We start from the raw sequence: 911,284 nt of genomic DNA, 5'->3' as shown, positions 1-911,284 counted from the left end.
GGCGAAAGTGCGAAGGTGCGCTCGTCGCCCGCGACGGCGGAGCGCTCGATGAGCCCGTACTGCTCCATGCGCTTCACGATGGGGGAGAGGGTCGCGGGGTCCATGCGCAGCATCTCGGCGAGGTCGCGGAAGCGCACGGGCGCCTCGCCCCAGAGCGCGAGCATGACGAGGTACTGCGGGTGCGTGAGCCCGAGTGGCTCGAGGATCGGCCGGTAGATCCCGATCACGCTGCGGCTCGCCACCGCGAGCGCGAAGCAGACCTGGCGGTCGAGCTCCAGCGCCTCCTCGGGCAGTTGTTCCATGCCCCGATCCTATCTCGTTAGTGCGCTAACGAGTGTGGTAGCGTTTTGTTTGTGGGCGAACAAGATTCTGCAGCTGCAGGGGCGGCCGAGACGTCGGAGCGCGCCGGGCGCTTCGGGCGCGCCGGACGCGCAAAGGCGCCGAAGCGCCCGAAGCGGCACCTCTGGCACAAGACGCCCTACGACGGCGTGCCCGGCATCTACGCGGCAGTGCAGCGCTTCCTCTACCAGATCGAAGGCCCAGCTCAGCTCGGGGATCGCGATGAGCCAGCGTACGTTCCGCCCGCCGACCCGAAGTGCCCGGTGTGCGGCGCCTCGCTCGACCAGCACGTGTTCTCGCGCGGCGGCCCTGGCAAGTCGACGCACATGAAGTGCCCGTCACCGGCCTGATCGGGCTCCGGATCCGGATCATGATCCGGATCCGCTCACTCGCCGCAGTGGCGCCCGTTCGGAGCTGACCAGACGGAGGTCCCGCTCGGCCGGTGCGGCACGAATCCCGCGAGCGCCGGGGCGTAGGCGACCTCGCCGTCCCCGCCGCTCAGCAGCTCGATCATGGCCCACCAGCCGTCGCCCGCGGCGAGCTGCCCGGGTGCCGGTTCGACGCCGTGCGCGGTTCGCAGGACCTGGATCGGGCTCACCAACCCAGGCTCACCAGCTCGTCCCCGGCGCCTTCGATCGCGTGCCGCGCGCGACCGTGAGGTGGCCGGGCCGCAGGCGAGGACTCCGCTCCGAAAGCTGGCACGCGGCCCTTGTGCGCGCTCGTCAGGATATCCCAGACGGGACGCCCCGCGCCCTACTCACGCTGCACTGCCCGCTCGTGACGCCGCTCCCGCCCGAGCCGGAGCTCCCTCAGCTTCCAGATCAGTGCCAGGCCGATCACGAGTCCGAGTAGGATCCCGGGCGCCTTGAGCGGCAGATGCGAGAAACCGGCGAACATCGCGCCCTCGGCAGCGGCCCAGGGATCGCCCCAGGTGAGCGGATGGGACAGCGTCGCCAGCGTGTGCAGGGTCACGTCGACGACCGCGCAGCCGAATAGATAGGCCAGGATCCGCCACCCCAGTTCCAGGCGTGGAAGCATGGCCAGGAGGCCGTACCAGGCGAACAGCGCAGCAAGGGCCATCACGAATCCCGTGATCGTGGACGCCCCGAGCAATGCGGGGGACCACGCCGGCTCGACGTTCATCCACAGCGTGAGGGCCCACGCCGCGGTGGTCACCACACCCGTGCAGGCCGCAATGATCAGCGCATCCTCGAGGAGGAACTCGATCGGCCGCCGGGAATCGGCGAAGGCGAGGTCATCCGCCATCGCGCGGCTCCGCCGTGATGGGGACATGCGAACCGTGCTGGACGCACGCCTGGCGCGCGGACAACGACTGCAGTTGCAGTGCCGCAAAGTCGCCGTCCTCAGCGGCCTTGATCGCGGCCCGCATCGGGACGGACACCTTGGTGCCGGTAGCAGTCGTGCGGATCCACGATCGGAACAGGGTTTCCTCCTGCTGCGCGATCGACGCGGGGGTCGCGTCCGGCTCGGCGCGCTCCTTGTTGACGAGATCCTCGAGGCCGGAGAGCGTTGCGAGTTGCCCGCACTCGATGTCGACCGTCACCACGCGCTCCTCGACGTCGACGTCCGACTGGGGGCCCTCCGTGATCTCGTCCCGCGGGACCTGAGTGTTGAGATACTGCTCCGGCTCGATCGGGAGGGGCGAATACCCGGGATCCAGCTCCAGATCCAGCTCGGGTTCGGGATCCTGGGCCGCTGGCGCGGCCGTGCACCCGGCGAGCAGAAGCATCCCGGCCGCCGCGGCGCATGCCGCAATGAGTGTCTTGTCGTGCATCGGTACTCCCGTTCGGGTGCGTCAGGTGCGGGGAGGTGGCGCCGGGCCCGGCGGCGCGCGGCTCGGCTTCAATATAGGGATTCGAGCGGGCTCGTGGGCCTGTGAGAATGGCGAGAACGGACACTTCGGCGTCTCATCAGGCGAAGAAAAAATGAGCACCGGATCCAGACATGACGAAGGCCCCGTCTCGACCGGATTTCTCCGGGAGGCGGGGCCTTCGTGGTGGCGGTGACGGTGGGATTTGAACCCACGGTAGGGGGTTACCCTACACGACTTTTCGAGAGTCGCACCTTCGGCCGCTCGGACACGTCACCGCGGAAAAGCATACGGGATTCGCCAGGTGAGCGCGAATCGAGGCGGCGCCGGATCCGGATCGGCGTGTCGCTCCTGGCGCCGGACGCCGCCCGCCCGTCAATGTCAGTGGCTCCGGATAGGCTCGGCGCATGGCGAAATCGACCCCCGGATACGCGTGCACCGAGTGCGGCTGGCAGACCACGAAGTGGGTCGGCCGCTGCGGCGAGTGCCAGCAGTGGGGCACGGTTGAGGAGCGGGCGAGGGCCGGCGCCTCGCTCGCGCGCACGACGCAGGTGGTGGCGCCGGGCGCCGGCCGCGAGGCGCGCCCGATCACGGAGCTCCGGGGCGACGCGGTGCGGCACCGACAGACGGGCATCGGCGAGCTCGACCGGGTGCTCGGCGGAGGGGTGGTCCCCGGTGCCGCGATCCTATTCTCCGGGGAGCCGGGGGTCGGCAAGTCGACCCTGCTGCTCGACGCGGCGGCCCGGGCCGCCTCGACCGGGGCGAAGGTGCTGTACGCGAGCGGCGAGGAGTCAACGGGGCAGATCCGGATGCGCGCGGAGCGCACGGGAGCGCTGCACGACACGCTGTTCCTCGCGAGCGAAACCGACCTCGCGACCGTGCTGGGGCACATCGCGGCGGTGGATCCCGAGCTCGTGATCGTCGACTCGGTGCAGACGCTCGCGAGCGACCAGGTCGATGGTTCGCCCGGTGGGCCCTCCCAGGTGCGCGAGGTCGCCGCAGCCCTGATCCGGGTCGCGAAGGAGCGGGGCACGCCCGTGATCCTCGTCGGCCACGTTACGAAGGACGGATCGGTCGCCGGCCCCCGGCTGCTCGAGCACCTCGTCGACGTCGTGTGCCACTTCGAGGGCGACCGGCAGACCGCGCTCCGCTTCCTGCGCACGCTGAAGAATCGATACGGCCCGACCGACGAGGTCGGGTGCTTCGAGATGACGGATCGCGGCATCGCGGAGGTCCCGGATCCGAGCGGGCTGTTCCTCAGCCGCGCGACTGCTCCCGTGAGCGGCACGTGCGCCACGGTCGCGATGGAGGGGCGGCGCGCGCTCCCCGTCGAGGTGCAGGCGCTCGTCGCGAAGAGCGCGACGCCGAACCCGCGGCGGGTGACGAGCGGGGTTGACCCCTCGCGGGTCGCAATGATCCTCGCCGTGCTCGAGCGCAGGGCGGGCGCCAGGATCCACGACCAGGACGTGTACGTGTCGACGGTCGGAGGGGTCAAACTCGCAGAACCCGCCGCGGATCTCGCGATCGCCCTCGCGATCCTGTCGGCCATTACGGATCGGCCGCTCCCTCACGATCTCGCGGCCTTCGGCGAGATCAGCCTCGCGGGCGAGGTGCGGCCCGTCGTCGGCGGGGCGCAGCGGGCGGGCGAGGCGAGGCGGTTGGGCTACGCGCGCATTGTCGACGCCGGATCCGAGACACTCGATCTGGCCAGGAAGAATGCGGGACTTTGACATGGCACATGGCGCCCAGGGGGCGGTCAGGGAGCCGCACAACGTTCCTGGAAATGGCGAGTAGACTTGCCTCCCGTGAGTAAGAACACGGTAGACGTCGTCCTGATCGGCGGTGGTGTCATGAGCGCCACCCTGGGCACCCTGATCAAGGAGGTGCAGCCCGATTGGTCCATTGAGATCTTCGAGTCGCGCACGCAGGTCGCGACCGAGAGCTCCAACGCGTGGAACAACGCGGGCACGGGGCACGCCGCGCTCTGCGAACTCAACTACATGCCCGAGGGCAAGGACGGAAGTCTGTCGGCCGCGAAGGCGATCGAGATCAACGAGCAGTTCCAGCTGTCGCGCAGGTGGTGGTCGACGCTCGTCAAGCGCGGGATCCTGCGCGAGCCGTCGTCCTTCATCAACCCGACCCCGCACATGACCTTCGTCACCGGTGAGGCAAACGTCGACTACCTGCGTCGCCGCTACGAGCTCCTGAAGAAGGAACCCCTGTTCGCTGACCTCGAGTTCAGCGACGATCCCGAGGTCATCGCCGAGTGGGCTCCCCTTCTCATCGACCGACGCGCCAAGGACCAGGTCTTCGCGGCCACCCGCTCCGAGAGCGGCACCGACGTCGACTTTGGTGCCGTCACCCACCAGCTCATTGACCACCTCGTGCGCGAGGGAGCGAAGCTGAACCTCGGCACCGAGGTGCGCAAGCTTCGCCGCCGCTCAGACGGCACCTGGGACGTCTTCACCCGCAACCGCTCGGGCTACGGCCGCCGCGTGGTCAACGCGAAGTTCGTCTTCGTCGGCGCGGGCGGCGGGGCCCTCCACCTGCTGCAGTCCTCGAAGATCCCCGAGATCAAGGGCTTCGGCGGATTCCCGATCAGCGGCAAATTCCTGAAGACGGACAACCCCGAGATCGTGCGCGAGCACAAGGCGAAGGTGTACGGCAAGGCCGCGGTCGGCGCGCCCCCGATGTCGGTGCCCCACCTCGACACCCGCGTCGTCGACGGCAAGGAGGCCATCCTCTTCGGGCCCTACGCCGGCTTCAGCCCGAACTTCCTCAAGAAGGGCTCGTGGTGGGATCTGCCCGGGTCGATCCGCCTCCACAACCTCGGCCCCATGATCAAGGTTGGCCTCACGCAGTGGTCGCTCGAGAAGTACCTGCTCGGCGAGCTCCTCGCGAGCCGCGAGAAGCAGATGGACACGCTCCGCGAGTACATGCCGACGGCCCGCACCGAGGACTGGGAGATGATCACCGCAGGTCAGCGCGTGCAGGTAATGAAGAAGGACCCCGAGAAGGGCGGGATCCTCCAGTTCGGCACCGAGGTCATCACCGGCGCCGACGGTACGATCGCCGGCCTCCTCGGCGCCTCGCCCGGGGCCTCGACCGCGGTGCACGCCATGCTCGGCGTGCTGCAGAAGTGCTTCCCGGAGCAGTTCGAGAATTCCTGGCGCAAGACCTTCCAGGAGCAGGTGCCGTCGTTTGGCGAGGGCGTCAACCACGATCCCGCCGCCGCCGCGAAGTCGCTCGCCGAGACCGCCGAGACGCTCGGCCTCGTGCGCGACCCCGCGCCGAAGCAGGTCGAGGCGTAGCCCGCCCCTCCTCCGCTGAGGTCCCTTCGCCCCTCCGGACGAGGGGACCTTGGCGTTTCCGCGGCTCCCGCCGCCCGCCCGCCGCCCGCGCCGCCGCCCGCCGCCGCCGTCCGCCGCCGCCGCCCGCCGGGTTGAGTTGACCGAAAGTGTCGCATTTTGCGTTCCAGGTGAGAGTTTGGGTCAACTCAAGGGTCCGCTGCCGGATCCTGCGGGCGGGCCCGCGGTTGAGTTGACCCAAAGTGACGCATTCTGCGTTCCAGGGGAGAGTTTGGGTCAACTCAAGTCCGGGGCTCAGGCCCCGGGGCCAGCCAGCGACAGCGCCGCCGCGCTCAGTCGGCGAGGAGCTCCTCCAGGAACGCGGCCGTATCCTCCCAGCCCTCGACCGCGCGGCAGGGCACGCCGAGCGCCTTCACCGGGTAGTCGTTGCCGTCGGGATCGAGGCGATCGCCGACGAAGAGCATCGACGCGAGTGGGATCCCCGTCGCGGCCTCGAGTTTCCGCATGCCGTACGCTTTGTCGATCCCGCGCCGCGTGATGTCGACCGACGTCGAGCCGCCGCTGCGCACCTCGAGCGCCGGCAGCAGTTCCGCGACCGCGGCCCGCAGCGCGTTCTTGCGCGAGCCGTCCGGATCCCAGGCCTGCTTCGCGGCGACGGGCGCCCGCTGCCCGAGCGCGGAGAAGGTGACCTGCGAGCCGCGATCCTCGAGGATTTCGCCCCAGGGCTCCGGCTCCCAGAGCCCGAGCCGCTCGGCCGACGTGCGCAGCGCGGCCATCGCGGCATCGCGCTCATCGGGGGAAAGGTTTTCGCGGTAGACCGTCGCCCACGCGCCGTTCTCGCGCCGCTCGTAGCGGGTGCCGCAGGTCGGCAGCAGGTGGAGGCGAGTGAGTGCTTCCTCGGAGAGCCCGGCGTGCGCGTCGAGCCGGTCGAGCAGCTGCGCCTGGAACTGCTCGAAGTTGCCGCCCGAGATGACGGCGACCTGGGTGCGCGCGAGCAGCCCCGCGAACGCCGCCAGCATGCGCGGCTCGACCGGGGACTTCGACGGCGCGAGCGTATCGTCGAGGTCGAATGCGACGAGCGGCGGGATCCCGCTCACTCGTTTGCCCCGGGGGCGCTGGCGGCCTCGATGTCGGGCATCGAGGTCGAGTTCGCGTAGAAGCGGACGTCGACGCGCTCGAGGCCCGTGCCCTCGAAGATGATGCGGTACGTGCCCGCCATCGGGACCTGTGCCTCCTGCAGATCGAAGATCATCGGGATGTAGCCGAAGGAGTCGCTGCTGCCGCCGAGGCTGAAGGTGCCGTCGACGGCGAAGATCTCGCCGCCCCCGACCGCCGGCTCGCAGCGCGCGCGAAACGAGCGCTCGGCGTTGCCGCGGCGGGCCTCGTCCTCGTCGTACTCGACCACGACTACGAGCGAGGCGCCGAGCTTCGCCGGGTACTCGGCGCGGTTGATCGTGTTGATGAAGCCGGAGAGCACGCCGAGCGTTCCCTCTCGCACGTTCGCCGCGTCCGCGAGAAAAGCCGCCGCAACCCGCATGGTCACCTCCGGGGTCGTCCGTTCCAGTGTTCCCACTCTGCCACAGCGCCGGGGCGGCAAGGCTGGGGATCGGGATGAGGATCGGAATCGGGATCAGGATCCGGATCGCGACCGGAATCCGGATCCCGATCCGGATCCGGGCCCGCCCCCGGATCCCGGCACCGGACCGGGGATAAGCTAGTCAGGTGACGCGACACTTTCTCCGAGACGATGATCTGAGCCCCGCCGAGCAGAGCGAGGTGCTCGAGCTCGCCGCGCGACTGAAGCGCGAGCCGTTCTCGGAGCGACCGCTCGAGGGCCCGCGCTCCGTCGCGATCTTCTTCGACAAGACCTCGACGCGCACGCGCTTCAGCTTCGCGGCGGGCACGGCGGAACTCGGCGGCCAGCCGATCATCGTGAACCCGGGCGAGGCCCAGCTCGGCGCGAAGGAGTCGATCTCCGACACCGCGAAGGTGCTCTCGCGCATGGTCGCCGCGATCGTGTGGCGCACCTACGATCACGCGGGTCTCGAGGAGATGGCGGGGAGCGCGACCGTGCCGGTCATCAACTCGCTCTCCGACGACTTCCACCCTTGCCAGATCCTCGCGGACCTGCAGACGATCCGCGAGCAGAAGGGCGAGCTTAAGGGCCTGGTCGCGACGTACGTCGGCGACGCGGCGAACAACATGGGCCACTCCTACCTGCTCGGGTTCGCGACCGCGGGCATGCACATCCGGGTCGCGGGCCCCGAGGGCTACCACCCGCGCGCAGACATCATCGAGGACGCGCGCCGGATCGCCGCCGAGACGGGCGGCAGCGTCGAGCTCTTCACGGACCCGGCAGAGGGCGTGCGCGGCGCCGACGTCGTGATCACCGACACCTGGGTGTCGATGGGTCAGGAGGCCGAGAAGGCCGCCCGGATCAGCACCTTCGCGGCGTACCGCGTGACCCCCGAGCTGATGTCCGAGGCGAAGCCCGACGCGATCTTCCTGCACTGCCTCCCCGCGTATCGCGAGTACGAGGTCGCCCCCGAGGTGATCGACGGCCCGCAGAGCGTCGTGTGGGACGAGGCCGAGAACCGCGTGCACGCGCAGAAGGCCCTGATGGCCTGGCTGCTCGCGCAGGGCTGATCCGGATCCAGGGCCCGGCCAGGCTAGTCTTGAGGGGTGACTGACGCGAACGTGAATTCCCCCGCAGGCAACCCGGCCGAAGGCGCCGGAACGGACGAGCACGGCAACCGCGCCGCCGAGGCCGGAGCGCTGTGGGGCGGGCGATTCGCGAGCGGGCCGTCGCCCGCGCTCGCGGCACTCTCGAAGTCGACGCAGTTCGACTGGGTGCTCGCGGACTACGACATTCGCGGCTCGAAGGCGCACGCGACGGCGCTCGCCGCCGCCGGGTACCTCACGGCCGACGAGCTGCGCGACATGCGCGCCGGGCTCGACGAGCTCGCCGCCCGCGTGGCCGACGGCCGCGCCGTGCCCGCCGAGGACGACGAGGACGTGCACTCGGCGCTCGAGCGCCTGCTCATCGAGATCGTCGGCGTGCAGCTCGGCGGCAAGCTGCGCGCTGGCCGCAGCCGAAACGACCAGATCGCGACGCTGGTCCGGCTCTACCTGCTCGAGCACACCGCGGTGATCCGGGGCATGCTGCTCGACCTGCTCGACGCGATCGCGGAGCAGGCGGGGAAGCACCCGGAGGCGATCCTGCCCGGTCGCACCCACCTGCAGCACGCGCAGCCGGTGCTCCTCGCGCACCAGCTCGCGGCCCACGCCTGGCCGATCGTGCGCGACCTCGAGCGGCTGCGCGACTGGTCGGTGCGCGCGAGCGCCTCGCCCTACGGCGGGGGAGCGCTCGCCGGATCCTCGCTCGGGCTCGATCCGCGGCTCGTGGCCGAGGAGCTCGGCCTCGGCGATCCGCTCGAGAACTCGATCGACGGCACCGCGGCGCGCGACGTCGTCGCGGAGTTCGCGTTCATCTGCGCGCAGATCGGGATCGATCTCTCCCGCCTGAGCGAGGAGATCATCATCTGGAACACGAAGGAGTTCGGCTTCGTGCGGCTGCACGACGGCTACTCGACGGGCTCGTCGATCATGCCGCAGAAGAAGAACCCCGACATCGCGGAGCTCGCGCGCGGCAAGTCCGGGCGCCTGATCGGGAACTTGACCGGGCTGCTCGCGACGCTGAAGGGGATGCCGCTCGCGTACAACCGCGACCTGCAGGAGGACAAGGAGCCGATCTTCGACTCGGTCGCGCAGCTCGAGGTGCTGCTGCCCGCCTTCACCGGGATGGTCGCGACCATGAGCTTCGATACCGCCCGCATGGCGGAGCTCGCGCCGCAGGGCTTCTCGCTCGCGACCGACGTCGCGGAGTGGCTCGTGAAGCAGGGCGTGATCTTCCGGGACGCGCACGAGATCTCGGGGGAGCTCGTGCGGTACTGCGAGGAGCGCGGGATCGAGCTGCACGAGCCGAGCGACGCGGAGCTCGCGGAGGTGTCGCCCCACCTGACCCCGGGCGTGCGCGACGTGCTCACGATCGAGGGCTCCGTCAACTCGCGCACGGGCGCCGGCGGCACGGCGCGCGTCCGGGTCGACGAGCAGCTCGCGACTCTGGCAACCCGCATCAAGGAATTCCGCGCCTAGCCGCCCCAACACCCCCGCCCACCTTGCCGGTTCTGCGCTCGATGTGCGATTTATCCGCGATAAACACCGCAGGTGGGGCAGAACCGGCAAGGTGGGGAGGGGCGGTGAGTCTGGGAGCGGAGCGGGCGCGGTACGATGGCAGGCGTGTCTGCAGTGAATGATCGCACCGAGCTCCTGGCCGCCCAGCACAACGACGAGACCTTCGCCACCCTGTGGGAAGAGCTCGAGTGGCGCGGCCTCATCCACGTCTCGACCGACCCCGAGGCGCTCTCCGAGCTCCTCGAGGGCGATCCCTTCACGTATTACTGCGGCTTCGACCCGACGGCCGCGAGCCTGCACCTCGGCCACCTGGTGCAGCTCCTGCTCATGCGCCGGATCCAGCTCAAGGGCCACCACCCGCTCGGCCTCGTCGGCGGATCCACCGGCCTCATCGGCGACCCGCGCCCGACCGCCGAGCGCACCCTGAACTCGCGCGAGACCGTGGCCCAGTGGGTCGAGTCGCTCGGCGAGCAGGTGTCCCGCTACCTGAGCTTCGAGGGTGACAACGCCGCGCGGCTCGTCAACAACCTCGACTGGACGGCGCCGCTCTCGGCGATCGACTTCCTGCGCGAGATCGGCAAGCACTTCCGGGTCGGCACGATGATCAAGAAGGACATCGTGGCGAAGCGCCTGAACTCGGACGAGGGCATCAGCTACACCGAGTTCAGCTACCAGATCCTGCAGGGCCTCGACTTCCTCGAGCTGTTCCGCCAGTACGGCTGCCGCCTGCAGTCGGGCGGAAGCGACCAGTGGGGCAACCTGACGAGCGGCACCGAGCTGATCCGCAAGGTCGAGGGCGAGTCGGCCCACGCGATCGGCACCCCGCTCATCACGAACGCCGACGGCACGAAGTTCGGCAAGAGCGAGGGCAACGCGATCTGGCTGAACCCCGAGATGTGCTCGCCCTACGCCTTCTACCAATTCTGGCTCAACCAGGCTGACGCCGACGTGGTGGATCGCCTCAAGGTGTTCACGTTCCTGAGCCGCGCCGAGATCGAGGACTACGCGCGCCAGGTCGCCGAGGAGCCCTTCAAGCGCGCCGCGCAGAAGCGGCTCGCGGTCGAGGTGACGACCCTTGTGCACGGCGCCGAGGCGACGCAGGGCGCGATCGACGCGTCCGAGGCGCTTTTCGGTCGCGGCGATCTCGCGGCCCTCGACGCCGCGACGCTCGCCGCCGCGCTCGAGGCGCTTCCGCAGGCCCGGGGCGGGGAAGGCGCGCTCGTGGCGCAGCTGCTCGTCGACGCCGAGCTCGTGAAGAGTCTGGGCGAGGCGCGCCGCGCCATCGCACAGGGCGGCGTCTACATCAACAATGTCCAGGTCACGGCCGAGGATCAGGCGCTCGCCGCCGACGATCTCCTGCACGGCTCCCACGCCGTGCTCCGGCGCGGCAAGAAGACGCTCGCGGGGGTCGTCGCCGCCTAGCGCGGCCCGGCGCCGGATCCCGATCCGGATCCGGGCCCGGCGCCGGATCCTGGCCCAGCGCCGGATCCCGGGATCCGGTCGCCCTCGCCGTACTGCTCCTTCAGGATCCGCAGGTTCGCCCACGACTGGATCCGGGCGACCTCGGGGAGCGAGCGGAGCCGGTCGGCGAGCGCGAGGAGCTGCTCGTTGCTGTCGGCGGAGAGCGTCACGATGAGGTCGAATCCGCCGGCCGCGATCGCGACGAACTCCGGCTCGAGCTCGCGGATCCGCGCGAGCGCATGCGACACGCTCCCGTGCACCTGCACGCCGACGCCGAGCGTTGGAGCCTCGTGGCCGCTCCCGCGGGCGGGGATGCCGACGACCTTGACGGCGCCGTTCCGGGTGAGCCGGCCGAGCCGCAGGCGGGCGCCGCTGGGCGAGATCCCCGCGGCCTCGCCGAGCTCCCCGAACGTCGCGCGCCCGTCCTCCTGGAGCCGCCGCACGATCGCGCGATCCGCGTCGTCGATCCGGAGCGTGACCCTGCCGGTGCGGAGCGGGGAGAAGAGGTTGACCTCGATGCTCTCGTAGAGGTGCAGGCGCACCTCGCGGACGTGCGGGAGCTGCCGGATCCGGTCGACGGTGGTGCGCAGGTGCGGGTCGGCGCCCACCCGCAGCTCGGCGTCGATCGCGTAGTTTCCGCTGATCTCGGCAACGAACGTGGTCTCCGGCATGTCGCAGAGGGCGCGGCGGGCCGGATCGATGGGCCCGTCGACGTCGATCTGCAGGTAGGCGAAGCGCTCGTGGCCGAGCAGGTCCGGGCTGATGGAGACCGTGATCCGGAGCTCGCCCCTCGCGAGGGCCTGCTGCACGATCTGCGTGACCTGTCGTCTGGTGGCGCCGTGGCGCTGCGCGATTCGCGCGAGGCTCGCGCGGCCGTCGGCTCGCAGCTCGCGGAAGACGTGGGCGCGGAGCTCGTCGAACTCCTCGATGTCACGCGCCCGGGGCACCAATTCTCGCTGGGGCATGCTGGTCATTTTGGCATGATTCAGGCTCTCGTGATCCCGTTTCATTCGCATTGTGGTGCAAACGGATGCAAAATCGCAGAATCTGCCGGATCGCCCTGCGGTTTCGTTTGCTTGACCCCGGCACGGATCCCTAGGCTGACCTGGAATTACACAGGAGTGATGGTGGGACTCACAAGGAGGTCGGACCCCGATGGCAGCATCGACAGAGCTTGACACTGAGCTCGAACAGGAACTTGAACGGCGCCTCGCCGAGATCGAGGCGAACGAGACGGGGGATCCCGTGCACGCGGCGCTCAGCGGCCGCAGCCTCGCCCTCTTCTTCGGCGTCGCCGCGGCGATCGTGGCGCTTTCCGTCCTGGGTGTCGCACTGTGAGCGCGGCAGGCAAGCAGCCGGCGGCGACGAAGCAGAGTGCCGAGCAGGACGTCGCCAAGGAGGCGACCTACGGCTCCTTCCCGCTCCTCAAGCGGGAACGCAGCTGGAGCGCCGGCGACTTCAGCTGGGTGACCCTGAGCCTCGCGATCGCCACGTGGGCCTTCCTCACCGGCGGTTCGACCGTGCTGCTCGTCGGCTTCACCGACGGCATCGCCGCGATGCTCATCGGCAACAGCATCGGGCTCGCGATCATGGCGCTCGGCAGCGTCGTGCTGAGCCAGCGCCTCGGCGTGGAGCAGTACCGCGCCCTGAAGTCGGTCTTCGGCATCGTGGGCGTCGGGATCGTGGTTTTCGTCATCGTCCTGCTGATCGAGATGGGCTGGACCTCGCTGCTCGGCGTTATGTTCGGGCGGGCGTTCTCCGAGATCTCGAACCAGGCGTTCGGCACGAGCTTCGATCAGTTCGGCCCGCTCGTCACGGTGTTCGCGCTCCTGGCGATCTTCGTCGGCTGGATCGTCCTCGCGCGCGGTCCCGTGACGATCAGCAAGCTGAATCGCTTCGTCGCGCCCGGCCTCCTCGTGATCGTCGCGCTCATGATGGTGCTGCTCATGACCCAGTTCACCTGGGGCGAGCTGCTCGCGGCCGAGCCCGTCGCGCCCTTCCCCGACGAGCAGCTGAACTTCATGATGGCCGTCGAGTTCAACCTGGGCGCCGGCCTCTCGTGGTGGCCGGTCATGGGCACGCTGTCGCGGCTGACCCGCGGCCCGCGCGCGGCGCTCTGGCCCTCCTATCTGGGGATCCTCGTCGGCACCGTCGTCGCGCAGATCGTCGGCATGGCGGCGGGTCTCCTGCTCGGCGAGGCGGATCCGACCACCTGGATGGTGCCGCTCGGAGGCCCCGTGCTCGGCGTGCTGACGCTGCTGTTCGTCGGCTTCGCGAACGTGACGAGCATGGCGTCCATCGCCTACTCGACGGTGCTCGCGGTGAAGCAGTCGAGCGGCAAGGCCCTCTCGCGGATGCGCTGGCCGCTCCTCGCGGCGGCGTTCCTCGCGCTGCCCGCGGTGCTGAGCTTCTTCCCCGCCTTCATGTACGAGCAGTTCATGACCTTCGTCGTGGTCTCGGGGGCGTTCATCGCGGCGCTCTGCGGCGTGATCATCGCCGACTACTTCATCCTCCGCCGCCAGGTCGTGCCGCTCCGCGCGCTCTACGCGTCTGGCCCGCAGGATCCGCTCCGCTTCACCGGCGGGGTGAACGTCGCCGCGCTCCTCTCGGTCGCGATCTCCTCGGCGTTCTATCTCTGGGTGTACAACCCGATCACACTCGAGACGCAGGGGATATTCCGCTACGCGACCGCCACGATCCCCGCGGTGCTCATCGCGATCGTCTGCTACCTGGTGCTCAACACCCTCCTGTATGTGCGGCGTGGCCGCGGCGCGTACGGGCAGCCTGACCTCTTCGCGGCCGCCGGAAGGAAGTAACGATGACGGAACAGCTCCAGGTGCGTGCGGCGGTCTACCGGGGGGATCCCGACGGCCGGCTCGCGGTCGAGCAGCTCCGCCTGGACCCGCCGGCGCACGGCGAGGTCCGGATCCGGGTGCGCGCGGCGGGGGTGTGCGGCTCCGACCGGCACGTGATCGACGGCGAGTGGCAGGTGCCGATGCCCGCGGTCATGGGGCACGAGGCGGCCGGCGTCGTCGAGGCGATCGGCCAGGGGGTGCGGGATCTGGCTCCCGGGGACCACGTCATCGTCGCCTGGCATCAGGCGTGCCAGCGCTGCGCCGAGTGCACGGGCGGCAAGCCGTGGGCCTGCACGCGCGTTCGCTCGAACGACTCGCAGCTGCCCGACGGCACGACCCGCTGGCACGACGCTGACGGCGCGGAGGCGTGGCCGTATCTCGCGGTCGGCGCGATGAGCGAGTGCATCGTCGTACCCGACTTCGCCGCGATCAAGGTGGACGACCGGGTGCCGTTCGACGTCGCGAGCCTGATCGGCTGCTCGGCCGGCACCGGCTTCGGGGCCGTCGCGAACAACGCCGCGGTGCAGCCGGGGGAGTCGGCCGTCGTGGTCGGCGCGGGCGGGGTCGGGATGTCGATCATCTCCGCGCTCAGGCTCGCCGGGGCGAACCCCATCATCGCGGTCGACGTCTCGGGGGAGAAGCTCGCGGAGGCTCGCCGCGCCGGCGCGACCCACGGGCTCCTCGCCGGCGCAGGCCTCGCGGCCGGGGTCGCCGAGCTCACGGGCGGCGGGGCGAACGTGGCGTTCGAGGCCATCGGCCGCGTCCAGACCATGCAGGAGCTTCCCGACCTCATCAGGCCGGGCGGCCGCGCGGTCTTCGTCGGCCTGCCTCCCGAGGGCCAGGAGCTCCGGATCGACGGACTGCAGCTCGCCTACGACGGCAAGACGATCATCGGCTCGAACTACGGTGGGCTCGTGCCCGCGCGCGACTTTCCGCGGATCGCCGACGCGTACCTCGCGGGGGAGCTGCCGCTCGACGGGCTGATCAGCGCGCGTGCAACACTGGATGATGTCAACGATGCCTTCGACGCGATGCGGCGCGGCGAGCGGACCCGCACGGTGATCTTGTTCGACGGCGACGGCGACGAAGAATGATGCGCCGGGCCGGCGCGCTGTGTGAGAGGAATCCCAGGTGAAGATCGCACTCCTGCAGGCCGAGGCGGCCCCGCTCGACATCGAGGCGAACCTCGGGGCCGTCCGGGACGCCGCGGCCGAGGCGCGCGCCGCCGGCGCGGAACTCCTGCTCACGCCTGAGCTCTTCGTCAGTGGCTACGCCCCGCGCGAGCTCGCGGGCTGGCTGACCCCCGAGCGGGTCGAGGCGATCCCGCGGCGGCTCGCTGAGCTCGCGGCGGGATCCGGGATCGCGGTCGCCGCGAGCTTCCCGCTCGCGCGCCCGGACGGCAGCTTCGCGATCGCGGCCGGCCTGTGGGACGCCGCGGGAGCCGAGGTGCTGCGCTACGAGAAGGTGCACCTGTGGGGCGACGAGGAGCCGCTCGCCTTCGCGCCGGCCGCCCCGGATCTCGCCCCCGCGGTCGCCGACTGGAACGGCCGCCGCGTCGCGTTCCAGATCTGCTACGACATTGAGTTCCCGGAGCCCGCCCGCTTCCTCGCGGAGCGCGGCGCCGACCTGCTGCTCGTGCCGACCGCGATCGACGGCAACTCCGCCTACGTGCCCGAGGTCCTGATCCGGGCGCGGGCCGCGGAGAACGCGCTCGTGGTGGCCTACGCGGATCACGCGCGGGCGGCCGATGCCGGGGCGGATCCGGCCGCAGGTTTTGCTGGGCTCAGCATTGTCGCGGGCCGCGAGGGGCGCGTGCTCGCCGCGGCCGGTGCGGGCCCCGAGCTGCTGCTCGCGGAGATCCCGGATCCCGCGCCGATCGCCGCTGGCACCGCCGACTATCTCGCGGATCGCCGCGGCGACGCCTACTCGGCGTGGGAGAGCGGGGAGAGCGAGGAGAGCGGGGCGGCCGAGCGCCCCGGCCTCAGCTCCCGCCCGTGACCTTGATCTCGGCGCCCGTCGTGTAGCTGGCCTCGTCGCTCATGAGGTAGGCGACGGCGGCCGCGACCTCCTCGGGGCGGCCGGCGCGGCCCATCGGGATCCGGCCGGCGCGCTCGGTCACGGCGTTCGGCTGGCCGCCGGCCGCGTGGATCTCGGTGTCGGTCGTGCCGGGGGAGACCGTGTTGACGCGCACGCCCTGGGCGGCGAACTCCCTGCTCGCGCCGAGCGTCAGGGCGTTCGTCGCGGCCTTGCTCATCGCGTAGGGGATGTAGACGCCGCCGGCCCCGTGCGACGCGGCGCTGCTCGAGACGTTGACGATCGCGCCGCCACGGCCGCCCCGCGCCGTCGACATGTGGGCGAGCGCGGCCTGGGTGACGAGGATCTGCGAGAGCGTGTTCAGGCGGAAGACCGCCTCGATCTCGTCGCGCGGGGCGTCGAGGAAGCCCCCGATGCGGCCTGTGATCCCGGCGTTGTTGACGAGCCCCGTGACGGCGCCCATCGCCGCGACGGCGCGGCCGACGAGTCCCTCGGCGCGGTCGAGATCGGAAAGGTCGATCCGCTCGAGCTCGACGCGCGCGCCGAGCTCGCGGCACGCGGCCGCGACCCGCTCGGCCTCGGCGGCGCGCTCGCGGTAGGTGAGGAAGAGGTCGTGACCGTCGGCCGCGAGGCGCCGCGCCACGGCGGCGCCGATCCCGCGGCTCCCGCCCGTGACGATCGTGACGGGTCGCTCGTTCGCCACGCCGCTCACGCCGATCCGCTCCACGCCGCGGGCACGAGCACCCACGCGATCTCGGCGCCCTCGGGACCCGTGCGCCAGGTGTGAGGGGTGCGCCCCGGGAACGTCAGGGTGTCGCCCGCCGCGGCCACGATCAGGCGGTCGGCGAACACGACCTCGACCGCGCCCGAGAAGACGAGGAGCGCCTCGACCGTGCAGTTGACGGTGTAGAGGTCGTCGCCGCCGTTCGCGTTGGGGGCGAGGGTGGAGCGGAGCACCTGCACGTTCTCCTCCGAGCGCGGGGTGACGAGGCGCTCGTCGGCGCCGACCCCGCCCATGTTGATGCGCGGCGCGTCCGCGACGGCGATCTTCTGCACGTCGGGCTCCTCAAAGAGGCTCCCGATCGGGAGCGAGAGCGCCTGGCAGATCTGCACGAGTGTCGGCACGCTCGGCAGGGTGTCGTCGCGCTCGATCCGGCTCAGGAAGCCCTTCGTGAGCCCGCTCGCCTGGGCGAGCTGCTCGAGTGTGAGGCTCTGGGCCCTGCGTGAGGCGCGCAGCCGCGCCCCGATCCGCACGGGGGCCTCCGCGGCTGTGGGGTGAATCGCTCGCATAGTGTGCCTCTCGACGGGACGATCGGAAGGTGATCGCTGCGATCCGGCGCCGCGTGGCGTCGCGTTGACCGGGCCGCGGGACCAGCCTATAGTGAGAGCTGAGTTCACTCACAGGACTCACTTGTTTACTAATTGAAAACTTACCTGACAAAGGGGGAATTGTGTCAGATCACACGCCTCAGGGCCCGGTGGACGCGAGCCTGACGCCGCGCTACGCGGGGATCGCGACCTTCGCCAAGCTGCCGCGGATCGAGGATGTGCCCGCGGCAGACATCGCCGTCGTGGGTGTGCCCTTCGACACCGGCGTGAGCTTCCGCCCCGGCGCCCGCTTCGGCCCCGCGCACGTGCGTGAGGCATCGCGCCTGCTCCGCCCGTACAACCCCGCGCAGGACGTGTCTCCGTTCGCCCTCAAGCAGGTCGTCGACGCCGGCGACATCGTCGCGAACCCCTTCAACCTCACCGAGGCCGTCGACCAGATCGACGCGGCCGCGACCGAGCTCGGCGAGAAGGTCGACAAGATCGTCACGATCGGCGGCGACCACACGATCGCGCTCCCGCTGCTGCGCGCGATCAACAAGAAGCACGGGCCTGTCGCGGTCCTCCACTTCGACGCGCACCTCGACACGTGGGACACCTACTTCGGCGCCCCCACGACGCACGGCACCCCCTTCCGCCGCGCGTCCGAGGAGGGCCTCATCGACATGACCGCCTCCATGCACGGCGGCATCCGGGGCCCGCTCTACGGCAAGGGCGACCTCGAGGACGACGTCGAGCTCGGCTTCCAGATCGTCACGACCGAGTTCGTCGAGGAGAACGGCGTCCCCGCCGCGCTCGACAAGATCCGCGCGCGCGTCGGCGACAAGCCGCTCTACATCTCGATCGACATCGACGTGCTCGATCCGTCCCACGCCCCCGGCACCGGCACCCCCGAGGCCGGCGGGCTCACGAGCCGCGAGATGCTCCGCATCATCCGCGGGCTCGCCGATCTCAACATCGTCGGAGCCGACGTCGTCGAGGTCGCCCCCGCGTATGACCACGCCCAGATCACCGCGGTCGCCGCGAGCCACGTCGTGTACGAGCTCGTGAGCGCCATGGCCGCGCGCGGCTAACGCCCAAGCGTTTCCCGCAGCACCACCCCAGCGATCCGCGTTCGTTCAGTCCCGCCACGAGCTGGCGACCTGAGCCAACGCGGATCGCTGTGTGTTTTCGGGCCCCGGATCAGGATCCGGATCCCGCACCGCAGTTCCGAGCCCCGGCTCGAGTCCAAAGGAGTACCCCGATGTCCCCGTCCATGTCCACACGCACGCCGAGCGAGGCCGAAGTCCTCGCCGCGGCCGACGCCATCATCGAGGCCTTCGCCGCGACCGACACCGCGGCCTACTTCGCGGGCTTCGCGCCCGACGCGTCATTCATCTTCCACCCGGAACCCGCGCGGCTCGACTCCCGCGCCGCCTACGAGCAGCTGTGGGCCGGCTGGCTCGCGAGCGGCTGGAAGGTCACCGCCTGCAGCTCGACCGACCGCCTCGTGCAGGTGTTCCCCGGCGGCGCCGTGTTCAGCCACACCGTCGCGACGAGCATCGACTCGGCCGACGGCCCCGACTCCTACGTCGAGCGGGAGAGCATCATCTTCCGCGTCGACGACGCGGGATCCGGACTCGTCGCGATCCACGAGCACCTCTCGACCGTCCCCGCCGAGGAGGCCGCAGCGTGAGCACCCCCGAAACGATGGCCGTCAACCTCGACGGCCACGACGACTCCGCCGGGCCCGTCCGCGGCACGCAGGGCCTGCTCCGGATCGGGATGATCTGGCTCGCGGCGAACCTCGTCGTGACGACGCTCCTCACGGGCACCCTCTTTGTTCCCGCCGTGTCGTTCGGGACCGCGAGCCTCATGATCGTGCTCGGCACGCTCATCGGCGTCGTCGTGCTCGTGCTCGTCGGCAACATGGGGACGCGCACGGGCCTCCCGACGATGGCGCTCACGCGCGGCTCGTTCGGGATCCGGGGCAGCGTGATTCCCGCGGCGGCGAACCTCATCATCCTCATGGGGTGGAGCTGGGTGCAGGCGATGCTCGCGGGCGTCACCGTGAACTACCTCGTGCACGAGGCGACCGGCTTCTCGAACCCGATGCTCTTCTCCGCGATCTGCCAGGGCATCGTAGTCGTGCTCGCGATCTTCGGCCACACCGGGATCTCCCGCGTGGAGCCCTGGCTCGCGCTCGCGATCCTCATCGTCATGGGCTTCGTGTTCGCGGCCGCCTTCGGGGCGTTCAGCCCGGCGGAGTTCGGCGCGATCCCGGTCGACGCCTCCCTCGGCGGCACGCCCTTCATCACCCTCGACATGGTGATCGCGACCGCGATCTCCTGGACGGTGCTCTCGGCCGACATGAACCGGCACGCGAAGAACAGCACCGCCGGGATCGTGGGATCCGGCGTCGGCTACACCCTCTCCACCTCGATCGCGATGTTCCTCGGACTCGTCGCCTTCAGCGCGGTGCTCCTGCGCGGACACGAGGCCGCGCCGTTCGACCCCTCCGTGATCGTGGGTGAGTTCGGCTGGCCGCTGGGGATCGCGATCTTCCTCTCCGTCATGGCGACGAACTCGATGGTCGTGTTCGGCATGGTGACCTCGGTCGTGAACGCGCAGTCGCGCTGGCACCTGAAGTTCCTGCCGACGGCGCTCGTGCTCGGCGTGATCTCGGTGATCGGCTCGACCTTCCTCGGGCTCCTCAACCAGTTCACCGACTTCCTGTTCGTCATCAGCGCGTTCTTCGTGCCGGTGTTCGCGATCATGATCGCCGACTACTACCTGCTGAAGCGCCGGGGCTACTCGCGGCAGATCCTGCACGAGCGGCCCGAGAGCCGCTACTGGTACACGGGCGGCGTCAACTGGGTGGCCGTAGGGGTGTGGGTGTTCGGCGCCGCACTCTCCTATGTGCTCGCGTATGTCGCGCCGAGCCCGATCGGGGCGAACATCCCCGCCTTCGCGGTGAGCTTCCTCCTCTACCTCGGGCTCATGCTCGCGTTCGGGCGGAAGCCGCGCGCCGGCGGGCTGCGGGATCCCCGCGACGCCGAGCCGGTTGGGCACCTGCTCGACGGGGCCGAGGAGACCTCGGTGCTGCGCGTCGGGGGGTAGGGGGTCGCTGGCCCGTTGGCGGGCTGGCCCGTTGGCGGGCTGGCCCGCTGGCGGTCTGGCCCGCTGGCGGTCTGCAGTAGCTCCGAGATCCGCGCTCGTTCACACGTTTCCTTGCCAAAGGAACGGAACGAGCGCGGATTTCTGCGTGAGTGCGCGTGTGCGGGGCGCCACAGGGGCGCGGCGCGCCCGGGATCCTGGCCCAGACGGGGAGACGAGGCAGTTTCGGGCCGGTTTCGGGCAGCTGTCGCTGCGGTGTCCAATTGGGGGCCGAAAGCAAAAACCGCGGAATCATGCGGCGACACGCCCGGGATCAGGGCGAAGCTTGCAGGGGGGTGGTGATCCGCGTAATGTATTCCCTTGTCAGCGCGACGCAGCCGGACTGGGAAACGGTCCGGCCATTAGCTTGCGCTTCTGAAGCCGAATGAGGCTTCGGTAAGACGGTTGCTTCTCGGAGGCCTTGGTTGGGGGTTGACGGGTGGTGTCTGGTCTTTGAGAACTCAATAGTGTGCACTTGATTGTCAAATGCCAAATTTTTTATCCCCGGCACCTTCGGGTGTTGGAGATTCCTTTTTGGATGAATAATTCGGATCGTCAGTACTGGCTCCTTTTGGGGGTTGGTTGATGGTTTTGTTTTGTTTGTCAGGTCAAACTCGCAGTTGTCTGGCTTATTCCGCTGGATGGTTGCATTTGTTTTTTACGGAGAGTTTGATCCTGGCTCAGGACGAACGCTGGCGGCGTGCTTAACACATGCAAGTCGAACGCTGAAGCCTGCAGCTTGCTGCGGGTGGATGAGTGGCGAACGGGTGAGTAACACGTGAGCAACCTGCCCTTCACTCTGGGATAAGCGCTGGAAACGGTGTCTAATACTGGATATGTCCCATCACCGCATGGTGTGTGGGTGGAAAGATTTATCGGTGGAGGATGGGCTCGCGGCCTATCAGCTTGTTGGTGAGGTAATGGCTCACCAAGGCGACGACGGGTAGCCGGCCTGAGAGGGTGACCGGCCACACTGGGACTGAGACACGGCCCAGACTCCTACGGGAGGCAGCAGTGGGGAATATTGCACAATGGGCGCAAGCCTGATGCAGCAACGCCGCGTGAGGGATGACGGCCTTCGGGTTGTAAACCTCTTTTAGTAGGGAAGAAGCGAAAGTGACGGTACCTGCAGAAAAAGCACCGGCTAACTACGTGCCAGCAGCCGCGGTAATACGTAGGGTGCAAGCGTTGTCCGGAATTATTGGGCGTAAAGAGCTCGTAGGCGGCTTGTCGCGTCTGCTGTGAAAACCCGAGGCTCAACCTCGGGCCTGCAGTGGGTACGGGCAAGCTAGAGTGCGGTAGGGGAGATTGGAATTCCTGGTGTAGCGGTGGAATGCGCAGATATCAGGAGGAACACCGATGGCGAAGGCAGATCTCTGGGCCGTAACTGACGCTGAGGAGCGAAAGCATGGGGAGCGAACAGGATTAGATACCCTGGTAGTCCATGCCGTAAACGTTGGGAACTAGATGTAGGGCCTGTTCCACGGGTTCTGTGTCGTAGCTAACGCATTAAGTTCCCCGCCTGGGGAGTACGGCCGCAAGGCTAAAACTCAAAGGAATTGACGGGGGCCCGCACAAGCGGCGGAGCATGCGGATTAATTCGATGCAACGCGAAGAACCTTACCAAGGCTTGACATATAGGAGAACGCGCCAGAAATGGTGAACTCTTTGGACACTCTTATACAGGTGGTGCATGGTTGTCGTCAGCTCGTGTCGTGAGATGTTCGGTTAAGTCCGGCAACGAGCGCAACCCTCGTCCTATGTTGCCAGCACGTTATGGTGGGAACTCATGGGATACTGCCGTGGTCAACACGGAGGAAGGTGGGGATGACGTCAAATCATCATGCCCCTTATGTCTTGGGCTTCACGCATGCTACAATGGCCGGTACAAAGGGCTGCGATACCGTAAGGTGGAGCGAATCCCAAAAAGCCGGTCTCAGTTCGGATTGGGGTCTGCAACTCGACCCCATGAAGTCGGAGTCGCTAGTAATCGCAGATCAGCAACGCTGCGGTGAATACGTTCCCGGGCCTTGTACACACCGCCCGTCAAGTCATGAAAGTCGGTAACACCCGAAGCCGGTGGCCTAACCCTTGTGGGGGGAGCCGTCGAAGGTGGGACTGGTGATTAGGACTAAGTCGTAACAAGGTAGCCGTACCGGAAGGTGCGGCTGGATCACCTCCTTTCTAAGGAGCACTCAACCCCTTTGGGGGTTGTAGGGATGGTCAGATCATCACCGAATGTGTGGTGCTGGCCGCTCATGGGTGGAACATTTGATGAGTGCTGGATTCTGCATGGTTCTGGATGAGTACGCCGCGTAAGTGGTGGGAAAGTTTGGGATGGTGTGGGGTGTGGCCGTGGGTGCATACTATTGGGTCCTGGAGGACCAGCCGGCATCCCTGTGTGGGGTGTGGACTGAGACTTCTGGCCCGGGGTCACGGAACGTGTTGTTCGTGGGTTCGGGATCGACCGTACGTTGAGAACTACACAGTGGACGCGAGCATCTTCGCAACATCGCATTGCCTTTTTGGGGTGGTGGGGTGTTGCAGATACTAAATTTCATTGGTCACATGCCCGCATTTGTGTGGGTGTGTGTTTCTGATTACTTATGTGATTTCAAGTTTCTAAGAGCAAACGGTGGATGCCTTGGCATCTGGAGCCGAAGAAGGACGTCGTAATCTGCGATAAGCCTCGGGGAGCCGATAAACGGGCTGTGATCCGAGGATTTCCGAATGGGGAAACCCCGCCAGGGCGCGTGCGTACCTGGTGACTCCCGCCTGAATATATAGGGCGGGTTGAGGGAACGTGGGGAAGTGAAACATCTCAGTACCCACAGGAAGAGAAAACAACAGTGATTCCGGTAGTAGTGGCGAGCGAACCCGGATGAGGCTAAACCGTGCATGTGTGATACCTGGCAGGGGTTGCATGTATGGGGTTGCGGGACATGCCGTGAGAGGCTGCTGACTCTCGAGCGTGAGTGTGAAGCTATAGGAGAACCGCTTGGAACGGCGGACCGGAGTGGGTGAGAGTCCCGTATCCGAAATGGTTTTACCGCGTGGTGTGTATCCCAAGTAGCACGGGGCCCGAGAAATCCCGTGTGAATCTGTCAGGACCACCTGATAAGCCTAAATACTCCCAGATGACCGATAGCGGACTAGTACCGTGAGGGAAAGGTGAAAAGTACCCCGGGAGGGGAGTGAAAGAGTACCTGAAACCGTTTGCTTACAATCCGTCGGAGCCAGCTTGTTCTGGTGACGGCGTGCCTTTTGAAGAATGAGCCTGCGAGTTAGCGATATGTGGCGAGGTTAACCCGTGTGGGGTAGCCGTAGCGAAAGCGAGTCTGAATAGGGCGATTCAGTCGCATGTCCTAGACCCGAAGCGAAGTGATCTATCCATGGCCAGGTTGAAGCGTGTGTAAGAGCGCGTGGAGGACCGAACCCACTTAGGTTGAAAACTGAGGGGATGAGCTGTGGATAGGGGTGAAAGGCCAATCAAACTTCGTGATAGCTGGTTCTCTCCGAAATGCATTTAGGTGCAGCGTTGCGTGTTTCTTGCCGGAGGTAGAGCTACTGGATGGCCGATGGGCCCTACAAGGTTACTGACGTCAGCTAAACTCCGAATGCCGGTAAGTCAGAGCGCAGCAGTGAGACTGTGGGGGATAAGCTTCATAGTCGAGAGGGAAACAACCCAGATCACCAACTAAGGTCCCCAAGCGTGTGCTAAGTGGAAAAGGATGTGGAGTTGCTGTGACAACCAGGAGGTTGGCTTAGAAGCAGCCACCCTTGAAAGAGTGCGTAATAGCTCACTGGTCAAGTGATTCCGCGCCGACAATGTAACGGGGCTCAAGCACACCACCGAAGTTGTGGCATTCGCATGTAGACAAGCCTTCGTGGTTCAGTTGTGCGGATGGGTAGGAGAGCGTCGTGTGGCGAGTGAAGCGGCGGAGTGATCCAGTCGTGGATGCCACACGAGTGAGAATGCAGGCATGAGTAGCGAAAGACGGGTGAGAAACCCGTCCTCCGGAAGACCAAGGGTTCCAGGGTCAAGCTAATCTGCCCTGGGTAAGTCGGGACCTAAGGCGAGGCCGACAGGCGTAGTCGATGGACAACGGGTTGATATTCCCGTACCGGCGGTAAACCGTCAAAGACCTAACCAGTAGTGCTAAGCAATCCAATATTCCGCGGATCCTTCGGGTGATGTGGGGTGGCGGCTGCGAACCCGAACTGGGGTGGTGAGCGTGAGGTGTGACGCAGGAAGGTAGATGGTCCCGGGCGATGGTTGTCCCGGGCTAAGCGTGTAGCCTGCGGGATAGGCAAATCCGTCCCGCGTGAAGGGTGAGATGCGATGGGGACCCGTATGGGGAAGTCATTGATCCTATGCTGCCGAGAAAAGCATCGACGTGAGGTTTGCTGTTGCCCGTACCCCAAACCGACTCAGGTGGTCAGGTAGAGAATACTCAGGAGATCGAGATAATCATGGTGAAGGAACTCGGCAAAATGCCCCCGTAACTTCGGGAGAAGGGGGGCCATCCACTTATTAGGATTTACTCCGAAAGGGTGTGGTGGCCGCAGAGACCAGTGGGAAGCGACTGTTTACTAAAAACACAGGTCCGTGCCAACACGCAAGTGGACGTATACGGACTGACGCCTGCCCGGTGCTGGAAGGTTAAGAGGAGAGGTTAGACCTTGGTCGAAGCTTTGAATTTAAGCCCCAGTAAACGGCGGTGGTAACTATAACCATCCTAAGGTAGCGAAATTCCTTGTCGGGTAAGTTCCGACCTGCACGAATGGCGTAACGACTTCCCAGCTGTCTCCACCGTGAACTCGGCGAAATTGCAGTACGAGTAAAGATGCTCGTTACGCGCAGAAGGACGGAAAGACCCCGTGACCTTTACTACAGCTTGGTATTGGTGTTCGGTGTGGCTTGTGTAGGATAGGTGGGAGACTGTGAAGCAGGGACGCTAGTTCTTGTGGAGTCATTGTTGAAATACCACTCTGGTCATATTGGATATCTAACTACGGACCCTGATCGGGTTCTGGGACAGTGCCTGGTGGGTAGTTTAACTGGGGCGGTTGCCTCCCAAAAAGTAACGGAGGCGCCCAAAGGTTCCCTCAACCTGGTTGGCAATCAGGTGGCGAGTGTAAGTGCACAAGGGAGCTTGACTGTGAGACTGACAGGTCGAGCAGGGACGAAAGTCGGGACTAGTGATCCGGCAGTGGCTTGTGGAAGCGCTGTCGCTCAACGGATAAAAGGTACCTCGGGGATAACAGGCTGATCTTGCCCAAGAGTCCATATCGACGGCATGGTTTGGCACCTCGATGTCGGCTCGTCGCATCCTGGGGCTGGAGTTGGTCCCAAGGGTTGGGCTGTTCGCCCATTAAAGCGGTACGCGAGCTGGGTTTAGAACGTCGTGAGACAGTTCGGTCCCTATCCTCTGCGCGCGTTGGAGATTTGAGAGGATCTGACCCTAGTACGAGAGGACCGGGTTGGACGGACCTCTGGTGTGCCAGTTGTTCTGCCAAGGGCATGGCTGGTTGGCTACGTTCGGGATGGATAACCGCTGAAAGCATCTAAGCGGGAAGCCGGCCTCGAGATGAGATCTCCCTACACCTTGTGTGTGTGAGGCTCCCAGTAGATGACTGGGTTGATAGGCCAGATGTGGAAGCACGGCAACGTGTGGAGCTGACTGGTACTAATAAGCCGACGACTTGATTTCTACCCCACTTGATGGGGGCATAACATAATCAGTAACGATGATCGCGTCCACTTTGTGGTTCTTGACGTACGGCCACACCAACCCCTACCGGGGGGTGGGTGGTCACATGTTAATAGAGTTACGGCGGCTATAGCGTCAGGGAAACGCCCGGTCACATTCCGAACCCGGAAGCTAAGACTGACTGCGCCGATGGTACTGCACTCGGGAGGGTGTGGGAGAGTAGGACACCGCCGGACACCTTTTATCGAGGGTCGTACAGGGCATTGCCACAGCTGGCAGCCCCGTACGGCCCTCGAACCATTTCTAGACTTATATTTGAACAGCGCCCTTCAGGAGGTACCCCATGAACGATCGACCCGAGCGAGACGGCTCAGCCGATCGCGGGCCCCGGAAAGGCGGCAACGGCCACCGCGGCGGCGACGCCGGCCGCGGACAGCGCGGCGGCAACGACCGCCCGCGCCGCGAGGGCGGCTATCAGCGCCGTGACGGCGACCGGCCCCGCACCGACGGCGAGCGTCCCCGCCGCGAGGGTGGCTACCAGAAGCGCGAAGGTGGTTACCAGAAGCGCGAGGGCGGCTACCAGCGCCGCGACGGTGATCGTCCCCGGTACGAAGGTGATCGCCCGCGTCGCGATGACCGGCCCCGACGTGAGGGCGGCTACGAGCGTCGCGACGGTGAACGTCCGCGGTACGACGGTGACCGTTCCCGTCGCGAGGGCGGCTACCAGAAGCGTGAGGGCGGGTTCCAGCGTCGCGACGGTGATCGTCCCCGGTACGAGGGCGATCGCCCGCGTCGCGATGACCGGCCCCGCCGTGAGGGCGGCTACCAGCGTCGCGATGGTGATCGTCCCCGCTACGACGGTGAGCGTCCGCGTCGCGAGGGTGGCTACCAGAAGCGTGAGGGTGGCTACGAGCGTCGCGACGGCGACCGTCCTCGCCGCGACGGTGATCGTCCCCGCTATCAGGGGGATCGCCCGCGCCGCGACGACCGTGGCTCCGACCGCGGCTTTGATCGCCGCGACGACCGAGGCTTCGACCGCGGCGCCCAGGGCCGTGGCGGCACGCGCGGCGGCGGTCGCAGCGACCGCGGCGGCCGCGACCGCGAGTACACCGAGGCGGAGCGCCTGCAGCACGAGCTGCGCCCGGTCCGCGCGGAGCACCGCGACCCCATCATCCCCGACGACATCGAGGCGCGGGATCTCCACCCCGCCGCCCGCAACGAGCTCAAGACGCTGCAGGCCGACGTGCAGGAGCGGGTCTCCCGTCACCTCGCGATGGTCGCGCTCCTCATCGACGACGACCCCGAGCTCGCGCACCAGCACGCGCTCTCGGCGAGCCGCCGCGCCGGCCGGATCCCGGTCGCCCGCGAGACGCTCGCGATTACCGCGTACCGCACGGGCGACTTCGCCCTCGCGTTGCGCGAGCTGCGCACCTACCGCCGGCTGAGCGGGCTCGAGGGGCACGTCGCGCTCATGGTCGACTCCGAGCGCGGCCTCGGCCGCCCGGAGAAGGCCCTCGAGACGGGCCTCGCGATCGACACGACCAAGCTCGACACTGAGCAGCGCGTGCACCTCGCGATCGCCATGTCGGGCGCGCGCCTCGACCTCGGGCAGACGCAGCAGGCCCTGTTCGAGCTCGAGATCCCCGAGCTGAACCCGCGGAAGGCCTTCTCGTGGAGCCCCGAGCTCTTCGGCGCCTACGCCGCGGTGCTCGAGGACCTCGGCCGCACCGCGGAGGCGGCCGAGTGGGTCGCTCACTCCGACCGCGCCGCCGCGGCCCTCCAGGAGCACCTCGGCGGGCTCGACGAGCTCGAGGTGTTCGAGATCCACGAGTCGGAGCCCTTCGAGGAGGACACCTTCAAGGCGGAGGCAGACGAGTCGGAGCAGGATCCGGAACCGGCTCAGGATCCGGAGCCCACTGAGGATCCGGAGCCCACTGAAGCACCGGAGCCCGCGAACCTCGAGGACGCGATCGGGGCCGAGGTCGACGAGCTGCTGGCCGAGGCCGGCATCACGGATGACGAGCCGGACAGCCCAGCGTCCACGACCCCCGAGCCGGGGAGCGAGTCCGGGGAGCAGGCCTAATGGCCCTCTTCGGCCGCCGCCGCGCCGAGGCCGGTCCCGCGCCGATCGAGGGCCGTGAGCTGCTGCTCGCGGACCTCGACGGCGTCGTGTACCGCGGCCCCGGCGCGATCCCCGGCGCGGTCGAGGAGCTGAACCGGGCGGCCGAGCGCGCCCGCGTCGGCTACCTCACGAACAACGCCTCGCGCACGGATCGCGCGGTGGCCGAACATTTGAGCGGCCTCGGCCTCCGCGCCACGGCCGACGACGTGGTGACCTCGCCGCAGGCGGCGGTCGCGCTCCTGCGCCAGACCGTGCCGCAGGGCTCGCGCGTGCTCGTGATCGGGGGAGACGGGCTCGTCGACGAGCTCGGCAAGGCCGGGTACGAAGTGACGCGCAGCGCCGACGACGATCCCGCGGCCGTGGTGCAGGGGTTCTCGCCCGAGGTCGGCTGGGTGCATCTCGCCGAGGCAGCCTTCGCGCTCGCCGAGCGGGAGGACGGCACGCAGCTGCCCTGGATCGCGACGAACACCGACTGGACCATCCCCGTCGCCCGCGGCCTCGCGCCGGGCAACGGCACGCTCGTGTCTGCAGTGCACACCGCGGTGCAGCGCCTCCCGGTGTTCGCCGGGAAGCCCGAGACCCCCATCTACGAGGCCGCGTTCGAGCGCTTCGGCACGCGTAACGCGCTCATGCTCGGCGACCGCCTCGACACCGACATCAAGGGCGCACGCGCCGCCGGGATCCCCTCGCTGCACGTGCTCACGGGCGTCGATCGGCCGAAGCAGCTGGTCGCGGCGTCGCGGGACATGCAGCCGGACTTCATCGTCGCCTCGCTCGCCGAGCTGCACGAGCCGTACCCCGTGAGCGAGCAGCTGAAGGACGGCTCGTTCCGCGTCGGCTCCGCGCGGGTGCGCATGGACGGGCACATCGCCGTCGTCGTCTCCGAGGGGGACTCCCCGATCGAGCTGCTGCGCGCCGGATGCGCCGCGATCTGGGCTTCCGGGCTCGCGATCTACGGCCTGAAGGTGCCAGAGATCATCTACGAGGATCACTGGCGCTGAGCCGCGCCGCGCACCACCCGTGCGTGTCGGGGGTCGGCGGTAGGCTGGGATCATGACCGAGAACGAGGATCGTGGGCCCGGCCCGAGCGCTGGTTCGAACGCCGGTTCGAGCGTCGGTTCGAACGCCGACGAGCTGCTCGGCCGCGTCGAGGTCATCGAGGCGCAGCCGCTCGAGGAGCGGGCGATCGGCTTCGAGCAGCTCCATGACGAGCTGCTCGCCGAGCTGCAGCGGGGCGACCGCGGTGGGGCCTGAGCTGCCGGGGGATCCCGCGCGCTCTGTTGCGCCAGCGCATGCTGGCGCGCCCGCGCACTCAGCCGTGTGGGCCGGCGAGCCGACCAGGATCGACCGCGTGCTCCCCGAGCTCGGGCTCGCGCGCTCGCGCAGCCGGGCGGCGGAACTCGTCGCCGAGGGTCGCGCGCTCATCGACGGCGCCCAGGCTTCGAAGGCCGGAGCCCGCGTCGGCACGGGCGCGCTCGTCGAGCTCGTCGGCGAGGATCGCTTCGTGAGCCGGGCGGCCAATAAGCTCGAGCTCGGGCTCAGCGAGTTCGGGATCGACCCCACGGGCGAGGTCGCGCTCGACGTCGGGGCCTCGACGGGCGGCTTCACCCAGGTGCTGCTCGAGCGCGGCGCGCGCACGGTGCTCGCGGTCGACGTGGGGCACGACCAGATCGTGACGGAGCTCCGCGACGACCCGCGCGTGCGCGTCGTCGAGGGCCGCAACGCCCGGGAGCTCACCGCGGAGAACCTCGCGGCAGACACGGGGGTCGACGAGGCGCCAGGTGTCGTCGTCGCGGACCTCTCCTTCATCTCGCTCGGGCTCGTGCTCGCGCCCATCGCGGCGTGCGCCGCCCAGGGTGCCCAGTTTGTATTCCTGATCAAGCCGCAGTTCGAGGTCGGCAGGGTGCGCGACGGCGTCGTCACCGACCCCGCGCAGTGGGCTGCGGCGATCCGCGCGGTGCTCGGCGCGGCCGCGCGCTGCGGCCTCGCGGCCCGCGGGCTCGAGGCCTCGCCGATCGCGGGCGGCAGCGGTAACCGGGAGTTCCTCGTCCACTTCCAGCGCGATCCGGATCCGGATCCGACAGAATGGGAGACGCGGATCGCCGAGCTCATCTCGGCGGAGGCCCCGCCCGGGTTCCGGGCGGCGCCCAGCACGACGAACGAGGCCGAGGAGGGCGGGCGATGAGCGAGGCGAACACGCAGAGCGAACGGCGCTTCCTCATCGTCTCGCACACGCACCGCGAGGAGGCGATCCAGGCGACCGTCGAGGCCATGTCGACGCTCCAGCGCGCGGGCGTCACGGTCGTGCTGCACGCCGACGACCGCGCGGAATTCGCGCCGCACGTCGACACGACCACCGTCGCCGTGCTCGGCGATGAGGTGCCGACGACCGACCTCGAGGCGGCCATCGTGCTCGGCGGCGACGGCACGATCCTGCGCACTGCGGAGCTGCTCCGCGGATCGGAATGCCCGATCATCGGCGTGAACCTCGGCCATGTCGGGTTCCTCGCCGAGATGGAGAGCTACGACCTCGCGTCCACGATCGACCGCGTGCTGCGCCGCGACTACACGGTCGAGGAGCGCCTCACGATCGAGGTGCGCGCCACGTGCAACGGCGACGTCATCGCCGACACCTGGGCGCTCAACGAGGCGAGCGTCGAGAAGCAGCGCCGCATGCTCGAGGTCGAGATCGGCGTCGACGGCCGCCCCGTCTCGAACTTCGCCTGCGACGGCATGGTCGTCGCGACGCCCACGGGCTCGACGGCCTACGCCTTCTCGGCGGGCGGGCCCGTCGTGTGGCCCGGCGTGCAGGCCATGCTCATGGTGCCGATCGCGGCGCACGCACTCTTCAACCGCCCGCTCGTGACGGGCACGGACTCCGAGCTCACGGTCCGGATCCTGCCCGAGAACATCGGCCCCGGCGTGCTCTGGTGCGACGGCAGGCGCCGCACCGAGCTGCCCGCGGGATCCATCGTCATGGTCCGCCGCTCGGCACACTCGGTGCGCCTCGCGCGCCTCAACGAGGGCGTCTTCTCCGATCGCCTCGTGCGCAAGTTCCACCTGCCGGTCTCCGGCTGGCGCGGCAGCCGCCGCGAGGGCGAGGGGATCGCATGATCGAGGAGCTCCGGATCCGGGATCTCGGGGTCATCGCCGACACGACGCTGCCGCTCGGGCCGGGGTTCACCGCGATCACTGGCGAGACGGGCGCGGGAAAGACGATGGTCGTGAGCGCGCTCGGCCTGCTCATGGGCGAGCGGAGCGACGCGGGGGCGGTGCGCTCCGGCGCGGCCCAGGCGCGCGTGAACGGGATCATCCGGACAGTGGATCCCGAGGTCGCCGAGCTCGTGGAGGAGATCGGCGGCGACGTCGAGGAGGGCGAGCTCGTGCTCTCCCGCACGGTGAGCGCCGAGGGGCGCAGCCGCGCGAGCGTGGGCGGGGCGAGCGCGCCGGTGGGCAGCCTCGGCAGGCTCGCCGACCACCTGTTCGCCGTGCACGGGCAATCCGAGCAGCTGCGGCTGCGCTCGCAGTCGGCGCAACGCGACACGCTCGACCGCTTCGGCGGCGACGAGCTCGCGGGCGTGCTCGCCGAGTACCGGGCGGCGCACCGCGGTCGCGCGGAGCTCGAGGCGACGGTCGTGGAGCTCACGGCCGCGCGCGACGAGCGGGCGGCCGAGGCCGAGCGCCTGCGGGCGGAGCTGGAGGAAATCTCGGGCGTCGATCCCGTACCGGGTGAAGAAGCCGAGCTCACGCGCCGGATCGAGGTGCTGAGCAACGTCGAGGCGCTGCGTGCCGCGACGTCGACGGCGCACGAGGCGCTCGCGAGCGAGTCGGACGACCCGCTCGTGCGCGACGCGACCTCGCTCGTCGACGAGGCCGCCAAGGAGGTCGAGCGCGTCGCGGACCACGACGAGCGGCTCGGCGAAGTGCTCGAGACGCTCCGGGCCGCGAGCCTGCAGCTCTCGGAGGCGGCGCGCGAGCTCGCGTCCTACGCCACCGACCTCGACGAGGAGGGGCCGGGGGAGCTCGCACGCGCGAACGACCGGCTCGCGGATCTCACGGCGCTGTTCCGCCGCTACGGGGAGGACTCGGCGGCGGTCGTCGAGTACTCGCGCGTCGGCGCCGGCCGCCTCGCCGAGCTCGACGGCGACGACGAGCGGATCGATGAGCTCGCCGCCAGGCTCGAGGCCGAGCGCGAGCGCGAGCGCGCCCTCGCCGAGCGGCTGAGTGCGCTGCGCAGCGAGGCCGCCGGGCGGCTCTCGGGGCTCGTCACGGCCGAACTCAGGCAGCTCGCCCTGCCCGACGCCGACTTCATCGTGAGCGTCTCGCCGCTCGAGACGCTCGGCGGATCCGGCGCCGACGAGGTGCAGCTGCTGCTCGCCCCGCACCCGGGGGCGCAGCCGCGGCCGATCGCGAAGAGCGCGTCGGGCGGAGAGCTCTCTCGCGTCATGCTCGCGCTCGAGGTCGTCGTGGCCGGGGTCGATCCGGTGCCGACGTTCGTCTTCGACGAGGTCGACGCCGGCGTCGGCGGAGCCGCCGCGATCGAGATCGGCAGGCGGCTCGCGCGGCTCGCGCGCTCCTCGCAGGTGATCGTGGTCACCCACCTCGCCCAGGTCGCCGCCTTCGCGAACAACCACCTGCAGGTCGTGAAGGACTCCGCGGGAGGGTTCACCGAAAGCAGCTGCACGCGGCTCGACGGCGAGGCGCGCCTCGCCGAGATGGCGCGGCTCCTCTCGGGGCTCAGCGACTCGGGGAGCGCACTCGAGCACGCCGCGGAGCTGCTCGCGCTGCGCGAGGCCGACTAGCGGCTCGGCCGCGCGCCTCAGATGTGCGACACCCGTCGAAGAGTGGAATGTTCCGTCAGTTCGCTGCCGTCCGTGTCGGTGGCCGGTGCTACGCTCCACACATGGTGAAGATCTTCGACCGGTTCAGGGGCGCTAGACGCTTCGAGCCCGAGTCACCCCGAGCACAGGCTGAAAAGGTGAAAGTCCTGAACAGCCACCCCGACGTCGTGCACGCCGACATGGAGCAGATGGACGCGATTACGCGCGAGATGTATCGCGACGCGCGGGAGGCTGCCGTCGACGCCCAGGAGGAGCGGGCGCACGATCGCACGCAGCCGTTCGTCGTGCGCAACCCCTTCCAGCTGGGCTTCACGGTCACGCTGGGCGTGCTCGTCGCCGTGCTCGTCGGTACGATCTTTGGCCAGTTGACCACGATCATCATGTACGTCGTCGCCGCGCTCTTCGTCGCGCTGGGCCTCGACCCGCTCGTGCGATGGCTCGAGCGCAAGGGCGTCAAACGTCCGCTCGGGATCGGACTGGTGTTCGGCACGTTCGTGCTCGTGATCGCCGGCCTCCTCGCGATCATCATCCCGATGATCGCGAATCAGATCTCGCTCCTCATGCAGAGCGCGCCCACGCTCTTCCGCGACATCTCCACATCGACGTGGTTCGACGACCTCAACGAGCGCTTCGGCCAGTTCATCGACTTTGACGGGCTCGTGAAGTCCGGCCAGGATCTCATCGGCAACCCGGAAAACTGGGCGCAGGTCGCCGGCGGTGTCTGGAAGGCGGGGATCGGGATCGCGAACGGCCTCACGGCGGTGCTCATCGTACTGATCCTGACCCTGTACTTCCTCGCCTCACTGCGCACGATCAAGCGGGCCTTCTACTCGCTCGTGCCGCGGTCGGGCCGCATGAAGGTCATGGACATCACGGAGCAGGTCACCAAGTCGGTCGGCGGCTACGTGAGCGGCATGGTGATCCTCGCGTTCATCAACGCGGTGCTCGGCTTCATCATGATGTCGATCGTGGGGGTGCCGTTCGCGGGCCTCGTCGCCGTCGGCGTCTTCCTGCTTGCGCTCATCCCGCTCGTCGGCTCGGTCATGGCGACCGTGCTCGTCGCCGGCGTCGCGCTCTTCAACTCGCCCATCACGGCCCTCATCGCAGCGATCTACTACCTCATCTACATGCAGATCGAGGCGTACCTCCTGACCCCGAGGATTATGAACCGCGTCGTGTCGGTGCCCGGCGCCCTCGTCGTGATCGGGGCGCTCGCGGGCGGCACGCTCCTCGGGCTCCTCGGCGCGCTCATCTCGATCCCGGTCACCGCGATGGTGCTCATGATCATCAAGCAGGTGTGGATGCCGAGACAGGAACTTCGCTGATCCGGCGGTCGAGCGATTTGCTTTTCGACTTCAACTGATAGGATCGAAGCCCGTGGGAACAGAGCAGCGCGCGGACAAGTCAGGCACGACCAAGCACATCTTCGTCACCGGAGGTGTGGTCTCCTCTCTCGGTAAGGGTCTTACGGCTGCAAGCCTCGGGAATCTCCTCACGGCGCGCGGTCTGCACGTCGTGATGCAGAAGCTGGATCCGTATCTGAATGTGGATCCCGGAACGATGAACCCGTTCCAGCACGGCGAGGTCTTCGTGACCGATGACGGCGCTGAGACCGACCTCGACATCGGGCACTACGAGCGCTTCCTCGGGATCAACCTCTCGCAGGCGGCGAACGTGACGACGGGGCAGATCTACTCGACCGTCATCGCGAAGGAGCGCCGAGGCGAGTACCTCGGCGACACCGTGCAGGTGATCCCGCACATCACGAACGAGATCAAGCGCCGCATGCGCCTGCAGGCGGAGGAGGTGCCGAGCCCCGACGTGATCATCACGGAGGTTGGCGGCACGGTCGGCGACATCGAGTCGCAGCCCTTCCTCGAGTCGGCGCGCCAGGTGCGCCACGAGCTCGGCCGCAACAACGTGTTCTTCGTGCACGTCTCGCTCGTGCCCTTCATGGGCGCCTCGGGCGAGCAGAAGACGAAGCCGACGCAGCACTCGGTCGCGACGCTGCGCTCGATCGGCATCCAGCCCGACGCGCTCGTGCTCCGCAGCGACCGGCCGGTCACGGAGGACAACCTCCGCAAGATCGCCCTCATGTGCGACGTCGACGAGAGCGCGGTCGTCAACGCGATCGACGTTCCCAGCATCTACGACCTCCCGAAACTCCTGAACGACCAGGGCCTCGACCGGATCATCGTCGAGAACCTCGGCCTGGCCGAGCGCTCGACCGATGTTGATTGGACCGGCTGGCAGCCCGTGCTCAACGCCGTGCACCACCCGAAGGGCGAGGTCACGCTCGCGCTCGTCGGCAAGTACATCGACCTGCCGGACGCGTACCTCTCGGTCACCGAGGCGCTGCGAGCCGGCGGCTTCGCGCACTCGACCAAGGTCAACATCAAGTGGGTGCCTTCGGACGACTGCGAGACCCACGAGGGCGCCCGCGAGGCGCTCGCCGACGTCGACGGCATCTGCGTGCCCGGCGGCTTCGGGATCCGCGGCATCGAGGGCAAGCTCGGCGCGCTGCGCTTCGCCCGCGAGAACGGGATCCCCACCCTCGGCCTCTGCCTCGGCCTGCAGTGCATGGTTATCGAGTACGCGCGCAACGTCGCGGGGCTCGAGGGCGCGTCCTCGACCGAGTTCGATCCGGAGACCCCGGTTCCTGTCATCGCGACGATGGCGGAGCAGGTCGACATCATCGACGGCGGCGACCTCGGCGGCACGATGCGCCTCGGCCTCTACGAGGCGGCCCTCGCCGAGGGATCCCTCGCGGCGAAGGTGTACGGCGCGCCCTCCGCGAGCGAGCGCCACCGCCACCGCTACGAGGTGAACAACCGCTACCGCGAGCAGATCGCCGAGGCCGGCCTGTCGTTCTCGGGCACGAGCCCCGACGGCTCGCTCGTCGAGTACGTCGAGCTGCCCACCGACGTGCACCCCTTCTACATCGCCACGCAGGCGCACCCCGAGCTGCGCTCGCGCCCCGGCAAGCCGCACCCGCTCTTCGCGGGGCTCGTCGAGGCCGCGATCGGACGCCGCGAGGCCCAGCGCCTCTTCGAGGTCGACGGCGGTGAGTAGCCAGCCCGCAGGCGCCCCCGCGCAGGATCCCGACGGGATCCTCGCGGACGAGCGCGCGGAGGTCGAGATCCTCGACTCCGAGCTGCTCGTCCGGGGGCACGTGTGGGATGTGCGCCGGGACCGCTTCCGCTTCGGCGGGGGCGAGCTCGTGCGCGACTACATCGATCACACCGGCGCGGTCGGCGTGCTCGCCCTCGACGACGCCGACAACGTGCTCGTCATCAGGCAATACCGCCACCCGATCGGGCAGCGCGACTGGGAGATCCCGGCCGGCCTCATGGACGCGCCGGGGGAGCCGGGCCTCGCCGCGGCGCGGCGCGAGCTCGCCGAGGAGGCCGATCTCGCGGCCGCCGAGTGGCACCTGCTCAGCGACCTCTTCCTGTCGCCCGGCGGCACGAGCGAGGCCATGCGGATCTTCCTCGCCCGCGGGCTCACCCCGATCGCGCACGACTTCGAGCGCACGGAGGAGGAAGCCGAGCTCGTGCCCCGCTGGGTGCCGCTCGACGAGCTCGTCGACGCCGTGCTCGCCGGGCGCGTGAAGAACGCGGTGACGGCGAACGCCGCGCTCGCGGCAGCCGCCTCCCGCTCGCGCGGGTGGGCGACGCTGCGCGATCCCTCGACTCCCTGGTCCGCCAGGGAATCCTCGCGGGGAGAACGGTCGCGCTGATGACCACGGGTGTCTCGCCGTCGGCGGGCGCCGAGCGCTTCCTCCGCCACGTCGCGATCGAGCTCGGACTCTCGCCCCACAGCCAGGCCGCCTACCGGCGCGACCTCGCCGCCTACGGCGACTGGCTCGCCGGCCGCGGCGTCTCGGACCTCGCCGAGGTGACGCCCGCGACGCTCGCCGAGTACGTGGCCGAGCTCGGCGGGGGTGGGGTTGGCGGTTCTGCTGGTGCCGGATCCGGATCCGGATCCGGATCCGAACCCGGCGGCGGTACCGGCGCCGGCGCCGGCAAGCCGCTCGCGCCCGCCTCGATCACCCGCAGGCTCTCGACCGTGCGCAACATGCACCGCTTCCTCTTCGAGGAGGGCCTGCTCAAGGCGCACGCCGGGGCGGGCGTGCGCACCCCGAAGAAGGCGCAGCGGCTCCCGAAGGCGCTCCCGATCGAGGACGTCGAGGCGCTGCTCGCGGCCGTCGGCGGGGACGACCCGGTCGCGCTCCGCGACCGCGCCCTGCTCGAACTGCTCTACGCGAGCGGCGCCCGCGTGAGCGAGGTCACCGCGCTCGACGTCGACGACCTCCTCGCCGCCCCCGGCCGCGGCGACGCGTGGGGCGACCCCGAGCGCGCCCTCGGCGACGGCGGATTCCTGCGCGTCACCGGCAAGGGCGCGAAGCAGCGCATCGTGCCCTACGGCCGCTTCGCCGGTGCGGCGCTCGCCGCCTACCTCGTGCGGGCGAGGCCCGGCATGGCCGAGCGCGGGCGCGGCACCCCCGCGCTCTTCGTCGGGCCGCGGGGCGCCAGGCTCTCGCGTCAGAGCGCGTGGCTCGTGATCAGGGCCGCAGCCACGCGGGCCGGGATCCGGAGCGAGATTTCCCCGCACACGCTGCGCCACTCCTTCGCGACGCACCTGCTCGCGGGCGGCGCCGACGTGCGCACCGTGCAGGAGCTGCTCGGTCACGCCTCCGTCACGACGACGCAGATCTACACCCAGGTCACCGCGGACACCCTCCGCGAGCACTACCTGAGCGCGCACCCCCGCGCGCGGTAGGGGCGCTCCTGAGTTGACGATCTTCGGGCGTGCGCGAGGTCGCGTGGGCCGTAAGGCCCCATTCGCGCGCGTGATTGGGGCTTTGCGGCCGACTCGGCGCGGGGAATGGGGCCTTACGGCCGACTCGGGGTGGGGAATGGGGCCTTGCGGCCGACTCGGCGCGAGGTGTGGGGTGCGAGCGCGGGGTGCGAGGTGCGAGCAAAGCTTGGGTTCGGCGCTCGCGGGTGGGTGCCCTGAGTTGACGATTTCCGCGGGTGCGGATCCTTGAGTTGACGATTTTCGGGCGTGCGCGGGATCGAGTGGGCCCGTAGGCCCCATTCGCGGGGCTGAATGGGGCTTTACGGCCGACTCGGGGTGGGGAATGGGGCCTAAGGGCCGACTCGGCGTGAGGCTCGCGGGTAGAGTCCGGGTGAAGTGTGTGTGTGTGTGGCGGGCGCGGATCCTTGAGTTGACGATTTTCGGGCGTGCGCGGGATCGAGTGGGCCCGTAGGCCCCATTCGCGGGGCTGAATGGGGCCTTACGGCCGACTCGAGCGAGGGGCGGCAATGGGCCCGGGCGCTGGCGGCGCCGCGGCTGGAGCGGGCGCCGCCAGGATCCGGATCCGGACGCTCGTGCCCGCGCCCTCGCGGGAGCGGATCGCGACGTCGCCGCCGTGGAGTTCCGCCACGACGCGCACGAGCGAGAGCCCGAGCCCGCTGCCCTCGACGCGGCGCGCGCGGCCGCCGCGCCAGAGCTCGTCCCAGACCTGGGGGAGCTCGCTCGGGGCGATGCCCCAGCCCGTGTCGGCGACCTCGATGACGACGGCGCCGGAGTCTTCGGCGCCGCGCGCCTCGATGCGGTCGCCCTCGTCGGAGTATTTGATGGCGTTGAGCAGGAGGTTCCGGATCGCAACCGCGATGAGGTCTGCGTCGCCCTGCACCTCGGGCAGCGGCCACGGGGCCGAGGGAAGCTGCACGCGCACGTCGCGCTGCATGCCGCGGGCCGCGAGGTCGGCCGTGAACGCGGCGACCTCGTCGCTCACGACGGCAGCGACGTCGACGGGGGAGCGCTCGAGGGTCGAGGTTTCGAGCGCGGAGAGGGAGCGGAGCTCTCCGATCAGGATCGCGAGGCGCTCGGCCTGCCCGGCAGCGACCTCGAGCCCCGGCGAGACCCCAACCCCAGACCCACCCCCAACCCCGGCCTCGGTCTCCAGCGCCGCGCGGATCGCCGTCACCGGGTTTTTCAGTTCGTGGTCGAGGCGGGCGACGAAGCGGCGGTGCGCGGCGCGCTCGACCGCGGCGCCCGTCTCCGCGCCCCGCGCCTCGGCCTCCGCCACGGCCGCGCGGGCCGACACCACGGCCCAGGCGCCGAGGGAGCCGAGGATCCCGAGCACCACGAGGATCGTGGCGAGCGGGATCGTGATCCGGAGCGAACCGTTCAACTGAGAGGCGGCGACCCAGATGGCGCCGAAGATTCCGAGCGCGGTGGGCGCGGCGAGCGTGAGCCCGAGGCGGAGCCTGCGGCGAAAGCTGCGCGACTTCTCGCTCACGCCGAGCTCACCTCCCCGCAGAAGCGATAGCCCTCGCCCTGCACGGTCTCGATCCAGCGCGGGTGCTGGGCGTCGTCGCCGAGCACGCGGCGGAGTTCGGCGACGCGGTGGTCCACGGCGCGCGTGGTGACCGCGAACTCGAATCCCCAGAGCGCCGACAGTAGGTGCTCGCGGGTATGGGGCTCGCCGGGGTGCGCCATCAGGTAGTCGAGTAGCGCGACGGCCTTCGGGGTAAGCTCGGCGGGCGCGCCTGAGACGCGCACGCGCCGCGCCGCGCGGTCGAGCACGAGCTCCCCGCTCGTGAGCTGCGCCGAGGCCGAGAGGGGCCGGCCGCCCATCGTGCGGCGCAGCACGGCCCGGATCCGCGACACGAGCTCCGACGGCAGGAACGGTTTGCCCAGGTAGTCGTCGGCGCCCTCGTCGAGCGCGGCGGCCCGCTCCGAGGCCTCGTCGACCTGGGTGAGCAGGATCACGGGGGTCCAGGTCTCGCCCTCGCGGAGCCGTCGCACGAGCTCGCGGCCGTCGACGCCGGGCATGAGCACGTCGGAGACGACGATGTCCGGCCGCGCCGAGGCGTGCAGTGCGAGCGCCTCCTCGCCGTCGCCCGCGACCGCGACCTCGAAGCCGGCCCGTTCGAGGAACGGGCCGAGCGTCGAGGTGATGGCCGGCTCGTCGTCGACGAGCAGGACGCGCGGGCGGGCAGGCGCGATCATCAGGTGTTCACCGCCCAGATCACGCCCGAGAACGCGACGAGGATCACGATCGCGATCGTGAGGATGGTGAGGTAGCCGAGGATCAGCCCGACGAGCGCGAAGCCCTGGCCGCCGAGGCCCTGCCGCTTGATCCGCGCGAGCGACACGTGGCCGAGCACGACCGGGATGAGCCCGAGGCCGCACAGCCCGCACACGAAGGAGGCGATCGCGAGGCCGTCGGTGCGGGGCGCGAGCGGCGCGGTCGACTGCGCGGCATAGACCGTGTGGTGGACGGTCACCGCGCCGGCCTCACGAGGTTGGCCGTGCCGGAATCTGTCACGGTCGGGTCGCCGGAATCCCAGGTCACGTAGTTGCTGCTGCCCTCGGCGGCGACGGATCCGAGCTGCTTCACGAGCACGACGTTCGCGACCCCCGTGACGCTCAGCGTGCCGACGTTCTGCGCGAGTAGCGTGGTGCTGTGGCCGACCACGCTGACGGTGGCGCAGTCCGAGTCGAGCTCGATGGTTGCCCCGATGTCGTCGATCTCGATCGCACCGTCGGGGCAGCTGATGCGGCGCTCCACGGCGGCCTCGAGAACGGCGCGGGTGTAATTCTCGGCGTCGGTTCCGGATCCGGAGCCGCTGTCGCCGCCGAGCTCCGATCCGGAGACGATTCCGGATCCGGCGCCCGCGCCCGCGCCCTCTCCGGCGCCCTCGCCTGCACCAGCTCCGGCCCCGGCGCCCGGCGCCGAGGACTGCGGGATGAAGTCGAGCGTGCAGCCCGTGAGGCCGAGGGCCGCGGCGGACACGAGCGCCGCCGCCGAAATCGCGATCAAGGGTGAGGGGCGCGAGCGGGCCGAGCGGACCGGGCGGATCGAGGCATTCATAGCTTCTCCATAGTTTGAATCATGTCACAGAGGGGGCCGTCGCGGTGGGCCGAATGGCCCCGCGTTGCGGCTGATTTCCAAGCTACGGATCGCCTGGCCGGCGCAGGTGGCGGCGGTGTCGCAACCGTGTCGCAGTCCTGAGACACGCCCCGAACGGGCCCTCATGCGGCTGCGCCCGTGCCAGCGGGCCGCGCCGCGATAGGATGGGGCGTTAGCGAGCGCAACGGAAGGAGCACCGGGAATGGCGAAGAACCAGGTCGAGTACGGTCCCACCGGTCGACCCGAGCGAGTCATCCCCGCTCCGAAGAAGCTTGAGCGGCACGGTCCCGCGCGCATCATCGCGATGTGCAACCAGAAGGGCGGCGTCGGCAAGACGACGAGCACGATCAACCTCGCCGCCGCGCTCGCGCGCTACGGCCGCCGTGTGCTCGCGGTCGACTTCGACCCGCAGGGCGCGCTGTCGGCAGGCCTCGGCGTGCCCGCGCACGACGTGCCGACGATCTACGACCTCATGCTCGGCAAGGTGAAGGATCCCCGCGAGGCGATCCAGCACACCGAGACCGAGGGTCTCGACCTGATCCCCGCGAACATCGACCTCTCGGCCGCCGAGGTGCACCTCGTCACCGAGGTCGCGCGCGAGCAGATTCTCGCGGGCGTGCTGCGCAAGGTGTCCGGCGACTACGACGTGATCCTCATCGACTGCCAGCCCTCGCTCGGCCTGCTCACGGTGAACGCGCTCACGGCGAGCCACGGCGTGCTGATCCCGCTCGCCTGCGAGTACTTCGCGCTGCGCGGCGTCGCGCTCCTCGTCGAGACGATCGACAAAGTGCGGGATCGCCTGAACCCGGCGCTCGAGCTCGACGGCATCCTCGCGACCATGTTCGACTCGCGCACGCTGCACGCGCGCGAGGTGCTCGAGCGCGTCGTCGACACATTCGGCGACAAGGTGTTCGACACGGTCATCGGCCGCACGGTCAAGCTCCCCGACGCGCAGATCGCCGCGAAGCCGATCCTCGACTACGCGCCGTCGAACGCGGCGTCGGAGGCGTATCTGAAGCTCGCCCGCGAGCTCGTGCAGCGGGGCGTCGTCGCCTAGAAGCCCCCATGACAGCGCTCGACACGGATCCGGAGCCGGGCGCTGGCGCGCCTGGGGTGTCCGGCGTGCCCGGTGAGTCCGCCGACGACGGCACCGTCGGCACCGACGGCACCGACGGCTTCCGCGTCACGCTCGAGGTCTTCGACGGGCCGTTTGACCTGCTCCTGAACCTCATCGGCAAGCACGAGCTCGACATCACCGAGGTGTCGCTCTCGCTCGTGACCGACGAGTTCATCTCCTACCTCGCCTCGCTCGAGGGGCAGGGCCTCGTGGAGTTGGATCGGGCCTCGGAGTTCCTGGTCGTGGCCGCGACGCTGCTCGACCTCAAGATCGCGAGCCTGCTGCCGCAGGGCGAGGCCGTCGACGCGGAGGACATCGCGCTGCTCGAGGCGCGCGACCTGCTCTTCGCGCGGCTGCTGCAGTACCGCGCGTTCAAGCAGGCGAGCGCGTGGTTTCGCGAGCGGCTCGAGGCGGAAGGCGCGAGGCATCCGCGGCTCGTCCCGCTCGACGCGAAGTACCGCGAGCAGGCGCCCGAGCTCGTCTGGACGCTCTCGAAGGACGACTTCGCGGCCATCGCGACCCTCGCCTTCGCGCCGCGCGAGATCCCGACCGTGGGCCTCGACCACCTGCACGCCCCGCTCGTGTCGATCCGGGAGCAGGCCGCGATCGTCGTGTCGCTCCTCCGCACCGACGGCGCGCGCAGCTTCCGCGAGCTCGTCGCCGGGGTGTCGGAGCGCGGGGTGATCGTGGCCCGCTTCCTCGCGATCCTCGAGCTGTATCGCCGCGCGGCCGTGAGCTTCGAGCAGGCCGAGCCGCTCGGGGAGCTCCACGTGCAGTGGTCCGGCGAGAGCTGGTCAGACGACGAACTCGCAACACTGGGGAATGACTATGACTGACGACCGTGCGACGGCGCCCGCAGAGACGGCGCCGGCAGAATCCGAGGCGGCGGCCGCGCTCGCCCGCGCCCGCGCCGAGCACACGCTCGCGCAGCAGCTCGAGGCGCTCCTCATCGTCGCCGACGAGCCGCTGAGCGCGGTCGCCCTCGCGACCGCGACCGACCGGCCCGTGCGGGAGGTGCGCGCGGCGCTCGCCGCGCTCGTCGCCGACTTCAACGGCGGTGCGGACGGCGGTGCTGGCGGCGGTGCGGACGGCGGTGCGGACGGCGGATCCGGCACCGGATCAGGATCCGGAGCCGACGGGGCGCCCGCCGGCCGCGGCTTCGAGCTCCGCGAGGTCGCGGGCGGCTACCGCTTCTACGTGCGCGCGAGCCTCGACCCCGTGGTCGCGGACTTCGTGCAGCAGCAGACCCCCTCGCGGCTCTCGCAGGCGGCGCTCGAGACGCTCTCGGTGATCGCCTACCGGCAGCCGATCTCGCGCGGGGCGATCGCGTCGATTCGCGCCGTGAACGTGGATTCCGTGGTGCGCACGCTGCTCGCGCGCGGGCTCGTGACCGAGGTGGGGCACGACCCGGAGACGGGCGCGACGCTGTACGGCACCTCGGACGCCCTGCTCGGCTACCTCGGGCTCGGCGACATCTCGGAGCTGCCGCCCATCGCGCCGCTCCTCGACGACGGCTCGGAGGGATTCGATCATGAGCAGCTCTAACGGCTCGCGCGGCGGCGGCCTCGGCGGGGACTTCTCCGTCGACGGCGGCGGCGTCGAGATCGACATGGCCGAGTGGGGCTGGGATCGGCCCGTGACCGGGGGATCCGGAGCCGGATCCGGATCCGGAGCAGAGGCCGCGCAGGACGACGGCCGCGTGCGGCTGCAGAAGGCGCTCGCGCACGCGGGCGTCGCCTCGCGGCGCGCGTGCGAGTCGCTCATCACGGGCGGCCGCGTCACGGTCAACGGCGAGGTGCAGCGCGAGCTCGGCACCCGGATCGACCCCGACTCCGACGACGTGCGCGTCGACGGCGTCGTCGTGCAGCTCGACGTCTCGAAGCTCTACTACGTGCTCAACAAGCCGCGCGGCGTCGTCTCGACCATGAGCGACGAGAACGGGCGCCCTGACCTGCGGGAATTCACCGACAGCGTGGGGGAGCGCCTCTACAACGTCGGCCGCCTCGACACCGACACGAGCGGCCTCCTCATCCTCACGAACGACGGCGAGCTCGCCCACAAGCTCGCGCACCCGAGCTTCGGCGTGATGAAGACGTACGTCGCGAAGGTGCGCGGCCGCGTGACCGCTGCGACGATCCAGCAGCTCAAGGACGGCGTCGAGCTGAAGGACGGCCCCATCGCCGCCGACCGGGCAAAACTCCTGCCCGGGGGCGCGGGATCGTCGCACTCGCTCGTCGAGCTCACGCTGCACTCCGGGCGGAACCGGATCGTGCGGCGCATGCTCGCCGAGGTCGGGCATCCCGTCGACGAGCTCGTGCGGCGGCAGTTCGGGCCGCTGCACCTCGGCACGCTGCGCGTCGGCGAGATGCGGGAGCTGTCCGCGGCCGAGCGTGGGGCGCTGCTGTCGGCGGCCGAGGACGGCGGGGTTGGCGGCGGCGTCGGCAGCGGTGCCGGGGCTGGTGGTTCCGGATCCGGCCGCGGCTCCGGGTCCGCCGCGAAGCGCGGCCGCGGGCCCGTGACCGCGGGGCGGCCGGGCGACGGCAAGGGCGCGCGCGGCATGCGCGGGATTGCTGCGCAGGGCAACCCGCACGGGCGCAGGCGCGCAGGCGCGGGTGTCGGTGATCCGGAGCCCGGCGCGAAGCGATCCGGGGGCGGCGGGAAAGGCACCAAGAATGGCGCCGGGAGTGGCGACAGCAATGTCAGTGGTCCGAGGCAGAATGGCCCCAAGGGGGCATCGCGGGTGCAGGGCAGCAGGAAGCGGAGCGACGGGCCGCGCGGCGGCGGAAAGCGGGGAACTCGGTGAGCAGGGATTCTGAGCGTAGGGACTCGGAGCGTAGAAACGGCAACGGCGGGGCGAACGTCCTCGCCGCGCGCAGCCGCGGCCCGGTGCACGTGATCGGCGCCGGGCTCCTCGGCGCGAGCGTCGGCCTCGGCCTGCGCGAGCGCGGGATCGAGGTCACGCTCGAGGATCTGTCGCCGACGACCGTCGCGCTCGCCGCAGACTACGGGGCCGGGCGCGTGCGCACGGCTGAGGATCCGGATCCGGCGCTCGTCGTGATCGCGACGCCGCCCGACGTTACGGCGAACGTGGTCGAGCGCGCCCTCGCGGAGTACCCGAACTCGGTCGTGACCGACGTCGCGAGCGTGAAGCTCGCGCCGTTCGAGGAGCTCACGCGCCGCGGCGTCGATCTCACCCGTTACGTCGGCTCGCACCCCATGGCCGGGCGCGAGCGCGGCGGCGCGATCATGGCGCGCGCGGACCTCTTCGTGGGGCGGCCGTGGGTGATCTGCCGCGACGGCGATACCCCAGCGGACGCGCTCGCGACGGTCGAGGCGGTCGCGCTCGACCTCGGCGGCGTGCTCATCGAGATGACGCCGGCGGAGCACGACCGCGCGGTCGGCCTCGTGTCGCACCTGCCGCAGGTCGTGTCGAGCCTCCTCGCGGCCCGCCTCGTTCCGGCGACTGAGCAGGCGATCGGCCTCGCTGGCGCCGGCCTGCGCGACACCACGCGGATCGCGTCCAGCGACCCCGAGCTGTGGGTGCAGATCCTGGGCGCGAACCGGGCGCCCGTCGTCGACCTGCTCGACGCGTTCGCCGCGGACGTCGCCTCGTTCGCCGACGCGCTGCGCGATCCGGAGCTCACCGGCGCGAAGCGGCGCATCGCAGACCACCTCTCGGCCGGCAACAACGGCGTCTCCCGGATCCCGGGCAAGCACGGCTCGTCTGAGCGATTCACCCCGATCACGGTGATCATCGACGATACGCCCGGGCAGCTCGGGCGGCTCCTCACCGAACTCGGAGAACTGGGCATTAATATGGAAGACTTGCGCCTCGAGCACTCGCCGGGCGCGCAGATCGGTTTCGCGGAGATCGCGGTGCTGCCCGAGGTGGCGGAGCGCGCGGTCACCGATCTCGTCGAGCGCGGATGGAGGACGCTGTGATGAACGCTGCTGAGGGAGCCGCCGCACCCGTCCTCGTCGCGATCGACGGGCCTGCCGGGAGCGGCAAGTCGAGCGTGTCGCGCGCGGCCGCCGAGCGCCTCGGCTTCGGGATCCTCGACACGGGCGCCGCGTACCGGGCGCTCGCGTGGGCCGGCCTCGAGACCGGCACCGACCTCGACGACCCCGCGGCCGTCGAGAAGCTGCTCGACCTGTGGGAGTACGCGATCACCCTGCAGGGCACGCAGCAGGTGACGGTCGGGCTCGTGGGCGCATCGCCCATCGACGTGACCGCCGTGATCCGGGAGCCGGGCGTCAGCGCCCAGGTGAGCCGGGTCTCCAAGCACCCCGCGGTGCGGGATCGCCTCAACGCCATGTTCCTCGAGATCGTGGCGTCATCGGGGCTTCCCGGCGTCGTGATCGAGGGGCGCGACATCACGACCGTCGTGGCGCCCGATGCGCCCGTGCGGATCCTCATGACGGCCTCGGCCGAGGTGCGCGCAACGCGCCGCGCTGGCGAGCTGCCCGGGCTCACGCACGCGCAGGTGCTCGCCGACATCCAGGCGCGCGACGCGAAGGACGCGCTCGTCGTGGACTTCTTCACCCCGGCACCGGGGGTGACGCTCGTGGACACGAGCGACCTGAACTTCGAGCAGTCTGTGCAGGCTGTGATCGACATCGTGGAGGCGGCAAGGTCCGTCTCGGAAAAGAGCTAGGAATGACAACGGATCAGAACGGCGCTGGCGCGCCGGAGGAGATCGAGGGCGGCCTCGACGGGGTTGCCGACGAGGTTGGCGCCGATGAGGTTGGAACCGACGAGGTGATCGTGGGCGAGGGCTTCGACGAGGCGCTCGCCGCCGAGGGCGTGACCGACGAGGAGCGGCTGCGCGCCATGCGCTCGAACCTCGACGGCTTCGAGCTCGAGGAGGACGACCTCGCGATCATCGGTGAGGACGGCGAGTTCCTCGGCTTCTCCGAGCCGCTCGCCGAAGCGCTTCCCGTTGTCGCGATCGTGGGCCGGCCGAACGTCGGCAAGTCGGCGCTCGTCAACCGGATCCTGGGCCGCCGCGAGGCGGTCGTCGAGGACGTGCCCGGCGTCACCCGCGACCGCGTGAGCTACCCCGCCGAGTGGGTCGGCACCCGCTTCACGCTCGTCGACACGGGCGGCTGGGAGCCCGACGCGAAGGGCATCGACGCGTCCGTGGCGCTGCAGGCTGAGGTCGCGATCGAGCTGTGCGACGTCGTCATGTTCGTCGTCGACTCGCGCGTCGGCCCGACCGCGACGGACGAGCGCGTCGTGCAGCTCCTCCGCCGCACGAACAAGCCCGTCTTCCTCGTCGCCAACAAGGTCGACGACGCGGTGCAGGAGCCCGAGGTCGCGCAGCTGTGGTCGCTCGGCCTCGGCGAGCCGCACCCCGTCTCCGCGCTCCACGGCCGCGGCGTCGCCGACCTGCTCGACCAGGTCGTTGAGGCGCTGCCCGAGGAGTCCGCGGTGGCGCAGCCGAAGCTCGCGGGTCCGCGCCGCGTCGCGATCCTGGGCCGACCGAACGTGGGCAAGTCGAGCCTGCTCAACAAGGCCGCCGGCGAGGAGCGCGTCGTCGTGAACGACCTTGCGGGCACCACCCGCGACCCGGTCGACGAGCAGGTCGAGATCGCGGGCCGCGTCTGGACCTTCGTCGACACCGCAGGCATCCGCCGCCGCGTGCACCTGCAGAAGGGCGCCGACTTCTACGCGTCGCTGCGCACCGCCGCGGCGCTCGAGAAGGCGGAGGTTGCGGTCGTCCTCATCGACGTCACGCAGGAGATCTCGGATCAGGACCTCCGCATCATCGACCTCGTGCTCGAGTCGGGCCGCGCGCTCGTGCTCGCGTTCAACAAGTGGGACCTCCTCGACGACGACCGCCGCCGCTACCTCGAGCGCGAGATCGAGCAGGACCTCGCCCACGTCGAGTGGGCGCCGCGCGTCAACATCTCGGCCCGCACGGGCCGCCACCTCGAGAAGCTCGTGCCCGCGCTCGAGACCGCGCTCGAGTCGTGGGACACGCGGATCCCGACCGCGAAGTTCAACGCGTTCGTCGCCGAGCTCGTGCAGGAGCACCCGCACCCGCTGCGCGGCGGCAAGCAGCCGCGCATCCTCTTCGGCACGCAGGTGCAGAACCGCCCGCCGACGTTCGTGCTGTTCACGTCGGGGTTCCTCGACCCGGGCTACCGCCGCTTCATCCAGCGCCGCCTGCGCGAGCGCTACGGCTTCGAGGGCACGCCCATCGTGCTCAACATGCGCATCAGGGAGCGCCGCCCGCGCCGCTAGCGCGCCGCGCTGTCCTGCCTGGGCCCCGCCCGCCGCTCCGCGGCGGCGGGGCCTTCGCGTGCGCGTGGGGTGGGGGTTGCGCTTTCGCTTCCGCTTGGTGGGCTTGCGCTTGGTGGGCTTGGCGTTGGGCGGTTGTTAGCGATTTCGGGGCTTCGCGGGGCCCGGAAGCCCCGAAATCGCTAACACCCTCCCACGGCCCGCTGCAGCCAGGAGGTTGTTAGCGATTTCGGTTCGTATAGCGCCGCTTACGAACCGAAATCGCTAACAACCGCCCCCGCGGGGAGCGGGAGCGTCCAGGGAGCGCGGGCTAGTCTCTGGGGATGCGGACACCGCGAGAGCCCGAGCGCCCCGAAACCCCCGCGCGCCATCTCACCCGGCTCGAGCGCTCGATCGACCGTGCGGCGCACCGCCTCCTCGCGGGCAAGCCGCGAAGCGGGCCGCGGGCCGCCGTCATCGAGGTCTGCGTGTTCCTCCTCAAGCAGGCGTGGGCGTGCATCTTCGGCGCGCTCCTCCTCGCCGCGATCGTGGCGGCGCGCCTCTGGTACCCCGACGACGCGCCCCTCGCCCGCAACGACGCGCTCACGATCGCCGCGATCCTGATCCAGCTCGGCATGCTCGCGTTCCGTCTCGAGAGCGGCCGCGAGCTCTGGGTGATCGTGCTCTTCCACGTCACGGGCACCGCGATGGAGCTCTTCAAGACCGACGTCGGCTCGTGGGCATACGAAACCGAGGGGGTGCTCCGGATCGGGGCGGTGCCCCTGTTCAGCGGGTTCATGTACGCGGCCGTCGGCTCCTACATGGTGCGCGTGTACCGCCTGCACGAGCTGCGCTTCGACCGCTACCCGCCGGTGTGGGCGACGACGCTCGTCGCGGCCGCGATCTACGTGAACTTCTTCACCCACCACTTCTTCTTCGACCTGCGCTGGGTGCTGCTTGCTGCGGTCGGCGCGCTGTGGTTCCGCACGGTCATGCACTTCCGGGTGTGGCGCAGGACGCTGCGCGCCCCGCTGCTGCTCGTGTTCGCGGGTGTCGCGCTCTTCATCTGGCTGGCCGAGAACATCGGCACCTGGGCGGGCGCCTGGCTCTACCCGCACCAGGCCGACGGCTGGGAGCTCGTCTCCCCGCAGAAGCTCATCGCGTGGTTCCTGCTCATGATCATCTCCGTCGTCATGGTCACCTGGGTCTACCCGCCCCAGCGCCCGGTGTTAGCGATTTCGGGGCTTCCCGGCGCCGGGAAGCCCCGAAATCGCTAACAACCGTTGGCGCGGGATCGGGTGGGTGGGGTTTCGCCGCGGCCGCAGACGTGGCATCGTTGCGTGTCCAAGGCCCGATCAGCGCGCGGTTGCGGCGTTCGGGCACGACAGGGGGAGGAATGCACATGTCGCAGGATCAGGAAGTGCAGGCGATCACCGAGCTCGACCTCGAGCGGTATCTCGGGCTCTGGTACGAGATCGCCCGGCTGCCGCTGCGGTGGGAGCCGACGCGCGCGCGGAACATCACCGCGGAGTACTCGCTGCAGGAAAACGGCAAGGTGCGCGTCGACAACCGCTGCATCGACGCCGATGGGGAGCCGACGCAGTCCGTCGGCGAGGCGACCCCCGTGGAGGGGGAGCCCGGCAAGCTGACCGTGTCCTTCCTGCCGAAGGCGCTGCAGTGGATCCCGTTCACAAGCGGCGATTACTGGGTGCTGCGGCTGGATCCGGAGTACCGCATGGCGCTCGTCGGGACGCCGGATCGCAAGAACCTCTGGTTGCTCGCGCGGGATCCGCAGCCGGACCCCGCGCAGGCCGAACAGTTTCTCGAGACCGCGCGCGAACAGGGCTTTGACCTGGACGAGCTGATCCGTCCCGTGCAGGACGGCGGCCGTGTCACGGACGACCTGCTCGACCCCGAGGCCTGACCGGCGCACGCGCCAAAGCCCTTGTTAGCGATTTCGGGGCTTCGCGGGACGCGGAAGCCCCGAAATCGCTAACAAGGGCCCGGGCTGCGGGGGCTAGCCCTCGACGAAGGGGATCGTGAGGACGCTGACCCCGACGAAGAGCGCCGCGAAGAACGCTACGATCAGGGTGAGCGCGAGCATCGCGCCGCTCAGCCAGACGCCCCAGAGGGCGAGCGTGCGCTCGCCGGTCTTGCGGCGGAGCGCCAGGATCCCGAGCACGAGGCCGATGATGGGGGCGACGAAGGTCCAGCCGCTCACGACCGACACGACGCCGAGCACGAAGCTCGTGATCGCGAAGGTGCGGCCCGTGTCGGTGCTTGCTGCGGGAGCGGGCGAGGCGCCGGCGGGCGCCAGCTCGGTCGTCTGCTGCTCGTCGCGGGTGACATTCTCGGGAAGGACGGTGGTGGACATTGTGCTCTCCTTTCGAGCGGTGGGCCCGGTGCGGAGGTCCGGTGCCTGATGCTTCAAAGGTATGAGCGACCAGGGGTTCTCCGCGTCGGCCCGGGGTGCCGAACGCCTCATACCCCGGTACCGAGCAAGCAGCCCCAAGCCCCTAGTGCGCCGCCGCCGTCACGTCGGTGCCGCGCGGCGTCATCACGAACACGAGCACCGCGACCGCAAACATGAGCGCGCCGCCCACGATCCCCGTCGTCTGCATCGCGTGCGTGAATGCGACCCCGGCCGCCTCAGCGAGCTCGGGCCGCCCGAGCGCCTCGGCGATCGAGACCGCAGCGCCGAGCGACTCCCCGGACTGCGCCGCCAGCTCCGGATCCACCCGCGCGAGCAGCCCGCTCGCCGTGAACTCGTCGCGGTACAGGATCGCCGCGATGCTGCCGAGCACGGCGACGCCGAGCACGGCGCCGAGCTCGTAGGAGGTCTCCTCGAGCGCGCCGGCGTTGCCCGCCTTCGCCTCGGGGGAGCCGGCCATGATCATCACGGAGGCGATGGCGAGGGATCCGGATCCCGCTCCGACCAGGCAGAGCGCCGCAATGACCGTGAGCGTGTGGAGCGTGCCCGGCTGCACGCCGACGATGATGAGGCCGGCGCCCGCGAGGGCGACGCCGCCCGCGAGAACGGCCCGCGCGCCGATCAAGCGCGCGAGCGGGGGAGCGACAAGCGAGGCGATCGAGCCCGCGATCGCGATGGGGAAGAGCCTGATCCCGGCCTCGACGGGGGAGGCACCGTCGACGAGCTGCATCCACTGCGCGATGAGCAGCATGGCCGCGATCATGGCGAAGGTGGAGCCGAGCGCGGCGATGATCCCGGCCGAGAACACCCGGTTGCGGAAGAGTCCGAGGTCGAGGAGCGGTTCCGGGCTGCGGACGTTGCGCACCGCGAACCACGCGAGGAGCGCCGCCCCCGCGGCGAAGGCCGCGAGCGCCTCGGGCACGAGCAGGCTCGCTTCCTTGCCGAACGTCTTGATCGCCCACACCACGAGCGTCATCCCGATGAGCGACAGGATCGCGGAGAGCGCGTCCCAGCGCCCGGGGTTCGCGACGCGCGACTCGGGCAGGATCAGGATCCCGGCGATCACGCCGGCGACCATGAGCGGCACGTTGATGAGGAACGCCGCGTGCCAGGAGAAGTGCTCGAGGAGAAGCCCGCCGACGAGCGGGCCGACGGCCGCGCCGAGCCCGGAGACGGCCGCCCAGATGCTGAGAGCCGTCGCGCGCTCCTTCGGGTCCGTGAAGATCACCCTGATGAGGGACAGGGTGATGGGCATGATCATGGCGCCGCCGATGCCGAGCACGGCGCGGATCGCGATGACGCCCTCCGCGGTCGTCGCGAAGAACACGAGCAGCGACGCCCCGCCGAAGATCGAGTAGCCGAGCATGAGCATGCGCTTGCGGCCCCACCGGTCGGCGATCGCCGCGAACGAGACGAGCAGGCCCGCGAGCACGAGCGAGTACACGTCGATGATCCAGAGCTGCTGATCAGAGGTGGGATGGAGCTCGGCGGCCATCTCGGGCAGCGCGATGTTCAGGATCGTCATGTCCATCGTGATGACGAGCAGGCTCGCGGTGAGGACTGTGACCGCGGCCCAGCGCCGCCCCCTGCTGAGCGGCGTCGGAGTTGCCGGTGCGTGTGCGGGAGCGGGTGCCGGGGTAGGCATGATCGGGCCTTTCAGCTTCGAGTGGGTGGGTGTTGGGTCAGGGTGAGCGGGGCGGCTCGGGTGCGGCGTCGGTGCGGGGCTCCGGATCCGGATCGGGCTCCGGATCGATCTCGGGATCCGGAGCCCGATCCGGATCCGGAGCCTCCATTGCGATCAGCGCGGTGAGCACCCGGCGCAGCTCGGGCCGCCCCATGGGCGCCTCGGTGAGGGCCGCGTGCAGGGTGGCGCCGTCGAGGAAGATCGCGATCGCGCCGGCCCGCTCGCGGCCGATGTGCGGCTCGAGCATCTCGATGAGGCGCTCGGTCCAGCGCATCGCGAGGGCGCGGAGGCGGGGGTCGGTGGTCGCGGTCGTCATGAGGGCGACGTCTGAGAGCACGGCGCGGCGGTCGGCGAGGAAGTCGATCGCCTCCGCGAGCGCGGCCTCGGGATCCGTGCGGACCTGGGAAATCGCGGGCTCCATGCGCGAGAGCGCCTCCTCGATCTCGGTGGCGAGGAGCTGGAGCGCCTCCTCGCGGAGCTCGTCGATCGAGGAGAAGTACTGGGTGGTGGAGCCGAGCGGCACGCCGGCGCGCGCGGCGACGGCGCGGTGCGTGAGGGCGGCCGTGCCGCGCTCGACCACGAGGTCCGCGGCCGCCTCGAGGATCGCGCGGCGCCGCGCCGCGGGGTCGCGGCGGCGGGGCGGTGCCTGCTGCATGGCGTTCCTCCTGTTCTCACGCAACGGTTAATGTACATCTGTACATGTACATTTGTACATGACGCCGCGAGGGTTTGGCAAGTCGTATGTAAGCCGTCTGTAAGTCGCCGTATTGCGGGGGTTCGGTGCCAAATGTCGGCGGCTCCGGGTAGCGTTGAAGCAACCCGATGGCCGACCGGCCTCGGCGGGAGGGAGTGCCGTAATGGCGCAGATCAGCACGGCGGACCTGTACGACGAGCGTGGTGAGGAGCTCGACTCGGTATCGCTGCAGTTCGAGAACATCGGCGGGATGAGCGGCTTCTCCGGCCCCATCCGCACGGTGCGCTGCTTTCAGGACAACGCGCTGCTCAAGGAGCTGCTCTCGGGGCCGGGCGACGGCGCGGTGCTCGTGATCGACGGCGGCGGATCGCTCGAGACCGCCCTCGTGGGCGACATCATCGCGGGCCTCGCGTGCGACAACGACTGGGCGGGCCTCGTGGTCAACGGCGCGATCCGCGACCGGGTGGCGATCGGCACCCTGCCGTTCGGCGTGAAGGCGCTCGGCTCCAACCCGGCGAAGTCCACGAAGACGGGCGCGGGCGAGGTCGACGTCGACGTCGAGATCGGCGGGGTCACGTTCCGGCCCGGCGCGACCGTGTGGTGCGATGAGGACGGGATCCTCGTCGAGCGCTAAGCTGCGGGGATGACCGGTCGATCCCGCAGCGTCGCGAACCCCGGCGCGAATGCAGGCGCGAATGCCGGCGGCGCCGCTGTGTTCAGCGGCGTGGTCTTCAGCGCCGCGGTGTTCAGCGCCGTCGTCTTCTACGCCGCGTTCGCTGCGATCCACGTGATCGCCCGCTTCCTCGAGCACCCGCTCGACGCGCCGACGAAGCTGCTGCTCATGCCTGCACTCGCCGTCGGCGTGGTGTGGGCGTCGGCGGGGATCCGGCCGCGGCGGCTCGGGGTGATGGCGCTGCTGCTCGCGGCGATCCTGTTCTCGTGGCTCGGCGACGGGGCGGCGACGTTCTTCCCGATGTTCGAGGACGAGCTGCCCATGATGCTGCTCTGCTTCGGCCTCGCGCACGTCGGCTACGTGCTGCTGATGTGGCGCGGGCGCGGGATCCCGAGGCGAAAGTTCCCGGTCTGGGCGCTCATATACGCGGTGGCGTATGCGGGGCTCATGGTTGTGCTGATCCCGCGCGCCGGCGGGCTCGCCGTGCCGGTCGCAATCTACGGGCTGCTGCTCGCTGGCACGGCGGCGATGGCGTCGCGGTGCGGGCCGGTGATCGCGTGGGGTGGCTTCTGGTTCCTCGTGTCGGACGCGATCCTCGCGTTCCGCATCTTCGTGCCGGAGGCGATGCCCGCGTGGACGAGCGGCGCCGTGATGCTCACGTACACGCTCGGGCAGGGGCTCATCGCGTTCGGGATCGTGGCTGCTACTCGGCGGGGAGCTCTGGCAGGATCCTGAGCAGCTTCCGCACGCCGCGCGTGGTCGTGGCGCCGGCGGCGCGCGCCCGCACCTTGAGTTCGGCGTCGCTCGTGACGATCGTGGAGCGGGATCCGTCGGCCTTGAGGGCCGCGGCCTCGGCGACGATCGAGTCGTCGCCCAGCTCGGGGGCGTCGACGACGCGGATGTGCTCGGAACTCCCGATGCCGCGGGCGACGCCCTCGACGACCATGACCCAGTCGGGGAAGGCACGCTCGAGGCCGGGCGTGTTCGTCTCGGGCAGGTCGAGGAAGCCGGCGCGCACGCCGTGCGGGTCGGCGGCGAGGAGTTCGAGCCGATCCCGCAGCCGGAGGGCGGCGCCGCGGCGATCCCGCCACCAGCCGTTTGGCACGCTGCCGACCACGTTCGCGGCGTCGACGACGACCGTGGGCGTGCCGATGAGGAGCGGCCGCAGCAGCTGCCAGCTCGTCGCGAAGGCGGGGTGGAGCGGGAGTTTTTCGACCTCGTCGAGCTCGACCCAGGCGAGGGCGTGGCTCTCGGGATCCGTGATCTCGGGTTCGAAGGGCGTCGCGACGTCGGCGATGAGCGTCGTGTAGCTCCAGCCGCCGCGATCCAGCACGTGCGTGTACCGGGGAATCACGGCGTTATCGGGAACTCCGGCCTCCTCCTGCGCCTCGCGGATGCCCGCGGCCATCGCGGCCTCGCCCTCGTGGCGCGCGCCCCCCGGGATGCCCCAGGTGTCGCCGTGGTCGCTCCACGTGACCCGGTGCTGCAGCAGGATCGCGCCGCGCTCCCGGTCGTGGGCGAGCAGCCCGGCGGCCCCGAAGCGGCCCCAGTAGCGCCCGCCGTCTGCGGCGGTCACCCAGGCGTCGCCGGGATCGCGGAGGTCGCTCATGCTCTCCAGCGTATCGGCGGCGGACGCCCGGGCGCCTGGATGTTTCGTATTGTGGACCGCCGCGGGGCGGTCGCGGCCTTCCGTTCGGGGCGCTCGGCGCGAGAGAATGGGGTATGGACGTAAGCTCGAACCCGATCGTCGAACTCGACGAGAACACCTGCTGGGAGCGGCTCTCCACGCGCTCCGTCGGCCGGATCGTGACGAACGTCGGGGGAGTGGTCGACATCGCCCCCGTCAACTTCGTCGTCGACGGCCGCTCCATCGTCTTCCGCACCGCCTCCGGCAGCAAGCTCGCGGGCCTCACCGTCAACAGCTCGGTCGTCTTCGAGGCCGACGAGTTCGACCTCGCCGGCGGCTGGAGCGTCGTCGTGCACGGCGACGCGCGCGCCCTCGAGCTCGAGGCCGAGATCGCGGAGGCGGAACGGTTGCCGCTGCGCCCCTACATTCCGACCCTGAAGCCCACGTTCGTGCGGATCGCCGCGCAGTCGGTGACGGGCCGCGAATTCGAATTCGGCCCCGAACCCCGGCGGGAGGACGTGCAAGACGGATGAGCCGCCGCGGCCATTCGCCCCGAATCGCGCCGCGGATTTCGCGGCGTCAAAAATGTGGGTAGGATAGAGGGGTTGCCTCGGCAGCGTCCCGCAGGGGAGGCTCTCGCAGAAACAACGGGCTGTGGCGCAGCTTGGTAGCGCACTTGACTGGGGGTCAAGGGGTCGCAGGTTCAAATCCTGTCAGCCCGACAAAAGCCCCGATCAGAAGCAATTTCTGGTCGGGGCTTTGTTGTTTTCTGGGTCATGTCACCGCAAATGTCACCGCAATCTAGCGGTGACATTTTGCTGTGCCGCGGACATCGGATCGCCAGGTAGCCGCTAATCTCGCTCAATACTCTGTCGATCAAGTTGAACACCTGGGGCTGGGCGGTCGCAGGTTCAAGTGCTTTTCCGCTTCTCGAGTGGAGACTCAACGCCGATCTTCAAACGGGTCGACAACGCTCTGGATACCGTGCTCCGGGCAGGCGAGCGCGATGCGTGCACCTAACTCGTCAGACCCGAAGTTTGGATCGGGAACGCAGTCGTTCCCACGCTCGGAGCATCGTCGATAGTCCTCGCTGGCAGGCACACGAATCGGCACGCCGACTACGCTGTCGATCTCGTTGTAGTCCATGCGCTTAGCCGTTCTCAAACATCGATAGCTCAACACACTCAAGCAGTAGACGGAGCTCCACCCGCAGTGCGGTGCCGTGGCGATCGGGTCTGCTGTAGGAACAGGTGACAGTTCTTGTTAGGCCGCGAGGGCCAGGTTCTTGTTCATGATGGTCTCGAACTCGACGGGCGTCAAACGTCCGAGGCGGGGTTGCCGGCGACGGCGGTGGTAGGTGCGTTCGATCCAGGTCACGATCGCGATCCGCAGCTCTTCACGGGTGGCCCAGGAGCGGCGGTTGAGGACGTTCTTCTGCAGCAGGCTGAAGAAGGATTCCATGGCGGCGTTGTCGCCGCAGGACGCGACTCTGCCCATCGACCCGACCAGCCGGTGGCGGGTCAACGCGCGACGAAACTTCCGACTTCGGAACTGAGAGCCGCGGTCCGAATGCACGATGCAGCCGGCGATGTTACCGCGCAGCTGGGCCGCGTTCTCCAGCGCCTGGACGGCGAGACGGGACTTCATCCGCGAGTCGATCGAGTAGCCGACGATCCGACCGGAGCAGGCGTCTTTGATCGCGCAGAGGTAGAGCTTGCCCTCCGCGGTCCGGTGCTCGGTGATGTCCGTCAGCCACAGTTCGTTCGGCGCCTCAGCGGCGAACACGTGCCGGCTGCGGCCCTTCTCGTCGGTGACGACGCAGAGATCGTCGTGCACGGCGGGCCCGGGCTTCTTCCCGCCCCGGCCGCGCTTCTTGCCGAACACGGACCACCAGCCGTTCGTCGACGTGATCCGCCACGCTGTCCGATCCGACATGGGCTGCCCGGCCTCACGAGCCTCGTCTGCGAGGAGCCGGTGTCCGAACTCCGGGTCATCACGGTGCGCGTCGAACAGGGCGTTCGCGCGATGCGCCTCGTCGAGCTCCCGATCCGTGACCGGGTGCGCAAGCCAGCGGTAGTAGGGCTGACGGGAGAGCTTGAGGACCCGGCACGACACCACCACGGGAATCCCGTCAGCGGCGAGCTCTTTCACGAGCGGGTAACTCATTTTCCCGGCAGATGCGCCTGCGCGAAATACGCCGCCGCACGCCGCAGCACCTCGTTCTCCTGCTCCAACAGCCGGTTCCGTTTCCGCAACTCCCGCAACTCCGCCGAATCCGTCGAGGTCACCCCAGGACGGTTGCCGTCCTCGACATCAGCGGCGCGCAGCCAGTTCTGCAGACAGCTCTCACTGATCCCGAAATCGGTCGCGACCTGCTTGACAGTCACGCCGGCTTCTCGAGCACGGGCAACGCGAACGACATCGTCGCGGAACTCACGGGGAAACGGCTTGGGCATGATGACATCCTCCCAGCAGCGCCACACGGCACCACAGATCAGGTGTCACCTGTTCCTACAGCAGACCCAACCTGGCCCTCGCGGCCTAACAAGAACTGTCACCTGTTCCTACAGCAGACCCCAGTGTCTGACCTCATCGCTATGGTGTGGAGTGCTGGGGTGCGCGTGTTGCTCATAGTCGCGATCCCCGGTAAGAGCCTTGCCGTCTGTCATGAGTGGTTACTAAATGGGGAGAGTTGAATGCGGTTTGTGGAACTCAGCGTGGAGAATTTTCGAGGGCTTAAGCACGTCACCATGCCTTTGTCTAGGTTCGGATGCCTGATCGGGGAGAACAACTCTGGAAAATCGTCAGTCCTGCAGGCGATCCTGCTGCTGATGCCTTCGTCAACACGCAGACCGCGTGCCGAGGAGTTTTACACCGCCGATCAGCCGGTGAGAATTGAACTTCTGGTTGAGGACGTCACTGAGGCTGACCTTGCTCGCATCAAGAACGAAAAGCACCGCTCAGATTTTCGCTCTGTAATTCAAAAGGGGAGCGTGCGCTTCGTGCGCCTCTTCAACCCAGGAGAAACGGGAAGAAGTCAACTCCTGCTGAGCCAGCTTGTTCCCGAGGATGAGCGCTGGAGCGAGGAGGAATTGGCGAAGGTCATCTCAGGTAGGCGCGGTGTCGACCTCCGTGATGCGGTAGTTGCCTTGCTTCCAGAACTAGATCCGACTCTCCCGGAACGTCCCATACAGGCCGACATCAAAGAGGCCCGGCTTGTGGCCATCGCCCAGCTGCCTGACGATCAATTGGTTCCTGGTGACCGCCCCCTGCCTACGGGCATTGACGCGGCAATCAAGGACTTCCTTCCAGAACCGATCTATGTCGAAGCGGTCAAAGACGTAAGTGACGAAGTTAAGACATCGGACTCTGCCACCTTCGGGAAGTTGATCGGAATCCTCATGTCTGAGATTGAGGATCAGCTAGGTGACGTCGAAAAGCAGTTCCGCGAGATTCAATCGAAGTTGAGTCGCGTGATAGGGGCGGACGGGACTGAGTCCGACGACCGCATTCAACGGGTCAAGGACATCGAGTCGACTATTGCCGGGTTCGTGCGCCAGAGTTTCCCTGGTGTCGACCTCAAGATTCACGTGCCCGTACCCAAGATTCGGTCTCTTGTGAACTCGGCTGAAATCCATGCAGATGACGGTCACGCAGGCCCCATCGTCTCAAAAGGCGATGGTCTCAAACGTGCAGTGACATTTGCCATCCTCCGCGCTTATGCCGAGCTTCGGACGCTCCACCCGGATAGTGAAGCCACACATCCGGGCTACTGGCTGCTGTTCGAAGAGCCTGAGCTTTACCTGCACCCGCATGCGCAACGTCAGCTCTTTGCGGCACTGCGCTCCTTCTCTGAAGTCCACTCCGTAATGGTGACAACCCATTCCCCATTGTTCTTCGAGGCGGACGCTACCGAGACTCTCGTCAAGCTAAGCAAAGTCGCTGCTGAGGATGGTGGCATTCCGGTTACAAAGGCTCTTACTGTGCGTCTCGCAGAGAACCTTCCGGCAAAGACTGCGTTTCAGATTGTCTGCCATGAGAACAACAGCATCGGATTCTTCGCACAGCGCGTTGTTCTCGTCGAGGGTGATAGTGACGCTGTGATCTTTCCGATGCTTGCCAAGCTCCTCAACGATGACTGGGACGCTGCAGAGAAAAACATCGCCTTTGCGAGAGTTCAAGGAAAATCGAACATTCAGAACTACCGCTCTTTCTTCGCGAGCTTCGAGATCCCAGTGTCGGTCATCTGCGACCTGGACGTGATCACTGACGGGTTCGAGAGGGTTTCTCCCGGCGATACATTCAAGCAGAGCCGCGACGCGTTGTTGAAGGCGTTGGATGAGTTGGAACCTGCGGGCAAGGAATTGACAAGCTCGCAGGTGAACGATCTTGAGCGAAGCGGCGACACCCGTACTCATCTACGTGAGGCGCGAGAGGCTCACGATTCGGGGCAGACGGCCGTCGCGATCGACTGCCTGGAACGAATCTTCGCCTATGTTCGTCGCTCCGACCGGCTATCGAAACTAGTCAACCCGGCCGCGGGCGGGGAAGTGGCCCAACTCAAGAGTGCGCTGCTAAATGAGCTTGCGAACGAAGGTTGTCACGTGCTTTCTCGCGGCGCGGTGGAGGAGTATTACGCGAGCGCCAATAAGAAGCGTGACAAGGTGAAGCAAGCGGTTGAGTATCGGGCGACTCGCCCCGATCTTGATGCGTATCGGTCGTCACTAGGGGAGAGCGCCGACGCGGTGATCGCTGAGCTCAACGCGATCTTCTCCAAGATCTTCGTGTAACGGACGAGGCAGGGTGCAGCTTCACGACAGCCCTCACGGCTGGCGTTAGTTCTGAAGCCGACCCAGCCGATGCGTGGCTCAGCACCAGACCGACTCTCACCACCGGGCAAGCGTGTCCGCTAGTAATCACCATCTCCTGCAATGTAAATTTTCTGATACAAGCTTCAAAGCGTCAGCACCACCAAAGAAGAGGTTCCATGACCAACTCCACGCCCCCGCAGGCGCAGCGCGTCGCCACGACAGAGAATGTCGTCTGGGCCACCGCAGACAAGTTCTTGCGCAACGTCGTCGAAGAGACCGAGTACGGCGACTACATCCTTCCGTTCACTGTGCTTCGCCGCCTTGAGTGCCTACTGTCAGACACAAAAGCTGAACTCATCGAGGTTGTCGATGCTCTCATTGAGAAGGACACTCCCGTCCGATTCATCGATGCCGAGGTCAAGCGCCGGTTCGGCTTGAGCTTCTACAACACCTCGGCGCTCAACCTCAAAGCCATCGCCGCCACCGACGACCACGTCGAGGCATCTGTGCTCGACTACATCGCCGGTTTCTCGCACAACATCGCCGACATCTGGACCTCATTCGAGTTCCCGCGTCTGGTGAAGAAGCTCGCCGACGCCAACAGACTGCATGCCGTGGTGCGCCACTTCTCTACGCTAGACCTCTCTGCCGAGGCGATGCCGAACACCGCGATGGGTGACCTCTTCGAGAACGTCATGTACCGGGCCTTCGACAAAAAGGGCAAAGCCGCTGGTGCGTTCTACACCCCGCGCGATGCGATCAAGCTCATGGTCGATGTGCTTTTCGCTTCCGACGAGGAGTCGCTGACCGGTCAGAACACCACACGCTCCATCTATGACCCCACCGCGGGCTCAGGTGGCATGCTGTTGGTCGGGAAAGACCACCTCACCGAGCTGAACCCTGACATCGAGGTCAACCTCTTTGGCCAAGAGCTCATGGACTCGGCCTTTGCCCTCGGCAAAGCTGACCTTCTGATTCAGGGTGGGCTGCCCGATGCTATCCGCCAGGGCGACACGCTCATCCGCGACGAGTACGCAGATCGTCAGTTCGACTATGTGCTCTCTAACCCGCCTTTCGGATCCGACTGGGACGTGCAGTACAAGGATGTCCTCGAGCAGTCGAAAACGCCGGGGTCACGCTTCAGTCACGGACTGCCCAGCAAATCCGACGGGCAGATGCTCTTCCTCGCGCATTGCGCTTCAAAGTTGAGCCCCGCTGGAAAGGCCGGCCATGGTGGCCGTGCCGCTGTGGTGTCGAACGCCTCGCCGCTGTTCAACTCCGATAAGGGGCCGAACGCGATCCGCCAGTGGCTCTTCGACGAGGATCTGATCGATGCCATCATCGCGTTGCCGACCCAGATGTTCTACGGCACAGGCATCGCCACCTACGTGTGGATCCTCGACACCAACAAAGAGGCCGAGCGCAAGGGCAAGATCCAGCTCATTGACGGTTCAGGCCTCTGGGACCCAATGCGCAAGCCGATGGGTGACAAGCGCCGCGAGATGAGCGAGCCGAAGCGCAAGCTTGTGCACGAGGCCTACAAAGCGTTTGAGAACGCTGATCCCGCAATTTCGCGTGTGTTCACCAAGGAAGACTTCATGTTCCGCGACGTGACGGTATTCAAGCAGGCTCGCCTGGCGACCGCTATCTCCGAGGAAGCCCTCGAGAAGATCGCCGAGCACAAGAACTACACCGACGCGCACGCCGAAATCATCCGTGGCCTCAGCGACGTCGCGTGGAACGACCTGGCTACCGTCTTCTCGCAGCGCTGCAAGAACGCCGGGCTGAAAGCACCGATCGGGCTGGTCAACATGGTTACTGATGCCCTGGGCGTCCAAGACGATGCCGCACCACTGGCCGTCGACCGCAAGGGCAATCCCGTCTTGCTCGACGGCTGGAAGATCACCGAGCGCGTGCCCATGAGCGACGACCTCGACGACCATATGGCCCGCGAGGTAATTCCGTTCGCCGAAGGGGCCGCGTGGGATGAGTCGAAGGCCAAGTCTGGCAATGAGATCCCATTCACTCGGATCTTCTACGTGCCCGAAGAACCGCGCCCGCTCGAGGAAATTGACGCCGATGTGACTCGCCTCATGGGTGAGCTCGCCGAGATGTTCCAGGCGGTACACAATGATGCGTAATACCGCGCCACTTTGGGCACTTTGCACGATTAATGATGAGACTCTGTCAGATAAGACTGATCCGGGTTACTCATTCAACTACGTCGACATCTCAAACGTGACCGAAGGCTCGATCAGCAGCGAACTCGAATCACTTACGTTCGCTACGGCTCCCTCACGTGCTCGGCGTATCGCTCGTGCTAAGGATGTCATCGTATCGACAGTTCGCACGTACCTCCGCGCAATCGCACAAGTCGGCAAGGTCAAGCAGCAGCGGATCTACTCCACAGGTTTCGCAGTTCTTCGTCCCAACCCCAACGATGCTGATCCTCGGTACGTCGCATACGTGCTGGGATCCAAACAGGTCATGGACGAGATCGTCGCAACTTCCGTTGGAGTGAGCTATCCAGCGATTCAGGCGTCAGTGCTCCATCGCATACGCGTCCCACATCACGATTTCTTTGCGCAGCAACGAATCGCCGATTACCTTGACCGCGAGACCGGTGAGATCGACGCCATGATCGCGAAAATGGACGAACTGGCTGATGCTCTTATGAGCCGTCGTAAACGTTCAATCTCTCACACCGTTACTGGTCAGTCCGGGACGGCTAATCAGAGTTTTCGTGAAGCAACCTGGCAAGGTCGGGTCCCCTCGGATTGGCAACAAATTCGCCTGGGCATGATCCTCTTCCCAACGGAAGAAAAGGTCGGTGATAGATGGAACACTACTCAACTCCTCTCGCTTACAAAAAAGGGAATCATTACGCGTGATCCTGATTCTGGAGAAGGAAAGTTCCCGGCGAGTTTTGAGCAATATCAGGTCATCTACCCCAACGATGTCCTGATGTGTCTCTTCGATATCGACGAAACTCCGCGAACGATTGGCCGCTCACAGCTAGATGGGATGATTACGAACGCATACACGCGCTTCGTGGTGAATGAAGAAGTTGCAGATTCCCGCTTCATCGAATGGGCGTTTACTGCGGTCGACGATGTGAAGGGCCTGCGTCCGCTATACACGGGATTGCGAAAGACCGTCCGTAAGTCGGTGCTTCTCAACGAGCGCTTTTATCTTCCTTCGCTCGCTGAACAGAAGCACATCGCGGACCAGCTCGACGAGATCACCGGCAAGATCGACGCCATGCTGGCCAAGGTCGCCGAACTCAAACAACTACTCACCGAACGCCGGGCGGCACTCATCACCGATGTCGTGACCGGTCGAAAGGAAGTGGCATGAGCCACGCACAAGTGCTCGAGCACGAATTCGAGTCCAACCTCTGCGACGAGCTCGCTCAACGCGGTTGGCTCTACGAGAACGCTGGCCACACAGTCGCTGCCGGCTGGGACATCGCCCGGGCAATGGTGCCAGCGGATGTCTTGCACTGGCTGGCGACCCAGTACCCCGATGAATACGAGAAGGCCGTGCCTGCGGACCTCGTCAATGGCGCACTTGAGCTCGCTCAGAACAAGCTTCTTGACCACATCATCAAAGAGCTGGGCAAGACCACGAAGATGGATCCGATCACCGGGCATCCCGTCGGCGGTCTGCTGGGTGTGCTGCGCCGCGGCTTCAAGTACGCGCAGATCGGCCGACCTGCTGCGACATTCGGCCCGCTCATGGAGTTCCCGCCGGAGAACTCGAATCTGCTCTCGGTCATCGAGAGGTCCGATGCGGTGCGACTGCGCGTGCTGCGCCAGGTGCGCTTCGACACCAAGACCAACGAGACGATCGACGTCGTGCTCTGCGCCAACGGTCTGCCGGTGGTCACACTGGAGCTGAAGACCGACAACACCCAGACGGTCAACCATGCGATCGCGCAGTACAAGAACGACCGCGGGCCCGGCCCGACCCGCGCGCTGCTGCAGCCCGGGCGCGCTCTGGTGCACTTTGCCGTGTCCAATGATCTGGTCTACATGTCGACCAAGCTGCAGGGTGCTGAGACCACATTCTTGCCTTTCAACCAGGGGACCGACGGTCATGCGGGCAACCCGCCCTCGGACACTGGCTCCGCGACAAACTACCTGTGGCGCGAGATTCTTGCCCGCCCGACCTTCATGCGCATTCTGAAGAACTTCGCGCTCTTCGAGCCCAACCGCTCCAAGAAGGGTGACGGTCGACTGGTCTTCCCCCGGTTCCACCAACTGCGCGCAGTGGAACGCGTGGTTGCCGACATCGAAACCCAAGGCCCGGGAGGGAGATACCTCATCTGGCACTCCGCTGGCTCGGGCAAGACCAAGACCATCGCTTGGCTGTCCCACCGGCTCATCCGTCATGTGGGCGCTGACGCACAGTCCACCTTCGACTCGGTCATCGTCGTCACCGACCGCACCGTGCTAGATGAGAACGTCCGAGACGACATGAACCTCGTGCAGTCCAGCATGGGACTTGTCGTCAACATCGGGGATGCAACTGGGGCGAAATCCGAGCAGGCCAAGAAGGCCCTGCTTGCTGGCAACCACATCATCACCTGCACGCTTCAGACGTTCCCCCACGTCATGAAGCTCATCGAGGACTCCGCCGCTTTGCATGGCCGGCGCTGGGCCGTGGTCGCCGACGAGGCGCACTCCTCCCAGTCAGGTTCGACCGCGCGTGCCCTCAAGGGTCTGCTCGTTGATCTCGAACTCGACCCGGACCAAGACATCAGCGCGGATGACCTGCTGGCGGCCACCGACTCGGCTATCGCTGCCAGCTCGAACATCACGTTCATCGCGCTGACCGCGACTCCCAAGGCCAAGACCCTGCGCCTGTTCGGCGCGAAGGTCGATGGCGAAGAGCGCTGGGAAGCATTCGACACCTACACGATGGCCCAGGCCATCGAAGAGCAGTTCATCCTCGATGTGCTCACCAACTATTCGACCTACGACATGTTCCTGCGCGTGAAGAACGCACTTGAAGATGAGGACGACGAGGTCGAGGTTGAGACCGGTCGCGCGGTCAAGGACATCGTGCGCTTCACTCGCCTGCACCCGACGGCCATTGCCCAAAAGGTCCAGGTTGTCGTTGAGCACTTTCGGCGCAACGTCGCCCACATGCTCGGCGGCCAGGCGCGCGCGATGGTCGTCACTTCCGGACGCAAGGAAGCGGTCCTTTGGTCGGAGAAGATGAACGCCTACATCGCCGACAAGGGATACGCCGGCCTGGAGACTCTCGTTGCCTTCTCCGGCGCTGTAAAGAACGATGCCGGCCAGGAAGTTACCGAGATCTCAATGAACGCGCTCGGCGACGTTGCCAAGGCCTTCCGTGAGGAGGACGAGTACAAGGTACTCATCGTCGCCAACAAGTTCCAGACCGGCTTCGATGAACCGCGCCTCATGGCCATGTACGTCGACAAGGTGCTCAGCGACATCGCCACGGTTCAGACGCTCTCACGGCTGAACCGAATGTACCCGGGCAAGTCCGCGCCGATGGTCGTCGACTTCGTCAACAGTCCTGAAAACATCCAGAAGGATTTTGCGCGCTACTTCACGGACGCTCATGTACAGGGAGAGGTCGATGCCAACGCACTCTACGAGCTGTCCGAGCGACTCGACTCCGTGGGCCTCTACACCGAAGCCCAGATGCGCGCGGTCGCGCAGGCCTACATGGACAACGCAGGCGGCGAAGCCATCCAGCAGGCCCTGGGCCCGATCAAATTCGCCTGGAGCAGCGGCCTGCAGAAAGCACGGCTTACCAAGGACAAGGTCCGCTACGAAGAGCTGAAGCAGTTCCGCTCGGATGCCATCAGCTACCGCAACGCCTGGCAGTTCCTCTCCCAGATCGTGGACTACGACGACGAGGATCTGCGCCTTCGTGCCGTACTCATGACACTCCTCGCGCGCAATCTGCACCTCACTCCAGAGGAGTACGACAGCAGCTACATGGATGGCGTGCAGCTCGGGGGAGTGAAGCTCGTCCCGGACAAGGTGAACGCTGACTACCGCGTGGATTATGCCTGGGGAAACGACGTCGCTATCGAGCTCCCGGCCTTTACCACCGAGCCCGGCGGCATCGGTTCGAAGCCTCGAGGCCCCCTCGACGAAGCAATCGAGAAGGTCAATGAGCTCTTCAGCGAGAAGGGCATCGATGCGGATCCCGGTTCCATCTCCGGATTCATCACCGCCTACTGGGGATTCCTCAACGCAGACGAGGAAGCGATCGCTATGGCCAGGAGCAACAACGTTGATCAACTGAAGGGGTCGACCAAGTTCGCGGACGCCAGCGACTATGCGATGTTCCAGGCCTTCCAAGGCACCGACGAGATCAAGAAGGCCCTCGCTGACCCCGAGATGCTTGCGCACATTCTGGCCATCACCGCCGAAAAGATGCACGCCGAACACCATGAGGTGACCGATAGCGATGCCTGACCAGCGAGCGGCAATGGTTGAGATCGCTAGACGGGTGAACAAGGCTCGTCAGGTTGTCGGGTGGAGCCAGAACGAACTCGCTGATCGTGCCGGAGTATCTCGGCCATCCGTAGTTCGCGTGGAGCATGGTTATGACGTCAATACCGCGACGCTCAGCAAGATCGCGGACGTGTTGGGGCTCACTGTACAGGTGACCTCACAGTCTGATTAATCCTGCACGGCCAAGAGAAGAACCCCTTGATCATCTCGATCGAGGGGTTCTTCTTTTGCTTCTAGACCAGCTTCGACACCGGCAGGTCACGAACAGCTCGCCGCGCGTCACTCAATGTACTGATTGACATCTCGATCTCGACGGCGAGATCAAGCAGGTCCCCAGGCGTGCGCGACAGTGTTTCCCACGAACTGCCATCCCGTACGGTGTAGCCCAGCCCTGGCAGATAATTGCCTTCAACATCCTTGCCTGCCGTGTGCGGGTGTGCATGGGAGAGCTTGTTGCGTACCTGCTCTCTCGCCTTTCTGAAAGCTGCAACTGCCGTATCTAACAACTCCGCCGTCCCCGCACCATTCACGTGCGGTCGATAAAAGCCAGCGAGCTTCCGTAGTGCGTTTTCCTTCTCGCCCGCCATCTTGCCTCGGGCCTCCGGCAGCGTAGTAACGCCCGCCTCATAGAGAATTGCAGCCACTGTTTCTTGGGTCTGCTGTAGGAACAGGTGACACCTGATCTGTGGTGCCGTGTGGCGCTGCTGGGAGGATGTCATCATGCCCAAGCCGTTTCCCCGTGAGTTCCGCGACGATGTCGTTCGCGTTGCCCGTGCTCGAGAAGCCGGCGTGACTGTCAAGCAGGTCGCGACCGATTTCGGGATCAGTGAGAGCTGTCTGCAGAACTGGCTGCGCGCCGCTGATGTCGAGGACGGCAACCGTCCTGGGGTGACCTCGACGGATTCGGCGGAGTTGCGGGAGTTGCGGAAACGGAACCGGCTGTTGGAGCAGGAGAACGAGGTGCTGCGGCGTGCGGCGGCGTATTTCGCGCAGGCGCATCTGCCGGGAAAATGAGTTACCCGCTCGTGAAAGAGCTCGCCGCTGACGGGATTCCCGTGGTGGTGTCGTGCCGGGTCCTCAAGCTCTCCCGTCAGCCCTACTACCGCTGGCTTGCGCACCCGGTCACGGATCGGGAGCTCGACGAGGCGCATCGCGCGAACGCCCTGTTCGACGCGCACCGTGATGACCCGGAGTTCGGACACCGGCTCCTCGCAGACGAGGCTCGTGAGGCCGGGCAGCCCATGTCGGATCGGACAGCGTGGCGGATCACGTCGACGAACGGCTGGTGGTCCGTGTTCGGCAAGAAGCGCGGCCGGGGCGGGAAGAAGCCCGGGCCCGCCGTGCACGACGATCTCTGCGTCGTCACCGACGAGAAGGGCCGCAGCCGGCACGTGTTCGCCGCTGAGGCGCCGAACGAACTGTGGCTGACGGACATCACCGAGCACCGGACCGCGGAGGGCAAGCTCTACCTCTGCGCGATCAAAGACGCCTGCTCCGGTCGGATCGTCGGCTACTCGATCGACTCGCGGATGAAGTCCCGTCTCGCCGTCCAGGCGCTGGAGAACGCGGCCCAGCTGCGCGGTAACATCGCCGGCTGCATCGTGCATTCGGACCGCGGCTCTCAGTTCCGAAGTCGGAAGTTTCGTCGCGCGTTGACCCGCCACCGGCTGGTCGGGTCGATGGGCAGAGTCGCGTCCTGCGGCGACAACGCCGCCATGGAATCCTTCTTCAGCCTGCTGCAGAAGAACGTCCTCAACCGCCGCTCCTGGGCCACCCGTGAAGAGCTGCGGATCGCGATCGTGACCTGGATCGAACGCACCTACCACCGCCGTCGCCGGCAACCCCGCCTCGGACGTTTGACGCCCGTCGAGTTCGAGACCATCATGAACAAGAACCTGGCCCTCGCGGCCTAACAAGAACTGTCACCTGTTCCTACAGCAGACCCCTGGTTGCACCCGCATGCCGCAGATCGTGACGGCGCAACCCAGGCAACCCCAGCGATGCAACCAGTTCATCCCAGCCGGTTGCGTTCCGCAACGCTGCAGTCGTGATAACACCTCCACGCGGACCCCGCAACAGGGGCGCGTTGCGACGACGTTGCGTCGTGAGCCGTCGCAACACCGGTGCAACCGGATCGATAATGGGCACAAGCCGCGCACGACGCCCTTTTGGCGCTTTGGCGCTCAGCCCGCCGGTTCCGGGGAAACACTGGCGCTCGATCACGACGACCCCGTTCTCCCAATCCACATCCCTGACCAACAGGCCTGCGACCTCTGAAGTGCGCGCAGCGAGGAACGCGCTCAGCATTACGTGGTCGGAGTAACTCTGATGCACCTCGGCACATGCTGCCGCAATCCACACCACGTCCGCAGGCGAAGGCATCTCTCGGGCGGGCACGAGCCTCCCTTGCTCCCGGCTCCTCCGGCTAGAACGGTGTCGTGCTGGATTGCGACTGATGAGCTCATCACGAACAGCCTCGTCAAGCACCCGTGTGAGGGCGGCAATCGTGTCCTTCACGGTTGACGGCGAGTGCCGAACTTCCCACTCATCGATGCATCGATCCACGATACCAGCGGAGAGGTCACGGATGCGGACGTGGCCAAGCATGGGCAGAACGCGAAGCCTCAGGCCAGCTCGGTAGCCGCTCGCCGTGGAGGTCATATCGACGCCACGCAGGAAGCGTCCCCGATCAAACCTGCATAATCACTCAGCGTGATCAGCGGGTCCAGCTTCTGTTTGAACGATGACCGCATGAGCTCAAAGAATTTCTCGGCTTCGGTCTCATTGTTGACGGTGACCGAACGACTTCTGCGGCGATGCGTGATGGGTTCGGTCCACCGCACTCGTGCACGAAGTCGGGAGCCGCGCAGATGGACATCAGTGCTGAGGCGGGTGCCTTGCGGAGGATTGTAGGAGTACTGAATGCTCATGAAATCGAGGATCCAGCATTCCCCCCAGCTGGCTGGCCAGAGTGCTGCAAACCGACAGCCTTACGTCTCGAGACTTCTCAACTTCGGTTCGCCCGTCTTACGAAACCGAATTGCAATGAGCCCGCGTGTTCAACAGAAGAGATCAGCAATGTCCCATGCGGACTTAGCGGCGTAGGCTCAGGGGTATGCATAAGTCCTGGGCTTCGAGCGAAGCCATTCGGAAGTCTATGCAAGGTAATCACGGACGCGATACCAAGCCCGAGCTTGCCGTGAGACGTCTGGTCCACGCGGCAGGTCTTCGATATCGCGTCAACGCGCGGCCGGAGAAGGACCTGCGCCGGACCGCTGACTTGTTGTTCACGAGGGCACGGACCGCCGTTTTCATAGACGGCTGCTATTGGCACGGTTGCCCCAAGCACTCCACGACTCCCGCGACGAACAAGGACTACTGGGAAGCCAAACTGCTCAGAAACCGGAGTAGAGATATCGAGACGACGGCGGTCTTAGAAGAGAGAGGATGGCTGGTGCTGCGCTTCTGGGAGCATGAGAACCCAGTGGCTGTCGCTGATCGGGTTGTCGGGTCCGTGCGCAGCCGGCGTTCGGGCATCGGCTGAGTCTGCGACTCACGAATCCAGACCTGCACGCTGGCCAGGCGCCTCGGTCCTCCCTAATGCCGACCGAAACACCATTAGGTTCTTCGATCGCTGAGACGAGTCTTACAGCGTCTTACTGAAACAGGTGGGGGGAACCGCCTGTTTCACCGCCTACGAGTGTCTTCTGCTGGTTGTGCTCTGACCTCAGCGATTACCCGTTCTGCAAGGTCAAGACCGTGGGCGATGGACGGGGTCTCCACGGCCAGATAGGTCGGGTGGTCTGAATTGATGACGAAGCCGCCGCCGATTTCCTTGACGAGTGGTGCCAGTCTACGGACGCCGTCGAACGTGGCGGCAAAGTAAACAACCGGGGCGTCTGACCAGCCGTCGGGGTGACCGCGGCATGAACCGCGTGTGTGCAGGCCCAGCGTGTTGAGGGCGAGCACGAGGGCGGCCACTCCGAGTTCAGAAGGAACAATCGACGCGTGGCTGAGCGGATCATATTCCTCCACTACGGCCAACTGCGCGGGGCGAAGCGAGGGTTCCTCGACGTCGTAAGACTCAATCGCGTCAATAACAAGCTCGAACTCGTCCTCGTCATGAGCCACGGCGGCCACCGCGTCACAAGCCTGACGTTCCCAGTCCAGTTCCTCCTGTGCAGCCTCGACTGAGATCCGTCCGGCCGGCGTTATGCCATGCATCTGGTCCAAGGGAGGAACGAGTTGGACAACAGGGTCGGGTGTCTCCCAATCGTCGGGACTGTAGTTATCGATCTGTTCAAGGAGGTCTGCCGGAACGGGAGGCCAGTACATCGTCTGCGCGGGAGGCCGCGGATCGCGTCGTCGATTGCTCAGGGGGTAGGGCATCAGTTCAAGCCTCCAATGGTTTCGTTGAAGTGCCGAGTGAAGCATCCTCGCGCTAGCGGGGCAAAGCCGCGATGTGACGCGCAAGTGCTGTTGAAAGCTGCACGGGAACGGCATTTCCAATCTGCTTTGCGATCTGCACTTTGCTGCCCATCCATCGATACGAACGGGGGAAGCCCTGGAGTACAGCAGCTTCGAAATGGGTGATAGCCCGATCTTCGACCGGATGCAAGTATCTGCCTTTCTCCGGCTTGAAGAACTCTGTCCTGATCGTGACCGACGGGCGATCCCAGCGTAGACGGCCCATCACGTCCGCTGCACCGGTAGTGTGTTCAATCCAGCATCTAGCTTTCAGGTGGTCGGGGAGATCGAACCGGTTGCCGCCCAGCGGGATCTCTGCAAAGCGGTCTGTCGAGATCTTCTCGTAGCGACGCGTTACGTGCAGGTCCTCGCTGGTGTAGACGCCTGCTAACTCGGCGCCCGCGAATCGCTGCTTTCGGCTCGGCAGTTCGATCTGGGACACGGAGGACTCGATGCCTTCGAGCGCCTGACGTACGGTGCGGTGTTGATCGGTCCAGTCGCCTTCGGGCATTGCGACGCGTGGGAGATCTCGGCGACGTCCGATGACGACTGCGCGACGCCGGCATTGAAACGCACCGAAATCCGCGGCGTTCAAGATGAACGGGTGCACCGCGTAGTCGCTTAGCGGCCCTCCTCTGTGGGTCCATCGGCGGAGGGAGCGGAACTGCGGTGAGGTCAGGAACTGGGTCACGTTCTCAAGCACGAAGTACTTCGGCTGCGAGGCGCGAATCGTCAAAGCGTACTCGCGCCAAAGCCGGTTGCGTGCATCTTGGACGTCCTGCTTCCCGAGAGCAGAGAAGCCTTGGCATGGAGGACCACCGATCACTACATCGACCTCAGGGATATCGGCCGCTTCTCGCCATTTCGTGATGTCTCCAACATGCACATGGTCGGCACCGTGGTTCGCCGCATACGTGGCGGCGGCCGCACGATCCCACTCGACTGCCTGCGCGACCGAGTAGAGACCCGTCTCGGTGAATCCTTGCGTCATTCCCCCAGCGCCCGCAAACAGGTCGATCAGGCGCAGAGTTGTCATTTCACTGATTCTAGGGGCGGAACACTAGCACTGATAGAGGCACGCCGGCGGTGTTGAAGGTGCTCGCCAACTGTCGGCCGATAGCATCGGTATCACGCCCGCGAATCCGCGGGCGTGATTCGCGAAACGGGGAGGCGGCATCGATGGCGAGGTTCCGCACCAGTGCCCGATCGGTGGACATGCTCGGGCGTCAGCAGATCGCTGGCGTGCCCACGGCGGTGTCCGAGATCTTCAAGAACGCCTACGATGCCTACGCCACCCGAGTCCGGGGTGACTTCTTCCCGGAGCGAAGAGTCCTGGTTATCAGGGACGATGGCGTCGGGATGTCGCGTGAAGACTTCGAGTCGAGGTGGCTGACCGTAGGCACAGACAGTAAAGCAAAGGGCTCTGTTCTTCCCAAGATCCCCCGCCCACCCAACACCGCGGAGCGGCGCCAAATGGGTGAGAAAGGGATCGGCCGACTCGCGATCGCTACCCTGGCGCCTCAGCTCCTCGTCGTTACCAGGCCCCAGCGGTCGCTTGACAGGCTCGACGACCAGTTCGTTGTGGCATTGATCCAATGGTCACTGTTCGAAGCCCCCGGTCTCACGCTGGAAGACGTGACCGTGCCTATCCGCGAGGTCGCTCGCCTAGACGAGATCACCCCAGACCTCGTCATCGAGATGCGAGACGAGTTTCTAGCTGCGCTCAACAAGCTCGGCGACAAGGTCTCGGCAGAACATCGCGCCCGCATCGTCACAGAACTGGAACACCTGGACGCGGACATACTTCGATATCTGCGACTCAACGGGCCCCGGATTGGCACTGGCTCCGGCACAGCGTTCGTGCTCAGCGCTGTTCACGATGACCTTGATGCTGCAATGACCGTGAACGACGCGAAGGCGAACGACTATTCAGTCAGTGAGTTCCAACGGTTCCTGCTGGGTTTCACGAACACGATCACCGCGGAAAACAAGCCCGACTTTGATACCGAGTTCGTGCGTCATGAGCCAGCCGGGCCTGTCGATGTGATCGACCCCTCCTCTTACTTCTGGGAGGCTGAGGACTTCAAAGATACCGATCACACCATCGAAGGCGAGTTCGACGAGTTCGGAACGTTCCGCGGCAAGATCAGCATCTATGGCAACGAGCCCGTTGAGGTCGTCGAATCATGGACAGGTGCAAAGGGGGACCACTCAGGATGCGGTCCTTTCCGGATCAAGTTCGGATACGTGCAGGGCCAGGCCTCCGACTCACGCCTCCCTGCGGAGGACTTCGCTCGCATGACTGAGCGGCTGGAGAAGATCGGTGGACTATACGTCTATCGAGACGGCATCCGGGTGCTTCCATACGGAAACTCCGACTACGACTACCTACAAATCGAGCAACGACGCTCACTCAACGCCGGAACTTACTTCTTCTCCTACCGACGAATGTTCGGCGCCATCGAGATCGACAGCGAGCGCAACCCACAGCTCCAAGAAAAAGCTGGCCGTGAAGGGTTCCGCGAAAACCGCGCATATCGAGACTTTCGTGACATCCTGAAAGGATTCCTGGTACAGCTCGCGGCCAACTTCTTCTCGAATCGAGCAGAGACCGCCGAAGAATGGCGCACAGAACGCGACCGGCTTAAACGACGTGCGGAGGTCCGCGCTGCAAGGGAGCGTGCAGAGCGAATCGCACGCGAACGCTTCGTGAAGCAGTTGCATGAGAAGATCAACTTCATCGAATCCGGGCGACTTGGCAGCGCCACCGAAGAGATCGTCCGTCGGGCAGAAGCACGCCTGGCTGATGAGTCGCAGCTGATCCCCGACCTAATCGGGACAGAACGCTCTGCCAGCGACGACATTGAAGCACTACGAAACCGTATTGCCGTCATGAAGCCAGCAGATCTTCCGCTATCACGCGACGAAGAACGAGACTTTCATTCATACAAGAGGCTCCTAGTTTTCGCTGACGAACAGCTCGCCCTCGCAGCAAACCGGATCGAGGTTATCCTCCAAAGCGCGAAGAGCGACGTGATCGGGCGCGAGGACGTCGAACGAGAACGTAAAGAGCGTAGAGCTCGACTGACGGCAGTCTCCAATGCGGGTCGTCAGCGCATTCGTCAGCTCGCAGCGGATGTGCAGGAACAAGTGACCGCAGTCGGCGGTCGTCTCGCAACCGACGCTCACGCCAGTCTCGCCGCATTCGACGAAGTCGTCTCCCAACTACGCGACGAGGCTGAAACGGCGGGATTCTCCGAAGAGCTCCGTCTTGCCTCCGAGATCCGATCAGCGACCGAATCGCACGCCGCGGTGCTTGAGCAGCTGTTGGAGCAGGCGCATGCACTCATCGAGAACGACGGGATGCGGGAGGAAAATCTCCTACTCAAGGAGGAGGTCCTCGACCTTCATGAGCAACTCGACGGCAACGTCGAATTGCTGCAGCTCGGACAAGCTGTGCAGATCGTCAGTCATGAGTTCGAAGCCAGCATCCGGTCTGTCCGGAATGGGCTAAAGGCCTTACAGCCCTGGGCCAAGTCGACCCCGCGACTGCAACCAATTGTCAGGGATCTGCGTGCCTCGTTCGCCCATCTCGATGGATACCTAAGACTCTTCACGCCCCTTCAAAGACGTCTATATCGTGAGGCCGTCACGATCAACGGTGACGAGATTGAATCGTTCCTGAGGGGAGTCTTCAACGACCGTCTGGAACGTCATGATGTCGAGATGGTGGCGACAGAGGCCTTCCGTGAGTGGGCCTTCACCGGGTATCCCAGCACTTTCTATCCTGCGTTCGTCAACTTGGTCGACAACGCTATCCATTGGATAAACGCGGAGCCAACGGAGCGGCGGAGGGTAACGCTTGACGCGGACTCACAAGGCGCCTCGATCAGCGACACCGGTCCGGGGGTGCGGCCCCGTGACCAAGAGGCCATCTTCGAAAGAGGATTCAGCAGACGACGCGGGGGACGAGGGCTGGGGCTGTCGCTTGCCCGTGAACTTCTCGAAAGAGACGGCTGGACGCTCGACCTGGTTCCCGATGAGACAGGGGCGGTGTTCCGCCTCACGCACGAGGAAGGTGCAGATGGATGAGCAGCCTTGACTCAAGCCACTCCGCCGCGCTGCGGTTCCTGCAGACTGTGGTCGTCGTGGACGATCACGCGTACACCGTCGTTGAGGAGGCCGTTGAGGCAGCCACCTTGGGAGATGAGTCCATCGACGACGAGTACGAGCCGATCGGCGCTCTCGATACGCTCGACGATCTGGCGGACCCGCAAGAGTTTCATACTGAGGTCGTGGTTGAGGCATTCGCGGACCTTGGCATTAACTGTGCTGTGCTCGCTCCCGATCCGGGGGAGCACGAAGCTGACGTGCAACGCATGGAGAAGCTTGCTCGCCGATCAGACATAGTCATTCTCGATTGGGTTCTAAACCCACGTGACCGTACAGGATCGACGCCGAACGTGGCGGATCAGACGAGCCTCGGCTTCATCAGGGAAATCCTCCGCGAAGACAACGCCGGTGGAGGGCGTGTGCGCCTCATCTGCATCTACACTGGGTCCGCGGATGCTGAGGCGATACTGGACAAGATCAGCGCCGCGCTCGGGGAGGAACTGCAAGGTGGCGCGGCAACGCGGATCGGTCACACTATCGACCTTGGGTCCACTCGCGTTGTCGTTCTTGGCAAGGAACGCCAGGTACCGGTCGGCACGATCGAAAGCGTTCCGTCGAAGGACCTGCCGACGCGAGTCGTCGATGAGTTTGCGGGTTTCGCGGCAAAAGGCATGCTCCGTGAGATCGCGCTCGACTCCTTGGCCACGGTGCGGAATGAGTCACACCGCCTTCTACGCCGGTTCAACAGTGAGCTAGATCCCGCTTTGATCTCGCACAGATCGGCAACCTCACCAGCTGATGCCGAGCAGTTCGCACGTAACCTCGTCGGTACCGAGCTCGGCGCGATTGTCCTGACTGCCGAGTCAGCTGAGGTGCTGACCGACGAACGCGTGAACGGGTATGTCGACGGCTCCTTGGCCGGACGTGAGACCGCCTACTACTGGAAGACACCGGATGCCGCAGACCCGGCACAATTCCCTGTGGACATCGCGGGCAAAGCACTCAAGCTCGGTATCGACGAAAACGAACGCATCAGAGAGACGGATAGGAAGCTACATCCGCGGATCAGTAGAACACCGCTCCTGCTGGCTGGCGAGAAGGAGGAAATCCGAGCCGGGGCAAAACGGATCGATTCTCGCTTCTCGATGCTCTCCTCGTTGGCAAGGGACCCCGAGTTCGAAGGACAAGGCTCGCCACCGCCGATACTGCAGCTTGGCGCAATCGTCTCCAACAAGGTCGTTTCAGTAGATTCTTCAGAAGCGTCAGCCGAGCCGGATATGCGATCCGTTCAGGATGACCCCGTGGAAGAAGTTCGGTACTGGGTCTGCTTGCAACCGCTCTGCGACTCGGTGCGTCTCACCGAGTCGACCAGATTTCCTCTTCTTCCGCTCAAGAATGGGCACTCGAACTTCAACTACGTGGTCGAGCAGGGCGGCGATCACATCACGCTTGAGCATGCTGGCTTGAAAATCAGCGAGATGGAGCTCGTTCGTTTCGCTCCTGACCCAAGCCTCCTTACCGTCCGTGCGAGGTGGAACGGTGATCGCTGGGTTTTCGATTCTCAGGCAGGTGAGTCATACGACTGGAAAGGCTCGCTACGACTGGACAAGGCTCATAAGCTGCTCCAGTCCGTCGTCACAGTGGCCGGCCGTATCGGGATCGATGAGTACGAGTACCTTCGCGGGGCAGCACGCTGAGAACTCTGCTGCTCGTCGGGGCAGGGTGGGCATCGGAAAGTCTCCATTAACCTCCTTCGAAAGGCTCTTCTGAGGAAGAGGTGTCTTCGAAGCTAGTGGGCCAATCTAGTGGTCAATGTCCTGAAAAGCATGCAAAACGTGACGCGCTCTGCAACGCATGGAACGTCAAAACCCTGGTCAAGTACAGGAAAGCGTTCGATCCGTCTGCCTGGGGGGTCAAGGGGTCGCAGGTTCAATTCTTATAAGCCAAGCAATCTCCCTCGGCGAGTTCAGGGGGTCGTGTGAACACCGGTGTTTTATTCGATCTGCAGTAGTTTACTGAGGGCTTCTGTTGGGGTGTGCCAGTTGAGGGTTTTCCGGGGGCGGCCGTTGAGTTCTGCGGCGACGGCGTTGAGGTAGTCCTGACTGTACCCATTGAGCTTGGTCCCTTTGGGGAAGTACTGGCGGAGGAGTCCGTTCGTGTTCTCGTTCGTGCCTCGTTGCCAGGGCGAGTGCGGGTCGCAGAAGAACACGCCATCTCGTAACTCGAGTTCTCGTGCGATCCGGGCGTGGTCTGAGAGTTCTTTGCCTTGGTCCCAGGTGACGGAGAGTCGGAGATGATCGGGGAGGTGCCCCATTTGTCGGATCATTTCGTTCGCGACCGTGACCGCGTCTCGCCGCTTGGGCAGGTGGAGCAGGATCACGAACCGGGTCGACCGTTCCACGAGGGTGCCGATCTGACTGCGGCCATCCTTTCCGAGGATCAGGTCCCCTTCCCAATGCCCCGGAACCGCACGGTCTTCCACTTCGGCGGGCCGTTCGGAGATCATGACCATGCCCGGGATCTTCCCGGGGCCATGACCCTCATGCTGTTGACGGGTACGCTCCCGGGGCACCCGTTGTGCCCGGCCACTGCGCAAGCACCCTGCCAGCTCACGACGAAGCTCACCCTTGCCCTGCACATAAATCGACCGGTAGATCGCTTCGTGTGAGATCTGCATCGATGGATCGTCAGGAAAGTCCATACGCAATCGTTGCATTATCTGGGCCGGGGAATGCCCAAGCTTAAGGCGCGAGGCCACCAGAAACTCAAGCCGGGGATGCTGCTGCAGTTTCCCTGGCTTCGGGCGCGCGAGCCGGCGCTCGGCTTGTCGTTGGGCCAAAGAGGGCGAGTACCAGTCCGTCGATGTTGGTGGGCGGGTGGTGCGCTTGGGCCGATACATGGGGGCCCTGCCACGATTACGTCGCAGCTCGTTCCACACCGTCGAGGGAGACCTCCCCAGATCGCGTGCGATCTGCCGAATCGAGTCGCCCCGAGAAACTCCCCCGAGAATGCGTTCGCGTTCCCGGAGCGAGAGATACCTGGAATGAATCACGGGGGTCTGCCTTGGCACCATCCCACCAGCATGCCGGAACAAGAAGTCACCATGGGCCGGACGGAAACCCGCCACCAGTGACGCCTGCTGCCGAGTATCCCCAGCCCGGATCCGCCCCCAAAAAAAGATCTCTTGCGACCGAAAAATCTTCCTCGTACGCCGCTGCTGAACCATCGAGTTCCACCTAACCCATCAAGGTGTTCACACGATCCCCTGAACCCGCCCTCGACAGGCTCCTTCTCAGTGGGGTATCTCTTGTTTCTGATGGACAACACAAGACAGCGGAATCAAGTTCATCGAGGATCGGCATTACACGGGGCTTGGGCCCCGTCAACGACTGAGATCGCGTCGCGGCGGCGTTCAGCGGGTGAGGCGTGTGCTGGTGATGGAACAAGGACCTCCGTTGGGTGGATTCGAGTTTGGCACCTAATCCATGCCGGAGATCTTCACGCCAGATCAGGCCTCACAGCGTTTCATGGGGCTGCGGCCAAAGAGCCCGACTACAAACCAAACCGACGGCCAAGCCAGGCCTGTCACGCACACTCACCGCCCATCAGCCCCAAAACTGACCCCAAGCGCCCGCAGCGCGAGCCAGGCCGCCGCGCGGTCATCGGGTCGGTCCATGGAGAGCCCGGTGAGCTCCTCGATCCTGCGGATGCGGGAGGCCAGCGTCTGCCGGTGAATGCCCAGGCGCGCCGCGCTTGCCCGGTGCCCGGCGTGTGTGGAGAGAAACACCAGCAGTGTTTCGGCGAGTTCGCCGTGCTCGCCCGCGGCGTCGCGGAGCGCGTCGAGCGCGGCCGTGAGCTGTGTGGTCGCGTCGGGGGTCATCGAGTCGAGCACGAGCTTCACGGTCGGCAGCTCGGTGTAGCGGCGCACTCGCTCCTCGTCCTCGAGGGCCGCCTCGAACGCCTGCCTGGCCTGGATCGCGCTGCGCCCGAGGAGCTCGAGCGGTGCGGGCAGCCCGAATCCGAGATGCACGGATCCGCTGCCCAGGGGCGTGAAGCCTGAGACGAGCGCGGCGAGGGGAGCGGTGAGGTCATCGGGGATGAAGCCGCTCACGCTTCCCGTCTCCCGCACGTAGATGTGCTCGGCGCCGAGCTCCTCGAGCCAGCGGATCACGAGCTGCTCAACGTCGATCGTGCGCGTCCTCGCTCCGATCCGGAACGCAGTGAGCTCGGCCTCGCGCACACCCCAGCGGCGCAGCAGCTCCGCGGCCGGGGCGCCACCCAAGAGCAGGATGCCCATCAGGGCCTCGCGGCCCAGGCGCTCGGTGCTGGAGGGATCGTGGGTGCGCAGGACGAGATCGAAGAGCGCGGCGGCCTGCGACGCCAGATCGCGGTTGCGGCTCGTCACGCTCGAGCGGGACGAGATCACGAGATAGCCCGTGAGATCCCGATCCGAGCCGACCTGATGCACCTGCAGGCCCGGGTGGCGCACCCGCACCGGCCGCCCGAGCGCCACCGCGACGGCATCGTCGACGTGCAGCCGGCCGGCCCCCGCCGTCGTGATCACCTGCCCGTGCGCGTCGAGCAGCACCGCCCAGCCGTCGATCCGGTGCGCGAGCTCGGCGATCACCGCCGTGGCGCCGCCGCGGCGCGCCACCTGGGTGAGCACCTTGGTGCCGGTCGTGACGAGGCGATCCGCCGCCGCCTGGTCCGCAGCGACCAGCGCGGTGACCCTCGCGTGCAAGGCGGCCTGGGAGTCGACCGAGGTGCGCACGGTGGTGAGGCCGTCCGTCGGCTCGCGCCCCGGCGGCCGCCCGGCGCCGAGGATCGCCGTCATCCGGTGCTCCGCGAGGAGCTCGCGCAACTCCGGGCCGTCGGCGCCCGTGATGAACACCGCGCGGGCGGTCACCTCGGCGGCCTCGCCGCCCGCCTCCAGGCGATCCCGCAGCCCGTCGACCGGGCCAGTCAGCAGGGTCGCGAAGTCGGTGCTGCCGACCACGACGTACTCGTGCAGCGGGGTGACGCCGTCGACGGGAGTGTGCTCCGGGATCCGGTAGCTCAGACAGACCCCGCCGACCGCGCGAACGATGGCGCGAAGATCCAGGGGCATGGCCCGAGTGTACCGGATGGCCGTGACAGTCTGATCTCATCGACACTTGGCGCAGTGACAGAGTGCTCCGAGGCTTCCTATCATCGGAGGCACCTGAATGTGACGCATTCGATGAATCAACCGCACTCAACGGAGAGGCACCAGAACCATGACCCTCAATCAATCTCCTCCCGCGGCGGGCCACACGGCCGCGGCGTCTGAGCCGGAGAGCGACCACGCTCTGCATCGCGGCCTGGGCGTCTGGTCGATCGTGTCGATGGTCGCCGCGGGCGCGGCGCCGCTCGCCGTCGTCTCCCTCACCGCGCCCCTCGTGATCGCGCTCGGCGGCAGCATCACCGCACCCCTGCTCTTCGCGGCGGCCGGCGTGATCCTGCTGCTGTTCTCCGTCGGCTTCGTGACGATGAGCAAGCACGTGCGCAACGCCGGCGCCTTCTACTCCTACATCCAGGCGGGCCTGGGCCGAGTGCCGGGGCTCGGCTCCGCGACCCTGGCGCTCGTCTCCTACTACCTCCTGCAGGTCGGCCTCTACGCCTACGTCGGCCTCTCGTTCTCGGGCATGCTGACCCGCTTCTTCGATATCTCGACCCCGTGGTGGATCTGGACGGCCGTGGCCTGGATCATCGTGAGCTGGCTCGGGTATCGCGACATCGTGCTGAGCGCGAAGGTGCTGATCATCGCCCTGATCGCGGAGGTGAGCGCCGTCATGATCCTCAATCTGTCGATCTTCGTCCAGGGCGGGGCCGAGGGCTTCCCGGCAGCGGCGCTGAACCCCGCGGGCCTCCTCGACGGAACCCCGAGCATCGGCCTGCTCTTCGCCCTCTTCTGTTTCATCGGCTTCGAGGCGACGGCCGTCTTCCGCAACGAGGCGCGCGACCCCGATCGCACGATCCCTCGCGCCACCTACATCACCGTGATCCTGGTGGGCGGGCTCTACGCGCTGTCGGCCTTCGCGATCGTCATGGGCGCGGGCGCGAGCGAGGCGCTCGAGATCGCCACGAACGACACGGAAAACATGACCCCGAATCTGTTCATCGCGTACACGGGCAAGGTCGTGCACGACCTGGCGCAGATCCTCCTGGTCACGAGTACCTTTGCTTGCGTGCTTACGTTCCACAATGTGCTGACGCGGTATCAGTTCACGCTCGGCTCGATGCGGGTGCTGCCCGAGCGGCTGGGGGCCGTGAACCCGAAGTTCCGCGCGCCCTCGTTCTCCTCGATCGTCGTCACCGCCATCACGGGCGCCTCGGTCCTCATCGTCGTCTTCACGGGGCTCCACCCGGTCGACCAGATCTACGCCTGGTTCTCGGGCACGGCGATCCTGGGCCTCCTGACCCTGATGACGCTCACGAGCGTCGCGGTCATCGTCTACTTCCGCAGGAAGCGGGGCGAGTCCGTCATGAAGGCCCTCGTGATCCCCGCGATCGCTGCACTCTGCATCGCGGGCGTCATCGTGGTGGCCCTGGTGAACATCACCCTGGTCATCGGCGACCCCGTAGCGATCTGGGTCTTGCTGCCGGCGCTCGTCATCTCATTCATCGTTGGCGGGATCATGGCCGTGCGCATGAAGCGCAACCGGCCGGAGGCCTACGCGCAGCTGCACGACGAGGAGAAATAACCCATGCAATTCAAGGGAGAGGAAACATCATGAGGGCAGTCGTTTTTCGAGACACGGAGACCCCCGTCTCGGTCGAAGAGGTGGAGCTCGCGGCGCCGAAGGCCGGCGAGGTCCGGGTGAAGATTGCCGCGGCTGGCGTGTGCCACTCCGATCTGCACCTGCGCCAGGGCGATTGGGTGGTGCCCACGCCGCTGGTGATGGGCCACGAGGGATCCGGAGTCGTCGTCGAGCTGGGCGAGGGCGTCACCTCGCTCGCGATCGGCGACCACGTGGTGCTGAGCTGGGTGCCGCCGTGCGGGGAGTGCCGCTACTGCCAGCAGGGGCACGAGGCGCGCTGCCAGAAGGTCGCGACGGTCGTCGCGCCCCAGGGCGTGCTCTTCGACGGCACCTCGCGGCTGAGCGTCGCGGCGGGGGAGGGCGGCGGCGAGGACGAAGAGGTGCACCACTACCTCGGCGTCTCGTCCTTCGCCGAAGAGGTTGTCGTGCCGGCCTCCGGCGCGATCAAGGTGCGAGACGACGCCCCGCTCGACGTGATCTCGGTGGTCGGCTGCGCGGTCGCGACCGGAGTCGGCGCCGTGCTGAACACGGCGGCGGTCGAGCCCGGATCCACGGTCGCCGTGATCGGGTGCGGCGGCGTCGGCCTCAACGTGGTGCAGGGCGCGAAGCTCGCCGGCGCAGAGCGGATCATCGCCATCGATGTCGTGGCCGAGAAGACCGCCACGGCGCTGCAGTTCGGTGCGACGGATCGCATCGACGCGTCGGCCGGCGACTCGGTCGAGCAGCTCCTCGCCCTGCTGCCGGACGGCGTCGACTACGCGTTCGACGCCATCGGCCGCACCTTCACCACGGAGCAGGCGATCCAGATGCTGGGCCTCGGCGGTGCCGCCGTGATCGTCGGCCTGCCCCCGACCGGGGCGAAGGCCTCCTTCGAGCCCCTCGTGCTGGCGGAGGCGGATCAGCGCATCCTCGGCTCGAACTACGGCTCGGTGCGCCCCTCGATCGACATCCCCGCGCTCGTCGACCGGTACATGGACGGCCAGCTGAAGCTCGACCCGCTGATCTCGGGCCGCAGGTCGCTCGAGGACGCGGCGGATGCGCTCAACGAGCTCCAAGGCGGTGGTGTGCTGCGCACGCTGCTGATCCCGTAGCCGCCGGCGGTTCGTAGCCGCCGGCGGTTCGCAACCGCCCCGACATTAGCTCATCCCCCGCGCGTGGTTTCGCGCGGGGGATGAGCTTATTCGCGTTCGCCGCGCATGACGGGAAAGCCGTCGACGTGGTCCATGTGCTGGGCGGCGATGAGGTGCTCGAAGACGATGTGCGCCTGCGCCGAGGCCACCACGGGATCGGCGGCGATCTGCTGTGCGACGAGCTCCTGCAGCTGGCTGCTCGACGTGCATGCGACGTGCACGAGCAGGTCGTAGCTGCCGCCCATCAGGAAGACGTTCACCACGTTGATGAACTTCACGGCGCGCTCCGCATACTCCCGGCTGCTGCTCTGCGCGCCCGGCTTGAGGCGGATGAAGACGATCGCGTGCAGGTCCAGGCCGAGCGCGGTCATGTCGTACTGCGCGTGGGAGGAGACGATGACGCCGGATTCGCGGAGCGCTCGGAGGCGGGTCAGCGCCGTGGACGGCGCGACGTTCACGCGCGCGGCGAGCTCGTTGTTGCTGATCCTTGCGTCGCGACGCAGCTCCCAGACGATCTTCTCGTCGATCGGATCGAGCGAGCGGGAGTTCGGGGGGAACGTATTCATGGTGGCGGGCTCCCGAAAATAATTTGACTGAGGCCGACCCGGTTGCGGCCGAATCGAAGAAATTTCTATCTCCCATCAGTATCGCAAATTTCTAAGCGATATTCGCGCATCCCTGAGAATTTTTCGACGTCGATCGTACACTTGAGTCAAGGCAATTCCGACACGAAAAGGCGCTGGGGCGGAAGGCGCACCGCGTTCCCAGGCTCGCTGATTCGGTCGCACGGAGTTCCTCTTTCACCGGCCGCACCCGCCTCACGCCGGTGCGCCCGCATCGATCGCCATCGATCGTGAATTCCGCAACCGCAAAGGAGCAATTGTGCACGCTGAGAACCGTCCAAGGGTGCTGCTCGTGGGCCTCGGATCCGTCGGCCGCGCCGTCGGCGCCAGCCTCGCGGCCGCCGATTCCTGTGAGATCGTGGGCGCGGTCGATCTCTCGCCGAGCCGCGCCGGCGTCGAGCTCGCCTCGGTCCTCCCCGGGGCGAGCGCGGGCACGCGGGTCACTTCGGCCCTGGACGAAGCGCCGAACGCCGACATCGCCTTCGTCGCGACGACGTCGTTCATCGCGGAGGTCGAGCCGATCATCCTCGAACTCCTCGATCGGGGCATGCACGTCGTCAGCATCTGCGAGCAGCTGGGCTTCGGATTCACCGACCATGCGCCCATCGCGAGCCGCCTGGACACCCGGGCACGGGAGCTCGGGCTGACCGTCCTCGGCACAGGCTGCAACCCGGGGATCCTGCTCGATACGCTGCCGCTGCTGCTCAGCAGCCTCACGGGCGAGGTGACGCGCGTGATTATGCGCCGAACCGCCGAGATGTCCGGATACGGGGGCATCCTCCCGAAGTTCGGCTTCGGCCTCACCGCCGCGGAGTTCGCCGACGCCCGCGAGGCCGGGAAGGTGATCGGCCACGTCGGCTTCCGGGAGTCCGTCGCGGCGCTCGCCGACGGCCTCGGCTGGGAGCTCGACGAGATCGTGGTCGACGATCCGGAGCCGGTGCTGCTGACCGAGCACCCGCGAGCGACCTCGCACCTCACCCTGCCGAGCGGCACGATCGCGGTGCTGCGGCACTCCGTGCGGGGGATCGTGCGCGGCCGGACCGTGATCGACGCCGCGATCGACTTCGGCATTTTCGAGACCGGGGATCCCTTCCCCGAGGGAGACAGCTGGCGGATCGAGAGCGGCGAGCACGCGCTCGAGCTCACGAGCGGCCGAATCGACAGCTACGAGTCGACCGTCGCGGTTGCCAGCAACGTCATCCCGTCGCTCGGGAGCCTTGCGCCCGGCCTGCTGACCATGGCCGATGTCCCCGTGAAGAAGTTCGCCGTGAAGAAGTTCGCCGGGACCGCGGCGCCGGATCGCGGCCCGCGCTGATCCGAAACGAACGACAGTAACCGAGTGACCACCACCGAAGCCGAGCAAAGGAGCTGCAGAGCATGACCACACACACGCAGGTGAACATCGCTGAGGTGATGAGCCGAGGCGGCAGGCCCCCGGGCAGCCGCCGCGAGGTGAAGATCATCGACACCACGCTGCGCGACGGCCACCAGAGCCTCTGGGCGACGCGCATGCGCACCGAGCACATGCTCTCGATGGTCGAGGAGTTCGACGCGGCCGGCTTCGAGCACGTCGACCTCGTCGCGCCGATCCAGTTCGATGTGGCCGTGCGCTACCTGAAGGAGGACCCGTGGGAGCGGGTGCGGCTCATGCACGAGCACGCGCCGAACACGAAGTTCCGGGCGCTCATCCGCTCGAAGAACCTCGCCACCTTCGACTTCCTGCCCGACGACGTGATCGAGGCCTGGGTCGACCGCCTCGTCGCGAACGGCTTCCGGGTGATCGGCGCCTTCGACGGCCTGAACGATGTCGCCAACATCTCGACGGCCCTGCGGCAGGCAAAGCGGCTCGGCGCCGAGACCTTCGGGGCGGTCTCCTTCTGCGAGTCGCCGGTGCACACCGATGAGCTCTTCGTCGCCAAGGCCCAGGAGCTCATCGAGCAGGCCGATGTCGACCGGATCATGCTCAAGGACGCGGGCGGCCTGCTCACCCCCGACCGCATTCGAACGCTCGTGCCTGCGCTGAAATCCGTGATCGGGGATCGCCCCCTCGAGGTGCACACGCACAGCCTCACCGGGCTCGCCCCGCTCGTCTGCCTCGAGGCCGTCGAGCTCGGCGCCGACTCGCTGCACACCTCGATCGCCCCGCTCGCGTCGGGCAACGGGCAGCCCTCGACCCAGGGCACGGTTCGCGATCTGCGCGCGCTGGGCTACACCGTCAACGTCGATGACGATCGCGTCGCCGAGATCAGCCAGAAGATCGCAAAGATCGCTGAGGACGAGGGCAAGCCGGTCGGCGTGCCGCACGAGTACACCGGGATGCACTACATGCACCAGACCCCTGGCGGCATGCTGTCGAACTTCCAGTCGCAGCTCGAGGCCGCGGGGCTCGCCGATCGCTTCGACGAGCTGATGCAGGAGGTCGCCAGGGTGCGGGCCGAGCTCGCCTACCCGATCATGATCACGCCCTTCGCGCAGCATGTCGGAACGCAGGCGGTGATGAACGTCATGTCGGGCGAGCGATACCGCGTCGTGCCCAACGAGGTGAAGAAGTACGCGCTGGGCTACTACGGCACGCCGCTCGCGCCCCTCGATCCGGAGGCGCTCGAGAAGATCCTCGCGAACGGCTCGGCGAACATCCCCGAGATGCCGGCACCGCTCGAGCCGATGCTGCCGTCACTGCGGGAGCGGTATCCCGACGAGGACATCGACCTGTGGCTGCTCCGCGCACAGTTCGCGGGAACCCAGGTGGACGAGATGAAGAAGGCCGTGGCCGAGGGCATCACGGCGGACGGGGCGCGCACGCCGACGCTCGACCTCATCACCGCGCTGTACGACAGCACCCCGGCCGGCCGGCAGGTGCTCACGAGCGGCGATCTGCGGATCGCCATTGACAAAGATCCCCGGATCGCAACGGTTAAAGGAGAGTAGATCATGACTGATAGCGCCCCCGATATGAAGGAACTCAAGGCGATCATCGACTGGGTGAACGTCGCCGAAGACGTTCGCGAGCTGTCGCTCAAGTTCGGCGACGTCGAGCTGCACGTCTCGCGCAATGCGGACTCCGGCGGATCGCTGCGCGAGCCGGCCGCGGCTCCGCCCCCGGCCGCGGCCCCCGCCGCGGCCCCCACCGTACCGGCGCCGGTCGCCGCTTCGGCCGCTCCGGATCCGGATCCGGCACCCGAGCAGCCGAAGCCCACCGGCGCCGCGGCCGATGCCGCGGTCGATGCTGCGGTTGCGGCCGACGACGAGGTGATCGTCGCGGCGCCGATGGTCGGCGCGTTCTACGCTGCGCCGCAGCCGGGGGCCCCGGCGTTCGTCTCGGTGGGGGACCGCGTGCAGCCGAACACGGTGCTGGGCATCGTCGAGGTGATGAAGCTCATGAATAACATCGAGGCCGGTGTGCACGGCAGCGTCGTGCGGATCCTGGTCGAGAACGAGTCCCTCGTTGAGTACGGCCAGCCCCTCGTGGTCATCAAGAAGGACGCATCGTGAGCGGCGCGCTCTCGAGCGTGCTGATCGCGAACCGGGGAGAGATCGCGCTGCGCGTGATCCGCGCCTGCCGCGAGCTCGGGATCCGCAGCATCCTGGTGCACTCCGAGGCCGATCGCGATTCGCTCCCGGTGCGGCTCGCCGACCAGACGATCTGCATCGGCCCGGCCCAGGTGAACCTGAGCTACCGCAACGCCGAGGCCGTGATCTCGGCCGCGCAGGCGAGCGGGGCCGATGCGATTCACCCCGGCTACGGCTTCATGTCGGAGAACGCCGACTTCGTCGCGCTCTGCGAGGCCGAGGGCGTCGGTTTCGTGGGCCCGGCCGCCGAGGTGATCCGGCGGATGGGCGACAAGATCGAGGCGAAGAAGATCGCCCGCCGCGCGGGCGTGCCGACGGTTCCGGGGTCTGACGGCGCGATCGCGGACCCCGAGGAGGCGTTCCGCGTGGCCGAGCAGGTCGGCTTTCCGCTGCTCATCAAGGCCGCGGCCGGCGGCGGCGGGCGTGGCCTGCGCGTCGTCGAGACCGCGGAGACCCTCGCGAGCGATCTCGCCGCCATCATGGCGGAGGCGGAGGTCGCGTTCGGCGATCCGTCCGTCTATATCGAGCGCTACCTCACCGACATCCGCCACATCGAGATCCAGGTGATCTCAGACGGCACCACGACCCTGCACCTCGGCGAGCGGGACTGCACGGCGCAGCGCCGCAACCAGAAGCTCGTCGAGGAGGCGCCGTCGCCCGCGCTCGACGCGGCCGCCCGCGAGGGGCTCTCCCGCGCCGCCGTAGCGCTCTGCGAGGAGGTCGGCTACACGAACGCCGGCACCGTCGAGTTCGTGTTCGACAACACGACCGGCGAGTACTACTTCATCGAGATGAACACGCGCATCCAGGTCGAGCACCCGGTGTCGGAGATGGTGACCGGGATCGACCTCATCAAGCTGCAGCTGCAGATCGCCGGAGGCGGCGCGATCGAGCTTCGCCAGGAGGACGTGCTGGTGCGGGGCCACGCGATCGAGTGCCGGATCAACGCCGAGGACGCCGACCGGGACTTCGCGCCGAACCCCGGCACGATTCGCGAGTTCCGCGCTCCGGGCGGCTTCGGCGTGCGGCTCGACAGCCACATCGAAGCCGGGTCCACCATCCCGCCGTTCTACGACTCGATGATCGGCAAGCTCATCTGCTGGGGGCAGGATCGCGACGAGGCCATCGACCGGGCGCTGAGGGCGCTCGAGGAGCTGCGCATCGAAGGCCTGATCACCACCGCGGGATTCCACCGCGAGGTGCTCGACAGTGCGCAGTTCCGAAGCGGAGCGTTCAACACCGGCTTCATCGCCGACTTCCTGGAGGAGCGAGAGCATGCACACGTCTGAGACCGCAATGGCTGCGGGGCCCGGCCCCGCAGCGATCCCGCCGCTCGTGCCGCTGCCGCAGCAGCGGCACCTCGAGACCGAGATCCCGGGCCCGCGCTCGCGCGCGATGATGGTGGATCGCCGCGCGCAGGTCTCGAATGGATTCGGGGCGCAGCTCCCCGTCTTCATCGAGCGCGCAGACGGCGGGATCCTGCTCGACGTCGACGGCAACCGCATCATCGATCTCGCCTCGGGGCTCGGGCCGACCTCGCTCGGGGCCTCGAACGCGCGGGTGCGCGAGCGGCTCGTGGCGCAGCTCGATCGCTTCACCCACACCTGCTTCATGACAACGGAGTACCAAAGCTTCGTCGACGTGTGCCGGTGGCTCAACGAGCACACGCCGGGCGACTACGAGAAGCGCACCGCGCTCTTCACCACCGGCGCCGAGGGCAACGAGAACGCGGCGAAGATCGCCCGCTTCGTGACCGGGCGCAGCAAGTTCCTGGCGTTCGACGGCGCCTACCACGGCCGCACGCACCTGACGATGTCGCTCACCTCGAAGGCGAAGCCCTACAAGACCGGCTTCGGGCCGTTCTCGCGCGACGTGGTGCACGCCCCCGTTCCCACGTCGCCGCGCTCCTCCGCGGACGATCACGGCCCGAGCCTCGCTCGCGTGCGCGAGATCCTGATCGAGAACGACCCCTCGACATTCGCGGGCATCATCATCGAGCCGATCCTCGGCGAGGCCGGCTGCATGCTCCCGATCCCCGGCTTCCTAGCCGGCCTGCGAGAAATCGCCGATGAGTACGGCATTCTGCTGATCGCCGACGAGGTGCAGAGCGGCATGGTGCGCACCGGGAAGGTCTGGGCGATCGAGCACGAGGGCGTCGTGCCCGACCTGCTGGTCGCGGCGAAGGCGCTGGCGAACGGGATGCCGCTGAGCTCGGTGACCGGCCCCGCGGAGATCATGGACGCGATTCACTCGGCCGGCCTCGGCGGCACCTACGCCGGCAACCCGCTGTCGTGCGAGGCGGCGCTCGCCGTGTTCGAGCAGATCGACGCGGGGCGCGTGCTCGAGCAGGCGAGCGAGATGGGCGAGATCGCCGCCGAGATGCTCCGGCCGCTGCTCGGAACCGGCGTCGGAGTGATCGACGTGCGCGGCCGCGGCGGCATGATCGGCATCGAGTTCGGCGACGAGGAGACGCTCGAGCCCGCACCGGCCCGCGCGAGGGCGGTCACCGAGTACTGCCACGCGAACGGGGTGCTGGCCCTGACGAACGGGGTGCACGAGAGCGTGATCCGGCTCCTGCCGCCCGTGGTGATGGAGCCCGCACTCTTCCGCGACGCGCTGCAGGTGATCATCGACGGGATCCGGAGCGTGGGGGCGGAGCGGGGGTGAGGGGATCGGCTCGCTGCATTGGCCGCCGGAAGTTGGCGATCGAGACTGGGACCCAAACCGTGGGGCAGGTCACGCCCGCAATGCGTGACTCGCCGCCTAGTGTGATTGTGCGCGGTTTCGGTAGCTGCCGGTCTCCCAGGCGCCGTTCTTCAGCTGCCCGGGCGCCCACACGCGGGTGTGCCTGCCACTCGTTCGATTGAACGGTGGATGGAACGCGGGGGTGTCGGCGATATCGGCAGAGGTCATCCGTGACAGGACCTCCATGCCGAACGCCGCTTGGCGTTCAGCCATGCGCTTCACCCGGTCCGTCAGCATGTCCGCGGGGAGCTCGCTGGCCGCAGCCTCGAGGGCCCCGGGGATCCGGCGCTGCATGTCCACGAGCTGGTCGTGGAACTCTCGTCGGTCCATGCGCAGTGCGTCGGCAGTGCGGGCCAGATTTCGTCCCGTGATCTGGCGGTAGGCGCGTTCTTTGCCGTACCGCACAGCAGCGGAACTCTTGAATCGCACGCGGTCCGCATCCCACATCCCATGTGCTGAGATGAGGTCGTAGGCCGGGGCGAGACGCACCAGGCTGCCGCTGAGGATGAGGCTGTGATTCTTCGCGTGCGCATCGACCCCCGCGGCGAGCAGGTTGAAAGAGAGCAATCGTGCGAGGGCCATGTGATCGCCGTCCCGCCACCGTGGAGAACTGTGCTCATCGATGATGGTGATCATGTCGGCCATCGTCGGGCCGCCGTTCTCTTCGTACTTCCGAGAGGGCAGGAATGACATTGCCTGGCAGAAGTCCTCCTGGTGCAGTCGAGTGACCGTTCCTTCCTGGCCAGCGAGGCGATCGTAGCGCTGCGTGACGAATGCCGGCAGGCCGGTGAAATCCTCGATCTCGACTGGTGCGGTGGTGAGCCCCAGCTGGCGTGACGCGCGCATCGTGACGAACTCGACCGCCTGGACCTCGGCGTTCGTGTGGCCCTGGGCGGTGACCATGCCAGGCTTGACGATATGCGTACTGGGCATGCGGCCGTTCGGTTCGAACCACTTCCCGCCGACCCGTGCGAGCGCGAACTTGCCCTGATTACCGCCCAGAGAGAACCGACTCTGATCTTCGTCGCTGTCGTCGACCCAGTGTTCGGGATCCTCGATGATCTCTTGGATCCGCGCGGCGATGCGCGCATCGGTGATCTGCGACATGCTGCCGAGCTGAGACGGCTCGGCGCCCTGCGGTACGACTTGCACCGAACCGGGGGCATCCTGCCCCATATGCCTCAGCAGGGTGAAGGGATCGGTGCGCGTCTCCCCGAACTTTGCCGCCCACCGGTCCCGCACCTCCATCGCGTCCGGAAGCAGGTTGGACAACCAGGGCATCACCTCACGCGGGCCGTGATGCTGCTGGATCAGCGGCATACTCACCGAAAGGGGAGTTGCATTACGCCTCCGGAAGTACGCACTCTCGTAGGAGAACTCCACTTCATCAGCGGTTCCCCGCATGAGCGAGCCCGCGAGACTGCCATCGAGCCAGAGGTCAAGAATGTCCGGGTGGCCGCTCATGTCAGCTCGTCAAACAGGGCGTCCAGATGCGACGTATTCTGCACGGGGTCGAGGTGCAGTTCGTAGCCGAACGCGGTCGCCACGTTCAGTGCGGCTTCCAGGGAGGGCACGAGTTTTCCCGATTCAAGTTCCTGGACCCACCTGCGGCTCATGCCTGTTCGTGCGCTGAGGTCTTCCTGTGTCATCCCGGCGCTGATCCGGTGCGAGCGCACGAACTCCGCGAATGCTCTCGGTGATTGAATGAACACCGCGACCTCCTGTCGTGCACAGTATCGTGTGCGAGCAAGGATACGCACATTATTCTGCGCTTTCAAGTGTTGGCGCAGAATAATGTGCACTGTGTGGCGGAGAGAGCGAGAGCGATTCGGCGGTGGCACAACGAGCTCAAGCGCCTGACGATGTCGCTTGCTTCGAAGGCGAAGCGCGCTGCACCCGCTCTACCCCTCGACCTCGACGCTCCATCCCTGGGCGGGCGGCGCGGAGTGCGTGAGGATGTGGTCGATCACGGCGAGGGCGCGGGGGAGGGCGACGGTGTCGCGATCCCGGTACTCGTCCTCCTGGCCGTTGTCGAGGAGGAAACCGCCGCTCAGACCGTCGGCGAGCGGGTCGGTCGCGTGGCCGGACTCGCCGCCGAGGCCGGTCAGCATGATCATCACGCGGGCCCGGTTCGTCACGAGGACGAGCGTCGATCCCGCGTCGGATTCGAGCATCGTGGTGAGATCTCCCGCCGTCCTGCGGTCGTCGAAGATTCTCTGTGCGTTCGCCGGCGCGAGCGGGGAGTCCTCTGCTCCCGCGAGCCACCATATTGGCGCCGGATCCGGCTCGGCGCCCGCGCCAGATTCCGCTGCGTCGGCGCACCCGACCCCGGCCTCGCCCTCGTCGGGCACGCGGATCGACGGGAACACGCGCGCGAAGCGATCCCGGATCGCCGGGGACTCCCGGAGCGCTGCGCTCGCCGCAGCCCGATCCGGTGCGCCGGCACCGCCGGGCTGCAGCTCGGGGAACCGCGCGTGGGCGATCCCCGCGACGGCCCGCCCCTCGGCGGCGGAGAGGCTCGTTCCTGGCCAGGTCCCGATCAGCCCACGCCAGCCGGGGACGAGCGCGTTCGCGAGACCGGGCGCGAAGAGCTCGAAGACGCGAGCGGGGAGCTCGCGGGACTGCTCGAGGGCGAGCTGGATCCAGCCCTTCAGCTCCTCGGGCGTGATCGCGCCCGCAGCCAGGCACGACAGTGCGAAGCTGAGATCCTCGGCATCGTTCCCGGCGACCGTCGTCGCTCGCTCATCAGCCATGGACACAAAGGTGCCGAAGGTTGTTCAGTTTACTCTCGCGAGGCGGCCGCCGGTGGACACCCTGCTGCCAGGATCGCCGGATCTCGCGACACCTGAGCTGGTCGGGGCGAGCTATCCCGCGCCTCCGGTCTACGGCCCCTCGGCGCCGCCCGCCTTGGCCTGCACGTTGTCGGCCGCGCGCTGCGCGTTGCTCTTCGACGCGAAGGGCTCGCCGGAGGAGGCCACGTTGTTGCCTCCGCGGAACGCGCGCCAGCGGTACTTGCCGCCTTTGTCCTCGTAGACCTCGAACTTCGCCTCCGCTGCGCCCGCTTTGAACGCCGCCGCGGCGCGCTTCGCGTTGGACATGCTCGCGAACGTCTCGCCCGCGTAGGCGACCTTCTCGCCGTTCGAGGCGATGAGCCACCAGCTCGGGTTGCCGCCCGCCGTGTTTTCGACCAAGAATCGCACGTCACTGCTCCGTTCCGGGGCTCACCGTTGAGCCCTCCGAGGGTCAAGATAGCAGGTCAGAGCGCCCTTTCGGGGGTGATTTTCACCGGTCGGGACGGGAGCGGGCCACCCCGTTGTGCAACTCCACCACGCGGTCGGCGCGGGCGATCATGGTCGGGTCGTGGGTGGCGAGCCGGCGTGCCGGCCGCGGCGGGAAGGCGGGGCGGGATCCGGATCCGGGGCCGGATCCGGATCCAGATCCAGATCCGGGGCTCGAGTCGGCCGATAGGCCCCATTCGTGGGGTCGAGTGGGCCGGAAAGCCCCTTTCGCGGGGCTGATTGGGGCCTTTCGGCCGACTCGGCGGGGGCGAGCGGGGGACGAGCGGGTGCCGCGCGGGCGCGGCGCCGGCGCGGCGGCGAATTGCGGCGGGGGGTCCCGCGGGTCGTAGGATCACGTCCATGACTAACGCAGTGCTGCTGGAGATCGACCGGGGTGTGGCCCGGATTACGTTGAACCGTCCGGATCGGCTGAACGCCTTCGACGCCGACATGGCCGTGGAGTGGGCGGCGCTCGCCGCCGAGGCCGTCGCGCGGCCGGAGGTGCGGGCGGTGCTGCTCGCGTCCGAGGGGCGAGCGTTCTGCGCGGGCGGAGACGTGCGCGCCATGGCAGGGTTCGCGGACCGGGAGGGCGAGCTCAAGGTGCTCGCCGAGCGCATCAACGAGGGGCTGATTTCCCTGTTCGAGGCACCGATTCCCGTGGTGGCGGCCGCGCAGGGGACGACGGCGGGCGGCGGGCTCGGGCTCATGCTCAGCAGCGACTACGCGATCGCGGGGGAGAGCTCGAAGATCGGCAGCCTCTACGGCGGCGTCGGCCTCACCCCCGACCTCACGGTCACGGCGCTGCTCGCTCGGGCGGTCGGCGAGCGACGCGCGCTGCAGCTCGCGCTGCAGGAACGCCTGCTCACGGGCGCCGAGGCGCTCGAGTGGGGGCTCGTCGCCGAGGTCGTCGCCGACGATCAGGTGCGGGATCGCGCCGAGGCCGTCGCTCGACAGTGGGCCGACGGCGTGCCCTACGCCTACGGCCAAGCGAAACGCCTGATCCGGAGCCAGCCGAGCCGGAGCTTCCGCGAGCAGCTCGCCGAGGAAGCGCGCACGATCGCGGCGACCTCGGTGCTCCCGGAGGCTGACGAGCGGATCCGCGCCTTCGGGACCCGCGGGAAGTAGGGCGCGCGGCGCGCGCTTCGCGCGCGGTCCGCGGGCTCGCGGGCTCGCGGGCGATCGAGTCGGCCGTACGGCCCCTTTCGCGCGGCTGATTGGGGCCTTACGGCCGACTCGGCTGCGGGAATGGGGCCTTACGGCCGACTCGGCGCATCCTGGCCAGGCCCGGCGGGCGCGGGCCCGGGCGCGGCAGGCGCAGGCGCCGGCGCGAGCCACGCCGGGTCGAGGCCGCGGGCGCGCGCGCCGAGCGGGAGCTCGCGGGGCGCGCCGTCGCCGAGCGCCTCGACGCGGGTGCGCACGAGGCGGGACGAGGAGATGCGCCAGCCTCGGCGGGTGAGGGCGTACTCGTCCTCGTAGAAGCCGGTGCCGCGGATCCCGCGCATGTCGGGCGCGGAGGGGGCCGCGAGCGAGGGGTGGCCCGGCGCGAAGTGGAGCTCGTCGCGCATCGCCCACACTCCGCGCGCGACCCACACGCCGCGCAGCGCGACCGGCGCGCGCACCGCGAACTCAGGGTTCGCGCCGAGGTGCTGGCTGCGCACGCCAGCGAGGTGCTCGGACAGGCCCGCGATCAGGGTGTCTACGCCCTCGCGGATCCCGAAGCCGAAGCCCGAGAAGCGGGCGTCGGGGGTGTACACCTGGCGGAGCGCCTCCCAGTCCTGCGTGTCGACGGCCCGGAAGTAGCGGGCCTTCAGGGCGGTGAGGGCGAGGTAGTCGTCGAAGGTGAGGCCGCGCACGGCGCGCGGGCTCACGCGCCGGCCCCGGATCCGGATCCCGCAGCAGCCCCGTGCACCGCGAACCCGTGCGCGTAGAGCGGGTCGCCCGGCCCGCGGGCGCCGCGCGGGCCCTCGCCCTCGGGGGAGCGCATGCGGCCGGCGTCAGAGCGGGTCCACTCGCGCACGGCGAAGCGCTCGACGATGCGCCAGCCCTCGGGCTCGCGGCGCAGGCGGTCGAGGTAGCGCACGCCGCTCGTGAAGTTGAGGGCGGGGTCGTCGGCGGGTTCGCCCCAGTGGTGAGACGTGCCGTAGGTCTCGGCGGTCGCCTCGTCGCCGTCGACGTGCGCGATGTGGGTGCCGAGCACGTGCATCGTGCCGGTGAAGCCCGCCGTGCGCTCCCGCAGCCAGGCGACGTAGTCGTCGGCGCTGCCCGAGAAGCCGGTGTGGTGGTCGACGCCGTCGCTCGCGTAGACGGCGCGCACGGCCGGGTAATCCGCGCGGTCGACCGCGCGGCAATAGGTCGAGATCAGGTCCGATATCTCGAGGCGGTCGGCAAGCAACTGGGTTTTCTCATCCATGCCGCGAACCTAGCAGCCGCTTGGTAATCTGGTCGAGGCCGCGCGCCGCGAAAACAAAGCAAGCAATTGCTTGTTATTTGCGATAGGCTGTGGCGACACGCAGCGGCGCACACGTCGAAGGAGAAACGATGAAGTTGATCGTCCTGGTCAAGGAGGTCCCCGACACGTACGGGGACCGCAAGCTCGACCTCGAGACCGGCCTCGCCGACCGCGCGGCGAGCGAGTCCGTGCTCGACGAGATCTCCGAGCGCGCACTCGAGGCGGCGCTCGCCTACGCCGACGCCAACGAGGGCGCCGAGGTGACGGTGCTCTCGCTCGCCCCGGCCGGCTCAGTCGCGACGATCCGCAAGGCGCTCGCGATGGGCGCGGGCAGCGCGATCCACGTCGCCGACGAGGCGCTGCTCGGCGCCGACATCACGCTCACCGCCGAGGTGCTCGCGGCCGCGATCGCGCGCGCGGGCTTCGACCTCGTCATCGCGGGGAACGCCTCGACCGACGGCACGAGCGGCATGGTGCCGGCCGCGATCGCCGAGCGCCTCGGGATCCCGCACGCGAGCAGGCTTTCGAACATCGAGATCTCGGACGCCGCGGTCTCCGGCACGCGCCCGGTCGACGGCGGCACGCAGAAGATCACGGCCCAGCTGCCCGCGATCGCGTCGATCACCGAGGCGCTGCCCGACCCGCGCTTCCCCAACTTCAAGGGCATCATGGCCGCGAAGAAGAAGCCGCTCGAGACCCTGACGCTCGCCGAGCTCGGGATCGAGGTCGACCGGCCGGACGTCGCGCGCACCATCATGCTGACCGTCGCCGAGAAGCCGCCGCGCGCGGCTGGCGTAAAGATCGTGGACGAGGGCGACGCGGGCGCGAAGCTCGCCGAGTTCCTGGTCGAGAACCGCCTGGTGTGAGGAGAGATCGATGACTGATTTCGCAGCGGATTCCATTCTCGTCGTCGCCGAGACCGCCCCCGCGGGCGGCCTCGCGAAGTCGGCGGCAGAGCTGCTCGGCGCGGCAGCGGCCGTCGGCACCCCCGTCGCGCTCCTCCTCGGTGTCGCAGAGCCTGCAGCAGAGCCGGCCGCCGACCTCGCGGCCGAGCTCGCGGAGCTCGGCGCGGCGCGCGTCCTCGTCGCGGCGGGGGCCGGATCCGGATCCGGATCCGAGCTCGCCGTTCCCGCGGTCGACGCGCTCGCCGCGGCGGCCGAGCTCGTGCGCCCCGACGCCGTGCTCGTCTCGCACTCGGCCGACGGCCGCGACATCGCCGCCCGCTTCGCGGTGCGCACGGGCAGCGCGCTCTCCGCCGACGCGATCGGCGTCGCGCGCGACGAGCTGGGCGTCACGGCCCAGCACTCCGTCTACGGCGGCGCCTACAACTCGAGCTCGACGGCGACCTTCGGGGCGCCCGTCGTGACGGTGCGCCAGGGTTCGATCGACGCCCGCGCGGCGGCGCAGCCGCTCCAGCAGGAGGATCTCACCGTTTCGGCGTCGGGGAAGCCCGCTGCGATCGTCGAGTCGTTCGAGGCCGTGACCAGCGTCTCCTCGCGGCCCGAGCTGCGGGGCGCAGGCAAGGTCGTCTCGGGCGGCCGCGGCCTCGGTTCGGCCGAACAGTTCGCGCTCGTCGAGCAGCTCGCCGACGCGCTCGGCGCCGCCGTCGGCGCGTCGCGCGCAGCGGTCGACGCCGGCTACATTCCCGCCGCGCACCAGGTCGGGCAGACGGGCGTCTCCGTGTCGCCGCAGCTCTACGTCGCCCTCGGCATCTCGGGCGCGATCCAGCACAAGGCCGGCATGCAGACCGCGAAGACGATCGTCGCCATCAACAAGGACGCCGACGCGCCCATCTTCGAGGTCGCCGACTTCGGCGTCGTGGGCGACCTCTTCACGGTCGTGCCGCAGCTCGTGCAGGCGCTCGAGGCACGAAAGCAGTAGCGGCCGTGGCGATGAACACCGAGCTGCGCAGGCGCGGGCTGCCGCGTCGCCCGGGCGGCGAGCCCTGGCCCGCCGAGGGGCGGCTGCCCGGCGAGGCCGCGACAGCGGATGCCTCCGAGGCGGTGTCCATTCCCGAGGCGGTGTCCATTCCCGAGGCGGTGGTCGCTTCCGAGGCGCGGCATTCGGCTCCGGATCAGGATCTTGCGCCCGCTGAGGTGGCTGCGGTGGCGCCCGAGTCGGCCGCTGTCGCGAGCTTCCGGAGCGGGCTGCCGCGCGTGCGCGGCGGCGAGCCGTGGCCGCCAGGGGGTGCTCGCGCGGGCGCCGCCGCGGTCGGTGGCGCGGAGCCGGCGCAGGCGCAGGTGACGGCCCAGACCCCGCGCGCCGCACACGCGGCCCCAGTATCAGCTGGCGCCGTGGCAACTGAGGCTGTGTCAACTGAAGCAGTGTCAACTGAGGCGGCGTCAGTCGCGGGTGAGTTGACGGTCCCCGCCGAGGAGGCCGCCCCGGATGGGGACGGCGTGCCGCTCCGGCGCGGCCTCCCGCGCGTGCGGGGCGGCGAGCCGTGGCCCGCTGCCGGGTTCGCGCCCGCTTCGGCGAAGCGCGTCCGGCCCGAGGTCGCGGCGGTGATCCCGGAGGCCGCGGATCCCGCGCCGCTCGATCCGGCACCGGTCGATCTCGCACCGGGCGATCCGGCACCCGCCGAAGCGGCCCCGGGCCCGGTTGAGCCGATCCCGGCCTCGACCCCGGTCGATCCGGCACCGGCACCCACCGAAGCAAGCCCGGCACCGGCCCCGAAGCCAACACCGCCCCCGAAGCCCCGCCGCGAGCCGACGCTCATCGCGGGGAAGCCCCTGTCGCGCTGGGTGCGGTGGGCCGTGCTCGGCCTGCTCGGCCTGGTCGCGGCGGCCGGAATCATCGTGCTCGCGGCGCGCGGCGTCACGACGCTGCCCGGCGTGCCGGAGTTTGTGGAGCGCTACCCGGGCGAGTACCACCTGCCGGAGTTCGTCGCCGAGGGGTTCCCGGCGTGGGCGCGGTGGACGCACTTCCTGAACTTCTTCTTCATGGTGCTCATCATCCGCACGGGGCTGCTCGTGCGGCACCAGCAGAAGCCGCCCGCCTATTACACGCCGAAGCGCGGCGGCAAGAAGGTCTCGATCTTCCTGTGGTTGCACACCTCGCTCGACGTGCTGTGGCTCTTGAACGGCGTCGTGTTCGTCGTGCTGCTCTTCGCGACCGGCCACTGGGCGCGGATCGTGCCAACGAGCTGGGAGGTGTTCCCGAACGCGGTCTCCGCGATGCTGCAGTACCTCACGCTCGAGTGGCCCGTCGAGAACGGCTGGGTGAACTACAACAGCCTGCAGCAGCTCATGTACTTCACGGTCGTGTTCATCGCGGCCCCGCTCGCCGCGATCACGGGGGTGCGGATGAGCTCCTGGTGGCCCGAGGACGCCGAGCGCCTGAACCGGGCGTACCCCGCGCCGCTCGCGCGGGCCGTGCACTTCCCGGTCATGCTGTTCTTCACCGCGTTCATCCTCGTGCACGTCTTCCTCGTCTTCGCGACAGGGATGCGCCGCAACCTGAACCACATGTTCGCGGGCTCGGACGAGACGAGCTGGCTCGGCTTCTGGCTCCTCGTCGTCGGCCTCGCCGTGACGGCGGGCGCGTGGTTCGCGGCGCGGCCGCTGATCCTGGCGCCGATCGCGAGCGTCTCCGGGCGCGTGAGCGAGCGTTAGCGAGCTCAGCGCGCGCCCGGATTCGCCGCCCCCACAGGGGGTGGCGAAGATTCGGGACGCGTGCGATACTTAAACAAGCATTTGATTGGTAGTTGGGGAAGGCTGCCGATTCAGTGCTCATCAATAGACGATGACTATGGCCAATGGAGGTCGTTGTGGCAAAACGTACTATCGCCGGACTGGCGGGGCTTGCCTCGCTCGTCCTGCTGCTTTCCGCGTGCTCGGGTGGCTCGGGTGGCTCAGAAGCTCCCCCCGCGAGTGACCTCGACACGAAGAACCCTGTCGTCATCGGCCTCGATGAGGACAGCACCGGCCCCGGCGCCGCCTACGCGACGCTCGCGGGAGCGACCGCGCGCATGGCGGTCGACGAGATCAACGCGAACGGCGGGATCCTCGGCCGCGAGGTCCAGGTCGTCGTCGGCAACGACGAGTCCGACCCGACGAAGACCCCGTCCGTCATCCGCAAGCTCGTCGACGACGGCGCCCACGCGCTCGTGCTCGCGACGGGCGGCGGCTCGGTCCTGCAGGCGAAGGCGGTCGTGAAGGACGCCGGGATCACCGCGGTCGCCCCGGTCGCCATCACGACCTCCGTCGGCCTGCCGCCGGACAACGAGAACATGTACATGCTCGCCAACGGGCTCGACGACTTCTCCGAGGCCTACTGCGGCGCCTTCGAGAAGGAGGGGTACAAGAAGCTCGGGATCCTCGCCGACACCTCGGCGGCGATCGACAACATCGCCGGGCTTCTCGTGCCCGCGCTCGGCGAGTGCATCGACATCGTCGCGCAGGAGAAGGCGCCCGTCGACGCGGCCGACCTCAACGCGCAGGCCGCCCGCATCAAGGCGGAGGACCCGGACGTGCTCCTCGTGATGAGCGTCGGAGGCAACTTCGAGGTGCTCGCTCAGAACACGCTCGCGGCCCAGATGCCGAAGGAGATGCGCTTCTCGCTCGCCTCGCTCGGCAACCAGCCCGACTCGTGGGCGCTCGCGAACCCGGGCGTGCTCGAGGACGTCGTCTACATGGGCGCGCTCGACAGCGGCAACCCGCGCACCGCCGAGCTCGAGAAGAAGCTGAAGAAGGCGAACGGCGACGACTACCGCCTGACCGCATACGACGCGCAGGCCTACGACGCGGTCTACCTGATCAAGCAGGCGATCGAGGACGCGGGCGGCACGGACGACCTCACGGCGATCCGCGACAGCTTCAACGGCATCACGGACTACGAGGCCTCGTTCGGCCAGGACGGCTTCAAGCTCTCGTTCAGCGCGGACAAGCACATCGGCGCGGATTCCCTCTGCGGCCTCGTGCTCTCCGGCTTCGACGAGAACAACGAGCCGAGCGGCCCCTGGACCAAGTTCCAGGTCTCCTGCTAAGGCGCTGACATGACCGACCCACAGCTCTGGCTATCCGTACTCGAGATCGGCAGCTTCTTCGGGCTGATCGCGCTCGCGTATCAGCTGACACTCATCGGCGCGGGGTTCTTCAACTTCGCGATCGGGCCCTACGCGATGGCCGCCGCACTCGGCGCCTCCTGGCTCGTCGTAGAGTTCAAGATCCCGGCCTGGGCCGCGATCCTCGTCGGCCTCGTGATCGCGGGCGTGCTGAGCGCGCTCACCGAGCTGTTGGTCGTGCGTCCGGTGCAGAAGCGCGCCGGGGGCGGGGAACTGCCCGCCCTCGTCGCGGTCACCGCCGTCCTCTTCATCGTGCAGCAGGGCGCGGGGATCGTCTTCGGTCGCCGCGCCCTGCCAGGGCAGACCCTCTTCCGGACGCCCCCCGTCGAGCTCGGCAGCGTGTTCGTCACGAGCAGCGCGCTGCTCCTCATCGTCGCGACCGCGGTGATCTTCATCCTCGTTTCGGTCTGGATGCGGCACAGCCGCACCGGCAGGCTGCTGCGCGCGGTCGGCGACAACCGCGACGCCGCGGTGCTGCTCGGCCTGCCCGTGCGCCGGATCCGGCTCATCGCCTTCGCGCTCGCCGGCGTCATCGCCGGCATCGCGGGCATCCTGTACGCGCCGAAGAGCGGCGTGAGCTTCACGAGCGGCCTCTCCTGGACCCTCGTCGGCTTCCTCGCGCTCGTCATCGGCGGCACGGGGCGCACCTGGGCGCCGCTCGTCGGCGGCCTCCTGCTCGGGGCGATCCAGGTGTTCGCCCCCTTCTACTTCGGCAGCCTCGGGCCCACCACGATGGTGCTCGTCATCGCCCTCCTGTTCTTCGCGTTCCGCCCGCAGGGCATGTTCGCGACGCGGGTCCGGATCTGAGGAAGGACACCGAGATGCTCACTCACACGAAGGAGACTCCCGGCCGCGCACCCGCGAAGCGGCGCCTCAAGGAGGCGATCGTGCCGCTCGCCGTCGGCGCCGTCGGCGTGCTGCTGCTCGCGTGGGCGGGGGCGAGCGGCTTCAGGCAGGACCTGCTCGTGCTGCTCGCCGTCTACGCCCTGATCGCGCTCGGCATGTACATTCCGTTCGTGCTCGCCGGCTCGCTGTCGATGGCCTACGCGGCCTACGCGGCGATCGGCGGCTACTCGGTCGCGATCATCTCGACGGAGACCGGGCTGCCGGTCATCGTCGGGTGGATCATCGGCCCCATCGTCTCGGCGATCGTCGCCACGATCCTGAGCCTCCTCACCCGCAGGCTGAGCGGTTTCTTCCTCGCCGCCGTGACGCTGCTGTTCAGCATGGCGTTCGAGCCGTGGCTGATCGAGGCGAAGGAGATCACGGGCGGATCGGCCGGCATCGGCGGGATCCCGTCGCCCGAGTTCTTCGGCTGGGCCCCGCCCCGCCTCCTCCTCGTCGCGGGCGCCCTCGCCCTCGTCGTGGTCATCGCCTGGCTGATCGAGCGGATTCGGACCGGTTCGTGGGGCGTCACGGTGCGCACGATGCGCGACGTGCCCTCCGCCGTCGAGGCCATGGGCGTGCGGGTCTCGACCCTCACGACCGTGTCGCTCGCGGTCGGCGCCGCGATCGCCTCGTTCGCCGGCGCGATCTTCGTGAGCTTCATGCTCAGCATCACGCCCGAGACCTTCACGCTCTCGATCGTGTTCATGGCGATCTTCATCCCGCTCATCGGCGGCCAGGGGAGCGCCTGGGGCGCCGTGCTCGGCGCGCTCCTCGTGGTGCAGCTCACCCAGAACATGCCCGGCTTCGAGGGCTCGGGGCAGCTGGTCCTCGCGATCGGCGTGCTCATCATCCTGCTGATCGCCCCCGCGGGCATCATCGGCTACGCGCAGAAGCTCTGGGCCGCGCTCCGCGGTCGCCAGGCGAAGGAGACGAACAATGTCTGAGCACGGCGAGGTGATCCTCCGCGGCGAGGGGCTCTCCAAGGTCTACGGCGGCATCGTGGCGCTCGACTCGGTCGACATCTCGGTGGCGAGGGGCGAGATCCTGGGCCTCGTGGGTCCGAACGGCGCGGGCAAGACGACCCTCGTCGACCTCATCACGGGGATCCAGTCCGCGGACAGCGGCACCCTCACCCTCGACGGCACGAGGCTCGCCGGCGCCCCGTCGGTGCGCGCCCGCCGCGGCCTCGCGCGCACCTTCCAGCACCCGCACCTCGCGCTCGAACTGACCGTGGAGCAGAATCTCCTGGTGGGGGCCGCCGCGCACCGCTTCCCGTCCGCGTGGCGGATGGCGCTCGGGGTCATCACCGACGGGATCAGGCACCGCCCGTCCGAGCTGGAGCGCACGCTCGCCGTCGCCGAGGAGCTCGGCGTGCCGAAGCTGCACGAGCTCTGCGCGAACCTCTCGCTCGGCGAGCAGCGCCTCGTCGAGGTGGCGCGCGCCGTGGCGCAGGATCCCCTCGTCATGCTGCTCGACGAGCCATTCGCGGGCGCCGACGCCGCATCGATCGTCGGCATCGTCGACGCCATCAGGCAGGTTCAGGCCCGCGGGCACGCGGTGATCCTCGTCGATCACAACGTCGACCTGCTCACCTCGCTCGCCGACCGCGTGATGCTGCTGGCGCAGGGCAAGCGGGTGTTCGAGGGGCTGCCGCAGGAGTGCCTCGCGAGCCCCGAGATGCAGCGGGTGTACTTCGGAACGGGCGAGGAGGATGCGGCATGAGCGCGGATCTGGTGGTCAACGAACTCACCGTCACCTACGGCAAGGCGACGGCGGTCGAGCGCGCGACGCTCACGGTTCCGGCCGGCAAGATCACCGCGGTGGTCGGGCCGAACGGGGCGGGCAAGTCGAGCCTCGCCCTCGGGCTCTACGGCTCGGTCGCGGCGAAGGGGGAGGTGCTGCTCGCGGGCGAGCCGCTCAGCAGCATGAGCTCCATCGCGCGGGCGAAGGCCGGCCTCGCCATCGTGCCGCAGGGCAGGCAGCTCTTCCCCCGCCTCACTGTGCGGGACAACTTGCAGGTCATGGCGGAGATGCTCGGCCTCAAGAGGGACGCCGTCGAGGCGGCGCTCGACCGCTTCCCCGTGATCCGGGAGCGGCACAATCGGCTCGCGGGCGTGCTCTCCGGCGGCGAGCAGCAGATGCTCGTGGTCAGCCGGGCGCTCATGGCGAACCCGCGCTGCCTCGTGCTCGACGAGATGACGACGGGGCTCGCGCCCAAGATCGTCGGCCAGCTCATCGACACCGTCTCGGCCATCGCCGACGCTGGCGCCTCGGTCCTGATCGTCGACCCGGCGCTCGGCCCGCTCGCCCGCGCGGTCGACCGGGGCTACGTGCTCGTGCGCGCCCAGCTCGGGGAGGCCCACGAGAACGCCGACGCCCTCGACGCCGCCTACCAACGCGCCATGGGCGTGATCCACGACGAGATTGGACTGGAATGACACACGAGCTGAGCCTCGCCCCCGAGATCATCGCCGACTACACGGCGCGCGGCTGGTGGGGGGAGCTCACGGTGGCCGACTACGTCGCGGTGCAGGCGGAGCGCGTCCCCGAGAAGACGGCGTACGTCTGCGAGGGACGCCGGCTGAGCTGGCGCGACTACGACGCGCAGATCGACGAGCTCGCGAGCATCCTCGCGCCGCTGCTCGAGCCCGGCGCGCGCTTCGGCCTGCTGCTGCCCGACGCCGAGGAGTTCCACGTCGCACTCTGCGCGGCCGAGCGCAGCGGCACCGTCGCGGTCGGCATGGGGGCGCGATCCGGCCGTGGCGAGATCCACCACCTCATGAGCCGCGCGGAGGCCCGCGTGCTCGTCATGCGCGCCGAGCACCGCGACCACGGGCTCCTCGACTACGCGAGCGACCTCAGGGAGGACGGCTGGCAGCTCGACGCGATCGTCGAGGTCGCGCCAGCCGGTCCGCAGCGCCTGCTCCGCTGGGACGGGGAACGCTTCTCCGAGGCGCCGATGGAGCGGGCGGAGATCGCGGAGGTGCGGGCGCGCGCGCTCGGGCCGAACGATCTGTCGATGCTCAACTCGACCTCGGGAACGACCGGCAGGCCGAAGCTCGTGACGCAGTTCGCGAACCGCTGGATCCACTTCAGCGACCTCGCCTTCGCTGCGGCAGACTTCACCGAGGACGACGTCATGCTCGGCGCCGTGCCCGGCCCCTTCGGCTTCGGCCTCTGGAGCGCGCACTACGCGCCGGCGATGCTCGGCATGACGACCGTGCTGACCGAGCGCTTCAGCGCGGAGGAGACGATCCGTCTGCTGCAGGAGGAGCGGGTCACGATCCTCGCCTGCGTGAGCACCCAGTTCAAGATGATGCTCGACACGCCCGCGATCGAGACGGCGGAGGGCCTCGTGCTACGCGCCATGTTCACGGGCGGGGAGGCCGTGCCCTACGAGCGCGCCACCCAGTTCGAGGATCGCGTCGGCGCGAGCGTGCTCCAGTTCTACGGCTCGAACGAGTCGGGGGCGATCAGCGCGACCTCGCTGCGGGACACGCGCGAGCACCGGCTGAAGACCGCCGGGCGGGTCTACGATCACATCGGCCTCAGGCTCTACGACCCCGAGGGCAACGACATCACCGCGACGGGCGGCCCGGGCATCCCCGCGATCCTCGGCCCCACGATCAGCATGGGCTACTTCGGGGACGACGCCGCAAACGAGGAGCTGTTCCGAGACGGCCGGCTGCTGATGCCGGATCTCGTGACCGTCGACGCCGACGGCTACCTGCGCGTGGTCGGCCGCACGAGCGACCTCATCATCCGCGGCGGCAAGAACATCTCGGCCGTCGAGGTCGAGGAGGCCGTCGAGGCGCACCCCTCGGTCGTGATGGCCTCGGCCGTGCCGGTGCCGGATCCGATCTTCGGTGAGCGGATCGGCGTCGCCGTGACCGTGCGCGACCGGGCCGTGACCGTCGCCGAGCTCACCGCGTTCCTCGCGGAGCGGGGCGCCTCGAAGCACATCTACCCGGAGAAGGTCGTCGTCGTCGACGAGCTGCCTCGGGCCGCGGGCGGCAAGGTGGCGAAGGGGCAGGTGCGCGAGCTCGTCGCCGCGCCAGCGGGCGTCGACGTCGATTTGCGGGCGGGGATCCTGCAGGGCGCCTCTTCGGGCGCGGCCAGGGCATAGAACACAGCAGAACAGGGGAACACCATGCAGACCGTCATCGTGGATGGGCTCGCGTTTCCGGAGGGGGTGCGCTGGCGAAACGGCGCGCTCTACTTCTCGGACATGCACTCGCATCAGGTACTTCGATGGGAGGACGGGCGCCTCGAGGTGCTCGCCCACATCCCGGGCAAGCCGTCGGGGCTCGGCTTCACGGCCGACGGCGCGCTGCTCGTCGCCTCGCAGCACGACCGCTCGGTGTACCGGGTGGACCTCGCGGCGCCCGGATCCGGAGCCGAGCTCCACGCCGATCTCTCCGGGGTCGCGAGCTGGCACCTCAACGACATGATCACCGACGCCGAGGGCAACGCCTACGTCGGCAACTTCGGCAGCGGCGCCCCTCCGGGGGAGCCGATCGCGCCGGCCGCGCTCGCGCGGGTCGGCGCGGACGGCGCCGTGACGGTCGCGGCCGACGAGCTGTTCTTCCCGAACGGGATGGCGTTCAGCGCCGACGGGCGCACCCTCACGGTCGCCGAGACGCGCAGCGAGCCCGGCCGCCTCACCCAGTTCGACGTCGCCGAGGACGGCAGTCTCAGCAATCGCCGGGTGCTCGTCGAGTTCGCGAGCGAGTGGCCCGACGGGATCGCGATCGACCGCAACGGGGACTTCTGGGTCGCCTCGCCCTTCAGCGACGAGGTGCTCAGGGTCACGGCCGACGGCGAGATCGCCGAGCGGGTCGCCGTCACGGCGCCCTACGCGGTCGCGATCGGCGGCGATCCGGACGGCGACGGCGGGAGCGACCTCTTCGTCGCCTCGGCGGAGACCTGGCTGCCCGAGGAAGCCGCCGTGCGGCGATCCGGGCGCATCGTGCGCATCGACGGGGTCGTCTCGTGAGCGGGCTCGGCTTCTCGCTCGAGCCCATGCCGCTCGTCGGCGTCGTTGTGACCGACCTCGACGCCGCGATCGCGCGCTACAGCGCGCTCTTCGGGCTCGAGTTCCGGATCTTCGTCCCCGGCGTCGACTACGAGCTGCGCTACGAGACGAGCGGCGAGGGCGACACCTCGCAGGAGCTGCCTGGCCGGCTCCGGATCGCGTTCGACACCGACGACAGCTTCGAGCTCGTCGAGATCCCGGGCTCCGCGGAGGGCGTGCGCAACATGCACTACCGCGTCGACGACATGGACGCGGCCCTCGCCCACTTCGCGGCCCAGGGCCTTGAGCCCGTGCAGATCATCAGGGCGGGCGGGGCTAGGGAGGTCGTGTTCGACGCGAGCGACCTCACCGGCCTGCGCCTCTGCCTCCTCCAATTCGACGGCGACTCATTCGCGGAGGCGCTCGCCGCCTCGCCGCAGATCTGAAAGGACCCCGCGTGCTGAACCCCGAACTCAACTTCTTCTCCTTCATCAGGCTCACCGACCCGTCGGAGCGCGCCGCCTACAACGAGTGGCACCAGCTCGATCACCTGCCGGAGAACCGCGCGCTCCCCGGCGTCATGTGGGGCGACCGCTGGGCGCTCACCGAGGACTGCCGGGCCGTCGCCCGCGGCGAGGGCAACCTCGCCGGCGCCGACTTCGTCGCCATGTACTGGTTCCTCCCGCCCGTCGAGCAGGCCGTCGCCGAGTGGACGCAGCTCGGCGAAGACTCCTTCCAGTGGGGCCGCGGCCCCATGCTGCCCGGGATCCGCCGCGAGATGCTCGCCTTCTTCGCCCCGGTCAAGGGGTACGCCGCGGTCGACGCGCCCGTGAGCCCCCGCGTGCTGCCGCTGCGCCCGCACGCCGGCGTGCACGTCGAGGTGACGCACTTCGACGACCCCCACGCCGTCGAAACCCACGACGCGCACCGCAGGCAGGACCGCGAGGTGATCCCGCGGCTGATCCAGGAGCCCGGCGTGGTCGGCGCGTGGACCTTCGCCTTCAGCCACCCGCAGCGCCACGCGACGCTGCCGTTCCCCGAAACGGGCGACTACCGCCAGGGCTCCGTGCGGATCAGGCTCACTTACCTCGACGGCGATCCCGTCGAGGGCGCCGCCCGGATCGACGCGGTCGAGGCCTCGATCCCGGGCGGCGGGGCAGGCACGACGCTCTTCTCCGGGCCGCTCCGCACGATCGTGCCCTGGCGCGACTGGTGAGCGAGCTCGACAGGCTCGCCGAGCGCCTCGCCGAGCGCCTCGGTGTGCTCGAGGACCGAGCCGAGATCTCGGATCTCGTGGCGCGCTACGGGCCGATCGTGGACTCCGGATCCGGGGCCGCGCTCGGCGAGATCTGGACGCCCGACGGCCGTTACGAGGTGGGCGACGAGTTCGCGCTCGCGGGGCCGGACGTGCCCGGGCTCACGGAACTGCCGCCGCATCAGGCCTATCTCCGCGAGGGCTGCGCCCACGTGCTGACGCCGGCCGCAGTGCGGCTCGACGGCGACGAGGCCAGCGCCGTGAACCACTCGGTCGTGCTCGTGCGCCGCGGCGAGCAGTGGATCGCGGATCGCGTGAGCGCGAACGAGTGGCGCTTCGCCCGCACCGCGGCCGGCTGGCGGGTCACGCTCCGCCGCAACCGCCTGCTCGACGGCGACGAGGCCGCGCGCGGGCTCTTCGCGGCGGTCGGCGGTCCGACGGGCGCCTGAGCCGGGCGCGGCGGGCGCTGCCCGCCGCTCGCCGTCCGCCGTCCGCCGCCCGTCTGCACTCACCAAGATTTCTGCATTCAGCTCGCCTGTCTGCCCAAATTCTTGAAGTTGGGTGCAGATTTCCCACTGAGCGCTGCGGGTCGGGGCGAGGCGCGGCGCCCCCGGGCGCCGCTACCGCGCGCGCCGGATCGGCGCCGCCGCGATCACCGCGGCGGCGAGGCAGCCGAGCGAGACCGATCCGAAGGCGAGCATGAGCCCCTGCTCCGAGAGGAATTGCGGGTCGATCGCCGAGGGGAACGCGACGAGCGCGAAGGCGAAGGCCGAGCTCGCGATCGCCCCAGAAAAAGACCTGATGAGGGCGTTCACGCCGTTGGCCGAGGCCAGCTCCTCCGGCGGCGACGCCTGGCTTACGAGCGCCGGCATCGAGGCGAAGGCGAAGGCCGTGCCGGCCCCCACGATGAGCGTGCCGACGATCACGGTCGCGAGCCCGCCGTGCACGAAGGTGCGGAAGGCGAAGCCGAGCGCCATGACGCCGGCGCCAGCGCCGAGCACGAAGCGCGCGCCGTAGCGGTTGAGGCACCAGCCCGTGACCGGGGTGAGCGCCATCATCGTGAGCGCGAAGGGGAGGAGCAGGAGCCCCGCGGCCGACACGGGGAGCGCCATGCCGATCCCCGTCGCCTCGGGCGCCCGGGCCTCCTGCATCGTGATCAGGTGGTTCGCGAACATGCCGAAGGTTGCGAGGAACGAGGCGGCGTTGATCCGGAGCATCGTGGGCTGCATCGCGAGCCTGAGGTCGATCACGGCGGCATCGTTCCTGAGCGACGCGGCGATCCAGATCCCGAACGCGAGGAGCCCGCCGCCGGTCCAGGCGAGGGTCGGGATCGAGACCCAGCCCCACTCCGCGCCCTTCGAGATGACGAGCGTGAGCGCCGTGAGCCAGCCGACGAGGAGGAGCGAGCCGAGCGGGTCGAAGCGCTTCGACAGCCGGTCGGGGGCCTCCGGCACGACGACCCTGATCAGGATCATGAAGGCGGCGCTCGCGACGGCCGAGCTCCAGAAGATCCCGCTCAGCCCGCCGTGGCTCATGAGGAGCCCCGAGAGCGGGAGCCCCAGGGTCGAGCCCATGCCGATCGTGCCGCTCAGGAGCGCGACGCCCATGTTGGCTTGGCGGCGGTCGACGTGCGTGTGGATGAGGCTGATCCCGATCGGCACGACGGAGGTCGCGAAGCCCTGCAGGACGCGGCCGATGATCACGGTCGTGAACGTCATGCCGACGGCCGCGAGCACGGAGCCGGCGCAGAGCAGCCCGAGGGAGACGAGCATCATGCGGCGCCGGCCGTAGAGGTCGGCCATGCGGGACACGATCGGGGTGCTCACGGTGCTCGAGAGCAGGGTCGCGATGATGAGCCAGGCGGCGTCGCTGGCCGAGACGCCGAGGGCGTCGGGCACGTCCGCGAGTACGGGAACCATGAGGGTGAACTGGAGCGAGCTCACCATGGCCGCGCAGGCGAGCACGAGCACGACCGCGCGGCTGCGCGCGCGGGAGAGCGGGGCTTCGGTCATGCTCGGGTGGCTCCTTCGGTGCGGCGCCGCTGAGGTATAAAGCAAGCGCTTGTTATTGTAGTGGGATGAGCAACGCACAGTCCCGGATCGCGGCCACGAGCGAGGCGCAGCGCGGCGCGTGGGGCCGGGGACTCGTCGCCGAGGCCGAGGAGGTGCGGCCGGGCCTCTGGGCGGTCGCGCTGCCCATGCCGGGGGCGCGCATGCCCTCCTCCTTCGGATACGCGTTCCTCGGCGACGAAGGCGTGCACATCGTCGACCCCGGCTGGCGCGCCGAGGAGACGGTCGCCCACTGGGAGCGCTTCCTCGCGGCGCGCGGCCGCGCGGTGTCCGAGATCCGGACCCTGCTCATCACCCACAGCCACCCGGATCACCTGGGGGCGGCCGAGCGGCTCATCGAGCGCTCCGGGGCGCGGCTCGTGATGTCGGCGGCGGAGGCCAGCGTGCTCGGCTCCGGCGTGCACGTCGGCTCCGATCCGGAGCAGCAGGCGGCCCGCCTCGCGCGCTGGGGCGTGCCCGCGGTTCTGCGCGACGAGCTCGCCGCCATGTCCGAGACGGAGCGGCCCTCCGAGCCCATCGCCGCCGACCGGCTGCTCGCCGACCGCGAGCGGATCCGGCTCGGCGGGCGTGAACTCACGGCGCACGCGAGCCCGGGCCACACGGGCGGGCACGTGTGCTTCGAGCTTGAGCGTGACGGCGTGATCCTCACGGGCGACCACGTGCTGCCCCAGATCAGCCCCGGAATCGGGCTCGGCGCCCTGCCCGGCAGCTCGCCGCTCCTCGACTACCTCGGATCCCTCCGCGCGATGGTGCGCTTCGACGCGCACGAGGTGCTGCCCGGACACGAGTTCCGCTTCCGCGGGCTCGCGGCGCGGAGCGAGCAGATCGCCGCGCACCACCTGCGCCGCACGCGCGCCGTAGCGGCGCTCGTGCCCGAGCTCGGCGACGCGCCCGTCTGGGAGTACGCGGCGCGCTCGCCGTGGAGCCGGGGCTGGGACGCGATGAGCGGGTTCCTGCTGATCTCCGGCCTCGTGCAGACGGAGCTGCACCTGGACGCGGTGCGCAGCGGCGGAGCGGAAGAGTGGATGCGGGGTGAGTGGGCGAGCGCGCAGCCTACTCACGCGTGATGCTCCGGTGCGCGAGCAGCCAGGCGCCGTCGGGCTGCTCGGCGAACACGTCCGTGTAGCGGCCGACCGCCGCGAGCGCCGGGGCGCCGTCGAGGCCCGTGTAGAACATGAAGAGGCTGCGCGCCACCGCGCGGCTGCCGTCGATCTCGACGCTCGTGGTCGAGACCGCGTGCGCCGTGAACGTGCCAGGCCCCTGGACGCCGGCCGCCCGGCGCTCGATCGCCCCGGCGAGGATCGCGTCGCGGCCGCGCAGCGCCGCGGGCGGGATCGGCAGCTCGGCCCCCGCCGAGACCTCCCAGAGGGCGTCCTCCGCGAAGCACGCCGCGTACTCCCGCGGGTCGCCCAGGTCGGCGAGATGCGCGAGGCGGGCGAGGGTGTCGCGGATCTCGGAGCGGACCCGGGCGGCGCGGGATCCCGGCGCCTCCGCCGGGGCACTCATCGGCCGCCCGTCGTCGCCCAGGCCTCGAGCTGCTCGCGCAGCGAGTCGGGCATCCGCACGGCCGACTGATCGGGCGAGACGGCGACGAGCGTGAGCGATGCGCGGGCGACGAGCACCTCGTCGGAGGTGCGCCGCATCTCGAAGGCGAAGCTGAAGGAGCTCGTGCGGATCTCCCCGATCCGGAGCTCGATCCGGATCTCGTCGTAGAGCCTTGCGGCGACCAGGTATTCGCACTCGGTCGCGCGGGTGACGGTCCACCAGCCCTGGGTCTCCTTCAGCGTGTCCTGCCGCATGCCCTGCCTGAACAGGAACTCCGACTGCAGGTTTTCCATCTTCGGGAACCACGCCGCGTAGTAGAGGATCCCCGCGGGGTCGGTGTCGGCGTAGCCGAGCATGACCGTGCGGGAGAGGAGCACCGGGCGCCGGGCCGGCTGGCTCGCCGCCTCCCCGCCCGTCGCCTGCCTACTCACTGCGTCACCGTCCAGCCGCCGTCGACGGGCAGGAAGACGCCGTTGATGTAGCCGGCCGAGGGGGAGAGGAGGAAGAGGGTCGCGTTCGCGATGTCCTCGGGGCTCGCCATGCGGCCGAGCGGGATCCGCTCGAGCACGCGCTGCCCCATCTCGCTCTCGGCGAAGGGTGCGATCCGCGGGGTGAGGGTCATGCCCGGCGCGACCGCGTTGCTGCGGAACTCGCCCGAGCGGTAGGCCGCGAGGTGGCGGACGTAGCCCGCGAGCGCGGCCTTCGAAGCCGAATACCAGTCGCTGTTCGTGCCGATGACGTTGCCGGCGACCGAGGAGGTTACGACCATCGCGGAGTCGGCGTCCGGGCGGTGCGGCGCCCACGCGTCCGTGACCTTCTGCACGCTGCCGACGCAGAGGCCGATCGCCTCGGTGAACTCGAGCGGCACGGACGAGGGCGGGCCCGCGTTGTTGTGCAGCATCCGGATCGCGCCGAGCTCGCGCGCGGTCGCCGCCATGCCCGCCTCGACGGCGGCCGCGTCTCCGACGTCGGCGACCACGCCGTGCGCGCGCACGCCGAGATCCCGAATCTCCTGCACGACGCCCGCGAGGTTCTCCTCGTTGATGTCCCAGGCCCCGACGTTGAGGCCCTGGCGCGCCGCCGCGAGGGCGGTGGCGCGGCCGATCCCGCTCGCGGCCCCCGTGATGAGGATCGTGTCGCCGGGGGTGAATCCGAAGTGCGCATCCACAGTGATGCTCCTTTCAACCAAGCACTTGATTATTGGTGATCGTACTGCTGAGCCGGTGCCGCCTCGAACCGGGAGAGCGGCATCTCGCCGCCCTCGATGAGGCGCGCGATCGTGCGCTCCCGCGGGCCGAGGGCGCTGCCGAAGCGGATGTTCCAGTGGTCGTACTCGCCGCCGCGCAGCTCCGTGGCGGCGCGGTTCGGCCAGTTCGGGTCGTCGAGCATCTCGCGCCCGAGCAGCACGAGGTCGGCGTCGCCGCACGCGACGAGGCGGTTCGCCTGCTCCGGGTCGATCACGAGCCCGACGGTCGCCACGGGGATCCCCACGGCGTCCCTGATCGCGCGGGAGAACCCGGCGTGGAACGCGAAGCCGCGCCTGACCCGCGTGTCGCTCGAGCGGTCGGTCGTGATCCCGCCGGAGGAGGTGTCGATGAGATCGACGCCCGCGTGCTCGAGCTCCGCGGCGAAGTCCTGCGTGTCCTCGATCCCGAGCCCGTCCTCCGCGCCGTCGACCGCGGAGAGGCGGTAGGCGAGCGCGACGTCGTCCGGGATCGCGGAGCGGATCGCGGCGACGAGCGCGAGGGGATACCGCATGCGGTTCTCGCGGCTGCCGCCCCAGCGATCCTCTCGCCGGTTCGAGACGGGGGAGAGGAAGGTGTGGGCGAGGTAGCCGTGCGCGCCGTGCACCTCGATGACCCGGAAGCCGGCAGCCACCGCGCGGCGGGCCGCGGCGGCCCACTCGGCGAGGCTGCGCTCGATGTCGGCCTCCGTCATCTCCGTCGGCACGGGCCAGCCGGGGCCGGCGGGGAGCGCCGAGGGCGCCTCGCACTGCCACGGCGGCAGGCCGTCGGCCGCGTCCGTGTCGTCGAGCGGGAGGCCGGCGCGCCACGGCTCGCGCACCGAGGCGCGGCGGCCGGCGTGGCCGAGCTGGATCCCGGGCACTGCGCCCTGCGCCGCGATGAAGCCGGCGACCCGGCTGAGCGCCGGGACGTGCTCGTCGCTCCAGATCCCCGCGTCGTGGTGGGAGATGCGGCCGGCCGGCGTGACGGCGGTCGCCTCCATGATCACGAGGCCGGCGCCGCCGAGCGCGAAGCGGCCGAGGTGGGCGAGGTGGAAGTCGGTGGCGAAGCCGTCCCGCGAGGCGTACATGCACATCGGGGAGACCGCGATGCGGGATGCGAGGGTCACGCCCCGGAGCGTGAGCGGGACGAGGAGGGGGGCCTGGGCCGATTCGCCGCTCATACGCCGTAGCCCCCGTCGACGTCGAGCTTCTGGCCGCTGATGAAGTTCGCGCGGGAGGAGGCGAGGAAGGCGACCGCCTGCGCGATGTCCTCCGCCACGCCGAACTTGCGGAGCGGGATGCTGTTCTTCGAGATCTCGAGCGCCTCCTGCGGCATCCGGCCGGAGTCGATCAGGCGGGCGGCCATGCCGTCGGTCAGCATGCCGGGGCCGACGCAGTTGACCCGGATCCCGAACCGGCCCTCCTCGACCGCGAGCCCGCGGCAGAGCGCCTCGACGCCGCCCTTCGGCGAGACGGAGAGCGCGTCGCGCGAGGGGTAGCGCCGCGTGCCGGCGCTCGTGATCGCGGTGATGCTCGCCGAGCTCTCGCGGAGGGCCGGCAGGAGCGTGCTCGTGACGTTGAAGAAGCCGACGAGGTCGGCGTTGACCTGGCTCGCGAACTCCTCCGGGGAGGTCTGCGAGATGTACTTGAGGTCGACGTGGGGGCCGGCCGCGTGCACGAGCGTGTGCACGGCGCCGTGGCGGTCGACGAGATCGGCCGCGAACTCGGCGCACGCGGTCGCGTCTGCGACGTCGAGCGCGTGCGCCTGGACGGCGTCGCCGAGCTCGGCGAGCAGTGCCTCGGGGTAGCTGCGGTGGTAGGTGAGCGCGACGCGCGCGCCGCCCGAAACGAGGGTGCGGACGATGGCGGCGCCGATGCCGCCCGAGCCGCCCGTGACGACCGCCACGCCCGGGAGCGCGCCGAATTCATCGGGAGAAAGTGCAGCTGGTGAGGTCATATTCCGTACCGTAGCAGCGCTGCGCCGGTTTGCCAAGCATGCGCTTGCTTGGCATGCTGGAGGGCACGCGCTGGCCGAGATCGAAAGGTTACGAATTCCGGATTGCCGCCCGGATCGGAATCTGATTTACTAAGCAAGCGTTTGGTTAGTTACCCCGCATCTCGCACTTCTCAATGACGAGGAAAGGTCAATTATGGCTAGGTTCAAACTCTCTGCGCTCGTGGCAGTGGCAGCGGCGGCAACGCTCGCGCTCGCCGGATGCTCCGGCGGCGGCGGTGGCGACACCGGCGGCGACGCTGGCGGCTCGGACTCGACCCCGATCAAGGCCGTCGTCTTCGGCGGCCTGGGTGCCGAGGGCATCCTCCACAACAACGCGACCACCTCGGTCACGGCGGCCAAGGCCTCCGTCGCCGCGGTGAACGAGGCTGGCGGCGTCGACGGGCGCCAGATCGACCTCACGGTCGTCGACGACACGGGCGATCCCACGGTCGCCGTGACGAAGCTGCGCGAGATCCTGAACGGCAAGGATCGCCCCGACGTCGTGCTCAACTCCGGCCCCTCGACGGTGTCCGAGGCGATCACGCCGATCCTGTCGCAGGAGCAGGTGCTCTCCTTCAACATCGGCCCGACGGCGACGACGGGCGACCCGAAGCAGAGCCCCTACAACTTCGACCTCTCGCCCTCGGTCGGCGACTACCTCGGCTCGATCATGGCCGAGCTCGAGTCCCAGAAGTACGAGAACGTTGCGATCCTGCACGGCTCCAGCTCCTACGGCGAGCTGTTCGGCAAGATGGCCGGCGACATGGCCAAGGAGAAGGGCTTCACCGTCACGGGCAACGAGGGCTACGACGTCGCGGCGCTCGACATGACGCCGCAGCTCGAGGCGCTCAAGCGCGAGAACCCCGACGTGCTCGTGCTCGACGCCTACGGCGCCCCGCTCGGCTACGTGCTGCAGGGCATCGAGAAGCTGGGCTGGGAGGTGCCGATCGTCGGCAACAACTCGGTCTCGGCCACCGGCCTGATCGCGATGACCCCGCCCGAGGGCGTGCTCGGCACCGACCAGGTGAAGAACCTGACGATGCAGGTCTTCAAGAGCACGAAGTTCGACCCGAAGAACGAGCGCGTGAACACCGCGGTCGAGCAGATGGTCGCCGCGGGCGACATCAAGTCCTCGCTGATCCTGGCGTACAACTACGACTCGATGTTCCTCTACAAGGCGGCGGTCGAGAGCGCCGGCTCGTTCGAGGCGGAGGCGGTCGCCAAGGCTCTCGTGGATCCGAAGGTGCAGAAGGAAGCCGACACGGCGATGCTGCAGCTCTACGGCTTCACCGCCGACTCGCACACCCCGCACGCGAGCCCGGACGAGTACCTCTTCATCTCTCCCGGCAAGCTCGAGAACGGACAGTTCCAGTAGTAAACCGTCCGCACCCGCACGCGGCGGCCCGGTGACCCAAGATCCCGGGCCGCCGCGCGCGGCGGGCTCCCGACGAAAGGGCCACGGCTCATGACCATCTTCTGGTCCGGTCTGGCGATCGGCGCGGTGTACGCGCTCGTCGCGATCGGCTACAACATCGTGTACCTGTCGCAGAAGACCTTCAACTTCGCGCAGGCCGCCCTCATGATGCTGGGCGCGTTCCTCGCGTACCTCGGCATTGCGGTGTGGCAGCTGCCCTGGTGGCTCGTGGCGATCCTCGCCGCGGCGATCGTGGGCGCCATCGCCGCGCTCGAGGAGCGCGTGGCGATCCGCCCCGTCAAGGACAGCCACAACCTGCTCGTCACGACGCTCGGCGCCTCGTTCATCATGGAGGGCGTCGCCCAGGTCGTCTGGGGCGGCGAGCCCCGCAAGGTGCCCTTCTTCATCGGCGACGGCGTGCTCGACTTCGCCGGCGGCCGCGTCTACCCGGTCGAGCTCGCGCTCATCGTGCTCGTCGTGCTGCTCGTCGTCGCGCTCCAGCAGTTCTCGAAGCGCAGCCTCATCGGCATCGCGCTGCTCGGCATGAGCGAGGACCGCGAGGCCGCCCAGCTGCGCGGCGTCAACGTGCGCCGCTTCGCCTTCCTGGCCTTCGTCTTCACCGGCATGCTGGCCGGCATCGTCGGCGTCTTCGTCGGCCCCAAGACCTTCGCGGTCGCAACGCTCGGTGCCTCGCTCGCGATCAAGGGCTTCGTCGTGCTCGCGATCGGCGGCTTCGGCTCGCTCGGCGGCGTGCTCGTCGGCGGCGCGGTCGTCGGCCTCACCGAGGTCTTCGCTTCGCGCTACCTCGGCACCGACTTCGCCAACCTCAGCGTGTTCGCGATCCTCATCATCATCCTGATGCTGAAACCCACAGGCTTGTTCACCCGCTCAAGGGAAAGGGTGGTCTAGATCGTGGCCGCTTTCTGGTTGAAGTTCCGCGCCCTTCCCGGGTGGATCCTGCCGCTCATCATCGGCGTGCTCGTGCTCCTGCTGCCCCAGCTCGGGGCGAGCTACTCGCTCACGCGCCAGATCGAGCTGACCCTGCTGCTCGCCCTCATCGTCTCGGGCCTGAACCTCTCGCTCGGCTACGCCGGCGAGCTCGCGATGGGCCAGGTCGCCATGTACGCGGCGGGCGCCTACACCGCCGGGCTCATGAGCAAGGCGGGGGTCTCCGAGATCCTGCTCCAGCTCCTCGGCGGCGCGCTCGCGGCGCTCGTGGTCGGCTTCATCTCGGGCATCCCGGGTCTCCGCCTCGGCGGCTGGTCGCTCGCGATGACCTCGTTCTTCCTGATCCTGCTCATTCCCGACGTGCTGTCGATCTTCAAGGACGCCACCGGCGGCCGCAACGGCCTTGCCGGGATCAAGCCGGGCACGCTGTTCGGCGAGATGATCGGCGGATCCACCTTCTACATCCTCCTCGTCGTGATCGCGATCCTGTGGTTCGCGGTGTTCCGCAACCTGATCGTGTCGCAGCACGGCACGGCGCTCAGGGTGCTCAAGCAGAGCCCCGTGCTCGCGCGCTCGGTCGGGATCTCGGTGTTCCGTACGAAGCTCATGGCCTACGCCGTCGGCGCGATCCCCGCGGGCATCGCCGGCGTCATGTTCGCGAACATGGACCTCTTCATCTCGCCGGAGGCGTTCGCGTTCTCCTTCGCGATGACGGCCCTCGCCGCCTCCATCTTCGGCGGATCCGCGAGCGTGTACGGCGCGCTCATCGGCGCGCTCGTGCTGCAGTTCGGCATGAACCAGGCCACGAACTTCGCCGAGTACGGCACGATCATCATCGGCGCCTTCCTGATCTTCGGCGGCGTGGTGTTCGCCGGCGGGATCTCGGGGGTCGGGATCTGGCTGCTCAGGCGACTCGACAGCGCAGCGAGGGCGCGCGTGGGTGCCGAGGAGGCGCCCGAGGCCGCGGCCGTCGTCGAGCCGCTCGACGGCGAGGAACTCGTCGTCGACGGCATCTCGAAGGCGTTCGGCGGCAACCAGGCGCTCAAGGACGTCAGCCTCGTGGCCGAGCCCGGGCAGGTGACGGCGCTCATCGGGCCCAACGGCTCGGGTAAGACGACGCTGCTCAACATGATCTCCGGGTTCTACAAGGCCGACTCGGGCGAGGTACGCCTCGGCGGCGACTCGATCCAGGGCAAGAACCCGGCGGACGTCGCCCGCGCCGGCATCTCGCGCACCTTCCAGACCCCGAACGTGCCGGAGAAGCTCACGGTGCTCGAGGTGGTCGAGTCGGGCTACTACGCGGCGGAGAAGGCCTCGATCCTCTCCTCCGTGCTGCGTCTGCCGAAGTACTGGCGGGTGAAGCGCGCGGCGACCGCGGAGGCGGATCGCGTGCTCTCGCTCGTCGGCCTCGACGCGCAGCGGCACGAGCTCGCCGACTCGCTGCCGCTCGGCAACCGCCGTCTCCTCGAGGTCGCGCGCTGCCTCGTGAGCTCGCCCCGCGTGCTCCTCCTCGATGAGGTCGCATCGGGCCTCGACGAAGACGAGCTCGAGGTGCTCGAGCGGCTCATCGTGCGGCTGCGCGATGCGGGCCAGACGGTCGTGCTCGTCGAGCACAACTTCCAGCTCGTGCTGCGCCTCGCCGACGACATCTACGTGCTCGCCCAGGGCCAGGTCATGGCGCACGGCGACTCGCACGAGATCGAGCACAACGAGCGTGTGCGCGCCGAGTACCTGGGCATTCATCAGGAGATCGAAGTTGAGGAGGGCAGCGATGTCTGAGGCCGGGCTGGCGAGCGACGCTGCGGCGGGCGAGGTGCTCCTCGAAACCGTCGAGATGCAGACGGGCTACGGCGACCTCAGGGTCGTGCGGGACGCCTCGATCACGGTGCGGCGCGGCGAGATCACGGTGCTGCTCGGGCGCAACGGCGCGGGCAAGACCACGACGCTGCGCGGGATCACGGGCCTCAACAAGGTGACGGGCGGATCCCTCCGCTACCTCGGCGAGGACATCACCGGGATCCCCGCCGCGAAGCGGGTGCGCCGAGGCATCTCCTACGTGCAGGAGGGCAAGCGCGTATTCCACGACCTCACGGTCGAGCAGAACCTCCTGCTGGGCGGGTTCTCGACGGGGGTCGGCAAGCGCGCCCTCGCGGGGTCGGTGGAGGAGATCTACGAGCTCTTCCCGATCCTGGCCGAGAAGCGCATGCTCGCCGCGGCGAGCATGTCCGGCGGGCAGCAGCAGATGCTCGCCATCGGGCAGGCGCTCATGGCGAAGCCGCAGCTGCTCATCCTCGACGAGCCGAGCCAGGGCCTCGCGCCCGGCATCGTCAAGGAGGTCATGCAGCGGGTGCACGCGCTCAAGCAGACCGGGATCGGGATCCTGCTCGTGGAGCAGATCGTCCAGGACTCCGTCGCCATCTCCGATCGCGTCGCGATCCTCGAGATGGGCAAGACGGTGCTCTCCAAACCGGCCTCCGAGGTGACGGTCGAGGCGATCCAGGAGGCCTACTTCGGCTCGACCGCGTAGGCGGTGAGTTCTCGCGCTCTCTCGCGCTCGCTGCGCTCGCTCGGAGATCTGCACTCAACTCGAGAGTTTTCGGCATCTGGTCGAGCTGGCTGCAGATCTCCCTGCGAGCGCAGCGCGCGGCTCGGGATCCGGGTCTGCGCTCCCAGGGAGATCGGCGTTCAAACTGCAAGTTTTCGCGGCGAGTTCAGGGGATCGTGTGAACACCGGTGTTTTATTCGATCTGCAGTAGTTTACTGAGGGCTTCTGTTGGGGTGTGCCAGTTGAGGGTTTTCCGGGGGCGGCCGTTGAGTTCCGCGGCGACGGCGTTGAGGTAGTCCTGACTGTACCCATTGAGCTTGGTCCCTTTGGGGAAGTACTGGCGGAGGAGTCCGTTCGTGTTCTCGTTCGTGCCTCGTTGCCAGGGCGAGTGCGGGTCGCAGAAGAACACGCCATCTCGTAACTCGAGTTCTCGTGCGATCCGGGCGTGGTCTGAGAGTTCTTTGCCTTGGTCCCAGGTGACGGAGAGTCGGAGATGATCGGGGAGGTGCCCCATTTGTCGGATCATTTCGTTCGCGACCGTGACCGCGTCTCGCCGCTTGGGCAGGTGGAGCAGGATCACGAACCGGGTCGACCGTTCCACGAGGGTGCCGATCTGACTGCGGCCATCCTTTCCGAGGATCAGGTCCCCTTCCCAATGCCCCGGAACCGCACGGTCTTCCACTTCGGCGGGCCGTTCGGAGATCATGACCATGCCCGGGATCTTCCCGGGGCCATGACCCTCATGCTGTTGGCGGGTACGCTCCCGGGGCACCCGTTGTGCCCGGCCACTGCGCAAGCATCCAGCCAGCTCACGACGAAGCTCACCCTTGCCCTGCACATAAATCGACCGGTAGATCGCTTCGTGTGAGATCTGCATCGATGGATCGTCAGGAAAGTCCATACGCAATCGTTGCATTATCTGGGCCGGGGAATGCCCAAGCTTAAGGCGCGAGGCCACCAGAAACTCAAGCCGGGGATGCTGCTGCAGTTTCTCTGGCTTCGGGCGCGCGAGCCGGCGCTCGGCGTGTCGTTGAGCCAAAGAGGGCGAGTACCAGTCTGTCGATGTTGGTGGGCGGGTGGTGCGCTTGGGCCGATACATGGGGGCCCTGCCACGATTACGTCGCAGCTCGTTCCACACCGTCGAGGGAGACCTCCCCAGATCGCGTGCGATCTGCCGAATCGAGTCGCCCCGAGAAACTCCCCCGAGAATGCGTTCGCGTTCCCGGAGCGAGAGATACCTGGAATGAATCACGGGGGTCTGCCTTGGCACCATCCCACCAGCATGCCGGAACAAGAAGTCACCATGCGCCGGACGAAAACCCGCCACCAGTGACGCCTGCTGCCGAGTATCCCCGGCCCGGATCCGCCCCCAAAAAATGATCTCTTGCGACCGGAACACCTTCCGCGTACGCCGCTTCTGAACCATCAAGCACCCCTAACCCATAGAGGTGTTCACACGACCCCCTGAACCCGCCCGCCTTCTGGTCGAGTTGGGTGCAGATCTCCCTGTGAGCGCAGCAAGCGCGCGCAGTGCGCTACGCGTGCGTCGGGCGGTTCGTCCAGCCGCGCTCGCCCGCACGGCCGTACCAGCCCGAGGAGGCGAGGGTGCCGCCGTCGACGGGAATGGTGTGGCCCGTCACGAAGCGGGAGTCGTCCGAGGCGAGGAAGGAGACCACGCCTGCGTGGTCGTCGGGCGTGCCGAAGCGGCCGAGCGGCAGCCACGACGCGGTGAGCGCCGGATCCCGACCCTCGAGCATCGCGTCGGCCGGGGTCTGGTCGGTGTCCGTGAGATCCGGGGCGATCGCGTTGACCCGGATCCCGCTCGGCCCGAGCTCGACGGCGAGGCTCTTCGTGAATGCGCTGACGCCCGCCTTGTACGCCGAGTAGACGGCGTTGCCCGGGATGCCGCGGTAGGCCTCGACCGTCGAGACGTTGATGATGGCGCCGCGGCCGGCCGCGATCATGCTCGGGATCACGAGGTGGCTCACGGCGAACACGTGCCACAGGTTCACGCGGTGCAGCGCCTCCCAGTGCTCGGGCGTGCTCTTGTGGAACACGGCCTTGGCGGGGCGGAAGTCGCCCACGTTGTTCACGAGCACGGCGGGGGCTGCGGGATCCTGCGCGAGCCGGTCCGCGATGAGCTGCACGCCCGCGGGCAGCGTGACGTCGGCGGTGAGCGCCTCCGCCTCACCGCCGCCTGCCCCGATCTCGGCGGCGACGCGATCCGCTGCCTCTCCGTTCAGATCTACGATGAGCACGCGGTACCCGTCAGCGGCGAGCCTGCGGGAGACCGCCCCTCCGATGCCGAGGGCGCCTCCGGTGACGAGTGCGAGCGGGGCCGAGGAAAAGTTGCTATTCATAGAAACAAACCTAGCGTTTGTTTGGTAGGGTGGGAAGACCCGAATCATAGGAGAGAGGGGCGTTGCCCATGGCGCTGACGATCGACCTGAGCGGCCGAGTGGTGCTCATCACCGGCGGCACGAAGGGCGTGGGGGAGGCGGCCGCGCGCCGCTTCGCCGAGGCCGGAGCCGACGTCGAGATCTGCGGGCGAAATGCCCCGGACGCGGGCGATATCCCCGCGGTGTTCACCGCGCTCGACGTGCGCAAGCCCGAGCAGCTCGAGGCGTGGGTCGCCGACGTGCAGGAGCGGCGCGGCCGGATCGACGTCGTCGTGAACAACGCCGGCGGATCCCCGTTCGGCCGCTTCGAGGAGGGCTCCCCGCGCTACTACGCCGCCCTGATGGAGCTGAACTTCCTCGCCGCCGCGCACCTCGCGCGCGCCGCGTACCCCGCGCTCCGGGAGACGCGGGGGACCGTGATCAACATCACGTCCATCAGCGCGCGTCGGCCGAGCCCCGGCACCGCGATTTACGGCGCCGCGAAGGCCGCGCTCGAGAACCTCACCCGCAGCCTCGGCGCCGAGTGGGCGCCCGATGTGCGCGTCAACGCCGTGAGCTGCGGCCTCGTCGGCACCGATTCCGCGCTCTCGCACTACGGCGACGAGCAGCAGCTGCGCGACGTCGCCGCGACGATCCCGCGCGGCCGGCTCGCGGCGCCGGGGGAGATCGCCGACGTCTGCGTCGTGCTCGCCTCCCCGTTCACGGCCCACGTCACGGGCGCGACGATCAACGTCGACGGCGGCGGCGAGTGGCCCTCGTTCCTCGCGGCCACGCCGAACGGCGACGTGTTCGGCGCGGGCGGCGCAGCTCGCCCAGAGGCCTAAGCCGGCACCGGATCCGGATCCGGATCCGCACCCGGATCTCAGCCACCCAAGCCCCCAGCATCACATCCCAACCAAGGAGAATCCATGACCGAAGCCGTTATCGTTTCCGCTGCTCGCTCACCGATCGGGCGCGCGGGCAAGGGAAGCCTCAAGGACATGCGGCCGGACGAGCTCGCGGCGCAGATGGTGCGCGCCGCGCTCGAGCAGGTGCCGGGTCTCGACCCCGCGGAGATCGTCGACCTCATGATGGGCTGCGCGCAGCCCGCGGGCGAGCAGGGCTACAACATCGCGCGGATCACGGCGATGCAGCTCGGCCTCGACGGCCTCCCCGGCACGACCGTGCACCGCTACTGCTCGTCGTCGCTGCAGACGACGCGCATGGCGTTCCACGCGATCAAGGCGGGCGAGGGCGACGTCTTCATCTCGGCCGGCGTCGAGGCGGTGTCGCGCTTCGGGCTCGGCAAGTCCGACGGCATGCCCGGCACGAAGAACCCCCGTTACGCGGATGCGATGGCGCGCACGGCCGCGCGGGCGACGGATCCCGAGGCCGTGTGGTCGGATCCCCGCGAGGCGGGCCTCGAGCCCGACATCTACATCCAGATGGGCGACACTGCGGAGAATGTCGCGCAGCTGCGCGGGGTGTCTCGCCAAGCACAGGACGAGTGGGCCGTGCGCAGCCAGAACCGCGCCGAGGAGGCCGCGGCCCGCGGCTTCTGGGAGAAGGACATCACGCCCGTGACGCTGCCCGACGGCACCGTCGTGTCGAAGGACGACGGCCCCCGCGCCGGCGTCACCTACGAGAAGGTCGCCTCCCTGCAGCCCGTGTTCCGCGAGCACGGCACGGTCACGGCGGCGAACTGCTGCCCGCTCAACGACGGCGCGGCCGCGCTCGTCGTCATGAGCGACACCCGCGCGAAGGAGCTCGGCCTCACGCCGCTCGCCCGCGTGGTCTCGACCGGCGTCTCCTCGATCAGCCCCGAGATCATGGGCCTCGGCCCGGTCGGTGCGGTGCAGCAGGCGCTCGCTCACGCGCGCATGTCGATCGGCGACATCGACATCATGGAGCTCAACGAGGCGTTCGCCGCGCAGGTGCTCCCGTCGATCGACGACATCGGGATCGACCCCGACCGCGTCAACGTGAACGGCGGCGCGATCGCGCTCGGCCACCCCTTCGGCATGACGGGCGCCCGCATGACGACGACCGCGATCCACGCCCTGCAGGAGCGCGACGAGCAGTTCGCGATCGAGACGATGTGCGTTGCGGGCGGCCAGGGGATGGCGATGATCCTCGAGCGGCTGAGCTAGGCCGCAGCCGCAGCGCAGCTCGCCGGCGCATACGAAACCGGGCCCTGGGCCGCCTCCTCGGAAGCGGCACAGGGCCCGGTTTCGTTGCGCTACTTTCCGGCCGCGAGCTCCCGGAGCGCCGGCTTCAGGATCTTGCCGGTCGCGTTGCGGGGGAAGTCTTCGACGAAGAGGATCTCGCGCGGCACCTTGAAGTTCGCGAGGCGCTCGCGGCAGAACGCGATGAGATCGTCTGCGCTGGGGCGCGGATCGGCGTCGTGCAGGAGCGCGACGTACGCCTGGCCGACCGTGCCGAGTCGCGGATCCTCGACCCCGATGACCGCGGACTCGTTCACCGCGGGGTGGCGGCGCAGGGCGTTCTCGACCTCGGCGGGGTAGACGTTGAAGCCGCCCACGATGAACATGTCCTTGATCCGGTCCGTGATCTTGAGGCAGCCGTGCTCGTCGAGCCGGCCGACGTCGCCGCTGTGGAACCAGCCGTCCTCGTCGATGACGGCCTTCGTGGCGGCCTCGTCCTCGAAGTAGCCGAGCATGACGTTCGCGCCGCGCAGCAGGATCTCGCCCTCCTCGCCCGCGGGCAGGGTGGCGCCATCGGCGTCGACGATCTTGATCTCGGTCTCGGCGATCGCCGGCCCCGTCGTCTGGGAGGCATGGTCGAGATCCTCGCCGAGTCGCGACATCGTGGCAACGACGCACTCCGTGAGGCCGTAGGCCTGGGCGACGGTCGCGAAGCCGAGGATGTTCACCATGTCGTGGAAGAGCGAGTCGGGCGCCGCGGTCGCGCCCGCGATCGCGAAGCGGAGCGACGAGGTGTCGTAGTCGCCGAGGCGCGGGTGATCGATCAGGGTCGTGAAGTGGGTCGGGACGCCGGGCATCACGGTGATCCGCTCGCGCTGGATCAGCTCGAGCAGCTCGTCCGCATCGAACACGGGCAGCGGGTAGATCGTGGCGCCCGCGATGAGCGAGGTCGTCATGCCGGCCTTGTAGCCGAAGCCGTGGAAGAAGGGGTTGACGATCGCGTAGCGGTCCTCGGCGGTGAGCTGCGCGCCGATCGCCCAGGCGCGGGCGACGCCGAGGGTCTGGCGCTGCGCGCTCATGACGCCCTTCGGCTGGCCCGTCGTGCCCGAGGTGTAGAGGATGTCGATGACGTCGTCGGGGGAGACTTCGGCCGCGAGCTCGGCGAGCGCGTTGTCGCTCACGGTCTCGCCCGCGGCGAGGAACTCGTCCCAGTCGGTGCAGCCGTCGACGCCCGTGTCGTCCATGTTCACGATGAGGCGGAGCGCGGGCAACTCCGGGCCATCGGGCAGCTCGGTCGCGTCGCGGAGCATCCGGACGAACGACTTGCCGAGGAAGCCGTCCGCGAGGACCAGGGCACAGGCGCCCGAGCGGGCGATGATGTCGGCGGCCTCGCTGCCGGTGTAGCGGGTGTTGAGCGGCACGACGGCCGCTCCCAGATACTGCGCCCCGAGCATCGCCAGGATGAACTCCGCCCTGTTGGGGGCCCAGATCGCGACGCGGTCGCCGCGCCCGACGCCGTGGGCGGCGTAGGCTTTCGCCGTCCGCTGCACCTCGGTGAGCAGCTCGGAGTAGCTGATCCGCTGTGCGCCGTCTACGATGGCGGCGTGCGCGCCGAGAGCGGCCTGCTCTACGAGGAGAGCGGGAATGGTCCGTGCGGCAGCGAGAGTGGACATCAATGTCCTTTCGGTTTGTTGAGTGACAAGAATGAGTTTGCTGGGTTACGCTGAACTGGTAGCTTGTCAATCAAGCAAATGCTTGATTGATTATTGAGTCGGAGGTTGGCACGTGGCGAGGAAATCGGGCCCGGAACGTCGTGAGCACGGTTCTGACCGTCGGAAGCAGATCCTGGCGATCGCAGCGAAGCTGTTCGCGACGCACGGATATTCGTCGACGACGGTGCGCGATATCGCGGACGAGGCCGGCATCCTCTCGGGGAGCCTCTACCACCACTTCGCATCCAAAGAGGCTATTGCCCGCGAGGTGCTCCTGACCTTCCTCGAGTCCCTCGTCGCGCAGTACGAGGAGATCGTCGCCGCCGACGACGACGTTCGCACCACGGTCGAGAACCTCGTGCGCGTCTCCTTCGCCGCGATCCAGGATCAGACGGACTCTGTCGGCCTGTACCAGAACGAGGCGCTGTTCCTGCAGACCCAGCCCGGCTTCGAGTTCATCGGCGAGAAGTCGGCGCGGATCGAGGCGATCTGGCTGGAGCAGCTGCGCCGCGGGCAGGACCAGGGCTCCCTGCGGGAGACCCTGGACCTGCCGACCCTGTACCGATTCATCCGAGACTCGCTCTGGTCGTCCGTGCGCTGGTACCACCCCGGCGGCAGGCACACGGCCGACACCCTGTCGGCGACGTTCCTCGATCTGATTCGGCACGGGATCCTCGCGGACTAGTTGGCGACCTCGCGGGCGCGCAGCCCGCGGGGGTCGATCACCTCGCGGATCAGGCGGAGCTCCTCGGCGCTCGGCACGCGGGTGCGGGGAGCGTCCGCGACATCGATCGCGAAGCCCGTGGCCTCGACGACCTCCTGCGGGTCGACGCCCGGGTGGATCGAGCGGACCCGGATCCGGCCCTCGGCGTCGAAATCGAAGACGCAGAGGTTCGTGACGACCACGCCGAGGTGGTGGAAGCGCAGCACGTCGCCCGCCTCGCGGGCGCGGTCGTTGCCGACGCCCGAGACCATGTCGACCTGCTCGACGAAGATGCGCGCGCTGTGGCGCGACACCCAGTAGTCGACGCGGTGGTTCGCCGTGTTGCCCGGAGCGCCGCGGACGCCGATGAGCTGGCGCTTCGGGCGATCCCAGTCCCCGATGAGCGAGATGTTCTGGTTGCCGAAGGCGTCGATCTGGCTCGCGCCCATCATGCTCTGCCTGCGGCCCGTCGCGAGGATGTCGAAGATCCGCCTGAACGGCGCCCAGCCCTCGATCACGCCGCCGGCGCGCGCGCTGCGACCGATGGGCGGGAGCTCGGCCATGAGGAAGGCCTCGCCGTCGGTGAGGATGATGTCGGGGGCGCTCGTGAGTTTCGCGAGGCGCGCGCCGATCGTCGGGACCAGGCCGACGGCGTGGGCCAGGATCTCGCCCGACTCGAGGTAGGTGTCGGCGCAGGCCGCGGCGCAGATCTCCGCGATGGTTGCGGCGGATCCGTCCGCAGCGGCTGCGGCGGTCCCCGTGGTGGTCACCGATTCGGTCGTCATCATGCTCCCTGGGTTGCGTGGAACCGGGCCACGGCTGCGTGGTATCCGGCTTCGTCGGTCTGGAGGAACTCCGCGTCGAAGGCCGCCCAGGCCTCCGGATCGCGCGCGGACAGCGCGTAGTGCTTCTGGAAGGCCTCGTCGCGGTCGTAGTCGGGCTCGCACGAGGTGAAGTGCGCGCCGTTCGGCGCCTCGACCACGGCCGCCGCGTACATGCGGCTGAACAGCAGCGTGTGGAACGAGCCCTCGGTGAGCAGCTCGTCGGTCGGGATCACCTTCTCGGCGGACACGATCGTGCGATCCGCCGCCATCGCGAAGAGGTCGTCGAAGTAGGGATCCGGCCCGAGGAACTGGGCGTTGCCCTGCGCGTCTGCGCGGTTCACGTGCACGAGCGCGACGTCAAGCTTGGACGCGGGCACGGCGACGTACTCCTCGGAGGAGTAGGGGGAGCGCACCGTCTTGATCTGCGGGCTCGCGGCGAGCACGTCGGAGCCGAGGCCGGCGCGGATCGGCAGGAAGTCGAGGCGGGCGCTCGCGGCGCGCAGCCCCGCGACGAACATGCCCTCGTCGTGCTCCTCGATCTCGAGCTCGCCGCGCTCGCGGGCCTGCGTGAACAGCGGGTCGAGCGGGATGCTGTCGAGGCTCACGAAGCCGCAGACGAGCTTCTTGATCTTGCCGGCGCGGGCGAGGAGGCCGACCTCGGGGCCACCGAACGCGACGACCGTGAGATCGGTCACGTCGCTCCGGAGGAGTTCGCGGACGAGGGCCATGGGCTTCCTGCGGGAGCCCCAGCCGCCGATTCCGACGGTCATCCCGCTCTCGATCGAGGAGATCGCCTCCGCCGCGGACATGGACTTATCGGGCATCGTTGCTCCAAATCGTGGGTGGACGTACTGCGTGCGTTTCGCACTGCTCATAAACCTAGCGCTTGTTTGGTATTTGCGCTAGTTTGGGATCAGCTGAGAAGGAGGCACGCATGCCCGACGCGACGGCGGGCTCAGCCCGTGACAGGCTCCTCGAGCAGTTCGACGCGCACCCGATCCGGCCCGATCACGTACGTGTACCGGAACCCCTCGAGCGGCCCGGAGGTCGCGAGCTGGGGCGCGGCCGTGACCGCGTAACCGGCGTCACTCACCCGCGCGGCGGCCTCCTCGATGCTCGGCACCACGATCGCCGGATGCGCGGCGCCGACGCGGCTGTTCACGGGGTCGAGCGGAGGCTCGGGATCGCCGCGGTACTCGGCGAGCTCGATGACCGTGGCGCGGCCGTCGAACGGCGCGAAGGCCACGAAGGTGATCAGGATCTCCGCACCCTGCCGCCCCGTCACCGCGTCGACCGCCGGCCCGCTCTTCACGAGCGGCCCGGTCACCTCGATCTCGGCGATGAGCCGGTAGAAGTCGACCGTCGCCTGGGTGTCGCTCACCGTGATCCCCATGTGGTGCATCCGCGCGTTCCCCGTGTGTGCCATCCGATTCCGTCCTCCCTTGGCCGTGAAATGCCAACACCATATCCCGAAAGGAAATTGCCATGACCTCATCTCTCGAGCAGGGCTCCCGGCCCGTCATCGACCTGAGCGGCAGGGTCGCCCTCGTCACGGGCGCCGCGGGCGGCCAGGGCCGTGCGCACGCCAGGCTCATGACCTCGCTCGGTGCGAAGCTCGTGCTCACCGACCTCGACGGGGCGGCCGCCGAGGCGATCGCGGCCGAGGTCGGGGGCGGCGCAATCGGGCTCGCGCACGACGTCAGCTCGGCCGCCGACTGGGGTGCCGTGCGGGATCGCATCGCGGCCGAGCACGGCCGCCTCGACGTGCTCGTGAACAACGCGGGGCTGTGCGTGCTCGGCGCCTTCGAGGAGCTGCCGGAAGCCCTGATCCGGAAGACCATCGACGTGAACCTCGTGGGCGCGATCCTGGGCATGCAGCTCATGCTGCCGCTCATGCGCGAGCGGGGCGGATCCATCGTCAACATCGCCTCGACGGCGGGACTCCGCGGCTACGTGAACCTCGCGCACTACGCCGCCTCGAAGTGGGGGCTCCTCGGCGCGAGCCGCTCGGTCGCCCTCGAGTACGGCGCCTACGGGATCCGGGTCAACGCGGTGTGCCCGGGCGCCGTCGACACCCCGATGGCGACGGAGGACACGCGCGCCGGCCGCGGATTCATCACGCGGATCCCGATCTCGCGCGCGGGCCGCCCGGAGGAGATCGCGAACCTCGTCGCGTTCCTCGCGAGCGACGCCTCGAGCTACTGCACGGGCCACGAGTTCACGGTCGACGGCGGCCAGGCCTCCTGATGTCCTGCTACGCGATCGACGGCATCGCCCCCGTCGTCGACCCCACGGCCTTCGTCCACGAGACCGCGAGCCTGATCGGCGACGTGATCGTGGGCCCCGGCTGCTACGTCGGCCCGTTCGCGAGCCTGCGCGGCGACTTCGGCCGAATCATCGTAGGGGAGGCCAGCAACGTGCAGGACAACGCGGTGATGCACGCGTTCCCCGGCGCCGACGCGGTGCTCGAGCCGCACAGCCACATCGGCCACGCCGCCGTGCTGCACGGCTGCCGGGTCGGCTCCTTCGCGATGGTCGGGATCGGCAGCATCGTGCTCGACGGCGCCGTGATCGGGGCCGGGGCGCTCGTCGGCGCCGGATCCCTCGTGACCTCGGGGTTCCGGATCGGCGAGCGCATGCTCGCCCACGGCAGCCCCGCGCGGGAGGTGCGGGAGCTCGGCGCTGATGAGCTCGCGTGGAAGGAGAACGGCGTGGCGACGTATCGCGCGCTCGCCGAGCGTTCGATCGCGAGCCTCCGCGTGGTCCGGCCGCTCGCGGAGCCCGAGCCGGGGCGCCGCCGGATGCCGACGGGCGCAGACACCGCGCGGCCGCTGGGGGAGCGCAGGCGACGGGGCTGACCGCGGCGATTGCTACATTGGGGGCGCAAGGCACGTTCCGCGAAGGGGAGCCAGGATGCAGAAGATCTTCACCGAGGTGGTGCGCGGCGACATCGAGGCGGTGCGCGCCCGGATCGAGCAGGCGCCTGAGCTCGTGCACGCGGTGGCGACGGGCTCGCCCCAGAAGTTCAACAGCCAGTCGCTACTGCAGGTCGCGATCCGCTCGGATCAGTACGCGATCGCGCACATGCTGCTCGACCTGGGCGCAGACCCGAACTTCATCGACCGAGGCGCCCCGTCCGGCTGGGAGTCGCCCGTGCTGCTCGACGCCGTGGCGGCAGCGGCCGTGCACTCGCGCGGCGGCGGCGGCGAGAAACGCTGGGAAGACCAGGCCTTCGAGATCCTCTCCCGGATGCTCGACGAGGGTGCCGACGTGACGGCGACCGACACCCACCAGTCGAACGCCCTCACGCGGGCGGCGCTGATCGCGAACGACGTGCTCCCGAAGTCGGGGGAGCCGATCCCGCCCGAGCAGGACGCCAACCTCACGCGAATCTTCGATGCGCTCGTGCGGCACGGCGCGGACCTCGGCCAGGTCGACCCGCTGATCGGGATGACGATGATCGAGTACTACCAGGGCATGCCGGTCCTCAAATACCTGGTCGGCGACGCCGGCTGAGTCAGGCCTCTGTGCGCGCCCCGGCGGCGAGGCCCGCAAGGAGCAGGCCGACGCCGACGACGAGGCAGATGACGCCGCCGAACACGATGAACGTGAAGCCCCAGTCGGTGCCGTGCACGTACTCCCCGCCGTCGGTGAGTTGGTACGTGCAGGTCCATCCCATCAGGGGGAGCGCGGTGCGCTCCATGTGGCCGCCCTCGAGGCCCACCACCCGCGAGATCATCGCGGGATCCATGTCGCCCCCGCACCCGACTGAGCCGTGCCACTCGACATACGCGCCGAGATAGCCGAGCGCGATCAAGGGGAACGCGGCGAAGCACAAGGACTTGCCGAGCAGGGTGAGGCGTTTACTCTGGAGGTTCACGCGGGAACGCTAGCGGGTGCTCCTTGGGGTGGTGTGAGCGTTCGAGAAAGGTGGGCGGACGCTGCGCTCCTGCACTCGCCTCGGGATCTGCAGTAAAAAGGGCTGTCTGTCGAAAACTGTGAAGTTGGGTGCAGATTTCCGGCTGAGCGCTTCGGGCCGAACCCCGCGCTTAGATCCCGAGCCGCTGCGCCCGCTCCTCCCGCAGGCGCTCGGCCGTGCCGAAGAGCTGCGCCGTCGCGTGCGCGCGCTTGAACACGAGGTGCGCGTCGTGCTCCCAGGTGATGGCGATCCCGCCGTGCAGCTGGATCATCTCGCCCGCGATCGCGCTCAGCGAGTCGCTCGCGATCGATTTCGCGAGCCCCGCGAGCTCCGCCCATTCTGCCAATTCTGCCCGCTCCGACTCGGCCCACGCGGCCGCGTACGAGGCCGTTCGCGCGGTCTCGAGGAGCACGTGCATGTCGGCCATCCGATGCTTGAGTGCCTGATAGGAGCCGATCTGCCTGCCGAACTGCGTGCGCTGCTTCGAGTAGGTGACGGTGTCCTCGAGCGCGCGAGCGGCCGTGCCGATCTGGAGCGCGGTGATCGCCGTGAGCGCGTGCAGGCGGGTCGCCTCGATCGCCTCGGGGCGGTCGCTCAGCAGGGTTGCGGGCGCCTCATCGAAGTCGAGGGTCGCGAGCTGGATCGTCTGGTCGAGCGTCGGCGTCACGGTGCGGGTCACCCGCGCGGCGGCCGGATGCGCGGCGGCCGAATGCTCGGCGGCCGGATCCGCCCCGGCCTCGACCGCCCCAGCCTCGACCGCGAAGAGCGCTGGCCCAGCCGGCGTCTGCGCGATCGCGACGAGGATCTCCGCGTGCCCGCCGTCGATCACGGTGGGCACGCTGCCGCTCAGGGCCCAGCCGTCTCCCTCGCGGGCCACGAGGGAGACGTTGGGAGCATTCCACTCGCCTTCGGGCGTCGCCCACGCGAGCGCCGCGATCCGCTCACCCGAGGCGATGCCGGGGAGCAGGCGGGCAGCGGCCTCCGCGTTGCCGGATTCGAGAATGGCCTGCGCGGCGATCGCGACGGAGCCGAGGAACGGCGAGGGCGCGAGCGCGCGGCCGAGCTCCTCGAGCACGAGGTGGGTCTCGCGGGTCGTGAACCCGGATCCCCCGTACTCCTCGGGGATCGCGAGCGAGGCCGCCCCGATCTGCTCGCAGAGCACCGACCAGAGCGCGGGATCGTAGGGCGCCCCGCTCGCCACGGTCTCCCTGACCTGGGTGCTCGTGGCGCGCTGCTCCAGCAGCTCCTGGAGGAAGGCGCCGAGCTCCTGCTGCTCTTCGGTGAGTTCGAACTGCATCGTGTCTCCTCGGTGACCTAGGCGAGAATCGACTGCGCGACGCGCGCGCGGTGGGCGGCGGGGGTGCCCCAGACGCCCGCGAGCGCCGGAACCCAATTCAACCAGAGGCTGAGATCGTGCTCTGCGGTGTAGCCGATGGCGCCGTGGACCTGCAGCGACGCCTTCGCGGCGAGCTGAGCGGCCGCCGCCGCCCGCACCTTCGCCGCCGAGACGTCGCGCCCGGCGTCGGGGGAGCCGTGCTCGAGCGCGATCGCCGCCTGCCAGGCGAGGGGCCGCGCGAAGGTGAGCGCGACGCGCACGTCGGCGAGCTGGTGCTTGAGCGCCTGGTACTCGCCGATCGCCTTGCCGAACTGCTCGCGCACCTTCGCGTACTCGACGGCCTCGTGCAGTAGCCGCTCGCCCGCGCCCAGGAGGAGCGCGGCGTTCGCGAGCGTCGCCTCGTCGAGTGCGCGCTGCAGTGCTGCCGGATCGAGCTCCCGCGCGGCGCCGTCGGCGGCGACCCGCGAGATCCTGCGGAACGGGGTGATCGAGTCGAGGGCCTCCTCCGCACGGGCCGGCGCGATCCCGGATCCCGAGACGAGGAAGCAGAGCGCGGCCGCTTCGGCGTCGAGCGCGTGCGGGTGGAGGCCCTCGACGGCGGCGGTCGCGACCGCGCCGCCTGCGAGCGCCGAGCGCTCGTCTGCGCCAAGCAGCGCGGGAAGGAGCGCGACCGACTCGACGTACGGCCCGGGCACGGCGTGGTAGCCGAGGCGCTCGAACACGACGGCGAGGTCGGCGGGCGTGCCGCCCATGCCGCCCTCGTCCTCGGGGAGCCGCAGGCCGGCGAGGCCGAGCTCCGCGAACTGCGCCCACAGGGCGAGGCCCGGCGCAGTGTCGCCCGCGCCCCAGCTCCGCGCGATTCCGGTGCCGCCGAGCCCCTCGACGACGTCGTCGATCGCCTCGGCGATCGCGAGCTGCTCTTCGCTCAGTCTGAACTGCATGTCCGCTATCTCCGATCGCCGCGGGGGAGGCCGAGCACGCGCTCGGCGATGATGTTGCGCTGGATCTCGTTCGTGCCGGCGTAGATGGGGCCCGCGATCGAGAAGAGGTAGTCGTCGACCCAGGATCCGCCCGCGCCGCCGCGCACCTCGGCCTCGGCGCCGCGCAGCCGGAGCGCCGTGAGGTGCAACTCCCGGTCGAGCTCCGACCAGAAGATCTTGTTGATGCTGCCCTCGACGCCCACGTCTTCGCCCTCGAGCGCGCGGCTCACGGTGCTCCAGGTGAAGAGGCGGTAGGCCTCGGCGCCGATCCAGGCCTCGACGACCTCGTCGCGGGCCGCGGGATCGGCCTCCGGATCCGCGCCCCACAGCTCCAGGAGCCGGTCGGACGCGGCGAGGAAGCGGCCGGGCGCGCGCAGCGACAGGCCGCGCTCGTTGCCCGCCGTGCTCATGGCCACGCGCCAGCCCTCGCCGGGCGCGCCGAGCACGTCGGCGTCCGGCACGAACACGTCGTCGAAGAAGATCTCGGCGAAGCCCGTGCCGCCGTCGAGCTGTTCGATCGGCCGCACCGTGATGCCGGGGGCGTCGAACGGGAAGGTGTAATAGGTGAGGCCGCGGTGGCGCTGCGCCTCCGCGTCCGAACGGAAGAGCCCGAAGCCGCGGTCGGCCCACACGGCGCGGGAACTCCAGATCTTCTGCCCGTTCAGGATCCACCCGCCGCGGGCGTCATCCCGCGTCGCTGTGCTGCGGATCGCGGCGAGGTCGGATCCGGCGCCCGGCTCCGACCAGGCCTGCGCCCAGATCGTCGAGCCGTCGGCGAGGCCGGGGAGCCAGCGATCCTGCTGCTCGGGGGTGCCGTGGCCGAAGATGATCGGCGCGAGCAGGGAGATGCCGTTCTGCGCGACGCGCGTGGGGGCGCCCGCCCGGTAGTACTCCTCCTCGAAGAGCACCCACTCTATGAGGCCGACGTCGCGGCCGCCGAAGCGCTCGGGCCACGACACGACCGACCAGCGGTCGGAGGCGAGGGTGCGCTCCCACTCGCGGTGGGCGGCGAATCCCTCGGCCGTGTCCATCGAGGGGAGCGGCTCCGCGGGAACGTGCTGCTCGAGCCAGGCTCGCGCCTCTGCGGCGAAGGCCTGCTGTTCGGGGGTGAATTCGAGTTCCATGGTGTCGTCCTTCGGTCCCGGCCGCTACTTCGATTCGGCCCGGATGGCCTTGATGTTGACGCCGGCGAGGGAGTCGCCCTGCACCTCGGCGTTGTGGGCGTGGGCGGCGTGGTGCAGGCCGAAGACGGAGTCCATGCCCGCGCGGAAGCCCTGCAGATCCTCGGCCTGATTCACGGCCTTCTTGGTGAGCGCGAGCCCGAGGCGCGGCATGCGCGCGACGCGGCTCGCGATCTCGCGGGTGCGCTCCTCGAGCTCCTCGCGCGGCACCACGTGATTCACCATGCCGAGCTCGTAGGCGCGGGCCGCGCTCATGCGGTCGCCCGTGTACAGCATCTCCTTCGCGGCGCGCGGGTTCGTCACCCACGGGTGCGCGAAGAACTCGACGCCCGGGATCCCCATCTGCACGACCGGATCCTGGAAGAAGGCGTCGTCGGAGGCGACGATGAAGTCGCAGCTCCAGGCGAGCATGAGGCCGCCCGCGATGCAGGCGCCGTGCACCATCGCGATCACGGGCTTCGGGATCTCCCGCCAGCGCCGGCACATGCCGAGGTAGACCTCAGACTCGCGGGCGAAGCGCGAGTCGACGCCCTCGGCGCCGACGTGATCCCACCAGATCACGGCCTTCCGCTCGAAGCTTTGGTCGATGTCGCGGCCCGGGGTGCCGATGTCGTGGCCGGCGCAGAAGTGCTTGCCGTTGCCCGCCAGTACGATGGCCTTCACCGCGTCGTCGTTCGTTGCCTCGACGAATGCGGCGTCGAGCGCGTAGGTGACGGCCGAGTTCTGGGCATTCCGGTACTCGGGGCGGTTGAGCCGAATGGTGGCGATGCCGTCGCGCACCTCGGAGGTGACGACCTGTTCTTCCGCACTGCTCACAACGGACTCCTCTCTGAGTGACGGGCAGTTTCGAGAAAAACCAAACAATCGCTTGGTTTAGTTGGTACTATACGGGAAACATCGATCGATGGCCACCGGCCGATGAGCGAGGAGACGAAGACGTGGATCTGAGCAATACCGAGCGGGGCGACGAGCAGCTCCGGACAGAGATCCGGGACTGGCTCGAGCGCAACCTCACGGGACGCTTCGCGCACCTGCGCGGCCTCGGCGGCTCGGGCCGAGAGCACGAGGCGTTCGAGGAGCGCCTCGAGTGGAATCGCCACATGGCGAGCGAGGGCTGGACCTGCGTGGGCTGGCCCGTCGAGTACGGCGGCCGCGGCTTCACGATCGAGCAGCAGGTCATCTTCCACGAGGAGTACGCGCGCTCCGGCGCGCCGGCGCGGGTGAACCACCTCGGCGAGGAGCTGCTCGGGCCGACCCTCATCGAGCTCGGCACCCCCGAGCAGCGCGAGCGCTTCCTGCCGAAGATCGTCGCGGTCGAGGAGCTGTGGTGCCAGGGCTACTCGGAGCCCGGCGCCGGATCCGACCTCGCCGCCGTCTCGACCAAGGCCGAACTGCGCGACGGCGAGTGGGTCGTGAATGGGCAGAAGGTGTGGACCTCGCTCGCGCAGCAGGCCGACTGGTGCTTCGTCATCGCCCGCACGGGCGAGGGCGCGCGCAAGCACGACGGCCTCTCCTACCTGCTCGTGCCGATGCGCCAGCCCGGCGTCGAGGTGCGGCCGATCATCCAGCTCACCGGCACGAGCGAGTTCAACGAGGTGTTCTTCGACGACGCGCGCACCGCGCAGGATTTCGTGGTCGGCGAGGTCGGCGGCGGCTGGCGCGTCGCGATGGCGACGCTCGGCTACGAGCGCGGCGTCTCAACGCTCGCGCAGCAGATCGGCTTCCGCCGCGAGCTCGACGAGGTGATCGAGCGGGCCAGAGCGAACGGCGCGATCCGGCGCCCCGCGATCCGGGATCGCATCGTGCGCGCCGACATGGAGCTCGAGACGATTCGCCTGCACGCGCTGCGCGCCCTCGGCGGTGAGCAGGGCTTCGACATGTCCGTCACGAAGCTCCTCTGGGGGAACTGGCACCGCGCGCTCGGCGAGCTCGCGATGGACGTGGCCGGGGCGCAGGGGCTCGTCGTCGGCGCCGACTACGAACTCTCGAACGAGCAGGCCCTGTTCCTGTTCAGTCGCTCTGACACCATCTACGGTGGCTCCGACGAGATCCAGAAGAACGTCATCGCCGAGCGAGTGCTCGGCCTGCCGAGGGAGGCACGCGCATGATTCCACGACCGACACCCGACTACGTTCCCGGGCACGGGCTGCTCGACGGCCGCCGCGCCGTCGTCACGGCCGCCGCCGGGGCCGGGATCGGCCTCGCCTCGGCGATCCGCTGCCTCGAGGAGGGCGCGGCCTCGGTCGTGATCAGCGACACCCACGAGGGGCGCCTCGCCGCGGCCCACGCGGACCTCGCCGAGCGCTTCGGCGCCGAGCGGGTGCTCTCCGCGCCGTGCAACGTGACCCGCGAGGAGGAGGTGCAGGCCCTCCTCGACCACGCCGAAACGGCCGGGCCGATCGACCTCATGATCAACAACGCCGGCCTCGGCGGCACGGCCTCGATCCTCGACATGACCGACGAGCAGTGGAGCCTCGTGCTCGACGTGACGCTGACCGGCACGTTCCGCTGCGTGCGGGAGGTGGGCCGGCGCATGCGCGACGCCGGCACCGAGGGCGTCATCGTGAACAACGCCTCCGTGATCGGCTGGCGCGCGCAGGAGGGGCAGGCGCACTACGCGGCGGCCAAGGCCGGCGTCATGGCGCTCACCCGCTCAGCGGCCGTCGACCTCGCCCAGTACGGGATCCGCGTGAACGCGGTCTCGCCGAGCCTCGCGATGCACCCCTTCCTCGAGAAGGTCACCTCGCCCGAGCTGCTCGACGAGCTGAAGTCGCGCGAGGCCTTCGGCCGCGGCGCGGAGCCCTGGGAGGTCGCAAACGTCATGGTCTTCCTCGCGAGCGCCTACTCCTCGTACATGACCGGCGAGGTCGTCTCGGTCAGCAGCCAGCACGCGTGACACACCCGCGCAGCACACACCCCATCGCAAAGGAGCACACATGACCACCGCCTACATCGTCGACGCAGTGCGCAGCCCCGTCGGGAAGCGCGGCGGATCCCTCGCCGGGATCCATCCCGCCGACCTCGGAGCGCACTCGCTGCGTGCGCTCGTCGAGCGTACCGGGATCGACCCGGCCGCGATCGACGACGTCATCTTCGGCTGCACCGACACGCTCGGCGGGCAGGCGGGCAACATCGGCCGCTCCGCGCTGCTCGTCGCAGGCTTCCCGGAGCACGTCCCCGGCGTCACGATCGACCGCCAGTGCGGTTCGAGCCAGCAGGCCGTGCACTTCGCGGCGCAGGCCGTGATGTCGGGCACGAACGACCTCGTGATCGCGGGCGGCGTGCAGAACATGTCGGCGATCCCGATCTCCTCCGCGATGGCGGTCGGGGAGCAGTTCGGCTTCACGACCCCGTTCGCGGAGTCGCCCGGCTGGATCGAACGCTTCGGCGACCAGGAGGTCTCCCAGTTCCGCGCCGCCGAGATGATCGCCGAGCACTGGGGCCTCAGCCGCGAGGAGATGGAGCGCTTCGCGCTCGCGAGCCACGAGCGCGCCCTCGCCGCGCAGGAGGCCGGCCGCTTTGCGGACGAGATCGTCCCGCTCGCGGGCCTCGACCGCGACGAGGGGCCGCGCGCCGACACGAGCCTCGAGCGCATGGCCGGCCTCAAGACCCTCTCCGAGGGCGGCCGGATCACGGCCGCGGTCGCGTCCCAGATCTCCGACGCGTCGAGCGCGGTGCTCATCGCCTCGGAGCGCGCCGTCGCCGAGCACGGCCTCACCCCGCGCGCGCGGATCCACCACCTCTCGGTGCGCGGCGCCGACCCGGTGTGGATGCTCACCGCCCCGATTCCCGCGACCCAGTACGCGCTCGAGCGCGCGGGCCTCACGATCGACGACATCGACCTGTTCGAGGTCAACGAGGCCTTCGCCTCGGTTGTGCTCGCCTGGATGAAGGAGACGGGCGCGCCCCACGAGAAGGTCAACGTGAACGGCGGCGGCATCGCCCTCGGCCACCCCATCGGCGCGACGGGCACCCGCCTCATGACCACGATGCTCAACGAACTTGAGCGCCGCGGCGGCCGCTACGGCCTGCAGACGATGTGCGAGGGCGGCGGGCTCGCCAACGTGACGATCATCGAGCGGGTGTAGATCGGGGAGTGGACGCCGGGGCGCGGATCCGATGGGGCCGCCCCCCGGCGTTTCCTGTTCGTGTTTCGGCCCACTTCACACCGGATCTCGATCGAAGCGGTGCGGGACCTGCCTATTCTTCGGGGCGGTACGCCTCGCCGAGCCTGAGGCCACTGGGGCCGAAGGTCGCGTGTCGTAGATGTGCTGCAATGACGGCCGCGAATCTCGGGCAGGCGGTGGCGGTCAACGACTCGACCAGATTGCTTCTTTCGCCTCGATCGTTTCGGTAGCCGACCATCCGAATGATGACTCGGTCCACCATCTGGGGATGGTCCTCTTCGATCAGGAGGAGAAACGAGTCAGAGGTGTGAACTTCGTACGGGAGCAAGTCGGGCTCTATGCGGCCGAAGCCGGCATCATCGGTGACCAGGTAACCGGCATTGCAGGCCAGCACCGCGGCGTGCACGTGGGTGTCGTGCTCGTCGCTTCCCGGAAATGGGGTGCTCCCCGAGTATGACTCGATGACGTCATCCAGCGCGGCAGTGAGCATGGCGCGTTTGCGGGCAATTCGGTCCCCGTCGACCGTGGGATTGTTGCGCCGGAACCGATAGAGCGCTTCAGTGAGGCAGTCCTCCGAGCTCACCAGTGGGGGCATGCGTCCTCGGGCCTCGTCGGCGAGCAGGAACAACCAGTCGCAGATCGTGCGCGAGTAGAGTACGTTCGCATCGAGGAAGGCCGGGGGCACGTTCACTCGGTCAGAGTAGGCCGAAACCGGGGGCCTCGACGCTGCAAAAACACCACCAACTAGATGTCGGATGTCAGGAGCGCGTCGACCGCGGCCCGCCGGTCGGCACGTCGCGCGTCGCGGAGGGCGATCGCGTCGGAGCGCTTCACTCGATGGTGCGATCCGACCATCGTGGACGCGAGTGCCCCGGAGTTGATCAGCTTCATCAGGGTCGTTCGGCTGACTCCGACGACGCTGGCCGCGGTCGTGGTCGTGAGCGAATCCGGAATCGTCGTGATCGTCACTTGCCCGCCCTGAGCGACTCTGGCGAGAATGTCTCCGAGGAACTCGGCAAGCTCCGGGCCGACAGCGAAGTCGGTCCCGCAGGCAGTCCGAAAGCTCATATCGATGGGGGCTTGGTCTCCCATGTGGCGCACAGCCTCGGAGGCGCGACCCTTGAGCTCTTGATCGCTGAAGATGGTCTTCTTCGTTGCGGCATGAGCGGTCATGGCTTCTCCTCTTGCAGGGAGGTCTCGAGGTTCGGATCCCGACGGGCCGGGTGGGTGTGAGTTATAAGTGCAAGCCTAACCCCGTCGGCTGAGATCCTCCACGTCCGTTTCGGCGCCAGGAACTTCCTGGCCGGAATCTACCCCACGAGCGTCGCGCCGGCGGCGCGGATCCGCTCGGCTGACCGAGGGTCCGGCGCGCTGTAATTTCGGAGCTTTAGGCGCTTTAGGTGACTTTATTAATTCTAGATAAAGCGCCCTAAAGTCCATAAAATGGTGTCGTGGACAGCATCAGAAATCCTTACACCCCGAACGCGGGAGCCCGTCCAGAAGCGGTAGTCGGCCGTGAAGTTCAAACACGGGCATTTGAGGTTCTGTTGCAGCGGCTTGAAACAGGGCGAACGAGTCAGTCGCTGGTTATCACGGGCCTTCGAGGCGTCGGCAAGACGGTGCTGCTGAATGAGCTCCGGAGTATCGCGTTGGACCGAAACTGGAACGTGATCGAGCTGGAAGCAAGCAAGTCCGACGAGTCGGCATTCCGAAAGACGCTGGCGACCAGGATGAAAGCTGCATTGCTGCAGCTTTCTCCTCGCGCGAGATGGTCTCGGCGCTTTGAGCGAGCAGGGGGTGCACTGAGTGCTTTTGCGGTTTCAGTCGACGTCGACGGCACTTGGAGTTTGGGCTGGAACGTTCCTCCTTCCGAAGGAATCGCCGACCATGGCGATCTGGCCCTGGACCTCACCGACCTGCTCGTAGAAGTAGGCACGGCCGCGCGGGAGGCAGATCGCGGTATCGTCATCTCGATTGATGAGGTGCAGTTCCTGAAGCGCCCTCAGCTTGAGGCAATCATTCAGGCGATACACAAAACGGTGCAACGAAAGCTCCCGATTACTTTTGTCGGGGCCGGTTTGCCTCAAATCGCAGAGCTTGCGGGTGATGCAAAGTCGTATGCGGAGCGACTGTTCAAGTTTCCTGCAATTGGGTCCCTCGACGAGGACGACGCGGTCGAGGCCATTCGGGGTCCTGCCCAAGCCGAGGGCGTGGAATGGGATGAACTCGCGATCAGGTTTGCGGTCAGGGTCACCAAGGGGTACCCCTACTTCATCCAGGAGCTTGGATACCAGGCGTGGGAGATTGCGACGGGCGACTCGATCACGTTGGAAGCGGTCCAGATGGCCGTTGAAGCCTACGAGGCGAAGCTCGATAGTTCGTTCTTCCGCGTACGACTTGATCGGGCCACTCCGCTGCAGACGGCGTATATGCGAGCGATGGCGCAGCTCGGACCGGAGCCACAGAAAGCAGCTGACGTTGCATCCATCATGGGAAGGGAATCTACGCAGGTTGGCCCTACGCGAGCCGAACTCATCGACATGGGGCTCCTGTATACGCCAGAACACGGCTACGCCGCGTTCACCGTCCCCGATTTTGACCGCTACATGATGCGAGCCGTTCCCGAACTGGTGGTGCCCGAGGTTCGCCGTCGTGCCTCGCGAAACAAGCCGATTGGCGAAGAATAACTGCACGCAATCGAGCGGCTGTATTCCAGAGAGCGAACGCCGGGGCGCGGGTCGGATGCGACCCGCGCCCCGGTAGCTGCCGAAGCTACCCCACGAGCGTCGCGCCGGCGGCGCGGATCCGCTCGGCGGCCTCGCGGACCACGCGGTCCACGAGCTCCTCGCAGCTCGGCAGGTCGTCGATGAGGCCGACGACCTGGCCGGAGGCGAGCATGCCCGCGCTCGTGTCGCCGTCGACGAGGCCGGCCTTCAGTAGCATCGGCGTGTTCGCGGCCTGCGCCATCTGCGCGAGCGAGCGGCCCGTGGCCTTCTTCATCGCGATCCCGTCGCGGAGGTATTCGATCCAGCTCATGCCGCTCACGCGCCGGTACTCGAGGCCGCGCTTCGCGGAGTCGACGAGGCGGCCGATGCCGGTGGTGCGCTCGAGCCCCTCGACGAAGTCGGTGCGGAGCAGGCGGTGGGGCATGCCGTCCGCCTTGGTTGTGACGACCGTGCCGTTCAGGTCCGCCGCGAGGTAGCGGCGCTTGATCTCCTCGGGAACGCGGCTGTCGCTCGTGAGGAGGAAGCGGGTGCCCATCCCGATGCCGACGGCCCCGTAGGCGAGGGCCGCTGCGAGGCCGCGCCCGTCGTAGAAGCCGCCCGCCGCGATCACGGGGATATCGACGGCCGAGACGACGGAGGGGATGAGCATGCTCGTCGGCACGGCGCCCGTGTGGCCGCCGCCCTCGCCACCCTGGATCAGCACCGCGTCGACGCCCCAGGCCTGCAGCTTCTCCGCGTGCCGCACCGCGCCGATCGACGGGATCACGACGATCCCGTCCGACTTGAGCTGCTCGACGAGCGCCTGCTTCGGCGCGAGGGCGAAGCCCGCGACCGGCACGCCGTACTTCGTGAGCAGCCGGGCGCGCGCCTCCGCGTCGCCCGCGTCCGCGCGCATGTTCACGCCGAACGGCTTGTCCGTGCGCTCCTTGACCGCGACGATGGCCCGCTCGAGCTCGTCGATCGTCATGGTCGCCGAGGCCAGGAAGCCGAGCGCGCCGGCCTCCGCGGTCGCGGAGACGAGACTCGCGCCCGAGACCCAGCCCATGCCGGTCTGGATGATGGGGTGCGCGACCCCCGTGAGCTCGGTCAGCGGGGTGCGGATCATCTGGGGGGTGCTCACGGTGTCGGAACCTCTCGTTCGCGCAGGCTTCTCGGGTCGATCTGTTCGCGGATCAGGCGGAGTTCTTCGGGGTTCGGGATCCGGGTGACGGCGGGCTTCGCGCCGCCCGCGAGCTCGAAGCCCGTCGCGGCACGCGCCTCCTCGAGGCTGACGCCGGGGTGGAGGCTCACGATCGCCATCGTGCCGTCAGGCCCCGAGAAGTCGAAGACGCCGAGGTTCGTGACGACGCGGCGGAGGTCGTGGAAGCGCTTCGCCCCGCTCGTCTCCGGGCGTCCGACGCCCGTCACGATGTCGACCCTCTTGACGAAGACGCGCGGCTGGTGCCGCGGCACGAAGTAGCTCACGGCGTGGGTCGCGGTGTTCGTCGCAGCGGCGCGGGCGCCGAGCAGCTGCTTCTTCGGCCGATCCCGATCCCCGATGGCGGAGAGATTCTGGTTGCCATACCTGTCGATCTGGGCCGCGCCCATCACGACGTGGCGCTTGCCGCCCATCATGAGTTCGAAGAGCCGCGAATACGGGAAGTAGCCCTCCGGCTCACGAAACGGCTCGTCGACCGCGGGGGTGTCCGCGAAGAGCGTCGCCTCGCCGTCGCTGAGCAGGAGTTCCGGCGCGTGGGTGAGGCGCGCGAGGCGGGCGCCCACCGAGGGGACGAGCCCGATGGGGCTCGCGAGGATCTCGCCGGCGCCGCGGAAGAGGTCCGAGATCGCCGCGGCGCAGACCTCGGCGCGGGTCGCGGCGGGCGGCGTGCTCGTGCTCGTGCTCGTGCTCGTGCTCATCGGGATCCTCCCTCGGCGATCATGCGGCGGGTGATCCACGCCTCCGTCTCCTCCGGCGAGGCGGCCGCCGCGGCGTAGGCGCGCTGGGCCGCCTCGTCGCGGGGGTACTCGGGCAGGCAGCTCGTGAAGCCGGCGCCGCCGGGCGCGCTGACCACGTGCGACACCTCGCTCCGGTTGAGCAGCAGGCTGCTGAGCGGGTGTTCCTCGGTGAGCGCCGCCGTGTCGACGACGCGCTCGGCGCTCACGACGACCCGCTCGGCCGCGCGCGCGAGCAGGTCGTCGAAGTAGGGATCCGGGCCGAGCGACTGCGCGTTGCCGCGCGCGTCGGCCGCGTTCAGGTGCAGAAGCGCCAGGTCGAGCGGGATCGCCGGCATCGCGAGGAGCTCCTCGCCGTCGGAGTAGGGGGAGAACACGGTGCGCATGCGCGGGTTGCGGGTCACGGCGTCAGAGTCGAGGCCTGCGCGCGTCACCTCGAAGGGGAGCTTGCGACCGGCCGCGCGAAGGCCCGCGATGAGCATGGCCTCGTCGAGTTCCTCGGTCCGGATCCGGCCGCCCTCGCGGGCCGCCGCGAAGTGCGGGTCGACGGCGATCGTGTCGAGGCTCACGAAGGCGTGCGTCACGAGCTCGGCCTGGCCCGTTGCGCACAGGATCCCGACGTCGGGGCCGCCGAAACTGACGATGTGCAGGCCCTTCGCGCCCGAGCGGACGATCGCCGCGACGAGCGCCATCGGCTTCCGCCTCGAGCCCCAGCCGCCGATTCCGATCGTCATTCCGTCCCTGATCAGAGAAGGGACGGACGCGAGATCGATGTGCTTCATGAGTCCAGGTTCTCACCGGTCTCGACGAACGCGTCCCGGTGCTCGTCGGACACGCCAGCGAGGTTGAGCTCGAAGGTGAATCCCTGCTCGAAGCGGTAGCTGCGGTTCACGTCGACCGGGTCGATCCCATTCAGGGCCTCCTTGGCGGCGCGGATCACGCGGGTGTCCTTCTTCGCGATCTCGCGGGCGAACTCCAGGGTCGCCTCCTCGAGCTGCTCGCGGGGGACGACCCGCTGCACGCTGCCGTACTGCAGCAGCTCCTGCGCGGTGATGGTCTGGCTCGTGTAGTACATGGAGCGGAGCTTGTGCGCGGGCACGAGGCGCGCGAGGTGGGTCGCCGCGCCGAGCGCGCCGCGGTCCACCTCGGGGACCCCGAAGAACGCGTCCTCCGAGGCGATGATCGTGTCGCTGTTGCCGACGAGGCCGACGCCGCCGCCCACGCAGAAGCCCTGCACCGACGCGATGACCGGCACCTTGCACTCGTAGATCGCTTTGAACGCCTCGTAGCAGCCGCGGTTTGCGCCGATGAGCGCGTCGAACCTGGTGGTGCGCTGCATCTCCTTGATGTCGACGCCCGCGTTGAAGCCGCGGCCCTCGGCGCGCAGGATCACGACCCGAGTCTCGGGATCCTCGCCCGCCTCGCGCATGGCCTTCGCGATGTCGAACCATGCCGCCGTGGGGAGCGCGTTGACCGGGGGAAAATCCTGCGTGACGGCGCGGATTCCCGGCTCTACGATGGAGCTTCGGATCGTCATGGTGGCCTGCTTTCGCTCGACGTCGAGGTACGGATCTGATAGCCAAACTAGCAGTTGCTTGGTAATGTGAAAAGCCCGAGACGAATTCACCGAGGAATGAGGTGCCCCATTGGCAGGGATTCTTGAAGGCCGCGTCGCGATCGTGACCGGTGCCGGACGAGGACTGGGTCGCGAGCACGCGCTTGAGCTGGCGCGGCAGGGCGCGAAGGTCGTGGTCAACGACCTCGGCACCTCGCTGAGCGGGGACGGCATCTCGCAGGGACCCGCACAGGACGTGGTCGACGAGATCGTCGCGGCCGGCGGCGAGGCCGTGGCGAACGGCGCGGACATCGCAGACTTCGCCCAGGCCAAGGAGCTCGTCGACCAGGCCATCGCGGCGTTCGGCCGCCTCGACATCCTCGTCAACAACGCGGGCTTCGTGCGCGACCGGATGCTCGTGAACGCCGAGGAGGACGAGTGGAACGCCGTCCTCCGCGTCCACCTGAACGGGCACTTCGCCCCGCTCCGGCACGCCTCCGCGTACTGGCGCCAGGAGGCCAAAGAGGGCCGCACCCCCGACGCGCGCGTCATCAACACCTCGTCGGGCGCGGGCCTGCAGGGCAGCGTCGGCCAGGCCGCGTACTCCGCGGCGAAGGGCGGGATCGCGTCCCTCACCCTCGTCGCCGCGCAGGAGCTCGGCCGCTACGGCGTCAAGGTCAACGCGATCGCGCCGTCCGCCCGCACCCGCATGACCGAGGGCCCCTTCGCCGACGCGATGGCGGCGCCCGAGGACGGCTTCGACCGCATGCACCCCGGCAACGTCTCTCCCATCGTCGCGTGGCTCGCGAGTACCGACGCCCAGATCACGGGCCGCGTGATCGAGGTCGAGGGCGGCCGAGTCTGCGTCGAGGAGGGCTGGAACCACGGCCCGGCCGAGGACCTCGGGCGGCGCTGGGAGGCGGCCGAGGCCGGCGACCGGATCCGCGCCCTCATCGAGCGCGCCGCAACCCCCGAGGCGGTGTACGGCGCATGAGCATGGCAGAGCTTGCTGGCCGCAGCCTCGGCGAGCGCACCGTCTCCTACGACGAGCGCGACGCGATCCTGTACGCGCTCGCTGTCGGCGCGCGCGAGACCGACCTCGACCTGATCTTCGAGGACCGCCTGCGCGTGCTCCCCACCTTCGGGCTCACGCTCGCGCAGTGGGCGCCCGACATCCTCTCCGAAGAGGGGTACTTCGACAAACTCTCCGTGCACGGCTCGCAGACGCTCGACGTGCTCGGGGAACTCCCGCGCGCCGGATCCCTCACCCTCGCCGCGCGCGTGGGCAACGTGTGGGACAAGGGCAGCGCTGCCGTCGTCGAGGTCGTCGTCGAGTGCGAGTTCTTCAAGGCGACCTGGTCGATCTTCTGCCCGGGCCGCGGCGGCTTCGGCGGGGAGCGCGGGCCGTCGGCGTCTGCGTCGGCGTCGGCGTCGGCCGCTTCCGGCGATCCGGCGCAGGATCAGGAGCTCGCGGACATCCTGTTCAGCACCTTCCCGACCCAGGCGGCGCTGTACCGACTCACGGGCGACCGCCACCACATCCACATCGACCCGGAGGCCTCCGCGCGGATCGGCCAGCCGAAGCCGATCCTGCAGGGGCTCTGCACCCTCGCGGCCGCCCTGCTGCCGCTCGCCGAGGCCCGGGGTGCGCACCCGGCCGGTCTGCGCAGCATGACCGGCCGTTTCAGCGGCCCGGTCGTGCCGGGCGACGAGCTCACGATCCGCCGCCAGGGCCCCGAGCGCTTCGAGGTGCTGCGCGGCGACGCGGCCGTGATCACGGGCGGATCGGCGGTGTTCGCATGACCCGCAGCGTGCTCGTTGTCGGCGGGACCGGCATGATTGGCAGCCACATCGCGGAGCGTCTCACAGCGCGGGGCGACCGCGTGACGATCGCGTCGCGCTCGACCGCAGGCCCCTACGACCCGCCCGCGATCGCCGGGATTCCGCGCGTCGCGATCGACTACACGGATCCGGGGCTCGCCGCCTCGGCGCTCGAAGGATACGACGCGATCGTGTTCGCGGCGGGCAACGACATCCGCCACGTGCGCGCCGACGACGAGTCGGACGACTTCTGGCGATCCGTCCAGTCGGAGGGGGTGCCGCGCTTCGCGGCGCTCGCGAAGACCGCGGGCGTCGAGTGCTTCGTGCAGATCGGCAGCTACTACCACCAGCTCCACCCCGAGTGGGCCGAGACGAACCCCTACGTCGCGGCGCGGAAGGCCGCCGACGAGGGCACGCGTGCGCTCGCTGCGGAGGGCTTTCGCCCGATCACGCTGAACCCGCCGTCGATCGTCGGTGCGATCCCGGGCCGCGTGCTCAAGGGCTTCGGCCGCCTCGTCGACTGGACGCGCGGCGAGCCCGGTCAGCCCGAGCTCTTCGGGCCGGTGGGGGGAACGAACTACATGTCGGTGCGCTCGCTCGCGGAGGCCGTCGAGGGCGCACTCGACCGCGGCGAGGGCGGTCACGCCTACCTCGTGGGTGACGAAAGCCTGCGCTACCAGGAGTACTTCCAGAAGGTCGCGAACGCTGCGGGATCCATCCTCACGGTCGAGGAGCGCGACGAGGAGTGCCCCTTCCAGCCCGACCGCTTCATCGTGCAGGGCCGCGGCAACGTGATCGCCTACGAGCCCGACCCCGCGGAGACGGAGCTCCTCGGCTACACGCGCGGCGACGTCGACCGCGCGCTCGCGGAGATCGTGGCGGCGCTCGAGGCCTCCCGCGCGGCCTGAGCGCCCGGCGCGGGATCCGGCCCCGGATCCCGCGCTCGCTCCGCGCCCAGTGGGCCGCAAGGCCCAATTCCCGCCGTCGAGTCGGCCGTAAGGCCCCATTCCCGCCGTCGAGTCGGCCGTAAGGCCCCATTCGCGAGCGTGAATGGGGCCTTACGGCCGACTCGAAGCGCCGCGGCGCGGCGCGATCCCCGGATCCGAACTCGGATCCGGGCCAGCGCCTACCAGAAGACGGCGATCGCGATGTTGATGAGGGTGAGGCCGCCGACCGCGTGGGCGACCCCGGTCGAGACGGGCTGGCCGCGCTTGACCTTGCGGCGTCCGATAAGCGCGGCGACCAGGATCGCGATGAGCACCACGAGCTTGACCGCGATCTTGATGTTGTTGACGTGGCCGTCGCCCATCTCGGCGAGGCCGACGAGCAGGAGGCCGGTGACGAGCTGCGTCCAGGCGCCGGCCGCCTGGAACACCCCGACCGTCGGCTTCTTGAACGTGGCGAGCCAGCCGCCGAGGAGGGCGGCCGCGCCGAGGAGATGCAGGAATACGAGGGCAGAGTGCAGGAAGTCCATGCTTCGAGCCTAGGAAGTTTCGTGCCGCTGGGTGCGCGAAATGGCCCGATCCGGTGCCTTTCAAGGGGACTTCTCAGTTTATTCGACACCGTGTCGATAACTTTGGCGCGTAGTGTCGAGCTGAGTGAAGGGGGCCGGATCCATGCCACGAATCAGCGCCGCGACCGTGGCCGAGCACCGCGCGAAGCAGGAGCGTCTGCTCCTCGACGCCGCCCACGAGCTGCTCGAGGAGACGGGCGACGTGACGAGCATGCGCGCCGTCTCCGAGCGCACCGGGCTCGCCCGCTCGAGCGTCTACAACTACTTCGACTCGCGTGAGGCGCTCCTTGCGGCGCTGATCAGCGATGTTTTTCCCAAGTGGACCGAGCGGGTCACCGGCGCGATGGACGCCGTGGAAACGCCGGGCGACCGGATCCTCGCCTACGCGGTCGAGAACGTCAGGCTCGTCCAGGAAGGGGCGCACGCCGTCGCCTCCGCGCTCGCGGCCCTGTCCCCGGGTGAGGCGCTCGACGAGCAGGCCTCGCGCATGCACCGCGCAATCCAGGCACCGCTGAGTGCGACGCTGGTCGAGCTCGGAGTGCCTGATCCCGAGGGCGTGAGCGAGCTCATCAATGCCATGGTGCACGCCTCGACGCGCCTGCTCGAGGCCGGTCACAGCCTGGACGCGGTGTGCGCGAATCTCGAGACCGTGATTGCCCCGATGGCGCGGGATCTCGAGGCTGCGGGCGCCGCGGCGCGCTAGCCCCTGGCGACCGCGGCCAGGGCGGCGAGTTCCCGCTCGACGTTCGCCCGCGCGGCGCGCTCCCAGAGCTCTCGCGCCGTGGCCGTGAGGTAGATGCTCGGCCGGGCCAGATACGCGCCGAGAATCTCGCTCCGCCGAAGCGCAAACTCCTGATCGGGCACGTGCGCGTATTCGCCGCGCACGGCGCTCGCGTACTCGTCGTATCGCCGCTGCGGAGCGGCGAAGATCCCGAGGTCGGCGTCCAGCAGCTGGGCGAGTGCGGGATCCGGATCCCGCACCGCCCGCCCCGGCGCCGTTGCCTCGATGAGCGCCCCCACGGTGTCGCGGAGGCCAGGCGCGAGCCCCGCGCGGCCGAGCGCAGCGGCCGCGAGCGCCGCCGAGTCCGCCTCGTCGCTCGCGGTGCCGCGGTAGACCGCATCGTGGAACCACGCCGCGAGCAACGTTTCCTTCGAGAGGCGCTCGCCGCGCACGGCGAGGTGGTCGAGCGAGAGCAGCACGTCCTCGAGGTGGCGCTCGTCGTGGTAGTTGCGGTGCGGCTCGTTCCAGCGTGTGATCAGCTCGTCGCCGAGCTCGCGCCACGCAGACCCCGGCGCGTCGGAGTCGGACCTGATCCCGTTCCGGATCCCCGACCCGGACCTGATCCCGGACCCGATCCCGATCCCGAGCCGCGTGCCGAGCCCGCCCCACTCGGCGACGAGGAACTGCCTGCGGCGCACGGGCCGGAGCGCGGCCCGCTCCGCCGTGCGGACCCTGAGTCCTGAGGCGCGCAGCCCGTGCACGACGTCCTTGCCCGAGACGGGGCGCGCGCCGAGCGCGACCGCGCGCTCGAAGAGGCGCGACGGCACGTCGTAGTGGTCGAGGTCGAAGCTCCTGCGCGGCACCCCGAGGCGCGCGGCGAAGTCGTGCAGCTCCTCGTAGCTCGCGTCCGACACGAGGTGGCTCCACAGCGTTCCGTGTGCGGGCCACGCCGGCGGGTCGATGAGGATTGCCATGTGGAACAGGGTAAACCCCGGGGTGCCGGGCGCAGGTGCGGGTGTGGGGTGAATGGCACGGATGCGGGTCGCTCTCGCGGCAGAGCCTCCGGTCAAGGCCCTGTTCCGCGCGTCGAAGCGTCGTTATGATGCCGATCACGGCCAGGAACAGCGGGGAGGTGCTGCGGCCTCGATCGCAACGACGCACGAAGGGAGTCGGGGTGACTCAGCCCGGTGATGCGAATACTTCTGACGCGAACCCCAGCGACGGGCGAGCGGAGACGCGGAACCAGCGAGCCGACCGCAACTGGAACGAGCTGATCCAGGAGGTGCGGGTCACGCAGACGTGCACTCAGATCCTGGGCGGATTCCTGCTCGCGGTTGCGTTCCAGCCGCGCTTCGCGGAACTCGACGACTTCCAGCGCACGCTCTACCTCGTGCTCGTCGCCCTGGCCGGGCTCGCGACGGCGCTCGCGCTCGCCCTCGTGATGCTGCACCGGCGGCACTTCGGGAAGCAGCAGAAAGCGCGAGTAGTCCTCACCGGGAACCGGCTGCTGCGCGCGAACCTCGTGATCGTCGTGGCGCTCACCGCCGGGGTGACGGGCCTCGTCTTCGATCTCGCGGTGAACCGGAGCGCCGGGCTCATCGCGCTCGCGGCCGGGCTCGTGATCGGATTCGGGATGTGGGTGTTCATGCCGCTGGCGACGGATCGCGAGGAGTGAGCGACCCTTTCCCCTGCGGGCGTGTGCGGCGCGGCGGGTGCGGCGCGGCGCGTGCCGCGCGGCGGCTGCACCGTCGCTCCGTAATCTGCACTCGTTCAGTTGAATGTGGGGGATCTCAACGGAACGACGGCAGATTACGGAGCGACGGCCGGCGGGCGCGGGCCCGCCAGCGAGAACATGCGCGCCCGGCGGCCGCGCCCCGCCCCCACGCCGCCTACTCGCCCGGAAGGGAGGGGTGCGCCTCGACGCCCTCGCGCGAGCGGGGTATGAGCGAGGCGAGCACGGCGCAGACGACCGCCGCGACGAGCCCGTAGACGAGGGCGAGCTGGAAGCCCTGCGGGGTCGGGAACCCGGTCGCGCCGGCCGACTGCGCGAGCACGGCCGCGACCGCGGCGGCCGCGATGCTCGTGCCGAGGCTTCGCATCAGGGTGTTCAGGCCGTTCGCCGCGCCCGTCTCGGTCGACGGTACGGCGCGCATGATGAGCGTCGGCATCGCGGCGTAGCCGAGCCCGATCCCGACCCCGATGAAGGTGTTCGAGATGGCGACCGACCACACGGTGGCGGGCAGGAACACCGCGAACGCGTAGGTGACCGCGATGACGACGGCGCCGACGATGAGGAGCGACTTCGGGCCGATGCGGTCGATGAGGCGGCCGGCGATCGGCGACATCGCGAGCATCGCGAGACCCGAGGGCATGAGCGCGAAGCTCGCCGTGAGCAGGGGCATTCCGAGGCCGCCTGCGTCGCGCGGGAGCTCGAGCAGCTGCGGGAAGACGATGCTCGAGGAAAACAGCGCGAAGCCCATCGCGATAGATGCCAGATTGGTCATGAGTACGGGGCCGCGCACGCTCACGCGCAGGTCCACGAGGGGGTCTACATGCCGCCACTGGTATGCGCCCCAGATGAGCAGGGCGACGATCCCGATCCCGCCGGAAATCAGCGTGGGGAAGGTGAGCCAGCCCCACTCATTCCCCTTGGAGATCGTGAGCATGATGCCCGTGAGGCCGATCGCGAGGCCGATCGCGCCGAGCAGGTCGAAGCGGCCGGGCGTGCGGAGGGTGCTCGGCGGGATCACGAAGATGAAGAGCACGAGCGAGATCGCGCCGATCGCGGCGGCGACGAAGAAGAGCGCGTGCCAGTCGAAGTTCTCGGTGACAAAAGCGCTGATGGGCAGGCCGAGCGCGCCGCCGACGCCGAGCGTCGCGCTCACGAGCGCGATCGACGAGCCCAGGCGATCCGGGTGCAGTGTGTCGCGCAGGATCGAGATCCCGAGCGGGATTACGCCCATGCCGGTGCCCTGGAGCGCCCGGCCGACGATCATCGGGATGACCGTCGAGCTGAGCGCGCAGATCACGGAGCCCGCGATGAGGAGGGCGAGCAGGATGATGGCGATCCGGCGCTTGCCGTACATGTCGCCGAGCTTTCCCGAGATCGGGGTGAAGATCGCGGAGACGAGCAGGGTCACGGTGATGACCCACGCGGTGTCCTCGCGTGCGGCGCCGAGGAGCTTCGGGAGCTCCGACTGAATCGGGACGAGGATCGTCTGCATGAACGACGCACCCATTCCTGCGAAAGCGAGAACGGCCACGACGGCCCCTGGCCGTGGGAGGTGTGTCAGTCTGCTGCGGTCCTTCATCAAATAGGCTCCTGATCCAATATCGCAAAGATGAGACGAAGTCTCACAGTATAGACTAAGTGTTATGGACCCCGACATTCGTGCGCGCGCCCGCGTGGCGATGCGCGCCCAGCTCGCAGAAGCGATCGTCGACGTGTTCGTCGAAAAGGGCTATGAACAGGTCACGACAGACGAGGCAGCCGCGGCGGTCGGGATCTCCAGGGCGACGTTCTTCCGCTACTTTGCGGGCAAAGAGGACGTGGTCGTCGCGGCCGTCGAGACCGAGACGCCCGACTACGGCGCCGTGCTCGCCGAGCTCGAGCCGCGGCCCGGCCGCACGATCTGGGAGCTCGCCCGCGCCGCGCTCGAGCCGACGATCCAGGCCGCCGTCGCCGACAAGCAGCGCAGGCGCGAACGCCTCCGCCTGATCGGCTCGCACCCCGCACTGCGCGCCCGCTTCAGCGTGCGCCGCGAACAGCTCGTGGCGGCGCTCGCCGCCGCGCTCGAGGCGCGGGTCGGCGATCCGGCGGCCTTCGGCGGCATGGGGTCGCTCGCCGTCGCCGCCTCAGCGATGGCGATGGTCGACGTGGCGTGGCGGCGCTGGGCGTCGTCCGACGACGTCGACCTCGTGGCCGCCGTCGACGAGGGGTTCGCTGCGCTCGGGGCGTCGAGCGCTCCGCTGCCGAGGGGGTAGGGGCGCGCCCGCTCCGATCCCGATCCCGATCCTGCGCGCCAGCGCTCGCTCCGAATTCTGCGCTCGTTCGCAAGGTTCTGCCCCGGATCGTGCGAACGAGCGCAGTTTACGGAGCGAGTGCCGCGCGGTAGTGGCCCCCCGCCCTGCCGCGCCCGCAATCTAAGGCCCCAACCTCGCGAAACCTGGGCATGTGCCCGATCCGGGACCCCCTCCTTAGGGAGGAGCGTGGACTCATCGAATCACCCAGAGGAGATGAAGATCATGGATCCCAACGCCTACATGAACCAGCTCGAGAGCCAGCACCGGGAGCGCGTGCTCGCGGCCGCGGCGGAGCGCACCCGCAGCACCCGCGAGGCCAGCGAGGCCCGTGAGACGCGAGGGGGGCGATCGCGTGAACCGCGGCGCGGATCGCCTGCACGGCCGCCGGACCGGGGGTTTCTTCGCAAAACTGCGCCCCGGAGCCGCGTTCCGGCTCGCGAAGTGAGCGCCGCGGGGGCGCGCACGCCGTGAATGTCACAGGCTCCTGCGAGGATGGGGACATGCCGCGAACACCGCCAGCAAGCGAACTCGTCGGCCGCGAAGTAGAAAGCGCTCTGCTTCGCGGCCGCTTCGACGCCGCGCGCTCCGGGAACCCGGCCGCGGTGCTCATCACGGGTGAGGCCGGGATCGGGAAGAGCCGCCTTGTTCAGGAGTTCATCGCGGGCGTCGCGGGAGAAGCCGACGTGCTCGTAGGCCGCTGCGTCGATCTCGGCGGCGCGGCAACGCCCTATGGGCCGGTGCTCGAACTCCTGCGCGGGCTCATCGCCGTGCGGGGCGCGGCTGAGGTGTGGGAGGGGGCGGGTCCGCACCGCGCCGAGCTCCTGCTGCTCGTGCCCGAGGTATCGGAGGCGGGCGCCGCCGTCGAAGGTGCTGAGGAGGCGACGGGGGAGTCGCTCATCATCCCGCCGTCCCCGGATCGCCTGCGCGAGGCCATCGCCTCGAGCCTGCGGGCCGCAGCAGCCGCTCGCCCGCTCGTGCTCACAATCGAGGACCTGCACTGGGCAGACGAGGGCACGATCGCGACGCTCGCCGCACTCCTGCGCATGCTGCAGGATGCCCCGGTCCTGTTCGTCGTGACGATGCGAGACGACGGGAGGCGGGGCGATCCCGCGCGCACGTTCGCGAGCGGAGCCGAGCGCGCGCGCCTCATCGAGCGGATCCCGCTCGGGCGGTTGAGCGACGAGGAGGTCCGCGCCATGGTGGCCGGGCTCAGGCGGCCAGCCGCAGAGGCCGGATCTGTGGTGCCCATCCTCCCCGTCGAGGCGTCGGCGTTTGACGCGCTGCTCGAGCGCGCGGAGGGCGTGCCCTTCTTTGTCGAGGAGCTGATCGACAGCGCCGACGCACCGCTCGCAGATTCGCTGCGCGACTTGCTGCTGGCCCGCTACGACCGGCTGGGCCCCGAGGCCGGGGCACTCGTGCGCACCCTGTCAGCGTCGCAGGCGCCGCTTGAACACGGGGTTGTGTCGCAGCTCACGGAGCTTCCCGAATCGGGCATCGAGACGGCGATCCGCGAGGCGATCGGGGCCGGGATCCTGAGCGTCGACGATGCGGATCGCTACGCGTTCCGTCACGCGCTGCTGCGTGAGGCCGTCTACGGCGAGCTACTCCCGAGCGAGCGCACACGCCTGCACCGCCGACTCGCGCAGATCACGCAGGAGATCGCGGATCGTGATCCGCGGCGCGCGCTCGCCCCGGAGCTCGCCTTCCACTGGCAGCGCGCGCGGGATCCGGAGCACGCGATCGTCGCCGCCAACGCCGCGATGGAGCAGGCCAAGGCGAGCTATGCGTTTGGTGCCGCCGCGCGCTTCGGGGAACAGGTGCTGGAGCTATGGGATCAGGTCCCGGATCCGGAGCGGATGATCGGGGTCGGCAGGCTTCCGTTCCTCGGCAGATTCGCTTCGGCCCTGCGCAACGCGGGGGAGGGTGAGCGCAGTCTCGCGGTCGTGAACCTTGCGCTCGGCGAGGCCGATGAGTCGACAGAGCCGGAGGTGCGCGCGCGACTCCTGCGCTACAAGTCCGCCTACCTAAGCAACGCGGGGCATCCCGGGTCGCGCGAGCTGCTCGCGGAGGCGATCGGGATCCTCGGAGACCGCTCCGAGGACCACCGGCTCCGCGCCAGCCTGCACAACCAGCTCGCCAGCGTGCTCATGCGCGCGGGCAGCCTCCAGGAGGCGATCGACGAGGCGGGCCTCGCGGTCGAGCACGCGTCGAAGGAGCCGCCCAACGATAGCCAGCGCTCCCTCGCCTTCAGCGTGCGGGGCAGTTGCTTCTCCCAGCTCGGCGACTTCGATCGTGCCGAGGAGGAGTTCGCCCAGGCGCTCGCGACCGCGAGCGACAGCCAGTCCCTCCTGAGATACCACGTCAACTACTCGGACCTGCTGAACGTCGTGGGTCGCTACCGCGAGTCCACTGAGCTCGCGGAGCGCGGGCTCGAGGTGGCCAAGCGATACGGTGTCGAGCGCACGAGCGGCGCGATCCTGCTGCAGAACGTGGTCGAGCCGCTCATCGAGCTCGGCGAAATCGATCGCGCGGAGACCCTGCTCGGGCGCGGGATCGACGCCTATTCGCTGCGCGTGCACCGGATCTACACCCTGGCCTCGCGCGTGCGCGTCCATTGCTGGCGAGGTGAAACCGAGCGCGCCGAAGAGCTCTTCCGTGCGTGGCAGGGCATGCCGGGTGGCGCGGCCGCGCGCGAACGGCAGGTCTGGTACGCGCAGATGCAGATGCGGTTCGCGCTCGCGACTGCCCAGGGAGACTTCGGCGCCGCGCGCGACGCCGTCGCCCAGCTCCTCGCAGACGATCTCCCCGCGCTCAGCTACGAACGCCGATTGCTGCTCGACGGGGCATGGATCGCCGCGGAGCTGCGTGCCACTGGAGACTCGGCGAACGACCTCGAGGAAGGCCTGCTCGCGGCGTGGAACGAACTGCCGCCGGCGCTCCGCGACGGTGCGCTGGAGCGCGTGTTTTTGGCTTTGCTCGAGCCGCAGGATGCTGCTGAACTCAGGGTCTCGGAACTCAAGGAGGCCGCTGAGTCCGCTGAGGATGACGGCGTGCCCGCGGCGATCCGCCCCGCGGTGCGGATCGAGCTGGCCAGGTCGCTGCTCGCGGCGGGCGACCGCCGCGCGGCGGCGGAGTCCGCCCGGGAAGCGCTCGCGCTGGCCGAACGCCTCTCGCACGCGCGGCTCACCACCATTGCGCGCGAGCTCCTCAGCGCGCTCGGCGCAGCGGGCGGCGCCGAACATGCTGGGGCGCTCGGCGAGCTCACGGAGCGCGAGCGCCAGGTGCTCGAACTCGTTGCCGAGGGCCTGAGCAACCGCGAGATCGGGGAAAAGCTCTTCATCAGTGCGAAGACGGTGAGCGTGCACGTCTCCGCCGTGCTGCGAAAGCTCGGTGTGGGGTCCCGGACGGAGGCCGCCGTCGCAATGAAGGCCCGCTGAGCGGGCGGGTCAGGGCCCGGCCGTGCCTATGCGCGTCTGCGAGCCAGTGTGCCTGCGCGCCTGCGCTCGCTCCGAGTTCTGCACTCGTTCGCAAGTCTCTGCCCCGGATCGTGCGAACGAGCGCAGTTTGCGGAGCGAGTGCCGCGCGGCGGACGCCACGGCGCCGCCCCACCGCCGAGCTATGCCGCGCCGAGCTGCCCCTCGATGCCGACGATGCGGGCCTGGTCGTCGAAGCGGATCGTCGACGTGCTCGTGCCGTCGGTCACCTGGGCGGCCCCGAAGTCGTCGCCAACCCAGTCGAGCTGCCAGCCCGCGAGGCGTGCGAGATCCCACACGGCGGTGCGGTGATCCGGGATCTCGACCGAGGAGATGATGCGCGGGATCGCGGGCACCGCGGCCGCGATCGTGAGCGGCGGGATCGGCGCGTCGAGGAGCAGCACCGCTCGGCTGCCGCCAGCGTTTGCGGAGTAGTGGGGGGAACGCCCCGTGATTTCGGCGGTCACTCCCCCGATGACGTGCGCGAAATCGGCGATCCATTCGGAGATGTCGTCACCCGTGTCCTCGGGGAAGGGCACCTCGGCCATCGTGAGCTCGGGGATCCCGTTCTCCTCGCCGTACTGCCTGAGCGCGTCGGTCGACCCGCCGCCGTCGCCCTGCGGCATCGCCCACGACCACATCATGGAGCGGGGGCCGGGCGCGATCGACGCGATGAAGCTGGCGCGGGCGACGAACTGCTTCTCGGGGTCCTCGTGCGAGGTGAACGTCAGCGTTCCCGCGTTGAGGTCGACGTCCCAGCGGTGCTCGCCCAGTTCGTCAAGGGCGGTGGCCAGCTGGTCCTGCCGGAGCGCGGAGAACAGCGCGGCACGGTCTGCGAGGGCGCGGAGTGAGTCCAAGGTCATGACTCATAGTTTGCAATGTATCTGCAATGGAGACAAGCCAGGGGGCAGGGTGTGTGTGCCCTCCGGTGATTTCTCAGGCGCGAGAAACGGCTGATCGGGGGCGGTTCGCGGTTTCGTTCAGCCCCAGGATCCGGCGCCCGTGTGCCCCGTGAGCCGCGGCCGCACCACGATGTTCCCGACCTTCCTGCCGCTGTCGATGAGACGGTAGGCCGCGGCGACCGACTCGAGCCCGTCGAGCGCCTGCGTCGTGCCGCGCAGTTCGCCCGAGGCGAGGAGCCCGAGCAGCAGCTCGAAGTCTTCGGCCCGTTCGGGGGCGGTTCCTGTGATCACGCCGCGGTGCGGGATCGCGGTGTCGGCGAGGCCAGCGACGGCGAGGATCAGCCTGCCGCCGGGCGCGAGGAGGGGGAGCCCTTCGGCGCGGCTGAGGTTGCCGACGGCGTCGAAGACGACGTCGAAGTGATCCGGAATCGCGGCCACCGGCGTCTCCCGGTAGTCGATTGCCCGCTCGGCACCGAGACCCAGCACGAGCTGCGTGTTCGCGGCGCTCGTGACGGCGGTGACACTCGCGCCGAAGTGCCGCGCGAGCTGGACCGCGGCGCTGCCGACGGATCCGGAAGCGCCGTTCACGAGCACCCGATCGCCGGGGCGAACGTGGGCCCGGTCGCGCAAGAACCACAGGGCAGTGGAGCCGCCGAACAGGATCCCCGCGGCGTCCTCGGGCGAGACGGCGCGGGGCTTCGGCGCGAGCCGCGAGGACGGTACGGCGACGTACTCGGCGTGGGCACCGAGTCTCGCGCCGGTCATGCCTGCGACCTCGTCGCCCGGCGAGAACTCGGCGACGTCGGAGGAGGCGCGCTCGACGCGCCCCGAGAAGGCGACGCCGAGCACGCGCCGACGCGGGCCCCGGATCCCGATCCCGAGCCGAGCGAGGAACCCGAAGCCGGGCGGGAAGCTCGCCGCGCGCATCCGCGCGTCCCCTGAGGTGACGGCGGCCGCATCGACGCGCACGAGCACCTCGCCGAGGCCGGGCTCCGGCATCGACTCCTCCGCGACGACGGCAACCTCCGGCGGACCATAGCGTTCAACGACCACAGCCTTCATGCGTTCCCCTAGCTCTTGAGGCGGGACCCTGCTGGCACTCTAGGCGCGTCAGGCCCGGACGACAACTGTTTCTCTGTTGGGGTGGCGCATGGGAATCGTGAGGAACGGGCGCCGGATCAGGCCGCGCTCGGCTCGGAGGTCTCTGCGTCGCGTGCGCCCGCACCCGCAGCGCCATCCCCAGCGCCTCGAAGGAACCGCCGCACCCCGCTCGCGGCGGCGCGGCCCGCGCGGTTCGCGCCGATCGTCGAGGCGGAGGGGCCGTAGCCGACGAGCTGGATCCGGGGGTCAGCGACCGCCGTCGTGCCGCGGCCGGCGCGGTCGAGCTGGATACCGCCGGCGGCGCTCCGCAGGCCAAGTGGGGCAAGGTGGCCGATCGCGGGGCGGAAACCCGTGGCCCAGAGGATCGCGTCGACGGGCTCGAAGGACCCGTCGGCCCAGCGCACGCCGCGCTCCTCGATGCGCTCGAACATGGGGCGGCGTGCGGCATAGGCGCCGAGTCGCTCGGCCTCGCGCTCCTGCTCGCGCAGGAAGAGCCCGGTGACGCTCACGACGCTCTGCGGCGGGAGGCCCTCGGCGACCCGACGCTCGACCATCGCGACGGCCTCGATCCCGGCCTCGCTCGTGAACTCGTCCGTGCGCCACACGGGCTCCCGCCTCGTGACCCAGATCGTGTCCGTGATCGGGGCGAGCGCGCCGAGGAATTGCACTGCGGACGCGCCGCCGCCCACGATGAGGGTGCGGCTGCCGCGGAAGTGCTCCGGCCCTGGGTAGTCGACGGTGTGGAACTGCTCGCCGCGGAACGTCTCCGCCCCCGGATAGTGCGGGATAAACGGGCGCGTCCAGGTGCCCGTCGCGTTCACGAGTGTGCGCGCGAACCGGGTGCCCGCCGACGTCTCGATCCGGAGCGGGGCGGCGGCTGCGTCGGCACCGGCGTCGTCGCGCGACGCCGCAGGCAGCACCCGCAGCACCCGCACCGGCCGCTCGACCGGCAGCTTGTGCTCCCGCTCATACTCCGCGAAGTAGCGCGGGATCGCGGTGTTTGCGCGCTCGCCGTCGCGCGGGGGCGGCGCGGACCCCGGGAGCTCTGCGACCCCGTGTACGTCGCGCATCGTGAGCGCGTCCCAGCGGTGGCGCCAGGCCCCGCCGGGCGCGTCGTCGGCGTCGAGCACGAGGTGCTCGATCCCGAGCCGCTGCAGATGGTACGAGGCGGAGAGGCCCGCCTGCCCCGCACCGATCACGACGCTCGGCAGAATCCCGCCCGGATCAGCCACGGCTCAGCGCAGGAGCTTGCCGTCGGCGCCCCGCGGGCGCACCGGGTGCTCGCTCAGGATCGAGACGCGGTTGAACGTGTTGATCGCGACGGCGACCCACTCGGCCGCTGCGAAGGCGTCGTCGCCGAGCACGGACTGCGCGCCGGCGAGATCCGCCCGCGAGTCCTCGCTCAGCGGCATGCGCGTCGCGGCCTCGGCGATTGCGAGCACCGCGCACTCCCGCTCGGAGAAGATTCCGGCGTCGCGCCAGGCGGCGACGAGGTCGAGCTTCTGCTGGGTGAGTCCCGCCTGCCTGGCCTCGCGCGAGTGCAGGTCGAGGCAGAAGGAGCAGCCGTTCATCTGCGACGCGCGCACCTTGATGAGTTCCGCCTCCTCGGCGGTGAGCCCGTGTTCGGTCACGGCCCGCTTCACGGTCTCGGAGAACGCGCCAGCGACCTTCCAGATTTCGGGCGCTGCCTTGTCGAGAAACGGTCGCATGTCTTCCTCTTCCCGCGGACGCTGGCTCGGTATCGCCCGCCACTCAGCCCAACGCCGCGGCCCCGCCCCTCATTCCCGGGGTGCGCCGCTCCCGCCGCTCCGCCGCTCCCGCCCCCGCCCGGCCTTGAGTTGACCCAAAGTGCGCCCTAATCGCGATTTTGGCGCACTTTGGGTCAACTCAAGGGGCCGGGGGCGGGGCCGAGGCCGGGCCGCTGTCAAGCCAGCCCCGGATCCTGACACCGCTTCACCGACTGTTCATTCAGCATTCCATTACAGGTACACCGTTCTCGTAATTCCGCGACACCTTCGGGAGTTTGAATCGAAGCGTTCTCGAAATGCGGGACACACGGCTTCACTTCACACCGAAAGGTCATCATGCGTCGTTTCACTCTCCCCTCGGTCGCCATGCTGGGTCTCGCAGCGATCGCCCTCACGGGATGCGCCAGCACGGACGCGGGGGCGGCCGAGACCGCCGACCCGAGCGCGCCCATCACCCTCGCCACGGTCCCTCTCGGCGAGGATCCCACGGCGGAGAATCCGATCGAGGTCTTCGCCGAGCTGTTCGAGGAGGCCACCGGCCGCGACGTCGAGGTCACGGAGGTGCCCGACTACCTGAGCGTCGTCGAGGCGATCCGCTCCGGCCACGTCGACATCGGCATGATGAGCGGCTTCCCCTCGGCGCTCGCCGTCGGCACGGGCGAGGTCGACGCGCTCGTCGCGTTCGGCGGCGACGGCAAGCCCGTCTCGACCTGCGTGGTGCTCGACGGCTCGCCCGTGCAGGAGCTCACGGACCTCAAGGGCAAGACGGTCGCCTTCGCGGATCAGGCCTCGAGTTCGGGGTACTTCATGCCGGTCTACATGCTGCACGAGGCCGGCCTCGAGCAGAACACCGACTACAAGGCGATCTTCGCCGGCGGCCACGAGGGCAGCTTCGCGGCGCTCAAGCAGGGCCAGGTCGACGCGGCCTGCACGGCGGTCATGCTGACGGAGCTCGGCGAGCCCATGTTCCCGTTCAAGGACGGCGAGTGGCGCGGCGTCGGCGAGAGCCCCTCGATGGAGGTCGCGGGCGCGGTGCTCGGCCGGCAGAACCTCGATGACGCGACCCGCAAGGTGATCGAGGACGGGATCGCGAAGGTCATGACGGAGCAGAACGCCGAGCGCCTCGACGCGATGGGGGCCTTCGCGAAGGCCGAGAAGATCGTGGCCCCGGATCCCGCGATCTTCGACCAGTTCGCCGAGATCGCGGACGTCGCCGGGGTCAAGCTCAAGGACATGAAGTGAGCGTCGCACCTCCCGCCGATCGCGCCGCCGATCGCGCCGCCGATCGCGCCGCCGATCGCGCCGCGACCGTGCTGCGCCGGCGACGGGCCGTTGTCTCCGGGGCAGGGGCCGGGTCCGGATCCGGATCCGGATCCGCGCCGCGATCAGGCGCCGGATCAGCCTCTGCGCCCACCACGGGCGAGCTCCGCGCCCGCCTGCCGCTCGTCACCGTGCGCGAGTTACAGGTCGCCTACGACGAGCGGCCCGTGCTCCAGAGCGTCGACCTCGACCTCTATCCGGGCGAGATGGTCGCGCTCCTCGGCGCCTCGGGCTCAGGCAAGTCGACGCTCATGCGCAGCCTCACCGGCTTCGCACCGATCTCTGGTGGCAGCGTCCGCGTCGCGGGCTACGACGCCACGAACCTCAGGCGCGGCGAGCTGCGCTCGTTGCGGTCCGAGGTGGGGCAGGTGTTCCAGCAGTTCAACCTGATCCCGCGTCTGAGCGTGCTCACGAATGTGCTCACGGGCGCGCTCGCTGGCGCGGGCCCCGTGAACCTGTTCGGCGGCTTCACGAGCGCGCACCGCAGGCGCGCGATGGAGCTCCTCGACCGGGTCGGGATCGCGCACAAGGCGAAGGAGCAGGCCCGCTCGCTCTCCGGCGGCCAGCAGCAGCGCGTCGCGATCGCGCGGGCGCTCATGCAGAACCCGCGGGTCATCCTGGCCGACGAGCCGGTCGCCTCGCTCGACCCGAAGCTCGCGGACTCCGTGCTCGAGCTGCTCCGCGAGATCGCGACCGAGGACGGGATCCCCGTGCTCGTGAGCCTGCACGTGCTGCCGCTCGCGCTCAATCACTGCGACCGCATCGTCGGTCTCCGCCGCGGCGAGATCCTCGTGTCGGGATCCCGGGCCGAGCTGTGCGCCGAGGCGCTCGCGCCGCTGTACGAAGAAGAGGAGGAGCGCGATGACGCTGACCACTGATCCGGGGTCGCGCACGAAGGCCGCGCCAGCAGGGCCGACGGCCGCCGAGCGTGCGCGGCTCGAGCGGGCGTTCCGGATCCCGCGCACCAGGTTCCTGATCGGGCTGCCGATCGCGGCGCTCGTGCTGTTCTGGTCGTTCGCCGGCGCGCAGTTCAACTTCCTGAAGCTCGGGGAGGGGGCCGTCAACATGGGCGACTTCCTCATGCGCCTGTGGCCGCCGGACTTCTCGAAGTTCGACGTGATCCTGCGGCTCCTCATCGAGACGTTCCAGATGGCGATCGTCGGTACCGTGCTCGGTGCCGGCCTCTCGCTCGTCGTCGCGTTCGGGGCGGCCTCGAACATCGCGCCGAAGTGGCTGTACTACCCGTCGCGGTGGGTCATGAACATCATCCGGTCGGTTCCGGATCTGGTGTTCGCGCTCATGTTCGTGTCGGCCGTCGGCCTCGGGCCGTTCGCGGGCATCCTCGCGATGACGCTCGGCTCGATTGGCTCGATCGGGAAGATCTTCGCCGAGGCGATGGAGGCCGTCGACCGCGGGCCCGTCGTCGCGATGGAGGCCGTTGGCGCCTCGAAACGGCAGATCATCCAGTACGGGATCCTGCCGCAGGCGGCGCCACTCCTGACCTCGTACACGCTGCTGCTCTTCGAGGGCAACGTGCGCGGGGCCACGATCCTGGGCCTCGTGGGCGCGGGCGGCATCGGGCTCGAGCTCACGACCGCCATGCGCATGTACGACTACGGTCACCTCAGCGCCATCATCATCTGCATCATTCTGCTCGTTACCCTGATCGACCAGGGCAGCGCGCTCATCCGAAGGAGAATCACGTGAATACCGCAACGACCGCGGCGCCCGAGGCGCCCGCCCGACTCAGCCAGCCGGCGATCGCCCTGAGCGCCCCCGTGAACCTGCGCGACCTCGGCGGGATCCGCGGCCCGCTCGGCCCCGTGCGCGAGGGCTTCGCGATCCGCACCGACGACCTCGCCTACGTGACCGACGCGGTCGCCGACCGCCTCGTCGACGGCGGGCTCGCCGCGATCATCGACCTCCGCTCGCCCGCCGAGGTCGCCCTCACGGGGCGGGGGCCGCTCGCGGCGTTCCCCGTCGCCTACCACCACCTGCCGCTCATGAGCGACATCGCCGCTGGCGTCGATCCTGCGCAGCCGATCCTCACCCACGAGCACATGGGCGCGATGTACGTCGGCATGGTGAACCGGGCGGCGGGCCAGCTCGTCACCGCGCTCAACGTGATCGCGTTCGCGCCGGGCGCGACCGCGTTCCACTGCTCCGCCGGGCGGGACCGCACGGGCGTGCTCGCCGCCATGCTGCTCCTCGCCCTCGAGGTCGACGAGGACGCGATCGTCGCGGACTACGCCCTGACCGGCCAGAACATGCCCGCGATCCAGGACCGCACCGCGGGGGTCATCGGCCCGCTCATGCGGGATCTCGGCTTCGACTTCGAGAAGCTCGGCTCCCGGCCGATGCTCGAGGACGGCCCCATGGACGTCTCCATGCGGATCCTGCTCGACGGGCTGCGCGAGGAGCACGGGCACCCGCTCGCGCCGCTGCGCGCGGCGGGTCTCTCCGACGCGACCGTCGGGCGGCTGCGCGAGCGGGCGTTCGGGGCGTGACGGGGGAGGGGGTTTCGGGCTCGGTCGCCGAGGCTTGCGGGGCCGGCCGCGGGCCGGGCCGGCCCCGCGACGACGAGATGGACGACCGCATCCTCGATGCGGCGCTCTCCTTCATCGACGCGGGCGAGGAGCTGACCGTGAGTCGTCTCGTCGAACGGGCGGGCGTGAGCCGCGCCGCGCTGTACCGGCGCTGGCCGACGCTTACGGACCTCCTGGTCGCGGCGCTCGACGTGGGGCGCACCGTGCCGCCGGGGCTGCCCGAGGAGGTGGACCTGCAGCAGGAATTCCTGATGCGGTTCCTCGGGGTGTCCGAGGGTCGCGTCGACCCGGACTACCCCGAGGCGCGCTTCCGCCAGCGGATCCGCCTCATGATGGCCGACCGGGAACTGCAGCGCGCCTACTGGGAGTCGCACGTCGCGCGGCGGCGTGTGCCGGTCGAGGACGCACTGCGCGCCGGGGTCGCGCGGGGCGAACTGCGACCCGACCTCGATGTGGAGGCCGCGATGGACCTCCTCGCCGGCGTCGTCTACTACCAGCTCGTGGTGCGCGGCGAGGCGATCAACTCGGCGGGCTCGCGGGCGCGGGTCCGCGCCGCGGTCGACCTGGTCTGGCGCGGCATGGCGGCGCCGGGTTCCCCGGGTTGAGTTGACCCAAAGTGACGCCTAATCGCGATTTTGACGCACTTTGGGTCAACTCAACCCGGGGGGGGTGCGCGCACGCCCGGAAGCCGCCTACGGGTGCGTCACGGCCAGGAGCACCGCCGCGAAGGCGACGAACGCGAGCGCGAAGACGCCCGCCCCGATGAAGGCCGGGATCAGGTACGCGCGGGGCGGCAGGGTGAGCCCCTTCTGGCGCGAGGTGAGGTTCGAGAGGGAGCGATCCTGTAGCGCCGTGACGTGCTCCTCGGGGTTCGCGAGCGGCGCGATCCAGGCGATGTCGGGGCGCGCGGGATCGAGCTGCAGCCAGGCGCCGCTGCCCTCCTGCGGGAGGGCCTGCCCCGCGGGCAGTGCGACGGCGACGGGCGTGACCCGGTGGTTCCAGTGCGCTGAGTACACGAGCTGGTGGGCGGCGGACGCGCTGCGGGCGGGCACGGTGCGCGAGAGCACGGCCGGAACCGTCACGGTCGTATCGCGGTTCGGCGCGATCCGGAGCGTCTCCTCGAGCTCCTCCTGGAACTGCGCGCTGTCCCGCTTCAGCACGACGAGCCCGGCGATCGTGCCGATCAACATGAGCACACCGGCGGCGACGAACACCCACACGAGGCCGTGGGAGATGCGGTCGAGCGCGAACACGAGGATGAGCGCCGCGCAGAATCCGAGCATCACGGCCGCGCCGCTGAGGAAGAGGGATCCGTAGGTGCGCAGGGCAAGCTCTTGCCGCCCCGCCAGATCGGGATGCGTCTGCATGTTTCTATGTTAGGTCCACGTTTACGCTGGATCGCGCAAATCTGACCTCTGTTCTGGGATTCTGTGAGGCTGCTCCGGATCCCGGCCGCGGCGGGGCCGGCGCACGCGGCGACGAACGCGGCCGAGCATGCGTCAGTGTCCGAGGCCGGGGATACACTTCCCGCATGATCGACCTCAGCCATCGGATCACCTCCGGCATGACCGTGTTTCCTGGCGACCCCGAGGTGACGACGGGCCCCGCGCTCACCCTCGCGCGCGACGGCGTCGCTGTCGAACGGCTCGAACTCGGCTCGCACACGGGCACCCACGTCGACGCCCCGGCACACACGATCGCGGGCGGCCGCACGATCGACCGGGTCTCGCTCGACGAGCTCACGGGCGAGGCGCTCGTGCTCGAGGCGGCGGCGGGCGCGGAGATCGCCGAGCGATCCGGGATCGGCGCGGCTGCACTCGGGCTGGGCGAGCTCGCTCGGGTTCCGCCGATCGTCCTGATCAGGACCGGGTGGGATCGGCGCTTCGGCGAGGCGTCCTACCTCCGGCACCCGCACCTCGAGGCGGAGGCTGCGGAGCGCCTGCTCGAACTCGGCATGCGGGTGCTCGGCGTTGACTTCCTGAATCCGGATCCGACGCCGGGGCCGGGGGAGGAGGCCGACTTCCCGGTGCACGCCGCCGTGCTCGGCGCCGATGGCCTGATCGTAGAGAACCTCCGGGGCCTCGAGCAGCTGGGGCGCACCGCGAGGGTGGGCTTCTTCCCGCTCCCGCTCGCGGGCGGCGACGGGGCGCCGGTGCGCGCGGTCGCGTGGTGAGCGCGCGGTGAGGAGCCGCGAGGCTTTCGCTGGTCGGGGGAACGAAACTCAGCTATAGTCCATGTGGACTATTCGAAATGGAGTGCAGCATGCCGACCGCCAAGCTCAAGCCGCTCGGGATCATGATCCTGGCGCTCTTGCGCGAGCGCGACATGCACCCGTACGAGATGATCAGGCTGCTGCGCGCGCGTCGCGATGAGCGGCTGATCCGGATCCAGCACGGCACGTTTTACCATCAGGTCGGCGCGCTCGAGCGCGACGGCCTGCTCGCGCCAGCCGCGGTGGAGCGCGAGGGCAACCGGCCCGAGCGCACGAGCTACACGCTGCTGCCCGCGGGGGAGGAGGCCGTGCTTGCCTGGGTGCGGGCCGAGCTGCCGCGCACCGACGAGCCGGCGCGCTTCCGCGTCGCGCTCGCCGAGGCGCACAACCTGCCCCGCGAGGAGGCGCTCGCGCTCCTCGCCCTGCGGGTCGAGGCCCTGCGGTCCCTGCTCGCCGAGCACCGCGATGGGCTGGGGACGGCGCGCGAGCGCGCGGTCGACCGGCAGTTCCTCATCGAGGTCGAGCGCGCCGCGGCGCTCATCGAGGCCGACATCGCCTGGTCCGAAGCAACGATCTCCGCATTCGCGGATCCCGAACTCGCGTGGGGCGTCCCCTCTCCCGCGCACATCGAAGCCGCACGGCACAGAGACACGGAAGCCGCAGGGCTCGGAAAGGAGGACGCGTGACCGCGTCCGAATCGCACACCGCAGCAGGCGGCGCCCCGGCGGCGCCGGAGCGCAGCCCGTGGCCTGCGCTCTGGGCGCTCGTCATCGGCTTCTTCATGATCCTCGTCGACACGACGATCGTGTCGGTCGCGAACCCCGCGATCAAGGCCGCCCTCGACCCCGCGAGCAGCAACCTCGACAACGTCGTGTGGGTGACGAGCGCGTACCTGCTCACCTATGCGGTGCCGCTCCTCGTCACGGGTCGCCTCGGCGACCGCTTCGGGCCGAAGAATATCTACCTGATCGGCCTCGTGATCTTCACGCTCGCGTCGCTTTGGTGCGGGCTATCGGACACGCTCGGGATGCTCGTCGCGGCGCGCGCCGTGCAGGGTTTCGGGGCCGCCCTCATGACCCCGCAGACGATGGCCGTGATCACGCGCACCTTCCCGCCGTTCAAGCGGGGCGCCGCGATGGGGCTCTGGGGTGCCACGGCGGGCGTCGCGACGCTCACGGGCCCGCTCGCCGGCGGCCTCCTCGTCGACGGCCTCGGCTGGGAGTGGATCTTCTTCATCAACGTGCCCGTCGGCGTCATCGCCTTCGTGCTCGCCTGGATCCTCGTGCCCCGGCTCGAGACGCACGCGCACTCCTTCGACATCCCGGGCGTGATCGTTTCGGGCGTCGGCCTGTTCCTCATCGTCTTCGGCCTGCAGGAGGGCGAGAAGTTCGCCTGGACCGGGTGGATCTGGGCCATGATCCTGGGCGGGCTCGCCGTCATGGTGCTCTTCGTCTGGATGCAGGCGCGCACGAAGCAGGAGCCCCTCGTGCCGCTCTCGCTCTTTAGCGACCGGAACTTCTCGATCGCCAATATCGGGATCACGACCGTTGGCTTCGCGATCACGAGCATGTCGCTGCCGCTCATGTTCTTCATCCAGCTCGCCCGCGGGCTCACCCCGACCGAGTCGGCGCTCCTCATGGTGCCGATGGCGGTGATCTCGGGCGCGCTCGCGCCGTTCGCCGGCCGCCTGCTCGACCGCGTCGACCCGCGGATCATCCTCGTGCCCGGGCTCCTCATCGTCACCGGGACGCTCTTCGCCTACTCGCAGACGCTGCACGTCGACGTGCCGATCTGGGTGTACCTCGTGATCTCCGGGGTCATGGGCGTCGGTCAGGCGGGCATGTGGGGGCCGCTCGCAACCACGGCCAACCGCAACCTCCCGCCGCGCCTCGCGGGCGCGGGATCCGGCATCTACAACACGACCCGCACGGTCGGCTCGGTCGTCGGCTCGGCCGCGATCGCGGCGGTCATGCAGTCGCGCCTTGAGGCCAACCTGCCGGGTGCCTCGGACGCGGCGGCTGGCGGCTTCGGAGGCGGAGCCATGCCCGACGCCGTGGTCGAGGGCTTCTCGAACGCGATGGGGCAGTCAATGCTCGTTCCCGCCGCCGTGCTGCTGCTCGGGGTAATCGCGGTCTGCTTCATGCAGCCGTCGAAGAACCCGGCGGTCGCGCCCGCGAAGGTGCCGGCGCGCGCCAAGTGACCCGGCCTACCCCGCGGGCCGCGAAGCCGCGGGGCCGCGGGCCGCTAGCCGCTAGGCCGCGAGCCGCGACGGCGCGAGCCCGGCGAGCACGCCGAGCAGGGAGTCGGGCACGAGGGCGGCGTCGGCCGCGCCGTCCCGCACGATCTGCGCGATCCGGGAGCCGAGCTCCGCGGTCGTCGCGCCCATCGCTGGCCCGGCGAGCGTGGGCAGCTCGGCGAGCACGCCGACCGTCGCGGCTTCGACCGCTCGCGCGGCCTCGCCCTCGCCGAGGTGCCCCAGCATGAGGGCGAGCGACAGGATCGCGCCGGCCGGGTTCGCGGTGCCCGTGCCCGCGATGTCGGGGGCCGAGCCGTGGATCGCCTCGAACATGCTCGGCGCGCTCGCGTTGAGGTTCAGATTCGCGCTCGTCGCGACGCCGAGTCCGCCCTGGATTACGGCGCCGAGGTCGGTGATGATGTCGCCGAACAGGTTGTCCGTCACCACGACGTCGAAGCGCTCGGGCGTGAGCGGCAGGTGGAAGCACATCGCGTCGACGTGCACGTAGTCGACCTCGACCTCGGGGTAGCGCGCGCCCACCTCGGCGACGACCTGCTGCCACAGCTGCCCGGCCGCGACCAGGATGTTCGTCTTGTGGCAGAGCGTCAGGCGGCGACGCCTGCCGAGCGCGAGCCGGAACGCGAAGTCGACGACGCGCTCGATCCCCGCGTGCGTGTTCAGCGACTCCTGCATCGCGACCGCGTTCGGCGTGCCCGCGTGCACGGTCGAGCCGCGGCCGACGTAGGCGCCCTCGGTGTTCTCGCGCACGATCACCATCTCGCAGCGCTCGGGCGTGAGCCCCGCGATCGGCGTCGGCACGCCGGGGTAGAGGCGCACGGGCCGCACGTTCGCGGCCTGCTGGAAGCGCTGGCGCATCTCGAGGATGAATCCGCGCTCAAGGATCCCAGGCGTGACCCGGGGATCGCCCATCGAGCCGAACAGGATCGCGTCGCGCCCGCGCAGCTCCGGCTCGACCGCGTCGAAGAGCTCGCCCGTCTCGAGGAAGTGGTTGGCGCCCGCCGCGAACTCGGCGCGGCGCGTCGAGAACCCGTAGCGGGCCTCGGCCGCGTCGAGCACCTCGAGCGCGCATCCGACGACCTCGGGGCCGATTCCGTCGCCCGGGAGCACGGCGATGTCGTAGGTCCTGCTGGGGGTCTCGGTCATGGTGGGTCCTTCCGCGGTGAAGTCTGGCTGGGGTCACGTCTGCGACTGCTTGGCGAGCGCGGCCCAGGTGCTCTATTCTAAATGGTAAGACCACTCGTCGCGAGTGGGGATCCCGCACCGGCCGCTGCAAGGAGGCACCGCAATGTCAGAGGTTTCCGGAACGCCAGAAACTTCCGGGCACGGCCCGAGCGCGAGCCCGCGCCTGCTCGCGCCGGCAGGCGCGCTCCCGATCGGCGCCGAGTGGCGCGCGATGCCGCACACCTCCGACGTCGTCTTCCCCTTCGACGGCAGCGTCGTGGCGCAGGCCCCCGTGAGCGGGGAGCGGGACTCGCTCGACGCCCTCGACGCCGCGGAGGCTGCGCGCCCCGAGGTCGCGGCGCTCACGGCGGCCGAGCGGCGAGGGATCCTGATGGCGATCCACGATCGCGTGCGCGAGGAGGCCGACCGCCTCGTCGAGCTGCTCGTGCTCGAGACCGGCAAGCCGCGCGTCGACTGCCGCACCGAGGTGAGCCGCACGATCGTCACCCTGCAGGCGACGGCCGAGGAGGTCTCGCACATCGGCGGCGAGACCGTGCCCCTCGACCTCCAGGAGCTCGGCCGCGGCATGATCGGGTACTACACCCGCAAGCCGGCCGGCATCGTGATCGGGATCGCGGGCTTCAACTACCCGCTGCTCCTCGCGACGCACAAGCTCGCGCCCGCCATCGCTGCCGGCTGCCCCGTCATCGTGAAGCCCGCGCCGAACACGCCGCTCGCGACCCTCGAGCTGCTCGCGATCACGCGCGAGGCGCTCGCCGCGCACGGCGTCACCGCGGCGGCGGCGCAGCTCGTGAACGGCGACCCCATCGTGGGCGAGACCCTCGTGCGGGATCCGCGCGCGGCCGTCGTCTCCTTCACGGGATCCGCGAAGATCGGCCACCTCATCGCCCAGCAGGCGGCGCCGCGGAAGGCCGTGCTCGAGCTCGGATCCAACACGGGCTTCATCGTCGCCGCGGACGCGGACGTCGAGGCGGCCGTCGACGCGGTGCTCCGCGGCGGCTTCTACGCGAACGGCCAGGCGTGCATCTCGGTGCAGCGGGTCGTGCTCGAACGCCCGATCGCGGCGCAGTTCAGCGCGCGCCTCGCCGAGCGCATGGGCGAGCTCGTCGTCGGCGACCCCCGCGACGAGCGCACGAACGTCGCCCCCGTCATCAACGCCGCCTCGGGCGAGCGGATCCGCGCAATGGTCGCGCGGGCCGTCGCGGCGGGGGCGCGCGTGCTCGTCGGCGATCCGGGCGCGGGTTCGGGATCCGGCGTCGGCACTGGCGCCCTGGCCGCCGCCGGTGCCGCGGGAATCGACCCCATCGTGCTCGCCGACGTGCCCGCAGACGTCGACGTCTGGTGCGAGGAGGTATTCGGGCCCGTCGTCGCGCTTACGGTCGTGGACTCGATCGACGAGGCGATCGACCTCGTGAACGACTCGCGCTACGGCCTGCAGGCCGCGATCTACACGGCGTCGCTCGAGAGCGCGTTTGCGGCGATCGAGCGGCTCGAGGTCGGCGGGGTCGTCGTCAACGAGATCCCGGGCTTCCGCTCGGACATCATGCCCTACGGCGGGGTCAAAGACTCCGGCATCGGGCGCGAGGGCCCGCGCTTCGCGATCGAGGAGTTCACCGTGACGCGCATGGCCATGATCCGGCCCCGCGCCCGCGGCTGACCCCGCCGGCAATTTCCGCACTTTCCGCACACACCCAGGAGCACCACCCATGACCGAGCACCCGCAGACCGAGCACCCGCAGATCGACTACTCGCAGCTCTTCCGCCTCGACGGCCGCACGGTCGTCGTGATCGGGGCGGGGAGCGGGATCGGTCGCGAGTCGGCGCAGGCGCTCGCGGCCCAGGGGGCGCACGTCGTCGTCGCGGACTACGCGCTCGACGCCGCCAAGGCGACGGTCGGGATCATCGCGGAGCGCGGCGGCTCCGCCGAGGCCTACCGCGTGAACGTGCTCGAGGACGCCGAGGTCGACGCCGCAGCCGAGCGCTTCGGCACGGCCGCCGCGCTCGTCTTCACCGCCGCGACGAACGTGCGCAAGCGCATGGAGGATTACTCGATGGCGGAGTTCGATCGCGTCGTCAACCTCAACCTGCGCGCATCCTTCCAGCTCATCAGGAAGTTCGGCGAGCGCTTCGCCGCGAACGGCGGGGGCTCCATCATCGGCTTCGCCTCGATCCGGGCGCAGGTCGTCGAGCCGGGCCAGGGCGTCTACGCCGCGACGAAGGCGGGCCTCGTACAGCTCGCGCGCACGGGCGCGGCGGAGTTCGGCCCGCGCGGCGTGCGCGTCAACGTGATCGCCCCGGGCGTCGTGGAAACCCCGCTCACCGCGCAAATCACGGCCGACCCGGAGTGGTACGGCGCCTACGCGGCCAAGAGCGCGCTCGGCCGCTGGTCGCGCCCCGACGAGCTCGCCGGCGCCGTCGTCTACCTCGCCTCCGAGGCCTCGTCGTTCGTCACGGGATCCGTGCTCACGGTCGACGGCGGCTGGACCGCGATCGACGGCCGCTACACGCCCCCCGCGTCGTAGGGCCGCTGCGCTCGCTCCGCGATCTGCGCTCGTTCGCAAGGAACTGCCCGAAAACTTAGGAGCGACGGCAGAACTGCGAGCGAGCGCTGGGGCTCGCCTGGGCTCGGGCGCGCGCGATTCTGTTGGAGGCTCCGGATCCGGATCAGCGCCCTGCGCTCGCTCCGCGATCTGCGCTCGTTCGCAAGGAACTGCCCGAAAGTTTAGGAGCGACGGCAGAACTGAGAGCGAGCGCCGGGCCCTGCGCAGGGCCGGACGCGTGCGAGCCTGTTGGAGGCTCCGGATCTAGATCCCGCGCCTGCGCTCGCTCCGCGATCTGCGCTCGTTCGCAAGGAACTGCCCGAAAGTTTAGGAGCGACGGCAGAATTGCGAGCGAGCGCCGGGGCTCGCGCGGGTTCGGGCGCGCGCGAGCCTGTTGGACGCTCCGGATCGGGATCCCGCGCCTGCGCTCGCTCCGCGATCTGCGCTCGTTCGCAAGGAACTGCCCGAAAGTCTAGGAGCGACGGCAGAATTCGGAGCGAGCGCCGGCGCCTACGCCAGGCGCGCCCAGTCGACCGCGGCGTCGGCCCCGCGCACCTCTTCGAACCACGCGGCGACGCGCAGGAGCGAGTCGTCGGTCCCGATGGGGGCGGCGATCTGGAGTCCGACGGTGCGGCCGTCGTCCTGGATGCCCGCGCCGATCGACACGGCGGGCTGCCCCGACATGTTGTAGGGCACGGTGAACGAGATGTGGCCCATGGTCTGCAGCGGATCCGTGATCGGCATGGGATCCTCTGCGGCGAACGCCGCGACGGGCGTCACGGGTGAAAGCACCAGGTCGTAGCCGGAAGTCGCGGCGCGCGTGAGACGCGCCATCTCGTCGATCATGCCGCGGTTGCGCACCGTCTGCGCCGCGGAGATCCCGGCGCCGGCCTCGCACCAGGCGGCGATGAACGGCAGCACGGCCGCGCGCTCGGCGTCGCTCAAGAGCTCGAGGTCGGCGAAGGAGCGGCTGCGCCAGAAGTCCACGATCCCGTCGAGCACCTCCGGGGCGATGAAGGGTGCGAGCGGCTCGACCGTCGCCCCCGCCTCGGCGAAGCGCGCGGCGGCGCGCTCGATGATGGCGCGCGTCTCGGGCTCGACCGGGAGCCCGGATCCCGCGTCGAGCTGCAGCGCGACGCGCATGCCCGTGGGCGCGAGCGGCTCGGTCGACCACTGCATCTCGCGGTAGGAGCGCGTCAGATAGTCGCGCTCATCAGGCACCGCGACGATCGACATGAGTCGGATCGCGTCGGCCGCCGTGCGCGTGAGGGGGCCTGCCGCGCGCCCCACGTAGGGCACGTCGAGGGGGATCAGCCCCTCGCTCGGCTTCAGCCCGGTGAGGCCCTGCCAGCTCGCGGGGAGGCGGATCGAGCCGCCGATGTCGGAGCCGATGTGGAACGGGCCGTAGCCGGCAGCGGCCGCGGTGCCGGCGCCCGCGCTCGAGCCGCCGGCCGTGTGCGCGGGGTTCAGGGCGCCGCGCGTGATCCCGTGCAGGCTCGAAACGCCAGATGAGAGCATGCCCCAGTCGGGCATCGTCGTGGAGCCGACGATCACGGCGCCCGCCTCGAGCAGGCGATCCGTCGTCGGGGCGTTGCGATCCGGCACCGGGGGATTCGGGATCGCCGTGCCCGAGGGCTTCGGCTGGCCCGCGCGCGCGATGTTCTCCTTGACCGTCGCCGGCACGCCGTCGAAGGCGCCGAACTGGGCGCCGGATCGCCAGCGCTCGCCCGAGGCGGCGGCGTCGGCGCGCACCTGCTCGGGATCGAAGAGGTAGAGCGCGTTCAGCTCGGGCTCGCGCGCCTCGACCCGCGCGATGACCGCCTCGGCGACGTCGCCCGGAGTGAAGGCGCCCGCCGCGAAGCCAGCGGAGAGCGCGCCGGCGTCGAGGTCCGCGAGGCTCGCGGCGCCTGCGGCGCTCGCGGCGCCCGCGGCCTCCGCCGCCTCAGCGGCTCCGGGCTGCGGCTGCTGGGGTGCGCTTTCGGAGGTCATCGGGGGTCCTTTCGTGGTGCTGGACGGGTGCTGGCTGGACGGGTGCGGGTCGGGCGGTGCGGCGCCGGACGGTGCGGTGCTGGATCCGGATCCGGCACCTGACCGGCTCACGCCGTGTGCGCGAGCTCCTGGCGGAGGGTGAGCGAGGAGTCGATGAGCCGGCGCGTGTAGGGGTGCTGCGGGTCGCGGTACACGGTCTCGGTGTCGCCGGCCTCGACGATCTCGCCGGACTGCATCACGATGACCGAGTCGCAGAGGTGGCGCACCACGTTGAGGTCGTGCGAGACGAAGACGAGGGTGAGGCCGTACTCGTCGACGAGGTCGGCGAGGAGGTTCAGCACCTGCGCGCGCACCGAGACGTCGAGGGCGCTCACGGGCTCGTCGGCGACGACGACCTGCGGGCGGCAGATGAGGGCGCGGGCGATCGAGATGCGCTGGCGCTGGCCGCCGGAGAACTGGTGCGGGAAGCGCTCGGCCGACTCCGCCGGGAGCCCGACCGCCTCGAGCATCTCGGCGACCATGCGAGAGCGCTCGCGCGCGGTCTCGTTTCGGCCCCTGACCAGGAGCGGCTCGGAGATGATCTGTTCGACGGTCATGCGGGGGTCGAGCGAGCCCATCGGATCCTGGAACACGATTTGCAGGTTCTGGCGGAGGGCGCGCAGCTCCTCCTCCTTCGCGCCGGCGACCTCGTTGCCCGCGACGACCGCGCTGCCCGAGGTGGGCTGGTCGAGGCCGGCGAGGATCCGGAGCAGCGTCGACTTGCCGGAGCCCGACTCGCCGACGACGCCGAGGCGCCCGCCCTCGGGCACCTCGAACGAGATGCCCTTGAGCGCGTGGACCTGCGGCGCCGGCTTGAAGAGGCTCGTGCGCCCGCGGGTGTAGGTGCGCACGAGGTCGGTCACGCGCATCACCGGCTCCCCGGGTGCCTTTGTGCCTGGGGTCCCGGCAGTTGTTAGCGATTTCGGTTCGTATACGGCGTTATTCGAACCGAAATCGCTAACAACCTCCGCCGTGGGCGGGGTGTAAGCCTGGGCGGTCGCGACCGTGAAGAGGCGCCCGTTCTCGTCGACCGCGTCGAGGTCGGAGGCGGCGAGCAGGCCCCGCGTGTAGGGGTGCTGCGGGCGCGTGAACACGTCCTCGGTCGTGCCCTCCTCGACGATCTCGCCCTGGTTCATCACGAGCACGCGCGTGCACATGTTCGCGACGACCGCGAGGTCGTGCGTAATAAACAGGAGCCCCGTGCCGCGCTCCCGCACGAGCTCCAGGATCAGGTCGAGCACCTGCCGCTGCACGGTCACGTCGAGCGCCGTCGTCGGCTCGTCGCAGAGCAGCAGCGACGGGTCGTTCGCGAGCGCCATCGCGAGCATCACGCGCTGCCGCTGCCCGCCGGAGAGCTCGTGCGGGTAGGCACGCGCCGCCTGCGCCGGATCGGGAAGTTTGACCGCGTCGAGCATCTCGACGGCGCGGCGGTGCGCCTCCGCCTTCGACGATGCGAGGCCGTGCTGCAGCATGATCTCCGCGACCTGTGCGCCCGCGCGCATCAGGGGGTTGAGCGCGGTGAGCGGCTCCTGGAACACCATCGACATCTCGGTGCCGCGCAGCTTCATGAGCTCGCGCTCGGGCGCCTCGAGCAGGTTGCCAGCGTAGCCGTCGATCTCGACGGAGCCGTCGCCCGTGACGCCGTTCGGCAGCAGCCCGAGCAGGGCGGTCGTGGTCATCGACTTGCCGGATCCCGACTCCCCGATGAGGCCGATCCGCTCGCCGTGCGCCATGTGCAGGGTGAAGTTGCTCACGAGCGTGCGCTCGTGCGTGCGGACGTTCAGTCCCTCGACGCGGAGCAGGAGGTCGGTTCCGCCCGGCCCGCCACCCGCCATCGAATTCTCGGTGCGCATCAGCCGCGCCCCCCGTTCAGCTTGGGATCGAAGCGGTCGCGCAGACCGTCTCCGAGCAGGTTGAAGCCCATGACGGCGATCGCGATCGCGAGCCCGGGCCAGACGGCGAGCATCGGGTGCGTGCCGAGGAACTGCTGCGACTCCTGCAGCATGCGCCCCCACGACGGCGTCGGCGGGGGAGTGCCGAGCCCCAGGAAGCTGAGGCCGGCCTCCGCGAGCACGGCGAGCGCGAACGACACGGAGGACTGCACGACCACGATGCCGATGATGTTCGGCAGCACGTGGCGGAGCGCGATCCGGAACCGCGACTGGCTCGCGGCCCGCGCCGCGAGCACGTACTCGGTGCTCATGACCTGGAGGGTGCCGGATCTCGCCACGCGCGCGAAGCCGGGCACGGTCGCGATCCCGATCGCCACCATCGCCGTGAGGGTTGAGGCGCCGAACACGGCGCTGAACATGATCGCGAGGAGGAGCGCGGGGAACGCGAGCGCGATGTCGGAGGTGCGCATGATGACCTCCTCGATCCAGCCGCCGCGGATCCCCGCGAGGATCCCGAGCGGCGTGCCGATGACGAGCGCGATCCCGACCGAGATGACGCCGACGAAGAGGGTGATCCGCGCGCCGTAGAGCATGGCCGAGAACATGTCGCGGCCGTACTTATCGGTGCCCATCAGGTGATCGAGGCTCGAGCCCTGGAGTCGATCCGCGGGGTTCGCCTGCACGGGGTTGTAGGGGGTCCAGATGAAGGAGACGAGCGCGGCCGCGACGACGAGGCCGATGAGGACGAGGCCGATGATGAGCGTCGCGGAGAGCTTGCGGCCGCGGCGGCCGCGGCCCGCGGCGCCTCGCCCGCCCGGCCCGCCCGGTCCGCTCGTCGATGCGCCGCCCGGCGCCTGGATCGCGGTCGTGCGTGGCGCCTGGATCGGCGGCGTCGGAATGTTCTGCGTGCTCATGGCTAGGCGCTCCTTCGCAGACGCGGATCGACGATCGTGTAGAGCACGTCGACGACGAGGTTCAGGACGAGGGTGATGGCGACGAGCACCATCACGACCGACTGCACGGTGAGCAGGTCGCGGTTGCCGACCGCGTCGAGCAGCATCGAGCCGAGGCCGGGGATCACGAACACGCGCTCGATCACGACCGCGCCGATGATGAGGGCGGCGATCTGCACGCCCGTCACCGTGATGACCGGGATCGCGGCGTTGCGCAGGCCGTGCTTCACGAGCGCCTGCGTCTTGCTCAGGCCCTTCGAACGGGCGGTGCGGAGGTAGTCCTCGCTCATCACCTCGAGCACGGCCGAGCGCACGTAGCGGGTCAGGATCGCGCCCTGCACCGAGGCGAGCGCGACGACGGGGAGGATGAGCCGGCGCAGGAAGTCGGCCGGGTCCTCGGAGGGCGCCGTCCAGCCGTTCGCCGGCAGCCAGCCGAGGCCGACCGCGAAGATCATGACGAGCAGGATGCCCGCGAGGAAGCCGGGGATCGCGACGCCGAGCTGCGAGCCGACGCCGATCACGACGCCCGAGAAGTTGCGGTGCCGCACGGCCGCCCAGGTGCCGAGCGGGATCGCGACGAGGAGCGCGAGAGCCATCGCCGTGAGCACGAGGATGAGGCTCACCTGCACGCGGTCGATCACCATGGGGCTGATGTCGGTGCGGGTGATGTAGGAGGTGCCGAAGTCCCCGGTCAGAAGCCCGCCGGACCACTCGAAGTACTGCACGATGAGCGGGCGGTTCGTGCCGAACTGCTCGCGGGTCTGCTCAAGCAGCTCAGGCGTCGCGTTGACGCCGAGCGCGATCTGCGCGGGGTCGCCGGGGATCAGCCGCATGAAAAGGAACACGACGATGGTCGCGACGAGGTAGGTCACTACGAATCGCGCGAGATTGATCAGGAGCCGTATTGCCATGCGGGTTCCTCGGGAGTTCGGTTGCCCGGCCGACGTGTGTCGGCGCGGGCGAGGGGTGGAGCCGCGGCTGCGGCGGAGGGGCTGGGGTCCGGACCCCAGCCCGACCGCCGCCGCGGCCGAGCCGGTTACTTCCAGCTCAGGTTAGTCAGGTCGAGCGCCTCGATGATGGCGTTCTCGGGCATGCCCTCGAGATCCGCCTTCGCCACCGTGATGTTCGGGAAGAGGAACAGCACGCCGGATGCGGCGTCCTCGACGATCTGCTCGGAGACCTTCTTCATGTCTGCGACGTAGGTCTTCTCGTCGGCGGCGTCCGCCGACTTGGCGAGCTCCGCGATCTTCGAGTTGTCGTAGCCGATGTAGTAGTTCGGGTCGTTGAAGACCGTCAGGATGTCGCGGGCCTCGACGGCGAGCACGGTCGTCATCTGGTACTCGTGCTTCGTGAAGACCTGGTCGAGCCAGACCGCGGGGAACTCGGCCGACTTGATGTTGACCTTGATGCCCACGTCGCCGAGCTGCGATGCGACGATCTCGGAGACGGCCTGCGCGTAGGGGCGGGTCGGCACGGTGTACGTGATCTCGAGGTTCTCGGCGCCGGCCTCCTTGAGGAGCTCCTTCGCCTTCTCGGGGTCGTGCGGGTAGACGTCGTTGAGGTCCTCGTAGTACGGGTCGGTCGGGGTCGCGAAGGTCGCGATGACCGTGCCATAGCCGTTCCAGGCGGTGTCGATGATCGCCTGCTTGTCGAGCGCGTAGAGCACGGCCTGGCGCACGCGGACGTCGTCAAACGGGGCGGCCTTGTTGTTGAAGGAGAGCGAGATCTCGCCGCTCGAGGTGCCCGTGATGACCTTGTACTTGTCGTCCGACTCGAAGGTCGAGAGGAGCTCGGGGGCCTGAAGGTTCGCGATCGCGTCGACGTCGCCCGTCTGCAGCGCGTTCGTGGTCGCGGTCGCGTCGGCGAAGTACTTGAGCGTCACCTTCTCGACGCCGGGGGCCTCGCCCCAGTAGTCGTCGCGGGTGTCGAGCACGATGCTCTGGTTCGGGGTCCACTTCTCGACCGCGTAGGGGCCCGTGCCGACGGGCGTGTTCGCGAGATCCGCGACGCCGTCGCTCGAGAAGATCGCGCCGACCGGGGTTGCGATGTTGAACAGCCAGGCGTTCGAGGGGGTCGTGAGCTTCACGACGACCTCGGTGTCGGAGGCGACCTCGACGCTCTCGACGACGTCCATCTTCGTCTTCAGGCTCGACACCCAGTCGGTCTTGACGCGGTCAAAGCTGAACTTGACGTCCTCGGCGGTGAAGTCTTCGCCGTTCGAGAACTTCACGCCCTCCTGCAGGGTGAAGGTGTAGGTCTTGCGGTCGTCGCTGACCTTCCACTCCTTCGCGAGCAGCGGCACGATCTCGCCCTTCTCGTCGAGCTCGACGAGGCCCTCGTAGACGTTCGACATCATGGCCTGCGGGATCGCGGATCCGGCGGTCGTCGTGAAGTCGAGGTTCGTGGGGGTGCCGGTGAGGGCGATCGTCGCCGTCGTCGGCTTCTCGCCCCCCGATCCGCTGCCGCCCGAGCTGCCCGCGCCCGCGGAGCACGCGGCGAGTCCGAGCGCCGCCGCGGCCGCGAGTGCCGTGGTGAGCAGGAGGGATGTTCTGCGTCGCATCATTGCTTTCCTGTCGACAGGGCCGCGGGATCCCGCGGCCGTTGGGTGGTCTGTGCGGGCGACAGTGCCCGCGGATCGGAAGTTTCGAATCAGGATACATGGTAAGACCACTCAGCGTCACGCTAGTATCGGGTTGACTCCTGGCCCAGGGGTTCGGCTGACGGGGGCCGCGGCGGCTCGCCGGGGGCCCTCCCTCATCAGGAAGAGCATCAGGTGACGACGACCCACAGGTTCGAACCGGCAGTCCCGGTGCACACCTATCAGCGCATCGTCGAGCAGATCGAGCAGGCGATCCTCTCGGGGGAGATCCCGGTCGGATCGCAACTCGCGAGCGAGCGCGACCTCATGGTGCAGTTCGGTGTGAGCCGCCCCACCGTGCGCGAGTCGCTGCGCGTACTCCAGAGCATGGGCCTCCTCGAATCGAAGCCCGGCACCCGCGGCGGGCCCATCGTGCGCGCGCCGTCGTCGTCGGCGCTGCGGCGATCCTTCCGCGCCATGATCGGCACCGACGCGCTCGGGATCGCCGAGCTCATCGAGTACCGCGTCGTGCTCGAGGGCACCGCGAGCCGCCTCGCGGCGCTCCGCCGCTCGCCCGAGCAGCTCGAGCGAATGCGCGCCGCCCTCGAGATCATGGCGGCCGAGGCTGCCTCAAACGCGGCTACTTTTTCTGACTCCGACCTGGAGTTTCACGAGGCCGTGTGGGAGGCGAGCGGTAACCGCGTGCTGCAGCTGAGCGGGCAGGCCGTGTCGGGCGTGCTGCGCCAGCTCATGCAGCGCGAGTCGGCGGGCGAGCACCGCGACAACCGCGTGAAGCTCGACTCCGTGCGCATCGACCGCGGACTCTTCGAGGCCATCTCGCGCGGCGACGCGGCCGAGGCGAGCCGCATCGCGCGCAACGCCGTCGCGGAGCGCTTCGCGCCGCTCGTCGACGACGAGGACGCGCGCCGCGCGATCCTGCTGCTCGCCGAGTAAGGGTTGGTTGGGGGCGCCCGCTGGCGGCGCTCGCGCTTCGCGCCGTTCGCAACTTGCCGAGTCGGCCCAAAGGCCCCTTTCGAGCGCCTGAATGGGGCCTTCGGGCCGACTCGATCCCGCGAATGGGGCCTTTCGGCCGACTCGGGTGCGGGAGCGCGGGCTCGCGGGCCCGCGCCCCGCGAGCTTCCGGATCCTGATCCCGGGCCCCGCGCCCGACTCCCGCATCCCGGCCCCCGAAGCCCGGCCTCGAACCTGAATCCCGCACCCTTCCCTGCCGAGTCGGCCGTAAGGCCCCTTTCGAGTGCCTGAATGGGGCCTTACGGCCGACTCGATCCCGCGAATGGAGCCTTTCGGCCGACTCGGGCGCGGGCGTGAGTGCGGGTGCGTGCGGGCGCGCGCGAGCCAGCGCGAGCCAACGTGCCCAGCGCGCCCAATGCGCGTGCGGTTCGGGATCCTGAGCCACGCAATTCAACTCGAGTCGACCCAAAAGCCCCTTTCGAGCGCCTGAATGGGGCCTTACGGCCGACTCGGCCCCGCGAATGGGGCCTTACGGCCGACTCGACGGAGCGGCCGGAGCAGCGGCCCCGCCGCCACCACCCGACACCCGTAGTCCCACGATCGCGAGCACCGCGCACGCCATCGCGAGCGCGCCAGCGAAGCCCGCGACGGCAGGTGCGAGCCCGACCGCGCTGGCGAGGGCGCCGAGGCCGAGGATCGGGAGCGCGCTGCCGAGGTAGGTGACCGTGTAGACCGCGCTCACGGCGGAGGCGTGGCGCTCCGGCGGCACGGCGGCGACGAGCGCCGAGAACGCCGAGCGGAACGCGACGCCCTGCCCGACGCCCGCGAGCGTGCACGCGGCGACGAGGAACCACGTGGTCCCGACGATATTCGCGAGCGCGATGCCCGCGAGCGCCAGCGCGAGGAGCAGGAGCCCGACGCCCGAGAGCGCGCGCTCGGCGCGGGCGGGCAGCGGCACGCACTGGGTCGCGGCCGACGCCGCGAGCGTGACCGAGGCGAGGATGCCGATCCCGAGCCGCGAGTCGATGCCCGTGATCGCCGCGAAGTGCGAGGGGGCGAGGGAGAGGCAGAAGCCGAACACGGCGAAGCTCAGAAAGCCCGTCGCCGCCGCGATGCGGAACGGTCGGGCGGCTCGCGAGGGGAGCGGGCCGCGCGGCTCGGCGCTCGCGCTCGGCGTGTGCGGCGCGTCGACGAGCGGGAGGCGGGTGACCGCGGGCGCGCACTCGCGGTGCGGCGCGATCAGGAGGAGCGCAGGCACGAGCAGCATGAGCACGGCGGCGACCGCGAGGAACGGCGTCGTGAGCGGCCCAAAGAAGTCAAAGAATGGGGAGGGGAGGGCGCCGGCCGGCAGCGATGACAGCGCGCCGCCCAGGATCGGCCCGGCCGCGACCCCGCCCGAGGTTGCGAGCAGGGTGAGCCGCCCGACGAGGGCCGGGCGCCCGGGCAGGAGCGCGCGCAGCGCCGAGGATCCCGCGCCCGTGGCGCAGGCGACGGCGATCCCCTGCAGCGCCCGCGCCGCGCAGAACCAGCCGAGGTTCGGCGCGAGCGCGAGCGCCGCGGTCGCGAGTCCAGCGGCGGCGAGGCTCGCGAGCAGCAGCGTGCGCCGATTCGCGGAGTCGGCGAATCGCCTGAACAGCACGAGCCCCGCGATGAGCGCGAGAACATAGCTCGTGAAGGCGAGCGAGACGCCGGTGGCCCCGATCCCGAATCGGAGCTGGAGCAGCGGGAACAGCGGGGTCGCGAGGTTCGCGCTCACGAGCAGTGAGAAGAGCGTGAGCGAGGCGAGGGCGACCCTGGAGCGAGGCCTGGAGACGGCAGGCGAGGCGATGTCGGCAGCGAACCCGGGGGCGCTGCCCTGGCCCGAGACGGGGTGTGACGGTTGGGGCAGTGCGAGTGCGGATGCGGGTGCAGGCACAGTCGGCTCCTTCTCGGACACCAGGGGTGGTGACGTCCGTTCTTTGCTCCCGCGGGGGTGGTGCGGGTGCTGGTGGTGCGGAGCCGGGGTGTCGGCGCCACGTAGATGATTACATCGCCCCCGGGTCGAATTGCGCAAGTGACTTCCTGGCAATTGATCGATATGATCAATGCCACCGCAAACCGCCCGCCAGAAAGTGGTCAAAATGCCCGAGATTGATGAGACAGACCGGCGGATCCTCGGCGCGCTCGACGAGGATCCGCGCATGCCGACGGCGCTGATCGCCCAGAAACTCGGCCTCGCCCGCGGCACAGTGCAGGCGCGGCTCGAGCGCATGCGCACCTCGGGCATGCTCCGCCTCCACAGCGCGCGCGTGACCCCTGCGGCGCTCGGCCGGCCGGTCGGCGCGAGCGTGCAGGTCGAGCTCGACCAGCACCAGATCGGCAAGGCGGTCGCCGCCCTCGCGGAGATCCCCGAGGTGCTCGAGTGCTTCGCGCCGGCAGGCAGCACGGACCTGCTGCTGCGCGTCGTGGCGCGGGATCCCGACGACCTCTACCGCGTGAGCGAGGAGATCCGCCTGTGCCCCGGCATCACGCGCACCTCGACGAGCCTCTTCCTGCGCGAGGTGATCTCGTACCGGGTGACCGGCCTGCTGCGCGGCGCCGAGGGGCCCGGAAGGTCCGCCCGGCGGCGCTGACCAGGGGTATCCCCGAGTCTGGACGCGCGCGTGGCCCGCGTCCGTAGAATGAGACCCGTTCTGCGACAGCGATCTTTCAGGAGGTGCGGCGGGTGCCGATCACAGCGAGTGTGCTCGAGACCGCCGCGCGCCACCCCGGCCGCACCGCGATCGCCGGCCCGGGCGAGAAGCTCAGCTATCAGGGCCTCGTCGACGACTCGCGGCGCGTGTTCGCCGCCGTCGACGCGCTGCAACTCGCCGCAACCTCAACCCCCGCCAAGGAAACCCGCGGCATCCCGATCACGGCGGTGAGCGTCGACTCGGCCTTCGACGCCGCGCGCATCGTCGCGGGCCTCGCGGGCTACCGCGCGGTGTCGGCCGTGATCGACCCGCGCTGGCCGCTCGAGCACCGGGTGCGGGCGATCGTCTCGACGGGGGTCGGGCTCGTGATCGCCGACGATCCGGCGCTCGCGGGGGCGCTCGCCGCGGCTGGCTGGGCGGGCGCGATCCTGGGCCTCGCCGAGTTCCGGGAGCTGAGCGAGCGCGCCGAGCCGGCGCCTCCGCCCACCGTTCGCGCGGGGGACGAGGCGTTTCTCATGCTCTTCTCCTCCGGAACGACGAGCGCGCCCAAGGCGTTCCTCAAGACGCGGGATCAGTACCGGGCGAACGTCGCGGTGTCCGCGGCGCACCTCGAGCCGTTCCCCGGCGTCGAGACGCTCGCGCCGGGGCCCGTGTCGTACAGCCTCACGCTGTACGCCGTGATCGAGTGTCTCGCCACGGGCGGCGGCGCGCACCTCACCGACCGCTTCGAACCGTTCGGGATCGCGGCCCGGATCAGGGAAGAGGGCATCACGCGGCTCGTCGCCGTGCCCGCCGTGGTCGAGGCGCTCACGATCGCGGCGAGGCGGGATCCCGCGGCGCTCGCCGGGCTCGAACTCGTCGTGACGGGCGGCGCGAACCTGCCGGCGAGCGTGCGCGACGGGCTCGCCTCGGCGCTCCCGCACACGCGGCTCATCAGCTATTACGGCGCCGCCGAGATCGGCTTCATCGGCGACAGCCGCGAGGGGGACGGCACGGGGATCCGGGTCTACCCCGAGATCAGCGCGGAGATCCGTGACGAGAGCGGCGCCCGGGTGCCCGCGGGCGAGCTCGGCGAGCTCTGGATCCTCGCGGAGGCCTGTTCGGACGGCTACCTTTCCGGCACGAGCGACGAGACGCTGCAGGGCGAGGGCGGATGGGCGACCGTGCACGACCTCGGCCGCATCGCGGCGGAGGGCGGCGCGCTCGAGCTCGTCGGGCGCGCGGGCGACGTCGTCGCGACTGGCGGGCACAAGGTCGCTCTCCCCGAGATCGAGCGGGCGTACGCGGCGATGCCGGGAATCGGTGCGGCGTGCGCCGTCGCCCTGCCGGATCCCCGGCTCGGCGCCGTCGTTGCGCTCGTCGTCGAGCGGGTCGAGCGGGCCGAGCACGCCAAGGGTACCGAGGGTGCCGAGGACGCCAAGGGCGCCAATGGCGCCGAGGGCACCGCGATCCCGGGCCGCGATGAGCTCGCCGAGTGGGGCCGCGAGCGGCTCGCGCCGCAGTACGTGCCGCGCAGGTGGTTCGCGGTCGAGCGCCTGCCGCGCACGATCGGAGGCAAGGTGCGGCGCGGCGAGACGGCGGCGCTCGTGGCGGCCGTCGTTTCTGCCGCGGCCGCCGGAAACGAAGGGGTGGTGCGGCTGTGACGGGAAACGGTGCGGAGGGGCGCTTTCGGGAGCGGCGCGCGGTCGTCACCGGGCTCGGCGCCGTGACGGCGGCCGGGCCGGGCGCGGACGCGCTGTGGGAGGCCGCGGTCGCGGGCCGCAGCGTGGTCACGGAGCTCAGCGGCGTCGACTCTGCCGGCGCGCCCTATGCGGAGCTGCCGGTGCGGATCGGCGGCCGCATCCGGGGATTCGACGCGGGATCGCTGCGCCCCGAGCTTCCCTCGGGCCTCGCGCGCAGACTCAGCGACGTGCAGCTGTGGGGGATCGCGGCCGCGGACGAGGCGCTGCGGCAGGCGCTGCGTCAGTTGACGAACGACCCGGAGGACGCCAACCGAGCGCCCGCCCTGCCGTGGGATCCGGCGCGCGTCGCGGTCATCGCGGCGACGGGATCCGGCCCGATCCAGGCGATGCAGGAGGCAACGCGGGCGCTCGACGCGCGGGGATCCCGCGCCGTGCCGCTCGCGCTCTCGGTCTACGGCGCCCCCGACGCCGCGGCCGCGATCCTGAGCCAGCGCTATGGCATCGAGGGCCCCGCGCAGGGGCTGAACGCGACGTGCGCGAGTGGGGCGATCGCGCTCGGCGAGGGGCTGCGCAGGATCCGCCACGGCTACGCCGACGCGGTGCTCGTCGTCGGCATGGAGGACTGCCTCGGCGCGGTGAACCTCGCCTCGAACGCGAACCTGCGCGCGCTCGCCGCGGGCTACGAGGGCGACCCGGCCGCGGCGAGCCGGCCGTTCGACCGCGCCCGCGCCGGCTTCGTGATGTCGCAGGGCGCCGCGGCGATTCTGCTCGAGTCGGAGGACGCGGCCAGGGCCCGCGGCGCGGAGGCGCTCGCGGTGCTCGCCGGCTTCGGCGCGTCGAGCGACGCGCACCACGCGACCGCGCCGCACCCGGAGGGCCGCGGCGCGGCGCGCGCCGTGCGCGAGTGCCTCGCCGACGCGGGCCTCGGCAGCGGCTTCGCCCACGGGGTGGGGCATGGCATCGGTTCCGGATCCCGCGCCGAGGCCTTCCCAGACGACGTGGAGGGGCCTGCGCTCGGGGCGAGCTTCGGCGACGGCGCGGAGGACGACGCCCTGATCGCCGCGGAGTTCGTCGACCACATCAACGCCCACGGCACGGGCACCCAGGCCGGCGACGCCGCCGAGCTCCGCGCGCTCACGGCCGCGCTCGGCGACCGCGCGCGGGAGATCCCGATCACCGCGACGAAGTCGAGCACGGGTCACCTGCTCGGCGCGGCGGGGATCGCGGAGGCGATCCTCGCGATCCGGACGCTCAGAGAGCGGCTGCTGCCGCCCACCATCAACCTGCAGGACCCGGAGTTTCCCGGCTGGGACTTCGTGACGGAGACCGCGCGGCCGGCGACGATCGAGACGGTGCTCTCGACCTCGTTCGGTTTCGGCGGGCACAACGGCGCCGTGCTGTTCACGCGCGCCACCGAGGAGGAGACGGAATGACGGATCGCGAGACCAGGCACGCTGAGCTTGCCGGGCGCTACCTGCCGCAGGAGTCGCTCGAGCGGATGCGGGCGCGGGCGGGGGAGACCGACCGCGAGAATGAGTTCTTCTGGGAGGATCTGGACGAACTCCGCGCCGCGGGCTACCTCACGCTCTTCGTGCCCGAGGAGTTCGGCGGCCCGGGCCTCACGCTGAACGAGGTCTCGCGGCTGCAGCAGCGGCTCGCGACCGCGGCGCCCGCCACGGCGCTCGCGATCAATATGCACCTCATGTGCACGGGCGTCGTGCGCGCGATGTTCGAGCGCGGCGACCGCTCACTCGCGAGGGTCTTCGAGGAGACGATGGCGGGGGAGGTCTTCGCGTTCGGGATCAGCGAGCCGTCGAACGACTGGGTGTTGCAGGGCTCGAACACGCGCGCCGTGCCCGATGGCGAGGGCGGCTACGCGCTCACGGGCGTCAAGATCTTCACCTCGCTCTCGCCCGCCTGGACGCGCCTCATCGTGCACGGCCTCGACGACTCGGATCCCGAGGCCCCGCGCCTCGTCTACGGCTTCATCGAGAGATCCGCCGAGGGGATCTCGGTCTCCGAGGACTGGGACGTGCTCGGCATGCGCGCCTCGCAGAGCCGCGCGACGATTCTGTCGGGCGTGCGGATGCCGGCCGACCGGGTGGCGCGCCGGATCGAGCCCGGGCCGGTTCCGGATCTCCTGACCTTCGCGATCACCGCGAACTTCCAGTTGCTGATCGGCCCGGTCTACGCGGGTGTCGCGCAGCGCGCGCTCGAGGTGGGCGCTGCAGGCCTGAAGCGGCGCACCTCGGCGAAGCGCGGGGCGACGCTCGCGGAGGCGCCGGAGTTCCGGGCGCGGCTCGCGAAGGCCCACCTCGATTTCATGGCCGTGCCGGCGCAGCTCGACTCGGTGACGCGCGACTTCGATGAGTGCGTCAACCACGGGGCGGGCTGGCCGCTGCGCCTGGTGAGCGCGCGGATCCGTGCCGGGGAGGCCGCGCGCAGATGCGCGGAGACGGCGCTCATGTGCACGGGCGGATCCGGCTTCTCGAACGCGCAGGAGGCGAGCCGGCTGTACCGGGACGCGGCGGCCGGGCTGTTCCATCCGCCGAGCGAGGACGCCGCGCTGCCGATGTACGCTGCGGCGCTGCTCGACACTGACGAGTAAGGGGTCGAGGCCGGCGGGCCGCTCCTGGCGGGCCGAGCCCGGCTGGCCCTGCCCTGGCTGGCCCAGAACGGCTGATCACAGGGAGAAGGTGACCGGCGACGCCGTTGTCGGCGGTCACGGGCCACCATAGCCCGAAGCCGCGCAAATGGGAAGGGCGGGCGGCCGCCGCTACTTGCTGGCGCGCCCCGTGAGGAAGCCGAGCGCGAGCCAGAACCCGAGCGAGGAGATGACGATCCCGCCCAGGAAGAGCAGGATCTCGCGGCCAGGAACGCTGAAGGCGAGGCTGGTGACCCACATGCCAGCGACCATGAGCAGTGAGCCGAGGGTGGAGAGGAGGATCACGCCGATCGAGGCCCGAGGCTGCTCGGCCTGAACGAACACCTGCTCCTTGGTGGCTTCCGGGGTGTCGGGCTGCGCGGTCATCTCGGACACTTGTTCCTCCAATGGTTATCCTTCAAATAATTAGGACACTAATTAATGGTACCTGCTCCTCCTCGATCTGGAAAAATGGACCCATGAGTTCGCCCGACGCCCTGTCCCTCGATCGTCAGGTCTGCTTCGCGCTCACCGTCGCCTCGCGCGGCATTGTCGCGGCGTACAAACCGGTGCTCGACCCGCTCGGGATCACGCACCCGCAGTACCTCGTGATGCTCGCGCTCTGGGAGCACCACACGCTCGATCTCAGCTCGCTCGCGCGCCTCCTGCATCAGGAGGCATCGACGCTCTCGCCCCTGATCAAGCGGCTGGAGACGCAGGGGCTCACGAAGCGTCAGCGCAGCCAGGAAGACGAGCGCCGCCTCGAGATCACGCTCACGGAAGCGGGGCGGGAACTCCGCAGCCGAGCCGAGCAGGTCCCCGTCGAGATGGCGAAACGCCTGCGCATGACGCCGGAGGAGCTCTCCGAGCTGCACGCGTCCATGATGCACCTCATCGCCGAGAGCCGGCGCTCGCTCGAGGGGTCCTAACCGCGGCCCTGTCCGGCTCGCCGCGTCCCGGGCAGCAGCGCCCAGCTAGAGATCCGCATGCAAAGTCAAGAATTTGGGCTTTCAGCCGTGCAGGGTGCAGAACTCGTGCTGAGCGCAGGAGGGAGCCTGGGGCGTGGAGCCTGGGGCGTGGGGCGGGGGCCGGAGCGAGCTGCCGAAGCTGACCCGGCACGCAAGAGGGGCCCGGGATCAGGTGATCCCGGGCCCCTTCGCGGTTAGGCCTAGTGGCCCGCAGCGAGGCGCTCCTGCGCCTCGACGATGAGCTGCTCCGCGTCAGCGGCCGAGCCCCACGCGTCGACCTTGACCCACTTGCCGGGCTCCAGGTCCTTGTAGTGCTCGAAGAAGTGCTCGATCTCCTTGCGCGTGTACTCCGGGATGTCGGCGACGTCCTGGATGTGCTGCCAGCGCGGATCCTTGTGCTGCACCGCGATGACCTTGTCGTCGCCGCCGGCCTCGTCGCTCATCTTGAGCACGCCGACCGGGCGCACCTTGATGCCGACGCCGGGGAAGACGGGGTAGTCGAGCAGCACGAGCACGTCGAGCGGATCGCCGTCCTCGCCGAGCGTCTCCTCGAAGAAGCCGTAGTCGGTCGGGTAGACGAAGCCCGTGTAGAGCACGCGGTCGAGGTAGACTCGGCCGGTCTCGTGGTCGACCTCGTACTTGTTGCGGCTCCCCTTGGGGATCTCGATGACGGCGTCGAATGCTGCGGCCATGCGCGCTCCTCGTGCTTTCTCTGTGCCGGCGGGCTTGCTCCCGCGCGGGGTGTGCGTTGCCGTCCCAGATTACCGGACCGCATGAGTGGGCGCTGAGCCGGTGTCGCGCGGGCGGGCCCCGGAGGCGCGGCGCGGTAGTTTGGGGGCGTGAAGAACGGAGAGCCGCGGAGGGGCCCAGGCCCCGACGCCCGGGTGCGCACCAGGCGGGCGGTCCGCATCGCGCTCGCACGGCTCGCGGCCGCGGATCCTGATCCGAGCCGGTCCCCGGATCAGGATCAGGATCCGGCGCCGGATCAGGCCCTGCCGCTCGTGCTCGTCGCCCTCTCCGGCGGCGCCGACTCGCTCGCGCTCGCCTCGGCAGCGGCCAGGGAGGCCGCGCGCGCACGGGTGCGGGCCGGTGCAGTCGTGGTCGATCACGGGCTCCAGGAAGGGTCGGAGGCGGTCGCGGAGTCGGCGGCGGCGCAGGCGCGGGCGCTCGGGCTCGATCCCGTGCTCGTCAGGAGGGCCGACGTTGAGAGCGACTCCGCGGACGGGCCGGAGGCCGCGGCGCGCACCGCCCGCTACGCGGAGCTCGCCGCGGCGGCGAGCGACTCGGGCGCGGCCGCGATCCTCACGGCGCACACCCGGGATGACCAGGCTGAGCAGGTGCTCCTCGGGATCGCGCGCGGCTCGGGCCTCAGGAGCCTCGCCGGGATCCCGAGCGAGCGGGGGCTCCGCCGCGGCGCGCGCGGCTCCGGTCCCGGCACCGGGAGCGACCGGCGGCCCGGGATCCGGATCCTGCGCCCCTTCCTCGCCGAGGAGGCGGGCATCGGTCGCGCCGAGACGCTCGAGGCGTGCGCGGCCGACGGGCTTACGCCCTGGTCGGACCCGCACAACGCGGACCCGGCGTTCGCCAGGGTGCGGGTGCGGGCGACCGTGCTTCCCGTGCTTGAGCGCGAGCTCGGGCCGGGGATCGCCGCGGCGCTCGCCCGCACGGCCGACCTCGCGGGCGAGGACGCGGCCGCGCTCGAACTGCTCGCCGACCGGGCGCTCGTGGAGCTTGGCGGCGGAGCGGGCTCGGGGGAGGCGGGCGCTGCGGTGAGCCTCCCGGTCGCACGGCTCGCGGAGCAGCCGGCGGCGATCCTGTATCGCATGATCAGGCAATTCGTCTCCGAGCGCTTCGGATCCCGGCTCAGCAGGGAGCACACGCTCGGCATCGCAGCGCTCGTCACCGACTGGCGCGGGCAGGGTCCCGCGTTTGTCCCGGGGATCAGGGTGCATCGCGCGGGCGGGGAGATCGTCTTCGAGCGGCAACTGGGCTCTCCGCGGCGACTACAGTAGTGGCATGGACGCGAAACACCTGGGCGACGAACTCACCGAAATTCTCCATACCGAAGCCGAGCTGCACGCGCGACTGGCCGAGATGGCCCGTGAAATCGAGGCCGACTACGCAGACAGCCCCCCGCTGCTCGTCGGCGTGCTGAAGGGCGCGGTCATGGTCATGGCCGATCTCGCACGCGAGCTCCGCTTCCACGCGCAGATGGACTGGATGGCCGTCTCCTCGTACGGGGCCGGCACGAAGTCGAGCGGCGTTGTCAAGATCCTGAAGGATCTGGACTCCGACATCACGGGCCGAGACGTCCTGATCGTGGAGGACATCATCGACTCCGGCCTCACGCTGTCATGGCTCAAGGACAACCTCGAGAGCCGCGGCGCGCGCTCAGTGAAGATCTGCACGATGCTGCGCAAGCCCGAGGCCCTCAAGGTCGAGGTCGACGTCGCCTATGTCGGCTTCGACATCCCCGTCGAGTTCGTGGTCGGCTACGGCCTCGACTACGCGGAGAACTACCGCAACCTTCGCGACGTCGGGGTCCTGGCCCCGCACGTCTACGGCGGCGAGGAGTAGCGGGAAGCGCCCGGCCGCGCCCCACACCGCCCGCCTGCACGCCTCACTTCGCCGCGGGACCTGGCCTTCGTTCCTTCCGCCCTGAGCGGAACGAGGGGCCCGCCCCAGCAGCGTGTCAGAGGTATTGGCTACAGTTGCACCAGCCGGAACCACCCGGCGCGCCCCCTCCGAAAGGCCCCGTCTTGGCAGAGCAAACGACGAAGAGCACCTCAAAGAGCAGAAAGTTCTTCAAGGGACCGCTTCTGTACCTGGTCCTCGCACCGCTCATCGTGCTGCTCGGCTGGTCGCTGCTCTCGGGCGGCAACGCCCGCGAGGTGCCGACGGAGCAGGGCCTGCAGATGCTCTCCGACAAGCAGGTCAAGGAAGCTGAGATCATCGACGGTGATCAGCGCGTCAACCTGACACTGGAGAAGGCTGACAAGAAGCTCGCGACGGATCAGGTGTTCTTCTACTACGTCGCGCAGCGCGGAGAGGCCGTGGTGAAGGCCGTCGACGAGGCGAAGCCGAAGGACGGCTTCACGGATCGCGTGCCGCAGCCGAACCCGCTGTGGTCGCTGCTCGGCTTCCTGCTGCCCATGGTACTCATCGGCCTGCTGCTGTGGTGGATGCTGTCCTCGATGCAGGGCGGCGGGCGCGGCGTCATGCAGTTCGGCAAGTCGCGCGCGAAGCTCGTCTCGAAGGAGACCCCGCAAGTCACCTTCGCCGACGTCGCGGGCGCTGACGAGGCGGTCGAGGAGCTCCACGAGATCAAAGACTTTCTGCAGGACGCGACCCGCTTCCAGGCGGTCGGCGCCCGGATCCCGAAGGGCGTGCTGCTCTACGGTCCTCCCGGCACGGGCAAGACCTTGCTCGCGCGCGCCGTCGCGGGCGAGGCCGGCGTGCCCTTCTACTCCATCTCGGGCTCGGACTTCGTGGAGATGTTCGTCGGCGTCGGCGCGAGCCGCGTGCGCGACCTCTTCAAGGAGGCGAAGGCCAACGCCCCCGCGATCATCTTCGTCGATGAGATCGACGCCGTCGGCCAGCGCCGCGGCCAGGGCATGGGCGGCGGCCACGACGAGCGCGAGCAGACGCTGAACCAGCTCCTCGTCGAGATGGACGGCTTCGACCCCAAGACCAACGTCATCATGATCGCGGCGACAAACCGCCCCGACATGCTCGATCCCGCGCTGCTGCGCCCCGGCCGCTTCGACCGCCAGATCGGCGTCGACGCCCCCGACATGCCGGGCCGTCTCAAGATTCTGCAGGTGCACGCGAAGGGCAAGCCGCTCTCGAAGAACGTCGACCTCGAGGTCGTGGCGCGCAAGACCCCGGGCTTCTCCGGCGCCGATCTCGCGAACGTGCTCAACGAGGCCGCGCTCCTCACCGCGCGCTCGAACGCGCAGCTCATCGACAACCGCGCGCTCGACGAGGCGATCGACCGCGTCATCGCTGGCCCGCAGCGCCGCACCCGCGTCATGAAGGACAAGGAGAAGCTGATCACGGCGTACCACGAGGGCGGCCACGCCCTCGTCGCGGCCGGGCTCAACTACACCGACCCCGTCACGAAGATCACGATCCTGCCGCGCGGCCGCGCCCTCGGCTACACGATGGTGATCCCGCTCGAGGACAAGTACTCCGTGACGCGCAACGAGCTGCAGGATCAGCTCGCCTACGCGCTGGGCGGGCGGGTCGCGGAGGAGCTGATCTTCCACGATCCGACGACCGGTGCCGGCAACGACATCGAGAAGGCCACGGGCACTGCCCGCAAGATGGTCACCGACTACGGTATGTCCGCCTCGGTCGGCCCGGTGAAGCTCGGCCAGGCGCAGCCCGGGGCGTTCCTCGGCGAGTTCGGCCAGAGCCGCGACTACTCCGAGGGCGTCGCCGCCTCGATCGACGCCGAGGTGCGCGCGCTCCTCGAGCAGGCGCACGACGAGGCCTACGCGGTGCTCACGCAGAACCGCGACATCCTCGACGAGCTCGCCCGCCAGCTGCTCGAGAAGGAGACGCTCGACCACATCCAGATCGCGGAGATATTCACGAACGTGCGCAAGCTGCCCGAGCGCCGGGTCTGGCTCTCGAGCGACGACCGCCCGATCGACACGCGCCCGCCGATCGAGGTCCCCGCGGTCGTGCGCACGGACGACCGGCACGACGCCGCGGCAGCCGCCGACGCCGCCACACCGGCACCGGCACCCGCACCGGCATCTGCACCCGCGGATCCGGATCCGGCTGCGGACACGGCTCCGAACGCTCCGCTCGCACCGGGCGAGTCGAGCAGGCCCCCGCGAAACCTTGGCGTATCGCCTGACTCCCATGAGCCGAACTCCGATGAGTCGAACTCGGGCGACTCCGGCTCGGGCGAGGGCTCGCGGTAGCAGCATGGGCGAGACCGTCGATCGTGAGCGCATCGCGGCCGCGGTGCGGGAGATCCTGAGCGCCATCGGCTCGGATCCCGACAGCGCCGAGCTCGCGAGCACGCCGTTCCGGGTGGCAGACGCCTACGCGGAGTTCTTCGCCGGGATCGGGAAGGACCCGCTCGTGCTGCTGTCCGACTCGGTGCCGGTCGGCGACGATACGGGGGAGCTCGTGCTCGTGCGCGACATCGCGCTCCGCTCGGTCTGCGAGCACCACCTTCTGCCGTTCCGCGGGCGTGCGCACATCGCGTACCGGCCGGGGCGCAGGGTCGTCGGCCTGAGCGCGATCCCGCGCGTCGTCGAGACGCTGGCCGCGCGGCCGCAGGTCCAGGAGCGGCTCGGCGAGCAGATCGCGCAGGCGCTCGCGGACGGGCTCGATCCGCGCGGCGTGCTCGTGGTGCTCGAGGCGAGCCACGGCTGCGTCGCCGACCGCGGCGTGCGCCAGACGGAATCGCAGATCGTCACGGTCGCCTCGCGCGGCTCGCTGAGCGAGACGACGGAGCAGGCGGCGGTGTTCGCCCTCCTCGGCGGGTCCGAAGGCCCGGCGTCGTGACCGCGCGACGAGAGGGGCGCGCTCCGCTCGTCATGGGCGTGCTCAACGTCACCCCCGACTCCTTCAGCGACGGCGGCAAGTGGGACACCGCGGCCGCCGCGATCGCGCGCGGCCGCGAGCTCGCGGCCCAGGGGGCCGACATCGTCGACGTCGGCGGCGAGTCGACGCGGCCGGGCGCCCAGCCCGTGTCGGTCGCCGACGAGCTCGCGCGCGTGAGCGAGGTCGTCTCGGCGCTCTCGGGCGACGGCATCGCCGTCTCGATCGACACGATCCACGCCGAGACCGCGCGGGCGGCCGTCGCGGCCGGCGCGCGCTGCATCAACGACGTCTCCGGCGGCCTGCACGATCCGGCGATGCTCGCGGTCGCCGCGGCGGCGAGCCGCGACCGCGGCGTGCGCTTCATCGCGGGGCACTGGCGCGGAATCCCTGATCCGGGGCACGAGCGCTCCGCCTACTCCGACGTGGTCGGCGAGGTGCGCGAGGCGCTCGCGGCGCGGGCGAGCGCGGCACTCGCCGCGGGGGTCGCGCGCGAACACCTGATCATCGACCCGGGCCTCGGCTTCGACAAGACGGGCCCCCAGTGCTGGGAGCTGCTCGGCCGCCTCGACGAACTCCTGGCGCTCGGCCTGCCCGTGCTCGTCGGCGCTTCGCGGAAGCGGATGATCGCGGACGCGCTCGCGCCGCTCCCCGCCGCGGCCAGGCGCGCCCCGGCCGGCGCGGGCGAGCGGGATGACTGGCACGAGCGCGACCTCGCAACGGCGGTCGTGAGCGCGCTCGCCGCGCGGGCCGGCGCCTGGGGAGTGCGCGTGCACGACGTGCCGAACACGGCCCAGGCCCTCGCGGTCACATCGGCGTGGGAGGAGGGCGCGCGCTCGGCAGGTGCCGGATCCGCCGCTGCACCCGCCACCGAACTCAACGCCGCCGCGCCGATCCCGCGCGACCGGATCACCCTCACCGGCCTCGAGGTATACGCCCACCACGGCGTCTTCGACTTCGAGCGCGAGCGCGGGCAGCGCTTCCTCATCGACGCGGAGGTCGCGGTCGACCTCGCGTCCGCCGCCGCGGGCGACGCACTGGAGCGCACGGTGCACTACGGCGAGCTCGCGGCCGCGATCGTCGCCGCAGTCGAGCGCGACCCCGTCGACCTCATCGAGACAGTCGCGGAGCGGGTCGCAGACGTCGCGCTCGGCTTCGCCGGCGTGCACACGGCACGAATCACGGTGCACAAGCCGGAGGCCCCGATCGACGCCGTGTTTGCCGACGTCTCCGTCACGGTCGAGCGGGGTCCAGCAGGGGCCGAGGAAAGGAGGGCCAGGTGATCGCGCAAGTCTTCCCCGTGCTGCTCGCCTTCGGAGCGAACCTTGGCGACCGCGGTGAGACGATCCGCGCCGCGCAGGCCGAGCTCGCCGAGGCCGCCGGCCTCGAACACTTCACGCCGTCGCCGCTGCGCGAGACCGTCGCGCTCACGATGGAAGGCCCCGATCCGGACGCCCCCAGGTACCTCAACGGCGTCGCCACCGCGGAGACGACGCTCCGCCCGCACGAACTGCTCGACCTGCTGCAGTCGGTCGAGGCCGCGCACGGCCGCGAGCGCTCGGTGCGCTGGGGCGACCGCACCCTCGACATCGACCTGATCCTCTACGGCGGCCGCGTCATCAAGGACGAACGCCTCACGGTGCCGCACCCGCGCGCCCACGAGCGGGACTTCGTGCTCGCCCCCTGGCTCGATCTCGACCCGCAGGCCGTGCTCATGGGCCACGGCAGGGTCTCCGAGCTGCTCGCCCGCGTCGGCGATACGACGCGGCCTTTCACCGAGGACAGCCATGCGTGAGCCTGAGCGGAGCGGCGGCATGGTGCTCCCCATCGCCGCGGGAGCGATCGGGATCGTGGTCGGCCTGCTCGTGCAGATCGGTCTCTCGAACCGCGGCCAGGCGCCGCTCGTCCCGCCCCTCTCGCTGCCCGCGACACTCGTCGTGATCGGGGGAGTGCTGCTCGCGCTCGGGATCCGGTTGCGCCGCGCCGTGCGGCACCGGCCGGGGGCCGTGAACCCGTTCCACGCCGTCCGGCTGCTCGCAGCCTCGCGCGCCGGCGTGATCGTCGGAGCCCTCCTCGGAGGTTTCGGCGGCGGACTCGCGCTCTCGCTCGTGGGTCGCACGGTCGCCGCGCCCGTCGCGACCTGGCTCCCCATGGTGCTCGCGCTCCTCGGAGGGATCGTGCTCGTCGTGTGCTCGCTCATCGCGGAGGCGCTGTGCCGGGTGCCGCCGGGCGACGACGAGCCGGAGGCGGACGGTGACCCGGAGCCGGGTCCCGCCGACCAGCCGGCGTTCCGGGTGCACTGATCCGGGTGCACTGATCCGGCGCGTTCTGCCCGATCAGCTGCCGGTGAGCTCCTGCGCAAGCATCACGAGGATCCCGCTCGGACCGCGCAGATAGCTCAGCCGATAGATGTCGCGGTAGTTCGCGACGCCGCGGAGGGGATGGCAGCCGTGCCGCGCCGCCACCTCGAGCGCCGCGTCGATGTCGTCGACGGAGAACGCGACCCGATGCATGCCGATCTCGTTCGGGAGCGTGGGCGCGGTCTCGATCGCCTCGGGATGGATGTACTCGAAGAACTCCAGTTGGCCCCGCCCGTCCGGGGTCTGCAGTACGGCGATCTTCGCGTGGTTGCCGTCGAGGCCGACCGCCGTGTCGGCCCACTCCCCGCTCACCTCGTCCCGACCGAGCACCGTGAGACCGAGATCCGTGAAGAAGGCGACAGCCTCCTCGAGATCCCGCACGGCGATTCCGACGTTCTCCAGCTTGATGCTCATGCCGCGCATCGTAGTCCCGAAATCTGCGGAGACGGGGAGTTTCTCTGCGATGACAGTGGGCTCGAATAGGGTGGGAGACGTGAGTCAGGACTTCGCAGAACAGCCCCCCGCGGCGCACCGCCCCGTCGAGCCACGGCCTGGCGGTGACGACGGCTGGCCGAACGGCCAGGTGCCGTGGCAGCGCGTCTCGCCCTCCTACGCGTGGGCGGATCTCGCGGTCAACCTGATCTTCGTGCTGATCCTCGCGGTCGCGGCCGGCGTCGCATTCGTCGCCGCGGGCGACGAACTGCCGCTCCTGCCGAAGCTCGCGCTCCCGGCGCTCGCCCTCATTCTGCTGATCAATGCGCTGCTCGCGTTCCGCAGGGTGCGCGCGATCGGCTACATCCTCCGAGAAGACGACCTGCTGTTCCGGCGCGGGATCATGTTCGAGCGCATCGTCGCGGTGCCCTACGGGCGGCTCCAGCTCGTCGACATCAACCGCGGCCCGCTGCTGCGCGCACTCGGCCTCTCCACCCTGAAGTTCGTGACGGCGTCCGCGGCCACGGGCGTGCAGCTTCCGGGCCTCAAAGAGGCGGACGCCGAGGCGCTGCGCGACCGGCTCGTCTCGCTCGCGGAGACCAGGCGGTCGGGGCTGTGACGATCGATCCCGGGGCCGCCCCCGGCGAGGCGCGGCCGGATCCGGATCCGGCGCCAGCGGCAGGGTTGCCCGGCACCGCCGACGCCGAGGGCTGGCGCCGCCTGCACCCGCTCTCGCCCGTGCTGCGCGGCGGGCTCGCGTTCATCATCGTGATCGGCGTGATCGTGGCGAACATGCGCGACTGGCTCGTGAGGATCTTCGTGACCGACCGGGTCGAAGGGCCGATGGGCGGCAGCTCGGACGAGGGCGATCCGGTGAGCTTCGTCGTCGAGCACGGCTGGGTGCTCCCCGCGATGGGGATCGCGATCGTCGTGATCCTGCTCATCGTGCTGTTCTCGTGGATCGCCTGGCGCTTTCAGACATACCGGGTCACGGGCGACGCGGTGGAGGCGCGCACGGGCGTGCTCTTCCGCCAGCATCGGCGGGCGCCGCTCGAGCGCATCCAGAGCGTCAACCTGCAGCGGCCGCTCCTCGCCCGCGTCGTCGGCCTGACGAAGATCGAGGTCGTCACGGCCGGCCAGGGCGGCAAGGTGGAGCTCGCCTACCTGGGGCACCGCGACGCCAAGACGGTGCGCGAGCAGATCCTCGGCGCCGCAGCGATGAAGCGGGACGGGGGATCAGCCGAAGCGGTCGCCGAATCCCTCGCCGGCCATGGCCCGACCGATCTCACGGGCATCGCCTACCAGGGCGAGGGCGACGCGCTCACGGAGCGCTCGCGCGACTTCATCGACACCGACATCGACCCTCACGCCGCGGGCGCCGGTACGCTCGTGCGCGTGCCGCTCGGCCGGCTCGTCGGCAGCATCCTGCTGAGCTGGGAGACCATCACGATCGTCCTCATGATCGTGATCTTCCTGCTGGGCAGCACGATCACGACGCTGCTCATGGGCTTCCGCTCGGGGTCCGACTTCCTGAACGCCGGCGTCGGGGCGGCGCTCGGCTTCCTCTTCGGTATCGTGCCGCTCATCCTCGTGTTCCTGGGCGTGCTGTTCGGCCAGTTCAACAAGGGATTCAACTTCGTTCTCTCGCGCGGGCGCGAGGGGATCCGGGTCGGTTCCGGGCTCACGTCGACCACGACGGAGACCATCCCCTTCGGACGGATCCACGCGGTGGAGGCGCGGCAGCCGCTGCTCTGGCGCCCCTTCAAGTGGTGGAGGATCAGGGTCACGACCGCGGGTCACTCGGCCGCCCAGGCGGGCCAGAACCAGGTGCAGAACGTCGTGCTCCCCGTGGGGCGCGAGGAGGACGTGCTCCGCGTCATCGAGACGCTGCTCCCCGGCGTCGGCGACGAGGCCGAGGAGATCGCGTCGCTCCGCGACGGGCTCACGGGCGACGCCGCTGGCTACCTCCGCGCCGGCCCCCGCGCGGCCGCGGTACTGCTCTGGGGCAAGCGCCGCGCCGGCCTCGAGATCGCCGACCCGGAGCGGGAGACCGCGACCCTGCGCGTGCGCAGGGGCTACCTCACGCGCTCCCTGTCAGTCATGCCGATCCTGCGCGCGCAGTCGGCGCAGCTGCGCCGCCCGCTCGTGCACCGCATGCTCGGACTCGCCTCGGTGCAGGCGCACACGGTGCTCGGGCCCGTACGCATGGAGATGCGCGGGATCGAACTCGGCGCCGCACACACCGCGTTCGACGCACTCTCCGCGACGATCCTGCGCGTGCAGGGGGCGGAGGCGGCCGGCCGGGCAGATCGCGCGGCGCATCGGTCGGCGCCGACGTTCGCTGCCGATCAGGCGCCAGCACCTGATCCGGGGCCTGATCTCGAACCGGGGCCCGCTCCGGATCCGGGGCCGCCTGCCGGCCCCGGCGCGGGGCAGGCGCCGCGATGAGCGCGCCCCAGGCTTCGCGCCTCGGCGTCGGCGTGATCGGCGCTGGCAAGGTCGGCCCCGTGCTCGCCCGTGCGCTCGCGGGCGCCGGCCACGCGATCACCGGGATCTCGGCGATCGGCGAGGAGGCGCGCGAGCGCGCCGAGGCGATGCTGCCCGGCGTCCCCGTGCTCGAGACGGCGGAGGTCGTCCGCAGATCCGAGCTCGTGCTCCTCGCGGTGCCCGGATCGGAGCTCGAGGGCCTCGTGAGCGGCCTCGCGGCGACGGGCGCCTGGCAGCCCGGACAGCTCGCGATCCACACGGCCCCCGAGCATGGCATCGGGATCCTCGCCCCGGCGCTCGCCCAGGGGGTGATCCCGCTCGCCCTGCACCCGGCGATCGTGTTCACCGGGACGAGCCTCGACCTCGCACGCCTCAGCGGAGCGACCATCGCGGTCACGGCGCCCGCCCCCGTGCTGCCCATCGGGCAGGCGCTCGCCGTCGAAATGGGCGCTGAACCGGAGATCGTCGCCGAGGAGGACCGCCCGGCCTATGCGGACGCGGTCGCCGCCGCGACCGAGCTCTCCCGCGCGGTCGTGCGGCAGGGAGTCGAGGCGCTCAGCGAGATGGGAATCGCCCGACCCGACCGGCTCATCGGGGGGATCGTGCGCGCCTCGGTCGACGAGGAACTCATCGCAGCGGGGGCGGCCGACCCGCGAGACGGGCTCGACCCGCTCTGACGGCCCGCGCCGGCGGCGGCGCGCGCCGATCCGGAGCCGCGCCGCTGGCGTAGGATGGTGCGGTACGCCTGAACCACGGAGGACCCGCCCCAATGAGCGAGCAGACCCCTGCCAACGCGCCCGTCGAAACCGTCGAGACCGACGAGGAGATCTTCGAACAGAAGCGCGTGCGCCTGGAGAAGCGCGACAAGCTGAACGCATCCGCCGACCTCGAGGGCGGCGCCTACCCCGTGGTCGTGCCCGTGACCGCGACGATCCCCGAGGTGCGTGCCGAGTGGGGCCACCTCGAGGAGACCCCCGACACCGCGTCGGGCGCAACGGTCGGCGTGGCCGGCCGTGTCGTCTTCCAGCGCAACACGGGCAAGCTCTGCTTCGCGTCGCTCCAGTCGGGCGACGGCACCCGCATCCAGGCGATGGTGAGCCTCGCCGAGGTGGGCGAGGAGTCGCTCGCCGAGTACAAGGAGCTCGTCGACCTCGGCGACCACCTGTTCGTGAGCGGCGAGGTCATCTCGAGCCGCCGCGGCGAGCTGTCGATCATGGTGCGCGAGTGGAAGATCGCCGCGAAGGCGCTCGCCCCGCTGCCCAACATGTACGCCGAGCTGAACGAGGAGACGCGGGTTCGCCAGCGCTATCTCGACCTGATCCAGCGCGAGCAGGCCCGCCGCAACGTCGTGACGCGCGCCCGCACGATGGCGAGCCTCCGCGAGACCTTCGCGGCACGCGACTTCATCGAGGTCGAGACCCCCATGCTGCAGACGATGCACGGCGGCGCCTCGGCCCGCCCCTTCGTCACCCGCTCCAACGCGTTCGACACCGAGCTCTTCCTGCGCATCGCGCCCGAGCTCTACCTGAAGCGCGCCGTCGTCGGCGGGCTCGAGCGCGTCTTCGAGATCAACCGCAACTTCCGCAACGAGGGCGCCGACTCGACGCACAGCCCCGAGTTCGCGATGCTCGAGTCGTACCAGGCGTACACGGACTACAACGGGATCGCCGACCTCACGCAGACGCTGATCCAGAACGCCGCGCTCGCCGTGAACCGCGGCACCGAGCGCGAGGGCACCCACGTCGTGGAGTGGGCCGACGGTACGCTCTTCGACCTCGGCGGCGACTGGGACCGGATCTCGATGTACGGCACGCTCTCCGAGGCGGCCGGGCGCGAGATCACGCCCGAGACGCCCGTCTCGGAGCTGCAGGCGATCGCCGACGCCGAGGGCGTCGAGGTGAAGCTGCCGAACCACGGCAAGCTCGTCGAAGAACTGTGGGAGCACTTCGTGAAGGACGGGCTCACGCGTCCGACCTTCGTCATGGACTTCCCCGTCGAGACGAGCCCGCTCACGCGGCACCACCGCTCGATCCCGGGCGTCGTCGAGAAGTGGGACCTCTACGTGCGCGGCTTCGAGCTCGCGACCGGGTACTCCGAGCTCATCGACCCCGTCGTGCAGCGCGAGCGCTTCGTGCTGCAGGCGGCCGAGGGAGCCCGCGGCGACGACGAAGCGATGCCGATCGACGAGGAGTTCCTGCGGGCGCTCGAGCACGGCATGCCGCCGGCCGGCGGCATGGGCATGGGCATGGATCGCCTGCTCATGGCGCTCACGGGCCTCGGCATCCGCGAGACGATCCTCTTCCCCCTCGTCAAGTAGGGGGTGGCTGGCTGGCCCGCCGGCTGGCTGGCTGGCTGACGGTTGTTAGCGATTTCGGGGCTTCGCGGCCCGCTAAAGCCCCGAAATCGCTAACAACCGCTGCCGCCAGGGGTGCGTGCGCGCCACTCCTCGGCGAGGATCGCGTACATGACACCGTCGAGCCAGCCGAGGTCTCGGTGCAGGGATTCCTTGACCGAGTAGGACTCGCGGCGCATCCCGATCCGCTCCATGAGGCGCACCGACGGCTCGTTCGCGGCGAAGGCGCCCGCCTGCACGCGGCGGAGCCCAAGCTCCGAGAAGCAGAAGTCGAGCAGGTCCATCACAGCCTCAGTGGCGAGCCCGCGCCCCGCGGCGTCAGGGTGGAAGACCCAGCCGATCTCGGCGTGCACGCCGACCGCCTGCTCAGCGATCTCGCGCTGTGCCCAGCCGTCCTCGACGTGCAGCATGAGCGTGCCGATGACCCGGCCCCCGTGCTCGACCGTGAGGAAGTCGGGGGACTTCTCGGGGTAGGTCTCGTCCCAGTCGGCGCGGTCCCTCGGCGCCCAGCCGAGCCACGTTCCGACCTCGGGCAGGCGCCAGAACTCCCAGTGGGCCGCGGAATGCTCGGGCGTGGCCGGCAGAATCCGAAGCCGCTCGGTGCTGCGCGGCCAGCCGAGCTCGCGAAACGACGGACGAGGGCCGGGCGACTCGGTCATGCCCCGAGCCTAACGCCCCTCCCAGGCGGTTGTTAGCGATTTCGGGGCTTGAGCGGGCCGGGAAGCCCCGAAATCGCTAACAACCGGGGGCGGGGATCGCCCAGGTGGGGCACGGGAGGGGCGGCTAAGATTGGGAACCATGGAGAACTGGTGGATGAACGCGATCTGGTCGCTGACCCCGACCGTGCTGATCGGGCTCTTCTTTTGGCTGGTGCTGCGCCTGATCCTGCGCGCAGACCGCACCGAGCGTCGCATCTACAGCCAGATCGAGGCTGAGGAGCGCGCCAAGGCGGGCCTGCCCGCCCGCAACGATTCCTGAGTGTCGGACCTTCCCGATACAGTAATTCCAGCCGTCACGATGACGGCGTGGGAACTGCGGGGAGGAGGGGCGCGGCATGGACCTGAATTGGTTCGGGGTGAACTGGGCGTATCTGTGGACCCTCACCGTCCTCGTCGTCGACAATGTGATCAGGATCGTGGCCCTGTTCGTGGTGCCGCGCAACCGGCGCCCCACCTCCGGCATGGCCTGGCTCATGGCGATTTTCGCGCTGCCCGTGCCCGGGCTGCTGCTCTTCCTCATCATCGGAAGCAAGCGCCTGCCCCGCGCTCGCGAGCAGAAGCAGGAGGCCATTAACCTCTTCGTCGCGGAGGTCGCAGAGCGGGAGGAGCGCACCCTCGTGACGCAGATCGATCCGCTGCCGCCCGGGATCGCGAACGCTGTGAAGCTCGGGCGATCGCTCGGCGCGCAGCCCATGCTGCGCGGCAACGAGGCAACGATCTGTATCGACTACGAGCGCTCGTTCGAGGAGATGGCGGCGGCGATTCGCGAGGCGCGCGAGTACGTGCACATCGAGTTTTACATTCTCGTGCACGACAGCACGACGAACGATGTCTTCGTCGCGATGCGCGAGGCGGTCGAACGCGGCGTGAAGGTGCGCGTGCTCCTCGACCACATCTCCGCGGTGCGGAACCCGGGGGCGCGCCGCACGCGCAAGAGTCTCACCGATCTCGGCGCCGACTGGGCCTACATGCTGCCCGTGCGGCCGTGGCGAGGCGAGTATCAGCGCCCGGATCTCAGGAATCACCGCAAGATTCTCGTCGTCGACGGCAAGATCGGCTTCATGGGTTCACAGAACCTCGTGGACTCGAGCTACAACAAGCGCTCGAACCGGCGTCGCGGCCTGCACTGGAAAGACCTGATGGTGCGCGTCGAGGGGCCGATCGTGCTCGGGCTTGAGGCCGTGTTCCAGGGCGACTGGTACCTGGAGACGGGCGAGTATCTCACGCACCTCACCGAGGGCATCAGGATCGTGGATCGGCCGGGCAACCTCGACTGCCAGATCGTGCCGTCCGGCCCCGGATACGAGACCGAGAACAATCTGCAGGTGTTCGTCTCCCTGCTCTACACCGCGCAGCACCGGATCAGCATCACGAGCCCGTACTTTGTGCCAGACGGCTCGATCATGAACGCGCTGCGCGCGGCGACGGCGCGCGGAGTGGCGGTCGAGCTCTTCGTCTCTGAGGCGGGGGATCAGGCCGTCGTGTATCACGCCCAGCGCTCCTACTATGAGGAGCTCCTGCGGGCGGGGGTGCGGATCTGGATGTATCGGCCGCCCTACATCCTCCACTCGAAGCACTTCACGATCGACGACGAAGTGGCGGTGGTCGGCTCCTCGAACATGGACCAGCGCTCGTTCGGCCTCAACATGGAGATCTCGATGGTGGTGCACGGCGAGGAGTTCGTGCGGGATCTGGATCTCGTGAACGACTACTACCGGGAGAACTCGCGCGAGCTCACGATCGAGGAGTGGCTCAAGCAGCCCCTCCGCTCGCAGCTGCTCGACGGGCTTGCGAGGCTCACCTCGGCGCTCCAATAGCCGTCGGCGCGCGCGACCGCCCACGCTGAGCCGAAGTATCCGAATTCCGAATCCAAACGCTCCGCAGTCGGTGGATTTGGCATAGCCCTGTCCGCGATACGGGCGGATCCGGAAGCAACGCGTCGTCTCGCACAGCTCGCACATAGCATCGCGGGGTTCCGACGGCCGTCCTCGTTTTGGAATTCGCCGGGGAACGTGCAAGCATTCCCGTACCGTAACCGACGGAAGGAAACGCAATGGCGCGTCAGAGCTCTTCCCAGTCCACCCAGACGGGCGACCCCGTCGCGGCCGCTGCAGCGGAATCACGCGCGGCCGAATCGAAGCCCGCGGCCAAGGCAAAGCCCGCCGCAAAGGCGAAGCCCGCCTCGCGCACGCGGGCCGCGGCGAAACCGGCAGCCAGGTCGGCCAAACCTGCGGAAGCCAAACCAGCGGCAGCCAAACCAGCCGCGACCAAACCTGCAGCATCCAAGCCCGCCGCCGAGGCCCCGGCACAGGCCGCGAAGCCCGACACCGCGCCGCAATCCGAGGACCAGCCGAAGCCCAGGCGCTCCCTCGTGGGCCGCAAGCGCCCGCGCAAGGCGCCGAAGACGGGGCCCGTCACGATCGGCCGCAGCGGCTTCACGAAGCTGAAGAACATTTCCGAGATCCGCCACTACCTGCGCACGACGGACACTCCGGTGTTCTTCGTCGGGGCGACGGCGTTCAACCTGCTCGGCCTCGACCGCTGGGTGCGCGGCTTCTCGTACATCTCGTACTACGACAGCTGGGACGGCTCCCACCCGCGGGTGTTCAGCCCGGTCGAGAAGCCCTTCGTCGACTTCGAGAGCGGCGAGGAGGTCAACAACTGGCTGCTGCGTAACCACGAGGTCCGGGCGCACATCGAGCGCCGCACGCCCCTCGGCGCGCGCCCCAAGGTGGTCATGGTCTTCTTCAACGAGGAGACGGAGCGGATCTGCGAGGAGCTCGACTACGAGCTCATCTTGCCGAGCCACGCGCTCCGCGAGCGCCTCGACTCGAAGATCGTCACGACGCAGATCGCGGACTCGGTCGGGGTGCCGAGTGTGCCGAACATCCTCACCACGGTGAGCGGCTGGGACGAGCTCGTGAAGGCGACCGACAAGGCCGGCCTCGGCCAGGATCTCGTGATCCAGACCGCCTACGGCGACTCCGGCAAGACGACGTACTTCGTGACGAGCGAGGCCGAGTTCGCCGCGATCGCCGACGAGGTGGTCGGCGAGGAGATCAAGATCATGAAGCGGATCAACAACCGCCCGATCGCGATCGAGGCGGTGCAGACGCGGCACGGCACGATCGTCGGCCCGTGCATGACGGAGATCACGGGGCACGCCGAGCTCACCCCGTATCGGGGCGGCTGGGCGGGCAACGAGATGTTCCCGAGCGTGCTCGACGACGAGAGCAGGCACGCCGCGATCGAGCTCGTGCGGAAGCTCGGCGACCGCCTCGGCAAGGAGGGGTACCGCGGCTTCTTCGAGGTCGACGTGCTGCTCGACACCGACACGGGCGACGTCTACCTCGGGGAGCTGAATCCGCGCGTGAGCGGGGCCTCGGCGATCACGAACGTCACGGCGGGCGCCTACGCCGACGTGCCGCTCTTTGGTTTCCACCTGCTCGAGTACTCGGGCATCGACTTCGAGATCGACATCGACGAGATCAACGCCCGCTGGGAGGAGCTCGCCTCGGAGGACGAGTGGAGCCACATGGTGATCAAGCACACGGCCGATACTGTGGAGCGGATCGACTCGGCGCCGCGAACGGGCCGCTACATTCTCGACCACTACGGCAACCTTGTATACAGCCACGGCGACCTCGACTGGCACCTGCTCTCGAACGAGGCCGAGGCCTTCTTCCTCAGGATCTACGAGGAGGGCGACTACCGCTGGAAGGGCGCGGATCTCGGGATCCTCGTCACGAAGGCGCACCTCGAGGCCTCGCACGGCGGCCTCACGCTGCACGCGAAGTACCTGATCGACGCGATCCGGGGGATGTACCGCGTGACCCCGGCCGGTCAGGAGGCCGAGGCCGACGCGCTCGACACCTCTCAGGCGCCCCTCAAGTCGGTCCCCTCGCGCCCCGCCCCCACCAAGGGCAAGTAGCGCGCGGAGACGGAAGCGGAGGACTGCGAGAGTACGGAGCCCGCGCGCGGCTGGGAGGCCGCGCGCGGGGTGCGTGAGAGGATGGTCGGATGAGTGTTGAGAGTGGAATCGGGACGGACGCGCTGACGGGAGCGGCCCCGCCGCCCCTCGCGCAGTGGCAGTTCGCCCCGTACCTGCAGTGGTCGATGCAGAACATCGCATCGTTCCTGCCGGTGCATCTCATTCACCGTGGGGAGCGGGCGACCGCGTTTGCCGCGGCCCCCGCGGACGTCGAGTCGCTCCTCATCCCGCATCCCTGGGAGGACCGCACGGCGACGTTCGCCGAGGTCATGGCGATGACGCACACGGACGGCTGGCTGCTCGCCCGCGGCGGGGCGATCGTCTGCGAGCGGTACTTCGGCGAGATGGAGCCGGGCAAGGCCCACCTCCTGATGTCGGTGTCGAAGTCGCTCACGGCCACGACCGCCGGCCTGCTCTCGGCGACGGGGGAGCTGGATCTCGACCGCCCCGTCACGGACTACGTTCCCGGCCTCGCGGGCTCGGGCTACGAGGGAGCGCTCGTGCGCCACCTCGTCGACATGCGCACGGGCGTGCGATTCTCGGAGGAGTACCTGAACGAGGACGCCGAGGTGCGCCTGCTTGAGCAGGCCATCGGCTGGGCCCCGAAGCAGCACCCCGACGTGCCGGACACCCTGCTCGGCTTCCTCGCGACCCTCGGCCAGGAGGGCCCACACGGCGGCGCCTTCGACTACAAGTCGTGCGAGACCGACGCGCTCGGCTTCGTGATCGGCGGTGCGACCGGCCAGCACCCGGCCGACGTCATGTCCGCGCGGCTGTGGCAGCCCATGGGCGCCGAGTTCGACGCGAATGTCGGCATCGATTCCGTGGGCGCCGGCATGTTCGATGGCGGCGTCTCCGGTACGCTGCGGGATCTCGCCCGCTTCGGCGAGCTCTTCGTCTCGGGCGGAAAGGCGCTCGACGGCGCTCAGGTGATCCCCGAGTGGTGGGTCGAGGACACCTTCGCGGGTGGCCCCGACTCGCGCGAGGCCTTCGGCAACGCCACGGAGCCGACGCTCATGCCCGGCGGCATGTACCGCAATGGCTTCTGGTTCCCGGGTGAGAGCGGCGATGTGATGCTCGCGCTCGGGATCCACGGCCAGATGATCTACATGAACCGCGTGACGGGCGTCGTCGCGGTGAAGCTCTCGAGCTGGCCGACTCCGCAGGATCCGGACAAGCTGTTCTGGACCCTCCGCGCGTTCGAGATCGCGTCACTCGCCCTCTACCGCGGCGAGCTGTAGCTCGGCCGCCGCTCGGAGCGCAGGGCCGGATCCGGCCCCCGCGCACGGGTAGGCGACCGCCCGCTCCACCTCGACGCGCACGCGCTCGCCGACGGCGGCGCGGGATCCGGAGCGGCGGCTCCGGAGGGCGAGCCCAGCCCAGTCGAGCATGAGGTCGTCGCCGTCGCGCCCGAAGAGCGATGAGGTGACGACGGCGGGGCCGTCCGGATCCGGAATCACGCGCACGTGCTCGGGGAGCACGGCGAGCTCCGCGCCGGCCGCGCCGCCAGCGTGCTCGATGCCAGCGTGCTCGAGCACCCCGGCCGGCACCCTGAGCGCGTGACCGGCCGCCTCGAAGTCGCCCGCCCCGGTGAGCGCGCCAGGCAAGATCGTCGCGTCGGCGATGAACCTCGCGACGAAGGCCGAGGCGGGCCGTGCGAGGAGCTCCGCGGGGGTGCCCTGCTGCTGGATCCGCCCGCCGTCGAGCACGACCACGCGGTCGGCGAGGGCGAGCGCCTCGCTGCGGTCGTGCGTGACGTGGAGCACGGTGAGCCCGAGCTCGCGGGTGAGCTGCCTGAGCTCGAGGCGGAGGCGATCCCGCAGCGGCTCATCGAGCGCGGAGAGTGCCTCGTCGAGCAGCAGCACCTGCGGCCGCGCGATGATCGCGCGAGCGATCGCGACGCGCTGCCGCTGGCCGCCCGAGAGCGTCGCCGGATTGCGCCGCTCGGCCCCCGCGAGACCCACGAGCTCGAGCGTCTCGGCGACCCGCCTGGCCCGCTCGGCCCGCGCGACCCCCGCGCGCTTGAGCGGGTATTCGACGTTGCGGCCGACGCTCCAGTGCGGCCAGACGGCGTGCTGCTGGAACACCATGCCGAGGCCGCGGTGCTCGGGCTCGACGAGGCGGGCGGGCGAGGCCACGATCCGGTCGCCGATCGCGACCGTGCCTGCCGTCGGCCGCACGAAGCCGGCGACCGCGCGCAGCAGCGTCGTTTTTCCCGAGCCGGAGGGCCCGATGAGCGCCACGAACTCGCCGTTATTGACGCGCAGGTCGATGTCGGCGAGGCCGAGGTTGCCCCCGGGGTAGGCGAGGCTGAGCGATTCGAGCGACACGGAGGACACGGGGGCTCCTAACGCTTTCTGCGCGCGGTGATGCCGAGGCCTGCGAGCCCCACGAGCGCGACGATGAGGGAGAGCGCGGACGAGGCGTTGTAGGCGCCCGCCTGCTGGAGGTTGAAGATGACGACGCCGAGGGTCTGGCTGCCGGGGGAGAGGAGTAGTACGGAGAGGGTGAGCTCACGCACCGCCGTGAGCGCGACGAGCACGGCCCCGGAGATGGCGGCCGGGATCGCCATGCGGCTCGAGATGTCCCAGAGCGCGCGCAGGCGCGAGGCGCCGGAGACCCGCGCGGCCTCCTCGGCCGACACGGAGGTCGACGAGAGCGGCGCCGTGACCGACTGCACGACGAGCGCGAGGAAGGAGGTGAGGTAGGCGCAGAGGATGATCCATGGTGTGTTCTGCAGGCCGATCCGCGGCGCGAGCACGAGCCACGCGACCGCAATGACGAGGCCGGGGATCGCCTGCGGCAGGAGCGAGATCCCGAGCAGCGCCGCGTTGGCGCGTGCGCGCGTGCGGGTGACGAGCGTGCCGATCGCGAGGCCGAGCACCCCGCAGATCAGGGCCGCGAGGGTCGCGAGCATGAGCGAGTTCGCGACGCCCGTGAGCGTGCCGGACGCCGTGAGCGCGCGCTCGAAGCTCGCGAGCGTCACGGTCTCCGCGGTGAGCGGGACGCCCGGGGCCGGCAGCAGCGCCTGGATCGTGAGCGTCACGAGGGGCAGGATCGTGGCGGCCACGACGACCGCGGCCGTCGCGACGGCGACGGGGATCCGGAGCCGTCCGAGGGGGAGCGGCGCGGCCTGAGCGGCCTGCGCGTCGAGCTCGACCCGGGTCTTCGCGCGGAGGAGGTCGACGACGACGCCGGCGAGCGCGATCGCGAGCAGCACGAGGCCGATCGCCGAGACCACCGCGAGCGGGTCGTCGACCGTGCCCGACTGCAGGAAGCGGTACACGAGGGTGGAGAGCGTGACGTATCGCTCGGGCAGCCCGACGATCGACGGGATCCCGAAGTCGGCGAGGTTCGACACCGAGACCAGGGTGAACGACGAGAGCATCGCGGGGCGCAGGAGCGGAAGCGTGACCTCGCACATGGTGCGCAGCGGCGAGGCCCCCGTGATGCGCGCGGCCTGCTCGAGGTCGGCTGGCACGCGGCGCAGCGCGGCCGTCACGATGAGCATGACGATGGGGTAGCCGTGCACGGTGAGGAGGAAGATGACGCCGTCGCCGCCGTAGAGGTTCCAGAGCGGGCCGCCGAATCGCGCCGCCCACCAGGTGTTGAGGCTCGAGGCGGGGCCGAGCAGGCTGAGCCAGGCGATCGCGCCGACGAACGGCGGCATGAGGAGGGGGCTGAGCGCCAGGATCCGGAGCGCGCGGCGGCCGGGCAGATCGGTGCGCTCGAGGAGGAGCGCGAAGCCGGTGCCGACGACGACCGCGAGCGCGCCCGAGAGGAACGCCGAGACGAGCGAATTGATCGCCGCCTCCGTGACGGCGGGATCCGCGAGCGCATCCCAGCCGCCGCCCGTGACGGCGAGCCACACGATCGCGGCCGCGGGCACCACGATGAGCGCGGCGACGGCGATCCAGAGCGCCGCGCGGACGCCGAGCAGCCCGTCGATGCGGCGCCCGCCACGCCCGGCCGCGAGGGCTGGGGCGGCGGGCGCCAGGGGTGCTGCCGGCGCCGCGGGCGCCAGCAGGTTACTTGAAGAGGCCATTGAAGGTTTCGACGGCCGACTTCTGCGAGGCCCGGATCTTCTCGAGGTCCGGGTTCAGGAGCTTGATGTCCGCGAGCGCCGGGGCGCCCTTGGGGCTCGTGACGTCGCCGCGGATCGGGAGGTAGGACTGCGTGGCCGCGATCTCCTGGCCTTCCTTGCTGATCAGGAAGTCCACGAGGAGCTTCGCCGCGTCGGGCTCCTCCGAGTCGGCGAAGATGCCGACCGGCTGCGACACGAAGGGCACGCCCTCCTCGGGGTAGATCGCCTCGATCGGCGAGCCGGCGGCCGCGAGGTCGCGCACGAGCGAGTCGACGACGATCCCGACCGGGTTGCTGCCGTTCGCGACGGCCTGCGACACGGGGCCGTTGCTGTCCGCGATGAGCGGCTTGTTCGCCGCGAGGCCCTCGAGCCAGTCCTTGCCGAGCTCGGGCTCGTCGAGCCAGACGGCCGCGTTGTACGCCGCGGCGCCCGAAACGTCGGGGTTGGGCATCACGATCTTGCCGGCGTACTCGGGGTCGGTGAGATCCTGCCACGACTTCGGCGGATCGGTGATCGCGTTCGTGTTGACCGCGATCACGGTCGGGATCAGGCGCGTTCCCACGTAGAAGTGCTCGGGATCGACGAGGCCCTCGTCGAGGTTCGCGGCCTCGGGGGATTCGTACTCGAGGAGGAGATCCTGCGCGGCGTAGTCTTCGAAGGTGCCGGCGTCGGCCGCGAGCAGCAGGTCGGCGCCGATCTTGCCCGACTTCTGCTCGGCCGCGATGCGGGCCGTGAGATCGCCGGTCCCGGCGCGGAAGACCTCGACCGTGATCTCCGGGTGCTTCTCATTGAATGCCGAGATGATCTCGTCGATCTTCTCCTGCGGCTCCGAGGTGTACAGCGTGAGCTCTGCGGGCTCCGCCGCGGCTGCGACGTCCTCCTCCGGGGCCGCGGCCGAGGAGCAGGCGGTGAGGGCGAGTGCGGACAGGCTGAGCGCCGCGAGGGCGCCGAGTGCGCGGTTACGAGACATGGGTCGCTTTCTCTGAGAGTGGGACTGCGGGGTGGGGGGAATCGACCTGCTCGGCGATGAGTCTGGTGAAGAGGGGTTGCGGCGAGTGGAGCGGGATCGCCGACGCCGTGACGCCCACGGACGTGAACTGCACGAGGGAGAACATGGGGGAGTCGTGGCCGGCGACCGCGTCGGGACCCGCGTCCATGACCTGGTGGTACGCGAGCGACGGGCCGACGAAGATCGGGATCCCGTCGCGCGACGCCGAGAGCGAGTGGTGGAAGTGGCCGGCGAGGATCGCCCTGGCGTCGGTCCCGGCGAGCGCGCCCATGAGCGCGTCCGCGTCGCGGAGGCCCTGCTTGCGGAGCGCGGGGAGCGGCGAGTCGACGGGCGGGTGGTGCAGGGCGACCACGGTGCCGGCGCCGTGGGGCTCCGCGAGGGCCTCGCGCAGCCAGGCGAGCTGCTCGGTGCCGAGGGATCCTGAGCTCGAGTCGAGGCGCACGAAGCGGTACTCGCCGATGCGCTCGACGCCGAAGTGGCGCACGCGGTGGCGGGGGAGCGCGGCGGCCGCGGCCGGGTCGTCGTGGTTGCCGAGCACCGTCACGACCGGCGCGCCGACCGCGCGCTCGAGGGCGGCGAAGGCGCGGGCGAGCTCGGGGTACGCCCCCGGGTTGCCGCGCTGCGCGAGGTCGCCCGTCACGACGACGGCCTCGGGGGTCATGCCGACCGCCGCCGCGTACTCGGCGAGCTGCGCGAGCCGGCCGAGCCCGTCGACCGCGCCGTAGAGGAGGCCGCCCTCGGTCGCGTGCACGTCGCTCACGTGCAGCACGCTGAAACGCCCGGTCGCGGCGCTCATCGCGATCCCGCCCCGAGGGTCGTGCCCGCGCGCTCGGCGAGCGCGGCGAGCTGTGACTCGGTCGCGCCGTGCGCGAGCAGGTACTCGGCAGGGCCGCCGTGCTCGTCGACGAGGTCGAGCGCGTACTCGAGGGCCTCGGCCGGGCTGTCGAGGTGCAGGCGCTCGGCGTCGCTGCGGGCGGAGATCCCGCCGCCGGGTGCTTGCGACCCGGCCGCGCCCGCCTTGCGCGCGAGGGTCTCGAGCAGCGGGGCGACGATGCCCGTGCGTGCCGGGCGCACGGAGCGGCCGGAGAGCGCGTAGTCGGCGACGACGTCTGAGCGCGCATAGCCCGCCGCGAGCCGCGCGAGCGCGACGACGAGGCCGGTGCGATCCTTGCCAGCCGTGCAGTGCACGAGGACGGGGCCGTCGCACTCCGCGATCGCGCTGACTGCGGCCGTGATCGCGGCCGCGCGCTCCGTGAGGAGCAGGCGGTACACCTCCTCGAGCGAGCCCGTCTGCGGGGGGCGCTCGCCGTAGAGGGGAAGGTTCCTCGTCGGGATCCCGTGCCGCACCGGCCCGCGCTCGCCCGGCTCCCTGAGGTCGAGCACGAGCGCGATCCCGAGCTTCTCGAGCGCGGCGATGCCCGCCGGGGTGATGCCGTCGAGCGAGGCGGAGCGTGCAAGCCAGGTGTTGCCGGCGGGGCCGATGCCCCGCGCGTTGTAGCTTCCGTCGATCACCAGCTCGAGCACGTCGGTCCCGTTCCTTTCCTGCCGTTGAACAGGGCCTGTTCCGCCCCGTTTCACGCATCATGAAATGCGTTACAGGACCACTATCGGGGGGCAGGGTGGCGCGTGCGTTGCGCCCCCGTGAACACTGAGGAAAGGCTTCCTGGGGATCCGCGCCGCGCTCGCCGCCGCGCGCGGCTCCGGATCGGGCCCGGCACCCCCTAGACCTCCGGATCGGCGAGCGCCTCGGCGACTACGGTGCGCATCTCGCCCGGATCGGCGGCCCCCGTGCGCGCCGCAAGGCTCGCGAGCAGGGCGTGCAGCAGCACGGAGTGGCTGAGCCGGACGAAGAAGGGGTCGACCGTGTGCTGGGGGCCGACGGCGCCCGTCGACACCACGACGTCTGCGAGCTCCGGGATCGGCGCCCGCGCGTAGCTGCAGAGCGCGATCACTCTGGCGCCCCGCTGCTTCGCGGCGCGGCAGGTTGCGAGCGTGTGCGCGTTGGCGCCCGAGTGGCTGAGCGCCAGGCAGACGTCCTCGGGTCCGAGAGTGTGCGCCGCGAACTGCTGCGCGAGGATGTCGAGCGGCGCCTCGACCGGGCGCCCGAGCGTCGCGAAGCGCATGGCCGCGTCCTGCAACGGCGGGGCGGAGAACCCGTTCGCGGTGAAGATCACGCGGCGCGCCCCGGCGAGCAGTTCGACGGCGGCCGCGAGCGCCTCGCGCGACACGGCATCGCGGCCGAGCGCGAGCGCCTCGCGCGCGCTGTCGAACACCTGCGAGACGAGGTCGCCTGGGGCCGCCTCGGCGGGCGCGCCCTCGCGGGCGAGCTCGAGCCGGAGGTGCTGGAAGCCGCGGAAGCCGAGCCGCTGGCAGGCGCGGATCACCGTCGCGGCCGACGTGCCGGCCGCCGCGGCGAGCTCCTGCGTCGACCACTGCGGGATCTCGGTCGGCCGCTCGAGGATCACGCGCGCCACCGCCCCCTCGCTCTGCCCGAGCGTGGCGGCGTACGCCCTGATGAGGGCGAGCGCTGAACTGCTCGAGGGGGCGAAGGCGGCGCTGGGGCGCTCGGCCCGCTCGCTCGTGCTCGACATGACGCACACGATAATGCACGCGTGCATCATTCACACAGAAAATAGGTCTCCCATTGGCTTCGCAAAGGTGTCAGAATCAAGCCATGTTTGCAGTAACGACGAATGATGTCCCCGGCTATCGCGTGACCCAGGTGCTCGGCGAGGTGATGGGCCTCACGGTCCGCTCGGCGAACTTCGGGCAGAACTTCACGGCGGGCTTCCGCTCCCTCGGCGGCGGCGAGATGCCCGAGTACACGAAGGTGATCTACGAGTCGCGCTGGGAGGTCATGAACCGCATGTGGTCTGAGGCGCAGAGCCGCGGCGCCAACGCGGTCGTCGCGATGCGCTTCGACTCCGGATCCATCGGCAACTTCACCGAGTTCTGTGCGTACGGCACGGCGGTGGTGATCGAGCCGATCGCGGGCGGGCCCGCACAGCCCGAACAGACGCCTCCGCAGGCCTGATCTGGGCATTCAGTTGGCCGTCGCCCTCGGGTGCCGGCCAACTGAAACGCGCCTGCTCGTCGTGTGCCGCGCCCCGCGTCACGCCGCTGGCGAACAGGCCCCCGCGATCCCGGATCACCCCGTAGCCTTGTTTCATCGGCGGATCCCGACCGTTCCGCGATCCGTCAAGGAGGTTAGAGATGTTCGAAAGATTCACCGACCGCGCCCGTCGGGTTGTGGTGCTCGCCCAAGAAGAGGCGAAGATGCTCAACCACAACTACATCGGCACCGAGCACATCCTGCTCGGGCTGATCCACGAGGGCGAGGGTGTCGCGGCCAAGGCGCTCGAGCAGCTGGAGATCTCGCTCGACGCCGTGCGCGCGCAGGTGACGGACATCATCGGCACGGGGCAGCAGCCCCCGGCCGGTCACATTCCGTTCACGCCGCGCGCCAAGAAGGTGCTCGAGCTGAGCCTGCGCGAGGCGCTGCAGCTCGGCCACAACTACATCGGCACCGAGCACATCCTGCTCGGGCTCATCCGCGAGGGCGAGGGCGTTGCCGCGCAGGTGCTCGTGAAGCTCGGCGCGGATCTCAACCGCGTGCGCCAGACCGTGATCCAGCTCCTCTCCGGCTACCAGGCCGGCAAGGAGAACGCGACCGTCGGCGGCGCGCCCGAGCCGGGTGGCGAGGCCAAGGGCTCGCAGGTGCTCGACCAGTTCGGCCGCAACCTGACGCAGGCCGCGCGCGAGGGCAAGCTCGATCCCGTGATCGGCCGCGAGAAGGAGGTCGAGCGGGTCATGCAGATCCTCTCGCGCCGCTCGAAGAACAACCCCGTGCTGATCGGCGAGCCCGGCGTCGGCAAGACCGCCGTCGTCGAGGGCCTGGCCCAGGCGATCGTGAAGGGCGAGGTGCCCGAGACGCTGAAGGACAAGCAGGTCTACGTGCTCGACCTCGGCTCCATGATCGCGGGCAGCCGCTACCGCGGTGACTTCGAGGAGCGCCTGAAGAAGGTCACGAAGGAGATCCGCAACCGCGGCGACATCATCATCTTCATCGACGAGATCCACACGCTCGTCGGTGCCGGTGCCGCCGAGGGCGCGATCGACGCCGCCAACATCCTGAAGCCGATGCTCGCCCGCGGCGAGCTGCAGACGATCGGTGCGACCACGCTCGACGAGTACCGCAAGCACTTTGAGAAGGACGCGGCGCTCGAGCGGCGCTTCCAGTCGATCCAGGTCGCGGAGCCCTCGCTCGCGCACTCGATCAACATCCTCAAGGGGCTGCGGGATCGCTACGAGGCGCACCACAAGGTGTCGATCACGGATGGCGCGATCGTCGCCGCCGTGAACCTCGCGGATCGCTACGTGCAGGATCGCTTCCTGCCCGACAAGGCCATCGACCTGATCGACGAGGCCGGCGCCCGCCTGCGCCTGTCGATCCTGTCGAGCCCGCCCGAGCTGCGCGAGTTCGACGAGAAGATCGCGGTCGTGCGCGCCGACAAGGAGGCCGCGATCGAGGCGCAGGACTTCGAGAAGGCCGCAAACAAGCGCGACGAGGAGAAGAAGCTGATCGCCGAGCGACTGCGGCTCGAGAAGCAGTGGCGATCCGGCGACGTCGCAACGAACGCCGAGGTCGATGAGGGGCTCATCGCCGAGGTGCTCGCGCAGGCGACCGGGATCCCCGTGTTCAAGCTCACCGAGGAGGAGACCTCGCGACTCCGCTTCATGGAGGAGGCGCTCCACCAGCGCGTCATCGGTCAGAACGAGGCCATCTCGGCGCTCGCGAAGACGATCCGGCGCCAGCGTGCCGGCCTCAAGGATCCGAAGCGTCCCTCCGGCTCGTTCATCTTCGCCGGCCCCACGGGCGTCGGCAAGACCGAGCTCGCCAAGGCCCTCGCGGAGTTCCTGTTCGACGACGAGGACGCCCTGATCTCGCTCGACATGTCGGAGTACGGCGAGAAGCACACGGTCTCCCGCCTCTTCGGCGCCCCTCCCGGGTTCGTCGGCTTCGAGGAGGGCGGCCAGCTCACCGAGAAGGTGCGCCGCAAGCCGTTCTCCGTCGTGCTCTTTGACGAGATCGAGAAGGCCCACCCGGACATCTTCAACTCGCTGCTGCAGATCCTCGAGGAGGGCCGCCTCACCGACGGCCAGGGCCGCGTGATCGACTTCAAGAACACGGTCATCATCATGACGACGAACCTCGGCTCGGCGTCGATCGCCGGTGGCCCCGTTGGCTTCCAGATCGAGGGCGACTCCTCGATCGGTTACGAGTCGATGAAGGGCAAGGTCAACGAGGAGCTGAAGAAGCACTTCAAGCCCGAGTTCCTGAACCGCGTGGACGACACGATCGTGTTCCCGCAGCTCACCAAGGAGGAGCTGCTGCAGATCGTCGACCTCTTCGTGAAGCAGCTCAAGGATCGCCTGCTCGACCGCGACATGCACATCGAGGTCGCCCAGGCGGCGCGCGAGAAGCTCGCGGAGATCGGCTACGATCCGTCGCTCGGTGCGCGGCCGCTGCGCCGCGCGATCCAGCGCGAGATCGAGGATCGCCTCTCGGAGAAGATCCTGAGCGCGGAGCTCCTCGCGGGCGACCTCGTGAAGGTCGACTTCGTGGACAACGCGTTCACCTTCGAGACCGAGTCGCGCTCGACGAAGGCGCACGGCGACACCTCGGCCTCGGCCGCGGCCGCGGTTGCTTCCACGGCGAACACCCCCGGCGCTTCCGAGTAGCGCTTTCCTGATCCGAACAGGGGTCCGGTGCTTGTGCACCGGACCCCTGTTCGGCGTTTCCGGTCCGCGTCCGGGACTAGACTCGATCTATGAGTGAAGGCCCCGAGATCCAGATCCGTAACGCGCGGACGGCCGACGTCCTGCGCATGGTCGAGCTGATGGATCCGCTGGTCTCGCGACGAATCCTGCTCGGCAAGGACCTCGTCGACCTGTACGCGGCCGTGCCGGAGTTCCTGGTCGCGGTCGATCCCGAGGGCAACGTGATCGGCTATGGCGCGGTTCACGTCATGTGGGAGCAGCTGGGCGAGGTGCGCACGCTCGGCGTCTCCGAGGAGTGGCTTGGCCGCGGGGTGGGGCACCGCCTGCTCGAGGCGCTCGAGCAGCGCGCGATCGATCTCGGGCTGAAGCAGCTGTTCTGTCTCACGTTCGAGACCTCATTCTTCGAGCGCCACGGCTTCGGCGAGGTCGGCGAGGACACGGAGCTCGTCGCCGCCGAGGTCTACGCCGAGCTGCTCCGCTCGAACGACGAGGGCGTGGCGGAGTTTCTCGATTTGGCCAGGGTGAAACCCAATACCCTTGGCAACACGCGCATGCTCAAGCACCTGTAACCGAGCGGCAGGGGATACCCTGGCGCTATGTCGACGCTGCGAGACCCCGTGGGGCCGAAGGACCGGAAGGTGTATATTCGGCGGCGCCTCTTCGTGCTGCTCGGGCTGGTCGCCGTGATCGCCGTCGTGGTCCTCGTCTTCCTGAAGCCGGGCTCGAGCGGCGGCGCGAAGGACGCCCAGCAGGTCAACGTACCGGGCGACCTCGCGACGTCGGAACAGGCCGACACGCAGGGTGACGAGAAGGCGCAGGGACCCGCGGCCTGCTCCGCGGGCCAGCTTAAGGTCACCCCGGTGACGGACAAGAGCAGCTACGCCGAGGGTGAGATCCCGCTGCTTTCGCTGAGTGTGGAGAACACGGGCAAGGAGCCCTGCGCCGCTGACCTGGGGACCGCGGGCATGGAGTTCACGGTCACGAGCGGCGACGACCAGGTGTGGCGCTCGATCGACTGCCAGAAGAATCCGCAGAGCCTCTCCGTGGAGATCGAACCGGGCAAGCCGCTCGAGAGCGACCCGATCACGTGGGATCGCACCCGCTCGAGCGCGGAGACCTGCGACATCACGCGGGAGCCGGTGACGGCGGGAGGCGCCTCCTACCACCTGCGCGTGAAGGCGGCGGGCGTCGACGGCGACGGCACCGCACAGTTCATTCTGCAGTGATTGTCCACCCCCTAGTGTGCGCCCTGATCACGCGTTATCGTGAGGCGCAACCAAGGAGGTAGCGATGTCGAACGACACTCACGAAAACGTCCCGCACCACGGCACCGAGGCAGCAGCGCCCAATGGAGAGGGCACGGTGCACGCGCCGCGCGAAGGGGAGACCCTCAATCGCCCGGTGCTCGACGGCGCGAGCGAGCACTACGGGAACGGCGCAGCAGAAGAGCTCGACCCGCGGCAGGGGATGGACGACCCCGGGCTCATTCGGGACACCGAGACCGGCGAAAAGACCCCGATCCCGGACGAAGAATCCTGAGGGATTCCAATTTGCAGACTCCCGTTAGCTCGGTTCGCCGCGCACGGGCTTACTCTGGACACATGGATAAGAACGAGGCTCAGGATCGCGGTCTCCGCATGGAGATCCCGCAGGGCACGGATGAGGGCGTCGCCGTAGATGAACTGGTCGACGATCTCCTGCGTGGTGATGTGAGGGCTGCGCTTCGCGCGCTGCACGAGCCCTCTCCCGAAGAGGCGTCCTCACCCGGAGAGGCGCAGGCGCCCCTCGGGACGCTGCCGCCCGCAGATCCCGCGGTCGAAGCGTAGAGCGAACGGCACACACACGAAGGGCCGGGGGTGGCATCTGCCGCCCCCGGCCCTTCGTTGATGCGACGGAAGGTGAGGCTCATTCCTCGCGAAGGTTCTCCTTCGCTTCGTTCCGTGCCTTGACGGAGTCGCGTTCGGCCTCGGCCTTCTTGACCTCCGCTTCAGCGCGGACCTCGTCGACCTTGTCCTTCACGCGATCGACTCCGTCCTCCACTGCGCGTCCGACCTTCTTGGCGGCTGCTTCGGCGGTCTCCTTCGCATCTTCGAGAAATCCCATCGATGCTCCTTTCTGTCGGGTGAGGCGGGACCCCGAGCGGGATCCCACTGGTCGTGCGCCGGCTACGCCTCCTTCTTGCGACCGACGATGAGCCCCCAGATCAGCAGCACCACGATCGCGCCGCCGATCGCCAGAAGCCAGGTCTGCAGTGACCAGAACTCCTGGAGCGATGCGCCGAAGAGCACGGAGCCCAGCCAGCCGCCGAGCATCGCGCCGACGACGCCGAGCAGGAGGGTCACGAACCAGCCGCCGCCCTGCTTGCCGGGAAGGATGGCCTTCGCGATCGCGCCTGCGATCAGCCCGAGAATGAGAAATGCTAGGAAACTCATGATGGCAACCCCTTTCTGATTTTCATTACTATTCTTCTCCTATCTCTTTTCCTGTCAAGAGACCTGGGAGCGAACAGCAAGTGGCCGCCTGAGCTAGCGACGTGATGGCCGCCCGCTCAGTTGTTCGGCACGCTGGGTGGCCCGCTGATTCTCCTCCCGCTGCTTGGCGCGCGCCTCGTCGCTCGGCGCATAGTGGAGTGGTGGCGTCTCCCTGGACGGCCACGGCACCGCAGCGTCCGCCTCGGAGAGGCTGCGGAAAATGCCGACCATGCGGCGCTCGGCGGGATCCGGCATCCAGGTCAGGACAAGGAACCGTTCCTCGCCCGACGTGTCGGTGATGCGCGAGATGACGGCCTTTGGGTGCTGCGGAAACTCGCGCATGATGAGCCAGGTGTTGTGATCTACCGTGATCCTCGTGCCTACCGTGCCCATGTCGCTCCCTCCAGCCAGTGCTCGCCGCCCGGTTGCAGCGGCGCGCTGCGATGCTCGAAACCGTACCGAGGGGCACTGACATTGCTCGAGTTCGCGCTGAATGTCGGCGGCAGGGTGTTGAATGGGGGCACGGCAGGCCGGGGGACTGCAGCGGTTGACAGGAAGGAACAGGAAGTTGAAGAGTTCGATGAAACGGAGTTCTGCACTGGGCGCGCTCCTCGGGGTGCTTGCGGTTGGAGTCCTCTCAACGCAGCCGGCGCTTGCCGCGTCGGGATCCGAGTTGCTGCCGACCACGGGAGGATCCGGCGTGACCGGCATCCTCATTGCGGGCGGGGCGCTCATCCTGCTCGCGGCGGTGATCTTCGGCGTCGTGCTCGCGCGGCGCAAGCGCGCGGCAGCCGCCGGGAGTGGAGGAGCGAACGCTGGGGACGAGGCCGATGCGCCGGGGAGCAGCGGCACGGACGCCTGACGCAGCGCGGCTAGTGCTCGGGTGCGAGCTCCTCGAGCCGAAGCGCGAACCACAGTTCGGCGCGGTCGTCCGCGTCCGCGAGCGAGCGCCCGGTGAGGCGCTCGATCCGCGCGATGCGGTCGCGCAGAGTGTTGCGGTGGATCCCCAGTGCGACCGCCGCAGGCCCGCGCTGCCCGTCCGCGAGGAACACCTCGCGGAGCGTCGCGCGCAGGGTCTCCCGGTCGTGTGCGTCGAGCGCGGTGCTGCGGTCTCCGGCCGTAGCGCCGGCCGCGCCGGCCGCCTCCGGCTCCGCGCGCGGGGACGGGCCGGGGGCCAGGGCCAGCGGGCCGAGCGCCTGCGCGCTCAGCGCCGCCGTCCCCGAGGCGATCCCGAGCAGCGCCTCGAGGAGCGGGGTGTCGCGGTCGGCCCAGATCACCTGGGGCGTGCGGGGCGCCGTGTAGAGGGGCGCGGTCGGTGAGAGCGCGGTGAGTCTGGCCGCGGCCGAGCGGCGGCTGAGCTCGGCCTCGGCCGCGCCGGAGGCCCGGCCCACGACGGCGTCAAGTCCGTGTTCGGCGGCGACCGCGAGTGCGCGGTCGAGCGCGGCGCTGGTGTCAGCGCAGAGCTGCCAGGCGAGCGTCAGACCCGGCGCCCTGGGCGCGCCGGCGTCCGGCGCGATCAGCCGTTCAAGGCCGGTGCGCGGCCGCCTGCGCCACTCGGAGATGTCCTCGGCGGTGCCCTGAACGGCAAGTGCCCTGATCCGGTCCGGGGCGGCGATACGCGGCGCGAGGATCGCAATGCTGCTTGGCCGCTCGGTGCCCGCGAGGATCCCGGACGTCAGGTACTCCCAGCGTTCGCGTTCGCGGGCCGCGTCGGCGCGGTCGCGGCGGAGCCCGAGGCCGAGCACGATCGATCCGGCCGCGATGACGGACCGGCCCTCGGGGGTGAGCGGCGCGGATCCCGCGATCGCGAGGCGCATCGAGTCCTCCTGGTCCAGGGCGATGTGCTCGACCGCCTCTGAGTCGGACAGCGCGGAGTATCCCGCCGTCGAGGCCAGGATCGCCCCGTCAGAACCGAGCAACGCGAGCTGCCGGCCCGTGGCCTGGGCGATGCTCGAGAGCACCTCGGCCGGATCGCGCTCGTCGTGCGCGCCCGAGAGGAGGCGCTGCTGAGCCTTCAGCGCGCCGCGGGCCGAGCGGAGCTCGTCGGCGCGCAGGAGCTCCGCGACGGCCTTGCTCACCGCGACGAACGGGGTCGGCAGCGGGATCTCGAAGAGTGCAACCCGGTAGGTGCTCGCCGCCTGGATGAGGAGCGGCGGGATCCGGTCGTGGTTGACCCCGATCCCAAACCCGATCGCGGCGACCCGCGCCCGGCTGAGGCTGGCGACGAAGTCTCGCCACCTCGGGTCCTCGAACTCGAGGGCGAGGCCAGTCGTCATGATGAGCTCGCCGCCCTCGAGGTATTCGCTGAGGTCGAGCAATTCGGTCGTGGACACCCAGCTGATGTCGGGGTCGCCCGCGCCAGCCTGCACGAGCCGGAGGCCGAGCGGGGGCAGCGCGAGCAATTGGGAGAGCGAGGGCATGCTGTGATTCTTGCACACTACCGAGGCTCGGTGCTGGGCAATCCTGTCCTGCCTGGCGCCCGGGCGTCGGCTTAGACTGGCGGCATACGGAGCCCAGGATCCGGGCCCGGTCAGGGATTCCCGCCGGGCGTCGCGCGGGCTCCGCAGATCTGGGAAGAGTCAACGGTGAGGAGCGCGGTGAGCGAGCAGGACGGACAGCAGCGGGGGGCGGGGGCCCTCTCGGGTATCCGGGTGGCAGACTTCTCCCGCGTTCTCGCGGGGCCGCACGCGACCATGATCCTCGCGGATCTCGGCGCGGACGTCATCAAGATCGAGAGCCCCGAGGGCGACGGCACGCGGCAGTGGAGCCCACCCGTGAACGCGGTGGGCCAGAGCACCTACTTCGCTGGCGTCAACCGCGGCAAGCGCTCCGTTGTCTGCGACCTGCGCGACCCCGAGGGCCTCGCCAGGGCGCGCGAGCTCGCCGCGACCGCCGACGTCGTGATCGAGAACTTCAAGCCGGGCACCATGGAGAAGTTCGGCCTGGGCTACGACGCCGTCGCGGCCGAGAACCCCGGCGTCGTCTACTGCTCGATCTCGGGTTTCGGCGACACCGGCGGCAAGGACCTCCCGGGCTACGACCTGCTCGTGCAGGCCGTCGGTGGCCTCATGAGCATCACCGGGCAGGCCGACGGCGACCCCACGAAGGTGGGCGTCGCGCTCGTCGACATCCTCACGGGCCTCAACTCGGTGATCGGGATCCAGGCGGCGCTCCGTGCCCGCGACACGGCCGAATCGCCGACCGCGGGCCGCGGCCAGCACGTCAAGGTGACGCTGCTCGGGTCGCTGCTCTCGGCGCTCGCGAACCAGGCCTCCTCCACGCTCGAGACCGGTGTTTCCCCCGGTCGCATGGGGAATGCGCACCCGTCGATTGCCCCCTACGAGACCTTCGACGCCGCCGACCAGCCGCTCGCGCTCGCCGTCGGAACCGACGGCCAGTTCGCGCGCCTGTGCGAGGTGCTCGGGATCCCGGCGCTCGCCTCGGACGAGCGCTTCGCGACGAACCCGCAGCGCGTCGCCCACCGCGCGGAGCTCCGCGTCGAGCTCGACGCCGCCCTCCGCACGCGCACCGCTGCCGAGTGGATCGACGCCTTCACGGCGGCGAACATCCCGGCCGGCCGCGTCAACACGATCGGCCAGGCCTTCGAGCTCGCCGAGTCGCTCGGCCTCCCGATTGTCGCGGAGACCAGCGCAATCGGCGCGGACGGCGCGGAGCACACCCTGCGCTCGGTCGCGACGCCCATCGAGCTCTCCGGCACCCCGGCAAGCTACCAGGCCCCGCCGCCCGGCGTGGGCGAACACCAGGACGCGGCCTGGCTGCCGCGGCCGTAGGGATCCGGCGTCCTCGCTTTTCGGCACCGCCGCATAGCAGCACCCACCAGACGTTTCACCACATTCCCGACAAAGGAGCATCATGACCACCTCAATCGACAAGCTGTTCGACGTCGCCGACTTCGTGACCGAGGAGGAGCGCGAGTGGCAGCTGAAGGCCCGCGAGTTCGCGCAGACCCGCATCCGCCCCATCATTGATCAGGCGTTCGAGGATCGCCGCCTGCCCGTCGAGCTGCTGCCCGAGGTCGGCGAGTTCGGCGCCTTCGGCATGTACATGCACGGCTACGGTCTGAAGGGTGCCTCCTCGGTCGCCTACGGCCTGGTCGCGATGGAGTTCGAGGCGGTCGACTCCGGCTTCCGCACGGCGCTCTCGGTGCAGGGCTCGCTCGCGATGGGCGCCATCTACAAGTTCGGTTCCGAGGAGCAGAAGCAGACCTGGCTGCCCGCGATGGGCCGCGGCGAGGCCGTCGGCTTCTTCGGCCTGACCGAGCCCCAGGGCGGCTCCGACCCCAACACCATGCTCACGACCGCGCGCCGCGACGGCGACGAGTGGGTGCTCAACGGCAAGAAGCGCTGGATCGGCCTCGGCACGATCGCCGCAGTTGGCGTGATCTGGGCAAAGGACGAGGAGGGCGTCGTCCGCGGCTTCGTTGTGCCGACCGACACCCCGGGCTTCAAGGCGACCGCGATCGAGAACAAGCTCTCCATGCGCGCCTCGCTCCAGACCGAGATCGAGCTCACCGACCTGCGCCTCCCCGCCGACGCGATCCTCCCGGAGGCGCGTGGACTGTCGGCCCCGTTCAAGTGCCTCAACGAGGCGCGCTACGGCATCGCCTGGGGCGTCATGGGCGCGGCGCGCTCCTGCCTCGAGGTCGCGGTCGAGCGCTCCACCTCACGGGAGGTCTTCGGCGCCCCGATCGGCGGCAAGCAGATCATCCAGGCGAAGCTCGCCGACATGTTCCTCGAGTACGAGAAGGGCCTCCTCCTCGCCCTGCACCTCGGCCGCCTCAAGGACGCCGGCAACCTGAGCTACGGCCAGATCTCCGTTGGCAAGCTCAACAACGTCCGCGAGGCCATCAAGATCGCGGGCACCGCGCGCGCGATCCTGGGCGGCGACGGCATCACGAGCGACTTCCCGGTCATGCGGCACATGGCGAACCTCGAGTCCGTCCGCACCTACGAGGGCACCGACGAGGTGCACCAGCTCGTGATCGGCCGCGAGCTGACGGGCATCGCCGCGTTCTAGAGTGCTCCTGCGCTTCTGCGCTTCTGCGCTCCTGCGCTTCTGCGCTCCTGCGCTTCTGCGCTTCTGCGCTCCTGCGCTTCTGCGCTACTGCGCTACTGCGCTTCTGCGCTCCTGCGCTCCTGCGCTTCTGCGCTCCCGGCGAGTCGGCCGTAAGGCCCCATTCACGCCGCTGATTGGGGCCTTACGGCCGACTCGGCGCCGCGAAAGGGGCCTTCCGGCCGACTCGGCGCGGCCGCACAGAGGTCTGGGCCCGGATCCCGATCCCGGCCCCGATCCGGGTCCGGATCCGGATCCGGATCAGAAGCACCCGCCCCGATGCTCGCTCACAACCCGCATCGCCACGTCAACCCACCCGAGTTATCCACATTCTGGCCCGGGCCTCACCACCGCGGCGCTGAGTGCGCCAGCCTGGATCCATGCCGAAACCCAGAGCACCCATCAGCCCCCACCTCACGGAGCGTCCGTTCCACGTCTCCGAGGCACGAGCAGCAGAGCTCGGTCGTCGAGCTCTGCAAGGTGCACAGTTCTCGCGACCATACCGAGGAGTGCGCGTATTCGTGCCGCCATCAGGTTCCGGATCGGCATCCGCGGGCTCGGACGATGCGCCGGCGAGATCCGGAGCTGACCTGCGCGCGTGGCAGGCCGCGATCGGCTTCGCCCCGCTGCTGAGGCACGGGGAAGCGTTCAGTCATGAGACTGCGCTCCTGCTGCACGGCTGCCCGATCCGGGCGGGTGATCGGCATCACGTCGCGATACCCAAGCCCAAGCGGGCCCGCAGGGCCGAGGGAATCGTGGGGCACGCCACGAGTCAGGGGTTCACGCCTGAGCGGCTCGTGCCGCCGCCGGATCTCCGAGGCGCTCCCGGGCTTCGCGACATTCGCTGGGACAGATACGGAGGCGGTGTGCCTGTCGTGCCGGCCGCGCTCGCGCTGCAGCAGGCGGCGCCCGGTCTCCAGGTGCAGGAGCTCGTTGTCGCGCTCGACGCGCTTGCGCAGCGGGAGTGGCCGTCGGACGAGCGGCTCGGACGGTTTCGGGCCGAGTTCGCCGGCTCCCACGGTCGCGGGGTAGCCAAGTTGCGTCAGGCAGCGGATCTCGCAAGGGTGGGCTCGGAATCGCGCATGGAGTCGATCCTTCGGCTCTTGCTTGGGGAGCAGGGGCTTGCTGAACATTTCGATCTGCAGGTGGAACTCTACGACGATGCGGGATGGATCGGGAGGTTCGACCTTGTCGCGCTGCGCGAGCGGGTCGTGCTGGAGTACGACGGGGAGCAGCACCGGCTGGTTCGGTCGCAGTATCTGCATGACCTCCGCCGCTTGGAGCGGGTGCAGAAGCTGGGGTTCACGGTGGTCCGAGTGCACTGGGAGATGCTGTTCGAGCAACCCACGCAGGTGATTGGAGCTGTCATGCGAGCCCTCGACATCTCTTGAGTTCGCGCGCGTCCTTAATTATAGTTCTCCTATAGTTAATGGTGATGTGAGGGTGTTGCGGAGTGCTTTTCCGGATTGATGAGTCGAGCGAGAGGCCGATCTATGTGCAGATCGCAGATTCGGTGCGGAGATCCATCTCCGAGGGCCGTATTGGGAGCGGAACGACGCTGCCATCGGCGACAGAGGTGGCGGAGGGGCTCGGGGTTCACCAGCACACGGTACTCAAGGCCTACCAGTTGCTCCGCGATGAGGGGTTGATCGATTTGAAGCGGCGCCGCGGCGCCACGGTGACGAAGTCGGCGGCGCGGTTCATGGAGCTTCAGGACGAGATCGATGAACTCGTTCAGAGGAGTTCGCAGCTCGGGATCGGGGCCGACGCGCTCGCCTCGATGGTCGCGGCTGTCGCGCACACATACGAAAGGGCAGAGGAGCGATGAATGCAGGGAGTTTTCGGCGGGCATTGCGCGCCGCGACCGTCGTCGGCGTTGCTGCGCCGATGCTGATCATCGGCATCGCGGTCACGCTCACGCTTGTCTGGATCCCGCGCCTGCCCGATCCGATGGCCGTGCACTGGGGTCTCGATGGCGCTCCCGACGGCTTCGGTCCGCGGTGGCTCACCCCGGCCATGGCTGCCAGCATCGGTGTGCTGCTCGTGGGCCTGTCGACGGCATTCTGGTGGCCGCGCAGGCGGGGCAGTATGCATGGGGTGTGGGCACCGACGCACCGCTTCATGGCAGCATTTGTGCTCGGAAACGTCACATTTATCGAGGGTATTGCCGTGGGTACCGCCGTGCTGCAGCTCGACCAGGTCGAGGCGGCTGGCGCGGGCGGCATCTGGGGAGTGCTGGGGCTCTCGCTCGGGCTTGCCGTGGCCGCGGGCGTTCTCGGCTGGCTATGCCAGCCCGCGGTTGAGGTGACTGCCGGCGAGTCGAGCGACGCAGCTCCGATCGAGCTGGGTTCCACTGAGCGGGCAGTGTGGCTCGGAGTCGCGCGACCGCGTCCGGCGTTCGTGATCGTGATGACGTGGCTCAGTGTGATGACGTTGGGAGCGGGTATTGCGATGTCGATGAGCGGACCGCCCGTCGGCCTGATCCTTATTGCCGTCGCGCTCCTGCTGGCGTTCTTGATGGCGCTCACCTCATGGTTTCGCGTGCGCGTCGACGCTTCGGGGTTTGAAGCGAGATCGTGGAGCGGATGGCCTGAGTTCCGGATCCCCCTCAACGAGATCGAGCGCGTCGAAGTTCGCGACTTTGAGCCCTTTGCTGAGTTCGGCGGCTGGGGCCTGCGGTGGGCCCCGGGCGTAACGGCACTGGTGCTTCGCGGGGGCCAGGGGATGAAGGTCGTGAGGAAAACAGGGAGAGCGTTTGTGGTGACCGTCGAAGGCGCCGACCGCGGAGCGGCGCTCCTGGCCGCAGAACTGATCCGCGCCAATGAGCGGAGCGAGGTGGCAGAAAATGAGCGCTGAGGTCACTCCTCGGGTCAACTGGGCGTCGGTCGGACTGTTCGTCGTGCTTGCGCTTGGTCTCGCCTGGCTCGTCGCGATCCCGCTTTGGGCGACCGGCCCGGGGGACCCGATGTTCCCGATGCTCCTCCCGGTGATCGGAGCGGTGATGATGTTCACCCCGACGATCGCAGCCGTGTCCACAATGCTCATCATGCGCGAACCTCGGAGGGGGAGCCTGAGGTCGCTCGGGATCTGGCCCTTTCGGCCGGTGAAGCGCCTGGTCTGGTGGAGCGTCTCCGTGATCGTTGCAGTGCCGCTCCTCGTCGCCGCATCGGTCGGGATCGCGGCGGCCTTCGGGTGGCTCGCGCTCGATCTTGTCGGGTTCTCGGGCTACCTCGAGACCATCTGGGAGTCGCTCCCGGCCGCAGCGGGAAGCGAGGCGATCAAGGCGCTTCCTCCGGTGGGCATGCTCATCGTCGTGCAACTGCTGATGATCCCGTTCGGTGCGGTGATCAACGCGATTCCTGCGGCCGGGGAGGAAATTGGATGGCGTGGGTGGCTGCTGCCACACCTGCTCCCTCTCGGGACCTGGCCAGCGCTCATCATCTCAGGTGTGATCTGGGGGGTCTGGCATTCGCCACTGCTGCTGCTCGGGTACAACTTTGGGCTCACCGACTGGCGAGGCGTCGCACTCATGGCCGTGGCGTGCACGCTCTGGGGCGCTCTGCTCGGGTGGATGCGACTGCGCACCGGGTCGGTGTGGCCTGCCGCGTTCGCCCACGGTGCGCTCAACGCGGCAGGGGGGCTCTACCTGATGCTCTACTCGGCGGGTAGCCAGCCGCTTCCCGCGCTTGCGGCTCCGCTTGGCGTCGCGGGGTGGATCGCCGTCGCGGCAACGATCGCCGTGCTCATTTTGACGGGGCAGTTCGCGCCACGGCGGTGGCAGCAGCTCGCCCCAGCGAGAGAGAGGAGGAATCGGGAGGCGCAGGCCTGATCCGGAACGGGGCGCGCGGGGTGGCTGATCTGCGAGGGTTCCGCCACGACGCCGGGAAAGCCTAGCTCGCGAGCGCGTCCTTCTCGGACGCAGAGCCCGAAGATTGCTTTGGGAACCACCAGTCAGGCACAAAGGCGATGAGGGAGCGAAGAAAGCCCTCTCGATCCTCGCCGCCCTCCGTGATCCACGCGCGGATCGCGCCGCACATGCCGTGGGCGAAGTAACTGGCCGCCACCGGCGGGTCGAAGGCGGGCGTCGGGGGATCGAGCTGGGCGCGGTGCTTCAGAAACTCCGTCAGTGTCTCCGCAAAATGATCGGCCAGCAGATTCGGGATCGTGCCGTCGTGAGCGGAGGTGTTGGAGAGTACGTAGATGCTGCGTCGGCGCTCGACGTGGTCCAGGATCAGGTCGACGCTCGAGAGGAAGACCTGCAGCGGATCGTCGTCGTGCTTCGCGTAGCGGGCGATGAAGTAATCGAGAGCCGGGTCGAGCTCGCGGCTCAGCGCCGAGGTTAGCGTCTCGGCGGGAGAGGAGAAATGCTTGTAGAACGTCACCCTGTTGATGCCGGCCAGTTGTGCGAGCTCCGAGACCGAAATTTCGGGGACCGGTTTCTGCGCTGCGAGCTCAAGCACTGCTGCGTGCAGTGCGGCGCGCGTGCGCACAATTCTTGCATCGGTCATGGCAGCACTCTACAGTGCAAAAATGCCGGAGAGGTTCACACGCGCCAGAAAGAGACGCTCGTCGCAAAAATCGCGCTGATCAGGGGACCTAGTGCAAATTTCTGGTGAGTTCAGCAATTCTGCTGGCCGAATCCGGGTAGCGCGCGACAAGCGTTTCGCGCTCACCCAGTTCAAAGCCTTCCCAATGGAACGGAGGAGACATGGTCGTGCCGATCAGCGACCATTCCCCAAGCGGAGAGGATCCCTGCATGACGCCGGGAGGGACGACCGCCTGCGGGAGCTGGCCGGCCTCGTGATCCGGGCCGAGAAGCACCTCCTCCGAGCGCCCATCAGGGTGGAGCAGGAGTAGCGACAACGGCGAACCCGCATACCAGTGATAGACCTCGACAGAATCGAGCGCGTGGAGCGCCGAGAAGTCCGGAGACGCAAGGAGGTAGTAGATGGCACTCGAGTGATCGTCGAGGTGCATCCGGCGAAACAGTCCGCCCTCGTGCTCGAGCGGTTCGAGGCCGAGCCGGTCGACCCAGGCGGCCGCCTCGGGCGGCAGCGCCGCGGAAGGTTGAGCGCTCACGCGACCGCGGCCTCCTTCGCGCGCTTGAAGCGGCGGCTCATGAAGATGAGGACGATGAGGGTCACCACGTACGGGCCCGCGTCGGTGAGCTGCTGCGGGAGCCCGAAGGACTGCAGGCGGAAACCGACGCCGTCGGCGAGGCCGAAGAGGAGCGCTGCCGCGAGCACGCCGACCGGGTGGGCGCGCGCGAGCATCACGGCGACGACCGCGATCCAGCCGCGGCCGGCCGACATGTTCTCGGTGAACTGCACCACGTTGCCGAGAGCGAGCTGCGCGCCGCCGAGGCCCGCGAGGGCGCCCGAGGCAATGACCGCCCCCAGCTGGTAGCGCTGCGGGTCGACACCCATCGTTGCCGCCGCGAGCGGGCGCTCGCCAACGCCGCGCAGGCGGAGGCCGACGGGCGTGCGGAACAGCACGACCCACAGGATCGGAACGAGCAGGAGCGCGAGATAGCCGAGAGGAGTGAGCGCGAACAAGGGCCCGATCCAGGGGATGTCCGCGAGGAACGGGATGCGCCAGGTCGGGATGCCGTCGATGCCCGGATCCTGGAAGACGCCCTGCACGTTGAAGATGGCCACGAGGAGGAAGCTCGTCATGCCGACCGCGAGGATGTTCATCGCGATCGCGAGCACGATCGGGTCGCCCTTCCGGTACACCGTGCCGTAGCCGAGGATGAGGGAGAACAGCGCACCGGACACCATGGCGACGAGCACGCCCACGAGCCAGTTGTGCGTGAAGAACGACGCGGCCACGCCCGTGAACGCGCCGATCAGCAGCATGCCTTCGAGTCCGATGTTGAAGATGCCCGCGCGGTCGGCGAGCATGCCGCCAAGCGCCGCGAGCAGGATCGGAATGAGTGCGCGCAGGACCGAGCCGATGAGGTCTTCGGTGAAGAGATCGAGGAAGTTCATCGTGCCGACTCCTTCGCAGCGTGCTTCGGATCGGGCCCGAGGTCGGGATCCGAGTCGGGATCCGAGTCGGGATCCGGGTCTGGATCAGGATCCGGCACGGCGGGAGGAAGCACCGGAGCGACGCCTGCGGCGCCGCCGGCGACGGGTGGGCCGTCGAGCGCTGGCTCGGACGATACGGCGCCGCCGCGCTTCCTGAAGCGGGGGAGCGCGACGCGGAAGGCGAGGAGGATGATGACGAGGGCCTGGATGACGGCGGCGATCTGGGGCGAGAGGCCGAGCTCGCGGCCCATCGCGTCGCTTCCGACCATGATCGCGGCGAAGAAGAGGCCCGCGATCACGATGCCGATCGGGCGGTAGAGCGCGAGCAGGGTGACGAGGAGCGCGGTCCAGGCGAAGTTGGTCTGGACGAAGGATCCCTCGATGAGGCGCGTGTTGGGGGCGCCGATCGTGAGCATGAGGCCGAAGAGGCCGGCGAGGCCGCCCGAGAGCGCCATCGTGCGCACCACGAGCGGGCCGGGCTTCACGCCGCCGTAGCGCACGAACTCGGGGTTCTGGCCGCTCAGGCCCGACTCGAAGCCGTAGCGCGTGCGGCGGTTCATGAAGATCGCTCCGACGATGACCAGGATGAGGACCACGATCGACCAGTTGACGCCCGTGAGGACCATCGTGATGGGGTTCGTCGGGCCGAAGGTGTCGCGCAGGGTCTCGGCGAACGCCGAGTCGCGCGGCACGAGCATGCCGAACTGCACCTCGGGGCGCACCTGCTCGCTGGCCACGAGCGTCGATTTCGGCTCGTCCAGCCGGAAGCGGATGAACCACGACGAGAAGTAGCGCGCCGGGTAGTTGAGGAGCAGCGTCGAGAGCAGGATCGGCACGCCGAGCAGGTTCTGCAGGAGTGCCGCGATGAGGCCCCAGGCCGCGCCAACGGCCACGGCGGTGACGACGGCGAGCAGTGTGATGAGGAGCGGGGGACCGGGGACGTAGATCGCGACGAAGCCGCCCGCGAGCGCGCCGAGCCCGGCCTGCCCCTCGGTGCCGAGGTTCAGGATCCCGGCGCGGAAGGCGACTGCGATCGCGATGCCGATGCCGATGATGGGGACGGCCCGCTGGAGCAGGTTCGCGATGCCGGCGCCCGAGCCGAACGATCCGTTCGCCATCGCCGCGTACCCGCTCAGCGGGTCGACGCCCGCAATGAGCATGAAGCACGCGCCGATCAGGAGCGCGAGGATCACGGAGATCGGGATCGGGCCCGCGAGCCAGCGGCCGAACTTGGACAGAGCGCTCATCGTGCCGTCTCCCTCTGAGCTGCGGCGAAGGATCCCGGCCTGTGCCGCTCCTCCGGTTCGTGGCCGGCCATGTAGAGGCCGAGCTGGGCCTCCGTCGCCTCCTCCTTCGGCACCTCGGCAACGATCCGGCCCTCGAACATCACGAGGATGCGGGAGGAGAGCGACATGATCTCGCTGAGCTCTGCCGAGATGAGGAGGAGGGCGCCGCCGCCGTCGCGGTACTCGCAGAGCTCGCGGTGGATCGACTCGATCGCGCCGATGTCGACGCCGCGGGTCGGCTGCTCCGCAATGAGTACGGGGGAGCCGTAGTCGAGCTCGCGGGCGACGACGACCTTCTGCAGGTTGCCGCCCGAGAGCGTGCCGACGGGGGTCGAGGGGCCGGCGATCTTGACGCCGAACCGCGCGATCAGCCGCTTCGCGTGCTCGAGCATCGCGGGGCGCGAAAGAAGCCCGCCCTTCATGATCGGGGCCGAGCGGTGGTGGCCGAAGGCGAGGTTGTCGATCGCGTCGGCCGTGCCGGCGCTGCCGACCGCGTGGCGGTCCTCGGGGATGTAGGCGATCCCGCCGTCGCGGCGGTCGGCGATCGAGGCCGCGCTGAGATCCGTGCCCGTCACGGTCACCGTGCCGGACTGCGCGCGGCGCATGCCGATGATCGCCTCGGCGAGCTCGACCTGCCCGTTCCCCGCGACGCCTGCGATGCCGACGACCTCGCCGGCGCGGATGCTGAGGCTCGCGTCCTCGACGAGGTTGCGCCCGCCTGGTCCGGGCACGGTGAGCCCTGCGACGTCGAGGGCGACCTCGCCCGGCGGGTTCGCGGGGGGAGGCGTCGAAAGGTCGACGTCGCGGCCCGTCATGTGCCGCGTGATCTCCTGCGGCGAGCTCTCGGCGGTGACGAGGCTCGCAACGTTGCGGCCGTCGCGGAGCACCGTGACGCGGTCCGAGATCGCCATGACCTCGCCAAGCTTGTGGGTGATCAGGATGATCGTGCGGCCATCGGCCTTCAGCGCGCGGAGCACATCGAACAGGCGCTCAGTCTCCTGCGGGGTGAGCACGGCGGTGGGCTCGTCCAGGATCAGGACGCGCGCGTCGCGGTACAGGGCCTTCACGATCTCGACGCGCTGCAGCACACCGACCGGGACCGAGTCGACCCGAGCGGAGGGATCGATCGCGAGCCCGTATCGCTCGGCGATGTCGGCGACCTGCCGGTTCGCCGCCCTGCGGTCGATGAGCCCGCGCTTCGTCGGCTCGCTGCGGAACACGACGTTCTCCGCGATCGTGAGCGACGGGAAGAGTTTGAAGGACTGGAACACCATGCCGATGCCGGCGTCGATCGCGTCGAGCGGGGACGCAAATTTGGTCTTCTTGCCCCGGATCAGGATCTCGCCCTCGTCCGGCTGGAAGACGCCGGCGAGGATCGACATGAGGATCGACTTGCCCGCGCCGTTCTCGCCCATGAGGGCGTGGATCTCGCCCTGCTCGACCTCGATGTCGACGTTGTCGTCCGCGAGCACGCCTGGGAAGCGCTTCGTAATTCCGCGCATGCTGACTTCGGCCGCCATGCCCGCTCCTTCGTTCGAGTCCGTGTTGCGTGTTCCGAGCGAGTCGGGGTGAATCTGGGTGATTCGGGGTGAATCTGGGTGATTCGGGGTGAGTCGGCGCGAGGAGCGCCGGGTGTGGATCCGGTGCGCGACCGCCGAGGGGCCGCCGCGCACCGGATCCGGTGTCTCCCGCTTAGGCCGCGGGATCCTTGATCTCGAGCTTGCCGCTCACGATGTCATCGCGCACCTGCGTGACCTTGTCGAGCACGTCCTGGTTCTCCATGACGGTGCACTGCGAGTCGGCGGCGTCCTCGGTGAGGCTGACGATCGTCATGCCCTCCTCCTTGAGGCCGAACGACGAGGTCGCCTCGGACACGCTCTTGCCGTCCATGATCTCGCCAACGACGGTCTCGACGACCTTGTCCACGGCCTTGATGGTGCCGTCGACGACGGCGCCCGGTGCGATCGGGCACTGGTTCGCGTCGACGCCGTAGGCCGAGAAGCCCTTCTCGGACGCGGCCTCGATGATGCCGCCGTTCGATCCGGCGCCCACGGCGAAGACCTGGTCGACGCCGGTGTCGGCGAACGCGATGGCCTGCTCCTTGCCGCGGCCCGGGTCGGCGAACGGGTTGTCGCCGCCGATGACCTGCGGGCCCTCGACCGAGACGTCCGGCTTGACGCTCTTCGCGCCCTCGGCGAAGCCTTCCGAGTACTTGTGCAGCAGCGGGATGTCGACCGAGATGACCGATCCGACCTTGTTCGCCTGCGTGAGCATGGCGGCCTCGATGCCGAGGAGGTAGGAGGGCTCGTACTCGCGGAAGCTCGCCTGGTAGAGGTTGTCCGGAGCGCCATCGACGGCGGTGTCGATGAGCAGGAACTTCTGCTGCGGGTTCTGCTCGGCGAGCTCGAGGGCGACGTCCTCGAACTGGAAGCCGAGCATCACGATGACCTCGGGCGCCGCGGCGACCGCTGCCTCGAGGTTCGAGCGGCGGGTCGCGTCGTCCTTCGACTCGTACGTCTTCGAGGTGCCCTCGAACTCCTCGGCGACGTTCTCGATGCCGGTCTTGCCCGACTTCAGGAACTCGTTCTGCCCGATCGGGTCGCTCGTGATGTAGATGAACTGCGGGCCGTCAGCGCTCGCGTCGCCGCCCTTGTCGCCGCCGCCCGAGCAGGAGGTCAGGAGAAGCGCGGACGCAGCGGCGCCAGCAATAACGGCCGCACGGACGCGGCGCTTGGTGAAGAACATTCTGTTCCTTTCAGGGTGAACTGGGGTATTCGAAGTTTCTGCGCCGAAGAGCGCGCGATTGATACGACTCTACGAGCGGAGCGCGTCGAGCGAAACCGTGTGCGGGCTCTCGCCCCGCTGCGGCAGGATCACGCGTCGCTCCGTCACAATGGCGGTGATGAGCTCGTGCGGCGTGACGTCGAACGCCGGGTTGACCGCGTCGACCCCCTCGGGGGCCGTGCGAACGCCGCCGAACCCGGCAACCTCCGCCGCACCGCGATCCTCGATCTCGATGTCTGCGCCGCTCGCCGTCGCCATGTCGATGGTCGACTCGGGCGCGACGACGATGAACGGTACGCCGGCGTGCTGCGCGGCGAGGGCGAGCGAGAACGAGCCGATCTTGTTTGCTGAGTCGCCGTTCGCGGCGATCCGGTCGGCGCCGATGAACACGGCGTCGGCGATCCCGCGCGAAAGCAGGAAGGGGCCGGCGGAGTCGATGAGCAGGCGGAACGGGGCGGACATGCGCTGCAGCTCCCACGCCGTGAGGCGCGCGCCCTGCAGCAGCGGCCGCGTCTCGAGCGGCAGCGCCTCCTCGAGCGAGTCCTGCTCGAGCAGCGTCTGGATCACGCCGAGCGCCGTGCCGCGCTCGACCGTCGCGAGGCTGCCCGTGTTGCAGATCGTCATGACGCGCACGCGATCCTTGCCGGTGAGCTCGCGCGTCAGCTCGGCTCCGCGCAGGCCCATCGAGACGCACGCGGCAATGTCCTCGTCGCGGATCAGGAGGGCCTCGGCGAGGATCGCGTCGGCGCCCTCGTCGAGCTTCGTGAGGGCGCGATCCACGCCCCAGGAGAGGTTTACGGCGGTCGGCCTGGCCTCGCGCAGCAGCGCCGCCTGGCGGCGGACCTCATCGCGATCCAGCTCCTCGTCGCCATCGGCCGCTGCAACGCTCGCGGCGATGAGCGCGACTCCCATCGCGCCCGCGACGCCGAGCGCGGGCGCACCGCGCACCGCGAGGCGCTGGATGTCGTCGATCAGCTCGGGAAGCTCCGTGACCCGCCGGATCTCGAGCCGGTGGGGGAGGAGCGTCTGGTCAATGAGTTCGATGGCTCCGTCGACCCAGTCGATCGTGCGCAAGGGGGTGCTCCTATCGAGTTCTCGCCAAGGAACGCGATCCGTCCCCCGACTGCAGTATCGCAAGGGACAGAATACCGGATGACGACGCGGCGCAAGGCGGGCTGTGGAACCCGCACAAGCGGCCGGCGCGTAGCCGCGCCGCAAGCAGGAGTTCTTCCACCGGCCGCGGACCGTTCACCTGACTGCACGCGTGTCAGGACCAAAGCTTTGGCGCAGTCAGCGTAACGTGTGATTCATCGGGCAGGGTGCCCGATCGAGGTGCGGACGGATCGATCCGGGTGAGGCACGGCCCCACCCGGCCGGACCCCGGGGGCATTCGACCCGGAACCTCCTCCCCTCGCTGAGCCGGGGCGCTCGCCCCGGGGCAGAGGAGCCATCGTGGCCGAGACCCAACACACCGCAACCGAGAAGTCCGCCGCCCGCGAGAGCGCCGGACCCGCCGACGAGGCACTGCGCACCTATGTGCTCGACACCTCAGTCCTGCTGAGCGACCCGGCGGCGCTCTTCCGTTTCGCTGAACACTCAGTGGTTCTCCCCGTCGTCGTCGTGATGGAACTCGAGCGCAAGCGCCACGATCCCGAGATCGGGTACTTCGCGCGCCGGGCGCTCAGGATCCTCGACGAGCTCCGGGACCAGCACCTGCGCCTCGACTTCCCGGTGCCCGTCGGCGACGCCGGCGGCAGCGTGCGCGTGGAGCTCAACCACTCGAGCATCGAGTCCCTTCCCTCCGGGATGCGCCTCGGCGACAACGACACTCGGATCCTCGCGGTTGCCCAGAATCTCGCCTCGGACGGCCTGAACGTCACGGTCGTCTCGAAGGACCTGCCCATGCGCCTCAAGGCCGCGGCCCTCGGCCTCGGATCCGAGGAGTACCGCGCGGAGCTCGCGCGCGACGACGCCTACACCGGGACCGCCCAGCTCGCCCTCGACGAGGAGGAGATGCGCATCCTCTGGGAGGACGAGCGCATCGACGGCAATGAGGAGTCCGCGGTTCTGCCCCGCGGCACCGGCCTCGTGCTCTCCTCGCCGCGCGGGTCGGCGCTCGGCCGCACCGATGGCTCCGGCGGGATCCGCCTCGTGCGCGGCGACCGTGAGGTCTTCGGCGTCTCGGGGCGCAGCGCCGAGCAGCGGCTCGCGATCGATCTGCTGCTCGACCCGCAGATCGGGATCGTCTCCCTCGGCGGAAGCGCGGGCACGGGCAAGTCGGCGCTCGCGCTCGCCGCAGGCCTCGAGGCCGTGCTCGAGCGGCGCCAGCACCGCAAGGTCATGGTGTTCCGCCCGCTCTACGCGGTCGGGGGCCAGGAGCTCGGCTACCTGCCTGGCGACCACGCCGAGAAGATGAATCCGTGGGCCCAGGCGGTCTACGACACGCTCGGCTCGATCGTCTCGGAGAACGTGCTCGACGAGGTCATGGCGCGGGGGCTCGTCGAGGTGCTGCCGCTCACGCACATCCGCGGCCGCTCGCTGCACGACGCCTTCGTGATCGTCGACGAGGCACAGTCGCTCGAGCGCGGGGTGCTGCTCACGATGCTCAGCCGGATCGGGCAGAACTCGCGCGTCGTGCTGACCCACGACGTCGCACAGCGCGACAACCTGCGCGTGGGGCGCTACGACGGGATCGCCGCCGTGATCGAGCGGCTGAAGGGGAACCGCCTGTTCGGGCACGTCACCCTCGCTCGCTCCGAGCGCAGCGAGATCGCGGCGCTCGTCACGGAGCTGCTGGAGGACTAGGAGGCGGGGCCGGATCCGGAACTTTGACCGGGTCCGGATCCGGATCCCTGCTGTGAACGGGTGTCGCGGGCTACTGGGCCTGCGGCACCCGTTCGGCCTTCTCGCGCTTCTCGCTCTTCTCGCGCTTCTCGCGCGCGACCTGGGCCACGCGCTCGCTCACGGCGGGCCAGAACGTGTCGGCCCAGATCTCGTAGCCGCGGTCGTTCGGGTGGAAGGCGTCCTGCGCGAACTCGGTGAGGACGCCGAGGAGGCCGCGCGCCTCGGTCGCGTCGTGCAGCGGCACGACCCGCAGCCCGCGGTCCGCCGCGATCGTGTGCAGGATCGCGTTGGCCTCGGCGACCTTCCGGTCGTTGCGCGGCAGGTGGAAGCAGGGGAGCTCGCCCACGATCGTGTGCCGGGGCAGCGGGTCGAAGATGCGCGAGATGTTGCGGTGGAAGGCGACGGGATCCCACGCCGCGATATCGTTCGAGCCGATGTCGATGGTCACGAGATCGGGCTTCTTCGCGAGGAACTTCTCGGCCTTGGGGAGCTGATCGCGCAGGCAGAGCGCGGTCGTGGCGCCCGAGACCCCGAGGTTCGTGACCCGGATCGGCGCGCCGAGTTCGCGCTCGATGCGCTCGGTGAGCTGCCCGACGTAGCTGCGGCCGGGCACGCTCGCGCCGATGCCCTGCGCGGTCGAATCGCCGAGCGCGAGGTACCAGAAGTCGCCTGCCGTCTTGCGCCGCTCACGCCACCAGGCCGCCGTGACCGGCTGCATCTCTGCGAGCTCCATGAGGGGGCGATTGGCCCGTTCGTATGCGGTTTCCCAGCCGCGGGCGCGGGCGAAGCCGGCCCCGAACGAGAGCGCAAGCGCGCGGATTCCATCGGCAACGGAGTGGGCAGGCATCACGGACACAGCCTAATCGCACCGCTCTGATCAGGGGCTCAGCGTGGCGCTCGCGCTGGCGGTGTCGTGCGGGCGCACGTGCCCCAGGCTCATCGGCGTCCGCTTTACCCTTGCCCGGGTCGAGTGGGCCGTAAGGCCCCTTTCGCGAGCGTGATTGGGGCCTTACGGCCGACTCGGCCGCGGGAATGGGGCTTTCGGGCCCACTCGGCGCTTACGCGGGGTAGAGGGAGTAGCGAGCGCGCGCCCGCGGGTCCCGCGGTGCGGGCCGCGAGCGCGGGCCTCGATGCGGGATCGCGCTCGCGCTCGCGCTCCGCGCTGTTCCCCGCCCGTCGGCCACCCGGGTCGAGTGGGCCGTAAGGCCCCTTTCGCGGGCGTGATTGGGGCCTTACGGCCGACTCGGCCGCGGGAATGGGGCTTTCGGGCCCACTCGAGCTCGGGGGCGTGCGAAGGAGGATGTGCACGCTGACCCTCGCTGACCCGCGTCCGTATCCGCGCCTGCACTACTGCCCCCGCCGAGTGGGCCGTAAGGCCCCTTTCGCGAGCGTGATTGGGGCCTTACGGCCGACTCGGCCGCGGGAATGGGGCCTTACGGCCGACTCGGGCCAGTGCTCGGCGGCCGGAGCCGACCGACCGCGACCGACCGGCGGGGCCACGCAGAGGAACCCAGACCATCCGCGCCGCGCACCAAAAGCCGCGGCCCGGGATCCGCACGGGATCCCGGGCCGCGGCTGTGCGCACGGGCGACTACTTGGCGACGCCCGGGTGGGTCATCGAGAGCAGGTCGAGCGCCTTGTCGAGGTCGGCCTCGGAGACCTCGCCGCGCTCCACGTAGCCGAGGTCGATGACGGCCTCGCGCACGGTGATGCCCTTGGCGACCGAGTGCTTCGCGATCTTCGCGGCGGCCTCGTAGCCGATGAGGCGGTTGAGCGGGGTGACGGTCGACGGGCTCATGCCCGCGAGTGCCGCCGCGCGCTCGATGTTGGCCTCGAGGCCCGCGATCGTTTTGTCGGCGAGCACGACCGAGGCGTTCGAGAGGAGGCGGATCGACTCGAGCAGGGCGGTGCCCATGACCGGGATCTGCACGTTGAGCTCGAACGAGCCCGAGGCGCCGGCCCAGGCGATCGTCGCATCGTTGCCGATGACGCGCGCGCACACCATGAGCACGGCCTCCGGCACGACCGGGTTAACCTTGCCCGGCATGATCGAGGAGCCCGGCTGCAGGTCGGGGATGTGGAGCTCGCCGAGGCCCGTGTTGGGGCCCGAGCCCATCCAGCGGAGGTCGTTGTTGATCTTCGTGAGCGAGACCGCGATCGTGCGGAGCGCGCCCGACGCCTCGACGAGGCCGTCGCGGTTCGCCTGCGCCTCGAAGTGGTTGCGTGCCTCGGTGATGGGGAGGCCGCTCGAGTTCGCGATCTCGGCGATAACCTTCTCGGGGAAGCCGAGCGGGGTGTTGATCCCGGTGCCGACCGCGGTGCCGCCCTGCGGGACCTCGGCGACGCGCGGCAGCGCCGCGTCGACGCGCTCGATGCCGTAGCGGATCTGCGCGGCGAAGCCGCCGAACTCCTGGCCGAGGGTCACGGGGGTTGCGTCCATGAGGTGGGTGCGGCCCGACTTCACGGCCTCCTTCCACAGCTCGGCCTTCGCCTCGAGCGCCTCGGCGAGGTGCGCGAGCGCGGGCTTGAGCTGCTCGATGAGGGCGCCCGTGACGGCGATGTGCACCGACGTCGGGAAGACGTCGTTCGACGACTGCGACGCGTTGACGTGGTCGTTCGGGTGGACCGGTGCGCCGAGGTGCTTCGTGGCGAGGGTCGCGAGCACCTCGTTCATGTTCATGTTCGACGAGGTGCCGGATCCCGTCTGGTAGGTGTCGACCGGGAACTGGTCGTGGTGGTCGCCCGCGATGATCTCGTCGGCCGCCGCGACGATCGCGTCCGCGATCGGGGCGTCGAGGATCCCGAGCTCCTTGTTGGCGATGGCCGCCGCGCGCTTGATGCGCGCGAGCGCGACGATCTGGGCGGGCTCGAGGCCCGAACCCGAGATGGGGAAGTTCTCGACGGCGCGCTGCGTCTGCGCGGCGTAGAGCGCGTTCTTCGGCACGCGGACCTCGCCCATCGTGTCGTGCTCGATGCGGTACTCGATCTCTTCGGTCACGTTCATCCTTCGTTGGTGGGTGGGGCCCGTCTCACCGACGGGCGCTGGAGTGTGAGTATGGAAGTGCAAGGGGAGGAGATTGCGTCCGGATCAGGCCGGCAGCGCGACGTCGAGCGCGCCGATCGCGCTGATCGGCACCGCGCGTCCCTCTGCCAGACGATACTGGCAACCTACGACACCGAGGCGGCCCTCGGCCACGGCGTCACTGATGATGCGCGAGCTGCGCAGCAGCTGGTTGACCGTGGCCGCGAGGTGCACGCGGCCGACCGCATCGGCATCGATCCCGCCGGCCTCGACGTAGGGGGTGTTGCGCTTCTCGCGCAGCCAGATGTCCTGCACGGCGGGCAGGATCGGCTGGAGCGTGTGCTCCACGGCGATAGGGACGGGATCCGGATCCTTCGACATCTGCTGGATCGCGGCGGCCACCGCGCCGCAGGAGTCGTGCGCGAGCACGATGATGATGGCGACGCCGAGGTTCGACACCGCGTACTCCATGGACGCCGTGATCGACTCCGCGACGACGTGCCCCATGTTGCGGGCGACGAAGAGGTCTCCGAGGCCGGCGTCGAAGATGATCTCGGCCGCGAGCCGCGAGTCGGCGCAGCCGAAGAGCGCGGCATCGGGGTTCTGCGAACCCGCGAGCTCGTGTCGTCGCTCGACGTCCTGGCGCGGGTGCTGGGGGCCGCCCGTGATGAACCGGTCGTTGCCGGCCGCGAGAGCATCCCACGCCTGCTGCGGCGTGACTCGAGGTGCTGCCATCTGCTACTTCTCCTTCATTGCGGTGAGAGAGTCGGCTACGCCGGCCGCGAGTGTGCGAATCGTGGCGGGTGAGTCGGTTCCATACACGAGGATCGCGTCCTGTTCCCACTGGCCCTGCAGGCCGAAGAGCATGTTGCTCTCGTCAGCGTCGCGGTCCGTGTGGTCGTAGGCGATCCAGTCGATGCCGCCGATCTCCTCGGCGCCGGTCGGGCGCTGGTTCTCGAGCTGGCCCAGGATCCAGTCCTCGTCGACGGGGGATCCGTCTGAGGTGAATGCCTGCACGACGCTCGCGTAGGCCTCCAGCCCCGAAGCTTCGTCGACGGTCGTGTAGTTGATCTGCCAGTAGGTGACGCCGCCTGAGCTCTTGAGCCCTGCCCACTTCGCCTTCCACGCCTCCGGCACGTCGGGCGCTGCGAGATCCCGGCCCGCGCTCGGAGATGCCTCGGCCGCGAGCTTCTGCGCGTCGACGGCGTGCTCCGCGTAGCCGCCCTTGCCCTGGGGCACCATGAGGAAGATGACGAGCACGAGCCCGAGACTCACGAGGAGGGAGAACACGAGGTTGTTGACGGTCTTGCGCTGCTTGTACAGCCGGCTGTCCGTCGCCTTGCGCGCCGCGGTCTCGGCGGGCGTCTCGGGGCGCCCGAGCTCAGCGACGACGACCGGGGGCTTCTGCTTCTTCGCCATCGGCTACTCGGCGCCTCCCGTCGAGTCGGCGGAGTCCCGGTCGCCAGTGCCGGCGCCAGCGCCGGCTTCGCCCGCGTTCGTGCGCGCCGCCTCGAGGCGCTTCCGCGCTCCGAGCAGCCACTCCTCGCAGCGCGCCGCGAGCGCCTCGCCGCGCTCCCAGAGCTGCAGCGACTCCTCGAGCGTGGTGCCGCCCTGCTCGAGGCGGCCGACCACCTGAATGAGCTCATCGCGGGCCTGCTCGTAGCTGAGCGAGGCGGGATCCGGGGCAGAGGAGACCGACATGGCCTCAATCTTACCCGCCGCGGCTGAGCGGGGCGGATCGCTGCACACACGTTCCGCTTAGACAGTTTGTTGATGCGGCACTTCAGGTTCATAAGCGACACATACACTTACCCCATGGTTCGGGTTCTGTTCGCCGCAAGCATCGGCGTACTCCTTGGCGGCATCGTCGTCATGATCGTCGCGGGGGAGGGCGCCGGGGTCTGGATCATGACCGTCGGGTCGCTGCTCACAGCGCTGTTTTTTGTCGTCCTCATGCTCGCGGCCGCCATGCGGAGCTCGCAGATCGTCGACCCGGCCCTGCTGAACGAATCGATCGAAGCGGGGCGACTGGGGATCGCGCGCGTCGATAGCCTGCAGCAGACCCGGACCGAGATCAATGACCAGCCGGTGTGCCTCATCACGCTCACCGTGCAGCCGCGGAACGGCGAGGCGTTCCGCACGAAGCTCAAGCGGATCGTCAGCCTCACCGAGATCCCGCGCTTCCAGCCGGGCAGCCGGATCGTCACCGCGATCCTCGTCGAGGGCGGCACCGACCTGGCCTTCACCGACGAGAGCCCGGCCGCGCCCGAGTGGGCGAGCTTCGCGGTGCCGCCCGCCGGAAGCGCTGGCCCGATCCTCGAGCAGGAGGAGGGGATCCCGGGCGTAGGCGGCAAGCGGGCGAAGCCGCTGCTCAGCCACCGCAAGAAGGGAAGGGGCGGCAGGTTCGCGCTGTACATCGTCGTCGCGATGCTCGCGGCTGCGGCCGTCGTGCTCCCGCACCGGGAGGCCTTCGTCGAGACGGTCGAGGCGATCCCGCAGGGGCGGTTTTCGGCGGATCTTCGCCAGCCCGAGTATCTCGAGCGCGGGCTCGCGAAGCTCAGCGAAAAGCTCGGGCACGATCAGGTGATTTCGGTGTACGTTTCTGCCGACTATCTCGTCGTTGACGCGCCGATTGAGGCTGGAAAGCTGCCGACGGACAGCTGGAGGTATTCCAAGGGCAGCTGGGAGCGCCAGGGGGCGAAGTTAATTCAGCCCAAGTCTGTGGAGGAGCAGTTCGCGGTGTCCGACGTCGACTGGGGAGCGTTCTGGCCCGGGCTGCTCGAAGCGAAGAAGCAGACCGAGCTTGAGAGCCTCGACGGCGCGACCCTCTCGGTGGCGCGCGGAACGATGACGACCAGTTCCGATCACGGAACCGTGACCGAGACCACGCCGCCCAGCGTGTACATCGGCATGGGCGACGATTACTCAAGTTACTCGTTCCGCATGAACGGCGACGGCAGCGGCCTCGTGATGCAGTAGCCTGCGGCGGCCGCCGCTGACTCGCCCTACCGCCTCAGACTGACTCCGCCCCCTCCGAGCGAGCGCCGAGCGCCCCGCCGGCGAGCGCGAGCCGCAGCGCCGCGCCCGCAGGCGCATCCTCCGGGCTCCGGATCACGCTTCCGTCGGCGAGCTGCGCGATCGCGTATCCCCGCTGTAGCGTGGCCTTCGGCGAGAGCGCGATGAGGCGGGATCGCGCCTCCGCGAGGGAGCGGTCGCGATCCTCGAGTCCGCGCTCTGCGAGCTCGGTGCCGCGCGCGATCCAGCGCACGAGCTCCTCGGCACGGTCGTCGATGATGCGCTCGGGCATCGCGAGCGCCGGGCGGCCGCGCAGCTGCGCGATCCGGTCGGCCTCGTGCGCGAGCAGCTGGCCGAGCCTGCCGCTCAGGCGCGCACGCGCCTGGTCGAGCCCGGCGAGCTCCTCGCCCACGTCGGGCACGATCCGCTTCGCCGCGTCGGTCGGCGTCGAGGCGCGCAGGTCCGCGACCTCGTCGAGGAGCGGCCGGTCGGCCTCGTGGCCGATCGCGCTCACGAGCGGGGTGGTCGCCGCGGCCGCGGCCCGCACGACCCGCTCGTCGCTGAACGGGAGCAGGTTCTGGAAGTCGCCGCCGCCCCTCGCGACGACGATCACGTCGACCTCGGGATCCCGATCCAGCGCCTCGATTCCCGCGCTCACCTCGGCCGCGGCACGGTCGCCCTGCACCGCGGCGTAGTGGATCTTGAACCGCACGCCCGGCCACCGCAGCGTCGCGTTCCGGATCACGTCCTTCTCAGCGTCGGAGTCGCGGCCGGTGACGAGGCCGATGAGCGAGGGGAGAAAGGGAATGGCGCGCTTGCGCTCCGCGTCGAACAGGCCCTCGGACTGCAGCTGGCGGCGCAGCCGCTCGAGCCGCTCCAGCAGCTCGCCGATGCCGACGTGGGAGAGGTCAAACACCTGCACCGTGAGCGATCCGCCCTTGACCCAGAAGTTGGGCTTCACGAGCGCGACCACGCGGTCGCCCTGCGCGAACTCGCTCGTGAGGCGCTGCGCGACGGAGCGCCACACGGTGAAGCTCACGGTCGCGTCCTGCTGCAGGTCGCGGAGCTTGCCGTAGACGTGCCCGCCCCGGACCTGCCACTGCGTGACCTCGCCCTCGATCCAGACCTGGCCGAGCCGCTCGATCCACGCTGCGATCTTCTCGCTCATGAGCGCGACGGGCCAGGGGGCCTCGCGCGTCGCCGGTGAGGTGTCTGCCGCTGCCATGCGCCCACACTATCGGGGACCGCTGACATTGCCCGCGGTAGACTCGAGGTATGACTGGTCAGCTTCAGGATCAGCGCACGATCGGTGCGCCCGTGGTGAGTCTCGCGATGCCCAGAATGCGGCGCGAGGTCGGGCGGCTGAGGGACGAGCCGGTCGACGGCGCGAAGAAGGTGCTGCTCGCCGCCCCGCGGGGATACTGCGCCGGGGTGGACCGCGCGGTCGTGGCCGTCGAGAAGGCGCTCGACCGCTACGGCGCCCCCGTCTACGTGCGCAAGCAGATCGTGCACAACGTGCACGTCGTGCGCACCCTCGAGAAGATGGGCGCGATCTTCGTCGAGGAGGTCGACGAGGTGCCCGAGGGCGCCAACGTCGTCTTCTCGGCCCACGGGGTCTCGCCCGCCGTCGTGCAGGCGGCCGACGATCGCGGCCTGCACGCGATCGACGCGACCTGCCCGCTCGTCACCAAGGTCCACCGCGAGGCCGTGCGCTTCGCGAAGCAGGACATGGAGATCCTGCTCATCGGCCACACGGGCCACGAGGAGGTCGAGGGGACGAGCGGCGAGGCGCCGGATCACATCACGATCGTGAACTCGCCGGACGACGTCGAGGGTCTCGTCGTGAAGGATCCGGAGCGCCTCGTGTGGCTCTCGCAGACCACGCTCTCCGTCGACGAGACGATGGAGACGGTGCGCCGACTCCGCGAGCGCTTCCCGAAACTGCAGGATCCGCCGAGCGACGACATCTGCTACGCGACGCAGAACCGCCAGGTCGCGATCAAGAAGATCGCCCCGCAGGCCGACCTCGTGCTCGTGGTCGGCTCCTCGAACTCCTCGAACTCGGTGCGCCTCAAGGAGGTCGCGCTCGAGTACGGCGCGAAGGCCGCCTACCGCGTCGACTTCGCAAGCGAGGTCAAGCAGGAGTGGCTCGAGGGCGTCCGCACGATCGGCGTCACGAGCGGGGCTTCCGTGCCCGAGGTGCTCGTACAGGAGCTGCTGGACGACCTGGCCGACGCCGGCTACGGCGACGTCGAGGCGACCGTCACGGCCGAGGAGGACCTCGTCTTCTCGCTCCCCAAGGAGCTCCGCCAGGACGCGAGCGGCAAGCGCGACGAGCGCGCGCTCGGCGGGCGCGTTCGGTAACCGGAGAGACCTAGTCTCTCCACACGTTTGCCGAAGCAGAGTCGTAGAACCTCACGTCCAGGTCACGACCTCCGTTTTCTCGTCGACGTTCGCTGATGAGGTTCGCTCGCTGGCGGGTGTGCCGCGTGCTTCGTTTCCTGGCGGAGCCGTGAATACCTACGTAGAGGGTCTCGATGTCGCAGTCAGGGTCCTCAATGAGCTCGAAGATGTGGTCGTCATGCTCAGACAGTGAGACCCCGTGCAGAAAAAGAGCTCCCCGTCCTGCTCGGAGCCGACGATGGGCCTCCCTGAGGTAGGGGTGGCGTTCCACGAATTCGGCTTTCGCCGTGCAGGTGCCCTCGGAGACGAAGAGCGGGAATTCGTCTGCCTCGATGCGATTCTTGACGGCGTTGACGAGTGCGCCGTCCCTGGAATAACTGAGCTTGCGGAGTGTCCCGTCGAGCTCCTGGAAGAGATGCAGGGCCCCGTGGAGGTAGTGCACATTCTGTGCAGGGGTTCGCTGCCAGGCCAGATCGCCGTTCGCGCCCCTGAACCCGTCGTCTCGGCGGAAGGGTCTGTGCCCGGAGCTCATGAGCGTCCAGTAGAGGAGAATGTCGTAATTGAGGGTGAAGTACTCAGAGAAGTGACTGAGGAAGTCTTGTGCGCTCGCATAGAGCTTGGGGTCCACCACGGTTGACTTCTGTGGGTGCAGTTCGGCGAGAGCCGTCGGCAAGGCGTGTCGGATGACCTCGGCATCGGCGTGGAGGAGATCAGAGATCTCGGGATCGTCCTCGTACAGAGAGATGATCCTCGCGGCGCGCCTGAGGCGCTCGATCGCCAGCTCAAAGCTTGGCGAGTCGAGCGATGTGAACAGCGATTCCGAATCGCAGTGCAACCGAGCCAGATCGGCTTTCTCGGCCAGGGAGTCGTACGAGAACACCGGGTCAAAATCAATGCTGAAGCCATTCCCAAGCAAGACCGCGACGCTGTCGTGCGTATCCTTCGCGTGGCCAATGGCCTCAGAAAATTGAACAACGCCCGTAGCCTTACTCATAGCCTGATGCTAGGCATGGTTCGATGGAAAACGCGAATCGGCGGATAGCGGGGCTGTCCTGGCGAGCTACTTCGGCTCGCTCGCCCTCGCGAGGAGTTCCGTGAGGAGGGCCTCGGCCACCCGCGGCGGCAGCGACTCCGCGAGCGACATGAGCGTCGCGAGTCTCGGCGGCAGACCGCCGGAGGCGACCCTCCCTGCGCCCGCGAGGCGCAGGATCCGCCACGCCGTCTCGGGGCTCGGGATCCTGCCGCCTGGGCCGTAGCCGAGCGCGGTGAGCGCCGCCAGCTCCACGCGCGCGCTCGCGCGCGGCCTACCCCGCACCGCGTCTGCCGCCCGGGTGAGCGCCGCCGACAGCTCGGGAACCGAGCGCTCGGTCACGGGCATGATCGTGAGGTGCGCCGAGTGCGGGATCCGGACCCCGTTGGCCTGGGTGAGCCCGGGCTGGTGCTGGATCCGGAAGCCGAGCCGCGCGACCTCGTCGGCCAGGTGGTGCGGGTCGACGCGCCCGGATGCGGGAACCGAGTCGTCGGCGACCACGGCGAATGCCGGCCCCACCGGGGATCCCAGCACGGCGAGGCCGCCTATGCCGCGAGCGGCATATTGCAGCGCCTCGCTTGCGCGCACGCAGGCCGCGGTGAGGCCCGCATATCCCGCGAGCCCGAGCCGCTGCGTGATTGCCCAGGCCGCGGCCGTCGGCGATGCCGAGCGCGAGCCGAGCAGCGTCGGGTTCACGACCGGATAGCCGGGCCACCCGGTCGTGGCGAAGAATTGCGCGCGGTGCCGCGACCTGCCGCGGTGCAGCAGCACGGAGACGCCCTTCGGCGCGTACCCGAACTTGTGCAGGTCGGCCGAGATGCTCGTGACCCCTGGTACCCGGAAGTCCCACGCGGGAACTCCCGGCCACCACGGTAGCGCGAGGCCGCCGAAGCAGGCGTCGACGTGGCAGGGAATCCCGCGGGCCGCCGCGGCCGCCGCGACCTCGGCAATCGGGTCGATCGCGCCGGTCGGGTATGCGGGAGCCGAAACGACGACGAGCGCGACGTCGTCACCCAGGCGTTCGATCAGCTCGGAGGCGCGCACGCTGCCGTCGGCCTCGCACGGCGCGGGATCCCAGTCCAGGTCGAAGAGGCGCGCGGACTTCTGGAAGGCGGCGTGCGCCGTCGTCGCGGTGACGAGTCGCGGGCGGGGCTGGGGCCGCTCGGCGATGCCCTGCGGGTTCCGCGCGCTCGGGTTCCGCGCGCTCGGGTTCGCTGCCCGCCACAGATCCCGCGCCGTCTTCACCGCGAGCAGGCAGCTCTCCGTGCCGCCGCTCGTGACGCTGCCGACCACCCGCGGGCCCCGCGCCCGCGAGGGCCGATCGCCGCCGAGTGCCGCCCGCATGAACGCGATGAGATCGCGCTCCATGGCGGCGATCGAGGTGAACGTCGTGGGGTCCAGGCCGTTGAGCGGGCGGGCCGCAGAGGCCGCCAGGTCGGCGAGCTCGTCGAGTTCCGGGTCGCCCGCGTCGTAGACGTACGAGAGGACCCGGCCGCCGTGGGTCGGGGCGTCGGCCGCGCGGAGCTCGGCGAGCCGCGCGAGGATCTCCCGGGACTCCGCGCCCAGCTGGGACCCGGGTCCGGATCCGGATCCGGACCCGGGCACCCGCGCCGCGTCGCTCACCGCGGCGCCCCGGCGCCCGTGATGTCCTGCTCCCGCAGCCGGTAGCGGCCGAGCGTCACGAGGCTGAGCAGCATGAGCAGCGCCGGGATCAGGCTGAAGCACAGCGCGATCGCGGCGACGGCGGTGCTCGGCTGCTCGACGACCTGCCCCGCGACCGACTCGACGTATCCCGTCGCCGCGAGCGAGAGAGCGAGCACGGTCGACCCGAGCGCCATGCCGGCGGTCTCGCCCGCGGTCCAGACGCCGCCGAACACCCCGGCGCGGTCGCCGCCGTCGTGCGCGATGACGTCGGGCAGCATCGCCATGGGCAGGGTCTGCATGCCGGCGTAGGCGGCCCCGGCGAGGGCGACCGGCGCGACGATCCACCAGCCTGGCGCCCACAGCATCCCGACGAGGAGTAGCGTCGCGATCAGGAACAGGACGCTCGCGATCCGGAACGCGCGCTCCTTGCCGATGCGGTCTGCCGCGACGCGCCACAGCGGCGCGACGAGGAGCGCGGGCGCGATGAGCGCGACGAACAGGATCGTGACGGCGCCCTCGTCGCGCAGCACCCAGGTCGCGACGAACTGGGCGCCGGCGAGCATGAGCCCCGTGGTGAGCCCCTGGATCATGAACGTCGCGAGCAGCGCGCGGAACGGCTGGCTCTCCCTGAGCGCGGCGACGCCCGCGCGGTAGTGCCCGAGGAAGCGCTGATCCGGGCCGTTACTCACCGAGGAGGCAGCGGCCGCGACGGGCCGCGCGCCCCGCGGAGCGACCGTGCTCGCGATCCAGAGCCCCGCGCAGAGCACGATCGACGCCACGACCGCCATGACGAGGTACCCGAGCAGCGGATTGTCCGGGAACAGGCCGCGCAGCTCGGGCCCGCCCGCGCCGAAGAGCAGGATCGCGAGCGTGAGCACGACCACGCGCCAGGTGAGGAGGCGCGTGCGCTCGCCGTAGCCGTCGGTGAGCTCCGCCGGGAGCGCGATGTAGGGCACCTGAAACAGGCTGAAGAACGTCGCGGCCGCGATGAAGGCGACGACGACCCAGGTCCCCGCGGCCGCGGGCGCGAGCCCGGCCGGGACGGCGAAGGTGAGCGTGAACGCGATCGGCAGCCCGATCGCGCCGACGAGCATCGGCCCACGGCGCGATCCGGAACGGGCGAGCGCGCGGTCGCTCAGGCCCCCGATCACGGGGTCGATCACGACGTCCCAGATCTTCGCGAGCGTGACGATCAGGCCCGCCGCGAGGGCCGTGACGCCGAGCGAATCCGTGAGGTAGTAGACGAGGACGAGCCCCGGGAGCGTGGCGAAGCCTCCCGTGCCGAGTGAGCCCGCCGCGTAGCGGGCGACGGTCGCGCGGGAGAGCCGTGTCTGGCCCGAGTCGGGGGCGGCCCGATTCAACGCTGAATCCATGTGCTCAGCGTATCGGTCACCCCCGACATTGCGGCGGAGCTTAGGCTACTGCTGTCCCATGTTCTCGACGTAGGTCATCATCTTGCTGAGCGTTCCGTTCGGGTCGGAGTTGATCGCCTGCATGATCTCAGGGGTGCTCGTCATCGCGATCATCGGGATGACCATGAGGAGCACGAACGCGATCCCGCCCGCGGCGAGCGGCACCCAGAACGCGATCTTGCCGGCGCGCATGCGCTGGATCGAGTAGATGGCGGTGAGCGCGAAGAGCAGGAGCGTCGCGAGGCCGGACACCGTGCCGAGCGTGTTCACCCAGCCGGCCGGCTCGACGTTCTCGAGCCCGATCATGGTCGCCATCAGCCGGATCTGATTGCCGAGCGCGAAGAAGGAGCTCGCGATATTGAGCGCGCCGAACGCGCCGAACACGAGGAGCAGGATCGTGACCACGCGATCGCCCGTCCGGGGCTTGCGCGGCGCGGCGGCGCCGGGCTGCCCGGGCGCCGCGGGCACCCCGGGGTGCAGGAACTGCGGGCGCTGCGCCTGCGGCTGCTGCGCCGGGGCGTTCTTCGGCTGATCCGCGCGGTACGGGGCCGGCTCCTCGCCGGGCCTCGTCGGCGTGCGGGTGGGGGCGGCGGCCGTCGAACCGCTCTGGGTGCCGGGTTGTCCTGCCGCTCCGGGAGCGACGCCCAGGTTGTGGGGGACCCCAGGGGGAACTGCCGATCCCGCGCCGGATCCGGACGCGGATCGCGATCCGGATCCCTGGCCGGATGCCGCCGTTCCGCCGCCGGATCCCGACGCGCCGTCCGCCTCGTTCTCCGCGCCGGGCGGCGTCCAGCTCCACCCCTCGGGGGCGTACTCGCCGTATGCGGGCTGGGGGCGCGAGGCGCCGCGGTCCCCCGCGCCGGCCTGGCCCGCGGTTCCGTCCTGGGGATCCGACACTACGCGCTCACCGACTTCCCGGCGGAGCCCAGCTGCTCCGCCGCGAGGGCAATGCGGGCCGCCATGCCGGTCTCGGCGAGCTTGCCGTAGGCGCGCGGGTCGTAGGCCTTCTTGTTGCCCACCTCGCCGTCGATCTTGAGCACGCCGTCGTAGTTCTTGAACAGGAAGTCGACGACGGGGCGCGTGAACGCGTACTGCGTGTCGGTGTCGATGTTCATCTTGATGACGCCGTTCGACACGGCCTCGGCGATCTCCTCGGCCGTGGAGCCCGATCCGCCGTGGAAGACGAGGTCGAGGGGCTTCGCGCCCGTGCCGTACTTCTCCTGCAGGCCCTGCTGGATCTCCGCGAGGAGCTCGGGGCGCAGCTTGACGCCGCCCGGCTTGTACACGCCGTGCACGTTGCCGAAGGTGAGCGCCGTGAGGTAGCGGCCCTGCTCGCCGAGGCCGAGGGCCTCGACCGTGGCGACCGCGTCGTCGAGGGTCGTGTAGAGCTGGTCGTTGATCTCGTGGCTGATGCCGTCCTCTTCGCCGCCGACGACGCCGATCTCGACCTCGAGGATGATCCCGAGCTTCTGCATGCGCGGGAGGAGCTCCTTCGCGATGTCGAGGTTCTCCTGGAGCGGGATCGCCGAGCCGTCCCACATGTGGGACTGGAAGTAGGGGAGGCCGCCCTCGGCGACGCGCTGCTCGCTCGCCTCGACGAGCGGGAGCACGAAGCTGTCAAGGTGTTGCTGGGGGCAGTGATCCGTGTGAAGGGCGACCGTGATGTCGTAGGACTTCGCGACCTCTTCGGCGAACTTTGCGAACGCGATCGCGCCGCCGGCGCGGTTCTTCACGGTGTGGCCCGCGAAGTAGTCGGCGCCGCCGAAGCTGACCTGGATGATGCCGTCGGATCCCGCCTCAGCGAAGCCCTGCAGGGCAGCGTTCAGGGTCTGCGAGCTCGAAACGTTGACCGCTGGGAAGGCGAATGCGCCGGACTTCGCGGCATCGAGCATTGCGGCGTACTGTTCGGGGCTTGCTACGGGCATGTGGGCTCCTTGACGTCTCTATCTGCTGTCTAGCCAGACTAGGTGGTGGGGCTGTATAGAAGGCTTGTGGTGTGGCTGCCGCGGTTCGGCCGACCCAGAGTCCCTGTTCACCCGAGAATCTCGCGTAAGGGAGTCTGCAACACCGGCGGCGAACCGCCGGTGCCCCCAAGTCTACGCGGTAGGCTTGGAGGCATGACTGAACCTCACTCGCTTGGCGAATGGCAGCCCGACCGTAACCTCGCGATGGAGCTCGTCCGCGCGACCGAGGCGGCCGCGATGCGGGCCACCCCCTGGATCGGACGTGGCGACAAGAACGCCGCCGACGGCGCGGCCGTCGACGCGATGCGTCGCTTCCTCTCGACCGTCAACATGAACGGCACCGTCGTGATCGGCGAGGGCGAGAAGGACGACGCCCCCTGGCTCTACAACGGCGAGGTCGTCGGCAACGGTGAGGGCGCGGAGTGCGACGTCGCGGTTGACCCGATCGACGGCACCCGCCTCACGGCCGAGGGCCGCCCCGGCGCGCTCTCGGTGATCGCGGTCGCCGACCGCGGCAGCATGTACGACCCCTCGGCGGTCTTCTACATGGACAAGCTCGTGTGCGGCCCCGACGGCGTCGGCGTCGTCGACATCCGCCGCCCGATCGGCGAAAACATCCGCGCTCTCGCCCGCGCGAAGAACGTCGACGTCTCCGACATCCGCGTCGCCGTGCTCGACCGCCCCCGCCACGAGGAGCTCATCGCCGACATCCGCGCCGCGGGCGCAGGCACCCGCCTCCTCATGGACGGCGATGTCGCAGGCGGCGTCAACGCGGCCCGCTGGGACTCGCGCATCGACATGTGCGTCGGCATCGGCGGCACCCCCGAGGGCATCATCACGGCCTGCGCCGTGAAGGCGCTCGGCGGCGTGATCCAGGGCCGCCTCTGGCCGAAGGACGACGAGGAGCGCCAGCGCGCGATCGACGCCGGCCACGACCTCGACCGCGTGCTCGAGGCCAACGACCTGGTCGCGAGCGACAACTGCTACTTCGTGGCGACCGGCATCACCTCGGCGGACTTCGTCGAGGGCGTGCAGCGCCGCGGCCCGTTCGTGCGCGCCGAGAGCATCGTCATGCGCTCGCACTCGGGCACGATCCGCCACGTCATCAGCGACATGGATCCCAACCGCTGGAACTAGCGCGTCGCTTGCTTTTTGCTTTCTGCCACGAGGGCCCGGGTGATCCCAGGCCCTCGTGGTGTTTTGGGATGGTGTTGGGTGCTGAAGCTTGGTGCCGGGGCGTCGAGGGGGCCGTCGAGCCCCATTCGGGCGGTCGAGTCGGCCGTAAGGCCCCTTTCGTGGGGTTGAGTCGGCCGTAAGGCCCCTTTCGCGGGGCTGAATGGGGCCTTGCGGCCGACTCGGCGGTAGCTCAGCGGGGTGCGGGATCTTGCGCTGCCCCGCCCCGCTCCGCGGGCTCGCCTGGCCCAATCGTGTGGGCCGAAAGGCCCTCTTCCGCGGTCGAGTCGGCCGAAAGACCCCTTTCGCGGGGTCGAGTCGGCCGTAAGGCCCCTTTCGCGGGGTCGAGTTGGCCGTAAGGCCCCTTTCGCGGCGCTGAATGGGGCCTTACGGCCCACTCGACGCGGGATCGGGCCGGGATCGGGCCGGGATTGGGTCGGGATCGGGCCGGGATCGGGCCGGGATCAGGTTGGGAACAGCGGGGGCGCGGGTGCGGGCGCACCCGCGCCCCCGCTAGAGCTCCGACCAGAGCGCTGCCCACTGCTCGGGAGTGAGGTCGCGCGGCAGCGCGGCCGGTGGGATCCCGGCGCGGGTGAGTGCGCGCCCCGCGAGACCGCGGTCGGCTCGGGCGGCCCGCTCGACGATGCGCCGGATCGTGCCCCCACGCCCGGAGAAAACCGAGCGCACGAAGTGCTGGTACGCGTGACGCTCGGGCTCCGGGACGAGCGGGGAACCGCGCCGCGTGATCTCGAGGACCCCGCCGTCGACGCTCGGGCGAGGGGAGAAACCCCAGCTCGGGATCCTGCCGCGGAGCTCGAACGTGAACCAGGGGGCGTGCTGCGCAGTCATCATGGTGCGGCCGCCGACGCCGGCGCGTTTTCGTGCGACCTCCCACTGGGTGATGAGGATGGCGTTCGTCCAGTCGGGGGAGGCGAGGAGCCTGCGCAGGATCGGGGTCGTCAGGTGGAACGGAATATTGCCGACGATGGTCGGCGCACGCAGCGGGAAGCGCAGGGCGTCGGCGCACTCGACGCGCGCGCCCGGGATGCGGCGTGCGAGCCGCGCGGTCCGGTGTTCATCGATGTCGATCGCCGTGACCGGGCGCCCGAGCGCGGCGAGCCGTTCGGTGAGGGCGCCGTCGCCGGCGCCGAGTTCGAGGATGGGACCGCGAGTCGCTGCGACGCGCGACAGGATCGTGGCGATCGAGGGCGAGTGGGTGAGGAAGTTCTGGCCGAGTTCGTGTCGGCCGCCGTGCATGGATTGCGGCATGAGCGTGCTCCAGGTGAGTTGTGGAGCACCTCGAAGGGCAGCGAGCGGGGTACGCGGAAGCGCCCGTCCGAGGTGCAGGGTTGCGTCTCGGAAGGACGGCGCGCTGATGCGTGCGAGTGCGAGCGCGCCGTCAGGCGCGGCGATCGCGGAAGGTGAAGCAGCGCCCCGTCACGGACGCCTGGACTATCGTTCCCATGCCAGTACGCTAACAGCCGCGCCTCTCGAAGCGAAAGGCATGGGGCGGAAGACATCGGTGCATGCGGCGCGAAACGGCCCGCGCCTGACCGGACGTTTCAGCTCGAGCCCGCACCTCCAGAGGCGCCCGGCGCCGACTCCTCGGAAGCCTCGAGCTCTGGCAGGAGCTCCTCGAGCAGTTCGTCCGCTGACTCCGCGGGCGAGCCCGGCTCGAGCGTCTCGACGCCCCGCAGGCGGCGCTCAACGGCGCGCGTGCGCCTGCCCGCCTCGTTGACCGTGTTCTGCGCGGTCTCCAGCTGCTTCGAGAGCTTCTCCCACACGCGCCCGTACTTCTGGAACTCGAGCTTGGCGGCGCTCAGCACCTGCCAGACCTCGGAGCTGCGACGCTCGATCGCGAGCGTGCGGAACCCCATCTGCAGGCTGTTGAGCAGGGACGCGAGCGTGGTGGGCCCCGTGATGAGCACGCGCTGCTCGCTCTGCAGCCGGCTCGCAAGGCCCGGGCGCCGGATCGCCTCCGCGAACAGGCCCTCGGTCGGTAGGTACATGATCGCGAAGTCGGTGCTCTGCGGGGGCGAGATGTACTTCTCGGAGATGAGCTTCGCCTGCGACTGGATCACGCGCTCGAGCGTCTTCGTCGCGGCGTCTACCGCGTCCTTGTCGCCGCCCTCCTGCGCCTCGAGGAGGCGCTCGTAGTCCTCCTGCGGGAACTTCGAATCGATCGGGAGGAACACGGGAGCCTCGTCCTCGCCGCGACCCGGGAGCTTCACGGCGAACTCGACCGCGTCTCGGGATCCCGGCCTGATCACGATGTTCTCCGCGTACTGCTCGGGCGTGAGCAGGTCTTCGAGCTGGCGGGAGAGCTGCACCTCGCCCCAGCTGCCGCGGTTCTTCACGTTTGTGAGCACGCGCTTCAGCCCGCCCACGTCGGAGGCGAGGGTCTGCATCTCGCCGAGCCCCTTCTGCACCTGCTCAAGCCGGTCGCTCACGAGCTTGAAGGACTCGCCGAGCCTGCGCTCGAGCGTGCCCTGGAGCTTCTCGTCGACCGTCTCGCGCATCTTTTCGAGCTTCGCTTCGTTGCCCTGACGCATCTTCTCGAGCTCTTCCCGCAGGGTCTGCTGCAGCTCGGCTTGCTTCGCGACGTGCGTCTCGGTGAGCCCGCGTACGCGCGCCGCATTCTCTTCGAGCGCGACCTTGAGGGTGCCCTGGAGCTTCTCGCCCACGGTAACCCGCACCTGCTCGAGCTTCGCGTCGTTCGACTGTCTCAGCTCCTCGAAGCGCGCCTCGACCGCGCCCTTCAGCTCGGCGTGCGACTGCAGCGACGCCTGAGCGCCCGAGTGCAGGCGATCCGACAGGCCGGCGAGCACCCGCTCGAGGAGTTCCTGCTGTGCGCGCTGCGCGTTCTCGCGCGCCTCGCGATCCCGCGCCAGCTCCTGCGTCTGCGCACCGGCCGCGGCCCTGATCACGGCGTCGATCTGCTGTTGACCGACCGCCAGTGATTGGGCAAGCTCGCCGCGTTGCGCCGCGAAGTCCTGACGAAGCTCGCCGCCAATCGCGCGCAATTCACCCCCGGATCCGAAGGCGCCCTGCGCGGATCCCGATCCGGCGCCGCCGCGGGTGCGCAGCAGCACGACGAGCACGGTGATGAGGAGCAGCAGGTTCGCGCTGAGGAGGGCGATCGTGAGTGCGGTCATGTTCCACCATTTTTCTATGCGGTGAGGCGTGCCTCCACGCTACGGGGGACCACTGACATTGACGGATTCGGGGCGGAGAAGCCCAGGTCACAGCTTGAGCGGGATCGCCTTCAGCTGCTGCAGCCTCAGCCCCGTCTTCTTCACCAGATCCGGAACACTCGCGACCTCGTGGCGCCTCGCCGCATCGACGATGATCGCGGCGCAGGCCTCCGAATCCGCGAGCGCGTCGTGGTGCGCGAACTCCCCGTAGCCCGCAGCCGCGGCAGCGAGCGGCAGCCGGTGCGACGGGATTTCGTACGTCTTGCGGGACACCTGCACGCTGCACAGGTACTTGAGCCGCGGGGTCGGCGTGATCGTCTCGGCACACGCCGCCCTGATCACGCCCATATCGAAGCTCGCGTTGTGCGCCACTGCGACGTCCTCACCGATGAAGTCGCGGAGCTCGCCAAGCTGCCCGGCCCAGTCTCGCGCGCCCTCGACCATCTCGGGCGTGATCCCGTGGATCTTGATGTTGAAGCGCAGGAACTCGGCGTGCGAGGCCGGCGGGCGGATCAGCCACTCGGCGCGCTCAACCGCGACCCCGTCGCGAATGCGGACCAGGCCGACCGCGCAGGCCGAGGAAGGATGGCTGTTGGCGGTCTCAAAATCGATGGCGGTGAAGTCGACGGGCACGGATCAAGCCTGACACACGCCGCTGACATCGATGCACCCGAGCCACCGGTCGGCTCAGACAGAATGGGCCGGTAGACTGATCCCTCGTGGCTCTTACTATCGGCATCGTAGGTCTCCCGAACGTCGGCAAGTCGACGCTCTTCAACGCGCTCACGCAGAACGACGCTCTCGCGGCGAACTACCCGTTCGCGACGATCGAGCCGAACGTGGGCGTGGTCAATCTTCCTGATCCTCGCCTCGACAAGCTCGCTGAGATCTTCGGATCGGAGCGGATCCTTCCGGCCCCCGTCAGCTTCGTAGACATCGCCGGCATCGTGCGCGGCGCGAGCGAGGGCGAGGGCCTCGGCAACCAGTTCCTCGCAAACATTCGCGAGGCCGACGCAATCGCCCAGGTCGTGCGCGGATTCTCGGATCCCGACGTCATCCACGTCGACGGAAACATCAACCCGGCCAGCGACATGGAGACGATTAATACTGAGTTGATTCTCGCCGACCTCCAGACCGTCGAGAAGGCGCTCGTGCGCTACGAAAAGGAACTGAAGTCGAAGAAGATCGACGCCTCCGTCGTCGATTCGGCGAAGGCCGCGGTCGCGGCGCTCAACGAGGGCAAGCTGCTCTCGCTCTCCGGGATCGACCTCGAGCCGATTCGCGAGCTGGGGCTGCTCACGGCGAAGCCGTTCCTCTACGTGTTCAATGTCGACGAGGGCGTGCTGCAGGATCAAGCGCGGCTCGACGAGCTCGCGGCCCTGGTCGCGCCCGCGAAGGCGATCTTCCTCGACGCGAAGCTCGAGAGCGAGCTCGTCGAGCTCGACGCCGAGGACGCGGCCGAGCTCCTGGCCTCGATCGGTCAGGAGGAGAGCGGCCTCGACCAGCTCGCCCGCATCGGCTTCGAGACGCTCGGCCTCCAGACCTATCTCACGGCGGGCCCCAAGGAGGCGCGCGCCTGGACGATCAAGCAGGGCGCGACCGCCCCGCAGGCGGCCGGCGCGATCCACACCGACTTCGAGAAGGGCTTCATCAAGGGCGAGATCATCTCGTTCGATGACCTGGTCGAGGCGGGATCCGTCTCCGAGGCCCGCGCGAAGGGCAAGGCCCGCATGGAGGGCAAGGACTACGTCATGCAGGACGGCGACGTCTGTGAATGGCGGTTTAACGTCTAGCCCTTGTTCGGCCCGCCCCGATCCTAGCCAGGAAGTACCGATAATTGGTACCCTTGCCGCATGGCCCACAACACGTCGATTAGTCTGGACGAGCACTTCACGCAGTTCCTGGCGCGCGAGGTCGCGACCGGCCGATATGGGTCCGCCAGCGAGGTCGTTCGTGCTGACTTGCGGCTACTTGAGGACCGTGAAGCCCAGATGACCGCGCTGAGAGCTGCGCTGGTAGCAGGAGAAGAGAGCGGGACGCCGACAGAGTTCGACTTCGATGCGTTCATTGCTGCGAAGCGCGACTGAGCGGTCTTCGGCTTCCCCAGCCGCGATCCGGGATCTGTTCTTGTTCTGAGGCAAAGTGGGGGCGTCGCGACCGTGACCCCTTCACCAGCAAGAATCACCCCGTAACGGGGAGTTCAGCAAGTGTCGAGGATAATGGCCGAGGCGGTAACCGACAGGTGTCTGCCATCTCACTCGCTTTCGCACGAAGGAACACCCAATGTCTGACACCCTCCCCGACTGCCCCGAGTGCGGGGAGTCGTACGCGTACGAGTCGGGCGCGCTGCTCGCCTGCCCCATGTGCGGGCACGAATGGGCGCCGGATCAGGATGGCGCCGAGGGTAGCGACGCCGAGGGTAGCGACGCCGTCGCCCCGCGCGCGATCCTCGACGCCGTGGGCAATCCGCTCGCCGACGGCGACACCGTCACGATCGCCAAGGACCTGAAGGTCAAGGGCGCCGGCGGCGGAACCGTGAAGGTCGGCACGAAGGTGAAGGGCATCAGGCTCATCTCCGACGGCGTCGGCGACCACGACATCGACGCGACCGTGCCCGGCTTCGGCCGCATCCAGCTCAAGTCGAGCGTCGTGAAGAAGGTGCTGTAGCGGCTCCGGATCCAGGCCAGCCTCGCTCCCAGAAACCGTGGCCGCCCGTGTGGCATCGTGGGATCCATGACAGCGGAAGTCCTGGTCGATGGTGGTTTCTCGTGGTTGCCGCAGGTGGTGATCGGCGGGCAGGAGCCGCGGCTCGTATTCCTGGGCGGGGCTGATGCGCTGCGGGATGCGCGGGAGTTCAGCGTGCCGATCCGGGCGGCGCATCTCGAGGTGCTGCGCACGGACAGGGGCAGGCACCTCCTGCTCCTGAGCGCGCTCGGCCCGATCTGCGATGCCGCGGGCATCGGCGGCGAGCTGGACGAGGCGGCCGCCTCGGCCCTCCTCGACCCGATCCTGCTCGGCTCGGCCGAAGAGACCGACGAGTTTCTCCGGGAGCGGGCGGTGGGGCAGCAACTCCTGATCGCGCACGGCGCGGATCTCGAAGCGCTCGAACAGGGGCACATGGTCGAGGCGGTGCAGGGCGCGACCGAGCGGCCCGACTGGCAGCGCGCGCAGGAGGTCGCGGCCGAACAGCGACGCGCTGAGCGCGGCGTCGTGCTCGCCCCGCTCGATGCCGCGATCCTGCGCTTCACCGGCCAGTACGTGCACGGCTCGACGTTCCCGCGCAGGCTGCCCAGCGCCGTCGATCCCGAGCTGCTGCCCGCGGTTCTCGGGGTGATCGAGGCGGCCGAGCGCGCGAGTGCCGGGCTCCGCATCGCGCGGGATCCGCGTCGCGGCACATACGGGGCCGACCGGGAGGACTGGCGGCGCATGGAGGATGCGATCGCGGACGCCCTGCGCGCCGAGTATCCCGAGCTCGTCGACGATGCGGTGCGGTCCGTGTGCTTCCTGCTGTGCTCGGAGGCCAGCTCGCGGGCCCGCAAGGAACCGTTTGATACGGAGTCGCCGAACGCTCACACGGGGGAGTCCCCAGCGCGGCCCCTCGTCTTCACCGACGACACCAGCGACACCGCCGAGGACGAGGAGACCTGGACCCCGGAGGCCGAAGAATCCGCGGCGAACGCGTTCTGGGGGTTCGTCTCGCGCCGCATCGGCTCAGGCAATCAGGGCTTTGTGATCGAGGACGAGGCCAACGGCGAGGCCCTCAAGTTCTTCTTCGACGCCGACGCGGCGGCCCGCGTCATCCCGGAAGGATCCGGATCCGGATCCGGATCCGGAACCGAGTTCCGCGCCGAGTACGCCCTCTTCGAGGGGCTCGCCCACGCGCGGGAGCTCGTGCGGGGCTTCGTCGCGGATGGCAGCCGGGGCCTCGATGGTCTGGCGCGCTGGACGGCGGACATGGACGAGTTCGAGGCGGCGCGAAAGCTGCGAGCTGCGGAGCGACGCTCCTCGCTATGATTCTTCTGTGAGAATTCACGGGAGCTGCGTGGAGGAAACGCAATGACTGATCGGCAACTCGTCTTTCGGGATTCGGCTGGTCACCGGGCCGCATTCACGATGGGGGACCGCGACCACCTCAAGTTCACGACCAAGTTCAATGCCTTCGTGAAGAAGCACATCAGCGCAGAGAACTCGACGTTCACGATCGAGCGGGAGCTCACGGATGAGCGGCTCGTGCTCGAGTCTGCCGTCGGGATCGTCGCCTGCGTGCGCGGGGGAGCGGAGCCGGCCACGAGCTACCGCCGCGTCGAGTCCTACATGGACGGCTCCGATCTGCACGTGCGCTTCGCCCATGCGGGATTCGCTGAGGGCATCGCGGAGCACGGGCCCTGGACGCCGGATCGGGACAGCCTCCTGCCGGGGTCCGGGTTCGAGAATCCTTACCTGAGCTGGGCTGACGGCTGGCGGCGGGAGGAACAACGCCGGCGCGAGGTGCGCGCTTTGCCAAAGCTCGACCGCAAGGCGCTGAACCGCTTCTGCAAGATCTGGGCCGACTCCGGTTACAACGAGTATCCGGGGGAGTCGACCGTCTACGTGCTCCCCGCCGAGCCGCGCGGCTCAAGCCGCGAGGAGATCCTGAGCCTCGTCGAGCAGCTCGGCCTGCGGCTTGTGGGCCCCGCCGCCGGCACCGCTGCCGCTCCCACCGAGGAGCTCCGGATCCAGGCCGACCCCCGCGTCGACCTGGAACTCGAGAAGTGGGGCTAAGCGGCCCGGATCACCGTTCGAGCCACAGCCCGTCGGGCTCGTCGATCCTGAATCGACCCTCGTCGAGGGCTACGGCGAAGTGCGACAGCCACGCGCGAAACGAGGGGAACTCCGGGGCGGGCGTCGGCCCGTCGATCGGCATGTAGATGACCTGACCGGGGGTTCCCGCGGGGAGTGGATCGAGGTCGAGCCCGTAGCCCTGACCCTCGGCCTCCACGAACTGGAGCCAACCGCGGCAGTTGGAGATCGGCCGCACCCGATCCGGCGTCATCCAGTCGATCGTGTCTTCCAGGTCGTCCCCGAGCGCATCGACCAGCAGCTCCGAGTGCTCGATCATGGCGTCGACGCTCATGAGGGTGAAGTGGTCGAAGAAGTCGAGTAGCTTCGTTGGGTTGTCCTGGCCGTCGTGCCGGCGCAGGCTCGCGGCGAAGTCCTCGGGGAGCGGCTTTCCCGTGGTCGCCGAGAGGCGCGCGAGGTCCTCCTCGGAGGCGGGGCCGCGCAGCGTTGCCGCCACGGCGGGGACCCGGTCGTGGAGCACGCGCTCGATGATGTCCCAGGCTGCGTCGATCGTGAGCGGTTCGGGCGAGGATCCGGATCCGGACCCGGGATCAACGTTCGGATCAGATGGCATATGAGTAGCCTATGAAGATATCCAGGCCGGTGAGCGGCGACACGGTGGGCTCGCGGGCGGAAACCGACATGAAAGGTGACCCAGGTGGCGCGTAAGCGGAAGACCCTCCCGAAGGACTTTGAGGAGATGCTCGAGACCGCGTCGCTCGCGGAACTGCAGGCCGTGTTCGACACGCGCGAGCTCGACGCCCGCGGCGGCTTCCAGAAGCAGACCGCGATCGCGTTCCTCGAGTGCCCCGACGAGCTCATCGAATGGCTCGTTGAACAGGGACTCGACGTCGATGCGCGCGATGACTCGGGGAGAACCCCGCTCGCGGTCCGCGCGATGACGGTGGCGCCGAAGCCGCTCGCCCAGATCCCGCTCCTCCTGTCGCTCAGCGCCAATATCGAGGCGCCGGATCAGTACGGTCGCACGCCCCTGCAGAATGCGGCAGCGGGGCTCCGTGCCGAGGCCGTCGAGGTGCTTCTCGAGCACGGGGCCGCAGTCGAGGGGTCGGACTGGACCCCGACGAGCATGCTCAAGAAAGCGATCGCGGGAACCGAGACCGCCTGGATCCCGCAGGCGGTGAAGGTCTCCCGGCTGCTCATCGAGCGCGGCGCCAATCCGCAGAGCGACCACGGCTTTTTCCGCGAAGAGGTGGAGCGGATCGGCAAGAGTTTCGAGTTCCACCGCGGCAACTTCTCTTCGGAGCTGTACGCCAGCACGGAGGCGGGGCTCGAGGAGCTGTACGAGATCTTCGAGGTTGAACCCGTCGCGCGGCGGGTCGAGTACGACGGCCGTTCGCCCATCGAGGTGCCGAGCGGCAGGTGGCAGGATCAGCACGAGGCCCTCTGGGAACTGCTCGTGCCGAGCAACGGCCCGGCGGCGACGGAACAGGGCGAGGTCATCCGCATCTCCGGCCGGGTCGCCGACGAGATGCTGCGCAACGGGGGAGCGAACTGGGGGCGCGACTTCCGTGCGATGGTCGACCGCTTCCGCGAGATCCTGGCGGGCGGCAACGCCCTCCCCGCCCCAGACCTCGCGGAGCTCGACGCGCTCGCGGGGCCGCTCCGGGACGGCACGGGCGAGACCCGGATCCTGAACCGCATGGCGGAGCTCGGCGTCGCCTGGGTCGCCGCGAACCCGGATCCGAGGCCCCTGGGCGAGGTGGACTACGCGCGCTGAGCGGCCCGCCGGGCTGCCCGCCGCGGCGGCCGCGGACCTGACTGTCGCGCGGCCCGCCGCGGCGCCCGGCGCGGCGCGAGGGCGAGGATCCCGAGCGAGATCCCGATGCCCGCGATCCCGAGCCAGCCGAGCGCGGGAAGCCGCTCGCCCACGATGACGACGGCGAGGACGGTCGCGACCGCTGGTTCAGCGAGCGTGAGCGTCGTGGCGGTGCTCGCCGGCACGCGCGCGAGGCCGTATCCGAAGAGCAGGTAGCCGAGAAACATCGGGATCAGGGCCATGTACGCGGTGACAGCGAGTGGCTGGCCGCCGGAGAGGATCGGCGCCCCGGTCGCGACGAGCACGGGCATGAGGGCGAGCCCGCCGAGTCCGAAGACGGCGCCCATCGCCGCTGGTCGGCCGATCCCGCGCCCGATCAGGCGCCGCACGCACCAGGAATAGAGCGCGTACGTGCCGCCCGCGACGAGCCCGAGGCCGACGCCCACGAGGGTGCTCGCCGTGCCGCCGCCGGCCGCACCACCAGCAGTCGCACCGCCAGGCGGGCCCGCGAGCGCGGTCGCGGCGCTCAGGAGCGCGCAGGACAGGATCCCGAGCGCGGCCGCCGCGGCCCAGCTTCGCCGTGGGCGCCGGCCCTCGATCCAGAGCTCGAGCAAGCCCGAGATGATCGGCGCCGAGCCGAGCGAGACGACCGTGCCGACGGCGACGCCCGCGAGCCGCATCGAGCTGTAGAAGGCGAGCGGATAGATGGCCACCGCCGCGGCCCCCGCGAGGACCACGAGAGCGCCGGATCGGAGCGCTGCGCGCTCCCTGGCGATCAATGGGAAGGCGATGAGCGCCTGCAGGATGCCGCCGATCCCGAGTGCGGCCGCACCCATCGCGAGCGGGCCGACGCCCGGTGCGAGGCTCGCGGCGGTTCCCGTCGTGCCCCAGAGGATCGCGGCCCCGAGTACCGCGGCGGCGCCCCAGCGCAGGCCGGCTGGGTGCGGCACGTGCGCGTCGGCGGGGGTCACACGCCCGCCGTGAGCTGCTCGGCGAGTCTCTTGGCGCGCTCGAGCTGGGCGGTGGTTCCCTCGAGCCCGGCGCGGGCGACCCCGCCCTCGAGGAGGAGGCTCAGGTGGCCCGCGAGTTCGCGCGCCGCGGCTCGGGTCAGGGTGCCGTCGCCCGCGCCGTCGAGCGCGGCGGCGAGGATCGCCTCGACCTCCTCCTTGTGTCGGCGCACGGCGGCGCGCTCGGGGCTACCGGCGGGGAACTCGGCTGCGGCGTTCAGGAGGCCGCAGCCGCGGAACGCCTGGTCGGCGGCACCGCGCGCATGGTCGAGGTAGGCGTCGAACACCGCGAGCACGCGCTCGCGGGGCGTGCTCGCGGCGGCCTCGCGCGCCTCGTGGAGGGCGAGCCACTCGCCGTGACGCTCGTCGATGTAGGTGCTGACGAGGTCGCTCTTCGAGGCGAAGTTGTTGTAGAGGCTCTGCTTCGCCACGCCGGCCTCCGCGGTGATCGCGTCGATCCCGGTCGCGGTGATGCCGCCGGAGTAGAAACGGTGCGCGGCGGCCGAGAGGATGCGATCCCGGGCCGTGATCCTGGGCATGATGGCTCCTTTGCCTGGCTCGTGCGTCCTTTGCTAGGTAGACCAGTCTACCTCACTCGGTCCATTGGGCAAGGCTGGGGCCTGCGTTAGGCTGACCGCATGGATCCCAACGAAGAGATCGACATGCTGCTCGGGCTGCTGCAGCGCGGCCGCGACACCCTGGTATGGAAGCTTGAGGGGCTGAGCGAGTTCGATGCGCGGCGGCCCATCACCCCGACGGGAACGAATCTGCTCGGCCTCGTGAAGCACGTTGCCGCGGTCGAGTACGGCTACCTCACCGAGTGTTTCGGGCGCGACGCCGGGCTGCACCAGCCCTGGATCGACGAGGACGCCCCGGACAACACGGACATGTGGGCGACCGCCGACGAGTCCCGCGAGTGGATCGTCTCCTATTACCAGTCGGTGCAGGTTGCGGACGACGCCGCGGCGCACGAACTCGGCCTCGACGCGCGCGGAACCGTACCCTGGTGGGGCGATCGCGGCAAGGACGTGACCATGCGGCGCCTGATCGTGCACATGATCGCGGAGACGAATCGGCACGCGGGCCACGCAGACATCGTGCGCGAGCTGATCGACGGCAGTGTGGGCTTCCTGCCGGGCATCGGCAACATGCCGACGGGCGACGAACAGTGGTGGAGCGAGTACACGGAGCAGGTCGAGGCCGCGGCCCGCGAGGCGGCCGCGCGGGAGACCGCGGCCGAGGGGGATCCGCATGCCTGACGGGCTCGCTGAACACCCGTTCGCGTACCAGATCACGAAGTCGGGGAGGTGCGCGTGAGCCGGGGCGTTGTTAGCGATTTCGGGGCTTCAGCGGGCCGCGAGGCCCCGAAATCGCTAACAACGACCCCGGCGCGGAGGGTGTTAGCGATTTCGGTTCGAATAACCGCCTATACGAACCGAAATCGCTAACAACAGCGCCTCAGCGGGAGAAGGTGTTGCCCGAGCCCGTGTCGGCGCGCGGCGCCGGCGCACCAGCCGCCCACGACACCGAGTTGTTGCTGCCGCTCACCTCGAGCCCGTCGAGCTCGCCCGTGAACACGACGCTCGCCCCGCTGCCCGCGAGCACGAGGTCGTCTCCGTCGACGGAGTTGAGCTTCGCCCCGTCGCCGTCGATGCGCACGCGCCCGGCCTCGTCCGTCAAGACCACCGTCGCGTTCTTCCCCACGATGTCGAGCGTGTCGAGCTCGTCCAAGTTGAGCGTCACGTCGGCGCCCTCGACGCGCGCCGCGTCCCAGTCGCCGCCCAGCACGGTCACCCCGGACCCCTGCACGACCACGCCGTCGGCGTCGTCGATGTTCGCCTGCACGCCGTCGCCCGTGATCGTGATCACGCCGCACTCCCCGGTCAGCACGAGCGAGGCATTGTCGGCGTCGATCGTCACGTCCTCGTGCTTCATGCACGTGCCGCCCCCGGCGAGCGCCGAGCCCGCATCAGAGCCGGCCTCCGAATCTGCCCCGGATCCGGATCCAGAATCGGCCCCGGATCCGGATCCAGAATCGGCCCCGGATCCGGCGCCGCCGGCGCAGCCCGCGAGCGCCCCTGCCCCGAGCAGCAGCGCCGCCCCAGCGGCGACCCGCAGCGCACCGCGCCCCCGGAGCCGCGGAAACAGTGGACCGGAGATCTCCTTCGCGTTCATCGTTCCACCATAGGCATGTGCGACGACACACGCACCCAGTGCCCTGGCATCGCGGCGCCCCCAGCGCATAGCATCGCCCTATGGATACGCGTGTGATCAGGAGAAGAGCGCTGTGGCGCAGGGTGGCGGCCGTGGTCCTCGGGGCGGGCACCGCGGTCATTGTCGCCCCGCTGCTCGGGATCCCGGCCGGCCTGCTCGCGGGCTGGGGTGTGCTGCTGCTCGTGAGCACGTCGATGCTGCTCGTCGAGGTCTGGCCGATGACGGGTGAGCAGACGCGGGAGCACGCGCGCATCGAGGATCCGGGCCGCCGCTACGCGCGCCTGACCGCGAGCGTCGGCAGCATCGTCAGCCTCGGCGCGGTGATCGTGGTGATCGTGCAGGCCAGGCACGCCGACGGCGGCGAGGCGGTCGCCTTCGCGTGCATCGCGCTCGTGAGTGTCGTCGCCTCGTGGGCCGCGATCCAGACGAACTACATGCTCCACTACGCGAAGACCTACTACGAGGATGACGGCGCCGGGCAGCTCAAGCGCGGGATCGACTTCAACCAGCACGAGGACCCCTGCTACACCGACTTCGCCTATTTCTCGGTCGGGCTCGGCATGACCTATCAGATCTCCGACACGAACCTCTCCCGCAACGAGCTGCGCCGGATCGTCATCGCGCAGACCCTCCTCGCGTACCTGTTCGGCGCGGGGATCCTGGCCACGGTCATCAATCTGGTCGCTGGCCTGGGGTGATTCTGTGTCACACGCCCCGCAACACTCAGGGGCTTCAAATGGATCGCGGCTAGCCTGAGGCCCATGAGCGCACAAACAGCCGTGCCCGACGATGAGATCACGATCTCAGCGAGTGCCCTCCGCACGCTCGGGGACCAGATGCAGCGTTTCCTGCTCGAGTACCGATTCGCCATGCAGGAGGTGGAGACGAAGCTCGCGATCCTTCGCGAGGAGTTCCTCCACATGCACGAGTACAACCCGATCGAGCACGTCTCGAGCCGGGTGAAGTCGGTCGACAGTCTCGTGGACAAGCTGGAGCGGCGCGGGATCGGCAACGACTTCGACGACATCAGGCGCGAGGTGCAGGACATCGCGGGCGTGCGGATCACGTGCTCGTTCATCCGCGACGTGTACCGGCTCTTCGACCTGCTCACCCAGCAGGACGACATCACGATCCTCGAGGTCGAGGACTACATCGAGACGCCGAAGTCGAACGGCTACAAGAGCCTGCACACCATCCTCTCGGTCCCCGTGTACCTCTCGACCGGGCGCGTCGACGTGCCGGTGGAGGTGCAGTTCCGCACGATCGCGATGGACTTCTGGGCGAGCCTCGAGCACAAGATCTACTACAAGTACGACCGCCAGGTGCCGAACTCGCTGACCCGCGAGCTCAAGCACGCGGCGGAGATCGCGGCCGAGCTTGACACGCGCATGGAGCGCCTCCACGTGCAGTTGCACGGCGAGCCTGCCCCCCGCACGGCCCCGCTCGAGCTCAAGGAGATTCGGCGGCACATCCACCCAGCGTGACGCGGGTGTCCGCGGCATCCCTTAGGGTCGAATCCGTGGAGAGTGAACATCTTCCCGGCGGATCGGGCGGCGTCTGGCGCATTACTGCGCCCGACGGGGTGACGCGGGTGCATCGGCCGACCGGCCCGTGGACGCCAGCGGTGCACGCGCTGCTCGCGCACCTGCGGGACCGCGGGCTCGACGGCATCCCCGAGGTCATCGGCCTCGACGATGAGGGCCGCGAGGTGCTCGAGTATCTTCCCGGCGAAACGCTCGATCCCGAGACGGATCAGGTTCCGGATCAGGTACTCGCGGACGCGGCGGCGTGGCTGCGGCGGTTCCACGACGCTGTCGAAAGCTTCCGTCCCGGCCCGCTCGAGTGGCGCCAGGGCGTGCAGGCGCTCGCCGCAGACGAGGTGATCTGCCACAACGATCCTGGGCTCTACAACTGGGTCGTGTCCGGGGGAGCGTTCGCCGGCGTGATCGACTGGGACCGGGCGGGTCCCGGTCGCCCGCTCGACGACCTCGCGTTCTTGTGCTGGTCGGGGGTTCCGCTTCTGCGCGAGATCCCGCTCGACGACGCCGCACGGCGGGTCGTGCTCGCGGCCTCGGCCTACGGCGGCGTCGCGCCCGAGGAGCTGCTGACCGCGGTCGAGGAGCGGATGGAACTCATCGCGGAGCGCTGGCGCGCCGGCATCGAGCGGGGGGATCCCGGCACCATCGCCCTCCGGGACTCCGGGATCATGGAGCGCCACCTGGCGAGAGTGCGCGAGTTCACGGCCCGCGAAGCCGGGATTGCCGAGCGCCTGCGCGAGCGTTGCTGAGGTCGCGGCGCGGCGAACTGTGGAACACTGGGAGCGACCGGATGGGCGGCAGCGAAGGAGCGACCACGTGACCGAGATCGTACTCACCGACGGCGGAATCGAGACGGCGCTCGAGGAGCGCCTTGGACAGCGGCTCGCCGAGTTCGCCGCCTTTCCGCTCCTTGGCACCGTGTCTGGCCGCGAGGCGCTGCGTGCCTACTACACCCCGTTTATCGAGTTGGCTCGGGATCGTGGCCTGCCGCTCGTGCTCGACACCCCGACCTGGCGGGCGAACCCCGACTGGGGGCGCCTGCTCGGCGCGCGGGCGGAGGAGCTTGAGCTCGCGAACGCCGACGCGGTCGCGCTCGTGCGCCAGACGGCGGAGGAGCTGTGGCCCGAAGGTGAGGTGACGGTGAACGGCTGCGTCGGGCCGCGCTTCGACGAATACGACGCGGGACAGCGGATGTCGGAGGCCGAGGCAGAGGCCTACCATGCCCCGCAGGTGAAGGCTCTCGCGGAGGCGGGAGCCGACCGCGTGACCTCGGTCACGACGCTCGACGCCGCCGAGGGCATCGGGGTCGTGCGGGCGGCGGTGAGCTCCGGCGTGCCCGTGGCCGTCTCGTTCGTGGTCGGCGCGGACGGGCTGCTCGCCGATGGCTCGACGATCGCGGAGGGCATCGACGCCGTCGACGAGGCGACCAATGGGGCCGCCGTCGGCTTCCTCGTGAACTGCGCCCACCCGAGCGAGGTGGAGGCGGGGATCCGCGCCGCGGGATCGGCGGCCGGGCTCGCGCGACTCATCGGCTTCCGTCTCAATGCCGCGCGCGAGGGCGACGAGGGGCCGGTCGACGACCCCGCGGCCTTCGCGGAGGCCGAGCTGCGGCTGCGGGATCTCCTTCCGGGGGCCTCCGCCCTCGGTGGATGCTGCGGCACCGACACCGAGCACATCGCCGCGCTTGCCGACGGCGCGGCGGCCCGCTCGGCGGATTCCCGGCCCGCCTGAACGGACTCCGAGCACCGTTTCGCTAGGCTGGGCCCGTGAGTACAGACCCATTCGAGGAACTCTTCGGCCGCGATTCCACCGAACCGCAGCCGATTCCCGCGCGGGAACGGCTCGCCCACGAGCAGGCCGAGCGGGTGCGGACGGCCCAGCTTCCCACCGAAAAACGCGGGCGCGGGGGCCAGGACTCGGGCGGCCGTGACCGCCGCGACGGTGGCGAGGGGCGGGGCTCCGGAGGGCGAGCGCCGAAGGGCCTGCCCTGGATCGTCGTCGGCGTCGTCGCGGTGCTCGCGATCGTCGCCTCGATCGTTACGGTCAACCTCGTGCGGGCGCAGGATCCGGGATCGTCCGAAGCCACGACGCCCACCCCGACGCAGACCGAGCAGCCCAAGCCGACGAAGACCCCGACGACTGAGGCCCCGGAAAAGAAGAAAGAGGATCCCAATCAGCCGCCGAAGGTCGACGTTGGACCGACGAGCGAGATGCTGATCGGGCCCTGGAACGCGACCTCTCAGTTCCCGCAGCGACTTGGCTCGACGAGCTTTGTGATCCCCGACAACGTGAATCTCACGCTGAGCTCCGACGTGCTGAACTCGTTCCCGGACTCGTGCGCTGACATGCGCGAGGCCTGGGGTGCGATCCGCGCAGAGAATGGGACGTTCCAGCTTCGCAAGCCCGCTGAGCGCTGCGCAGCTGCGCCCGAGCTCTACGACGAGGTGTGGGGGCTGCTCGACGCCTGGGTCAAGACGATCAAGCCGCTGTAGCGGCCAGCCGCTGGGCCGCTCCGGGGTGCTATCCCGCCGCGAACAGGGCGGGCCAGAGCGCCACGGCGAGTCCGTAGCCCACGAAGCTCACGATGTCGAGGATCCAGTGCGCGACGATGAGCGGCAGTGAGCGGCCCCAGCGTTGATACGCCCAGCCGAAGACGAGGCCCATGACCACGTTGCCGAGGAACCCCCCGAAGCCCTGGTAGAGGTGGTAGCTGCCGCGCAGCAGCGCGCTTGAGACGACGGTCGCGACGGGCCCGATCCCGAGCCGCTTGAACCGCTCGAACAGGTAGGCGACGACGATGAGTTCCTCGCCGAGCGCGGCCTGCAGTGCGCGCAGCACCAGGATCGGCACGGTCCACCAGAAGGCGTCGAGCGCCGTGGGCACGACCGTGGTGTTGATCCCGATCCACTTGGCGAACAGGTAGAAGCCGATGCCGGGGATGCCGATGAGGGCGGCGAGGCCCACGCCACCGAGTGATTCGCGGAGCACGCCTGCTGGCCTGCGTCCGCCGAGGCCGAGGCCGGCCAGGTGCGGTTTCGTGCCCCGCCACAGCAGGAAGGCGACGAGTGCCACGGGGGCGAGGCCAAAGGCGATCCCGAGCAACTGGTAGATGAGGTCGAACACCGGGCGTTCGTCGAGCGGCCGGTTGATCGTGGCGGTCTGCGCGGCGAGCGCGGTCTCTCGGGTGACCCGCTCGATGATCGTGACGATCGCGTAGATGCCCGACGCGCCGAAGGAGAGCGCGAGGACGATGGCGATCTCGAATCTCAGCCTGATCCGGTATTGGGGGTGCGTCACGGCTTCAGAGTATCGCTGGGGCCCTGCAGGCACTGTCAGAATTGCACAGTTGCAACGCGGAAGACTCGTAATCGCTTTGAGGTTTACCACAGTAATGGGTCACGAACCCGTTACGGCGGGGTGCCTGTGGACTTGCATGGAACTTCGCATCGGTAGGCTAGAACCTGTCTAGTTGTAGAAACCACATGAGGAATCCCGGGCCGCAATCGTGCAGTCTGTCCAACTGTGGTTCATTCAAGGAGGAAAAAAGTGAAGCGATCACGGATCGGCCTGGGCTTCATCGCCCTGGCGGCCGCAGGCGCGCTCGCCCTGACCGGGTGCAGTGGCAACGCCGGCGGCGGGGGCAAGGGCGGCGAAGGCGACGCCTCGGCGATTATCACCACCAATGGATCAGAGCCGCAGAACCCGCTCATCGCAACCAACACCAACGAGGTGGGCGGCGGCAAGATTCTCGACGAGATCTTCGCCGGACTGGTCTACTACGACGCAGAGGGTGCCCCGCACAACGACCTCGCCGAGTCGATCGAGTCCGACGACGCGACCACCTACACCATCAAGATTCGCGACGACGCGACCTTCTCCGATGGCACCCCGGTCAAGGCGGAGAACTTCGTCAAGGCATGGAACTTCGGCGCTGATTCCGCGAACAACCACCTCAACAGCTACTTCTTCGAGGACATCGAGGGCTTCAGCTACGAGGAGAGCGTCAAGGAGCTCCCGGGCCTCAAGGTCGTCGACGACACCACCTTCACCGTCAAGCTGAACAAAGCCGCCTCGGACTTCCCGCTGCGCCTCGGCTACTCGGCCTTCTACCCGCTCCCCGACGCGGCGTTCGAGGACATGGATGCCCAGGGCGAGAACCCCGTCGGCAACGGCCCCTACAAGCTCGCCGGCCCTGACGCCTGGCAGCACGACGAGCAGATCGAGCTCGTCGTCAACGAGGACTACAACGGCCCGCGCAAGCCGAAGAACGGTGGCCTGACCATCAAGTTCTACGCGACGCAGGACGCCTCCTACTCGGACCTCCTCGGTGGCAACCTCGACGTGGTCGACCAGATCCCCGAGACCCAGCTCGCGAACTTCGAGTCGGACCTCGGCGACCGCGCGATCAACCAGCCCGCGGCCGTGTTCCAGTCCTTCACCATCCCGGAGCGCCTCGAGCACTTCGCGGGCGAAGAGGGCAAGCTGCGCCGTCAGGCCATCTCGATGTCGATCAACCGCGAGCAGATCACGGACAAGATCTTCGAGGGCACGCGTACCCCCGCGAGCGACTTCACCTCGCCCGTCATCGACGGCTGGAGCGACAAGCTCAAGGGCGCCGAGGTGCTCGAGTACAACCCCGAGAAGGCCAAGGAGCTGTGGGCCGAGGCCGACAAGATCGCTCCCTGGAGCGGCAAGCTCGAGATCGCCTACAACTCGGACGGCGGCCACCAGGCCTGGGTCGACGCGGTGACGAACAGCATCGCCAAGACGCTCGGCATCGAGTCGGCCGGCAAGCCGTACCCCAAGTTCGACGTGCTGCGCGAGGAGGTCACGAACCGTACCGTTCAGACCGCCTTCCGCACCGGCTGGCAGGCCGACTACCCGGGCCTGTTCAACTTCCTCGGGCCGTTGTACGCGACGAACGCCTCCTCCAACGATGGTGACTACTCGAACCCCGAGTTCGACAAGCTCATCCAGGAGGGCTCGGTCGACACCGATCCGGCAGCTGCCAACAAGAAGTACCAGGAGGCGCAGGAGATCCTGCTTCAGGACCTCCCGGCCTTCCCGCTCTGGTACGCCAACGTGAACGGCGGCTACGGCGAGAGCGTTGACAACGTCCAGTTCGGCTGGAACTCGGTGCCGCTCTACTACGAGATCACCAAGAAGTAACCCTTCGCACAGAGGCCCCGGGGAGACCCGGGGCCTCCACGCGTTCACCGACCACACGCCGGAATGAACGCGTCCTTTTCACGTGCTGATCCGGGACATCGACGTCCGGAGAGGCTTTTCGCACCACAATTGCGAGAGAATGACTGACATGTCTCAACCCAACACGAGCGAGCGGGGGTGGTCCGGCGCATGCTGAGATACCTCCTCTTCAGGCTCCTGCAGGTGATCCCGGTCCTCCTGGGCACCACCTTCCTCATCTACTTCCTGGTCTTCTTCATGCCGGGAGACCCGATCCTTGCGATGTTCGGCGACAAGACGCCGGACCCCGCAATCGTCGAGCGTTTGCGCGAGCAGTACAACCTCGACAAGCCGTTCATGGTCCAGTACCTGCTCTATCTCAAGGGCATTCTCGTCGGCGACTTCGGCATGAGCTTCTCCGGCCAGGAGGTCTCCTCGATCCTGGCCCGCACCTTCCCGGTGACGATCAAGCTGGCCCTGCTTGCGATGCTCTTCGAGCTCATCCTCGCGGTCTCGATCGGCCTCATCTCGGGTCTGCGCAAGGGTAAGTTCTTCGACAACATCAACCTGATCATCGGCCTGCTCTTCATGAGTATCCCGATCTTCGTGATCGCGTTCATCGCGCAGTGGGGGCTCGGGATCAAACTCGGCTGGTTCCGTGCCACCGTCGGCACGGGCGCGCCGCTGCAGGATCTCATCATGCCGGCCCTCGTGCTCGGCGTGAGTCTCTACCCGACGAGCATGCGCCTGACGCGCGCCTCGGTCATCGACACGCTCAACCAGGACTTCGTGCGCACGGCGTACGCGAAGGGCCTGAGCCGGAGCCGCGTCGTCCCCGTGCACGTGCTGCGCAACTCGCTCATCCCGACGATCACGAACACGGCCACGAACTTCGGCGTGCTCATGGTCGGCGCGACCGTGACCGAGGGCATCTTCAACGTCCCGGGCGTGGGTAATGCGCTCTTCAACGCGATCTTGCGCGGCGACAATTCGCTCGTCGTGTCGTTCGTGACGTTCATGGTGCTCATCTACCTCGGCGTGAACCTGGTTGTCGACCTGCTCTACGCCGTACTCGATCCGAGGATCCGCTATGCCTGAGTCGCAGAACCCGAAAATGGAACACTTCGTCGCCCCGTTCGAGGAGACGCCCGTTGCCGCGGTCGACGCCGTCAAGGTGGAGGCCAAGAAGTCGAACCTCTGGCTCGACGCCTGGCGCGACATGCGCGGCCGCCCGATGTTCTGGATCTCCGCGGTCATCATCTTCGTGGTGCTGCTCGTCGCGATCTTCCCGCAACTCTTCACGAGCGTCGATCCCCGCGCCGCGGATCTCGACCTCTCGAAGAATGGCCCCTCGGAGGGCCACCTGCTCGGCTTCAACGCGCAGGGCCAGGACATCTACTCGCGGATCATCCACGGCACGTCCACCTCGGTGAGCGTCGGCCTGCTGGTGATCGTGATCACGTTCATCCTCGGCGCGATCGCTGGCGCCCTCGCCGGCTACTTCGGCGGCTGGGTTGACACGGTGCTCTCGCGGCTCGGCGACATCTTCTTCTCGATCCCCTACATCCTGGCCGCGGTCATCGTGATGTCGGTCTTCCAGGAGTACCGCAATCCGCTCACGATCGCGTTCGCGATCGGCGGCTTCTCGTGGCCTGTTTCCGCGCGAATCCTGCGGTCCGAGATCCTGCGCGTGAAGAACGCCGACTACGTCATGGCGTCGACGGCGCTCGGCCTGTCGAAGTTCAAGACCCTGTTGAAGCACGTTCTGCCGAACTCGATCGCGCCGCTCATCGTCGTCACGACGCTGTCGCTGTCCTCGGCGATCGTCGCCGAGGCGGTGCTCTCGTTCCTGGGTGTCGGACTCCCGCCGGCTGACTTCATCAGCTGGGGCAACGACATCAGCGCCGCCCAGCGCGACCTTCGGAACGATCCGCAGATCCTCCTTTACCCGTCCCTCGCGCTCGCGACCACCGTGCTCGGCTTTGTCATGCTGGGCGAGGTCGTCCGCGACGCGCTCGATCCGAAGGCGAGGGCCCAGCGATGAGCGAACTGCAGCCGATCCTCAGCGTCCGCGACCTGAAGGTCGAGTTCGGCTCCAAGAAGGAGCGCCGCGAGGTGCTCCACGGGCTGAGCTTCGACGTCTACCCGGGCGAGACCGTGGCGATCGTGGGGGAGTCCGGCTCGGGCAAGTCCACGACGATGCACGCGGTCATCAACCTGCTCCCCGGCACGGGCAAGACCACGGGCGGCTCGATCCTCTGGCAGGGCCGCGAGCTCGTCGGGATCAACCGCAAGGACATGGAGGAGATCCGGGGCCGCGAGATCGGCCTGGTCCCGCAGGACCCCATGTCGAACCTCAACCCGGTGTGGTCCATCGGCTTCCAGGTCGAGGAGGCGATCCGCGCGAACGGGCTCGCCTCCGGCAAGAAGGAGGTGCACGAGCGCGCGATCCAGGTCCTCGAGGAGGCCGGCCTCCAGAACGCCGAGCAGCGGATGCGGCAATACCCGCACCAGTTCTCGGGCGGCATGAAGCAGCGCGCGCTCATCGGCATCGGCCTCGCGGCGAACCCGCAGCTGCTAATCGCTGACGAGCCGACCTCGGCGCTCGACGTCACGGTGCAGCGCGTCGTGCTCGACCACCTCGAGAAGCTCACGAGCGAGCTCGGGACCGCGGTCGTCTTCATCACGCACGACCTGGGCCTCGCGGCGGAGCGCGCCGAGAAGCTCATCGTCATGTACCAGGGCAAGATCGTGGAGTCGGGGCCGAGCCGCGAGATCCTCGAGCGCCCGCAGCACCCGTACACGCGGCGCCTCGTGTCGGCCGCGCCGAGCCTGGCCTCGCGCCGGATCGGCTCGGACGCCCAGCTGCCCGCTGCGCCCACCGAGTCCTTCGACCTCGCGTCGATGGTCGAGGAGGCAGCCGAGGTCAAGCGGGTGCAGCACGGCGAGCCCATGATCGAGGTCAACGGCCTCGGCAAGGTGTACAAGCTGCGCAAGGGCAACTTCGGCACGGAAGACTTCCACGCCGTGTCCGACGCGACCTTCACGGTGAACCGCGGCGAGACCATGGCGCTCGTGGGCGAGTCCGGATCGGGCAAGTCGACGATCGCGAAGATGGTGCTGCAGCTCGAGGAGCCCTCGTCCGGCACGATCCGGATCGCGGGCAAGGAGACCGGCAAGCTCTCGGGGCACGAGCTTTTCAAGCTCCGCGGCAAGCTGCAGCCGGTGTTCCAGGATCCATACGGTTCCCTCGACCCGCTGCACAACATCGGCAACACGATCATGGAGCCGCTGAGCATTCACAAGGTGGGCACGCCCGCGAGCCGGAAGGAACGCGTGCTCGAGTTGCTCGACCAGGTCGCCCTGCCGCGCGAGCTCGCGACCCGCTACCCGAACGAGCTCTCCGGCGGACAGCGCCAGCGCGTCGCGGTCGCCCGCGGCCTCGCGCTCAAGCCCGAGATCCTCGTGCTCGACGAGGCGGTCTCGGCGCTCGACGTGCTCGTGCAGGCCCAGATCCTGGACCTCCTCGCGGAACTCCAGCGCGACCTGGGGCTGACGTACCTCTTCATCACGCACGACCTCGCGGTCGTCCGCCTCATCGCGGACCGCGTCTGCGTGATGCAGCAGGGCCGCATCGTGGAGCAGGCGACCACCGACGAAATCTTCGAGAACCCGCAGCAGGACTACACGAAGAACCTGCTCGCGGCCATTCCCGGGGCGAACATCGAGCTGGGCGTGGCGTAAGCGCCGCTGCATTTGCTGCCTGAGGGGCGGGATCCTGGTGGGATCCCGCCCCTTGGCGTTGGTGGGGTGTTGCGGTATTGCGGTCCTGCGGTCCTTCGGTCCCGCGGTCCTGCGCCGGCTATCGAGTCGGCCGGAAGGCCCCATTCGCGGGCCTGATTGGGGCCTTACGGCCGACTCGGCCGCGGGAATGGGGCTTTAGGGCCGACTCGGCGGGTGGACTCGGGTGGGGTGCGATGCGAGCATGGTGTTCGGGATCCCGCGCCAACACTCCCGACCTCCCTCGAGTCGGCCGAAAGGCCCCTTTCGCGCGATTGATTGGGGCCTTGCGGCCGACTCGGCGGCCGGAATGGGGCTTTACGGCCGACTCGGCGGGCGGCCGCGGGTGGGGTGCGATGCGAGCATGGTGTCCGGGATCCCGCGCCAACTCTCCCGGCCTCCCTCGAGTCGGCCGAATGGCCCCATTCGCGGGCTTGATTGGGGCCTTGCGGCCGACTCGGCGGTGGGAATGGGGCTTTAGGGCCGGCTCGGCGGGCGGCCGCGGGTGGGGTGCGATGCGAGCATGGTGTTCGGGATCCCGCGCCAACTCTCCCGCCCTCCCTCGAGTCGGCCGTAAGGCCCCTTTCGCGCGATTGATTGGGGCCTTACGGCCGACTCGGCCGCGGGAATGGGGCCTTACGGCCGACTCAACGCGCGCCCACTCACTGGCGGGGCGCTAGGAGCGCGCCCGCCCACGCGAGCGCGGCGCAGCCGAGCACGAAGAGCGCCATCGGGAGCGCCGTGTGCTCGCCCCAGGCGCCGACGATCGGGGATCCGATGCTGCCCATCGCAAACTGCCCGGCGCCGAGGAGGGCGGATCCGGATCCGCGCGCCGAGGCTGCCCGGGCCAGCGCGAGCGCGCTCGCGTTCGACATCACGAGCCCCGTGCCGCCCGTCAGGGTGAACGCGCACGCGACGAACGTCGGGATCGTCAATGCCCCGGTCAGCCACAGGATGGTGAACGCGAGTCCCGCGAGCAGCATGAGGCTCGCCCCGATGAGGAGCATGCGGGTCGCGGGGACGCGGCCCGCGAGCCGAGCGTTCAGGAGGTTCGCGAGGATCATCGCGGCCGCGCTCAGCCCGAACGCGAGCGAGTACACGAGCGGCGGCATGCCGAGAATGGTCTGCCCGACGAAGGGCGACGCCGAGATGTAGGACATCATCGCGCCGAATGCGAGGCCGAAGACGAGCATGAGCAGGAGAAAACCGCGGTCGGCGAGGAGCGAGCGGAAGGCGCCGAGCGCGGTCGCGATCCCGGACGCGCGGCGCGCCTCCCTGGGGAGGGACTCCGGCACGAAGATCGCCGCGAGCACGAGCATCGCGACGGCGATGCCGGCGAGCACCGCGAGCACGGCGCGCCAGTCGCCGAGGGTGAGGATCGCGCCGCCGACCGGGGGCGCGAGGAGCGGCCCGAGGCCTACGAACATCGCGATGAGGCTGATGGCCCGGATCGCGGCGGCGCCCTCGGAGAGGTCGACCGCGATGGCCCGCGACACCACGACACCCGCGGCCCCCGAGAGTCCCTGCACGAGACGGAGCGCGATGAACACCTCGATGCTCGGCGAGAACACCATCGCGATGCTCGCGGCCGCGAAGACCGAGAGGGCCAGCACGAGCACAGGGCGCCTGCCGACCTGATCAGAGAGGGGGCCGAGGAGCAGCTGGCCCGTCCCCATGCCGAGCAGGAACGCCGTGAGTGTGAGCTGCACCGAGGAGGGTGCGGCGCCGAGATCCCGAGCGACCTCCGTGAACGAGGCGAGATACATGTCCGTCGCGAACGGCCCGACCGCCGCGAGGAACGAGAGGACCGCGAGCAGGCCGGGGGAGAGGCGGGGCCGCGGGGTCATCCCCAGATGGTATACGATCCGGATCCGAAACCGGCCGTTCACCCGGGCTGGGATCCCGGGCGTGGCGCGGCATGTAGAATAGAACGTTCGCAGTTTCCCATTCGTAAGGAACCCACTCTATGGCGCTCGCCACTCGCGAAGACCTCCGTAACGTCGCAATCGTCGCACACGTCGACCACGGCAAGACCACGCTCGTCGACGCCATGCTGCGTCAGACCAACTCCTTCGACGCCCACGCCGATGTCGACGACCGGGTCATGGACTCGAACGATCTCGAGCGCGAGAAGGGCATCACGATCCTCGCCAAGAACACGGCGATCACCTACGAGGGCGCGCACGCGAAGAACGGCCCCATCGTGATCAACGTGGTCGACACCCCCGGTCACGCCGATTTCGGCGGCGAGGTCGAGCGCGCGCTGTCGATGGTCGACGGCGTCGTGCTGCTCGTCGACGCGTCGGAGGGCCCCCTCCCGCAGACCCGCTTCGTGCTGCGCAAGGCGCTCGAGGCGAAGCTCCCCGTGATCCTCGCGGTGAACAAGACCGACCGTCCCGACGCCCGCATCGAGGAGGTCGAGGGCGAGGCCCAGGACCTGCTGCTCGGTCTCGCGTCGGATCTCTCGGAGGATCACCCCGACATCGACGTCGACGCCGTGCTCGACGTCCCCACCGTCTACCTCTCGGGCCGCGCCGGCGCCGCGAGCCACAACCGCCCCGCGGACGGCGAGCTGCCCGACAACCCGGATCTCGAGCCGCTCTTCGAGACGATCCTCGAGCGCGTTCCGGCGCCGACCTACGATGACGAGCACCCGCTGCAGGCGCACGTCACGAACCTCGACTCGTCGCCGTTCCTCGGCCGTATCGCCCTGCTCCGCCTGCACCACGGCTGGATCAAGAAGGGTCAGACCGTCGCGTGGGTCAAGCACGACGGCAGCACGCAGAACGTGCGTATCACCGAGCTCATGCTCACGAAGGCGCTCACCCGCTACCCGGCCGAGGAGGCTGGCCCCGGCGACATCGTCGCGATCGCCGGCATCGAGGACATCACGATCGGCGAGACCATCGCCGACGCCGAGGACGTGCGCCCGCTCCCGACCATCGTCGTCGACGAGCCCGCGATCTCGATGACGATCGGCGCGAACACCTCGCCGCTCGTCGGCAAGGTGAAGGGTCACAAGCTGACGGCCCGCATGATTAAGGATCGCCTCGACCGCGAGCTCATCGGTAACGTGTCGCTCCGCGTCGTCGACACCGCGCGCCCCGACGCGTGGGAGGTGCAGGGCCGCGGCGAGCTCGCGCTCGCGATCCTCGTCGAGAACATGCGCCGCGAGGGCTTCGAGCTCACGGTCGGCAAGCCGCAGGTTGTCACGCGCGAGATCGACGGCAAGAAGCACGAGCCCTACGAGCACCTCACGATCGACACGCCCGAGGAGCACCTCGGCGCGATCACGCAGCTGCTCGCGGCGCGCAAGGGCCGCATGGAGAACATGGTGAACCACGGCACCGGCTGGGTGCGCATGGAGTTCATCGTGCCGTCGCGCGGCCTCATCGGCTTCCGCTCGGAGTTCATGACCATCACCCGCGGCACGGGCATCGCGAACGCGATCTCGCACGGCTACGACGAGTGGGCCGGCGTCATCACGACGCGCAACAACGGCTCGATCGTGGCCGACCGCTCGGGCGTCGTGACCCCGTTCGCGCTCATCAACCTGCAGGAGCGCATGAGCTTCTTCGTGCAGCCGGCCGAAGAGGTCTACGAGGGCATGGTCATCGGTGAGAACTCCCGCTCCGAAGACATGGACGTGAACATCACCAAGGAGAAGAAGCTCACGAACATGCGCTCCTCCACGGCCGACACCTTCGAGTCGATGACGCCCCCGCGCCAGCTCACGCTCGAGGAGTGCCTCGAGTTCGCCCGCGAGGACGAGTGCGTCGAGGTGACGCCCGAGTCGGTGCGCATCCGCAAGGTCGAGCTCGACGCGACCTCGCGCGCCCGCGCCGCCTCGCGCATCAAGAACCAGAAGTAGCCGCCGCGTACGCACGGAGGGCCCGGTCGCATTCGCGATCGGGCCCTTCGGCGTGTTCGGGGGTGCGGCGTCCGGTGGCCGGGGCCGCCGGCGTTGTTAGCGATTTCGGGGCTTCGGCGGCGCGCGAAGCCCCGAAATCGCTAACAACGGGAGGGGGGCTAGGCCGTCGGTGCGGGTGCGGGTGCGGCGGTCGGTGCCGGATCCTGATCCGGGGCCGGATCGGCGGTGCGGCGCGAGCGCAGCGCGCCGAGCGCCGCGAGTAGGATCCCGACCCCGGCCCAGCAGCTCAGCGTGATGATGCTCTGCCCCGCCCCGTGGCCGTCGAAGAACGCGACGGAGCGGATGAGCGTGCCCGACGCCCCGATCGGCAGGCCCTGGCCGAAGGCGCCCCACGGCTCGGGCAGCCACTGCCAGCCGGTCGCCATGCCGCTCAGGGGGTTCGCCACGAACATCATGATGAGGCCGCCGATCCCGAGCCCCGCGAAGCCGAGCAGCGACTCCATTCCGAGCACAAAGAGCGAGATCGCGGACGTGCCGAGGCTGAGCGCGAGCGAGGTCGCGACGTAGTCGCCGTCGACCGTGCCGAAGCCGAACTGCAGGATCGCGATGATCGCGAAGCCGACGACGCCGGACGCGAGGATCGCGCCGATGATCCGGTGCCAGGGGCGGTGCTTGAGCGTGGTCGAGAGGAGCACGGCCGAGATCATGCCGCCGAACGCGAGCGGCAGGCCGAGGGCGGAGAGGCCGGTCCCATTCGGGTCGTCCGCGGTGAGCGGGCGACGTCGTTCGTCGTGACCTTCATCCCCTGGGCCTCAAGGCCTCTGCCGATTCCCTGCATGAGCGGGACATACGGGGCGCCGGCGCCGCCTGCGACGGTGATGTCGACCGCGCCGTCCGCGCCCACGGAGATCGCGCCGATCGCCTCGCGGTCGTGCACGGCGTCGGCCGCCGACTGCTCGTCGTCGTGGACCGTGACGTCGAAGGCGCTCGGCTGTTTCGCGTCGAGCGTGGCGCCGATCTTCTCGACGACGGGCGCGGGGCCGCTCACGGCGAGCGGCAGATCCTTCGGGCCCGAGTTGATCGCGGGCGCGAGGAAGGCGAGGAGCATGAGCGACACGGCCGCGCCGAGTCCGATCATGACGCCGAGGATCTTGAGCCAGGGGTGCTTGGCGGGGGTGTTGCTCATCCTAATCTCCAGATGGCTTGTGCGTTATGCTGATTCTAAATAACCGGAGCGAACTGCTCCGAATCGCAAGAGGAGCATAACGCTCCGATTAGGACGAAGGCAAGTCGATATCCTGAGAACTTCTGACGCGAGGGGAGAGGGACATGCGCGCTGATGCCGCCGCGAACCGGAGGGATCTGCTCGACGCGGGATGGCGCCTGCTGGCGCAGCATGGTGAGGCGGTCTCGCTGCGAGCGGTGGCCGCGGAGGCGGGCGTCGGGATCGGTACGCTGTACCGCCACTTCCCGTCGCGCGAGGAGTTCCTGCTCGGGGTGTTCGGCGAGGTCGCGGAGCGCATCGGCGGGGTAGCCGCGGAGTGCCTCGCTTCGTGGGAGCGGGATCCGGGCGCCGCGTGGTCCCGTTTCGTGCATGGCCTCGCCGAACTCGAGTACGGGGCTCTCGCCTTCCAGATGGGCAACTACGTGTACCGGAGCGGGCTCATCGACTCGGCTGGGGGCGTGCGCGAGCGCGTCGAGGGCGAACTCGTCGTGGTGCTCGGGCTGGCGCGCGCGGCGGGGTTCCTCAGGGACGGCGTCGAGGTGCGCCGGTTCTTCGCCGGGATCGCAGCAATCACGCGCCCCATGCCCGACCACGTCGACGAGATGCTGCCCGGCCAGTCCGGGTGGCTCGTCGACGTCTTCATGCGCGGCCTCGCGCCGTGAGGCGGGTGCTGGGGCGGTCACTCCGGCCGAGGCCGCGGTCGCGGTCGCGGTTGTTAGCGATTTCGGGGCTTCGCGGGCCGCTGAAGCCCCGAAATCGCTAACAACGGGCGGGGCGGCGACGGCGCTGCGCGCGCAGGCGCACCGCCCGGGATCCCGCGATTTTTGCGGCGGGCCGAAACGCGATAGAGTGTTCCCTGCGCGTCAGCGCAAATCGGGATGTGGCGCAGCTTGGTAGCGCACGTCGTTCGGGACGACGGGGTCGCAGGTTCAAATCCTGTCATCCCGACCACGCAGAGGATCGCCCTTCGGGGCGGTCCTCTTTTTGGTTGGTGCTCTCTCTGCCGAGTCAGAAGCGGTGTCACGGGACGCGCCCCGCTCTTCCTCGCACTCGGAAAGCCCCCCTGCCGCCAACCTTTACATCAACCGTGACTACGCTAGGTGCTGACTGTTTGGGTTGCGAGGAGGCGGAATGCGAGCCCTGAAGTTCAGTGACGACGAGGAGCACGAGGCGAGCTGGGAGGAGGGCTCCGAGACCCCCGGGATCGAGGCCTTCCTGAGTTTCGTGCGCGAGCACGTCAGCGAGGAGAACGAGACGTTCTACATTGAGGACGAGGCGAACTCCGAGATGCTGGCGCTCTGGTTCAATCGCGAGATCGCCGTGCGCGTGCGGGGGAGCGAGGGCGAGATGCAGGAGTTTCACGTCTCGCCCGACGGATATCTCGTGCCACTGGCCAAGGGCTTTATCCACGGCGGATACGACGCCCTCGGTGCGGGGGTCCGCTGGCTCGAGAGCGCGGATCAACTGCCCGACGAGATGTATCGCATCAGCTTCGAAGCAACGCACCTGCGCGGAACCCGTCTCGAGGAGCTGCGCCGCAGGCTCAGGATCCTGAGCCACATCGCGGCGGACGGCGCGGGAGCGCCGGCGCACGCGCCGGGGAGCGAAGCCGTCGAACTCCTCGGCTTCGATACTCCGGCCGGCGACCGCGTGCGTGCGGCCTTCGCCCCTGACGGGCGTGGGATCCTCACCCTGTTTGACGCCGAAAGCACGCTCGCGACGCCAGAGGCGACCGCGTGCTGCGCTGAACTCTTCGAGGGGGTGCCGGCGGAGCTCAGCGCCCTCGATCCCGGCGCCGGCACAGAGCCCGTCACCGCGGTGTTCCTCTTCGACGGCCCCGTCGCGCTGTCGCCGGGTCTCGTGACGCGGTTCAAGCAGGAGCAGTTGGAGACGGATGCGAGCGGGCTCAGGCGGCTCCTCGAGCCGTTCCTCGCCCTTGACGTGTTCTCGCCGGCGACGCTGGCGGATACGACCGACTGGTGGCCCCGCGCGCAGATCGCGCGGGGCTTCGAGGCGGTCCAGGATCAGGAGGCGCGGGCCCGCGCAAGCCGTCCGGTGGCCGATCCCGAGGCGCTCGCGCGGCTGCGCAGCGCCTTCACGCGGTTCGGTTCTCGCGACGATCAGGGCACCCACTACGTGTTCTTCGCCGGTCGCAGCACCGGGCGCGCGGACCCCGAGCGCGACCAGCTGCTCGCGCTGCTGCGCGATGCCGGGCTGCGGCCGGTCGCGAACCCGCCCCAAGCCGCGGAGGGTGAGGTGTGGGTGCCGGTCGATCCGCGCACGGAGGTTGAGTTCGGGGAGGGATCGCAGCTCCTCAGGGTGTTGTCGCGCGCTGGACTCGCCGAGGACTGGTATCGCTGGTGTGATCGGGTCCGCGACTGGTCGGTGGACGCGGAACAGACGTATGAGCAGGACGCGCTGCGCACCGTGCACGGCGGCTTCGCCCCGCTCTCGCTCGCGGAATTCATGCAGGCCTACCGGGACGCGGGCGCGACGGCCACGAAGGGTTCCCAGACCCACGTGAACCCGCGCCACCGCTCGTTCACCGTTGAGGTCGCCGAGGGCCGCACGACGGCGCGGCTCGAGATCGAGCTCGGCCGCGGCCTCAACTCGGAGCAGTGCGCCTTCTCGATCCTGCGCGACGGCGTGCCGCACCGCCTGCCTGAGCTCCTACACGGCACCGCGCACGAGCTCATGCGGCTGCGCGGCGAGCCGATCACGCACTCGGACGCCCCGTTCCCGCGGCCGATCATCAGCAGCCGTAGCCACCTTGAAGTGTCCGCCCGCGAGATCGTCGCGATGATGGGCGAGGTGGCGCGCGCCTGGGACGCCGATCCGGTGCTGGCGGGCGAGATCCGTGGCGACGCTCGGCTCTTTCTCGCGGCGCTCGGAGCCCGCGAGGGGGATCCCGCGCTCGATCGCCTCATCGCCTTCATCGGGGAGACGCCGGGGGTCGATGTCTTCGAAGACGCTGGGCAAGAGAGTCGCTATCTGCTGTTTCCCAGCAGCGGCGTCGAGATGCTGCTCGTCGACGGATCGCTCCACACCGTGTTCGTCCACGCCGTCGAGAGGAGCGATACGCAGCGGCGATACGCCCGCTTCGCGACGCTGGTTGACGGGGTGACGCGGGGCTCCTCGCCGCGAGCAATCGTGCGGGCGCTCGGGGCGCCGGTTAAGGACTCCGAGCGATTCCTCCGCTATCCGGATGAGCAGGGCTTTGTGCAGTTCGACGTCGACGGGGCCCGGATCAGCATGGTGGTCTTCATGCGCGAGGTCGTCGAGGCGCCGCCGCAGGAGATGCCTGCCGAGATCACCGGGGGGATCGCCCCCTTCATCGAGGCGATGGGGAGCGGGATCCTGAGCCCCGAACATCAGCGACTCATCGTGCTCGCGGGCCCCGCCATGGAAACTCACGAGGAGGACCGCGGCGGCGTATCCTGGCGCACCGAGGTATTCCCGAAGACCGGCGTACTGCTGGAGGCCACGGAGGAAGTCCTGGTCGGGGCGCTGATCCGGATCACTGGCAGCGATGGTGACGGCCCCGCGTTCCCGGAGGCCGCGGACCTGATCGACGGAATCAGCCTGCCTGCAAGCCGCGAGATCGTGCGCGAGCGGCTCGGCCAGCCCGTGCGGGCGGAGGAACCCGAGGGGCCCGGATCCGGCTTCGACATGTTTGAGGCCGGCGGTGTGTACCTTCGCGTCGACTACGCGGGAGGCGAGAGCTCGGCCGTCGCCGTCGTAAAGCCAGGGGTGAAGATTCGCAGGTCAGCCTAGCTTTACCTTGCTTGTGGAAGATCCCGAACGGGATCATGATGAGGGCATGAGCAACGAATCGGCCGATCTCGACGCGGTCATCCATCACCTCCACGAAGCGCACACTGAGACTGGCGTGGGGCAGCGCTTGAACTGGCTGCGCGCGGGCGTACTCGGCGCGAACGACGGCATCGTTTCGGTCGCGGGCGTCGTCGTCGGCGTCGCTGCGGCGACCCCGGGCAATATCCCCGCGATCGCGACGGCGGGCATCGCGGCCCTCGTCGCCGGGGCATTCTCGATGGCGGGGGGCGAATACGTCTCGGTGAGCACGCAGCGCGACACCGAGAAAGCCATGATCGCGAAGGAGGTCAAGGAACTCGAGGAGCAGCCCGCGGCCGAGCTCGCCGAGCTGACCGGGCTGTATCGCAAGCGCGGGCTCTCGCCCGAGCTCGCACGCAAGGTGGCCGTCGAACTCACGGAGCACGACGCGCTCGCGGCGCACGCCGAGGTCGAGCTCGGGATTGATCCCGAGGAACTCACGAGCCCCTGGGTCGCGGCGCTCTCCTCGTTCATCTCGTTCACCATCGGCGCGCTCATCCCGCTGCTCATGATCCTGATCCCGTTCGGAAACGCGCTCGTGATCACGGCCGCAGCCGTGGTGCTCGGGCTGTTCCTCACGGGATGGATCAGCGCCAAGCTGGGAGGGGCCCCGCTCCTGCCCGCGATCCTGCGGAACGTGCTGATGGGCTCGGCGACGATGGTGGCGACGTACCTGATCGGCCTCGCGTTTGGCGTCGCGATCGGGTAGCCGTGTGCGGCGCGGCGCTAGTTTTGGCCGTACTCGAGCCCGATGTCCCGGATCGTCAGCCCGCCCGGCAGTTCCCCGTGCTCGAACCAGTGCCGGAACACCGGGGTGATCTGGGCCGAGGTCCAGACCTCGTGGGGAAATACCCACACCGAGTGCTGGCCGATCGACACCTCCTCCTCGGGTTCCGCCGGCCGCGCGCCGGGATCCTGCGTCACACCCTTCCAGCTCCCGCGCGCCGCGCGCCCGATCGCGAGCTGCCGGAAGCTACCGTCGATCAGCCTGCGAGCCTCGAAGGTCATCCGGCCTCTTCGCCCGCCGACCTGGAGATACTCTTCCGGCCAGTGGTCGAAGTCGATGCCCGGCAGTCGGTAGTCGCCGTCGAACGGGGCGGGGAGCGGTGCCCACACCGCGGCCCACGCCTTCCGTCCGTCCAGATGGGTGAAGGCGCTGCTCTTGGCGAAGGGGTTGCCCGGGTTCAGGGGATCCGGGAGGGCGAAGCTTGTGCGCCCGTTCCTGCCGTAGACGAGCTGCACATGTGTCGGCGTAGAGTCCTCGCTCATGCGTCCAGTCTGCCATGCGGGGCCGATCCGCGGCCGACCCGCGCCCTCGACCTGCCCCGGACCCCCGCTCCGCCCCCTGAGTTGACCCAAAGTGACGCCTGGAGCGCTGTAGGCGTCACTTTGGGTCAACTCAACTTTGGGGGTGTGGGTGCTGGCGGCCGCGGCTGCGGCTGTGGTGGTGGGCTGCGGCGAGCGCGGCCGCGCCGATGAGGGCGAGTGTGGCGGCCGGGGCGAGCGGGCCGGTCACGGGCTCGCCGCCGGTCGCGGCGAGCTTCGGCGACGCTGCGGAGTCCTGCGCCGGCGCCTTCTCGACTGCGGCGGGAGGGCTCGCGGGATTGCCGCCGGGGGCGCCCGGTGCCGGTGCGCCCGGTTCCGGTGCGCCCGGTGCCGATGTTCCCGGCGCCGCTGCGCCAGGCGCCTCGATCTCGGGGGTGCCGGAATCCGGGCCCGGATCCGGATCCGGATCCGGATCCGCCGCCTGATCGAGCCGGATCGAGAGGCTCACCGGGTCGGCAGGCTGCCCTGCGTAGCGAGCCCACTCGGGCAGGGGCAGCTGCTCGACGAACCTTGCAGGGATCCCTGACCAGCTCAGCACCTCGCCGGACCCGGAAGCGCTGCGCTTCGGAGCGGTGAAGTCGAGAAGGGCGAGGTCTGCCCGTGCCACGCCAAGCTGTCCGACCGTCGCGGAGGTGGAGACCGCCGCGCTCAACACCGCGGGCTTCCCGGGTTCCGCCGTGATCCACGGCTTCTCAAGCACGATGTCGAAGCCGTGGAGCGCGCTCTGGAACCTGATCCGGCCGTCAAACTTGATCACGCCTGTGTTGCTCGCCGGATCGAATCCCGTGGTGTCCGCGACCGAGTACCGGAACGTCCCGTCCTCGGACACCCTGGCCCCGGAGCCCGCGTGCGTGGCACCGGCTGCAGGGCCGGAGACGTAGGACCGCCAGGATGATGTGAAGCCCCAGGAGAGTTGCTGCGACTCGACCGGTACATTCGGTTCGCTGGGGACGGCTCCTCCAGTGGGCGAGAAGTTCACCGGGATGAAGAACTCCTGCTCGGGGTTGACGACCCCCGCGGCGCCGCCCGCATACGTGTAGATCCCGTATGCGGCGCCGGCCGGAACCTGGTCCGGCTGCTGGACCGACACCTCCGCGGAGAAGGAGCCGTCATCGGCAAGGATCACGGCCTGCTCGCCGAGGCGAGAATGGAGCGGCTCAGGGAGCGAGTCGATGACCTCCTGGCTGAGCACCCAGCGAGTCGCGCTGCGCACCTGCGCCCGGTTTTCTGCCGGACCAGCCTGCGACGGCTTCCACGGGTCCAGGACCGCGCCGAAGGTGACGAAGGTTCCCTGTGGCAGGTTGTTGGGGATCGGCAGGCCCGAACCCGTGCCTCCCGGGTTGTTTGCCTCCGGGTCGAAGCCCGTGCCCCGAACGATGATCGTGTCGCCCACAGCGACGGGCGAGTTGGCAAGCGGGGTTGTGCCGTCCGCTGCGAAGAGCTCGATCTTGGCGGTCTGGTCGACGGCACCGGTCGTCACGGTGAACGGAAGCGGCCCCTTCCTGAGCTGCAGGCCGGTGTTCGCGGTCTTGTAGTGGAATGCCCGCACCGCGTCAGGAAGCGCGGCGATGTACTCGCTCGGCCAGGCGCCGCCCTCCGGGATCGTCAGCTGCACGCCCGCTGCGTTCTCGTAGTGGACGCCTTCGAACGCCGAGACCGCAGTGATTTTGCCACTGGCGCCATCGAAGGCGGCGTCGGAGAACTCCATGACTGTGACACGCTCGGCGGGCTGAGCAGGGGAATCCTCACCGCCCATGCTCTTGCCGGATCCCGCGGAAACGAGGAAGGACAGCTCGCCCGTGCGATCTGCGCCGATATCGAGGACGGGAGCGCGGTATTCCACGGCGGGCGCGCCGAGCATGGGAACGGCATTCACCGACCAGGAGCCCGCATCGGGCCAGGAGATTCGGCCGGCGCCGGTGACCGGATCCACTGATCCGGTGCCGTCCTGGAAGTTGACGAGAGTGTAAGTGATGCCGGCCTCGGCGCTATCGCCCGAGGCCTCGGCCCCGTTCTGCGTCGCGAGCGTCACCCCCGCGCCGGAAACGGACTGCTGCCAGGCGCCGAACACTCCCACCTGTGCGTACTTGCTGTATCCCCACTCGAGCGTGGCGTTCGTGACCTCGACTGGCGAGGCCGCCAACGCGGGCGCCGAGCCCGCGAGGCCTCCAGCCGACGACGCGAGGAGCGCCGTGGCGAGCAGCACGAGCGGTCGCTTTCGTGCGCGGAAGGGACGTGCGTGAGCCATGCATTTCTCCCAGATCACTTGTTCGGCGAACCCGCACGACGGCGTGGCCTCGTCGTTACAGGGTGATGGAGCAGTGTCTGCGGATCCGCCCGACGGAGGCATGCCTAATGTACATCGGATGAATCGGAAGTGAAGGAAGTGTCCGTTTCCCGCGGGTCCCCGCTGCCGGGCGGCCGCTGCCCCGTCCCTGAGTTGACCCAAAGTGACGCCTAACTCGCTGTAGGCGTCACTTTGGGTCAACTCAGCCCCCGGGGGCGGATGCGGGGGCGGGAGCGGGTGCGGGAGCGGGGGCGGGCGCCGACGGGGGCGCCGGCGCCGCGCCCAGCGCCGCCACCAGGGCGCGCGTGTAGGGGTCGGCGGGGGCGGCGAAGATCGCCTCGGTCAGGCCCTCCTCGACGACCTCGCCGCCGCGCAGCACGAGCGTGCGGGAGCAGAGCGAGCGCACCGCAGCGAGGTCGTGGGACACGAACACGAGCGCCACCCCGCGCTCCTCCTGCAGCCGCCGGAGCAGCGCGAGCACGTCGGCCTGCGTCGCGGCGTCGAGCGCAGACACGGGTTCGTCGCACACGAGCACGTCGGGTTCGGCGGCGAGGGCGCGCGCGATCGCGACGCGCTGACGCTGCCCGCCCGAGAGGGAGACCGGCCTGCGGTCGAGCAGCTCCGGATCGAGCCCCACCTGGCCGAGCAGCTCGGCGGCAGTCGGGGCCGAGGCCGAGCGCCTGGACGTGCCGACGATGCGCGAAACCCGCCAGCGTGGGTCGAAGGTCGAGAGTGGATCCTGCGGAATGAGCCTGATCACGGGGGCATTAGCGGCGGATCCCCGAGCCGCGGCGGATCCCAGCGTCTCGACAGTGCCGGAGTCCGGGTGCTCGGCGCCCACGAGGATCCGGGCGAGCGTCGTCTTCCCCGCGCCAGAAGCGCCGACGATCCCGAGCGACTCCCCGGCGCGCACGCTGAGCGAAGCGCCGCGCACCCCGGCCTCGCCGCCGTCTGGAGCCGCGAAGGTGCGCCGCACGTCCCGCAGTGCGAGTAGCTCGCGGCCGGGCTCCGTGGCTGGTGCCGCGGCCCCGTTCGGGATCGCGGCGACGAGCCGCCTGGTCGCGTCGTGCCTCGGGGCGGTGAGGACCCGGGCGGTCGGACCCGTCTCCACGATCCTGCCCTCTGAGATGACGGCGACCCGGTCGGCGACCCTGGAGACCGCCGCGAGGTCGTGGCTCACGAGGAGCACTCCGGCTCCTCGGTCGCGGATCGAGCCCAGCAGGTCGAGCACGCGGGCGGCCGTGATGGGGTCGAGCGCCGTCGTGGGCTCGTCCGCGATGATGAGGGACGGGTCGCCGACGATCGCCGAGGCGATGAGCGCGCGCTGGCGCATGCCGCCCGAGAGCTGCCCGGGCCGCTGCCCGAGGCGCTCCTCCGCGTCGGGGAGGCCTGCCGCCGTGAGCGCGTCGATCACCGCGGTGCGGCGCTCGCTGCGGGGCACGCCGTGTACGGCGAGCGCCTCGCCCACCTCCGCGCCGATCGTGCGGAGCGGGTCGAGCGACTGCAGTGCGTCCTGCAGCACGAGCGAGACGGCCGAGCCGCGCAGCCGTCGCCACGTCGCCTGGCGCGCTCGGCGCACGTCGCGCCCGGCGAACTCGAGGCGCTCCGCGGTCACGGTCCACTCGGGCTCCGCCTGCGTCAGTCCCAAGAGGGATCGCGTCAGCACGGACTTGCCCGCACCGGAGGAACCGACGATGGCGAGGCACTCGCCCGCCGCGATGCTGAGGTCGATGTCGTGCAGGATCTCGGCGCCGCGCCGTCGGGCGACCGTGAGGCCGCGAGCGACGAGGACCTGGCGAGCCGAGACGAACGTGGTCGGATTCTCGGCGGCCGTCCGCTCACGCGGCTCGGGCTCTGCGAGCACGCGGATCTGATCCGTGCGGGTCATGATTCCCTTCTTCCCTGCGCGAAGCGGCGCCCGAGCACCGTGAGGGCGGCAGCGGTCGCGACGAGCGCGAGCCCGGGCCCGAGCGTCATCCACCAGGCGGTCGCCAGGTAGACGCGGCCGGCGTTGAGCATGGCGCCCCACTCGGGGGAGGGCGGCTCGGTGCCGAGGCCGAGAAAACCGAGGGCGGACACCCAGACGACGGCCTGCGCGACGCCGAGCGTCGCGGCGGAGGCGAGTGGCCAGAGCGCGTTCGGCGCAATGTGGCGCACGAGCACCGTCGCGGGTCCCACGCCCTCGAGCCGCGCGTACTCGACGTAGCCGCTCAGGGCGACGCCGCGCACGCTCGCGCGTAGCATGCGCGCATAGCCCGGGATCGTCGCGAGCCCGATCGCGAGCACGGCCGCGGCCGTGCCGCCGCCCATGACCGCGATGAGGAGGAGCGCGACGACGAGCGTCGGCAGGGCGAAGAGTACCTCGAAGAGCCGGCCGAGCGCGGCGTCGAGCAGGCGCGGGCCGATCGCGGCCGCGAAGCCGAGCACGGCCCCGATCCCGATCCCGATCGCGGTCGCGGCCGCCCCGATGCCGATCGAAGCGGAGGATCCGTGCACGACGCGGGTGAGCACGTCCCTTCCCGACTCGTCGGTTCCAAACGGGTGCGCGAGCGAGGGGGCCTGGAACGCCTCCGCCGGGTGGATCGCGAGGGGGTCGCCCGGCGCGAGCAGCTGCGGCGCCGAGACGGCGACCGCGGTGACGAGGAGGACACACAGGGAGATGAGCCCCTGCCAGCCGATCAGCTGGTACGCGTTTTTCATTCGCTCGGTCACGATGCGGCCCTCCTGAAGCGCGGATCGACGAACTGCTCGAGGGCGTCGGTGGCGAACATCACGACGACATAGGCGAGTGCGATGACGACGACGGCGCCCGTCACGACGGGCATGTCGCGCACCGTCGCCGACTCGAGCAGCAGCCGCCCGAGCCCCGGTCGGGCGAACAGCGCCTCCGCCACGACGGCCCCGCTCAGCAGGGAGCCGTAGGCCCAGCCCGAGAGCGCGAGTGCCGGCAGCGCCGCGTGCCTCAGCGTGTGGACGGCGAGGACGCGCGCCTCGGACGCGCCGCGGGCCCGCGCTGTCACGGCGAACGGGGCGTCCTCGAGCGAGTCGAGCGAGCCGCGCACGATGTGGGCGAGGTACCCGGCGACCGGCACCGCCAGCGTGATGACGGGAAGCACGAGGCCGGCGGGCGCAAAACCGCTGCTCGTGGCCGGCAGCCAGCCGAGACCTGCGGCGAAGACGAGGATCAGCAGCGCCCCGAGGAAGAATGCGGGCAGCACGGAGGAGGCGGTCTCGAGGCCGGCGAGGATCCCGCGCACCGCGCGTCCGAGGCGGCCGCGGCTGAGCGCGCCGATAAGCGCGCCAGCGACGACGAGCGCCCAGGCCAGGAGCAGCGCGAGCGTCGCGATGAAGAACGTGGGCGGGATCTGCGCGATCAGCAGCTCGGAGACCGGCTGCTTGCGCGCGTACGAGTCGCCGAACTGCAGGGTCGAGGTGCGCCAGAGCATGAGCAGGTACTGGATCAGGACCGGCTGGTCGAAGCCGTATTCCTCGCGGGCGCGGGCGACCGCTTCGGGGCCCGCCTGGAATCCTGGCCCCCCGAGCACTGCCTCGAGCGGATCGCCCGTGGCCCGCAGGGCGACGAACACGATCGTGGCCGTTGCCCAGATGACGAGCGCGGCAGCGCCGACCCGGGCGAGGATCGCCCGCCCGAGTCGGCGCACCGTGGGAAGAGCTGACGTCACTTGGTCAGCTGCGCATTCAGGAGCGTCGGCGTCGCGATCGTGCCGATCGCGGTCACGCCCGTCGCCCCGTTCACGAGGAAGTGGTTCTGCTGGTCGTAGAGCGGCAGGATCCAGTAGCCCTGCATCACGAGCTCCTGCGCCTCGGCGGCCGCCTTCTTGCGGGCCTCCGGATCGGCGTTCGTTGCGGCGTCGACGAGCAGTGCGTCGATCTTTGGATCGGAGACCATGGCGTGATTCGCGAAGTACCCGGACGGCGCGGGCACGAGGTTGGCGGAGTGATACAGCGTGCGCAGCACGTCCGGGCCGACCTTCGTGTAGGGGGCGCTCACGGCCTCGTACTCCTTCGCGCTCAGCGCCTTGTGCCAGGAGGGCAGGTCCACCGGGTTCAGCACGACCTCGAAGCCGACGGCCGCCGTGTTCGCTTGGATCTGCTCGAAGAGCGACTGCTCGGCCTGGTTCGACTGGTTCGTGCTCACCGGGATGCGCACGGTCAGGCGCTTGCCGTCGCGCAGGCGCACGCCGTCGGCATCCTTCTCGGTCCAGCCGGCCTCGTCGAGGAGCTTCTCGGCGGCCTTCGGGTCGGTCGTGAAGAGCTTCTCGTCGGAGATGCCGAGGGGCTCGGTGCTCGAGAGTGGCGAGAACGACTGCGTCGCGGTGCCGTGGAACAGGCTCTTGATGCCGGGGCCGGGATCGGCCGACTTGATGAAGGCCTCGCGCACGCGGATGTCGTCGAACGGGGTCTGCCCCGCGTTCAGCTCGATGCGGTTGACGGATCCGGGGCGCGGCGCGTCGATGTGGGTGAAGCCGGCTCCCTTGGCCGCCGCGATGTCGGACGGCAGGGGGTTGTCGATCACGTGAACCTCGCCCGATGCGAGCGCGGCCTGGCGCGTCGCGGCGTCGGGAATGTAGCGCCACTCGATCCCGTCGAGGTGCGCGGCGCCCTCGTGATCCGCCTCGGGGGCTGTTGTCACGTAGTCGTCGTTGCGCACGAGCGTGATCTTCTCCTGCGGCACGCGCGACTCGACGATGAACGGGCCGGTGCCGATCGGCGCCTTGCAGTTCTCCTCCATGCCGCGCTCGATCCCGGCGGGGGACTCCATCGCGATCCAGTGCTGGCTCAGCGACTCGGGGAGCGCGGAATCGGGCTCCGACAGGTTGAACCGCACGTGCGTCGCGTCGATGGCCTCGACGCTCGTGACCTTCTTGAGCGCGATGAAGCCGGTCGAAGACTGCGTCTCCGGATCCTGCACGTGCTCGATGTTCGCCTTCACCGCCTCGGCGTTGAACGGCGTGCCGTCGGTGAATGTGACATCGTCGCGCAGTGTGAAGTCCCAGCTCAGACCATCATCTGCGGCCTCCCACTCGGTCGCGAGCCAGGGCACGATCTTGCCGTCGGCATCGCGACCGAAGAGCGGCTCGAGGAACTGGGTGGTGACGAGCGCCTGCGGGTAGTTTCCGCCGACGTGGGGGTCGAGGCAGGCGGGCTCCGCGTCGCCGGTCGCGTAGACGAGGACGCCGCCCTTCTGAGTTTCGGCGCTGTTCGCGCCGGTGGGCGCGCAGGCCGAGAGGGAGAGCGCGCCGATCGCGGCGATGGCCGTGATGAGGTGCGCGGGGCGAGTGTTTCGATGCGTGCTGGAGGGCATGAGTGTAGGCTCCGTTGAATTGTTAGATCGAGAACAACAAATGAACAATAGCGTACTTTGCATGCCTTGTAGGGTGGGGTCATGGCAACCACGGGCAGGGGACGACCGCGCGCATCCTCACGGGAGGAACTCGCCGACGCCGCAACCGAACTCTTTCTCGAGCGCGGATACGGCGCCACATCGATCGCGGACATCACGCGACGCGCCGGTGTGAGCAGGGCAAGTTTCTTCAACTACTTCGGCACGAAATCCGATCTCCTGTGGGACGTATTTGATCGCAGGCTCGCCGCGTTGCTCGCCGAGATCGACACGCCTGAGGGCTCGCTGGATTCCGGGCTCCGGGCCTTCGCGCACGGCGAGTCGCCCGAGGGGCTGGCGCTCGCCATCGTGGACGCGCGCACGATGGGCGTCGAGGACGAGCTCGCTGTCGCCCGCGCCGAGCGACAGCTCCGGATCGCGCTCGTGATCGAGGAGCGCCTGCTCCGCGACGGTGAGACGCCGGTCCGGGCAGCGGCGCGGGGCGGGGGATACGCGGCCGCGCTGCTCGGCGCCGTCTGGTGCTGGGCCGACCGTGGAGCCGGCCGCCACGACCTGGGCGCCGAGATCCTCGCGGCGGTCGCTGAGGCCAGGGCGCTCCTGGGGTAGGGCGGCGCGAGCGCGACTTTTGCGGCGCCGTGGTGCGGCGTTCGCGGGGAGATCTGCACCCCGCTAGACCGTCGGCCCAGATTCTTGTGGTTGAGTGCAGAATTCTCGGGGAACGCGGCGGCGGATCGCGGCGGCGGAACGCGGCGGCGGATCGCGGCGGCGGATCGCGGCGGCGGAACGCGGCGGCGGATCGCGGCGCGCGCCGCGCCGCCTACCCCTGCGGGTCGCGGAACGCGTTGCGCGGCACCACGAAGGCGAGCGCGAACGCCGCCGCGAGCGCGGAGATCCCGCACACGAGCCACACCGTGACGTAGCCGGCGAAGGATCCGGCGGTGCCGCCAGCGACCCCGTGCATGAGCGCGATCCCGAACACGGCGGAGGCGACGGCGCCGCCGAGGGTTTTCGTGGAGTTCGTGAGCCCGGTGGCGACGCCCGTCTGCTCGGCGGGCGCCCCGGCAGCGGCGGCCGCCGGGAGCGCGGCGACGAGCGCGCCCGAGCCGAGCCCCGCGACGACCATGTTCGTCACGACCTGGGCATAGCTCTCGTGGAACGGCAGGAACATGAGGTAGCCGATGCCGACGAGCGCGGCGGCGCCCGCGAGCGTGACGCGCGGCGTCGCGAGCCTCGCGATCCGCGGGTAGAGTAGCGCGCCAATGATCATCGCGATCAGGTAGATCCCGATCGCGAGGGAGGTCACGAAGCCCCTGGTACCGAGCCCGAAGCCGTAGACCTCGGGATCCGTGCGCATGAACGTCGAGAGCGGGGCCTGCGCGCCGAGCACGCTCATCCCGAAGAGCGCCGCGGTCACGAAGACGGGCGCGAGCGCGGGGGAGCGGAAGAGTCGGACGTCGATGAGCGGGTCGGGGTGGCGCAGCTCCCAGCGGGCGAACGGGATGAAGAGCGCGAGCCCGAGCGCGATCACGCCCCAGGCGATGGGGCTGCCAAGCCCGGCGATCCGGAGCAGGAAGAGACCCCCGGTGAAGGCGAGGATCGCGAGCGACACGAGCGCGAGACCGCCGAGGTCGAGCCGCCCGCCCGCGAGCTCGGGCGACTCCTTCACCCCGAGCCAGATCACGACGAAGCACAGCACGACCAGGATCTCGGGCACGAGCAGCACGGGCAGGAGCGGCAGCGAGTCGATCATCTGGCCGCCGATCAGGGCGCCGCCGATGGCGCCCGCCTCGAGCGCGGCGACGAGGAAGCCGGCCGCGCGCGCGGTCAGCTGCGAGCGGCCGTCGCGCCCCGCCGTACGCGACCAGATCAGGGCGATCTCGAGCGGCAGCCAGACGACGTAGACGCCCTGCAGCGCCCAGCCGGCGAGGAACACGGGGAAGGTGTCGGCGAACGGCAGGATGAGCGAGGCGAGCGCGGTGATCGCGGTCGACCACAGCAGGATCCGCTTGTGCCCGACCATGTCGCCGAGCTTCGCGAGCGCGGGCACGACGAGCGCCGAGAGCATGAGCTGCGAGCCCTCGAGCCAGTTCACGTCGGCGTCCGGCACGTTCAGGTGGCGGGCGATGTCCGAGAGCATGGGTGTGTAGTAGCCCTGCAGGAAGCCGCTCGTGAACTCGACGACGGCGAGGAACCCGACGATCCCGGCGAGCACGCCGAGGCGATGTCGCGTTGGCCCGGGTGCGGTGCGGCTGACCCTGCTCATGCGGTGCCTCCGGGGATCGACTCGATGAGGGCGCGGTGGAAGCGCTCGCCGCGGGCGAGCTCCGCGACCTCGACGCGCTCGTTCGCGCCGTGGATCGAGGCCCGCAGCTCGCCGGGCATCGCGAGCGGCGCGAAGCGGTAGGTCGCGGGGGTGAAGCGGTGGAAGTGCCGCGAGTCGGTCGCGGCCATCATGACGTAGGGCACCGCGGCGGCGTCGGGATGGGACTCGGCGACGGCCGCCGCGATCAGGGCGAACTGCGCGTTGTCCGTGCCGGACTCCGGCGAGGGATCGCCGGCCTCCTCGACAGCGACCGCGACGCGGCGGTCGCCGATCCGGCGCCGCACGCGCGCGACCGTGCCCGCCGACGTCTCGCCCACGGCGACCCGCAGGTTCAGGATCGCGCTCGCGCTCGACGGCAGCACGTTCGCGGCGGTGCCGCCTGAGACGACCGTGGCGGCGACCGTCGTGCGCACGAGCGCCGCGGGCTCCCCGCCGAGCCGCGCGAAGACGAGCGCGGCGAGGCGCGGCCAGCGCGCGAGCGCGCGATACAGCAGCCGCGCCGGCCCGCTCGCACGCTCCGCGAACATCCCGAGCATGCGGCTCACGCCCGCGGGGGTGCGGGCGCGGAAGGTGCCCGGGCCGAGCCGGTCGATCGCGCGGGCGATCCGCGCCACCGCGGTCGGCCCGGTCGGCGCCGAGGCGTGACCGCCGTCGCCCCGCGCGGACAGCCTGATCGTGGTCGTGCCCTTCTCCGCGACGCCGATCATGGCGGCGCGCCCGCGCACGAACGGGAGCGGGGACGCGACGACCGCGCCGCCCTCGTCGAGCACGAGCCAGGGCGTGATCCCGCGCCGCACGAACTCGGCCGCGATCCCGCGCGCGGCGTGCCCGTTGACCTCCTCGTCGCCCCCGAAGGAGAGGAAGATGTCCCGCGGCGGGGAGAATCCGGCCGCGAGCAGGTTCTCGACGGCCTCGAGGATGACGAGCAGCGGCCCCTTGTCGTCGAGCGCGCCCCGGCCGTGTACGAAGCCGCCGGCGATCTCGCCGCCGAAGGGCGGGTGCGCCCAGTCGTCGGACTCGTCGACCGGCACGACGTCGAAGTGCGCCATGAGCACGACCGGATCGAGACCGGAATCCGCGCCCGGCCAGCGCAGCAGCACGCCGAGCTCGCCGATGCGATCGCGCTCGAGGCGCGCGTGGGTGAGCGGGTAAAGCTCCTCGAGCAGCGCGATGAACGCCTCGAACGGGGCATTCCCCCGCTCATCGATCTCCGCTGAGACGGTGGGCAGCTGGATCAGGCGCGAGAGCCGCTCCGCGGCGCCCTCCCTGGCGTGGACATCGGTGGCCATGGCACTAAGCTAGCGCGTTGCGCGCCGCGGGTGGAGCTAGATTCTCGCCGCGAGCCGCGTGCCCTGGTCGATTGCCCGTTTCGCGTCGAGCTCGGCGGCGACGTCCGCGCCGCCGATGACGTGCGCCGCGATCCCGAGCCCCATGAGCTCGTCGGCGAGCTCGCGCGCGGGCTCCTGCCCGGCGCAGAGCACGACCGTGTCGACGTCGAGGCGCTGTTCGGCGCCCTCGACGGCGATCGTCATCCCGGCCGGATCGATCCCGAGGTAGCTCGCGCCGGGGATCATCTGGACGCCGCGCTTCGCGAGCTCCGCCCGATGGATCCACCCCGTCGTCTTGCCGAGGCCGGCGCCCGGCTTCCCGGCCTTGCGCTGCAGCATGACGATGCTGCGCGGCGGGGGAGCGATGTCGGGCCGGCCGGGGCCGTTCGCGCCGGACGTCTCCGGATCGACGCCCCAGTCGCGGAGAAACTCGCCGATGGCCCCCGGATCCGCGTCGGGGTCGCGCGGCGGCTCGAGCTCGAGGCCGGGCCCGGCGTGCAGGAGCGCCTCGGCGACGTCGAAACCGATCGCGCCCGAGCCCATGATCGCGACGCGAGCGCCGACGGGCGCGCCGCGGAGCGCGTCGACGTAGCCGACGACGTTCGCGCCGTCGATGCCAGGCACCTCGGGCACGCGCGGGTGCACCCCGGTCGCGACGACAATCTCGGCGAAGCCGCCAGCGGCGAGCTCCTCGGCCGTGACGCGGTGGCCGAGGCGAAGCTTCACGCCCGTCTCCTCGAGCCGCACGCCGAAGTAGCGCATCGTCTCGAAGAACTCGCCCTTGCCCGGCACGCGGACGGCCAGGTTCAGCTGGCCGCCGATCCGCTCGTCGGCCTCGAACAGGGTGACGTCGTGCCCGCGCTCGCCCGCGGTCGTCGCGCACGCGAGGCCGGCGGGCCCGGATCCCACGACCGCGATCCGCTTGCGCTCGAGCGCCGGCCCGATCACGAGCTCGGTCTCGTGGCCCGCGCGCGGATTCACGAGGCAGGAGACGGGGCGGCCCGAGAACGTGTGGTCGAGGCAGGCCTGATTGCAGCCAATGCAGGTGTTGATCCGGCGGCTCTCGCCCGCCTCCGCCTTCGCGACGAATCGCGGGTCGGCGAGGAAGGGGCGCGCGAGCGAGACCATGTCGGCGCAGCCGTCCGCGAGCAGCTGCTCGGCGACCTCGGGGGTGTTGATCCGGTTCGTCGTGACGAGCGGGATCCCGACGATGCCCATGAGCCGCCTCGTGACCCAGGCGAAGGCGCCGCGCGGCACGGAGCCTGCGATCGTGGGGACGCGGGCCTCGTGCCAGCCGATGCCCGTGTTGATGAGGGATGCGCCCGCGGCCTCGACGAGGATCGCGAGCGCCTCGACCTCCTCCTGCGTGGAGCCGCCGGGCACGAGGTCGAACATCGACAGCCGGTAGATGATGACGAAGTCGGGGCCGGTCGCCTCGCGGATCCGGCGAACGATCTCGACGGGGAACGCGGCGCGCCGCTCGAAGTCGCCGCCCCAGCGGTCGCTCCGCTCGTTCGTGCGGGCGGCGACGAACTGGTTGATGAGGTAGCCCTCGGAGCCCATGATCTCGACCCCGTCGTACCCTGCCTCGCGGGCGAGCTCGGCGGCGCGCACGAAGTCGTCGATCGTCTGCTCGACCTCCGCGTCGCTCAGCTCGCGCGGCGTGAGCGGGGAGATGGGCGCTTGGATCGGGCTCGGGGCGACGAGCCCGGGGTGTGCGGCGTAGCGCCCGGCGTGCAGCAGCTGCATCGCGATCCGGCCGCCCTCGGCGTGGACGGCGGAGGTGAGGACCCGGTGCCGCTCGGCCTCCTCCGCGCTGTCGAGCACCGCGGCGCCGGCCGTGAGGCGGCCCTCGTCGTTGGGGGAGATGCCGCCCGTCACGATGAGGCCGACGCCGCCGCGCACGCGCTCGGCGTAGAAGGCCGCGAGCCGCTCCATGCCGCCTGGGACCTCCTCGAGGCCCAGGTGCATCGAGCCCATGAGGATGCGGTTGGGGAGGGTGATGCTGCCGAGCTGCAGTGGTGAGAAGAGCAGCGGGAAAGGCTTCGTCGACAATTCGTCCCCCTGGTAAGGATCCTCTGAAGTGCTCTGAACCTAGCGGGGTCTACGAATTCGTGTCGAACTCACTGTCGGAAGGATACAAAAAGTCCCGAGGGGGCAAGGCCGTAGCCTCGCCCCCTCGGGACTGAGTGCCGTGCTTACAGCGCGCGGATGTTGCTCGCCTGCAGTCCCTTGGGGCCCTGCTCAACGTCGAACTCGACACGCTGCTCCTCGAAGAGGTCGCGGCGGCCGTTGCCCTGGATCGCGCTGAAGTGCGCGAAGACGTCGGACGCGCCGTCGTCGGGAGTAATGAAGCCGAAGCCCTTCTCAGAGTTGAACCATTTCACGGTGCCGGTGGCCATATGCATTTCCTTCTTGTATAGCTGGCTGCTTGCGCTGCCATGTTGCCAAGGCGACAGCGTCGCCATGGGGTATCGGGGAGCCGCGCGGGCGCGGCGAACCGGGCCGGTTGATTTGCTCCCCCCGTGTGCGCATAACCGGTTCCTGATCGAGCCTATCCGAATGTGGTGGATGCCACGCGCGAGGATCAGCGAATCGTTATCTTCCCTTCTCTTGGGCGAAGGAAAATTGAGAAGTCGTGCTGTGACCAGCTACTTTCGCAGGGTGGTCCGGCGGCGAGGCTGAGGCATCCGGCACGCGGGTCCAGGATGACGGATGCGAGTGTCTTCCAACGCTTCGAAGCTTCTGCATTGAGATCCGGATGGCAACACACAGAGTTCGGATGCTCCGCGTGATCCGACAGTGCCCGGGTCACGGCGTCGTCGTCCAGGAGCCCGCGGTGCTCGCTCAATGCGCGCTGGACCCGGCCGTAGCGCACAAAGCTGTCGGACATTGCCACGGCGGCGAGGTCGTGGCCGCCGGCCACGGGGTCGAGGAAGTGGTTCGCGTGCACGAGGTGCCCCGACGTGCTCACCTGTACCGAGAGGTTCGCCGGCCCGCCGGGCGACGCCTCGACGTTCAGCACCGCTCCGCTCGCATGGCCCAGGATGTAGTTCCCAGACGAGGCACGCGGAATCGCCGCGAGGGTCTCGACGGCGCCGGCAATGTTCGGCGCGTCGAGCACCGCGCGAATCGCGAAGTGAAAGGGCACCCCCGAGTCGGGGCCGTCGAGCGACGACACGAGCGTGTTGACCCCCAGGGCGATTCCGCTGGCCGTGAGGCACACCTTTGCGAGGAGCCCTGCCTCGACCACGCTGACGTAGTTCGGGCCATCCGGCCGCTCGACCTGCAGGATGATGGTGCCGGGCTGCAGGTATTCGAGCCAGTCCCAGTTCTGCGCGACGAACGAGCGGCCGGATGCGCTTCGGTCCGCCTCAACGGCCACCGAGGTGCACTCGCCGGCGCGGGCGAGTGCGGGGCGTGCACCCGCGACCGTCGCCCGGTGCAGGATCTCGGTCCGGCAATTGAGTGCGAGGACGTCGTCGACCTCGAGCCCGCTGCCCTCCGCGATGCCTCGGATCTCGACGAGGATCTCCGGGAGGTGCGCCTCGATCGACGGCAGGAAGCCGCGAGCGTACGCGCGAGCCTCGGCCCAGCTCACGCCCGCCGAGGCGAACGCGCGCTCGTATCCCGCGCGTGTGGCGTGGATCTCGGTTCTGGCGAGCTCACCGTATTGGCGCGAGCGCTCAGAGCGGGTTCCGCTGATGCGGATGGTGCGGTAGATAGACGTCATCTCGACTTCGCCCGTTCGTTCGAGATGCTCGAGCCGCCGTGCTGCCCAGCGCCGCTGCGCAGACTCATCGCGCTCGTCGAGCGGGCGTGGGCGGCGATCTCCCTGGTGGGGGCGATCCAAGCGTCGGCCTCGATCAGGTGCCGGATCACCCGGTCGAGCATGGCGAGGCGGGAGGGCCTGCCGGAGAGCATCGGGTGCGCGGTGAGCATGACGTGGCCGCCGAGCGCGGCGATCCCGTCAATCTCGGGGAGCCAGACGTCCAGTACCTCGCGCGGGGAACGGATCGTCTTTTCCCAGGTGTCGTTCGCAAACCAGAAATGAGGCGCGTCGTCGAGGATCCAGGAGACCGGCACCTCGATCAGATCATGGTTGGGGTGCCGGTACGGGACGATGTGATCGAGGAGATTCGAGCTGTACTCGAAGCCCTCGGCGACGAGGAGATCCAGCGTGTGGTCCGTGAACTCCCACGACGGCGAGCGATACCCGACGACCTCCGCGCCAAGGCCGCGCAGCGTTTCCAGGCCGGTCAGGAGCTCTTCGTGCTCTTCGGCTCGGGTCAAGGCGGTGGGGGAGGTGTGGGAGTTGCCGTGATGGGCCACCTCATGGCCGTCGCCCAGGATCGCGCGCACCGTTTCGGGGTGACGCTCTGCGTCCCTGCCGCAGACGTAGAAGGTGCCCTGAACCCCGTGTTTTGCCAGGAGTTCCAGGATCAGCGGGACCCCGACCTTCGCGCCGTAGGCGCCCTGCGACAGCACGCCAGGGGCGTTGGCGTTCTGCGGGTTCTCGCCGATCCACACCTCCTCGGCGTCGAAGTCGAAGCTCAGTGTCGCGGCGAAGGGGCGGGCGCCCGGCCACTGCGCCGCCCCGGTTCCCGCCTGGTCCATCCTCGATGGTTCCGTGGTCTCGTTATGCATGTTCGTTTCCCGTCCCTTCGTCTCTGCCCTCTCGCCGGTCGCGCTCGCGCAGTGCGGCGGATCGGTCCGCCGGATCGCCGTAGCCCCCTCCGCCCGCGGTTTCGACCCGCACGATCGTTCCGGGCGGCAGCACCCGCGAGCTTTTTGTGGGCTGATCGATCACCGAGCCGTCCGGGCCGATGACGGTGATGGTCGTCGCCTGAGCCCGCCCGCCGCCGCCCGCTCCCTCGGGCGCGAACCGCGAGTCCGTCTGCTCCGCGTAGAAGGTCGCGTGCTGGGGGCGAGTAAGGATCTCGTACTCACGCACGAGCCCGAGGCCGCCCCTGAACTTCCCGTCGCCCTGGGATCCCGGCCGGAACGCGGTCCTCCGGATGCGCACGTTGTAGTTGGTTTCGGCGACTTCGACCGGCATCACGCCCACGTTCGACATGTACGTGTCGACCCCGTCGAGCCCGTCGTCGCGCGACGTTGCGCCGGTTCCGCCGCCGACGACGTCCGCCATCACCGAGGGCCGTCCGGTGCGTGGATGCGACGAACCGACGTTGAAGCTGAAGAACGACACCGTGCTGGACGCGACCGCGCGATCCGGCCAGATCTGCTGCATCGCGCGGATCAGCGTGTCGGCGAGCCGCTGGCACGAGTTGTGCCGGATCGAGACCGCGGCGGGGTGGCGCGGGTTCACGACGGTGCCCTCGGGTGCCGTGATATCGAGGTTCCGGAGGAGGCCGTCGTTCGAGCTGAGACCAGGCGCCACGACACAGCGGACGGCGTACACAAGCCCCGCGCGAGCGCTTGCCCACGGGATGTTCATGGCGCCAGCGGTTTGGGGATCGCAGCCGGAGAGGTCAATGCTGAGGCGATCCCCGCGCTTCTCGATCCGCGCGTGAATCCTGGTGGGGGAGCCGCCCTTGCCGTCGTCGTCGAGCGATCCTTCCGCCTCGCCGGCGCCGTCGGGCAGCTCGGACAGCAGCCTCGCGACGGCGGACTCCACGGTGGTGAGCATGCGCTCCATGACCTCGACGAGCCGCTCCCGGCCGTAGAGCTGCACGAGTTCGTGCACGCGCTCCTCGCCGAGCTTGCATGCGGCTCGCTGCGCCCTGAGGTCGCTCAGCGTGGAAAGCGGATCCCTGAAGTTCTCGGTCAGCAGGGCGACGAGATCCTCGTTCTCCCTGCCGGCGATGGACAGGCGGACGGGAGGCAGGACAACACCCTCCCCGTACAGCTCGCCGAGCTCGGGGCCCTCACTGCCGGGGTTGACCCCGCCGACATCGATGTGGTGTGCGGCCGTTCCCGCCCAGGCGATGAGCTCCCCGTCGGTGAAAATCGGCGTGACGATGTTCACGTCGGGAAGGTGCATCGCGCCCTGATACGGGTGGTTGCAGATGAAGGCGTCGTCCTCGGCGATGCGTCCGCGCCACCTGGCGAGGATCGACTTCACGACCAGCGACATCGCCCCGAGCTGCGCGGGAATGTAGTCGGCCTGTGCGACGAGCTCGCCCTCGGCGGTGAAGAGCGCGCACGAGAAGTCATCCATGTCCCGGATGATGGGGCTGTAGCTTGAGCGCTTCAGAACGCTCCCCATCTCCTCGGCCGCTGACTGCAGTGCAGCCGATGCGACCTCGAATGTGACGGCGTCGAGGGAAGTCTGCGAAGTCATCGATGATCCTCTTTCCGGTCCTGCGTGACGATGATGTCGAGTGTGCTTGCGACCCTGCAGACCTGTCCGGGCAGGATCACGGAGGTGGCGTCCATCTGCTGGAGGATGGCCGGCCCCTGGAAGACGGTTCCTGCGGCGAGCCTGCCGCGGTCAATGAGGGGAACGGGCGTGGATCCGGTTCCGGGAAGGATGACCTCGCGGGTTTCGAGCACCGCGTCCGACGGGAGTTCGCGGGATTCCACGTCGATCGCTCCCGCAGCGGGGCGTTCGATCCCGCCGTTGGACGTGAGCCGCACCGTGACGATCTCGACGGGCTCCTCGGCGTTGCTGTGCCCGTATCGCTCCTCGTGCGCCGCGTGGAAGAGCGCTGGCACGCGCTCGAGCGTCTCGGGCGTCCAGTCCGGAACCGGAATGTTGAGCTCGAAGCCCTGGCCTCGGTAGCGACAGTCGATCGTCGCCACGGCGGTGACGTTCTCTGCTGGGATCCCGTCGCTCTCGAATTGCTCGGCAGAGTCCCTGGCAGCGGCCTCGAACCAGGCGCCCATTGACCGCAGGGTCTCGGGGCCCGCGTCCTGCAGGATCGTCTGGGAACGGTCGAGCTTGAGGCCGGCGACGAGGAGACCGTCGGCCGCGAAGAGGCCCGGCCGGAGGGGGATGATGACGCTCTTCAACGCCATGTGCTGCAGCAGCAGGCCCGCGTGCAGCGGCCCGGCCCCGCCGAAGGGGACGAGGCAGAAATCGCGGGGATCGAGGCCGCGTTCCACGCTCACCTTCCGGACCGCGCGGATCATGTGCGCGAGCCCCACCGCGAGGATCGCCTCTGCGCCCTCCTCGGGGCTCATGCCGAGGGGATCCGCGACGCGGCGCACGGCCCGGACCGCGAGTTCCCGGTCGATGACGAGCCCGCCGGCGAGCTCCCCCGAGCCCAGCGTTCCGAGGACGACGTGCGCGTCGCTGATGGTCGGCTCGGTTCCGCCACGGCCGTAGCACGCGGGGCCGGGCACGGCCTTTGCCGAGGCGGGTCCGACCTTCAGGCTTCCCGTCTCGTCGATGCGCGCGATGCTGCCGCCGCCGGCGCCGATCGTGTGAATGTCCACCGAGGGCGCGAGCAGGGTGTGGTCCTGGATGTCCTGCACCGTGGTGAACGGAATCGTGCCGTTTCGCAGCAGGCAGACGTCGGTCGAGGTGCCGCCCATGTCGAGGCTGATGAGATTCGGCTCGCCCAGCGACTCTGCGAGGGCAGCGAGCCCGGCGACGCCTCCCGCCGGGCCGGAGAGCACGAGCCGGTGGGCCTCGATGCCCGCGCGCGCCGCTGGGACGCTGCCGCCGTTGGACTGCATGACCAGGAGCGGAGACTCGATGCCGCTGTCGCGGAGCGCGTCCCCGGCACGATTCAGGTACTGCTCCACGAGCGGCCTGAGCGCCGCATTGATCGCTGTTGTCGCGGTTCGCGGGTACTCGCGGAACTCGCGTGCGACCTCTGAGGACAGCGTCACGGGGCGGTCCGGGAACGCCCTGCGAAGCGCCGCTCCGACCTCCTGCTCGTGCGCGTCGTTCAGGTAGCTAAAGAGGAACGAGACCGCGATGGCCTCGGGATCCAGCTCCCGCAGCTGGTCGATGAGCGCATCGACCTCGCCGGCGTCTAGGGGAGTGAGGACTGTGCCGCTCGAGTCGAGCCGCTCGGTGAGTTCGCAGCGCAGCTCGCGAGACACGAGCTCGCTCGGGCGGCGCGGCGTCAGGCTGTAGATGTCGGGCCGGTTCTGCTGCCGATACCCGAGCACATCGCGAAAACCCGCCGTGGTGACCAGGGCGGCCCGGGCGAGGTTCCCCGTGAGCGTCGCATTCGTGGCCACGGTCGTTCCGTGGCAGACCAGTGCGACGTCGGTGAGGCCGACGCCAAGATCCGCCAACGCGGAGACGGCGTTGCTCAGCCCCTGCGTAGGATCGTGGGGAGTGGATGCGACCTTCGCCTCCCTGACGATGCCGTCTGAACTCCGCGCGATTGCGTCGGTGAACGTGCCGCCGGCATCGATGCTGATGGTCCACTGCGGGGTGGTCATCGATTCTCCTCCTCGAGATCTGCGATCAGCGGGCCGTGTGCTCGCTGGACTCCATTGTCGAAGCGGGCCAGGACCCGTTGCATGCGTCATTCGACGTACACAGGCCCTCGAACCTTGTGGCGGCATTCCGTCATTTGACGGATGTGAGCCCACGCCCGTGCGCGAGAACGTTAGCCGGAGCAAACGATTCACACCTGCACCAAGGGGGAACATGGCCGAGTCAGCCGAGAAGCACAAGAACGAACGCCGCCGCGTCGGGCTCGTAACGGGGGCCGCTTCGGGAATCGGCCTGGCCACCGCGAAGCGGTTGCTCGCTGACGGCTACTCGCTCGGGCTCTGTGACCTCTCGGACGACCTTCTGCGGTCATTTGCGCAGGAAATTGCGGACGGACTTGTGGTCGCGGTGGTGGGTGACATCTCGGACGGGCGGGTGCGCGCCCAGTTGCTGAGCGAGATCGAGCATCGATTCGGCGTCCTGGACGCGCTCGTCAACAACGCCGCAAGCGGCGGGGAGGGGGCCGACGTTTCCGACCTCTCGCTCACGGCTCTGCAGCGGACCCTCGAGATCAACGTGGTGGCAGTGGTGGCGCTGGTGCAGGAAGCGCTTGCGCTCCTGCGACGCTCCGAGGCCGGCAGGATCGTCAACCTTGGTTCACTCTTCGGCGATGAGCCGGTGCGCGGAGGGGCCCCGTACTGCGTGAGCAAGGGGGCGATTCACACCCTCACCCGGGTGCTCGCGATCGAACTGGGTCCGCTCGGGATCACCTGCAACACCATCGCGCCCGGATATATTCTCACGCCGATGCACGCAGAGGAGGTCGAGTTTCAGGCCCGCGAGCGAGGGATCACGATCGAGGAGCGATACCGCGAGCTGCGCGCCGAGGTTCCGCTGGGCCGGCACGGCACGCCCGAGGACGTCGCCGCGACGATCGCCTGGGCCGTCGGGCCGGACAGCGCCTATGTCTCCGGGCAGAAGATCTCGATCAGCGGCGGACTGTCCTTCGCATGAGCACCTGCACGGATCGGCCGGGGCTCGTCATTGCTGGCACGGGAGGGCCCGTTGCGGAGAGTCTTGCGGCGCTCGCGCGTGATCGCGGGTGGCGGGTGGCGCACTTTGTCCCAGCGGGCGCCCGCCGCAGCGAGCATTCGGCTGAGGCGTGCGTTGAGCTGGATCTTGCTCACTCGGGCGAGGTGGAGGCGGCATTTGCCGAGCTGACCGAGGGCTGGAAACGAGCACCCTCCGCCCTCGTCCACTTCGGCTTCGAGCCCCACGGAATCGCCTCGGTCACCGAGTCGGCATCCGGCTGGCAAGCCGTGCAGCAGGGCCAAGTTGACGCTGCCTTCCTGTTCGTCCAGGCCGGGGTGCGCGAAATGCTGCGGCTCCGAGGCGGGTCGGCTGTCGATGATGGCTCAGTGGTGTTCGTCGGCGACGCGTTCTCCAACCGGGCCATTCCGGGAATGCCGATGGCGGGCGCTGGCGCCGCGAGCGCCGGGCTCGGAGGTCTCGTGCGCCAGCTTGCTGTCGAATGGGGCCCGTACGGGGTGCGCGTGAACATGGTGCGTGCAGGGGCGATCGAAGGGGATGCGCCGAGACCCGGACACCTGGTGCGGCGGGTGCCGCTCGGCAGGGCCGCCACGCCCGAGGAGATCGCCTCTGCTTGCTACTATCTGATCAGCAGGTCCTCCTCGTACGTCACGGGTGTAGCTCTGGCCGCCGACGGCGGCTTCCTGGCGACCTAATGCTGGAGCCCCAGGTGGGAAAGCGGACACGGGGAGAAGATTATGTCGCAGTGGGCGATTGAGCGCACGATCACGGCCGACAGTGCCGTCTCGGTGCTGCCGGTACAGGTGCCCGTGGAGCTCTGGGCATACGCGAAAGCCTTCCTCCTCATCGGGAGGCCGTCGCTCCGGTTCCTCTGGCGGGACCGCGATCAGTGGCTCGACGTCCAGCTTTCGCGGGAGTCCCCCTTCGGAGTGCAGGGGCTGTCGCCGGATCGCGTGACCGTGCGCGTCGAAACCGCCGAGGTTCCGCGGGGGGTCACGGTGCGCGAACTCGACGTCCTCACGCTTCTCGCCCTCGGACTCACCAACGCGGGCGTTGCTGAGCGTCTGGGCACCTCCGCCAGAACCGTCTCGAGTCAGCTGGAGCGGCTCCTGGAGAAGCTTGGACAGAGTTCCCGCGGCGGCCTGGCAGCGCTCGCCGTCGATCTGGGGCTGTTGCGCCTACCGTTGCCAGGCGGGGTGCCCGCCGAGGGCGGTCTCGGAGTCGCTGAGCTGGAACTCGCGGTGCATGAGCGGTTGTTCCGAGGCTACGCGCCGATCCGGGAACATGTCCTCACGCGGGTCCCGATCCGGCTCGGGATCGTCGTCCCCGACAGTCCGATCGCGGACAGCCAGCAGACGTTGAACGGCGCGCTTCTTGCGGTCGAGGAGATCAATCAGCAGGGAGGCATCGGGGGCCGGCTCATCGAGCCCGTGCCCGAGGTCGTCCGCACGTTCGACTGGGAGGACATCACAGTTGGCCTCGGCAAGCTGTTCGAGGCCGACGTCGACGCGATCATCACGAGCTATGTGAGCGCGGAGCATCCTCGATTCATTGAGGTGGTCGCGGAGTACGGGAAGCCCTTCCTGCACACGGCGACATTCGACGCCGACGTGAAGCGCGCCGAGCTCGAACCCTGGAAGTACGGCATGATCTTTCAGACGTGTGCGTAGGAGACGCACTACGGCGCTGGCATGCTTCGCCTGCTCGGAAAACTCGAGCGCACGTCCCTGTGGGAGTCGAAGCGCAAGCGGATCCTGCCCATCGAAATGCCGTCGGCGAGCATGCACCTGTCGACCCCGGGCTTCATCGAGCAGGCCGGGGAGGCCGGCTGGGACGTCGAGCCAGCGATCCACACCCCGATGGGGGAAACGGACTGGGACGACGTCATCGCGCGCGCGGCGGCGTTGGATCCGGATGCGATCCTCATCGCGAACTACATCGACAGCGAGATCATCGCCTTCCAGCGCGCCTTCGCGCGAAATCCATTGCCCGCGCTCGTCTACGGGATCTACTCGCCGTCGAGTCCGGCGTTCGTGGCCGAGCTCGGCCCGAGCGCCGATGGCGTGATCTGGTCGACGACCACCGGGACGTACGACGACGAGCTGGGGAGCCGATTCCGCGAGCAGTACCGTTCGAAGTTTCGTCAGGAGCCCGGATGGTCGATCGCGGGGGCGGTGTACGACCAGGTCCGGATGCTCGCCGCGGCGTGGTCGTCCGTTGACGCCCGGAACACCGCAGACGTCGTGCGCTATCTGCGCCGGTGGCCGTATCGCGGGGTCAACGGGGTGTACTACTTCGGCGAGTCCGGGCAGGCCCCGAAGCTGTATCCCGATACGACCCCAGACGCGGCGCTGAGCCAGGCCCACCTCATCTATCAGATCCAGAACGGCGAGCATGTGCTGCTCGATCCGGAGCCGTTCGGCGACCTCTCCCAGTTCGTCACCCCGCATTGGATTGATTCCTCCTCATCATCCGTCAAATGACGCATGATCCGGTCCTGCGCCGTCACTTAATTTGAGTGTCGGACAAGACTTCTCTCCCTGGCGCTGTGTCGTAGCGCCGTGGGGTGAGTCACGAAGGAGTGGAAATGAGCGAGAAACACCCCGCGCCCAGCGCGCAACGCAAGCGCATCACGCGCCGCGACCTGGTCCGCGGGATCGGGATCGCGGGCGCCGCTGGTGTGCTTTCGGGCGGGGCGGGTGGCTACTTCCTTTCGCCGCGCCGGACGGAGAGCGGCTCCTCGGTCGCCGACGGGAAGACGGTCAAGTTTGGAATCGTGGCCCCCGTCACCGGCCCATACTCGGGCGACGGGCAGGAGATGGTGCGCGGGGCGAAGCTCGCGGTCGAGGACATCAACAACGGGGGCGGGGTGCTCGGGCGGAAGGTCGAGCTCGTGGTCGGAGACATCGCCGATCAGGCTCCCGAGAACTTCATTCAGGCCGCGGAGCGGCTCGTGTCGCGAGAGAAGGTGGCCGCGGCCTCGGGCGGCTACGCGACGGCGACCTCCGTGGAGTTCGACACGTACGCGCAGGCCGGTGTCCCGCTGTTCCACACGAACACGCTGCAGGCCAACTCCGACTACGTGGTCGAGAAGGGGATGACGAACGTCTTCCAGTGCTGCCCGACCGAGCCGTGGTACGCGAGCGGCTTCCTGCAGCTCATGCAGGGGTGGATTGATTCCGGTGCTTGGGTGCCCTCCTCGAAGACCGCAGCGGTCATTTCGAGCAACGACTCCTACTCGATCTCCATCGCCACGGTGCTGAAGAACGGCCTGAAGGAACTCGGCTGGGACATCAGTCTCTACGAAGAGATCACCGTGCCCTACGCCGACTGGGGGCCGCAGCTCTCCAAGATTCGCAACCAGCCGCCCGGCCTGATCTTCGTCTCCGACTACCTCGCCGGAGACCTCGCGAGCTTTGCCAAGCAGTTCGCCACCGCGCCGACGCCGTCGCTGCTGTACCAGCAGTACGGCCCGAGCGTCCCCGAGTACATCGAGCTCGCCGGTGACGCTGCGAACGGCGTGATCTGGTCGACGACCATCGGCACGCTGCCCGACGAGATGGGTAAGGCCTTCCGTAAGCGGTACCTCGAGACGTTCGGCACCGAGGCCGGCCTGAGCCAGTCGGGCGCACAGTACGACATCGTTCGCCTGTGGGCCCTCGCCGCCTCGCGCGCGGGCGACCCCTATGACTTTGCAGCGGTGTCGCAGGCGGTCAAGGACATGAGCTTCCGGGGTGTCGTCGGCACCTACCGCTTCGACCAGAAGGAGCTCACGGCGATCCCGTACCCCGACGCAACGGATGACCCGAGCCTCGGGATGCCGCACCTCACCTATCAGATCCAGAATGGCGAGCAGGTGCTCTTCTCGCCGGCGCCCTACGGGAAGGGCTCGTTCCAGCTCCCGGCTTGGCTGTGAGCGCGCGCATGGGCGAGGTGCTGCTCCAGGTGCGGGACGCGACCAAGCGCTACGGCGGCCTCACGGCGGTCGACCGCGTCAGTTTTGATGTGCACCGCGGTGAGATCTTCGGGATCGCCGGGCCCAACGGTGCGGGCAAGACGACGCTTTTCGACCTGGTCACGGGCATGGTGCGAGCTACGAGTGGGCAGGTGCTGTTCCAGGACGAGGAGATCCAGCGCTCGTCGGTGCACGAGATCTGCCACCGCGGGATCACCCGGACCTTCCAGAAGCCGTCGGTGTTTGACAGTGAAACGGTCATGGGGAACGTCGTCGTGGGAGCCCACTTCGGCTCGGGTAAGCCGTGGTGGCAGAGCCTCACCCGTGACCAGGCGGTGTGGGACCGCTCCCTCGAGGCGCTCGAATTCGTGGGGCTCTCGGAGCGCGCGAACGACGTCTCTGGGCCGCTTCCGGTCTACGACAAGAAGCGCCTCATGATCGCCTCCGCACTGGCGAGCGAACCGACGATGCTCTTCCTCGACGAGCCGTTCGGCGGGCTCACGGATGACGAGATCGACGCCCTGCTCGTGCTCCTCCACCGAGTCAACGAGGCGGGCATCACGCTCGTCATCATCGAGCACGTGATGCGTGCGCTGATGGCGCTCTCCGATCGCGTCCTGATCATGGATCAGGGTCGCACGCTGCGCCAGGGTGAGCCGCACGCCGTGATGAGCGATCCAGAGGTCGTCCGCGTTTATCTCGGGTCGTCGGCCACCGAGGCGGCCGAAACGGCCGCCAATCGCGTGGCTAGAAAGGAAGGTCGCTGATGCTGGAAGTCAAGGATGTCGTCGCCGGGTATGGCGCGACGATCGCCGTGCAGGGGATCTCGCTCAGCGTGCCCCAGGGCTCGTGTGCGGCGCTTGTCGGCCCGAACGGCCACGGAAAGACCACGCTCCTCCGCGCGATCAGCGGCCTCGTGCGTACGCGCTCGGGCAGCATCACCTTCGACGGCGAGGACATCACCCGCTCAACGGTCGAGAAGATCGTCGAGCGGGGACTCATCCACATGCCGCAGGGCGATCTCGTGTTCCCCGACATGACGGTGGAGGAGAATCTCACGCTGGGCGCCTTCACCAAGGCCGCAGCGCAGGGCGCAAAAACCCGGATGGGAGAGGTGTTTGAGATTTTTCCGCGGCTCCTCGAACGGCGCACCCAGCGAGCGAGGACCCTCTCGGGAGGGGAGCGGCGCATGCTCGCGATCGGGCGGGGGCTCATGGGTGATGCCCGGTTCATCATGATTGACGAGCCCAGCCTGGGCCTGGCGCCGGTCATCGTCGACGAGGTGTACCGGCAGATCCGACGGATCGCGGACTCGGGAATGACGGTCCTCCTGGTCGAAGAGAACGTGAATCGAGCGGCGAGCCTCGCCGACGTGATTCACCTTGTTGAGAATGGCGAGATTGTGCGCTCGGGCAGCGGCGAAGAACTGCTCGCTGATCGCGCGATCCGCGAAACCTATCTGGGGGTCGCAGAATGAACCTCGTACTTCAGGCCCTCGTCAGCGCGATCGTCCAGGGCTCGATGCTGGCGCTCATCACCATCGGGATGAGCCTCGTGTACGGCACGCTCCGGGTGCTCAACATGGCGCAGGGCGTCATGGTCATGGTCGGTGGCATGGCCGCGTGGACGCTCGTGAGCAGCACGGGCGCCTCGCCGTGGCTCGGGATGGTCTTCGCGGTGCTCGTGACCTTCCTGCTCGGCATGCTGAGCTACGGGGTCGGAATCAGCCGGCTCATCGGGCGCGCGGGCGTGGACTTCGAGATGACGGCGTTCATCTCGACGTTCGCGATCGCGTCGATCGTGCAGAGCGCGATCCAGTTCTTCTACGGACCGCGGCAGAAGGACTTCCCCGCGCTCTTGCCCGGAAGGATCCAGCTCACGGATGGTGTGTCGATCACCTGGCACCAGGTGCTCACCGCCGTGATCGCCCTGGTCGCACTGATCGGACTCGGGCTCTTCCTGTCCCGCTCACGGTACGGGCTCGCGATCGTCGCGGTGGCTCAGAATCTCGATGCGGCGCGGCTGATGGGGATCCCCGCCAGGCGAGCCTACGTGCTCACCATGGGGCTCGCCGCGGGTCTCGCGGGCCTGGCCGGCGTCCTGCTCGCCCCGATCTACTTCGTCTCGCCGACGATGGGTGAGCTTCCGATGCTTCAGGCCCTGATCGTGGCGATCTTTGCGGGCCTCGGCAGCACCAAGGGCACCATCATCGCCGCATACATCATTGGCTTCGTGCAGTCCGCGGTCTCCATCTTCTGGAGCTCGACCTTTGCCATGCCAGTGCTCTACGCACTCATCGTTGTAGTGCTCATCGTTCGCCCATACGGAATCGCGGGCAAACCGCAGGAGGCCAGGCTATGACCACGACATTTTCTCCCGCGCAGGCGTCGGCCGCCGAGCGCACGCTCCGGCCGTGGGACGCGAAGGCCCTCGGGTGGCCGCGTCCCCGCCCGCTTCTGGTCGTCGCTGCGCTCCTCATCGGGGCGGTGTTCCCCTTCATCGCACCCGACCGCAGCTGGCTGAGCGTCGCCACGACGGCGATGGTCACGCTCACCATGGCGCAGAGCTGGAACCTGCTCCTCGGCTACGGCGGGGTGTGGAACTTCGGGCAGCTCGCGTTCTACGCCATCGGCGCCTACTCAGCGGCGCTCATGACGATCTATCTGCCGGTGCCGGTCTGGCTGTCGATCCCGATCGCCGGGGTGGTGTCCGGAGGGATCGCGCTGCTCCTCTCGATCCCGATCCTGAGGCTTCGCGGCATCTACATTTCGCTCCTCACCTTCGGGTTCGCGGAGGTGATCCGCCTGCTCATCGTCGCGGATCAGTCGGGGGTGACGGGGGGCAGTTACGGGCTCTCCGGATTCACCGGCTTCGGCTTCACCGGGCCGGGCGGTGCGAACCTGAACTACTGGATCGGGTTCGCTGCGGCCATCGCGGCAACGCTCGTCGTGCTGCTGCTCGTGCGCTCGCCGCTGGGCAACGGGATGATCGCGCTGCGCGACAATCCGGCACTTGCCGCCGCGCGCGGCGTCGGCCCGAAGACCTACCAGATGCTGATCTTCGCGATCTCGGGCTTTCTTGCTGGCGTCGCCGGAGCGGTGTACGCGAGCATATTCAAGGTCGCCTCACCGTCGCTCATGGGCCTGAGCCCCATGACGCTCGTTGTGACCATGCTCGTCGTCGGAGGCCTGGGCACGGTGTCGGGCCCGATCATTGGCACGCTGCTGCTTTCGTTCGTGCAGATGCAGCTGCAGGAGTTCCCCGAGATGCGTCTCGCGGCGCTCGGGCTCGTCCTCCTGGTCGTCATCCTGCTGATGCCGAGGGGGCTCGTGCCCTTCTTCAGCGCGCAGTGGGCGCGGCTTGAGGCCTGGATGGCTGAGGACGACGAGGATCCCGATGCCGGGGTCGATTCAGAGGGTGAACTCCCGAGCGATCGGGAGCTGGTTCGGCCGGGGGTGTAGGTCGCGGGGCAGTCTCCGACTCGACACAGCAGCGGTGGGGCGCCGGGAAATCCGGTCGCCCCACCGCTGCCGCGTTTCGGGCCGATCAGCCGGCCAGGTAGCCGCCGTCGACGGTGAGCGTCGTCCCGGTGATGTAGTCGGCAGCGCCGCTCGCGAGGAAGAGGCAGGCTGCGGCGACGTCGTCCGCCGTGCCGAGCCTGCGAGCCGGCAGGGTCGCCTCGAGCGTCTCGACGGCGCCGGGGGTGTTGCCGATGGTCAGCATGGGGGTCTGGATCATGCCGGGCGCGACCGCGTTGACGCGAATCCCGGATCCGCCGAGCTCGACCGCGAGCTGTCGCGCGAGGCTCACGACGGCGCCCTTGCTGGAGGAGTAGGCGGAGCAGGGCTCGGCAACGTCTCCCCGCGCGTAAGCGACGGACGTGAGGAGAACGATTGAGCGGGAGTATTCGCCGGTCTTCGCCAGTGACGAGGCCGCCTCCCTGGCGACGATGAAGCTGCCCGTTCCATTGATCCGCATCGTGGACTCCCAGTCCTCGACCGTCATCTCGGAGAAGGACTTCCAGCGATAGACCCCGGCGCAGTGGATGACGGTGTCGGGGGCGCCGCCCAGGAGTGCGGGCGCGTCCGCGAAGGCGCTTGCGACCGAGGCCGGATCGGTGACGTCGGCGCGCGACGCCGAGAGCGAGGGGTGGCTCCACTGATCGTCCGTGAGGTCGACGGAGTGCACTCTCCCGCCCTGGGAGATCAGTCCTTCTGCGACTGCCCGTCCGATTCCCGACATCGCCCCCGTCACAATCGCGCGCCGGGGAAGGGTGGTGTTGAGATCCATGTAGCTCCTCATGTGCTGGAAAGGTGGCTGTGCGGTGCACTCGAACGACTCCATCACATTTCGGCACGCGTTGCGTCCGCGAAATGACGGAAGTGACCGGGAGTTCCGAAGGAGGGGTATACTTTTGGTCACACTGACTTTAAGTGCGAGGTGCTGGATCGATCGGCGGAGGCGAGGAGGCCACATGATCTACGCGGAGACGAGCGCGAGCGAGCGGCGGTTCCTGCCGCCCGCGGTCGCGGTGTCCACCGTGGCCTTCGCGCTCAGGCCCCCGGCCGAGGCGACGATCGGCGATCCCGGCGGCGGGCGGGCCGGTGCGGCGATCGAGGCAGCGGGCGCTGGAGCTGGCGCTGGCGTTGGTGTTGGCGCTGCGACGCTCTGGATCCCGCTCGTGCGGCGGACACGCGAGCCTTTTCGTGGGCTGTGGGCCCTCCCCGGCGGGCCGACCCGGTGGGACGAAACCCTCGCAGACACGGCGCTGCGCTCGATCCGTGCCGCCGCCCTGCGCAGCCCCGCCTACCTTGAGCAGCTCTACTCCTTCGGCGGCGTCGAGCGCTCGGCCGACGCGCAGCGGCTCGTCACGATCGCCTACTGGTCCCTGTACTCGGAGGACGTGTTGGCGGCGGATCCGGATCCGGAGGCGTTGCGGCGCGATCCCGCACCCGCCGCCTCGTCCCAGCGGCGCTGGGATGACCCCGCGCCCGGCCAGGCGCCGCCCGAGGCCGCGCCGGACTCACCCGGGGTGCCGCTCGCTGAGCGCGACCCGAACGTCGCTTGGTTCTCGGCGGATCAGCTGCCTGAGCTGGCGTTTGACCATGCGGAAATTGTGGCGACCGCGCTCTCGCGGCTGCGCACCCGCACCGAGTATGCGGCGGTCGCGCACCGCTTTCTCGGCCACGAGTTCACGCTCTCGCGCCTGCGCGCGGTCACCGAGGCCGTGCTGGGGCAGGCCGTCGACCCGGCGAACTTCAGGCGGCAGGCGCTCGCGCGGGGTGAGCTCGAAGAGACGGGAGAGGTGGAATCCGGCACCAGGCATCGACCCGCGAAGCTGTACCGCTTCCGCGACGGATCCGGTGCGGGCCCAGGCCTGCGGGGAAGAGGCGGACTCGACCGTCTCGATGGAATCAATGAAGCATCGACGAGGAGCATGAAATGACGAGCGTCAACGATCTGATCAGGGGCGCAGCGGCGCGAGAGGCCGCCACGAGGCCGCCGGCCGGAGCGGGCGCAGGCAAGCCGAGCGGCCCCGTGCACCGGCGCCCGATCGCGCTCCGCGCGACGGGGCCCGCGGTGTCGAGCTGCGACAGCGGGCTCGCGGCGGACCCCTGGGTGATCGACCGCGTAGCCGGCTACGGGCCAGGCGCCTCGACGCGGGATCCCATCCCGGGTGACGCGCCCAGGCAGGGGCCGCTGCCCGCGAGCTACACCGCCGCGAGCGACGAGGAGCTGCACGACCGGATCGTCGCGGCGAAGGCCAAGCTCGGCGACCGGGTGCGGATCCTCGGCCACTTCTACCAGCGCGACGAGATCGTGCGCTATGCGGACTTCGTCGGCGACTCGTTCATGCTCGCACAGGCTGCGAAGGGGCACCCGGAGGCCGAGGCGTTCGTCTTCTGCGGCGTGCACTTCATGGCGGAGACGGCGGACATTCTGTCGGACCCGGACCAGGCCGTGATCCTGCCGAACCTCGCCGCGGGCTGCTCGATGGCCGACATGGCGACGATCGAGCAGGTCGAGGACTGCTGGCGCGAGCTCGTGTTCGAGCTCGGTGAGGAGCCCGACGCCGAGGGCCGGCTTCCCGTGATCCCGGTCACCTACATGAACTCCTCGGCCGCGATCAAGGCATTCTGCGGCAGGAACGGCGGCATCGTCTGCACCTCCTCGAACGCCCGGACGGTGCTCGAGTGGGCCTTCGAGCGGGGCCAGCGCGTGGTGTTCTTCCCTGATCAGCACCTCGGCCGCAACACCGCGAAGGCGATGGGGATCCCCGAGGAGCTCATGCCGCTCTGGCGGCCGCACCTCGCCCGCGGCGGCAACACGGCGCAACAGCTCGCCGACGCCCGAGTCATCCTGTGGAACGGCTTCTGTTCGGTGCACAAGCGCTTCACGGTCGAGCAGATCGAGCGGGCGCGGGCCGAGTATCCCGGGGTGCGCGTCATCGTTCACCCCGAGTGCCCGGCCGCGGTGGTCGAGGCGGCCGACGGCGCCGGATCGACCGAGTACATCAGGAAGGAGATCGAGGCGGCCGAGCCCGGATCCGTCATCGCGGTCGGCACCGAGATCAACCTCGTGAACCGGCTCCAGGAGCAGCACCCCGAGCTCACGGTGTTCTGCCTCGATCCCGTGGTCTGCCCGTGCTCGACGATGTACCGGATCCACCCCGCCTACCTCGCCTGGACGCTCGAGTCACTCCTCGCGGGGGAGACCCCGAACCGGATCACCGTCTCGGGCGACGTCGCGGAGGACTCGCGCGTGGCCCTCGAGCGGATGCTCGCGGCACGGCCATGATCCTCGTCATCGGCGCCGGCGTCGCGGGGATCTCGGCCGCCCTTTCGGCCCTCGACGCGGCGGCCGGATCCCAGCTCGAGGTCGTGCTCGCGACACCCGGCACGATCCTGGAGCACTCGCCCGGGGCGCGTGACGCTGTGCTCGACGCCGCCCTCGACGCCGCCCTTGGCGCTTCCCTTGGAGGCGGGAACACCGCGCTCGCGCAGGGTGGGATCGCCGCGGCGATCGGCCCCGGCGACTCGCCGGAGCGGCACCACGCCGACACCCTCGCGGCCGGCGGCGGAATCGTCGACCGGGAGGCGGCGGCGGTGCTGACCCGCGAGGGCGCGGAGCTCGTGCGCGGGCTTCTCGACCAGGGATTCCCCGCGGATCGCGACGCCAGCGGCGCGCTCGACTTCGGGCTCGAGGGCGCCCACGGCATGCCGCGCATCGTGCACGCCGGCGAGGACCGCACGGGCGCGGCACTCCACGCGACCCTCGTCGCGCAGGTGCGACGCGAGGTCGCGGCCGGGCGCTTGCGCGTGCTCGAGCGCCGCTCTGCCGTGCGCTTGCTCGCCACGGACGGCGCGGTGCAGGGAGCCGTGCTGCGGGCCTTCACCGACGACGCGACGGAGTCCGGCGAGGAAGAACGTGTCTGGGCCTCGGCCGTCGTGCTCGCCACCGGCGGATTCGCAGCGCTGTTCCCGCGCACCACGAACCACGCCGGCGCGCGCGGCCAGGGCATCGTGCTCGCCGCGCAGGCGGGCGCGCTCCTCGCCGACCTCGAGTTCATCCAGTTCCACCCGACGGTTCTCGCGGGCACGGGGCACCTCATCTCGGAGGCCGTGCGCGGGGCCGGAGCCGTCCTCCTCGACGCGCAAGGCCACAGGTTCATGCCCGACGTTGACCCCATGGCCGAGCTCGCCCCGCGGGACGTCGTCTCCCGAGCGATCCACCGGGTGGTCGCGGAGCAGGGCGGCGCCCCCGTGTTCCTCGATGCCACGACGATCGAGCGCGCGGGCGGCCGGGGCACGCTCGCTGAGCGGTTCCCCGGCATCACGGCGGCGGTCTCGGCCAGCGGGCTCGACTGGGCGCGCGAGCCCGTGCCGGTGTCGCCCGCCGCCCACTACACGATGGGCGGCGTGCTCTCGGACCTCGACGGTCGCAGCACACTCCCCGGGCTCTTCGTCTCGGGCGAGATCGCCTCGACGGGCGTGCACGGCGCCAACCGTCTCGCCTCGAACTCCCTGCTCGAGGGCCTCGTCTTCGGCCGGCGCTCAGGCATCGCCGCGGTCGACTACGCGCTGAACGGTGCGTGGTCCACGGTCGGCACGGGCTTCCACGCGCTTGCAGGCAGCGCGGAGGAGGCCGGACCGCTTCCCGCGCCCGAGGCAGTCGGGGAAACGGGCGACGGTGCAAGCGCCACCCTCCGCGTCGCCGACGCCCTGGCCTCCGGCCTCGGGATCGAGCGCGACCGAGAGGGGCTCGAGCGGTCGGCCGCAGGTTTCTCCCGCGAGTCGGGCCCCGAGGCGGCGCTCGCCGCCGCGGTCTGTGCGGCAGCGCTGCTGCGAGAGGAATCGCGCGGCGCGCATCAGCGCAGTGACTTCCCGCTCCCCGCGGGCGGCGCTCGCAGCGCTGGCGGCGATCGCGCCGTCCCAGCGCCGACCAGGCGTGCCCTTCGCTGCAGGTTCGCGGCCCCGCCCGTGCTCGCAGCCGACACCGAGCGGCAACACCCCGCACACGCCATACCACCCTCGCCCGCGGCCGAGCCCGAGGGTGCGGCCGGATCCAGCCCCCGAAGGAGCTTCGCATCGTGCTGACCAGAGCCATCATCGAATCCGTCGTCGAGCGCGCCCTCGCGGAGGACGCCCCCTGGGGCGACACGACCGTCGAGCTCGCGATCCCGGCCGAGGCCCGCATCGCCACCCGGCTCGTCGCGCGCGAGGACGGGGTGTTCGCGGGAGGGCCCCTGCTCGTCGAGACGTTCCGGCAGATGGACCCGAGCATCGAGGTCGCGGGACTCGCGCGTGAGGGCGATAGCTTCACGGCTGGTGACGTACTCGCCGAGATTGCAGGCCCAGCGCGCGGCGTGCTCACGGGCGAGCGCGTGGCGCTCAACATCGTGCAGCGCATGAGCGGGATCGCCGCCCTGACCGCGGAGTTCGTCAGGAGGGTCGCCCACACGGACGCGAAGATCGCGGACACGAGGAAGACGACCCCCGGTCTCCGCGCACTGGAGAAGCACGCCGTGCGCGCGGGCGGCGGGGTGAACCATCGCTTCAGCCTCTCCGACGCGATCATGATCAAGGACAACCACCTCGCGGCGCTCGGCGCGATCGACGCCGAGACGACGACCGCCGCGCTCCGCGGGCTCCGCGAGCGCGCGGGGCACACGACGTCGATCATCGTCGAGGTCGACCGGCTGGAGCAGATCGCGCCCGTGCTCGCGGCGCGCCCCACCGGGATCCTGCTCGACAACTTCTCGCTCACAGAGCTCAGGGAGGGCGTGGCGCTCATTGGCGACCGCGCCGTGGTGGAGGCGAGCGGCGGTGTCGACCTCGACACGGTCGGGGCGATCGCCGAGACCGGGGTCGACGTGATCTCCGTCGGCCGGCTCACCCACGGAGCTCGGGCGCTCGACCTGGGCCTCGACGCGTAGCCGGATCCCGCGACGATGACCTCGCCATCCGAGACGTACCTCGACGCCGCCGCAACGGCACCGCTCCGCCCTGAGGCGCGCGCGGCAATGCTCGCCGTGTACGACGGCGGCCAGGCGAACGCCTCGAGCGTGCACGCCCCGGGCCACCGCGCGAAGGCGGTGCTCGACGCCTCCCGCGGCTCGATCGCGACGGCGCTCGGCGCCACCCCCTCCGAGGTCATCTTCACCTCGGGTGGGACCGAAGCGAACAACCTCGCGATCGTGGGGCTCGCCCTCGCGTCACCCAGGGGCAGGCACATCGTCACGACGCCGATCGAGCACCCCTCGGTGACCGAGAGCTGCGGGTTCCTCGAGCGCGTGTTCGGGTTCGAGCTCAGCGTGCTCCCCGTCGACTCCGCCGGCACGGTGAGCGCGGCTGACGTCGCGGCCGCGATCCGGCCGGACACGACCCTCGTATCGATCGGCCTCGCGAACGCCGAGTTCGGGACCGTCCAGCCGATCAGGGAAATCGCGGAGGCCGTGCGTGCGAGCGGCGCGCGCCTCCACGTCGACGCCGTACAGGCGGCCGCGTCGCTGCCGATCGACTTCGGGTCGCAAAGCGCCGGGTCACCAACCGCCGGCTCGCGCCCCGGCGAATCGGCGGGCCTCGGCTGGCCGGGCGACGCCGTCGACGCGCTCACGGTGGCCTCCCACAAGTTCGGCGGGCCCCAGGGCGTCGGCGCCCTGCTGCTCCGGCGCCGGACCCCGATCGAGCCGCTTCTGCACGGCGGCGGCCAGGAGCGGGGCGCGCGCTCCGGCACGGAGAACGTCGCGGGGGCTGCCGGGTTCGCCGCCGCAGTCTCCGCGGTTACTGCCTCGATCGGCTCGCGGGCCGCGGCGCTCGCCGTCTCGCGTGACGCCCTCGTGCGGGAACTCCTCACCGCACTTCCCGGCGCGCGGCTCACGGGCCACCCGGAGGAACGACTGCCGGGGCATGCCTCGTTCGTGGTGCCCGGCGTGAGCGGCGAGTCGCTCCTCGTGGCGCTTGACGCCGCGGGCTTCGCCGTCTCCTCGGGCTCTGCCTGCGCCGCGGGCAAGGACGAGCCCTCACCCGCGCTCCTCGCCATCGGCCTCTCACCCGAGATCGCTCAGACCGCCGTGCGATTCACGCTCGCGCAACCGCTCGGCGAGGCCGAGATCGCGCGGATCGTCGCGACGCTCGCCCGCGAGGTCACGCCCGGCCCGCAGCCAGGCCTCGGGGAACGCGGGGCGTGAGATCAGGCGGCTGACCATGCCGAGCATTGCGTGCTCCGGCGCGATCGCCGTGCCGAGCCGCAGGTGCTTCCGCGCGACGCTCTGCAGGCCGTAGAGCCACCAGAGCCAGGCGCTCAGCGCGAGCGTCCCCGGCCTGAGGGGATCGGGGAGTGCGCTCGTGATCTCGATCAGTCGTGCCTGCGGAACGCGGAGCCGATCATGCCCCGTGAAGCGCGACGCGGTGAACTCCAGGAGATCCCGGATCGAGAGGCCGGGGCGCGGGCCGTCGACCGGCAGGTCGAGGAGCCGGTCCGGCGGAACGTCGCGGATAATCTCCGCTGGGAACTCCGGCCGTGTGAGCACGCAGAGCGCGAGTACCAGCCAGCCGCCCGGGTCGCCGCAGCGCAGCGCGATCCGCGCGATATCCGCTGGGGTGAGGGGCACCTCGGCATCGAGGAGCGCGCGTGAGGACTCGCAGGTCTCGGCGATCCACTCGGAGAGCGGGCGTCCGTCCCGCAGCAGTTCGCTTCGATCCGCCCGTTCCGCCTCGCAGGCGCAGGCGCGGGCGACGGCCCGGGCGAACGACGGCTCGGACTCGCGCAATTCACCGAGCTCCGTGAGCGAGGGCCAGCGCCTGACGCTCGCCCTGACGGGCGGTGCCGCGACGCTGCTCTCCGTGATGTCGCTCAGTGGGTTGCCACCGGAAGGTGCATCCGCGTCGAGATAGCTCGCCCAGCCGTCCCGGGCGACGCAGCAGAGCTCGCGCAGCCGCACCCCGTCGCGCAGGAGCCGACGCTCCACCCGGGCCGCGAGCCGCCGGTACGGGGTGCCGCCACACTCTGCAAACGAGCGCCGCGTCGCGAGCACGATGGCGGGATCCCGCTCCTCTATCGGGCCGTGCCGCACGGCCTCCTCGAGGAAGTCGAGCAGGGCCTCAGCGGCCGGCCCTCCCTCGTCATCGGGCAGGTCGACGCGGAGCGCCCGCGTCGCCCGGTTGCCTGTGAAGATCACGAGGAAGACGCTGTCGCTGGCGGTGAAGCCGGTCATGTGGGGGAGCGCCGCGAGGAAGTCTGCGGTGCCGCGGCAGGTGAGGACGACGGGGACGCGGGATTCGGAGGAAGGTGGGTTCATGGATCGATCATCCGGCCGAGCCGCGGCTCTGCCAGAGCTATCCACAGCATTGCCCCCGAAACAGGCCGGAGGGGCCAGAATCCGCGTCCTGTGGACGAAGATCCCGGCCCCTCGCAACGCGCGGGAGACGCACGCAGCACTCCCTGATCACGCCATGGTCACTCGACGAGCTTGCCCTTCGGCGAGTCGTCCATCGACTCGTTCGCGAGATCGCGGAACGAATCGGGGGCGTCGGCGATCCGCTCGAACGAGACACCGTTCTCAGGCGTCCAGATCATGTTGCCGCGCATCTCCTCGCTCTGCTCGGGGAAGTCGGAGCGGTTATGGCAGCCGCGGGTCTCGCGGCGCTCCCTCGCGCACTCGAGCGTCGCGCGGGCGGCGAGCATCGAGCCGTAGAGATCGAAGGCGTGCGCGAGATCGTCGAAGCCGGCGATGTCGGGGTGGGCGGTGAGGCGAGACACGCGATCCTGCAGCGCATCGAGTTTCTCGAGCCCGGCCGTCAGGCCCTCCTCGCTGCGCACGACACCAGCGTGCTCGGTCATGAGATCGCGCAGCGCCCGCTGCAGGCGGCGCGGGCTCTCCGTGCCCTCGCCCTCGAGCAGGCCGCGCATCTCGTCACGTGCCTCCGACACGGCGGCGGGATCACGATGGATCTGCGTGAGCCCGGATACGTATTCGGCCGCGTCGGTGCCCGTGATCCGGCCGTACACGAGGAGCTCGATGAGCGAGTTGCCGCCGAGGCGGTTCGCGCCGTGCAGGCCACTCGAGGCCTCGCCGATCGCGTAGAGGCCGTCGACTCCCGTGCCGTGATCCTCGGGACGCACCCACACCCCGCCCATCGAGTAGTGCGCGGTCGGGGCGACCTCGACCGCCTGCTCCGTGATGTCGAGCATCTGGAGGTCGATGAGCGTGCGGTACACCCGGGGCAGCTTCGACATGATGACCTCGCGGGGCAGGTGCGACACGTCGAGGTAGACACCGCCCTTCTCGGTGCCCCGGCCCTCGGCGATCTCGGTGTAGTTCGCGAGGGCGACCCGGTCACGGGTCGACAGCTCCATGCGCTCCGGATCGTAGCGCTCCATGAAGCGCTCGCCCAGCGCGTTGCGCAGGATCCCGCCCTCGCCGCGCGCGGCCTCGGAGACGAGCGTGCCGGCTGCCTCCGCCGGCTCGAGCAGGCCCGAGGGGTGGAACTGCACGAGCTCGGCGTCGCGGATCTTGCCGCCCGCGAGCGCGGCGAGGCGGAAGGAGTCGCCCGTGTTCTCGTCGCGGCGCGAGGAGGTCTGGCGCCAGATCCGGTTGTGTCCGCCCGCCGCGAGAATCACGGCGTCGGCGTGGATCACGACCGGGACGCCGTCGACGATGTCGAAGCCGTAGGCGCCGAAGACGCGGCCGTCGCTCGCGAGGATGCGCGTGATGTAGATCGTGTCGACGATGGGGACGCGCAGCTCCGCCGCGCGGCGCATGAGGGTGCGCTGGATCTCGAGGCCCGTGTAGTCGCCTGCGTAGGCGGTGCGGCGGTACTTGTGGGCGCCGAAGAAGCGCTGGCTGATCCGGCCGTCTTCCTCTCGGGCGAAGGGCATGCCCCAGCGGTCGAGATCCTCGATGCCGCGCGCGGCGCCGCGGGCCACGACCTCGACGATCGCGGGGTCGGCGAGGAAGTAGGACTCGCGGAGGGTATCCGCCGCGTGCTGCTCCCAGCTGTCCTCGGGGTCCATGGTGCCGAGCGCGGCGTTGATGCCGCCGGCCGCGAGGGTCGTGTGGGCGTCGTGCGCACGGCGCTTGCCGACCGCAAGCACCTGGATGCCGCGCTCCGCGAGCTCGATCGAGGCGCGGAGGCCGGCGCCTCCCGTGCCGATCACGAGGACGGAGGTGGAGAGGAGGCGCTCGCCCGAGGAGGTCTCGGTTGCGGTGGTGCCGGTGGCGCCTGAGGAGGGGGACGTGGGGGCTGTGGGTGAGGTGTGTGTCTGCATGGGCACCACGCTAAGATCCCGCCAACGATTACTCCAATGAATAGTCCGGATCATTATGATGCAGTTAGGCTATGTTCATGAATCTCGATCAGCTCCGCGGATTCCTCGAGATCGCAGAGACCGGCCACTTCACCCGGGCGGCCGAGCGCCTGCACCTCGCGCAGCCGTCGCTGAGCAGGCAAATCTCGTCGCTCGAGAGCGAGCTCGGGATCGAGCTCTTCAATCGGGTGCGCGGCAACGTCTCGCTCACCGACGCGGGCAACCGGCTGCTGCCCTACGCGCGGCGCATGCTCGCCGACGCCGAGACGGCCCGCAGTGAGATGGCCGGGCTCGCGGGGCTCGTGGGGGGCCGGATCCGGCTCGGCGCGACGCCGACGCTCTGCACGAGCCTCGTCGTCGACGTGCTCGCCGAGTTCCACGAGCGCTTCCCCGGCATCGAGATCGAGATACTGGAGCGCGGCTCGAAGAGCCTGATCGCGGCGCTCATGGAGGGGGCGCTGGATCTCGCCCTCATCGTCACGAGCGTGGGCTCGGGGGCGGCGCGCGCCGTGCTCGACCGCGAGCCGATCCTGAGCGAGCGCCTCGTCGTGGTGTCCTCGACCACGCGGCCGGATCCCTTCGCAGAGCAGACCGGGCCGCTGGATCTCCTCGACCTCGCCGGGGTGCCGCAGATCTTCTTCCCCGAGAACTACGACCTGCGGGCCGCCATGGACGCCGCGTTCCACGCCTCGGGGCTCGCGCCCGTTGTGGCGGTCGAGGGCGCCGAGATGGACGCCGCGCTGCGCTTCGCCGAGCGGGGAATCGGGGTCGCCGTGGTGCCGGCAATGGTCGCGGCCAGGCCCCAGCTGCGCACGCGGCTGCTCGCGGATCCGCGGCTCGCGCGCACCATCAGCCTCGCCAGGCGCTCGGACATGGCGCCGACGCACGCGAGCGCCGCGATGCAGGCGCTGATCAGGGAGATCGCCGACCGGATCGGGGCCGAGGGCGGCGACTCGCTCGTGGCGAGGCCACAGGGCGCTTAGGTCTCTGGGCGCTCTTCGCCGCGCTCAGCAGGGGTTCTGCGCTCAGCTCGGGTTCTGCGCTCAGAGGGAACTCTGCGCCCAGAAGCACTGGATGCCCAAATTCTTGAAGTTGAACGCAGAATTGCCTGCGAGCGCTGCCGGATCGCCGCGCCGCGCGCTACCCGCGCTGCGTCGCGACCTGCTTGAGGTCCGCCTCGAGCGCGACCCAGCCGAGCATGGCGCACTTGATACGCATCACGAACTTCGAGACGCCCTGGAGCGCGACCGCGTCGCCCAGCAGCTCCTCGTCCGGCTCGATCTCGCCGCGCGACTGGATCATCTCGCGGAACGCGTCGACGCGCTCCTGCGCCTCATCGACCGACAGCTTCTCCTCGCGGAGGAGCTGCGACAGGATCGAGGCCGAGGCCATGGAGATCGAGCAGCCCTGACCCTCCCAGGCGAGCCCCTCGACGAGCCCCGTCGCGGGGTCCACGGCGATCGAGAGGTCGATCTCGTCGCCGCAGCTGGGGTTGTACTCGTGGTGCGAGGCGGTCAGCGCGCCCTCGGGCGCGTCGAGCTCGCCCTTGCCGATCGGCCGCTTCGAGTGGTCGAGAATGAGTTCCTGGTACAGCCCGTCGAGCGCGCTCACGCCGACACCTCCACTCCGAAGTACCGCTGTGCGCCGCGGAGCGCGTCGACGAAGCGATCAACCTCGTCCTCTGTCGTGGTCAGGTGCACGCTCGCGCGCGTGCTCGACGCGATGCCGAAGGCGCGGTGCAGCGGCTGCGCGCAGTGGTGGCCGACCCGCACGAGCACGCCCTGCTCGTCGAGGAACTGCCCCACGTCGTGGGCGTGCAGGCCGTCGACCGAGACGGCCGCGAGGGCCGCGCGCTGCGAGGTGTCGCTCGGGCCGAGCAGCCGGATCCCCGGCGTCTCGGCGATCCCCGCGACGAGCCGCTCGACGAGCTCGTGCTCCCGGGCGGCGCTGCGGTCCATGCCGACGCCGCTCAGGAAGTCGACGGCCGCGCCGAGGCCCACCACCTGGGAGACCGGCTGCGTGCCGGGCTCGAAGCGCATGGGCGGGGGCATGAACTCCGCGCTCTCCATCGTGACCTTCGTGATCGCGGATCCGCCCGTGCGCGACGGGGGCAGTGCCGCGAGCAGCTCGGGGCGCCCGTACAGCACGCCGATCCCGTTCGGGCCGAGCATCTTGTGCCCGCTGAACGCGGCGAAGTCGACGCCGAGCTCGTGCAGGTCGACGGGGACGTGGGGGACCGACTGGCAAGCGTCGAGCACGGACAGGGCGCCGGCCTCGCGCGCGAGCGCCGCGAGCTCCGCGACGGGGGCGATGAAGCCCGTCACGTTCGAGATATGCGCGAAGGCGAATATGCGCGTGCGCGAAGTGATGGCGGCGCGGGCGTCGTCGAGGGTCCAGGTGCCGTCCTCGCGGACCGGGATGAACTTCAGTGCGGCGCCCGTCTTCGCGGCGAGGCGCTGCCACGGGATGAGGTTCGCGTGGTGCTCGGCCTCGGTGACGAGGATCTCGTCCCCTGCGCCGAGCGCGTAGCGCTCGCTCCCGGCCACGCCGAGTCCGGCGCCAGCGTTCGCCTCGCCGATGCCGAGCGCGACGATGTTGAGCGCGTCGGTCGCGTTCTCCGCCCACACGATTTCGTCGGGCGAGGCGCCGACGAACGCGGCGACCCGTGCGCGCGCGCCCTCGAACGCCTCGGTGGCCGCGCCGACCGCCCCGCTCGTGCCGCGGTGCACCGCCGCGTTCGCGGTCTCGAGGAATTCTCGCTCAGCGTCGAGCACGGCGGCCGGACGCTGCGAGGTCGCCGCGGAGTCGAGATACGCGGGCGGGCGCTCCTCGGAGGAGTGCCGCACGAAATAGGGGAACGCTGCGCGGAGATCGGCGACCTCCGCGGCAGTGAGCGCGAGAGCAGACATGTGACCATTCTTCCATCAGCCGGGTGCGTGCGTGCGATCCGCACGCGACGCCGCAATTCGGCCCCTGACCTGGACGGGGCACGCCGGGTGAAACGCCCGGGGCGGCAGGACTATTCCGGGTGGGGGCCCGCGCACCCGAGCGAGGGGACGAAGCCGGATACAATCGGGCCGTGATGAGCGACCTGGTCTACGAGATCCTGCAGCTGGCCGGCATCCTCGCGTTCGCGATCTCGGGCGCCCTCGTCGGGGTGCGCAGGCGTCTCGACCTGCTCGGCGTCGTGGTGGTCGGCGCCTTCACGGGCGTGGGCGGCGGGATCGTGCGCGACATGCTGCTCGGCGTGCACCCGCCCGTCTCGTTCGTGCACTGGCCCAACCTCGCGGTCGCGATCGGCGGCTCGCTCGTCGTCTTCTTCGTGCACCCGGGAATCACGCGGATCAGGCACTTCGAGGTCGTGTTCGACGCCTTCGGGCTCGGCCTCTTCTCGGCGAACGGCGCAGCGACTGCGCTCGAGGCCGGGCAGACCCCGCTCACGGCGATCCTCGTCGGCACGATCACGGCGATCGGCGGCGGGGTGATCCGGGACGTGCTCGTCAACACCGTCCCCGGCGTGCTGACCCGCGAGCTCTATGCGGTATCAGCCCTGTTCGGCGCCGGGATCGCGGTCGGGATCGAGGGGCTCGGCGGTGACGCCTGGCTCGCGTCGATCGTGGGAGGCGCCGCGGCGATCGTGCTGCGCCTGACCTCCGTGGCCCGCGGCTGGCATCTGCCGAAGCCGCGCTTCACCGACGAGCGGGCCGCGACCCAGGAATAGCCCTCGACTCAGGGCACCCCGACTGAGCTCGTGCGCACGGGCGTCTCCGAGCCGCGCGGCGTGAGCACGATGTTCACGAGGCCGACGACGAGCGCGATCCCGGCCGAGACGAGCGGCAGCGCGAGCGCCGCCTGGGTGCCGACGTTCTCCGAGATGATGCCCGTCACGGCGGCAGACGCCGACTGCCCGACCATGAGCGCGGAGCCGAGCAGCGTCATGACGGTGGCCGAGCGCCCGGCCGGGCTCCTGAGCGCGCCGAAACTGTAGAGCGTCACGAGCAGCGGGCCGATCCCGATCCCCATGATCGCGAGGCTCAGGATCATGTGCGAGATGTCCGCCGAGGACTGGAGCACGATCCCGCCAGCGACGATGATCACGGCGAACACGGGCCAGCGCAGCCGCAGCGAGAACCGCGGGGGCAGGAACGCGACGCCGACGGCGCAGATCGCCGAGCCCACGCCCATCGCGCCGTAGATGAGGCCGGCGCTCTCGGCGTCGCCGCGATCCTGCATGAACGAGGTGAGCGAGGTGAGCGCCGAGCCGAAGAACAGGCCGACCGCGAAGATCCCGATCACGGTTACGACGAGGCCCGGCCGGGCGAGCTCGCGCGCCGGCGCCACCTCCACGCCCTCGGCGCCGCTCGCGTGCCCAGGGGTGCTCGTGCGATGCAGGGCGAAGGCCGAGACGAAGATCAGGGTGAGCACGGCGGCGCCCGCGATCGGGGCCCACGCGCCGAACACGGTCGCGAGGAGGCCGACGATGACGGGACCGAAGACGAAGATCACCTCGTCGGCCGCGGATTCGTAGGCGAGCGCCGACGAGAAGACGCGGGCGCGGCGGCGGGGCGGGAGCTCCGTGCCGATGATCGTCACGAGACGCGAGCGCGACATCGGCGAGGTCTGCGGGGCCGAGGCCCCCGCGAGGAAGGAGCCGAGGAACACGCACCAGACGGGGAGCGGGCTGAAGGCGACCCAGGCGAGCGCGCCGAGGAGCACGCTGTTCACCGCGGCGACGACGAGGAGCACCGGGCGCTGGCCGAACCGGTCGGCTGCGGCCCCGATGAGCGGGCCGAAACAGGCCACGCCGAGACCGACCGCTGCCGAGTTGAGGCCGCCGAGCTCGACCGATCCGCGGGCCGAGACGACGAGGGTGAGCACGCCGATCACCATCATCGCGTAGGGGAGGCGCGAGATGAGGGCGAGGGGGTAGTAGAGCAGTCCTGTGGCGCCGATCAGGGTCGGTTCCGAGCCGGTGCCCGGATCGCCCGGAGCCCTTCCCGGACGGTGCTGCTCGCTCGACTGATGCATAGCCGACCAAGCCTAGCAGCGCGCGGCGGCGGCCGCCCGGGTCCGGCCGGGGCGGCCGCCCCCGGGTCGCCTACTTCGCGGAGATCCCCTGCTCCTCGAGGAACGCCACGAAGGCCTCGTGGTCGGCGGGTGCGCCGTCGTAGACCTCGCCGTTCACGATCACGAGCGGGGTGCCCTGGACCGTGAGCGCCGGATCGTTCGCGTCAGGGACGGGGTTCGTGGTGGCCCAGTCGCCGAGCGCCTGCGCGAAGTCGACGTAGTGGCCCTCGCTGATGCACTGCTTCGTCTCGTCCTCGAGGCCGCCGGTCGCGCGGTCGAGGAGCTCGACGAGTTCCCCGTCGCTCGGGCCGCGCGTGCCCTCGGCAGGCTGGTTCTCGGGCACGCCGAGCGCCGAATGGGCGGCCCAGGCGAGATCGGGCTCGGCACTCGCGATGCACGCCATGGCACCTGCCGTGCGCGAGGAGTACTGGCTGCCCTGCGACGCGTTGTCGAGGAAGGTGAGCGGCGTCACCATCACGACGCTGTCGCCGCTCGTGACGAGCTCCTCGAGGAGCTCGCCGTTGGCCTCGTCGAACTGCGCGCAGTAGGGGCAGCGGTAGTCGAGGTAGACGTGGATCAGATTGCCGTCGCGCGGGATCTGGCTCGACTCGGGGAAGGCGTTGGGCGCGAGCGGCTTCGACTCCTGGACGGTGACGCCGTCGCCGCCCTTCGTGAAGAGAATGCCTCCCGAGGCGAAGTTCGCGGGCCATTCGACCGCGGCACCGGGCGGGCCGTCCGGCCCCTCCTGCGCGGTGCCGGCGCCCGCGCCAGCCGCGCCTGCGAGGAACGAGCCGAGCGCGAGGATCCCGACCACGATCGCCGCGATGATCGCGACGAGACCCGCTCCGGCTCCGACGATCCCCGGGACGGGAGGTTGCTTCATGATGAGCGCGATGATGCCGAGCACGATCGCGGCGAAGCCGATCACGGAGCCGACGATCGCGACCCCCGGAAGATAGAAGAACGAGACGGCCACCGTGAGGAGCGCCACGAGACCCGTCGCCATCGCCGCGATCGCGAGCCCGCGGCCGCGCGGGCGCGATGGGTCCGGAACCTGCGGCGTCGCAAACGGATGCGGCGGGCCCTGCGGCGCCTGCGGAATCTGCTGGGCCCCTGGCACCTGCTGCGGGTCGGTGGACGGAGACGGCGGCTGCTGCTCGTTCATGCCCTCCATTGTCGCAGGCGCGTCCGACAGTGTCCTCAGTCGGGCCTACCATTGAGGCATGATCCTCCTCGCCGCAACGCCCATCGGCAACCTCGGCGACGCGTCGCAGCGGCTCAGGGAGACGTTCGAGACCGCCCGGGTCATCGCTGCGGAGGACACGCGGCACACGGCCCAGCTGCTGCGCAAGCTCGGGATCGAGAACCGGCCCGAGCTCATCGCGCTGCACGACCACAACGAGCACGAGCGCGCGGCCGTCCTCGTCGAGCGCGCGGCCGAGGAAGACATCGTGCTTGTGAGTGACGCGGGCATGCCGACCGTCTCCGACCCGGGCTTCCGGGTCGTGCAGCTCGCCGCCGAGCGCGGCGTCGAGGTCACGGCGATCCCCGGGCCGAGCGCGGTCATCACGGCGCTCGCGGTCGCCGGGCTGCCGACCGACCGCTTCGCCTTCGAGGGCTTCCTCCCGCGCAAGCAGGGGGAGCGCAGGCGGGCGCTCGCGGCGCTCGCCGTCGAGCGCCGCACGCTCGTCTTCTTCGAGGCGCCCTCCCGGATCGCGGAGTCGCTCGAGGATCTCGCGGCGGAGTTCGGGGAGACGAGACGCGCGGCCGTGTGCCGCGAACTGACCAAACTGCACGAGGAGGTCAAGCGCGGCGGGCTCGGCGAGCTCGCCGCCTGGGCGCTGGAGGGCGTGCGCGGCGAGATCGTGCTCGTCGTCGAGGGCGCCGCCGCGGCCGAGATCTCACCCGAGGTCGCGCTCGCGGAAGTGCAGCAACGCGTCGCATCGGGGGAGCGGCTGAAGGACGCGGCCCGCGCGGTCTCAGAGGCCACGGGAATCGCGTCGAAGGAGCTGTACGCCGCCGCACTCGCGGCGCGCGAACACTGATCGAAGGGCGGTAGAAAATGTCCCAGGCCGGTGCGAACGAACGCGGTCGGATCCGGATCGAGCTGTGGCGGCTCGTGCTCCCCGTGCTGTGGTTCGGCATGGTCGCGGCGATCTCGTTCATCGAGGCCCCGCTGAAGTTCCAGGCGCCGGGGATCACGATCCCGCTCGGGCTCGGGATCGGGCGTCTCGTCTTCGCCGCGCTCAACGTCGCCGAGGGCCTCACGCTGCTCGCGCTCACGATCCTCTCGTTCTGGCCCGCCGCGTTCCGGATCGCGGGCGCCAGGGTCATGGTGTGGTTCGGGCTCGTCGCGGTGTACGCGGTGAAGATCGCGTTCGTGCGTCCGCCCCTGAACGCGCGCACCGACCAGGTACTCCAGGGGGCGGATCCCGGGCAGTCGCCCTGGCACTACGTGTACATCGCCTGCGACGGGATCACCATGCTGCTTCTCGTCGTCGCGGCCGTGCTCGCGGCGCGCGCCCTCCTCCCCGCGAAGCAGCTCGTCCCATCGAAGGCCTGATCCGGGCGACAGACGTTCCCAGGGTGCAGGCAGGGGAGATGCGCGATACTCGATCGGAGCGCCCGCACTCGGGCACCGCCGTTCCGACCCGAAGGATGTACCCCATCGTGAAGCTCTCACGCGCGATCGTTCCCGCCGCCCTCGCGGGGGCTCTCCTCCTGACGGGCTGCTCCGGCGGCGCGAACCAGGACGCGGCCGGCGAGGACTGCCTCGCCCCCGGCTCAGCGAGCGACTCGATCGAGTTCTCGGGCGAGGTGGGCAAGGACATCAAGCTCACGTCGAAGACCCCGGTGAAGACGGACAAGCTCGAGCGCACGGTGCTCACGGAGGGCAAGGGCGAGAAGGTCAAGGACGGCGAGAACATCGCCGTCGCCATGTCGATGATCAACGGCCGCACGGGCGACGTGCTCGAGCAGGCGCCCGAGTCGTCGATCCCGTTCACGAAGGACTCCCTCGCGGGGTGGGCCTACGACGGCCTGCGCTGCGCGACCTCCGGCGAGGAGTCGGCGCTCGTGGCGACCTACAAGGATGTCTTCGGGGAGCAGGATCCCGCTCAGCTGCCGGTCGAGGATCTCAAGAAGTCCGATACCTTCATCATCGTCATGAAGTTCGGCGAGATCGGCGAGGCCGTGCAGGGGCAGAACTCCGAGCCCGGCACCCTGAGCGAGGACAAGATTCTCAAGAAGGCCGAGGGCAAGGCCCAGAAGGCACCCGCAGGCTTCCCCACGGTGAAGCTCGCCGACAATGGCGAGCCCACGATCACGATCCCGAAGGACGCGACGCCGCCCGAGAAGCTCGAGATCGCGACGCTCATCGAGGGCGACGGCGAGACGGTGAAGGAGGGCGACCGCGTGTACGTGAACTACCGCGGCGTCATCTGGAGCACGGGCGAGGAGTTCGACTCGAGCTGGAGCCGAGGCGCCCCCACCAACTTCCTCACGACCGAGGTGATCGGGGGCTTCTCGAAGGCCCTCGTCGGCCAGAAGGTCGGCTCCCAGGTCATCTCCGTCGTACCGGCCGAGGACGGCGGCTACGGTGCGGCCGGCCTGGAGCAGATGGGTCACAAGCCCGACGACACGATGGTGTTCGTGCTCGACATCCTGGGAACGGTGCACGCCAAGTAGCGCGCAGGCGGCGCGCCTCCGGCAGAATGGAAGCCATGAAGCGCGTCGTCATCCTCGGATCCACTGGCTCGATCGGCGAGCAGGCGCTCGACGTCATCAGGAAGAACCCCTCGCAGTTCCAGGTCGTGGGGCTCGTCGCCGGGTCGAACGCCGAGCGCGTGCGCGAGCAAGCCGACGAGTTCAGCGTCGAGCACACGGGGCTCGGGGCCGACGATGCCGCGAAGCTTGTGCGCGACGTGCCCGCCGACGTCGTGCTCAACGGCATCACGGGATCGATCGGGCTCGGACCCACGATCGCGGCGCTCAAGGCGGGGCGCACGCTCGCGCTCGCGAACAAGGAATCCCTGATCGTGGGTGGCGAGCTCGTGAAGGGGCTCGCCGCACCCGGCCAGATCGTGCCCGTCGACTCCGAGCACTCGGCGATCGCGCAGGCGCTCCGCTCGGGCAAGCAGGACGAGGTGCGCCGGCTCGTGCTCACCGCGTCAGGCGGCCCGTTCCGCGGCCGGGACCGCTCGGCGCTCGCCGCCGTCACGCCGGAGGAGGCGCTCGCGCACCCCACCTGGGATATGGGTCGCATGGTGACGACCAACTCGGCGACGCTCGTGAACAAGGGCCTCGAGGTGATCGAGGCGCACCTGCTCTTCGGTGTCTCTTACGGCGACATCGACGTCGTCGTGCACCCGCAGTCGATCGTGCACTCGATGGTCGAGTTCATCGACGGATCGACGATCGCGCAGGCCTCGCCGCCCGACATGCGGCTGCCGATCGCGCTCGGGCTCAACTGGCCGGCGCGACTCCCGAACGTCGGCGTTCCGCTCGACTGGAGCAAGGCCCAGAGCTGGGACTTCGAGCCGCTCGACGACGAGGCGTTCCCCGCGGTCGAGCTCGCGAAGGAGGTCGGCCGGGCCGGCCGCACCTTCCCCGCGGTCTACAACGCCGCGAACGAGGAGGCCGTGCACGCCTTCCACGACGGCCGAATCGGCTTCCTCGACATCGTCGACACGGTGCACGACGTGCTTGAGGCGCATCAGGCCCCCGAAAAGCTCACGCTTGAGGGGCTCGCCGAGGCCGAGACCTGGGCCCGTGCGCGCGCTCAGAAGGCCATCGCCGCCCGCGAGTGAGCGCGATCCAAAGCCCTGCTCGCAGCGCTTTGGCGGGCCGCGTACAGCGGAGCAGCAGGGGTGAGGGCTAGCCTGATCCGGTGACTGACGTGCTGCTCTACATCCTCGGAATCCTGATCATCCTGGTCGGGCTCGCCGTGTCCATCGGGCTGCACGAGATCGGGCACCTCGTGCCCGCGAAGCTCTTCGGGGTCAAGGTCACCCAGTACATGGTCGGCTTCGGCAAGACCCTGTGGTCGAAGCGCAGGGGTGAGACCGAGTACGGGATCAAGGCCATCCCGCTCGGCGGCTACGTCGCGATGACCGGCATGTACCCGCCGCAGAAGCCGGGGGAGGCCCCCCGCGCCTCGACGACCGGCTTCCTCAACTCGGTCGTGCAGGAGGGCGCGCCCGAGCGGCTCGGCGGCGCCCAGGCCCGCGCGACGACGATCGAGACGGATCCCGCGCAGCTGGCGGTGCCGGGCGAGCCCGAGATCCGGCGGGGTGTCGCGGGGCTCGTCGACGACGCGAGGCTCGCGAGCGCTGAGACGATCGGGGAGGGCGAGGATCACCGCACCTTCTACCGCCTCCCAGTGTGGAAGAAGATCGTGATCATGGCGGGCGGTCCGCTCATGAACCTCGTGCTCGCCTTCGTGTTCTTCACGATCGTGCTCGTCGGGTTCGGGATCCCGCAGAACAGCACCACGCTCGGCAGCCTGAACACCTGCCTCATCCCGGCCTCGAGCACCGCGACGTCGTGTGGCGCCGGCGATCCGGAGGCCCCCGCCGCGGCCGCCGGGCTCGAGCCGGGCGACCGCATCCTCGCCGTCGACGGCCAGCAGATCGACAGCTGGGAGCAGTTCCGCGGCATCATCTCCGACTCTCCCGGCGCGACGCTCGACGTGCGGATCGAGCGCGACGGTGCGGCGCGCACGGTCGAACTCACCCCGGTCGCCAACGAGCGGGCCGTCGCAGGCCCGGACGGCAGGGTCCTGACCGGAGCAGACGGCAAGGTCCAGACCGAGACGGTCGGCATGATCGGGGCGACCCCGGCGTCCGAGGTGGTGCCGCAGCCGATCACCGAGGTGCCGGCCTTCGTTGGCGAGAACGTCTCCCAGGTCGCCGGGGTCATCCTGCGGTTGCCGCAGCGCATGGTCGACACCTGGAACGCCGCCTTCGGTGCGGAGGCGCGGGATCCGAACGGCCCGATCAGCGTCGTGGGCGTCGGCCGCATGGCGGGCGAGATCGTGAGTCTCGACGAGGCGCCCGTCGCCGCGCGCGCCCAGACCATGTTCGGCCTGCTCGGCTCGCTCAACGTCGCCCTCTTCGTGTTCAACCTGATCCCGCTCATGCCGCTCGACGGCGGCCACATCGCCGGCGCGCTCTACGAGGGTGCGAAGCGCGGCATCGCGAGGCTTCGAGGCAAGCCGGATCCGGGTCCCATCGACACGGCGAAGATGGTGCCCGTCACCTTCGCGGTCGTGATCGTGCTTGGCGCCATGAGTCTGCTGCTCATCTATGCCGACATCGTGAAACCGGTGTCCCTCTTCGGGTAGCGGCGGACGGCCCGCCGGGCCGTCCGCCGGGCCGCCCGGCGCTCACCCGAGAGCGGCCCTCAGGCAGCGGGGCTAGAATCATCCCGTGGCAGCAGTGAATTTGGGAATGCCGAAGGTCCCCGAGGTACTCGCCCCGCGGCGCAAGTCGCGGGAGATCAAGGTCGGTTCGGTGATGGTCGGGGGGAACGCCCCCGTGTCGGTGCAGTCGATGACCACGACGCCGACGACGGATATCAACGCGACCCTGCAGCAGATCGCGGAGCTCACCGCGGCCGGCTGCGACATCGTGCGCGTCGCGTGTCCGAGCCGAGACGATGCCGAGGCGCTCCCCATCATCGCGATGAAGAGCCAGATCCCGGTCATCGCGGATATTCACTTCCAGCCGAACTACGTCTACGCCGCGATCGACGCCGGCTGCGCCGCGGTCCGCGTGAACCCGGGCAACATCCGCAAGTTCGACGACCAGGTGGGCGAGATCGCGAAGCGCGCGAAGGCCGCCGGAGTCTCCCTGCGCATCGGCGTGAACGCCGGATCGCTCGACCCGCGCCTGCTCCAGAAGTACGGCAAGGCCACGCCCGAGGCGCTCGTCGAGAGCGCCGTCTGGGAGGCCTCCCTCTTCGAGGAGCACGACTTCCACGACTTCAAGATCTCGGTCAAGCACAATGACCCGATCGTCATGGTGAAGGCCTACCGGCAGCTCGCCGAGCGCGGCGACTGGCCGCTCCACCTTGGCGTCACCGAAGCGGGCCCCGCGTTCCAGGGCACGATCAAGAGCGCGACCGCGTTCGGGATCCTGCTCTCCGAGGGCATCGGCGACACGATCCGTGTTTCGCTCTCGGCCCCTCCCGTCGAGGAGGTCAAGGTCGGGCTGCAGATCCTGCAGTCGCTGAACCTCCGCGAGCGCAAGCTCGAGATCGTCTCGTGCCCCTCCTGCGGGCGCGCGCAGGTCGACGTCTACACGCTCGCCGACGAGGTCACGAAGGGCCTCGAGGGCATGAGCGTGCCGCTCCGCGTCGCCGTGATGGGCTGCGTCGTGAACGGCCCGGGCGAGGCCCGGGAGGCCGACCTCGGCGTCGCCTCGGGCAACGGCAAGGGCCAGATCTTCGTGAAGGGCGAGGTCATCAAGACCGTCCCCGAGAGCGAGATCGTCGCGACCCTCATCCAGGAGGCCAACCGGATCGCGGCCGAGATGCCGGCCTCCGAGTCCGGATCGCCCGAGGTCATCACCGCGTAGCGGCCCTGGCCGGCTGCGCCTCCTGGCCTCCTGGCCTCCTGGCCTCCTGGCCTCCTGGCACTTCGCCTCCGGGCCCTTCGCCTCCGGCCTCCCCGGTCTGAGTTGACCCAAAGTGACGCCTAATCCGCTTTATGCGTCACTTTGGGTCAACTCAAGAGGGGTCGGAGTCGGCGCCGGGGTCGGAGTAGGGATCGGCGCCGGCGCCGGGGCCGGAGTCGGGGCCGGGGTCGGCGCCGACCTGGTCCGCGGGCTCGAGTTCGATTTCGCCCTCCCCGACGTCGGCGCGTACGACCCGCACGCGGCCGCGCTCTGCGGCTCGGAGATCCCCCGCCGGGCTCGAGGCGGTCACGGGCGGGTCCTCGATCTGCACGCGGGCGCGCGACGAGCGCACCTCGAGCACGATCGCGTCGAGCGTCTCGCCCACGCGATCCCGCAGGAGCGCCGCCTCGACCCGGTCGAGCGCGGCGGATCCGAGCCGGCCGGCGAGCTGGTTCGAGACCCGCATGAGCTCCGGCAGCTCCGGGAGCGACTCCCGCGCCCAGTCGGGGACCTCGCGTCCGGAACAGAGCGCCTCGCAGACGACGAGCCCCCAGCGGTCGACGAGCCGCCTGAGCGGAGCCGTCACGTGCGCGTAGGGCGCCGCGATCGCGGCCTGTTCCGGGTGCTGCGGCGCTACGCCGTCGAAGGCCACGTAGTCGGCGCCGCGGAAGAGCCCGGACGCCGCGAGCAGGACCGCGGCCGTCTCGGGCTCCGCCCGGTCGAGACCCCTCAGGTAGTCGCCGTAGGAAACATCTTCTGACCAGGGGCGGCCGAGCGCCGCGACGCGCGCCCGGAATTCGGCGAGCGCGTCGGGATCCGGCGCCGGCATGGTCCTGAGCACCCCGATCTTGGCCGCGAGCATCATCTCGCCCGCCGCGATGCCGACGAGCAGCGAGAGCTGCGCGTTCCACTCCTCGACCTGGAGCGGGTAGCGCCGCTCGATCCGGTAGCCGGTCTCGTCCCGAATAATCTCCTCATCGGGGAGATTCAGGCTCGCACCGCCGCGCGCACGCTCCTGCGCGATCCGGAGCTCGCCGACGCGAGGAAGGAGGGCGAGCGGACCCTCGGCGGTTCCCGCGTCAATCGCCGCCTGCGCGCCCGCGTAGTCGAGCTTTGCGCGGGAGCGCACGAGCGCCCGCTCGACGCGGGCCTCGTGGGCCGCGCCGTCGGCGTCGAGTGCGACGGTCCAGACGAAGGCGCTGCGATCCTGATCGGGGAGGAGCGATGCGCGGTCCTCGCTCAGGATCTCGGGGTGCAGCGGCACCTTGCCGTCCGGCAGGTAGAGGGTCTGGCCGCGCCTGCGCGCCTCCGCGTCGAGCGCGCCGCCAGGCCGCACGAAGCCTGGCAGATCGGCGATCGCGTAGCGCACGAGCCAGCCATCGGCGGTTTCTTCGAGGTGCAGCGCCTGGTCGAGATCCCTCGACTCGAGGGGGTCGAGCGTGACGAACGGCACGTCGCGCAGGTCGAGCGGCGGCGGCTCAGGATTCGCGGCCGCGGCCTCGGCGAGCACCTCGGCCGGAAAGCTCTCCGGCACCTCGTTCTCCCGCCTGAGCGATTCGAGGGCTGCGGCGAGCTCGCCGTGTGAGCTGGGCGGGGTGAGGTGTGCGCGCCTGATGGGCATGCTGTCAGCCTACTCTCGGGCCAGCGCGCGCCGCGCTGTCGGTGGTCCTCCATAGACTGGTGCCATGACCGGTGAGAAGCAGGATCAGGGATCGGGTGCGGCAACGGGAGAGACACTTGAGTTGAGCGCGGAGGCGCTGCGCGTTCGCGTCGACGAGCTCATTACGGACGCGGGGATCAGGGGCCAGCGCTCCCTCGTGCGGAGGATCCTGCTGGCCGGCCTCGGCCTCGGCTCCGACCGCACAGAGCGGCTCGACCTGAAGATCACGACGGCGGCCGTCGAGGAGATGCGCGACGCGTTCCGACTCTTCGCCCCCTACCGTGACGTGCCCAAGGTCACGATGTTCGGCTCGGCGCGCACGCAGTCCCGCGACCCACTCTGGCTCGGCGCGGAGGCGGCCGCGGCCGGCCTCGCGGAGCGCGGCTGGATGCTGGTGACCGGAGCCGGCCCCGGCATCATGGAGGCCGCCGCGACGGGCGCGGGCGAGGGGCGCTCGCTCGGGGTGTCGATCCGGCTGCCCTTCGAGGAGGCGCCAAACGCGATCCACACGGACGACACGCACCGCGTCTCGATGAAGTACTTCTTCACCCGCAAGCTCATGCTCGTCAAGGAGTCGAGCGGGTTCATCTGCCTGCCCGGCGGCTTCGGCACGATGGATGAGACGTTTGAGCTGCTCACGCTGCAGCAGACCGGCAAGTCGGAGCCCGTGCCGATCGTGCTCCTCGACCGCGAAGGCGGCACCTTCTGGCGCGGCTTCGCCCGCTTCGTCACGGAGGAGCTCGCGGGCTCCGGCATGATCTCGGTCGACGATCTCGATCGCGTGCTCATCACCGACTCCGTGGACGCCGCAATCGCCGAGATCACGGGGTTCTGGCGCAACTACCGCTCGCTTCGCTGGGTGGGGAAGCGGCTCGTGCTCCGGCTCGCGGCGGAGCCGAGCGACGCGGAGCTCGCGCGGCTCAACGAGGACTTCGCGGGACTCTGCGAGGAGGGCGGCATCGAGCGCACCGAGCCGCTCGACGAGGAGCGGCAGGACGGCGACGCGCTCGAGCTGCCCCGCATCGTGTTCACCCCGAGGCAGCGCGCCGTGGGAGACCTCTACCGCCTGATCCGGGCCCTCAACGAGCTGCCGAGCGCGCCAGCTGTGGCGGAGCCGGCGCCGAGCGCGGAGAACGACTAGGCGCCGGCGCGCGGCGCCTAGGCCACGTACTCCGCCAGGTGCTGAGCCGTGAGGGTCTTCCCCTCGGCAACGAGGTCGGCCGGCGACCCCTCGAACACGACGGTGCCGCCGTCTGAGCCCGCGCCGGGCCCGAGGTCGATGATCCAGTCGGCGTGAGCCATCACGGCCTGGTGGTGCTCGATCACGATGACGCTCTTCCCCGCGTCGACCAGGCGGTCGAGGAGGCCGAGCAGCTGCTCGACGTCGGCGAGGTGCAGGCCCGTCGTGGGCTCGTCGAGTACGTAAATCTCGGCGTCCTCGAGCATGTGGATCGCGAGCTTCAGGCGCTGGCGCTCACCGCCCGAGAGGGTCGAGAGCGGCTGCCCGAGCGTCAGATAGCCGAGGCCGACGTCGACGAGGCGATCCAGGATCTTCGCCGCCTTCGGGACCTTCGACTCGGCCGCCGAGAAGAACTCCTTCGCGTCGGCCATCGACAGGTCGAGCACCTCGGCGATGTTCTTGCCGCCGAAGGTGTAGTCGAGCACGGCCGCGTCGAAGCGCTTGCCGTCGCAGACCTGGCAGACGCTCTCCATCGTCGCCATCATGCCGAGGTCGGTGTAGATGATCCCCGCGCCCTTGCACTCGGGGCACGCCCCCTCGGAGTTCGCGCTGAACAGGGCGGGCTTCACCCCGTTCGCCTTCGCGAACGCGGTGCGCACGGGGTCGAGGAGGCCCGTGTAGGTCGCGGGATTCGAGCGGCGCGAGCCCTTGATCGCGCCCTGGTCGACCGCGACGACCCCCTCGCGCCCCGAGACGTAGCCGTGGATGAGGGTGCTCTTCCCTGATCCGGCGACGCCCGTGATCGCGCACAGCACTCCGAGCGGCACGTCGACGTCGACGCCCTGCAGGTTGTGGCGATCCGCGCCCCGCACCTCGATCGTGCCGTTCGCCTGCCGCACCTCGCTCTTCAGCTTGGCGCGGTCGTCAAGGTGCTTGCCGGTGAGCGTGCCCGAGGCTCTCAGGCCGTCGACGGTGCCCTCGAAGCAGATCTCGCCGCCCCCGGATCCGGCGCGCGGGCCGAGGTCGACGACGTGGTCCGCGATCGCGATCATCTCGGGTTTGTGCTCGACGACGAGCACCGTGTTGCCCTTGTCACGGAGCTTCAGGAGCAGCTGGTTCATGCGCTGCATGTCGTGCGGGTGCAGGCCGATCGAGGGCTCGTCGAAGACGTAGGTCGCGTCGGTGATGGGGGAGCCGAGGTGCCGGATCATCTTCGTGCGCTGGGATTCTCCGCCCGAGAGCGTGCCCGTCGGCCGGTCGAGGCTGAGGTAGCCGAGGCCGATCTGCACGAACGAGTCGAGCGTGTCCGTGAGCTTCGCGACGAGGGGCGCCATGCCGGGGTCGTCGATCTTCCGCACCCACTCGGCGAGATCGCTGATCTGCATCTCGCAGACGTCGGCGATGGAGCGGCCGTCGATCTTCGAGGAGCGCGCCGTCTCGTTGAGGCGGGTGCCGCCGCACTCGGGGCAGGCGTCGAACACGATCGCACGATCCACGAACGCCCTGATGTGGGGCTGCATCGCCTCGCGATCCTTCGACAGCATCGACTTCTGGATGCGCGGGATCAGGCCCTCGTAGGTGAGGTTCACGCCCTCGACCTTGATCTTCGTCGGATCCTTGTAGAGGAGATCGTCGAGCTCGCGCTTCGAGTACTTCTTGATCGGCTTGTCCATGTCGAACAGGTCGCCGAAGATGCGCCCCCACCAGCCGTCCATGCTGTAGCCGGGAACCTTGAGCGCGCCGTCGTTCAGCGACTTCTCCGCGTCGTAGAGCTCGTCGAGGTCGAAGTCGCTGACCGTGCCGCGGCCCTCGCACTTCGGGCACATGCCGCCCAGGATCTCGAAGCTGCGGCGCTCCTTGACGGTGCGACCGCCCTTCTCGATCGTCACGGCGCCGGCCCCGCTGATCGAGGCGACATTGAAGGAGAACGCGTTGGGCGATCCGATCTTCGGGGAACCCAGGCGCGAGAACACGATCCGGAGCATCGCGTTGACGTCGGTCGCCGTGCCCACGGTCGAGCGAGGGTTCGCGCCCATCCGCTCCTGGTCCACGATGATCGCGGTCGTGAGCCCCTCGAGCACGTCGACGTCGGGCCGCGACTGCGAGGGCATGAAGCCCTGCACAAAGGCGCTATACGTCTCGTTGATGAGGCGCTGCGACTCCGCGGCGATCGTGCTGAAGACGAGGGAGCTCTTGCCCGAGCCGGAGACCCCCGTGAACGCCGTGAGCCTGCGCTTCGGCAGGTCGACGCTCACGTTCTTGAGGTTGTGCTCCCGGGCTCCCTGCACCCGGATGCTGTCGTGCGAATCTGCGACGTGCGTGCTCTGCATGGGGAAAGCGTACTCGGCTGCGACGCTGTTCCGAAGCGCCTCGCAACGGGACTTTCTCATGAGTTTGCCGCGCAGACACCCGCTCGGACCGCGATGTCACCCGTCGTTGTTAGGCTCACCCCATGACTCTCCCCGAGACCTGGATCGAGCACCGGCGCGAAGACGGTGAGCTCGTCGGCTGGATCGAACCGGTCGGCGAGCAGTTCGTCACGCACGACATCCTCGGGAGGCGGCGCACGGCCGAGCCCGTCGACTGGCTCGAAGCCGAGGAGGATCTCGAGTCGGCGGGGATCGGATTCCTCGCGGAGATCCACGCGCTCCGACTGGAGGACGGCACCTGGGTGCGCGCCCGCATCACGGAGGTGTCGAGCGAGCGGGTCGGCGTGAAAGCGGACGACCTGGGCGCCGTCGGCGTGCCCGTCGCGAACTACCACCTCGACTTCCCGGTCGACGACCGCCTCGTGCTCCTCGCGGACGCGCCGGGCCCCGTGCGAGGGCCGTTCGACTGATGGCGGCGGGCAGCGGGGCACGCAGCGCGACGGGGCCGCTCGGCATCGCGGCCGCGCTCGCCGTGTGCCTCGTCGCGCCCGTCTGGTTCGTGCTGCACTGGATCCCGCTCGGGATCGCGCTCGCCGCAGCCGGGCTGCTGCTCGCCGCGGCGAGCGACCGGCGGGGCGGGATCCGGATCCTGCCGCGCGAGCGCGGGCAGGGGCCGGCGCCGCCCCCATCGCTCACGCGTGATCTCTCGCTCGTCGTGCTCGGGCTGTCGGTCGTGCGCACGATCCCGCTCGCCGCGAAGCTGGATAACGGCGCGATGGTGACCTTCGCGCTCGCGCTCGGCGGGGCGGTCGCGCTGCCCTACCTCGTGTCGCGCTTCGTCTACCGGGATCGCGCCACGTCGTTCCCGTGGCGCGGCGGCAGGCGCTGGGGCGTGTTCCACTGGGCGTGGCTCGCGGGCGTGCTGCTCCTCGGCTGGCTGATCCTGCCGTACTACTTCATCGGATCCGGCGTCTACCAGAACTGGCCCGTCGTGGACACGCCGAGCTTGATCGCGCGCCTCTTCGTCGGCGTCGGTGCCGTCGGGATCTGGGACGAGCTGTTCTTCATCTGCACGGTTTTCGCCGCGCTGCTCCGGCACTTCCCGCCGTGGGCTGCGAACGTGTTGCAGTCCGTGGTCTTCGTCTCGTTCCTGTGGGAGCTCGGCTACCGGGAGTGGGGGCCGCTCCTCACGATCCCGTTCGCGCTCGTGCAGGGCGCCATCTTCCTGCGCACGCGCTCGCTCGGCTACGTCGTGACGGTGCACCTCTTGTTCGACGCGGTCGTCTTCGCGGTGCTCGTGCACGCGCACGATCCGGCGCTGTTCGACATCTTCCCGACGGCGCCGTAGGGGACGCGGGATCGCGGCGCTCCGGCCGCGCCTCGACTTGACGGCGCCGCGCTCAGCCCGCGAGCAGCTGCGCGAGCCGTCGCACCGCGAGCTCGTAGCCCTGCACGCCGCAGCCCACGATCAGGCCCGCGGCGACCGCGGAGATGTAGGAGTGGTGGCGGAACTCCTCGCGCGCGTGCACGTTGGAGATGTGGACCTCGATCGCGGGGATCGGCACCGAGGCGAGCGCGTCGCGCAGAGCGATCGACGTGTGAGTGAAGGCGCCCGGGTTCAGGATGATCCCGGAGCAGTCCTCGCGCGCCTCCTGGATCGCGTCGATGAGCGCGCCCTCGTGGTTGGACTGCACCGCGCGCACGTCGAGCCCGAACTCGCCCGCGGCGCGGGCGACGAGCGCCTCCACATCGGCGAGGGACTCGGATCCGTAGACCTCGGGCTCGCGGGTGCCGAGCAGGTTCAGGTTGGGGCCGTTCAGAAGCAGGATGCGTGCGGTCATGGTGCCCTCCCTGGCCAGTCGTGTCCGGTCTTCCCATGGTATCGGCAGACGGTGACGCGCCTCCGCTTTGCCGTTGGACTCCCAGCGGATTAGCGTTGTGGGGTGACCGACCAGCAGCCACTGCCCCACAAGAACTTCGACCCGAGCACGTTCCGCGACAAGCCGGTGTCCTTCGTGCGCCGGAGCGGGCGCATGACGCCCGCGCAGGAGCGTGCCTGGGAGGAGCTCAGCCCCGCCTACCTGATCGACGTGCCGCGCGGGCCTGCGGCGACGAGCGTCGCGGAGGGCGCGACCGGCGATCCGGAGCAGATCTTCGGGCGGAAGGCGCCGCTCGTCATCGAGGTCGGATCCGGCCAGGGGCACGCGATCCTGCACGCCGCCGCCGAGCACCCGGACACCGACTTCCTCGCGATCGAGGTGTTCACCGCGGGGCTCGCGCGCACGATGATCCGCGCGGAGAAGGCGGGCAACACGAACCTGAAGCTCGCCGAGGCGAACGCGCCCGAGGTGCTCGAGCGCTTCCTCCCGGCCGGTTCTGCGTCTGAGGTGTGGGTCTTCTTCCCCGATCCCTGGAAGAAAGCGCGGCACCAGAAGCGCCGCCTCGTGAACGAGGACTTCACGCGGATCACCGAGCGCGTGCTCGCGCCGGGCGGCACGCTGCGCCTCGCGACCGACTGGGAGGACTACGCCGAGCAGATGCGAGAGGTCATGGACGCCGCGCCCGCGTTCGAGCGCTCGTTCGAGGGGGAGTGGGCCCCGCGTTTCGAGGGCCGGATCCTCACAGCCTTCGAGAAGAAGGGCTCCGACCTGGGGCGCGCGATCCGCGACCTCAGCTACCGAAAGGCCTGATCATGAACGAGTCGCCCGAGTCTTCGCCAGCACCTCCTCCCGAGGAGGTCGCGCGCTGGGAGCTCTCGGGCGGCGAGTGGCGCGTCGCCTCGGCGGGCGCCGACTCGGCCACGGTCGAGCTCCTCCGCTGCGACGCCGGCGAGGTCGTCGAGATCCTGCGCCTCACGGACCCCGCGGCCGTGGCCTGGGCCCGCGCGGCCCGCACCCCCGGCGCCCGCGGTTGTTAGCGATTTCGGGGCTTCGCGGCCCGCGGAAGCCCCGAAATCGCTAACAACAACAGGGCCCGGGGCGACAAGGCCCGATCAGGGGGCGGGGGCGTGTAGAGTGAAGCCGAGTCATGAATATCGGCCATCAAGCTGTGGCGGGAGAGTCCGGAGCCCCCAACAGGGCAACGGCGCCGTAGGAGCAAACCCTCCCCGGGAATCTCTCAGGCCCACGTACCGCTGCAGCACGGCAACTCTGGAAAGCGACGGATCGCGCACGCGAGCCGCCCACCGACGGTGCAAGGGCGCCCCGCCACAACGGAACGCCCGAATCTCTCAGGTTCACGAACAGAGCGGGGAGGATCCCTTTCCCCGTCGCGCCTTCGCGACCTCAGCCAGGAGATCCTCGTGAGCATCACCCCCGCCGACCGTACCTTCCCGGACCGACACATCGGCGTCTCTGACCCCGCCGACGTCGCCACCATGCTGGAGGCCCTCGGCCAGGACAGCCTCGACGCGCTCGTCGACTCCGCGGTCCCCGCGGACATCCGGATCGACCACGCCCTCGACCTGCCCGCAGGTCGCAGCGAGGAGGAGATCCTCGCGGATCTGCGCGCGCTCGCCGCCAAGAACGTGGTCAAGACGCAGATGATCGGCCAGGGCTTCTACGACACGTTCACCCCGCCCGTGATCAGGCGCAACGTGCTCGAGAGCCCCTCCTGGTACACGGCGTACACGCCCTACCAGCCCGAGATCTCGCAGGGCCGCCTCGAGGCGCTGCTCAACTTCCAAACGATGGTGTCGGATCTCACGGCCCTCCCCATCGCGAACGCGTCGATGCTCGACGAGTCCTCCTCCGCGGCCGAGGCCGTGCTGCTCATGCGCCGCGCCGGCCGCGCCCCCGAGTCGGCGAAGGCCGTGATCGACGCGAACGTCTTCCCGCAGACGATCGCCGTCATCGAGGGCCGCGCCGAGGCGCTCGGCTTCGAGGTCGAGGTCGCGGACCTCAGCCAGGGCCTGCCCGACGGCGAGATCTTCGGCGTCGTGCTGCAGCAGCCCGGCAGCGACGGATCCGTCACCGATCAGCGCGGGATCATCGCCGCGGCGAAGGAGCGCGGCGCGATGGTCACGGTCATCGCGGACCTGCTCGCGCTCACCCTCATCGTCCCGCCGGGGGAGCAGGGCGCCGACGTCGCGGTCGGCAACACCCAGCGCTTCGGCGTACCGCTCTTCTTCGGCGGCCCGCACGCCGCCTATCTCGCGATCCGCGCGGGCCTCGAGCGCTCGCTGCCTGGCCGCCTCGTCGGCGTCTCGAAGGACTCGGCCGGCAAGCCCGCCTACCGCCTCGCGCTGCAGACCCGCGAGCAGCACATTCGTCGCGAGAAGGCCACGAGCAACATCTGCACGGCGCAGGCGCTCCTCGCGATCACGGCGTCGATGTACGGCGTGTACCACGGTGCGGCCGGGCTGAAGGGGATCGCCGAGCGCGCCCACGCGCACGCCCGCACCCTCGCGCACGCGCTCGAGGCGGCAGGCATCGAGCTCGCCTCGGGATCCTTCTTCGATACGGTCGTCGCCAGCGTGCCGGGCCGCGCGGACGAGGTCATCGCGCGCGCCGCCGAGGCCGGGATCAACCTGCGCCGGATCGACGCCGACACGGTCGGCGTCTCCACCGACGAGACCACGACGACGGCGCACGTCGCGGCCGTCGCCGGGGCGTTCGGCGCCGCAGTGGGGGCAGACGGCGCCGGGTCCGCCGCCCGCGGCGACTATGCCTTCGACGCCGCCGCACGCGGCGACTATGCCTTCGACGCCGCCCTCGTCCGCACGAGTGACTACCTCACGCACCCGATCTTCCACGAGGTCCGCTCGGAGACGCAGATGCTCCGCTACCTGCGCCGGCTCGCGGATCGGGATCTCGCGCTCGACCGCACCATGATCCCGCTCGGATCCTGCACGATGAAGCTCAACTCGACGGCCGAGATGGAGGCCATCTCGTGGCCCGAGTTCGCCTCGATCCACCCCTACGCACCCGCCGATCAGACGGCGGGCTGGCGCGAGCTCATCGCTGACCTCGAGCGCAGGCTCGTCGAGATCACGGGCTACGCCGGCATCTCCCTGCAGCCGAACTCCGGCGCGCAGGGCGAGTACGCGGGCCTCCTCGCGATCCGCGGCTACCACCGCTCGCGCGGCGAGGCCGGCCGCACGGTCTGCCTCATCCCCGCGTCGGCGCACGGCACGAACGCGGCGAGCGCGGTGCTCGCGGGCATGCGGGTCGTCGTCGTGAAGAACACGGAGGCCGGCCTCATCGACATGGCCGATCTGCGCGAGAAGATCGCGGCGAATCGCGACGAGCTCGCCGCGATCATGATCACCTACCCCTCGACCTACGGCGTCTACGACGCCGACGTGCGCGAGGTGTGCGAGCTCGTGCACGAGGCGGGCGGCCAGGTCTACATCGACGGCGCCAACATGAACGCGCTCGTCGGCATCGCGCAGCCGGGCAAGTTCGGCGGCGACGTCTCCCACCTGAACCTGCACAAGACGTTCGCGATCCCGCACGGCGGCGGCGGCCCCGGGGTCGGCCCCATCGGCGTCGCCGAGCACCTGCTGCCGTTCGTGCCGGGCGACCCCACGGGCACCTATTCGGTGAGCGACGGGATCCCCGTCGTCGCGACGCTCTTCGGCTCGGCGGGCGTGCTCCCCATCTCCTACGCCTACATCGCGATGATGGGCGGCGGGGGGCTCACGCTCGCGACGAAGTCGGCGCTGCTCGGCGCGAACTACATCGCGGCGCGTCTCGCGGAGCACTTCCCGGTCCTCTTCACGGGCGAGACGGGGCTCGTGGCGCACGAGTGCATCCTCGATCTGCGCGAGCTCACTGCGCAGTCGGGCGTGACGGCCGAGGACGTCGCGAAGCGGCTCATCGACTTCGGCTTCCACGCGCCGACCCTCGCCTTCCCCGTCGCCGGAACGCTCATGGTCGAGCCGACCGAGTCCGAGGACCTCGGCGAGCTCGAGCGCTTCATCGAGGCGATGGTCACGATCCGCGGCGAGATCGCGGACGTCATCGAGGGCCGGATCGGGATCGCCGAGTCGCCGCTGCGCCTCTCGCCCCACACGGCGCTCGCCGTGGTCGCGGGCGAGTGGGATCGCGCCTACTCGCGCGAGCAGGCGGTCTACCCCGTCGACTCGCTCCGCACCGACAAGTATTTCCCGCCGGTCGGCCGGATCGACGGCGCCTTCGGCGACCGCAACCTCGTCTGCTCGTGCCCCGCGCCCGAGGCCTTCGAGTCCTGATCCGCACCGATCCTGATCCAGCACCGATCCTGATCCAGCACCGATCCCGATCCCGCACCAGCACCCGCTTCTGAAAGGCCAGATCACATGACCGAACCGCGGCAGACCGCCCTCCACGACGAGCACGAGCGGCTCGGCGCGTCCTTCACCGATTTCGGCGGCTGGGACATGCCGCTCCGCTACGGCTCGGAGCTCGCAGAGCACCGCGCCGTCCGCGGGGCCGCCGGCCTCTTCGACCTCTCGCACATGGGGGAGATCCGCGTGTCCGGCGCAGGCGCCGCCGCGTTCCTGAACGCGGCGCTCGTCGGCAACCTCGCCGTCATCGCGGTGGGTCGCGCGAAGTACTCGCTGATCTGCGACGCGGACGGCGGGATCATCGACGACCTGATCACCTACCGGCTCGCGGAGGACGAGTTCCTCGTCGTGCCGAACGCCGGCAACGCACAGACGGTGCTCGCGGAGTTCCAGCAGCGCTCGGCAGGCTTCGAGGTCGCGATCGCCGACGAGACGGCGGCGACGAGCCTCATCGCCGTGCAGGGGCCGCGCTCCGTCGAGATCCTGCACGCCCTCGTGCCCGAGGAGCAGCGCGCCCTCGTCTCCGACATGAAGTACTACTCGGCGGCCGAGGCCGACGTCGCCGGGGTCCGCGTGCTCCTCGCCCGCACCGGGTACACGGGCGAGGACGGCTTCGAGCTCTACGCGCCGAACGACCGCGCGGCCGAGCTCTGGAACGCCCTGCTCGCCGCCGGCGAGCCGCACGGCCTCATCCCCGCGGGCCTCGCCGCGCGCGACTCGCTGCGCCTCGAGGCAGGCATGCCGCTCTACGGCAACGAGCTGAGCCGCGAGGTCACCCCCTTCGAGGCGGGCCTCGGGCCCGTCGTCTCCTTCAAGAAGGAGGACGACTTCGTCGGCCGGGCGGCGCTCGAGGGGCGGCGCGACGCGGGATCGGCGCGCGTGCTCGTCGGGCTCTCGGGATCCGGCCGCCGCGCAGGCAGGCCCGGCTACGCCGTGCTCTCGGGCGGCGAGACCGTCGGCGTCGTGACGAGCGGCCAGCCAAGCCCCACCCTCGGCCACCCGATCGCGCTCGCCTACGTCGACGCGGCCCTCGCCGAGCCCGGCACGGCGCTCGACATCGATCTGCGCGGCAAGGCCGAGCCGTTCGAGGTCGTCACGCTTCCCTTCTACCACCGCGCGAACTGAGCGCGAACAGTCCCAACCCAGCAGTAAAGGAACACATCATGAGCAAGGTACAGACGGGCCTCCGCTACTCGGCGGAGCACGAGTGGATCAACGCCGAGAGCCCCGCGGTCATCGGCATCAGCCAGGTCGCGGCGGACGCGCTCGGCGACATCGTCTTCGTCGACCTCCCAGAGGTCGGATCGACGATCACGGTCGGCGCGATCGTCGGCGAGGTCGAGTCGACGAAGTCGGTCTCCGAGATCTACACCCCGGTCGCTGGCGAGGTCGTCGAGGTCAACGACGAGGTCGTCGCCGACCCCGCGCTCCTCAACTCGGATCCCTACGGCGCGGCCTGGCTCTTCAAGGTCGCCGTCACCGAGGAGGGGCCGCTCCTGAGCGCCGAGCAGTACGCGGCAGACAACAACGGCGAGCTCTAGGGTCTCGCCGTGGCCGTCAGCGTCTTCGACCTGTTCCGTGTGGGGATCGGGCCTTCGAGCTCCCACACGGTCGGGCCGATGCGCGCGGCGGCCGACTTCGCGGCGCGGCTCCTCGCCGCAGGCGGGCTCGAAGGGGTGCGCGGCCTCAGGGTCGAGCTCTTCGGCTCGCTCGCGGCGACGGGGCGCGGCCACGGCACGTTCCCCGCGGTTCTCGCAGGGCTCGAGGGCATCGACCCCGAGCGCGTGCTCCCGGCAGAGCTCGACGCGGCGCTCGCCCGCATCGAGGAGACGGGCCGTGTGCGCGTGTGCGCCGAGCTCTGCGACGCGCCGCGCGAGGTCGAGTTCGGGATCCCGGACATCGTGCTGCGCCCCCTCACGATCCTGCCGACGCACCCGAACGGCATGCGCTTCGCGGCGCTCGACGCCGCGGGCGAGCCGCTCGCCGAGGAGACGTACTTCTCGGTCGGCGGCGGATTCATCCTCCGCGAGGGCAACGAGGCGGCGGAGGTCGACCGCATCGAGTCGGCCGTCGCCGAGCAGCCGTACCCCTTCGCGACGGGCGGCGAACTCCTCGCGCACACCCGCTCCTCCGGCCTCTCGATCGCGGGCGTGATGCTCGCGAACGAGGCCGCCCTGCTGCCCGAGGACGAGATCCGGGACCGCCTCGAGCACCTGTGGCGCGTCATGGAGGCCTGCAAGGACTCGGCGCTCGAGCGCACGGGAGTGCTGCCGGGCGGGCTCGAGGTGCGCAGGCGCGCCCCCGAGTGGCACCGCCGCATGCGAGAGCGGGATCCGGATCGCGATCCGCAGTTCTGGCAGGAGTGGATCAACCTCGTCGCGCTCGCCGTGAACGAGGAGAACGCGTCGGGCGGGCGCGTCGTCACCGCACCCACGAACGGGGCCGCCGGCATCATCCCCGCCGTGCTTTTCTACGCGACGCACTACGCGCCGGGCGCCGCCTCGTGGTCGGCGGCCGAGAAGCGCGCCGTGATCGCGGACTTCTTCCTTGCCGCGGCCGCGGTCGGGGTGATCTGCAAGGAGCAGGCCTCCATCTCGGGCGCCGAGGTCGGCTGCCAGGGCGAGGTGGGATCCGCCTCCTCGATGGCGGCCGCAGGCCTCACCCAGGTGCTCGGCGGCACACCCGAGCAGGTCGAGAACGCCGCCGAGATCGCGATGGAGCACAACCTCGGCCTGACCTGCGACCCGATCGGCGGGCTCGTGCAGATCCCGTGCATCGAGCGCAACGCGATCGCGGCGTCGAAGGCCGTGAACGCGGCCAAGATGGCGCTCATGGGCGACGGCTCCCACTGGGTGAGCCTCGACCAGGTCGTCGCGACCATGCGCGAGACGGGCCGCGACATGCACTCGAAGTACAAGGAGACCGCGATGGGCGGTCTGGCCGTCAACGTCGTGGAGTGCTGACGCCGCAGGTCCTACGATGAACCCATGAGTTCATCACCGCAGATCGGGCACCGATCGATCGCGGAGCGCCTCGACGCGCTCCCGTTCACACGCAGGCACGGGCGCGTCCTCACCGGCTCGGGCGTCGGCTGGGCGCTCGACGCCATGGACGTCGGCCTCATCTCCTTCATCATCGCGGCCCTCACCCAGCACTGGGGGCTCACGAAGGGCGAGACCGGCCTCATCGCCTCCGTCGGCTTCGCGGGAATGGCGATCGGCGCGAGCCTCGGTGGCCTCCTCGCCGACCGGATCGGGCGCAGGCAGGTGTTCGCGCTCACGCTGCTCATCTACGGCGTCGCGACGGGCGCGAGCGCCCTCGTCGGTGGCGTCGCGATGCTGCTCGTGCTGCGCTTCTTCGTCGGCCTCGGGCTCGGAGCTGAACTGCCGGTCGCCTCGACCTACGTGAGCGAGCTCGCGCCGGCCCGGATCCGGGGCCGGCTCATCGTGATCCTCGAGGCGTTCTGGGCCGTCGGCTGGACCGCCTCGGCCGTGATCGGGTACTTCGTCGTGCCGGCCTCCGAGGACGGCTGGCGGTGGGCCTTCGCCCTCGGCGCGATCCCCGCCGTCTACGCGCTCGTCGTGCGGCTCGGACTGCCCGAGTCGCCGCGCTGGCTCGCCGGTCGCGGGCGCACGGCCGAGGCCGAGAAGGTCGTCGCCGACTTCGAGCGCTCCGCCGGGCTCGAGCCGCAGGCGGGCGCGGCGATCGTGGAGGCCGGGACCGGTGCTGCTGCGGCTGCTGGCGCGGCGGCTGCTGGCGCGGCGGCTGCTGGCGCGGCGACTCCCGGCGCGCCGGCTCCTGGCGCGGGCGCTCCTGGCGCGCGGGTCATCGCCCGCACGAGCGGCGGGCGGCTCGCGGCGCTCTGGTCGGCGGAGTTCCGGGGGCGCACGCTCTCGATCTGGGTGGTCTGGTTCTGCGTCAACTTCGCCTACTACGGCGCGTTCATCTGGATCCCGAGCATCCTCGTCGACGCGGGCTTCAGCCTCGTGCGCTCCTTCGGCTTCACGCTCATCATCACGCTCGCGCAGCTGCCGGGCTACGCGGTCGCCGCCTGGCTCATCGAGGTGTGGGGGAGGCGGCTCACCCTGTCGGTGTTCCTCGTCGGCTCGGCGGGATCCGCGATCCTCTTCGGCACCGTGCACGCCGAGGGCGCGATCATCGCCTCGGGCATGGCGCTCTCCTTCTTCAACCTCGGCGCGTGGGGCGCCCTCTACGCCGTGACCCCCGAGATCTACCCGACCTCGCTCCGCGCCACCGGCGCCGGCTGGGCCGCGGGCGTTGGCCGCATCGCGTCGATCGCGGCACCGCTCGTCGTGCCGCTCATGCTCGTCGCGGGAGGGGCCGGGCTCACCTTCACCGTGTTCGCGGTGTTCTTCTTCATCGCGGCGGCCGCCACCTGGGGACTCGTGGACCGCGGCGGCAAAGCCCTCGACGACCGCTAGCGCGGCGGCGGCCGCGCTTCGCGCGCCTGCTGCTCCTGCGCTCGCTCCGAATTCTGCGCTCGTTCCTCAGCTTTCGCCCCGGATCGTGCGAACGAGCGCAGATTGCGGAGGGAGCGCGGAGGCACGGTGCTGAGGTGCGCAGTTTCGCTCCGGCCGAAGGCCTGCCCCACCCCTGCGCTCGTTCCCAAAACTGCGCTCGTTCATATGTTTTCGGCCCGGATGGTGCGAACGAGTGCAGATTGCGGAGGGAGCACCGGGGCACGGTGCTGAGGTGCGCAGTTTCGCCCGGGCCGACGGCCTGCCCACCCCTGCGCTCGTTCCCAAAACTGCGCTCGTTCCTATGTTTTCGCCTCGGATCGTGCGAACGAGCGCAGATTGCGGAGGGGGCGCGGGGCCGGGCCTCGGGCCCCCGATCCCGAACTACTCGGTGACGATCCCGATCCCGCTGCTCTCGGAGGCCTCCTGCACGGAGCCGAGGTTCGTGACGCGGTCGATTCCCGCGGCGCGCATGAGCTGCTCGGCCTGCCCGGAGCGGTTGCCCGAGCGGCAGTAGACGTAGTAGTCGGCGGCCGGTTCGAGGCCCGGGATCGCCGCCTCGAGCTCGCCCCCGGTGAGGTCGAGCAGGCGCGCGCCCTCGAGGTGTCCCGTGGCGTACTCCTCGGGGGTGCGGACGTCGATGACGACCGCGCCAGCGGGGAGCGGCTCGCCCGGCCCGCCTGGAGCGGATGCCCCGGATGCGGCGGGGGAGCAGCCCGCGAGGCCGAGTGCGAGCGCGGCGAGCGAGACGGGGAGGAGTAGCTTGCGGATCATGCGCGGTCCTTCGGATCTGGGGTTTGTGAGGGTGGAGGAGGATCCCGTGCCGGCCGGTTAGGCGGCGACGGGCAGCTCGCTCGTCGGCACGTTCCCCGGCACTGCGGACCACGCCGCGAAGCTGCCGTCGAGCTCGGCGACGTCGTAGCCGGCGCTCCGGAGCGCGCTCGCCGTGACCGAGACGCGCACGCCGCTCTGGCAGTAGGCCACGATCGTGCCGTCCTTCGGGAGGCGGTCGAGGTTCCACAGCGCGCGGCCGCCCGAAAGCTGCTCCGCGCCGGGCAGGTGCCCGGCCGAGTACTCGGTGAGGTTCCGCACGTCGAGCAGGAGCGCGCGATCGAAACCGTCGAGCTCGCCCGGCTGGATCACGAGCGGGCGCACGAGGTCGAGCCCCGCGAGCGAGGTGACGAAGCCCTCGACCGTGTCGATTCCGACCCGGACCAGGTGATCCCGGATCTCGGCCGCGTGCTCGGCCGACTCGGCGAGGAGCACGATCGGGCGCGCCTCGCGCTCGGGATCCACGACCCACGCGCCGTAACTCGCGGACTTCGCGGTGCCCGGGATGTTGAGCGCGCGCTCGACGGTGCCCTCGTGCACGAGCGAGTGGTGGCGCGTGTCGACGAAGACGACGCGGTCGGCGTCGAGCTCGGCGCGGAGCTCCGCCGCCGTGAACTCGCGGAGATCCCGATCCCGAGCCTCGCCCATCACGGCGGGGCCGAGCTTGTTCTCCTTTTTCATGCGGGCGAAATAGGCGTGAGCGTCCGGCTGGCCGCTCAGCAGCTCGTCGACGAAGCCCTGCTCGTCGTCGTTCCGCAGATACTGCGCCCACCAGGAGAAGTTCCGCTCGTAGCCGACGGTCGTGGTCGGGATCGCGCCGAGGGCCTTGCCGCAGGCGGATCCGGAGCCGTGTGCCGGGAGCACCTGCACGTAGTCCGGGAGGGTCAAGAAGCGGTCGCGGAGGCTCGCGAACAGGTCCTTCGCGCCCTGGAAGCGGGTGTTCACGAAGCCTGCGGCCTCGTCGAGGAGGTCGGGCCGGCCGAGGTCGCCCACGAACACGAAGTCGCCCGTGAGCATGAAGCCCGGCTTGTCGCTCTGCGCCCCGTCGGTCACGAGGAACGACATGTGCTCGGGCGTATGGCCCGGGGTGTGCACGGCCTCGATCGAGATGCGTCCGAGCTGGATCCGGTGACCGTGCTTCATGCGGACCGCGGGATCGAAGTCGGGGCCGTAGGTCCAGTCGGGGCCGCCCTCGTCGGAGACGTAGACGGTCGCGCCGGTTGCGGCCGCGAGTTCGCGCGTGCCGGAGAGGTAGTCGGCGTGGATGTGGGTCTCCGTGACCGCGACGATCCGCATGCCGTTCTTCTCGGCGATGTCGCGGTAGATGGCGATGTCGCGGCGGGGATCGATCACGATCGCCTCGCCCTCGGCCTGGCAGCCGATGACGTAGCTCGCCTGCGCGAGGTCCTCGTCGTAAATGCGCTCAAGCAGCATGATCTCGGTGCTCCGTTCTTCGGTGTCGCGGGGTGGGTCAGTGGCCGGCGCAGCGGTCGGCCTCGGGGACACCAGCGAGGGCCTCCTCGACGTGCTGGCCGCAGCCGCTCCAGGTCGGCTTGCCGCAGGCTGAGCAGGTGATTCGTGCGCACATGGTCGTGTTCCTTTCGGGGTGATTCGGTGGGGTGCGGAATGGTTGGGGGTCAGGCCGTCTGCGCGGTCTCGCGCTCGGCGATCTGGCGGCGGACGTCCTCCATGTCGAGATCCCGCGCGCCCTGGATCAGTTGGTCCAGCTGGGCGGGCGGGAGCGCGCCGGGCTGCGAGAAGACGAGAATGCCGTCGCGGAAGACCATGAGGGTCGGGATCGAGGTGATCCGGAACTCTGCGGCGAGCTGCTGCTCAGCCTCGGTGTCGACCTTGCCGAACACGATGTCGGCGTGGGTCTCGGCGGCCCGCTCGAAGGTGGGGGCGAAGGCGCGGCACGGGCCGCACCAGGCCGCCCAGAAGTCGACGAAGACGATGCCGCCGTCAGAGACGGTCTCTGCGAAGTTGTCTGCGGTGAGGGTCTTGGTGCTCATTGCTACGGTTCCTGTGTTCGTTCGGGGATGGATCAACGGCCAAAGAGGCGCGCGAAGAAGCCGCCGCGCTCGGCCTTGGCGGCGCGGGCCGCCTCGAGCTGCGCGGGGGAGTGCTTGCCGTTGCACCAGTCGGAGGACGGGACGGTGGCCTTGACCATGGCGACGTGCTGGCCGCAGCCAGCCCAGGTCGTCTTGTTGCAGGTCTTGCATCGAACAGCGCGGCACAAGGGGTCTCCTCGGAAGGTACGGATTTTGATACCCCAGGGGGTATTTTGCGTTCTGGAGATGACTATACCCCCTGGGGTATGCTGGTTGTCAAGCCGCAGGGCAGCCGAAGCTGAGAGAGGGGTCAGGAATGACCGAGAAGACCGCAGAGTTCGATGGCGCGCTGGATCACGATCCCGCGGCGAAAAAGAAAGTGGTGAACCGGCTGCGCCGGGCGCAGGGTCAGCTCGCCGCGGTGATCGACGCCGTGGAGACGGACGCGCACTGCCGCGACATCGTGCAGCAGCTGTCGGCGGTGTCGAAGGCGCTGGATCGCGCGGGATTCCTGATCATCTCGACGGCGCTCAAGGAGTGCCTCACCGACCCCGAGGGCTCGGGCGAGGAGCGCACGGAGGAGCTGGAAAAGCTCTTCCTCTCCCTCGCCTAACTCGCGCCGTGTAGCTCGGCTAGGTATGGCTCAGTCAGGTGTAGTGCGGGGGCGGGGTGCGGAGCGAGCCCTCGGCCGCCGACTCGAAGGCGGCCGCGTAGGCGAGTAGGGGCACGTCGTCGTAGGCGCGGCCCGCGAACGTGATCCCGACGGGCATCCCGATGTCGGCCATCGTGCCCATGGGCACCGTCACGGTCGGCAGGCCGACGTGTCGAAGGGCGTAGTTTCCGTTCGAGAAGAACACGCCGTTCGACCAGGCGTGATCCGCCGCCCCGGGATCAACATCGGCGTTTGCGGCCCCTACGTCCGCGTTCGCGGGGAACACGATCCCGTCGAAGCCGCCGTCGTCGAGCCAGCGCTCCACGAGGTCCTCGCGCAACGCGACGATCGCGCGGAGCCCCTCCGCGAAGCGCGGGTGTTTGCGCGGATCAGCGATTCCTTCGCGCGCCTGCGCCACGATCGCGCCGAAGCGGTCGTCGTGGTCGCCCACTCGCTCGTACCGGTCGGGCAGCGTTCCGGGCGTCGCGGGGTAGATGCGCGTCGAGTCGACGACGCCGAGGTTCGGGATCGCGTGGTCCCCGTTTGCGCGCAGGAAGTCGTCCCACCCGAACGCCAGGAAGTGGGTGAACTCGATCTCTGACCAGTCGGACGGCAGGGAACCCAGCTCGCCCAGGAACTTCTGGCCGGGTCGGTCGCCTTCGTACTGCTCGATCAGGGGGAACCCGGTCTCGATCACCTCGGCGCCCGCGGCCTCGAGGCGTGCCCGGGCCGCGTTAAACAGGGCCAGGACGCTCGGCCGTACTCGGATGGGGAAGTTCGGGTCTTTGCCGAGGTACATGCGCGGCACCGCGAAGCGTTTCCCCCGCAACGCGTCGGGATCCTGCAGCGACAGGTAAGTGTCGGGGCGGTGCTCGCTGGGCTTGGGCAGCGGGATGATGTCCTGGTTGCGCCAGAAATCGCCGCGCGTGTCCGGATCATCCTGCACGAGCACGTCCAGCAGGCGCAGCATGTCCGGCATCGACCGCGTGTGCGGCACCACCACGTCCCGTGCGGGGAACAGGGGCCAGTTACCGCGGATCGAGAGGATCCCCCACGACGGCGTATACGCGCACAGGGCATTGTTCGAGGCGGGGCTACGCCCCGACGACACCGTCTCTTCCCCCATCCCGAACACCGCCAGGTTCGCCGCGGTCGACACCCCGGACCCGTTGGAGGAGCCCGACGCGTACGCTGCCGCCAAATAGTCCCGGTTGTAGGGGCTTTCCGCACGCCCGTACACGCCGCGCTGCATGCCACCATCGGCCATCGGTGGCATGTTCGTCTTCCCGATCAGCACCGCCCCCGCCTCACGCAGCATCCGCACCGTAAACGCATCCCACCGAGCGACCAGGTGCTCAAACGCCGGCGACCCCGCCGCGACCGTGAGGCCCTTCACCATGTAGGAGTCCTTCACCGTGAACGGCACCCCCTCCAACGGGCGCGCCTGCCCGGCAGCCCACCTCCGGTCAGACTCCGCCGCCTGCGCGAGCGCGTCAGGGTTCAGCACCGGGATCGCGTTGAGCCCCTCCGGGCCCGTGTCGTACCGCTCGACACGCGCAAGATACGCCGCCACCAGGGCAGACGGCGTCACCGCCCCCGACGCAAACGCGTCAAGCACCCCCGCGATACTCACCTCGAGCAACTCAACACCCCCGGCCAGATCGGTGGCCGCCGGGGATTCGATGGCCTCCGTAGCCTCGGGGGCTTCCGTGGTGCTTGGGTGCTTTTCCATGTGCGCTCCTCCTCGAGGCTGTCGTGAGTCCGGCGGGCGGGATCCGGGGCCGCGCGTCGCTTGCTCGCCGCCGTGAGAGGGGATCCGTGCGCCGCTGAATCCACATTGGCAGGCGCCATGCACGCGTTGTGGGTGCATGTACGCCGATTCAGCGCAAAATAGCGTGCATAAGCAACTATTCTGGCCGCATGTCAGCCACGAAGCTCGAGCCGGGCACCCACGACCGAGACAACCGGCGCTGGTTCGAGCTACTCGAACGGCTGCGCCCCGAGGGGCTGGCCGATGCGATCCTGCCGCTCGTCGACACGCTGCCCGGATACGAGGACACACCGATCCCGCGCGCCGAGATTCGCCGCCTCGCGCTGCTGTCGTTCGAGGCGATTCTGGATGGGCTGCGCTCGGGGGAGCTTGAGGAGGCGGTGTCGGTGGCCGCGGAACTCGGATCCTCGCGCGCCCGGGTGGGCGTCGAATTGAACGCCCTGATCTCAGCAATTCGCCTCGATTTCACGGTGCTGTGGGAGGCGCTCACTGACATTGCGGACGACGCGGACGCCCCGCTCATCGTGCGGCGGACGAGCCGGGTGATGCGGGTCGTCGACGAGTACGTCGTGCAGGCGCAGCGCGCCTATCTGGCGGAGGCGCAGCGCATGAGCGACCGCGCGGATTCCCGCAGGCGCGGGCTCCTGGGTGAACTGTTTGGCGAGCGGCCGCCGAGCAACGCGCGGCTCGCGGACATCGCGGGGGCGCTCGGGATCGCGGCGAACGGGGAGTTCTTGATCGCCGCGGCGGGGGCCGGCGTGGCCCCGAGAACGCTCGCCGCGCTCGCCGAGATCGGCAGGCTGGGCATCGCGCCCCTCGAGTACGAGCTTGGTGGCCGCCTCCTGGTGCTGATCCCGCACGATCGGGAGTTTCTGCGTGTCGAGGAGCGTCTCGGGGGCGTGCTCGGCTCGCTCCCGATCGGGATCGACGTTGCGCACGGGATCGGCGATGTGCGCCGCGCGGCCCGGATCGCCGAGGCGCTCGAAGCTCTCGTTGCCTCGGAGGGCGACACGGCGATGACCTGGGATCGCGGCTGGGTGCGCTTCACCGCGGGGCTGCTGCGCTCCGCGGGGGCGCCCGGGATCGAGGCGATCGAGCGCGGGCTCGCGGGGGTGTCGCGCCAGCGCCGGGAGCGGCTCGTCGAGGCCGTGCGCGGATACCTGGTCACGGGCGGAATCGCCGAGACCGCGGAGGCGCAGTTCTGCCATCGCAACACAATCTCGAAGCGGCTGCGCGAGTTCCGCGAGCTGACAGGGATCGACCCGCTCGTGCCGGCTGAGGCCGCGCGCCTCGTCCTCGCATGGCCGCCCCCAGAAACCCCCTGAGCCCTTGGCGGGCCGCCCACCTTGCCGAAACTGCGCTCACTGTGCGATTTATCGCGGATACACCACGCAGCGAGGGCAGTTTCGGCAGGGTACGGCTAGCGACGGGCGCGCCAGCGCGCGCGTAGCGCGAACGCCAGCACGAGCAGCAGGAGGCCGTAGAGCGCCAGCGCGATCGGGCCCTGGAAGAGGACCGAGAAGTCGCCGTTGCTGCTCATCGCCGCGTCCCGCAGGCTCGTCTCGGCGAGGGGCCCGAGCACCATCCCGATGATGAGCGGCGCGAGCGGGTAGTCGAGCGCCCGCATCACGAAGCCGATGATCCCGATCCCGAGCAGCAGCAGCAGGTCGAAGACCGAGCCGGAGGTCGAGTAGATCCCGAGCCCGCAGAACACCGTGATCCCCGCGTACAGATACGGCCGCGGGATCAGCAGCAGCTTCGCCCACAGCATCGCGAACGGTAGATTCAGGATCAGCAGCACGACCATCGCGATGAAGAAGCTCGCGAGCAGCACCCACACGAGGTCGGGCGCGCGCTCGAAGAGCAGCGGCCCCGGCTGCAGCCCGTACTGCCTGAACGCGCCGAGCATGATCGCCGCGGTCGCCGAGATCGGCAGGCCGAGCGCGAGGAGTGCGCCCATCGCGGTGCCGGTGGTCGCGTTGCCCGCCGCCTCCGGCGCCGCGAGGCCCCGGATCGCGCCCGTGCCGAACTTCGGCCGCTTGCGCCGCGCGTCGAGGCGCTTCTCGATGCCGTAGGCGAGGAAGGTCGGGATCTCGGATCCACCGGCCGGCACGACGCCGAAGGGGAGGCCGATCGCGGTGCCGCGCAGCCAGGCCGGGGCGGCTTCGCGCACCTCAGCGCGCGTGAGCCACGGCCTGCCGCTCGGCCGGATCAGGCTCTTGTCCTTCATATGCCGTTCCAGGCACGCGACGTAGATGACCTCGCCCAGGGCCAGGATCGCGACCGTCACGGTCACGAGCGAGACCCCGTCGAAGAGGAGCGGCGAGTCCATCGTGAAGCGCGGCGCGCCCGAAACGCTGTCGACGCCGATGGTCGCGATCCCGAGCCCCATGAAGAGCGTCGCGAGCCCCTTCACGGCGTTGTCGGTGACGACGGTCGAGGTCGCGGCGAACGCGAACACGGCGAGCGCGAAGAACTCGGCCGGGCCGAAGCTGTTCGAGAACTCCGCGAGCGCCGGCGCGAGGAACACGACGACGACCGATGCGATGAATCCGCCGATGAAGGCGCCGATCGCGGCGGTGGCGAGCGCCTGGGCGGCCCGCCCGTTGAGCGCCATTTTGTGGCCCTCGAACGTCGAGGCGATCGCCGAGGCCTGGCCGGGCGTGTTCATGAGGATGCCCATGGTCGAGTCGCCGAAGAGCCCGCCGAAGTAGACGCCGGAGAACATGATGAACGCCGCGGTCGGATCGAGCGAGAACGTGATGGGCAGGAGCAGGGCGACCGCCATCGAGGAGCCGAGGCCCGGCATCACGCCGACCGCGGTGCCGAGCAGGCAGCCGACGACGACCCACAGCAGGTTCTGCCAGGTGAAGGCCCCCGCGAAGCCCTCCATCAGGAGTGAGAGTGCGTCCATGTCAGATCCCCCAGCCGAAACCGAGCAGCCCGGAGGGCAGGGAGAGCCCGAGCAGCATGTCGAATGCGATGTAGGCCACCGAGGCGACCGTGAGGCCCATGATCAGGCTGTGAACGGGGCGTCCGACCCCGAATCCGCGCGCGACGCACCAGAAGAGGAGCGCCGCCGCGATGATCCAGCCGAGCGGCTTGAGGAGCAACGCGAAGCCGAGGAACGCGCCAACGACCCACGCGAGCGAGCGCCAGTCGAGCGCGACGGAGCGGCTGGGCGGCGCGCCGTCGGCACCGCCGGCCCCGCCAGCCCCGCCGAAACCAGCGTCCTCGCCCTCGTCGGCCACGAGCTCGAACTCCGGATCAGTGTCCGGATCCGGATCCGCAACCGGATCCGTGCCCCGCCCGTCGCCGCCCCGCCGCAGCCCGCGCACCGCGCTCGCGATGAGCAGCGCCGCGAACAGGAACAGCCCCGCGGCGATGAGCTGCGGGAAGAACTGGGGACCAGGGAACGCGGTGCCCTCGGGAATACGCATGGTCAGGATCCCGATCTGCAGGTAACCGGCGAAGGCGACGAGCACCGCGGGCATGATGAACGGGACGAGGACGGATCCGGCGCCGCTTCCGCGCTCGAGCTCGAGCGACTCGCCGACGACCGCCGACGCTGAGGTGGGATTGTTTGTGGGGTTCATACGCCCATCTCCTCGTAGAGTCGCGCGACGCGCTTCTTTTCCGTGTCGAGGAAGCGGTCGAGTTCGTCGCCCGTGAGTACCTGTTCGGTCCAGCGATAGCGGTCGATCGCGTCGCGCCACTCGGGGGTGTCGAGCGTCTCGAGCACGACCTCGCGCAGCGCCTCGACCTCCTCCTCGGCGAGCCCGGGCGGGGCCGCGAGCATCCGCCAGTTGGCGAGCGAGACGTCGTAGCCCTGCTCCTTCGCCGTGGGGATGCTGATCCCCTCGATGCGCTCCGGCGTTGCGATCCCGAGCGCCCGGAGCCTGCCGGACTCGATCTGGTCGATGTTGTCCGGGTAGCCGCCGGTCGCCGCCTTCGCGGTCCCGTTCAGGAGGGCCTGGATCGCCTCGCCGCCGCCGTCCGAGGAGATGTACGTCGTGTCCACGGGATCGATGCCGGCCGCGAGCGCGAGCTCGGTGACGACGAGCTGGTCGAAGGATCCGCCGCCGGTCCAGGGGATCGAGCGGGGATCCGCGCGCCACGCCTCGACGAGCTCGTCGAGCGTCTCGTAGGGCGAGTCCGCCGGGACGACGATGACGTCGTACTCCTCGACGAGGAGCGCGAGCGGGGTGACGTCGTCGAGCGTCACGGCGGATCCGTACTGGATCGTCGCCGCGAGCTGCCCGATCCCGCCCACCATGATCGTGTTGCCCTGGCCCGCGAGCGTCGCGAGGCTGCTGAGCCCGATGGTGCCGCCAGCGCCGGGCACGTTCACGACCTGCACATTGTTGACGATGCCGTTCGCCCGCTGGGCCTTCTGGATCTCGCGGGCGACGCCGTCCCAGCCGCCGCCGGCGGCCGCGGGGGCGATCACGGTCAGCGAGGTCCGCGCGTCCTGCCCCGCCGTGGCGGAACTGATCGAGCCGAACGAGGCGATCCCGATCGTGGCGGCCGCGAACAGCCCGCCAATGATGCTGATGACGGTCCGGATCCCGGATCGCGCGGGGCGAGTCGTGCCGACTCCGTCTGGGTGCTGAGAGTCGCGGGCGGGTGCGCCGCGAGAATGGTTCATCATGTCTGCTCCTTCGCGCGAACGCCGTTGTCTCCGCGCACCCCAACTACAATTGCAACTGCCTCCCCGGGGGGAGAGGCCGCCGCACATTGTGCTCTTTGATGCTCACGCAACCGCTCTCGACCCCGGAGGTACCTCACTTGATCAGCTGGACCACGTCCAGAGCGGCCCGGATCGGGATCCTGTTCCTGCCGAGCCTCATCGTGCTCGCCTGCGTGGGAGTCACCGTCGCGATCGCCGTATCGGTGCAGGATCGGAGCATCCGCGAAACCACGGGTGAGCGGGTGCGACACGTCGCGACCAACCTCGCGGCCCTGACCCAGGTGCAGGACGCCCTCTCCGGCGTCGGCCCCGAGCGCGCCGGACTCAGTGGCCGCGCCGAAGCGGCGCACGACCTGGAGGCGACGCTGCGCGCCGCCCAGCGTGACCTGCAGCCGCTCGCCGACCTCGTGACGGAGACCTCCGGCGTCGACTACGTCGTCATCGCCGACGTGCGGGGCGTGCGTGCAACCCACCCGGAACTGGAGGAGCGGGGCGAGCCGCTGTCGACGGATCCGTCAGACGCCCTCTCGGGCGTCGAGTATCTCGGCACGGAGGAGGGGACGCTCGGTCCGACGCTCCGGGCGAAGGTGCCCGTGCGGGACGAGCAGGGGCACGTCGTCGGGATGGTGTCGGTCGGGATCCTGGAATCCCGGATCGCGGAGGACCTCAGCGACTCGCTGCGCCAGCTCATGCCGTGGGCGCTCGCCGCACTCGTCGTCGGCACGCTCGTGAGCTCGCTCGTGGCGGCCGCCCTCGAAACCCGCTTCCAGCGGCTCGACGCTGCGGCGCTCGAGGCGGACCGCCTGCGGCGCACGGCCGCCGCCCTGCGCGAGCAGTCGCACGAGTTCAACACGCGGATCCATGTGATTCACGGGCTCGTCTCCCACGGAGACACGGCCGAGGCGATCGACTACATCCAGACGCTCGCGCCCGTGCGCACCACGCCCTCGGACGACGAGCTACAGGGCCAACCCCTGCTGCGGGCGACCGTGGAGGCGCTGCGCGCCGAACTCGAGGCGAGCGGTGCGCGGCTCATCGGGCGATTCGAGCTGACGTCCGACATCGACGACGAGCTCGCCCTCCTGCTCGCGAACCTGTGCCGGAACGCGGGCGAAGCCGGGGCGAGCACCGTCCAGTGCTGGCTCGCCCAGGAGGGCGCGCGCGTGCGCGGCACGGTCGAGGACGACGGCCCCGGCATCGAGACGAGCCAGGCCGAGCGGGTCTTCGCGCGCGGATTCAGCTCCAAACCCGACGGAACGGGTGCCGGCAGGGGAGTGGGGCTCGATCTCGTGCGCCGGATCGTGCTCGCGCGCGACGGCGCGATCGAGCTGGGCCGCTCGGAGCTCGGCGGCGCGAGGTTCGGCTTCGAGTTGGACGCGAAGCCGTGAGGCCGGGGTCTTCCGCAGGCGCTGCCGCGGGCGCGCCTGGCGCGCCTGGCGCGCCGGGAGCGCCGGGAGCGCCGATCCGGGTGCTGGTCGTCGACGACGATCCGGGCGCTAGAGCCCTGCACGCGCGCTTCGTAAGCGAGGCCCCCGGCTTCGTGCTCGCGGGGGTCGCCGGGAGCGGGCGCGCGGCGGTCGAGCACGGGATCCGGGAGGGCATCGACCTCGTGCTGCTCGACATGCGGCTGCCCGACGTGAGCGGCGTCGAGGTGCTGAACCGTCTCCGCACGCTCGGCCACGGTTCTCCGGATGTGCTCGTGATCAGCTCTTCCCGCGATCAGGTGACGGTGCGGCAGGCGCTCGCCGCACGTGTCGTCGGTTACCTCGCGAAGCCCTTCACCCAGGAGGTGCTCGCCGCGCGCCTCGCGGACTACCGGGCTGAGAGGCGGTCAGTGCGCGCCGGCGCGGGAGCTGGGTCGGGGGCCGGGGCGGGGCGCGAGGAGCGCGAGCTCGTGCTCGGTCAGGGCGAGATCGACCGGCTCGCGTCGACGGGCCGGATCGGCGTCGCGGGATCCCGCGGCGGTGCGGCCCCCGCGCTCGCGCCCGTGCCGAAGGGGCTGTCCGAGTTGACGCTCACGCGCGTGGTCGAAGCGCTCGACCCGGTCGAGCCGCTCTCGACGGTTGAGCTGGCGCAGAGCCTCAAGATCTCGCGAGCGACCGCGAGGCGATACCTCGATTACCTGACCGAGATCGGCGCCATGGACCTCGCCCACCGTTACGGCCGCCGCGGACGCCCCGAGGTTCTCTACCGCCTGGTGCCCGCGGTGCAGCTGCCGTGGGCTGGCCGCGGGTAGGGCGGCCGGTCGGCCGGTCGGCCGGTCGGCCGCTCCGCGGATCCGCCCCGGCTGAGTTGACCCAAAGTGTGCCTTGGAGTGCAGATTGCGTCACTTTCGGTCAACTCAAGCCGGCGGCCAGGGGCAGGGGAGTCCGGACGGGCGCCCCTCCCCGAACAGTTGACCCAAAGTGTGCCTTGGAGTGCAGATTGCGTCACTTTCGGTCAACTCAAGCCGGCGGCCAGGGGCAGGGGAGTCCGGACGGGCGCCCCTCCCCGAACAGTTGACCCAAAGTGTGCCTTGGAGTGCAGATTGCGTCACTTTCGGTCAACTCAAGCCGGCGGCCAGGGGCAGGGGAGTCCGGACGGGCGCCCCTCCCCGAACAGTTGACCCAAAGTGTGCCTTGGAGCGCAGATTGCGTCACTTTGGGTCAACTCAGGCCTGCGGGGCGCGCCGCGCCGGGCCGGGACGGACGAACCGGAGCACTAGCCGCGGCGGCGGCGCCCCAGGAACAGCGCGCCGGATCCCGCAGCGAGGAGCGCCGCGATTGCGGCGGCGAATACCGCCCCTATCTGGGCCGATACCCCAGTGCGGGCGAGGCCGTCAGCCGAAGAGCCGGATCCGGATCCCGACCCCGACCCCGACCCCGATCCGGATCCCGGCTTCTCGCCGGCCGCGGTCACCTCGAGCGGGAGCGACAGCTCCGTGCCGTCGGCCCGGCGCACGACGACCTCGTGACCGCCGACGGCGGCGTCCGCGGGCACCAAGACCCGCGCCGAGAAGGCGCCATCGGCGTCCGCGGCGAGCGACTGCGACGCGGCGCGAACCACGCGAGCCGTGCGCGACGCTGCCGAGTCGGCCCGGCGGAGCTCGACCGAGACCTCCTCACCGGCCGCGAAACCCGCGCCGTGCGCGGTGACCTCGCCGCCCTGCGCGACCGAGGCCGCACTGAGCGAGAGCTCGGGATCGGGCTGCGGTTCGGGGTCGACGGGCGCGTCGACCGGGCGCGGGACGTCGACGTGCTTCAGCTCGGTCGGCTTCCCACCCGCTCCGAAGGAGTAGGCGGTGACGCGCAACCGGTCGTCGAAGAGTCCCACGCGGAGGCCGACGGGATCCGAGCCCCCAACGGGCTGTTCGGCCCAGTCACCCGAGGGCCCGTACTGCGTGGTCACGGCGGCAGTGTTGACGATCGTGGGGCCGTGCTTCGCGCTCGGATCGAAGCGCTGCTCGACGCTCCAGTCGTTCAGGAGCGGCGACCAGTGCGTGTGGCTCGTGAGGACCGTGACGTTGGGGTTCTGCGCGAGCAGGCCCTCGAGCCGCGCGGTGTCGGCCGCGAAGTCACCCTGATAGAACTTCGCGTAGGTGCCGGAGACCGAGTCGTTGAAGACGTGGTGGGAGAAGAGTACGACTGGCGTGTTCTGCGCCCGCCAGTGTGCGAGGCGCCCCTGCAGCCAGGCGAACTGCTCGTCGCCCATCTCGACGAACGGCCCGCTGCCCGTCTGAGCTGGGTAATTGTGGAATTCGCTGCCGATCCAGAGCACGGGGAGCTCGCCGTCGACGACGACCTCGCCCCAGAGCCCGGCGTGCGCGGGATCCGCGCCCTCGGGCGCGAGCTTGCGCATGTCGGTGCGGTCGAGGAAGCGCGAAATGTAGGCCTCCGACCCGTTCGCGCCGAAGAACTCGTGGTTGCCGATCGTCGAGATCTTCGTCCGGTACTGCTCGCCCGCTGCCCGGTTGAACGCGTCGAAGTAGGCGCTGTACTGGGGGTCAGTGCCGTTGCTCGTGAGGTCGCCGTTCGAGACGATCGTGCTCGACTGAGGCGCGAGCGCGCGGAGGCCCGGGATCACGTTGTCGCGCATGCGGGCGTTCGCGCCCTGCACATCGCTGAACACGCCGACGACGGCGCTCGGCTTCGCCGAGTCGGCGAGCGGTGCGAGCGGGCGAACGAGTTCGACGTCGTCGATGCGCCAGGATCCGGATCCCGCGGGTGCGGCAAAGGCGAACTCGAGCGTCGCAGTGGTCGCGCCGCGCGGCACCTCGATCGGGATCCGGAGCTGCTCGGACTCGCGGGTCTCCGCTCCAAGCGAGAGGAGTTCGGCGCGCTCGCCGCTGTCGAAGACCGCGGTGATTGCCGCGGCGGCGGATCCGGATCCGCGCTTCAGGAAGTGGCTGTCGAGGCGGAGCTCGAGGCCCGCGCCCGCACCCGCGCCCGCCGCTGCCGCGCCCGCGCCCGGCACCGGCACCGCCTGCGAGCGGAGCACTCCGTCGAACGGCGCGGCGCTCGCCTCGGCAATGGCCATCGTGCCCGATGCGCGCGTGAATGCGTGGCGGCGGTCCGTGCCGTACTGCTCGAGCGAGGCGGCGCGGTCCAGGAACTGCCACGCGGTCGCGCCGCCCGTGGTCCACGTCTCGGTGTCCGACTCGAAGCCGCTGTGCCAGAGCTGCTGCTCGGTGGAGGAGTAGTCGGGGAGCCCCGCCGCGAGGACCGTGATCCCGAACTCGACGGGGTTCGCGCCCTCGCCGCTCAGCCGCACCGGGATGATCCCCGGCGCCTGATCGGCGGGGATCGGGACGGTGAGTTTCGCGCGCCCCTCGGCGTCTGCGGCCGGCGCCTGCACCGTGCCCGAACCGACGGCCGCGGTGAGTTGCTGGCCGGCCCGCAGGCCGCTCAGGGTGATCTCGGCCGTGCCGCCCGCGCTCGCGACGGGCTTGCGTCCGCTCTCAATTACCGGTGTGACCGGGACGGGGGCCGCCTCAGCGACGCGCACGTTGTCGATCATCCAGAACCAGTTGTTGGAGCTCTGGAGGTAGCTCCAGCCGAACTGGACGCTCTTCGCGCCGGCCGGTGCATCGACGGTGAACTTCGCGGACTCGTTGAGACGGTGCGCCTCGAAGCCCTGGACCGTGCGGGGTTCGCCGCCGTCGAAGCGGGCGACGAGGCGCGCGTTCTGCGGCGCCTGGCCCTGCTTGTAGTGGCTGTCGAAGCTGACCTCAACAGCCTGGGCGCCCCCGGAAAGCGGGATCCGCGGCGACCACAGCGTGGAGTCAAAAGTGCCGGTCGCGGGGCGGTTCTTGTCGGAATGGACGACCGCGACGAGGCCCTGCCCCTTGGCGAACGAGGTGCGGTCGCCCGTGCCGTCCCAGGTGTTCACCACGTCGGCGGTCGAGTGGAAGCTCCACCCCTGCCAGCCGGTCTTCATGCCCGCGATGTTGCGCTGTTCCACGGTCCACTCGCCCGGGGCGCGATCCGGCGCCACGGCGCCGTCGAAGGTCTCGAGGAACTCGGCGGGCGCGGATCCCGCGCCGCCAGGCTCCGCGGCGGCGGGAGCAGCGGATCCGGGCGCGAGGCCGCCCGGTGCGGCGAGCAGGCCGCCCGCGATCGCGAGGACTGCGCCGCCCGCGAGGAGGCCGGCGCGTCTGCGCGCACCGCGGGGATTGCGTGCTGATCTGGACATATGCGGGGTTATCTCCTGGTTCTCTGGTGTGGCGGTGGTGTGGCGGAGGGTTTTCGGCGCGCCGGATCGCGGCCCCTGGACAGGGCCTCGGCCCGGGATTTGTATCCCTTTCTGAGGGTCGGCGCGAAGAAGTTGTGTTGACTCGATCCTGGCGGCTGCGGTGGCATGGCTGACACCGTTGTGGCGACTGTTCTGGGAGAGTTCACGGCCGTTCGCCTGCGCTTCAGGATGGTTCACCGCGCGTTTGGGCGACACCCCGGGCACTTCGCGCACGTGTCTACCGAAGCGCGCGGCCGCCGCTGCCCGCCGCCCGCCGCCCGCCGCCCGCCGCCTGAGTTGACCCAAACTGCGCCCTGGAGCGCAGATTGGGGCACTTTGGGTCAACTCAACCCGGTCGGGCTGCGTCGGGCGAGCAAGGGTGGGGTCCGGGCCCGGGAGCCCGCCTTGAGTTGACCCAAACTATCCCTTGGAACGCAGATTGCGTCACTTTGGGTCAACTGAGGCGGGTGGCTCCGGATCCGGAGCTGGTTGCGGCGCTCGCCGACTGGCTGGCCGCCGCGCCAGCCGCCGGCCCCCGCTGCCGGCCCGCCGCCGCCGCAAACGCCAGCGCGGGCGCCGCCGCCTCTCGAGTTGACCCAAACTATCCCCTGGACCGCAGAATGCGTCACTTTGGGTCAACTCAACCCGGCAGCCCGGGCCCGGCAGCCCGGGCCCGTCAGCCCGGGCCCGGGGCCGGGGCGGCCCCGGGCGCGCACACAAAAGGCCGGGCCCGCATGCTGACGCTGCGGACCCGGCCCTGTCGCTCGTGCCCCCGGAGGGATTCGAACCCCCGACCTACGGTACCGGAAACCGGCGCTCTATCCCCTGAGCTACGGAGGCGAGCATCTGCGACTCGACAAGCCTAGCGCAAACGGCGGACCGGTTTCGCACCACCCACCACCCGCACCACCCCGCCCCGCGGGCCAAGTAGACTAGTCCCTCGTGACGCCTCAAGAACTCGCAAGTGCCCTCGCCCGCATTCTGACCGACCTGATCGCCGAGCGCGGCGCGGATGTCCCGGTCACCGAGCAGGACACGCAGGTCGAGCGACCGAAGAACCGCGAGCACGGCGACTGGGCCTCGAACGCGGCCATGAAGTTCGCGAAGCGGATCGGCACGAATCCGCGCGAGCTGGCGGAGCAGATCGTCGCCCGCGCCGCCGAGATTGAGGGCGTCGCGAAGGCCGAGGTCGCGGGCCCCGGCTTCATCAACATCACGCTCGACGCAGCGAGCGCGGGCGAGACCGCGCGCCGCGTGGTCGAGCAGGGCGAGGCGTACGGCCGCGGTGACGCGCTCGCCGGCCAGCGGATCAACCTCGAGTTCGTGTCCGCGAACCCGACGGGGCCGCTGCACATGGGCCACACCCGCTGGGCGGCGCTCGGCGATTCGACTGCCCGCGTGCTCCGCGCGGCCGGCGCCGAGGTCACGAGCGAGTATTACATCAACGACGCCGGCGCCCAGATGAATAAGTTCGGGCGCTCGGTGCTGGCGGCGGCCCTCGGCGAGGAGGCCCCGGAGGACGCCTACCCGGGCGAGTACATTCAGACGCTCGGTGCGCGCGTGAGGGAGCAGCTCCCGGATCTCGCGGCGCTCGCCGCGAGCGACCGCGATGCGGCCCTGGATCAGGCCCAGGAGCTCGCGTATCAGCTGCAGCTCGCCGAGATCAAGGACTCGCTCGAGCGCTTCAACGTCCACTTCGACGTGTTCTTCTCGGAGCGCACGCTCCACACGGAGGGCGAGAACGGCGAGGCGAGCCCGATCGCCTCGGCGGTGGATCGCCTGCGCGAGCAGGGGCACGTCTACGAGGAGGACGACGCCATCTGGGTGCGCACGAGCACCTTCGGCGACGACAAGGACCGCGTGTTCACCCGCGGCAACGGCGTCTACACCTACTTCGCCGCGGACGCCGCCTACTACCTCTCGAAGAAGGATCGCGGCTTCGGCGAGAAGATTTACCTGCTGGGGGCGGATCACCACGGCTACATTGGCCGCCTGACCGCGATCGCGGGGGCGGCGGGCGACAACGTCGAGACCGATATCACGGTGCTCATCGGCCAGCTCGTGAACCTGAACGGCGCGCGGCTCTCGAAGCGTGCGGGCAACATCATCGAGCTCGACGACCTGCTCGAGTGGCTCGGATCGGACGCGCTCCGCTACTGGCTCGCGCGCTACCCGGCGGATTCGCCGCTCGCCCTCGACGGTGAGAAGGTGCGCAGCCGCACGAACGACAACCCCGTCTTCTACGTGCAGTACGCGCACGCCCGCACCTGCGCGGTCGACCGCAACGCGGCGGCGGCGGGCGTTGATCGCAGCACCTTCGCGCCCGAGCTGCTCACCCACGAGACTGAGACGGAGCTGCTCGGCAAGCTGCAGCAGTACCCGGCGATCGTCGCGGGTGCCGCGGAGCTGCGCGAACCGCACCGGGTCGCTCGCTTCCTCGAGGAGCTTGCGGCCGCCTATCACCGCTGGTACGACAACTGCCGCGTGATCCCGCTTGGCGAGGAGCCGGTCGGCGATCTGCACCGCACGCGCCTCTGGCTGAACGACGCGGCCGGCCAGGTGCTGCGCAATGGTCTCGACTTGATCGGGGTGTCGGCGCCCGAGCGTCTGTAACGCGCGGGCTTCCGAGTGCGTGAACGTCTCGGAATCCTCACCCGTTGTCGAGCCCTCTGCCGGTAGGGTTGCACCCACACTGATCGATACATTCCGGGAGCGGCATGAGCAGCAGAGGCGATACGGCGACGAAGAGCGGGCCACGCTGGTGGGTCCGGATCCTGAGCGTGCTCGTCGTGCTCGGGCTCCTGGCAGGCGCGGCGGAGATCGCGCTCAGGCTGATCCTGCCAGGGATCGTCGCCGGCGCGGTGCGCACGCAGCTGAAGCTCACCGACGATCACGAGGTGGAGGTGGGCCTCGGCGGTTCGCAGCTGCTCGCGGCGCTCGGCGGGGGAGTCGGCGACATCACGATCGAGGTGCCCGATGCTCCGCTCATCGAGGGGGTGTCGGCTGACGTTTCGGTGCACGCGGACCGGGTGCCGTTCAGCGTCACGACAGGCGAGATCACGAACGGTACGGCGAAGCTCACGGTGCCGAAGGAGCGCCTGAGCGAGTTTGCCGAGATCCTGACCCAGGGCCTCGCGCAGACCGTCGAGGTGCGCGACGGCGGGCTGATGGTGGGTCGCTCGATGGAGCTGCTGGGCCAGGAGGTGCCGCTCTCAGCGACGCTCGGCCTCACGATCGTCGACGGCGCGGTTGAGGTGGAGCCGCGCGGGGTCGCCGCGGCAGGCTTCGATCTCAGCGCGGAGCAGATCTCCGGCGCGACCGGCGGGCTTCTCGCGCCGATGCTCGAATCACACACGTTCTGCATCAAGGACCGCCTGCCCGCGGGCATCACGCTCACGGACATCGTGTTCTCGAGCACGGGATCCGTCTCGGTGAAGGCGGACCTCAACCCGCGGATCGCCTCGGACAAGGCGCAGCAGCAGCCGGGCACCTGCGGCTGAGCTCGCGCATGCGGGCGCAATCGGCCCCAGAGAGCCCCCGAAACCGGGCCTGTAACACGGCTCCGGCGGCATGCGTCTCACGCTAAGCTGGACGAGTTCGTTCCGAGACTCGCTCTCCGTTCGCACGGCTTCAGGGGCCAATCCGGGTCCGCTCGCCATCGGCCTCCACTGCAGGGGGCCGCGCGGGCGATGAGTCACCGGATCACGATCTGCCCGCCCCATGACCGCCACCCGAACCGCAGCTCAGGAGCACCTCGATGACCGATCCCCGGACAGCCGATGCGAACGCGATCGACGCCCGCGTCTTCCCGTCGACGGCCCGCCGCGGCAGCCAGTGCGGGCAGCTGAAGCTGGGCGATCTCCGCGCGACGGAGCTCACGGAGCAATTCGGCTCGCCGCTCTACGTCGTCGACGAGGACGCGGCCCGCGCCCGCGCCCGCGAGATCCGCGAGGCTCTGCAGGCTGAGGCGGCGCGCATCGGCACGGCCGCGACCGTGTACTACGCGAGCAAGGCGTTCCTCTGCGTCGAGGTCGCGCGCTGGATGGTCGACGAGGGGCTCGCGATTGACGTCGCGAGCGGGGGAGAGCTCGCCGTCGCGCTCGCCGCTGGCGTCGATCCCGCGGTCATCGGCTTCCACGGCAACAACAAGTCGGTCGCCGAGATCGAGCGCGCGGTCTCGGTCGGCGTCGGCACGATCATCATCGACAGTGAGATCGAGACGGGCCGGATCGCGGCCGCGGCGCGCGCGGCCGGCCGCCGCCAGCGCGTGCGCCTGCGCGTCAACAGCGGAGTGCACGCCTCCACCCACGACTTCCTCGCGACCTCGCACGAGGACCAGAAGTTCGGCCAGCCGCTCAGCGAGGCCCCGCGCCTCGTTGCCGCGATCCTCGCGGAGGACAGCCTCGAGTTCGTCGGCCTGCACTGCCACATCGGCTCCCAGATCTTCGCGACGGACGGCTTCCGCGAGTCGGCGCGCCGGCTGCTCGGCGTCTACCCGGCGCTCGCCGAGCTCGCGGGCGCCCCGATCCCCGAGCTGAACCTCGGCGGCGGCTTCGGCATCGCCTACACGAGCGCGCAGGCCGAGGAGGCGCCGGACGTCGCGGTGATCGCGCGCGAGCTTGCGGACATCGTTGCGGAGACCTCCGCCGAGGTCGGGGTGCCGATCCCGAAGCTCGCGTTCGAGCCGGGCCGTTCCGTGATCGGCCAGTCCGGGATCACGCTGTACACGGTCGGCACGACGAAGTCGGTGCGCCTCGCGGGCAGCGACGCTGCCGCCGATCCCGCGGATCTCGGCGCGAGCGAGCGCCTCTACGTGAGCGTCGACGGCGGCATGAGCGACAACGCGCGCCCCGCGCTCTACGGCGCCGACTACCAGGTGCGCATCGCGAACCGGGTCAGCGAGGCCGCCCCGGCGCTCGTGCGCGTCGTCGGCAAGCACTGCGAGTCGGGCGACATCGTCGTGCAGCGCGACTTCCTGCCGGGCGACGTGCAGCCGGGCGACACTCTGGCGGTTGCCGCGACCGGCGCCTACTGCTGGTCGCTCGCGAGCAACTACAACTACGTCCCGAGGCCCGCGGTCGTCGCGGTGCGCTCGGGGGAGGCCCGCCTCATCGTGCGCGGCCAGACCGAAGACGAGCTCGTGGCGCAGAGCGTCACGGGCGATGAGACCACTCTTCAGAATGGAGCAACGAAGTGAACGGTTACCGCGATCTGCGCGTTGCGCTCCTGGGCTGCGGCTCGGTGGGCGCTCAGACCGCAAGGCTGATCCTCGAGCACGGCGATGAGCTCGCCGCGCGCATCGGCGCCCGCCTCACGCTGGCCGGGATCGCCGTCCGCGACGTCGACGCGAAGCGCGACGTCGAGCTGCCCCGCGAGCTCTTCACGACCGACGCCGAGCGCCTCGTGCAGGGCGCCGACATCGTGATCGAGCTCATGGGCGGGATCGAGCCGGCCCGCACGCTCATCCTCGAGGCGCTGCAGGGCGGCGCCGACGTCGTGACCGCGAACAAGGCGCTCATCGCGGCGCACGGCCGCGAGCTCTCGGACGCCGCGGAGCAGGTCGGCGCGCAGCTCTCCTACGAGGCCGCGGTCGCGGCGGCGATCCCGATCCTGCGCCCCCTGCGCGAGAGCCTTGCCGGCGACCACATCACGAGCGTGCTCGGGATCGTGAACGGCTCGACGAACTACATCCTCGACCGCATGGACCGCTTCGGCGACAGCGCGGAGGACGCGATGCGCGTCGCGAGCGAGCTCGGCTACCTGGAGGCGGATCCGACCCTCGACATCGAGGGCTACGACGCCGCGCAGAAGGCGACGATCCTCGCGAGCATCGCGTTCCACACCGAGGTGCCGGTCGTCGCCGTGCACCGCGAGGGCATCGCGAACATCACCTCGGCCCAGATCGAGGCGGCGAAGAACGCCGGCTACGTCATCAAGCTGCTCGCGATCGCCGAGCGGATCACCTCGAGCGACGGCGTCGACGGCGTCTCCGCTCGCGTCTACCCCGCGCTCATCCGCCGCGACCACCCGCTCGCGGCCGTCTACGGAGGGAAGAACGCCGTGTTCGTTGAGGCCGAAGCCGCAGGTGAGCTCATGTTCTACGGCGCTGGCGCAGGCGGTGCGGAGACGGCGTCCGCCGTGCTCGGCGACCTGGTCTCCGCCGCCCGCCGCCACGTCATCGGCGGCCCGGGGATCCCGGGCTCGCTCCACGCCGAGCTCCCGATCCTGCCGGTCGGCGAGGTCAACACGGCCTACCAGATCATGCTCGAGGTGCGGGATCAGCCCGGCGTGCTCGCGGCGATCGCCGGGATCCTCGCGGATCACGGCGTCTCGGCGGCGAGCGTCGAGCAGACGGTCGCCGAGGGATCCGAGGGATCCGATGGCGGCGACGCCGAGGGCCGTGCGGCGCTCGTCATCGGGACGCACACGGCGCGCGAGGCCGACCTCGCGGCGACGGTCGACGCGCTCCGCGCGTCCGACCAGGTCCACGCCGTGACGAGCGTGCTCCGCCTGGAGGGCCGCGCATGACCGGCGCCGACATGCCCCGCGCGGTCCACGTGCGCGTACCGGCGACGAGCGCGAACCTCGGCCCCGGCTTCGACACGCTCGGGATCGCGCTCGCCTACGGCGACGAGCTGACCGCCGTGACCCGCGAGGCGCCCGGCGCGCTCGTGCGCGTCTCCGGCGTCGGCGAGGGGGAGGTGCCGACCGACGAGACGAACCTCGTGGTGCGCTCCGCCGCGCACGTGTTCGAGCGCCTCGGCCGCGAGATGCCGGGCCTCGAGCTGCGCGCCGAGAACCGGATCCCGCACGGCCGCGGCATGGGCTCCTCCGGCTCCGCGATCGTGGCCGGCGTCATGATCGCATCGGGCCTGCTCGCCTCGGATCCGGTCGACCCGATTGAGCTCTCCGAGGAGCAGCTGCTCGCCTTCGCGACCGAGCTCGAGGGGCACCCGGACAACGTCGCGCCAGCGCTCTTCGGCGCCCTCACGATCGCCTGGACGAACGAGGACGGGCCGCGCTTCAAGCGGCTCATGGTGCACCGCGGCGTCTCCCCGCTCGTGCTCGTGCCGAGCTTCACGATGTCGACGCAGCTCGCGCGCAGTCTGCAGCCGGCGCAGGTGCCGCACGAGGACGCCGTGTTCAACGTGTCGCGCTCGGCCCTCCTCATCGCCGCGCTCACGCAGAGCCCCGAGCTGCTGCTCGAGGCGACCGAGGACCGGCTGCACCAGAACTACCGCGGAGAGGCGATGCCCCAGACCCGGGATCTCATCGGCGAGTTGCGGGATCGCGGCCACGCCGCCGTCGTCTCGGGGGCCGGGCCCTCCGTGCTCGTCCTCTCGAACGGCCCGGCCGAGCGTCAGGCGGCCGCGGATTTCGTTGCTGAGCATCACCCCGATTGGCGTGTGCTGCTCCTCGCCGTCGATTCGAAGGGTGCTACAGTGGAGGCGATCCCCGCGGATCAGGTTCTCTAGCTACCTGCCCCGCTGTGTCCCGCGTTCGCGGGTGTGGATCGTTTCCTCACCGAGGCGAATCGGCCCGGTGTTTCATACGCACGACAGTGCAAGCACCGCGGGAAGGCGAGTCTGAGAGACGCGCGTGTCCGGCGGCGTTCCGAAAGGAAGAACCGTGGAACTGAACACTGAAGATCAGAATGCAGCTGCGCCCGAGGCGCAGGACGCGCCCGCTGCCGAGGCGGCGCCCGTTCGCCGGCGCGCGTCGCGCCGCGTGACGGCGGCCGTCGGCGCGACGAGCGAAAGCGTCGCAGCTGAGGCCCCCGCCGAGGCGCCCGCTGCCGATGCGGCGGCTGAGGCGCCGGCTGAGGCGCCGAAGAAGCGCGCGACGCGCAGCCGCAAGAAGGTGGAGGAGCCCGCCGCTGACGCGGCAGAGGCTCCCGCCGCCGAACAGGCGACCGAGGCGCCGGCTGAGGCCCCTGCCGAGGCCCCTGCCGAGGCACCGAAGAAGCGCGCGACGCGCAGCCGCAAGAAGGTGGAGGAGCCCGCGGCTGACGCGGCAGCGGCGCCCGCCGCGGAGAGCGGGGCTGCCGACGCAGCTGCCGAAACCCCCGCGACCGACGCCGAGGCGCCCGCCGCGCCCGCGAAGCGCACCCGCGGCCGCCGCGCGCAGGCCGCCGAGGCGACGCCGGCCGAGCAGGACGACAGCGCAGCAGGCGCCGAGCAGGCATCCGGCGACGACCAGTCGAAGTCCGAGCAGTCGAAGCCCGAGCAAGGCGCGAAGGCGGACGCCGAGTCGGGCGACACCGCCGCGAAGCAGGACGGCGCGGAGAGCACCGAGGGCGACAAGCCCAGCCGCACGCGCACCCGCCGCGGCCGGGGCCAGAAGGCGGAGCAGGGCGACGCCGAGCAGGGCGCCGACAAGTCCGAGTCCGCCGACGAGAACAAGGGCCAAAACGGCAAGGGCGGCCAGAACCAGGGCGGCCAGGGCGGCCAGAACCAGGGTGAGCGCGGCCAGAACGGCAAGGGCGGCGAGGCGAACTCGCGCTCGAGCCGCACCCGCCAGCGCGACCGCAAGCGCCGCGGCCAGAACGACGACCTCGAGCCGGAGATCACCGAGGAGGACGTGCTCCTGCCGATCGCTGGGATCCTCGATGTGCTCGACAACTACGCCTTCGTGCGCACGAGCGGCTACCTGCCTGGCGCGAGCGACGTCTATGTCTCGCTCGGTCAGGTGAAGAAGTACGGCCTGCGCCGCGGCGACGCGGTCGTCGGCGCGATCCGCCAGCCCCGCGAGGGCGAGGGCGGCGGCCGTCAGAAGTACAACGCGATCGTGAAGATCGACGCGATCAACGGCCGCACGGTCGAGGAGAACGAGAAGCGGATCGACTTCGCGGAGCAGACCCCGGTCTTCCCGCAGGAGCGACTGCTGCTCGAGTCGGGCAAGGATCGCCTGGTCGGCCGCGCGATCGACCTCGTCGCTCCGATCGGCTTCGGCCAGCGTGCGCTCCTCGTGACGCCCGCGAAGATCGACGGCTCGGCGCTCGTCGTTGAGCTCGCCCAGGGCGTCGCGGCGAACAAGCCCGAGGCGCACCTCATGCTCGTGCTCGCCGACGCGCAGCCCGAGGAGGTCACCCACCTCGAGCGCACGGTGCAGGGCGAGGTTGTCGCGGCGCCGTTCGATCGCCCCGCGGAGGATCAGGCCACGATCGCGGAGCTCGCGATCGACCGGGCCAAGCGCCTGGTCGAGCTCGGCCACGACGTGGTCGTGCTCGTCGACTCGCTCAACCGCCTGGCCCGCGCCTACGCGCAGGCGCAGCACGGCGGGGCGCGCCCCGGCCTCGACGAGGTCGACGAGTTCGCGCTCGGCCAGATCAAGAAGCTGCTCGCCTCGGCGCGCAACCTCGAGAACGGCGGCTCGCTCACGATCCTCGCCACGATCGAGGCGAAGCCCGAGCTCGACGGCGACGCGCTCCTGCTCCGCGAGGCGCTCCGCGTCGCGAACAGCGAGATCCAGCTCACCAAGGGCCGCTCGGCCTTCGAGCCCGCGGTGAAGCTCCTGCACTCGCGGACCCGCCACGCCGACGCGATCGTCGGCGAGGGCGAGGCGGCGGCGGTCGCGGCGCTGCGCAGCGAGTTCGCGAAGCTCGACTCGAACGCGAAGTCGCTCGAGCGGATCGCAGCATCGGCGTCGAACGCCGCGCTCCTCGCCGAGGCGCAGCGCTCGGGCGCCCGCGCCTGATCCCCCGTGCGGAGTCACGGAGAGAACGGGGCAGCAATGTTTGAACAGGTCGAATCCCTGCTCGTCGAGCACGAGTCGCTGCAGGAGGATCTCGCTGATCCGGCGCTGCACGCGGACGCCGCGCGCGCCAAGAAGGTCAACCGCCGCTACGCGGAGCTGAGCAAGATCAAGTCGGCGTACGAGGGCTGGCAGCAGCTCGGCGACGACCTCGAAGCGGCCAGGGAGCTCGCGAAGGAGGACGAGGCGTTCGCGGAGGAGATCCCGGCGCTCGAGGCGTCCCTCGCGGAGGCGCAGGAGCGCGTCCGCAGGCTCCTGATCCCGCGGGATCCCGACGACGCGCGCGACGTGATCCTCGAGATCAAGGGCGGCGAGGGCGGCGCGGAGTCCGCGCTGTTCGGCGCCGACCTGCTCCGCATGTACATGCACTACGCGGAGTCCAAGGGTTGGAAGACCGAGATGCTCGAGAAGGACGAGAGCGACCTCGGCGGCTACAAGAACGTGCAGATCGCGATCAAGTCGAACGCGACGGATCCCTCGCAGGGCGTGTGGGCGCACCTGAAGTACGAGGGCGGCGTGCACCGCGTGCAGCGCGTGCCCGTCACCGAGTCGCAGGGCCGCATCCACACCTCGACGACGGGCGTGCTCGTCTACCCCGAGGTCGACGAGCCCGAAGAGGTCGAGATCAGCCAGAACGACCTGAAGATCGACGTGTACCGCTCGTCCGGTCCCGGCGGCCAGTCGGTCAACACGACCGACTCCGCCGTGCGCATCACCCACCTTCCCACGGGGATCGTGGTCGCGATGCAGAACGAGAAGAGCCAGCTGCAGAACCGCGAGGCGGGCATGCGCGTGCTGCGCGCGCGGCTCCTCGCGCGCCAGCAGGAGGAGGCGGCGGCCGAGGCGAGCGCGCACCGTTCGAGCCAGATCCGGACGATGGATCGTTCGGAGCGGATCCGCACGTACAACTTCCCGGAGAACCGCATCGCGGATCACCGCACGGGCTACAAGGCGTACAACCTCGACCACGTCATGAACGGGGCGCTCGATCCCGTCATCGAGTCCTGCATTCGCATGGACGAGGAGGCGCGACTCGCCGATCTCGGCCAGTAGCGTCGCACGCGAGCGGGGGAGCGCACTACGCTGAGTCCATGACCCAGCAGTCGCTCCCCCTTTCGGGCCCACTGGTCACGCTGCGCGCGGTGCGCGCAGACGACGCGGCCCCGCTCTTCGACATCCTCTCCGAGCCAGAGGTCGCCTTCTGGTGGGTCGGGTACACGCCGGAGAAGGTCGTGGCGGATTTCGTGGAACAGCCCGAGATCACGCGCATCATCGAGGTCGACGGCGAGTGCGCCGGCGCCCTGTGGGTCATGCGCGGCGACGATCCCGAGTATCCGACGACCGTCATGCACCTCTTCATCGGCACCCGCTTCCGCGGCCGCAGGATCGGCGAGGAGGCGCTCGCCCTCGCGATCCGGGCGGAGTTCGCCTCGGGAATCACGCGCGTGACGCTCGACCCGAACGTCAATAATGACGGCGCGATCAGGAGCTACGAGCGGCTGGGCTTCAGGCGGATCGGGATCCTGCGCGACTACCAGGTGCGGCCTGGCGGCCACCTCGAGGACGCGCTCTTCCTCGACCTCACGCGGAGCGATTTCCCGGAGGGCCCGCCGCTGCCCGCTCGCGACTGAGTCGTCCCGCGCGCGAGCGGGCGCTCCACTAGCATGGGTACATGCGAACCCGGAAACCACTCCTCCCGTGGGTGGTCTGGGGAGTGGCCGCGATCGCCTACGCGGTCGCGATCATCAACCGCTCCTCGCTCTCCGCGCTCGGCCCGGCCGCGCAGGAGCACTTCGGGATCGACGCGACGACGCTCGCCACCTTCCCCGTCATCCAGCTGATCGTCTACGCGGGGCTGCAGATTCCCGTCGGTGTGCTGCTCGACCGCTTCGGCGCGAAGGGCATGATCCTGAGCGGCGGCGTGCTCATGCTGCTCGGCCAGACCGTCATGGCGACGGCCGAGGATGTGCGGCTCGCGATCCTCGCCCGCGTGCTCGTCGGCGCGGGGGACGCGTGCACCTTCATCAGCGTCATGCGGCTCCTGCCCGAGTGGTTTGCGATCCGGCAGCTGCCCACGGTTTCCCAGCTCACGGGCCTCACCGGGCAGGTTGGCCAGCTCGTGTCCGTGGCACCGCTCGCGCTCCTCGTCGCCACCGCCGGATGGATGAACGGCTTCCTCGGGGTCGTCGCCGTGGGGGTGCTCATCACGATCCTGGGCTGCCTGGTGCTGCGAAACCATCCGGGCGACCGCACGATCGCCGAGCGGGTGTTCCGCACGGACAGCCGGCTCACGCGAGAGGCGCGCGGCTTCGGCGGACCGCTCGCGACCGGCATGCTCGAGATGGCCCCGCCCTCGACCGAGATGATCCCCGTCGTGGGCCGCGTTCCCCGGCGCGGCCTGGACTTCTTTTCGCGCGCCGGGCGGCTCCTGAAGATCCCTGGCGTGCGACTCGCCTTCTGGCTGCACTTCACCTCGCCCTTCGCCTCGAACGTGTTTCTCCTGCTCTGGGGCACCCCGTTCCTCGTCGGCGGTGTGGGCCTTACGCCCGCCGCCGCGAGCGGGCTGCTCAGCCTCACGGTGGTCGCCTCGATGGTCGCGGGACTCGTGCTCGGGCCGATCAGCTCGCGTTTTCTCGAGCGCCGCGTGTGGATCAACTTCTCCATCACGATCGCGATCATGGTGACGTGGCTCGGGATCCTGCTCTGGCCGGGCACCCCGCCCATCTGGCTGCTGATCGCGCTGCTGCTCATCATGCCGCTCGGCGGTCCCGCCTCGATGATCGCGTTCGAGGTGTCTCGGTCGCACACGCCGCGCAGCTTTGCGGGCTTCGGCACGGGGCTCGTCAACACGGGCGGGTTCATCGCGACCCTGCTCGTGATCCTGCTCATCGGCCTCGTGCTCGACCTGCAGGGCGCCGGCTCGCCCGAAGATTACTCGCTGGGCGCGTTCCGCACCGCGTTCCTGGTGCAGGTGCCGTTCTGGCTGATCGGGCTCACCATGATCGCCTTCGAGGCGCGCCGCACGAAGCGCTGGATGCAGCACCACGGCCGCAAGCTGCGCTAGTGCGGCCCGCGGCCCGCGCCGCGGCGCGCCGCCACCCGCGCCCGCGCCGCGACCTGCGCCCACTGAGACTTCTGCATTCACAGGCAAGAATTTGGGCAGACAGTCTCAGCGTGTGCAGAATTCGGGCTGGGGGCGGCGCCCCGCGCCCCTAGATCACGTAGAAGTCGGCCATGTCGGGCTTCTCGGCGAGGGGAGCGCCGCGCCGCGGCCGCCCCTGCGCGGGGATCCCGGTCAGCGTCGTCCACGGCCCGGCCGACCGCACGACCACCGCGTTCGACCCCACGGCGCTGTCGTGCCCGATCTCGATGTCGCCGAGCAGCTTCGCGCCGGCCCCGATCACGACGCGGTCGCCGATCGTGGGGTGGCGCTTGCCGCGCCCGTGCCCCGTGCCGCCGAGCGTGACCCCATGGTAGATGAGCACGTCGTCGCCGACGACCGCCGTCTCGCCGATCACGACGCCCATCCCGTGGTCGATGAAGAGGCGCCGCCCGAGCGTCGCGCCCGGGTGGATCTCGATCCCGGTCAAGAACCTGTTCAGCTGCGAAATCGCGCGCGGCAGGAAGCGCATGCCGCGCTTCCACAGCGCGTGCGCGACGCGATGCCACCAGACCGCGTGGAGCCCCGAGTAGATGAAGAACACCGAGGCAGCGCCGCGCGCCGCGGGATCGTGTGCTTTCGCCGCGAGGACGTCCTCGCGGATTCGGGAGAAGAGGCTCACGGCCGTCCTTTCACGCTGTCAACTGCAGAGGTGGCCGCCCGGGGAGCCGCGCCGCGGGCCCGGACGACCACCACCAAGGATATGGATCCGGATCAGACGTCGAGGTTCTCGTAGAGCACCGTCGAGAAGTAGCGCTCGCCGAAGTCCGGCACGATCACGACGATCTTCTTGCCGGCGTTCTCCGGGCGCTTCGCGACCTGGGTCGCGGCCCAGACGGCCGCGCCGCCCGAGATGCCCGCGAGGATGCCCTCGTTGGTGCCGAGCGCGCGCGCCTTCTCGATCGCGTCGGGGAGCGCCACGTCGATGACCTCGTCGTAGACCTCGCGGTCGAGGATCTCGGGCACGAAGTTCGCGCCGAGGCCCTGGATCTTGTGGGGGCCTGCCTTGCCCTCGGTGAGGAGCGGGGAGTCGACGGGCTCGACCGCGACGACCTTGACCTCGGGGTTCTGCTCCTTGAGGAACGCGCCGGCGCCCGAGATGGTGCCGCCCGTGCCGATGCCGGCGACGAAGATGTCGACCGTGCCGTCGGTGTCGCTCCAGATCTCGGGGCCCGTGGTCGCGCGGTGCACGGCGACGTTCGCGGGGTTGCCGAACTGGTTCGCGAGGATCGCGCCAGGCGTCGACTCGACGATCTCCTTCGCCTTCTCGACGGCGCCCTTCATGCCGAGGGGGCCCTCGGTGAGCACGATCTCGGCGCCGTAGGCGGCGAGGAGCTTCCTGCGCTCGATGCTCATGGTCTCCGGCATGGTGAGGATCACGCGGTAGCCGCGGGCGGCGCCGACGAACGCGAGCGCGATGCCCGTGTTACCGCTCGTGCCCTCGACGATGGTCCCGCCCGGCTTGAGTGCCCCCGACTGCTCGGCGGCGTCGATGATCGCGATCCCGATCCGGTCTTTCACGGAGCCTGCGGGGTTGTAGAACTCGAGCTTCGCGTAGACCTCGGCCTCCGCGCCGTCGGTGACGCGGTTGAGGCGGACGAGCGGGGTGTTGCCAAAAGCTTCGGTGATGTTGGCGTAGGTGCGTGCCATGGGTGATCCTCCAGGGGTTCTTGGGCGGGGCATGCGCTGGGCGAGGCCATGAAAACTATAGCGTGGAGTTATTCGAGAATTTCATCCGCGTTATGAAATGCAACGCTGTGTGACAGCGGGCATTCCCGGTGTGGGAAAGTGGGTGGGTGACTGACCCCGCACCCCCCACGGTCGACGACGCCCTCGCCCGAATCTCCGCACTCCTCGACGACGCCGGGGTGCCGGATCCCCGCACCGACTCCGAACTCATCCTGGCCCACGTGCTGGGGGAGACGCGCGGCAGGATCCAGGCCCTCGCGGTCATGGGCCGCGCCCTCACCGCCGAGCAAGCCGAGCGCGCCACCGAGCTCACCGATGAGCGCGCGAGGCGCGTGCCGCTCCAGCACCTCACGGGCCGCGCGCCGTTCCGAGCGCTCGAACTCTCCGTCGGACCGGGGGTGTTCGTGCCACGTCCCGAGACCGAGGGCGTCGCGCAGCTCGCCATCGACGCCCTGCTCGCGGTCCCGGATCCCGAGCCCATCGCGGTCGATCTGTGCACCGGAAGCGGGGCGATCGCGCTCTCGCTCGCCCGCGAGGTCCCGACCGCGCGCGTGTGGGCGGTCGAGAAGAGCCCAGAGGCGCACGCGTGGGCCGCGCGCAATGTGGCCGAGTGGGGGGAGGGGCGCGTCGAGCTGCTGCTCGGCGATGTTGCCGAGCTGGCGCTCGGTGATGTTGCCGAGTTGGCGCGGGAAAGCACGGCGGCGCCGGATCCCGGTTCAGCAACCCCGCTCGCTGCTGTTGCGGCGCTCGCCGGCCGCATCGACGTGCTCGCCTCGAACCCGCCGTACGTGCCGACGGGCATGGTGCCGCGCGACCCCGAGGTGCGGGATCACGACCCCGAGATGGCGCTCTTCAGCGGCGCGGATGGCCTCGACCTCATCCGGGTCATCAGCCGGGTCGGCCGCTCCCTCGTGCGGCCGGGCGGCACGCTCGTGCTGGAGCACGCGGAGCATCAGGGCCGCGCGATCAGGGATATTCTCGCGGCCGACGGCTGGCGAGCCGCCGCGACCCATCCGGATCTCACGGGCAGGGATCGCGCCACGACGGCGCTCAGCTGACCCGTCTGCCAGGGCCGGATGGTCGCCCCGGGGGTAGAATCGTTGGTTATGACCGAGGTCTTTGACTGCACCGACAACGCCCACCTGCTCTCCGGGATGCGCACTGCGCGCCGCGCGATCGGGCAGGGGCGACTCGTCGTGATGCCGACCGACACGGTCTACGGCGTCGCCGCCGACGCGTTCTCACCCGAGGCCGTGCAGCGGCTGCTCGACGCGAAGGGCCGCGGCCGGCAGTCGCCGCCGCCCGTCCTGATCCCGAACGTGGGAACGCTGGCGGCGCTCGCCGCTGAGGTGCCCGCGCCCCTGTCGGCGCTCGCCGAGCGATTCTGGCCGGGTGCACTCACGATCGTTACCACAGCGAACCCGCTGCTGAGCTGGGATCTCGGCGACACCGGGGGAACGGTCGCGATCCGGATCCCGAACCATCCGCTCGCCCTCGAGCTGCTGCAGGAGACGGGCCCGCTCGCGGTCTCCTCCGCGAACAAGACGGGCGAGCCGGCCGCCCGAACGGCCGCCGCGGCGCAGGCGATGCTCGGCGACTCGATCGACGTGTACCTCGAGAACGGCGAGGCCGATGGTGACGGCCAGGCGTCGACGATCATTGACGCGACCGGCCTCACCGAGGAGGGCGGCACCCTGCGCATCCTGCGCGAGGGCGGCGTCACGCGCGAGGCCATCGCCGAGCTCCTTCCGCAGGTCGCGTTCGAGGACTGACATGCTCCCGTATCTCGTGGTCGCTGGCGTTGCGGTGCTCGTCACCGCGGCGGCTTCGGCAGTGGTGCTGCGCCTCGCGCGACGCTACAAGCTCGCCCCCGAGGTGCGGGCGCGCGACGTGCACCAGGCGCCGACGCCGCGGCTCGGTGGGGTCGCGATGTTCATCGGCCTCCTTGCGGCGTTCGGGATCGCGGCGACGCAGCAGGAGTTCCGGTCGCTGTTTTCCGAGGGCACCATGATGTGGGCCCTCCTCGGAGCGTGCGGGATCATCGCCGCGATCGGGATCCTCGACGACATCCTCGACCTCGACTGGATGGTGAAGCTCGCGGCGCAGCTCGCCGCTGCCGGGCTCCTTGCCTGGAACGGCGTGCAGATTGTCTCGCTGCCGTTCGGCGACACGCTCATGGTCGCGTCGCCCGTCGTGAACTTCGGGCTCACGGTGTTCCTCATGACGCTGGTCATGAACGCGGTGAACTTCGTCGACGGCCTCGACGGTCTCGTCGCCGGCACGGCCATCATCGCGAACCTCCTCTTCTTCATCTACACGCGATTGCTGCACGACCGCATGGGTGGCGTCGACTCCATCACGTTCGCGAGCCTCATCGCGATCGTCGTCGTCGGGATCTGCGCGGGCTTCCTGCCCTTCAACTGGCACCGCGCGAAGATGTTCATGGGGGACACGGGGGCGCTCCTCGTCGGCCTCCTCATGGCGACCTCGACCGTTTCAGTGACGGGGCAGCTCAACCCTGCCACGCTCGACCAGAAACTCGTGCTCGCGGCCTACATCCCGATCATCCTGCCGGTTGCGGTGCTCGCCCTGCCGCTCGCGGACTTCACCCTTGCCGTGATCCGCCGATTGCGCGCGGGGAAGAGCCCGTTCACTGCGGATCGCCAGCACCTGCACCACCGGCTTCTCGACATGGGACACTCGCCCGTGCAGGCCGTGCTCATCTTCTATGTCGGCACCACGGTACTCTCGGTCGCCGTGCTGCTCGTCTTCCTGCTGCAGAGCTTCGTGGTGCCCGTGATCGTTCTCGTCGTGGGCGGGGCGGCGTGTGCCGCGCTCCTCCTCCTGCCAGCGAGCCGTGTCCGCGACGGGCTCGCCCAGCGCGGCTTGGTACCGTTGTCACGCCGTCGCGCGAGCGACGAGGACCTGATCGCCGCGACACCGGACGCAGGCGCCCCGAAGGAAAGGACTCCCGAGTGAGCTCACCCGCTCTCCCCGACACCCCGCCGAACGATGGTTCCGGCGAGGCGCCTGCCGAGCGGCGGATGCCGAGCTCGCAGCCGATCCTGCTGCGGGCGATGAAGTGGGGGATTCTCGCCTCCCTCGCGCTCATCGTGATCTGGGCGGTGATCGGCTGGTTCGTCTCGGGTACGACGGGGCTCGTCGGGGGAGCGCTCGGCGCGGCCTTCGCGGGCGTATTCCTCGCCATGACGATCGGCAGCATCACCTTTGCCAACCGCTTCATCACGAGCGACCTGTACGTCGTCGCCTTCTTCGGCATCGTGATGGGGACGTGGATCCTGAAGTTCGTGGCGTTCATCGTGGCGGCGGTGCTGCTGAAGGACGAGCCGTGGTTGAATCCGACGATCCTGTTCCTCGGCGTGGTCTCCGGGGTGATCGTCTCCCTCGTGGTCGACATGATCGTGCTGTCGAAGTCTCGCCTCCCGGTGGTCTCGGACCCCAACTGAGCCGCGCAACCGCCGGGTGGACGGCGGGTGTCTGTGTTCTGGCCAGGACTTTTCCTGGCCACGGTGGCGCCGGCACGTGGCCACCGTCCAATGTAACGTTCCGGTTTCTCCCGGAGCGAAAATGTTTGCTAGGATCGTTCACGTTCCCTGCCGGGTCTCGCCATTCGTGTGCCTTGAGACCTTGGGGGCACGACCACCGTTCGACACCGTGCGACGAGATTCGCACCTAAGTCAGGAGAATGGCGCTGTTCGCTAACGCTACGCACCTCGTGACCCCCGTTCTTTTCTCTTCGGAGGAGGGCGGATTCCATCCGCCGTCGATCGCTGACTTCTTCCCGGACGTGGTGCTCTTCGAGGGCACGCCCTTCGCGATGAACCGCATCATGATCATTCGCGTCATCATGATGCTCGTGCTGCTGCTCCTGTTCTGGCTCGGCACCCGCAAGATGCGCGTGATCCCGACCCGCGGGCAGTCGCTCACCGAGATGGCGCTCGACTTCGTTCGCGTCAACATCGCGGAGGATCTGCTCGGCAAGAAGGACGGCCGCCGGTTCCTGCCGATCCTGATGGCGATCTTCTTCTCGATCCTCGCCTTCAACATCACGGGCATCATCCCCGGCTTCAACATCGGCGTCTCGGCCGTCATCGGCTTCCCGCTCGTGCTCGCGATCGTCTCCTACGTGACGTTCATCTACGCGGGCATCAAGAAGAGCCCGGGCAACTTCTTCAAGAACTCGCTCTTCCCGGCGGGCGTCCCGAAGCCGCTGTACATCATCGTGACCCCGATCGAGTTCTTCTCGACCTTCGTGCTGCGTCCCGTCACGCTCACGCTGCGACTCCTGATGAACCTGCTCGTCGGCCACCTCCTGCTCGTGCTGTTCTTCAGCGCGACGAACTTCTTCCTCCTCGAGGGCGAGGGGCTCTTCAAGCTCTTCGGCGTCGGCACCTTCGCGGTCGGCTTCGCCTTCACCCTCTTCGAGATCCTGGTGGCGTTCCTCCAGGCGTACATCTTCACCATTCTCACCGGCGTCTACATCCAGCTCGCGCTGGCTGAAGAGCACTAATCAGAGTTCGACATCCGTCGTTCTCAACTATCGGAAGGAAACACCTAACGTGTCTGTTCTCGCAGAAGTTTCGGGCAGCATCTCGACGGTCGGTTACGGCCTCGCGGCGATCGGCCCGGCCATCGGCCTCGGCATCGTCGTCGGCAAGACCATCGAGGGCGTCGCTCGCCAGCCCGAGCTCGCAGGCCGCCTCCAGGTCCTGATGTGGATCGGCATCGCCTTCACCGAGGCGCTCGCGCTCATCGGTATCGCGACGCACTTCATCTTCCAGTAAGCCGTTCACCTTTCCCTAGTCTCGAAAGGGAGGCTTGATGATTCACGCAGTCTTCGTCGCTGCAGAGGGTTCGAATCAGAACCCGCTGCTCCCGGCGACCTACGACATCGTTTGGTCTGCGGTTGTCTTCGTCATCATCCTCGTCGCGTTCTGGAAGGTCTTCCTCCCCAAGATGCAGGCGATGCTTGATGCGCGTGCAGAGGCAATCGAGGGCAACATCGCCAAGGCCGATGAGGCCCAGGCGAAGGCCGAGGCGGCGCTGCAGGAGTACACCGCGCAGCTCGCCAGCGCCCGCCAGGAGGCCGGCGAGATCCGCGACGCTGCTCGTGCAGACGCCGTGAAGATCGTGGCCAAGGCCAAGGACGATGCGACGACCGAGCAGGCCCGCATCGCGCAGGCCGCTCAGGCGCAGATCGAGGCGGAGCGTCAGAGCGCCGTCGTCTCGCTCCGCAAGGATGTGGGCTCGCTCGCAATCGACCTCGCCTCGAGCGTCGTCGGTGAGTCGCTCAGCAGCGACCAGAAGGCATCCGCCCTCGTCGATCGCTTCCTCGCAGACCTCGAGGCCTCCGAGAAGGCGGCTCAGTAATGGGAAGCGCGTCACGCGAAGCACTGGCAGAGGCACGATCCACCCTCACCCCGGCCCTCGGCTCGGGTGTTGGCGGCGAGCTTCTGGCCTCCGCGGGTCAGATCGCTGCGAGCCCCGCGCTCGCGTCGGCACTGGGTGACGCTTCGGCTGCGCCCGAGGCGAAGGCCCAGGTGGTCGAGCGCCTCTTCGGCGGAATCTCCGCTGGCGCGCGCTCCGTGCTCACCGCCGCGGCGAAGGGCCGCTGGTCGAACGTCGAGGAGTTCATCTCGGGCATCGAGGAGCTGGGCCTGCGCGCCGAGAGCCTCGCGAACCCTGCGCTCTCCGACGAACTCCTCGCTGTGGCAGACGTGGTTGATCGCAACCACGAGCTGCAGCTGAGCCTCGGCAGCAAGCTCGCCGACGGCGCAGGGAAGGTCGCGCTCGTCGAGCGCATCCTCGGCGGCAAGATCTCGGGCTCGGCCATCGCGGTCGTCAGCCACCTGGTCGCCAACCCGCGCGGTCGTCGCCTCGACGCAACGCTCCGTCGGTCCGCACGCATCGCGGCCGATCAGGGCGGAAGCGAACTCGCAACGGTGACCGTCGCCGCCCCGCTCTCGAGCGAGCAGCAGGATCGACTCGCCCGTGCGCTCGAGCAGTCCGCCGGACGGCCGGTGAAGATCACGACCGTGATCGATCCCGCGCTGATCGGCGGCGTCCGTATCCAGATCGCCGACGATGTCATCGACGGCAGCATCCGGGCTCGCCTGGACGATCTCCGACAGCAGCTCGCAGCGTAGAGCACACACTTTCACCACCGGGGGCGGCGCTTCCGGAACAGATAGAGGAAACGAAATGGCAGAACTCTCAATCAGCCCGGACGAGATCCGTAACGCGCTGAAAGATTTCGCAGCGTCGTACGAGCCGGCCCAGTCGGGTAAGACCGAGGTCGGAACCGTCGTAGACGCCGCTGACGGCATTGCACACGTCGAGGGCCTCCCCGGCGTCATGGCGAACGAGCTCATCCGCTTCGCGGACGGCACGCTTGGCCTCGCACAGAACCTTGAAGAGAACGAGATCGGCGTCGTCGTGCTCGGCGAGTTCACCGGCATCGAGGAGGGCCAGCAGGTCACCCGCACCGGCGAGGTTCTCTCGGTCCCCGTGGGCGAGGGCTACCTCGGCCGCGTCGTCGACCCGCTCGGCAACCCGATCGACGGCCTCGGCGAGATCGCCGGCGTCGAGGGCCGTCGCGCCCTCGAGCTCCAGGCTCCCGGCGTCATGCAGCGTAAGTCGGTGCACGAGCCGCTGCAGACCGGCATCAAGGCGATCGACGCGATGATCCCCGTTGGCCGCGGCCAGCGTCAGCTCATCATCGGCGACCGCCAGACCGGCAAGACCGCGATCGCGATCGACACCATCATCAACCAGAAGGCCAACTGGGAGACCGGCGACAAGTCGAAGCAGGTTCGCTGCATCTACGTCGCCATCGGCCAGAAGGGCTCGACCATCGCTTCGGTGAAGGGCGCGCTCGAGGATGCGGGCGCGATGGAGTACACCACCATCGTCGCTTCGCCCGCCTCGGATCCCGCGGGCTTCAAGTACCTGGCGCCCTACACCGGCTCGGCCATCGGCCAGCACTGGATGTACGACGGCAAGCACGTCCTCATCATCTTCGATGATCTGTCGAAGCAGGCTGAGGCCTACCGCGCCGTGTCGCTCCTCCTGCGCCGCCCGCCGGGGCGCGAGGCCTACCCGGGCGACGTCTTCTACCTGCACTCCCGCCTGCTGGAGCGTTGCGCGAAGCTGTCCGACGAGCTCGGCGCCGGTTCGATGACGGGCCTCCCGATCATCGAGACCAAGGCGAACGACGTCTCGGCGTACATCCCGACCAACGTGATCTCGATCACCGACGGCCAGATCTTCCTCCAGTCGGATCTGTTCAACGCCAACCAGCGCCCCGCGGTCGACGTGGGCATCTCGGTTTCCCGAGTCGGCGGCGACGCACAGGTCAAGTCGATCAAGAAGGTCTCCGGCACGCTCAAGCTCGAGCTCGCCCAGTACCGCGCACTCGAGGCCTTCGCGATGTTCGCGTCGGATCTCGATGCCGCGAGCCGCAAGCAGCTCGAGCGTGGTGCACGCCTCACCGAGCTCCTCAAGCAGCCGCAGTACACGCCGTACCCGGTCGAGGAGCAGACCGTGTCGATCTGGGCCGGTACCAACGGCTACCTCGACGAGGTCCCGGTTGAGGACATCCTGCGCTTCGAGCGCGAGTTCCTCGACTACCTCGGCCGCAACTCCGAGGCGCTCAATACGCTCCGCTCGACGAACGTCCTTGATGACGACACCGTCGCAGAGCTGAAGGCGCAGATCGAGAAGTTCAAGAGCGAGTTCCGCACCTCTGCGGGCAAGTCGCTCAAGGAGCAGTTCGATGCGCTGGACGAGGCCGAGATCAAGCAGGAGCAGCTGGTCGTCAAGAAGTAGTTCGGACGCCGGGCGGGGAACCGTCCCCGCCCGGCCCCAACTGCTCGACCAGCCAGCCCCGACCACTACAGGAGAGACATGGGAGCGCAACTTCGGGTCTACCGGCAGAAAATTCGTTCTGCCCAGACGACCAAGAAGATCACCCGTGCGATGGAGCTGATCGCAGCCTCGCGCATCCAGAAGGCGAAGGCCCGCGTCGAGGCATCGACGCCCTACGCCACCGCGATCACGCGAGCCGTTTCGGCCGTCGCGACGCACTCGAACACGGACCACCCGCTGCTGACGGAGGCCGAGAAGGTCGAGCGCGCCGCGGTCGTCATCTTCACCTCCGACCGCGGCCTCGCCGGCGCCTTCAACTCGCAGGTGCTGCGAGAGGCCGAGGAGCTCGCCGAGCTGCTCAAGGCCGAGGGCAAGGATGTCGTGTATTACCTGATCGGCCGCAAGGCCCAGGGGTACTTCGCGTTCCGCCGCCGGGCATCGGAGCGGGTCTGGGTCGGCGAGACCGAGAACCCCGGCTTCGAGATGGCCAAGGAGGTCGCCGAGGCTCTGCTCGAGATCTTTGGTCGCCCCGCTGCCGAGGGCGGCGCGCAGGAGATCCACCTCGTCTACAACCGCCTCATCAGCATGGTGAGCCAGGTTCCCGAGGTGCACCGACTGCTCCCGCTCGAGGTCGTCGAGGGCGTCGCAGAGCCGACGGACCAGCACGAGTCGCTGTACGAGTTCGAGCCCGATGCTGACACCGTGCTCGACCAGCTGCTGCCCGCCTACATCGAGTCGCGCATCTTCAACGCGATGCTCGAGTCGGCGGCGGCGAAGCACGCGGCAACGCAGAAGGCGATGAAGTCGGCGAGCGATAACGCCGACGCCCTGATCCGCGACTACACGCGCCTCGCGAACAACGCTCGCCAGGCCGAGATTACCCAGCAGATTTCTGAGATCGTAGGCGGCGCTGACGCGCTGTCCAGCTAACGAAGCACGAAGAGAGAGAATCATGACCGAAACCGCCGCAGTGGCGACTGAGGCCGCAACGAAGGTCGTCGGGCGGATCGCTCGAGTGACCGGCCCCGTCGTCGACATCGAGTTCCCGCACGACGCGATCCCTGGCGTCTACAACGCTCTCGAGACCACCATCGACTTCGGCGATGGCTCGGAGCCGATGAAGCTCGTCCTCGAGGTTGCGCAGCACCTCGGCGACAACCTCGTCCGCGCGATCGCCCTGAAGCCGACGGACGGTCTCGTCCGCGGCCAGGAGGTCGTCGACACGGGCGATTCCATCACGGTGCCCGTCGGTGATGTCACCAAGGGCAAGGTCTTCAACGTGACCGGCGATGTCCTCAACCTCCCCGAGGGCGAGAAGATCGAGGTCAGCGAGCGTTGGAGCATCCACCGCGAGCCCCCGGCCTTCGACCAGCTCGAGTCGAAGACGCAGCTCTTCGAGACCGGCATCAAGGTCATCGACCTCCTCACCCCCTACGTGCAGGGCGGCAAGATCGGCCTCTTCGGTGGTGCGGGCGTCGGCAAGACGGTCCTCATCCAGGAGATGATCCAGCGCGTGGCGCAGGATCACGGCGGTGTGTCCGTGTTCGCCGGCGTCGGCGAGCGCACCCGTGAGGGCAACGACCTCATCCACGAGATGGACGAGGCCGGCGTCTTCGACAAGACGGCCCTCGTGTTCGGCCAGATGGACGAGCCGCCGGGGACGCGTCTCCGCGTCGCCCTCTCGGCGCTGACCATGGCGGAGTACTTCCGCGATGTGCAGAAGCAGGACGTGCTGCTCTTCATCGACAACATCTTCCGCTTCACGCAGGCCGGTTCCGAGGTCTCGACGCTGCTCGGCCGCATGCCCTCCGCTGTGGGCTACCAGCCGAACCTCGCCGACGAGATGGGCATCCTCCAGGAGCGCATCACCTCGACCCGCGGCCACTCGATCACCTCGCTGCAGGCGATCTACGTCCCCGCGGACGACTACACCGACCCGGCTCCGGCGACCACGTTCGCCCACCTCGATGCGACCACCGAGCTCTCGCGTGAGATCGCCTCGAAGGGCCTGTACCCGGCCGTGGATCCGCTGACCTCGACGTCGCGTATCCTTGATCCCCGCTACTTGGGCGCCGACCACTACCGCGTGGCCACCACGGTCAAGCAGATCCTCCAGAAGAACAAGGAGCTCCAGGAGATCATCGCGATCCTCGGTGTCGACGAGCTCTCCGAAGAGGACAAGATCACCGTGGCACGCGCACGCCGCATCCAGCAGTTCCTCTCGCAGAACACCTACATGGCGAAGAAGTTCACCGGTGTCGACGGCTCCACGGTTCCCCTCAAGGAGACCATCGAGTCGTTCGACGCGATCGCCAAGGGCGAGTTCGACCACGTCGCCGAGCAGGCCTTCTTCAACGTCGGTGCGATCTCCGACGTGGAGGAGAAGTGGGCTCAGATGCAGAAGGACATGGCCTAAGTCATGGCTGCGCTCAACGTCAGCGTCGTCTCGGCCGATCGCGAGGTCTGGAAGGGTGAAGCCTCCCAGGTCATCGCGAAGACGGTCGAGGGCGAGATCGGTATCCTCCGCGGTCACGAGCCCATGCTCGCGATCCTCGCGGAGGGCGGCCAGGTTCGCCTGACCACCGCCGGTGGCGAGAAGGTCGGCGTCGACGCGGAGGGCGGGTTCCTCTCGGTCGACCACGACAACGTCACGATCGTCGCCGGTCGCGCCGCGATCAGCGAGTAAGCACGATCCCCAGCTGAGAGGCCGGCGGGCGCCCCAGGGCTCCCGCCGGCCTCTCGCGTCGAACCCGTAGGCGAGAAATGGAGTGAGGTTGCTGGTTCTGCTTCCACCGTCTGAGACGAAGCGCGTCGGCGGCGACGGGCGGCTCGACCCGCTCGCGCTGCGGCACGCCGCCGTGCTCGGCGCGGCGCGCTCCCGCGTGCGTGAGGCGCTCGTCCAGCTCAGCTCGGGCGACGAGGACGCCGCGGCGAAGGCGCTCAAGCTCGGCGTGAAGAACCGCGGCGAGCTCGCCCACAACCTCGAGCTCGAAGAAAGCGGAGTGCTCCCCGCGATCGAGCGCTACACGGGCGTGCTCTACGACGCGCTCGACGTCGAGACCCTCGACACGCCTGCCCGCGACTGGTTGAACGCGAACGTCGCCGTGCAGTCGGCACTCTTCGGGCTCGTCGGCGCGGGCGACCCGATCCCGGCGTATCGTCTCTCGGGTGGATCGCGTCTCGCGTCGCTCGAGCAGCCGCTCAAGCGCGTCTGGCAGGCGGCCCACGCCGATCTCGACTGGGACGACGCGGGGCTCGTGCTTGACCTGCGCTCCAAGGACTACCAGGCGCTCGCCCCGATCCCGCGGGGAAAATCCTACCTGCTGAACGTCGTGCAGCGCGGCGCGGACGGCGAAGTTCGTGCGCTCAACCACTTCAACAAGGCCGCAAAGGGTGACCTGGTGCGGCGTTTGGCCCTCACCAAGCCAAACCTCACGACCCCCAAATCTCTCACCGAGTGGGCCCACAGCCAGGGCCTCGACCTCTTCGCGGGCCCGGGGGAGGGCGAGCTCACGCTCGTCACCGAGCTCGGGGCGCCGGGCGCACCGCCTGCGGCGAGCGGCTCGGCGCGGTAGGATACCTGAGTGTCCAAGGAAAGAGCGCTGTGACGACGCGAGGCGAGAACGCGTCGCGCAGACGGCTGCGCTTCCGCGAAGACAGCGAGACTGAGCTCGAGCTCAGCTGGTTCGGGATCACCCACACCGGCCGTCGCCGCGAGACCAACCAGGACAGCTTCGTCACAACGCCGCCCGTCTTCGCGGTGGCCGACGGCATGGGCGGACACTCGGCCGGCGAGATCGCCTCGGCGGCCGTCGTGCGCCGGCTCGCCGAGCTCGGCGGCCAGCTGAGCGTCGCCGAGAAGGACATCGACGAGATGTTGAGCGACGCGGTCGACGACATCGAGCTCGACGCGGGCGACACGGAGCTCGGCGCGGGCACGACCGTCACGGGGGTCTGCATCAGCACGGAGAAGGAGCCGACCTGGCAGGTCTTCAACATCGGCGATTCCCGGGTCTACCAGTACTTCAAGGGCGCGCTCAGCCAGATCACCGTTGACCACTCGGTCGTGCAGCACCTCATCGACACCGGCGCGATCACGGAGGAGGAAGCCGAGGTCCACCCGCACGCGAACGTCATCACGCGCGCGGTCGGCTTCAACGAAGCCCCTATCCCGGACTACACCTCCCTCGCGCTTATCCCCGGCCAGCGCCTGCTGCTCTGCTCCGACGGGCTCACGAAGGAGCTCACGGACATCGGGATCCAGCACTTCCTCGCGACCCAGCCCACGGCCGAAGAGGCCGCGCGCACGCTCGTCGACCAGGCGGTCGAGAACGCCGGCCGCGACAACGTCACCGTCGTCGTCATCGACGTGCACGCCGTGGGCGACGTGATCGACACGGGCAGCGTCGAGTCCGCTGGGATCTCGATGGCGGATCTGCCGACGGCACCCGTGGGCCCGAGCACTCCGGCGGATCAGGCGGAATAGCCGAAGCCGCCCCTCGGCGCACGAGGCGCCGTCCGAAGGAGGACCCGTGACAGTCGCAGGCGGCGGAGCGGACACACCTGGAGCGGGCGTACCGGCAGTTGGATCCGCGCCGACGCCCGGCCGCCGGATCGTCATCGTCGCGACCGCCATGCTCAGCATGTTCCTCGTCGGCCTCGACACGACGATCGTCAACATCGGCATGCCCGCGATCGCGCACGCCTTCGGCACCGACACCCGCGGCGTCGCCTGGGTCGTCGACGCCTACACGATCGTGCTCGCCGGACTCCTCATCACGGGCGGCGCCCTCGCGGACCGATTCGGGCGCAAGCGGGTGTTCCTCATCGGCCTCGCCGTGTTCGGGATCGCCTCGCTGCTCTGCGCCTTCGCGCCGACCGCCCCGCTGCTCGTGGCGGCGCGGGCCCTTCAGGGCGTCGGCGCGTCGATGCTCAACCCGGTCGCCCTCGCGATCATCGTGAGCGTCGTCACCGACCCCGCCGAGCGCGCCCGCGCGATCGGCATGTGGTCGTCGGTCTTCGGCCTGAGCATGGCCGCTGGCCCGATCCTCGGTGGCGTGCTCGTCGAGCATCTGGGCTGGGAATCCCTGTTCTGGATCAACGTCCCGGTCATCGTGCTCGCGCTTGTGCTCACGGCGGCGCTCGTGCCCGAGTCGCGCGCCGCCGCCCCGCGCCCGCTCGACCTGCCGGGCCAGGCGCTCCTCATCGTCGCCGTCGGAGCCGCGGTCGCCGCGCTCATCGAGGGTCCGGAGCTCGGCTGGGGATCCCCGATCCCGCAGCTCGGGTTCGCGATCACGGCAGCGGCCGCCGTCGCCTTCGTACTGCTTGAGCGGCGCCGCGCCCACCCGCTCATCGACCTCGCGCTCTTCCGCCAGCCCGCGTTCACGCTCGCCGTGCTCGGCGCCGTCGCCGCGTTCATGGCGACCACGGTCGTGCTGATCCTCAACACCTATTCGCTGCAGCAGGGCCGCGGCTGGACTGCGGTGGCGACGGGCGCCATGGTGCTCCCGCTCGCGCTCGGCATCATCGTGTGCGCACCCATTGCCGGCGCGCTTATCGGCCGGCGCGGGCCGGCGCTGCCGCTCGGCCTGGGCGCCGCCTCGATCGTCATCGGCGCCGGGCTCCTCATCCCGCCGCTCGCCGAGCCGCCGGTAGCCTACGTCGGGGGAGCGTACCTGCTCATCGGAGTCGGCTTCGGCCTGGTGAACGCGCCGATCACGAACACCGCGGTGTCCGGGCTCCCGCCCGAGCGCGCGGGCGTCGCGAGCGCCGTCACCTCGACGGGGCGCCAGGTCGGCGCAGCGATCGGCATCGCGCTCGGGAGCGGGATCGTCGCGACGCAGGATCCCGCGGCGCTCGTCGAAGCCGTGTGGCCCGGCTGGCTGCTCGTCGCGCTCTGCGGCGCGTTCCTCCTGGTCGTGGCGGCCTCGGTGCGGCGCACCCGGTAGCGGGATCCGGATCCGGATCCCGCTACCGGGAACGCGCGCCTGGGCCCTCCGCCTACGCGCCCGCGGCGGTGAGCGACTCGTCGATGACGGTGAGGACGTCCTCGATCAGCTCGTCGCTCATCTTGAGCGACGGCAGGAAGCGGATGCCCTGGTTGTAGATGCCGGTGCCGAGGAGCAGCACGCCGCGCTTCGCCGCCTCCGCGATGACGCGGTCGGTGAGGGCCGCGTCGGGCTCGAGGGTGCCGGGCTTCGTGAGCTCGATCGCGAGCATCGCGCCCTTGCCGCGCACCTCGGCGATGACCGGGTGCTTCGCCTGCAGCTCGCGGAGGCCGCCGCCGAAGGTGGCCTCGATCCGCTTCGCCTCGCCGAGAAGGCCCTGCTCCTCGATCTGCTCGAACACCGCGACGGCGGCCGCGCACGAGACGGGGTTGCCGCCGAAGGTGCCGCCGAGGCCGCCGGGCATCGACTTGTCCATGATCTCGGCGCGGCCCGTGATGCCGGCGAGCGGCAGGCCGCCGGCGATGCCCTTGGCCGAGAGCACGATGTCGGGCTGCACGCCGAACTGCTCGATCGAGAACACGCTGCCCGAGCGGGCCATGCCGGCCTGCACCTCGTCGGCGATGAAGACGATCCCGTTGGCCTTGCACCACTCGGCGAGCGCCGGGAGGTAGCCGTCGGCCGGGACGATGAAGCCGCCCTCGCCCTGGATCGGCTCGACGACGAGGCACGCGAGGTCTTCCGCTCCGGCGGTCTTCTCGAGGTGCGCGATCGTGCGGGCGGCCGCCTCGGCGCCGCTCAGCCCGTCGTGCAGCGGGTACGAGTTCGGCGCGCGGTAGATGTCGCCCGCGCGGGGGCCGTAGCCCATCGCGTAGGGGGCGCCCTTGTGGTTCATGCTCGACGTCAGCATGGTGCGGCCGTGGTAGGCATGCTCGAGCACGGCGACGCCGGGGCGGCCCGTGAACTTGCGCGCGATCTTGACGCCGTTCTCGACGGCCTCGGCGCCCGAGTTCATGAGGAGCGTCTTGTAGGGCGCGGCCTCCGTGGATCCGGGGACGTGCTTCGCGAGGTGCTCGGCGACCTGCACATACGGCTCGTAGGGGGTCATCGTGAACAGGGTGTGCGTGACCTTGTTCAGCTGCTCGGTCGCCGCGGCAACGACCGCGTCATCCGTGTGGCCGATCGTCGTGACGCCGATCCCGCCGCACACGTCGATGATCTGGTTGCCGTCGACGTCGACGAGGATCGAGTCGTGGGCCCGCTCGATGTAGACCGGCAGCACGCTGTGTACGCCCGGGGGCACGACGGCCTGTCGTCGCGCGTGAAGCTCCTGCGAACGCGGGCCGGGGATCTCGGTGGCGACGAGACGCTCCTGGGGGATGGCGGACACCTGCTGCGGGGTAGCTTCACTCATGCGTTCGAGTCTACTCTCGGCCACCGACAATCCGGGCGAGGGCGGCCGCGGCCTAGGATGGCCGCATGCGCGATGTTCATGAGTACCGGATCGGCATCGAGTGGACCGGCAACCGGGGGAGCGGCACGAGCGGCTACCGTGAGTACGGCCGGGAACTCCTGATCCACGCCGCGAACAAGGAGCCGCTCGAGGGATCGGCCGACCGCACGTTCCACGGCGATGCCGAGCGCTGGAACCCGGAGGAGCTTCTCGTCACCGCGATCGCGCAGTGCCACATGCTGTCGTACCTGCACATGGCCGTGCGGGCCGGGGTCGTGGTGACGGCGTACTCCGACAGCGCGCTCGGCGTCATGCGCCAGGAGGGGCTTGGCGGGGCGTTCACCGAGGTGATCCTGCGGCCCGTCGTCACGGTCGCCGACGCGTCGATGGTGGAGGCGGCCCGCGCGGCCCACGCCGACGCCAACCGGCACTGCTTCATCGCGAGCTCGGTGAACTTCCCGGTGAGGCACGAGGCCGAGATCCTGGTCGCGGTTCCGGATCCGGAGCCGCGGTCGTAACACGGCCAAGCGTGTCAGTGGGACCGAATAGAATGGCGGTCATGGCCACGCGCTCCTCGTTCTTCCTGACCACGCCCATCTTCTATGTCAACGATGCCCCGCACATCGGGCACGCCTACACGGAGGTGGCCGCCGACGTGCTCGCTCGGTGGCACCGCCAGGCCGGCGATGACACCTGGCTGCTGACGGGAACGGACGAGCACGGCCAGAAGATTCTGCGCACGGCGACTGCGAACGGCGTCGCGCCGAAGGAGTGGGCGGATCGCCTGGTTGAGTCGGCCTGGAAGCCGCTGCTCGAGCTCATTGACATCTCGAACGACGACTTCATACGCACGACTGACGCGCGCCACGAGGAGGGCGTCGCGAAGTTCCTGCAGAAGCTCTACGACGACGGCCACATCTACGCCGGGGAGTTCGAGGCGCTCTACTGCGTCGGCTGCGAGGAGTTCAAGCCGAAGAGCGAGATCGTCGACGGCACCGGGGAGTTCGAGGGCCAGAAGGTCTGCGCGATCCACTCGAAGCCGCTCGAGCTGCTGCAGGAGAAGAACTACTTCTTCCGCATGAGCGACTTCCAGGATCGCCTGCTCGCGCTCTACGAGTCGCGCCCCGACTTCGTGCAGCCGGCGAGCGCGCGCAACGAGGTCGTCGCGTTCGTGCAGCAGGGCCTCGAGGATCTCTCGATCTCGCGCACCTCCTTCGACTGGGGCATCCCGATCCCGTGGGACTCCTCGCACGTCACCTATGTCTGGTTCGACGCGCTGCTCAACTACGTCACCGCGGTGGGCTACGGCAGCGACGAGGCCGAGTTCGGCCGGCGCTGGCCCGCGAACCACCTCGTCGGCAAGGACATCCTGCGATTCCACGCGGTGATCTGGCCCGCAATGCTCATGGCCGCCGGCCTCGAGGTGCCCGAGCACGTCTTCGCGCACGGCTGGCTCCTCGTCGGCGGCGAGAAGATGTCGAAGTCGAAGCTCACGGGCATCGCGCCGAACGAGATCACCGACACCTTCGGCTCGGACGCGTTCCGCTACTACTTCATGCGCGCGATCTCCTTCGGGCACGACGGCTCCTTCAGCTGGGAGGACCTCGCGGCGCGCTACCAGGCCGAGCTCGCGAACGGCTTCGGCAACCTCGCGAGCCGGGTGCTCGCGATGAACGCGAAGTACTTCGAGGGCCAGGTGCCCGCGGCGGGCGCCGAGGATCCGGCCGACGCGGCGATCCGGGAGCTCGCGGCCTCGGCGGCGCTGCGCGCCGACGCCCTCATCGGGGGCTTCGCGATCCACGAGGCGATCGCCGCCGTGTGGGAGCTGGTCGACGCGCTGAACGGCTACATCACGGAGCAGGAGCCGTGGGCGCTCGCGAAGGATCCGGAGCGGCGGGAGCGCCTCGCGACGGTGCTGAACACCGCGACCGAGGGGCTGCGCGTGCTCGCCGAGCTCCTCGCGCCCGTGATCCCCGAGGCCACCGCGAAGCTCTGGACCGCGCTCGGCGCCGAGGAGACGCTCGGCGCGCTCCTCGAGCAGCCGATCCGCGAGGCGGGCGAGTGGGGCCGACTGCCAGCCGGCACGCAGCAGCACAAGCTCGACGTCCTGTTCCCGCGCATCGAGACCGAGGGTGCCGGGGCGGCGAAGTGACCGCGCAGGTGCCCGAGGGCGGCCTTCGGAAGCGCAAGAGCACCGAGGGTCGGGATCTCACCCGGCCCGCGAGCCCGGAGCCGCTGCCGATCCCCGTCTACGACAACCACACCCACCTCGAATTCGAGGACGGCTTCGACCAGCTCGATCCGGTCGACTCGATCGACCGTGCGGAGGCCGTCGGCGTGCTCGGGGTCGTGCAGGTCGGCACCGACCTCGAGACGAGCAAGTGGGGTGCGCAGCTCGCCGCGAGCGACCCGCGCGTCCTCGCGGCCGTCGCGCTCCACCCGAACGAGGCGCCGCGGCTCTTCGCGGAGAGCCTGCTCAGCGCACACCTCTCCGAAATCTCGCGCCTCGCCGCGCAGCCGCGCGTGCGCGCCGTCGGCGAGACGGGACTCGACTTCTTCCGTACGGGCGAGGACGGGCGCGAGGCGCAGATCGAATCCTTCGAGACCCACATCGAGATCGCGAAGGCGAACGGGATCGCGCTGCAGATCCACGACCGCGACGCGCACGACGAGGTCGTCGCGACCCTGCTGCGCGTTGGCGCCCCCGCCCGCACGGTGTTCCACTGCTTCTCCGGCGACGCGAGGCTCGCGAGGATCTGCAACGATCACGGCTGGTACATGTCGTTCGCCGGCACCATGACCTTCAAGAACGCGCCGGCCCTGCGCGAGGCGCTCGCCGTTGCGAAGCCCGAGCTCGTGCTCGCCGAGACGGACGCGCCGTTCCTCACCCCCGAGCCCTTCCGCGGCCGGCCGAACGCGCCCTACCTGCTGCCGCACACCGTCCGCCGCATGGCGGAGACGCTCGAGCTTGAGCTCGACGAGATGTGCGCCAGGATCGCCGCGAACACCGAGCGGGTCTACGGCTCCTGGGATCCGGATCCGGATCCGGATCCGGATCCGGATCCGAAGGCTGGGGCGCGCGCGTGAGCGAGCGTGCTGCCGAGCCGGCTGCCGAGCCGGCGCAGGGCGACAGCGCCGGCCTCCTCGGCCCCGCGCAGGTGCGCGAGCTCGCCGAGCGCCTCGGCGTCTCACCCACGAAGAAGCTCGGGCAGAACTTCGTGATCGACCCCAATACGGTGCGCAAGATCGTGCGCCTCGCGGGCGTTCGTGCGGGTGACCGGGTGATCGAGGTCGGCCCCGGCCTCGGTTCCCTCACACTCGGGATCACGGAGGCCGGAGCCGACGTCACGGCGGTAGAGATCGACCACCGGCTCGCGGCGGAGCTCCCGGCGACGGTCCGCACGATGCAGCCCGAGGTCTTTTCCGCCGATGAGAGCGGGAGCGGCCGCTTCCGCGTGATCCGGAGCGACGCGCTCGACCTCACGGCCGAGCAGCTCGCGGAGCTCCCGGCGCTTCCCGAGGTGCTCGTCGCGAACCTGCCGTACAACGTGTCCGTGCCGATCCTCATGCACTTCCTCGAGCTCCTGCCCGGCCTCCGCGGCGGGCTCGTCATGGTGCAGGCGGAGGTCGGCCAGCGGATCGCCGCGCGCCCCGGTTCCAAGGAGTACGGCGCGCCGAGCGCGAAGGCCGCCTGGTACGGCGAGTGGCGGATCGCCGGGAACGTGAGCCGCCGCATCTTCTGGCCGGTCCCCGGCGTCGACTCCGTGCTCGTCGGCTACGAGAAGCTCGCCGCTCCACGCGGCACCGAGGCCGAGCGCGAGCTCACCTTCGAGCTCGTGAACGCCGCGTTCGCCCAGCGTCGCAAGATGCTGCGCCAGGCGCTGCAGCCCGTGCTGGGCGACATGACCGCGACCGTCCCGGTGATCGAGGCGGCCGACGTCCAGCCCACGGCGCGCGCCGAGGAACTCGGAATCGAGCAGTACCTCGCGATCGCGCGCGCGGCGCGCGGCGCGCGATCCTGAGCCGCGTCGTTCTTTCCGCGGAGCGACCAGCAACGATGCGAAATCGCACATGGCGATTGCGCTACCGTTGAGACATGGGCACGAGTCAACGTCGAGCGGTCACGGTCCGCGCTCCGGGAAAGATCAACGTGTTCTTCCGCGTCGGCGCGCTCCAGGACGACGGCTATCACGATGTCGCGTCGCTCTATCAGGCGGTTTCCCTCTTCGAGGAGGTCACGGCCGCTGAAGCGGATGACTTTTCGCTGCGCTTCACCGGGCCGATCGAGACCGCCGGGCTGCCGGTCGACGACTCGAATCTCGCGATGGCCGCCGCGAAGCTGCTCGCCGCGCGCACGGGACACGCCGGGGGCGTCGAACTCACCGTGCTGAAGCGCGTGCCCGTCGCGGGCGGCATGGGCGGCGGATCCGCCGACGCCGCCGCGACCCTCGTGGCCTGCGACGAGCTCTGGGGCACCGGCCTCGGGCGTGCCGGGCTGCTGCCGCTCGCCGCCGAGCTCGGGGCCGATGTGCCGTTCGCGCTCGAGGGCGGCACGGCCGTGGGCACCGGCAGGGGAGACGAGCTGAGCCCCGCGCTCGCCAAGGGATCCTTCCACTGGGTGCTCGCCCTCTCCGACTCGGGCCTCAGCACCCCCGTCGTCTACCGCACGCTCGACCAGCACCGCGACAAGCACGTCGGCGACCTGGGCAAGCAGCCGGACCTGGTGAAGGTCGACACTGCCGTGCTGCAGGCCGTGCGCGTGGGCGACGCGGGCTCGCTCGCCGAGGCCATGCACAACGACCTCCAGGTCGCGGCGCTGAAACTCGCGCCCGCGCTGACGGAGCTGCTCGAGCTCGGGGAGTCCCGCGGCGCCCTCGCCGGGATCGTGTCGGGATCCGGGCCCACGATCGCCTTCCTCGTGAGCTCCGCCCAGGAGGCCGCCAAGCTGCTCGGCGTGCTGACCCGCCGGGGCGTGCGCGCGCTCACCGCGACGGGCCCCGTGCCGGGCGCCCGCGTGCTCGACACGCACTGATCCCGCGGGAATAGGGGCCGGGACCTGCGGGTTGGACTCAGCGTGAGTGAAAAGATTCGAGTCGACATCTGGTCCGACATCGCGTGCCCGTGGTGCTACATCGGCAAGCGCCGCTTCGAGGCGGGCGCCGCAGCGTTCCAGGCGCAGAACCCGGGGGTCGAGATCGAGGTCGAGAGCCACAGCTTCGAGCTCGCGCCCGACACGCCACTCGACTTCTCTGGCAGCGAGGTCGACTTCCTCGTGAAGCACAAGGGCATGCCCGCTGATCAGGTCGAACAGATGCTCGGCCAGATGACGGAGCTCGCCGCTGAGGACGGGCTCGCCTTCAACTTCGAGGCCGTGCGGCACGCGAACACCGCCCGCGCACACCGGATCCTGCACCTCGCGAAGGAGCGCGGCCTCCAGCAGGAGCTCCAGGAACGCCTGTTCAAAGCGTACTTCGAGGAGGGTGCCGAGATGTCGGATCCCGACACGCTCGCCCGCCTCGGCGAGGACGTCGGGATCCCGGGCGACGAGGTGCGCGCCGCCCTCGAGAGCGAGGAGTACGGCGAGGCGGTGCAGCGCGACATCCAGCGCGCCCGCTCGCTCGGCGTGAACGGCGTGCCGTTCTACCTGCTCGACCAGAAGTACGGTGTCTCTGGCGCGCAGTCGTCCGCCGCGTTCGAGAACGTGCTCGAGCAGGTGCTGGGCTTCGCGCGCGGCGCAGAGACCCCCGCGGGCTGAGCCCCGGAACCCCGACCTTCGAAAGGACATCCCATGAGCGAATCGAAGCAGACGAGCGAGGGCGCGGCGCCGACGGCGGACGCCGATGCCGTCGTCGAACTTCACCCGGAGGCGGGCATCGGCGGCGCCGCAGCGTTCGCGGATGCCGAGGCGCGCGAGATCCTCAACCTCCTCGGCGAGTCCGAATCTGGCGGCGCCTGCTGCGGCGGATCCTGCTGCGTGTAGCGCGCTTGAGGGTTGCGGGCTTGCGCGCACGCTCCCGCGGTCCTGAGCTTGGGGCGCTTGCGGGCTCGAGTGGGCCGTAAGGCCCCATTGCGCGCGCCGAGTCGGCCGTAAGGCCCCTTTCGTGGGCGTGATTGGGGCCTTCCGGCCGACTCGATTGGAGCGGGTTCGAGATCGGGATCCGGGCCCGCGTGGTGCGCGTGGGCGCATGGGTGGGGTGTGGCGCCGGGTGTGGTTTGGCGTGCGCAGGCTCGAGTGGGCCGTAAGGCCCCATTCCGCGCGCCGAGTCGGCCGTAAGGCCCCTTTCGCGGGCATGATTGGGGCCTTCCGGCCGACTCGGCACTCGTCCGCGGCCAACCCCACACCCAAGCCAACCCAACCCAACCCAACCCAACCCAACCCAACCCCACCCCGTCGCAGCCGCGCCGCCTAGACTGGAGAGGTTATGGCGCATCTACTGGGGGCCGAGGCCCTGCACCTCGAGGTTCCGACGAAGACCGTGTTCGACTCGGTGACCATTGGCGTCGCCGAGGGGGATCGGATCGGCATCGTCGGACGCAATGGCGACGGCAAGTCGAGCCTGCTCATGATGCTCGCGGGGCGCCGCGAGCCCGACAGTGGGCAGGTGACGATGCGCGGCGGCACGACGATTGGCGTGCTTGATCAGGCAGACGTGTTCGATGACGGCGAGACCGTCGGTCACGCGATCGTGGGAGACCGGCCCGAGCATGAGTGGGCGGGGGATCCGCGCGCCCGCGAGGTGATCGCCGGCCTCGTCGCGGATCTCGACTGGGAGGCCCCGGTCGACGGGCTTTCGGGCGGCCAGCGCCGCCGCGTCGCGCTCGCCCGCCTGCTCGTCGGCGACGACGAGATACTGTTCCTCGACGAGCCGACGAACCACCTCGACGTCGAGGGCATCGCCTGGCTCGCTGAGCACCTGAAGCGCCGCTGGCCGCGCGGCCAGGGCGCGCTCCTCGTCGTCACGCACGACCGTTGGTTTCTCGACGAGGTCTGCACGGCGACCTGGGAGGTGCACGATCGCATCGTCGAGCCCTTCGAGGGCGGCTATGCGGCGTACGTGCTGCAGCGGGTCGAGCGGGATCGGCAGGCCGCGGCCGTCGAGCAGAAGCGCCAGAACCTCGCCCGCAAGGAGCTCGCCTGGCTGCGCCGCGGCGCCCCGGCGCGCACCTCGAAGCCGAAGTTCCGGATCGACGCCGCGAACGCCCTCATCGAGGACGTCCCCGAGATCCGGGACGCCGTGTCGCTGCGCTCCCTCGCGGTGGCGCGCCTTGGCAAGGAGGTCGTGAACCTCGTTGAGGCCGGCGTTTCGTACGGCGACCGGGTCGTCCTCGAGGATGTCGAGTGGCTGCTCGCGCCCGGCGAGCGCACCGGGATCCTGGGCGTCAACGGGGCGGGGAAGTCGACGCTGCTCGGCCTCATTTCGGGTGACATCGAGCCGACGAGCGGCCGCGTGAAGCGCGGCAAGACGGTCAAGGTCGCGACCCTCACGCAGCGCCTCGACGAGCTCGAGGAACACCTGAACGACCCGGTCAGGGTCGTGATCGGGCGGCTGCGCACGAGCTTCACGGTCGGCTCGGGGTCGAAGGCGCAGGATCTCACGCCCGGCCAGATGCTCGAGCGCATGGGCTTCTCGAGCGCGCAGCTCTCGACCCCCGTCAAGGACCTGTCGGGCGGTCAGAAGCGCCGGCTGCAGCTGCTCCTGATCCTGCTCGATCAGCCGAATGTCCTGATCCTGGACGAGCCGACGAACGATCTCGACACCGACATGCTCGCCGCGATCGAGGACCTGCTCGACTCGTGGCCCGGCACGCTCATCGTCGTGTCGCACGACCGCTACTTCCTGGAACGCGTCACGGATCAGCAGTACGCGATCCTGGAGAAGCGCCTCCGGCACCTGCCGGGCGGCGTCGAGGAGTATCTGCAGCTGCGCACCGCCGAGGAGCGGGCGAAGGCGCAGGATCGGGACCGCGCGGCGGCGGGCAAGGCCACTGCGGGAGCTGGTTCGGGATCCGGAGCCGGAGCCGGGCCCGGATCAGGATCCGCCCCCCGAGCGGGCGCGAAGCCCGCGCTCTCCGGCGCGGAGCTGCGCGCCGCGGAGAAGGAGCTCGCGTCGGTGGAGCGCAAGATGTCGCGCCTGCAGTCGGACATCGACAAGGGCCGCACGGGCCTCGCCGAGCTCGACCAGACGGACTATCAGCTGCTCAACGCGGAGATGGCGAAGATCACGGCGCTCGAGGACGAGGTCGCGGCGCTCGAGGAGCGCTGGCTGGAGCTCTCCGAGACGCTCGAGTAGCCCCCCCCCCGACGCCCCAAACGACCGCCCTCAGGCGGTCTGTCCCGCGTGCGGGCCCTCGCCGATCTCCTCGACGAGCTTCGCGTTGAACGCGGGGAGGTCGTCAGGCGTGCGGCTGGAGACGAGCCCCTGATCCACCACGACTTCCTCGTCGACCCAGTTGGCGCCTGCGTTCTGCAGGTCGGTGCGCAGGCTCCGGTAGCTCGTGAGCGTGCGTCCGTCGACGACGCCAGCATCGGTCAGGATCCAGCCGCCGTGGCAGATCACCCCGACGGGCTTGTGCTGCTCGAAGAACGCGCGCACGAACGCCGTCGAGGCGTCATCCATGCGCAGCTGATCGGCGTTGACCACCCCGCCGGGCAGCACGAGCGCGTCGAAGTCCTCGGCAGAGGCGTCGCCCGCCGCCAGATCCACCGCCTGTTCGTGGCCCTTCGCCCCGGAGATGCTGCCGCTCTTCGGCGAGACCAGGCGCGCCTCGGCGCCAGCCTCCGTCACGGCCTGCCAGGGGCTCGTCAGTTCGCTGTCCTCGAATCCATCGGTCGCGAGGAATGCCACCTTCGTTTCGCTGAGTGCGGGCATGGGAACTCCGTTTCTTCGTTGCTTGATTTGCGGACAGTCCCACCATCTCAGCTCCTCCGCGCGAGCGGCAGGGGGTGGAACTCCGGTGGAGTCCCGTGCTACGCGCCAGCAAGCCCCGAGCGCCGAGCGCGGGGCGAGCGCTAGCGCATTGTGCGCGTCGAGGGAATCCCCTGGTCGTTCCGAGGGCTATGGGCCACGCTGTGATTCTGACCCCCAAGCCGGGGAGTGGGGCCGGGCACGGGCCAGCTCGTGCGGCGTACCGCGCTCCCGCTTCGCCGCGCTGACCCGCGAAAGGAGTGAGCAATGACCGAGCGCCCACCCAGGGCCTCAGAACCCTTCATGCCGAGCGAGATTTCGCATCACCTCGGCCGCTTTGACCGATTCGCCGAGAAGGCGTCGGACTTCGCGAGCCGTGCCTGGTTCTTCTGCAGCTGTCTCGCGCTCGTGATCCTATGGCTTCCCTCGATTCTCCTGATCCGGAGCGTGGACACCTGGCAGCTGATCATCAACACCCTCACGACGATCGTGACCTTCCTTTCGGTCGCCCTGCTGCAGAACAGTCAGATGCGAGCAAATCTGGCGGTGCAGCACAAACTCAACGCGATCGCACAGGCGCTCGGCGACCTCATGGAGCAGGACCGGCGCCCGGACGATGCCGAGGAACTCCATGACGCGGTCGACCTCGAGGCGTACGAGAGCACGAGTCAGAACCGGGAGACGACGGGCGACGATCCCGACCCGGATCAGGATGTGAGGTCGCCGTAGGCGCCGGTGGGGATGGAGGCTGGAGCGGGCCGCGTCTACCGCTAGCGCCGGCTTGAACGCCCGCGGCGGGGCGCCCGGCGCGGCCCGCCTGTCCGGTGCAGTTCCTTGAGGACCGCAAGCGCGAACTGCTCGTCGACCGGCGCATGGCGCCTCGGACGCAGCCGCGAGCGCACGGGAGCGAGATCTCGCCACACCTCCGGCTGCTCGGCGGCCCCGAGCACGAGCGGATCGATGTACGAGGACCGCGTGACCGCTGCCGTGTTGCCGAGGAGCTCGGCCACCTCGCGCACCACGCGCCTGCTCGTCGCCGCTGCCTCGCGAGGAGAAGCTAGCTCGCCGTCGCTCCAGGCCCGCTGAAGCAGGGTGATGGCCTGCACCGTTCCGCCCCATGTGCGGAAGTCCTTCGCCGTGAAGCCCTCGCCCATGTTCCGCCGCACATACTCGTTCACGTCGCGGCTGCGCAGGCCGTGCTCGGCGTCACCGTCGTCGATGAACCGGAAGAGATCGTCTCCTGGCAATTCCTGCAGTCGGGCGACGAGGCGGGCGATCCGCTCGTCGGCCACGCGGCGGCGTTGCCGTTTCCCGTGCTTCCCGGTGAAATCGAGCGTGATGCTGCTCCCGGTCGCCTCGACGTGCTCGCGGAGGAGCGTCGTGACGCCGTAGCTGCCGTGTCGCGCCGTGTACTCGCGATTTCCCACCCGGAAGAACCCCAGGTCGATCAATCGAACGGCGCCTGCCGTGACCCGGTCCTTACTCAGGCGCCGGCGGCGCAGATCCCGATCCACCCGCTTGCGCAGCGCCGGGAGCGCCTCGCCGAAACGGAGCAGGCGCGCGAACTTCTCCCGCTCCCGCTTCCGCGTGAACGAGGGATGGTAGATGGCCTGCTGGCGGCCCGCGGCGTCGAAGCCTCGGGCGAGGACCTTCGCTCGGGGGGAGCTGGCGATCTCCACCGACGTCCAGGCGGGCGGGATAGCCAACGCCTCGATCCGCCGGAGCTCGGTCGAGCGGGTCACGCGCCGCCCGTTCGCGGCGTGGCGATACACGAAGCCGCGGCCAGCTGGCTCGCGCAGGATCACTGACTACTGCTCATCGCTGGGTCGGTCGACGAGCTCGTGCTCACCGATCTCCCTGGCGCAGTGCGCGCAGCAGAAGATGCGGCCGTCCGCTTCGACCCCGTGGCCCAGGATCCGGCACCCGCAGTGCGTACACTGCGGGGCCATTGCGTGGATCGCGCACTCGAAGCTGTCAAACGTTCCCGTGGACCGCTGCGTCGTGATGGTGAAGGTCTTGTCGTAGCTATTCCCGCAGGTGTCGCATGTCTGCATGGTCGTGCTCCCGTCGTCACGTTGCGGCCCCCGCCCTGCTCAGGCGGAGCCGTGCGGATGAGCCTCCTCCCGAAGGTCTGCTTGCGGAAGTGGGTTGGCGGAGTGCCGCTGATCGCGTATGCTCCTCGGCACGCTGCTCAGGATCCGCCTCGACAGGATCCGCCTCGACATGATCCGCCTCGATCCGTCGCCGGAACCTCCGAGTGCGTCGGGCGCGTCGAGTGTCTCGGTGATGAGGGGCTTGCGGTCGGGGAGGGGAAGCGTCTATGAGTGCTTCGGGGCGCGGGATCCGGAACGCGTCATCGGAGAATCCGAATGCGCCGTTCGGCGGCAGCGACTGGCCCGTGTCAGTGGTGCCCGATAGCCTGGTGAGACACGGCGAGGATGCCGAGCCCGGAACCGGCCCCCGTGCGTGTGAACCATGACATGAACTGGTGAAAGGACTCCACATGGTCTACCGAGTACAGGGCGTCGTCGTGCGGGAGAAGGGCGCACCCGCGACGATCGAGACGATCATCGTCCCCGAGCCGGGCCCGGGCGAGGTCGTCGTCGACGTGCTCACGTGCGGCGTGTGCCACACGGACTACCACTACCAGCAGGGCGGCATCAGTGATGACTTCCCGTTCCTGCTCGGCCACGAGTCGACGGCGCGCGTCGCCGAGGTGGGCGAGGGCGTCACCGAGGTCGCGGTGGGGGATCGCGTGATCCTGAACTGGCGCGCGGTCTGCGGGCAGTGCCGCGCGTGCGCCAAGGGGCAGCCGCAGTACTGCTTCGCGACGCACAACGCCGCGCAGAAGATGACGCTGGAAGACGGCACGGAGCTCTCCGCCGCGCTCGGGATCGGGTCATTCGCCGAGAAGACCCTCGTGGCTGCTGGTCAGTGTACGAAGATCGACGAGGAGTCGGATCCGGCCGCCGTCGGCCTCCTGGGCTGCGGAATCATGGCCGGGATCGGCGCCGCGATCAACACGGGCGAGATCAAGCGCGGCGAGTCCGTCGCGGTGATCGGCTGCGGCGGGGTCGGCACGGCCGCGATCGCGGGCGCGCAACTCGCGGGCGCGACGACGATCATCGCGGTCGACATCGACGATGCGAAGCTCGAGCAGGCGAAGCACTTCGGCGCGACCCACACGGTCAACTCGCGCGAGACGGATCCCGTCGCCGCGATCCAGGAGCTGACCGGGGGCTTCGGGGCCGACGTCGTGATCGACGCCGTGGGCAGGCCCGAGACCTACAAGCAGGCCTTCTACGCGCGGGATCTCGCGGGCCGCGTCGTGCTCGTGGGCGTGCCGACGCCCGAGATGCAGCTCGAACTGCCCCTCCTCGACGTGTTCGGGCGGGGCGGATCGCTGAAGTCGTCGTGGTACGGCGACTGCCTGCCGAGCAGGGACTTCCAGATGCTCATCGACCAGTACAAGCTCGGTCGCCTCGACCTCGAGGGCTTCGTGACCGAGCGCATCGGCCTCGGCGACGTCGAGGAGGCGTTCGGCAAGATGGCCGGGGGCAACGTGCTGCGATCGGTGGTGGTGCTCTGATGTCCGCGCGCATCGAACGCCTGGTCACGAGCGGAACGTTCTCGCTCGACGGCGGCACCTGGGACGTTGACAACAACGTCTGGATCGTAGGCGACGACGCCGAGGTGATCGTCATCGACCCCGCGCACGACGCGAAGGCGGTCGCCGAGGCGGTCGGTTCGCGGAAGACGCACGCCGTCCTCCTCACGCACGGGCACGACGACCACATCCGCGCGGCCCGCGACGCGGCCGACTTGCTGAATGCGCCGCTCTACCTGAACCCCGCCGACCGGATGCTCTGGGACGCGGTGTACGACGAGGCGCCGGACGCCGAGATCGAGGACGGCGACGTGTACGTGGTCGCGGGCGTGCAGCTCACGGCGCTCCACACGCCGGGCCACTCGCCCGGGTCGACGTGCTTCTCGGCGCCCTCGCTCGAGGCCGTGTTCACGGGCGACACGCTGTTCCAGGGCGGTCCGGGGGCGACCGGCCGCTCCTACAGCGATTTCCCGACGATCATCGAGTCGATCGAGAAGAAGCTGTTCCCGCTCCCCGACGCGACCGTCGTCTACACGGGCCACGGCGACACCACCACGATCGGCGCGGAGAAGCCGCACCTGCGGGAGTGGATCGACCGCGGGCACTAGCCCCACTCTCTCCGAGTTCTGCGCTCGTTCCGTTCCCGGGCAGGGGAAGCTGCGGAACGAGCGCAGAACTCGGAGCGAGCGCCGGATCGGGCCGGCGGACCCGGCGCCGGATCGCGCGGCGGCGCCGGATCCGGCGCCTACCGCTGCCCGAGCTCCGCGGCGACCGCGTCGAGCACGGACTCGGGGGATCCCGCGGCGTCGTAGACCGCGACGACGACACGGCTGCGCTCGCCGCCGGCGCCGGGGGAGAGCCAGCGCTCGAAGAGCGCGACGAGCCTGCCGAGATCCCGCGCCGCGGCGGCGGGCGCATCGGCGACGCGGCCGCGTAGCCAGTCGCGCAGCGTCGCGTTGTGCACGGCCACGAGCCCGGAGGCGAGCGCCGCGACGACCCACTCGGGTGTGCCGACGGGCGCGGCCTCCCTGAGATACCGGCCGAAGACGCGCTCGTATCGGTGGGTGATCACGAGCTCGCGATCCCGCAGCGATGGCGTGTGCCTCATCAGGTCGAAGCGGAGGCGGGCCGCCTCGGGATCCCGAATCAGCAGGCGGAGCACGTCGGTCGTGCCCTGAGCGAGGGCCTCGCCTGGCGGCAGCTCCGTGTCTCCGAGGAAGCGCTCGAGCTGCTCGAGCGCGAGGTCGTGGTCGGCGAAGACGACGTCGTCCTTGCTGCCGAAGCGTCGGAAGAAGGTGCTGCGGCTCATACCCACGGCGTCCGCGAGATCGCCCGCGGTCGTGGCCTCGTAGCCGCGCTCGGCGATCCGCCTGATCGCGGCGGAAGAGCTGTCGGGAGCTGGGGCGGTGCGGCTCGGTTTCGTCGCCATGCGTCGAAGCTAGCACATTTCGCGCATTTGGGACTTGGTTTCACAGCAACAAACCTTGCTGGCGCGGGGATCTCGATCCTGTGGGGATCCGAAGTCTGCTTGACGTGGGACCGCGTCTCAGGCAGGCTCGATGCAAGTGCGCCGGCGGACCGGCGCGGAGAGGATCCCGATGTCGAACCCGAAGAACGCGCCGGTCGCCCAGGGCACGGAAGAGCCGAGCTACGAGCTGTGGGAGCCGCTGGATCCCGACGTCGCCGGAGTGTTCCGCGACGTGCCCGCCGAGGATCTCGCGTATCGGGATCGGGCGCGCGAGTTCGTGCAGAACGAGGTTCGCCCGGTCATCGCGGGAATCTGGGATCGTGCCGAGTACCCGCTCGATCTCGCGAAGCGGCTCGGCGACCTCGACCTGCTGCGCGACGGCGTCGACGTGCCCGGGTTTCCCGAGCAGAGCCTGCTCGCGGCTTCTCTCACGACGATGGAGCTCTCGCGTGGCGACGGCTCGATCGCGACGATCGTCGGCGTGCAGGGCGGCCTGGCGCTGCGCTCGGTCGCGAACTGCGGATCCGACGAGCAGAAGGATCGCTGGCTCGAGCCGCTCGCCCGCGGCACCGAGCTTGGCGCGTTCGCGCTCACGGAGCCGACGCACGGTTCCGACTCGGTGAGCCTCGAAACGCGCGCGGTCGCGGTCGAGGGCGGCTACCGGATCTCGGGGCACAAGAAGTGGATCGGCTCGGGCAGCGTCGGGCAGCTCGCGGTCGTGTGGGCGCGCGGCGACGACGGCCAGGTGCAGGGATTCCTCGTGCCGCAGGACGCCGAGGGATACAACGCGCAGACGATCGAGGGCAAGGTATCGCTGCGCGGGATCTGGCAGGCGCTCATCGAGCTCGACGAGGTGTTCGTGCCGGAATCGGCGAAGATGCCCGGCGCGAACAGCTTCAAGGACACGGCGCGCGTGCTGCAGGCGACGCGGCTCGGGGTCGCGTGGGGCGCGCTCGGGCAGGCGACCGCGGTCTACGAGACCGCGGTGCACTACGCGAAGCAGCGGGTGCAGTTCGGGCGGCCGCTCGCGGCCTCGCAGATCGTGCAGGCCCGCCTCGCCGAGATGCTGAGCCAGCTCACCTCGCTGCAGTCGCTGCTGCTCGCGCTCACCCGCGCGGAGGAGCGCGGCGAGCTCTCGGGCCCCGGCGCCTCGCTCGGCAAGTACACGGCGACCCGCACCGCGCGCGACATGGCGCGCAACGCCCGCGACCTGCTCGGCGGCAACGGGATCCTGCTCGAGAACCGGGTCGCGCGGCACTTCGCGGACATCGAGGCGCTGCACACCTACGAGGGCACCGAGACGGTCCAGGCACTCATCATTGGGCGCGAGATCACGGGCGTCTCGGCCTTCGCCTAACCCGCCCGGGCAATCCCACCCCCGCCCCACCTTGCCGATTCAGCGCTCGCTCGCAATTCTGCAGTCGTTCAGCAGGATCCGGCGCAATTCTTAGGAACGAGCGCAGAATTCGGAACGACCGCAGCTGTTCAGCGCCAGACTCGGCAAGGTGGGGAGCGCGGGGACTGCGCTCAGGCCAGGACCCTGAAGCGGGCGAGGGCCGGATCCAGGGCGCCGCGCACGTATCCCGACGGGGTCGCCGCCGTCGCCCGCAGGAACGCGATGACCTCCGCGCTCAGCCGTTCCCCGGGCAGCACATTCGGCACCCCGGGCGGGTACGCCGCGAGCGAGTCCGCCGAGATCCGCCCCACTGCCATGTGGAACGGCACCTCCTCAACCGGGCTGAACGCCGCCTCGTCGAGCCCGACCGCCCGCTCGCAGTCTCCCGGCAGCACGATCTCGCGCGCCGGCTCGGAGGCCGCCGCGGGCAGCGCCTGCAGCGCCCGCCAGAAGCGATCGACGTCGATGCGCGCGATCGCCCCGATGAGCAACAGGATCGCGGCGGGCGTCGCGAGCTCCGTGTAGACCGCGTGATCCCGCATGAGGAGGTGGTGCGCGTCGTTCCCTGTGATCCCGCTCCCGCGGGTGTCGATCGCGACCTTGAGCGGGTCAAACGCGACGGCGCCCGGACTCGTCGCGACATCGCCGGTCGCGTCGCGGAAGCGGGTATCTGCGAGCACCCTGCCCCGGATCTCGTGCGCGGATGCGACCGCGCCCGCCACGAGTTCGGGCCTGGTCACGATGGTCTTCCGTGCCTCGTCGAGCGAGGCCAGCAGGAGCGAGCTGCAGCTCGTCGACTGGTGCGAGCGGACGGCCCGCTCGACGTGTGCCTCGAGCGCGCGCGCGTGCGGGCCTCCGCCCAGGTGCAGCATCGCCGACTGCGTGAGCGATCCGACCGTCTTGTGCGTGCTCGAGATGACGAGGTCGGCGCCCTCGCCGAGGGCGTTCCGCGGCAGGCTCGGGTGCAGCCCGAAGTGGGAACCCCAGGACTCGTCGACAATCAGCGGCACCCCGCGGTCGTGGGCGACCCCGGCGATCGCAGCGACATCGGCGACGGCGCCGAAGTAGCTCGGCGACACGATGTACACCGACGCGCACTCCGGGTGCTCCGTGAGCACCGCGCGCACCTGCTCGGCGCTCACGCACTGCGCGGACCCGAGCCCGGTGTCGACAAATCCCGAGATGAACCGCGGATCGAGGCCGACGCGGGTGATCCCGTCGATCACGCTCGAGTGCACGCTGCGTTGCACCGCGACCGAGCGGCCGAGCGCGCGTGCGACGGTCGTCGCGACGTGGTTCCCGCCCGAGGCGCCGTTCGTCAGGAACCACGTGCGGCTCGCGCCCCAGGCCTCGGCGGCGAGTTCCTGGGCGCGTGCGAGCGGCGTCGAGCGCCCCGCGGCCTGAAAATGCCAGGTCTCCTGGTCGATTCCGCTGAAGAGCATCGGCAGGTCGATCCCTAGCGCCTGGTCGCCGACGAGGCCGGCGACTCCATCGGCGTGGGCAGATATTCCCTGATGACCAGGGACATGCAGGCGCTGCCAGTCGCGCGCTGCGAGGCTGCGAAGTGCATCGGCATACGGGGTCTCCTTCTGTGCGGGATCCGGCGCGATCTGCGGGGTCTCTTCCGCGAGCGGCGCTTCGGCGATTTCGGTCTGCATGGCCTCAGCGTAGGGATCCCGCGTAACATGCGGAATAGCAGGAAACAGCGCACGCTGACATATGCTCTATGTCATGTTGACGCTCCAGCAGTTCCGCGTGCTTATCGCGATCCGGGATCGCGGCAGCCTCACGGCCGCCGCCGAGGCGCTGCACTACGGGGTGCCGACGGTCACCCACCACCTCAGCGGGCTCGAGGCGCACCTCGGGGCGCGGCTCGTGGAGCGGGATCGGCGGGGCGCGCGGCTCACGCCGCTCGGCGAATCGTTCGCGGCAGACATCGAGGTCGTGCTTGCCGGGATCCAGCGCGCCGAGCGTGCAGTGGCTGATCAGCGCGACGCGGGGGTCGTGAGCCTGCGCGTCGGCGCGTTCTCATCGATCGGGTCGCGGCTGCTGCCGCGCGCGATCGCGCAGCTGCAGGATCGCAGCTCGGTGCGGGTCGAGATCGTCGAGGCCGAGCCGACTGAGGTGATCAGGCTGCTGCGCGCGGGGGAGGTGCACGCCGGGCTCATCTATGACGTGTCGGATGAGCTCACGCTCGCCTGGCCCGACGTCGAGCGCGAGACGCTGCTTTCGGAGCAGTACCGGGTGATGGTGTCGCAGCGGAGCGCGCTCGCCGGGCAGGATCGCCTTGACTTTGCCGAACTCGGCGAGGTCGCGTGGGTGTGCAGCAGAGATCCAGATGAGGCCACGGATCGCGTGCTGCGGAGGGTGTATCACTCGCTCGGGCTGCCGGTACGGGAGCTCATGCGCACGGACGACCTCATGATGATCCACGGTCTCGTGGCCGAGGGGCTCGGCTGCGCGCTGACGACGCTCGCCGCGGTCGATGCCGACTTCGACGTTGTGCTGCGGCCGGCGGTGCAGGATCTGGGCGAGCGCCGGGTGTCGTATGTGACGCGCCGGGGTGTGGCCCCGCCCGCCGCCCGCTGGCTCGGAGAGGCCCTGCGCGACATCGCCGCACTCAGAACCGGCACGGTGCAGGCGGGGCGGGCGGCTTAGCGGGCCGATCGGCAGGCCGAGAGGAGCACCTCGACGGCGGGCGCGAGGCGGGACACGTCGTAGCGCATCGCCGGGTCGTGGAGCCCGGGCGTCACGTCCGCGCCCACCGCCAGCATCGCGGCCTGCAGCTCCGGCCGGCGAAGCGTGTAACAGTGGAAGTCGTCCGACCCGGAGGTCACCGCGCGCGGCGCGAGCGCGTCGGCACCCGCCGTGCGCACGATCGCCGTCGCGAGCAGGTCCTCCGCGCGCGCCCCCACGATCGCGGCCGGCACGAAGTCCTCCTCCTCGAGCGCGATCTCCACCCCGTAGCGCTCCGTGAGCGAGCGGGCAATCCGCTGCACGCCCTCGCGCAGTCGCGTCATCGCCTCGTTGGTCTGCGCCCGCAGGTCGATCCCGAACGACGCCGACCCGGGGATCACGTTGAGATTGCCGCTCCCCGCGCGCAGCTCGGTGAACTTCGCCGAGTGCGGAACCTGCGGATCAGCGCGCAGTTCGGCGACCTGCGACGCAAAGGCGGCCGCCACCTCGATCGCGTTGACCCCCTGGTGCGGGCGCGCGCCGTGGTGGTCGCTGCCCGTGATCCTCCCACGCACGAAGCAGCAGGATCCGTGCGAGATGGCCGGGGCGAAGAGCGGCGCCGGCAGCTCGTTGCCCGGACGGAGGTGCACCCCGAACAGGTACGTGAGCTCGTCAACGACGCCGAGCTCCGCGACCGAGGCCGCGCCGTTACCCTGCTCCTCCGCCGGCTGGAACACGGCGCGCACAGCGTGCGGGAGCTCCGCGGCGACCTCCGCGAGCCGGAGCATCGTCTCGGCGACGATCGCGAGATTCGCGTCGTGCCCGCACGAGTGCGCCACAATCGGCCCCTCGGGCGTCTCGTGCGCCAGCGCATCGAGGTCGCCGCGCAGCCCGACGAGCGGCGATCCGGGCCCGACATCGACGAAGAAACCGGGGAAGTCCGCGAACGGCCGCGGTTCGAGGCCCGCGCCGCGCATGAGCTCGGCGAGGTACTCCGCGGTGCCGGTCTCGCGCCAGCTCGGCTCCGGGTGCGCGGCGAGATGGTCCCGGATCCCGACGACGCGCGCGTCGCCGCCCGCCGCCGGGATCCGCGAGTTCGTGCCTGTCATCAGGTCGGCACTCCCCAGACCGCGCCGACGACGAGGGCGAGCGCCGCGATCACGAGCCAGGCGGCGATCAGCTTCCAGATGAACTTGACCCAGAGCTCGTAGGGGATCCGCGCGACCGCCAGGTACCCCATCAGGGCGCCCGAGGTCGGGATGATGGAGTTCGTGATCGCGTCGCCGTACTGGAAGGCGAGCACGGCGACCTGGCGGTCGATCCCGAGCAGATCAGACAGCGGCACCATGAGCGGCATGGTCGTGGCCGCCATGCCGCTGCCCGATGGGATGAAGAAGTTCAGCACGGCCTGGAACGCGAACATGCCGAGCACGGTGAGCGTCGGCGGCCAGTGCGAGATCCCCTCCGCGATCGCGTTCACGATCGTGTCGAGCGTCTGGCCGTCCTGCATCACGACGAGGATCGCGCGGGCGAAGCCGACGACGAGCGCGCCGAACACGACCGTGCGCATGCCCTCGACGAGGTTCGTGAACGAGCCGTTGATGCCGAGCCCGCCGACGATCCCCGAGACCATCGCGACGATGAAGAAGTTCGCCGCGAGCTGGTCGAGGAACCAGCCCCAGTTGAACACGCCGTACATGTTGATGGCGATCCCGAGCGCCAGCAGGATCAGGACGATCCCGCGCCGCTTCGTGAGGGGCGGGATCTCCTCGCTCACGGCGTACTCGGTCGAGCCGACGCCGCCGATGCGGCCGTACAGGATCGAGGACTCGGGGTTTCGCTTGACCCGGGCCGCGTAGCGCATGACGTAGAAGATCGCGACGAGGAGGATCGGCAGGAACACCGCGGCGCGGAACCAGAAGCCGGAGAACAGGGGAACCTCGGCGATGCCCTGGGCGACGCCGACCGTGAACGGGTTCATCATGCCGCCGACGAATCCGGAGGCCGCCCCGATCGAGACCATCGCCGTGCCGACGATCGCGTCGTAGCCGAGGGACAGGGCGATCCCGATCCCGATCGGCACGAAGATGATGCACTCCTCGGCCATGCCGGTCGTGAAGCCGAGCACCGAGAACACGATCATCACGAGCGGGATGATGAGCCGCTCGCTCTTGCCGATCTTCTGGACGAGGCGGTTGATGCCCGCGTCGATCGCGCCGGTCGCGCGGATCACTCCGAACGCGCCCCCGACCAGGAAGATGTAGAAGACGATCTGGGCCGCGGCCTGCATGCCGCGCGGGATCGCGGTGACGATGTCGAACGGGGCGAGGGGCGTTTTGGTGATCGTTTCGAACGTGCCGGGCACGACCATGAGTCGGCCGTCAGCGTCCACGCGCTCGAACTCGCCCGACGGGATCACGTAGGAGAGCACGCCGACCAGGATCACGATCGACAGGATGATCGCGTAGGTGTGCGGGATCTTGATCCGGTCGCGCCACGGGGACTTCTGCGGAGGGGCCTCCTGCGTCACTGAGGGGGTCGAACTCATGAGATGGTCAGCTCCTTCGCTGAGACGGTGATGCGGGTGAGAACGGTCGGGTCGAGGGTGACGCCGAGGCCGGGGCGGTCGGTGATCTCGACGTGGGGGAGCGGGAAGTGCAGGTCGCCAGGCTCATCCGCGAAGGCGACGGGGCCAGACAGCTCGGTCGAGACGATGTTCGGGTGTGCGAGGGCGAGGTGGTAGCCTGCGGCGGAGGACACGCTGGTCTCGAGCATCGAGCCGACCTGCACCGCGAGCCCGCCGAGGGCGGCCTGGGTCGCGAGGCGCTGACACGGCAGGATCCCGCCCGACTTCATGAGCTTGAGGTTCACCATGTCGACGGAATCGTCGCGCACGAGGCGCGCGACGTCGCCGGAGGTGATGACGGCCTCATCGGCCATGATGACCGCGTCGGTGTGGGGGCGGAGGCGGCGGAAACCGTCGATGTCGTCGGCGAGGATCGGCTGCTCGATCCAGTCGATGTCGTAGGGGGCGATCGCGGCGATCATGCGGCGGGCCGTCGAAACATCCCGCCAGCCCTGATTCGCGTCCACCCGGATCCGGATCCCGGATCCGACCGCGCCGCGCACCGCGGCGACGCTCGCGACGTCCTGCGCCGCATCGATCCCGAGCTTCATCTTCAGATGGGTGAATCCCTGCTCGACGGCCTGTTTCGCCTGGGCGGCGACCTCCTCCGGGGGGAGGATGCTCAGCACCTTCGCGATCATCGGCTGCTCGGGCTTTCGCCCGCCGAGGATCGCGTGGATCGGGAGGCCCGCGCGCTTGCCGAGCAGGTCCCAGCAGGCGATGTCGACCGCGGCCTTGGCCGCGCCGTTGCCGAGGAGCGCGCCGTCCATGCGCTCGTGCACCTGGAGGAGGTTGCTCGGATCGGTGTCCCGGAGCGCGGGCAGCAGCTGATCCCGCAGCGCCGCGACGACGGACTCCACGGTCTCGCCCGTGACGTGCTCGTCGGGAACGGACTCGCCGTAGCCGACCAGGCCGGTGTCGGTCGTGAGCGTGAGAATAATGCTCGGCATCACGTCGTATCTCGCGTAGGAGACGATGAACGGGACCTTGAGCGGGACCTCGATCACCCGTATTTCGGCGCTGACGATTCTCATCTTCGGGAATTCACCTCATCTTTGAATGTGTCGTTTGAGTGTCGCTAAATGCGAGACTAGACGGATCGGAGTGCGGTGTCAACGCGCGGGGCGAGGCGTGCCGGTGGACGCGTCAGATGCTCTGACCGCGGGCCTGATCCGCGAAGTGGCGGCGGGCCGAGGCCTCGGTGCGGGGCGAGAGCGCGTAGACGGACCGCGGCCGCCCCGCGTCGAGAGGCTGCTCCTGGCCGATGACCGTGATGGCGTCCGCGTCGAGCAGCTTCCTGAGGGCGCGCTCCGCCGTGCGCGCGGAGGTCTGGCTGGCGGTCGCCCACTCTGCGGCCGTGAACGGGCGAAAATCGCGGGTGGCGAGGAATCCGAAGAACCGCGTGAGCGACCTTGAATGCATGCCTGCGCGGGACGAAAGCGCCACGAGCCAGGGGGCTGTGTGCCGCGACTCGGAGGCTGCGGCGCGCTCGTCGAGGAGATCCTGCACCCGTGAGTCCTCGTCGACCATGAACGCGCTCATGGGGCTCTCCGCGATTGCGCGGCGGAGCGCCTGCAGCGCGCGATCCTCCGCCTCGTACATGTGCGCGCCGATCCCGACGCCGAGGGTCACAGCACCCCCGGTGCGCCGCATCGCGCCGGTGAGGTCTCCGAGGCGCGCGTCGAACTCGGCCCGGGTGGTGTAGAACATGTCGAGGCCGCCACGCTGCCACGAGGCAAGCCGATGCTGCACCGGAGTCGCGAAGCTGCTCAGGATCCCCACGAGCTCGTCGCGCTGCTCGGAGCCGGGGGCCCCCGGCTCGAGCGCGTGCTGCGTCGAGAGGGTGACGACCGCAAGCAGCGCGCCCTCGAGCCTGCGCACCGAGACGCGCTGCTGCGCCATGCGGAGCAGATCGAGATCGCGCTGTTGCGAGTCGATCATGTACATGACCGGGAGGCCCTCGGCGGACAGTCGGTCGAAGACCGCGTGGATGCTCGTGATCGCGAGGCGGGCACCCGCCTGTTCCCGCCGATGCACGTGGAAGGCGACAACGTCTGCGACGTCGACGGGGCGCGTAAAGCGCGGTTGATACACCCAGCGATAGTCGAATACCTGATCCGGCTGCAGTTCAACACCCGTGTCCCGTGCCACCGTGCCCGCGATCTCGGGGTTCGGCATGTCGATCGAGAGCTGCGCGATGCTGAGCGGGCGAGGGTCTGCACGCGCGGCCGGGGAGGCCGCAACGGCCGGGGAGCCGATCGCCCCCGCGGTCGCCGCGAGGAGCGAGGACGCGAGGGTGTAGTCGGAGAACCGGCCGACGAGGACGGGAATCTCCGTGTCGAGGCTGCGGTCGCGGTGGTAGTGGGCGATCGTGCCGGAGAAGCAGACGACGTCGTTCTCGGCGAGGGCGGCCGCGTACTGCGCCGAGGTCTCGTGCGGGTCCTCGTATGGGTAGGTGCGCAGCTCGACGGCTGGCACCTGCGCACCCCCGGCCGTGAGGCGGGCAACCGAGTGCGCCGAGCCGATGAATCCAACGCGCACGGTCACGCCCCAAGCTTCCCACACCGGGGGGCTACTCCTGGTCTTCGGCGGAGCCGGGGAGGGCGACCGCCGAAGTGAGCGGGCGGCCGTCGCGCATGAGCGCCCGCTTCCGGAACTGCCACGCGATTGCGAGGCCGACGAACCACACGGGCGTGCAGAGGAACGGCAGCCGCGTATCGTCCGCGAGCACGAGCGTGCACGCGATGAACGCGAAGAACGCGAGCACGACCCACGGCATGAGATGCGGAAGCGGCGCGCGGAAGTTCGACGAGTCGTGGCGATCCGGGTGCAGCCTGATGTAGCGCAGGTAGCTGATCAGGATCATGCTCCAGATGAACAGGATGAACGTCGAGGCGACCGAGGTGACAAATGTGAACGCCGCGATCACGCTGTCGCCCGCGAGCAGGATCGGCACCGACGTGAGGATGAACACCGTGGAGAAGAAGACGGCCTGCCGCGGCACGCCGCGCCCGTCGACGAGCGAGAACCGCTTCGGCGCGTGGCCGTCCTTGGAGAGCGCGAACATCATGCGCGTGCCCGAGTAGAACCCGGAGTTCGCGCTCGACGCCGCCGAGGTCAGCACGACGACGTTGATCGCGAGCGCCGCCGTGCCGAAGCCCGCGTACGCGAATGTCGTCACGAACGGGCTCTTGTCGGGATCCAGCTGGTCCCACGGGGTAATCGCCATGATGACCGTGAGCGCGCCGATGTAGAAGATGAGGACGCGCAGCACGATCGAGTTGATCGCGCGCGGGAGGTTATGGTGCGGGTCCTTCGTCTCTGCGGCAGCCGTACCGACGAGCTCGACCCCGATGAAGGAGAAGATCCCGAGCTGGAAGCCGAGGAGGAACCCGCTCGCTCCGAACGGGAAGAGCCCGCCGTGCTCCCAGAGGTGCGCGAGCGAGGCGCTCGTACCCGTGTCCGGATTCTGGAACCCCGTGACGAGCATGATGATCCCGACCGCGATCAGGCCCAGGATCGCCACGATCTTGATGAGCGAGAACCAGAACTCGAACTCGCCGAAGAAGCGCACGGGCTGCAGGTTCAGGATCATGAGCGCGATGACCGCGATGAGCGCGGGGATCCAGTTCGGGATTTCGGGGTTGAAGTAGTCGACGTAGCTCGTGATGGCGATGATGTCGGCGACGCAGATGACGACCCAGGTGAACCAGTACGTCCATGACACGACGAATCCCGCCCACGGCCCGATCAGGTCCTTTGCGATGTCGCCGAACGTCTTGTAGTTGAGATTCGAGAGCAGGATCTCGCCGAGGGCGCGCATGACGAAGAACATCATGATCCCGATCACCGCGTAGATGAAGAGCACCGAGGGGCCGGTCAGGCTGATGACCTTGCCTGAGCCGAGGAAGAGGCCGGTGCCGATCGCGCCGCCGATCGCGATGAGCTGGAGATGCCGGTTGGAGAGGCCGCGCTGCAATCCGTCGTGCGAAGTCCCTGTGCTGTTCTCGGTCATTGCTCCTGTGCTTCCGGTGTCGATGCTGTGCATGTGAGTCTAGGCGCGGAGTGCGGATCGGCGCCGTCGTCGTCGCCGCCCCCGTCTCGGGCACTGAAGCCGAGCCCCGAGAGCGCGTCGCGCACCGCCTCCTGGGCGGCAGCGCTAGAGATCTGCCCCGTGAGCCAGCGCCCCGAGAGGCCCTCGACGAGCGCCGTGAGGATCAGGGCGAGCGCGTCGGCGTCGCGATCCGGGGCCGCCTCCGCAATGAGGGCGCGGGCCTCAGCCTGCCAGCGGCCCGTGGAGCGGGCGACCGCGTCCGCTTGCGCGGGCGAGAACACGGCCTTCGCCCGCAGCTCGTTCCAGGCGATCGAGCCCTCCCGGATCGCGGCCTCCTCGCCGAACTCCGAGCAGAGGAGGGCCTCGAGCCTGCCGCCCGGGCTGCTCGCGCTCGGGATCCTCGCGGCGCGATCCGCCGTGCCCTCGTTGACGTGATCGAGGGCGGCCTGCAGGAGCCCGTCGCGGTCGCCGAAGTGGTAGGGGAGGAGCCCGATGGAGACCCCGGCCTCGCGGGCGACGTCGCTCATGCGGAAGCCGGTGAGCCCGGCGCGGGAGATGACTCGCGCGCAGGCCGCGAGGATGTGGTCCCTCGTGGTCTCGCTCATGCTGGCTCCTTGCGTCCTGTGCACCGGTGGGCCCCGTTCTGCTCATCCGACGCCGCCCGCGGCGCGGCGGCCTCGCTCGATTCCATGCCCGGCGCGCCGGGGCACTTGACACCGTTCGAGGAACTACTGAAACTATTTTCAGTACGGTGGTTCCAGAGTACCAGCAGCGAGAAACGGGGAAGCGAATGACGAATTCGGACGCGACGGCGCGGGATCCAGAGCTGGCCGGGGGTGTTGAGTTGCTTGAGGCGGATATCGCGGGGGTGCTTGACGCGTTTGCGTCGGGGGCGGTGACGCCGTCTGCCCTGGTGGCGGGGTATCTGGCGCGTGTCGAGCGGTATGACACGGGCCCGGAGGGGCTGAACGCGATCCCGGTCATGAACCCTGACGCGCTCGCGCAGGCGGCGGAGTCTGACCGGAGGTGGGCTGCCGGGCAGGCGCGCCCCTTGGAAGGGGTGCCGTTCACGGTGAAGGACTCCTACATGGTCGAGGGCCTCACGGTCGCGGCGGGGTCGCCGGCGTTTGAGCACCTGGTCGCTCGGTGGGATGCGTTTACGGTGCGGATGCTGCGTGAGGCGGGGGCGGTGCTGATCGGGAAGACGAACATGCCGCCGATGGCCGATGGTGGCATGCAGCGTGGCGTGTACGGGCGTGCGGAAAGCCCCTACAACCGGGACTATTTGGCGGCAGCGTACGCGTCGGGCTCCTCGAACGGGTCCGGGGTGGCGACGGCGGCGAATCTGGCGGTGTTCGGGATGGGGGAAGAGACGGTGTCGTCGGGGCGTAGCCCCGCCTCAAACAACGCCCTGTGCGCGTATACGCCGTCGTGGGGGATCCTCTCGATTCGCGGTAACTGGCCCCTGTTTCCCGCACGGGACGTGGTGGTGCCGCACACGCGGTCGATGCCGGACATGCTGCGCCTGTTGGACGTGCTCGTGCAGGATGATCCGGACACGCGCGGTGATTTCTGGCGCAACCAGGACGTCATCCCGCTGCCCAAGCCCAGCGAGCACCGGCCGGACACCTACCTCGGGTTGCAGGATCCTGACGCGTTGCGGGGGAAACGCTTCGCGGTGCCGCGCATGTACCTCGGCAAAGACCCCAACTTCCCCATCCGGGTACGGCCGAGCGTGCTGACCCTGTTCGACGCAGCCCGGGCACGCTTGGAAGCCGCGGGCGCCGAGGTGATCGAGACCGGGTTCCCCCTGATCGAGCAGTACGAAGGCGACCGACCCGGCCAGGAGAACGTCGGTGAGCTCGGCGTGCTGCCCGAGGGCTGGATGGAGACGGAATTCAACCACTTCCTGGCGTTCGGGTGGGACGACTTCCTGCGCGCGAACGGCGATCCCGCGATCCCGGATCTGGGGGTCGTCGATCTCGACCGGATCTTCCCGCAGCCGCCCGGCGCGCTGCCCGATCGCTACGAGGAGGTCGAGGACTACGAGAACCGGTACCGCGCGACGGTCGGGATGGCGAAGGGCGACATTCAGGATCCGCGCGAGCGGGCCGACTTCGCGGACGGGCTGCGCGGGCTCGTGCAGCTGCGCGGCGAGCTCTTCGAGTCGTGGCTTGAGGCCGAGGGCTTCGACGGGGTCGTGTTCCCCGCGAACGCCGACGTGGGGGCGGCGAACGCCGACGTGGACCTGGCGGCGGCGGATCACGCCTGGTCGAACGGCGTGTTCTTCTCGAACGGCAACTACGCGATCCGGCACCTTGGGATCCCGACCGTGACGGTCGCGATGGGGATCATGGCGGACATTGGGATGCCCGTGGGTCTCACGTTCGCGGGCCGAGCCTACGACGATCAGGCGCTCCTCGCCTACGCGACGGCCTTCGAATCAGTCGCCGAGGGCTCGCTCCGCACCCCGCCTCCGCACTATTCCTAGCGGAGCGACGGGGCCGCGGAGCCGTGGGCGGCGGTCAGTCGTGGTCGGGGAGGGTGATCGGCTCAGTGACCGGCTCGAAGCGGTCGATGCTCGACGCGAGCCTGCGCAGTAGCGCTTGCAGGCGATCCCGCTCTGACCGGGGCATCCCGCCGAGCATGCGCTCCTCGGCGTCGCTCAGCCTGGTCATCGCGGCGTCCACGAGCGTGAGCCCGAGCGGCGTGATCTCAACGAGCACCCCGCGCCCGTCGTTCGGGTCGGTGAGCCGGTGCACGAGCCCGCGATCGACGAGGCGGTCGATCCGGTTCGTCATCGTGCCGCTCGACACCATGGTCTGCTGCACGAGCACCTTGGGGCTCTGCCTGTACGGCTCCCCGCTCCGCCGAAGCACCGCGAGCACGTCGAACTCCCAGCTCGTGAGCCCGGAACGCTCGAATGCGTGCGAGCGCGCCCGGTCCAGATGCTTGCTCACGCGCCACAGTCGCGAGAAGATCGCGAGCGGTGCGAGGTCGAGATCGGGGCGGGCGTTGCTCCAATCCGCGATGATCCGGTCGACCTCGTCCTCGTGCTTCATCCCTCCATTATCGAGGAATTTGGCTCGCCGCGTCACTCCCGGGCCGATTCCCCGCTGCTTCAGAGCTTGAGAACCCGCGAACTTGCGGGCCCGGCGAGTCTGGCAGACTATTACCCGTGCCTTTTCGGCACATTCCGCCTTGGTGTAATGGCAGCACGACAGCCTTTGGAGCTGTGAGGTCTAGGTTCGAATCCTAGGGGCGGAGCGCGGCAGCCGGTTCACCGACTCGGGATCCCGGTGCTCCGTCGCAGGCAGGAAGGACCACACACATGGCAGAACGGTCGCTCGCGGTCGTCATCCTCGCTGCGGGGCAGGGCACCCGCATGAAGTCGGCACTCCCCAAGGTGCTGCACCGGATCGGCGGACGCTCGCTCATCGCCCACGTGCTCGATACTGCGGCGGGCCTCTCTCCGAACAGCGTGATCGCTGTCGTTCGTCACGAGCGCGAGCGCGTGTCCGAGGCGATTCTCGAGCACGCCCCCGACACCGTGATTGTGGATCAGGACGAGGTGCCCGGCACCGGCCGAGCGGTCGAGCAGGCGATTGCCGCCCTGCCGGACGACTTCGACGGCTCCGTCGTCGTGCTCTCGGGCGACGTCCCGCTTATCGACGTCCCGACGCTCGAGCGCCTGGTCCGCGGGCATCTCGACGGCGGGCGCGCCATGACCATGCTGTCGGCCATCTTCTCGAACCCCACGGGCCTCGGGCGGATCCTGCGCGACGCCGACGGCGCCGTGACCGGGATCGTGGAGGAGAAGGACGCGACCGAGTCGCAGCGCCGCGTCACCGAGATCAACGGCGGGATCTACGTCTTCGCGCGCCGCGCGCTGCAGGCCGCGCTCGCCGAGATCGACACGAACAACGCGCAGGGGGAGAAGTATCTCACCGACGCCGCGGCGCGGATCCTCGCCTCGGGCGGCGGCGTCGAGGCCGTCGCGACCGATGATCCGTGGCTGATCGCGGGCGTGAACGACCGTGCGCAGCTCGCCGAGGCGGGCCGCGAGCTCAACGCGCGCATCGTACGCGAGCACCAGCGCAACGGCGTGTCGATTCAGGATCCCGCGACCACGTGGATCGAGGCGGACGTGTCGATCGGCGCGGACACCGAGATCCTGCCCGGCACCTTCCTGCAGGGCGCGACGACGATCGCGGGCGGCGCGAGCATCGGGCCGGACACGACGCTCGTCGACTGCGAGGTCGGGGAGGGCGCGCGGATCCGCCGGAGCGAGGCGACCCTCGCCGTGTTCGGCGACCGCGTCGACGTCGGGCCCTTCGCCTACATCCGCCCCGGCACCGAGCTCGGCGTCGCCGGCAAGATCGGCGCATTCGTGGAGACGAAAAACGCGAAGGTGGGCGACGGCAGCAAGATCCCTCACCTGAGTTACATCGGCGACGCGACGATCGGCACCGGCAGCAACGTGGGCGCAGGCACGATCGTCGCGAACTACGACGGGGTGAACAAGCATCAGGCCGTCATCGGCGATGCCGTTCGGATCGGATCGAAGAATGTGCTGATCTCGCCCGTTACCATTGAGGATGGCACGTACACGGCAGCGGGCACGGTCGTGCGAAAGAACGTCCCCTCGGGGTCCCTGGCGCTCAACGTGGCGCCGCAGCGGAACATCGAGGGGTGGGTCACCGAACATCGACCCGGCACGAGCACCGCGGAAGCGGCGCTTCGGGCGCAGGACGTGGACACGCCAGGCGCGGCAAACGGTGGAAACTAGCGGAGAAGGAATATCGCACCGATGAGCAAGATCGAGATGGCGGGCCAGAAGAAGCTCGTCCTCATTACGGGCCGGGCATACCCCGAGCTCGCCCAGCAGGTGGCCGACGAGCTGGGGGCGGAGCTCGTGCCGACCGACGCTCGCACCTTCGCGAACGGTGAGCTCTACGCGCGCTTCGACGAGAGCGTGCGCGGTGCGGACGCCTTCGTGATCCAGTCGCACACGAACCCGATCAACGAGTGGCTCATGGAGCAGCTCATTATGGTCGACGCGCTCAAGCGCGCCTCAGCGAAGCGGATCACCGTCGTGGCCCCCTTCTACCCGTACTCGCGCCAGGACAAGAAGGGCCGCGGCCGCGAGCCGATCTCCGCACGTCTCGTCGCTGACCTCTTCAAGGCCGCGGGTGCGGACCGGATCATGACGGTCGACCTGCACGCGCCGCAGATCCAGGGCTTCTTCGACGGCCCGGTCGACCACCTCTTCGCGATGCCTGTGCTGCTCGACCACTTCAGGAAGACGATCGCCCGCGACGACCTCACGGTCGTCTCGCCCGATATGGGCCGTGTGCGCGTCGCCGACATCTGGAGCGACAAGCTCGACGCGCCGCTCGCGATCATCCACAAGCGCCGGGATCCGCTCGTGCCGAACCAGGTGTCGGTGCACGACATCGTCGGTGAGGTCCGGGATCGCTGGTGCGTCGTCGTCGACGACATGATCGACACGGGCGGCACGATCGCGAAGGCCGCCGAGGCGCTCAAGAAGAACGGCGCCCGCGGCGTTACGATCGCCTGCACGCACGCGATCTTCTCGGGCCGCGCGACTGAGCACCTCTCGCAGGAGTTCATCGACCAGGTCGTCGTGACGGACACGCTCCCGGTCGGCCCGGAGAAGCGGTTCGACAAGCTGACGGTGCTGTCGATCGCGCCGCTGCTTGCGAAGGCGATCCACGAGGTCTTCGAGGACGGATCGGTCACGAGCATGTTCGAGGGCGCCGCCTAACCCGCACCCGCCGCCTTGCCGAAACTGCGCTGCCTGCCCCTGTTATCACTGATAAATCGCGCAGGCAGCGCAGTTTCGGCGGGGTAGAGGGGCGCGTGGCGTGGTTCCCCGAGTAGGCGTCGCGACCCCGCAGCGTTCAGCCGGAGATCGGCGTTCAAATGCAAGTTTTTGGGCAGACAGTCCGGTTTGGACGCAGAACTCAGGGCGAGCGCGGCAGCGAGGCGGAGACGCGTGAGGTGTGAGGTGCCTCGGCACAGGATGTGAGTTGCGGAACACCCCATCCCTCCGGAGGGCTTCATCTCGCTCGAGCGTTCACCACGCCCCAAGCAACTCCAGCTAGGCGATGCGGGTGCCCTTGGGGAGCTTGCGCGCCGGGGTGCGCAAGCGCGCGTAGCCCGCGCCGAGCGCGCCGGCCGCGAGCGCGCCCTGGAGCAGCAGGCCGATCCACCAGACCGGGATCGTGCCCGCGGTCTCCGAACCGATCGCCTCCTCCTCAGTGACGGGCGCCACGCAGTTGTCCCAGCCCCGCGGCGTGTCCGGGGCGATCTGGGCGGATCGCACCGTGACCGAGACTATGGCGAAAAGATCCTCGCCGTCGGACGGGTCGGTGCCGGTCGTCGCGAGGTCGCCGAGCACCACGTACGGGTTCATCGACAGGATCCACCAGAACCGGTCGTACTGGGTCACGGGTACGCTGCTCGTGATTGTCTCGCAGTCGAGCGGGATCGCCTCGACGCACTCGGGGTCGCCGGCGGGCTCGCACTTCGCCTGTTCAGCCCAGTATTCGCTCGAGAGGCTGCGGTACTCGATCTCGACGTATTTCGTCGTTGTGCCGACCGCGAGCGCGAACGCGATGAGCGTGCCGACGGAGAGCAGCGCCACGATGAGGTACGCCGTGACGATCGCGAACACCTGCGACGAGATGCAGGCGGAGAGGCCCACGCCGATGATCGTGAAAAGCCCGATCTGCAGCACGAGCCCGAGCAGCGCGAGCAGCAGCTGCCGCACATCGAAGCGCGCAAGCGCGAGGCTCAGGATCAGGAACGGCGAGGCCACGACGAGGAACGCGATGCCCGTGAGCCAGGCCGCGAGCGCCTTCCCGAGCAGGATCGACCAGGTCGAGACGAGCGTCACCTGCGTGGTCGCGAGCGTGCCTCCCGTGCGGTCCGAGCCGATCGACCCGGCCGAGATCGCTGGCGCGACGAGCGAGCCGAAGAGCAGCACGAAGTACACGATGAGCGAGAACATCGGGTAGGTGTCGACGGCGCTCGGGCTGTCGCCAGCGATCGCCCTGAGCACGAACCAGCTGAGCAGGGTCACGACCCCGATGATCACGAACCAGACGATCCCGAGGACCCACAGGGTGCGGGATCGCCGCCGCTGCATGAGCTCGAGCTTCGCGATGAGGGCCGTGCCGCGCCAGAACCCTGGCGGCCGCGACGTCGAATTCTGCAGCGGGACGGGCAGTGCCTCGTCGATCCTGGTCATGACCCCGCCTCCGAATTGCCGCTCGCCGTCTGTGCCTTGCCTGCGCCGCCCAGCCCGACACCGCGCTGCCCCACAAAGGCGCGCTCGAGTAGCCCGCTCGCGGGCGAGAACTCCACGACGCCCACCCCGCGAGCGACGAGCGCCGCCAGGAGTTCGGCCGCCCGCGCGTCGCCGCCGAGCGACACGGTGCAGTGCGAGCCGGCGAGGGAGGCACGCGCGGTCCATGCCACGCCGAGTTCGGTGAGCGCCCGCTCGAGCGTCGCCTGGTCCAGCGCCCTGATCCGCCAGTCGATCGTGGGCTCCGCGGCCTCCTCCGCGGCCTCCGCGGGCGACCGGCCACCCGCGACCGCAACCGCGCCAGCGACCGCAACCGTGCCAGCGCCCGCCGGCACGGTGCGCCCTTCCCGCAGAAACACCGCGTTGGTCACGAGCTGCTCGAGCTCGTCGAGCACGTGGCTCGTGATGAGGATCGCGACGCCCTCGGACGCGAGCCGCGACAGCGCCTCGCGCTGCGCGATACGCGCCTCGGGATCGAGCCCGGAGGCCGGCTCGTCGAGCAGCAGCACCCGCGGCTCGTGCACGAGCGCGCGCCCCAGGCTGAGCCGCTGTTTCTGGCCGCGCGACAGCGTGTGCGTGCGCTGCTGCGCGAGCGGGCCCAGCGCGGTCGCCGCGAGCAGCGCGTCCGTGCGCGCGTGCGCAGATCCGCCCCTGATCCCGTACATCTCGCACGCCATCAGGAGCGTCTCGCGCACGGTGAGCGAGTCCCACGAGCCCAGCACGTCCGGCATCCAGCCGAGCGCGGCGCGCGCTGCCGCCGTCTCCGTGATCGTGTCGTGCCCGGCGATCCGGATCGCGCCCGAATCCGGCCTGAGCAGGGTCGCGAGCATGAGCATGAGGGTCGTCTTGCCGCTGCCGTTGGGGCCGACGAGCGCCGTGATCTCCCCGGCGGCGACGCTGAGCGACGCGTCGACGACGACCTGCGTCGCTCCGAACGAGCGCGAGAGCCCCACCGCCTCGATCGCGGGCGCAGACCCCGCGCTCGCGCCGGATCCCGAACCCGCGCCAGATCCCGCGCCAATCACGCTCGCCGCGCGATCGGCTGTGCCCTCAGACCCCGTCTCCATGCCCACAGGATAGCCACGACCTCTGACATTCCCGCCAGCGGACACGCGAGAGGGGGCCGGGCCAAAGCCCGAGCCCCTCCGGGAGCTGCGGTTACTCCTCGTCGACGACGCCGATCAACTCGGTTCCGTAGGCGCCGGGCTCCGTGCCGTGGCCGATCTGCCGGTAGAGCTCCGGCCGGCTCCCGCGCAACACGAGCCCCCAGATGATGCCGATGATTCCCGCGGCGAAGATGAGGCCGGGGAGGACGAAGGTGGTGACGTCGGGCTCCTCCTGTCCCATCATGAGTGGGAAGTTCATGAGAATCATGACGAACACCCACGCGAGGGCGAGTCCGGACACCAGCGGCGCGATGACCGTGGTCCAGATCCCGAGCCCGCGCTTATCCCTGCGGAAGAACCCGATCACCGCCGCGGCGATGACGGCCATGAGGAGCACGAGACCCGCGGCGCCCGTGTTCGTGAGCCACGTGAACATCGTGAGCACGGGGTAGAGGAACGACAGCTCGCCGAGCGCCGCGGCGCCGCCGAACGCCTCACCGGCGAGCGCGAAGCCGATCACGACGACGAGCGCGATCACGGTCTGGGCGACGGATCCCGCCCACGGCGCGCCAGCCTTGCTCGTGCGCGAGAACCACGCGGGCAGCACGCCCTCGCGGCCGAGCGAGAAGAAGTAGCGCGCGACGGCGTTGTGGAACGACTGCAGCGAGGCGAAGAGGCTCGTGAGGAAGAGGAGCGTCATGACGTCTGCGAGCAGCACGCTCGAGTGCTCGGTCATGAAGATGAACATGAGGTCGGGGCCCGCGGCCTGCGACTGCGCGACGATCTCGGACGGCCCGATCCCGACGGAGAACGCCCACGCGCTGAACGCGTAGAAGAGGCCGATGATCGCGACCGCGGCGTAGGTCGCCCGCGGCACGGTGCGCTTCGGATCCTTCGCCTCCTCGCCGTAGATCGCGGCGCCCTCGAAGCCCATGAAGGCGGCGACGCCGAAGACGAGGATGAGGCCGAGCGCCGGGCCGAAGAGCGCCGAGGGGTTGAGGGTCGCGGTCGACACACCCTCGGGGGCGACCCCGAGCGAGATGATGTCGAACACGATCACGACCAGGAACTCCAAGCCGACGAGCACGCCGAGCACCTTCGCCGACAGGTCGACGCGGTTGACGCCGAGGACGCCGACGACGACGATGCAGAGCAGGATCCAGAGCCACCACGGCGAGGAGAAGCCGAACTTCGCCTCGAGGAACATGGAGAGCTGGAAGCCGAAGAGGCCGTAGATGCCCACCTGCATGGCGTTGTAGGAGACGAGCGCGACGAGCGAGGCGCCGACGCCGAGCGGCCGGCCGAGGCCCTGGGCGATGTACGCGTAGAAGGCGCCGGCGTTCGTGATGAACCGTCCCATTGCGGTGTACCCGACCGCGAAGACGGTCAGGATCACGGCGATCAAGAGGAAGCCGAGCGGCACGCCGAGCGAGCCGGTCACCGCGAACGAGGTCGTGACGCCGCCCGCCACGACGGTCAGCGGAGCGGAGGCGGCGATGATCATGAGCGTGATCGCCGGGACTCCGAGTGTTCGGCGGCTGAGCCCGGGGGCAGCCGTGCCCCCGCCAGCCACAGTCTGTGCAGTCATCGTGGTTCCCCGTTTCCGGGCGGCACCTCGACGGACCGCCCTGTCCGCGCGCCGAAGCGCTCGCCAGAATTGTAAGCACTCGTCGCTTTGCAGGGGGCGCGGCGGGCTGTGCAATGAGCGCATGATCGGGGAATTCCCCGATCATGCGCGGAATTTCAAGCCGTGCGGGATCCGAATGCGGCCCGCAGCTCAGCGTGGGGGAGGGCGTGGCTCACGTGCCCCTTGCGGCCGATCGTCGTCTCCGCTGCGACGAGTGCGTTCACGACGGCCTCCTCGGTCGCCTCCACGACGGCGCGGAAGAGCTCGTCGATCGCGCCCCAGGGCACATGCGTCACGGTCTCGAGCGCGCCCCCGCCGCCGTCGGTCATGCGGGAGCCGAGCCCGCCCGCGTTCGCGGTCGAGAAGGCGAGGAAGATGTCGCCGGAGAAGTGGCTGCCCGTCGTCCCGGTGCGGGCGAGCCCGAGCGGCACTCGTCGAGCGAGCGCGCGGCACTGATCCGGGAGCAGCGGGGCGTCCGTCGCGACGACGACGATGACACTGCCGGCGCCGCCGCGCGCGGCGAGTCCGGCGCCAGCCTCCTCGGCGAACCAGCCGCTCTCCTCCATCGGGTTCGGGGCCTGCGACTCGCGGCCGAGCGGTCGGCCGGCGATGCGCAGCTCGGAGCGGGATCCGAAGTTCGCCTGCATGAGCACGCCGACGGTCCAGGAGGCGTCGCCCGATCGGACGATTCGCGAGGAGGTCCCGGTCCCGCCCTTGAAGCCGTAGCAGTTCATGCCGGTGCCGCCGCCGACGTTCCCCTCGGGGACGGCTCCGGATCGCGCCCCGTCGAGCGCCGTTGTGGCGTGTTCGGGCCGCACAATGTCGGCGTTGATCGAGTTCAGGTAGCCGTCCCAGGTTTCGCCCACGACGGGTAGCATCCAGGCGGCGGCCGAGCGCGGGTGATGCTCGGCCATCCAGGCGTCAACGCCGCGGTGCACGGCGCCGACGGCGTGCGAGTTCGTGATCGCGATCGGGGCCTGGAACTGGCCGGACTCCTCGATCCAGCTGCGGCCCGTGAGCTCGCCGTTGCCGTTGAGGACGGCGATCCCGGCGGCGCACGGCTCGCCGGCCCGTTCGCGGCCGCGAGGAAGGATCGCGGTCACGCCCGTGCGGGCGACCTCCGGCTCGTCGCGCACGATCGTCGTCATCCCGACCTCGAGGCCCGGAACGTCGGTGATTGCGTTGAGGGGGCCCGGCTCGCCATCGAACGGGACGCCGAGATCCCGTGCCCGAAGTGGGGCCGAATCAGGGCGAATAGCGTTATCGAACATTGTTCAATCCTTCCATCTGTGCTTAGACTACCTGACGAAGTGTTCGGGTAGATGAAATTGATCGGCGTTCGAAAGACGGGCGCCGGTGCCGACGAAGGAGTCGAGATGTCAGAAGCAAGAGTCACCGAAGGGACGCGCGCGAACCCGGCAGCGAGCGGGCCCGGGGAGCACGCCGCCGGTTCCGGATCCGGATCCGAGCTCGCATCGGGTCGCCTGGGCACGTGGGACATCGTGTTCTTCGTGATCTCGGCCGCAGCGCCGCTCACCGTGATCCTCAGCGGGGCCGTGACCTCGTTCCGAATGGGCGGGATCGGGGCGCCCGGCGCGATCCTGTTCTGCGCCGTCGTGCTGATCTTCTTCGCCCTCGGATTCACGGCGATGTCGAAGAGCGTTCGAAACGCGGGCGCGTTCTACGCCTACGTGTCGCGGGGCCTCGGCAAGCCGTTCGGCCTCGGCGTCTCCTCGGTCACGGTCTTCGCCTATATCTCGCTCGTGATCTCGTTCTACGGCTTCATCGGGTTCTTCGCGCAGTTCACCTTCGCCGAGCTGTTTGGGCTCGACCTGCCGTGGGGCGTGTGGTCGCTCATCTCGGTCGCGATCGTCGCGTTCCTCGGGTATCGCAAGATCGATGTCGGCGCGAAGGTGCTCGCCGTGCTCCTCACGCTCGAGGTCGCGATCCTGCTCGTGTTCGCGGTCGCGGCGCTCGCAGACGGCGGCCCGGAGCAGTGGAGCTTCGCATCCTTCGACCCGGCGAACGTGTTCTTCGCGCCGGCGGCGGGCACGCTGTTCGTGGTCGGTTTCGGCGCCTACCTCGGCTTCGAGAGCACCGCGATCTACTCGGAGGAGGCGAAGCGGCCCGAGCGCACGATCCCGCGCGCCACCATCATCGCGATCGCCTTCCTCGGGATCTTCTACGCGTTCACGTTCTGGATCCTGACCGTTGCGTTCGGCGTCGAGGGCGTCGTCGAGATGGCGCGCAGCGACGCGTTCGAGACGATGGTCATCGAGGGCACGGGATCGCTCGCGGGCGCGTGGGCGGCATTTGCGATGAAGATCCTGATCGTCACGAGCTTCTTCGCCTGCGTGCTGTCGTTCCACAACGCCTGCACCCGCTACCTGTTCTCGCTCGGCCGCGAGGGGCTGCTGCCGCGCGCGCTCGGCTGCTCGAGCGCCAAGAGCCAGTCGCCCGCCGCCGCGAGCCTCACGCTCTCCGCGCTCTCGGCGCTCGGCGTGCTGATCGCGATCGTGATCGGGGCGGATCCCTTCCTCGGGCTCGCGCTCTGGACGTACGCGACGGGCGTGCAGGGGCTCGTCTTCGCGCAGGCCGTGACCGCGTTCGCGGTCGTCTGGTACTTCATCAAGGATCGGCGCGGGCACAGCCTTTGGCGCGTCACGATCGCCCCGGTCCTCGGCGCGATCGGGCTGGCCGTCGACTTCGTGCTGATCGTCACGAACTTCGAGGTCGTGACGGGGCTCGAGGGGCCCATCAACCAGCTTCTCCTGCTGCCGACGCCGATCCTGTTCATCGGCGGGATCATCGTCGGCCTCGTGATCCGGGCCCGCAACCCCGAATACTACGCGGGGCTCACGCAGTCGATCGGGGTCGTCGACCCGGCGGAGGAGGCCGCGGCGGAGGCCGACACGGCCGCGGTGCGCTAGTTCGGCGCGCTAGTCCGGCGCCGATCCGGCGCCTCCCAGACGCCCCCGCCCCAAGTCTCGGCGAGTTCCGATTCTTGCGGGCGGGGGTTTCTGCTTTGCTGGGCGCCGGGGGTTTCGGTTGGCTGACGCAGTGAGAAGGCGAACATCATGCTGGGAACTCGGTGGGCGCGGACACTCGGAGGTGCGCTCGTCAGCATGGCGTGCATCCTCACGCCGCGCGTGATGCACTGGTTGGACACGGGTGTTTACCCTGTGAGCGGGGGACCCAATGAGTGGAACCTTGCCATGGGATTCACGCTCATGGGATTCGCCGCCCTGCTCATCTCGGGCGTGCTCATGCTCTGGGGCAGCGCCGAGGTGCTCGGGTGGCTCGGGTTTTACGCGATCCTCGCCTTCTCGCTCGTGCCGCGCATGTTCGACGGCCCCAGAGACACCATGTGGACCCTCATCCCCGGTCACTTCCCGCTCCCGGCGATCGCCCTCGGAACCCTCGGGGCCGCGGCGATCGGCTTCCTGCTGGGGCGAACGGCCGGCCGGCAGGACCCGATCAGGGATTTTCCCGACGCCCAGCGAAGCTGAGGGTGTGCAGGGCCTGCGGCGCTGTGTTCATGGGGTGAAATGAGCGGGAAGAGGCCCCTTCGGGTAGTGCTCGTCCGGGGCACCGAATAGCATGGTGTCGTCCGGGGAGGGGCACCGTATCTCGCGTGATGGGAGAGGATCGTGCGACCTTCCGCAAGTCCCACTTGGATCGGGCTGGCCTGTTTTTTCGGCGCTTCACTGCTCGTCACGATTTCCCCGATGCTGAGCTTCGCCCCGGGGGCCCCCGACGCGGAGCCAAACCCCTGGCTCGCCCTCGCGGTGATCGTGCTGCTGCACCTTGTTGCCGCGGGGCTCGCGCTCGTGACGCTGTTTTATAGCTGGTTCGGCATGCTCACCATGCCGCGCGCGGTGCTGTGCGTCGTCGGCGCCGCGCTGCCCCCTGTGGTGGGCTTCGTGGCGAGTGGCAGGCCGCCCCTCTCTTACCTGCTGAGCCTGGCAGCGCCCCTCGGGTTCCTGCTCGGAATCGCGCTCGCCACGCTCGTGGGGGTGCGCGTTGGCCCCGTGATCAGGCGGGCCTGGGTTCAGCCGATATTCGTGCACATCCCCGCGTAGCCGCCGGCCGCGCCAGCGCGGTATGCCGGGCCGATCGAGACACACGCGTGACAGACCCGATGGGAGAACATTATGCGCAGTGACCCACTTCCCGCCTGGACGAGCCTGGCCGCCATCCTGGGTGCCTCGGTGCTGGCGACGATTGCCCCGTTCATCAACTACGAATGGACGGGCCCTCCGGACAGCGGGATCCTGGCCTGGCCGGCAGTCGTTCTGCACCTCCTGCAGCAAGCCGCGGTTGCCGGGCTGGCACTCGTGCCGGTGATCCTGAGCTGGCGCTCACGCATCACACCGCCCTGGGCGATCGTGTGCGCGCTCGCCGCCGCGGTGCCGGTGGTCATCGGTTCCCTGGGCGTGGGCATGGGGCCGGGGTACTATCTCCACTTCCAGTCCGCGGCGGTCGGGGTGCTCCTCGCGAGCGTGCTGGGCACCCTGCTCGGCGCCTTCCTGCGAGTGCCACTCGGCTCGGCCCACGCGGCGGGCGCTGGCGCCGAGCCTGCGAGGGCGGGCGGATCGCCTACACCGCCTCCTGGATGATCTTCGCGGCGGCGCGGCTGTCGAAGTTCTCAAAGCGGGTCTTGAGCTGGCCCATGACCACGCCGATCGCGCGTCCGCCCTGGCCGGCGAGGCCCTCTGCGGCCACGATCTCGGCGACCGCCGCGCGGACCTCCTCCTCGGAGGTTTCCTGCGGCAAGAACTCGCGGAGCGCGTCGGCCTCGAGCCGCTCGGCGGCGGCGCGATCCGGCGCCCCGGCCTCGTCGTAGATCGAAGCGCTCTGCTCCCGCTTCGCGACCTCCTTCTTGACGACGGCGAGCATGTCGTCCTGGCTGAGCTCGCGGCGCTCCTTGCCCGCGGTCTCGGCCTCGCCGATCGCGCCGAGAGCGCCGCGGATCGCGAGGAGCCGGCGATCCGCGCGCTCCTTGGCCTCGCCGGGTTCCGCGGTCGCGCGGTCCTTCAGGGCCGTGCGCTGGGCCGCCTCGAGGGTCGTCTTCATGTCCACGTGGGTCTCCGATCGGTCGGGCGGGGTGCGGGTTGCACCTCCAAGGATTTCAGGGATCGTGTTCGAGGGAAAGACCTGGCGCGCGCCGATAGGCTTGGCCCATGAACGCGACAGCGAGACGCCGGCTCGAACGCCGGGACGAGATCATCAAGGCGTTCTGGCGGGTCGCCCGCAACCGGCCCCGCCGCTCGATCAACGTGCGCGCGGTCGCCGCGGAGGCCGCGATGAGCCCGGCGAACGTGCTGCACTATTTCTCGAGCCTCGACGAACTCCAGATGACGGCCCTCGCGGGCGCGATGGAGGAGTTCACGAACCGGCGCCGCCTGATCCTCGACGGCCCCGGAAGCGCGCGCAAGCGGATCCTCGCGATGATCGACGCCGGGGTGCCGGACCAGATCAGCGACGAGCTGCGCCAGGTCTACGAGAGCGTCGCGATCCTCGCGGAGCACCCGCAGTACCTGCCCGCGCACCGCGCCCTCACGGAGCGCCAAGTGATGCTCTACCGCACGCTCATCGAGATCGGGGCCGGGACCGGGGAATTCACACCGGCGTCGCCGCCAGGGATCATCGCGCGCAACCTCGTCGCGCTCGAGGACGCCTACGACCTCTACCCCCTCGTCGGGGATACGACACCGCGCGAGGAGTGCCGCGAGGCGGTGCGGAGCTACGCCGAGCTCGCGCTCGGCATCGAGTTCGCGGGGGAGTAGGGGCGGCGCTGGGCGCTGGCTGCGCCCGCCGTCGCTCCGAGTTCTGCGCTCGTTCAGTCGATCCGGGTCGAAAGTTTGCGAGCGAGTGCAGTTTGCGGAGCGAACGCCGGTGCGCCCCGGGATCGGGGTCGGAGTTGGGGTCGGGGTGGGTCCGGGATCCGGGGCCGCCTGCCGTCGCTCCGAGTTCTGCGCTCGTTCAGTCGATCCGGGCCGAAAGTTTGCGAGCGAGTGCAGTTTGCGGAGCGGGCGCCGCGCACAAAGCGTCAACTCCCGCGCACGCAAAGGGCCGAGGCGCAGCGCGCCCCGGCCCCGGATGCCGCGAGGGATCTACAGCGTGTTGCCGAGCTTGAAGCCCTTCTCGCCCTCGTCGTCGCGAGTGTATGAGAAGCCGTCGGCGCCGATGGTCACGGTGAGCTCCGACGCCTCGGTGCGGGCCACGACCTCCTGGGGCTTGCCGTCGAGGTCGAGCACGAGCGAGGCCTCCGTGTACCACGACGGCACGACGGGGTTGCCCCACCAGTCGCGGCGCTGGTTGTCGTGGACGTCCCAGGTCACGACCGGGTTGTCCGGGTCGCCGGTGTAGTAGTCCTGCGTGTAGATCTCGACGCGGTGGCCGTCGGGATCGAGCAGGTAGAGGTAGAACGCGTTCGAGACGCCGTGGCGGCCGGGGCCGCGCTCGATGCGGTCCGACATGCGGAGCGCGCCGAGCTTGTCGCAGATCGCGAGGATGTTGTGCTTCTCGTGGGTCGAGAATGCGACGTGGTGCATGCGGGGGCCGTCGCCGCCCGTCATGGCCGTGTCGTGCACGGTGGGCTTGCGGCGCATCCACGCCGCGTAGACGGTGCCCTCCTCATCCTGGATGTCCTCGGTGACACGGAAGCCCAGATCCTGCATGAACTTCGTGGCGCGGGGCACGTCCGGGGTGACCTGGTTGAAGTGGTCGAGGCGCACAAGAGCGCCCGGCGTGTAGAGGTCGTAGCGCCAGGCGAGGCGCTCGACGTGCTCGACGTCGTAGAAGAACTCGTAGGGGAAGCCCAGCGGATCCTCGACGCGCACCGAGTCGCCGATGCCCTTCGTGAAGCCCTCGGCACGGCGCTCGACGCGGCAGCCGAGCTCCTCGTAGAACGCGACCGCGCGGTCGAGGTCCTCGGGGGTGCGGACGCGGTACGAGAACGCGGCGACCGCGGCGACCGGGCCCTGGCGAAGCACGAGGTTGTGGTGGATGAACTCCTCGAGCGAGCGGAGGTAGACGGTGTTCTCGTCCTCCTCGGTCACGGTGAGGCCGAGCACGTCCACGTAGAAGGCGCGCGAGGCGGCGAGGTCGGTCACCACGAGCTCCATGTAGGCGCAGCGCAGGATATCCGGCGCGGGCACCGACGGGGTCGGGATCGGGTTATCGCTCTTGATCGGGGCTTCCTCGGTCACGAAGAAGCCGGAGGAAGTCTTCTGCCGATGGGCGAGTTCAGACATGTCGTTGTCCTAACTGTCGGGTGTTCGGTGGGGTGATGGTGATCCGGATCGGACTCGGCTCAGTTGCCGGTTCCGAAGCGGGGGCTGTGCGCCTCGTTGAGGGTGATGTGGACCGCCTGCTGATCGGTGTAGAAGTCGATTGAGCGGTAGCCGCCCTCGTGCCCGAGGCCGGACGCCTTCACACCGCCGAAGGGGGTGCGGAGGTCGCGGACGTTGTTCGAGTTGAGCCACACCATGCCGGCCTCGACCGACTGCGCGAAGTTGTGGGCGCGCTTGAGGTTCGAGGTCCAGATGTAGGCGGCGAGGCCGTACTTCGTGTTGTTGGCGAGCTCGAGCGCCTCCTCGTCCGTGTCGAACGGGGTGATGGCGACGACCGGCCCGAAGATCTCCTCCTGGAAGATCCGCGCGTCGGGGGAGACGTCGGCGAAGACGGTCGGGGCGACGTAGTTGCCCGTGGGGAAGCCCTCGGGACGGCCGCCGCCAGCGACGAGGCGGCCCTCGGACTTGCCGATCTCGACGTAGCTCATGACCTTGTCGTAGTGCTCGGGGTGCACGAGCGCGCCGACCTCCGTCTTCGGGTCGCTCGGCAGGCCGACGACGATGTTCTTCGCCCGCTCGGCGTAGCGCTCCACGAACTCGTCGTAGATGTCGCGCTGGACGAGCACGCGGCTGCCTGCGGTGCAGCGCTCGCCGTTCAGGCTGAACACGCCGAACACGGTCGCGTCGAGCGCCGCGTCGAGATCCGCGTCAGCGAACACGACCGCGGGGCTCTTGCCGCCGAGCTCCATCGAGAGGCCCTTGAGGAAGGGGGCCGCGTTCCCAAAGATGATCTGGCCCGTTTTGCTCTCGCCAGTGAAGGAGATGAGCGGCACGTCGGGGTGCTTGACGAGCGAGTCGCCCGCCGACTCACCGAAGCCGTTCACGAGGTTGAAGACGCCGTCGGGCACGCCGGCCTCGCGGAAGATCTCCGCCCAGAGCGACGCGGAGAGCGGGGTGAACTCGGCCGGCTTCAGCACGACCGTGTTGCCCGTTGCGAGCGCGGGGCCGAGCTTCCAGGACTCGAGCATGAACGGGGTGTTCCACGGGGTGATGAGGCCCGCGACGCCGATGGGCTTGCGGTTCACGTAGTTCATCTGGCGGCCGGGCACCTTGAAGGCGTCGTCGTGCTGCGCCACGATGAGGTCGGCGAAGAAGCGGAAGTTCTCCGCGGCGCGGCGCGCCTGGCCCTTCGCCTGCGTGATGGGGAGGCCGGAGTCGTAGCTCTCGAAGAGCGCGAGCTGCTCGTCGCGCGACTCGACGATGTCGGCGACCTTGTGCAGGATGCGCGAGCGCTGGCGGGGCAGCATCCGCGGCCACGGGCCCTCCTCGAACGCGCGCTTCGCTGCGGCGACCGCGAGGTCGATGTCGGCCTTCTGGCCCGACGCCGCCATGATGTAGGTCTCGTTCGAGACGGGCTCGAGCACCTCGAACTCTTCGCCTCCGACGGAGTCGACGAACTTTCCGTCGATGTAGTGCTGGATCTTCTCCGGCAGACCGGCCGGCTTGTCCTGAATCATGTTTCGCTCTCCAGTGCTGTTCGGTGGATGTGCAGGTGTGGGTGGATCGTGGTGGTCAGTGTGCGGCGACGGCCTCGCGCGCGGCACTCGCCGTGCGCTCCGCGGCGGGATCCTCGCCGCCGTGGTGCTTGTGCTCCTCCGAGTAGGCGAGCACGGCGTCGAGGGTGGCGGTGCGGTGCGCACGCGCTGCGAGCTCGATCTCGAGCGGGTCGGTGCCCTGCTCGATGAGCTCGAGGATCCGTTCATGCTCGTCGACCGACTCCTGCGCGCGGCCGGGGACGAAGCTGAACGAAGAGTTGCGGAGCACCTTCATGCGGTTCCAGCCGCGGTGCACGAGGTCGAGGATGTGCGGGTTCGGGCACGCCTCGAAGAGGATCGCGTGGAACTCGAGGTTGAGCTCCGTGAAGCGCTGCGGGTCGAACGCGCTGAGCGAGTCCCGCATCGTACGGTTGACCTCGCGCGCCCTGCGGATCTGATCCGGGGTCACGGCGGGCGCCGCGAGGCCCGTCGCCGCGCCCTCGACGAGCGCGAGGGTCTGCATCGTGTGCAGGTACTCGGTCTCCTTGATGAGCGAGACCTGCGCGCCGACGTTGCGCTCGAAGGTCACGAGCTGCTCGGCCTCGAGGCGCCGGATCGCCTCGCGCACGGGCACGACCGACATTCCGAGCTCGTTCGCGATCGGGGCGAGCACGAGGCGGAAGCCTGGCACGTACTGCCCGCTGTCGATCCGGTCCCGGATCAGCCGGTACGCGGTCTCGGACTTCGACTCGGCGGCCATCTCAGCCCTCGGACTTCCCGGCGCGGGAGGCCTCGTACTTGGCGCGCCACTCGGCGTTCATCGGGAAGAGGCCGTCGACGGGCGCCCCGAGCGCGACCTGCTCGGCGACCCAGGCGTCCGCCTCCTCCTGGGCCGCGGCCTCGGCCGCGACCTCGGCGAGGAGGAACGGCGGGATCACGATGACCCCGTCGCGGTCGCCCATGATAATGTCGCCCGGCTGCACGGCGGCGCCGCCGCAGGCGATCGTGACGTCGACCTCCCACGGCACGTGACGGCGGCCGAGCACGCTCGGGTGCGCGCCCTGCGAGAAGACGGGGATGTCGAACTCCTGCACCGCCGCGAAGTCGCGGACGCCGCCGTCGGTCACGATCCCGGCCGCTCCCCGCACCTGGGCGCGGAGGGCGAGCACGTCGCCGACGGTGCCGGTCGAGGGGACGCCGCGCGCCTCGACGACGAGCACCTCGCCCGCGTTCACGGTGTCGAACGCGCGCTTCTGCGCGTTGAAGCCGCCGCCGAACTCCTTGAAGAGGTCGGGGCGGAAGGGGATGAAGCGGAGCGTCTTCGCGGTGCCGAGGATCGTGTCGCCCTCGTGGTTCGGGTGCACGCCGTCGATGAAGATGTCGACGTAGCCGCGCTTGCGGAGCGCGGCGGAGACGGTCGCGACGGCGACGCCGTCGAGGAGCGCGCGGATCTCGTCGGTGAGGGGGCCGGATCCGGATCCGGAGCCAGCCTCTGCTGCGGCGCCCTCGGCACCGTCAGCGAGCGGGGAGGCCTTGCCGGCTGCGACGGCCGCGGCGTGCGCCGCCTCGTCGCCCCAGGCCTCGATGCGCTGCTTGTCGTCGATCGCGGGGCGGTTGCCGAAGTCGCCGAACGCGGTCGAGCCCTGCGTGACCGTGGTCACGAGGCGGCCGGTCGTGGGGGCGCCAGGCGCCGCAGGGGCGTCGACCTCGACCTCGACGACGTCGCCGGGGACGACGACCGAGGAGCCCGCGGGCGTGCCCGTGAGGATCACGTCGCCCGTCTCGAGCGTGAAGTGCTGGGAGAGGTCTGCGACGAGCTGCCCGAACGGGAACTTGAGGGTGTCGCTCGTGTCGTCCTGGACGAGCTCGCCGTTGACCCAGGTGCGGACGCGCCAGGCGTCCTGTCCGATGCCGTCGGTGGCGATGGCCGCCGGGCCGATCGGGGTGAAGCCGTCGCCGCCCTTGTTGCGGACGTTCGAGCCCTTGTCGGCGGCGCGCAGGTCGTAGAGGCCGAAGTCGTTCGCCGCGGTGACCTGGGCGACGTGCTTCCAGCCGTCCTCGGGGGAGACCCAGCGGGCCGGCTCGCCGATGACGAGCGCAATCTCGCCCTCGAAGGCGAGGAGCTCGGTGCCTGCGGGGCGCTCGATCGTGCCTCCGGTCGGGGCGAGCGACGAGGCCGGCTTGAAGAAGTAGGACGGGAACTCGGGAGTGCGACCCCGCTGCGCGATGCGCGACGGATAGTTGAGGTGCACGGCAACGATCTTGCCGGGGGTGGTGATTCCGTACGTCATGGCGACCTCGCTCATCTCGTTGTATTTCATATCGTATACGATCCTTTGGGATCTGTGAAGGGTTGTTAGCGATTTCGGGGCTTCGGCGGCCCGCGAAGCCCCGAAATCGCTAACAACCGTTGGACCTAGGGGCTAGTAGCTGGATCTCGGGGGTGCGGGGGCCGGATCCTGGTTCGGATCCGGATCCTGCGCCGGGATGAAGCGGTCGACGAGCGCCTCCGTCTGGCGCGCGAGGATCGCGACGTCGGCGCCCACGGCCACGAAGTTCGCCCCGGCCTCGATGTAGCGCTCGGCGTCCGCGGGAACGAAGGCGTTGACGCCGACGGGCTTGCCCGCCTCGTTCGCCGCGCGGATGGATCGCAGCACGGCGTCGACGACCTCGGGGTGGCCCTGCTGGCCGAGCAGGCCCATCGAGGCCGCCAGGTCGGAGGGGCCGACGAAGACCGCGTCGACCCCGTCGACGCGGACGATCCGCTCGACGTCGGCGACCGCCGCGGCCGACTCGATCTGCACCGTGAGGCTGATCGTCTCGGCCGCGCGGCCGAGGTAGCCCTCCACGCGGTTCCAGCGGGCGGAGCGGGCGAGGGCGGAGCCCACGCCGCGGACGCCGCCGGATCCGGATCCGGAGCCGCCGGATCCCGCGCCGGCGCCTGCCGGGTAGCGCACGGCCCGCACGAGCTGCTCGGCCTGCTCGGCCGAGTCGACCATCGGGATCAGGAGATTCTGCGCGCCGAGGTCGAGGAACTGCTTGATGAGCACCGTGTCGCCGGAGGGCGGGCGCACGAGCGGCGTCGCCGGGTAGGCCGACATGGCGTGCAGCTGCGCGAGCACCGACTCGAGCCCGTTGGGGGAGTGCTCGGCGTCGAGCAGCACCCAGTCGCAGCCGCTGCCGGCGACGATCTCGGCGGTGATCGGGCTGCCCGCGCACGCCCAGAGGCCGATGAGGGGGCGGTCGGACGCGGCGAGGCGATCTCGCAGCGTCGGCGGGAGAGTCACACGAACCGGCATGTCACCGACCCCAGTCCGTTGTAGTCGGCGTGCACGGTGTCGCCGCGCTCGACCCACATCGGCTTCGTGAAGGAGCCCGCGAGGATGATCTCTCCGGCATCGAGGGTCTGCCCGTGCTGCGCGAGCTTGTTCGCGAGCCAGGCGACGCCCATCGCGGGGTGGCCGAGGATCGCGCCGGCGACCCCCGAGTCCTCGATCGTCTCGTTGCGGTAGAGCAGCGCGGACGCCCAGCGCAGGTCCGTCTCGTCGACGCGGACGGGGCGGCCGCCCACGACCATTGCGCCCATCGCGGCGTTATCGCTGATCGTGTCGACGATCGTGCGGCCCTCGAGCTCGAGGTGCGAGTTCAGGATCTCGAGCGCCGGCACGACGTAGGCCGTCGCGTCGAGGACGTCGAAGATCGTGACGTTCGGGCCGGTGAGGGGCTTCGAGAGGACGAACGCGAGCTCGACCTCGATGCGCACATTCGAGAAGCGGTCGAACTCGATGACGGCGCCGGAGTCGTAGACCATGTCGTCGTGGATCACGCCGTAGTCGGGCTCCGAGATGCCCGTCGCGACCTGCATCACCTTCGAGGTGAGGCCGATCTTGTGGCCCACGAGGCGGGCGCCGTTCGCGATCCGGCGATCCGACCACACCTTCTGGATCGCGTAGGAATCCTCGATCTCCATGCCCGGATAGCGGGAGGTCAGCTTGGGCAGGATCGTGCGATCTTGATCCGCCTGCACCAGCTCATCCGCGATGGTCTCAATCTGCTTCTGGTCGAGCACGTTGCCTCACTTCGTCGGGGTCCGTGCTCAGATCGTATACGATCCGGGCCGGTCTTTCCAGAGCTTTGGAGGATATTGAGATCCTCGTCAGGCGGGCAGCTTCGGCGGGGTAGAATACTATGATGACTACTTCCGAGAACGCCGCGCCCGAGGCCGGCGACGCCACCGCCCCGCAAGAATCCGAGGGCGACCGCGTCACCTTCGCCGAGCTTGGCCTCAGCCCTGAGGTCCTGCGCGCCGTCACGGAGGTCGGGTACGAAACCCCGTCCGCGATCCAGGCCGCAACCATCCCCGTCCTCCTCGGGGGCCGCGACGTCGTCGGCCTCGCGCAGACCGGCACCGGCAAGACCGCGGCCTTCGCGCTGCCGATCCTGTCCCGGATCACGCCCGGCAGCAGCGTGCCCCAGGCGCTCGTGCTCGCCCCGACCCGCGAGCTCGCGCTCCAGGTCTGCGAGGCCTTCGAGAGCTACGCCTCGCACCTCCCCGGCATCCACCTGCTCCCCGTCTACGGCGGGCAGGCCTACGGTCAGCAGCTGTCGGCGCTGCGACGCGGCGTTGACATCGTCGTGGGCACCCCCGGCCGCATCATGGACCACCTGAAGCGCGGCTCCCTCGACCTCAGCCAGATCACGCACCTCGTGCTCGACGAGGCCGACGAGATGCTGAAGATGGGCTTCGCCGAGGACGTCGAGACGATCCTCGCCGACACCCCCGAGGAGAAGCAGGTCGCTCTGTTCTCCGCGACGATGCCCGCGCAGATCCGCCGGATCTCGAAGCAGCACCTGCGCGACCCCGAAGAGATCAAGATCGCGGGCAAGACCCAGACGAGCCAGAGCATCACGCAGCGCTACGCCGTCGTCTCCTACACGCAGAAGCTCGACGCGCTCACTCGCATCCTCGAGGTCGAAGAGTTCGACGGCCTTATCGTCTTCACCCGCACCCGCGGCGACTCCGAGCAGGTGGCCGAGAAGCTGCGCGCCCGCGGCTACTCCGCCGCCGCGATCAACGGCGACATCCCGCAGAACGTGCGTGAGCGCACGGTGCAGTCCCTGAAGGACGGCAAGCTCGACATCCTCGTCGCCACCGACGTCGCCGCCCGCGGCCTCGACGTCGAGCGGATCAGCCACGTCATCAACTACGACCTGCCGATCGACACCGAGTCGTACGTGCACCGCATCGGCCGCACGGGCCGCGCCGGCCGCAAGGGCGACGCGATCAGCTTCGTGACGCCCCGCGAGCGCCGCCTGCTCACCGCGATCGAGAAGGCGACGAAGCAGCCGCTCACGCAGATGGAGCTGCCCCGCGTCGACGAGGTCAACGCGACCCGCCTCTCCCGCTTCGACGACGCCATCACCTCGGCGCTCGACGAGACCTCGCGTATCGACCGCTTCCGCGAGATCATCGCGCACTACGTCAAGCACCACGACGTGCCCGAGGCCGACGTCGCCGCGGCGCTCGCCGTCGTCGCGCAGGGCGACACGCCCCTCCTCCTCACCGAGGACGACGACCGCAAGTTCGAGCGCGACCGCAAGCAGGCCGCGCGCTTCCTCGAGGAGGGCTCCTCGGGCCGGGATCGGGATCGCGGCCGGGGTGACCGCCTCGAGCGCGAGGACCGCGGGCCGCGCGAGCGCCGCACCGACCTCACGATGTACCGCATCGAGGTCGGCCACCGCCAGCGCGTGAAGCCCGGTCAGATCGTCGGAGCGATCGCGAACGAGGGCGGCCTCGGCCGCGACGACTTCGGCCGCATCCAGGTGCGCGACGACTTCTCGCTCGTCGAGCTCCCCTCGAACCTGTCGGCGGAGGCGCTCGCAGCGCTCAAGGACACCGTGATCGGCGGCAAGCGAATCGAGATCCAGCCGGATCGCGGCCCGGCGCCGCGCGGCAAGGGCTGGGAGGACCGCAAGGGCTCCGGCGGCCGCGGCTACGACCGCGGGGATCGTGGTGACCGTGGTGATCGCGGCGGACGCGGCTACGACCGCGATGACCGTGGCGGGCGCGGTGGCTACGACCGCGGCGGACGCGGCTACGACCGCGACGATCGCGGCGGACGCGGCGGCTACGACCGCGGTGGGCGCGATGACCGCGGCGGCCGTGGCGGCTACGATCGTGGCGGACGCGACGACCGCGGCGGGCGCGGCGGTTACGACCGGGGCTCCGACCGGGGCGGGCGCGACGACCGCGGCAACGACCGCGGCAACGACTTCGGCGACCGCAAGCGCAAGCCGCGCTGGTAGTCCCGAGCGCCGGGGCCGGCGCTCAGCGCCGGCCCCAGTCCCGAACGCTGAGCGTCTCAGACGGTCGTGAAGACCTTGCTTGAGATGCGCCAGACGCCGTCGCGCCGCACGAGCCCGAAGTGGTTACGGAAGTCGGCCCCGAGGAACTGCCGCTCGTCGAGGATTGCGTGCGCGACGTCGCCCGTCACCTCGATCCCGTGGATGCTCGAGGAGTAGCCGGCGCCCGCGGGCTCGGCGCTGCCGACGACCGCGTCGGCGAACTCGTGCCCGCCCATCGTGACGTAGTCGGGCCCGAGGTAGCCCCACATCCTGGCGTCGTCGTGAAACGCGGCGCGCACGAGCGCCGGATCGGCGGCCGCGCAGCCGTCAACATACCGCTGCACCGCGGCCCTCACTTCGTCTTCCATGTCGGTTCCTTTCGTCGGTGAACGGATCCCAGGCGGCGCCCCCGCGAGGGGAGCGCGCCCAGGGAAACGGAAGCGGGGCCGGCCGGTGAACGGCCGGCCCCGCCGGACTCAGTGTCTCGATTAGCCGCTGACGACCTGCGGCTCCGCGACAGCCTTCAGGCCGAGGGCGCCGAACTCGCGCCCGTAGCCCGACTGCTTCGCGCCGCCGAACGGGACCATCGGGTGCAGGCCGCCGTGCGAGTTGATCCACACGGTGCCGGCCTCGATGCGGGCCGCGAGCGCGCGGGCCCGGTCGCGGTCGGAGGACCAGACCGATGCGCCGAGGCCGACCTCGAGCTCGTTCGCGAGCTTCACGGCCTCGTCGACATCGGAGTACCTGATCACGGGCAGCGCCGGGCCGAACTGCTCCTCGAGTACGAGCTCCTGGTGCGGATCGATGTCGGCGACGATCGTGGTCGGATAGAAGTAGCCGGCCGCGTCGCGATCCGGATCCCCGCCCATGACGACGCGCGCCCCGGAGGCCTTCGCCGACTCGACGAGCTTGTCGACGATGTCGAACTGCGCCTTGTTCTGCAGCGGGCCGAGCACGTTGTTCTCGTCGAGGCCGACGCCCATGGGCATCTGCGCCGCGACCTTCGCGAGCTCCTCGACGACCGCGTCGTAGACGTCGTCGTGCACGTAGAGCCGCTTGAGGGCGGCGCAGGTCTGGCCCGTGTTGATGAACGCGCCCCAGAAGAGATCCTGCGCGATCGCCGCGGGATCCACATCGGGGAGCACGATCCCTGCGTCGTTGCCGCCGAGCTCGAGCGTGAGGCGCGTCACGTTGGGCGCGCTCGCCTCGATGATCCGCTTGCCGACCGGGGTCGACCCCGTGAACATGATCTTCGCGATCTTCGGGCTGCGGGTGAGCGCGTCGCCGACCGTGCGGCCGGGGCCTGGCACGATGTTCAGCACGCCCTCGGGCAGCACCTGGTTCATGACGGCGACGAGCGCGAGCACCGAGAGGGTCGTCGTCTCGGCCGGCTTGATGACGACCGTGTTGCCCATGCGGAGCGACGGCGCGATCTGCCAGATCGAGATCATCATCGGCCAGTTCCAGGGGGAGATCGCGCCGACGACGCCGAGCGGGCGGTAGTGCATCTCCGCGTAGCCGGACTCGTCGTCGATGATGACCTCGACGGGGAGCGGGGTGTCGGCCGCGGCGCGCGTCCATGCGACGCAGCCGCCGACCTCGAATCGGGCGTTCGGGCCGTTGAGCGGCTTGCCCTGCTCGCGCGAGAGCAACTCGGCGAGCCCCTCGGAGGCGGCCTCGATCGCGTCGGCTGCGCGGTGGAGGTAGGCCTTCCGCTCGTCGTCGCTCAGCGCGGCCCACGCCGGCTGGGCCGCCTCGGCCTTGTCGATCGCGGCCTCGAGCGCCGCGACGTCCTGCACCGGCGCCGTGCCGATGAGCTCGCCCGTCGCAGGGTCGAAGACCTCGCGCGTCTCGCCCTCGTTCGCCGTCACAGCCGCGAGAAGCTCTGCGTAGTTGTTCATGGATCCTCCACTTCGAGTCCTGTCCGTAATCATTCAGCGTAGGCGCTCATGCTGCGGCGCGGTTGTCACCCACGGCACTCGCGTTGACTTCCCGGGCACGACCCGCGCGGCGCTCTCGACACCTCGCGCGGCTGGGTGCGACTCTCTGGGGAAGGGGAGCGGCGAGGGCGCCGCCCGGAGAGGAGCACTGATGTCTGAGAAGTCCAGCGCGGCCGATACGCCGCGGAGTGCAATTGTCGTCGGGGCCGGGTCATCCGGCTCGGTGGTCGCGAGGCGCCTCGCCGACGCCGGCGTCGAGGTGACGGTGCTCGAGGCCGGCGGGGAGGACACGAACCCCGCGATCCACGACCTCAGCCGCATGGGCGAGCTCTGGCACAGCGTCGACGACTGGGACTACTACACGACCCCGCAAGACGGCGCGAACGGGCATCGCCTCCACTGGCCGCGGGGTCGCGTGCTCGGCGGATCGCACGCCCTGAACGCCATGATCTGGGTGCGCTGCACACCGCAGGACTTCGACCACTGGGCCTCCCTCGGCAACGACGGCTGGGCCTGGGCGGACGTGCTCCCGGTTTACAAGGACATCGAGAACTACCACGGCGCGGGCGACCCCGCCTGGCACGGCGCTGACGGGCCGCTCGACGTGACGGACGAGTACGCGCTCTCGCCGATCCAGCAGTCGATCATCGACGCCGCGGTCGAGGAGGGGCTCGCGCACAACCCGGACTACAACGGGGAGTCGATCGAGGGTGTGTCTCAGCAGCAGGTCACGATCCGGGACGGCGAGCGGCTCAATACTTATATGGCGTACCTCAAGCCGGTGCGGGATCGGGTCACGGTCGAGGTCGGCTGCCACGTGCACGAGCTGATCTTTGCGGCTGCCGGGGGAGATGGCGGTGCTGGCGGCGCTGCTTCCGGGCGCCCCCGCGTGACCGGCGTGCGCTTCTCGCAGGATGGCGAGATCCGGGAGCTCTTCGCGGACGAGGTCATCCTCTCGGCCGGCGCGATCGACTCGCCGCGGGTGCTGCTGCGATCCGGGATCGGCCCGGCCGCCGAGCTCGCCGAGCTCGGGATCGACGCGGTCGTCGACCTGCCCGGCGTCGGCAAGAACCTGCACGACCACTACCTCGCCCCCGTGATCTTCGACACGGAGAAGCCGATCGACCCGCCGCGCGAGGGCGTCTCCGTGACGCAGTCGCACCTGTTCTGGAAGAGCCGCGAGGAGCTCGACCGGCCGGACACGCAACCGATCCACTTCTCGGTGCCGATGTACGGCGAGTTCCTGGAGCCGCGTGGCGCCAACGGGTTCTCCCTGATGGCAGGCCTCATCACCCCGCAGTCGCGGGGTGAGATCCGGCTCTCGGGTCCGGATCCGGACGCGCCGCTGCTCCTCGATCCCGCGGCGCTCAGCCACGAGGACGACGTCGCCTCGCTCGTCGCCTCCGTGCGGCAGTGCCGCCGAATCGGTAGCCAGGCGTCGCTCGCCGCGAGCCCGGAGGACGGCGGCTGGGGCGCGACCGAGGTCTACCCAGGCCCCTCGGTCGGCGACGGCGACGACCTCGTCGACTACGTGCGCAACACGCTGGCGACCTACCACCACCAGGTCGGCACCTGCAAGATGGGCGTCGACGAGGCCGCCGTGGTGTCGCCGCGGCTCGCGGTGCACGGCGTCGACGGGCTCCGGGTCATCGACGCCTCGGTGATGCCGCGCGTGACCACGGGCAACACCAACGCGCCCGCGGTGCTGATCGGCGAGCTCGGAGCCCGCTTCGTGCTCGCGGGCGAGCGGTAGGGCGGGCCGCCCCTTGAGTTGACCCAAAGTGTCCCCTGGAGCGCAGATTGCGTCACTTTGGGTCAACTCAGGCGCGGTGCGGGGCCGGATCCGCCGCCCCGCTGTTTGAGTTGACCCGAAGTATCTCCTGGAGCGCAGAATGCGTCACTTTGGGTCAACTCAGGCGGGGCGCAGAGGCGGATCCAGCTCCCCGCCCCGGCTAGAGTTGACCCGAAGTATCTCCTGGAGCGCAGAATGCGTCACTTTGGGTCAACTCAAGCGGCGGGCGAGGCCGCAGGGGGCGCGGGCGCCCCGCAGCTAGAGCGGCAGCGGCAGCGGCAGCGCCGGGGCGGCGAAGACCGTCGCGCCGCCCGTCGCGTAGTTCGGGACGTCCGCCTCGACCGCCCGGCCCTCGGGTGACGCGAGCGCCGCCTCGAGCGCCTCGGCGCTGTCGAAGCGGGCCTCGAACATCGCGTAGAACGGGCCTTCCCCCGGCGCCGCGATCCCGAGTGAATAAGTGATCTCGCGCACGCCCGGCAGCGCGGCGCAGAGCGGCAGGTGCGTCGACACGTAATACGCCTCGAACGCGGCGCGATCCTGCGGTTCCGGGTAGAGGACGACGAGCCGGTGCATCAGGCGGCCCCGGCAGAACCGGCAGAACCGGCAGAGCCGGCAGCCCCGGAGGCCGAATACACCCGCCGCCCGGCGAACCACGTCTCCGCGACCGTCGTCTGCACGAGCTCCTGCGCCGGCGCGGCGAACGGATCGCGGTCCAGGATCACGAAGTCCGCGGATTTGCCCGTGACCAGGGATCCAGTCTCGGCGCCGAGACCCATCGCCTCGGCGCCGTTGATGGTGAACGCTGCGATCGCCTCCTCGAGGGTGATCGCCTGCTCGGGCCACAGCGCGCCGGGGTACTGGCCGCTCGGGTCCTCGCGCGTCACGAGGCCGTGGATCCCCTCCCACGCATTCGGCGAGGGGGAGACGGGCCAGTCGGATCCGCCGGCGACGAGCGCGCCAGCGTCGATGAGGGCGCGGTTCGGCTGCATCTGGTCCGCGCGCTCGCGCGGCAGCACCTCCCGGATCGCCTCGACGATGGGGCCGGGCACCCAGATGAACGGCGAGATGTCGGCCGCGACGCGGAGCTTGGCGAAGCGCGGGATATCGTCGGGGTGCACGAACTGGCCGTGCGCCACCTGATACCGCGTCGACTCGTAGCCCTCGCCGCGCAGCGTCTCGACCGCGTTCAGCACCTCGTGCACCGACGCGTCGCCCGTACAGTGGATCTTCGCCGACAGCCCCGCGTTCGCCACCCGGCGCAGCCAGTCGGTGAGCTCGGCGGGATCGAGCAGCGTCTCGCCGTGGAAGTGCGCGCCGTGAACGTCGTCGGGCAGGTAGGGCTCGAGGAAGGCGCCGGTGCGCGTCGGCGGCACGCCGTCGAGGAAGATCTTCACGAAGTCGGGCCGGTGGTGCTCGGTGCGGAAGCGCTCGCCGTCGAACACGAGCGCCTCGCCGATCGCCGCGAAGCCGAAGATCTCGTCGTTAATGAGGAGCGAACTCACGACCCACGCGTCGAGGTCGCCGCCCGCATCGAGCGAGCGCAGCGCCTCGAGGATGTGGGTCGAGACGCCAGCGTCCTGGAACGCGGTCACGCCGAAGGAGTTCAGGATCTCGACGCCGCGCTTCGCCGAGGCGCGCTCCTGCTCGGGATCCAGCGCCCCGGCCGCGGCCTGCGCCCGCGCGACGGGGAGCCCGGCCGCCTCGAAGAGCACGCCGGTCGGGCGACCCTCCGGATCGAGCGCGACGCCCTCCATGCCCGCGATCACGCCGGCGATCTCGAGCGCGCGCGAGTTCACCCAGCGGTTGTGGTGCGAGTCGTCGGAGAGCATGACGGGCCGCCCGCCAGCCGCCTCGTCGAGGCGCGCGAGCGCCGCGGCCGTGCTGACCTCGCCGAGCCGGTCGCTCGCCCACGGGCCGCCGACGATCCAGGCGTCGGCCGGCAGGCCGGCGGCGTGATCCCGCACCGCGGCGATGATCCCGTCGAGGTCGGCGCCGATCGGCACCCGCAGCTCGAAGAGCTCCTCCTTGCCCGCGAGGAAGTGGTGGTTGTGGACGTCGACGAGACCGGGCATCACGAACGCGCCGTCGAGCTCGAGCACCTGGGTCTCGGGCCCCGCGAGCTCCGCGATCTCCGCGGAGCTGCCGATCGCCGAGAGCCTGCCGCCCGAGACCGCGAAGGCCTCGGCCCACGGGTGCTCGGGATCGACGGTGTAGACGCGGGCGCCGAGCACGACGAGGTCGGGGGTGTCAATCATCTGTGGCTCCGTTCGAGGGGTGTCAGTTCGTCATTGGGTACTGCGTCCTCAGGCCGCTGCGCTACTGCTTGCCGCAGGCGCAGTTCGCGCCGCCGCAGCGGCACGCCTCACCGGCGCAGCACCCGCAGCCGCCGCCGGAGCAGCAGCCGGCGGATCCCGATCCGGATCCGGATCCGGATCCCGCGCCGTCCGCTCCCATCGAGCAGGCGGCGCGTGCGTCCTCGGGGAGGTTCATCGCGGGGTTCTGGTCGAGGAAGCCGTGCGGCTTGAACCAGAATCCCGAGTAGTCGACCGGCATGATCGGCCAATCCTCGGTGCGCGGGATGTGCGTGGGGCCGAAGACGTGCCACAGCACGATGTCCTCGCCGTCGAGGCTGCGATCCTGCGCCGTCCACTCGGGCAGGCCGGCGCCGGGGGCGTGCGCGTTCGGGTAGAAGCCCGCGGGGTAGAGCTCCTCAGGGTCGAAGCGGGTGCCCCAGAGGTGCTTCGTCGCGAAGTTCGCGCGGCCGTAGACCGTGGACTCCGGCTGCGCCGCGAGCAGCGCCTTCCCCTCCGGGATCAGCCAGTACGAGGTCGGTTTGCCGACGTAGTTCGTGCGGTGCGCCGAGCGCACCTCCCAGACTCGGCCCGTCAGGCCGTTCGCGATCCGCTGCGCCTCGAGCTCGCTCTTCAGCTGCGTGTCCGACCAGGTGAAGGCGTTGCCGTAGGGATTGTCCGGCCCGATGGGGATCCCGACCGCCTCGATCTCGTGGAGCGTGTTGTCCTCGCCGTCGATCGCGGCGTCGATCCGGGCACAGAAGAGGTGCTGGTGTACGGGCGTTAAGATTCCCGGCGCAATCTCGGGTGCGTGCGGGTTCTCGCTGCCCGGGATCCCGGCGCCGGCGAACACGATGCCCGTCGCCTTCGCCTCGACCTGGATCGAGCCGTCGAGATAGAAGTACCAGAAGAAGCCGTAGTCGTAGTTGCCGATCGTGGCGAAATAGCTGACCACGAGGCGGCGGCTGCGTCGCGTCTCCGCGTGGCCGTCGAGATCGGTGTGCTTCCAGAGGATGCCGTAGTCCTCCTCGTGCATGCAGATCGCCTGCGGGATCTTCACCGGATTGCCGAGGTCATCGGGGACGAACGCGTCGAAGTAGTGAATCACGCCGAGGCAGTCGCAGCCGAGCGCGAGGGAGTTCGCGTTCTTCCCGAGCAGATACTCGCCCGCGTCGAAGTAGCTGATCCAGTACCGGCTCACGGAGGTGTCGCCGTAGGGCACCACCATCTCGGGCACGCTCGCGCGGTGCGCGACCGAGCGGTCCTCCTCGCCGTCGCGGAAGGTGATCTGGTTGATGACCAGGCCCTCCTGCTGCGTGAAGCCGACGCGGAACTTCCAGTTCTCCCACTGCACGAGGCTGCCGTCGACCGAGAAGCTCGGGCCCTCCGGCTGCGTGATCTCGATCGGCTTCAGCGTCTCGCGGACCGGGCCCTGCACGTCGAGGGAGTAGTTGCCGTGCTGCTCAGGCACGGGCACGTCGCCCTCGTCATCGATCCGGATCACCCGGCGCTCAGTGAGATCCACGTGGACCACGAGCCCCTCGATGGGGTGCGCCCACGGGCTGTCCTTCTCGTCGAAGCGGAGGTACGTGTGCGAGCGCACGATCCGGCGCCCGATCTCGTCTTCCTTGCCGAAGAAACCCGGCGCGAGCGGGGAGCAGAAGGCGAGCTCCATGTGCTCCTCGAGGCCGCGGCGGCGCATGGCGGCCTGCCACTCCTCGGAGGCCTTCACGATCGTGGCGGCGTCCTCGTACTCCTCGAAGAGGTACTGCGGCTGACCGTAGGGGGCTTCGGCGTTCGGGATCACCGCGAACGAGTCGATCTCGCCGCGCGTGACCGAGACGATGGCCTCGGAGGAGACGCCCGTCGCGCGGTCGAGCAGCGTCACCCGGATCCTGCGATCGAACGGGGCGCCCGGGCGCCAGGCGGCGAGGTCCGCCTTCGGCGGGTCGACGGGGAGCATGCGCGGCACGCGCGTCGACTCCGTGAAATGACCCGCGTCGACGAGGAGCTGGCGGGCCGCCGCGATCTCCTCGCCCGTCAACTGATCGAGCGGGTGCCGGGGCTCAGACGGGGTGGTCACCCGCTTGCCGTGCGTGTGGGTGGCGTCGGGCTGGTGCTCGTGGGGCGCGTGCGTCATCGAATTCGTCCTTTGTTGCGTCGGGCCGGTCCTCAATTCAGAGTGACCCACCCTCAGTATCGCAAGCCAGCATGAACAGGGGTTGTCGAAGCGTGCTGCGGTGTTGTGCGAGCGGGATCGAAACGGATACCGGGCGTCACGGTGGGGCGAGGATGGGTGTGGACGAGTGCGGGTGCTGGCGCCGGCGTTGGCGCGCGGCCCGGTGATATCGACGAGGGAGTGTGCGCATGGAACAGGTGGCTGGCGACATCTCGGGGCAGGTCGTGCTCATCACCGGGGGAGGGACCGGCATCGGCGCCGCCGTGGCCGAGCGTTTCGCCGCCGAGGGGGCGAACGTCGTGGTCGTCGGGCGCCGGATCGCGCCGCTCGAGGAGGTCGCGGGGCGACTCGGGGAGCGCGTGCACGCGCTCGCCGCAGACGCGTCGGACGCGGCGTCGGCGCGATCCGCCGTCTCCTGGGTGATCGAGCGCTTCGGACGGCTCGACGTGCTCGTCGCGAATGCGGGCGGGCACGGCTTCTCGCCGGTCGGGGAGACGAGCGACGAGGAGTGGGCGTCCTCGCTCAACGTGAACCTGTCGACGGCGTTCGTGATGGCGCGCGAGGCGCTGCCCGCGCTGCTCGAGGGAGGCGGCGGCGCGATCGTCGTCGTATCGTCGCTCGCGGGGCTCTACGCCGGGCCGTCGGTGGCGGGCTACACGGTCGGCAAGCACGCGCTCATCGGGCTCACGCGATCCCTCGCCCGCGACTACTCGCGCAGGGGCGTGCGCGTGAACGCCGTGTGCCCGGGCTGGGTGCGCACCCCCATGGCCGACGCCGAGATGGACGAGTTCGCGGCGCACGCCGCGGAGATCCCGGACCGGGAGGCCGGCTACGCCGCGGTGACCGCGGACGTGCCGCTCGGCCGGCCCGCGGAGCGCGCAGAGATCGCGTCGATCGTGCGCTTCCTGGGCTCGCGGGAGTCCTCCTATATGACGGGCGCGGTGCTCGTCGCCGACGGCGGGGCCCACATCGTCGACCTCCCGACCCTCGCGTTCGACCACGCCGGCATGTGACCCCGGGCGCCCGGGCCGCTTGCGCCTGCGGTTGTTAGCGATTTCGGTTCGTATAACGCCGTTTACGAACCGAAATCGCTAACAACCGCCATTCCCGGGACCGCGGGGAGTGCCGAGACGCGCGGCCCGGCCGGATGCTCGTCCAGGAGGTCCGCGAGGAAGCCAGGCACTGTCGAGTGTTCGCTCGTGACCTCGGCCCGGATCCGGCGTCCGATCTCGTGAAAGGCCTGGGCGCTGTCCTGGCCGAACCCGAAGTCCTCGATCCTGAACCGGGTCACGGTCCAGCCGAGTCCGCGCACGCGTTCGAGCCGCGCAAGGTCTCGCAGATACTGACGGCGTGACGTCCGGTGCTGATCTCCGTCGTACTCGAAGATGCTCTTCGACGGAGGGTGCGCAAGGTCGAACCTCCCGATGAAGCGCCCGTCAGGATCCCGAACATCGTGCTGGAGCGTGAGCGACCGCACACCCGCGCGCACCGCGGCGAGGCGCAAAAGCGTCTCCATGCGCGACTCCGAGCCCACACGGGACTCGCTCGCCGCGAGCCTGAGCCTGAAGCCGGCTCGGCCAGGGACGCGCGCCGCGACCGTGAGAAGCCGATCCCGGTCGAGCAAGGGCCTCCGGCCCCGATCGAGCGGCCGGCACAGGTGGTCGAGCGCCACGACCGTCTCGCGGAAGTCAGGCAGTCGGGCCGCCTGGACCGCGGCTCTGGCAGGATCGACTACCGCCACCTCGTTGCTACCAAGTCGTAGCGTCCATTTCTCTCCAGCCTTGTTCTCGCGCCATGTGTGGCCTCGGAGACCCTGTGTGCGCAGGATCCCGGTTCCGTACAGCGACTCGATGTGCACGGGCTCGTCGGGCGCGACCCGGAGGGGGCAGCCGTAGAGCACGAGGGCGGAAGCGTGGCTGAACCGGTCTCCCCGGCGAAGCAGCGGTGAAGCGGCCAGGCTGCGCTCGAACAGGCTCTTGCCTGGGTCGGCGCGAGATCGGACGCCCCTGATCGGGCGCCGATACTGCGAGTTTCTCAGGTCTCCGACGGTGAGGTCATGTTGGCCTCCGTCGCGGATTGCGAGATGGTCGGGTAGGTCGCTCGGGATCTGTTTGGCTGGGCGCATGCCGTAAGCCTGGCGCGGCCGGAGACTCCTCGCGGACTTGTCCACAGGCAAGGGAGATATTGCCCAAGAATCCCGTCACCAACGCAGAATCGGGGCAGTTGTTAGCGATTTCGGTTCGTAAGACGCCTCTTACGAACCGAAATCGCTAACAACTGCCCCACCCCACCCCACCCCACCCAAGCAGCTAGCCGCCGAGGTAGGCTCGGCGGAGGAGCTCCGGGTCCTGCTCGAGGGCGGACGCGGGGCCCTGCGGGTGGCTCACCTTGCCGCTCGCCACGACCATCGCGTCGGTCGCCACGCCGAGCGCCAGGTGCGTGAACTGCTCGACGAGCAGCACGCCAACGCCCGAGGCGGCGATCTGCTTGATCAGCGGCAGGAGCCGCATGAACACGACGGGCGCGAGCCCGAGCGACATCTCGTCGATGAGCAGGAACTTGGGCCTGGCGGCGAACGCCCGCGCGAGCACGACCATCTGCTGCTCGCCGCCCGAGAGGAGCACGGCGAGCGAGTCGATCCGCTTCTCGAGCTCCGGGAACGACTCCAGCACGGAGCGCATCTCCGACTCCGACTTCGCCGTCAGCATCAGGTTCTCCCGCACCGTGAGCGACGGGAAGATCGCCCGCCCCTGCTCGATGTGGGCGATGCCTGCGCGGGATCGCTGCACGCGATTCCACTTCTGGATCGACTCGCCCCCGAGCGTAATCGAGCCTGCAGAGTGCCCGATCACCCCCGAGATCGACTCGAGCAGGCTCGTCTTGCCCGCCCCGTTCGGCCCGACGAGCGCGAGGATCTCGCCCTCGCGCACCGTGAGGTCGACGCCCGAGATGACGGGGCCGGCCCCGCGGCTCACGGTCACGCCCTGCAGCTGCAACTCGCTCATGAACTGATCTCCGCATCTCCCATGTACGCCGCGATGACGGCGGGATCGTCGAGCACGTCCTGCTGCCCGCCCTGCGCGAGCACCCTGCCGAAGTCGAGCACCGTGATCTCGGTGCACACGGTGCGCACGAGGTCGAGATCGTGCTCGATGATCACGATCGCGGTGTCGAAGCGGCTCGGGATCCGCGTGAGGCGCTCCCCGAACTGCAGGTGCTCCTCGTGCGAGAGGCCGGCGGCCGGCTCGTCCAGGATCAGGACCTTCGGCCCCGAGAGCACGGCCGCGGCGACCTCGATGAGGCGCCTCGTGCCGACGTCGACGTTGGCCAGCTGCTCCTCGGGCGGCGGGCAGCCGAGGAACGTGAGCGCGTCGCGCAGCTCCTCGATGTCGAGCCGCTTGCGGGCGACGAAGCGCACGTACGCCTCGACGGTGAGCTGCGGCGGCACGCGATCCTGCTGGAACGTGCGGCGCAGCCCCCTGCGGGCGCGCGCCGCGGGCGTGAGCCGCGTGATGTCCTCGCCGTCGAGCAGCACCTCGCCGGTGTGCTGGGGGAGGAAGCCGCTCACCGCGTCGACGAAGGTCGACTTACCGGCGCCGTTCGGCCCGATGAGGCCCATGATCGAGCGGGGCCGCACCTGCAGCGACACGTCCTCGAGCGCCTTCAGGGCGCCGAACTGCACGCCGAGCGAGCGGACTTCGAGCACGGGCGGCGCGTCCGCGGGAACGGGCTCCGCCGCCTCGGGCACCGCGAACACGTCGAGCACGCTCGTCGACACGCTCGACGGGTCAGCAGAGGCGAGCGCTCGGCGTTTCGTGCGCTTGCGGATCAGGCCCCGGATCCCCTCGCCGAGGTTGGATCCGCTCGTGAGGGCCTGGATCCCGAGCAGGCCGAAGACCACGAAACCCCAGTCCTGCGGGACGCCCCAGCGCTTCAGGAGCTCGGGCACGAGCACCCAGAGGATGCCGCCGAAGATCGCCATGTCGATGAGGTAGGCGCCGCTCATGATCGCGAGGATGTAGAGGGCGAGGGACTGGATCGGCGTGAAGCTCGACGCGTACGGGATCCCGACCTGACCCGCGAGGAGGCCGCCCGAGACGCCGCCGAGTGCGGCGCTCACCGCGAACGCGGAGAGCTTCGCCATGCGCACGCTCTGGCCGACGGCCGCGGTGCCGCGCTCGGAGAACGCGACGGCCTTCCAGCTCGAGCCGACCCGGCTGCGCTGCAGCAGGAACACGCCGAGCGCACACACGACGAGCACGATCATCGCGAAGAAGAAGTACTCGCGGTCGCTCGAGAAGAGCGAGGGGCGCTCGACGGAGAGCCCGTCCTTCTGCCCGGGGAACTGGGTCTGCACGAGCAGCACGTCGAACGCGGCGGCGAAGCCGAGGGTGACGACCGCGAGGTTCACCCCGCGCAGGCGGAGCGCGGGCAGGCCGATGATGATGCCGGCGAGGCTCGCGACGATCCCGCCCGCGATCAGCCAGACGATGAAACCGCCAGGCGCCTGCGCGACGTTGAGCCACGCGACGACCCACGCACCGATCGCGGCGAACGTGAGCTGGCAGAGGGCGATGATGCCGGCGGATCCGGTGACGATGCCGAGGCCCAGGATCGAGATGGTCGCGGTGACCATGCTGATGGCGAGGTACACGACGTAGCCCGAGAGGCCGACGCTGAGGCCCCACCCGATCCCGATCGCCACGACGGCGATGATGACGGGCAGGACGGCGCGGAGGCGGCGATTAGCGAGCAGCATCCCACACCTCCTTTCGCTGCGACCACAGGAGCAGGATCACGATGAAGATGAGCGGCACGAAGTTGCGCACGAGCGACAGCTCGGAGACCTGCGCGACCATGCCGTTGATGAGCCCGAGCAGCAGGCCGCCGACGACCGCGAGGTCGAGGCGCTTGAAGCCGCCGAGGAGGGCGGCCGCGGCCGCCGGGATAATGAGCATCGAGAGCGACACGGCGTCGTTCGACTGCGTCGGCGCGATGATCAGGATCGTGATCGCGGCGACGGCCCCGGTCACGGCCCAGACGCCGATCGACAGCGGCTTCGACGCGATGCCGATGAGCTCGGCGGTCGTCGGCCGGTCGGAGAGGGCGCGCAGCTTCATGCCGATCGTGGTCTTCTTGAGCAGGATCGCGGCCGTGAGCGCGACGACGAGCGCGAGCGTCACGGTGATCACCGTCACCCAGCTCACGACGACGCCCGCGACGGAGAACGCCGGCCCGTTGAAAATCGGCGCGAACGGCTGCGGCTTGTTGCCGAACATGATGTAGGAGAGCGACATCAGGAGCAGGAACGGCGCGACCGTCATCGCGGAGCGGGTCGAGAGATCCGCCTCGGCGAGCCACGTCGCGGCGATCCAGCCGATGATCGCGCTCAGGAGCGCGCCGACGACGATGCCGGCGAGCGTTGCGAGCCAGACGGGCATGCCCACCTTGCTCGCAAACCAGACGGCGATGAACGCGGCGAACATGCCGGTCGCGGCCTGGGCGAAGTTGACGACGCGCACGAGGCGCGACATGAGGGTCAGCGTGACGGCGAAGACGGCGTAGACGCCGCCGGCCGCGAGACCGGAGAGCGCGCCCTGGAGAAGCGCGCCGCCGTTCACGGGTGACTCCGGCTGATCGGGCGGGGCGGAGCCGCCGAGCGAAGCGGTGGACTGAGATACATAAGAGTCCTCGGGGTGTGGGTGCGGAGACCGGAGGAACCCGGTGCGGCGGCGGTGCGCCGCACCGGGATCCGGTTCGGGATCGAACTGCGAGCTGAGGCGGCCGTCGGGGCGGGCCGCCGTGGCTCAGCTCGCGGGGATCAGGAGCCAGTCGTCGGCCGACTTCTCCCACGCGTTCGTGCCGGACTTCAGCACGACGGGCCAGCCGCCCGGCTCGAAGTCCTGCGCCGCGATCTTGTCGAACTGGTACGGGAAGGCGATCATGTCGTTCTCGATCGGCTTCATGTCGGCGAGCGCCTTGTTGACGCTCTCGCGCGTGATGTCGCCGTCGATGCTCTTGAGTACCTCCACCATGAAGGTCGCAGCGAGGTAGCCGCCCTGGCTGAAGGAGGTCAGGTTGATGCCCTTCTCCTCCATGAGCGCCTTCCAGTCGGCGTTCACGTCGCTGTCCTCGGTGAAGGGATAGAACTCGGCGGGAACGTAGACCCCTGCGCCCGCGTTCGACACGGCCTTCGCGAAGCTCTCGCTGTAGGTCGAGGTCAGGAACAGGAAGGTGACGTCGTCCCAGCCCTGCTGGTTCGCGGCCTTGATCTGGCCGATCGCGTCGGGCTCGACGGCGTTCGAGACGATCGCCTTGCAGCCGGCCTCCTTCGCCTTCACGATGTAGGGGGTGTAGTCGGCGCCGCCGTAGGGCACGGTGTCGTCGACGAGCTTCGGCTTCTTGCCCGTGATCTCGCTCCAGCGGTCGATCGCGGCCTGGTAGGCGGGCCCGGTCGAGCCGATGACGCTCGTGAAGACGCAGAGGTCGTCGAGCCCGAGCTCCTCCGAGCCGTAGAGCATCGTGAGCGTCGTGTCGTTGAACGGGCCGATGTTCACCGGCGCGATGTTCGGCGAGTTGAAGCAGCCGGGATCGACGCCGGTGCCCTGGATCGAGCGGACGTCCTCCTGCTCGTAGTACTTCGCGTTGATCTCGCAGTCGAGCAGCGAGGCGCTGCCGACGAGCGCGACGACCTCGTCGCTGCCGACGAGCTCGCGCGCCGAAGCGGTCGCGGTCGCGGGGTCCGCCTTGTCGTCGGTCGCCTTGTACTCGATCTTGTGGCCGTTGATCCCGCCCTCGGCGTTGACCTTGTCGAAGACGGCCGCCGCGGCCTCCGACGCCTCGGGGAAGGTGGCCGGGCCGCTGATGGTGTTGACGGAGCCGAGCTTGATGGGGGCACCTTCGCCCCCGCCGCCTCCGCCGCCCGCGCAGCCGCTCAGTGCGAGCGCAGCAGCCGCGGTGAGCGCGGCCGCTCCCAGGATGCGTGATTTCATCGTGTGTCCTCTCGGAAGGTGGTGTGGTGCGTTTCTTGGATCAGACCGGCTGGACGTCGGGGTAGTCGACTGAGCCGATCGGGTAGATGTGACCGCCGGCGCGCGAGTGCTCCGCCTCGCCCTCGCCCGTGAAGCCGAGGAAGATGCCGGTGGTCTTGAGCTGGTAGCCGAGGTCGTGGAGCCAGACGCTCGCGACCGCGATGCGGAACTCGCGGAAGCAGAAGAGGTACAGCCCGTCGGCGAGCTTCCACACGGTCGACATGTCCATGTCGCCGTGTCCCCGCTGCACGCCCTGCACGCACTGCCACGCGTAACGCTGGCTCGAGATGTAGACGTGCTCGTACAGGTGGTGCGGGCTGTAGCGGTAGAGGTTGCGCTTGCCGATGAGGTCGCGCGACGGCCCGGGAACCTCACCGCTCGGGATCCCGCGATCCGTCGTCGCCGCCCAGAATCGCTGGGTCACGCGCGGCTCGCCCAGCGCCTCGTGAGCCCCGATCTCGGAGCGGGTCACGATCGCCCGGTGCAGCGACTCCGAATAGACGATCGTGATCGCCTCACGCTCGCGGGAGGTGATCGGCAGGTTCACGAACACGACGTCGTCGCGCACGCGCACCGCGTCGTACGGGTCGTGGAGCACGGCGCCCGTCGCGAACTCGCCGGTCAGCGACCAGGCCACCGATTCCTCGGCGAAGGCGAGGCGCAGGATCGAGCCGTCGTCGAGTTCGAGCGCGAACGCCTCGCCGAGCAGGCAGATGCTCGGCAGCCTGAAGGTGTCGATCCCCGCGGCGAACTCGTCGTAGCTGCGCCACTCGTCGGGGTGCGCGGCCGTCGTGTCGCTTCCCGTCTCGCTCATCGCACACTCCCTCGTGGTGCCCAAACTGCTCTGTCTGCTGCCGCCGGAGGGGTGCTGCGGCCCCATTGTCCGACATCTGGATTCAGAGTACGGAGACGAGGGGGACGGCGCATCGCCCCCGACCAGGGCCTGCGGCCTGAGTCAATGGGCGTTCACTCCGCGACAACGAGTGTCACAGACGTGTCTCGAACGGCGGCGGAGCGCAACGGACGAGGCCGAGGGGGTTGCTGGGCCCGGATCAGCCGAGCCGGAGCTCGCTCGGCGAGACCCCGTACGCCGACTTGAAGACGCGGCTGAAGTGCGCCGCGTCCGTGAAACCCCAGCGGGCCGCGATCGCGGAGACCGTGCGGTCGGCAAGCACGGGGTCGATGAGGTCCGCCCGGCAGCGCTCGAGCCTGCGCTCCCGGATCCAGGTCGACACCGTGGTGTCCGCCTGGCGGAAGAGCGCGTGCAGGTGGCGGGTCGAGATGTAGTGCGCCGCCGCAATGCTGCCCGGGGAGAGATCCGGTGCCGCGAGATTCGCGTCGATGTGCCTCGTAATCTTCTGGAGGAGGACCTGGTGCGGATCCCTCGCCGCGGGATCGGCGTCGAGGATTGACGAGAACAGGGTGCCCATGAGGTCGAGGCTCGTGTGCGCGAGCTTCGCGCGCACACGAGCCTCGAGCTGCGTGAGCTGCGCCGGGAACTGGGACAGGAACGCGGTGACGACGGGGGCCAGCCCGCTGTGCTCCCGCCCGAGGGACACGGCCGTGAGCTGCTCCGTGAACGGGATCGGCAGGTCCAGCCGGTCCTTCGGGAACATCATGATGAGGTTGCGGAACTCCTCGCCGAAGAGGAGCGAGTAGGGGCGCGACGTGTCGTACACGGAGAGGTCGCCGGCCTGCATGACGAGCTCGCGCCCGTCTTGCACGAGGATGCTGCTGCCCGAGAGCAGGAGGCTCACCTTGTAGTAGCCGCTGCCGCCATCCGCGATCGTCTCCGGCGTGCGCTCGACGAGGTGCGGGTGCGCCGCGACCTCGGTGAAAACGACGCTGTCGGCGTCGGCGGAGGCCATGCGCGCCATGAACGGTTCCGGCTGATCGGCCGTGATCCGGAGCGGCACGAATGAGGAGGAGACCATGCTGCGGAACGCGCCGAGGCTCTCGGCGAAGGCAGGCCTCGGCTCGATGTGGGACGTGTGCTGCTGTGCTGCGATCGGCATGACGCGCTCACCTCGCTGTCTCAACGGGGGCTGTCGTGCCGGCGCGGCCGCCGCCGCGCAAGGGGAGAAGCCACCCGGTGCGCCGCTTCGCGCCTCCCCTTGCCGGAAGGATACACCTAAATCTCCGCGAGGGACTCGTCGAGCGCGTCGAGGAGGATCGGCAGCTCGGCCTCGCTGAAGGCGAGCGGCGGGCGGATCTTCAGCACGCTCTCGTCGCGGCCGATCCGCGAGATCAGCACGCGCCTGCGCTTCATCGCCTCGACCACGCGCTTCGCTAGCTGGGGCGCGGGCTCGCCGTCGAGGGCGAAGTCGAGCCCCAGGAAGAGGCCGGTGCCCTTCGCGGCGCGGATGAAGTCGTAGCGCTCGGCGAGCTCGCCGAGGTGCGTGAGCGCCCGCTCGCCGAGCCCCTCGGCGCGGGCCATCATGCCGTGATCCGACATCTCGAGCAGCACGGCCTCGCCGACCGCCGCGGACACGGGGTTGCCGGCGAAAGTGTTGAAGAACTCGTTGCGCGGGCCGAACTCCTCGAGCACGGCCGCGCTCGTCACGACGCCAGACATCGGGTGGCCGTTGCCCATCGGCTTGCCCATCGTCACGAGGTCGGGGCGCATACCCGCGTACTCGTGGCCCCACATGTGGGTGCCCGTGCGGCCGAAGCCGCTCTGCACCTCGTCGGCGATCACGAGCCCGCCCGCGGCGCGCACCCGGTCGACGATCCCGGTCACGAGGCCGGCGGGGATCCTCGGCATGCCCTCGGTCGAGAACAGCGGGTCGAAGAGCGCCGCAGAGAAGCCGAATCCGGCCGCCTCGAGCGACTCGATCGCCGCGTCGAGCTCGGCGAGCGTCTCGGCGAGCACCTCGGCCTCGGGGCGCGGATCCCGATCCAGATCCGGGATCCGGAGCGTGCGCACGTGGGCGCCGAGCGGCTCCCGGGTCTTCAGCCCCGTCGTCATTTGCGCGAGCGTGATGGTCGTGCCGTGGTAGCTGTAGTCGGACACGATGACGCCGGTGTCGCCCGTGAGCTGGCGCGCGATCCGGAGCGCGAGCTCGTTGGCCTCGGATCCGGAGTTGCCGAAGAACACCCGGTCGAGTCGCGGATCGAAGGTGTCGAGCAGCGCCTCGGCGTAGTCGACCACGCGCTCGTTGAGGTAACGCGTGTGCACGTTCAGGGTCGCGGCCTGCTGGGCGAGGGCGGCGACGACGCGGTCGTTCGCGTGGCCGACGTGCGGCACGTTGTTGTAGCCGTCGAGGTAGCGCTTGCCGCTCGCCTCGGTGAACCAGACGCCCTTCGCGGAGACGAACTGGAGGGGCTCGTCGTAGAACAGGGGCGAGTAGGGGCCGATCGTGCGGTTGCGGCGTTCGATGAGTTCGGCGTTCGAGGTCATGTCGATGCTCCCGGGGTGAGGTGAGGGGGTGAGGTGTCTGGTGGGCCGTGTGCTGGGGCGTGCGCTGGGGCGTGCGCTGGTCAGTCGGCGATGAGGTCGCGGGCGAGGCCGACGACGTGGGGGAGCACGTGCGTGGCGTGCCACTCGGCGGTGGGCTCGCCGCGGCGATCCGCCGCCCACCCGAGATACGTCAGCCCGCGGGCGAGCAGCATCGCCGGAAACGCGGCGTGATCGTCCGGATCGAGCGGGCGCACGCCCTCGTAGCCCGCGAAGAGCGCGTCGCGGTACTCGCCGCCGCGCGGGTGCGGGGTGAAGAAGTACAGCGCCGTCGCGAGGTCGAAGAGGTGCCAGCCGGCCGCGAAGTCGTCGAAGTCGATGAGCACGAGGCCCGACGGGGTGCGGAGCACGTTCTCGGGCGTGAGGTCCGCATGGATCGGGCCGAAGCGGCGGGCCGGAGTGCCGTAGCCGCCGAGCACCTCACGGATGCGGGCGATCGCCGCGACGACCGCCTCGCGGTCTGCGCCCGCGAGCTCGGCGATCCGGAGCGGGTCGCCCCAGGCGGGCTCGGCGCCGACGAGACCGTCGAGGTCCCAGTCGTCGCGCGGGACCGCCATGGCGTAGCCGGAGCGCTCGGTCGCGTCGTGGACCTCCGCGATGAGCGCGCCGAGCTGGGCGAAGTCGGCGGGGTCGAGCGCGGCCGAGCCGTCGACGCCGGAGCGCTCGTCGCCGAAGTTGCCCTCGTTGACGATGAGCAGCTGGAGGTCGACCTGGTGCGGGCCCGCCGGGTGCGTCTCGCCGACCACGCAGAAGCCGCGGCCGTCGTTCGCCCTGATGAAGCTCGGTACCGCGACGCCGTGCGCGTGCAACGCGCTCACGAAGTCGAGCTCGCAGCCGAGCTCCTCGTCGCTGTGGTAGCCCTGGCGGTGCACGCGCAGCACGTAGTCGGTGCCCTCGTGGGTGAGCGAATAGACGTGGTTCTCGCGGCGCTTGAGCAGGGTGAGCTCGGCGGCGGGGTCGAGGCCGAAGCGCGCGAGGGCCTCGCGGGCGAGCTCGGTCGCGTCGGTCAGTGGTGCGTCGGTGTTCGCTGAGTCGGTGCTTGCTGAGTTCACGGTGGCGCCTTCCGGGGGTGCTGCAGAACTTATACTGTGAGTATAGAAATTAGATCGTGAGTTCACAAGGGCCTCTTCCCGGCCTAGAATTGCGGGATGATCGGTTCCGAATCTCCACGGGATGGGCGCGTCGAGACGCTCCGCGAGCGCAAGCAACGCCTCACGCGCGAAGCGCTCGTGCAGGCGCTGCTCGACGTGATCGCGGAGCGGGGCGTGCAGGAGGCGACGATCTCCCTGATCTCGGCGCGATCCGGGATCTCACGCGGCACGATCTACGCGCACTTCCCCGGCGGGCGCGACGAGCTGCTGCGGGCCGCCTACGCCAGGCTGGGGGAGCAGCTGGTCGAGCGCACGCGCGCTGCCGTGAGCGCGGCCGCGGGGTGGCGCGAGGCGCTCGCGGCGCACGCCGACGCGATGTTCGAGCTCGCGGGCGACGCGCTCACCGGGCATTTCTTCAATGTGTCCGGCCCGACGTTCATCGTGGACGGGGCCGAACGCGGGATCGGCTCGGGGGCGAGCGCGCGCATGATCGCGGCGACGCTCGACGCCGCCCGAGCCTCCGGGGAGGTCGGGGCTGACGTCGATCCGGGGTCGACCGCCGTGCTCCTCGTCGGCGCGCTGCGCGAGGCTGCGATCAGGGTTTCCGCGGGCGAGCTCGATCCGGAGCGGGCGAACTTGGCGTTCGCCCGCCTGGCCGCGGGGCTCGCGGCGGGCCGCGGGGCCGCGCCCCGCCCGTCGAGTGGGCCGTAAGGCCCCATTCGCGGGCCTGATTGGGGCCTTGCGGCCGACTCGGCCGCGGGAATGGGGCTTTTGGGGTGACTCGGCGCTGGGGCGGCACAGCGTTGGGGAGGCGCGGCGTTGGGGCGGTGCGGCGTTGGGGCGGATTGGGTATTGCGCGTGGGCCCGGCCTGTTGCGCCCCTCGGGGCTTTGCTGGGGCTCGCGGTTCCGCTCGAGTCGGCCGTAAGGCCCCATTCGCGGGCCTGATTGGGGCCTTGCGGCCGACTCGGCCGCGGGAATGGGGCTTTTGGGGCGACTCGGCGCTGGGCCGACTCGGCGTTGGGGCGGTGCGGCGTTGGGGCGGCGCGGCGTTGGGCGGCGCGGCGTTGGGGCGGGTTGGGTATTGCGGGTGGGCCCGGCCTGTTGCGCCCCTCGGGGCTTCGATGGGGCTCGCGGTTCCCGTCGAGTGGGCCGTAAGGCCCCTTTCACCCATCTGATTGGGGCCTTGCGGCCGACTCGGCCGTGGGAATGGGGCTCTACGGCCGACTCGGCCGGCGCGGGCGCGCCCGCCGCCCGCGCCTCACACGTCGAGGCCGTTGGCGCGCTGGATCTCGCGCTGGTAGTCGGCGACGACGCTGCGGGAGATCCGGCAGTCGAGGAGGATCGTGCCGCGCGCGCCCTCGGCACCCCAGGATGCCAGCGCGTCGAGGTCCGCGAGGGTGTCCACGCGCACGCCGCGGGCGCCGAGCGCCGACGCGATGCCCGCGAAGTCGACCTCGGGGATCAGCATGGGCTCCTGGTCAAGGCCCATCACGCCGTAGAGGTGGACCTCCGCGCCGTAGGCGCCGTCGTTCCACACCACGATGATGCCGCTCGGCGAGGTGCGGATCGCGGTCTCGAGGTCGGCGAGCGCCATGAGTCCGCCGCCGTCGCCCGTCGACAGCACCGTCGTGGTGCCGGGGGCGGCGGCCGCGACGCCCGCGACCGTCGGGAAGCCGAGGCCGATCGTCTGGTACGCGGTTCCGACCATGATCAGGCGCTCCGGGGAGGCCACGGGCCAGTACATGTTGGCCCAGCCGAGGAAATGGCCGCCGTCGGTCGTGATGTGGTGGTCTGTGGGCAGGAGCTCGCCGATGCGCGTCGCGACGGAGCGTGGATCGAGCCTGCCATCAGGGCAGACGCCCTCCGGGTGCACGTCGAGCCCGGTCGGGCGACGGCGCAGCGCGCCGCCCGGCTCGAGCCCGGCGACGGACTCGCGCCACCCGCTCGGCGCGTGGCCCGCGACCTCGAGAGCGTCCGCGAGGGCCGCGACCGTCGCGCGCGCGTCGCCCTGGAGTAGGAGGTGGGTCACAGGGTGGGCCGTCGCGGGCGCGGGGACCTGCTCGTCGTCGATCCGGATCACCGTCGCCCCGGCGCCGAAGAGCTCGCCGAAGCGCATCGTGAACTGGTTGAGGCTCGCGCCGACCACGAGCACGACGTCGGCCGTCGCGAACGTCGCCATGGCCTCGGCCTGGCCGAAACCGCCGGTCACGCCCAGATCGAAGCGTGCGTCCGGGAAGATGCCGCGCGCGAGCGCGGTCGACGCGGTGAGCGCGCCGAGCGCCTCGGCGATGCGGCCGAGCTCGGCGGACGCGTCCGCGAGGTGCGCGCCGTGGCCCGCGAGCACGAGCGGGCGCTCCGCCTCCACGAGGGCGTCGAGCGCGGCCTCGAGCTGGTGCCCCGCGGGGCCTGCGGCCCGCGCCGCGAGCGCCGCACCGGGAGCGAGCGCGGGGGTGGCCGGCGCGGCAGGCGCAGCCACCACGGTGTCGGCGACCGAGGCCGAGAGCGCCGCGATCACGGCGGGATCATTGAGGTCGATGCCGCCGGTGGTGGGCGCGGCGCCGGATCCGGAACCCGCGGCCTGCGCGTCCACGACCTCCGCGTTGACCAGGTCGTAGGGGATCCCGAGCACGACGGGGAGGCCGAGCCGGAGGGCGGAGGACGCCGCGCGGTCGACGGTGCGGTCGATGTTCGCAACCGACAGGATGTGGGTGCGCACGCCGAGGGCCGCCGCGAGCATCTCCTGGTCGACATCCCACTGGCGCACGCCCGTGCTCGGGGCCTCGCCGACGACGAGGAGCATCGGCGTGCGGGCGCGCGCGGCCTCGGCGAGCGCCGTGAGCGCGTTCGTGAAGCCGGCGCCGTAGGTGGTGGTCGCGATCGCGATCCGGCCGCTCACGCGGGTGTAGGCGTCGGCCGCCGCGACGGTGCCGGCCTCGTGGCGCACCGCCGTGTAGGGGACGCCCTCTGCGGCGAGGCTCTCGACGAGGTGGGCGTTTCCGTTGCCGACCAGGCCAAAGGTGTGGTCGGCGTGGCGCGCGAGCGCGCGAGCGAGCGTGCGGGTGAGTGAAGACATCACAGTTCCTTCGATGAACTCGTGGGTATGAGGACCGTGTATGTCTCGCCGCGCGGGGAGCCGCGGCAGCAGCGCCCCTTTTTCGAGCGCCTTCGCCGGCCGGGTCGATGCGTCGCCGTGCGAAGCGCTGCGCTGCGCCGACCGACCGTGCTGGACCCGTTCATTCTAGTTGCCCGCGCCGCCCGCGGAAAGCGGCGCACGATCCGGCGCAGGATCCGGCGCGGGATCCGGATCCAGAGCACGCCGCGCAGATTGCACCTGGGGGCACTCGCTTTGACTCGCTGCGCCAAAAAGCCCGCGCCGCGTTGTCGCCGCTGGCCGAGGTGTGGACCATTGCTTCACACCGACATGTCGGCGCACGTTCTCGGCCGGACCGGGAAGTTTCAAGGACGAAATGGAAGGCAGGCTCATGAGAAGAGTCGGAAGCAAGTGGGTCGCCGCGGCGGCGGCCGCGCTCATGGTGGTCATGCTCGCCGCGTGCGCGCCTCCCGGCGGGGGCGGCGCGGGAGCGGCGAGCGGTGACACGATCACGATCGGCATGGTCGGCAGCTCGAAGGACGAGGTGCAGCCGTACAGCCAGCAGGGCTCCGTCTCTGGCGGCGCGATCTACAAGCAGGTCTACGAGGGGCTGACGGCGACGGACCCGAAAGGCAAGGTGCAGTACGTGCTCGCCGAGTCGATGACGCCGAACGAGGCGCTCGACGTCTGGACCGTGAAGCTCCGCGACGGCGTGACGACCCACGCGGGCAAGCCGTTCACCGCCGAGGACGCGGTCGAGAGCATCCGGTGGATGGTCGATCCCGAGAACGCATGGGCGTTCGCCACCCAGATCGGCTTCGTCGACCCCGAGGGGCTCACGGTCGTCGACGACCTAACCTTCGAGATGAAGCTGAACCGCCCCTACGGACCCGTGCCCGACGCGTTCGCGATGGACCGGATCCTCATGCGCAGCCTGAACGGCGCGAGCGAGGCCGAGCCCGCCGGCACCGGCCCCTACACGGTGGAGTCGTTCACGGCCGGCCAGGAGGCGCAGCTCACGGCGTTCGACGGCTACTGGGGCGATCCCGCGACGGTCAAGAACGTGAAGTTCTCCTTCTTCCAGGATCAGCAGTCGGTGACGAACGCCCTGCGGGGCGGCCAGATCAACGTCGCGCACGGGATCCCGTTCACGGACGTGCCCGCGCTCGAGAACGAGCCGGGCGTGCACCTGCTCGTGAGCGACACCGCGAGCTACCCGATCATGTCCATGAATATGGACACGCCCGAGCTCAGCGATCCGAAGGTCCGCGAGGCGATGCGCCTCATCGTCGACCGCGACGAGATCGTGGCGAACGCATTCGGCGGCTATGCGACCGTCGCGAACGACTTCATCGGCAAGAACACCTCGTGCCCCACGCCCGACGTTCCCCAGCGTGAGCAGGATCTCGACCGCGCGAAGGAGCTTCTCGCCGAGGCCGGGGCCGAGAACCTGAGCGTTGAGCTCGTGACCGACGGCGCGTTCCCGGGCATGATGGAGATGGCGCAGCTCTTCGCGCAGGAGGCCGCTGACGCAGGCGTGACCGTGAGCGTCAAGAAGCTCGACGTCGCGACCTTCCTGAACCGCTGGGGCGAGTGGCCCTTCCACGTCGGCTTCACGTCGAGCCCGTATCTGCTCACGGCGACGAGCCACTTCCTGCCGGGCGGCTCCGAGAACACCACGCACATGGACGACGCCGAGTACAACCAGCTCGCCGATCAGCTGTACCGGACCGTCGATCCCGCGGCCCAGTGCGAGTTCGTGACGAAGATGCAACAGATCGAGCACGAGCGGGGCGGCGACATCGTGCCCGTCTACGGCAATGACATCGTCGCGTACCGCGACGGCGTCAACGGCCTCACGGAGGATCTGTACGGCCGCGCCGCGATGAACCTCGACGGGGTGACCGTCGGCTGAGCGACGGAACTCCCGTTCAGGGGAGCTGGAGCCGGGGCGACCGAGGGTGCGCGCCCCGGCTCCCTGCTGCGCGGGGCGGACGGCCGCCTAGTGGTAGCTCCGCACGATCTTCTCCGCGGCGGTGCGGAGGCCCGCAACGACGGATCCGACGTTCTCGGGAATGTTGAAGTGCACCACGGCGAGTGCTGCAGGCGGCTCGCCTGCGATCCTGAGCGGGATTGCGAGCGAGGTCACGCCGTCGATCACCTCGTTCTGGCTCAGTGCGTAGCCGAGTTCTTTCGCCTCGATAGCCAGCTTGCTCGGCTCGGAGGTGCCGAGGTAGGTGCGGCGCTCAGCGTCCGTGAGAATCGACTCGATGGCGTGGCCGGGGGCGCCCTTCGCGACGGGGTGCCTGACGCCCGGGTTGCGGGCGATCGTCGCGGACACATTCGAGGGTTCGACGGTGACGAGGGTGACGACCTCGTCTGCGTCGAGCACCGTCAAGAACGCGGTCATGCCCTGGGAGTATGCGAGTTCGGTGATCGCCGGGGTGGCCGCGGTGTGGAGCGCGGGGGCGACGCCGTGGGCCAGGGCAGCGATTTTCGGCCCGAGGCGGATGCGGCCGGCGTCGTCGCGCACGACGAAGCGGTACTGCTCCAGCGCGCGCAGGATCCGGTAGGCGTTGGACCGGTGGACGCCGAGCCCATCGGCGAGCTCGGCGATCGTCATGGGGGCCTCGGTGTCGGCGAGTAGTTCGAGCGCGCGGAGGCCGCGCGAGAGCGTCTGCGAGCCCGCAGGGGAGGATTCGCTTACGCGCGAAGAGTTCATTGCACCATCATCCCAAAAAACCAGGCATCCTCGTATTGTGCGATCGTGAGTTGCGGTTTATCCTGGCTGTGCGATATTCGAATTTAGTGTTCACATAGTGAACAAGAGCTCGGGGGAGCGAAGCAGCGTTCCCGGCGCAGTAGAGGAGAAACAGTGCAGTTCCACCATCATGGCTACGTGTCGACCGACCCCCGCGTGCTGCCCGCAGCCGGCGTCGGACTTGATCGTCCCGAGGAGCTCCCGTCTGAGATTGACGTGCTCATCGTGGGATCCGGCCCCGCCGGCGTGATCACCGCTGCGCAGCTCGCGCAGTTCCCCGGTGTCGTGACGCGCATCGTCGAGCGCCGCGAGGGCCGGCTCCCCATCGGTCAGGCCGACGGGATCCAGGCGCGCAGCGTCGAGACCTTCCAGGCCTTCGGCTTTGCCGAGCAGATCATCCAGGAGGCCTACCAGATCACCGAGATGGCGTTCTGGAAGCCGAACCCCGACAAGCCCGAGGACATCGTGCGGACCGCGGTGACGCCCGACGACCCCAACGGGATCAGCGAGTTCCCGCACCTCATCGTGAACCAAGCGCGAGTGATCGACTACTTCAACGAGTTCGCGGAGCGCTCGCCCGCGCGCAGCACGGTCGACTACGGGTACGAATTCGTCGGCCTCGAGGTCGCGGAGGAGGGCGAATACCCCGTTGCCGTGACGCTCCGCCGCACGGCCGGCGAAGCGGAGGGCGAGGAACTCGTTGTGCACGCGAAGTACGTCGTGGGCGCCGACGGGGCGCGCTCGGCCGTGCGCCGCTCGATCGGCGGATCGCTCGCGGGCGACCAGGCATTCCACGCCTGGGGCGTCATGGATGTGCTCGCATTCACGGACTTTCCCGACATTCGCAAGAAGTGCGCGATCCAGTCTGAGGACGGTGGCAACATCCTGCACATCCCGCGTGAGGGCAACCACCTGTTCCGGATGTATGTGGACCTCGGCGAGGTCTACGAGCACGACAACGGCAAGGTGCGAGAGACCTCGATCGAGGAGATCATCGACCGCGCGAACGCGATCGTGCACCCCTACACGATCGAGGTCCGCAACGTCGCCTGGCACAGCGTCTACGAGGTCGCGCATCGCCTCACGGACCGCTTCGACGACGCGCACTCCTATGGCGAGGCGCCGCGCTGCCCGCGCGTGTTCCTCATGGGGGACGCCTGCCACACGCACAGTGCCAAGGCCGGGCAGGGCATGAACGTGTCGATGCAGGACGGCTGGAATCTTGGCTGGAAGCTCGGCTACGTGCTCGAGGGCCGCAGCCCCGTGGAGCTGCTCGAGACCTACTCAGACGAGCGCCAGGTCATCGCGAAGAACCTGATCGATTTCGACAAGGAGTGGTCGACGCTCATGGCGAAGCGTCCCGAGGAGTTCGACTCGCCGTCGCAGCTCGAGGACTTCTACGTCTCGACGGCCGAGTTCCCCGCAGGGTTCATGACGCAGTACTCGCCCGGCCCGCTCACGGGCGCGGGCGTCTACCAGTCGCTTGCGACCGGGTTCCCGATCGGCAAGCGGTTCAAGTCGGCGATGACGACCCGCGTCGCGGACGCGGTCGACGTGCACCTCGGGCACCACCACCGCGCGGACGGCCGCTTCCGGATCTACGCCTTCGCCGACACCGACGGGGTCGCGATCGACCGGTGGGCTGACTGGATGCTGCGCTCGCCGGATTCGCCGGTGCAGCGCTTCACGCCGCTCGGGGCCGACATCGACAGCATCTTCGACATCAAGGCCGTGTACCAGCAGGATCACCACCAGGTCGATCTGGGCAAGGTCTCGAAGCTGTTTCTCCCGCTCTCGGGGCCGTTCCAGCTCGTCGACTACGAGAAGGTCTACGCGACGAAGGACGGCGAGGAGAGCATCTTCGACGCGCGCGGCGTGAGCCGCGACGGCGCGGTCGTGGTGGTGCGCCCCGATCACTACGTCGCGACGGTGCTGCCGCTCTCGGCCACGAAGGAGCTCGGAGACTTCTTCGCGCAATTCCTGACGGAGCGCTAGCCCCAACCCCGTCCCTACCTTGCCGGTTCTGCGCTCGATGTGCCTGTTTTCGCTGATACAACACGCAGCGAGCGCAGAACCGGCAAGGTAGGCCCGCGCGGGAAAGTCCCAGGGGAGGCGCGCTCTGTGCCTCGACCCCTGGGCGGGCGGCGCCTAGCTTGGGATGGACCACAGGCGGCCGCACCGGGCGCCGGAGAGGGCGTCCATGACCACCGACACTGTCCACCCGAACGACACCGTCCACCCGATCGACACCGAGCACCTGTTCGTGCGCGGCCTGCGCGACTGCCGCGACGACATGATCAACGAGGCCGAGGCGGCGGGGCGCCCGCTGCCCGCGAACCTCAGCAGGCCCTGGGCCATCATGCGCTCGAGCGACGTGCCCGAGGCGAAGGCCTACATCACCATGAGCTGGGTGCACCCCACCGACGAGTCGGTGTTCTGGGTTCACGAGCACGAGCACGACTACGACGAGGTGCTCACGTGGACGGGTTCGAATCCCGACGACCCCGAGGACCTCGGCGCCGAGCTTTACATGGAGATTGAGGGCGAGCGCCACATCATCACGACCTCGGGATCCGTCTACGTGCCGGCCGGCACGAAGCACTGCCCGCTCGGCTTCAACCGCGTCGACCGCCCGTTCCGCTTCATGGCGATCGCGCTGAGCGGCGACGGCAACTATCTCAGCGAGGGTGAGCGCGGAGAGGTGTAGCCCCGCCTGCGCTGCGAGTGGCCTGGTGCGACGGTTTCCCTCACCGTCGCATCAGGCCATTCGTTTGAGCGCAACGCGCGCGAGTACGACGCACACGAGCATCGCGGAGAACATCGTCGCCCCCAGCGTGAAAGCCGTGATGCCCCCGAGCGAGATGATGGGCGCGGCGATCGGGCCGACGATGAGGCTCGCGGTGCCGAGCATCGCGGCCGCGGTCCCCGCCCGCTCGCCGTGCTCGCTGAGGGCGAGCGAGTTGCCGTTCGGCAGCGTGAACCCCGTCGAGGCGAGGTAGATCCAGAGCCCCGCGAGCACGATCCCGACGCCCCAGCCGAGCAGCGCTCCGGCGAGCACGACGGCGGCACCCACGAGCCCGATCCCGATCCCGGCGCCGTACAGCCGGCGCGTGCCGAAGCGCGTCACGAGCACCCGGCTCGTCTGCGAGCCGAGCACGTTGCAGATCGATCCAGCGGCGAAGACGATCCCGAACAGCTGCGGCGAGAACCCGAAGCCCTCCTGCAGCACGAAGCTCGACATCGAGAGGTACGAGAAGAACGAGATCCCCGAGATCGCGCTGATCGCGAGCAGTAGGCGGAAGAATCCGCCGTCGAGGAGCACGCGGGCGTCGGCGAAGAAGCCGCCAGGCGCCGGGGAAGCAGCGGCTCCGGATCCGGATCCCGCTCCGGATCCCGCCGCAGCCCCGAACCGCCGCGTCTCGGGCAGCGCGATGAACGTGACGGCGAGGAGCAGGATCCCGATCCCGGCGAGGATGGCGAAGTAGCCGCGCCACTCGAGGAAGCCGGCGAGCAGCCCGCCGATCATCGGGGCGACGATGGGCGCCGTGGCCCCGACGAGCGCGAGCCAGGAGAGCATACGCGAGAGCTCAGTTCCCGAGTACAGGTCGCGCGCGATCGCGAGCGACACGACCATGCCGGCCGAGCCGCCGAGCCCCTGCAGGAAGCGGAACAGGATGAGCCAGCCGATCGTCGGCGCGAGCGCGCTCGCGATCGAGAATACGGTGAACGCGGCGACCCCGATGAGGAGCGGCGGGCGCCGCCCGAAGCGGTCGCTCAGCGGGCCGGCGACGAGCTGCCCGAGGGCGAGCCCGATCATGCAGACCGACATCGTGGACTGGGCGAGCGCGTCGCTCGTCCGCAGCGACTCGGCGAGCTCGGGCAGCTTCGGCATGTAGAGGTCCATCGAGAGCGGGCCGAACGCCTCGAGCACCCCGAGGAGCACGATCAGCCCGGCGCCCCTCAGGCGCACGCGCCGCACCACCGTCGTCGTCTCCCGTTCATCGCGCGGTCTCCTCTGCATTGCCATCCCTCCTAGCTTGGAGGGCCGCGCTCACCCCCGCTTGTCGGTTTGAGTCGTCTGATTGACCGGCCGGGAACTCCTCGGCGAGGCGCATTGTGCGTGGCGTCTGGCGCTACGAATATTGGCGCAAGAAGCCCGGTCGAATCCCCTGTTGCGACGCCGGAAAACGAGCGGCGGGCAGCGAGGCCGGGTGGAAAGGACAGTGTCGTCATGACCGAATTGATCGCGCTCTCGAGAGCGCCGCAGCGGCCTGCGAAGCGCCGGGCGAGGGTGCTCGGCCGCGCCGCCGCCAAAGTCGCGCAGGGGCTCATCACGCTCCTCATCGTCTCGATCCTCATCTTCTTCGCCACGCAGGCGATGCCGGGCGACGTCGCCCGCGTGATCCTCGGCGTCAACGCGACGCCGGAGAAACTCGCGGTGCTGCGCGAGCAGCTCGGGCTGAATCTCCCGCTCACAACCCAGTACCTGAACTGGCTCGGCGGGATCCTCCGCGGCGACTGGGGCGTCTCCCTCACGAACGGGGTGCCGGTCGCCGACATCCTCGGCGTGCGGCTGCGCAACTCGCTCACCCTCGGGGTGCTCGCGATCGTCATCATGCTCCCGATCTCCCTCGTGATCGGGATCGTCGCGGCGCAGCGCCGCGACCGCGCCTTCGACAACGTGTTCATGGGCTCGTCGATGGTCGTGAACGCGGCGCCGGAGTTCGTGACCGGCACGATCCTCATCGCGCTCTTCGGCACGACGGTGTTCCGCTGGCTGCCGCCCGTGTCGCTCATCCCGCCGGCCGACATGCCGTGGTGGCACGCCCCGGCTCTTGTGCTGCCCGTCGCGACCGTCGTGATCAGCGGCGTCGCCTACCTCGGCCGGCTCGTCCGCGTCTCGTTCATTGACGTGATGAACAGCGAGTACATCCAGACCGCGCGCCTGAAGGGCCTGTCGACGCGCCGGATCCTGTACCGGCACGCGCTGCCGAACGCCCTCGCGCCGATCATCCCGGCGGCCTCGCTCGTGGCGGCGTTCGTGATCGGCGGCACCGTGGTCGTCGAGTACCTGTTCTCGTATCCGGGCATCGGCTCGACCCTCGTCGAGGCCGTCGGCAACCGGGATCTGCCCCTCATCCAGGCGGTCGTGCTCATCATCGCGACCGCGTACTTCGTCTTCAACTTCATCGCCGACGTGCTGCCCCAGGGCGGGCCACGGCGGAAGAACTGACCGATCGGAAGCGAGCCTCAGATGTCTCGAACGATTCCCAGCCAGGTCGGCACGGTGCCGGATCCGGCGCCGCCCGCGAGCGGCGGCCTCGGCCGCGCGCTCGCACGGCTCCTCGCCTCTGCGCAGGTGCGCTGGGGCCTCGGCCTCACGCTCGGCACACTCCTCATCGCCTTCGTCGGCCCGTTCCTCGCGCCGTATCCGACGTCGAAGCCCGTCGCGCGGCCGTACGCGCCTCCCGGTGAGGGGCTCACTCTCGGCTCCGACCAGATCGGTCGAGACGTGCTGTCGCGCGTGCTCTCCGGCGGCGTCGGGCTCGCCTGGATGGCGCCGACCGCCGCGATCCTCGGGGTCGTGATCGGGGCCGCGATCGGCATGCTCGGAGCGTACTACGGCGGCCTCGCCGATACGCTCCTGATGCGGGCGATGGACGTGCTCCTCGCGTTCCCCGGTCTGCTCATGGCGCTCATGTTCGTGTCCGTGCTCGGGCCGACGCCGTGGCTCCTCGTGTTGCTCGTCGTGCTCGCGCTCGTGCCGGGCGTCGCACGGGTGATCCGCGGCGCCACGAAACCGATCTGCCACCGGGAGTTCGTGCTCTGGGCGAAGGCCGTCGGGGTGCCGGGCCGCACGATCCTGCTGCGCGAGATCCTGCCGAACATCACCTCGCCGCTGCTCGTCGAGCTCGGCGTCCGGCTCATGTGGGCGGTCGGGATCCTCGCCTCCATCAGCTTCATCGGGTACGGGATCCAGCCGCCGACCCCCGACTGGGGACTCATGGTGAGCGAGAACCGGACCGGGCTCGCGACGCAGCCGCTCGCGGTGCTCGCGCCCATCGTGCTCATCGCGCTCTTCACGATCGGGGGCAACCTCATCGCCGAGGGCGGCGCCCGGGTCATCGCGCGGACGGAAGGAAACTGATCATGGCAGCAATTGAGGTCTCGGGGCTGACCGTCGAGCTCGCGCGGAGCGGGGCGACGATCGTCGAGGACGTGAGCCTCTCGCTCGGCGCAGGCGAGGTGATGGGCATCGTGGGGGAGTCGGGATCGGGCAAGAGCACGCTCGCGCTCGCCCTGCTCGGCTACGCGAGGCCCGGCGGCCGGATCTCGGGCGGCAGCGTGTCCATCGAGGGCACCGACCTGCTCGCGCTCGACGAGCCGGGTCTGCGGGCCGCGCGGCGCGGCCTCGTCTCCTACGTGGCGCAGGATCCGGCGACCGCGCTGAACCCCGCGCTCAGGCTCTCCGAGCAGCTGCTCGAGGCCGTGGACGGGCCGCGCGAGCAGACGATGGCGCGCATCAGGGAGATTCTCGCGGCGGTCGGCCTGCCGAACGACGACGCATTCCTCAAGCGGCATGCAAGCGAGCTGAGCGGCGGGCAGCAGCAGCGGATCGCGATCGCGATGGCGGTCGTTGCGAGGCCGCGCCTGATCGTGCTCGACGAGCCGACGACGGGGCTCGACGTGTCGACCCAGATGAAGGTGCTCGAGCTCGTGAAGCGGCTCTGCGCCGAGTACGAGATCGCCTCGATCTACGTCACCCACGACCTCGCGGTCGTCGCCGAGGTCGCCGACTCCGTCACGGTCATGTACGGCGGCCAGGTGGTTGAGAGCGGGGCGACGGCCGCGGTGCTGCGCGCCCCGGCGCACCCCTACACGCGGGCGCTGCTGCGCGCGCTGCCCTCGTCGGAGCGGCGCCAGCTGCTCGTGCCGATCCCGGGGCGCGCGCCGAGCATCAGCGACGCGCGCGGCGGCTGCGTCTTCGCGGCGCGCTGCGGCTTCGCGACCGACGTATGCCGTGAGGCGACGCCGCCGCTCGAGCTCGTGCCGACTCCCGCGCTGGCTCCCGCGCCGGCTCCCGCGCCGGCGACCGGTGCCCGCGAGTTGGCGACCGGTGCCCGCGAGTTGGCGCGCGGGCAGCGAGTCCGCTGCGTGCGGCGCGGCGAGCTCGACGGCGTCGACGTCGTGGCGCTGTCGCCAGCCCCCGTGCACGAGCCGGTCGCGGCCCCCGTCCTGCGCGTCGCGGGCCTCAGCGCCTCCTACGGCGCGAATCGGGTGCTCGAGGGCATCGACCTCGCGGTGCGGCCGGGCGAGTGCGTCGCGATCGTCGGCGAGTCCGGATCCGGCAAGAGCACGCTCTCCCGCTGCCTCATCGGCCTGCACACCGAGTGGGAGGGCAGCGTCGAGCTCGACGGCTCGCCGCTCGAGCGCTCCGCGGCGAAGCGGAGCGCGGAGGCGAGGCGGCGGGTCCAGTACATCTTCCAGAATCCCTTCGGCTCGCTCAACCCGCGGCTGTCCGTCGGCGCGAGCCTCGCTGCGCCGCTCCTCCAGTTCGAGCGGCTCCGCGGGGCGGCGGTGCGCGGCCGCGTCGCCGAGGCGCTCGAGCGGGTCGAGATCCCCGCGCGCATGGCGGAGCTCTTCCCCTCGGAGCTCTCGGGCGGGCAGCGCCAGCGCGTGGCGATCGCCCGCGCGCTCCTCGCGGACCCCGCCGTGCTGATCTGCGACGAGGTCACCTCGGCGCTCGACGTTTCGGTGCAGGCCTCCGTCGTCGAGCTCCTACGCACCCTCCTCGCCGACGGCCTCGGGATGATCTTCGTCACCCACAACCTCGCCGTCGTGCGGAGCATCGCCGACTCGGTCGCCGTGCTGAACCGCGGCGAGATCGTCGAGCACGGCCGGGTCGAGCGGGTGCTCGACGAGCCGGCAGACCTCTACACGCAGGCGCTCCTCGCCGACACGCTCGACCTGCCCGCGGCCTAGGTGCGCGGCGCTGAGCCTCAGCCTCGAGCCTCGGCGTTGAAGCTCAGCGCTGAGCCTCAGCGCTCAGCTCGGGATCTGCGTTCAACTTCAAGAATTTGGGCCGACAGTCTTGCTGCGTGCAGAAATCTCGGTGAGGGATGCGGCCGTGGGTGGGCCGGACGGGCCGGGCAGGCCGAGCAGCTCGAGCAGCTGGTCGTGCGGGAGGCCGTGGCGCACGTTGCCGTCGCGCCCGACGAGCGTGTCCGAGGCGAGCATCGCGTTCAGGATCGCCTCCTCGGTCGCCTCGATGACCGCGTAGAACAGGGGGTCGATGCGGTCGTTCGAGAACGCGAGTACGCTGTGCTCCGGCGGGGTGTCCGCCGAAAAGCCGGCGGGGATCCGGCCGCCGTTCGCGGTCGAGAAGCAGAGGACGAGGTCGCCGCTGCCGTTCTCGCCCGCGCCGCCGAGGCGCCCGATCCCGAGCTCAGCGCGCCGCGCGACGCGCTCGCACTGGTGGGGGAGCAGCGGGGCGTCCGTTGCGACGATCACGATGATCGAGCCGCTGCCCTCGGGGAGCGCGGTGTCGCGGGCGCGGGATCCGGCGCTGCCGGCGCTGCCGGAGCCGTCGGCGCCACCCGCGCCGCCCGCTTCCGGCTCCTCGTCGCCCGGCACCACGATCCGCCGCCCCACGGGTACGCCCTCGACCGTCAGCCGGTCGCGCCTGCCGTGGTTCGCCTGCACGAGCACGCCGACGGTGTAGCCGCCGTCCGACGCGGGGAGCACCCGCGAGGCCGTGCCGATCCCGCCCTTGAAGCCGTGCGCGATCATGCCCGTTCCGCTGCCGACGCTGCCCTCCTCGACCGGGCCGTCGTGCGCCGCGGCGATCGCGGCTTCGACGTGCTCCGCGCGCACGTGGAAGCCGTTGATGTCGTTCAGGATCCCGTCCCACGTCTCCGCGACGACGGGGAGCGCGAAGAAGTCCTCGCCGGGCTCCCGGCGGCTCGCCTCGTGCGCGACGAGGGCGTCGCGGACCACCCCGACGCTGTGCGTGTTCGTGAGCCCGATGTAGCTCGTGAGCGTGCCGGACTCGCGCACCCACTCGAGCCCCGTCATCTCGCCGTTGCCGTTGAGCCGGTGCGGCGCGGCGAAGAGCGGCCGCCGCCACGGCTCGGGGCCGGGCACCACGACCGTGACCCCCGTGCGCACGGGTCCGGATCCGCGCACGAGCGCACCGTCGCCTGAGACGAGCGTGCAGTGCCCCACGCGCACGCCGGCGACGTCGGTGATCGCGTTCGACGGGCCGCTCGGGAGGGAGCCGACCGCGAGGCCGAGATCCCGCGCCTTGCGGCCCCCGCCCGCGCCGGTGCCTGCCGGCTTCGATCCTGAGCTGAAATCGGAAGAGCTGTCCATTCACCCAGCCTGGCCCATCGCGCGCGGGTCGCCGCCGATGCGGCAGGGGCGCGCAACTAGAGTGCCCGATCAGTCAACTCGGCGGGGCCGCGGGCGACTAGCCTCGCTCGGGAGGCGGCGTGCATCACGCGCGGATGCCGCCGCGGCACGGCCGCTGCGAGGGCGCAGCGGGGAAGGTGAGAAGGGGTGCGCAATGCACGGACAGATTGAGATCCTCGGCCTCGGGACCGAGGAGCAGGACTGCGCGCTCGTACGCTTCGCGGCGCGCGACCGCAGCATCGATGCGCAGCTCCCGTGCCGGGGCCTGAGCGGGGGCGACGCCGCGCTCCTCGAGCGGGTCGACGGGGAGCCGAGCGCGCTCGGGATCCTGCGCAGCTCGTCGCACGCGGAGACCGATCCCGGCGCGCTGTGGGGCGCCCTGCAGCGCGACGAGCTCGAACTGTTCTGGGACGGCAACCGGGCCGCGCTCGGCGAGCTGCTCGACCGGTGGATCGCGCGGGTGTCCGGGGATCTCGCCCCGGACAACGAGTGGGAGACCTCGATGTCGGTGTCGGTGCCGTCGCGCGATTCCGACGCCGCGATCCCGCTGCTCTCCCGCGGCTTCGCCCTGATCGGCGTCTCGGGGATCCGGATCGGCGCGCGGGGCGCCGACGCGGACGCCGCGGAGCAGCGCCTCGCCTCGGCCGGCTACCGGCTCAGGCAGGCCGACGAGTCCGACGCCGTGCTGCTCGGCAGGCTCGACGCGGAGCTGCTCGCCCACGACGCGGCGCACGGGCACGTGAGCTCTCGCCCGAACGCGGGGGAGACCCTCGCCGCGGAGATCCTGGAGCGGCTGCGCGTCGATCCGGAATGGACTTGGATCATCGAGGGCGGCGGCGGCGCGCCGCTCGGCTACCTCAGCATCGAGATCGACCGGCCCAGGCATCTCGCTGAGTGCGCGGCGGGCGGCTCCGTGGCACACATCCAGGCCATGTACCTGCGGCCGGGGCTCCGCGGCGCCGGGATCGGCGAGGCCGTCGTCGACTTCGCGCACGGCAGGCTCGAGGGCGCGGGCCACGACCGGATCACGCTCGGCTACGCGGCGCTCAACCCGCGCTCCGGGCCTTTCTGGTGCCGGCAGGGATACCGGCCGCTCTGGAACCACTGGCAGCGCCGGCCGGCGCGCTGATTGCCGGTTTGTGCACTCAGATTGACGCCAGCGGCCAACGGGCTGAACGTCCATTGTCTGGGGCACAGGGCCGACATAGATTCGCTGGTGTGAGGGGCAAAGCGGCCCCTCTCATCGAACGAAACGGAGCAGAGATGACACAGAAATACGAGCGGCTCTTCGTCAAGGACATGCCGAGTTGCGCAGGCGAGTTCGACAGCGAGGGCGAGCAGGCCGGCCTCGAGCTCCCCGACAACCTCGGGGAGGGGCACTGGCTCGTCAACTCGAAGATCGTCCCCGAAAGCCAGATCAACATGAGCCACATCTGGGTGCACCCGAGCGAGGAGCCCCAGCACTGGGTCAACCCCCACGTGCACGACTACGACGAGGTGCTGATCTGGACGGGCGGCGACCCCGAGAACCCCGAGGACCTCGGCGCCGAGATCTACATGGACATCGAGGGGGAGCGCCACATCATCACCACGTCGGGCTCCGTCTACATCCCGGCCGGCACGGTGCACTGCCCGCTCGGCTTTACGCGGGTCGACCGGCCCTTCCGCTTCAGCGCGCTGTCGCTGTCGCCGAGCTACCTCTCGAAGCCGCCGACCGCGGCCGTATCCGCGAGCTAGCCGCACGAGCCGGCGCCGGGTCCAGTCTGGGGACTTCCTGGGCCCGGCGCCTCTGTGTGCGCGGGAGGCGCGAGATCCGGATCCGCCCGCGCGGGATCCGGATCCGATGTCTACCGGGAGTTCCGCACCTCGCGCGGAGACACCCCGTACTGCGCCTTGAACGTGCGGCTGAAGTGCGCCGCGTCCGTGAAGCCCCAGCGCGCCGCGATCGCGGAGACCGGGCGGTCGGCGAACGCGGGGTTCAGGAGGTCGACGCGGCACTTCTCGAGCCGCTGCTCGCGGATGAACGCGGCGATCGTCGTGTCCTCGCCCTGGAACATGCCGTGCATGCGGCGGGTCGAGATGAAGTGGGCCGCCGCGATGCTCGTCGGCCCGAGCTCCGGATCCTGCAGGTGATCGACGATGTAGTCGCGGATGCGCCGCACCATGACGTGCCGCGGGCTCTGCTCGATCCGGTCGGCGCCAAGCGTCGAGGTGAGGAGGGCCGAGATGAGCTCCACCGTGGTGCGGGCCAGCTGGTGCTGCAGGATCGCGGGGGAGCCGGCGATCGCGCCTGGAACGTGCGGGAGCGTCTGCGCCACGATCGTGCCTATCGGGGTGTCGCGCGGCAGCCGCGAGGCCGTGATCTCCGCGACGAGCTCCTGCGGGAGATCCAGGACGTCCTTCGGGATCAGGACGACGAGGTTGCGGAAGTCGTCGTCGAAGATCAGGGAGTAGGGTCGGCCCGTGTCGTAAATCGCGATATCGCCGGCGCGGAGCGCGACCTCGCGGCCGTCCTGCACGAGCAGGCTCGTGCCGCCGAGCATGATGCTGAGCTTGAAGTAGTCGTTCCCGCCCTTCGAGATGAGCTCGGGGCTGCGGTGCACCTCGTGGGCGTTCGCGCCGATCTCGGAGAACGCGAGGCGCTCCACCTCGGTCGTGCGCAGCATGCCGTGGAAGCTCTCGCGGCGCTCGGTAGAGACGCGGAGCGGCACGAACGACGACGAGACTGCCGCCTCGAAGCCCGTGAAGTCGTAGACGGGGAAGCGCGCGGGGCGTGCGGGGGCGGATCCGGATCCGGATCCGAAACTGGACCCGGCGTTGGATCCGGAACTGACTGCTGAGGGTGCGGTGAGAGACATCGGGGGGACTCCTTGTCGGGGACGGGTCGCCGGATCGGCCCCCACGCGTCGACGCGAGGAAGCGGGGCCGGAGTGCGGCGGTGAAGCGGGTCGAGCTGCGCGGGGCGCTAGTCGAGCGGCGCGGCGTGCGCCGAGGGCGGGAACTCGCGGTACGAGGTCGGCGTGCAGCCGACCTCGCGCCGGAAGAACCGCGAGAAGTACGAGGGCTCGCTGAAGCCGAGCCGCTCCGAGATCTGGGCCGCGCTGAGATCGGTCCCGCTCAGGAGCCGCTGCGCCTCGCGGGCGACGGCCGTGCGCAGGATCCGACTGGGCGGCGATCCCGTGTCGGCGACGACCGACTCCGTGAGATACCCGCTCGTGACGCCGAGCACCGCGGCGCACGACGCGACCGTCATGCGGGCGCTCGGCGCGCGGAGCACGAGCTTCAGGAACTCGCGGGTGAGCGAGGACTGCTCGACGTGGCCCGTCGCCTCGACGCCGCCCGAGATGCACTCCCAGAGGGTCGCGGCGATGAGGTGGCGCGCGCTCTCGTGGTTGCGCGTCACGCCGATCCCCTCGATGAGGTAGCGCACCTGCCTGCGGGCCTCGGCCGTGAGGCGGAGCGGGGCCGCGCCGAGGAGGATCAGCTCCCGCACCTGGTCGGGGAGCCCGCCGAGGTCGTCGAGCAGGTCCTCGGTGAACAGCAGCGCGATGCCGCGGAGGCCGGTCGCCTCCCACGAGTGCACCTGGCCGGGGGCGAGCACGTGGACGTCGCCCGCCGCGATCGGGATCGGCTGGAAGTCGATCAGGTGGTGGCCCGTGCCGCCGGAGATGAGGAGCAGCTGGGCGAAGTCGTGGCGGTGCGGCTCCTGCGCCAGGTTCTGCTTGCCGAGCGCCTCGACGACGAGCTTCTCGCTGCCGGGGACGTTCGGAGCCGGAACGATCGAGTGCACTGGCAGGGTGCTCCCGGATCCGGCGGCCATGGTCCCACTTTCGCGATCGAGTTCGATAGGCTCGCGCGGCGCGATCCCGGCCCCCGCGCGTCGATACCCCTGAGGGTAGTGCACGCGAGCGGGGTCGAGGAACGGCGGGGACTCGGATTCTGGGGCGCCTGGCACGGGTGCGGCCTGCGCCGCCTCGTCCAGGGTCGCGGTGATCAGGGGATCCTCCTCGCGTCCTCGTCCGAGTCGTAGCTCGGGCTGAGCGAGAGGGCACTGAAGTTGAATGGGCGCGTCACGCGGGTGAAACTCAGCGGGCAGTGGCGGGTGCCCGCCGGGATGTAGAGCGAGCCGGACGTCGTGACGGTGTGCGGGACTCCGGCGACCTCGATGACGAGCTCGGCGCCGAGATCCTCGGGGTTGTCGGGGTCGGATCCGGTCCAGATCAGGATCTCGTCGTAGTCGTGCTCGTGCTCGGTGACCCACAGGTGAGGCTCGCTCGACTCGGTGATCCAGGTGTGGCTCATGTGGATCTGGCTCTGCGGGACCTCCTCCGCGCGCATGAGGCCGAAGGGGACGCCAACGTTGGGCGGTGTCGGGAGGCCTGCGGCGTCGCCCTCGTTCGAGAAGTCGGCGCCGATGTTGGGCATGTGCCTGACGAAGAGTGGTTCGGTGGTGGGCATCGGTGGCCTCCAGGAGCTCGAGCGATCGTTGCTGTAGCAAGTCTCGGCTCCCGGCCGGCCGCGGCCCAGGCACAGGCGGAGGCCATCCTAGGACTTTCCCCGCCGTGCCGCCCGGCCCACCTTGCCGGTTCTGCGCTCGATGTGCGATGTATCGGTGATCAAAGGCTCGGGTAGGGCAGAACCGGCAAGGTACAGACAGAAAAGGGCCCCGGGCGCTTTGCGTCCCGGGGCCCTTTCCGTGGGGGTTAGCCTGCGAAGCGGAAGAGCTTCTTGTTGGCGAACTCGAGCATGCCGACCTTGCCGAGCTCGCGGCCGTAGCCCGACTTCTTCACGCCGCCGAAGGGCACGTCAGCGCCCTCGAGGCCGGCGCCGCCGATGAAGACCATGCCGACGTCGAGCTGGTTGCCGACCTGCTCAGCGCGCTCGAGGTCGTCGCAGATCACGACGGATCCGAGGCCGTAGGGCGACGAGTTCGCGAGCTCGATCGCCTCTTCGTCGCTCGACACCTTGTAGAGCTGCGCGACCGGGCCGAAGAGCTCCTGGCTGTACACGTCCATCGACGGGGTGATGTTCGTGATCACCGACGGGGTGTACAGGTTGCCCTCGGGCTCGTTGTTGCCGACGAGCACCTCGGCGCCCTGCTCGAGCGCACCAGCGACCTGCTTCGTGAGCGTCTGCGTCGCAGCAGCCGACGACAGCGGGCCAAAGTCGCCCGACTCGTAGGACTGGCCGCCGATGGCCGCCTTGAACTTCTCCGTGAACTCGTCGAAGTACTTGTCCATGACGACGATGCGCTTCGAGCCGTTGCACGCCTGGCCGGTGTTCTCCATGCGGCCGCCGACGGCGTGCTCGACCGCGTGGTCGAGGTCAGCCGTGTCGAGCACGAGGAAGACGTCCGAGCCGCCGAGCTCGAGCACGCACTTCTTGAGCGCGCGGCCGGCCTGCTCAGCAACGATCGCGCCAGCGCGCTCCGAGCCCGTGAGCGAGACGCCCTGGATCCGGTCGTCGGCGATGATGTCGCCGATCTGATCGTGCGTCGCGAAGACGTTGACGTAGGCGCCCTCGGGGAAGCCCGCGTCCTTGAACAGCGTCTCGAGCGCGAGCGCCGACTCGGGGCACTGCGCAGCGTGCTTCAGGATGATGGTGTTGCCCAGGATCAGGTTCGGCACGGCGAAGCGCGCGACCTGGTAGTAGGGGTAGTTCCACGGCATGATGCCGAGGATGACGCCGGTGCCCTGGAAGCGGAAGAACGACTTCAGGCCGTCCTCGACCTCGAGCTGCTCGTCGGCAAGCCACTTCTCGGCGTTGTCGGCGAATGCGGCCGTGATCGCACCCGAGAACTCGGCCTCGCCGATCGACTGGTCGAGCGGCTTGCCCATCTCGCGGTTGATGATCGCGCCCAGCTCATCCTTGCGCTCGTCGAAGAGCTCGGCGGCACGCTTGGCGAGTGCTGCGCGCTCGGCGACGCTGGTCTTGCGGGCCCACTCCTTGTAGGCCTTCTGCGCGGAGGCCAGCGAGGCCTCGATCTCCTCAGCGGTCGCGTCGGGGTACTCGGCGACGGTCTCGCCCGTGGCCGGGTTGATAACGGCGAACGTGCCCATAGATGACTCACTCCTTAGTGACTTCGTCGGGTGGTGGGTACGGCCAGTCTCCCACAACTGGCTGATCAGCACTACCAGGGCAGAGCGTGGGATTCTCCCGGGCGTGGCGCAGGATCGCCGATGATTCCGTCGGTCCGACGCAGAAGATTCTGCGGAATCAGTTGTTTTCGCCCCGAGTGGCACGAACATCTCCGGGCAGGGCAGAATCGTTCCTGTAAGGCCCTCTTTCGGGGGTCGCTCCCGAGGGTGCGAGAACCGCGACGAATGTCGCGATCATGCGCGTTGAACTGGGAGTTTGTTTGCTCGCAGGCAATCGTGAGGTTGAATACAGCCATGGAAAAGCACACTCTCAGTAATGCCACAGATACGGGGCATCTGCACGTCGGCAAGGGGCTGAACCAGGGTGCGCTCGGCGTCGTGGGATCCACCGTGATCGGCCTCGCGTCCACCGCGCCGCTCTATTCGCTCGCCGCGACGCTCGGCTACGTCATCGTCGCGGTCGGCGGCCAGGCCCCCGTCGCCTTCATCGCGGCCTGCATCCCCATGGTCTTCGCCGCGCTCGCCTACCAGGAACTGAACCGTGAGATGCCGGACTGCGGCACCACCTTTGTCTGGGGCACGAAAGCGTTCGGCCCGATCACAGGGTGGATCGGGGGCTGGGCCGTCGCGGTGGCCGGCGTCATGGTGATGGCGAACGTCGGCGAGATCACCGGCAAGTACTTCTGGTACCTGCTCGGCAACGATGAGTTCGCTGAGAATCGGGTGATCGTGGTCGCGACCTCCGTCGTGTTCATCGCGCTCATGACCTTCATCTCCACGATCGGCGTGCAGATCGGCGAGCGCCTCCAGATGGTGCTCATGGTGATCCAGTTCGTCGCGATGGGGGCGTTCGGGATCCTGGCCCTGGTCAACGCAAGTAACGGGAGCAACCCCGATTCGATCCCGTTCGACTGGGCCTGGTTCGATCCGGGGCAGCTCACCTCCTGGTCCGGCTTCATGGAGGCCGTGCTGCTGTGCCTCTTCATCTACTGGGGCTGGGATACCTGCCTCGCACTCAACGAGGAGACGAAGAACCCGCGCAAGACGCCCGGCCGCGCCGCGCTCCTCTCGATCGGGATCCTGATCGTCGTCTACGTCGGCATCTCGGTCGCCGTCATGATGTTCGCCGGCTTCGGCGACTCGGGATACGGACTCACGAACGAGGCGAACCTCGACGACGTGTTCACGGTGCTCCGCGACGTCCTGTTCGGCCCGTGGGGCTGGTTCCTGATCCTCGCGGTGCTCGTCTCGGCGGCATCGTCGACGCAGACGACGATCCTGCCGACGGCCCGCGGCACCCTGTCCATGGCGGTGTACCGCGCGCTCCCGGCGAAGTTTGCGGCCCTGCACCCGAAGTTCAAGACCCCCTGGTTCTCGACGACCGTGATGGGTGCGGCATCGATCGTCTACTACGTCGGCATGTCGATCCTGTCCGAAGACATGCTCGCCGACTCGCTCACCTCGATGGGCCTCGCCGTCGCCCTGTACTACGCGCTCACCTCGTTCGCCTGCGTCTGGTACTTCAGGGACACGCTCACGAAGAGCGCACGGAACCTCTGGATGCGCGGGATCCTGCCGCTCCTCGGCGGGCTCATGCTCGGCTACGCGTTCGTGCAATCTGCCATCGATATGTGGGACGTCGACTACAGCTACACCGTGCTCTTCGGCGTCGGCGGGGCGTTTGTCATCGGCGTCGGGGCAATTTTGCTCGGATTTGTGCTGATGGGCATCTGGTGGCTGCGTCCGGGGTCGCGCCCGTTCTTCAGGGGTGAGAGCCTGAATAGGGACACCCCGGTCCTCGTTCCGGACGAATGATCCGGGCTCGGCCGTAGGTCCCCGGCAAGATCCGCAGAGAAGGAAGCAGCATGGAGCAGTTCGACACGATCGTCATCGGAGCCGGGATCGCGGGCCTCACGGCGGCCCGCCTGCTCGCGCGCTCGGGTCAGCGCGTGTGCGTGCTGGAGGCTCGCCACCGGGTGGGCGGCCGGGTTGCGACTGAGCGCGAGGGGGCCCGGGCGATCGACCGCGGCGCCTCCTGGATCCACGGCATCGACGACAGCCCCGTCTACGAGGCGGCCCGCGTCCTCGACATGACCATGGTCGAGTTCACGGCGGGTAGCTTCCAGGCCGGCGGGCGGCCGATCGCGTATTTCGATCCTGAGGGGCGGCGCCTCTCGCCCGAGGCGGAGGCCGGGTTCATCGCGGACATCGGGACCTTTGACGAGGCGCTCGCCGAGACGATCGCGGGCTACGGGGCGGGGGAGACGTACGCCGCCGCCGTCGAGGAGACGCTCGGGCGGCTCGGCTGGGAGGGCGACCGCGCCGAGCGACTGCGCGAGTTCATGCGGCATCGCACGGAGGAGCAGTACGGCGCCTGGATCGCGGATCTCGACGCGCACGGCCTCGACGATGACGCGGTCGACGGCGACGAGGTCGTCTTCCCCGACGGCTACGACCGGCTCGCCGCCGGCCTTGCGCGCGGCCTCGACGTGCGGCTTGCCCGCGAGGCGCGCAGGGTCGCCTGGGGGCCGGAGGGCGTCACCGTCTCGACGGTGGGGGCGAACGGGGTGTCCGGATCGGCCGGCGCGCACCCGGCGCAGCCGGAGCCGCCCGCGGACTTCGCCGCGAGCAGGGCCATCGTCACCGTGCCGATCGGCGTGCTGCAGTCGGGCAGGCTGCTGTTCGATCCGGTGCTGCCAGAGGAGGTCGCCGGGCCCATCGCGCGCCTGCGGATGAACGCCTTCGAGAAGGTGTTCCTGCGCTTCCCCGAGCAGTTCTGGCCCGAGGGCGTGTACGCGCTGCGGCGCCAGGGCGCGGCCGCCGACGAGTGGCACTCCTGGTATGACCTTTCGCGGCTGCACGACGAGCCGACGCTCCTGACCTTCGCGGCCGGGCCGTGGGCGCGCGAGATCCGGGGCTGGTCAGACGAGCGGATCGTCGCCTCGGTCATGGACGCGCTGCGCGGGATCTTCGGCGAGGGCATCCCGCAGCCCGTGGCGAGCCTCGTGACGAGGTGGCAGGACGACCCCTACACGCTCGGCTCCTACGCCTACATGACCGTCGGCTCGGAAACCGCAGATCACGACGCGATTGCGACGCCGCTCGCCGGGGGCGCGCTCCAGCTTGCCGGCGAAGCGACCTGGACCGACGATCCCGCGACCGTGACGGCCGCGCTCATGTCGGGGATGCGCGCCGCCTCGCGGATCCTGGGCCGCGAGATCCGGGTCGCGGAGCTTCGCGCCACAGTGGCCGCCCAGATCGCCCCTTGAGTTGACTGCGGCCGCCTCAGCCGCCCCTTGAGTTGACTGCGGCCGCCTCGGCCGCCCCTTGAGTTGACCCAAAGTGACGCCTAATCGCGATTTTGCGTCACTTTGGGTCAACTCAGATTGGGGTTCTGGGGTGGGTACGGCGGGTGCTCGGCGTATGGGGGTGCTGCGGGCGTCGGTGCTGCGGGTGCCGGAGCCGTCTGCGCCGGAGCCGTGGGTGCCGGATCCGTGGGTGCCGGATCCGTCGGCGCCGGATCGGCCTGCGCCGGATCCGCCGCGCCCGCCGCCACCGCGGTCGCCGCGCCCGCCGCCGCGGCGACCCGCTGCCGCCTGCGGCGCGACGCCGCCCGCACGATGAGCACGACCGCGAGCGCGATGACCGCCGCGATCACGAGCCACGGCAGCAGCACTCCGAGCACGACGAGCGCGCCCGAGCCGGTCGCCGCGAGCGAGTTCAGCCCGGCGATGAAGCCCTCGCCGAAGTTCGACGGCCCGCCGCCGGGCAGCGCGCTCCGCGTCTGCAGTGTGATCGAGATCGTCGCCTCGTCGGCCTGCCCCTCGAGCGACTTCAGCTGCGCCCGCAGCCCGTCGAGCTCCTGCTGGCGCTGCGACAGCATCGACTCGGCGTCGAGCAGGTCGGCGGTCGTCTTCGCGTCCTTCATGAGCCCGGTCAGGCGGTCGACGGAGGTCTGCAGGGCGTCGACCCGCGCGCTCAGGTCGGCGCGCTCGGCGGTGACGTCGGTCGCGGAGCGCTCGTCGACCGTGAAGCGACCGACCTCGCCGAGCGCCTCGAAGGCCTCGTCGAAGCGGTCGACCGGGACCCGGATCGTGACGCTCGCGCTCGTCGAGCCGCCCGCGCCCGAGCTGCTGAGCCTGCGCGACTCGACCGTGCCGCCGAGTTCGTCCGCGATCTCGGTCACCCGGTCGGCGGCCTCCTCGGTGTTGCCGACCTCGATCCCGAGGACGCCGGTCTTGATGATGGCGCGCTCGACCGCGGGGGTGTCAGCGGACGACTCGGCGCTCGCGGCACCCGGCGCCTGCTCGGGGGAGAGGCTGCGGGCGCCGCCCTGGTCAGGGGCGGGGAGATCCGGCACCGAGCCGGAGTCGACCTGGGAGGGGAGGGAGCTTCCCTGCTCGGTGAGCAGCCCGGGGCCGACGCCCGAGCAAGCCGAGAGCGGCGCGATCGCGAGGACCGCGGCGAGGGCGAGGAGAATCGGTGTGCGGCGCTGCTTCATGGTCGCCACGATATGGGGCAGCCCCGGAGAAACGGCTGGCAGGAGACCGATTCGTTACGGAAGCGGGATCGCGAGCGTGCCCGTCTCGGGCGGCGGCTCGATGTTGCGGCCCTTGAGATCCGGCAGCCACCGGATCGCCGCCCCGGCGCAGATTGCCGCGACGAGCAGGAGCAGCCCGGAGACGATGATCGCGCCGTGCGCGCCCGCCTGGTCGATCGCGACGCCCGCGAGTGCGGAGCCGGTCGCGACGCCGACGAGCTGGCCCGTGCCGACCCAGCCGTAGGCCTCGGCCGTCTCGGAGAACTTCACGGTCGAGCTCACGATGCTCGAGATCGCGGCGAAGGTCGGCGCGGTGCCGAGGCCGCCGAGGAAGAGCACGATCGAGAGCCACCAGATGTTGAGGCTCGCGAGGCACGCGAGCGTGCCCGCGAGCACGATCCCGATCCGGAGCAGGAGGGACCACGGCCGCAGCTCGCGGTGCCCGAAGAGGAGGCCGCCGACGAGGGATCCGCCGGCGAAGAGCGCGAGCACCACGCCAGACTCCATGCTCGTCTCGCCGTGGCCGCCGCCCGTGCTAAACGCCGACACGATGCCGGCCTCGATCGCGGCGAACGAGGCGACGAAGAAGAAGCCGACGACGGTCGAGATGACGACGGTCGGGTAGCGGAGCACGGCGCCGAGGCCGCGGCGGGACCGCGGCAGCTTCATGCTCGCGACCGCCGGGCTCAGGACGAACCAGGCGCCGCCGGCGACCATGAAGGCCGCGGCGACGCAGAGGCCCGTCGCCGTGCCGAACTGTGCGGAGACGAACACCGCGACAACCGGGCCGAGCACCCAGATGATCTCCTGCGCCGCCGCGTCGAGCGAGAAGAGCGCGGCGAGCTGGGATCCGGGCACGAGCTTCGGGTAGATGGTGCGCACGGCCGGGGTCACGGGCGGCGTGCAGAGGCCGACGAGGAAGGCGAGTCCGGCCGTGATCGCGAGGGGCAGGTGCACGAACGCGATCGCGACGAGCACCGCGGCGCACGCGATCGACGTCGACGCGAGCACGGGGCGCATGCCCCAGCGGCCCATGAGGCGGCTGCTGAGCGGGCCGGAGATCGCCTGGCCGATGCTCTGGGTCGCGAGCACGATACCCGCGGAGGTGTAGTCGCCGTACGCGTGCTGGATGTGCATCAGCAGGATGATCGACAGCATCCCGAACGGGAAGCGGGCGGTGAGCTGGGAAATCAGGATCCTGAAAACGCCCTGATTCCGCCCCAGTTCACGATAGATGCCCATCAGAAAAGTATACGGCCGAGCAGGGGTCCCGCGAGGGGGGCGGACGTTGAAATCCGCGTGAATTTCGATATCTCGCGGATGGTATCGGCGCCGCCCGTCCGCGGGACCGCCCAAACCGGCAGAGTGCCGGGCGGACCGGCGCCGCGTCGGGAAACGCGGCGCCGGTCCATCACGTGATTACGAGCCGGGGGTGCTCGTCGAGTAGACGCTCGAGCTGCCGGTGGACTGGGCGCGGCGCCCGGTCCTCCTGCGCCCGCGGGGAGCATCGCCCTGGGCGTTGCCGTGGCCGGCGCCCTGCTGGCGTCCGGCGCCCTGCTGGCGGCCGGAGCCCTGTCCCGCGCCGCGGCCGCGGCCGGATCCGGATCCCGAGCCCTGGCCAGCGCCCTGGCCCGCGCCCTGGCCGCGGCCGGAACCCTGGCCCTGACGGCGGCCGCCGCCGGATCCCGCGCCAGCTGCACCGGCGCCGGTCGCGGCGCCCGCGCCCGCACCCGCACCCTGGCCGCCCTGGCCGCCGCGGCCGCCGCGCGAGCGCTTGCGCTTCGCGTTCGCACCCTGCGACTTGCCCTGGCCCGCGGGGTTGTGACCCGCGGCGCGCTGCTGCGCGGACTGTGCCTCGGCGCGGCGGCGCTCCGTCTCGCGCGGGTCGACGCGCGGCGCGACCTCGCCGATCAGGTCAAGCACCTCGGGGTCGATGTTCGCGGCGCCCGGATCGACGTGGCGCGGGGTGACGCGGATCTTCGCGGCGCGCAGCAGCTGCTTCATCTCGCCGCGCTGCTCGGGCAGGCAGATCGTCACGACGTCGCCCTCGTTGCCGGCGCGGGCCGTGCGGCCCGAGCGGTGGAGGTACGCCTTGTGCTCGACCGGCGGGTCGATGTGCACGACGAGGTCGACGCCGTCGACGTGCACGCCGCGGGCCGCGACGTCCGTCGCCACGAGCACGCGCGCGTCGCCGCTCACGAACTCGGCGAGGTTGCGGTCGCGGGCGTTCTGCGAGAGGTTGCCCTGCAGCTCGACCGCGGGGATCCCGCGCGCCGTCAGCTGCTTCGCGAGCTTCTTCGCCTGGTGCTTCATGCGCGTGAACAGGATCCGGCGCGCAGTGCCCGAGGCGAGGGCCTCGATGAGCGCGTCCTTCGCCTCCTTGCCCGACACCTCGAAGACGTGGTGCGTGAGCTGCGGCACGGGCGACTCGGCGGAGTCGACGGAGTGCAGGATCGGGTTGTGCAGGTACTTCTTCACGAGCCCGTCGACGCCGTTATCGAGCGTCGCGCTGAAAAGCAGGCGCTGACCGACCCGCGGCGTCTTGTTCAGGATCCGGGTCACGACCGGGAGGAAGCCCATGTCAGCCATGTGGTCGGCCTCGTCGAGGACCGTGATCTCGACGCCGTCGAGCGACACGACGCCCTGGCGCATGAGGTCGTCGAGGCGGCCGGGAGCCGCGACGACGATGTCGACGCCGGCCTCGAGCGCTGCCTCCTGGCGGCGCTGCGGGATCCCGCCGAAGATCGTGGTGACCTTGACGCCCACGGGATCCGCGAGCATCTTCAGGGTCTCCGCGATCTGGGTCACGAGCTCGCGCGTCGGCGCGAGGACGATGCCGCGGGGGCGGCTCGGCTTGCGCTTCGCCGCCGCGTTCTCGGCGAGGTTCGCGACGAGCGGGATCCCGAACGCGATGGTCTTGCCCGAGCCGGTGCGGCCGCGGCCGAGGACATCGCGGCCGGCGAGCGTGTCGGGGAGGGTGTCGCGCTGGATCGGGAACGGCTCGGTCTTGCCGTTCTTCGCGAGCGCGTCTGCGATCGGCGCGGGCACGCCGAGGGAGATGAATGTGGGTGTGGTGGTCACGGGGACCTTTCGTGCGTGCGGCCGGGGCGCGCAGAACGTCGAAGGGACGTGCGGCTCCTGCCGGTTCGGCGAGTGCGCGGGATCGCGCATTCGTTCGCCGCGGAGAGCCGTCCCGCGGCGCGCGATCAAGCGGCCTGGCGGGAGAAATCAGCGACGAGTGGGTGGCATCAGAGCCGACCCGGAGGACAGTCTACCCCGTGTCGGCCGGGAGTCTGCCGGAACGGCCGATCTTCACCGGATTCTTACGGGCCGGAAACCCCCGTGACAGGGGTGTCTGGCATGATTTCTGCATGGCACGCATCTCGATCCGCGACTTCCATGACGACGACCTCGACGCCGTGGTGCGGCTGTGGTGGGAGGCCCGCACCTCCTCCGAACAGCCCGTCTACTCGCTCGCCGAGGTCACGGCGTCCTGCCGGGAGGACCACGCGGTCGTCGCCGTGCGCGACGAGGAGATCGTCGCCGCCGCGGTCGGCCGCGCGGCCCACGCACAGGGCTGGATCGTGTTCTTCGGCGCCTCAGAGGACGCGCGCGCGGAGAACGTCTCCGGCGCGCTGCTCGATGCGCTCGAGCGCAAGATGGCGCCGCTCGGGCTCTCCACACTCTCGGTGCTCATGCCCGAGGGCGGGCGCCTCGACCAGCTCACCTCGAACGGCTTCCAGACGCGGCACGCGCTGCGCTACCTTGAGCGGCAGATGCCCGTGCAGCGGCGCGAGATCGACCTGCTCAAGGACCTGGGCGGCAGGATCCTGCCCCGGCACCTGTGGGAGCAGGTCGCCGGCATGCGCCAGGAGAAGCAGCTGCTCGAGGAGCGGCTCGTGACACCGCTCGCGCAGCCCGATCTCGCGGATCGCTACGGCGTCGTGCCGCCGCGCGCCGTCATGCTCTTCGGCCCGCCAGGCACGGGCAAGACCACGTTCGCGAAGGCGGTGGCGTCGCGCCTCGACTGGCCGTTCGTCGAGGTGTTCCCGTCGCGGCTCGGGGAGGGATCCGGATCCGTGGCGGCCTCGCTGCGCAGCGTCTTCGAGCGGATCGGCGAGCTCGAGCACGGCGTGGTGTTCATTGACGAGGTCGAGGAGATCGCGAGCCAGCGCAGTGACCCGCCGACCCCGATGCAGGGCGTCACGAACGAGCTGCTGAAGATCGTCGCCGACTTCCGCGACCGCGAGGGCATGCTGCTCATCTGCGCAACGAACTTCGTGCGCGGGCTCGACGCGGCGTTCATGCGGCACGGCCGCTTCGACTACGTGCTCCCGATCGGGCTCCCGGACGCGGAGGCGCGCGAGGCGATCTGGCGGCGCTACGTTCCGGTCGAGATCGCGGCCGAGGTCGACTTCGCGGCCCTCGTGGTGAAGAGCGACGGGCTCACCCCCGCCGACATCGAGTACGCGGCGCGGCGCGCCTCGCAGGACGCGCTCGCGCGGGCGCTCCGGGATCGGCCGGCCACGATCGGCGGGCCGACCGAGCTGGGCACGGCCGACTACCTGGCGGCGCTCGAGGTCACTCGCGCGACCGTCTCCGAGGACCAGCAGGACTCGTTCCTCGAGGACATCGAGACGCTCGCCCGGCTCTGATTCTCGGCCCCGGATCGGGGGCTTGCGTCCGCCCGCGCCGTGCGTGTCAGTGGTCCCCGGTAGCGTCGTCCTCATCCGGCCAGCCGCCGGCCTCGCACCTGCGCCGGCCAGCCGCCGGCCTCGCACCTGCGCCGGCCGGCCGCCGGCCCCGCATTTGAGTAAGGAGTCGGCATGTTCCTGCAGCAGCTCGAGGGGGCGTCCCCCCGGCTCATGACGAGCGCGAGCGACCTCACGGCCGCGAGCGCGTGCGAGTTCGCCTTCCTGCGCAGGGTCGACGCGAAGCTCGGCCGCGACGTCGAGGTGGCGGCCGACGACGATCCGATGCTCGCGCGTGCCGCGAAGCTCGGCGACGCGCACGAGGAGCGGGTGCTCGCGGCCTACCGCGAGCGCTTCGGCGCCGGGGTCGCCGGGCAGCCGGGCGGGGTCGTCGAGGTGCCGCGGCCCGGATCCATGTCTCCCGCGGATCTCGGCGCGGTGGCGGAGGAGACGGCCGTTGCGCTGCGCGGAGGGGCCGAGGTCGTGTTCCAGGCGACGTTCTTCGATCCGGCGCAGTCTGCCGGGGGGCCTGCGGGTTCTGGGGCCTCTGCGGAGTGGGAGATCGGCTTCGTCGGCTTCGCCGATTTCCTGCGGCTGCTGCCGAGCGGCGAGTACGAGGTGCAAGACACGAAGCTCGCGCGGCGGGCGAAGGTGACGGCGCTCATGCAGCTCGCGGCATACGCGGAGCAGCTCGAGCGGATCGGCGTGCCCGTCTCGGGCGAGGCCGTTCTGATCCTGGGCGACGGCGCGGAGTCCCGCCACCGGATCGCCGACATCGCGCCGGTGTTCCGCTCCAGGCGGGCGCGCCTGCACGCGCTGCTGCGGGAGCGCGCGGGGGAGCTCGGGCCTGACGGAACCGTGGCGAGCGCGCCGCCCATCGCGTGGGGGACGCCCGGGATCGCGGCGTGCGGCCGCTGCGAGGTCTGCGAGCCCGAGGTGCAGCGCACGCGGGACCCGCTCCTCATCGCCGGGATCAGGAGAAACCAGCGCGACGCCCTCGTCGCGGCCGGCCTCGACACGATCGACCGGGTCTCCGCGGTGCTCGCCGAGATTGAGGTTGGCGGGGCTTCGGGTCCGGCTGTTTCGGTTCCGGGCCTCGCGCCCGCGATTCTCGAGCGGCTCGCGTGGCAGGCGCGCCTGCAGGCGGAGGCGATCCCGGGCGGCAAGCCGCCCGTCCGGCTCGTGAACGCGGCGGCGCTCGCGGCGATCCCGGAGCCGAATCCGGGCGACCTGTTCTTCGACTTCGAGGGCGACCCGATGTATCGGGCGCCGGGGCCGGAGGGCAGCGCTCGCTGGGGGCTCGACTACCTCTTCGGCATGGTCGACGTCGAGGAGCGCTTCACCGCGCTCTGGGCGCACGACCTCGACGCCGAGCGGCGCGCGCTCGAGGAGTTCCTCGCGCTCGTCGCGGAGCGCCGTCGGCGCTTCCCCGGGATGAAGATCTACCACTACGCGGCCTACGAGCGCACGCACCTCACGAATATCGCGGCGCGCCACGGCGTGGGCGAGGCCAAGGTCGACGACCTCCTGCGCGAGCACGTGCTCGTCGACCTCTATCCGATCGTGCGGGGCGCGCTCCGCGTCGGATCCCGCTCCTACTCCATCAAGAAGCTCGAGCCGCTCTACATGGGCGACGGGCTCCGCGACGAGGAGGGGGTGACGAGCGGCGCCCAGTCCGTCACGGAGTACGCGGACGCGAGCGCCCTCCTCGGGTCGGCCGACGCGGCCGATCGCGCAGAGGGACAGCGCCGGCTCGACGCGATCGGCGACTACAACCGCTACGACTGCGTCTCCACACTGTGCCTGCGCGACTGGCTGCTCGGCATCGCCGCCGAGGCCGGCGTGCTCCCGGTTCCGGCGTCGGCGCCCCTGCAGGAGGACGGGCCCGAGCTCGTGCTCAGCACGACGGGCGCCGAGCTCATGGCGCTCGCGGAGGCCGCCGAGACGCCGGACGATCGCACGGCGATCGCCATCGCGGGCAGCGCGATCGACTACCACGAGCGCGAGCAGAAGTCGTTCTGGTGGTCGCACTACGCGCGGCTCGTCGACCCGCTGGAGGACTGGGCGGACACCCGGGACGTGCTCGTCGTCGATGCCGGGCAGTCCGAGGTCGTCGAGGAGTGGCACAAGCCCCCGCGCACGCGCTCGCCGCGCAGGCACCTACGCCTGCGCGGGCAGATCGCCCCGGGATCCCGCTTCAGCGCGGGAAACTCCGTGTACGCGGTCTACGCGGAGCCCGCGCCCTTCGAGGTGCGCGGGAGAGCGCCGGGTGCGCGCGCCGCCAAGCGGGCCACCGTGCTCGAGGTGCACGACGACGGGGTGACCCACGCGGAGCCGATCCCCGACGGTGAAGCAGGGTACGACGTCCTGCCCATCGCGCTCACGCCGGGGCCGCCGCCCCCGGCCGGCGCCCAGAAGTCGGCCATCGAGGAGTGGGGCGCCGGGCTCGTCGCAGCGCTCGCCCGCGGCGGCTTCCCGCAGGACCCGGTCGTCGGGATCCTGCGCCGGGAGGAGCCACGGAGCATTGCCGGTGCGGGCGCCGGTGCCGCGCCTGGCGGGCTCGTCCCGCCGGACAGCGCCGCGGCGCTCGCCGCGGGTGGCGGCGATCCGGAGGCTCGCACGATCGGCGCGGTGACCGCCTCGCTGCGCGGGCTCGAGCGCTCGGCGCTCGCCGTGCAAGGGCCACCGGGCACGGGCAAGACGTATCTCGCGGCGCGGGTCATCAAGCGACTCGTGGAGGAGGATGGCTGGATTATCGGCGTCGTCGCGCAGTCCCACCGCGTCGTCGAGAACGTGCTCTCGGGGGTGATCTCGGCCGGCCTCCCTTCGACGCTCGTCGGCAAGGCGCTGCAGAGCGGCTCGACGAAGGATGACGCGGAGGCCGCAGAGTTCACGGTGCTGCGCTCCGGCGGTCAGTCGCGCTTCGTGACGGACCACCGGATCGGCGGGCGCGGCTGCGTCGTCGGCGGCACGGCCTGGAACTTCGCCAACGAAACCCAGTTCGATCGGCTCGGCCTCGACCTCCTCGTCGTCGACGAGGCCGGCCAGTTCTCGCTCGCCCCCACGATCGCCGCGTCGGTGTCGGCGCAGCGGCTCCTGCTGCTCGGCGACCCGCAGCAGCTGCCGCAGGTGTCGCAGGGCAGCCACCCGGAGCCCGTGGACGCCTCCGCGCTCGGCTGGCTGCTCGGCGCGCACGAGACGATGCCCGAGCAGCTCGGCTACTTCCTCGCGGAGACGCGGCGAATGCGGCCGGAGCTCGCCGAGATCGTGTCCGAGCTGTCGTACGAGGGCAGGCTCCACGCGCACCCGAGCGCGAGCGAGCGCGAGGTGAGCGGCCTCGGCGCCCCCGGCCTGCACTGGCACGCGGTGGCGCACGCGGGCAACTCGACCCACTCCGAGGAGGAGGCCGCGGAGGTCGTGCGCATCGTGCGCGAGTCGCTCGGGGGCCGGATCCGCGAGCCAGGCGCCGCGGAGCGAGGCGTTGGCGAGGATGACATGATCGTGGTCGCCCCCTTCAACGCGCAGGTCGAGTGCGTGCGCGAGGCGCTCGACGCGGCCGGATTCGCGGGCGTGCGGGTCGGCACCGTCGACAAGTTCCAGGGGCAGGAGGCCGCGATCGCGATCGTGACGCTCGCGGCGTCGAGTCCCGAAGACGTGCCGCGCGGGATCGAGTTCCTGCTCATGCGCAACCGCCTCAACGTCGCGATCAGCCGGGCCCAGTGGGCGGCGCACCTCGTCTCCTCTCGCGCGCTCGGGGAAGGCCTGCCGGGCACCGCCGAGGGGCTCGCGGCGCTCTCGGGCTATCTCCGGCTGACGGAGCGCGCGATCAGGGCCTCTTCGTGAGCGCGCGCCCGCTTCGACACGGCCGCCGCCGCGGGCTACGGTGGGTCTCATGGTGAAACCCGGGCGTCCGTTCCACACGAATCCGCTTCCCGCGCAGACGGCCGCCGTCTCGCCCCGGGTCTCCGCGCGCTCGCGGATCCCGGCCTTCGAGGTCATGCGGATCACCGACGAGATCGCCCGCCGCCGCCTTGCGGGCCACGACGTGGTCTCGCTCTGCGCCGGCGAGCCGAGCGCGCGCCCCGCGCCGGGCACGCTGAAGGCCGCGGGCTACACAGGCCCGCTCGGCACGACTCCGCTGCGCGAGGCCATCGCGGGCCACTACGGACACTGGTACGCGACCGACGTCGACCCCGGCGAGGTCGCGGTCACCACCGGCTCCTCGGGCGCCTTCCAACTGGTCTTCCTCGCGGCGTTCGACCCGGGCGACGCGGTCGCGCTCGCGAGCCCGGGCTACCCGGCGTACCGCAACATTCTCGCGGCGCTCGGCGTGCGCGTCGTCGAGATCCCAACCGGCCCCGAGACCCGCTACCAGCCGACCCCCGAGCTGCTCGACGCGACCGTCGCGGAGCACGGCCCGCTCGCGGGCCTCGTGATCGCGTCACCCGCGAATCCCACGGGCACGATGCTCGGCCGCGAGGAGCTCGAGGCGCTCGTCGCCTGGTGCGCCAGACGCGGCACGAGGATCGTGAGTGACGAGATCTATCACGGCATCACGTTCCCGGCAGCGGGGGATCCCGACCCGCGCGGCGTGAGCGTGCGGGAGCTCACCCGCGACGCCGTCGTCATCAACTCCTTCTCGAAGTACTGGGGGATGACGGGCTGGCGGCTCGGCTGGGCGCTGCTGCCCGAGGACCTCGTCGCCGCCGTCGAGGCGCTCGCCTCGAACTTCGCGCTCTCGCCGCCAGCGCCCGCCCAGGAGCTCGCGCTCACGGCCTTCACCCCGGAGACCTACGCCGAGCGCGACGCCGTCGTGGCGGACTTCGCCCGCGCCCGCGCGCTCATCCTCGCCGCCGAGCCCGAGCTCGGCTGGGGCACCGCGGCGCCCTCCGACGGCGCCTTCTACTACTACTCGGAGCTCGGCCCGCAGCTCGAACGCTTCGGCTCGTCGAGCGCCTACGCGCGCGCCCTCCTCGAGCAGGCGGACGTGGCGATCGTGCCGGGCGTCGACTTCGACCCCGCCGCGGGCGACCGCGCGGTGCGCCTCTCCTACGCGGCGGGCGAGCCCGCCGTCGCCGAGGCCCTCGACCGCATCCTCCGCTTCCAGTCCCGCTGAGCGCGGCTGCCGCGCTGCGCGGCGCTGAGCCGCCGGGCAGCGCCTTGCGCTGCCCGCAGACTCGCGCCGAGTCGCCCCTCAGGCCCCATTCAGCGCGTCGAGTCGGCCGAAAGGCCCCATTCGCGCGCCTGATTGGGGCCTTCCGGCCGACTCAATCCCGCGAATGGGGCTCAAGGGCCGACTCGGGTGTCAGCTCAGGCTTCTGCCCGCGCGCAGGCCACCCGCGCGCCCGGGCCGAGCGCGCCTGGGCCGAGCGCCCGGGCCGAGCGCACCCGGGCCGAGCGCCCGGGCCGAGCGCACCCGGGCCGAGCGCACCCGGGCGAACCTCCCCGGCGCCGAGTCGGCCGGAGGGCCCCATTCGCGCGCCTGATTGGGGCCTTCCGGCCGACTCGATGCCGCGAATGGGGCTCAAAGGCCGACTCGACGAGCGTGCGGGGGCCCTAATGCCCGCGTGCCCGCGCGGCCAGAGTGCCCCCGAGGCGCAAGCGCCCGCGCGGCCAGAGGGCCCCCGAGGCGCAAGCACCCGCGCGGCCCTAGTGCCGCCCGATCGCGTCGAAGTGCTCGCGCGGATCGGACGCGCCGCCGAAGCGCGCGGGGTCCCAGTAGTGCTGGAACTCCGGATCACCCGAGCCTCCCGCCACGAGGTCCGAGAGGTACTCGCCCATGAACGCCGCGTACTTGAAGCCCTCACCCGAGTCGCCGCAGGCGAGCGTCACGGTCGGGGCGACGCGCCCGACGATGAAGTCGCCGTCGCCCGAGTCGGTCCAGGTGCAGACCTGGGTCGCGAGCACGTGAGGGGGAACGGCCGTCAGGTCCCGTTCGATCCGGGCCCGGATCGCCTCCGTGCGCTCGGGGCGCTCGTCGCGTTCGAGGTCGTCGCCGAGGGTGCCGCCGGCGAGGGCGCGCAGCGGCTGGTCGAGGCCGACCTTGTAGCCGCGGCCCTCGTTCGGCATCGCGTAGATCCCGGGGGAGTCCCCGATCGGGCAGTCGACGAGCCCGGGGAGATCGGGCGCTGGCGGCTCGGCCCCGGGATCCCCGAGGTACACGACCTGCTCAATGTACGGCTTGAGCGGGAGTTCGATCCCGAGCCCCGGCAGGAGCTCGCGGGTGCCGGGGCCGGCGGCGAGGAGCACCTGCTCGGCCTCGAGTGCCTCGCCGCCCTCGAGCAGCACGCGGGCGAGAGCGTCGCCCGGGTCGATCCCGACCACGCGGGTCTGCGGCCGGAACTCGCCCCCGGCCGCGAGAAACGCGGCGAGGGATCGGGCGAGCAGCCGGTCGGCGTGCACGACGCCGGCCTGCTCGACGTAGAGGGCGTCGCGCCCGTCGGGCCGGAGCCCGGGGAAGCGCTCGCCCACGCGGTCGGCCGCCAGTCGCTCGACGGGCTGGCCGATCGACTCGAGCGCCGCCGCGACGGCGGGGAGCGAGAGGTCGTCGCGCCACACGAGCCCCGTGCGGCGGAAGACCGGCTCGCCGAGCCGCTCGCTCAACCGCTCCATCGCGCGCAGCGTCTCGAGCATGGCGCGGGCGCGCCACACGACCGTGTCGGCGAGCCGCCACAGCCGGGAGCTGCCGCCGCTCGACGCGAGCGGCCCGCCCGGCTCGAAGCGCTCGACGAGCGTCACGGCGAAGCCGCGATCCTGCAGCCGCAGAGCGGCGGGGAGCCCCCAGGCTCCCGCGCCGACGACGACGACGCGGCCCGCGTGCCCGGTGCTCTCCGTCATGATGTTTCTCCTGATGATGCGTAGATCGAACGGGCCGGGCTGGGTGCTATGCCGGGAGCACGGGCGCGAGCTCCGGATCCCAGGTCAGGATCGCCGAGCCAGTGTCGCCCTCGAGCCAGTCGAGCTGACGCTCGCCGCGCACGACGCCGACGGTGCCGTCGGGGAGGACGATTTCGAACTTCCAGCCCGAGCCCAGGTAGATCGCCTGGCGCACGGTCACGGGGATCGCGGGGCGACCAGGTCCGGTCTGGACCGCGTCGCGGACGAGCTCGCCGCGTTCGGGGCGCACGATCGTGACGGTCTTGCCGTCCTCGTTCTCGATCACGGTCGACTCGCCGATGAACTCGGCCACGAAGCGCGACGCGGGGTTCTCGTAGAGTTCCTTCGCGGTGCCGACCTGCTCGATTCGACCCGTGCTGAAGACCGCGATCCGGTCGGACAGCGTGAGCGCCTCCTCCTGATCGTGCGTCACGAACACGAAGGTGCGGCCGACCTCGCGGTGGACGCGGCGCAGCTCGAGCTGGAGCTGCTCGCGGAGCTTCTTGTCGAGCGCGCCGAGCGGCTCGTCGAGGAGCAGCACGCGCGGCTCGAAGACGAGCGCGCGGGCGAGGGCGACGCGCTGCTGCTGGCCGCCGGAGAGCTCCTTCGGGAACCGATCCTCGTAGCCCTTCAGGCCCGCGGTCTCGAGGGCCGCGTGCACGCGCTCCTTCGTTTCGGCCTTGCCGACCCGGCGTTCCGCGAGCGGAAACGCCACGTTGTCGAACACCGAGAGGTGCGGGAATAGGGCGTAGTGCTGGAACACGATCCCGAGCTCGCGCTTGTGCACGGGGACCGAGTCCATCTGCTTGCCGTCGATGTAGACGCTGCCCGTCGTGAGCTCGGTGAAGCCCGCGATGAGGTTGAGGGTCGTGGTCTTCCCGGATCCGGACGGCCCGAGGAAGGTCATGAACTCGCCGGCCCGCACGTGCAGGCTGACGTCGTCGAGTGCGATCGACTTGGGGTAGTGCTTCGAGACGCCATCGAGGCGGATCTCTGCGCCGCGCGTATTCTCAGGCACGTTGCTTCCTTCCGGTGAACACGAGCGCACCGATGACGATGGCCGTGGTGAGGATCAGGATGACGGTCGCGGCTGCCGCGAGCGTCGGGTCGGTGTCGCGGGTCACGCTCGAGTACATGAGCACCGGGAGCGTCTGGAGGTACGGGCTCTTGATGAAGAGCGAGACCATGACCTCGTCGAACGAGGTGACGAATGCGAAGAGCGCGCCCGAGACCATGCCGGGGACGATGTTCGGCAGCGTCACCTTGAAGAACGTCTTCACGGGCGAGGCGCCGAGACTCTGCGAGGCGAGCTCGAGCCGCTCGTCGAAGTTCGCGAAACCGGCGGTGATCGCGACGACCGTGAACGGCAGGGCGAGCACGGTGTGCGCCGCGACGAAGCCGACGAGCGTGCCGAGCAGGCCGAGCTTCAGGAACACGGCGTAGGTGCCGATCGCGAGCACGATCCCGGGCACGACCATCGGGGCGAGCAGCCCCACGGTGAGCGCGCCGGCGAGCTTCTTGTTCACGAGATTGCGGAGCCCCATGGCCGCGAGCAGGCCGAGCACGGTCGCGACAAGCGCCACCAAAATGCCGATCAGGAACGAGTTCCAGAGCGCGCCAGTCCACTGCGGGTTCGAGAAGAACGACTCGTACCAGCGGAGCGACCAGCCCGTCGGCGGGAACACGAGCGACGCCTTGTCGGTGAAGCTCAGCGGGATCACGACGAGCGTGGGCGCCACGAGCCAGATGGAGACAATAGCCGCGACGACCCAGAGGACGACGCGCGTTGCGGGTTTGACCTTCAGCATCAGAACACCTTCACTGCCATGCCGCGCTTGGCACCGAACTTCGAGACGAGGCCGATCAAGCCGAGCACGATGAGCGTGCACACGAGCAGGATCACGCCGAGCGCGCCGCCGCGGCCCCACTGCAAGAGGCCGCTGACCTGGGCGTAGATCGCCTGCGCGAGCATGCTGTCGGACGGGGATCCGAGCAGTGCGGGGGTGACGTAGAAGCCGAGCGCCTGGATGAAGACGAGCAGCCCGCCCGCGGCCACGCCGGGGAGCGAGAGCGGCACGAACACCTTGAAGAACGCCGCGGACGGGCGCGCGCCGAGGGAGCGCGCCGCGGTCACGAGCCGGTGGTCGATCCCGCTCATCACCGCGTAGAGTGGCAGCACCATGAATGGCATGAGCACCTGGCTGAGCCCGATGAGCACACCCGTGTTCGTGCGGATGAGCTGCAACGGCCCGATGCCGATGAGCCCGAGCAGCGAATTCACGACGCCGGAGTCCTGCAGCAGCACGATCCAGGCAAAGGTGCGGATCATGAGGGAGGTCCAGAACGGGATCAGGGCGATGACGACGAGCACGACGCGGGCGCGCTTGCCGACGATCGTCATGAGGTAGGCGTACGGGTAGGCGAGCGCGAGGCAGATGAGCATCGCGAGCAGGGCGTTCATGAACGTCCTGCCGATGACCTCGAGGTTGTTCTGATTCGACAGCGCCCACTCGTAGTTGCCGAGTCCCGGTTCGGGATCGGAGAAGCTGCGCCACACGCTCTCGAGGAGGGGGTAAGCGAATACCCCGATCAGGAGGGCGTATGCCGGCAGCAGGAGCAGCAATGCCCGCGATCGGGCGCGCGAAGACCTGCGGTCCGCGCGCCCGATCGGGATGTTGGTGGTGGTCATGGGGAGCCCTCTGGCTTAGCCCTGCATCCAGGTCATCCAGCGCTCGAGCTCGGCGTCGTAGTTCTCGGCCCACCAGCGCTGATCCGTCTGCACCATCTGCTCGGCGATCGCCGGGTCTGCGGTGTCGTACTCCTTCGCGAGGTCGCTGAATGCGGGCTTCGCGTCGGTGTTGACGGGGGAGTAGGAGCTGTCGACGGCCATGACCTCCTGCGACTTCGCGCCGAGGTAGTAGTTGATGAGGGCCATCGATGCGTCCGGGTTCTTCGCGTTCTTCGGCACCGCGAGGGCGTCCGCGATCACGAGTGACTGGTTCCAGATCGGCTTGTACTTCGCGCCGTTCTCGACCGCGCCGAAGCCGCGGCCCGACCACAGCAGCACCATGTCGGCCTCGCCCGACTCCACCATCTGCTGCGACTCAGCGCCGGTCTTCCAGTAGATGAGGCTGTCGCGGATCGTGTCGAGCTTCTTGTACACGCGATCCATGTCGAGCGGGTAGAGCTCGTCCGGCTTCACGCCGTCGGCGAGCAGGGCGCCCTCGTAGACGCCGGGGCCCACGTCCTCGAATCCGGCGATCGCGCGCTTGCCCGGGAACTTCTGGGTGTCGAAGAAGTCTGCCCAGCCGGTCGGAGCCTCGGGGTAGGCCTCCTCGTTGTACATGATGACGTAGCCGTACTGCATCGCGGGAACGTAGCAGTCGCCAACCATGTCCTGGTTGGGGATCTTCGAGGTGTCGACGATCTTCGTGTCGAGATCCATGAGCAGGCCGTCCTTGCCGCACTGCATGTCGGCCCAGATGATGTCGGTGTCAACAACATCCCAGGTCACGGCATTGTTGTCGACCTGGGCCTTGATCTTCGAGTACTCGGTCGGGCCGTCGGACAGGACCTTGGCGCCCGAGTCCTTCTCGAAGGGCTTGAGGGACGCGATCTGCGCATCCTGGTAGATGCCGCCCCAGGACGAGAAGGTGAGGGTGACGCCGTTCAGCGCGTCCTTCTTCACCTCGCCAGCCTTGGCGGGACCGTCGCCGAGGTCGACCTCGACGGGGCCGCCCGCCGTGCAGCCGGCGAGCAGGCCGCCAGCCGCGACGATCGCGAGCGACGTCGTGATCCTGCGCTTGAGGGGTGTGGTGTTCTTCATCAGAGTCTCCTTTGATACCGGATGGAGTGAGTGTTGTGGTCGGTGAAGGTCGCGGGCCGGGGGGCTCGCGATCAGATGGTGTGTGATCCCGCGGAGCCGTCGGCGGATACCTCGTCTGGGGTGGGCGGGCTGTTGATCCACAGCACCTCCGCGGAGGTCGAGTACGGGTTCATGACGCGGTGAGGCACGCTGCTCAGGTATTCGATCGAGTCGCCCTTGTGCATTGAGTAGTCGGTGCCGTCGAGCTCGAGGAGCACGCTGCCGGAGGTGACGACGAACATCTCCTGCGACGAGCCGTGCACGTAGGGATCGGGGCCGGTCGTCGCGCCAGGCAGGAACGTGCCTGCGTAGACCTCGAGCTGGCGCAGCGGCGGCAGCGAGAGGACGAACTTCTCTCCGCCGTCGAGCGGGATCGTGGGCCGGTCCGCGGCGCGCAGCACGCCGGCGGTGTGCGTGATCCCGTCGTCGAGGAGCTGCGCGGGAGTGAGGCCGAGTGCCGCGGCGACCTTGCGGAGGGAGGAGACGCTCGCGTTGGTCCGACCGTTCTCGAGCTGGCTGAGGAAGCTGGAGCTAACCCCTGCGGCGGTCGCCAGTGAGCGAAGGCTCATGCCCCTCGCCTTGCGGATTTCAGCGACGCGGCGGCCGAGCTCGTTCTGGGGCTGCGTCGCCTCAGGAGGGGCGGGGAGCACGTTGACACCGCTGGCATGAGACTGCATCGTCACGGGGCATCACCTTCCTGAACACCGTCATTCAGAGTACTGAACGGAAGTGTTCAGTATGAGCGATAGTAACGTGTAGTTTCGAATTGCGCCAGTTGGGACCTTCCCCGCAATGGGCGGACTGAGGAAGCCAGACGTGAAAGGCCGGAACCCCGCGCGTGCGCGAGATCCCGGCCTGGGCGTTGTGGGCGGCGTGCGTGGCGGGCGATCAGCCCCCGAGTCGCACCTTCGTGCCGGCGTTGATCCCGATCCGGCGCTGGAGCGCCGCATCGACGACGGGGACCGAGGGATCGAGCCCGAGCTCCTCCGCGACGGCGGCCTCCGCGCCACCGAGGTCGAGGGTGAGCGCCGTGATCGCGTCGGCGAGCGGACCCTCGAGCTCCGCAACGGCGCGCGAGATCGCGGACTTCGCGGCGCGGGCGAGCGCCGCGGGGTCCGGATCCTGACCCCCTGCGGCGGCCTCGATCTCGGCGTGTGCGTAGCTCACGCCGTCGCCCGAGAGCGCCTCGGCGACGAGGGTCTCGCCCGAGAGTCGCGCGACCACGAGCAGTTCACCGCTCGCGGAGCTCGGCGTCGTTGAGAAGGGCAGCGGAATGCCCGAAGGGGCGTCGCCGTGACCGTGTGAGTGGTCAGGCGACGCCCCTCCGAAAGTGAACTTCAGATCCATGGGATCCAGCGTAGTCCGCTCGGCCGGTGCGAGCTTACGCGTTGGCTGCGAGGACGTCCTCGAGCGGCTGGTAGGCCAGCTCGGGGAACGCGTCAGCGACACCCTTGAAGGTCACGACGCCGTCGTGGGCGTTGAGGCCCTTCGCCAGCGCAGCATCGTCGTTGAGCGCCTTCGCCCAGCCCTTGTCGGCGAGTGCGACGACGTAGGGGAGGGTGGCGTTCGTGAGCGCGGCGGTCGACGTCTCGGGGACGGCGCCCGGCATGTTCGCGACGCAGTAGTAGATCGAGTTGTGCACCGGGAAGGTGGGATCGTCGTGCGTGGTCGGGCGCGAGTTCTCGAAGCAGCCGCCCTGGTCGATCGCGATGTCGACGAGCACCGAGCCCGGCTTCATCTGCGCGACCATCTCGTCGGTCACGAGCTTCGGCGCCTTCTCGCCCGGGATCAGGACCGAACCGATGACGAGATCGGCTTCCTTGAGCGCCTCGGTGATGTTGTGCGCGTTCGAGGTGCGGGTCTGGATGCGACCGTTGAACTCGTCCTCGAGCTGCTTGAGGCGGGGGATGAAGATGTCGATGACCGTGACCTCAGCGCCCATGCCGTAGGCGATGCGCGCGGCCTGCTCGCCCGCTGCGCCGCCGCCGATGACGACGACCTTGCCGCGACGGGTCGCGGTCACGCCGCCGAGCAGCACTCCGCGGCCGCCGTTGGCCTTCATGAGCGAGTACGCGCCGACCTGGACCGAGAGGCGGCCGGCGACCTCGGACATCGGGGCGAGGAGGGGCAGTGCGCGCGTCGGCAGCTGCACCGTCTCGTAGGCGATGGCGGTGGTGCCCGACTCGAGCACGGCCTCGGTGAGCGCCTTGTCAGCCGCGAGGTGCAGGTAGGTGAAGAGCACCTGGCCCTTGCGCATCTTCGCGTACTCCGAAGGGATCGGCTCCTTGACCTTGAGGATCATGTCCGACTCGGCCCAGATCTGGTCCGCGCCCTCGACGATCTTGGCGCCCGCAGCGACGTACTCGGCGTCGGTGATCGCCGAGCCGACGCCAGCGCCGGCCTGCACCAGGACCTCGTGGCCGCGGCGGGCCAGCTCGAAGACGCCAGCCTGCGTGATGGCGACGCGGTTCTCGTTGTTCTTGATCTCGGTAGGAATACCGACGCGCATTGTGTGCTCCATGGAATCTGCGAATGGGGTGGTGAAGAGGGGACCAACCGTCGGCGCATGGCGCTGGCTCGCGTCGTCGCTGCGGAGGAACCTACTAATAGTGCAGTATATTCGTAATCAGTTGCGAAATGATGAATTCTCTTCGGAATTCATTGTCCGTATTCCGCGACGGTGACAGAGAGGCGGACCCGATGCCCGACGGATCGAAGAATCTGCGCCCCGACGCCGAACTCGACGACGTGGATCGCAGAATCGTCGAAGAGCTACAGGCGAACGGGCGGATCACCAACGCCGAGCTCGCAGAGCGCGTCGGTGTGGCCGCCTCGACGTGCATCGCGCGCGTGCGCGGGCTCGTCTCGCGGAAGGTCATCACCGGCTTCACCGCGAGCGTCGACCCCCGTGCGATGGGGTTGGGCCTCGAGGTGCTCGTGAGCGTCACGGTGAGATCCGGGGCCCGCCAGCGCATCGCGGAGATGAGCGACGAGCTGCGCTCCCTCCCCGAGGTCATGCAGCTCTTCTTCCTCGGCGGCGTCGAGGACTTCATCATCCACCTCGCCGCGCGCGACTCCGACCACGTGCGCGACTTCGTCATGGAGCACCTCTCGGCGCACCCCGCCGTCTCGTCGACGCGCACGAGCATCGTCTTCAGCCACCACCAGAACCCGGTGCGCGGGGAGTAGCCTCAGCCGCCTGGCCCGGCGGGCAGCAGAGCGGGGGCGCGATCGGTGTCATCCGGTCGCGCCCCCGCTCGGTGTTTCGGGTGCCCCAGCTCAGTCGCTCGCGGCCGAGGCTCTCTCCTCGCTGCGTCGCCGCGAGCGGGCAGCGAGCACGATGCCGGCCGCGCCGAGTGCGGCCGCAGCGGCGCCCGCCGCACCGAACGCGGACTCGAGGCCGCTCCCGCCCGTAGTCGCGAGCTTCGCCGGGTCGTCGCCCGCGGGCGCGGGGGCGTCCGAGAGCTCGCGCTTCGGCGCGGCTGCCGGTGCCGGTGCCGGGCTCGGCAGCGGCGCGGGACCGGCGGCGGGCTCGGGATCCGGGACGGCGGCGGGCTCGGGATCCGGGGCCGCCGTGGGCTCGGGATCCACGACCGCGGTGGGCTCGGGATCCGGGATCGCCGTGGGCTCGGGATCCGGGGTCGCCTCGGGGTCCGGCTCTGGAGTCGGCGCGGGAGTGGGCGCCGGCGCGTCGTAGGTGGCCCAGCCGCGCAGCTCGCCGTCGACGCTCTGGGCGGTGACGAGAGCCGGCCCTGCCTGGGGCGTCGCCGGGAGCTGGGCGCTGACGCGGTGCTCGCCGTCCACGCGGTGCCAGCCGAGGGGCTGCCCGTCGCCGGTCGAGAGGAACACGTTCGTGCCCGGGTACTCGCGGGGGAGCGTCAGCTCGAGTGCGACGCCCGCGAGGGCCGCCGAGACGGCGCCCGACGACTCGTCGTCGAGCTTCACGGGCCCGAGCGGCGCGGGATCCTCTTCCGGGGCGAGCAGAGGGATGCGCGTGAACGTGTCGGCTCCGCGCTCCTCGAAGCTCGTGTCCCAGCCGAGCGACTGCTTCTTGATGAAGGTCGCGACGCCGTGGTTGGAGTCGGCCGCGAGCGCGCCCGCCTTGAGCTCGATCGTCGCGGTGAACGCGCCGCCCGAGGCCGTGAGGGTGGCGTAGTCGAGCTGGCCCCACTCGCTGTCGGGCGAGGTGGCGATCCATCCCTGGTAGCCCTCCTCGCCGGGCTGCCAGTCCTCGTCGTAGAAGACGCCGATGGCGATCGACGAGCTTCCGAGCGCGTCCGGGGCCGGCACCGCGAAGCCGGCGCCCACGACCGTAAGCGTGACGGGGCCATCAGGGTCGATCGGCTCGGACGGGCTCACCACGACCTGGGGTTTTCCTGTCGCGGGGACGACGGAGTAGGCGATCGGCTCCGAGCTGACCGCCGCGCCGCGCGAGTTCCGCACCACGACGCGGAGCTGCTCGCCCGAGAGGGCCTGGTCCGCGGCGGGAAGGAGCACGCGGAACTCGTCGCCCGTGCTCGTGACCTCGGTGCCCGGGAGCTCCTCCCAGGCGCCGCCCGCGGAGGCGCGACGCTCGACGGTCAGCCCCTCGGGGCGCGGCGTGCCGTCGGCCCTGAGCACGATCTCGGCGCGCGACCCGGCGATCCCGGCGAGCGCCCGCGGCTGTGCCAGGATCCTGAGATCCGCCGGGGTGACCGTCCGGATCGGGGCGGCGGAGGAGGCGGTGCTGCCCGCGGCGTTCTCCGCCACGAGGCGGACGAGGCGGCCGTTCCAGGACTTCTCGATCGCCGGGATCGTGAGCGTGTCACCCGTCGCGCCGGGGATCGCGGTCCACGGGCCGTCGGCGCTCTCCGCCGACTCCCAGCGCAGCGAGTCGGCGTCCTCGGCCGCGGCCGTGAACGTCACGTCGTCGCCCTCGAGGAACGGCGACGGTGTCGTGGTGCTCGGGTTCGCCGTGATGACGGGCTGCGTTCCGACGGCGGCGCGCTCGCCGAGCGTGACCACGATCGGGAGCGGCCGCTTCTTCTCGTCGCTCATGCTGCCGCTCGTGTGCCAGTAGCTCGAGAGCCCGGACTCGTAGTGGAAGTCGACGAGGGACTCGGGCCAGGATCCCCAGCCCGGGGCGCGCTTCGCCGCTGCGGGGATCGCCGAGTCGGGGGCGCGGCCGCTCTCGCGGTCGCCCGCCTGTGCGAGCGGGAAGTAGTCGACGCCGGCGAAGTCGGGGGTGGCGACGAGGCGGCCGTCGCGGAGGTTGACCTCCGCGAAGCGGGCGAGCGTGACGCGGCGCGGGGCGATATCGTGCGTGTCGGTCGGGTTCGCCATCGACGCGCCTCGCCCGCCGACGGTCGCGGTCAGGTCGCCCGCGCCGTCTGCGCTCACGGTGAGCTCGGGATCCTCGATCCACCAGGGCACGCCTCCGCCGTAGGCGTTCGCGGTGAAGGATCCGGACCAGCGGAGCGTTCCCTCGCCCGTGGCCGGGTCGAGGTGGCCTGCGCCGTCCGAGAAGACGGCACGCTGCTCGATCGATCCGGCGGTGACGGGCGTGCAGATGTTTGCGCGGGTGGCTCGCTGGCGTCCGCCGTCCGCGGTGCCCTTCACGATCTCCACGTCGCCCAGCTGGGCGGTGAAGTCATGTGACTTCCCCGCTGAGAAGAAGGAGCAGGAGCCGCCGAGCGAGGTGGCCTCCTGGTAAATGTCGTTGAGGCCCAGTTCGATGGCCGGTCCGTCGGGCTCCGCGCCGACAGCGGGCGCGGCGGTGACGAGGGGTAGTGCGATGAGCGCGCAGCCGCTGGCGGTGGCCAGGGCGCGCGTGAGCAAGCGGTGCAAGAGCGGCTCCCTTGTGAGGAGATGCCGGAGTGGATCCAGAACATCTGATGTTGGTAAGGCGATGCAGAGTGATGCATGCGCGCCTAGTCTGGCAAAAGCGACAGGTGTTGCGAAAGCTGAGTGCCGAAGGCCTCGGGCGCCCAGGGCGTTCGGACCGTCAAATTCCGGGTGGATCGGCCCGCTAGTGCTTTGAGGGAGGGTGGAGCCGGGTCTCGTGAGCGTCGAGGGCGAGTTCAGCGGTGCGGAGCGCTGAGGAGCTGTAGCGGCCGATCGCGCGCTCCTCCAGGAGCGCGGTCCGCTGGGCCTCGAGCGCGATCCTGGCGAGGCGCAGGTAGGCCTGAGCCGGGGTTTCGGAGGACTGCACATCGATCGGGCCCGTTGCGGGCAGGGCGAGCGCGATGGGGGCGAGCGAGTTGCGGGCGCTCGCGCGGGCCCTCGCGATCGTCTGCTCGGAGAGCGCGTTCCGCTTGCCCTCGTCGGCCGCGACCGCGTCGTCGATGGCGTTGTTCGCGGCCTCGTAGAGGTCCCCGGTCAGGGAGGTGAGTTCGCCCACACGGTCTCCCGTGGCGGTGCCGCCAGGCCAGAGCTTTCGGATGAGCGGCGGCAGCGTGAGGCCGTGCAGGAGGAGCGTGAGCACGGCGACGGTGAACGCGACGAGCACGATCTGAGCGCGGTAGGGCACGCTCACCGGGATCGACTGCGCGGCCGCGAGGGTGACCACGCCGCGCATCCCGCTCCAGGAGAGCACGGCGCCGTCTCGCCAGCCGAGCTGCTGGTCGCGTTCGTGCTCGAAATCGGCTCGCGTTCTCTGCTCCAGGAGCTCGACCTTGCGCAGCTTTCGCGTGTCGACGTCGGATTTCTGCCGGAATCGCTCAGCTACGCGCGAGAACCCATTGCTCTTCGCCTCGGTGCGGCGAGCGAGGTTGCGCATGACCAGGACGAGCGGGGCGACGAAACCCGTGCGACACAGGATGAGGAGCACGACGAGTGCGAGCGAGAGCAGCCCGACGTGTCCGAGCCGGAAGGGGCTCTCGCCGACCTGTTCGACGAGCGCGTGCAGCTGCAGGCCCATGACGAGGAAGACCCCGTTTTCGAGCACGAACTGCACGGTCCGCCAGTTGAGCCGCTCGTTCATGCGCGCGGAGGCGCTGAAGCGGCGCGACGCGTGGTGCCCCGTGTAGAGCCCCGTCACGACGACAGCGAGCACGCCCGAGGCGCCAACCTCCTCCACCGGGATGAAGGCGATGAACGGCACCACGAAGGAAATCATCGTGTCGTAGACCGGGTTTTGCAGGTGGGAGCGGATCCAGACGGTGGCGAAGCCCACGAGCGCGCCGACGATCACCGCGACCGTGACGGAGAAGGCGAAGCTGCCTGCAGCATTCCAGAACACGAAGCTGCCTGAGACGGCCGCGACCGCGGTCTTGAGGAGCACGAGGGAGGTCGCGTCGTTGACGAGGCTCTCGCCCTCCAGGATCGAGACGACCCGCTCGGGCATGCCGAGCCGCTTGCCGATTGATGTTGCGGCCACGGCGTCGGTTGGGCTGATCACGGCCCCGAGCGCGATCGCCGCAGGCAGCGGAAGCGCGGGCACAAGGAGATGGGTGATGAAGCCGATGACGACCGCCGAGAGCACGACGAGGACGACGGAGAGCCCGACCACCGGCCTGAAGTTTCGTCTGAAGTCGACGAGCGGCACGTTCACGGCCGCGGCATACAGGAGCGGCGGGAGCACGACGAGCAGGATGATCTCCGGATCGATCTCCACGAGCGGAACGAAAGGCAGATAGCCGAGTCCGATCCCGACGACGACGAGGAGGAGCGGCGCCGCGACTCCGATGCGACCGCCGAGGATCGAGGTGCCGACGAGGATGACGACGGCGACCACCGCGACGAGACCGAATTCCATGCCCATAATGTTCCCACCTGCCCGGGTTGGTTCCGCGAAAAAGAGCCCCCATCTGCGCGTATTCTCGGCTTAGGTGATCATCACTTGCGGCTCTTCGCGTCCGTGAAACTCCGCCCAGCGCGCGGCCTCTCGCCTGAGCTGCTGCGCGGTGATCCGCTCCCCGGGGAACGGGCTGACCTCGATACCAGCGGCCGTTCGCGCCCCGCGCCTCCAGGTGCCGACCACCCGTCCGTCGCGAACCACGGTCGCAAGGAACATGCCGTTGCGCCCGGGCACGATGCGCTCGAAGTGCTCGGGGGCCAGCTGCGCGTCCCGGATCGTGTACCCGAGCAGGTGTTCGTCGAATGCGGGGAGGAGGAGCCACTCGGCCGGCTCAGCAACGTCGCGCGCCTCTCCCGGAGCGCCGCCCTCCGCGAGTGCCTCCGGCGCGGCCCACAGCTCGCCCGCCTTGCCGCTCTCCCCAGCGAGACGGACGGGGGCGAGCCTGCCCTGCTCGTGCGCGGCCACGATCCCGCGCTGTGCCTCCGCGGAGGTGAGCCCGGACCACCAGGCGAGGTCCTTGTCCCGCACCGGCCCGCGCGCCCCGGCGTAGCGCGCGGCGAGCTCGGCGAGCGCCTCGTCCCCGGTAAGCCGTCGCGGGTGGGGGATCCAGGTCGCAGCGTCCACGAGCAACGGCTCGCCGCCCTCGCGCACCGGGCCGAAGGTCGCGAGACCGTTCTGGCACAACCACCAGATCACGTGGTAGCGCCAGCTGCTCTGCCACTCGATTCCCGCCTCGGTCCACGCGGCCGACAGTGCGTCCCGGCCGACGCCGCGCACGGATCCGGCGCCAGCTTCCGATCCGGCGCCAGCTTCCGATCCGGCCCTGATCACGGCCATCGAGACGTCGACGAGCCGGTCGAGCGTCGCGTCGTCGATGCCGAGGTGGGCGCGGCGCTTCGGCGCCCCCGCGAGCACCCGGTGGTTCGTCGCGGCCTGCAGCCAACCGATGTCCTCGGCGGCGACGACGTGGATCGTGCCGCGCATGGGCCACGAGCGCACGATGCGCCCCGACTGGAATGCGGCGTGCACGTCCTCGACCGTCGCCCCCGGCGTGCGCGCCCCGAGCGCCCAGCGCGCGGAACGCCAATCCTGCCCCTGCACCGCGAGCATGCGCGCGGCCGTCGCCGCGACCGCGGCGCCCGTGTTGTCGTGTTCTCCCGACCCTGACTGCGCGGCCGCCCGGCCGACCCCGAGGGCGCGCATGCGCAGCCTGAGGAGCTCGTCTGGGGTGAGGGTGCCGGTCATGGGGTCAGTGTAAGTGGGACCACTGACATTGTTGCGAAGTCCCCGGTCAGAACCTGGCCCGGGCGTATTGCGGCGGAACGAGCGCGGCGGCGTCAGTCGCCCGCAGCTCATGCGCCCACGCGATTGGCAGGTGAGGATTCGCGAGGAGCGGCCTGCCGAGCGAGACCACGTCGGCCTGCCCCGTCGCGAGGATCCCCTCGGCCTGGGGTGCTGAGGTGATGAGCCCGACCGCTCCGACCGGCAGCGGGCCACGCAGCTGAGCGGCGAGCGGCACCTGATAGGAGGGGCCGACGGGGATTGGTGCGTCCGCAATATTGCCGCCGGACGAGACATCGATGAGGTCGGCGCCGTCCGCCGCGAGCCAGTCCGCGAGCTCGCGCGCCTCCGCCGCCTCGAAGCCGCCCTCGACCCACTCGGAGGCCGAGATCCGCACCGCGATCGGGGTGTCCGGATGATCCGCCCGGAGCGCGCGCACGATCTCGCGCACGAGCCGCGCCCGGCCGGCAAGCGGGCCTCCCCACTCGTCCTCGCGGAGGTTTGAGAGGGGCGAGAGGAACTCGTGCAGGAGGTAGCCGTGGGCCGCGTGCACCTCGAGCACGTCGAAGCCCGCGGCGACTGCGCGCCGCGCCGCGGCGCGGAAGTCCTCGATGAGCTGGAGAATCTCCGCGGTTTCGAGCGCCCGCGGGGTCGCGAGACCCGGGAACGGGATCGCCGAGGGAGCGACGGTCTGCCAGCCCCCGTCGTCTGGGGCGACGGATCCCGTGCCGGCGCCGGGCAGGCTCGGATGTGTCGACGCCTTCCGCCCCGCGTGCGCGAGCTGGATCCCGATCAGCGCGCCGTGCGCGTGCGCGACCTTGGCGAGGCGCGCGAAGGCGGGGACGTGCTCGTCGCCCCAGATCCCGAGATCCTGGGGCGAGATCCGGCCCTCCGGCACGACCGCCGTCGCCTCGACGACCACGAGGCCGGCCCCGCCGCGCGCGAGCCCGCCGATGTGCTGCAGATGCCAGTCGCGCGGGATCCCGTCGCGCTCGGTCACCGAGTATTGGCACATCGGGGCGACCCAGAGGCGGTTTCGGATCTCCAGGTCACGCAGTCGAATCGGGCGGAAGAGCAGGGGATCGGCCATGCACCGAGTGTATGGCGCTCGCCCCGCGCCGCCGTGAATGTCGGTGGTCTGTGACAGTCTGTTTCCGTAGCCCGAAACCGGCCGGCGCCGCTCGCCCGGCCCGGCGCACCCGCAGTATCCTCACGCACTCACGAAGGGAGCCCGATGCGCCTCCTCCACACCTCGGATTGGCACCTGGGCCGGAGCTTCCACGGCCATTCAACGCTGCCGCAGCTGCGCACGGTGCTCGGCGCGATTCCCGGGATCGTCCGCGAGCACGGGGTCGACGCGGTGCTCGTCGCTGGCGATGTGTTCGACCACGCGGCCCCGGCCGCCGAGCTGTATACGGTGCTCGCCGAGGCGATCCGCGGCATCCGCGACGCCGGGGCGATCGTCGTCATGATCAGCGGCAACCACGACAACGCGATCCGGCTCGGCTTCCAGGCCGAGTGGGCGGCGCTCGGCGGCGTGCACGTGCTCACGGGGCCCGAGTCATTCAGACACCCGCTCGGGCTGAGCGACGAACACGGGGCGATCGACGTGTACGGGATCCCGTACCTCGAGCCCATGCTGCAGCGCGACCTCTTCCCGGGCGAGCGCATCCGCGAGCACGGCGAGCTGCTCACGCGGGTGACGGGGGAGGTGGACGCGCTGCGGGCCGAGCGGGGCAATCGCAGCATCGCGCTCTCCCACTGCTTCGCGGCGAATCTCAAGAATCCGGATCCGGATCAGGATCCCCTCGCAGCCGGGGCCGATCTCGTGTGGGATCTGACCTCGGGCGGGCTCGACCTGGTGCCGGCCGAGGTGTTCGCCGGGCCGGACTACGTGGCGCTCGGGCACCTGCACGGCCGCAGCGAGCTGTCGTCCAGCGTGCGCTACAGCGGGGCGCCCGTGCACTTCTCCTTCGGCGAGGCGGGGCGCCCGCGCGGCGCCTGGCTCGTCGAGCTGGGGGCAGCAGGCCTCGAGCGTGTCGAGTGGGTCAGCCTCCCGATCCCGCGGCCGCTCGCGCGCCTGCGCGGCACGATCGACGAGCTGCTGGAGGGCGAGGAGTACGCCCGTCACGCCGGCGACTGGGTGGAGGCGACCCTCACCGACGCGGTGCGGCCCATCGACGCGATGCGCCGGCTGCGGGAGCGCTTCCCGTTCTGCGCGCGCATCGAGTTCGCGCCGGAGGGCGTGCGGCCTGAGCATGCGCGCAGCTACGCGTCGCGCGTCGCGCAGCGCGGTGACACCGAGGTCGTCGACGAGTTTCTCAAGCACGTGCGCGGTGGCGAGGGGCTCGACGAGGGCGAGCGCGGTCTGCTTGCGCAGGTGCTCGTCGAAGCGCGCGAAAAGGTATCAGGGGGGAACAGCTGATGCGGATCCTGACGCTCGAGCTTGAGGGCTTCGGCCCCTTCCGCGATCGGCAACGTCTCGATTTCGAGCGCGCGGCCGAGGGCGGCATCCTGCTCATCACCGGCCGCACAGGCGCCGGCAAGTCGAGCATCCTCGACGCGGTGAGCTTCGCGCTCTACGGCTCGGTGCCGCGCTACGACGGCCAGGTCGGGCGAGTGCGCAGCGACCACCTGCCCGCGGACCGCGGCGCGCGGGTCACCCTCGAGTTCGAGATGGCGGGCGAGCGTTTCCGCGTCGAGCGCTCGCCCGAGTGGGAGCGGCCGAAGAAGCGGGGCGAGGGCACGACCACGCAGAAGCAGGAGGCTGAGCTCTGGCGCTGGGATGAGGCGGCCGGCGACTGGCGGGGCATGGCCTCGCGGCCCGTCGACGTCGCGGCGGAGCTCGCGCCCGTGCTCGGGCTCAGCCACGAGCAGTTCCTGCAGGTCGTGCTCCTCGCGCAGGGCGGCTTCCAGCGCTTCCTGCGCGCGGGCGACCAGGAGCGGCAGGCGACGCTGCGCACGCTGTTCCGCACCCAGCACTTCGCCGAGGTCGAGCGTCTGCTCGCCGAGCGGCGCAGGTCGCTGTCGGAGGCGGCCGAGCTGCGCGACGCGCGCATCGTCGCCCTGCTCGACCAGGCCGAGGCCGAGGCAGCGGGCGATTCCGAGTCGGAGCCCGGATCCGAGGCTGACGCAGACGGCGACGCCGAGCCCGACGGCGGATCCGGTGCTCGCACGCAAGCGGCCAGGCGAGACGAGGTTGCGGCCGCCGTCTCCCGACTTGAGCAGCGGGTCATGGAGCTCACCGCATGCGCCACCGAACGCGAGGCTGAGCGCGAGGAGGCGCAGCAGCAGCTCGGGGCGATCCGCTCGCTCGCCGAGCGGCAGGCGCGCCTCGCGGCGGCGAGGGAGCTGTCTGTGCGACTTGAGGCGCGGGATCCCGAGATGGCGGAGGTGCGTCGCACACTCTCGCTCGCAGAACGCGCCGCCGCGGTGCAGCGCCCGCTCGAACGGGCCGAACGGGCCGGCGAACGCCGAGCCGCCGCGGATCGCGCGCTGGGCGAGGCGCTTGCGGCAGCTGCAGAGCTCACCCCCGATGCGACGGCGGGGGAGGAGCCGGCTCAAGGCGCGGGCTTCGCCCCCGGCGAGTCGCGTGAGTGGCTCGGGCTGCGCTCCGCGCGGGATGACGCTGGAGCACTGCTCGCGGTCCTCGGGGAGGCGCGTGCGCGGGAGTCACGGCACGCGGAGCTGGTGGCCGAGGCAGCGCAGATCGCCGCGGAACGCGAGCGTGCCGTGCAAGCGTCGGACCAGGCCGGGGCGCGAACCGCCGAGCTTCCCGCCCAGGTGGCAGACGCGGGAGAGGCGGCGCGCCGCGCCGCCGTCGTCGCGGAGGCGCGGGTCGAGCGCGCTGCCGCCGTCGAGCGTGCAACCGCGGCGGCCGAGGCGGCGAGGCGCGCCGAATCCCTCGCACCCGAGCTTGAACGCGCGCGGGAGGTCTCTGCCGAGGAGGCCGCGAGGGCGGCCCGCGCGGCCACAGCGGTGAGCGAGCTGCTCGCCCGCCGCCTCAGCGGAATGGCCGGCGAGCTCGCCGAATCGCTCGAGCCGGAGTCCGCCTGCCCGGTGTGCGGGTCCCGCGAGCACCCGGCGCCGGCCGAGCGCGAAGACCCCGTGGGGGAGGACGAGATCGCCGCTGCGGAGTCGGCGAGCGCCGCCGCCCAGGCGCGACTCGAACGGGCCCGTGCGGCCGAGCGGTCGCTCGACACCGAGCTCGCGGCCAACCGCGCGGCGGCCGGCTCGCGCAATGCGAGTGCCGCGAACGCCGAGCTCGAGCGCGCCCTGCAGGCGCTCGCTGAGGCCGAACGGGCGGGCCACGAGTCGGTGCAGGCGCGATCCCGACTCGAACAGCTCGAGCGGGACCAGCGGGAGGCCACCGCGAAGCTCGCCGCCGCGCGAGAGTCGCTCGCGCGGCTCGAGCAGGCCGCCGAGACCAACGGCCGCCTCATCGCGGAGTCTGAGGAACAGCTCGCGCGAGACCGCGGCGGCTACGGCACCGTGGCCGAGCGGTTCGCCGCGACAAGCCGTCGGCACACCGCGCTCGAAACAGCCTTGGCCGCGGCGCTCGCCGCCGAGGCGGCGGTCGAGTCAGCGCGAGAAGCGGAGGCGGTACTCGGGGAAGCCCTCGCCGCGAGCGGCTTCGAGACCGCCGATGCCGCGCGGGCGGCTGCGCTCCCCGCGGACGAGCGCGAGCGGCTGGGCCGGGAGGTTGAGGAGCACTCCGCCGCCGTGCTGCGGAACGCCGGGGTGCTGGAGGATCCGGAGCTCGCAGGACTTCCCGAGCAGCCGGCGGACGTTGCGTCGCGAGAGGCGGTGCTCGCCGAGGCTCGCGCCGCGGCGGTCGCCGCCTCCGCTGCGGAGGCGACCGCCCGGGAGCGGGCCGATGCGCGCCGATCCCAGCTCGCCCGCATTGACGCAGAGATCGCCGGCGCCGCAGAGGGATCGGCGGAACTCATGCGGTTGCGGCGACTCGCCGACGCCGTGCAGGGTAAGGAGCCGAACACGCGACGCATGCGGCTCGAGGCCTTCGTGCTCGCGGCGCGGCTCGAGGCGATCGTCGCGGCAGCGAACGAGCGCCTGGGCCGCATGGTCGGGGGCCGATACCTGCTGCAGCACGACGACGGGCTCCGCAGCCGCGGGCGCCAGTCCGGGCTCGGACTCTCCGTGCTCGACGAGTACACGGGGCGCGAGCGCACGACCGATTCTCTCTCCGGCGGCGAGACGTTCCTCGCGTCGCTCGCCCTCGCGCTCGGGCTGGCCGATGTGGTCACCGCCGAGTCCGGAGGGATCAGACTCGATACGCTGTTCATCGACGAGGGATTCGGAACGCTGGATCCCGACGCGCTCGACCAGGCGCTCGCAACACTCGACACCCTGCGAGAGGGCGGCCGCACGGTCGCGCTGATCAGCCACGTCGCCGAGTTGCGTGAGCGGCTCCCCGCGCAGCTCGAGGTCGTCGTGGACGACCGCGGCGTGAGCTCGCTCCGAGGCGACGGGGTCATCGAACTGGCGGAGCAGGACGCCTCGGAAGCGCGGGCAGAGCAGACCACCGCGCAAGCGGAGACGGAGGAAACATGAGCCTGAACCGGGTACTCGACGAGCTCGAGGACGCGGCCGAGCCGGGCACCGTGCCCGAGGCCGACGAGGTCTTCGCCGCGTTCGAGGAGTGGGTCTGGGAGGAGAAGGGCCTGCGACTCTACCCGGCTCAGGAGGAAGCGGTGCTCGGCCTCGCGCTCGGGAGCAACGTGATCCTCGCGACGCCCACGGGAACGGGCAAGTCGCTCGTCGCGATGGGCGCGCACTTCATCGCGCTCGCCGAGGAGCGCCGCACCGTCTACACGGCGCCCATCAAGGCGCTCGTGAGCGAGAAATTCTTCGACCTCGTCGACGTGTTCGGGGCCGACAACGTCGGGATGGTGACGGGGGACACCTCGATCAACCCGGACGCGCCGATCCTGTGCTGCACGGCGGAGATCCTCGCGAACCTCGCGATCCGGGATCGGGAGGCGGGGGAGATCACACAGGTCGTGATGGACGAGTTCCACTTCTACGCCGAGCCCGAGCGCGGCTGGGCCTGGCAGGTACCGCTGCTCCTCATGCGCGATGCGCAGTTCCTCTTGATGTCGGCGACTCTCGGCGACGTCACCGAGCTCGCAGAAGACCTGAGCCGGCGCACCGGCCGGGACACCGCGCTCGTGACGGGCGTCGAGCGGCCAGTGCCGCTCGAGTTCTCCTACGCCGTCGCCCCGGCGCACGAGGTCGTCGAGCAGCTGCTCGAGGACCGGGAGACGCCCGCCTACCTCGTGCACTTCAACCAGTCGCACGCGGTCGAGCAGGCGCAGGCGCTCGCGAGCATCCGCATCGTCGACCGTGCCGGGCGTGACGAGATCGCTGATGCGATCGGGGAATTCCGCTTCTCCACAGGCTTCGGGCAGACGCTCTCCAGGCTCGTGCGCGCCGGCATCGGCGTGCACCACGCCGGCATGCTCCCGAGGTACCGCAGGCTCGTCGAGCAGCTCGCCCAGCGCGGGCTCCTGCGGGTGATCTGCGGCACGGACACGCTCGGCGTCGGCATCAACGTCCCCATCCGGACGGTCGTGATCACGGCGCTCACGAAGTTCGACGGCGAGAAGATGCGCCGGCTCTCGGCGCGCGAGTTCCACCAGATCGCCGGCCGCGCCGGCCGCGCAGGCTACGACACCGAGGGCGACGTCGTCGCGCTCGCGCCCGAGCACGAGATCGAGAACGCGAAGGCCGTCGCGAAGGCCGCGGCCCGCGCCGCCGACGGCAAGGGCGGCAAGAAGGCGAAACCGGTCAAGAAGAAGGCGCCGCCGCAGGGCTTCGTCGCCTGGAGCGAATCGACGCTTGAGAAGCTCGTCGCCTCCCAGCCGGAACCCCTGGTCAGCCGCATGCGCGTCACGCACGCGATGGTGCTGGGCGTGATCGGGCGAGGCGAGGTGCGCGAGGGTGAGGCACTCGAGACGATGCGCACGCTCGTGTTCGACAGCCACGAACCCCGCGCACAGCAGTTCGCGCACGCCCGCACCGCGATCGAGATCTTCCGCACGCTCCGCCGCGGCGGGATCGTCGAGGTGCACGAGGACGCGAGCGGCCAGCGCCTCCTCCGCCTCACGGTCGAGCTGCAGGCCAACTTCGCGCTCAACCAGCCACTCTCGCCCTTCGCGCTCGCGGCGATCGAGCTGCTGGATCCCGAATCACCCGCCTACCCGCTCGACGTCATCTCGATCATCGAGGCCACGCTCGAGGACCCGAGGGCGATCCTCCGGGCGCAGGAGCACAAGGCCCGCGGTGAGGCTGTCGCCGCGATGAAGGCCGAGGGGATCGAGTACGAAGAGCGCATGGAACTCCTCGAGGAGGTCACCCACCCGCAGCCGCTCAAAGAACTCCTCGACGAGGCCTTCCACGAGTACGCGAAGGAGGTGCCGTGGGCTCGCGACTACCAGCTCAAACCGAAGTCGGTCGTGCGTGACATGATCGAGCGCGCCTTCGGGTTCCGCGATATCGTGTCCTTCTACCAGCTCGGCCGCTCAGAGGGCGGCGTGCTCCGCTACCTCTCTGACGCATTCCGCGCGATCGAGCGCACCGTGCCCGAGCAGGCAAAGAGCCCCGAGCTCGAGGAACTCATCGACTGGCTCGGCGAGCTCGTCCGCCAGGTCGACTCGAGCCTTATCGACGAGTGGGAGGAGCTCGCGCACCCGGATCCGGAGGCGCACCGCGCGTCCGAGGTCGCCGCGGGCGGCGCTGGCGCCATCGCACCGCCACAGACGGCCCGCTCGGTGCTCGCGAACGAGCGCGCCTTCCTCGTCATGCTTCGCAACGCGCTCTTCCGCAGGGTGCAGGCGGCGGCGCTCGAGCAGTACGACGTGCTCGCCGAACTCGACGGCTCGCACGGTTTCTCCGAGCAGTGTTGGCGAGACGCCCTCGCCGGCTACTTCACCGAGTACGACGAGATCCGCATCGACGCCGACGCCCGCGCCGCAGCCCTCCTCGAACTCGACCGCGGCCCCGACGCCCTCGCCGCGGGCGAGTGGCGCTTCCGACAGGTGCTCCTCGACCCAGAGGGCGACCGCGACTGGGCCATCGAGGGCACGATCGACCTCGCCGAGTCGGAGGCGGAGGGCGAGCCCGCGGTGCGCGTCTCCCGCGTGGGCCCGTTCGAGGGGTAGGGGGGGCGGCGCCCTCGCTCCGAGTTCTGCGCTCGTTCTGCTGTTTCGGCCTGAAACGTTGCGAGCGAGCGCAGTTTGCGGAGCGAGCGCAGTTCGCCCAGCCTCAGCCTGAGGGGAAGGGCGGCCGCTGTGCGGCCGCGTCCTGTTGGTGCCGCGCGGGGCGCCGCGCCCGGGCGTGGTCGTTCCCTCCGAGTTCTGCGCTCGTTCTGCTGTTTCGGCCTGAAAGTTTGCGAGCGAGCGCAGTTTACGGAGCGAGCGCAGTTCGCCCGGCCTCAGCCTGAGGGGAAGGGCGGCCGCTGTGCGGCCGCGTCCTGTTGGTGCCGCGCGGGGCGCGGCGCCTGGGCGTGGTCGTTCCCTCCGAGTTCTGCGCTCGTTCCGCTGTTTCGGCCTGAAAGTTTGCGAGCGAGCGCAGTTTGCGGAGCGAGCGCAGCCCCAGCGCACCCCCAGCCCCCTCCCGAGCCCATCCCAGAGCCCCACCCCTACGCCCCGCCGCGCACAGCGTCCGAGGCGAGCGCGAGCGCCTCGTCGGGCCCGATCCCGAGTCGGCGCATCGCCTCCGCGAATGCCGCGGCGGCGGCGCGAGCCGCGGGCCGGTCGTCGGCGTCGAGCGCCACGAAGGTGCCCGCGCGCCCTCGCGCCTCCGTGATGCCAGCCTCGTCGAGCGCGCGGTAAGCGTGTGCAACCGTGTTCGTCGCGAGACCGAAGGATGCTGCGAGCCCGCGCACGGTCGGCAGGCGGGATCCTGGCGGGAGTGAACCCCTGTTCACGGCCGCGATCACCGCGTCGCGGAGCTGCTCGAAGGGTGGCACGGCGCTCGAGCGGTCGAGCTCGAAGTCGAGCGAAATTCGGGTCCCTGCGATCTCGTCACTCATGTACCCAGCCTAGGTCCCGGCGAGCACCCGGCCCCGATGACCTCCCGACTCGGCAATTGCTACGCTGGCCGCATGACGGAGCACGCACCCGAGACACCCGAGACCCCCGACGTCACCTGGTTCCTCGCGAACGCCGACCACACCCTCCTCTCGCCAGCGGCGACGGCCGCGGAGCTCGCAGAGTTCCTCGACAGCGCCAGGGACCTCGGCGTGAAGCGCGTCTGCATCAGCCCATCGCAGCTGCCCCTCACGCCGGAAACCCGCGCCGACCTGCAGATCGTCACCGTTGTGGGGTTCCCCACGGGCGCGCATAGGCCTGCGGTCAAGGCCGCCGAGGCAGCGCAGGCCGTCGCGGACGGCGCCGACGAGATCGACATGGTCGTGAACCGCGGGCTCGTCAGCGCGGGCGACTGGGCGGGAGTCGAGGAGGACATTCGCGCGGTGCGCGCCGCCTGCGCGGGCAGGGTGCTCAAGGTCATCCTCGAGTCGGCGACACTCACCGAGGACGAGATCGTGCGGTGCTGCCGCGCCGCCGAGGCCGCGGGGGCGGACTTCGTGAAGACGTCGACCGGCTTCGACGCCGCGGGTGGGGCGAGTGCCGAGGCGGTGCGCATCATGGCGGACGCCGTCGGCGAGCGGCTCGGCGTGAAGGCCTCGGGCGGGATCCGCACGGCCGAGGCCGTGCGCGAACTCGTCGCGGCGGGCGCAACCCGCTTCGGCGTCTCGGCCACCGCGGCGATCGTCGCGGACTGGGACCGCGCACCGGCAGTCGGCGAGGCAGACGCCCCCGCAGATCGCGAGACACACGTGCCCACGGATCAGACCCCAGCTGCGCAAGCCGCCCAGAACCAGGCCTACTGATCAGCCCGGCGATCCCGACCCCTTAGACTGCTGCTCATGCGCCTCGGAGTGATCGACGTCGGATCCAACACCGTCCACCTGCTGATCGTGGACGCGCACCCCGGCGCGAGCCCGGTGCCCTACCACTCGCAGCGCTCGGTCGTGCGCCTCATGCGCTACCTGGATCAGGGTGGCGCGATCGTCGAGGAGGGCCAGCGGCTCATCATCGACGCGATCACGGAGTCGGTGCGGACGGCGAACGAGATCGGTGTAGACGACCTGATCTGCACGGCGACGAGCGCGATCCGCGAGGCCTCGAACGGTGAGGAGGTGCTCGCGCGCATCACCCGCGAGACGGGCGCCGAGCTCTACGTGCTCTCGGGCGAGGACGAGGCCCGGATCACGATGCTCGCGGTGCGGCGCTGGCTCGGCTGGTCGGCGGGGGAGATCCTGCTGTTCGACATCGGCGGCGGCTCGTTCGAGATCGCGCAGGGCGCGGACGAGTATCCCGACGTGCAGATTTCGATGCCGCTCGGCGCTGGCCGCACGACCGTCAACTTCCTGCCTGAGGATCCGCCCACGCAGGAGGCGGTGTCGAAGCTCCGGGCGCACGCGCGCGCCGAGTTCACGCGGGTCCGCGAGGAGCTCTTCCTGGATCGCCCGCGCCCGAAGCGCGTGGTCGGCACGTCCAAGACGATCCGTTCGCTCGCCCGCCTCATCGGCGGCCCGCCGGACCCCGTGAACGGGGACTTGGCCCCGCTGCACTACGTCGGCCTGCGCGAGTGGGAGCCGACGCTCCGCGACATGCCGGGCACCGTGCGCGAGTACCTGCCCGGGATCACGCCGGAGCGCGGCTACCAGATCATGGCGGGCGCGGTGGTGCTGCGCACGGCCATGAAGGTGTTCGAGGTCGACACCCTCACGATCTCGCCCTGGGCGCTCCGTGAGGGCATCGTGCTGCGTTACATCGACGCGCTCGATGGCCGCGGCGCCGACCCGGTCGCCGAGTCGGCCAGCGCCGGCTCGCCCAGCACCGACTCGCCCGGCACCGACTCAGCAACCGCCTAGCGCGTTCACTCCGCGGTCGGCACCGGATCCGAGAGCTGCTGCACCGCGAAGTAGTTCCCCTCGGGATCAGGGAAGTTGAACGTGGTCGAGCCGCCGTGGTTCGCGAGCTCGCCGACGGCGACGCCCTTCTCGGCGAGCGCGTCGCGCATCGCTACGAGGTCGTTGCTGCCGAACAGGATCGACGGCGTCGCGAGGTCGAGCTCGGGCGACATCTGCGCGACGACCGCGCGGTCGAAGAGCACGAGGCCCACGCCTGCAGCCGGATCGTGGACGACCTCGACGGAGAGCGTCTTCCCGGCGTTCTCCTGCGCGTCGACCTCCGTGAAGCCGACGACGTTCACCCAGAAATCGGCGACGACCCGCGGGTCGTTGACGTACACCATCACCTTGCCGAACTGATCAATCATCAGGAACCCCCTCGTTTCTTGGCTGGTGGGATCCCAGTATTGCAGCCGACGCCGACATTCAGAATGGCAAGAGCGAAAACACAGGCCCCGCAAAGGCCCGGCCGCGGCGCCCCGGCACCCGGAGGCCCCGATCCGGTGCTACACGAGCTCCTCGACGGCGTGCCGCACGGCGCCGGCGAGTTGCCGCACGGCGACCGTCGGCTGCCCGCCCGGATCCGCCTGCGCGGCGACGAGCAGCACGGAGCGCGCGAACGAGGGGTCGTCGATCGGCAGCAGCACGACGCCGGGGTGCACGGGCCCGCTCGCGAGCCGCGCGACGAGGCCCACGACCATGCGGGCCGCGATCATTCCGAGCATGACCTGGAAGTCGTCGGTCCGGATCGCGACCTCGAGCTCGTGTCCGGCTGCGGCGAAGGCGTCGAGCACGACGGCGTCCATCGGGTCGTTCGGGGTCGCCCCGAGCAGCCAGCGCTCGTCGGCGAGTGAGAGGAGCGCCTCGCGGTCGATCGAGGTGCGCCCCGCGAGACGGTGACCCTCGGGAAGCGCGAGCAGGAGCGGGTCCCGCAGTACCTCGGTCGCGGCCGTGTCGGGCCGAAGCGGCAACTCGTAGCCGGGAACCGAGTAGACGAGCGCCGCGTCGAGCTCGCGCCCGTTCACGTGGGAGACGAGCGGCTTCACCTCCTCGAGCACGGCGTCGATCTCGACCCCGAGATCGCCCATCTCGGCCGCGATCGCGGGGAGGAGGCGCGCCGCCGCGGTCGGAAACGTGCCGAAGCGCAGTCGCGCGCGGCCGAGCTTTGCGAGCTCGCGCGCGTCGCTCAGCGTGCGGTCGCTGAGGGTTAGGATCTCCTGCGCGCGGTCGAGCACGAGGTGGCCGACCGGCGTCAGCGTGCTCCCGCGTTTCGTGCGTGTGAGCAGGGGGGATCCCACGAGGCGGTCGATGATTCTCAGGTGGTAGTCGACGGTCGGCTGGCTCCAGCCCAGGAGCCTCGCCGCCCTCGTCACCGAGCCCTCGCTGTGCACGGCCCTGAGCGCGCGCAGCTGTCGCAGATCCAGCATCAGGTCACCTATTCCATATCGGAGCAAATCGCAAATCGAGCAATAAGACACATACAGCATATGTGACATCCGAGACGACTCGGGGATTCACTCGGGCCGCGGAAGCCGACAGCATGGGTCCCATGTTGCAGACCGACGTTCTCTCAGTGCGCGCAGAAACCGATCTCATCCCGCGGGATGAGACGACGATCCCCGCCGAGTCGGGACGCACGGTCGAACGCCCGGTCCCGGGCCCCGACGGCCGCCCGGGCCTCGACGGCCTCGCAGTCCGCGCCGCGGCCCTGGACCACAGCGTCACCCCCTACGCCGACGCCCTCGACCGCTACGTCGACAGCAACCCGGTCCAGCTCATGGTGCCCGGCCACGGCGGCACGGACCGCGGGATCAGCGGCCGCCTCGCCGGCTTCATCGGCGAGCGGACCCTCCACCTCGACGTCCCGATGCTTATCGACGGCATCGACCTCCCGACGAAGGAGCACCCGCGCACCCCGCTCGATCAGGCCCTCGAGCTCGCGGCTGACGCCTGGGGCGCCCGCCGCACCTGGTTCCTCACGAACGGCGCGTCGCAGGCGAACCGCACGGTCGCCCTCGCCGTGCGCGGCCTCGGCGAGCACGTGCTGCAGCAGCGCAGCGCGCACTCGAGCTTCAGCGACGGCGTGCTTGTCGCGGGGATCACCCCGAGCTACGTCTTCCCGACGGTCGACGAGCGCCACGGCATGTCGCACGGGGTCTCGCCCGCTGCGCTCGACGAGGCGCTCGGGCGGGCGGCCCGCGACGGCCGCCCTGCGAGCGCGGTCTACGTCATCTCCCCGAGCTACTTCGGCTCGGTCGCCGACGTCCGCGGCCTCGCCGACGTCGCTCACCGCCACGGCGCCCCGCTTATCGTCGACGGCGCCTGGGGGCCGCACTTCGGCTTCCACCCGGAGCTGCCCGAGTCGCCCGCGAGGCTCGGCGCCGACCTCGTCGTTTCGAGCACGCACAAGCTCGCGGGCTCGCTCACGCAGTCGGCCATGCTGCACCTCGGTGACGGCCCGTTCGCGGATCGCCTCGAGCCGCTCGTTGAGCGCGCCTTCTCGATGACGGCCTCGACGTCCACGAGCGCGCTCCTGCGCGCCTCGCTCGACATCGCGCGCCACGCGCTCGTCAACGGCACGGAGGAGATCGGCCGCTCGATCGAGGGCGCGAAGGAGTTCCGCGAGATGATCCGCCGGGATCCACGCTTCGCGGTCGTGAGCGACGGCTTCGACCGCTTCCCCGACATCGTCGAGACCGACCTGCTGCGCGTCCCGATCGACGTCTCCGCGACGGGACTCAGCGGGCACTGGCTGCGACAGCGCGTGATCGACACCCACGGCGTGTACTTCGAAATGTCCACGGCCACGAGCCTCGTCGCCGTGATCGGCGCGGGCAAGCGGCCCGACTACGCGCTCACGCTGCGCGCGCTCGTCGAGGCCGTCGAGTCTCCCGAGGCCGACGCCGAGCGGGCGCTCCGCGGCGCGGCCGAGGCGTTCCCCGCGCTCCCGGCGCCCGGCCGCATGCGCCTGACCCCACGCGACGGCTTCTTCGGCGAGACGGAGGTCGTCTCCGCCGAGGAGGCGATCGGCCGGATCTCCGCCGACACGCTCGCCGCATATCCGCCCGGGATCCCGAACGTGATGCCGGGTGAGGAGATTACGCCCGAGGCCGTCGCCTTCCTGCGCGCGGTCGCCGCCTCGCCCACGGGCTACGTCCGCGGGGCGATCGACCCAGCGGTCGGTTCGTTCCGCGTGATCAGGGAACCCGCAGACTGATTCACCGCCCGGCCAGAGGGGGCGGCCTGGCCGGGCATGACTTCGCGGTACCATACCGCGACTGCTCGAAATGACGAGCTCGCCGATCCGGACCCGGGTCGGTTCCGCCTCAACGGGGCCGTGACCTCGGAGACAAGGAAGTCTGGAGAAGACACCACATGACAAGTACGTTGCGGCAGCAACTCTTCCGCGTGAAGCCCGTTCCGAGGGATGGCGGTGAGAGCGGCAGCCAGCTCAAGCGCAGCATCGGGCTGTTCCAGCTCACGCTCATCGGTGTGGGCGGCACCATCGGAACGGGTATCTTCTTCATCCTCTCCGAGGCGGTACCGATCGCGGGCCCCGCGGTGATCTGGTCGTTCATCATCGCGGGCGCGGTCGCCGGCCTCTCGGTGCTCTGCTACGCGGAGCTCGCGAGCAGCGTGCCCGTCTCCGGATCCTCGTACTCCTACGCCTACAGCACCCTGGGCGAGCTCCCCGCGATGGGCGTCGCCGCCTGCCTGTTGCTCGAGTACGGCGTCTCGACGGCCGCGGTCGCGGTCGGCTGGTCGCAGTACGTGAACCAGCTCGTGAACAACCTCTTTGGCGTCGAGCTGCCGCACGCGCTCCTCTACGCGCCCGAGGAGGGTGGGATCATCAACCTCCCCGCCGTCATCCTGATCGGGCTCTGCTGTCTGCTCCTGATCCGCGGCACCTCGCACTCGGTCGTGACGAACACGATCATGGTGCTCATCAAGATCGCCGTGCTCCTCTTCTTCGTCGCCGTCGGCATCACGGGCTGGAACGTCGACCACTTCGCGAACTTCGCGCCCTTCGGTTTCACGGGCATCATGACGGGCGCCGGGATCATCTTCTTCTCCTTCGTCGGGCTCGACGCCGTCGCGACGGCGGGCGACGAGGCGAAGAACCCCCGCCGCAACCTCCCCATCGCGCTCATCGCGGCGCTTGTCGTCGTGACCGGCGTCTACGTGCTCGTCGCGCTCACCGCGCTCGGCGCGCAGGCGACGGGCGACTTCGCGGGCCAGAGTGCCGGGCTCTCGGCGATCCTCGAGAATATCGTCGGCGCCTCGTGGCCGGGCACGGTCGTCGCGGCCGGCGCCGTGATCTCGATCTTCAGCGTCACGCTCGTCGTGCTCTACGGCCAGACCCGCATCCTCTTCGCCATGTCGCGCGACGGCATGGCCCCGAGGATCTTCCAGAGGGTCAACCCCCGCACGATGACCCCGGTTGCCAACACGATCATCGTGTCGATCGTCGTCGCGATCCTCGCGGGCGTCCTCCCCATCAACTTCCTGGCCGAGATGACGTCGATCGGCACGCTCGCGGCGTTCCTCGTCGTCTCGATCGCGGTCATGGTGCTCCGCAAGCGCGAGCCCGATCTGGAGCGCAAGTTCCGCGTGCCGCTCTACCCGGTGATCCCGATCCTGTCGATCATCGGCTGCCTCTGGATCATCAAGGACCTCCGCCCGATCACGATCATCGTGTTCGCGATCTGGACCGTCCTCGTGCTCGTCTGGTACTTCTTCACCGGCCGCAAGAACTCGGTGCTCGGCGAGCAGATCCGCACGGGCATGATTCGCCTCGTCGGCCCGGGCAAGTACGTCATCGAGGGCGAGCCGGGCGACGCGTCCGATGCGGACTTCGACGCGGTAGATTCGGGATCGGGTTCGGGATCCGGATCGGGATCCGGCCGCGGCCAGGGCCGCGATGCGGGCCCGGGATCGGGGAGTTAGCATGTCGATCGTCGTGGGCGTCGCGCCCGGGCACGGCTCAGCCGGCGCGGTGCGCCTCGGCGCGCTGCTCGCGCGCTCCTATGACCGCGAGCTCGTGGTCGTGGCCGTCAACTCGGTCGGTTGGCCTCCCGGCTACAGCAACGTCGACGCGGAGTACCAGCGCTTCCTCGAGGAGCAGGCGCAGCTCGTGCTCGACGAGGCGAAGCGGCACGTGCCGGCCGACATTCCGGCGCGCTACCTGATCCACGGGGCGTCGAGCGCGCGCCGGGGGCTCCTCGAGGTGTGCGAAGCCGAAGACGCGCACCGGCTCGTGATCGGCGCGGCCGACGTCGCCAGCGAGGGGGAGATCGCGCTCGGCTCCGTGGGTCTCGGCCTGCTGCAGGGCGCGGATCTCCCTGTCGCGATCGCGCCGCGCGGCTACGACGTCGATCCGGCCGCTCGACTCGCGCGCGCCACGGCCGCGTACAGCGGCTCCGAGACGTCCGCCGAGCTCGTGCTGGGGGCCGCGCGCGTAACCGCGGTCTCAGGCGCCGCGCTCCGGGTCGCCGCCTTCCACACGCGCCCGCGCGCCTTCGTTGCGGCGAACGTGTCGCTGCGCGCGGAGGACGAGGTGCTGCAGGAGTGGGAGCGCGTGATCCGGGAGCGCTTAGACCGCGTGCTCGACGAGGTCGAAGCGCTGGCGCCCGCACCGTCGAGCGTGTCGCTCGTCTTCGGATCCGGATCCGACTGGCACGCCGCACTCCGCGCCGTGCCGTGGGAGGCCGCCGAGGTGCTCCTCGTCGGCTCGAGCAGCCTCGGCCCGATCGCCCGCATCTCGCTCGGCTCGCACGCCGCGAAGATCATCCGGTCCTCGCCCGTGCCCGTCGTCATGGTGCCGAGGCGGGCGACGGGGGAGTACGTCGCGGGCGTCGTCTGACCCTTCGGCCGGGCCGCGCCGGGCGCGCTCGCGGAGGCGGCGCGCCCGGCCCGCAGCTCGCGGCCGCCTCGTTTTGAGTTTGGCCGCGAGTGCGGGTAAAGTAGACTCCTGGTGCCGCGCTCCTCGGAGAGCGGAACATCACCCTTGGGGTATGGTGTAATTGGCAACACGACGGTTTCTGGTACCGTTATTCTTGGTTCGAGTCCAGGTACCCCAGCCAACAGCCCCGGCGATCCCGCCGGGGCTTTGCTGTTGCCGCGGGCCGCCGCAGGCCGCCGCGGGCCCTGCGCGCGCCCCTGCCGCCGCCCCCAGCAATGAGTTGACCCAAACTCTCTCCTGGAGCGCGAATCGCGTCACTTTGGGTCAACTCTTCCGGCGGGCGCCGCCGCGCGGCCCCGCCTCTCAGCCCCGCCCAGCAAAGAGTTGACCCAAACTCTCTCCTGGAACGCCAAAAGCCGCACTTTGGGTCAACTCTTCCCGCCGGCGCGCCGGCGCGCCGGCCAAGGCCAACCGACACGCCCGCCGCTCACGGCAAGCTCCGCTACAGTCGTTCCGGAGGAGGTGGCCACCATGCCGACGCGCAAGCCGCAGGGGCCATCGAAGCACACCCGCATTGCGGTGGTCCTCGTCTCGGTGATCGCCGCGTTCGCGCTCATCGGCTTTCTCTTCACCCTGCCGCAGGGCCGGCAGGAGCTGGGCGCCGAGCGGCCTGAGGCGGCCGGGCGACAGGCCCCCTCCGAGGTGCCGGCCCCGGCGCACGCAAGCGGCGCAACGAGCAGGGACGGCAAGTCCGCGCCCGCGCGGGCCGCGGCCGTGAAGTCGGCCGAGCTCCGCGGCATCGCCGCGCTGCCGGATCCCGAGTGGGTTGCGCAGGTGTCGAAGCAGACCGGGATCCCGATCCGCCCGCTCACCGCCTACGCCGGTGCGGCGCTGCAGCTCGAGACCGAGACGCCGGGGTGCGGGATCGACTGGGCGACGCTCGCAGGCATCGGGCGCGTCGAGTCGAATCACGGCACGCTGCACGGGGGAGGGATCGACCGGAGCGGCGCCCAGACGCCCGCGATCTTCGGGATCCCGCTCGACGGCACCACGACGGAGCGCATCCCGGACTCGGACGGGGGCGCCCTCGACGGCGATGCCTCGATCGACCGCGCGGTCGGCCCCATGCAGTTCATCCCCACGACCTGGGCGCTCTACGGTTCCGATGGTAACGACGACGGCATCGCGGATCCGCAGCAGATCGACGACGCCGCGCTCTCGGCCGCCCACTACCTGTGCGCGGCGGGCGGCAACCTGAGCGACGCGAACAGCTGGATCAACGCCGTCACCGCCTACAACGACACGGTCGACTACAACCACCGGGTGGTCGCCGCGGCCGACGAGTACGCGGCGAAGTCCTAGCGAGGCGCTCTACACAATACGCCTTGCCGCCTTCGGCTTAGAGGCAGTGCGCCGCTGTGATCTCCGACCGGCTGATTCCGCCAGTGAAAGTTGGATAGGTCACCTCCACGAGAGCGGCGGACTGCATCACCCTCAGTGCGCCGGTGATCGCGTTCCCGTAGCCAACTACAATTCCATGAGAGTCAAGAACATTTGCGGACACGTACACGCCATGGGGACAATCCGCAGTCGCAAGAACGGACACCCAGCTGCATGGAAGCACCGTGGTACATGCTCCGTCTTCGGGCCGAACGTAAATGGCCTCGTCATCCGGCGATGTCAGGAATCCCGCTTCTGCGGCGGCAGCATCATTCTTGGCTTTCAGAGCCCGCTGTTCGGCAAGTTGTTTTTCCGCGCTCTCCTGGATATCCCTCGCGGCTTTCCGTTTGAGTTTCTCGCGACCTCGCTCTTCGAGCGCATCGACGTAGGTCGCCTGCCGTGTCTGTGCGTCCTCCAACTTGCTGAGGAGATCGGCGCGTTGGAATCCAGCGGCGACAGCGGCGAAACCGCTCAGAAGCGCGAATGAAACAAGACAAGCTGACATTAGGCGCTTCCATGCGAACGGCTTGCTTCGTGGGCTACTCATCCTTCATGCTCTTTTCCAGTCGTTGGATCTGGATCCCTATCTCGGCATTCTCATGCTGGGTTGCCACTGCGAACCACGTTGAGGTCAATCCGAGGATTGCGAGAATGCCAAGGACCGCTCTTTGCGCCCATCCCGGTCGTGTTCGATGAAGTGATCGCTTGACTCGCCTTTCCCGGTGCATACGCACACCCTCGGCTTCTTGTTCAAGACGGAGTTCCTCCGTCTCGTTTCCCGGCCAGTTGGAGAGTCGCGGGGGCCGCACGTTGTACTCGCGAATGTAGCTAATTTCGTAGTCAGTCAGATGCCAAGGCCAGCCGTTCGGAGGTTCGGGATTATGTCCGCGGGTAACCGCGTCGGCTGGAAGTTTCGGGGGCATGAAGTTACTTTAGGGCTCCGAGATGCAAAAGTGGATGAAGTCTTTTCTTGGATGCAAAGCCGCGCGAAGTCGAAGGTCCCTGACCGGGAATTTGGCGATTCCGTTCTTTGCGGACCCCATCACCCCGTCCGCCCGAGCCAGGCGAGCACCTCGAACTCGACACCGTTCGCCCGGGCGAGGTGCACGCGTTGCTGCGTGCCGGCCTCAGAGAGCACGACGGGCCCGCGCGGGCCCTCGTAGGCGACGCCCTTCCCCGCCGCCGCGAGCATCGAGCGGCACTCGATCGAGCGCGCCTGCTCCGCCGCGGCCGCGAGCGCGATTACGCCCTCGTAGCAGGACTCGGCGGCGTTGTTCAGTGCGGGCGCTTCGTATCCGAATTCCGCGCCGTATGCGCCGGCGAAGTCGAGCGCCGACTGGGTCGCGAGGGAGTTGAAGTACGCCGCCGCGACGTACAGATCCCGCGTCGCGTCGCCACCCGAGGCGAGGAGCATGTTCTCCTCCATGAGCGGGGTGAAGCGGATCATGCGGTCCTGCAGTCCGGCGGCCGCGAACTGGCGGTTGAAGAGGACGGCGTCGCGCCCGACGAGCAGCATCACGACGCCCTCCGCGTTGCTCGCGGAGATCGCCGAGAGCACGCGCGAGAAGTTGCGGCAGCCGAACCGCACGAAGCTCTCGTGCACGATGTCGAGCCCGCTCGCGTGGGCGAAGTCCCGCACCGCGCGCGCCGAGTTGCGGGGCCAGATGTAGTCGGATCCGACGATGGCCCAGCGCCGGATCCCGAGCTGTCCGTGCAGCCAGCTGAGCCCTGGGGCGATCTGCTCGGCCGGCGTCTCTCCCGTGGAGAGGACGCCGGGCGTCGTCGCGCCCTCGTGCAGCGAGGTGTAGACGTAGGGGATGTCGAAGTCGACGAGCGCGGGGGCGATGTGCTCGCGCACGGAGGAGATGTGCCAGCCCGTGAGGGCGTGGATCCGCCCGGTCTGCGCCGCCTGGATCACGGCGCGCTGGGTCTCCTCGGGCGGGCCCCCCGCGTCGATGACCTCGATCTCGACCTCGCGGTCCAGGATCCCGCGCCGCGCGTTGAGCTGCGCAGCGGCGAGCGAGGCGACCGTCTCGCACGAGGGTCCGAAGATGCCTGCGGGCCCCTGCAGCGGGATCGCGAGGCCAATACGCAGCGGCTGACTCATCCGGGATCCTCCCTGATCCGAGTGCCTAATGTTGAGAGCCGCTCCGACCTGGAACGGGACACGACGTCGTTGTCGGTGCAAAATTACTACTCATATGGAAATATAGGGAGCGAATCCCGAATGGTCAAGGAGCTTCCGCAGAGCGCGGAAGGGGGTGGGTGGCCTCGGAGGAGGAGAACATGGCAGTCGATGCGGCGGTGCGAGCGGAGTTGGCGCGCACCCTCCTCACGGCCGGGCACGCGGTGGATCGGGCGGTGGCAAGCGCGCTGCGCGGCACCGAGCTCGGAGTCGCGCACTACCTGGTGCTGAGCTACCTCGACGAGCGTGACGCCGCAACAACCTCTGATCTCGGGCGAATCGCGCTCGTGCCGCCCGCCACGCTCACCCGCGTGATCGACAAGCTCGTGGATCACGCGCTCGTGCACCGCACGCTCGACGGCGCCGACCGGAGGCGGATCCTGGTGCGGCTCACGGCGCGGGGTCGGGATCGCGCCCGAGAGTGCCGGGCGCTCGTCGACGAGGCGATCGCGGAGGCGCTGCCGGCGCTGCGCGACTGGGAGACGCAGGCGCTCACTGAACTCCTCTGCGTGGAGGACCCCAGATCAGACTAGGTTTCTGAAAGTTCCATTGACTTTTAGTTCCAAATGGAAGTAAGTTTCCTCGTACCCAACCAGTATGAGGAGGACAATGATGTCTAGCGGCACTGATTTCACCGTCTCGGGGGTCTCTCGATTCCCCGATCGCGACCTCGGGGTCAAACGATTCAGTTGCGAGGTCGGCGTCCCGCTGGCCGAGCAAAGCCACCTGGGGCACAATCGCTGGCACCCGGATATCCCGCCGCTCGTCGAGGTGGGGCTGGGCGAGGAGCTGATCCTCGAGGCCGGCGGCTACGACGACTACCAGCTCAAGGATGTCGACGATCCGACCGACATCAAGAACTTCGATCTGTTCCGCACGCACCCCCTCACGGGCCCCGTGAAGGTCGACGGGGTGAAGGCCGGCGACCTGCTCGTCGTCGACATCCTCGACGTGCAGCCGCTCTCGGGCATCGGCTACTCGAACATCCTGCCCGGCATGGGCGGGCCGCTCGCGTCGTGGTTCCCCGAGGGCTTCAAGACCGTCTGGGATCTCCACGGCAACTTCGCGACGAGCCGGCAGATCCCCGGCGTCTCGATCCCCGCGATCAGCCACCCGGGCATCACGGGCGTGGCCCCCTCGCCTGAGCTGCTGAAGGTCTGGAACGACCGCGAGGATCCGCTCATCGCGGACGGCCTCGCCGCACCCAGACTCGACGCCGTGGGGGAGTCCGTGCTCCGCACGCTCGAGGGCGAGGACTGGGAGCGCGTGGCCCGCGAGTCGGCCCGCACGATCCCGCCCCGCGAGAACGGCGGCAACATGGACATCAAGAACCTCTCGCGAGGGTCCCGGATCTACTTCCCGGTGTTCGTCGACGGCGCGCTCTTCTCGGCGGGCGACTTCCACTTCGCCGAGGGCGACGGCGAGGTCACGTGGAACGCGATCGAGATGGACGGCGTCGGCTGGTTCCGCTTCAACGTGATCAAGGACGGCATGGCCCGCTACGGCGTCCGCACTCCGATGTTCCGCCCGTCGCCCTTCGATCCCGACTTCGGCACGCGGTACATCTCGTTCACGGGCCTCTCGGCCGCCGGCGGCGAGCAGAAGTACCTCGACACGACGATGGCGGCGGTGCAGGCCATCGAGCAGGCGATCGAGTACCTCGGCAAGTTCGGCTACACCGCTGAGCAGGCGTACACGATCATCTCGGTCGCCCCGTGCGAGATGCACGTCGGCGGCATCGTGGACATCCCGAACGCCGCGGTCGTGCTGAAGGTCCCGCTCGACATCTTCGATCAGGACATCCTCCCGCGCAACATCTAACGCCGCGGGATCCCACCGGTGCGCGGTGGTCGGCCCGGGCTGTGCTTCCCCCCTCCTTGCACAGTCGCGCGCCGGCCGCCGCGCCCATCCGCCGCAGCTCTGCCCATCCCTCGCAGCACCGCCCCGCGCAAAGGAGCGCATCGCATGTCGAACATCGGACTCTTCTACGTCGGCGCCGTCCTCATCATCAACGGCGTCATGCTGCTCGGTGGCATGACCGCGCGGGCGGCCGCCCCCCTCAACCTCTTCGTCGGCGCGATGCAGGTCTTCACGCCGACCCTCCTCGTGATCGGCTCCGGCGGCGACGAGGCCGTCATTCTCGCCGCGAGCGGGCTCTACCTCTTCGGCTTCACCTACCTCTGGGTCGGGATCAACGCCCTCGCGGATCTGCCGGGCGCCGGCCTCGGGTGGTTCTCGCTCTTCGTCGCGGTCGCGGCCGTCGGCTTCGCCGCGAACACCTGGCTCAACGGCGGCCGGATCTTCGCCGTGATCTGGCTCCTCTGGGCCGTGCTCTGGCTGCTCTTCTTCCTCGTGCTCGGGCTCGGGATCGACCGTCTCACCCGCTACACGGGCGCGGTCGCGCTCGCGGAGGGCATCGCGACGGCCGCGGTCCCGGCGTGGCTCTCGCTCACGGGCGCCTTCGCGGATTCCGGCGGCGCGGCCCTCGTCTTCGGGATCGCCTCCCTCGTCGTGCTCGTGGCGCTGCTGCCGCTTGCGCGGGTGAAGCGGGCGCAAGCAGTGGGCCCGAACGCGGCGACAGAGCCCACTCGAGTAGCCGACCAGGCTGGCTCTAAGGTCGCCGAACCGGCCTAATGGGCGGACGACGTCCGACTCATCCGACCGCGAGCACCCGCCGAACTCCACCCTCCGCGACCACCGCCCCCGCTCCGGAGGAGAGGGACGGGATCAGCGCCGCCTCGCCGCGCTCGAAGGCCGGGTGTGCCCCGGCGACGGCCGCGCCGGATGCGGCGTCGAGCACGCGGCCCGCGCCGCCCGCGCGGAGGTACGCGGCGCCTCCTCCCGCGCCCGCAAGCGCGGCGGAGCCGGATCCTGCCCCGGCGACCTCGGCGGCGAGCTCCCAGCGCGGCACGCCGTCCGGCTCGAACCCGAGTAGGCGGCCGTCAGCGAGCGCCGCGACGACCACGTTCGCGTCGGCGTCGAACGCGGCGCCCGTCACGCCCGCCGCCGCGATTTCCCCGGTGTCGAGGTTCACGAGCGCGCCCTGCTCAGCGTCCGTGGCCTCGGCCCCGCCCGTCGCGAGCAGCGCGAGCGGTCCGCCGAGCTCCGAGTGCCTCGTCGCGTTGCCGAGCCGCTCGGCGTCCCACGAGTGGTCCGCGAGCGGAATCGTCCAGCGCTCCTCGAGGCGGGTGGCTCCGGATCCTGATCCTGCGCCGGATCCGGATCCCCCGCCGTCCGCGCGCAGGCCGCGGAGCGCCTCGCCGTCGACCGTCACGACGGTGCCGCGGTGCTCGCTCACGATGCGGGTGCCGCGGGGGAGCGCGGCCTCGGCGGCGAGCGTTTCTCCCGTCGTCGGCTCGAGCGCGGCCTTCTCGCCGACGTCGCCCATGAAGCCGGGCGGCGCGGCCGCGAAGACGAGGCCGGGCCCTTTGTATGGGCCGGGCACGTCGACGGGTCCCCAGACGCGCTCGCCCGTGCGGAGATCGTACGCGGTCGCGGTCGGAGCTGAGATCGACGTCGGCGTGGACACGACGTCGGTGAGCACCGCGATGTCCCTGCCGTCGGCCGTGCGCGTGAGCGCGAAGCCCGAGCAGGAGAGCGGACGGCTCGCGGTCCAGAGCGCCTCCCCGCTCGAGTCGAGCGCGAGGTATTCAAGCCGGTCGTCGCGCTCGATCGGCGCGACGAAGACCCCCGCGAGCTGCTTCGGCTCGACGGCCCAGCCTGGATTCAGGATCTGGTGGCCCTCAAGCGCCGCCGGCAGCGCGCCTGGCTCGACCTCCGCCTCGGCGACCGTCGCCGAGCTCGGCGCTGGCTCACTCGAAACCCCAGATGACGCGCCGGACGTCCCACCTGCCGCCGCCCCGGGAACCGCGCAGGAGGCGAGCGCGAGGAGGGCGGAGGCCGCGACGCCGGCGAGCCAGGCGCCGGAGCGCCTCGCGCTGGCTCGCTGCACGGTCACGACGACGCCCGGTCCCGATCCCGCGCCGGATCGTGAGCCGGATCCGGCTCCGCCGCGACCCCATCCGCCGCAGCGGCCCGCCGCCGCGACCACCAGAACCACCCGGCGAGCGCCGCTGCGGCGAGCGCGACGACGACCGCAACGTCCACCCAGACCCCGGAGAGCGCGGCGCTCTGGCCCTGCAGCCAGGCGAGCGCGCTCGTGGGGATGAGCTCCGGCAGGCTCACGAGCCCGTTCGTGATCCAGAACAGCACTCCGGCCCCGGTGATGACCGCGCCAGTGATCACCGAGGTCGTGTGGAATTCTCGCCCGAACAGGGTGAAGACCCGGCCCCGCAGCGCGCGCCTCGTGCGGTCGCCGATGCGGCCCCAGAGCGCGGCGAGCGCGAGCAGCGGCACGACCATGCCGAGCCCGTAGACCGCGAGCAGCGCGCCAGAGAGCACGAGCTCGCCCTTCGCGGCGGCGAGGGTGAGCACGGCGCCGAGGATCGGGCCGGCGCAGAAGCCCGCGACGCCGCTCGCGGCGCCGAGGAAGAGGGTCTTCACGAGGCCGGTGCGGGCGGCCGCGCTCTGCTGCAGCTTGCGTCCGCCGGGCAGTGCGCGGGAGGGGTCGAAGCCGAGCCCGAGCATCTGCAGGATCCCGAGCACGACGAGGATTGCGGAGGCGATCCCGATGATGAGCGTGCGGTGCGCGACAAACATCGAGCCGAGCGCGCCGGCGCCGATCCCGAGCGGGACGAGCACAGTGAGGAGTCCCGCGGTGAACACGGCGCCGTGCAGCAGTAGACGCGGCCCGGTGCCGGCGACCGAGGCGAAGAAGGCGGGCAGGAGGAGCGCGCCGCAGGGGCTCAGGATCGCGAGGGTCCCGCCGAGGAACGCGGTGACGAATCCGACGTCCACGGCGGCCTAGCCCTGGCCGCTCTGCTTGTTCTGCTTGCCCTGATTGCCCTGTTTGCCCTGTTCCTGCTGCGCCCGTTCGAGTGCGCGCTCGAACGCCGCCGTGAAGACCTCCGTCGGCTGGGCGCCGGCGATGGGCTCGCCGCCGAGCAGGAACACGGGAGTCGACGCCGCGCCGAGGCCCATGCCGAGCTCCATGTTGCGCTGCACCTCCGCGGCCGTCTCCTCGGAGTCCATGTCCGCGGCGAAGCGCTCGGTGTCGAGGCCGAGCTCGCCGGCGAGGGCCACGAGCGCCTCGTCGCTCAGCTCCGCCTCGCTGCGCTTCTCGCCGCCCTCGAAGAGTTCGCCGTGGTACTCCCAGAATTTGCCCTGCTGGGCGGCCGCGACGGAGGCGCGCGAGGCCCGCTCGGAGGCGGGGCCGAAGACGTTGACGTCGCGCCACTCGATGCGGAGCGCGCCGTCGTCGGCGAGCTGCTGCATCTGGGGGAGGGTGTCGTGGTTCCAGCGCGCGCAGAACGGGCACTGGTAGTCGGAGAACACGATGAGCCCGACCGGGGCGTCGGCCGGGCCGTAACTCAGCAGGTCGTCCTCGCTGCGGCGCTCGGCCTCGCGATAGTCGGGTCCCTCGGTGCGCTCGCTGATCTCCGGTGCCCCGGATCCGGATCCGCCCGGCGTCGCCTCGGCCCCGGGCCCTCCGCCCCGCTGAGTGAAGACGAGCAGCGCGATGAGCGCGCCCGCGATCAGCACGATTGCGGCGGGGACCGCCCATTTCTTGATTCCGCCCTGGGCGCGTTGTGCTCCTGGTGCGTTGCCCACCATAAACCTCCGGTCGTGCGTCGAATGCCTGTGGCCGCCTTTCGTGCACGGCCGTGAACTACTATGCTTGATAGTCAACTATGGATCATAGTAATCAGCCGAACTTGGGAGGTCCTGGTGAATCGGATGCGGGCAGCGAGGGCGAGCGTCGGGCTCGCCGCACGCGCACTTCGGCAGTGGGGCGCGCGCCAGTGGCTCGTCGCGCTCGCCGCATCGATCGGCTTCGGGCTGCTCATCGGCTACGTCACCGTACTGATCCCGAACAGCGTGTTCACCAGGGAGATCGCTCCGGTCTGGTGGAACTACCCGGTCTGGATCCTGACCTCCATCGCTTCCGGGATGCTGCTCGCGACCTACCTTCGGCCCGTGGTGCCCGAGGCGCTCACGCCCGACGGCGGGCCGCTCGGCCCGTCGGCCCGCAAGGCGCAGCAGCGCGCGCAGGAGCAGTCGGAGGGCCGCTCCGCGCGCTTCGGGATCTTCGGGACGGTGCTCGCCTGGTTCGCCGTCGGCTGCCCCGTCTGCAACAAGCTCGCGCTCATCGCGCTCGGCTACTCTGGGGCGATCACCTGGTTCGCGCCCGTCCAGCCGTTCCTCGCGATCGGCGCGATGATCCTGACCGGGATCGCGCTCGTATGGCGGCTCAAGGGGCAGATCGTCTGCCCGGCGCCGCGCTCGGGTGTCGGGGCGGCGGCTGGCGCTGGCGCCGGAGCGGAGCAGCGAGCAGAGGAGGCGGTCGCGCAGTGAGTGGGAGCGAACACGACGGGCACGGCGGTCCGGTGCCTGCGCCCGCGCCCGACGCGGAGCCGGCACGCCTCGGCACGCTCGAGGCCCAGGTCATGGACCTCCTCTGGAGCGGCGGCGAACGATTCACGGTGCGCGCGCTGATCGATCGGCTCCCCGCGGATCCGGCGTACACGACGATCGCGACCGTGCTCGGCAACCTGCGCAAGAAGGGCCTGGTCTGCACCAAAAAGGACGGCCACGCGACGCTCTACGCCGCGTGCCGCAGCCGCGAGGAGCACACGGCCAGCATCATGGAGCACGCCCTCGACGCGAGCGGCGACCGCGCCGCCTCCATGCTCCACTTCGTGCGCGGCATGCCGGCCTCTGACCTGGAACTCCTCAGGAACTTCCTCGCGGATGGCGGCTCCGGATCCGTGCCGGGATCCGGCCCCGGATCTGGCCCCAGATCTGGCCCCGGAGGCGCGGGCGCGTGACCACGATCGCGCTCACGCTCGGGCTCTCGGGGATCCTCGCCATCGCGGCGATCGGCGCCCCTGCGCTGCTGCGCCGGGCGGCCCCCGCGCTCGCCGCGGCGCCGCGGGCCGCCCGGCGCAGCAGCGCAGGGGCGCTCCTCTGGATCGGCGCGTTCGTCGCGCTCGGCCCGGTCGTCGCCTGGATGAGCTCGGGCCCCGCCTGGCTGCCCGCCGCCCTCACCGAGGTGTGCGACCGCTGCCTGAGCGCCGCCTCGCCCTTCGGCCAGAGCGCCGTCTCGCTCGGGATCCCGGCATTCGTGCCGCTCGCGCTCCCGCTCATCGGGCTCGCCGCGATCCTGCTCGGGATCGCGCGCGAGCTGGCCGCGCTCGCGCGGTCGCGCCGGGCGGCGGCGCTGGCCCTTGCGAGTGGGGCGACACCCGCCCGGATCCTCGGGCACGACGTGCTCGTGACCCCGGATCCCGCGCTCTCGGCCTACTCCCTGCCGGGCCGGATCGTCGTGTCGCGCGGCATGATCGCCGCGCTCTCCACGCCCGAACTCGCCGCCGTGCTCGCGCACGAGGCGGCGCACGTGGCGCAGCGCCACCACGTCATGCTCGCGCTTCTGAACGGCGCGACCAGGTACTTCCGCTGGGTGCCGCTCGTCGGCGCTGTGCGGGGGAGCGTGCCGCACTACCTCGAAATCGCCGCGGACCGCGCCGCAGGCAGCGCGACGAGCACCGCCGCGCTCGCGAGCGCACTGCTGCGGCTCGGCTCGGCGGGGGCGCCCGCGTTCCGGGCTGACGCCGCGGTTGCGCTCGGCGCGGCGCTCGATCCTGCGGCGCTCGCGGCGGCGGGATCCGGGGCCGGAGCAGGGTCCGGAACAGGGTCCGGATCCGGAACAGCTCGCGTCCGCTCGCTCATCGGCCAGCCGCGCCCGCGGGCGAGCACCGCGCTCGCCGCGGCCGCCGCAGCCTACGCGCTCATGCTCGCGGCGGCGATCGTCGCCGTGCAGGCGCCGTATCTGCTCGCGATCCTGACGGGGTGCTGAGGGGCCACACGAAGCTTGAGATGCGCTGGACCACGGCGTGATCACGCGGGGATACGCTTCGGATGAGACCGAATTTCCACATTCTCATCTGGGGGTATCACAGCAATGACGAGCGCAGTGTTCGAGAACAAGTCCGCAATCGTGACGGCGTCGGGGGCGGGGATCGGGCGCGCGATCGCGCTCCGGCTCGCGGCCGACGGGGCGAAGGTCGTCGTCTCCGACGTCGACGACGCCGCGGGCGCCGAGACCGTCGAGCTGATCCGGGAGGCCGGCGGCACGGCGGTGTATCATCGCGCGAACGTCGCGAGTGACGACGAGGTGCAGGCGCTCGTGCGCCGCGCCGTCGAGGAGTTCGGCGGGCTCGACCTTGCCGTCAACAACGCGGGCATCGGCGCCGCCCCGCAGCCGATCCAGGATCAGGACCCGGCGGCCTGGCAGCGCACGCTCGACGTGACCCTGACCGGCACATTCCTGTCGCTGCGCGCCGAGATCGCCTACATGCTGGAGCACGGCGGCGGCGCGATCGTGAACACGGCCTCGATCGCGGGCCTGCAGTCGACCGCGGGGCTCACGCCCTACGGCGCGGCGAAGCACGGCGTGGTCTCGCTCACCCAGTCCGCGGCGATCGAGAACGCCGACAAGGGGATCCGGATCAACGCGGTCGCCCCGGGCGCGGTCGAGACCGCCGCGCTCGCGAACCTGCCGCAGGAGGCGCGCGACGGCTACGCCGCCCAGATCCCAATGAAGCGCCTCGCCCAGCCCGAGGACATCGCGGCCGCCGCCGCGTTCCTCCTCTCCGACCAGGCCTCCTTCATCACGGGCGTCACCCTCCCGGTCGACGGAGGCACCCTCGTCCGAGGCTCCTGACCCGGCGGTCGCGCCGGGGCCGCGGTCGCGCCGCCGTCGCGCCGCCGTCGCGCCGCCGTCGCGCCGCCGTGGCTCCGCGTTCTGCGCTCGTTCGCACGATCCGAGGCTCATTCGTGCGAACGAGCGCAGAATGCGGAACGAGCGCCGCGCGCAACCGCCCAGTGCCCCCTGTTGTTAGCGATTTCGGGGCTTCCCGACCCCGCGAAGCCCCGAAATCGCTAACAACCTCCGTGCGCTAGAACGGCGATGAGTGCGAAAGCACAGCGGCGCTTGCCGCGCAACCGAGCGCGATCAGGATGTTTGCACTCGCTGCGACCGAGAGGATCGAGATCCGGAGCCGCGGGCGCAATTGCGCCAGCAGACCCGCGGCAATCGTCACCGAAGTAATCACACCGATCCCGATAACGGAGCTCGGTGGCGGTCCTGAGAGTTGCCCAAGCAAAGGGATCGCCAATGCGTCGATGCAGGCGGCCGCCGAAAGACACAACACAAGCCAGGCGGCCGAGGCAGGCATCGAAGCGATGCGCGTCGCAGGCGGCGGGGCAGATCCGTAACGCAATTGCAGGCGCCGGATCGCCGCCGCGTTGCCGTCGTCCTGCTCCGAGGGCCGTGCCGCTTCGGCAGCGAGCTTCGCGGCCCGCCCGCGCATGCGCGGCACCACAAAGATCGAAGCCCCGCTCAGAGCCGCAGGAAAGCTGAGCCCGAAGGCGAGCGCATTGAACAGCACGAACTGCCAGCCGCCGAACAAGAGCGAGATCACCGAAACGGAAGCGCACGCGCCGAGCGCCGCGGCGAGGGAAGCCAAGCACACCGTCGCTGCCGTCGGCAGGCGATCCTCGAGTCTTCTGCCGGTGAAATATCCCGCGAGATAGGCGGCGGCCGCTATTGGGGCGCCGAAGGTCATGCCGAAGAGCAGGTAATCCTGTGCTGATCCGGGCCTGAACCCCGAAAGCGTGAACAAGGCGACGCCCCCGAGGGCGACGCCCGCGAGCGCGGCGAACCCAGTCTGCGCAATGAGCGGTATCGCTCGCCTCCGGTTCGGCACCTGTTCAGTATGCCCACCCCGCCCGCGCGCCACCTGTTGTTAGCGATTTCGGTTCGTATGGGGCGTTATACGAACCGAAATCGCTAACCACCCCCGCGGGGCGGCGCTCGGCGCCGCCTTCGCTCCGCGATCTGCGCTAGTTCGCACGATCCGCGGCTTATTCGTGCGAGCGAGCGCAGAATGCCGAACGAGCGCCGCGCCCCGCCCGAGCGCCGCATGTTGTTAGCGATTTCGGGGCTTCCCGACCCCGCGAAGCCCCGAAATCGCTAACAACCGGGCCGGGCCTCGCCCACGTCAGTCGGCGATCTGCGTCGGCGAGTTGATCGACACGGTGAGGTGCGTCACGACGTGCTGCACGACGCCACCGATCCCGATCCACGCGTTCGCCGCCGTCTCGAGCACTGCGGCGAGGTCGCCGTCGAGCCTGGTCGCGAAGTGATCCGAACCCGAGTACACCCCGGCCGTCTTCGCCCCCTCGATCGCCGCGTAGATCGGGGCCATGTGATCGGCGGGCGCCGGAGCCACCGGAGCCGCCGGAGCCGCCGGAGCCGCCGGAGCCCCCGGATCCGGAGCCCCCGCATCCAGAGCCCCCGGATCCGGATCCAGCAGCGGATACAGCGACCAGTGCGCCCTCGCCCGCACCTCGGTCGGCGCGAGCGCGACGGGCGCAGCCCCGAGCGCCGCGACCCCGGCCGGCAGCGCGCACGCGAGCTCGCCAGGGCACCCGCGCGACAAGAGGATCGCGGCCGAGAGGTGCGCGCCGCTCGCTGCGGCCGCGGCGATCACGTCGCGCAGGAACTCGAGCACGCGCTGTTCGGCCCCGGACACGAACGTCGAGATGTCGTTCGTCGCAATCTCGAGCCCCGCGCTGTCGGTCTCGGCGAGCGCACCGAGGATGATTCTCACGTAGTCCGAGTCGTACACGGAGAGCGTGAAGCGCGCTCCGACGCCGTACTCCGCTGCGGTCATCTGGTCTGCTGGCAGGTCTTTCTGCTGTGTCGTCACGCGTCCACCATAGGGGGTGCGATCTGCGGCCGGGGCGTCGCACGCGTGCTCCGGCGCGTCGAAGCTGCTACGTTGTCAAGCACACGGGAGCTCGGTATGCCGGGCTGAGAGGAAGGTCATCAACCTTCGACCGTCGAACCTGATCTGGGTAATTCCAGCGCAGGGAGACACTCATCATTCCCGTGCCCCATCCACACGAAAGGGCACGCACTCATGCGTCGAAACGTATCTGTCCAAGCTGTCGAAAACCGCTCCGGGTCCCGCTCCGGATCCGGATCCGGACCCAGCGCCCGCTCCGGCGCGGCCACCCGCATCGCCCGCCGCGCGCTCCTCAAGACCGCGCTCACGACGACCGCGCTCACGGCGGCCGGCGCCCTCGCGCTCAGCGGCTGCGCGACCGCGGGCAACGCCGAGGAGGGAGCCGGATCCGGCGATCTCACGAAGGTCTCCTTCGCCCTCGACTGGGCCCCGAATACGAACCACATCGGCGTGTACGTCGCCGACGAGCTCGGCTACTTCGAGGACGCCGGCCTCGAGGTCGAGATCCTGCCGTACGGCTCGACGGGCTCGACCGCGCTCGTGTCGGCCGGCGAGGCCGACTTCGGCATCGGCGGGCAGTCCGGCGTGCAGGTCGCGCGCACGGCCGGCCTCGACCTCGTCTCGGTGTACCGCGTCACGCAGACGGACACGGGCCGGCTCGTCGTCATGGGCGACCGGGACGACATCGAGCGGCCGAAGGACCTCGACGGCATGGTCTACGGCGGCTTCGGATCGCCGCTCCTCTCGGCCTACGCGAAGACCGTGATCGAGGGCGACGGCGGCGCCGGCGAGTTCGAGGAGGTCTCCCTCGACACGGGCGCCTACGAGGCGCTCTCGCAGGGCCGGATCGACTTCACGCTCTCGGTCGTGACCTGGGAGGACGTCGAGATGCGCCTCGACGGGCACCCCTACAAGGCGTTCCGCTACCAGGATTTCGGCCTGCCGGAGCAGCAGTCGACGGGCATCGTGTCGAGCGACACCTACCTCGAGGCGCACCCGGACGAGGCGCGCACGTTCGTCGAGGCGGTGGCCCGCGGCTACGAGTACGCGGCGAAGCACCCGGAGAAGGCGGCGGATCTCCTGATCCAGGCGAACCCGGACGAGCTCGGCGCCGCCAAGGAGCTCGTCCACGAGAGCGCGAAGCTCATGGCCGAGGACGGCTACCTCGTCTCCTCGGAGCGCCCGATCGGCGCGGTCGACGAGAAGGCCTGGGCCGAGTTCGGCCGCTTCCTCTTCGAGCAGAAGCTGCTCGTCGACAAGTCGGGCAAGCCGGTCTCGCAGGAGCCCGATTGGAGCGAGTACTACACGAACGAGTACACGCAGGGCGCGACCGGCGAGAGTAGCTGATGCGGGCGACGAAGTGGGCGGGAGCCGTGCTCCCGCCCCTCGTCGCGTTCGTCGCCCTGCTCGGGATCTGGCAGTTCGTGAGCAGCGCGGGGCTCGTGCCGCCCGACATGCTGCCGGCTCCGACCCGGATCGCCGAGGCAGGAGGTGGCGAGAGCGCGGCGCTCGTGAAGCACGCGCTGCCGACCCTCACGGCGACGCTCCTCGGCTTCTCGCTCTCGGTCGCGGTCGCCTTCCTCTCGGCGACGCTCCTCGACTTCTCGCCGCTGCTGCGCAGCGCGATCCTGCCGCTCCTCGTCGTGAGCCAGACGCTTCCGCTCATTGCGCTCGCGCCGCTCGTGGTGCTGTGGTTCGGCTTCGGGCTCGCGCCGAAGGTGATGCTCGTGGCGTTCGTGACGTTCTTCCCGATGGTCGTGGGGCTCCTGCGGGGCTTCGGGTCCGCGGATCCCGACGCCGAGAGCCTGCTGCGCTCGATGGGCGCCTCGCGCTGGCGGGTGTTCCGCATGATCCGGCTGCCGGCGTCGGTTCCCTCATTCTTCTCCGCGCTCCGGATCTCGATCACGTACGCCGTGGTCGGCACGATCTTCGCGGAGTACGCGGGCGCCGTCGCGGGGCTCGGCGTCTACATGCAGTCGATGAAGAACGTGTTCCGCACCGACCTCGTGCTCGCCGCGGTGGCCGTTAGCTCGCTGCTCACGCTCGCGCTGTTTGCGCTCGTCGTGTTGATCGAGCGGCTGTTCGCGCCGTGGGTCCGGATCGAGCGGGGGGCCGAGCGATGAGCGGGGTGCGGGGCGGCGCGAGGAACGGTTCCGGATCCGGAACGGCGGCGCTCGAGCTCTCCGGCCTCTCGAAGTCGTTCGGGGAGCGCCGCGTGCTCGACGGCGTCTCGCTCAGCGTCGGCGCGGGCGAGATCGTCGCGCTCGTCGGCCCGAGCGGCAGCGGCAAATCGACGCTGCTTTCCCTGCTCACGGGCGCGCTCGCGCCCGACGCGGGGGAGATCCGCTTCGGCGGCGCGGAGGTGTCGGGCGGCGAGCGGCCGTTCGCGTTCATGCCGCAGCGGGACGTGCTGCTGCCGTGGCGCCGCGTGCTCGACAACGCCGGGATCGGGCTCGAGGTCGCAGGCCTCTCGCGCCGCGAGTCGCGGGAGCGTGCGCGCGAGCTGCTCGCCCCGTTCGGACTCGCGGGCACGGAGGAGCTCTTCCCGCGCCAGCTCTCCGGGGGTATGCGACAGCGCGTCTCCTTCCTCCGCACGGTCGTCCAGGGAAAGCCCGTGCTGCTGCTCGACGAGCCGTTCGGCGCGCTCGACGCGATCACCCGCGAGGAGCTCCAGCGCTGGCTGCTGGAGATTTGGGGGCAGCACGGCTGGAGCATCCTCATCATCACCCACGACATCCGTGAGGCGGTGCGGCTCGCGGACCGCGCGCTCGTGCTTGGCGGATCGCCTGGGCGGATCGTGGGGGAGGTCGAGATCACGCGGGACATTCCCCGCGGGGAAGACTTCTACGCGGATCGCCGCGTGCCGCCGCTCGAGGGCCGGCTGCACGCGCTCCTCGGGGCGGGTGAGGCGGGGCCGGATCCGGATCCGCTCAGCAACCTAGGTTGACAATTGGGCGCTTAGCAACGTAGGTTGACAGCATGGAACCACAGCTGATCGCAACGGCGGCCTCCGACACGAGCGACCCGCGCGCGGGCCTCCGCGCGATCGCCGCCCTGCGCACCCTGACCGACACGCTCGAGCTCCGCCAGGTCGAGGCCGGCCTCCGCGCCGGCCTCGGCTGGCAGGGCGTGGCCGACGCGCTGGGGGTCTCGCGCCAGGCCGTGCACAAGCGCTACGCGAAGAAGATCGACCAAAACATCGACATTCCGAGGAGGCACTCATGAACAGGATCTTGGGCCCGATTGCCGAGGCGCAGGCGTACACGCTGGCCGCCATGGAGGAGGCCTCGAAGACGGGCCAGCGGCTCGTCGGCGTCGATCACCTCTTCCTCGCGCTCACGCTGAACGAGGGGGTCGCCGGCCAGGTGCTGCGCGGGGCGGGCGCGACGCTCGAGCGCTCGCGGGCCGCGATCCGGGACATGCGCGCGGAGCAGCTCGCCGGCCTCGGGATCACGGCGCCCGACCCCGAAGGCGACATCGACTTTCACTCGACCGGGGGATACGACCTGGGCGAGCCCGTGAACGAGGTGCTGAAGCGGGCGACTGCGCGCAAGCAGAAGGGCGACACCCCCGCCGTGCTGCGTGCGCTCATCGCGGAACCGAGTGGCGTGGTGGACGAGATTCTCGAGCGGCTCGGGATCGCGCCTGGCGAGGTCCTGAGCCTGCTCGACGACGCGGAGGGGCTCTCGCACTCCGCCGCCGGGGCCTCCCGCGAACGCGACCTGGTTGCGGGCAGGTATCGAGCGTTCATCCCCGCGGCGGTGCCCGAGGTGTGGGCGCTGCTCGCAGACCCGGAGCGGCTGCCCGAGTGGGACAACCTTGTCGCGCGCGCCGAGGGGCCGGCCGGCGCGGAGCCGGGATCCGGGCCCGCCGTCGGGGACGTCTCGTACGCGTGGATGAGCACCCACAGCGCGGACGGCAAACAGCTCAAGTCCCGCCCCGAGTACCGCAACATGCGCTCCGAGGTCATCGCCTGCGATCCGGAACGCGAGATCGCGTGGCGGCTCGACTACCCCGACGCACCGAAGGCGAACGCTCGGAGGCTCGAGATCACGCTCGAGCACGCGGCCGGCGGCACACAGCTCGCGTTCCTCCTCGCCTGGGAGCGGAACCCGGGCAGGCGCCGCACGCCCCTGAACCTCCTCGCGCGTCCGCTCTACCGCTTCTTCGTGTGGATGCAGCTGACGCAGCTCAGCGCGGGTATCTCCAGAGCGTTCAGGTAGCTGCCCAGCCGACCGTCACGTCGACCCAGCCCTCGGCGCCCGTGAGCTCCGGCAGCTCGGCAATGCGGATCTCGACCGCCGAGGTCGCGGTGCCCGCGGCGGGAAACACGGACTCGAAGCGCCGGATCGACTCGTCGAGAAACACGCGCGCGCCCTCGGGGTTCGCGAAGGGGCACACCCCGCCGATGGGGTACCCCGTGAGCGCCGGGACCTCGTCCCCGCGAAGCATCCGTGGCTTCCCGCCGAAGCGCCGCTTGAAGCGGCCGCCGTTCACTTTCACGTCGCCAGCGGCGACGACGAGGATCGCGCGTTCGGGGGAGTCCGGGTCGGAGAAGCCGAGCGTCTTCGCGATGCGGGCCGGCTCGGTGCCGACCATCTCGGCCGCGAGCTCAACGGTCGCGCTCGACTCGGCGAACTCCAGGATCTCGCCATCCCAGCCCCGCGATTCGAGGTGCTGTCGTACCCGCTCAATTGCCAATTCACGTCTCCTTCGCACGATCCGGATCCACACTATCGCCCGCTACGCTGGCGGCATGACGTCAACGCAGACACGGGGTCCGGTGCTCAGGGGCGCGCGAGTGCTCGTCACCGGAGGGGCGCGAGGCATGGGCGAGCTCTACGTGAGAAGGGCCGTGCGCGCGGGCGCGGCCGCCGTCGCGATCTGGGATGTGGATCGGGATCGCGCCGAGGCGCTCGCCGCCGAGCTCGACGGCTCGGCGAACGCGCGCGTGGTCGCGCTCGCGGTCGACATTTCTGACCGCGAGCGGATCGCGGAGGCCGCGGCCGAGACCCGCGCCCTCATCGGGGAACCCGACATCCTCATCAACAACGCGGGGATCGTGCGCGGCGCCCTGTTCTGGGAGCACGACCCGGAGCGTGACATTGAGCTCACCATGCGGGTGAACGCGCTCGCGCCCATGTGGCTGACCAGGGAGTTCTTGCCCGCCATGATCGCGGACCGTGCGCGGCCGAAGCGGATCCTGAACATCGCCTCCGCCGCCGGCACGCTCGCGAACCCGCGGATGAGCGTGTACGCGGCGTCGAAGTGGGCGATGATCGGGTGGAGTGACTCGCTGAGGCTCGAGCTCGAGCGCGCGGGGCACGGGCACGTGCGCGTGACGACCTTTTGCCCGAGCTACATCTCGACGGGGATGTTTGCCGGCGCGAAGGGGCCACTCCTGACGCCGATCATGACGCCGCGCAGGGCCGTGGCCGCCGCATGGGCCGGGATGGTCGCGGGGAAGCCGCTCGTCATGCGCCCGTGGACCGTGAAGCTCGCGGCCGCGCTTCGCGGGGTGCTTCCGACCACCGTGTGGGACCTCGTGGCGGATCGCGTCTTCCACGTCTATTCATCGATGGACGAATTCGAGGGGCGGCGGTCCTAGAGGATCGGGCCAGCGCGGGATGCGCGAGGAAACCGGACCAATTACACGAGACGGACAATAATTGGCCGCCTGGTCGGCATCATTTCTGAGGCTTCGTCCAACGACTCGTTGCGACCGTTTGGTGGCCCTGGTTAGCGTTACCTTTCTCGTGCGCGGCGAGCCCCGCGAATTGGGCCGTGGCCACGAGTGCTCAGGGGCGAGATGTCATGGGGGAGGGTGTGACGTGCGCCCGGAACACACTCCATGACGGGATGACACACGTGAAGAAGCTCATTACAGGGACGATTTCGTTCGGGGCCGCATCCGCGCTCCTCCTCGGCGTCGGCGGAACGCTCGCTTACTGGAACCGGGCGGAATTGCTCCCCGACAGCGAGGCCATCGCGGGGACGCTCGAGGTGAGGCCGGTCGGTGAGCCCACCTTCTCGCGGGCGGCTGGAACACTGTATCCCGAATGGGAGCCGGCCGACGTGGAGACGTTCAGAATGGTTCCGGACTCCAGCTTCAGGATGACGTCGGTGTTCGAAATCGAAGCCGAGGGCGGGGACTTTGACATCCAGGTGCACGTGTATGGAACGGTTGCGAACCTGATTGAAAATCCGACCCCCGCCGACACGGCCTACTTCGTCTCGGTCGGCAGCAACTGGTACGCCTCGGTTGACGGCAGGGAGGTCGATCTGTGGCCGATTGATCGCACCCACATCATCAAGCACCGGGGTGAAGCGAAGAAAACCTATCGCGTCGTCCAGTGGACGGAGTTCCCGATGCAGTCCTTCATCTTGGCGGGATGGGAGCAGGAACACAACGAGCACATGCGGGGGCGGGCAATGGCAGAATCGCCCATCATCAATGTCGTGCAGCTTCCCCCGAGCGACTGAGATTCGCGCGCCGCGGGGAGCTGCCTCCTTAGTGGATCATGACGCAGACCGAGAGGCGAATTTCGGACCAAAAGGGTGAATGCAACCACATAGTTGGCCCGAACGCCTCAGTTTTCTGAGGAAAGCGACAAGTGTCGTTTGCCTCGCTCGACACGCCCGGGCTACGTTGACGGTCTCCGTGTGCCGCAGTTCTGGGGTCTACGAGCACGCGTGCGGCGGGGAACTCATTTGGGGGCAGCTGCAGGGGTTATTGGCGTGCGCCCAAACACCTACGAGATGACGGGAAGAGACATTGAAGAAGATCACTAAGGCAACGATCGCGGCTGGGGCGGGAGCGGCGCTGCTGCTCGGGAGTGCCACTACCTTTGCCTTCTGGAACAGCACAGCAAGCTCGAAGGGTGCGCAGCTCACGGCCGGCTATCTCGAGCTGCAGCCGAAGGCTAATCCAAAGTGGCAGGTGAAGCACGCGAACGGGACACTCTCCGCTGCCGACGTGAACTCCCTTCGGCTCATTCCCGGTGACGTTCTCGTGTACTCGGGCGACTTCACTATTGATGCGCAGGGCAAGTACCTGGATATCGAGGCGAGCGTAGTTGCGGGCGGAATTGTGCCGGCGAATCCGCAGCGGCCCGAGGATGTCGCGCTCAGCGGGAGGCTCGCAGAAACTGCGGCGTTGAGGATCAACGGTGCCTCAGTCGCATCCGGGCAGTCGGCCCGAATCCAGCACCGCAGTGACTCTGCGACGAGCTACGACGTGAACATCTCGGTCGAGCTGGCGTGGCCCTTCGACAACCCAGCCGGCTCACCGGCGCTCGACAATACTGCGAAGCGCGGCGCCGTTTCGCTGACCGACTTCGGTATCACGGCCAGCCAGGTGAGCGTGCAACCGTAGCGGACGCGATCCCTTCGGGCCAGATGAACACACGTGAACGGGTGGGGAGCGGTGGAGAAGTTAGCGCTTACACGGGGGCCGAGCTCGTCAATCCGGCGTGTCTCTCGGCTCGGAGGGGGCGCGGTCGTCCTGTTCGCGGCGACAGTGCTGGGTGCCGCCGTGGGGGGGCGGCACCTTCGCACTGCTCAGTGCGCACGCCGTGGCTCCCGGCGGAGTGGTCCGGGCTGGCACCGCGGAATTGCATGTGGACGGCCATCGGGAAGCGCCCCTCGGAGTGATGCGGCTCAGTCCGGACGCTCCGGCCGTGCGCACGATCACGATTGAAAACGCTGGGGACGTTGAGCTGACGGTGCAGCTCGCGATGCACGCGGTGGGAGAGGGGCTGGCGCAGGTCGCCATGCTCCGTGTGACGCCGATCGTTGCTGCGGGGGAGTGCGTCGCGGGGCTCAGCGGGACGCTGACTCCGATCGCGGATTTTCGGCATGAGGACGTGGGAGGCCTCGAAGCTGGTGACACCCGCATGATGTGTCTTGAGGTTTCGGTACCGCAAGGAGCCGATCCAGCGCTGAGCGGGGAGTCGATCAGTTTTGCGCTGGCGCTCAACGGGGCACAGGTGAGCGACACATGATCCGGGAGCGAATGGCGGTCCCGGGGGTAGTCCGCAGGGCGCAGCGGACCCGTCGCCGCCGTGTGGTGTTCGCGTTCGTCGCCGGCGTCGTTGTCTTCGGCTCGCTTGCCGGCGGGGGCGCGGCCTGGGGCGGGTGGACAGCCGACGCGGGCGGGTATGCCTGGATCGAGACCCAGCGCGTGGATGTGGAAGCGACAAGCTCTGACCTGGACTGGAAGATCACCAACCGGCATGGCGACCTCGCGCGGACGGGCTCAGTCCTCGTCACGAATACCGGGGAGTCCGCAGGCGAGGTGGCGCTCGGAATCTCGGCGAGCGGCCCGCTCGCCGAACAACTGCCCGTTTCGATCTGGCTGGAAACGGCGGACGGGTGCGCGTTTGAACCACAATCTGGAGTCGCGCGCGGGACGTGGTCGGCCGTTGCTCCCCCTTCGCCCGGCCGGCTCGAACCGGGCGCTTCGGCGAGATACTGCGTGCGATCCGCGATCGACCCGGAGCAGCGCGAGTCAATCGCCAGCGCGCAGGGAAGCTCTGCCGCGGACCCGGTCATTTCCGCCTCGCTCGTCGCGGATGGGTGGGGCGCTCGCTCGTCGGCGTTGACCGTGCATCAGGAGACCAGCCACGTCTACCCGCTTGCGCCGGATGAGTGGCTTCCGAAGACCACCTCCCCATGGTTCAAGTTGTCGCTCGCGGCTGATCCGTCGCTCTGTCTGGACATCGCGAGGGAGAGCGAAGCCGCTGGGGCGAATGCCATTTCCTGGACATGCGAGGACGGCGCTAATCAATACTTCCGGCCCCTGCCGGTTGCGGGTGCCGACAACCTGGTGATGCTCCAGCCGATGCACGCTCCCGGCATGCGCGTCGGTGTCGGGGGCGACGGCTCGCAGCAGCTGCTGCTGGGTGCCTCGAGTCAGGGAAGTGCTGCCGTGCAGTGGTATGTGCAGCGCATCTCGGGCAACCGGGTGCAGCTTGTTTCCGCAGTCGACGGCACATGCTTGCAGGTCTCGCGTGAAGCGGGCAATGTCGCGCGAGGGACCGTCGACTGTTCGGAGGAGTCACAGCTCGTGATGCAGCAGGGTGTGCTCGAGGTCTCCCAGGTGGGGTGGCGCATCAGGATCGACGTGCCCGCGTTCGCGAAATCGAAGACCTTCACCTTGTTCATTCGCAGCGGGATCAACTGGGATCCCCGAGGATCGCTGAAGGGCTCCAGATCGAAGTCGATCACGACGGATCGCGCCATTTTCTCCGGGGTGCATTTCGCTCAGATCAGAGACGAGGACGGCAATGTCATCTGGGATGACCTCCAGTTCAGGGTGATCCCCGGTGGCGGGGTTCAGCCGGTGAAGGGTTTCGGCTCCGAATGACCGAACCGGGTGCATTCGAGGCCGAAGCCGTTGGGCAAGAAGAGCCCCAGGAGGCCGTGGGGCGACAGCCCAGCGCCGGGAAAGCCCGACTGCGCGAGGCGTGGTCGGCGCTCTCCTCCGGGGTCATGGTCGGCATCATTCTGAGTATCGGTCTCATCGCCCTGCTGGCGATTGCGCTTCCGGCGGCCGGCGGTGGGCGGGCGCTCACCGTGTTGACCTCATCAATGGAGCCGACGCTCCCTCCGGGGACGATGGTCGTCACGATGCCGGTGCGCGCCGCCGACGTCAAAGTGGGTGATGTGCTCACCTATCAGTTGCGCAGCGGTGAGCCGCTCCTGGTGACGCACCGGGTGATGCAGCGGCTCATCAGGGTGGACGGGAGCACGGTGTTCCTTACGCAGGGGGACAATAACGACCTTCCGGACGAGGGATTCGTCGAGGAAGTGCAGATCGTGGGGACGGTCCGATACTCAATTCCCTACCTCGGCTGGGTCACGAGGCTCTTCACCGGCGAGGTTGGTGCGTGGACGGTCCGGGGAGTGGTCGCCGCGCTGTTCGTCTATGCGGGCGTCATGCTGCTGTCCTGGATCCGAGATCGCAGGCGACTGCGCAAACTGCACAGTCAACCGACCAAAAATTCCGTTGTCAACGGGTGAAGTTGAGACCAAATAATTCGTTTCCGTGCCGAATGAAGTCGTTCGCGGTACTCTGAACGCGGGGGAAAGGACGAGGACGAAAGGCTGACGTGGCCATAGGAGCTGGGCGACCCCGGGATCAAAGAATCGACCTTGCCCTCGTGAGGGCAGCGACGGAGCTGATAGTGCGAGACGGTTTTCCAGCCGTCACCATTGACGCGATCGTCAAGCGGGCAGGCACGACGAAGCCCGCTTTCTACCGAAGGTTTTCCCAGGTCGGAGACATGATCCCAGCGATCATTGCCTCCCGGCACGATCTGGGCAGGCACATCGACGAAGGCTCACTCGAACTCGATCTGATCGCGTTTCAGGAAGCGCAGCGGAAGATCTTCGACGATCCCCTCGTGAGGCAGGGGATGGCCGGCTGGCTCGCGTACCTGACGGCGCACCCGGATCAGGCGCAGACGTTCGTCAACGGCTTCCTGGGGCCCCGCACCGAAACGCTCGTGGCGATCCTCATGCGCGCGGCGCTCCGCAAGGAATTCGGGGCGGAGAGAAATCCTGGCGTGATCATGGATATTCTCGTTGGCCCCATGCTGATGCGCTCGATGTTGCCCGGTTTCGAATCGATCGACGATCGCCTGGTGGATCAGACCGTCGATGTCGCGCTGACCTACCTGGGCGTTCGCTCGCCAGTGAAGAGCGCCGCTTCGCGCGTGTAACTTCACGGCCGCCCCGCGGCTCGAAGGTCCACCGAGATGGTGTTTCGTTACGCAACGTAAGTCCTCTGTGCTAGCGTTACTGCACGTTGCGTAATGGCGTCGGTCATGCGGCCGGGGAGGAAATGCGATGTATCACGCGATCGTGCGGCGGAAGGTGCTCGCCACCTTCGACCACATCAATGGGGGAGACTGGGAGGCGATGGTCGACGGGCTCGACGCGCCCTTCCGTTATCGATTCCACGGGGAGCACGCGCTCGGGGGAGTTCGTACCACGCGCAGCTCGATGATTGCCTGGTGGCAACGCGTGATGAGGCTCCTGCCCGGCGCACGCTTCACGGTGCACGAAGTGCTCGTGAACGGCGGCCCGGCGCGAACCAGGATCGCGGTGCGCCTCTCCGTCGCGGGAGCCATCCCCGGCGGCGCACGCTACGAGAACACCCTGTTCCAGTTCATGACGATTCGTTGGGGGCGGGTGAGTGACATCGAGTCGCTCGAGGATCTGCAGGTGCTTGAGCGCGCCCTCGACGCCGTCGCGGCGAGTGGCGAGCCAGAGGCGCACGGGAGACCGATCGAGGACGATGCGGCAGAGGCGCGGGAGCGTGCCTAGCGGGATGGGGACAGTATCGAACCCCGCGAGCCCTGGGGTCGGGATCCCGGTGCTCATCGCGGTGCGGCACTCGCTCGTCTCGAGTGCACTCGCGGCGCTCCTCGCCGACGCCGCCGAGGTCAGGATCCGCGGCACCGCAGTGACCGTCGCAGAGCTCGAATCAAGTCTCGACGACCCGGCGGCCGCATCGCCGTTCGTGCTCCTCCTCGACGCGGAGTTCGACGGCGCCGACCACACCCCTCAGCTCATCGCACGGCTCTCCGCGCTGAGGCCAGACATGCGCGTGGTGCTCTGCACGGGAGAGACCGCGCCCTCTCGGATCGCTGCGGCGATCAGCTCCGGGATCGCGGCGCTCGTCGAGCTCTCGGCCTCTCCCGAGGAGCTCATCGCGACGATCGTCGCAGCGGGTACGCGTCGCGGAGACACCACGCTTCTGCCCCGCGGACAGATGTTCCGCCTGCTCAATCGCGGGACGTCGCCCCTGACAGAGCGCGAGGCAGACGCGCTCAGGGCGGTCCGCAGCGGGCTTTCCACGGAGGAGATCGCGCGCTCACTCTTCCTGTCTGCGGGAACCGTGCGGAACCTGCTCTCGAGCGCGATTCAGAAGACGCACGCCCGAAATCGATACCTCGCCGCGGAGGCGGCGGTGGATCGAGGGTGGCTCGAACCCGGAGTGCACGCCGCGTGACACCTGTCAGGGCTTTCGTGACGGGTGAGACTCCTCATTTCTCGCTCTGACCGGGACCATGGAATGAGCGGCTCGCCCCCCCCCCGGGTGATCAATCCCCGTCTTCACGATTGCACGAGCCGCGCCTCGCGGACTGTCGCCCGGCGAGGCACCCGAACAGGTCGCCCCACCGGGAGTCCCCACCAACGGTGGGGCGGCCGCTCGGGTCAGTCCTGTTTCGGTGATCCGAGGATGAAGCCGGCCACCGCGCCGATCGCCAGCCCGACGCCCGCACCGAAACCGACCCAGCCCATGAGCCCCCCGAGCATCGCGCCAACTCCGCCGCCCAGGACGACGCCGCAGACGATCCAGGCGATAGAGAGGTTCTTGGAGCTGCGTTCACGATCGTCGGTCATATCTCCAGCCTACGCCCGGCCCGGCTGTCGGTGGCGGGGAGTAGGGTGATCGATGCGTCGAGGGCGCCCCGTCCGCGACAGAGACGAACGGAAGAACGAGTGGCTGAACAGGATCGAGAAAACACCGCAAGCGCGCTGCGCGAAATCGTCGCCGAGCAGTTCGAAGACACGCTCCAAGACCTCGAGGCGCTCGTGCGCATCCCGTCCGTGTCGTGGCCGGCGTTTGACCCGGCACACGTCGCGGCGAGTGCCGAGGCGATCGCCGAGCTCGTGCGGGACACCGGCGTCTTCGACGTGGTGGATATCCGCCGCGCGCCCATCGAGGGCGGCACCGAACTCGGGCAGCCGGCCGTCGTCGCGCGCCGCGAGCCGAAGCCAGGGATGCCGACCGTGCTCCTCTACGCCCACCATGACGTGCAGCCCCCGGGTAAGGAAGAGGCGTGGGAGTCGCCAGCCTTCGAGCCGACGCGGCGCAACGGCCGGATGTACGGGCGCGGCGCCGCGGACGACAAGGCAGGTGTCATGGCCCACCTCGGCGCGATCCGCGCGCTGGCTCAGGCGGCGGAGCGCGAGGGGCGCGAGCTCGGCCTCGGGATCGCCCTCTTCATCGAGGGCGAGGAGGAGTGGGCCTCGCAGTCGTTCGGCAACTTCCTCCGCGAGAACCGCGAGCTGCTCGCGGCCGACGCCATCATCGTCGCGGACTCGAGTAACTGGGACGAGGAGACCCCGGGGCTCACGGTCGCGCTGCGCGGCGCGGCGGCCTTCAATCTCCGGATTGACACGCTCGACCGCGCGTCGCACTCCGGCATGTTCGGCGGGGCGGTTCCCGACGCGATGATGGCGGCGGCCATGCTGCTCGGCACCCTGTGGAACGAGGACGGATCGGTGGCCGTCGCGGGCCTGAAGACCGCACGCCTCGACTTCCCCGAGTACGACGAGGAGCGGCTCCGCCTCGAGTCGGGTCTCCTGCCGGGCGTGCGTCCGGCGGGCGCGGGCGAGATCCTGTCCCGGATCTGGGCGCAGCCCGCGATCACGCTGACCGGGATCGACGCCCCGGACGTGGCGAACGCGTCGAACACGCTGATCCCGAGCGTGCGCGTGCGGGTGAGCGCCCGCGTCGCGCCCGGCCAGGATCCGGCCGAGGCGTACGCCGCGATCCGGAAGCACCTCGAGGAGCGTGCGCCGTTCGGCGCGCAGCTGACGTTCGAGGACCCCGGCCTCGGGCAGTCCTTCCTCGTGGACACGAGCGGATGGGCGGTCGCGGAGGTGCGCGAGGCGATGGCCGAGGCGTGGCAGCGCGAGCCGGTCGACATGGGCGTGGGCGGCTCGATCCCGTTCATCGCCGAGCTCGTCGAGGAGTTTCCCGGCGCCCAGATTCTCGTGACGGGGGTCGAGGATCCCGACGGCAGGGCGCACAGCCCGAACGAGTCGCTGCACCTCGCCGCGTTTGAGAAGGCGCTGCTCAGCGAGGCGCTCTTCCTCGCGCGGGTCGACGCGCGGACGGCCTGATCCGGATCCCGCACAGACAGCAGGGAGCGGCATCGATGCACTCGATGCCGCCCCCTGTCGTGTCTCGGCGAGGCGCCGAACGAAGCCGCCTAGTGGCGGTGCCCCGGAGCGTCGGGGGTGCCGTTGCCCGGCGCGGGGGCCGCGGCTGCGGCGCCGCCCTGCTGGGCGAGCAGGTCGCGGATCTCGGCGAGGAGCTCCTCCTGCGTTGCGCCCTCCGGCTCCGCCTCGGCGGGCTTGCGCAGCTTGTTCATCGGGAGCACGAAGGCGAAGTACACGACGAACGCGACCGCGACGAAGTTGATGAGCGCGCCGATAATCTCACCGAAGGCGAGCGCGCCGCCGCCGGGCAGCGCGACCTTCAGCGCACCATCAAGCGAATCCGCCTGGAACACCATGCCGATGATCGGGTTGATGAGTGCCGAAACGAACTTGTCGACGACCGCACCGAACGCCGCGCCGATGACCACGGCGACCGCGAGATCGACGACATTCCCGCGCAGCAGGAACTCCTTGAAGCCTTTGAACACTGAACTCTCCTCCCAGAGATTGACTGGATAACAATAGCCTGAACAGGCAGTAATCACGAGAAACCCCGCCCAAAATGCCTGGCGGGGTCGCTCGGATGAGGGGCAAGAAGGACTACATGCAGGCCAGGTAGTCCTGAGGCATGATCGTCATGGATTCCTCGATGACCGAGGGATCCGCCGACATCGGGTCGCGCAGGAAGTTCGCGTAGTCCTTGTACAGGCTCTGGTTCGGGCTCGGAATCCCGGCGAGCTTGTCCGCGGCGTCGATGAGGCCCTTCGGGGCCTCGGTGCCGGTCATGCTCTCGGTCTCGGTCATGAACGTCTCGAGAGCGGCGCAGAACTCGGCCGAGTACTCACCGTCGGAGCTGTCCATGGAGGGACCCTCGTCGGCGGGGTCATCGAACGGGGTGGTCGTGCCCGGCGCCATCTCGGTAGTCGACGAATCGCTCTCTCCGAGCGTGGAGACCGCCGCGGTCGTGAAGATCCCGCCGATGACGAACATCGAGATCACAGCGAGGATCGTGAGCGCAGCGCTGACGTAACCGATGATGGTGCCCGCGAGCGCGAAGCCGCGGCCGCGCTCGCCCGACTTCTTGATCTGCGAGAGTGCGATGTGGCCGCAGATGATGCCGACGAGGCTGACGAAGAACGATCCGATGAAGGAGACGAGCGCGAGCGCGTTGAGCGGCGGCTGAGAGCTCGGGGCGCCCTGCGGGGCGTAACCGGGCTGGACCGGCTGCGGGGGCACCGGGGGAGCCGGGGGCGCCGGTGGGCCCGGCTGCGACGGCTGGAACTGCGCCGGAGTAGGCTGCTGCGGTGCCGGCTGCTGCGGGGCGGGCTGCTGGATCTGGGGAGCGGCCGGCTGCTGCGGCGGGGCCTGGCTCGGCTGCGGCGGCTCGATATTCGGCATCACCGAGGTTTCTCCGGGCCTGGGCGCAGGGGGTGGCGTCGGCGACGACGGCGGGGTCGGTGCGTTCGGCGGGGTCGGTGCGTTCGGCGGGGTCGGCGTGCTCGGGGCGGGCGGCGTCGTCGGCTGCTCAGGAGAGCTATCGCCGGGGAGATTCGGGTCGGACATTGCGGGGCACCGCTCCTTCTGCGTTTCGGTTGTCAGGCGGTACCGCTGGCATTTGCCGACGGTGCGCCGTGTCTGACTCGGGCGGGTGCTTGGATCCGCCCATCAACATCCTATGCGTCGCGGGGAGATTCGCCGTGCGCCGATATGGAATTGTGGCCGCCGCTTCCCGGCCCGCATGGCATAGCGTTGTGCCCATGGAGTTCATCGGTGCACCACCCTCAGTCGACCTGACGTATTCGGACGTGTTCCTCGTGCCGAGCCACTCGGAGGTTGGCAGCAGGCTGCGCGTCGATCTCTCGCCGGGTGACGGCACCCCGGCGACGCTTCCGCTCGTCGCCGCGAACATGAACGCCGTCGCCGGTCCGCGGCTCGCGGCCGTGCTCGCCCGCCGCGGCGGGCTCGCCGTGCTGCCGCAGGATCTCGCGTTCTCCGACACGGCCGAGGCGATCCGGTGGGTCAAAGAGCAGCCGGCGCAGGTCGATACGCCCGTGGTGCTTCCTCCGGAGGCGACGGCCGCAGAGGCGCTCCGCCACGTCCCGCTCGCGCCGGGCCAGTGCGTTGTTGTCGTGGAGGGGGCTGGAGGAATGGACCCCGCGCTGCCCACAGGCGGGATCCCCGTCTCGCGGGTGCGCGGGATCCTGAGCGCCGAGCGCCTCGCCGCAGTCCCCGAGGACGCCGTGCTGCGCGATCTGGTGCGCACCGAGGTGCCCGTGCTCGGCGAGGAGGTGCTCGCCGAGCCCCGCGCGGCATTCGACGCCGTGACCGAGGCCCTCGAGGCGAGCGGCGCCGAAGCCGTGGCCTTCGAGCGCGGCGGCGCGCTGCTCGGGATCCTGACGCAGCGCAGCGCGCTGCGTCGATCCGTCTATCGGCCCGCCCTCGACGGCGACGGCCGCCTCGCGGTCGCGGCCGCCGTCGGCATCACCGGGGACGCGGCCGGCCGCGCGAAGCAGCTCGCCGAGGCGGGCGCCGACGCGCTCGTCGTCGACACGGCGCACGGGCACCAGGAGGGCATGCTCCGTGCGCTGTCGGCGATCTCGGATCTCGGCCTCGGGCTCCCGATCGTGGCGGGCAACATCGTCACCGCCGACGGCGTGAAGGATCTCGTCGAGGCCGGCGCGTCGATCCTGAAGGTCGGCGTCGGCCCCGGCGCCATGTGTACCACCCGAATGATGACCGCGGTCGGCCGCCCGCAGTTCTCCGCCGTGCTCGAGGCCTCGCTCGCGGCCCGCGAGCTGGGCGCGCACGTGTGGGCGGACGGGGGCGTGCGCTACCCACGCGACGTCGCGCTCGCGCTCGCCGCTGGCGCGGCCTCCGTCATGATTGGATCCTGGTTCGCGGGCACGGCCGAGTCGCCCGGTGAGCTCCTGAGTGACGGCGACGGACGCCAGTACAAGGAGTCGTGGGGCATGGCGTCGACGAAGGCCGTCAAGGGCCGCTTCGGAGCGCTCGACGCGTTCGAACGCGCGCGGAAGGAGCTGTTCGCGGAAGGAATCTCGTCGTCGAAGATCTACCTCGATCCGCAGCGGCCGAGCGTCGAGGATCTCCTCGACATGATCACCTCGGGGGTCCGATCGTCCTTTACCTACGCTGGCGCCGGCGACGTCGCAGCCTTCCACGTGCGCGCCAGGGTCGGACTGCAGTCCGCCGCAGGCTACGAGGAGGGAAAGGCGCTGCCGGTCAGTTGGTGACGGGGCACATCCCGTGAATGTCAGATGCTCCTGAATAGAATGGGTGCGCAACGACCGGAGGAGCATGGTGAAGTACATCTCGACCCGCGGCGGCATGGAGCCGGCACCGTACAGCGCGATCCTGTTGGAGGGCCTCGCCACAGACGGCGGGCTCGTCGTGCCGGAGGTGATTCCGCAGATCGATGCGGCCGTGCTCGAAGCGTGGCGCGGCCTCGACTACGCAGACCTCGCGACCGAGGTGCTGGGGCTCTACGCGACCGACATCCCGCGCGAAGACCTCGCGCGCATGTGCCGTGCCGCCTACAGTGGGGAGAAGTTCGTTTCGCCCGAGATCGTTCCGCTCACGCCGATCGACGGCGGGATCACGCTCGTCGGTCTCTCGGAGGGGCCAACGCTCGCCTTCAAGGACATGGCGATGCAGTTCCTCGGGCAGGCGCTTGAGTACGTGCTGGGCAAGCTGGACCGCACCCTCAACATCATCGGGGCAACCTCGGGAGACACAGGATCCGCGGCCGAGTACGCGCTGCGTGGCAAGGACGGGATCGCGGTGTTCATGCTCTCGCCGCAGGGTCGCATGAGCGACTTCCAGCGCGCGCAGATGTACTCGCTGGAGGATGCGAACATCCACAACATCGCGGTGGCAGGAGTCTTCGACGACTGCCAGCACCTCGTGAAGTCGCTCTCGGGCGACCTCGAGTTCAAACGCGCGAACGCGCTCGGCACCGTCAACTCGATCAACCTCGGCCGCATCAGCGCCCAGATGGTCTACTACATCTGGTCCTGGCTGCGCGCGAGCGACGCGGTCGCCCCGGGCGAGCGGGCGGGCTACGAGGTGTCGTTCACCGTGCCGTCCGGCAACTTCGGCAACATCCTCTCGGGGCACATCGCGAAGTCGATGGGCCTCCCGATCCGGCGCCTGGTGCTCGCCGCGAACGAGAACAACGTGCTCGACGAGTTCTTCCGTACCGGGATCTACGCGCCCCGCGGGGCCGCAGAGACCCACGCGACCTCGAGCCCGTCGATGGACATCTCGAAGGCGTCGAACCTCGAGCGATTCATCTTCGACCTGCTGGGGCGGGACCCGGAGCGGCTCTCCGCCGCCTGGGCCGAGCTCGCCGAGACCGGGAGGATCGACCTGCGGGCCGAGCTGCCGCGCTTCGTCGAGGAGTTCGGGTTCCAGAGCGGCACGAGCACGCACGCCGACCGCGTCGCCACGATCCGCGCGACGCACGAGGCGAGCGGCGTCGTGATCGACCCGCACACCGCAGACGGCGTGAAGGTGGCGCGCGAGCACGTCGAGGAGGGCGTGCCGATGCTCGTGCTCGAGACGGCGAAGCCCGAGAAGTTCCCCGACATCGTGTTCGAGGCGACCGGGCTGCGGCTCGGCATGCCCGAGCACCTCGCGGGGCTGCTCGAGCTGCCGCAGCGGGTCACCGAGATGGCCGACGATGAGAGCGAACTCCGCGAGTACATCGCGGCGCGCGCACTCACGTAGACGCGGCGCCCCTGACCGACGACGGAAGGAAGAGACGCGAATGTTCGGGAGGACGCGCAGAGAACGGCGGCTCGCCGAGGCCGCAATCGAGAGGCGCGCCGGCGAGGAAGTCGAGCGCGTCGTCGAGGGGCGGAAGGCGGCCGGGGCCTGGGGCGACGCATTCGGGCTGATCGCGACTCGGGCGCTGCAGGTGCTGATCGTGCTCGCGCTCACCGCCATCGTGGTGATCGGCATGCGCACACTGAGCACGGTCGTGATCCCGATCCTGCTCGCGCTCATCCTCGCAAGCACGTTTTCCCCGGTGATGCGCTGGTTGGTCTCCCATCGGGTTCCTGCCGCGCTCGCCACCGTGATCGTGCTGCTCACGATCGTGCTGCTGCTCACCGGAGTCGGCTGGTTGATCGTCTGGGCCGTGCGCGACCAGTGGGACGAACTCTCCTCGCAAGCGCAGTCCGGGTTCGACCAGGTCATCGATTGGGTGCACACCCTGCCGTTCGCCCCGAGCGACAATGAGCTCTCGGATCAGCTGGAGGAGTGGCGCGGCCAGATCACCGACTTCGTCACGAGCAGCCAGTTCGGCTCGGGTGCGATTGCCGGTGTGAGCGCGGTCACCTCGTTCATCACGGGGCTCGTGCTCATGGTCGTCGTGCTCTTCTTCTTCCTGAAGGACGGGCCGCACATCTGGCAGTTCCTGCTGCGCCCCTTCCGCGGCGAGGGGCTCGCCCGCGCCCGTCGAGCGGGAACGAAGACGGTCTCGACGCTCGGCTCCTATGTGCGTGGCACGGCGGCGGTTGCCGCGGTCGACGCGGTGGGCATCGGCGTCGGCCTGCTGATTCTCGGCGTACCGCTCGCCCTGCCGCTCTCGGTGCTCGTGTTCGTGCTCGCGTTCATCCCGATCGTGGGTGCGACCCTCGCCGGGATCCTCGCGGCGCTCGTCGCGCTCGTCGCCAACGGGCCGATCAACGCGGTGCTCGTCGTGGGCGTCGTGGTGCTCGTGAACCAGCTCGAGGGCAACTTCCTGCAGCCGGTCCTCATGGGGCGCGCGCTGAAGCTGCACTCGCTCGTCATCCTGCTCGCGTTGACCGTCGGCACCCTGCTCGGCAGCGTGCTCGGGGCGGTGCTCGCGGTGCCCATCGCGGCCGTCGCCTGGGGCATCATCCAGGTCTGGGACGGGCCCGAGTTGCCGGCGAAGTGGTTCAGGCCGCGAGCGGAAGAATTCGCGGGGGATCCGCGCCGCGCGGCGTGACACACCCGGGATGCACGCCCCGATTTTGCGGGACGCGGGGGCTTGTGTCAAGATATATGAGTTGCCAGCGCGGCGGGGGAAGATCCTGAAGCGCGAAACAGCGTCCGGCCCCATCGTATAGCGGCCTAGTACGCCGCCCTCTCACGGCGGTAACGCGGGTTCGAATCCCGCTGGGGTCACCGGAAACAGAAGAGCCTCACCTTCGGGTGAGGCTCTTTTGCGTTCCCGCCGGGTTTCGCCTGTGTCGACGCGCCGAGCCCCCCCGCCGTCCGTCCGCCTTGCCGGTTCTGCTCTCCATGTCGCAAATATCCGCGATAAAGCACACCTGGAGAGCAGAACCGGCAAGGCGGGGTGCGGGTAGGATGGGGGAGTCTGTTTCGGCACGAAGAGGAGCGCTCAGTGACCCGCACCATCAAGCTCGCAGTCATCCCAGGCGATGGCATCGGACCCGAGGTGATCGAGCAGGCGAATCGCGTGCTCGACGCGGCGCTCGAGGGCGGCGACGTCACCCTTAACCGCACGGTATTCAAGCTCGGTGCGGAGCGCTTCCTCGAGACCGGCGACACCCTCCCGGCCGAGGAGCAGGCGGCCATCGCTGAGCACGACGCGATCCTCTTCGGAGCGGTCGGCGGCGTGCCGGGCGACCCCCGCCTGAAGAGCGCGAACATCGAGCGCGGCCTCCTCCTGAAGCTCCGCTTCGACTTCGAGCACTATGCCAACGTGCGCCCGTGCACGCTCTTTCCCGGCGTCGAGTCGGCGCTCAAGAACCCGGGCGAGGTCGACTTCGTGGTCGTCCGCGAGGGCACCGAGGGGCCGTACGCCGGCAACGGCGGCCGCCTCCGCCCCGACACCCCGAACGAGGTCGCGACCGAGGTCTCGGTCAACACCGCCTTCGGCATCGAGCGCGTGGTCCGCTACGCGTTCGAGACCGCGTCGAAGCGCCCCCGCAAGAAGCTGACCTGGGTCGCGAAGACCAACGTGCTCGTGCACGCCGGCGCCACCTGGCAGCGCATCGTCGAGGCCGTGGCCGCCGAGTACCCGGACATCGCGGTCGACTACATGCACGTCGACGCGGCGACGATCCACATGGTGCAGGATCCGGCGCGCTTCGACGTGATCGTGACTGATAACCTGTTCGGTGACATCCTCACGGACCTGGCCGGCGCCATTGGCGGCGGCATCGGGCTCGCAGCCTCCGGCAACATCAATCCCGACGGCTCGTTCCCGAGCATGTTCGAGCCCGTTCACGGATCTGCGCCCGACATCGCGGGGCAGCAGAAGGCGGACCCGACCGCGGCGATCCTTTCCGCGGCGAACATGCTCGATCACCTGGGGCTCACCGCCGAGGCCGAGCGCATCCGCGGCGCCGTGCGCGCCGACCTGGCTTCTCGCGGCGAGCAGGCGGCCGCCCGCTCGACCGCCGAGGTGGGCGACGCGGTGATCGCGCAGCTCCCGAGCCGAGCGGCCTGAGCGCCGGCGGCACCACCAACTTCAACCGCGCACCACGCGCAGCACGCGCACCACGCGAGAGAGCACACCGATGACGAACCTGGAATTCCGCCACACCGAGGCCGACCGCCTGCCCGCCGAGAAGCGCGCTGAGATCTTCGCGGATCCCGGCTTCGGCAACTACTTCACCGATCACATGGTCTCGATCATGTGGACGAAGGACGCAGGCTGGCACGACGCCGAGGTGATCCCGTACGGCCCGATCCCGATGGACCCGGCCTCCTCGGTGCTGCACTACGGCCAGGAGATCTTCGAGGGGCTGAAGGCGTACCGCACGGCGGATGGCGCGATCGTCACATTCCGCCCCGAGGCGAACGCGCGCCGCATGAACGAGTCGGCCGTGCGCCTCGCGCTGCCCCAGCTCCCCGAGGAGCTGTTCGTCGAGGCGATTAGGCAGCTCGTGTCGATCGACGCGGACTGGGTGCCAAGCGGCGCGGATCAGAGCCTCTACCTCCGCCCGTTCGTGATCGCCGACGAGAGCTTCCTCGGCGTGCGCGCGGCGGAGCGCGCCCGCTTCCTCGTCATCGCGAGCCCCGCCGGCCCGTACTTCACGGGCGGCGTGAAGCCGGTGTCGATCTGGCTGTCTGAGACGCTCGCCCGCGCCGGCCACGGCGGCACGGGCGCCGCGAAGTGCGGCGGCAACTACGCGGCCTCGCTGCTCCCGCAGCAGGAGGCCGCGGATAACGGATGCCAGCAGGTGCTCTTCACGGACTCGCAGACCGAGGACACGATCGACGAGCTCGGCGGCATGAACCTCTTCCTCGTGAAGCGCGACGGCACGCTCCTCACGCCCGCCCTCAACGGCAACATCCTCGACGGGATCACCCGCCGCAGCCTGATTCAGCTCGCGAAGGATCGCGGCCACGCGGTCGAGGAGCGCGCGGTCACGGTGAGCGAATGGCGCGACGGCGTCGCCGACGGCAGCATCACCGAGGCCTTCGCCTGCGGCACGGCTGCAGTGATCACCCCGATTCGCGAGCTCAAGACCAGGGACTTCTCGATCGACTTCGGCGATGCCGCCCCCGGCGAGCTCACGATGTCGCTCCGCGAGGAGCTGACCGGGATCCAGTTCGGGCTGCGCGAGGACCGGCACGGCTGGCTCGAGACGATCGTCGAGGCGAAGGGCTAAGTCATGAAGGTCGTACGCTTCCAGGCCGAGGGCGAGATCTCGTTCGGGATCCTCGACGAGGCGGAGAATGGCGACGGGATCGAGATCGTCGAGCTGCTCGCCGACCCGATCGTCGCGGGTTTTGATACGACGGGCCGCCGCCTCCGCTTCGAGGACGTGCGCCTGCTCGCGCCCGTGATCCCACGCTCGAAGGTCGTGTGCGTCGGCAAGAACTACGCCGACCACGTCGAGGAGATGAAGGGCGTCACGGGCGGCGGCATCCCCGATGAGCCGCTCATCTTCCTGAAGCCGAACACGTCCGTGATCGGCCCGGGCGACGCGATCGTCCGGCCCGCGATCTCGGATCGGGTGGAACACGAGGGTGAGCTCGCCCTCGTCATCGGCGCCGTCGCGAAGGACGTGCCCGAGGAGGACGCGCTCAAGTACGTCTTTGGCTTCACCTGCGCGAACGACGTCACGGCCCGCGACTTGCAGCTCAAGGACGGGCAGTGGACCCGTGGCAAAGGCTTTGACACGTTCTGCCCGCTCGGGCCGGTGATCGAGACGGATCCGGATCTCGCGGACGCGCGCGTCGTGACCCGCGTGAACGGCGAGACTCGCCAGGAGGGCCGCACCTCGCAGCTCATCTTCTCGCTCGCGCGGATCGTCGCCTTCGCCTCGCAGGCGTTCACGCTGCTCCCGGGCGACGTGATCCTGACGGGCACGCCGGCCGGAGTGGGCCTGCTCGAAGCCGGCGACACGGTCGAGGTCGAGATCGAGGGAATCGGGATTCTGCGTAACCCGGTCCGGTAGTCTGGCGCTCCCAGAGTTCCAATCCGACGGGGGCCCAATGGTGGGAAGACCAAAGAAGGCTGCAGGCGACCGCCCGGACGATGCTGCGCGGGGGCCCAGTCGGCGAAGCCTACTGAAAGGCGGCGGGATCCTTGCGGCCGGGGCCGCGATTGGCGCCGGCGGGATCGCTGGAGCCCGCGCGATCATGGATTCCGGGTTTTCCGGTACTCCGTATCTTCCCGAGCGCTTCTCCATTCCGAAGCCCCGCTCCTCGCCGGGATTCGATCACCTCGTCGTCGTGATGGGGGAGAATCGCTCCTTCGACAATCTCCTCGGCTACCTGTACACCCCCGACAACCCGCCGCGCGACGGGGGCGGGTTCGCCGGGCTCGCCTACGGCGACTATTCGAACCAGGCTGCAGACGGGACAGCCGTACCCGCCCACGTGCACGCTGGGCCGACTGACCGCATCATGCAGCGCCCGGATCCGGATCCCGGCGAGGAGTACCCGCACGTCAATACCCAGCTGTTCGGGCATCTCGACCGGGAGAATCGCGGTCTCGAGGTGGCCGAGATGCGGCCGCCATTTAACTTGCCTGAGCACACGGGAAAGCCGACGATGTCGGGGTTTGTGCTCGATTACGAGGGTGAGTTCGCGCGGCTCACTGGGCGCGCGCCGACGCCGAGCGAGCGCGAGGTGATCATGGGTTCTTTCGACCCCAAGATGCTTCCCGTGCTCTCGACGCTCGCCCGCGGGTTTGGCGTGTTTGACGCCTGGCATTGCGCGGTGCCGAGCCAGACCTTCTGCAATCGCAGCTTCTTTCACGCCTCGACTTCGCACGGCTTCGTGACCAACCTCGCAGGCGGCGGCTACGACAAGTGGATCCATGCGGCCCCGACGCCGACGGTGTTTAACCGTCTCGAGGAGGCCGGTCTCGACTGGCGGATCTACTTTGACGAGTTGCAGCTGGTCTCGTTCACGGGGGTCATTCACGAGCCCGTGCTGAAGAAGTTCTGGAAGACTGAGCACTTCGCGACGATGGCAGACTTCCACAGGGACGTCGCCGAGGGCACCCTCCCGGAATACTCCTTTATCGAACCGCGGATGATCTTCAACCACAACGACTTTCACCCTCCCACGGGCAGTTTCGAGGAGGGCGCCGTCGACGGGAAAGAGGTGCTCGACGGTGCGATTTCCGATGTCCGTGCTGGTGAGGCACTGATCCACGAGATCTATACAGCGATCAGGAATTCCACTGCAGCCACAGGATCGAGCTACCTGAATACCGCGCTCCTTATCACGTTCGACGAGCACGGAGGCACCTACGACCATGTCGCGCCTCCCTCGGCGACGCCACCTGACGACTCGGGTCAGGGCGAGATGGGGTTCGCGTTCGATCGGCTCGGCTGCCGGGTGCCTGCGATCCTCGTTTCTGCGCACGTGGAGGAGGGCAGCGTGTTCCGTGAGGAGATACACCACGGCGCGCTTGCTGCAACGCTGTGCGAGCGCTTCGGCCTCGAACCGCTCACGAGGCGGGACAGCGGTGCCAGGACTCTTGCGGGCGCCTTCAACCGCGCGGTGCCGCGCCACGGATCGGACTGGCCGCAGACCTCTCCGGCGTACGTGCCGCCGAATCTCGAGGACACTGATCACCCGGCTGCTGAGCACCCGGACCGGCCGCTCAGCCCTCCGGCGAAGGGCCTCATCGGCATTCTCATTGCGCTTTACGGCGACGCCGACGAGAAGGCGCACCCGCCTCAGACGTTTGCGGAGGCGTACCGGATCCTGACGAAGTACGGCGACGGGCTGTTCGGTGCGGGGAATGAGTGATCGCGTGATCCCCCGTGGCCGACCGCAGCTTCGTCACCTTGCAACTCAACTTTTTCCTGATGGGGTACGCATGCCACACTTGAATTCCCGCACGGAGGGGAGGCGCGCGTGAACGCCACAGTACCGAAGGCGCCAAGGTTCGGCGTCGAAGAGGAGTTCCTGCTGCTCGACGCCGAGACCGGGATCCCGCGCGACGGCTCGGACGAGATCATCGCAGCGCTGCCGGAGCTCAGGGCCGAGCACGAGTTCTTCCACAGCCAGCTCGAGACGGCCACGCCCGTGTGCGACGCCGCGGAGGACGCCGAGGGCTCGCTCGTCGAGTTCCGCTCCAGCGCCGCGCGCGCCGCGGAGGATCTCGGCCTGGTGCTCGCGGGCGCAGGCCTGCCGCCGCTCGGCGGCGAAATCCCCGGCCGGATTGTGGAGAAGCCCAGGTATCTCGAGATCGACCGCACGATGCGGGGCATGGTCTCGCGGTACTACTCGACCGGCACGCACGTGCACGTCGAGGTGCCGAGCCGGGACGCGGGGATCGAGGCGATCTCGCGCATCGCGCCCTGGACGCCCGTGCTCATCGCGCTCACCGCGAACTCTCCGGTCTGGCTCGGCGACGAGACGGGATACGCCTGCTGGCGATACCTGTCGCTGCAGCAGTGGCCCTCATCGGGGTATCCGCCGGCGTTCGCCGATGCTGCCGAGTACGACCGGGTCGTCGACGGCCTCGTGAGCGCGGGCGCGCTCCTCGACCGCGCGCTCGTGAACTGGTCGATCAGGCTCTCGGAGCGCTTCCCGACGATCGAGATCCGGACCGCGGACGCGCAGCTCCGCTCTGAGGACGCCGTCGCCTACGCGATGCTGTACCGGGCGCTCGTCGCACGCGCACTGCGGGAGGCCGCGGCAGGCGCTCCGTTCGTGCCCGCCCAGCCGGACCTCCTGCGCGGCGCCTCCTGGCTCGCCGCGCGCAACGGGCTCGGGAGCGAGCTCGTCGACCCGCGCACGGGTGAGCGGGAGCCGGCGTTCGCGGTCATCGAGGCCCTGGTCGAGCACGTCGGTGACGAGCTCGCCGCTGCTGGCGACCTCGACCGCGTTCGCGCGTACGTCGCGGGCCGCCGCGCCGACGGCGGGCCGGCGAACCGCCAGCTCCTGACCTGGCGGGAGGGCGGCATCGCGGGGCTCCTCGAGCTTTACCGCAGCGCCTCCGGCTGATCCGGTCCCGGATCCTGATCCGGAGCCATTCGCAGCCAGATCGGGTACCCTCGGCGGTACCCCGGGCACGGGGGACGGCGACCGCGAGGAAGGGGGCCGGTGTGAACGACTGGCGCGCCCTGCGACACGGCGAGTCCGTGAGCGATCGCCGCAGGCAGCTCGAGCTCGCCCACGAGCACTTCATCGACTCCACCGTGCTGCTGCAGCCCGACGAGGAGAGCCACTCCGAGATCGCGAGGCTGCGCGGGGTCCGGCCCGTCGTGCTCGAATCCTGGCTGCGCAGCAGGAGAGGAACGATCGACCCGGATCGGGCCCCGGATCGGCAGGTCTTCGATCCCGACGAGCTGCTCGACGTGCGCCGCAACCACCCGCTCTCGCGTGTGCTCCCCGTGATCCAACGTCTGCTCTTCCAGGAGGCCGAGGAGGCCGGGCTGCTCGTCGCCGTGGGTGACGCCGCCGGCCGGCTGCTCTGGGTCGATGCGGACCGGACGCTTCGCGGCGGGGCCGAGGAGATGGGGTTCCGTGCCGGCGTCGACTGGTCCGAGGCGGCCGTCGGCACGAGCGCGCCGGGCAGCGCGCTCGCCCTCGACCACGCGATCCAGGTGCTCGGCGCGGAGCATTACAACCGCGCCGTCCACTCCTGGAGCTGCACCGCGGCGCCCGTGCACGACCCGACGACGGGCTCCATCGTCGGCGTCATCGACGTGACCGGGGGAGACCTCGCGGCCTCGCCGCATCTCATGCCGCTCATGGAGGCGACGCTCGCCGCCGTGGAGGCGGAGCTGCAGCTCGTATCGCTGCGCACGATGATCGAGCGGGATCGTGGACGCAGATCCGGATCCGCGCAGCCCGCGACCCCCGCGCCGGCGCCCAGGCTCGTCGTGCTCGGCCGCGATCCGGCCATCCTCGAGGGCGCGGCCGGCCCGCTCCCGCTCGCGGGGCGCCACGCGGAGATCCTGCTCGCGCTCGCGGAATCCCCGATGGGGCTCGCGGCCTCCGCGCTCGCCGAGCAGGTGTACGGCGACGCGCGCGCCGAGCAGACCCTGCGCGCCGAGGTCGTGCGCCTGCGCAAGTGGCTCGCGGCGCAGGGCGCCGGCATCGGCGTCGAATCGCGGCCCTACCGACTCGATCGCAAGCTCCGGATCGACGCCCGCGAGACGCTCGGCGCCCTCAGCCGCGGCGCGCACCGCCTCGCGCTCGCGGGGTACGAGGGGCCGGCGCTCCCCGGCTCGGAGTCGCCCGCGGCGCAGAGCCTCAGGGACGAGGTCGACGCGACGCTGCGCGAGGCCATGTTGCAGTCGGCATCCGCCGACACGCTCTTCGATTACGCACAGAACTGGGCGGCCGAGGACGCCGAGGTGTGGGAGACGCTGCTGCAGGTGCTCCCGCAGCTTAGCCCGAAGCGATCCCGTGCCGTCGCGCGGCTCGAGCAGCTCGCGCGCGAGGGCTGAGCGGGCAGGTTCCGGCGCCGCGGGATCCGGCGTATTCGAGCGGGGTCATCGTTACTCCGCAACCCGTTGCAACGTGGATGCAACGGTGGGCTCCGTAGTCTCTGGGCAACCGGATCGCCAGCAACAATCCCGGCGAAACCGGCCTCCACCAGGACAACGTAGTCAAAAGGAGTTGCCATGACTGTGTATGCATCCCCGGGCCAGGACGGCTCGCTCGTCGATTTCAAGAACAGGTACGAACACTTCATCGGGGGCCAGTGGGTGCCGCCGGTGAAGGGGCAGTACTTCGAGAACGTGACGCCCGTCACGGGACAGGCCTTCTGCGAGGTCGCGCGCGGCACCGCGGAGGACATTGAGGCGGCGCTCGACGCCGCGCACGCAGCGGCCCCTGCGTGGGGCAAGACGAGCCCCGCCGAGCGGGCCGTGATCCTGAACAAGATCGCGGATCGCATGGAGCAGAACCTCGAACTGCTCGCCGTCGCGGAGACCTGGGACAACGGCAAGGCCGTCCGAGAGACGCTGAACGCCGACATCCCGCTCGCGATCGACCACTTCCGCTACTTCGCCGGCGCGATCCGCGCGCAGGAGGGCGGGATCTCCCAGATCAACGAGGATCTCGTCGCCTACCACTTCCACGAGCCGCTCGGCGTCGTCGGGCAGATCATCCCCTGGAACTTCCCGATCCTCATGGCCGTCTGGAAGCTTGCGCCCGCGCTCGCCGCAGGCAACGCCGTCGTCATCAAGCCGGCCGAGCAAACCCCGGCCTCGATTCTGGTGCTCATGGAGCTGCTCTCCGACATCATTCCCGCGGGCGTCGTGAACGTCGTCAACGGCTTCGGCGCCGAGGCGGGCAAGCCGCTCGCGACGAACAAGCGGATCCGAAAGGTCGCCTTCACGGGTGAGACGACGACGGGGCGCCTCATCATGCAGTACGCCTCGGAGAACATCATCCCCGTGACGCTCGAGCTCGGCGGCAAGAGCCCGAACCTCTTCTTCGAGGACGTCATGGCGAAGGACGACGACTACTTCGACAAGGCCAAGGAGGGCTTCACGATGTTCGCCCTCAACCAGGGCGAGGTCTGCACGTGCCCGTCGCGCGCGCTGATCCAGGAGTCCATCGCCGACGACTTCCTCGCGGCGGTCGTCGAGCGCACGGAGCGCATCACGCGCGGCCACCCGCTCGACACCGACACGATGGTGGGTGCGCAGGCGTCGAACGACCAGTTCGAGAAGATCAAGTCGTACCTCGACATCGGCCGCCAGGAGGGCGCGAAGGTGCTCACGGGCGGCGGCGTCGAGGATCTCGGCGGCGAACTCTCGGGCGGCTTCTACATCCAGCCGACCATCTTCCGCGGCGACAACTCCATGCGGATCTTCCAGGAGGAGATCTTCGGTCCGGTCGTGTCGGCGACGACGTTCACCGACTTCGATGACGCGGTCCGGATCGCGAACGACACCCTCTACGGCCTCGGCGCGGGCGTCTGGTCGCGGAGCGGCAACACCGCGTACCGCGCGGGCCGCGCGATCGAGGCCGGCCGCGTGTGGGTGAACAACTACCACGCGTACCCCGCGCACGCGGCCTTCGGCGGCTACAAGTCGAGCGGCATCGGGCGCGAGAACCACCTCATGATGCTCGACCACTACCAGCAGACGAAGAACCTGCTCGTCAGCTACAAGGAGACGGCCGACGGCTTCTTCTAAGGGGCGCTCGCGCTTCTCGGGGCGCTTGCGCTCCTCCGGGCGCTTGCGCTCCGCGGGTGCGGGATCGATGCGGACCCCGCACCCGGAACACCAGGACAGGGAAGGAAACACAGAACATGACCACCGATACTTCAGCAGGCACGATGCGCGCGGCGAGCGTCCCGGCGTTCGGGCAGCCGCTCGATGTGGGTGAGCAGCCCGTCCCGACGCCCGGACGCGGCCAGGCGCTCGTGCGGGTGCTCACGACGGGCGTCTGCCACACGGACCTCCACGCGGTCGAGGGCGACTGGCCCGTGAAGCCGTCGCCTCCGTTTATCCCGGGCCACGAGGGCGTTGGCGTTGTCGAGGCGATCGGCGAGGGCGTCACGAACGTCGCCGTCGGCGACCTTGTCGGCAATGCCTGGCTGTGGTCGGCGTGCGGGCACTGCGAGTTCTGCCGCACTGGCTGGGAGACGCTGTGCGAGCAGCAGCAGAACGGCGGTTACTCGGTCGACGGCTCATTCGGCGAGTACATGCTCGTCGACGCGGAGTACGCGGCCGTGATCCCCGAGGGCGCCGATGTCGCCGAGGTTGCGCCGGTGCTGTGCGCGGGCGTGACCGTGTACAAGGGCCTCAAGATGACGGGCGTGCGCCCCGGCCAGTGGGTCGTGATCTCGGGCATCGGCGGGCTCGGCCACATCGCCGTGCAGTACGCGGTCGCGATGGGCATGCGCGTCGCCGCCGTCGACATCTCGCCGGAGAAACTCGAGCTCGCTCGTTCCCATGGGGCCGAGGTCGCGGTCAACGCGCTCGACGAGGACCCCGTTGAGGCGATCCAGCGCGAGACGGGCGGATCCCATGGGGTGCTCGTCACGGCCGTACATCCCTCGGCCTTCGGGCAGGCGATCGGCATGACCCGACGGGGCGGGACGATCGTGTTCAACGGTCTGCCGCCCGGTGACTTCCCTGCGCCGATCTTCGAGATCGTGCTGAAAGGCCTCACGATCCGGGGCTCGATCGTGGGCACGCGCCAGGACATGATCGAGGCGCTCGACTTCTACGCCCGCGGCCTCATCCACCCGACCATCGCCGAGCGCCCGCTCGACGACGTGAACGCGGTGCTCGACGAGATGCGCGCGGGCAAGATCGACGGCCGCGTCGTGCTGAGGCTGGCCGAGGCCTGATCATGTCCGGTGGGAAGAACATCGACGCCCGGCCGACGGTCGAGGGGGAGGAGGCGAGCCGTCTCGCCTTCACCCCCGAGGCCGTGGCCCTCATCGACCAGCTGTGGGCGATGCACGGTCCGCTCATGTTCCACCAGTCGGGCGGGTGCTGCGACGGCAGCGCGCCCATGTGCTACCAGGCGGGCGAGTTCAAGACCGGCGGACAGGACGTGCTGCTCGGCGTGCTCGAGCTCCCACCGCTCGGTGACGCGGGTGGTGGAGATCCGGCACCCAGGGAAATCGACTTCTGGATGTCCCGCGAGCAGTTCGGCGTGTGGCAGCACACCCACTTGACGATCGACGCCGTACCCGGACGCGGAAGCGGCTTCTCCCTCGAGGCACCCGAGGGGAAGCGCTTCCTCATCAGGTCCAAGCTGCTTTGACGGTGCCCGCATCCTCCGCGAGTCCCGGTCGGTGCGGGCGGGTCCAGCTGCGGGATGCGACAATGGTGAGCGATGGATCCGAACAAGCTGAATCACGAGCCAGGCGACTCCCCGAGCGACGAGAAGCCGAGGCTCATCAAGACGCGCCCACCGAGGGACGTTGCGCGCCCGCAGGTGCGCCCGCGCGCGGAGGGCTGGACCCAGCTCACGAACCCCGACGGCCGCCCCACGCTCCAGTTCGCCTCGCCGCGCGTCAAGCAGCCCGCGAAGCACCTCGCCGACATGACGCTCGCCGAGCGCGAGGCCAGGGTCGTCGAGCTGGGTTTCCCGAAGTTCCGTGCGAAGCAGCTCTCGAAGCACTACTTCGAGCACCACACCACCGACCCCGAGCAGATGACGGACCTCCCGAAGGACGCCCGCGAGGCGCTCGTCGCCGAATTCTTCCCTCCTCTCCTCACCGAGGTGAAGCGCCTCGTCACCGACGACGGCGCAACGATCAAGTTCCTGTGGCGACTCTTCGACGGCGCGCTCGTCGAGTCCGTGCTCATGCGCTACCCGGGGCGCATCACCCTCTGCGTCTCGAGCCAGTGCGGCTGCGGCATGAACTGTCCCTTCTGCGCCACGGGCCAGGCCGGCCTCACCCGCAACATGTCGACGGCCGAGATCCTTGACCAGGTCGTCCAGGCAAACCGCGTCATCGCCGAGGGCGGCCTCGGCCACATGCGCGAGGCGGGCAACGGCGCGGAGCCCGAGCGCGTCAACAACATCGTGTTCATGGGCATGGGCGAGCCGCTCGCCAACTACAAGCGCGTCATGAACGGCGTCCACCGCATGATCGACCCCTCGCCCGAGGGACTCGGCATGTCCGCCCGCGGCATCACTGTGTCGACGGTCGGTCTCGCCCCGGCGATCCGCAAGCTCGCCGACGAGGACATTCCGATCACATTTGCTCTCTCCCTTCATGCTCCCGACGACGAGCTGCGCGACGAGCTCATCCCCGTCAACAGCCGGTGGAAGGTCGAGGAGGTGCTCGACGCCGCCTACGGCTACTACGAGAAGACGGGCCGCCGCGTCTCGATCGAGTACGCGCTGATCAAGGACATGAACGACCACGGCTGGCGAGCCGACCTCCTGGCAGACAAGCTGAACGAGCGCGGCCGTGGCTGGGTCCACGTCAACCCGATCCCGCTGAACCCGACGCCCGGCTCGATCTGGACCTCCTCGACCCGCGAGGTCACCCGCGAGTTCGTCGACCGGCTCAACTCCGCCGGGATCCCGACCACGCTGCGCGACACCCGCGGCAAGGAGATCGACGGCGCGTGCGGCCAGCTCGTCGCGACCGAACAGGACCGCCGCGACGCGGAGGCGATCGCCGCAGCGACTGCCTAGGTTTCGCTGCGCACTTCCCGGTTTGTTGCCGCCCGGATCCGGGGGCTTGCCGTTAGCCCGTGTCGCGCAGCGGCGCGGTGCCGCGCCAGCCGCGTCGGTCCAGGGCCTCGAATACCTGGTCACGCAGCCGGTCGGGGTTGCCATACATTGCAGACGCTGTGATCCGCATCACCTCCCATCCTGAGCGGGTGTATGCCTGGTACTTGGCGATGTCGCGGTTCCACTGGAACCGGTCAGTGCGGTGGTGATCGCCCTCGTACTCGAACGCAAGTCGCAGCTCGGGATACGCGATCTCGCTGCAACCGAGCAGCATCCCATTGTGCGCCCGGACGTCGTAGTCGAGCGTTGGCTCCGGCGCGTCCCAGTCCATGAGCAGCACGCGCAGGTGCGACTCCGGCGCCGAGGCGCTGCGTGTCGAGAGGAGCGACAACTGCGACCTGAGGGCAGCCGCGCCCCGACGTCTACCTGCGTCGATCGCCCACTGCAACTCGGGGAGGGTCGCGAGCGGCGGCCGCGCCACACGGTTCGTGCCGGGTATCCGGTCGATGTGCAGTACCGCGTCCCCGAGCGCGATCGCGCTGCCGCGGTCGAGCCGCGGCGCGAGCATTGCCCAGGTGGAAGCCGGATTCGTGACCGGAAGCCCGCGGTGCACGACGAAGCTGGCGAGGTGGCTCGAAACGCGCACGCACGACACCCCCTGCCGTCTGAGCCCGCGCAGCGGGTGGTGGCACGCCACCTCGAGCTCGGGGTCAAGCGCCACAAGACCAGGGCCGGATCCGGATCCGCGCCCCGCATCGCGCGGGAGCGGAAGCCCCCAGATCGCCGCGGCAGTGAGGCCAGAGAAAGCGTATCCCAGAGGCAGTACGCGGGCGAGCGCCCGCGCGCGCTCCACGATTCGCAGGGCCTGGCGACTCTGCACCTTCGGCCCTCTTCGCCCCACCTCGTCATCGCTTTGGCGCAGGTAGGCACCGCGCGATACTCGCTCGACATCGGGCTGACGCAAACGCCGCCAGGGCACGCCGGCGGCGCGAGCCTCGGCTGCCGAGAAGACTCGGCCGAGCCGTGACGGCAGCGGATTCGGAGGACGGGACATGCCTCCACTCTTCCGGATTTCACCTGGGAACGATTAGGGTGACGCCCCGCCAGTGCGAATCGGTGGAGAACCCGCCCAACTTGATCGTTGTGGACGAGGATCCTGCCTGAGTGCGGCGCCGAGTTGTGGTGAGTCCCCCCTCGATTTCGGGACGAATCGCGCGGGGCACGGGCCGGCTCTCGCTGAGCGTGCGCGGTCGGATCCGGATCTGGGCCCGAAACCCGGGAGAAGTGGTCAGTTCCCTGCGGTAACGAGGCGCTAAACGCGGGTTTTGGGCCGAATCTCGCTGCGCGCGCAGTAGGCCCGGATCCGGCGCCCGGGAGAAGTGGTCAGTTCGCCGCGGTTACGAGGCGCTAAGCGCGGTTTTTGGGCCGAATCTCGCTGCGCACGCGCAAAGGGGGCTGGATCCGGATCCAGACCCGGCGCCCGGGAGAAGTGGTCAGTTCACCGCGGTAACGGGGCGCTAAGCGCGGTTTTTGGGCCGAATCTCGCTGCGCGCGCAAAGGGAGCTGGATCCGGAACCCGGAATAAGTGGTCAGTTCACCGCGGTAACGGGTCGCTGTGCGCGGGTTTTGGGCCGAATCTCGCTGAGCGCGCGCAAAGGGGCCGGATCCGGATCCAGACCCGGAACCCGGGAGAAGTGGTCAGTTCCCCGCGGCAAACAGGCGCGAAGCGCGGCTGACGGGCCGAAACTCAAGCAGCACCACGCCCGAGCGCGGCACCGAGCGCCGCCACATCCGACAGATCGTTCCACAGGTGGAACGACACCCGCGCGTTCCCGGCCCGCCCAGAGGCGGAGATCCCGGCAGCGGTCAGCCGCGCGAGGTCGCTCCCCGTGGGATCTGCCCAGGTCACGATGGCGGAATCGCCGGCGGGCAGCCCGAGCACCGAGCGCGCGGCGTCCGCGAGCGAGAGGTCGTAGGCGTGCACCTCTGCGGGGTCGAGCGAGGCGAAGCCGCGCAGCGCGGCCTCGGTGCCCGCGAGCAGCGGCCACGCGGGGGAGAGGTCGAAGCGCCCGGCGCCCGCAGCGAGCGGCGTGTGGCCCGCGTAGCACGAGCTCCACACGTCGTCGGCTGAGTACCAGCCGGCGGCGAGCGGCGTGAGGGTGTCGTCGAGCCCCGCGCGCACCGTGAGGAACGCCGTGCCGCGCGGCGCGCACAGCCACTTGTAGGCGTGGCAGACCGTGTAGTCAAAACCAGCCGCGCCGACGGGCAGCCAGCCGAGCGACTGCGTGAGGTCGACGAGCGTGCGCGCCCCCGCGGCGCGCGCGGCATCGGCAATCGCAGCGTGATCGGCCACTTCGCCCGTCGCGGACTGCACGAGCGAGAACGCAACGAGCGAGGTCGTCGGCCGGATCGCTGAGGCGAGCTCCGAAACGGGCGCGTAGCGCACGCGCACGCCCCGGGCGGCGAGCTGCTCGAACGGGTGGGTCAGTGAAGAGAAGTCGCCCTCGGCGCAGAGTACCTCGCCGCCATCAGGCACTCCGGTCGCGACGATCGAGGCGAGCTGCGAGACCTGGGATCCCACGGCCACGCGCTCGGCCGGCACTCCCGCGAGCTCGCCGAACAGGGCCCGGCAGCTCTCGACGAGTTCGCCGAGCGCCGCCGCGTCGATCCGGCCCGCGGCCCAGTCGTCGACGAAGCGATGCATCGCCTCGGCCGTCTCGCGGGTCGGAAGCCCGCCCGTGCACGCGGAAAGGTAGTTGCGACCTGCGGTATACGCGGCTCGGGCTTCGGCCAGCGGCGTTGCCTGCTGAAGTGTGACGCTCATGACCTCAGGCTATGGTCCGCGATCGCATAATGAAACAGAATCATTCTTATCTTTTGCTTCACGCTTCATTATGTTTCGGGTAGGATCTCCGCATGAGCACACTTCGCAGCGCTGATCCGCTCGGCTCGATCGACTCGACCGAGCTCAGGATCCTCCACGCCCTCGCGACCACGGGATCGCTCACGGCCGCGGCCGCGAGCCTCGGCCTCAGCCAGCCAGCGGTCAGCCAGCGCATTAAGCGCGTCGAGAATCGCCTGGCCGTGCCGCTGATCGAGCGTTCCGGGCGCGGGATCCGCCTCACCACGGCGGGCCAGATCCTCGCGGATCACGGCCGCACCGTCGTGGCTGAGATCGACGCCGCGCTGGCCGCGATCGACGACCTGCGCGGGGAGCGCGCCGGCACGCTCCGGATGGTCGGCTTCCCGTCGGCCTCCGCGACTCTCGTGCCCGCGCTCATGCGTCAGCTCGCGGAGGAGGCGCCCGACGTCGCGCTGCAGTACCGCGAGGCCGAGCCGCCCGCCGCTACCGCGATGCTCCGCGACGGCGAGGTCGACTGCGCGCTCATCTTCGACTACGAGGGCGCGGCGGAACTTCCGGCTGGCAGCGCATTTCTCCCGCTCTGGCGCGAGGAGGTGCACCTCGTTCTCTCCGACGACCGGGCGGCGGACGGCCGCCCAGCACACCTCGGCGACTTCGCTCACGAGCACTGGATCGCGGGCTGCGAGAAGTGCCGCGGCCACCTCCTCGCGGCGGCGGGCGAGGCGGGCTTCGAGCCGGACATCATCCAGGAGACCGACAACGTGCCGGCGATGCTCGCCATGGCCGCGGCCGGCGGCGCCGTCGCCCTCGTGCCCGGCCTCGCGCTCGCGGCGGCGCGCACGCTTCCCGACGACGCGCGGGCCGTCGCTCTCGAGCCGCCAAGGTACCGCACGATCGGCCTCGTCTCGATGTCGACCGCGAACGAGAGCCCGCAGGTGCGCCTCGCGAAGCGGATGCTCGCCCACGTCGACGGCAGCCGCTGGGGGCTGGAGTCGGTGGCGTGACGAAAACCACGCAGGAGCGAAAGCAGAATGCCAAGTTCACGGGGGAGGGAATCACGATGGACTACGCGCCGGGAGGCGCCTTGCAGCGGAAGACGCTGTGGGTGCTCGCGACCGCGACCGTGCTGGGCGGCCTGGGCGTCGGCGCCTCGCTGTCGGTGGGTGCGCTGCTGCTCGCCGAGGTGAGCGGCAACGATGCGATCTCGGGCCTCGCCTCGGCGGTGTTCAACGCGGGTGCGGCTGTGGCCGGCATCCCGCTGGCGCGCCTCGCGGCGAAGCGCGGCAGGCGCTCGGCACTCGTCACGGGCAGCGTCGTGGCGATGCTCGGCGCGCTCATCGCGATCTACTCGACCGTGCTCGGCTGGTGGTGGCTGCTCGCGATCGGCCTCGGCATGCTCGGCGTCGCGAGCGCTGTGCAGCTGCTCTCGCGCTTCACGGCGACCGACCTTGCGGTGCCCGAGAAGCGGGCGCGGGATCTCTCGCTCGTGGTGTGGGCGATCACGGTCGGCGCGGTCGTCGGCCCGAACCTCGTGGGCCCTGGCGCCGTCGTCGGCAATGCGATCGGCGTGACCCCGCTCGCGGGCGTCTTCGTGTTCGCGCTGTTCGCGCAGGTGCTCGCGGCCGCGGTGAACCTCTTCGGTCTGCGTCCGGATCCGCTGCTCACGGCGCGAAAGATCGCGGCGGCGGCGCGGGATCGCGCCGAGGCTCCGACCACAGGCGAGCTCGCCGCGGTCGGCGCGCGCCAGCTCACGGGAGACCGCAGGGCCCGGATCCTGACGATCGTCGTCATCGCGATCGCGCAGGCGATCATGGTCGGGCTCATGGCAATGACCCCGCTGCACCTCATGCACCACGAGGGCACGCCCGAGATCGTCGGCGTCACGCTCAGCCTGCACATCGCGGGCATGTACGCGCTGTCGCCCGTGTTTGGCTCGCTCGCGAGCCGCTTCGGCCGGATCCCCATCGTGGTCGTCGGCCTCCTCGTGCTGCTCGCCTCGATCGTGCTAGCGTTCGTGGCCGGCCCCTCGCACCTGTTGATCCAGGTGGCGCTCACGCTGCTCGGCCTCGGCTGGAGCGCGGTGACGGTCGCGGGGGCGGCGCTCCTCACCGAGCTCACGCCCGAGGCGGAGCGGCCCAGGTGGCAGGGCCGATCCGACGCGACGATGAGCGCGGCGGGCGCGATCGCGGGCGCGCTCTCCGGTGTGATCTTCGCGATCGGGGACTTTTCCTTCCTCGCGCTCGCGTGCGGCGCGCTGCTCGCGCTCGGCGCCGTGGCATCGATCCAGCTCGGCGTGCACACGAAGCGCGCGGTGGCCGCGGCTGCGCCGAATGTCGGTGGGTCGCGATAGACTGGGCCGCGATGTCTGAGACTACGGAACCCCAGTTTTCCACCGCCACCGGCGCCGACGTGCGCGTCCGTTTCTGCCCCTCGCCGACGGGCACGCCCCACGTCGGGATGGTGCGCACGGCCCTGTTCAACTGGGCCTATGCGCGGCACACGGGCGGCACCTTCGTGTTCCGGATCGAGGACACGGATGCGGCGCGTGACAGCGAGGAGAGCTACGGCCAGATCCTCGACTCGCTCCGCTGGCTCGGGCTCGACTGGGACGAGGGGATCGATGCGGGCGGCCCGCACGGCCCGTACCGCCAGTCGGAGCGCGGCGAGATCTATCAGGGCGTCATCGAGCAGCTGAAGGCGGGCGGCTACCTCTACGAGAGCTTCTCCACGGCCGAGGAGATCGACGCCCGCAACGAGGCCAACGGCCGCCCGAAGCAGCTCGGCTACGACAACTTCGACCGTGAGCTCACGGACGAGCAGCGCGCGGCCTTCCGCGCCGAGGGCCGCGAGCCCGCGCTCCGCTTCCGAGTGCCCGACACGGACCTCTCCTTCACGGACCTCGTGCGCGGCGACATCACGTTCCCCGCCGGTTCGACGATCGACTTCGTGGTGGTGCGCCCGAACGGCGCCCCGCTCTACACGCTCGTGAACCCCGTGGACGACGCGCTGATGGGCATCACTCACGTGCTCCGCGGCGAGGACCTGCTCTCCTCGACCCCGCGCCAGATCGCGCTCTATCACGCGCTCGTCGAGCTCGGCATCGCCGAGGCGATCCCGCACTTCGGTCACCTGCCGTACGTCATGGGTGAGGGCAACAAGAAGCTGTCGAAGCGGGATCCGGAGTCGAACCTGCTGCATCACCGCTCGCGCGGCTTCATCCCCGAGGGGCTCCTGAACTATCTGTCGCTGCTCGGCTGGTCGCTGGCGCCGGATCGCGACGTGTTCTCGAGCGAGGAGATGGTCGCGGCCTTCGACATCGCAGACGTAAACCCGAACCCGGCGCGCTTCGACCAGAAGAAGGCCGACGCGATCAACGCCGACCACATCCGGCTGCTCTCGGAGGAGGACTTCGGGAAGCGGATCCTGCCGTACCTGATCGCGGGCGGGGCCCTGCAGATCGAGCCGACCGAGGAGCAGCTCGACATCGTGCGCCGCGCGGTCCCGCTCGTGCAGAGCCGCGTCACGGTGCTCTCTGACGTGGTGGGCCTCATGGGCTTCCTCTTCACGAGCGTCGACCAGCTCGAATACGAAGACGACGCGCTGAAGTCGCTGAAGGACGATGCGCCGCAGGTGCTCGAGGCCGGGATCACCGCGCTCGACGCCGTTCCCGAGGGGGAGTGGACGACCGAGCAGATCCAGCACGCGCTGCAGACCGCGCTCATCGACGGGCTCGGCCTGAAGCCGCGCGTCGCGTTCGGGGCGCTCCGCGTCGCGGCGTCCGGCCGCAGGGTGTCGCCGCCGCTGTTCGAGTCGTTCGAGCTGCTCGGCAAGGACGAGAGCATTGCGCGCCTGCGCAAGCTCTCCGATCGGCTTGCAACCCGCTAGCGAGGAGTAGGAATGTCGGAGAGCGTGGGATCCGGAGGTGCCGGCGTCGTCGACACCGGCGGCGTCGCGCCGATCGGTGTCGCGATCATCGGCGGCGGGCCCGCCGGGCTCTCCGCTGGGCTGCAGCTCGTGCGGGCGAATCGCCGAATCGCGATCCTCGACAGCAACCGGCCCCGGCACTCCGCAACGCTCCAGTCGCACGGCTTCCTGACGCGCGACGGCGCGCCCCCGCTCGAGCTGCGCAGGCTCGGCCGCGAGGAGTTCCAGGCGTACCCGACGGCGATCTTCGCGCAGGCGCTCGCCCGCGAGGTCACCCCGCTCAGCCGGGAGGACGCGCTCGCGGTTGGGTTCCCCGACGGCATCGGCTTCCGCGTGCGCGGCTCCGGGATCCGGGGCTCAGCGGACGTCGAGTTCGTCGCGCGGCGTGTGCTGCTCGCAGCAGGTCTCACGGAGGAGCTCCCGGATCTGCCGATGATCAGGGCCTACTACGGCACCGCGCTGCACAGCTGCGTCGAGTGCGACGGCTTCGAGAAGACGGACAAGCCGCTCGCCCTCATCGGCGAGACGTCGGACCTCTTCGCACGCGCGCTCCTCATCAGCCGCTTCAGCTCGGATCTCGTGGTCTTCACGAACGGCGCCGAGACGATCCGCGCCGAGCAAGAGCAGCAGCTCGCGAGCATCGGGATCCGCGTGGAGCGCCGCCCGATCGACGACATCGTCGGCGAGAAGGCCGACATGACCGGGGTGCGGCTCGCCGACGGCGAGATTATCCCGCGCGTCGGCGGCTTCGTGCGCCCGCGCTGGCACGCGCCGGTCGAGTTCCTCGGCGAGCTCGAGCTCGAGCGCGACGACTGGGGCCTCGTCGTCGTGAGCGACAAGGGGGAGACCTCGATCCGCGGCGTCTACGCCGTCGGCGACATCGTGCCTCCCGGGCCGCAGCAGCTCATCATCGCCGCGGGCAACGGGGCGCGCGTCGCCGCGAAGCTCAACATGGACATGATCCGCGGTGCGCTTGGCGTCGGGCTGGTCGATGAGTGAGCGCGGGCGTGCGGGTGAGGACGGCCCGGTCATGAACCGGTCGAGGCGCGACGGCGCTGCGGGAGCGGACTCCGGGTCCGGATCAGGATCCGGCGCTGGATCGGGCGCGCAGTCCCAGGTGTCGCCCGCGATCGGCGGGGTCGCTGCGGCCGCGGGATCCCGCTACGCGATCGTGCTCGCGGCGTTCGTCGGCCTGCTGCTCATCTCGAACGTCGTCGCGGTGAAGCTCATCTCGTTCGGGCCGTTCATCGTCGACGGCGGGGTGTTCCTCTTCCCGCTCGTCTACATCGTGGGCGACGTGCTGACCGAGGTCTACGGGCTGAAGGCCGCGCGCCGCGCGATCCTCACCGCGTTCGCGCTGTCGCTCCTGATGTCGCTCACGATCTTCGTCGTGCAGGTCTCGCCCGTCGCCCCCGGTTGGGAGCAGCAGGAGGCCTTCGAATCGGTGCTCGGCTTCGTGCCCCGGATCGTGGCCGCGAGCCTCGGCGCGTTCCTCGCCGGGCAGCTCGTGAACGCGTGGGTGCTCGATCGGATGCGGCGCCGCACCTCGGGCCGCTTCCTGCGCACCCGGCTGATCGGCTCGACGATCGCGGGCCAGCTCATCGACACGATCGTGTTCTGCACGATCGCGTTCCTCGGGGTGCTCGAGGGCTGGGACTTCCTCGGCTACACGGCGCTCGGCTACGCGATCAAGGTGCTCGCCGAGGTCGTGCTGCTCCCCGTGACGACCCGCGTGATCGCGCGGGTGCGCGCCGCCGAGATGCACTCGGCGGGCTTGGCCGCGGGGCCCTCGGCCTAGCCGGCGACCCGCGCGGTGTCGCGCTCCGCCGCGGCCCGCGCGAACTCGGTGCCGTACACACGGCCGAGCACTTCGTCGCGCAGTTCGAGGAAAGTGTCGTCCAGGATCGACTGGCGGATCCGCTCGACGAGCCGCACGATGTAGCGCTCATTGTGGATCGTCGCGAGGGTGGATGCGAGCATTTCCTTCGCCTTGAACAGGTGGTGCAGGTAGGCGGCGGTCGTGTTCGTGCAGGTGTAGCAATCGCACTCGGCGTCGATCGGCTCGAAGCGGCGGCGCTGCGTCGCGGCCTTCGCGTTGATGCGGCCGGTCGAGGAGTAGAGCGTGCCGCCGCGGGCCTGGCGCGAGGGCGCGACGCAGTCGAAGGTGTCGCAGCCGGCGGCCACCCCGGCGAAGAGGTCGTCGGGTTCGGAGATCCCGAGCAGGTGCCGCGGCTTGTCCTCGGGGAGCTCGTCGCTCACCCAGCCGACGATCTCGGCGAGCTCGGTCTTCTCGATGGCGCCGCCGATGCCGAAGCCGTCGAAGCGCTGCTCGCTCGCCTCGGCGCCGGTCATCTCGGCGAGGCCGCGCGCCGCCTTGCGGCGGAGGTCCTCGTACTGGGCACCCTGCACCACGCCGAACAGTGCCTGATACGGGCGGTGATCCCGATCCCGCGTCTGGCGGGCATGCTCGTCGAGGCAGCGCACGGCCCAGCGCGCGGTGCGGTCGACGGAGTCCTCCTGATAGGCGCGGGAGTTGAAGAGCGTGGTGAGCTCGTCGAAGGCGAACATGATGTCCGCGCCCAGCTGGTGCTGAATCTGCATCGACACCTCGGGCGTGAAGCGGTGCTTATCGCCATTGATGAACGACTTGAAGGTGACGCCGTCCTCGTCGACGTGCGCGAGGCGCTCCTTGGTGCGCGCGATGACCTCGGCGTCGGTGTGCGCCTTCTCGCTCATGGAGATGACCTTCTTGAAGCCGACGCCGAGCGACATCACCTGGAACCCGCCGGAGTCGGTGAAGGTGGGGCCCTGCCAGTTCATGAACTTGCCGAGCCCGCCGGCCTCGTCCACGATGTCGGAACCCGGCTGCAGGAACAGGTGGTAGGCGTTCGCGAGCACCGCCTGCCCGCCGAGCTCGGTCACCGTCTCGGGAAGCAGCGCCTTCACCGTCGCCTTCGTGCCCACCGGGATGAACGCGGGAGTCTGGATCTCGCCGTGCGGGGTGCGGATCGTGCCGGCCCTGCCGAGGGGGCGGCCGTCGCTGCCGCGGGCTGCGCCCGCTTCCTGCCGCTGCTCGACCTCGAAGCCGAAGTCTGCGGGGGAGGGGGCGGGGGAGAGAGGGGTGCGCTCGTTCACCCGTCCATCTAAGCATCGGCAGGGTGGGAGCGTGGTGGTGGAGTCGTGGGCCGGCGCGCGGGCGGCGCTCGCTCTGTGTTCTGCGCTCGCTCCTAAAGGATGCGTCCGGATCGTGCGAACGAGCGCAGATTGCGGAGCGAGCGCCGGCGCCGGTCCCGGGCCCGGGGCCGCCTCGGGATCCGGAGCGCGCCGCGGTCCTTGGTACTGCCCCGCCTCTGCGCCTGCGCTCGTTCCGTGTTCTGCGCTCGTTCCTAAAGAATGCGTCCGGATTGTGCGAACGAGTGCAGTTTGCGGAGCGAGCGCCGGCGCCGGGCCCTGATCCAGAGCAGCTCCGGGCTCCGGAGCAGCGCCTGGATCCGGGGCCGCCTCGGGATCCGGAGCGCACTGCGGCCCCTGCCTGCCCCGCCCCTACTACTGCCCCTGCGCTCAATCTGTGTTCTGCGCTCGTTCCTACGGAATGCGTCCGGATCTTGCGAACGAGTGCAGTTTGCGGAGCGAGCGCCGGCGCCGGGCCCTGATCCAGAGCAGCTCCGGGCTCCGGAGCAGCGCCTGGATCCGGAGCAGCCCCGGGATCCGGAGCAGCGCCGGGATCCGGGGCCGGCTCGGGATCCGGAGCGCACTGCGGCCCCTGCCCGCCCCGCCCCTGCAACTGCGCCGGCGCTCGCTCTGTGTTCTGCGCTCGTTCCTAAAGAATGCGTCCGGATCTTGCGAACGAGTGCAGTTTGCGGAGCGAGCGCCGGCGCCGGGCCCGGATCCGGGGCCGAGAGTGCCGGATCCGGAGCCGACGCGCCCGGGAAACGGGGTGCAGTCGCGCGAAACGGGCAGTTTTGGCCGATTCGGGGACCGTGAGGCGCGGGTGGACGGTGGGGGTGCAAAACCCAACTTCCGCGGAATCATGCGGAGACACGCCCGGAATGCGGGCGCGAATTGCTGGGGGGTGGCGATCCGCGTAATGTATTCCCTTGTCAGCGAGACGGAGCGGGGCGCGAGAGCGGCCGGCCCGGAACAGACATCGGATCTACGGAGATCACACAGACTGCGGTTTGCAAGTAGCTCTGGATGTGTGTAAAGTTAGATTCTCGTCACACCGGTTCGGTGAGCGGCTGAAATGCCGGGTCAACGAACATGTCGGCGTGACACTCATTGCGGAAGCAAACCAAAGTGTTTGCGATGCGATTGAACGGTTGCTTCTCGGAGGCCCTGGTTAGGGGTTGACGGGTGGTGTCTGGTCTTTGAGAACTCAATAGTGTGCACTTGATTGTCAAATGCCAAATTTTTTATCCCCGGCACCTTCGGGTGTTGGAGATTCCTTTTTGGATGAATAATTCGGATCGTCAGTACTGGCTCCTTTTGGGGGTTGGTTGATGGTTTTGTTTTGTTTGTCAGGTCAAACTCGCAGTTGTCTGGCTTATTCCGCTGGATGGTTGCATTTGTTTTTTACGGAGAGTTTGATCCTGGCTCAGGACGAACGCTGGCGGCGTGCTTAACACATGCAAGTCGAACGCTGAAGCCTGCAGCTTGCTGCGGGTGGATGAGTGGCGAACGGGTGAGTAACACGTGAGCAACCTGCCCTTCACTCTGGGATAAGCGCTGGAAACGGTGTCTAATACTGGATATGTCCCATCACCGCATGGTGTGTGGGTGGAAAGATTTATCGGTGGAGGATGGGCTCGCGGCCTATCAGCTTGTTGGTGAGGTAATGGCTCACCAAGGCGACGACGGGTAGCCGGCCTGAGAGGGTGACCGGCCACACTGGGACTGAGACACGGCCCAGACTCCTACGGGAGGCAGCAGTGGGGAATATTGCACAATGGGCGCAAGCCTGATGCAGCAACGCCGCGTGAGGGATGACGGCCTTCGGGTTGTAAACCTCTTTTAGTAGGGAAGAAGCGAAAGTGACGGTACCTGCAGAAAAAGCACCGGCTAACTACGTGCCAGCAGCCGCGGTAATACGTAGGGTGCAAGCGTTGTCCGGAATTATTGGGCGTAAAGAGCTCGTAGGCGGCTTGTCGCGTCTGCTGTGAAAACCCGAGGCTCAACCTCGGGCCTGCAGTGGGTACGGGCAAGCTAGAGTGCGGTAGGGGAGATTGGAATTCCTGGTGTAGCGGTGGAATGCGCAGATATCAGGAGGAACACCGATGGCGAAGGCAGATCTCTGGGCCGTAACTGACGCTGAGGAGCGAAAGCATGGGGAGCGAACAGGATTAGATACCCTGGTAGTCCATGCCGTAAACGTTGGGAACTAGATGTAGGGCCTGTTCCACGGGTTCTGTGTCGTAGCTAACGCATTAAGTTCCCCGCCTGGGGAGTACGGCCGCAAGGCTAAAACTCAAAGGAATTGACGGGGGCCCGCACAAGCGGCGGAGCATGCGGATTAATTCGATGCAACGCGAAGAACCTTACCAAGGCTTGACATATAGGAGAACGCGCCAGAAATGGTGAACTCTTTGGACACTCTTATACAGGTGGTGCATGGTTGTCGTCAGCTCGTGTCGTGAGATGTTCGGTTAAGTCCGGCAACGAGCGCAACCCTCGTCCTATGTTGCCAGCACGTTATGGTGGGAACTCATGGGATACTGCCGTGGTCAACACGGAGGAAGGTGGGGATGACGTCAAATCATCATGCCCCTTATGTCTTGGGCTTCACGCATGCTACAATGGCCGGTACAAAGGGCTGCGATACCGTAAGGTGGAGCGAATCCCAAAAAGCCGGTCTCAGTTCGGATTGGGGTCTGCAACTCGACCCCATGAAGTCGGAGTCGCTAGTAATCGCAGATCAGCAACGCTGCGGTGAATACGTTCCCGGGCCTTGTACACACCGCCCGTCAAGTCATGAAAGTCGGTAACACCCGAAGCCGGTGGCCTAACCCTTGTGGGGGGAGCCGTCGAAGGTGGGACTGGTGATTAGGACTAAGTCGTAACAAGGTAGCCGTACCGGAAGGTGCGGCTGGATCACCTCCTTTCTAAGGAGCACTCAACCCCTTTGGGGGTTGTAGGGATGGTCAGATCATCACCGAATGTGTGGTGCTGGCCGCTCATGGGTGGAACATTTGATGAGTGCTGGATTCTGCATGGTTCTGGATGAGTACGCCGCGTAAGTGGTGGGAAAGTTTGGGATGGTGTGGGGTGTGGCCGTGGGTGCATACTATTGGGTCCTGGAGGACCAGCCGGCATCCCTGTGTGGGGTGTGGACTGAGACTTCTGGCCCGGGGTCACGGAACGTGTTGTTCGTGGGTTCGGGATCGACCGTACGTTGAGAACTACACAGTGGACGCGAGCATCTTCGCAACATCGCATTGCCTTTTTGGGGTGGTGGGGTGTTGCAGATACTAAATTTCATTGGTCACATGCCCGCATTTGTGTGGGTGTGTGTTTCTGATTACTTATGTGATTTCAAGTTTCTAAGAGCAAACGGTGGATGCCTTGGCATCTGGAGCCGAAGAAGGACGTCGTAATCTGCGATAAGCCTCGGGGAGCCGATAAACGGGCTGTGATCCGAGGATTTCCGAATGGGGAAACCCCGCCAGGGCGCGTGCGTACCTGGTGACTCCCGCCTGAATATATAGGGCGGGTTGAGGGAACGTGGGGAAGTGAAACATCTCAGTACCCACAGGAAGAGAAAACAACAGTGATTCCGGTAGTAGTGGCGAGCGAACCCGGATGAGGCTAAACCGTGCATGTGTGATACCTGGCAGGGGTTGCATGTATGGGGTTGCGGGACATGCCGTGAGAGGCTGCTGACTCTCGAGCGTGAGTGTGAAGCTATAGGAGAACCGCTTGGAACGGCGGACCGGAGTGGGTGAGAGTCCCGTATCCGAAATGGTTTTACCGCGTGGTGTGTATCCCAAGTAGCACGGGGCCCGAGAAATCCCGTGTGAATCTGTCAGGACCACCTGATAAGCCTAAATACTCCCAGATGACCGATAGCGGACTAGTACCGTGAGGGAAAGGTGAAAAGTACCCCGGGAGGGGAGTGAAAGAGTACCTGAAACCGTTTGCTTACAATCCGTCGGAGCCAGCTTGTTCTGGTGACGGCGTGCCTTTTGAAGAATGAGCCTGCGAGTTAGCGATATGTGGCGAGGTTAACCCGTGTGGGGTAGCCGTAGCGAAAGCGAGTCTGAATAGGGCGATTCAGTCGCATGTCCTAGACCCGAAGCGAAGTGATCTATCCATGGCCAGGTTGAAGCGTGTGTAAGAGCGCGTGGAGGACCGAACCCACTTAGGTTGAAAACTGAGGGGATGAGCTGTGGATAGGGGTGAAAGGCCAATCAAACTTCGTGATAGCTGGTTCTCTCCGAAATGCATTTAGGTGCAGCGTTGCGTGTTTCTTGCCGGAGGTAGAGCTACTGGATGGCCGATGGGCCCTACAAGGTTACTGACGTCAGCTAAACTCCGAATGCCGGTAAGTCAGAGCGCAGCAGTGAGACTGTGGGGGATAAGCTTCATAGTCGAGAGGGAAACAACCCAGATCACCAACTAAGGTCCCCAAGCGTGTGCTAAGTGGAAAAGGATGTGGAGTTGCTGTGACAACCAGGAGGTTGGCTTAGAAGCAGCCACCCTTGAAAGAGTGCGTAATAGCTCACTGGTCAAGTGATTCCGCGCCGACAATGTAACGGGGCTCAAGCACACCACCGAAGTTGTGGCATTCGCATGTAGACAAGCCTTCGTGGTTCAGTTGTGCGGATGGGTAGGAGAGCGTCGTGTGGCGAGTGAAGCGGCGGAGTGATCCAGTCGTGGATGCCACACGAGTGAGAATGCAGGCATGAGTAGCGAAAGACGGGTGAGAAACCCGTCCTCCGGAAGACCAAGGGTTCCAGGGTCAAGCTAATCTGCCCTGGGTAAGTCGGGACCTAAGGCGAGGCCGACAGGCGTAGTCGATGGACAACGGGTTGATATTCCCGTACCGGCGGTAAACCGTCAAAGACCTAACCAGTAGTGCTAAGCAATCCAATATTCCGCGGATCCTTCGGGTGATGTGGGGTGGCGGCTGCGAACCCGAACTGGGGTGGTGAGCGTGAGGTGTGACGCAGGAAGGTAGATGGTCCCGGGCGATGGTTGTCCCGGGCTAAGCGTGTAGCCTGCGGGATAGGCAAATCCGTCCCGCGTGAAGGGTGAGATGCGATGGGGACCCGTATGGGGAAGTCATTGATCCTATGCTGCCGAGAAAAGCATCGACGTGAGGTTTGCTGTTGCCCGTACCCCAAACCGACTCAGGTGGTCAGGTAGAGAATACTCAGGAGATCGAGATAATCATGGTGAAGGAACTCGGCAAAATGCCCCCGTAACTTCGGGAGAAGGGGGGCCATCCACTTATTAGGATTTACTCCGAAAGGGTGTGGTGGCCGCAGAGACCAGTGGGAAGCGACTGTTTACTAAAAACACAGGTCCGTGCCAACACGCAAGTGGACGTATACGGACTGACGCCTGCCCGGTGCTGGAAGGTTAAGAGGAGAGGTTAGACCTTGGTCGAAGCTTTGAATTTAAGCCCCAGTAAACGGCGGTGGTAACTATAACCATCCTAAGGTAGCGAAATTCCTTGTCGGGTAAGTTCCGACCTGCACGAATGGCGTAACGACTTCCCAGCTGTCTCCACCGTGAACTCGGCGAAATTGCAGTACGAGTAAAGATGCTCGTTACGCGCAGAAGGACGGAAAGACCCCGTGACCTTTACTACAGCTTGGTATTGGTGTTCGGTGTGGCTTGTGTAGGATAGGTGGGAGACTGTGAAGCAGGGACGCTAGTTCTTGTGGAGTCATTGTTGAAATACCACTCTGGTCATATTGGATATCTAACTACGGACCCTGATCGGGTTCTGGGACAGTGCCTGGTGGGTAGTTTAACTGGGGCGGTTGCCTCCCAAAAAGTAACGGAGGCGCCCAAAGGTTCCCTCAACCTGGTTGGCAATCAGGTGGCGAGTGTAAGTGCACAAGGGAGCTTGACTGTGAGACTGACAGGTCGAGCAGGGACGAAAGTCGGGACTAGTGATCCGGCAGTGGCTTGTGGAAGCGCTGTCGCTCAACGGATAAAAGGTACCTCGGGGATAACAGGCTGATCTTGCCCAAGAGTCCATATCGACGGCATGGTTTGGCACCTCGATGTCGGCTCGTCGCATCCTGGGGCTGGAGTTGGTCCCAAGGGTTGGGCTGTTCGCCCATTAAAGCGGTACGCGAGCTGGGTTTAGAACGTCGTGAGACAGTTCGGTCCCTATCCTCTGCGCGCGTTGGAGATTTGAGAGGATCTGACCCTAGTACGAGAGGACCGGGTTGGACGGACCTCTGGTGTGCCAGTTGTTCTGCCAAGGGCATGGCTGGTTGGCTACGTTCGGGATGGATAACCGCTGAAAGCATCTAAGCGGGAAGCCGGCCTCGAGATGAGATCTCCCTACACCTTGTGTGTGTGAGGCTCCCAGTAGATGACTGGGTTGATAGGCCAGATGTGGAAGCACGGCAACGTGTGGAGCTGACTGGTACTAATAAGCCGACGACTTGATTTCTACCCCACTTGATGGGGGCATAACATAATCAGTAACGATGATCGCGTCCACTTTGTGGTTCTTGACGTACGGCCACACCAACCCCTACCGGGGGGTGGGTGGTCACATGTTAATAGAGTTACGGCGGCTATAGCGTCAGGGAAACGCCCGGTCACATTCCGAACCCGGAAGCTAAGACTGACTGCGCCGATGGTACTGCACTCGGGAGGGTGTGGGAGAGTAGGACACCGCCGGACACCTTTTCAAGAGGGGTCGCACCGTATGCCGCTGACGGCATGCTGGTGCGGCCCCTTTTCTCGTTTCCGGGCCTTTCGTCGCCCGATCCGGGGCCTTCGCGCCGAGTTCACGGGCGCATTTCCGGTAGAATGGACCGGAGAACTCACGACGACCGACAACTGGGAAGCGGGCCGCCTATGGGAGCGATGATGGGCATGCTGCTCGGTCTCGCTTTCCTTAGTCCCCTCGTGCATCCGATCGTCCGCCGCCTCGGCCGGATCGTCTTCGTGCCGCTTGCGATCCTTCTCGCGGCCGTGTTCGCTGTCGTGCTCGTCATCGCGCAGCCCGTGTTCGCAGGCGAGGTGCTCGTCGAGCAGCTGCCGTGGATTCCGCAGCTCGGGATCACGCTCACGTTCAGGCTCGACGTGCTCTCCGCGATTTTCGCCCTGCTTGTCTCGGGCGCCGGCGCCCTCGTGCTGCTCTACTGCGCCCACTACTTCGAGGACGGGGACGCGGGCCTCCCGCGCTTCGCCGCCGTGTTCATGGGCTTCGTGACGTCGATGTTCGGGCTCGTGCTCGCCGACGATGTCTACCTCCTCTTCATCTTCTGGGAGGGCACCACGGTGTTCTCCTTCCTGCTCATCGGGCACGTCACGCGTCTCCGCACGGCGAACTCGGCCGCGCTGCAGGCGCTCATGGTCACCGTGTTCGGCGGGCTCGCGATGCTCGTCGGCTTCGTGCTGCTGGCGCAGGCCGCCGGCACCTCGCTGCTCTCGGAGATCGTCGCGGATCCGCCGCAGGGCGCGCTCGGAACGGTCGCCATCTTCCTCGTGCTCGCCGGCGCGCTCTCGAAGTCGGCGATTTTCCCGTTCCACTTCTGGTTGCCCGGCGCCATGGCGGCGCCGACCCCCGTGAGCGCCTACCTCCACGCCGCCGCGATGGTGAAGGCCGGCGTGTACCTGATCCTGCGCGTCGTCCCGGGTTTCGGCGACGTTCCCGGCTTCCGCGAGACCCTCGTGATTCTCGGCGCGATCACGATGATCAACGGCGGGATTCGCGCCCTCAGGCAGTTCGACATCAAGCTGATTGTCGCGCACGGCACCGTCAGCCAGCTCGGCATGCTCGTCATGGTGATCGGCGTCGGGGATCCCCGTGCGTCCTTTGCGGGGCTCGCCCTGCTGCTGGCTCACGCGCTCGCGAAGGCTCCGCTCTTCCTCGCCGTCGGCATCATCGATCACGCCACGGGCACCCGTGACCTGCGGAAACTCTGCGGGATCGGAAGGCGGATGCCCGCGCTCACGGTGCTCACCGTGATCGCCGCCGCCTCGATGGCGGGGATCCCGCCCTTCATCGGCTTCGTGGCGAAGGAGTCCGCGTTTACGGAACTGCTGAGCATCGGCGAGACGCGCCCGCTCGCGCTCGTCGCCTTCTGGGTCGCGGTCGGCGGCAGCGTGCTCACGGTCGCCTACATGGGGCGCTTCCTCTGGGGCGCATTCGCGCAGAAGCCTGACACGGTGGAGTGCGCCGTCGTGCATCGGCCGAGCTGGCAGATCCATGTCGCTCCCAGCATGTTCGTCGCGCTCACCCTCGCGGGCGGGATCGCGGCCCCGTGGCTCGACCGGGTGCTGCAGGCCGCCGTCGTGCCCGCGGACGGCCACCACCCCGAGCATCTTGCGCTCTGGCACGGCCTCACCCCGGCGCTCTGGGCCTCGCTCTGCGTGCTGCTGCTCGGTGCGCTCCTCGCGATCGCCGCCTCGAGGCTGCGCCCGCGCCTCCCTGCTCCCTCCGAGCGCTGGTCCGCCTCGCACGCCTACTGGGTGCTCACGCACTGGGTCGACGTGCTCGCCGTGCGTCTCACGGCCCTCACGCAGCGCGGCTCGCTGCCCTTCTACCTCGCCGTGATCCTGATCGTGCTGATCCTCGGCCTCGGCGGCACGCTGCTCGCCACGGGGGAGTGGCCCGAGCAGCTCACCCTCGTGACGCTCCCGGTGCAGGTGCCGATCGCGCTCGTCATGATCGCGGCGTCGATCGCCTCGCTCCGCGCCCGCACGCGCTTCCAGTCCGTCGTGCTCGTCGGCGTCACGGGGTACGGCATGGCCGCGATCTTCGCGACCCACGGTGCGCCGGATCTCGCGCTCACGCAGGCCCTCGTCGAGACCGTCACGCTCATCGCGTTCGTGCTGGTGATCCGCCGCCTCCCGCAGCGGCTCGGCTCGGGCTCCCGCCTCTCGATCCGCGCGATCCGCATAGCGATCGGCGCCGGCGTCGGCCTCGTCATGGGGGCGCTCGCTGTCGTGGCCCTCGGGTCCCGGATCGCCGAGCCCATCTCGCTGAACCTGCCCGAGCTCGCGTCGAAGGGCGGCCACGGCAGCAACGTCGTGAACGTCATGCTCGTCGATATCCGCGGCTGGGACACGCTGGGCGAACTCTCCGTGATCCTGGCGGCCGCGACCGGCGTCGCCTCGCTCGTCTTCCTCAGCACCCGCGCCGACCTGCGGCCCAAGCTGCGGCGCAGCGAGGCCCGCTCGCAGGCGCGCGCGCATCTGCTGCGGGTGGCGGATCCGAACGACCCGGCGACGCGCGGCACCTGGGTGCTCGCGGGCCGCCACCTCGATCCCGCGCGCCGCTCGATCCTGCTCGAGGTCGTGGTGCGCCTGATCTTCCACGCGCTCATCATCCTGTCGATCTACCTGCTGCTCACGGGCCACAACTCGCCAGGCGGCGGCTTCGCGGGTGGCCTCGTCGCCGGCCTCGCGCTCGTCGCGCGCTACCTCGCCGGGGGCAGGCACGAGCTCGGGGCGACGGTTCCGCTCGACGCCGGCCGGATCCTCGGCATCGGTCTCGCGCTCGCGGTGACGATGGCGATCCTGCCGCTCTTCTTCGGCCAGTCCGCGCTCGCGTCCTCCTGGGTCGACGTCGACCTCGGGATCTTCGGCACGCTGCCGTTCGTGACCTCGACGCTCTTCGATGTCGGCGTGTACCTCGTGGTGTTCGGCCTGATCCTCGACGTCCTGCGCAGCCTGGGCGCCGAGATCGACGAGCACGAGGAGGCCGAGATCGCAGCGTTCGAAGAGGAGGAGGTGAGCCGCTCATGACCATGCCGCTCGTCCTCGTCGCCGTGATGGTCGTCATGTACGCCTGCGGCGTGTACCTCATGCTCGACCGCACGCTCACGCGCCTGCTGCTCGGCTTCCTGCTCGTCGGCAACGCGACGAACCTGCTGATCTTCCTGATGTCGGGATCCTTCGGCGCCGCTCCGATCGTGGGGCAGGCCGAGCCGGAGGAGATGTCCGACCCGCTCCCGCAGGCCTTCATCCTCACGGCGATCGTGATCACCTTCGGCGTCGCGGCGTTCCTACTCGCCCTCATCTACCGCTCGTGGCGCCTCGCCCGCGACCGCGACGACTGGGTCACGGACGACGAGGCGGATCTCGAAATCGCGACGACCGAGGCGCTCACCACGGACGAGGTCACGGACGAGGACCTCGAGGAGACGCCGGAGTCCTCCGACGACCACGACGAGGAGCACCTGGAGGACCGCGAGCACCCGCTCGAACCGGTCGTCACCCCGGAGCACGAGACGAAGGAGGAAGAGCGATGATCTGGCTCGTTCCCCTCGTCGTGCTGATCCCGCTCGCGGGCGCGGCCTTCGCGCTCGCCGTGCCGGGGCACCGCAGGCTGCAGCAGGGCATCACGCTCGTCTCGCTCAGCCTCGTGCTCGTGCTCGGCGGCGCGCTCATGTGGCTCGCCGACACGAGCGGCACGCTCGTCATGGAGGTCGGCGGCTGGGCCGCGCCGTTCGGGATCGCGCTCGTGGTCGACCGCGTCGCGGCGCTCATGGTGACGGTCTCGGCCGTCGTGCTCCTCGCGGTCTTCCTCTTCTCGCTCGGCCAGGGCCTCGCGGACGGCGACGAGGACACCCCGGTCTCGATCTACTACCCGACGTATCTCGTGCTGGGCGCTGGCGTCTTCAACGCGTTCATCGCGGGCGACCTCTTCAACCTCTACGTCGGCTTCGAGATCCTGCTCGTCGCGAGCTACGTGCTCATCACGCTCGGCGGCACGGCCCCGCGCATCAGGGCCGGCGTCACCTACGTGATCGTTTCGCTCGTGTCCTCGGTGCTGTTCCTGTCCGCGATCGGGCTGATCTACGGCGCGACGGGCACGGTCAACATGGCGCAGCTCACCGTGCGCATCGCCGAGCTGCCGAGCGAGGTGCAGCTGCTCCTGAACCTCGCGCTGCTCATCGCGTTCGGGATCAAGGCGGCCGTCTTCCCGCTGTCGTTCTGGCTGCCCGACTCGTATCCGACGGCGCCTGCGCCCGTCACCGCGGTCTTCGCCGGCCTCCTCACGAAGGTGGGCGTCTACGCGATCATCCGCACGCAGACGCAGCTTTTCCCCGTCTCGAGCGTCGATAGTCTGCTGCTCGTGATCGCGGGGCTCACGCTCCTCATCGGGATCCTGGGCGCCGTTGCCCAGCTCGACATCAAGCGACTGCTCTCGTTCACGCTCATCAGCCACATCGGCTACATGATCTTCGGCATCGCGATGGCGAACGCGGCCGGGTTTGCCGCGACGATCTACTACATCGCGCACCACATTATTGTGCAGACGACCCTGTTCCTCGCGGTCGGACTGCTCGAGCGCCAGGGCGGCACGACGTCGCTCGCGGAGCTGCGCGGCATGCTGCGCGCGTCGCCCGTGATCGCGGTGCTCTTCTTCATTCCCATGCTGAACCTCGGCGGGATCCCGCCGTTCTCCGGGTTCATCGGCAAGGTGGGGCTCTTCACCGCGGCCGCCGATCTCGCGACGCCGGGCACCTACTGGCTGATCGGGATCGGGGCGCTCGTGTCCCTGCTCACGCTGTACGCGCTCGCGCGCGCGTGGGTGCTCGCGTTCTGGCGCACGCGCAGGCGCCCCGCCGCGGATCCCGCGCAGCCCGCGACCGGCGCGGTGCCGAGCACCGAGGCGCTCCGGCTGCGCGAGCGCGAGGAGGCCATGCTCGAGCGGCTGCAGGACGCGCCCGACGCGCGCCCCACGCAGGAGCAGAAGGAGATCCCGCGCCTGATGGTGGGTGCGACAGCAGGCATGGTGGCCGTGAGCATCGCGCTCACCGTGTTCGCGGGGCCGCTCTACGGCTACGCGACGCGGGCGGGGGAGAACCTCGCCGACTCCGGCCGGCTCGTGGAGCTCGTGCTCGGCGACACCCCCGGCGAGCTCCCCGGTGGCAGCGGCGACACCCGACTCGAGGGGGCCGGATCATGAGCCCGCGGAGCGAGGGCGGCGGCGTGCGGGGCGACGCGCGCGGCGACGCGAACCCGCGGGCCGGGCGCAGGCTCGAGTGGATCGTGCGCTTGCACGAGCTCCCGCTGCTCGTGGGGCTCGTGGTGCTCTGGATGATGCTCTGGCAGGAGATCTCGCCGATGTCGCTCGTGAGCGGGATCGTCGTCGCGATCTTCGTGATGCGCGTGTTCTACCTGCCGCCCGTCGAGCTGGCCGGCCGCTTTAACCCGTGGTACGCGCTGAGGTTCCTCGGCTACTTCCTGTGGAACCTGTCGAAGGCGTCGTGGGAGGTCGCCTGGCTTGCGGTGAAGCCCGGGCCGCCGCCCGCGACCTCGATCATCGCGGTCAGGCTGACGACCAGGTCAGACTTCATCATCACGGCCGTCGGCCTCACGATCTCGCTCATCCCGGGCTCGCTCGTGGCTGAGGTGGACCGCTTCGCGTCGACGCTCTACCTGCACGTGCTCGGCACGCCGACGCAGAAGGAGATCACGGCGATGCGCCGCGACGTGCGACACCTCGAGTACCTGCTCGTCCACGCCGTGGGCTCGCGCGAAGAGATCAGGGGGCTGAAATGAGCGTCTTCATGCTCGCCTGCATCATCGCCGCCGGCCTCGGCCTCACGATGGCCGCCGTGGCCGCCATCATCCGGATCGTGCGCGGGCCGACCATCCTCGACCGGATGATCGCCTCGGACGTGCTGCTCACGACGCTCATGCTCGTCGTCGGCGCCGACATGGTCGTGCGCAACCACACGGACACGATCCCGCTCATGACGGTGATTGGCGCGACCGCGACGCTCGCGACCATCGTCGTCGCGCGCTTCGTGAAGCGCCGGGCCGACGTGCCGCGCGACCCCGACCGGCTGAGGGGAGACAGCAATGTTTGACGAGATCATGGACGTCGCCGCCGTCGTGTGCGTGCTGCTCGCCGGCGTGCTCTCCGCCGCGGCGGGCATCGGCCTCCTGCGCTTCCCGGACGCGCTCAGCCGGCTGCACGCGGCGACGAAGCCGCAGATCTTCGGCCTGCTGCTCGTCATCGCGGCGATCGCGCTCGACCAGCGCTCCTTCCCGACCCTGCTCGCGCTCGTGCCCGTATTCGTGTTCCAGTGCCTGACGGCGCCGATCGCGGCACACATGGTGGGCCGCGCCGCCTACCGCACGGGGCAGCTCGACACTGAGACGCTCGTGGTCGACGAGCTCGGCCCCGCGATCGAGCGCAGCGACTCGCTCTACCGCTAGCCGGATCCGGCACGACACAGCGGAGGGCCCGGAACCGATCGACTCGGTTCCGGGCCCTCCGCTGTTCGCCTGCCTCCGTGGCTCCTACGCGTCCACGAGGTAGCGGCTGTACGCCGGCACCGTGAGGAAGGTGGGGAAGTCGTCGCCCAGGGCGACGTCCGCGAAGAGCTCGGCGGCGTCGGCGAAGCGGTCGCCCTCGAAGCGCTCGAAGCCCTCGACCGTCTCGGCCACGATCCCCGCGACCCAGTCGCGGGTGATGCGGGTGCCCTCGGCGGTCGACTGATCCTGGTGGATCCACTGCCAGATCTGCGAGCGGCTGATCTCGGCGGTCGCGGCGTCCTCCATGAGGTTGTCGATCGCGACGGCGCCCATGCCGCGCAGCCACGCCTCGATGTAGCGGATCCCGATCGAGACGTTCTCGCGCACACCGGCCTCGGTGATGTCACGGCCGATGCGGACGTCGAGCAGGTCCGCCGCGGTGACGCGGACGTCGTCGCGCTGGCGATCGACCTGGTTCGGGCGGTCGCCGAGCACGGCGTCGAACTCGGCCTGGGCGACCGGGATCAGGTCGGGGTGCGCGACCCAGGTGCCGTCGAAGCCGTCCGTGGCCTCGCGCTGCTTGTCGGCGCTGACCTTCTCCTCGGCGCGGCGGGTGACCTCGGGGTCGCGGCGGTTCGGGATGAACGCGCTCATGCCGCCGATCGCGTGCGCCCCGCGCTTGTGGCAGGTCTGCACGAGGAGCTCCGTGTAGGCGCGCATGAAGGGCACCGTCATCGTGACCTCGCTGCGATCCGGGAGCACGAAGCGTGCGCCGCGGCCGCGGTAGTTCTTGATGATCGAGAAGATGTAGTCCCAGCGCCCGGCGTTCAGGCCGGCGATGTGATCCCGCATCACGTACAGGATCTCCTCCATCTCGAAGGCGGCGGGGAGCGTCTCGATGAGCACGGTCGCGCGGATCGTGCCGTGATCGAGGCCGAGCGCCTGCTCGGTGTAGGTGAAGATGTCGTCCCACAGCTTCGCCTCCTCGCTCGACTCGAGCTTTGCGATGTAGAAGTAGGGGCCGCGGCCGCGCGACACGAGCTCGCGGGCGTTGTGGAAGGCGTAGAGGCCGAAGTCGACGAGGCTGCCGGAGGCGGCGCCCGACTGGCCGTGCTTGTCGGTGAAGCGGATGTGCTTCTCGACGAGGTGCCAGCCGCGGGGGCGCATTACGATCGTGGGCGTGCGCTCGGCCGTGATCCGGTACTCCTTGCCCTCGGGGCTCGTGTACTCGAGCTGATTGCGGATCGCGTCGAAGAGCGAGAGCTGGCCGCCGATGACGTTGCGCCAGGTCGGGCTCGTCGCGTCCTCCTGGTCCGCGAGCCAGACCTTCGCGCCCGAGTTCATCGCGTTGATTGTCATCTTCGGGTCGGTCGGGCCCGTGATCTCGACGCGGCGGTCCTCGAGCCCGGGGCCCGCGCCGGCGACCTGCCACTCGGCGTCCTCGCGGATCGCGCGCGTGTCCTCACGGAAGCGCGGATCGCGGCCGTTGCCGATCTCGTAGCGGCGGCGCTGCCGGTCGGCGAGGCGCTCGTGCCGCGTGCTCGCGAAGCGGTCGTGCAGTTCGGTGAGGAACTGCAGCGCCTCGGGCGTGAGGATCTCGTCGCTGCGGTCGAAGGGGCGACCGGTCACGTCGATGCGGGGGCCGAATGCGGGGGTGGCGGTCTGCGTCTGCTGCTGAACCGCCTGCGTCGTGGTCATGATCTGTTCCTTTTCTGAAGGGGGAGTGGGCCGACTCGGGATCGAGTCCTGCGCTGTAGTTCCATCTTGCGGGCAGGGAAACGCCCCGGATCGGCGTTTCGGGGGGTGAAGATTCGCGATTCTTCTACTTGTCGGAAAATCGCAGCTCTGGCACCATGGATCCATGAGTCTCCTCGAAATGAACCCGGGCGTCGGCGCGAACCCAGTGGCCGGCACCGTGGCCGACCGGGCGCCCGACCCCCAGTCCGAGTCCGAGGGTGACGCGCTGACGCTCGGCCGGCGCGTGCGCGAGCGGCGCACCGCGCTCGGCCTCACCCTCGACCAGCTCGCCGCCGCGGTGGATCGCGCGCCGTCGCAGCTCTCCGCGATCGAGAACGGTAAGCGGGAGCCGCGGCTGCCGCTCCTGCGCGCGCTCGCCTCAGCGCTCGACGTGACGGTCGACGAGCTGCTCCTCGACGAGGCGCCGAGCGAGCGGGCGGCGCTCGAGATCGCGGTCGAGCGGGCGCAGCGGGGCGCGGTGTTCGGCTCGCTCGGGATCCAGCCGATCCGGGTCTCGAAGGCGACGAGCGACGAGACGTTGAAGGCGATCCTGGGCCTGCACCAGGAGGTCGAGCGGCTGCACCGCGAGCGCGCGGCGACGCCGGAGGAGGCGCGCCGGGCCAACACCGAGCTGCGCGCGGAGATGCGCGTCGCGGGCAACTACTTCTCCGACCTGGAGCGCGCGGCCACTGGCCTGCTCGAGAGCGTCGGATACGTAGGCGGGCCCGTGTCGCAGCAGTCGATCGCGACGGTGGCGCAGAAGCTCGGCTTCACGCTGCACTACGTCTCGGGGCTCCCGCACTCCACCCGCTCCGTGATCGACCGCCGCAACGGGCGGATCTACCTGAGCAGCAACCTGCCGTCGCGGGACGCGCGGGCGCCGATCCTCCGGGCGCTCGCGAGCGTCGTCTGCGGGCACGAGGAGCCGCGCAGCTACGGCGACTTCCTGCGCCAGCGCGTCGAGGCGAACTATCTCGCGGGCGCGGTGCTGCTGCCGGAGGAGTCTGCGGTCGAGCTGCTGGCCGAGGCGAAGAAGCAGCGGCAGATCTCGATGGAGGATCTGCGCGACGCGTTCGGCGTCTCCTACGAGATGGCGGCGCATCGCTTCACGAACCTCGCGACCGAGCGGCTCGGGCTCGTCGTCCACTTCATGAAGGCGCACGAGTCGGGCACGCTGATCAAGGCGTACGAGAACGACGGGGTGCGCTTCCCGTCGGACGCGCTCGGCAACTTCGAGGGCGCGATGGTGTGCCGCAACTGGACCGCGCGGACGGTCTTCGCGCAGCCGGATCGATTCAACCCCTGGTACCAGTACACCGACATGGCGTCGGGCGGCACGTACTGGTGCACCTCGCGCGTGGAGAAGGCGAAGGAGGGGCTGTACTCCGTGAGCGTGGGTGTCCGATTCGAGGACGTGCGCTGGTTCCGCGGCCGCGAGACGCCGCACCGCACGCAGTCCTTCTGCCCCGATGACCGGTGCTGCAGGCGCGCCTCGAGCGAGCTCACCCGGAAGTGGGAGGCGGCGGCTTGGCCGGAGGCCGCGACGCCGACGAGCCTGCTCGCGGCGCTGCCGACCGGCTCGTTCCCCGGCGTCGACTCGCACGAGGTGTACGAGTTCCTCGAGGCGCAGGAGCGTCTCGCGTAACGGAAGGCGTCTCGTATTGCATCGCGCCCAGCGGTTTTTGGCACTCTGGGATGCGCCGCCCAGGCCCCCTGCGATAGCGTAGAGGAAGCGGGTCGATCGGCCCGTCGCCGTACCGAGATCAGGATTGGTGAGGACGTGAACGCCGAGAACCATGCCCGTCGCGCCGATAACACGGAGGCGCGCTCCACTCAGCAGTTCCGTGAGGATCTCGGCGCGCTGATCAGGGCGCATGCGACCGATCTCACCGTCGACGAGCGCGAGGCCGTGGAGGCGCTGCCCTCGGGCGCCGCGCTTCTCGTGGTGCGCCGCGGCCCCGACCTCGGTGCGCGCTTCCTGCTGGATCAGGACGTCACGGTGGCCGGCCGCCACCCCGCGGTCGACATCTTCCTCGACGATGTGACCGTGTCCCGCCGTCACGCCGAGTTCCGGCGCGCAGGCACGACCTTCTCGGTTGCAGACCTCGGCTCGCTCAATGGCACTTTCTGTGACGGTGAGCGCATCGACGGCGAGGTCGTGCTCGACGACGGAGTCGAGGTTCAGGTCGGCAAGTTCCGCTTCACCTTCTTCGCCTCCAGGTTCGATCTGGGCGAGGAGGGCTAGCGTGGCGGCCGAAGCGGCCCGCCAACAGAGCCCCGGCCTTCTCAGCATCGGCCAGGTACTCGCTCGGCTGCAGGACGATTTCGCGGATCTCACGCCCTCGAAGCTGCGGTTTCTGGAGGAGCAGGGTCTCGTCACGCCCGAGCGCACCAAGTCGGGCTACCGCAAGTTTTCGCAGGCGCATATTGAGCGGATCCGCCTGATCCTGACCCTGCAGCGGGATCAGTTTCTGCCATTGCGCGTGATCGCCGAGGTGCTCGACGAGCTCGACCAGGGCAACGACCCGATCATCCCCGGCGCCTCTCCGCGGAGCGCGTCGAGCATCCTCGCGCCGAAGCGGGTGCTGAGCAGCGAGGAGCTGCGCCGCTCGACCGGCGCGAGCGCGCGCTTCCTGGGCGAGGCGATCGCCGCCGGGCTGCTGCCCGCGGCCGAGGTCTTCCCCCACGATTGTGTCGCTCAGCTCACGGCGTTGCTGAAGCTCGCGGAGCGCGGGATCACGCCCAGGCACCTGCGTTCGTTCAGGGTTTCCGCGGAGCGCGAGGCCGAGCTCATCGCGCACGCCGTGGCGACGAGGGGAGTGAAGGACGGCTCGCCGCACAGCACCGAGCACTCGCTCGAGCTCGTCGGCTACCTGGAGACGGTGCGCTCCGGCGTGTTGCGGCGCCGCGTGTCGGGATCCTGAGTCGCGTCAATTCGGCGTGATTTCAACCTTCAAGTTCAAGTAGAGGTCGACACGCCAAAGTCGACCTCCGTCGGTCGTTGCACGGGGACCTTTCGCTCGGTACCGTTGAGGGAGTTTCGGCGCCCCGCGCCGGGGGAGAAAGGAACCCGATGGAGAACGGTCAGCATCCGCACGACGAGGCGGAGACGATCTCGATCGCTGACGATCTCCTATTCGACGACGGACTCCCGAAGCCGAACCAGGACGGCGGCTTCAAGGGCGCCACGGCGGCCCGCGCCGCCGGCATTAGCTACCGGCAGCTCGACTACTGGGCCCGCACCGGCCTCGTCGAGCCGACCGTGCGCGGCGCGAAGGGCTCCGGCTCGCAGCGGCTCTACGGCTTCCGTGACATCCTCGTGCTGAAGCTCGTCAAGCGACTGCTCGACACCGGCATCTCGCTGCAGCAGATCCGCACGGCGGTCGCGCAGCTCCACGAGGCGGGCGTGCACGACCTCTCCCAGACGACCCTCATGAGCGACGGAGCGAGCGTCTACCTCTGCACGTCGAGCGACGAGGTCATCGACCTCGTGAGCCGTGGCCAGGGCGTGTTCGGGATCGCCGTCGGCAAGGTGCTCCGCGAGGTCGAGACCTCGCTCGTCGACATGGACGAGCACCGCGCTGACGAGCACCGCGCCGACGAGGCGAAGCACGAGGGGCACTCGGCCCAGGACGAGCTCGCCGCGCGCCGGAAGTCGCGCAAGAAGATCTCCTAGCCCTCAGGCCCCGCGGCCGATCAGGGTACGAAAAAGGCGCCCCGGCCGGGGCGCCTTTTTCGCTGTCTGACCGCCGTGTCTGAGGTGCGACCTAGCCCTCGTGGGAGACGGAGGCCTCGCGCGGGCCGGATCCGGGAGCCCGCGCCGAGTCCATGCCGGCCGACCGCAGCACGCGGTCGAGGATGAGGTCGAAGTTGCCCGCCATCTCCTGCGACGCCTCGCCAGGCCACATGTGCACGGGCTTCGCCGCGCCCTGCGCCTGCTGCAGCGAGGTGCGCTCGGGCAGCTGCGGGTTCAGCACGAGCGGGCCGAACATCTCGCGCAGCTCGCGGATCCGGAACTGGTGCTCCATCGACTGCGGCTGCGTGCGGTTGATCACGATCCCGAGCGGCTGCAGGCGGGGGCTCACACCGCGGCGGATCTCCTCGATCGCGCGCAGCGCGCGGTCCGTCGCCGCGACCGCGAAGAGGCTCGGCTCCGAGACGACGAGCACGCGGTCGCTCGCGGCCCACGCCGTGCGGGTGAGCGCGTTGAGCGAGGGTGCGCAGTCGATGAGCACGAGGTCGTACTCGGACTCGACCGTCGCGAGCGCCTCCTCGAGCTTCCAGATGTCACGGGTCGACGGGTGCGGGCCGTCGAAGTTGATGGCCGAGGGGCTGCCAACCAGCAGGTCGATCGTGCCGCCCTCGTGATAGTCGTTCCAGCCGCTGTGAGCGATCGCGGAACGGACAGTCTTCTCCTTCGGGCTCTCCAGCACGTCGGCAACGTTCGCGAAGCCCTCGGGGTTCACGGCCAGGCCGGTGGAGACATCCGACTGGGGATCGAAATCGACAACAAGGGTTCGCAGCCCACGGGAGAACGCCGCGGAAGCCAGGCCGAGCGTCACGGTCGTCTTGCCGACGCCGCCCTTGAGGGAACTCACACTCAATACATGCACGCTACGAGTTTAGTGGATGGCTCCATGGATTCGCCCGGGTATCTGTCCGTATCGGGGAAATCGTGCATGGAGAAGGCTGATCAGAGCAGCAGAAAATGACGCATTCGGACGCGAAATCGCATACGCGGATCACTAGCATGTATCTTGATATCGAATCACTTGACGGTCTGGGCAGCCGCTGATGTCAGCTACAGAGAGGGTCACCCGTATGTTCAAGAAGGTTCTGGTCGCCAATCGCGGTGAGATCGCGATTCGAGCGTTTCGCGCGGCGCACGAGCTGGGGGCGGAGACGGTCGCGGTGTTCCCCTATGAGGACCGAAACTCGCTCCACCGCCTGAAGGCGGACGAGGCGTACCTGATCGGGGAGGTCGGGCACCCGGTGCGCGCCTACCTCGATATCGCGGAGATCGTGCGGGTCGCCGTCGAGGCCGGCGCCGACGCGATCTACCCGGGGTACGGTTTCCTGTCGGAGAACCCGGGGCTCGCCGCGGCCGCCGAGGAGGCGGGGATCCGGTTCATCGGGCCGGGCACGCAGGCGCTCGAGATGGCGGGCAACAAGGTCGCGGCGAAGGAGCATGCGATCGCGGCCGGCGTTCCCGTGCTCCGCTCGACGCCGCCGTCGACGGACGTTGACGCGCTCATCGAGGGCGCGCGCGGGATCGGCTTCCCGGTGTTTGCGAAGGCCGTCGCCGGCGGCGGCGGGCGCGGCATGCGGCGCGTCGAACGCGAGGAGGACCTGCGCGACGCTCTCGAGTCGGCGATGCGCGAGGCCGAGTCGGCGTTCGGCGATCCGACCATGTTCATCGAGCAGGCCGTGCTGCGGCCGCGCCACATCGAGGTGCAGGTGCTCGCCGACAAGACCGGCGCAACCGTGCACCTCTTCGAGCGCGACTGCTCCGTGCAGCGCCGCCACCAGAAAGTCGTCGAGATTGCCCCCGCGCCGAACCTGCCACAGGAGACGCGTGACGCGCTCACCCGCGACGCGATCGCGTTCGCGAAGTCGATCGGCTACGAGAACGCCGGCACGGTCGAGTTCCTGCTCGACACCGCGGGCGAGCGGGCTGGCGAGCACGTCTTCATCGAGATGAACCCCAGGATCCAGGTCGAGCACACGGTCACCGAGGAGGTCACCGACGTCGACCTCGTGCGCGCCCAGATGCGGATCGCCGCCGGCGCGACGCTCGCGGAGCTCGGTCTCACGCAGGACCAGATCGTGCTGCGAGGAGCGGCGCTCCAGTGCCGGATCACGACGGAGGATCCCGCGAACGGCTTCCGCCCCGACCTCGGCCGGATCACTGCCTACCGCTCGCCTGGCGGCGGCGGCGTGCGCCTCGACGGCGGCACGATCAACGCCGGCGCCCAGATCAGCCCGCATTTCGACTCGATGCTCGCGAAACTCACCTGCCGCGGGCGCTCGTTCGAGGACGCCGTCGTGCGCGCGCGTCGCGCGCTCGCCGAGTTCCGGATCCGGGGCGTCGCGACGAACATCCCGTTCCTGCAGGCCGTGCTCGCGGATCCCGACTTCCAGGCGGGCGACGTGTCGACGGCGTTCATCGAGGAGCGGCCCGAGCTGCTCGACATGAACAAGCCGAAGGACCGCGCGACGCGCCTGCTGCAGCACGTCGCGAACGTGACCGTGAACCAGCCGAACGGCGCGCGCCCGAACCAGGCCGATCCCGCCGCAAAGCTTCCCGCCGGCGTCGATCTTTCGGTGCCCGCCCCCGCCGGGCACCGCCAGCGACTGCTCGAACTCGGCCCCGAGGGGTACGCGAAGGCGCTGCGCGAGCAGAAGGCGCTCGCGGTCACGGAGACGACGTTCCGCGACGCGCACCAGTCGCTCCTCGCGACGCGGGTCCGCACGAAGGATCTCGTCCGGATCGCGCCGTACGTCGCGCGGCTCACGCCCGAGCTGTGGTCGGTCGAGGCGTGGGGCGGTGCGACCTATGACGTCGCGCTCCGCTTCCTCGGCGAGGATCCGTGGGAGCGCCTCGCCGCACTCCGCGAGGCGCTGCCGAACGTGCCGATCCAGATGCTTCTCCGCGGGCAGAACACGGTGGGGTACACGCCGTACCCGGCGCGCGTCGCGCAGGCCTTCGTGCAGGAGGCCGCTGCGACCGGCGTCGACGTGTTCCGGATCTTCGACGCGCTGAACGACGTGAACCAGATGCGCGTCGCGATCGAGGCGGTGCGCGAGACGGGGACCGCGGTCGCCGAGGTCGCGATGTCGTACACCGGCAACCTGCTCTCGCCCGCCGAGGACAAGTACACGCTCGACTACTACCTCGGGCTCGCCGACGAGATCGTGCAGGCCGGGGCCCACGTGCTCGCGATCAAGGACATGGCGGGGCTCCTGCGCCCGCAGGCCGCGGCGAAGCTCGTTACCGCGCTGCGCGAGCGCTTCGATCTCCCCGTGCACCTGCACACGCACGACACGCCGGGCGGCCAGCTCGCGACCCTGCTCGCCGCCTCCGCGGCCGGCGTCGACGCCGTCGACGCGGCCTCGGCGCCGATGTCGGGCACGACCTCGCAGCCCTCGCTGTCGGCGCTCGTCGCCGCGCTCGCGGACACGGATCGCGATACGGGGTTGTCGCAGGAGGCCGTGTACGCGCTCGAGCCGTACTGGGACGCAGTGCGGGCCGTCTACAAGCCGTTCGAGTCGGGTCTGCCGTCGCCGACCGGGCGCGTCTACACGCACGAGATCCCGGGCGGCCAGCTCTCGAACCTGCGCCAGCAGGCCATCGCGCTCGGCCTCGCCGACAACTTCGAGAAGATCGAGGACATGTACGCGGCCTCCGACCGGATCCTCGGCCGGATCCCGAAGGTGACGCCCTCCTCGAAGGTCGTCGGCGACCTCGCGCTGCACCTCGCGGCCGTTGACGCCGATCCGGCCGACTTCGAGGCGAACCCGGGCAACTACGACGTGCCGGACTCGGTCGTCGGCTTCCTCGCGGGCGAGCTCGGCGAGATCCCGGGCGGCTGGCCGGAGCCCTTCCGCTCGAAGGTGCTGCAGGGCAAGACCGTGAACATCGAGGTCGCGCCCGTATCCGACGAGGACTCGAAACTCCTGGGCGGCACGAGCGAGGAGCGCCGCGCCACGCTCAACCGGCTGCTCTTCCCGCAGCCGACGAGGCAGTACGAGGACGCGCGCACGCAGTACGGCGACCTCTCCGTGCTCGACACGCCCGACTACCTCTACGGCCTGCAGGCCGGCGAGGAGCGCGCGATCGACCTCGCGAAGGGCGTGCGCCTCTACGTCGGGCTCGAGGCGATCGGCGACGCCGACGACAAGGGCGTGCGCACCGTCATGGTGCGCGTCAACGGGCAGCTGCGACAGGTCTTCGTGAAGGACGAGTCGGTCGCCGTCGACGCGCCCGCCGCGGAGAAGGCCGACCGCACGAACCCGGGCCACGTGGCCGCGCCGTTCTCGGGGACCGTCACGGTGAAGGCCGAGGCTGGCGACGCCGTCGAGGTCGGGCAGCCGGTCGCCACGATCGAGGCCATGAAGATGGAGGCCGCGATCACAAGCCCCGTGGCTGGTAAAGTCGAGCGCGTTGCGTTCACCGGGACCCGGTCCGTCGAGGCAGGGGATCTCATCGCGGTGATCGCCTAGTGCGCGGGGCGCCGCGCCGGTAACGCGCGCGGCGCCCTCCGCGCGCCGGGAAGGAGTACGCCTTGGCGATTCGCGAGATCCGAGTGTTCGGCGATCCGGTGCTGCGCACCGTGTGCGAGCCCATCGAGACGATCGACGAGGGTGTCCGCGCCATGGTCGCCGACCTGTGCGAGACGGTCGCCTTCGACGGCCGCGCGGGTCTCGCCTCCACGCAGATCGGGTACACGCAGCGCGCCTTCAGCCTCCACATCGACGGCGAGGTGAGCTACATCCTGAACCCCGAGATCGTGGCGCTCGAGGGCGAGCCCGTGCCGACCGGCGAGGGCTGCCTCTCGGTGCCGGATCTGTGGTTCGACGTGCTGCGCTACCCGCGCGCGACCGTGCGCGGGATCGACCTCGACGGGCGCGAGCTCGTGATCTCGGGGGAGGGCCTGCTCGCGCAGGCGCTCCAGCACGAGTGCGACCACCTCGACGGCAAGCTCTACCTCTCGCGCCTCGACCGCGAGGCCCGCGGCGAGGCGATGCGCCAGATCCGCACCTCCAGCTGGTTCTAGGGGGCGCGCGCCGCCGCGCCGTGGTTGCGCCCTGCGCTCGCTCAGAGTTCTGCGCTCGTTCCTACGATCTGGGGCGTGTTCGTGGGAGCGAGTGCAGATTTGCGAGGGAGTGCAGGCGCGGCCGGGTTTCGGCAGCGCGCTGTCGAGCCGTGCGACCTGCGCTCGTTCCTCGTTCTGCGCTCGTTCCTAAGGATTCGCGCGTTTTGTTAGGAGGGAGCGCAGTTTTCGGAGGGAGCGCAGACGCCACGGGTGCGCCCTCGGAGGCGCGGATCTCGAATCGCGGATCGCGGATCGCGCGCAGGTGCGTCGGGGCGCTGAGTCCCGCGCCCGGCGCTCGCTCCGAGTTCTGCGCTCGTTCCTACGATCCGGAGCCTTTTCGTGGGAGCGAGTGCAGATTTGCGAGGGAGCGCAGACGCAGCAGGGGTGCGGCCTCGTGAGAATCGAGACCGCACCCCTGTGCGCGAGCGTCAGGCGCCGCGCGCTACGGCTGCGCCGGCAGCGCCTCCGTTTGCGGGTTCTCGCCGTAGAGCTTCGCGATCTCGCCCGAGAAGTCGCGCAGGATGTTGTCGCGCTTGATGCTCATCTTGGGCGTCAGATGCCCGTTCGCCTCGATGAACTCGGTCGGCAGGATCACGAACTTGCGGATCGACTCGGCGCGCGACACGTACTTGTTGCCCTCGTCGATCGCGCTCTGGACCTCGGCGAGCACCTTCGGGTTGCGTACGGCCTCCTCGAGGGGCATCCCGGGATCCTCGCCGTTGTTCTTGAGCCAGGCGGGCAGCATCTCGGGATCGAGTGTGACGAGCGCCGAGATGAAGGGCTTCTGGTCGCCGACCACGACGACCTGGCCGATGATCGTGTTCGCGCGGATCGGATCCTCGAGCGCGGCCGGGGCGACGTTCTTGCCGCCGGCGGTCACGATGATCTCCTTCTTGCGGCCCGTGATCGTGAGGTAGCCGTCGGCGTCGAGCGAGCCGAGGTCGCCCGTCTTGAAGAAGCCGTCCTGGGTGAACACGGCGGCCGTCGCCTCCGGGTTGTTCCAGTACTCCTTGAACACGTCGAGGCCTTTGACCTCGATCTCGCCGTCGTCGGCGATGCGGACCGTGTGCCCCGGGAGCGCGGGGCCGACGGTGCCGATCTTGAACTTGTCCGGCAGGTTGACGGTGACGGGCGCCGTCGTTTCGGTCAGGCCGTAGCCCTCGAGGATCTTCACCCCGAGGCTGCGGTAGAAGTGGCCGAGGTAGTGGCTGAGCGGCGCCGATCCGGACACCGCGTAGCGCACATTGCCGCCGAGCTTCTCGCGCAGTGTCGAATAGACGAGCTTGTCGAAGATCTTGAACTTGAGCCCGAGCATGAAGGGCACCTTGCCGGTGTCAAGCGCCTCCGAGTGCTGCACGGCGACCTTCGCTGCGGCGCGGAAGATCTTGCCCTTACCCTCGGCCTCGGTCTTCTGCTCGGCCGAGTTGTAGACCTTCTCGAAGACGCGGGGGACCGCGAGGAGGAAGGTCGGCTTGAACGAGCCGAGAGCGGGGAGCAGCTGCGTCGTGTCCGCCTGGTGGCCGACGCGCACGCCAGAGTGGATCGCGAGCACCGAGATGAAGCGCGCGAAGACGTGGGCGAGCGTGACGAAGAGGAGCGTCGAGGCGCCCCGCTCCTGCACCACCTCGGCGAGCGCGCCCGCGGCGTTGCGGGAGAGGTCGACGAAGTTCGAGTGCGTGAGCACGCAGCCCTTCGGGCGCCCGGTCGATCCGGAGGTGTAAATGAGCGTCGCGATGTCTGCGCCGACGGCGAGGCCACGGCGGCGCTCAATCTCCTCGTCGGCGATGCCAGCGCCGGCGGCGACGAGTTCGTCGATGCCGCCCTGGTCGAGACGCCACGCGAGCGTGATCGCGGGAGACTCCGAGCGGATCTCCTCGAAGCGCTCGGCGTGCTCCTGCGTCTCGGTGAGCATCGCCCGCGCGCCCGAGTCCTCGAGGATCCAGTGGATCTGCAGCGGGGACGAGGTCTCGTACACGGGGACCATCACGGCGCCCGCGTAGTGGATCGCGAAGTCGACGAGCGTCCACTCGTAGCTCGTCTTGCACATGAACGCGATCCGGTCGCCCGGCTCGATGCCCGCGGCGGCGAAGCCCTTCGCGAGCGCGACGACCTGCCGGCGGAACTCGGTGGCGGAAAGATCCCGCCAGCCATCGCCCTCGGGCACCGAAAACAGCGCACGATCGGGGGTTGCCGCGACGCGCTGCTCGAGCAGGTCGGTGATGTTGTCCTCAGGGACGGCAGGAATGAGAATCGGGGTCTCAGTCTGTTGCACGGGAGCTCCTTTGATACCTCGTGTACCGGTCGCCAGGCGCGGGCAGCATCGCCGCGCCTATATACGGAATCAGCCTATACGCATACCCGCATGGAACCGCTGAGCGGCTATTGTGGTTCCTCGTCGAGAGGAAACCACGGGCTGTGCTCTACTGGATATTCAAACACCTGATCATCGGGCCATTTCTGAAAACGATCTATCGCCCGTGGGTGGAGGGTGCCGAGAACATTCCGGCCTCCGGACCGGTGATTATTGTCGGAAATCACCTTTCCGTGATCGATTCGTTCTTCATGCCGCTCATGATCGACCGGCGCGTCTACTTCCTCGCCAAGAGCGATTACTTCACGGGCAAAGGACTGAAGGGCTGGCTCGTGAAGTCGTTCATGCTCGCCGTCGGCCAGCTCCCGATCGATCGATCCGGAGGCAAGGCCTCAGAGGCGTCCCTCAACACGGGCCTCAGTGTGCTGGATCGCGGCGACGTGCTCGGGATCTACCCCGAGGGCACCCGCAGCCCGGACGCGCGGCTCTACCGCGGTCGCACGGGCGTCGCGCGGCTCGTGCTCGAATCGGGCGCCGCGGTCGTCCCCGCCGTCATGATCGACACCGAGAAGGCCATGCCCATCGGGGCGAAGATCCCGAAGATCCGCCGGATCGGCACCGTCATCGGCAAGCCGCTCGACTTCAGCCGGTTCCACGGAATGAGCGCCGACCGCTTCGTGCTGCGCAGCGTCACCGACGAGATCATGCTCGAGATCCAGCGACTGAGCGGCCAGGAGTACGCGGACGTGTACGCCTCGAGCGTACGCAAGCCCGTGTAGGCAGAGCTCGCAGGCAGGAACTAGTAGGCTGAAACGGTCGCGGCCGCCCTGCGCAGCCGCGCGTTTTCCGTACCTGAACCGAGGGATCGACGATGACGAGCCAGATCGACGACACAGCAGCAGCGCGCCTGATCGCCGAGCTCGACACCTATCGCGAGCGCGAGGCGAAGCAGCAGCCGACGTGGCCTGACGCCGCCGCGGTCGCGCGCGCATCAGCGGATCTCGCACTGCAGCCGCCGCTCGTCTTCGCGGGCGAGGCCGACCAGCTGCGCGAGCGGCTCGCCTCGGCAGCGCGCGGCGAGGCATTCCTGCTCCAGGGCGGGGACTGCGCCGAGACCTTCGAGGCGGCGACCGCTGACAAGATCCGGGACCGCGTCAAGACCCTGCTCCAGATGGCGGTCGTGCTGACCTACGGCGCCGCGATGCCCGTGATCAAGGTGGGCCGTATGGCCGGGCAGTTCGCGAAGCCGCGCTCGAGCGACAGCGAGACGCGCGAGGGCGTGACCCTGCCGGCGTACCGCGGCGACCTCGTGAACGGCTACGAATTCACGCCCGAGTCGCGTGCCGCAGACCCGAGCCGTCTGGTGCGCGGCTACCATGTCTCGGCCTCGACGCTGAACCTCATTCGCGCGTTCACGCAGGGCGGCTTCGCCGACCTCCGCCAGGTGCACGACTGGAACAAGGGCTTCGTCTCGAACCCCGCGAACCAGCGCTACGAGTCGCTGGCGGCGGAGATCGACCGAGCGCTCAAGTTCATGGACGCGTGCGGCGTCGACCACACCGCGCTCACCCAGACCGAGTTCTACGTGAGCCACGAGGCGCTGCTGCTCGACTACGAGCGGCCGCTCACCCGGATCGACTCGCGCACGGGCGAACTCTACGACACGTCCTCGCACATGCTCTGGATCGGCGAGCGCACCCGCGACCTCGACGGCGCGCACGTCGAGTTCCTCTCGCACGTGCGCAACCCGATCGGTGTGAAGCTCGGCCCGACCGCCACGGTGGACGACGCGCTCAGGCTCATCGACAAGCTCGATCCCGAGCGCGAGCCCGGCCGCCTGACCTTCATCACCCGCATGGGCGCGGGCAAGATCCGCGACGTGCTCCCCGGCCTCCTCGCCGGGGTGCGCGATGCGGGCGCCACGCCGCTCTGGGTCACGGATCCGATGCACGGCAACGGGATCACGACCGCGACCGGGTACAAGACGCGCCGCTTCGACGACGTCATGGACGAGCTCATGGGCTTCTTCGAGGCGCACCGCGAGGTCGGCACGATCCCGGGCGGCATGCACGTCGAGCTCACGGGCGATGACGTGACCGAGTGCCTCGGCGGGTCGGAGAACATCGACGAGGCCACCCTCGCGACACGCTACGAGTCGGTCTGTGACCCGCGGCTCAACCATATGCAGTCTCTCGAGCTCGCCTTCCAGGTGGCGGAGGAGCTGAAGCGGCTGAGCCGCTAGGGTTTCGATCCGGGTGCGGCCCGGGATCCCGAGCAGAATCGGGATCCCGGGCCGTTCTGCGCTCGCGGCCGCCCAGCCGAGGGGCCGAGTGGGCCGAGTGGGCCGAGTGGGCCGAAGGGCCCCATTCCCGCGATCGAGTCGGCCGGAAGGCCCCATTCGGCGCCGCGAAAGGGGCCTTCCGGCCGACTCGATGCGCAGGGGCGGCGTTGCGTGGCGGGAGAGAGCAGGCGGGCTACAGCGCGATCGTGCTTCTCACGCGCACCTCGGTGCCCGCGGGCACCTCCTCGCCGGCGCCGGGTTCGGTGCCCGTAGCCTTCGCGAACTGGCGCAGCGCATCGGGGACGAGGGTCGACGGCTTGAAGCCGGCGGCCTGGATCGCGTTCATCGCGTCCTGCAGGCTCATGCCGTTCACGTCCGGGATCGGGAAGAGTTCTGGGCCGATCGACAGCTGCAGCGCGACGGCGTCGCCCGGGCGCACCGGGTCGGTCGTCGTGACCAGCGCGATCACGCTGCCTTCTGCGACGTCGGCGCTGTGCGCCTCGGTGTTCTGCGACGTGTCGACCGTGAGGCCCGCTCGCTCGAGGCGCTTAGTCGCCTCGGAGGCCGAGAGCCCCGCAACGTCTGGCAGCGGACCTGCGGACACAATGAGGTCGACTTTCGCCCGTTCAGGGTAGGAATCCCCGAGCCCGTCGCCGTTCTCGCCCAGCGCCGCGAGCACCGTACCCTCATCGTCGCCCGAGAAGCGCTCCTCGACGACCTTTCCGAAGGTGAAGCCGGCGTGCTCGATCTCGGCCTTCGCGTCCTGCTGCGACAGCCCCACGAGCGTCGGCACGGCGAGCAGCTCGGGGCCGGTCGAGCGGCACAGCCGCACGGAGGATCCCCGATCCAGGCGCGTGCCAGCCACGGGCTCGGTGCGGACCGCGAGCCCCGCCTCCACCTCGAGGCTCGAGCAATCGAATACCTCGACCTGCAGCGAGTGATCCGCGAGCTGGGCCTCGGCCGCGGCGAGCTCCGTGCCCGCAACCTCCGGCACCGCGACCTTGGATCCGGGCCCCTGCCCGAACCACCAGCCGACGCCGCCCGCGAGCACCACGAGCGCGATAAGCGCGAGCGCGAGGATCCGGCCCCGCTTGCCGCGCTTCGCGCCCGCCCTGGCGGCTCGGTCGATCGGGGTGTCTGCGGCATCGTGCGCCGCGGCGTCCGCCGCACTCCCGCCCGCAATCCCGCTGCCGAGCACGGTCGTGCCGTGCTGATCCGGCGCCGGATCGAAACCGGGGTCCGCGGCGAGGGCCTGCTGCTGCGCCCCGTCGAGCACCGTCGTCGACGGCGTCAGGTGGTCGCCCTCCAGTTCCGCGGGGAGGATCGTGGTCGCCATGCTCGGGATCTCGCCGCGGCGGAGCGCCGCGAGGTGCTCGAGCGCCTCGCCCGCGTCGGCCGGGCGGAGCTCGGGCTCGCGCCGCGTCGTCCAGCGCACGAGCTCGTCGAGCTCGGGGGTCGCCTCGCTGCTCTTGAGCGAGGGGAGCGGCACCTCGGAGTGCGCGTGCTGGTAGGCGATCTGCATCGGCTGCTCGCCGGTGAACGGCTGCGTACCCGTGAGCATCTCGTAGAGCATGATCCCGAACGCGTAGAGGTCGCTGCGCGCGTCGGCGATGCCGCGGGTCACGAGCTCGGGGGAGAGGTAGGCGATCGTGCCGAGCAGCGCCTGGCCGGTCGTCGTGTTCGCGCTCACGGCGCGGGCGAGGCCGAAGTCGCCGAGCTTGATCCGGCCGTCATCAGCGAGAAGGACGTTCTCGGGCTTCAGATCCCGGTGCACGATCCCGGCCCGGTGAGCGGCCGCGAGGCCCGCGAGCACGGCCTCGCCGATCTCGAGCGACTGCTCGGCGGTGAGGCGCTTCTGCTGCTTCAGGAGCTCGCGCAGCGTGATGCTCGGCAGGTACTCCATCACGAGGTAGGTGCGGCCGTAGTCGTGCCCCTGGTCGTAGACGTTGACGAGGTTCGGGTGCGAGAGCCGTGCCGCGCTCCTCGCCTCCTGCTCGAAGCGGCGGGTGAAATTCTCGTCCTCGGCGAGGTGCTCGTGCATGACCTTCACGGCCACGCGGCGCTCGAGCCGCAGGTCGTTCGCGAGGTAGACCATCGCCATGCCGCCGCGGGCGATTCGCGAGCGGATCGCGTATCGCCCGTCGAGGGTCTGCCCGATCAGCGGGTCGGTGGGCGCAGGGGTCACGCCGAGAGTCTACGGAATATCGCTATGCGGATGCGGGACGCGCGCCGGGCTTGGCAGATTGCGCACTTCCATTCGCACTGGCAGAGTGGAAGATGTGCCAGAGAACATCGCACCCGACACACCCTTCCTCACGATCCCGGAGCTCGTCGACCTCTTCGACGTGAGCCCCGGCAAGGTCCACCGGCTCATCGAGGACCAGTACCTCGCTGCGCTCCGCATCGACGGCGTCGTCAAGGTGCCTGCCGAGTTCGTGGTCGAGGACCACCCCCTGCCGCCGCTGCGCGGCACGCTGCTCGTGCTGCGCGACGCCGGATTCTCGAACGACGAGGCCGTCGCCTGGCTGCTCGCCGCGAACGAGGAGTTGGGCGAGCGCCCCGTCGACTCGCTGCGCGCCGGGCGCAAGAGCGCCGTGCGGCGGGCGACGCAGGCGCTGGCCTTCTAAGGGTCTGTTCGCGGGCGAATCGGGGCGGGGTTGGCCGCCGCCGGTTTTCCGCGCCTCGCTTCGCGGCTCCGCTAGAACGTACGCCGCGCGGCCCGCTCGGCGAGCTTCGACAGGCGCGCCGCCGCGTCCGCGTGGACCGGGGCGCTCTCGAGCGCGGCCATCGCGCGGTCGACGTTGCGGGAAATCATGTCTTCGACCTGCTCGACCGCGCCGCTGCCGCGGATCGTGGTCTGCAGCATGCCGACCTGATCCCGATCCAGATCCTCGCCGAGAAGATCGTCGAAGATCCGGCGCTGCGTGTCCGGGAGATTCTCCCGCGCGAGGGTGACGAGCACCGTGCGCTTGCCCTCGACGAGATCGTCGCCGGCCGGCTTGCCGGTGAGCTCCTCGTCGCCGAAAACGCCGAGCAGGTCGTCGCGGAGCTGGAAGGCGACCCCGATGGGGAGCCCAAAGCTCGCGAGCCCGCGCTCCTGCTCCGCGCTCGCCCCCGCGAGTGCCGCGCCGATCAGGAGCGGGGCCTCGACGCTGTACTTCGCGGACTTGTAGACGAGCACCCGCGTGGAGCGCTCGAGCTGGGTGTCGTGCGGGGCGAACGTGGGCTGCTGCTCCTCGAGCACGTCGAGATACTGGCCGAGGGCGACCTCGCTGCGCATGCGGTTGAAGTGCTCGCGGGCGCGGCGCGAGCGCTCGGGATCCCGGATCGCATCGCACGCGGACTGCATGAGCTCGTCCGCCCAGGACTGCAGCAGATCGCCCAGCAGGATCGCACCGGCGAGCCCGAAGTGGTCGGCCGAGCCGCGCCAGCTGTTCGTGGCGTGCAGGGCCGCGAACATGCGGTGCGCCGCCGGGCGGCCGCGGCGGGTGTCCGAGCGGTCGATGACGTCGTCGTGGATGAGGGCCGCCGCGTGGAAGAGCTCGAGCGAGCAGGCCGCGTCGAGGGCCGCGCCGAGCTCCTCGCCGACCTCACCCTCGAGGTCGAGCGGTCGGATTGCGCGGTAGCCGAGCACCGCGAACTGGGCGCGGAAGCGCTTTCCTCCCGAGAGGAAACCGATTGCTTCGTTGAGCAGGGCTTCCGTGTCTGGGCCGAGGGGCTCGAGCGCCTTCCTGTGGCGGGCGACGACGTCGTTGATCCGCTCCTGAACAAGGCCTGCGAGTCGGGTGGTTTCGTGCACGTAACTAGCCTAGTGGCGCACCGGCAACGTAGACTGTTGGGTACCAGATTTTTATCACCAGGAGGGATCGTCATGGCGCTGTCAGAACACGAGCAGCGGTTGCTTGACGAGATGGAGCGCGGCTTCTATCGCAGCGAGGCTGACGTGATGCAGACGACGGGCGGAGTCCGCCGTCGAACCAACTACCGTTCCCTTGTCCTCGGGGTGATCGTCGTACTCGTCGGGGTCGGCGTGCTCGTCGGCGGCGTCGCGGCGCAACAGCTCTGGCTCGGCCTCGTCGGCTTTGCCGTGATGGTCGGCGGCGTGATGCTCATGCTCTCCCGCGGCTCCTCCGAGGCCTCGGTCGATGAGCCCAACCGCGAGGGCCGCGCCCCCCGCCCCAGCAAGGAATCGCTCAGCGAGCGCGCCGAGCGCCGGTGGAACGAGCGCATGGAGGGCGAGCGCTAGCGCCCCGGGTTTTGCCAGAGGCGGTCCGCAGTTGCGGGCCGCCTTTTTCGTGTGCGCTGGGGGTGCAGTGGGTTCGGTGCGCGCTCGCACTTGGAGAGTTGGTCAGTTCGGCACCGCATGAGGACGCATACCGCGTGGAACTGGCCGATTCTGTGGGTGCGTGTTCGGGAGCCGGGGCCGGGGCCGGATCCCTTCGCGTTCTGCTTCGAGAGTTGGTCAGTTCGGCACCGCTTGAGGGCGTTTACCGCGTGGAACTGACCGAATTTGTGGGTGCGCGTTTGCGAGCGGGGTCCGGATCCCGTGCGCGTTCTGCTCCGAGAGTTGGTCAGTTCGGTACCCCTTGAGGGCGTTTACCTCGTGGAACTGGCCGATTCTGTCGGGGCGTGTTCGGGAGCCGGAGCGGGGGCCGGATACCGTGCGCGTTCTGCTCCGAGAGTTGGTCAGTTCGGCACCGCTTGAGGGCGTATACCGCTTGGAACTGGCCACTTCTCTCGGTGTGACCTTGCGACACGGGGGCCGGCGCCTGCATGCGCCGAGTTTTCGGCTCGGGATCCGCAGTCGGATCCCGGGCCTGCGACCGCAACCGCGGCTGCGCGCCGAAAGTGGTCAGTTGTGCACCGATAGAGCCCGTTTGGGGCGGGGAACTGGCCAATTCTGTGGGTGCGCGCCGAGACGTGGGCAGTCCGGCAGCGTTTGAGAGCGCTTGCGGCGGGGGATTGGCCGAAAGTAGGGGCGCGACTCCCGCTCAACCCACACGCCTCCACTCGCTCCACTTTGCTCCACGAAAGAGGCGTGGTCGCGCGCGGGGAGCGGAAATCCGCGGATCTCTCGGCGCGGAACAGGCCCAGACTCCCGCGCGCCAGAGAACAGGGCCCGGATTCCGGGGCCCGGGAATCCGCGATTCTCCAGGGATTCTGAAAAGAAGGGGAGGAGAAAGCTCCTCAAGTGGAGGGAAGTGGAGTAGTGTGGGAAACCAAAGTCGAGTCGACGGAGGGAGGGAGCTGTGTTCCTCGGTACCTTCACGCCCCGACTCGACGAGAAAGGCCGCATCATCCTCCCCTCCAAGTTCCGTGACGAGCTCGCCGACGGCCTCGTGATCACGCGGGGACAGGATCGCTGCCTCTACGTCTTCAGCGAGACCGAGTTCGCCGACATGCACGCGCGCGTCCGCGAGGCGCCGCTCACCTCGAAGCAGGCACGCAACTTCCTCCGCGTGTTCCTCTCGGGAGCCCACTCGGAGACGCCCGACAAGCAGCACCGGATCACGATCCCGCAGAACCTCAGGGAGTACGCGGGCCTCGACCGCGAGCTCGCCGTGATCGGCGCGGGATCCCGCGCTGAGATCTGGGACGCGCAGGCCTGGCAGGCCTACCTGGACGAGCAGGAGTCCGCCTTCTCTGACGTCGAGGAGGAGGTGATCCCGGGCATGTTCTAGCCCGGATCGATCATGACCGAAGACCAGAGAAACCCGAGCGAGCTGCACACCCCCGTGCTGCTCGAGCGCTGCCTCGAGCTCCTCGCCCCCGCGGCGGAGCGGGAGGGCGCCGTCGTCGTCGACGCGACCCTCGGCATGGGCGGCCACACCGCGGCGCTGCTCGAGGCGCACCCCGGCCTCACCGTGATCGGCCTCGATCGCGACACCGAGGCGCTCGAGCTGGCGGGCAAGCGGCTCGCCCGCTTCGGCGACCGCGCGATCCGAGTGCACGCCGTCTACGACGAGATCGCGCGGGCCGTCACCGAGAGCGGCTTCGAGCAGATCGACGGCGTCCTCTTTGACCTGGGTGTTTCCTCGTTGCAGCTCGACGAGGCCGAGCGCGGCTTCGCCTACGCGCAGGACGCGCCGCTCGACATGCGGATGGATCAGTCGCGCGGCGAGACCGCCGCCGACGTGCTCGCGCAGGCTCCCGAGGGGCGCCTGCGGGCCATCTTCGAGCGCTACGGCGAGGAGCCGCTCGCGGGCCGCTACGCCCGGGCGATCATCGCGGCGCGCGCCGCGGCGCCGATCGAGCGCAGCGGCCAGCTGGTGGAGATCCTGCAGGGGGCGACGCCCGCCGCGGTGCGGGATCAGCGCCACCCGGCGAAGCGCGTGTTCCAGGCGCTGCGCATCGAGGTCAATGGTGAGCTCGCCGTGCTCGAGCGCGCGATCCCCGCGGCGCTCGACCTCGTGAACCTGGGCGGCCGCGCGGTGATCATGTCGTACCAGTCGCTCGAGGACCGGCTCGTGAAGCGCGAGCTCGCGAAGCGCAGCAAGTCGACGGCGCCGGCGGGCCTCCCCGTCGAACTCCCCGAGCATCGCCCCGAGTTCCGCCTCCTCACCAGGGGCGCCGAGCTCGCCAGCGACGAAGAACGAGACCGCAATCCGCGGGCCATCCCGGTGCGACTGCGCGCCGCCGAACGAACGAGGGACGTGCGATGAACAACACCGTTCCGGTCGATCTCGACCGCGATGTCCTCGCGGCGTACCCGGCACCGGGGAGCGCGTCTGGCGCCCCGAGCAGGCCAAGCACGCCGGCCAGCCCCGATGAGCGGCACCTCCGCATTGCGCCGGAGCCGAGCACCGGCGCCGGGCGGCGCTCGGCCAAGAGCCCGCTTGCTGGGGCGCTCGTCGCCGTCGGCGTCGTGCTCGGGATCCTGGCGGCGCAGCTCGGCCTGAGCATCGCGATCTCGCAGGGCGCCTACGAGGCGCGCGCGCTCGAAATCGAGCAGCGCGACCTGACCCGCGTCGAGCGGGTGCTCTCGCAGAACGTGGACAAGCTCGCGTCGCCGCAGAATCTCGCGGAGAACGCCGCAGCGCTCGGCATGGTGCAGAACGCGCGGCCAGCCTCGATGCGGCTGAGCGACGGCGCCGTGCTCGGCACGCTCGACTCGCCGACGGAGGAGGCGAGCAGCAACATCATCCCGAACTCGACGCTCGAGAACATGCCGGTCGTCGACGCGGAGGGACTCCTCGTGCCCCGAAACTCCGGAAAGGCCGGGGCGGCTCAGGCCGCAACCGGCGAGGCGCCGGTACGGTGGAAGGGCAAACTGCCGGCTCCCGAGACCCACTAGCCGGCTCTCACCGGGAGGAACTGGATGCTGAGGACGCGCAGCAGCAGGCTGCGCCGAGTCGTCGCACTCGGCATAGTCGTCGTCACCGCGCTCGTGTTCCTGATCAGGCTCGTCGATGTGCAGATGGTGTCGGCCGCCGCGCTGAACGCCGACGCCAAGGACAAGCGCGCCGTGCCCGTCTCGATCCCGAGCCTGCGCGGCGACATCGTCGATCGCAACGGCGAGGTGCTCGCGACGACCGACGAGCGCTACGACGTGCAGCTCTCGCCGAAGAACACGAAGCTCAACGGCGGCACCTTCTGGCGCACGGATACGGAGCGGGGCGTCGGCACGGTGAAGGTCACGTCGAAGCAGGCCTTCGCAGAGATCGGCGAGGTGACCGGGCAGAAGCCCGAGGAGATCCAGAAGATCGTCGACGATGCGCTGAAGGATAACGAGAAGTCCGACTTCGCCTACGTGCAGCGCTCGATCGACCTAGGGCAGCTCAACAAGCTGAAGGAGCTGAGCATCCCGTGGCTCACGTTCGAGAGCCACCACTCTCGCACCTACCCGAACGGCGCAGTCGGCGGCAACATCATCGGCTTCTCCGGCTTCGAGGACGTGCCCCAGTCGGGCGTCGAGGTGTCGCAGAACGACTGCCTCACGGGCACCGACGGCTCTGAGACCTACGAGCGCGGGGCCGACGGCGTCGCACTGCCCGGCAGCGTGGTCGTGGAGCAGAAGGCGGTCAACGGCGGCACGGTGCAGCTCACGATCGACCGCGATCTCCAGTGGGAGGCCCAGCAGGCGATCAACGCGCAGGTCGACAAGGTGGGGGCGGCCTCGGGCTACCTCGTCGTGATGAACGTCAAGACGGGCGAGCTGGTGGCGGTCGCCGAGGACGGCTCGGTCGACCCGAACGATGTCGACGCCTCGGATCCCACGAAGCGCGAGGCGCGCTCCTTCGTCGCGCCGTACGAGCCCGGATCGACCTTCAAGATGATCACGGCCGCCTCGCTCATCGACCAGGGCCTCGCGACCCCGGCCACCCGCAATCTCACCCCTGACCACCTGGAGCCCGAGCCCGGCGTGCGCTTCGGTGACTCGTTCAACCACGGGCCCATGCAGTGGACGCTCACCGGCATCCTCACGCAGTCATCGAACGTCGGCACGGCGACGCTCGGCAACCAGATGAGCCCCGAAACGCGCTACGACTACCTGCAGAAGTTCGGGATCGGGATCAGGACGGAGGCGGGCATGCCGCTCGAGGACACGGGCATGCTGATCCCGTATCAGGACTGGGACCGCCAGACCGCCTACAACACGATGTTCGGACAGGGCCTCTCGTCGACGATCGTGCAGACCGCTGGCGCCTTCCAGGCGATCGCGAACGACGGAGTGCGCGTGCCGCCGAGCATCGTGAAGTCCTGCACCGACGCCGACGGCAAGGTGCACGAGCTCGACCACGGTGACAAGGTGACGGCCGTCTCGAAGGACACCTCCGACCAGGTGATGGCGATGCTCGAGACCGTGGTCCACGAGGGCTGGTTCACGAAGTTCATCGACATCCCCGGGTATCGACTCGCCGGGAAGACAGGAACCGCAGAGCAGTCTGATGGCCAGGGCGGCTACCGCGCCGACTTCGTGCACTCCTTCGCCGGGGTGTTTCCCGCCGATGATCCGCAGTATGTCGCGGTAGCATCGATCGCATACCCGACGGCGGGTGACGGCGGCGTCGCCGCGATCACCGCGTTCCGCGATGTCGCCGAGGCGACGATTCGCACCTTCAACATTCCGCCTTCCACTGGGGAGTTCACACCGCTCCCCACTGAGTACTGATTCCCACGCCCAGGAGGCACACCCACGTGAGTACCGGAGATGCGCTGAGCATTCGACCGAAGAACCCGACCCCCGCGCCGCTCGATGCGGTCGCGGAGCGCTTCGGACTCTCCGTGGACCCGGCGGGCCCGTCGCCCCTCGGGCTCTCGGCGACGGGCGTCACGCTCGACTCGCGCGACATCCGGGCGGGCGACCTCTACATCGGCATGCCGGGCGCGCGCCGCCACGGCGGCGAGTTCGCCGCGCAGGCGGAGGCCGCGGGTGCGGTGGCGATGCTCACCGACTCAAGGGGCGCCGAGCTCGCACGCGCCGCGGGATCCAGGATCCCGATCCTCGTCTCTGCCGAGCACCCGCGCGAGATCATGGGCGAGGTGGCCGCCGCCGTCTATGGCACGGCCGACTTCCCGGCGAAGACCTTCGGCATCACGGGCACGAACGGCAAGACGAGCGTCGTCTATGTGCTCGCCGAGCTGCTCCGGGCCGCCGGCCTCGTCGCGGGGCTGAGCTCGACCGCCGAGCGCCGGATCGGCGACGAGGTCATCGTCTCGAACCTCACGAGCCCGGAGTCCTCCGAGCTCCACGGTCTGCTCGCGCGCATGGTCGAGCAGGGCGTCGAGGGCGTCGCGCTCGAGGTGTCCGCCCAGGCGGTCGTGCGTCACCGGCTCGACGGCGTCCACTTCGACGTCGTCGCCTTCAACAACTTCTCGCAGGACCACCTCGACGAGTTCGGCGACCTCGAAACCTACTTCCAGGCGAAGCTCGCGCTCTTCACCCCGGAGCACGCCGAGCGGGGCGTCGTCGTCGTGGACACGCCGTACGGTCAGCGCATCGCGCGCGAGTCCCAGATTCCCGTGACCCGTCTCGCGACCGAGTACGGCCAGGACGCCGACTGGCACCTCGCGGTCACCGCGCAGACCCTCGACGGCGTCTCCTTCGTACTGCAGGGCCCCGAGGGGGCCCACTTCCGTGGCAGCGTGCCGCTCTTCGGCCGATTCATGGCCGAGAACGCGGCGCTCGCGCTCATCATGCTGCACGAGGCCGGCATCCCGATTTCCCAGGTCGAGCAGGGGCTCACGCGGGGCCGGATCCCGGTCTACATTCCCGGGCGCCTCGAGGAGATGTCGGATCCGGCGGCCGGCGGCCCCCGCTTCTTCGTCGACTACGGGCACACTCCCGGAGCGTTCACGGCCATGCTCGACGCGCTCGGCGAGGTTGCCCCCGGCCGCGTGATCTTCATGTTCGGGGCGGATGGCGACCGCGACACGACGAAGCGCGAGGAGATGGGGCGGATCGCCGCCGAGGGCTCCGACGTCGTCATCATCTGCGACTACCACCCGCGCTCTGAGCCGCCGGAGGCGATCCGTGCGCAGCTGCTCGCCGGCGCGCGCTCGGCGGAGCACGCCGAGGTCATCGAGGAGGGCGACCAGCGCGCGGCCGTGCGCCTCGCGGTTTCGCTCGCCGAACCCGATGACGTTATCCTGTATGCCGGTCCCGGACACGAGGACCACCAGGAAATCGCCGGGCAGGTTCTTCCCTACTCGGCGCGCGACGAAGTACGCGGAGCGCTCCGCGAGGCAGGACTGCTCCAGTGATCGACATGACGCTCGCGGAGATCGCAGAGGCGACGGGCGGCAGGCTCGTCGCAGGTGCCGACGGCTCCGGACCCGAGACGATCGTCAGCGGCGAGTCGCAGACCGACTCCCGCGAGGTGAGGCCGGGCCAGATCTTCTTCGCGAGGCGCGGCGAGGAGACCGACGGTCACCTGTTCGCGGCAAAGGCCGTTGACGCTGGCGCCGCGTTGCTCGTGGTCGAGCGCGAGGTCGACGACCGCGTCGCGCAGATCGTCGTGCCCGAGGCCACGGAGGCGCTCGGCGCCCTCGCGACCGAGGTCGTGCGCCGGGTGCGGGCCGGCGGCGGGCTCACGATCGTCGGCATCACGGGTTCCAACGGCAAGACCACGACGAAGAACCTCGTCGGCGCGATGGCCGAGCGGGTCGGTGCGACCGTCGCCTCCGAGAAGTCATTCAACAACGAGGTCGGCGGCCCCCTCACGATGCTGCGCGTCGACGCCGACACGCGCACCCTCGTCGCCGAGATGGGCGCGAGCGCAAAGGGCGAGATCGAGCGTCTGACCAGGATGGCGCCCCCGCAGATCGGCGTCGTGTTGACGGTCGGCCTCGCGCACGCCGGCGAGTTCGGCGGCATCGAGACGACCTTCCGCACGAAGAGCGAGATGGTCCAGGATCTTCCCGAGACCGCGGTCGCCGTGCTCAATCGCGACGACGCCTACGTCTCCCGCATGGCCGAGCTCACCCGCGCCCGCGTGCGCTGGTTCGGGCTCCACCCCGAGGCCGACGTGCGCGCGAGCGACGTCGACTCCGACGCCTCGGGCACGCGCTTCACGATCCACGCCGACGGCGCGTCGCAGCCGGTGTCCTTCCGCGTGCTCGGCGAGCACCACGTCACGAACGCGCTCGCGGCGGCCGCCGTCGGCCTCGAGCTCGGGCTCTCGCTCGCAGAGGTCGCCGAATCGCTCGAGGGCGCGACCCGCGCCGCGCGCTGGCGCATGGAGGTGATGGGCGGCCGCGACGGGATCACGATCGTGAACGACGCCTACAACGCGAGCCCCGACTCGATGGCGGCCGGCCTCCGCACGCTCGCCCAAATCGCGAAGCCCGAGGGGCGCAGCGTCGCCGTGCTCGGCGCGATGAGCGAGCTCGGCGAGTACTCGATCGAGGAGCACATCAGGATCGGCCTGCAGGCCGTGCGCCTGCGGATCTCCGAGCTCGTGGTCGTCGGCGCGGAGGCGCGCCACCTCCACATCAGCGCCATCAACGAGGGATCCTGGGACGGCGAGAGCGTCTTCTTCGAGGATCAGGACTCCGCCTTCGCGTACCTGGAGCGCACGCTCAGGCCGAACGACACGGTGCTCGTCAAGTCTTCGAACTCCGCAGGGCTCAGGCATCTGGGCGATCGACTGGGGGAGGCATTCGCATGATCGCGCTGCTCATCGCCGGCGGCTTCTCGCTGCTGTACTCACTGCTCCTGACGCCGCTCTTCGTGCGCGGCTTCCGGAAGCTCCACTGGGGCCAGTTCATCCGCGAGGACGGCCCGCAGTCGCACTTCGCGAAGCGCGGGACGCCCACGATGGGCGGCCTGATCTTCATCTCCGGCTCGGTCATCGCGTACTTCCTCGGCAAGCTCATCATGGGGGAGACGCCGTCGCCCTCCGCGCTGCTCGTGATCCTCATGGCCGTCGGCGCCGGCGCGGTCGGCTTCATCGACGACTTCCTGAAGACCAGGAAGCAGCAGTCGCTCGGGCTCGGCGGCTGGGCGAAAATCATCGGCCAGATCGTCGTCGCCGTCGTCTTCGCGCTGCTCGCGCTCCAGTTCGCGAACGCGCAGGGCCTCACACCCGCCTCGACGAGCATCTCGCTGTTCCGCGACCTGCCCTTCGATTTCATGGTTTTCGGCCCGATCCTGGGCGTCGGCCTGTTCGTGCTCTGGGTCATGGTCATCGTGACCTCGGCGACGAACGCGGTCAACGTGACAGACGGCCTCGATGGCCTCGCGGGCGGCGCCTCGATCTTCGCATTCGGCGCCTACCTCATCATCGGCTTCTGGCAGGCCGCGCAGAGCTGCGCTGCGGCCCCCGGGGAGGCCGGATGCTACGAGGTGCGCGACCCGATGGACCTCGCCGTCATCGCGGCGGCCTTCGTTGGCGGCCTCGCGGGCTTCCTCTGGTGGAATACGAGCCCGGCGCACGTCTACATGGGCGACACCGGATCGATGGGCCTCGGCGGCGCGATCGCCGCGCTCGCGATCCTGACCCGCACAGAGCTGCTCCTCGTCCTCATCGGCGGCCTCTTCATCGTCGAGACGGGCTCGGTCATCGTGCAGCGGCTCTACTTCAAGCTCACCAAGGGCAAGCGGATCTTCCTCATGAGCCCGATCCACCACCACTTCGAGCTGAAGGGGTGGGCCGAGGTCACGGTTGTCGTGCGGTTCTGGATCATCGCAGGCCTCTTCGTGATCGCCGGCGTCGGCGCCTTCTACGGCGAATGGTTGCTGCAGCAGTGACGGGGGAAGACGTGAACGAGGCACAGGGCGGAGCAAACGCCGACAGCTCAGCGGGCACGGTCGCGGACCGCGTCGCGGCGCTCACGAGCTGGCACCACGACTGGTCGGGGCTGCGGGTCGCGGTGCTCGGCCTCGGCGTCACGGGGTTCTCGGTCGCGGACACGCTCGTGGAGCTCGGCTCCCGGGTGCGCGTGATCTACGGGGCCCCGGATCCCGAGCGGGAACGGCTGCTCGACGTGATCGGCGCCGAGCGCTTCGACGCCCCGGAGGACGACGCCCAGCTCGCCGACCTCACGGCGTTCGATCCCGAGCTCGTCGTGGTGTCGCCGGGGTACCGGCCGGATCACCCGCTCACGACCTGGGCCGCGGCGCGCGGCGTCACGGTGTGGGGCGACATCGAGCTCGGCTGGCGCCTGCGCGACAAGACGGCACGGATCGCGGACTGGATCTGCATCACCGGGACGAACGGCAAGACCACCACGACCCAGCTCACGGCGCACATGCTCGTCGCGGGCGGCCTGCGCGCGACCCCGGCGGGGAACATCGGATCGCCGATCCTCGACGCGCTTCGGGACCCGCAGGGCTACGACGCGATCGTGGTCGAGCTCTCGAGCTTCCAGCTCGAGCGGCTCGGCAAGATCTCCCCGTACGCGAGCGCCTGTCTGAACTTCGCTGACGACCACCTCGACTGGCACGGCAGCGCCGCGGCCTATTGGGCCGCGAAGGCCAGGGTGTATGAGAACACCCAGGTCGCCTGCGTGTACAACCGCGCGGATGCGGAGACGGAGCGGATGGTCGAGGACGCCGACGTCGTCGAGGGCGCCCGCGCCATCAGCTTCGGGCTCGACAGCCCGCCGCCGAGCGGATTCGGCCTCGTCGAGGGCATCCTCGTCGACCGCGGCTTCCACGCCGAGCGGCGCGGCGAGGCGTTCGAGCTCGTCACGCTCGACGAGCTCGCCGAGCGCGGGATCGCGCAGCCCCACATGGTGCAGAACATCCTCGCCGCGTCGGCGCTCGCGCGGGCCCGCGGGGTCGAGCCGGGCGAGATCGCGCAGGCGATCCTGAGCTTCACCCCCGATCCGCACCGCGCGCAGCAGCTGGGCGAGATCGGCGGCGTGCGCTTCGTCGACGATTCGAAGGCGACGAACGCGCACGCGGCAGACGCATCGATCAGGGCGATGCGCGACGTCGTCTGGATCCTGGGCGGCCTCCTGAAGGGCGTCGACATCGACGGCCTCGTCGAGACCCACGCCGAGCGCCTGCGCGGCGCGATCGTGATCGGTGAGGACCGTGAGCCCGTGCTGCGCGCCCTCCGCCACCACCTGGGCGAGCGGCCGATCGTCGAGATCGCCTCCGCCGCGGGCGCGGACGGCAGGGTGGACGGCGCGGCGGTCATGCGAGACGTCGTGCGCGAGGCCGTGCGCATGGCGCGGCCGGGCGACACCGTGCTGCTCTCGCCGGCCGCGGCCTCGATGGACCAGTTCGACGGTTACGCGGACCGCGGCAGGAAGTTCCAGGCCGCCGTTCGGGAGCTGGAGTAGCAGCGATGGCCGCGACTCCCGCCGATTCGGGGCCCAGGGTCCCCGGTCAGGCGCGCATCCACCTCGGGTCCGTGCTGCGCACGGGAACTGACGGCACGATCATCGCGCTCTACTCGATCACCTTCCTGCTCGTCGGCTTCGGGCTCATCATGGTGCTCTCGTCGTCCTCGATCACCTCGTACTTGGCAGAGCAGGGCTTCTTCGGTGGCTTCTGGCGTCAGGCGACGTTCGCGATCATCGGGATCCCGCTCATGCTCATCGCGGCCGCGATGCCCATCAGCTTCTGGAAACGCTGGGCCTGGGTGCTGCTCGGGCTCGGGATCGCGCTCCAGATGCTCGTGTTCACGCCGCTCGGCATCGAGGTCTACGGCAACCGGAACTGGATCCAGATCGGCAGCTTCGGCGCGCAGCCCTCCGAGGCGCTGAAGCTCGCGCTCGTGATCTGGGTCGGCACGGTGCTTCTCCGGAAGGAGCCGCTCCTCGGCCAGATGAAGCACGAGATCATTCCGGTCGTCGTGCCCGGTGCGCTCATCGCGCTCGGCGTCGTGCTGCTCGGGCGCGACCTCGGCACCGTGCTCATCATGGCCGCACTCGTGTTCGGCGCGATGTTCTTCGGCGGGGTGAGCGGGAAGTCGCTCGCGGTCATCGCGGCCGGCGGCGCGCTCGCGGTCGTGTTCTTCGTCGTCACGAGCCCGAACCGCATGCAGCGACTCTTCGGCCACGCGACCGGCAACACCGACTATTCCGGCCTCGGCTGGCAGCCGCTGCACGGCCTGTGGGCGCTCGCGGGCGGCGGCCTCTTCGGCGTCGGCCTCGGCGGATCGAAAGCAAAGTGGTCGTGGCTCCCCGCGGCCGACAACGACTACATCTTCGCGATCATCGGCGAGGAGCTCGGGCTCATCGGCGCGCTCCTCGTGATCGTGCTTTTCATCGCGCTCGCGGTCGTGATGCTCAAGGTGATCTCCGGGGCGCGGGATCGCTTCGGCAAGGCTGTGGTCGGCGGGATTCTTGTCTGGATCGTCGGCCAGGCCTTCGTGAACATCGGCGTCGTGATCGGGGTGTTCCCGGTGCTCGGCGTGCCGCTCCCGCTCATCAGCGCCGGCGGTACGGCGCTCATTGCGTGTCTCATCGCCATCGGCGTGGTCATCTCGATCGCGCGCGACGGCGTCCAGTACCGCGCCGAGACCGGCGCGGTCGACGGAGGGAAGCTCATTTGACGAACTACCTGCTCGCTGGCGGTGGCACGGCGGGACACGTGAACCCGCTCCTCGCGCTCGCCGACCTGATCCGCGCGGAGGAGCCGGACGCCCAGATCCTCGTGCTCGGCACGCGGGAGGGCCTCGAGGCGCGGCTCGTGCCCGAGCGCGGCTACGAGCTCGCGCACATCGCGCGTCTGCCGTTCCCGCGGCGGCCGAACCTCGCGGCGCTCAAGTTCCCCGCTCGCTTCGCGCGCGCCGTGCGGCAAGTGCGCGCACTGATCCGCGAGCGCAAGATCGACGTCGTCGTCGGCTTCGGTGGCTACGCCTCGGCCCCCGCGTACCGCGCGGGCGCCAAGGAGGGCGTGCCCGTCGTGATCCATGAGGCGAACGCGAAGCCCGGCATGGCGAACAAGCTCGGCGCGCGCAGCACGCGCTTCGTCGGGGTGACGTTCGCCGGCACCCCGATCCCGCACGCCCGCGTGACCGGCATGCCGCTCAGGCCCGAGATCGCGCGCCTCGACCGCGGCGCGCTCCGCGCCGAGGCCCGCGCGCACTTCGGGCTTGATCCGGAACGGACCACGCTCCTCGTGACGGGCGGCTCGCTCGGGGCGCGGGCGATCAACCAGGGGATCTCCGGCTCGGCGCGCGAGATCGTCGACGCAGGGGTGCAGGTGCTCCACGTCTGGGGCGGGCTCACCGAGCTCGAGGACCCGGGCGTCGCGGGCTACGAGGTGATCCCGTACTGCGACCGCATGGACCTCGCCTTCGCCGCGTGCGACCTCGCCGTGTCGCGCGCCGGCTCCACGACCGTGAGCGAGCTCGCGGGCCTCGGGATCCCCGCGGTCTTCGTGCCCTACAGCTTCGGCAACGGCGAGCAGCGCTTCAACGCCGCGGGCGTCGTCGAGGCGGGCGGCGCCCTCCTCGTCGAGGACTCCGAACTGACGCCGGCCTGGGTGTCCGGAGCGCTGTTGCCGCTCGTGCGCGACCCGGAACGGCTCGCGGAGATGTCGGCGCGCGCGAGCGATGCGGGCCGGCTCGACGGCACCGAGCAGCTCCTCGCCCTCGTGCGCGAGGCGCTGACGACGCGCTGACGCGCCAGTCGCAGGGGAGCCAGCCATGACCGCGGTACGCTGGAGTGTCGCTCGCGCAGAGTGCGGTCGAGCGCAGTGCGAATGTGGGGCGGCCCTGAGCCCCGAGGAGGCCCGAACATGATTTACCCCGATCTCGAGATGGAGATCCCCGACGAGCTCGGACGGGTCCACTTCGTCGGCATCGGCGGCTCCGGCATGAGCGGCATCGCGCGCATGATGCACGAGGCCGGTGTCAGCGTGACGGGCTCCGACCGCAGCTCGAACTACTCGACGGTCGCGCTCGAGGAGCTCGGGATCCCGGTCGCGATCGGCCACGACGCCGCGAACGTCGGCGACGCCGACACGCTCGTCGTCACGGGCGCGCTGTGGCAGGACAACCCCGAGTACCAGCGCGCCCTCGCGGACGGCCTCCCCGTGCTGCACCGCTCGCAGGCGCTCGCGTGGCTCGCGCGCGGCAAGCGCGTCGTCTCGGTCGCCGGTGCGCACGGCAAGACCACCTCGACCGGCATGCTCGTGACGGGGCTCCTCGGCATCGGCGCCGACCCCTCGTTCGTGAACGGCGGGATCATCGAGTCGCTCGGCGTGAGCGCCGCGCCGGGATCGGACGAGCTCTTCGTCATCGAGGCGGACGAGTCCGACAAGTCGTTCCTGCTCTACGACACCTCGGTCGCGCTCATCACGAACGTCGACCCCGAGCACCTGGACTTCTACGGCTCGCGTGAGGCCTTCATGAGCGCGTTCGTCGACTTCGCGCGCGGCGCGAGCGAGCTCGTCGTGATCTCGGCCGACGACCCGGGCGCGCTCGAGGTGCTCGCGGAGCTGCGGGCGGGGGAGCACGCGCCCATCAGGACCTTCGGCGAGGCGGCCGACGCCGACGTGCGGATTGTCTCGGTCGACGACTCGGGCCCCGTGCGCTTCGAGGTCGAGATCGACGGCGCGCGCTACGCCACGCAGCTGCGGGTGTTCGGGCGCCACAACGCCGTGAACGCGGTCGGAGCGCTCGCGGTGCTCACCGGCCTCGGCTTCGAGGCGGGGCAGGCGCTCGACGCGATCGCCGGGTTCGGCGGCACCAAGCGGCGCTTCGAGTTTCACGCTGAGGTCGGGGGAGTGCGGGTCTACGACGACTACGCGCACCACCCGACCGAGGTCGCGGCGCTCCTCGACTCGGCGCGCGCCGTCGTCGGCGACGGCCGGCTCATCGCGATCCACCAGCCGCACCTCTTCAGCCGCACGAGCCTCTTCCACCGCGAGTTCGCCGAGGTGCTCGAGCGCGGCGCCGACCACACGGTCGTGCTCGCGGTCGACGGCGCCAGGGAGGATCCCGTCGAGGGGGTCACGGGCGCGCTCGTCTCGAACGACTTCGCCGATCCCGCACGCGTCGACTACATCGACGACTGGCAGCGCGCGGCCGACCACCTGGCCGAGATCGCGCGGCCGGGCGACGTCATGGTCACGATGAGCTGCGGCACCGTCTACCGCATCATCCCGCAGGTCGTCGAGGCGCTGCGCGGCCGATTCGAGTCCGAGGGCCGGTGAAGCGCCCGAGCGGCTTCGACCGGTCGCCCGAGCGGCGCCCGGAGGCCGAGCCCGCTCCCGCGCCCGAGGAGGGCGGGGAGGCTGCGCGGCCCGGTCTGGGACGAGTGGGCGACGGTGCCGCCACCCACCTCTCCTCGGCCACGGCGGACGCGCTGAGGCGCGCGGTCACGCTGCGCCGCCCTGTACGGCGGCCTGCTGAGGAGTCTGCGGGGGCGGATCCGGATCCGGATCCGGCGACCGCCGAATCGATGACCGCCGGGTCAGCGCCCGCCAGAACGGCCGCCGAGGAGCCCGCGGCCGCTCCGTCCGTCGCCCCGGACGCCGCGGAGACCGTCGACCTCAGCGAGGTCCGCGAGGCGAAGGCCGCCGGCCGCGCGCTGAGTCTCCGGCGCGGCGAGCGCGACGAGGATCCCGTGCGCGCGGCGGAGAAGCGGCTGAAGGCTGCGGGCAGGCAGCGGCGCGCGAGGATCCGGAGCGAGCGGAAGCGCTTCTCCGCCGACTCCCGCAGGCGACGGCGCGTGTGGCTCATCGCTGGCGGCGCGGTGCTCGGGCTCGCGCTCTTCGTCCTTGCCGGGGTGTTCACCCCGCTCATGGCGGTGCGAGACATCCAGGTCGAGGGAACGCAGGCGATGAACCCCGACGACGTCACGGGCGCGCTCGCGCGCTTCGATGGCGTGCCGCTCGCGCTCGTCGACGACGCGGAGGTGCACCAGGCGCTCGAGCCGTTCCCGCTCGTGCAGCGCTACGCGGTCGAGCGTGTGCCGCCGTCGACGCTCATCGTGCGCATCGAGGAGCGCGTGCCGGTCATGTCGATCAAGGAGGGGGAGATATTCTCTGTCTACGACGCGGCCGGGGTCCTCCTGTCGAGCGCCGACGCGCCTGCAGAGGGCGTCCCAGTCGGAACGGGGGCGCTCGCGGACCGTTCGGGTGTCCCGTTCCGCACGGCCGCGCGCGCCCTCAGGGACATGCCCGCGGAGCTCCGGGCCCAGGTGGCAGCGGTCTCCGCGTCGAGCGGCCAGGACGTGACCTTCGCACTGACGAGCGGCGTCGAGGTGATCTGGGGTGACGCTGAGCGCTCGGCGTACAAGGCCCTCGTGCTCCAGCGCATGCTCGCCTCCCTCGCGGCGCAGGAGCGCCCGGTCTCGCAGGTCGACGTGTCCTCGCCGGGCGCTCCGGTCTTCCAGTAGCGCGGGGCGATTCCTGACGCGGGGTGGCCGAATCGACGAAAAGGTGCCGGAGAAACCGGCGTGTCTGCGGCCCGCTTCGAGGCCGTACCCATAGCGTTGTGCGCAGGAAGTGTATACGGCAATACTAACTTTTAACTTCAGCTAGAGGTTGAAGGTTGGGGCGGAGGATCCAGGTGTCAGGCAACCAGAACTACCTCGCGGTGATCAAGGTCGTCGGAGTCGGTGGCGGCGGCGTCAACGCTGTCAATCGAATGATCGAGCTCGGGCTGCGCGGTGTGGAGTTCATCGCTGTCAACACCGACGCGCAGGCGCTGCTGCTCAGCGACGCCGACGTCAAGCTCGACGTCGGCCGCGAGCTCACGCGGGGCCTCGGCGCGGGCGCGGATCCCGAGGTCGGCCGCCGTGCCGCCGAGGATCACGCGGAAGAGATCGAGGAGGCGCTCGCCGGCGCCGACATGGTCTTCGTGACCGCGGGCGAGGGCGGCGGCACCGGCACGGGCGCGGCTCCCGTCGTCGCGCGCATCGCCAAGTCGATCGGCGCGCTGACCATCGGCGTCGTGACCCGCCCGTTCAGCTTCGAGGGCAAGCGCCGCGCCGCGCAGGCCGACGCTGGCGTACACACTCTCCGCGAGGCCGTCGACACGCTCATCGTGGTGCCGAACGATCGCCTGCTCGACATCAGCGAGCCCGGCATCAGCATGATCGAGGCCTTCGCCGCCGCCGACCAGGTCCTGCTCGCCGGCGTCTCGGGCATCACCGACCTCATCACCACGCCCGGCCTCATCAACCTGGACTTCGCCGACGTCAAGTCTGTCATGCAGGGCGCCGGTGCTGCGCTCATGGGCATCGGCTCCGCGCGCGGGGCCGACCGCGCGATCAAGGCCGCGGAGCTCGCGGTCGCCTCGCCGCTGCTCGAGGCCTCGGTTGAGGGCGCCCACGGCGTGCTGCTCTCGATCCAGGGCTCCTCGAACCTCGCGCTCAGCGAGATCTACGAGGCGTCGACGCTCGTCCAGGACGTCGTGCACCCCGAGGCGAACATCATCTTCGGAACGGTCATCGACGACACGCTCGGCGACGAGGTGCGCGTGACCGTGATCGCGGCCGGCTTCGACCAGGACCAGGCGGCGCAGCCCGCAGCCGCTCCGGAGCGCGGCCGCCGCGGCAGCCACGTCGAGAGCCTCGAGGAGGCCTCGGACCGCAGCGGATCCGGATCCGGATCCGGGCGCACCGTCACCGCAGCGGCGACGGGCGAGGCGACCGGCCTCGGCTTCCCCGGCTTCAACGCGGGCGGCGACCGCGAGTCCGCGGAGACGAAGCAGCCCGTGACCGGCCAGTTCGGCGAGGTGCTCTCGAACCCGCCCGTCGAGGCGCAGATCTCAGATCCGGCGTTCGACGGCGATGACGACGACGACCTCGACATCCCCGAGTTCCTGAAGTAAATGGCTGCGGAAACGGTGCTCCATCCCGGCCTCGGTGACAGGCTCGCCGAGGTCCGGGGCGGCATCGCCGATGCATGCCGCGCCGCGGGCCGCTCCGAAGACGAGATCACCCTGATCGTCGTGACAAAGTTCCACCCCGCGAGCCTCGTCAGGGAACTCGCGGAACTGGGCGTCCGGGACGTCGGTGAGAACCGGCACCAGGAGGCGCAGGAGAAGGCGGCGGAACTCGCGTCGCTCGGCCTCAACTGGCACTACATCGGCCAGTTGCAGACGAAGAAGGCGCGCCAGGCCGCCCGCTACGCCCACGCGATCCACTCGATCGACCGGGATCGGCTCGTCGACGCGCTCGCTGACGTGGAGCGTCCCATCGATGCGTTCGTGCAGGTCAACATGACCGACGATCCCGGCCGCGGGGGAGTCGCGCCAGACGGCATCGTCGAGCTCGCCGAGCGCGTCGCCGCCGCCCCGTCCCTGCACTTGCGCGGGGTCATGGCCGTCGCTCCGCTCGAAGAGGATCCGGCGCGCGCGTTCGAGCGACTCGCAGGATACTCAGAGCTGGTCCGTTCCGTGGACCCCGCCGCCGCCGCCATCTCGGCAGGTATGACGCACGACTACGCCGAGGCAATCGCCGCGGGTGCGACACACCTGCGGATCGGGAGCGCAATCACCGGTAATCGCCCCGATCACCGTTAGTCTCGAAGCACCTCACCGTTGGGAGAAAACATGAGCAACCCGCTGAAGAAGACCATGGTGTTCCTCGGCCTCGCAGAAGAGGACCTTGAGGAGCAGAACTCGCAGGCGCAGCAGGCTCCCGCGACCCCTCGCCAGACCCAGACGACCGCGCCCGCGCAGTCGCCGCGTGCCGAATCGTCGAAGCCGGCGCCCCAGCGTGCCGCGGTGACCCCGCTCCGCCGGGTCACGCCGACGCGTGCGCCGCAGTCGCAGCCGCTCAACGAGATCCTGACGCTGCGCCCCTCGAAGTACGCCGACGCGAAGATCGTCGGCGAGAACTTCCGCGAGGGCGTCCCCGTGATCATCAACCTGTCCGACATGGGCGATGCCGACGCGAAGCGTCTCATCGACTTTGCGAGCGGACTCGCGATGGGGCTGCGCGGCCGCATCGAGCGGGTGACGAGCAAGGTCTTCCTGCTCACGCCCGAGCACATCGACACGGGCAGCGAAGAAGACGTGCGCCAGAGCGACAGCGGGTCGTTCTTCGTGTCTCCCTCGGCGTAGCCGGTGGAGGTCCTTCTCGCGGTTGGAACCGTCGTGCGGGTACTCATCCGCATCTACATCATCATCCTGTGGGCTCGATTCATCATCGACTGGGTCATGGTGCTCAACCGGAGGTTCCAGCCACGCGGTATCGTCGCGGTGCTCATCGACTTCGTGTTCACCGTGACCGATCCGCCCATCAAGCTGTTCCGGCGGCTTCTCCCACCGATCAGGCTCGGCCAGGTGCAGCTTGACCTGGGCTGGATGATCACCCTCGTCGCGTGCTGGATTCTCCTCGTGGTGATCCCCGGCTGGTTGTGACCGCACCTGCGAGAACACCTATTTATTTGCTAGCGTTGACCCATGACCACGTCAGTGGTCCCGAAGCGAAAGAGACGTAACGATGGCCCTGACTCCTGAAGACGTCGTGAATCAGAAGTTCACGATCACCAAGTTCCGCGACGGCTACGACCTAGATCAGGTTGACGATTTCCTCGACACCATTGTCGAGGAGCTGCGCCAGCACGAGCAGGAGAAGGCGGCGCTGCAGGCTCGTATCGACGAGCTCGAGGCGCAGCTCGCCGAGGCCGAGTCGAAGGGCGGAGCTGCGAAGACCGAGGAGTCGGTCTCCGAGCAGACGATCGTCGTCGAGGCCCCCGCGGCCCCGGTGCCGGCAGCGCCGCAGGCAGACGCGGCGGTTGCCCAGCCGAGCACCTCCGTGCCGCAGCCTGATGCGGTGAAGTCGAGCGCAATGCTGCAGCTCGCACTCGAACTGCACGATAAGCATGTCCAGGAGGGCGAGGAGACCCGCGACAAGCTCATCAGCGAGGCCGAGGCGAAGCGCACCCAGATGATCGACGACGCCGAGCGCACCGCGAAGCAGCTCGTCGACGAGGCGCAGAAGCAGCGCGCCGACGAGCTCCGCGTGCTCGGTGAGGAGCGCAGCGACCTCCAGTTCAAGATCAAGGACCTGCGCCAGTTCGAGAGCGAGTACCGCTCGACGCTGCGTTCGTACATCCAGTCTCAGCTCAAGGGCCTCGACGGCTCGCCGGAGCCGGCCGGCGCACCCGACGGCCTGCGCTAACATCGGAGCGTGATCGACGCCTCCGACCCGACGCCCGCGGCGACCGAGACCCCTCAGGTCTCGGTCGCCGCGTGGCGTCGGTACGCCCCCCTGCTGCTGCTCGCCGTCGCGGCGATTGTCTATGCCGCCGACCAGCTCGCCAAGAACTGGGTCGTCACCTCCCTGACCGAGGGCGAAACCGTCCCCGTGCTCGGGGAATTCCTGCGCTGGCACTTCGTGCGCAACCCCGGCGCCGCGTTCTCCATGGCTACGGGCTCCACCTGGATCTTCACGATCCTCGCGGTCGTCGTCGTGGTCGTGATCCTGTGGCAGATCCGGCGGCTGCGTTCGCTCTCCTGGTCGCTGTTCCTCGGCCTGCTGCTCGGCGGCGTGCTCGGCAACCTGACCGACCGCCTCACGCGCGAGCCGGGGTTCCCCGAGGGCCACGTCATCGACTTCATCTCGACCCCGTGGATGTGGCTCGGCTTCAACGAGGCGATCTACAACATCGCCGACATCGGGATCGTCTCCGGCATGATCCTCTTCGTGCTCATCACGCTCTTCGGCCTGCCGATCGACGGCGCCCCGCGCCACCGCGGCAAGCGGGAGGAACAGTAGTGGAGCACCGCAGCCTTCCCGTGCCGGACGGACTCGTGGGGGAGCGCGTCGACGCCGCCCTCGCGAAGCTCCTCGGCTTCTCCCGCAGCTTCGCCGCAGAGGTGGCGCAGGGCGGCGGCGTCGCGCTCGACGGGCGCGTGCTCGGGAAGTCCGACCGCCTCTCCGCCGGCGGCTGGCTCGAGGTCTCCTGGCAGGAGAAAGCCGGCCCCGAGATCGTGCCCGTGCACCTGCCCGAGCTCGGGATCGTCTACGACGACGACGACATCGTCGTGATCGACAAGCCCGCCGGGGTCGCCGCGCACCCCTCGCTCGGTTGGGAGGGGCCGACCGTGCTCGGCGCGCTCGCGGGCGCCGGCTACCGGATCGCAACCTCGGGCCCGGCGGAGCGGCAGGGCGTGGTGCACCGCCTCGATGCGGGCACGAGCGGGCTCATGGTCGTGGCGAAGAGCGAGCACGCATACCGCGAGCTCAAGCGCGCCTTCAAGGAGCGCGAGGTCTCGAAGATCTACCACGCGGTCGTGCAAGGCCACCCCGATCCGCTCGCGGGCACGATCGAGGGCGCCATCGGCCGCCACCCGGGCAGCGAGTGGAAGTTCGCGGTTACGCGCGACGGCAAGCCATCGATCACGCACTACACGACGATCGAGGCGTTCCCCTACGCGAGCCTCCTCGAGATCGAGCTCGAGACCGGCAGGACCCACCAGATCCGTGTCCACATGTCGGCGCAGCGCCACCCGTGCGTCGGCGACGGAATGTACGGCGCAGACCCCACGCTCTCGGAGCGCCTCGGCCTCACCCGCCAGTGGCTGCACGCCATGCGACTCGGCTTCCGCCACCCCGCGACGGGCGAGCCGGTCGAGTTCGAGAGCGTCTACCCGGCCGATCTGCAGCACGCGCTCGACGTTCTCTCAGGCTGAGATCGGCCCTGCACGGCGTCCGCCAAGGCAGGGTCGGTAGGGTTCCCGTGGGCGCCCGTAATCGCGGGCTTTGGGTTGGGTATTGGGAGAGGACTGCTCGCAATGCGTGCTGCAACACCGCGGATCGTGACCGCCTTTTGGCACATACCGGAGCACATCGGGGGAATGACCTCGACGGCCTTCACCCGTGCGGCCCTGCTCGAAGAGGGCGGTTACCGCTGCGAGGCCGTCGTGTTCTCCCCGCTCGAGGAGCGGCGGACCGACATCGAGCGGTTGACCTCGGCTGGCGTCCTGCCCGCGGCCGGACGGCTCGCGAACCTCTGGGATCTGCTCTCCGAGCTCCCCGATCCGGCACCAAAGTCCGTGCCGAAGTGGGATCACCGGCTCAAGGATGACGCGCACACCGAGGAGTTCGAGGTCGATGGCGTCGTGCGTGTGCGCACGCACTTCGCGACGGGCGAGCGCCGGATCCTGCAGCGAGAACACTTCAGGCCGGACGGCACCCTCCTCGTGGTGGACCGGCAGGACACGCGCACGCGCGGGGTTCCCGGCGGGCGCAGGGTCACCCTCTTTGATCGGCGCGAACGACCGGTCCGGGCGTGGCGTAGCATCTGGCCGCTCTATGACCACGTGCTCGACGAGTACCTGGGGGGAGACCCGGCGGTCATCTTCTACGACAGTAAGGTCACTGCGCCCTACGGCCAGCGCTATCGGCGCCCGAACGTCGCGAGCGTGCACGTCATCCACAACCTCCACCTCGCACCCGGCGAGGTGCCCCCGCTCGGCGTCCTGAACCCCGCGCGCGCGCCCATGATGCGGGAGCTCTTCACGTTTGACCGTGTGGTGTGCTCGACGGATCGCCAGCGCTCCGACATCGCGGAGCTCCTGGGCGCGGATCCCGAGATCCGTGTGATCCCGCCCGCGATCGGGCCCGCGCCAGCGGCCGAGGGAGGCAGCGAGGGGGCGAGCGGGCGCGATCAGTCGCTCGGCGCCGTGCTCGCTTCACTGGACGAGCGGAAGCGCGTCGTGCAGGTCGTCGAGGCGGTCGCACGGGCCCGCACGCTCGCCCCTGAAGCCGATATCCGTCTCGAGATCTTCGGCTCGGGGAGCTCCGAGCGTGCCATCGCGAAGCGGATCGAAGCGCTTGGCCTCGAGGGCTCGGTGCACCTCCGCGGGCACCAACCGGGCGCGAAGGGCGTCTTCCGGCGGGCCGGCTGGACGGCGCTCACGAGCACCCACGAGGGGTTTGGCATGGCGATCGCCGAGGCGATGTCGGCCGGATGCGTGCCGTTCGCCTACGACGTGCCCTACGGGCCGGCTGAGTTGCTCGCGGCGTTCCCGGAACACCTCGTTGCGGACGGCGACATCGAGGCGCTCGCCAGGAGCATCGCAGATTTTGCCTCGGCCGATCCGGAGCAGGCGCAGCAGCAGAGCTCGGCCGCGGTCCGCGCCGCGGAAGAGTTCCAGCCTGCAGCGGTCGGGGCTGAGTGGCGCCGGCTCGTCAACGGGCTAGAGCCTGAGATCGGCGCGGGAGCGGGAGCGCCCGCGAAGGAGCCGAGGGTCGAGGCGTTCCGCGTGGCGCGGACCGATTCCGCGGTGGACCTGCAGATCGATATTGGGTGGCCGCACGCTAAGGAACTGCCGGACGTCTCGTTGGGTGTCGCGAACGGCAACCTCGAGTGGCGCAGGGACGCGGCCATTCGGAGACTCGCCGGCAACCGAGTGCGAGCCAGGGTGCGTCTCAAGCGCGGTGAGTTCCCCGAGGCGCTCGCGGGGGACCGCGACGTCATCGCCGTGTTCGGCCGGGGCACAGGCGCGAGGCGCGTTGTCGTGTCGGAGCGCACCGCCCTCGGCGGGGTCGGCACCAGCACGGTCGGCGTGCGCGGGACGGCGAGGATCGCCAGGGCGATCCGGCGCCGGCTCGCCGCGTAGCCAGGGGGCGCGCCGAGCACCAGGCGGCCCCATCCCTTTCTGAACTGGGAGGGGTACCCTTGGAGGGGTCTGCGAAAGGGGCTTCATCCGTGGCTGAACAAGACGGCTTCGTACACCTGCACACGCACAGCGAGTACTCGATGCTCGACGGTGCCGCGCGAGTGAAGCCGCTCATCCAGGCGGCCGCCGAGCAGGGGATGCCCGCGATCGCGGTGACCGACCACGGCAACACCTTCGGGGCCTTCGACTTCTGGCGCACCGCGCGCGACGCGGGCGTCAAGCCGATCATCGGCATCGAGGCCTACCTCACGCCCGGCACCCACCGCGGCGACCGCACCCGGGTGCGCTGGGGCGACGGTGCGGGCGACGACGTCTCGGGCGCCGGCGCCTACACCCACATGACCCTGCTCTCCGAGTCGACCGAGGGCATGCACAACCTCTTCCGGCTCTCGAGCCTCGCCTCCATCGAGGGCTACTACTTCAAGCCGCGCATGGACCGGGAACTTCTCAACCGCTACGCGAAGGGCCTGATCGCGACCACGGGATGCCCGTCCGGCGAGATCCAGACCCGGCTGCGGCTCGGCCAGTTCAAGGAGGCGCGCGAGGCCGCGGCCGAGTTCCAGGACATCTTCGGCAAGGAGAACTTCTTCTGCGAGCTCATGGACCACGGGCTCGACATCGAGCGCCGGGTCAAGACGGAGCTCATCGAGCTCGCGAAGGATCTCGGCATCCCGCTCGTCGCGACGAACGACCTGCACTACGTGCACGAGGCGGACGCCGAGTCGCACTCGGCGCTGCTGTGCGTGCAGTCGGGATCCCGGCTCGACGATCCGAACCGCTTCAAGTTCGACGGATCCGGGTACTACCTGAAGTCGGCCGCCGAAATGCGGCACATCTTCCGAGAGCTGCCCGAGGCCTGCGACAACACCCTCCGCATCGCGGAGCGGTGCTCGTCGGAATTCAACACCTCCGCGAACTACATGCCGCGCTACCCCGTGCCCGAGGGCGAGAACGAGGAGAGCTGGTTCATCAAGGAGGTCGAGCGCGGCCTCCACTACCGCTATCCCGGCGGGATCCCGGACGACGTGCGCAAGCAGGCCGAGTACGAGGTCGGCGTCATCACGCAGATGGGCTTCCCCGGCTACTTCCTGGTCGTCGCCGACTTCATCAACTGGTCGAAGGACAACGGGATCCGCGTGGGCCCCGGGCGTGGATCCGGCGCCGGATCGATGGCGGCCTACGCGATGCGCATCACGGACCTCGACCCGCTGCAGCACGGCCTCATCTTCGAGCGCTTCCTCAACCCGGATCGCGTCTCCATGCCCGACTTCGACGTCGACTTCGATGATCGCCGTCGCGGCGAGGTCATCAAGTACGTGACCGACAAGTACGGCGACGAGCGCGTCGCGCAGATCGTGACCTACGGCACGATCAAGTCGAAGCAGGCGCTCAAGGACGCCTCGCGCGTGCTCGGCTTCCCGTTCGGGATGGGCGAGAAGCTCACGAAGGCGATGCCGCCCGCCGTCATGGCGAAGGACATCCCGCTCTCGGGCATCACGGATCCGGAGCACTCGCGATACAAGGAGGCCGCCGAGTTCCGCGCGGTGCTCCAGGAGGATCCCGACGCGAAGCGCGTCTACGAGACCGCGCTTGGGCTCGAGGGGCTGAAGCGGCAGTGGGGCGTGCACGCGGCCGGCGTGATCATGTCGAGCGACCCGCTCCTCGACATCATCCCCATCATGAAGCGCGAGCAGGACGGCCAGATCGTCACGCAGTTCGACTACCCGACCTGCGAGGGCCTCGGGCTCATCAAGATGGACTTCCTCGGGCTGCGGAACCTGACGATCATCTCCGACGCGCTCGAGAACATCCGGCTCAACCGCGGCGAGGAGCTTGACCTCGAGCGGCTCGAGCTCGACGACCAGCCCTCCTACGAGCTCCTCGCGCGGGGCGACACGCTCGGCGTGTTCCAGCTCGACGGCGGGCCCATGCGCGGGCTGCTGCGCCTCATGAAGCCGGACAACTTCGAGGACATCTCGGCCGTGCTCGCGCTGTACCGGCCGGGCCCGATGGGCGCCGACTCGCACACGAACTACGCGCTCCGCAAGAACGGGCTGCAGCCGATCACGCCGATCCATCCCGAGCTCGAGGAGCCGCTGAAGGACATCCTCGATACGACCTACGGCCTGATCATCTATCAGGAGCAGGTCATGTCGATCGCGCAGCGCGTCGCGGGCTTCTCGCTCGGCCAGGCGGACATTCTCCGCCGCGCCATGGGCAAGAAGAAGAAGGAGGAGCTCGACAAGCAGTACGCGGGCTTCGCCGGCGGCATGAAGGAGCGCGGATACTCCGAGGCGGCCGTGAAGGCCCTCTGGGATATCCTCCTCCCGTTCTCCGACTACGCGTTCAACAAGGCCCACTCGGCCGCATACGGCGTGGTCAGCTACTGGACCGCCTACCTGAAGGCCCACTACCCGGCCGAGTACATGGCGGCGCTGCTCACGAGCGTCGGCGACTCGAAGGACAAGCTCGCGCTCTACCTGAACGAGTGCCGCCGCATGGGCATCAAGGTGCTGCCGCCCGCGGTGAACGACTCGTTCGCGAACTTCTCCGCCGTCGGCGACGACATCCGCTTCGGCCTCGGCGCGATCCGGAACGTCGGCACGAACGTGGTCGAGGGGATCCGCCAGGCCCGCGAGGAAAAGGGCGCGTTCGAGAGCTTCCACGACTTCATGAAGAAGTGCCCACTCGTCGTGCTCAACAAGCGCACGATCGAGTCCCTCATTAAGGCGGGGGCGCTCGACGGGCTCGGCGGCACGCGCCGCGCGCTCGTCGAGATTCACGAGCAGGCCGTCGAGAGCGCGGTCAAGGAGAAGCGCGACGCGGAGAACGGGAACGTCGGCTTCGACTTCGACAGCCTGTTCGCGGCGGCCGCAGAGGACTCGGGCGCATCGAGTCCCGCCGTGTCGCAGGTGCCGGATCGCCCCGAGTGGACGAAGAAGGACAAGCTCTCCTTCGAGCGCGAGATGCTCGGGCTCTACGTCTCCGACCACCCGCTGCGCGGGCTCGACGCCGCGCTCGCGAAGGAGGCGAGCATCACGGTGCAGCAGGCGACGAACCCGGAGGCCACCCAGTCGATGGACGGCGAGATCGTCACCGTCGCCGGCCTCCTCACGAGCGTGCAGCACCGCACCGCCAAGTCGGGCAACCTCTACGGCATGGTAACGATCGAGGACTTCACGGGCGAGGTGCAGGCGCTCTTCATGGGGAAGTCCTACCAGGAGTTCGGCAGCCTGCTGCAGCCCGACTCGATCGTCGCGCTGCGCGGCAAGCTCAACGCCCGCGATGACGGCATGTCGATGCACGCCTACGGGGTAAAGCCCATCGACGCCGGGGTGCAGGATGACGCGACGACGCTCGCGCTCACCGTGGGGGACACGCGGGCGACCGAGGAACTCATGGACGAGCTCAAGCGCACGCTCGAGCGGCATCCGGGGGAGAGCGAGGTCAGGTTGAACCTGCTCACCTCGACCGCGATCCGGGTCTTCGAGCTGCCGCTCCAGGTGCGGATCTCCGCTGACCTGTTCGGCGAGCTGAAGGGCCTGCTCGGGCCGCGCTGCCTGCTCCCGGTCGAGGAACTCGTCGGCTGACCGGGCCGAACGACACCAGCTGGAAACGGGCCGGGAGTAGCATGGGCGACGTGAGCGAACTGCAACAGGACATTGTCCGGGCGCTCGGCGCCAAGCCCGATACCGACCCGGCCGCGGAGATCGAGCGGCGGGTCGCGTTCCTCTGCGATTACGCGAAGTCGATCCCCAGCGTGCGCGGCTTCGTGCTCGGGATCTCCGGCGGGCAGGACTCCTCGCTCGCAGGCCGGCTCGCGCAGCTCGCCGTCGAGCGGCTCCGCGCCGAGGGGCGCGAGGCCGAGTTCATCGCCGTCCGCCTACCCTACGCGGTGCAGGCGGACGAGGACGACGCGCAACTCGCGCTCAGCTTCATCGCCCCGGATCGCACGGTCACCGTCGACATCGCGCCCGGCACCGACGCGCTCGCCGCAGCGGTCGCGGGCGGTCTCGGACAGGAGGCGCTGAGCGACTTCAACCGCGGCAACGTGAAGGCCAGGATCCGGATGGTCGCGCAGTACGCCATCGCGGGGGAGCGCGGGCTGCTCGTGATCGGCACGGACCACGCGGCCGAGGCGATCACGGGCTTCTTCACGAAGTTCGGCGACGGGGCCGCAGACGTCACCCCGCTCGCCGGCCTCACGAAGAGCCAGGGCGCCGAGATGCTGCGCGAGCTCGGAGCGCCGGTCCGCCTGTGGGAGAAGGTACCGACCGCGGACCTGCTCGACGAGAAGCCCGGCCAGACCGACGCGTCGAGCCTCGGCGTCGACTACCCGGTCATCGACGCGTATTTGCGCGGCGAGGAGATCGCCGAGGCGGACGCCGAGAACCTCGAGGGACGCTACTGGGGCACGCGGCACAAGCGGAACCTGCCCGTCGGCCCCGACGACGACTGGTGGAAGGAAACACGATGAGCGAAACAACCTACGTGCTTGCCGGAGGCTGCTTCTGGTGCCTCGACGCCGCCTACCGACAGCTGCGTGGCGTGAGCGAGGTGGTCTCCTGCTACACGGGCGGGGTGATCCCGGATCCGAGCTACGAGCTTGTGTGCACGGGCCGCACCGGCCACGCTGAGGCCGTCGCCGTGACATTCGACGACAGCGTGATCCCCGCGGACACGATCCTCGACGCCTTCTTCACCATGCACGACCCCACGCAGCTGAATCGCCAGGGCAACGACGTCGGCACGCAGTATCGCTCGGCAATGTTCCCGGCCGACGCCGAGCAGCGCGCACGCTTCGAGGGCGCCATCGAGCGCGCCTCGGAGTGGTGGCCGAGCGACATCGTCACGACGATCGAGCCGCTCGGAGAGGTGTTCGCTGCCGAGGACTACCACCAGGACTTCTTCGCGAAGAACCCCACCCAGGGCTACTGCCTCGCGGTCGCGGTGCCGAAGGTGAACAAGGTGCGCGCGGCGTTCGCCTCGTACCTCCGCGACTAGGTGTCGTTCCCCGTGAGAGTGTGAGCGGGACCCGAGGGATTCTGCGCCGCGGCCCTCGACCTGCAGCGCTCACGCGGAGTTCTGCACTCAACTTCACGTTTTTGGGGGCGGGTTCAGGGGGTCGTGTGAACACCTCTATGGGTTAGGGGTGCTTGATGGTTCAGAAGCGGCGTACGCGGAAGGTGTTCCGGTCGCAAGAGATCATTTTTTGGGGGCGGATCCGGGCTGGGGATACTCGGCAGCAGGCGTCACTGGTGGCGGGTTTTCGTCCGGCGCATGGTGACTTCTTGTTCCGGCATGCTGGTGGGATGGTGCCAAGGCAGACCCCCGTGATTCATTCCAGGTATCTCTCGCTCCGGGAACGCGAACGCATTCTCGGGGGAGTTTCTCGGGGCGACTCGATTCGGCAGATCGCACGCGATCTGGGGAGGTCTCCCTCGACGGTGTGGAACGAGCTGCGACGTAATCGTGGCAGGGCCCCCATGTATCGGCCCAAGCGCACCACCCGCCCACCAACATCGACGGACTGGTACTCGCCCTCTTTGGCTCAACGACACGCCGAGCGCCGGCTCGCGCGCCCGAAGCCAGGGAAACTGCAGCAGCATCCCCGGCTTGAGTTTCTGGTGGCCTCGCGGCTTAAGCTTGGGCATTCCCCGGCCCAGATAATGCAACGATTGCGTATGGACTTTCCTGACGATCCATCGATGCAGATCTCACACGAAGCGATCTACCGGTCGATTTATGTGCAGGGCAAGGGTGAGCTTCGTCGTGAGCTGGCTGGATGCTTGCGCAGTGGCCGGGCACAACGGGTGCCCCGGGAGCGTACCCGTCAACAGCATGAGGGTCATGGCCCCGGGAAGATCCCGGGCATGGTCATGATCTCCGAACGGCCCGCCGAAGTGGAAGACCGTGCGGTTCCGGGGCATTGGGAAGGGGACCTGATCCTCGGAAAGGATGGCCGCAGTCAGATCGGCACCCTCGTGGAACGGTCGACCCGGTTCGTGATCCTGCTCCACCTGCCCAAGCGGCGAGACGCGGTCACGGTCGCGAACGAAATGATCCGACAAATGGGGCACCTCCCCGATCATCTCCGACTCTCCGTCACCTGGGACCAAGGCAAAGAACTCTCAGACCACGCCCGGATCGCACGAGAACTCGAGTTACGAGATGGCGTGTTCTTCTGCGACCCGCACTCGCCCTGGCAACGAGGCACGAACGAGAACACGAACGGACTCCTCCGCCAGTACTTCCCCAAAGGGACCAAGCTCAATGGGTACAGTCAGGACTACCTCAACGCCGTCGCCGCGGAACTCAACGGCCGCCCCCGGAAAACCCTCAACTGGCACACCCCAACAGAAGCCCTCAGTAAACTACTGCAGATCGAATAAAACACCGGTGTTCACACGATCCCCTGAACTCGCCGGGCATCTGGCCTAGCTGAATGCAGAAATCGAGGCGGGTGCAGGCGGACGTGGAAATCTTCACCACGCCCTCCGGAACGACAACGTGCCGACGCGCGCCGGGGCTTCTAGTTCCGGTCGATGAGAATTTCGATGATGGGCTTGCCCGTGTCCGGGTCGTCCGTGAGGACGTAGGCATGGCGCGCCTCGAACGGTTCGCCGTTCAGCATGAACGTCTCGTCGACGCGGAGTTCGTAGAGCGGCGCAACCGCGTCCGAAACCTCGGTCGCCCGGATCGTCTTGGATTTGTGGTCCGAGATTTCCATGCCCGCGAAGTATTCCTTCGACGTGCACTCGCCGTTGTTCTCCCTGAACGTGCTGCTCGTCGTCTCGGTGTACAGCGCGCAATCCTGCGTCTCGAAGGCGCTGTTGTACTTCGCGACCGTCTCCTCGAGCACCTTCTGCTGCTCGGCGCTCACGGGTTCGTGGGGGACGAGCGGGGGCGGGTTCTCCGCGTCCCCGCCAGCCTTGCCGTCTGCGCCCTCCTGGGAGGACCCGGTCTTCGATGAGGCCTCCGCCGGGGCCTGCGGTCCAGCCAGGCTCATCACGAGCGCCGCTCCCGCGACGACGACCCCGAGCCCCACGACGGCGGCGATCGCGATCGCGGCTCCAATGTGGCGGAGCCTCCCGGACGATGGGCTCGGCTCGAGCGCCGCCTCCCCGGGCTGCTCGACGTACTGCGGCTGATCCGGCGCCGCCTGCGTGTGCTCGGTCCATTGCTGGCCGTCCCACCAGCGGAGCGTACCTGTTTGATCGGGGTACCATCCCGGCTGCACGGAGTTCATGAGTTTCCTTCGGGTCGGTGGACGGGCGAGTCGCTTGCTCGCATCACTCGGTCGCGGAGTAGGTGTAGGTGCGCAGGAAGGCGTTGGGATCGTCGATGTCCTGCGACCCCTTGGGGTCGAGCTCGGTGTTCGTTTGGATGCGCACGGCTGTGTTGCCCGCGTTCAGTTCCTTGGGCACGGTGTACACCGCCACGACCGTCACCGGCTCATCCTTCGGGAACTGTGCCCCGGGCACCTCCTCCTGATCGAGCGCCACACGGACGACGTCCATGCGATACAGCTCGCCCGATTCGTCCTCAAGCTGGATCATCTCGGCGCCAAGAATGCTCAGCGACTGGGTGCTTGCGTGATTGGTGATCTCGAGGTCGACGATGACGAGCTTCTCGTCGGGCTCCAGCATGAGGTCGGCCCACGGGTCCTCCGCGAGGGCCTCTGCCGTCGCGTCGAAGTTCGCGCCGACGACCGTGATCGTTGCGAGACTGTCGACGACCTCCGAATCCGGAGACTCGGGGTCGACCCAGTCGGCGCCGTACGTCGCCTCGACCTCGGTCCCCGGCTTCAGGGCCGCCTGGGGGCTTGCCCCGTCCCCGTATTCGCGTGGGGTCTGCTTCTCGGAGGACCCCTGTGCCGCAGAGGCGTTCTGGCCCTCGGCGCCGGCGCGGGCCGTGACGGCCAGAAGCGACAGCACGACGATGGCCACGAGACCGAGCCCGATGAGAACCCAGTACCAGGGCTTGCTGAATACGGAAGGCTTCGCCGCTTGCTCCATAGCGCCATCATAGGTGGGCCAGCGGCTCATCAGGGAGTTCTCACCGAGCAGGGCGGACGCCGTGCGCGGGACGCGGTCGGTTTCTCATCGCAAAACCTTGACAGGATCAGGGTATTGACTCTGTTGTGCCGCCGCGGGTGATTTTCATCCCGAGTTGCCCGCGGCCCCGCGTCGCGGGTCGGTCACGCCGCGTTGGGCACGAAACCGTCCCCGCGGACGGCCTGCGGCTGATCTCCCGACTCCTGCCCGTCGGGCGTCGGCGTCGGAGCAGGCGCCTCGACCGCCTGCACCGACGACGCGCCCGTCGACCGCTTGGTGAAGCTCGTGACGCCCCACCTGAGGTCGTGCCCCAGGGCGTCTGCCTCGACCTCGACCGCGGTGCCGGACTTCTCGTCGGTCTCCCACCTCCGGATCCGGAGCCGCCCGTTCACGATCACGCGGTCGCCCTTCGCGAACGAGTCCCTCGCGTGCTCGGCGAGCCCACGGAACGAGACGATCGTGAACCAGTTGACCTCGCCGTCGACCCACTGCGCTTGCTCCCGGTCGTAGCGGCGCTCGTGGCTCGCGAGCCGGAAACTGCACAGGGCGGCCTTGCCGCCGGTCTGGGAATAGCGCAGATCGGTGGCGATCGTTCCGACGACGCAGATGGGTGTTGGCATCCTGATGCTCCTTCGTTCGTTGACCCGGCGCGGGCGCGCCGGGTCGATCCGGTGTTCGTGATCCCGTGTGCACCGACGGGCCGGGCCGTGCAGCCTCCGACCCGTCGGCACACGACCATGGTGGGGTGCGCGCGGCGCGAACGGGTGGGGCCGCGCGAATATGTGGACAACTCGGCCTCCACTCGCCGCCACGGCGGATCTGTGAGTGAGAATCAGAATCTGCGCACACTGCCGCGTCTGCACCGTCTCCCAGCACCGCCCCCGTACACTGGGCGGGTGCCTCACTCCCAGACAAGCCGCGGATCGCGCCGCGTGGTGGCGGCCGCGCTCGCGCTGAGCTGTGCCGCGGCGCTCCTGAGCGGCTGCGCCCTCCTTGAGGGACCGACCCCCGTGACGCCGAAGCGCGAGACGCCGGCGAAGCCGGAGGTGAAGCCGGAGCTCGTCCCTGGTGGGAGCGCCGAGGAGAACCTGCCGTTCTTCACCGAGGTGCTGCGGGAGTATGCGGCGGGCGATGGCGTCGTGAAGGGCGAGCCCGTGTCCCGCGCCTTCATCGATGCTGGCTTCGACAAGAGCCTGATGCAGGTGAGCTTTGACAGCTCGAAGACCGGCCTGCCTGCCGACAACATCTTCGTGTCGGTGCGCTTCGGCGCCGACTGCTTGGTCGGTCAGCTCGTCGCCGAGGACCGGAGCTTCGTCGCGAAGAACGAGCCCGCGCTCGGTCCGAACCAGGACATCTGCCTGATCGGCAAGACCAACCCGATCACCTGGTAGCCGAGGGGCCCGGATCCGGCCCGCGCAGCGGTCCGAATGTCACCCGCTCCGGCTACAGTAGAGGGTGACTGCAACCCACCATTTTCACTAAGGGAGTTCTGGGCGCCCCCGCGCCCGAGAGAGTATATGGCTGAGTACATTTACCAGATGGTTCGCGCGCGCAAGGCGCACGGCGACAAGGTGATCCTCGACGACGTGACCATGGCCTTCCTGCCTGGCGCGAAGATCGGCGTGGTCGGCCCGAACGGCGCCGGTAAGTCCACGATCCTGAAGATCATGGCGGGCCTCGACACCCCGTCGAACGGCGAGGCGATCCTGACCCCCGGGTACTCGGTCGGGATCCTGATGCAGGAGCCCGAGCTCGACGAGGACGCGACCGTGCTCGAGAACGTGCAGCAGGGCGTCGCCGAGATCAAGGGCAAGCTCGACCGGTTCAACGAGATCTCCGCAGAGATGGCGAACCCGGATGCCGACTACGACAAGCTCCTCCCCGAGATGGGCGAGCTGCAGGAGGCTATTGACGCCGTCGACGGCTGGGATCTCGACAACCAGCTCGAGCAGGCGATGGACGCGCTCCGCTGCCCGCCGTCCGAGGCGATCGTCAAGAACCTCTCCGGCGGCGAGAAGCGCCGCGTGGCGCTCTGCAAGCTGCTCCTCGAGAAGCCGGACCTGCTCCTCCTCGACGAGCCCACGAACCACCTCGATGCCGAGAGCGTGCTCTGGCTCGAGCAGCACCTCGCGAAGTACCCGGGCGCGGTCATGGCCGTGACCCACGACCGATACTTCCTCGACCACGTCGCGACCTGGATCTGCGAGGTCGACCGCGGCCGCCTGCACCCGTACGAGGGCAACTACTCGACCTACCTCGAGAAGAAGGCCGAGCGCCTCGAGGTGCAGGGCAAGAAGGACCAGAAGCTCCAGAAGCGCCTCAAGGAGGAGCTCGAGTGGGTCCGTTCGAACGCGAAGGGCCGCCAGGCGAAGTCGAAGGCTCGTCTCGCCCGCTACGAGGAGATGGCCGCGGAGGCCGAGCGCACGCGCAAGCTCGATTTCGAGGAGATCCAGATCCCGGCTGGCCCGCGACTCGGCAACCTCGTGCTCGAGGCGAAGAACCTCAACAAGGGCTTCGACGGGCGCACGCTCATCGACGGGCTCTCGTTCTCGCTGCCGCGCAACGGCATCGTCGGCATCATCGGCCCGAACGGCGTCGGCAAGACGACCCTCTTTAAGACGATCGTCGGGATCGAGGAGCTCGACGGCGGCGAGCTCAAGATCGGCGACACGGTCAAGCTGAGCTACGTCGACCAGAGCCGCGGCGGGATCGACCCGAAGAAGACCGTGTGGGAGGTCGTCTCCGACGGGCTCGACTACATCCAGGTGGGCAACACCGAGATCCCGTCCCGCGCCTACGTCTCGACGTTCGGCTTCAAGGGCCCGGATCAGCAGAAGCCCTCGGGCGTGCTCTCGGGCGGTGAGCGGAACCGACTGAACCTCGCGCTCACGCTCAAGCAGGGCGGCAACCTGCTCCTCCTCGACGAGCCGACGAACGACCTCGACGTCGAGACCCTGACGAGCCTGGAGAACGCGCTCCTCGAGTTCCCCGGCTGCGCCGTGGTCATCACCCACGACCGGTGGTTCCTCGACCGCATCGCGACCCACATCCTCGCCTACGAGGGCACGGAGGAGAACCCGGCGAACTGGTACTGGTTCGAGGGCAACTTCGAGGCCTACGAGGCGAACAAGATCGAGCGCCTCGGCGCCGACGCCGCGAAGCCGTCGCGCGTCACCTACCGGAAGCTCACGCGCGACTAGGTGTACTGACCTCGACCGTTGTTGATTCGGTCGATTGGAGTTTGGCCTTGGATGCCGAGGTGGGGTCTGTCTAGGTTGTAGTAGTTCAGCCAGGCCCGCAACCCTGCTCTGCGGTCGGTGTTGGAAGTCCAGGGTCTGGCGTATGCCCACTCGGTCGCGAGCGTTCGGTTGAGGCGTTCGACTTTCCCGTTCGTCCAGGGGCAGTGGGGGCGGATGAACCGTTGCTGAATGCGGTGTTGGGTGATGACGTCTTTAAACGCGGCGGAATGCCGGTACGCGAACGCGTTGTCACTGATGACGCGTTCGACTCGCACCCCGAGTGACGCGTAGAACCTGATGGCGCGTTCGAGGACACCGGCCGCGGTGATACCTTTCTCGTCGTCGTGGATCTCGGCGTACGCGACCCGAGAGTGATCATCGATCACGGTGTGGACGTAGTCATAGCCCTGTCCGCGTTTCCGGTTCGGGCGTTCGCTTCGTCCGTGGAGGCGCCACCCTCCTCCGTCAGGGATGCGGCCGAGTTTCTTCACATCGATATGGATCAACGAGCCGGGATACTCGTGTTCGTATCGCTTGGCCGACCGGCGAGAAGCACGAATCACAGTCCCGGTGACTGGGTCCAATTCACGCAACAACGGGGTGTGATGGCGACGCAGTACGCGCCCGACGGTCGAGGCGTGCAGGCCGAGCTTCCCGGCGATGAACACGGGGCCGCGACGGGTGAGTGCCCGCATGATCCGTACCCGGGTTTCCACACACGAATGCGTACGTTGGGGATGTGTCCGGGCAACACTGGATCGATCAGCAAGTCCCGCGATCCCCAGCTCCTGAAACCTGCGCCACCACCGCCACGCGGTCGTGCGCGAGACGCCCATCTCAGCGGCAACATGCGCGACCGCACGCCCCGACTGGATGCGCTGAATCATGATCAAACGGCCCGCGGGAGCCAATCGGGCGTTAGCGTGGGACATGAGAAGCCTCCGTGTGTGCGAGATGTAGAACTAGACAGCTCCAACTCGACACCGGGGGCTTCTCTCATGTCAACAACCATCCGGGTCAATACAACTAGGCGCGCCGGGCTGCCGCCCGAGCGGTAATAGGCTGAGTGCGCGGTCCCCACTTCCGGGGGCCGCGCACTTCGCATGTGCAGGCAAGCAGGAAAGAGGGACGCGGATGGCGCGCACGCACGTCGACATCGAGCTGCGATGGGGCGATCAAGACGCCTACGGGCACGTGAACAACGTCGCGTTCGCCAGGTTCCTCGAGGAGGCGCGCGTGCGGACGTTCTGGCTCGGCAGCGGCCGCGAGCGCACCGGAATGGAGCGTCACTTCCGCGGAGACGACCCCAACGGGCCGAAGATGCTCGTCGCGAACCAGCAGATCGAGTTCGTGCGGGTGCTCGAGTACTCCGACCGCCCGGTCACCGTGGATCTCTGGATCGGCAAGCTCGGCGGCTCCAGCCTCGAGGTTCACTACGAGATCCTCGACGGCTCCTCCACTGAGCGCGCGGTCGTGGCGCGCGCGATCTCCCACATCGTGATCGTCGACGGCGTCACCATGCGGCCCGTCAGGCTGTCGGACGAGGGCCGCGCCTCGGTCGCCCAGTGGATGGACGAGCCTGTCACGTTCCGGAGGAGCTGAGGCCGGATCCGGATCCGGATCCTACTCCGGGACGCGGAACATGCTCTCCTGAGCCACGCTCGCAACGAGATTGCCGTCGCGGTCGTAGAACCGGCCGTGGGTGAGCCCGCGGCCGCCCTGCGCGGTCGGGGAGTCGAGCTCGTAAAGCAGCCACTCGTCGACGCGGAACGGCCGATGGAACCACATCGCGTGGTCGAGGCTCGCCGCGCGCATCCCCGGCGTCGCCCACGGCACCCCGTGCTTGCGCGCGATTGGCTCGAGCAGCAGGTAGTCGCTCGCGAAGCCGAGGGCCGCCGCCTGCAGCAGCTGGCCGTGGTCGAAGCTGTCGCGGCTGCGCAGCCACACTCGCTGCCGGTTCGTGCGCTCGGCGACCTGGAGGATGATGTCCGACTCCACGTAGCGGAAGTCGAAGGGCCTGTTCAGTACCCAGGAGGCGCGGCCGTTGCCCGCGAGGTGCCCGTACTTCTCCCAGACGGACGGCAGTGACTCGGGATCCGGGACCTCCGAGAGATCGATGGGCTCCTGGTGCTCGACGCCGTCGTCCGGATCCTGGAACGAGGCGATCATCGACATGAGCACCTCGCCGCCCTGGTAGGCCTGCGTACGCCGCGTCGAGAAGGAGCGGCCGTCGTGGAGGCGGGCCACCTCGAACGTCATGCGCTCGTCGCTGTCGCCCGGCCGCACGAAGTAGCCGTGCATCGAGTGGATCGGGCGGTCCTCCGACACGGTCGTGCCGGCCGCCGCGATCGCCTGGCCGAGCACCTGGCCGCCGAACGAGCGCCCGTGCGGCGTCGGAAATGCTGGTCCGGTCAGGATGTCCTCACGGGTCCGCGCGCCGGAATCGAGCACGGAGAGCATCGTGAGGAGATCGGGTGAAGCGGTCATGGGTCCTCCTGCTTCGGCGGCGAAGACGGTCTGCCTTCTCAGTCTAGGGGCGCGGGCCGGACGCCCGGCGGCTTCGGCCCCGCGCGGCGCGGCGGCCGGGGCTAGGCTGGGGGCACCATGTCAGAATCCCTGCAGCTCGCCGATCACGCCACCCGAGACGATCTGCGGATCTTCCTCGAACGGCTGCTCCGCGCCGGCGAACCGGAGGTCCGGATCACGACCCGAGGGGCGCGGCTCGCCGTGTTCGGCTGCACGCAGGCGCCGCGGGGGATCACGGATCCGGTGCCCGTGGTCCTCGTCATGCGGGCGTTCGCGCTGGCCGAGGCGCCCGTTGAGCCCGTCGATGAGACGGTGCAGGCGCGCGCGCTGCTCGACCGAATCGCTCGGCTCGGGATCATCGGGCTGTCGCTCGACGTGCCGGACGTGACGATGATGTCGGCCTGGGCTGGCGTGCTGCCCCCGACGCACGGCTGGAAGAGCGCGGGCGTGATCGACGCGCCCTCCCTCGGGGCCGTCGCTGAGCAGGGGATCGCGCGGGTTGCGGACGCGCTGCCCGAGAGCCCGGGCGAGGCCGTCGTGCAGAAGGTGCGCGCAGAGGTCTGGGGCGCGGAGATCGCGCCGGGGATCCCGGCCGCCGCCGCATTCGCCGCGGAGACCGCGGGATTCCTCCGCGACGAGGAGCACGCGATCGTGACGCGCTCACTCACCTGGACGAGGCTCTCGACGGGCCGGGGCGACGTGCTCGTGCGCTCGATCCTCGGTTGACGGCGCGGCGGCCGGATCCGGCGCCCGCGCGGCGGCCGTCTCAGCGAGAATCGCGAACCTCAGCTAAGATAGGGAGGTCAACTTTAGGAGTGTGCACATGGCCAACCCCAACGGCATCATCGACCCGCCCATCGACGACCTGCTCGAGAAGGTGGATTCGAAGTACGCCCTGGTGATCTTCGCTTCGCAGCGCGCCCGCCAGATCAACGATTACTACACCGATCTGCACGACGGCAACCTCTTCGACAACGTCGGCCCGCTCGTCGACTCGTCGGTGGACGACAAGCCGCTGTCGATCGCGCTGCACGAGATCGTCGAGGGCAAGCTGACCATGACGAAGCGCGCGGAGGAGACCCCCGAGGTCGACGCCGAGGCGTAATCTTTCGCTGCACTCGCAGCAGTGTCGGTGGCGTCGGATACCCTGAGTGGGTCCGGCGCCACCGGCGTTTTTCGCCCCCGCTGCGCCATCCATCGCCCCCCTCGAATCACTAGGAGTCATCGTGTCGCTGCGCCAGTTCACCTCGGAGTCGGTCACCGAGGGGCACCCCGACAAGATCTGCGACCGGATCTCGGATTCGATCCTCGACGCGATGCTCGCGCAGGATCCGGGGGCGCGCGTCGCCGTCGAAACGCTCGTCACGACGGGCCTCGTGCACGTCGCGGGGGAGGTCTCGACGAGCGGGTACGTCGAGATCCCGCAGATCGTGCGAGAGGCGGTGCGCGAGGTGGGCTACACGAGCTCGGAGATGGGCTTCGACGCCTCCTCCTGCGGCGTGTCCGTGTCGATCGGTCAGCAGTCGCCCGACATCGCGGACGGGGTCGACTCGTCGCTCGAGGAGCGCAGCGGATCCCTTGACGACGAGCTGAGCCGGCAGGGCGCCGGCGACCAGGGCATCATGTTCGGCTTCGCGACCGACGAGACGCCCGAGCTGCACCCGCTGCCGAGCTGGATCGCGCACCGGCTCGCCGAGCGACTCACGGAGGTGCGCAAGTCCGGGATCCTGCCTGAGCTGCGCCCCGACGGCAAGACCCAGGTCACGATCGGCTACGAGGGGGACACCCCGGCGAGTATCGAGGCCGTCGTGCTCTCGACGCAGCACGCCGCGAGCATCTCGCAGCCCGCGCTCCAGGAGGCCGTCGAGCGCGAGGTGATCCGCCCCGTGCTCGAGCGCGTCGAGCTGGCGAGCGCCGACGCCGAGCTCTTCATCAACCCGGCCGGCCCCTTCGTGATCGGCGGCCCCATGGGCGACGCCGGCCTCACCGGCCGCAAGATCATCATCGACACCTACGGCGGCGCGAGCCGCCACGGCGGCGGCGCATTCAGCGGCAAGGACCCCTCGAAGGTGGATCGCTCGGCCGCGTACGCGATGCGCTGGGTCGCGAAGCACGTCGTGCGTGCCGGGCTCGCGAAGCGCGCCGAGCTCCAGGTCGCGTACGCGATCGGGCGCGCGCACCCCGTCGGCCTCTACGTCGAGACCTTCGGCACGGAGGCGGTGCCGCGGGAGCGGATCGAGGCGGCCGTGCGCGAGGTGTTCGACCTGCGGCCGCTCGCGATCATCCGCGACCTGCAGCTGATCCGACCGATCTACGCGCAGACGAGCGCGTACGGCCACTTCGGCCGCGAGCTCCCCGACTTCACCTGGGAGGCCACCCCGCGCGTGGCCGAGCTCCGCGCTGCCGCAGGCGCGTAGGGCGCCGTGCCGAGCGCCTTCGAACTCGCCGAGGCGCCCGCGGGGCGCCCGGTGGCCAGAGTGCTGCTCGACTCGGCGCTGCCGCAGCTCGACCACCTGTTCGACTACGCCATCCCGGCGGAGCTCGCCGAGCGGCTGCGCGTGGGCCAGCGCGTCCGCGTGCCGTTCCGCTCGCGCGACCGGAAGAGCTTCGGCTACGTCGTCGAGTTCGCCGAGCGCAGCGACTTCGGGGGAGAGCTCGCCCACATCGCTGACCTCGTCGGCGAGGTGCCGGTGCTGAGCCCCGAGGTGTGGCGGCTCGCGCGCGCCGTCGCGGATCGCGCAGGCGGATCCGCTGGCGACATTCTGCGGCTCGCGATCCCGACCAGGCAGGTGCGCGTCGAGAAGCAGCACCTGGCCGCCGCCGGGGGCGAGGCTGCGGGTGATGCGCCTGCCGGCGACACGGCTGGCGGCGATCCGCCCGCCGGCGAGACGGCTGGCGGCGATCCGCCCGCCGGCGAGCCCGCTGCCGACTCGGCGGCGGAAGGCGAGATCGCGGCGTCGCTCATCGAAGGCGCGCGCCTCGCCCTCACCGCCTCGCACGGTCCCGAGCGCCTGCACACGGGCGAGTGGGTCGGCGGCTGGGCCGCGCAGCTCGCGCGACTCGCGCTCGAGGTGTTCGCCCGCGGGCGCAGCGCGATCCTGATCACACCCGATTACCGCGACCTCGACCAACTCCGTGACGCGCTCGCGGCGCTCGGCCACGAGGAGGTCGTGCGCGTCGATTCGCGGCAGTCCAACGCGGAGCGCTACGCAGGGTTCCTGCGGGCGCTCGATCCGGAGCCGCGGATCGTGCTCGGCAACCGCTCGGCCGTCTACGCGCCCGCGCACGAGCTCGGCGCGATCATCATGTGGGACGACGGCGACCCCGTGCTCGCGGAGCCGCTGTCGCCGTACGTGCACGCGCGCGACGCGGCGCTCGTGCGCGCGGAGCAGACCGGGGCCGGGCTGTTCTTCGCCTCGCACGCGCGGAGCGAGGAGGTGCAGCGGCTCGTCGAGCTCGGCTACGTGCGTGCGCAGCAGAACCCGCCGAGGCGCTCGCGGATCGTGCACGCCGACGCCTCGATCTCGCCCGACGCGTTCGCGGGGCGCGTGCCCGAGTTCGCCGCCCGCACGATCCGGGAGGGGCTGCGATCCGGGCCCGTGCTCGTGCAGGTCGCGACGCCTGGCTACGCGCCGGTCGCCGTGTGCGGCGAGTGCGGCGACCTTGCCCGCTGCCTGAAGTGCGCGGGCCCCATCGGCTTCCGCACGGTCGGCCGCGCGTCCTGCCGTTGGTGCGGCGAGTACGCGAGCGACTGGCGCTGCGGCACCTGCGACGGCCGCAGGCTCGAGGAGCGCGGCATGGGATCCGGGCGCACGGTCGTACAGTTCGAGCGCCAGTTCCAGGGCGCGCGGGTGATCCTGAGCGACGGCGAACACCCGCGCGAACGCGTCGACGGGCGCCCCGCGCTCGTGGTCGCGACCCGCGGCGCGGAGCCCCTCGCCGCTGGCGGCTACCGCGCGGTCGTGCTGCTCGACGCGGAACGCCTGCTCAGCCTCGAAACGCTGCGCGCCGGTGAGGACTGCCTACGGTGGTGGGAGAACGCGGCGGCGCTCACGGCGCCCGACGGGCTCTGCCTCATGGCCTCCGGCGGCGGGCCCGTCGTGCAGGCCTTCGTGACTGGGCGCACCGAGGAATGGCTGCGCGGGGAGCTGCGGGATCGCCAGGCGCTCAGGTACCCGCCGGCCGTGCGCGTCGCGAGCGTGAGCGGCGGGCCAGACGAGGTCGAGCGCGCGCTCTCCGGGCTGCGCGGGATCGACGGCGTCGACCATCTCGGCCCGACGCCGGTCCCCGCCGGCGGCCCGAACCGCACGCCGCCCGGGATCGTCCGCGCCATCGTGCGCTTCGACTACGGGCGCGGGGCCGAGGTCGCGAGCCGCCTGCGCGGGGCGCTCGTCGCCGACGCCGCGGGATCCTCCGCGCGGAGCAAGGGGCGCGCGCCCGGGCGCGCCCGCCCCGAGGCGCTCCGCCTCCGCTTCGACGACCGCGGCGTCTTCGATAGCTGAGGGTTGGGGGCGCGCTGCGGGCGCTGCGCCCGCTTGCTTCTCCGCGGTCGAGTCGGCCGTAAGGCCCCTTTCGAGGGCTTGAATGGGGCTCTACGGCCGACTCGGCGGGTGGAATGGGGCCTTACGGCCCACTCGGGCGTGGTGGAGTCGTGCAGGGGGCTTGTGCTTGTCGCGAGTGTCAACTCTGTGCGCGAGTGCGAGGCTCGCGCCGCGGGTGCGGGCGCGAGCGGCGTTGGCTCTCCCTCCCCGCCCCCTGGTCGAGTCGGCCGTAAGGCCCCTTTCGCGGGCTTGAATGGGGCTTTACGGCCGACTCGGCGCGCGGAATGGGGCTTTTCGGCCCACTCGGGCGTGGTGGAGTCGCGCAGGGGGCTTGTGCATGTCCCGAGTGTCAAGTCTGTGCGTGGATGCGAGGCTCGCGTCGCGGGCGCGGGCGCGGGCGCGGGCGCGCGGGCGCGAGCTCCCCTCCCACTGCCGAGTCGGCCTAAAGGCCCCTTTCGCGGGCTTGAATGGGGCTTTACGGCCGACTCGGCGGGCGGAATGGGGCCTTTCGGCCCACTCGGCGGGCCCGAGCCCAGGCCCTGACCCCAGGCCAAGGCCCAGGCCCAGACCCAGGCCCAGACCCAGGCCCACGCCCAGCCCCGGACCCAGACCCAGGCCCAGACCCAGCCCCAGGCGCAGGCCCCGGATCCGGGCCCGGATCCCGACCCCTACGCCCCGCGGAGTCGATCCGCCACGAAGTCCACGTCCTTGTCGCCGCGGCCGGAGAGGTTCGCGATGATGATGGCGTCCTGGGGGAGCGTGGGGGCGATCTTCATCACCTCGGCGAGCGCGTGCGACGACTCGAGCGCGGGGATGATGCCCTCGACGCGCGAGAGCTTCAGGAATGCCTCGAGCGTCTCCTCATCGGTGACCGAGTGGTACTCGACACGCCCGATCTGCTCGAGGTGCGCGTGCTGCGGGCCGACGCCCGGGTAGTCGAGCCCGGACGCGATCGAGTGCACGGGGGACGGCTCGCCCGACTCCTCCTGCAGCACCTTCGTGCGCATGCCGTGGAGCGTGCCGGGGGTGCCGAGCGTCATGGTGGCGGCGTGCCGGTCGCCCTCGAGCCCCTCGCCGGCGGGCTCGACCCCGATGATGCGCACGCCCTCATCAGGGAGGAACGCGTCGAAGAGGCCGAGGGCGTTGGATCCGCCGCCGACGGCGGCGACGAGCACGTCGGGCAGGCGCCCCTCCTCGGCGAGGATCTGTGCCCGTGCCTCGCGGCCGACGACCGACTGGAAGTCGCGCACCATCGAGGGGTAAGGATGGGGCCCGACGACGGATCCGATCGCGAAGAAGTACTCGTCTGGCGCGGCGGCGTACACGCCGAACGCCGAGTCGACGGCCTCCTTGAGCGAGCGCCCGCCCTCCTCGACCGCGACGACCTTCGCGCCGAGCAGCTCCATGCGCACGACGTTCGGGTGCTGCTTCTCGACGTCGATCGCGCCCATGTGAATCTCGCACTCGAGTCCGACGAGCGCAGCGGCCGTCGCGAGCGCGACGCCGTGCTGCCCCGCGCCCGTCTCCGCGATCAGCTTTTTCTTCCCCATGCGCTTCGCGAGCAGCGCCTCGCCCAGGCAGTGGTTGATCTTGTGGGCGCCCGTGTGGTTCAGGTCCTCGCGCTTCAGGTAGATTCGCGCGCCGCCAAGCTCACGGGTGAGGTTCTCCGCGAAGTAGAGGAGCGAGGGCCGCCCGACGTAGCGGGCGAGGAGCGCCTGGAGCTGATCCTGGAACTCCGGATCCTGCGACGCTTCGGCGTAGGCCGCGGCGACCTCGGCGATCGGCTCGACGAGGAACGGCGGGAGATGCGCGCCGCCGAACTCGCCGAAGAAGCCCGAGGCGTCCGCGCGGAACTCAGCGGAGGGGGTCGGAGAAGACGGAGACGGGGATGAGGAGACGTCAGTGCTGGTCATGGGGTGGTTCCTTTGCTTCATTGCGCCACTCGAAGACGTAAAAAAACACCGCCTACGAGGAGGCGGTGTCGGGGTGCATGCAGATGCGAGGAGGGGACCGCCTAGGCGGTCCACCACTGATTCGCGTTGTGCATGCTGTGAGTGTAGCGCAAATGCCGCTGGCCGCAATCGCCCGCGAGAATTGAGAGAATAGGGGGATGCGGATCGTATTTGCAGGAACACCCGAGTTCGCCGTGCCGAGCCTCCGGGCCATCGCCGAGGCGGGCCACGAGATCGCGGGCGTCGTCACGCGCGAGGACGCCCCGCTCGGGCGCAAGCGCGTGCTCACGCCCTCGCCCGTCGCCGCGGCGGCCGAGGAGCTCGGGATCCCGGTCCTCAAGGCGAACCGGCTCGACGAGGCCGCGACCGATTGGGTCGCCGCGCTCGGCGCGGAGCTCGGGGTCATCGTCGCCTACGGCGGCCTGGTGCGGGAGCGGCTGCTCACGACCCCGGATCGCGGCTGGATCAACCTGCACTTCTCCGAGCTGCCCAGGTGGCGGGGCGCAGCGCCCGTCCAGCGCGCCCTCGAGGCGGGCGAGCAGCGGCTCGGGGTGACGGTGTTCCGACTGGTCGCCGCGCTCGATGCCGGCGACGTGCTGACCCGGGACGACCGGGAGTTTCCGCGGGGGACGAGCGCGGGCGACGCGCTCACCGAACTCGCGAGCTTCGGCACGGCCGCGCTCCTCGGCGCGATCGACGCGCTCGCCGCAGACCCCGAAGCCGGCGAGCCGCAGACGGGGGAGCCGAGTTACGCGCGCAAGCTCACCCGCGAGGACGGCCGCCTCGATCTCGATCGGGCGCGGGATCAGGTGCTCGCGCACTGGGCGGGCGTCACGCCCGAGCCCGGCGCCTTCGTCGTGCACGAGGGGCAGCCGCTCAAGCTGCGCCGGCTCGCGATTCCCGCGGCGCCGGATCCCGCGGCGCCGGATCCCGACGCGCCGGATCCCGATGCGGCCGTTGCCCCGGGCGCCGTGCGGCTGCGCGGCGGCCGGGCGATCCTGAGCCTTGCCGGCGGGGAGCTCGAACTCGTGAGCGTGCAGCCCGCGGGGAAGCCGGCCATGGACGGCGCCGCCTGGTTGCGTGGCCGCGGCGGCGAGGCGGTGCTGTCGTGAGCGCGCAGGATCGGGATCGCGGCCGGGATCAGCGGCGCAGCGGCGGGCCCCGCGGCCCGCGCAGGAGTGACGACGGGCCGAGGGGCGCGCGGCGGTCCGGCGACGGCGGCGGCGAACGGAAGCGCTCGGGCCGCGTCTCGCAGGCGCGGCTCGTCGCGTATGACGTGCTGCGCGACGTCGACGACCGCGACGCCTACGCGAACCTCGCGCTCCCGGCGCGGATCCGCGAGGCGGGCCTCGACGAGCGCGACGCCGCCCTCGCGACGGAGCTCGCGGCGGGATCCCTCCGCCTGCGCGGGCGCTACGACCGGATTATCGAGCTCGCCTCGGGGAGGAGCATCGAGCAGGTGGACGGGCGCACCCGCAACGTGCTTCGCCTCGGCGTGCACCAGCTGCTCGGCATGAGAACCGCCGATCACGCCGCTGTGAACGAGAGCGTCGAGCTGCAGCGCCTCGTCGCGAATCAGAACGCGGCCGGATTTGTGAACGGCGTGCTCCGCGCGGTCGGCCGCGCGACGAACGAGGAGTGGGACGCCCGCATCGCCGAGGAGGCGCGGAACGCCGATGAGGCGCTCGCCGCCCGCACCTCGCACCCGGCCTGGGTGCTGCGCGCGCTGCGCGACGCGCTCAAGCTCGAGGGCCGCGGGGCGGAGCTGGAGGAGCTGCTCGAGTCGGACAACCGGCCGCCGCGCGTGAGCCTCGCCGTACTGCTCGGCGCGGGCGTCGACGCGGAGACCGCGGCGGAGGCCCGAGCGCTCGAGCTCGCCGGCCCCTCGCCGATCGGCCTGGAGCTTGCGGGAGGCGATCCTGCCCGGGCTATCGACGCATGCGGTGCGCGCAAGGGCTTCGTGCGAGTGCAAGATCAGGGCTCGCAGCTCGCCGCGCTCGCGCTCACGCGGGTGCGCCCGGCCGCCGCGGGGGAGCGCTGGCTCGACCTCTGCGCTGGCCCGGGCGGAAAGTCGGCGGTGCTCGGGGCCGAGGCGCTCGCGGCGGGCGCGACGGTGCGGGCGAACGAGGTGTCGGATCACCGCGCCGATCTCGTGCGGCGCTCGATCGAGCCGGTCGCGGAGGCCGTCGAGGTCGTCTCCCACGACGGGCGCGACGACGCGGCCTACGGCCCCGGATCCTTCGACCGCATTCTCGTCGACGCCCCGTGCTCCGGCCTCGGGGCGCTCAGGCGGCGGCCCGAGGCGCGCTGGCGCAAGGAGCCGGGCGACCTGCCCGGGCTGACGGGCCTCCAGCGGGAGCTGCTCGAGGCGGCCGTCGACCACCTCGCACCCGGGGGCGTGCTCGCCTACGTGACGTGCTCGCCGCACCTCGCGGAGACGCGGGTCGCGGTCGACGGGCTGCTGAAGCGGCACCCGGAGCTCACTGAGCTCGACGCGAAGCAGGCCGTGCAGGAGGTCGCGCGCGGGCCGCTCGACCTGCCGGGCGACGCGCTCAGCGCGCAGCTCTGGCCGCACCGGCACGGCACGGATGCGATGTTCATCTCCCTGATCACGAAGGCCTGACCGGGAGAGAACGCGCGAGGTTTTTTGCCGGAGGCCTCGTGAATGTCAGTGGTCCGGTTTAGCCTTTTCCCATGAGTCAGGAACCCATGGGAGGGGGCGGCGCTGCGGCGCCGGGAGGTGCCGAGGCGCCGGATCCCGCGAGCGCGCCAGACGCCGCGAGCGCGCCGGGCGCCGCCGCGCCGAGGCCCGCGGGCGAGCGCACGTTCCTGCACGTGCTCGTGAACACGGGCGTGGCGAACCTCGTGACGAACTTCCTGTGGTTCGCGGTGGTCTTCTGGGTATACCTCGAGACGAAGAGCATCCTCGCGACGGGGGTCCTCGGCGGCACCTACATGATCCTGATCGCGGGCTGCTCGATGTGGTTCGGCTCCCTCGTGGATCGGCTGCGCAAGCGCCAGGTCATGCTCATCTCGGCGTGGTCCTCGCTCGGCGCGTTCATCGTGGCGTGCGCGCTCTACCTGCTGGTACCGGGGGATCAGCTGCTCCGCCTCGACGGCCCGTGGTTCTGGCTCTTCACGCTCATCGTGCTCGCGGGCTGCGTCGTCGAGCTGCTGCGCAACCTCGCACTCTCGACGACGGTGACGCTGCTCGTGCCGAGCGAGCGCCACGCGAACGCGAACGGGCTCGTCGGCACGGTGCAGGGCCTCGCGTTCATTGCGACGAGCGTCTTCAGCGGGCTCTCCGTCGGGCTGCTCGGGATGGGGTGGACGATCGTGCTCGCGACCGTGCTCACCGCGGTGCCGATCGCTCACCTCCACGTGTTGCGCATCGCTGAGCCCGAGATTGTGCGGGATCCGACGCGCAGCCACGTCGACTTCCGGGGTGGCATGGCCGCGATCCTCGCGGTGCCGGGACTCCTCGCCCTCGTCTTCTTCACGACGCTGAACAACCTCTCGGGCGGGGTGTTCATGGCGCTCCTCGATCCCTACGGGCTCGACCAGTTCCCGGTCGAGGTTTGGGGGCTCGTGTTCGGGATCGCCTCGACGGGCTTCCTCGTGGGCGGCGCGATCGTCGCGAAGTGGGGGCTCGGCAAGAACCCCGTGCGCACGATGCTCATCCTCGTGGCCGCGCTCGGCGCGCTCGGCATGGTGTTCACGATCCGCGAGTGGCACTGGCTGTTCATCGGCGGGATCTGGCTGTTCATGGTCATGATGCCCGCCGTCGAGGCCGCCGAGCAAACCGTGATCCAGCGCGTCGTGCCCTACGAGAAGCAGGGGCGCGTCTTCGGGCTCGCGATGACGTTCGAGGCGGCGGCCGCGCCGGTCTCCTCGTTCCTCATCGCGTTCATCGCCGAGTTCTGGATCGTGCCGTTCATGGACACGGAGGCGGGCGCCCGGCAGTGGTCGTGGCTGCTCGGCGAGGGTGACAGCCGGGGCATCGCGCTCGTCTTCTTCTGGTCGGGCCTCGCGATGGTGGTGCTCGCCGGGGCGGCGCTCCTCAGCCGCCCCTTCCGGGTGCTCTCGCGAAGCTACGCGAGCGCGGCCCCGGTCAGTCCTCCCACGTGATCGTGGGCTCGTCCCCGCTGAAGTCGACGTAGGCGATCCCGAGCGGGGTCGCGCTGGCGGCCATGAGCTTCTCGTCCACCGTGCCGCCCTCGATCTCGACGCGCGTGTCGATGCTGGACTCGATCGTCGAGACGACGGCGGGGATGCCCGGCTCAGGCGTCGCGGTGATGCTGGCGAGCGCGGCCCGGCCGCTCACGGTCAGCGAACGCTTCACCTTGCCGTCGAGCTTCGCCGCGTCGCCCTCGCTGTACGCCTCGACGGCCATGCCGCACGGGGTGTCGATCGTGGTCATCGCGAGGCACTCGTCGAGCGACTCCTTCACGAGGGCGCGATACTTCTCCATCGCCTCGTCCGTGAGGCTCGGCGGGCCGACCGACAGCGCGCCGCCGTCGCCCGGGTAGGCGATCACCGTGACCTCGTCCACCGGCGCCTCGAAGTTCTCGTTCTCGAAGCCGAGCTCGTAACCGCCGGGGAACGCCCGCGCCGTGATCTCCGAGTCGAGCGCGACGCCGTTAATCTCGACACCGTAGCCATCGAAGCCGTACAGGTCGACGTCGATCAGCCCGTCGTCGATCCGCCAGCCCGAGGCGTCCTGACGCAGACTGAAATCCCTTGTGACCGGGTAGTCGCCGATCATGAACGAGGCCTGCACGGAGGAGCGGCCGCGGGGCGAGAAATAGTCCTCATCAGACACCGTGATGTCGCTGATGGGCGCGATCTCGGTTGAGCGGTCGAGGGCCTCCTGCGAGAGCAGCGGGTCGGCGCCGGTGCCGCCGACGAGCGAACGGGCGGTCGCCGCGTCGCCTTCCGCGAGCGCGTCGAGGTAGTCCTCGACGACTTTCGCGGCATCGGCCCGGTTCGCGCCCTTGCCTGGCCGATCGGGGAGCCCCGCGTTGTAGATGACGACCGCGACAATCGCGCCCGCGAGGACCACGAGCGCGCCCGCGACAATGCCGAGGGCCGCTCCTCGCGTGAGGCCACCGGTCGGGATCGACGGTTGGGCGTGGCCCAGGCCCTGCTGCTGAGCCTCAGTGGGTTCGTGGTGCTCGCTCATACCACCACCATAGAGTGCAGAGGCGGGAAAGGGCCTAGTCTTGTGGGGTGACCGCGCAGCGCATCAACCCGAGCATCCTCTCAGCCGATTTCGTGAATCTCCAGTCTGAACTGGAGGCCATCTCGACCGCCGACCTCGTGCACGTCGACGTCATGGACAACCATTTCGTGCCGAACCTCACGATGGGGCCGCCCATCGTCGAGCGGATCCAGGCCGTCTCCCCGGTGCCGCTCGACGTGCACCTCATGATCTCCGACGCCGACCGCTGGGCGCCGGGCTACGCAGAGCTGGGCGCGTTCTCCGTCACCTTCCACGCCGAGGCGGCGCAGGATCCCGTGGCCCTCGCGCGCAGGCTCCGCGAGATCGGCGCCCGCGCCGGCATCGCGCTCAAGCCCGGCACCGATCCCGAGCCCTATCTCGAGCTGCTGCCGGAGTTCGACCAGGTGCTCGTGATGACGGTCGAGCCGGGCTTCGGCGGCCAGTCGTTCATGCCCGACATGATGCCGAAGCTCCGCCGCTTCGCCGAGGCGAAGGCGAAGCTCGGCCTCGACGTGTGGCTGCAGGTGGACGGCGGGATCACGGTCGACACGATCGGGATCGCGGCCGAGGCCGGGGCCGACACGTTCGTCGCGGGATCCGCGGTGTACGGCGGCGTTCCCGAGGATCGCATCGCCGATCTGCGGCGCGCAGCGGCGGCACACGCCCACTGAAACGGCGCCGGATCGGGCTACGGCCACGAGCGGGCCGCCGCACACGGTAGTGTTGAACCGTGAAATCGTTCGATGAGCTGTTCGCCGAACTCTCCGAGAAGGCCGCCACGCGCCCCGAGGGGAGCGACACGGTCGCGCGCCTTGACGCCGGGGTCCACTCGATCGGGAAGAAGATCGTCGAGGAGGCCGCCGAGGTCTGGATGGCCGCCGAGTACGAGTCCGACGAGGCGTGCGCCGAGGAGATCAGCCAGCTGCTGTACCACCTGCAGGTCCTCATGCTCGCCAAGGGGCTGGAGCTGAAGGACGTCTACGCGCATCTGTAGCGTCGGCGCCCCCGTGCGCGTCGACGCTCTCCGCTGACCTCATCGACCCGGCCGGAGCTCGGCCACCACGGAAGGATTCCACCCCATGCTTCGCATCGCCGTCCCCAATAAGGGTTCGCTCTCCGAAGTCGCCGCCGAGATGCTCGCTGAGGCCGGCTACTCGGGGCGCCGCGACAGCCGCAAGCTCGTCCACACCGACGTCGTCAACGACGTCGAGTTCTTCTACCTCCGCCCCCGCGACATCGCGACGTACGTGGGATCCGGAGCCCTCGACGTCGGGATCACGGGCCGCGACCTGCTCCTCGACTCGGGATCCGGGGCCCGCGAGATCGCGCACCTCGACTTCGCCGACTCGACGTTCCGCTTCGCCGCCCCGGCCGGCGGCGAGGTCTCCGACATCGCCCACCTGGTGGGCAAGCGCGTCGCGACGAGCTACCCGAAGCTCGTCGACGACTTCCTGCAGGCCCGCGGCGTCGTCGCCTCCCTCGTGAAGCTCGACGGCGCGGTCGAGTCGGCCGTGCAGCTCGGCGTGGCCGACGCCGTCGCCGACGTCGTCTCGACGGGCGCGACCCTCCGCGCGGCCGGGCTCGAGATCTTCGGCCCCGTGATCCTCGAGTCGACCGCCGTGCTCATCGGCGGCCCGACCCAGCACGAGGGCATCGAGCGGCTCCTGCGCCGCCTCCGCGGCGTGCTCGTCGCGCGCAAGTTCGTGATCATGGACTACGACCTCCCGCTCGACCAGCTCGACGCCGCGACCCAGGTCGCGGGCGGGATCGAGTCGCCGACGGTCTCCCCGCTGAAGGACGAGCGCTGGGTCGCCGTGCGCGTCATGGTGCGCGCGGATCAGGCGAACGAGATCATGGACCGGCTGTACGACCTCGGCGCGCGGGCGATCCTCGTGACCGCGATCCACGCCGCCAGGCTCTGAGCGGGGGCCGCTGATGTCGCTCGCCACCCGGGTCATCCCGTGCCTTGACGTCGCCGCCGGGCGGGTCGTGAAGGGCGTGAACTTCCTCAACCTGCGCGACGCGGGCGATCCCGTCGAGCTCGCCGCGAAGTACGCCGAGCAGGGGGCCGACGAGCTCACCTTCCTCGACGTGACCGCGACGGTCGACGACCGCTCGACGACGTACGACGTCGTGCAGCGCACGGCCGAGCAGGTCTTCATCCCGCTGACCGTGGGAGGAGGCGTGCGCGGCGTCGACGACGTCGCGCGGCTCCTCGAGGTCGGGGCAGACAAGGTCGGAATCAACAGCGGCGCGATCGCGCGCCCCGCCGTGATCGGCGAGATCGCCGACCGCTTCGGATCCCAGGTGCTCGTGCTCTCGCTCGACGTGAAGCGCAGCCCCAAGACGCCCTCCGGCTTCGTCGTGACGACGCACGGCGGCAAGCGCGAGACCGAGCTCGACGCGCTCGCCTGGTGCAGCGAGGCCGTCGAGCGAGGCGCGGGCGAGCTGCTCGTCAACTCGATGGACGCGGACGGCACCCTCGCTGGCTTCGACCTCGAGCTCACGGCGCGCGTGCGCGCGCTCGCCGAGGTGCCCGTGATCGCCTCGGGCGGCGCGGGCAAGCTCGAGCACTTCGCGCCCGCGGTCGAAGCGGGCGCCGACGCGGTGCTCGCGGCCTCCGTGTTCCACGACGGCACGTTCACGGTCGGCGAGGTCAAGCGAGCGCTCGCGGAGGCCGGCCACACGGTCCGGCTCTAGGTGGGGATGAGGAAACGGATGACCACGAAATCTGAGACGGGTCGCGTCGAGATCGATGCGACCGACGCCGCGCTCGGCCGGCTGATCTTCAACTCGAAGGGGCTGATGCCCGCGATTATCCAGGACGACGAGAGCAACGAGGTGCTCATGCTCGCCTGGATGGATCTTGAAGCGGTGCGCCGCACGATCACGAGCGGCCGCGTGACCTTCTGGTCGCGCTCCCGCAAGGAGTACTGGCGCAAGGGCGACACCTCGGGCCACCGCCAGTACGTGCGCAGCGTCTTCCTCGACTGCGACGAGGACACGCTGCTCGTGCGCGTGATCCAGCTCGGCGCCGCGTGCCACACCGGCACCCGTAGCTGCTTCACCGACCGCGAGATTCCCGCGGTCGTCGGCGAGGTCGAGGAGTAGCGGCTCCGGGCGAGATTCGTCCAGGATCCAGAGCGATAGGCTTCTGTCGTGACCCTCACGACGACCCGCGCCGAGTTCGACAGCGCTCGCGCAGCACACGCAGTGATCCCCGTCTGCCGGGAGGTGTTCGCCGACGCGGACACCCCGGTCGGCATCTACCGGAAGGTCGCGGGCTCGCGCCCGGGCACCTTCCTCCTCGAGTCCGCTGAGCAGGGCGGCGTCTGGACGCGCTTCAGCTTCGTCGGCGCGGGATCCTTCGGCGTGCTCGGCGAGCGCGATGGCCGCGCCAGCTGGGCGCAGGCAGCGGGAAGTGGCGTCACTGAGGAGCGGCTCCTGGAGGGCGGCGTCTCCGCGCTCGCCCCCGTCGAGGCGCTGCGCGCCGTCTACGAGCGCTGGCGCTCGCCCCAGGTGGCTGGCCTCCCGCCGCTCGCGAGCGGCTTCGTCGGCTACCTCGGCTGGGAGACGGTGCGGCAGTTCGAACGGCTCGAACACGGCCCCGAGCGGGGGCCGGGGCTTCCGACGCAGGGCCTCAGCTTCGTCTCCGAGCTCGTCGTCATCGACCACCGGGAGGGCACGGTCGTGCTCCTCGCGAACGTGCTGAACGACGGGGTGCTCGGCGGGCAGGCTAAGGAGTCGGATCCGGATCCGGACGCCCAGTGGGCGGACGCGCAGGCCAGGCTCGACGCGCTGCAGGCCGCGCTTGCGGCCCCGACGCCCTCGCCGCTCGGCGCGCTCGACCGCGCGGCGCAGCCGGATCCCCACCGGCTCACGACTTCCGCGGAGTTCATGGCCGCCGTCGACGTCGCAAAGCGCCACATCGTCGACGGCGACATCTTCCAGGTCGTGCCGTCTCAGCGCTTCGATCAGGAGTGCACCGCCGACCCGCTCGACGTCTACCGCGTGCTCCGGCACCTGAATCCGAGCCCGTATCTCTATCTGCTGCAGCTCGTGGGCAACGACGGCGAGCCCTTCGCGGTCGTGGGATCGAGCCCCGAGGCGCTCGTCACGGTGCAGGAGAGCGGGCACGTCATGACGCACCCGATCGCGGGATCCCGCCCCCGCGGAGCGACGGTCGAGGAGGACCGGCAGCACGAGAACGACCTGCTCGCCGACGAGAAGGAGCGGGCAGAGCACCTGATGCTCGTCGACCTCGCCCGCAACGACCTGCTGCGGGTCTGCCGCCCCGACTCGGTCGAGGTCACCGAGTTCATGCGGATCGAGCGCTTCAGCCACATCATGCACATCGTCTCCACCGTCGAGGGCGTGACCCGCGAGGGGGAGAACCCGATCGACGTGTTCCGGGCGACGTTCCCGGCAGGCACGCTCTCCGGCGCGCCGAAACCGCGCGCGCTCCAGATCATCGACGAGCTGGAGCCCGTGCAACGCGGGGTCTACGGCGGCGTCGTCGGCTACTTCGGGCTCGGCGGTGCGGCCGATCTCGCGATCGCGATCCGCACCGCGACGATCAAGGGCGGGGTCGCCATGGTACAGGCCGGCGCCGGGATCGTCGCCGACTCCGTTCCGGAGTCGGAGGACGCCGAGTGCCAGAGCAAGGCGGCGGCGCCGCTGCGCGCGATCGCGATCGCGAACACGCTGAGCCCGCTGGGGGAGGATTCTGATGCGCTCTAAGCTCATCGTCGTCGCAGGCATCGCCGTCGCGGGGGGTGTCGCACTGCTCGCGGGCTCGCAGCCGTGGGTGTCGTTCATGCTCGACGGGGAGCACGCCCTGCACTCCGCGACGGGGCACGACGTCAACCCGGCGCTCTCGCCCGTCGCGATCGCGCTCGTCGCCGCGGCGCTCGCGCTCACGATTGCCGGCAAGGTGTTCCGCGCCGTGCTCGGGGCCCTCGTGGCCCTGCTCGGGGCGGGCGTCGTCGCGCTGTGCTTCGGCGTGATCAACGCGCCGCTCGCCTCAGTGAGCGGAAAGATCACGGAGCTCACCGGGATCGCGGGCGGCGCGACGGTCAATGGCGTCGTGTGGAGCCAGCTCTCGGGCTGGGCGTGGGCGACGCTCGCGGCCGGCCTCGTCGCCGCGCTCCTCGGAGTGGCCGTGCTCGTCGTCGGCCGCCTCTGGGCGCAGGGCGGCAGGAAGTACGACCAGGCGCCGAGGGATGCCGCGTCGACCGCGCGCACGGGCAAGCCGGACCGCATCTCGGACTGGGACTCGCTGAGCGATGGCGAGGATCCGACGAGCGATGACGACGGCGAGGCTCCCGAGCGCTGAGCCGCGATCCCGGCCCCTTCGCCCCGCCGCGCTGGACCGGTTTCCTGAAAGCGGTCTGAAACCCGGTAGGATTGGGGTCGTCCCGATTCGTTCAGAGGAGTTTCATGAGTACCCAGCACGGAGACCCCGGTCACGGTGATTCGCCCGCCGCATGGACGGCGGTCGTGGTGATGCTGCTCGGCATCGCAGCCGGCACCGTCTTCTTCTTCCTGCACATGCCGACCATGGTGTGGGTGTGCGCGGGCATTGTCGCCCTGGGTGCCATCCTCGGCTGGATCCTCTCGAAGGCCGGCTTCGGCGTCAACGGGCCGAAGTTCTCGCCCAAGTCCCACGACTAGGGTGCTGGAGCAACTGCTCGCGGGCTCTCTGGAGGACGCGAGGGCGCGCAGGGAACTCCGGCCACTTTCGGTGGTCGAGGCCGAGGCGCTCGCGCGCGTTCCCGCGCTCGACGCGCTCGAGGCGCTCGCGCCGGCCGATCACATGAAGGTGATCGCCGAGGTGAAGCGGGCGAGCCCATCGCGCGGCGACCTCGCCGAGATCCCGGAGCCGCAGGCCCTCGCGGCCCAGTACGAGTCCGGGGGAGCGAGCGTCGTCAGCGTGCTGACCGAGGAACGCAAGTTCAAGGGCTCGCTCGAGGATCTCGAGGCGGTCCGCAAGGCCGTCAGCATCCCGGTGCTCCGCAAGGACTTCATCGGCGACGAGTACCAGGTGCTCGAGGCCCGTGCCGCGGGCGCCGATCTCGCGCTGCTCATCGTCGCGGCGCTCCCGCAGGAGCGGCTCGAGCAGCTCCACACGCTCATCCGCGAGCTCGGGATGACCCCGCTCGTCGAGGCGCACTCGGCCGACGAGGTGGCCCGCGCGGTCGACCTCGGCGCCCAGCTCATCGGCGTGAACGCGCGAGACCTCCGCACCTTCGAACTCGACCGCGACCTCTTCGGCCGCGTCGCCGACCAGATCCCGGCCGGCGTCATCCGCGTCGCCGAGTCCGCCGTCCTCGACGTCGCCGACGTCGAGCGCTACCGCGACGCGGGGGCCGACGCCGTGCTCGTGGGCGAGGCACTTGTTACCAATGATCCGATTGCGACGCTCAAGTCCTATTTGAACGTCTGAACCGACAGGCTCGTACATGACCACTGATCACTCCGGGGCCGTGTCGAGCCTCCGCGACCAGCACGGACCCTTCTTCGGCGACTACGGCGGGCGCTTCATGCCCGAGTCGCTCATCGCCGCGATCGACGAGCTCACGGTCGCCTACGAGGAGGCGCAGGCCGATCCCGCGTTCCGCGCGGAGCTCGCCGAGCTGCTGCGCGACTACGCCGGCCGGCCCTCGCCCATCACCGAGGTGCCGCGCTTCGCGGAGCACGCGGGCGGCGCGCGCGTCTTCCTGAAGCGCGAGGACCTGAACCACACGGGCTCGCACAAGATCAACAACGTGCTCGGCCAGGCGCTCCTCACGAAGCGCCTCGGCAAGACCCGCGTGATCGCCGAGACCGGCGCGGGCCAGCACGGCGTCGCGACGGCGACGGCCGCTGCCCTCTTCGGGCTCGAGTGCACGATCTACATGGGCGAGGTCGACACCGAGCGGCAGGCCCTCAACGTCGCGCGCATGCGCCTCCTCGGAGCCGAGGTGATCCCAGTCACGACCGGATCCCGCACCCTGAAGGACGCGATCAACGAGGCGTACCGCGACTGGGTCGCGAGCGTCGAGCGCACCAACTACATTTTCGGAACAGCCGCCGGCCCGCACCCGTTCCCCGCGATGGTCCGCGACTTCCAGAAGATCATCTCGGAGGAGGCGCGCGCGCAGCTGCTCGAGCGCACGGGGCGCCTCCCGGACGCGGTGATCGCGTGCGTGGGCGGCGGATCCAACGCGATCGGCATGTTCGACGCGTTCCTCGACGACGCCTCGGTGCGCCTCTTCGGCGTCGAGGCGGCGGGCGACGGCGTCGACACGGACCGCCAGGCGGCCTCGATCGAGCGCGGCCGCCCCGGGATCCTGCACGGCGCGAAGACCTACGTGCTGCAGGACGACGACGGGCAGACGGTCGAGTCGCACTCGATCTCTGCCGGCCTTGACTATCCGGGCGTCGGCCCGGAGCACGCCTGGCTCGCCGACATCGGACGCGCGGAGTACATCCCCGCGAGCGACGACGAGGCGATGCAGGCGCTGCGGCTCCTCAGCCGCACTGAGGGCATCATCCCGGCGATCGAGTCGGCGCACGCGCTCGCTGGCGCGATCCGCGTCGGCCAGGAGCTCGGCCCGGACGCAATCATCGCCGTGAGCCTCTCGGGTCGCGGCGACAAGGACATGGCAACGGCGGGGCGCTACTTCGGGCTCCTCGACGGCGACGCGACGGAGGTCGGGGAGTGAGCGGGCAGAACTCTGCGGTTGCGGCCGCGATCCGGAGCGCGAAGGCGGAGCGCGGGGGAGCCCTCATCGGCTACCTGCCCGTCGGGTATCCGGATCTCGACACGAGCATCGCCGCGGCGATCGCGATGGCCGAGGCTGGTGCTGACGTGCTGGAGCTCGGCGTGCCCTACTCGGACCCCGTGATGGACGGGGCGATCATCCAGGAGGCGACGCAGCACGCGCTCGCCTCCGGCTTCCGGCTCGCCGACGTGTTCGAGGCGGTGCGCCGCGTGCGCGAAGCCGTCGACGTGCCCGTGCTCGTGATGACCTACTGGAACCCCGTGATGCAGTACGGGGTCGAGCGCTTCGCCGCCGATCTCGCCGCGGCGGGCGGCGCCGGGCTCATCACCCCGGATATCACGCCGGACTCCGCGGCGGAGTGGCTCGCCATGAGCGAGCGCACCGGGCTTGACCGGGTATTCCTCGCGGCGCCGAGCTCGAGCGACGCGCGGCTCCGCCTCGTCGTCGAGCACACGACGGGCTTCGTGTACACGGTCTCCACCATGGGGATCACGGGGGAGCGGGCGCAGCTCGACGCGGCCGCCCGCAGCCTCACCGCGCGCCTGCGTGAGCAGGGCGCCGAGCTCGCGTGCGTCGGCATCGGCATCTCGACCGCCGAGCAGGTGGCCGCGGCGCTTGAGTACGCCGACGGCGCGATCGTCGGCACCGCGTTCGTGCGCGCGCTCCGAGACGGCGGCGTCGAGCGGCTCTCCGAGGTGGTCCGGGAGATCGCCGCGGGAACGCAGCGCCCAGCCGCGGCGCGCTAGGATTGACCCGATAGCCGCGCGGCACGCCCGCGTCAGGCGCAGACCAGAGTTTCCAGCGGCGAGGCGCCGCGAGCGAAAGAGGAGTGGATGATTCTCCCGCTGAGTATCCCGAGCCCCGAAATCCAGTTCCTGCAGATCGGGCCGTTGCGCATCTACTTCTACGCGCTCTGCATCATCGTCGGCATCATCTTCGCCGGGATCTGGACCGCGCGCAGGCTCGGTGAGCGCGGGGGCGAGCGCGGGGCGGTCTTCGACTTCCTCGTGTGGGCGCTCGTGCTCGGGATCGTGGGGGCGCGCCTCTACCACGTGGCGACCCACTGGGGCGACTACTTCGGCCCGGGCAAGAACTGGCTCGACATCTTCGCCTTCTGGCAGGGCGGGATCGCGATCTTCGGCTCGCTCCTCGGCGGCGCCATCGGCGTGCTCATCGCCTCGCGTATCACGGGGATCCGGTTCTGGTCCTTCGCCGACGCGCTCGTGCCCGGCATGCTGCTCGCGCAGGCGATCGGCCGCTTCGGCAACTACTTCAACCACGAGCTCTTCGGCGGCCCGACGACGCTGCCGTGGGGCCTCGAGATCGAGTCGACGAACGCGGCCTTCCCGATCGGCCTCCCCGAGGGCACGCTCTTCCACCCGACCTTCCTCTACGAGGCCATCTGGAACGTGCTCGGCATCATCGTGCTGCTCGCGATCGAGCGCAAGTGGCGCCCGCGCTGGGGCCAGTTCTTCGCGCTCTACCTGATCTGGTACGGGATCGGCCGCACCTTCACGGAGTCGCTCCGCGTCGACCCGAGCCTGCTGTTCTTCGGGATCCGCACGAACGTGCTCGCGGCCATGCTCGCCGTGCTCGCAGGCATCGTCCTGTGGTTCGTGCAGCGCCGCCGTCACGTGGGGCTCGAGCGCTCGGTGTACCTGCCCGGCCGCCGCAACCCCGCGGACTCGATCCTGCAGGACACCGCGAACCCGGACGAGTACTACCACATCCTGGATCACGGCGACGCCGCCGATCCCGAACCGGCTGCGGCGCCAGCTGGCGCCGCGGAGGATACCCCGCAGCCTGAACACACCCACCAACGCTAGGAGTCGAATGCGTCACGCGAAGATCGTTGCGACCTGGGGGCCCGCGGTCTCTAGTTACGACCACACCCTCGAGCTGATCAGGGCCGGCGTGAACGTGGCGCGGCTCAACATGTCCCACGGCACCTACAACGTGCACGAGGGCATCTACCGCAACATCCGGCGCGCGGAGGCCGAGGTCGGCCGCCCGATCGCGGTCCTCGCGGACCTGCAGGGGCCGAAGATCCGGCTCGGCAAGTTCGAGGGCGGCCCCTACGAGCTCGAGGTCGGCGACGAGTTCGCGATCACCACGCGCGACGTGATCGGCACCCGCGAGCTCGCGGGCACGACCCACAAGGGCCTGCCGGGCGACGTGAGTCCCGGCGATCCGCTGCTCGTCGACGACGGCAAGGTGGGCCTGCGCGCCACCCGCGTCACGGAGGACACGGTGTACACGACCGTCGAGATCCCCGGCGCCGTATCGAATAACAAGGGCATCAACCTGCCCGGCGTCGCGGTCAACGTGCCGGCGCTGTCCGAGAAGGACGAGCAGGATCTGCGCTGGGCGATCAAGCTCGGCGCCGACTACATCGCGCTCTCCTTCGTGCGCGACGCCGCCGACATCAACCGCGTGCACGAGATCATGCGCGAGGAGGGCGTCCGCCTGCCCGTGATCGCGAAGATCGAGAAGCCGCAGGCGGTCGAGCATCTCGAGGAGATCGTTGCGGCGTTCGACGGCATCATGGTCGCCCGCGGCGACCTCGGCGTCGAGCTTCCGCTCGAGCAGGTGCCGCTCGTGCAGACCGAGGCGGTCGCGCTCGCGCGCCGCAACGCGAAGCCCGTGATCGTCGCCACCCAGGTGCTCGAGTCGATGATCGAGAACCCGCGCCCCACCCGCGCGGAGGCGTCCGACTGCGCGAACGCGATCCTCGACGGCGCAGACGCCGTGATGCTCTCGGGCGAGACCTCGGTCGGCGCCTACCCGGTGCAGGCGGTCGCCACCATGGCCCGCATCATCGAGGCGACCGAGGATCACGCGCTCGACCGGATCGAGCCGCTCGGCGCTGCGCCCCGCACGCAGGGCGGCGCGCTCACCCTCGCCGCGGCTGAGGTCGCCGAGTTCATCGGTGCGAAGTATATCTGCGTCTTCACGGAGTCAGGTGACACCGTGCGGCGCATGTCTCGGCTGCGCAAGCCGATCCCGATCATCGGCTTCACGCCGGATCCGGAGACCCGCAGGCGCATGGAGCTGACGTGGGGCGCGCGCAGCTACGAGGTGCCGCGGGTCGGCTCAACCGACGAGATGTTCGTGCAGGTCGACGAGGTGCTGCTTGACCACTCGCGCGTGCAGATCGGCGACAAGGTGCTGATCATCGCCGGATCGCCTCCCGGGGTCGTCGGCACGACGAACACGCTCCGGATCCACCGGATCGGCGAGGCGACGGGCCAGCTCCCGGAGGCAGGCCCCCGCAAGCACGCGATCGGCCGCGGCAAGGTGTTCGTCTAGGCGCGTCCCGCACGGTCATTGACTGATCCCAGCCCGCTCGCCCGCGACCTCCGAGTCGCGGCGGGCGGGCTGCTATCGTTTCAGCGTGGTCACAGCAGCGGTTATCTCGTGGATCGTGTTCGTCGCGGCGGGCGCCGTCGTCGGCTGGGCGCTGTGGGTGCAGCACAAGAACAAGAGGCGCTGAGACGCGGGGAGTGCCGGATACGGGACTCGAACCCGTACACCTTTCGGCAGCGCATTTTGAGTGCGCCGTGTCTGCCAATTCCACCAATCCGGCGAGTATTCGATTGTCGCGCGAGCGTGCTTCGCGCCCGCGACCTAGACCACACTAGCGCAGGCGCGAGGCGGAATTGTGCGCTCAGCGGGCCGCGTCTCTGAGGGAAACGGCAGGGCGGTGGGCTAAGCTGGTGGGGTGAATGACCAGAGCACTGCACCGAGCGCTGCGCGACGCGTTGTCGTCGCCGAAGACGAGTCCCTGATCCGCCTCGACATCGTCGAGACACTGCGTGACAACGGATACGACGTGGTCGGCGAGGCCGGCGACGGCGAGGAGGCGGTGCGCCTCGTGGAGGAGCTCCGCCCGGATCTCGTGGTCATGGACGTGAAGATGCCGAAGCTCGACGGCATCTCCGCGGCCGAGCGGATCAACAAGGATCACATCGCCCCCGTGGTGCTGCTGACGGCGTTCAGCCAGCGCGAGCTCGTCGAGCGCGCGAGCGAGGCCGGTGCACTCGCCTACGTGGTCAAGCCCTTCACCCCCGCAGACCTGATCCCCGCGATCGAGATCGCGCTCTCGCGCTTCCAGCAGATCGTGGCGCTCGAGAGCGAGGTCGCAGACCTGGCCGAGCGCTTCGAGACCCGCAAGCTCGTCGACCGCGCGAAGGGCATCCTGAACGACAAGATGGGTCTCAGTGAGCCCGAGGCGTTCCGCTGGATCCAGAAGGCGTCGATGGACCGCCGCCTCACGATGCAGGACGTCGCGAAGACGATCATCGACCAGCTCGGACCGAAGAAGGACTGAGCGAGTCGCATCAGAAAAGCCCCGGATCGGGATCCCGATCCGGGGCTTTCTCGTGCGCGGGGATCCGGATCCGCCCGCCTCAGCGGATGCGCTTGTAGAAGTTCGTGATCCGGACCGTCGAGCAGCGCGTGCCGCGCTCGTCGCTCACGACGATCTCGTGGACCGTGATCGAACGGCCGATCTTGATCGGCGTGCAGACGCCCGTGACGAGGCCGCTCGTGGCCGAGCCCGTGTGGGTCGCGTTGATGTCGACGCCGACGGCGACGTGGCCCTCGGGGGCGACGAAGTTCGCGTGCATGGAGCCGAGCGACTCGCCGAGCACGACGTAGGCGCCGCCGTGGAGGAGGCCGATCGGCTGCGTGTTGCCCTCGACGGGCATCGTGGCGACGGCGCGATCCGGCGCGAACTCGGTGACCTCGATCCCCATCCGATCCGCGAGCGCCCCCAGGCCCCTGCTGCGAATGAACTCCAGCCCGTCCTCGGGGATCGTGCGGTCTGCGGCGGTCGTGGTCTCGTTCATGTCGGGGCGTCGTGTCTTCCGTCTCGGGCCTCCGCCGCCCGATGACCCGTGTGAACGTCAGTGGCGGCTTGTAGGCTGTGCATGTGTCGAATACGCCTCAGCCTACTCTCATGATCATCGATGGCCACTCACTGGCCTTCCGTGCGTTCTACGCGCTCCCCGTCGATAGTTTCCAGACCCAGACCGGGCAGCACACGAACGCCATCCACGGCTTCATCGCCATGCTCATCAACCTGCTGGGCAACGAGCAGCCAGACGCGCTCGCGGTGGCGTTCGACATTTCGCGGCACTCCTTCCGCACCGAGGAATACCCAGAGTACAAGGGCACGCGCGGCGAGACGCCGCCCGAGTTCAAGGGTCAGGTTCCGCTGCTGCAGGAGGCGCTGCACGCGATGGGGATCCGGACCCTCGAGAAGGAGAACTACGAGGCCGACGACATCCTCGCGACCCTCGCGACGCGCGGCGCCGAGGCCGGCTACCGCGTGCTCGTGGTGAGCGGCGACCGAGACACGATCCAGCTCGTCGACGACCGGATCACGCTCCTCTACCCGTCGAAGCAGGGCGTGAGCGAGCTCACGCGCTACGACGGCGAGAAGGTCATGGAGCGGTACGGAATCCGGCCGGAGCAGTATCCCGAGATCGCGGCGCTCGTTGGCGAGACGAGCGACAACCTTCCCGGGATTCCGCGCGTGGGCGAGAAGACCGCGGTGAAGTGGATCAATCAGTTCGGCTCGCTCGAGGAGATCCTGCGCAGGCAAGACGAGATCGGGGGCAAGGTCGGCGAGAGCCTGCGCGAGAACGCGCACCTCGCGGAGCGGAACCGGCGCCTGAACCGGCTCGTGCGCGACGTCGAGCTCGACGTGACCCTCGACGACCTGAAGCGCGGCGACATCGACATGGCCGCCGTGCAGCAGGTGTTCGCGAAGCTCGAGTTCCGCACCCTGCTGCAGCGCGTCGGCAAGCTCGCTGGCGCCGAGGTGCCGGCAGGCGGCGCCGTCACGGCGACGGCCTCGCTCGCTCCCGAGAAGCCCGAGGCGAAGAACCTGATCGACGAGGAGCTCGGCGACTGGCTCGCGAAGACCGACACGCCCGCGGTCGTGATCCGGCAGGAGGGCGAGACCTTCGACGTCGGCGTGGCGACGGCGGATTCGGCGGTGACGTTCCGCTGGATCCCCGGCGGCCGCGACTACGGCCAGTTCGAGCAGTGGCTCGCCTCCGACGCCCCGAAGATCTTCTTCGATGCGAAGCAGCAGATCAAGCTCGTCGAGGGCGCCGGCGGCGCTGACGGAGGGGCGGGGGATCGCAACGGCTCGGGGGCCGGCGAGGCCGTCGCGATCGGCGGGATCGCGGGCGACGTGCTCATCGCCGCGTGGCTCCTGCGCCCGATCACGCCCGAGAAGACGATCGCGGAGGCCGTGTTCCGCTTCCTCGGGGAGCAGGTGCCCGAGGGGGATCCGAACCAGCTCGTGCCAGAGGAGGGGAGCGTCGCCGACGCGGCGACCCTCGCCTGGTACATCGCCCGCGTGCACCCCGTGATCCTGGAGCGCTTCGAGTCGCGCACGATCGAGATCTACCGTGACATCGAGATCCCGCTCGTTCCCGTGCTCGCGGCGCTCGAACACCGCGGCGTGCAGGTCGACCTGCCGCTCTTCGAGGCGCACGACGCGGAGCTGAAGGCGCGCGTCGCGGAACTCGAGCGGGCCGCGTTCGACGCGATCGGCCGCGAGGTCAACCTGTCGTCGCCGAAGCAGCTGCAGGAGGTGCTCTTCGACCAGCTCGACATGCCGAAGACGCGCAAGACGCAGCGCGGCTACACGACCGACGCGGCGGCGCTGGCCGAGCTCCAGGTGAAGAAGCCGCACCCCTTCCTCGACGCGCTGCTCGCGCACCGCGACGCGAACAAGCTGCGGCAGATTGTCGAGACGCTCATCAAGGCTGTGCAGCCGGACGGGCGGATCCACACGACCTTCGTGCAGACGGGCGCGAGCACGGGTCGCCTCGCCTCCACCGACCCCAACCTGCAGAACATTCCCGTGCGCTCTGAGGAGGGCCGCCGCCTGCGCGAGGGCTTCATCCACGCGCCGGAGTTCGAGACCCTGATGACGGCCGACTACTCGCAGATCGAGATGCGCATCATGGCGCACCTCTCCGGCGACGAGGGCCTCATCGAGGCCTTCAACCAGGGCGAGGACCTGCACCGCTTCGTCGGCTCCCGCATCTTCGGCGTGCCGCCCGAGGAGGTCACGAACGAGATGCGCTCGAAGGTGAAGGCCATGTCGTACGGCCTCGCCTACGGCCTCTCCGCCTTCGGCCTCTCGAAGCAGCTCGGCATCTCCGCCGCAGAGGCGAAGCAGCTGATGACCGACTACTTCGAGCGCTTCGGCGGGGTGCGCGACTACCTCCGCTCGGTCGTGGACCAGGCGAAGCGCGACATGTTCACGGAGACGATCTTCGGCCGCCGCCGCCCGTTCCCCGACCTCGCGAGCCCCAACCGGATCCTGCGCGAGAACGCGGAGCGCGCAGCGCTCAACGCCCCGATCCAGGGCTCCGCCGCCGACATCATCAAGCGCGCGATGATCCAGGTCGAGCACCGCATGCGCGCCGCCAACATGACCTCACGCATGCTCCTGCAGATCCACGATGAGCTCATGTTCGAGGTCGCCGCAGGCGAGTGGGACGCGCTCGAGGCGATCGTGCGCGAGGAGATGGCGGGCGCCGCCGAACTCTCGGTCCCGCTCGACGTCCAGGTCGGCCGCGGCCCCAACTGGAACGCCGCCGCCCACTAGGTGTACTGACCTCGACCGTTGTTGATTCGGTCGATTGGAGTTTGGCCTTGGATGCCGAGGTGGGGTCTGTCTAGGTTGTAGTAGTTCAGCCAGGCCCGCAACCCTGCTCTGCGGTCGGTGTTGGAAGTCCAGGGTCTGGCGTATGCCCACTCGGTCGCGAGCGTTCGGTTGAGGCGTTCGACTTTCCCGTTCGTCCAGGGGCAGTGGGGGCGGATGAACCGTTGCTGAATGCGGTGTTGGGTGATGACGTCTTTAAACGCGGCGGAATGCCGGTACGCGAACGCGTTGTCACTGATGACGCGTTCGACTCGCACCCCGAGTGACGCGTAGAACCTGATGGCGCGTTCGAGGACACCGGCCGCGGTGATACCTTTCTCGTCGTCGTGGATCTCGGCGTACGCGACCCGAGAGTGATCATCGATCACGGTGTGGACGTAGTCATAGCCCTGTCCGCGTTTCCGGTTCGGGCGTTCGCTTCGTCCGTGGAGGCGCCACCCTCCTCCGTCAGGGATGCGGCCGAGTTTCTTCACATCGATATGGATCAACGAGCCGGGATACTCGTGTTCGTATCGCTTGGCCGACCGGCGAGAAGCACGAATCACAGTCCCGGTGACTGGGTCCAATTCACGCAACAACGGGGTGTGATGGCGACGCAGTACGCGCCCGACGGTCGAGGCGTGCAGGCCGAGCTTCCCGGCGATGAACACGGGGCCGCGACGGGTGAGTGCCCGCATGATCCGTACCCGGGTTTCCACACACGAATGCGTACGTTGGGGATGTGTCCGGGCAACACTGGATCGATCAGCAAGTCCCGCGATCCCCAGCTCCTGAAACCTGCGCCACCACCGCCACGCGGTCGTGCGCGAGACGCCCATCTCAGCGGCAACATGCGCGACCGCACGCCCCGACTGGATGCGCTGAATCATGATCAAACGGCCCGCGGGAGCCAATCGGGCGTTAGCGTGGGACATGAGAAGCCTCCGTGTGTGCGAGATGTAGAACTAGACAGCTCCAACTCGACACCGGGGGCTTCTCTTATGTCAACAACCATCCGGGTCAATACAACTAGGCGCGCCGCGGGCGTGCCGCGCTGCCGCGACCCTGCCCGGCGTTGAGTTGACCCAAAGTGACGCATTCTGCGCTCCAGGGCACACTTTCGGTCAACTCAACACTGTTGCCCCAGTGCTCCCGGGGTTGAGTTGACCCAAAGTTGCGTTTTCTGCGTTCCAAGGCGCAGTTTGCGTCAACCCAGGGCTGTAGTGCGCTGGGAGAGGGGGGGGCTTGCGGGGCGCCCGAGCTCCCGAGTGCACGCCGAGTCGGCCTTTGAGCCCCATTCCCCGCGCCGACCACCCGCCGCCGCGCCCCGGGATTGAGTTGACCCAAAGTGACGGAATCGGCGTTCCAAGGCGCACTTTGGGTCAACTCAGGGGGAGGGAGAGGGGGGGGGCGGACTAGAGCGCGCGCGCCGGCGCAGACGCCGGATCCGCGGGCGCCGCATCCGCAGACGCCGGATCCGCCGGCCCAGCCGCAGCCGCCGGCCCAGCAGCAGGCGCCGCGGCCGGCCCGGCGCCGGAACCCGCCCCCGCACCCGCCGGATCCTGCGCGAGCTGTTCCTCGTCGAAGGGGATGTCGCCCGAGAGCACGAGCCGCGCCCGATCGCGATCGATCTGGCCGGTCCAGGTTCCGATGAGGAGCGTCGCGACCGCGTTTCCGGTGAAGTTCGTGAGCGCGCGCCCCTCGGACATGAAGCGGTCGATGCCGACGATCACGCCGACGCCGTCGACGAGGTCGGGGCGGTAGGCCTGCAGTCCGCCGGCGAGCGTCGCGAGGCCGGCGCCGGTCACGCCTGCCGCGCCCTTCGAAGCGATGATCATGAAGACGAGGAGCCCGATCTGCTCGCCGATGCTCATGGGTTGGCCCATGCCCGTCGCGATGAAGAGCGACGCCATCGTGAGGTAGATGGCGGTCCCGTCGAGGTTGAAGGAGTACCCGGTCGGCACCGTGATGCCGACGACGGGCTTCGAGACGCCGACGTGCTCCATCTTTGCGATGAGGCGGGGGAGCGCCGACTCGGAGGAGGAGGTGCCCACGATCAGGAGGTACTCGCGGGCGAGGAACTTCATGAGGGTGAAGATGTTGAGTCGGGTCACGAGGTAGAGGAGGGTGCCGAGGACGCCGACGATGAACAGCACGCAGGTCACGTAGAAGGCGAGCATCAGGATCCCGAGGCTCCAGATCGCGGCGACGCCCGTCTTGCCGACGACCGCGGCGATCGCGCCGAACGCCCCGACGGGCGCGAGCCACAGGATCATCCCGAGCACGCGAAACACGAGGAGCTGCAGCTGCCGGATCGCGTTCATGATGGGGGCGCCGCGCTCGCCGAGCCCCTGAAGGGCGAAGCCGGCGAGCAGCGCGATGAAGAGCACCTGCAGCACGCTCTCGCCCGTGAACGCCGCGAAGAAGGTCGGCGGGATGATCCCGAGCAGGAAGTCGACCGTGCCGGCAGCCTCGCCCTCCACCTCGTAGCTCGCGCCGCGCATGTCGAGGCCCTCGCCGGGGTGGATCACGTTGCCGACGACGAGGCCGATCGCGAGCGCAAAGGTCGACATCAGCATGAAGTAGACGAGCGCGAGGCCGCCGATCCGGCCGACGGTCGCGGCCTTCGCGATGGAGCCGACGCCGACGACGATCGTGCAGAAGATGATGGGGGCGATCATCATCTTGATGAGCGAGACGAAGGCCTTGCCGATGGGTTCGAGCGAGACGGCGAACTCGGGGGCGACGAGGCCGAGCACGGCGCCCGCGACGACCGCGATGATCACGGAGACGTAGAGCCAGGTGTGCTTGTCCCAGGACTGCTTGTTTTTGCGCCAGTTGTATCCCGGCAATCGGATCGATGAGGTGAAGTTTGAGAGCGCCACGGTGGTCCTCCTGCAACGTCATTGTTCGGCTGTTGTAGCGCGGGCGGGTGCCCGAAATGCTCCCCAAACCGTAGGTGCGAGCACGGAAAGTGCGTGGGTTTTGGTCGTATTGGTCCCGCACGGATGGAATTGGCTACAGCTGCGTGCGAAAATATCCGGCATGTTTCGCAGGCGGCAGAAGAGCGCTTCGACCACGGTGTTTGTCGCACTGCTGGTCGTGGTCGCGGTGCTCGGTGCGGTCATTGGCGGGCTGCTGGTGTGGGATCGCTACCGCGCGAGCTACCACGAGGTGGAGCGCGCGACGCAGACCGTCGCGAACACCCTCGCGGTTTCGCCGACCGTGCGCGGCGAGCTCGCGCGGGCGACGCCCGGGCGCTTCGAGGAGAGCGCTGAGCGGCTGCAGGCTTTCGGCCGCGGCGTGATCGAGCAGGCCCGGGTGAGCTACGTCACCATCATGAGCCCGAGCGGCAAGCGCTACACGCACCGCAACGCGTCCCAGATCGGGGGCCAGTATCTCGGCACGATCCCGGATCAGTATGTGACGATCACCGAGATCGCGACGGGCACGCTGGGCGACTCGGTGCGTACCATCGCACCCGTCCTCTCGGAGGACGGCACGCTCCTCGGCTGGGTCTCGGTCGGCGTGACGATCTCGACGGTCGGCGCGGCGATTAAGGAGGAGTTCCCGCTCATCGCAGGGATCACGCTCAGCCTCATGGGCGCAGGTCTGGTCGGTGCGTGGCTCGTGCGTCGCTACACCCGCCAGCTCACGGGCGACATGACGGCCGAGGCCGTGCGGGATGCGACCTCGTCCTACGAGTCGCTGCGCACGCTGGGCGCGGCTATGCGCGCGCAGCATCACGAGCACGGCAACCGGCTGCACACGGCCGTCGCGCTGCTCGAGCTCGGGAGGACGCCCGAGGCGATCGAGCTGCTCGCGGCGACGGGGCGGCAGAACCAGGATCTCGTCGACCGCCTCGCGACCCCCGCGACTGCTGACCCCACGATGGGGGCGCTCATTCTGGGCAAGACCGCCGAGGGAAAAGAAGTCGGGATCACGCTGAACGCCGCGGTGGATCCGCGCGCGCCTGCGCTCCCTCTGCACCCCGTCGACGCGGTGTCGGTCGTCGGCAACCTCATCGACAACGCGTTTGAGGCGGTGCTCGCAAGGCCTGGCCCGCGCGTGGTCGAGGTGACGCTTGGCGCGGACGCCGACGGGAGTTTCCGCATCGTGGTCACGGACAGCGGCCCCGGGTTTACCTCCGAGGCGAGGGAGCGCCGGTTCGAGCACGGGTTCTCGTCGAAGTCGGGCCGGCCTGCCGGCCGGGGTATCGGCCTCCCGCTCGTGCGGGAGATCGTGCAGAACGCGGGCGGCAGGATCGTGATCGACGAGCAGCCGACGACGGTGCGCGTGTTGCTGCCTCCGCTCGATGCGCGGGCTCCGGATCGATTCACCCCCGAAGGGAACGTACGTGCAGGCTGAGACGACACACTCCGGCAGGGCGACGCGCCCGATCCGGGTCCTCATCATCGACGACGATCCGCTGATCGTGGAGCTGCACCGCTCGTATCTCGAGCGGCTCGACGGGTACGAGGTTGCGGCGGAGGCTGCGGGCGCGCGCGAGGCGCTGATGCGCCTGAACGAACCGGGTGCGGAGATCGACCTGTTGCTCCTCGACGTCACGATGCCGGACGGCAGCGGGATCGAGCTCCTCCGCTTCATCCGATCGCGCGGCAACCAGCTCCACGCGATCGTGATCAGCGGCGTGCGCGAGGCGGAGAGTGTGCGCCGCGCCGCGTCGCTCGGCGTGTTCCAGTACCTGATCAAGCCGTTTACCTTCGCGACGTTCCGGGATCGCCTGGCCCAGTTCCGCGAGTTCTGGGAGCACGAGTCGAGCGCGACGGGGCGCGCGACGCAGCAGGACATCGACTCGCTGTTTGCCGCACTGAGGCCCCAGGCGGTTGAGCGGCTCCCGAAGGGGATCGCCCCGGAGACGCTGGAGCTCGTGTCGCAGGCGCTCCGGAGTGCCGGATCCCGCTCCGCGGCTGAGCTCGCCGTGCAGGTCGGAATGTCGCGGGTCGCGGTGCGGCGCTACCTCGAGCACCTGACCGCGATCGGCAGCGTCGACCGCACGCCGCGGCTGGGATCGCCCGGCCGGCCGCAGAGCGAGTACCGCTGGATCGACTGACCCGTTTGGTGGCTTGAACTCGGGCGTGTCCCGTGGATAGAATGGAGCGTCACATCTGTGGCGACCCAACCATGTCCACGTGCGGGACGTGCTCTCGGGCCGAGGCTCGGTTCGAGAACGACGTGCGCTCCCGCCTGAATATCCTGTCCATTCTGGAGACCAATTACATGACGAACGCAACGACCGAGAGCAAGCAGGTCGCAATCAACGACATCGGCTCAGCCGACGACTTCCTTGCAGCGGTCGAACAGACCCTCAAGTTCTTCAACGACGGAGACCTCATCGAGGGCACCGTGGTGAAGATTGACCGCGACGAGGTGCTCCTCGACGTCGGTTACAAGACCGAGGGCGTTATCCCCTCGCGTGAGCTGTCCATCAAGCACGACGTCGACCCCGGTGAGGTCGTCGAGGTCGGCGACAGCGTCGAGGCGCTCGTGCTCCAGAAGGAGGACAAGGAAGGTCGCCTGATCCTGTCCAAGAAGCGTGCTCAGTACGAGCGCGCCTGGGGCGATGTCGAGAAGATCAAGGAGAACGAGGGTGTCGTCACGGGCACCGTCATCGAGGTCGTCAAGGGTGGCCTGATCGTCGACATTGGCCTCCGCGGCTTCCTCCCGGCCTCGCTCATCGAGCTCCGCCGCGTCCGCGACCTGACCCCGTACCTGGGCCAGGAGATCGAGGCGAAGATCCTCGAGCTCGACAAGAACCGCAACAACGTGGTCCTCTCGCGCCGCGCGCTCCTCGAGGAGACGCAGTCGGCGACCCGCTCCTCGTTCCTCGCCGAGCTCAAGCCCGGCCAGGTCCGCAAGGGCGTCATCTCGTCGATCGTCAACTTCGGTGCGTTCGTCGACCTGGGCGGCGTCGACGGCCTCGTCCACGTCTCGGAGCTCTCCTGGAAGCACATCGAGCACGCTTCGGACGTCGTCGAGGTCGGCCAGGAGGTCACCGTCGAGGTGCTCTCCGTCGAGCTCGACCGCGAGCGCGTCTCTCTGTCGCTCAAGGCGACGCAGGAGGATCCGTGGCAGGTCTTCGCCCGCACCCACGCGATCGGCCAGATCGCCCCGGGTGTCGTCACGAAGCTCGTCCCCTTCGGCGCGTTCGTGCGCGTTGCGGACGGCATCGAGGGCCTCGTCCACATCTCCGAGCTGTCGGGTCAGCACGTCGAGCTCGCTGAGCAGGTCGTTCAGGCCGGCCAGGAGGTCTTCGTCAAGATCATCGACATCGACCTGGAGCGCCGCCGCATCTCGCTCAGCCTCAAGCAGGCGAACGAGGGCGTCGATCCCGAGGGCACCGAGTTCGATCCGGCTCTGTACGGCATGGCCACGGAGTACGACGAGAACGGCGAGTACAAGTACCCCGAGGGCTTCGATCCGGAGACGCAGGAGTGGAAGGAAGGCTTCGAGACTCAGCGCGAGAAGTGGGAGCAGGATTACGCTGCTGCCCAGGAGCGCTGGGAGGCTCACAAGAAGCAGGTCGCCGCTTCGCTCGCCGAGGCAGCTGCCGCTCCCGCCGCAGACGCACCCTCCTCGAGCTTCTCGAGCGATTCCTCCTCGGCCGGCGCACTCGCCGACGACGAGGCGCTCGCGGCGCTCAAGGCGCAGCTCGAGGGCGGCAACTAAGCCCCGAGCGCAGCACCGACTGCACACAGGAAGGCCCGGTCACCCGAAAGGGTGCCGGGCCTTCCGGCGTATCTGGGCAGGATCGGTGCGGGCAGGATCGGTGCGGGCAGCGCGGTGCGGGCCGCGCGGTTCAGGCTGGACGTGCGGGTGCGGCTAGACCGTCTGGATCCCGGCGGTCGCCGCCGCCTCTTCGCGCCTGCGCCGCCGCGCCGCGATCGCGCGCCGCACCTGCCGCACGAGCAGCACGACGATGAGCACGAGCACGATCAGCGCGATGATCGGGACGACGACGGCCAGCACGGTGAGCACGACGGCGCCGATGTCCTCGAGCGTGCTCGCGGCGGCGGCTCCCGCGCCGCCCGTGACCATGTTGAGCACGGGGCGGCCGAGCGACTTCAGCGCGTGAGGGACGAGCGCGACCAGGATCCCGACGATGATCGGCCAAATTTGCCCGGAGGATACGAAGCTCGCTGGGTCGGTGACGGCGACCGTGTCGCTCGACGCGCCGGCCGCGAATACCATGCCACCTGAGGCGGGTCGCACGACGGTCTGCAAGATGTCGTTGATGCTGTCCAGCGCAGGGAACTTGTCGACGAGGATCTCGACGAGGAGCAGCACCCCCACGATCCCGAGGCTCCACTCGTTCTCGAGCCAGAGCCAGCCGGTGGGCAGCTCGACGAGGTCGGTGAAGCGCGAGAGCAGGCCGAGGCCGAGCAGCGGGATGTACGCGTTCAGTCCCGCGGACGCGGCAAGAACCGTGCCGGTGATGAGCTCGAGCATGATGAGACCTCCTCGCACCCCAGCATAGGCACTCCGAGCCGGCGAGCGGCAGGGCCTCGCGTCGCGATCCGGACACGATCAGGGGAAACTCTGCATGGCTATAGAATCTCCGCGTGCAACTCATCGTGCTGACCGGCGGAATTGCCTCCGGAAAATCAACGATCGGCCGCCGCCTCGAGACGCTTGGCGCGACGCGGATCGACTCCGACCAGCTCGCGCGCGAGGCGGTCGAGCCCGGCTCGCCGGGCCTTGCGGGCGTCGTTGCGCGCTTCGGCGCGGGGATCCTGCTGCCCGACGGCACCCTCGACCGCGCGGCCCTCGGCGCGATCGTGTTCGCGGATCCGGCGGCGCTCGCCGACCTGAACGGCATCGTGCACCCGGAGATCGCCCGGCTCTACGAGGCACGGCTCGCGGCGATCCGGGCGGCCGATCCCGACGCCATCGTCGTCTACGAGGTGCCGCTCCTCGTCGAGGGCGGCAAGACCGAGGGCTGGGATCTCATCCTCGTCGCCCATGCGCCGGCTGAGACGCGGGTCGCGCGCATGGTCACGCTCCGCGGCATGGACGAGGGGGAGGCGCGGCGGCGGATCGCAAACCAGGCGAGCGACGAGGAGCGCCTGGCCGTGGCCGACGAGGTGATCGACACGTCGGGCACGGAGGCCGAGACGCTCGAGCAGGTCGACCAACTCTGGGCGCGCCTCACGACGTAGCTTCCCGGGTCAAGGTGCTTGCCCGCCGCACTCGCCAGGATTTCTGCGTTCAGCTCGGCTGTCTGCCGAAATTCTTGAAGTTGAGTGCAGATCTCTGGGTGAGCGCTGCGAGTCGGCGGCGCGGACCGCGGAGCGCGCGGCTAGCGGCGGGCGAACTCGGCGATCCAGTCCAGCTGGATCTGGGCGAAGAACGCGATCACGAGGAAGCAGATGAGGATGATCACCCAGGACCAGGAGAGCAGGGTCTTGAAGGCCTCGCGGCGCTTCGCGGGGCCCGCGATCGCGCCGGAGGCGTCCGGGTGGAAGAGCGTGATCCAGAACAGCGGGATCGTGACCGTCCAGACGACCATGCACCAGGGGCAGAGCGTGCCGAGCACGTACACGCTCTGGGAAAAGAGCCAGAACACGAACACGATTCCGGCAAACAGCCCGAGCTGATAGACGCGCCAGAACCACGGCGCGAAGCGGGCGCCGGCGAGCAGCGCAACGCCGACGACGATCGGGGCCATGAAGGCCGCGACGCCGATGATCGTATTGCTGAAGCTGAGGAGCGAGCCCTGCCAGGATCCCATGTTGGGCCCGCAGGTGACGAGGATGCTGACGGCGCAGTTCGGCACGTAGTCCGGGTTCTGCAGCGTCTTGATGTACTCGGTCAGGAGCTCGAACGAGGCGAAAAAGCCGACGACGCCCGCGATGATCGTGAAGAGGGCGAACGCCAGGGGACGCTTGGTCGTGCGAGGCTCTGAGCTCATGCCGCGATCCTATCCATCCGGACTGTGAGATCGGTCGAGCGGGCGTTCGCTGCGGGCGCGCCTGCATGTTCAGCATGGTCATGACATAATGGACGACGGTGCGATTCCCACGCGGGAGTGTCGCACGCACAGTCTTTTGGGGATCGGAAGATCGCCATCGGTCGAGGATCGACCGAACGCGGATGAAAAATCCGCGGAGAACAGGATTTGCGGGAACCACCGCACGACACAGGTTCCCGGGACGAACGAGTTTCTCCCGGGCAGAGGAGACACCAGGAATGGTGAACAACACCACAGCATCGAACCCGGAAACGCCGGAATCGGAAGAAGCTGCACAGGACGCAGCGACCGAAACGGCCAAAACGACCGAGGAGCAGGCGCCGGACACGCCCGACGCGACCGCGGCAGAGACGTCGGGGGAGCTGGCGGGGGAGTCGGCCGAGGAGTCGGCGGCCGAGGCTGACGCCGACGCCGCGGCAACGCCGGACGCCGACGCCCAGCCCGCGAAGCCCGAGGGCCCGCAGCTGCTGCTCCCGCTCTCGGAGATGTCGCAGCAGGAGCGCTTCCGCGCGACGACGCGCCTCATCTTCTTGGCGCCTGACGTTCCGCCCGTGCAGCCGCGCCCGCGCCGCAGCGACTTCCGCCGCGCGGAGCACCCGCAGAGCGACTTCCGTCAGCTCGACGAGCTGCTCGACAGCCACATCAACCGCGACCACTCCCACCGCGACGACGATCGCGACGAGCGGGACTCGGGCCAGGGCCAGGGCCAGGGCTCGGGATCTCGCCGTGGCCGCAGGCGCTCTGGCGGCGACAGCCCGCGCGACGAGGTCGAGGAGCCCCGCCGCCAGCAGCGCCAGGCGCCCGTCATCACGGAGCCGCAGAAGGTCAAGGGCTCGACGCGGCTCGAGGCGAAGAAGCAGCGCCGCCGCGACGGCCGCGACGCGGGCCGCCGCCGCATGGTGATCACGGAGTCGGAGTTCCTCGCGCGCCGCGAGGCGGTCGACCGGGAGATGGTCGTGCGCACGACGGCAGACCGCGTGCAGATCGGCGTGCTCGAGGACAAGGTCCTCGTCGAGCACTACGTCGCGCGCTCGAGCGAGAGCTCGCTCATCGGCAACGTGTACCTCGGCCGCGTGCAGAACGTGCTGCCGAGCATGGAGGCCGCATTCGTCGACATCGGGCGCGGCCGCAACGCCGTGCTGTACTCGGGCGAGGTCGACTGGTCCGAGTTCGAGGGCAGCAACACGGCCCGCAAGATCGAGAACGCGCTGAAGCCGGGCGACCAGGTGCTCGTCCAGGTGACGAAGGATCCGGTCGGCCACAAGGGTGCGCGCCTCACGAGCCAGATCTCGCTGCCCGGCCGCTTCCTCGTCTACGTTCCCGGCGGCGCCATGAACGGCATCTCCCGGAAGCTCCCCGACACGGAGCGCGCACGCCTGAAGAAGATCCTGAAGGCCGTCCTGCCCTCCGGCGCCGGCGTGATCGTGCGCACCGCGGCCGAGGGTGCGAGCGAGGATCAGCTGACGCACGACGTGCAGCGCCTGACCAGGCAGTGGGAGTCGATCCAGAAGCGGGTCGAGAAGGGTGGCGCGCCCGCGCTGCTGCACTCCGAGCCCGACATGCTCATCAAGATCGTGCGCGACGTCTTCAACGAGGACTTCCAGAAGCTTCTCATCTCGGGCGCCGACACCTACGCGACGATCAGCGACTACCTCTCGCAGGTGGCGCCGGATCTGCTGCAGCGCGTCGAGCAGTACGAGGGCGACCGCGACGTCTTTGACGAATACCGGATCACCGAGCAGATCGCGAAGGCGCTCGACCGTAAGGTCTGGCTGCCCTCGGGCGGCTCGCTCGTGATCGACCGCACGGAGGCCATGACCGTGGTCGACGTGAACACCGGCAAGTTCGTCGGCTCGGGCGGCAACCTCGAGGAGACCGTCACGAAGAACAACCTCGAGGCCGCCGAGGAGATCGTGCGCCAGCTGCGGCTGCGCGACATCGGCGGGATCATCGTCGTCGACTTCATCGACATGGTGCTCGAGTCGAACCGCGACCTCGTGCTGCGCCGCCTCGTCGAGTGCCTCGGCCGCGACCGCACGAAGCACCAGGTCGCCGAGGTCACCTCGCTCGGCCTCGTCCAGATGACCCGCAAGAAGCTCGGCCTCGGCCTGCTCGAGTCGTTCAGCGAGCCCTGCGAGGTCTGCGCCGGGCGCGGGATCATCGTCCACCACGAGCCCGTCGCGAAGCACCGCGGCGGCGACAGCGGTGGATCGCGCAACCACTCGAAGCGCGGCAAGGGCGGCGGCAACGGCGGCCAGCAGAACCACGGCAACAGCCAGGCCGAGGCGAAGTCGCAGACGCACGCGCTGACCGACGGCGCGAAGAACATGCTCGCGCAGGTCGCGGCCTCCACGATCTCCGGCCTCAAGGAGAATGAGCGCGCCGAGGAGCACGCGGCCGAGGCCGCCGGCTCGGGTGCCCGCGGTGGCCATGGCGGCGCGGAGCGCGGCGGCGAGCAGCCGCAGCGCACCGGCCGCGTGCGCTCGCGCGCGGGCCGCGATCGCGGCGCGAGCGAGCAGGGTCAGTCGAGCCAGGCGGGTCAGTCGGGTCAGCCTCGCCAGCAGGCGCAGCAGTCGCCGTCGGCGCAGCAGGCCCAGCCGGCGCAGCATACGCCGCCGTCGGGGAACCTCCTCGACTCGGTGCTCGACGCGCTCCCCGAGGCTCCGGCAGCCGGCACTGGCCGCGCGAAGAACCGCAGGGTGACCCAGGCTGCTGGCAGCACGGCGGCCAAGGCCGCTCCCGCGGCGGACGCCGGCCACAAGGCCGACGACGCCCAGGCCGCGCAGCTCGCGCTCGCGGAGGCGCTCGACGCGACGGTGAAGCGCCGCGCGACCGGGGAAGAGTGACACGCGGGCGGCCTCATTTGACCGATACCGGTCATTCAAGATATTATTGAGCGTTGGTGCCGCCCTCGTGGGCGGCGAACATCTTAGACTTCGGACGCGGCCGGGCTGCGCTTCGACTCGGAAACGATCCTCGAGAAAAGGGTGACAAGTGGTTTACGCAGTAGTGCGCGCAGGCGGTCGACAGGAGAAGGTCGAGGTCGGCTCGATCATCACCGTGAATCGTGTGGCGGGTGACGCCAAGGGCAAGCTTGAGCTTCCCGCAGTGCTCCTCGTGGACGGCGATCAGGTGACGACCGACGCGGCGAAGCTCGCCAAGGTCAAGGTGACGGCTGAGGTCCTCGATGACCTCCGCGGCCCGAAGATCGTGATCCAGCGGTACAAGAACAAGACCGGTTACAAGAGCCGCCAGGGGCACCGTCAGGATCTGACGCGCCTCAAGGTCACCGGCATCAAGTAATCGCCGTAGAGCAGCACTGAAGGAGTAGAGACTCATGGCACATAAGAAGGGCGCCAGCTCGACCCGCAACGGCCGCGACTCGAACGCACAGCGTCTCGGCGTGAAGCGCTTCGGCGGCCAGCAGGTCAACGCCGGCGAGATCATCGTCCGCCAGCGCGGCACGCACTTCCACCCCGGCTCGAACGTGGGCCGCGGTGGCGACGACACCCTGTTCGCGCTTGCCGCGGGCGAGGTTGCGTTCGGTGTGAAGGGCGGCCGCAAGGTCGTCAACATCGTGACCGCTGCCTAACCAGGCACATCAACGGCGAGGCGGGCTTCGGCTCGCCTTTTGCCGTATCTAGGGAAGGAAACGAGGCATGGCCACGTTCGTAGATCGCGTGCAGGTGCACCTCCAGGCCGGGCGCGGCGGCAACGGCTGCGTCTCGATCCGGCGCGAGAAGTTCAAGCCGCTCGCGGGCCCAGACGGCGGCGCGGGCGGGCACGGCGGTGACATCGTGCTGCTCGCGGATCCGCAGGTCACGACGCTCCTCGACTTCCACAGGCGGCCGCACCGCAGCGCGGAGAACGGCGGCTACGGCGCCGGCGACTACCGCGCGGGCACGAACGGCGAGGAGATGGTCCTCTCGGTTCCCGTCGGCACGGTCGTGAAGGACGAGGCCGGCGAGACGATCATCGATCTCGACGAGCCCGGCCTGCGCTACGTCGCGGCCAAGGGCGGGATCGGCGGCCTCGGCAACCACGCGCTCGCGAGCTCGAAGCGTAAGGCTCCCGGCTTCGCACTGCTCGGCACGGAGGGGTGGGCGGGTTCGCTCACCCTGGAGCTCAAGACGATCGCCGACGTCGCGTTCGTCGGCTACCCCTCCGCGGGCAAGTCGAGCCTGATCGCGGCGATGAGCGCCGCGAAGCCGAAGATCGCCGACTACCCCTTCACCACGCTGCACCCGAACCTGGGCGTCGTGCAGGCGGGGGAGCGGCGCTTCACCGTCGCCGACGTTCCCGGCCTCATCGAGGGCGCGAGCGAGGGCAAGGGACTCGGCCTCGACTTCCTGCGCCACGTCGAGCGCTGCAGCGCGCTGCTGCACGTGCTCGACTGCGCGACCCTCGAGCCGGGCCGCGATCCGCTCTCCGATCTCGAGGTCATCAAGGGCGAGCTCGCGGCGTATCCCGTGCCCGAGGGCCAGATCCCGCTGCTCGAGCGCCCCCAGCTCGTCGCGCTCAACAAGATCGACGTGCCCGAGGCGCGCGAGCTCGCCGACTTCGTGCGGCCCGAGCTCGAGGCGCAGGGCTACCGCGTGTTCGAGATCTCGACCGTCTCCCACGAGGGCCTGCGCGAGCTCGGCTTCGCGCTCGGCCAGCTCGTCGAGGACGAGCGCGAGCGCCGGATCGCCGAGGAGCCCGAGCGCGAGCGTATCGTGCTCACCCCGAAGGCCGTGAACGACGGCGGCTTCCGCGTCGTCACCGAGGGCGGCACCTACGGCACGCTGTATCGCGTGCTGGGGGCGAAGCCCGAGCGCTGGGTCGCGCAGACCGACTTCACGAACGACGAGGCCGTCGGCTACCTGGCCGACCGCCTGCAGAAGGTCGGCGTCGAGGACGCGCTCGTGAAGGCGGGCGCGACGGCCGGCTCCACGGTCGTGATCGGGCCCGGATCCGGAGTCGTCTTCGACTGGGAGCCCACGGTCACGAGCGCCGCCGAGGTCCAGATGGGCGCGCGCGGATCGGATCTGCGCGTCGACCCGAACTCGCGCCGCACCAACAAGGAGCGCCGCGCCGAGTACCACGACCGCATGGACGCGAAGGCCGAGGCCCGCGCGGAGCTCGAGCGCGAGCGTGAGGCCGGCATGTGGGGCGAGGAGCAGTGACCGCGGGCGACGCGGCAGGGGAGTCGATCGGCGCTGAGCTGCTCGCGGCGCGCCGGATCGTCGTCAAGGTCGGCTCGTCGTCGGTGAGCGGGGAGAACGCCGGGAACATCCCGACGCTCGTCTCCGCGCTCGCGCGGCTGCACGTCGCGGGCGCCGAGGTGATCCTCGTCTCCAGCGGCGCGATCGCGACGGGCGTGCCGTTCCTCCGCCTGGACGAGCGCCCCTCGGACCTCGCGACGCAGCAGGCCGCCGCGGCCGTCGGCCAGAACATCCTGGTCAACCGCTACCAGCGCGCACTCACGACCCACGAGATCATCGCGGGCCAGGTGCTCCTGACCGCGAACGACATCGAGAACCCGACCCACCGCGGCAACGCGCGGCGCGCGATCCAGCGCCTGCTGGAGCTCGGGATCCTCCCGATCATCAACGAGAACGACACGGTCGCGACGCACGAGATCCGGTTCGGCGACAACGATCGCCTCGCGGCGCTCGTCGCCCGGCTCATCGGCGCCGATCGTCTCGTGCTGCTCTCCGACGTCGACGCGCTCTACACGGCGCCGCCGAACGTGGTGGGCGCCGAGCGCATCGCGCACGTGCCCCACGGCGATCCGCTCGACGGGATCGAGATCGGCGAGAGCCAGTCGGGCTGGGGGACCGGCGGCGCCTCGACGAAGGTCCAGGCGGCGCGGCTCGCGGCCGACGCGGGCGCGGCGGTGCTGCTCACAGAGACGAAACTCCTGAACGCGGTGCTCGACGGGGCCGACCACGGCACGCGCTTCGATGCGGCGGTGACGGACTAGGCTGGACAGCATGTCTAGCGCCGATCCCTTCCTCGCCAAGCTCGACCGCGCGCGCGTCGCCGCACGCTCGCTCGCGACCGTCACGACGACCCAGAAGAACGAGGCGCTCGAGGCGATCGCCCGCGGCCTCGAGGCCGCCGTGCCGGAGATCGTCGAGGCGAACGCGCTCGACCTCGCGCGCGGCGGGGCGAACGGCATCGGCGACGGCCTGCTCGACCGGCTGCGGCTCGACGAGGCGCGGATCTTCGCGCTCGCGTCCGCCGTGCGCGACATCATCGCGCTGCCGGATCCGGTCGGCGAGATCGTGCGCGGCAGCACGCTCGCGAACGGGATCAAGATCAGCCAGGTCAGGGTGCCCTTCGGTGTCGTCGGCGCGATCTACGAGGCGCGCCCCAACGTGACGGTGGACATCGCGGCCATCGCGCTGAAGAGCGGCAACGGCGCGGTGCTCCGCGGCGGCAGCGCGGCGGAGGATTCGAACCGGGTGCTCGTCTCCGTGATCCAGCGCGCGATCGCGAGCGCCGGTCTCGACGGCGACGCGGTGCAGACGGTCGACGAGTTTGGGCGCGAGGGCGCGGGCCGGCTCATGCGGGCGCGCGGCTACGTCGACGTCCTGATCCCGCGCGGAAGTGCCGGGCTCATCTCGACCGTCGTGCAGGAGTCGACCGTCCCCGTGATCGAGACGGGCGCCGGCATCGTGCACGTCTACGTCGACGCGACGGCCGACGAGGAGATGGCGGTCGCGATCGTCACGAACGCGAAGACCCACCGGCCGAGCGTGTGCAACGCGGCCGAGACGCTGCTCGTGCACCGCGACGCGGCCGAGCGCCTGCTGCCGCGCCTCGTCGGCGCCCTGACCGAGGCGGGCGTCGCCGTCGAGGGCGACGAGCTCGCGCAGCGAGCGGGATCCGGAATCGCGGCCGCATCAGAGGAGACGTGGGCGACCGAGCACCTCGCGCTCGAGATGGGCGTCAAGGTCGTCGACTCGATCGACGAGGCCATCGCCCATATCGACCGCTTCTCGACGCGGCACACAGAGTCGATTGTCACCGAGGACTACCAGAACGCCGAGCGCTTCCTCGCAGAGGTGGACTCCGCGGTCGTCATGGTCAACGCCTCGACCCGTTTCACGGACGGCGGCGAGTTCGGCTTCGGGGCCGAGGTCGGGATCTCGACCCAGAAGCTGCACGCGCGCGGCCCCATGGGCCTGCAGGAACTCACGAGCACGAAGTGGCTCGTGCGGGGCGCCGGTCAGATCCGCTGAGCCAAACCCGGTACACTGGTAAAGATTTCACCTACACGTCACGAATACAGGGGTCTCAATGTCACTTGTCGCCACGATCGTCGCCGCCGCTGAAGAGGGGCACCACGTCGTCAACGAGCTGCCGATCCCCGGCTTCTTCTTCGGCGTCATCGCCTTCGTCGCGTTCACCGCGATGGCCGCGGTCGTCTTCTCCTTCCGTGATGTCGCGAACCGCCACGCAGCCAAGGCCGAGGCGTACGCGCGCGAGCACGGCGCGGGCACGCAGCAGCACTGATCGGGCGCGATTCGAAGGTGGCTACCAAACGCCGCGTCGGGGTGATGGGCGGCACCTTCGACCCGATCCACCACGGCCACCTCGTGGCCGCGAGCGAGGTCGCGCAGAGCTTTGAGCTCGATGAGGTGATCTTCGTTCCGACCGGGCGGCCCTGGCAGAAGGAGCACGTCTCGCCGAGCGAGCACCGCTACCTGATGACCGTGATCGCGACCGCGTCGAACCCGCGCTTCACCGTGAGCCGAGTCGACGTCGATCGCGCGGGGCCCACGTACACGGTCGACACGCTGAAGGATCTGCGCGAGCAGATGCCCGACGCAGAGTTGTTCTTTATCTCGGGGGCCGACGCGGTCGAGCAGATCCTGAGCTGGAAGGACGTGGACCGGCTCTGGGAGCTGGCCCACTTCATCGCGGTTTCGCGTCCTGGCCACGAACTTTCGCTGTCCGGGCTCTCAGGTGAACACGTCAGCCTATTAGAAGTGCCGGCGCTCGCGATCTCATCGACGGACTGCCGGGCACGGGTTGCTCGCGGGTATCCGGTGTGGTATCTCGTGCCGGACGGCGTCGTGCAGTACATTGCGAAGCACGGCTTGTATACCGAGGAAGCGACAAAACATGAGTGAGCAGGACGAACAGCGGCCGCTAACGCGCCGCGAACGCCGCATGCGCGAGATGGGGGAGACGGGTCAGCTCGATCTCTCCGAGGCCCAGGTGACCCCTCCCGCGAAGGCGGAGACCGAGGACGTCACGGCCGAGAGCGCGCCCGCGAGCGACGCCTCGCCGGCCAGCGCCGACGCCGCGGCCCCCGCCGCGCCGGCCGAGATCGAGATTTCCCCGTTCAACGAGGACGGGACGCCGCGCAGCCGGCGAGAGATCCGAGCGCTGCGCGAGGCGGCGGCCGTTGAGCTCGCGGCCGCGCGGGCCGCTGCGGCTCCGGCTGAGGTTGAGGAGTCGGCGGCTGATGCTGCTGCTGAGGATTCCGCTGCCGAGGATTCTGCTGCTGACGAGGCGGCCGAGGTCGCCGCGGCCGAGGAGGCCGCCCCGACCGAGTCGGCCGAGCTGGAGATCGAGGCTGAGGAGCTTGAGTCCTCGGAGATCCGCGAGGTCGAGACCGAAGCATCCGAGGCCGCTGAGGCCGAGGCTGAGGGCGAGGATCTGACCGAGGGCGACGAGGCCCAGGATCAGGACGCCGAGGCTGCCGCGATCGTCGGCGAGGGTGCCGACGCGGTCCCCGCCGAGGAGGCCGCGATGTCGGTCGAGCCCGAGGCAGGCCCCGCGCCGCTCGACGGCGAACCCGACTTCGACTCGCTGATCGCTCCGCCGACCGAGCCGTTCACCGTGCAGGACCTCCGCGACGCGGAGAACGGCGGATCCGCCGCGCAGGCCCAGTCGGACGACGTCGCCGAGCTGCTGGCACAGGGCGAGGCCGCCGCTGAAGTTGACGCTGATGCGGGAGCGCCGGTTGAGGCTGAGGTCGCCGAGGAGCCCGTCGTCGCCGAGGCCGCCGAGGAGGAGGCCGCCGCAAAGCCGAAGCGCCGCTTCTGGAAGCGCAACAAGGGCGAGCAGGCCGCTGAGGCTGAGGCTGCTCCGGTCGAGGTTGAGGCCGAGACCGTGACCGAGACCGAGTCCGCCCCTGTGGTCGCAGAGTCCGTCGATCCGGAGCCCGCTGTCGAGGCCGCGCCCGAGACTGCTGCCGAGGATCCCGCGCAGGAGCAGGCCGAAGAGGCGGCCGAGGTCATCGAGATCCCGGCGGAGCCCGCGGACGTGCTGCCCGAGGCCGCGCCGACGGAGGAGGCGGTGGCCGAGGCTGAGCCGAAGCCCGCCGTGCAGCCGAGCCCGGATCAGAAGGAGTCGTACTCGTTCCCGGATATCGCGCCGCCCGAGGAGTGGCGTTCGGTGTTCGATGATCCGTCGTCGCGCACGATGCCGGGGCCCGCGAAGGCCGACGGCGACTTCGACGACCTGATCTCGCGCGCCGTGGCGCAGGAGGGATCGGGCGGGCAGAACACGTCGGCCCTGATCCTGCCGAACATGCCGGAGGACACCGGCGGGCTGAGCGGCCCGCTCGGCACGACGGGTGACCTGTACGTGACCGGCTCCATGAAGCTCCCGAAGTCGCTCGGCGAGACCGGCGGGCACGCGGCGCTGCACGACTCGATCGAGATGGATCCCATCACGGGGGAGGCCCCCGAGGAGGCGCCGGCGGCGTCCGAGGGGCCGGCTCCCGTGTCGGCGCGCCACGCAGTGAGCGCGCGCGTGCAGACTGACATGCCGGTCGTCGCGAAGCCCGCGAAGGAGAAGAGCAAGCTTCCGCTCGTGCTCTCCCTCACCGGCGGCGGGCTCGTCGTCGCGGTCGCTGGAATCGCCATCTGGGGTGCCAGCAACGGGATGTTCGGATAACCTCATTGAGGTGGGTTGCGCACGCGGCCCCAAGACAGAAGGAAAGACGCTGAGCGCAGAATCGAAGCCCACCCGAGACGTGATCGCAGACCTGGCGACGGCGGTGCGCGCCGCCGACTCCAAGGGGGCCACCGGCCCCGTTGCGCTCGAGGTGACGGAGCAGTTCGGCCTCGCCGATGTGTTCCTCATCGTGAGCGGCTCAGTCGAACGGAACGTGCAGGCCATCTCAGACGAGGTCGAGGACGCGCTCAACGACTCCGGCGTGCGCACGATCCGCCGCGAGGGGCGCGAGAGCGGGCGCTGGGTGCTGCTCGACTTCGGCGACCTCATCGTGCACGTCTTCCACCAGGAAGAGCGGGACTTTTACCAGCTCGAGCGGCTGTGGCAGGACTGCCCGCTGATCGACATCTCGGGCATGATCGACACGCCGAATCCGGCCGACGATTTGCAGGGTTCGGATGTTCCTGGTGTAAAGTAGAAGAGTTGTCGGGGGAGCATTCCTCCGACTTCACCTGGGTCTGTGGCGCAGCTGGTAGCGCACCTGCATGGCATGCAGGGGGTCAGGGGTTCGAGTCCCCTCAGATCCACCACCGAAAGCCCGCCGCTGGCGGGCTTTCTTTGTTTCTCCGGCTGCATTGTCGCGGCAAGGTCGACTGCGGGGAAGCGTGGGCGCGGCGCGGTTCTGAAGCCGAGAAGGCCATGGGTCGCCTGAGGATTGATCAGGCTCGGTCTTGCACGATTTTGCGGTGGCCCACGTGTTTGGAATGCGAGTTCTGCTGACCCTGCTCGTCTGCCTGAGAAGGGCGAGATGTCAATTCCCCGATAGCATCAGTGCTAACGCCTGATCCCGCACCTTGTGCGTCACAGGGTGGCGTGAGCCAGCACAAAGGAGCAATCGAAAAATGGGGAGAAGACCCGCGTCAGGAAAGCCGCAGCGCACCCTCGAACAGACTCTGTGGGACGCGGCGGACAAGCTCCGTGGCAACCAAGAGCCGAGCGAGTACAAGCACGTCGTGCTCGGCCTCGTGTTCCTCAAATACATCTCCGACCGCTTCGAGGAGCGCCGCGCTCAGCTCAAGGACGAGCTGGCAGTCGAGGGAATCAAGCCGGAGCGCATCGAGGGGTTCCTGGAGGACCGCGACGAGTACACGAGCCAGAACGTCTTCTGGGTGCCCGCCGCTGCGCGATGGGGCACCATCCAGGACTCGGCGAAGCAGCCCGAGATCGGCGAGCTCATCGACACCACGATGGACCTCATCGAGAAAGAGAACCCGACACTCAAGGGCGTGCTACCGCGCAACTACGGCCGCGACGGGCTCGACAAGAAGCGCCTCGGTGAGCTCGTCGACCTCATTGGCTCGATCGGCTTCACGGAGACCGATGACCATGGCGCAGACGACGTGTTGGGCCGCGTGTACGAGTACTTCCTGGGCCAGTTCGCGGGCAAGGAGACCGGCAAGGACGCAGGCGCGTTCTACACGCCACGCTCTGTCGTCAAGACGCTGGTCGAGATGCTGGAGCCCTACAAGGGCCGTGTGTACGACCCCGCGGCCGGGTCCGGCGGCATGTTCGTGCAGTCGGCCGAGTTCGTGAAGGCCCACGGCGGAAAGCGCACTGACATCTCCGTCTACGGCCAGGAGTTCACCGACACGACGTGGAAGCTCGCGAAGATGAACCTTGCGCTGCGCGGCATCGAGGCAGACATGGGTGTGCGTTCGGCGGACTCGTTCACTGAGGATCTGCACCCCGACCTGCGCGCTGACTTCGTGATCGCGAACCCGCCGTTCAACGTCTCCGATTGGTGGGACGCGAGCCTCGCGGACGACCCTCGTTGGAAGTACGGCACGCCGCCTCCTGGGAACGCAAACTTCGCCTGGGTGCAGCACTTCGTGTACCACCTGGCACCGAACGGCACGGCCGGCTTCGTGCTCGCGAACGGCTCGCTTTCATCCAAGAGCAGCGGCGAGGGCGAGATCAGACAGAGGCTCGTCGAGGCAGGCCTCGTGGACTGCATCGTGGCGATGCCGGACAAGCTGTTCTTCAACACCGGGATCCCGGTGTCGCTGTGGTTCGTCTCGAAGGGGCGCGACGGTAACGGCCACCGCGCCCGCGCTGGCGAGGTGTTGTTCATCGACGCGCGCAAGCTCGGCGACATGAAGTCACGCCGACTGCGCGTGCTGTCGGACGACGACATCGCGAAAATTGCGAACACCTACCATGAGTGGCGGAACCACGACGGCGAGTACGAGGACGTCCCCGGTTTTGCGAAGTCGGCGACGACCGAAGAGATCGAGAAGCATGACTTTGTGCTCACTCCTGGCCGTTACGTCGGCGCCGAAGAAGCTGAGGTCGACGACGAGCCTATCGACGAGAAGATCGAGCGTTTGACGAGCGAATTGTTCGCTGAGTTCGAGCGTGGACGCGAGCTTGAGGACGAGGTTCGACTTCGACTTGGTGGGCTGCAGCTATGACTATTATGCGTGACCTTGTGTCGCATTCGGTGGGAGGCGGCTGGGGCGACGATCAGCCTACAGAAGGCTCCGAAAACGTGGCTATTATTCGAGGCGCCGACTTTCCGCACGTAACGGTTGGCGACGTGTCGTCCGTGCCTTTGCGATGGGAGTCGTCACGGAAGATCCCCCAGCGCGCTCTTCAGGTAGGCGACATAATCCTCGAAGGCTCGGGTGGCACATCCGACCGCCCAACTGGTCGGACTGTTTTCGTGAGCCAGCGGCTCCTGGATCAGTTCGATGTGCCGGTCATTCCAGCGAGCTTCTGCAGGCTTGTGCGCATAGATCCCGCCAAGGCTTATCCTCACTTGGGCCCGACCCCCGGAAAGTAGACACCGTGGGGTGAACAAAAGTAGGTGTAAGCCTATCAGACCTTAAGCGGCTTGGGACTCGAACTCATCGGGAGTTTGGTACCCGCACCAAGTGTGCCGACGGCACGTGTTGTAGCGCACGCACCACCGGAAGACGTCTCTGCGGCAGATCAGTTGATTGGCGAAGGTCTTCGCATCTTTGAGGACCTCCCGCTTTAAAGCTGCGTTGAACGACTCGGCGAGCGAATTATCCGCGCTGGTTCCCACCGCGCCCATCGACTGGGCAACGCCCAAGCGCTTGCATGTTGCCTGGAACTGCGACGAGGTATACACGCTTCCATGATCCGAGTGGAAAATCGCACCATCAAGACCTCCTCGCAGGTGGGAAGCGTTTTCGAGGGCCTCTTCTACCAGTTCGGTACGCATGTGATTTGCGATAGCAAAGCCGACAAGCTTGCGAGAAAAGCAATCAATCACTGTTGCTAAGTACATGTTCGCCCCGTCTGCGATCGGCAGATACGTAATATCGCCAACCAACACACGATTGGCAGCACAGGCTGTGAAATCACGGTTCACCAAGTCTGCGAACACGCGCCGGCCTTTGTCACGCGCAGTGGTCTTGACCCTGCGCTTCTTTTGAAATCCGAACAGGTTCTGGGCCCGCATCAAACGAGCCACTCTCTTGCGATTGATGCGCTTAGCCGGAGGTGTAGTGCCGTTGTCGCGCTTGCGGTCGTTGAGTTCAGCAGTGATGCGACGAGCGCCCCAGACGCCGTTTTCAGCGTCGAAAATTGCCTGGATCTCCGCGGCCACCACAGCGTCATCTACAAGGCGCGCACGGCGCCGTGGAGCCGAGTTCTTCCACTTGTAATACGAAGACCGATTTAGCCCCAGGACTGTGCACATCCGCTTGACCGAGTAGTCGGCGAGATTGTCGTCAACGAACTGGAAGCGGATCACCAGGTCGTCTCTTCCGCAAAATACTTCGCGGCCTTACGCAGAATATCGCGCTCTTCACGAAGCCTTTTGTTTTCGCGTTCTAGCTGGCGGATTCTTTCCGCATCAGCAAGCTTTTCTACGGGTGACGCTGCATCTTCATCCTTGGCGACGTTAGTGCCGAATTGCTTGTACCAGCATCCCAAAGTCGAGCGATTGATTCCGAGTTCTTCTGCGACCTTGCGCATTGAGGTATCCGGGTTCGACTCGAACATCGCGACGGCGTCGCGCTTGAACTGTTCCGTGTAAACCTTGCGGGGCATGGTGGTAGATTACCTTCCTTCCCAACCACACTGGCTGGAATCAGAGGTGTCTACCTAACGGGGGTCAGGTCCCTTCGTCTATTGGTGGCTGCAAGGCATGTATGCAGACGGTCGGACCTGGGCATATCAGAACAGATCGACGGGTATCGCAAACTTCCAGTTCCAGCACTTCCTGGATGCTGAAAAAGTCGAGCTGCCTAGCTGGGAAGAGCAGCGCGCGATCGCGGCGACGCTCGGCGCACTCGACGACAAGATCGAGTCCAACCGGCGGGCGATCGCGCTCAGTTTTGAGGTTGTGACCACCATGCTGAGCAGCGGGGCCGAGCATATACGTCTTGGCGACATTGCTACCGTGACGAAAGGACTTTCCTACAAGGGGGCTGGTCTTGACGACGGTACTGGGGTCGGGGCACTTCCGATGCTGAACCTAGCAAGTTTCACCACTACCGGTGAGCTGAAGAGTGCGGGGACTAAATGGTACACAGGTGCATTCAAGCCGCAGCATGCGCTTAGCCCCTGGGAAGTTGTACTTGCCAATACTGACCTGACACAGGCCCGAGAACTGCTCGGACGTGGATTCTTGGTTCCTCCGCAATACGAAGGCGCTCTCCATACCCACCACACTTCGGTTGTGAGGTTCTTTGAGAGGAGCGAATACAATCTTCTGTTGTGGGCACAGCTTCAAACCGCGGAATTCCGTGATCGAGCCAAGGGGTTTGCGACAGGCACGACAGTTGCGGCGCTACCACCTGAGGCTGTGCTTGATTTTGAACTTACCATTCCCGCTGACCTGCATGCACTCCTCGATAGGGCTCGTCTCATGATCGAGAAAGCTTGGCAGCTAGAACGCGAAAGCGAAACGCTGAAAGCTACAAGAGATGAGTTGCTCCCAGAACTCCTCTCCGGCCGAATCAGGGCTGCCGACCTAGAGGTCGCCCCATGACCTCCTTCAACGAGAACGTCGTCGAGCAAGCCGCGATGGAGTACTTCGCGGAGCTCGGTTGCGCCGTGCTGCACGGGCCCGACATCGCGCCGGGTGAGCCCGCCAGCGAGCGCGAGTCCTACGAGGATGTGATCCTCTGGGGGCGCCTCCGCGAGGCGATGCGACGTATCAACCCCGACGCGACCCCTGCGCTGATCTCCGAGGCGATCAAGTCATTCCAGCGCGCCGAGTCACAGAGCGCGATCGACGAGAACGCGCGCGTGCACAAGCTGATTGTCGAGGGCGTGCCTGTGGAGCACCGTGACTCTGACGGCTTGCTCCGAACGACCCGGCTTCAGCTCGTCGACTTCGACGTTCCGAGCAATAACGACTGGGTCGCGATCAACCAGTTCACGATCGTGGAGAACGACAAGAAGCGCCGTCCTGACGTGCTCGTCATGCTGAACGGCCTGCCTGTCTCGCTGCTTGAGTTGAAGAACCCTGCATCGGAGAACGCGACGCTGAAGTCAGCGTGGAACCAGGTGCAGACGTATCGGCACGACATCCCGTCGGTGTTCGTGCCGAACGCGGTGACGGTGATCTCGGACGGCATGTCGGCCGCGATGAGCAGCTACTCAGGAGCGTTCGAGCACTACGCGCCGTGGAAGACGATCGAGGGCCGCGAGGTCGTGACCGACCGGCCCGCGCTTGAGGTGCTCGTCAAAGGAGTGTTCGAGCCCGGGCGGTTCCTCGACATCCTGAAGAACTTCGTCGTGTTCAGCGACGAGACGGTGACCGACAAGAGCACCGGTCAGCCGACGCGCACCGTCGTGAAGCGCGTATCGAAGTACCACCAGTACTGGGCTGTGAATGCCGCCGTGGAGTCGACCGTTGTTGCTTCGCGCCCCGACGGCGACCGTCGTGGCGGCGTGGTGTGGCACACGCAGGGCTCGGGCAAGAGCTTCGAGATGGTGTTCTACGCGGCGAAGATCATGCGGGACCCGCGCATGGCGAACCCGACGCTCGTGTTCATCACCGACCGCAACGACCTGGACGACCAGCTGTTCGGCGAGACGTTCGCGCCGGCGCGCATCTTGCCAGAGACACCGGTGCAGGCGTCGACGCGCTCTGATCTCCGCGAGAAACTCAGGCGGGCGTCCGGCGGCATCGTGTTCACCACGCTGCAGAAGTTCGCGCCCGGCGAGGACGGCGACACGAACCCTGTGCTCACTGACCGCAGGAACGTGGTCGTGATCGCCGACGAGGCGCACCGCAGCCAGTACGGCTTCGGCGAGACGCTCGACCGCCATGGCAGGCTGAAGGCGGGCCTCGCGAAGCACATGCGCGATGCGCTGCCCGGGGCGACCTATCTCGGATTCACGGGCACTCCGATCGAGTCGAACGACAAGTCGACCCGTGCCGTGTTCGGCGACTACATCGACGTCTACGACCTCACCAGGGCGGTCGACGATGGCGCGACGGTGAAGATCTTCTACGAGTCCCGGCTCGCTCGGGTGGAGCTCTCAGAAACTGATCTCGCTGCGCTCGACGACCTCGCCGACGAGGTCACTGAGACGGTGGAGGAAGACACCGCGACCGCCGCGAAGTCGCGCTGGTCGCGGCTGGAGGCGATTGTTGGCTCGGAGTCGCGGCTCGATCGTGTGGCGCAGGACATCGTCGACCACTGGGAGAAGCGCCGCGAGGCGATGCTCGGCAAGGGCATGATCGTCGCCATGAGCCGTCGCATCGCCGTGCGCCTCTACGAGAAGATCGTCGCACTCAGGCCCGACTGGCACTCGGACGATCCCGAGAAGGGGAGGATCAAGGTCGTCATGACCGGGTCTGCCGCTGACCCTGCCGAGTTCCAGCCGCACATCCACTCGAAGGACGTGCGTAAGGACTTGAAGCTCCGGGCGAAGAACGCCGACGACCCCCTGGAGCTCGTGATCGTGCGCGACATGTGGCTCACCGGCTTCGATGCGCCCTCGATGCACACGATGTACGTCGACAAGACGATGCAGGGCGCTGGTCTGATGCAGGCGATCGCCCGCGTGAACCGAACGTTCCGCGACAAGCCCGGCGGGCTGATCGTGGACTACATCGGGCTCTTCGCGAATCTGCAGGACGCGCTGCAGGAGTACTCGCCGTCGGACCGGGACCAGGCGGGCGTGCCGATCGAGGAGATCGTCAATGCGATGTTGGAGAAGCACGACGTCGTTCACGGCATCCTGCACGGCGTCCCCTACGACTCCTCGCCCGGGCTGTCGTCGTCTCAGCGCCTCGCGGAGTACGCGAAAGTACTCGACTTCGTGATGGCGGAGCCGGACCGCACAAAGCGCTTCAACGACGAGGTGCTCGCGCTGGCGAAGGCGTTCGCGCTGGCCGGCGCGCGCGACGAGGCCACGGCGATCCGCGACGACGTGCGTCTGTTCACGGACGTGCGCGCGGCGATCCTGAAGATCCTGAACCCCGACTCGGGCCGCGGAGGCTCTGGCGCGGTGGAGATCGATACCGCGCTCGGGCAGCTGCTCAACGAGGCTGTTGCCGCCGAGGACGTCGTGGACGTCTACAAGCTGGCGGGCGTCGAGACGCCGGAGATCTCGATCCTGAGCGACGAGTTCCTGGACTCTCTCGCGGGCAAAGACAAGCCGAACCTCCAGATGGGGCTGCTCCGAAAGATCCTGAACGACCAGATCCGCACGGTGCAGCGCAAGAACATTGTGCAGGGACGGAAGTTCTCGGAGATGCTCGATGAGGCAGTGAAGCGGTACACGAACAGATCTCTGTCTACTGCTGAGATCATCGCCGAGCTCGTGAAGCTCGCGAAGCAGGTCCGCGACGACCAGAGCCGATTCGAGCAGCTGGGCCTGCGTGAGGACGAGGTGGCGTTCTACGACGCGGTGGCGCAGAACGACTCCGCGGTGCTGGAGCTCGGCGACGAGACGCTCAAGGCCATCGCGCGGGACCTCGTGAAGTCGGTGCAGCAGTCGGCGACTATCGACTGGAACCTGAAGGAGTCGGTGCTGGCAGCGATGCGCTCGAAGGTGCGCAGGATACTTGCGCGCTACGACTATCCGCCGGATGCCGAGGAGACCGCGGTCGAGTTCGTGCTGAAGCAGGCGGAAGTGTTCGCTTCGGCGGCATAATGCCGTCAAGCAGTACAGACCTGGAGGAGTGAAGAACAAGGAACGAACCACAGCCGTCCAACGCTGCACGATTCATCGACGCGTACAACCGAGTAGACCGCCAGCTCGAAGGGAAGCAGTCTAACACCGATTACGTCTCTTTTTCGAAGCGGGTCCGAGCCAGCAAGCTCCCGGTCGCTCCGACGCGAGACGTGTTCCTCGACTACGCGGAGCTGCGCAATGCGATCCTTCACACGAGGGGTTCTCACACCGGCGATCCGATCGCGGAACCGAGTGACAAAGTCGTTGAGGAGTTCGAACGGATCGCGGATCAGCTCGAGAACCCTCCCCGAGTCGCTTCGGTGATGCCGAACCGGCAAGTCGGCCTGCTCGACGAGGCAAGCGAATGCGCAGAGTTCCTCGATCTCGTGAGGGAGCACAACTTCTCACAGGCTCCTGTCCGCATGGGCGATGGGAGCCTGGACCTGATCACCACCAACGCTGTGGCACGATGGCTCGCTTCCGAATACAAGGCGTTCTCGGGTACTGCGATCGAGCACGCTTCGTTGGGCGAGGTCCTCAAGTTCTCAGAGGCGGAGGACAAAGTCCTCGTGCGCTCACGCGAGATGACTGTGGTCCAGGCCTGGCGCGTCTTCGCAGGTCTGGAGAACAACACCCCTCCCCAGACACCCGCGATCACCCATTCCGGGAAGGTCAGCAAGAAGCCGCTGGCTCTCGTCGTCCGCTCGGACCTTCCCGCGCTCCTGAAGGTGCTTCTATCGCTTTACGGCGAGCGCCGCTCTCGACGTCTGTGGTATGGTCCCTCCTACGTTCAAGAGTCGTGACCGTAGGTACCTGGCCGGTCGCGCGACAACCCGAATCCATCGATTTCCGGGTGTCCCAGGGGAAGAACGGGCGGCAGGTGAACTCAGGTCGCAAGATTCGATGGGGTGATGCCCCGGAGAGGGGCTGTTCTCATGTCCTTCACAACAAAGCGCCAGCTACCTGATAGTGAGTGGTGGAGCGTTCTCGGGCGGCGAGCCATACCCAGCCGCGTCATGGGCGGGCATGCCGAGCGGATGCTCCGTGAGTACCCGCCCATCAGTTTCGTGTCCAAGGACGATGACGGGCCGCTCAGCCTGATGCAGGTCGCAGCCATGATCGAAGCAGCGGCGCAGGAACACGAGCAGCAGCGTGAACTCGCTGCGATCGAGCGCCGCGAAGCCGATCTGGCCGAGTTCGAGGCGGCGTTCGATCAGCCGAACGCCGGCGACGTCGTGGAACATGGCCGCTGGTCCGGAATGACTCTGGGAGAAGCAACAGCCTGGTGCTGGAATCTGTTCCAGTACGAGCCGCACGGCTTCGTGCACCCTGGTTCCCAGGTGCGCGCAGAAGCTCTGGCGACGATTCGCTCAGGCGGCTTGCCAGAGGTCTTCGGGTATCCCGAGCGGGTGCGAGAGCTCACCGAGAAGGGCATGACGGCTCGACGTTACCGCCAGCTCCGCGAGGAGCTGGGCTCGCCGCTGTTCGATCCAGCAGAGTCTCGGCGCGGCTGAGCGCGGTGCGACGGCAAGTAGCGCAGGGTAACTCGGGCGGACCTAAGAGTCCCCATACCTCTGGCCTACTCGAAGTAGTCCTCGTCGATCTCTACCGCGCTGAACTTCTGCTGCTCCTGCACCCCGACGCGGTAGGCGATCATCAGCTCAACGAGTTTGGCTCCGTCGATGAGGATGATGCGCGATTGCACCTTCTTCGCGTAGTCGATCGCACCAGAGGTGAACGCGCTCGTGGTGAGGAACACGCCGCGTGAGGCTCCGAAGCCGTGGAGAGCCCCAACGAAGGCCTGGATCGGTTCGCGACCGACGTTGTTGCCCTCCTTGTAGCGCTTCGCCTGGATGTAGACCTGGTCGAGGCCGAGGGCGTCCTGGTCGATGAGCCCGTCGATGCCCTCGTCGTTCGAACCGCCGATGCGACGGCCTCGCTGGGCGGCTCCGCCGTATCCCATCTTGAGGAGCAGGTCAACGACTGCCTGCTCGAAGAAGTCGGGGTGGCTGTCGCGGAGGCGGTCGAGCAGGTCGTCGCCGACTCTCGCCTCGATGCGTGCGACGGCATCCTCGATCACCTCGATGGGATCTGAGATCCCGTCTGACGACTGCTGCGCAAGCGCTGCCGACGGGCTGGAAGCCTTGGACTTCTCGGGCCAGAACGGGGCGAAGACCTCGCGGGCCAGGGCATAGTCGAATCCCTGGGGGTACTTCGCGAGCGCTGCCCTGCCGGCATCGTTGATCAAATAATGCCCACGCTCGGGGCGATCGACCCATTGCGCCTTCCCGAGGTGGCTCAGGACCCACCCCATTCGCTGCTCATACCGGGTGCCGCCCGACTTCAGCGTTTCAGCACGGGCGTCATCGCTGATGTCTGCGTGCGCGGCGACGGCGTCAAAGACCTCCCTGCGCTGACGGCTTCGGCCATCGGAGAGGATCTGGAGTGTAGGCACGACGAACTCGGGCCAGATCGGGACGAGCGAGACTTCTTCGGGCATGGAAACATTATCTCAGGCTGGCTCATCCCTCCATGAAGACGACGCGGATTACGGCAAACGAGCCGCACGATGCTCTTGAACATGCCGCTAGTCTTCTTGGTGTCGACGTAGTTGCACTTCAGGTCGGACTTGTCCCAGAGGCCACTACGAGTGTTTTTTCTAGTAGAAGTCCTTGATCAGACCGACGCGCTTGTTGTTGCCAGGCCTCCTCGCCATTGTCGCATCCTGCTCACGGTCAGTATGCAGCTGGGATCGAGGTCGAATAGAATTCGAGGAGTTGCCGCGCGAAGCATCGACGAGGTCGGGTTGGGCGGGAGCCAGTAGTGCAGGCATGAGCAACAGGTCGTATCGGGACAGACTCTGAGTCGTGGTGCAACGCGCTGTACTTTCCCCATGGTCGACGGAGGGGGCTGCTGCACGTTTAGGTCACATTCGATATGGCTGGTTTCTGGTTGCCTGGAAGGATGATTATTATGCCCCCTTGTTTCCCCAAAGAGTCCCGCGATGACGTCGCCTGAGTCGCTCTCGAGCGTGGCCCTGGGGTGACGCTTGTGCAGATCGCGAAAGACTTCGGCATCCATGTCGGAACCCTCGAGAAGTGGATCCGGCAAGAGCTAGTCGAGACCAGGGAAAAGGCCGGCATCACGCGCTGAGAGAGTGAGGAATTCCAAGAATTGCGCCGCCGGAACAAGCTCCTCGAGCAAGAAGGCGAAGTCCTCCGCTGCGCGGCAGCGTATCTCTCCCAGGCTCATCTCCCGGGTACAGGCTCCTACCCGCTCGCGAGAGAGCTCGCCGACGACAAGATCCCCGTCCAGTTGTCGTGCCGGGTATTGAAGCTCTCACGCCAGCCGTACTACCGATGGCCAATCGGACCGCGTGGAGACTCTGCCGAGACCACGGCTGATGGTCAGTGTTTGGGAAGAAGAAAGCACGCGGGAAAGGGCGCAGGCCGGGCCCGCCGGCACATGATGATCTCCTGCAACGCGAGTTCGCAACGGCTGCCCCGAACGAGGTGCGGCTCTCGGACATCACAGAACACTGGACCGAGGAAGGCAAACGGTATCTCTGCGCGGTAGAAGACGTGTTTTCGAACCGGATCGTGGGGTATTCGATCGATTCACGCATGAAGTCATCGCTCGCGGTCAGTGCGCTGAACAATGCGGTGATGCGGCGCGGGAGTGTTGCTGGGTGCGTGCTGCATACGGATCGTGAGTCCGCAGTTCCGAACCCGCAAGCTCCGCCGTCTTCTCGAGCATCACGGCATGCTCGGATCTATGGGTCGAGTCGGGGCTACCGGGGATAACGTGGCGTTGGAATCGTTCTTCACTCTGCTGCAGAAGAACGTCCTGGAACGTCGCGGCTGGGCCACGCGTGACGCGCTGCGGCTCGCGGGTGTGACCTGGATCGAGCGAAACTATCATCGACGTCGCAGACAGGCCCGGCTGGGGCGTTTGACGCCGGTCGAGTATGAGGCCATCATGAACGGGCAGGTCGCACTCGCTGCCCGACACAGCGGTCACCTAAACGTGCAGCAGCCCCATACCATCAACTACGCCGGCCCGGTTCGTTTGCTTCTGCCGATAGGGAGCAAGCCGAGCACCGTGTGCGAAGGAGGAATCATCCCTTCTGCGGCTACCTGCATTCTCGTGGAATCGAGGCCGCCCAGAAACACGGTGCCAAGTGTGTTCTCAGTGACCCAAAGGTAAATGTTTTGGGCAATCAACCCTGCCTCGAACCAGCAGAAGCGTTCACCCCTCCCTGGCCCTTGATCTTCAAACGCATTGTTCGCGGCGGAAAGGTCTGCCGAGAGTATCAACACGACGGGACACTCCGTAAGCCAGTCCGCATCGAGCGTGCTCCCCGCAATGGAAGAGATGCGCTGTCCCTCTGCCGTGCAAACAAGGCTGTGTTCTGTCGGCACGTAGCGATAGACGGCAGGAACGAGCCCATCGACAGCAGCTACGACCACGGTAACCATGACGTCGTACCTTGCGTGTGCCGATCCGTAGGGCCGCCTTTGCTCGGGAACCATTCCGCCCGTAGTGCTCAGGAGCCGACTTAGAGTCACAAGATCGATACGATCACCGCGATACGACTTGCTCGACCTGCGGTGTTGCAGAAGCTCCGCGACTGCGCCGGTGTCCTGCGACAGTGGCAGGGGGACTCGGTGCCAACTTTGATTGCTATCGTTCGGGCGAGGCTCAGGATCTTGTGCCAAGTTTGCTCCGTTCGTCGAAGCCCCATCGTCTCATGCATCCACCTGCAACCGGGAGGCATCGGTTCGCCGCCTCCTTCGACGCGACCGCGATCCTGAGCCGCTGCGCGGACGCGATGGGGGAGGAGAGCCGTCTCCTGATCATCGACGGCATCGGGGGTGATCCCGCGGGGCAGGCCGAGATGGATCTCCGGATGCTGGTGCTTTGCGGAGGACGGGAACGCGGGGAGGACGAGCTCGCGAACCTCGTTGTGGCCGCGGATCGCCAGCACGGACTCAGAACGGATACCCGAACTTCGCGAGGAAGATCCCGCCCGAGACGAGCGCGAACGCGAGGAAGGTGACCCCGATCCAGGGGCAGGCCCAGCGGCTCGTGGGGTAGTCGCCGCGGACGAGCGCGGGGCGCATCGCGAGGAGGCCGATCACCTGGATCGCGGCGAGGCCGAGGTAGCTCCAGTCGGCGAACACCCAGGCCAGCGGCACGAAGTGCAGGGCGACGCAGAGGCCGATCCACCAGCCGAACCAGCGGGTTGCGCGGCGCTTGGCGAGCACGGCGCAGCCGCCGCCGATCAGGATCACCTCGGCCGCGACGACCACGCCGAAGACCCAGTAGCGGCCCTCGAGTGCCGTCTCGGTGCCCCAGTTGCGCCACACGAGCAGGCCGAAGCCGATCGCGACGAGCATGCCGAGGATCGAGCCAGCGCCGAGCCAGCCGCGCAGCCGCGGCGCCGGATCCTCCTGGGACCAGCCGAACCAGGCGCCGGCCATGAGCCCGAGCCAGGCGATCGCGAACGCCTGGTCGCGTAGGAATTCGGTAAACATGAGGCCCCCTCGCCAGTAGCTATGAATCCACTATGTCAAAGCGAGTCACCCGCTCGCTAGTTCGGCGAGGTACAGGGGAGTTCGGGTAGGCGAAGAAAAAAGTTTTAGGGGTATGATCAGGGTGTGAAGGGTCAGGATCGGCGGGCCGAGCGCGGCGGGATTCGCGGCGCGACCCGCGGCGCGAAGCGCAGCGCGCCCGCCTGGCTCCTCGGGCCAGCGCTCGTCGCGGGCGTCGCCTACCTCGATCCGGGCAACGTCGCCGTCAACATGTCGGCGGGCGCGCAGTTCGGCTACCTGCTCGTCTGGGTGCTCATCGTCGCGAACGTCGCAGCCTGGCTCGTTCAGTACCTCTCGGCGAAGCTCGGCCTCGCGACCAACCAGAGCATGGCGGAGCTCCTCGGCGACCGCTTCCGCACCCGCACCTCGCGGCTCCTCTTCGGCCTGCAGGCCCAGTTCGTCGCGATCGCGACTGACATTGCCGAGGTGATCGGGGGCGCCGTCGCGCTCTGGATCCTGTTCGACGTGCCGCTCGTCGCGGGCGCCGTGATCACCGCCGCTGTGTCGACCATTCTGCTGCTCATGCAGGCGAAGCGCGGCGCGAAGACCTTCGAGTTCACGATCATCGGGCTCATGATCGTGATCGTCATGGGGTTCTGCTACGGGCTCGTGCTGCAGCCGCCGGCGGCCGGCGACGTGCTCGGCGGCATGATCCCGCGCTTCGACGGCCCGCAATCGGTGCTCCTCGCCGCGAGCATCATGGGGGCGACCGTGATGCCGCACGCGATCTACGCGCACTCTTCGCTCGCGCGGGATCGCTTCGGCGCCGACGGCGGCGAGCGGATCCCGCTGCCGCGGCTCCTCCCCGCGACGAGGGTTGACGTCACGATCGCGCTTACGATCGCGGGCTCCGTGAACCTCGTGATGCTGCTCGTCGCGGCGACCGTGCTGCCGGGCGTCGAGGGCACCGAGAGCCTCGAGGGGGCGCACGCCGCGATCGGCGCGGCGCTCGGCCCCGTCGCCGCGGCGATGTTCGCGATCGCGCTCCTCGCCTCCGGCCTCGCGTCGACCGCGGTCGGCGCCTACGCCGGCAGCGACATCATGGGCGGGCTCTTCCGCACGAAACTCTCCCTGATCGGGCGGCGGCTCCTCACGATCATCCCGGCCATCGTCGTGCTCGCGATCGGGGTCGATCCGTCGTTCGCGCTCGTTATGAGCCAGGTCGTGCTGTCGTTCGGGATCCCGTTCGCGCTCGTGCCGCTCGTCTGGCTGACCTCGCGGCGCGAGCTCATGGGCCCGGCGACGAACAGGTGGTGGACGGCCGCGGCCGGCTGGCTCGTCGCGGCCGGGATCATCGGGCTGAACGTCGCGCTGCTCGTGCTGCAGTTCGGCGGGGCGTAGCGTCAGCGGGCGCAGGATCCTGGCGCCGCGACTGGCGAACGGCCGGCCTGCGGGCACCAGCGCCGCTACATCTCGCGCAGCTTCCGCACGTCGAAGGTCACGGCGCGCGCGACGCCGGCGCGCTTCCCGCCGTCGGCGAGGATCCCGGGGATGAAGTCCTTCGGTGCGGGGTGCCACGGCAGGTCGGCGAGGTAGGCCTTGTGCGCCGTGAGCGAGGCGACGGCCCGCTCCTCGGCGCGCTCAGAGACCTCGACGAAGCCGTTCGGCTCCGTGCCGGTGAGGAAGAGCTGTGCCGCGCCCCACGGCTCCAGGTCCTCCTCCTTCAGCATCTCGGGGAAGCTCCAGCGGTTGTCGGCGTCGCGCACGGCGTCGATCGCGGCGAGGCCCGCCGCGCGGTGGTCCGGGTGGTCGATGCCCCAGCCGACGAACAGCTCGCCCGTTCCGCAGACCACGGCGTCGGGGCGGAACACCCTGATCTCGTGCGTGATCGCGCGGCGGAGCGGGATCCCGTACTCGAGCATGCCGTCGGGGAAGTCGAGGATCGTGAGGCGCTCGACACCGACGGCGTCCGTCGCGTCGCGCTGCTCGAGCGCGCGGAGCGGCCCGGCCTCCTCCGGCGGGCGCTGCATGCCGGCCTCGCCGGACGTGAGCAGGAGGTATCCCACCTCGATGCCCTGCGAGGTCCACTCGGCGACGGCCGCGGAGGTGCCGTACTCGGCGTCGTCGGGGTGCGCCACGACGACGAGGATCCGCTCGATGCCTGTGGTGTCGATCGGGGTGAGCTTCTGTTGCTGCTGAGCATCATCGGTCATGCCCCCACCCTACGCTGCCCAACCGGCAAGGGGTGTGGGTAGGGTTGCTGCATGACGGTGTCGCGGAGGCAAAGCATTGGGCGCGACGCCCTGCTCGTCGGCGTCGGGGGAGCGGCGGGCGCACTCGCCCGCGCAGGGGTGGGCGCCGTGCTGCCCGGCCCCATCGGCACGCTCGCCGTGAACGTGCTCGGCGCATTCCTCCTCGGCCTCCTGCTCGAGCGCTTCCCCGGCGCCCCGCGCGCCCGCCTGCTGCTCGGCACGGGCGTCATGGGCGGCTTCACCACCTACAGCCTGCTCGCGGTCGACGTCGCGCAGTTCACGCTCGACTCCCAGCTCGCGGCCGCAATCGGCTACGCCGCCGCCACGCTCATCCTCGGCGGGCTCGCGAGCTGGCTCGGGATCCTGGCCGGCCGCGCCGGCCGCGCAGGCCGCACGGAGCCGGCCGCATGACCGCGCTCATGGCCATCGGCATCGCGGTCGCTGGCGGCCTCGGCGCGGCCTCCCGCTTCGCGCTCGATTCCTGGATCAAAGCCCTCACCGGGGGAAAATTCCCGTGGGGCATCGCCGTCGTGAACCTCACCGGCTCGTTCGCGCTCGGGATCCTCGCCGGCCTCGCGCTCGCCGAGCCCGCCGCCGCGATACTCGCGACCGGCTTCCTCGGCGGCTACACGACGTTCAGCACGGCGAGCGTCGACAGCGTCCGGCTGCTCCAGGAGCGCAGATACGGCGCCGCCCTCGCGAACGGCCCGGGGCTCATCGCCGCGGCCGCCGCCGTCGCGCTGCTCGGGATCCTGCTCGGGCGCGGGATCGCCGCCGCCTAGAGTGACGGAGCCCGCAGCGCTCAGCAAGAAATCTGCACCCAACTTCACGTTTTTGGGCAGACGGCCGAGCTGAGCGCAGAACTCGCCGTGGGCGCAGGAGCGAGCGACGCGGGCCTACCGCACGCGCCGCGGGGCGAAGCGCAGCTCCGGATCCGCATACGCGGCCTGCGCCTCGACGAGCTGGAGCTCGCGGTGTCCGTGCCCGAGCGTCAGCTCGAGCAGCGAGAACACGCTCGCGGTCGTTCGCGCGAGCGCAACCGCGGCGTCGCCGGACTCGCGGAAGTGCGCCGTGAACAGGGCCGCGGTCACGTCGCCCGAGCCGCTCACCTTGCCGGGGAGGAGCGGCGTCTCGACGATCCAGGCCCCCGCGGGCGTCGCCGCGAGCATCTCGATCGTGGGGGCGCCGCCCGCTTGCCGCTCGGGCCGCTCGACGCTCGTCACGAGCACCGTCTGGGGGCCGAGCGCCATCGCGGCGTCGACCGACGCGAGCGTCGACTCGAGCGTGTCTGGCGAGGTGCCCGTGATGAAGCCGAGCTCGAACTGGTTCGGCGTGATGAGGTCGGCGCGCGGCACAACTCGGTCCCGGATCAGGTCCTGCACGGCGGGCGCGACGTGGCAGCCGGACTTCGCGTTGCCGAGCACGGGGTCGCAGGCGTAGATCGCGCCGGGGCTCTGCCGCTTCACGCGCTCGACCGCGTCGAGGATCGCGTCGCCGATGTCGTCGCCGCCCTGGTAGCCGGAGAGCACGAAGTCGACGCCCTCGAGCCCGCCGCGCTCCTCGATCCCGAGCACGATCTCGCGCACGTCGTCGCCCGAGAGCATCGGCCCCCGCCAGGCCCCGTAGCCCGTGTGGTTCGAGAAACACACGGTGGAGATCGGCATGACCTCAACGCCGATCCGCTGCAGCGGGAAGACCGCGGCGGAATTGCCGACGTGACCGTAGGAAACGGAGGACTGGATCGAGAGAACACGCATGCGTCGATCCTGCCACTGGTCCAGCAGCTAGACCAGAATCCGCGATCTCGGGTGGACCAATCGGGGCCGACGCCTCAGATGGCCCGATCCGGCGTCAGGATCCCGTTCGGGTCGAGCGCGCGCTTGATCCCGCGCTGCACGTCGAGGGCCACGGCGTCCTGCTGCCACGGCAGCTCGTGCCGCTTGACCGAGCCGATCCCGTGCTCGCCTGAGATCGTGCCGCCGAGCGCGAGCGCGAGCTTCGTGATGTCGTCGATCACGGCGTCGGCGGCCGCGATGCCCGCGGGCGTGTCGGGGGACTCGACCGTGCTGTGCAGGTTGCCGTCGCCGGCGTGCGCGACGCTCGACACCCGCAGCCCGTGCCGGCTCGAGATCGCCTTGATCCCGTGGAAGATCTCGGCGAGCTTCGAGACCGGGACGCCGATGTCGCAGGAGATCTTGAGGCCGCGCGCGTTGAGCGCGGGGTTCGAGAGCCTGCGCGCCTCGAGCAGCTGATCCGAGTCCGAAATGTCCGCGTCATCGGCGCCGTGCTCGACGCAGGTGCGCGCGATCTCCTCGGCCTTCGCGAGGGAGTCGAGCCCCACGGTCTGACCGACGAGCATCGCGCCACCAGGCACCCGGAGCCCGCTCGGGTGGAAGGACTCGATGATCTCGACGCTGAGCGCGTCCATGAGCTCCAGTACCTCGGGATCGGCCGGGCCGTTCACGATCGCGGTCACGGCGCGGCCGGCGTCCTCGACGCGCGCGAAGCTCGCGCGGAACGTGCGGGGCGTGCCCTCCGGCACGGTCTTCAGCCGCACGGTCGCCTCGGTCACGATCCCGAGCGTCCCCTCGGAGCCGACGAAGAGCCTGGTCAGGTCGTATCCGACGACGTTCTTGCGGGTGCGCGCGCCCGTCCGCATGACGCGCCCGTCCGCGAGCACGACCTCGAGGCCAGCGATCCAGTCGCTCGTGACGCCGTGCGCCACGCAGCGCAGGCCGCCGGCGTTCGTCGCGATGTTGCCGCCGACCGAGCAGGTGCGCGCGCTCGCGGGATCCGGCGGGAAGAAGAGTCCCTCCTCCCGGCACGCGGCGTCGAGCTCGGCCGTGATCACGCCCGGCTGCACGACCGCGAGCCGGTCGTCCGCATCGATGCTCAGGATCCGGTTCATCCGCTCGAGTGAGATCACGAGGCCGCCGTCGTAGGCGTTCGCCCCGCCCGTGAGCCCGGTGCCTGCGCCGCGCACGCTCACCCGGGTGCCGGTCTCGTTCGCCCAGGCGAGGGCCGCGGAGACGTCGCCCGTGCACTCCGCCAGCACGACCGCGACGGGGAGGCCCTCCGGGGCCGCGCGCGAGGTGTCCCTCGCGCAGCGCGCGATGACCTCCGGATCGGTCGAGAGCCTGGCTTCCAATCGTGCGGCGAGATCCTGCAGGCCGTCCATCACACCTCCTGGTTGTGCGTACGTCCCGATTGTATTGACTTTCGCGGGGCGGTTGCCGGATCCGGATCCCGCACCTGCGCCGTGGGAGGATGGATCGCATGACCGAACCGCGCGGCGCAGGCCGCTACGCGCCGAGCCCATCGGGGGATCTGCACCTCGGAAACCTCCGCACGGCGCTCCTCGCGTGGCTCTTCGCGCGGTCGAGCCGCCGGCGCTTCCTGATGCGCGTCGAGGACCTCGACCGGGCGCGCGACGCAGGCACCGCCGCGAGTCAGCTCGCCGATCTCGAGCGGCTCGGGATCGACTGGGACGGCGAGGCCGTGCTGCAGACCGAGCTCGGCGCCGGGCACGAGGCCGCGATCGCGCGGCTCGCCGAGGCGGGGCTTGTCTACGAGTGCACCTGCTCGCGGAAGGATATCCTCGCCGCGCCGACCGCCCCGCACGCGCCGCCGGGCGCCTACCCCGGCACCTGTCGTGAGCTGAGCGAGGATGCGCGGGCCGCAGCCCGCGCGGCGATCGCGCCCCGGCTGCCGGCGCTCCGCCTGCGCGTCCCTGAGGGCACGGCCGCCCCCGAGTTCGACGACCTGATCCTCGGCCGCGTGCGCGGCGACATCGACGACCTCGTGCTGAAGCGCGGCGACGGCACGGTCGCCTACAACCTCGCGGTCGTCGTCGACGACGCCGAAATGGGCGTCGACCAGGTGGTGCGCGGCGACGACCTCGCGCCGTCGACCCCCAGGCAGATCCTGCTGCAGCGGCTGCTGGGCTACGAGGAGCGCGGCATGGCCGTCGCCGAGTACGCCCACGCGCCGCTCGTGCTCGGGCCGAGTGGGGCGCGCCTCGCGAAGCGCGACGGCGCCGTCACGCTCGCGCGGCTGCGCGACTCCGGGGTCGCCGACGCGGAGGTGCTTTCCGTGCTCGCGGAATCGCTCGGGCTCGCGGTGCCGGGGGAGCGGGTGACTCCGGCCGGCATGCTTGCGCGCTTCGACCCGGCTGCGCTGCCGCGCGAGCCGTGGACGTGGGATCCGGGGGTGTTCGGCGGGCAGTAGCGGGTTCGCCGCGCGGCCGGGTCCTCGGCGCCTAGCGCTTGAGCACGCGGATGACCCGCGCGAGCGCGCGCCCGGCGACGCAGACGAACGGGATCCCGACAGCGAGGAGCGCGATGAGGTTCGGCTCGAACTTCGTGACGCCGTCGCGCGTGACGTAGGCGCCGATCGGCACGGCGTAGCCGCCGCCCCCGCCGCCCGAGCCCTCGGCGCCGCCGTCGGGGCCGCCGCCCTCACCCGCGCCGAAGCCGTAGCCGGCGCACGCGACGGGCATGACCGTGGTGCCGTCGATCTCGATGGGATCGCCGTAGGCCGTGTTCACGCCGACCTTCGTGACCGTGTCTGCAAGCTGATTCGTGAGATTCGCCATGTCGACAGCCTAACCCTCAGTCCTGATCAGCGGCAGTGCCGTGGCGCGAAACCCTCATCGCGCTCGGCTGCGGGCGCTTCGGCTCGATGTTGTCGCCGGACGAGACGTGCTTGATCCGGCGGATCACCCACGGGACCAGGTGCTCGCGCGCCCACACGACGTCCTCCGTGCGGGCCTTGCGCCAGCCGCGCACGGGGACCGGCGGCGGGTCGAGCGGTGCGAGATCGTGCGGCACGTTCAGGGCGTCGAGGGCGGCGCGCGCGATCGTGTGGTGGCCGAGCGCGTTCAGGTGCAGACGATCGCCCGCCCAGTAGCGGCTGTCCTGCAGCTCCTCGAGCGCCCACTGGTCGACCACGACGGCATCGTGCCGCTTCGCGACCTTGCGCACGTTCTCGTTGAAGATCGCGACCTTGCCCCGGATCGTGCGGAAGACCGGCTGGAACGCCGTGTCGACGCCCGTGAAGATGAGGATCGTCGCGCCGCTCTCCGAGAGGCGCTCGATCACGCGATCGAGCTTCGCCGCGACCTCGTCGGGGTCGGTTCCGGGGCGGATCACGTCGTTGCCGCCCGCGCAGATGCTGATGAGATCCGGCCGCAGATCGAGGGCGGCGGACACCTGCTCCTCGGAGATCTGCTGGATCAGCTTGCCGCGCACCGCGAGATTGGCGTACGCGAACTCGTCGTCATACGAGCTCAGGACCTCGGCGAAGCGATCGGCCCAGCCGCGCAACCCGCCCGGGCTGTCAGCGTCGGGATCCCCAACCCCCTCCGTGAAGGAGTCGCCGATCGCCACGAATCGCGACCACGGAAGTTCGATCTGATCCCGATCCTCTGCCACTGGGTCCCCTTGCCGTCCGTTTGCGGTGTGTCGCCAGCCCCGGCCCCGGACTCGGAGCATGCGTGCGACCTTCAGCGATAGTCTAGAGCGTTGTGACAGATTCGGACCCAGGTCTCCACCTCCCGGGAACGAGTGCCGCCGAACACCTGCCCCCGGCATACCCGGAGCGCGCAGCGCACGGCACCGCCGGCACCCTCCGGGCGTGGCAGGAAGAAGCGATCCGGAAGTACCTCGAGGCAGGGCCCAGGGACTTCCTCGCCTCGGCGACCCCCGGCGCAGGCAAGACAACCTTCGCGCTCAGGCTCGCCTCGATCCTGCGGGCAAACCACACCGTCTCCCAGATCGTCGTCGTCGCGCCGACCGAGCACCTGAAGACCCAGTGGGCCGACGCCGCAATGCGGGCCGGGATCAGGCTGAACCCCTACTACTCCAACAGCGACGGGCTCGGCTACGGCCGGCACTACCACGGGGTCGCCGTGACGTACGCGCAGGTCGCGATGAAGCCGATCCAGCACCGCCTGCTCACCGAGAGCACCGACACGCTCGTGATCCTCGACGAGGTGCACCACGGCGGCGACGCGCTCAGCTGGGGCGACGCGATCCGCGAGGCGTACGGATCCGCCCGCCGCAGGCTCTCCCTCACGGGCACCCCGTTCCGCTCCGACGACGCGCCCATCCCGTTCGTCGAGTACGCCCCGCAGGGCGACGGATCCCGCCTCTCGCTCACCGACTACGACTACGGCTACGGCCGCGCGCTCGCTGACGGCATCGTCCGCCCCGTCATCTTCATGGTCTACGCGGGCAAGATGCGCTGGCAGACCTCGGCCGGCGAGGAGATGGAGGCGAGCCTCGGCGAGGGCAACACGAAGGACATCACCTCGCAGGCGTGGCGCACCGCCCTCGACCCCTCGGGCGAGTGGATCTCGAAGGTGCTGCGCGCCGCCGACCGGCGCCTCACCGAGGTGCGGCAGCAGATCCCGGACGCGGGCGGCCTCGTGATCGCGACGGATCACGCCGCGGCGAAGTCGTACGCGGCGCAGCTGCACGAGATCACTGGGGAGGAGGTCGCGCTCATCCTCTCCGATGACTCGGGCGCCTCGGAGCGCATCGAGGAGTTCTCGAAGGGCGACTCGCGCTGGATGGTCGCCGTGCGCATGGTGTCGGAGGGCGTCGACGTGCCGCGCCTCGCCGTCGGCGTGTACGCGACGAGCTCGTCCACCCCGCTCTTCTTCGCCCAGGCGATCGGGCGCTTCGTGCGATCCCGCCGCCGCGGCGAGGTCGCCTCCGTGTTCATCCCGAACGTGCCGGCCCTCATGCAGCTCGCCGCGGAGCTCGAGAAGGAGCGCAACCACGTGCTCGAGGGGCCGAAGAGCGCCGAGGAGATGTGGGACGCCGAGGCCGCGATGATGGCCGAGGCCGAGCGCGAGGACCGCGCCTCGGAGGAGCTCGCGGACGAGGAACGCTTCGTCTACCAGGCGCTCGGATCCGACGCGCACTTCGACCGGGCCGTGTTCGACGGGGCGGAGTTCGGCGGCTACGCCGAGGTGGAGAGCGAGGAGGAGCTCGACTTCCTCGGCTTCCCCGGGCTGCTCGAGCCGCAGGAGGTGAAGGCGCTGCTGCAGCAGCGGCAGGCCAGGCAGGCCAGGCGGAGCGCGACCCGGCAAGGGATCCTGGAGCACGCCCCCCAGAAGGCCGAAGCGCCCGAGGCGCTGCACCGGACCCTCGGTGAGCAGCGGAAACTCCTGAACAGCCTCGTCGGGATGTACTCGAAGGTGTCGGGGGATCCGCACAAGGACGTCCACACCGAGCTGCGGCGCGTGTGCGGCGGGCCCGCGGTGGCGCAGGCCTCCGTGACGCAGCTGCAGAAGCGGATCGACCTGCTGCGGAGGCGGCTGCAGCCGTAGGTGGGCTCGGCGCGCGCCTTACACTGTGGGGATGAAGCGGAAGGGCGGGGTCGGAGGTGGCGCGACGCCGGCGACGCTGGCGCTTGAGCGCGCCGGGGTGTCCTTCTCTCTGCACGAGTACGCGCACGATCCGTCCGTGACCGAGTTCGGCGCGGAGGCGGCCGCCGTGCTCGGGGTCGATCCCGCGCGGGTGTTCAAGACCCTGCTCGCTTCGGTGTCCGGGGTCGGGCTCGCCGTCGCGATCGTGCCCGTCGCCGGGCAGCTCGACCTGAAGGCGCTCGCCGCAGCGCTCGGCGGCAAGCGGGCGGCGATGGCGGATCCCGCGCTCGCCGAGCGCAAGACCGGGTACGTCGTGGGTGGGATTAGCCCGCTCGGGCAGCGGACGCGGCTGCCGGTCGTCTTGGACTCCGCGGCGCTCGCGTGGCCGACCGTGTACGTGTCGGGTGGGCGGCGCGGGCTCGACGTTTCGCTCGCGCCCGCGGATCTCGCCGCCGTGACCGGGGCCGTGCTCGCGCCGATCGGGCGCGCGACGCGCGCGAGATCCCGAGCCGATTCGCAGGGTGATCCGGATCCGTGCTAAGTTATTCTCTGTTCGGCCGATGCAGGCCGGAACAGCATTCGCGCGGGTGGCGGAATTGGCAGACGCGCTAGCTTGAGGTGCTAGTGCCCGTATTAGGGCGTGGGGGTTCAAGTCCCCCCTCGCGCACGCGAATGAAGAAGCCCCGGCCTTTCGGCCGGGGCTTCTTGCGTTCCCGGGCACCCGGGCCCTCTTGCCGCTGCCTGGCGCTGCTCGCCGGGCCAGGCGCTGAGCCGCGGCCGTCGCTCCGTGATCTGCGCTCGTTCCTAAGGATCACGCCGGATCCTGCTGAGCGAGCGCAGAATTGCGAGCGAGCGTCGCGCGCGGCATGCAGTGCAATTGCTTGTGCGCCCTCGAAGCTCTCGTCTATCGCCTCAGTCGTTCACACTGCACGCCGCAGCTACTCGGGTGATGGAGGAGCAGTAGACGCGTAACTTGGTTCATTCCAGATCAGTCTGTCCGGGGTTCCGCAACCGGCAAGCGTGCAGCACTCCCACGCAAGATTCACCCATGGGCAGTGTTGAAAAGGTGATCTTCCTGCACGGAATCGGAGAAGACCGCGATGCATGGGACTGGCAGATACAAAGACTGCCTGCAGGGTTCGAGGGAGAGGCAGCCGACATTCTTTCGGCCGAGAACCATGGTCGGAAGACGTTTTCAACTTCGGAAGTTGCCGCAAGGATCTGGGATTCTGTCGACGAGCCACATCGTGTGCACCTGTGTGGTCTCTCCCTTGGTGCCATGATCTCGCTCGAAATGATTCGGATCGCACCGGACAGAGTCGCTTCTCTCACACTCGCAGGTGGGCAGGTTCGACCGCCCCGCGGCCTCATGGCGCTACAACGCTCGATCGTGCGACTACTCCCGAGTCGTGGCTTGCAGAAGTCCGGAGTTTCAAAGCAGCTGATTCTTGACGTTCTGCGTGACGTTTCCCGCATGGACTTTCGGAGTCTGCTGCCGGCGATCCAGGTCCCAGCCCTTGTGGTCTGTGGTCAGCGTGATCTCGCGAATATCCCCGCAGCGAGAGAGCTCGCCTCGAGCATCTCGGGTGCGCGCCTCGAATTGTTGGCAGGAGCGGGGCACCAGGCTCAGCTCGATGCGCCTGAAAAGTTCTCCGCGTTGCTGTCAAGCCACCTGCTCGGTATCGAACGCAGCTGAAACGCGCTTCGGAGGGGCCTTGAAGAGCGCGAGCCACCTTCTCACACCTTGCCGCTGCTTGAAGATACTTGCCGCTGCTTGGCGATGCTCGAGCGGGCCTGGCGCTGAACCGCTGCGGTCGCTCCGAATTCTGCGCTCGTTCCTAAGAATTGCGCCGGATCCTACTGAGCGAGTGCAGAATTGCGAGCGAGCGTCGCGCGCCCCGCCTCCCGCGACCCACACCTAGCCGGTTCTGCGCTCGATGTGCGATTTATCGGCGATAAAGGGCGCAGGTAGGCCAGAACCGGCAAGGCGGGGCGGGCGGGGCGCGTAGGATCGGGGGAAACCACGCGAGCCAGGGGGTAGAGCATGCGAATCAAGTGGGCCGGGATCTTTGTCAACGATCAGGAGCGGGCGGCGCGGTTCTACACCGAGGTGCTCGGCTTCGAGATCAAGGCCGACGAGCCCGCCGGCGACTTCCGCTGGCTCACCGTCGGCGAGCCGGGCGAACCGGGCGAGCCGGGCGCCACAGGCACCGGCGTCGAACTCCTCCTCGAGCCGGACGCGCACCCCGCCGCCCAGGCCTACATGGCCGCGATCAAGGCCGACGGCATCCCCGCGACCCAGTTCGCGGTCGCCGACGTCGCCGCCGAGGTCGAGCGGCTGCGCGGCCTCGGCGTCGAGATCGTGCGCGAGCCGACGACCATGGGCCCGCTCACGTTCGCCGTCATCGACGACACCTGCGGCAACCTGATCCAGCTCATCAATCAGGGCGAGCCAGGCGAGCCAGGCGACCCAACGGCATAAATGAATCCGGATCAGGACCAGCTCGCCGCCCGCCTCCGCCGGGCGCTCGCGGGCCGCGGCGCCCTCCGCGAGGTGCGCATGTTCGGCGGCCTCGCCTGCATGCTCGACGACCGCATGGTCGCGAGCGCGCAGCGTGACGGCAGCCTCCTCATCAGGGTCGATGAGGGCCGCCACGAGGAGCTGCTCCGGATCCCTGGCGCGCGCCAGGCTGAAATGGGCACGGGCCGGACGATGGGGCCGGGGTGGATCCTCGTCGCGCCGTCCGAGGTCGCGGGCGACGGCGGCGTCGAGCGCTGGCTTGCGCCGGCCCTGGAGCGTCACGAGGCCGAGTCATTACGGCGGAAGGCTGCCCCAGATCCCACAGTGTCAGTGGCACCGGATAGCCTGGGTGCATGACCAACGAGACGCCTGAGCCGGAGCTCTCTGAGACCGCCAGAATTGCCCGAGACCTCATCCGCTTCGACACCACGAACCGCGGTGGAGGCGACGCCGAGCCGGAGCGGCCCGCGGCAGACTATGTCGCCGCGTTCCTCGCTGAGCTGGGGATCGAGTCCCAGATCATCGAGTCGGCTCCGGGCCGCGCCAACGTGATTGCCCGCGTGGCCGGATCGGATCCGAGCCTTCCCGCACTCGTGCTCCACGGCCACCTCGATGTGGTTCCGGCCGACCCGGCGAACTGGAGCGTCGACCCGTTCGCGGGCGTCGTGAAAGACGGCATGCTGTGGGGCCGCGGCGCGGTCGATATGAAGGACATGGACGCGATGATCCTCACGGCGATCGCGGAGATCGTGCGCGCGGGGGAGCGGCCCCGCCGCGACGTGATCCTGGCGTTCTTTGCCGACGAGGAGAACGGCGGCGTGTACGGCGCCCACTACCTCGTCGAGCACCACCCCGAGCTCTTCGCCGGCGCGGGCACCGCGATCAGCGAGGTCGGCGGCTACTCGATCGACGTCGAGGGCACGCGCGCCTACCTCGTGCAGACGGGCGAGAAGTCGCTCGACTGGATCCGCCTGCGCGCGCGGGGCACGGCCGCCCACGGCTCGCGCGTCTGGCGCGACAACGCGATCACGCGCCTCGCGGAGGCCGTCGCGGCCCTCGGCCGCCACGAGTGGCCGCTCACGCTCTGCGACACGACGCGGGAGCTCATCGACGCCCTCGCCGGCATCCTGGGCGAGGATCCGAAGGAGATCGGCCCCGAGCAGCTCGTGCTCCGCCTCGGCAAGGGCGGCGGCCTCATCCAGGCGAGCCTGCGCAACACGAGCAACCCGACGGTGCTCGCGGCCGGCTACAAGCACAACGTCATCCCGGACACGGCGGAGGCGCTCGTCGACGTGCGCGCGCTGCCCGAAGAGCAGGACGGGATCCTCGACATCGTGCAGCAGATCGTCGGCGACGATATTGAGGTCGAGCAGGTGCACTCGGACATCGGCCTCGAGGTGCCCTTCGAGGGCGAGCTCGTCGACGCGATGCGGGCGAGCCTCCTGCGCGAGGATCCCGAGGCGCGGGTGCTCCCGTATCTGCTTTCGGGCGGCACCGACAACAAGTCGCTCTCGCTGCTCGGGATCACGGGTTACGGCTTCGCGCCGCTCCGTCTCCCCGCTGATCTGGACTTCCCCGGGATGTTCCACGGTGTCGACGAGCGCGTGCCGCTCGACGCCCTCGACTTCGGGCACCGCGTGCTCGTCGACCTGCTGCGCAGCTACTAGCTGGGCGCTCCGGGCCGCAGAAACCCCGCGGCTCGGAGCGGCGGCCCAGCCAGGGGTCGGCTATCCTGGACGGCGGCCCGCGCCTGGTTCCGAGATCCGGGCGAGTCACCGGCTCGCGAAGACGTCGCTCGAATGGCGGCCACGAAAGGAAACGATGGGAATCTTCGAGGCGATCTTCCTCGGCATCATCCAGGGGCTCACGGAGTTCCTGCCGATCTCGTCGAGCGCCCACCTCCGGATCGCGACCGAGCTCATGGGCATCGGCGACGCGGGGGCCGCGTTTACGGCGATCACCCAGATCGGCACCGAGGCCGCCGTCATCGTGTTCTTCTGGCGCGACATCGTGCGCATCATCGGGCGCTGGTTCCAGTCGCTCACGGGCAAGGTGGACCGCAAGGATCCGGACGCGCTTATGGGCTGGTGGATCATCATCGGCACGCTCCCCATCGTCGTGCTCGGCCTCCTGTTCCAGGACCAGATTGAGACGACGCTGCGGTCGCTGTGGTTCGTCGCGATCACCCTCATCGTGTTCGGCATCCTGCTCGGGATCGCGGACCGTGTGGGCAGCAAGGTGCGCCCGCTCGAGAAGCTGACCTGGAAGCACGGCCTGATCTACGGCTTCGCGCAGGCTCTGGCCCTGATCCCGGGCGTCTCGCGCTCCGGCGGCACGATCACCGCCGGCCTCTTTATGGGGTACAAGCGCGAGGCCGCCGCACGGTACTCGTTCCTGCTCGCGATCCCCGCCGTGCTCGGATCCGGCTTCTACCAGCTCTACAAGGCGCTGAAGGCGCCCGCCGGGCAGACGCCGATGGGGCTCACGGCCATCGCGACCGTCGTCGCGTTCCTCGTCGCCCTGCTCGTGATCGGGCTCTTCATGAAGTACATCTCGAAGCGCAGCTTCATGCCGTTCGTGATCTACCGCGTGCTGCTCGGCGTCGTCATCATCGTGCTGCTCGGCACCGGTGTGCTCACCGCCGAGGGCGGCACCGCCGTCGCACAGGGTGCTGCCGGCGCCGCTGCGCTCACCGGGGGTGCGCTGTGAGGACCTGGACACCGCCCGAGCTCCCCGAGCTGCCCGGCCGCGGCACGGCGCCGCGGCTTTACAACACCGCGAAGTCGCGCCTCGAGCACCCCGCGATCCCGGACGACACGGCGCGCCTGTACGTCTGCGGGATCACGCCCTACGACGCGACGCACATCGGCCACGCGTTCACCTATCTCACGTTCGACATCATGCAGCGCGCCTGGATCGACGCGGGCATTGAGACGGTCTACGCGCAGAACATCACCGACGTCGACGATCCGCTCCTCGAGCGGGCCGACGCGACGGGCGTGGACTGGCGCGACCTCGCGGACGAGCAGATCGGGCTCTTCCGCTCCGACATGTTCCGCATGGGCATGATCCCGCCGGCGCACTACGTCGCCGTGACCGAGAGCATCGACGAGATCGCGGGCGCCGTCCGCGGGCTCGTGGAGCGCGGCTTCGGCTACCGCGTCCCCACGGAGGACGCGGAGGGTGACGACATCTACTTCGACGTCGACGCGGCATCACGCGAGTCGCAGTGGCGGCTCGGCGACGTTGCGCCGTACGACCGCGCGACCATGCGCGAGCTGAGCGCCGAGCGCGGGGGAGACCCGGAGCGCCCGGGCAAGCGCGACCCGCTCGACCCGCTGCTCTGGCGCGCGGCGCGCGAGGGCGAGCCCTCTTGGGAGAGCCCCGTCGGCCGAGGCAGGCCCGGCTGGCATGTCGAGTGCTCCGTCATCGCGACGCGCGCACTCGGCGGCGCGTTCACCGTGCAGGGCGGCGGGACCGACCTCATCTTCCCGCACCACGAATTCACGGCGGCGCTCGCGACCGCCCTCTCGGGCACACCGCTCGCGCACGCCTACTGCCACGCGGCGCTCGTCGCCTACCAGGGGCACAAGATGTCGAAATCGCGCGGCAACCTCGTGTTCGTGTCGAAGCTGCTCGACTCCGGCGCGGATCCCGCCGCGATCCGGCTCGCGCTCCTCACGCACCACTACCGCTCGGAGTGGGAGTGGTTCGACGGCGACCTCGCGACCGGAACGCGCCGCCTCGCCGCCTGGCGCGAGGGCCTCGAGCGTGTGAGCGACGATCCCGCATCGTCGGCCGCCGTGCTCGCGCAGCTGCGCGCGGCACTCGCGAACGACCTCGACACGCCCGTGATGCTCGCGACGCTCGACGCCGCGCTCGACCGCGGAGTTGACGACCCCGAGCTCCTGAGGGACGCCGTGCTCTCGCTGCTCGGGGTGAAGCTCTAGCCGCGACGCGCCGCGCCGCGCTCCCATACTGCAGCGCTCAGCGGGAGATCTGCCTTCATCTTCACTTTTTTCGGCAGACAGTGCCGCTGGGCGCAGAACTCTAGCTTGGCGCAGACGCCCCACCGGGCTCGTCGGCGTCCGGATCCTCGGCGTCCGGATCCTCGGTGTCCGGATCATCGGACTCGCCACCCTCGTTCTTGCCCTCCGGCCCCGTCCCGGTGCCGACCTCGCGCGCCTGCGCGGCGTCGCGCCGCATCCCGCCCTCGAGGAACTTCTCGAACTCGAGCGCGATCGCGTCGCCCGTGGCCTCGGCGGCCATGGCGTCGTCGCGCGACTCCTCGAGGCGCCTGATGTAGCGCGACATCTCCTCGTCGGCCGAGGCGATCCGGTTGATGTTCGCCTCCCACTCGTTCGCCTGGGCGAAGAGCTCGCCGCGCGGGATCACGATGTCGAGCAGCTCCTCGAGCTTGTCGAGCAGCGCAAGCGTCGCCTTGGGTGACGGCGTGCTGTGCACGTAGTGGGGCACCTGCGCCCAGAGTGAGATCGGGGCGATCCCGGCCTGCGTGAGCGCCATGTCGATCACGGTCGTGATGCCGGCCGGGCCCTCGTAGTTGCTCTTCTTCGCGCCGAACTCCTCGCGGAGCGCGGGGTTCTCCGACGAGATCGTCGTCGCGATCGGGCGGGAGTGCGGCGAGTCTGAGTACATCGAGCCGATGAGAATGACGCGGTCGAACTCCCACGACTCGACGAGCTCGACGATCTCGTCGGCGAAGTTCTGCCAGTCGCGGGCAGGCTCGACGCCGGCGAGCAGAAAGAGATCCGTCACCGGGGTGCCGTCGATGCGGCGGAGCGTCTCGGAGACATCGGAGGCCTCGGCGTCATCGGCGCGCTCGCCCGCCTCGCCGGCAACGTCAGAGCCATCGGCGCCAGACTCGCCGGCCCCGCCAGCACCCCCGGCTGCCGGATCCGACCCCTCACCCTCCGACGCGCCCGGGCGCTGCACGGAGCCGTAGAGGCGCGTGTCCGGCCACTCGATGTCGCGCTCGCCATTCTCGTCGAAGAACACCTTCGGGCGGTGCACCTGCAGGTCGACGTAGCCTTCCGAGCTGATCACGTGCATGACCTCGGATCCGAGGAGGCCGCCGAGGTGCTGGAGCACCTCCGTGGTCGCGTCGCCAGCATCGCTCCAACCCTGGAATGCGGCGATGAGCACGCGGGGCTGCGAGGTGGGATTCGACACGAAACGGTTCTCCTCTGATCGGTGCGAAGATTGCTGGCCGGCGCCGCGAAATCGCGGCGAGGCGTGCCCTCAAGGATAGCCCCCGGCGCTCGCTAGAATGTTCCGGATGAGTGCGAACGCGATCCCCAGCGCCCCTGCCGCCGTCTTGTGGGACATGGACGGCACCCTGATCGACTCCGAACCGCTGTGGCTGCGCGCCGAGGAGGCGATGCTCGGCCGCTACGGCCTCGAGCTCACGCCCGAGCTCAGCGAGCAGCTCGTGGGCTCCGGCCTGCGCGCCGCGGCCGGCCTCTTCCAGGCGCTCGGCGTCCCGCTCTCGGTCGACGAGATCATCGACGAGTGGCGCGACGCGGTGATCGCGGGCCTTGGCGAGGTCGGCCCCGAGTGGCGCCCGGGCGCGGTCGAGCTGATCGCGTCGCTCGGCGAGGCCGGGGTCCCGTGCGCGCTCGTCACGATGGCCGTGCGCTCGATCGCCGACGAGGTCGTCGCGCTGCTGCCCGAGGGCAGCTTCGCGTTCGTGATCGGGGGCGACGAGGTCGAGCACGAGAAGCCGCACCCGGATCCCTACCTGCGCGGCGCGGCCGCCCTCGGCGTCTCCGCGTCCGATTGCCTCGCCCTCGAGGACTCGCCGACGGGCCTCCGCTCGGCGCGCGCCGCCGGCACGGTCGCGATCGGGATCCCGAACCTGCTTCCGCTCGAGGGCGGCGCGGCCCACGAACTCTGGACCACCCTCGCTGGCGTCGACGCGGCGGGGCTCTCCGAGCGCTTCGCCGCCCTGCGCGCGAGCGACGAGGCGCGAAACGAACCCACCACCGCAACCACCACCGAAGGAGCCGCTGAGTGAGCGAGACCGAGCCGATGCACGGAACCCCCGAGGTCAGAGGGCCTTTCGTCTACGGCGACCGCGTCCAGCTGACCGGCCCGAAGGCGCGCATCAACACGATCACGCTGATCGAGGGCGGCGAGTTCCACAGCCACCGCGGCATCATCCCGCACGCGGACATCGTCGGCCTGCCTGACGCCTCCGTCGTCACGAACAGCAGCGGCGAGGAGTACCTCGCGCTGCGCCCGCTGCTCTCGGACTTCGTCATGTCGATGCCGCGCGGCGCCGCGATCGTCTACCCGAAGGACGCGGCCCAGATCCTGTCGCTCGCCGACATCTTCCCCGGGGCGCGCGTCGTCGAGGCGGGCGTCGGATCCGGCGCCCTCTCGCTCCACCTGCTGCGCGGGATCGGCGAGGCCGGCGAGCTCTTCTCCTTCGAGCGCCGCGACGAGTTCGCGGACGTCGCCCGCGGTAACGTCGCGGCCTTCGCGGGATCGCTGCCCGCCAACTGGACGGTGACCGTCGGCGACCTCCAGGAGACGCTCCCCGGCACCTGCGCGGCCGGCACGATCGACCGCGTCGTGCTCGACATGCTCGTGCCCTGGGAGTGCGTGGACGTCGCCGCCGACGCCCTCGCGCCCGGCGGGGTGCTCATCTGCTACGTCGCGACCGTCACGCAGCTCTCCCGGACCGCCGAGCAGATCCGGCGCAGCGGCCGCTTCACGCACCCGCAGTCGAACGAGACGATGGTGCGCGGCTGGCACGTCGAGGGGCTCGCCGTGCGCCCGGATCACCGCATGGTCGCGCACACGGGCTTCCTGATCACGGCGCGCAGGCTCGCCGACGGTACCGTGCTTCCCGAGCTCAAGCGCCGCGCCTCGAAGGGCGAGTTCACGGACGAGGATCTCGGCACCTGGCTGCCGGATCTCGCGCCCGACGGCGCGCCGAGCGAGGAGGTCTGGACCCCCGAGGTGGTCGGCGAGCGCGGCAAGAGCGACAAGGTGCTGCGGAAGAAGGTGCGGGAGGCCAGGCGCTTCGCGCGCGAGCGCGGCGCCGAGCTCGGCGACGGCTCCAACGCGGACGCGGCAAACTGACGGGATCCGGAGCTGGGATTCGATAGGATAGCCGGGTCCCACAGGCTTCCGCGAGAGGTGCATATGCTTCGTCGACTCGTCCCCGCAAGCGCAGCTGCAGCGCTGCTGATCGCCGGGGTGACCGGCTGCAGCGCGCAGGTCAGCGCGGCCGACTCGTGCACGCCGGAGCTGTCGCCCGGCGCGCTCAGCAACGCGGTCACGGTGCTCGGCGAGTTCGGCAAGGCGCCGGAGGTGTCGATCCCGAGCGACGTGTCGATCAAGTCGACGCAGCGCACGGTCATCACCGAGGCCGAGGATCGCAGCGTCGTCGCCGACGAGCAGTCGCTCGTGTCGGTCAACATGGCGTTCTTCGACTCCGCGACGGGGAAGCAGCTCTACGCGAGCCCCGACTTCAACAACCCGGGCCAGCCCCCTGAGTTCCTCCTGATCGACAAGGAGAACCCCAACCCGCTGAGCGAGGCGGCCCGCTGCGGCGCCGCAGGCGACCGGATCGTGGTCGCGATGGCCGCGAAGGACAGCGAGATGTTCGCGGCCCAGCTCGGCGGCGCGCCCGGATCCGCCGTCGTCGGCGTGATCGACGTGGTGCGCACCACGCCGCTCTCGGCCCAGGGGCGCACCCTCGGCCTGCCGAACGGCTTCCCCGCGGTCGTGACGAACGATGAGGGTCAGCCCGGCGTCGTGCTGCCGCCGCGCGAGGCTCCCGAGGGCCTCACGGCCGCGACCCGCATCGAGGGCACGGGCGACGAGGTCAAGGCGAGCGACGGGATCGTCGGCCAGGTGCTCACCGTCGGCTGGGACGGCACCGTGAAGACCAACACCTGGGAGTCCGGGATCACGCAGCTCGGCAGCGAGGACCAGATCGCGCAGTCCGGCTTCGAGTTCCGCAAGGGCCTCACCGGCAAGAAGGTCGGCTCGCAGGTCGTCGTCATCGAGAACGAGGGTGGCGCCGCGCAGGTCTCGGTCATCGACATCCTCGGGGTCAACTGAGGCGAGCCGTGGCAGGCCGCTCAGCGGTGCCGGGGGAGCAGCGCGTATTCAGCCTGATCCTCGCGCTCGTCGTGAGCCCCGAGGGGCTCACGAAGCGTGAGCTGCTCTCGTCGGTCTACGGTTACGCCGACCGCTTCGATCCGGGTAAGCCGAGTGCGGCGCTCGACCGGCAGTTCGAGCGCGACAAGGACCAGCTGCGCGCGCTCGGGATCCAGATCGACACGCTCGATTCGCCGCTCGAACCGGGAAACAACCAGCTCACGCGGTACCGGATCTCGAAGGAGCGGCTGGAATTCCCCGCCGACCTCCGCTTCGACGCGCGCGAGCTCATGCTGCTGCGCCTGGCTGCGCTCGCCTGGAGCGAGGGCAGCCTGAGCGCCGAGGCGCGGCGGGCCGCGATGAAGCTCGAGGCGCTCGGCGCCGGCCTCGACGTGCAGCAGCTGGGCGTCGCGCCCAGGCTCGGCACGGCGGAGGCCGCGGCCCTGCCGCTGCAGCGCGCGGTGGACGAGGGGCGCGTCGCGCGCTTCGGCTACACGCTGCCCGGGCGCGATGAGCCGCTCGACCGGCGCGTCGCGCCGCTCAGGCTGCACCGGCTCGACGGCCGCTGGCACCTCATCGCCTGGGACCTCGAGCGGGACGCCGCGCGCGTCTTCCTGCTGTCGCGGATCGACGGCGCGGTCACGGTCGGCCCCGAGCGCTTCGATCCGGAGCTGCGCGGGCACGCCGACGAGGCGCTGCGCGAGCTCATCGCGCTGCGCGAGGAGCGCGTCGCGACCATCAGGGTGCGCCGGGGCAGCGTCGCCGAGGCGCGGCTCTCCGCGCGCGCGGGATCCGCCGCGGCAGCAGAGGGCGAGGGTGACTTCGTGACCCGCGAGTTCGGCGTGCTCGACTGGCACATCCTCGCGGACGAGCTGCTCGGCTACGGAGCCGAGGTCTCGGTCGTCGGCCCGCCCGTGCTGCACGAGCTCGTGATCGACGGCCTGCGCAGGGTCGCGGCGGCCCACGCGCAGGGGGATCCCGCGCCCGCTGCCGGGGAGGCGACCGATGCATAAGACCGTCATCGCACCCGACCGGGTGCTGCTGCTGCTCTCGCTCGTCGCGTTCCTGCGCGAGCAGGAATCCCCGGTCAGCGTCGCGTCCCTCGCCGAGCGCTTCGACGCGAGCCCCGCCCTGATCCGGAACCTCGTGAGCTTCCTCGGCACGGCGGGCGTGCCCGGCGAGACGATGAGCTACCAGCACGAGGATCTCTTCGACATCGACTGGGAGCTGCTTGAGCGCGAGGACGCCGTGTGGCTCACCCAGACGGTCGCGGTCGACGAGGCGCCGCGCTTCGCGCCCGCCGAGACCGCGGCGCTCCTCGCGGGGCTCCACGCGCTCACGCCCGTGCTGCCCGCCGAGCACGCGGAGCTCGCGCGCGCGACCGCTGCGAAGCTCGCCGGCGCCCTCGGCGTGGGGGAGCAGCCCGCGCTCACGGTGACCGCAGACACCGCAGACCCGCGGATCCCCGCGATCGTCGAGGCCATCGAGGCCGGGCGGCGGCTCGCGTTCTCGTACCGGGACACGGCCGGGCGGGCGTCCTCCCGCCGCGTCGCCCCGATCGCCCTGTCGCAGGGGCAGGGTGCCTGGTACCTGCGGGCGTACTGCCTCGACCGCGAGGCCGAGCGCACCTTCCGGGTCGATCAGATGTCGGATCCGCGGGTGCTGCCGGGCGACGCGCCCGGGCGGGCGTCGAACCCCGATCCGGAGCGTCTCGGGGGTGCCGACCCGGCGCGCCCCGGCGCCACGCGCGGCGTCGATCCGGTGCCAGCGCTCGTCGCCCGCGTGTCGGCGCGCGCCCTGCCCCGGCTGCGCGGATTCGCGCCCGAGGTCGTCGAGGAGGCCGCGGAGGGCGCGTTCCGCGTGCGCGTCGCCGCGTGGCACGAGGGCGCCGCGGTGCAGCTCGTGCAGGCGGCGCCCGGCGAGGTCGTCATCGAGGAGCCGGCGGCCGCCCGCGAGGCGGTCCGCGAGTGGGCCGAGCGCGGCCTCGCGGCTTACGGGGAGTAGGGGACCGGGCGATTCGGCCGGGTCCGCTGGGATAGACTGAACGAATGGCGACAGGAGCGCGTAATTCGCAGGCGCGCGATGAACAGGCGCGGGGGAAGCCGGCTCGCGGGCGGCGCAACCCCGAGGGTCGCATGAGCCTCGGCGACCACCTCGTCGAGTTCCGCAAGCGCCTCATGATCTCGGCCGCCGCGATCGTCGTTGCGCTCGTCGCCGGCTGGTTCCTCTCCGCCTGGGTGTGGGAGATGCTCCGCAAGCCGATCAACGATCTCGAGCTGCAGGGCCGGGACGCGATCATCGCCTACGGCGACATCTCGAGCGGCTTCGACACGAAGGTGCAGATCTCGCTCTTCATCGCGATCCTCATCGCGTCGCCCATCTGGCTCTACCAGATCTGGGCATTCCTCGCTCCCGGCCTCACGCGCCGGGAGAAGCTCTACGGCGTCGGCTTCCTCGCCGCGGCGGTGCCGCTCTTCCTCGGCGGCGCGTTCGCCGGCTGGATGGTGCTGCCCAACATCGTCCGGCTGCTCGCGAGCTTCCAGCCGGCCGAGGACGCGTTCTACCTGCAGGCGCGCAGCTACCTGGACTTCGCGATCAAGCTGCTGCTCGCGGTCGGTGTCGGCTTCGTCATGCCGGCCTTCCTCGTGATGCTGAACTTCATCGGCGTCGTGCGCGGCAAGTCGATCCTGAAGAGCTGGCGGATCGCGATCCTCGTCATCATCCTGTTCGCCGGCATCACGACGCCCGCGGCGGATCTCATGAGCATGTTCCTGCTCGCGGCGCCCATGGTGCTCCTCTACTTCGGGGCGGCCGGCATCGCGATCCTGCACGATAAACGGGTCGACAAGAAGCGGGCGGCCGAGTTCGCCGAGTACGACATCGACCTCGATCCAGACGGCACGAACGCGAAGGCGGACGAGTGAGCGAACGCGAGGACGCTGAGATCGGATCCGGATCCGGATCCGGGCCCATCACCGGCGCCGCCCCGGGCGATGCGCCAGAGACGGCCCTCGACGCGTTCTCGCGCAGGCTTCGCTACCCGCTCGACGCCTTCCAGCGCACCGCGTGCGAGCGGCTCGAGGCCGGCCGCTCGGTGCTCGTCGCCGCGCCGACGGGCTCGGGCAAGACGACGGTCGCCGAGTTCGCCGTCTACCTCGCGCGCCGTGAGCGCGACGCCCGCATCTTCTACACGGCGCCCATCAAGGCGCTCTCGAATCAGAAGTTCCACGAGCTCTGCGCCGCCTACGGCGAGGAGGAGGTCGGCCTCCTCACGGGCGACGTGAACCTCCGCGGCGACGCGCCGATCGTCGTCATGACGACCGAGGTGCTCCGCAACATGATCTACGCCGAGTCGCGGGCGCTGGTCGATCTGGCCTTCGTGGTGCTCGACGAGGTGCACTACCTGGGCGACCGCTTCCGCGGCGCCGTGTGGGAGGAGATCATCCTGCACCTGCCGGAGAGCGTGCAGCTCGTCGCGCTGTCCGCGACCGTGTCGAACACCGAAGAGTTCGGCGACTGGATGCACGCGGTGCGCGGCGACACCGACGTGATCCTCTCGGAGCATCGCCCCGTGCCGCTCTACCAGCACGTGCTCACCTCGCGGGAGCTCATGCCGCTGTACGTCGGCCGCGACGGCGAACTCGCCTCGGGCGGGCGGCTGAACCCCGAGCTTCGGATGCTCGCGGGCGGCGGACGGGGCGGCGGCCGCGACGGTGACCGCGACGGTGGCAGCGACGGCCGGTCGGGATCCGGATCCGGCGGCTCGCGCGGCCGCGATCGCCGCGACCGCTCGCGCGGCCGCCCGCCGCACCGGCGCACGCGGCGGGTCTCCCGCGCCGACATCGCGCGCGCCCTCGACGAGACGAAACTCTTGCCCGCGATCGTCTTCATCTTCAGCAGAAACGGCTGCGATCAGGCCGTCCGACAGTGCCTCTTCGAGGGCGTCTCGCTCACGAACCGCGAGGAGCGGGAGGAGATCCGCCGGATCGCGAAGGCGCACGTCGCCGGGATGAGCGACGCGGAGCAGCGCGTGCTCGGGGTGCGCGAGTGGATGGCCGGGCTCGAGCGCGGCATCGCCGCCCACCACGCGGGCCTGCTGCCGAGCTTCAAAGCCGTCGTCGAGCAGCTCTTCCAGCGCAGGCTCGTGAAGCTCGTCTTCGCGACCGAGACCCTCGCGCTCGGCATCAACATGCCGGCGCGGGCCGTCGTGATCGAACGCCTCGACAAGTTCAACGGGGAGGAGCGCGTGCCGCTCACCTCGGGGGAGTACACCCAGCTCACGGGCCGGGCGGGCAGGCGCGGGATCGACGTCGAGGGGCACTCCGTCGTCGTCTGGAGCGACAGCGTCGACCTGGAGGCGCTCGCCCACCTCGCCGGGGCGCGATCCTTCCCCGTGAAGTCGAGCTTCCGGCCGACCGCGAACATGGCCGTGAACCTGCTGCAGCGCCTCGACATGGAGCGCGCACGCGACACCCTCGAGCTCTCCTTCGCGCAGTTCCAGGCCGACCGGGCCGTCGTCGACCAGGCCCAGGAACTCCGCTCCGAGCAGGAATCGCTCGCGGGCTACGACGCCGCGGCCGCGAAGGCGACGGGGAGCGACCGGAAGCGCTGGGAAGACCGCGCCCGCAAGCTCCGCCGCAGGATCGAGCGCGGCAGGCGCCAGATCGCCTCACGCACGGGCACGATCGCGCGCACCTTCGACCGCGTCGTCGACGAGCTCCTCGAGCTCGGCTACCTCGAACTCGAGCACGGCGAGCCCATGGTCACGGGGTGGGGCGAGCTGCTGCGCAGGATCTACGGCGAGCGGGACCTGCTCGTCGCCGAGTGCCTGAGGCACGACCTCTTCCGCGGGCTCGATGCGCCCGGGCTCGCCGCAATGTGCTGCGTGCTGAGCTACGAGCCGCGGCGCGACGACGAGGGCGAGCCCAGGCTGCCGGGCGGGCGGTCGTTTGCCGCGGCGCTCGACCGCGTGCTCGACGCGTGGGTCGAGCTCGACGACCTCGCCGAGCGGCACCGGCTGCCCCGCAGCGAGATGCCGCACGCCGGCCTCGCCGCCACCATGTTCAGCTGGGCCTCCGGCTTCGACTTCGAGCGCGTGCTCGCCGACGCCGGTATCGGCGCGGGCGACTTCGTGCGCTGGGCGAAGCAGACGATCGACATGCTCGACCAGATCGCGCAGGCCTGCGAGACCGCGGCGACGAACGGGCTCGATGAGGATCGCCTGTTCGAGCTCGCCCAGCTCGCGCGGGAGGCGAAGCGCGGTGTGCGGCGCGGCATCGTCGCCGAGGCGAGCTCCTCGTGAGCGCGGGGTCTGATCCGGCGCAAGGGTCTGCGTCTTTCGCGGCGCCCTCCGTAGCGCCGTCCGTGGGGCCCCACGCCGCGCCCGGGCGCCTGCCGTGGTGGGCCGCGCTCCCCGCGGCCGCGCTCGGGGGATTCCTCCTCGACGTCGCCTCGCCCGCGCTCGCCTGGTGGCCGGCCGCGTTCTTCGGCGTCGCGCTCGTGCTCCTCGCCGTGTGGCAGCAGCGGCCCGGGATCGCGGCCGGGCTCGGCGCGGTCGCTGGCGCCGCGTTCTGGGGGCCGCACATCTTCTGGCTGACGCTCTACCTCGGGCCCGTGCCGTGGCTCGGGCTGTGCGCGATCATGGTCGCGTGGTTCGCGCTATTCGGGCTCCTCGCGGGGATCACCACGCGCGGGCTCGCGCGGATCCGGGGCCTCGCCTCGCGACCGCTCGCCCTGATCGCGGCGCAGTCGCTCGGGGCGGCTGGCCTCTGGGTGGCGCGCGAGCAGCTGCAGAGCTCGTGGCCGTACGGCGGCTTCGCGTGGGGGCGGCTCGCGCACACCCAGTCGGGCGGGCCGCTCGAGCAGGCCGTGTCGTGGCTCGGCTTCGCCGGGCTGAGCGGGGCGATCGCGTTCGCGTGCGCGCTGCCGGTGGCGACGTGGTTCGTTGGGCGAGGGGCTTCCCGTGGATCTTCCCTTGGATCTTCCCGGGGCTCGACCCGCGGGTCTTCCCGTGGGTCCTCCCGTGCGCTGGCCGGGCTCGCTGGCGGGGTCGCGGTGGCGCTGCTCGCGCTGCTCGCGGTCGTGCCTGCGGCACCGCTGCAGCAGACGGGGACGCTGCGGGTCGCCGCGGTGCAGGGCAACTCGAAGTCGGGCATCTTCGACGACCGGGAGAACGGCGACGTGATCCGGGCCCATTTCAAGGCGACCGACGCCCTGCTCGACGAACTCGAGGCTCGCGGCGAGCGCGTCGACGTGATCATCTGGCCCGAGAACAGCGCGGAGTTCGAGATCCGCGAGGACACGCTGAACGACTTCCGGCTGCAGGACCTCGCGGAGCGCGCCGACGCGCCGATCGTGGTCGGCTCGGTGCTGCACAACCCCGACGGCACCTACACGAACAGCTCGCTCGTCTGGACCGCCGAGGGGGAGGCGCCGCTGCGCTACGACAAGCGCTACCCGGTTCCCTTCGCCGAATACATGCCCAATCGGGACTTCTTCCACGCGCTCGCGCCGGAGCTCGTCGACCTCGTGCAGCTCGAATACGAGCACGGATCCCGCCCGCCGGTGTTCTCGCTCGAGACGCCCGCCGGCACGATGCAGGCCGGGCTCGCGATCTGCTTCGACATCATCTTCGACCAGCAGGCGACCGCGATGGTCGGCGGCGGGGCCGAGGCGATCTTCGCGCAGACGAACAACGCGGACTTCGGCCGCACCGACGAGAGCGCGCAGCAGCTCGCGATCGCCCGGCTGCGCGGCATCGAGACGGGCCGCGCGCTCGTGAACATCTCCACAGTGGGCACGAGCGCGGTGGTCGCGCCCGACGGCCGCACCCTCGACGCCCTCACCCCCTTCACCGCGGACGCCCTCGTCGCCGAGATCCCGCTCGTGACCGGGGAAACCCCCGCGCTCCGCTTCGGCGCGGCGATCGCCGCCGCCTGGCTCCTCCTCGCCGCGGCGTCGGCGGCCGCCGCTGTCGCGGCGCACCTCTTCCGCCGCCGCTGATCCGCCGCCCCCACCCTTGAGTTGACCCAAACTCTCCCCTGGAGCGCAGAATGCGTCACTTTCGGTCAACTCAAGCGGCGGCCCGCCCGCGCCGCCCCCTTGAGTTGACCCAAAGTGTGCCCTGGAGCGCAGATTGCGTCACTTTCGGTCAACTCAACTGTGCGGGGCGGGGATCCGACGCCGGAGCAGACGCGGCGCCACCCTTGAGTTGACGCAAAGTGTGCCCTGGAGCGCAGAATGCGTCACTTTGGGTCAACTCAGATCCGGGGACTGGGCGGCCAGCGGGGCCGAGGCGGGGAGCGGAGCGGCAGAGGCACCCACGCAGAACCGGCCCCCAACGCAGAACCGGCTCCCGCGCTGAGCGCGGGACCCGGTGGAGCGGCAGCGGCCGGAAACCTACCCCTTGAAGGTCTCGAAGATCTTCGTGTAGTTGGTGAGTTCCTCGTTGTTGCACGGGGCGACGGGCTTCGCGAGGTCGTAGTCCTCGGGGATCATGATCGCCGAGCTGGACTTCAGCTCCTCGCTCATGAGCTCGTCGGTGCCCTTCACGCCGGATCCGTAGGCCTGGTAGTTCACGGCGACGGCCATGTTCTCCGGGTCAAGCATCCAGTTCAGGAACGTCTTCGCCTGGTCGACGTTCTCAGCGCCCTTCGGGATCGTGAAGTTGTCCTGCCAGAGCGCGATGCCCTCCTTCGGGTAGACGTACTTCAGCGAGGGGCGATCCTGGATCGCGCGGTGCGCGGCGCCGTTCCAGATCATCGCCATGGTCTGCTCACCGTTCGCGAGCCGCTCGAGGATGCCGTCGCTGTTGATGGTTCCGACGCGCGGTTTGAACCCGTTGAGCAGGTCCTGCGCGGCCTGCAGCTGCGCGCCGTCGGTCGTGCAGAACTCGCCGCCCGTCGCGCGGAGCGCCGCGTTCACGACCTCGACCTGGTCGTTCATCGTGCCGACCTTGCCCGCGGACTCGGGCGGGTTGAAGTAGTCGTTCCAGGAGGTGAGGTCCTCCGTGATGACGTCGGTGTCGTAGGCGAAGGAGGTGGTGCCGTAGAGGTACGGGGTGGACACCTTGCGGCCCTTGTCGAAGTAGACGTCGAGGAAGTCGTCCTTGATGTTCTTCCCGTTCGGCAAGCTCGTCGCGTCGAACTCGAGGAGCAGGCCGTCCTTGTTCAGGATCTCGACCATGTAGTCGCTCGGCACGACGACGTCGTAGCCTGCGCCGTCCGACGCGCGCAGCTTTGCTTCAAGGCTCTCGTTGCTGTCGAAGTAGTCGACGTTGAGCGTGATCCCGGTGTCCTTCTTGAACTTCTTGACGAGTTCCTCCGGGTAGTAGTCGCTCCACGTGTAGAGGTTCACGGTGCCGCTCGTCGCCTCCTTGTACTCGGTGGAGGCGACTTTATCGCCGCCGCCCGAGTCGGAGACTCCGCCGCCGCAGCCGGTGAGGGCGAGCGCCCCCGCGGCGGTGAACGCGAGCGCCGCGGCGATGCGGCCTCGGGTGAATCGCTTAGTCATTCTGCTTGCTCCTTCGTTGTGACTGCAGGAATGTGATGGTGGTGACGACGATGGCGAGGATCAGCAGCAGCGTCGCGACGACGTTGACCGCGGGGCTCGCGCCGCGCCGGATCAGGCTGAACAGGAACACGGGGAGCGGCGTGGCCCCCGCGGCCGACAGGAAGTTGGAGATGATGAAGTCGTCGAGCGAGATGACGAACGCGAGGATCGCGCCCGAGATGATGCCCGGTGTGAGGAGCGGCAGCGTGATCCGGCGGAACACCTGCCAGTTGCTCGCCCCGAGGTCGGTGGCGGCCTCGAAGTAGGTCGGCCCGAGCCCCTTCAGGCGGGCCCGGATCGGCATGAGCGCGAACGGGATGCAGAAGGACGTGTGGGCGAGGATCAGCGCGAGCATGCCGGGCTGCAGCCCGATCATGCGGATGAAGCCGAGGGTCGCGACCGCGAGCACGATCTCGGGGATCACGAGCGGTGCCGACAGGATCGCGGTCGCGATGGCGCTCCCGCGTGCCCGGAGCCGCTCGACCGAGAGCGCGAAGAGGATCGAGAACACGGTCGAGACGACCGTCGCGACGACGGCGATCTGCAGCGACACCCAGACCGAGTTCATGAGGTTCGCGTTCTGCGCGACCTCCCCGAACCAGCGCACGCTGAAGCCTTTCCAGACGAGCGCGGAGCTGCCGTCGTTGAACGCGTACACGGTCGTCACGGCGATCGGGATGTAGAGGAACACGAGCGCGAAGATCGAGATCGCCGCGACGCCGGGGAAGTCGCGCAGGCGGAGGGCCCGTGCGGGCTTCCGGCTCTTCGCCCTCGGCCCGGATGGTGTGTGGGTGCGGATGATGTCGGTCATAGTGCGATCTCCACCTTTCGGCCGGACTTCCGCGAGTAGAAGGCGATCGCCATGAGCGCGATCAGGAGCATCACGAGGATGATGACCGAGAGCGCCGCGCCGAACGGCCAGTTGCGCGCGTCGCCGAACTGGGAGGCGATGAGGTTACCGATGAGGAGCACCTTGCCCCCGCCGAGGAGGACGGGCTGCACGTAGGAGCCGAAGGCCGGCATGAACACGAGCAGCACGCCGGAGATGATGCCGGGCGTCGCAAGCGGCAGGATGATCCTGCGCAGCACGGTCATCTTCTTCGCGCCGAGGTCGTAGGCGGCCTCCGCGAGCCGGAAGTCGAAGCCGGCGAGCGACGAGTAGATCGGCAGCACCATGAACGGCAGGAAGGTGTAGATCAGGCCGAGCTGGGAGGCGAAGTGCGTGTAGAGCAGTTCGTGCTTGCCGAGGCCGAGCGCCTGGGAGATCGTGTTCACGATGCCGCCGTCGTTCAGGATCAGCATCCACGCGTACGTGCGCACGAGAAGGTTCGTCCAGAACGGGATCGTGACGATGAGCACGAGGAAGTTCTGCAGCTTCTCCGAGCGGGTCGCCATCCAGAGCGCGAGCGGGAACGACAGCACGAGGCAGACGACGGTCGTCACGACGGCCTGCCAGAGCGAGTCGCCGAAGACGGTCAGGTAGCGCGGGTCGAATGCCGTGTTGCCCAGGAAGTCGGTCTGGAAGAGGAAGCTCGTGTACGGCTCGAGGGAGAACTCGTAGACGATGCCGCCGCCCTGCGGAGGGCGCGACATGAACGAGAACATGACGATGATCACGAGGGGGCCGACCGTGAAGAGCAGGCCGATGATGATCGCGGGCACGCTCGCGAGCCAGCCGAGCTGGCCGGGGCGCTTCGGCGTGCGGGTGCTCGTGCGGCCGGGCTTCGGATCCGGGATCGCGGGCGGCGGATCGGCGTGCGCGGGCGCCGGCGCCGCGGCAGGAGCGGTCATCGCGAGCTCGCAACCGGCTCGGGCAGGAGGGGCCTGAGTGCCACGGCCTCGGCGTGGAGCGGCACGATGGAGTCGGGCCGCAGCGCCTCGTCGAAGGGCGGTGGCACGCGCACGGCGATCTCGGTGCCGTCCTCAAGCTCGACGGTGCAGCGCAGGTCCGTGCCCATGTAGACGAGCTTCGAAACTCGCCCGCTTGCGAAGCGCGGGCCGTGGCCGGCGAAGTTGATGCGTTCGGGCCGCACCGTGAAGGTGACCGTGCCGTCCGGCGTCGGAACCGACTTCGGCAGGGTGACGGGCTCGCCGCCCGGGAGCTGGACCCGGATCTCGTCGGCCGCTCCGCCCAGCCGCTCGGCCGGGGCCGTGAAGAAATTGGTCTCGCCGATGAAGTCCGCGACGAAGCGGCTGACGGGCTTCTCGTAGATCTCCTCCGGGGTGCCGATCTGTTCGGGCCGCCCGCTGTTGAAGACCGCGATCCGGTCGCCCATGCTGAGCGCTTCCTCCTGGTCGTGGGTCACGAAGACGAAGGTGATGCCGGTCGTGCGCTGCAGCCGCTTGAGCTCGCTCTGCATGCCGCGGCGGAGCTTCAGATCGAGGGCCGCGAGCGGCTCGTCGAGCAGCAGCACCTCGGGCTGCTTCGCGAGCGCGCGCGCGAGCGCGACGCGCTGCTGCTGGCCGCCGGAGAGCTGCGCGGGCTTGCGGTTCGCCATCTCGGACAGCTTCACGAGGTCGAGCATCTCCCGGACCCGCTCCTTGACCTGGGCCTTCGGCATGCGGTCCATTTCGAGGCCGAACGCAATATTCTCGGCGATCGTGAGGTGCGGGAAGAGCGCGTACGACTGGAACACGGTGTTCACGGGGCGCGCGTGCGGGGCGAGCTGGTCGATCCGGCGCGAGCCGAGCAGGATCTGGCCGTCGTCGAGGGTCTCGAGGCCTGCGATGCTGCGCAGCAGGGTCGTCTTGCCGCAGCCGGAGGGGCCGAGCATGACGAAGAACTCGCCCTGTTTGATCGTGAAGGAGACGTCGTCGATCGCATTGACGACCGCCTTCTCGGGGGTCGTGAAGGTCTTGCGTGCCCCGGAGATGATGAGCTCGCGCGACGGGGAGTCCTCGGGGTCGACCCGGTCGAAACCGCTGATTGTGGGGATTGGCGTGGTCATAGGCGCCTACTCTCTGGCCATCATCAGCTTGCGCCTGTGCAAGCCGTGGTGTTGCATAAAACTAATGCTGTTAGATTTCTGACGCAAGTGACGTCATGATCTTCTGACGGATACGTAACGAAACTGAGACACACGGCCGCGGCGACACGCGGCAGCATCGGGAGGAACCGGTGCACGACTCGACGAGGAGGCGCGATGGCGGAGACACTCGACGCGCCGCAGGCAGCGAGCCCGTCCCGCCGCCGTTCCGGTCGACCCAGCAGCCCGAAAATTGACGAGTCCAGGATCGCCGAGGCCGCTCTCGCGATCATCGACGAGCGCGGATGGCCGAGCCTCACGATGGCCGCCCTTGCCGCGCGGCTCGGCGTGCGCGCGCCCTCCCTGTACCACCACATCGGCGGGCAGGACCACCTCGTCGACCTCGTCCGCGGCCTCGTGGTGCAGCAGATCGTCGTGCCGGAGGATCCGGCGCTCGACTGGCGCGACGCGTTCTACCGCTTCGGCGTGTCCTACTACCGCGCCTTCGCCAAGCACCCCAACACGATCCAGACCCTGAGCACGACCCCGATCCGGGACTCACTCACGCTCCACATGTACGAAAGCGTGCTGCGCCTGCTGCACGGCGCGGGGTGGGATCTCACGCGCGCCTTCGAGGCGATGCTCGGGGTCGAGCACCTCGCGCTCGGCTTCGCCTACGAGTGGAACGCCGAGGACCTGATGCTCGACTCGCACCTCGCCGCCGGCTCCGAGGCCCCGCTCCTCGCCGAGATCACGCGGGACCGCACGGAGCAGCCCGTCGTCGCTGAGAGCACCTTCCTCAGCCTGCTGCGCCGGTACATCGCGATGTTCGACTCGGATCCGGATGCCGAGCCGAGCTTCCAGCCCACCCCAGAAGAACCGGATCCACAGCCACCGAAAGGCACACCATGACGGTACCCAGCACGCGCGAGCCAGCCGACCTCCTCGTCCACTCGGCCAGGATCTGGTCGGGGGAGCGGCTCCTCGATGAGACCGCGCTCGCCGCGGACGGCGGGCGCATCGTCGCGCTCGGCGGCCCTGAGCTGCTCGAACGCTTCGACGCCTCCCGCGTTGTCGATGCGGCGGGCGGCCTGCTCACGCCGGGATTCGCCGACGCGCACGTGCACGCAGGCATCGGCGGGGTCGAGCTCACCCGCTGCGAGCTGAGCGAGGCGGCCGACGCCGAGGAGACGCTCGCGCTCGTCGCGGCGTACGCGGCGGAGCACCCGGACGCCGAGTGGATCCTGGGCGGCGGCTGGCACATGCCGCACTTCGCGGGCGGCACGCCCCGCAGGGAGCTGCTTGACGCGATCGTGCCCGATCGGCCCGTGTTTCTGATCAACGCGGATCATCACGGCGCGTGGGCGAACACGCGGGCGCTCGAGCTCGCGGGCATCACTGCCTCGACCCCGGATCCCGCCGACGGCCGCATCGAGCGGGATGCGGACGGCAGCCCGAGCGGCACGCTCCACGAGGGTGCGGCCGAGCTTTTGGCGCCGGTGCTGCCCGAGACGACGCCTGAAGAGGTGCGCGCGGGCATCCTCGCGGGCCAGGACCGGCTCTTCTCCTTCGGCGTGATCGGCTGGCAGGAGGCGATCCTCGGCTCCTACGCGGGGTATCCGGACTTCACGCCCGAGTACCGCGCCCTGCTCGACTCGGGCGAGCTGCGGGGCCGGGCGAGCGGCGCGCTCTGGGTGTCGCGCGACTTCGACGGCCGCGACATTCCGGGCTTCGTCGCCGATCTCGAGGCGCGCCGCGAGCGTTACGCCGCGCCCGGCTTCCCCCTCGACACCGCGAAAATCATGGTCGACGGCGTTGCCGAGAGCGAGACGGCGGCGATGCAGGAACCGTATCTCACCGAGTGCGAGTGCGCGCGCGGCAACGGGCTCGCCTACTTCTCGCCCGAGCAGCTGGACGAGCTCGTCCCGCTCCTCAACGAGCGCGGCTTCTCGGCGCACTTCCACGCGATCGGGGATCGTGCGGCGCGCACGGCGCTCGACGCGGTCGAGCGGGTGCCAGCGGAGTCGCGGGCCGGGGTGCGCAACCACATCGCGCACCTCCAGGTCGTGAACCCGGCCGACGTCCCGCGCTTCGCGCAGCTCGGGGTCACCGCGAACCTGCAGGCGCTGTGGGCCGCCGTCGACCAGCAGATGCTCGAGCTCACGCTGCCGCTCCTCGGTGCGGAACGGGCGGCCTGGCAGTACCCGTTCGGCTCGTTCGAGCGCGCGGGCACGGCGCTCGGGTGCGGGTCCGACTGGCCCGTCTCGACCCCGGACCCCTGGCAGGCGATCCACGTCGCGGTGAACCGGCGGGAGCCCGAGGATCCGCTCGGTGAGCCGCTGAACCCGGGGGAGGAACTGCCGCTCGGCACGATCCTGCGCGCGTACACGCTCGGCTCGAACGAACTGCTCGGTCTCCCCGGCGGCCGGATCGAGCTCGGCGGCGTCTGTGACCTGGCGCTCGCCGACCGGGATCCGTTCGCGGGCGACCCCGCGGAGATCCACCGGACGACGAACGTGCTCACCGCGATCGCCGGCGAGGTCGTATTCGAGCGGGTCTGAGCCCGGGGCGCAGCCCTACTTCGAGCCGCGGCGCGCGCGGAGCAACTGAAGGCGCTCCTCGAGCAGCTCCTCGAGCTCCTCGCGCGTCCGCCGCTCGATGAGCATGTCCCACGGCGTGCGCTGGGAGGATTCCTTCTCCTCGAACTCGGCCCGCGCAGCGCGCCCGGCCTCGTCGTCGAGGAAGCCGATCTCCCCGCTCTTCTGATCCACCCATTCGGCCGGCGGCTCCGCGTCGAGGTCGAAGAGCACGGAAAAGCGATTGCCGCGGTCGGTGAGGTATTCGACCGTGCGGCGTGGAGAGAGCTCGACGCCCTCCTCGCCCTGCAGGCTCGTCGCGCCGATGCGCGTGCCGCGTAGTGTTCGATCGGCCATGTCGGACCTCCTGACCGGGGCCCCACGGGTCGGTAGCGCCCCTGCTGATTACCTCGCAGCCTAGCCCCTTTGCCTCAGACGCCGCACCACGTTCCCTGGAATTCACTGAACCGTCTACTACGCTGGACGGAGGCAATTCCGACGATTTGAGGAGTACTTGTGACCCAGATTCTCACCCCTGGCAGCCTGGCCGGGCGCCGCGCGCTCGTGACCGGCTCGTCCCGCGGCATCGGCGCGGACACGGTCCGGTACCTCGCCGAGGCGGGTGCGGATGTCGTCGTGAACTTCCGCAACAAGGCGCCGCGCGCCGAGAAGCTCGCGGCCGAGCTCCGCGAGCTGGGCGTGCGCGCCCTCGTGCAGGGCGCAGATCTCACGGATCCCGCGTCGCTCGCGGACATGATGACCGCGATCTCGGAGGAGTACGGCGGGCTCGACATCCTCGTGCTCAACGCTTCCGGAGGCATGGAGGGGGGCATGGCCGAGGACTACGCGCTGAAGCTCAACCGTGACGCGCAGCTCGCCGTGCTCGACGCCGCGCTGCCGCTCATGAGTGAGGGCTCCCGAGTCGTGTTCGTGACGAGCCACCAGGCGCACTTCATTCGCTCGACGCCGACCATGCCCGAGTACGAGGCCGTCGCGCTCTCCAAGCGCGCGGGTGAGGACGCGCTGCGCGAGCGGATCCCCGAGCTCACGGAGCGCGGGATCGGCTTCACCGTCGTGTCGGGTGACATGATCGAGGGCACCGTGACCGCGACCCTGCTGAATCGCCTGAGCCCCGGCGCGATCGAGGAGCGCCGCGCGCAGGCCGGCCGCCTCTATAACGTCTCGGAGTTCGCGGCCGAGGTCGCGCGGGCGGCGGTGGATCCCGTGCCGGCGGATCACACGCGGCTCGTGGGGGACACGGAGAGCTTCGGCGGCGAGGCATAGCGCGCCCACCGGCGCACGGGCGCATGCGGCCGGAGTTCGATAGTTGAACACCTTGTGGGGGTGAAATCGACTATCGAACTCCGGCCGTTTGCGTGTCGATTTCACGCGCGAGAAGCGCGTGTTTCGGGAATGTTACGGCGCGGCCCGGTCTGCGGCGAAATTCTCATTGCGCCGAAGATTATGTGTCAAGCGTGGCCTATGGCCCGCAAGATCAGCAGAAACTTCGTTCATCAATTCGTTTCACCGAAGAAACGAGCGGTAAACTTGGGGGACGAGCCACCGCGCTTCACCGCGACGAAGACGTCTTGAAGCCACCCGAGTGAGTGTGGCGCCGCCCGGGCCGCCGACGTCCCGCCAACCGAGAGGACGTCGATGAACGACCGAGTGACCCCGAAACACCGCGAGCAGCCCCGGCGGCAGGGCGCGGCTGCTCCCGGCCGCGTCGGCCTGTACGACCCGGCCGACGAGCGCGACGCCTGCGGCCTCGCGTCGGTCGTGAATCTCCGCGGCGAGGCGAGCCACGAGATCGTGCTGCTCGCGCTCGAGGCGCTCGAGAACCTGGAACACCGCGGCGCGGTCGGCTCCGACGCCGGCACGGGCGACGGCGCGGGGATCCTGTGCGACATCCCGGACCGGCTGCTCCGCGCACAGCTCGCGGACCAGGATCCGGAGCTCGCGCTGCCGGATCCCGGGGGCTACGCGACCGGGCTCGCGTTCCTGCCGCGCCCGAGCACGGAGCGGGGCGCCGCGAAGTACCGGATCGAGGCGATCGCCAAGGAGGAGGGGCTGAGGGTGCTCGCGTGGCGCCCCGTCGGCGTGCGCCTCGACGTGCTCGGAGTCTCGGCGCGCGACGCGAGCCCGCGCATCGAGCAGCTCGTGCTCGCGCCGAGCGGCCGCGGCCGCGCCGACGCCGAGGAGCTCGAGCGGCGCGCGTTCCGCGCGCGCAAGCGGATCCAGCACGAGACGGGGTGCTACCTGCCCTCGCTCTCGGCGCGGACGATCGTCTACAAGGGCATGGTCACGACGCTGCAGCTGCCGGAGTTCTATCTCGACCTCGCCGACGAGCGCTTCGAGTCGCGCTTCGCGATCGTGCACTCCCGCTACTCGACGAACACGTTCCCCTCGTGGCACCTGGCGCAGCCGCTCCGGCTCGTCGCGCACAACGGCGAGATCAACACGGTGCGCGGTAACCGAAACTGGATGCGCGCCAGGGAAGCGCAGCTCGCCTCCGAGCAGCTCGGCGACGTGCGGCAGCTCCTGCCGATCTGTTCGCCAGGCGGCAGCGACTCGGCGAGCTTCGACGAGGTGCTCGAGCTGCTCGTGCGCGCGGGCCGCCCCCTGCCGCACGCGCTCGCCATGATGGTGCCTGAGGCGTGGGAGTCCGAGCGCGGGCTCCATCCCAAGCTCGTCGACTTTCTCGAGTATCACTCGCTCGTGATGGAGCCGTGGGACGGGCCTGCGGCCATGATCGCGACGGACGGCAACGAGCTCGTTGCGCTGCTCGATCGCAACGGTCTCCGCCCCGGACGCTACCTCGTCACCGATGACGGGCTGCTCGTCATCGCGAGCGAGACGGGCGTGCTCGACTTCGCGCCCGAGCGGGTCGTGCGGCGCGGCAGGATGCAGCCGGGCCGCATGCTCGCGGTCGACCTCGCGAGCGGCCGGATCCGCGAGGATGCCGAGGTCAAGGAGGAGCTCGCGGCGAGCGCGCCGTGGGGCGAGTGGCTCGCCGAGGGCCGGATCCGGCTCTCGGAGCAGCCGGAGCGGGAGCACCTCGTGCACCCGCCGGCCTCGATCAGCCGCCGCCAGCGGACCTTCGGCTACACGGAGGAGGAGCTGCGGCTGCTCCTCACCCCGATGGCGCGCGACGGGATCGAGCCGATCGCGGCGATGGGCACGGACACCCCGATCGCGGCGCTCTCCACGCGCCCGCGCCTCGTCTTCGACTACTTCGTGCAGCAGTTCGCCCAGGTGACGAACCCGCCGCTCGACGCGCTCCGGGAGGAGCTCGTGACGAGCCTGCGGGCCGGCATGGGGCCGCAGGAGAACCTGCTGGCGCAGTCGGCGAGCCACGCGCGGCAGGTGATCCTCGACTTCCCGGTGATCGACAACGGCTCGCTCGCCAGGATCCAGCACTTCGGCGACGATCCGGAGCGGGAGCGCGCGGTCACGATCCGGGGCCTGTATCCCGTGGACTACGAGGCGAAGGGGCTCGCCGACCGGCTCGAAGAGATGTGCCTCGAGGCGAGCGCGGCCGTTGATGCCGGCGCCGAGTTCCTCATCATCTCGGATCGCGACTCGAACAAGGACCTCGCGCCCGTGCCGACCCTGCTCGCGGTCTCCGCCGTGCACCACCACCTGATCCGCTCGGGCCAGCGCATGCGCGTGGCGCTCATCGCCGAGGCGGGCGACGTGCGCGAGGTGCACCACGTCGCCGCACTCATCGGCTACGGCGCGGCCGCCGTGAACCCGTACCTCGCGATGGAGACCGTCGGCCTCCTCGTGCGACAGGGGATCATCACGGGCGTCACCGAGGAGGAGGGCGTGCAGCGCTTCATCAAGGCGCTCGGCAAGGGCATGCTCAAGGTGATGAGCAAGATGGGGATCTCGACGGTCGCCTCCTACTGCGGCGCGCAGACCTTCGAGGCCATCGGGCTCTCCCAGCAGCTCGTCGACCGCTACTTCACGGGCACCGCGTCGAAGCTCGGCGGCGTCGGCCTCGACGTGCTCGCGGCCGAGGTCGCCGCGCGCCACCGAGCGGCCTACCCGGACGACCCAGCAACGCTCGCGCACAAGCGGCTCGAGACGGGCGGCGAGTACCGCTGGCGGCGCGGCGAGGAGCCGCACCTCTTCGACCCGCAGACGGTGTACAAGCTGCAGCACGCCACGCGATCCGGCAAGCGCGAGATCTTCGCCGAGTACACGGCGCGCGTAAATGAGCAGCAGGAGCGGCTCATGACCCTCAGGGGGCTCTTCCGCTTCGCGCCCCAGCGGCCGCCCGTGCCGCTCGGCGAGGTGGAGCCGGTGAGCGCGATCGTGCGGCGCTTCGCCACGGGCGCCATGAGCTACGGCTCGATCTCGCCCGAGGCGCACGAGACGCTCGCGATCGCGATGAACCGGCTCGGCGGCCGATCCAACACGGGGGAGGGCGGCGAGGCCGAGGACCGGCTCCTCGATCCCGAGCGCCGCAGCGCGATCAAGCAGGTCGCCTCGGGTCGCTTCGGGGTCACGAGCATGTACCTCACGCACGCCGACGAGATCCAGATCAAGCTCGCGCAGGGCGCGAAGCCGGGCGAGGGCGGCCAGCTGCCCCCGGGCAAGATGTACCCGTGGATCGCGCGCACGCGGCACGCGACGCCGGGCGTCGGCCTGATTTCGCCGCCGCCGCACCACGACATCTACTCGATCGAGGATCTGAAGCAGCTCATCTTCGATCTCAAGCGGGCGAACCCCTCGGCCAGGATCAGCACGAAGCTCGTCGCGCAGAGCGGCATCGGCCCCGTCGCGGCCGGAGTCGCGAAGGCGCTCTCGGACGTGATCCTCGTGTCCGGGCACGACGGCGGCACGGGCGCGAGCCCGATGAACTCGCTGAAGCACGCGGGCTCGCCGTGGGAGCTCGGGCTCGCGGAGGCGCAGCAGACGCTCATGCTGAACGGGCTGCGCGACCGCGTGGTGCTCCAGGCGGACGGGCAGCTGAAGACGGGGCGAGACGTCGTCATCGCGGCGCTTCTCGGCGCCGAGGAGTTCGGCTTCGCGACGGCCCCGCTCGTCGTGTCCGGCTGCATCATGATGCGCGTCTGCCACCTCGACACCTGCCCCGTGGGCGTCGCGACGCAGAACCCGGAGCTGCGCGAGCGCTTCACGGGCAAGGCCGAGCACGTCGTCAACTTCTTCCGCTTCATCGCCGAGGAGGTGCGCGAGATCCTGGCGGGGCTCGGCTACCGCAGCCTCGAGGAGGCGATCGGAGACTCGGCGGCCCTCGACGTCGACGCCGCGATCCGGCACTGGAAGGCCTCCGGCCTCGACCTCACGCCGATCCTGCGCGGCCCGGAGTTCCCGGCCGAGGAGCCGCGGCGCTCAGGCCGCACGCAGGATCACGAGCTCGAGCTGCACTTCGACGCAGGTCTCATCGAGCTCTCGGCCGACGCGCTGCGCGTCGGCGACCCCGCCGTGATCGACCTGCCGATCCGGAACGTCGACCGGGCCGTCGGCACGATGCTCGGGCACGAAGTGACGCGCCGCTTCGGCGCGGCGGGCCTGCCGAAGGGCACGATCGACATCTCGCTCGCCGGCTCTGCCGGCCAGTCGCTCGGCGCGTTCCTGCCGAGCGGGATCACGATCCGTCTCTCCGGCGACGCGAACGACTACGTCGGCAAGGGGCTCTCGGGCGGCAGCATCACGATCCGGCCGCATCAGGACTCCGGCCACCCGGCGTTCGGCAACGTGATCGCCGGCAACGTCATCGGCTACGGCGCGACCGCGGGGGAAATCTTCATCGCTGGCACGGTCGGCGAGCGCTTCCTCGTGCGCGGATCGGGGGCGACCGCGGTCGTGGAGGGCACGGGCGACCACGCGCTCGAGTACTTCACGGGCGGCTTCGCGCTCATCCTCGGGCCGACCGGGCGCAACATCGGCGCGGGCATGTCGGGCGGCGAGGCCGTGATCCTCGACCTCGATCCGCGCGACGTCAACTCGGCCGAGCTCGGCTCGGGCGCGCTCATGCTGCAGCGGCTCGGCGGCGCGGCGGACCCCGCCGAGGGAGAGGCGCAGGAGGATCCCGAGGAGCCCGCGCTCCGGGAAAAGATCGTCGAGCTCCTCGGCAGGCACCGTGAGGAGACGGGATCCCTCGTCGCGGAGGAGCTCCTCGCTGAGATCGAGCGGGATCCGGATCGCGCCTTCGCCCGCTTCACACGGCTCATCCCGCGCGGCTACTCGCGGGTGCTCGAAATCCGCGTGCGCGCGGATCAGAACGGCATCGATCCCGACGGCGACCACGTCTGGTCGGAGATTCTGGAGGCTACTCATGGCTGATCCGAAAGGGTTTCTCAAGATCCGCGAGCGCGAGCTCGCGCCGAAGCGGCCCGTCGCCCTCCGGCTCATGGACTGGCGCGAGGTCGTCGACCCGGCCGATCCGACGCTCGTGGCGCGGCAGGCGTCGCGCTGCATGGACTGCGGCGTCGCGTTCTGCCACCAGGGCTGCCCCCTCGGCAACCTGATCCCCGAGTGGAACGACCTCGTGCACCGCGGGCGCGGGCGCGAGGCGATCGAGCGGCTGCACGAGACGAACAACTTCCCAGAATTCACGGGCCGCGCCTGCCCGGCGCCGTGCGAGTCGGCGTGCGTGCTCGGGATCAACCAGCCCGCCGTCACGATCAAGCAGATCGAGAACAGCATCATCGACCGGGCCTTCGAGGAGGGCTGGGTCGAGCCGCAGCCGCCGTCCCGCCTCACTGGCAAGACGGTCGCGGTCGTGGGATCCGGCCCGGCGGGCCTCGCCGCCGCGCAGCAGCTCACGCGCGCGGGCCACACGGTCGCGGTGTACGAGCGGGACGAGGAGCCCGGCGGGCTGCTCCGCTACGGGATCCCCGATTTCAAACTCGAGAAGGTCCTGGTCGCGCGCCGGATCGAGCAGCTCAAGGCCGAGGGCACCCGCTTCCGGTGCGGGATCGAGATCGGGCGCGACATGAGCTGGGGCGAGCTGCGGCGGCGCTTCGATGCGGTCGTCGTCGCGACGGGCGCGACCGTGCCGCGGGAGCTCGCCCTGCCCGGGCGCGATCTCGCGGGGATCATGCCGGCGATGGACTACCTGACCGTGTCGAACCGGGTGCAGGACGGCACGCTCGACGGTGGCGCACCCGACGCTGCGCCCTTCGACGCGGCGGGCAAGCACGTGATCGTGATCGGCGGCGGCGACACGGGCGCCGACTGCGTCGGCACCGCGAACCGGCAGGGGGCGCGCTCGATCACGAACCTCGCGATCGGCAAGCGGCCCTCAGAGTCGCGGCCGGATCACCAGCCGTGGCCCGTGCACCCGACCGTGTTCGAGGTGTCGAGCTCGCACGAGGAGGGCAGCGACCGCCAGTACCTCGCCTCGACCGTCGAGTTCGTGAGCGACGGGGACGGAAGCGTGCAGGCGCTCCGCGTCGCCGAGACGGGGTTCACCGAGAAGGGCCGCGTGCCGATCCCCGGCACCGAGCGCCTCCTCGACGCCGACCTCGTGCTCATCGCGATGGGATTCACCGGGCCCGAGGAGATCGACGACGCCGCGGCGGCGCTCCCGCGCGACGGGCGCGGCGCGTTCGCGCGCGCCGACGACTACTCGACCTCGGTGCCAGGCATCTTCGTCGCGGGCGACGCCGGCCGCGGCCAGTCGCTCATCGTGTGGGCCATCGCCGAGGGCCGCTCGGTCGCGGCGGCCGTCGACCGCCACCTCATGGGGGAGTCGGTGCTGCCGAGCCCCGTGTCGCCGCGGGAGCGCGCGATGGCCTGATCGGGTACCACTCCGGAATAGTGCGGCCCGCTTCGCGGTTGCGGGAAGTGGAGCCGCGCAACTGGGCGCGGTCCCGCACGAGACGGAAGGAACACCATGACTGTACTGACTGTGATCGGCGGAAGCGGATACGCGGGCTCGCACATCGCGGAGGCCGCGGCGGTGCGGGGCCTCGCCGTGCGCAGCGTCTCGCGGAGCGAGACCGCGGAGCAGATCGCCGGGGTCGGGTACGAGACGGGCTCGATCCTGGAGTCCGCGGATCGGGCCCGTGCGCTCGACGGCAGCGACGTCGTCATCGTCGCCGTGTCGCCCCGCGGCAACATGGCCGGAAAGGTGCGCGGCGCGGTCGCGGAGCTCGCGGCCGACGCGGCGGCGAAGGGCGTGCGGCTCGGCGTCATCGGGGGAGCGGGCTCGCTCCTCGCGAGCGAGGGCGGGAAACGGCTCGCCGACCTCCCGGACTTCGCCGAGGAGTTCCGCGCCGAGGCGCTCGAGATGGGCGGCGTGCTCGACGACCTGCGCGAGAACGCGCCGGCCGAGCTCGACTGGTTCCTCGTAAGCCCGCCCGCGGAGTTCGGCCCGTGGGCCGCCGGCGAGTACACCGGCAACTACCGCGTCGGCGGCGACGTGCTCCTGAGCGACGACGCCGGGAAGTCGGCCATTTCGGGCGCCGACTTCGGCGTGGCCGTCGTGGACGAGGTCGAGGACCCGAAGCACCGCCGCGCGCGCTTCACCGTCGCGTACTGATCCGGTGACGCGGGCCGGCTCCCGATGCCGGCCCCGACGCCGGCCCGACGGCTCGGCCCGGCTACTCCGAGTCATTCGGCTCGGAGGCCCGCGCGAAAGGTCGGTGCTCTGGGGTGAGAGGCACGCATTCAATTCATCCCTGATCAGGGAGTTCTTCTCTTGACGTGCGGACTCAGCGAGTCGTGACGTGCCGGCGGGTGACTCGCGCTGTGGCCTCGTTCACAATCGGTGACGAAGACGGTCACGCACCAGGAGCGAGGGAGACACCATGCGTCGGAGGCCCGGTCTCGGGATCATGCTCACCCTGACTTTCTTGCTGCTCGCCGGATGCAGCGCGGGCGGGAAACGCGTAGGCATCAGTATCGATGTTGAAAGTTATGGCAGTCCCGCCGTGCTGTACAGCGAGGCGGACCTTGTTGTCGAGATCGATGGCTTGCCGAGCGAGGTCGAGCGGATCGTTAGGTTCCCGGTGGCACCCCTTGAAGTGCAAGGTACAGAACTCCACCGCGACAAGATCCTGGAGCTCCCGGTGTTTGAGGTGCGTGTGCGGCACGTTCTCAAAGGCAACGCCAACCCGGGAGACACCCTCCTCGTCATCGCGGCCGTCCACCCGCAGGCAGTGACGGCCGAGACGGGCCAGACGTGGCTGCTCAGGAACTCGCCTGATTCGACCCTCTACTTGCGTCAGCTGGCCGATGAATACACGGAGAAGGACGGAGTCGTGTGGGCCACCATGAGCCACGACGAGGGAATCGAGCCCGCGGAGGAGTGAGCCCCGCACCCCCTACGCTGTGAGGGTGGATCCTGCTCTCATCGAACGCCTGCGCTCAGACCTGCTCGCCGCCGACTACTCGCTCGCCTCCGTGCGCTCCCTGCTCGGCGAGGAGGCCGACGACGCGCGCCTGCGCGGCGTCTTCGCGCCCGCGCGGCGGAGCCTCGCGGCGCGGGGCGAAGGCGGTCGCGGCGCCGGTCGACTCGGCACGCTCGTGTCCGCGCTACTGCTCGGGGCCGAGCTCACGGCGGCGGAGCTCGACGCCGCGTTTCCCGAGCTCGGCGCCGCTGGCTGCACCGCGCTCGGGCTGTTCGCCGCGGTGCCCACCGGCCGGGACGCGTTCCGGGTTGCGCTCTCCCTGAACCCGGTCGAGCTCGTCGACGCCGAGTCTCCCGCGCCCGTCTCGTGGTGGATCCTGTCGGACCTCGACGACCAGCTGCGGGGCGGGCCCGCGGCCCCGGAACACGTCATGGGCGTCGGCGGTGCGACGCGCTCGCTCATCGCCCAGCTGCCGCCCGGCGCGACGGAGCGCGCCCTCGACCTCGGCACGGGCTGCGGAATCGTGGCGCTGCACCTCGCGCTGCGCGGGCCCGTCGTCGCGACGGACCTCTCGGCGCGCGCGATCGAGCTGGCCCGCGCGAACGCGGCCCTGAACGGGGTGTCCGGCATCGATTTTCGGGTCGGGGACCTCTTCGTGCCAGTCGCGGGGGAGCGCTTCTCGCTCATCGCCTCGAACCCGCCGTTCGTCGTCACGCCGCGCGGCGGCGACGAGCCCGCGTACGTCTACCGCGACGGCGGACTCGTCGGCGATGCGCTCGTCGCCCGGGTGATCCGCGAGGGTGCCGCGTTCCTCGCGGACGGCGGCACGCTCCTGTGCCTCGCGAACTGGGAGTGCCCGTGGGGCGTCGACGGGCTCGAGCGCGTGCGCGGCTGGATCCTCGAGGCCGCAGATGCATGTGGCGTCGGATCGAGCGGCGCCGGATCCCTCGGCACGGAATCCCTCGGCGCCTGGATCATGGAGCGGGATCGCGTGTCGCCCGTCCGCTACGCGGAGACCTGGGCGCGCGACGGCGGCGCACGGCCCGGCGACGCCGAGTTCGAGCGGCTCGTCGAGGCGTGGCTCGCGGACTTCGCCGCCCGCAACATCGTGGCCATCGGGCTCGGAGCGATCCGGATCCGGCGCCTCGAGGCTCCGCAGCCGATTGTCCACGCCGAGCGCGCCGCCGGCGCATTCGATCCCGCGCCGGGCGTCGCGCTCGAGCGCGCGTTTGCGGCGGGCCTCGCGGCCGCGGGCATGAGCGACGCCGAGGCGCTTGCGGCGCGCTGGATCCTGGACCCTGCGGTCGTCGAGGAGCGCGAGCACACGCCCGGTGCGGAGGCGCCGCGCGCGATTTCGCTCGTGACCGGGAGCGGGATCGCGCGCCGGGTGACGGCAGACACGCTGCTCGCCGCGGCCGTCGGCGCCTGCGACGGCGAGCTCTCGCTCGGGCAGATCGCCGACGCGCTCGCCACGATCCTCGAGGTTGACGCCGGTGCGGCGAGCGAGGCGCTCGTCGCCGGAGTGCGTGAGCTCGCCTGGCTCGGGATGATCGCGCCCGCGACCGCCGCGTGATCACGGGTTCCGGCGGTCCAGTCGGCCGGACAGGGGAGTGTCGGTGCGGCTCGATAGAATGGTGCGCGTGATGCGAACCATTGACCTCCGCGGCCGTGATCTGATTCGGGCGGAGCTTCTGCAGCTCGTGCCCCGCGCAGCTCTGAGCGCCGACGAGGCGGTAGAGCGGGTGCGACCGCTCGTCGCCGACGTCGCGGCGCGCGGCGAGGCGGCGCTCCGCGAGCAGGCGAGGGACTTCGACGGGGTGGAGGGGCACGCGCTGCGCGTGCCGGCCGACCGGATCGCGTCCTCGCTCGCGGACTGTCCGGAGGAGGTCGAGGCTGCGCTCCGCGAGCTCATCTCCCGGCTGCGGCTCGGATCCGCGGCCCAGGTCCCCGATGAGCGGGTGACCCAGGTCGCTGCGGGCGCCGTGATCCGGCAGCGCTGGCAGCCCGTCTCGCGCGTGGGGCTCTACGCGCCGGGCGGCAAGGCCGCCTACCCGTCTTCCGTCATCATGAACGCGGTGTCCGCGCAGACGGCCGGCGTGCCGAGCCTCGCGCTCGCCTCGCCCGCGCAGCGGGACAACGACGGCCTGCCGCACCCCGCGGTGCTCTGGGCCGCGGCGCTCTGCGGGATCGAGGAGGTCTACGCGATCGGCGGGGCGGGCGCGATCGCCGCGTTCGCGCACGGCGTGCCCGAGATCGGGCTCGACCCGGTCGACGTCGTCACGGGCCCCGGCAACGTGTTCGTCGCCGCGGCCAAGCGCGTCGTGAGCGGGCTCGTCGGCATCGACTCCGAGGCAGGCACGACCGAGATCCTGATCATCGCAGACGACTCGGCGGATCCCGGCTTCGTCGCCGCCGACCTCATCAGCCAGGCCGAGCACGACGAGGCGGCCGCCTCGGTGCTCGTCACCGACTCGGCCGAGTTCGCCGGCCGCGTCGCCGCGGAGGTCTCGGCGCGCGCCGCGGGCACGCGGCACGCCGAGCGCGTGGCCACCGCCCTCGGCGGCCAGCAGTCGGCCGTGATCCTCGTCGACGACCTCGCGGTCGCGGCCCGCGTGAGCAACGCCTACGGCCCCGAGCACCTCGAGATCCAGACCCGCGACGACGACGCGGTGCTCGCGTCGATCAGCGACGCTGGCGCGATCTTCCTCGGCGGGTACACGCCCGTGAGCCTCGGGGACTACCTCGCGGGATCCAACCACGTGCTGCCGACGGGTGGCACCGCCCGCTTCGCCGCTGGCCTCGGCGCCCACACCTTCCTGCGCCCCCAGCAGGTCATCAGCTACGATCGCTCGGCGCTCGCCCTCGTCGAGGAGCCGCTCGTCGCGCTCGCCGGCGCGGAGGGGCTGCCCGCGCACGGCGAGGCCGTGAGCGCTCGATTCGAGGAGGGGAACGCCTGATGCACTGCCCATTCTGCCGCCACCCGGATTCGCGGGTCATCGACTCGCGCACGGCCGACGACGGCCTGTCGATCCGGCGCCGCCGCCAGTGCCCCTCGTGCGGGCGGCGCTTCACGACGACCGAGACCGCGAGCCTCACGGTGATCAAGCGCTCGGGCGTGGTCGAGCCGTTCAGCCGCGAGAAGGTCATGAGCGGGGTGCGCAAGGCGTGCCAGGGGAGGCCCGTCACCGAGGCCGACCTCGCCGTGCTCGCGCAGCAGGTCGAGGAGTCCGTGCGCTCGAGCGGCATCGCCCAGTTCGACGCGAACGAGATCGGACTCGCGATCCTGCCGCATCTGCGCGCGCTCGACGAGGTCGCGTACCTCCGCTTCGCGAGTGTCTACCAGGCGTTCGACTCGCTCGCCGACTTCGAATCCGCGATCGAAGAGCTGCGCACGCACCCGAGCACCGGCCCAGATTCCGAGGGCCAGCCCGAGGCCGCGCCCGCCACGACCGAGGAGTAGTCGCGCATGCGCCTGTACCCCCTGCTGTTCTCCACCGTGCTCCGCCGGATGGACCCCGAAACCGCGCACCACCTGGCCTTCCGGGTGATCCGCTCGGTGCCGCTCCTCGGCCGCGCCGCGCGGGCCTTCTCGGCTCCGCATCCCTCGCTGCGCGTGCGCGCGCTCGGCCAGGAGTTCCCGAGCCCGTTCGGGCTCGCGGCCGGCTTCGACAAGGACGCCTCCGGCATCCTCGGGCTCGGCGCGCTCGGCTTCGGGCACGTCGAGGTCGGCACCCTCACGAAGCACGCGCAGCCGGGCAACCCGAAGCCGCGCATGTTCCGGCTCGTCGGCGACCGTGGGCTCATCAACCGGATGGGCTTCAACAACGGCGGATCCGCGACGGCCGTGCCGCGGGTCGAGCGCGCGAGGCTTTCCCGCCACCGCCCCGTGATCGGCGTCAACATCGGCAAGAGCCGCGTCACCGAGGTCGAGGACGCGGTGCAGGACTACGTCTGGAGCACGGAACGGCTCGCGCCGCTCGCCGACTACCTCGCCGTCAACGTGAGCTCCCCGAACACGCCCGGGCTGCGTGGACTGCAGGAACTCGAAATGCTCGAACCCCTGCTCGCGGCGGTCCGCGACGCGGCAGCCGGGACGCCGCTCCTCGTGAAGATCGCGCCCGACATGGGCGACGATCAGATCGACGGCATCGTCGCTCTCGCCGTCCGCCTCGGACTCGACGGCATCATCGCCACGAACACGACGATCTCCCGCGAGGGGCTGCAGGCCTCGGCCGCCGAGGTCGAGCGGATGGGGGCGGGCGGGCTCTCCGGCGCGCCGCTGCGCGAGCGCTCGCTCGAGGTGCTGCGCCGGATCCGGGCCGCGGCGCCCGACCCCGAGTTCTGCGTCATCTCGGTCGGCGGGGTGACGACGGCGGAGGACGTCCACGAGCGGCTGCGGCTGGGCGCGACCCTCGTGCAGGGCTTCACCGCGTTTATCTACGAGGGGCCGCTGTGGGCCCGCGACATCAACCGCGGGCTCGTGCGCGCCGGGTTCCGGGGGAGCGCGGCGCGCTGATCCGGAGCTGACTCCCTGAGGTTCACCACGGGGTTCGAGATCATTCCGAGTCGTGAAGCAGTCTGGGTTACGGATCTTGCTGGCGTAGGCAAGCCGCGAGTACCGGAAGATGCATCTGAATGACGTCGCGAACGATATCCACATCGACGCCGAAATACCGGTGCACGAGGATATTTCGGAAGCCTCGGATCTGCGGCCAGGCAATCTCTGGCGCTTGCAGGATGTCCGCGATGCGCTGTTCTATGTTTCGGCTCACAACGCAACCGCATCAGCGATTGCTGATTCTGAGATCGAGCGCTTGAGTAGCTGGACAGGGAAGATATCGATGTCGTCGCGCCCGAACAGCAGGCGAGTTTCCTCCATCAGGCCGGATGCCCGCATGAGAAGGTTGCCGTCTGCGGGGTCCATCTCGACGAGGATGTCGATGTCGCTGCCTGTATGCGCGGTGCCGCGGGCGATCGATCCGAAGAGCTTGGGGTTCGTCGCCGAGTACTTCTCCAGGAGACTGTCGAACTCGCGGCGACGCGCATCGAGTAACTCGCGGAGGGCGAGTGTCTCGGCAGTTGCAGCGGGTGTCGACATGCCTTCAGGATACCCGGGGAGGATGCTCACTCGCGAGGGTGCTCGCTGGTCAGGGTCGTGAGAGTACTCATCGAATGTCTTCGGCCGTCGCTTGGGACTGAGGGTTGTAGCGAGGTCCGAAAGAGGTCGCATCAACCAGCGACAACCCGTAGCCGGAGAACCAGAGCCCCTCAGTTGTTCTTGGGCCGAATTACGCCGGGAAGCTGCCGCGCTTGTTCTGCGGCTTGGGGACGCGCAGGGGGCGGAACTGGAATGCCCGCATCGCGGCGTACCAACGGAAGCCCGGCTGCACCTTGTCCGCGCCGAACCGCTCGGCGAGGCGCTTCTTGAGGCGCATGCCGAGGAACACCGCGTCGAGCACGGCGAGCGCCACGAAGCCCCAGATCACGAACAGGCTGACGACCTGGATGATGCCGGGGATGAAGGTCATGACGAGCACGACGAGCATCATCGGGATGAGCATCTCGCCAATGTTCCAGCGGGCGTCGACGTACTCGCGGACGTAGCGACGCTGCGGCCCTTTATCGCGGGCCGTGAGGTAGCGCTCGTCGCCCTCCATCATGCCGATCCGGGCGCGCTCGCGGGCGTCCGCCTGCTGCTTGCGCAGCTCCTTCTGGACCGTCTTATCCTTGGAGCCGACGATGGGGCGCACGTTCGCCGCCTCCGCCTGCTTGCGCGAGGGGGTCGGGCGGCCCTTGCCCACCGTGGACGATGCCTCCGGCACAGCCTCGTTCTTCTCGGGCTCTGCGGCACCCTTCTTAGCCACGCGTGTCCTCTTCTCGTCGCTGCTCATGTCACTGCGCGCGATTCGCGCCTGATCCGCGCCGGAGTCGATCCGGCAACCCTGCCAGGATACCGTGCCGGATCGAGCAACTCGTGACCGGAGGCGACCGTGCGTTGTCAGTGGAAGCCGGTAGACTGAGACCGGCGTATCCACACTCGAGTGAAGGAGTTGCACATGAGTACGGAGACAATCGAATCAGCCGCACCTGAGGCCTCGGAGGCCGCCCACGGCGTGCAGCTCAGCGAGGCCGCGCGCGAGAAGGTGCGAAGCCTGCTGATGCAGGAGGGGCGCGATGACCTGCGCCTCCGGATCGCGGTGCAGCCCGGCGGCTGCTCCGGCCTGATCTATCAGCTGTTCTTCGACGAGCGAGAGCTCGAGAACGACGCGATCGTGGACTTCGACGGGGTCGAGGTCGCGGTCGATCAGATGAGCATTCCGTACCTGAGCGGGGCCACGATCGACTTCGAGGACACGATCCAGAAGCAGGGATTCACCATCGACAATCCCAACGCGCAGGGCAGCTGCGCCTGCGGCGACAGCTTCAGCTGAGCCGCATCTCGCGAATCAGGTTCCGCGACACCCGTGATTGGTTCGGGGAACGCTCAGGTTCGCGCTAAGCTAACAGGGAGTCATCAGCTTCGCCTGCTTGTTGTGCCGGCGAGAAACGTTTCGAAAGGTATGCGGTGCGTTCCAATCGTCGAATGAAATGGGTCGCGGCCCCAGTGGCGCTGTCGGCAGCGCTTCTGCTTGCCGGCTGCACGCCCGAGCAGCAGCGGGGGTTCCTCCCCGCGGGCTCGGAGGGGGCAACGAACCACACGGACGGGATCACCGGCCTGTGGGTGACCTCCTGGATCGTGCTGCTCGCCGTCGGCGTGATCACGTGGGCCCTCATCATCTGGGCCACGATCGCCTACCGCCGTCGCAAGGGTCAGACGGGCCTGCCGGTCCAGCTGCGGTACAACATGCCGATCGAGACCTTCTTCACGGTCGTTCCCGTGATCCTCGTCCTCGGGTTCTTCGCCTTCACGGCGCAGGAGCAGTCGAAGATCGAGTCGCGCTACGACGCGAACGAGGTCGAGAACGTCGTCGAGGTCATCGGCAAGCGCTGGGCGTGGGACTTCAACTACGTTGACGAAGACGTGTTCTTCCAGGGCGTGCAGGTGCAGACGGACGAGGCCGGCGACCCGGTCGAGTCGACCATGCCGACGCTGTACCTCCCGGTCAACAAGAAGACCGAGGTCCGCCTCGAGACCCGCGACGTGATCCACTCCTTCTGGATCGTGGAGTTCCTCTACAAGAAGGACATGATCCCGGGCCAGACGAACTACATGAGCTTCGAGCCGACCAAGACCGGCACCTTCATGGGCAAGTGCGCCGAGCTCTGCGGCGAGTCGCACTCGATGATGCTCTTCGAGGTCAAGGTCGTTGAGCAGGACGAGTACGACGCCTACATCGACTCGCTGCGCGAGGCAGGCAACACGGGCCAGGTTGGCCTGGAATTCAACCCGAACCACGATCGCTTCCACGGCGACGGGGCCAAGGCTGAGAACGAGTAACAGAGGGATCTGAATAATGATGAAGAAGGGCAATGTCATTGTCTCGTGGCTGACGTCCACGGACCACAAGGTGATTGGGTACATGTACCTGATCAGCTCCTTCGTGTGGTTCCTGGTTGGCGGCCTCATGGCGCTCCTCATCCGCGCGCAGCTGTTTGCTCCGGGCCTTGAGGTCATCCCGACCAAGGAGCAGTACAACCAGCTGTTCACGATGCACGGCACGATCATGCTGCTGATGTTCGCCACCCCGCTCTTCGCGGGCTTCGCGAACGTCATCATGCCGCTCCAGATCGGTGCCCCCGACGTCGCGTTCCCCCGCCTCAACGCGTTCGCGTTCTGGCTCTACACCTTCGGCTCGCTCATCGCGGTCGGCGGCTTCCTCACCCCGCAGGGTGCGGCCTCGTTCGGATGGTTCGCGTACGCGCCACTCTCGGATATGACGTACTCGCCGGGAGTCGGAGGAAACCTCTGGGTACTCGGCCTGGGCGTCAGCGGCTTCGGCACGATCATGGGTGGCGTGAACTTCATCACGACGATCATCACGATGCGCGCCCCGGGTATGACCATGTGGCGTATGTCTGTGTTCACCTGGAACACGCTCATCACCTCGATCCTCGTGCTCCTCGTCTTCCCGGTGCTCGCCGCCGCGATGTTCGGCCTTGCAGCCGACCGAATCTTCGGCGCGCAAATCTACAGCGGTGAGGGCGGAGCGATCCTCTGGCAGCACCTCTTCTGGTTCTTCGGCCACCCCGAGGTGTACGTCATCGCGCTGCCGTTCTTCGGTATCGTCTCCGAGATCTTCCCGGTCTTCAGCCGCAAGCCGATCTTCGGATACAAGACGCTCATCTACGCCACCATCTCGATCGCCGCACTGTCGATGACCGTGTGGGCGCACCACATGTACGTCACCGGCTCCGTGCTGCTGCCGTTCTTCGCGCTCATGACGATGCTCATCGCGGTCCCGACCGGCGTGAAGATCTTCAACTGGCTCGGCACGATGTGGCGCGGCTCGATCACCTTCGAGACCCCGATGCTCTGGTCGCTCGGCTTCCTCGTGACCTTCGTCTTCGGTGGCCTCACCGGTGTCATCCTCGCGTCGCCCGCGCTCGACTTCCACCTCTCCGACACGTACTTCGTCGTGGCTCACTTCCACTACGTGGTCTTCGGAACGGTCGTCTTCGCGATGTTCGCTGGCTTCTACTTCTGGTGGCCCAAGTGGACGGGCAAGATGCTCGACGAGCGCCTCGGCAAGATCCACTTCTGGGTCCTGTTCTTCGGCTTCCACACGACCTTCCTCGTGCAGCACTGGCTCGGCGTCATGGCGATGCCCCGCCGCTACTACACGTACCTCCCGTCGGACGGCGTGACCTGGGGCAACCAGCTCTCGACGATCGGTGCGATGGTGCTCGGCGCCTCGATGATCCCGTTCCTCCTGAACGTGTACATCACCTCGCGCCGCGCGCCCAAGGTCGAGATCAACGATCCGTGGGGCTACGGCCGCTCGCTCGAGTGGGCGACCTCCTGCCCGCCGCCGCGCCACAACTTCACCTCGATCCCGCGCATCCGCTCCGAGTCGCCCGCATTCGACCTCAACCACCCCGAGGTCAGCGGCGTCGAGCAGCCCCCCGTGCGCGAGCTGGCACAGAAGTAACGATCGTTAGGAGAATCTGAGTATGAAATCCAACATCGTCATCTTCACGGTGCTGACGGCCTACTTCGCGCTCCTCGCGAGCGTGTACACGGCCTGGAACGTGATCGAGCACGGCCGCCCCGAGTGGGCCGGCACCGTCACGATCCTGCTCTCGGGTGGTCTCACCGGCTTCATCGCCTTCTACCTGGGCCTCGTGAAGCGCAAGCAGGGCGGCGTCCTCGTCGAGGATCGCCAGGACTCGGACATCGACGACGGGGATCCGGAGCTCGGCGAGTTCAGCCCCTGGAGCTGGTGGCCGATCATGCTGGCCTTCGGCTGCTCGATCGTGATCCTCGGCCTCTGCGTCGGGTTCAACTTCTGGCTCTCGTTCCTCACTGTCCCCCTCGTCCTGATCGGCGTTGTGGGCTGGGTGTACGAGTACTACCGCGGCAACTTCGCCCGCTAGTCAGGATCCGCTCTTGAGCATCAACATCCGCCGGGCTCAGAGCGAAGACGGGAATGCCGTCTTCGCTCTGGCCCGGCAGTTTACTACCGGGCGCGAGCCGATCGGGCGCGACGAGTTCCTCGTCGCCTACGACAACGTGCTGCGCCACCGCGACCAGGAGACGAACGTGCTGTTCGTCGCTGAGCTCGACGGCAAGGTCGTGGGCTACTCGCTCATGACCGTGTCGCGCCTGCTCCACGCGCCTGGCCTCACGGCCCACCTGCAGGAGATCGTCGTCGACAATTCGGCCAGGGGCCACGGCGTCGGCGACCGCCTGATGCAGGCGAACGAGCATTACTGCATGGGCCGAGGGGTGCGCCAGCTCTCCGCCTCGACCGCGCGCATCGGTTCGTTCTACAACCACCGCGGCTTCGAGCCCGTCGGCGAGCACTACCGTAAGATTCTCGATCTCAGCTAGTCATGAGTGAACGGCGTCCCCGGAGGAGGCCCGGCGAGAATCGTGATCGTCTCCTGAAGGCCGGACTCATCGAGTTCGGCCTTCACGGCTTCTACGGCGCGTCGACGTCGGCGATCGCGCTGCGCGCAGAGGTGCCGCAGCCCCACGTCTACGCGAGCTTCACGACGAAGCGGGAGCTCTTTCTCGCGTGCCTCGACGAGGCCCTCGCGATGACGGGCCGTGCGGGCGCCGATCCGGACGCTGAACTCATGATCTTCCAGGCCTTCGCCGCGGCCCGCGCAGAACCGCTCGCGGCGGACATTGCGGGTCGCCTCTCGCGATTCCCGCCGCCGCTCCTGCGCAGGACCCTCGCGTCGGCAGCCCCGCGCCTCCTGACCCAGCTGCCGCCCCCGCCCTCGACGGAGCCCTAGCCCCGCTCGGCCTTGCCGGTTCTGCCCTCCACGCGTGGTGTATCGCGGATAACAGGCACATGGATGGCAGAAATGGCAAGGCAGAGGGAGGTCTGGCATGTGCCCGGGCTTCGGGTGGTAATGTGTGTGGTCCGTGCATGCGAGTGAGGAGGTGGTATCCGTGAGTCACGTCACGTCGGTGCTCCTCCCTCGGAACACGGTCTGGGAGCTATTCGGACGATAGCTCGTTCGGGAGCGCCGCTACTCTGCGCACCCGAAAGGTACGACCATGCAATTCACTGCACACTCTGACGGTCCGAGCACCCGTGCACGCCGTTTCCAGCACGACGGCGTCGATGGCGTCCTCTGGACGCCTCTCCAGACGACGCCACAGTCGCCCGCCCCGCTCGTCTTTGCCGGGCAGCCCGGGGGAGCGGCGGGGCTCGAAGCGAGTATGCCGCGCCTCGAGCAGCGCGCGTCCGCCGCGGCGTCCGCCGGTCTCGCAACCTTCACGCTCGAACTGCCGGGCGCTGGCGCCCGGCCTCCGCTGCCCGGTGTAGATCAGGCGCGGCGAGAGCTCCATGGGGAGTTCGCCGCAGGCCGGAAGCCTCGGGGAGATCTCGTCGATAGGCTCATCCTGCCCCTCGTGGATCAGGCGGTGCCCGAGACTTTGGGCGCCCTTGATGCGCTCCTCGAGTTGCCCGAGCTGAAGGGCCCGGTCGGTTACTCGGGCGGCGTGATCGCGATCGCCGTGCGAGCGCTGACGCGTGATCCGCGGTTCGCGGCCGCGATCCTGTTCGCCGGCAGTCTCATTCCCGAGCGGACGATGGAGGAGGCTAGAGCGCTCGAGATTCCCGTCACGATGCTCCTGCAATGGGATGACACGGGGAACGATCGCGAGCGGTCGCTCGCGCTCTTTGACGCCTTCGCGGCGGGGGAGAAGACTCTCATCGCGAACATGGGAGGCCACCTGGGTGTCCCGGCCGGAGCCGGTGCCCAGGCGCGCCAGTTCCTGGCGTCCCACCTCCAGCCCTAGACCTGGGGGAGAGGGCTTGTCGAAGGGGAGAGCGAAAGGGGGTGGGGCCGCAGGTGTTCCTGCGGCCCCACCCCCTTTCGCGGGTGAGGGCTAGTGGCCCTCGTGGTGTGCCTGCTCGATCTCGCCCTTGGTCGGCGGGGCGATCCGGTCCTCGAAGAACCAGCGGCTGAAGCCGGCGCGGAGGCGCTTCGAGAAGGGGATGCGGCCGTCGTCGTTCGGACGGAGCATGAGCGGAGCGTAGTCCTGGTAGCTCACGAGCTGCCACTGCTCGTACTCGTCGAGCGGCTTGTGCACCTCGATGAACTCACCACCGGGCATCCGGACGATGCGACCGGACTCGTAGCCGTGCAGCGCGATCGTGCGGTCCTTCTTCTGCAGCGCCAGGCAGATGCGCTTCGCGAGGAAGTAGGCGATGATCGGGCCGAGGATGAGCAGTGCCTGGAGCGCGTGGATCACGCCCTCCATGGACAGCTGGAAGTGCGTCGCCATGAGGTCCGAGCTCGCGCCCGCCCACATGACCGCGTAGAACGTGACGCCGGCGGCGCCGATCGCGGTGCGGGTGGGGGCGTTGCGGGGGCGGTCAAGCAGGTGGTGCTCGCGCTTGTCGCCGGTGACCCAGGCCTCGATGAACGGGTAGATCATGACGAGGACGATGAAGACGCCGATGATGATGAGCGGCAGCAGCATGTTCCACGACCAGGTGAAGCCGAACCACTCGGTCTCAAGCCCCGGCGGCACGAGTCGCAGCATGCCGTCCGCGAAGCCGATGTACCAGTCAGGCTGGGTACCGGCAGACACGGGGGAGGGATCGTACGGGCCGTAGTTCCAGATCGGGTTGATTCCGACCATGGAGGCGATCAGAACGATGACGCCGAACACGATGAAGAAGAAGCCACCGGCCTTCGCGGCGTACACCGGGAGAACGGGGAAGCCGACGACGTTCTGCTGCGTCTTGCCCGGGCCAGGGTACTGCGTGTGCTTGTGGATGACCACGAACGCGAGGTGCAGCGCCACGAACAGGATCACGAGTGCGGGGAGCACCATGATGTGCAGCATGTACAGGCGGCCAACGATATCGGTGCCGGGGAACTCGCCTCCGAAGAAGAAGTACGAGAGGTAGGTGCCGATGACCGGGATCGCCTTGATGATGCCATCGATGATGCGGAGGCCGTTGCCCGAGAGCACGTCGTCGGGGAGCGAGTAGCCGGTGAAGCCCTCAGCCATCGCGAGGATGAAGAGGACGAAGCCGATGACCCAGTTGAGCTCGCGCGGCTTGCGGAACGCACCCGTGAAGAAGATGCGCAGCATGTGCAGGCCGATCGAGGCGACGAACAGCAGCGCTGCCCAGTGGTGCACGTGGCGCATCAGCAGGCCGCCGCGGACCGAGAACGAGATGTCGAGGGTCGACGCCATCGCGCCGGACATCTCGACGCCCTTCATCGGAACGTAGGGTCCGGTGTAGTGCGTCTCGATCATGGTGGCCTGGAAGAACAGCGTCAGGAACGTTCCCGAGATCAGGATCACGACGAAGCTGTAGAGCGCGACCTCGCCGAGGAGGAACGACCAGTGGTCGGGGAAGACCTTGCGGCCGAACTCCTTGACGGCGACGCCAATCTTGGTGCGCTCGTCGATGTAGTTCGCCGCGGCTGCGGTGAAGCGGCTGGATCCGCTCTGCGTGGAGGTTTCAGTCACGGTGCTGCTCACTTGAGACGCTCCCAGTAGCTCGGGCCGACGGGTTCATGGAAATCGCTCTGCGCGACGAGGTAGCCCTCGTCGTCGACCGTGATCGGCAGCTGGGGCAGCGGTCGCTTTGCCGGGCCGAAGACGACCTCCGCGTGGTTCGCGACATCGAACTGCGACTGGTGGCAGGGGCAGAGCAGGTGGTGGGTGTGCTGCTCGTACAGCGCCACGGGGCAGCCGACGTGCGTGCAGACCTTCGAGTACGCGACGATGCCGTTGTATGACCAGTCCTTGCGCTCGGGAAGCTCGTTGAGCTCCGACTGATCGAGGCGCATAAGGAGCACGATCGCCTTCGCCTTGGCGTCGAGGAAGTTCTCGCTGCCGCCGCGCTCGTCGAGGCTCATCTTCGCGAAGTCCTCGTGGTTCAGCGTCTCGGGGATGACGTGGAACGCCGAGCCGATCGTGACCTCGCTGGCCTTGATCGGGACACCGGAGGGATCGCGGGAGAGGCGGATGCCCTTGTCCCACATCGTGTGCTTCAGCAGCTGCACGGCGTCGCGATCCTGCGGGGCGAGGCCGCGGAGGAGGGTGATGCCGGGAAGCGGGAACGCGATGAGGGCGCCGATCAGGCTGTTGCGCACGAGCGCGCGGCGTGAGAAGCCCGACTCCTCGTCGGCGAGCTTGAAGACCTCGGCCGAAGCCTCGCGGGTCTCCGTGTCGCTCGGGACCGGGTGGCGGACGTCGATCGACTCGTGGTCGGCCATGAGGGCCTTGCCCCAGTGGACCGCGCCGATGCCGATCGCGAGGAGGGAGAGTGCCATGCCCAGGCCCACGAAGAGCGTGTGCAGGCGGATCGCCATCAGGTCTCCCGTTTCGATCGGGAGGAACATGTAGGCGAGGACCGCACCGAGGCTGCCCGCGATCGAGATGTAGAAGAGCGCGTACACGATGCGCTCGGCCCGCTTCGCCTTCTTCGGATCAAGATCCGTGACGCGCTTGCGGTGCGGGGGAAGGCCCGGGTTCTGCACTGCGTCGGCTGCGATGACGGCGGTTCCCGCCGACACCCCGTCCGCGCCGTGGCCCTGGGCGTCGACAACGGCGTTGTTTCCGCCGTTGTTCATCGCTTCCTCTGCCATGTTGCTCCTTGACTCCTGACTCATGAACTCGTTGCGCCCGTCGAAACTAGTTCGACTTGGCGGTGACCCAGACGGTGAGGCCGATAATCGCGCCCAGACCGATCACCCAGATGAACAGACCCTCGGCCACGGGGCCGATCGAGCCCAGCGAGATGCCGCCGACCGCGGGCTTCTCCTCGATGTACTTGAGGTAGGAGATGATGTCGGCCTTCTCCTGGGGGGTGATGTTGGCATCGCTGAAGACGGGCATGTTCTGCGGGCCGGTGACCATGGCCTCGTAGATGTGCGTCGGAGCGACCCCGGTGAGCTTCGGCGCGAACTTGCCCTGGGTCAGGGCGCCGCCGGCTGCCGCGACGTTGTGGCACATCGCACAGTTGATGCGGAAGAGCTCGCCGCCCTTCGCGATCCCCTCGGCGTCGCTGTCGGCCTTGAGGTACTGCGAATCGGGCAGCCCCGGTCCCGGTGCGAGCGAGGCGACGTACGCCGCCATCTGGAGCGTCTGCTCCTCGGTGAACTGCTTCGGCTTCACCATGCCCTGCGGGCCCTGGAAGGCGAGCGGCATGCGGCCGGTTCCGACCTGGAAGTTCACGGAGGCAGCGCCGACACCGATCAGGGTCGGACCCTCGGGCGTGCCCTCAGCGTTGGCACCGTGGCAGGTGGCGCAGTTGGCGCCGAACAGCTTTTCGCCGGCCTCGATGGTCGCGGGCGACTCGAGGTCGATCTCGGCGGTTGCGGAGGTCTGGCTGAACCCGGCGTATGCGGCCCCGGTGACAAGCAGACCGACCGCCACGAGGGCAGCGGTCGCGAGCGGATGCCGGCGGCCGGACTTGCGTACGTTCTTCTTGGCGCGAGCCATGATGTCGTGTTCTCCTGACCCTTACTTGAGGACGTAGATGACGATGAAGAGGATGATCCAGACGATGTCGACGAAGTGCCAGTAGTACGACACGACGACCGCTGTCGTCTCCTCCTTGTGAGTGAAGTTCTTGACGGCGTAGATCCGGCCGATCACGAGCAGGAAGGCCACGAGGCCCAGCGTGACGTGGATGCCGTGGAAGCCGGTGGTCATGTAGAAGGCGGAGCCGTAGGGATCCGAGGCGAGCGTGATGCCCTCGGATACGAACGTCGCGTACTCCCAGACCTGGCCCGAAACGAAGACCGCACCCATGAAGAAGGTGAGGTAGAACCACTCAACGGTTCCCCACTTCGCAGGGCTCGCACCGGTTGCGCGCGGCTGCATCCGCTCCGCGGCGAAGACGCCGGCCTGAGCGGTGAAGGAGGACGCAACCAGGATCAGCGTGTTGATCAGCGCGAAGGTGAAGTTGTGCTTCGAGGTCTGCTCGGCCCAAAGCTCGGGGTTCATGGCCCGCAGGGTGAAGTAAATCGCGAAGAGGCCCGCGAAGAACATGACCTCGCTGCCGAGCCACACGATCGTGCCGACGGCGACGATATTCGGTCGCTTCACCGAGGGCACGGCTGACTTGGTATTCATAGTGGTCGTTGTCACCCCTCCATTATGGCTGAAAGTTTGGTGTGCGTTTTCACCCAGGGTCGGCGCGCCGAACTTTCTGCGAGTTTCCTGCCAAGCCTATCGCCTCCGGGGACTCGCTGCGACACGGCACCCGGGGTGTCACGCGCCTTCCGGAGGGGGAGTCCCGCGCGGATAGAATCGAGTTCATGATCGACGAACGCACCTGGCCCATCGTCCTTTCCACGCTCCTCGAGGGTGAGGATCTCAGCGTGTCTCAGGCCGAATGGGCGATGTCGAGTTTCATGACGGGCGAGGCAACTGGCGCTCAGATCGGGGCATTTCTCGTGGCGCTCCGGTCCAAGGGGGTGACCGTCGACGAGGTGATCGGCTTCCGCGACGCGATCCTCGCCGAGGCCGTGCCGCTCCCGCTCCCCGCGATGTCGCTCGACATCGTCGGCACGGGAGGCGACCGTTTCGGGACGGTGAATATTTCGACAATGGCTTCCATCACCGCGGCGGCCGCGGGCGCGCCGGTCGTGAAGCACGGCAATCGAGCAGCGAGCAGCCTGTCCGGCTCCTCGGATGTGCTGAGTGCCCTCGACGTCGATCTCTCCCTTGACGCCGAGGCGCTCGTGCGGGCGTTCGAGCGCAGTGGCATCGCTTTCGTGCACGCCTCGCGCTTCCTGCCCGGCTTCCGCCACGTCGCCGCAGCGCGCGGTGAGCTCGGGATCCCGACGGTGTTCAACTTCCTCGGCCCGCTGTGCAACCCGGTGCGCCCCGAGGCCTCCGCCGTGGGTGTCGCCGACCTGGATCGCGTGCCCATCTTTGTCGGCGTGTTCCGGCTTCGGGGCGCGTCGGCGCTGGTGTTTCGGGGGGATGACGGGCTGGATGAGCTCACGACGACGGGGCACTCGCGGCTCTGGGAGGTGTCGCGTGGCGGCCTCACCGAGCACGATATCGATCCGCGGGAGCTCGGCATCCCGCGGGCATCGATTCAGGATCTCGCAGGCGGGACCCCCGACGAGAACGCCGCAGTGGTCAGGCGCGTGCTGGCTGGGGAAAGCGGGCCGGTGCGCGACATCGTGCTGCTCAATGCTGCGGCGGGCCTCGTCGCGTTCGACCTCGCCCAGCGCCCTGAGACGGCCGAGCGGGCGCTGCTCGAGCGCCTCGACGAGAAAATGAAGATCGCCGCCGAGGCCATCGACTCGGGGCGTGCCGCGCGGAAGCTTGAGGACTGGGCGAGCGCCACCTCGGAGGCGGCCGGTGCGGGGGAGAGCGCCGGATCCTGATCCGGATCCTGATCCGCTCTCGAACGCGGCTCCGGATCCTGATCTGGGGCAAGTGACGACGAACACGAAGCGGGGCGGCAACCTGACTGGTTGCCGCCCCGCTTGGCGTCTGCGGGACCCGAGCTAGGGCGCCGTCGTCGGGCTCGCCGGGGTGCCGGCCTCGCCCGCGGCGACCGTGCCGTCGCCCGGGGGAGCGGCCTCGACGGTCGGGGGATTCTGCTTCTTCTTCGCGAGTTGCTCGCGCGTCATGCGATGGTATTTCGAGATGAAGGGCATGGGGTCGACCGGCTTGTCCTCCACCCGCATTGCGAGGTGGAGGTGCGCCCCGAAGGCGAGCCCGGTCGCGCCGACCTTGCCGACCGGATCGCCCATGGCGACGCTGTCGCCCTGCTTGAGCTGGTGCGAGTCGCTCTGCATGTGGCAGTAGCGGCTCGTGACCTCCTGGCCGTCGATCTCGTGCTCGAGCTTCAGCCCGAAGCCGCAGCCGTCGTTCGCGTAGCCCGCCTCGACGACCTTGCCCTCCGCGATCGCGAAGATCTGGGTGCCCTCGGATGCCGCGAAGTCCTGCGCGTCGTGGAACTGCTCGACCGGGGCCGTACGGTAGCCGAACGGGTCCGTGAGCATGACCTTCTGCTTGAACGGGTAGTTCACGACCGAGTCCGCGCGATACTCGAAGCTCGCGGGTGCTGCGGCCTCGGAGTCCACTGCGGAGATGTCGGCGAAGGAGGCGGGCATCGCGTCGGCCGACACCTCTGAGAAGAGCTTCTGCTGCGCGGCCGCGCCTCGCTCGGTGGACTCCGCCTGCTGCGTGAGCGGGATCGCCATCGTGAGCACGAGGCCGCCGACGCTCGCCGCCGCCGCGAGGCCCGCGATCCTGCGCCGAACACTCGGCTTCTCGGCGGGTGGCGGGCTCTGGGCGACCGTCGCATCCGGCACGTGCTGGGTGCGCGGCACCTGCACGTACTGGGCGCGGGCGATCTCGGGAACGCGATTGCGCTCGCGGCGGTGCGGCGGGGCCGCGGCGACTCCGGCAGGAGCTTCCGAGTGGGGTCCGTTCTGCGCCGCGCGTAGGCTGCGCCTCGACGGATACGGTGATTGCTCCGACTGGGGGGTCTCGGTCATGCGCTCTCTCGGTTGGCGGCACGCGGTCGATGGATCCGCGCAGAAATATAACGAACAGGTTACAGCGACATCCTGAAAAGGTCTAGTGATGAACGCTGTTCATATCCTCAGTGGGCTTCGATGCGCCCGGTCGCCCCGTCGTCGCGAATGGGCGCCGCGGCGGCAGCCGCCGCGAGCGCCGCGACGATGAAGCGCTCGATGAGTTCCGGGTTCTTCTCGCCGCGGATCGATTCCACGCCGCTCGAGACGTCGACGCCGGCGGGATGCGCGGCGCGCACCGCCGCACCGACGTTATCGGGGGAGAGGCCGCCCGCAAGCAGCCAGTTCGAGCCGAGCCGCTCAGGATCCGCGGTGCTGAGATCCCACGTTTCGCCGGACCCGGGAACCGCGCCGTCGATGAGGAGACGCTCCTCGCCGTGATCCCCGGCGTGCACCTCCCGATCGCGGGCGAGCGAGGTCGCGCGCCAGACCCGCGGGTGGATCGTCTCGGCGAGCTCGAAGTCGGACCTCTCGTAGCCCCCGTGCAGTTGCAGCACGTCGAAGCCCAGATCCCGCGCCATTCGCGCGGCCTGCTCTGCCGGCATCTGGTCCACGACGAGTACGGTCTCGACCGTGGGGGAGGCCGCCCGAGCCGCCTGGATCACGAGGGAGGCGGTCTCGGGCGACGCATCGCGCGGGCTGCCCGGACTCATCACGACGCCGATCGCCCGCGCGCCGAGGCGCGCGGCCAGTGCCGCATGCTCCGGTTCCCGGATGCCGCAGATCTTCACGTACACGCTGATGCACACCTCCTGAGGGTCCCACCAGCGTAGCGGCTTGTGCGCGCGGGCGCAGATCCCCGGCTACGTGGTGAAGAGCAGGATCCCGTAGACCGCGAAGACGGCGAGGTGCATCGCGCCGTGGGTCGAGGTGAGTTTCGGCGCAGCCGTGGTCACGGCCGTCAGACCGATCGTGGCGATCAGGATCGCGAGCATCGCGGGCGTCTCGGCGAGGAGCACGGGGCTGCCCGTGATCGCTCCGATCGCGAGCACCGCGGGGATCGTGAGGCCGACGGTGGAGACGAGCGCGCCGAGGCAGAGATTGATGACCCGCTGGATCTCCCCGCCGCGCGCCGCGCGCACCGAGGTGATGGCCTCCGGCGCGAAGACGATGCTTGCGATGAGCGCGCCCGACAGTGCGGTGGGGGCGCCGATCCTGGCGATCCCGTCGTCGAGGAAGGTCGCCAGGTCGTGGGAGAGCAGCACGATCGGCACCATCGTCGCGACGAGGAGCAGGATCCGGGTCAGGATCTCGCTGCGATGCTCGCGGAGTACCTCGCCGACGGGGGTGCGCTCCTCGGCGTCGGCCTGCGGCGCGCCCGCGGCTCGCGCGCCCGCACCGGAGGAGGAGCCGACGGATGCGGACGCGGTCGCGGTCGCGGTCGCGATCGCGCGGACCTCGCGGAAGTCGCCGGCCTGCGCGCCGAGCTGCCGCCAGAGGAAGAAGACGTAGACGACAGCGGTGAGCCCCGCGACCGGGACAATCTGGGCGGGGCGGAGCGAACCATCCGCACCGGCCACTGCTGGGAGCACGAAGGCAAGCACGGACAGGATCCCGATCATCGCGACGTACTGACTTGTGCCGACGCGGTTGTGCGCGAGCCCGCCGCGGCGGCCGCCAACGAGCATCGACAGGCCGAGGACGAAACCCATGATGATGAGGGAAACCGCGGAGACGGAATCGCGGGCGATGGTCGCGTGCTCGCCCGGCCCGAGCATGACCGCGGCGATCAGGACGACCTCGATGATGACGATGGACAGGGTGAGCACAAGGCTGCCGTACGGGTCGCCCAGACGGTGGGCGAGCTGCTCGGCCTGCTCGACGACGCCGAACGCCGCGATGAGGATGACCACGATAATGCTGGCGAGGGCGATCCCCAGCACGGGGCCGGAAAGCGGGCCGGCCAGGACGTCATGGAGCAGGACGAGTGCAACGACTCCCGCCCAAGGAATGATGAGGCGGATGAGTGCGGCTGGCCCCAGGATCGAGCGAATCGAGGTGGCTGGTGTCGATGAGGTCACGATGAGAGTCGTTTCCGCGCGGCCGTCCGCGCCCTGTCGAATCGCCGGGGTGGCCGTCCAATCCCCGGTGTGCCGTAGAGCAGCGTGGTCCATCGTATCGAGCGAGCGTGATCATCGCATGTGCAGTCCCTCGGCGGTTGGACGAGATGTACAACAGTTCACGCATCGTTCACGCTGAGGTGCGCGAATGCGCAGTCCGGGCGGGCCCGTCGGCCTAGTGTGGTGGGTGACGCGCGGACCGTGAGGTGCTGCGCACGATGGGGATCCGGATCCGGATCCGGATCCGGATCCCGATCCCGATGCCGGACGACGAGCGAGGCGGGCGACATGGACCACGGCGAGCGGCCTTCCGCGCCGGGATCGGCTGTGCGGGGGAGCGCGGCCGAGGTGCTGCGGGTCTTTTTCCTGCTCGGGCTCACCTCGTTTGGCGGCCCCATCGCCCACCTCGGCTACTTCCGCAGGGAGCTCGTCGAACGGCGACGCTGGATCGGGGAGGAGCGGTACGCCGAACTCGTCGCGCTCTGCCAGTTCATCCCCGGGCCCGCGTCGAGCCAGCTCGGCTTCGCGCTCGGTCTCGGCCGCGCCGGCTGGCGAGGAGCCCTCGCGGCCTGGCTCGGATTCACACTCCCATCGGCCGTCGTCATGGGGCTTGCCGGGCTCGGGATCGCGCGGCTCGACGGCCCCATCGCGCGCGGTGCGCTCGCTGGGCTCGTCGCGGTGGCCGCGGCGGTCGTCGCGCACGCCGTCTGGAGCATGGCCCGCACCCTCACCCCCGATCTGCGCCGGATCCTGATCGCGATCCTGGCGGGGGCGATCGCGGTGCTGCTCCCGCTCCTCGCCGGGCCAGGGCTCCCAATCGCGTTCGGCCAGCCCGTCGCGATCGCGCTCGGGGCCGGGCTCGGGATCCTGCTCTGCAGGGCGGTCGCCGGGCCGGATCCTGCCGCAACGTCGCGGCGGTGCCGCGCGGACCTCGGCGCTGGCGACGGGCCCAGTTCTGGCAGCGGTCGGGTCGCCGTCCTCGCCCTCGCGATCCTGGCGCTCGTCGCTGTCGCGCTCCCGCTCGCGGCGCGGAGCACCGGTCTCAGCTGGGTCGCCATCGCCGACGCGTGCTTCCGCGCCGGGGCGCTGGTATTCGGCGGCGGCCACGTCGTGCTGCCGCTCCTCCAGGCGGAGCCGGCGATCGCGAACGCCGTTTCGCCCGGCGACTTCCTTGCGGGGTACGGCCTCGCACAGGCGATGCCTGGCCCGCTCTTCACCTTCGGCGCCTTCCTCGGTGCGTCGGGTGACGGCGGCTCGGCGACCCACTTCGTGCCGGGCATGCTCTCCGCGGCGGCGGCGCTTGTCGCGATCTTCCTGCCTGGCCTGCTGCTCCTCCTCGCTGCGCTGCCACTCTGGGAGCGGCTGCGGCGAAACGCCGTCGCCCGCGCGGCACTCGCGGGCGCGAACGCGGCGGTCGTCGGGATCCTCGCGGCGGCGCTCATCACCCCGATCATCTCGGAGGGGATCACGGGGCCCTGGGCCGCGCTCCTGGCCGCTGTCTGCCTCGGCCTGCTGCTCGCGCGCAGGGTGCCGGTGTGGCTCGTCGTGCTCCTCGGGGCGGGAGCCGGCGCCGCACTCGGCGCCTTCGGCCTGATCGGCTGAAGATTCGGCGAGACGGCTCCGCCTTCGGTGGCGCGACGCCAGCGTCGTTCGACGTGCCGCGGGGGAGTCGCTAGGCTGAGCTTCGTTGACATCTGTAGCGAAAAGGGGTGGGGAGATGGGCCGCGACCCGGCTCGGCATCCTGGCGCGCTCGGCGCCCTCCGCTCGCTGCTGCCTACGGCCGCCGACTATCGGGGGTTCCCGCGAACGCTGCGGTCCGACCTCCTCGCGGGCGTCACGGTCGGGATCGTGGCGCTGCCGCTCGCGCTCGCGTTCGGCGTGAGCTCTGGGGTGGGCGCTGAGGCCGGACTCGTCACCGCAATCGTCGCCGGCCTCATCGCGGCGGTGTTCGGGGGATCGAATGTCCAGGTCTCGGGGCCGACGGGGGCGATGGTCGTCGTGCTCGCACCGATCGTCGCGGCGCACGGCGTCGGTGCGGTCGCGATCCTGAGCCTCATGGCGGGCGCGCTCGTCGCGGTCGCGGGGCTTCTGCGCCTCGGCCGAGCGGTCGGCTTCATCCCGTGGCCCGTGATCGAAGGTTTCACCGCCGGGATCGGGGTCATCATCTTCCTGCAGCAGGTGCCGGCGGCGCTCGGCGATCCTGGCGGGGGAGCGGGGGAGCGCTCGACGAGCGCCGCCGTCGCGGCGTGGCAGACCCTGCTCGCGACCGACTGGGCGGCCGCGATCCTGCCGCTCGCAGTGGTGCTCGCGGTCGCGCTCGTGATGATCCTGCTGCCTCGGATCGCGCCCGCGATCCCGGCGTCCTTTGTCGCGATCCTGCTCGTCTCGATCGTGTCGGTCGTGGCGGGCCTGCCGCTCGCAACGATCGGGGAGCTGCCGCGCTCCTTGCCGCTGCCCGCGCTGCCCGAGTTCTCCCCGGGCGCGCTCGCGAGCCTCGCGGGTCCCGCCGTGGCCGTGGCCGCGCTCGCGGCGATCGAGTCCCTGCTCTCGGCCCGGGTCGCCGCGACGATGCGCGACACGGGGCGTTTCGACCCGGATCGGGAACTCCTCGGCCAGGGGCTCGCCTCGATCGCGTCCGGGCTCTTCGGCGGGATGCCCGCGACCGGAGCCATCGCCCGCACCGCGGTCAACGTGCGCAGCGGCGCGCGCACCCGCCTCGCGGCCATCGTGCACTCCGTCTTCCTGCTCCTCATCGTGCTGCTGCTCGGAAACCTGGTCTCCCGGATCCCGCTCGCCGCACTCGCCGGGGTGCTCGTCGTGACGGCGCTGCGCATGGTCGCTCCCTCAACGATCCGCCGCGTGCTGCGCGCGGGCCGCGCGAGCACGCTGCTCTTCTTCCTGACCCTCGGGGTCACGGTCGCGTTTGACCTGGTCGTGGCCGTGGTCGCGGGGCTCGCCGTCGCCGCCGTGCTCGCGCTGCGCGCGCTCAGCCTCGCGAGCGGTGCCGAACGTCAGCCGCTACCGGGGGAGCCCGCGCCCGGCGACGAGCGCATCGCCCTCTTCCAGCTGCGGGGCTCGCTCTACTTCGGCGCGGCCGAGCGGCTCGTCGACGACATCCTTACCGAACCGGGCGTCGACGTCGTAATCCTGCGCCTCTCCGGACTCCAACTCGTCGACGCGACCGGGGCAAACGCGCTCGCGGGCCTCGTCTCAGACCTCGAGCGCCGCGGCGCGACAGTGTTGATCAAGGGCATCCGCCCGGAGCACCGGCTCCTGCTCGAGCGCGTCGGCGTGATCTCCTCGCTCCGCCACCCGAACCACCTGTTCGCGGAGCTGGATCCCGCGCTCGCGCACGCCCGCTCGCACGTCGCGCGGGGGGAGTAGGTCACGGCGGCGCGGGGCGCGGCGCGGCGCTCCGCCGCGCCCCGCCCGCCGAGTCGGCCGTAAAGCCCCTTTCGTGGCGCTGATTGGGGCCTTTCGGCCGACTCGACCGCGGGAATGGGGCCTTTCGGCCGACTCGGGAGGAAATTTCCTGGGTTGTGGGTCTCGCGCCCGCGCTGCGGGCTCTCGGGCTGCTGCACCCGGGATCGCCGTCGAGTCGGCCGTAAAGCCCCATTCGTGGAGCTGATTGGGGCCTTTCGGCCGACTCGATCGCGGGAATGGGGCCTTTCGGCCGACTCGGCGCGCGGTGCAGGGGAGGAGCGGTGTAGATTCCGAATGTGCTGGGCGCTTGTGGGGCTCGGGCCAGCTGCGGGGCCGCGAGCGGCGAGCTGAACATGGGTGTCGCGGCGGCAATTCCTCTCGGCGGGATCATGCTGTCATCGGCGCTGGATCCGTGGTGCCTGCGCACGAGCTGGCGAAACGACCTGATCAGGCGCCGACCTGCAACACCGAAAGGCGCTGGGCCGGCGCGGGAAACCGCGCCGGGAGAGTGCCCGCATCCCTCTAAGCTGACATAATATAGATTATCAACCAACCCACACGCTCAGGCTGGCTCCGTGAGCAGCCGCGCATAGTTCCTCACCGAGCGGTTGTACTGCGGGAGCGTCGGCTCCAGCGCCTCGATGGCGACGCGCAGCGCCTCGTCCGGGCGGCCCGCGCTGTGGAGCGCGAGCGCGAGGAACACCGCGGGCGCCGCGCCCGTCGCGGGATGCTCGGGCGCCGCCCGCAGCATCGCGATCGCCTCGTCGGCGCGGCCGAGATTGCGGAGCGTTGAGGCGTGCTGGATCGCGAGACTCGCCGCGCGCGCCGGGTCGAGCGTTGCGAGTCCCGCGGCCGTCGCTGCAGCGTAGTGCACATCGGCCTGGGCCTCATAGCCAGCGGAGTCGTAGGCTCCCCCGAGCTCAAACTCGCCGAGCGCCGGGTGCGGCGCCTCGGCAGCGAGCTCACGGAATCGCGCGATGCGCTGCTCCGGATCCGAGTCCGGATCGGCCCATGCCTCGTCGACCGCGCGGTCCCATTCCTTTTGGTGCATGCGTCCCACCCTACGCGCAGGCCAAGGCAGCGGCGCCGAAAGCGCCCCGACTCCCCCGACACCCGGCCCGAAACGCACGATGCGGCGCGCAGCCGAGGCTGCGCGCCGCATCAGAGTGTCGCCGGGATTACCCGAAGAGGAACCAGTACGGATCCATGTAGGGCACATAGTAGGCGTTGCTGAAGCCCGGGATGACCTCGAAGTGGAGGTGGCAACCCGTGCTCGCGCCGGTCGTGCCGACGTAGCCGATGACCTGGCCCTGGCCCACGCGCTGGCCGAGCCCGACTGGCGGCCAACCGTTCAGGTGCGCGTAACGCGTCTGGTACCCGTCGTCCTGGTTCAGGTAGACCATGTTGCCGCCGAAGCTGTCGGCCCAACCGGAGAACGAGACCGTCCCGGAAACCGGGGCCACGACCGGAGTGCCACAGCCCGTGGCGAGGTCGATACCGGTGTGGTCAGGTCGTCCCGGCGGGCGGAATCCCTCGGAGATGTAGAAGCCGGAGGTGGGCAGCACCCAGCCACGGGAGCCGCTCGGCGTTCCGCCACCGCCGCCGCCGCCGCCACCGCCGCCGCCAGCGCCGCCACCACCGCCGCCGCCTCCTCCGCCACCGCCACCGGAGTTGGCAAGCTGCTCCTGGCGCTCGCGCTCGAGGCGCTCGCGCTCGGCCTGCTCCTGGCGGAGGCGCTCCTGGTAGCCCTCGACGGTCTTCGCCGTCGTGTCCTTCAGCGCGTCGAGCTTCACCTCGAGGTCGCGCTGCTGCGCCTCCTGCTCGCGCACCTTCGTGGCCTGCTGGTCGGCCGCAACGGCCGCGGCCTGCTCCTTCTCCTGCGCCACGCCGAAGAGGCGCTCGCGCTCGGCCTTCGCGGCGTCGGCCTGCTTGCCGAGCGACGCGGCGTTGTTTGCGGCCTGCTCGGCCTCGGAAGAGATCGCGGTGTTGCGCTCAGTCGCCTTAGACATCGAGGCCATGCGGTCGAGCAGCGCGTCCGCCGTGTCGGCGTCTGACTCGAGCATGAACTCCATGCTGCGGTCCACTCCCCCGGAGCGGTACATCTGCGCGACGACACTCGCGGCCTGCTCGGCAGCCGCGTCGGCCTCGTCCTGGCTCTTCGTCGCCTCCTTGTCGAGCGTGTCGGCTCGCCAGGCGGCGTCCTCGAACTCCTTCTGCGCCTTCTGCATGTCCTCGATCGCGGCGGAGTGCGCGTTGCGGAGCCTGGTCAGCTCGACCTGCCCGTCAGCGAGGAGCTGCTCGATCTCCTTGACCTTCGTTGCCGTCGCGGCCTCGTTGTTCTTCGCTGCCTGGACGTCGTCCCACGTGGGGAGATCCGCGGCGTACGCGGGGCTCATACCACCGATGAGGATCGCCCCGGTCATCGCGGCAACCGTCAGTGCAGCTAGGGTGCGCCGGCGCGGTGCGGCGTTTCGGCGGTGCATCTTCCTCCCAGGGGATTTCTGCTCAAGACGTACCCTGGCAGACTATCCCGCCCAGGAGAATCTCGCAGAGTACCTGGTCGGAGTGGCGTGTCTTCGGTGGAGTGCGCCCGAATGTGTCACGCAGCGTATCCATGACGCGACTCGACGGAGGCTACGCGCGGTCCGAACAGAGCAGCAGGAGCGCTCGCGCCGCAAGGATCCCCGCGGCGATGCTGCCGAACTGCCCGGCGCTCAGCATCATGCTCGCGTCGCCGTTCGCGGCCGCGACCGCGGCGAGCACGAGCGCCGCCGCCACCATCACCCAGCCGATGATCGCGAGGCCGACGGAGATGCTCCAACCCCCGATCGCGGATCCGCGCGAGTTCGCCGGCCGGATCAGGCACGCGAAGGCGAAGGCGATCGTACCGAGCGCGATCCCGCCCAGCACATCGCTCGGCCGGTGCCAGCCGTAGGCGAGCAACTGCCAGCCGACGGCGGAGAGCAGCACGGCGCCAGCGAGCGTCGCGAAGCCCCGGATCTTCGCGGGAACGGCCCAGATCAGGGCAGCCGTGAGCACCGTGAACACGGTCATATGCCCGCTCGGGAACGTATTGGGCGCGTCGAGCTCGAAGAGCTCCGGCCGCGTCAGCACGTGCAGCTTCAGCAGCTGCGACGCCGCGATCGCGAGCGCGGGAACGACCGTGACCACGATCGCGCGCTTGACCCCGTGCACCGCGAGGGCGATGAGCCCGATGACGAGCAGCGCGACCGCGACGCTCGGGATCGAGACGAGGTTCAGTGGCGGCGGCGGGCTCGTCGTGAACTCGGCCGCGTCCAGCACGCTGTCCTCGGCGCGCTGCCCCATCGCGTTCTGCACCCCGAGCAGGTACGAGCCTCCCCCGACCGCCAGCCAGAAGATCAAGAACCAGAGTGCCCGTGCGCGCCCCCCGCGCCTCCGCGTCACCGCTCGACGGCCTTCCGGTCGGCCGTTCGCACGGCCCACAGGGCGAGCGCGGCGGCGGTGGAGACGTTGAGCGAGTCGACGCCGTGCTCCATCGGGATCACGACCGAGCGGGCCGCCGAGGCGAGCGCGCGCCGGCTGAGCCCCTGGCCCTCGGTGCCGAAGAGCAGGGCCAGGCGCTCGGGCACGTCGTCGACGAAGTCGGCGAGATCCTGGGCATCATCTCGCAGCGCGAAGGCGGTGAGCTCGTAGCCCTCCTCGCGGAAGAGCGGGCCGGCCTCGCGCCAGTCCGGGATCCGGGCGTACGGCACCTGGAGCACGGCGCCCATGCTCACGCGCACGGCCCTCCGGTAGAGCGGATCGGCGCAGGCCGGCGATAGCAGCACGGCGTCCGCGCCGAGCGCGGCGACGGAGCGGAAGATCGCGCCGACGTTCGTGTGGTCCGCGAGGTCCTCGAGCACGACGACCCTGCGCGACGCGCGCAGCAGCTCGACGGGGTCGAGCGGATCCGGCCGGTGCATGGAGGCGAGCGCGCCGCGGTGCAGGTGGAAGCCCGTGAGCTCGGCGAGCTGGGCCGACTCCCCCACGTAGACGGGCACCTCGGGGTGCGCCTCGAGCAGGGGTTCGACCTTCGGCAGCCACTCCTCGAGGATCAGGACCGAGCGCGGCCGGTGCCCCGCGCGGAGCGCGCGCTCGATCACCTTCGGCGACTCGGCGAGGTAGAGGCCCTCCTCGGGCTCCCGCACGCGCCTGAGGGCGACGTCGGTCAGCTGCGTGTAGTCGGCGAGCTCGGGGATCCCCAGGTCGTCGATGCGTTCGATCCTCACGCGGCGGGACCGCCGCCCGCGTGCGCCGCCAGGAACTCCGCGATGGTCGCCCCCGCGTCGTCCGCGGCCTCGTAGTGCACGAGATGGCCCGTTCCCGGGATGATCCAGAGCTCGGAGCCCGCGATCCTGCGCTGCAGCTCGAGTTGCTTCGCGAGCGGGGTGATGTCGTCCCGCTCCCCCGCGATGAGCAGCACGGGCGCCGTGAAGGTGCCGGCGTACTCGAGCACGGTGTGCGACACGGAGGCGCGGAACGCCTGGAGCAGGGTTCCCGGATCGGAGAACACGCTGAAGTACTCGGCGTGCTGCCCGTGGATCCAGGATCGCAGCTCCCGGTCGCCCGTCTTGGCCATGACCTCGCTCATGACCCGCACGATGAGCGGGTTGCCGAGGAGGCCGCGCGCGGCGCGCTCCGGCAGCAGCTCGGCGCCCCGGTAGTAGGCGATCGCGAGCTGCGTGAGCAGGGCCTGCGGCCCCTCGAGGGCCGGCGCCGAGATCGGGTTCACGAGCAAGATGCTGTGCGCCCGCAGCCCGCCCGCGAGAGCGTTCGCGACGACGAGCGAGCCGAACGAGTGGCCCAGGATCCCGAAGCCATCAGGGGCAACGGCGGCCGCGAAGGCGCGCAGCCACTCGCCGTAGAGATCCAGGTCGTGCTCGCGGCCCGGGATCGCCGCGGACGCGCCGAAGCCCGGCAGATCCGGCACGATCGCGCGCACACTCGGCAGCCGCCGCACGACATCGCGGGCGAGGAGCTCGAGGCCGTGGTGGTCGCCCCGGAAGCCGTGCACGAGAATGAGCGGCGCCCCAGCGGGGTCGCCGTACTCCCAGAAGCGGGTCGTAGCGCCGAGAATCGGGGTCTCGGACGCGCGCGCCGCGGCGGGAACTTTCACGTGTTCAGGGGCAGAAGTCACGCGAAAAGTTTAGCCGCGACCCCTGGCAGAGACCTGCGACGCCCCGCCGTCGGCGCCCGACCCCGATAGCATTCTGGGAAAGGGAAAGGACCGCCGTGACCGACACTCTGCCCCTCTGGGCCGCGAACCTCGCCGTCTTCGACACCGAGACCACCGGGATCGACACTTCCGAGGCCAGGATCGTGAGCGCCACCGTCGCGCTGCTCGGCCCGGGCGGAGAGGTGCAGGAGCGCTACGACTGGCTGCTCGACCCCGGCGTCGAGATCCCGGAGGCCGCGGCACGCGTCCACGGCATCACGACCGAGGTCGCCCGCTCGAGCGGGATCGACGCCGCCGTCGGCGTGCGTCAGATCGTCGAGCAGCTGCTCGAGATGATCGAGCGCGGCTTCCCAGTCGTGGCCTACAACGCGCCCTTCGACCTCACGCTCGTCGCCGCCGAGGCCGCGCGACACGGCGTGCCCTGGCCCGCCGACCCCTCCCCGATCATCGACCCGCTCATCCTCGACAAGCAGTTCGACCGCTACCGCAAGGGCAAGCGCACGCTCGAGGCCGTGGCCGCGCACCACGGCGTCGAGATCGGGAACGCGCACGACGCCGGCGACGACGCGATCGCCGCCGGGCGCGTGCTGCAGCGGATCGCCGCGAAGTACGCCGACGTGATCCCGGGCGAGCTCGATCAGCTGCACACCGCGCAGATCGCCTGGGCGGCGGCGCAGGCCGAGAGCTTCCAGGAGTACATGCGCCGCGTGCGCGACCCATCCTTCATCGCGGACGGCCGCTGGCCGGTGCGCGGGCGCTGACGCCGCGGCACGCGAAAGGGGCCCGGATCCTGTGCGGATCCGGGCCCCTGTATGAGTCCCAGCAGGGACTGCAGCTGCTTAGGCGCCGAAGCCCTTGAAGCGCTGGTTGAACTTCTCGACGCGACCGGCCGAGTCCATGATGCGCTGCTTGCCCGTGTAGAACGGGTGCGAGGCGCTCGAGATCTCGACGTCGATGACCGGGTAGGTCTCGCCGTCGAGCTCGATGGTCTTGTCGCTGGTCATGGTCGAGCGCGTGAGGAACGTCTCGCCCGACGCCAGGTCGCGGAACACGATTGCGTTGTACTCGGGGTGGATGTCGGTCTTCATGAGTGTCCTTATATTCGCGTGTCGATGGTGCAATGAGCGCACCGAAGTCTTGCGGCATAACCGCGCCAAGGTTCTACTTTAGCAGAATCTCGGCCGGATTCGAACGCGGGCGCGTCGGCGATTCGCGACGCGGGCCGCTTACGGCCGCGCGATGGCGGCGTAGCGCCCGTCCGTCTCCGAGAGTTCGAAGCGCATGCCGAAGGTCGACTCGAGGTTCTCGGCCGTGAGCGTCTCGGCGATCGGGCCCTGGGCCGCGATCCGGCCGTCGCGCACCATGAGCACGTGGGTGAACCCGGGCGGGATCTCCTCGACGTGGTGGGTGACCATGATCATCGCGGGCGAGCTCGGCGACTGCGCAAAGCCCGAGAGCATCTGCAGGAGGCGCTCGCGGGCCCCGAGGTCGAGGCTCGCGCTCGGCTCGTCGAGCAGCAGGAGCTCGGGATCCGTCATGACGGCGCGCGCGATCATAGCTCGCTTCCGCTCGCCGTCGCTCAGCGTGCCGAACTTGTGGTCCGCGAAGTCGGCGAGGTCCCACTCGGCGAGGATGCGCTCGGCCTGGCGCACGTCGACGGCGTCGTACTCCTCGTTCCAGCGGCCCTCGACGGAGTACGCGGCGGTGAGCACCAGATCCCGCACCGTCTCGGTCGGCGGGATCCGGCGCGCGGTCGCCGAGGACACGAAGCCGATCCGGTTCCGCAGCTCGAACACGTCGACCGCGCCGAGCCGCTCGTCGAGCACCTCGACCTTGCCCTTCGACGGGTGGTCGCTCGCGCTCACGAGCTTCAGGAGCGTGCTCTTGCCCGCACCATTCGGCCCGAGGATGACCCAGCGCTGATCCTCGTCGACTGACCAGGAGACGTCGTCCAGGATCGGACGGCGGTCGCGCACGAATGAGACGTCGGTGAGGCGCAGCACGTTGACCATGAGGACCAGCCTAGCCACTCGCGGGCCGCTTCGGGTGCGGCACGCTGAGGCTGTGGAGGGCGGATCGGGGCGCGGCACTGCCTAGAATTGGGGGCATGACTGCCACTCCCCTCGTCGTGCTCGACTGTGACTCCACCACGATCCAGGACGAGGTGATCGAGCTCCTCGCCGACGCGGCGGGCAGCCGCGAGCTCGTCGCCGAGATCACGGAGCGTGCGATGCGCGGTGAGCTGGACTTTTCCTCGAGCCTGGCGGAGCGCGTCGCGACGCTCGCCGGCACCGACGAGTCGGTGTTCGGTGAGGCGTATGCGCGGGTGCGCCGCTCCCCCGGCATCGAGGCGCTCATCGCCGAGGTGCACCGCCGCGGGGGCAAGGTCGGGGTCGTCTCCGGAGGCTTCCACGAGGTGCTCGACCCGCTCGCGAAGGACCTCGGGCTCGACTTCTGGCGGGCGAACCGGCTCGAGGTGATCGACGGGAAGCTGAGCGGGCGCACGGTCGGGCCCGTGATCGACGCCGACGCGAAGGCCGCCGCGCTGCGCGAGTGGGCCGACGAGGCGGGGATCCCGCTCTCCGCGACCGTCGCGATCGGCGACGGCGCGAACGATCTGCGCATGATGGAAGTCGCGGGGATCAGCGTCTCCTACAACGGCAAGCCGCTCGTGCGGGAGCGCGCCGACGTCGCGATCGAGGACGACCTCGCGCTCGCGATCCCCCTCCTCGACCGCCTGACGCAGTAGCGCTGGCGCCGTTGGTGGGGCTGTTGTTAGCGATTTCGGGGCTTCGCGGCGCCCGCAACCCCCGAAATCGCTAACAACGAACGCGCACGCGCCCGCGCCGCAGCGGGCCGCGGGACAGGGCGGTTGTTAGCGATTTCGGTTCGTAAGACGCGGTATACGAACCGAAATCGCTAACAACCTCCGGCCTAGTGGCCCATGCCGAGGCCGCCGTCGACCGGGATCACGGCGCCCGAGATGTAGGCGGCGTCGTCGCCCGCGAGGAAGCTCGCGGCGCCCGCGATCTCCGCGACCTGGCCGAAGCGCCCGGCCGGGATCGTCGACAGGTACTGCTTCTGCTGCTCCTCGGGTAGCGCTGCCGTCATGTCGGTCTCGATGAAGCCGGGCGCGATCACGTTCGCCGTGATCCCGCGCGCCCCGAGCTCGCGCGTGAGCGAGCGGGCGAAGCCGACGAGCGCAGCCTTCGACGAGGAGTAGTTGATCTGCCCGGGCGAGCCGTACAGCGCGACGACGCTCGAGATCAAGATCACGCGCCCGAAACGCCCCTTGAGCAGCCCCTTGGCCGCGCGCTTCACGACGCGGAAGGTGCCGGTGAGGTTCGTGTCGATGACGCTCGAGAACTCCTCCTCCGACATGCGCAGCAGGAGGGTGTCCTTCGTGATCCCGGCATTTGCGACGACGACCTCGACGGGCCCGAGCTGCGCCTCGATCTCGGAGAATGCCGCGTCGATCGACGCGGAGTCGGTCATCTCGGCGCGCACGGTGAGCGAGCCCTCGGGGCCCTCGCCGGAGCGGGCGGTGACGGCGACGCGGTGGCCGTCCGCGATCATGCGCTCGGCGATCGCGTAGCCGATGCCGCGGTTGCCGCCGGTGACGAGCACGGTGCGGGAGGTGGTCATGTGGATCCTTCCATCGAACGGTCGCTGACCAGCCTAGGCGACGGCGCATTCCGACTGCTCCCCGCCGCGCGACGTTGTGGGCGTCGGCACAGCGAAACGGCATAGGCTTGTACGGACGAAAAGGGAGCGCATGCAGAAGAGTTTCAGCGTGACTTCGGCCGGGGTGAATCCAGCCGAGGATCGCGCGCACCGCATGCGCATGTACTTCATCGCGATGACTCTGCGCGTGGCCTGTGTCGCCTCCCTGTTCTGGCTGCGCGGTTGGTGGGTGCTGCTCGCTGCGGCCGGTGCGGTGCTCCTCCCCTGGTTCGCGGTCATGGTGGGCAACGCCGTCGCGCACAACCCGGGAGAGGCGCCTGACGCGCCGGCGCCGCAGCAGCTCGAGGGCGGGGCCCCGGCTCCGGAGCCCGTGGCCCGTCCCGCCGACGCGGTCATCGTCGTCGACGCCGAGCCGGTGCGCCGCGGCGCGGACCCCGGATCAGGATCCGGAGCAGCCCCCGGATCAGGATCCGGCGCGGGATCGGGCCCCGGATCAGGATCCGGCGCGCGCTTCGAGGCGCCCGCGGGCGGCGACCCCGCGCGCGACCTGGGCGACGACGCCACCGGGGGCGCGCCGTGAGCATCTCTTCGCTCGGGGCCATGCTCGGCGGGCCGACGCATCGTTTCGAGTGCTCGCGCGCGGGCTGCCGCGAGGCGGCCGTCTGGGCGATAGAGTGGCGAAACCCGAAGATCCATGCCGAGGATCGCCGGAAGACCTGGCTCGCCTGCGCCGAGCACCGCGAGGTGCTCGAGGAATTTCTTGCGGCCAGGAGTTTTCCACTCGAAGTGAAGAGCGTGAAGGATCTCGATGACTGACACCCGGACCGAGGAGGCGGCGCCCGCTCAGGCGGCGGCCGGCGCCGCGGGCCGCGCCGCGCGCCCTGAGGTCGGCTGGTCGTTCCTGCGCTCCCCGCGCTGGATCGGCTACTTCGCGATGCTGCTCGTCTTCTCGATCGCGTGCGTGTTCCTCGGCAACTGGCAGTTCGAGCGCCGCGCCGAGGCGCGCGCCGAGATCGCGAGGATCGACGCGAACTACGACGCGACCCCTGCCCCCCTCGCCGACGAGCTCACGACGCGCGACGCCTTCAAGCTCGACGCGCACAAGTGGCGCACCGTGTGGGTCGAGGGCGAGTACGAGGGAGACCCGTATCTCGCGCGCAACCGCCCGGGGCCGGCCGGCGTCGGGTCGGACCTGATCCAGGCGTTCCGCACGCAGGCGGGCGACGTGTTCTTCGTCGACCGCGGCTGGGTTCCCTTCGACGGCGCCGACGCCGAGAACGTGGACCTCAGCGCCCTCCCCCAGGCGCCGACGGGCGAGGTGCGGGTGGAGGCGCGGCTGCGGGCGTCCGAGCCCGCGATCCCGGGCCGCACGAGCGCGGGGCACTCGGTCGCGAGCATCGAGCTGCCTGAGCTGGCCGCGCTCACCGGCACCTCCGGCGAGGCCTACACCGGCGCCTACGGCATGCTCATTTCGGAGACACCAGCGGGCGAGCACGGCGTGCTGCCCGAGCGGCCGGCCCGCGACGAGGGGCCGCACCTGTCGTACGCGCTGCAGTGGTACGTGTTCATCATCATCGCCGGGATCGGCGTCGCGTATGCGGCGCGTCGCGAGTACCGCGGGCTCAACGCGGGCACCGAGGCCGTGCGCGAACTGGACCGGAAGTCGGCCGAACGGCGCAAGCGCCGCGGACCGAGCGACGCCGACGAAGAGGACGCCCTGCTCGATGCGTGACCGACGACTGGCCCGGTTGCTCGGGGCCCTCGCGATTGTTCCTGTGGTGATCGGGCTCGCTGCCTGCGCCTCGCCGCCGGATCCCGAGGAGACGAAGGACTCCCTCACCGAGGTGACGGCGGATCCGACGGCTCCCGAGGCCGCTGACGAATACTCGGCCGAGGCGAACCCCGAGCCGATCGTCGACCCGCTCGAGTGCTCGAACGAGCTCGTGATCACGGTGCGCGGCACCGCCGAGCCGCGCAAGAAGCAGCTGCTCGCGCCCGTCGCGAAGGAGATCACGGGGAAGCTCGCCGATGCGACCTCGACCGACATCGACTACCCGGCTGACACCGACATCAAGGAGGGTGGCACGATCGGGGTGCGCACCCTCGTCGACACGCTCAATGTGCAGAACGAGGAGTGCCCGGATCAGCGGTTTGTGCTGCTCGGCTACTCGCAGGGCGCGCTCGTGATCGGCGATGCGCTCGCGGATCCGGAGGCGCGCCTCGTGGGGGCGACCGTCGGCGAGGTCGACGAGTCGGCAGCCGACCGCGTCGCGGCGGTCGTACTGTACGGCAACCCGCGCTTCGTCGGAAGCGAGCCGTACGACGCTGGGAGCTTCGACCCGGCGCTGAACGGGATCCTGCCGCGCCCCGTGGGGGCCCTCGAAGAGTATGCGGGGCGGATCCGGGATTATTGCGTCGACCAGGACTTTGTGTGCCAGTCGTCGTTTGAGCTCAACGAGGAGGGGCACGTCTCGTACTACTCCAACGGGATGACCGAGGAGGGTGCCGAGTATGCGCTCGCGACGCTCCGCGCCCTCACCCCGAAGTCGGCGCAGCCGACGGAGTAGCGCCCGGCGCCCGCCTAGGCCAGCTCGATGAGCTCGAGGTACTCCTTGGACCAGTGATCCTCGGTCGCCTCCGGCATGATGAGCACGCGCTCCGGATTCAGCGCCTCAACCGCGCCAGCATCGTGCGACACGAGCACGACCGCGCCCGTGAAGTGCGCGAGCGCGTCCAGAATCTCCTCGCGGCTCGCCGGATCCAGGTTGTTCGTCGGCTCGTCGAGCAGCAGCACGTTCGCCGACGACACCACAAGCATCGCGAGCGCGAGCCGCGTCTTCTCGCCGCCCGACAGCACCCCGGCCGGCTTCAGCACGTCGTCCCCCGTGAACAGGAACGAGCCCAGCACCTTGCGCGCCTCGGTCTCCGTCAAGTGCTGCGACACCGACACCATGTTCTGCAGCACGCTCGCCTTCACGTCGAGCGTCTCGTGCTCCTGCGCGTAATATCCGACCTTCAGGCCGTGACCGGCCACAATCTCGCCCGTATCCGGCTTGTCCACCTGCGCGAGCAGGCGCAGCAGTGTCGTCTTGCCCGCGCCGTTCAGGCCGAGCACCACGACCTTCGAACCCCGGTCGATCGCGAGATCAACGCCGGCGAAAATCTCGAGCGAACCATACGACTTCGAGAGCCCCTGCGCCATGAGCGGGGTCTTCCCGCACGGCGCCGGCTCCGGGAAGCGCAGCTTCGCCACGCGATCCACCTGGCGCACATCGTCAAGCCCGGACAGCATGCGCTCAGCGCGCGCCACCATCTGGTGCGCCGCCGCAGCCTTCGACGCCTTCGCCCCGAAACGCGCCGCCTGATCCTTCAGCGCGGAAGCCTTCTTCTCAATGTTGCTGCGCTCCTTGCGGCGCCGCTCCTCGTCGGCCGCCCGCTGCCGCAGATACAGCTTCCACGTCATGTTGTAAATGTCGATGACCTGGCGATTCGCGTCCAGATAGAAGACCCGGTTCACGGTCTCCCCCACCAGATCGATATCGTGGCTGATCACGATCAGCCCGCCCTTGTAGCTCTTCAGGAACTCGCGCAGCCACACGATCGAGTCAGCGTCCAAGTGGTTCGTCGGCTCATCCAGGATCATCGTCCCCGCATCCGAGAACAGGATCCGCGCAAGCTCAATCCTGCGCCGCTGACCGCCGGACAGCGTCTTCAATGGCTGATCCAGGATCCGATCCGGCAACCCCAGATTGTGCGAGATCGACGCCGCCTCAGACTCCGCGGCATAGCCACCCAGCGCGTGAAAACGATCCGTCAGATTGCCGAAGCGCTTCATCGCCTTATCAGCAACCGCCGGATCCTCCGACGCCATATCCTCCGTCGCCTGCGCAATATTCTTGGTCAGTGTGCCCAGCCCGCGCGCATCAAGGATCCGGTGCCGAGCCAGCTGCTCCGGATCCCCCGTGCGCGGATCCTGCGGCAAAAACCCCAGCTCACCAGACACCGTGATGTGTCCCTCAGCGGGCTGTAACTCCCCCGACAGCGTGCGTGTCAACGTCGTCTTGCCGGCGCCATTGCGCCCGACCAGGCCGATCTTGTCGCCCGGATTCACGCGGAACGTGACATCCGACATGAGGCGGCGGGCGCCGACATCAATCGCGAGGCCCTCGACCGTGATCATTGTTGGTTCCTTTGGTGTTGTGAGTGGGAAGTGGGGACGTGAGTCGGGGATCCCCTCTGGTGGAGTGGATCCCCGGTGCATCGTTTTGGTTTTGCGTTGGCGCCGCGACCGCTTCGCGGCGCGGCTTTCGTGCGACGGGCGTGACAGGCGGCAACCCGCCTCGACCGCTTCGCGGCGAGGCTTTACGCCGACGGGCGTGAGAGGCCGAAAAAGCCCGCCTCGACCGCTTCGCGGCGAGGCTCGGCGCGACGAGCCTGACAGGCCTCAAACCCCGCCTCGACCGCTTCGCGGCGAGGCTCGGCGTGAAATTGGCGGGAACCGCCGTAGATCCTTTGCGCACTGCAGCTGCCTTCGGCAGCGCGCTCGGTTGGGGAGAGCCCACTGGGCTCTCCCCTGGCTCGAGTGTTAGATCGCGAAACCGAGCGCGCGCATCATATCGCGGCCGTCGTCGGTGATGCGCTCCGGCGTCCACGGCGGCATCCACACCCAATTGATGCGGAACGCCGCGACGAGGCCGTCAAGCGCCTCCGCGATGTCATTCTCGATCACGTCGGTGAGCGGGCACCCCGCGCTCGTCAGCGTCATGCTGATCACGAGCGCGTCGTGCTCCTCATCGAAGGCCAGATCATAAATCAGGCCCAGATCGACAATGTTGACGCCGAGCTCGGGATCCGACACATTCTTGAGCGCCTCAGTGGCCTGCTCGCGAAACTCCGGATCGATCGACTGCGGAACGTGGACGGTTTCCTCGGACATGCGCCTAGCCTACGCCTTGGTGAGGAAGCGGTCGTAGCCCTCTTCCTCGAGGCGGTCAGCGAGCTCACGGCCGCCCTCCTCCGCGACGCGTCCATCAACGAAGACGTGCACGAAGTCCGGCTTGATGTAGCGAAGGATGCGCGTGTAGTGCGTGATCAGCAGAACACCCAGGTCGGTGGTCTCCTTCGCGCGGTTCACGCCCTCCGAGACGACCTTCAGCGCGTCAACGTCGAGACCCGAATCGGTCTCGTCGAGCACCGCAAACTTCGGCTTCAGCAGCTCGAGCTGCAGGATCTCATTGCGCTTCTTCTCGCCGCCCGAGAAGCCCTCGTTGACGTTACGCGCCGCGAACGACTCGTCCATGCGCAGGTTCGCCATGGCCTCCTTGACGTCCTTCATCCACGTCCGGATCGCCGGCGCCTCGCCGTCGATCGCGGTCTTCGCGGTGCGCAGGAAGTTCGCGTTCGTCACGCCCGGGATCTCGACCGGGTACTGCATGGCGAGGAAGAGGCCGGCCTGGGCGCGCTCGTCCACCTCCATGTCGAGCACCTCTTCGCCGTCGAGCAGGATCGATCCGCTCGTGACCTCGTAGCGCGGGTGCCCCGCGACGGCGTAGGCGAGGGTCGACTTGCCCGAACCGTTCGGGCCCATGATCGCGTGGGTTTCACCCTGCTTGATCGTGAGGTCGACACCCTTCAGGATCTTCTTCGCACCCTGATCAGTCTCGACGCTGACGTGCAGGTCCTTGATTTCAAGAACGGAGCTCATTGTTCAATCTCTTTCGTAACGTTGGGATCGATGTACACGTCGCCGTCTTCGATTTCGACGACGTACACGGGGACCGGCTCATACGCCGGCAGATTCTGTGGGATGCCGGTGCACAACGAGAAGGCCGAGCCGTGGGCCCAGCACTCCAGCGTGTCGCCCTCGACGAACCCCTCGGACAGGCTGATCTGCCCGTGACTGCAGGTATCGCCAATGGCGTGCACCGTGCCGCTTGAGTCGAGGACGACCGCGATGGGGACGTCCTCGACCACGACGCGCGTCGCCTGATCCTGAACCAGATCAGCGAGCGCGAGCACCTGATGTCGAGCCACTCACGCGCCCTTCGACGCGACCATGACGCTCTCGGCGAGCTCGGCCTCGACGGCGGCCTGGAGCCGCTCCTCGGTCGCCTCGTCACCAATCTGCGCGATGACCTCAAGCAGGAAGCCGCGCACGACGAGCTTGCGGGCCTCCTCCTCCGAGATGCCGCGGCTCTGCAGGTAGAAGATGTGCTCGTCGTCGAAGCGGCCCGTCGCTGAGGCGTGACCCGCGCCAGCGATGTCGCCGGTCTCGATCTCGAGGTTCGGGATCGAATCCGCGCGGGTGCCCTCCGAGAGCACGAGGTTGCGGTTCTGCTCGTAGCTGTCCGTGCCGTTCGCGCTGTTGCGGATCAGCACGTCGCCGATCCACACCGTGTGCGCGCCCTCGCCCTGCAGCGCACCCTTGTACGTGACGCGGCTGCGGGTGTGGGGAGCATCGTGGTCCATGTAGACCTGGTGCTCCAGGTGCTGGCCGGCGTCAGCAAAGTAGGCGCCGAGTGCCTCGCCGTTCGCGCCCTCGGTGTCGAGGTGGATCGACGGGTTGAGACGCACGATCTCGCCGCCGAGCGAGACGACGATGTGGGTGAGCGACGCGTCGCGCCCCACGGTCGCGTAGTGGCTCGCGAGGTGGATCGCGTCGTCCGCCCACTGCTGCACGCTCACGAGCGTGAGCTTCGCGCCCTCGCCCACGACGATCTCGACGTTCTCCGAGAGCTGGGCCGAGCCCGAGTTCTCGAGGATCACGAGGCCGCGGCTGTTCGGGGCAGCCTCGATGACCGTGTGCGCGGCGCGGGGAGCCGCGTCAAGCGAATCGCGCGTGATCACCGCGGTGACCTGCTTCTCCGCCGTGACGGTGACGAGATGGGCCTCCTGGAACGAGCCCCAGGCCGCGGCAGCGCCGCGCTCCTCTGGGATCCCAGCGCGCCCGATGCGGGCGTCGTCGCGGGCGATCCACTCGGATGCGACCCCCGCGACCTCGGTCACGGAGACCGGGAGGCGCGAGCCGTCGAGCTCGCCGTTCAGCAGCGCGTCGAGCTTTGCCACGGGCGTGAACTTCCACACGGCCTCGCGGCCGGTTACGACCGGGAAGTCGGCGACGTCGGTCGACTTCGGGCGATCCGAGCGGGTCTGCACCGGGGCGCGGTTCGCCCAGTCGCCGTCCGAGTGCGCCTTCATCCCGTGCTGGGCGGTGTCCTGGGTAGCAACAGCTTCGGTCATTATCCGACGGATCCTTCCATGCCCATCTCAATGAGCTTGTTCAGTTCGAGGGCGTACTCCATGGGCAGCTCGCGCGCGATCGGCTCGATGAAGCCGCGCACGATCATCGCCATGGCCTCTTCCTCCGCAAGTCCGCGGCTCATCAGGTAGAAGAGCTGGTCCTCGCTGACGCGCGAGACCGTGGCCTCGTGGCCGAGCTCGGCGTCATCGGTGCGAATGTCGATCGCGGGGTACGTGTCGCTGCGAGAGATCGTGTCGACGAGCAGCGCGTCGCAGACGACCGAGTTGGCGGCGTGGTGCGCCCCGGCGTCGACGCGGACCTCGCCGCGGTAGCCGGTGCGGCCGCCGCCGCGGGCGATCGACTTCGAGAGGATCGACGACTTCGTGTGCGGTGCGAGGTGGATCATCTTCGCGCCGGCGTCCTGGTGCTGGCCGGGGCCTGCGAACGCGACGGAGAGGGTCTCGCCCTTGGCGTGCTCGCCCGTGAGGTAGATCGAGGGGTACTTCATGGTGACCTTCGAGCCGATGTTGCCGTCGACCCACTCCATGGTGGCACCCTCTTCGGCGATCGCACGCTTGGTGACGAGGTTGTAGACGTTCGTCGACCAGTTCTGAATCGTGGTGTAGCGAACGCGCGCGTTCTTCTTCACGATGATCTCGACGACGGCCGAGTGCAGCGAGTCCGACTTGTAGATCGGCGCCGTGCAGCCCTCGATGTAGTGGACGTAGCTGTCCTCGTCGGCGATGATGAGCGTGCGCTCGAACTGGCCCATGTTCTCCGTGTTGATGCGGAAGTAGGCCTGGAGCGGGATCTCGACGTGGACGCCCTTCGGGACGTACACGAACGAGCCGCCCGACCAGACGGCCGTGTTGAGCGCGGCGAACTTGTTGTCGCCCGACGGGATCACGGTGCCGAAGTACTGCTCGAAGATCTCCGGGTGCTCCTTGAGCGCCGTGTCGGTGTCGAGGAACAGGACGCCCTGCGACTCGAGATCCTCGCGGATCTGGTGGTACACAACCTCCGACTCGTACTGGGCCGCGACACCAGCGACGAGGCGCTGACGCTCAGCCTCGGGGATCCCGAGCTTCTCGTACGTCTCCTTGATGTCGTCCGGAAGCTCTTCCCAGGTGGTGGCCTGCTTCTCGGTCGAGCGAACGAAGTACTTGATGTTGTCGAAGTCGATCTCCGTGAGATCGGCGCCCCACGTCGGCATGGGCTTGCGGCCGAAGATCTGCAGTGCCTTCAGGCGTCGCTGCAGCATCCACTCGGGCTCGCTTTTCAGTGCTGAGATCTCACGCACGACCTGCTCACTGAGGCCCCGCTTGGCAGCGGCTCCGGCCTCATCGCTGTCGTGCCAGCCGAATTCGTACTGACCCAAGCCTTCGAGCTCGGGTCGGTCGATCAGAACCTCTGGCATGATCCCTCCATAATTTTCGTCTTGCGAGAAACCCGGCGAGTCCGACAGAATCGAAAATTGCATCCTGCCGCGCGCACGCGTGGGCTCCCTGCAGCGGTGCAGTAGTCTGGGCTTCGGACGGAATCGCCATGGACGGGTGCTCGCACTCCGTCGCGGATGGCCGATTCGCCGTACGCAACCACAGCTTCCTATCTTACAGCCTTCGCGGAGTTTCCGGGAGGGGCGCGCCACAGCCGTGGGCATGGGAAGAAGTCCTGAGAGGAGCCACGTTGGCCAGCCCGAGCATCGCAGAATCCGCGCCTCGAAAGAGCAGGCTCTCGGCCTGGACGCCGGATCGGGTGACGTCGCGCGTGCGCGGCTTGGCCTGGTGGGTGTTCGTGACCCAGGTCCTCATCGTCGCGACCGGCGGCGCGGTGCGCCTCACCGGCTCTGGCCTCGGCTGCAACACGTGGCCCAAGTGCACCGCCGACTCCTTCGTCCACAACCCCGCGATGGGGATCCACTCGTACATCGAATTCGGCAACCGCACGCTCTTCTTCCTGCTTGAGGTCGTCGCGATCCTCGCGTTCATCGCCGTGTGGCGCTTCCGCAAGCAGCGCCGCGACCTGTTCTGGCTCACCTTCGTGCCGGCGCTCAGCGTCTTCATCCAGGCGATCCTGGGCGGGATCACGGTGCTGACCGGGCTGAACCCCTACGTCGTCGGCCTGCACTTCCTGGTCAGCGCCGTGCTCGTGATGCTCGCGGCGCTCCTGGTGCTGCGGGTCTACAGCGGGCCAGGCCCGCGCCGGGTCAACGTCTCCGCGCCGCTCCTCCAGAACGTCTGGATCGCGTTCGTGTTCGGCATGATCGCCGTCTCGCTCGGGATCCTGACCACGGGATCCGGCCCGCACGCCGGCGACGGCGGCGCGGCCCGCAACGGCCTCGACTCGGAGATGCTCCAGACGATCCACGCCGTGTCCGCCTACGCGACGCTCCTGTTCACAGGCGTTTCCTGGTTCCTGGCGCGCGGAGAGCGCTCGCACCGGGTCGAGCTCTGGGCCGGCTCAACGATCGGCGTGATCGTGATCCAGATCTTCGTGGGCGTCGCGCAGGCGAGGCTGTCGCTGCCGCCCGTGCTCGTGGGGATCCACATGGTGCTCGCCTGCCTGCTCGCGGCCGGGCTCTTCCTGATGCTCGTGGAGACGCGCCAGCGCGTGGGCGGTGCGCGAGCTGCGCTCGCTCGGTAATCTGCGCTTCCGGGCGCGGGCGTGCGAGCGACTGCAGGTTTTCGCGCGCCCGGCCCCGGCCGGGCCTCCGCGATCTGCCGTCGTTCGCAAGTTTTCGGCGTGGATCGTGCGAGCGACTGCAGAATTGCGATCGAGCGCAGGGCTGGGTGCCCGCGCTGCGCTGCCGCGGGGTTGATCCGGCGCTCCCCCACGCTCGTTCCGAGATCTGCGCTCGTTCGCAAGTTTTTAGGGTGCGAATGACTGCAGAATTGCGAGCGAGTGCAGGGGTGGGTGCCCACGCCGCGCGCTGCCCCGGCACTGATCCGGGGCAGCGTCTCGCGTTCGCTCAGAAATCTGCGGTCGTTCGCAAGATTCTGGGCGCGAACGTGCGAGCGACTGCAGAATTGCGAGCGAGTGCAGGGGTGGGTGCCCGCGCTGCGCGCTGCCGCGGCGTTGGTCCGGCGCTCGCCCCCCTCGTCTGACGCTCGCTCAGTAATCTGCGCTCGTTCGCAAGTTTTCGGGCGCGAACGTGCGAGCGACTGCAGTATTGCGAGGGAGTGCAGGGGTGAGTGCAGGCGCTGCGTGCTCGCGGAGGCGTTGATCCGGCGCCGCGCCCCACGCTCGCTCAGTAATCTGCGCTCGTTCGCAAGCTTTCGGGCGCGAACGTGCGAGCGACTGCAGAATTGCGAGCGAGCGCAGGTGTGCGGGCCCCCGCAGGGCGCCAGGACGCCCCGAAACCCTAGAAGGGCAGCAGCGGGTCGATCGCGATCGCGAGCGACAGCACCGAGAGGTACGTGATCGAGGCGTGGAAGACGCGCATCGGCTTGCCCTCTTCGCCGCGGATCGCGCTCGAGTACAGCTTGTGCGCCTCGATCAGGAAGTAGGCGCCAGTCGCGAGCGCGCCGACCGTGTAGACGATACCCATGTTCGCGATGGGGATCAGGAGCAGGCTCGACGCGACGGTCGCCCACGTGTAGAGGATCGTCTGTAGGCCGACCGTGACACGCCCGCGCACGACGCCGAGCATCGGCACGCCGGCGTTCGCGTAGTCGTCGCGGTACCGCATGGAGAGCGGCCAGTAGTGGGCCGGGGTCCAGAGGAAGATGATCAGGAAGAACACCCATGCCGGCCAGTCGAGGCTGCCCGTGACGGCCGCCCAGCCGATGAGCACGGGGAAGCAGCCCGCGATGCCGCCCCAGATGATGTTCTGCTCGCTGTAGCGCTTGAGCACGAGCGTGTAGATGACCACGTAGAAGAAGTTGGCGGCGGCCGAGAGCGCGGCGGCGAGCCAGTTCGTCGTGAGCAGCAGCCAGCCGACCGAGACGATCCCGAGCACCCAGGCGAAGATGAGGGCGTTGCGATCCGAGATCTCCCCCGTGACGAGGGGCCGGTTGGCGGTGCGCTTCATCCGGCGATCCATGTCGCGGTCGATGTAGCAGTTGAACGCCCCGGCGGATCCTGCGCTGAGGGCGCCGCCCACGAGCGTCGCGAGCACGAGCCAGAGGTTCGGCATGCCGCCGGCCGCGAGGATCATCGCGGGCACCGTGACGACGAGCAGCAACTCCATCACGCGGGGCTTCGTGAGGGAGATGTAGTTCTTGACCGTGCGGCCGAACGACGGTCGCGGCCGGTCTGAACGGGCCTGGGTCTGGGCTGAGATCTGGGTGGACATCACCTCTCATGGTACCCCTCCTGCGACTAGGATTGTGAGGGGTGCGCCGCGAGGCCTCCGGAATCTAGCTTCCCGTGTGAAAGGTGTGTCTTGGGAAACGAATTGCAGTGGGATGTTCTCGACGATCGGGCGGTTGACACCGCGCGCGTCCTCGCGGCTGACGCCGTCGAGAAGGTCGGCAACGGCCACCCAGGAACGGCGATCAGTCTCGCGCCGGTCTCCTACCTCCTGCACCAGAAGGTGATGCGTCATGATCCCGCGGACACGAAGTGGATCGGCCGCGACCGGTTCATTCTTTCGGTCGGCCACTCCTCGCTGACGCAGTACGTGCAGCTGTACCTCGGCGGCTACGGCCTCGAGCTCGAGGATCTGGAATCGCTGCGCACCTGGGGATCCAAGACTCCCGGTCACCCAGAGTACGGGCACACGGACGGCGTCGAGATCACGACCGGCCCGCTCGGCCAGGGTCTCGCCTCGGCCGTCGGCTTTGCCTACGCGGCCCGCTACGAGCGCGGGCTTTTCGATCCCGAGGCTGCTCCCGGATCGAGCCCCTTCGATCACTTCATCTACGTCGTCGCCGGTGACGGCGATCTTCAGGAGGGCGTGACGAGCGAGGCCTCCTCGCTCGCGGGCCACCAGGAGCTGGGCAACCTCATCGCGATCTACGATTCGAATCAGATCTCGATCGAGGACGACACCGACATTTCGTTCTCGGAGGACGTGGCGAAGCGCTACGAGTCCTACGGCTGGCAGGTCATCGAGGTCGACTGGAAGCGCACGGGCGCCTACGTCGAGGACGTTGCCGAGCTGAACGCCGCGATCGAGGCCGCGCAGGCCGAGACGACGAAGCCGTCGCTCATCATCCTCAAGACCATCATCGGCTGGCCCTCCCCCGGCAAGCAGAACACCGGCGGGATCCACGGATCGAAGCTCGGCGCGGAGGAGCTCGCCGGGCTCAAGCGCGAGCTCGGCTTCGATCCCGAGCAGCACTTCGTCGTTGCCCCCGAGGTGATCGAGCACACCCGTAAGGCCCTCGAGCGGGGCGCCGAGAAGCGCGCCGAGTGGCAGCGCTCCTTCGACGAGTGGGCCGCCGCGAACCCTGAGCGCAAGGCGCTGTTCGATCGCGTCGAAGCGCAGGAGCTGCCCGAGGGCGCGCTCGAGGCGCTGCCGACGTTCGAGCCGGGCGAGAGCGTCGCGACGCGCGCGGCGAGCGGCAAGGCCCTCGCGGCCCTCGGACCGATCATGCCGGAGTTGTGGGGCGGATCCGCGGACCTCGCTGGCTCGAACAACACCACGATTCCGGGAGTCCCCTCCTTCGTGCCGGTCGGCCACTCGACCTCGAGCTGGAGTGGCGACCCCTACGGGCGGGTGCTCCACTTCGGGATCCGCGAGCACGCGATGGGTGCGATCATCAACGGGATCCAGCTGCACGGCAAGACCCGCAGCTACGGCGGCACCTTCCTGATCTTCAGCGATTACATGCGCCCCGCGGTGCGCCTCGCCGCGCTCATGAACGTGCCGAGCATCTTCGTCTGGACGCACGACTCCATCGCGCTCGGCGAGGACGGGCCGACGCACCAGCCGATCGAGCAACTCGCGACCCTGCGCGCGATCCCGAACCTCGCGATGGTGCGGCCCGCGGACGCGAACGAGGTGTCGATCGCGTGGCACGAGCTGCTGCTTCGCCACGAGGGCCCCGCGGGCCTCGCGCTGACCAGGCAGAATGTGCCCGTGCTTCCGCGCGGCGGCGACTTCGCCGACGCGGAGGGCGTGCGCAAGGGCGCCTACGTGCTCGCGGACTCCCCCACCGACTCGCTCGACGTAATCCTGATCGCGACCGGATCCGAGGTGCAGCTCGCCGTCGAGGCGCGCGAGCGACTCGCGGCGGACGGGATCGGCGCCCGCGTCGTCTCGGCGCCGTGCCTCGAGTGGTTCGCGGAGCAGACGCCCGAGTACCGCGAGAGCGTGCTGCCCGCGGCCGTGACGGCGCGGGTGAGCGTCGAGGCCGGCCTCGCGCTCGGCTGGGAGCGCTACGTGGGCGACCGAGGTCGCTCGGTCTCGATCGAGCACTTCGGCGCCTCAGCCGACTACCAGACGCTCTTCGAGAAGTTCGGCATCACCACCGACGCAGTCATCGCAGCGGCGCAGGACACGCTCGCCGCGAACGAGAAGTAGGGATCTATGACCTCCTCCCCCACCACAGCGCTCAGCAAGGCCGGGATCAGCATCTGGCTTGACGACCTGTCCCGCACACGCATCGAGTCGGGCGACCTCGCCCGGCTCGTGCGCGAGCGCGACGTCGTCGGCGTCACCACGAACCCGACGATCTTCGCGGGCGCCCTCGCGGGGGGCGAGGGCTACGCCGACCGGATCGCGGCGTGCGCCGCGGCCGGCCGCAGTGTCGACGAGACGATCGTCGACCTCACCACCGCCGACGTCGCAGACGCCTGTGACATCCTCGCCGACGTCTTCGCGGATTCGGACGGCCGCGACGGCCGCGTCTCCATCGAGGTGGAGCCCGGCCTCGCGCGCGACGCCGACGGCACGATCGCCCAGGCCCGCGAGCTGTGGGCGCGGGTCGACCGCCCGAACGCCATGATCAAGATCCCGGCCACCGAGGAGGGGCTCGTCGCGATCACCGCGGTGACTGCCGCGGGGATCAGCGTCAACGTCACGCTGATCTTCAGCCTCGAGCGCTACCGCCAGGTCATCAACGCCTACCTCACGGGGCTCGAGCAGGCCCGCGCGGCAGGCCGCGACCTCTCAGCGATCCACTCGGTCGCCTCCTTCTTCGTCTCACGCGTGGACTCGGAGATCGACGGGCGGCTCACCGCGATCGGCTCCGAGGAGGCGCTCGCTCTCAAGGGGCAGGCCGGCATCGCGAACGCGCGCCTCGCCTACGAGGTGTTCGAGGAATCGTTCGACAGCGAGCGCGCGCGCTTCCTGCTGTCGCTCGGCGCGAACGCGCAGCGGCCGCTCTGGGCGTCGACCGGGGTGAAGGATCCGGCGCTGCCGGACACGCTGTACGTGTCGGAACTCGTCGCCCCGCTCGCGGTGAACACGATGCCGGAGGCGACGCTCGAGGCGTTCGCCGATCACGGCGTCGTGCGTGGCGACACGGTGACGAGCGAGTACCTCGAGTCGAATCAGCTGCTCAACGCGATCGACCGGCTCGGGATCGACTACGTCGACGTCGTGGAGAAGCTCGAGGTCGAGGGGCTCGCGAAGTTCGATGCCTCGTGGGAGGAACTGTGCGCGACCGTGCAGCGGGCGCTCGCGGAGGTCGATGCTGCGTGACGCTGCATTTGACGATCTCAGAGGACATCGCCGCGGCGCCCGGCTTCCACGAGGCGCTCGGGCGGCTCGTCGAGGATCGCGTCGCGAGCAGGATCTTCGCGCTCGACGCGGGGCTCTGGGGCGAGGCGGCAGAGGCGGAGGCAGCTGCGCGGCTCGGTTGGACCGACTTCTCCGAGGGCGCGCGCGCCGCAGTCACGAGCGCCGAGTCGCTGCGGGCTGCCCTCGCGGATGAGGGCGTCGACCGGATCGTGCTGTGCGGCATGGGCGGATCGAGCCTCGCGCCTGCCGTGATCAGCCGGTGGTCTGGCGTGGAGCTCGTCGTCATCGACTCGACGCACCCGACGGTGGTGCGCCGCGCAGTGACCTCGGAGCTGGCCAGGACGGCCGTCGTGATCAGCTCGAAGTCGGGCGGCACGATCGAAACCCTGAGCCACAGGGCCACCTTCGCTCGCGCGTTCGCTGACGCCGGGATCGATCCCGCGTCGCGGATCATCGTGGTGACGGATCCGGGTTCGCCGCTCGAGGCGTCCGCGCTCGAGGCCGGCCAGCGGGTCTGCAACGCGGATCCCGACGTGGGCGGTCGATTCTCGGCGCTGACCGCGTTCGGGCTCGTGCCCGCGGGGCTCGCCGGTGCCGACATTCGCACGCTCGTCGGCGACGCGGAGTCGATCCGCGGCTCGCTCACGATTGACGACGCCGACAACCCCGCGCTGCGGCTCGCGGCCGCGCTGGCCGCCGGGCTGCCGGGCCGTTACGTGCTCGGCATCGACTCGAACGCCGACGCGCGCTGGGGGCTCGGCGCCTGGATCGAGCAGCTCGTCGCGGAATCAACGGGCAAGGAGGGGCTCGGGGTGCTCCCGATCTCCCTGCCCGAGGGCGCGCCGGAGCTCTCCGAACACGCCGACAGCCTGCTGCTCGTGCGGCTGGGCGGCGGCGCGGCCGCGCTGTCCATCGACGACGGCGTCGCGGTGTCGGCCCCGCTCGGCGCGCAGTTCCTGTTGTGGTCGGTCGCGACAGCGGCACTCGGGCGGCTCATGGGCATCGACCCGTTCAACCAGCCCGACGTGGAGTCGGCGAAGGTCGCCGCGCGCGAGGTGCTCGCCGATCCGGCGGCGCATCCCGAGGCGGCAGGCTCCGCGATCGCCGGGCTACCCGGGGCTGCGCTCCTCGCCTCCCCCGCTGATGCGACGATCGATTCGCTCGACTCGCTCGCGGCGGCGCTCGAGTCGATGGTGCCAGCCGGCGGATACCTGGCGATCCAGGCCTATCTGGATCCGGAATCCCCCGCCCGCGATGAGGTGATTGCGTTGCGGGATCGGCTTGCCGCGCGGCTGGGTGTGCCCGTGTCGCTCGGCTGGGGTCCCAGCTACCTGCACTCGGTGGGGCAGCTCCACAAGGGCGGGCCGAGGCTCGGCGCGTTCCTGCAGCTGTGCGATGCAGAGCTCGAGCCGCTGTCGATCCCGGGATCCGACGCCGACTTCGCGACCCTTATCGCGGCGCAGGCGCGCGGCGATCGCGCGATCCTCAGGGAGCGGGGCCGCCCGGTGATCGCGATCTCGAGCGAGGACCCCGGCCAGACCGCAGCCGCCCTCTAGCCACACCTTGCCGGTTCTGCCCTCGCTGCGTGGTTTATCGCGGATAATTCGCACATCGAGCGCAGAACCGGCAAGGGGGGCGGCATCCTGGTGGATGCCGCCCCCCTTGTAGTGGAAGGTTAGGACTTGGCGCGGGCCGTTCCCCTGCGCGTGCGCAGCTTCACGAGCGCCTGCTCGAGGAGCTCCTTCGCCTCTTCCTCCGTGCGACGCTCCTTCACGTAGGCGAGGTGCGTCTTGTAGGGCTCGTTCTTCGGGAGCATCGGCGGGTTCGCCTTGTCGCGACCGGCGGGCAGCCCCGAGGTCGGGCAGTCGATCTGCTCCGGGATGTCCTCACTCGGGACATCCGCTGCAAAGTACCTGATGGTCTCATTGCCGAGCGCATCCCAGTATGAGATCTGCACTCGGTCGGCGCGCGCACCGTGATCCATTTCCCCCATGGGGCCGGATCCGACGCGGGCACCACGAATGGCGTTACTGCCAGCCATGGCTTCCTTTCTGCGGTGTACTGCTGGTGCGCAGACTCGGTCAGACGACCGAGAAGCGGGCGACGAGGCCGAGGCCTACGATCGAGGCCACCCAGACCAGCGACACGATGACGGTGATGCGGTTGAGGTTCCGCTCGGCGACTCCGGAGGACCCGAGGCTCGAGGTGACGCCGCCGCCGAACATGTCGGAGAGGCCGCCACCGCGTCCCTTGTGCAGCAGGATGAACAGCGTGAGCAGGAGGCTCGTGATCACGAGGATGACGATCAGAGCGATCTTAAGGATGAGCACGCGTTCACCTTTCTGGGGTCGAATGCACGGAGGGCCAAGGACCAGTATACCGCCTGAGGCTGACGGATCGCTCCGCCGCGCACAGATCCGGCTACGCGCCCGTGACGTGCTTCTTGAACTGGACGATCTTCGCGAACTCGTCGGACTTGAGGCTCGCCCCGCCGACGAGCGCGCCGTCGACGTTCGGCTGCCGCAGGAATCCGGCGACGTTCTGGCTCGCGACCGAGCCGCCGTAGAGGATCCGGGTGGCGGCGGCGCGCTCGTCGCCGCACAGGTCACGCAGCGACTCGCGGATTGCCTTCGCGACCTCCTCGGCCTGCTCGGGCGTCGCGGCCTGGCCGCTCCCGATCGCCCACACGGGCTCGTATGCGATGACGAACTCGGCGTCCTTCGGCAGCGACGACACGGCCGCGGCGAGCTGCGCGAGCGGGATCGCCGCTGCTCCGTGCTCCTCAAGGTCCTCGGCGGTCTCGCCGACGCAGATCATGGGGACGAGCCCTGCCCGGTGCGCCGCGAGGGCCTTCTGGCCCACGAGCTCGTCGCTCTCGCCGTGCCCGTGCCGGCGCTCGGAGTGCCCGACGAGCACATAGCGCGCCTCGAGCTTCGCGAGCATCGCCGCGGAGATGTCACCCGTGTACGCGCCGGACTCGTGCGGCGACACGTCCTGCGCGCCGAGCACGAGCGAGAGCTTGTCCGCGGCGAGCAGGGTCTGCACGGAGCGCAGGTCGGTGAACGGCGGGAACACCGCGACCTCGGTCTCGCCGTAGTCGTGCCGCGCGTCCTTGAGCGCCCACGAGAGCTTCTGGACGAGCGCGATCGCCTGCAGGTGATCGAGGTTCATCTTCCAGTTGCCCGCGATGAGCGGCACGCGGTCGGTCTGCAGGAGCGGCTCGCGCAGCTCCGGGATCTGCTCGTTCACGCGAGTACCTCCAGGCCGGGCAGCTGCTTCCCCTCGAGGAACTCGAGGCTCGCGCCGCCACCGGTTGAAATGTGGCCGAACTGGTCGTCGGAGAAGCCGAGCGCGCGGACCGCGGCGGCGGAGTCGCCGCCGCCGACGACCGTGAAGCCCTCGGTCTCGGTGAGTGCCTTCGCGACGACGCGGGTGCCGTTCGCGAAGGCCTCCATCTCGAACACGCCCATCGGGCCGTTCCAGAAGACGGTGCGGGATCCCGCGATCACCTCGGCGAACGCGCGGGCCGACTCGGGCCCGATGTCGAGCCCGATCCCCTGCGCGCCGAAGCTGGACGACTCGATGGCGTCGGCCGCGACGACCTCGTGCGCGGCGTCGGCCGCGAAGGCTTCGGCCACGACCACGTCGGTCGGGAGCACGATCCGGACGCCGCGGTCCTCCGCGGTCTTCAGGTAGCCGCGCACGGTGTCGAGCTGGTCCTCCTCGAGGAGGCTCGAGGCGACCTGGTAGCCCTGGGCCGCGAGGAAGGTGAAGAGCATGCCGCCGCCGATGAGCAGTGTGTCGACGCGCTCGATCAGGTGCGAGATGACGCCGAGCTTGTCGGAGACCTTGGATCCCCCGAGCACGACCGTGTAGGGGCGCTCGGGTGATTCGGTGAGGCGCTGCAGCACGTCGAGCTCGGCGGCGACGAGCCGACCGGCTGCGCTCGGCAGCAGCTGGGCGAGGTCGTACACGCTCGCCTGGCGCCGGTGCACGACGCCGAAGCCGTCGGAGACGAACGCGTCGCCGAGCTGTGCGAGCTCGCGCGCGAACGCCTCGCGCTCGGCGTCGTCCTTGCTCGTCTCTCCCGCGTTGAAGCGGAGGTTCTCGAGGAGCAGGACGTCGCCGTCGCCGAGCGCGTCGACGGCGGCCGAGGCGTCTGCCCCGACCGTCTCGCCGACGAACCCGACGGGTGCATCGAGGAGCTCCGACATGCGTTCAGCCACGGGCTTCAGCGAGAAGCGGGCCTCCGGCTCGCCCTTGGGGCGGCCGAGGTGGCTGATGAGGACGATCTTGGCGCCGGCCTCGCGCAGTTCGCGGATCGTGGTGAGCGATGCGCGGATCCGGCCGTCGTCGGTGATCACGCCGTCCGCCAGTGGGACGTTGAGATCGCAGCGGACGATCACGGTGCGCGAGCGCAGCGGACCCAGGGAATCGATGGTTCGCATGTGTGCGGTGAACTCCTCGGTGAGGGGGATGGACTAGATCAGGCCGGGGGTCTGCGTGCGCGCAGCCTCGAAGCGCTTCGCGACATCCTGCCAGTTGGCGATGTTCCAGAAGGCCTTGACGTAGTCGGCGCGGACGTTGAGGTAGTCCAGGTAGTAGGCGTGCTCCCACACGTCGAGCATGAGGAGCGGCACGGTGCCCGCGGGGAGGTTGCCCTGCTGGTCGAAGAGCTGCACGATGTTCGGGCGCTGACCGAGCGCGTCCCATGCGAGCACGGCCCAGCCGGAGCCCTGCACGCCGAGAGCGGTCGCGGTGAAGTGCTTCTGGAACTTCTCGAAGCTGCCGAAGAACTCGTCGATCGCGGCCGCGAGCTCACCCTCGGGGCGCTCGCCGCCCTCGGGCGACAGGTTGTTCCAGAAGATGGAGTGGTTCACGTGACCGCCGAGGTTGAACGCGAGATCCTTCTCGAGCTTGTTCACCGCGCCGAGATCGTCCGCATCGCGCGCCGCGGCGAGCTGCTCCAGCGCGGTGTTCGCGCCCGTGACGTACGCCTGGTGGTGCTTGTCGTGGTGCAGCTGCATGATCTTGCCGCTGATGTGCGGCTCGAGCGCAGCGTAATCGTAAGGAAGTTCGGGAAGTGAGTAAGCAGCCATGGGGCGCTCCAATCTCTAGCGTTCTACCGGTGTTTCACGGCTCAGTCTATCGCCGGGCGTCACCGATTCCGAGGGGGTTGCGCTCCCCCATCCGGGATTTCGCCCGCGGCGGAAATTCGGGTGAATCGGCCCGCATCGAACCCGCGTCGCGGGCGCCGCGGGCGCTAGATTGCGTCGAGTTCCTCGGGCAGGTTCGCTTCCGTGCCCGGGATCCCGCGCGCCTCGGCGTCCTTGTCCGCCATGGCGAGGAGGCGCCGGATCCGGCCCGCGACCGCGTCCTTCGTGAGCGGCGGCTCGGCGCGCGCGCCGAGGTCGTCGAGGCTCGCCTCGCGGTGCTTCAGGCGGAGCTCGCCCGCGTAGCGCAGGTGCTCCGGGATCTCGTCGCCCAGGATCTCGAGCGCCCGCTCCACCCGCGCGCACGCCGCGACGGAGGCCTGCGCCGAGCGGCGGAGGTTCGCGTCGTCGAAGTTGACCAGGCGGTTCGCGGTCGCGCGGGTCTCGCGCGCGCGGCGCAGCTCGTCCCACTTGGCGCGCGCCTCGGTCGCGCCGATCGCGCCGAGCATCGCGCCGATCGCCTCGCCGTCGCGGATGATGACCTTGTTCTGGCCGCGGATCTCGCGGCTCTTCGCCTCGATCCTGAGCCGGCTCGCAGCACCCACGAGCGCCATCGCCACCTCGTTGCTCGGGCAGACGACCTCGAGGCTCGCGGAGCGGCCGGGCGCGGTGATCCCGCCCCGCGCCATGAACGCGCCGCGCCAGATGGCGGCGAGCTCGGGCTGCGCGCCCGTCGTGAGGCGGTTCGGCAGGCCCCGGATCTGGCGCCTGCGCTGGTCGAGGAGGCCGAGCTGGCGCGCGAGGGTCTCGCCATCGATCACGCGGACGAGGAACTGGGGCGCGCCGGGGCGGGTGCTCGACGGGGGCAGCTGCTTCGCGTCCGAGCGGACGCCGTAGAGCTCCGCGAGGTCCTTGCGCACGCGCTGCACGATCTGCGGCGTGTGGAGCTCCGCCTCGAGGGCGATCCGGCCCGAGATGGTGTGGAGTCCGCCAGCGAGGCGCAGGATCGTGGCGACCTCCGCGACCCGTTCCCCGGTGCGCTGCACCGGGAAACGAACAAGCTCACTCTTTACCTCGGGGGTCGACAGCACGAAGGGGTCCTTTCGGAAACTGAGAATGTGAAAAAGTGTGGCGTCGTGTCCGCGCGCGGGGCGCTGGACTACTCGCGACCGAGGTCGCGGTGACGCAGGGAGACGCTCACTCCCGGGAGACCGGCCAGGCGATCCGCGAGCTCTCTCGCGGTCGCAACCGAGCGGTGTTTTCCGCCGGTGCATCCTACCGCGAGAGAAGCATGACGCTTGTTCTCGCGCTGGAAGCCGGCGAGCACGGGGGTGAGCGCGGCGACGTAGTTGTCGAGGAACTCGGCCGCCCCTTCGCGGCTGAGCACGTAGTCCTTCACTTCGGAGTCCACGCCTGACAGGGCGCGGAGTTCCGGCTCCCAGAACGGGTTCGGGAGGAAGCGCATGTCGACCATCAGATCGACGTCGGTCGGGGCGCCGTACTTGAAGCCGAAGCTCAGCACCGACAGCTGGAGGCCGGGCGTGTCTTCGTCCGAGAAGAGCTCGCGCGTCGCGGTCGACAGCTCGTGCACGTTGTAGCGCGAGGTGTCGATGACGACGTCGCTCGACGCGCGCAGCTCCTGCAGGCGATCGCGCTCGAGGCGGATCCCCTCGAGCAGGCTGCCCGCCTCGCCCTGGAGCGGGTGCGGCCTCCGCACCGACTCGTAGCGGCGGACCAGGATCTCGTCGGTCGCGTCGAGGAACACGACGCGCACCGTCGCGGTGGCGCGGAGCTCGTCGACCGTCTCTTGGATGTCCGCGAAGAGGTCGCGGCCGCGCACGTCGACGACGGCGACGATCCGCGGGAGCGCCCCTCCTGAACGATCCGCCATGTCCGCGAGCGTCTTCAGCATCGCGAGCGGAAGGTTGTCGACGACGTACCAGCCGAGATCCTCGAGCGTGTTCGCGACCGTGCTCCGGCCCGCGCCCGACATTCCCGTGACGATGAGGATTTCCTGCAGGGACACAGCCTCGCTCATTCGACGCCCTCCATATCCCGCGTGCGATCATCCGACGCATCAAGCTTAGCGTCAGTGGCGGTGTCGTCTCTGAGATGCGCGGCGATCTGCTCAGCCAGCTTGGGCCCGAGGCCCGGCGCCGCGGCGAGTTCCTCGAGCGAGGCCGCCTTCAGCCTGGTGACCGATCCGAAGTGCCTGAGCAGGCCCTTCACCCGTTTCGGACCGAGGCCCGGGATCTCCGAGAGCCGGCTCGCGATCGACGTGCTGCGGCGCTGCCGCTGGAACGTGATCGCGAAGCGGTGCGCCTCGTCGCGGATCCGCTGCACGAGGAAGAGCGCCTCGCTCGTGCGCGGCAGGATCACCGGGAACGGGTCGTCCGGCAGCCAGATCTCCTCGAGCCGCTTCGCGATCCCGCACAGCGCCACGTCGTCGATCCCCGCCTCGTCGAGCGCGCGTTTCGCGGCCTTGACCTGGGGTTCGCCGCCGTCGACGATGAGCAGCTGCGGGCGGTCGCGGTACACGCCGCTCGGCGCCTCGCCGCTCTCGCGCGCCAGGTTCAGCTGCGCCGCCCGACGGCTCACGACCTGGTGGATCGAGTCGGTGTCGTCGCGCGTCTCCTCGATCCGGTAGCGCCGATAGGCGCCCTTGGCCGGGAGCCCGTCCTCGAAGACGACGAGCGAGGCGACGACGTCGGTGCCCTGGAGGTGCGAGACGTCGATGCATTCGATCCGGAGCGGGGCCTCGGTCATGCCGAGCGAGCGCTGGATCTCGGCGAGCGCGTCAGTGCGCGCGGTGAGATCCGCGGCCCGCTTGAGCTTGTGCCTGATCAGGTGCTCCCCCGCGTTCAGTACGGCGCGCTCCATGAGCTGCACCTTGTCGCCGCGCTCGGGGACGCGCACGCGCACGCGCCCGCGCCTCGGCCGCTGCGCGCTCAGCGCGTTCTGCAGCGCCTCAGTGTCGCCCGGCATCACGGGGACGAGGATCTCCGGCGGCGGCTCCCGCTCCCCCTCGTAAGCCGACTGGATGACCTGCTCCAGCAGCGTTTCCGGGGAATCGTCGAGCTCCACGTCGACGACCCAGCTGCGCTCGCCCCGGATCCGGCCGCCGCGGATAATGAACTGGTGGGCGGCCGCGGCGAGCTCGTCTGCGCGGAGGCCGAAGACGTCGACGTTCACGTCCATGCCGAGCACGACCGCGTTCTTCTCCATGACGTGCTCGACGGCCTGCACCTGATCCCGCAGCCGCGCCGCGTCCTCGTAGCGCTGCTCGGCTGCGGCGTCGCGCATTCGGCGCTGCAGGGCGCGCAGGTGGCTCGTGTCGCCGCCGGCGAGGAAGGAGACGAGCTCCTCGACGCGCTCGCGGTGCTCCTCGATCGTGAGCCGGCCCGAGCAGGGGCCGTTGCAGCGGCCGATCTGGCCGGCGAGGCAGGGGCGGCCGCTCGTCATCGCGCGCTTGTAGTCCGCGTCGTTGCACGTGCGGATCGGAAACGCCTGCTGCAGGAGGCCCGTCGTCTCGCGGAGCGCCCACACCTTCGGATAGGGGCCGAAGTAGCGCGCGCCGCGGATGCGCTCGTTGCGCGTGATGATGAGCCTCGGCGACTCCTCGCGCAGAGTCACCGCGAGGTACGGATACGTCTTGTCGTCCTTGAACTGGACGTTGAACGGGGGCTTGAACTCCGTGATCCAGGTGTGCTCGAGCACGAGCGACTCGGTGTCGGTCGCGACGACCGTCCAGTCGACCCGGGCCGCGAGCGCGAGCATGCGGCGCGTGCGCGGCATGAGCGAGTGCAGCGGCTGGAAGTAGTTCGAGAGCCGCGACCGGAGGTTCTTCGCCTTGCCGATGTAGAGGACCCGGCCGTGCTTGTCGCTGAAGCGGTAGACGCCCGGCGACGTCGGGATCTCGCCCTGGGCCGGGCGGAAGGCGGCGCGGTGGTCCGTCTCCGCCATCACGGGAGGAACCGGCCCGTCACTACGCGCTCACCCGCTGGGCCTCGGCGGCCCGCGCCGACTTCGCCGTCCTCGCCGACTCGGCCGACTTCGCAGCCTTCGCCGACTTCGCGGCCCAGCCATCGAGCACCTCCGCGAGGAAGCGGCCCGTGTGGCTCTCCGGGTGCTTGGCGAGCTGCTCCGGCGTGCCCTCCGCGATGATCTGCCCGCCGCCGGATCCGCCCTCGGGGCCGAGGTCGATCACCCAGTCCGCGCTCCTGATCACATCGAGGTTGTGCTCGATCGTGATGACCGTGTTGCCCTTGTCGACGAGGCCGTTCAGCACGAGCAGGAGCTTGCGCACGTCCTCGAAGTGGAGGCCCGTCGTCGGCTCGTCGAGCACGTAGATGCTGCGGCCGTTCGAGCGCTTCTGCAGCTCGGTCGCGAGCTTCACGCGCTGCGCCTCGCCGCCGGAGAGGGTCGTAGCGCTCTGCCCGAGGCGCACGTAGCCGAGACCCACGTCGACCAGGGTCTTCATGTAGCGGTGGATGCTCGAGATCGGCTCGAAGAACTCCTCCGCCTCCGCGATCGGCATCTCGAGGACCTCCGAGATGTTCTTGCCCTTGTAGCGGACCTGCAGGGTCTCGCGGTTGTAGCGGGATCCGCCGCACACCTCGCACGCGACGTAGACGTCGGGGAGGAAGTTCATCTCGATCTTCAGCGTGCCGTCGCCGGAGCACGCCTCGCAGCGGCCGCCCTTGACGTTGAAGCTGAAGCGCCCGGGCAGGTAGCCGCGGGTCTTCGCCTCGGGGGTCTCGGCAAAGAGGTTGCGGATCTTGTCGAAGACGCCCGTGTAGGTCGCCGGGTTTGAGCGCGGGGTGCGCCCGATCGGCGCCTGATCCACGTGCACGACCTTGTCGAGGTGCTCGAGACCCGTGACGCGGGTGTGCTTGCCCGGCACGAGGCGCGCGCCGTTGAGCTGGTTCGCGAGCACCCGGTACAGGATGTCGTTGACGAGCGTCGACTTCCCCGAGCCGGAGACGCCCGTCACTGCCGTCATGACGCCGAGCGGGAAGGTCGCGTCGACGTTCTGCAGGTTGTTCGAACGGGCGCCGACCACCTTGAGCTCGCGCTTCTTGTCGCGCTTGCGGCGCTTCTTCGGGGTTTCGATTCCGCGCCGGCCCGCGAGGTAATCCCCCGTGATGGAGCGGGGGTTGTCGATCAGCCCCGAGTAGCTGCCCGAGTGCACGACCGTGCCGCCCTCGACGCCCGCGCCCGGCCCGATGTCGACGACCCAGTCGGCCGACTCGATCGTCTCCTCGTCGTGCTCGACCACGATGAGGGTGTTGCCGAGATCCCGCAGCTTGAGGAGCGTTTCGATGAGCCTGCGATTGTCGCGCTGATGCAGGCCGATGCTCGGCTCGTCGAGCACGTAGAGCACGCCGGTGAGGCCTGAACCGATCTGCGTCGCGAGCCGGATCCGCTGCGCCTCGCCGCCCGACAGGGTGCCGGCGGCGCGCGCGAGCGTGAGGTAGCCGAGGCCGACCTCGATGAGGAAGTCGAAGCGGAGCCGGATCTCGCGTAGCACCTGGGCGGCGATCTTCGCCTCGCGCTCCGTGAGCACGACGTCGTCGAAGAAGCGCTTCGCGTTGGTGAGGCTGAACTCGCCCACGCCGGCGATCGACTGGCCGTCGACCGTGACCGCGAGGACCTCGGGCTTCAGGCGCTGGCCGTTACACGCGTGGCACGGCACCTCGCGCAGGAACTCCGACCAGCGATCCCGCTTCGCATCGGACTCCGCCTCGGCGTACTGCCGTTCGATGAACGGGATCACGCCCTCGAAGCCCGACGAATACTTCACCTCCCGGCCGAAGCGGTTCTTCCACCGCACGCTGACCTTGAAGTTGTTGCCGTAGAGGACGGCCTGCGTGACCTCCTCCGGCAGATCCTGCCACGGGGTGTCGAGCGAGAAGTCCAGATCCCGAGCAAGACCGCGGAGCAGCTTGTCGTAGTACTGGTAGAGGCTCTTGCCCTGGCTCGTCCACGGCACGATGACGCCCTCGGTGATCGAGAGCTCGGGATCGCCGAGCACGAGATCCTCGTCGACCGACATGCTCGTGCCGAGGCCGGAGCACGTGGGGCACGCGCCGAAGGGCGCGTTGAACGAGAAGGTGCGCGGCTCGATCTCGGTGAGCTGCACCGGGTGCTGATTCGGGCACGAGAGGTTCTCGGAGAATCGCCTGGTCCGCTCCGGATCGTCGGCGTCGAGGTCGACGAAATCGATCGTGACGACGCCGCCCGCGAGGCGGAGCGCGGTCTCGAGCGAGTCGGTCAGCCGACCGAGCACGTCTGGGCCGGCGACGAGGCGATCCACCACGACCGAGATGTCGTGCTTGATCTGCTTCTTCAGCTTCGGCGGATCCGATAGCTGGATGAGCTCGCCGTCGACGAGCGCGCGCGAGTAGCCGCCCGCCGCGAGGTCCTGGAAGAGGTCGACGAACTCGCCCTTCTTCTTCGAGACCACGGGTGCGAGCACCTGATAGCGCGTGCGTTCGGGGAGCTCCATGAGGCGATCGGCGATCTGCTGGACCGTCTGCGACGCGATCCGCTCGCCGCAGACCGCGCAGTGCGGGATCCCGACGCGGGCCCAGAGGAGGCGCATGTAGTCGTAGATCTCGGTGATCGTGCCGACGGTCGAGCGCGGGTTTCGGTTCGTGGACTTCTGGTCGATCGAGACCGCGGGGCTGAGGCCCTCGATGAAGTCCACGTCGGGGCGATCCACCTGGCCGAGAAACTGGCGCGCGTAGGCGCTGAGCGACTCGACATAGCGCCGCTGCCCCTCGGCGAAGATCGTGTCGAACGCGAGGCTCGACTTGCCGCTGCCCGAGAGCCCGGTGAAGACGACCATCGAGTCGCGCGGGATCGCGAGATCCACGTTCTGCAGGTTGTGGACCCGTGCTCCCTGGATGCTGATCTGAGCGTGAGCAGCGGACGAGCGGATCGGTGCGGTGGTCTTCGAAGTCACTGCTCCATCCTATGCGCCCGAGCCTGGAAATTCGAACATATGTGCGAGTGATTTCGCTGTGGGCAAGCTTCCCATCTGGGGAGCTTTCGCGTATTATCGAGGTAAGCAAACGAAAGGAGTGCGAGATGTCGATCGCGCACCTCTCCCCCGCCGCCGGACGGCGTCGATCCGAGCGGGTTGCCGGGGCTGCCGCCGTTGGTTCGCCGGCCCCCGGTGCCGATCCGGAGCGGGATCGGCTGCTCGCGCTTGTCACCCAGATCGACGGCGACCGGCTCGAGCTCGCCGAGGAGATGCTCGGCGAGATCCTCGCGCACCAGCGGGCCGACGCCCGCCGGATGACGGCGCCGGAGATGTCGGCGCTCGCGCGCCTCGGGGTCGCCGAGGAGGCGCTCATGGAGCCGTCGGCGCTGCCTGCGACCATGCGGGGCAAGCTGTGGGAGCGGGAGATGGCGGCGCGCACCCACACGGTGGCCGAGGTCGCGGAGATGCTCGGGGTGACGGCGGCGCGCGTGCGCCAGCGCTGCGCGGCCGGCACGCTCATCGCGCACCGCAGGAGCGACGGATGGGCGCTTCCCGCGTTCCAGTTCCCCGAGGGGCGCGAGCTGCCGGGCTGGGGCCAGGTCGCCCGCGTGATCGGGGCCGGGACCCCGCTGCTCCTCGCCGAGCGCGTGCTCACGTCGCCCGCGCCGCGGCTCACCGCGGGCGACGAGGCGCTCGCGCCGTTCGAGTGGCTCGCACAGGGCGGCGATCCCGAGGCGGCGGCTGCCGCCGTCGACGACGCGCTGAACCGGCTGCCGTAGGGGCCAGCTCGGTGAGTGAGTCGCTGCCCGCGCCCGATCCGGGGCGGTTCCCGGAGCTCTCGGGCGACCCGACGTGGGTGCGTGCCGTGCCCGCGGGGGCGCTGCTCGCGCGGATCTACCGCTCGGGCGGCGCGCACCCGACCGAGTGGCACGCGTTTCGCACGTACGGGCCGCTCGACGGGCGCTTCGACCCGCACCCGGAGCCCGTCGGCGAGCATGACGGCGTCGGGGTGATGTACGCGGTGCTCGAGGGGCCCGTGGGGGCCGAGGACAGTCTTGACGGGCCGTTCGCGGCTGCGCTCCTCGAGGTCTTCCAGGAACAGCGTATGATCAGGCGTTCCGCCGGTGCGCCCGTGCTCGCGGCGTTCGAGGCCGCGCGTCCGCTCCGGCTCCTCGACCTCGCCGACAGCGACTGGATCGCGGTCGCGGGAGGCAACGCGGCGATCGCCTCGGGCGAGCGGGCGCGCTCCCGCGCCTGGGCGCGGGCGATCGCGGCGCGCTATCCGGAGCTCGACGGGGTGGTGTCTGCGTCGTCCCTGGTCCCGAGCGCGCGCGTCGTGGCGCTCTGGGCGCCGGCCGCCTCAGCGCTGCCGGAGCACCCGCTCGCGCTCATCCCGCTCGACCGCCCGGAGCTCACGGCGCTGATCGACCGCGTGGCGACCCGCTACGCCTACACCCTCCTCTAGCTCGCCTCTACCTTGCCGGTTCTGCCCTCGCTGTGTGGTTTATCAGCGATAATTCGCACATGGAGGGCAGAACCGGCAAGGTGGATCTGAAGCGGGTGGTTTCCGGGTACCGGGGGCGGGTCGGCTCGTTCGAGCGACTGCGGATCCCGGAACGGAGCTATCTCGCGCTCGAAGGATCCGGCGATCCGAACACCTCCGAGGAGTTCGCGTCGGCGCTCGGCGCCCTGTACCCGCTCGCCTACAAGCTGAAGTTTCTGAGCAAGAACGAGCTCGGCCGCGACTACGTCGTGCCCCCGCTCGAGGCGCTCTGGTGGGCGGATGACATGGCGTCCTTCACGAGCGGCCGGGACAAGAACCTCTGGCACTGGACCGCGATGCTACTCGTGCCCGAGTGGCTCGGCGCGGCCGAGGTCGAGGCGGCGCGGGCCGCCGCGCTCGCGAAGGGCGCCCCGGATCTCGTCGGGCAGGTCCGGCTCTTCAGGCTCGACGAGGGCGAGTGCGTGCAGACGCTGCACGTCGGATCCTTCGACGATGAGGGGCCCGTGCTCGAGCGCATGCACGAGGAGTTCATTGCTGATCAGGGGCTCTCGCTCGCCGGCCGCCACCACGAGATTTACCTGAGCGACTTCCGGCGGGTGCCGGCCGAGCGCTGCCGCACGATCCTGCGCCAGCCGGTCGCGGTGCAGGCAGAGCTCGGCGTCAGCTGAGCGGGGCGTAGATGTCGATTCCGTTCCCGTCGGGATCGAGCACGCTCGCGTAGCGCTGGCCCCACGGGGCGTCCCACGGCTTGGCCTTCGACTCGTGCCCCGCGGCGACGATGGCGGCGTGCGCCGCGTCGACCTCCTCGGCCGATCCGGCCTGGAATGCGAAGCCGATTCCGGATCCGGTCGCGCCGGGATCGAAGTCGGGGTCGAAGCTCTGGATGGTGGCGACGGGGTCCCACGCGAGCTTCATCCCGCTCGGGAGCACGTGTTCGACGTGCGGCGCGTCGGCGGGGTGCTCGGGGATGTCGAGGCCGAGGAGGCGGTAGAAGGCGAGGGACGCGGCGAGGTCGCGGGTCACGATGCCGATGAAGTCGAATTGCAGGCTCATGTGGCCACACTATTCGGTTCAGGTCAGTTAGAGGTGGCCTGCGGCCTCCATGCTGCGGAGCTCGCGCTTGAGCTCCGACACCTCGTCGCGGAGCCGTGCCGCCAGCTCGAACTTGAGCTCCTCGGCCGCCGCGAGCATTTGCTCCGTGAGGTCGGAGATGAGCTCCTCGAGCTTCGCCGAGCCCTCCTCCGCGATTGCGCCGGCGCGCGCCGCGGCCTTGCCCTTGGCTCGCTGCGGCGAGCCGCCCTTGCGCTGCGCGTGCGCGCCCGTGCGGGAGAGCACGTCCTCCGTGTCGGCGGCCTCGCGCGCCAGCATCTCCGTGATGTCGCCGATCTTCTTGCGGAGCGGCTGCGGGTCGATCCCGTGCTCCTCGTTGTACGCGACCTGGATCTCGCGGCGGCGGTTCGTCTCGTCGATCGCCTCGCGCATCGAGCGCGTGATCGTGTCGGCGTACATGTGCACCTGGCCCGACACGTTGCGCGCGGCGCGACCGATCGTCTGGATGAGCGAGGTGCTCGAGCGAAGGAAGCCCTCCTTGTCTGCGTCGAGGATCGCGACGAGCGACACCTCGGGTAGGTCGAGGCCCTCGCGGAGCAGGTTGATGCCCACGAGCACGTCGAAGACGCCGGCCCGCAGCTCGGTGAGGAGCTCGACGCGGCGCAGCGTATCGACGTCGGAGTGCAGATACCTGACCCGGATCCCCGCCTCTTCCATGAACGTGGTGAGCTGCTCGGCCATCTTCTTCGTGAGCGTCGTGACGAGCACCCGCTCGTCACGCTCGGCGCGGGCCCGCACCTCCTCGAGCAGGTCGTCGATCTGGCCCTTCGTGGGCTTCACGACGATCTCCGGATCGACGAGGCCGGTGGGGCGGATGATCTGCTCCACGACCCCGTCCGCGAGCTCCATCTCGTACTTGCCCGGCGTCGCCGAGAGGTACACGGTCTGCCCCACACGATCCTTGAACTCCGAGAACTTGAGCGGCCGGTTATCGAGCGCGCTCGGCAGGCGGAAGCCGTGGTCGACGAGCGTGCGCTTGCGCGAGGAATCGCCCTCGAACATCGCCCCGATCTGCGGAACCGTGACGTGCGACTCGTCGATCACGACGAGGAAATCGTCGGGGAAGTAATCGAGGAGGCAGTGCGGCGCCTCCCCCGGCTCGCGGCCGTCGATGTGCCGCGAATAGTTTTCAATGCCCGAGCAGAAGCCGATCTGCTCCATCATCTCGAGGTCGAAGGTGGTGCGCATGCGCAGACGCTGCTCCTCGACGAGCTTGTTCTGCTGCTTGAGCTCGCGCGTGCGCTGGTCGAGCTCCGCAGAGATCTGGCCCATCGCCCGATTCATCACCTGGCGGCTCGCGACGTAGTGCGAGCCGGGGAACACCGACACCGTCTCGACCTGCTTGATGACCTCGCCCGTGACCGGGTGCAGGTAGTAGAGCGCCTCGATCTCGTCGCCGAAGAATTCGATCCGGACCGCCAACTCCTCGTACATCGGGATGATCTCGACCGTGTCGCCCCGGACCCGGAAGTTGCCGCGCACGAACTCGATGTCGTTGCGCTGGTACTGCATGTCGACGAAGCGGCGCAGCAGCACGTCGCGATTCAGCACGTCGCCCACCGCGAGCGGCACCATCGCCTCGTAGTACTCCTCGGGCTTGCCGAGGCCGTAGATGCACGACACGGTCGAAACGACCACCGTGTCTCGCCTGCTCAGCAGCGCATTCGTGGTCGAGTGGCGGAGCCGCTCCACCTCCGCGTTTACCGACGAATCCTTTTCAATGAAGGTGTCGGTCTGCGGGACGTAGGCCTCCGGCTGGTAATAGTCGTAGTAACTGACGAAGTACTCCACCGAGTTGTTCGGCAGCAGCTGCCGGAACTCACTCGCGAGCTGCGCCGCGAGGGTCTTGTTGTGGGCGAGCACGAGCGTGGGCCGCTGCACCGCCTCGATGAGCCAGGCCGTGGTCGCAGACTTGCCCGTGCCCGTGGCGCCGAGCAGCACCACATCGGTCTCGCCCGCGTTGATGCGGCTCGCGAGCTCCTCGATCGCCTTCGGCTGATCGCCGCTCGGCTCGTACTCGCTGACCACTTCGAAGGGCCTGACGCTGCGCGTGGGTTCCATGTCTTCGACACTACTCGGGACCACTGACATTCACGGATCCGGTTCGCGCGGGGCGGATCCGGATCCTGATCCGGCGCCGAATCTGGGGCCTCGCGGCCCGTGAGAATCTAGGTACATGATGTAATCAAGTGATACTGTACCGACATGGACCCCACGATCCTGGACCGCCTGCTCGCGATCAGTGAGCTCTTCGCGCGCGACACGCAGCGGGCCTTCGCGGGCACGAGCCTCACGCAGCCCCGGATCCACGCACTCTGGGTCCTCCATCACACGGGCCCGCAGACGCAGCGCGCCCTCTCCCGCGTGCTCGGGATCACGCCGCGCAGCGTCTCCTCGCTCGTCGACGGGCTCGAAAGCACGGGGTACGTCGTGCGCAAGCCGCACCCGAGTGACCGGCGGGCCACGCTCGTGACCCTCACCGAACAGGCGGAGTCCCTGATGAGCGGCATGTCCGAGTCGCATTCCCGTCTCAACGCGACGCTCATCTCCGCGGTCGCTGAGCCGGATCGGGAGGCCTTCGAACGCGGCGTCGACGCCGTCTTTTGGCGCCTGAGCGAGCTCGTGCGCGGGCCGGCCGAACGCTTCGACGCGGTTGAGCGCGACCGCGGCGAAACCGGCTCGGAGCAGGGGAAAGCGTGATGATCCCCGGCGCCGGCTCCCGTCCGGGGCTGCCGCAGCGGGCGTGGAGCCTTGCGAAGCGGGCCGTCATCATGGAGCTCCGGATCACCGAGAGCCTCTGGCGCGTGATCGCGCGCCGCCCCAAGCTTTCGCCCGGCGATCGGGGATTTCGCTACCACCGCCCCGTGCTCACGGTGCTCATCGTGCTCATGGTGGTCTCCGCGGTGGAGATCCCGATCCTGGACTTCATCGTGCACCGCTGGCTGCCCGTGCGCATCTTCTTCCTCGTGCTCGGGATCTGGGGTGTGACCTGGATGATCGGCCTGCTCTGCGGGTACCTCACGCGGCCGCACACGGTGGGGCCGCGCGGGATCCGGGTGCGCGAGGGGCTTGAGCTGGACATCGCGATCCCCTGGGAGAACTTCGCTGAAATCAGGCTGTTTGAGACGAAGAGCGACCCGAACGATCCCGACAACAAGCCCAAGCGCCTCTTCGACGAGGACGGCGCCCGCGTCTGCGCGATCCGGATCGCCTCCGAGACCAACCTTGAGTTGCGCCTCGAGGGGCCGACTCGGGTGCGCCTCCCCGGGCTGCCGCCCAAGGGCGGTGACCAGGAGATTGAGGTGCTGCGCTTCTGGTCCGACGACCCGAAAGGGATGCTGCGGGCGGTCGCCGAGGAGCTGGAGGGGCGGGGCGTGCCCGGGGCGTGAGGCGCGCTCGGCCCGGCGGTCGCTCCGAGATCTGCGCTCGTTCCGTTGATTTGGGGGTGGATCGTATGAGCGACTGCAGAGTTCGGAGCTACGGCAGGGGCGGGCGCGGGCGCGGCGAGGGCGGGGCTCGCCGGAGTAGGTGCGGCGGGCGCAGGCGCGGCGGTCGCTCCGAGATCTGCGCTCGCTCCGTTGCTTTGGGGGCGGATCGTAGGAGCGACTGCAGAATTCGGAGCTACGGCAGGGGCGGGCGCGGCGAGGGCGGGGCTCGCCGGAGTCGGTGCGGCGGGCGCGGGCGCGGTGGTCGCTCCGAGATCTGCGCTCGCTCCGTTGATTTGGGGGTGGATCGTAGGAGCGACTGCAGATTTCGGAGCTACTGCAGGGGCGGGCGCGGGCGGGCGCCGCGCTACGGCGCGGCGTCGAACGCGGCCGGGAGCGGCAGGTTGCCGACGCCGCTCACCGCGACCGCGTCGAGCCCCTGCCACGCGGCGGCCTGCGCGAGCAGCGCCTGCGCCGCCGCGGCGGTGCGCGCCGGCGCGCCCGGCTCCTGCCACGCGGCCTGCACGAGGAGCTGGCGCCCGGCGCGGTCGGCCTTCAGGTCGATGCGGCCCGCGAGCCGCCCGCCGACCATGAGGGGCAGGCAGTAGTAGCCGAACTGGCGTTTTTCCTTCGGCGTGTAGATCTCGATGCGGTAGTGGAAGTCGAACATGCGCTCCGCCCGCGGCCGGAACCACACCACGGGGTCGAACGGCGTGAGGAGTGCGTCGGGGGCGAGGCGGCTCGGGATCCGCGCGTCGCGGTGCAGCCAGGCGCGTTCCGGGCGGGATCCACCCCAGCCGGCCACGCGCACGGGCAGGAGCTCGCCGGACTCCTCGAGATCGCGCACGGCGGCGCGCGCGTCCGCCGCGGACAGGCGGTGGTAGTCGGCGAGGTCCGCGAGCGTGCCGACGCCGAGCGAGCGGGCGGCGCGCGAGATGAGCTCGCGGTGCGCCTCCTCGCGCGGGATCGCGCTCAGCGCCGAGGGCGGAAGCACCTGTTCGGCGAGCGCGTAGCGGCGCTGGAAGCCCTCGCGCCCCGCCGTCACGACCTCGCCCCAGGCGAAGAGCATCTCGACGGCGCGCTTCGTGTCGCTCCAGTCCCACCAGGGGCCTCGGCGCTCGCGCGGGCCGTCCTCGAGCTCGCGCACGAACTGCGGGCCGCCGTCCGCGAGCCGCGCGCGCACTGCATCGAGCACGGGCGCGAGCTGGGAGGTGCGGCCGTCGGCCGCGTAGCGCTCTCGGAAGCGGTCCATGCGCCAGCCGAAGAGCGGCCGGTCGCCGACCGGGATGAAGGCCGCCTCGTGTGCCCAGTACTCGGTGAACTCGCCGCTCCCCCAGAGATGGCGGTCGAGCGCCGCGGCGTCGTACCCGCCGTGCCGCGAGAACACGGGCAGGTAGTGGCTGCGCGCGAACACGTTGACCGAGTCGATCTGCAGCACGTGCAGGGACTCGAGCGCCGGGTCAAACGGGCGGCGCTTGCGCAGCCGCGCCGAGCCGGAAAAGCCCTGCGCGGCGAGGGCGACGCGGCGCGCCTCGGCGGCCGAGAGGGGCTCGACGGAGCGATCCGCCGAGCCCGAAAGAGCCGAGCCCGTCAACGCTCCCCCAGCCCCGGATCCGAGCTCAGGCGAACCAGAGCGCGAGCTCGCGCGCGGCCGACTCGGGCGAGTCGGAGCCGTGGACGAGGTTCTGCTGCACGGCGAGGCCCCAGTCGCGGCCGAGGTCGCCGCGGATCGTGCCGGGCGCCGCCGTCGTGGGGTCGGTCGTGCCGGCGAGCGAACGGAAGCCCTCGATCACGCGATTGCCCTCGGCGCGCACGGCGACCGTCGGACCCGACGACATGAACTCGATGAGCGGCTCGTAGAAGGGCTTGCCCTCGTGCTCGGCGTAGTGCGCGGCGAGCAGCTCCCGGTCGGCCGACAGCATGCGCAGGCCGGTGATCCGGTATCCCTTCGCCTCCACGCGGCGCAGGATTTCGCCGGTGAGGCCCCGGGCAACGCCATCGGGCTTAACCAGGATCAGGGTCTCTTCTGCGGACATGCACGCTCCTTCGGTGAGAAATCTGCGGGGCGCTCGCCCCGTCATCCAGTGTAGTGGCGGGCACTGACATCCAAGCTGGCACCGGATCAGTGCACCGGATCAGTGCCCCGCGAGCCAGGCCTCCCGGTCGCGGTCGATCTGCGCGCCCTTCACCATGCAGTAGATCCAGAGCGCGGTGAACAGCAGCCCCACGACGACGGCCATCGGCAGCAGGAACCCGGTCGCGAGCATGAGCCCGTGCACGACCCAGCCGAGCACGATCCCGATCCGGCCCCGGCGCATGAGGGCGAGCGCGACCACGATGATCACGGCGAGCCCGCCGCCGAGATAGAGGCCGAGCTCGCGCGGCTCCAGGGTGCCGAGCCCGAAGAGGGTGAGGCCGATGAGCACGACAATTATGAGCTCGAAGCCGAGCACGATCGAGGCGAGCGCGCGCTGCGTAGACTGCTTGCCCTTGCGGGCGCCGGCGATCCGCATTGCGGAGTTGTGCGCCATCGTCTCGGAGGGCGAGAGCTTCAGCTCCTCGTCGTCGCCGGATCGCCCGTCGCCGGAGTGATCGCCGAGCCCGCCCGGCACCCCGGCGCTCATGCGGTCCCCCAGCCCTCGGCGCGCGCGAAGGCGATCGCCTCGCCCGCGAGCACGACGGAGCCGACGACGAGCACGGCCCGCCCCTCGGAGCGGCCGGCCCACGCCCGCGCCTCGTCGAGTGCCTCGGGGAGGGAGCCCGCGAGCTCGATGGGCGTGTCGGGGATCGCGCGCTCCGCGACCTCGAGCAGCGCCTCCGGATCGAGGGTGCGCGGCGAGTCTACGGGCGTCAGGATGACGCGGTGCGCGATCGGCGCGAGCTCCGCCAGGAGCCCCTCGGCGTCCTTCTCGGCGAGCACGCCCACGACGAGCGCGAGCTCGTCGAACGAGAACGACTCCGTGACGGCCCGCGTGAGGGCCGCCGCGCCGTGCGGATTGTGCGCGGCGTCGACGTAGACGATCGGGTCGCTGCCGATGAGCTGCAGCCGGCCCGGCGAGGTGAGCTGGCCGAGGCCCTCGTCGAGCACCTCCTCCGGGATCGGGCGTTCCGCCCCGAAGAACGCCTCGACGGCGGCCATCGCGAGCGCGACGTTCTCGGCCTGGTGGCGCCCGAAGAGCGGCACGAACGCCGGGTCGTAGCCCGCGCCCGTGATGCCGACGACGTCGATCTGGCGGCCGCCGACCGCGAGGCGGTCCTCGGCGAGCCGGAAGTCGCGGCCCTGCACCACGATGCGGGATCCGTGCTCGGCCGCGGCGGCCTCGAGCTCGGCGAGGGCGGCGGGATCCTGCTCCGCGGAGACGACGGTCGAGCCGTCCTTCACGATCCCGGCCTTCGTGCGCGCGATCGTCTCGATGTCGGGCCCGAGGATCGCCGTGTGGTCGAGGTCGATGGGCGTGAAGACGGCGACCTGGGCGTCGGCGATGTTCGTCGCGTCCCACTCGCCACCCATGCCGACCTCGACGACCGCGACCTCGACGGGCGCGTCCGCGAACGCCGTGAAGGCGAGCACCGCGAGCGCCTCGAAGAACGTGATGGGGCCCTGGCCCGCGGCCTCGAGCTCGGCGTCGACGACCGCGAGCGGCGCCGACAGCTCCTCCCACGCCTCGGCGAGCGCCGAGCCTGCGATGGGCGCCCCGTCGATCTGGAAGCGCTCGGTGAAGTCGACGAGGTGCGGGCTCGTGAAGAGCCCGGTGCGCAGGCCGTGGGCCCGCATCAGCGACTCGATCGCGCGGCTCGTCGAGGTCTTGCCGTTCGTGCCGGCGACCTGGATCACGGGGTACGACAGCTGCGGGCTGCCCGCGAGCTCGGCCAGCCTGCGCACGGGCTCGATCCGGGGCCGCGGGTTCGCCTCGCCGACGCGCTCGAGCAGCTGCTCGTAGACGGCCTCGGCCGGCGTGGCCCCGGATCCGGATCCCGCCGCGCCGGATCCGGATCCGGATCCCGCCGCCCCGGCTCCGCCAGGAATGATCGGGCTCATCGCGCACCAGCTCCCGTCGCGTCGATCGTGATGATGAGCGGGGCCTTGTCGGCGCCGAGCGCCTTTTCGGCCGCGCTGCGGAAGACGCCGTCGCCCGCGGGCTCGAGCTCCTTCGCGAGCTGCGCCACGCCCTCGGTCGGCTGCACGGCGAAGCCCTCGGCGAGGGTCTCGGCGGCGATGAGCTCGCGGTGCGCCTCGAGGGCGCGCGCGAGCTCGGGCTCGGCGTTCAGCGCGAGCACGATGCGGTCGCTGACGTCGAGGCCGGCCTGCTTGCGGGCCTCCTGGACGGCGCGGATCGCGTCGCGCGCGATTCCCTCGGCCTCGAGCTCGGGGGTCGTCTCCGTCTCGAGCAGCACGAAGCCGCCGCCCGCGATGAGCGCGAGCGCGGGCGCCTCGGCGTCGTTCTCAGGCGATCCGCCCCCGACGCTGAGAGTCAGCTCGTACTCGTGCGGCTCGAGCGCGATCCCGCCCGCCGTCACGACGCCGTCCGCCTCGGACCAGTCGCCCGACTTCGCGGCCTTGATCGCGAGCTGCACCTGCTTGCCGAGGCGCGGGCCGGCGGCGCGCGCGTTCACGGCGAGCGTGTGCACGATGCCGTGGTCGGCGGCGCTCGTCTCGGTCTGCTGCACGAGCTGCACGGTCTTGACGTTGAGCTCCTCGCGCAGGATGTCGACGAAGGGCGCGAGGGCCTCGGCGCGCGGCGTCACGACCGTGAGCTCCGCGAGCGGGAGCCGCACGCGCAGGCGCTTCGCCTTGCGCAGCGCGAGCGCCTGCGAGGTGATCTGGCGGATCTCGTCCATCGCGGCAACGAGCTCCGGATCGGCCGGGAACTCGGCCGCCGAGGGGAAGTCCTCGAGGTGCACGGATCGGCCGCCCGTGAGCCCGCGCCACAGCTCCTCAGTGACGAGGGGTGCGAGCGGGGCCGCGACGCGCGCGACCGTCTCGAGCACGGTGTAGAGCGTGTCGAAGGCTTGGCGGTTCGCGGGGTCGCCGTGCTCCCCCGTCGTGCCGGCCCAGAAGCGGTCGCGGGATCGCCGCACGTACCAGTTCGTGAGGGTTTCGGCGAAGGCGCGCAGCGCCTCGGCGGCCGAGGTCGTGTCGAGCCCGTCGAGGTGCGCCTGCACCTCGCGCACGAGATCCCCCGTCTTCGCGAGGATGTACCGGTCGAGCGGGTCGCTCGAATCGGTGCGCCACTCCCCCATGACGCCGTCGGCGTTCGCGTACAGGCTGAAGAAGTACCAGGAGTTCCAGAGCGGCAGGATGAACTGGCGCACGCCCTCGCGGATCCCCTCCTCGGTCACGATCAGGTTGCCGCCGCGCACGACGGGCGAGGCCATGAGGAACCAGCGCATCGCGTCGGAGCCGTCGCGGTGGAAGACCTCGTTCACGTCCGGGTAGTTCCGCAGCGACTTCGACATCTTGTTGCCGTCGGAGCCGAGCACGATCCCGTGGCTGATCACGTTCTTGAACGCGGGCCGGTCGAAGAGCGCCGTCGCGAGGACGTGCTGCACGTAGAACCAGCCGCGCGTCTGCCCGATGTACTCGACGATGAAGTCGGCGGGCTGGTGCGTGTCGAACCACTCCTGGTTCTCGAATGGGTAGTGCGCCTGCGCGAACGGCATCGAGGCCGAGTCGAACCAGACGTCGAGCACGTCCTCGATCCGGCGCATCGTGGATCGGCCCGTGGGGTCGTCCGGGTTCGGGCGCGTGAGCCCGTCGATGTAGGGGCGGTGCAGGTCGACCTCGCCGGCCGCGTTCCGCGGCAGCTCGCCGAAGTCGCGCTCGAGCTCGGCGATGGATCCGTAGACGTCGATCCGCGGGAACTCGGGATCGTCGCTCTTCCACACCGGGATCGGGCTGCCCCAGAAGCGGTTGCGGCTGATCGACCAGTCGCGCGCGCCCTCGAGCCACTTGCCGAACTGGCCGTGCTTGACGTTCTCCGGCACCCAGTTGATCTGCTCGTTGACCTCGAGCAGGCGCTCCTTGATCTCGGTGACGCGCACGAACCAGCTCGAGACGGCCTTGTAGATGAGCGGGTTGCGGCAGCGCCAGCAGTGCGGGTACGAGTGCTCGTAGCTCTGCTCGCGCAGGAGCCGGCCGCGCTCGCGGAGGAGCCTGATGAGCGGGCGATTCGCGTCCATCCAGAGCTCGCCGGCGACGTCGGTCACGGCGGCGACGAAGCGGCCGCCGTCGTCGACGCTCACGATCGTCGGCATGCCCGCTGCGGTCGCGAGGCGGTGGTCGTCCTCGCCGTAGGCGGGCGCCTGGTGCACGATGCCCGTGCCGTCCGTCGTCGTGACGTAGCCGTCGACGAGGATCTGCCAGCAGTTCTCCGTGCCCCACGTCTCGGCGTCGGCGAAGTAGTCGAAGAGGCGCTCGTAGCGGACCCCGGCGAGCTCGGATCCGGCGATCGTGCGGGTGACCCCCGCGACCGCGTCCGCTGCCGATTCGTAGCCGAGATCCTTCGCGTGATTGCCCACGAGATCGGCCGCGAGCAGGTAGTCCTGCGCGCCGGCCGCGCCCCCGTCCGAGGCGCCGTTCGGGCCAGCGGGAACGACGGCGTAGGAGATCTCGGGGCCCACCGCGAGGGCCTCGTTCGTCGGCAGCGTCCAGGGCGTCGTGGTCCAGGCGAGGGCGCGCGCGCCCGCGATCCCGAGCTCCGCCGCGATCGAGCCGGTGAGCGGGAAGGTGACCGTGACCGAGGGATCCTGGCGCATCTGGTACACGTCGTCGTCCATGCGCAGCTCGTGGTTCGAGAGCGGGGTCTCGTCGCGCCAGCAGTACGGCAGGATCCGCGAGCCCTCGTAGGCGAGGCCCTTGTCGTAGAGCTGCTTGAACGCCCAGATGACGCTCTCCATGTAGCTGAGGTCGAGCGTCTTGTAGCCGTGCTCGAAGTCGACCCAGCGCGCCTGCCGGGTGACGTAGTCCTTCCACTCCTCCGTGTACTGCAGCACGGAGGCGCGGGCCTTCTCGTTGAAGGCGGCGACGCCCATCTCCTCGATCTCGGACTTCTCGGTGATCCCGAGCTGCTTCATTGCCTCGAGCTCTGCCGGGAGGCCGTGCGTGTCCCAGCCAAAGCGGCGCTCGACCTTGCAGCCGCGCATCGTCTGGAAGCGCGGGAAGACGTCCTTCGCGTAGCCCGTGAGGAGGTGCCCGTAGTGGGGCAGGCCGTTCGCGAAGGGCGGGCCGTCGTTGAAGACCCACTCGGGTGCGTTCTCACGCCTGCGGATCGACTCCTGGAAGGTGTCGTCCGACTCCCAGAACGCGAGCACGCGCTCCTCGATCTCGGGGAACCTGGGCGACGGCGAGACGCCCGCCTGCGGCGCGGCGTGCTTCGCGCGGGCCGCGGGATCCTGGTGGTCGCTGTGGTCGCGGTTCTCGCTGCGAGCTTCGCCCGTTGACTGCTGGGGGTACGGCATGCGTTCCTTCTCGATTCCGGCTGCTGACACTTCTTCTGCTGCGCCGGGACGAGTTCGGGATCCAGATCCCACCCGCGGTACCACCCGCTTTGCCGCGTATCCAGGAGATTCTCGGCCACTTCATTCCGGCTGTGACGGGCCGACCCCGTTCGGTTCTACTGACCGGGTGCCGCGAGGCGCCTGGCGTTCTTCCGAAGACTCCCCGGTGATGGCCGGATCGCAGTCGTATGGCTCCAGTCTAGCGCAGGGTCGCCGCGGGGGTTCCAAGCCGCAAGGTGGCCCATTTCGGGCATCGCTAGTAACGAAACTGTAACGAAGTGTTCCGATATAAATGCCTGATCAGCGCTGTGCTTTGTGGTTCCTATGCGTAGTGTGCGATACCCTCTGACCTTGCATCCGCGACACGCCCTTGTTAGCGTCGAAGACAGCGATGTGCGCGGAACCGCTTCCGCCTGCCGCCCGTTTTTGCCCAGTCCTCTCGCCGAGAGCCGGCGACCTGGTGCCCTGTATTGGCAGCCGCGGCGTTCCGCCCCGCAATACGAATTTCTGGCCTATCGAGAGGCCGCCAAGGGGTCGTGCGCCCGCGGTTCGCCGTGCGCAGCGCACGCTCCAGGCGTGCCCTCTTCTCTACTTCCTATGAGGGGAAAGTGTGAATCTGAATACAGAGTCCGGCGCGGCCCACGAGGCCGCGGCAACGGACGACCCCGCGATCGCGGTGACGAACGCCTACAAGGTGTTTGGCAGGCGACCCAAGGAGGTCGTCAAGCGACTGCGGAACGGCGCCGGTCGCGACGAGCTCAAGTCGCTCGGGACCGCGGCCGTCATCGACGCCAGCTTCGACGTGCAGCACGGGGAAATCTTCGTCGTGATGGGGCTCTCCGGCTCCGGCAAGTCGACGCTCATCCGCATGCTCAACGGCCTCGGCGAGACGACCGACGGCTCGATCAAGGTGTTCGGCAGCGAGATCGCAGGCGCGGCCCCGGCCGAGCTCCGCGCGATCCGGCGCGATCGCCTCTCCATGGTCTTCCAGCACTTCGCCCTGCTCCCCCACCGCACGGTGCTCGACAACGCCGCGTACGGGCTCGAGCTCCAGGGCGTGCCGCTCGAGAAGCGGCGCGAGCGCGCCCGCGCCTGGCTCGAGCGCGTCGGCCTCGCCGGCTGGGAGAACCAGCTGCCGGGCGAGCTCTCCGGCGGCATGCAGCAGCGCGTCGGCCTCGCCCGCGCCTTCGCCGCCGACACCGACATCCTGCTCATGGACGAGGCGTTCTCCGCGCTCGACCCCCTGATCCGGCGCGAGATGCAGGAGCTGCTCGTCGAGCTGCAGCAGGAGCTGCAGAAGACGATCGTGTTTATCACGCACGACCTCAACGAGGCGATGTTCCTCGGCGACCGGATCGCGGTCATGCGCGACGGCCGGATCGTGCAGGTCGGCTCCCCCAACGACATCCTCACGGATCCGGCGAACGACTACGTCGCGCAGTTCGTGCAGGATGTCGACCGCGCCCGCGTGCTCACGGCGGGCGACGTCATGGAGCCGCCGCGCGCCGTCGTGCCGGCCTCGGCCGGCCCCCGCACGGCGCTCCGCACGATGCGGGATTTGCAGACCTCCGCGTGCTTCGTCACCACGGGCTCGCGCAAGCTGCTCGGCGTCGTGCGCGACAAGGACGTGCTCAGGCAGGTCCGCGAGGGCGGCACCGACATCACCGAGCGCCTGCGGCCGACGCCCTCGATCGTGAAGCCCGACCAATTCATCTCCGAACTCTTCGAGCTCGCGGTCGAGAGCCCACTGCCGGTCGCCGTGATTGACGAGGAGGACCGCCTCATTGGCGTCGTGCCGCGCGTCACGCTGCTCGCGGCGCTCACCGACCTCCCGGCCGTCACGACCGAGATCCCGATCATCGAACCGACGCCGACGATCCCGGCCGACATGATCACGGCGACGCTCGATGCGAGCGAAGCGCAGGCCGCCGAAACCGAGGAGGTGAAGTGATGGACGGGTTCCGCATCCCCATCGGAGACTGGGCCGAGGCCGCACTCGACTGGTTCAACGACGCGTTCAAGATCGTGCTCGACGTGATCGGCTTCGTCATGAGCTGGCTCGTCGAGTCGCTGAGCGACCTGCTCATCGCCGTGCCCTTCCCGCTGCTCATCGTCGTGCTCGCCCTCATCGGCTGGCTCGTGCGCTCCTGGAAGGTCGCCCTCGGAACGGTCATCACGTTCCTCCTGATCGTCGCGATGGACCAGTGGGAGAACGCGATGTACACGCTCTCCCTCGTGATCATTGCGACCCTCATCGCGGTGCTCATCGCGGTGCCGCTCGGGATCCTCGCCGCCCGCAACGATCGCGCGAGCGCGGTGATCAAGCCGATCCTCGACTTCATGCAGACCATGCCCGCGTTCGTCTACCTGATCCCCGCGGTCATCTTCTTCACGATCGGCTTCGCGCCAGGCGTCTTCGCGACGATCATCTTCGCGCTGCCGCCCGGCGTGCGCTTCACGGAGCTCGGGATCCGCGGAGTCGACTCGGAGACCGTCGAGGCGGGCTACGCCTTCGGCGCCACCCCCGGCTCGATCCTGCGCGGGATCCAGCTCCCCCTCGCCATGCCGACCATCATGGCCGGGATCAACCAGGTCATCATGCTCGCCCTGTCGATGGCGGTCGTCGCTGGTATGGCGGGCGCCGACGGCCTCGGCAAGGAGGTCATCTCGGCCATCTCCACGCTCAACGTCAGCAAGGGCGTCGAGGCGGGCCTGAGCGTCGTGATCCTCGCGGTCTTCCTGGACCGCGTCACGGCGGCGCTCGGCGCGCGCGGCGAGTACAAGTCCTCGCTGCTCGGGCTCATCCAGAAGCGGAAGGCCGCGGCGCGCGTCGCCGCAAACGCCTGATCCGCGGTGCGCGATCCGCGGTGCGCGATTCGCGCTCCGCGATCCGCGCGAAGAAATCTCACCAATCACCACCCGCTCTGCGGGGGACGAAAGGAACAGAATGAACAAGCGACACCTCTCCGGCATCATCGCGCTCGGCGCGGCCGCCGCGATTGCGCTCACGGGCTGCTCGTCGGCGGGATCCGGTGGATCCGGTAACGGCGGCGGCGAGAAGGGCGAGATCACGCTCGGTTACCTCCCCTCCTGGACCGACGGCCTGAGCACCGCCTACCTGCTCGAGAACCAGCTCGAGGATCTCGGCTACGACGTGAAGATGGAGGAGCTCACCGAGGCGGCCGTGCTCTACACGGGCCTCGCATCGGGCGACATCGACATCTACCCCTCGGCGTGGCCCGAGAAGACCCACGCCCAGTACATGGAGAAGTACGGCGACGACATCGAAGACCTCGGCGCGTACTACGACAACGCGGTGCTCACGATCGCGGTGCCCGACTACGTCGACATCGACTCGATCGAGGACCTCAAGGGCAACGCCGACCGCTTCGACGGCAAGATCGTCGGCATCGAGCCGAGCGCCGGCCTCACGGAGCAGACCGAGAAGACGATGATGCCCGAGTACGGCCTCGACAGCGAGTACAAGCTCGTCACCTCGTCGACCGCGACCATGCTCGCGACCCTGAAGGACTCCATCAAGAACGAGGAGGACATCGTCGTGACGCTGTGGCGTCCCTTCTGGGCCAACGACGCCTTCCCGCTCAAGGATCTGAAGGACCCGAAGGGCGCCATGGGCGAGCCCGAGAAGCTGCACTTCCTCGGCACGAAGGGCTTCTCGGAGAAGTACCCCGACGCCGCTGAGCTCATCAAGGGCATCAAGCTCGACGACGCCCAGTACGGCTCGCTCGAGGACCTCGTCGTGAACGAGTTCGGCGAGGGCAAGGAGCCCGAGGCGATCGAGAAGTGGATCTCGGAGAACCCCGACGCCTACGAGACGCTGATCTCGGAGAAGTAAGCAGTCGCCGCGCTTGACGCGGTGCGCTCTGGCGGCCGGTCCCCTCCCCTGGGGGCCGGCCGCTTTTGCGTTATACCCTGGGGGTAGGGATTGTCTTGGGCAAAGGAGCCGCTGATGGATGCACCATTCGATACGCCGGTCGTGCAGGATCGCGAGGAGCAGCAGCTCGCCGTGGTGCGGGCCACGGTCGCCGCCGCGGACATGCCGGCGCTCTACGACCGGGCCTTTCCGCTGCTGTTCGGGGCGCTCGGCGCCGCCGGGGTGGCGCCCGCCGCCGCGCCCATGGGGGTCGTGCACGGCGCGCCCGGCGAGACGTTCGACCTGTCGGTCGCGGTGCCGGTGGGGTCTTGTGCGGGCGCTGAGGCGGGCTCTGACGCCTCGTTCGCCTCTGGCGAGGTGACCGCGGAGACGCTGCCGGCGGGGCGCGCCGCGACGCTCCTGGTGCGCGGCGGCTACGACCGCCTCGGCGCAGCCTACGAACACCTGTTCAGCTGGGTATCTGCGCAGGGGCTCACGCCGGCCGGCCTGAGCTTCGAGCAGTACCTCACGGAGCCCGAGCCGGGCGGCGATCCGGCGCTCAACGAGACCCTGATCGGCACCTACCTCGAGGGGTAGGCCTGGCGCCCCACGCTCGCTCCAAGTTCTGCGTTCGTTCCTACGTTTTCGTGGGAAAGGTTGCGAGCGAGCGCAGTTTGCGGAGGGATCGCAGGTGTTGGGGTGCGCGCTGCGCGGGCGCCCGGGGTGCTCCGGCGCCCGCCGCCTGCGCTCGCTCCGAGTTCTGCGTTCGTTCCTATGTTTTCGTGGGGAAGTTCGCGAGCGAGTGCAGTTTGCGGAGGGATCGCAGGTGTTGGGGTGCGCGCTGCGCGGGCGCCCGGGGTGGTCGGGTGCCCGCCGCCTGCGCTCGCTCCGAGTTCTGCGTTCGTTCCTATGTTTTCGTGGGGAAGCTTGCGAGCGAGCGCAGTTTGCGGAGGGATCGCAGGTGTTGGGGTGCGCGCTGCGCGGGCGCCCGGTGTGATCCGGTGCCCGGCGCCTGCGTTCGTTCCGAGTTCTGCGTTCGTTCCTACGTTTTGGTGGGAAAGCTTGTGAGCGAGTGCAGTTTGCGGAGGGAGCGCAGGGTTGGGGTGCGCGCGGCCCGGGCGCCCGGGGTGGTCGGGCGCCCGGCGCCTGCGGTCGCTCCGAGTTCTGCGTTCGTTCCTACGTTTTTGTGGGAAAGCTTGCGAGCGAGTGCAGATTACGGAGGGAGCGTCAGTGTGCGGAGTAAGGGGCGCGGCGGGATCGCCTGCGGTCGCTCCGAATTCTGCGCTCCCTCCTATGTTTTCTTCGGAAAGTTTGCGAGGGAGTGCAGTTTGCGGAGGGGCGGCGCGGGTGGCGCGGCGTCACGGGGCTGGATCGAGGGTGACGAGGCGGACGTCGTCGTTGTGGAAGTAGCAGGTCTGCAGCATCACGCTGGCCGAGAGTCCGGCGGTAGCGACCCTCGCGGACTGGCCAGGGTAGCCGTCGCGGCTCCCGGTCACGACGAAGTTTCCGGTGAGGCCCTGGCCTGAGAGCTCGACGCGGTCGCCCGGCACCAAGTCGAGCACGAAGGCCGCGCCGCACGTGTTGTGCGCCCCGACGATGGGGGCGATCGAGCCCTCGAGGTTCATGCGCACCCACTCGCAGCGGTCGATCTCGGCCTGGTGTCCCGTCGAGGCGATGTCGATGCGGTGGGTGCGCGGCTGCGGGGCGGGGGGCTGGGTCGCGGCGAGTGCGGCGCCGGATCCCGCGGCCCCGGATCCCGAGGCCGGCGCAGCGGCGCCCGGCGCCGCGGCCACCGGCACCGCGCCACCCGGCCCCGAGGCGGCGGGCGCGGCGGGCGCGGCCGCCGCATCGCCCGCCGAGCTCGCCGAGCCAGCCGAGCCCGAAGGCCCCGGCGCCGGCCCAGGCCCCGGCCCCGGCCCGGGCGCCGAAGCCCCAGCCGCGGGCATCGGGAGGGAGCTTCCCGTGAAATCCCCGGTGACGGCGCTCGGCAGGATCCAGGCGATGCCCGCGAGGAGCGCCACGCACGCCGCCCGCAGCAGCCAGCCGAGCGCGCCGCGGGTGAGATGGGCCGCGGCCGCGCGGCTCAGGCGGGCCCGCGCCACGCCCCTACCCATCGGCCGCCGCCCTGATGCGGTTCGCGGCGGCGGCGACGCTGTCGACGTAGGAGTCCAGGTGGTTGTAGCTGAACACCGCGGCCCGCCAGCCCGCGGCGTCCGTCATGGCGCCCGCCGCGCAGAGGTAGCGGCCCGCCGCGAGCGCGGCGTCGTCGATCTGGTTGGGGTCGGCGGCGCCGTCGCCGTTGCCGTCCGCGCCCCAGCGCGCCCACGTGCTCGGGATGAACTGCATGGGGCCGACCGCCCGGTCCCAGCGGGTGTCGCCGTCCCAGGCGCCGCCATCGGTGTCCGGGATCGCGGCGAAGCCGTTGCCGTCGAGCGCCGGGCCGCGGATCGCGGGGACCGGGTACCCCGCGCCGTCGAGGGCGCCGCCGCCGAGCCTGCCGTGGTCGGACTCGATCGCTCCGATGCCGGCGAGCGTGTTCCAGCCGATGCCGCAGCCCGGCGCCTCCTGGGCGAGCGCGAGCGACGCGCCGGCGTAGGCCGCGAGCGCCCGCGCCGGGACGCCCGTCGCGCGCGACGTCGACTCGAGCCAGTCCGGGTCGATGACGGCGAGCCGCGTGTTGGGGTCGGCCGCCGCGGGGCGGGACAGCGCCGGATCTCCGCTCACCCGCACCCCGGCGCCCCCTGGATCGGCGCCGACGCCCGCGGCCTCGGCGGTGACGGGCGCCGAGCGCGGCACCCTGGCGTAGTCCGTCTCGGGCGGGCGGAGGCTCGCGACGTGCACGGCGCTCGCCGCAGCGGCGGCGATCACGCAGACGCACGCGGCGAGGCCGGCGCGGCGGAGCGCCCGCAGCGCCCAGTGCCTGCGGCCGCGCTCATCGCGCTCAACGCGCTCATCGCGCTCGATGGGCCCAACCCCCTCACCCGCATCGCTCATCGCGCGCCACTCCTCCCCCGGCGATCCGGCGAGCCTGCAGACCGGCGAGCCCGCAGACCCGCAGCCCGGCGAGCCCGCAGACCCGCGTTCCGGCGAGCCCGCGATCCTGCGGCCGCGCGGACGGGACTCGGGCTCGGCGTCGGCCCGGGTGTCGGCCCGGTCGTGGGCCCGGGCGTCGGATCCGGCCCGGGATCCGGCCCCGGCCCCGTCGCCTGGAGCCGCAGGGAGATCGTCACCCCGACCCGGAGCAGCGAACCGGCCCCGGGATCGCTGCCCGCGACGAGGGCGTGGGGGTCGGGCCGCGAGCCGCCCCCGATCCCGACCTGGAACCCTGCCGTTTGGAGCACGGCCGTCGCGGCGGAGACCGTGAGCCCGGCGGTGTCCGGCACGAGGTTGAGGCCGGAGGCGACCGTCAGGTCGACGCGCCCGCCCGACTCGATCGGCGTGCCGGCCGCCGGGAACTGGCTGATCACGCGGTGCTTCGGCTCGGCCGATGGCGACTCGGAGACGGCGCCGAGCGTGAGCCCGAGCGCGCGCAGCTGCGCGTCCGCCTCGTCGACGCTTCCGCGAAGTGCCGGCGCGGTGAGGAGTGCGACCGGTCCGGTGGTCGTCGAGGGGGTGGTGGGCGCGGTCGTCGGCGAGGGGCCGGCGCTCCGGCTCGGCGGCGGGCCGCTCGTGGCAGAGGGCGCCGCGTTCGTTCCGGGGCCGGGGGTGCCGGGATCGCCGTGCCACGCGGTCCCGTTCAGCACCGCGACGAAGGCGAGCACCGCGAGCGCGCCGGCCGAGACCACCCCCACGATCACGGCCGGGAGGGCGCTGCGGCCCTGACTCGCCGCGGGGTGGAGCGCGGACACGGCCCCGGATCCGGAACCGACCCCGGAACCGACCCCGGAACCGACCCCGGCCCCACCCCCAGTCCCACCCCCGGCCCCCGGCCCGCCGTCGAGGTAGGCGAGCTCGTCCGCGGGGAGGGCGCCGAGGATCCGGGTGGCGCTCGTCGCCGCGGCGCCCGGCGGCGGGGCCGCGAGCGCGGCGGTCGGAAGGCGGGGTGGCCTCGCGAGGCCCGAGGCGGCGGTCACGAGGGCGGCGCGAAATTCCGCGGCGGTCCGGAAGCGGTGCGCCGGGGTCTTCGCCATCGCGCGCGTCACGACGCGGTCGAGGGGCGCCGCCTCCGGACGGGTCGCGGAGACGACGGGCGGCGGCGCGACGAGGTGCGCCCGCAGCACCTGGCGGGTCGAGTCGCGCGGGAACGGCGGTGCCCCGGTCACGGCGAACGCGAGCAGGGCTCCCACCTGGTAGAGGTCGCTCACGGGGCGGAGCGGCCGGCCGCTCGCTTGTTCCGGGGACATGAAGTGAGTGCTGCCGACGACCTGGTCGCCGGATCCGGAGCGCGCGAGCAGCACGTCTCCCCCGATCGTGGTGCGCCCGCTCGCGTCGGCGAGGCCGAAGTCGAGGATGCGCACCATCTCGGGGCGGAGCTCGTCTGGGGATCCGGCGCCCTCGAGCACGATGTTCTGCGGCGAGAGGTCGCGGTGGACGAGCCCCGCATCGTGCACGGCCTCGAGCCCGCGGAGCACCCCGTCGGCGACCGCGGCCGCCGCGAGCGGGGCGAGCGCGCCGTGCCGCTGCACGAGCTCCCTGAGCGTCGGGCCCGCGACGCGGTCGAGCACGATCCACGGCGTCTCGACCCCCGCGACGTCGTGCGTGCCCGCGGCGTGCACGCGCACGACGTTTCGGTGATCGAGTTCCCCCGCCCGCTCGGCCTCCCGCAGGAACGCGCGCCGCGACGCCGCGTCGGAGCACAGGTGCGGGTGCAGGAGCTTCACGGCGAGCGGCTCCGCGACAGCGCCAGGATCCGGATCCAGCTCCTGATCCGGATCCTGATCCGGAACCAGCCCCGGATCCAGCCCCGGATCACCCCCGCCCCGCAGGTCCCGCGCAGCGAACACGCTCGCGGAGCCGCCGACGCCGAGCAGCTCCCCCAGCAGAAAGCGCCCGCCGAGCAGCACCCCGAACTGCGACATGATCAGCCGAACCGCCCGTTCACGTAGTCGAAGGTGCGTTGGTCCTGGGGCTCGCTGAACATCGCGTCCGTGTCGCCGTGCTCAACGATCGAACCGGGCGTGCCCTGCGAGGCGAGGAAGAACGCGCACTGCTGCGAGACGCGCTGCGCCTGCTGCATGTTGTGCGTCACGATGACGATCGTGACCTCCTTCTGCAGTTCGGCCATCGTCTCCTCGATGACCCTGGTCGAGGTGGGGTCGAGCGCGGAGCACGGCTCGTCCATGAGGAGCACCTTCGGCTTCACCGCGAGCGAGCGGGCGATGCAGAGCCGCTGCTGCTGCCCGCCCGAGAGGCCGCCGCCCGGCTGCCTCAGGCGATCCCGCACCTCCTGCCACAGGCCGGACGCCGTGAGCGAGTGCTCGACGATCTCGTCCTTCTCGTCCCGGCTCGCGTGCACGCCCGTGAGCTTGAGCCCGGCGACCACGTTGTCGTAGATCGACATCGCGGGGAACGGGTTCGGCTTCTGGAACACCATCCCGATGTGCTTGCGCGCGTCCTGCAGACGCATGCCCCGGTCGTAGATGTCAGCTCCGTCGAGCCGCACCTCCCCCGCGAGCGATGCGATCGGCACGAGCTCGTGCATGCGGTTCAGGATCCGCAGAAACGTCGACTTGCCGCAGCCAGAGGGGCCGATGAGCGCGGTGACGAGCCCCGCGTGCATCGTGAGCGACACCCGTTCGAGCACCTTGTGCGAGCCGAACCACGCCGAGACCTCGCGCGCCTCGAGCGTCGAGAGGACCGCGGGGGGCGCGTCGCCCGCGGGGGGCAGCCCAGCGCCGGTGCCCGGATCGCCCCCCGGATCCGGCGCGGTCGCGTGCGCGGGAAGCACGCTCGTAGGATCGTGCTCCCCGGCGAGGACCGAGCCAGCGTCGCCGCTCGCTGGCACGGCGGCACGCGGGTCGCCCGTGCCGAGCGATGCGTGCGCGGTCGTGAGGTCTGGGGTCGAAGTCATCGGGTCTGCTTTCTCTCTGTTCGTGTGGTGCTCACCGGCGCGACGCCGGATCATAGGAGGTTCGGCATCGCGTTCATGACGAGGTCCGACGTGGCGGCGCCGAGCGCGACGAGCAGGGGCACCCCGATCACCCAGGCGTGCCACCGGCCCCAGCTCCGCCACAGCCAGGCGACGGCGATCGCCGCGGCGGTCAGGAATACGAACGCGAAGAACGCGATGAACCACGCGCCCCGATCCGCCCCCATCGCGCGCTCCATGCTCGGGAGCGCGGGATACGAGAGCACCCGGCTCGGGTTCGGCTGCGGCTCGCTCACGAGCTCGGCGTCGACGTACAGGACCCCGGAGGGGAACAGGGCGAGCCCGTCCGCGGTCTGCAACTCGAGCCGGCCCTGCTTCGCGCGGAGCGGCTCGGGCAGCGGGTCGCCGCCGCGCCGGAGCCCGAACACGCGGTACACGTGCTCCCCCTGGCCGGTCATGATGGAGACCTCGTCGCCCGGCTGCAGGCGGTGCAGCTTCGCGAAGGGGCCGCCGTAGGTGAGCTGCCTGCCCAGGATCACGCTCGTGCCGGCCTGCCCCGGCATCACGGAGTCGCGGCGGTGGCCGATCCCGGATCGCAGCGTGTTCGCGTCGCTCCCCTGGAGCACGACCTCGCGCAGTCCGATCGCGGCCGACTCGAGGTAGGCGACGGGGGTGCCGAGGGGGGTGAGCTCGTTGTCGCTCACGAGCTGGCCCGTGGGGGCGCGGCCCTCGGCGAGGCTCGTGCGCAGCTCGGTGTAGGCGAGGGACTGGTCGCGGTGGTGCTGCAGGGCAGTGAGCAGGACGGTGTGCGCCATGAACCCGAGGATCACGAGCGAGATGGTGAGGATCACCGCCCCCGCCCACCACCTGCCGCCCCGTGGCTCGAGCTCCCGCGGCCCCGCGGGCGGCAGCAGGGGGCGCCGCGTCCGCGCGGGCGCCGGCTTCCGGCGCTCGCCGCGGGGCCCCGGGCGCCCGAGCGGGAGCCGCCTGCGCGCCGGTTGCGGCGCGGGCGCGGGGCCCTGCGCCGGTCCCTGCTCGGTGCCTGGCGGTGTCGTCGCGGTCATGCCGCCGCCCCCTCGGGAAGGGCCGGCCTGCGCCCGGGATCTTCGCTGAGCGCGCGAAGCACCCGCCAGGCCGCGATCCCGGCGAGGACGAGGAGCAGGAAGCCGCCCGCCCACCAGGTCCACATCGGGATCAGCGGGCCGCCCGTGGCCGCAGCGGCCCCCGGCGAGCCGATGAGGAGCTCCGCCGTTGCCACGCCGGCGCACCACCCGGTGAACTGGAGCACGTGCGTGCCGGTCTTCGTCTCGGCCGGCACCTCGAAGCTCGCGCGCACCGAACCGTCGGCGTCGGCGGCGAAGTTGCCGATCGCGGTGCCCTCGCTGAACATGGCGAGCTGCACCTGCTCGGCGGCGCCGTATCCCTCCGCGGTGACGACGACCCGGTCCCCGACCAGATACACGGCCTTGTCGAGCTTCGCCGGGCTTCCCGAGGTCGCCGGCTTGTCCGGGATCGCCGGCTCCTTCGGCGTACACGCCGCGCCGGCATCCGGGGCTGCGGGGGCGACGGCCGGGACCGCGGGCGGCGGCGCCGGCCTCGCGGGGATCACGGTGCGGGCCCCGCCGCGGCCCGCCGGGGCCGGTGCCGGTGCCGGCGGGGCAGGCGGGCGCACGATCGGGCCAGGCCCGGGCGGGGGCGCCGGTTTCTCCGCCGCGGGCGGCACGTCGACCCGCACCTCGGGGGGCGTTGGGGCGGCAGGGGCAGCAGGGCCGGCGTGTGCGGACCAGGGAGGGGCGCCGAACGTCAGCGCCGTCGCAATGGTCGCGACGGCGGCGAGGGTGCCGAGCGTTCGACCGAGGCCGGGCGCCCACCCGGCACGGGGTGGACCGCTCATCTGGCGGATCGTCCTCACGGGTGACTCCTTTGGGTGTGGGTGAAGGTGGGGGTGCGCGCCGCGTCGGGGCCGGGTGTCGGCGCTGGATCGCGTGCGGTGTCGCGCTCCTCGCGGATCCGGTCGGCGAAGCTCGCAAGCTCCTCCGCGAGCCGGGCGCGCACGTAGCGCCGCCGCCAGACCGTTGCGGCGATGCCGAGTGCGAGCACCAGGACCGCGAGGAGTGCGGGCCAGGGCAACGCCCAGGCCGTGACCTCGGCGGTCGCGGGGGCCGGCAACGGGTCGGTCGCCGCGAGCCCGGACGCGGGTATCGGCGTCACGGTGATCTCAGCGAACAGCAGGAGAAGGGGCGGCACACCCGGGAACTCGGGCGAGACTCGGGTGACCGCGCCGGGCACGAGGTCCTCGATGGGTGGCAGCTGCAGGGTGCCGAGTTCGATCCCGAACGGCCCGCTCAGCCGCACGCTGGGCAGGGCCGAGACGCGCGTGTTGCCGCGGTTGGCCACCTCGAAGGCGACACGCCCTGTGCCGCCCGCAAACGGGTTCACGGCCGCGTCGAAGCCCGCGACGGGGCCGACGATCCCGATGCCGGGCGAGAGCGGGCCGTCGACCCGCACGTGGACCCGGGTGCCCACGCGGTCTTCGCGGCGGACGATTCCGCCCTCGGCAGGCTCGGAGGCGAAGGAAGCCACGATGCCTGCGGCGTGGTCCCCCGGCGGGGCGTCGGCTGGCACCGAAATGGTGAACGGGATGTCGGCCCGTTCCCCCGGTCCCAGGTCGACCGTGACGCCGAGCCCGGCCGCGCAGACCGCCTCGGCCTCACGCGCCGCGTCATCGCCCGCCGCTGAGCCGCCATCCGGCGCCTCGCTCGGCGGCGGGCAACTCGACGGCGCGCCGTCGAGCGCCGTCCATGAGCCGAGGTCGCGGGAGGCGCGATCCGACCCAATCAAGGTGAACGCCCCAGTGCCGTAGTCGACGGTCGCGTCAGCGGCGTAGACGCGGAAGCTGCCGGGGTTGGCGCCAAGATTCGAGACGCTCACCCAGTCGGTGATGACCGTGCCGGGAGCAACCTGGAAGGAGAACTCGCCGCGGCCGTCAGGGCCCTCAGGTGTCGATGGCAGGACGCCCCACTCAATTGCCGCCGGGTCGACGGGGGGTGAGTCGCCGAGTGCCGGGGCGTGGGGTGCCGCGAGCAGCACCGACGCCAGTGCGACGACGGCGCTGCTCGCGAGCGCGATTCGGGTGAAACTCATGTGGCCCTTTGCGTGGGTGTGGTGGTGCTAGATGAGGGTGAGGGTGAGGGTTGAGGTGTAGTTGCCTGCTGGGATGCCTGCGGCGACTTCGAGGGCGAGGTCGGCGTTGACGGTGGTGGTGACGTTGGGGGTGGTGGTGCCTTCGCCGGTGGCGAGGACTCGGGCGCGGCCGTCGGCGTTGCTGCTGCCGGGTGGGATGGCTTTGCCTGGGGTGCCGGCGCCGCTGACCTTGGTGGGGGTCCAGCCGAAGGAGAGGATGGGGATCTGTTGCTGACCGGAGGCGAAGGGGGTGGAGGTGCCCGTGAGGGTCCAGGGCTTTTTGTCGGTTGCGCGTCGGTCGTCGTTCACGGTGACGTTGCCGAGTGTGCCGGTGGCCTTCCAGAGTGCGCCTTGTTCGCGGGTGGTGGGGCCGGTGAGTGTGGTGGTTTTGGGGACGACTGTGAGGGTGAGTCCGCTTGCGGCGGTCGTGGTCTGGGTGGGCACGATCACGGTGAGTTGGGTGGCTTCGGTGACGGGGGTGACGGGGGGTGCTGTGGTGGTGGCGCGGATGGTGCCTTCGGAGGGTTCGTGTTTGGTGTCGCCTGAGTACTTTGCCCCGAGGGTGTATTCGGTGCCGGGGGTGAGGTCGGGAATGTTGGTGGTGACGGTGCCGCCGGTGATGGGGAGTGGTCCGCCGACGTTTGCCCCGTTGCTGGTGAATTGGACGGTGCCGGTGGCGGCTGCGGGGGCGACGGTTGCGGTGATGGTTGCGTAGTCGGGGCCGACCCCGGAGACAGTGACCGCGGTGGTGGTCGGTGCGAGTTTCGCCGACTCGGGCGGCAGGATCGTGATCACCCCGTCCTTGGAAAAGTGGAAGAGGGCCGAGAAGTAGCGAAAATTTGTCGGATCGTAGGGGTAGACCTCGCAGGTCACGATGACCATCACCTTGCGATCTGGGCCGAACCGGCTCTCATATGTTCCCGTCAGATCTCGACTATGGAGCCAGAAGGGCTTCATCGCGAGTGGCTTGCCGTCAAGCCCGCCCCCGGGCACCTTGCGATTCGATACCGTAATAAGCTCCCTTTCGCCTCCCTTACCGATACCGAAGTCCCAATAAGTAACGCCTCTGTCCCGGAACCCCGCGGGGCATCCCACCTCGGTCGTTGCGGTCTCAAAGGGCAACCGGGTGCTCCCGGTCGCGCCCTCCTTCAGCTTCAGCGTGAGCTCGCCGATCTTGTGCGCCGGATTGAGCTCCTCGGCCGGCTCGAACGCCTGGGCGGGCGATGCGGGAAACAGGCTGAGCGCGACGACGGCTGCGGCCACGAACGCGACGATTGTCCTCGCGCCCCGGCGACGCCGCGCCGGCGGAACTGAGGGCTGCTGGGCGGACTGTGAATACATCGGAAAATCCCTTCGGTCAACGTATGAACGGGCGGGCACCGGAACGGGGCCGGCACGCGGCCGACCCCGTCCGTAATGCGGTTGATGCTGGGTACTGCGGGTGTGCTGCTGGTGCGGTGCTGGGGCGCCCCGCGCTACTTGTCCGCGAGCTTGTCGACCGCTCCCGGCGAGTAGAGCACCTTCGTGATCGGATCCTCCCAGTTCTGCTCCAGCTCGCCGAAGCCGAAGTCGGCGATCACCGTGCTGCCGGCGTTGATCTTCGACTCGGCCGTGAAGATCGCCGAGTCTGCCCCGACGAAGAGCTCCTTCAGCTGCTTGTTGTACCCCGGCGCCTCCGTATTGATGGCGTTCGTCTCAACGACGTTGAACACCGGGCGGAGCACCGGGAAATGGGTGTTCATCGCGCGTCCGCCAATGAGCGACGGCTGTCCGTTGATTTTGATGAGCTCCGCAGACCCGTTCCGGTTCTGCATGTTGATCCCGTAGGCCGAGCTGATCCGGTCAGCGTCCTTCTGCGCGATGAACGACGCAATGGAGTAGGGCATCACGTCGGTCGGGCGCTTCAGGTGGGTGCCGTCGTTCTCCTGCACGGAGAGGCCGTCGGCGTCCACATCGCTGGCGTGGCCCGTCACCTGTGCCTCGGTGAGGCCCAGCGCATCGATCCAGAACGCGCGGCTGCCCGAGCCCTTCTGCGGCAGGAGCGGGGTGAGCTCGTGCGAGGCCCCGTCAACCGTGATGGACGTGACCGTCCCTGCGTAGATGTTCCGCAGGGTGAGGGCGTCCTTCGGATCATCCTCGCTGCCCAGGGGCAGGTCCGCGGGGAGCACGCTTTCCCCTTCGGCGACGGCCGCCGACACGCCGTCGATCGCGAACGGAATGTAGGTGAGCTTACCCGTTGTCCCCCATACCCCCGCGCTCGAGGAGCGGGCGTACTCGGCGTCGTCCCGCTGGAGCTTTTCCGGAACGCGCTTGCCGTCCACCTCGATGTACGAGGAGCGGTCACCGATCGTCATCACCTGGTTGTCGATTGCCGCGAGCAGGATCTGCTTGCCCTGCGTGGAGCCGTTGCCGCGCGGCACGAAGGCACGCGGCTCGGACTCGCCCGACTGGACGTAGCCGGTGCCGGCGTCGTAGGAGGCGAGGCGGTTCGCGCCACCCTCGTTGAGCACGGTCGCGATGCCGTTCATGACGTGCTGCGTGGTGTCGGAGCCGTAGCCGTCGATCACGGGATTCGTGTTCGCGGGCGGATCAGCGAGTGCTGCCTGACCGCCCGTCAGGGTGAGTGCGACGGCTGCCGCACCCGCGAGGAGGCCGAGTGTCTTGCGCTTTACAGGGTTGAACACTTCATTTCCTTCCAATGGTGTCCCCTTGAGTGGTGCACCGGTGAGGTGCCCGCCCCCGACGATCCCGCACAGACTCGGCGGGGGCTCCTCGTTCTGCGCGGGAACGCATCGCTGAACGAGTGGTCTGGGCCGCGACCCGCGGGCGCCGGCATCACAGGCCGATTCCGCGTCGTCGCAACAGGAATGGTGCCGTGGCCGCGCCCGCGAGGCCAGCGAGGAGGGTGAGGCCGAGCGCGGTCTGCGTGGCCGCCTCCGGGGTAGCGTCGCGCGCATCGTCCGCGCCCGTGAAGGAGGTGGCCGTGGCCGGGCCGTCCCCGATGCCGTCGGTGCTCGGGGCCGGCGCCTGCGCAGGCGAGGGGGCGGCCCCGCCGCGGCCCCCGGCTGCGGGAGGCGGCGCGCCGCCCCCGCCGGTGGCCCCTCCTCGGGGCAGGAGGAGCTGCGCAGCGAGCCGCTCCGTTGACGCTCGCTGCACCGCCGAGAGCGGCACATATCCGCCTGGGAGTTCACCCTGCCCCTCGCCCGGGATCTGCCCCGGCCCCGCGGCGTGGCGGAGGAGCGCCGCATAGTCGGCGCTGGCCCGGGCGTCGAGCTTCGGCGCCGCGAGGTCGACGGCGGCGTTGACCGAGAGGGTCAGCGGATAGCCCGTCGCCGGAATCTTGTCGAGCGGTATCCGCGAGTGCCCGGTCGCGGCGTCGACGACGGCGACCCCCGCCGCAGCGGACATCGCCTCCGGCGTTGGCGCCACGAAGGTCCTCGCATCGCCCACGTCCTCCTTGCCCGTGGTCCGCGCGAGCGGGGCGGCGAGCTGTGCGTTGGGAAGCAGGTAGTTGACGGCGTCCGGCAGCGCCACGGGGCCGAGCAGCTCGCGGAAACTGCCCGGGAGGGGCGGGCCATCGCCCTTAAACATCAGGGTGTCGGGGTCCCACTGGTTGAGGCTTCCGTCATCGGCGCGGAACACCCGGGCCGCGGACTGCGCGAAGCTCCCGAGATACGGCATGTAGGAGGTTGAGTCGATGGTCTTGCCCCGGGTCTCGCTCGTGTTCGCGGGGTTCGTCGCGCGATCCGCGCGGAAGAACGCGTCGACGCGGTCGCGGCTGAGGTCGATGGGGATACCGCCGTCGAGCGCGCGCGCGTGGGTCGATGGTAGGTAGCTGGGGTTGATGGTCATGCCCCACGGGTCCGCCTCTCCCCGGAGGAACTGGGCGGCGTCCGCGTCCGCCTGAATGTAGGCCCAGAGGGCGGCAATGGAGTCGTCGCCCTGCGGGCCGATGGTCACCACGTAGGGGGCAAGCAGGCATAGGGCACTGCCCCGAGGGTTCTTCAGGGCCTCCCACTCCGGGTCGTCGAAGACGCACTGCGGCACGTCCCTGCCCTCGAGCGACTTCGCAAGCCCGTCCCGGCCGAGCCCGTAGGTGGGCACCTGGTACCTGTAGCTCTGCGTGAAGAGCTTCGCCAGCAGCCTCGGGGTCAGCTTGACGTCCCGGAACACATCGCCGCGTGACGACTCGATGGTGAAGCTTATGGCGAGTGCCGTGTTCACGAGCGGGGCATAGCGGAGCTGGGCGGCGTCGAGTTGGGAAGGGGGCGCCGCGCCGATGCGCCCCGGAGCGAGCGTGTCGACGATCGTCGCGAAGCTTGCGTCGCCCGTGAGGAGGCGGCCGCGCACGTTGTCACCGGCCGCCGTGTTCATCGAGTAGGTGGCCGGCCCCGAGCCGCAGAGCTCGGGTTGCCACGCGCTCAGCGCGGGTGCGACGAGCTCGGTGCCGATCACGGGGCGCTCCGCGACACCCGCGCGGCACGCGGGGGTGACGTTTGTGAAGTGCAGCGGGATAGCGATGCGGTTGTTGAAGTTCGCGCAGTCGGGGGTGATCGCGGGGCCCCAGGCGGTGTCCACCGCCTCACCGAAGGGCGGCGCACTGCCGAGGACCCCGCTGCAGGGGAAACCGGTCGACCGCTCCTCCGGCCACGTGGGCGAGTGGCCGCCGCGGGGCACCACGACCAGCCAGCACGGCTTTCCCTCCCGGGCGGCGCCACCGCACCCGAGATAGGGTTGGGTCACCGCGGACTGCGTTTCGAAGCCGACCCTGGCTTTCCCCTCCCGGTCAAACCGCACGAACAGATTCTCATTGGAGTTCGCGGTGGTGAAGAAGTTGCTGAGGCCGTCGACCGGATACTTGTTGCCGCCGCCCCCCTGCACCCATCCCTGCTCGCTCATCTTGCCGTCTACTGCCCGGAACCGCGGGAAGTAGGTGAAACGTTGGCCGCTCGGTTCGTGGGGAACGTTCCGGACTCCGCGAACCCCGACGTTTCTGGGGCCCATCAGGCTGTAGACGTCGATACCGGAGCCAAAGACGCACGTCTCCTCGAAGCCGGGATCGAGCGGGCTGTCGCCCCAGCACTGCATGAGCTGGAGGAAATTTTTTGCTTGTTGACGGCCAGTTGACGTCCGCGCCATGCCGCTCGCGGAGACCGTGATCACCTCGTCGGCGAGTCCCGCCGTCTTCGACACGGTCACCTCGAGATCCTTGAAGTCGCCCCAGTGCCCAGACTTCGCCCAGAATCCCTCCGGGTCTCCGTCGCGCGCCACCTGGAAGCGCTGGATCTCCTCCGGGTTGCCACCCGCCCACTTCACCGTCATGGAGGAGCCGTCGGTCGGAGCGGCACCCCCTGGCGACGTCGCATCGGCGGTGCCCTCGGCCGGCTGGGCCTGCTGCGGCGGATCGCCGATGGCCTGGGCCGGCGCGGCGAGCATGACCCCGCTGAGCGCGATCGCCAGCGCGGCCCCCGATGCGGCGAGCCTGCCACTCAGGCGTGTGAAGAACCGGTTCACCTTACGCTTCCCTTCGGCTATTGCTGCTGTGGTTCGGTGAGGGCCGCGTCCGTAGCGCTACGCCGCCCCGGAGCCGCCGACCCAGGAGCGGCGGGAGCACCGCGGCCGCGAGCATTCCCGCGCCGGCCCCCGCGAGCCCGAGAGCGCGCAGGGCCCCGGGGTGCGACGCCGGGATGTCCTGGGGCGAGCCGCTGACGAGCGCCGGGGCGGCATCGGCCGACAGCACGTCCCCGTCGACCGCCGCGCCCGCTCCGAGGGCACCCGCCCCACCCGCTTCGCCCGCGGCCCCGCTCCCGGCGCCGTCGGCTCCCCCGGCTCCCGCGCCGGCGGTCGGCCGTGTCTCCGTGCCGCGGGTGCCTCCCGTGCCGGTCGTGCACTGGACCGGCCCGCGCCGATCGCAGTCTGGCGGGTAGGGCGCCTCGTTTGCGAGTCGGTTCGTGCCGTCTGGCGAGAACGTGGGGTTGTTGCAGGCGGTGATGTCCTTGATCACCGGGTCGCCGCCAGGGATCTTCCTGATCTGCTCCTGCCCGGCCGCGACCAGGTTGATGGGGAGAGGTGAGTAGCCGAGCGCGTCGGCCTGTTGCTGGCCCTCGCACAGGAAGTACGAGCCGAAGTCGGCGAGCGTGCGGCCCTTGTCCTCCGTGAAGCCCCGGTCGAGTTGCGTCGGCATGATGATGTAGCTGTAGCTCGAGAGCGGATAGGTGCGGATGTCGGGTGAGGTGAACACCTGCGTGAGATCCTGGGTGAGGTAGTTCTGCGAGCCCCGATCCTGGTTGATCTGCGCGGAGAGGAGCGCGACCGCGACATTGGGCGCCGTCGGCTCGGTGAAGTATCCACCCTCGTTGAGCAGCTTGACCACGGGAAAGCGCGAGTTGAGTGCGTACGAGTACTCGACGTAGGTGATCGACCCGACCGCGTGGGCCTGCGCGACGGCCCCGGCGACACCCTGCCCGCCCGAGCGGCCGATGAAGCCGGATCCCGGAATCGTCGGATAGTTGCTCGTGACGCCGCAGTGCCCGCCGACGAGATGCCGGCCGACCGCGCCGCAATACGCGTCCCAGATCGGGGCGTGCCGCTGCCGCATCCACGTCGTGAACTGCGCAGAAGTTCCCGAGCCGTCGGAGCGTACGATCGGGACGATGGGCGTGGCGGGCAGCGCGAGGCCCGGGTTGTCCGCCTGGATCTCCGGATGGTTCCAGACCTTGATCTGATTGGTGAAGATCTTCGCCACGGCCTCGCCCGAGAGACGCAGGTTGGTGACCCGCTGACCACCGATCTCGAGGTTGTACATGAACACCGTGCCGCCCGCGACGATCGGCATGTAGACGAACGCGCGTTCAGGCATGTTGTCGTTCTCGAACGACGCCGGGTTCAGGTAGGGGATCTCGGAAACGCCGAAGTCGACGGTGCCTGCGGCGAAACCGTTCCGCCCAACGGTTGATCCCGTCTCTTCGTAGCGGATGGTCCACTGGTAATTGGCGTAGACGTTCCTGATCCACTGCTGGAGCGCGTTCGCAGACCAGGTCGAGCCGCCCCCCGTGATGGGCGCGTGAATCGTGCCGACCGCCTGAGCGGGCGTCAGCTGCCCATAGAACCCGAGCGCGATGAGGAAGAGGCCGAGGCCCGCGGCGATGAGGCGGTGTGCCCCCCAGCGCCGAGCGGAGCGGCACCGCTCCTCGGCCCGCGACTTGAGCGCGCGGGCGCTCATTGCTCGCTCCGCTCAAGGACGAGCGTGCCTGCCGGCTCGGCGCCACGATCTTTCCGCTCGGCGAACCGCTCGGCATCGCGCTTGCTCGCCGCGCGGGCGCGGGCGAGACCCCCTCGCGACAGCTCGCCTGCCCCCTTGCCGCCGATCACACGCGCAAGGAGGAACAGTAGGAAGACGATCACCATGAGCACGGCGGCCGCGCCGAAGCCGCGGGCAATCTGGCTCGCCTCCGGCGATCGAACGAGCGTGAACGTCGCAAGCGGCAGGCTCACCATGGGGCCGGAGAAGGGGTTCCAGTTCGTGAACGTGGTGTAGCCGGCGGTCAGGAGCACGGGACTCGTCTCGCCGATCCCGCGCGCCGTGCCCAAGACGATCGCGGTCATGAGCCCCGACTTGCTCGTGGGGATCACGACGTGCCAGATCGTACGCCAGTGGCTCGCGCCCGTGGCGAACGAGGCCTCCTTGAGCGTCTGCGGCACGAGCCTGAGCACGACGTCGGCGGACCGGATGATGATCGGGAGGATCATAATCGTCACCGCGAGTGCTGCGGCGAAGCCGGACTTGTCGAACCCGAACAGCAGGATGTAGGTGGCGTAGATGAACAGGCCGCAGATGATGGACGGCAGCGCCGTCATCGCCTCGACAACGGTGCGAACGATCCGGGCGAACGGGCTGGGAAACTCGGCGAGAAACACCGCGCACAGGAGACCGAGCGGAATCGAGATGCTGAGGGCGATGGCGATCATGATCAGGGTGCCGATCGCAGCGTGCAGCATCCCGCCCGTGGTGAGCGGGTCGAGCGGCCCCGCAAGGGCGAGGTCCTGCGACCAGAAGTTCGCGCGGAGAAACGCTTCCGAGCCCCGCAACAGCGTGAACACGATGACGACCGCGAGGGCCGCGACGAGCAGGGCCGCGGACGAGTGAATCACCACGGCCCACACGCGATCCCGCACCGTCTCCCGGTGCTCGTCGAAGCCGATGAGCACGACGAAGAACCCCATGAAGAGGAGGTATGCCGTGGCCGCGTAGGCGACCGGTCCCTCCCACGGCAGCACCTGCGTCACCAGCCAGGCCGCGCCCGCGAGCGCGGCCACCGCAGCGCCGAGCACCCGCAGCACGTCCTCCCGCCGGATCCGCGCAAGGTTGCGGCGCGTCTCCGGGCGAGTCGCGTGGCTCTGCCCCTCTTGTGCCGGCAGCCGGGTGCGCGTCACGCGTCCGGGCGGCGCGGCGCGGCGCTGATCCCGCGCCGAGATGATTTGCTGCGTCATGCTGGTGCCTTTCTTCCGTTCTTTCGTGACCGCACCCCGGCGGTCAGCTCGCCGCCCCGGAGCGGGAGCGCTGGATGATGAAGCCGGCAACGAAGTTGACGGCCATCGTGATGAGGAACAGCACGAGGCCTGCCGCCATGAGTGCCGACAGCTCGAACGCCGATGCCTCTCCGTAGCGCAGTGCGATCAGGGAACTGATCGAGTTGGTACCGGTCGCGAGTACGTGCCAGTTGATGATCGTGATCGGGGAGATGACGAGGTACACGGCGATCGTCTCGCCGAGCGCGCGGCCGAGCCCGAGCATCGTGCCGCCGATGATGCCGCCGACGCCGAACGGGTACACGACGCTGCGGATCATGCCCCACTTGGTTGAGCCGAGCGCGAGCGCGCCCTCCCGCTCCCCCGCCGGCGCCTGGGCGAACACCTCGCGCATGATTGACGCGGCGATCGGCGCGACCATCATCGAGACGACGAGCCCCGCGAGCATCGCCGATGCAGTGAACAGGGTCGGCGTCGCGAGCGGGTTGTCCGGGTCGAAGTCCGGCACCGCGAAGATCGGGATCCACCCGAACGTCGCACTGATCCACTGCGATACGGGGAGCAGCGCCGCCTCGAGCCAGAACATGCCCCACAGCCCGTAGACGACCGAGGGGATCGCGGCCATGAGGTCCACCACGTTCGTGAGGAACCGCTTGATGCCCTCGGGAGCGTACTCCGAGATGTACGTGGCGATCCCGAGCGCGAGCGGAAGCGCCACCGCGATCGCGATGAACGCGATGACGACCGTGCCGAAGAGCACCGCCGCGATCCCGAACCTGCCGCTGTTCGGCTCCCAGGCCTGCTCCGTGAGGAAGCCGAGACCAGCGACGCCGATCGCATCCCAGCCGCGCACGAGCAGGAACACCCCGACCAGGGTCATGATCGCGAGCACCAGCACGCCGCCGCCGTGGGCGCCCACCTTGAACACCCGGTCGGACGGGCCGCGCGCGCCGAGAAGCGGCCGCGGGGCGTCGAAGTCGACGTGGGTGGTGCGGCGCGACGGCAGACCGCCGCGTCGTGGCTTGCCCTCCTCCGGCTCCGGATCCGGATCCGCGAGTGCGGTCGCGTGCTGCCGGGCCGGGCCGGCAGCGCCGACGACCGTGCCGCCGAGGACCGTGCCGCCCGCGCCGGCCAGCGACGGAGTGCGGGGCGCCGTGCCGCTCACCGCGTCGCTGCGCGCACCGGTGCGACCGGCCGTCCTGCCGCTCGACCGGTCGAAGCCGAGATCGAGCAGCGCCCGCCGGGTGGCGTCGGTGCGCTCCTGCTCAGCGGGCCGCTCCCCTGAGCCTCCAGAGGCCCCATGGGCTTCCGGGGCCGCTCCGGCCCCGGCTCTGCGATATTGCGGATTTCCGTTCTCGTCGTTCGAATCGCCGCTCGAATCATCGCGCGTCATGCACTGCCTCCGCCTGCCTCGTCTGGTTCAGGAAGAGCGGCCCCCCAGCCCACTCCACCGGCCTCCCCCGCCGGTTCGTGCTGCAACGCGACTACCCTGGCACGGCGCTGTGAACGGGGGCAAGGGTGTCGAGGGGCCCGTTCGCGGGGTGATCGGCGCAAGCGTTTCCGCGGGGTGAACGCTTGCCGGCTCTCGGCGATTTCGGGCGCGTCACGGGCATAATCCGGAACGCGGAGCGACCTGCGGATCCTGCGCAGATGGCTCGTTCGCGCCGGCCAAGCGGGTTCAGCCGACGTTCATCTCTCCCGCAGGCTCCCCGCTCCGGGGCGTGCCAAGTGCCCCGGGTCGAAGGGAACGAAGGTCGGATGAACTGTTCCGAATGGCTCTGGCGCGTCGCGAGCGAAACCGGATGGAATGAAACGGTCGGGGCGCGGGCTCATCAGTCGTGCCCGGCGACCCGATTCGTGACCCGCGGGGATCCCGTCAGCCCAGCGGTCGCGATCAATCGTCCGCCCTGACAACGGAGGTGCAGTGATCAGAGTGCTGATCGTCGATGCCGAGAGGTATGCGCGGAGCGGCTTGCGGGTGCTGCTCGAGGGCCACGGTGACCTTGCCGTGGTCGGAGAGGCGTCCTCGGCGCCTGAGGCGTTCGCGGCGGCGAGGGCGAAGGCCCCCGACGTCGTGCTCATGGATGTGACCCTGCCCGATCGCTCGGCGTTCGGGGCAACCCGGGCGTTCGCGGGCGCCGTGCGCCCGGTCCCCGTCGTGCTCGTCACGGCCGCGGAGAGCGACGACTTCATATTCGGTGCCATCGACGCCGGCGCCTCGGGGGTCCTGCCGAAGAGCGCAGGCCCCGGCGAGATCGTCGCGGCGATCCGCGCCGCCGTCGCGGGCAGGGCCATCATCTCTCCCGAGATCGCGCCGCGCGTGCTCGCCGAGTTCGCGCGCAGGCGCCCCGCGACGCCGCGCGTGCCCAGCCACACGCTCACCGGCAGGGAGGTCGAGGTGATCCGGGCCCTCGTCTCGGGGGACGGATCCAACGCCGACGTCGCGGGGCGGCTCGGACTCACCCCCGGCTCCGTGAAGGGGCACATCGGGAGGATCCTGCCGAAACTCGGGCTGCGCACGCGCACCGAGCTCGGTGTGTGGGCCGTGCGAGGAGGAATCGCCGAGTGAGCCCGGCCGCGCGTGTGGGCCAGCCGGCCCGCAGCGCGGCCGGGTAAGCTGGAAGGGTTGACCTTCAGGCACCAGCGCGGAGCAGCTCGCCGCGCGCCCACGCGGTGCCGCCCACATTGAACCCGACCACAGTGTCGAGACACGGAGTACCCGCATGACCGCGATCCCTGACAAGCCGGCACTCGAAGGCCTCGAAGAGAAGTGGGGCGCGGTATGGGAGGAGCAGGGCACCTACGCCTTCGACCGTGAGGGCGCGGCCCGCGACGACGTCTACAGCATCGACACGCCGCCCCCGACGGCCTCGGGCTCGCTGCACGTCGGCCACGTCTTCTCCTACACCCACACCGACACGGTCGCCCGCTTCCAGCGCATGCGCGGCAAGCGGGTCTTCTACCCGATGGGGTGGGACGACAACGGACTGCCCACCGAGCGCCGCGTGCAGAACTACTACGGCGTGCGCTGCGATCCGACCCTCCCCTACGTCCACGGATTCGTGCCGCCGCACGAGGGCGGCGACGGGAAGAGCATCAAGGCGGCCGACCAGCAGCCGATCTCGCGACGCAACTTCATCGAGCTGTGCGAGCGCCTCACCGTCGAGGACGAGAAGCAGTTCGAGGATCTGTGGCGTACGCTCGGGCTCTCCGTCGACTGGACGCAGAGCTACCGCACGATCGGCGAGGAGTCGCTGCGGGCCTCCCAGCTCGCGTTCCTCCGCAACGTCGCCCGCGGCGAGGCATACCAGGCGCAGGCGCCGACCCTGTGGGACGTGACGTTCCGCACCGCGGTCGCGCAGGCCGAGCTCGAGGACCGCGAGCAGCCGAGCGCCTACCACACGCTCGCCTTCCACCGGAACGACGGCGAGGGCGACATCCTCATCGACACGACGCGCCCCGAACTGCTCGCGGCCTGCGTCGCGCTCGTCGCGCACCCGGACGACGAGCGCTACCAGCCGCTCTTCGGCACGACCGTGCGCACCCCCCTGTTCGACGTCGAGGTGCCGATCCTCGCCCACCACCTCGCGCAGCGCGACAAGGGCACCGGCATCGCCATGATCTGCACCTTCGGCGACGTCACCGACGTCGTCTGGTGGCGCGAGCTCGACCTGCCCAACCGCGCGATCCTCGGCTTCGACGGCCGCGTCATCGCGGAGACCCCCGAGGCCATCACCTCGGAGCGGGGCCGCGAGATGTACGCGCAGCTCGCCGGCAAGACCGTGTTCAGCGCGAAGCAGCTGATGGTCGATGCGCTCACCGAGTCGGGAGAGCTGCGGGGCGAGATCCGCAAGATCACGCATCCCGTCAAGTTCTTCGAGAAGGGCGACAAGCCGCTCGAGATCGTGTCGACGCGCCAGTGGTACATCGCGAACGGCGCCCGCGACGAGGCGCTGCGCGAGCGGCTCCTCGCGCACGGCCGCGAGCTCGACTGGCACCCCGAGTTCATGCGCGTGCGCTACGAGAACTGGGTCGAGGGACTCTCGGGCGACTGGCTCATCTCGCGCCAGCGCTTCTTCGGCGTGCCGATCCCCGTCTGGTACCCGCTCGACGCCGAGGGCAACCCCGTCTTCGACGAGCCGATCCTGCCCACAGAGGAGCAGCTCCCGGTCGATCCGTCCTCCGACCTGCCCACGGGGTACACCGAGGAGCAGCGCGGCCAGGCCGGCGGCTTCGTCGGCGAGGTCGACGTCATGGACACCTGGGCGACCTCCTCGCTCACCCCGCAGCTCGCGGGCGGCTGGGAGCGGGATCCGGAGCTCTACGACCTCGTCTTCCCGTTCAGCCTGCGCCCCCAGGGTCAGGACATCATCCGCACCTGGCTGTTCTCCACGCTGCTGCGCTCCGAGCTCGAATCCGGCACACTGCCGTGGCAGCACGCCGGCATCTCGGGCTGGATCCTGGACCCCGACCGTAAGAAGATGTCCAAGTCGAAGGGCAACGTCGTCACCCCGGCCGGCATGCTCGCGCAGCACGGATCCGACGCGGTCCGCTACTGGGCGGCCTCCGCGAAGCTCGGCACCGACGCGGCCTTCGACCCGCAGAACCCCACCCAGATCAAGATCGGCCGTCGCCTCGCGATCAAGCTCCTGAACGCGGCGAAGTTCACGCTCGGCTTCGACGCGTCCGGGGCGGGTCAGGTGAGCGAGCCGCTCGACCGCTCCATGCTCGCGGGCCTCGCGACCGTGGTCGAGGGCGCGACCCGCGCCTTCGAGGCGTACGACCACGCCCGCGCGCTCGAACTCACCGAGTCGTACTTCTGGACCTTCTGCGACGACTACCTCGAGCTCGTCAAGGAGCGCGCCCACAACGGCACCGGCCAGACGCAGGCCTCCGCCGTGACCGCGCTGCGCGCCGCGCTCTCCGTGTTCGTGCGCCTGCTCGCGCCGTTCCTGCCGTACGCGACTGAGGAGGTCTGGTCCTGGTTCGGCGAGGGCTCCGTGCACCGTGCCGAGTGGCCGACGCCCGCCCCCCTCACCGAGCTCGCGGGCGACGACGCCGATCCGGGTCTCCTCGCCCTCGTCGGCGGCGCGCTCATCGGGATCCGCGGCGCCAAGACCGCCGCAAAGGCCTCGCAGCGCACCCCCGTGATCCGGGCCGTCGTGCACGCGCCGGCCGCCGACCGGGATCGCCTCGCCCTCGCCGCCTCCGACCTCGCCGACGTGGGCCGCATCGCCTCGCTCGAAATCGTCGCCCCCTCGGCGGATGGATCCGGATCCGGAGCCGGATCCGAGGTCGCCGCCGTGACCGTCGCCGAGATCGAGCTCGAGCAGGCGGAGGGCTAAGCATGCGGATGGGGGCACGCTGGGCCGCGGGATCTCCCCCGCACCCCGGCGTGCCCGCCGCCCTGCACCCGGCGATCGCCGCGCAGGAGGCCAGCCACCCCGGCGCCTCCTCCTGGACCCTCACCTGGCTCGAGAACCGCCCGCGCTGCGCGCTCGACGAACTCGTCATCGTGGCGCTGCTCGCCGATGGTCGGGTTGGGGTGGAGGTTGTTGGTGGTGGTTTGGCTTCTGCGGGTGGCCACCTTGCCGGTTCTGCCCTCGATGTGCGATGTATCGCGGAGAGCGGCAGTGACGAAGACGATGACGACGACTGGTTGAGCTGAGGAGCCGAATGACCGAGATCCGTAGGAACCGTACCGTGACCGGGAAATTCACCGTGCTCGCGCTCGCCCTCGCGCTGGGCGTCACCGGCGGGCTCGCGGGCTGTGCGCCCGAACCGGGCGACGGCCCGGCGCCTGGCGCAGGCGCGGAGAACGAAAAGGGCTCGACCGAGGCGCCGGACAGCTGGCCGGAGCAGGCGACAGAGGAGCAGACGAAGAAGAACGTCGAGCTCCCGGAGTCGTTCCCGAAGGAGCAGTTCCCGATCCCGGCGGGCGCCGCGATCGACGACACGGGCGAGCGGGCCGCGGGCCAGTGGTTCCTCGTGCTGCGCGCCGACTCCCCCGAGGCTGCGGCGACGCTCTGGGATCAGGTGGTTTCGGGCGGCGGCTTCGAGGTGGTCGATCCCGCGGAGACGGGCGACGGCGGGCGCACCGCGACCCTCGCGAAGCAGGGCGTCGAGGTGAGCGCGCTCACGCTGCCACAGTCGGACGGCTCGGTCCTGCTGAGCTACGACATCGTGGCGGCGGCAGGGTCTGCGGGTGCTGCGGGGTCTTCGGGCGCCGCGGGGTCTTCGGGATCTGAGGGCTAGGCGCATGCACATCGCGTTCGTGCGGCACGGCCTCACCGACTGGAATCTTGCCCGGCGCATGCAGGGCCGCACCGACATCCCGCTGAACGAGGAGGGGCGGGCGCAGGCCCGCGCGGTCGCGGAGACGCTCGCCAACGAGCTCGCAGCCCCCGGCGCCGCCGGCTGGGACTCGATCGTGTCGAGCCCGCTGCAGCGCGCCCGCGAGACGGCAGAGCTGATCGGCACCCGCCTCGCGCTCCCGCCGGTCACAGAGGAACCCCTGTTCACTGAGCGTTCCTTCGGCATTGCGGAGGGTCTCGCGGTCGCGGACGCCCAGCAGCGCTGGCCCGAGTTCGACGGCGAGGACATGGAGCCGGACGCCGAGGTCGCGCTCCGCGGGCGGCTGGGCCTCACGGCGCTCGCGGAACGCCTGCCGGGGTCGCGCGTGCTCGTGGTCTCGCATGGGGCTTTCATCAGGCATTTGCTCGCTGAGATTGCGGGCGTGCCGCGGGCGACGATCCCGCGCATCGAGAACGTGGCGGTGTCGCGGGTGGGGCTCGATCCGGAGCGCGCGGAGTGGCGCGTCCACGACGTGGCGGGCGTCCCCCTCGCAGACCTCCTCCCCCCGCGGTAGCCCTGGGCTCCCGCTGGCGCGGCGTTCCCTCCGCATTCTGCGTTCGTTCCTACGTTTTCGCACCAAACTCGCTGAGCGAGCGCATTTCGCGGAGCGACCGCCGCGCTCCGCGCCTGTTGTTAGCGATTTCGGGGCTTCGCGGCCGCTGGAAGCCCCGAAATCGCTAACAACCTCCGCCGGGTGGGGCGTGGGGGTGCCGCTGGCGCGGCGGTCCCTCCGCATTATGCGCTCGTTCCTACGTTTTCGCGGGCGAGTTCAGGGGATCGTGTGAACACGCGTGTTTTATTCGATCTGCAGTAGTTTACTGAGGGCTTCTGTTGGGGTGTGCCAGTTGAGGGTTTTCCGGGGGCGGCCGTTGAGTTCTGCGGCGACGGCGTTGAGGTAGTCCTGACTGTACCCATTGAGTTTGGTCCCTTTGGGGAAGTATTGGCGGAGGAGTCCGTTCGTGTTCTCGTTCGTGCCTCGTTGCCAGGGTGAGTGCGGGTCGCAGAAGAACACGCCATCTCGTAACTCGAGTTCTCGTGCGATCCGGGCGTGGTCTGAGAGTTCTTTGCCTTGGTCCCAGGTGACGGAGAGTCGGAGATGATCGGGGAGGTGGCCCATTTGTCGGATCATTTCGTTCGCGACCGTGACCGCGTCTCGCCGCTTGGGCAGGTGGAGCAGGATCACGAACCGGGTCGACCGTTCCACGAGGGTGCCGATCTGACTGCGGCCATCCTTTCCGAGGATCAGGTCCCCTTCCCAATGCCCCGGAACCGCACGGTCTTCCACTTCGGCGGGCCGTTCGGAGATCATGACCATGCCCGGGATCTTCCCGGGGCCATGACCCTCATGCTGTTGGCGGGTACGCTCCCGGGGCACCCGTTGTGCCCGGCCACTGCGCAAGCATCCAGCCAGCTCACGACGAAGCTCACCCTTGCCCTGCACATAAATCGACCGGTAGATCGCTTCGTGTGAGATCTGCATCGATGGATCGTCAGGAAAGTCCATACGCAATCGTTGCATTATCTGGGCCGGGGAATGCCCAAGCTTAAGGCGCGAGGCCACCAGAAACTCAAGCCGGGGATGCTGCTGCAGTTTCCCTGGCTTCGGGCGCGCGAGCCGGCGCTCGGCTTGTCGTTGGGCCAAAGAGGGCGAGTACCAGTCCGTCGATGTTGGTGGGCGGGTGGTGCGCTTGGGCCGATACATGGGGGCCCTGCCACGATTACGTCGCAGCTCGTTCCACACCGTCGAGGGAGACCTCCCCAGATCGCGTGCGATCTGCCGAATCGAGTCGCCCCGAGAAACTCCCCCGAGAATGCGTTCGCGTTCCCGGAGCGAGAGATACCTGGAATGAATCACGGGGGTCTGCCTTGGCACCATCCCACCAGCATGCCGGAACAAGAAGTCACCATGCGCCGGGCGGAAACCCGCCGCCAGTGACGCCTGCTGCCGAGTATCCCCGGCCCGGATCCGCCCCCAAAAAATGATCTCTTGCGACCGGAACACCTTCCGCGTACGCCGCTTCTGAACCATCCAGTTCCACCTAACCCATCAAGGTGTTCACACGACCCCCTGAATTCGCAGCGCCAAACTCGCTGAGCGAGCGCAGATCCCGGAGCGACCGCCGCGCTCCGCGCCTGTTGTTAGCGATTTCGGTTCGTATACGGCGTGATACGAACCGAAATCGCTAACAACCTCCGCCGGGTGGGGCGTGGGGGTGCCGCTGACGCGGCGGTCCCTCCGCATTATGCGCTCGTTCCTACGTTTTCGCGCCAAACTCGCTGAGCGAGCGCAGATCCCGGAGCGACCGCCGCGCTCCGCGCCTGTTGTTAGCGATTTCGGTTCGTATACGGCGTGATACGAACCGAAATCGCTAACAACGACCCGACCCAGGGCCCCAGAGACGGAGAAAGCCCGCCGGCGACGCCGGCGGGCTTTCGCTGCAAAACCTATATCAGGCGCTCTCGCGAGCGCCGCCGTGGGCCTCGAGCACGCGCACGGGCGCGTCGCCCGCGACGGCCTCCCGCGTCACGATCACCTTCGCCACGTCGGCGTCAGAGGGGACCTCGAACATCACCGGCCCGAGCACGCTCTCGAGGATCGCGCGCAGCCCGCGCGCGCCCGTCTTGCGCTCGACCGCGAGCTCGGCGATCGCCTCGAGCGCCGAGTCCTCGAATTCGAGCCCGACGCCGTCGAGCTCGAACATGCGCTGGTACTGCTTCACGAGCGCGTTGCGCGGCTCAGTCAGGATGCGGGTGAGAGCCTCAACGTCGAGCGGGTCGACTGTGGCGACCACGGGCAGGCGGCCGATGAACTCGGGGATCAGCCCAAACTTGTGCAGGTCTTCCGGCTGCACCTCAGAGAAGAGCTCGTCGTCATCGCGGCGGCTCGAGACGGGCGAGCCGAAGCCGATCCCGCCCTTGCCGAGGCGTGAGCCGATGATCTCCTCGAGCCCGGCGAAGGCGCCGGCCACGATGAACAGCACGTTCGTCGTGTCGAGCTGGATGAACTCCTGGTTGGGATGCTTGCGCCCGCCCTGCGGCGGGATCGACGCGACCGTGCCCTCGAGGATCTTCAGAAGTGCCTGCTGCACGCCCTCGCCCGAGACGTCGCGCGTGATCGACGGGTTCTCCGCCTTGCGCGAGATCTTGTCGATCTCGTCGATGTAGATGATGCCGGTCTCGGCGCGCTGCACGTCGAAGTCTGCGGCCTGCAGGAGCTTGAGGAGGATGTTCTCCACGTCCTCGCCCACGTAGCCGGCCTCCGTGAGCGCCGTCGCGTCGGCGACGGCGAACGGCACGCCGAGCTGGCGCGCGAGCGACTGCGCGAGGTAGGTCTTGCCGCAGCCCGTCGGCCCGATGAGCAGGATGTTCGACTTGGCGATCTCGACCTGCTCCGAGGCGACCTCGGCGCTCGTGAGCGCCTGCGCGGCGCGCACCCGCTTGTAGTGGTTGTAGACGGCGACGGCGAGGGACTGCTTGGCGCGATCCTGCCCGATGACGTACTCGTCGAGGAATTCGGCGATCTCGCGCGGCTTGTGCAGCGTGAAGTCGCTCGACTCGCTCGTCTGGTGCTCGGCGAGCCGCTCCTCGATGATCTCGTTGCAGAGCGCAACGCACTCATCGCAGATGTAGATCTGCGGGCCCGCAATGAGCTGCTGTACTTGCTTCTGCGATTTGCCGCAGAACGAGCACTTCAGCAGCTCACTGCTCTCGCCGATCTTCGCCATGCAGAGGCTCCTTCACACTCGGACAGGTTGACGCAATCGAGAATACCGGGCGCCGCTGACATTCACGGACGGCACGCCGCGGGCCCCGGGGCGTACCCCGGGGCCCGACGCACTACTGGGGAAGCACCGCCTGGGGGTTCTTCCTGCTCGTGAGCACCTGATCGACGAGGCCGTAATCGAGCGCCTCGTCCGCGCTCAGGATCTTGTCGCGGTCGATGTCGCGGTGCACCTCTTCGATGCTCCGCTTCGAGTGCTTCGACAGCGTCTCCTCGAGCCACTCGCGCATCCGCATGATCTCCTTGGCCTGGATCTCGATGTCGGAGGCCTGGCCGTGGCCGGCCTGTCCCGTCGAGGGCTGGTGGATCAGCACGCGCGCGTTCGGCAGGGCGAGGCGCTTGCCCGGGGTGCCGCCCGCGAGCAGCACGGCCGCGGCGGAGGCCGCCTGGCCGAGGCACACGGTCTGCACGTGCGGGCGGATGTACTGCATCGTGTCGTAGATGGCGGTCATCGCGGTGAAGGATCCGCCGGGCGAGTTGATGTACATCGTGATGTCACGCTCGGGATCCTGGCTCTCGAGCACGAGGAGCTGCGCCATCACGTCGTCGGCCGACGCGTCGTCGACCTGCACGCCGAGGAAGATGATGCGGTCCTCGAACAGCTTCGCGTAGGGATCCTGACGCTTGAAGCCGTACGCGGTGCGCTCCTCGAACGACGGGAGAACGTAGCGGGCACTCGGCATCTGCAGCGAGGAGCCGCCGGCCTGGGGCATCTGTGGGGTCATCATAGAATCGCTTACTTCCTGTCCCTTGCCTACTTGCTCGTGCCGCCGCCGCCGACGACGTCGGAGGCAGAATCGCGGATGAAGTCGACGAAGCCGTACTCGAGCGCCTCCTCGGCCGTGAACCAGCGATCCCGGTCCCCGTCCTCGTTGATCTGCTCGACCGTCTTGCCGGTCTGCGCCGCGGTGATCTCGGCGAGGCGGTTCTTCATCGAGATGATGAGCTGTGCCTGCGTCTGGATATCGCTCGCGGTGCCGCCGAAGCCGCCGTGCGGCTGGTGAAGCAGCACGCGGGCGTTCGGCGTGATGTAGCGCTTGCCCTTCGTGCCGGCCGTGAGCAGGAACTGCCCCATCGAGGCCGCCATGCCCATGCCGACCGTGACGATGTCGTTCGGCACGAAGGACATGGTGTCATAGATCGCCATGCCGGCCGTGATCGAGCCGCCGGGCGAGTTGATGTAGAGGTAGATGTCGGCCTTCGGATCCTCTGCTGCGAGCAGCAGGATCTTCGCGCAGATCTCGTTCGCGTTGTCGTCGCGGACCTCGGACCCGAGCCAGATGATGCGATCCTTCAGCAGGCGGTCGAACACGCTGTTCGGTGGCGTCTGTTCTGCCATTCGGCGCTCCATTCGTTGTTGCTTGTTTCGAGCGTATCGACTCGCGGGCCGCGAGGCGGGCCTGTTCGCCGTGGGCGCATGTCCCGCGGGGCGGGCGGCGCCATGCGGTCCGTGGGGTGTCCGATATACGGCAGGATCCCCCGCCCGGAGCGGGCGAGGGATCCTGGTGGCGATGAGGCGCGGGATCCGGATCCGGAACCTCGGCCTCATCAGCGGCGAAAGCTACTTACTCCGCGGCCTTCTCGGCCTCGGCGGCTGCCTTCTTGGCGGCGCGGGTCGCGGCCGCCTTCTTGGCAGCGGCGGAGCGGGCGGCCTTCTTGGCTGCCTCGTCGTCGCCCTCGGCTGCGGCCGCGTCGTCGGCGTGCTTCGCAGCGGCCTTCTTCGCGGGAGCCTTCTTGGCGGCGGGCTTCTCGGCCTCGTCGGCCTCGTCAGCCTTCTTGGCAGCGGCCTTCTTGGCCGGCGCCTTCTTGGCGGGCTTCTCGGCGGCCTCGTCGGCTGCGCCCTCGGTCGCGGCCTCGTCGGCTGCACCCTCGGCGTCGTTCTCGCTGTCGTCGACGGCGGTGAACTCGCTGAGATCCACGGCCTTGCCGTTCTGATCCACGACCTTCGCCTTTGCGAGCGCGATGGCGAGCGCCTTGTTGCGGGTCACCTCGCCGATGATGACGCCCATCTGGTTGCCCTGGCTGATCGCCTGGAGGAACTGGGTGGGCTCCATGCCGTACTGCTGCGCCGACTGGAAGATGTACTGCGAGAGCTCGTTCTGGGTCGGGGTGACCTTCTCGGCCTCGACGATCGCGTCGAGCAGGAGCTGGAGCTGGATCTGCTCCTCGGCCTGCTTGCGGACCTCGGCGCGGTGCTCGTCGTCCTCGAGCCGACCCTCGCTCTCGAGGTGACGGTGCACCTCCTCCTCGACGAGCTCCTCGGAGACCGGGATCCCGGCCTTCTCGATGAGGGTCGAGGTGAAGAGGTCGCGGGCCTGCTGGCCCTGCGCGAAGACCGAGCCGCGGGCGACCTGGTCCTTGAGGCTCTCGCGGAGCTCGGCGATCGTGTCGAACTCGCTCGCGAGCTGGGCGAACTCGTCGTCGGCCTCGGGGAGCTCGCGCTCCTTGACCGCGGTGAGCGTGAGCTCGACCTCGGCGTCGCGGCCCTCGTGCTCGCCGCCCAGGAGCTGCGAGGTGAAGTTCGTGGACTCACCGGCGGTGAGGGTCTCGACGGCCTCGTCGGTGCCGGCGAGCAGGTTGCCCGCGCCGACCTCGTAGGAGACGCCGCTCGCCTGGTCGACCTCTTCGCCGTCGATCTTGGCGGTGAGGTCGAGCTCGACGAAATCGCCCTGCTTGGCGGGGCGATCCACCGTCACGAGGGTGCCGAAGCGCTCGCGCAGCTTGGTGAGCTCAGCCTCAACGGCCTCGTCGTCGATCTCGGCGTTGTCGACCGTGAGCTTCAGGCCGTCGTACTTGGGGAGCTTGAACTCGGGGCGGACCTCGACCTCGAAGACGAGGGTGAGGACGCTCTTCGGGTCCTTGGCGTCGGGCCATGCGGCGACGTCGGCGGACGGGCGGCCCATGGGGCGCTCGTCGGACTCGGCGAGGGCCGCCTGGTAGAAGTCGTCGAGGGAGGCGTTGACGGCCTCCTGGATCACGGCCTCGCGGCCGATCCGCTGGTCGATGATCGGAGCCGGAACCTTGCCCTTGCGGAAGCCGGGGATCGAGACCTGCTCGGAGATCGTCTGGTACGCCTGCTTCAGGTACGGCTCGAGTTCGTCGAGCGTGACGTCGACGCTCAGCTTGGCGCGGGTCGGAGTGAGCTTCTCAGCGGTCGTCTTCGGCAATTTGGCCTCTCATCATTGTCTATCGCGTGCTGCCTGGTCGGGGCCCGTGGGGCCCTGGTCGGGGCGACAGGATTCGAACCTGCGACCTCCCGCTCCCAAAGCGGGCGCTCTAGCCAAGCTGAGCTACGCCCCGAAACCCGCAGGTTCCACAGTCGAAACGCGCCGGAAGCGCGCAACCTGAGCAAGTCTAGCCGAAACCCGCCGAATGCTCGCACACCCGCGCCGCGCCCCACCGCGCCGTACCTTGCCGTACCTTGCCGGTTCTGCGCTCCATGTGTGTTTTATCCGTGATAAATCGCACAGCGAGCGCAGAACCGGCAAGGTGGGTTGCGGTTGAGGGGGGCGTCGGGGGTTTAGTGCTGGGGGTCGGGGTTGCGGCGGGCCGGATCCAGGGTGCGGGTGAGGATCCAGCGCTCCGCGAACGTCCATGTCGTCGACACCGCGAGGTAGATTGCGGCCGCGAGCGGGACGAACGCCGCGATCACCGCGGTGAGGAACGGGAGGAAACTCAGGGCGCGGATCGCGCCCTGAGGAATCGCCGGGGCGTTCGGGGCTGTTTTGGCGCGCGGATCCGGATCCGGGGCCGGCTCCGACTGCGCGGCGAGCAGCCGCCGCGAGCCCTGCGCGACGACCGCGATCACGAGCATGAGCGCGCCGAACACCGCGGCGGCGACCCAGCCGGCCGCGCCCGCGCCCACGAGCCCCGCGAGGCTCTCGCCGAGCCCAATCCCGAACAGCTCGTGCCCGAGCAGCAGATTGGGGTCTCCCCCGATCCGGGGCAAAATGAAGACGCCGTAGATCGCCATCAGCACGGGCGCCTGGGCGAGGAGCGGCAGGCAGCCGGCGAACGGCGAGCTGCCCTCCTCCCGGTAGAGCTCCGCCATGCGGCGCTGGAGCTGCTGCGGGTCGGTGCGGTATCTGCGCTGCAGCTCGGCGAGGCGCGGCGCGAGTCGCTTGCGCGCGAAGCTGGCCTTGATTTGGGATCTTCCGACCGGGATCAGTGCGATGCGGACGAGGATCGTGAGGAGCGCGACCGCGAGGGCCGCGCTCGCTCCCCCGGCCAGGCCCGCGAGCAGGTCGCTGAGCTCGGTGACGGCCCAGTGGGCCGCCCAGATCAGGGCGTGGATCGGAGGGAAGTCGTAGAGGTTCATCGCGCCGCCCCGTTCGTGAGCTGGGCGGGCGTCTGCGCGGTCGTGAGGGGCGGTGCTGCGTGCCTGAATGTGGCGTTCATCTGGGTCTCCGTCGTGAAGCGTGCGTGCGTGCGTGCAGAGCGCCTACGCGGGACGGGCTCGTGCGACGGGTTGGGCTGTCTGCGTGCGGGAATGCCGCAAGGCGGGAGTGCCGCAAGGCGGCAGTACCGCAGGACCGCACAGCGGCCGGTCAGTCGACGGGTGTCAGGCGTGGGCGCGCGCGGCGCGAGACGGGGCGCGTGCGAGGGCGGATCCGGGAACGCCGGGATCATCAGGGAGAACGAAGATGCGCGCAGCGCGGAGCGGCCCGCCGGGTGTGGGCCGCGGATCCCGCGCCTGACCGGCTGCGGCCGCGGCAGCGGCGGCCGCGCGCAGCACGACGCGGCGCATTGCCGCGGCAGCGCGCGGGGCGGCCGGGATGATGATTGCCGCGCCGAGCAGGAGGAAGAGCGTCGCGGCCGAGGGCGGCTCCGGCAGCAGCGGGAGCGCGCCGGCGAGCGTCATCACGAGGAAGAACTGCGCGAGGAACACGGCCTGAGCGATCACGTGCACCTCCCGCGGGATCCGGGGCCGGGCCCCTCCGTCCCTAACGACGATACAACCCACCTTGCCGGTTCTGCGCTCACTGCGTGGTGTATCACGGATAAATCGCACATCGAGCGCAGAACCGGCAAGGGGACAGAGAGGGGCTGACGGGAATCGAACCCGCGTAACCAGTTTGGAAGACTGGGGCTCTACCATTGAGCTACAGCCCCGAGGCCGTCGCTGCGCGCGGCCCGGGCGTGCCGAAGCACCTCACCGATCATAGTGCATGAGCGCCGCGTCACGCAGAATCCGCGCCGGGCGCGCGCGTCGCGGCCCGATGCCGCTCCGTGTACCCGGCGTAGTATTCCGCGTTCCGCCGCACGGCCTCGCGATCCTCCTCGCGGAGCTCCCGCACCACGCGCCCCGGCACCCCGGCGACGAGCGACCGCGGCGGGATCCGGACCCCCTGCGCCACGAGCGCACCGGCCGCGATCAGGCTTCCTTCCCCGATCACGGCGCCGCTCAGGATCGTCGACGCCATTCCGATCAGGCAGCCGCGCTCGATCGTCGCGCCGTGCACCACGGCGTTGTGCCCGATCGAGACGTCGTCGCCGATGTCGGCCGCGTCCCCGCGCTGCGTGTGCACGACGACGCCGTCCTGCACGTTCGTGCGGGCGCCGATGCGCACGGCGTCCGAGTCGCCGCGCACGACCGCGTTGTACCAGATGCTGCTGCCCTCGCCGATCGTCACGTCGCCCACGACGACGGATCCCGGCGCGAGCCACACCGTCGGGTGGATCTCGGGCGTGCCGTCCGCGTCGAGCGCGATCACGGTGCCGCCGCCGAAAGTGCCGCCGCCGAAGCCGCCGCCTGCCTGCTCATCCATCGTCACTCCTTCGTGCTCGTGCCGAACCGCCCGCGCAGCCGCCCGGCGGATAGCGAAAAGCCCCCACCTTGCGGTGAGGGCCTGGTCGCTCCCCCGGCTGGGCTCGAACCAGCGACATCCTGATTAACAGTCAAGCGCTCTGCCAACTGAGCTACAGGGGATCATTGCCGAAGCAACCCGACTATCGTATCAAGCGGCGCGGGCGGCCTGCAAATCAGGCCCCGGATCGCGGGCGCCCGGGCGGTTCGCCGCCCCACGCCCCGCTGCCCGGGCGCCCGCCGCCTACTCCTCGGCGATCTCGTCGTAGGCGGTCGCCCGCAGCGCCTGCGCGAGCAGCTGCACGTAGCCGTGATCCGCGTTGCGGAAGATCTCGTTGATGTCGCCGTGCCCGACGAGCCGGCCCTGCTGCATCACGAGCACGTCCTGCACGAGCGCCTCGAGCATCCCGATGTCATGGCTGATCAGGAGCATGGAGGCGTTCGTCCGCTCCCGGTACCACTTCAGCAGCTCGACGATCTTCGGCCGGTTGTTCGCGTCGACGCCGAGCGTCGGCTCGTCGGCGATGAGGAGCGCGGGATCCAGCATGAGCGAGCGCATCACCGCGACCCGCTGCCGCTGCCCCTTGGAGAGCTCGTACGGGTACTCCTGGAGCTTCGCGAGCGGCAGCGCGACGATGTCCATCATCTCGGCGATCCGCTCGCCGAGCGCGTCGCGGTCGAAGTGCTTGCTGCGCTCGACGATCGGCTCGAACAGGATGTCCCCGACGTTGAGCTCGGGCTGCAGCGTCGCCCCGGCGTCCTGCGCGAGGTGCCCGACGTAGGCGGTGAGCCGCGTGCGCACCCGGCGGCTGAGCCGCCGCATCGGCACGTCCATCACGGTCGCGGCGCCGCCGGTGAGCTTGATCCGCGCGGCCTTGTCGCCCGCGTCGTTCGCGCGCCCGGCCAGGAACTTCGCGAGCGTCGACTTGCCTGATCCGCTCTCCCCCAGCAGTGCGACGATCTCGCCGCGTCCGACCCCGAAGCTGACCCCCTCGACCGCCTCGAACTCTCGCCCGCCCGCGTGCGCGGGGTACGAGAGCGATAGGTCGGAGACGCTGATCGTGGGATCCGCGTCCACTACGGGGTGTGCCATGCTGAAACTCCTCGGCTGTCGCAGTTTTCTATCCGGCTGCGTTGAAAAAGCCTAGAGCATGGCATGAGTCTCATGCATGGGAAAGACCGGCCCGTCGCGCTTTCCCAGCTCATTCTTCGCGCAGCCCCCGGCGGGCGGCCTCGAGAGCGACGAGCTGCTCCTGGATGCGCCGGGATCCCTCCGCCTCGGTGCCCCCGGTCCGCTGCAGGCGCGCGAGCAGCTCGCGCTTCAGCGAGACGAGATCGCGGTCGAGCAGCGAGATCACGACGTCGCGCGTGTACGCGTCGAGGTGCTCGGCGCGCCGCTCGGGCATGGGCGCCATCGCAAGCTCCCGCACCAGGTCGCGATGCGTTTCGGGCGCCGCTTCGAGCACGGCCTCGAGCCAGCCAAGCGTGCCGAGCGCTGGCATCGCGGCCGCGACGGCGTCGCGCACCACCCGCAGGTGCTGCTCCTCGACCTGCGCGGTCACCGCCTGCTGCATGAGCGAGCCGCCCACGCGGTCGCCCTGCTGCAGCATCGCCATGAGCGCGTCCCGCTCGAGCAGCGTGGTCGGCGCGTACCGGATGCTCGACAGCCCGATCCGGGGCGCCTCCTTCGGCTCCGGATCCCCGTACGGGTCGCCGCCCGCGTACGGGTCGCCGCCCGCGTAGGGGTCGCCGTCGCGGCCGCCAGCGGCCGGGTGCTGCTGCGGCGCCCGGTTCTGGGGTCCGCGGTCCTGGGGGCCGCGGTCCTGGGGGCCGCGATTCTGGGGCCCCCGATTCTGAGCAGCCCGGTGCTGGCCTCCCCCGTACTGGCTGCCCCCGTGCTGGTCTCCCCGGTACTGGCCGCCCCGCGGCCCCGATCCCGGACCGGATCCGGATCCGGCGCCCGCGCCGCCACCGCGCGAGCCCGCGGCCCGCACCGCCTGTTGCACCTCGCCGAGCTCGACGCCGAGCATGCGGGCGAGCTCGCGCGCGTAGCCCGGGCGCAGCGAGGGGTCCTTGATCTCTGCGATGATCGGGGCGGCCTCGCGGAGCGCGTTGACGCGGCCCTCGACGCTGTTGAGGTCGAAGCGGGAGACGGCCTGGCGCAGCGCGAACTCGAAGAGCGGCACCTTCCGCGTGAAGAGCTCGCGCACGGCCTCGTCGCCGCGGTGGAGCCTGAGGTCGCTCGGGTCGAGGCCGTCTGGGGCGACCGCGACGTAGGTCTGAGCGGTGAAGCGGCGCTCCTCGCTGAACGCCCGGAGCGCAGCCTTCTGGCCGGCCTCATCGGGGTCGAAGGTGAAGACGACCTCGGCCGCCGAGTCGTCGCCCATGATCCGGCGCAGGATCGCGATGTGGTCCTTGCCGAAGGCCGTGCCGCAGGTCGCGACCGCGGTCTCGACGCCCGCGAGGTGGCACGCCATCACGTCGGTGTAGCCCTCGACCACGACGGCCCGCTTGCCGCGCGAGATCGCCTTCTTCGCGAGGTCGAGCCCGTAGAGCACCTGCGCCTTGTGGTAGACGGGAGACTCCGGCGTGTTCAGGTATTTCGGCCCCTGGTCATCGTCGTAGAGGCGGCGGGCGCCGAAGCCGAGCGTCTGCCCGCTCGTGTCGCGGATCGGCCACACGATCCGGCCCCTGAACCGGTCGTAGACGCCCCGCTGGCCCTCGGAGACGATCCCGGACTGCGCGAGCTCCTGCGGCGTAAAGCCCTGGCCGCGCAGGTGTTTCGTGGCGTTGTCCCAGCCGCGCGGGGCGTAGCCGACGCCGAAGCGCTCGCAGGCGGCGGCGTCGAAGCCGCGCTGATCGAGGAACGCGCGCGCGGTCGCAGCCTCCTCGCTCGCGAGCTGCTCGATGAAGTACGCCGCGGCGGCCTGATTCGCGGCGAGCAGGCGCGCCCGGTTCGGGCCGTCCTCGCGCTGGAACCCGCCCTCCTCGTAGGTGAGCACGTAGTGGATGCGGGCCGCGAGCCGCTCGACCGACTCGGCGAAGGTGAGGTGGTCCATGCGCTGCAGGAACGTGAACGCGTCGCCCGACTCGCCGCAGCCGAAGCAGTGGTAGTAGCCGAGGGCCGGCCGCACGTGGAAGCTCGGGCTGCGCTCGTCGTGGAACGGGCAGAGACCCTTCATCGAGTCGATGCCCGCGTTCTTCAGCGTGACGTAGTCGCCGACGAGATCGGCAAGGTTGGTGCGGCGCTTGACCTCCTCGATGTCACTCGCGCGAATCCGACCTGCCATACCGGTCGAGTCTAGTCCTTCCCGCTCTGCGGTGCGGGATCCGGCGGCGGCGGATCCGGATCCACCGACTAGACCAGCGGAACGTCGCAGTGCTGCTTATGCCAGGCGATCGCGGACTGATCCGTGAGCGAGGCGACCTGATCGACGACGGCGCGGCGCGCGCCCGACTCGTCGGCCGCGGCCCGGAAGTCTGCGGCGTACGCGGGATCGAGCGCCCCGGGGCCAGCGTCCCAGAGCGCGTCGAGCAACTCGAGCAGCAGGTCGCGCTGGCGCCGATACGTCGGCTGCCGGTGCCCGCTCGCCATGACGAACGCCGCGACGATCCCCTTCAGCACGGCGATCTCCGCCCGGATCTCGCGCGGCACGACGATGTCGGCGCCGTAGCGGGCGAGCGTCGCGGCGCCCGCTGCGCCCGCGGTGCTCGTACCTCCCGCGGCCTCGCGCGTCGAGCGGATCGAGGCGCGCGCGAAACGGCCGATCATGTCGCTCGTGAAGTTCTTGAGCTGGGCCTGATGGGAGCGGGATCCGTCCCACTTCACGAGCCAGGTCGGCGTCTCGGCGATGCGGTCGTAGGCCGCCCCGAGCTCGTCGCCGGTGAAGGATCCGCCCGCCCACTCGGAGACGGCGTTGATCAGGCTGTCGTGGCCCGAGCGTGACGTCAGGATCTCGGGGTCGATGTACTCGCTCACGATCGCGTCCTCGAAGTCGTGCACCGAGTAGGCGATGTCGTCGGACAGGTCCATGACCTGGGCCTCCGCGCACTTGCGCCGCGCGGGCGCGCCGGCGCGGAGCCACTCGAAGACGGGCGCGTCATCGGCGAAGTAGCCGAACTTCTGGCTGCCCGCAGGCGCCTCCTCGCGGTTCCACGGATACTTGCAGCTCGCGTCGAGCGTCGCCCGCGTGAGGTTGAGACCGATGCTCGTGCCGTCGGGCGCGAAGCGCTTCGGTTCGAGCCGGGTCAGGATCCGGAGCGTCTGCGCGTTGCCCTCGAAGCCGCCGGCGTCCGCGGCCCACTCGTTGAGTGCCCGCTCGCCGTTGTGCCCGAACGGGGGGTGGCCGAGGTCGTGGGCGAGGCACGCCGTGTCGACGACGTCCTGCGCGAGGCCGAGCGCGACCGCGAGCTCGCGGCCGACCTGCGCGACCTCGAGCGAGTGCGTGAGCCGGTTTCGAGCGAAGTCGATCCCCGCGGTCGGGCTCAGGACCTGGGTTTTCGCCGCGAGCCTGCGCCAGCCGCTCGAGTGGAGCACGCGTGCGCGATCCCGCGCAAAATCACTGCGCGCGCCGCCGTGGATCTCGGGGACGAAGCGCTCGGCGTCCTCCGGCGCGTACCCCGCGGGCAGCCCGTGCTGCGCGGGCTCAGCCACCGGAATCGTCCCGCTCGGCCTCCGCCAGCTCGGCGTAGTCGATGCTTGCGCTCTCGCGGCTCTCGAGCCAGCCGTCGGGCAGGTGCACGCGCTTCGGGCTGCCGGCGCGGCCTCGCTGCCCCTCGGCGCCCTCACCCGGATACGGCAGATCGGCGTCCATCGTCGCGAAAATCTCGTCCATCTGCTCGAGGGACTCGACCGCGGCGAGGGCGCGGCGGGTGTCGCCGCCGACGCCGTAGCCCTTGAAGTACCAGGCGACGTGCTTGCGGATGTCGCGGCACGCGCGATCCTCCTCGCCGTCGAAGAACTCGACGAGGAGCTCGGTGTGGCGGCGCATCGCGGCCATCACGAAGCCGAGGCCGGGGCGCGCGATCCGGGACTCAGCCTCCGCGTGCGAGATTTCTCCCTGTTCGGCGCGGAACGCCGCGGCGAGATCGCCGAACAGCCACGGCCTGCCGAGGCAGCCGCGGCCCACGACCACGCCGTCGCAGCCCGTCTCGCGCACCATGCGGATCGCGTCGTCCGCCGACCAGATGTCGCCGTTGCCGAGGATCGGCACGCTCGAGATGGTCTCCTTGAGCGTCGCGATCGCCGACCAGTCGGCCTGGCCCGAATAGAACTCGTTCGCGGTGCGCCCGTGCAGGGCGATCGCGGCGACGCCCGCGCCCTCGGCGGCGCGCGCGGCGTCGAGATACGTGAGGTGATCCTGATCGATGCCCTTGCGCATCTTGATCGTGAGCGGGATCTCCCCCGCGGCGCGCACGGCACCCTCGACGATCGCGCGGAACAGATCACTCTTCCACGGCAGCGCCGAGCCGCCGCCCTTGCGCGTCACCTTCGGCACCGGGCACCCAAAGTTGAGGTCGATGTGGTCGGCGAGATCCTGATCCACCAGGAATTTCACGGCCTCGGACACGGTCTTCGGGTCGACCCCGTAGAGCTGGATCGAGCGCGGCGTCTCGCTCTCGTGATGCTTGATGAGGCGCAGCGAGGCGGGCGTGCGCTCGACGAGGGCGCGGCTCGTGATCATCTCGCTGACGTACAGGCCTGCGCCGTACTCGCGGCACAGGCGGCGGAACGCCGTGTTCGTGATGCCCGCCATCGGGGCCAGCACGACGGGCACGTCGAGCGCGAGCGGCCCGATGCGCAGGCGCGAGTCGGTGAGGGTCTGGGAGTTCATAACCCCCCTATTCTCGCAGACCCGGCGGTGGGTGTGGGTTGGGTGTGGGGCTGGGTGGGATCCGGGGCCGTGTGCTTGCCGCGTGCCGAGTCGGCCGAAAGGCCCCATTCCCGGGGTCGAGTCGGCCGTAAGGACCCTTTCCCTGGCGTGAATGGCCCTTATGGGCCGACTCGATCTGGCAGAGCGGGTGCGGGCGCGGGTAGGGAGCTCGGGTCGGGATCCCGGGGTTAGGGCCTGCGAGGTGGCGAGACCTGCCGCCCCTTGTGCCGAGTGGGCCGTAAGGCCCCATTCCCTGGGTCGAGTGGGCCGAAAAGCCCCTTTCCCGGGCGTGAATGGGGCCCAAGGGCCGACTCGACTCGTGGGCGCGGGTGCGTGCAGCTTGGGTCGGGATCCGGAGCCTGGGGTCTGCGAAGGCCCGGGGCGCGCTGCGCCGGGCGCCGAGTCGGCCGTAAGGCCCCATTCCCGCGGTCGAGTGGGCCGTAAGGCCCCTTTCGCGGGGCTGAATGGGGCCTTCCGGCCGACTCGACCTGCGGGCGCGGGTGAGGGTGCAAGCGCGGGCGTGGATGCGAGCGTGGGCGCGGGCGTGGGCGCGGAAGCTCGCGGGCGCGGGCGCGGGCGCGGGCGCGGGCGCGGGCAGCTTGGGCCGGGATCCGGAGCCTGGGGTCTGCGAAGGCCCGGGGCGCGCTGCGCAGCGCGTCGAGTCGGCCGTAAGGCCCCATTCCCGGGGTCGAGTTGGCCGTAAGGCCCCTTTCGCGGGGCTGAATGGGGCCTTCCGGCCGACTCGACCTGCGGGTGCGGGCGCGGGCGCGGGCCCGGGCGCAAGTGGAAGAGCAGGGCAACGGAGCGGCGCCGCGGCGCCGCGCGTCCTAGTCCTCGTCGGGGCGGTCGACCGCCCCGCCGAAGCGGCGGTCGCGGTCCTGGTAGATTTGGATCGCGCGCCAGAGCTCTTGGCGGCTGAAGTCGGGCCAGAGGGTGTCGAGGAAGACCATCTCGGCGTACGCCGACTGCCACAGCATGAAGTTGCTCGTGCGCTGCTCCCCCGAGCTGCGCAGAAACAGGTCGACATCTGGGAGTTCGGGCACGTAGAGGTGGCGGGCGATGGTGCGTTCGGAGACCCCGTTCGGCGAGAGCCGACCGGCCTGGACCTCCCAGGCGATCGCGCGCACCGCGTCGGTGAGCTCGTTGCGTCCGCCATAGTTGACGCACATCGTGAGGGTGAGGCCCGTGTTGTGGGCGGTCTCGCGCTCCGAGGCCTTGAGCTCCGAGATGACGGATCCCCAGAGGCGGGGGCGGCGGCCGGCCCAGCGCATGCGCACGTTCCAGGCGTCGAGCTGGGCGCGCCTGCGCCGCAGCACGTCGCGGTTGAAGCCCATGAGGAAGCGCACCTCATCAGGGGATCTGCGCCAGTTCTCCGTGGAGAAGGCGTAGACGCTCAGGTGTTTGACGCCCGCCTGGATCGCGCCGGCGACAACGTCGAGGAGCGCCTGCTCCCCCATCCGGTGCCCCTCGACGCGGGGCAGCCCGCGCTTGTTCGCCCAGCGCCCGTTGCCGTCCATCACGATCGCGACGTGCTCCGGCGCCGGCGCGGCGAAGCGGGGCGGGTGCTCGCCGGTCCAGTCGACGGGTACGAGTGAGGCGGGGGCGGATCGCATACCCCCAAGTTTATTGGGCGGCGCCGCAAGCCCGCGCCGGATCAGTCCCGCCGCGCGCCGAAGGAGCGGAGCCCGCGCTCCAGATGCCACTGCGCGTAGGCCGCCGCGATGCCGGCCGCCTGGCCGCGCTCGCGTTCCGAGGAGGCGACGGCCGTCTCCCAGTCCCCCGCGAGCAGCGCCCGAAGCAGGGCAATGCTGCCCGGATCGAGCCGCGGCGAGCCCGGCGTGCGGCAGTTCTCGCAGAGGACCCCGCCGAGCTGCACGACCACGTAGGTGTGCGGGCCCGCGGCCCCGCAGCGCACGCACTCGTCGAAGCCGGGCGTCCACCCGGCGATGGCGAACGCGCGCAGGAGGTAGCCGTCGCGCACGAGATCCGGGTCGATGCGGGCGGCCGCGAGCGTGCGGAGCGCCCCCACGAGCAGGGCGTAGAGCTCGGGCGACGGCCCGCCCTCGGCGAGCCGCTCCGCCGTCTCCACGATCACGTTGCCCGCCCGGTAGCGGTCGTAGTCGGAGCTGATCGCGGGCCCGTACGCGCCGAGCGTCTCGGCCTGCGTGATCGTGTCGAGGGTGCGGCCCTCGTAGCACTGCAGGTCAGCGACCATGAACGGTTCGAGCCTCGCCCCGAACTTCGAGGACGTGCGCCGCACACCCTTCGCGACGGCGCGCAGGAGCCCGCGGCCGCGCGTCAGCAGCGTGACGATACGGTCGGCTTCTCCGAGCTTGTGCGTGCGGAGCACGACGCCGGTTTCGCGATACAGGGGCACGGATCAAGTATCCCGCAGACCACCGACACGCTCGGCACCAGGGGGCGGGCAGGCCGCGGTGCATGGAGGACAGCGCATACGAGACAATGGACGGGTGCTCGACGAGACCTTCACTACTCCCCTCGCGGCCGACCTCGTCGCGGTCGGCGTCGGCAGCATGCAGGGCGCCCTGTTCGCCGCCGGATTCAAGCGCATCGACCTGCTCGGCGTCGCGATCATCGGCGTCGCCTCGGGCATCGGCGGCGGCTTCCTCCGCGACATGCTGCTCGGCGTGACGCCCGCGTCGTTCGCGAACAACTGGTACCTGCTCGTCGCCACGTTCGCCGCCTTCATCGGCATGGCGGTCCCGCGCCTCTTCGAGCGGGTCGACCCCGTCGTCACGGCCCTCGACGCGCTCAGCATCGGCATGTTCGGCGCGATCGGCACGACGAAGGCCCTCGCGATGGATCTCCCGGTCGTGCCCGCGGTGTTCATCGGCGTCGTGTCGGCGGTCGGGGGCGGCGTGCTCCGCGACGTCATGCTGAACATCCCGATCGCGCTCATGCACGTCGGCTCGCTCTACGCGGTCGCTGCGCTCGTCGGCTCCGGGATCCTCGTGGTGCTGCTCGCGTTCGGCGTACCGGTCGTGTGGGCCGGGGTCGCGTGCGTGGTCGTCACGACCGTGCTGCGCCTCCTCGCGGTCCGCTTCGGCTGGAGCCTCCCCGAGCAGCGCGCCCTCAGCCGCATCCGACTGCGCCGCCAGCGCCAGGTGGAGCAGGTCATCGACGAAGCGCTGCAGACCGGCGCGATCACGGTGCCGATCGACCTCACGCTGCTCCAGGAGTGGAGTGGCGAGGATCCGGATCGGGATCCGGATCAGGATCCGAAGCCCAAGCCGAGGCCCGAGCCGCCCCGCACATGAGCTCGCGAGACCCGGTGCGCCGGCGTTAGCTGTGTGTTTGCAATGCGTATAGTTGCTCGAAAGAGTCGTTGACGCGAAGGGGTGGGAGCAGGATGCGACGGAGGATTGCGCCGCTGGCGCTGGTGGGGGCCGCGGCGATGCTGCTCTCGGGCTGCGGAGCGCTCGGAGGCGCGGGCGGAAGCGGTGCGGATCTGAACGCCGAGACGCTGCAGCAGCGCGTCGAGGAGATCGCACAGAAGAATGGGGCGGACGGGATCATCGGGCTCGATCTCTATCTCTCCGGAGGCGAAGGCTGCGTCGACATTTCGACGGACAAAGGCCTGATCGGTAAGTCTCTCGACACGGGCGAGGATCGCTACGCCGAGCCGATGAGTCCCCGCCCGAGCGGCACCATCGCGCCAGCTGACTACCCGTACGCCGAACTCGTCGAGCGCGCGAAAGAGCCCGGCTGCCCCAAGGGCAACGATCCGGTTCAGCTGCGCAGCACGGTGACGCCCGTGGGCTCGGTGTTCATGCAGGCGCAGTGCGACGAGGGCACCGGAAACGCGTGGCTTAACGGCGAACAGGTTCCGAAGCTCACGGACCCCTACGCGGAGAAGTCTCTCGAGACCGTGCTCGCGGAAGCAGAGCAGACGGTCGGTCCCGAGCTCCTCGAGTTGAGCATCATGGGACCGGATGGGCCACTGGGCGAGGAAGGAACGGGATACACCATCATCGCGTCAGAGCAGCAATTCTTCGGGAAGCCCTGCCGGCCGATGGCGATCCGCCCGCTGGCCCCCTCCGGCGACTTGTACCTGATGATGGGCTGTGACGAGGGGGCGAAGGGCGCGCCCTTCGCGATCGCAGACTATCCGGCGGCCGATCTCCGCGCCGCGATCGAGTTCGGCATGGAGCACCTCGGGATGCAGAGCAGCGACGAGATCGCCTCGGTGCGCGCCTACGCAGCGGCAGACGGGAAACGGTATCTCGAGATCATCGGCACCGATATGACGAAGATGTCGACCGTGTCGCTCGACGAGGGATAGCGGGCGCTACGAGCGCGGCCCGCGCCTGCGCCCGGACTTCGCCTCGGCCTCGCGCCACGCACGCTGGGCCGGGGTCTCCCCCGCGGAGGGCGCCGAGGAGGCGCGCCGGTCGGCCGCGCCGCCCCGCCCGAGATGCCAGGCGTGCGTGATCGCGAGCGCGAGCGCGTCAGCCGCGTCGGCCGGCCTCGGCGGCTGCGCGAGCCCGAGCAGCCTCGTGACCATCGTGGTGACCTGCGCCTTGTCGGCGCTGCCGTATCCCGTGACCTGGGCCTTCACCTCGTTCGGGGTGTAGAGCGCGACGGGGATCCCGCGCTCGGCGGCGAGAAACATGACGACGCCGCTGATCTGCGCGACGCCCATGACGCTCGGCAGGTTCTGCTGCGCGAAGACGCGCTCGAGGGCGATCGCCGCGGGCTTTTCGCCGTCGAGGAGGCGCTCGATCCCGGCGCCAAGATGGTGGAGTCGCGCCGGCAGCTCGGCGTCGGCCGGGCTCCGCATCACCTCGACGTGTTCGAAGGTGACGCGGCGCCCGGCGCCGGCCGTGACGATCCCGATCCCGCACCTCGTGAGGCCGGGGTCGATCCCGATGACTCTCGTCATCCGAGCCTCCTCGGGTGCGATCTCAGTGGAGCGTGGTGTAGGGCGGCGACTCAGTCGTCCTGCGCGAGTTCGGCCTGCACGTCGGCGCTCAGGTCGAAGTTCGAGAAGACGTTCTGCACGTCGTCCGAGTCCTCGAGCGCGTCGATCAGGCGGAAGATCTTGCGCGCCGTGTCGGCGTCGATCTCGACCTTGAGATTCGGCACGAATTCGGCGTCGGCCGAGTCGTAGTCGATCCCCGCGTCGACGAGCGCGCTGCGCGCCGCGACGAGGTCGCTCGCCTCGGTGATGACCTCGAAGGACTCGCCGTTGGGGGTCGGGGTGACCTCCTCGGCGCCGGCCTCGAGGACCGCCATCAGCACATCGTCCTCGGTCGTGCCCTCGGCCGGGACCGTGATGACGCCCTTGCGCGCGAAGTTGTAGGCGACGCTGCCGGGATCCGCGAGCGTGCCGCCGTTGCGGCTGAGGGCGGTGCGCACCTCGGCCGCCGCACGGTTCTTGTTGTCGGTGAGGCACTCGATCATGAGGGCGACGCCGTTCGGGCCGTAGCCTTCGTACATGATGGTCGTGTACTCGACGGCGTCGCCCGTGAGGCCCGCGCCGCGCTTGATCGCGCGGTCGATGTTGTCGCCGGGGACCGAGTTCTTCTTGGCCTTGTGGACCGCGTCCGCGAGCGCGGGGTTGCCCGAGAGGTCTGCCCCGCCGATGCGGGCCGCGACCTCGATGACCTTGATGTACTTGGCGAAGGCCTTCGCGCGGCGCGAATCGATGATGGCCTTCTTGTGCTTCGTGGTTGCCCACTTGGAGTGTCCGGACACGGGAGCTCCTTCGTTGTTGCGTCTGACTTCAGGATAGCCGCGGCTGGGGTGCCGCGCGGGGTGCGCCGCTCAGGCGGTCGCGTCGCCCGCGTCGGGAGGATCCGCCCACGCGTTCGCGATGAGCTCGCGGACCTCGCCGAGGAGCTGCGGAAGCGCCTTCGTCTTCGCGATGATCGGGAAGAAGTTCGCGTCCGACGCCCACCGCGGCACGATGTGCTGGTGCAGGTGCGCAGCGACGCCCGCGCCCGCAATGGCGCCCTGGTTCATCCCAAGGTTGAAGCCGTCGCAGCCCATCACCTCGCGGGCCACGCGCATCGCGCGCTGGGTGAGCGCGCCGATCTCGGCGACCTCCTCGGGGGTCGCCTCGTCGTAGGACGCGATGTGCCGGTACGGGCACACGAGCATGTGCCCGTTGTTGTACGGGAACAGGTTCAGCAGCACGTAGGCCGACTCGCCGCGCGCCACGATGAGCGCGTCCTCGTCGGTCTTCGACGGCGCCTCGCAGAATGGGCAGTCGTGCCGCTCGGGCTGGTGGTGATCCGACACGTACACCATCCGGTGCGGGACCCAGAGCCGCTGCAGCTCGTCGGGCTCCCCCACCGCGGAGGTGTTCGAGAGATCTTCTACTCGGTCCACGCCGTGGACACCTGCTCATGGGTCTTGATCGCGCGGACGATCCGCTCGACGGCCTCATCGACCGGCACGCCGTTCATCTGGGTGCCGTCGCGGAAGCGGAAGCTCACGGCGCCCGCGTTCTGATCCTCCTCGCCAGCGATGAGCTGGAAGGGGATCTTCGCCTTCGTGTGCGTGCGGATCTTCTTCGGCATGCGGTCGTCGCCGTGGTCGACCTCGGCGCGCACGCCCTGCTCGCGCAGCTTCGCGATGACGCCGTCGAGATACTCGCCGTAGTGCTCGGCGACCGGGATCCCGACCACCTGCACCGGCGAGAGCCAGACGGGGAACGCGCCGGCGTAGTGCTCCAGCAGGATCGCGAAGAAGCGCTCGACCGAGCCGAGGAGGGCGCGGTGGATCATGACGGGGCGCTTGCGCGTGCCGTCCGCGGCCGCGTACTCGAGCTCGAAAAGCTCGGGCTGGTTGAAGTCGAGCTGCACGGTCGAGAGCTGCCAGGTGCGGCCGATCGCGTCGCGTGCCTGGACGGAGATCTTCGGCCCGTAGAAGGCCGCGCCGCCCGGATCGGCGACGAGCTCGAGGCCCGATTCCTCGCCGACCTCGCGAAGCGTCTGCTCGGCGACGGCCCACTGCTCGTCCGTGCCGACGGACTTCTCGGGATCCCGCGTCGACAGCTCCAGATAGAAGTCGTCGAGGCCGTACGCCCGCAGCGTCGCGAAGACGAAGTCGAGCTGGCGCTTGATCTCCTCCTTCACCTGCTCATCGGTGACGTAGATGTGCGCGTCGTCCTGCGTGAGGCCGCGCACGCGGGTGAGGCCGGAGAGGGTGCCGCTCTTCTCGTAGCGGTACACCGTGCCGAACTCGGCGAGGCGGAGCGGGAGCTCGCGGTAGCTTCGCGCGCGTGCGCGGAAGATGAGGTTGTGGAACGGGCAGTTCATGGGCTTCAGGTAGTAGTCCTGGCCCTGCTTCGTGACGTTGCCCTCCGCGTCCTTCACCTCGTCGAGGTGCATGGCCGGGAACATCCCGTCCTTGTACCAGTTGAGGTGCTGGCTCGTCTCGAAGAGCGTGCCCTTCGTGATGTGCGGGCTGTTCACGACCTCGTAGCCGTTCTTCAGCAGCTCCTCGCGCATGAAGGACTCGATCTCGTGCCGGATGATCCCGCCCTTGGGGTGGAACACGGCAAGGCCCGAGCCGATTTCGTCGGGGAAGCTGAAGAGGTCGAGCTCGACGCCGAGCTTGCGGTGATCCCGCTTCGCCGCCTCCTCGAGGCGCGTCTGGTAGGCGCGCAGCTCGTCCTTCGTGGGCCAGGCGGTGCCGTAGATGCGCTGCAGCATCGGGTTCGCCTCGCTGCCGCGCCAGTAGGCGCCGGCGCTGCGCATGAGCGCCCAGCCGTTGCCGATCATGCGGGTGTTCGGCAGGTGCGGGCCGCGGCAGAGATCCTTCCAGCAGACCTCGCCCGTTTTCGGATCGACGTTGTCGTAGATCGTGAGCTCGGCGCCGCCGACCTCGACGCTCTCGTTGTCGTCGCCCGTGCTGCCGCCCTTCAGGCCGATCAGCTCAAGCTTGTAGGGCTCGTTCGCGAGCTCGGCGCGCGCCTCCTCCTCAGAGACGACGCGGCGCTGGAAGCGCTGCCCCTGCTTCACGATCTTCTGCATCTCCGCGGAGATCGCCTTCAGGTCCTCGGGTGTGAAGGGCTCGGCCGGATCGAAGTCGTAGTAGAAGCCGTCGGTGATGGGCGGGCCGATCCCGAGCTTCGTCTCGGGGTTGATCCGCTGCACGGCCTGCGCGAGGACGTGGGCCGCCGAGTGGCGGAGGATGTTCAGCCCGTCCTCGGAATCGATCGCGACGGGCTCGACCGTGTCCGTCTCCGTGACCTCGGCTGCGAGGTCGCGCAGCTCGCCGTTGACGCGCATGGCGACGATCGAACGATCGGTGAACAGGGAGAACCCATCGGCCACAGGGGCACACTCCTTCGGAACGGAAGCAACAACCCCACGATTCTATCGTTCGCGGCGGCGGCCCGCCTCGCAGGCGGCGGGGCGCGGCGCGGAGCGCGTCCGGGGCGCTGCTTCGGCGCTGCGGCAGAAACGAAATCGCCCCCGACGCAGATCGGGGGCGATTTCTCGTGGTGGGCGATACCAGACTCGAACTGATGACCTCTTCCGTGTGAAGGAAGCGCGCTACCAACTGCGCCAATCGCCCGTGCGCGGGATCCGTGAACCTCGCAACCTGATCGATCATACATGCTCTCGGTCACGGAGCGTGCCGAGACGGCGCCTGCGGCCGGTTTCCGCGGATCTCCGCTGCCCCGCGGCTATTCGCTCGGGCGTGTCGTCACGGGCGCGAGGTCGCTGTTCAGCTGCTCGTCGAGTTCGGTGCTGAGTTCGCTCAGCTCGACGAGTCGACCGCGCAGCTCGTTGTAGTGATCAATGTCCCCCTGCAGGGTGTCGAGGCGCACCTGCAGTTCGTCGCGGCGCGTCTCGAGCTCGCCCCGGATCCGGTTGAACTCGTCGGGATCCTTCGCGAACTCGCGACGCTGATTGCGCGCGTTGAACGCGGCCGTGTCGTCGTTGTAGGCCTGGACGTCGGCGTCGTAGGCGACCTTACGGGCCTCGATGTCCTCGCGCAGGCTGGTCATCTGCTCGCTCAGTGCGGTGGCCTCGTTCTGGAGGTCGGTGAACACCGTGTGGTACGCGTCGAAGCGGTCGACGAGCGCGGCGCGGTTCGTAAACCAGCGCGCATAGTGCTCCTCGAGCCACTCCGGCAGGATCCTGACCTCCGTGCCAAGCACCGAGTGCAGCTCGTTCGCGAACGATGCCTCGGAGAGGTGCGTGTACACCGACATGCGTTCCTTCAGCGCCGGATCCGCGGCGCTCAGGCGCTCGTACTCCTTGCGCAACTTCTCGCTGAGCTCCAGGCGGTCGCCCTCACCCAATCGCGAATAGCCGGCGTGCAGCAGCTCATGCGCCGCCGTGACCTCGACGACGCCGCTCACCCGCTCGTCGGTGACGTCGTAGAGGTGGATCCGGCGCTGCGTGTAGCAGCCGAGCACGTGGCCCTGCTCGGAGTGGTCGACCTCGGCGCACTGCTCCTTGAAGTGCAGGCTACCGTCGACCGTGGGGTGAGAGGCGCGAAACACGCGCTCCCCCTCGGGGGTGAGCTGCAGATCCGCCATGACCTTCGCTTCGCGCACGCTCGGTTCGTAGCCGATGGCGGCAAAGGTGTCCTGAATGGCCTGGCGGTTCATGACGCAGTACACCGCGCCGGCCGCGAGCGCCAGCAGGATGATCGCGGTGAGGACCCGCTTCCCCACTCTTCGTGCCGACACCGCCATGCCTCCACAGTATCCGGCTCCGGCCTGCAAAGACGGCCCGAACGGCAACGATTCCCTGCGAACATCAGGGCGTCCGCGGGCGGCGCGCCCGGGATGCCCGGCCCAATTTGCGCGGGGCCGCACACCTCCCCTATAGTCATTCAGGTACACGGCAACGTGAACATGCGGATGTAGCGCAGTTGGTAGCGCATCACCTTGCCAAGGTGAGGGTCGCGAGTTCGAGTCTCGTCATCCGCTCCAGTGATCGGGGCAACCCGATCGCTTTGTGGTGGCAACCACTACGGTGGCGTGGCCGAGAGGCGAGGCAGCGGCCTGCAAAGCCGTATACACGGGTTCGAATCCCGTCGCCACCTCGCCTGACAATTGAATAGCCTGAATAGGCGCGATTGGCGCAGCGGTAGCGCGCTTCCCTGACACGGAAGAGGTCACTGGTTCGATCCCAGTATCGCGCACAAGGAAAAACCCCTGGTCAGCCGGGGGTTTTCTCGTTTCTTAGGGCACGATGTCCCCAAAATGGGGACCCAGCGGGGACTCGTGTGGCTTACCCTTGGAGCGTGGCCAATAAACGCTCGCGCAAGAGAACGGCGGTCACCATCGCCATCATTGCGGGAGCTCTGGCAATCGCTGCTCTCTTGGTGTGGGTGGGTTTCAAGCCTTTCGCGGGAGACGTCTTGCAGTGCTCCATGCCGGATGATGGCCGGTCTTTCACACCGATCTGCCCGTGAAGGTCAGTAGTTGGTGTTGTCCATGACTGCCATCGCTGGGTAGATCGGATGATGGATGCGGGGCGTTCGGAACCGCCTTGGTGACGGATCCGGATCCGGATCCGGCCGCGCTCGCTCTGAGATCTGCGCTCACTCCTACGATTCGGCCCGGGATCGTAGGAGCGACTGCAGAATGCGGAGCGAGTGCAGAGGTGGAGGCACAAGGCGGGAAGGCAGGCAGCGGCGGCACACGAAAGGGCGGCGCCCCAAGGGAAGAGCGCCGCCCGGCTCGGTGCCGCGGGCCGGGGCCCGCCGCGAAAACTGCTACTCGTTGCCGATCTGGCGGTCGGCGGCGTCGCGCGCCTCCTCGACCTTGTCGGCGAACTTGCCGCCGGTGACCTTGTTCGCGAGGTTTGCGACGCCGTCGAGCACTCGATCGCTCACGCCCTCGGCCTGCTCGCTGTGGATCGCGCCGTCGATCTTCTCTGCGTTCTCCTTCGCGAAGTCGCCGGCCTTTTTGCCCAGATCCTCGATGCCCATGCTCAACGTCCTTCCGGTTGGCCGCCGAACTCTTCGGCGAGCTGTGCTCATTATGACCCGTTGAGTGCTTACGGCGAAAGGCCAGATCAACAGTATTCTCACGGGGTTGTGGCGCCGTTCACCCCTCGACGGAATCGCCGCCCCGGGAGAGTATGGATACGCACCGTCGCACAAGGAGGTCACTGATGATCGGAACACTGCATGCAATCGCCCTCGAGACCCGGGATCCGGTGCGGCTCGCCGAGTTCTACCAGAAGCTGCTCGGCGGGCGAATCGAGAAGGACGACGACGAGGACTGGGTCGAGCTCATCATCGAGGACGAACTCACACCAAAGGGGCGCCCCCATCTCGCCTTTCAGCTGAGCCCTGGCCACGAGCCGCCTGAGTGGCCCGGGGAACACGGGGAGCAGCAGGCCCACCTCGATATCGCGGTCGACGACCTCGATAGGGCCGAGGCGGTGCTGCTCGAGAGCGGGGCGAGGTACGTCACGCGCGAGGACACCTGGCGCGTGTATCTCGACCCCGCGGGCCATCCGTTCTGCACGGTGGTGTAGCTGGCATCGCCGTCTCGCTCCGGCCCGCCAATTCAGGGCCAGCGAGACTCGAAACCCTGAGAAAACGCAAGAACAGCTCCGGGATCCCGATCCGGTACGACGACGGATTTCGGGCCGGGATCGCGAGCGTGATCCCGATCTTCCTTGTTGTGGACGCAGCGGCTCTGGACGCGCACGCCGCGGGACGAGTCGACCCGGACCGCGGCCGCGCAGCTCCGGCGCGGGCCTGGGGCCGTCGCGGGTTTCATCACGAGCGCGCGGTAGGCGCGGCGCCGGCTCAGGATCCGGACAGCCCCTGCTCGCGCAGCACCGCCTGCACCGCGCGGAGGAAGCGCTCGCGGTCGAGCACGTGCCCCTCGCGACGCATGCCCTCGTCGCTGATCCGGAGCACCCGCTCGGGCGAGACGAAGCTCTCGCGCCCCTGCGAATCCCACGGGCCCGTGCCGATCGAGACGAAGCCGTCGTGGTGCTTCGTGCTGAGGTAGCAGCCGGCCGTGAAGCCGCCGTCGAGGCGCGCGATGATGAGCACGGGGCGGTCCTTGCCGCGGCCGTCGTTCTCGACGTACGGCACCCAGGTCCAGACGATCTCGCCGGGATCGGGATCTCCGTCGGGCTTCGGCGCGTAGCTCGGCCTCAGGCCGCGGAGCTCCGCCGCGCTCAGGTCGCGCGTCGCTCCCGCTCCGAACTGGCCGGGGCTCTCCTCGCCGTCGAAGCGGTCGCGGCGGTCACTGCGGACCGTGCGATCCACCTGCGGCGCGTGCGTGCGGAGGGTCGGCTTGGGTCCGGATCCGGAGCCGCGCGAGCGCTGGGACGCCTTCAGAAACGCCTGCGCGAAGGAGCGCAGGAACTCCCCCAGGCCTCCCCCGGCGCCCCGCCCGCTCACTGCTCGATCTCGCTCGCGGTCAGGGCGTTCAGGCGGGACATGCAGCGCAGGTACTTCTTGCGGTAGCCGCCGTCGAGCATGCCGCCGCCGAAGATCGAGGTGAGCGGGATCCCGGTCGCACGGATCGGGATCTGCGCGTCGTACACGCGGTCGATGAACGCGACGAAGCGGAGCGCGGCCGACTGGTCGGTGAGCTCGTGCACGTCGCGGAGGCCGATGCACTGGACGCCCGCGAGGAGCCCGGCGTAGCTCGAGGGGTGGACGGTCGCGAGGTGCTCGATGAGCGTCGAGAAGTCGTCGTCGGTCATGCGCTCGCCCGAGGCCGCGACGTCCGCGAGCGCGAAGCGGTACGCGTCGTCCGAGAGCGCAATCGCGTCGCCCGTGATGTCGCGCTGGCGGTAGTCGACGCCGTCGATCCGGATCGTGAGGAAGCGATCCGACATCGCCTGGATCTCGCGCATGAAGTCGGCCGCGGCGAAGCGGCCCTCGCCGAGCGCATTCGGCGGGGTGTTCGAGGTCGCGACGATGCGGGTGCCGCCCGCCGTGAGATCCCCGATCAGACGCGTCATGAGCATCGTGTCGCCCGGATCGTCGAGCTCGAACTCGTCGATGCAGATGAGGCGGGCGCCCTGAAGCACGCCGAGGGCGCCGGTGTAGCCGAGCGCGCCGACGAGCGCCGTGTACTCGATGAACGTGCCGAAGTACTTGCGGCCGGCGGTCGCATGCCAGGTCGCCGCGAGCAGGTGCGTCTTCCCGACGCCGAAGCCGCCGTCGAGGTAGATTCCGGGCTTCGCGGGGGCAGAGGGCTTCGCCTCGACCTGCTTCTTGCGGCCGAAGCCGAAGAAGCCGCCGCCGCCGCGAGACTGGGGAGCCTCGGGAGCGGCGAACGCGCGCAGCAGCTCGCGCGCCTCCTCCTGCGAGGGGTAGTCGGGATCCGGGCGGTACGACTCGAACGACGCGGTGTCGAACTGGGGCGGCGGCACGAGCCCCGAGACGAGCTCGGCCCCCGAAAAACTGGGTCGCCGATCGACCAGGCGGGCTGAGCTGTGCTGTTTGTCAGTGGACATCGGGAACCAGTGTAGACCGCGCGCCCGCCCGGCGCGGTGTGCCGGCGAATCAGCCGCGCCAGGCCGGCCGCGGCAGCGCGCGCACGAACTGCTCCGTGCGGGCCTCCCAGCTTTCCGGATCCACGTTCCAGATCTTCACGTGCTCCCCGCGGTCGGCGAGGCTGAGCTGTACGAGCTCAGGGGCCGCCGCCGCGAGGCGCTCGGCGCCCGTCGGCGGCACGAAGGTGTCGCCGCGGCTCGCGTGGATCAGCGCGGGCACGCGCAGCGCCCGGGCGAACGCGTCTGCGTCGAGCTCGTCGAAGGCGATCCCGCCCGGCTCCCCGCCCTTCACGAGCCCGCGGCCGAGCAGCCCGATCCCGAGGTCGGCGATGAGGCGCGGCGCGCGCAGCGTACGCGCGTGGTAGCGAAGCAGGTCGGCCCAGTCGATCGCTGGCGAGTCGAGCACGAGACCGTCGATGAGCGCCGCGTCCGAGCCCGCGTGCTCGGGGGCGGCGGTCGCGGCGAGGAGGCAGGCCGTGCCTCCCATCGACCATCCGACGAGCGTCACCCGCTCGGCACCGCGGCGCACCGCCTCAGACACGGCGGCGTCGACGTCCCTGCGCTCGGCGACCCCGATCCCGTAGCGGCCATTGCGGCCCGCCGGCGCGCCCGGGTCATTGCGGTAGCTGATCACGAGGCTCGTGATGCCCGCGCGCGCGAGCGGGGCGAGGCCCCGGATCGTCTCCTCGGGCAGCGCGCCGCGGCCGTGCACGTGTACGGCCCAGCGCTTGCCCTTGGCCCGCCGCGGGTGGACGAGCCAGGCGTCGGCCGGCCCGAGCTCGGTCTGATAGGTGATGCGCTCGGTGCGGAGGCCGAGCGCCGCGGGATCCGTGTACCACCAGCCCGTGATCCGGCCCCGGATCTCCGGGCGGAGATCACCGCGGTCGATCCCGAGGATCGGGCGGGCGACGCCGGGGCCTCCGAGCTCCTCGATGATGTCGCCGAGCCGCGCGTGCCCGGCGTTCCCGTCGAAGAGCAGCGAGTACTTGCCCGGCAGCTCGGCGTCCGTGCCGGAGATCCGCGCGATCGCGAGGTCTCCTGCTCGGGTGATGTCGAGCACGGTCACGGGCGACTCCGGCTCGGCGACCGGGGTCACCGCGCGGCGCGCGAGGGCGACTCCCCCGATCCCGACGGCGGTCGCTGCGGCCGCGAGGACCCCAGCGCCAACGCCGGCCCCGATGCCGAGCGCACGCCCGAGGCGCCCGGCGGCCCCAGACGGGCCTCGGCGCTGATCTGAGTTCGGCATGGTGGGTGCTCCTCTCGCGGCGATCCGACCGTCCCCGGCGTGGCACACTCGGATCCCTTACAGGAAACTCTAGTGTTCCCCGTGTGATGGCAAGGATCGCGGGACGCCCCGCCGAGTTCGCCGCAGCGGCCGAGCAGATTCGCGGCGCGCGGCTGCGGAGTGAGCTCGTCGTGCAGGAGATTCCCGCCCCCGAGCGGATCGCTCCCGACTCGATCGCGCTCGCGGCCGGCGTCATGCGCGGCCCGCGGCGAGAGAACGGCGAGGGCGGCAGCATCGACTCGGCGGACGGCGCAGGCCGGCTCGTGCTCATGCACGACCCCGCATCCGCGCCCGAGTGGGGCTCCCCATTCCGGATCGTGTGCTTCGCGCAGGCCCCCCTCGAGGTGGAGATCGGCGTCGACCCGTTCATCTCGGACGTCGCATGGTCCTGGCTCGTCGACGCGCTGTCCGAGCGCGGGGCGCAGTACACCTATCTTTCCGGCACCGCGACGAAGACGCTCTCGAGCGGCTTCGGCACGCTCGAGGCTCAGGGCGACGCCGCCCAGATCGAGCTGCGCGCGTCGTGGACGCCGCTTGGACACGATTTCGCGGCGCACGCCGAAGCATGGTCGGAGCTCCTCTGCCTGCTCTCGGGGCTGCCGCATCAGGGCGCGGGTGACGGGGCCCGTGCCGCAGCACGCAAGGAGCACGCACCCGGCGAGGAGTCCTAACGATGGTGGATCAGTCCGAGCTCGATCCCACGTGGACGCTCGTCACGGACGGCGCCCAGCTCGCCGACGCCGCTGACGCGCTCGCCGAGGGGCACGGCCCCGTCGGCGTCGACGCCGAGCGCGCCTCCGGCTTCCGCTACGGCTCAGAGGCCTACCTCGTGCAGCTGCACCGCCGCGGATCCGGCACCTTCCTCTTCGACCCGACGACGGTCGGCAGCTTCGAGCCCATCGCCGACGCGATCCGCGAGGAGGAGTGGATCCTGCACGCCGCCTCGCAGGACATCCCGTGCCTCGACGAGCTCGGCATGCACCCCGAGCGGATCTTCGACACGGAGCTCGCCGCGCGGCTGCTCGGCATGGAGCGGGTCGGCCTCGGCGCGATCGTCGAGTCGCTGCTCGGGATCAAACTCGAGAAGGCGCACTCCGCCGCCGACTGGTCGCAGCGGCCGCTGCCCGGATCCTGGCTCGAGTACGCCGCTCTCGACGTCGCCCTGCTGCCCGATCTGCGCGACGCCGTCGAGGCGAACCTCGAGGAGCAGGGCAAGACCGAGTTCGCGCGCCAGGAGTTCGAGGCCGTGCGCACGCGGGAGTTCCGCCCGAAGGTGGGCGAGCCGTGGCGCCGCCTCTCCGGGGGCCACGCCCTGAAGTCGCCGCGCGCGCTCGCGCTCGCCCGCGAGCTGTGGGTCGCGCGCGACGCGCTCGCCCGGGCTCGCGACGTTGCGCCCGGCCGGCTCGTGCCCGACGCCTCGCTCGTGGCCGCCGCCGCGGCGAACCCGCGCTCGAAGGGCGACCTCGCGAAGCTGCAGACGTTCCGCGGGCGGGCGAGCCGATCCGAGATCGACCTCTGGTGGGAGGCGATCATGCGCGGCAAGACGACCGAGGATCTGCCGGGGCCGAAGCCCCGGGATCCTGACTCGATCCCGCACCATCGCGGCTGGGCGCAGCGCCACCCGGAGGCCGCCGCGCGGCTCGCGGCGGCGCGCGCCGGCGTCGAGGCGGAGGCCGAGCGGCAGGGCATGCCGATCGAGAATCTGCTGACCCCCGAGCACCTTCGCCGGGTGGCCTGGCAGCCGCCTCAGCCGGCGACGCCCGAGGCGATTGCACTCCGTCTCAAAGAGCTCGGAGCGCGCGACTGGCAGCTTGGCATAACCGCACCAATTATCAGTGCTGCTTTTGTAGACCTCGCATAAGTGGAACTGCGTCTCTGCGGGATTTTCCCGTGAACCGGCACTTTATGCTTCGCCTTTGAGACTCAGTCTCTACACTGGTGTGTGACGCAAGATCACATACCTGTATGGAGGCGAAGTGGCCGCAATGAGAGACGTCGTGTTCGTTGACGGGGTGCGCACCCCGTTCGGACGCGCCGGAGACAAAGGCATGTACGCGGGGACGCGCGCCGACGACCTGGCGGTCAAGGCGCTGCAGGGGCTCATCGAACGCAACCCCTCGCTCCCCCTCGACCGGATCGACGACGTCGGAGTCGCAGCAACGACGCAGCAGGGCGACCAAGGCCTGACCCTCGGCCGCACCGTGTCGATGCTCGCTGGCGTGCCCGTGACGGTCCCCGGCTTCGCCCTCGACCGCATGTGCGCCGGCGCCCTCACGGTCGCCTCGTTCATGGGCGCGGCGATCGGATCCGGCCAGTACGACATCGCCGTCGCAGGCGGCGTCGAGCACATGGGCCGCCACCCGATCGGACTCGACGCGGATCCGAACCCCCGCTTCGTCGCCGAGAAGCTCGTGAGCCCCGACGCCCTCAACATGGGCATCACGGCCGAGCGCCTCCACGATCGCTTCCCCGAGCTCACGAAGGAGCGCGCCGACCGCTTCGGCATGCTGAGCCAGCACAAGGTGCAGGCGGCATACGATCGCGGCGACATCCAGGCCGACCTCGTGCCCGTCGCGACCCGATCCGAGTCCGGCTGGGGTCTCGCGACCGAGGACGAGGGCCGCCGCCCCGAAACCACGATGGAGGGCCTCGCGGGCCTCAAGACCCCGTTCCGGCCGCACGGCCGCGTGACCGCGGGCAACGCGTCGCCGCTCACCGACGGCGCGACCATGTCGTTTATGGCCGGCGCAGACACCGCGCGCGAGCTCGGCCTCAGCGCCAAGATGCGCCTCGTGAGCTTCGCCTTCGCGGGCGTCGAGCCCGAGGTCATGGGCCTCGGCCCCGTCCCCTCGACCGAGAAGGCGCTCAAGCGCGCCGGGCTCAAGATCTCCGACATCGGGCTCTTCGAGCTCAACGAGGCGTTCGCCGTGCAGGTGCTCTCGTTCACGGACCACTTCGGGATCGCCGACGAGGATCCGCGGGTCAACCCGTGGGGCGGCGCGATCGCGCTCGGCCACCCGCTCGCCGCCTCCGGCGTGCGCCTCATGATCCAGCTCGCTCGCCAGTTCGAGCAGCGCCCGGACGTGCGCTTCGGCGTCACCGCGATGTGCGTCGGCCTCGGCCAGGGCGGCACCGCGATCTGGGAGAACCCCCACTTCGACGGCAAGAAGGGCAAGTAAGCCATGACCGACTACTCACGCATCGACTTCACGCCGCTCATCGAGGCCTCGGCCGATGAGGTCGTGACCGAGAGCTTCGTCCGCGACGTCGCGCTCCCCTCGGGCGGCACGCTCGCGCTCATCACGCTCGACAACGGGCGCGACTACACCCGCCCGAACACGCTCGGGCCGCGCACGCTCGAACAGCTCGGCAAGGTGCTCGACGAGCAGCGGACCCGCGCCGCCCGCGGCGAGATCCAGGCCGTCGCGATCACGGGCAAGCCGTTCATCTTCGCCGCGGGCGCCGACCTCTCGAAGGTGGGCACGCTCGCGACACCGGAGAACGCGCGCCTCATGGCGCAGATGGGCCACTTTGTGCTCGGCAAGCTCGGCACGCTCGGCGTGCCGTCCTTCTCCTTCGTCAACGGGCTCGCGCTCGGCGGCGCCATGGAGATCGCGCTGAACAGCGACTATCGCACGCTCGACTCCTCGGCCGCCGCGCTCGCCTTCCCCGAGGTCTTCCTCGGCATCATCCCCGGCTGGGGCGGCGCGACGATCGTGCCGAACCTGATCGGGATCGAGAAGGCGCTCGAGATCATCGTCTCGAACCCGCTCAAGAACAACCGCATGCTGAAGCCGGCGCAGGCGTTCGAGCTCGGGCTCTTCGACGCGATGTTCGGGCCCGCCTCGTTCCTCGAGCAGTCCGTGCTGTGGGCCGACGGCGTGATCACGGGCAAGATCAAGGTGGAGCGCAAGCACGAGCCGGGCAAGCTCGAGCGGCTCACCAAGTGGCCGGCCGCGATCAAGATCGCGCGCGATACGCTGCGCGCCCGCATCGGCACCGCGGCGAAGTCGCCCTACGTCGCGCTCGACCTGCTCAGCGCAGCGAAGGACAACGACCGCGAGCGCGGCTTCGAGCGCGAGGACGACGCCCTCGCCGAGCTCATCTCTGGCGACCAGTTCGCGGCGTCCATCTACGCGTTCGACCTCGTGCAGAAGCGCGCGAAGCGCCCGGCTGGCGCGCCCGACAAGGAGCTCGCGAAGCCCGTCAAGAAGGTCGGCGTCATCGGCGCAGGCCTGATGGCAAGCCAGTTCGCGCTGCTCTTCGCGCGCAAGCTCCGCGTCCCCGTACTCATCACCGACCTCGACCAGGCGCGCGTCGACAAGGGCCTCGAGTACATCCGCGGCGAGATCGACAAGATGCAGGAGAAGGGTCGCCTGTCGTCTGACGACGCGAACCAGGTCAAGGCGCTCGTGAGCGGCACGACCGACAAGGCGCTCTACGCCGACTGCGACTGGGTCATCGAGGCCGTCTTCGAGGAGCTCTCGGTCAAGCAGCAGGTGTTCGCGGAGATCGAGCCGATCATCTCGGAGACCGCGGTGCTCGCGACGAACACCTCCTCGCTCTCGGTCGAGGAGATCGGCGCGAAGCTCGCGCACCCGGAGCGCCTCGTCGGCTTCCACTTCTTCAACCCCGTCGCGGTGATGCCGCTCATCGAGGTCGTGAAGACCCCGGCGACCGACGATCCGACGCTGTCGACCGCGATGGTGGTCGCGCGCAAGCTCGGCAAGAGCGCCGTGATCACGGCCGACCGCCCCGGCTTCGTCGTAAACCGCCTGCTCGCCAAGGTCATGGGCGAGGCGGCGCGCGCGCTCGACGAGGGCACGCCGCTTCCCGTGGTCGAGCGGGCGCTCGCCCCGATTGGCCTGCCGATGGGCCCGTTCGAGCTCATCGACCTCGTGGGCTGGAAGGTCGCGGCGCACGTGCAGGACACGATGGTCGGCGCGTTCCCGGAGCGCTTCTACGCCTCGGACAACCTGCACCGCCTCGCCGAAGTCGACTCGCCGCTCGTGAAGTCGAAGCTCGGAAAGGTCGAGGACCTGTCGAAGGCGGGCAAGAAGGCCGTGAGGCTCGGCAACACCGCCGTGAGCGAGGAGGAGATCCTCCGCCGCGTCGAGGACGAGCTCGCCGGCGAGATCAAGATCATGCTCGACGAGGGCGTGGTCGCGGCCGCCGAGGACATCGACCTCTGCCTGATCCTGGGCGCCGGCTGGCCGTTCCAGGCGGGTGGCGCGACCCCGTACCTCGACCGCGTCGGTGCGAGCGAGCGCGTGTTCGGCGCGACGTTCCACGACCCGCGAGTGGCGGGTCAGGCCTAGCGATCCGCACGAGGGCCCGGCGCTTCGGCGCCGGGCCCTCCGCTGTGCCCGGGTGGCGGTTGTTAGCGATTTCGGGGCTTGGGCCCCCCGCGAACCCCCGAAATCGCTAACAACCGCGCGGGGCTAGTTGGGGAGGCGGATCGCCTCCGTGGGGACGCCCGCCGGGCGGGCGATCGGGATCCGGGTGCCGCGCACCTGCTCGGCCACGTCGGCGGCGATCTGCGCCGGCGTGAGGCCGGCCTGCTCCAGGAGCTCCGTGCGGGAGGCGTGCTCCGGGAACTCGTCGGGCGTCCCGAGCTCGGCCACGGCCGTGTCGACGCCCGCGTCGCGGAGCGCCTGCCGGATCCGCGTGCCGACTCCCCCGACCCGGATCCCGTCCTCGAGGCTGATCAGCAGGCGGTGGGCGCGCGCGAGCGACACGACCGAGTCGGCCACGGGAACGACCCAGCGCGGGTCGATCACGGTCGAGGTGATCCCCTGTTCAGCAAGGAGTGAAGCGGCGTCGAGCGCGACCCGCGTCATGGGCCCGACCCCCACGAAGAGCACGTCGGCCTGCGCCGGGCCGATCGGCATGTCCTCGCGCAGCACGTCGACGCCGTCGAGCGTGCGGCGGAGCGCCGGGAGCGGCGAGCCGACCGGGCCCTTCGGGTACCGGATCACGGTCGGCCCGTCGTCGATCGCGACTGCCTCCGTGAGGAGCTCCTCGAGGGTCGCCTCGTCGCGCGGGGCCGCGATCCGGATCCCAGGCACGACCTGGAGCGTCGCGAGGTCCCAGACGCCGTTGTGGCTCGGCCCGTCCGGCCCGGTGATACCGGAGCGATCCAGCACGAACGTGACACCGGCGCGGTGCAGGGCGACGTCCATGAGGAGCTGGTCGAAGGCCCGGTTCATGAAGGTCGCGTAGATAGCGACGACCGGGTGCAGGCCGCCGTAGGCGAGGCCAGCCGCGGTCGTGACCGCGTGCTGCTCGGCGATGCCGACGTCGTAGACGCGGCCCGGGTGCCGCTCGGCGAGCTTGTCGAGGCCCGTCGGCGCGAGCATCGCCGCGGTGATCGCGACGATGCGCTCGTTCTCGTCGGCGAGCTCCGTGATGCGATCCCGGAACACCGAGGTCCAGCTGCGGCCGGATCCCGCCGAGATCGGCTCCCCGGTCTCCGGATCGATCTGCCCCACCGAGTGGAACTGGTCGGCGACGTCGTTCTCGGCCGGCGCGTAGCCGCGCCCCTTCTCCGTGATGACGTGCACGAGCGTCGGGCGGCCGTAGTCCTTTGCCTGCTGCAGCGTCTCCTCGAGCGCGCGCAGGTCGTGCCCGTCGATGGGCCCCAGGTACTTGATGTCGAGGTTCGAGTACAGGTGGTCGTTGTTGCTCGCGCGGCTGAGAAAGCCATGCAGGGCGCCGCGGGTGCCGCGGTAGAGGGTGCGGCCGGGGCGGCCCAGGCGGGAGAAGAGCTTCTCGCTGCCCTCTTGGAGGTCGCGGTAGGCGCCCTTCGAGCGCACGCCATTCAGGAAGCGCGCCATGCCGCCGATCGTCGGGGCGTAGCTGCGGCCGTTGTCGTTCACGACGATCACGAGGTTGCGGTCGTTGTCGTCCGTGATGTTGTTCAGGGCCTCCCACGTCATCCCGCCCGTGAGCGCGCCGTCGCCCACGATCGCGACGACGTTGCGGTCGGCCTGGCCCGTGCGGGAGAACGCGCGCGAGATGCCGTCCGCCCAGCTCAGCGAGCTGGACGCGTGCGAGCTCTCGACGATGTCGTGCTCCGACTCCGAGCGCTGCGGGTAGCCGGCGAGGCCGCCGCGCTGGCGCAGCCCCGAGAAGTCCTTGCGACCGGTGAGCAGCTTGTGCACGTAGCTCTGGTGGCCCGTGTCGAAGACGATCGGATCCCGCGGCGACTCGAACACGCGGTGCAGGGCGATCGTGAGCTCGACCACGCCGAGGTTCGGCCCCAGGTGCCCGCCCGTCTTCGCGACCTCCGCGATCAGGAACTCCCGGATCTCGGCCGCGAGCTTCGCGCACTCCTCGAGGCTCAGCGCGTCGAGGTCGCGTGGGCCCTCGATTCGATCCAGGATCGTCACCCGTCAACCTCCGTTCGCACGCTCCGCCGCGGGGCGGAAGCATCCCATCAGTCTACCCGGATCACCCGGTGGGCCCCATTCAGCCGGGGTCAAACTGGACTGAATGTGCGTGGAAACGGGATCGGCCCGGGTGCCGAAGCACCCGGGCCGTAGCCGCAATCCGAGGATCAGACGAGCGAGCGCAGCACGTACTGCAGGATGCCCTGGAGCACGAGGCGCACGGCAGCTGTCGTCCCGCCCAGCCAGAGACCAGGGCTCGATCTCAGATCTTTCTCAGCGACTCCTGAGGAACGCAAAACCAGAGCCCCACGTAGAAGGGATGTGGAAAAAATTTAGGTCCCGCTTGGAAGACCAGGCGAATTCACCGATCAGGGTGGCCGAGCGTTGGCTGCCTGCCGAGCTGACGAATGGAGGGCGAGGTTCACCGTGAGTGCGGTGCGCGAAGACCTCCGGTGAAGCAGTTGAGGTGTGGCGAACCCTCCACTGTCGAAGGGCTTGCGGTGCCGCAAACTTTCACAAGGTCACAGGTAACAACACCAGGGCGACAGACGGGACGCAAATCAGCCGTGTCTCAGCCCAGTGAAGCAAGAATCGTTTTCTGTCTGAGCAGTCCGCCCAACGCCTCGAGCCGTGCAGTCTTCTGCTGGCCCCGCGGGGTGGCCAGAACCACCTCATTTGGTGTGATCGGGTCGGAGATCGGCAAGTAGCGCACCCTGCCTCCGTCCAAGCTTTCGTCCAGGGCGGGGCGCCCACTGAACACCGAGTATCCGAGGCCACGCGCAACCATGGCCCGAACCGTCTCAGGGTTCGAGAATGCCCAGCCGCGCAGAGGCTCGATGCCGGCCTCGTCGAACAGTCGTTCAATCACGCTACGTGATCCTTTGGGATTCACGATGATCAGTGGTTCGTGCGCGAGTTCCCGTAGCGACACGCTTTCCCGAATGGCGAGCGGGTGCTGCGCAGCGATCACTGCGTACGGCTGGATCATCCGGATCGAGACGGCTTCGAGGTCGGACTCGAGCTGTCTCCGGTAAAGCAGGCACGCGTCGGACTCGCCTCGCAACACCATATTTTGGACTTGGGTGGCAAGGCCGTCGACCAGGTCGAGATCGATGAACGGGTGCTCGACGCGGAAGGCGGCGGCAAGCGCGGGCAACAATCGCGTGGAGAGTGCGCTCGTGCATGCTAGTCGGAGGGGCCCGGCCACCGCTCCTGCCTCGGCCGCCGCGAGTTGACCGAGCTCGCGAGCGTCCCCGAGCATACGGCGAGCCACCGGAAGTGCGCGCTCCCCACCCCGCGTGAGTCGTACGCCCTTGGCTGTGCGGCGGACGAAGAGCTGAATGCCTAGGCCGCGTTCCAACTCACCGAGGGCCGTCGACACGGCGGCCTGCGAGGCCGAGCAGCGTCGAGCTGCTGCGCTCACGGTGCCGCTCTCGGCGGCGGCAACAAAATATTCGAGCTGACGCAGTGTCGCGGTGATCATAAATGCAGTTTATGCTCCAATTCAGTTTTATCCGTTTTACAAAGGTAATGAAGCTCCTCAGACTAGTGACTGCTTACGCAACACCTGTCGTTCCAAAGGAGGAGCACCGTGGCAGACAGCCCCCGGATCGTAACGCTCGGCACCGCGGGCGGCCCCCGCTGGTGGACACCGATCACCTCAACCTCGCGGTTCGGTATTTCGACGGCGGTGGTGGTCGGAGATCGGAGCTATCTCGTCGACACTGGCCTCGGCGCAGGCCGGCAGTTCGCGCGCGCGGGCCTTGAGATGGACTCGCTCGGCGGCATCTTCCTGACCCATCTGCATTCCGATCACACCACTGACCTCGTCAACCTTGCCTTATTTGGCATGTTCGGGCTCGTCGGAGACCGCGCTCCGGTCCCGATCATCGGTCCGGGTGACCGCGGCATGCTCCCGAGAGTTTCCCCGCGCGCGGAGGGTGAAGTGCGGCCAGTCTCGCCCGCGCGTCCCACCCCCGGCACCGTCGACATGTTCCGGTTGCTGATGGAGGCGCACGCCACCGACCTCAACGATCGGGTGCTTGATGCCCTCCGCCCTTCCCCCCTCGATCTTTTCGCCGCCCAAGACATCGAGTTGCCCCCCGGCATCGGCTTCCACCCCAACGACCACCAGACTCCCGAAATGATGCCATTCACCGTCTTCGAAGATGACCGTGTCCGCGTCGAGGCGATCCTCGTCGAGCATCCACCCATCGCCCCTGCGTTCGGCTTTCGTTTCACAACCGAGGAGGGTTCGGTGGCCATTTCCGGGGACACGGCCAGAACGGACAACATGGTCCGCCTCGCCGAAGGCGTCGACCTGCTATTGCACGAGGCCATCAGCTTCGACTGGGTTGAGGAACGCTACGGTGGTCGCACCGAAAGCACGGCCCGCGCCTCGAGGGATCACCACTACAAATCCCATACTTCAGTTGCCGAGGCCGCGGGCATCGCAGCTGAAGCGGGTGCACGGCAGCTCGCGATCCACCACCTCGTGCCAGGCAGCCTCCCCAAAGCGGACTGGCGACGAGCGGCTGCTGCCGCGCCCGGTAAGGTCCTCATCCCCGACGACCTCGACGTCCTCGAGTTTTCCCGCCGACCGGCGCCGAGTACCTTGTGACCCCCTCCCCACCCCCCTCTAGAAAGGTCGATGATGACCACACCGCGCACGTCGCACTCCACGGCCAGCACCCCCGAACCCGAGGCCTATGGTGTCGGCACGAGTACCGAAGCCGATGGGACCCAGCGTTCAATGACCACACGCGACATGCGTCGTGTGATCGCCTCGAGCTTCATGGGTTCGATGATCGAGTTCTACGATTTCATTCTTTACGCGACGGCCTCGAGCATCGTGTTTAGCAAAGTATTCTTTTCGAATCTGCCGCCGGGCTTCGCGATCTTCGCCTCGTTCGCTACATTCGCTGTGGGCTATCTTGCCCGACCTCTGGGCGGTATCGTATTCGGTCACTTCGGCGACAAGTACGGACGTAAGAACGTGCTGATCCTCTCGATGGTCTTGATGGGCACGGCATCGATCATCATGGGTCTACTCCCCTCAACGTCGACCATCGGTATCGCCGCACCGATTGCGCTCGTGGTGCTGCGCATCGTTCAGGGGGTCTCAGTCGGGGGCGAGTGGGGAGGCGCCGTGCTAATCGCGCTGGAACACGCGCCTAAGAAGAGCCGCGGTCTCGCCGCCGGCCTCGCGAACGCCGGAGGCCCGGTGGGTGCCGTGTTGGCAACCCTCATGCTCGGGCTGTTCTCGAATTTGCCCGAAGATAAGTTTCTGTCGTGGGGCTGGCGGGTGCCGTTCCTCCTGAGCGTTGTGCTGCTCGCGGTAGGACTGGTGATCCGTCTTCGCGTGGCGGAAACGCCCATGTTCGTGCGGCTCGATCAGCAGAGTGAGAAGAAGCGTGTGCCCATTCTCGAGGTTCTGCGTCTCCACTGGCGCACGGTTGTGGTTGCACTCGTGGCCGTGCTCGCCTTCACCGTCACACAGGGGCTCATGACCGTGTGGGGCGTCTCAGAGGCTGTGGGTCACGGCGCCAACGCAACTGGCGTTCTCAACTGGAAGGCAGTTGGCGCAGTGAGCACAGTCGTCATTGCGATCGCAGCGGCAAAGGTGAGCGACCGGCTCGGGCGTCGCGCCGTGATTGTTGCCGGCTGCGTATTGGGCGCGATACTCGCCTTCCCTATCATCGCTCTCTTGCAGACCGGCACAGTGTGGGGCTTCGCCATCGCAATCATCGTTGGCAATGGGATCGTGCAGGGTATTGTTTATGGCCCGATGGCCGCATTCGTGGCCGAGCAATTCCCTACGGCGCTTCGCTTTACCGGCGCGTCGGCCGCCTACCAGACCGCCTCCACGCTCGGAGCTGGCTTCTCGCCGCTCATCGCCACGAGCCTCGTGCTCGGATTCTCGGCAGCCTGGCCTGTCGCGGTGTTCTGGATTGGAATCTTCGCGCTGGCGGCAGTCGCGGTACTCGTGACGCCGGAGGGCAGGGACCGCCGCATCGACTAGTCGCACTCGGTTCCCTCGGGTCCCGGGACAGAGGCCCGCGGGCGCACGGCTACGGCTCGGGTGCCGAAGCACCCGGGCCGAAGCCGCGATCCGAGGATCAGACGAGCGAGCGCAGCACGTACTGCAGGATGCCGCCGTTGCGGTAGTAGTCCGCCTCGCCCGGCGTGTCGATGCGCACGACCGCATCGAACTCGACGACGCCGCCGTCAGCCTTCGTCGCGGTGACCTTCACGGTCTTCGGAGTGACGCCCTCGTTGAGCGCGGTGACGCCCGAGATGTCGAACGTCTCCGTGCCGTCGAGGCCGAGCGAATCGGCGCTCTCCCCCGCGGGGAACTGCAGCGGCAGCACGCCCATGCCGATCAGGTTCGAGCGGTGGATCCGCTCGAAGCTCTCGGCGATGACGGCCTTGACGCCGAGGAGGCGCGTGCCCTTCGCCGCCCAGTCGCGCGACGAGCCCGAGCCGTACTCCTTGCCGCCGAGCACCACGAGCGGGATACCCGCTGCCTGGTAGTTCTGCGACGCGTCGTAGATCGTGCTCTGCGGGCCGTCGGCCTGCGTGAAGTCGCGCGTGAACCCGCCCTCGACGTTGTCGAGGAGCTGGTTGCGGAGGCGGATGTTCGCGAAGGTGCCGCGGATCATGACCTCGTGGTTGCCTCGGCGCGAGCCGTAGGTGTTGAAGTCCTTCGGCGAGATCCCGTTCGCGACCAGGTACTGGCCGGCCGGGGTCTCGGCGCGGAAGCTACCGGCCGGGCTGATGTGGTCGGTCGTGACCGAGTCGCCGAGCTTCGCGAGGACGCGCGCACCCGAGACGTCGGTGACGGCCTCCGGTTCGAGCTTCATGTCGTCGAAGTAGGGCGCCTTGCGCACGTAGGTCGACTTCTCGTCCCACTCGAAGGTGTTGCCGGCCGGGGTCGGCAGCGACTTCCAGTGCTCGTCGCCGTCGAAGACGGTCGCGTACTTCGAGTTGAACATGTCGGAGTCGATCGACGCGTCGGCGATCTTCTGCACCTCGACCGGATCCGGCCAGATGTCGCGCAGGAACACGTCGTTGCCGTCCGCATCCTCGCCGAGCGCCTCGTTCTCGAAGTCGAAGTCCATCGTGCCCGCGAGCGAGTACGCCACGACGAGCGGCGGGCTCGCGAGGTAGTTCATCTTGATGTCGGGGTTGATGCGACCCTCGAAGTTGCGGTTGCCCGAGAGCACCGCGGTGACCGCGAGATCGTTGTCGTTGACCGCCGC

Annotated in this window: 801 protein-coding genes, 17 tRNA genes, 6 rRNA genes, 4 pseudogenes and 4 riboswitches (2 of these 832 running past the window's edge); of the genes and pseudogenes, 482 read left to right on the top strand and 346 right to left on the bottom strand. The window is 69.5% G+C overall.

Annotation, left to right across the window (positions count from 1 at the left end):
* Positions 1-302, bottom strand: partial view of a MarR family winged helix-turn-helix transcriptional regulator gene (locus tag ACOPJ3_RS13220; RefSeq protein WP_427869626.1) — the 5' portion only. Its footprint begins 151 nt before the window's first position; only the first 302 of its 453 coding nucleotides appear in the window; its start codon is at positions 300-302; its stop codon lies beyond the left edge, outside the window.
* A gap of 51 nt (positions 303-353) precedes the next feature.
* Here ACOPJ3_RS13220 and ACOPJ3_RS13215 point away from each other — a divergent pair, with 51 nt between their 5' ends.
* Positions 354-689 (top strand): hypothetical protein, encoded by a 336-nt coding sequence (locus ACOPJ3_RS13215; protein WP_427869625.1) that lies wholly within the window; start codon positions 354-356, stop codon positions 687-689.
* A gap of 35 nt (positions 690-724) precedes the next feature.
* Here ACOPJ3_RS13215 and ACOPJ3_RS13210 read toward each other — a convergent pair whose 3' ends face one another.
* The 4 genes from ACOPJ3_RS13210 to ACOPJ3_RS13195 all read right to left on the bottom strand — a co-directional run bounded on the left by ACOPJ3_RS13210 (position 725) and on the right by ACOPJ3_RS13195 (position 2,448).
* Complete coding sequence (locus ACOPJ3_RS13210) at positions 725-937, bottom strand: hypothetical protein (protein ID WP_427869624.1); 213 nt, start codon at positions 935-937, stop codon at positions 725-727.
* Positions 938-1,092: 155 nt separating this feature from the next.
* Positions 1,093-1,605 carry a hypothetical protein gene (locus ACOPJ3_RS13205; RefSeq protein WP_427869623.1) on the bottom strand — a complete coding sequence of 171 codons (513 nt, stop codon included), beginning with the start codon at positions 1,603-1,605 and terminating at the stop codon, positions 1,093-1,095.
* Entirely contained in the window at positions 1,595-2,134 is a 540-nt protein-coding gene (locus tag ACOPJ3_RS13200; protein WP_427869622.1) for a hypothetical protein, read from the bottom strand. The genes ACOPJ3_RS13205 and ACOPJ3_RS13200 overlap by 11 nt, the downstream gene beginning before the upstream one ends.
* A 223-nt stretch (positions 2,135-2,357) precedes the next feature.
* A tRNA-Ser gene (locus tag ACOPJ3_RS13195) sits at positions 2,358-2,448 on the bottom strand.
* 129 nt (positions 2,449-2,577) lie between these two features.
* On the opposite strand from ACOPJ3_RS13195, the gene radA reads away from it, so the two are divergent.
* Together radA and ACOPJ3_RS13185 are read left to right on the top strand one after the other, a co-directional pair.
* On the top strand, positions 2,578-3,900 hold the full coding sequence (radA, locus tag ACOPJ3_RS13190; protein ID WP_427869621.1) for a DNA repair protein RadA: 1,323 nt from the start codon (positions 2,578-2,580) through the stop codon (positions 3,898-3,900).
* A gap of 75 nt (positions 3,901-3,975) precedes the next feature.
* Complete coding sequence (locus tag ACOPJ3_RS13185; RefSeq protein WP_427869620.1) at positions 3,976-5,481, top strand: malate:quinone oxidoreductase; 1,506 nt, start codon at positions 3,976-3,978, stop codon at positions 5,479-5,481.
* 329 nt (positions 5,482-5,810) lie between these two features.
* Here ACOPJ3_RS13185 and ACOPJ3_RS13180 read toward each other — a convergent pair whose 3' ends face one another.
* Together ACOPJ3_RS13180 and ACOPJ3_RS13175 are read right to left on the bottom strand one after the other, a co-directional pair.
* A complete protein-coding gene (locus ACOPJ3_RS13180; protein ID WP_427871234.1) occupies positions 5,811-6,566 on the bottom strand; it encodes an HAD-IIB family hydrolase in 756 nt (251 codons plus the stop codon).
* 5 nt (positions 6,567-6,571) lie between these two features.
* Positions 6,572-7,015, bottom strand: coding sequence for a DUF6941 family protein (locus tag ACOPJ3_RS13175; RefSeq protein WP_427869619.1), 444 nt, complete (start codon positions 7,013-7,015; stop codon positions 6,572-6,574).
* Between the two features lie 185 nt (positions 7,016-7,200).
* Between ACOPJ3_RS13175 and argF the strand changes: the two genes are divergently transcribed.
* The 3 genes from argF to tyrS all read left to right on the top strand — a co-directional run bounded on the left by argF (position 7,201) and on the right by tyrS (position 11,094).
* A complete protein-coding gene (gene argF / locus ACOPJ3_RS13170) occupies positions 7,201-8,124 on the top strand; it encodes an ornithine carbamoyltransferase (protein ID WP_427869618.1) in 924 nt (307 codons plus the stop codon).
* Positions 8,125-8,253: 129 nt separating this feature from the next.
* The gene (gene argH / locus ACOPJ3_RS13165; protein ID WP_427871233.1) at positions 8,254-9,633 is read left to right on the top strand and encodes an argininosuccinate lyase; all 1,380 of its coding nucleotides are present in this window, start codon (positions 8,254-8,256) and stop codon (positions 9,631-9,633) included.
* 135 nt (positions 9,634-9,768) lie between these two features.
* Complete coding sequence (gene tyrS, locus ACOPJ3_RS13160; RefSeq protein ID WP_427869617.1) at positions 9,769-11,094, top strand: tyrosine--tRNA ligase; 1,326 nt, start codon at positions 9,769-9,771, stop codon at positions 11,092-11,094.
* On the opposite strand, the gene ACOPJ3_RS13155 is transcribed toward tyrS, so the two are convergent.
* Entirely contained in the window at positions 11,091-12,107 is a 1,017-nt protein-coding gene (locus ACOPJ3_RS13155; protein WP_427869616.1) for an Lrp/AsnC family transcriptional regulator, read from the bottom strand. The genes tyrS and ACOPJ3_RS13155 overlap by 4 nt on opposite strands.
* A 181-nt stretch (positions 12,108-12,288) precedes the next feature.
* Between ACOPJ3_RS13155 and ACOPJ3_RS13150 the strand changes: the two genes are divergently transcribed.
* From ACOPJ3_RS13150 to ACOPJ3_RS13135, 4 genes are read left to right on the top strand one after another with little or no spacing between them, the layout of a single operon-like run.
* On the top strand, positions 12,289-12,471 hold the full coding sequence (locus tag ACOPJ3_RS13150; RefSeq protein WP_427869615.1) for a hypothetical protein: 183 nt from the start codon (positions 12,289-12,291) through the stop codon (positions 12,469-12,471).
* Positions 12,468-13,949, top strand: a complete 1,482-nt coding sequence (locus ACOPJ3_RS13145) for a purine-cytosine permease family protein (protein ID WP_427869614.1) — start codon at positions 12,468-12,470, stop codon at positions 13,947-13,949. The genes ACOPJ3_RS13150 and ACOPJ3_RS13145 overlap by 4 nt, the downstream gene beginning before the upstream one ends.
* Before the next feature lie 2 nt (positions 13,950-13,951).
* Complete coding sequence (locus ACOPJ3_RS13140; protein WP_427869613.1) at positions 13,952-15,082, top strand: alcohol dehydrogenase catalytic domain-containing protein; 1,131 nt, start codon at positions 13,952-13,954, stop codon at positions 15,080-15,082.
* Positions 15,083-15,119: 37 nt separating this feature from the next.
* A complete protein-coding gene (locus tag ACOPJ3_RS13135; protein WP_427869612.1) occupies positions 15,120-15,986 on the top strand; it encodes a nitrilase-related carbon-nitrogen hydrolase in 867 nt (288 codons plus the stop codon).
* Here the strand turns inward: ACOPJ3_RS13135 and ACOPJ3_RS13130 are convergent.
* Both ACOPJ3_RS13130 and ACOPJ3_RS13125 read right to left on the bottom strand, forming a co-directional pair.
* A complete protein-coding gene (locus ACOPJ3_RS13130; RefSeq protein ID WP_427869611.1) occupies positions 15,970-16,770 on the bottom strand; it encodes an SDR family NAD(P)-dependent oxidoreductase in 801 nt (266 codons plus the stop codon). The genes ACOPJ3_RS13135 and ACOPJ3_RS13130 overlap by 17 nt on opposite strands.
* Complete coding sequence (locus ACOPJ3_RS13125) at positions 16,731-17,312, bottom strand: helix-turn-helix domain-containing protein (RefSeq protein WP_427869610.1); 582 nt, start codon at positions 17,310-17,312, stop codon at positions 16,731-16,733. The genes ACOPJ3_RS13130 and ACOPJ3_RS13125 overlap by 40 nt, the downstream gene beginning before the upstream one ends.
* 161 nt (positions 17,313-17,473) lie before the next feature.
* Between ACOPJ3_RS13125 and speB the strand changes: the two genes are divergently transcribed.
* The 6 genes from speB to rrf (ACOPJ3_RS13095) all read left to right on the top strand — a co-directional run bounded on the left by speB (position 17,474) and on the right by rrf (ACOPJ3_RS13095) (position 26,433).
* Entirely contained in the window at positions 17,474-18,421 is a 948-nt protein-coding gene (gene speB / locus ACOPJ3_RS13120; protein WP_427869609.1) for an agmatinase, read from the top strand.
* A gap of 170 nt (positions 18,422-18,591) precedes the next feature.
* A complete protein-coding gene (locus tag ACOPJ3_RS13115; RefSeq protein WP_427869608.1) occupies positions 18,592-19,023 on the top strand; it encodes a YybH family protein in 432 nt (143 codons plus the stop codon).
* Positions 19,020-20,447: a purine-cytosine permease family protein gene (locus tag ACOPJ3_RS13110; protein WP_427869607.1), complete on the top strand. Its 1,428-nt coding sequence runs from the start codon at positions 19,020-19,022 to the stop codon at positions 20,445-20,447. The genes ACOPJ3_RS13115 and ACOPJ3_RS13110 overlap by 4 nt, the downstream gene beginning before the upstream one ends.
* Before the next feature lie 693 nt (positions 20,448-21,140).
* Positions 21,141-22,667 (top strand): 16S ribosomal RNA (locus tag ACOPJ3_RS13105).
* Between the two features lie 428 nt (positions 22,668-23,095).
* A 23S ribosomal RNA gene (locus tag ACOPJ3_RS13100) occupies positions 23,096-26,197 on the top strand.
* A 119-nt stretch (positions 26,198-26,316) separates the two neighbouring features.
* A 5S ribosomal RNA gene (gene rrf / locus ACOPJ3_RS13095) occupies positions 26,317-26,433 on the top strand.
* Together the 16S, 23S and 5S rRNA genes form the textbook arrangement of a ribosomal RNA operon.
* 134 nt (positions 26,434-26,567) lie before the next feature.
* On the opposite strand, the gene ACOPJ3_RS13090 is transcribed toward rrf (ACOPJ3_RS13095), so the two are convergent.
* Complete coding sequence (locus ACOPJ3_RS13090; protein WP_427869606.1) at positions 26,568-27,464, bottom strand: hypothetical protein; 897 nt, start codon at positions 27,462-27,464, stop codon at positions 26,568-26,570.
* On the opposite strand from ACOPJ3_RS13090, the gene ACOPJ3_RS13085 reads away from it, so the two are divergent.
* From ACOPJ3_RS13085 to ACOPJ3_RS13040, 10 genes are all read left to right on the top strand, one after another.
* The gene (locus ACOPJ3_RS13085) at positions 27,441-28,280 is read left to right on the top strand and encodes a hypothetical protein (protein WP_427869605.1); all 840 of its coding nucleotides are present in this window, start codon (positions 27,441-27,443) and stop codon (positions 28,278-28,280) included. The genes ACOPJ3_RS13090 and ACOPJ3_RS13085 overlap by 24 nt on opposite strands.
* Positions 28,280-29,320, top strand: a complete 1,041-nt coding sequence (locus tag ACOPJ3_RS13080) for an HAD-IIA family hydrolase (RefSeq protein ID WP_427869604.1) — start codon at positions 28,280-28,282, stop codon at positions 29,318-29,320. The genes ACOPJ3_RS13085 and ACOPJ3_RS13080 overlap by 1 nt, the downstream gene beginning before the upstream one ends.
* A gap of 52 nt (positions 29,321-29,372) precedes the next feature.
* Positions 29,373-29,573, top strand: a complete 201-nt coding sequence (locus ACOPJ3_RS13075; RefSeq protein WP_427869603.1) for a hypothetical protein — start codon at positions 29,373-29,375, stop codon at positions 29,571-29,573.
* Positions 29,524-30,504 carry a TlyA family RNA methyltransferase gene (locus tag ACOPJ3_RS13070; RefSeq protein ID WP_427869602.1) on the top strand — a complete coding sequence of 327 codons (981 nt, stop codon included), beginning with the start codon at positions 29,524-29,526 and terminating at the stop codon, positions 30,502-30,504. The genes ACOPJ3_RS13075 and ACOPJ3_RS13070 overlap by 50 nt, the downstream gene beginning before the upstream one ends.
* Positions 30,501-31,433, top strand: a complete 933-nt coding sequence (locus ACOPJ3_RS13065) for an NAD kinase (RefSeq protein WP_427869601.1) — start codon at positions 30,501-30,503, stop codon at positions 31,431-31,433. Before ACOPJ3_RS13070 ends, ACOPJ3_RS13065 begins: the two co-directional genes overlap by 4 nt.
* The gene (gene recN, locus ACOPJ3_RS13060) at positions 31,430-33,121 is read left to right on the top strand and encodes a DNA repair protein RecN (RefSeq protein ID WP_427869600.1); all 1,692 of its coding nucleotides are present in this window, start codon (positions 31,430-31,432) and stop codon (positions 33,119-33,121) included. Before ACOPJ3_RS13065 ends, recN begins: the two co-directional genes overlap by 4 nt.
* Positions 33,122-33,222: 101 nt before the next feature.
* On the top strand, positions 33,223-34,485 hold the full coding sequence (locus tag ACOPJ3_RS13055; protein ID WP_427869599.1) for an AI-2E family transporter: 1,263 nt from the start codon (positions 33,223-33,225) through the stop codon (positions 34,483-34,485).
* Between the two features lie 52 nt (positions 34,486-34,537).
* Positions 34,538-36,232 carry a CTP synthase gene (locus tag ACOPJ3_RS13050; RefSeq protein WP_427869598.1) on the top strand — a complete coding sequence of 565 codons (1,695 nt, stop codon included), beginning with the start codon at positions 34,538-34,540 and terminating at the stop codon, positions 36,230-36,232.
* Positions 36,225-36,899 (top strand): NUDIX domain-containing protein, encoded by a 675-nt coding sequence (locus ACOPJ3_RS13045; RefSeq protein WP_427869597.1) that lies wholly within the window; start codon positions 36,225-36,227, stop codon positions 36,897-36,899. The genes ACOPJ3_RS13050 and ACOPJ3_RS13045 overlap by 8 nt, the downstream gene beginning before the upstream one ends.
* Positions 36,899-37,942, top strand: a complete 1,044-nt coding sequence (locus ACOPJ3_RS13040; RefSeq protein WP_427869596.1) for a site-specific tyrosine recombinase XerD — start codon at positions 36,899-36,901, stop codon at positions 37,940-37,942. The genes ACOPJ3_RS13045 and ACOPJ3_RS13040 overlap by 1 nt, the downstream gene beginning before the upstream one ends.
* A 517-nt stretch (positions 37,943-38,459) precedes the next feature.
* Here the strand turns inward: ACOPJ3_RS13040 and ACOPJ3_RS13035 are convergent.
* The 4 genes from ACOPJ3_RS13035 to ACOPJ3_RS13020 are packed head-to-tail and all read right to left on the bottom strand — an operon-like array spanning position 38,460 to position 41,048.
* The gene (locus ACOPJ3_RS13035) at positions 38,460-39,470 is read right to left on the bottom strand and encodes a sensor histidine kinase (RefSeq protein WP_427869595.1); all 1,011 of its coding nucleotides are present in this window, start codon (positions 39,468-39,470) and stop codon (positions 38,460-38,462) included.
* The gene (locus ACOPJ3_RS13030) at positions 39,467-40,183 is read right to left on the bottom strand and encodes a response regulator transcription factor (protein WP_427869594.1); all 717 of its coding nucleotides are present in this window, start codon (positions 40,181-40,183) and stop codon (positions 39,467-39,469) included. The genes ACOPJ3_RS13035 and ACOPJ3_RS13030 overlap by 4 nt, the downstream gene beginning before the upstream one ends.
* Entirely contained in the window at positions 40,183-40,461 is a 279-nt protein-coding gene (locus ACOPJ3_RS13025; protein ID WP_427869593.1) for a DUF4190 domain-containing protein, read from the bottom strand. Before ACOPJ3_RS13025 ends, ACOPJ3_RS13030 begins: the two co-directional genes overlap by 1 nt.
* Entirely contained in the window at positions 40,458-41,048 is a 591-nt protein-coding gene (locus tag ACOPJ3_RS13020) for a DUF3060 domain-containing protein (RefSeq protein ID WP_427869592.1), read from the bottom strand. The genes ACOPJ3_RS13025 and ACOPJ3_RS13020 overlap by 4 nt, the downstream gene beginning before the upstream one ends.
* A 241-nt stretch (positions 41,049-41,289) precedes the next feature.
* Here ACOPJ3_RS13020 and ACOPJ3_RS13015 point away from each other — a divergent pair, with 241 nt between their 5' ends.
* The 9 genes and pseudogenes from ACOPJ3_RS13015 to ACOPJ3_RS12975 all read left to right on the top strand — a co-directional run bounded on the left by ACOPJ3_RS13015 (position 41,290) and on the right by ACOPJ3_RS12975 (position 50,351).
* A complete protein-coding gene (locus ACOPJ3_RS13015) occupies positions 41,290-42,144 on the top strand; it encodes a ParA family protein (RefSeq protein ID WP_427869591.1) in 855 nt (284 codons plus the stop codon).
* A gap of 8 nt (positions 42,145-42,152) precedes the next feature.
* The gene (locus tag ACOPJ3_RS13010; RefSeq protein ID WP_427869590.1) at positions 42,153-43,040 is read left to right on the top strand and encodes a segregation and condensation protein A; all 888 of its coding nucleotides are present in this window, start codon (positions 42,153-42,155) and stop codon (positions 43,038-43,040) included.
* Positions 43,033-43,749: an SMC-Scp complex subunit ScpB gene (gene scpB, locus ACOPJ3_RS13005; RefSeq protein WP_427869589.1), complete on the top strand. Its 717-nt coding sequence runs from the start codon at positions 43,033-43,035 to the stop codon at positions 43,747-43,749. Before ACOPJ3_RS13010 ends, scpB begins: the two co-directional genes overlap by 8 nt.
* A 64-nt stretch (positions 43,750-43,813) precedes the next feature.
* Positions 43,814-44,617: pseudogene (locus tag ACOPJ3_RS13000) on the top strand (pseudouridine synthase); the annotation flags it as partial.
* A gap of 386 nt (positions 44,618-45,003) precedes the next feature.
* Positions 45,004-46,146, top strand: coding sequence for a prephenate dehydrogenase (locus ACOPJ3_RS12995; RefSeq protein ID WP_427869588.1), 1,143 nt, complete (start codon positions 45,004-45,006; stop codon positions 46,144-46,146).
* Entirely contained in the window at positions 46,146-46,859 is a 714-nt protein-coding gene (cmk, locus tag ACOPJ3_RS12990; RefSeq protein ID WP_427869587.1) for a (d)CMP kinase, read from the top strand. Before ACOPJ3_RS12995 ends, cmk begins: the two co-directional genes overlap by 1 nt.
* Positions 46,860-46,861: 2 nt before the next feature.
* Positions 46,862-48,451, top strand: a complete 1,590-nt coding sequence (der, locus tag ACOPJ3_RS12985) for a ribosome biogenesis GTPase Der (RefSeq protein WP_427869586.1) — start codon at positions 46,862-46,864, stop codon at positions 48,449-48,451.
* Between the two features lie 320 nt (positions 48,452-48,771).
* Positions 48,772-49,704 (top strand): DUF817 domain-containing protein, encoded by a 933-nt coding sequence (locus ACOPJ3_RS12980; protein ID WP_427869585.1) that lies wholly within the window; start codon positions 48,772-48,774, stop codon positions 49,702-49,704.
* 125 nt (positions 49,705-49,829) lie between these two features.
* The gene (locus ACOPJ3_RS12975; protein WP_427869584.1) at positions 49,830-50,351 is read left to right on the top strand and encodes a lipocalin family protein; all 522 of its coding nucleotides are present in this window, start codon (positions 49,830-49,832) and stop codon (positions 50,349-50,351) included.
* 93 nt (positions 50,352-50,444) lie between these two features.
* Here ACOPJ3_RS12975 and ACOPJ3_RS12970 read toward each other — a convergent pair whose 3' ends face one another.
* The 3 genes from ACOPJ3_RS12970 to ACOPJ3_RS12960 form a co-directional block, all read right to left on the bottom strand.
* A complete protein-coding gene (locus ACOPJ3_RS12970) occupies positions 50,445-50,801 on the bottom strand; it encodes a DUF4190 domain-containing protein (RefSeq protein ID WP_427869583.1) in 357 nt (118 codons plus the stop codon).
* Between the two features lie 142 nt (positions 50,802-50,943).
* Positions 50,944-52,503: an MFS transporter gene (locus ACOPJ3_RS12965; RefSeq protein ID WP_427869582.1), complete on the bottom strand. Its 1,560-nt coding sequence runs from the start codon at positions 52,501-52,503 to the stop codon at positions 50,944-50,946.
* Positions 52,504-52,540: 37 nt separating this feature from the next.
* The gene (locus tag ACOPJ3_RS12960; RefSeq protein WP_427869581.1) at positions 52,541-53,197 is read right to left on the bottom strand and encodes a TetR/AcrR family transcriptional regulator; all 657 of its coding nucleotides are present in this window, start codon (positions 53,195-53,197) and stop codon (positions 52,541-52,543) included.
* Between the two features lie 202 nt (positions 53,198-53,399).
* Here ACOPJ3_RS12960 and rraA point away from each other — a divergent pair, with 202 nt between their 5' ends.
* Both rraA and ACOPJ3_RS12950 read left to right on the top strand, forming a co-directional pair.
* Positions 53,400-53,870, top strand: coding sequence for a ribonuclease E activity regulator RraA (gene rraA, locus ACOPJ3_RS12955; RefSeq protein WP_427869580.1), 471 nt, complete (start codon positions 53,400-53,402; stop codon positions 53,868-53,870).
* Between the two features lie 9 nt (positions 53,871-53,879).
* On the top strand, positions 53,880-54,644 hold the full coding sequence (locus ACOPJ3_RS12950; protein ID WP_427869579.1) for a lysoplasmalogenase family protein: 765 nt from the start codon (positions 53,880-53,882) through the stop codon (positions 54,642-54,644).
* Here the strand turns inward: ACOPJ3_RS12950 and ACOPJ3_RS12945 are convergent.
* On the bottom strand, positions 54,613-55,518 hold the full coding sequence (locus tag ACOPJ3_RS12945; protein WP_427869578.1) for an NUDIX domain-containing protein: 906 nt from the start codon (positions 55,516-55,518) through the stop codon (positions 54,613-54,615). The two genes, ACOPJ3_RS12950 and ACOPJ3_RS12945, sit on opposite strands and share 32 nt — an antisense overlap.
* A 113-nt stretch (positions 55,519-55,631) precedes the next feature.
* Here ACOPJ3_RS12945 and ACOPJ3_RS12940 point away from each other — a divergent pair, with 113 nt between their 5' ends.
* Both ACOPJ3_RS12940 and ACOPJ3_RS12935 read left to right on the top strand, forming a co-directional pair.
* Positions 55,632-56,069, top strand: coding sequence for a pyridoxamine 5'-phosphate oxidase family protein (locus tag ACOPJ3_RS12940; RefSeq protein ID WP_427869577.1), 438 nt, complete (start codon positions 55,632-55,634; stop codon positions 56,067-56,069).
* Between the two features lie 115 nt (positions 56,070-56,184).
* A tRNA-Pro gene (locus ACOPJ3_RS12935) sits at positions 56,185-56,258 on the top strand.
* Positions 56,259-56,478: 220 nt separating this feature from the next.
* On the opposite strand, the gene ACOPJ3_RS12930 is transcribed toward ACOPJ3_RS12935, so the two are convergent.
* Positions 56,479-56,682, bottom strand: a complete 204-nt coding sequence (locus tag ACOPJ3_RS12930) for a hypothetical protein (protein ID WP_427869576.1) — start codon at positions 56,680-56,682, stop codon at positions 56,479-56,481.
* Positions 56,683-56,799: 117 nt separating this feature from the next.
* Positions 56,800-57,992, bottom strand: a protein-coding gene (locus ACOPJ3_RS12925) for an IS3 family transposase (RefSeq protein ID WP_427871232.1) whose coding sequence is annotated in 2 segments (ribosomal slippage) — positions 56,800-57,705 and positions 57,708-57,992 — 1,191 coding nt in all. Because the reading frame shifts where the segments join, the coding sequence is not laid out codon by codon here.
* Positions 57,993-58,241: 249 nt separating this feature from the next.
* Here ACOPJ3_RS12925 and ACOPJ3_RS12920 point away from each other — a divergent pair.
* From ACOPJ3_RS12920 to ACOPJ3_RS12900, 5 genes are all read left to right on the top strand, one after another.
* The gene (locus ACOPJ3_RS12920; protein ID WP_427869575.1) at positions 58,242-60,326 is read left to right on the top strand and encodes an ATP-dependent nuclease; all 2,085 of its coding nucleotides are present in this window, start codon (positions 58,242-58,244) and stop codon (positions 60,324-60,326) included.
* A 197-nt stretch (positions 60,327-60,523) separates the two neighbouring features.
* Positions 60,524-62,488 (top strand): type I restriction-modification system subunit M, encoded by a 1,965-nt coding sequence (locus ACOPJ3_RS12915; RefSeq protein WP_427869574.1) that lies wholly within the window; start codon positions 60,524-60,526, stop codon positions 62,486-62,488.
* Entirely contained in the window at positions 62,478-63,704 is a 1,227-nt protein-coding gene (locus tag ACOPJ3_RS12910) for a hypothetical protein (RefSeq protein ID WP_427869573.1), read from the top strand. Before ACOPJ3_RS12915 ends, ACOPJ3_RS12910 begins: the two co-directional genes overlap by 11 nt.
* A complete protein-coding gene (locus ACOPJ3_RS12905) occupies positions 63,701-66,811 on the top strand; it encodes a type I restriction endonuclease subunit R (RefSeq protein ID WP_427869572.1) in 3,111 nt (1,036 codons plus the stop codon). Before ACOPJ3_RS12910 ends, ACOPJ3_RS12905 begins: the two co-directional genes overlap by 4 nt.
* Positions 66,804-67,022 carry a helix-turn-helix domain-containing protein gene (locus ACOPJ3_RS12900; protein WP_427869571.1) on the top strand — a complete coding sequence of 73 codons (219 nt, stop codon included), beginning with the start codon at positions 66,804-66,806 and terminating at the stop codon, positions 67,020-67,022. The genes ACOPJ3_RS12905 and ACOPJ3_RS12900 overlap by 8 nt, the downstream gene beginning before the upstream one ends.
* A 61-nt stretch (positions 67,023-67,083) precedes the next feature.
* On the opposite strand, the gene ACOPJ3_RS12895 is transcribed toward ACOPJ3_RS12900, so the two are convergent.
* Positions 67,084-67,494, bottom strand: a complete 411-nt coding sequence (locus ACOPJ3_RS12895; RefSeq protein ID WP_427869570.1) for a hypothetical protein — start codon at positions 67,492-67,494, stop codon at positions 67,084-67,086.
* Between the two features lie 76 nt (positions 67,495-67,570).
* Between ACOPJ3_RS12895 and ACOPJ3_RS12890 the strand changes: the two genes are divergently transcribed.
* A protein-coding gene (locus tag ACOPJ3_RS12890) for an IS3 family transposase (RefSeq protein ID WP_427871232.1) occupies positions 67,571-68,763 on the top strand; the annotation gives its coding sequence in 2 pieces (ribosomal slippage) (positions 67,571-67,855 and positions 67,858-68,763; 1,191 coding nt in all).
* Positions 68,764-68,782: 19 nt separating this feature from the next.
* On the opposite strand, the gene ACOPJ3_RS12885 is transcribed toward ACOPJ3_RS12890, so the two are convergent.
* Positions 68,783-69,232, bottom strand: coding sequence for a tyrosine-type recombinase/integrase (locus tag ACOPJ3_RS12885; protein WP_427871231.1), 450 nt, complete (start codon positions 69,230-69,232; stop codon positions 68,783-68,785).
* 275 nt (positions 69,233-69,507) lie between these two features.
* Positions 69,508-69,780 carry a hypothetical protein gene (locus tag ACOPJ3_RS12880; RefSeq protein WP_427869569.1) on the bottom strand — a complete coding sequence of 91 codons (273 nt, stop codon included), beginning with the start codon at positions 69,778-69,780 and terminating at the stop codon, positions 69,508-69,510.
* A gap of 185 nt (positions 69,781-69,965) precedes the next feature.
* Here ACOPJ3_RS12880 and ACOPJ3_RS12875 point away from each other — a divergent pair, with 185 nt between their 5' ends.
* Positions 69,966-70,394 (top strand): very short patch repair endonuclease, encoded by a 429-nt coding sequence (locus tag ACOPJ3_RS12875; protein WP_427869568.1) that lies wholly within the window; start codon positions 69,966-69,968, stop codon positions 70,392-70,394.
* Between the two features lie 143 nt (positions 70,395-70,537).
* On the opposite strand, the gene ACOPJ3_RS12870 is transcribed toward ACOPJ3_RS12875, so the two are convergent.
* A complete protein-coding gene (locus ACOPJ3_RS12870) occupies positions 70,538-71,239 on the bottom strand; it encodes a hypothetical protein (RefSeq protein WP_427869567.1) in 702 nt (233 codons plus the stop codon).
* A 52-nt stretch (positions 71,240-71,291) separates the two neighbouring features.
* Positions 71,292-72,353: a DNA cytosine methyltransferase gene (locus tag ACOPJ3_RS12865; protein ID WP_427869566.1), complete on the bottom strand. Its 1,062-nt coding sequence runs from the start codon at positions 72,351-72,353 to the stop codon at positions 71,292-71,294.
* 143 nt (positions 72,354-72,496) lie between these two features.
* On the opposite strand from ACOPJ3_RS12865, the gene ACOPJ3_RS12860 reads away from it, so the two are divergent.
* Complete coding sequence (locus ACOPJ3_RS12860; RefSeq protein ID WP_427869565.1) at positions 72,497-75,409, top strand: ATP-binding protein; 2,913 nt, start codon at positions 72,497-72,499, stop codon at positions 75,407-75,409.
* Positions 75,406-77,127 (top strand): response regulator receiver domain, encoded by a 1,722-nt coding sequence (locus ACOPJ3_RS12855; RefSeq protein ID WP_427869564.1) that lies wholly within the window; start codon positions 75,406-75,408, stop codon positions 77,125-77,127. The genes ACOPJ3_RS12860 and ACOPJ3_RS12855 overlap by 4 nt, the downstream gene beginning before the upstream one ends.
* A gap of 296 nt (positions 77,128-77,423) precedes the next feature.
* Here ACOPJ3_RS12855 and ACOPJ3_RS12850 read toward each other — a convergent pair whose 3' ends face one another.
* Entirely contained in the window at positions 77,424-78,656 is a 1,233-nt protein-coding gene (locus tag ACOPJ3_RS12850; RefSeq protein WP_427869563.1) for an IS30 family transposase, read from the bottom strand.
* 369 nt (positions 78,657-79,025) lie between these two features.
* Entirely contained in the window at positions 79,026-80,537 is a 1,512-nt protein-coding gene (locus ACOPJ3_RS12845) for a PucR family transcriptional regulator (RefSeq protein ID WP_427869562.1), read from the bottom strand.
* Between the two features lie 148 nt (positions 80,538-80,685).
* On the opposite strand from ACOPJ3_RS12845, the gene ACOPJ3_RS12840 reads away from it, so the two are divergent.
* Positions 80,686-82,152 (top strand): APC family permease, encoded by a 1,467-nt coding sequence (locus ACOPJ3_RS12840; protein WP_427869561.1) that lies wholly within the window; start codon positions 80,686-80,688, stop codon positions 82,150-82,152.
* Between the two features lie 29 nt (positions 82,153-82,181).
* Complete coding sequence (locus tag ACOPJ3_RS12835) at positions 82,182-83,300, top strand: alcohol dehydrogenase catalytic domain-containing protein (protein ID WP_427869560.1); 1,119 nt, start codon at positions 82,182-82,184, stop codon at positions 83,298-83,300.
* A gap of 86 nt (positions 83,301-83,386) precedes the next feature.
* Here the strand turns inward: ACOPJ3_RS12835 and ACOPJ3_RS12830 are convergent, their stop codons facing one another.
* On the bottom strand, positions 83,387-83,905 hold the full coding sequence (locus tag ACOPJ3_RS12830; protein WP_427869559.1) for an Lrp/AsnC family transcriptional regulator: 519 nt from the start codon (positions 83,903-83,905) through the stop codon (positions 83,387-83,389).
* Positions 83,906-84,221: 316 nt separating this feature from the next.
* Between ACOPJ3_RS12830 and ACOPJ3_RS12825 the strand changes: the two genes are divergently transcribed.
* The 5 genes from ACOPJ3_RS12825 (at position 84,222) to ACOPJ3_RS12805 (ending at position 90,199) form a co-directional block, all read left to right on the top strand.
* Positions 84,222-85,277, top strand: coding sequence for a hypothetical protein (locus tag ACOPJ3_RS12825; RefSeq protein ID WP_427869558.1), 1,056 nt, complete (start codon positions 84,222-84,224; stop codon positions 85,275-85,277).
* Between the two features lie 62 nt (positions 85,278-85,339).
* Positions 85,340-86,890, top strand: coding sequence for a pyruvate carboxylase subunit B (locus tag ACOPJ3_RS12820; RefSeq protein ID WP_427869557.1), 1,551 nt, complete (start codon positions 85,340-85,342; stop codon positions 86,888-86,890).
* Positions 86,891-86,893: 3 nt separating this feature from the next.
* Positions 86,894-87,454: an acetyl-CoA carboxylase biotin carboxyl carrier protein gene (locus tag ACOPJ3_RS12815; protein WP_427869556.1), complete on the top strand. Its 561-nt coding sequence runs from the start codon at positions 86,894-86,896 to the stop codon at positions 87,452-87,454.
* Positions 87,451-88,821, top strand: coding sequence for an acetyl-CoA carboxylase biotin carboxylase subunit (gene accC / locus ACOPJ3_RS12810; RefSeq protein WP_427869555.1), 1,371 nt, complete (start codon positions 87,451-87,453; stop codon positions 88,819-88,821). Before ACOPJ3_RS12815 ends, accC begins: the two co-directional genes overlap by 4 nt.
* On the top strand, positions 88,808-90,199 hold the full coding sequence (locus ACOPJ3_RS12805) for an aminotransferase class III-fold pyridoxal phosphate-dependent enzyme (protein ID WP_427869554.1): 1,392 nt from the start codon (positions 88,808-88,810) through the stop codon (positions 90,197-90,199). Before accC ends, ACOPJ3_RS12805 begins: the two co-directional genes overlap by 14 nt.
* A gap of 96 nt (positions 90,200-90,295) precedes the next feature.
* Here the strand turns inward: ACOPJ3_RS12805 and ACOPJ3_RS12800 are convergent, their stop codons facing one another.
* The 4 genes from ACOPJ3_RS12800 to ACOPJ3_RS12785 form a co-directional block, all read right to left on the bottom strand.
* Positions 90,296-91,741: a HipA domain-containing protein gene (locus ACOPJ3_RS12800; protein ID WP_427869553.1), complete on the bottom strand. Its 1,446-nt coding sequence runs from the start codon at positions 91,739-91,741 to the stop codon at positions 90,296-90,298.
* Entirely contained in the window at positions 91,738-91,989 is a 252-nt protein-coding gene (locus ACOPJ3_RS12795; protein WP_427869552.1) for a helix-turn-helix domain-containing protein, read from the bottom strand. The genes ACOPJ3_RS12800 and ACOPJ3_RS12795 overlap by 4 nt, the downstream gene beginning before the upstream one ends.
* Before the next feature lie 189 nt (positions 91,990-92,178).
* Positions 92,179-93,030, bottom strand: coding sequence for a hypothetical protein (locus tag ACOPJ3_RS12790; protein WP_427869551.1), 852 nt, complete (start codon positions 93,028-93,030; stop codon positions 92,179-92,181).
* Between the two features lie 129 nt (positions 93,031-93,159).
* A complete protein-coding gene (locus tag ACOPJ3_RS12785; protein WP_427869550.1) occupies positions 93,160-93,477 on the bottom strand; it encodes a YegP family protein in 318 nt (105 codons plus the stop codon).
* A gap of 438 nt (positions 93,478-93,915) precedes the next feature.
* Here ACOPJ3_RS12785 and ACOPJ3_RS12780 point away from each other — a divergent pair, with 438 nt between their 5' ends.
* Complete coding sequence (locus tag ACOPJ3_RS12780; protein WP_427869549.1) at positions 93,916-94,680, top strand: enoyl-CoA hydratase/isomerase family protein; 765 nt, start codon at positions 93,916-93,918, stop codon at positions 94,678-94,680.
* 128 nt (positions 94,681-94,808) lie between these two features.
* On the opposite strand, the gene ACOPJ3_RS12775 is transcribed toward ACOPJ3_RS12780, so the two are convergent.
* Positions 94,809-95,423, bottom strand: coding sequence for a nuclear transport factor 2 family protein (locus ACOPJ3_RS12775; protein ID WP_427869548.1), 615 nt, complete (start codon positions 95,421-95,423; stop codon positions 94,809-94,811).
* Positions 95,420-95,965: a nuclear transport factor 2 family protein gene (locus tag ACOPJ3_RS12770; protein WP_427869547.1), complete on the bottom strand. Its 546-nt coding sequence runs from the start codon at positions 95,963-95,965 to the stop codon at positions 95,420-95,422. The genes ACOPJ3_RS12775 and ACOPJ3_RS12770 overlap by 4 nt, the downstream gene beginning before the upstream one ends.
* A gap of 128 nt (positions 95,966-96,093) precedes the next feature.
* On the opposite strand from ACOPJ3_RS12770, the gene ACOPJ3_RS12765 reads away from it, so the two are divergent.
* From ACOPJ3_RS12765 to ACOPJ3_RS12705, 13 genes are all read left to right on the top strand, one after another.
* Positions 96,094-96,870, top strand: coding sequence for an electron transfer flavoprotein subunit beta/FixA family protein (locus ACOPJ3_RS12765; protein ID WP_427869546.1), 777 nt, complete (start codon positions 96,094-96,096; stop codon positions 96,868-96,870).
* Positions 96,871-96,880: 10 nt separating this feature from the next.
* Positions 96,881-97,885, top strand: a complete 1,005-nt coding sequence (locus ACOPJ3_RS12760) for an electron transfer flavoprotein subunit alpha/FixB family protein (RefSeq protein ID WP_427869545.1) — start codon at positions 96,881-96,883, stop codon at positions 97,883-97,885.
* 11 nt (positions 97,886-97,896) lie between these two features.
* Positions 97,897-99,618 carry a cytochrome b/b6 domain-containing protein gene (locus tag ACOPJ3_RS12755; protein ID WP_427871230.1) on the top strand — a complete coding sequence of 574 codons (1,722 nt, stop codon included), beginning with the start codon at positions 97,897-97,899 and terminating at the stop codon, positions 99,616-99,618.
* A 155-nt stretch (positions 99,619-99,773) separates the two neighbouring features.
* Entirely contained in the window at positions 99,774-100,991 is a 1,218-nt protein-coding gene (locus ACOPJ3_RS12750) for an ABC transporter substrate-binding protein (protein WP_427869544.1), read from the top strand.
* Positions 100,992-101,000: 9 nt separating this feature from the next.
* Entirely contained in the window at positions 101,001-101,876 is an 876-nt protein-coding gene (locus ACOPJ3_RS12745; RefSeq protein WP_427869543.1) for a branched-chain amino acid ABC transporter permease, read from the top strand.
* A 14-nt stretch (positions 101,877-101,890) separates the two neighbouring features.
* A complete protein-coding gene (locus ACOPJ3_RS12740; protein ID WP_427869542.1) occupies positions 101,891-102,901 on the top strand; it encodes a branched-chain amino acid ABC transporter permease in 1,011 nt (336 codons plus the stop codon).
* Positions 102,894-103,679, top strand: coding sequence for an ABC transporter ATP-binding protein (locus ACOPJ3_RS12735; RefSeq protein WP_427869541.1), 786 nt, complete (start codon positions 102,894-102,896; stop codon positions 103,677-103,679). The genes ACOPJ3_RS12740 and ACOPJ3_RS12735 overlap by 8 nt, the downstream gene beginning before the upstream one ends.
* Complete coding sequence (locus tag ACOPJ3_RS12730) at positions 103,676-104,395, top strand: ATP-binding cassette domain-containing protein (protein WP_427869540.1); 720 nt, start codon at positions 103,676-103,678, stop codon at positions 104,393-104,395. Before ACOPJ3_RS12735 ends, ACOPJ3_RS12730 begins: the two co-directional genes overlap by 4 nt.
* Entirely contained in the window at positions 104,392-106,083 is a 1,692-nt protein-coding gene (locus tag ACOPJ3_RS12725) for a class I adenylate-forming enzyme family protein (protein WP_427869539.1), read from the top strand. Before ACOPJ3_RS12730 ends, ACOPJ3_RS12725 begins: the two co-directional genes overlap by 4 nt.
* A gap of 24 nt (positions 106,084-106,107) precedes the next feature.
* Positions 106,108-106,953 (top strand): SMP-30/gluconolactonase/LRE family protein, encoded by an 846-nt coding sequence (locus ACOPJ3_RS12720; RefSeq protein WP_427869538.1) that lies wholly within the window; start codon positions 106,108-106,110, stop codon positions 106,951-106,953.
* Positions 106,950-107,417, top strand: coding sequence for a VOC family protein (locus tag ACOPJ3_RS12715; protein WP_427869537.1), 468 nt, complete (start codon positions 106,950-106,952; stop codon positions 107,415-107,417). The genes ACOPJ3_RS12720 and ACOPJ3_RS12715 overlap by 4 nt, the downstream gene beginning before the upstream one ends.
* An 11-nt stretch (positions 107,418-107,428) precedes the next feature.
* Positions 107,429-108,187: a hypothetical protein gene (locus tag ACOPJ3_RS12710; protein ID WP_427869536.1), complete on the top strand. Its 759-nt coding sequence runs from the start codon at positions 107,429-107,431 to the stop codon at positions 108,185-108,187.
* A complete protein-coding gene (locus ACOPJ3_RS12705) occupies positions 108,184-108,675 on the top strand; it encodes a nuclear transport factor 2 family protein (RefSeq protein WP_427869535.1) in 492 nt (163 codons plus the stop codon). The genes ACOPJ3_RS12710 and ACOPJ3_RS12705 overlap by 4 nt, the downstream gene beginning before the upstream one ends.
* Before the next feature lie 171 nt (positions 108,676-108,846).
* On the opposite strand, the gene ACOPJ3_RS12700 is transcribed toward ACOPJ3_RS12705, so the two are convergent.
* A complete protein-coding gene (locus tag ACOPJ3_RS12700) occupies positions 108,847-110,238 on the bottom strand; it encodes an MFS transporter (RefSeq protein ID WP_427869534.1) in 1,392 nt (463 codons plus the stop codon).
* A 65-nt stretch (positions 110,239-110,303) separates the two neighbouring features.
* On the opposite strand from ACOPJ3_RS12700, the gene ACOPJ3_RS12695 reads away from it, so the two are divergent.
* The gene (locus ACOPJ3_RS12695) at positions 110,304-111,362 is read left to right on the top strand and encodes an MBL fold metallo-hydrolase (protein WP_427869533.1); all 1,059 of its coding nucleotides are present in this window, start codon (positions 110,304-110,306) and stop codon (positions 111,360-111,362) included.
* Here ACOPJ3_RS12695 and ACOPJ3_RS12690 read toward each other — a convergent pair.
* From ACOPJ3_RS12690 to ACOPJ3_RS12670, 5 genes are read right to left on the bottom strand one after another with little or no spacing between them, the layout of a single operon-like run.
* Positions 111,349-111,801, bottom strand: a complete 453-nt coding sequence (locus ACOPJ3_RS12690; RefSeq protein ID WP_427869532.1) for a nuclear transport factor 2 family protein — start codon at positions 111,799-111,801, stop codon at positions 111,349-111,351. The two genes, ACOPJ3_RS12695 and ACOPJ3_RS12690, sit on opposite strands and share 14 nt — an antisense overlap.
* Entirely contained in the window at positions 111,798-112,271 is a 474-nt protein-coding gene (locus ACOPJ3_RS12685; protein WP_427869531.1) for an acyl-CoA thioesterase, read from the bottom strand. Before ACOPJ3_RS12685 ends, ACOPJ3_RS12690 begins: the two co-directional genes overlap by 4 nt.
* Complete coding sequence (locus tag ACOPJ3_RS12680) at positions 112,268-113,008, bottom strand: SDR family NAD(P)-dependent oxidoreductase (RefSeq protein ID WP_427869530.1); 741 nt, start codon at positions 113,006-113,008, stop codon at positions 112,268-112,270. The genes ACOPJ3_RS12685 and ACOPJ3_RS12680 overlap by 4 nt, the downstream gene beginning before the upstream one ends.
* Positions 113,009-113,037: 29 nt before the next feature.
* The gene (locus ACOPJ3_RS12675; protein WP_427869529.1) at positions 113,038-114,246 is read right to left on the bottom strand and encodes an NADH:flavin oxidoreductase/NADH oxidase; all 1,209 of its coding nucleotides are present in this window, start codon (positions 114,244-114,246) and stop codon (positions 113,038-113,040) included.
* Complete coding sequence (locus tag ACOPJ3_RS12670) at positions 114,243-115,022, bottom strand: SDR family NAD(P)-dependent oxidoreductase (RefSeq protein ID WP_427869528.1); 780 nt, start codon at positions 115,020-115,022, stop codon at positions 114,243-114,245. Before ACOPJ3_RS12670 ends, ACOPJ3_RS12675 begins: the two co-directional genes overlap by 4 nt.
* Positions 115,023-115,215: 193 nt before the next feature.
* Here ACOPJ3_RS12670 and ACOPJ3_RS12665 point away from each other — a divergent pair, with 193 nt between their 5' ends.
* From ACOPJ3_RS12665 to ACOPJ3_RS12645, 5 genes and pseudogenes are all read left to right on the top strand, one after another.
* The gene (locus tag ACOPJ3_RS12665) at positions 115,216-116,436 is read left to right on the top strand and encodes an ABC transporter substrate-binding protein (RefSeq protein WP_427869527.1); all 1,221 of its coding nucleotides are present in this window, start codon (positions 115,216-115,218) and stop codon (positions 116,434-116,436) included.
* A gap of 90 nt (positions 116,437-116,526) precedes the next feature.
* On the top strand, positions 116,527-117,384 hold the full coding sequence (locus tag ACOPJ3_RS12660; RefSeq protein WP_427869526.1) for a branched-chain amino acid ABC transporter permease: 858 nt from the start codon (positions 116,527-116,529) through the stop codon (positions 117,382-117,384).
* A gap of 3 nt (positions 117,385-117,387) precedes the next feature.
* Positions 117,388-118,266: pseudogene (locus ACOPJ3_RS12655) on the top strand (branched-chain amino acid ABC transporter permease); the annotation flags it as partial.
* Between the two features lie 18 nt (positions 118,267-118,284).
* On the top strand, positions 118,285-119,202 hold the full coding sequence (locus tag ACOPJ3_RS12650; protein WP_427871229.1) for an ABC transporter ATP-binding protein: 918 nt from the start codon (positions 118,285-118,287) through the stop codon (positions 119,200-119,202).
* Positions 119,195-119,950 carry an ABC transporter ATP-binding protein gene (locus tag ACOPJ3_RS12645; RefSeq protein ID WP_427869525.1) on the top strand — a complete coding sequence of 252 codons (756 nt, stop codon included), beginning with the start codon at positions 119,195-119,197 and terminating at the stop codon, positions 119,948-119,950. The genes ACOPJ3_RS12650 and ACOPJ3_RS12645 overlap by 8 nt, the downstream gene beginning before the upstream one ends.
* Positions 119,951-120,161: 211 nt before the next feature.
* Here ACOPJ3_RS12645 and ACOPJ3_RS12640 read toward each other — a convergent pair whose 3' ends face one another.
* Positions 120,162-121,394, bottom strand: coding sequence for an IS30 family transposase (locus ACOPJ3_RS12640; protein ID WP_427869524.1), 1,233 nt, complete (start codon positions 121,392-121,394; stop codon positions 120,162-120,164).
* Positions 121,395-121,503: 109 nt separating this feature from the next.
* Positions 121,504-122,328 carry an SDR family NAD(P)-dependent oxidoreductase gene (locus tag ACOPJ3_RS12635; protein ID WP_427869523.1) on the bottom strand — a complete coding sequence of 275 codons (825 nt, stop codon included), beginning with the start codon at positions 122,326-122,328 and terminating at the stop codon, positions 121,504-121,506.
* A gap of 68 nt (positions 122,329-122,396) precedes the next feature.
* Between ACOPJ3_RS12635 and ACOPJ3_RS12630 the strand changes: the two genes are divergently transcribed.
* Together ACOPJ3_RS12630 and ACOPJ3_RS12625 are read left to right on the top strand one after the other, a co-directional pair.
* Complete coding sequence (locus tag ACOPJ3_RS12630; protein WP_427869522.1) at positions 122,397-123,191, top strand: SDR family oxidoreductase; 795 nt, start codon at positions 122,397-122,399, stop codon at positions 123,189-123,191.
* An 84-nt stretch (positions 123,192-123,275) separates the two neighbouring features.
* Complete coding sequence (locus ACOPJ3_RS12625) at positions 123,276-124,496, top strand: acetyl-CoA C-acetyltransferase (RefSeq protein ID WP_427869521.1); 1,221 nt, start codon at positions 123,276-123,278, stop codon at positions 124,494-124,496.
* 89 nt (positions 124,497-124,585) lie between these two features.
* Here the strand turns inward: ACOPJ3_RS12625 and ACOPJ3_RS12620 are convergent, their stop codons facing one another.
* Complete coding sequence (locus tag ACOPJ3_RS12620) at positions 124,586-126,184, bottom strand: AMP-binding protein (RefSeq protein ID WP_427869520.1); 1,599 nt, start codon at positions 126,182-126,184, stop codon at positions 124,586-124,588.
* Between the two features lie 112 nt (positions 126,185-126,296).
* Here ACOPJ3_RS12620 and ACOPJ3_RS12615 point away from each other — a divergent pair, with 112 nt between their 5' ends.
* On the top strand, positions 126,297-126,908 hold the full coding sequence (locus tag ACOPJ3_RS12615) for a TetR family transcriptional regulator (protein ID WP_427869519.1): 612 nt from the start codon (positions 126,297-126,299) through the stop codon (positions 126,906-126,908).
* On the opposite strand, the gene ACOPJ3_RS12610 is transcribed toward ACOPJ3_RS12615, so the two are convergent.
* From ACOPJ3_RS12610 to ACOPJ3_RS12600, 3 genes are all read right to left on the bottom strand, one after another.
* A complete protein-coding gene (locus tag ACOPJ3_RS12610) occupies positions 126,905-127,714 on the bottom strand; it encodes a CoA-transferase subunit beta (RefSeq protein ID WP_427869518.1) in 810 nt (269 codons plus the stop codon). The genes ACOPJ3_RS12615 and ACOPJ3_RS12610 overlap by 4 nt on opposite strands.
* Positions 127,711-128,574, bottom strand: coding sequence for a CoA transferase subunit A (locus tag ACOPJ3_RS12605; RefSeq protein ID WP_427869517.1), 864 nt, complete (start codon positions 128,572-128,574; stop codon positions 127,711-127,713). Before ACOPJ3_RS12605 ends, ACOPJ3_RS12610 begins: the two co-directional genes overlap by 4 nt.
* Before the next feature lie 131 nt (positions 128,575-128,705).
* Positions 128,706-129,176, bottom strand: coding sequence for a VOC family protein (locus ACOPJ3_RS12600; protein ID WP_427869516.1), 471 nt, complete (start codon positions 129,174-129,176; stop codon positions 128,706-128,708).
* Between the two features lie 59 nt (positions 129,177-129,235).
* Here ACOPJ3_RS12600 and ACOPJ3_RS12595 point away from each other — a divergent pair, with 59 nt between their 5' ends.
* The 3 genes from ACOPJ3_RS12595 to ACOPJ3_RS12585 are packed head-to-tail and all read left to right on the top strand — an operon-like array spanning position 129,236 to position 131,266.
* The gene (locus ACOPJ3_RS12595; protein ID WP_427869515.1) at positions 129,236-129,997 is read left to right on the top strand and encodes an SDR family NAD(P)-dependent oxidoreductase; all 762 of its coding nucleotides are present in this window, start codon (positions 129,236-129,238) and stop codon (positions 129,995-129,997) included.
* Positions 129,997-130,608, top strand: a complete 612-nt coding sequence (locus ACOPJ3_RS12590; RefSeq protein WP_427869514.1) for a gamma carbonic anhydrase family protein — start codon at positions 129,997-129,999, stop codon at positions 130,606-130,608. The genes ACOPJ3_RS12595 and ACOPJ3_RS12590 overlap by 1 nt, the downstream gene beginning before the upstream one ends.
* A gap of 55 nt (positions 130,609-130,663) precedes the next feature.
* Positions 130,664-131,266 (top strand): hypothetical protein, encoded by a 603-nt coding sequence (locus ACOPJ3_RS12585; RefSeq protein WP_427869513.1) that lies wholly within the window; start codon positions 130,664-130,666, stop codon positions 131,264-131,266.
* A gap of 1 nt (position 131,267) precedes the next feature.
* Here ACOPJ3_RS12585 and ACOPJ3_RS12580 read toward each other — a convergent pair whose 3' ends face one another.
* The 5 genes from ACOPJ3_RS12580 to ACOPJ3_RS12560 all read right to left on the bottom strand — a co-directional run bounded on the left by ACOPJ3_RS12580 (position 131,268) and on the right by ACOPJ3_RS12560 (position 135,982).
* Positions 131,268-131,630, bottom strand: a complete 363-nt coding sequence (locus ACOPJ3_RS12580) for a hypothetical protein (protein ID WP_427869512.1) — start codon at positions 131,628-131,630, stop codon at positions 131,268-131,270.
* 169 nt (positions 131,631-131,799) lie between these two features.
* A complete protein-coding gene (locus tag ACOPJ3_RS12575; RefSeq protein ID WP_427869511.1) occupies positions 131,800-132,966 on the bottom strand; it encodes an acyl-CoA dehydrogenase family protein in 1,167 nt (388 codons plus the stop codon).
* Positions 132,967-132,983: 17 nt separating this feature from the next.
* Entirely contained in the window at positions 132,984-133,946 is a 963-nt protein-coding gene (locus ACOPJ3_RS12570) for an acyl-CoA dehydrogenase family protein (RefSeq protein WP_427869510.1), read from the bottom strand.
* Between the two features lie 5 nt (positions 133,947-133,951).
* Positions 133,952-135,109 carry an acyl-CoA dehydrogenase family protein gene (locus ACOPJ3_RS12565; protein WP_427869509.1) on the bottom strand — a complete coding sequence of 386 codons (1,158 nt, stop codon included), beginning with the start codon at positions 135,107-135,109 and terminating at the stop codon, positions 133,952-133,954.
* Positions 135,110-135,133: 24 nt separating this feature from the next.
* Positions 135,134-135,982, bottom strand: a complete 849-nt coding sequence (locus ACOPJ3_RS12560; RefSeq protein ID WP_427869508.1) for an enoyl-CoA hydratase — start codon at positions 135,980-135,982, stop codon at positions 135,134-135,136.
* 122 nt (positions 135,983-136,104) lie between these two features.
* Here ACOPJ3_RS12560 and ACOPJ3_RS12555 point away from each other — a divergent pair, with 122 nt between their 5' ends.
* From ACOPJ3_RS12555 to ACOPJ3_RS12545, 3 genes are read left to right on the top strand one after another with little or no spacing between them, the layout of a single operon-like run.
* Complete coding sequence (locus tag ACOPJ3_RS12555; RefSeq protein ID WP_427869507.1) at positions 136,105-137,274, top strand: acyl-CoA dehydrogenase family protein; 1,170 nt, start codon at positions 136,105-136,107, stop codon at positions 137,272-137,274.
* On the top strand, positions 137,271-138,062 hold the full coding sequence (locus tag ACOPJ3_RS12550; protein ID WP_427869506.1) for an SDR family oxidoreductase: 792 nt from the start codon (positions 137,271-137,273) through the stop codon (positions 138,060-138,062). Before ACOPJ3_RS12555 ends, ACOPJ3_RS12550 begins: the two co-directional genes overlap by 4 nt.
* Before the next feature lie 40 nt (positions 138,063-138,102).
* A complete protein-coding gene (locus ACOPJ3_RS12545) occupies positions 138,103-139,254 on the top strand; it encodes an acetyl-CoA C-acetyltransferase (protein WP_427869505.1) in 1,152 nt (383 codons plus the stop codon).
* Positions 139,255-139,366: 112 nt separating this feature from the next.
* Here ACOPJ3_RS12545 and ACOPJ3_RS12540 read toward each other — a convergent pair whose 3' ends face one another.
* Positions 139,367-139,984: a hypothetical protein gene (locus ACOPJ3_RS12540; protein WP_427869504.1), complete on the bottom strand. Its 618-nt coding sequence runs from the start codon at positions 139,982-139,984 to the stop codon at positions 139,367-139,369.
* 53 nt (positions 139,985-140,037) lie between these two features.
* Positions 140,038-140,466, bottom strand: coding sequence for an excisionase family DNA-binding protein (locus ACOPJ3_RS12535; RefSeq protein WP_427869503.1), 429 nt, complete (start codon positions 140,464-140,466; stop codon positions 140,038-140,040).
* Between the two features lie 278 nt (positions 140,467-140,744).
* Here ACOPJ3_RS12535 and ACOPJ3_RS12530 point away from each other — a divergent pair, with 278 nt between their 5' ends.
* Positions 140,745-141,980 (top strand): AAA family ATPase, encoded by a 1,236-nt coding sequence (locus ACOPJ3_RS12530; RefSeq protein ID WP_427869502.1) that lies wholly within the window; start codon positions 140,745-140,747, stop codon positions 141,978-141,980.
* 85 nt (positions 141,981-142,065) lie between these two features.
* Here the strand turns inward: ACOPJ3_RS12530 and ACOPJ3_RS12525 are convergent, their stop codons facing one another.
* The 4 genes from ACOPJ3_RS12525 to ACOPJ3_RS12510 are packed head-to-tail and all read right to left on the bottom strand — an operon-like array spanning position 142,066 to position 145,488.
* Positions 142,066-143,139 carry an NAD(P)H-dependent flavin oxidoreductase gene (locus ACOPJ3_RS12525; RefSeq protein ID WP_427869501.1) on the bottom strand — a complete coding sequence of 358 codons (1,074 nt, stop codon included), beginning with the start codon at positions 143,137-143,139 and terminating at the stop codon, positions 142,066-142,068.
* Positions 143,136-143,915, bottom strand: a complete 780-nt coding sequence (locus tag ACOPJ3_RS12520) for a CoA-transferase subunit beta (protein WP_427869500.1) — start codon at positions 143,913-143,915, stop codon at positions 143,136-143,138. The genes ACOPJ3_RS12525 and ACOPJ3_RS12520 overlap by 4 nt, the downstream gene beginning before the upstream one ends.
* Positions 143,912-144,733, bottom strand: coding sequence for a CoA transferase subunit A (locus tag ACOPJ3_RS12515; protein WP_427869499.1), 822 nt, complete (start codon positions 144,731-144,733; stop codon positions 143,912-143,914). The genes ACOPJ3_RS12520 and ACOPJ3_RS12515 overlap by 4 nt, the downstream gene beginning before the upstream one ends.
* The gene (locus tag ACOPJ3_RS12510; protein WP_427869498.1) at positions 144,730-145,488 is read right to left on the bottom strand and encodes an enoyl-CoA hydratase family protein; all 759 of its coding nucleotides are present in this window, start codon (positions 145,486-145,488) and stop codon (positions 144,730-144,732) included. The genes ACOPJ3_RS12515 and ACOPJ3_RS12510 overlap by 4 nt, the downstream gene beginning before the upstream one ends.
* A 109-nt stretch (positions 145,489-145,597) precedes the next feature.
* On the opposite strand from ACOPJ3_RS12510, the gene ACOPJ3_RS12505 reads away from it, so the two are divergent.
* Genes ACOPJ3_RS12505 through ACOPJ3_RS12495 form a run of 3 tightly spaced genes read left to right on the top strand, consistent with a single transcriptional unit; the run spans position 145,598 to position 148,235 of the window.
* On the top strand, positions 145,598-146,500 hold the full coding sequence (locus ACOPJ3_RS12505) for an SDR family oxidoreductase (protein WP_427869497.1): 903 nt from the start codon (positions 145,598-145,600) through the stop codon (positions 146,498-146,500).
* A 2-nt stretch (positions 146,501-146,502) separates the two neighbouring features.
* A complete protein-coding gene (locus tag ACOPJ3_RS12500) occupies positions 146,503-147,309 on the top strand; it encodes a MaoC/PaaZ C-terminal domain-containing protein (RefSeq protein WP_427869496.1) in 807 nt (268 codons plus the stop codon).
* On the top strand, positions 147,306-148,235 hold the full coding sequence (locus ACOPJ3_RS12495; protein ID WP_427869495.1) for an NAD-dependent epimerase/dehydratase family protein: 930 nt from the start codon (positions 147,306-147,308) through the stop codon (positions 148,233-148,235). The genes ACOPJ3_RS12500 and ACOPJ3_RS12495 overlap by 4 nt, the downstream gene beginning before the upstream one ends.
* A 218-nt stretch (positions 148,236-148,453) precedes the next feature.
* Here ACOPJ3_RS12495 and ACOPJ3_RS12490 read toward each other — a convergent pair whose 3' ends face one another.
* Entirely contained in the window at positions 148,454-148,801 is a 348-nt protein-coding gene (locus ACOPJ3_RS12490; protein ID WP_427869494.1) for a hypothetical protein, read from the bottom strand.
* A gap of 142 nt (positions 148,802-148,943) precedes the next feature.
* Here ACOPJ3_RS12490 and ACOPJ3_RS12485 point away from each other — a divergent pair, with 142 nt between their 5' ends.
* Positions 148,944-149,543 (top strand): TetR/AcrR family transcriptional regulator, encoded by a 600-nt coding sequence (locus tag ACOPJ3_RS12485; RefSeq protein WP_427869493.1) that lies wholly within the window; start codon positions 148,944-148,946, stop codon positions 149,541-149,543.
* Here the strand turns inward: ACOPJ3_RS12485 and ACOPJ3_RS12480 are convergent.
* Positions 149,540-150,535: a DUF4031 domain-containing protein gene (locus ACOPJ3_RS12480; RefSeq protein WP_427869492.1), complete on the bottom strand. Its 996-nt coding sequence runs from the start codon at positions 150,533-150,535 to the stop codon at positions 149,540-149,542. The two genes, ACOPJ3_RS12485 and ACOPJ3_RS12480, sit on opposite strands and share 4 nt — an antisense overlap.
* Positions 150,536-150,735: 200 nt before the next feature.
* On the opposite strand from ACOPJ3_RS12480, the gene ACOPJ3_RS12475 reads away from it, so the two are divergent.
* Entirely contained in the window at positions 150,736-151,236 is a 501-nt protein-coding gene (locus ACOPJ3_RS12475; protein ID WP_427869491.1) for a DUF6328 family protein, read from the top strand.
* Positions 151,237-151,450: 214 nt separating this feature from the next.
* On the opposite strand, the gene ACOPJ3_RS12470 is transcribed toward ACOPJ3_RS12475, so the two are convergent.
* Positions 151,451-152,872 (bottom strand): MFS transporter, encoded by a 1,422-nt coding sequence (locus tag ACOPJ3_RS12470; RefSeq protein WP_427869490.1) that lies wholly within the window; start codon positions 152,870-152,872, stop codon positions 151,451-151,453.
* Positions 152,873-152,936: 64 nt separating this feature from the next.
* Here ACOPJ3_RS12470 and ACOPJ3_RS12465 point away from each other — a divergent pair, with 64 nt between their 5' ends.
* A complete protein-coding gene (locus ACOPJ3_RS12465; RefSeq protein WP_427869489.1) occupies positions 152,937-153,545 on the top strand; it encodes a TetR family transcriptional regulator in 609 nt (202 codons plus the stop codon).
* Between the two features lie 539 nt (positions 153,546-154,084).
* Entirely contained in the window at positions 154,085-157,021 is a 2,937-nt protein-coding gene (locus ACOPJ3_RS12460; protein ID WP_427869488.1) for a helix-turn-helix transcriptional regulator, read from the top strand.
* A 179-nt stretch (positions 157,022-157,200) separates the two neighbouring features.
* Here ACOPJ3_RS12460 and ACOPJ3_RS12455 read toward each other — a convergent pair whose 3' ends face one another.
* The 4 genes from ACOPJ3_RS12455 to ACOPJ3_RS12440 form a co-directional block, all read right to left on the bottom strand.
* Positions 157,201-157,920, bottom strand: a complete 720-nt coding sequence (locus ACOPJ3_RS12455) for a DUF6882 domain-containing protein (protein WP_427869487.1) — start codon at positions 157,918-157,920, stop codon at positions 157,201-157,203.
* Between the two features lie 117 nt (positions 157,921-158,037).
* The gene (locus ACOPJ3_RS12450; protein WP_427869486.1) at positions 158,038-159,021 is read right to left on the bottom strand and encodes an NAD(P)-dependent alcohol dehydrogenase; all 984 of its coding nucleotides are present in this window, start codon (positions 159,019-159,021) and stop codon (positions 158,038-158,040) included.
* Positions 159,022-159,137: 116 nt separating this feature from the next.
* A complete protein-coding gene (locus ACOPJ3_RS12445; RefSeq protein WP_427869485.1) occupies positions 159,138-160,292 on the bottom strand; it encodes a flavin-containing monooxygenase in 1,155 nt (384 codons plus the stop codon).
* A gap of 3 nt (positions 160,293-160,295) precedes the next feature.
* Complete coding sequence (locus ACOPJ3_RS12440) at positions 160,296-160,769, bottom strand: carboxymuconolactone decarboxylase family protein (RefSeq protein WP_427869484.1); 474 nt, start codon at positions 160,767-160,769, stop codon at positions 160,296-160,298.
* A gap of 375 nt (positions 160,770-161,144) precedes the next feature.
* Here ACOPJ3_RS12440 and phnD point away from each other — a divergent pair, with 375 nt between their 5' ends.
* From phnD to ACOPJ3_RS12415, 5 genes are read left to right on the top strand one after another with little or no spacing between them, the layout of a single operon-like run.
* Positions 161,145-162,050 (top strand): phosphate/phosphite/phosphonate ABC transporter substrate-binding protein, encoded by a 906-nt coding sequence (gene phnD, locus ACOPJ3_RS12435; RefSeq protein WP_427869483.1) that lies wholly within the window; start codon positions 161,145-161,147, stop codon positions 162,048-162,050.
* Positions 162,047-163,006 (top strand): phosphonate ABC transporter ATP-binding protein, encoded by a 960-nt coding sequence (gene phnC / locus ACOPJ3_RS12430; protein ID WP_427869482.1) that lies wholly within the window; start codon positions 162,047-162,049, stop codon positions 163,004-163,006. Before phnD ends, phnC begins: the two co-directional genes overlap by 4 nt.
* Positions 162,990-163,835 carry a phosphonate ABC transporter, permease protein PhnE gene (phnE, locus tag ACOPJ3_RS12425; RefSeq protein ID WP_427869481.1) on the top strand — a complete coding sequence of 282 codons (846 nt, stop codon included), beginning with the start codon at positions 162,990-162,992 and terminating at the stop codon, positions 163,833-163,835. Before phnC ends, phnE begins: the two co-directional genes overlap by 17 nt.
* A complete protein-coding gene (locus ACOPJ3_RS12420) occupies positions 163,832-164,635 on the top strand; it encodes a tyrosine-protein phosphatase (RefSeq protein ID WP_427869480.1) in 804 nt (267 codons plus the stop codon). Before phnE ends, ACOPJ3_RS12420 begins: the two co-directional genes overlap by 4 nt.
* Entirely contained in the window at positions 164,632-165,279 is a 648-nt protein-coding gene (locus ACOPJ3_RS12415; protein ID WP_427869479.1) for a TetR/AcrR family transcriptional regulator, read from the top strand. The genes ACOPJ3_RS12420 and ACOPJ3_RS12415 overlap by 4 nt, the downstream gene beginning before the upstream one ends.
* Before the next feature lie 87 nt (positions 165,280-165,366).
* On the opposite strand, the gene ACOPJ3_RS12410 is transcribed toward ACOPJ3_RS12415, so the two are convergent.
* A complete protein-coding gene (locus tag ACOPJ3_RS12410) occupies positions 165,367-166,041 on the bottom strand; it encodes a hypothetical protein (RefSeq protein ID WP_427869478.1) in 675 nt (224 codons plus the stop codon).
* Between the two features lie 164 nt (positions 166,042-166,205).
* Here ACOPJ3_RS12410 and ACOPJ3_RS12405 point away from each other — a divergent pair, with 164 nt between their 5' ends.
* From ACOPJ3_RS12405 to ACOPJ3_RS12395, 3 genes are all read left to right on the top strand, one after another.
* The gene (locus tag ACOPJ3_RS12405; RefSeq protein ID WP_427869477.1) at positions 166,206-166,847 is read left to right on the top strand and encodes a cyclase family protein; all 642 of its coding nucleotides are present in this window, start codon (positions 166,206-166,208) and stop codon (positions 166,845-166,847) included.
* A gap of 89 nt (positions 166,848-166,936) precedes the next feature.
* Positions 166,937-167,572: a PadR family transcriptional regulator gene (locus ACOPJ3_RS12400; RefSeq protein ID WP_427869476.1), complete on the top strand. Its 636-nt coding sequence runs from the start codon at positions 166,937-166,939 to the stop codon at positions 167,570-167,572.
* A 95-nt stretch (positions 167,573-167,667) separates the two neighbouring features.
* On the top strand, positions 167,668-169,086 hold the full coding sequence (locus tag ACOPJ3_RS12395) for a DHA2 family efflux MFS transporter permease subunit (protein WP_427871228.1): 1,419 nt from the start codon (positions 167,668-167,670) through the stop codon (positions 169,084-169,086).
* A 51-nt stretch (positions 169,087-169,137) separates the two neighbouring features.
* Here the strand turns inward: ACOPJ3_RS12395 and ACOPJ3_RS12390 are convergent, their stop codons facing one another.
* Entirely contained in the window at positions 169,138-170,286 is a 1,149-nt protein-coding gene (locus ACOPJ3_RS12390; RefSeq protein WP_427869475.1) for a 3-isopropylmalate dehydrogenase, read from the bottom strand.
* Positions 170,287-170,428: 142 nt separating this feature from the next.
* Here ACOPJ3_RS12390 and ACOPJ3_RS12385 point away from each other — a divergent pair, with 142 nt between their 5' ends.
* Both ACOPJ3_RS12385 and ACOPJ3_RS12380 read left to right on the top strand, forming a co-directional pair.
* Positions 170,429-171,982, top strand: coding sequence for an aldehyde dehydrogenase family protein (locus ACOPJ3_RS12385; protein ID WP_427869474.1), 1,554 nt, complete (start codon positions 170,429-170,431; stop codon positions 171,980-171,982).
* Positions 171,983-172,031: 49 nt separating this feature from the next.
* Positions 172,032-172,847 (top strand): SDR family NAD(P)-dependent oxidoreductase, encoded by an 816-nt coding sequence (locus ACOPJ3_RS12380; protein WP_427869473.1) that lies wholly within the window; start codon positions 172,032-172,034, stop codon positions 172,845-172,847.
* A 528-nt stretch (positions 172,848-173,375) separates the two neighbouring features.
* Here the strand turns inward: ACOPJ3_RS12380 and ACOPJ3_RS12375 are convergent.
* The 5 genes from ACOPJ3_RS12375 to ACOPJ3_RS12355 all read right to left on the bottom strand — a co-directional run bounded on the left by ACOPJ3_RS12375 (position 173,376) and on the right by ACOPJ3_RS12355 (position 180,301).
* Positions 173,376-174,854, bottom strand: a complete 1,479-nt coding sequence (locus tag ACOPJ3_RS12375; RefSeq protein WP_427869472.1) for an amidase — start codon at positions 174,852-174,854, stop codon at positions 173,376-173,378.
* Between the two features lie 107 nt (positions 174,855-174,961).
* Positions 174,962-176,746, bottom strand: a complete 1,785-nt coding sequence (locus ACOPJ3_RS12370; protein WP_427869471.1) for an ABC transporter ATP-binding protein — start codon at positions 176,744-176,746, stop codon at positions 174,962-174,964.
* Positions 176,746-177,699, bottom strand: coding sequence for an ABC transporter permease (locus tag ACOPJ3_RS12365; RefSeq protein WP_427869470.1), 954 nt, complete (start codon positions 177,697-177,699; stop codon positions 176,746-176,748). The genes ACOPJ3_RS12370 and ACOPJ3_RS12365 overlap by 1 nt, the downstream gene beginning before the upstream one ends.
* Positions 177,700-177,701: 2 nt before the next feature.
* Entirely contained in the window at positions 177,702-178,649 is a 948-nt protein-coding gene (locus ACOPJ3_RS12360; RefSeq protein WP_427869469.1) for an ABC transporter permease, read from the bottom strand.
* Between the two features lie 125 nt (positions 178,650-178,774).
* Positions 178,775-180,301 carry an ABC transporter substrate-binding protein gene (locus ACOPJ3_RS12355; RefSeq protein WP_427869468.1) on the bottom strand — a complete coding sequence of 509 codons (1,527 nt, stop codon included), beginning with the start codon at positions 180,299-180,301 and terminating at the stop codon, positions 178,775-178,777.
* Positions 180,302-180,511: 210 nt separating this feature from the next.
* Here ACOPJ3_RS12355 and ACOPJ3_RS12350 point away from each other — a divergent pair, with 210 nt between their 5' ends.
* Positions 180,512-181,270 carry a FadR/GntR family transcriptional regulator gene (locus ACOPJ3_RS12350; RefSeq protein WP_427869467.1) on the top strand — a complete coding sequence of 253 codons (759 nt, stop codon included), beginning with the start codon at positions 180,512-180,514 and terminating at the stop codon, positions 181,268-181,270.
* Between the two features lie 547 nt (positions 181,271-181,817).
* Here ACOPJ3_RS12350 and ACOPJ3_RS12345 read toward each other — a convergent pair.
* Positions 181,818-183,203 carry an MFS transporter gene (locus ACOPJ3_RS12345; RefSeq protein WP_427869466.1) on the bottom strand — a complete coding sequence of 462 codons (1,386 nt, stop codon included), beginning with the start codon at positions 183,201-183,203 and terminating at the stop codon, positions 181,818-181,820.
* A 205-nt stretch (positions 183,204-183,408) separates the two neighbouring features.
* Here ACOPJ3_RS12345 and ACOPJ3_RS12340 point away from each other — a divergent pair, with 205 nt between their 5' ends.
* The 4 genes from ACOPJ3_RS12340 to ACOPJ3_RS12325 all read left to right on the top strand — a co-directional run bounded on the left by ACOPJ3_RS12340 (position 183,409) and on the right by ACOPJ3_RS12325 (position 188,250).
* Positions 183,409-183,900, top strand: coding sequence for an Lrp/AsnC family transcriptional regulator (locus ACOPJ3_RS12340; protein WP_427869465.1), 492 nt, complete (start codon positions 183,409-183,411; stop codon positions 183,898-183,900).
* Between the two features lie 92 nt (positions 183,901-183,992).
* Positions 183,993-185,603, top strand: a complete 1,611-nt coding sequence (locus ACOPJ3_RS12335) for a class I adenylate-forming enzyme family protein (protein WP_427869464.1) — start codon at positions 183,993-183,995, stop codon at positions 185,601-185,603.
* Positions 185,600-187,075 carry a beta-ketoacyl-[acyl-carrier-protein] synthase family protein gene (locus ACOPJ3_RS12330; RefSeq protein WP_427869463.1) on the top strand — a complete coding sequence of 492 codons (1,476 nt, stop codon included), beginning with the start codon at positions 185,600-185,602 and terminating at the stop codon, positions 187,073-187,075. The genes ACOPJ3_RS12335 and ACOPJ3_RS12330 overlap by 4 nt, the downstream gene beginning before the upstream one ends.
* Positions 187,072-188,250, top strand: coding sequence for an acyl-CoA dehydrogenase family protein (locus ACOPJ3_RS12325; protein ID WP_427869462.1), 1,179 nt, complete (start codon positions 187,072-187,074; stop codon positions 188,248-188,250). The genes ACOPJ3_RS12330 and ACOPJ3_RS12325 overlap by 4 nt, the downstream gene beginning before the upstream one ends.
* A gap of 168 nt (positions 188,251-188,418) precedes the next feature.
* Here the strand turns inward: ACOPJ3_RS12325 and ACOPJ3_RS12320 are convergent, their stop codons facing one another.
* On the bottom strand, positions 188,419-188,694 hold the full coding sequence (locus tag ACOPJ3_RS12320) for a hypothetical protein (RefSeq protein WP_427869461.1): 276 nt from the start codon (positions 188,692-188,694) through the stop codon (positions 188,419-188,421).
* Between the two features lie 71 nt (positions 188,695-188,765).
* Between ACOPJ3_RS12320 and ACOPJ3_RS12315 the strand changes: the two genes are divergently transcribed.
* Positions 188,766-189,215: a MarR family winged helix-turn-helix transcriptional regulator gene (locus ACOPJ3_RS12315; RefSeq protein WP_427869460.1), complete on the top strand. Its 450-nt coding sequence runs from the start codon at positions 188,766-188,768 to the stop codon at positions 189,213-189,215.
* A gap of 239 nt (positions 189,216-189,454) precedes the next feature.
* Here ACOPJ3_RS12315 and ppa read toward each other — a convergent pair whose 3' ends face one another.
* Positions 189,455-189,946: an inorganic diphosphatase gene (ppa, locus tag ACOPJ3_RS12310; RefSeq protein ID WP_427869459.1), complete on the bottom strand. Its 492-nt coding sequence runs from the start codon at positions 189,944-189,946 to the stop codon at positions 189,455-189,457.
* 147 nt (positions 189,947-190,093) lie between these two features.
* On the opposite strand from ppa, the gene tilS reads away from it, so the two are divergent.
* The 7 genes from tilS to ACOPJ3_RS12275 all read left to right on the top strand — a co-directional run bounded on the left by tilS (position 190,094) and on the right by ACOPJ3_RS12275 (position 197,119).
* A complete protein-coding gene (tilS, locus tag ACOPJ3_RS12305; RefSeq protein WP_427869458.1) occupies positions 190,094-191,266 on the top strand; it encodes a tRNA lysidine(34) synthetase TilS in 1,173 nt (390 codons plus the stop codon).
* 4 nt (positions 191,267-191,270) lie between these two features.
* Positions 191,271-191,831 (top strand): hypoxanthine phosphoribosyltransferase, encoded by a 561-nt coding sequence (hpt, locus tag ACOPJ3_RS12300; protein WP_427869457.1) that lies wholly within the window; start codon positions 191,271-191,273, stop codon positions 191,829-191,831.
* 182 nt (positions 191,832-192,013) lie between these two features.
* Positions 192,014-194,188, top strand: coding sequence for an ATP-dependent zinc metalloprotease FtsH (gene ftsH / locus ACOPJ3_RS12295; protein ID WP_427869456.1), 2,175 nt, complete (start codon positions 192,014-192,016; stop codon positions 194,186-194,188).
* A 4-nt stretch (positions 194,189-194,192) separates the two neighbouring features.
* On the top strand, positions 194,193-194,780 hold the full coding sequence (gene folE / locus ACOPJ3_RS12290; RefSeq protein ID WP_427869455.1) for a GTP cyclohydrolase I FolE: 588 nt from the start codon (positions 194,193-194,195) through the stop codon (positions 194,778-194,780).
* A complete protein-coding gene (gene folP, locus ACOPJ3_RS12285) occupies positions 194,777-196,099 on the top strand; it encodes a dihydropteroate synthase (RefSeq protein WP_427869454.1) in 1,323 nt (440 codons plus the stop codon). The genes folE and folP overlap by 4 nt, the downstream gene beginning before the upstream one ends.
* The gene (folK, locus tag ACOPJ3_RS12280) at positions 196,096-196,611 is read left to right on the top strand and encodes a 2-amino-4-hydroxy-6-hydroxymethyldihydropteridine diphosphokinase (RefSeq protein WP_427869453.1); all 516 of its coding nucleotides are present in this window, start codon (positions 196,096-196,098) and stop codon (positions 196,609-196,611) included. Before folP ends, folK begins: the two co-directional genes overlap by 4 nt.
* Positions 196,604-197,119, top strand: a complete 516-nt coding sequence (locus ACOPJ3_RS12275) for a DUF3180 domain-containing protein (protein WP_427869452.1) — start codon at positions 196,604-196,606, stop codon at positions 197,117-197,119. The genes folK and ACOPJ3_RS12275 overlap by 8 nt, the downstream gene beginning before the upstream one ends.
* A gap of 33 nt (positions 197,120-197,152) precedes the next feature.
* Here ACOPJ3_RS12275 and ACOPJ3_RS12270 read toward each other — a convergent pair whose 3' ends face one another.
* Entirely contained in the window at positions 197,153-197,590 is a 438-nt protein-coding gene (locus ACOPJ3_RS12270) for a VOC family protein (RefSeq protein WP_427869451.1), read from the bottom strand.
* A gap of 79 nt (positions 197,591-197,669) precedes the next feature.
* On the opposite strand from ACOPJ3_RS12270, the gene ACOPJ3_RS12265 reads away from it, so the two are divergent.
* From ACOPJ3_RS12265 to lysS, 4 genes are all read left to right on the top strand, one after another.
* Positions 197,670-198,227 (top strand): PH domain-containing protein, encoded by a 558-nt coding sequence (locus ACOPJ3_RS12265; RefSeq protein ID WP_427869450.1) that lies wholly within the window; start codon positions 197,670-197,672, stop codon positions 198,225-198,227.
* The gene (locus ACOPJ3_RS12260) at positions 198,224-200,056 is read left to right on the top strand and encodes a PH domain-containing protein (protein ID WP_427869449.1); all 1,833 of its coding nucleotides are present in this window, start codon (positions 198,224-198,226) and stop codon (positions 200,054-200,056) included. The genes ACOPJ3_RS12265 and ACOPJ3_RS12260 overlap by 4 nt, the downstream gene beginning before the upstream one ends.
* Complete coding sequence (locus tag ACOPJ3_RS12255) at positions 200,053-200,772, top strand: Rossmann-like and DUF2520 domain-containing protein (RefSeq protein WP_427869448.1); 720 nt, start codon at positions 200,053-200,055, stop codon at positions 200,770-200,772. The genes ACOPJ3_RS12260 and ACOPJ3_RS12255 overlap by 4 nt, the downstream gene beginning before the upstream one ends.
* Positions 200,773-200,864: 92 nt before the next feature.
* Positions 200,865-202,412 (top strand): lysine--tRNA ligase, encoded by a 1,548-nt coding sequence (gene lysS / locus ACOPJ3_RS12250; RefSeq protein WP_427869447.1) that lies wholly within the window; start codon positions 200,865-200,867, stop codon positions 202,410-202,412.
* A gap of 89 nt (positions 202,413-202,501) precedes the next feature.
* Here lysS and ACOPJ3_RS12245 read toward each other — a convergent pair whose 3' ends face one another.
* Complete coding sequence (locus ACOPJ3_RS12245) at positions 202,502-203,107, bottom strand: GNAT family N-acetyltransferase (protein ID WP_427869446.1); 606 nt, start codon at positions 203,105-203,107, stop codon at positions 202,502-202,504.
* A gap of 139 nt (positions 203,108-203,246) precedes the next feature.
* Between ACOPJ3_RS12245 and ACOPJ3_RS12240 the strand changes: the two genes are divergently transcribed.
* From ACOPJ3_RS12240 to ACOPJ3_RS12225, 4 genes are all read left to right on the top strand, one after another.
* Positions 203,247-203,426, top strand: a complete 180-nt coding sequence (locus ACOPJ3_RS12240; protein WP_427869445.1) for a hypothetical protein — start codon at positions 203,247-203,249, stop codon at positions 203,424-203,426.
* Positions 203,427-203,502: 76 nt separating this feature from the next.
* The gene (cls, locus tag ACOPJ3_RS12235) at positions 203,503-204,984 is read left to right on the top strand and encodes a cardiolipin synthase (RefSeq protein ID WP_427869444.1); all 1,482 of its coding nucleotides are present in this window, start codon (positions 203,503-203,505) and stop codon (positions 204,982-204,984) included.
* A 236-nt stretch (positions 204,985-205,220) separates the two neighbouring features.
* Positions 205,221-207,098 carry a biotin carboxylase gene (locus tag ACOPJ3_RS12230; protein WP_427869443.1) on the top strand — a complete coding sequence of 626 codons (1,878 nt, stop codon included), beginning with the start codon at positions 205,221-205,223 and terminating at the stop codon, positions 207,096-207,098.
* A gap of 89 nt (positions 207,099-207,187) precedes the next feature.
* Positions 207,188-208,399 (top strand): serine hydrolase domain-containing protein, encoded by a 1,212-nt coding sequence (locus ACOPJ3_RS12225; protein ID WP_427869442.1) that lies wholly within the window; start codon positions 207,188-207,190, stop codon positions 208,397-208,399.
* Here ACOPJ3_RS12225 and ACOPJ3_RS12220 read toward each other — a convergent pair.
* The 6 genes from ACOPJ3_RS12220 to ACOPJ3_RS12195 form a co-directional block, all read right to left on the bottom strand.
* Positions 208,370-209,497 carry an ABC transporter ATP-binding protein gene (locus tag ACOPJ3_RS12220; protein ID WP_427869441.1) on the bottom strand — a complete coding sequence of 376 codons (1,128 nt, stop codon included), beginning with the start codon at positions 209,495-209,497 and terminating at the stop codon, positions 208,370-208,372. The genes ACOPJ3_RS12225 and ACOPJ3_RS12220 overlap by 30 nt on opposite strands.
* Positions 209,498-209,505: 8 nt before the next feature.
* Positions 209,506-211,203, bottom strand: a complete 1,698-nt coding sequence (locus tag ACOPJ3_RS12215) for an ABC transporter permease (protein ID WP_427869440.1) — start codon at positions 211,201-211,203, stop codon at positions 209,506-209,508.
* Complete coding sequence (locus ACOPJ3_RS12210) at positions 211,187-212,212, bottom strand: ABC transporter substrate-binding protein (protein ID WP_427869439.1); 1,026 nt, start codon at positions 212,210-212,212, stop codon at positions 211,187-211,189. Before ACOPJ3_RS12210 ends, ACOPJ3_RS12215 begins: the two co-directional genes overlap by 17 nt.
* Positions 212,202-213,047 carry a metallophosphoesterase family protein gene (locus tag ACOPJ3_RS12205; RefSeq protein ID WP_427869438.1) on the bottom strand — a complete coding sequence of 282 codons (846 nt, stop codon included), beginning with the start codon at positions 213,045-213,047 and terminating at the stop codon, positions 212,202-212,204. Before ACOPJ3_RS12205 ends, ACOPJ3_RS12210 begins: the two co-directional genes overlap by 11 nt.
* On the bottom strand, positions 213,044-213,775 hold the full coding sequence (locus ACOPJ3_RS12200) for a tyrosine-protein phosphatase (RefSeq protein WP_427869437.1): 732 nt from the start codon (positions 213,773-213,775) through the stop codon (positions 213,044-213,046). The genes ACOPJ3_RS12205 and ACOPJ3_RS12200 overlap by 4 nt, the downstream gene beginning before the upstream one ends.
* 197 nt (positions 213,776-213,972) lie before the next feature.
* Positions 213,973-214,842, bottom strand: a complete 870-nt coding sequence (locus ACOPJ3_RS12195; RefSeq protein ID WP_427869436.1) for a MurR/RpiR family transcriptional regulator — start codon at positions 214,840-214,842, stop codon at positions 213,973-213,975.
* 83 nt (positions 214,843-214,925) lie between these two features.
* Here ACOPJ3_RS12195 and ACOPJ3_RS12190 point away from each other — a divergent pair, with 83 nt between their 5' ends.
* From ACOPJ3_RS12190 to ACOPJ3_RS12165, 6 genes are all read left to right on the top strand, one after another.
* A complete protein-coding gene (locus ACOPJ3_RS12190) occupies positions 214,926-215,285 on the top strand; it encodes a YbjQ family protein (RefSeq protein ID WP_427869435.1) in 360 nt (119 codons plus the stop codon).
* A gap of 179 nt (positions 215,286-215,464) precedes the next feature.
* Positions 215,465-217,993: an ATP-dependent Clp protease ATP-binding subunit gene (locus ACOPJ3_RS12185; RefSeq protein ID WP_427869434.1), complete on the top strand. Its 2,529-nt coding sequence runs from the start codon at positions 215,465-215,467 to the stop codon at positions 217,991-217,993.
* 89 nt (positions 217,994-218,082) lie between these two features.
* Positions 218,083-218,601 carry an amino-acid N-acetyltransferase gene (locus ACOPJ3_RS12180; protein WP_427869433.1) on the top strand — a complete coding sequence of 173 codons (519 nt, stop codon included), beginning with the start codon at positions 218,083-218,085 and terminating at the stop codon, positions 218,599-218,601.
* Between the two features lie 27 nt (positions 218,602-218,628).
* Positions 218,629-219,258 (top strand): hypothetical protein, encoded by a 630-nt coding sequence (locus ACOPJ3_RS12175; RefSeq protein ID WP_427869432.1) that lies wholly within the window; start codon positions 218,629-218,631, stop codon positions 219,256-219,258.
* Between the two features lie 64 nt (positions 219,259-219,322).
* A complete protein-coding gene (locus ACOPJ3_RS12170) occupies positions 219,323-219,571 on the top strand; it encodes a hypothetical protein (protein ID WP_427869431.1) in 249 nt (82 codons plus the stop codon).
* 62 nt (positions 219,572-219,633) lie between these two features.
* Complete coding sequence (locus ACOPJ3_RS12165; protein WP_427869430.1) at positions 219,634-219,858, top strand: hypothetical protein; 225 nt, start codon at positions 219,634-219,636, stop codon at positions 219,856-219,858.
* A 79-nt stretch (positions 219,859-219,937) separates the two neighbouring features.
* Here ACOPJ3_RS12165 and ACOPJ3_RS12160 read toward each other — a convergent pair whose 3' ends face one another.
* The 3 genes from ACOPJ3_RS12160 to ACOPJ3_RS12150 form a co-directional block, all read right to left on the bottom strand.
* On the bottom strand, positions 219,938-220,135 hold the full coding sequence (locus tag ACOPJ3_RS12160) for a hypothetical protein (RefSeq protein WP_427869429.1): 198 nt from the start codon (positions 220,133-220,135) through the stop codon (positions 219,938-219,940).
* Positions 220,136-220,197: 62 nt separating this feature from the next.
* Complete coding sequence (locus ACOPJ3_RS12155; RefSeq protein ID WP_427869428.1) at positions 220,198-220,464, bottom strand: GlsB/YeaQ/YmgE family stress response membrane protein; 267 nt, start codon at positions 220,462-220,464, stop codon at positions 220,198-220,200.
* Between the two features lie 93 nt (positions 220,465-220,557).
* On the bottom strand, positions 220,558-220,896 hold the full coding sequence (locus ACOPJ3_RS12150; protein WP_427869427.1) for a hypothetical protein: 339 nt from the start codon (positions 220,894-220,896) through the stop codon (positions 220,558-220,560).
* 187 nt (positions 220,897-221,083) lie between these two features.
* On the opposite strand from ACOPJ3_RS12150, the gene ACOPJ3_RS12145 reads away from it, so the two are divergent.
* On the top strand, positions 221,084-221,365 hold the full coding sequence (locus ACOPJ3_RS12145) for an LPXTG cell wall anchor domain-containing protein (protein ID WP_427869426.1): 282 nt from the start codon (positions 221,084-221,086) through the stop codon (positions 221,363-221,365).
* A 10-nt stretch (positions 221,366-221,375) separates the two neighbouring features.
* Here the strand turns inward: ACOPJ3_RS12145 and ACOPJ3_RS12140 are convergent, their stop codons facing one another.
* Complete coding sequence (locus tag ACOPJ3_RS12140) at positions 221,376-222,923, bottom strand: PucR family transcriptional regulator (RefSeq protein WP_427869425.1); 1,548 nt, start codon at positions 222,921-222,923, stop codon at positions 221,376-221,378.
* Between the two features lie 177 nt (positions 222,924-223,100).
* Between ACOPJ3_RS12140 and ACOPJ3_RS12135 the strand changes: the two genes are divergently transcribed.
* The 6 genes from ACOPJ3_RS12135 (at position 223,101) to ACOPJ3_RS12110 (ending at position 229,405) form a co-directional block, all read left to right on the top strand.
* Positions 223,101-224,294: a CaiB/BaiF CoA transferase family protein gene (locus tag ACOPJ3_RS12135; protein WP_427869424.1), complete on the top strand. Its 1,194-nt coding sequence runs from the start codon at positions 223,101-223,103 to the stop codon at positions 224,292-224,294.
* 82 nt (positions 224,295-224,376) lie between these two features.
* Positions 224,377-225,540 carry an acyl-CoA dehydrogenase family protein gene (locus ACOPJ3_RS12130; RefSeq protein ID WP_427869423.1) on the top strand — a complete coding sequence of 388 codons (1,164 nt, stop codon included), beginning with the start codon at positions 224,377-224,379 and terminating at the stop codon, positions 225,538-225,540.
* 902 nt (positions 225,541-226,442) lie between these two features.
* Positions 226,443-226,967, top strand: a complete 525-nt coding sequence (locus tag ACOPJ3_RS12125) for a DUF559 domain-containing protein (protein ID WP_427869422.1) — start codon at positions 226,443-226,445, stop codon at positions 226,965-226,967.
* A gap of 104 nt (positions 226,968-227,071) precedes the next feature.
* Positions 227,072-227,404: a GntR family transcriptional regulator gene (locus ACOPJ3_RS12120; RefSeq protein ID WP_427869421.1), complete on the top strand. Its 333-nt coding sequence runs from the start codon at positions 227,072-227,074 to the stop codon at positions 227,402-227,404.
* Positions 227,401-228,432, top strand: coding sequence for a DUF1648 domain-containing protein (locus ACOPJ3_RS12115; protein ID WP_427869420.1), 1,032 nt, complete (start codon positions 227,401-227,403; stop codon positions 228,430-228,432). The genes ACOPJ3_RS12120 and ACOPJ3_RS12115 overlap by 4 nt, the downstream gene beginning before the upstream one ends.
* Positions 228,422-229,405 carry a CPBP family intramembrane glutamic endopeptidase gene (locus ACOPJ3_RS12110; protein WP_427869419.1) on the top strand — a complete coding sequence of 328 codons (984 nt, stop codon included), beginning with the start codon at positions 228,422-228,424 and terminating at the stop codon, positions 229,403-229,405. Before ACOPJ3_RS12115 ends, ACOPJ3_RS12110 begins: the two co-directional genes overlap by 11 nt.
* Before the next feature lie 61 nt (positions 229,406-229,466).
* On the opposite strand, the gene ACOPJ3_RS12105 is transcribed toward ACOPJ3_RS12110, so the two are convergent.
* The 7 genes from ACOPJ3_RS12105 to mtnA all read right to left on the bottom strand — a co-directional run bounded on the left by ACOPJ3_RS12105 (position 229,467) and on the right by mtnA (position 236,749).
* The gene (locus tag ACOPJ3_RS12105; RefSeq protein WP_427869418.1) at positions 229,467-230,084 is read right to left on the bottom strand and encodes a TetR/AcrR family transcriptional regulator; all 618 of its coding nucleotides are present in this window, start codon (positions 230,082-230,084) and stop codon (positions 229,467-229,469) included.
* Positions 230,085-230,172: 88 nt separating this feature from the next.
* The gene (locus tag ACOPJ3_RS12100) at positions 230,173-230,655 is read right to left on the bottom strand and encodes a cupin domain-containing protein (protein WP_427869417.1); all 483 of its coding nucleotides are present in this window, start codon (positions 230,653-230,655) and stop codon (positions 230,173-230,175) included.
* Positions 230,652-231,566: an ABC transporter permease gene (locus tag ACOPJ3_RS12095; protein WP_427869416.1), complete on the bottom strand. Its 915-nt coding sequence runs from the start codon at positions 231,564-231,566 to the stop codon at positions 230,652-230,654. Before ACOPJ3_RS12095 ends, ACOPJ3_RS12100 begins: the two co-directional genes overlap by 4 nt.
* Positions 231,563-232,852: an ABC transporter permease gene (locus ACOPJ3_RS12090; RefSeq protein WP_427869415.1), complete on the bottom strand. Its 1,290-nt coding sequence runs from the start codon at positions 232,850-232,852 to the stop codon at positions 231,563-231,565. Before ACOPJ3_RS12090 ends, ACOPJ3_RS12095 begins: the two co-directional genes overlap by 4 nt.
* A complete protein-coding gene (locus ACOPJ3_RS12085) occupies positions 232,849-234,411 on the bottom strand; it encodes an ABC transporter ATP-binding protein (RefSeq protein WP_427869414.1) in 1,563 nt (520 codons plus the stop codon). The genes ACOPJ3_RS12090 and ACOPJ3_RS12085 overlap by 4 nt, the downstream gene beginning before the upstream one ends.
* 172 nt (positions 234,412-234,583) lie before the next feature.
* Positions 234,584-235,636 carry a BMP family ABC transporter substrate-binding protein gene (locus tag ACOPJ3_RS12080; RefSeq protein WP_427869413.1) on the bottom strand — a complete coding sequence of 351 codons (1,053 nt, stop codon included), beginning with the start codon at positions 235,634-235,636 and terminating at the stop codon, positions 234,584-234,586.
* A 69-nt stretch (positions 235,637-235,705) separates the two neighbouring features.
* Positions 235,706-236,749, bottom strand: coding sequence for an S-methyl-5-thioribose-1-phosphate isomerase (gene mtnA / locus ACOPJ3_RS12075; protein WP_427869412.1), 1,044 nt, complete (start codon positions 236,747-236,749; stop codon positions 235,706-235,708).
* A 378-nt stretch (positions 236,750-237,127) separates the two neighbouring features.
* On the opposite strand from mtnA, the gene ACOPJ3_RS12070 reads away from it, so the two are divergent.
* The gene (locus ACOPJ3_RS12070; protein WP_427869411.1) at positions 237,128-238,480 is read left to right on the top strand and encodes a PhoH family protein; all 1,353 of its coding nucleotides are present in this window, start codon (positions 237,128-237,130) and stop codon (positions 238,478-238,480) included.
* Between the two features lie 70 nt (positions 238,481-238,550).
* Here the strand turns inward: ACOPJ3_RS12070 and ACOPJ3_RS12065 are convergent, their stop codons facing one another.
* From ACOPJ3_RS12065 to ACOPJ3_RS12045, 5 genes are all read right to left on the bottom strand, one after another.
* The gene (locus tag ACOPJ3_RS12065; RefSeq protein WP_427871227.1) at positions 238,551-239,366 is read right to left on the bottom strand and encodes an SGNH/GDSL hydrolase family protein; all 816 of its coding nucleotides are present in this window, start codon (positions 239,364-239,366) and stop codon (positions 238,551-238,553) included.
* A 744-nt stretch (positions 239,367-240,110) separates the two neighbouring features.
* Complete coding sequence (locus ACOPJ3_RS12060) at positions 240,111-241,523, bottom strand: class II fumarate hydratase (protein WP_427869410.1); 1,413 nt, start codon at positions 241,521-241,523, stop codon at positions 240,111-240,113.
* Between the two features lie 84 nt (positions 241,524-241,607).
* Positions 241,608-242,276: a carbonic anhydrase gene (locus ACOPJ3_RS12055; protein WP_427869409.1), complete on the bottom strand. Its 669-nt coding sequence runs from the start codon at positions 242,274-242,276 to the stop codon at positions 241,608-241,610.
* Positions 242,277-242,279: 3 nt separating this feature from the next.
* Positions 242,280-242,960: a DUF4245 family protein gene (locus ACOPJ3_RS12050; protein WP_427869408.1), complete on the bottom strand. Its 681-nt coding sequence runs from the start codon at positions 242,958-242,960 to the stop codon at positions 242,280-242,282.
* Between the two features lie 3 nt (positions 242,961-242,963).
* Positions 242,964-243,242, bottom strand: a complete 279-nt coding sequence (locus ACOPJ3_RS12045) for an exodeoxyribonuclease VII small subunit (RefSeq protein ID WP_427869407.1) — start codon at positions 243,240-243,242, stop codon at positions 242,964-242,966.
* A 114-nt stretch (positions 243,243-243,356) separates the two neighbouring features.
* Between ACOPJ3_RS12045 and ACOPJ3_RS12040 the strand changes: the two genes are divergently transcribed.
* Entirely contained in the window at positions 243,357-244,520 is a 1,164-nt protein-coding gene (locus ACOPJ3_RS12040; RefSeq protein ID WP_427869406.1) for a hypothetical protein, read from the top strand.
* Between the two features lie 34 nt (positions 244,521-244,554).
* Here the strand turns inward: ACOPJ3_RS12040 and xseA are convergent, their stop codons facing one another.
* Positions 244,555-245,781: an exodeoxyribonuclease VII large subunit gene (gene xseA, locus ACOPJ3_RS12035; protein WP_427869405.1), complete on the bottom strand. Its 1,227-nt coding sequence runs from the start codon at positions 245,779-245,781 to the stop codon at positions 244,555-244,557.
* A gap of 107 nt (positions 245,782-245,888) precedes the next feature.
* On the opposite strand from xseA, the gene ACOPJ3_RS12030 reads away from it, so the two are divergent.
* Positions 245,889-246,920, top strand: a complete 1,032-nt coding sequence (locus tag ACOPJ3_RS12030; RefSeq protein WP_427871226.1) for a 4-hydroxy-3-methylbut-2-enyl diphosphate reductase — start codon at positions 245,889-245,891, stop codon at positions 246,918-246,920.
* 10 nt (positions 246,921-246,930) lie between these two features.
* Here the strand turns inward: ACOPJ3_RS12030 and ACOPJ3_RS12025 are convergent, their stop codons facing one another.
* From ACOPJ3_RS12025 to fbaA, 5 genes are all read right to left on the bottom strand, one after another.
* Positions 246,931-247,953 (bottom strand): DUF4917 family protein, encoded by a 1,023-nt coding sequence (locus ACOPJ3_RS12025; protein WP_427869404.1) that lies wholly within the window; start codon positions 247,951-247,953, stop codon positions 246,931-246,933.
* A gap of 66 nt (positions 247,954-248,019) precedes the next feature.
* Positions 248,020-249,612: a pyridoxal phosphate-dependent decarboxylase family protein gene (locus tag ACOPJ3_RS12020; RefSeq protein WP_427869403.1), complete on the bottom strand. Its 1,593-nt coding sequence runs from the start codon at positions 249,610-249,612 to the stop codon at positions 248,020-248,022.
* Positions 249,609-251,006: an MFS transporter gene (locus tag ACOPJ3_RS12015; protein ID WP_427869402.1), complete on the bottom strand. Its 1,398-nt coding sequence runs from the start codon at positions 251,004-251,006 to the stop codon at positions 249,609-249,611. The genes ACOPJ3_RS12020 and ACOPJ3_RS12015 overlap by 4 nt, the downstream gene beginning before the upstream one ends.
* A gap of 45 nt (positions 251,007-251,051) precedes the next feature.
* On the bottom strand, positions 251,052-251,942 hold the full coding sequence (locus ACOPJ3_RS12010; protein ID WP_427869401.1) for a DUF6264 family protein: 891 nt from the start codon (positions 251,940-251,942) through the stop codon (positions 251,052-251,054).
* Positions 251,942-252,970, bottom strand: a complete 1,029-nt coding sequence (fbaA, locus tag ACOPJ3_RS12005) for a class II fructose-bisphosphate aldolase (RefSeq protein ID WP_427869400.1) — start codon at positions 252,968-252,970, stop codon at positions 251,942-251,944. Before fbaA ends, ACOPJ3_RS12010 begins: the two co-directional genes overlap by 1 nt.
* Positions 252,971-253,162: 192 nt before the next feature.
* Between fbaA and glpX the strand changes: the two genes are divergently transcribed.
* Positions 253,163-254,146 carry a class II fructose-bisphosphatase gene (gene glpX, locus ACOPJ3_RS12000; RefSeq protein ID WP_427869399.1) on the top strand — a complete coding sequence of 328 codons (984 nt, stop codon included), beginning with the start codon at positions 253,163-253,165 and terminating at the stop codon, positions 254,144-254,146.
* 549 nt (positions 254,147-254,695) lie between these two features.
* Here the strand turns inward: glpX and erm are convergent.
* From erm to ACOPJ3_RS11985, 3 genes are all read right to left on the bottom strand, one after another.
* Positions 254,696-255,451, bottom strand: coding sequence for a 23S ribosomal RNA methyltransferase Erm (gene erm, locus ACOPJ3_RS11995; RefSeq protein WP_427869398.1), 756 nt, complete (start codon positions 255,449-255,451; stop codon positions 254,696-254,698).
* Between the two features lie 293 nt (positions 255,452-255,744).
* Positions 255,745-257,337, bottom strand: a complete 1,593-nt coding sequence (gene rmuC / locus ACOPJ3_RS11990) for a DNA recombination protein RmuC (protein WP_427869397.1) — start codon at positions 257,335-257,337, stop codon at positions 255,745-255,747.
* 87 nt (positions 257,338-257,424) lie between these two features.
* A complete protein-coding gene (locus ACOPJ3_RS11985; protein ID WP_427869396.1) occupies positions 257,425-258,009 on the bottom strand; it encodes a 3'-5' exonuclease in 585 nt (194 codons plus the stop codon).
* Positions 258,010-258,095: 86 nt separating this feature from the next.
* On the opposite strand from ACOPJ3_RS11985, the gene ychF reads away from it, so the two are divergent.
* The 5 genes from ychF (at position 258,096) to ACOPJ3_RS11960 (ending at position 262,137) form a co-directional block, all read left to right on the top strand.
* Positions 258,096-259,169 (top strand): redox-regulated ATPase YchF, encoded by a 1,074-nt coding sequence (ychF, locus tag ACOPJ3_RS11980; RefSeq protein ID WP_427869395.1) that lies wholly within the window; start codon positions 258,096-258,098, stop codon positions 259,167-259,169.
* Between the two features lie 60 nt (positions 259,170-259,229).
* Positions 259,230-259,463: a type II toxin-antitoxin system ParD family antitoxin gene (locus tag ACOPJ3_RS11975; RefSeq protein ID WP_427869394.1), complete on the top strand. Its 234-nt coding sequence runs from the start codon at positions 259,230-259,232 to the stop codon at positions 259,461-259,463.
* Positions 259,464-259,659: 196 nt separating this feature from the next.
* Positions 259,660-260,043: a zinc ribbon domain-containing protein YjdM gene (locus tag ACOPJ3_RS11970; RefSeq protein ID WP_427869393.1), complete on the top strand. Its 384-nt coding sequence runs from the start codon at positions 259,660-259,662 to the stop codon at positions 260,041-260,043.
* Positions 260,044-260,109: 66 nt separating this feature from the next.
* Positions 260,110-261,390 carry a DUF6357 family protein gene (locus ACOPJ3_RS11965; protein ID WP_427869392.1) on the top strand — a complete coding sequence of 427 codons (1,281 nt, stop codon included), beginning with the start codon at positions 260,110-260,112 and terminating at the stop codon, positions 261,388-261,390.
* 42 nt (positions 261,391-261,432) lie between these two features.
* Entirely contained in the window at positions 261,433-262,137 is a 705-nt protein-coding gene (locus tag ACOPJ3_RS11960; RefSeq protein WP_427869391.1) for a hypothetical protein, read from the top strand.
* Positions 262,138-262,147: 10 nt separating this feature from the next.
* On the opposite strand, the gene ACOPJ3_RS11955 is transcribed toward ACOPJ3_RS11960, so the two are convergent.
* Complete coding sequence (locus tag ACOPJ3_RS11955; protein WP_427869390.1) at positions 262,148-262,768, bottom strand: SMI1/KNR4 family protein; 621 nt, start codon at positions 262,766-262,768, stop codon at positions 262,148-262,150.
* An 84-nt stretch (positions 262,769-262,852) separates the two neighbouring features.
* Here ACOPJ3_RS11955 and ACOPJ3_RS11950 point away from each other — a divergent pair, with 84 nt between their 5' ends.
* Positions 262,853-263,932: an ankyrin repeat domain-containing protein gene (locus ACOPJ3_RS11950; RefSeq protein ID WP_427869389.1), complete on the top strand. Its 1,080-nt coding sequence runs from the start codon at positions 262,853-262,855 to the stop codon at positions 263,930-263,932.
* On the opposite strand, the gene ACOPJ3_RS11945 is transcribed toward ACOPJ3_RS11950, so the two are convergent.
* A complete protein-coding gene (locus ACOPJ3_RS11945) occupies positions 263,920-264,942 on the bottom strand; it encodes a DMT family transporter (RefSeq protein ID WP_427869388.1) in 1,023 nt (340 codons plus the stop codon). The genes ACOPJ3_RS11950 and ACOPJ3_RS11945 overlap by 13 nt on opposite strands.
* Complete coding sequence (locus tag ACOPJ3_RS11940) at positions 264,939-265,517, bottom strand: TetR/AcrR family transcriptional regulator (RefSeq protein WP_427869387.1); 579 nt, start codon at positions 265,515-265,517, stop codon at positions 264,939-264,941. Before ACOPJ3_RS11940 ends, ACOPJ3_RS11945 begins: the two co-directional genes overlap by 4 nt.
* A gap of 99 nt (positions 265,518-265,616) precedes the next feature.
* Between ACOPJ3_RS11940 and ACOPJ3_RS11935 the strand changes: the two genes are divergently transcribed.
* The gene (locus tag ACOPJ3_RS11935) at positions 265,617-266,237 is read left to right on the top strand and encodes a DinB family protein (RefSeq protein WP_427869386.1); all 621 of its coding nucleotides are present in this window, start codon (positions 265,617-265,619) and stop codon (positions 266,235-266,237) included.
* Between the two features lie 199 nt (positions 266,238-266,436).
* Here ACOPJ3_RS11935 and ACOPJ3_RS11930 read toward each other — a convergent pair whose 3' ends face one another.
* Positions 266,437-267,153 carry a hypothetical protein gene (locus ACOPJ3_RS11930; protein ID WP_427869385.1) on the bottom strand — a complete coding sequence of 239 codons (717 nt, stop codon included), beginning with the start codon at positions 267,151-267,153 and terminating at the stop codon, positions 266,437-266,439.
* 80 nt (positions 267,154-267,233) lie between these two features.
* Here ACOPJ3_RS11930 and ACOPJ3_RS11925 point away from each other — a divergent pair, with 80 nt between their 5' ends.
* From ACOPJ3_RS11925 to ACOPJ3_RS11905, 5 genes are all read left to right on the top strand, one after another.
* Positions 267,234-267,890 (top strand): DUF1345 domain-containing protein, encoded by a 657-nt coding sequence (locus ACOPJ3_RS11925; protein ID WP_427869384.1) that lies wholly within the window; start codon positions 267,234-267,236, stop codon positions 267,888-267,890.
* 63 nt (positions 267,891-267,953) lie between these two features.
* Positions 267,954-268,676 carry a GTP pyrophosphokinase gene (locus tag ACOPJ3_RS11920; RefSeq protein WP_427869383.1) on the top strand — a complete coding sequence of 241 codons (723 nt, stop codon included), beginning with the start codon at positions 267,954-267,956 and terminating at the stop codon, positions 268,674-268,676.
* Positions 268,677-268,711: 35 nt separating this feature from the next.
* Complete coding sequence (locus ACOPJ3_RS11915; protein ID WP_427869382.1) at positions 268,712-269,479, top strand: phosphotransferase; 768 nt, start codon at positions 268,712-268,714, stop codon at positions 269,477-269,479.
* Between the two features lie 67 nt (positions 269,480-269,546).
* Positions 269,547-270,461 (top strand): homocysteine S-methyltransferase family protein, encoded by a 915-nt coding sequence (locus ACOPJ3_RS11910; protein WP_427869381.1) that lies wholly within the window; start codon positions 269,547-269,549, stop codon positions 270,459-270,461.
* Between the two features lie 35 nt (positions 270,462-270,496).
* Complete coding sequence (locus tag ACOPJ3_RS11905; protein WP_427869380.1) at positions 270,497-271,222, top strand: hypothetical protein; 726 nt, start codon at positions 270,497-270,499, stop codon at positions 271,220-271,222.
* A 28-nt stretch (positions 271,223-271,250) separates the two neighbouring features.
* Here the strand turns inward: ACOPJ3_RS11905 and ACOPJ3_RS11900 are convergent, their stop codons facing one another.
* Positions 271,251-272,027 (bottom strand): CPBP family intramembrane glutamic endopeptidase, encoded by a 777-nt coding sequence (locus tag ACOPJ3_RS11900; protein WP_427869379.1) that lies wholly within the window; start codon positions 272,025-272,027, stop codon positions 271,251-271,253.
* 249 nt (positions 272,028-272,276) lie between these two features.
* Here ACOPJ3_RS11900 and ACOPJ3_RS11895 point away from each other — a divergent pair, with 249 nt between their 5' ends.
* From ACOPJ3_RS11895 to ACOPJ3_RS11880, 4 genes are all read left to right on the top strand, one after another.
* Entirely contained in the window at positions 272,277-273,899 is a 1,623-nt protein-coding gene (locus ACOPJ3_RS11895) for a peptide ABC transporter substrate-binding protein (protein WP_427869378.1), read from the top strand.
* A gap of 189 nt (positions 273,900-274,088) precedes the next feature.
* A complete protein-coding gene (locus tag ACOPJ3_RS11890; protein ID WP_427869377.1) occupies positions 274,089-275,015 on the top strand; it encodes an ABC transporter permease in 927 nt (308 codons plus the stop codon).
* A complete protein-coding gene (locus tag ACOPJ3_RS11885) occupies positions 275,008-275,961 on the top strand; it encodes an ABC transporter permease (RefSeq protein ID WP_427869376.1) in 954 nt (317 codons plus the stop codon). The genes ACOPJ3_RS11890 and ACOPJ3_RS11885 overlap by 8 nt, the downstream gene beginning before the upstream one ends.
* A complete protein-coding gene (locus tag ACOPJ3_RS11880) occupies positions 275,958-277,661 on the top strand; it encodes a dipeptide ABC transporter ATP-binding protein (RefSeq protein WP_427869375.1) in 1,704 nt (567 codons plus the stop codon). The genes ACOPJ3_RS11885 and ACOPJ3_RS11880 overlap by 4 nt, the downstream gene beginning before the upstream one ends.
* Positions 277,662-278,359: 698 nt before the next feature.
* Here the strand turns inward: ACOPJ3_RS11880 and ACOPJ3_RS11875 are convergent.
* Positions 278,360-279,544 (bottom strand): multidrug effflux MFS transporter, encoded by a 1,185-nt coding sequence (locus ACOPJ3_RS11875; RefSeq protein WP_427869374.1) that lies wholly within the window; start codon positions 279,542-279,544, stop codon positions 278,360-278,362.
* Positions 279,545-279,663: 119 nt separating this feature from the next.
* Between ACOPJ3_RS11875 and typA the strand changes: the two genes are divergently transcribed.
* A complete protein-coding gene (gene typA, locus ACOPJ3_RS11870; protein ID WP_427869373.1) occupies positions 279,664-281,568 on the top strand; it encodes a translational GTPase TypA in 1,905 nt (634 codons plus the stop codon).
* Positions 281,569-281,726: 158 nt separating this feature from the next.
* Here the strand turns inward: typA and ACOPJ3_RS11865 are convergent, their stop codons facing one another.
* A complete protein-coding gene (locus ACOPJ3_RS11865; RefSeq protein ID WP_427869372.1) occupies positions 281,727-282,275 on the bottom strand; it encodes a hypothetical protein in 549 nt (182 codons plus the stop codon).
* Positions 282,272-282,754: a hypothetical protein gene (locus tag ACOPJ3_RS11860; protein ID WP_427869371.1), complete on the bottom strand. Its 483-nt coding sequence runs from the start codon at positions 282,752-282,754 to the stop codon at positions 282,272-282,274. Before ACOPJ3_RS11860 ends, ACOPJ3_RS11865 begins: the two co-directional genes overlap by 4 nt.
* Before the next feature lie 143 nt (positions 282,755-282,897).
* Here ACOPJ3_RS11860 and ACOPJ3_RS11855 point away from each other — a divergent pair, with 143 nt between their 5' ends.
* From ACOPJ3_RS11855 to ACOPJ3_RS11840, 4 genes are all read left to right on the top strand, one after another.
* Positions 282,898-283,455: a TetR/AcrR family transcriptional regulator gene (locus tag ACOPJ3_RS11855; RefSeq protein ID WP_427869370.1), complete on the top strand. Its 558-nt coding sequence runs from the start codon at positions 282,898-282,900 to the stop codon at positions 283,453-283,455.
* A 212-nt stretch (positions 283,456-283,667) separates the two neighbouring features.
* A tRNA-Pro gene (locus ACOPJ3_RS11850) sits at positions 283,668-283,744 on the top strand.
* 180 nt (positions 283,745-283,924) lie between these two features.
* On the top strand, positions 283,925-286,567 hold the full coding sequence (locus ACOPJ3_RS11845) for a DUF6357 family protein (protein WP_427869369.1): 2,643 nt from the start codon (positions 283,925-283,927) through the stop codon (positions 286,565-286,567).
* A 46-nt stretch (positions 286,568-286,613) separates the two neighbouring features.
* Positions 286,614-287,354, top strand: a complete 741-nt coding sequence (locus ACOPJ3_RS11840) for a VIT1/CCC1 transporter family protein (protein ID WP_427869368.1) — start codon at positions 286,614-286,616, stop codon at positions 287,352-287,354.
* Between the two features lie 17 nt (positions 287,355-287,371).
* Here ACOPJ3_RS11840 and ACOPJ3_RS11835 read toward each other — a convergent pair whose 3' ends face one another.
* The 6 genes from ACOPJ3_RS11835 to ACOPJ3_RS11810 form a co-directional block, all read right to left on the bottom strand.
* Positions 287,372-287,914 (bottom strand): hypothetical protein, encoded by a 543-nt coding sequence (locus ACOPJ3_RS11835; protein WP_427869367.1) that lies wholly within the window; start codon positions 287,912-287,914, stop codon positions 287,372-287,374.
* Positions 287,915-288,044: 130 nt separating this feature from the next.
* Positions 288,045-290,219, bottom strand: coding sequence for an HtaA domain-containing protein (locus tag ACOPJ3_RS11830; protein ID WP_427869366.1), 2,175 nt, complete (start codon positions 290,217-290,219; stop codon positions 288,045-288,047).
* 241 nt (positions 290,220-290,460) lie between these two features.
* Positions 290,461-292,146 carry an ATP-binding cassette domain-containing protein gene (locus tag ACOPJ3_RS11825; protein WP_427869365.1) on the bottom strand — a complete coding sequence of 562 codons (1,686 nt, stop codon included), beginning with the start codon at positions 292,144-292,146 and terminating at the stop codon, positions 290,461-290,463.
* Entirely contained in the window at positions 292,143-292,970 is an 828-nt protein-coding gene (locus tag ACOPJ3_RS11820) for an ABC transporter permease (RefSeq protein ID WP_427869364.1), read from the bottom strand. Before ACOPJ3_RS11820 ends, ACOPJ3_RS11825 begins: the two co-directional genes overlap by 4 nt.
* Positions 292,967-293,941 (bottom strand): ABC transporter permease, encoded by a 975-nt coding sequence (locus ACOPJ3_RS11815; RefSeq protein ID WP_427869363.1) that lies wholly within the window; start codon positions 293,939-293,941, stop codon positions 292,967-292,969. The genes ACOPJ3_RS11820 and ACOPJ3_RS11815 overlap by 4 nt, the downstream gene beginning before the upstream one ends.
* Positions 293,938-295,584 (bottom strand): ABC transporter substrate-binding protein, encoded by a 1,647-nt coding sequence (locus ACOPJ3_RS11810; RefSeq protein ID WP_427869362.1) that lies wholly within the window; start codon positions 295,582-295,584, stop codon positions 293,938-293,940. Before ACOPJ3_RS11810 ends, ACOPJ3_RS11815 begins: the two co-directional genes overlap by 4 nt.
* Before the next feature lie 81 nt (positions 295,585-295,665).
* Between ACOPJ3_RS11810 and ACOPJ3_RS11805 the strand changes: the two genes are divergently transcribed.
* Positions 295,666-296,229: a TetR/AcrR family transcriptional regulator gene (locus tag ACOPJ3_RS11805; protein ID WP_427869361.1), complete on the top strand. Its 564-nt coding sequence runs from the start codon at positions 295,666-295,668 to the stop codon at positions 296,227-296,229.
* A gap of 211 nt (positions 296,230-296,440) precedes the next feature.
* On the opposite strand, the gene ACOPJ3_RS11800 is transcribed toward ACOPJ3_RS11805, so the two are convergent.
* From ACOPJ3_RS11800 to ACOPJ3_RS11765, 8 genes are all read right to left on the bottom strand, one after another.
* Entirely contained in the window at positions 296,441-297,886 is a 1,446-nt protein-coding gene (locus ACOPJ3_RS11800) for an MFS transporter (protein ID WP_427869360.1), read from the bottom strand.
* Complete coding sequence (locus ACOPJ3_RS11795) at positions 297,883-299,235, bottom strand: M20/M25/M40 family metallo-hydrolase (RefSeq protein WP_427869359.1); 1,353 nt, start codon at positions 299,233-299,235, stop codon at positions 297,883-297,885. The genes ACOPJ3_RS11800 and ACOPJ3_RS11795 overlap by 4 nt, the downstream gene beginning before the upstream one ends.
* Before the next feature lie 36 nt (positions 299,236-299,271).
* Positions 299,272-301,329 (bottom strand): FAD-dependent oxidoreductase, encoded by a 2,058-nt coding sequence (locus ACOPJ3_RS11790; RefSeq protein WP_427869358.1) that lies wholly within the window; start codon positions 301,327-301,329, stop codon positions 299,272-299,274.
* A 143-nt stretch (positions 301,330-301,472) separates the two neighbouring features.
* Positions 301,473-301,676, bottom strand: coding sequence for a cold-shock protein (locus ACOPJ3_RS11785; protein ID WP_336660733.1), 204 nt, complete (start codon positions 301,674-301,676; stop codon positions 301,473-301,475).
* Between the two features lie 185 nt (positions 301,677-301,861).
* Positions 301,862-303,007: a C45 family autoproteolytic acyltransferase/hydolase gene (locus tag ACOPJ3_RS11780; protein ID WP_427869357.1), complete on the bottom strand. Its 1,146-nt coding sequence runs from the start codon at positions 303,005-303,007 to the stop codon at positions 301,862-301,864.
* A complete protein-coding gene (locus ACOPJ3_RS11775) occupies positions 303,004-303,891 on the bottom strand; it encodes a polysaccharide deacetylase family protein (protein ID WP_427869356.1) in 888 nt (295 codons plus the stop codon). Before ACOPJ3_RS11775 ends, ACOPJ3_RS11780 begins: the two co-directional genes overlap by 4 nt.
* Positions 303,892-303,913: 22 nt before the next feature.
* Positions 303,914-305,578, bottom strand: coding sequence for a hydantoinase B/oxoprolinase family protein (locus tag ACOPJ3_RS11770; RefSeq protein WP_427869355.1), 1,665 nt, complete (start codon positions 305,576-305,578; stop codon positions 303,914-303,916).
* The gene (locus tag ACOPJ3_RS11765) at positions 305,575-307,638 is read right to left on the bottom strand and encodes a hydantoinase/oxoprolinase family protein (protein WP_427869354.1); all 2,064 of its coding nucleotides are present in this window, start codon (positions 307,636-307,638) and stop codon (positions 305,575-305,577) included. Before ACOPJ3_RS11765 ends, ACOPJ3_RS11770 begins: the two co-directional genes overlap by 4 nt.
* Positions 307,639-307,849: 211 nt before the next feature.
* Here ACOPJ3_RS11765 and ACOPJ3_RS11760 point away from each other — a divergent pair, with 211 nt between their 5' ends.
* The 9 genes from ACOPJ3_RS11760 to ACOPJ3_RS11720 all read left to right on the top strand — a co-directional run bounded on the left by ACOPJ3_RS11760 (position 307,850) and on the right by ACOPJ3_RS11720 (position 316,099).
* Positions 307,850-308,647 (top strand): SDR family NAD(P)-dependent oxidoreductase, encoded by a 798-nt coding sequence (locus ACOPJ3_RS11760; protein WP_427869353.1) that lies wholly within the window; start codon positions 307,850-307,852, stop codon positions 308,645-308,647.
* Positions 308,644-309,378, top strand: a complete 735-nt coding sequence (locus ACOPJ3_RS11755; RefSeq protein WP_427869352.1) for an SDR family oxidoreductase — start codon at positions 308,644-308,646, stop codon at positions 309,376-309,378. The genes ACOPJ3_RS11760 and ACOPJ3_RS11755 overlap by 4 nt, the downstream gene beginning before the upstream one ends.
* Positions 309,379-309,420: 42 nt before the next feature.
* Complete coding sequence (locus ACOPJ3_RS11750; protein ID WP_427869351.1) at positions 309,421-310,353, top strand: LuxR C-terminal-related transcriptional regulator; 933 nt, start codon at positions 309,421-309,423, stop codon at positions 310,351-310,353.
* A 21-nt stretch (positions 310,354-310,374) separates the two neighbouring features.
* Positions 310,375-311,166, top strand: a complete 792-nt coding sequence (locus ACOPJ3_RS11745; RefSeq protein ID WP_427869350.1) for an ABC transporter substrate-binding protein — start codon at positions 310,375-310,377, stop codon at positions 311,164-311,166.
* 104 nt (positions 311,167-311,270) lie between these two features.
* Complete coding sequence (locus tag ACOPJ3_RS11740; protein ID WP_427869349.1) at positions 311,271-312,599, top strand: ABC transporter substrate-binding protein; 1,329 nt, start codon at positions 311,271-311,273, stop codon at positions 312,597-312,599.
* On the top strand, positions 312,596-313,405 hold the full coding sequence (locus ACOPJ3_RS11735; protein WP_427869348.1) for an ABC transporter ATP-binding protein: 810 nt from the start codon (positions 312,596-312,598) through the stop codon (positions 313,403-313,405). The genes ACOPJ3_RS11740 and ACOPJ3_RS11735 overlap by 4 nt, the downstream gene beginning before the upstream one ends.
* Complete coding sequence (locus ACOPJ3_RS11730; RefSeq protein WP_427869347.1) at positions 313,405-314,115, top strand: ABC transporter ATP-binding protein; 711 nt, start codon at positions 313,405-313,407, stop codon at positions 314,113-314,115. Before ACOPJ3_RS11735 ends, ACOPJ3_RS11730 begins: the two co-directional genes overlap by 1 nt.
* The gene (locus tag ACOPJ3_RS11725) at positions 314,112-314,999 is read left to right on the top strand and encodes a branched-chain amino acid ABC transporter permease (RefSeq protein ID WP_427869346.1); all 888 of its coding nucleotides are present in this window, start codon (positions 314,112-314,114) and stop codon (positions 314,997-314,999) included. Before ACOPJ3_RS11730 ends, ACOPJ3_RS11725 begins: the two co-directional genes overlap by 4 nt.
* A complete protein-coding gene (locus tag ACOPJ3_RS11720) occupies positions 314,996-316,099 on the top strand; it encodes a branched-chain amino acid ABC transporter permease (protein ID WP_427869345.1) in 1,104 nt (367 codons plus the stop codon). The genes ACOPJ3_RS11725 and ACOPJ3_RS11720 overlap by 4 nt, the downstream gene beginning before the upstream one ends.
* Before the next feature lie 85 nt (positions 316,100-316,184).
* On the opposite strand, the gene ACOPJ3_RS11715 is transcribed toward ACOPJ3_RS11720, so the two are convergent.
* Positions 316,185-316,928: an SDR family NAD(P)-dependent oxidoreductase gene (locus tag ACOPJ3_RS11715; protein WP_427869344.1), complete on the bottom strand. Its 744-nt coding sequence runs from the start codon at positions 316,926-316,928 to the stop codon at positions 316,185-316,187.
* Positions 316,929-317,112: 184 nt separating this feature from the next.
* On the opposite strand from ACOPJ3_RS11715, the gene ACOPJ3_RS11710 reads away from it, so the two are divergent.
* From ACOPJ3_RS11710 to ACOPJ3_RS11690, 5 genes are read left to right on the top strand one after another with little or no spacing between them, the layout of a single operon-like run.
* Positions 317,113-318,084, top strand: a complete 972-nt coding sequence (locus ACOPJ3_RS11710) for an NUDIX hydrolase (RefSeq protein ID WP_427869343.1) — start codon at positions 317,113-317,115, stop codon at positions 318,082-318,084.
* Positions 318,081-319,436 (top strand): quinolinate synthase NadA, encoded by a 1,356-nt coding sequence (gene nadA / locus ACOPJ3_RS11705; protein WP_427869342.1) that lies wholly within the window; start codon positions 318,081-318,083, stop codon positions 319,434-319,436. Before ACOPJ3_RS11710 ends, nadA begins: the two co-directional genes overlap by 4 nt.
* Positions 319,433-321,235 carry an L-aspartate oxidase gene (locus ACOPJ3_RS11700; RefSeq protein WP_427869341.1) on the top strand — a complete coding sequence of 601 codons (1,803 nt, stop codon included), beginning with the start codon at positions 319,433-319,435 and terminating at the stop codon, positions 321,233-321,235. The genes nadA and ACOPJ3_RS11700 overlap by 4 nt, the downstream gene beginning before the upstream one ends.
* The gene (gene nadC, locus ACOPJ3_RS11695) at positions 321,229-322,074 is read left to right on the top strand and encodes a carboxylating nicotinate-nucleotide diphosphorylase (protein ID WP_427869340.1); all 846 of its coding nucleotides are present in this window, start codon (positions 321,229-321,231) and stop codon (positions 322,072-322,074) included. The genes ACOPJ3_RS11700 and nadC overlap by 7 nt, the downstream gene beginning before the upstream one ends.
* A 15-nt stretch (positions 322,075-322,089) precedes the next feature.
* Positions 322,090-323,328, top strand: coding sequence for a cysteine desulfurase family protein (locus tag ACOPJ3_RS11690; protein WP_427869339.1), 1,239 nt, complete (start codon positions 322,090-322,092; stop codon positions 323,326-323,328).
* A 384-nt stretch (positions 323,329-323,712) separates the two neighbouring features.
* Here the strand turns inward: ACOPJ3_RS11690 and ACOPJ3_RS11685 are convergent.
* Both ACOPJ3_RS11685 and ACOPJ3_RS11680 read right to left on the bottom strand, forming a co-directional pair.
* A pseudogene (locus ACOPJ3_RS11685) lies at positions 323,713-324,438 on the bottom strand (DUF4192 family protein); the annotation flags it as partial.
* Between the two features lie 158 nt (positions 324,439-324,596).
* A complete protein-coding gene (locus tag ACOPJ3_RS11680) occupies positions 324,597-326,408 on the bottom strand; it encodes an L-aspartate oxidase (protein ID WP_427869338.1) in 1,812 nt (603 codons plus the stop codon).
* A 77-nt stretch (positions 326,409-326,485) separates the two neighbouring features.
* On the opposite strand from ACOPJ3_RS11680, the gene ACOPJ3_RS11675 reads away from it, so the two are divergent.
* The gene (locus ACOPJ3_RS11675) at positions 326,486-327,430 is read left to right on the top strand and encodes a LysR family transcriptional regulator (protein WP_427869337.1); all 945 of its coding nucleotides are present in this window, start codon (positions 326,486-326,488) and stop codon (positions 327,428-327,430) included.
* 157 nt (positions 327,431-327,587) lie between these two features.
* Here the strand turns inward: ACOPJ3_RS11675 and sufU are convergent, their stop codons facing one another.
* Both sufU and ACOPJ3_RS11665 read right to left on the bottom strand, forming a co-directional pair.
* On the bottom strand, positions 327,588-328,058 hold the full coding sequence (gene sufU / locus ACOPJ3_RS11670; protein ID WP_427869336.1) for a Fe-S cluster assembly sulfur transfer protein SufU: 471 nt from the start codon (positions 328,056-328,058) through the stop codon (positions 327,588-327,590).
* Positions 328,055-329,356 carry an aminotransferase class V-fold PLP-dependent enzyme gene (locus tag ACOPJ3_RS11665; protein WP_427869335.1) on the bottom strand — a complete coding sequence of 434 codons (1,302 nt, stop codon included), beginning with the start codon at positions 329,354-329,356 and terminating at the stop codon, positions 328,055-328,057. Before ACOPJ3_RS11665 ends, sufU begins: the two co-directional genes overlap by 4 nt.
* 173 nt (positions 329,357-329,529) lie before the next feature.
* Here ACOPJ3_RS11665 and ACOPJ3_RS11660 point away from each other — a divergent pair, with 173 nt between their 5' ends.
* Positions 329,530-330,168 (top strand): trimeric intracellular cation channel family protein, encoded by a 639-nt coding sequence (locus ACOPJ3_RS11660; RefSeq protein ID WP_427871225.1) that lies wholly within the window; start codon positions 329,530-329,532, stop codon positions 330,166-330,168.
* 8 nt (positions 330,169-330,176) lie between these two features.
* On the opposite strand, the gene ACOPJ3_RS11655 is transcribed toward ACOPJ3_RS11660, so the two are convergent.
* A complete protein-coding gene (locus ACOPJ3_RS11655) occupies positions 330,177-331,475 on the bottom strand; it encodes an MFS transporter (protein WP_427869334.1) in 1,299 nt (432 codons plus the stop codon).
* A gap of 70 nt (positions 331,476-331,545) precedes the next feature.
* A complete protein-coding gene (locus tag ACOPJ3_RS11650) occupies positions 331,546-332,679 on the bottom strand; it encodes a thioredoxin domain-containing protein (RefSeq protein ID WP_427869333.1) in 1,134 nt (377 codons plus the stop codon).
* Between the two features lie 58 nt (positions 332,680-332,737).
* Here ACOPJ3_RS11650 and rsmI point away from each other — a divergent pair, with 58 nt between their 5' ends.
* From rsmI to ispG, 6 genes are all read left to right on the top strand, one after another.
* On the top strand, positions 332,738-333,559 hold the full coding sequence (gene rsmI / locus ACOPJ3_RS11645; protein ID WP_427869332.1) for a 16S rRNA (cytidine(1402)-2'-O)-methyltransferase: 822 nt from the start codon (positions 332,738-332,740) through the stop codon (positions 333,557-333,559).
* 17 nt (positions 333,560-333,576) lie between these two features.
* A complete protein-coding gene (locus tag ACOPJ3_RS11640) occupies positions 333,577-334,077 on the top strand; it encodes a hypothetical protein (RefSeq protein WP_427869331.1) in 501 nt (166 codons plus the stop codon).
* 107 nt (positions 334,078-334,184) lie between these two features.
* Positions 334,185-335,201, top strand: coding sequence for an FKBP-type peptidyl-prolyl cis-trans isomerase (locus ACOPJ3_RS11635; protein WP_427869330.1), 1,017 nt, complete (start codon positions 334,185-334,187; stop codon positions 335,199-335,201).
* Between the two features lie 35 nt (positions 335,202-335,236).
* Complete coding sequence (dxr, locus tag ACOPJ3_RS11630) at positions 335,237-336,322, top strand: 1-deoxy-D-xylulose-5-phosphate reductoisomerase (RefSeq protein ID WP_427869329.1); 1,086 nt, start codon at positions 335,237-335,239, stop codon at positions 336,320-336,322.
* 80 nt (positions 336,323-336,402) lie between these two features.
* A complete protein-coding gene (locus ACOPJ3_RS11625) occupies positions 336,403-337,857 on the top strand; it encodes a M50 family metallopeptidase (protein ID WP_427869328.1) in 1,455 nt (484 codons plus the stop codon).
* A gap of 85 nt (positions 337,858-337,942) precedes the next feature.
* Positions 337,943-339,091, top strand: a complete 1,149-nt coding sequence (gene ispG / locus ACOPJ3_RS11620; RefSeq protein ID WP_427869327.1) for a flavodoxin-dependent (E)-4-hydroxy-3-methylbut-2-enyl-diphosphate synthase — start codon at positions 337,943-337,945, stop codon at positions 339,089-339,091.
* A 151-nt stretch (positions 339,092-339,242) separates the two neighbouring features.
* On the opposite strand, the gene ACOPJ3_RS11615 is transcribed toward ispG, so the two are convergent.
* Positions 339,243-340,751: an RNB domain-containing ribonuclease gene (locus ACOPJ3_RS11615; protein ID WP_427869326.1), complete on the bottom strand. Its 1,509-nt coding sequence runs from the start codon at positions 340,749-340,751 to the stop codon at positions 339,243-339,245.
* A 64-nt stretch (positions 340,752-340,815) separates the two neighbouring features.
* On the opposite strand from ACOPJ3_RS11615, the gene ACOPJ3_RS11610 reads away from it, so the two are divergent.
* Positions 340,816-341,931, top strand: coding sequence for a TIGR00730 family Rossman fold protein (locus ACOPJ3_RS11610; RefSeq protein ID WP_427869325.1), 1,116 nt, complete (start codon positions 340,816-340,818; stop codon positions 341,929-341,931).
* Between the two features lie 17 nt (positions 341,932-341,948).
* On the opposite strand, the gene ACOPJ3_RS11605 is transcribed toward ACOPJ3_RS11610, so the two are convergent.
* The gene (locus tag ACOPJ3_RS11605; protein ID WP_427869324.1) at positions 341,949-344,300 is read right to left on the bottom strand and encodes an ATP-binding cassette domain-containing protein; all 2,352 of its coding nucleotides are present in this window, start codon (positions 344,298-344,300) and stop codon (positions 341,949-341,951) included.
* A gap of 122 nt (positions 344,301-344,422) precedes the next feature.
* On the opposite strand from ACOPJ3_RS11605, the gene ACOPJ3_RS11600 reads away from it, so the two are divergent.
* On the top strand, positions 344,423-344,809 hold the full coding sequence (locus tag ACOPJ3_RS11600) for a hypothetical protein (RefSeq protein WP_427869323.1): 387 nt from the start codon (positions 344,423-344,425) through the stop codon (positions 344,807-344,809).
* Positions 344,809-345,687: a CPBP family intramembrane glutamic endopeptidase gene (locus tag ACOPJ3_RS11595; protein WP_427869322.1), complete on the top strand. Its 879-nt coding sequence runs from the start codon at positions 344,809-344,811 to the stop codon at positions 345,685-345,687. The genes ACOPJ3_RS11600 and ACOPJ3_RS11595 overlap by 1 nt, the downstream gene beginning before the upstream one ends.
* A 52-nt stretch (positions 345,688-345,739) precedes the next feature.
* Here ACOPJ3_RS11595 and aroQ read toward each other — a convergent pair whose 3' ends face one another.
* Positions 345,740-346,180, bottom strand: a complete 441-nt coding sequence (gene aroQ, locus ACOPJ3_RS11590) for a type II 3-dehydroquinate dehydratase (protein ID WP_427869321.1) — start codon at positions 346,178-346,180, stop codon at positions 345,740-345,742.
* Positions 346,181-346,282: 102 nt separating this feature from the next.
* On the opposite strand from aroQ, the gene trmB reads away from it, so the two are divergent.
* The 7 genes from trmB to ACOPJ3_RS11555 all read left to right on the top strand — a co-directional run bounded on the left by trmB (position 346,283) and on the right by ACOPJ3_RS11555 (position 355,049).
* On the top strand, positions 346,283-347,029 hold the full coding sequence (gene trmB / locus ACOPJ3_RS11585; protein ID WP_427869320.1) for a tRNA (guanosine(46)-N7)-methyltransferase TrmB: 747 nt from the start codon (positions 346,283-346,285) through the stop codon (positions 347,027-347,029).
* Between the two features lie 2 nt (positions 347,030-347,031).
* Entirely contained in the window at positions 347,032-347,256 is a 225-nt protein-coding gene (locus ACOPJ3_RS11580) for a hypothetical protein (RefSeq protein ID WP_427869319.1), read from the top strand.
* Between the two features lie 125 nt (positions 347,257-347,381).
* A riboswitch (glycine riboswitch) is annotated at positions 347,382-347,482 on the top strand.
* 1 nt (position 347,483) lies between these two features.
* Positions 347,484-347,594: riboswitch (glycine riboswitch) on the top strand.
* Positions 347,595-347,640: 46 nt separating this feature from the next.
* Entirely contained in the window at positions 347,641-350,532 is a 2,892-nt protein-coding gene (gene gcvP / locus ACOPJ3_RS11575; RefSeq protein WP_427869318.1) for an aminomethyl-transferring glycine dehydrogenase, read from the top strand.
* A gap of 87 nt (positions 350,533-350,619) precedes the next feature.
* Complete coding sequence (gcvT, locus tag ACOPJ3_RS11570) at positions 350,620-351,732, top strand: glycine cleavage system aminomethyltransferase GcvT (protein WP_427869317.1); 1,113 nt, start codon at positions 350,620-350,622, stop codon at positions 351,730-351,732.
* A gap of 38 nt (positions 351,733-351,770) precedes the next feature.
* The gene (gene gcvH, locus ACOPJ3_RS11565; protein ID WP_427869316.1) at positions 351,771-352,148 is read left to right on the top strand and encodes a glycine cleavage system protein GcvH; all 378 of its coding nucleotides are present in this window, start codon (positions 351,771-351,773) and stop codon (positions 352,146-352,148) included.
* A gap of 9 nt (positions 352,149-352,157) precedes the next feature.
* Positions 352,158-353,570 (top strand): L-serine ammonia-lyase, encoded by a 1,413-nt coding sequence (locus ACOPJ3_RS11560; protein ID WP_427869315.1) that lies wholly within the window; start codon positions 352,158-352,160, stop codon positions 353,568-353,570.
* A gap of 24 nt (positions 353,571-353,594) precedes the next feature.
* A complete protein-coding gene (locus ACOPJ3_RS11555) occupies positions 353,595-355,049 on the top strand; it encodes an MFS transporter (RefSeq protein ID WP_427869314.1) in 1,455 nt (484 codons plus the stop codon).
* Between the two features lie 420 nt (positions 355,050-355,469).
* Here the strand turns inward: ACOPJ3_RS11555 and ACOPJ3_RS11550 are convergent, their stop codons facing one another.
* The 4 genes from ACOPJ3_RS11550 to ACOPJ3_RS11535 all read right to left on the bottom strand — a co-directional run bounded on the left by ACOPJ3_RS11550 (position 355,470) and on the right by ACOPJ3_RS11535 (position 358,155).
* Entirely contained in the window at positions 355,470-355,859 is a 390-nt protein-coding gene (locus tag ACOPJ3_RS11550; RefSeq protein ID WP_427869313.1) for a rhodanese-like domain-containing protein, read from the bottom strand.
* Between the two features lie 57 nt (positions 355,860-355,916).
* Entirely contained in the window at positions 355,917-357,350 is a 1,434-nt protein-coding gene (locus ACOPJ3_RS11545; protein ID WP_427869312.1) for a rhodanese-like domain-containing protein, read from the bottom strand.
* 203 nt (positions 357,351-357,553) lie between these two features.
* Positions 357,554-357,928, bottom strand: coding sequence for a thioredoxin (trxA, locus tag ACOPJ3_RS11540; RefSeq protein WP_427869311.1), 375 nt, complete (start codon positions 357,926-357,928; stop codon positions 357,554-357,556).
* 32 nt (positions 357,929-357,960) lie between these two features.
* Positions 357,961-358,155: a hypothetical protein gene (locus tag ACOPJ3_RS11535; RefSeq protein ID WP_427869310.1), complete on the bottom strand. Its 195-nt coding sequence runs from the start codon at positions 358,153-358,155 to the stop codon at positions 357,961-357,963.
* Positions 358,156-358,283: 128 nt separating this feature from the next.
* On the opposite strand from ACOPJ3_RS11535, the gene ACOPJ3_RS11530 reads away from it, so the two are divergent.
* Complete coding sequence (locus ACOPJ3_RS11530) at positions 358,284-358,580, top strand: metal-sensitive transcriptional regulator (RefSeq protein WP_427869309.1); 297 nt, start codon at positions 358,284-358,286, stop codon at positions 358,578-358,580.
* A 34-nt stretch (positions 358,581-358,614) separates the two neighbouring features.
* Here ACOPJ3_RS11530 and ACOPJ3_RS11525 read toward each other — a convergent pair whose 3' ends face one another.
* Positions 358,615-360,351: an amidase gene (locus ACOPJ3_RS11525; RefSeq protein WP_427869308.1), complete on the bottom strand. Its 1,737-nt coding sequence runs from the start codon at positions 360,349-360,351 to the stop codon at positions 358,615-358,617.
* Positions 360,352-360,539: 188 nt separating this feature from the next.
* On the opposite strand from ACOPJ3_RS11525, the gene ACOPJ3_RS11520 reads away from it, so the two are divergent.
* Positions 360,540-361,715, top strand: a complete 1,176-nt coding sequence (locus tag ACOPJ3_RS11520; protein ID WP_427869307.1) for a helix-turn-helix domain-containing protein — start codon at positions 360,540-360,542, stop codon at positions 361,713-361,715.
* A gap of 95 nt (positions 361,716-361,810) precedes the next feature.
* Here the strand turns inward: ACOPJ3_RS11520 and ACOPJ3_RS11515 are convergent, their stop codons facing one another.
* The 3 genes from ACOPJ3_RS11515 to ACOPJ3_RS11505 are packed head-to-tail and all read right to left on the bottom strand — an operon-like array spanning position 361,811 to position 365,041.
* Positions 361,811-363,304 carry a tripartite tricarboxylate transporter permease gene (locus ACOPJ3_RS11515; RefSeq protein ID WP_427869306.1) on the bottom strand — a complete coding sequence of 498 codons (1,494 nt, stop codon included), beginning with the start codon at positions 363,302-363,304 and terminating at the stop codon, positions 361,811-361,813.
* Position 363,305: 1 nt separating this feature from the next.
* Positions 363,306-363,986 carry a tripartite tricarboxylate transporter TctB family protein gene (locus ACOPJ3_RS11510; protein WP_427869305.1) on the bottom strand — a complete coding sequence of 227 codons (681 nt, stop codon included), beginning with the start codon at positions 363,984-363,986 and terminating at the stop codon, positions 363,306-363,308.
* Positions 363,983-365,041 (bottom strand): tripartite tricarboxylate transporter substrate binding protein, encoded by a 1,059-nt coding sequence (locus ACOPJ3_RS11505; RefSeq protein WP_427869304.1) that lies wholly within the window; start codon positions 365,039-365,041, stop codon positions 363,983-363,985. Before ACOPJ3_RS11505 ends, ACOPJ3_RS11510 begins: the two co-directional genes overlap by 4 nt.
* Before the next feature lie 137 nt (positions 365,042-365,178).
* Between ACOPJ3_RS11505 and ACOPJ3_RS11500 the strand changes: the two genes are divergently transcribed.
* Positions 365,179-366,468, top strand: a complete 1,290-nt coding sequence (locus tag ACOPJ3_RS11500) for a sensor histidine kinase (RefSeq protein ID WP_427869303.1) — start codon at positions 365,179-365,181, stop codon at positions 366,466-366,468.
* Positions 366,465-367,316: a response regulator gene (locus tag ACOPJ3_RS11495; protein ID WP_427869302.1), complete on the top strand. Its 852-nt coding sequence runs from the start codon at positions 366,465-366,467 to the stop codon at positions 367,314-367,316. Before ACOPJ3_RS11500 ends, ACOPJ3_RS11495 begins: the two co-directional genes overlap by 4 nt.
* A gap of 464 nt (positions 367,317-367,780) precedes the next feature.
* Here ACOPJ3_RS11495 and ACOPJ3_RS11490 read toward each other — a convergent pair whose 3' ends face one another.
* Both ACOPJ3_RS11490 and ACOPJ3_RS11485 read right to left on the bottom strand, forming a co-directional pair.
* A complete protein-coding gene (locus tag ACOPJ3_RS11490; RefSeq protein ID WP_427869301.1) occupies positions 367,781-370,750 on the bottom strand; it encodes a metallophosphoesterase family protein in 2,970 nt (989 codons plus the stop codon).
* Between the two features lie 806 nt (positions 370,751-371,556).
* A tRNA-Arg gene (locus ACOPJ3_RS11485) sits at positions 371,557-371,629 on the bottom strand.
* A 102-nt stretch (positions 371,630-371,731) separates the two neighbouring features.
* Here ACOPJ3_RS11485 and argS point away from each other — a divergent pair.
* The 9 genes from argS to ACOPJ3_RS11440 all read left to right on the top strand — a co-directional run bounded on the left by argS (position 371,732) and on the right by ACOPJ3_RS11440 (position 383,606).
* Positions 371,732-373,402: an arginine--tRNA ligase gene (gene argS / locus ACOPJ3_RS11480; protein WP_427869300.1), complete on the top strand. Its 1,671-nt coding sequence runs from the start codon at positions 371,732-371,734 to the stop codon at positions 373,400-373,402.
* A 104-nt stretch (positions 373,403-373,506) separates the two neighbouring features.
* Positions 373,507-374,289 (top strand): LmeA family phospholipid-binding protein, encoded by a 783-nt coding sequence (locus tag ACOPJ3_RS11475; RefSeq protein ID WP_427869299.1) that lies wholly within the window; start codon positions 373,507-373,509, stop codon positions 374,287-374,289.
* A 257-nt stretch (positions 374,290-374,546) separates the two neighbouring features.
* Entirely contained in the window at positions 374,547-375,986 is a 1,440-nt protein-coding gene (gene lysA, locus ACOPJ3_RS11470) for a diaminopimelate decarboxylase (protein WP_427869298.1), read from the top strand.
* Positions 375,983-377,317, top strand: a complete 1,335-nt coding sequence (locus tag ACOPJ3_RS11465; protein ID WP_427869297.1) for a homoserine dehydrogenase — start codon at positions 375,983-375,985, stop codon at positions 377,315-377,317. Before lysA ends, ACOPJ3_RS11465 begins: the two co-directional genes overlap by 4 nt.
* The gene (thrB, locus tag ACOPJ3_RS11460) at positions 377,314-378,264 is read left to right on the top strand and encodes a homoserine kinase (protein WP_427869296.1); all 951 of its coding nucleotides are present in this window, start codon (positions 377,314-377,316) and stop codon (positions 378,262-378,264) included. Before ACOPJ3_RS11465 ends, thrB begins: the two co-directional genes overlap by 4 nt.
* Before the next feature lie 154 nt (positions 378,265-378,418).
* On the top strand, positions 378,419-380,485 hold the full coding sequence (locus ACOPJ3_RS11455) for a hypothetical protein (RefSeq protein ID WP_427869295.1): 2,067 nt from the start codon (positions 378,419-378,421) through the stop codon (positions 380,483-380,485).
* A gap of 36 nt (positions 380,486-380,521) precedes the next feature.
* Positions 380,522-381,595, top strand: a complete 1,074-nt coding sequence (prfA, locus tag ACOPJ3_RS11450) for a peptide chain release factor 1 (RefSeq protein WP_427869294.1) — start codon at positions 380,522-380,524, stop codon at positions 381,593-381,595.
* A gap of 38 nt (positions 381,596-381,633) precedes the next feature.
* Positions 381,634-382,173: a GNAT family N-acetyltransferase gene (locus ACOPJ3_RS11445; RefSeq protein ID WP_427869293.1), complete on the top strand. Its 540-nt coding sequence runs from the start codon at positions 381,634-381,636 to the stop codon at positions 382,171-382,173.
* A 41-nt stretch (positions 382,174-382,214) separates the two neighbouring features.
* Positions 382,215-383,606, top strand: coding sequence for an MFS transporter (locus ACOPJ3_RS11440; protein WP_427869292.1), 1,392 nt, complete (start codon positions 382,215-382,217; stop codon positions 383,604-383,606).
* A gap of 148 nt (positions 383,607-383,754) precedes the next feature.
* Here the strand turns inward: ACOPJ3_RS11440 and cysE are convergent, their stop codons facing one another.
* Positions 383,755-384,324, bottom strand: coding sequence for a serine O-acetyltransferase (gene cysE, locus ACOPJ3_RS11435; protein WP_427869291.1), 570 nt, complete (start codon positions 384,322-384,324; stop codon positions 383,755-383,757).
* A 92-nt stretch (positions 384,325-384,416) separates the two neighbouring features.
* Entirely contained in the window at positions 384,417-385,352 is a 936-nt protein-coding gene (gene cysK, locus ACOPJ3_RS11430; protein WP_427869290.1) for a cysteine synthase A, read from the bottom strand.
* Positions 385,353-385,498: 146 nt separating this feature from the next.
* Here cysK and prmC point away from each other — a divergent pair, with 146 nt between their 5' ends.
* From prmC to ACOPJ3_RS11355, 15 genes are all read left to right on the top strand, one after another.
* Positions 385,499-386,449, top strand: coding sequence for a peptide chain release factor N(5)-glutamine methyltransferase (gene prmC, locus ACOPJ3_RS11425; RefSeq protein ID WP_427869289.1), 951 nt, complete (start codon positions 385,499-385,501; stop codon positions 386,447-386,449).
* 48 nt (positions 386,450-386,497) lie between these two features.
* The gene (locus ACOPJ3_RS11420; RefSeq protein ID WP_427869288.1) at positions 386,498-387,163 is read left to right on the top strand and encodes an L-threonylcarbamoyladenylate synthase; all 666 of its coding nucleotides are present in this window, start codon (positions 386,498-386,500) and stop codon (positions 387,161-387,163) included.
* A 1-nt stretch (position 387,164) separates the two neighbouring features.
* The gene (locus tag ACOPJ3_RS11415; RefSeq protein WP_427869287.1) at positions 387,165-388,370 is read left to right on the top strand and encodes an MraY family glycosyltransferase; all 1,206 of its coding nucleotides are present in this window, start codon (positions 387,165-387,167) and stop codon (positions 388,368-388,370) included.
* Positions 388,367-388,858: a 3-oxoacyl-ACP reductase gene (locus tag ACOPJ3_RS11410; protein WP_427869286.1), complete on the top strand. Its 492-nt coding sequence runs from the start codon at positions 388,367-388,369 to the stop codon at positions 388,856-388,858. Before ACOPJ3_RS11415 ends, ACOPJ3_RS11410 begins: the two co-directional genes overlap by 4 nt.
* A gap of 239 nt (positions 388,859-389,097) precedes the next feature.
* A complete protein-coding gene (gene atpB / locus ACOPJ3_RS11405) occupies positions 389,098-389,922 on the top strand; it encodes a F0F1 ATP synthase subunit A (RefSeq protein ID WP_427869285.1) in 825 nt (274 codons plus the stop codon).
* 49 nt (positions 389,923-389,971) lie between these two features.
* Entirely contained in the window at positions 389,972-390,196 is a 225-nt protein-coding gene (gene atpE, locus ACOPJ3_RS11400) for an ATP synthase F0 subunit C (RefSeq protein ID WP_200132758.1), read from the top strand.
* A 37-nt stretch (positions 390,197-390,233) separates the two neighbouring features.
* Entirely contained in the window at positions 390,234-390,782 is a 549-nt protein-coding gene (locus tag ACOPJ3_RS11395; RefSeq protein WP_427869284.1) for a F0F1 ATP synthase subunit B, read from the top strand.
* On the top strand, positions 390,782-391,558 hold the full coding sequence (locus ACOPJ3_RS11390) for a F0F1 ATP synthase subunit delta (RefSeq protein ID WP_427869283.1): 777 nt from the start codon (positions 390,782-390,784) through the stop codon (positions 391,556-391,558). Before ACOPJ3_RS11395 ends, ACOPJ3_RS11390 begins: the two co-directional genes overlap by 1 nt.
* 55 nt (positions 391,559-391,613) lie before the next feature.
* On the top strand, positions 391,614-393,239 hold the full coding sequence (gene atpA / locus ACOPJ3_RS11385; RefSeq protein WP_427869282.1) for a F0F1 ATP synthase subunit alpha: 1,626 nt from the start codon (positions 391,614-391,616) through the stop codon (positions 393,237-393,239).
* Between the two features lie 78 nt (positions 393,240-393,317).
* Entirely contained in the window at positions 393,318-394,208 is an 891-nt protein-coding gene (locus tag ACOPJ3_RS11380) for a F0F1 ATP synthase subunit gamma (protein WP_427869281.1), read from the top strand.
* Between the two features lie 22 nt (positions 394,209-394,230).
* Positions 394,231-395,694, top strand: a complete 1,464-nt coding sequence (atpD, locus tag ACOPJ3_RS11375; RefSeq protein ID WP_427869280.1) for a F0F1 ATP synthase subunit beta — start codon at positions 394,231-394,233, stop codon at positions 395,692-395,694.
* Positions 395,695-395,697: 3 nt separating this feature from the next.
* On the top strand, positions 395,698-395,964 hold the full coding sequence (locus ACOPJ3_RS11370; protein ID WP_427869279.1) for a F0F1 ATP synthase subunit epsilon: 267 nt from the start codon (positions 395,698-395,700) through the stop codon (positions 395,962-395,964).
* A gap of 88 nt (positions 395,965-396,052) precedes the next feature.
* Positions 396,053-396,853, top strand: a complete 801-nt coding sequence (locus ACOPJ3_RS11365) for a YaaA family protein (RefSeq protein ID WP_427869278.1) — start codon at positions 396,053-396,055, stop codon at positions 396,851-396,853.
* Positions 396,854-396,882: 29 nt separating this feature from the next.
* Positions 396,883-397,764, top strand: a complete 882-nt coding sequence (locus ACOPJ3_RS11360) for a PP2C family protein-serine/threonine phosphatase (RefSeq protein WP_427869277.1) — start codon at positions 396,883-396,885, stop codon at positions 397,762-397,764.
* A gap of 46 nt (positions 397,765-397,810) precedes the next feature.
* Complete coding sequence (locus tag ACOPJ3_RS11355) at positions 397,811-399,226, top strand: MFS transporter (protein ID WP_427869276.1); 1,416 nt, start codon at positions 397,811-397,813, stop codon at positions 399,224-399,226.
* A gap of 52 nt (positions 399,227-399,278) precedes the next feature.
* Here ACOPJ3_RS11355 and ACOPJ3_RS11350 read toward each other — a convergent pair whose 3' ends face one another.
* Positions 399,279-400,637 (bottom strand): aminotransferase class III-fold pyridoxal phosphate-dependent enzyme, encoded by a 1,359-nt coding sequence (locus ACOPJ3_RS11350; RefSeq protein ID WP_427869275.1) that lies wholly within the window; start codon positions 400,635-400,637, stop codon positions 399,279-399,281.
* 65 nt (positions 400,638-400,702) lie between these two features.
* On the opposite strand from ACOPJ3_RS11350, the gene ACOPJ3_RS11345 reads away from it, so the two are divergent.
* From ACOPJ3_RS11345 to ACOPJ3_RS11310, 8 genes are all read left to right on the top strand, one after another.
* Positions 400,703-401,194, top strand: a complete 492-nt coding sequence (locus ACOPJ3_RS11345) for an OsmC family protein (RefSeq protein WP_427869274.1) — start codon at positions 400,703-400,705, stop codon at positions 401,192-401,194.
* A gap of 41 nt (positions 401,195-401,235) precedes the next feature.
* Positions 401,236-402,828 carry a methionine--tRNA ligase gene (gene metG / locus ACOPJ3_RS11340; RefSeq protein WP_427869273.1) on the top strand — a complete coding sequence of 531 codons (1,593 nt, stop codon included), beginning with the start codon at positions 401,236-401,238 and terminating at the stop codon, positions 402,826-402,828.
* Complete coding sequence (locus tag ACOPJ3_RS11335; RefSeq protein ID WP_427869272.1) at positions 402,825-403,763, top strand: TatD family hydrolase; 939 nt, start codon at positions 402,825-402,827, stop codon at positions 403,761-403,763. The genes metG and ACOPJ3_RS11335 overlap by 4 nt, the downstream gene beginning before the upstream one ends.
* Entirely contained in the window at positions 403,760-404,698 is a 939-nt protein-coding gene (rsmA, locus tag ACOPJ3_RS11330) for a 16S rRNA (adenine(1518)-N(6)/adenine(1519)-N(6))-dimethyltransferase RsmA (protein ID WP_427869271.1), read from the top strand. Before ACOPJ3_RS11335 ends, rsmA begins: the two co-directional genes overlap by 4 nt.
* Positions 404,699-404,772: 74 nt before the next feature.
* A complete protein-coding gene (locus ACOPJ3_RS11325; protein WP_427869270.1) occupies positions 404,773-405,708 on the top strand; it encodes a 4-(cytidine 5'-diphospho)-2-C-methyl-D-erythritol kinase in 936 nt (311 codons plus the stop codon).
* Positions 405,709-405,750: 42 nt separating this feature from the next.
* Positions 405,751-406,431, top strand: coding sequence for a DsbA family oxidoreductase (locus ACOPJ3_RS11320; RefSeq protein WP_427869269.1), 681 nt, complete (start codon positions 405,751-405,753; stop codon positions 406,429-406,431).
* Positions 406,432-406,464: 33 nt separating this feature from the next.
* A complete protein-coding gene (locus ACOPJ3_RS11315) occupies positions 406,465-406,656 on the top strand; it encodes a hypothetical protein (protein ID WP_427869268.1) in 192 nt (63 codons plus the stop codon).
* 442 nt (positions 406,657-407,098) lie between these two features.
* On the top strand, positions 407,099-408,967 hold the full coding sequence (locus ACOPJ3_RS11310; RefSeq protein WP_427869267.1) for an ABC-F family ATP-binding cassette domain-containing protein: 1,869 nt from the start codon (positions 407,099-407,101) through the stop codon (positions 408,965-408,967).
* A 30-nt stretch (positions 408,968-408,997) separates the two neighbouring features.
* On the opposite strand, the gene ACOPJ3_RS11305 is transcribed toward ACOPJ3_RS11310, so the two are convergent.
* Complete coding sequence (locus ACOPJ3_RS11305) at positions 408,998-409,546, bottom strand: type 1 glutamine amidotransferase domain-containing protein (protein ID WP_427869266.1); 549 nt, start codon at positions 409,544-409,546, stop codon at positions 408,998-409,000.
* Positions 409,547-409,849: 303 nt separating this feature from the next.
* On the opposite strand from ACOPJ3_RS11305, the gene ACOPJ3_RS11300 reads away from it, so the two are divergent.
* Positions 409,850-410,311, top strand: coding sequence for a low affinity iron permease family protein (locus ACOPJ3_RS11300; RefSeq protein WP_427869265.1), 462 nt, complete (start codon positions 409,850-409,852; stop codon positions 410,309-410,311).
* A gap of 41 nt (positions 410,312-410,352) precedes the next feature.
* Here the strand turns inward: ACOPJ3_RS11300 and ACOPJ3_RS11295 are convergent, their stop codons facing one another.
* Both ACOPJ3_RS11295 and ACOPJ3_RS11290 read right to left on the bottom strand, forming a co-directional pair.
* Positions 410,353-411,387 carry a DNA topoisomerase IB gene (locus ACOPJ3_RS11295; protein WP_427869264.1) on the bottom strand — a complete coding sequence of 345 codons (1,035 nt, stop codon included), beginning with the start codon at positions 411,385-411,387 and terminating at the stop codon, positions 410,353-410,355.
* Positions 411,388-411,390: 3 nt separating this feature from the next.
* On the bottom strand, positions 411,391-411,636 hold the full coding sequence (locus ACOPJ3_RS11290; RefSeq protein ID WP_427869263.1) for a hypothetical protein: 246 nt from the start codon (positions 411,634-411,636) through the stop codon (positions 411,391-411,393).
* Positions 411,637-412,085: 449 nt separating this feature from the next.
* Between ACOPJ3_RS11290 and ACOPJ3_RS11285 the strand changes: the two genes are divergently transcribed.
* Positions 412,086-413,171, top strand: a complete 1,086-nt coding sequence (locus ACOPJ3_RS11285) for an S-(hydroxymethyl)mycothiol dehydrogenase (RefSeq protein ID WP_427869261.1) — start codon at positions 412,086-412,088, stop codon at positions 413,169-413,171.
* On the top strand, positions 413,171-413,797 hold the full coding sequence (locus ACOPJ3_RS11280) for an MBL fold metallo-hydrolase (RefSeq protein ID WP_427869260.1): 627 nt from the start codon (positions 413,171-413,173) through the stop codon (positions 413,795-413,797). Before ACOPJ3_RS11285 ends, ACOPJ3_RS11280 begins: the two co-directional genes overlap by 1 nt.
* A 137-nt stretch (positions 413,798-413,934) precedes the next feature.
* On the opposite strand, the gene ACOPJ3_RS11275 is transcribed toward ACOPJ3_RS11280, so the two are convergent.
* Positions 413,935-414,618 (bottom strand): TetR/AcrR family transcriptional regulator, encoded by a 684-nt coding sequence (locus tag ACOPJ3_RS11275; RefSeq protein ID WP_427869259.1) that lies wholly within the window; start codon positions 414,616-414,618, stop codon positions 413,935-413,937.
* 169 nt (positions 414,619-414,787) lie between these two features.
* Here ACOPJ3_RS11275 and ACOPJ3_RS11270 point away from each other — a divergent pair, with 169 nt between their 5' ends.
* Positions 414,788-416,014 carry an acyl-CoA dehydrogenase family protein gene (locus tag ACOPJ3_RS11270; protein WP_427869258.1) on the top strand — a complete coding sequence of 409 codons (1,227 nt, stop codon included), beginning with the start codon at positions 414,788-414,790 and terminating at the stop codon, positions 416,012-416,014.
* Between the two features lie 170 nt (positions 416,015-416,184).
* On the opposite strand, the gene ACOPJ3_RS11265 is transcribed toward ACOPJ3_RS11270, so the two are convergent.
* Positions 416,185-417,711 (bottom strand): aminotransferase class I/II-fold pyridoxal phosphate-dependent enzyme, encoded by a 1,527-nt coding sequence (locus tag ACOPJ3_RS11265; RefSeq protein ID WP_427869257.1) that lies wholly within the window; start codon positions 417,709-417,711, stop codon positions 416,185-416,187.
* A gap of 73 nt (positions 417,712-417,784) precedes the next feature.
* Between ACOPJ3_RS11265 and ACOPJ3_RS11260 the strand changes: the two genes are divergently transcribed.
* Positions 417,785-418,711 carry a LysR family transcriptional regulator gene (locus ACOPJ3_RS11260; RefSeq protein WP_427869256.1) on the top strand — a complete coding sequence of 309 codons (927 nt, stop codon included), beginning with the start codon at positions 417,785-417,787 and terminating at the stop codon, positions 418,709-418,711.
* Here ACOPJ3_RS11260 and ACOPJ3_RS11255 read toward each other — a convergent pair.
* From ACOPJ3_RS11255 to ACOPJ3_RS11230, 6 genes are all read right to left on the bottom strand, one after another.
* Positions 418,708-419,838 (bottom strand): amidohydrolase, encoded by a 1,131-nt coding sequence (locus ACOPJ3_RS11255; protein ID WP_427869255.1) that lies wholly within the window; start codon positions 419,836-419,838, stop codon positions 418,708-418,710. The two genes, ACOPJ3_RS11260 and ACOPJ3_RS11255, sit on opposite strands and share 4 nt — an antisense overlap.
* On the bottom strand, positions 419,838-421,277 hold the full coding sequence (locus ACOPJ3_RS11250) for a YfcC family protein (RefSeq protein WP_427869254.1): 1,440 nt from the start codon (positions 421,275-421,277) through the stop codon (positions 419,838-419,840). Before ACOPJ3_RS11250 ends, ACOPJ3_RS11255 begins: the two co-directional genes overlap by 1 nt.
* Complete coding sequence (locus ACOPJ3_RS11245; protein WP_427869253.1) at positions 421,274-422,389, bottom strand: mandelate racemase/muconate lactonizing enzyme family protein; 1,116 nt, start codon at positions 422,387-422,389, stop codon at positions 421,274-421,276. The genes ACOPJ3_RS11250 and ACOPJ3_RS11245 overlap by 4 nt, the downstream gene beginning before the upstream one ends.
* Positions 422,390-422,501: 112 nt before the next feature.
* On the bottom strand, positions 422,502-423,902 hold the full coding sequence (locus ACOPJ3_RS11240; RefSeq protein WP_427869252.1) for a hypothetical protein: 1,401 nt from the start codon (positions 423,900-423,902) through the stop codon (positions 422,502-422,504).
* Between the two features lie 25 nt (positions 423,903-423,927).
* Positions 423,928-425,370: an amino acid permease gene (locus ACOPJ3_RS11235; RefSeq protein ID WP_427869251.1), complete on the bottom strand. Its 1,443-nt coding sequence runs from the start codon at positions 425,368-425,370 to the stop codon at positions 423,928-423,930.
* Complete coding sequence (locus ACOPJ3_RS11230) at positions 425,367-426,014, bottom strand: TetR/AcrR family transcriptional regulator (protein ID WP_427869250.1); 648 nt, start codon at positions 426,012-426,014, stop codon at positions 425,367-425,369. Before ACOPJ3_RS11230 ends, ACOPJ3_RS11235 begins: the two co-directional genes overlap by 4 nt.
* 185 nt (positions 426,015-426,199) lie before the next feature.
* Between ACOPJ3_RS11230 and ACOPJ3_RS11225 the strand changes: the two genes are divergently transcribed.
* On the top strand, positions 426,200-427,900 hold the full coding sequence (locus ACOPJ3_RS11225) for an amidase (RefSeq protein WP_427869249.1): 1,701 nt from the start codon (positions 426,200-426,202) through the stop codon (positions 427,898-427,900).
* 34 nt (positions 427,901-427,934) lie between these two features.
* Here the strand turns inward: ACOPJ3_RS11225 and ACOPJ3_RS11220 are convergent, their stop codons facing one another.
* Complete coding sequence (locus tag ACOPJ3_RS11220) at positions 427,935-428,471, bottom strand: MarR family winged helix-turn-helix transcriptional regulator (protein ID WP_427869248.1); 537 nt, start codon at positions 428,469-428,471, stop codon at positions 427,935-427,937.
* Between the two features lie 133 nt (positions 428,472-428,604).
* Here ACOPJ3_RS11220 and ACOPJ3_RS11215 point away from each other — a divergent pair.
* From ACOPJ3_RS11215 to ACOPJ3_RS11205, 3 genes are all read left to right on the top strand, one after another.
* A tRNA-Gln gene (locus ACOPJ3_RS11215) sits at positions 428,605-428,676 on the top strand.
* Between the two features lie 64 nt (positions 428,677-428,740).
* Positions 428,741-430,198 carry a bifunctional UDP-N-acetylglucosamine diphosphorylase/glucosamine-1-phosphate N-acetyltransferase GlmU gene (gene glmU / locus ACOPJ3_RS11210; RefSeq protein WP_427869247.1) on the top strand — a complete coding sequence of 486 codons (1,458 nt, stop codon included), beginning with the start codon at positions 428,741-428,743 and terminating at the stop codon, positions 430,196-430,198.
* Between the two features lie 21 nt (positions 430,199-430,219).
* Positions 430,220-431,197 (top strand): ribose-phosphate diphosphokinase, encoded by a 978-nt coding sequence (locus tag ACOPJ3_RS11205; RefSeq protein ID WP_427869246.1) that lies wholly within the window; start codon positions 430,220-430,222, stop codon positions 431,195-431,197.
* 336 nt (positions 431,198-431,533) lie between these two features.
* Here the strand turns inward: ACOPJ3_RS11205 and ACOPJ3_RS11200 are convergent, their stop codons facing one another.
* The 4 genes from ACOPJ3_RS11200 to ACOPJ3_RS11185 form a co-directional block, all read right to left on the bottom strand.
* Positions 431,534-432,685 (bottom strand): ABC transporter permease, encoded by a 1,152-nt coding sequence (locus tag ACOPJ3_RS11200; RefSeq protein WP_427869245.1) that lies wholly within the window; start codon positions 432,683-432,685, stop codon positions 431,534-431,536.
* Entirely contained in the window at positions 432,682-433,809 is a 1,128-nt protein-coding gene (locus ACOPJ3_RS11195) for an ABC transporter ATP-binding protein (RefSeq protein ID WP_427869244.1), read from the bottom strand. Before ACOPJ3_RS11195 ends, ACOPJ3_RS11200 begins: the two co-directional genes overlap by 4 nt.
* Positions 433,810-433,900: 91 nt before the next feature.
* Positions 433,901-435,436 carry an APC family permease gene (locus ACOPJ3_RS11190; protein WP_427869243.1) on the bottom strand — a complete coding sequence of 512 codons (1,536 nt, stop codon included), beginning with the start codon at positions 435,434-435,436 and terminating at the stop codon, positions 433,901-433,903.
* A 155-nt stretch (positions 435,437-435,591) separates the two neighbouring features.
* Positions 435,592-436,746: a P1 family peptidase gene (locus ACOPJ3_RS11185; protein ID WP_427869242.1), complete on the bottom strand. Its 1,155-nt coding sequence runs from the start codon at positions 436,744-436,746 to the stop codon at positions 435,592-435,594.
* A 105-nt stretch (positions 436,747-436,851) separates the two neighbouring features.
* Here ACOPJ3_RS11185 and ACOPJ3_RS11180 point away from each other — a divergent pair, with 105 nt between their 5' ends.
* From ACOPJ3_RS11180 to ACOPJ3_RS11165, 4 genes are all read left to right on the top strand, one after another.
* Entirely contained in the window at positions 436,852-438,405 is a 1,554-nt protein-coding gene (locus ACOPJ3_RS11180) for an APC family permease (RefSeq protein WP_427869241.1), read from the top strand.
* 285 nt (positions 438,406-438,690) lie between these two features.
* Positions 438,691-438,984, top strand: coding sequence for a hypothetical protein (locus ACOPJ3_RS11175; protein WP_427869240.1), 294 nt, complete (start codon positions 438,691-438,693; stop codon positions 438,982-438,984).
* Between the two features lie 219 nt (positions 438,985-439,203).
* The gene (locus ACOPJ3_RS11170; RefSeq protein ID WP_427869239.1) at positions 439,204-439,557 is read left to right on the top strand and encodes a hypothetical protein; all 354 of its coding nucleotides are present in this window, start codon (positions 439,204-439,206) and stop codon (positions 439,555-439,557) included.
* A gap of 72 nt (positions 439,558-439,629) precedes the next feature.
* Entirely contained in the window at positions 439,630-440,094 is a 465-nt protein-coding gene (locus ACOPJ3_RS11165) for a hypothetical protein (protein ID WP_427869238.1), read from the top strand.
* On the opposite strand, the gene ACOPJ3_RS11160 is transcribed toward ACOPJ3_RS11165, so the two are convergent.
* Positions 440,075-440,551, bottom strand: coding sequence for a GatB/YqeY domain-containing protein (locus ACOPJ3_RS11160; RefSeq protein WP_427871224.1), 477 nt, complete (start codon positions 440,549-440,551; stop codon positions 440,075-440,077). The two genes, ACOPJ3_RS11165 and ACOPJ3_RS11160, sit on opposite strands and share 20 nt — an antisense overlap.
* 107 nt (positions 440,552-440,658) lie before the next feature.
* Between ACOPJ3_RS11160 and ACOPJ3_RS11155 the strand changes: the two genes are divergently transcribed.
* Positions 440,659-441,264, top strand: coding sequence for a hypothetical protein (locus ACOPJ3_RS11155; RefSeq protein ID WP_427869237.1), 606 nt, complete (start codon positions 440,659-440,661; stop codon positions 441,262-441,264).
* A gap of 327 nt (positions 441,265-441,591) precedes the next feature.
* Here ACOPJ3_RS11155 and hpaD read toward each other — a convergent pair whose 3' ends face one another.
* The 6 genes from hpaD to hpaH form a co-directional block, all read right to left on the bottom strand.
* Positions 441,592-442,734, bottom strand: a complete 1,143-nt coding sequence (gene hpaD, locus ACOPJ3_RS11150; protein ID WP_427869236.1) for a 3,4-dihydroxyphenylacetate 2,3-dioxygenase — start codon at positions 442,732-442,734, stop codon at positions 441,592-441,594.
* 59 nt (positions 442,735-442,793) lie between these two features.
* Positions 442,794-444,290, bottom strand: a complete 1,497-nt coding sequence (gene hpaE / locus ACOPJ3_RS11145) for a 5-carboxymethyl-2-hydroxymuconate semialdehyde dehydrogenase (protein WP_427869235.1) — start codon at positions 444,288-444,290, stop codon at positions 442,794-442,796.
* Between the two features lie 55 nt (positions 444,291-444,345).
* Positions 444,346-445,068: a GntR family transcriptional regulator gene (locus ACOPJ3_RS11140; RefSeq protein ID WP_427869234.1), complete on the bottom strand. Its 723-nt coding sequence runs from the start codon at positions 445,066-445,068 to the stop codon at positions 444,346-444,348.
* Between the two features lies 1 nt (position 445,069).
* Positions 445,070-446,599 carry a fumarylacetoacetate hydrolase family protein gene (locus tag ACOPJ3_RS11135; RefSeq protein ID WP_427871223.1) on the bottom strand — a complete coding sequence of 510 codons (1,530 nt, stop codon included), beginning with the start codon at positions 446,597-446,599 and terminating at the stop codon, positions 445,070-445,072.
* 132 nt (positions 446,600-446,731) lie between these two features.
* Positions 446,732-447,607, bottom strand: coding sequence for an HpcH/HpaI aldolase family protein (locus ACOPJ3_RS11130; RefSeq protein ID WP_427869233.1), 876 nt, complete (start codon positions 447,605-447,607; stop codon positions 446,732-446,734).
* The gene (gene hpaH, locus ACOPJ3_RS11125; RefSeq protein ID WP_427869232.1) at positions 447,592-448,377 is read right to left on the bottom strand and encodes a 2-oxo-hept-4-ene-1,7-dioate hydratase; all 786 of its coding nucleotides are present in this window, start codon (positions 448,375-448,377) and stop codon (positions 447,592-447,594) included. Before hpaH ends, ACOPJ3_RS11130 begins: the two co-directional genes overlap by 16 nt.
* 119 nt (positions 448,378-448,496) lie before the next feature.
* On the opposite strand from hpaH, the gene ACOPJ3_RS11120 reads away from it, so the two are divergent.
* Positions 448,497-450,614, top strand: a complete 2,118-nt coding sequence (locus tag ACOPJ3_RS11120) for a DEAD/DEAH box helicase (RefSeq protein WP_427869231.1) — start codon at positions 448,497-448,499, stop codon at positions 450,612-450,614.
* Positions 450,615-450,670: 56 nt separating this feature from the next.
* Here the strand turns inward: ACOPJ3_RS11120 and ACOPJ3_RS11115 are convergent, their stop codons facing one another.
* Positions 450,671-451,021 (bottom strand): nuclear transport factor 2 family protein, encoded by a 351-nt coding sequence (locus ACOPJ3_RS11115; RefSeq protein WP_427869230.1) that lies wholly within the window; start codon positions 451,019-451,021, stop codon positions 450,671-450,673.
* A gap of 120 nt (positions 451,022-451,141) precedes the next feature.
* A complete protein-coding gene (locus tag ACOPJ3_RS11110) occupies positions 451,142-452,554 on the bottom strand; it encodes an aldehyde dehydrogenase family protein (protein ID WP_427869229.1) in 1,413 nt (470 codons plus the stop codon).
* A 190-nt stretch (positions 452,555-452,744) separates the two neighbouring features.
* Here ACOPJ3_RS11110 and ACOPJ3_RS11105 point away from each other — a divergent pair, with 190 nt between their 5' ends.
* Entirely contained in the window at positions 452,745-454,346 is a 1,602-nt protein-coding gene (locus ACOPJ3_RS11105) for a GMC family oxidoreductase (RefSeq protein WP_427869228.1), read from the top strand.
* 297 nt (positions 454,347-454,643) lie between these two features.
* On the opposite strand, the gene ACOPJ3_RS11100 is transcribed toward ACOPJ3_RS11105, so the two are convergent.
* The 3 genes from ACOPJ3_RS11100 to ACOPJ3_RS11090 all read right to left on the bottom strand — a co-directional run bounded on the left by ACOPJ3_RS11100 (position 454,644) and on the right by ACOPJ3_RS11090 (position 458,816).
* Positions 454,644-454,958, bottom strand: coding sequence for an EthD family reductase (locus ACOPJ3_RS11100; RefSeq protein WP_427869227.1), 315 nt, complete (start codon positions 454,956-454,958; stop codon positions 454,644-454,646).
* Positions 454,958-456,640, bottom strand: coding sequence for an amidohydrolase (locus ACOPJ3_RS11095; RefSeq protein ID WP_427869226.1), 1,683 nt, complete (start codon positions 456,638-456,640; stop codon positions 454,958-454,960). The genes ACOPJ3_RS11100 and ACOPJ3_RS11095 overlap by 1 nt, the downstream gene beginning before the upstream one ends.
* A 61-nt stretch (positions 456,641-456,701) precedes the next feature.
* Positions 456,702-458,816: a primary-amine oxidase gene (locus tag ACOPJ3_RS11090; protein ID WP_427869225.1), complete on the bottom strand. Its 2,115-nt coding sequence runs from the start codon at positions 458,814-458,816 to the stop codon at positions 456,702-456,704.
* 227 nt (positions 458,817-459,043) lie between these two features.
* On the opposite strand from ACOPJ3_RS11090, the gene ACOPJ3_RS11085 reads away from it, so the two are divergent.
* A complete protein-coding gene (locus ACOPJ3_RS11085) occupies positions 459,044-459,868 on the top strand; it encodes an SDR family NAD(P)-dependent oxidoreductase (protein WP_427869224.1) in 825 nt (274 codons plus the stop codon).
* 62 nt (positions 459,869-459,930) lie between these two features.
* Here ACOPJ3_RS11085 and ACOPJ3_RS11080 read toward each other — a convergent pair whose 3' ends face one another.
* From ACOPJ3_RS11080 to ACOPJ3_RS11040, 9 genes are all read right to left on the bottom strand, one after another.
* On the bottom strand, positions 459,931-460,980 hold the full coding sequence (locus ACOPJ3_RS11080; protein WP_427869223.1) for a hypothetical protein: 1,050 nt from the start codon (positions 460,978-460,980) through the stop codon (positions 459,931-459,933).
* Between the two features lie 184 nt (positions 460,981-461,164).
* The gene (locus ACOPJ3_RS11075; RefSeq protein ID WP_427869222.1) at positions 461,165-461,860 is read right to left on the bottom strand and encodes an ABC transporter ATP-binding protein; all 696 of its coding nucleotides are present in this window, start codon (positions 461,858-461,860) and stop codon (positions 461,165-461,167) included.
* Complete coding sequence (locus tag ACOPJ3_RS11070) at positions 461,857-463,614, bottom strand: ABC transporter permease subunit (RefSeq protein ID WP_427869221.1); 1,758 nt, start codon at positions 463,612-463,614, stop codon at positions 461,857-461,859. The genes ACOPJ3_RS11075 and ACOPJ3_RS11070 overlap by 4 nt, the downstream gene beginning before the upstream one ends.
* Complete coding sequence (locus ACOPJ3_RS11065) at positions 463,601-464,476, bottom strand: branched-chain amino acid ABC transporter permease (protein WP_427869220.1); 876 nt, start codon at positions 464,474-464,476, stop codon at positions 463,601-463,603. The genes ACOPJ3_RS11070 and ACOPJ3_RS11065 overlap by 14 nt, the downstream gene beginning before the upstream one ends.
* A gap of 186 nt (positions 464,477-464,662) precedes the next feature.
* Positions 464,663-465,847, bottom strand: coding sequence for an ABC transporter substrate-binding protein (locus ACOPJ3_RS11060; protein WP_427869219.1), 1,185 nt, complete (start codon positions 465,845-465,847; stop codon positions 464,663-464,665).
* Between the two features lie 40 nt (positions 465,848-465,887).
* Entirely contained in the window at positions 465,888-466,700 is an 813-nt protein-coding gene (locus tag ACOPJ3_RS11055) for a MoaF C-terminal domain-containing protein (RefSeq protein ID WP_427869218.1), read from the bottom strand.
* A gap of 238 nt (positions 466,701-466,938) precedes the next feature.
* Positions 466,939-467,901 carry a helix-turn-helix domain-containing protein gene (locus ACOPJ3_RS11050; protein WP_427869217.1) on the bottom strand — a complete coding sequence of 321 codons (963 nt, stop codon included), beginning with the start codon at positions 467,899-467,901 and terminating at the stop codon, positions 466,939-466,941.
* A 116-nt stretch (positions 467,902-468,017) separates the two neighbouring features.
* Positions 468,018-469,286, bottom strand: a complete 1,269-nt coding sequence (locus ACOPJ3_RS11045) for an aspartate aminotransferase family protein (protein WP_427869216.1) — start codon at positions 469,284-469,286, stop codon at positions 468,018-468,020.
* A gap of 80 nt (positions 469,287-469,366) precedes the next feature.
* The gene (locus ACOPJ3_RS11040; RefSeq protein ID WP_427869215.1) at positions 469,367-470,395 is read right to left on the bottom strand and encodes a phosphotransferase enzyme family protein; all 1,029 of its coding nucleotides are present in this window, start codon (positions 470,393-470,395) and stop codon (positions 469,367-469,369) included.
* A 96-nt stretch (positions 470,396-470,491) separates the two neighbouring features.
* Here ACOPJ3_RS11040 and ACOPJ3_RS11035 point away from each other — a divergent pair, with 96 nt between their 5' ends.
* Positions 470,492-471,145: a TetR/AcrR family transcriptional regulator gene (locus tag ACOPJ3_RS11035; protein ID WP_427869214.1), complete on the top strand. Its 654-nt coding sequence runs from the start codon at positions 470,492-470,494 to the stop codon at positions 471,143-471,145.
* A 548-nt stretch (positions 471,146-471,693) separates the two neighbouring features.
* On the opposite strand, the gene ACOPJ3_RS11030 is transcribed toward ACOPJ3_RS11035, so the two are convergent.
* On the bottom strand, positions 471,694-473,508 hold the full coding sequence (locus tag ACOPJ3_RS11030) for a thiamine pyrophosphate-binding protein (protein ID WP_427869213.1): 1,815 nt from the start codon (positions 473,506-473,508) through the stop codon (positions 471,694-471,696).
* A gap of 409 nt (positions 473,509-473,917) precedes the next feature.
* Here ACOPJ3_RS11030 and ACOPJ3_RS11025 point away from each other — a divergent pair, with 409 nt between their 5' ends.
* Positions 473,918-475,441 carry an ABC transporter substrate-binding protein gene (locus ACOPJ3_RS11025; RefSeq protein WP_427869212.1) on the top strand — a complete coding sequence of 508 codons (1,524 nt, stop codon included), beginning with the start codon at positions 473,918-473,920 and terminating at the stop codon, positions 475,439-475,441.
* Positions 475,442-475,528: 87 nt separating this feature from the next.
* Here ACOPJ3_RS11025 and ACOPJ3_RS11020 read toward each other — a convergent pair whose 3' ends face one another.
* Complete coding sequence (locus tag ACOPJ3_RS11020) at positions 475,529-476,248, bottom strand: IclR family transcriptional regulator (RefSeq protein ID WP_427869211.1); 720 nt, start codon at positions 476,246-476,248, stop codon at positions 475,529-475,531.
* Positions 476,249-476,401: 153 nt separating this feature from the next.
* On the opposite strand from ACOPJ3_RS11020, the gene ACOPJ3_RS11015 reads away from it, so the two are divergent.
* Complete coding sequence (locus ACOPJ3_RS11015) at positions 476,402-478,282, top strand: FAD-binding monooxygenase (RefSeq protein ID WP_427869210.1); 1,881 nt, start codon at positions 476,402-476,404, stop codon at positions 478,280-478,282.
* Positions 478,283-478,487: 205 nt separating this feature from the next.
* Complete coding sequence (locus ACOPJ3_RS11010) at positions 478,488-478,994, top strand: hypothetical protein (protein WP_427869209.1); 507 nt, start codon at positions 478,488-478,490, stop codon at positions 478,992-478,994.
* Positions 478,995-479,045: 51 nt separating this feature from the next.
* Here the strand turns inward: ACOPJ3_RS11010 and ACOPJ3_RS11005 are convergent, their stop codons facing one another.
* Positions 479,046-480,308, bottom strand: coding sequence for a multidrug effflux MFS transporter (locus ACOPJ3_RS11005; RefSeq protein ID WP_427869208.1), 1,263 nt, complete (start codon positions 480,306-480,308; stop codon positions 479,046-479,048).
* A gap of 210 nt (positions 480,309-480,518) precedes the next feature.
* Between ACOPJ3_RS11005 and ACOPJ3_RS11000 the strand changes: the two genes are divergently transcribed.
* The 3 genes from ACOPJ3_RS11000 to ACOPJ3_RS10990 are packed head-to-tail and all read left to right on the top strand — an operon-like array spanning position 480,519 to position 484,270.
* Positions 480,519-481,520: an ABC transporter permease gene (locus ACOPJ3_RS11000; RefSeq protein WP_427869207.1), complete on the top strand. Its 1,002-nt coding sequence runs from the start codon at positions 480,519-480,521 to the stop codon at positions 481,518-481,520.
* 21 nt (positions 481,521-481,541) lie between these two features.
* Positions 481,542-482,435, top strand: coding sequence for an ABC transporter permease (locus ACOPJ3_RS10995; protein ID WP_427869206.1), 894 nt, complete (start codon positions 481,542-481,544; stop codon positions 482,433-482,435).
* 2 nt (positions 482,436-482,437) lie between these two features.
* Entirely contained in the window at positions 482,438-484,270 is a 1,833-nt protein-coding gene (locus ACOPJ3_RS10990; protein ID WP_427869205.1) for an ABC transporter ATP-binding protein, read from the top strand.
* Positions 484,271-484,357: 87 nt separating this feature from the next.
* On the opposite strand, the gene ACOPJ3_RS10985 is transcribed toward ACOPJ3_RS10990, so the two are convergent.
* Complete coding sequence (locus ACOPJ3_RS10985; protein ID WP_427869204.1) at positions 484,358-485,659, bottom strand: P1 family peptidase; 1,302 nt, start codon at positions 485,657-485,659, stop codon at positions 484,358-484,360.
* A 193-nt stretch (positions 485,660-485,852) separates the two neighbouring features.
* Between ACOPJ3_RS10985 and ACOPJ3_RS10980 the strand changes: the two genes are divergently transcribed.
* Positions 485,853-486,827: a GNAT family N-acetyltransferase gene (locus tag ACOPJ3_RS10980; protein ID WP_427869203.1), complete on the top strand. Its 975-nt coding sequence runs from the start codon at positions 485,853-485,855 to the stop codon at positions 486,825-486,827.
* A gap of 134 nt (positions 486,828-486,961) precedes the next feature.
* Positions 486,962-487,435 carry a hypothetical protein gene (locus tag ACOPJ3_RS10975; RefSeq protein WP_427869202.1) on the top strand — a complete coding sequence of 158 codons (474 nt, stop codon included), beginning with the start codon at positions 486,962-486,964 and terminating at the stop codon, positions 487,433-487,435.
* Between the two features lie 110 nt (positions 487,436-487,545).
* Here the strand turns inward: ACOPJ3_RS10975 and ACOPJ3_RS10970 are convergent, their stop codons facing one another.
* The 4 genes from ACOPJ3_RS10970 to ACOPJ3_RS10955 form a co-directional block, all read right to left on the bottom strand.
* A complete protein-coding gene (locus ACOPJ3_RS10970) occupies positions 487,546-488,556 on the bottom strand; it encodes a helix-turn-helix domain-containing protein (protein WP_427869201.1) in 1,011 nt (336 codons plus the stop codon).
* Positions 488,557-488,663: 107 nt separating this feature from the next.
* Positions 488,664-489,518 (bottom strand): helix-turn-helix domain-containing protein, encoded by an 855-nt coding sequence (locus ACOPJ3_RS10965; RefSeq protein WP_427869200.1) that lies wholly within the window; start codon positions 489,516-489,518, stop codon positions 488,664-488,666.
* A 173-nt stretch (positions 489,519-489,691) separates the two neighbouring features.
* On the bottom strand, positions 489,692-490,156 hold the full coding sequence (locus tag ACOPJ3_RS10960) for a hypothetical protein (RefSeq protein ID WP_427869199.1): 465 nt from the start codon (positions 490,154-490,156) through the stop codon (positions 489,692-489,694).
* A gap of 245 nt (positions 490,157-490,401) precedes the next feature.
* Positions 490,402-491,757: an NAD-dependent succinate-semialdehyde dehydrogenase gene (locus tag ACOPJ3_RS10955; RefSeq protein ID WP_427869198.1), complete on the bottom strand. Its 1,356-nt coding sequence runs from the start codon at positions 491,755-491,757 to the stop codon at positions 490,402-490,404.
* Between the two features lie 333 nt (positions 491,758-492,090).
* On the opposite strand from ACOPJ3_RS10955, the gene ACOPJ3_RS10950 reads away from it, so the two are divergent.
* Positions 492,091-493,611 (top strand): APC family permease, encoded by a 1,521-nt coding sequence (locus ACOPJ3_RS10950; protein WP_427869197.1) that lies wholly within the window; start codon positions 492,091-492,093, stop codon positions 493,609-493,611.
* A 50-nt stretch (positions 493,612-493,661) separates the two neighbouring features.
* Positions 493,662-495,065 carry a flavin monoamine oxidase family protein gene (locus ACOPJ3_RS10945; RefSeq protein ID WP_427869196.1) on the top strand — a complete coding sequence of 468 codons (1,404 nt, stop codon included), beginning with the start codon at positions 493,662-493,664 and terminating at the stop codon, positions 495,063-495,065.
* A gap of 107 nt (positions 495,066-495,172) precedes the next feature.
* On the opposite strand, the gene ACOPJ3_RS10940 is transcribed toward ACOPJ3_RS10945, so the two are convergent.
* The 3 genes from ACOPJ3_RS10940 to ACOPJ3_RS10930 all read right to left on the bottom strand — a co-directional run bounded on the left by ACOPJ3_RS10940 (position 495,173) and on the right by ACOPJ3_RS10930 (position 499,507).
* Positions 495,173-496,297 carry a DUF4349 domain-containing protein gene (locus tag ACOPJ3_RS10940; RefSeq protein ID WP_427869195.1) on the bottom strand — a complete coding sequence of 375 codons (1,125 nt, stop codon included), beginning with the start codon at positions 496,295-496,297 and terminating at the stop codon, positions 495,173-495,175.
* Positions 496,298-496,351: 54 nt separating this feature from the next.
* On the bottom strand, positions 496,352-497,692 hold the full coding sequence (locus ACOPJ3_RS10935; protein WP_427869194.1) for an MFS transporter: 1,341 nt from the start codon (positions 497,690-497,692) through the stop codon (positions 496,352-496,354).
* A 63-nt stretch (positions 497,693-497,755) separates the two neighbouring features.
* Positions 497,756-499,507: a DEAD/DEAH box helicase gene (locus ACOPJ3_RS10930; protein WP_427869193.1), complete on the bottom strand. Its 1,752-nt coding sequence runs from the start codon at positions 499,505-499,507 to the stop codon at positions 497,756-497,758.
* 200 nt (positions 499,508-499,707) lie between these two features.
* Here ACOPJ3_RS10930 and ACOPJ3_RS10925 point away from each other — a divergent pair, with 200 nt between their 5' ends.
* The 3 genes from ACOPJ3_RS10925 to ACOPJ3_RS10915 all read left to right on the top strand — a co-directional run bounded on the left by ACOPJ3_RS10925 (position 499,708) and on the right by ACOPJ3_RS10915 (position 506,143).
* Complete coding sequence (locus ACOPJ3_RS10925) at positions 499,708-500,991, top strand: ATP-binding protein (RefSeq protein WP_427869192.1); 1,284 nt, start codon at positions 499,708-499,710, stop codon at positions 500,989-500,991.
* Positions 500,992-501,162: 171 nt separating this feature from the next.
* On the top strand, positions 501,163-504,870 hold the full coding sequence (locus ACOPJ3_RS10920; protein WP_427869191.1) for a TM0106 family RecB-like putative nuclease: 3,708 nt from the start codon (positions 501,163-501,165) through the stop codon (positions 504,868-504,870).
* A gap of 49 nt (positions 504,871-504,919) precedes the next feature.
* Positions 504,920-506,143: a pyridoxal phosphate-dependent aminotransferase gene (locus tag ACOPJ3_RS10915; protein WP_427869190.1), complete on the top strand. Its 1,224-nt coding sequence runs from the start codon at positions 504,920-504,922 to the stop codon at positions 506,141-506,143.
* Positions 506,144-506,676: 533 nt separating this feature from the next.
* On the opposite strand, the gene ACOPJ3_RS10910 is transcribed toward ACOPJ3_RS10915, so the two are convergent.
* The 8 genes from ACOPJ3_RS10910 to ald all read right to left on the bottom strand — a co-directional run bounded on the left by ACOPJ3_RS10910 (position 506,677) and on the right by ald (position 514,277).
* A complete protein-coding gene (locus ACOPJ3_RS10910) occupies positions 506,677-507,864 on the bottom strand; it encodes an NAD(P)/FAD-dependent oxidoreductase (protein ID WP_427869189.1) in 1,188 nt (395 codons plus the stop codon).
* Positions 507,865-507,910: 46 nt separating this feature from the next.
* Complete coding sequence (locus tag ACOPJ3_RS10905) at positions 507,911-508,921, bottom strand: ABC transporter ATP-binding protein (protein WP_427869188.1); 1,011 nt, start codon at positions 508,919-508,921, stop codon at positions 507,911-507,913.
* Entirely contained in the window at positions 508,914-509,711 is a 798-nt protein-coding gene (locus ACOPJ3_RS10900; protein WP_427869187.1) for an ABC transporter permease, read from the bottom strand. The genes ACOPJ3_RS10905 and ACOPJ3_RS10900 overlap by 8 nt, the downstream gene beginning before the upstream one ends.
* Complete coding sequence (locus ACOPJ3_RS10895; RefSeq protein WP_427869186.1) at positions 509,711-510,592, bottom strand: ABC transporter permease; 882 nt, start codon at positions 510,590-510,592, stop codon at positions 509,711-509,713. The genes ACOPJ3_RS10900 and ACOPJ3_RS10895 overlap by 1 nt, the downstream gene beginning before the upstream one ends.
* 15 nt (positions 510,593-510,607) lie before the next feature.
* Positions 510,608-511,729, bottom strand: a complete 1,122-nt coding sequence (locus ACOPJ3_RS10890; RefSeq protein ID WP_427869185.1) for an ABC transporter substrate-binding protein — start codon at positions 511,727-511,729, stop codon at positions 510,608-510,610.
* A gap of 71 nt (positions 511,730-511,800) precedes the next feature.
* Positions 511,801-512,445: a helix-turn-helix domain-containing protein gene (locus tag ACOPJ3_RS10885; RefSeq protein ID WP_427871222.1), complete on the bottom strand. Its 645-nt coding sequence runs from the start codon at positions 512,443-512,445 to the stop codon at positions 511,801-511,803.
* Between the two features lie 211 nt (positions 512,446-512,656).
* Entirely contained in the window at positions 512,657-513,115 is a 459-nt protein-coding gene (locus ACOPJ3_RS10880) for a hypothetical protein (protein ID WP_427869184.1), read from the bottom strand.
* A gap of 34 nt (positions 513,116-513,149) precedes the next feature.
* Positions 513,150-514,277: an alanine dehydrogenase gene (gene ald, locus ACOPJ3_RS10875; protein WP_427869183.1), complete on the bottom strand. Its 1,128-nt coding sequence runs from the start codon at positions 514,275-514,277 to the stop codon at positions 513,150-513,152.
* A 191-nt stretch (positions 514,278-514,468) separates the two neighbouring features.
* On the opposite strand from ald, the gene ACOPJ3_RS10870 reads away from it, so the two are divergent.
* Entirely contained in the window at positions 514,469-514,957 is a 489-nt protein-coding gene (locus tag ACOPJ3_RS10870) for an Lrp/AsnC family transcriptional regulator (RefSeq protein ID WP_427869182.1), read from the top strand.
* Positions 514,958-515,047: 90 nt separating this feature from the next.
* Here the strand turns inward: ACOPJ3_RS10870 and ACOPJ3_RS10865 are convergent, their stop codons facing one another.
* From ACOPJ3_RS10865 to ACOPJ3_RS10850, 4 genes are all read right to left on the bottom strand, one after another.
* Positions 515,048-517,594: a hypothetical protein gene (locus ACOPJ3_RS10865; protein WP_427869181.1), complete on the bottom strand. Its 2,547-nt coding sequence runs from the start codon at positions 517,592-517,594 to the stop codon at positions 515,048-515,050.
* Positions 517,595-517,775: 181 nt separating this feature from the next.
* The gene (locus ACOPJ3_RS10860; RefSeq protein WP_427869180.1) at positions 517,776-519,503 is read right to left on the bottom strand and encodes a cation:proton antiporter; all 1,728 of its coding nucleotides are present in this window, start codon (positions 519,501-519,503) and stop codon (positions 517,776-517,778) included.
* Between the two features lie 69 nt (positions 519,504-519,572).
* Positions 519,573-520,790, bottom strand: a complete 1,218-nt coding sequence (locus ACOPJ3_RS10855; RefSeq protein ID WP_427869179.1) for a winged helix DNA-binding domain-containing protein — start codon at positions 520,788-520,790, stop codon at positions 519,573-519,575.
* A gap of 46 nt (positions 520,791-520,836) precedes the next feature.
* On the bottom strand, positions 520,837-521,916 hold the full coding sequence (locus tag ACOPJ3_RS10850) for an NADH:flavin oxidoreductase/NADH oxidase (RefSeq protein WP_427869178.1): 1,080 nt from the start codon (positions 521,914-521,916) through the stop codon (positions 520,837-520,839).
* A 144-nt stretch (positions 521,917-522,060) separates the two neighbouring features.
* On the opposite strand from ACOPJ3_RS10850, the gene ACOPJ3_RS10845 reads away from it, so the two are divergent.
* From ACOPJ3_RS10845 to ACOPJ3_RS10835, 3 genes are read left to right on the top strand one after another with little or no spacing between them, the layout of a single operon-like run.
* The gene (locus tag ACOPJ3_RS10845; protein ID WP_427869177.1) at positions 522,061-523,251 is read left to right on the top strand and encodes an exonuclease SbcCD subunit D; all 1,191 of its coding nucleotides are present in this window, start codon (positions 522,061-522,063) and stop codon (positions 523,249-523,251) included.
* A complete protein-coding gene (locus tag ACOPJ3_RS10840; protein ID WP_427869176.1) occupies positions 523,251-526,397 on the top strand; it encodes an AAA family ATPase in 3,147 nt (1,048 codons plus the stop codon). The genes ACOPJ3_RS10845 and ACOPJ3_RS10840 overlap by 1 nt, the downstream gene beginning before the upstream one ends.
* Positions 526,394-529,006, top strand: coding sequence for a DEAD/DEAH box helicase (locus ACOPJ3_RS10835; protein ID WP_427869175.1), 2,613 nt, complete (start codon positions 526,394-526,396; stop codon positions 529,004-529,006). Before ACOPJ3_RS10840 ends, ACOPJ3_RS10835 begins: the two co-directional genes overlap by 4 nt.
* Positions 529,007-529,485: 479 nt before the next feature.
* Here ACOPJ3_RS10835 and ACOPJ3_RS10830 read toward each other — a convergent pair whose 3' ends face one another.
* Entirely contained in the window at positions 529,486-529,878 is a 393-nt protein-coding gene (locus ACOPJ3_RS10830; protein WP_427869174.1) for a GntR family transcriptional regulator, read from the bottom strand.
* A gap of 72 nt (positions 529,879-529,950) precedes the next feature.
* On the opposite strand from ACOPJ3_RS10830, the gene deoC reads away from it, so the two are divergent.
* Together deoC and ACOPJ3_RS10820 are read left to right on the top strand one after the other, a co-directional pair.
* Positions 529,951-530,739, top strand: coding sequence for a deoxyribose-phosphate aldolase (gene deoC, locus ACOPJ3_RS10825; protein ID WP_427869173.1), 789 nt, complete (start codon positions 529,951-529,953; stop codon positions 530,737-530,739).
* A 36-nt stretch (positions 530,740-530,775) separates the two neighbouring features.
* Complete coding sequence (locus ACOPJ3_RS10820) at positions 530,776-531,786, top strand: Ppx/GppA phosphatase family protein (RefSeq protein ID WP_427869172.1); 1,011 nt, start codon at positions 530,776-530,778, stop codon at positions 531,784-531,786.
* A 5-nt stretch (positions 531,787-531,791) separates the two neighbouring features.
* Here ACOPJ3_RS10820 and ACOPJ3_RS10815 read toward each other — a convergent pair whose 3' ends face one another.
* Both ACOPJ3_RS10815 and ACOPJ3_RS10810 read right to left on the bottom strand, forming a co-directional pair.
* Positions 531,792-532,193: a VOC family protein gene (locus ACOPJ3_RS10815; RefSeq protein WP_427869171.1), complete on the bottom strand. Its 402-nt coding sequence runs from the start codon at positions 532,191-532,193 to the stop codon at positions 531,792-531,794.
* Positions 532,194-532,331: 138 nt separating this feature from the next.
* Positions 532,332-533,252 (bottom strand): LysR family transcriptional regulator, encoded by a 921-nt coding sequence (locus tag ACOPJ3_RS10810; protein WP_427869170.1) that lies wholly within the window; start codon positions 533,250-533,252, stop codon positions 532,332-532,334.
* Positions 533,253-533,533: 281 nt separating this feature from the next.
* Between ACOPJ3_RS10810 and ACOPJ3_RS10805 the strand changes: the two genes are divergently transcribed.
* The 6 genes from ACOPJ3_RS10805 (at position 533,534) to ACOPJ3_RS10780 (ending at position 539,654) form a co-directional block, all read left to right on the top strand.
* Positions 533,534-535,042 carry an aminotransferase class I/II-fold pyridoxal phosphate-dependent enzyme gene (locus ACOPJ3_RS10805; protein WP_427871221.1) on the top strand — a complete coding sequence of 503 codons (1,509 nt, stop codon included), beginning with the start codon at positions 533,534-533,536 and terminating at the stop codon, positions 535,040-535,042.
* Positions 535,043-535,200: 158 nt separating this feature from the next.
* Positions 535,201-536,772: an amino acid permease gene (locus tag ACOPJ3_RS10800; RefSeq protein WP_427869169.1), complete on the top strand. Its 1,572-nt coding sequence runs from the start codon at positions 535,201-535,203 to the stop codon at positions 536,770-536,772.
* A 1-nt stretch (position 536,773) separates the two neighbouring features.
* Positions 536,774-537,688, top strand: a complete 915-nt coding sequence (locus tag ACOPJ3_RS10795) for a universal stress protein (protein WP_427869168.1) — start codon at positions 536,774-536,776, stop codon at positions 537,686-537,688.
* A gap of 145 nt (positions 537,689-537,833) precedes the next feature.
* Positions 537,834-537,908 (top strand) — tRNA-Gln (locus ACOPJ3_RS10790).
* Between the two features lie 350 nt (positions 537,909-538,258).
* Positions 538,259-539,089, top strand: coding sequence for a lytic transglycosylase domain-containing protein (locus tag ACOPJ3_RS10785; protein ID WP_427869167.1), 831 nt, complete (start codon positions 538,259-538,261; stop codon positions 539,087-539,089).
* 175 nt (positions 539,090-539,264) lie between these two features.
* Positions 539,265-539,654 (top strand): hypothetical protein, encoded by a 390-nt coding sequence (locus ACOPJ3_RS10780; RefSeq protein WP_427869166.1) that lies wholly within the window; start codon positions 539,265-539,267, stop codon positions 539,652-539,654.
* 555 nt (positions 539,655-540,209) lie between these two features.
* Here ACOPJ3_RS10780 and ACOPJ3_RS10775 read toward each other — a convergent pair.
* Complete coding sequence (locus ACOPJ3_RS10775) at positions 540,210-541,274, bottom strand: substrate-binding domain-containing protein (protein WP_427869165.1); 1,065 nt, start codon at positions 541,272-541,274, stop codon at positions 540,210-540,212.
* A gap of 179 nt (positions 541,275-541,453) precedes the next feature.
* Between ACOPJ3_RS10775 and ACOPJ3_RS10770 the strand changes: the two genes are divergently transcribed.
* From ACOPJ3_RS10770 to ACOPJ3_RS10760, 3 genes are all read left to right on the top strand, one after another.
* Positions 541,454-541,885: a MarR family winged helix-turn-helix transcriptional regulator gene (locus ACOPJ3_RS10770; protein WP_427869164.1), complete on the top strand. Its 432-nt coding sequence runs from the start codon at positions 541,454-541,456 to the stop codon at positions 541,883-541,885.
* 79 nt (positions 541,886-541,964) lie between these two features.
* Positions 541,965-543,173 carry an acetamidase/formamidase family protein gene (locus ACOPJ3_RS10765; RefSeq protein WP_427869163.1) on the top strand — a complete coding sequence of 403 codons (1,209 nt, stop codon included), beginning with the start codon at positions 541,965-541,967 and terminating at the stop codon, positions 543,171-543,173.
* A 144-nt stretch (positions 543,174-543,317) separates the two neighbouring features.
* On the top strand, positions 543,318-543,986 hold the full coding sequence (locus tag ACOPJ3_RS10760; protein ID WP_427869162.1) for an AmiS/UreI family transporter: 669 nt from the start codon (positions 543,318-543,320) through the stop codon (positions 543,984-543,986).
* A 19-nt stretch (positions 543,987-544,005) separates the two neighbouring features.
* On the opposite strand, the gene ACOPJ3_RS10755 is transcribed toward ACOPJ3_RS10760, so the two are convergent.
* The 3 genes from ACOPJ3_RS10755 to ACOPJ3_RS10745 are packed head-to-tail and all read right to left on the bottom strand — an operon-like array spanning position 544,006 to position 547,022.
* Positions 544,006-545,310 carry a hypothetical protein gene (locus ACOPJ3_RS10755; RefSeq protein WP_427869161.1) on the bottom strand — a complete coding sequence of 435 codons (1,305 nt, stop codon included), beginning with the start codon at positions 545,308-545,310 and terminating at the stop codon, positions 544,006-544,008.
* Positions 545,307-546,209 (bottom strand): cytochrome c biogenesis CcdA family protein, encoded by a 903-nt coding sequence (locus ACOPJ3_RS10750; RefSeq protein WP_427869160.1) that lies wholly within the window; start codon positions 546,207-546,209, stop codon positions 545,307-545,309. The genes ACOPJ3_RS10755 and ACOPJ3_RS10750 overlap by 4 nt, the downstream gene beginning before the upstream one ends.
* 6 nt (positions 546,210-546,215) lie before the next feature.
* On the bottom strand, positions 546,216-547,022 hold the full coding sequence (locus ACOPJ3_RS10745; RefSeq protein ID WP_427869159.1) for a DsbA family protein: 807 nt from the start codon (positions 547,020-547,022) through the stop codon (positions 546,216-546,218).
* Positions 547,023-547,148: 126 nt separating this feature from the next.
* Here ACOPJ3_RS10745 and ACOPJ3_RS10740 point away from each other — a divergent pair, with 126 nt between their 5' ends.
* The 4 genes from ACOPJ3_RS10740 (at position 547,149) to ACOPJ3_RS10725 (ending at position 550,134) form a co-directional block, all read left to right on the top strand.
* Complete coding sequence (locus tag ACOPJ3_RS10740; protein WP_427871220.1) at positions 547,149-547,766, top strand: hypothetical protein; 618 nt, start codon at positions 547,149-547,151, stop codon at positions 547,764-547,766.
* On the top strand, positions 547,763-548,239 hold the full coding sequence (locus ACOPJ3_RS10735) for a BlaI/MecI/CopY family transcriptional regulator (RefSeq protein WP_427869158.1): 477 nt from the start codon (positions 547,763-547,765) through the stop codon (positions 548,237-548,239). Before ACOPJ3_RS10740 ends, ACOPJ3_RS10735 begins: the two co-directional genes overlap by 4 nt.
* A complete protein-coding gene (locus ACOPJ3_RS10730; RefSeq protein ID WP_427869157.1) occupies positions 548,236-549,267 on the top strand; it encodes a M56 family metallopeptidase in 1,032 nt (343 codons plus the stop codon). Before ACOPJ3_RS10735 ends, ACOPJ3_RS10730 begins: the two co-directional genes overlap by 4 nt.
* Before the next feature lie 105 nt (positions 549,268-549,372).
* Positions 549,373-550,134 (top strand): SDR family NAD(P)-dependent oxidoreductase, encoded by a 762-nt coding sequence (locus ACOPJ3_RS10725; protein WP_427869156.1) that lies wholly within the window; start codon positions 549,373-549,375, stop codon positions 550,132-550,134.
* A 235-nt stretch (positions 550,135-550,369) separates the two neighbouring features.
* On the opposite strand, the gene ACOPJ3_RS10720 is transcribed toward ACOPJ3_RS10725, so the two are convergent.
* Together ACOPJ3_RS10720 and ACOPJ3_RS10715 are read right to left on the bottom strand one after the other, a co-directional pair.
* Positions 550,370-551,179, bottom strand: a complete 810-nt coding sequence (locus tag ACOPJ3_RS10720; RefSeq protein ID WP_427869155.1) for a hypothetical protein — start codon at positions 551,177-551,179, stop codon at positions 550,370-550,372.
* 294 nt (positions 551,180-551,473) lie between these two features.
* On the bottom strand, positions 551,474-552,184 hold the full coding sequence (locus tag ACOPJ3_RS10715; protein WP_427869154.1) for a YkoF family thiamine/hydroxymethylpyrimidine-binding protein: 711 nt from the start codon (positions 552,182-552,184) through the stop codon (positions 551,474-551,476).
* A gap of 73 nt (positions 552,185-552,257) precedes the next feature.
* A riboswitch (TPP riboswitch) is annotated at positions 552,258-552,368 on the top strand.
* Between the two features lie 29 nt (positions 552,369-552,397).
* Here ACOPJ3_RS10715 and ACOPJ3_RS10710 point away from each other — a divergent pair.
* The 5 genes from ACOPJ3_RS10710 to ACOPJ3_RS10690 are packed head-to-tail and all read left to right on the top strand — an operon-like array spanning position 552,398 to position 556,446.
* Entirely contained in the window at positions 552,398-553,570 is a 1,173-nt protein-coding gene (locus ACOPJ3_RS10710) for an ABC transporter substrate-binding protein (RefSeq protein WP_427869153.1), read from the top strand.
* Positions 553,570-554,346, top strand: coding sequence for an ABC transporter permease (locus tag ACOPJ3_RS10705; protein ID WP_427869152.1), 777 nt, complete (start codon positions 553,570-553,572; stop codon positions 554,344-554,346). Before ACOPJ3_RS10710 ends, ACOPJ3_RS10705 begins: the two co-directional genes overlap by 1 nt.
* Positions 554,343-555,170, top strand: coding sequence for an ABC transporter ATP-binding protein (locus ACOPJ3_RS10700; RefSeq protein ID WP_427869151.1), 828 nt, complete (start codon positions 554,343-554,345; stop codon positions 555,168-555,170). The genes ACOPJ3_RS10705 and ACOPJ3_RS10700 overlap by 4 nt, the downstream gene beginning before the upstream one ends.
* Before the next feature lie 32 nt (positions 555,171-555,202).
* A complete protein-coding gene (locus ACOPJ3_RS10695) occupies positions 555,203-555,448 on the top strand; it encodes a hypothetical protein (RefSeq protein WP_427869150.1) in 246 nt (81 codons plus the stop codon).
* On the top strand, positions 555,445-556,446 hold the full coding sequence (locus ACOPJ3_RS10690) for a Clp protease N-terminal domain-containing protein (RefSeq protein WP_427869149.1): 1,002 nt from the start codon (positions 555,445-555,447) through the stop codon (positions 556,444-556,446). Before ACOPJ3_RS10695 ends, ACOPJ3_RS10690 begins: the two co-directional genes overlap by 4 nt.
* Here the strand turns inward: ACOPJ3_RS10690 and ACOPJ3_RS10685 are convergent.
* Positions 556,439-556,924 (bottom strand): YbaK/EbsC family protein, encoded by a 486-nt coding sequence (locus ACOPJ3_RS10685; protein ID WP_427869148.1) that lies wholly within the window; start codon positions 556,922-556,924, stop codon positions 556,439-556,441. The two genes, ACOPJ3_RS10690 and ACOPJ3_RS10685, sit on opposite strands and share 8 nt — an antisense overlap.
* Before the next feature lie 55 nt (positions 556,925-556,979).
* Here ACOPJ3_RS10685 and ACOPJ3_RS10680 point away from each other — a divergent pair, with 55 nt between their 5' ends.
* The 9 genes from ACOPJ3_RS10680 (at position 556,980) to ACOPJ3_RS10640 (ending at position 564,242) form a co-directional block, all read left to right on the top strand.
* Positions 556,980-557,831 carry an SDR family NAD(P)-dependent oxidoreductase gene (locus ACOPJ3_RS10680; RefSeq protein ID WP_427869147.1) on the top strand — a complete coding sequence of 284 codons (852 nt, stop codon included), beginning with the start codon at positions 556,980-556,982 and terminating at the stop codon, positions 557,829-557,831.
* A gap of 260 nt (positions 557,832-558,091) precedes the next feature.
* On the top strand, positions 558,092-558,706 hold the full coding sequence (locus tag ACOPJ3_RS10675; RefSeq protein ID WP_427869146.1) for a hypothetical protein: 615 nt from the start codon (positions 558,092-558,094) through the stop codon (positions 558,704-558,706).
* Positions 558,707-558,998: 292 nt separating this feature from the next.
* On the top strand, positions 558,999-559,598 hold the full coding sequence (locus ACOPJ3_RS10670; RefSeq protein WP_427869145.1) for an alternate-type signal peptide domain-containing protein: 600 nt from the start codon (positions 558,999-559,001) through the stop codon (positions 559,596-559,598).
* Positions 559,599-559,902: 304 nt separating this feature from the next.
* Positions 559,903-560,226 (top strand): hypothetical protein, encoded by a 324-nt coding sequence (locus ACOPJ3_RS10665; protein WP_427869144.1) that lies wholly within the window; start codon positions 559,903-559,905, stop codon positions 560,224-560,226.
* Between the two features lie 65 nt (positions 560,227-560,291).
* Positions 560,292-561,590 (top strand): RICIN domain-containing protein, encoded by a 1,299-nt coding sequence (locus ACOPJ3_RS10660; RefSeq protein WP_427869143.1) that lies wholly within the window; start codon positions 560,292-560,294, stop codon positions 561,588-561,590.
* On the top strand, positions 561,587-562,246 hold the full coding sequence (locus ACOPJ3_RS10655; RefSeq protein ID WP_427869142.1) for a signal peptidase I: 660 nt from the start codon (positions 561,587-561,589) through the stop codon (positions 562,244-562,246). The genes ACOPJ3_RS10660 and ACOPJ3_RS10655 overlap by 4 nt, the downstream gene beginning before the upstream one ends.
* Before the next feature lie 140 nt (positions 562,247-562,386).
* Positions 562,387-562,947 (top strand): TetR/AcrR family transcriptional regulator, encoded by a 561-nt coding sequence (locus tag ACOPJ3_RS10650; protein WP_427869141.1) that lies wholly within the window; start codon positions 562,387-562,389, stop codon positions 562,945-562,947.
* A 127-nt stretch (positions 562,948-563,074) separates the two neighbouring features.
* Complete coding sequence (locus ACOPJ3_RS10645; protein WP_427869140.1) at positions 563,075-563,554, top strand: nuclear transport factor 2 family protein; 480 nt, start codon at positions 563,075-563,077, stop codon at positions 563,552-563,554.
* A 4-nt stretch (positions 563,555-563,558) separates the two neighbouring features.
* The gene (locus tag ACOPJ3_RS10640; RefSeq protein ID WP_427869139.1) at positions 563,559-564,242 is read left to right on the top strand and encodes a LuxR C-terminal-related transcriptional regulator; all 684 of its coding nucleotides are present in this window, start codon (positions 563,559-563,561) and stop codon (positions 564,240-564,242) included.
* Positions 564,243-564,448: 206 nt separating this feature from the next.
* On the opposite strand, the gene ACOPJ3_RS10635 is transcribed toward ACOPJ3_RS10640, so the two are convergent.
* A complete protein-coding gene (locus ACOPJ3_RS10635) occupies positions 564,449-564,637 on the bottom strand; it encodes a hypothetical protein (protein ID WP_427869138.1) in 189 nt (62 codons plus the stop codon).
* Positions 564,638-564,736: 99 nt separating this feature from the next.
* Between ACOPJ3_RS10635 and ACOPJ3_RS10630 the strand changes: the two genes are divergently transcribed.
* Complete coding sequence (locus ACOPJ3_RS10630; RefSeq protein WP_427869137.1) at positions 564,737-566,146, top strand: dipeptidase; 1,410 nt, start codon at positions 564,737-564,739, stop codon at positions 566,144-566,146.
* An 89-nt stretch (positions 566,147-566,235) separates the two neighbouring features.
* On the opposite strand, the gene mscL is transcribed toward ACOPJ3_RS10630, so the two are convergent.
* The gene (gene mscL / locus ACOPJ3_RS10625) at positions 566,236-566,673 is read right to left on the bottom strand and encodes a large conductance mechanosensitive channel protein MscL (RefSeq protein WP_427869136.1); all 438 of its coding nucleotides are present in this window, start codon (positions 566,671-566,673) and stop codon (positions 566,236-566,238) included.
* Positions 566,674-566,785: 112 nt separating this feature from the next.
* Positions 566,786-567,583: a DUF4190 domain-containing protein gene (locus ACOPJ3_RS10620; protein WP_427869135.1), complete on the bottom strand. Its 798-nt coding sequence runs from the start codon at positions 567,581-567,583 to the stop codon at positions 566,786-566,788.
* A gap of 359 nt (positions 567,584-567,942) precedes the next feature.
* Between ACOPJ3_RS10620 and ACOPJ3_RS10615 the strand changes: the two genes are divergently transcribed.
* The 14 genes from ACOPJ3_RS10615 (at position 567,943) to rlmN (ending at position 584,746) form a co-directional block, all read left to right on the top strand.
* Positions 567,943-569,436 carry a GuaB1 family IMP dehydrogenase-related protein gene (locus tag ACOPJ3_RS10615; protein ID WP_427869134.1) on the top strand — a complete coding sequence of 498 codons (1,494 nt, stop codon included), beginning with the start codon at positions 567,943-567,945 and terminating at the stop codon, positions 569,434-569,436.
* A gap of 67 nt (positions 569,437-569,503) precedes the next feature.
* Positions 569,504-570,931 carry a threonine synthase gene (thrC, locus tag ACOPJ3_RS10610; RefSeq protein WP_427871219.1) on the top strand — a complete coding sequence of 476 codons (1,428 nt, stop codon included), beginning with the start codon at positions 569,504-569,506 and terminating at the stop codon, positions 570,929-570,931.
* A 40-nt stretch (positions 570,932-570,971) separates the two neighbouring features.
* A complete protein-coding gene (locus tag ACOPJ3_RS10605; RefSeq protein ID WP_427869133.1) occupies positions 570,972-572,177 on the top strand; it encodes an AI-2E family transporter in 1,206 nt (401 codons plus the stop codon).
* Between the two features lie 106 nt (positions 572,178-572,283).
* Positions 572,284-572,356 (top strand) — tRNA-Glu (locus tag ACOPJ3_RS10600).
* Positions 572,357-572,576: 220 nt separating this feature from the next.
* Positions 572,577-573,647, top strand: a complete 1,071-nt coding sequence (locus ACOPJ3_RS10595; protein WP_427869132.1) for a 3-isopropylmalate dehydrogenase — start codon at positions 572,577-572,579, stop codon at positions 573,645-573,647.
* A 70-nt stretch (positions 573,648-573,717) separates the two neighbouring features.
* Positions 573,718-574,815 carry a branched-chain amino acid aminotransferase gene (locus ACOPJ3_RS10590; protein ID WP_427869131.1) on the top strand — a complete coding sequence of 366 codons (1,098 nt, stop codon included), beginning with the start codon at positions 573,718-573,720 and terminating at the stop codon, positions 574,813-574,815.
* 3 nt (positions 574,816-574,818) lie between these two features.
* Positions 574,819-575,607, top strand: a complete 789-nt coding sequence (locus ACOPJ3_RS10585) for a fumarylacetoacetate hydrolase family protein (RefSeq protein ID WP_427869130.1) — start codon at positions 574,819-574,821, stop codon at positions 575,605-575,607.
* Positions 575,608-575,791: 184 nt separating this feature from the next.
* Entirely contained in the window at positions 575,792-577,417 is a 1,626-nt protein-coding gene (locus tag ACOPJ3_RS10580) for an alkaline phosphatase family protein (protein WP_427869129.1), read from the top strand.
* Positions 577,418-577,525: 108 nt separating this feature from the next.
* The gene (locus ACOPJ3_RS10575) at positions 577,526-578,620 is read left to right on the top strand and encodes a carboxylate-amine ligase (RefSeq protein WP_427869128.1); all 1,095 of its coding nucleotides are present in this window, start codon (positions 577,526-577,528) and stop codon (positions 578,618-578,620) included.
* Positions 578,621-578,721: 101 nt separating this feature from the next.
* Positions 578,722-580,071: a hypothetical protein gene (locus tag ACOPJ3_RS10570; protein WP_427869127.1), complete on the top strand. Its 1,350-nt coding sequence runs from the start codon at positions 578,722-578,724 to the stop codon at positions 580,069-580,071.
* 177 nt (positions 580,072-580,248) lie between these two features.
* Positions 580,249-581,772, top strand: a complete 1,524-nt coding sequence (gene exaC / locus ACOPJ3_RS10565; protein WP_427869126.1) for an acetaldehyde dehydrogenase ExaC — start codon at positions 580,249-580,251, stop codon at positions 581,770-581,772.
* Positions 581,773-581,915: 143 nt separating this feature from the next.
* Positions 581,916-582,935 (top strand): alcohol dehydrogenase AdhP, encoded by a 1,020-nt coding sequence (adhP, locus tag ACOPJ3_RS10560; RefSeq protein ID WP_427871218.1) that lies wholly within the window; start codon positions 581,916-581,918, stop codon positions 582,933-582,935.
* 2 nt (positions 582,936-582,937) lie between these two features.
* The gene (locus ACOPJ3_RS10555) at positions 582,938-583,357 is read left to right on the top strand and encodes a DUF779 domain-containing protein (protein WP_427869125.1); all 420 of its coding nucleotides are present in this window, start codon (positions 582,938-582,940) and stop codon (positions 583,355-583,357) included.
* A 72-nt stretch (positions 583,358-583,429) separates the two neighbouring features.
* Positions 583,430-584,746, top strand: a complete 1,317-nt coding sequence (rlmN, locus tag ACOPJ3_RS10550) for a 23S rRNA (adenine(2503)-C(2))-methyltransferase RlmN (RefSeq protein ID WP_427869124.1) — start codon at positions 583,430-583,432, stop codon at positions 584,744-584,746.
* A 52-nt stretch (positions 584,747-584,798) separates the two neighbouring features.
* On the opposite strand, the gene ACOPJ3_RS10545 is transcribed toward rlmN, so the two are convergent.
* Entirely contained in the window at positions 584,799-585,665 is an 867-nt protein-coding gene (locus tag ACOPJ3_RS10545) for a hypothetical protein (protein WP_427869123.1), read from the bottom strand.
* A gap of 867 nt (positions 585,666-586,532) precedes the next feature.
* Entirely contained in the window at positions 586,533-587,609 is a 1,077-nt protein-coding gene (locus ACOPJ3_RS10540; RefSeq protein ID WP_427869122.1) for an aminotransferase class V-fold PLP-dependent enzyme, read from the bottom strand.
* Positions 587,610-587,701: 92 nt separating this feature from the next.
* On the opposite strand from ACOPJ3_RS10540, the gene ACOPJ3_RS10535 reads away from it, so the two are divergent.
* From ACOPJ3_RS10535 to ACOPJ3_RS10515, 5 genes are read left to right on the top strand one after another with little or no spacing between them, the layout of a single operon-like run.
* A complete protein-coding gene (locus ACOPJ3_RS10535; protein ID WP_427869121.1) occupies positions 587,702-588,652 on the top strand; it encodes a LysR family transcriptional regulator in 951 nt (316 codons plus the stop codon).
* Positions 588,649-589,998 carry an MFS transporter gene (locus ACOPJ3_RS10530; protein ID WP_427869120.1) on the top strand — a complete coding sequence of 450 codons (1,350 nt, stop codon included), beginning with the start codon at positions 588,649-588,651 and terminating at the stop codon, positions 589,996-589,998. Before ACOPJ3_RS10535 ends, ACOPJ3_RS10530 begins: the two co-directional genes overlap by 4 nt.
* An 11-nt stretch (positions 589,999-590,009) precedes the next feature.
* A complete protein-coding gene (gltX, locus tag ACOPJ3_RS10525; protein ID WP_427869119.1) occupies positions 590,010-591,533 on the top strand; it encodes a glutamate--tRNA ligase in 1,524 nt (507 codons plus the stop codon).
* A 12-nt stretch (positions 591,534-591,545) separates the two neighbouring features.
* Complete coding sequence (locus tag ACOPJ3_RS10520; RefSeq protein ID WP_427869118.1) at positions 591,546-592,571, top strand: NAD(P)/FAD-dependent oxidoreductase; 1,026 nt, start codon at positions 591,546-591,548, stop codon at positions 592,569-592,571.
* Positions 592,572-592,602: 31 nt separating this feature from the next.
* Entirely contained in the window at positions 592,603-593,370 is a 768-nt protein-coding gene (locus ACOPJ3_RS10515) for a queuosine precursor transporter (RefSeq protein ID WP_427869117.1), read from the top strand.
* On the opposite strand, the gene tgt is transcribed toward ACOPJ3_RS10515, so the two are convergent.
* The gene (gene tgt, locus ACOPJ3_RS10510) at positions 593,367-594,707 is read right to left on the bottom strand and encodes a tRNA guanosine(34) transglycosylase Tgt (protein ID WP_427869116.1); all 1,341 of its coding nucleotides are present in this window, start codon (positions 594,705-594,707) and stop codon (positions 593,367-593,369) included. The genes ACOPJ3_RS10515 and tgt overlap by 4 nt on opposite strands.
* Positions 594,708-596,143: 1,436 nt before the next feature.
* Here tgt and ACOPJ3_RS10505 point away from each other — a divergent pair.
* The 9 genes from ACOPJ3_RS10505 to mnhG all read left to right on the top strand — a co-directional run bounded on the left by ACOPJ3_RS10505 (position 596,144) and on the right by mnhG (position 607,940).
* Positions 596,144-597,670: ribosomal RNA gene (locus tag ACOPJ3_RS10505) — 16S ribosomal RNA — on the top strand.
* A gap of 428 nt (positions 597,671-598,098) precedes the next feature.
* Positions 598,099-601,200, top strand: a 23S ribosomal RNA gene (locus tag ACOPJ3_RS10500).
* 119 nt (positions 601,201-601,319) lie between these two features.
* Positions 601,320-601,436: ribosomal RNA gene (gene rrf / locus ACOPJ3_RS10495) — 5S ribosomal RNA — on the top strand.
* A gap of 177 nt (positions 601,437-601,613) precedes the next feature.
* Positions 601,614-604,511 (top strand): Na+/H+ antiporter subunit A, encoded by a 2,898-nt coding sequence (locus ACOPJ3_RS10490; protein WP_427869115.1) that lies wholly within the window; start codon positions 601,614-601,616, stop codon positions 604,509-604,511.
* Positions 604,508-605,017, top strand: a complete 510-nt coding sequence (locus tag ACOPJ3_RS10485; RefSeq protein ID WP_427869114.1) for a Na(+)/H(+) antiporter subunit C — start codon at positions 604,508-604,510, stop codon at positions 605,015-605,017. Before ACOPJ3_RS10490 ends, ACOPJ3_RS10485 begins: the two co-directional genes overlap by 4 nt.
* Positions 605,014-606,681 carry a Na+/H+ antiporter subunit D gene (locus ACOPJ3_RS10480; RefSeq protein WP_427869113.1) on the top strand — a complete coding sequence of 556 codons (1,668 nt, stop codon included), beginning with the start codon at positions 605,014-605,016 and terminating at the stop codon, positions 606,679-606,681. The genes ACOPJ3_RS10485 and ACOPJ3_RS10480 overlap by 4 nt, the downstream gene beginning before the upstream one ends.
* Positions 606,678-607,277 carry a Na+/H+ antiporter subunit E gene (locus tag ACOPJ3_RS10475; RefSeq protein WP_427869112.1) on the top strand — a complete coding sequence of 200 codons (600 nt, stop codon included), beginning with the start codon at positions 606,678-606,680 and terminating at the stop codon, positions 607,275-607,277. Before ACOPJ3_RS10480 ends, ACOPJ3_RS10475 begins: the two co-directional genes overlap by 4 nt.
* The gene (locus ACOPJ3_RS10470; protein ID WP_427869111.1) at positions 607,274-607,588 is read left to right on the top strand and encodes a monovalent cation/H+ antiporter complex subunit F; all 315 of its coding nucleotides are present in this window, start codon (positions 607,274-607,276) and stop codon (positions 607,586-607,588) included. The genes ACOPJ3_RS10475 and ACOPJ3_RS10470 overlap by 4 nt, the downstream gene beginning before the upstream one ends.
* Positions 607,581-607,940: a monovalent cation/H(+) antiporter subunit G gene (mnhG, locus tag ACOPJ3_RS10465; protein WP_427869110.1), complete on the top strand. Its 360-nt coding sequence runs from the start codon at positions 607,581-607,583 to the stop codon at positions 607,938-607,940. The genes ACOPJ3_RS10470 and mnhG overlap by 8 nt, the downstream gene beginning before the upstream one ends.
* An 84-nt stretch (positions 607,941-608,024) precedes the next feature.
* Here the strand turns inward: mnhG and aceB are convergent, their stop codons facing one another.
* The gene (gene aceB, locus ACOPJ3_RS10460; RefSeq protein WP_427869109.1) at positions 608,025-609,677 is read right to left on the bottom strand and encodes a malate synthase A; all 1,653 of its coding nucleotides are present in this window, start codon (positions 609,675-609,677) and stop codon (positions 608,025-608,027) included.
* Positions 609,678-609,840: 163 nt separating this feature from the next.
* Between aceB and ACOPJ3_RS10455 the strand changes: the two genes are divergently transcribed.
* From ACOPJ3_RS10455 to ACOPJ3_RS10440, 4 genes are all read left to right on the top strand, one after another.
* Positions 609,841-611,361: a helix-turn-helix domain-containing protein gene (locus ACOPJ3_RS10455; protein WP_427869108.1), complete on the top strand. Its 1,521-nt coding sequence runs from the start codon at positions 609,841-609,843 to the stop codon at positions 611,359-611,361.
* 135 nt (positions 611,362-611,496) lie between these two features.
* Entirely contained in the window at positions 611,497-611,961 is a 465-nt protein-coding gene (locus ACOPJ3_RS10450; RefSeq protein WP_427869107.1) for an FHA domain-containing protein, read from the top strand.
* A 1-nt stretch (position 611,962) separates the two neighbouring features.
* The gene (locus ACOPJ3_RS10445; protein WP_427869106.1) at positions 611,963-612,640 is read left to right on the top strand and encodes a MerR family transcriptional regulator; all 678 of its coding nucleotides are present in this window, start codon (positions 611,963-611,965) and stop codon (positions 612,638-612,640) included.
* 149 nt (positions 612,641-612,789) lie between these two features.
* Positions 612,790-613,392 carry a MerR family transcriptional regulator gene (locus ACOPJ3_RS10440; protein ID WP_427869105.1) on the top strand — a complete coding sequence of 201 codons (603 nt, stop codon included), beginning with the start codon at positions 612,790-612,792 and terminating at the stop codon, positions 613,390-613,392.
* A 91-nt stretch (positions 613,393-613,483) separates the two neighbouring features.
* Here ACOPJ3_RS10440 and ACOPJ3_RS10435 read toward each other — a convergent pair whose 3' ends face one another.
* Positions 613,484-614,329 (bottom strand): ParA family protein, encoded by an 846-nt coding sequence (locus ACOPJ3_RS10435; RefSeq protein ID WP_427869104.1) that lies wholly within the window; start codon positions 614,327-614,329, stop codon positions 613,484-613,486.
* Between the two features lie 208 nt (positions 614,330-614,537).
* Between ACOPJ3_RS10435 and ACOPJ3_RS10430 the strand changes: the two genes are divergently transcribed.
* Positions 614,538-617,939, top strand: coding sequence for a pyruvate carboxylase (locus ACOPJ3_RS10430; protein ID WP_427869103.1), 3,402 nt, complete (start codon positions 614,538-614,540; stop codon positions 617,937-617,939).
* A gap of 62 nt (positions 617,940-618,001) precedes the next feature.
* Positions 618,002-618,493 (top strand): peptide deformylase, encoded by a 492-nt coding sequence (def, locus tag ACOPJ3_RS10425; RefSeq protein ID WP_427869102.1) that lies wholly within the window; start codon positions 618,002-618,004, stop codon positions 618,491-618,493.
* Between the two features lie 481 nt (positions 618,494-618,974).
* On the opposite strand, the gene ACOPJ3_RS10420 is transcribed toward def, so the two are convergent.
* Entirely contained in the window at positions 618,975-620,804 is a 1,830-nt protein-coding gene (locus tag ACOPJ3_RS10420; protein ID WP_427869101.1) for an AMP-dependent synthetase/ligase, read from the bottom strand.
* 143 nt (positions 620,805-620,947) lie between these two features.
* Here ACOPJ3_RS10420 and ACOPJ3_RS10415 point away from each other — a divergent pair, with 143 nt between their 5' ends.
* Together ACOPJ3_RS10415 and ACOPJ3_RS10410 are read left to right on the top strand one after the other, a co-directional pair.
* Complete coding sequence (locus ACOPJ3_RS10415) at positions 620,948-621,622, top strand: lysophospholipid acyltransferase family protein (protein ID WP_427869100.1); 675 nt, start codon at positions 620,948-620,950, stop codon at positions 621,620-621,622.
* A gap of 92 nt (positions 621,623-621,714) precedes the next feature.
* On the top strand, positions 621,715-623,085 hold the full coding sequence (locus tag ACOPJ3_RS10410; protein WP_427869099.1) for a class II 3-deoxy-7-phosphoheptulonate synthase: 1,371 nt from the start codon (positions 621,715-621,717) through the stop codon (positions 623,083-623,085).
* Positions 623,086-623,317: 232 nt separating this feature from the next.
* Here the strand turns inward: ACOPJ3_RS10410 and pknB are convergent, their stop codons facing one another.
* Positions 623,318-625,309, bottom strand: a complete 1,992-nt coding sequence (gene pknB / locus ACOPJ3_RS10405; RefSeq protein WP_427869098.1) for a Stk1 family PASTA domain-containing Ser/Thr kinase — start codon at positions 625,307-625,309, stop codon at positions 623,318-623,320.
* A gap of 94 nt (positions 625,310-625,403) precedes the next feature.
* Between pknB and ACOPJ3_RS10400 the strand changes: the two genes are divergently transcribed.
* A complete protein-coding gene (locus ACOPJ3_RS10400; protein ID WP_427869097.1) occupies positions 625,404-625,751 on the top strand; it encodes an Rv2175c family DNA-binding protein in 348 nt (115 codons plus the stop codon).
* 71 nt (positions 625,752-625,822) lie between these two features.
* Here ACOPJ3_RS10400 and ACOPJ3_RS10395 read toward each other — a convergent pair whose 3' ends face one another.
* Positions 625,823-626,923 carry a polyprenyl synthetase family protein gene (locus tag ACOPJ3_RS10395; RefSeq protein ID WP_427869096.1) on the bottom strand — a complete coding sequence of 367 codons (1,101 nt, stop codon included), beginning with the start codon at positions 626,921-626,923 and terminating at the stop codon, positions 625,823-625,825.
* A gap of 72 nt (positions 626,924-626,995) precedes the next feature.
* On the opposite strand from ACOPJ3_RS10395, the gene ACOPJ3_RS10390 reads away from it, so the two are divergent.
* The 25 genes from ACOPJ3_RS10390 (at position 626,996) to ACOPJ3_RS10270 (ending at position 656,506) form a co-directional block, all read left to right on the top strand.
* Positions 626,996-627,370: a DUF3040 domain-containing protein gene (locus ACOPJ3_RS10390; protein WP_427869095.1), complete on the top strand. Its 375-nt coding sequence runs from the start codon at positions 626,996-626,998 to the stop codon at positions 627,368-627,370.
* Between the two features lie 1,003 nt (positions 627,371-628,373).
* Positions 628,374-628,805: a division/cell wall cluster transcriptional repressor MraZ gene (gene mraZ, locus ACOPJ3_RS10385; RefSeq protein WP_427869094.1), complete on the top strand. Its 432-nt coding sequence runs from the start codon at positions 628,374-628,376 to the stop codon at positions 628,803-628,805.
* A 12-nt stretch (positions 628,806-628,817) separates the two neighbouring features.
* Complete coding sequence (gene rsmH, locus ACOPJ3_RS10380; protein ID WP_427869093.1) at positions 628,818-629,786, top strand: 16S rRNA (cytosine(1402)-N(4))-methyltransferase RsmH; 969 nt, start codon at positions 628,818-628,820, stop codon at positions 629,784-629,786.
* Positions 629,783-630,418 (top strand): hypothetical protein, encoded by a 636-nt coding sequence (locus ACOPJ3_RS10375; protein WP_427869092.1) that lies wholly within the window; start codon positions 629,783-629,785, stop codon positions 630,416-630,418. The genes rsmH and ACOPJ3_RS10375 overlap by 4 nt, the downstream gene beginning before the upstream one ends.
* A gap of 24 nt (positions 630,419-630,442) precedes the next feature.
* Positions 630,443-632,236, top strand: coding sequence for a peptidoglycan D,D-transpeptidase FtsI family protein (locus ACOPJ3_RS10370; protein ID WP_427869091.1), 1,794 nt, complete (start codon positions 630,443-630,445; stop codon positions 632,234-632,236).
* Positions 632,237-632,262: 26 nt separating this feature from the next.
* On the top strand, positions 632,263-633,828 hold the full coding sequence (locus ACOPJ3_RS10365; RefSeq protein WP_427869090.1) for a Mur ligase family protein: 1,566 nt from the start codon (positions 632,263-632,265) through the stop codon (positions 633,826-633,828).
* Positions 633,825-635,234 (top strand): UDP-N-acetylmuramoyl-tripeptide--D-alanyl-D-alanine ligase, encoded by a 1,410-nt coding sequence (locus ACOPJ3_RS10360; RefSeq protein ID WP_427869089.1) that lies wholly within the window; start codon positions 633,825-633,827, stop codon positions 635,232-635,234. Before ACOPJ3_RS10365 ends, ACOPJ3_RS10360 begins: the two co-directional genes overlap by 4 nt.
* On the top strand, positions 635,231-636,316 hold the full coding sequence (gene mraY / locus ACOPJ3_RS10355) for a phospho-N-acetylmuramoyl-pentapeptide-transferase (protein WP_427869088.1): 1,086 nt from the start codon (positions 635,231-635,233) through the stop codon (positions 636,314-636,316). Before ACOPJ3_RS10360 ends, mraY begins: the two co-directional genes overlap by 4 nt.
* Positions 636,298-637,857 carry a UDP-N-acetylmuramoyl-L-alanine--D-glutamate ligase gene (gene murD, locus ACOPJ3_RS10350; protein ID WP_427869087.1) on the top strand — a complete coding sequence of 520 codons (1,560 nt, stop codon included), beginning with the start codon at positions 636,298-636,300 and terminating at the stop codon, positions 637,855-637,857. Before mraY ends, murD begins: the two co-directional genes overlap by 19 nt.
* A gap of 5 nt (positions 637,858-637,862) precedes the next feature.
* Positions 637,863-639,074: an FtsW/RodA/SpoVE family cell cycle protein gene (locus tag ACOPJ3_RS10345; protein WP_427869086.1), complete on the top strand. Its 1,212-nt coding sequence runs from the start codon at positions 637,863-637,865 to the stop codon at positions 639,072-639,074.
* Positions 639,071-640,147 carry a UDP-N-acetylglucosamine--N-acetylmuramyl-(pentapeptide) pyrophosphoryl-undecaprenol N-acetylglucosamine transferase gene (locus ACOPJ3_RS10340; RefSeq protein WP_427869085.1) on the top strand — a complete coding sequence of 359 codons (1,077 nt, stop codon included), beginning with the start codon at positions 639,071-639,073 and terminating at the stop codon, positions 640,145-640,147. Before ACOPJ3_RS10345 ends, ACOPJ3_RS10340 begins: the two co-directional genes overlap by 4 nt.
* Before the next feature lie 117 nt (positions 640,148-640,264).
* Positions 640,265-641,683 carry a UDP-N-acetylmuramate--L-alanine ligase gene (gene murC, locus ACOPJ3_RS10335; protein ID WP_427869084.1) on the top strand — a complete coding sequence of 473 codons (1,419 nt, stop codon included), beginning with the start codon at positions 640,265-640,267 and terminating at the stop codon, positions 641,681-641,683.
* Positions 641,680-642,870, top strand: coding sequence for an FtsQ-type POTRA domain-containing protein (locus ACOPJ3_RS10330; protein WP_427869083.1), 1,191 nt, complete (start codon positions 641,680-641,682; stop codon positions 642,868-642,870). Before murC ends, ACOPJ3_RS10330 begins: the two co-directional genes overlap by 4 nt.
* Positions 642,871-643,043: 173 nt before the next feature.
* Entirely contained in the window at positions 643,044-644,309 is a 1,266-nt protein-coding gene (gene ftsZ, locus ACOPJ3_RS10325) for a cell division protein FtsZ (RefSeq protein ID WP_427869082.1), read from the top strand.
* A complete protein-coding gene (locus tag ACOPJ3_RS10320; protein ID WP_427869081.1) occupies positions 644,310-645,002 on the top strand; it encodes a YggS family pyridoxal phosphate-dependent enzyme in 693 nt (230 codons plus the stop codon).
* A gap of 30 nt (positions 645,003-645,032) precedes the next feature.
* Entirely contained in the window at positions 645,033-645,545 is a 513-nt protein-coding gene (locus ACOPJ3_RS10315; protein WP_427869080.1) for a cell division protein SepF, read from the top strand.
* Positions 645,546-645,548: 3 nt separating this feature from the next.
* On the top strand, positions 645,549-645,845 hold the full coding sequence (locus ACOPJ3_RS10310) for a YggT family protein (protein WP_427869079.1): 297 nt from the start codon (positions 645,549-645,551) through the stop codon (positions 645,843-645,845).
* An 82-nt stretch (positions 645,846-645,927) separates the two neighbouring features.
* Positions 645,928-646,608 (top strand): DivIVA domain-containing protein, encoded by a 681-nt coding sequence (locus ACOPJ3_RS10305; protein WP_427869078.1) that lies wholly within the window; start codon positions 645,928-645,930, stop codon positions 646,606-646,608.
* Between the two features lie 9 nt (positions 646,609-646,617).
* Positions 646,618-647,205 carry a signal peptidase II gene (gene lspA, locus ACOPJ3_RS10300; protein WP_427869077.1) on the top strand — a complete coding sequence of 196 codons (588 nt, stop codon included), beginning with the start codon at positions 646,618-646,620 and terminating at the stop codon, positions 647,203-647,205.
* A complete protein-coding gene (locus ACOPJ3_RS10295) occupies positions 647,205-648,122 on the top strand; it encodes an RluA family pseudouridine synthase (protein WP_427869076.1) in 918 nt (305 codons plus the stop codon). The genes lspA and ACOPJ3_RS10295 overlap by 1 nt, the downstream gene beginning before the upstream one ends.
* Positions 648,123-648,287: 165 nt before the next feature.
* Positions 648,288-650,054, top strand: a complete 1,767-nt coding sequence (locus ACOPJ3_RS10290) for a glycosyltransferase (protein ID WP_427869075.1) — start codon at positions 648,288-648,290, stop codon at positions 650,052-650,054.
* A gap of 140 nt (positions 650,055-650,194) precedes the next feature.
* Positions 650,195-653,704 (top strand): DNA polymerase III subunit alpha, encoded by a 3,510-nt coding sequence (gene dnaE / locus ACOPJ3_RS10285; protein WP_427871217.1) that lies wholly within the window; start codon positions 650,195-650,197, stop codon positions 653,702-653,704.
* 50 nt (positions 653,705-653,754) lie between these two features.
* Positions 653,755-654,591 (top strand): ammonia-dependent NAD(+) synthetase, encoded by an 837-nt coding sequence (gene nadE, locus ACOPJ3_RS10280; RefSeq protein ID WP_427869074.1) that lies wholly within the window; start codon positions 653,755-653,757, stop codon positions 654,589-654,591.
* The gene (gene msrA / locus ACOPJ3_RS10275; protein ID WP_427869073.1) at positions 654,588-655,118 is read left to right on the top strand and encodes a peptide-methionine (S)-S-oxide reductase MsrA; all 531 of its coding nucleotides are present in this window, start codon (positions 654,588-654,590) and stop codon (positions 655,116-655,118) included. The genes nadE and msrA overlap by 4 nt, the downstream gene beginning before the upstream one ends.
* A gap of 155 nt (positions 655,119-655,273) precedes the next feature.
* Positions 655,274-656,506 (top strand): IS30 family transposase, encoded by a 1,233-nt coding sequence (locus ACOPJ3_RS10270; RefSeq protein ID WP_427869072.1) that lies wholly within the window; start codon positions 655,274-655,276, stop codon positions 656,504-656,506.
* Positions 656,507-656,646: 140 nt separating this feature from the next.
* Here ACOPJ3_RS10270 and ACOPJ3_RS10265 read toward each other — a convergent pair whose 3' ends face one another.
* The 3 genes from ACOPJ3_RS10265 to ssb form a co-directional block, all read right to left on the bottom strand.
* Positions 656,647-657,363 carry a DUF2510 domain-containing protein gene (locus ACOPJ3_RS10265; protein ID WP_427869071.1) on the bottom strand — a complete coding sequence of 239 codons (717 nt, stop codon included), beginning with the start codon at positions 657,361-657,363 and terminating at the stop codon, positions 656,647-656,649.
* A gap of 43 nt (positions 657,364-657,406) precedes the next feature.
* Positions 657,407-658,132 (bottom strand): hypothetical protein, encoded by a 726-nt coding sequence (locus ACOPJ3_RS10260; protein ID WP_427869070.1) that lies wholly within the window; start codon positions 658,130-658,132, stop codon positions 657,407-657,409.
* Between the two features lie 182 nt (positions 658,133-658,314).
* Entirely contained in the window at positions 658,315-658,791 is a 477-nt protein-coding gene (gene ssb, locus ACOPJ3_RS10255; protein WP_427869069.1) for a single-stranded DNA-binding protein, read from the bottom strand.
* 276 nt (positions 658,792-659,067) lie between these two features.
* On the opposite strand from ssb, the gene ACOPJ3_RS10250 reads away from it, so the two are divergent.
* A complete protein-coding gene (locus ACOPJ3_RS10250; protein WP_427869068.1) occupies positions 659,068-659,562 on the top strand; it encodes a DUF6993 domain-containing protein in 495 nt (164 codons plus the stop codon).
* A gap of 126 nt (positions 659,563-659,688) precedes the next feature.
* Positions 659,689-661,371: an energy-dependent translational throttle protein EttA gene (gene ettA / locus ACOPJ3_RS10245; protein ID WP_427869067.1), complete on the top strand. Its 1,683-nt coding sequence runs from the start codon at positions 659,689-659,691 to the stop codon at positions 661,369-661,371.
* Here the strand turns inward: ettA and ACOPJ3_RS10240 are convergent.
* On the bottom strand, positions 661,368-662,342 hold the full coding sequence (locus ACOPJ3_RS10240) for an IS481 family transposase (RefSeq protein ID WP_427869040.1): 975 nt from the start codon (positions 662,340-662,342) through the stop codon (positions 661,368-661,370). The two genes, ettA and ACOPJ3_RS10240, sit on opposite strands and share 4 nt — an antisense overlap.
* Positions 662,343-662,544: 202 nt before the next feature.
* Between ACOPJ3_RS10240 and ACOPJ3_RS10235 the strand changes: the two genes are divergently transcribed.
* Positions 662,545-663,012, top strand: coding sequence for an acyl-CoA thioesterase (locus ACOPJ3_RS10235; protein ID WP_427869066.1), 468 nt, complete (start codon positions 662,545-662,547; stop codon positions 663,010-663,012).
* Positions 663,013-663,033: 21 nt separating this feature from the next.
* On the opposite strand, the gene ACOPJ3_RS10230 is transcribed toward ACOPJ3_RS10235, so the two are convergent.
* Positions 663,034-663,897, bottom strand: coding sequence for an acyl-CoA thioesterase (locus ACOPJ3_RS10230; protein ID WP_427869065.1), 864 nt, complete (start codon positions 663,895-663,897; stop codon positions 663,034-663,036).
* A 117-nt stretch (positions 663,898-664,014) separates the two neighbouring features.
* On the opposite strand from ACOPJ3_RS10230, the gene ACOPJ3_RS10225 reads away from it, so the two are divergent.
* The 4 genes from ACOPJ3_RS10225 to ACOPJ3_RS10210 all read left to right on the top strand — a co-directional run bounded on the left by ACOPJ3_RS10225 (position 664,015) and on the right by ACOPJ3_RS10210 (position 668,438).
* Entirely contained in the window at positions 664,015-664,662 is a 648-nt protein-coding gene (locus tag ACOPJ3_RS10225) for a hypothetical protein (protein ID WP_427869064.1), read from the top strand.
* 97 nt (positions 664,663-664,759) lie between these two features.
* Positions 664,760-665,041, top strand: coding sequence for a DNA-directed RNA polymerase subunit omega (rpoZ, locus tag ACOPJ3_RS10220; protein ID WP_427869063.1), 282 nt, complete (start codon positions 664,760-664,762; stop codon positions 665,039-665,041).
* Between the two features lie 118 nt (positions 665,042-665,159).
* On the top strand, positions 665,160-666,353 hold the full coding sequence (gene metK, locus ACOPJ3_RS10215) for a methionine adenosyltransferase (RefSeq protein ID WP_427871216.1): 1,194 nt from the start codon (positions 665,160-665,162) through the stop codon (positions 666,351-666,353).
* Between the two features lie 6 nt (positions 666,354-666,359).
* Entirely contained in the window at positions 666,360-668,438 is a 2,079-nt protein-coding gene (locus tag ACOPJ3_RS10210; protein WP_427869062.1) for a hypothetical protein, read from the top strand.
* Positions 668,439-669,145: 707 nt separating this feature from the next.
* Here ACOPJ3_RS10210 and trpB (ACOPJ3_RS10205) read toward each other — a convergent pair.
* On the bottom strand, positions 669,146-670,390 hold the full coding sequence (gene trpB, locus ACOPJ3_RS10205) for a tryptophan synthase subunit beta (protein ID WP_427869061.1): 1,245 nt from the start codon (positions 670,388-670,390) through the stop codon (positions 669,146-669,148).
* 197 nt (positions 670,391-670,587) lie between these two features.
* On the opposite strand from trpB (ACOPJ3_RS10205), the gene ACOPJ3_RS10200 reads away from it, so the two are divergent.
* From ACOPJ3_RS10200 to ACOPJ3_RS10190, 3 genes are all read left to right on the top strand, one after another.
* The gene (locus ACOPJ3_RS10200; protein WP_427869060.1) at positions 670,588-671,541 is read left to right on the top strand and encodes a methionyl-tRNA formyltransferase; all 954 of its coding nucleotides are present in this window, start codon (positions 670,588-670,590) and stop codon (positions 671,539-671,541) included.
* Positions 671,538-673,052, top strand: a complete 1,515-nt coding sequence (locus ACOPJ3_RS10195) for an RsmB/NOP family class I SAM-dependent RNA methyltransferase (protein WP_427869059.1) — start codon at positions 671,538-671,540, stop codon at positions 673,050-673,052. Before ACOPJ3_RS10200 ends, ACOPJ3_RS10195 begins: the two co-directional genes overlap by 4 nt.
* 71 nt (positions 673,053-673,123) lie before the next feature.
* The gene (locus ACOPJ3_RS10190; RefSeq protein WP_427869058.1) at positions 673,124-674,557 is read left to right on the top strand and encodes an MFS transporter; all 1,434 of its coding nucleotides are present in this window, start codon (positions 673,124-673,126) and stop codon (positions 674,555-674,557) included.
* Here ACOPJ3_RS10190 and ACOPJ3_RS10185 read toward each other — a convergent pair.
* Positions 674,541-675,611 (bottom strand): hypothetical protein, encoded by a 1,071-nt coding sequence (locus tag ACOPJ3_RS10185; RefSeq protein WP_427869057.1) that lies wholly within the window; start codon positions 675,609-675,611, stop codon positions 674,541-674,543. The two genes, ACOPJ3_RS10190 and ACOPJ3_RS10185, sit on opposite strands and share 17 nt — an antisense overlap.
* A 47-nt stretch (positions 675,612-675,658) precedes the next feature.
* On the opposite strand from ACOPJ3_RS10185, the gene rpe reads away from it, so the two are divergent.
* From rpe to pyk, 13 genes are all read left to right on the top strand, one after another.
* Positions 675,659-676,321, top strand: coding sequence for a ribulose-phosphate 3-epimerase (gene rpe, locus ACOPJ3_RS10180; RefSeq protein WP_427869056.1), 663 nt, complete (start codon positions 675,659-675,661; stop codon positions 676,319-676,321).
* A gap of 59 nt (positions 676,322-676,380) precedes the next feature.
* Positions 676,381-676,644: a phosphoribosyl-ATP diphosphatase gene (locus tag ACOPJ3_RS10175; protein WP_427869055.1), complete on the top strand. Its 264-nt coding sequence runs from the start codon at positions 676,381-676,383 to the stop codon at positions 676,642-676,644.
* An 85-nt stretch (positions 676,645-676,729) separates the two neighbouring features.
* On the top strand, positions 676,730-677,572 hold the full coding sequence (gene hisG / locus ACOPJ3_RS10170) for an ATP phosphoribosyltransferase (RefSeq protein WP_427869054.1): 843 nt from the start codon (positions 676,730-676,732) through the stop codon (positions 677,570-677,572).
* A gap of 13 nt (positions 677,573-677,585) precedes the next feature.
* The gene (gene hisF, locus ACOPJ3_RS10165) at positions 677,586-678,350 is read left to right on the top strand and encodes an imidazole glycerol phosphate synthase subunit HisF (RefSeq protein WP_427869053.1); all 765 of its coding nucleotides are present in this window, start codon (positions 677,586-677,588) and stop codon (positions 678,348-678,350) included.
* Positions 678,351-678,368: 18 nt separating this feature from the next.
* Positions 678,369-678,761, top strand: a complete 393-nt coding sequence (gene hisI / locus ACOPJ3_RS10160) for a phosphoribosyl-AMP cyclohydrolase (RefSeq protein ID WP_427869052.1) — start codon at positions 678,369-678,371, stop codon at positions 678,759-678,761.
* A gap of 48 nt (positions 678,762-678,809) precedes the next feature.
* Positions 678,810-680,390 (top strand): anthranilate synthase component I, encoded by a 1,581-nt coding sequence (locus ACOPJ3_RS10155; RefSeq protein ID WP_427869051.1) that lies wholly within the window; start codon positions 678,810-678,812, stop codon positions 680,388-680,390.
* A complete protein-coding gene (locus ACOPJ3_RS10150; RefSeq protein WP_427869050.1) occupies positions 680,380-680,985 on the top strand; it encodes a Trp biosynthesis-associated membrane protein in 606 nt (201 codons plus the stop codon). The genes ACOPJ3_RS10155 and ACOPJ3_RS10150 overlap by 11 nt, the downstream gene beginning before the upstream one ends.
* Before the next feature lie 104 nt (positions 680,986-681,089).
* A complete protein-coding gene (locus ACOPJ3_RS10145) occupies positions 681,090-681,323 on the top strand; it encodes a DUF6704 family protein (RefSeq protein WP_427869049.1) in 234 nt (77 codons plus the stop codon).
* Position 681,324: 1 nt separating this feature from the next.
* Positions 681,325-682,095: an indole-3-glycerol phosphate synthase TrpC gene (trpC, locus tag ACOPJ3_RS10140; RefSeq protein ID WP_427869048.1), complete on the top strand. Its 771-nt coding sequence runs from the start codon at positions 681,325-681,327 to the stop codon at positions 682,093-682,095.
* A gap of 16 nt (positions 682,096-682,111) precedes the next feature.
* Positions 682,112-683,356 carry a tryptophan synthase subunit beta gene (gene trpB / locus ACOPJ3_RS10135; protein WP_427869047.1) on the top strand — a complete coding sequence of 415 codons (1,245 nt, stop codon included), beginning with the start codon at positions 682,112-682,114 and terminating at the stop codon, positions 683,354-683,356.
* Positions 683,353-684,162, top strand: a complete 810-nt coding sequence (gene trpA, locus ACOPJ3_RS10130; protein WP_427869046.1) for a tryptophan synthase subunit alpha — start codon at positions 683,353-683,355, stop codon at positions 684,160-684,162. The genes trpB (ACOPJ3_RS10135) and trpA overlap by 4 nt, the downstream gene beginning before the upstream one ends.
* 87 nt (positions 684,163-684,249) lie before the next feature.
* Positions 684,250-685,242 (top strand): prolipoprotein diacylglyceryl transferase, encoded by a 993-nt coding sequence (gene lgt, locus ACOPJ3_RS10125; protein ID WP_427869045.1) that lies wholly within the window; start codon positions 684,250-684,252, stop codon positions 685,240-685,242.
* Positions 685,243-685,249: 7 nt separating this feature from the next.
* Entirely contained in the window at positions 685,250-686,725 is a 1,476-nt protein-coding gene (gene pyk / locus ACOPJ3_RS10120) for a pyruvate kinase (protein WP_427869044.1), read from the top strand.
* Between the two features lie 195 nt (positions 686,726-686,920).
* On the opposite strand, the gene ACOPJ3_RS10115 is transcribed toward pyk, so the two are convergent.
* Positions 686,921-687,002, bottom strand: a tRNA-Leu gene (locus tag ACOPJ3_RS10115).
* Positions 687,003-687,137: 135 nt separating this feature from the next.
* On the opposite strand from ACOPJ3_RS10115, the gene ACOPJ3_RS10110 reads away from it, so the two are divergent.
* On the top strand, positions 687,138-687,746 hold the full coding sequence (locus tag ACOPJ3_RS10110) for an ANTAR domain-containing response regulator (RefSeq protein WP_427869043.1): 609 nt from the start codon (positions 687,138-687,140) through the stop codon (positions 687,744-687,746).
* Positions 687,747-687,825: 79 nt separating this feature from the next.
* Here ACOPJ3_RS10110 and ACOPJ3_RS10105 read toward each other — a convergent pair whose 3' ends face one another.
* On the bottom strand, positions 687,826-688,266 hold the full coding sequence (locus ACOPJ3_RS10105) for a hotdog fold thioesterase (protein ID WP_427869042.1): 441 nt from the start codon (positions 688,264-688,266) through the stop codon (positions 687,826-687,828).
* Positions 688,267-688,376: 110 nt separating this feature from the next.
* Here ACOPJ3_RS10105 and polA point away from each other — a divergent pair, with 110 nt between their 5' ends.
* Positions 688,377-691,052, top strand: coding sequence for a DNA polymerase I (gene polA, locus ACOPJ3_RS10100; protein WP_427869041.1), 2,676 nt, complete (start codon positions 688,377-688,379; stop codon positions 691,050-691,052).
* On the opposite strand, the gene ACOPJ3_RS10095 is transcribed toward polA, so the two are convergent.
* Complete coding sequence (locus tag ACOPJ3_RS10095; RefSeq protein WP_427869040.1) at positions 691,049-692,023, bottom strand: IS481 family transposase; 975 nt, start codon at positions 692,021-692,023, stop codon at positions 691,049-691,051. The genes polA and ACOPJ3_RS10095 overlap by 4 nt on opposite strands.
* A gap of 480 nt (positions 692,024-692,503) precedes the next feature.
* The gene (locus ACOPJ3_RS10090; RefSeq protein WP_427871215.1) at positions 692,504-693,940 is read right to left on the bottom strand and encodes a cation:dicarboxylate symporter family transporter; all 1,437 of its coding nucleotides are present in this window, start codon (positions 693,938-693,940) and stop codon (positions 692,504-692,506) included.
* A 193-nt stretch (positions 693,941-694,133) separates the two neighbouring features.
* Between ACOPJ3_RS10090 and ACOPJ3_RS10085 the strand changes: the two genes are divergently transcribed.
* From ACOPJ3_RS10085 to rpsA, 3 genes are all read left to right on the top strand, one after another.
* Positions 694,134-695,456, top strand: a complete 1,323-nt coding sequence (locus ACOPJ3_RS10085) for an ATP-binding protein (RefSeq protein ID WP_427869039.1) — start codon at positions 694,134-694,136, stop codon at positions 695,454-695,456.
* Complete coding sequence (locus ACOPJ3_RS10080; RefSeq protein ID WP_427869038.1) at positions 695,446-696,162, top strand: response regulator; 717 nt, start codon at positions 695,446-695,448, stop codon at positions 696,160-696,162. The genes ACOPJ3_RS10085 and ACOPJ3_RS10080 overlap by 11 nt, the downstream gene beginning before the upstream one ends.
* A gap of 167 nt (positions 696,163-696,329) precedes the next feature.
* Entirely contained in the window at positions 696,330-697,778 is a 1,449-nt protein-coding gene (rpsA, locus tag ACOPJ3_RS10075) for a 30S ribosomal protein S1 (protein ID WP_427869037.1), read from the top strand.
* A gap of 153 nt (positions 697,779-697,931) precedes the next feature.
* Here rpsA and ACOPJ3_RS10070 read toward each other — a convergent pair whose 3' ends face one another.
* Positions 697,932-698,558 carry a DUF4126 domain-containing protein gene (locus ACOPJ3_RS10070; protein ID WP_427869036.1) on the bottom strand — a complete coding sequence of 209 codons (627 nt, stop codon included), beginning with the start codon at positions 698,556-698,558 and terminating at the stop codon, positions 697,932-697,934.
* Between the two features lie 113 nt (positions 698,559-698,671).
* On the opposite strand from ACOPJ3_RS10070, the gene coaE reads away from it, so the two are divergent.
* Positions 698,672-699,268 (top strand): dephospho-CoA kinase, encoded by a 597-nt coding sequence (gene coaE, locus ACOPJ3_RS10065; protein WP_427869035.1) that lies wholly within the window; start codon positions 698,672-698,674, stop codon positions 699,266-699,268.
* Between the two features lie 140 nt (positions 699,269-699,408).
* On the opposite strand, the gene ACOPJ3_RS10060 is transcribed toward coaE, so the two are convergent.
* Positions 699,409-700,020: a vitamin K epoxide reductase family protein gene (locus ACOPJ3_RS10060; protein ID WP_427869034.1), complete on the bottom strand. Its 612-nt coding sequence runs from the start codon at positions 700,018-700,020 to the stop codon at positions 699,409-699,411.
* A 278-nt stretch (positions 700,021-700,298) separates the two neighbouring features.
* On the opposite strand from ACOPJ3_RS10060, the gene ACOPJ3_RS10055 reads away from it, so the two are divergent.
* The 12 genes from ACOPJ3_RS10055 to ACOPJ3_RS10000 all read left to right on the top strand — a co-directional run bounded on the left by ACOPJ3_RS10055 (position 700,299) and on the right by ACOPJ3_RS10000 (position 712,451).
* Positions 700,299-702,926: an Rne/Rng family ribonuclease gene (locus tag ACOPJ3_RS10055; RefSeq protein ID WP_427869033.1), complete on the top strand. Its 2,628-nt coding sequence runs from the start codon at positions 700,299-700,301 to the stop codon at positions 702,924-702,926.
* A gap of 148 nt (positions 702,927-703,074) precedes the next feature.
* On the top strand, positions 703,075-703,383 hold the full coding sequence (gene rplU, locus ACOPJ3_RS10050; protein WP_200131671.1) for a 50S ribosomal protein L21: 309 nt from the start codon (positions 703,075-703,077) through the stop codon (positions 703,381-703,383).
* A 34-nt stretch (positions 703,384-703,417) separates the two neighbouring features.
* Positions 703,418-703,672 carry a 50S ribosomal protein L27 gene (gene rpmA, locus ACOPJ3_RS10045; protein ID WP_427869032.1) on the top strand — a complete coding sequence of 85 codons (255 nt, stop codon included), beginning with the start codon at positions 703,418-703,420 and terminating at the stop codon, positions 703,670-703,672.
* A 67-nt stretch (positions 703,673-703,739) separates the two neighbouring features.
* Entirely contained in the window at positions 703,740-705,245 is a 1,506-nt protein-coding gene (obgE, locus tag ACOPJ3_RS10040) for a GTPase ObgE (protein WP_427869031.1), read from the top strand.
* Positions 705,242-706,045 (top strand): glutamate 5-kinase, encoded by an 804-nt coding sequence (gene proB, locus ACOPJ3_RS10035; protein ID WP_427869030.1) that lies wholly within the window; start codon positions 705,242-705,244, stop codon positions 706,043-706,045. The genes obgE and proB overlap by 4 nt, the downstream gene beginning before the upstream one ends.
* A 10-nt stretch (positions 706,046-706,055) precedes the next feature.
* Complete coding sequence (locus ACOPJ3_RS10030; RefSeq protein ID WP_427869029.1) at positions 706,056-707,309, top strand: glutamate-5-semialdehyde dehydrogenase; 1,254 nt, start codon at positions 706,056-706,058, stop codon at positions 707,307-707,309.
* 58 nt (positions 707,310-707,367) lie between these two features.
* Positions 707,368-707,583 carry a hypothetical protein gene (locus ACOPJ3_RS10025; protein WP_427869028.1) on the top strand — a complete coding sequence of 72 codons (216 nt, stop codon included), beginning with the start codon at positions 707,368-707,370 and terminating at the stop codon, positions 707,581-707,583.
* A gap of 17 nt (positions 707,584-707,600) precedes the next feature.
* Positions 707,601-708,203 (top strand): nicotinate-nucleotide adenylyltransferase, encoded by a 603-nt coding sequence (gene nadD / locus ACOPJ3_RS10020; RefSeq protein ID WP_427869027.1) that lies wholly within the window; start codon positions 707,601-707,603, stop codon positions 708,201-708,203.
* A complete protein-coding gene (locus ACOPJ3_RS10015; RefSeq protein WP_427869026.1) occupies positions 708,196-709,980 on the top strand; it encodes a hypothetical protein in 1,785 nt (594 codons plus the stop codon). Before nadD ends, ACOPJ3_RS10015 begins: the two co-directional genes overlap by 8 nt.
* An 82-nt stretch (positions 709,981-710,062) precedes the next feature.
* Positions 710,063-710,458, top strand: coding sequence for a ribosome silencing factor (rsfS, locus tag ACOPJ3_RS10010; RefSeq protein WP_427871214.1), 396 nt, complete (start codon positions 710,063-710,065; stop codon positions 710,456-710,458).
* A 36-nt stretch (positions 710,459-710,494) separates the two neighbouring features.
* A tRNA-Ala gene (locus ACOPJ3_RS10005) sits at positions 710,495-710,570 on the top strand.
* Between the two features lie 312 nt (positions 710,571-710,882).
* Positions 710,883-712,451, top strand: a complete 1,569-nt coding sequence (locus tag ACOPJ3_RS10000) for a type I restriction-modification system subunit M (RefSeq protein ID WP_427869025.1) — start codon at positions 710,883-710,885, stop codon at positions 712,449-712,451.
* 413 nt (positions 712,452-712,864) lie between these two features.
* Here the strand turns inward: ACOPJ3_RS10000 and ACOPJ3_RS09995 are convergent.
* Positions 712,865-714,060, bottom strand: a protein-coding gene (locus tag ACOPJ3_RS09995) for an IS3 family transposase (protein WP_226557223.1) whose coding sequence is annotated in 2 segments (ribosomal slippage) — positions 712,865-713,778 and positions 713,778-714,060 — 1,197 coding nt in all. Because the reading frame shifts where the segments join, the coding sequence is not laid out codon by codon here.
* 97 nt (positions 714,061-714,157) lie between these two features.
* On the opposite strand from ACOPJ3_RS09995, the gene ACOPJ3_RS09990 reads away from it, so the two are divergent.
* The 4 genes from ACOPJ3_RS09990 (at position 714,158) to ACOPJ3_RS09975 (ending at position 719,663) form a co-directional block, all read left to right on the top strand.
* Positions 714,158-715,003 carry a hypothetical protein gene (locus tag ACOPJ3_RS09990; protein WP_427869024.1) on the top strand — a complete coding sequence of 282 codons (846 nt, stop codon included), beginning with the start codon at positions 714,158-714,160 and terminating at the stop codon, positions 715,001-715,003.
* Positions 715,000-718,128 carry a type I restriction endonuclease subunit R gene (locus tag ACOPJ3_RS09985; RefSeq protein WP_427869023.1) on the top strand — a complete coding sequence of 1,043 codons (3,129 nt, stop codon included), beginning with the start codon at positions 715,000-715,002 and terminating at the stop codon, positions 718,126-718,128. Before ACOPJ3_RS09990 ends, ACOPJ3_RS09985 begins: the two co-directional genes overlap by 4 nt.
* Positions 718,129-718,319: 191 nt before the next feature.
* The gene (locus tag ACOPJ3_RS09980) at positions 718,320-718,952 is read left to right on the top strand and encodes a hypothetical protein (protein WP_427869022.1); all 633 of its coding nucleotides are present in this window, start codon (positions 718,320-718,322) and stop codon (positions 718,950-718,952) included.
* Positions 718,938-719,055, top strand: a riboswitch (SAM riboswitch). Its footprint overlaps the gene before it by 15 nt.
* 29 nt (positions 719,056-719,084) lie before the next feature.
* Positions 719,085-719,663: a hypothetical protein gene (locus ACOPJ3_RS09975; RefSeq protein WP_427869021.1), complete on the top strand. Its 579-nt coding sequence runs from the start codon at positions 719,085-719,087 to the stop codon at positions 719,661-719,663.
* Positions 719,664-719,728: 65 nt separating this feature from the next.
* Here ACOPJ3_RS09975 and ACOPJ3_RS09970 read toward each other — a convergent pair whose 3' ends face one another.
* A complete protein-coding gene (locus ACOPJ3_RS09970) occupies positions 719,729-720,649 on the bottom strand; it encodes a restriction endonuclease (RefSeq protein WP_427869020.1) in 921 nt (306 codons plus the stop codon).
* Between the two features lie 473 nt (positions 720,650-721,122).
* Between ACOPJ3_RS09970 and ACOPJ3_RS09965 the strand changes: the two are divergent.
* Positions 721,123-722,151: pseudogene (locus tag ACOPJ3_RS09965) on the top strand (IS3 family transposase); the annotation flags it as partial.
* Positions 722,152-722,198: 47 nt separating this feature from the next.
* Here ACOPJ3_RS09965 and ACOPJ3_RS09960 read toward each other — a convergent pair.
* Both ACOPJ3_RS09960 and ACOPJ3_RS09955 read right to left on the bottom strand, forming a co-directional pair.
* Positions 722,199-722,867, bottom strand: a complete 669-nt coding sequence (locus tag ACOPJ3_RS09960) for a SagB/ThcOx family dehydrogenase (RefSeq protein ID WP_427869019.1) — start codon at positions 722,865-722,867, stop codon at positions 722,199-722,201.
* A gap of 273 nt (positions 722,868-723,140) precedes the next feature.
* On the bottom strand, positions 723,141-723,686 hold the full coding sequence (locus ACOPJ3_RS09955) for a hypothetical protein (protein WP_427869018.1): 546 nt from the start codon (positions 723,684-723,686) through the stop codon (positions 723,141-723,143).
* A 159-nt stretch (positions 723,687-723,845) separates the two neighbouring features.
* Here ACOPJ3_RS09955 and ACOPJ3_RS09950 point away from each other — a divergent pair, with 159 nt between their 5' ends.
* Positions 723,846-725,084 carry an Nramp family divalent metal transporter gene (locus tag ACOPJ3_RS09950; protein WP_427871213.1) on the top strand — a complete coding sequence of 413 codons (1,239 nt, stop codon included), beginning with the start codon at positions 723,846-723,848 and terminating at the stop codon, positions 725,082-725,084.
* A 65-nt stretch (positions 725,085-725,149) separates the two neighbouring features.
* On the opposite strand, the gene ACOPJ3_RS09945 is transcribed toward ACOPJ3_RS09950, so the two are convergent.
* Positions 725,150-725,896, bottom strand: a complete 747-nt coding sequence (locus tag ACOPJ3_RS09945) for a PIG-L deacetylase family protein (protein ID WP_427869017.1) — start codon at positions 725,894-725,896, stop codon at positions 725,150-725,152.
* Between the two features lie 51 nt (positions 725,897-725,947).
* On the opposite strand from ACOPJ3_RS09945, the gene ACOPJ3_RS09940 reads away from it, so the two are divergent.
* Both ACOPJ3_RS09940 and ACOPJ3_RS09935 read left to right on the top strand, forming a co-directional pair.
* Positions 725,948-726,346 carry a fluoride efflux transporter FluC gene (locus tag ACOPJ3_RS09940; RefSeq protein WP_427869016.1) on the top strand — a complete coding sequence of 133 codons (399 nt, stop codon included), beginning with the start codon at positions 725,948-725,950 and terminating at the stop codon, positions 726,344-726,346.
* Entirely contained in the window at positions 726,343-726,717 is a 375-nt protein-coding gene (locus tag ACOPJ3_RS09935) for a fluoride efflux transporter FluC (RefSeq protein WP_427869015.1), read from the top strand. The genes ACOPJ3_RS09940 and ACOPJ3_RS09935 overlap by 4 nt, the downstream gene beginning before the upstream one ends.
* A 114-nt stretch (positions 726,718-726,831) precedes the next feature.
* Here the strand turns inward: ACOPJ3_RS09935 and pdxY are convergent, their stop codons facing one another.
* Both pdxY and ACOPJ3_RS09925 read right to left on the bottom strand, forming a co-directional pair.
* On the bottom strand, positions 726,832-727,692 hold the full coding sequence (pdxY, locus tag ACOPJ3_RS09930; RefSeq protein ID WP_427869014.1) for a pyridoxal kinase PdxY: 861 nt from the start codon (positions 727,690-727,692) through the stop codon (positions 726,832-726,834).
* A 74-nt stretch (positions 727,693-727,766) separates the two neighbouring features.
* Entirely contained in the window at positions 727,767-729,113 is a 1,347-nt protein-coding gene (locus ACOPJ3_RS09925; protein WP_427869013.1) for an FAD-binding oxidoreductase, read from the bottom strand.
* Between the two features lie 98 nt (positions 729,114-729,211).
* Between ACOPJ3_RS09925 and gluQRS the strand changes: the two genes are divergently transcribed.
* Complete coding sequence (gene gluQRS, locus ACOPJ3_RS09920) at positions 729,212-730,162, top strand: tRNA glutamyl-Q(34) synthetase GluQRS (protein ID WP_427869012.1); 951 nt, start codon at positions 729,212-729,214, stop codon at positions 730,160-730,162.
* 31 nt (positions 730,163-730,193) lie between these two features.
* Here gluQRS and ACOPJ3_RS09915 read toward each other — a convergent pair whose 3' ends face one another.
* Entirely contained in the window at positions 730,194-730,529 is a 336-nt protein-coding gene (locus tag ACOPJ3_RS09915; RefSeq protein ID WP_427869011.1) for a hypothetical protein, read from the bottom strand.
* A gap of 16 nt (positions 730,530-730,545) precedes the next feature.
* Complete coding sequence (locus tag ACOPJ3_RS09910) at positions 730,546-731,322, bottom strand: SGNH/GDSL hydrolase family protein (protein ID WP_427871212.1); 777 nt, start codon at positions 731,320-731,322, stop codon at positions 730,546-730,548.
* 137 nt (positions 731,323-731,459) lie between these two features.
* Between ACOPJ3_RS09910 and ACOPJ3_RS09905 the strand changes: the two genes are divergently transcribed.
* The 9 genes from ACOPJ3_RS09905 to mshC all read left to right on the top strand — a co-directional run bounded on the left by ACOPJ3_RS09905 (position 731,460) and on the right by mshC (position 739,781).
* Positions 731,460-733,271: a DEAD/DEAH box helicase gene (locus ACOPJ3_RS09905; RefSeq protein ID WP_427869010.1), complete on the top strand. Its 1,812-nt coding sequence runs from the start codon at positions 731,460-731,462 to the stop codon at positions 733,269-733,271.
* Between the two features lie 31 nt (positions 733,272-733,302).
* The gene (ybaK, locus tag ACOPJ3_RS09900) at positions 733,303-733,851 is read left to right on the top strand and encodes a Cys-tRNA(Pro) deacylase (protein WP_427869009.1); all 549 of its coding nucleotides are present in this window, start codon (positions 733,303-733,305) and stop codon (positions 733,849-733,851) included.
* A 40-nt stretch (positions 733,852-733,891) separates the two neighbouring features.
* Positions 733,892-733,977, top strand: a tRNA-Leu gene (locus ACOPJ3_RS09895).
* Positions 733,978-734,358: 381 nt separating this feature from the next.
* The gene (locus ACOPJ3_RS09890) at positions 734,359-735,006 is read left to right on the top strand and encodes an alpha/beta fold hydrolase (RefSeq protein ID WP_427869008.1); all 648 of its coding nucleotides are present in this window, start codon (positions 734,359-734,361) and stop codon (positions 735,004-735,006) included.
* A 348-nt stretch (positions 735,007-735,354) separates the two neighbouring features.
* Positions 735,355-735,792 carry a VOC family protein gene (locus ACOPJ3_RS09885; protein ID WP_427869007.1) on the top strand — a complete coding sequence of 146 codons (438 nt, stop codon included), beginning with the start codon at positions 735,355-735,357 and terminating at the stop codon, positions 735,790-735,792.
* Complete coding sequence (locus tag ACOPJ3_RS09880) at positions 735,793-736,188, top strand: TfoX/Sxy family protein (RefSeq protein ID WP_427869006.1); 396 nt, start codon at positions 735,793-735,795, stop codon at positions 736,186-736,188.
* Positions 736,185-737,498: a M20/M25/M40 family metallo-hydrolase gene (locus ACOPJ3_RS09875; RefSeq protein WP_427869005.1), complete on the top strand. Its 1,314-nt coding sequence runs from the start codon at positions 736,185-736,187 to the stop codon at positions 737,496-737,498. Before ACOPJ3_RS09880 ends, ACOPJ3_RS09875 begins: the two co-directional genes overlap by 4 nt.
* A gap of 154 nt (positions 737,499-737,652) precedes the next feature.
* A complete protein-coding gene (locus ACOPJ3_RS09870; RefSeq protein ID WP_427869004.1) occupies positions 737,653-738,540 on the top strand; it encodes an undecaprenyl-diphosphate phosphatase in 888 nt (295 codons plus the stop codon).
* Positions 738,537-739,781: a cysteine--1-D-myo-inosityl 2-amino-2-deoxy-alpha-D-glucopyranoside ligase gene (mshC, locus tag ACOPJ3_RS09865; RefSeq protein ID WP_427869003.1), complete on the top strand. Its 1,245-nt coding sequence runs from the start codon at positions 738,537-738,539 to the stop codon at positions 739,779-739,781. The genes ACOPJ3_RS09870 and mshC overlap by 4 nt, the downstream gene beginning before the upstream one ends.
* A gap of 100 nt (positions 739,782-739,881) precedes the next feature.
* Here the strand turns inward: mshC and ACOPJ3_RS09860 are convergent, their stop codons facing one another.
* Positions 739,882-741,021, bottom strand: coding sequence for a PAC2 family protein (locus ACOPJ3_RS09860; protein ID WP_427869002.1), 1,140 nt, complete (start codon positions 741,019-741,021; stop codon positions 739,882-739,884).
* Between the two features lie 106 nt (positions 741,022-741,127).
* Between ACOPJ3_RS09860 and ACOPJ3_RS09855 the strand changes: the two genes are divergently transcribed.
* The 8 genes from ACOPJ3_RS09855 to lnt all read left to right on the top strand — a co-directional run bounded on the left by ACOPJ3_RS09855 (position 741,128) and on the right by lnt (position 750,966).
* Positions 741,128-741,865: an HAD family hydrolase gene (locus ACOPJ3_RS09855; protein WP_427869001.1), complete on the top strand. Its 738-nt coding sequence runs from the start codon at positions 741,128-741,130 to the stop codon at positions 741,863-741,865.
* A gap of 14 nt (positions 741,866-741,879) precedes the next feature.
* On the top strand, positions 741,880-742,938 hold the full coding sequence (locus ACOPJ3_RS09850) for a tRNA (adenine-N1)-methyltransferase (RefSeq protein ID WP_427871211.1): 1,059 nt from the start codon (positions 741,880-741,882) through the stop codon (positions 742,936-742,938).
* A 63-nt stretch (positions 742,939-743,001) separates the two neighbouring features.
* A complete protein-coding gene (locus tag ACOPJ3_RS09845; protein ID WP_427869000.1) occupies positions 743,002-743,925 on the top strand; it encodes a peptidylprolyl isomerase in 924 nt (307 codons plus the stop codon).
* An 8-nt stretch (positions 743,926-743,933) separates the two neighbouring features.
* Complete coding sequence (locus ACOPJ3_RS09840) at positions 743,934-744,977, top strand: helix-turn-helix transcriptional regulator (RefSeq protein ID WP_427868999.1); 1,044 nt, start codon at positions 743,934-743,936, stop codon at positions 744,975-744,977.
* A complete protein-coding gene (locus ACOPJ3_RS09835; protein WP_427868998.1) occupies positions 744,970-745,968 on the top strand; it encodes a helix-turn-helix transcriptional regulator in 999 nt (332 codons plus the stop codon). The genes ACOPJ3_RS09840 and ACOPJ3_RS09835 overlap by 8 nt, the downstream gene beginning before the upstream one ends.
* Before the next feature lie 131 nt (positions 745,969-746,099).
* Complete coding sequence (gene tatC, locus ACOPJ3_RS09830; protein ID WP_427871210.1) at positions 746,100-746,888, top strand: twin-arginine translocase subunit TatC; 789 nt, start codon at positions 746,100-746,102, stop codon at positions 746,886-746,888.
* Between the two features lie 47 nt (positions 746,889-746,935).
* Entirely contained in the window at positions 746,936-749,266 is a 2,331-nt protein-coding gene (locus ACOPJ3_RS09825) for a DEAD/DEAH box helicase (protein WP_427871209.1), read from the top strand.
* Positions 749,267-749,328: 62 nt separating this feature from the next.
* On the top strand, positions 749,329-750,966 hold the full coding sequence (gene lnt / locus ACOPJ3_RS09820; RefSeq protein WP_427868997.1) for an apolipoprotein N-acyltransferase: 1,638 nt from the start codon (positions 749,329-749,331) through the stop codon (positions 750,964-750,966).
* 396 nt (positions 750,967-751,362) lie between these two features.
* On the opposite strand, the gene ACOPJ3_RS09815 is transcribed toward lnt, so the two are convergent.
* The 4 genes from ACOPJ3_RS09815 to ACOPJ3_RS09800 are packed head-to-tail and all read right to left on the bottom strand — an operon-like array spanning position 751,363 to position 755,462.
* The gene (locus tag ACOPJ3_RS09815; RefSeq protein ID WP_427868996.1) at positions 751,363-752,475 is read right to left on the bottom strand and encodes an extracellular solute-binding protein; all 1,113 of its coding nucleotides are present in this window, start codon (positions 752,473-752,475) and stop codon (positions 751,363-751,365) included.
* The gene (locus ACOPJ3_RS09810) at positions 752,468-753,325 is read right to left on the bottom strand and encodes an ABC transporter permease (RefSeq protein WP_427868995.1); all 858 of its coding nucleotides are present in this window, start codon (positions 753,323-753,325) and stop codon (positions 752,468-752,470) included. Before ACOPJ3_RS09810 ends, ACOPJ3_RS09815 begins: the two co-directional genes overlap by 8 nt.
* Entirely contained in the window at positions 753,322-754,305 is a 984-nt protein-coding gene (locus ACOPJ3_RS09805) for an ABC transporter permease (RefSeq protein WP_427868994.1), read from the bottom strand. Before ACOPJ3_RS09805 ends, ACOPJ3_RS09810 begins: the two co-directional genes overlap by 4 nt.
* On the bottom strand, positions 754,302-755,462 hold the full coding sequence (locus ACOPJ3_RS09800) for an ABC transporter ATP-binding protein (RefSeq protein WP_427868993.1): 1,161 nt from the start codon (positions 755,460-755,462) through the stop codon (positions 754,302-754,304). Before ACOPJ3_RS09800 ends, ACOPJ3_RS09805 begins: the two co-directional genes overlap by 4 nt.
* Before the next feature lie 195 nt (positions 755,463-755,657).
* Between ACOPJ3_RS09800 and ACOPJ3_RS09795 the strand changes: the two genes are divergently transcribed.
* Entirely contained in the window at positions 755,658-756,392 is a 735-nt protein-coding gene (locus tag ACOPJ3_RS09795; RefSeq protein WP_427868992.1) for a TetR/AcrR family transcriptional regulator C-terminal domain-containing protein, read from the top strand.
* Entirely contained in the window at positions 756,389-758,041 is a 1,653-nt protein-coding gene (locus ACOPJ3_RS09790) for an amidohydrolase (protein WP_427868991.1), read from the top strand. The genes ACOPJ3_RS09795 and ACOPJ3_RS09790 overlap by 4 nt, the downstream gene beginning before the upstream one ends.
* 15 nt (positions 758,042-758,056) lie before the next feature.
* Here the strand turns inward: ACOPJ3_RS09790 and ACOPJ3_RS09785 are convergent, their stop codons facing one another.
* Positions 758,057-758,413, bottom strand: a complete 357-nt coding sequence (locus ACOPJ3_RS09785; RefSeq protein WP_427868990.1) for an RNA polymerase-binding protein RbpA — start codon at positions 758,411-758,413, stop codon at positions 758,057-758,059.
* Positions 758,414-758,572: 159 nt separating this feature from the next.
* On the opposite strand from ACOPJ3_RS09785, the gene ACOPJ3_RS09780 reads away from it, so the two are divergent.
* The 9 genes from ACOPJ3_RS09780 to ACOPJ3_RS09740 all read left to right on the top strand — a co-directional run bounded on the left by ACOPJ3_RS09780 (position 758,573) and on the right by ACOPJ3_RS09740 (position 771,901).
* On the top strand, positions 758,573-759,340 hold the full coding sequence (locus ACOPJ3_RS09780; RefSeq protein ID WP_427868989.1) for an SDR family oxidoreductase: 768 nt from the start codon (positions 758,573-758,575) through the stop codon (positions 759,338-759,340).
* A 372-nt stretch (positions 759,341-759,712) separates the two neighbouring features.
* Positions 759,713-764,371, top strand: a complete 4,659-nt coding sequence (gene gltB, locus ACOPJ3_RS09775) for a glutamate synthase large subunit (protein ID WP_427868988.1) — start codon at positions 759,713-759,715, stop codon at positions 764,369-764,371.
* Complete coding sequence (locus ACOPJ3_RS09770; RefSeq protein WP_427868987.1) at positions 764,364-765,830, top strand: glutamate synthase subunit beta; 1,467 nt, start codon at positions 764,364-764,366, stop codon at positions 765,828-765,830. Before gltB ends, ACOPJ3_RS09770 begins: the two co-directional genes overlap by 8 nt.
* Positions 765,831-765,926: 96 nt before the next feature.
* Positions 765,927-766,574, top strand: a complete 648-nt coding sequence (locus ACOPJ3_RS09765; RefSeq protein WP_427868986.1) for an NAD(P)-dependent oxidoreductase — start codon at positions 765,927-765,929, stop codon at positions 766,572-766,574.
* Positions 766,575-766,869: 295 nt separating this feature from the next.
* A complete protein-coding gene (locus ACOPJ3_RS09760; RefSeq protein ID WP_427868985.1) occupies positions 766,870-767,346 on the top strand; it encodes a hypothetical protein in 477 nt (158 codons plus the stop codon).
* Positions 767,347-767,371: 25 nt separating this feature from the next.
* Positions 767,372-768,958 (top strand): class I SAM-dependent methyltransferase, encoded by a 1,587-nt coding sequence (locus tag ACOPJ3_RS09755; protein WP_427868984.1) that lies wholly within the window; start codon positions 767,372-767,374, stop codon positions 768,956-768,958.
* Between the two features lie 70 nt (positions 768,959-769,028).
* A complete protein-coding gene (hisD, locus tag ACOPJ3_RS09750) occupies positions 769,029-770,342 on the top strand; it encodes a histidinol dehydrogenase (RefSeq protein WP_427871208.1) in 1,314 nt (437 codons plus the stop codon).
* Positions 770,342-770,845 (top strand): transcriptional regulator NrdR, encoded by a 504-nt coding sequence (gene nrdR, locus ACOPJ3_RS09745; RefSeq protein ID WP_427868983.1) that lies wholly within the window; start codon positions 770,342-770,344, stop codon positions 770,843-770,845. Before hisD ends, nrdR begins: the two co-directional genes overlap by 1 nt.
* A 12-nt stretch (positions 770,846-770,857) precedes the next feature.
* Positions 770,858-771,901 (top strand): quinone-dependent dihydroorotate dehydrogenase, encoded by a 1,044-nt coding sequence (locus tag ACOPJ3_RS09740; RefSeq protein ID WP_427871207.1) that lies wholly within the window; start codon positions 770,858-770,860, stop codon positions 771,899-771,901.
* 67 nt (positions 771,902-771,968) lie between these two features.
* On the opposite strand, the gene ACOPJ3_RS09735 is transcribed toward ACOPJ3_RS09740, so the two are convergent.
* From ACOPJ3_RS09735 to ACOPJ3_RS09725, 3 genes are all read right to left on the bottom strand, one after another.
* Positions 771,969-772,157: a HepT-like ribonuclease domain-containing protein gene (locus ACOPJ3_RS09735; protein ID WP_427868982.1), complete on the bottom strand. Its 189-nt coding sequence runs from the start codon at positions 772,155-772,157 to the stop codon at positions 771,969-771,971.
* Positions 772,154-772,513 (bottom strand): nucleotidyltransferase family protein, encoded by a 360-nt coding sequence (locus ACOPJ3_RS09730; RefSeq protein WP_427868981.1) that lies wholly within the window; start codon positions 772,511-772,513, stop codon positions 772,154-772,156. The genes ACOPJ3_RS09735 and ACOPJ3_RS09730 overlap by 4 nt, the downstream gene beginning before the upstream one ends.
* A 160-nt stretch (positions 772,514-772,673) precedes the next feature.
* Positions 772,674-773,249, bottom strand: a complete 576-nt coding sequence (locus ACOPJ3_RS09725; RefSeq protein ID WP_427868980.1) for a DUF3043 domain-containing protein — start codon at positions 773,247-773,249, stop codon at positions 772,674-772,676.
* A 192-nt stretch (positions 773,250-773,441) separates the two neighbouring features.
* Here ACOPJ3_RS09725 and ACOPJ3_RS09720 point away from each other — a divergent pair, with 192 nt between their 5' ends.
* From ACOPJ3_RS09720 to ACOPJ3_RS09690, 7 genes are all read left to right on the top strand, one after another.
* Positions 773,442-773,816 carry a HesB/IscA family protein gene (locus tag ACOPJ3_RS09720; RefSeq protein WP_427868979.1) on the top strand — a complete coding sequence of 125 codons (375 nt, stop codon included), beginning with the start codon at positions 773,442-773,444 and terminating at the stop codon, positions 773,814-773,816.
* 152 nt (positions 773,817-773,968) lie between these two features.
* Positions 773,969-774,823, top strand: a complete 855-nt coding sequence (gene coxB, locus ACOPJ3_RS09715; protein WP_427868978.1) for a cytochrome c oxidase subunit II — start codon at positions 773,969-773,971, stop codon at positions 774,821-774,823.
* 19 nt (positions 774,824-774,842) lie between these two features.
* Positions 774,843-776,474, top strand: a complete 1,632-nt coding sequence (gene ctaD, locus ACOPJ3_RS09710; RefSeq protein ID WP_427871206.1) for a cytochrome c oxidase subunit I — start codon at positions 774,843-774,845, stop codon at positions 776,472-776,474.
* 22 nt (positions 776,475-776,496) lie between these two features.
* Positions 776,497-776,919, top strand: a complete 423-nt coding sequence (locus ACOPJ3_RS09705) for a cytochrome c oxidase subunit 4 (protein ID WP_427868977.1) — start codon at positions 776,497-776,499, stop codon at positions 776,917-776,919.
* 13 nt (positions 776,920-776,932) lie between these two features.
* Positions 776,933-777,376: an N-acetyltransferase family protein gene (locus ACOPJ3_RS09700; RefSeq protein ID WP_427868976.1), complete on the top strand. Its 444-nt coding sequence runs from the start codon at positions 776,933-776,935 to the stop codon at positions 777,374-777,376.
* A gap of 2 nt (positions 777,377-777,378) precedes the next feature.
* Entirely contained in the window at positions 777,379-777,786 is a 408-nt protein-coding gene (locus tag ACOPJ3_RS09695) for a helix-turn-helix domain-containing protein (protein ID WP_427868975.1), read from the top strand.
* Positions 777,787-778,054: 268 nt separating this feature from the next.
* Positions 778,055-778,801 carry an alpha/beta hydrolase gene (locus tag ACOPJ3_RS09690; RefSeq protein WP_427868974.1) on the top strand — a complete coding sequence of 249 codons (747 nt, stop codon included), beginning with the start codon at positions 778,055-778,057 and terminating at the stop codon, positions 778,799-778,801.
* Between the two features lie 90 nt (positions 778,802-778,891).
* Here the strand turns inward: ACOPJ3_RS09690 and ACOPJ3_RS09685 are convergent, their stop codons facing one another.
* From ACOPJ3_RS09685 to ACOPJ3_RS09670, 4 genes are read right to left on the bottom strand one after another with little or no spacing between them, the layout of a single operon-like run.
* Entirely contained in the window at positions 778,892-780,505 is a 1,614-nt protein-coding gene (locus ACOPJ3_RS09685) for a cytochrome b (RefSeq protein ID WP_427868973.1), read from the bottom strand.
* Positions 780,502-781,617, bottom strand: coding sequence for a Rieske 2Fe-2S domain-containing protein (locus ACOPJ3_RS09680; protein WP_427868972.1), 1,116 nt, complete (start codon positions 781,615-781,617; stop codon positions 780,502-780,504). The genes ACOPJ3_RS09685 and ACOPJ3_RS09680 overlap by 4 nt, the downstream gene beginning before the upstream one ends.
* Positions 781,618-781,663: 46 nt before the next feature.
* Positions 781,664-782,473, bottom strand: a complete 810-nt coding sequence (locus tag ACOPJ3_RS09675; protein WP_427868971.1) for a c-type cytochrome — start codon at positions 782,471-782,473, stop codon at positions 781,664-781,666.
* 21 nt (positions 782,474-782,494) lie between these two features.
* Entirely contained in the window at positions 782,495-783,109 is a 615-nt protein-coding gene (locus ACOPJ3_RS09670; RefSeq protein ID WP_427871205.1) for a cytochrome c oxidase subunit 3, read from the bottom strand.
* Between the two features lie 185 nt (positions 783,110-783,294).
* Between ACOPJ3_RS09670 and trpD the strand changes: the two genes are divergently transcribed.
* Positions 783,295-784,377, top strand: coding sequence for an anthranilate phosphoribosyltransferase (gene trpD, locus ACOPJ3_RS09665; RefSeq protein ID WP_427868970.1), 1,083 nt, complete (start codon positions 783,295-783,297; stop codon positions 784,375-784,377).
* Between the two features lie 123 nt (positions 784,378-784,500).
* On the opposite strand, the gene ACOPJ3_RS09660 is transcribed toward trpD, so the two are convergent.
* The 3 genes from ACOPJ3_RS09660 to ACOPJ3_RS09650 form a co-directional block, all read right to left on the bottom strand.
* Positions 784,501-785,499 (bottom strand): M23 family metallopeptidase, encoded by a 999-nt coding sequence (locus tag ACOPJ3_RS09660; protein WP_427868969.1) that lies wholly within the window; start codon positions 785,497-785,499, stop codon positions 784,501-784,503.
* A gap of 107 nt (positions 785,500-785,606) precedes the next feature.
* Entirely contained in the window at positions 785,607-786,287 is a 681-nt protein-coding gene (locus ACOPJ3_RS09655; RefSeq protein WP_427868968.1) for a phosphoribosylanthranilate isomerase, read from the bottom strand.
* A 54-nt stretch (positions 786,288-786,341) separates the two neighbouring features.
* The gene (locus tag ACOPJ3_RS09650) at positions 786,342-787,559 is read right to left on the bottom strand and encodes a calcium:proton antiporter (protein WP_427868967.1); all 1,218 of its coding nucleotides are present in this window, start codon (positions 787,557-787,559) and stop codon (positions 786,342-786,344) included.
* A 222-nt stretch (positions 787,560-787,781) separates the two neighbouring features.
* Between ACOPJ3_RS09650 and chrA the strand changes: the two genes are divergently transcribed.
* On the top strand, positions 787,782-789,200 hold the full coding sequence (chrA, locus tag ACOPJ3_RS09645) for a chromate efflux transporter (RefSeq protein ID WP_427868966.1): 1,419 nt from the start codon (positions 787,782-787,784) through the stop codon (positions 789,198-789,200).
* Positions 789,201-789,315: 115 nt separating this feature from the next.
* Positions 789,316-790,983: a SulP family inorganic anion transporter gene (locus ACOPJ3_RS09640; RefSeq protein ID WP_427868965.1), complete on the top strand. Its 1,668-nt coding sequence runs from the start codon at positions 789,316-789,318 to the stop codon at positions 790,981-790,983.
* Between the two features lie 601 nt (positions 790,984-791,584).
* Here ACOPJ3_RS09640 and ACOPJ3_RS09635 read toward each other — a convergent pair.
* The 5 genes from ACOPJ3_RS09635 to ACOPJ3_RS09615 all read right to left on the bottom strand — a co-directional run bounded on the left by ACOPJ3_RS09635 (position 791,585) and on the right by ACOPJ3_RS09615 (position 796,180).
* A complete protein-coding gene (locus ACOPJ3_RS09635; protein WP_427868964.1) occupies positions 791,585-792,073 on the bottom strand; it encodes a tetratricopeptide repeat protein in 489 nt (162 codons plus the stop codon).
* 127 nt (positions 792,074-792,200) lie between these two features.
* Entirely contained in the window at positions 792,201-793,445 is a 1,245-nt protein-coding gene (locus tag ACOPJ3_RS09630) for a M23 family metallopeptidase (RefSeq protein ID WP_427868963.1), read from the bottom strand.
* 211 nt (positions 793,446-793,656) lie between these two features.
* Positions 793,657-794,406: a phosphatase PAP2 family protein gene (locus ACOPJ3_RS09625; RefSeq protein ID WP_427868962.1), complete on the bottom strand. Its 750-nt coding sequence runs from the start codon at positions 794,404-794,406 to the stop codon at positions 793,657-793,659.
* 38 nt (positions 794,407-794,444) lie between these two features.
* Positions 794,445-795,272 (bottom strand): TrmH family RNA methyltransferase, encoded by an 828-nt coding sequence (locus ACOPJ3_RS09620; RefSeq protein ID WP_427868961.1) that lies wholly within the window; start codon positions 795,270-795,272, stop codon positions 794,445-794,447.
* On the bottom strand, positions 795,269-796,180 hold the full coding sequence (locus ACOPJ3_RS09615) for an alpha/beta fold hydrolase (protein ID WP_427868960.1): 912 nt from the start codon (positions 796,178-796,180) through the stop codon (positions 795,269-795,271). The genes ACOPJ3_RS09620 and ACOPJ3_RS09615 overlap by 4 nt, the downstream gene beginning before the upstream one ends.
* Before the next feature lie 95 nt (positions 796,181-796,275).
* Between ACOPJ3_RS09615 and ACOPJ3_RS09610 the strand changes: the two genes are divergently transcribed.
* Positions 796,276-796,980 (top strand): exonuclease domain-containing protein, encoded by a 705-nt coding sequence (locus tag ACOPJ3_RS09610; RefSeq protein ID WP_427868959.1) that lies wholly within the window; start codon positions 796,276-796,278, stop codon positions 796,978-796,980.
* A 78-nt stretch (positions 796,981-797,058) separates the two neighbouring features.
* Here ACOPJ3_RS09610 and ACOPJ3_RS09605 read toward each other — a convergent pair whose 3' ends face one another.
* Positions 797,059-797,307, bottom strand: coding sequence for a type B 50S ribosomal protein L31 (locus ACOPJ3_RS09605; RefSeq protein WP_427868958.1), 249 nt, complete (start codon positions 797,305-797,307; stop codon positions 797,059-797,061).
* 138 nt (positions 797,308-797,445) lie between these two features.
* Positions 797,446-798,231, bottom strand: coding sequence for an ABC transporter ATP-binding protein (locus tag ACOPJ3_RS09600; RefSeq protein WP_427871204.1), 786 nt, complete (start codon positions 798,229-798,231; stop codon positions 797,446-797,448).
* A gap of 95 nt (positions 798,232-798,326) precedes the next feature.
* Here ACOPJ3_RS09600 and serB point away from each other — a divergent pair, with 95 nt between their 5' ends.
* Positions 798,327-798,968: a phosphoserine phosphatase SerB gene (gene serB / locus ACOPJ3_RS09595; protein WP_427868957.1), complete on the top strand. Its 642-nt coding sequence runs from the start codon at positions 798,327-798,329 to the stop codon at positions 798,966-798,968.
* 185 nt (positions 798,969-799,153) lie between these two features.
* On the opposite strand, the gene fabG is transcribed toward serB, so the two are convergent.
* Complete coding sequence (fabG, locus tag ACOPJ3_RS09590; protein ID WP_427868956.1) at positions 799,154-799,864, bottom strand: 3-oxoacyl-ACP reductase FabG; 711 nt, start codon at positions 799,862-799,864, stop codon at positions 799,154-799,156.
* A gap of 130 nt (positions 799,865-799,994) precedes the next feature.
* Between fabG and ACOPJ3_RS09585 the strand changes: the two genes are divergently transcribed.
* From ACOPJ3_RS09585 to ACOPJ3_RS09570, 4 genes are read left to right on the top strand one after another with little or no spacing between them, the layout of a single operon-like run.
* The gene (locus tag ACOPJ3_RS09585; protein ID WP_427868955.1) at positions 799,995-800,483 is read left to right on the top strand and encodes a DUF3099 domain-containing protein; all 489 of its coding nucleotides are present in this window, start codon (positions 799,995-799,997) and stop codon (positions 800,481-800,483) included.
* Between the two features lie 20 nt (positions 800,484-800,503).
* Positions 800,504-800,719 carry a hypothetical protein gene (locus ACOPJ3_RS09580; RefSeq protein ID WP_427871203.1) on the top strand — a complete coding sequence of 72 codons (216 nt, stop codon included), beginning with the start codon at positions 800,504-800,506 and terminating at the stop codon, positions 800,717-800,719.
* Positions 800,712-801,635, top strand: a complete 924-nt coding sequence (locus ACOPJ3_RS09575) for an SURF1 family protein (RefSeq protein WP_427868954.1) — start codon at positions 800,712-800,714, stop codon at positions 801,633-801,635. Before ACOPJ3_RS09580 ends, ACOPJ3_RS09575 begins: the two co-directional genes overlap by 8 nt.
* Positions 801,628-802,470 carry a cutinase family protein gene (locus ACOPJ3_RS09570; protein ID WP_427868953.1) on the top strand — a complete coding sequence of 281 codons (843 nt, stop codon included), beginning with the start codon at positions 801,628-801,630 and terminating at the stop codon, positions 802,468-802,470. The genes ACOPJ3_RS09575 and ACOPJ3_RS09570 overlap by 8 nt, the downstream gene beginning before the upstream one ends.
* Positions 802,471-802,484: 14 nt before the next feature.
* Here the strand turns inward: ACOPJ3_RS09570 and ACOPJ3_RS09565 are convergent, their stop codons facing one another.
* The 6 genes from ACOPJ3_RS09565 to sufB form a co-directional block, all read right to left on the bottom strand.
* On the bottom strand, positions 802,485-804,083 hold the full coding sequence (locus ACOPJ3_RS09565; protein ID WP_427868952.1) for an ABC-F family ATP-binding cassette domain-containing protein: 1,599 nt from the start codon (positions 804,081-804,083) through the stop codon (positions 802,485-802,487).
* Positions 804,084-804,488: 405 nt separating this feature from the next.
* Complete coding sequence (locus ACOPJ3_RS09560; protein ID WP_427868951.1) at positions 804,489-804,839, bottom strand: metal-sulfur cluster assembly factor; 351 nt, start codon at positions 804,837-804,839, stop codon at positions 804,489-804,491.
* Positions 804,840-804,848: 9 nt separating this feature from the next.
* On the bottom strand, positions 804,849-805,607 hold the full coding sequence (gene sufC / locus ACOPJ3_RS09555) for a Fe-S cluster assembly ATPase SufC (RefSeq protein ID WP_427868950.1): 759 nt from the start codon (positions 805,605-805,607) through the stop codon (positions 804,849-804,851).
* Positions 805,604-805,936, bottom strand: coding sequence for a non-heme iron oxygenase ferredoxin subunit (locus ACOPJ3_RS09550; RefSeq protein WP_427868949.1), 333 nt, complete (start codon positions 805,934-805,936; stop codon positions 805,604-805,606). Before ACOPJ3_RS09550 ends, sufC begins: the two co-directional genes overlap by 4 nt.
* A complete protein-coding gene (gene sufD, locus ACOPJ3_RS09545; RefSeq protein WP_427868948.1) occupies positions 805,937-807,142 on the bottom strand; it encodes a Fe-S cluster assembly protein SufD in 1,206 nt (401 codons plus the stop codon). It abuts the gene before it with no gap.
* Complete coding sequence (gene sufB / locus ACOPJ3_RS09540; protein WP_427868947.1) at positions 807,142-808,560, bottom strand: Fe-S cluster assembly protein SufB; 1,419 nt, start codon at positions 808,558-808,560, stop codon at positions 807,142-807,144. The genes sufD and sufB overlap by 1 nt, the downstream gene beginning before the upstream one ends.
* 269 nt (positions 808,561-808,829) lie before the next feature.
* Here sufB and ACOPJ3_RS09535 point away from each other — a divergent pair, with 269 nt between their 5' ends.
* On the top strand, positions 808,830-809,786 hold the full coding sequence (locus ACOPJ3_RS09535; RefSeq protein WP_427868946.1) for a COX15/CtaA family protein: 957 nt from the start codon (positions 808,830-808,832) through the stop codon (positions 809,784-809,786).
* Between the two features lie 718 nt (positions 809,787-810,504).
* On the opposite strand, the gene ACOPJ3_RS09530 is transcribed toward ACOPJ3_RS09535, so the two are convergent.
* Complete coding sequence (locus ACOPJ3_RS09530) at positions 810,505-811,425, bottom strand: heme o synthase (protein WP_427871202.1); 921 nt, start codon at positions 811,423-811,425, stop codon at positions 810,505-810,507.
* A 102-nt stretch (positions 811,426-811,527) separates the two neighbouring features.
* Here ACOPJ3_RS09530 and tkt point away from each other — a divergent pair, with 102 nt between their 5' ends.
* The 3 genes from tkt to ACOPJ3_RS09515 are packed head-to-tail and all read left to right on the top strand — an operon-like array spanning position 811,528 to position 816,329.
* Positions 811,528-813,612 (top strand): transketolase, encoded by a 2,085-nt coding sequence (gene tkt, locus ACOPJ3_RS09525; RefSeq protein ID WP_427868945.1) that lies wholly within the window; start codon positions 811,528-811,530, stop codon positions 813,610-813,612.
* 6 nt (positions 813,613-813,618) lie between these two features.
* A complete protein-coding gene (tal, locus tag ACOPJ3_RS09520) occupies positions 813,619-814,734 on the top strand; it encodes a transaldolase (RefSeq protein WP_427868944.1) in 1,116 nt (371 codons plus the stop codon).
* Entirely contained in the window at positions 814,731-816,329 is a 1,599-nt protein-coding gene (locus tag ACOPJ3_RS09515; protein ID WP_427868943.1) for a glucose-6-phosphate isomerase, read from the top strand. Before tal ends, ACOPJ3_RS09515 begins: the two co-directional genes overlap by 4 nt.
* A 119-nt stretch (positions 816,330-816,448) precedes the next feature.
* Here ACOPJ3_RS09515 and ACOPJ3_RS09510 read toward each other — a convergent pair whose 3' ends face one another.
* The 9 genes from ACOPJ3_RS09510 to uvrA form a co-directional block, all read right to left on the bottom strand.
* Positions 816,449-816,814: an RNA polymerase-binding protein RbpA gene (locus tag ACOPJ3_RS09510; protein ID WP_427868942.1), complete on the bottom strand. Its 366-nt coding sequence runs from the start codon at positions 816,812-816,814 to the stop codon at positions 816,449-816,451.
* Between the two features lie 40 nt (positions 816,815-816,854).
* On the bottom strand, positions 816,855-817,103 hold the full coding sequence (gene secG / locus ACOPJ3_RS09505; protein ID WP_427868941.1) for a preprotein translocase subunit SecG: 249 nt from the start codon (positions 817,101-817,103) through the stop codon (positions 816,855-816,857).
* 91 nt (positions 817,104-817,194) lie between these two features.
* Positions 817,195-818,022 (bottom strand): triose-phosphate isomerase, encoded by an 828-nt coding sequence (tpiA, locus tag ACOPJ3_RS09500; RefSeq protein WP_427868940.1) that lies wholly within the window; start codon positions 818,020-818,022, stop codon positions 817,195-817,197.
* Complete coding sequence (locus tag ACOPJ3_RS09495; RefSeq protein WP_427868939.1) at positions 818,019-819,221, bottom strand: phosphoglycerate kinase; 1,203 nt, start codon at positions 819,219-819,221, stop codon at positions 818,019-818,021. The genes tpiA and ACOPJ3_RS09495 overlap by 4 nt, the downstream gene beginning before the upstream one ends.
* Positions 819,222-819,254: 33 nt before the next feature.
* Complete coding sequence (locus ACOPJ3_RS09490) at positions 819,255-819,872, bottom strand: superoxide dismutase (protein ID WP_427868938.1); 618 nt, start codon at positions 819,870-819,872, stop codon at positions 819,255-819,257.
* 164 nt (positions 819,873-820,036) lie between these two features.
* The gene (whiA, locus tag ACOPJ3_RS09485) at positions 820,037-821,017 is read right to left on the bottom strand and encodes a DNA-binding protein WhiA (protein ID WP_427868937.1); all 981 of its coding nucleotides are present in this window, start codon (positions 821,015-821,017) and stop codon (positions 820,037-820,039) included.
* A gap of 68 nt (positions 821,018-821,085) precedes the next feature.
* Positions 821,086-821,964: an RNase adapter RapZ gene (rapZ, locus tag ACOPJ3_RS09480; RefSeq protein ID WP_427868936.1), complete on the bottom strand. Its 879-nt coding sequence runs from the start codon at positions 821,962-821,964 to the stop codon at positions 821,086-821,088.
* Complete coding sequence (uvrC, locus tag ACOPJ3_RS09475) at positions 821,961-823,889, bottom strand: excinuclease ABC subunit UvrC (RefSeq protein WP_427868935.1); 1,929 nt, start codon at positions 823,887-823,889, stop codon at positions 821,961-821,963. Before uvrC ends, rapZ begins: the two co-directional genes overlap by 4 nt.
* Positions 823,890-823,911: 22 nt before the next feature.
* Positions 823,912-826,893 carry an excinuclease ABC subunit UvrA gene (gene uvrA, locus ACOPJ3_RS09470; protein ID WP_427868934.1) on the bottom strand — a complete coding sequence of 994 codons (2,982 nt, stop codon included), beginning with the start codon at positions 826,891-826,893 and terminating at the stop codon, positions 823,912-823,914.
* Between the two features lie 125 nt (positions 826,894-827,018).
* On the opposite strand from uvrA, the gene ACOPJ3_RS09465 reads away from it, so the two are divergent.
* From ACOPJ3_RS09465 to ACOPJ3_RS09455, 3 genes are read left to right on the top strand one after another with little or no spacing between them, the layout of a single operon-like run.
* Complete coding sequence (locus tag ACOPJ3_RS09465) at positions 827,019-827,693, top strand: hypothetical protein (protein WP_427868933.1); 675 nt, start codon at positions 827,019-827,021, stop codon at positions 827,691-827,693.
* An 11-nt stretch (positions 827,694-827,704) separates the two neighbouring features.
* Positions 827,705-828,379 (top strand): hypothetical protein, encoded by a 675-nt coding sequence (locus ACOPJ3_RS09460; RefSeq protein ID WP_427868932.1) that lies wholly within the window; start codon positions 827,705-827,707, stop codon positions 828,377-828,379.
* A gap of 59 nt (positions 828,380-828,438) precedes the next feature.
* A complete protein-coding gene (locus ACOPJ3_RS09455) occupies positions 828,439-829,086 on the top strand; it encodes a GyrI-like domain-containing protein (protein ID WP_427868931.1) in 648 nt (215 codons plus the stop codon).
* Here ACOPJ3_RS09455 and ACOPJ3_RS09450 read toward each other — a convergent pair.
* On the bottom strand, positions 829,079-829,471 hold the full coding sequence (locus tag ACOPJ3_RS09450) for a VOC family protein (RefSeq protein ID WP_427868930.1): 393 nt from the start codon (positions 829,469-829,471) through the stop codon (positions 829,079-829,081). The genes ACOPJ3_RS09455 and ACOPJ3_RS09450 overlap by 8 nt on opposite strands.
* 27 nt (positions 829,472-829,498) lie before the next feature.
* Positions 829,499-831,589 (bottom strand): excinuclease ABC subunit UvrB, encoded by a 2,091-nt coding sequence (gene uvrB, locus ACOPJ3_RS09445; protein WP_427868929.1) that lies wholly within the window; start codon positions 831,587-831,589, stop codon positions 829,499-829,501.
* Positions 831,590-831,733: 144 nt separating this feature from the next.
* Between uvrB and ACOPJ3_RS09440 the strand changes: the two genes are divergently transcribed.
* Both ACOPJ3_RS09440 and ACOPJ3_RS09435 read left to right on the top strand, forming a co-directional pair.
* Entirely contained in the window at positions 831,734-832,228 is a 495-nt protein-coding gene (locus ACOPJ3_RS09440) for a MarR family winged helix-turn-helix transcriptional regulator (protein WP_427868928.1), read from the top strand.
* Positions 832,225-832,917 carry a hypothetical protein gene (locus ACOPJ3_RS09435; RefSeq protein WP_427868927.1) on the top strand — a complete coding sequence of 231 codons (693 nt, stop codon included), beginning with the start codon at positions 832,225-832,227 and terminating at the stop codon, positions 832,915-832,917. The genes ACOPJ3_RS09440 and ACOPJ3_RS09435 overlap by 4 nt, the downstream gene beginning before the upstream one ends.
* 403 nt (positions 832,918-833,320) lie before the next feature.
* On the opposite strand, the gene ACOPJ3_RS09430 is transcribed toward ACOPJ3_RS09435, so the two are convergent.
* The 5 genes from ACOPJ3_RS09430 to ileS all read right to left on the bottom strand — a co-directional run bounded on the left by ACOPJ3_RS09430 (position 833,321) and on the right by ileS (position 840,411).
* Positions 833,321-834,547 carry a winged helix-turn-helix domain-containing protein gene (locus ACOPJ3_RS09430; protein ID WP_427868926.1) on the bottom strand — a complete coding sequence of 409 codons (1,227 nt, stop codon included), beginning with the start codon at positions 834,545-834,547 and terminating at the stop codon, positions 833,321-833,323.
* A gap of 25 nt (positions 834,548-834,572) precedes the next feature.
* Positions 834,573-834,989: a nucleoside-diphosphate kinase gene (gene ndk / locus ACOPJ3_RS09425; protein WP_427868925.1), complete on the bottom strand. Its 417-nt coding sequence runs from the start codon at positions 834,987-834,989 to the stop codon at positions 834,573-834,575.
* A 99-nt stretch (positions 834,990-835,088) separates the two neighbouring features.
* A complete protein-coding gene (locus ACOPJ3_RS09420) occupies positions 835,089-835,577 on the bottom strand; it encodes a DUF4233 domain-containing protein (RefSeq protein WP_427868924.1) in 489 nt (162 codons plus the stop codon).
* Entirely contained in the window at positions 835,574-836,992 is a 1,419-nt protein-coding gene (locus ACOPJ3_RS09415; RefSeq protein ID WP_427868923.1) for a bifunctional folylpolyglutamate synthase/dihydrofolate synthase, read from the bottom strand. The genes ACOPJ3_RS09420 and ACOPJ3_RS09415 overlap by 4 nt, the downstream gene beginning before the upstream one ends.
* Positions 836,989-840,411: an isoleucine--tRNA ligase gene (ileS, locus tag ACOPJ3_RS09410; RefSeq protein ID WP_427871201.1), complete on the bottom strand. Its 3,423-nt coding sequence runs from the start codon at positions 840,409-840,411 to the stop codon at positions 836,989-836,991. Before ileS ends, ACOPJ3_RS09415 begins: the two co-directional genes overlap by 4 nt.
* 649 nt (positions 840,412-841,060) lie before the next feature.
* Between ileS and ACOPJ3_RS09405 the strand changes: the two genes are divergently transcribed.
* The 4 genes from ACOPJ3_RS09405 to ACOPJ3_RS09390 all read left to right on the top strand — a co-directional run bounded on the left by ACOPJ3_RS09405 (position 841,061) and on the right by ACOPJ3_RS09390 (position 844,921).
* Positions 841,061-842,401 carry a quaternary amine ABC transporter ATP-binding protein gene (locus tag ACOPJ3_RS09405; protein ID WP_427868922.1) on the top strand — a complete coding sequence of 447 codons (1,341 nt, stop codon included), beginning with the start codon at positions 841,061-841,063 and terminating at the stop codon, positions 842,399-842,401.
* Complete coding sequence (locus ACOPJ3_RS09400; protein ID WP_427868921.1) at positions 842,401-843,297, top strand: ABC transporter permease; 897 nt, start codon at positions 842,401-842,403, stop codon at positions 843,295-843,297. Before ACOPJ3_RS09405 ends, ACOPJ3_RS09400 begins: the two co-directional genes overlap by 1 nt.
* Before the next feature lie 100 nt (positions 843,298-843,397).
* Positions 843,398-844,306: a glycine betaine ABC transporter substrate-binding protein gene (locus ACOPJ3_RS09395; RefSeq protein ID WP_427868920.1), complete on the top strand. Its 909-nt coding sequence runs from the start codon at positions 843,398-843,400 to the stop codon at positions 844,304-844,306.
* A 114-nt stretch (positions 844,307-844,420) separates the two neighbouring features.
* Positions 844,421-844,921, top strand: coding sequence for a GyrI-like domain-containing protein (locus ACOPJ3_RS09390; RefSeq protein ID WP_427868919.1), 501 nt, complete (start codon positions 844,421-844,423; stop codon positions 844,919-844,921).
* A 761-nt stretch (positions 844,922-845,682) separates the two neighbouring features.
* Here the strand turns inward: ACOPJ3_RS09390 and ACOPJ3_RS09385 are convergent.
* The 13 genes from ACOPJ3_RS09385 to pstC all read right to left on the bottom strand — a co-directional run bounded on the left by ACOPJ3_RS09385 (position 845,683) and on the right by pstC (position 863,457).
* The gene (locus tag ACOPJ3_RS09385; RefSeq protein WP_427868918.1) at positions 845,683-846,438 is read right to left on the bottom strand and encodes a hypothetical protein; all 756 of its coding nucleotides are present in this window, start codon (positions 846,436-846,438) and stop codon (positions 845,683-845,685) included.
* Positions 846,431-847,318 (bottom strand): lytic transglycosylase domain-containing protein, encoded by an 888-nt coding sequence (locus tag ACOPJ3_RS09380; protein WP_427868917.1) that lies wholly within the window; start codon positions 847,316-847,318, stop codon positions 846,431-846,433. The genes ACOPJ3_RS09385 and ACOPJ3_RS09380 overlap by 8 nt, the downstream gene beginning before the upstream one ends.
* Positions 847,315-849,342 (bottom strand): protein kinase domain-containing protein, encoded by a 2,028-nt coding sequence (locus ACOPJ3_RS09375; RefSeq protein WP_427868916.1) that lies wholly within the window; start codon positions 849,340-849,342, stop codon positions 847,315-847,317. The genes ACOPJ3_RS09380 and ACOPJ3_RS09375 overlap by 4 nt, the downstream gene beginning before the upstream one ends.
* Before the next feature lie 2 nt (positions 849,343-849,344).
* Positions 849,345-850,151 carry a phosphate ABC transporter ATP-binding protein gene (locus tag ACOPJ3_RS09370; RefSeq protein ID WP_427871200.1) on the bottom strand — a complete coding sequence of 269 codons (807 nt, stop codon included), beginning with the start codon at positions 850,149-850,151 and terminating at the stop codon, positions 849,345-849,347.
* A gap of 233 nt (positions 850,152-850,384) precedes the next feature.
* Positions 850,385-851,416 (bottom strand): sortase, encoded by a 1,032-nt coding sequence (locus ACOPJ3_RS09365; protein WP_427868915.1) that lies wholly within the window; start codon positions 851,414-851,416, stop codon positions 850,385-850,387.
* Positions 851,413-852,246, bottom strand: a complete 834-nt coding sequence (locus ACOPJ3_RS09360; protein WP_427868914.1) for a hypothetical protein — start codon at positions 852,244-852,246, stop codon at positions 851,413-851,415. Before ACOPJ3_RS09360 ends, ACOPJ3_RS09365 begins: the two co-directional genes overlap by 4 nt.
* 14 nt (positions 852,247-852,260) lie before the next feature.
* The gene (locus tag ACOPJ3_RS09355; protein ID WP_427868913.1) at positions 852,261-853,496 is read right to left on the bottom strand and encodes a hypothetical protein; all 1,236 of its coding nucleotides are present in this window, start codon (positions 853,494-853,496) and stop codon (positions 852,261-852,263) included.
* A gap of 27 nt (positions 853,497-853,523) precedes the next feature.
* Positions 853,524-854,876, bottom strand: coding sequence for an Ig-like domain-containing protein (locus ACOPJ3_RS09350; RefSeq protein WP_427868912.1), 1,353 nt, complete (start codon positions 854,874-854,876; stop codon positions 853,524-853,526).
* 134 nt (positions 854,877-855,010) lie between these two features.
* The gene (locus tag ACOPJ3_RS09345; RefSeq protein ID WP_427868911.1) at positions 855,011-856,219 is read right to left on the bottom strand and encodes a hypothetical protein; all 1,209 of its coding nucleotides are present in this window, start codon (positions 856,217-856,219) and stop codon (positions 855,011-855,013) included.
* A gap of 151 nt (positions 856,220-856,370) precedes the next feature.
* Positions 856,371-859,049, bottom strand: a complete 2,679-nt coding sequence (locus ACOPJ3_RS09340) for a hypothetical protein (protein WP_427868910.1) — start codon at positions 859,047-859,049, stop codon at positions 856,371-856,373.
* A 1-nt stretch (position 859,050) separates the two neighbouring features.
* Positions 859,051-860,757, bottom strand: a complete 1,707-nt coding sequence (locus ACOPJ3_RS09335; RefSeq protein ID WP_427868909.1) for a phosphate ABC transporter substrate-binding protein PstS — start codon at positions 860,755-860,757, stop codon at positions 859,051-859,053.
* Positions 860,754-862,025, bottom strand: a complete 1,272-nt coding sequence (gene pstA, locus ACOPJ3_RS09330) for a phosphate ABC transporter permease PstA (protein WP_427868908.1) — start codon at positions 862,023-862,025, stop codon at positions 860,754-860,756. The genes ACOPJ3_RS09335 and pstA overlap by 4 nt, the downstream gene beginning before the upstream one ends.
* Positions 862,026-862,068: 43 nt before the next feature.
* Complete coding sequence (gene pstC / locus ACOPJ3_RS09325) at positions 862,069-863,457, bottom strand: phosphate ABC transporter permease subunit PstC (protein ID WP_427868907.1); 1,389 nt, start codon at positions 863,455-863,457, stop codon at positions 862,069-862,071.
* Between the two features lie 531 nt (positions 863,458-863,988).
* On the opposite strand from pstC, the gene ACOPJ3_RS09320 reads away from it, so the two are divergent.
* The 5 genes from ACOPJ3_RS09320 (at position 863,989) to ACOPJ3_RS09300 (ending at position 868,932) form a co-directional block, all read left to right on the top strand.
* A complete protein-coding gene (locus ACOPJ3_RS09320) occupies positions 863,989-864,633 on the top strand; it encodes a response regulator (protein ID WP_427868906.1) in 645 nt (214 codons plus the stop codon).
* Between the two features lie 154 nt (positions 864,634-864,787).
* Positions 864,788-867,409, top strand: coding sequence for a valine--tRNA ligase (gene valS / locus ACOPJ3_RS09315; protein ID WP_427868905.1), 2,622 nt, complete (start codon positions 864,788-864,790; stop codon positions 867,407-867,409).
* Between the two features lie 8 nt (positions 867,410-867,417).
* Complete coding sequence (locus ACOPJ3_RS09310) at positions 867,418-867,732, top strand: Fe-S oxidoreductase (RefSeq protein ID WP_427868904.1); 315 nt, start codon at positions 867,418-867,420, stop codon at positions 867,730-867,732.
* A 35-nt stretch (positions 867,733-867,767) separates the two neighbouring features.
* Positions 867,768-868,319 carry a hypothetical protein gene (locus ACOPJ3_RS09305; protein ID WP_427868903.1) on the top strand — a complete coding sequence of 184 codons (552 nt, stop codon included), beginning with the start codon at positions 867,768-867,770 and terminating at the stop codon, positions 868,317-868,319.
* A gap of 4 nt (positions 868,320-868,323) precedes the next feature.
* Positions 868,324-868,932: a histidine phosphatase family protein gene (locus ACOPJ3_RS09300; RefSeq protein WP_427868902.1), complete on the top strand. Its 609-nt coding sequence runs from the start codon at positions 868,324-868,326 to the stop codon at positions 868,930-868,932.
* A gap of 282 nt (positions 868,933-869,214) precedes the next feature.
* On the opposite strand, the gene ACOPJ3_RS09295 is transcribed toward ACOPJ3_RS09300, so the two are convergent.
* The 17 genes from ACOPJ3_RS09295 to recO form a co-directional block, all read right to left on the bottom strand.
* A complete protein-coding gene (locus tag ACOPJ3_RS09295) occupies positions 869,215-870,447 on the bottom strand; it encodes an IS30 family transposase (protein WP_427868901.1) in 1,233 nt (410 codons plus the stop codon).
* 421 nt (positions 870,448-870,868) lie between these two features.
* Positions 870,869-872,143 carry an ATP-dependent Clp protease ATP-binding subunit ClpX gene (gene clpX / locus ACOPJ3_RS09290; protein WP_427868900.1) on the bottom strand — a complete coding sequence of 425 codons (1,275 nt, stop codon included), beginning with the start codon at positions 872,141-872,143 and terminating at the stop codon, positions 870,869-870,871.
* Between the two features lie 112 nt (positions 872,144-872,255).
* Positions 872,256-872,927, bottom strand: a complete 672-nt coding sequence (locus ACOPJ3_RS09285; protein ID WP_427868899.1) for an ATP-dependent Clp protease proteolytic subunit — start codon at positions 872,925-872,927, stop codon at positions 872,256-872,258.
* Between the two features lie 26 nt (positions 872,928-872,953).
* A complete protein-coding gene (locus ACOPJ3_RS09280; protein ID WP_427871199.1) occupies positions 872,954-873,700 on the bottom strand; it encodes an ATP-dependent Clp protease proteolytic subunit in 747 nt (248 codons plus the stop codon).
* A gap of 64 nt (positions 873,701-873,764) precedes the next feature.
* A complete protein-coding gene (gene tig / locus ACOPJ3_RS09275; RefSeq protein WP_427868898.1) occupies positions 873,765-875,366 on the bottom strand; it encodes a trigger factor in 1,602 nt (533 codons plus the stop codon).
* Between the two features lie 55 nt (positions 875,367-875,421).
* Positions 875,422-875,499: transfer RNA gene (locus ACOPJ3_RS09270), tRNA-Pro, on the bottom strand.
* A 220-nt stretch (positions 875,500-875,719) separates the two neighbouring features.
* The gene (locus ACOPJ3_RS09265; RefSeq protein WP_427868897.1) at positions 875,720-876,517 is read right to left on the bottom strand and encodes a YidC/Oxa1 family membrane protein insertase; all 798 of its coding nucleotides are present in this window, start codon (positions 876,515-876,517) and stop codon (positions 875,720-875,722) included.
* 243 nt (positions 876,518-876,760) lie between these two features.
* Entirely contained in the window at positions 876,761-877,102 is a 342-nt protein-coding gene (locus ACOPJ3_RS09260; RefSeq protein WP_427868896.1) for a hypothetical protein, read from the bottom strand.
* 138 nt (positions 877,103-877,240) lie between these two features.
* A tRNA-Gly gene (locus tag ACOPJ3_RS09255) sits at positions 877,241-877,311 on the bottom strand.
* A gap of 68 nt (positions 877,312-877,379) precedes the next feature.
* On the bottom strand, positions 877,380-877,967 hold the full coding sequence (locus ACOPJ3_RS09250) for a gamma carbonic anhydrase family protein (RefSeq protein WP_427868895.1): 588 nt from the start codon (positions 877,965-877,967) through the stop codon (positions 877,380-877,382).
* A gap of 88 nt (positions 877,968-878,055) precedes the next feature.
* Positions 878,056-878,128: transfer RNA gene (locus ACOPJ3_RS09245), tRNA-Asn, on the bottom strand.
* A gap of 121 nt (positions 878,129-878,249) precedes the next feature.
* Positions 878,250-879,098 (bottom strand): ABC transporter ATP-binding protein, encoded by an 849-nt coding sequence (locus ACOPJ3_RS09240; protein ID WP_427868894.1) that lies wholly within the window; start codon positions 879,096-879,098, stop codon positions 878,250-878,252.
* Positions 879,099-879,207: 109 nt separating this feature from the next.
* Positions 879,208-881,295, bottom strand: a complete 2,088-nt coding sequence (gene dnaG / locus ACOPJ3_RS09235; protein ID WP_427868893.1) for a DNA primase — start codon at positions 881,293-881,295, stop codon at positions 879,208-879,210.
* Between the two features lie 68 nt (positions 881,296-881,363).
* The gene (locus ACOPJ3_RS09230) at positions 881,364-882,659 is read right to left on the bottom strand and encodes a deoxyguanosinetriphosphate triphosphohydrolase (RefSeq protein ID WP_427868892.1); all 1,296 of its coding nucleotides are present in this window, start codon (positions 882,657-882,659) and stop codon (positions 881,364-881,366) included.
* On the bottom strand, positions 882,652-883,839 hold the full coding sequence (gene dusB / locus ACOPJ3_RS09225) for a tRNA dihydrouridine synthase DusB (protein WP_427868891.1): 1,188 nt from the start codon (positions 883,837-883,839) through the stop codon (positions 882,652-882,654). The genes ACOPJ3_RS09230 and dusB overlap by 8 nt, the downstream gene beginning before the upstream one ends.
* 866 nt (positions 883,840-884,705) lie before the next feature.
* On the bottom strand, positions 884,706-885,491 hold the full coding sequence (locus tag ACOPJ3_RS09220; protein WP_427868890.1) for an isoprenyl transferase: 786 nt from the start codon (positions 885,489-885,491) through the stop codon (positions 884,706-884,708).
* Positions 885,492-885,532: 41 nt separating this feature from the next.
* Positions 885,533-886,255, bottom strand: a complete 723-nt coding sequence (gene recO / locus ACOPJ3_RS09215) for a DNA repair protein RecO (protein WP_427868889.1) — start codon at positions 886,253-886,255, stop codon at positions 885,533-885,535.
* A 94-nt stretch (positions 886,256-886,349) separates the two neighbouring features.
* On the opposite strand from recO, the gene ACOPJ3_RS09210 reads away from it, so the two are divergent.
* Both ACOPJ3_RS09210 and ACOPJ3_RS09205 read left to right on the top strand, forming a co-directional pair.
* Positions 886,350-887,156, top strand: coding sequence for a trimeric intracellular cation channel family protein (locus ACOPJ3_RS09210; RefSeq protein WP_427868888.1), 807 nt, complete (start codon positions 886,350-886,352; stop codon positions 887,154-887,156).
* Positions 887,157-887,248: 92 nt separating this feature from the next.
* Complete coding sequence (locus ACOPJ3_RS09205; protein ID WP_427868887.1) at positions 887,249-888,181, top strand: hypothetical protein; 933 nt, start codon at positions 887,249-887,251, stop codon at positions 888,179-888,181.
* A gap of 6 nt (positions 888,182-888,187) precedes the next feature.
* Here the strand turns inward: ACOPJ3_RS09205 and ruvC are convergent, their stop codons facing one another.
* The 6 genes from ruvC to ACOPJ3_RS09175 all read right to left on the bottom strand — a co-directional run bounded on the left by ruvC (position 888,188) and on the right by ACOPJ3_RS09175 (position 893,560).
* On the bottom strand, positions 888,188-888,781 hold the full coding sequence (gene ruvC, locus ACOPJ3_RS09200; RefSeq protein WP_427868886.1) for a crossover junction endodeoxyribonuclease RuvC: 594 nt from the start codon (positions 888,779-888,781) through the stop codon (positions 888,188-888,190).
* Positions 888,782-888,831: 50 nt separating this feature from the next.
* Entirely contained in the window at positions 888,832-889,596 is a 765-nt protein-coding gene (locus tag ACOPJ3_RS09195; RefSeq protein ID WP_427868885.1) for a YebC/PmpR family DNA-binding transcriptional regulator, read from the bottom strand.
* Positions 889,597-889,665: 69 nt separating this feature from the next.
* Entirely contained in the window at positions 889,666-890,232 is a 567-nt protein-coding gene (locus tag ACOPJ3_RS09190) for an HIT family protein (protein ID WP_427868884.1), read from the bottom strand.
* On the bottom strand, positions 890,220-892,184 hold the full coding sequence (gene thrS / locus ACOPJ3_RS09185; protein WP_427868883.1) for a threonine--tRNA ligase: 1,965 nt from the start codon (positions 892,182-892,184) through the stop codon (positions 890,220-890,222). Before thrS ends, ACOPJ3_RS09190 begins: the two co-directional genes overlap by 13 nt.
* Positions 892,185-892,352: 168 nt before the next feature.
* Positions 892,353-892,428 (bottom strand) — tRNA-Val (locus tag ACOPJ3_RS09180).
* Positions 892,429-892,540: 112 nt separating this feature from the next.
* Positions 892,541-893,560, bottom strand: coding sequence for a hypothetical protein (locus ACOPJ3_RS09175; protein WP_427868882.1), 1,020 nt, complete (start codon positions 893,558-893,560; stop codon positions 892,541-892,543).
* A 164-nt stretch (positions 893,561-893,724) separates the two neighbouring features.
* Between ACOPJ3_RS09175 and ACOPJ3_RS09170 the strand changes: the two genes are divergently transcribed.
* The 4 genes from ACOPJ3_RS09170 (at position 893,725) to ACOPJ3_RS09155 (ending at position 894,285) form a co-directional block, all read left to right on the top strand.
* A tRNA-Gly gene (locus ACOPJ3_RS09170) sits at positions 893,725-893,800 on the top strand.
* 42 nt (positions 893,801-893,842) lie between these two features.
* Positions 893,843-893,913, top strand: a tRNA-Cys gene (locus ACOPJ3_RS09165).
* A 27-nt stretch (positions 893,914-893,940) separates the two neighbouring features.
* Positions 893,941-894,012: transfer RNA gene (locus tag ACOPJ3_RS09160), tRNA-Val, on the top strand.
* A 102-nt stretch (positions 894,013-894,114) separates the two neighbouring features.
* Positions 894,115-894,285 (top strand): hypothetical protein, encoded by a 171-nt coding sequence (locus ACOPJ3_RS09155; RefSeq protein WP_427868881.1) that lies wholly within the window; start codon positions 894,115-894,117, stop codon positions 894,283-894,285.
* 303 nt (positions 894,286-894,588) lie between these two features.
* On the opposite strand, the gene ACOPJ3_RS09150 is transcribed toward ACOPJ3_RS09155, so the two are convergent.
* Complete coding sequence (locus ACOPJ3_RS09150) at positions 894,589-894,804, bottom strand: Rv0909 family putative TA system antitoxin (protein ID WP_427868880.1); 216 nt, start codon at positions 894,802-894,804, stop codon at positions 894,589-894,591.
* 185 nt (positions 894,805-894,989) lie between these two features.
* Here ACOPJ3_RS09150 and ACOPJ3_RS09145 point away from each other — a divergent pair, with 185 nt between their 5' ends.
* Positions 894,990-895,358: a VOC family protein gene (locus tag ACOPJ3_RS09145; RefSeq protein ID WP_427868879.1), complete on the top strand. Its 369-nt coding sequence runs from the start codon at positions 894,990-894,992 to the stop codon at positions 895,356-895,358.
* A 277-nt stretch (positions 895,359-895,635) separates the two neighbouring features.
* Here ACOPJ3_RS09145 and ACOPJ3_RS09140 read toward each other — a convergent pair whose 3' ends face one another.
* Genes ACOPJ3_RS09140 through ACOPJ3_RS09130 form a run of 3 tightly spaced genes read right to left on the bottom strand, consistent with a single transcriptional unit; the run spans position 895,636 to position 898,593 of the window.
* Complete coding sequence (locus ACOPJ3_RS09140; RefSeq protein WP_427868878.1) at positions 895,636-896,241, bottom strand: type II toxin-antitoxin system PemK/MazF family toxin; 606 nt, start codon at positions 896,239-896,241, stop codon at positions 895,636-895,638.
* Positions 896,238-897,308 carry a cell division protein ZapE gene (gene zapE, locus ACOPJ3_RS09135; protein WP_427868877.1) on the bottom strand — a complete coding sequence of 357 codons (1,071 nt, stop codon included), beginning with the start codon at positions 897,306-897,308 and terminating at the stop codon, positions 896,238-896,240. The genes ACOPJ3_RS09140 and zapE overlap by 4 nt, the downstream gene beginning before the upstream one ends.
* Positions 897,309-897,357: 49 nt before the next feature.
* Positions 897,358-898,593, bottom strand: a complete 1,236-nt coding sequence (locus ACOPJ3_RS09130; protein WP_427868876.1) for an alpha/beta hydrolase — start codon at positions 898,591-898,593, stop codon at positions 897,358-897,360.
* An 86-nt stretch (positions 898,594-898,679) separates the two neighbouring features.
* On the opposite strand from ACOPJ3_RS09130, the gene ACOPJ3_RS09125 reads away from it, so the two are divergent.
* The 4 genes from ACOPJ3_RS09125 to ACOPJ3_RS09110 all read left to right on the top strand — a co-directional run bounded on the left by ACOPJ3_RS09125 (position 898,680) and on the right by ACOPJ3_RS09110 (position 903,950).
* Complete coding sequence (locus tag ACOPJ3_RS09125) at positions 898,680-899,303, top strand: DUF3000 domain-containing protein (protein ID WP_427871198.1); 624 nt, start codon at positions 898,680-898,682, stop codon at positions 899,301-899,303.
* Between the two features lie 2 nt (positions 899,304-899,305).
* Positions 899,306-900,493 (top strand): HRDC domain-containing protein, encoded by a 1,188-nt coding sequence (locus ACOPJ3_RS09120; protein ID WP_427868875.1) that lies wholly within the window; start codon positions 899,306-899,308, stop codon positions 900,491-900,493.
* A gap of 115 nt (positions 900,494-900,608) precedes the next feature.
* The gene (locus ACOPJ3_RS09115; protein WP_427868874.1) at positions 900,609-901,811 is read left to right on the top strand and encodes a thiolase family protein; all 1,203 of its coding nucleotides are present in this window, start codon (positions 900,609-900,611) and stop codon (positions 901,809-901,811) included.
* Positions 901,812-901,814: 3 nt separating this feature from the next.
* Positions 901,815-903,950, top strand: a complete 2,136-nt coding sequence (locus ACOPJ3_RS09110; protein WP_427868873.1) for a 3-hydroxyacyl-CoA dehydrogenase NAD-binding domain-containing protein — start codon at positions 901,815-901,817, stop codon at positions 903,948-903,950.
* A 123-nt stretch (positions 903,951-904,073) separates the two neighbouring features.
* On the opposite strand, the gene dxs is transcribed toward ACOPJ3_RS09110, so the two are convergent.
* Both dxs and ACOPJ3_RS09100 read right to left on the bottom strand, forming a co-directional pair.
* Positions 904,074-906,023: a 1-deoxy-D-xylulose-5-phosphate synthase gene (gene dxs, locus ACOPJ3_RS09105; RefSeq protein WP_427868872.1), complete on the bottom strand. Its 1,950-nt coding sequence runs from the start codon at positions 906,021-906,023 to the stop codon at positions 904,074-904,076.
* Between the two features lie 571 nt (positions 906,024-906,594).
* Positions 906,595-907,506, bottom strand: coding sequence for a LysR family transcriptional regulator (locus ACOPJ3_RS09100; RefSeq protein ID WP_427868871.1), 912 nt, complete (start codon positions 907,504-907,506; stop codon positions 906,595-906,597).
* Positions 907,507-907,614: 108 nt separating this feature from the next.
* On the opposite strand from ACOPJ3_RS09100, the gene ACOPJ3_RS09095 reads away from it, so the two are divergent.
* Together ACOPJ3_RS09095 and ACOPJ3_RS09090 are read left to right on the top strand one after the other, a co-directional pair.
* Positions 907,615-908,643, top strand: a complete 1,029-nt coding sequence (locus ACOPJ3_RS09095) for an MBL fold metallo-hydrolase (RefSeq protein ID WP_427868870.1) — start codon at positions 907,615-907,617, stop codon at positions 908,641-908,643.
* A gap of 30 nt (positions 908,644-908,673) precedes the next feature.
* Positions 908,674-910,044 carry an MFS transporter gene (locus ACOPJ3_RS09090; protein WP_427868869.1) on the top strand — a complete coding sequence of 457 codons (1,371 nt, stop codon included), beginning with the start codon at positions 908,674-908,676 and terminating at the stop codon, positions 910,042-910,044.
* Positions 910,045-910,141: 97 nt separating this feature from the next.
* Here the strand turns inward: ACOPJ3_RS09090 and acnA are convergent, their stop codons facing one another.
* A protein-coding gene (acnA, locus tag ACOPJ3_RS09085) for an aconitate hydratase AcnA (protein WP_427868868.1) crosses the window boundary here: on the bottom strand, positions 910,142-911,284 show its 3' end. Its footprint extends 1,527 nt past the window's final position; 1,143 of the gene's 2,670 nt are visible here — the last part of the coding sequence; its start codon lies beyond the right edge, outside the window — the gene reads right to left on this strand; the stop codon is at positions 910,142-910,144.

The sequence above is a fragment of the Leucobacter luti genome (genome assembly GCF_050310065.1).
In the GTDB taxonomy this organism is placed as follows: Bacteria; Actinomycetota; Actinomycetes; order Actinomycetales; family Microbacteriaceae; genus Leucobacter; species Leucobacter luti_B.
The sequence above is the reverse complement of the archived record's forward strand: the minus strand, read 5'-3'. Positions and strand labels throughout refer to the sequence as shown.

Bases quoted from the DNA above. Each gene is read 5' to 3' on its own strand.
- ACOPJ3_RS13205 (WP_427869623.1), bottom strand. From the start codon at position 1,605: ATGGCGGATGACCTCGCCTTCGCCGATTCCCGGCGGCCGATCGAGTTC.
- ACOPJ3_RS13200 (WP_427869622.1), bottom strand. From the start codon at position 2,134: ATGCACGACAAGACACTCATTGCGGCATGCGCCGCGGCGGCCGGGATG.
- radA (WP_427869621.1), top strand. From the start codon at position 2,578: ATGGCGAAATCGACCCCCGGATACGCGTGCACCGAGTGCGGCTGGCAG.
- ACOPJ3_RS13175 (WP_427869619.1), bottom strand. From the start codon at position 7,015: ATGCGGGTTGCGGCGGCTTTTCTCGCGGACGCGGCGAACGTGCGAGAG.
- tyrS (WP_427869617.1), top strand. From the start codon at position 9,769: ATGGCAGGCGTGTCTGCAGTGAATGATCGCACCGAGCTCCTGGCCGCC.
- ACOPJ3_RS13155 (WP_427869616.1), bottom strand. From the start codon at position 12,107: ATGACCAGCATGCCCCAGCGAGAATTGGTGCCCCGGGCGCGTGACATC.
- ACOPJ3_RS13150 (WP_427869615.1), top strand. From the start codon at position 12,289: ATGGCAGCATCGACAGAGCTTGACACTGAGCTCGAACAGGAACTTGAA.
- ACOPJ3_RS13140 (WP_427869613.1), top strand. From the start codon at position 13,952: ATGACGGAACAGCTCCAGGTGCGTGCGGCGGTCTACCGGGGGGATCCC.
- ACOPJ3_RS13125 (WP_427869610.1), bottom strand. From the start codon at position 17,312: ATGCGAGCGATTCACCCCACAGCCGCGGAGGCCCCCGTGCGGATCGGG.
- ACOPJ3_RS13115 (WP_427869608.1), top strand. From the start codon at position 18,592: ATGTCCCCGTCCATGTCCACACGCACGCCGAGCGAGGCCGAAGTCCTC.
- ACOPJ3_RS13080 (WP_427869604.1), top strand. From the start codon at position 28,280: ATGGCCCTCTTCGGCCGCCGCCGCGCCGAGGCCGGTCCCGCGCCGATC.
- ACOPJ3_RS13075 (WP_427869603.1), top strand. From the start codon at position 29,373: ATGACCGAGAACGAGGATCGTGGGCCCGGCCCGAGCGCTGGTTCGAAC.
- ACOPJ3_RS13070 (WP_427869602.1), top strand. From the start codon at position 29,524: ATGACGAGCTGCTCGCCGAGCTGCAGCGGGGCGACCGCGGTGGGGCCT.
- ACOPJ3_RS13065 (WP_427869601.1), top strand. From the start codon at position 30,501: ATGAGCGAGGCGAACACGCAGAGCGAACGGCGCTTCCTCATCGTCTCG.
- recN (WP_427869600.1), top strand. From the start codon at position 31,430: ATGATCGAGGAGCTCCGGATCCGGGATCTCGGGGTCATCGCCGACACG.
- ACOPJ3_RS13055 (WP_427869599.1), top strand. From the start codon at position 33,223: ATGGTGAAGATCTTCGACCGGTTCAGGGGCGCTAGACGCTTCGAGCCC.
- ACOPJ3_RS13040 (WP_427869596.1), top strand. From the start codon at position 36,899: ATGACCACGGGTGTCTCGCCGTCGGCGGGCGCCGAGCGCTTCCTCCGC.
- ACOPJ3_RS13030 (WP_427869594.1), bottom strand. From the start codon at position 40,183: ATGATCGCGCCTGCCCGCCCGCGCGTCCTGCTCGTCGACGACGAGCCG.
- ACOPJ3_RS13020 (WP_427869592.1), bottom strand. From the start codon at position 41,048: ATGAATGCCTCGATCCGCCCGGTCCGCTCGGCCCGCTCGCGCCCCTCA.
- ACOPJ3_RS13015 (WP_427869591.1), top strand. From the start codon at position 41,290: ATGGCGAAGAACCAGGTCGAGTACGGTCCCACCGGTCGACCCGAGCGA.
- ACOPJ3_RS13010 (WP_427869590.1), top strand. From the start codon at position 42,153: ATGACAGCGCTCGACACGGATCCGGAGCCGGGCGCTGGCGCGCCTGGG.
- scpB (WP_427869589.1), top strand. From the start codon at position 43,033: ATGACTGACGACCGTGCGACGGCGCCCGCAGAGACGGCGCCGGCAGAA.
- cmk (WP_427869587.1), top strand. From the start codon at position 46,146: ATGAACGCTGCTGAGGGAGCCGCCGCACCCGTCCTCGTCGCGATCGAC.
- der (WP_427869586.1), top strand. From the start codon at position 46,862: ATGACAACGGATCAGAACGGCGCTGGCGCGCCGGAGGAGATCGAGGGC.
- ACOPJ3_RS12980 (WP_427869585.1), top strand. From the start codon at position 48,772: ATGCGGACACCGCGAGAGCCCGAGCGCCCCGAAACCCCCGCGCGCCAT.
- ACOPJ3_RS12975 (WP_427869584.1), top strand. From the start codon at position 49,830: ATGTCGCAGGATCAGGAAGTGCAGGCGATCACCGAGCTCGACCTCGAG.
- ACOPJ3_RS12970 (WP_427869583.1), bottom strand. From the start codon at position 50,801: ATGTCCACCACCGTCCTTCCCGAGAATGTCACCCGCGACGAGCAGCAG.
- ACOPJ3_RS12965 (WP_427869582.1), bottom strand. From the start codon at position 52,503: ATGCCTACCCCGGCACCCGCTCCCGCACACGCACCGGCAACTCCGACG.
- ACOPJ3_RS12960 (WP_427869581.1), bottom strand. From the start codon at position 53,197: ATGCAGCAGGCACCGCCCCGCCGCCGCGACCCCGCGGCGCGGCGCCGC.
- rraA (WP_427869580.1), top strand. From the start codon at position 53,400: ATGGCGCAGATCAGCACGGCGGACCTGTACGACGAGCGTGGTGAGGAG.
- ACOPJ3_RS12950 (WP_427869579.1), top strand. From the start codon at position 53,880: ATGACCGGTCGATCCCGCAGCGTCGCGAACCCCGGCGCGAATGCAGGC.
- ACOPJ3_RS12945 (WP_427869578.1), bottom strand. From the start codon at position 55,518: ATGAGCGACCTCCGCGATCCCGGCGACGCCTGGGTGACCGCCGCAGAC.
- ACOPJ3_RS12940 (WP_427869577.1), top strand. From the start codon at position 55,632: ATGGACGTAAGCTCGAACCCGATCGTCGAACTCGACGAGAACACCTGC.
- ACOPJ3_RS12930 (WP_427869576.1), bottom strand. From the start codon at position 56,682: ATGGACTACAACGAGATCGACAGCGTAGTCGGCGTGCCGATTCGTGTG.
- ACOPJ3_RS12915 (WP_427869574.1), top strand. From the start codon at position 60,524: ATGACCAACTCCACGCCCCCGCAGGCGCAGCGCGTCGCCACGACAGAG.
- ACOPJ3_RS12910 (WP_427869573.1), top strand. From the start codon at position 62,478: ATGATGCGTAATACCGCGCCACTTTGGGCACTTTGCACGATTAATGAT.
- ACOPJ3_RS12905 (WP_427869572.1), top strand. From the start codon at position 63,701: ATGAGCCACGCACAAGTGCTCGAGCACGAATTCGAGTCCAACCTCTGC.
- ACOPJ3_RS12900 (WP_427869571.1), top strand. From the start codon at position 66,804: ATGCCTGACCAGCGAGCGGCAATGGTTGAGATCGCTAGACGGGTGAAC.
- ACOPJ3_RS12885 (WP_427871231.1), bottom strand. From the start codon at position 69,232: ATGCCTTCGCCTGCGGACGTGGTGTGGATTGCGGCAGCATGTGCCGAG.
- ACOPJ3_RS12880 (WP_427869569.1), bottom strand. From the start codon at position 69,780: ATGAGCATTCAGTACTCCTACAATCCTCCGCAAGGCACCCGCCTCAGC.
- ACOPJ3_RS12875 (WP_427869568.1), top strand. From the start codon at position 69,966: ATGCATAAGTCCTGGGCTTCGAGCGAAGCCATTCGGAAGTCTATGCAA.
- ACOPJ3_RS12870 (WP_427869567.1), bottom strand. From the start codon at position 71,239: ATGCCCTACCCCCTGAGCAATCGACGACGCGATCCGCGGCCTCCCGCG.
- ACOPJ3_RS12865 (WP_427869566.1), bottom strand. From the start codon at position 72,353: ATGACAACTCTGCGCCTGATCGACCTGTTTGCGGGCGCTGGGGGAATG.
- ACOPJ3_RS12860 (WP_427869565.1), top strand. From the start codon at position 72,497: ATGGCGAGGTTCCGCACCAGTGCCCGATCGGTGGACATGCTCGGGCGT.
- ACOPJ3_RS12855 (WP_427869564.1), top strand. From the start codon at position 75,406: ATGAGCAGCCTTGACTCAAGCCACTCCGCCGCGCTGCGGTTCCTGCAG.
- ACOPJ3_RS12850 (WP_427869563.1), bottom strand. From the start codon at position 78,656: ATGGTTCAGCAGCGGCGTACGAGGAAGATTTTTCGGTCGCAAGAGATC.
- ACOPJ3_RS12845 (WP_427869562.1), bottom strand. From the start codon at position 80,537: ATGCCCCTGGATCTTCGCGCCATCGTTCGCGCGGTCGGCGGGGTCTGT.
- ACOPJ3_RS12840 (WP_427869561.1), top strand. From the start codon at position 80,686: ATGACCCTCAATCAATCTCCTCCCGCGGCGGGCCACACGGCCGCGGCG.
- ACOPJ3_RS12835 (WP_427869560.1), top strand. From the start codon at position 82,182: ATGAGGGCAGTCGTTTTTCGAGACACGGAGACCCCCGTCTCGGTCGAA.
- ACOPJ3_RS12830 (WP_427869559.1), bottom strand. From the start codon at position 83,905: ATGAATACGTTCCCCCCGAACTCCCGCTCGCTCGATCCGATCGACGAG.
- ACOPJ3_RS12820 (WP_427869557.1), top strand. From the start codon at position 85,340: ATGACCACACACACGCAGGTGAACATCGCTGAGGTGATGAGCCGAGGC.
- ACOPJ3_RS12815 (WP_427869556.1), top strand. From the start codon at position 86,894: ATGACTGATAGCGCCCCCGATATGAAGGAACTCAAGGCGATCATCGAC.
- ACOPJ3_RS12805 (WP_427869554.1), top strand. From the start codon at position 88,808: ATGCACACGTCTGAGACCGCAATGGCTGCGGGGCCCGGCCCCGCAGCG.
- ACOPJ3_RS12800 (WP_427869553.1), bottom strand. From the start codon at position 91,741: ATGAGCGGCCACCCGGACATTCTTGACCTCTGGCTCGATGGCAGTCTC.
- ACOPJ3_RS12790 (WP_427869551.1), bottom strand. From the start codon at position 93,030: ATGGCTGATGAGCGAGCGACGACGGTCGCCGGGAACGATGCCGAGGAT.
- ACOPJ3_RS12780 (WP_427869549.1), top strand. From the start codon at position 93,916: ATGACTAACGCAGTGCTGCTGGAGATCGACCGGGGTGTGGCCCGGATT.
- ACOPJ3_RS12770 (WP_427869547.1), bottom strand. From the start codon at position 95,965: ATGGATGAGAAAACCCAGTTGCTTGCCGACCGCCTCGAGATATCGGAC.
- ACOPJ3_RS12765 (WP_427869546.1), top strand. From the start codon at position 96,094: ATGAAGTTGATCGTCCTGGTCAAGGAGGTCCCCGACACGTACGGGGAC.
- ACOPJ3_RS12760 (WP_427869545.1), top strand. From the start codon at position 96,881: ATGACTGATTTCGCAGCGGATTCCATTCTCGTCGTCGCCGAGACCGCC.
- ACOPJ3_RS12755 (WP_427871230.1), top strand. From the start codon at position 97,897: ATGAACACCGAGCTGCGCAGGCGCGGGCTGCCGCGTCGCCCGGGCGGC.
- ACOPJ3_RS12745 (WP_427869543.1), top strand. From the start codon at position 101,001: ATGACCGACCCACAGCTCTGGCTATCCGTACTCGAGATCGGCAGCTTC.
- ACOPJ3_RS12740 (WP_427869542.1), top strand. From the start codon at position 101,891: ATGCTCACTCACACGAAGGAGACTCCCGGCCGCGCACCCGCGAAGCGG.
- ACOPJ3_RS12735 (WP_427869541.1), top strand. From the start codon at position 102,894: ATGTCTGAGCACGGCGAGGTGATCCTCCGCGGCGAGGGGCTCTCCAAG.
- ACOPJ3_RS12730 (WP_427869540.1), top strand. From the start codon at position 103,676: ATGAGCGCGGATCTGGTGGTCAACGAACTCACCGTCACCTACGGCAAG.
- ACOPJ3_RS12725 (WP_427869539.1), top strand. From the start codon at position 104,392: ATGACACACGAGCTGAGCCTCGCCCCCGAGATCATCGCCGACTACACG.
- ACOPJ3_RS12720 (WP_427869538.1), top strand. From the start codon at position 106,108: ATGCAGACCGTCATCGTGGATGGGCTCGCGTTTCCGGAGGGGGTGCGC.
- ACOPJ3_RS12700 (WP_427869534.1), bottom strand. From the start codon at position 110,238: ATGACCGAAGCCCCGCTCTCCCGCGCGCGCAGCCGCGCGGTCGTGCTC.
- ACOPJ3_RS12695 (WP_427869533.1), top strand. From the start codon at position 110,304: ATGAGCAACGCACAGTCCCGGATCGCGGCCACGAGCGAGGCGCAGCGC.
- ACOPJ3_RS12690 (WP_427869532.1), bottom strand. From the start codon at position 111,801: ATGAGTGCCCCGGCGGAGGCGCCGGGATCCCGCGCCGCCCGGGTCCGC.
- ACOPJ3_RS12675 (WP_427869529.1), bottom strand. From the start codon at position 114,246: ATGAGCGGCGAATCGGCCCAGGCCCCCCTCCTCGTCCCGCTCACGCTC.
- ACOPJ3_RS12670 (WP_427869528.1), bottom strand. From the start codon at position 115,022: ATGACCTCACCAGCTGCACTTTCTCCCGATGAATTCGGCGCGCTCCCG.
- ACOPJ3_RS12665 (WP_427869527.1), top strand. From the start codon at position 115,216: ATGGCTAGGTTCAAACTCTCTGCGCTCGTGGCAGTGGCAGCGGCGGCA.
- ACOPJ3_RS12660 (WP_427869526.1), top strand. From the start codon at position 116,527: ATGACCATCTTCTGGTCCGGTCTGGCGATCGGCGCGGTGTACGCGCTC.
- ACOPJ3_RS12645 (WP_427869525.1), top strand. From the start codon at position 119,195: ATGTCTGAGGCCGGGCTGGCGAGCGACGCTGCGGCGGGCGAGGTGCTC.
- ACOPJ3_RS12640 (WP_427869524.1), bottom strand. From the start codon at position 121,394: ATGGTTCAGAAGCGGCGTACGCGGAAGGTGTTCCGGTCGCAAGAGATC.
- ACOPJ3_RS12635 (WP_427869523.1), bottom strand. From the start codon at position 122,328: ATGAATAGCAACTTTTCCTCGGCCCCGCTCGCACTCGTCACCGGAGGC.
- ACOPJ3_RS12630 (WP_427869522.1), top strand. From the start codon at position 122,397: ATGGCGCTGACGATCGACCTGAGCGGCCGAGTGGTGCTCATCACCGGC.
- ACOPJ3_RS12625 (WP_427869521.1), top strand. From the start codon at position 123,276: ATGACCGAAGCCGTTATCGTTTCCGCTGCTCGCTCACCGATCGGGCGC.
- ACOPJ3_RS12620 (WP_427869520.1), bottom strand. From the start codon at position 126,184: ATGTCCACTCTCGCTGCCGCACGGACCATTCCCGCTCTCCTCGTAGAG.
- ACOPJ3_RS12610 (WP_427869518.1), bottom strand. From the start codon at position 127,714: ATGATGACGACCGAATCGGTGACCACCACGGGGACCGCCGCAGCCGCT.
- ACOPJ3_RS12605 (WP_427869517.1), bottom strand. From the start codon at position 128,574: ATGCCCGATAAGTCCATGTCCGCGGCGGAGGCGATCTCCTCGATCGAG.
- ACOPJ3_RS12600 (WP_427869516.1), bottom strand. From the start codon at position 129,176: ATGGCACACACGGGGAACGCGCGGATGCACCACATGGGGATCACGGTG.
- ACOPJ3_RS12595 (WP_427869515.1), top strand. From the start codon at position 129,236: ATGACCTCATCTCTCGAGCAGGGCTCCCGGCCCGTCATCGACCTGAGC.
- ACOPJ3_RS12590 (WP_427869514.1), top strand. From the start codon at position 129,997: ATGTCCTGCTACGCGATCGACGGCATCGCCCCCGTCGTCGACCCCACG.
- ACOPJ3_RS12585 (WP_427869513.1), top strand. From the start codon at position 130,664: ATGCAGAAGATCTTCACCGAGGTGGTGCGCGGCGACATCGAGGCGGTG.
- ACOPJ3_RS12575 (WP_427869511.1), bottom strand. From the start codon at position 132,966: ATGCAGTTCGAACTCACCGAAGAGCAGCAGGAGCTCGGCGCCTTCCTC.
- ACOPJ3_RS12570 (WP_427869510.1), bottom strand. From the start codon at position 133,946: ATGCAGTTCAGACTGAGCGAAGAGCAGCTCGCGATCGCCGAGGCGATC.
- ACOPJ3_RS12565 (WP_427869509.1), bottom strand. From the start codon at position 135,109: ATGGAACTCGAATTCACCCCCGAACAGCAGGCCTTCGCCGCAGAGGCG.
- ACOPJ3_RS12550 (WP_427869506.1), top strand. From the start codon at position 137,271: ATGATTCCACGACCGACACCCGACTACGTTCCCGGGCACGGGCTGCTC.
- ACOPJ3_RS12545 (WP_427869505.1), top strand. From the start codon at position 138,103: ATGACCACCGCCTACATCGTCGACGCAGTGCGCAGCCCCGTCGGGAAG.
- ACOPJ3_RS12535 (WP_427869503.1), bottom strand. From the start codon at position 140,466: ATGACCGCTCATGCCGCAACGAAGAAGACCATCTTCAGCGATCAAGAG.
- ACOPJ3_RS12520 (WP_427869500.1), bottom strand. From the start codon at position 143,915: ATGAGCACGAGCACGAGCACGAGCACGAGCACGCCGCCCGCCGCGACC.
- ACOPJ3_RS12515 (WP_427869499.1), bottom strand. From the start codon at position 144,733: ATGAAGCACATCGATCTCGCGTCCGTCCCTTCTCTGATCAGGGACGGA.
- ACOPJ3_RS12510 (WP_427869498.1), bottom strand. From the start codon at position 145,488: ATGACGATCCGAAGCTCCATCGTAGAGCCGGGAATCCGCGCCGTCACG.
- ACOPJ3_RS12500 (WP_427869496.1), top strand. From the start codon at position 146,503: ATGGCAGAGCTTGCTGGCCGCAGCCTCGGCGAGCGCACCGTCTCCTAC.
- ACOPJ3_RS12495 (WP_427869495.1), top strand. From the start codon at position 147,306: ATGACCCGCAGCGTGCTCGTTGTCGGCGGGACCGGCATGATTGGCAGC.
- ACOPJ3_RS12490 (WP_427869494.1), bottom strand. From the start codon at position 148,801: ATGGACTTCCTGCACTCTGCCCTCGTATTCCTGCATCTCCTCGGCGCG.
- ACOPJ3_RS12485 (WP_427869493.1), top strand. From the start codon at position 148,944: ATGCCACGAATCAGCGCCGCGACCGTGGCCGAGCACCGCGCGAAGCAG.
- ACOPJ3_RS12480 (WP_427869492.1), bottom strand. From the start codon at position 150,535: ATGGCAATCCTCATCGACCCGCCGGCGTGGCCCGCACACGGAACGCTG.
- ACOPJ3_RS12470 (WP_427869490.1), bottom strand. From the start codon at position 152,872: ATGAAGGACCGCAGCAGACTGACACACCTCCCACGGCCAGGGGCCGTC.
- ACOPJ3_RS12465 (WP_427869489.1), top strand. From the start codon at position 152,937: ATGGACCCCGACATTCGTGCGCGCGCCCGCGTGGCGATGCGCGCCCAG.
- ACOPJ3_RS12460 (WP_427869488.1), top strand. From the start codon at position 154,085: ATGCCGCGAACACCGCCAGCAAGCGAACTCGTCGGCCGCGAAGTAGAA.
- ACOPJ3_RS12455 (WP_427869487.1), bottom strand. From the start codon at position 157,920: ATGACCTTGGACTCACTCCGCGCCCTCGCAGACCGTGCCGCGCTGTTC.
- ACOPJ3_RS12450 (WP_427869486.1), bottom strand. From the start codon at position 159,021: ATGAAGGCTGTGGTCGTTGAACGCTATGGTCCGCCGGAGGTTGCCGTC.
- ACOPJ3_RS12440 (WP_427869484.1), bottom strand. From the start codon at position 160,769: ATGCGACCGTTTCTCGACAAGGCAGCGCCCGAAATCTGGAAGGTCGCT.
- phnD (WP_427869483.1), top strand. From the start codon at position 161,145: ATGCGTCGTTTCACTCTCCCCTCGGTCGCCATGCTGGGTCTCGCAGCG.
- phnE (WP_427869481.1), top strand. From the start codon at position 162,990: ATGACGCTGACCACTGATCCGGGGTCGCGCACGAAGGCCGCGCCAGCA.
- ACOPJ3_RS12410 (WP_427869478.1), bottom strand. From the start codon at position 166,041: ATGCAGACGCATCCCGATCTGGCGGGGCGGCAAGAGCTTGCCCTGCGC.
- ACOPJ3_RS12405 (WP_427869477.1), top strand. From the start codon at position 166,206: ATGATCGACCTCAGCCATCGGATCACCTCCGGCATGACCGTGTTTCCT.
- ACOPJ3_RS12400 (WP_427869476.1), top strand. From the start codon at position 166,937: ATGCCGACCGCCAAGCTCAAGCCGCTCGGGATCATGATCCTGGCGCTC.
- ACOPJ3_RS12395 (WP_427871228.1), top strand. From the start codon at position 167,668: ATGATCCTCGTCGACACGACGATCGTGTCGGTCGCGAACCCCGCGATC.
- ACOPJ3_RS12390 (WP_427869475.1), bottom strand. From the start codon at position 170,286: ATGACCGAGACCCCCAGCAGGACCTACGACATCGCCGTGCTCCCGGGC.
- ACOPJ3_RS12385 (WP_427869474.1), top strand. From the start codon at position 170,429: ATGTCAGAGGTTTCCGGAACGCCAGAAACTTCCGGGCACGGCCCGAGC.
- ACOPJ3_RS12380 (WP_427869473.1), top strand. From the start codon at position 172,032: ATGACCGAGCACCCGCAGACCGAGCACCCGCAGATCGACTACTCGCAG.
- ACOPJ3_RS12375 (WP_427869472.1), bottom strand. From the start codon at position 174,854: ATGACCTCCGAAAGCGCACCCCAGCAGCCGCAGCCCGGAGCCGCTGAG.
- ACOPJ3_RS12370 (WP_427869471.1), bottom strand. From the start codon at position 176,746: ATGCGCACCGAGAATTCGATGGCGGGTGGCGGGCCGGGCGGAACCGAC.
- ACOPJ3_RS12365 (WP_427869470.1), bottom strand. From the start codon at position 177,699: ATGAGCACGCAGAACATTCCGACGCCGCCGATCCAGGCGCCACGCACG.
- ACOPJ3_RS12360 (WP_427869469.1), bottom strand. From the start codon at position 178,649: ATGGCAATACGGCTCCTGATCAATCTCGCGCGATTCGTAGTGACCTAC.
- ACOPJ3_RS12355 (WP_427869468.1), bottom strand. From the start codon at position 180,301: ATGATGCGACGCAGAACATCCCTCCTGCTCACCACGGCACTCGCGGCC.
- ACOPJ3_RS12340 (WP_427869465.1), top strand. From the start codon at position 183,409: ATGCCCGAGATTGATGAGACAGACCGGCGGATCCTCGGCGCGCTCGAC.
- ACOPJ3_RS12325 (WP_427869462.1), top strand. From the start codon at position 187,072: ATGACGGATCGCGAGACCAGGCACGCTGAGCTTGCCGGGCGCTACCTG.
- ACOPJ3_RS12315 (WP_427869460.1), top strand. From the start codon at position 188,766: ATGAGTTCGCCCGACGCCCTGTCCCTCGATCGTCAGGTCTGCTTCGCG.
- ppa (WP_427869459.1), bottom strand. From the start codon at position 189,946: ATGGCCGCAGCATTCGACGCCGTCATCGAGATCCCCAAGGGGAGCCGC.
- hpt (WP_427869457.1), top strand. From the start codon at position 191,271: ATGGACGCGAAACACCTGGGCGACGAACTCACCGAAATTCTCCATACC.
- folE (WP_427869455.1), top strand. From the start codon at position 194,193: ATGGGCGAGACCGTCGATCGTGAGCGCATCGCGGCCGCGGTGCGGGAG.
- ACOPJ3_RS12275 (WP_427869452.1), top strand. From the start codon at position 196,604: ATGCGTGAGCCTGAGCGGAGCGGCGGCATGGTGCTCCCCATCGCCGCG.
- ACOPJ3_RS12270 (WP_427869451.1), bottom strand. From the start codon at position 197,590: ATGAGCATCAAGCTGGAGAACGTCGGAATCGCCGTGCGGGATCTCGAG.
- ACOPJ3_RS12255 (WP_427869448.1), top strand. From the start codon at position 200,053: ATGAGCGCGCCCCAGGCTTCGCGCCTCGGCGTCGGCGTGATCGGCGCT.
- lysS (WP_427869447.1), top strand. From the start codon at position 200,865: ATGAGCGAGCAGACCCCTGCCAACGCGCCCGTCGAAACCGTCGAGACC.
- ACOPJ3_RS12245 (WP_427869446.1), bottom strand. From the start codon at position 203,107: ATGACCGAGTCGCCCGGCCCTCGTCCGTCGTTTCGCGAGCTCGGCTGG.
- ACOPJ3_RS12240 (WP_427869445.1), top strand. From the start codon at position 203,247: ATGGAGAACTGGTGGATGAACGCGATCTGGTCGCTGACCCCGACCGTG.
- cls (WP_427869444.1), top strand. From the start codon at position 203,503: ATGGACCTGAATTGGTTCGGGGTGAACTGGGCGTATCTGTGGACCCTC.
- ACOPJ3_RS12230 (WP_427869443.1), top strand. From the start codon at position 205,221: ATGGCGCGTCAGAGCTCTTCCCAGTCCACCCAGACGGGCGACCCCGTC.
- ACOPJ3_RS12225 (WP_427869442.1), top strand. From the start codon at position 207,188: ATGAGTGTTGAGAGTGGAATCGGGACGGACGCGCTGACGGGAGCGGCC.
- ACOPJ3_RS12215 (WP_427869440.1), bottom strand. From the start codon at position 211,203: ATGGCCTCTTCAAGTAACCTGCTGGCGCCCGCGGCGCCGGCAGCACCC.
- ACOPJ3_RS12210 (WP_427869439.1), bottom strand. From the start codon at position 212,212: ATGTCTCGTAACCGCGCACTCGGCGCCCTCGCGGCGCTCAGCCTGTCC.
- ACOPJ3_RS12205 (WP_427869438.1), bottom strand. From the start codon at position 213,047: ATGAGCGCCGCGACCGGGCGTTTCAGCGTGCTGCACGTGAGCGACGTG.
- ACOPJ3_RS12195 (WP_427869436.1), bottom strand. From the start codon at position 214,842: ATGTCGAGCACGAGCGAGCGGGCCGAGCGCCCCAGCGCCGCCTTCGCC.
- ACOPJ3_RS12190 (WP_427869435.1), top strand. From the start codon at position 214,926: ATGTTTGCAGTAACGACGAATGATGTCCCCGGCTATCGCGTGACCCAG.
- ACOPJ3_RS12185 (WP_427869434.1), top strand. From the start codon at position 215,465: ATGTTCGAAAGATTCACCGACCGCGCCCGTCGGGTTGTGGTGCTCGCC.
- ACOPJ3_RS12180 (WP_427869433.1), top strand. From the start codon at position 218,083: ATGAGTGAAGGCCCCGAGATCCAGATCCGTAACGCGCGGACGGCCGAC.
- ACOPJ3_RS12175 (WP_427869432.1), top strand. From the start codon at position 218,629: ATGTCGACGCTGCGAGACCCCGTGGGGCCGAAGGACCGGAAGGTGTAT.
- ACOPJ3_RS12170 (WP_427869431.1), top strand. From the start codon at position 219,323: ATGTCGAACGACACTCACGAAAACGTCCCGCACCACGGCACCGAGGCA.
- ACOPJ3_RS12165 (WP_427869430.1), top strand. From the start codon at position 219,634: ATGGATAAGAACGAGGCTCAGGATCGCGGTCTCCGCATGGAGATCCCG.
- ACOPJ3_RS12160 (WP_427869429.1), bottom strand. From the start codon at position 220,135: ATGGGATTTCTCGAAGATGCGAAGGAGACCGCCGAAGCAGCCGCCAAG.
- ACOPJ3_RS12155 (WP_427869428.1), bottom strand. From the start codon at position 220,464: ATGAGTTTCCTAGCATTTCTCATTCTCGGGCTGATCGCAGGCGCGATC.
- ACOPJ3_RS12150 (WP_427869427.1), bottom strand. From the start codon at position 220,896: ATGGGCACGGTAGGCACGAGGATCACGGTAGATCACAACACCTGGCTC.
- ACOPJ3_RS12145 (WP_427869426.1), top strand. From the start codon at position 221,084: ATGAAACGGAGTTCTGCACTGGGCGCGCTCCTCGGGGTGCTTGCGGTT.
- ACOPJ3_RS12140 (WP_427869425.1), bottom strand. From the start codon at position 222,923: ATGCCCTCGCTCTCCCAATTGCTCGCGCTGCCCCCGCTCGGCCTCCGG.
- ACOPJ3_RS12130 (WP_427869423.1), top strand. From the start codon at position 224,377: ATGACCACCTCAATCGACAAGCTGTTCGACGTCGCCGACTTCGTGACC.
- ACOPJ3_RS12115 (WP_427869420.1), top strand. From the start codon at position 227,401: ATGAATGCAGGGAGTTTTCGGCGGGCATTGCGCGCCGCGACCGTCGTC.
- ACOPJ3_RS12110 (WP_427869419.1), top strand. From the start codon at position 228,422: ATGAGCGCTGAGGTCACTCCTCGGGTCAACTGGGCGTCGGTCGGACTG.
- ACOPJ3_RS12105 (WP_427869418.1), bottom strand. From the start codon at position 230,084: ATGACCGATGCAAGAATTGTGCGCACGCGCGCCGCACTGCACGCAGCA.
- ACOPJ3_RS12095 (WP_427869416.1), bottom strand. From the start codon at position 231,566: ATGAACTTCCTCGATCTCTTCACCGAAGACCTCATCGGCTCGGTCCTG.
- ACOPJ3_RS12090 (WP_427869415.1), bottom strand. From the start codon at position 232,852: ATGAGCGCTCTGTCCAAGTTCGGCCGCTGGCTCGCGGGCCCGATCCCG.
- ACOPJ3_RS12085 (WP_427869414.1), bottom strand. From the start codon at position 234,411: ATGGCGGCCGAAGTCAGCATGCGCGGAATTACGAAGCGCTTCCCAGGC.
- ACOPJ3_RS12080 (WP_427869413.1), bottom strand. From the start codon at position 235,636: ATGTTCTTCACCAAGCGCCGCGTCCGTGCGGCCGTTATTGCTGGCGCC.
- ACOPJ3_RS12065 (WP_427871227.1), bottom strand. From the start codon at position 239,366: ATGCCTGCCCACTCCGTTGCCGATGGAATCCGCGCGCTTGCGCTCTCG.
- ACOPJ3_RS12060 (WP_427869410.1), bottom strand. From the start codon at position 241,523: ATGAACGTGACCGAAGAGATCGAGTACCGCATCGAGCACGACACGATG.
- ACOPJ3_RS12055 (WP_427869409.1), bottom strand. From the start codon at position 242,276: ATGGCAGCACCTCGAGTCACGCCGCAGCAGGCGTGGGATGCTCTCGCG.
- ACOPJ3_RS12050 (WP_427869408.1), bottom strand. From the start codon at position 242,960: ATGGCGAAGAAGCAGAAGCCCCCGGTCGTCGTCGCTGAGCTCGGGCGC.
- ACOPJ3_RS12045 (WP_427869407.1), bottom strand. From the start codon at position 243,242: ATGTCGGTCTCCTCTGCCCCGGATCCCGCCTCGCTCAGCTACGAGCAG.
- ACOPJ3_RS12040 (WP_427869406.1), top strand. From the start codon at position 243,357: ATGGTTCGGGTTCTGTTCGCCGCAAGCATCGGCGTACTCCTTGGCGGC.
- xseA (WP_427869405.1), bottom strand. From the start codon at position 245,781: ATGGCAGCGGCAGACACCTCACCGGCGACGCGCGAGGCCCCCTGGCCC.
- ACOPJ3_RS12030 (WP_427871226.1), top strand. From the start codon at position 245,889: ATGCCCAGAATGCGGCGCGAGGTCGGGCGGCTGAGGGACGAGCCGGTC.
- ACOPJ3_RS12025 (WP_427869404.1), bottom strand. From the start codon at position 247,953: ATGAGTAAGGCTACGGGCGTTGTTCAATTTTCTGAGGCCATTGGCCAC.
- ACOPJ3_RS12015 (WP_427869402.1), bottom strand. From the start codon at position 251,006: ATGGATTCAGCGTTGAATCGGGCCGCCCCCGACTCGGGCCAGACACGG.
- fbaA (WP_427869400.1), bottom strand. From the start codon at position 252,970: ATGCCCGTAGCAAGCCCCGAACAGTACGCCGCAATGCTCGATGCCGCG.
- glpX (WP_427869399.1), top strand. From the start codon at position 253,163: ATGACTGAACCTCACTCGCTTGGCGAATGGCAGCCCGACCGTAACCTC.
- erm (WP_427869398.1), bottom strand. From the start codon at position 255,451: ATGCCGCAATCCATGCACGGCGGCCGACACGAACTCGGCCAGAACTTC.
- rmuC (WP_427869397.1), bottom strand. From the start codon at position 257,337: ATGACCGCACTCACGATCGCCCTCCTCAGCGCGAACCTGCTGCTCCTC.
- ACOPJ3_RS11975 (WP_427869394.1), top strand. From the start codon at position 259,230: ATGGCCCACAACACGTCGATTAGTCTGGACGAGCACTTCACGCAGTTC.
- ACOPJ3_RS11970 (WP_427869393.1), top strand. From the start codon at position 259,660: ATGTCTGACACCCTCCCCGACTGCCCCGAGTGCGGGGAGTCGTACGCG.
- ACOPJ3_RS11965 (WP_427869392.1), top strand. From the start codon at position 260,110: ATGACAGCGGAAGTCCTGGTCGATGGTGGTTTCTCGTGGTTGCCGCAG.
- ACOPJ3_RS11960 (WP_427869391.1), top strand. From the start codon at position 261,433: ATGACTGATCGGCAACTCGTCTTTCGGGATTCGGCTGGTCACCGGGCC.
- ACOPJ3_RS11955 (WP_427869390.1), bottom strand. From the start codon at position 262,768: ATGCCATCTGATCCGAACGTTGATCCCGGGTCCGGATCCGGATCCTCG.
- ACOPJ3_RS11940 (WP_427869387.1), bottom strand. From the start codon at position 265,517: ATGCCCAGGATCACGGCCCGGGATCGCATCCTCTCGGCCGCCGCGCAC.
- ACOPJ3_RS11935 (WP_427869386.1), top strand. From the start codon at position 265,617: ATGGATCCCAACGAAGAGATCGACATGCTGCTCGGGCTGCTGCAGCGC.
- ACOPJ3_RS11930 (WP_427869385.1), bottom strand. From the start codon at position 267,153: ATGAACGCGAAGGAGATCTCCGGTCCACTGTTTCCGCGGCTCCGGGGG.
- ACOPJ3_RS11925 (WP_427869384.1), top strand. From the start codon at position 267,234: ATGGATACGCGTGTGATCAGGAGAAGAGCGCTGTGGCGCAGGGTGGCG.
- ACOPJ3_RS11920 (WP_427869383.1), top strand. From the start codon at position 267,954: ATGAGCGCACAAACAGCCGTGCCCGACGATGAGATCACGATCTCAGCG.
- ACOPJ3_RS11890 (WP_427869377.1), top strand. From the start codon at position 274,089: ATGCTGAGATACCTCCTCTTCAGGCTCCTGCAGGTGATCCCGGTCCTC.
- ACOPJ3_RS11885 (WP_427869376.1), top strand. From the start codon at position 275,008: ATGCCTGAGTCGCAGAACCCGAAAATGGAACACTTCGTCGCCCCGTTC.
- ACOPJ3_RS11880 (WP_427869375.1), top strand. From the start codon at position 275,958: ATGAGCGAACTGCAGCCGATCCTCAGCGTCCGCGACCTGAAGGTCGAG.
- ACOPJ3_RS11875 (WP_427869374.1), bottom strand. From the start codon at position 279,544: ATGACCCCGCGGCCCCGCCTCTCCCCCGGCCTGCTCGCGGTCCTCTCG.
- typA (WP_427869373.1), top strand. From the start codon at position 279,664: ATGGCGCTCGCCACTCGCGAAGACCTCCGTAACGTCGCAATCGTCGCA.
- ACOPJ3_RS11865 (WP_427869372.1), bottom strand. From the start codon at position 282,275: ATGATCTCGGCCGTGCTCCTCTCGACCACGCTCAAGCACCGCCCCTGG.
- ACOPJ3_RS11860 (WP_427869371.1), bottom strand. From the start codon at position 282,754: ATGAGCAACACCCCCGCCAAGCACCCCTGGCTCAAGATCCTCGGCGTC.
- ACOPJ3_RS11855 (WP_427869370.1), top strand. From the start codon at position 282,898: ATGCGCGCTGATGCCGCCGCGAACCGGAGGGATCTGCTCGACGCGGGA.
- ACOPJ3_RS11845 (WP_427869369.1), top strand. From the start codon at position 283,925: ATGCGAGCCCTGAAGTTCAGTGACGACGAGGAGCACGAGGCGAGCTGG.
- ACOPJ3_RS11840 (WP_427869368.1), top strand. From the start codon at position 286,614: ATGAGCAACGAATCGGCCGATCTCGACGCGGTCATCCATCACCTCCAC.
- ACOPJ3_RS11835 (WP_427869367.1), bottom strand. From the start codon at position 287,914: ATGAGCGAGGACTCTACGCCGACACATGTGCAGCTCGTCTACGGCAGG.
- ACOPJ3_RS11830 (WP_427869366.1), bottom strand. From the start codon at position 290,219: ATGGCTCACGCACGTCCCTTCCGCGCACGAAAGCGACCGCTCGTGCTG.
- ACOPJ3_RS11825 (WP_427869365.1), bottom strand. From the start codon at position 292,146: ATGACCCGCACGGATCAGATCCGCGTGCTCGCAGAGCCCGAGCCGCGT.
- ACOPJ3_RS11810 (WP_427869362.1), bottom strand. From the start codon at position 295,584: ATGCCCTCCAGCACGCATCGAAACACTCGCCCCGCGCACCTCATCACG.
- ACOPJ3_RS11805 (WP_427869361.1), top strand. From the start codon at position 295,666: ATGGCAACCACGGGCAGGGGACGACCGCGCGCATCCTCACGGGAGGAA.
- ACOPJ3_RS11800 (WP_427869360.1), bottom strand. From the start codon at position 297,886: ATGAGCAGGGTCAGCCGCACCGCACCCGGGCCAACGCGACATCGCCTC.
- ACOPJ3_RS11795 (WP_427869359.1), bottom strand. From the start codon at position 299,235: ATGGCCACCGATGTCCACGCCAGGGAGGGCGCCGCGGAGCGGCTCTCG.
- ACOPJ3_RS11785 (WP_336660733.1), bottom strand. From the start codon at position 301,676: ATGGCCACCGGCACCGTGAAATGGTTCAACTCTGAGAAGGGCTTCGGC.
- ACOPJ3_RS11780 (WP_427869357.1), bottom strand. From the start codon at position 303,007: ATGACGTCTATCTACCGCACCATCCGCATCAGCGGAACCCGCTCTGAG.
- ACOPJ3_RS11775 (WP_427869356.1), bottom strand. From the start codon at position 303,891: ATGGACCAGGCGGGAACCGGGGCGGCGCAGTGGCCGGGCGCCCGCCCC.
- ACOPJ3_RS11770 (WP_427869355.1), bottom strand. From the start codon at position 305,578: ATGACTTCGCAGACTTCCCTCGACGCCGTCACATTCGAGGTCGCATCG.
- ACOPJ3_RS11765 (WP_427869354.1), bottom strand. From the start codon at position 307,638: ATGACCACCCCGCAGTGGACCATCAGCATCGATGCCGGCGGCACGTTC.
- ACOPJ3_RS11760 (WP_427869353.1), top strand. From the start codon at position 307,850: ATGGCCGAGTCAGCCGAGAAGCACAAGAACGAACGCCGCCGCGTCGGG.
- ACOPJ3_RS11755 (WP_427869352.1), top strand. From the start codon at position 308,644: ATGAGCACCTGCACGGATCGGCCGGGGCTCGTCATTGCTGGCACGGGA.
- ACOPJ3_RS11750 (WP_427869351.1), top strand. From the start codon at position 309,421: ATGTCGCAGTGGGCGATTGAGCGCACGATCACGGCCGACAGTGCCGTC.
- ACOPJ3_RS11745 (WP_427869350.1), top strand. From the start codon at position 310,375: ATGCTTCGCCTGCTCGGAAAACTCGAGCGCACGTCCCTGTGGGAGTCG.
- ACOPJ3_RS11740 (WP_427869349.1), top strand. From the start codon at position 311,271: ATGAGCGAGAAACACCCCGCGCCCAGCGCGCAACGCAAGCGCATCACG.
- ACOPJ3_RS11730 (WP_427869347.1), top strand. From the start codon at position 313,405: ATGCTGGAAGTCAAGGATGTCGTCGCCGGGTATGGCGCGACGATCGCC.
- ACOPJ3_RS11725 (WP_427869346.1), top strand. From the start codon at position 314,112: ATGAACCTCGTACTTCAGGCCCTCGTCAGCGCGATCGTCCAGGGCTCG.
- ACOPJ3_RS11720 (WP_427869345.1), top strand. From the start codon at position 314,996: ATGACCACGACATTTTCTCCCGCGCAGGCGTCGGCCGCCGAGCGCACG.
- ACOPJ3_RS11715 (WP_427869344.1), bottom strand. From the start codon at position 316,928: ATGGATCTCAACACCACCCTTCCCCGGCGCGCGATTGTGACGGGGGCG.
- ACOPJ3_RS11710 (WP_427869343.1), top strand. From the start codon at position 317,113: ATGATCTACGCGGAGACGAGCGCGAGCGAGCGGCGGTTCCTGCCGCCC.
- nadA (WP_427869342.1), top strand. From the start codon at position 318,081: ATGACGAGCGTCAACGATCTGATCAGGGGCGCAGCGGCGCGAGAGGCC.
- ACOPJ3_RS11700 (WP_427869341.1), top strand. From the start codon at position 319,433: ATGATCCTCGTCATCGGCGCCGGCGTCGCGGGGATCTCGGCCGCCCTT.
- ACOPJ3_RS11690 (WP_427869339.1), top strand. From the start codon at position 322,090: ATGACCTCGCCATCCGAGACGTACCTCGACGCCGCCGCAACGGCACCG.
- ACOPJ3_RS11680 (WP_427869338.1), bottom strand. From the start codon at position 326,408: ATGCAGACACACACCTCACCCACAGCCCCCACGTCCCCCTCCTCAGGC.
- ACOPJ3_RS11675 (WP_427869337.1), top strand. From the start codon at position 326,486: ATGAATCTCGATCAGCTCCGCGGATTCCTCGAGATCGCAGAGACCGGC.
- ACOPJ3_RS11665 (WP_427869335.1), bottom strand. From the start codon at position 329,356: ATGTCTGCTCTCGCGCTCACTGCCGCGGAGGTCGCCGATCTCCGCGCA.
- ACOPJ3_RS11660 (WP_427871225.1), top strand. From the start codon at position 329,530: ATGAGCGACCTGGTCTACGAGATCCTGCAGCTGGCCGGCATCCTCGCG.
- ACOPJ3_RS11655 (WP_427869334.1), bottom strand. From the start codon at position 331,475: ATGCATCAGTCGAGCGAGCAGCACCGTCCGGGAAGGGCTCCGGGCGAT.
- ACOPJ3_RS11650 (WP_427869333.1), bottom strand. From the start codon at position 332,679: ATGAACGAGCAGCAGCCGCCGTCTCCGTCCACCGACCCGCAGCAGGTG.
- rsmI (WP_427869332.1), top strand. From the start codon at position 332,738: ATGATCCTCCTCGCCGCAACGCCCATCGGCAACCTCGGCGACGCGTCG.
- ACOPJ3_RS11640 (WP_427869331.1), top strand. From the start codon at position 333,577: ATGTCCCAGGCCGGTGCGAACGAACGCGGTCGGATCCGGATCGAGCTG.
- dxr (WP_427869329.1), top strand. From the start codon at position 335,237: ATGAAGCGCGTCGTCATCCTCGGATCCACTGGCTCGATCGGCGAGCAG.
- ACOPJ3_RS11615 (WP_427869326.1), bottom strand. From the start codon at position 340,751: ATGCCCATCAGGCGCGCACACCTCACCCCGCCCAGCTCACACGGCGAG.
- ACOPJ3_RS11610 (WP_427869325.1), top strand. From the start codon at position 340,816: ATGACCGGTGAGAAGCAGGATCAGGGATCGGGTGCGGCAACGGGAGAG.
- ACOPJ3_RS11605 (WP_427869324.1), bottom strand. From the start codon at position 344,300: ATGCAGAGCACGCACGTCGCAGATTCGCACGACAGCATCCGGGTGCAG.
- ACOPJ3_RS11600 (WP_427869323.1), top strand. From the start codon at position 344,423: ATGACTCTCCCCGAGACCTGGATCGAGCACCGGCGCGAAGACGGTGAG.
- ACOPJ3_RS11595 (WP_427869322.1), top strand. From the start codon at position 344,809: ATGGCGGCGGGCAGCGGGGCACGCAGCGCGACGGGGCCGCTCGGCATC.
- aroQ (WP_427869321.1), bottom strand. From the start codon at position 346,180: ATGACCGCACGCATCCTGCTTCTGAACGGCCCCAACCTGAACCTGCTC.
- ACOPJ3_RS11580 (WP_427869319.1), top strand. From the start codon at position 347,032: ATGAACGAGTCGCCCGAGTCTTCGCCAGCACCTCCTCCCGAGGAGGTC.
- gcvT (WP_427869317.1), top strand. From the start codon at position 350,620: ATGACCGAACCGCGGCAGACCGCCCTCCACGACGAGCACGAGCGGCTC.
- gcvH (WP_427869316.1), top strand. From the start codon at position 351,771: ATGAGCAAGGTACAGACGGGCCTCCGCTACTCGGCGGAGCACGAGTGG.
- ACOPJ3_RS11555 (WP_427869314.1), top strand. From the start codon at position 353,595: ATGAGTTCATCACCGCAGATCGGGCACCGATCGATCGCGGAGCGCCTC.
- ACOPJ3_RS11550 (WP_427869313.1), bottom strand. From the start codon at position 355,859: ATGATCCGCAAGCTACTCCTCCCCGTCTCGCTCGCCGCGCTCGCACTC.
- ACOPJ3_RS11545 (WP_427869312.1), bottom strand. From the start codon at position 357,350: ATGCTGCTTGAGCGCATTTACGACGAGGACCTCGCGCAGGCGAGCTAC.
- trxA (WP_427869311.1), bottom strand. From the start codon at position 357,928: ATGAGCACCAAGACCCTCACCGCAGACAACTTCGCAGAGACCGTCTCT.
- ACOPJ3_RS11530 (WP_427869309.1), top strand. From the start codon at position 358,284: ATGACCGAGAAGACCGCAGAGTTCGATGGCGCGCTGGATCACGATCCC.
- ACOPJ3_RS11525 (WP_427869308.1), bottom strand. From the start codon at position 360,351: ATGGAAAAGCACCCAAGCACCACGGAAGCCCCCGAGGCTACGGAGGCC.
- ACOPJ3_RS11520 (WP_427869307.1), top strand. From the start codon at position 360,540: ATGTCAGCCACGAAGCTCGAGCCGGGCACCCACGACCGAGACAACCGG.
- ACOPJ3_RS11515 (WP_427869306.1), bottom strand. From the start codon at position 363,304: ATGGACGCACTCTCACTCCTGATGGAGGGCTTCGCGGGGGCCTTCACC.
- ACOPJ3_RS11510 (WP_427869305.1), bottom strand. From the start codon at position 363,986: ATGAACCCCACAAACAATCCCACCTCAGCGTCGGCGGTCGTCGGCGAG.
- ACOPJ3_RS11505 (WP_427869304.1), bottom strand. From the start codon at position 365,041: ATGATGAACCATTCTCGCGGCGCACCCGCCCGCGACTCTCAGCACCCA.
- ACOPJ3_RS11490 (WP_427869301.1), bottom strand. From the start codon at position 370,750: ATGTCCAGATCAGCACGCAATCCCCGCGGTGCGCGCAGACGCGCCGGC.
- ACOPJ3_RS11475 (WP_427869299.1), top strand. From the start codon at position 373,507: ATGAGCAGCAGAGGCGATACGGCGACGAAGAGCGGGCCACGCTGGTGG.
- lysA (WP_427869298.1), top strand. From the start codon at position 374,547: ATGACCGATCCCCGGACAGCCGATGCGAACGCGATCGACGCCCGCGTC.
- thrB (WP_427869296.1), top strand. From the start codon at position 377,314: ATGACCGGCGCCGACATGCCCCGCGCGGTCCACGTGCGCGTACCGGCG.
- prfA (WP_427869294.1), top strand. From the start codon at position 380,522: ATGTTTGAACAGGTCGAATCCCTGCTCGTCGAGCACGAGTCGCTGCAG.
- ACOPJ3_RS11445 (WP_427869293.1), top strand. From the start codon at position 381,634: ATGACCCAGCAGTCGCTCCCCCTTTCGGGCCCACTGGTCACGCTGCGC.
- ACOPJ3_RS11440 (WP_427869292.1), top strand. From the start codon at position 382,215: ATGCGAACCCGGAAACCACTCCTCCCGTGGGTGGTCTGGGGAGTGGCC.
- cysK (WP_427869290.1), bottom strand. From the start codon at position 385,352: ATGGCACGCACCTACGCCAACATCACCGAAGCTTTTGGCAACACCCCG.
- ACOPJ3_RS11420 (WP_427869288.1), top strand. From the start codon at position 386,498: ATGACCGAGGTCTTTGACTGCACCGACAACGCCCACCTGCTCTCCGGG.
- ACOPJ3_RS11415 (WP_427869287.1), top strand. From the start codon at position 387,165: ATGCTCCCGTATCTCGTGGTCGCTGGCGTTGCGGTGCTCGTCACCGCG.
- atpB (WP_427869285.1), top strand. From the start codon at position 389,098: ATGGCGCTGTTCGCTAACGCTACGCACCTCGTGACCCCCGTTCTTTTC.
- ACOPJ3_RS11395 (WP_427869284.1), top strand. From the start codon at position 390,234: ATGATTCACGCAGTCTTCGTCGCTGCAGAGGGTTCGAATCAGAACCCG.
- ACOPJ3_RS11390 (WP_427869283.1), top strand. From the start codon at position 390,782: ATGGGAAGCGCGTCACGCGAAGCACTGGCAGAGGCACGATCCACCCTC.
- atpA (WP_427869282.1), top strand. From the start codon at position 391,614: ATGGCAGAACTCTCAATCAGCCCGGACGAGATCCGTAACGCGCTGAAA.
- ACOPJ3_RS11380 (WP_427869281.1), top strand. From the start codon at position 393,318: ATGGGAGCGCAACTTCGGGTCTACCGGCAGAAAATTCGTTCTGCCCAG.
- atpD (WP_427869280.1), top strand. From the start codon at position 394,231: ATGACCGAAACCGCCGCAGTGGCGACTGAGGCCGCAACGAAGGTCGTC.
- ACOPJ3_RS11370 (WP_427869279.1), top strand. From the start codon at position 395,698: ATGGCTGCGCTCAACGTCAGCGTCGTCTCGGCCGATCGCGAGGTCTGG.
- ACOPJ3_RS11350 (WP_427869275.1), bottom strand. From the start codon at position 400,637: ATGAGTGAAGCTACCCCGCAGCAGGTGTCCGCCATCCCCCAGGAGCGT.
- ACOPJ3_RS11345 (WP_427869274.1), top strand. From the start codon at position 400,703: ATGCGCGATGTTCATGAGTACCGGATCGGCATCGAGTGGACCGGCAAC.
- metG (WP_427869273.1), top strand. From the start codon at position 401,236: ATGGCCACGCGCTCCTCGTTCTTCCTGACCACGCCCATCTTCTATGTC.
- ACOPJ3_RS11325 (WP_427869270.1), top strand. From the start codon at position 404,773: ATGGGCACGAGTCAACGTCGAGCGGTCACGGTCCGCGCTCCGGGAAAG.
- ACOPJ3_RS11315 (WP_427869268.1), top strand. From the start codon at position 406,465: ATGAGCGAATCGAAGCAGACGAGCGAGGGCGCGGCGCCGACGGCGGAC.
- ACOPJ3_RS11310 (WP_427869267.1), top strand. From the start codon at position 407,099: ATGGCGCATCTACTGGGGGCCGAGGCCCTGCACCTCGAGGTTCCGACG.
- ACOPJ3_RS11305 (WP_427869266.1), bottom strand. From the start codon at position 409,546: ATGCCCGCACTCAGCGAAACGAAGGTGGCATTCCTCGCGACCGATGGA.
- ACOPJ3_RS11300 (WP_427869265.1), top strand. From the start codon at position 409,850: ATGACCGAGCGCCCACCCAGGGCCTCAGAACCCTTCATGCCGAGCGAG.
- ACOPJ3_RS11290 (WP_427869263.1), bottom strand. From the start codon at position 411,636: ATGCAGACATGCGACACCTGCGGGAATAGCTACGACAAGACCTTCACC.
- ACOPJ3_RS11285 (WP_427869261.1), top strand. From the start codon at position 412,086: ATGGTCTACCGAGTACAGGGCGTCGTCGTGCGGGAGAAGGGCGCACCC.
- ACOPJ3_RS11280 (WP_427869260.1), top strand. From the start codon at position 413,171: ATGTCCGCGCGCATCGAACGCCTGGTCACGAGCGGAACGTTCTCGCTC.
- ACOPJ3_RS11275 (WP_427869259.1), bottom strand. From the start codon at position 414,618: ATGGCGACGAAACCGAGCCGCACCGCCCCAGCTCCCGACAGCTCTTCC.
- ACOPJ3_RS11270 (WP_427869258.1), top strand. From the start codon at position 414,788: ATGTCGAACCCGAAGAACGCGCCGGTCGCCCAGGGCACGGAAGAGCCG.
- ACOPJ3_RS11265 (WP_427869257.1), bottom strand. From the start codon at position 417,711: ATGCAGACCGAAATCGCCGAAGCGCCGCTCGCGGAAGAGACCCCGCAG.
- ACOPJ3_RS11260 (WP_427869256.1), top strand. From the start codon at position 417,785: ATGTTGACGCTCCAGCAGTTCCGCGTGCTTATCGCGATCCGGGATCGC.
- ACOPJ3_RS11255 (WP_427869255.1), bottom strand. From the start codon at position 419,838: ATGACAGGCACGAACTCGCGGATCCCGGCGGCGGGCGGCGACGCGCGC.
- ACOPJ3_RS11250 (WP_427869254.1), bottom strand. From the start codon at position 421,277: ATGAGTTCGACCCCCTCAGTGACGCAGGAGGCCCCTCCGCAGAAGTCC.
- ACOPJ3_RS11245 (WP_427869253.1), bottom strand. From the start codon at position 422,389: ATGAGAATCGTCAGCGCCGAAATACGGGTGATCGAGGTCCCGCTCAAG.
- ACOPJ3_RS11235 (WP_427869251.1), bottom strand. From the start codon at position 425,370: ATGACCGAGAACAGCACAGGGACTTCGCACGACGGATTGCAGCGCGGC.
- ACOPJ3_RS11230 (WP_427869250.1), bottom strand. From the start codon at position 426,014: ATGAGCGAGACCACGAGGGACCACATCCTCGCGGCCTGCGCGCGAGTC.
- ACOPJ3_RS11225 (WP_427869249.1), top strand. From the start codon at position 426,200: ATGACGAATTCGGACGCGACGGCGCGGGATCCAGAGCTGGCCGGGGGT.
- ACOPJ3_RS11220 (WP_427869248.1), bottom strand. From the start codon at position 428,471: ATGAAGCACGAGGACGAGGTCGACCGGATCATCGCGGATTGGAGCAAC.
- glmU (WP_427869247.1), top strand. From the start codon at position 428,741: ATGGCAGAACGGTCGCTCGCGGTCGTCATCCTCGCTGCGGGGCAGGGC.
- ACOPJ3_RS11205 (WP_427869246.1), top strand. From the start codon at position 430,220: ATGAGCAAGATCGAGATGGCGGGCCAGAAGAAGCTCGTCCTCATTACG.
- ACOPJ3_RS11200 (WP_427869245.1), bottom strand. From the start codon at position 432,685: ATGACCAGGATCGACGAGGCACTGCCCGTCCCGCTGCAGAATTCGACG.
- ACOPJ3_RS11195 (WP_427869244.1), bottom strand. From the start codon at position 433,809: ATGGAGACGGGGTCTGAGGGCACAGCCGATCGCGCGGCGAGCGTGATT.
- ACOPJ3_RS11190 (WP_427869243.1), bottom strand. From the start codon at position 435,436: ATGACTGCACAGACTGTGGCTGGCGGGGGCACGGCTGCCCCCGGGCTC.
- ACOPJ3_RS11185 (WP_427869242.1), bottom strand. From the start codon at position 436,746: ATGTTCGATAACGCTATTCGCCCTGATTCGGCCCCACTTCGGGCACGG.
- ACOPJ3_RS11180 (WP_427869241.1), top strand. From the start codon at position 436,852: ATGTCAGAAGCAAGAGTCACCGAAGGGACGCGCGCGAACCCGGCAGCG.
- ACOPJ3_RS11175 (WP_427869240.1), top strand. From the start codon at position 438,691: ATGGGATTCACGCTCATGGGATTCGCCGCCCTGCTCATCTCGGGCGTG.
- ACOPJ3_RS11170 (WP_427869239.1), top strand. From the start codon at position 439,204: ATGCTGAGCTTCGCCCCGGGGGCCCCCGACGCGGAGCCAAACCCCTGG.
- ACOPJ3_RS11165 (WP_427869238.1), top strand. From the start codon at position 439,630: ATGCGCAGTGACCCACTTCCCGCCTGGACGAGCCTGGCCGCCATCCTG.
- ACOPJ3_RS11160 (WP_427871224.1), bottom strand. From the start codon at position 440,551: ATGAAGACGACCCTCGAGGCGGCCCAGCGCACGGCCCTGAAGGACCGC.
- ACOPJ3_RS11155 (WP_427869237.1), top strand. From the start codon at position 440,659: ATGAACGCGACAGCGAGACGCCGGCTCGAACGCCGGGACGAGATCATC.
- hpaD (WP_427869236.1), bottom strand. From the start codon at position 442,734: ATGTCTGAACTCGCCCATCGGCAGAAGACTTCCTCCGGCTTCTTCGTG.
- hpaE (WP_427869235.1), bottom strand. From the start codon at position 444,290: ATGATTCAGGACAAGCCGGCCGGTCTGCCGGAGAAGATCCAGCACTAC.
- ACOPJ3_RS11140 (WP_427869234.1), bottom strand. From the start codon at position 445,068: ATGGCCGCCGAGTCGAAGTCCGAGACCGCGTACCGGCTGATCCGGGAC.
- ACOPJ3_RS11135 (WP_427871223.1), bottom strand. From the start codon at position 446,599: ATGACGTACGGAATCACCACCCCCGGCAAGATCGTTGCCGTGCACCTC.
- ACOPJ3_RS11130 (WP_427869233.1), bottom strand. From the start codon at position 447,607: ATGCCGGTTCGTGTGACTCTCCCGCCGACGCTGCGAGATCGCCTCGCC.
- ACOPJ3_RS11120 (WP_427869231.1), top strand. From the start codon at position 448,497: ATGATGACTACTTCCGAGAACGCCGCGCCCGAGGCCGGCGACGCCACC.
- ACOPJ3_RS11115 (WP_427869230.1), bottom strand. From the start codon at position 451,021: ATGGAAGACGAAGTGAGGGCCGCGGTGCAGCGGTATGTTGACGGCTGC.
- ACOPJ3_RS11110 (WP_427869229.1), bottom strand. From the start codon at position 452,554: ATGAACAACTACGCAGAGCTTCTCGCGGCTGTGACGGCGAACGAGGGC.
- ACOPJ3_RS11105 (WP_427869228.1), top strand. From the start codon at position 452,745: ATGTCTGAGAAGTCCAGCGCGGCCGATACGCCGCGGAGTGCAATTGTC.
- ACOPJ3_RS11100 (WP_427869227.1), bottom strand. From the start codon at position 454,958: ATGCACCGGCTCGTCGTCCTCTACCCGGAACCGCAGGATCGCGCCGCG.
- ACOPJ3_RS11095 (WP_427869226.1), bottom strand. From the start codon at position 456,640: ATGATTGACACCCCCGACCTCGTCGTGCTCGGCGCCCGCGTCTACACC.
- ACOPJ3_RS11090 (WP_427869225.1), bottom strand. From the start codon at position 458,816: ATGACGCACGCGCCCCACGAGCACCAGCCCGACGCCACCCACACGCAC.
- ACOPJ3_RS11085 (WP_427869224.1), top strand. From the start codon at position 459,044: ATGGAACAGGTGGCTGGCGACATCTCGGGGCAGGTCGTGCTCATCACC.
- ACOPJ3_RS11080 (WP_427869223.1), bottom strand. From the start codon at position 460,980: ATGCGCCCAGCCAAACAGATCCCGAGCGACCTACCCGACCATCTCGCA.
- ACOPJ3_RS11075 (WP_427869222.1), bottom strand. From the start codon at position 461,860: ATGAGCGAGTTGCAGCTGCAGGGCGTGACCGTGAGCCGCGGGGCCGGC.
- ACOPJ3_RS11070 (WP_427869221.1), bottom strand. From the start codon at position 463,614: ATGCTGCTCGCTAATCGCCGCCTCCGCGCCGTCCTGCCCGTCATCATC.
- ACOPJ3_RS11060 (WP_427869219.1), bottom strand. From the start codon at position 465,847: ATGAAATCACGCATCCTGGGAGCGGCCGCGCTCACCGCGGCTGCTGCG.
- ACOPJ3_RS11055 (WP_427869218.1), bottom strand. From the start codon at position 466,700: ATGAGCGAGACGGGAAGCGACACGACGGCCGCGCACCCCGACGAGTGG.
- ACOPJ3_RS11050 (WP_427869217.1), bottom strand. From the start codon at position 467,901: ATGCCGATCGCAGCACAGCAGCACACGTCCCACATCGAGCCGAGGCCT.
- ACOPJ3_RS11045 (WP_427869216.1), bottom strand. From the start codon at position 469,286: ATGACCTCGAACGCCGAACTCATCGAACGCCGCAACCGCACGATCGGC.
- ACOPJ3_RS11035 (WP_427869214.1), top strand. From the start codon at position 470,492: ATGATCGGTTCCGAATCTCCACGGGATGGGCGCGTCGAGACGCTCCGC.
- ACOPJ3_RS11030 (WP_427869213.1), bottom strand. From the start codon at position 473,508: ATGTCTTCACTCACCCGCACGCTCGCTCGCGCGCTCGCGCGCCACGCC.
- ACOPJ3_RS11025 (WP_427869212.1), top strand. From the start codon at position 473,918: ATGAGAAGAGTCGGAAGCAAGTGGGTCGCCGCGGCGGCGGCCGCGCTC.
- ACOPJ3_RS11020 (WP_427869211.1), bottom strand. From the start codon at position 476,248: ATGAACTCTTCGCGCGTAAGCGAATCCTCCCCTGCGGGCTCGCAGACG.
- ACOPJ3_RS11010 (WP_427869209.1), top strand. From the start codon at position 478,488: ATGACCACCGACACTGTCCACCCGAACGACACCGTCCACCCGATCGAC.
- ACOPJ3_RS11005 (WP_427869208.1), bottom strand. From the start codon at position 480,308: ATGCAGAGGAGACCGCGCGATGAACGGGAGACGACGACGGTGGTGCGG.
- ACOPJ3_RS11000 (WP_427869207.1), top strand. From the start codon at position 480,519: ATGACCGAATTGATCGCGCTCTCGAGAGCGCCGCAGCGGCCTGCGAAG.
- ACOPJ3_RS10995 (WP_427869206.1), top strand. From the start codon at position 481,542: ATGTCTCGAACGATTCCCAGCCAGGTCGGCACGGTGCCGGATCCGGCG.
- ACOPJ3_RS10990 (WP_427869205.1), top strand. From the start codon at position 482,438: ATGGCAGCAATTGAGGTCTCGGGGCTGACCGTCGAGCTCGCGCGGAGC.
- ACOPJ3_RS10985 (WP_427869204.1), bottom strand. From the start codon at position 485,659: ATGGACAGCTCTTCCGATTTCAGCTCAGGATCGAAGCCGGCAGGCACC.
- ACOPJ3_RS10980 (WP_427869203.1), top strand. From the start codon at position 485,853: ATGCACGGACAGATTGAGATCCTCGGCCTCGGGACCGAGGAGCAGGAC.
- ACOPJ3_RS10975 (WP_427869202.1), top strand. From the start codon at position 486,962: ATGACACAGAAATACGAGCGGCTCTTCGTCAAGGACATGCCGAGTTGC.
- ACOPJ3_RS10970 (WP_427869201.1), bottom strand. From the start codon at position 488,556: ATGTCTCTCACCGCACCCTCAGCAGTCAGTTCCGGATCCAACGCCGGG.
- ACOPJ3_RS10965 (WP_427869200.1), bottom strand. From the start codon at position 489,518: ATGGCCGCCGGATCCGGGAGCACCCTGCCAGTGCACTCGATCGTTCCG.
- ACOPJ3_RS10960 (WP_427869199.1), bottom strand. From the start codon at position 490,156: ATGCCCACCACCGAACCACTCTTCGTCAGGCACATGCCCAACATCGGC.
- ACOPJ3_RS10955 (WP_427869198.1), bottom strand. From the start codon at position 491,757: ATGGGCACGTTCGCCGTTATCAACCCGGCCACGGGCGAGACCGTCGCC.
- ACOPJ3_RS10950 (WP_427869197.1), top strand. From the start codon at position 492,091: ATGGAAAAGCACACTCTCAGTAATGCCACAGATACGGGGCATCTGCAC.
- ACOPJ3_RS10945 (WP_427869196.1), top strand. From the start codon at position 493,662: ATGGAGCAGTTCGACACGATCGTCATCGGAGCCGGGATCGCGGGCCTC.
- ACOPJ3_RS10940 (WP_427869195.1), bottom strand. From the start codon at position 496,297: ATGAAGCAGCGCCGCACACCGATTCTCCTCGCCCTCGCCGCGGTCCTC.
- ACOPJ3_RS10930 (WP_427869193.1), bottom strand. From the start codon at position 499,507: ATGCGCGATCCCGCGCACTCGCCGAACCGGCAGGAGCCGCACGTCCCT.
- ACOPJ3_RS10925 (WP_427869192.1), top strand. From the start codon at position 499,708: ATGGCACGCATCTCGATCCGCGACTTCCATGACGACGACCTCGACGCC.
- ACOPJ3_RS10920 (WP_427869191.1), top strand. From the start codon at position 501,163: ATGTTCCTGCAGCAGCTCGAGGGGGCGTCCCCCCGGCTCATGACGAGC.
- ACOPJ3_RS10915 (WP_427869190.1), top strand. From the start codon at position 504,920: ATGGTGAAACCCGGGCGTCCGTTCCACACGAATCCGCTTCCCGCGCAG.
- ACOPJ3_RS10910 (WP_427869189.1), bottom strand. From the start codon at position 507,864: ATGACGGAGAGCACCGGGCACGCGGGCCGCGTCGTCGTCGTCGGCGCG.
- ACOPJ3_RS10900 (WP_427869187.1), bottom strand. From the start codon at position 509,711: ATGCTGAAGGTCAAACCCGCAACGCGCGTCGTCCTCTGGGTCGTCGCG.
- ACOPJ3_RS10895 (WP_427869186.1), bottom strand. From the start codon at position 510,592: ATGACCACCACCAACATCCCGATCGGGCGCGCGGACCGCAGGTCTTCG.
- ACOPJ3_RS10890 (WP_427869185.1), bottom strand. From the start codon at position 511,729: ATGAAGAACACCACACCCCTCAAGCGCAGGATCACGACGTCGCTCGCG.
- ACOPJ3_RS10885 (WP_427871222.1), bottom strand. From the start codon at position 512,445: ATGCAGTCTCATGCCAGCGGTGTCAACGTGCTCCCCGCCCCTCCTGAG.
- ACOPJ3_RS10880 (WP_427869184.1), bottom strand. From the start codon at position 513,115: ATGGATCTGAAGTTCACTTTCGGAGGGGCGTCGCCTGACCACTCACAC.
- ald (WP_427869183.1), bottom strand. From the start codon at position 514,277: ATGCGCGTCGGTATTCCTACCGAGATCAAGAACAACGAGAACCGCGTC.
- ACOPJ3_RS10870 (WP_427869182.1), top strand. From the start codon at position 514,469: ATGCCCGACGGATCGAAGAATCTGCGCCCCGACGCCGAACTCGACGAC.
- ACOPJ3_RS10860 (WP_427869180.1), bottom strand. From the start codon at position 519,503: ATGGAATTCGGTCTCGTCGCGGTGGTCGCCGTCGTCATCCTCGTCGGC.
- ACOPJ3_RS10855 (WP_427869179.1), bottom strand. From the start codon at position 520,790: ATGACCGGCACCCTCACCCCAGACGAGCTCCTCAGGCTGCGCATGCGC.
- ACOPJ3_RS10850 (WP_427869178.1), bottom strand. From the start codon at position 521,916: ATGGCCGATCCCCTGCTCTTCCGCCCGATTCGACTGCGTGACCTGGAG.
- ACOPJ3_RS10845 (WP_427869177.1), top strand. From the start codon at position 522,061: ATGCGCCTCCTCCACACCTCGGATTGGCACCTGGGCCGGAGCTTCCAC.
- ACOPJ3_RS10840 (WP_427869176.1), top strand. From the start codon at position 523,251: ATGCGGATCCTGACGCTCGAGCTTGAGGGCTTCGGCCCCTTCCGCGAT.
- ACOPJ3_RS10835 (WP_427869175.1), top strand. From the start codon at position 526,394: ATGAGCCTGAACCGGGTACTCGACGAGCTCGAGGACGCGGCCGAGCCG.
- ACOPJ3_RS10830 (WP_427869174.1), bottom strand. From the start codon at position 529,878: ATGAGTGACGAGATCGCAGGGACCCGAATTTCGCTCGACTTCGAGCTC.
- deoC (WP_427869173.1), top strand. From the start codon at position 529,951: ATGACGGAGCACGCACCCGAGACACCCGAGACCCCCGACGTCACCTGG.
- ACOPJ3_RS10820 (WP_427869172.1), top strand. From the start codon at position 530,776: ATGCGCCTCGGAGTGATCGACGTCGGATCCAACACCGTCCACCTGCTG.
- ACOPJ3_RS10815 (WP_427869171.1), bottom strand. From the start codon at position 532,193: ATGATTGATCAGTTCGGCAAGGTGATGGTGTACGTCAACGACCCGCGG.
- ACOPJ3_RS10810 (WP_427869170.1), bottom strand. From the start codon at position 533,252: ATGCTGGATCTGCGACAGCTGCGCGCGCTCAGGGCCGTGCACAGCGAG.
- ACOPJ3_RS10800 (WP_427869169.1), top strand. From the start codon at position 535,201: ATGACAAGTACGTTGCGGCAGCAACTCTTCCGCGTGAAGCCCGTTCCG.
- ACOPJ3_RS10795 (WP_427869168.1), top strand. From the start codon at position 536,774: ATGTCGATCGTCGTGGGCGTCGCGCCCGGGCACGGCTCAGCCGGCGCG.
- ACOPJ3_RS10785 (WP_427869167.1), top strand. From the start codon at position 538,259: ATGCCGACGCGCAAGCCGCAGGGGCCATCGAAGCACACCCGCATTGCG.
- ACOPJ3_RS10780 (WP_427869166.1), top strand. From the start codon at position 539,265: ATGAGAGTCAAGAACATTTGCGGACACGTACACGCCATGGGGACAATC.
- ACOPJ3_RS10775 (WP_427869165.1), bottom strand. From the start codon at position 541,274: ATGAGTCAGCCGCTGCGTATTGGCCTCGCGATCCCGCTGCAGGGGCCC.
- ACOPJ3_RS10770 (WP_427869164.1), top strand. From the start codon at position 541,454: ATGGCAGTCGATGCGGCGGTGCGAGCGGAGTTGGCGCGCACCCTCCTC.
- ACOPJ3_RS10765 (WP_427869163.1), top strand. From the start codon at position 541,965: ATGTCTAGCGGCACTGATTTCACCGTCTCGGGGGTCTCTCGATTCCCC.
- ACOPJ3_RS10760 (WP_427869162.1), top strand. From the start codon at position 543,318: ATGTCGAACATCGGACTCTTCTACGTCGGCGCCGTCCTCATCATCAAC.
- ACOPJ3_RS10740 (WP_427871220.1), top strand. From the start codon at position 547,149: ATGCGGGCAGCGAGGGCGAGCGTCGGGCTCGCCGCACGCGCACTTCGG.
- ACOPJ3_RS10725 (WP_427869156.1), top strand. From the start codon at position 549,373: ATGACGAGCGCAGTGTTCGAGAACAAGTCCGCAATCGTGACGGCGTCG.
- ACOPJ3_RS10710 (WP_427869153.1), top strand. From the start codon at position 552,398: ATGCGTCGAAACGTATCTGTCCAAGCTGTCGAAAACCGCTCCGGGTCC.
- ACOPJ3_RS10705 (WP_427869152.1), top strand. From the start codon at position 553,570: ATGCGGGCGACGAAGTGGGCGGGAGCCGTGCTCCCGCCCCTCGTCGCG.
- ACOPJ3_RS10700 (WP_427869151.1), top strand. From the start codon at position 554,343: ATGAGCGGGGTGCGGGGCGGCGCGAGGAACGGTTCCGGATCCGGAACG.
- ACOPJ3_RS10695 (WP_427869150.1), top strand. From the start codon at position 555,203: ATGGAACCACAGCTGATCGCAACGGCGGCCTCCGACACGAGCGACCCG.
- ACOPJ3_RS10690 (WP_427869149.1), top strand. From the start codon at position 555,445: ATGAACAGGATCTTGGGCCCGATTGCCGAGGCGCAGGCGTACACGCTG.
- ACOPJ3_RS10680 (WP_427869147.1), top strand. From the start codon at position 556,980: ATGACGTCAACGCAGACACGGGGTCCGGTGCTCAGGGGCGCGCGAGTG.
- ACOPJ3_RS10655 (WP_427869142.1), top strand. From the start codon at position 561,587: ATGACCGAACCGGGTGCATTCGAGGCCGAAGCCGTTGGGCAAGAAGAG.
- ACOPJ3_RS10645 (WP_427869140.1), top strand. From the start codon at position 563,075: ATGTATCACGCGATCGTGCGGCGGAAGGTGCTCGCCACCTTCGACCAC.
- ACOPJ3_RS10640 (WP_427869139.1), top strand. From the start codon at position 563,559: ATGGGGACAGTATCGAACCCCGCGAGCCCTGGGGTCGGGATCCCGGTG.
- ACOPJ3_RS10635 (WP_427869138.1), bottom strand. From the start codon at position 564,637: ATGACCGACGATCGTGAACGCAGCTCCAAGAACCTCTCTATCGCCTGG.
- ACOPJ3_RS10620 (WP_427869135.1), bottom strand. From the start codon at position 567,583: ATGCCGAATATCGAGCCGCCGCAGCCGAGCCAGGCCCCGCCGCAGCAG.
- ACOPJ3_RS10615 (WP_427869134.1), top strand. From the start codon at position 567,943: ATGGAGTTCATCGGTGCACCACCCTCAGTCGACCTGACGTATTCGGAC.
- ACOPJ3_RS10605 (WP_427869133.1), top strand. From the start codon at position 570,972: ATGTTCGGGAGGACGCGCAGAGAACGGCGGCTCGCCGAGGCCGCAATC.
- ACOPJ3_RS10590 (WP_427869131.1), top strand. From the start codon at position 573,718: ATGACGAACCTGGAATTCCGCCACACCGAGGCCGACCGCCTGCCCGCC.
- ACOPJ3_RS10585 (WP_427869130.1), top strand. From the start codon at position 574,819: ATGAAGGTCGTACGCTTCCAGGCCGAGGGCGAGATCTCGTTCGGGATC.
- ACOPJ3_RS10580 (WP_427869129.1), top strand. From the start codon at position 575,792: ATGGATTCCGGGTTTTCCGGTACTCCGTATCTTCCCGAGCGCTTCTCC.
- exaC (WP_427869126.1), top strand. From the start codon at position 580,249: ATGACTGTGTATGCATCCCCGGGCCAGGACGGCTCGCTCGTCGATTTC.
- adhP (WP_427871218.1), top strand. From the start codon at position 581,916: ATGCGCGCGGCGAGCGTCCCGGCGTTCGGGCAGCCGCTCGATGTGGGT.
- ACOPJ3_RS10555 (WP_427869125.1), top strand. From the start codon at position 582,938: ATGTCCGGTGGGAAGAACATCGACGCCCGGCCGACGGTCGAGGGGGAG.
- rlmN (WP_427869124.1), top strand. From the start codon at position 583,430: ATGGATCCGAACAAGCTGAATCACGAGCCAGGCGACTCCCCGAGCGAC.
- ACOPJ3_RS10540 (WP_427869122.1), bottom strand. From the start codon at position 587,609: ATGAGCGTCACACTTCAGCAGGCAACGCCGCTGGCCGAAGCCCGAGCC.
- ACOPJ3_RS10535 (WP_427869121.1), top strand. From the start codon at position 587,702: ATGAGCACACTTCGCAGCGCTGATCCGCTCGGCTCGATCGACTCGACC.
- gltX (WP_427869119.1), top strand. From the start codon at position 590,010: ATGTCTGAGACTACGGAACCCCAGTTTTCCACCGCCACCGGCGCCGAC.
- ACOPJ3_RS10520 (WP_427869118.1), top strand. From the start codon at position 591,546: ATGTCGGAGAGCGTGGGATCCGGAGGTGCCGGCGTCGTCGACACCGGC.
- ACOPJ3_RS10515 (WP_427869117.1), top strand. From the start codon at position 592,603: ATGAACCGGTCGAGGCGCGACGGCGCTGCGGGAGCGGACTCCGGGTCC.
- ACOPJ3_RS10490 (WP_427869115.1), top strand. From the start codon at position 601,614: ATGGGAGCGATGATGGGCATGCTGCTCGGTCTCGCTTTCCTTAGTCCC.
- ACOPJ3_RS10485 (WP_427869114.1), top strand. From the start codon at position 604,508: ATGACCATGCCGCTCGTCCTCGTCGCCGTGATGGTCGTCATGTACGCC.
- ACOPJ3_RS10480 (WP_427869113.1), top strand. From the start codon at position 605,014: ATGATCTGGCTCGTTCCCCTCGTCGTGCTGATCCCGCTCGCGGGCGCG.
- ACOPJ3_RS10475 (WP_427869112.1), top strand. From the start codon at position 606,678: ATGAGCCCGCGGAGCGAGGGCGGCGGCGTGCGGGGCGACGCGCGCGGC.
- ACOPJ3_RS10470 (WP_427869111.1), top strand. From the start codon at position 607,274: ATGAGCGTCTTCATGCTCGCCTGCATCATCGCCGCCGGCCTCGGCCTC.
- mnhG (WP_427869110.1), top strand. From the start codon at position 607,581: ATGTTTGACGAGATCATGGACGTCGCCGCCGTCGTGTGCGTGCTGCTC.
- aceB (WP_427869109.1), bottom strand. From the start codon at position 609,677: ATGACCACGACGCAGGCGGTTCAGCAGCAGACGCAGACCGCCACCCCC.
- ACOPJ3_RS10455 (WP_427869108.1), top strand. From the start codon at position 609,841: ATGAGTCTCCTCGAAATGAACCCGGGCGTCGGCGCGAACCCAGTGGCC.
- ACOPJ3_RS10440 (WP_427869105.1), top strand. From the start codon at position 612,790: ATGGAGAACGGTCAGCATCCGCACGACGAGGCGGAGACGATCTCGATC.
- ACOPJ3_RS10430 (WP_427869103.1), top strand. From the start codon at position 614,538: ATGTTCAAGAAGGTTCTGGTCGCCAATCGCGGTGAGATCGCGATTCGA.
- ACOPJ3_RS10410 (WP_427869099.1), top strand. From the start codon at position 621,715: ATGACGAGCCAGATCGACGACACAGCAGCAGCGCGCCTGATCGCCGAG.
- ACOPJ3_RS10390 (WP_427869095.1), top strand. From the start codon at position 626,996: ATGGCGCTGTCAGAACACGAGCAGCGGTTGCTTGACGAGATGGAGCGC.
- rsmH (WP_427869093.1), top strand. From the start codon at position 628,818: ATGACCGAAGACCAGAGAAACCCGAGCGAGCTGCACACCCCCGTGCTG.
- ACOPJ3_RS10375 (WP_427869092.1), top strand. From the start codon at position 629,783: ATGAACAACACCGTTCCGGTCGATCTCGACCGCGATGTCCTCGCGGCG.
- ACOPJ3_RS10370 (WP_427869091.1), top strand. From the start codon at position 630,443: ATGCTGAGGACGCGCAGCAGCAGGCTGCGCCGAGTCGTCGCACTCGGC.
- mraY (WP_427869088.1), top strand. From the start codon at position 635,231: ATGATCGCGCTGCTCATCGCCGGCGGCTTCTCGCTGCTGTACTCACTG.
- murD (WP_427869087.1), top strand. From the start codon at position 636,298: ATGGTTGCTGCAGCAGTGACGGGGGAAGACGTGAACGAGGCACAGGGC.
- ACOPJ3_RS10345 (WP_427869086.1), top strand. From the start codon at position 637,863: ATGGCCGCGACTCCCGCCGATTCGGGGCCCAGGGTCCCCGGTCAGGCG.
- murC (WP_427869084.1), top strand. From the start codon at position 640,265: ATGATTTACCCCGATCTCGAGATGGAGATCCCCGACGAGCTCGGACGG.
- ACOPJ3_RS10320 (WP_427869081.1), top strand. From the start codon at position 644,310: ATGGCTGCGGAAACGGTGCTCCATCCCGGCCTCGGTGACAGGCTCGCC.
- ACOPJ3_RS10315 (WP_427869080.1), top strand. From the start codon at position 645,033: ATGAGCAACCCGCTGAAGAAGACCATGGTGTTCCTCGGCCTCGCAGAA.
- ACOPJ3_RS10305 (WP_427869078.1), top strand. From the start codon at position 645,928: ATGGCCCTGACTCCTGAAGACGTCGTGAATCAGAAGTTCACGATCACC.
- ACOPJ3_RS10290 (WP_427869075.1), top strand. From the start codon at position 648,288: ATGACCTCGACGGCCTTCACCCGTGCGGCCCTGCTCGAAGAGGGCGGT.
- dnaE (WP_427871217.1), top strand. From the start codon at position 650,195: ATGCTCGACGGTGCCGCGCGAGTGAAGCCGCTCATCCAGGCGGCCGCC.
- msrA (WP_427869073.1), top strand. From the start codon at position 654,588: ATGAGCGAAACAACCTACGTGCTTGCCGGAGGCTGCTTCTGGTGCCTC.
- ACOPJ3_RS10270 (WP_427869072.1), top strand. From the start codon at position 655,274: ATGGTTCAGAAGCGGCGTACGCGGAAGGTGTTCCGGTCGCAAGAGATC.
- ACOPJ3_RS10265 (WP_427869071.1), bottom strand. From the start codon at position 657,363: ATGAACTCCGTGCAGCCGGGATGGTACCCCGATCAAACAGGTACGCTC.
- ACOPJ3_RS10260 (WP_427869070.1), bottom strand. From the start codon at position 658,132: ATGGAGCAAGCGGCGAAGCCTTCCGTATTCAGCAAGCCCTGGTACTGG.
- ssb (WP_427869069.1), bottom strand. From the start codon at position 658,791: ATGCCAACACCCATCTGCGTCGTCGGAACGATCGCCACCGATCTGCGC.
- ettA (WP_427869067.1), top strand. From the start codon at position 659,689: ATGGCTGAGTACATTTACCAGATGGTTCGCGCGCGCAAGGCGCACGGC.
- ACOPJ3_RS10240 (WP_427869040.1), bottom strand. From the start codon at position 662,342: ATGTCCCACGCTAACGCCCGATTGGCTCCCGCGGGCCGTTTGATCATG.
- ACOPJ3_RS10235 (WP_427869066.1), top strand. From the start codon at position 662,545: ATGGCGCGCACGCACGTCGACATCGAGCTGCGATGGGGCGATCAAGAC.
- ACOPJ3_RS10230 (WP_427869065.1), bottom strand. From the start codon at position 663,897: ATGACCGCTTCACCCGATCTCCTCACGATGCTCTCCGTGCTCGATTCC.
- ACOPJ3_RS10225 (WP_427869064.1), top strand. From the start codon at position 664,015: ATGTCAGAATCCCTGCAGCTCGCCGATCACGCCACCCGAGACGATCTG.
- rpoZ (WP_427869063.1), top strand. From the start codon at position 664,760: ATGGCCAACCCCAACGGCATCATCGACCCGCCCATCGACGACCTGCTC.
- trpB (WP_427869061.1), bottom strand. From the start codon at position 670,390: ATGACCAGCACTGACGTCTCCTCATCCCCGTCTCCGTCTTCTCCGACC.
- ACOPJ3_RS10200 (WP_427869060.1), top strand. From the start codon at position 670,588: ATGCGGATCGTATTTGCAGGAACACCCGAGTTCGCCGTGCCGAGCCTC.
- ACOPJ3_RS10190 (WP_427869058.1), top strand. From the start codon at position 673,124: ATGAGTCAGGAACCCATGGGAGGGGGCGGCGCTGCGGCGCCGGGAGGT.
- ACOPJ3_RS10185 (WP_427869057.1), bottom strand. From the start codon at position 675,611: ATGAGCGAGCACCACGAACCCACTGAGGCTCAGCAGCAGGGCCTGGGC.
- hisG (WP_427869054.1), top strand. From the start codon at position 676,730: ATGCTTCGCATCGCCGTCCCCAATAAGGGTTCGCTCTCCGAAGTCGCC.
- hisF (WP_427869053.1), top strand. From the start codon at position 677,586: ATGTCGCTCGCCACCCGGGTCATCCCGTGCCTTGACGTCGCCGCCGGG.
- hisI (WP_427869052.1), top strand. From the start codon at position 678,369: ATGACCACGAAATCTGAGACGGGTCGCGTCGAGATCGATGCGACCGAC.
- ACOPJ3_RS10150 (WP_427869050.1), top strand. From the start codon at position 680,380: ATGCGCTCTAAGCTCATCGTCGTCGCAGGCATCGCCGTCGCGGGGGGT.
- ACOPJ3_RS10145 (WP_427869049.1), top strand. From the start codon at position 681,090: ATGAGTACCCAGCACGGAGACCCCGGTCACGGTGATTCGCCCGCCGCA.
- trpB (WP_427869047.1), top strand. From the start codon at position 682,112: ATGACCACTGATCACTCCGGGGCCGTGTCGAGCCTCCGCGACCAGCAC.
- lgt (WP_427869045.1), top strand. From the start codon at position 684,250: ATGATTCTCCCGCTGAGTATCCCGAGCCCCGAAATCCAGTTCCTGCAG.
- pyk (WP_427869044.1), top strand. From the start codon at position 685,250: ATGCGTCACGCGAAGATCGTTGCGACCTGGGGGCCCGCGGTCTCTAGT.
- ACOPJ3_RS10105 (WP_427869042.1), bottom strand. From the start codon at position 688,266: ATGAACGAGACCACGACCGCCGCAGACCGCACGATCCCCGAGGACGGG.
- polA (WP_427869041.1), top strand. From the start codon at position 688,377: ATGATCATCGATGGCCACTCACTGGCCTTCCGTGCGTTCTACGCGCTC.
- ACOPJ3_RS10095 (WP_427869040.1), bottom strand. From the start codon at position 692,023: ATGTCCCACGCTAACGCCCGATTGGCTCCCGCGGGCCGTTTGATCATG.
- ACOPJ3_RS10085 (WP_427869039.1), top strand. From the start codon at position 694,134: ATGTTTCGCAGGCGGCAGAAGAGCGCTTCGACCACGGTGTTTGTCGCA.
- rpsA (WP_427869037.1), top strand. From the start codon at position 696,330: ATGACGAACGCAACGACCGAGAGCAAGCAGGTCGCAATCAACGACATC.
- ACOPJ3_RS10070 (WP_427869036.1), bottom strand. From the start codon at position 698,558: ATGCTCGAGCTCATCACCGGCACGGTTCTTGCCGCGTCCGCGGGACTG.
- ACOPJ3_RS10060 (WP_427869034.1), bottom strand. From the start codon at position 700,020: ATGAGCTCAGAGCCTCGCACGACCAAGCGTCCCCTGGCGTTCGCCCTC.
- ACOPJ3_RS10055 (WP_427869033.1), top strand. From the start codon at position 700,299: ATGGTGAACAACACCACAGCATCGAACCCGGAAACGCCGGAATCGGAA.
- rpmA (WP_427869032.1), top strand. From the start codon at position 703,418: ATGGCACATAAGAAGGGCGCCAGCTCGACCCGCAACGGCCGCGACTCG.
- obgE (WP_427869031.1), top strand. From the start codon at position 703,740: ATGGCCACGTTCGTAGATCGCGTGCAGGTGCACCTCCAGGCCGGGCGC.
- ACOPJ3_RS10030 (WP_427869029.1), top strand. From the start codon at position 706,056: ATGTCTAGCGCCGATCCCTTCCTCGCCAAGCTCGACCGCGCGCGCGTC.
- ACOPJ3_RS10025 (WP_427869028.1), top strand. From the start codon at position 707,368: ATGTCACTTGTCGCCACGATCGTCGCCGCCGCTGAAGAGGGGCACCAC.
- ACOPJ3_RS10015 (WP_427869026.1), top strand. From the start codon at position 708,196: ATGAGTGAGCAGGACGAACAGCGGCCGCTAACGCGCCGCGAACGCCGC.
- ACOPJ3_RS10000 (WP_427869025.1), top strand. From the start codon at position 710,883: ATGGGGAGAAGACCCGCGTCAGGAAAGCCGCAGCGCACCCTCGAACAG.
- ACOPJ3_RS09990 (WP_427869024.1), top strand. From the start codon at position 714,158: ATGTATGCAGACGGTCGGACCTGGGCATATCAGAACAGATCGACGGGT.
- ACOPJ3_RS09985 (WP_427869023.1), top strand. From the start codon at position 715,000: ATGACCTCCTTCAACGAGAACGTCGTCGAGCAAGCCGCGATGGAGTAC.
- ACOPJ3_RS09975 (WP_427869021.1), top strand. From the start codon at position 719,085: ATGTCCTTCACAACAAAGCGCCAGCTACCTGATAGTGAGTGGTGGAGC.
- ACOPJ3_RS09970 (WP_427869020.1), bottom strand. From the start codon at position 720,649: ATGCCCGAAGAAGTCTCGCTCGTCCCGATCTGGCCCGAGTTCGTCGTG.
- ACOPJ3_RS09955 (WP_427869018.1), bottom strand. From the start codon at position 723,686: ATGTTTACCGAATTCCTACGCGACCAGGCGTTCGCGATCGCCTGGCTC.
- ACOPJ3_RS09945 (WP_427869017.1), bottom strand. From the start codon at position 725,896: ATGACCGATGATGCTCAGCAGCAACAGAAGCTCACCCCGATCGACACC.
- ACOPJ3_RS09940 (WP_427869016.1), top strand. From the start codon at position 725,948: ATGACGGTGTCGCGGAGGCAAAGCATTGGGCGCGACGCCCTGCTCGTC.
- ACOPJ3_RS09935 (WP_427869015.1), top strand. From the start codon at position 726,343: ATGACCGCGCTCATGGCCATCGGCATCGCGGTCGCTGGCGGCCTCGGC.
- pdxY (WP_427869014.1), bottom strand. From the start codon at position 727,692: ATGCGTGTTCTCTCGATCCAGTCCTCCGTTTCCTACGGTCACGTCGGC.
- ACOPJ3_RS09925 (WP_427869013.1), bottom strand. From the start codon at position 729,113: ATGGACGGCCTGCAGGATCTCGCCGCACGATTGGAAGCCAGGCTCTCG.
- gluQRS (WP_427869012.1), top strand. From the start codon at position 729,212: ATGACCGAACCGCGCGGCGCAGGCCGCTACGCGCCGAGCCCATCGGGG.
- ACOPJ3_RS09915 (WP_427869011.1), bottom strand. From the start codon at position 730,529: ATGGCGAATCTCACGAATCAGCTTGCAGACACGGTCACGAAGGTCGGC.
- ybaK (WP_427869009.1), top strand. From the start codon at position 733,303: ATGAAGCGGAAGGGCGGGGTCGGAGGTGGCGCGACGCCGGCGACGCTG.
- ACOPJ3_RS09890 (WP_427869008.1), top strand. From the start codon at position 734,359: ATGGGCAGTGTTGAAAAGGTGATCTTCCTGCACGGAATCGGAGAAGAC.
- ACOPJ3_RS09885 (WP_427869007.1), top strand. From the start codon at position 735,355: ATGCGAATCAAGTGGGCCGGGATCTTTGTCAACGATCAGGAGCGGGCG.
- ACOPJ3_RS09880 (WP_427869006.1), top strand. From the start codon at position 735,793: ATGAATCCGGATCAGGACCAGCTCGCCGCCCGCCTCCGCCGGGCGCTC.
- ACOPJ3_RS09875 (WP_427869005.1), top strand. From the start codon at position 736,185: ATGACCAACGAGACGCCTGAGCCGGAGCTCTCTGAGACCGCCAGAATT.
- ACOPJ3_RS09870 (WP_427869004.1), top strand. From the start codon at position 737,653: ATGGGAATCTTCGAGGCGATCTTCCTCGGCATCATCCAGGGGCTCACG.
- ACOPJ3_RS09855 (WP_427869001.1), top strand. From the start codon at position 741,128: ATGAGTGCGAACGCGATCCCCAGCGCCCCTGCCGCCGTCTTGTGGGAC.
- ACOPJ3_RS09850 (WP_427871211.1), top strand. From the start codon at position 741,880: ATGCACGGAACCCCCGAGGTCAGAGGGCCTTTCGTCTACGGCGACCGC.
- ACOPJ3_RS09845 (WP_427869000.1), top strand. From the start codon at position 743,002: ATGCTTCGTCGACTCGTCCCCGCAAGCGCAGCTGCAGCGCTGCTGATC.
- ACOPJ3_RS09835 (WP_427868998.1), top strand. From the start codon at position 744,970: ATGCATAAGACCGTCATCGCACCCGACCGGGTGCTGCTGCTGCTCTCG.
- tatC (WP_427871210.1), top strand. From the start codon at position 746,100: ATGAGCCTCGGCGACCACCTCGTCGAGTTCCGCAAGCGCCTCATGATC.
- ACOPJ3_RS09815 (WP_427868996.1), bottom strand. From the start codon at position 752,475: ATGACTAAGCGATTCACCCGAGGCCGCATCGCCGCGGCGCTCGCGTTC.
- ACOPJ3_RS09810 (WP_427868995.1), bottom strand. From the start codon at position 753,325: ATGACCGACATCATCCGCACCCACACACCATCCGGGCCGAGGGCGAAG.
- ACOPJ3_RS09805 (WP_427868994.1), bottom strand. From the start codon at position 754,305: ATGACCGCTCCTGCCGCGGCGCCGGCGCCCGCGCACGCCGATCCGCCG.
- ACOPJ3_RS09800 (WP_427868993.1), bottom strand. From the start codon at position 755,462: ATGACCACGCCAATCCCCACAATCAGCGGTTTCGACCGGGTCGACCCC.
- ACOPJ3_RS09795 (WP_427868992.1), top strand. From the start codon at position 755,658: ATGGCGGAGACACTCGACGCGCCGCAGGCAGCGAGCCCGTCCCGCCGC.
- ACOPJ3_RS09790 (WP_427868991.1), top strand. From the start codon at position 756,389: ATGACGGTACCCAGCACGCGCGAGCCAGCCGACCTCCTCGTCCACTCG.
- ACOPJ3_RS09785 (WP_427868990.1), bottom strand. From the start codon at position 758,413: ATGGCCGATCGAACACTACGCGGCACGCGCATCGGCGCGACGAGCCTG.
- gltB (WP_427868988.1), top strand. From the start codon at position 759,713: ATGAACGACCGAGTGACCCCGAAACACCGCGAGCAGCCCCGGCGGCAG.
- ACOPJ3_RS09770 (WP_427868987.1), top strand. From the start codon at position 764,364: ATGGCTGATCCGAAAGGGTTTCTCAAGATCCGCGAGCGCGAGCTCGCG.
- ACOPJ3_RS09765 (WP_427868986.1), top strand. From the start codon at position 765,927: ATGACTGTACTGACTGTGATCGGCGGAAGCGGATACGCGGGCTCGCAC.
- ACOPJ3_RS09760 (WP_427868985.1), top strand. From the start codon at position 766,870: ATGCTCACCCTGACTTTCTTGCTGCTCGCCGGATGCAGCGCGGGCGGG.
- hisD (WP_427871208.1), top strand. From the start codon at position 769,029: ATGCGAACCATTGACCTCCGCGGCCGTGATCTGATTCGGGCGGAGCTT.
- nrdR (WP_427868983.1), top strand. From the start codon at position 770,342: ATGCACTGCCCATTCTGCCGCCACCCGGATTCGCGGGTCATCGACTCG.
- ACOPJ3_RS09720 (WP_427868979.1), top strand. From the start codon at position 773,442: ATGAGTACGGAGACAATCGAATCAGCCGCACCTGAGGCCTCGGAGGCC.
- coxB (WP_427868978.1), top strand. From the start codon at position 773,969: ATGAAATGGGTCGCGGCCCCAGTGGCGCTGTCGGCAGCGCTTCTGCTT.
- ctaD (WP_427871206.1), top strand. From the start codon at position 774,843: ATGAAGAAGGGCAATGTCATTGTCTCGTGGCTGACGTCCACGGACCAC.
- ACOPJ3_RS09705 (WP_427868977.1), top strand. From the start codon at position 776,497: ATGAAATCCAACATCGTCATCTTCACGGTGCTGACGGCCTACTTCGCG.
- ACOPJ3_RS09695 (WP_427868975.1), top strand. From the start codon at position 777,379: ATGAGTGAACGGCGTCCCCGGAGGAGGCCCGGCGAGAATCGTGATCGT.
- ACOPJ3_RS09690 (WP_427868974.1), top strand. From the start codon at position 778,055: ATGCAATTCACTGCACACTCTGACGGTCCGAGCACCCGTGCACGCCGT.
- ACOPJ3_RS09680 (WP_427868972.1), bottom strand. From the start codon at position 781,617: ATGGCAGAGGAAGCGATGAACAACGGCGGAAACAACGCCGTTGTCGAC.
- ACOPJ3_RS09675 (WP_427868971.1), bottom strand. From the start codon at position 782,473: ATGGCTCGCGCCAAGAAGAACGTACGCAAGTCCGGCCGCCGGCATCCG.
- ACOPJ3_RS09670 (WP_427871205.1), bottom strand. From the start codon at position 783,109: ATGAATACCAAGTCAGCCGTGCCCTCGGTGAAGCGACCGAATATCGTC.
- trpD (WP_427868970.1), top strand. From the start codon at position 783,295: ATGATCGACGAACGCACCTGGCCCATCGTCCTTTCCACGCTCCTCGAG.
- ACOPJ3_RS09660 (WP_427868969.1), bottom strand. From the start codon at position 785,499: ATGACCGAGACCCCCCAGTCGGAGCAATCACCGTATCCGTCGAGGCGC.
- ACOPJ3_RS09640 (WP_427868965.1), top strand. From the start codon at position 789,316: ATGGGCCGCGACCCGGCTCGGCATCCTGGCGCGCTCGGCGCCCTCCGC.
- ACOPJ3_RS09635 (WP_427868964.1), bottom strand. From the start codon at position 792,073: ATGCACCAAAAGGAATGGGACCGCGCGGTCGACGAGGCATGGGCCGAT.
- ACOPJ3_RS09630 (WP_427868963.1), bottom strand. From the start codon at position 793,445: ATGACCGGGGCGATCCTCATCGGTGGTATGAGCCCCGCGTACGCCGCG.
- ACOPJ3_RS09605 (WP_427868958.1), bottom strand. From the start codon at position 797,307: ATGAAGACCGACATCCACCCCGAGTACAACGCAATCGTGTTCCGCGAC.
- ACOPJ3_RS09600 (WP_427871204.1), bottom strand. From the start codon at position 798,231: ATGGTCAACGTGCTGCGCCTCACCGACGTCTCATTCGTGCGCGACCGC.
- serB (WP_427868957.1), top strand. From the start codon at position 798,327: ATGACTGCCACTCCCCTCGTCGTGCTCGACTGTGACTCCACCACGATC.
- fabG (WP_427868956.1), bottom strand. From the start codon at position 799,864: ATGACCACCTCCCGCACCGTGCTCGTCACCGGCGGCAACCGCGGCATC.
- ACOPJ3_RS09585 (WP_427868955.1), top strand. From the start codon at position 799,995: ATGCAGAAGAGTTTCAGCGTGACTTCGGCCGGGGTGAATCCAGCCGAG.
- ACOPJ3_RS09580 (WP_427871203.1), top strand. From the start codon at position 800,504: ATGCTCGGCGGGCCGACGCATCGTTTCGAGTGCTCGCGCGCGGGCTGC.
- ACOPJ3_RS09575 (WP_427868954.1), top strand. From the start codon at position 800,712: ATGACTGACACCCGGACCGAGGAGGCGGCGCCCGCTCAGGCGGCGGCC.
- ACOPJ3_RS09570 (WP_427868953.1), top strand. From the start codon at position 801,628: ATGCGTGACCGACGACTGGCCCGGTTGCTCGGGGCCCTCGCGATTGTT.
- ACOPJ3_RS09565 (WP_427868952.1), bottom strand. From the start codon at position 804,083: ATGATCACGGTCGAGGGCCTCGCGATTGATGTCGGCGCCCGCCGCCTC.
- ACOPJ3_RS09560 (WP_427868951.1), bottom strand. From the start codon at position 804,839: ATGTCCGAGGAAACCGTCCACGTTCCGCAGTCGATCGATCCGGAGTTT.
- sufC (WP_427868950.1), bottom strand. From the start codon at position 805,607: ATGAGCTCCGTTCTTGAAATCAAGGACCTGCACGTCAGCGTCGAGACT.
- sufD (WP_427868948.1), bottom strand. From the start codon at position 807,142: ATGACCGAAGCTGTTGCTACCCAGGACACCGCCCAGCACGGGATGAAG.
- sufB (WP_427868947.1), bottom strand. From the start codon at position 808,560: ATGCCAGAGGTTCTGATCGACCGACCCGAGCTCGAAGGCTTGGGTCAG.
- tal (WP_427868944.1), top strand. From the start codon at position 813,619: ATGACCTCCTCCCCCACCACAGCGCTCAGCAAGGCCGGGATCAGCATC.
- ACOPJ3_RS09510 (WP_427868942.1), bottom strand. From the start codon at position 816,814: ATGGCTGGCAGTAACGCCATTCGTGGTGCCCGCGTCGGATCCGGCCCC.
- ACOPJ3_RS09495 (WP_427868939.1), bottom strand. From the start codon at position 819,221: ATGCGAACCATCGATTCCCTGGGTCCGCTGCGCTCGCGCACCGTGATC.
- ACOPJ3_RS09490 (WP_427868938.1), bottom strand. From the start codon at position 819,872: ATGGCTGCTTACTCACTTCCCGAACTTCCTTACGATTACGCTGCGCTC.
- rapZ (WP_427868936.1), bottom strand. From the start codon at position 821,964: ATGAGCGAGGCTGTGTCCCTGCAGGAAATCCTCATCGTCACGGGAATG.
- uvrC (WP_427868935.1), bottom strand. From the start codon at position 823,889: ATGGCGGAGACGGACCACCGCGCCGCCTTCCGCCCGGCCCAGGGCGAG.
- ACOPJ3_RS09465 (WP_427868933.1), top strand. From the start codon at position 827,019: ATGTCGATCGCGCACCTCTCCCCCGCCGCCGGACGGCGTCGATCCGAG.
- ACOPJ3_RS09455 (WP_427868931.1), top strand. From the start codon at position 828,439: ATGGAGGGCAGAACCGGCAAGGTGGATCTGAAGCGGGTGGTTTCCGGG.
- ACOPJ3_RS09450 (WP_427868930.1), bottom strand. From the start codon at position 829,471: ATGAGCCTGCAATTCGACTTCATCGGCATCGTGACCCGCGACCTCGCC.
- uvrB (WP_427868929.1), bottom strand. From the start codon at position 831,589: ATGGAACCCACGCGCAGCGTCAGGCCCTTCGAAGTGGTCAGCGAGTAC.
- ACOPJ3_RS09440 (WP_427868928.1), top strand. From the start codon at position 831,734: ATGGACCCCACGATCCTGGACCGCCTGCTCGCGATCAGTGAGCTCTTC.
- ndk (WP_427868925.1), bottom strand. From the start codon at position 834,989: ATGTCCGCAGAAGAGACCCTGATCCTGGTTAAGCCCGATGGCGTTGCC.
- ACOPJ3_RS09420 (WP_427868924.1), bottom strand. From the start codon at position 835,577: ATGAGCGCCGGGGTGCCGGGCGGGCTCGGCGATCACTCCGGCGACGGG.
- ACOPJ3_RS09415 (WP_427868923.1), bottom strand. From the start codon at position 836,992: ATGAGCCCGATCATTCCTGGCGGAGCCGGGGCGGCGGGATCCGGATCC.
- ileS (WP_427871201.1), bottom strand. From the start codon at position 840,411: ATGCCGTACCCCCAGCAGTCAACGGGCGAAGCTCGCAGCGAGAACCGC.
- ACOPJ3_RS09400 (WP_427868921.1), top strand. From the start codon at position 842,401: ATGGACGGGTTCCGCATCCCCATCGGAGACTGGGCCGAGGCCGCACTC.
- ACOPJ3_RS09395 (WP_427868920.1), top strand. From the start codon at position 843,398: ATGAACAAGCGACACCTCTCCGGCATCATCGCGCTCGGCGCGGCCGCC.
- ACOPJ3_RS09390 (WP_427868919.1), top strand. From the start codon at position 844,421: ATGGATGCACCATTCGATACGCCGGTCGTGCAGGATCGCGAGGAGCAG.
- ACOPJ3_RS09385 (WP_427868918.1), bottom strand. From the start codon at position 846,438: ATGGGTAGGGGCGTGGCGCGGGCCCGCCTGAGCCGCGCGGCCGCGGCC.
- ACOPJ3_RS09380 (WP_427868917.1), bottom strand. From the start codon at position 847,318: ATGAGCGATGCGGGTGAGGGGGTTGGGCCCATCGAGCGCGATGAGCGC.
- ACOPJ3_RS09375 (WP_427868916.1), bottom strand. From the start codon at position 849,342: ATGTCGCAGTTCGGGGTGCTGCTCGGCGGGCGCTTTCTGCTGGGGGAG.
- ACOPJ3_RS09365 (WP_427868915.1), bottom strand. From the start codon at position 851,416: ATGACCGCGACGACACCGCCAGGCACCGAGCAGGGACCGGCGCAGGGC.
- ACOPJ3_RS09360 (WP_427868914.1), bottom strand. From the start codon at position 852,246: ATGAGCGGTCCACCCCGTGCCGGGTGGGCGCCCGGCCTCGGTCGAACG.
- ACOPJ3_RS09355 (WP_427868913.1), bottom strand. From the start codon at position 853,496: ATGAGTTTCACCCGAATCGCGCTCGCGAGCAGCGCCGTCGTCGCACTG.
- ACOPJ3_RS09350 (WP_427868912.1), bottom strand. From the start codon at position 854,876: ATGTATTCACAGTCCGCCCAGCAGCCCTCAGTTCCGCCGGCGCGGCGT.
- ACOPJ3_RS09335 (WP_427868909.1), bottom strand. From the start codon at position 860,757: ATGAGCGCCCGCGCGCTCAAGTCGCGGGCCGAGGAGCGGTGCCGCTCC.
- pstA (WP_427868908.1), bottom strand. From the start codon at position 862,025: ATGACGCAGCAAATCATCTCGGCGCGGGATCAGCGCCGCGCCGCGCCG.
- pstC (WP_427868907.1), bottom strand. From the start codon at position 863,457: ATGACGCGCGATGATTCGAGCGGCGATTCGAACGACGAGAACGGAAAT.
- valS (WP_427868905.1), top strand. From the start codon at position 864,788: ATGACCGCGATCCCTGACAAGCCGGCACTCGAAGGCCTCGAAGAGAAG.
- ACOPJ3_RS09310 (WP_427868904.1), top strand. From the start codon at position 867,418: ATGGGGGCACGCTGGGCCGCGGGATCTCCCCCGCACCCCGGCGTGCCC.
- ACOPJ3_RS09300 (WP_427868902.1), top strand. From the start codon at position 868,324: ATGCACATCGCGTTCGTGCGGCACGGCCTCACCGACTGGAATCTTGCC.
- ACOPJ3_RS09295 (WP_427868901.1), bottom strand. From the start codon at position 870,447: ATGGTTCAGAAGCGGCGTACGCGGAAGGTGTTCCGGTCGCAAGAGATC.
- clpX (WP_427868900.1), bottom strand. From the start codon at position 872,143: ATGGCGAAGATCGGCGAGAGCAGTGAGCTGCTGAAGTGCTCGTTCTGC.
- ACOPJ3_RS09285 (WP_427868899.1), bottom strand. From the start codon at position 872,927: ATGATGACCCCACAGATGCCCCAGGCCGGCGGCTCCTCGCTGCAGATG.
- ACOPJ3_RS09265 (WP_427868897.1), bottom strand. From the start codon at position 876,517: ATGAACCTCTACGACTTCCCTCCGATCCACGCCCTGATCTGGGCGGCC.
- ACOPJ3_RS09250 (WP_427868895.1), bottom strand. From the start codon at position 877,967: ATGGATGAGCAGGCAGGCGGCGGCTTCGGCGGCGGCACTTTCGGCGGC.
- ACOPJ3_RS09240 (WP_427868894.1), bottom strand. From the start codon at position 879,098: ATGGCACACCCCGTAGTGGACGCGGATCCCACGATCAGCGTCTCCGAC.
- dnaG (WP_427868893.1), bottom strand. From the start codon at position 881,295: ATGGCAGGTCGGATTCGCGCGAGTGACATCGAGGAGGTCAAGCGCCGC.
- dusB (WP_427868891.1), bottom strand. From the start codon at position 883,839: ATGAACTCCCAGACCCTCACCGACTCGCGCCTGCGCATCGGGCCGCTC.
- ACOPJ3_RS09220 (WP_427868890.1), bottom strand. From the start codon at position 885,491: ATGCGATCCGCCCCCGCCTCACTCGTACCCGTCGACTGGACCGGCGAG.
- ACOPJ3_RS09205 (WP_427868887.1), top strand. From the start codon at position 887,249: ATGCGACGGAGGATTGCGCCGCTGGCGCTGGTGGGGGCCGCGGCGATG.
- ruvC (WP_427868886.1), bottom strand. From the start codon at position 888,781: ATGACGAGAGTCATCGGGATCGACCCCGGCCTCACGAGGTGCGGGATC.
- ACOPJ3_RS09175 (WP_427868882.1), bottom strand. From the start codon at position 893,560: ATGGCGGTGTCGGCACGAAGAGTGGGGAAGCGGGTCCTCACCGCGATC.
- ACOPJ3_RS09150 (WP_427868880.1), bottom strand. From the start codon at position 894,804: ATGGGCATCGAGGATCTGGGCAAAAAGGCCGGCGACTTCGCGAAGGAG.
- ACOPJ3_RS09145 (WP_427868879.1), top strand. From the start codon at position 894,990: ATGATCGGAACACTGCATGCAATCGCCCTCGAGACCCGGGATCCGGTG.
- zapE (WP_427868877.1), bottom strand. From the start codon at position 897,308: ATGTCCACTGACAAACAGCACAGCTCAGCCCGCCTGGTCGATCGGCGA.
- ACOPJ3_RS09130 (WP_427868876.1), bottom strand. From the start codon at position 898,593: ATGCCGAACTCAGATCAGCGCCGAGGCCCGTCTGGGGCCGCCGGGCGC.
- ACOPJ3_RS09125 (WP_427871198.1), top strand. From the start codon at position 898,680: ATGGCAAGGATCGCGGGACGCCCCGCCGAGTTCGCCGCAGCGGCCGAG.
- ACOPJ3_RS09120 (WP_427868875.1), top strand. From the start codon at position 899,306: ATGGTGGATCAGTCCGAGCTCGATCCCACGTGGACGCTCGTCACGGAC.
- ACOPJ3_RS09110 (WP_427868873.1), top strand. From the start codon at position 901,815: ATGACCGACTACTCACGCATCGACTTCACGCCGCTCATCGAGGCCTCG.
- ACOPJ3_RS09100 (WP_427868871.1), bottom strand. From the start codon at position 907,506: ATGATCACCGCGACACTGCGTCAGCTCGAATATTTTGTTGCCGCCGCC.
- ACOPJ3_RS09090 (WP_427868869.1), top strand. From the start codon at position 908,674: ATGATGACCACACCGCGCACGTCGCACTCCACGGCCAGCACCCCCGAA.